Source organism: Arthrobacter roseus, assembly GCF_016907875.1.
Lineage (GTDB): Bacteria > Actinomycetota > Actinomycetes > Actinomycetales > Micrococcaceae > Arthrobacter_J > Arthrobacter_J roseus.
In genome coordinates, this window is record NZ_JAFBCU010000001.1 from 2,341,933 (window position 1) to 3,076,990 (window position 735,058).

Sequence of the window (735,058 nt, forward strand, 5' to 3'; positions counted from 1 at the left end):
CAACCTCATTGATGCCAAGCGCTCCGTACGAAAGCTGTACACAGAGGGGCTCATTGGTCGCGGCGACATTAGCGAGGATGAAGCCGCACAGGCACTGCGAGATTACCAAGAGCGGCTGGAACGGGTTTTCGCAGAGACGCACGCAGCGCAAACGTCGCCGGTACCCGTAGTGACCAAGGACAACGCCGCTGTCTCAGATATCGAGAGGCCATTTGCCCAGCAGGACGACAACGGAGCGGGCGCACCCGCGTCAACCGCGATCACCGTTGAGACCCTCGCCCACATCGGCAAGGCCCATATGGACGTTCCTGAAGGCTTCACCGTTCACACCAAGCTCAAGGCATTGCTAGAGAAACGCGAGCAGATGTCCCGTGAGGGCAACATTGACTGGGGCTTTGGCGAACTGGCTGCCTTCGGTTCCCTACTCATGGAAGGTGTACCGGTTCGGTTAGCGGGCCAGGACACACGCCGCGGAACATTCACTCAGCGCCACGCTGTTTTCCACGACCGGGCGACAGGGACTGAGTGGACGCCGTTGGCTGAACTCAGCGATAACCAGGCCAAGTTCTTCATCTATGACTCGCTGCTTTCCGAGTTCGCAGCCATGGGCTTCGAATACGGTTACTCCGTCGAGCGTCCGGACGTCCTGGTGCTGTGGGAGGCCCAGTTCGGTGATTTCGTCAATGGCGCACAAACCATCATCGATGAATTCATCTCCTCTGCCGAGCAGAAGTGGGGCCAGCGTTCCTCACTCGTGTTGCTGTTGCCTCACGGTTACGAAGGGCAAGGGCCTGATCACTCCTCGGCACGAATTGAGCGCTTCCTTCTGATGTGTGCGGAAGACAACATGGTGGTTGCCAATCCAACCTCTGCTGCTTCCCACTTCCATCTGCTTCGCCGCCACGCTTACAGCAGGCCGCGTAAACCGCTCATTGTTTTCACACCGAAGCAACTGTTGAGGCTCAAGGCTGCAGCCTGCTCCGTGGAAGACTTCACCGAAGGTTCGTTCCAACCCGTTATCCCAGATGTACAGGAACTGGACGCCGACGCAGTAGACCGGATTGTACTGGTATCCGGTCGCCTGTATTACGATCTTCTCGCCGCCCGGCAAAAAACGGAAGACACACGTACAGCGCTCATCCGGGTTGAACAGCTCTACCCGCTGCCACTGGACGACATCAAGGCGATCGTCGCCAAGTACCCGAACGCAGAAGTGGTTTGGGCCCAGGATGAGCCAGCGAATCAGGGGCCGTGGCCGTTCATGGGACTACATCTCCCGCAGCAGCTTGAGAAGCACGTACGCTTGTTGTCCCGGCCCGCTTCAGCGGCCACCGCAACCGGCTCCGCCAAGCGCCACGCTGTCGAACAGGACATTCTGGTCAAATCCGTCTTTGAGCGAAACTGATGGAAGAGCGCAGAATCCGCGTGGCTGCGGTCGGAGACGAATTGCTCGCCGGTCATGGTGATCCGCGAGCACTCGGCTGGCTCGGCCGTGTCCTTGCCCGGACCAGTCCCGAAGATGCGTCCCTGGAAGCGTATAGCCTTCCCGCGCCGCGGGAAGGCACAGAAGCTCTGGCCAACCGCTGGCTGCAGGAAGCCGGCAGACGCTTCGATGATGACTGTGAAAACCGGCTCGTCATCGGGCTGTCGGACCGCGATCTGGATCTCGAGTTGTCAACCGCCAGGAGCCGCCTGAATCTAGCGAACGTCCTCGACGGAGCTGCACAAATGAATGTCAAGGTGTTCGTTGTGGGCCCCCCTCCCGGTCTCGATGCTGAACGAAATCGACGTCTGGCAGATTTGTCCGCAGCGTTTGGCGATGTGACCACCCGGCGAAAACACGTTTATGTGGACACATTTACACCGCTCCTTAACCATGAGCAGTGGCGCTCGGATCTGGCGTCCAACGGCGGCAGGCCTGGCCAGGCAGCCTACGGGCTGCTAGCCTGGCTGGTCCTTCACCGTGGATGGTACGCGTGGTTAGGTATGCCTCAGCCGGGATAGGAAGACAGCGCCGCGCTACGCCTGGTGAGTGAAAACTACTTTGCCAAAGACGCTGCCATCGAGCATTCGACGGAAGCCCTCGTGGGCGTCCTCGAGCGGCCATACTGAATCGATACGCGGGCGGACCCCTGTCCCGACCAGGAATTGTGCAAGTCTGCCAAGCTCTTGGCGCGTGCCCATGGTGGAACCAAGCACCTTCAGCTGCAGAAAGAACACACGGTTCAACTCTGCTGAAGGTGCTGGCCCACTGGTGGCTCCGCACGTAACCACCGCGCCACCAGGCCGCAACGATTTCAGAGAATGCGACCACGTCGCCTCGCCCACCGAATCGAAGACAACATCGACACGCTCTGGCAACCGTTCGCCGTCGTCGAAAACTTGTGACGCCCCGAGCTCTACAGCGAGCTTTTGCTTGTCGGCGCTGCGGCTGGTGACCCAGACCCTGTAGCCACTGGCGCTCGCAAGAGAAATCAGCGCCGTCGCCACGCCGCCTCCTGCGCCCTGCACCAGGACAGTGGAACCCGGCGCGGCCGGAGCTACCGAGAACAGCATCCGGTAGGCCGTCAACCATGATGTAGGCAGGCAAGCAGCTTCCTCGAAGCTCAGTTCCGGGGGCTTGGGCACCAGGTTGCGCTCAGGCACCCACACGACATCGGCCATTGTCCCAGGAAGAGACTCAGACAGGAGGGACCGCCGCGGGTCCAGAGTTTCGTCCCCCCGCCATTGGTCCGTTGATATGACGGAATGAACGATTACTTCGTTTCCGTCGTCGTCCACTCCCGCTGCATCGCAGCCCAGAATCATGGGTAAGGAGTCTTCTTTCAGCCCTATTCCGCGAAGGGAGAAGAGATCATGATGGTTAAGGGCTGAAGCCCGTACCCGCACCCTTCGAAGCCCGGACCGTGGAGCCGATTCAGGCTGAGTTCCCACTGTCAGGCCCGCAAGCGGATCCTCGGTGTTGAAGTGCTCGGCGTACACAGCGCGCATGTCGTTCCTTCCAGGGTGGTTTACTTTGATCCAGTGTAGGCACGCCACAACCTCTCAGGAGGGTCCGTTAGGAGCTTCGCATCAAATGTGGGAAACTTGGGACAGTTCTTTTAGGACCATTTCATTGAAGGAGGCCAGCCATGAGCAAACGAGCACGCAAGCGCCGTGACCGTAAGCGAGGCGGCGCTAATCACGGTAAGCGTCCCAACACCTGATAGACGGCTCTCAAGCCAAGAGAAAACCCCCGGTAGCACCGCTTCCGGGGGTTTTCTTTTCCCAAAACAATGGGCTCCACCGCTCTCAGGCTGTGTGCTCGGCAGACTTGATGGCTGTGATACGCGAGAGAATACTTGCTTTGAGGGCATCCGGCGCAACTTCAGTGCAGGATCGTTTGACCACGGTGCGGATGAGACACTCCAGGTCATATTCTTCAGCACATTCCCGGCATCCGTCGAGGTGATCCCTGATTTCTTCTAGATCTGCGCGAGACAACGCACCGTCGAGGTATTCGTAAAGACGTTCAATTCTGGAATCCTCGCAATCACCGAGGTCACGGCAATCGCTCATGATCCACTCACCTTTTTCTTTCCTGGTTGTCCTGCGGCGGAAAGGCCGCGGTCGTGCGCATAGTCCGCCAGCTCTTCCCGAAGCAGCTTTCGTCCACGGTGAAGCCTGGACATCACAGTGCCGATCGGCGTATTCATGATTTCGGAAATTTCCTTGTACGCAAATCCTTCAACATCCGAGAAATAAACCGCTAGGCGAAAATCCTCGGGAATAGACTGCAGGGCCTTCTTGACATCGGAATCTGGAAGGTGATCAAGGGCTTCCACCTCCGCCGAGCGGAGACCACTTGAGGTGTGCTCCGCGGCTTTCGCCAATTGCCAGTCCTCTATAGTGTCCGAATGTGACTGGAGCGGTTCACGCTGTCTTTTTCGGTAGAGGTTGATATAGGTGTTCGTGAGGATCCGGTACAGCCACGCCTTCAAGTTTGTTCCAGGCTTGTACTGATGGAACGCTGAGTAGGCTTTGGTGTAAGCCTCCTGGACAAGATCCTCGGCATCTGAGGGGTTTCGCGCCATTCGCATGGCAGCCGAGTACAGCTGATCCACGTATTGCATGGCGTCGCGTTCAAAGCGCGCCCGGCGCTCTATGTCGGTTTCGGTCGAAACGTCTAGGCCGTAGTCCGCTGCGTCGGGACGTGCCGTCTGCGGTGCGCCCGGACTCTTTTCACGTGTTCCGCTGTCTGAAGTGCTCATCGAGCTCAAGTCTACGCGGACGGGCCGGGTTATACGGGATGGACTAACATCGAGCTGGAGCTCGGTGTCGGGCTGCTGTGTCATGGCGACAGGCAAGGGTCTTGTTGTCCTTTCCACTGGCTTCTTTGACCTACACAACAGCCACCTTGACGAAGATATTCCAGTGGTTCCGGAACAACCGTCCCGATGACGTGTCTGCGGAGAATGAGTGGTGTGAGGTGTGGCGCGGGTCAAAAAGTGCCAAACTAGAGAGAACCTGCCCGCGGACCGTTGGTTCCGCGGATCGATTTGTTCCGGCCCCGAAAAGGGATCGGAGGAGGAGGCATCATGTCAGTAGTCCGTTTTGTAGCCCGCCCACTGCTTGCCACCGGCTTCATAGCATCGGGAGTGGATCGCCTGCGCAATGCCAATGACACGGCTGCCCAGTTGCGACCAACCCTTGAGCGCGCCCGTGGACTGGTTCCATCAGCAGCTCCGGTCTTCTCCAACGAGTTGCTCGTGGCCAGAGTCATGGGGGCCACCCAAGTGGGTGCCGGTGTTCTGCTCGGGTTAGGAAAGTTCTCACGGATCGCCGCCCTCGCCCTCGCTGTGACATCCGCGCTGAACGCGGTGGTTGAGTACAAGGAGGCCGATGCTTCCAGTCCCGAGGCAAAAAAAGCCCGACGCAACCAATTACTCAAGAACCTCTCACTCATGGGCGCCGTTCTCCTCGCTTCTGTGGACACGGCGGGTAAGCCAGGACTGGCTTGGCGCGCCGAGCACCTTGCAACGGACACCCGTAAGAGTGCCAAGGCCATGACCAAGGATGCACGCAAGAGGATGAAGAAGGCCGACAAGGCAGTCCGGAACGCAGCGTCCGACGTCGTCGGTTCATAGTTCCCCGTGCAGCATTGGCCGGCGCCGCACCCAGCGCACCCAGTTGAGGGTTCTCTCCGTCTTCCGGGATCCAAATCGCTGACCAACAGGTACCTGGTTCTTGCTGCACTGGCTAACGGTCCGTCCACCCTGCGAGAACCACTGAAGTCGCGGGACACGGACCTGATGATCGGCGCCCTGAGAAGTCTCGGTGCGGTTATAGAAGAAGTACCAGGTGAGGGCAGCTTCGGTCCGGATCTGCTCGTTAGACCTACACCCAGGGCAGCCAGTGGGGATACCGAGGTGGACTGTGGCCTTGCGGGAACCGTCATGCGGTTTGTTCCCGTCCTAGCAGCGTTGCGGTCCGGAAGAACTCGTTTCATTGGCGATGCCCAAGCGCGGGTGCGGCCGATGAACCCGGTTCTGGATTCGCTACGGGCCATGGGCGTGAGGCTGGAGTCCTCCGAGGACAGCACACTTCCGTTCAGCATACTTGGCACTGGAAACGTCACGGGCGGACCGGTGACGATCAATGCCGGAGCCTCCTCTCAATTCGTCTCGGCCATGTTGCTGGCAGGCGCCCGCTTCGACGACGGGCTGACCCTCGAGCATGACGGAGATACCGTCCCGAGCCCGGAACACATAGCCATGACGGTGGATGTCCTTCGCTCGGTTGGGGTTGACATTGATGACTCAGTGTCCGGACGCTGGAAGGTCTTCCCTGGCGCCATCCAGGCATTCGACATCCATATTGAACAGGACCTGTCGAATGCAGCACCGTTCCTCGCTGCGGCAGTGGCAACACGCGGACGGGTCCAGATCCCGGACTGGCCGGTAGTGACAACGCAGATCGGGGACCGGTTAAGGCATCTGTTGGTGCAGCTCGGATCCTCCGTTGAATTCGACGGGGGCACTGTGACCGTCACAGGTGGCGCGGAAATTCAGGGCGGCACCTTTGCCGCCACTGGTGAGCTCGCTCCGGTCATTGCGGCCCTGTGCGCTCTGGCGGACACACCGTCAACGCTTACCGGCATAGCCCACCTGCGCGGTCATGAGACGAACCGCCTTGCCGCTCTGACCACGGAGATTAATGGCCTTGGTGGCGACGTCGAAGAAACAGCGGATGGGCTGTTCATCCGGCCAAAACGCCTGCACGGCGGCGTTTTTCATACGTACAACGACCACAGGATGGCTATGGCCGGAGCGGTCCTGGGGCTAGCCATTGCGGACATCGACATCGAGAACATCGCCACCACCTCCAAGACCATCCCCGGATTCGCCGACCTGTGGAGCGAACTCGCAGCACAGGCCTCAACCACCGCTGGCGAGCGTTAGAGCATGGGCAGGGATTTTCGAAACTGGGATGAATCAGATGTCAGGATACGTCCCAACAAGAAGGGCTCCAGGCCCAGGACCAAGGAACGGCCGTCGCATGATGATGCGATCATGGGCAGAATTGTGACGGTGGACCGTGGCCGCTACCGCGCAGTTGTCGACGAAGATACTGAACAGGAACGGGTGGTCATCGCTGCCAGAGCCCGTGAACTACGGCGTCATCCCGTGGTCGCAGGAGACATGGTGTTTCTGGTTGGCGACGTCAGTGGAAAGCCAGACACCCTCGCTCGCCTTGTCCGCGTGGACGAGCGACGGACCGTTCTTCGACGGAGCGCCGATGATACAGACCCGGTGGAAAGAGTGGTTGTAGCCAACGCCGACCAGCTCGTTGTCGTGGTTGCTGCCACTAATCCCGAACCACGAACGGGATTCATCGACCGCGCAGTTGTCGCCGCCTACGATGCCGGTATCAGCCCGCTTCTCTGCGTTACCAAGGCCGATCTGAAGGATCCTTCGGATCTTTTGGATAACTACCGGCATCTTGATCTGACGGTCATCACCAGTCGCACAGCCGACGCCGACGCCGACGCGGTGGATGCTCTCTCCGAAGACGGGCTCTCAGCCCGGTTGGAGGGCGGCGCCGTCGAGGAGCTGAGAGGGCATCTGGAGGGAAAGGTCAGCGTCATGCTCGGCCACTCCGGGGTCGGCAAATCCACCATGGTCAACGCGCTGACGGGAGCAAACCGCGCGACAGGTGGCGTGAACGCAGTAACGGGCAGGGGCCGGCACACGTCGTCGTCGGCCCTGGCGCTCAAACTCGCAAACGCGCCCACCGGTAGCTGGATCATTGACACTCCTGGCATCCGGTCCTTCGGACTCGCTCATGTGAATCCTGACCGCATACTGAACTCATTTCCAGATCTCCAGCCCGGCACGGATATGTGCGAGCGCGGCTGCCTCCACGATTTCAGGGCCGTTAACTGCGGGCTCGATTCGTGGGTTGCAGCCGGTGATGCCGGAGCAGCAGGGCCTGCACGACTTGTCTCACTACGCAGGCTCCTCGGTTCGGATGTCCGGACAGAGGCCAAGGAACTGGGCCAATACTAACGGGACCCAAACGGTGTCGCTAGTGGGTGTACACGCTCCAGCACTGATCAACGATAGGTTATTGGGTATGCCTTTAGTTCAGAGCTACAACGATGACCTGCGTTTGGCGCACGTCATGGCCGATTCAGTCGACTCCCAAACCATGGCACGGTACAAGGCCCTGGATTTGAAGATCGAAACCAAACCAGATCTAACTCCCGTCACCGATGCCGACAAGGCGGCTGAAGAAGCGATTCGCGGACAACTTTCGCGGGCACGGCCACGGGACGCGGTACTTGGAGAGGAGTTTGGCAGCGCAGGCTCCGGCTCACGTCGCTGGGTCATTGATCCTATCGACGGAACAAAGAACTTCATTCGTGGTGTCCCCGTCTGGGCCACACTCATTGCGCTGGTGGACAACGGAGTGCCGGTTGTTGGGCTCGTCAGCGCCCCGGCGCTGGGAAAACGGTGGTGGGCGGCAACGGGAACTGGAGCATACATGGGCCGTTCGCTCGCTTCAGCCACCCGGCTGCACGTCTCGGATGTCTCGCGGTTAGCGGATGCCTCCCTGTCCTATTCGAGCCTCACCGGCTGGAAGGAACGGGGATCCCTCCCAGAGTTCATGTCGTTGGCCGATTCTGTCTGGAGAACTCGTGCCTACGGAGACTTCTGGTCCTACTGCCTCGTCGCCGAGGGAGCCGTCGACATTGCCTGCGAACCCGAGCTGAACGTCTATGACATGGCCGCACTGGTGCCAATTGTCACCGAGGCCGGTGGGCGCTTTACATCCCTCGAGGGCGTAGACGGCCCTTTGGGGGGTAATGCTCTGGCCACAAACAGCATTCTGCACAGCGACGTACTGAGGCGGCTCAATCCGGCCGTAAACCCGTTCCACTAACGCCCGGCATGGCAGGTACCGGACCAAAGATTGAAGCAAACCGTCGCCGCGAGCTTTCGGAGGCCTTTCAGACGGGCGCAGACCACTACGATCGAGTGCGACCGGGGTATCCACCAGATGCGGTGGTCGGACTGATACCAGCAGGTGCCCAAGACGCAGTCGACGTCGGTGCAGGTACCGGCAAGCTGACAACCATGTTGGTGGACCTCGGACTCAACGTCAAGGCGGTTGATCCGTCCTCGAAGATGTTGGAGCAACTCTCGAGGCGGCTTCCGGACGTCGCTGTCATCGCGGGTACTGCCGAGGAGACCTCGCTGCCGGACTCCTGTTCGGATGTGGTGACCGTTGCACAGGCTTGGCACTGGTGCGACCCCTTGATGGCGAGCGCCGAAGCGGCTCGTATTCTGCGTCGCGGTGGAACGCTGGCCCTGATCTGGAACCAGTTGGATACCAGCGTCCCCTGGGTCCACCGGTTCTCCCGCATCATCCACGCTGGAGACGTACTGAAGCCCAACTTCTCCCCGACTGTGGGACCTGACTTTTCGCAGCCTGAGCGGCAACTGACACCGTGGGCTCTTCCCATGACCATAGATGAGCTCATCGGGCTCGCACAGTCCCGCAGCTTCTATCTGGCTGCCGGTCAAGAAGCCCGTACCCGGTTGTTGGCCAACCTCAACTGGTATCTCCTCGATCACCTGGGCCATGAGCGTCATGATGTGCTCGAACTGCCGTATTTAGCGTTCGGATTCCGCTCACTTCGGCTCAGATGACCGAATTTCTCATCGGAGGCGCTAATGTTTAGGAATGCCTAAAGATTCATCTTCGCCCCACCTTCAGTGGGCGGGTATCGTTCCCCTGATCCTAGGCCTTATCCTCAGCGGGTGCGGCGCCCCTACGACCGCGCACGAACCCGACGACCGCCCCATGGTCATGACCACTTTCACGGTCTTGGCGGACCTTGTGCAAACAGTGGGCGGTGAACACGTCCGGGTGGAATCGATCACGAAGATCGGTGCGGAGATCCACGGATATGAGCCCACCCCCTCAGATCTGGTCAACGCTCAAGACGCGGATCTAATCCTTGACAACGGCTTGGGACTGGAACGGTGGTTTCAGCGCTTCGTGCAACACGTCGATGCACCGCGTGTTGTCTTGTCCGACGGCGTGTCCCCCCTTCCCATCACGAACGGCCGTTACGATGGCGAACCCAACCCGCATGCCTGGATGTCACCCATTGCGGCAAAAGTTTACGTGGACAACGCCGTCGTCGCCCTGTCCAACCTCGATCAAGAGCACAGCGCCGACTTCCGGCGCAATGGCGATCGGCTCAACGCCGAACTCGATGCGCTGATGCAGGATTTCCGCACAGCTTTCACCGGTAAGGACGCCACCATCTTGGCAACCTGCGAAGGGGCATTCTCCTACCTCGCCCGGGATGCGGGCCTGACAGAGGTGTATCTCTGGCCAGTGAACGCAGAGGCGCAGGGGACCCCGCGCCAGACGCAAAAAGTCATCCAGACCGTCCGAGAGCACAACGTACCTGCAGTGTTCTGCGAATCGACTGTCAACCAAGAAGCGCAGAAGAGGGTTGCCGCAGAATCCGGTGCGCAGCTCACCGGCCCCCTCTACGTCGATTCCCTCTCAGGGCCGCAAGGACCTGTTCCCAGCTTCCTAGCATTGCTGAGGCACGATCTCACCGTCATCAAAGAAGGACTCACGGAATGAGAAGATACCCGGTCTCAACAAGCATCGAGCCATCGATCCACGTTGAGAATCTCAGCGTCCGCTACCAGGAAACCCTTGCGCTGTCCGACGTGGAACTCCGTATTGAGCCCGGACGTATTTGCGGACTCATCGGCATGAACGGGTCCGGAAAATCGACCCTGTTCAAGGCCCTCATGGGCTTGGTCCAGCCAGACACGGGCAGAATCATTTTGAACGGCATGAGCATTCGGGCTGCGCGCCGGCATAACGCCGTCACCTACGTGCCCCAGTCCGAGGACGTCGACTGGTCCTTCCCACTCTCAGTTCGCGACGTCGTCATGATGGGACGTTATGGGCGGATGGGACCAACCCGCAGGCCGAGAATAGCAGATCGCGCTGCCGTCGAGCATGCCCTGGAGAGAGTTCAGCTCACCACACTGGCTCACCGTCAGATCGGCCAATTATCCGGCGGCCAGAAAAAACGGGTTTTTGTGGCACGCGGAATTGCCCAAGAGGCGTCCCTTCTGCTCCTTGATGAGCCGTTCGCCGGCGTCGACCGCACGTCCGAAGCTAACATCACCGGCCTGCTCAAGGAGCTCAAGGCGGAGAACCGCACCATCCTCGTCTCCACCCACGATCTGGCGGGCGTCCCCGAACTCTGCGACGAAGCCGTCCTACTTCACCAGAGGGTGCTGGCGCACGGAACCCCCACGGACGTGCTCACAAATGAAAACCTCGCTCGAGCCTTCGGCGCCGCGGCGACACCGGCCGAAGGACAGAGCTGACCATGGACGTTCTCGCCTGGCTCACTGAGCCCTTCCACTACGGGTTTCTCACTCGCGCGCTCATTGTCACCCTGGCGGCTGCGCTTGTCTCCGCCGTGCTCTCCTGCTGGCTCATTCTCATGGGCTGGTCACTGATGGGGGACGCCGTGTCGCACGCAGTTCTGCCAGGGGTTGCCCTGGCCTATATTGTCGGCGCACCATTCTCCCTCGGCGCTTTCGTCTTCGGGGCCGGCGCCGTCTCCCTGATAGGCCTGGTCCGTTCCACCACCAGACTCAAGTCCGACACCGTGATCGGCGTCGTCTTCACATCCCTCTTTGCCGTCGGATTAATCATTGTCTCCGCAACGCCAAGCCAAGTGGATCTCGGGCATATCCTCTTCGGGAACGTCCTCGGAGTCAACGACGCCGAACTATGGCAGGTAATCATCCTAGGAGCGCTGACGCTGGCTGCGCTCCTCTTCAAACGTCGGGACCTGACGCTCTATGCGTTCGACCAGGTACACGCGCACGCTATTGGGCTCAGCACACGCCTGCTCTCCGCCCTGCTGCTGGGCCTGCTTGCCCTCACCGTCGTCGTCGGGCTTCAGGCTGTGGGAATCATTCTGGTGGTGGCCATGCTCATCACACCCGGGGCAACAGCCTTCCTGCTCACACGAAAGTTCACCACCATGCTAATCATTGCGGCTGGCCTCGCCGTCGGGTCCTCCGTAGCGGGGATCTACGCAAGCTACTATTTCGATGTATCCACCGGCGCATCCGTTGTCGTGGCCCAGTCAGTATTGTTCTTTTGTGCTTATCTTTTTGCACCACGAACCGGAGTGCTGACGAACATCAGACGCGCAACGGCAACACAGTGAAGGAGGCGGGAAAGGACATGGCAGGAACAGACGACGGCCAGTCCGCCGATGCGCACAGTGCCAGTGTGCAGGACTATGTGAAGGTGATTTACGGGCTGACTGAGTGGAGGTGCGCGCCAGTGACTCCCGTCCGGATCGCGAAACGACTCTCGGTCGCGAACTCCTCCGTGACAGGGATGCTGACAAAACTTGTCCGGCTGGGGCTCGTGGACTACGTTGCCTACAAGCCCGTCCTGTTGACCCCGGAAGGACGCACCCTCGCCCTGACCATGGTGCGCAGGCACCGTCTTCTCGAAACCTTCCTCGTCCAAGATCTTGGTTACACCTGGGATGAAGTCCATGCCGAGGCGGAAATGCTAGAACACACCGTCTCGGACCGATTCATTGAGGAGCTGGACAAGAGGCTCCACCGTCCGCGTCGAGACCCACACGGTGATCCGATTCCCTCCCACGACGGCACCATCGTACTCCCCCAGGCCCATCCTCTTTCCGAGCTCGACGACGGCCATCCGGGGCACTTAGTGCGTGTCAGCGATGAAAATCCGGCTCTGCTAAGATTCCTGACCACCGAGGGAGTTTCCCTCGATACCCCCGTAAAGGTCCTCGAGCGCAACCAGTTCGGTGGATCGATGCGTGTTGGTTTCGGAGAGAGCCCCAACGTCACAGTCCTCAACGCCGGAGACGAGATGGCGGACGCACTCTGGATCCATTCCACCGACACTCACATTGGGTGCAACCTTGTCTAATACCCACACCTGGAAAGTTTGGACCGGCGTCGGATGCGGTGCATTCCTGGGAACCGAGGCACGGTACCTCATAGGCCTGGCGGTCCCCGAAACATCGGGAAGCGTCCCATGGACAACGCTGGCCGTCAATATTACCGGCAGTTTCATCCTCGGTTACCTGACCTCGAGGTGGATGGCGCGCCCCGCACCGTTCTGGTTGCGGGCCGCCGTTGGGCCGGGAATCCTCGGTTCGTTCACCACGTTCTCTTCGGTCATGCTCACCCTGACCATACTGAGCACCGACGGTTCAACCGGCTGGGCCGCGACCTACCTTGCGCTCTCTGTGGTTTTAGGGCTAGGGGCAGCGGTCGCCGGATTATCGCTCGGTAGGCGGACCCGGCGGGAAGCGAGCAACGAATGACCGGCTTCTGGCTCGCCCTGACCATCGGATCGGCAGGCGCCGTCGGAGGACTCTTACGCTTCGGCCTAGACAGCTTCTTCGCTGCCCGGCAGGCTCACGACGGTGGCCTCCCGCACTGGCCCTGGGCCACATTCGTCGTCAACGCCGTGGGTAGCACGCTCATCGGGCTCGTCTTCGGATGGTACTCACAGCGTGAGGCAGCCAATGCTGGCTACGAAGTCGTGGGGATCGGCTTAGCGGGAGGACTGACAACCTTCAGCTCATGGACTGTTGCGACAGTGAAATTGTGGATGGAAGGACGCCAACGAGCCGCGCTAGGAAATGTGCTGGCTAACATCATTGTTGGTTGGGGTTGCGCAGTCTTCGGCATCTGGGTCACGAGCAGCCTCGTCTAACCGCGAGAAACCCGAAACTCTTGATTTTGGTTGCGGTCAACGTCCCTCTTCACGCCGCAAAAATCCCCACACCAGAAAAAGAATCCCCAACGCAAAAGGCCACAATGTGTAGAGATTGTGGCTCCCCCCAATGTACGCCATGGTCACGATGAAGATCACGGTACCCAGAACGAGTATGAGCCCAAACACAATGAGAGCACGGCCACGATTCGGAGGTGGTATCGGTGGCAACCAAGACGGCCGCTCGTCCAACGGAGTCATTTCATCAGCATACTGCTGTTCTTGACCGCTTTGCGACTAGGCACAGAAGAGCCCCACAATCACAAGGATTGCGGGGCTCGCTTCAGTGGAGATGGGGGGAATCGAACCCCCGTCCGATGTTGCTTTGCCAGTACTTCTCCGGGCGCAGTTTGCCTCGAGATTTCTCGGCCTCAACCATCACGCAAACAAGTGGTTGACTCAGGCCCAGCCGTCTAAGTATGCCCGAAGCGCCGACGGCGAACGCTTCAAGCAGTGGCTATCTAAGCGACGCCAGTATCAGGGGTGATAGCAACCTCTGGCTGACGGACTGTCTGGCTGCTTACGCAGCGAGAGCGAAGTCAGTGCGTTTTGAATCGGCACTTATTGTTTTGCAGAGAGCGTTTACGAGATAGCCCTGCATCCTCGGCCCGCTTCTCCTGGCGCGACGAACATCGTCGAAACCTGTCATCCCCATGTTGAGTTATCAAATGCCGGTCACCCGACACAATCCCGTAGGACTTAACAGTCTAGCGCATCCGGAACTGAGATGTCTCGCCTACCCGAAGTTGACGCCGAGAATAACAATGGGAGCTTGCCAGAGCAGCACGACAATAACCGAGACCCCGGTGAAGGCGATGGCGAGTGCCGTCAGCGCCGTCACAGCAGCACGCTTACGCCGGAAGCCCCATAGGAAAGCCAGAAGGTTCGGAACGATGAGGACCGGCGACAACCAGACCAAGATCTGCGCCAGGTAGATATAAATCAAGAACGCAAAGGGAAAGAGCGACAACATCCCTGCCGGGATAATCAGCAGAAGCAGTAAAAGGTCCACCGCCACCATGATCGTCACACCCAACGGGCGAACCGGCGGCACGTCCTCGATTTCCTCGTCGGGGCTAACTTCCCAAAAAACGCTACTCACGCTTGCCTGTTTTTCTCCCGCATTGCCCGCAGAGCTTCGCGATTATCCTGCTTCTCGCGAAGCGTTTGACGCTTGTCGTAATCCTTTTTTCCTCGCGCTACGGCGATTTCCACTTTCGCTTTGCCGTCCACAAAGTACAACTGCAAAGGCACAAGGGTAAAGCCCGACTCACGAATCTTGTGGGAGATCTTGTCGAGTTCTTCACGATGTAGCAGCAGCTTCCGCCGCCGACGCGCCGAATGGTTGGTCCAGCTGCCTTGCGTGTACTCAGGAATATGAATACCTTCGAGCCACAGCTCGTCTCGATAGAAAACAGCGAACCCGTCTGTCAACGACGCTCTGCCTTCCCTGAGCGACTTCACTTCAGTACCCATCAGGGCAAGGCCTGCCTCATAGGTATCAAGCACAGCGTAGTCGTGCCGGGCCTTTCTGTTCGTGGCCACAACTTTACGACCACTCTCTTTAGGCACAGCACAACTCCTTCGGCGATAATGGACGCACACCGCGTCAATTCAGCAGTGAACAATGCGGTCTACTCTACACGTCTACATGAGGCTCATCGGGTTCACGAGCTCCCCGTTCAACATCGTCTCGAAATGAAGATGGCACCCAGAGGAGTTGCCCGTATTGCCCACCCGACCAATGAGTTGGCCAGCGCTCACACGTTGCCCTGAATAAACGTTCATGCTCTGAAGATGGTAAAAATTGGTTGCTAAGACGTTGCCCCGAACAATTCCATGATTGAGCACAATACGGTTTCCTGTGCCAATCATCTGACCGCCACCCTGATCCGCGAACCAGACTTCCCCGCTCGCCGGGGCGTAAACCGGTGTGCCACAAGGCGGTGCGAAATCAATTCCGCTATGCAGATAACCACCGATGCCGCCAAAGTCGATAGTGCCCGACGGCGTCGGCCGCCATCCGAAACCGGATGAGATAGGAGCGTTGACGGGATACTTCAAACCGAACGCGGACGGATTACCAGGGGCGACAGGCGCCGGTGCTGGTGCCGGCGCCGGCTTTATCGGAGGCGGCGGAGGCGGTTCCGGGCGGTTATTCTTGGCCGCTTCACGGCGATCACGTTCGATCTGCTCCTGACGTGCCTTCTCTGCAGCCGCAGCCGCCGCCTCTGCAGCTGCGGCCTCCGCAGCCGCAGCCTGACGCCGTTGCTCCTCGGCCTTGCGCCGAGCTTCTTCCAACAATTTGCGCTGACGTTCGGCTATCTGCTCCTGAACAGCCTCCTGAGCAGCTCTAGTCTGCTCCAGCTTCTTCTGAACGACTGGTCGCTGTGCCTCGAGTTTCGCGGACAGAGAGGACGTGTCTGCAATGAGTTTATCGACGTGCTCCTTCTTTGCCGCAGCATCATCGCGGGCGTCCTGCTCACGCGCGAGTGCCTCATCTGCCTGCACTTTGAGATCGCGGATTTCCTCCTCAACAGAAGTAAGACGCGCCTCGGAATTGGCGTTCGTAGCATTCTGCTGAGCCAAGCGGTCCATGGCCGCACCTTGGCTTCGCATAGCTTGATCGGCAAGGTTTATGGAACTGGTCAGGTTATCTGCGCCGTCTGCTCCGAGAATCAGCGAAATACTTGAAGGCACGCCACCATTCTTGTACGCCTGCGTGGCAATTTGGCCGATGACCTTTTTGGTCTCGGTCATCCTTGCCTTGTCCTGATCAATCTGTTGGGAGATCTTGTCTTTGGTCTCTTGGGCGAGGTCCACCCGCTGTGACAGTCCATTGACTTCGTTGGTCGCTTCAACCACCCGGCCCTGAGCATCAGCAAGTTCCTGCTGAGCCGCTGGTAGCTGACCCTGATAGGTCTCGAGGGTCGCGACAGTCTCGGCTATGTCCGTGTCAAGAAACTCCAGAGACTCTTTGACATTCTCGATTTTCTCCTTCAAAGCGGAGTTCTGGTCATCCAGATCATTCGCCTGCGCTACCCCGGCAACCCCAACAGACACCGTCAGAACGGTGACCAGCGCTGTACCCACCAGCGCACTGTAGAGGCAGGGACCGCCGTTCCGGCTTCCCTTACCAAATTTCATCGACTGCATAGTCTCTACTTTCCTCACAAGGCACTACTCTAAACCTTTAAGTACCGCCGGAGGGTTAACAATGAGGACAGTCCGGCCAGAAGCACCGCCAAGAGAATCAATCCAGGCGCAATCCACAGCACCTGCATGGAGGAAATGAAGGCAGTTTCAGGGTACTGCTTGGCCAGCCACCCGCCAATGGCAAAGTGCGAAATGGACCACAGCGTTCCCGATGCCAGCGCCGCACCGATGACCGCCGCGATCACTCCTTCCAGTACAAACGGTAATTGGATGACAGCTTTGGATGCGCCGACAAGGCGCATGATGCCGGTTTCCCGACGTCGGCTGAAGGCAGAGAGCCTGATCGTCGTGGCGATCAGAAGAGTCGCGCAGACAAGCATGACCCCAGCAATCACCAGTGCCACGCCCGAAGCGAAGTTAATGACAGAGAAGACCTTCTCGAGCAGTTCACGCTGGTCAATCACCACCTCAACACCGGGCAATGACGAGAAGGCCTCATTGATGACTTCGTACTTTTCAGGATCTTGCAGGCTCACTCTGAAGGATTCGGGCAACTGATCCGCGGTGACCGAATCGACGATGGGCGAGTTCGCGAACTGGTCTCGGAAGTGAGCCAGTGCCTGCTCCTGCGATTCGTACTCAACGGTGTCCACGTACTGCTGAACGGTGGGAGAACTCAGAACATCGCGGATACCGTCACGCTGTTCGTCCGTCACGGGCCCCTGGGCACAGGTCGCAGCAGAAGACGAGTCGCCGCACAGGAAGACGGCAACTTGCACTTTGTCGTACCAGTAGCCTTTCATCTGGTTTATCTGAAGTTGGAGCAGTCCAGCTGCGCCGACGAACGTCAGCGACACAAAGGTCACCAGAATCACGGAAACAACCATGGACAGGTTTCGGCGCAGTCCTGAGCCAATCTCGCCCAGGATAAAAGCTAGCCTCATTCGGCGACCTTCGTCTCTCCGATGTAGATGCCGTGCGCTTCGTCGCGCACCACGAGGCCGTCACGCAGCTCCACAACGCGCTTACGCATCGAATTGACGATGTCGTCGTCGTGGGTCGCCATCACTACCGTGGTGCCATTTTGGTTGATGCGGTCAAGAACGCTCATGATGCCCGCAGATGTAGTCGGGTCCAGGTTACCGGTAGGTTCATCTGCCAGCAGGATGCCAGGCTTGTTGACAATCGCGCGGGCAATCGCCACACGCTGCTGCTCACCACCGGAAAGTTCGTGTGGCAAACGTAAATTCTTGCCTTCCAGCCCGACGGTCTTGAGGACTTCAGGGACCGTTTCCCTGATGACCGCACGGCTTCTGCCGATAACCTGCATGGCGAACGCGACGTTGGAGAAGACATTCTTGTTCGGCAGCAGACGAAAGTCCTGAAAAACGACGCCTATCCCGCGCCGAAGCCTTGGCACTCGCCAACTGGGAATATTCGCCACGTTCTGCCCGGCAACGTAGACAGATCCCCGGGACGCTCGGTCTTCCTTGAGCACCAGCCGAAGGAAAGTAGACTTTCCGGAGCCAGAGGCACCGACCAGAAAAACAAACTCGCCGCGGTCGACGTCTATGCTTACCGCATCCAACGCCGGTCGGGAATTTTGGTCATAGATCTTGGTGACCTGATCAAATCGAATCATGACTACTCTGCGCCCAAAACTCTCACGCCGGACATTGGGCTTTTGTTTGGGGAAGAATGTTCCGGCTCCTTGACTATAGCGAGCCGTCTCGATGATCACTGCGACGCCGTTATAGCGTGTCGTCAGGCAGCGAACGGTTTTCGGATAAAACGACAGAAGGTTTATCCGTGCGCGTTGCGGCTATTGGTCCGCCAGCGAATGCCAGCATCGATGAAGTCGTCGATTTCGCCGTCGAACACTGCCGACGGATTGCCCACTTCATGTTCCGTGCGGAGGTCCTTCACCATTTGGTATGGGTTCAGCACGTAGGATCGCATCTGGTCACCCCACGATGCCTTGACATCCCCCGCCAATGCTTTTTTCTCTGCGTTCTCCTCTTGTTTCTTGAGCACAAGCAGCCTTGATTGGAGCACTCGAAGAGCAGCTGCACGGTTTTGAAGCTGTGACTTTTCATTCTGCATCGATACCACCACCCCGGTGGGGATGTGCGTGAGTCTCACCGCGGAGTCCGTTGTGTTGACTGACTGTCCACCAGGGCCCGACGACCGGAAGACATCCACCTTGATCTCGTTATCTGGGATGTCGATACTGTCCGTTTGCTCGATCAGAGGAATAACTTCGACCGCGGCAAAGGAAGTCTGACGACGCCCCTGGTTGTCAAACGGGCTTATACGCACGAGACGGTGCGTCCCCGCTTCAACCGACAGCGTCCCGTAGGCATAAGGTGCTTTGACCTCGAACGTCGCTGATTTGAGTCCGGCTTCTTCCGCATAAGAAGTATCCAGAATGTGGGTTGGAAAGCCCTTGCGCTCCGCCCAACGCAGATACATTCGCAGGAGCATTTCAGCGAAGTCCGCTGCGTCTACGCCGCCCGCGCCGGACCTGATGGTCACGACCGCCTCGCGTTCGTCGTACTCGCCCGCCAAAAGCGTAACGATCTCCAGATTCTGCAGTGATTTTCGGAGGGATTGCAGTTCCCTCTCAGCTTCTTCCAGCGCAGCGGCGTCGTGTTCTTCCTCGCTGAGTTCCACGAGGACCTCAAGATCATCGATCCTAGAGTCGAGTCGTCTCAGGCGTTCCAGGGAGGTCTGTCGGTGCGACAACCTAGAGGTGACCTTCTGCGCTGCAGCTGGGTTATCCCACAGATTCGGTGCTGCCGCCTGCGCGCTCAGATCCTCAATATCCTCTTTCAATTCATCCACATTAGATACGTTCACAATGGATGAATAGGTTGCCCGAAGTGTGCGGATTTCCGCTGAAAAATCAGTAGCTGCCATGGTTCTTACAGACTACGTCATAGCCACTCATCTGGTCATCCAGCCTCTAACGCCCAAGCTGAGGTCTGGCCTCGCTAACGACGACGATGTCTATCCCAGCGGGCACCAAGTAGTTCACGATGGGCGGGTGCACGACTGCCGTAAGTACCACGTGGGCAGTCCTTCCTTCCGGAGCACCGGTCTGTCCCGAGATGGACAGTTCGTTGAATCTGGCTGCCGCGCCGGTGTCGGAAATGTATTTGGCCGCTGCAGCTTGAACAGAAGTCTTCGTTAGCGCAGGAGCCGGGCCGCGCGTTCCATCCTGGACCTCTCCAACGCCGAAATTGTCGGATGCGGCAAGCGACGCACTGTCAGCAACCGAAAGAAGTTTCTTGTGTTCCAGGTAGACGGCCGAGATAGCCATCACCACGGTAAGCACCATGAGAGTGAGGATGACGTAACCAATCACCAGGATCATGACCTGTCCAGATTCATCACCTACGTGCTCCCGTTGCCCGTTAGTGTCTGTATCTTTCTCGACTATCATCCAAAACGCTCCACTATCTGGGTAGATGTGGAATGCACAACGCCCATCGTCGAATTGCCGCCGAACCGTGGCACAAAGGGCAAAGGTACCGGAACCGTCACGTCCACCGTGACGAATGAACCCGGCGTCAGGCAGGCTTCAGAGCACGAAATACTCATGTCTAACGTCGCTGGATCGAATCCGAAATCTGCAACAGCGACAGCCGCAGCCCGTCGGGCCAAGGCCTCAGCCTCTCCTGGCGCTTCAGCCGCCACATAAACTTTCGCGGCCTGATCCGCTGCTCCAACCACGGCAAAGGATCCACCCTGTAACTGGGACGCGGTGATGATGATGTAGACCATGGGTACAAGCAACAACAACCCAAGAACAACGAACTCCAACACCGCGCTCCCCCGCTCCTGAGCATTTGGTCCCGGACACGCTGCACGCCTGATCCTGGCGGTAAGTGTCTTCAGATGACGATTACCTCTGGAGAGCGGCATGCCCGGTCACCACCATGACGTTTGACGGCCCAAAGAGCCCGAGGACTGGAAGCGGTGCACGAACAGTTACTCTCAATGTCGGCACACCGTAAGCGTTGTCCTGTGCGACGCTGATGTCTTCGGCGAAAGACCCGCTGATGGACCCTCGGATCAGTGTTTCTGTGCGGCCCTCCGCATCAGCTGGCGTCCGGTCAGCCAACGTCCCATACCGGGCTCCTGAGGCAGCAGCGTCGATCAAGGTGTTGCGAACATGCAGAACCAGCGTGAGCTGGATGATCGAAATGAAAATGAGCGTCAGCAAGCCTCCGACCATAACGAAATCCACGACGGCCGCTCCATTGTCGGAGGAGCAAGAGGCCTTCAGCCGGGTGCGAAGCCTCTGGACGATGACTTTCACCTATCCCGTGATCCGGCCCATGGCGTCCTGGAACATAGCCGCTAGCTGTTCCTGAGCCAGCGCCAGCAATCCAGCAACGAGCACGGCCGACATCAGGGTGATCATGACCCAGCCCGGGACGTCTCCGCGCTCTCCGTCGCGTGGATCCCGTGCAATGGCAATTCGCAGCATTAGCGCCGCCATGAGACCCGGAAGGAGTGCGAGCATGCGGAGAGGATTGACGGTGAGACGCATAGTGATTTCCTTTTCATGATGAGACTGATATATCGGTTTATACGGCTTGATCGAAGGCGTTTTTAGAGACCCAGATTCAGTAGAGCTATTCCGGGGAAGATGGCGAAAACAACGGAAAGCGGGAGGACTCCGAACACCAGCGGGACCATCATGCCTATCTCCTTGCGCCCGGCTGATTCCATGAGTTCGCGCTTTGCCATGTCGCGAACATCCTGAGCCTGAGCGCGAAGGACATCGGCCAACGGGGTGCCTCGCTCGACGGCCACCGTGATCCCGTCCACAAAACGCGCCAGTGGTGCCAACTCTGTTCGGTTGGAAAAGCTCTTCAGTGCGGACAATAGAGGTATGCCTGATCTAGTTTCGGCCAGTACTGTGGCGAATTCCTTGCTGAGCTCGCCGTGCGCGGTCCGACAGATGCGCTCAAGGGCTCCCACGGCGCTTTCCCCGGCGCTCACAGCCAAAGCCATGAGCTCGGCCAGGCTTGGAAATTCTGCCAACATTTTGGCTTCTCTGCTCTTGATTTTCATACCAAGTACATGGTCGCGAAAGACGAAACCGCCGACGGCGAACCCAAGCAGCACTACTAGGCCAAGGAAGCCGTTGAAGGTGCCGTTACTGGCGAGCACGCCCAAGAACCCGGCACCGGCCAGAATTCCCAGTCCGCCCCAAATAATCTGTTCAGCACGAAAATCTACAACACTCTTGCTCGTTCCGGATTGGACCAAGCGTTTAGCGAGGGATCCCGAAACTGGATTGAATCTGTTGAGCCGCCTGACTGCATCGTGAAGGACCGGCCGAAAAATCCGCTCTAACGGCCCAAAGGGAGTGATGTTCTCCCCCACCGCACGAAACAACCGAGAGCCTGCATCCAAGGACTTCAGTTGCGGTGCAACGCGCTCCACGAATCGCCGCTTCCGCATGACCGGTAAGCGGACAAAGCTGAGCCACAATCCAGAGCCGAGGGCGGAACCCAGCAGCACACTCCAAGCGATATAGGCGGTCACTGAAGTACCCTCTCGTCCTCGGGCAGCGCACCGATTTTGATCATCAACCAATAGCAAAAAACGGAGACGAGTAGCCCGGCGACCAGCACGCCGACGCCGGCCGTAGTGTTATACGCCTCCACGGCCTCGGGCCTTGTAGCGAGCAGCATCAGAATGATCCATGGCGCAGCGACGGCAAGCCTGGCTGCACTGACTGTCCACGACTGCCTAGCTTCAAGTTCGCTACGGGTTCTGGCGCTGTCGCGGAGAAATTCAGCGAGTGTTCCCAGAAGTCGTCCGAGATCCGAACCACCAACTTCCCGAGTCATTCTCAGCGCTTCGATAATCCTGTCTCCGACGGGGTCAGCGAGCCGGGCCTTCAATAAAAGCAGAGCGTCGTCGAACCGCCCTCCGGACCGGTAGTCAGCTCCGAACTCACGAAAGGCACTGCGCAACTCCTCTGGCCCCTTCTCGCTGAGCTGAATGAGCGCTTCTGGCAACGATAAACCTGCCCGAATGCCTGAGCGTAGGTGATCCACAACATCGGGCCATAGTTCTCGAAGCGAAGCCCTGCGCTGTTTGGCACGCCACTGAACAATGACGAATGGAACGGCGGTCCCAAATAATCCAAAACACGCCGCAACGGGCGGAGCTCCAGTCAACACATTGACGAGCAAGAAGACGAATATGCCCACCACGACGCATGACAGTACTAGGCCATTGGCCGAGACGCGCTCAACTCCGGCCTGGATAAGGAGCTCGTTAATTCTGCTCCTGCGTGCCGCTGTCTTGGTCTTCTCAACTACGGGCCAGCAAGACCACCACATCAGAAACAGCCCGATACCCATGAGTAACCCGACAAGCGCAGTCATGCGTAGGTTCCCAACAGTTCGGAAACGCTGTACCCACGGCGTACTAGCTTTTCGTCATCAGTCAGCCCGGAAGCGGTTACAACCAGCTCGCCATTGACCCGGCGAAAGAGTGATGTGGATTCGATGATGCCGTTTTCAACGCGGCGACCCAGTGCAAGGATCTCGGCTACTTCACGCTTGCCCGTTGCGGATCGAGAACAGTGGACAACAAGATCGATGCACGCCGCGACAGTGGGCACGACGAACGCGCTGGAAATGTTTTCACCAGCCAGCAGCGGCAGGGTACAAATTTTGGTCACTGCATCGTGCGCACTATTTGCGTGTACCGTGCACATGCCCGGGAGACCCGAGTTGAGGGCGATGAGCATATCCAGGCTTTCGGCTTCCCTCACTTCTCCGACGATCAGCCGGTCAGGACGCATACGTAGTGCTTCTTTAACGAGCCGGCGCATGGGGATCTCGCCTCCACCTTCCAGATTCGCCTGGCGGCACTGCAGACCGACAACGTCGCGAAGTGGCAGTTGAAGTTCGAAAATTTCCTCTACTGTGACCACACGTTCGCGGGAACCAATTCCCGCGGCCAGACAATTGAGCATGGTTGTCTTGCCTGCTTGAGTTGCCCCCGATACCAGAACATTCATCCCGCTCGCCACGGATGCGCCAAGGAACCGAGCCGCTTGGGGTGTCATCGACCCCAACTCAACCAAATGCTCTAACCGGGTGGCACGGGCAATGAACTTCCTGATATTGACCGCCCAATGCCGCCTGGTGACGTCTGGAATGACCACGTGCAGCCGCGAACCATCAGGTAAGGCCGCGTCCACGAAGGGAGATGAAAGATCAAGCCTGCGCCCTGATGATTTCAGCATCCGCTCCACCAGGTCTTTTACCTGCTGCTCCGTAAGCGTCAAAGACGTGAGCTCGGATTCCCCTGCCCGGGCAACATATATCTCCGAGGGCGAGTTGATCCAAACTTCTTCTACCGTTGGATCATCGAGAAGCGGCTGGAGGACACCAAAACCGGCTACAGCATCGTAAACGTGCTGCCGAACGCGATCCGGCGCGCCAAGTGGAGGGACAACACCAAGGAGTGACCGCTCGTCGTAATCGCTGATGGCTGCGTCTACAAGACGACGTACCTCGGAATTCTGGTTGGCAGGATCCAAGCCTCTGTGGCGGATGAGGCTGCGAACCTCGTCCTCCACAATGCGCAGTGCCTCCATGCTGTTCCCCCAAAATCGATCCATAAAGTAACTTATTCCACATTGACCAGTCGTTATCTATGACGACTGTGATTCCACACTACCGGATGCAATAAGACGAGACTTTGCGCCTGTGGATAACTACCCCTGGTCCCTTCACATTCACCACTCTGGTAACAGGTGTAACATTCCGCTATCATTTGAGGGCATTGGCCAGTCACTTGTGCTATGGCCTTCCGAAAAAAGCTGGAGACGTTCTTTGACACCCCCTCACCTCCCCCGTTCCTTGGCCATAGCTCTAATGACGGGATCTCTGGTTTTTTCCGGGATGGCGACCGCGGCGGCGACAGCCCCTGCAGTAGCTCCGTCGGCTCCTGCAGAAACGACCGGCCCAGCGCAAGAAGGCCCACCCCTACCTAAACCATCGGCGACCCCGGCGCCGGCGCCCGCAATAGATACCGTCGAAGAGGCTCCCGCAGAAGGCATTAAAAGTGGCGCGCCACAGAAAGCCGCCCAAGGCATTCCGGACTTTGGCAAGTACGGTGCGTACATGGGGCAGGGAATGCAAAAAATCGAGGCTGGGCTGGACCCACAGACAAGCATTGCCCCGAAGGCACTCAGCCAAAAACTTTCATCGATTTCGGCCACACCGCAGGGCAGCTGGCGGCCACCCGGCGTTCAGGGAATGGACGTCAGCGCCTATCAGCCCTACATCAACTGGAAGACTCAATGGAACATGGGCGCTCGCTTCGCCTATGTAAAGGCGACTGAGGGTACCTACTACAAGAATGATGAGTTCGAAGAGCAATATTCAGGTAGTGCGGCTGTGGGCATGCTCCGCGGCGCTTACCATTTTGCGAATCCGGGGTATTCCTCTGGACGTGACCAGGCCAACTACTTCGTCAATAACGGTGGTGGATGGTCCGCGGATGGTAAGACGCTCCCACCGCTGCTTGACATGGAGTGGAGCCCCTATGGAAACGCCTGTTATGACATGACGCCGTCCCAGCTCATCTCGTGGGTTCGCGAATTTTCCAATACGGTCAAGGCCCGAACCGGTAGAACACCCATGATTTACACCGCAACATCTTGGTGGAAAGAATGCATGGGCAACACAACCGCATTCTCTGACCATCCCCTTCACCTCGCTGCTTACAACGAAGTCGGCGTTGGCGCGATGCCTGCTGGTTGGAAACGTCAAAACGTGTGGCAATACAGTAGCACTGGCCCGTTCGACGGCGATTCCAACGTGTGGAACGGCACAATGGACGGACTGAAGAACTTCGCGCGGGGGCGCTCTCAAACCACTCCAACGCCATCTACCGATAACAGCGCTCGGGCCTTCAGCACGGGCGATTTTAATGGTGATAACCGCCCAGATTACTTAACTCGTCGAGCTGATGGAACATTGACCATGCAGCGTAGCTTGGCAGGCAACAAGTTGTCGTCACCGACGACGATCGGACGGGGGTGGGATATTTTTAATGCCGTCGTAGGGACCTCCGACTTCAACGGCGACAATCGAAGCGACATCGTAGCGCGCATGACTGATGGACGTCTCTGGCTATACCCGGGCAATGGCGTCGGCGGGTTCCTTCCGAGGATACAGATCGGAGCGGGGTGGCACGTTTTTAATGACATCGAAGCGGTGGGAGACTTTGACGGAGACCACCATAGCGACTTGGTGGCTCGTAGCGGCAACGGCACTTTGTACATTTATCCAGGCAATGGCGCCGCAGGCTTTCTACCTCGGCGCGTCATCGGTGCTGGTTGGCAAATTTTCAATCGCATAGAATCTGCGGGGGATCATAACGGCGACAGTAAGAATGGCTTGATTGCTCGCACCTCGACGGGACAGCTCTACCTCTATCCAGGTAATGGCACCGGGGGTTTCCAACAGCGTCGAACGATCGGTTCCGGTTGGAATACCTTCAGTCAAATTGTCGGGGGATACGATTTCACGGGCGATGGAGCTACCGATGTCCTCGCGCAGTCTGGCGGAAATGTCCTCCTGTATCCCGGCGATGGCCGCGGGAATTTCGCTCCACGACTTGCCATCGGTCAGGGATGGCAAGGATTTCACCAGGTGTGGGAAGCCGGTGATTTCCAGGGCGATGGAAAAGCCGACGTTCTGGCAACAACACCACGCGGAGATTTGTGGCTGTACGGCGGCAACGGGAGCGGCTCTTTTCTACCGAGGAGGCAGGTTGGTGCTGGGTGGAATCAGTTCAACTGGGTGGTGAGTGCCGGTGACTTCGACGGTGACCGGAAGCTTGACCTTGTGGCGAGAGCCAAGGACGGCACATTGTGGCTATATCCGACGGATGGGCGAGGCAACTTCACTTCGCGCCACCTCATTGGACATGGGTGGGATATCTTCACCCAACTGCTAGGCACGGGCGACTTTAATGGCGATGGCTATGGAGACCTCGTGGCACAGGAACGGAACGGAAAGCTGTGGCTATACCCCGGTGACGGGGATGGCGGCTTCAAGAAGCGCGTCCTTATCGGTCACGGATGGGATGTCTTCAATCTAGTAGCAAGCGCTGACGACTTTGACCAGGACGGCAACGTTGACATCATGGCAAGGGATCACGCCGGATACCTGTGGCTTTACCCAGGCAATGGACATGGAAGCTTCTTGACGCGCAGCCGAATCGGGGCTGGGTGGGGCGCTTTCCGGTCGTTTGCCAACGTCGGAAAGTTTGACGGGACCAGTGGTTCCAATGTGATCGCACGGGACTCCGGCGGCACACTGTGGATGTACTCAGGCGACAGCAACGGTAACTTCAGGACGAGCGTCATTGACGCCTACTAGTCGGATCGTCTTCTGGCATGGCCTATTGTGGTCTACGGTCAGAGATCTCGTCCTAACCGATGTCTCTGGCGACCGCCACCAGTCAGCCAGATTGTCGAGCTCACGAAAGACGACCGCCCATGGATATCCAGAATCACTTCTACGGACACTCTGCCGTTTACGCTGCACACGCTGAGCTCGAACGACCGCGGCACGTTGCTGGACTGATCCAACACGGCTGGACCCCCGTTTCTCCCATCGCCACCCATTTTGCAGACTTGGCGGAATCGGCTCCGGCAGGAAACTTATTCGTGTGGACACACAGTTCCAGAGGGTGGACCGAAGCAGAGTCAAGGAGGAGCGCGGGCTACTCCACTACAGCTATAGGAGCACCTTTTCTTTATCTGCTCGACACTGTACGACGTAATGTATCCGCGCCGCCAAGGTCCATTGACACAGTGGTGTTCCCCTTTCATGGGACCCGATTGGTTACCGTTGAAGGAGATCAGGCTGCTTATGCCCGCGAAGTCTACGAGGCGGAAGGAGCGTCAATTGTTTGCATGCACGTTGACGACCTTCAACGCCCCGACATCGTAAACGCGTGGACTTCCGCCGGACATCAGCTCACCACAGCAGGTGAGCGCAGGGACCCACTGTTCCTTGCACGCGTGCTCTGGCTATTAATGTCGGCACGAAAGGTCGTCTCAAACCGTATGGCCACTGCACTTGTCTACAGCGCAGCCGCGGGGACGCCAGTATCAATTTATGGACCGCATTTCCAGATCGCTGGCATCTCGGAAACCTCCTCGGAGAGTTATTTGCAGAAATTGTGGCCTGAGTTCTACTCTCCGGCAGCCCACATAGACGATATCCGTGCTGTCGCTGACCTGGAATTGGGCCGACGTCATATGAAAGCTCCGGCCGAGCTGCGCCAAATACTGGGCTGGCAGACCGCAGCACCCGCGCCCTTTCTCAACTACTGGGTGGGCGCGCCGGTTGAGAAAGCACGAGCTGTGCTGGGATTGAAGAAGCGAGCCGTAGGTCCCGTCATTAATGGAGTCAAACTTTCACCGCTCGATTTCCTCAGACATCCTCTTGAGCACTTGCCCGATCCTCTTCCACGCCATACAGCTTTCGCGCTAGTGCAGCCGAAGATCCTGGAACGTCCTTGAAGTCGGGCCTAAGGCCATTATCTACCTCCCGGCAATCTCTGCTTTATCTCCTCGGTGCCGGTATTCAGGGTGTGGCGCCGCTTCTCATTCAACCCATAGCTATACGCGTCCTCGACGCAACGCAGTGGGGTCGAGTCGGGGTGTCTACCGTATTGCTTCAGGTTGGTCTGGTTATCCTTTTGGCCGGGCTGCCGCTCGCGATCACCCGTGCATACTTCGACCACGACGACGGTGCTGGCAGATCACGCGCCATTGCCGGAGCCAGCTCGATCCTCAGTGTCTTGATTGCAGCCGTTGCCGTGTTAATCTCCGTAGTTCTACTATCGGCATCCGGTGATTTGGCTGCAAATCTTCCGTTCGTCCTGACGCTTCCGGCCATGGGCCTACTCAGTGTCGTAGTTTCCTGTCAGGCCTTCTTGCGCGCGGAGCAGAAGGCCCTGCACTTCATCATTCTGAGTGCAGGGTCATCGCTGTTTCCACATGCATTGGGGCTCACTGCCATCCTTGTTCTAAGGGCGGACGCGACTGTTTACATGGCGGCGTTCTGTCTTGGTATGGCGACGACAGCTCTAGCGGCCCTGTTGATGGCCCGACCAACCGCGCCAGGACGACAACCACAAGCCGTGAAGGAGGCTATTTTCATCGGACTTCCGGTCCTACCCCACAGCCTCGCCATGATTCTGCTAATGCAGGGCGACAGCCTTCTGTTGAAGGTCCTCGAAGGTGACGTGGCATCGGGACGATATATTGCGGCAGCCGCTTTCGCCTTGGGCCCATTCGCTGTGCTGGCCGGACTGAATAACGTATGGACGCCAAGAATCATGTCAGCTGTGAGCGCTGGCACGGCATCGGACGATGTGCGGGCAGTAACCCGCAATGCGGTCATAGTCGCTGCTGTGCTCGGCTTTGGCGGGATTGCAGGTGCGAATCTGGGTATGCATGTTCTGGCTGGCGATTTGCCCGAACTAGTGCAGCTCGCGAAGGTCCTACCGCTCGTCTCTGTCGGCTACGCGCTCTACCTCGTTAGTATGGCAGTCCTGTTTGCGCTCAAACGTACTCGTTCTTTCGCTTACATGACCCTGCTGATCACTCTGATTACAGGGCTGCTCGCAATCCTGCCCGCGGAGTCACAGAACCTTACGGTGTTGGCGGCCGTCAAAGTATTCGGATTCACCGCTCTCGGATTTGTCTACTTGCTCTTTGCACGCCGGGCCGGAGCAACGGCGCTCTCCGGCTCACCCTTTGTTCTGCTCTTGGTATCCTTGAGCGCTACAACACTCCTCGCACTGCTTATTCCGACAACTGTGGCAGCGGGCCTATGGACCCTGCTGGGATCGAGCGGAATAGCTCTGGCAGCCACTTTCGTAGTCCGTAGGCGGTTGAATAAATTCAAAGCAATATAGTTCAAGAAGTAGATTTGAAAGGATTACATCCCTTGGGAAAGCAAGATTTCGAAGTCGGCGCACATACTGTCGGAGCCGATCACAGGCCCTTTATCATTGCCGAGATGTCCGGCAACCACAATGGCGATCTGCAACGTGCCCTTGACATTATCGATATGGTTGCCGATTCGGGCGCACAGGCGGTCAAGTTCCAGACCTATACAGCCGACACCATCACTATCAACTCAGGCCGCCCGGAGTTCCTTATCTCAAAGGAACACCCGCTATGGGGCGGAGCCAAGCTGTACTCTCTATACGAGCAAGCGCATACTCCCTGGGAGTGGCATGAAGAGATGTTCAACCGCGCCCGGGCCAAAGGTCTAATACCGTTCTCCAGCCCTTTCGATGCAACGGCCGTCGACCTGCTGGAGTCGCTTGAAGCTCCGCTATACAAGATCGCTTCCCTTGAGATCGGCGATCTAGAGCTACTCCGACGAGTCGCACGCACAGGAAAACCCATGATCCTGTCCAACGGCGCCGCTACCATATCGGATATTGATAGGGCCGTGCGAACCATCCGCGCTGAAGGCAATGATCAGATTACTGTACTGGCCTGCACTTCCTCATATCCAGCTTCTCCCAGCGAATCAAATTTGCGGACGATTCCGGTAATGCGGGACGCGTTCGACGTTCAGGTCGGACTCTCCGATCACACGAAAGGCATCGGGGCCGCAGTGGCTGCCGTAGCGCTGGGCGCGACTGTGATTGAAAAGCACGTCACACTTAGTCGTGCCGACGGAGGAGTGGATTCAGACTTCTCCCTGGAACCGAACGAATTAATGGATCTTGTCACCGAAACCTCAACCGCTCAATTGTCGTTGGGTTCAGCCGTGCTCAGGGTTACCGGAGGCGAGGAAGAGAGCCAGCGACTACGCCGTTCGTTGTACGTAGTCGATAATGTGAAAGCCGGGGACACTGTGACGACTGCTAACGTTCGCTCCATCCGCCCCGCTGGTGGACTTGAGCCGAGCTACTATAGCGTCGTTCAAGGACGAACCTTCAGGTCAGACGCTGGTGCCGGAACGCCCCTGAGCTGGGATCTAATCTAGCGTGGATCGACGGCCGTGGTGACAGCCTTGACCAAGCGACGCCACGGCCTGCGGATGGCGGCCAGCTCCGCATCTTCGTCTGGTCGATACCCTCCTGCGCTGAACAGGTTGTAAGAGGCAATATTGTCCTCAAGCATCTCCGCGATAAGAAGTGCAACCGCTTGGTGATTCAGGAAGTAGTCTTCAGCCATGGCAAGGACGCTTCCCGCCATGCCACGGCCACGATGGGCGGGACTTAGAGTGATGGATACCTCCCATGTCTCTCCTTCGGTCGCTTGGTTCTCGTCCAGCCGATCGAACCGGACAGTGGCGGCGGGCTCCCGGTCTATTTCAACGATGAGCAACCGTCTATGATCAGCGACAACAGATGCTTCCACCCATGCAACGTGCGAATTCCAGTCAAGTTCGCCCGTAGCGCGGGAAACGAGCCGCACTGATGGATCGTTGCGCCAATCGAAAAGGCGGGACGCGTCTTCCAGCGTGGCGAAACGCACCTGTAGGCCTCGGTCAAGCCTCAAACGCTCTGCCCACACTCGCACTATGCGCGCTGCACCGCTACCGTCCACTTGATGACGTCCGGCCGCACCCATCTCAGCGCGCCGAAGGGGGTCTACTAGCAATTCTCGCAGCTGCGTGGCAGCCTCCGGCGCCTTCAAAGAACCGTCCCGCACGGAACCCAGTCCGAGGGCAAAGCCCGCACCAACAGCATAGCGATAGTTATCCGCCTGGTTTTCTACGACCTGTAGCAACGCCATGGGCACACCAAGCGTCGCTAGTTCCCATACTGTTGTTCCAGCGCCACTGATTACCAGATCCATTGAAGGAAAAAGCGATGGAATATTTGGTCCAGGTTCATGAATTACGATTTGCCGAGCGACCTCAGGTTGCGGTTCCAACACCGCGCTTTCTGCAACCACGTGACAGGTGCAGGATATCCCCGTTGCCAACAACAAGCGGACTGCTTCACCAGTCATGTTAAGTGCATCGGTACCGCCCATGATCACTAGGACCTTGATCCCAACAGTAGCCTTGGCTGTGTCCTTGGCAGCTGACAAAATCGACCGGCGAAGGGGAATGGCCTTAGTGCCACGCAGAAGGTGGCGGCTACCATCGTCGGGCCGGTATACGTGCTCACTCATTGGTGACGGGTCGATAGCGATAGCCGCCGAGCGTCGACCATAGTGACCGTCCTCGACCGAACTCAGCAAGATCCCTCGTTGAGCCAGCTCCGTGTCGAGCGGGCCAGCATCGTCGTAGGAGTCAACGTGGACCACGGTGGCGCGATGGTCAACCGCCAGGCTGGCGAATTCGGCAGCCGTCCCCCTCCACGAATGAAGAAGATACCCTTGCTCCTGCAGCATCGTCTTGCCCAAGGTATTCTCTACCAACCCGTAAAAAACCACCTCCCAGCCGACATCGGAAGCCGCATCCGCTACAGCGATGGATCGGATCAGATGTCCTAGCCCTTGGCGCTTCGTTGCATCGCAACGGAAAAGCACAATCACAATCAGCCCTCTCTCAGTGCCTTTTGCTCGATATGAGCATTCAGCTCGACAATTTCGGGATGCGCATCCAGCGTCCGCACCACCTCACGCCACGAGGGAGGCGCATCACCTAGAAGCTTCGTCAGGGCGCATAAGAGTTTCAGGTCCTCATGAGTGTCAAGCGTGACACGGTAGCGATCATTGCGCGGAAGGAACGAAAGCGACGCACAGGTAAATTCAGCACCGTCCTCATAAACTGCGCTAGTTACATGTGCTCGATGGTATTTCTCTGTTCGCCGGTCGGCACGATGCAGCGCTTTGGTAGTAACCAGTTCTACGTCCAGTCCACGAGGCAGCGAACGCGGGTGCGTGGTTGACACGTAATCGACGTCGGGTGTGCGCCGCCAAATTGCGACGACCGCCGAGATAAGGACCGGGTCCAACAACGGACAATCGGCGGTCAGACGAACCACTGCATCGGCCCTAGTACGATTGGCCACAAGAAGAAAGCGCGAGAGCACATCGTCCTCACTTCCTCGCACGACTTGAACGCCCAAACTCGCACCAAAATCATCGATTCTGTCGTCATTCGATGTCTCCGACGTCGCTATAACTACATTATCTACACCATCGGCTTTTTTCGCGGCCCGGACAACCCAGTCCAGCACGGGACGACCCAAAAGCGGTTCCAACACCTTGCCGTGAAGGCGGGTCGAACCCATACGAGCTTGAATAACAACCACGACGCGTGGTGCGGTATCTGTCATGACGCGACGACGTCGAGAACGTTCTCGATTACCTGGTGAACTTGACCATCGGTGAGACCTGGGAAGAGTGGCAGGGAAATTTCCTGTCGATAGTACGCCTCCGCGTTGGGGCACATGCCACGACGATAACCCAAGTCCTCGAAGACCGGATGCCAGTAGACAGGGATGTAGTTAACTTGCACTCCGAAACCACGGGAACGAAGTTCGTCAAATATGACACGGCGTCGTTCCGCCGGAACGCGCAGCGGGTACAGATGCCAAGCCGGAGAGGCCTCATCCATCACGCCAGGAATGACTAGTTCGTCATTGGTGGCAAAGGCTTCGTTGTAGAGATTATGAATCTGCTGTCGTCGCCGCTTGAACTGCTCCAACTTGCCTATCTGACTTAATCCTAGGGCGCATAAGATATCTGGCAATCGGTAGTTGATACCAAATTCGTGCACTTCCTGGTGCCAAGGGCCTTCTTCCGGGTAGCGCAGGGCATTGCTATCACGAACCAATCCCTGCCCCTTGAAATTACGAGCCCGAGTGGCTAACCGCCCATCGGGGGACACTACCGCCCCGCCCTCACCTGTCGTCAGGTTCTTCGTAGGGAAGAAGGAAAATGTCGTTAGGTCAGCGATTTCACCAACTGGGCTTCCGTTCAGTATCGAACCAACGGAATGAGCAGCATCCTCGATAAAAAGGGCACCATGCTCGTGCGCCAATCTCGTGAACGCCTCCGCGTCCACCGGCAATCCCGCATAATCAACTGCAGTGATCGCTCGGGTCCTGTCAGTTATTAAGCACCTAGCTGCCTCAATCGAGAGATTTCCAGTTGAGGCCTCCACGTCGGCAAACACAATTTTTGCCCCAGCAATTGCCGCAGTGGCTGCCGTAGCAACAAAGGTCAGTGGTGTAGTCACGACCTCATCGCCCGCCTGTACTCCGGCAGCGACGTAAGCTGTGTGCAATGCTGCAGTACCCGAGGTCACGGCAACAGCTTGAGATCCTCCGGCGACCAAAGAAATTGCTTCCTCGAACTTATCGACCATCGGTCCGGTTGTTAGCCAGTCGCTACGAAGCGCTTCAGTGACGGCCAATATGTCACTTTCATCTATGGATTGCCGACCGTAGGGAAGCATTCGTTTACAACCCTTCCGAGATCATATTCCGCAATTCGTCTACAGAGAGAAAATGTTCGTTGCCATCGGACTGATAGCTCCAGCCGTCTGACACAGCGATCCCGTCTTTCGGCGGTTTATACCCCCACCCAGCGAGGTGTGGCATGACGACGTATCGTGAACCAAGGGAAACTGTGCGGCGGGAATCGTCTGCTGCGATCATTTCCTCATGGAGCTTCTCGCCAGGGCGAATGCCAATCTCATGCGTCCTGGCGTCAGGCGCGATGGCCGTAGCCAGTTCAGCGATCCTCACGGAGGGGATTTTAGGAACATAGAGTTCCCCACCCTGCATCATCTCAAATGAGTCCAAAACGAATTTTACTGCTTGGTTTAGAGTGATCCAGAACCGCGTCATCCTGTTGTCAGTCAATGGCAACGACTCACCGCGGGCGGCCATTGTCTTCCAGATTGGTACGATCGATCCGCGGGAACCCATGACGTTTCCATACCGGACTACGCAGAAACGGGTGTCGTAAGCCGCGGCGTAGTGGTTGCCTGAGATAAAAAGCCGATCCGCACATAGCTTGGTGGCACCATAGAGGTTAACGGGGCTCGATGCCTTGTCTGTCGAAAGGGCAACGACCTTCTTGACGCCCGCATCGATTGCGGCGTCAATAACGTTTTGCGATCCACGGACGTTTGTTTCAACGTACTCAAATGGATTGTACTCGGCGGTGTCCACCTGCTTGAGTGCAGCCGCATGGATGACGTAGTCAACTTGGTGGAAAGCTCGTTCAAGCCTGTGTCGATCTCGGACATCACCAATGAACCAACGGAGACGAGAATCATCTTCGAACAGACGACGGGCTTCTAACTGCTTCAGCTCGTCCCGACTAAAGATCACAAGCCGCCGGACGTTGTGGTTATCCAGAATCTCCCGGATGAGGGCCTTCCCCAATGATCCGGTTCCGCCAGTAATCAATACTGACGATCCACTCAGCATGGACATTCTTACCACCTTTATCACTCGTGATTAAATCGAACAACACCCCTGATGATTTAGGGCGCTCGCTGCATACAGCACATCGAAAGACTACCAGCTAGGACGAAGTGAACTGCGGCCGATGACCAGTCAATAGACGCCTTTAGAACCTGACGGCATGCCCCAACAACTTCCCGAGTCCTACCCAGGCTCGCTTCGCCACGACTTTGGGGAGAAGACTCACGGCGTTGAGCCTCGAGGAGAGGTGTAAGCGCGCCGCTAACGCCGCTTTACCCCAGCCCAACCGCTGGAAATCTGCAGCGCACTCATCGAAAAACCGCCGCTCTTCATCGAATCGGCGCCCATCAAGGGCCCGCACCGAGGAATCACTCTCCCGGTGCCGACGGTACTGAAAACAGACCGTGTCCGTAGCGAGCAGCCGGCTGCCCGTCATGACGACATCCAATGCAAGCGCAAGGTCCTGAACGACGTCGTACTCCGGCCGGAAGGAATGGGCTTTGATGGCGTCCGCGCGCCATGCAATGGATGGAAAGTACAACCAATTGCCAGAGATCAGGCTCTTGGCAATGGGCTCTCCCTGCAGAACAGCGGTACTGCTGCTGCCCGTGGCGCGGCGACGCATTGCTGCCTTAATTCGATCGGCCAATGGTAGGTAAACCTCACCGAGCTCGTCAATAACCTCCACTTGAGGCTGAACGATCGACACGGACGGCTCTCTAAACGCCTGACGGACCGTGGAAAGGTAATTCGGCAGCATGACGTCATCAGCACCCATGATCACGACGATGTCGTGCTGAATGAGGCCCACGCACTTGCGGTAATTACCGTTGGCGCCAAGGTTCTTTTCATTCCGGGAATACGCGATCCTGCTGTCTGAGGCAGTCAGCTCCGCAAAGTAGGCGGGGAGAGTGTCGTCCGGGTAACCGTCATCGACAATTGTCAACTTGAAATCCCGATCCTCCTGCTTCAGGACACTATCAACAGCTGCTTTCATCATGGCTACGTCCCCGTAGTAGGGGAACATCACGTCTATGGTCATCAATAACCTGCTTTCTGGGTAAAACAGCCGGCGTGTCCGGCCGCTATCGGGAGGGCGATTCCCAGGGCCGTTCAGTTTCATCGATGGCTATACGCCGGGCCAATTTGGTGAGGGAAATCTCTGTTTGACGGTGTCGCTGGTAGGACGTGGCCATGAACACAAGGAAGGACACTATGAGTGCATACAGCACCAGGTCGGTACCACGCCCGATACCGAGCCAGGAAGCGACGGTGGAAAGCACCTCAGGGAAGAAAATCGACAACACTGCCGCGGTCGCAAACAACAGCAGCATGATGCGCCGGATCGCCAGGTGCCGCGCGTTACTCCCCCCACGCATCAGTACCAACGATACGAGTACGACCGCGCAGACGAGCAGGATCTGGACAACAATCAGCATGGAAGTTACCTCAGGAACAGTTCGGCTAAGATATTGACAGAATTTAGCAGCGATTGACCCTTCGCCTTGGAATAGTCTGTGTAGATAATCTCGACCGGATGTTCCACCCAACGATGTTCAAGGACTGCCAGCTGATTCACCAGCTCGGACGCATGGGCCATGCGGTTCTGCGTGAGGTGGATGTCCTCCGCAACTGACCTGCTGATGGCCCGCAAGCCATTGTGAGCGTCCGTCAGGTCCATCCCAGTGGCCAGTTTCGATTGGAGCGCAGCTGTCTTCAAAACCAACCGCTTGACCGGCCCCATCTTCGTGCGGTCGTCAAGGAATCGCGACCCCAATACTATGTCCGCCTCGCCGGATGAAAGGCGTTCCACCATTTCCCTGGCGTCCTCAACGCGGTGCTGTCCATCGGCGTCGAACGTAACTATGCTGTCCATCCCCGGATCCTGCAGTGCATACTCGATCCCCGTCTGCAGGGCAGCTCCCTGTCCCAAGTTGATCGGATGCTGTACGACGACGGCACCCGCATCACGGGCAGCCTGCGCGCACTCATCGGTGCTGCCATCATCTATGCAGACAACGTTCGGAAAAGTGGGAAGGAGGCCTCTGATGACGTCGACGACGACGGTTGACTCGTTATACATCGGAATAACAACCCAGGTTCGGCTCACGGCCCCAGTATTTCACATCTATCCAACGCCCTGGCACCCGCGGAACCAGCGGCCCCAATTTTGCCCGCGCCGTCCAGTAGGGTTGGAAGCTGGTATGTCTGTCAGCTGCGACGAAGGCATCCTCGTGGGGTAGTCCCCGCCGCCCCATCCAGCAAAAGTCCGAGGAGTCTCTGCATGTCCTGGCCGCAATTCGTTCCCATTCTGGTCGGCACACTGCTGCTTTTCCTCCTTCCTGGCGGACTCACTCTTCGCGCTTTAGGATTACGCGGTATCGCCATGTGGGCGCTGGCAGGGCCGGCCACCGTCAGTATCATCGCCACGGCTGCCATCGTTTGGCCGTATCTGTCTCTCCGGTTCTCACCTGCGTCAGTCGCGATCTTCACTGGGGTACTTACCCTGGCCATACTCCTGGTCCGCTATGGCATTGCCGTCTTTCGTACCCGGCCCTACACGTCCGGCCCTTCAGGCGCCCCCGGTGGGCATAGATTCGCAGGACGTGTCCTGCCATTGAGCTACGAAAATATCCGGGCATCATGCTACGTGCTCGCGGTGTTGGTTCCGGCCGTCATTATAACCGCTCGGTTCGTCACGATTATCGGCAGCCCGGAGAATATCTCTCAGACTTACGACAACATCTACCACTTGAACGCTATCCGTCATATCCAAATGACCGGTAACGGCTCTTCCATGACGCTGGGCAATCTGACTGAAGCGTCACAGGGCTTCTACCCGGCAGCTTGGCATGACGTCCTTGCCCTCGTAGTGCAGTTGCTGGGAACGTCCGTACCCGCCGCCGTAACCGCCGGGAACATAGTCATCAGTGCCGTGCTATGGCCGTTAGGTTGCATTTATCTCGTAACCCGGATCACCGGTACCCGAATCCTGCCGGTATTGCTCACGGGGGCCATCGCCGCCGCGTTCAGTGCCTTTCCCTACCTGATGATCGACTTCGGCGTCCTTTATCCCAACCTGCTCTCGGTTGCCATTCTGCCTGTTGCGCTCGGAATCATGGTCTCTGGCCTGAGGCTGGGAGCGATCGGGCTCGCGACACTTCCCGCAGCCTTGCAGTTCCTTGCCGTGCTCCCCGGTCTTGCGCTGGCGCATCCCAGCACCGTCGTAGCCGTCATTGCCTTTGGCGCCCCGATGATGGTCGCGTGGCTTGTCAACGTCACCGTCGCATGGCGGCGGAAAAAGTCCTCAGGCGTAGCCGTGATTGCAGCTCTCGTTGCCGTCGCGGCATATATCGTCGTCGGGATGATTGGGTGGCAATTGGCAGTTCAACCCCAAGCCGCCTCAGGCTGGGACCCGCGTCAAACGGTCTCACAGGCACTAGGGGAGATTCTCGGCAGCGGCCCCCAGGGCACTCATATTTCGTTTCTCCTGCTACTTCTGACACTGGCCGGCGTCGCAACGCTTGCGCAGGAGCCGCGCCGGTGGTGGCTGCTCGGCGTTTTTGCCGTAGGTTCTGCCCTCTTCATTGTCGCCTCGGCAATGCCGGAGGGGGACCTCAGGCATTTTTGGACTGGGGTCTGGTACAACGACGCTTACCGGCTCGCGGCCATACTGCCTACGGTCACCCTTCCAGTAGCCGTGCTGGGCGGTACCAGGGTGCTGCGCACCCTGGGACTATGGATTGAAAGCCTGCATCTGACGACAACCCAATTCTACCAACGCGCGCTTCCCCTCGTCCGGGGACTGTCGAATAAGGGGATGGCCGCCGCCGTCATTGTCATCGCCCTCGGTGCCACGACGCTCTTGGCACAAATCGGTTCCTTGGACACTGAGCAGCGCCTGGCCTCGGAACGATACCGAATCTCGGATACATCCGTGCTCCTGAGCAGCGACGAATTGGCGTTGCTCGAACGAGTGCCGGAGTTGGTCCCGCCAGGAGATGTTGTTTACGGAGATCCTTGGAACGGCAGCACCTTGGTCTACGCGGTCTCGGGGCGTGAAACTGTATCCCCTCACGTAGTCGGGGCCCGTTCGGAGGCTGAGCTGGTGTTGATGTCGCATATGGATGAAGCTGGAGTGAATCCCGCTGTTTGTCCAGCGGTGAAGGAATTGAACGCCTACTACGCTCTCGATTTCGATGACCGTGAGGTCCAGGGCGGCCAGCACGTCAACACTGCAATGGACAATGCCGAAAGTGCACCTGGACTGGAACTCATCGCCAGCGAGGGTGAAGCGAAGCTCTACAAGGTGACGGCCTGCGGGTAGCCCGAGGCATTTAGCTACGTGCCGGACCGCAACGCCTTCACAACATTCGTGACCGAAGAGTCGAGGACCAGGCGGCCCTTCTCCATGAGGATGCCACGCTCACAGACTTTCACCACCAGATCCAGGTCGTGACTGACGACAACGAGCGTTTTACCGGCCGCACTCAACTCCTTGATCTTCTTGATGCACTTCTTCTGGAAGGGCTCATCCCCCACGGCGAGGATCTCATCCACGAGGAAGACTTCAGGATCGGTGTGCACCGCGACAGAGAAGGCCAACCGCAGATACATGCCGGAGGAGTAGAATTTCACCTCTGTGTCGATGAACTGGGCGATTTCAGAGAATTCAACAATGGAATCGAACTTCTCGTCGATCTCCTTCTCCGTCATGCCGAGAATGGCACCATTGAGGTACACATTGTCCCGGCCACTGAGATCAGGGTGAAACCCCGCGCCAACCTCGATGAGTCCTGCAACCCGGCCCCGGGTACGCACCGTACCCGAATCCGGAAGCATGACGCCGGACATGTGCTTGAGGAGCGTGGACTTTCCCGAACCGTTCAGCCCCAGTAAGGCCACTGACTCGCCCTCGTTTATGGAGACCGAGACTTCGTTGAGGGCATGGAACTTCTCGGACAGATCACCCTTGCGTCCCTTGACCAACCACACAAAGGCTTCCTTGACGGAGCGGGTGTGCCGCAGGACAAATTCCTTGCTGACGTTCGTTACCTCTATGGCCAACATAGTGCTTACAACTCCTGAGCGAAACGGCCCTCAAGGCGACGGAAAGTGAACTGCCCCAGAAAAATGATCACGAGTGAGGTGAGGAGTCCGATGGGCAGCCAGAAATCCAACAGGTTGGGCGGAACGGCCATAGCAGGGTCCATGACGTCCGGAGTCGTGGTGGGCAGCCAGAAGGCAAAATGGAATAGTTCCACAGCGATGGTCATGGGATTGGACTGGTAGAAAGTGAAGAAGGCGTGTCCCATCTTCTCCTCCACCATGGTCCACGCGTAAAGGACCGGTGAAGCCCAAGTGGCGATCATCAGCAACATGTCAACGAAGTTTTCAGAGTCACGGAAATACACGTTGGCGGCACCGAAGAACAGCCCCAGGCCAGTGGCCAGGAGTGCCACAATGAGGAATCCCCCGCCTGCGGCTGCGATCTGCGTAATGGACGGATGCCAACCGACAAACAGGCATGCGGCTAGGAGAACCACCAGCTGCGGGAAGAAATGTACTGCCGATACCCATACCGAAGCGACCGGAAAGAGTCCGCGAGGCAGATAAATTTTCTTTATCAGGTTGGCGTTGCCCACAATGGAGCGGGCTGCGTTCCCCAGTGCCTCCGAAAAGAAGTTGATGAGCACAATCCCGGCGAACAAGTAGATCGAGTAGTTGGGAAGTCCGCCGGGGTTCCGGTCGCTACGCTCGAGCCCCAGGAACACTCCCAGCGCAATGTAGAAGACAATGAACTGCACTGCTGGCTTCACATAGGACCAAAGGAGCCCAAGGACCGATCCACGGTAGCGGACCTTGAGTTCCTTTGATACCAGCAGGCGCAGGAGGAACCGCGAACGCAGAACATCGCGGAGTCCGCCAGCTTTGCCGGGCGTAACCAGACCAGTGGTACTCAACGTCAGTTACTTTCCTCGGAATGCTTCTCGAAAGTTTTCTTCCAGACGTCGATGGACGTCATCTCCGGAACCGCTGCCTTATACCGTGCGCTCAGTTGCGGCCAAGTGCGCAGAATCTCACTGTTGAGACGCAGACTCTCCGACAGAAGTTCTCTGAGTTTCTTCGGATCACGTTTGTACCAGGACGCACCCGTACCTTCGGCGTTCGTCACAACGGCGCTGTCGTATTGCGACATACGCCACCACTTATTGTCCTGGTGCGCCACGTAGGTCTGAGGACGGGTTCTGCTGGTTTCCGACACAGGTTTGGTCAATTGGCGGATCACCGTTTTTGCGGCCCAAGGAACGAGAGTCGTATAGGATGGCGCCCTAAATCCTTGTCCGTGCCGAGGCGGCTTGTCCATTTTTGGCGTGGGAAACGCTTCTGGATCCGGCTTGATCTGAGAATCAGAGTACTCGGCAATCATTGCCCGGATTTCCGGCAACTTTGTTGGAAGCAGGTCGTGCAGACCCTCCGGCCCCTTAAGCACATCACGCAAAGCCATAATGCGACCCATCGAGGTAAAGTACTGCATCGAGATCAAGTGCTTGATGTCCAAGTAGCCGGTTTCCCGAACTACACGACCGCCGCGTTCGTAAGGACTGTGAAGGAGCGCGGTTATCAGCCTGTTCCGTGTATGGAAATATGATTGCCAACCAACGAGGTCATCTTTGTCCGCCCAGGATACATGCCAAACGGCCGCACCGGGCATCGACACCGTGGGAAATCCCGCACTCTTCGCGCGCAATCCATATTCCGAGTCGTCCCACTTGATGAAGATGGGCAGCGACAGTCCAATCTCACGAATCACCTTCGTCGGGATCAGGCACATCCACCACCCGTTATAGTCGACGTCCACACGCCGGTGGAGCCACGGCGTTGTCCGCAGGTTGGACCTGGCAAAATCGTGACCGAGCTCTTGGGCCGCGATGGGCTGATCAGGTTGAATCCTGTAGGGATTAACAGTTTCACCGAACGTGTGCAGAACGGACCTGTTATAGAGGTCAAACATGTGACCGCCGACAATCGTCGGCGTTTTGCAGCGGTCCGCGAAGGTGAGCAAGCGGCTGATACTTTCCGGCTCAACCACGACGTCGTCGTCTAGAAGCAGCACATAGTCGCTGCCATTCTCGACCGCCTCGAACATACCGCGGGAGAACCCTCCCGACCCACCAAGGTTTGCCTGGTCAATGATACGGAGTTTGCTGTGAAGTGCTGCTTCGACTTCCGCGAACCCCTCTGCGTCACGGACCTTCTGAGTACCCTGATCAACGACGAGCACTTCTCGCACATTCTCGAGCGCTTCCGGGTGGCTAGCAAGAATGTTGAGATTGTCGAGGCAGAAATCGGTTTTGTTGAGCGTCGTTATTTCAAGTGTCACAGACCCTGTGTGCCCGGCCGCCGTGCGCTCGTCTTCAGCGCTCAGCCAGTCGGCTGATTCCAGAATGACCGATTCGGCACCTGCAACGATGTCAAACCAGTACCACCCGCCGTCGCCGAAAGGCTTGAGGGACAAATCGAAGGCACTCTCGGCGCTTCCACTGACACGTTGAGTTTCGACGTGCTGCAGCGAACCCCTTGCGTTCGACTTGTACACGCTGATGCTACCGGCTCCGGAAGTCACGACCCGAAGCTTAACCTCTTCGATGGCGGTCCACCGACGCCAGTAACTGGCAGGAAAGGCGTTGAAATAGGTGCCGAAGGAAATTCTCTCACCTGCGCGAACAGTCGTGGAGGTCCGCGATACAAAATCTTCAACGTGAACCTCGCTCGTCGCCGCCGGTGAATACGCGGACGTCGGCTGCCGGCCGGTTGAAGAGCCATCCATAGTGTTGAACTGAGCGCCACGCGCCGTCCCACTATCGACGTAAAGCAGAGCTGTATCCATCTGGCTCTGGTTCGGAAGTATGACGCGCTGAAGAGTGGTGAACTTTGTTGTTTCCGATTTTGAGCTGTCCACCGCTTCGGTTGAACTTGTCATGCGTCGACTCCTCCACTCTCGAGTGTTGCGCCACCACTGAAATGAGGCTTGATCTTGTTGTCAAACATGGCCAACGCGGATCCTATGGCCATGTGCATGTCCAGATATTTGTAGGTACCAAGTCGCCCACCGAACAAAACGGACTTCTCACTCTTTGCGAGGTCCCGGTACGCCAGAAGTTTCGCCCGATCCGCTTCCGTATTGATGGGGTAATACGGCTCGTCGCCCTCCGTCGCAGAACGCGAGAATTCGCGCATGATCAACGTCTTGTCCGATGGGTAATCTCGCTCTGGATGGAAGTGGCGAGGTTCGATGATCCGAGTGTAGGGAACGTCGCCGTCGTTGTAATTGACCACAGACGTGCCCTGAAAATCGCCTACATCCAGCACTTCCTGTTCAAAATCGATGGTTCGCCAAGAAAGGTTGCCCTCCGCGAAGTCAAAGTATCGGTCCACTGCACCTGTATAGACGACTGGGACATTCCCCACGACGTTGGACTTTCCGTACTCTTGAGAGTCATCAAAGAAGTCAGTGTTCAAGTGCACGGAAATGTTGGGATGATCCGCCATACGTTCTATCCACGCCGTGTAGCCGTTGGTGGGAAGTCCCTCGAAGGTGTCGTTGAAATATCGGTTGTCATAGGTGTAGCGAACCGGAAGCCGGGAGATGATGCCGGCCGGAAGATCCTTGGGATCCGTCTGCCACTGTTTTCCGGTGTAGTGCTTGATGAACGCTTCGTAGAGCGGCCGACCAATGAGCTGAATGCCCTTGTCATTGAGGTTCTCCGGGTCCAATCCGGCGAACTCCCCCGCCTGCTCCTGGATGAGCGCACGTGCCTCATCCGGAGTATGGTTTGCCCGGAAGAACTGGTTGATGGTGCCGAGGTTGATTGGAAGCGGAAAGACTTCGCCCCGATGCACGCCGTAAACCTTGTGCACGTAACTCGTGAACGTCGTGAACTTGTTGACGTAGTCCCAAACGCGCTCGTTAGAGGTATGGAACAAGTGCGCACCGTACTTATGCACTTCAATTCCAGTCTGCGGGTCTTTTTCACTGTAGGCGTTACCGCCGATGTGGTAGCGACGGTCGATCACCGCGACCTTGAGACCCAACTCAGTTGCAGCCCTCTCGGCCACTGTCAGTCCGAAAAACCCGGAGCCGACTACTACAAGATCAACGTTCACAAATTCTCCCGTGTTGATTTGGGCAGGATCGATATTGAGGAACCTGCGCAGTTAAGGTTACCCGACCGTGATCTCATCACAGTCATTCCGGCCTCTCGACAGCGCCCTACATGCGCGACGCACTGTCCAACTACCATCGAACAGCTGCGCGGAACCGCTGGTCGAACTCAGGACGCATGGATTCAACGTACGTCTCAGTCAGATGGTTGTCGTCGATGTAGACGTAAATGTTGCCTACGACAGCTGGACAGACATCTTCTCGGCAGATCAGGTCAGTAACATCCATTAGCTTGATGTCTGGCGCTACGGCCCGCAGTTCCTCGAAGGGTGGAGCGGAACTGAGAACCGTGCTCCGTGGCGGATTGCACTTGTCAGAGTCCTCACCATGCAGTTCGACACACTCCATCATGTTGAACGTGAATCGAGGATTATCGCGGATTCCGATCAGTTGGATCCCCTCGCTGCGCAACAGATTGGCCGCGTTCGCCAAGCCGCTCACAATGGTGTCCTGCGGATCCTCCCGATGGGCACTAGTGGCAACAGTAAAAACCGCATCCGGGTGCAACTCCTTGATGTAATCTGTTGCCGCAGCGTTAAACTCGTTGCATTCCTTATAACCTCCTTCGAATCCCACACTGTAGGTGCACCCCCCCAGTAGCAGCGACACTACTTTCCAGTTCTGCGCTCTAGCCATTGGTTCGATGGCGCCAAGCCACTGCTCCGTGTGCGAATCGCCCACCACGACGAGAGTTCTGGCTGGCTCACCGGAGACTTGCGTATCAGCACACCGACCCTCAAGCACGTCGGCCTGCGGCACAAACGGGGCGTTCTCGCACTTACCGTCCAGGCCCGCATACTCTTTTTGAATGTCCGCGGCGGCGGGCAGGATCTCGACTCCGGCAGGCGATTTGCCCTCGAAACCATCCATCAACACCCGGGCGCCCGGGTTATTGACTGAAGCCATCTTCGCGAGCTCAGCTGCATGGGCTCGCAACTGGAGTTGCCAGCCAACGACGGGCACGACCACGAGGGCAACGCAGACAGCAATAATGACAGCAGCCCTGCGCCGCTTCTTCTCCGCCCATTGAGACTCTCGAATCGGCCTTTCAATGAAACGGGTTGTGAGGTAGGCAAGCACCAGAGCCAGCCCGATAATCCCTGTCCCACCCACTATCCCCACGGCGGTGCGATCCCGGAAGATGAGGTACGTGATGAGAATGGGCCAGTGCCAGAGGTAAAGGGCGTAGGAAATATCTCCCATACGGACCAGCGGTCGCCAGGAGAGCAACCTGTCCGCGCCGAAACGGCTTCCGGTTTGGCCTGCAACAATAATGAACCCCGCCGCCAGGGTTGGCCACAACGCCACATATCCGGGGAACTCCCCCTGCACATCCAGAACAAAACCGCCGCTGAGCATGGCAGCGAGGCCTACCCATCCCATCACGACTCGCAGTGCTGCCGGAATCCGCAGAAATGGTAGAGCTAGCGCGAGCAGCGTACCCAGGGCGAACTCCCATAACCGAGCACGTGTATCGAAGTAGGCGAATGTCTGGTTGGTATACGTCTCAACGATGGAGAATGTCAGCGATCCGAGGAACACTGCGCCGAAAACTGCCAGAACCACAAACCGAAATCGTGCCTTCAGCAGTTTGGTGAGGAACGCGGCGAAGGCGAACAAAAGTGGCCAGAGGATGAAAACCTGTCCCTGAACGGATAACGACCAGAAGTGCTGGAGAGGACTCGCTTGACTGTGATCTGCGGCGTAATAGTCCACCGAGTTGAATGCCAGCACCCAGTTTTGGAAGTACAGCAACGAGGCCCAGGACTGTCCGAGAATTTCCGGCCAACGCGACTGGGGAATGAACAGATAGGTCGCGGCAAGAACACCAAGCAGCGTTACAACGACAGCTGGGAGTAGCCGTTTGAAAAGATGAAGCCAATACTTACCGAGCCTCAGCGGTATGCCATTTTCAATCTTTCTGGTGAACGAGAACGTCAGCAGAAACGACGAAATCAGCAGGAAGACATCCACCCCACCCGAGACCCGTCCAAACCATATATGGTAAGTAACGACCATGAGGACGGCCAAGGCGCGCAATCCCTGAACTTCGGGACGATATCTTGGCCCGGCCGGATGCGCGGCAGCAGGTGTCACCGGACGCTCAGGTGCCAAGGCCGGGTTGGTAGTCAAGATCTTGATCCTTTGGATGTGGATGAGAACGACGTAAGTCTAGCGTGACGAGAGTTATCCACAGGTGACGTACACAGCCCCACCGTGATGAATGAAGTCAACGTAGCCTTTTCGGTAGTCATTCGAAAAGGGGGGGCAGGGCATGACATTACACTTCACTCTGGTCATGTTGGGATCCGATGCAAACGAGCTGGTAGCGAACACGACGTCGGTAAACTCCGGAGATGCTCTCGCCGCTTCTCTTGCTGAGTTGTACGGGCCAGGCAGTTACACCGTGGGAGGAAAACTGTTAGCCGGGCTGGTTCCTGGGCAATGGCCCCTGGTCAATGGTTGCATTGTGGTGCGTGGAGACTCGCGGCCACGGAACCGCCAACCACCGTCATTAGTGTTGGCGGTCAATACCGGACCGGATGCCGGTCAAGTGTTTCCTCTGTTGAGGGGCGACTACGAAATCGGGCGCACTGGCTGTCCCATTTCCATCAACGATCCTGAACTTTCCCGCAAACATGCCGTCCTGACTGTATCCGACCACCACATTTCCCTCCGAGACCACGGTTCGGTCAACGGCACCTGGGTGGATGGCAGCAGAATCGACCACGTGAAAGTGGATGCCGACTCGTTGATCCGCCTGGGATCCAGCCGATGCAGCATCGTTCCCGCGTCCTCATGGCAGCGCGCTCCTGTAGGCGAGGACGTCAACGAACCGCTGATTGTAGACTCCCCTCCCCCACCGGAGAAAAATCGCATGGTATGGGTCACCGCTCTGCTACCTCTGGTCCTGGGAGTGGTCCTGGCAGTGACAACACAGATGTGGTTCTTTCTCGCGTTTAGCGGTCTGTCCGCTGTTACTGGCCTCGTGCCGCTGTTATCCGGGCGCCGCAAACGTCGAGCTTTTACGGCGGCTGTTGATAGTGCCCGTCTCCAGGATGAGAAAAGACGACGCCGGGCAGCACCCGACCCTGCGATTCTCCATCTTGCGGTGCAACATGGCCGGCTTGAGCTCTCCAACTCTGCTGCCCAGCTGCGCCTGGGATTGGCCGATCAACCGGCAAATCTGCAGGTCAAGCCAGCCCAACAAGGGTGGGCGCCGCCAGTGCTGGCAGACGTACCTGCTCTGGTCGATATCAGCCGCCCGAACCGCATCGTCATCAAAGGGTCCCAGGACGCAGCTTCTGCGTTAGTCCGCTCCCTCGTGCTCCAGCTGTCCGTCTATGACGTGGAAATGATTTCGTATGGACACGCAGAAGACATTCCAGCCGGTCTGCGTTTCCTACCTGCGTCCACGATTGTTTCCGATCCAGCGGATCTCCTGAACGCGCTCTCACGAAGTCTCGCACCCGTCGTCATTCTTTGGCGCCACGCCGCTGAGCTAAGCAGTGCCCTGGAAGCATCCGGAAAGAGCATCTTCTGGATCCATGGCGAGGACATCGACGCCTCGCATGTGATTACCACGACTTTCCATGGTGGCAGTATCTGCAACCGTCAGGGACACACCACACCGTTCACGCCTGATCTCATCGGTACGCGTACCTTCGAAGCCATGGCAAGGGCCATCGCGTCCGTTTATCTGCACGATGACAACTCGGGATCCGGCCCTGTGCCCGACACCGTTAGATTCGACTCCATCACTCCGGTAACCGCAGCCGGCATCAAAGTGGCATGGGACAGTGGAAAGCGTGGTTTGCGCGCCCCGCTGGGCAGCGCTGAGTCTGTCCTTGAGTTTGATCTTGCTTCCCAGGGACCCCATCTGCTGGTGGCGGGAACCACTGGTGCGGGAAAGTCCGAGCTACTACGCGCACTGGTCCTTGGCATAGCTACCCAGCATTCGCCGTCGACCGTAAACTTCCTGTACATAGATTTCAAGGGCGGTTCTGGCCTTGGCCCTCTCGATTCTCTGCCCCATTCCGTGGGAATGTTGACCGACCTATCCGCTGAAAACGTAGCCCGGGCACTCGTCTCCCTCAAAGCCGAGGTCAAACGTCGGGAACACCTCTTTGCCCACTTCAAAGTCTCCGATATAGGCGACTACGCGCTTCATCGACGCGTGACAGACCCACTTTTACCGCGGCTAGTCATCGTAGTGGATGAGTTCAGAATGCTGACGGAAGAGGTGCCAACAGCTGTCAAGGATCTGATGCGAATAGCGACGCTCGGCCGGTCCCTGGGCGTACACCTCATCATGGCCACGCAACGCCCCCAAGGGGCAATCACACCAGACATCAGAGCGAACATCACCGCGAGCATCGCACTGCGCGTGCAGTCGGCGGCAGACTCTCAAGACGTACTGAACAGCGCCGTCGCAGCCTCGATTCCCGTGGCACTGCCTGGACGGGCGTTTATCAAAGTCGGGAACGAGGCCCCCATAGAATTTCAGGCCGCGTCGACACTCGGGAGCGCAGACCCCACCACCGTCCTTAAACCTGTCACGGACTTCGCCGGTTTTCTCCACGCTCGCTCCACAGCAGTCGGAACCGACAACACGTTGACTCAGCTGGATGCCGCCCTGGCAGCCATATCTGTCGCTGCTGATGGCTGGCAGGCTCCTTGGAGGCCAATACAGCCTGCTCTTCCTTCGGCGGTGCCAGTGCCGAGCACCACAGTCGCTATAGACCCTGAAAAACAAACGGAAAATATGCCCATTTTCGCGGGGATACTGGATATTCCGGATGAACAACGTCAATGCACCCTTGAATGGGATCCCGAAACTGACTCCCACCTTGCATTGGTCGGGATTTCCGGGAGCGGGAATGACGATGCGATGCGCGGCCTCGTCATCGGTATTGTTCGTTGTCGACCCAAAACACACGTCTATATCCTTGACGGAGACAGCTTGATGGCAGGTGCGGCGGAGCTGCGGCAAGTCGGAGCCTACATACGGGGCCACGAGGTCAAAAGAGCCGCGAGAACCCTGAAGAAGTTGTCCGCAATTATCTCGGATCGGCTCGCAGACCATTCCGTAAACGACGCGCTGCCTGCTCCTGTGGCGGTCGTGGTCACCGGCTGGGGCCGATGGGTATCAGTCCTGAGAAGCAGCAGGTGGGCGTGGGCCGAAGATTGCCTGGGAGATATTGTCCGTGACGGTGAAAAAGCCGGAGTTACAGTCCTCATCAACGGCGACAGGGATCTACTGGCCTCACGTTTCTTTACGCTCGTGACCAACCGTGTCTTCCTGCCTAGTGGATCCAGCACCGAGGCGCAGATGATGTGGCCCAAGCGTCCGGAGATGGATCTTGTGCCCGGTCGAGCCTTCGTCCAGGGCCGAATCTCGACGCCAGCTGGGGCAGTCGCGCAAACGTGCGCCGTCGATTCCTCCGATTTCACGTACCGTGTCAGCCGGCTCCCAACCGATTCTTCTATTCGCCCGCCCCGGGTTGAGCCACTGCCGAGGGCAGTGGCAACAGACTCCTTGGACCCGACAGTGCAGAATGGACAATCGGCTCGTATTCCCATTGGTCTTGGCGGCGACGAATTAGAGACCGTGAGAATGACCGTCAGCCCACGCGGAGTGACTGCGATACTCGGTGGGCCGGGTACTGGAAAAACAAACTTTCTGAACCTGCTCAGGACAAACATGCCCGATCAGTGGACTCTGCTTTCGCCGCATGACGAACAAGACCCCGTCCGGTACTGGTCAACGATTGACGCGCAGGCGATCAAAGACTTGTCATCGACACACGGAACTTTAGCCCTGGTCGACGATGCTGACCGAATGCCCCCAGAAGTGCACCAAAAGCTCGGCCAGCTTCACCAGGGCGGGGTGAGCGTTGTCTTCACAGCAATGCCCTCGCCAACGTTGATCTCCAAAATACCGTTGGCTATGGAAGCCCGCTCATCAGGAACGGGCATCGTTTTGTGCGCCAGGCAGTCCTCAGATGCTGACTTCTTCGGTATTAGGCTAGAGCTCGAAGGCCGTCTACCCTCGGGCAGAGCCCATGTGATCGTCTCGGGAGAGGTCGAAGAAGCTCAACTCGCTTTGGCTCCTTAGAAGGTTCGACCGTTTTCGGAACGCCTACCCATAAAATCAACAACGGGTTGTGAGAACAACAGCAGCAAAATCGTTGCGGCTGGCGCCACCACGCACAACGCCAAAAACCACTGCTCGCCGTTGAACAAAGGAAAGGCCAGAACAATGAGGAAAAGTTGCCACACCAGGGCAGCTGATCTGGTCCAGCGGTAGCCGCGGTAGAGAAATATAGAAACGGCTAATAGCCACCCAATCGCCAAGACAATCAAAGCAAGGCTAAAAAAGGCCACCCCAGCATGGTAGGACTCAGATCTGAACATGGAAACCGCATACCAGATTCCAACGACGATCAGCATGGCAGTCTCGACGAGGATAAGGCCGGAGACAACCCTTACACCGGCCGGAGCAGCTACGGACGAATCTGGAGTGTTGAGACTTGACACACCGCAACCCTATCCGAGATCGCCGCGATGTGAGACGCTCAATGTGGAGTGGCAAGAAGTAACCAAGTTTGTGACGAATCACTCGTCACTGCGACGAAGTCCCTGCTCTTAACCCCTTGTTAGCCGCGTTTTAACGTGGAATTGTTTAACTAGTTGGTTTAGGGGCCGTGCGTGGCCCCTTTTGTATGCGGTGGACCTTTTCCAGCAAGGACCGCTACCATCTATTCCCCAAAGGAGAACGTGATCATCATGGATTGGCGTAGCAAAGCAGCCTGCTTGGACAAGGATCCCGAGTTATTCTTTCCGGTCGGAAACACCGGCCCCGCACTGCTCCAGATCGAGGAGGCCAAGAGCGTCTGTCGGCGTTGCCCCGTCATCGACACATGCCTGCAGTGGGCCATCGAATCAGGCCAGGATGCCGGCGTTTGGGGTGGCATGAGCGAAGATGAGCGCCGTGCGCTGAAGCGCCGAGCTGCCCGTGCCCGCCGGGCCTCATAAGGGCCTCGGGCTCTAGCTTGTTCCGGACCAGCTCTAGTCTTTCGGAATCCCCATCTTGAGCCGAACGTCAGTTCCTCCACCCTCGCGTGCGTCCCAACTGATGGTGCCGCGAAGCTCACTGGCCACTAATGTCTGGACAATTTGCTGACCCAATCCTTCGCTCGCGATTTTCGAATCAACGCCCACCCCGTCGTCGGTCACCATAACGTCAAGGACCTCGGCGCCCAGTTCCACGCGACGTTCGGCGGTCAGTCGAACCGTTCCCGCACGGCCCGAGAGTCCATGTTCGACAGCGTTTGTGACCAGTTCGTTGATGACCAGGGCCAATGGCGTCGCGAAGTCACTGGGCAATTCACCGAACTTGCCGCGTCGTTCAGTCCGCACATCCTGCCCAGGTGATGCCACTTCCGCAGACAACCTGAATTGGCGGTCGATCAACTGGTCGAAGTCGACGGTTTGGGCCAAGCCCTGAGACAGCGTTTCATGGACAAGCGCGATCGTTGCAACCCGCCTCATTGCTTCTTCAAGGCCCGATCGACCCTCATCGCTTTTCATTCGTCGGGATTGCAAGCGCAGTAAAGCAGCCACCGTCTGCAAGTTGTTCTTAACCCGGTGGTGGATCTCCCGGATTGTGGCATCTTTGGACACCAATTCGAGCTCACGACGACGAAGTTCAGAGACATCCCTACACAAGACCACAGCCCCGTAGCGGGCCTCACTGTTGCGCAACGGGATCGACCGCAAGGACAAGCTCACTCCCTTGGCCTCAATCTCGGTACGCCATGGCATCCTGCCTGTCACGACCATGCTCATGGACTCATCTACAGGATGCCGGCCCCGCATCAGATTCGTAGTGATATCCATCAATACTCGGCCGTCCAGAGTTCCTGCTTCGCCCAACCGCCGAAACGCCGAAACGCCGTTGGGGCTTGCATATTCAACGACGCCTTCCTCATTGAGACGGATGAGCCCATCACCAACTCGGGGCGCCCCTCGCCTCGCCCCCGTAGGCTCCGCGGAATCCGGCCAAAGCCCTAGCGTCACCATGGTCAGCAAATCATCGGCGCACCGTCGATAAGTACACTCCAATTTTGACGGCGCACGAGACGAAGCCGCTTCAGAATGGGAGGTCACGGCTGCAAGAGTCCGCCCATTTCGCACCACGGGCACGGCCTCCACCCTCATCGCCGAATCACCCTCCTGCGCAGTTTCGATGCGGCGGCTTCTCCATGACCTATCCACGAGCGGTGTCAGGTCTGCACGCATTCTTTCACCCACGAAATCGGCGTGGAAAACCGTGTGAGACGTGGAAGGACGAACATGCGCCAACGCGACATATCCGCCGCCCTCATCTGGGAACCACAAAGCCAAGTCGGCAAACGCCAGATCAGCAATCATTTGCCAATCTCCCACCAGGAGATGCAGCCATTCTGCATCTCCTGGTCCGAAGTCAGCGTCCCCTATTGGGTCTGTGAAGATTGCCACAGGCTAAGGGGTCAGCGACGAACGACGGAACGCAAATGACGCAATGCGACAGACAGAGACGCCATATCGTCACGTTCGAGCCTGTTTACCTCATCAAACATCTTTGTAGCCCGTTCCAGATGCACAGCGTTCTGCCCTTCCCATTCCGCCAAGCGCTCCACGGCATCAGTTCCGCTGGCCGTTGCCCGCATCACCGAATACGTCATATCGGCGACCGTCGAGTAAAGATCGTCCCGGAGCGCGGCCCTCGCAAGCGCCTGCCACCTGTCCTCCCGTGGAAGCTTGGAAATCCTGGTCAACAAGGAATCGACGTCGAACCTGTCGTAAATCGCATAGTAAACTTTCGCGATCTCCTCCACAGGTTCATCGATGCGCTGCGTAGCGTACGCAATATCAAGTAACCCGTAGCTTTCGAACTGCTCGGCCCAATGACGACCCACAGCCTCCGGCAGACCCCACTGCGAAGCCTTCTCCCGCCAATCCTCAATGCGCTCCAAATCAGAACCAATAGCGTAATCAACCAAGTGCGCACGGAGAGGATCGATCAGCGGCTTGAAGTGCGCCACGTCCTGTTCAACATCGGTTTCAGCGCTTACATGGTTAGCAAACCATCGGACCGCCCGGTCCAGTAGCCGACGCATATCCAGATAGACGGTGCACCACCGATCAATCGGGAAGCCAGCAGGCATGGAAGCCAAAGCATCGGCCATCTCATCGAACTCGAAGATCTCGCGTAGAGCGGCAAATGCTCGGGCAACAGCCGCTGCGGAAACCGATGTTTCCTCCATCGCCCGGAAGGCAAACGTGATACCGCCCATGTTGATCATGTCATTTGCAATCACAGTGGCAACGATTTCGCGCCGCAACGGATGAGTGTCCAACTCGTCGTCGAACCGTTCCACGAGCTGTCGTGGGAAATAACTGCGGAGCGTTCTGGCGAACCAAGGATCATCGGCGAGATCACTGTCCGTCAGTGCTTTGGCCAACTCAATTTTTGCATAGGCAGCCAAGATAGCCAGCTCAGGAGAAGTGAGTCCTTCTCCTGCACTAAGGCGAGCATGCAGATCCTTTGTTGTCGGGAGGAACTCCAATTCACGGTTCAGTCCAGCATGCTCTTCAAGGTGGTCCATGAGCCGTTCAAAACTCGGGCTCCACTCCACAACTCGCTGCCTGTCATTGAGCAAAAGGATGTTCTGATCGATGTTGTCCTGAAGAACCAGCCGGGCAACTTCATCCGTCATGGAATGAAGGAACTCTGACCTTTCATCCACCCCGAGCTTTCCTGCCTCGACCATCCTGTCCACAAAGATCTTGATGTTGACCTCATGGTCAGAACAATCAACGCCAGCCGAGTTGTCGATCGCATCCGTGTTCAGGACGACTCCATTGCGAGCTGCTTCAATTCGGCCGCGCTGAGTCATACCAAGGTTTCCACCCTCACCGATGACCCGAGCCTGAATATCTACACCGTCCACGCGGATGGCATCATTTGCCTTATCCCCGACGTCACCATGTGATTCGGTCGATGCCTTGATATATGTTCCGATGCCGCCGTTGTACAGCAGGTCAACAGGAGCACTCAGAATGGTCCTCAGGAGCTCCGGAGGGCTCAAGGAGCTAACCTGCTCGCCGAGTCCAAGTACCTGGCGAATCTCGTTTGAGATCGGCACCGATTTACGGGAGCGGGCAAAGACGCCACCACCAGGACTAATCAGCGATGGATCGTAGTCGGCCCACGACGAGCGGGGCAGATTGAACAATCGGGTGCGTTCGGCGTATGACGTCTCTGCAACAGGGCTGGGATCCAAGAAGATATGACGATGATCAAAGGCCGCAACGAGCCGGATGTGTTCCGACGCCATCATTCCGTTGCCAAAGACGTCACCGCTCATGTCCCCGATTCCGACCACCGTGAAGTCTTCGGCCTGCGTATCGATTCCAAACTCACGGAAATGCCACTTGACCGAAACCCAAGCGCCCCGCGCCGTGATGCCCATCGCTTTGTGGTCATACCCCACGGATCCGCCCGATGCGAAAGCATCCCCGAGCCAGAAATCGTATTCCGCTGACAATGCGTTCGCTGTGTCTGAGAACGATGCAGTGCCCTTGTCTGCGGCGACAACGAGGTACGAGTCCTCGCCGTCGTGCCGGACCACGCGCTCTGGAGAAACGACGGACTGCCCGTTCTCGTGAGAGACCAGATTGTCCGTGATGTCCAGCAGCCCACGAATGAAGATCTTGTAACTCTCCTTGCCTTCGTCCATCCAAGCGCCACGATCCAACGCCGGGTCAGGAAGTTGCTTGGCGAAGAACCCGCCCTTGGCTCCCGATGGAACAATCACGGCATTTTTAACAGTTTGAGCCTTGACCAAACCCAGAACCTCGGTCCGGAAGTCTTCTCGCCGATCGGACCAGCGAAGACCTCCACGGGCAACCTCACCAAAGCGCAGGTGTACTCCCTCAACTCTTGGAGAATAGACCCAGATCTCGAATTTCGGTCGAGGGAATGGCGCCGCATCGATACTGGAGGTATTGAGTTTGAAGCTGACGTACGACTTCTCCTGGAAGAAGTTGGTTCGCAGCGTCGATTCGATGAGGTTCGCGACTGTCCTCAGTACACGATCAGCGTCCAGGGTCGACACCTCCTCGAGCCCTGCCCTTAGTTGCTCCTGTACGGAGTCAACTGCCGCTTCACGCATCTCCGCATCGAGATCGGGATTGAACCTCGCCTCGAACAAGTCCACTAGTGCACGAGCAACCGCTGGATTAGCGAGAAGCGTGTCAGCAATAAACCCGTATGAGTTAACGTTTCCGAGCTGACTCATGTACTTTGCGTAACTGCGCAGGATTAGCACCTGTCGCCACTGCATATTCTCCGAAAGGACCATTCGATCGAATTCATCGGATTCGCTCTGCCCGGTCATAGCTGCTCCGAACGCATCCTCCAGAAGCGAAGCCGTCTTCATCGGATCTATACCATCTGGATAGCGCAGCCCGAGGTCGTAGAGGTAGAAATTCGCTCCATCCGCTCTGTTGATCTCAAACGGCCGCTCGTCCAGCACTTCCAGGCCAAGATTATGTAGATGCGGGAGAATCTGGCTCAGGCTCTTCGGCTCTCGAAGATAGAGGTTCAGTCGCGCATCTTCGTCCTTGGATGCGTCTTGGGAGCTTGGCACGTAAACCTGCAGGACCGGGGCCGAGCTTCCTCCTGATTCGTAGCTCTCGAAGCGTTCGATGTCATCCAGAGCATCCTCGACCTCAAAAAGTACACGGTAACTCGGTGGAAACGCCTCGGCCCACTGGGACGATACGTAATCGGCCTTTTCACGGCCAAACTTCGAATGGGTTACCTCTTCGACCCCCTCGCTCCAGGAACGGGTCGACTGGACGAGTCTCTGTTCCAACGCTGCTGAGTCTACGTCGGGAGTCTCGCCGCCGCGTGGAAGTCTGATGCGGAAAAAGAGCCGTGTCAGTGCTGACTCACTCATCCGTGCCTCGAAGTCGATTGCATCGGCGTCGAAGGTTTGCCGCAGTTCATCTTCGATACGCAAACGCGTGCTTGTGGTGTAACGGTCGCGTGGAAGGTAAATGACGGCAGACATAAACCGTCCGTAGACATCCGGCCGCAGAAAGAGGCGTGTACGGCGTCGTTCCTGCAAACGCAAAATTCCCATGGCGGTACTAGCCATATCGTCAGCGTCAATCTGAAACAGTTCGTCTCGGGGATAGGTTTCAAGGATCGTCATGAGGTCCTTGCCGGAATGGGAGTTCGGATGAAAACCACACTTCCGCAGGACTGCATCGACCTTGTCCCGGACAACTGGTACACGTCGCACAGCGTCCGTGTAGGCCGTAATGGAGAACAAGCCGATGAAGCGTCTCTCACCATCCACGTTCCCCTGAGCATCAAACCGCTTGATACCGATGTAATCCAAGTACGCGGCTCGGTGAACAGTGGAGCGTGAGTTCGCTTTTGTCACAACGAGAGCACGTGACTCCCGGGCCTTCGCTTTGCCAGCAGTAGTCAAGTGCTGGATCTTCCGTCCATCGCGAACATCGCGCATGAGGCCTAGCCCTGAGCCATCCTTGACGAAAAGGACATCCTCGGAGTCCACGGTTTTCAAGTCATACTCACGGAAGCCTAGGAACGTGAAGTTTCCCTTGTCTAGCCAGGTCAGCAGTTCACGGGCCTGCTCGAGGTCCGGTACAGCCTCCGCTTGGGGAAGTGACTTGAGGTTCTCGGCAATTTCGCGCGCCTTGGACCTCATGGCAGACCAGTCTTCCACCGCAGACTTAACGTCTCCGAGAACTCGCGTCACGCCGTCGATCAGTTGTTGACGGTTCTCAGGACTCTTAAGCCGCCGCACTTCGACGGCAATCCAGGACTCAACAAGGGTGGTGTTGTTATTTCCATCCAAAAGATGCGCAAGGCTTGGAAGTGCCGCTGTATCCCCATTCGAGATGCCGGCATGCGAGGGTACTTTGTCCAGCCGGACGAGTTGTCCGCTGTCTTGGTCGCGTGTGGCAACGAAAGTTGGATGGATGACCAGCTGAATTGCCGCATTTTGCCGCACAATTTCCGCAGTTACCGAATCAACGAGGAAGGGAATATCGTCAGTGACGACCATGATGGTACTGGCATCGTCCTCTTCCAGAACATCAACCGCGACCCCTCCGGCGCGTCGGGACGCCGCTAGTGCGCGATGCTTCGTAGCTCTGGCTCTCAACGTCTCCGGGCTATATTGCCTCGCATCTTCAGCGGCCAGCTGCTCGTAGTAGTTTTCGACGAACTCTTCTACCGAAGTGCCTGAACTGGACAGATCCGCCGTGCTGGATCCAGACGACATTGAAACGCCTCCACTAAGAAATGAAAAACTGCACCGTTGCAGTCCCTTACCTCATGAGCCTAGCCTCGTTTTGGTTAAAGTTCACTTTGGGCTGCGGCCGCTTCTGGCGGCTCTTCGAATGCGGCTGACACCGATCCCGGCGACAGCGGCAATGGCTTCCCTCAGCCGTGAGTCCGGTGCTGCTTCCAAGAGCACCGAGCCTGCAAGAAGCGCTTCATCTGCTGCCGTTTCATCCGCCGGGAGGAATGATTCGATGGCATGTTGCGGACCAAAGCGTTCCCACGCCTCGCGCAGCTGCCGCTCAGGTGACCGGCCCACGGCGGATGCCCTGACACGGTTGAAGAGGACGCGCGGGGACGCGGTCGGCACGGCTTGCGAAAGTTGGCTCAGCGCACGCACCAATCTGGGCATTCCTATTGAATCCGCCGAACCGATCGCCAGGACTGTGTCTGCGGACTCGAGAGCCACGAGAGTGGCACCGTTTCTGCGGGGAGCCATTGTGTCAAAACTGAGCTCCTCGTCCGCCTCAAGGCAAAAACTACAGTCGATGACCACGTCGTCAACGAGTGCGCGGGCCTCTTCGAGAACCCTGCGAAAAGCCGACGCCCGTAGCTCGGCCCAGCGATCGGGTCTCGTTATGCCCGTCAGAACCCGAAGGCGCCCGCCACTAATAGCCACCTCAGTTGACACCCGAGCCAACGAAGACGTATCCAAGGACCCCTGATCTGCGAGTCTGCAGGCATGTGCTAGGCCCGCGGTTTCGTCGAGAAGTCCCAAGGACGCTGCGACCGAGGCACCGTACGTGTCGGCATCGATCAGAAGGACGTTCCTTCCGGATGCGGCCAGCTCTGCCGCTAGGTTTACAGCGATGGTTGTTCTGCCCGGCGCGCCATATGGACCCCAAACGGTAGTAACGGCGCCCCGTTGCGATGGACCCTCTGCCTGCTGCGCCTCCTGGGTCAATGGTAGGTCAGTGAGTGCATCAGCTGTAGCCCCGTAGTCCTTCACATCCCGGGTCCGCGGGCGTATTTTCAGCGCGTGAACAGACTCCTCAACTGCCGAAGCCAATTCTGAAGCGTTTACTGAGCTCGATACGTGGCGGACGCCGAGTCCATCCAACCGTAGCCGCGTCTCATAGTCATCAGTCAGTACAACTACAGCGACTTCCGACTCTGCCAGCCGGGCAACCAGTGATCCGGTTACTTCACCGGATTCACTCGCTAGGATGGCGGCTCGTGCCAATCCCGTTTGGCAAGCAGCAATCAGCTCCGTTAGCTCAGAGCACCTTCGGACGACCGTTACGGGGCCCCGGAGCCTCTCCAATCCAGTGACCAGGTCTCCCGTAGATTCACCGACAGTCACCACGGGGATATTCATTTCGCACCCCCGGGGTTGGGGATGACCGCAATTTTTGCCTCGTTGGAGATAGCGTCCAACAACGCACCCATTTTGTCTTCCTTGACTAGCACCTGCACGGTTGTGGCGTTAGTTCCGCCCAGCGCCGACTCGGAGTCTTCCCGGGACGCCATCTCGACGCCTTCCAGAAGCAATTGTGGTTTTTCGAAATGTCTACTCTCTCCCTGGGTGGAGACCCACACGTCAACAAATGATCCGACTGTTGCTTCCGCAGAGAGGGGTTGGCGGACAAGTAGCCCCACTGGTTGCCTGTCCAATTGATCTGCTGTTCCCACGGCTGATTCCGTTAACAGTTCGTCACCGCGGAGCATGGAGATCGCCATAGCCCGATCTGGCAGTCCTTCAGCAACAGTTATGTACGATGCTTCAGCGGCACCCAGCCGCACTCCGATGACGTCAAGGTCATCGTGGCTGATGTTACTGCCGACCGGAAGGTCATTTTTAACGGCGTAGACATCCACGGTTTGGTCAGCAGTCTTGACCAGGGCGACTACGCCCGCGACGGACGCGCAAACGATAAGGATCCCCACGAGGAGCCGTGGATCATGCCATGAAGGCTTTTTGAGACGGGGCGCGCTGGGCGGGGAAGCTGGAGGAGGATTGGTGCTCATGTACTTATTCTGAACGAAACTTTCATCAAACAAAAACGCTTGTGATCAAAGTGGCGCAAATTGTGGATAACTATCGCAATCCGCACCAACCGCTCTCAGAAGTGGCAGACTTGTTTAGTAATGAGCCGTTCATTCGATTTTCTGAGGAGTACAGATGGCACGCTTCCTCACCCTCACTGACGTCGCCGAAGAACTTCAAATATCTTCTTCACAAATGTATGCTCTTGTCCGCAGCGGTGAGCTGCCGGCAATTCAGATTGGCGGACGTGGCCAGTGGCGCGTTGAACAAACCGTTCTCGACCAGTACATCGAAGACAAGTATGCCGAGGCCCGGCGGCAGATTCAGGACGCCAAGGCCAAAGAGAGGGCCTGATACCGCAGGTATTACGTCACTGGTACTGGGAGCCAATCGCTAGCAGCGCTGAAAACGGTATGGCGTAAATGCCGGAGATATTTTCGGCAGAACGAAGCTCACCCACTGGGGCTAGCGCAACTTCAATGAAATCGCGGCCGACTCTGTCAATCGTGCCCACCAACGAAGATGATCCTTCCGAACCCCTTAGGTAGATAGCAACCCCAGCGCGATCCCGGGCAAGAGCCCGGAACGCAGACGCCATCCCTAAGCGCCGGCGGCCGACAGAATCCTCAATGCTGGAGAAGCGGCCCAGCCCCTCTACTGACTGCAGGCCCTGAAACGGCAACAGAATGGACCGCATTCCGTCTCTGATAACGAGCCATTCGCTTCCAACGTGCGTCACCTCACCTCCGAAGACAGTGCCGCCCTCAACTCGGACCCTCAGATGACGCTGCACCTGTCCTCGCATTCGGTCAGCAAACTCAATGCCTGACTGCTCGAGGCGAACCCGTTCGGAGACTTCTGATTCAACCGTCGCGAACTCCGCTGCTGCCAACTGACCGTCAAGGTCATCAAAAAGTGCATCCCATCGCATCGCATCAGGCTATGCGCGAAAGCACATTGTGGTCAATCACTGGACATCTAACGCGATCAAAGGTAGACATGTAAATACAAACCGCATCAAACAGCGTCAAACAGCACCAAACAAGTTCGGCGCTCGTCTACGCATTCAGGAGGATAAACGTGGGAAGACTGCAGGCAGACGTGGCTATGGCTATCAGCACCGCAGCACTTGGCGGTTTGCTTGTAGCGACTGGGCTGATTCTCAATGGACGGCGGGCAGCATCTGGGTCCCTGCAGGACCTCGTGGGTCTGGCAGCCAGCGCGGTTGGTATCTTACTGCTGGCGTGGTGGTTGACCAGCCTGATTCTCGCTTTTGTCGCCGGCTTGCTGGCGCGCGGCGCCGAGAACCGAATGCATCGGATCGCTGCAGCTGCAGCTCCCGACTACATGAAACGAATCGCTGTTGCCGTTCTCGGATTCAATCTGATCGCCATACCCGCGGCGACCGCTTCCGGAACGTCAGCACCCGCGTCTGTGACGGCAACAAGCTACTCAGCCGATGCCCCTGCACTTTCCCCAGAGTGGACGGACACTCAGCGAGAGGTCTCCACCGTGCAAGATGTGACTCCCCAATGGAAGCCGACGAAGCAGTCCGCACAGGGCGGACTTCTGGTCAAACAACAGCGAGCAGAGGACTCTCGACAGCAACACGAGGTTACCGTGAAGCCGGGAGATTGCCTCTGGACTTTGGCGGCGACCCAGCTGGGTCCAGCAGCGACCGACAAACAGATCGCCGATCAGTGGCAACTTTGGTACACGGCGAATCGCGATCTCGTGGGACCGAATCCCGATGTTCTTCTACCCGGCATCGTATTAACTTCGCCACCCCTGCCCTAACCCCGACCTGACATTCCAAACCCGAAATCACAGCCACTCTAAGTGGTAGAAAGAGGAGTACCCATGTCTAATCTGCTCGCTTTTCCACAGCAATCGATCGAAACCTATCCCCTGGCCGCAGCCAGTGGCGAACCACGACCAACGATCCCACGAAGGACAAACGGATCACAGAGCTCCCCGCAGCCAGTAGGTGTAACACCGTTGGCAAACTCGAGACAGACCAGGGGACCTGCAATTGAACGGCGAACTATCGCAGCGGTTCCGCCACCTGCTCCGTGCATTGATGAAAAGCGCTTATCAGCGATAGCTGCCTCGGTGGGCCAAGCTGCCGTCGAAGTACTGGGCGGGTCTCGTCCGCTGAAGCAGATGTCACAATGGCTCGACCCCAAAAGCTTCGAGCGCCTTCAGATCCGGACCTCGCTGGTAGACAATTTCAGACGCAGGTCCACGGGCAAGACGGACGTTCGCCTCCACCGCGGTATCAGTGTCAGGTCCACTCGCCTCTGCCAAGTACGGGAAGGTGCTTATGAAGCTTCTTTGGTGGTAGCGGAACAGAGTCGCGTCCGCGCCGTGGCGCTCAGGCTGGAGCTTCGACGCGGCAACTGGAAAGTCACTGCACTGGAAATCGGCTAGACCAATCTGTCTACCTACTTGCGCCGCTTCTTGGATGGGCTCTTTGCCTTCGCCTTGTCAGACTTTTCGGCCTCTCGAGCGGCACTTCGAGAACGTTCCACTCGTGTATCAACTCCACCTTGGGAATTTGGGGCACTGAATTGCAGACTCGCCGGTTTTTCGGGAGCATCCAGACCCGCAACCTTGAGATTAGCGCCCTGTAGAGCGCTCCGACCGTCTGTCACGCCCGGCAACCCCGTTGATGCAGGTGCAGCCGTTTCAACCTGAAGGTTGAAGAGATACCCAATGCTTTCCTCGCGAATGGCCTCCATCATGGCCTGGAACATAATGAATCCCTCACGCTGGTACTCGACCAGTGGATCACGCTGGGCCATGGCCCTTAGCCCAATACCTTCTTTGAGGTAGTCCATCTCATACAAATGTTCCTGCCACTTGCGTCCGATCACAGAAAGCACCACGCGGCGTTCAAGTTCGCGCATGCTGTCAAAACCTACGACAGCTTCACGTTCCTGGTAGGCGACTTCAGCATCAGAAAGTATTTCGCGATGCAAGAACTCAGGTGTGACTTCAGAGCGACCGCCAGCTTCCTCGAAAATCTCGGTTGGCGTCAACGCAATGGGGTATAGCGTTTTCAAGTTCGTCCAGAGCGCGTCATAGTCCCAGTCCTCGCTGCTCCCCTCAGTGGTAGCTTCTTTGACCATCGCGGTAACGACATCCTCAAGAAAGAAGCGCACCTTTTCGTGCAGGTCATCACCTTCAAGGATCCGCCGCCGGTCCCCGTAGATCGCCTCACGCTGACGATTTAGCACGTCGTCGTATTTAAGGACGTTCTTGCGCTGCTCCGCGTTGCGGCCTTCGACCTGACCCTGGGCATTCTCGATGGCTTTCGACACGATTTTAGACTCCAGCGCCACGTCGTCCGGCATATTGGAGCTATTCATAATGCGTTCGGCAGCACCGGAGTTGAAAAGGCGCATGAGGTCATCCGTCAGCGACAGATAGAAACGCGACTCCCCTGGATCACCCTGACGTCCGGAACGGCCACGAAGCTGATTGTCGATTCGACGCGATTCGTGCCGTTCGGTGCCTAGAACGTAAAGCCCGCCGAGCTCGCGGATTGCCTGCTGCTCGGACTCCACCGCCCGCTGGGCTTCCTCAAGAGCCGCTGGCCAAGCCGACTCGTAGTCCTCCGGGCTTTCGGCTGGGTCAAGGCCCCGTTTCTCCAGTTCCGCAACGGCGTTGAATTCCGCGTTGCCACCCAGCATGATATCCGTACCACGACCAGCCATGTTTGTTGCCACGGTTACAGCGTTCCTGCGGCCAGCTTGGGCAACAATGGCCGCCTCACGTGCGTGGTTCTTGGCGTTGAGGACTTCATGCCGGACGCCAGCCTTCGCCAACTGCTTGGACAGGTACTCGCTCTTCTCCACACTCGTGGTGCCAACGAGTACAGGCTGGCCCTTCTCGTGCTGCTGAACAATATCCTTGACGACGGCATCAAACTTCGCAACCTCGTTTTTGTAGATAAGGTCGGAGCGGTCAGCCCTTGCCATGGGCCTGTTGGTTGGGATAGCGACTACGCCCAGCGAATAGGTACCCATGAACTCTGCGGCTTCAGTTTCTGCCGTACCAGTCATGCCGGAAAGCTTTTCATACAACCGAAAGTAGTTTTGCAAGGTGACGGTGGCGAGCGTCTGATTCTCCGCCTTGATCTCGACGCCTTCTTTGGCCTCGATCGCTTGGTGCATACCTTCGCTGTAGCGGCGCCCCGCAAGGATACGGCCAGTGTGCTCGTCGACGATCATGACCTCGCCCTTGAGCACCACATAGTCCTTGTCCGGCTGGAACAGTTCTTTGGCCTTAATCGCGTTGTTAAGAAACCCGATCAAGGGAGTGTTCGCAGATTCATAGAGGTTGTGAATACCGAGGTAGTCCTCGACCTTTTCTATCCCAGATTCAAGAACACCAACGGTGCGCTTTTTCTCGTCCACTTCATAATCGACCTCCGGCTTAAGCCGCTGGACAACTTTGGAGAACTCCGTGTACCAGCGGTTCACGTCGCCCGTAGCCTGGCCCGAGATGATCAGCGGGGTCCGGGCTTCATCGATAAGAATCGAATCGACTTCATCGACAACAGCGAAGTTGTGTCCGCGTTGTACTAGTTCGTCCTTACTCCACGCCATATTGTCGCGGAGGTAATCGAACCCGAATTCGTTGTTCGTCCCGTAGGTGACATCCGCACTGTACTGCTCCCGGCGAACTGACGGATCCTGGTTGGACAAAATGCAGCCAGTCTCCATACCGAGGAAGCGAAATACTCGGCCCATCAAATCCGACTGATATTCCGCCAGGTAATCGTTGACGGTAATGATGTGGACGCCCTTACCCGTCAGCGCGTTGAGATAGGCCGGGGCAGTGGCCACGAGGGTTTTACCCTCACCGGTTTTCATTTCCGCGATGTTGCCCAGGTGCAGGGCGGCGCCGCCCATCAGCTGTACGTCGAAGTGACGCAAACCCAGTGTGCGCCCAGCGGCTTCCCGGACAGCTGCGAAGGCCTCTGGGAGGAGCGAGTCCAGGCTTTCACCGCCCTCGTAACGCGCTTTGAGCCTGTCAGTCTCAGCTCGGACCTCCGCATCTGAAAATTCGCGGAACTCGTCCTCAAGTACGTTGATGGCGTCCGCATAGTTCCGTAACCGTTTCAGCGTCTTTTTGTCGCCGGTACGAAGAACTCGTTCGAGAAGTGATGGCACGGGTCATTGCTCCAAATCTGATGCCGCCGGTTTCTGGCGTGTTTAGTCTACGTGAGAGACGCCTCAAGTCGCGTTTTAGTTCCGGTCAAGGCTTCGGCCCACCTGCCGCGCTGTCACCGGGCGGGTGGGCCGACCATCATTTGCCGACTCTAAAGTGACACCGCAGGTTCTTCGGACCGGTAAGCACGAAGTTCCTCGTGCGGATCCTCACCACCTTCTGCACACTTGGCATCCAGGGTGATGACACCGTAGGTCCACCCGCTACGGCGGTAAACGGCGGAGGGAGCACCCGTTCCGGAATCCACGAATAGATAAAAAGCGTGACCTACCAGTTCCATGTTGTCCACGGCGTCGTCGAGACTCATGGGTGTCCCCGGAAATACTTTGCGTCGAATCAGTACCGGAGAGTCTCCTGCAGGTACATCATTGTCAATGACGTAGCCATCCGCAGACGCCGTTGCCCCATCAATGTCGGACGCATGTGGCAGTGCCCCTTCCTGCTCGGCTCCTCCCTGGCGTACTGACATCGGAGTGTGCCGGCCATGGTGCACTTTTCTGCGGTCTCGAGCGCGCCGGAGCCGTTCAAGCAATTTCGTGTAGGCAAGATCAAATGCTGCGAATTTGTCCGCTGCAGACGCTTCAGCGCGGATCACCGGGCCACGCCCCAGGACTGTCAGCTCCACCGTCAACGCCGAATCGCTTTGCCTCGCGTTGGGCTGCTTGGTGACCTTTGCATCAACTCGCTGCACCTTGTCTCCGAGTTGCTCAATCTTGTCCACTTTCTCGGCGGTGTATTCCCGGAAGCGCTCAGAAACGGCAAGGTTGCGTCCATTGATCATAAATTCCATGGTGCCCTCCAAAATCACTTAGGTGACACAACAGCGACTGAAGAATATCTCCTTTCAGTCGCTGTCGACGGGTAGCTGTCTTCGTTGATGTACCCATACTCCAAGGTAGTCCACGGGTGCTGTTTATTCACCCCTTGGAAGCTGTGGATTTGCCTGATGTTGGTTTGACCTGCCAGTTCCGGCCGCGGCAGCAATGACGACGGCGCCGGCTACCAGGCCGCCAGCGTCTCGCAATGCACGGGTTACTTCGGCGATCGTTGAGCCCGTGGTGAGGACATCGTCCACAACCACGCAAACTCGCCCGGAGATAGCTGCTTGCCGGGACGCCTTGACACGCATAGTTCCTCGGACATTGGTGGCGCGTTTACGCTTGCCAAGACCCAACTGATTTCCACCTATTGATCCCCGAGGAAGTACTTGCTGCATCGCTGACCGCATCGTGTACCTCAACGGTGAGGCAATCGCGGTGCCAGCGGGAAGAAGACGCCATCGATGCGTGCGTCGTAGTAGCAGGCCGATGGGATCGTAGCCACGACGCCGAAACGATTTGCCTCGGGAAGGCACTGGTATCAGCAGGATTGACGTCTCTTTCGTCCGATAATCCTGGATCCCACGATGGAGGGCGCCGGCCAAAGCGGAGAGTAGCGGCGAGGCGAGATCAGTATGGCCTCCATTCTTATAAGCGAGTAGGACTTGCGAAACCACGTCGCCGTAGACGCCAGCCGATGTGACTGCCAACGGTTCAAATCCATCGGCTGGGACCAGCCGGGGCGACCATTCACTCTCGGGGAGCGACGCGGCCTCGGATTCCGCACGGAAGGGACGAACCGTAGCCCGGCGGAAAATGATGCTGCAGCGATAACACAACGATGCATCGAGCGCGCCGCAGACCACACATTCTGTGGGAAAGAGCAGCAGTCCAAAACCACGTATGGCGCCGGTCACGTGGCGGACCGAGGAAGCCGCCGCCCAGAAATCCAGACGCCTCAACCAAGAATTCTCCACTCTATCTACAATGCCGTGCAGGGAGCGCCGTGCGCATCCCGAAGTCTGTAGTTGTGGAAAACTTCAGGTGATCAGGCTAACCGGGAAAAGCCGGATCGCGGATTCCCGGTGTTCCCTCGACCCAGCTATTCCCGACGCGACTATAGATAGCCTTGTCCGTCTCGGCAAATATGTCCTGATCTCCTGTGCCTGCGCTTATTCCGCGCATTCCCTGCAGAGGTGCTGTCTCCTGGGGCGAAGATCCCAAAGTGATGATCTCAGCACTGACTGGAGCGTCGTCGTCGGCCGCCATGACAACGAACGTGGTTTCATCGACCCACTTTGCCGCGTCGACCGGGCCGCTCGTCCTGACCTCGTAAGGGGCCACAAGCTCACGTGGTACACCGTCCGAGGATCGTGTAATACCGCTCAACAGGACCTGACTCTGACCCGCCTGCTCAGCCACTATCAAGGCCCGCGCGCCATCGCGCGATATCCGTAACTCCTTGACGTCCCGGTCTCCCAACCACTCCGCCGAAAGGGTCACGGAGTTAGCGGATCCTCCACCCGGGGGTAGCGCATGGACGCTGTACTGACCATCATCGCTGGAGTCCGCGTGCCACAACCAATTCATCGGGTCGAAGCTCGGCGCTGTCATCGATTGGCCCTGGCTGACCACGCGAACGTCCTGATCCGGCGCCGTCACCAGAAGTTTGTCCTTGTCTCCGGAGAGAAAGGCCATAGTCTTCATGTCGTAGGAAATGGCCGGGTCTTTCGGCTTCCACGAGCGGATTGATGGAATGTCCGGAATAGCCACCGGCTGCGCGCCCCGGTAATAGGTTAACTCGTTATTCAGCAAAGCTATTTGGGTAATGCCCACCGAAGGACTCTTCACGACGGGGTCGGGGGTGTCAGCAACTTCGATAGACACAGGAGACTGTCCCGTTGTCATCTCCACCGAATAAACCGTGTTCAACGACGAGAGGTTCTGCTCCAACTGCCGTTTCATCTGCAGCAGCCGTTCGTCTGTGGCGTCCTGCAGAATATCAGCAGAGAGGTCCACTGTTGCCTCACCGGAGGAAATGGGAACCGAGTTACTCGGCAGTGTGGTGCCCTCGGGGAATGCACTGACCACAGCGCCTTCTAGATACGGTGCTGGCCCGGCAAGCATGGTTTTAATGATGTTTGCGGTGACACCCTGTCGCTTGACGAACCAGCGGACATCAGGGACCCAATAGCGGTAAGTGCTGTTGTAGAAGTACAGGTTGTGTGACCGGAACAGGGTGGAGACACTACCTTCAGGAACCAGAATGCCGTCTGGGATTTCGCTGATCCTCCACTGGCCGCTGTTGTTCCTCGTGAGGTGCGCATCAATGGTTTCCGTGGTGCCAGCCGCAGTGTCACTGCGGATACCAACTTCATTGATCGAACCAACCACTTCGACCTGAATCTGTACATTCTCATCCTTTGGGGTTTGGACCGTTTTGGGTTCAGCACGGTAAATGAGAACTCGTCCCTCCGGGCTCCACGCTGCACTGAGTTTCGGGCCCAGATACTCTCTGGCCACCTGGTAATCCTCCTGGACACCGCGCCCAGCAGCGATAAAGCCGTCAACGATTTCCTCGGGCGTAGCGTTCTCCGACGGTCCTCGGGGACTGTACGGCAAGGTAATGTCCAGTGATCCATCTTGAGGTGCGGCTGTGATCGTCCCCACCGGCCCCACCGTTGGAATAGCCGAGCATCCAGTCAGGCAGAGGACGAGTGCCAAAAACACGATCGCCAGCCGCTGCGTAACGGGCTGTGAGTCAACGGACATTCGTATCCTCCGCGGAGGTCAGCGCTGAATCTCTGGATGTCCCTGGGAGTAGCGGAATCGGTGACTGTGTCAGGACTGTGCCCTGTTTTCTGGGAAGGGTCAGCCTGAAGCAGGATCCCCCTCCTGGGCTGCCCCATGCCTGGAGCCACCCTCCATGCAGTCGGGCGTCCTCTGTTGCGATAGACAGGCCCAGACCGCTGCCGCCCGTGGTTCGCGCGCGGGCCGGATCTGCCCGCCAAAATCGATCGAATACGCGGGACGCTTCGAGTGCGGTCATACCAATGCCGTAGTCGCGAACCGTGACGGCGACAGCTTCGTCGTCGGAAGCGATGGTCACGTCAACGGGGTTCCCCTCTGAATGTTCGAGGGCATTGAGGATGAGGTTCCGCACGATGCGATCAATTCGGCGCGGATCCATCTCCGCCAAGCAGGTGGACGCTGAAGAGACAATGTGCAGTTCCGCGCCGATATTATCTGCCAACGGCTGCGCTCCCTCAATAGCGTTGCGAACGACTCCGCACAGGTCCGCAGTCTCCGCTTCGAGGACCGCCGCGCCCGCGTCAAAACGTGAAATCTCCAGCAGGTCAGCAAGCAGAGCCTGGAATCGCTCAACCTGGTTATAGAGCAGCTCGGCGGAGCGTCGATTGACGGGGTCAAAGTCGCGGCGGGCATCGTGCAGGACCTCAGCTGCCATCCGCACGGTAGTGAGAGGAGTTCGCAGCTCGTGTGAAACGTCCGAGACGAACCGCTGCTGCATCTTGGACAGTTGAGCCAGCTGCGTGATCTGTTCCTGCAAGCTGGCAGCCATGTGGTTGAACGATGCACCCAACCGAGCCACCTCATCCTCACCTTTGACGTCCATGCGTTCCTCGAGGTGGCCGGCAGCCAGCTTCTCTGAAACGTTGGCAGCATGGCTGACTGGACCGACGACGGCCCGCGTGACGAACCACGCAATAGTTCCGATGACCACCAGCAGAACCGCACCTCCGATCCACAACACGCCGTGAATCTCATTGAGGGTGTCCTGCAGGGAGCCAAGATCGTAGATCAGATACAGCGCATACTCAGTACGCTCCGGTGGCAACGTGACCTTTGTACCGAAGGCCAGCGCCGGTACCTCCCGGTTGCCATTGGACAGGAACATCGGCGACCAGTAATGGTTATCGCCCGTCTGCACCGCTTCCGTCAAGCGCCCGGGGATCTGGCTGCTCTTCAGTTGAATCCCGTCGGGTGCCAACCCTGTGTCACTCGAGTATGGCGACATGTAGTAATTCTTGTTTTCATCTCCTGGCAGCGGTGTCAACAGATACTGCCGAGGGGCCTCAGCCCCGGTCTTTTCAAGGATCCGTAGGGTGTCTTTGACTAGCCTGACCGTGGACTCACTATCATTGGCAGCCGTGCTGTTGAAAATCTCTCGGACGTCTGAGAGACCCTCACTGGACTCCGCGCTCAGGGTCCGCAACCGTTCCTGGTAAAGCGCGCCCGCAATCTGGCTGGAGAGAAAAGCCCCGACACCTACGAGAGCCATGGCGGCGAGAGTAATGGTGGCGACGACGGTCCGGAACTGCAATGAACGCCGCCACCGGTGAACCGTTTGCCCTCGCAGTTTCCCTATGCGTTCACGCAATCCCGACGGTTTGCGTCCCGCTTCTTCCGCTGGTGCGGACACCGCGGTGGACATGTCTATCCCTGGCCAGCTTTATAGCCGACTCCACGCACTGTCAGCACGATCTCCGGGGCTTCCGGATCCTGCTCAATTTTGGAGCGCAGCCGCTGCACGTGAACGTTCACCAACCGGGTATCCGCTGCATGACGGTACCCCCACACCTGCTCGAGCAGGAGCTCACGGGTGAATACCTGCCATGGCTTGCGGGCCAGCGCCACCAGCAGATCAAATTCCAGCGGTGTCAGCGACACTTTTTTGCCCCCTCGAGTCACCGAATGCCCAGCGACGTCAATGTTAACGTCGGCGATACTCAGCGTTTCAGGAGCCTTCTGATCTCCCGGGCGAAGCCGGGCACGGACTCGGGCCACCAGTTCCGCAGGCTTGAAAGGCTTGGGTACGTAGTCGTCAGCACCGGATTCGAGGCCCCGCACAACGTCGGAGGTGTCCGACTTAGCCGTCAACATAACAATCGGCACATCTGATTCCGCCCTGATCTGGCGGCAGACCTCGATGCCGTCCATGCCCGGGAGCATGAGGTCCAGCAACACAAGCTCTGGCTTCGAGTTGCGGAACACCTCGAGCGCGCTGGAGCCGTCGGCACAAAACACGGGATCGAACCCGTCATTGCGCAAAACGATACCGATCATTTCGGACAGTGCTTCGTCGTCGTCGACGACCAGAATACGTGCCTTCATATCTCCATAGTCTCTTATAGCGTCCCCGACGACCTACATCCGCCATTACGGTGAACGGGTGCGCCGCTCCGTCAAGTCTGTTAGAAGTCTGTCATACAGGCTCGAACCTGTGCAGGGAACTCAACGTCTTGGCACACCCTCACGTTCCCGACATCGTGGGCGATTCCGGAAACTGCGTGAGGGAAACTATAGTCGAGACACTACGTCCACCAGTTCAGTCGGCGCTTCCAGGGGGATCATGAGTCAGCCACCGGACCATCAGCAACCTCAGCAACCATGGGGGCAGCAAAACCCATGGTCGAGGCCCGGTCCCGGCCCTAGTGGCCCGTGGACCCAGCCAGCGCAGCCCAACGGGCCTCCTCCTGCCCATGGCGTGCCTCCGGGCGGCTATCCGGGTTTCAACGGTCCACGCCTACCACCGGGTCAGGGCGGGTATGTGGCCCCGCCTAAGCCGGGCATCATCCCCCTTCGACCACTTGGTCTTGGCGAAATTCTTGACGGCGCATTTCTGGCGTGTCGCAAGAACGCAGCGGCCACGTTCGGTAGCGCAGTCCTCGTGCAGGTGGTCTTGTCAATTCTGACAGTGGCACTGCTGGGGGGACTGCTGCTTAATCCTGAACAGCTGGAGAATCTCAACACCGCAAATGACAGTGAGGCACTTGGATGGGTGGCCTCCATCATGGGCGGCGCTTCCGTTCTGTCACTTGTCAACGCCATAGCCGTCCTGGTGCTTCAGGGCGTACTGGTCATTCCCGTGGCTCGCGCCATCCTCAATCTCAAGACCGGGTTCAGCGCCATGTGGCGTATTGCCGGAAAGAAGATCGTTGCTCTGATCGGGCTCGGCCTGGTGATGGTCGTTGCAGCCACGATCATTCTCGCCGTGTTCGTCCTACTCATGGTCGTGACCGTTATCGCCCTTGAAGAACAATCGATCGCCATCGTCATCATCAGCGTTCTGGCACTGTTCGCGCTCGCAGTGTGGGTCACGGTGAAACTGGCGTTGGCCCCTGCGGCCCTGATCCTGGACGGAACTGGCATATTCGCCTCGCTCGGCCGTTCCTGGACACTGGTCAAAGGTAACTGGTGGAGAACCTTCGGCATTCTGTTGTTGACCACCGTCATTGTCCAGGTCATCGCCTCCGTCATCAGCACACCGATCTCGATGGTAGCCAGCCTGGCCTTTTCTATGAACGGCGGCTCCGAGTCAGGCCGAGAGGCCGCCTTCGCCCAGTCGGTGCCAGTTTTGCTCGTGACTTCGTTGATTACAGCGGTCTTTGCGGCGATCGGTCTGGCCTTCCAGGCTGCTGTCACGTCGCTGCTCTACGTGGACCTGAGGATTCGCCGCGAAGGCTTCGACATCACCTTGATGAAGGAACACGAATCCGCGGCGGAGGGGGGGCCTGGTCTCCTCCCCGGTCACTCAGTCCGACGGGACGGGAGACCACACACGCCACCGGCTGGCCAAAGCTCCGGCCCATGGCCGCAATGACCCCTGGACACATGGTGGATGTGGCGGTAACACCGGACGACGACGAAGCGCGTCGGTGGCTGACTGACGAGCTCGCCAAGGCACCTTATGTGGAGTCGCAGCCCGGACCACTGGAACGTTTCTGGCGGGTCGTCTTGGAATGGCTCACGGATGCGCTCGACGGCGTCCGCTCGCTGGACTCCGACGTCGGCGTTCTGCTTCTTGGGTTCGCGGCCCTGACGGTCATCGCGCTGGCAATCTGGTTCATCAAACCACGGTTAAATGCTGCGGCCCGTCTGCCCGTTGACGTCTTTGACGGCAATAAAGTTCTGGAAGCATCTCGACACCGCGCGTTGGCTGCTGCTGCCGCAGTCGACGCACACTACAACGAGGCACTGACAGAGACCCTTCGGGCTGTGATCAGGAGCGCCGAGGAACGTACCCTGATCGAGCGCGCACCCGGGCGCACAGCAGATGAAGTCTCCCGGCTGCTCGGCGATTGCTTCCAAGACCGTACCGACGACATTCAGTGGCTCGTTTCGCGGTTCAATGAGGTGCGCTATGGCGCAGGACGGGCGAGCGCGAAAGATTACGAATGGGCGCGGATCGTGGACCAACAGCTCGAAAAGACTCAGCCACACACCCAGCAGTCCGTTTCTTCTGTCTTCGCGGTCCCTTCGTGACAGCTGCGGGTCTCGGCGGGGCACCCACCGCCGAGGAAACCGATACAACTGGAAGCAGCGGAAGCTCGCGTTGGCGGAGCATCAGGTTCTGGGGCATCCTGGCCGTGCTCGTAGTGGCGGTCACGGTAGTCGCGATTCTGACACGCACGTCGGAGGACCGCACCGCACTATCTCCGCATAATCCAGCGCCCAACGGTGCGCAAGCCGTCGCTCAAGTACTGACACAGCGCGGCATCACCATCAAGTACGCGACAACGCTCGAGGAAGCACTGGAGCACCTTGAGGAGGCAGGCGAGCCAAGCACCCTTTTCCTCAGCGACCCGTCTATGTGGTTGGATCCCGACCAGCTTCAACGATTAGCCAGTGGAGGCGCCGGAAAGACGGTACTGGCAGCACCGGCGTTCGACCAGCTGGAATCTTTAGCCCCGACCGTTAGACAGGCTGGGCAAATGTCGGTTGATGAGGGACAAACCGTTGAAGCCCGCTGTTCCTTGCCCGCGGCCACAGCGGCTAGCACTATCACGGCAGGAGGTCAGGCTTACCGTGGAGGTACTGTCTGTTTCTTGCCCGCCGAAGGAGAACGGGGCGCTGGTTCATTGGTCGTCACGGATTCCGGGACCACTACGGTGCTCGGCAATCCGAGTCTGATGAACAACGCCACCATCACCGATCAGGGAAATGCGGCTCTTGCCCTGCACGTCCTCGGATCGGAACCCGTCCTCGTCTGGTACCAGCCGACCATCAATGACCTGCAAGCTACGGCACAACCTCAGAACCCAACGGAGCTTCTTCCGCCCTGGGTAGGGCTCCTGGCTGTTTGGCTCCTCATCGTCGCTGCATTCGCCGCGTTCTGGCGTGGACGCCGCATGGGTCCGCTTGTGGCCGAGCGACTCCCCGTCGTCGTACGATCTTCAGAAACAGCCGATGGACGGGCGCGCCTCTACCAGGATTCCAAAGCAGTCGTTCGGGCAGCCGAGAACCTGCGTTCAGCAAGCCTTTTACGCATTACGCGGCATCTTGGCCTCGGCCGTACTCCGGAGATCGCGGCGATTGTAGCCGCGACGGCGCGGGCCCTGTCCCGCGATCCCCACATCATTGCGGTCATACTTGACCGCCCAGCTCCCATCAGCGAAACCGATTTGGTTCGATGGGCGCAGGAACTCACAGCCCTAGAGAAAGAGGTCGCCACAGCATGAGTCAGGAAACGCCGCAGTCAACCGCTACCCCGGTCAACGACGGCCTGAAAGGGCAGGATCCTGTGCGTCAGGCATTGCTCGATGTCCGTACCGAAGTGGCCAAGGCCGTCGTCGGGCAGGATGCCGCCGTCACTGGGATGCTCATCGCTTTGCTGGCCAACGGCCATGTGCTGCTAGAAGGGGTCCCCGGCGTCGCCAAAACGCTATTGGTGCGCGCTCTGTCGACGGCGCTCAGCCTCGACACACGACGCATCCAGTTCACCCCGGACCTGATGCCCGGTGACGTCACCGGATCGCTGATCTACGACTCTCGAAAAGAGGAGTTCACGTTCCGAGAGGGACCCGTATTCACCAATATCCTCCTCGCGGACGAGATCAATCGGACCCCACCAAAAACCCAGGCGTCCCTGCTCGAGGCCATGGAAGAAAAGCAGGTCTCCGTGGATGGGATCTCAAGGCCGCTACCCGAGCCGTTCATTGTCGCCGCCACACAGAATCCCGTTGAATATGAAGGCACCTATCCGTTGCCTGAGGCACAACTGGACCGCTTCCTGCTCAAACTCACGCTCCCCCTGCCCGAACGTGACGACGAAATCGAAGTCATCCGCCGCCACAGCGAAGGCTTCGATCCCCGAGATCTCGCAGCGGCTGGCGTTCAGCCTGCAGCATCCGCCGAAGATCTGGGGCGGGCACGCCTAGCTGTTTCCCAGGTGACGATTTCCCCGGAGGTACTCGGCTACATTGTGGACGTTGTCCGTGCAACGCGCGCTGCGCCTTCCTTCCAGCTTGGCGTCTCACCCCGCGGGGCTACTGCCCTGCTGAACACCTCCCGGGCCTGGGCCTGGCTTTCCGGCCGTCAGTACGTCACGCCGGATGATGTGAAAGTTCTCGCGATCCCCGCGCTGCGCCACCGGATCAGCCTCCACCCTGAGGCGCAGATGGACGGTGTAACGGTCGACGACGTCCTCTCCAGCATTCTTGCCACCGTTCCCGTTCCTCGGTAAGCAACATGGCTATTTCAGGGCGCTTGGTGATTTTCGTTGCGGTGGGCTCGCTGGCGGTCATTCTCTATCCACACGCATCGACCATTCTGTGGTGGCTTCTCCTCAGCGTGATGGTCATGACCATCGATTTGCTGGCTGCGGCGCCGCTTCGCCGTGTAGAGGTTGAACGGGGGCTTCCTGCGAACGTGCGGCTCGGTGAATGGTGCGAGAGCACGTTGACCATCACCAACCGCGGCCGGCGGACCATTCGGGCCGCTGTCCGCGAGGGCTGGCAGCCTTCAGCTGGCGCCAATGGTTTGCCTTCCCGGCTTACCATTCCCCCAGCAGAGACGCGTCGTGTGCGCTCCGTCCTGCGTCCGGTCCGACGTGGTGATCTCCACGTCCACCACGTGACTTTGAGGAGCTTCGGGCCGCTCGGCCTGGCCTCCAGACAACTGACCATGAGAATGCCAGCAACACTGCGGGTCCTGCCCGCTTTCCATTCGAAAAGACACTTGCCCTCCAAACTGCGAAAACTACGCGAGCTCAACGGCAGCGCTGCCGTGCAACTGCGCGGTGCCGGGACCGAATTCGACTCGCTGCGCGACTATGTTCGCGGAGACGACGTCCGTTCCATTGACTGGCGCGCAACGGCCCGACGACGCGAGACTGTGGTGCGCACCTGGCGGCCCGAACGCGACCGAAGAGTGATCATAGTTCTCGATACGTCCCGCACCTCTGCTGTGCGGATTCAGGACGAGCCGCGTCTGGATACAGGGATCGAAGCATCACTCCTGCTGGCCGTATTGGCACGGCACGGCGGAGACAGAGTCGATTTTCTGGCCTTCGACCGGCGTCTCCGAGCCAGGGTGGAGTCCGAGGCCAAGGGGAACCAGCTCAGCGAGCTCGTCAACGCCATGGCACCCCTTGAGCCAGAATTGATTGAGGCTGATTGGACAGGCGTCCCGCGCCAAATTCATCAGGTGTCATCCCACCGATCTCTCGTGGTCTTACTGACATCTTTGGATGCGGGGGCAGTAGAAGAGGGTCTGTTGCCGGTCCTGCCCAGTTTGACGACGAAACATATGGTCGTTGTAGCAGCTGTCCGCGACCCGGAACTGGACTTGCGCAGGACTCAGCGGAATACGGCCGCGGAAACCTACCGCGCAGCCGCTGCCGAACGCGCCCTACTGGATCGGGCCGCTGTCGCCGCCAGGATCAGGCAAACGGGGGCGGAAATAGTGGATGAAACACCCCATGATCTCGCACCGCGGCTGGCTGATATGTACATCCGGTTGAAGGCAGCGGGCAGGCTGTGAACGGCACTGAAGAAGGGTAGTCTCGATGTCCATGACCAATGTGTTCGTGGACTACACCGCAACTTCCAGACGTATGACGTGGCAAAGCCTGCCCGCTGTAGTGCGGACGCGCTTTGCGGACCTTCTCGGTTCCCCCGTACAGCGCGTTCAGCTTGCCGGAGGAGGGTTTACCCCCGGCTTTGCTGCGATATTGACGGGCGTGAATCGCAGTATTTTCGTCAAGGCAGCGTGCGCGGCTGACACGTTTATTCACCCCGCCTATGTTCGGGAAGCAGAAGTTCTGGCCCTGATGCCCCACGACATGCCCGTGCCGCAGTTACTCGATGGGCCGGTCATCGAGGATCAGGACGTTCCGTGGCAGTTGCTGTGCTTTGAAGCCGTGCACGGCCGGATGCCGGGAGCACCGTGGAGCGTCCCGGATCTATTGTCGATCCACGAGTCACTGATATCGATCCAGGCCGGTTTGAAATCCGTTCCCGCGCACCTAACGGGTGGATCGATGTCTGAGGAGTTCGATAATCCAGATTTCAGGAACGTGTTTGAACAGCTGGGTGATTCATCGGAGATGCCCGACTATTTGAGCGGACTCCTCACCCGGAAGGCTTTGCAGGATTTACAGGGACTCTGTCACCGGGCTCCCGAAGCCCTTCGCGGAGATGCAGTTCTGCACAATGATCTTCGGGCTGACAACGTGATTATGCGCCAGAAAGACAACCGGGCGTTCATCTGCGACTGGAACTTTTTGTCCACCGGACCGGAATGGGCGGATTGGGTGGGGCTCCTGCCGTATGCCCGTCATGGAGGGCTTGACGTCGAACAGTGGTTGACGAACTCACCGTTGACAGCCACTGCCGACCCAGAGGACATTGATGCGTGGCTCGGTATCCTGGCCGCGTATATGGTGGTCAACGGCGCCCGACCCTATCTGGAATCTAGCCCTTACCTTCGTGCCCACGGACGCTTCACGGCGAAGATCGTTCTGGACTGGCTCAGCGTCAGAAGGTGCTGGCGCTGACGGTCTGGCTTCAGCCTTCGGCCATCACCTGATTCAAGGCATCCGCAGCCGAGGACAGGCGGCCGAGCATCATCCTCGCCTCCGTCGGCGTGCGCTCTGCCAGTCCGACGTCGGGCGTGAGCCTCAGTTGTTTGAACCGATCAAGGTCTAAGCCCGTCCGGTTCCACGGATCGATGACGCTCCGCACCATCGTTGAAACCTGAGGTAGTGGCCCGACGCCGCCGACCCCCAGCCAGAGGAACCGCCCGGCCTCCAGCATCTCAGCCAGTGATTCCCACTCATGATCCGTCACAGATGAGGCAGGAACGGCGAGACCGTCGAAGGTCTCGGCAAGTTCTTTGAACGGCAAATTCACCCCAGCTGCGGACACGAGGACCTGATGCGCTCCGGCTGACTTTAGCGAACTCACCACAACAGCCCACGCTTCCAACGCCTCTAATCTCGGCACAGCACGCAACATTCGGTATCCACTCGCTGTGGGAATACGCCCGTGCAGAACATCCGACAGCCGCGGTTCATCCAACTGCACGGTCAGCTGTGCACCAGGTGCCGCCGCCATGACACGCCCAACATGCTCGGCAGCGCCGGCCGCCAGCGATTGCGCAAGGTCCCTTCTGGCACCAGCGTCACGAAGAGCGCGCTCACCCGACGGCAAATAGAGTCCTGAAGTAAGGCTGAGAGGGCCAAGTAGTTGTGTCTTCAGCTCCCCCACCGCTGCGCCATTGACCCCAATGTCATCGGCCAGAGTATCTACATCTGTCTTCAGTAACGAAACCGCCCGGCGATGCTCACGGCCTGCTCGCGGGATGATCCGCCAACCGTGCGGTTGTAGATCCACGGCCAGGTCCACGAGCATCGCGGCGCTGCGGCCGGTAGGATCCGCCCCGGGACCGCGATGCGGAAGTTCCACGACGTGCGGAAGATTAGGGGTGCCGAGCTCTCCCCTGACCACACGATTCGCTTCCCTCGGGTCGTTGCCGGGCCAAGAACCAAGGCCTGTGGCAGTTGCACCCGACGCCGCAGCGGCCATTGCCTGGTTCATGATCACTGATCCGCTTCCCGACTTTCCGAAATATCGTGATGATGCCTGATGACTTCAGAAATGATGAAGTTCAGAAACTTCTCTGCAAACGCTGGGTCCAGGTGGGCTTCCTCGGCGAGTGCGCGAAGCCGCCCGATCTGCGCAGACTCACGGGCGGGGTCGCCGGGCGGAAGTTTGTGCTCCGCCTTCAGGTGGCCCACACGCTGCGTCGCTTTGAACCGTTCGGCCAGAAGGTAGACCAGCGTCGCGTCTATGTTGTCGATGCTACCTCGGACCGAAAGTAATTCGGCCATGACGCTCGCGTCCACCTCACCGGCCAGTGAACTTGCTTCGGGATTGTAGTTACCTCCTGCGTCTGTCATGTAACCAGTCAAACAGACACAGCGGCGCGGGCGTGAACATGTGAAATCACATGACCATCCCGCGCCACATAGCTTGGTTCAGTATCCAGTGTTTCCCAGTGCCTCTTCGCGTAGAATTTCACGATGGCGCTCGCGTCTTTCCGCCTGCAGAATCGGATCCGGGACCGGCAGCGAACCAATCAGCCGGCGCGTATAAGGGTGTTTGGGCTCGTTCATGATCTGTGTGCCCAACCCCTCTTCCACCAGTTGCCCCTGCAGCAGCACGCCCACACGGTGAGCCAACATGTCAACGACGGCCAAATCGTGGCTGATGAACAGTGCCGCGAAGCCGTATTCCGCCTGAATTTCCTTGAACAGCTCGAGAACTTTGGCCTGCACCGACACATCGAGCGCGCTGGTTGGCTCATCTGCGATCAGCAGTTTCGGATTCAGTGCCAGTGCACGGGCGAGGCTCGCGCGCTGACGTTGGCCGCCAGAGAGCTCGTGGGGATAGCGGTCAGCGAAGTGCCGAGGGAGCTGAACGGCGTCCATCAGTTCCCGCACCCGATTGAGGCTGTCCTGAACTGAGCGCCTTTCATGGATGGTAATTGGTTCGGCTATGCATTCCGCGATCGTCAAGTGCGGATTGAATGAGGCCGCAGGATCCTGAAAGACGAACCCGATGTCTTTGCGCAGTGGCTTGAAGGTCCGCTCCTTGAGCTGGAGCATCTCGTAGCCGAGTACTTTCAGACTTCCACCGGTGGCTCTGTTGAGTCCAGCGATGGTTCGACCGATAGTTGTCTTTCCGGACCCAGACTCTCCCACGAGTCCGTACACTTCTCCAGCCGAGATGGTGAAGTTCACTTTGTCTACAGCCTTGAACGAGCTCTTCCCGAGTCTGCCGGGATACTCGATTTCAAGATCGATTGCCTCAACGAGTACTTCACCGAAGGGCTTCGATTCAGTAGACATGGATGCCGACGCCGAGTTGGCCCCTATCCGGGGCACCGAACCCAGAAGTTTACGCGTGTACTCGTTCTGCGGATGAGTGAAAAGCGTTTTGACGTCCGCTACCTCGACAACGTCTCCCTCGAACATCACGACGACCCGATCCGCGAGATCGGCGACAACACCCATGTTGTGCGTGATCAGGACGATCGACGTACCGAACTTGTCCCGCAGGTCCCTCAGAAGCTCGAGTATTTCCGCCTGCACGGTGACATCGAGGGCAGTCGAGGGTTCATCGGCCACGATAAGGCCAGGGTTGAGCGCTAACGCCGCCGCGATGACAACGCGCTGTTTCTGGCCTCCGGAGAACTGATGCGGGTAGTAATCAACCCGGTGTTCGGGGTCAGGAATCCCCACCTTTGTCAGCGCTTCAATGGCACGCCGACGTGCTTCCTTCCGGGAGACCTTGCCGTGAGCCCGCAGTCCTTCGGTGATCTGCCATCCCACTGTGAAGACGGGGTTCAGCGCCGTAGAAGGTTCCTGGAATACCATGGACACATCGCGGCCGCGAATTCGCCGCATCTGATGCGGCGAAACGGAGATGACGTCATTCCCGTTCAGGATGACGGCACCTTCGCTGACGGCGGTTTCCGGAAGAAGACCCAGAATGGTTTTGGCCGTTACGGTTTTACCCGATCCCGATTCACCCACGATGGCCACTACTTCGCCCGGCGCCACGCTCAGGCTGACGTTCTTGACTGCTTGGACGTCGCCGGAATCGGTGGCGAAGGTGACCTTCAACCCCTCAATTTTTAGGACGGCGTCGCTGGCTGTCGACGGAATCCCTGCATCCGGTTCGGTGTGGCTACTGTGAGCTCTACTCATGGGTTATCTCCATTCCCGTGCCATGAATGGCCGGCGCGGATGCCGCTTCCTGCGGTTCGCGTGACGTGCTGTTCTTTCCGACACGTTTTCGGCCACGGATACGTGGGTCGTTGAGGTCGTTCATGCTCTCTCCGACGAGCGTCAGTCCGAGCACGGTGAGGACGATGGCCAGACCCGGGTAAACGCCAGTCCACCAGATCCCGCTGGTTGCGTCGGCCATTGCACGGTTGAGATCATAACCCCACTCTGCGGCTGCTGTCGGTTCGATGCCGAAGCCGAGAAAGCCAAGACCAGCGAGCGTCAGGATTGCCTCAGATGCGTTGAGCGTGAAAATCAACGGCAGCGTACGCGTGGCGTTACGGAAAATGTGCTTGGCCATGATGCGGACGTCAGAGGCGCCGACGACCTTGGCCGATTCAACGAAAGGCTCAGCCTTGAGGCGAATCGTTTCGGCCCGGATTACCCGAAAATATTGCGGGATGAAGACCACGGTGATGGAAATGGCCGCGGCCATGATTCCACCGAACATGCTTGACTGGCCTCGGCTGATGACAATGGCCATGACAATGGCGAGCAGCAGCGCTGGAAACGCGTAAATGGCGTCGGCGACGACAACGATGACCTTGTCGAGCCAGCCGCCAATGTAACCGGAAACGAGGCCCAGGATGACGCCGGCGAATATTGAGAGAACGACGGCAGCGACGATAACCATGAGCGCGGTCTGAGTTCCCCAGACAACGCGGGAGAAGACGTCGTAGCCACCCACGGTTGTACCCCAGATGTGGGCACCGCCGGGAGCCTGCTGTGCGCCAAATCGTCCACTCTCGTCAGCGGCTTGTGCGAAACCGAAAGGAGCGATGAGCGGTGCGAAAGCCGCAGTGAGCACAAAGATTCCGCTAAGAACCAGCCCGATGATGAGCATAGTCCGCTGGAGCCCCACGGCCTTGCCGAGATGGGAAATGATGGGGAGCCGTTTCCATACGGGATCCTGCTTTTTGTCGTTGGTCATGGTCAGTACCTCACCCTCGGGTCGATCAATGCTGCGATGATGTCGACGATGAAGTTGGTCAGAGCAACGATCACTGCCAGCAGCATCACGATTCCCTGGACTGCCACGAAGTCCCTCGCCGTCAGGTACTCGGCGAGCTTGAAACCAAGCCCTTTCCACTCAAATGTTGTCTCCGTCAGTACGGCGCCGCCCATCAACAGCGCCATTTGGAGTCCCATCACGGTGATGATGGGAATGAGCGCCGGCTTGTAAGCGTGCTTGGTCACCAACCGGTATTCGCTCACACCGCGGGATCGGCCGGCTTCAACGTATTGAGCTCCGAGCGTACCGATGACGTTGGTCCGAACCAGCCGGAGAAAAACGCCGGCGGTGAGTAGACCCAGGGCGATGGCGGGCAGCGCGGCGTGTTCGAGCACGTCCACGATAATGGTCCAGTTCCCTGACCTGAGGGCGTCGAGCAAGTAGAGGCCCGTCGGATTTCGCAGTCCTTCGAGTTCAGCGGTGTAGCTTGTCCTGCCGGCAACTGGCAGCCAGCCCAGCCAGACGGAAAAGACGAGCTTGAGTAGGAGACCAGCAAAGAAGATCGGGGTCGCGTAGCTGAGAATCGCAAAGACGCGCAGGAACGCGTCCGGAAGGCGGTCGCGCTTGTAGGCGGCAATCATGCCGAAGGGAATACCAATAATGAACGCGACGGTGAGAGCGTAAATGCCCAGTTCCAGAGTGGCCGCGCCGTAGTTCACCAAAACCTGTGTCACGGGCGTGTTGTCGGAGAGGGTTGTTCCGAAATCCCCTTGGATCAAATTGCCAAGGTACTCGAAGTACTGGACGATAACCGGTCGGTCGTATCCGGCGGCCGCTATCCTCTCGGCAAGTGCATCCGGTGGGAGCCGTCCCGCGAGCGCGGCCGTGATGGGGTCACCGGTGATCCGCATCAGGAAGAACACCATCGTCACCAGAATGAAGATGGTGGGAAATATCAGCAGGAACCGGATGAGGATGTAGCGCCCCAGTCCCAGCCCCTGTTTCTTTGGCTTTCCCGGTGTGGCGGCAGACGACACTGTCTGTCCCTCGGGAGTATCGATCATTGACGTCATGTCTACCTAAACTGTTGCGGAGCGCGTCTGCTGCCCTTAGAGATCAGAGGACGAAACCGGCGGGACCACATGGGTGGGCGGGGCAGCCACGCATGGCTGTCCCGCCCCCTTTGTCGGCCGAGGCCGTTCTGTTTTTACTTGGAGATCACTGCGAGGCGGAACTTGTAGGACGCATCCAGGGTGTCCTGAACTCCCTTGACGTCCTTGCCGGCGACGGCAAGGCTGTTGCCCTGAAGCAGCGGCAATGTGGAGAGGTCCTTGGCCACTTCGGTCTGGATCTGCCCGATCAGGTCCGCGCGCTTGTCCTCGTCGATGGTCACCCGCTGCTCAGTGATCAGCTCGGTGACACCCTTATCTTCGTAGTGGTTCGCGAGGAAGTTACCCGGTGCGAAGAACGGGCTCAGATAGTTATCGGCATCGGAGTAGTCGGGGAACCAGCCGAGCTGGTACATCGGGTAGGCGTCCTGCGTGCGCTGTTCGGAGTACTGCACCCATTCCGTTGACTGCAGGTTGACCTTGAAGAGGCCTTCCTTTTCGAGCTGCGATTTGACCATGGCGTATTCGTCGCCGGACGACGGACCGTAGTGGTCTCCGTTGTACTGCAGGTTGATGGATACCGGCGTTTTGATTCCCGCATCCTCCAGTGTGGATTTGGCCTTGGCCATGTCCGGTCCGCCGCTGCCGTCTCCGTACATTTCCTTGAGCGGTTCGATGGCTCCAGGAAGGCCCGTCGGTACGTAGGAGTATGCGGGGGTGTAGGTTCCCTTGTAGACCTGTTCCGCGATGGCTTCGCGATCAAGTGCGTGGGCCATAGCCTGACGCACGGACAGCGCCTTGTCTGCATCTGGGTTCTCCGATTTCGCGCCGAATGGCATGGTGTCGAAGTTGAAAACAATGTAGCGAAGCTCGCCACCGGGGCCCTTGATGACCTTGACGTTGTCGTCCTTTTCCAGGTCTTCGACGTCCGTGGCGGACAGGGATCGGTACGCGACGTCTATGTTGCCCTGCTGGACCTCGAGCTTGAGGTTGTTGGCGTCCGCGTAGTACTTCATGTCCACGTTTTCCATTTTCGGCGCACCCAGAATGCCGTCGTAGTCCTCGTAGGCCTTGTAGCTGATGAGCTCGTTCTTGGTGTAGCTGTCGATCGTGTAGGGGCCTGCGAATGCGTCGGCGTCCACAATTTCTTTGTCAGGCGTTACTTCGGTAGCGGAGAGGACTTCCTCGTCCACGATCGGCGCAGCGGACGTGGTCAGGACGCCGGGCCAGGTCTGGTCGTTGCCCGCCTTGAGATTGAACACAACCGTGGTCTCATCAGGAGTGTCGACGCTGTCAAGGTTCGCCAGGAGAGCCGAGGGGCCTTCCGGATCTGCGATCTTGACCATACGATCGAAGCTGAACTTGACGTCCGAGGACGTGAGGTCGTGCCCGTTAGCCCATTTGAGGCCTTCCTTGAGCTTGACCGTGTATTCAGTAGGCGAAGTGAATTCCGCTGACTCGGCCATATCGGGTTCTGGTTCTGCGCTACCAGGTTTGGAGCTGAGTAAGAACGGATAAACCTGAGTCATGACAACCATGGAGGCATTGTCGTAGGCAGCCGCCGGGTCCAGCGACACGACCTTGTCAGTGGTCCCAACAACCAGCTTTTCGCTGTCAGAGCCTTCGCCGCTGCCTTCGTTAACAGGTCCGGTGCACCCTGTCAGTGCTAGGGCGCTCAGTGCGGTCACTGCTGCTGCACACCGCAGGCCTTTACTCATTCTTGCCATCTGTGGTTTTCCTCTTCAACGAGTTCGACTTAGGCGCTAAATGTGATGCAGCGCACTGTGGATGATGACTCGATGGTACCGAACAATTGGCTCTCGCGGCGCGGCAGAGGGTCCGTGAGTCAATTTGCAACAGGAAGTTAATATTTGGGGCCGCTCAATTCAGCCTGCGACATCCACCAATTCAGGACGTTCGGTTGATCGAGCAGAGTCAAGAGTTGCCTGTCCAAGGACCCGTGTGCCCTGGTACAGGACTACGGTTTGGCCGGGAGCAACCCCTCTCATCGGTTCGAGTAAATCGACGACAAGCAGCGGAGAACCGTCCTCACCAGCGATCACCCTGGCGCGTGCGTCCACAGGATCACCGTGCGCCCGAACCTGCGCCATGCAGTCAAACTCGGTGCCGCTGTCCACCTCAGCGATCGGCTTGCCGCACCAGGAAACCTTGATTCCCTTCATGCGGTCCACCGCCAGCATGCGTTCTGGACCAACGACCACCTTGTTTTCTTTGGGCCGGATTTCCAAGACGAACCGAGGCTTACCGTCAGCCGCGGGCCGCCCCAGCTGAAGTCCTTTGCGCTGGCCCACGGTAAAAGCATTCGCTCCGCCGTGCCGTCCAATCGTGGCGCCCTCGGCGTCGACAATGTCACCTTCGCTCATTTCTATACGCTCCTCGAGCCAGCCTCGGGTGTCGCCGTCGGGAATGAAGCAGATGTCGTGGCTGTCCGGCTTCTTCGCCACCGAAAGGCCGCGCCGTTCAGCCTCGGCACGCACTTCGGCTTTGGACGGAGTCTCGGCCAACGGGAACATGGAGTGCTTTAACTGCTCATGGGTGAGGACTCCCAGTACGTAAGACTGGTCCTTTGCCCAGTCCGCAGCGCGGTGCAACTCCGGGTCCCCGTCAGCGTTCTCGAGGACCTTCGCGTAGTGGCCAGTGCACACTGCATCAAAACCAAGGGCAAGAGCCTTCTCCAGTAGCGCCGCGAATTTGATGCGTTCGTTGCAGCGCATGCAGGGGTTGGGTGTACGGCCCGCAGCATACTCTGCGATGAAGTCATCGACGACGTCTTCCTTGAAGCGCTCGGAAAAGTCCCAGACGTAATACGGGATACCCAGTTTTTCGCAGGCACGCCAGGCATCGGAGGAATCCTCGATGGTGCAACAACCACGGCTACCGGTTCGCAGGGTTCCGGGCATGCGGCTCAGGGCCAGGTGAACACCGACGACCTCATGCCCCGCATCTACGGCCCGGGCTGCGGCCACCGCAGAGTCCACTCCACCGCTCATTGCTGCCAAAACTTTCATTTTTCTCCCTGCCGCATGGTTCCGGAGACGTTGCCGGCGCGGCTGATTGTTCCTGCTGTCTGGATAGTGCTCACGTGTCCTGCCATTCCTGCTTTCCGGGCGCTGGCGTATGCCCCTGGAAGTACAGCCACCAGTGCGTCAACGTCCGAAGATGTCGAAGTATGCCCGAGACTGAACCGCTGCGCACCGCGGGCCTCTGATTCAGTAAGTCCCATCGCCAGCAGAACATGCGACGGCCGGGGAACACCGGCCGTGCAAGCCGATCCCGTTGATGATTCCACGCCCGCCATGTCCAGAACGAATAACAACGAGTCCCCCTCGCACCCGGGAAAAGTGAAGTGAGCGTTCCCCGGCAGCCGCTTGGCATAATCACCCTGCTCCAGAGGTCCCCGCAGGATGGCCTCCGGTATTGCTCGCTGAACGGCTTCAATCAGGCTATCGCGCAGTTCCACGAGCCTGTTGGCCTCCTGGGTGAGGTTCAACGCCGCGAATTCCGCGGCTGCGGCGAAAGCGGCAATCCCTGCCGTGTCCAGCGTTCCGGAGCGCACGTCACGCTCCTGTCCCCCACCGTGCTGGGTAGGGGTCAGCGACACCGAGCGACCAACAAACAGGGCACCAACGCCAACAGGCCCGCCAATCTTGTGAGCGCTGACGGCCATCGTATCCAGCCCGGAATCTGCGAAGTTCACGGGGATCGTGCCGAATGCCTGAACGGCGTCGGAGTGGACGGGTATTCCATGCCGGTGCGCCAACTCCACGACGTCGTGGATAGGCTGCACTGCTCCGACCTCATTATTGGCCCACATGACGCTGACGAGGGCGACGTTCCCAGGATCAGCTTCTATCTCGTGTTCAAGAGCCTCTATGCTAACCACGCCATGAGCGTCCACCGGCAACCAGACGATGTCAGCTCCCTCATGCGAGGCGAGCCACTCAACGGTGTCCTGAACGGCATGATGTTCCACCGATGAGCACAGTATCCGTCGTCGGGCGGGGTCCGCTGCCCGACGCGCCCAGTAGAGCCCCTTGACTGCAAGGTTATTAGCTTCAGTACCGCCGGAGGTGAAAATGATCTCGGAACGGTGGGCCCCGCCTGCGACGGCGATCTTCTCCCGTGACTCCTCAACAACAATTCTGGCGCGCCGACCTGAACCGTGCAGCGATGATGGGTTGCCGCTACGGCTGAGGTGTTGGGTGAATGCGGCGAGCGCGGTGCCCGTTATGGGCGTGGTCGCCGCGTGATCCAAGTACACGGGCACGTGTGACATTCTATCGCGGTGCACCCGTCCAGTCATAAAAGACCTTGGACGATGTTCACTACTGGTATGAATGATCCTGTGACCGATATGCCTCTTGTCAACCCTGGCCAGCCTGGTGCCTTTATGCCTGAGCTACTGCACCCGGTGCACCACTTCAGCGCCCGCACCATTGATTTCTCCTCGCAAGTAGCGCTGATGGCTATCATCAACCGCACGCCGAATTCTTTTTACGACGCCGGGAAAACCTTTGGTCTGCCCGCGGCGGTGGATGCGGCGCTCAAGGCGGTGGACGACGGCGCTGATTGGGTTGATATTGGCGGGGTGCCTTTTGCTCCTGGCCCCACGCTGTCGGCGGCAGACGAAGCGGATCGGATCGTGCCGGTCATAGCAGCGGTTCGGAAGGCCTCCAACGTCGTGATCTCCGCAGATACTTTTGACCCCTATGTTGCTCAGCGGGCCATTGAGGCCGGTGCGGATGTCATCAACGACACAACCGGGCTACAGAACCCGGATCTTGCCCGGGTTGTGGCAGACACCGGGGTGCATCTGGTGATCACTCACAGTCTTGCCGCTCCGCGCACTGTTTACCCCCGGCCAACGTACGGCGATGTGGTCACAGAGGTTGCCGCATTCCTGCAGGACCGCGTCAACGCAGCGATTGATTTGGGAGTTGCGCCGGAGAACATCATCGTCGATCCTGGACACGATCTGAATAAGAACACCTTGCATTCGCTCGAACTGACGCGTCGCTTCTGTGAGATCGCCTCGCTGGGTTACCCGGCGCTCGCTGCAGTTTCGAACAAGGACTTCATCGGCGAAACCCTTCGCCAGCCAAAGTCGGACCGGTTGGAGGGATCGCTCGCCGCAGCGGTGATGTGCATCCTTGGTGGTGCCCGGATTGTGAGGATGCACGACGTCGGTGCGTCGCGTTCGACTGTCACCTTCACGGAAGCGGCCCTTGGCTGGCGCCAACCAGCGTATTTGGAGCACAACATGGGCGACACGAACAGGCCGACACCTTGATTTCCGCCGTGTATCCGCAGCCAGGTGGAGCTCTGGATGATGCCCAGCTGCTAGCCATCTACGCATATTCAGACCCGTCAAAGTCCTGTGCGCGGTTCAATTTCGTGGCCACTGCCGACGGCGCGGCCAACCATCAGGGAGTTTCGGGCGGTTTGGGTGGACCTGCGGATAAGAAGGTCTTTGGCCTCCTGCGCCGGCTCGCGGATGCCGTCGTTGTCGGTGCAGGGACCGTCCGTGCCGAGGGCTATGCCGGTGAGCTCCTGGATGCGCAGGGGCAGCAATGGCGTCTGGGCCATGGCTTAGCCACGCATCCGGCGCTCGTCATCATTTCAGGTTCCCTCGATATGGCATCCGACGCTGATATATTCTCTCGCAGCCCTGTCCAACCCATTGTCCTGACCACTGAAAGGGCGCCGCTGGAGTCGCGGTACCGGATAGCGGAAGTGGCCGACGTCGTCGTTGCTGGAGTAGATGAACTTGACGTCGAGGCGGCGTTGGGAGAGTTGTCCGACCGGGGTCTCACGCGGCTTCTGTGTGAGGGCGGCCCTGGAGTGTTCGGCGCGTTTCAGGCCGCCGGCCGGGTCGATGAACTGTGCCTAACTTTCAGCCCGTCACTTGCTGGCGGTGGTGGCCCCCGGATTGTATCCGGCTCGGGGCACGAGCTGCAGGCCTTGGCGCTGAACCATGTGCTCGTCTCAGGTAGCGAAGTTCTGCTGCGCTACAGGCGCGCCGTCTGACGATCCGGCCACTCGCCCGGCTGAGCGCTAATCAAGCGGGTTAGCCTCCCGGCTTTCGGTGCTGAGCAGCACGACGACGGAATCTCCGGAAACGCCCATGGACTCTCGCAGTTCCGGATTGTCGAAGGCAACATGCAGTCCCGCCAGCGAGGCGGCTCCGCACGGGCCGGAGTCGAAACCAAGCTCTTCGAGCCGGTGTACCGCGGAGATGTCCGCGTTCTCGGGCACCAGGACTGCGGCGTCGACGCCCCCGCGCAGGACCGGCCACGCGATGGTGGAAACGGTGCCGCAGTTCAGCCCGGCCATGTGGGTGCTTCCCGTCTCCACTGAAACCCGTCCGCCAGCGTTCAGCGACTCGACAAGGCAACCGGCCTCGAGCGGTTCCACGCTCAGCAGGGACGGCTGCGGTGTATCCGTCGGCCGGTCGTTACCGCGGTAGTGCGCCACTGTTGCCTGGAGCAGCGAACCCACTCCACAGGGAGTGACAACGACGTCGGGGCCGGCCACGCCGGCGTCCTCAAGCTGGCTGTCCAGCTCGCGGAAAATGGTGGAGTAGCCCTCAACAATCCACGTGGGAATCTGGTCATACCCCTCCCACGCGGTGTCCTGAACCAGCTGCCCGGCGGGGTCCGCCTCGGCCGCAGCGTCCGCATGGGGGACGACGTCGTCATACGGGGCCTGAACCTCGGTGAGTTCCGCGCCCTCGCCGCGGATGCCGTCCTTGGCCGCCTGACTGATGGAGGAGGGCACAAAGACCCGTGCCGACAGGCCGAACAACGACGCCGTGTGCGCCACCGCACGTCCGTGGTTGCCGTCGGTGGCGCAGTAGAGCGTCAGTTTGCCACCGAACCTGTCAGCCAGTTCGTCGAAGGACCAGTTTTCTCCGGCTTCGCCCGTCCGTGCCGATAAGATCCGGTAAACCGACCACAGCACTCCCACCATTTTGAAGGCGGGCAGGCCAAAGCGAACAGACTCTTCCTTGACGAAGACCTGCCGGACACCGAGGTCGGTTGCAAGCTCCCGGCTCTCCTTCAACCGGGTGGGGCTGTATCCGAGGGCAGCCTGATGAAAGGCCAGTACCTCTTGGGGCGCGGGCGGAGTGCGGAAGGATCGGGCCGCCGGGTTGGCATACCACTGCTTAGATGAGGTCATGAACCCATTGTTGGCAGAAACCACCGCGCGGGACCACCACCCGAAGCGATTCCGTGCCACGCGGACCGCACTCGAGTCCACCACCAAGCAGGTAACGGCTTAGTTATCCGGCGGAACCACAGATACCCGGTTGCGGATATCCGCTACTGCCGATGAGAGCTGGTCATCCGTCTCACAGGACGCCGTGAAAACAATTCCGGTCCGGGTGGCAGCGAAGAGACGCATTGATACTGCGCTGGCACGGGAGGTTTCCGTCGCGGGTTGAACGTACGTCAAGAACTCGATCGCTGCTTTGGCCTCGTCTGGGGACTCTCCCCACAACCACTGTGTGGGCTCCAAATGTTCGCCGAGGATACTGGGGTCCTGAAATCGGAAGAGGGCCCGGGTTGACGCCCTGTCATCCACTTCTACGACCAGCGGATCCTGAACATTTGTAGAGCGCAGCGACGCTTCGCATCCGGATGTGCTTCGGTAGACAGATTCTCCATTGACCATCATCTGGGTGGGCTCCCACTCTGGCGAATCCATGAGGCCGTCAGAGAACGTGAGCATGGCCGATGGTTTCAGGTAGGCGCCACGCTTAAAGGACATATCCTTCTGGCGGATCTGCGCGACTGTCTGTGGCGGCAGCTCAGCGGACGACGACGGCGGCGGCGGCGGCGCCGTTGCGTCCCCGCTCTTTTCGTTGAGCCCGGACGAGGACTCCTGCGAGCGGGTTGTACCAGGTACGGATTCGGTGGGGACTTGGATGGTACAGCCGGTCAGAGATGCGACGAGGAGCGTCACCCCCAGAGCTCGCCCCAACCACCGGTAAGCGCGCATTGTGTCCCCTGTTGTTGCCTTGATTCTTCCCTACCACCCTATGATGCAACGTCGCTCAAGAACTAGCGGGCGCTGCCCATCACGGTCTGATCTTGTAAGATGGTCTCCGCACTATTGAACGTCTCCCTTTTTCCAACACATGTCAGGATATTGCCGGTGAGCCAAGCCGAGTCGAATCCCTACTCGGTCCTTGGCGTGCCCGCCGACGCGACGATCGAACAGATCCGAAAAGCGTACCGCAGAAAGGCGCGTGCCACGCACCCGGATCAGGGCGGCAGTGCACCAGAATTTCACGAAGTTTCTGAGGCATACCGACTACTCACGGACGGTTCACTCAGGCAATCGTTCGACGACAATTCCAGCAACCAGTCCGCCTCACAGGCGACTCCGCCGCGCCCTGGCAAGACGCGGGCGACAGGGCACCCATCCCGGCCTGAACCCCGTCGTTTAAATACAACCCCCACCTTTCTTCCGCCCTTTGATCCGAACACGCCACCGGTCGTATCTCTGGCTGTCGCGGGGCAGCAATCCCATTCCGCTCCCCGACGCCCGAACATGCTGACACGGCTCAGCTCCACGAAACTCGCTAAGTATGACGCCGAGGAACGAACCACGCAACTGCTGGAATCGACAATCCTGAAGGACTATCCCGCCGGCCGTCTGATCAATGGTGCTCGGTTCGAAAACGGCACAGAAGCAGGATCCGTTCTGTTGGGCGGCTATCGAGTTGCCGTCGTCGCTTCCCTGATTGCATCAGCGCCGGCCTATCGGTGGGACGGTGGCAGGCTACTCCACAAGGGCCGGGCTGCTGGTGGACCTGCGCTGCGGGAGACCGTCAGGACCGTGCAGGAGCAACTTCCCGGCTGCCACGTCTCTGGCTGGCTCGTGTTGCACAACCTGAAGGGCAACCCGTTCGAGCCTGTGATCGACTACCCACCGGGCGCAGACCGTTCAAGTCTCGCACCCGTGCATGCCGTCAACGTAGGTACCCTGGCCAGGCAGCTGCGCCAGTTCATGTCCGCCGGGCCACAACCGAATGTTGTCCAGCTGTCCGTGCTCGCGCGTCTACTCGAAGCCACCACCTGAACTCTCTCAAACCGCAACCAGTAGTGGGCCTAGAATGGGCAAGTGTTCCGCATCCTATTCCTCACCCCCGAAATTCCCGGCAATACCGGAAACGCCATACGTCTGGCTGCCATCACGGGGTCAGAGCTGCACCTAGTGGAACCGCTGGGGTTCAGCCTCGAAGATTCCAAACTTCGCCGGGCTGGGCTCGATTACCATGACCTCGCCGTTCTGCGGGTCCATTCATCACTCGAGGACGCATGGCGGGCCCTCACCCCCCGAAACGTTTACGCTTTCACCTCCGAGGGCGACAAAACCCACGTGGACATCCGGTACGAGCCTGGCGATGTCCTGTTGTTTGGACGCGAGTCCACAGGCTTGCCCGAGGACGTCAAGAACGCACCGGAGATCACGGCCCGCGTCAGGCTCCCTATGCTTCCCACGCTGAGGTCCCTGAATCTTGCCAACTCTGCCTCCATCGCTGTCTACGAAGGATGGCGGCAGCACGGCTTCGAAGGCGCGAAACTCTAAACCCAAGACGTAGTTCAACCAACAAGGAGAACCCGTGGTGTCAGAACTCGGCAGGACCCCCAGCGAAGACGCGGAGCAATTTGATGCCCTCTCTCCCGCGTTATGGAATCCCGTGGGAAACGCTGTCGTGGCCGCTGCCAGATTGCAGATCGACGACCACGTACTTGACGCCTTTTGCCGAGCAGGCGCGAGCGCGGTTCCAGCAGCCCAGACCGTGGGCAAAATCGGAGTGGTGGACGCCGTCGACCCTTCTGCTGCCATGCTCGAAGTCGCTGGCCGAAAAGCAAAGGCGTTCGACCTGGGGCAGCTGAACCTGGCCCATAGCGATCCGCTCAGCTGGACCATTGAAGGCTCATATGACGCGATAGTAGCCTCCTATGAGCTCTTTACTGCCCAAGATATAGACGCCGTCGGCAACCGGCTCGCCACTCTCCTCAAGCCTGGTGGCCGGTTCGCGGTATCAGTCTGGGCCAACGGCGCCCATGCAGAATTCGCAGAAGCGCTCACCGATATTTGTGCCCGTCACCAACCAGATACAGCCGAGCAGGCTTCCCTAGTGGCCGAGAATGCGCGGCGCACTGACACGCCCGAGGAACTTGAGAAATGGCTGACCAGTCTAGGGCTTGGGAATGTTGAAATTGCACCAACCGAGGTGTCGGTTCCGCTGAACGCCGACTTGGCCTGGTCTCTCGTGGAAGGCACCTGGTACTCACGTCTACTTCCTGAGGACCCCGGGACCAGAGGTGAGATCAGAGCGAGACTTTGTCAGGAATTAGGCGAAAACTACGTGCTCAACGCCAATACGTTGATAGCAGTAGCTGAACCAACACTCTGACACATTTCAGCTCTGACCCATCCGGAACAGCCACGACACCGAATAAGGGATACAACACGCGGACACTTCAGGAGCCCTATGCTGGAGATCTATGGAAAAGCCGATAAGTAGTCAAGCGTCCGCGGCAGGTAGCGGTTCAGCGCGGAAGGGAGGTGAGCCAGTTGACCAGAGTCTTCTCGTTGGTCTGCTCGATCGCATTTCTCACGGTGATCAAGATGCCTTCGCGCAGTTCTACGAACAAACCGCGAAACGTGTCTACGGTATGGCGCGCCGCGTGCTGGTAGATGCCGAGCTGAGCAGGGACGCAACGCAGGAAGTTTATCTGCAGGTTTGGAACTCGGCAGGTAAATACAGCCATACCAGCGGAACACCGTTGGCCTGGCTCATGACGCTGGCACATCGGCGTGCTGTGGATAAAGTGCGCTCTCAGCAGAGCGCTACTGAACGCGAAGCCCGGTATGGTGCTGCGATGCAAGTTCCTGATCGGGACGACGTAGCGGAGACGGTGGAACAACTACTGGAGGCAGAAGCAGTGGTGACGTGCCTTGAAACCCTGACCGAAACGCAGGAGGAATCGGTCCGGATGGCTTACTACGGCGGTCTGACGTATCGGGAAGTGGCAGAAAAGCTTGGTGCCGCGGTACCAACCATCAAATCCCGAATTCGGGATGGATTAATTCGGCTGAGAAACTGTCTGGAGCTGAATTGAGATGCGGAACGGAATGAATAATCAGTTTGGCGAGAGCCTCACACAGGATCTGAACAACGATCTCCTGTTGGAATGGGCGGAATTGTATGCACTCGATGCACTGCCGACAGAAGAACTCACCGAAATCGAGGCCTTCGTCTCGGAAGCGACCCCTACCACCAAGGACGGGTTTAAAGCCAGGGTGGCAAAGGCACGGCAGACGCTCTCGGACGTCTACGGCAACTTTGAAGCAGAGCCGCCAACTGACCTACTCGGCGCCATCATGAAAGAGTTGCCGACTACCGCGAAGGTCCAGGAGAAGACTGAAAACTCCACGGCTCAGAGCGCCGGGATCTCAGATTTGGCCCAGCACAGGGAGAAGCGGAAAAAGAGGTTCACACCCACGCAGTGGATACTTTCAGCCGCGGCCGCCGTAGCCGTTGTAATCGCCGGAGTTACCGTTGCCCAGAATATGCAGCCCAACTCGCTCACAGACCAGATCATGACGGCCACCGATGTGCAGCAGCGAACCCTCGATGTGGCCGGTGGATCCGCCGAGATCAGCGTGTCAGAGTCATCAGATGCGGCCGTGGTATCCATGCGCGACGTCCCGCCTCCACCCGAGGGCAAGGTCTACCAGTTGTGGCGCATTCCAACCGATGGAACGGTTCCTGTTCCTGCGGGCACCATGACAGGTGAGGACGTCGCTACCGGTAAGCTTACGGCCGTCACAGACATTGACCCTTACTCCGCTCTGGCCATCACCATCGAGCCCGAAGGCGGCTCGGAGACACCAACGATGCCCGTTATCGCATCCATACCCTTGGAGAGCTGAGCAGGGTTGACCTCGACGCTGCGTCAACTTCTAGCCTGAAGAAACGGGTGGAAAACCACCCTGTGATCGAACAGGGGCGGCAGAAACACAATGGTTCATCAGGCAGCCGACCGACAGGAATGGCCAATTTCAGAAGTGGCGAAGCGGATCCTCGTGCTACGCCAGCTGGGGCTCGGGCTGGAAGCCATTCGCGAGGTACTTCACGGGCAACGAGACGAAGTCTCGGTGCTGAGAGTCCACCACTGATGGTTGACAGCTGAACGCCAGCGGTTAGATGACATGGCGGGCAGTGTCCTGGCGACGATCACTTCGCTCACACAAGGAGACGCTATGAGTGCCGAAGAAATGTTGAGAGGCTTCGGGGAAAACCCTTACGAGGACGGAGCTGGCCCTACTCCGATCTGCCGGACTGGCTTCCGACGACAAACCAGTGCAGGAGCTCGTTGCAAGACACTACCGCTGGGTAAGTGTCAGTTGGACGCCGCACCGTGAAAGCTACACAGGACTCGCGCAGACCTACACGCAGGATGAGAGGTTCCGGGAGTTCTACGACAATTACCAGCCCGGCCTCGCCAGCTTCCTGGCGGAGGCAATCACCGTCTATGCTGCAGTTAATCTGACTGAGGAATCCTAGAAGCCCGCAAAGGTTGCCGGGGTGTTCACGCCAACAACGTGAAACGCCTCGGCGCTGCGGCCTTCCCCGAGACCAGCGCGCTCCGCATTTTCACGCAGGATGGAACGCACAGTGGACTCCATTGCCTTGAGGTCCGGATGTTGACTCGAGTGGATATGAATGGCTGCGAGCTTTGCATCAAGGTGAGGGGACATGTCCACGAAGTGATTCTCACGCTCCAGGGGCGCACCGTAGAACCACAGCCATGAAACCTTGAACGCTTCCAACCCCGCCTCTGCGAGCTCCGGATACGCAAAGGGGTTCTCCACGGCCGGATAAACGGCACGGGTTACTGCCTCCCCGCACGCCAGGTGATCCGGATGGCTCTTCTGCAGCCGATCCCAGCTGCGTTCCGGGTGCATAGCGACGACGACGTCCGGACGGACTTCCCGCATTACCCGAACAACGTCGCGGATAAGAGCATGATCGGCCTGAAGATAACCATCCTGATAGCCCAGCCAGCGGATATCGAGAACACCCACTAGTGACGCTGCGGCCTTCTGCTCTGCGTTACGCATCGACACGATGTCTGGCCGGTGGGCGGCGTCGAACCCCCCGGCGTCTCCACCGGTCATGATGCAATAAGTCACAACCGCACCGGCCTCGGTCCACCCAGCGACGGTTCCGGCTGCACCAAAATCAATGTCGTCCGGATGAGCGCTGAAACAGAGCACGCGCCGTGGATGGACGCCGTCCACCTTCGAGGTCGGTTTGACCGACACCCTAACTCCGCCGCTTCTGGATCTCTTCCGTTGCCTGCGGCAGAACCTTGAAAAGGTCACCGACAATGCCAAAGTCAGCGATCTCGAAGATCGGCGAGTCAGCATCCTTGTTGACGGCCACGATGACCTTCGACGTCTGCATCCCGGCCTTCTGCTGGATGGCACCCGAGATCCCGGCGGAAATATACAACTGCGGGGAGACAGTCTGGCCCGTCTGTCCTACCTGCGCGGAGTGCTCAATCCACCCAGCGTCTGTCGCAGCACGAGAGGCGCCCACAGCCCCGCCCAATGCATCAGCGAAGGCCTCAACGGCGCTGAAGTCTCCGTTGGTGCCGCGCCCGCCGGAAACAATAACTCGTGCCTCTGACAACGAGGGGCGCGTACTGGCTTTCTTGTCTTCACGCCCCGTGACCCGTGCCGCGTTGACTGCGCTGACGTCCACGGCCGCGACCTTCACCTGTTCCGGCCGCGTTGGCTCTGACGCTACTCGCGGTTCGGCGCTATTTGGCTTGACTGTCAATACGGGAATTCCGTGAGTCACCTTCGCTGAGACGGTGTACGAGCCCGCCAGATCCAGCTTCATCACAGTGAGGTCTTCCCCCACACTGACTATGTCGGTGATGACTCCCGATGAAAGTTTCACTCCGAGCCGTCCTGCGATTTCTTTGCTTTCGAACCCGTTGTCCAGCAGAACGGCCGACGGCGATGCCTGCTCCACCACTACAGCTAGAAAGGCCGCCTTGGGCGCGACCAGATACTTGTCCAGATCAGGGTTCTCTGGAACATAAATCTGCCGCACCCCGTACTCCCCGAGTGCCTCGGCGACGCCGTCCTCCAGCGAATCAACACCGAGGGCGACGGCCGGCTCGCCTATGGTCGCGGCGATGGTCAACAATTCCCTGCTGGCCTTGGCAAGAGGGACAATGGGGTGATCAAGATATACCAGGACGGACGCCATGCTCCGTACTCCTTTACGTCGATTTTACGTCGATACTCCGGGCCGAACGGCCGGTGATGGGAGGGGTTTCTAGAGCAATTTCTGCGTGGTCAGGAAGTCAACCAACTGGACTCCGGCATCGCCTTCGTCTGTGATGACAACGCCCTTGCCGCGGGGTGGGCGCGGATCAGCGGACTCAACGGTTGTCCAAGCACCACTGGTACCCACCGCAGATTCGTCGACACCGATATCTGCCAGCGACAGCGTGTGCAACGGCTTCTTCTTCGCCGCCATGATGCCCTTGAAATTGGGATAGCGAGGCTCGTTAATTTGATCTGTCACGGACACCAGAGCGGGCAGAGCGGACTCGATCGTGTCCGCGTGGGTGGCTCCGTCACGCCGGGCGTGCAGAACCGGAGCATCGCCGTCGTAGGTGAGTTCAACAGCGGAAACGAAAGTTACCTGAGGCAGATCAAGCCGCTCGGCCAACTGCGCTGGGACCAGGGATGTTTCCCCCTCGGTCGAGGCCATTCCAGTGATGACGATATCCACTCCGTCGTCGCCGCCGATATGGCGCACTGCCGCAGCGAGGGCCAGAGAGGTACCAGCCGCATCGGAGCCAGCCAAAGCGGGATCATTCAGGTGGACCCCTTGATGCGCTCCAATCTGCAACGACTTCTTAACCGCATTGACAGCAGCGTCCGGGCCCATTGTCAGGGCCGTGATCTTATGTGCCGATGCATCTCCGGTGGCAGCCTCCACCAGCTGGAGCGCAGTCTCCAACGCGTACTCATCGAGCTCGGAAAGAATACTCTGGGACCGTTCCACCGTATGGTTCTCGCCGGTCAGATGGCGATCAAACTGTGCATCAGGCACATGTTTGACCAGGACCACGATGTTCAACGGTGCATCTGCTGCCGTATGCATTATTGCCTTTCGCGCTGTCGTCGCTGGTTCGACCCGTAGGTCATACCCTAGCTAACCACAATGACCTCGCCGGAGGTGCCCGCAACCATACATCCGAGGCACATGGCCCACGTCAGCCCTTACCCAGCGAACCGACAGTGATGTCAACGGTCTCTGCCTTATCATCGCGGGTGAAAGTCAACGACACCGTTGAATCTGCAGCCTGTTCTCGAACAACCGCGGTTAGCTCCCTGGCATCTTCAATGCTTTCGCCGTCGAACGTGGTGACAACATCGCCTGACTTAAGACCGGCTTTTGCGGCCGGTGAATCCGGCGTCACTTCCCCGACCTGCGCCCCGACAGAGAACGTCGTCTGCGCACCCGCTCCCTGCGCGGGATGCGGACGAACTGTCACTCCGAGACGGCCATGCGTTGCCTCGCCAGTGCTGATCAGTTCCTCAGCCACGCGGTGCGCGTAGTTGATGGGAATGGAGAACCCGACGCCGATATTGCCGCTGTTCTCATCGGCGCCAGCAATCGCGACGTTGACGCCAATAACTTCGCCCTCCGAGTTCACCAGTGCGCCACCGGAGTTGCCGTGGTTGATCGCAGCATCAGTCTGGATGACATTGAGCAAGATGGTGCCCTGTTCCGCTGGTTGCTGCTCTTTGCTTCCCTCTGGTGGGGCGAAGCGCCAGTCACCGCCGTCGCCCTCCCCCTCGGTGGTATCCGACTGTTCCTTGGGAACGGCGGACGAGGCTACGGAGATGGTGCGATCCACAGTGGAGACAATGCCGTCCGTGACAGTACCGCTGAGTCCTAGTGGCGCCCCGATAGCGACGGCAGTGTCCCCGACATTGAGCTCATCAGAGTTGCCAATGGCGGCAGGGACCAGATCAGGAGCATCGATCTTCAGCACAGCAAGGTCAGAAAGAGGGTCAAGGCCGATAAGTTTGGCGGAGTACACCGAACCGTCGCTGAGCCGTACCTCTATTTTGGCGTCATTGACCTGTCCGCCGACGGTAGCGACGTGATTATTGGTCAGAATGTGACCTTCTTGATCGAGAATGATCCCGGATCCTGAGCCTCCGGAACTCTGTCCCATAGCTGAGATGGTGACGACGCTCGGCGCGGCTTTCTTCGCGGCTGCTGTCACGGGTGTCACGTTGTTGGGGTCGTTGATGACCACGGACTCCTGCCCGCCCCTCGTGACAGGCACATCCTGCTGACCGTCGGTTGAAAGATCATAACCAATGGCCACCCCACCGCCCGCCAACCCGGCAACGATCATCCCGACAACGAGAGTTCCGGCTCCAAACCGCGCACGCCCCGGCACCGCATTCCGCTGCAAACCTTCAACTGGCTGCGCTGTCGAAGCTTGCGGTCCGAACGGATCGGACTCAGCATTATTGGCCCCGGTCGTCAGATAGTCATAGCCCGGCCCGCCCACAGAGGACGGCGGAAGCTGCGGCCGAGGCGGGACCTGGCTTCTGGCGGACTCGCTCTGGCGGGCTGCACCCTCATCGGTGGATCCGGAGTTCCAACCGGTATCGCCGTCGTTCTCTGTCATGCCTATAGTCCTTTCACTGTTCTGCGGACGAGTCTGCCACCGTTAGCTGGTGGACGTTCGAACGAAAGCTGGGACTTTGCTGGAAGCTCACCCGATAACTCGGGGTTTCCGTCCGGTGGCCCCGAAGACAGCCCCGCATCAGGAACGCTAAGCCTGCGCACGGCGTTGTGAGGGTAAATAAGCGGTGGACTGGTTCTGGGCCTAGCCATAGACTCTAAACTGTTCCCTGACCCACAACGCTGAAGGACTTTACATGCGATTAATGACGACACGGTGGGCAACTGCGGTGGGTCTGGGACTGCTCCTGAGCTTACCTGCCGCTGCCGCGCAGGCGGAGCCGCCGGTTGAGTTCCCTCCAGGACAGTTCGTCGTCGATAACGTCGACGCGTTGAACGGCAGCCTGGGCACCGTCGAATCCGCCGTAGCGCAGCTGCAACAGGAGTCGGGTTACACACTATATGTGTCCTATATAGACACCTTTACTGATTCGGGCGGCGCGGAGGCTTGGGTAGATCAGACTGCGGAGCTCAATGATCTGGGGTCCGACGAGGCGCTTCTCGCTGTTGCAGTGGAAGACCGTCAACTGGAGATCGGGACCAGTAGCGCAGGAAACATCACCCCGGAACAGCGCGAAAACATCAAGCAGTCCGCTCTCGATCCCCTGCTCGGGCAGGACTCGATCTCCTCAGAGGAGTGGGCCACCTCTGCAACCAGTGCTACCGCATCCCTCGAAGACATCGCTAGCGGCGGAGACGGTTCTGCGTCCTCAGGGGGCTCATTCCTTGGGCCAGTGCTGCTCGTGGGAGCGCTGGTGATCATCGGCATCGCCGGATTCTACTTCTACAACCGCTCGCGCAAGCGCAAAAAGTCCGGCCCCGAGTACGAAATCCAGCACGGCCAGGACGGTGAGCCAATAGATCCCCTGGACGCCATGACCGTCAAGGACCTTCGGCTCCGGTCCGGCGGCCTCCTCATCGGGGCGGACAACGCCATCAAGTCCAGCGAACAGGAACTGGGATTCGCAGAGGCACAGTACGGCCAGGAGACGGTCAAGCCCTTCGCCGATGATATTGCCGCAGCAAAGAACCACATGATGGAATCCTTCAAATTGCAGCAGCAACTCGATGACCACATTCCGGATACGGAGGAGCAGCAGCGTACCTGGCTCGGCGACATCATCCGGCGTTGCGAATCCGTCAGCAGTTCGCTGCAGGAACATAAGGAAGACTTCGACAAGCTACGCGAACTCGAACGTAATGCGCCTCAGGCGCTCAACTCGGCCCGTGCAGCGGCCAACGAGACACGCGGCCGTCTGGCTGAGGCTGGTTCAACTCTCGACGCGCTGCGCCGTGAGTACGAGGACTCGGCGCTGTCTCAGATCGGCGACAACGTCGAAGAGGCCTCCGAGCGCCTCGAATTTGTTGAGACAGCTGCTCAGAACGCCCAGGAGAAGCTCGACGCCGATGACACGGCATCCGCGGTCCTCGCCGTACGCGCCGCTGAAGAAAGCACGCACCAGGCCGAGGTCCTCATCGAAGCAGTGCACAAAACTGCGGACGGCCTGGCAACCGCACGGCGGCAAATGCAGGACGCCGTCACAGCAGCGTCGCAGGATCTGGCACAGGCCCGAGCCATGATCCGGAGCGGCCAGCATCCCGAGCTGACCGGCCAGGTCGCGGTTGTTCAGTCTGCCCTGGATGCCGTATCCGATGAAGTCCAGTCGGGAAAGATCGACCCGAACGCACTTCTCCAGCGGGTTGAACAAGCACACACGCAACTGGATGAGTCGCTGACTGGGATCAGCGATCAGCAGGACAGAACACGTCGCGCACGTGAATCACTCCAGCACTCGCTCATGTCCGCCCAGGCTCAGATATCGGGGACATCCGACTACATCCGCGCTCGTCGTGGTGGAGTAGGTAGCGAGGCCCGTACGCGGCTGGCCGAGGCTGAACGGAACCTCGACTACGCAATGCAGGTCCAATCCACCGACCCGGTTGCTGCACTCTCGCACGCCCAGCAATCAAACGCGCTGGCACAGCAGGCCGCACAACGTGCACAGGAAGACGTCGAAGGTTTCGGCATGAGCTCGGGCGGATACGGTGGTGGCATGTACGGCGGACAACGCCGCGGCGGCGGAGGTGGGCTCGGCGGCGCACTGCTGGGCGGGATCCTTCTCGGCGGGATTCTCGACGGCGACGGCGGCGGTATGTTTGGCGGCGGAGGCGGCGGCGATATGTTCGGCGGCGGAGGCGGCGGATTCGGCGGAGGCGGCTTCGGCGGATTCGATTCCTCTGGCGGCAGTTTCTAGACGCTTGGTCCAGCGACGAAATTTTTCATCAGGTCAACAAAGTCAGAACCATAGAAAGGTTATCCAATGGTAAAGCAGTCAATTTTCGGCCGTATCGCCCAACTTGCCAAAGCAAACGTCAACGCAATGCTGGATCAGGCCGAGGATCCGCAGAAGATGCTCGACCAGATGGTCCGCGACTACTCCAACAACATCGCAGAGGCCGAGAGCGCTGTCGCTCAGACGATCGGTAACCTGCGGATGCTCCAGAGCGATTATAACGAGGACCAGGACAATGCCCGGGAGTGGGGCAACAAAGCGCTCGCTTCCTCCCGCAAGGCTGACGAATACCGGTCTACCGGCGACACCACGGATGCGGCAAAATTCGATAATCTGGCGAAGGTTGCTATCCAGCGGCAGATTTCGTCCGAGAATGAAGCCAAGGGAGCAGAGCCAACGATCGCGTCGCAGACGGAGATCGTCGAAAAGCTCAAGGACGGCCTCAACAAGATGAACGAGAAGCTCAATGAGCTGAGCCGGAAGCGCGACGAACTTGTTGCCCGCGCACGCACCGCGGACGCGCAGACTCAGGTTCAGGACGCCGTCAAGAGCCTCGATTTCATGGACCCCACGTCCGAGGTTGGCCGTTTCGAGGAAAAAATCCGTCGTGAGGAAGCCCGCGTGCTAGGCCAGGCCGAGCTGAACGATTCCAGTCTGGATGCGCAGTTCGAGAGCCTGGAGGATCTCGGGGAGCAGACCGAGGTTGAAGCCCGTCTGGCTGCCCTGAAGTCCGGAGGTTCAGACGCACAACAGACTTCAATCGGCCAGGGAACAGGTTCAGCGTCCGATAGCTGATTGACCAGCCAGATCCTGCCGCAACGGGCGGATACCGTCGACCTCTGGGTCGGGGTGTTCGCCCGTTGTGCTTCTCAGCCCCGTTTTTTGTAGCTCAAAGGGCGGCCCGTGGTTCGAAGCGGTCGCCCCTAGCCGTCTACATGACGGAGGTGCCGGCGGCGAATGAGCCGAGGCAGGACAACCCAGAGACCGATAACAACTGCCGCCAGCCCCAGGGCCGTGACTGTGCCTGCGGCCCGGCCTAGGACGATGTCGAAAATCAGGCCGACTGTACCCATGAGGATTAACGCCACCAAAAGCATCGCTACCCGTAGGATTCGGTCGCTGTTGACGACGAGCGCCTCCTTGATGTGTAGCTGGAAGAATGTGCGATGCATAACGACGGTAGCGAGCAGGAGAACGGTGATGAGCGCCGCAAGAATGACGAGGATCAGATACACGGTCACCTGAAAGGGATCAAGGTCTGGAAACCGCGCCTGAAAGGGCAGCGTGAGCAAGAATCCGACAAGAATCTGGATACCTGTTTGAAGGACCCTCAGCTCCTGCAGAAGCTCATGCCAGTTACGATCCAACCGTTGAAGACTGGATTCATTGCGTCCATCACTCTGGGCAGTCACCACGTTGTGTCTTTTGGTCATCGCAACAGTGTACGGCGGCCGCTCTAACCGGGGTCGGGGTCTCTCTGCCCATGTCACCCGGCGCAGGCACTGAAACTGGCATCAGGGGGGTGACCTGGCGGTGTCGCTAGCCCGGCTTTGGTACACAACGCAAGAATGGCCCGGTCCAAGGGACCGGGCCATTCTCTCTTACGTTGCGGGGACAGGATTTGAACCTGTGACCTCTGGGTTATGAGCCCAGCGAGCTACCGAACTGCTCCACCCCGCGGCGTTGATATAACTATAACAACCCGCGGGGCAGAACAACAAATCGGGCTCTAAGAGCCGGATTCCGTATCAGTTTCAGGCGACTCCGAAGGTTTCGGAGCACTGCCATCCTCTGCAGGAGGAGCTTCACCGCTGATTTTTGCCTCGGCCTCCATAGCCTTGGCAATCGCGGCGTCGAGCTTCTTTTGAGCTTCGCCGTATGCTGCGAAGTCCCCCTTGGCCAAAGCCTCCTGGCCTTCCTGCAAAGCGGTTCCAGCAGCAGCCAGTGCGTCCTTGAGGTTTTCCTCGGACGTTGCATCGCCCTTTGGCGCCTCAGACTCGGGCGTTTCACCGCCTGTTTCGCCGACATTGTCGACATCACCGGCAGCTGCGCCCGAGTCTCCCTCGAAGACCTGATCCAGAGCTTCGTCCAGAGTCGGTGCAAAGCCAACATTCTCACCGAAGCTCACCAGAACACGCTGAAGCGTGGGGTAGGAAGAGCTGCCAGAGGATTGGACATAGACCGGCTGGACATACAGGATTCCGCCGCCGATGGGCAACGTCAGCAGGTTCCCACGCTTAACTTCCGAAGCTCCCCGGCTCAACAGGTTCAACTCTGTTGATACTGATGGGTCCGAGTTGAACTTATTCTGAGCCTGACCGGGACCGGGCACGGCGTCAGAGCGCGAAGTGTCGAGCAGCCGTAGCGTGCCATAGCCTTCGGCCTTTACACCATCCTTATCGCCGGCATCCGCGTCCGCAGCCAAGAACCCGTACAAGACGTTACGAGCTTCCTCGGTGGGGTTGGAGGCGGACGGAACGAACGGCGTCGTGAGGGAGAAAGACGCTTCCTCTTGCTTCGGCATCTGCAGAGACAGATAGAAAGGAGGCTGCTTCACATTCGAATCCTCCGGCAATGTCGGATCATCCGGAACACTCCAAGCATCGATATTGGAGTAGAACGTGTCGGCATTCGTCACATGGTAACGCGCCATCAATTCCCGCTGAACCTTAAACTGGTCCTCCGGATAGCGCACATGAGACATCAGTTCGCCGGGCATCTCAGAGTACGGCTTCAAGGCTGTGGGAAAAATACTCTGCCACGCCTTGAGAATCGGGTCCTCGTCATCCCACGCGTACATCGTCACGGAACCGTCATAGGCATCCACTGTGGCCTTCACCGCATTACGAATATAATTGACGTTCTCCGCAGGCAGTACTCCTCCGCCCGGGCTCAGGGAATCCCTCGTCGCAGCCTGGAGTTCCTGAGGCGTGGAGTATGGGAAATTGTTGCTGGTGGTGTAACCATCAACAATCCACTTCACCCTGCCATCGATGATCGCGGGATACACGTTACTGTCAATCGTCAGGTACGGAGCCAGCTTTTTGATCCGCTCACGGGGGTCCCGTTCGTAAAGAATCTGGGATTCCTCATTGACCACGTCCGAGAGCAAAAGATCCGTGGACTGGAACTTGATGGAGTACGCGAGCTTGTTGAACAAGTTCCCGACGCTTGGACCGCCGTCGCCCCTGAAGGTGTTCTTGGCCTCTTCTCCACCTTCTTCACCCTGAGGCCGGTCGACTTCCTGCGGTTCCGCACCCTCAGGTGCACCAACAACCGAATACTCAGGTGAGAACTCGCCGAAGTAGATGCGGGGCTCATAGGTGGAATCATTACCCAGCACACCACTAGAGGGAATACCGGAAAGCATGAAGGCGGGCTTGCCATCAGGCTGAACCTTGGATCCATATGCTGCGACGACCCCATAGCCGTGCGTGTAGAGCGCATGCTGATTGAGCCAGTTGTCAGGAACGCCGTCCGTATTCAGCTCGCGGACCGCGATGACGGTGTCCTTGGTCTCGCCGTCGACTTCGTAGCGGTCCACATTAAGCGTTTCGTCGAACTTGTAATACTGGCGGAACTGCTGTAACTGACTGAACGTATCAGAGACCAGGTTGGGGTCCAGCAGCCGGATATTCGCCGTTGTCTCCGCGTCTTCGCGCAGCGCACCGGCTTGCGCTTCCGAGGTGGCGTCATAGGTGGTGACCTGCGTATCCTCCAGACCGTAGGCCAACCGCGTCAAGTCGATGTTTCGCTGAATGTACTCACGTTCCTTGCTCTGCTCGGAGGGCGTCACCTCGAAGCGCTGGATGACCCACGGATACACGCCACCGGCCAGGATGCCGGTGATCAGCAGCATCGCGGTCCCGATAACAGGCAGACGCCATTTACCCACGACTGCGGCCACAATGAACAGAGCCGCCACAATAATCGCCGCGATGGCGAGGATCGCCTTGGTCGGGATAACGGCAGCCACATCTGTATAGAGGGCCCCGGCCCACTTACCGTCAGTGCTCTGCAGCGTCGCGTACCGATCCAACCAGAGATTCACGCCCTGAAGAATCAGGAACAGCGCAGCGGTGATGGAAATCTGCACTCGAGCAGCTTTGCTGGTGAAGATGCCCTTCTCCTCCAGCCGGATGCCACCGTAGAGATAGTGGGTCAGGATTGCCACGATTCCGCTGATGACCACCGCGGTCATCAGGAAGCCGAGCACAAAATTGAAGAAGGGGAGAGTGTAGAGGTAGAAACTGAAGTCGAGGCCGAACTCGGGATCTGTCTGGCCGAAGGGCACCTGATGGAAGAACAGAAGAACATTCTGCCACTGCGACGCCGCCGCCGTACCGGCAAACACTGCCACAGCAACGGGTATCCCCAGCATCACGGCACGGCGGACCGGCTCCAGCTGCTCCTGATATCTGTTCAGGTTGTCCTGCATGGCATTATCCGGGGCATACACGGGACGCGATTTGTACGCCACCCGCAGGCTGAGATAAATCGACGCCCCCACTACGAAGAACGCGCTGAGGAACAAGGCGATCTGCGTAATATTTTCCGTCACAAAGACGTCAAGGTATCCAAGCTGCTGATACCAGAGAACGTCCGCATATACCTGCGTCATGAAAACAAACGCGACGACGATGATTCCGACAATAATCAGTGTCGGAATTAGCGGGCTACGACGGCCGTTTTTTCCTTGATTGCTCGGTCTGGGCGGAAAGGGCCGGTCTGGTCCGGAAGTCACTCGTTACCTCATCGTTGAAAGCAGTGGATTGCAGCGTCCCTTGCGGCACAATCGACGCGGACCTGTCACCAGATCCCACGAACGAACAGCCAGCCGAGTTCCGCTGTCCCCCCATTCTGCCCTGCCATGTGGGTATGAGCCACCCAACACCACGTTTCTATCGCCGCCTACCACTCAGCCAGTACAGGAAGAAACACTCGCATCCGGGTCACTGGCCAGTTTCTTCACCGCGTCGTGCGCTTGATCCAGAGTGGAAACCTTCACCACAGTGAGACCCTCAGGGACATGACCGGTGACCTCTTCGCAGTTCTCTGAAGGCGCAAGGAAGAACTCAGCCCCTGCGTCGCGAGCACCGACCATCTTTTGCTGGATTCCGCCGATGGGGCCAACCAGACCGTCCACACTGATAGTGCCCGTTCCGGCGAACTCCCGACCGCCTGTGAGATCACCAGCTTCCAGCTTGTCGATGATTCCCAAAGCGAACATCATCCCCGCAGACGGACCGCCAACATTGTTTAAAGCAATATTGACCGAGAAGGGGAAGGAGAAGTCGGTCCGCAGGTAAACGCCCAACTGAAATTGGCCATCTTCCGACTCAGAAGGGGCAATCTCCACCTGCTGCTTCCCGCCATCGCGCTCCACGGTCATGGTGACCGGCTCGCCGTCGGACTCGTTCAGAGCAGTCCGCAAAAAGTCCAGGTCCTCGATCGGTTGTCCGTTGATCTCGAGCAGCACGTCCTCCGGCTCCAGGATGGAGGCCGAGACGGACTCCTCAGCAAAGTCGATAACCACTAGCTCTTGACCGAAATCAATATCTTCATGCTCCAGCGCGGCCGCGACGGCAGCATCCTGAGATGACGTCATGGCCGCTGCGTTCTGCTCCTGGATCTCCTGACCCGTAGTACCCGGAGGATAGACAAGTTCCACAGGCAAAACGGCCTTCGCTGGATCCAGCCAGGCACGTGCTACGTCGAAGAAGCTGACGGCGTCTCCCGGTCCCCCATAGACATATACCGTGGTCAGACTCAGGCTGCCGTCCGCAGGGAAGCTCTCGCGGCCCTTGATCTGGATCAGCGGGGCGCCCTGCGACTCTCCGATGGTGTTGATTGCAGGACCCGGCGCCTCAACCACGTACGGAACAGGCAGCAGCACAGCGACGGCGCCAAGAACGATAGCCAGCAGGCCTGACACGAGCATCGCAACCGTCCGTGGATCGCGGCGTTCCTTGCGATCAGCAGTTGCTGGTACCGGCTTGTCATGTGCGTCGGTCACGTGGGCTACTCTCTGTCAAATTCTCGAACTGTGGCGGAACCACTCCTGCACAACAGGCAGCAGCGCCAGCGATAAGCCTACGCCCCCGGGCCCTTTGCCCACAGCGAACGGGTATGGGTCCACGGCGACAACGCGCGCCACTGCCGGTAACGTGGTCACCGTGAGCGCGCGGATGACTGCCGCCAGTCTGACGCCAGAATTCCGCACGCAAGATCAAGCACAACAGTGCCTACTCAGGAGCGGTGTTAGCCATGACTTCCCATCAGCCAAACGACGACGACACCCCCAAAGATCCCCTGTCTGAAATGCTTGCAAAGCTCTTCAGCGGTGATTCCTCGATCGATCCACAGGAGATCGCCAAGGCCGCAGGCATGCCTTCTGACCCCAACTCGATGGCCATGATGATGCAGCAGGTGCAGGCCATGTTCTCCGCACCCTCAGATGGTCCGGTCAATTGGCAGATGGCACACGAACAAGCACGCCGCGTCGCGGCGAGCGGCACAGACCCATCCGTGACAGCACAGCAGACCCGTGAAGTCGACGAAGCCCTGCGGATAGCAGAAATGTGGTTGGACCCCGTTACAGAGTTTCCGTCCACGTCGACTCTTGGGCGCGCATGGTCACGCGCTGAATGGGTGGAAGCGACTATGGACACCTGGAAGCAGCTGACCGAGCCCGTGGCCAACAGCATCGCAGAAGCACTTTCTGACGCGATTTCTGGTCAGCTCCCCGAAGAGATGAAATCCATGATGGGCGGAGCCTCCTCGATGTTCCGCAATATGGGCGGCGCCATGTTCGGACTGCAGCTCGGTCAGGCAGTTGGCGCGTTGTCCCGGGACGTGGTGAGTTCGACCGACATAGGAGTGCCGCTGGCAGAAGGAAAAATGGCGTTGTTGCCCGCGAATGTGCAGGCATTCGGCGAAGGCCTGGACATCCCGGAACAAGAAGTAAGAATTTTCCTTGCCGTTCGTGAGGCTGCCCATGCCCGTCTGTTCACGCATGTCCCGTGGCTATCAGCTCACCTCTTTGGGACCATTGCCAGTTATGCCCGCGGCATTCGCATTGACCTCTCGAAGGTCGAAGACATTGCCCGCGACATCGACCCTTCTAACCCAGAATCCATGCAAGCCGCACTCTCACAGGGCGTGTTCACGCCTGAGCGCACACCAGAGCAGGAAGCTGCGCTGGCAAGATTGGAAACCTCGCTCGCTCTCGTAGAAGGGTGGGTGGATGAACTGACCGCCGCGGCTACGGTCAACCTGCCATCGTCGTCCGCCCTGCGGGAAATGGTTCGACGCCGGCGGGCAACAGGAGGCCCCGCCGAACACGCCTTTGCCTCACTGGTGGGGCTCGAACTCCGGCCGCGGAGGCTCCGCGACGCGGCCACCCTCTGGGCCCATCTCACCGAAGAACGCTCCATCTCAGGCCGCGACGCCGTGTGGGATCACCCTGACCTGCTACCCACGACCGAGGACCTCGACGACCCCGAAGGGTTCGCGGCACGACGCCAACTCCTGGATGCCTCCGAGTCCGACGTCGACGCAGCACTGGCACGCCTCCTGGACGGCGAATTCGAAGACCCCGAAACCGATCAGGACGAATCCGGTGACAGCCCCTCCGAACCAGATGATTCCGGCAAGTCCTGACCACTCAACCCGCGGCCAGCCGCGAAGGATACACCATCAAGAAACGCTCTAGCCTGCTCCAACTGCGGATAAACACTGAGTAGATCCCAGAAGTGTTTGCCGTGGGAAGGCACCAATAGATGGGCGAGTTCGTGGAGGAGAACGTAGTCAATCACCCAGCTGGGCATTCCTTTGAGCTGGTCTGAAAGACGGATTGTTTTTCGGGACGGTGTTGCGGATCCCCAGCGCGTCGACTGATTCGAAACCCATCTGACCGAAACCGGCTCAGGGGCCCCCGGCAAGTAACTGCCTGAAAGTTTCAGAGCGCGACGGCGAAGCTCACTGTCCCGCTCTCTGCGGTCCGGTTTGCCGGGCTTGACCGGCTTTGACTCCAGCCTGCCGATCATTCGCTGGACCCATTCGCACTCCTGCTTTTTGGTGAAATACCCTGGAATTAACACCACTGCCGCACCGTTCCGGAAAGAGGCTGATACCGTACGTTTTCGTCGCGCCGAACGTCTGACCTCTACAGGCACGCCACTGGGCGTATGCGTCGGAACTGCCCAAGCGGCGATGGTCTTTCCCACTAGCTAAGCTTCCGCCAGAACGCGCAGTACCGCTTCACCGTACTTCTCAAGCTTTGAAGGGCCCACCCCCGACAACGCCGCGAGCTGTTCAAGGCTTTGCGGCCGCGCTTCAGCTATTGCTGCAAGAGTGGCGTCGGTAAAGACTACAAAAGCCGGTACCTCAGTGCTCTTGGCTTCACCAAGCCGCCAAGATCTCAGCGACTCAAAAACTGCCTCGTCATAGCCTGGTGGGCAGTCCGAGCACCGGCCGGTTTTCCGCTGCGCGCCGGTTGTCAGAAGATCTCCGCACTCACGGCACTTGGCCGGACCTGCAATCTTTCGTTGTGGGATGGTCGCGGACGCTTTGCGATTGTCGCGCTCAGTCCTTGGCCGGAGACCGTCGAGAAACCGTGACGGTTTCCGATGTGCCCGCCCACCGGGCGTTCGTGATGTAGACCAGGAAAGTGCCAAGTGAATACGCGCCCGGGTGATACCCACATAGAGGAGGCGGCGTTCCTCATCAACCGCATCCGGGGTATCCGCGAAGGAAATCGGCATGAGTCCCTCGCTGAGCCCCACCAGAAATACCGCGTCCCATTCGAGCCCCTTTGCCGAATGCAACGAAGCAAGAGTCACTCCCTGCATGGCGGGTGCATGCTGAGCCGCTGCACGCTCCTCCAGTTCCATGACAAAATCCGCCAACGTGAATCGGCCGCCCGGCACTGAGATTCGATGTAGTTCAATGTCCTTGGCCAAAGAGACCAGGGCCGCCAGAGACTCCCATTTTTCGCGCACGGCACCGCTGCCGCGCGGCGCTTCCTCCGTGTATCCGAGAGAGGCCAGAATGTCGGGGACGAGCTGTGAAACCTGCTCATCGCCGACAGAGCGTGACGCAGCTTTCAACTGCAGCATGGCATCGCGTACCTCGCGGCGGGCAAAAAACCTCTCTCCCCCACGAAGTTGATAACCAATGCCGACCGCAGTCAGCGCCTGCTCGTATGCCTCCGACTGTCCGTTCGTCCTGTAGAGAATGGCGATGCTACCGGCCGCGACGTTCTCACCATCGATCAAACGACGGATTCTCGCCGCGACCTGGCTGGCCTCTGCTTCGTCATCCGAACACTCCGTGAACGTCGGGGCAGGCCCGGGCTGGCGTTGGGCCACGAGTTCAAGCGGAGTTGCCCACGAGGTCTTTTTTTCTCGCTCGGCCTCAGCCGTGCGGGCAGCAAGCAGCCCGTTGGCCAGTTGGACCACCTGCGGAGTGGACCTGTAGTCGCGCACTAGGCGAACGACGTCGGCCTCCGGATACCGTTCCGTAAAACGCAGCAAGTGACGCGGGGTAGCGCCGGTGAAGGAATAGATTGTCTGACTGGCATCGCCCACAACGCACAGCTCCTGCCGGTCCCCCAACCAGAGGTCCAGCAGACGCTGCTGCAATGGTGAAACGTCTTGGTACTCATCCACAACAAAATGTCTGTACTGCTCCCGCACGGTGGCCGCCACCCTGGCATCCTCCTGCAGGATCCCGACGGTGATCAGCAGAACATCCTCGAAATCAATGACGTTTCGATCCGTTTTGACGTCTTCATAGGACTGGAAGATACGAGCAACGGTTGTTGTGTCGAATCCTGCCGGGGGTTCTCGCGTGGCTGCGGCGCGTGGATATGTTTCAGGGGTCAGCATGGACACTTTTGCCCATTCGATCTCCGCGGCCACATCTCTAATAGCCGCACGGTCGGTGCTCAGACGAAGGCGGCGCGCGGATTCGGCAATCATTCCCGCCTTGTGGTCCAACAGGTTCGGCATCGTTCCACCAACGGCCTGGGGCCAAAAAAACTGCAGCTGTCGAAGGGCTGCTGCATGGAACGTCCTTGCCTGCACCCCGCCCGCGCCGAGATCCCGGAGTCGGGTTCGCATTTCTGCTGCAGCTCGGGCCGTGAAAGTCACGGCGAGAACGCGTTGCGGCTGATATACCCCGGTGTGGACGCCGTAGGCTACCCGGTGCGTGATGGCACGGGTCTTGCCGGTTCCAGCGCCTGCCAGCACGCAGACCGGGCCACGAAGGGCTGTAGCCACCTGCCTCTGCTCGTCGTCGAGACCGGAAAGAACTGCCTCGTCGATGGAGCGGTCCTGAAGTGAATGTGGCTCAGACACCGGCCGGTGCCTCCGGCAAGGGCCCGCCGAACCAGTGTTCGATCAGCGCCCGTGCAATCGAGACACCGCCAGCCACCGCAATGACTCCCGTCCTGAGATCCGCGGCCAATTCTTCACGAGTGAACCATCTAACGTCCCGGATCTCAACGCCGTCGGCCTTGGTGGACGTCGATGTCGCCGTAGCCGTGAATCCGAGCATCAGTGAGTTTGGAAACGGCCATGGCTGCGAACCAAGATACTGGGGACTGTGAACGAGAACACCAGACTCTTCCTCAATTTCACGGATAACTGCCGCCTCAAGCGACTCTCCCGGTTCGACGAATCCTGCCAGCGTCGAGTACCGCCCCTCGGGCCAGTTTGTACCAGAGCCCAGAAGTAGTCTGTCTTTTTCATCCACGACAGTCACGATGATGGCTGGATCGGTTCGTGGAAAGTGCTGGCTGTTGTCCTGGGGGCAGCGGCGCACCCAACCGCTTCCCTCGACGGCTGTTGCTGTGCCACACCGCGGACAATGCGTGTGGGTGGCATGCCAGTTGGCCACTGCCACAGCTTCCACAAGCAGTGCCGCATCCGAGGCATCGAGAACATGCGCACCTTGGCGCAGCCCTGACCAGACGACGTCGGCTTCCTCCGCCTCACTGCCCAATGCGGGCCGCAGCCCGACCGGCAGAACCGCCAGAACGACCTCCAGCCCTGCTTCACGGCACCCATGACCGAGTGTGCGACCCAGATAAATTTCCGCCCTCGACTGAAAGGAGTGGCCGTCGAAGAGCGCGGCTACTTCTGGTGGGGTCAGCAGGACCAGGGAATCATCCCGAACCGGAGCAGCATCTCCGTCGATGAGGAGGACCCGCGTGTTCTCCAAGAGCCGAATGCTGTCAAGCCAACCACTACGGCCACGGCGTTCGCAACCACGGTCCAGGGCCACATGGGAAAGGCTCAGGGTACCCAGCGGCGAGGGGTGCGACGACAGCGACAAAGTGCTCATGGTTCTACCGTACTGACTGACTCCCCCTTTTTATATTCCTCCTGTGGATACTGGTTGACAATGAGGTCTCTGTCACGGTTTATGCGACTCGCCGGTCGCTGTCAGCCCTTCGGCGCCGGGTTCGCCCTACGGTAGAACCTGTGAAGCGGAACCCCATGGAACTGGCGGCAATCGCCAGCGCAGCAGTACCAGGTCTGGCACCAAGAGGCGTGGCAGGATCACCGGATGACACAGCGGACTTCGACTCCGCTGTGCTCATCGACGACGCCGGAAAGCAATGGCGTGTGCGCTCCCCCAAGCACGTGGAAGCCAGTATGCGGCTCGAAACCGAACTTGTTGTTCTGCGGGCATTCAGTCCTGCCATACGCGCGGATCTGCCGTTCTCGGTGCCCGCGGTTGCCGGCACCGTAAGACAGGGTGAACTCACCACTTTTGTGTACTCGCACTTGCCCGGCAGTCTCCGCAGCATCGATGCACTAGTTGCGGACCGAACTGCGCTGGCGGACGAGATCGGCAGAGCAATGGCTGGAATCCACGAGCTTCCGGACTCTCTAGTGAACAACGCTGACCTACCCTCTTACACGGCGAACGAGTTCCGCCAGCGACGCCTCAATGAACTGGACCAGGCCGCGACGACGGGCAAAATCCCTTCCACTCTGCTGCGCCGCTGGGAGAATGCCCTCGAGGATATTTCGCTCTGGCGCTTTGCTCCGACAGTGGTCCACGGCGATCTTCACGAAGACAACATACTGATCGAAGCTGGCCGAGTGCGCGCGGTCACCGGCTGGACTGATCTGCACATCGGTGATCCGGCGGACGATTTTGCCTGGTTGATAGCTGCCAACGATGCAGCGTTTTCCGACGCAGTCCACACCGCCTACGCGGCGTCCCGACCGACCCGTCCCGATGACCATTTGCTTCGGCGTGCCGCACTTTCGGCTGAATTCGCCCTGGCACAGTGGTTGGTGCGCGGCATAGCCTCAGAGAATTCGGAGATGATCTCAGAAGCGGAAGAGATGCTCAGTATTCTCACCGCGGACATTCTGGAGCAGGAAGCTGCAGCGGAGGAAGAAGCGCTAAGAGCCTCTGCCGCCCCGCACGACGATACCGACACTTCCGCCATCGACATTGTGCCCGCGACGCATTCAGCCGAGGGCGGCGCCGATGTCAACCGCCTAGTTCAGGAATAGGCAGAGAAGAGTATAGCTTCGAGCGCTGTTTGATCTGCGAGGTCATGCGGACGCACCGTTTTGTCCTCTCCCACGTAATAGAACGCCGCGCGAACCATGTCCAGCGAAACACCCTTGAGCTGCGCCCACGCATGCCGGTACACAGCCAATTGCACCGAGCGAACCGTCAACTCGTGCCCCGTTGGAACACGACCCGTTTTCCAGTCGACCAGGTCCCAACCGCCATCGGCATCCTGGAAGACTGCGTCGATACGTCCACGCACGACGACGTTGTCGACCGTCGTTTCGATCGGCACTTCGATGGCCGCTGGGGCTCGGTGTGCCCAGACCGATGCGGAAAAGGTCTTTGCCATCACGTCCAGGTCGTAGGTTTCATCGATGTAGGAGTCACTGGGCTCAGCGTCCACCTCAAGCTCAAGCTGTCCCGCTCTGCCGTAAAAGTTCTCTATCCACTCGTGAAAAGCCGTTCCCTTTCGTGCGGCGAGACCGGGTTTGCGCGGAACGGGTCTGCGTAGTTGCCTGATCACCCGATCCGGATCTTCTGTGAGGCCCACTAGTACCGAGGCGGAGATATGAGGCGGCAGTTCCACTTCCACTGTGCTGTCCGAGTCTTTGTGCTGGGCGAGGACCAGGTCTGTTTCGCGGTCGAGCTTGGCTTCAATGGTCCCCTCTGCTGCCGGAAAAGGCTCGCTCGCTGCGGCCAGGTTCACTTCTGCGGCCAGGTGTTCCAGCATCGATCGCCTGCCCCCCAGTGGATCGAAGGGCCAGGACGCGACTTTCGGGTGGGACGACGCCGGGTTAGCTAGTCCCTGATCTTCTTCAGCGACCCAGTTGATGAGGGAGAAGCCCCCCTCTCCGGCCCGCGCACGCTCCGCGAGTTCTTCGAGGTACCGTGATGCTGCAGTGGGTTTAGCACGTCCGTTGCCCCAGACGCTCCCACTGCAGATGAGTACATGACGCGCCCGGGTGAAAGCCACGTAGGCGAGTCGACGCTCTTCACGTTCGGCGTGGCCCCTGGCATCTTCGCAGAACAGTTTCTCGCTCTCGAGCCACGAGTACTGATCCTCCTGCTGCCAATCCCACTGGGGCAGGTCCGGTGCGTCCCCCCGGAGGTTCCAGGGAATGGCAGATTCTCCGCTGCTCCAGCGTGAATCCTTGCCGCTGGGAAAGCTGCCTTCATTCAGCCCGGGTACGACGACGACGTCCCATTCAAGTCCCTTCGAGGCATGGACGGTCAGCAGCTGCACAGCATCCCTACTCGCTTCCAGCTGCGTGACCGGCAGGCCGTTCTCTTCTGTTTCCGCGGCGTCCAGCCAGGCGAGGAATGCTTGAAGGTCCACTCTGTCCGCGGTGGCGGTGAAGGAGGCCGCTGCCTGGGTAAAAGCATCCAGATTCCGGCGGGCTACGTGGAAGTCCATTCCTGGTTTGGCGGCAACTTCGATGTCGAGTCGTGTGGTGTGTTCGATTTCGCTAATCAACGTCACGATGTCCTGACCGACGTATTCGCGCAGGGTCCGCAGTTCCCAACCAAGTTCAACGAGGCGGGCTCGTCCGGGTGTACTGAGGGACCGTCCGTTCGAGGAGATCCAGCCCGCTTTGGGCAGGTAGTCAACAGCTTCCACAAGGCTTCCCGCTTCGGCCATGTCGTGTTCAACGACGACGTCGTCGTCGTTGAACACGACATCTCTCCTGGGACGTTCTCGCATCCTGGCCAGGTGCCGGGACCAATCTGACAGAGTCATGAGGTCGATGGGTCCGATCCGCCATCGCGCGCTGGTAAGGATGCGAAGCATTGCATCGGACCGCCCTGGATCACCAAGAACCCGCAGCACGGCCAGCAGATCGACAACCTCGGGCGTGCTCAACAGCCCGCCGAGCCCAACAACCTGCACGGGGATGCCCCTTTCCTCAAGCTCTCGGCGTATTGGTTCGAACTGGCGTTTACCTCGGCACAAGACCGCGACAGTGGGCGTCAACGGACGTCCATCCGGGTGGTGTTCGAAGGCACGCTGCCGCTGCTGTTCCACCAGACGTGCCACCCCTACCGCCTCCCCGGTTTCCACCTCCAAGGATGGAGATTTATCGTCGCTGAGGTACCGGGCAATCAGGACTTCACCGACGGGAGCCCCTGGTCTCTGACGCAACAGAGGCACAGGCGGCATGCGCTGGACGTTTAACCATGGGGCCTTCTTCCCCAACGGCGCAGAGACAGCATTTGCGGCGCCAAGAATAGCGCGCGAATTCCGCCAGGCAATCGACAGGTGCGCAACATGGGCAGGTCGGTAGCCTGAATCTTCTGCGATCGGGAACCGCGTCCGAAAATCTGCTAGCTGGCCCGCCGATGCCCCCCGGAAGCCATAGATCGATTGATGTGGATCCCCCACTGCAGTCACGGAACGCCCATCACCGAACAGGTTCGCGAAGAGCGTCAGCTGGGCTGATGACGTGTCTTGGAATTCGTCCAACAAGACGACTTTGAACTTGAGGCGTTCCGTCTCGACAGCCGCGGGAACACTGCGAGCGATCTCTGCAGCTACTGCTACGAGATCGCCATAATCAAGCTGACTTCTCTGCCTTTTCGCCACCATGTACTGATCCACAAGTTCTGTGACGGTGATCCGGGTACGGAGCTTGCGTAGAAGCTGGTCCACTTTTTGGGAGGCTCCCCTTGTGCTGCCTGTCTTGTACTCCAGCGACTCCACCGTGCTCAGGTGCTCGAGCAGGCAATCACGAACATCGGATGTCGGGCGCAGATGTTCGGCGCATTCGGATGCCATCTTCAGAACAGCTTGAACGAGAGTGGATTTGGCCGCCGTGAGGTGGTCAAATGCTCCGGTGTAGGCTTCAACAATCTGATTTGCCAGCTGCCAAGCCTGGGCTCCGCCCAACATCGTTGAGTCTCTCTCCACGCCTACGCGCAGCCCGTAATCCGACACGATGGAATTCGCATACGAATGATACGTGGAGACAGTTGGTTCAAGACGCTCCTCCGCGTGAACGAGGTTCTCCGAAACCGGGCCTGCCAACCGATAGAACTGGGCGAGCCGCTGACGGATACGCGTTGCTAGTTCGCCCGCTGCCTTTCTGGTGAACGTGACACCCAGTATCTGCTCAGGCCTGACCAGTCCATTGGCCACCAGCCAGACAACGCGATCCGCCATGGTTTTGGTTTTACCTGATCCGGCGCCGGCTATGACGAGCATGGGTTCAAGGCCGGATTCGATGACGATAATCTGTTCCGGGGTGGGATAGAGCACGTCACCGGGTGCATCTCCATGGAGCAGTTCCGCGAGTTTTCGAGCGCTGTATGAGCGGGTCAGGGTATGTGTCCTGTCTTCAGTTGGGCGCTGAGGGCTCATTGAGTCACCTGCTTGCCTTCGGGGCAGAGCGGACATACCTCAGGTAGCCGGCAGCCACGCCCCCCGAAGGCTTGACGGCCTGGTTCGTGGATGGCGTCGAAAGATTCGCCCGACATCAACTTTGCGGCCTCGAGGACCATGTCCCTCGCCCAGCTTTCCTCCGGGTTGAGTGCTTGCTGTTCTTGGACGCCTGCATCCTTGAGGGTGGTTCCCAGCTGAACTAGGGATGCACCCCCTGAGGGCGCACCGGCCGCACCGTCCACGGCATCGAATGCCCCAGCGTTCGCTGCAACCTGATAAGAAGCCAGCTGTGGGTGCCCCGCCAGATCATCCTTCGATGGAGCGTTCTTGCCGGTTTTCAGATCCACAATGTGCACATGGCCGAGGCTATCCAATTCGATGCGGTCCACTTGCCCACGGAGGACGGTCTCGGCCAGACGCTCACGGACGGGCGGCAGGCTGGTTACGAAGTCGCTTTCCACTGCCAGGAGCGACCTGCCCTCTTGTCTCATGCGAATAACGTAGCTGGCCAGCTTGCGGACCATTTTTTCTGCCCTGAGAAAGTCCATTTGCCCTTCCCAGTTCTCTTTCATGCCGAGCTTTGGCCATCGACGCCGAAGTTCGAGGACGTATTCCGTGCCGGTGGCTTCTGGCAGGTCCTGCGCGATCTCGTGCACGAGGCTTCCAAGCGATCGTGCGAAATCCTGGGCAGCTTCTCCGCCGGCAGCAGAGACGAACCAGTCCAGAGGAGATCTCAGCACCGCTTCAACTTTCGATGGCGACACGTAGACCGGTTGCCCTTCTGCAACGATGCTTGTGGACGTGGACAAGGGCAAGAGCCCCCACCATTGATCCGGGTGACCGCCGGGGACCACCGGACGGTGCCGCACCATTCGCGCTAATTGGCGAATGGCCTGCGCGGCTTCGGGACGCTGTTCCTGCGCGATGCGCCGGTAATCGGCAACAAGGCCCCGAACCGACAATGGACGGAGCACCTGAGTGGGTTTTCGCGCCTCAACATCTTCGGGGAGTGGCTCGATAAGATCAAGGAACTGGGATGGTTGGTCTTCTTCTGCCGAAACAGCCGTGCAAATCAGCAGCTTGGATGCCCGTGAAATTGCCATCGAGAATGAGCGGAGTTCGTCGAATCTCGTCTCGTGCATGAGGGCGAGCGGATGACGGAACGCTTGGTAATCTTTTCCATGTTCGATAACTGCAGCGAGTTCCCCGCTGCCGAGCAGCTCCCCTCTCAGCCTCAGGTCTGGCCACGTGCCCTCCTGGATTCCAGCGACGATAACCATGGGCCACTGCCGTCCGGCTGCGCTTGCAGGGGTGAGGATCTCCACTGTCTCCCTGCCCAGTGCCCGAGCGGCCAAGGTATCCATGGGTAATTCTTGACTGGTCAGGTACTCCAAGAACTGCGCGGGCGTTGCTCCGGGCAGTTGTTCTACGTACCGTTCCGCGGCGTGGAAGAGAGCCATCATGGCGTCCAGATCCCTGTCTGCCCGCATGGCAACACTTCCAGCGCCCAGAGAAGCCTCAGCCCAGTGCATTGAGAGTTTGGATGCGTCCCATAGCGACCACAATAGGGTTTCGGCATTTGCTCCCGGAGCTGATGCCGCTGTTGCCCCAGCATCCAGCATCCGTGCGATTCGTAGTCCCGCGCGTCCCTCCCATCCAAGCAGTTCCAGCTGGGCTGGGCGTTGTAGCGCCTCGATCAGGAGTTCGTCGCTGCCGCGCCCTCCACCGACGCTCAGCTCTTCGCGCCGCAGTATTTGTCGCAGCCGCCTGAGTTCCAGGGCCGTTGCACCGCCTATCCGCGAGGTCACCAGCGATACTGCTGTCTCGGGAGTCAGCAATTGGCCATCCAGAACGACGCCGAATAGCTCCAGCAGCGGACGAACGGCCGCTTCATCCCGGACAGCTTTTTCCGATGAGGGGACGTGGACACCAATGCCTTGACCGATGAGGTACCGCTGCAAGGCTGATACTTGACGCCCCGAGCGCACGATGACCGCGATATCCGATGGTCTGAGTCCGTCCAGCACCTGCGCCTGCAGGATACGTTGGCTCACGTAACGCAATTCATGCAGGTCTGAATCGACAACGTGGACTTCCGCGCTGGCCTCATGATCAGGGTGGGCAGCGAGCGCCCGATAGGCGGGTGTGACACCGGCGGCTGAAATGCGCCCGGCAACACGTTGCCAAGCATCGCTCAGTCCAGGCCCTAGCCGATGCGACGTCGTCAGCATGGCCGTTTTCACACCACCTCGGAAGGTGGCATGCAGCTCGCCCAACAGATCTGGCCTGGCTCCCCGGAAGCCCTGCACCGCAGTGTCGGGGCACGCAGCCATGACGACGTCGGCACCGTCTCCAATGAGCGCCAGCAATCTGTGGATCGCGGGATTGGCCTCCTGGAGGTCATCCACTCCAATGAATTCAGTTGAAGCTCTCTCAGAGTCCAGAAACCCGGGTTCATTGAGCAGCAGATCCACGGCAGTGGTGATAACTCCGGCTGGATCGAATGCTTCAGGCATCCGGATATCCAGCACGTCCCGGTATTCGCCGTAGAGCGCCGCGGCGGCTTTCCAGTCCAGGCGCCCTATCTGCTGCCCGAAGGCCTCCAAACCCGACGGGCCCAAACCATATTCGCTCATTCTGTCGAACAGTTGCCGTATTTCCTGCCGGAAGCCCCGGGTACCCAATGCCGCTTGGAGGTCATCCGGCCAGGGCAGTTCCGGCACACCATTTGATCCATGCCCGTCCAGCAATTCCTTGATGATCAAGTCCTGTTCAGCGCCTGAAAGGAGTTTTGGCGGACGGACCACGTGCGGCAACAGACCTGCAGCCCTGGCCCGACGGATCAGATCAAACGCGTACGAGGCCCAGGACCGTGCAGGAGTGGCGCTCAGGCTCCGATCCAACCGTGCAGTGATCTGGTCCCGCAAACGTGCAGCCGACAGACGGGTAGGGGCCAGAACCAGCGCCCGGGCGGGGTCCATACCGTCGCGCAACACCCGCCGGATAACGCTCTCGACGACGACCGTTGTCTTCCCCGTCCCCGGGCCACCCAGGACCAGAAGTGCGGCGGACTCCGGCGGCCGATCCACCACTGTCACTTGGTCAACGCTCAATGCGAGCGTTTCAACTGCCCGCCTGCTTGAGCGCACGAGACTGATGTGTTGCTTCATGGGAACAGCGAATCATCCTGGTCCGACATTTTGGAATTCCCAGCCGTAGAGCTCTCCCCCGCCAAACCTTTTTTGAGGACGTCGAGCTGTTCCCATTCAGACTCCGTCGGCTGCCATCGGGCGTCTTTCATGAGAATCCGCTCGGCTCCGGAGGCTGCTGCAGCCGAGCGTATGGGAGTGTTCTCGGTCCGATAATGATGGAACGCTGTATTGCCATGACATGCAGGGGGTTGCCCATCGGCCCGGACCACGCGCCACCAGGGAAGATCGCCCTCGGTCCCAGACATGACCTTTCCGACCTGCCGTGGGCCTCCACAGTCCAGCAGTTCTGCGATGTCCCCATAGGAAAGGACGCTGCCTGCCGGAATCATGGCAACTAGCTGTGTAACCGATGTTTCAAAGTCTTCGTTCACGTCACCAGCTTAGTTTCTCTTTGATGCGGCAACAGAACCCGAAGGCAGCAGGATGGGCAGAGGGGTACGGTAGCGTTTCCTCCATGACAATCCCGACAAATTGGCATGAATTGCCGCGCGCCGCATTCGACCTCGAAACGACGGGGCAGGACCCACTGGAAGCCCGAATAGTCACGGCCTCAGTCGTCCTCGTCAACGGTCGCGGAGATGTCCTCCAACATCATGAATGGCTTGCCAATCCCGGAATACCCATCCCGGACGAAGCCGCTAACATCCACGGCGTCAACACGGCAACGGCTTCCGCATCCGGAGCACCGGCAGATGAGGTTGCCGGAGAGATCTGTGCCATCCTCGGTGGAATGTTCACAGCCGACATTCCGGTGATGGCGTTCAACGCGTGCTATGACTTCACCGTCCTATCTCGCGAATGCGGCCGTCATAGCCAGGCCACCATCACCTCGATGCCCGTCATCGACCCCTACATCCTCGACAAGCAGATGGACCGCTACCGTCGTGGCAAACGAACCCTGACCGCGCTGAGCGAACTTTATGGTGTGCCCCACGACAACGCCCACACCTCTGCAGCCGATGTCATGGCCACTCTGGGGGTCGCCTCAGCGCTCGCCGAGAAGTATCCCGAATTGCACGGTGACGCGACCGAACTCCACCACAAGCAAACCGGGTGGGCATCGCAGCAGGCCGCAAGCTTTCAAGAGTATTTACGGAGGAAGAACCCGTCAGCCGTGATTGACGGAAGCTGGCCGCATATTCCCCACGAAACCTCCGTCACCGTTCCTTGAGCTGTGTAGCCGTCAGGCTGGTTGCGCCGCCGCAGCGGCGCGGGCAGCAGCGGGTAGAGCGTTGATGACCCTCTCCATGGCGGCGTCGTCATGCGCTGCGGAGAGGAACCAGGCCTCGAAGACGGAAGGAGGCAGGTAGACCCCGGACTCCAGCATGGAGTGGAAGAACGGTGCGTAACGATAAACGTCCTGGGCCTGTGCATCCGCATAGTTATGGACGCCGTGCGCAGCTGTCCCAAACGCGACGCTGAACAGGTTGCCTGCGCGCTGGATGCTGTGGTTCACCCCGGCCGCTGTCAGGGCGTCCTCGAGTGCGCCTGAGAGTTCCAGGGACTTGGCGTCGACGTGCTGGTAGACATCGGCGGTCGCAGCAGTCAGCGTGGCTACGCCGGCAGCCATGGCGACGGGGTTTCCAGAAAGAGTCCCTGCCTGATAAACCGGGCCGGTCGGAGCCAGGAATTCCATGACATCTTTCCGACCGCCAAGGGCAGCGACGGGAAGCCCACCACCGATGACCTTGCCGAAAGTCAGAAGATCCGGTGCCCATTGCTCCTCCGATCCTGACGCGCCGCCGGTGAGTCCCCAGTACCCGGCGGGGCCGGTGCGGAATCCGGTCAGGACTTCATCCATGACGAAGAGTGCACCGTTGGCCCTCGTGATCTCTGATAGTGCCTTGTTGAAACCGTCTCCAGGAGTCACCACGCCCATGTTCGCAGGTGCCGCTTCGGTGATGACCGCCGCGATCCTGTCCCCATGCTCAGCGAAGGCAGCCTCCACAGCCGCAATATCGTTGTACGGCAGCACTAACGTTTCGGCCGCCGTCGCCTCGGTGACGCCCGCTGACCCCGGCAGCGCGAGCGTGGCAAGGCCGGACCCGGCCGATGCTAGCAGGCTGTCCAGATGACCGTGATAGCAACCAGCGAACTTGATGACGAGGTTGCGGCCAGTAAAGCCGCGCGCAAGACGGACAGCCGTCATCGTCGCTTCGGTTCCAGTGGAAACCATCCGAAGCCGCTCCACGGCAGATACCCGATTCCTTACCAGCTCTGCGAGATCGGCTTCAGCCGGGGTGGAGGCGCCGAAAGACAGTCCCTTATCGACGGCGCTGTGAACAGCTTCCAGCACGGCTGGATGCGCATGTCCCAGGAGTGCCGGACCCCATGAGCAGACGAGATCCACGTAATCGCGGCCGTCGGCATCGCTCACGTACGCACCCTTGGCGGAGACGATGAAGCGCGGAGTTCCGCCCACGGAGCCGAAGGCGCGTACGGGTGAGTTCACCCCGCCCGGCATAACGTTTTGAGCGCGTGCGAACAGTTCTTCAGACGTTGCCATTGTATTCTTCCGTCGTGGTGGGTAGGTGCTTTTGCGTTACGAGCGGTCGCGAAGCCACTGAGCCATTTCGGCCGCCCAATACGTGAGTATGATGTTTGCGCCAGCCCGTTTGATGCCGAGAACTGACTCCTCGATGGCGGCTTTGCGATCTATCCAACCGTTAGCGGCTGCCGCCTCGATCATCGCGTACTCACCCGAGATCTGGTAAGCGGCCACGGGAACCGGCGATATTCTTGCGACGTCCGCCAATATGTCAAGGTAGCTCATGGCTGGTTTGACCATGATGATATCCGCGCCTTCCTCGAGATCCAGTTCCACCTCGCGCAGGGCTTCGCGTCGGTTGGCGGAGTGCATCTGGTACGTGCGTCTGTCTCCTTTCAGCTGCGAATCAACAGCTTCGCGGAAGGGACCATAGAACGCGGATGAATATTTGGCAGCATAAGCGATCTGGCTAACGTCCTGGTGCCCCGCAGCGTCCAGCGCCTGGCGAATGACGGCTACCTGACCGTCCATCATTCCGGAGGGGCCAAGCATGTGGGCTCCCGCGTCGGCCTGGGTGACCGCCATCTGCGCATAGATTTCCAGGCTCGCGTCATTGTCGACGGACCCATCCTCGGCCAACACCCCGCAATGACCATGGTCGGTGAATTCATCCAGACAGACATCGCTCATGATCACCAGGGCGTCACCGACTTCGGCGCGAACCGCAGCGATGGCCTTGTTCAGGACGCCGTCGGGGTTAGTGCCCGCCGTACCGCACGCATCCCGCTCCGCCGGGATTCCGAACAGCATGATGCCGCCCAATCCAAGTTTGACGGCCTCGGCAGAGGCACGAACGAGGCTGTCCATGGTGTGCTGGACAACCCCTGGCATGGACCCGATGGGGTTCGGTTCGCTGAGCCCCTCCCGGACAAAGGCTGGAAGAACCAGCTCTGCAGGATCCACACGGTATTCAGCAGTCATTCGGCGCATGGCCGCCGTCGAGCGGAGACGGCGTGGACGGTGGTACGGGACAGACATGGTCATCTCGAATCTGTTGATAGACGGCCGGCTGAAATCAACGCTGCGGCAATACCGGCTGGACTTGGTTCGCTGGCGACGGCACTGACCGGAACACCGACGAGCGCCGCCTCAGCAGCCGTGATCTCTCCAATGGCGATCATCAGCAGGCGTTCCGGCAACTTTCCCGCGATTAGTGCTACCCGCCGGGTAACGCTGGGGGACGTGAGGATCACGGCGTCAATATTTCCAGCGTGAAGCGCTGTACGGAACGCATCCACGGTGAGAGCTGGCGGCAGCGAGGATGACCGACCAGGGCCCCCAGTTTCCGCCAACTGTTCACTAATTTTCAGCTCGTCAACGGCGGGATAGTCGACCGTCCGGTAAGCGATAACGGGCAGGACCTGCCAGCCCCGCTCTGTGATCCCGGCTGCCACCGTAGCGGAAGCGATGTCGGCTTGTGGGACAAGCACACGATTACTAATGCCCGACCCCGCCGGAACCGCCTCCGGCAACGGCCAGTTCTTGACGAGCGATCGACCGGATTGTTCACCGGCGGGCACAAAATGAACGGCTATGCCCTCGGCCACCAGTGCATCTCGGGTCGTGTTGCCCACGGCTGCGACACGGGTGACGGCTGGAATCATGAGCGCAAGCTGACGTCCCATAGACCGAGCCCGCTGCTTCAGTGCACGAATCGTTGTGGTGCTCGTGATAACGAGCCAGGCAAAACGGCCCTCACTGAGCAGAGCAAGGCACTGGTCCAGATCGGAGGTATCCGATGGGAACTCAAAATCGATGAGTGGGACCAGCTGAGGAATAGCTCCCTCTGCCTCCAGACCCCGAACCATGGCCGCCGCCCGATCCGGTGCCCGTGGAATCATGACCCGCATTCCCTGAAGTGGGCCGGCGGACGGTTGATTCTTGCTGCGGATCACTGTTCATGCCTCCGGCAGGCTGGTCAGTTCTCCCGCGCCCTCGGCGAGTAACTGTTCCGCAACTGCGATACCAAGGGACAGAGCCTGACCGACCTGATGACTTTCAGCGTCTACGGTGCGGCTCACGCGAACGGAACGTTTGCCATCATCACTGCAAACCACTGCTTCCAGCGTCAAGTGCCCATCTTTCGCCTGTGCCAGGGCTCCGATAGGGGCGCTGCAGCCGGCCTCGAGCCTCGCCAGAAGCGATCTCTCCGCAGTGACGCACAGCCTGGTGGCGGCGTCGTCGTACTCTTTCATGGCCGAAGCCACAGTTCCGCTGGACGCATCAGCTTCCCGACATTCAACCGCCAGCGCACCCTGCCCGGGTGCTGGAAGCATGATGGATGGATTCAGCAATTCCGTCACCACCTCAAGCCTTCCCAGCCGTTGCAGACCAGCGGCGGCCAGTACGACGGCGTCCAGGTCGCCGAACTTTCCATCAACGATTTTGCCCTCGGACATACCCCGAACCCGGTTGAGCCGTGTTCCCACGTTGCCCCGGATGTCGACGACGTCCAGATCTGCCCGGGCCAAACGCAGTTGGGCAGCGCGGCGCGGCGACCCGGTGCCAACTCGTGCACCGATGGGCAGTGCTTCCAAGGTCAGCGAGTCCCGTGCACAGAGTGCGTCACGATAGTCTGCCCGTGACGGAATCGAAGCCAGCGATAATCCTGGCTCCGCCCACGTGGGTAGATCCTTGAGTGAATGCACCGCGACGTCGCATGTCTCAGCCAGAAGTGCCTCACGCAGGGCGGCAACAAAGACCCCGGTGCCACCGATCTGCGCCAGCGATCCCTTGAGGATGTCTCCCTCGGTTTTGATGCGCACCAGTTCCACGGCGAAGCTGCCCAGCTCGGCCAGCGCCTCGGCCACCGTGGTGGTCTGGGTAACAGCGAGCGCGCTCCCGCGCGTTCCGATGCGGACGGGTGTCACTACTGCGGCACTCCAACTGTTGAGTCTGCTCCGGCCACGGTGGGCTTGCGCGTTCCGTCGCGCATGATCTTGACGCAGCACTCGGGCCGGCAGACATCGAACCATGGTGGGATGCCGGTTGTGGCAGCGCGCCCCTCGATATGGTGATCCACTGTGCGTTCACAGATCATATCCACGAGTCCTGCGACAAATTTTGTATGAGTGCCCGGGGTGGGCGCCCGAAACGCAGCAAGACCCAGCTTTTGGCACGTTTCCATGGCCTCAGTGTCCAGGTCCCAGAGAACTTCCATGTGATCGCTGACGAAGCCCAGAGGCACGATGACGACTCCACTGGTTTTGCCCTCGGCCGCGAGGTGTTCCAGCGCCTCATTGATGTCCGGTTCCAGCCACGGTACCTGGGGTGCGCCAGAGCGTGACTGGTAAACAAGGGACCAGTTCAGGCCAGCGGCTTCCGGGATGCTGTCCATGATGGTTTGAGCTGCAGCCAGATGCTGGGCGCTGTAAGCATCGCCCTCGAAGGAGCTTGAGCCGTCCTCCTGCCGCGGTCCAGCGGCTTCGGCATCCGAGGTGGGAATGGAGTGAGTGGCGAACATAATGTGGATTCCGGCAGCGCCTTCTTCACTCTTCTCCGCGAGCTGGCGGCGGACGTCAGCCAGGCCCTCGGCCGTTCCCTCGATGAACGGCTCAACAAAGCCGGGGTGGTTGAAATATTGCCGGACTTTGTCCACTTCGAGCTTGCCTTCAAGGCCGGTCTCCACCAGTGCTACACCGAGATCTTCCCGATACTGGCGGCAGCTCGAATAACAGGAATAGGCGCTGGTGGTGACGGTCAGAACCCGGCGGTGGCCGGCGTCGTACGCTTCCTGGAGCGTTTCACCGATGAAGGGCGCCCAGTTCCGGTTGCCCCAAAATACTGGCAAGTCGATTCCTCGGTTGCCCAGCTCAGTCTCCATAGCAGCCTTCAATGCTCGGTTCTGTGCATTGATAGGGCTGATTCCACCGTTGGCGCGGTAGTGCTGAGAAACCTCTTCCAAACGCTCATCCGGTATCCCCCGACCACGGGTGACATTGCGGAGGAATGGGATGACATCTTCCTGCCCTTCAGGGCCACCAAAGGATGCGAGCACGATGGCGTCGTAGTCCTTAGGAGCCATCCGGCCGTTTTCGTCATAGCCTTCGCGGGGGTCAAAACTGTTCATCGGAGGACCTCCAGGGTTTCTTGTGGGGTAATTCGGCGGCCAGTGTAGAAGGGAACTTCTTCACGGACGTGATTGCGGGCGTCTGCTCCGCGGAGGTGACGCATGAGATCAACCAGATCAACCAGTTGAGGAGCTTCAAGTGCAAGCAACCATTCCCAGTCGCCCAGCGCAAAGGAAGGAACGGTGTTGGTCAGGACTTGGCGATAGTCGATGCCCATCATGCCGTGGCCGCGCAGCATCCGGGAGCGGTCTTCCGCCGGAAGCAGGTACCACTCGTAGGAGCGGACAAATGGGTAGACGCAAACCCAAGCCTCTGGATCCACCCCACGGGTAAAGGCTGGTGAATGGTCCTTGGCGAACTCGGCGGCGCGGTGGACGCCCATGGCCGACCAGGCGACGTCGGTTCCGGAGAACATCTGTGTCCGGCGGATCTGGCGAACCGCGGCTTGCAGGGCCTCCGCGCGGGGCCCGTGGAGCCAGAACATGACGTCCGCGTCTGCGCGCAGAGCGGAAACGTCGTAGATGCCGCGGACCGTGATGTCCGGCATGTCTGACAGGAGCTGTTCGAGTTCAGGAACTGACTGCGTGTCTGGAACCGGGTTGCCCGGCGACCTCTTGAACACGGTCCACAAGGTGAAGAAGAGCTCTTCTTCGGCTGCGGGAACTGCGGGATTCGTTTCAGCGCTTGTCGTCATGTATAACAGTCTGCCCCTTGGTCGCATCCGAGGGAAATTGGCGACTTCTACATCAGGTAGAAGTCGCCAATCTCACATTTTTCTGGTCTTCAAGCCGTTGGAGGATGCGCGTGCGCTAGCTTTCGCATCCGGGCCCGCGTATCCCCGATGACCGCTGCGAGCCCTGTCCCGGAAAGCCATGCTCCAACAACTTCGAGCCCATTTTCGCTGGCGACCGATGCCCGGATTCTGGCAACTCGGTCCCGATGGCCGACTGCCGCTGCGGGAAGGGCTCCGATCCAGCGAACCACATCCCAACCGACCACGTCCTCAGCTCCGATGCGAATGCCGAGCAGGACGCCGGCGTCGGCGAGCGCTTGCTCATAAAGCTTTTCATCAGACCACATTTCCGGACGGTCCTCCCCCTGTGGCTCGGCGCGGCCGTACGACAGCCGCAGTACGTGACCGCCAGGGCCCGTTGTCTCGGAGAGCCACTGCCACTTCGCCGTTGCATGGGTCAGGGCTTTCGCCACCACGGGCGAACCGTTCTGAGCTTTCACCCCGGGAGCCACCAGCACACCTGTCCCGCGTGGATTGACGTCCAGCTCCGGGAGGTCCACGACGAGAGTGACCAGCGCAACGCCGGCACCCGGGGTGGGCGTCTCCTCCTTCAACTGGAGGACACTCTCACCTAGCAGGCCCACAGCGGTGGGGCCATCGGTGGCCATGACCAGCACATCAGCAGTGAACTCAGCACCGTCTGACAGCACAGCCCAGCGGGCACCGGAGGATTCGCCTGATTCGCGGATGCCCGTCACTCGAGTATCGGCGAGGAGGCGCACCCCACCGCCGCGCAGGGTGTCGATCAGCGCCGTCGTCAACCGATTCATGCCCCCGGCGAGCCCGCCGACAGCGGAACCCGCGGGCGCATCGGCACGGATCGAGGCGACGGCGGCGCCCAGAGACCCGTGTTTGGCCATGGCGGCACGGAGCCCCGGGGCGACGACGTCGACATCCAGAACTGAGGGATCGGAGGAAAACACTCCGGCAGCTATGGGGGTGACCAGCCGCTTCAGAACCTGGTCTCCCATCCGTTCCTGGACTACTTCTGCCAGGCTGACGCGATCACGTTTCACCAGGGAACCGAGCGGCATCACCTTATCCAGCGCCGCCCGCACGGCCGCAGCGTTGCCGATGGCGCGAACGACGTCGGGCTCCCTGGGGTTTGCTGGAATCCCAAGAATGCCCGTGGAGGGAAGCGGTTGGGCTGACGCGCCAGGATCTGAACCGGGTAATTGGAGCCACGCCCCACGTTGGGCCGGATAGACAATGTCCTGCCAGAGCCCCAGCTCCGCGGCGAGGTCAGCCACGGCCTTACTGCGCGTGGAAAAAGAATCGGCACCGGCATCGAGTGTCAAGCCCGCCACCTCGTGGCTCGTGACGCAGCCCCCGAAATGCGGGGACGCCTCCAGAATCGTCACCGTGAACCCGTGCTGCCGCAGGTCATGGGCAGCCGTCAACCCCGCGATTCCTCCGCCGACGACGACCGCGGAAGGGGTGATATCTGCTTCCGGTTGGTGGCGGGCGTTCATGCCGGCAACTCAACGGAGTGGATCAGTTCCACCACCCTGGTCAGGACCTCCGGATCAGTGTCCGGCGGCACACCGTGTCCCAGGTTCACCACGTGAGCGGGAGCGGCGCTTCCCGCGGCAAGTACCTCCCGGACGTGAGCTTCCAGAACCGGCCACGGAGTGGACAACATGGCCGGATCAATATTTCCTTGAAGCACCGTTGAACCGCCGAGCCTGCGGTTGGCTTCATCCAGTGGCAACCGGTAGTCAACTCCGACGACGTCCACCCCGACGTCACGCATGGCCAGAAGCAGCTCCGAAGTTCCCGTCCCGAAGTGAATCAACGGCGCGCCGGTGTCACGGACGTGGTCCAGGGCCCGGACTGACGCGGGAGCTACGAACGTCGAGTAATCGAACAGGCTCAGCGACCCGGCCCACGAATCGAAGAGCTGCGCGGCGCTCGCTCCTGCTTCAACCTGCGCCCGGAGGAACCTGCCGGAGGCATCCGCCGCCCAGTCCGTGAGGGCCCGCCACGTCTCTGGGTCAGCGTGCATCATGGTGCGTGGCCCCAGATGGTCTCGAGACGGCTTCCCCTCCACCATGTAGGCCGCCAGAGTGAACGGTGCGCCGGCGAACCCGACGAGCGGAGTGCTTCCGAGTTCTGCGACGACAAGACGAACGGCTTCACGGATGGGGTCCAGCGACGCGTCATCGAGGCGGGGAAGTGCCGCCACGTCTTCGGCGGTGCGCACAGGGCGCCCCAGGACCGGCCCAACGCCAGGGACGATATCAACGTCGATGCCGGCGAGCTTCAGTGGAATGACGATGTCAGAGAAGAAGATACCGGCGTCGACGTCATGTCTCCTGACGGGCTGAAGCGTAATCTCCGCCGCGAGCGCAGGATCAAGGCAGGCTTCGAGCATCTCGGTTCCCTTCCGGACAACCTTGTACTCGGGCAGTGAACGGCCAGCCTGACGCATGAACCATACGGGCCTACGTTCCGGCTTTCCTCCGCGGTAAGCGGTGATCAGGGGTGATCCGGAGGTGCGTCCATCCATCAATGGGTGCGAAGCGCTAAGAGTCATGGTCCGATTCTCCCCAATATCGACGTCAATAGATAACGCCCCGTCCGCGCGCCGTTCTGTGGTGTCATGAATCACCCCCAAAACAGCCAAAAATAAGGGTGACCTATTCGTCGTCGTCGGCCTGCTTTCGTTACCATGGACGTACTGTGGTTCTCTTTTCGCTCGTCGCGACGCACTCTGATGTGGACCTGGAAACAGTTGCCAGAATGAGCAACGGATCCTCCCAGGTCGCTATTTCTGTGCTCAATGGCGCTCACCCCGGCTCAGCGGCCACGGTTTCCGGAACAGTGGTTCTGGCCACCTGCAACCGGTACGAACTCTACTGCGAGGCTCCTTCTGCCGCCGATGTGGAAGCCGCCCGTGCGTCAGTCATCGCAGAGATCAGCGCCCAGTCCAGTCTTCCGGAAAGCTACGTCTCCCGGTCGTTTTCAACACGGACCGGCGAGGACGTAGCCCAGCACCTGTTTGCCGTGAGTTCCGGGCTCGATTCAGCTGTTGTTGGCGAACGTGAAATCGCGGGCCAGGTTCGCCGGGCACTCATCAACGCTCAGGAGAGCCAGACCGCCAGCGGACCCCTTGTACGTCTTTTTGAGGCTGCATCTCGCACGGCCAAGGAAGTGGGTTCCCGGACGGCTCTGGGCAGTAGAGGGCTGTCTATTGTTTCCGTTGCGCTGGATCTGGCCACGGACATTTCGGTTTCGCGGGACTGGTCCGCCACGAAGGTCGTCGTCTTCGGGACTGGCGCCTATGCCGGAGCAACCCTGTCCTTGCTGCAAGAACGCGACTGCGCCGATGTTTCCGTCTACTCTTCATCAGGCCGTGCCGAATCTTTCACTGCCACACGCGGCGGAGTGCCCCTGGATGCCGGCACACTTCTCGGCAGCCTGGCTGAGGCCGACGTCGTGATTGGCTGTAGCGGAAGTGACAACCAGGTGAGCGCAGAAGACGTCCAGCGGGTACGGCCCACGGGGTCCAAACCGCTCATCATCGTCGATCTTGCATTGACTCATGACTTTGATCCAGGCGTGGCTGCACTGAAGAACGTAGAACTCATCACGTTGGAATCGGTGCGAATGGCAGCTCCCGAGGAACAGGCTGAATCGTTGAAGGAGGCCCGCCGCATAGTGGTGGAATCTGCAGCCGAGTTCAATACGCAGCTCCATGCGCGCACCATGGACGCTTCCATCGTCGCCTTGCGCAAACACACGACGTCCGTCCTTGATTCAGAGATAGCTAGGGTACGCGCACAGCACGGTTGTACAGCCGCCGCCGAACAGGTGGAGTTCGCGCTGCGTCGCATGGTACGTCAGTTGCTACACGTCCCCACGGTACGCGCTCGGGAACTTGCTGCCGAGGGTCGCCAGGATGATTACATCTCTGCGTTGGAGGCCCTTTACGGCATAGCTGTGGACCAGCCAGTCGCTCGGGGTGGCAGAGCCGTCTCAGGTGGCTATGAAGCAACGGACGCAGATGGCCGCACGGCCAGCGCCTAACTAATTCAGGGCACTAATACAGAGGCTTCTCCGGCTCCACCTTCAGCACCCAGTCTTCAATTCCACCGGTAACGTTGTGAACCTTCGTGTGGCCGGATTCCCGTAGAAACCGGACCACCGACTCCGAGCGCGTACCTGATTTGCAGTGGATATACATTTCCCGATCCGGCAGTTGCACCGCACCGGAAAGAATGCGGTCTTTGGGAATGTGTACCGAGCCCTCAATGTGAACAATTCGGTACTCACCGTCCTCCCGAACGTCGATGAGCTCGAACCGGCGCGACCCTTCCGCACGCTCGACAAGCAGCTCCTCCAGGTCCACAACGTCGATGCTCGGCACGTCGTCCTCCGCGCTCGAGGTAGCGGCTGGCATTCCGCAGAAGGCCTCATAATCGGCAAGTTCGGTGACCGGTGTTGCCTCCGGATCCGGGCGGAGCCCGATTTCGCGCCAGCTCATCGCGAGCGCATCGAGGATCAGTACCCGCCCCAGTAGGCTCCTTCCGATGCCGGTGATCAACTTGATGGCCTCGTTGACCATCACGGATCCTATCTGTGCGCACAGCACGCCCAGCACACCTCCTTCGGCACACGAGGGTACCGATCCAGCCGGCGGGGCCTCCGGGTAGAGGTCCCGGTAGGTGGGGCCGTAGCCGGTCCAGAAGACGCTCACCTGCCCGTCAAAGCGCAGGATGGAACCCCACACATAGGGCTTACCGAGGATCTGCGCCGCATCGTTGACCAGGTATCGCGTTGCAAAGTTGTCCGTCCCGTCAAGGATGAGGTCATAATCGGCAAATAGTTCCAGAACATTAGAGGTGTCCAGACGTACCTGGTGCAGCACCACCTCCACGAGAGGGTTGAGTTCACGGACGCTGTTCGCCGCCGACTCGCCCTTGGTCCGGCCGACGTCGGACACGCCGTGAATCACCTGTCGCTGCAGGTTGGATACATCTACTGTGTCGTCATCGACAATCCCCAGAGTGCCCACTCCTGCTGCGGCGAGATAGAGCAGCGCAGGAGATCCAAGACCGCCTGCCCCGATGACCAGCACCCGGGCATTCTTGAGCCGCTTCTGCGCAGTGACGCCAAACTCCGGGATCAGCAGGTGTCGGGAGTAGCGCTGATACTCCTCGTTGGTGAGGTCCGCGGCGGGCTCAACCAGCGGCGGCAGTGTGGGTTCGGTTCCGTTGGCCATACTTCAATTTAGGCTAGTAGCCCGCCCGGGTAAACTGGAGCGGTGCCCGTCGATTCGACGTCCCGCGAGAAACAGGGGGTCCGGCAACACCACCAGATCTTCGAGAGGCCCGCCCCATGCCATCCGATAAGCCGTCCAGGGCCAAACCTGCCCGTCTTCCGCGGGAGGAACGACGGCGGCAACTTCTGCGGGCTGCCCACCAAGTATTTGTTGCCAACGGTTATCACGGGGCAGCCATGGATGACATTGCCGAGGCCGCGAATGTCAGCAAACCAGTGCTTTATCAGCATTTCCCGGGCAAGCAGGAGCTCTACCTGGCTCTGCTGGACAGCCACCTCGCCGCCCTGACAACGCTGCTGATGGACGCACTCGGCTCCACAACGGACAACAATCTTCGGGTGCAGGCCACAATGAGGGCGTACTTCCAGTTTATCGCCCAGGATTCGCAAGCTCATCGTCTCGTTTTCGAGTCCGACGTCGGCAATGTTCCCGAAGTGAGCAAACGTTTGGAAGCCTTTGACGCACAGTTTGCTGACGCCATTGCCGGCGTCATTGCCGAGGACACCAAACTGTCTCACCTGGAGGCAACGCTGCTGGGCCGGGGCCTTGCTGGAATGGCGCAGGTCAGTGCCCGCTACTGGCTCGAAACGGAGGGGACTCTGGATATCGATGCGGCAAGCGAACTGATCTACCGTTTAGCCTGGCGCGGAATCAGCCGCTTCCCCAAGGAGATCTAGGATAGGTTCTGGGCACGGAAGCAATCATCACCTACAGGAGGTATCTGGCATGGAAGTAAAGATCGGAATTCAGCATGTGGGTCGTGAAATTGTCATCCAGTCCGCTGAAACGGCGGAAGCAGTGGCTGACGTAGTGACCAAGGCTATGAATGGCGGGGCGGAGTTGAGGTTGTCAGATGAGAAGGGGAATCTTCTTATCGTCCCGGTGAACACGCTCGGATATGTCGAGATTGGCGCTGCAGAGACGCGGCGGGTGGGTTTCGGCGCAGTCTAAAAACTGACAACGTGAGCCGGCGGGATGCGCATCCCGCCGGCTTTTTCGTGTCCAGACCCGGTTAGAGGTCCGCCCGACCCTCGAGCTGTGATGATGCGAGCGCGTGGCGGCGCCGTGGAATGCGGCCGGCCTTTGAGGCCAGCCGGCCTGCTGCCACAGCGTAGCGGAAGGCTTCGGCCATCATCACCGGGTCCTGGGCTCGGGTCACCGCGGTAGCCAAGAGCACTGCATCACAACCGAGCTCCATGGCCAGTGCGGCATCCGAGGCAGTGCCGATGCCGGCGTCGAGAACTACGGGAACCGAGGCACGGGAGACGATGAGTTCGATGTTGTGCGGATTCAGGATTCCCAGGCCGGTACCGATGGGCGCACCCAGGGGCATGACGACTGCCGCCCCGAGCTGCTCCAACCGCAGGGCGAGCACGGGGTCATCATTGGTATAGGCAAAGACGGTGAACCCCCGCGACACGAGCGTCTCTGTGGCGTCAACGAGTTCGACGGCGTCCGGCAGCAGCGTCTCTTCATCGGCGATGACTTCAAGTTTGACCCAGTTCGTTTCAAGCGCTTCCCGGGCAAGTTCGGCCGTCATGACGGCTTCACGGGCGGTAAAGCACCCGGCGGTGTTAGGAAGCACCCGGATGCTCTGACGTTCCAGCAGTTCAAAGAGTGAGCTGCCAGCCCCCGGGCTGTACCGCCGCATGGCGACCGTGGTCAGTTCGGTCCCCGATGCTTTCAAGGCACCGCCCAGCCCGTCGAGGCTAGGCGCTCCACCAGTTCCCATGATCAACCGTGATCCGAGCTCCACACCGTCAATGAACAGCGGATCGTGGACAGTCTTCTCAACCGTTTCCATCTCAACCTCCCTGTACAGCGGTGACAACTTCGACGTCGTCGCCATCATCGAGTAGCTGGGCGTGCCATCCCGCGCGCCGGGCAATGTCCCAGTTGTGCGCTACCGCAACGCCGAGCCGCGTCCCGTCAGCTGGCTGACCGGTGTCAGTCAGGTCCCTCCCGGTAACATCGGCAACCACGGCCAGAAGGGTTGTCCCCTCGGTCAGGGACTTTGCCTTGCCATTGACGGTAACTTTCATGCGGTTTCTCCTTGGAATCGGTCGGGCAGGAAAGCCCGATACGCGGGGTCGGCGGGTCCGCCATCGATCAGGTCATTGCAGATGGAGGCCGTCACCGGCATCAGTAGTACTCCGTGGCGGAAGAAACCGGTAGCGCAGATGAGGCCCTCAACACCTCGGGGACGGCCAAGCAGCGGCGCGTTGTCCGGCGTCCCGGGCCGGGCTCGGCAGGTTGCTTCCTCGAATTCGAGCTCAGCAACGGCCGGGACAATCGTCTGTGCATCCCGAAGCAGCTCATACACTCCCCCAGCGGACACCCCCGTGGTGCCTCCTTCACGCTGGGTTGCACCCACGACGACGCTCCCGTCCTGGCGCGGAACAAGGTACACCGACCGGCCGCGGATGACCCCGCGCACGGTGGCAGTCAGGAGAGGCTGCAGATGACGGGGTACTCGAAGACGCAGAACGTCCCCGTAGACCGGACGGACTGGCAGGGAAAGAGTCGCGGGCAAATCCTTGATCTCGGGGCTCTGCAGTCCGTTCGCAATGACGGTTTCATCAGCCTCCACGTGGGTCCCATCCACCAGCACGACACCGGCAACCCGCGTCCGGTTGCCGTCGTCGTAGGCCAGAGACTCAACCGATTGTGCCTCCAACATGCCGCCGGCCCGGACGTCGTCAATGAGTACGCGAGAGAGCAGACGCGGATCCACCTGCCGGTCCCCCGGAATCCGGAACGCGGCGCTCAAGCCGGGCCCGAGCATGGGCTCCTCGGCCCGTGCCTGACGCGTTGTCATATCCTCAACCGTCAGCCCCTGGCGCACTTGCGCCTGCTTCAGGTCGGCGAGCACTTGGCGGTCAGCGGCATCGGCTCCCACGGCAATGGTCTGCGTGCGCTGGTAGCCCGTGGTGCGCCCACCCGCTTCGAGGCGGGACATCAGCGCCGGGTAGCGCCGTGCGGATTCAACGGTCAGGGCGAGCAGATGCTCCTCCTGATAGTGAAGCTCACTCACGGGCGCCAACATGCCGGCAGCGGCGTACGTTGCCCCGGAAGCGGGTGCGGGATCAAAAACCGTTACCTGGTGACCTCGCTGGATAGCCTCCCAGGCGATTCCCAGCCCGATGATTCCTCCGCCGACCACGGCAACGCGCTTACCAGCGGCCCTGGAGGTGCTGGATAAAACTGGAGTCATCGATGGTCCTTCCCTACGCCGGCATAACCCGGATCAGGTTCGTTGTTCAGTCAACAACACGGTCGGCCTGATGCCCTCTCAGCCTCTGTCGCAAGGCTCCCGCAGTACGGCTCTATTGTAGGTCCTATGGCCATTTCTGAAGCACGTCTGTACCTCTGCACCGATTCCCGATCCCGGCAGGGTGATTTTGAGCAGTTTCTCGACGCGGCCTTTGCTGGCGGGGTAGACATCATCCAGCTGCGTGATAAGACCATTCAGGCGGGCGAGGAACTCGACCTGCTGCAGATTCTCCGCTCGGTTGCGCAGCGGCACTCCAAGCTGTGGTCAGTCAACGATCGCGCCGACCTCGCAGCGGCCTCGGGCGCACCGGTGTTCCACGTTGGGCAGCAGGACATCCCTCCCTCGGTAGCCCGCCGATTCCTCGGACCAGACGTCGCTATCGGGCTCTCCTCCAACACCCAAACGCTCGCCGCGGAGGCCATGGATAGCCCCCATCTGGACTACTTCTGCACGGGGCCCATCTGGGCAACCCCCACCAAACCGGGCAGAGCCGCCGTCGGGCTGGATCTGATCCGCAGTACCGCCCGGCGTGAGCAGGAGCAGCAGGCCGCGGGACATGAGACCAATCCTTGGTTTGCCATCGGCGGAATTGACCTGACAAACGTTGATGAGGTAATCGACGCCGGCGCTCGGCGAGTCGTCGTCGTGCGGGCCATCACCGACGCCAGTGACCCCGCTCAAGCCGCTGCCCGCGTTCTTTCCCGCCTACCGGATCTGTGATGCTCAGGCGGTCAGTTTCAGCGCATTCATCCGATACGAATGGTTGCGGGTCAGCCGGGTAAAAATTCTGCTGATCTCAGCTTCCAGCTGGGCGCCGTCGTCGTCCTTAAGCATCCTGCCCACCACGCCCCGTTCCAGGCTGACCTGGCGCGTGCGAGTCAGGGCCTCCCCCACCAGACGCCGTCCCCACAGGGCGAGCCTGGACGCGAGTCTCGGATCATTGGCGAGCGCGGATTCTAGCCGTGCCAGTAAATAGGCGCTCTGCGTCTCGGCGGAATGGATCTGCTGAACCAGGTCCCGGGTGTCGCTGTCCAATAATGTGGCGATCTCGCAATAGAAGTCCCGGGACACAGCATCCATGACGTAGTGCTTCATCAGCGATTCGTACCAGTCAGCCGGTTTGGTGCGCTCATGGAAGGCATTGATAGAGGCGACAAACGGTCCCATTGCCTGCTCGACATCGCCGCCGGAATTCTGCACGTGCGTAGCAACGAGCTCAAAATGCTGAAACTCCGCCACTGCCAACCGTCCCAGAGCAAGACGGTCCGTCAGTGTCGGAGAGAATCGTGCATCAGAAGATAACCTCTCAAAAGCCGAGAGCTCCCCATACGCCATGGCGCCGAACAGATCTATGAGCAGCCTCGAATAATCATGCGCCACCGCTGCCAGTGCGCCTTCCGCAGACGTGTCTTCAGTGCGTTTGTCCATGCGGGCCAGCCTACGATGATGCACCCTTGAGCACCGCATTAAGTCGGTGCCAGCGTTAGCCAGCCCGCTCGCGGGGCGCGCCAATAAATGGTCTGGGCGGCTCAGCAGCGCTCCGCAAGGTAGACTAATCCTGTAGTAATGGATGCCCGGTCGTTGAAAACACGTCATTAAACACATGTTTAGACATTCTGACCGCAATACCTACGCGATCTTCTCCGCCGACATGCTTTCGCGCATGAACCGGCCCGCAGTTGCAAGCCCGCGATCGGCTTCCACTGAACGCGCTGCGCTTTCGCCTGGCTCCGATCCTCGCCCTTTCTCAAGGGGTGGGGAACCCGTTGAGCATGGACGGCCGCAGTGCCTGAATGAACGGTAATTCAACATTGAGCACAGAAAACAACCACGTCAGCAATGACCACGTTCTCCACGCATCGGACACAGGGGAGGACATCGCCGTCGAAGACAGCTTGGTCACTTCCGGTGAGGCCCGCGAGCCCGCTGTGGAGACGTTCGCTGATTTCAATGTCCGTCCGGACATCGTCGAGTCTCTGGCAGACGCCGGGATCCTGCATCCCTTTCCCATCCAGAGCATGACCCTCTCCGTAGCTCTGGGCGGTCACGACATTATCGGGCAGGCAAAAACCGGTACGGGCAAGACTCTCGGGTTCGGTATCCCCACCATCCAGCGGGTAGTCGGTCGCGACGACGCGGACTACAGCAAACTTCCCGTACCCGGTGCACCTCAAGCACTGGTCATCGTGCCCACCCGTGAACTCGCTGTTCAGGTGGCAGCGGATCTCACCACCGCGTCGAAGAAGCGCAACGCCAGGATCGTCACCATTTACGGCGGTCGGGCCTACGAACCGCAGATTGATGCTCTCACCAAGGGTGTAGAGATCGTCGTTGGAACTCCTGGACGCCTGATCGACCTCTTCAAACAAAAGCACCTCAGTCTGAAGAATGTTCGCATTGTTGTCCTCGATGAAGCGGACGAGATGCTGGACCTCGGGTTCCTCCCCGACGTCGAAATGCTGATGTCAGCCACGCCGGCCATCCGCCAGACGCTGCTCTTCTCGGCCACCATGCCCGGCCCTGTTGTCGCCATGGCTCGCCGATACATGACCAAGCCAACGCACATCCGCGCGGCTGACCCCGACGACGACGGCATCACCAAGAAGGACATCCGGCAGATCTCCTACCGCGCACACAATCTGGACAAGGCCGAGGTAGTGGCCCGGATCCTGCAGGCCCGTGGCCGTGGCCGGACCATCATCTTCACCAAGACCAAGCGCACTGCCGCGAAACTCTCCGAAGAGCTGATGGACCGCGGGTTCGCCGCCGGCGCCATTCACGGAGACCTGGGTCAGGGTGCACGCGAACAGGCCCTGCGCGCCTTCCGCGGAGACAAAATTGATGTTCTGGTAGCCACCGAAGTTGCTGCACGTGGCATCGACGTCGAGGACATAACCCATGTCATCAACTACCAGTGCCCCGAAGACGAGAAGGCTTATCTGCACAGGGTGGGCCGTACGGGACGCGCTGGCAAGAAGGGCACCGCGGTAACGTTCGTTGACTGGGATGAGATTCCCCGTTGGGGCTTGATCAACAAGGCCCTCGGACTTGAGCACCCCGAGCCCATTGAAACGTATTCCTCATCTCCGCACCTCTACACTGATCTGGACATCCCCGAGGGGACCAAAGGCCGTTTGCCGCGTAGCTCGCGTAAACTCGCCGGAATCAACGCGGAGAAGCTTGAAGATCTAGGGGAGACAGGCAAGCGGCACCCTCAGTCCAGTGGTCGTAGTGGCTCATCGGATAAGGGCGGGCGGTCCCAGGATGGTGGCCGCGGTCGGACCAGTAGCTCACGTTCGGGCGAATCCCGGTCCAACGAGTCCCGCACAGCGGAACAGCCTGCCCGGGGCAACGACGGGCGCAAGAGCGACGCCGAATCAAAGCCGGTCAACCGACGAAACCGCACACGCACCCGCCGTCGTAATGGTGAAGTTGTCGCACCGGAAAATTCGGGCACCCCGAAAGCTTCCGAGTAAGCGCAGCACCTTCTTCCATGACGTCGACGCCTTTCTCACCCGACGGCAGCTCGCTGCTGGTGCACGCTGACAATGCGGAGTACTTGCCCACGCTGCCCGACGGTGCGTTCACCATGATTTACGTTGATCCGCCGTTCAATACGGGCCGGTCCCAGCGCCGTCAGCAGACCACTATGGTCAGGGCAGCCGACGGCGCCGGAGACCGCATCGGATTCCAGGGGCGTAGCTACACAACGGTGCGCGGCTTGCTGGCCAGTTATGACGACGCGTTCGATGACTACTGGTCATTTCTTGAGCCGCGACTCCGCGAGGCGTGGCGACTGCTCGCCGATGACGGAACTCTGTACCTGCACCTCGATTACCGTGAGGTGCACTACGCCAAGGTCATGTTGGACGTCATCTTTGGTCGTGAGTGCTTCCTGAACGAAATCATCTGGGCTTACGACTACGGCGCACGGGCTACACGGCGATGGCCTGCCAAGCATGACAACATCCTCGTCTACGTGAAAAATCCTACGAGCTATCACTTCGACAATGCGGAAGTGGATCGGGAACCGTATATGGCTCCTGGTCTCGTCACGAAGGAAAAAGCGGAGCGCGGGAAGCTACCAACGGACGTTTGGTGGCACACCATTGTTTCGCCCACCGGCAAGGAAAAAACGGGGTACCCCACGCAGAAGCCGGAAGGACTGCTACGTCGTGCAGTGCACGCCAGCAGCCGCGAGGGCGATTGGGTGCTGGACTTCTTCGCTGGCTCCGGAACCCTTGGGGCGGTTGCCGCCCGAACGAACCGAAAATTCGTGTGCGTCGATGCCAACCCGCAGGCCATTGAGGTCATGGAGCGCCGGCTCTCTCACGCGGCCCGCACGATCACGCCGGAGTCACCCCTTGCCGCCGAGATCACCCACCACACCCCGTGATCTCGCGGACAAACCCCGACTTCGACCGGAAGTGGGAAAGCGGACGGCCAGTTAGCGGATAGGCGTTGTGCCGGTTCCCAGTTCTTCTATATGGGCCAGCACATCCGCTGAGGTCAGATTCTCGCCGAGCAGGTTTGGTTTGCCCGCTCCGTGGTAATCGGATGACCCCGTCACCAGCAAACCATGTTCGTCCGCAATACCGCGCAGCTTTTCCTTACCCTCATCCGAGTTATCCCGATGGTCGATCTCCAACCCCGCCAGGCCGGCGTCGATCATTTCGTTCATGGTGTGCTCGGTGACAACCCGTCCTCGAAGCGACGCCGCCGGGTGCGCAAACACCGGCACTCCCCCGGCTTTCCGGATGAGTTCGACGGCGAGCGCCGGGTTGGGCGCATAATGACTGACAAAGTAGCTCGAACGGCCATTGAGAATATGGGCAAAGGCTTCGCTGCGCGTTTCGACGACATTGAGCCTCACAAGAGCGTCCGCAATGTGGGGCCGGCCCACCGTAGCCCCTGGAGCCAGATGCTCAAGAACGTGTTCCCAGGTGATGGGGTAGTCGGCGGCGAGCCGGTCCACCATCTTCTCCGCACGGACGAGCCTGGCTTCCCGGGACTTGCTGATTTCGTTCAGCAGCTCTGAGTTTGCCGGATCATGGAGGTAGGACAGCACATGAACGCTGATTCCTTCGCTGGTTCTGCAGGTAACCTCCATGCCGGGGATCAACACCACCCCTTCCCCCCGGGCAGCATTCGAGGCTTCCACCCAGCCAGCCGTGGAGTCGTGATCAGTCAGTGCCATCACGTCGATCTTTGCCGCTCGGGCGGCTGTCATGAGCTCTGCTGGTGGTTGCGTGCCGTCGGATACCGTCGAGTGGGTGTGCAGGTCAATTCTCACACCACAAATCTACGCTGGTCCTCTCGTTCTTGCGCCCAGCGCACCGCCGGGCAGCCCAAACTGGGCGGTTGTCACTCACCCGTGTCCGGTGAGACGATGGATTGGTGACTAATGAAGCCAGTAATAACCCGTCCCAGTCCACGCCCGATGCAGCTGTGCCCGTGACGTCCGAGGGCCAGCCTCTCGATGACCGCAACGAGAACCGGTCCCAGCGCCCCAAGTCGGATGCTTTCAAGGCATTCATGAGGGGCCAATGGGCCGCGCCGTCGACGACGACGCCCGAGGAATCTCCGGTGGCCCCGCACGCGGCACGTCGTCGTCGTGCCCTGTCGGATAAGTTCCAGGGAGAGCGCATCGTTGTGCCAGCCGGCCCCCTTAAGGTCCGCTCCAACGACGTCGACTATCGTTTTCGTCCGCATTCGGGTTTCGCGCACCTGACTGGTTTTGGTCTCGACCATGAGCCGGACGCCGTGCTCGTCATGGAGCCCACGGCGGAGGGCACCGGCGACGACGGCGGGCACCACCACGCCACCCTGTACTTCCGGCCCCTGGCTGGCAAGGACAGTGAAGAGTTCTATTCAGATGCTCGTTATGGGGAGTTCTGGATCGGTCCCCGCCTGAATCTTTCACAGGTGAAGGCGCTGCTGGCCCTTGAAACAGCTGACCTGAGTGGTCTTGAGGTGGCCATTACCAAGGACGCCGGCGTTGTCAACGTAGGCGGCATGCGGATTCGGCTCCTGCGCGATGTGGATCTGAACATGGATGCCCTCGTGGATACATCACGCATCAACACCAGTGTGGACCTAGAAGAGTCAGACACCCTGGATGCTGCGCTGACAGAAGCTCTCTCAGAGCTGCGTCTGGTCAAGGATGCATGGGAGATCGAGCAGATGCAGCACTCGGTGGATACCACCATTGAGGGTTTCCATGATGTGGTCAAGGCTCTGCCGCGGGCTATGTCGCACCACCGCGGTGAGCGCGTTGTTGAAGGCGCGTTCTTCGCTAAGGCGCGCGAGGAAGGCAATGAGCTCGGATATGACACCATTGCCGCAGCTGGCAATAACGCAACAGTGCTTCACTGGATCCGCAACAACGGACAGGTGAAGTCCGGCGATCTACTGCTCCTTGACGCTGGGGTCGAAGCCGATTCGCTGTACACCGCGGATGTCACGCGCACGCTGCCCGTCAACGGAAAGTACTCCGACGTGCAGCGGAAAATCTACGAGGCGGTACTGGATGCCGCCGACGCCGGGTTCGCGGTCGCACAGCCCGGAAAGAAGTTCCGCGATATTCACGAGGCGTCCGTCCGGGTTTTGGCCGAGCGTCTTGCTGACTGGGGTCTGCTGCCAGTGTCGGTCGAGGAAGCCATATCCGCCGATGGTCAGCAGCATCGCCGCTGGATGCCGCACGGTACAAGCCACCACCTTGGCCTGGACGTTCACGACTGCTCACGTGCCAAGCGGGAACTCTACCTCGACGGCACCCTCACACCGGGGATGGTTTTCACCATTGAGCCCGGCCTCTACTTCAAGGACGAAGATCTTGCAGTTCCCGAGGAATACCGCGGAATCGGTGTCCGTATTGAGGACGACATTCTCATGACCGAAGACGGGCCGATCAACCTCAGTGCAGCGCTGCCCCGCAAGGCTGACGATGTTGAGAACTGGATGGCTGGAATTTACAGCCCCTCGGGCGAGTAACTACTCCGGCACGGGCCACCATCTCGGACCGCCAGGTCACCTTTTGTCCGCGAGATCACCCCTTGTAATGGGTGATCTCGCGGACAAACCCCGTTCTCGGCTGGGTAGTGGATGAGGAACGGGTGAGGTTGAGGGTAGAACGGTTGGCGCTAAGCGCGCTGATCCGGTTCCACGTTGCTCGTGGCCTCTGACTGCGCGTCCCGTCCGGCAGTAGGGGCCTCGGCGTCCGGGGTACGGATACCGTACTGCGGACGACCATCTGCCAGATCTGCGAACTGTCCGCGCGGTGTCTGGCCCTGCTCGGGTTGTGTACCTTCGGCGTGGTCGCTGTCTGTAGCCGTACTCGCAGCTGGGGTCTGGCCTTCCGACACGTCAGCAGAGGGCGCCGTCGTCTGCTGAGCCTGTCCAGCGACAGGCTCGCCGTTCATGCCCTGAAGCACTTTTTTGGCCTCAATGATGACCGATGGATCAACGATCACCTCGTAGCTGGTTGCCACAACCTGACTTGTTGACGTGAAGTCCCGCTTCCCGCGCTGGAACGCGTACGTGATGATTCCAAAGAACAACCAGAACCCGGCGCCCAGTGCCATCGTCGAGAGGACCGTCAGGTACTCGGTCTCACCAGCAAAAAGCATCAGCACAAGGCCAACGAAGAACCCGAACCAGGCGCCCGTTGCGGCACTGGAGAGCGCAACCCTGGGATAGCTGAGACGGCCGGTCACCCGTTCAACAGTCTTGAGATCGCTGCCGATAATAGAAACGTGCTGCACTGCGAACTGTTGGTCAGCCAAGTAGTCCACAGCCTTCTGCGCATCAAGGTAGGAGGAGTAACGGCCTATCGATTCCCCACGGGGGAGGTTGAGGCTACCGTCACGGGACTGAGTGCGACCAAATACATTCGACATGCTCCTATTGTTGCCCAAAGTCGGCTCACGTGGGTGGAGTATCGCTCACGGTGAATCGGTCAACTCCAGCTCTAGGCCTAATACGTCCCAAACGGGAGCCAGCAAGTAGCCTAGAGACGTGAGTACCAACCCAACGCGAGTCTTCATCGCACGTCTGCTTGGCCTCGACGTCTTCGACCCACTGGGTGACCGTCTAGGGCGGCTTCGCGACGCCGTCGTACTCGACCGAGGACCAGCCGCACCCCCACAGGCCGTAGGCATTGTGGTGGAGGTGCCAGGCAAAAAACGCGTATTCGTTCCGATGACACGGATCACCTCCATGGACGCGAGCCAGATCATCTGCACCGGGTTGGTCAACCTCCGGCGTTTCGAGCAGCGCGGTGCGGAGATGCTGGTGGTCGCAGAGCTTTTTGATCGGCGGGTTACGCTCCGTGACGGCAGCGGAGAGGCATCGATCGAGGACCTGGCCATGGAGAAGAATCGGGCCGGGGACTGGTTCGTCTCGCAGCTCTTTGTGCACAGGGCAAGCAATCATTCTGGTCTTCGTCGACTGCGGAAGTCCGGTGAGAAGATCATCGTTGACTGGTCCGATGCCTATCGGGGCAGCGCCCATGAACCGCAGGGGGCAACTCACTTCGTCGCGACCCACGAAGATCTAAAGCCCGCCGACTTCGCCGAAGCGATGCACGAGATGAGCGATAAGCGCCGGATCGAAGTAGCCGGTGAGCTGCAGGACGAGCGGTTGGCAGACATTCTGCAGGAGCTGCCCGAGGACGACCAGGTACAGATCCTTCAATCGCTTGACCTGGAGCGCGCAGCGGACGTCCTTGAGGAAATGGACCCCGACGACGCCGCCGACCTCCTCAACGAGCTTCCAGAGGATCAGAAGGAAGAGCTGCTGCAGCTCATGGAACCCGAAGACGCCGAGGACGTCCGCCGACTCTTGGAATATGAGGAGAATACGGCGGGTTCAATCATGACGCCGGTTCCAGTCATCCTCCCCCCGGAAGCAACGGTCGCCGAAGCTCTGGCGCACGTCCGACGTGAAGAACTTACCCCAGCCCTGGCATCGGCAATCTATGTCTGCCGACCACCGCTGGAAACGCCCACCGGTCGGTACCTCGGCGTAGTGCACATCCAGAAACTGCTCCGGTATCCACCACCGGAACCGCTCGGGAATATTGTGGACAAGGACCTCGAAGCCGTCTCCGACCAAGCGGACATCAGCGAAGTCTCACGTAATCTGGCCGCCTACAATCTTAGTTCGCTGCCGGTGGTCAATACCGAGGGGCGGCTCGTCGGCGCGGTGACGGTGGATGACGTGCTTGATCACCTCCTACCGGATGATTGGCGGGCACAAGATGATGCCCCGGTTCGCCCGGCTCCCCCGACCGCACGAGCAGGAATTACGCGAGGAGGGCGCAATGGCTGAACGCAAAAAACCGACAACCGGTGGGCTTGACACCCCACGGGCAGCACGGTCACGGCTATTACCCAAAGCGAATCCAAATCCGGATGCCTTTGGCCACAGCACGGAAAATTTTGCCCGCTTCATGGGCACTCCGCAGTTCCTTGTCTACATGACGGTCTTTGTCGCGGTGTGGCTCATCTGGAACTCGTGGGCGCCAGCAGACTGGCGCTTTGACAGTGCCGCTCTTGGCTTCACGCTGCTGACCCTCATGCTGTCCCTCCAAGCTTCCTACGCTGCGCCGTTGCTTCTGCTCGCCCAGAACCGGCAGGATGACAGGGACCGAGTGTCTTTGTCCGAGGACCGTCAGCGGGCGGAACGGAATCTTCTGGACACCGAATACCTGACCCGTGAGATCGCTGACCTGCGCATCGCTCTGCGTGAGGTCGCTACCCGCGACTACATCCGCTCTGAGCTCCGATCGCTGCTGGAGGAACTACTGGACGCCTCTGATAGCCCGGAGGCACCCCCTTCCGGCAAGCGTTCCCGCAAGCGATCAGGTGACTCCCCTGCCACAGGGATCATGCCGCGTGTGAGCCCACGTACCGACGGTGGCACTCAGTGACGCTGTTGGACTCTGTTCAATCCGCCCTGTCCACGGTCATCGATCCCGAGCTGCGCAAGCCCATCACCGAGCTCGGCATGGTTGGTGAGGTGGAGATTGACGACGACGGCGCAGTGCGTGTTCGCGTCCTACTGACCATTGCTGGTTGCCCACTGAAGGGCACTATCACCGGCGACGTCGAATCTGCGCTGGCCCGCATTTCCGGCGTTACATCGGTTCAGGTGGAGCTGGACGTCATGTCGCAGGAACAGCGGGACTCTCTGAAGGACTTACTGCGCCCTAAACGAGGCAATCCGTTCAACGAACCGGGGTCACTGACCAAGGTCTTTGCGGTTGCCAGCGGTAAAGGAGGCGTCGGGAAGTCCAGTGTGACAGTCAACCTGGCTTCGTCGATGGCGGCCAGCGGTCTGCGGGTCGGCATCATTGACGCCGACGTCCACGGATTCTCCGTTCCGGGCCTACTGCGTATCACCCAGTCCCCCACGCGTGTCGACGAGATGATACTTCCCCCAGTGGCCCATGGGATCAAGGTCATTTCCATCGGCATGTTTCTCGATTCGAACCGGCCGGTGGTCTGGCGCGGACCCATGCTGCACCGTGCATTGGAGCAATTTCTCACGGACGTCTATTTCGGTGATCTTGACGTTCTCCTGCTTGATCTTCCGCCCGGGACTGGTGATATTGCCATATCGGTGGCGCAGCTATTGCCAGCATCGCAGATTTTGGTCGTCACGACTCCCCAGAGCGCCGCGGCCGACGTGGCCGAACGTGCGGGATCCCTTGCCGTGCAGACCGGGCAGCGGGTGGCTGGCGTTATCGAGAACATGTCCTGGCTGGAGCTGCCCGACGGTTCGCGCATGGAGCCCTTCGGCAGCGGTGGCGGCTCGCTCGTGGCGGAACGGCTCTCCGCGACTCTCGAAACCGAGATTCCGCTGTTGGGCCAAATTCCCCTGGATGTTCGGTTGAGGGAGGGGGGCGACGCCGGGCAACCGATTGTCATGACCAACCCTGAGTCCCCGGCTGCCATGGAGCTGGCCTCAGTAGCGAGCAAGCTCGCAGCCATTCCGCGTGGACTTTCAGGGCTCCAGCTGGGAGTAGCGCCGCTATCCAGCGGTGGATCCGACCGCTAGTGTAGCGTGTCGCTAATTCCATCTGGTTTGGTTGACTGGAAGAATTGGGTGCATGGCCAACCATGCAAAACCCCTGCCGTTGCGTGAGGGTGACCGGGAAATCCTTGAATCAATGACCCGCAGAAAGTCCATTGGTGCCTCGGTAGCCTTGCGGGCACGCACGGTGTTGCTGGCTGCCGGCGGGCTTTCCAATGTCCAGATCGGCGATGTCACTGGATTCAGCGATCCCACGGTCCGGCGATGGCGCAGACGCTATGAAGAAATCGGGATCGAGGGCCTGAATGATGTCCAGCGTCCGGGAAAGCCGCGGGAAATCGACGAACTCGCGCTCATTGCCGACACGCTGGCCAACGACGGCAAACCACCGGCGGAGCTGGGGATCTCGCATTGGTCCGCCCGGATCATGGCCGAGCGCCAGGGAATTTCTTTTTCCTCCGTCGCCCGGATCTGGCGCCGGTGGAGAATCCAACCGCACCGGATCGAGACATTTAAGTTCCCCACCGACCCCGCGTTGGAGGCCAAACTGCGGGACGTGGTCGGCCTGTACCTGTCCCCACCGGAAAACGCGGTGGTGGTGAGCGTCGATGAGAAGACCCAGATTCAGGCCCTGTCCCGCACGCAGGCAGAGCAGCCGTTGTCCCCGACACACCCGCTGCAGCAAAGTCACGATTACAAGCGCAATGGCACCACCACCTTGTTCGCCGCCCTGGATGTCCTGACCGGCAAGCTCAGCGCCAATGCGTTCTACCAAAAGCATACGAACGTCGAGTTCGTTGACTTCCTGAACCAGGTCGCTGACGCCCATCCGGACGTCGAACTGCATGTCATTTGCGATAATTACGGCACCCACAAACACCAGAATGTGAAGGACTGGTTGGCGGCGAACCCGCGGGTGTCGATGCACTTCACCCCGACCAGCTGTTCCTGGTTGAACATGGTGGAGATCTTCTTCGGGATCATCACCCGCCAATGCCTCAAGCGAGGAACCTTCTCCTCGGTGGCCGACCTCCAAGACGCGATGGAACGCTACATCGAGAACTACAACAAGGACGCAAAGCCGTTCACCTGGACCAAATCAGCGGAGTATCTACTGGGCAAGATGAAACGGAAACAAATAATTAACACGGAACACTAGGTGGCTTCGACGTCAAAAGGCGCGGACTCACCTTGATCGAGCCTGACGACCCGTGGCCCTGGCGACCGTTCCGGCACGGTTTGGGGGGCATCACGACTCATCGGTTTCTGAGGTTCCTCGTCCTCATCTAGCAAGGCTTCCTTGATGATCCGACGAGGGTCATACTGCCGTGGATCCAGTTTGCGCCAATCGACGTCGTCGATCTCCGGGCCCATTTCATCGCGGAGTTGCGCCCGGGCACCCGTGGCCATCCGCCGCAACTCACGTACCAGCCGTCCAAGTTGTTGGGCATATTCCGGGATCCGGTCCGGGCCGAGGATCAAAGCCGCGAGCACGGCGAGCACCAACAGCTCCGGAGCATTGATTCCAAACACGAATGAAGACTACCGTCCCCGGAGCACCGGCGACGAATGAGCCGCTGCCCCTGGGCTACTGATCATCCAACTGCGCCATCTTCTGCAAGCCCCTCACGACGCGGTGAAAAGGATCGTTGGCTGGCATGTCCGGATCCGGAGTCAGTTGGGCTTGTTCGGTATGAACGACCTGTTGGATTGCCGCAGGCATCTCGGCCGGGGACGTACTGGACATCACCGTATACGTCACAGCGTCCGCGTCCAGGACCACCTGCCAGCTGTGGTCGGGGTTGACCCACAACTCCCGCTGGGTTCCACCCATACGTTCGAATCCGTCGGAGGTGACCTCGTTGCCCGTGACGGCGTTCACAGGGGGTGCATCGGCGGCCCGCACGCTCGAGATTTTGCGTTGCTCATACACCGTCAGCGAGTCCTCGCCGTTGGATAGCGTCAATCGGACCGTGGGAGTACCCCGCACTGTGATCGCCTCTGCGTCGGTGAGGCTGAAACCGATTGCCTCAAGGTCCGGGCAGTTCCACCCTTCGGAGCGGAGTTCGTTGACCTGGTCGACGAGGAGCTTTGTCGGCGTGTCATGTGCCACGGCCTCCCACCCGGAAGCGATGGCCTGTTGATGATCCAGCGACGCGACAGGAGCCGGTTCGGCACCCATGACATATGCACCGGTGAGAGTTCCTGTGGCAATGACGGCGATCGCAACGGTTGTCGCCACTGTGAGGCGGCGCCGCGACGGACGCCCATGAGCCGCCGCGGCATGTCCCCACGCCGATTCGCTTGGTCCCTGATGCGCACTACTGTTGGTTCTTGCTAGGATACTGGCCGTCAGGTCCTGGGCCGGGCGGGGCACAGGGCTCCTCAGACGCGACCGAATTCCCCGCTGAAACTCGACGATGGCACGGCACTGCTTGCAGTGACTGATGTGTCGCTGGATCGACTGCTCCACTTTTGGGGGCAGTTCGCCGTCAATGAATGCAGCAAGATGCCGCTGCGGATGTCCCATGCCGCCTAGTGTGACCCGGCGTGAACAAAGCCGAGGGCAGGCACGGCATCCCGACGGGGATCCCTGTGCGCCAGTTTCTCCCGGAGCATGGTCCGTCCGCGGTGGATGCGTGAACGCACTGTTCCGAGCTTCACTCCCAGAATCCGTGCTACCTCGTCATAGGCCAAGCCTTCAAGGTCACAGAGCACCACGGCAGCCCGAAAGTTCGGTGATAGGTCATCGAGCGCAGCCTGAATGTCGATATCCAGATTGTTGAACTCGAAGCTTCGCTCTGGCCCTGGCTGGAGACTTGGCACCCTATTGTCGGCGTCGTCGGCGAGGCTATCGAAACGGATCCGGCTCTTTCGTCTGGCCTGATCAAGGAACAGGTTGGTGGTGATCCGGTGTATCCAGCCGTCCAAGGTTCCTGGCTTGAAATTTGCCAATGACCTGAACACACGAACAAATGCTTCCTGCGTCAGATCTTCAGCATCGAAGCGGTTGCCCGTCAGCCGGTACGCGAGCCGATACACCTTGGGGGAATGCTGCTGGACGACTTCCTCCCAGGTGGGCGGAACCCAGGCCTCATCTTCCGCTGTCGAGGGACTCTCGACGACAAGCCCGGCAGTTTCGCTGGACATCTGGTTCCTCCTTGTTGCCGCCCCTGCGCTTACATGGCCCTCATTGGAAGATTGAGGTGGACCACGACAAAGACGTGAAGTAATTTCTGCGGCCAAAAGACCACGTACATTCAGGGTTCCGCATGAAGCTGGAAATATGCTGTGCGGAAGCCTGAAATTCGCGGAATCACCGAAGGGTGGCAGTAGGCTGAAGGCTGTCAACGAGACTGATTGGGAGTGGAAACATGAGCGGCGACAAGCAGGCAAGCTGGTCCTACGCGGAGGGCCTCCCCTCTGAGGACGACGTCCTGCTACGTGCGCGGGAACGTTCCCACGAGTTGGGTGTGGTACCCGTATCACCCGGCGTAGCCGCCGCACTCACGGTTCTTGCCGCCACGTCGAAAGCAACCACCGTAGTTGAGGTAGGGGCCGGTGCCGGCGTTTCTGGCGTGTCATTGCTCCGCGGCCTCGGCCGTCAGTCCGTCCTGACGACCATTGATTCTGACGTCGACCATCTCCGCGCAGCCCGTGAGGCGTATGCGGAGGCAGGGATCGCAGGCAACCGGACCCGCACCATATCGGGGAGGGCCGCTGACGTACTGCCACGGCTGACAGATTTCGCTTACGACATGGTTTTTATTGACGCGGACAAGTCGGGATTGATGATCTATGTGGATCAGGCGGTGCGTCTGCTTAAACCCAATGGGCTGCTGATCGTCAACGACGCCCTGGATCAAGGACGCGTTCCCAACCCAGCTGTGCGCGATGAAACAACCCGCACTCTCCGGAGCATCGGCCGAACTATCAGAGACAATGAGTTGCTGGTCTCATCGATGATGCCGGTTGGTGACGGCCTGCTCCTGGCCGTGAAGACACGCTAGCTGACAGTGACGCCCAGCAGGCATTCCTTGAGGTTGCCTGCTTCTTCAGCATTGAGCTCTACGACGAGACGTCCACCGCCGTCAATCGGAACGCGCATAATCAGGCTGCGCCCTTCTTTGGTAACCTCCATAGGTCCATCGCCTGTACGCGGTTTCATGGCAGCCATCTAAGAAAGTTCCTTCCACAGTTCGCGCCCCGGCAACGTCGGGGCGCGGTCAACATCAGCCGCACGGCCCTGGCCTGTCACACTCTCAGCCCCGTGCTACCTCTCACGCTTTATTATCCCGCAGATGTCGCGGTGGGGCCAATCGAGTTTGTGGTGTAGGCCACAGAGCTACGGTGGGTAGTCTCCGCCACCAGGCAGCTGAGTCCATTCCCACAACCACGCGACCCAAACTATTTGCAGAAGCAGGAACATGACGACGACGGCGCCCCGATAGGCGCGCGACGGTGACAGGAACACTGCGGCAAGAGCGAGCGGAAAGAGCGGGAGCAACAACCGGAACGTACTGGTCTGTGGGTGCAGGAACGCCAACAGGTACAGCAGATAGGCAGCGGACCACAGCTGGATCTCGATGCCGAGCCGCCTCACCGTGGGCGAGCACAGGTAGAGAGCCGCGAAGATAGCCAACAGCACCGGAGCGATCGCGCCGGCAATCGGACCAAATACCCCCTGCCCTGCCTCCACCCAGGGTAGGAAGAGCGTCAGTCCTTGGCCCCGCCAAGCAGTCTCAGTGTCCGTGTAAGCGGCGAGCTCGCCTGTGTAGAGCCAGGCAATGATGGGCCATGCCAACGCAGAGAAACCGCTGACTACGACGAGCGCCGCAAGCCGCACGGACAACCGAGCCGGAAATGGATTATCCCTGCGCTTCCACCACCGATAGATCCAGAGCACAGCCATCGCCGCGGCAAACGGCACGCCCGCCGGACGAGCAAGGCACATCAGTATGACTACGGGGATGGCAGCCAGATACTGCTGGCGCACCACCAACAGCAGCGCCGCTGCCAGCAGTGCCAGGTGAAGGGACTCAGCGTAAGGAACCTGCAGGACGGCAGATACGGGGAATGTCCCCACCAATACCACGCCCCACAACGAATCACGGTGCGAGGCCTTTTCCCGGAAGAGCAGGTAGATCAACACGGCCGCAACCAAAGCACAGGCTGTGGCCGTCAGCGGTGCAAGATACTTCCACTCCGCACCGCTAACAGTGTGAAGCCCCCTCACCAAGAACGGAAAGAGCGCGTAGAAAGCCCATTGATTTTCCTTTGTGTGGCCAAGCTCGTCACGTGGAATCTCGCGCGGATACCCGTCTACATAGATCCGCTCGTACCAGTCGCTGTCCCAGATTCCGACGAAGTCAAAGTACGACGGCTGCGCATCACCCCATGGGCTCACACCCTGCTTGGCCGCGACACCGAGAAATACACACAGAGAGAAGACGCGAGTGAGGGCAAAGAGCGTGAGGACTTGAACAAACCATGGCCACCGTACGAAGAGGATCGTCAGTTGTTTCCAGAAGGTCTGCAACTGACGGTGAACGGACGCTGGTCGGCGATCAACCTCCGCTGCCATGATCTGATCCGTCCTTTTCGGGCCCGTCGATCCTGGCGCACTGTTCGAGTTCCATGATCCGCTGATCGCGCCGTTCCAGCTCTGAGGCCAGTAACACGAGAACTTCGTCCACCTGGTCCATGCGGTAGCCCCGCAGCGCGGTTGAGAATCTTATGTGGCTGAGATCTTTCGCTTCGACGGGGACCGGCAGGAGAACAGGCGGCAGCGAAGCTACTGGCTCCACCAATGCGTGATCCTGATTTTCACCGTCCACGACGGCGCGACCGCCACTGAATCTGCCCAGAGACAGGACGACGGCGGCGCCCGCAACGGCGATGGCAAGGAAGACCAGAAACAAGCTCACGAACCAATGGTGCCAGAAACTTCAGCTGGTGCTGCTGAGGTGCCCTGAACTGCCTTCGACGACGGCGGCGACGGCGGAAGCGGCGTCGTCGACAATCTGAAGCAGATCCAGGTCCGCCTCGGCGATCATTCCGCCGGGAACCTGTGTACAGCGCATCCAGTCGATCAGCGGCTGCCAGAAGTCCTTGCCGATGAGGACGATGGGAAAGGATGTCACCTTTCCCGTCTGCACCAGCGTCATGGCCTCGAACAGCTCATCGAGGGTGCCCAGCCCGCCGGGAAGAACGATGAACCCCTGCGCGTACTTCACAAACATGGTTTTGCGCGCAAAGAAATACCTGAAGTTGATGCCCAGGTCCACCCACTCGTTGAGGCCGGATTCAAAAGGCAGCTCAATGCCCAGCCCCACTGAAGTACCGCCCGCCTCCACCGCGCCCTTGTTGGCCGCCTCCATGGTGCCCGGTCCACCGCCGGTGATGACGGCGTACCCGGCCTTTGCCAAGAGGGCACCGACCTCTTCTCCCAACCGGTAGTACGCGCTTTCCTTGAGGGTTCGCGCTGAGCCAAAGACACTGATGGCCGGCCCAAGTTCAGAGAGCGTCCCAAACCCTTCGACAAACTCACTCTGGATCCGCAGCACACGCCACGGATCGGTGTGCGTAAAATGCGCTGAATCGTGGTTGTCCAACAACGAACGGTCCGAAAGGTCCTGGGACGTCTGTTCCCTACGTAGTTGAACCGGTCCCTTTCGACGGGACTCGGAGGCCTTTGTGCTGTGGTTCGACATGCGTCAAGGCTAACGGAAGGCGCCTCCTGCTTGGTTGCTCTTCCATTAAGATTCCGACATAGCACCTTATATGTATTGCCAGAGTGGAATCTTTGACTAGATTTCTTCTATGACGCGCATCACTGAGTCCTCCACGGCTGCATCATCCACCGATCTACTCGTCCAGCTGGAAGACGTCAACAAGCACTTCGGCGACCTACATGTCCTCAAAGACATCAATCTCGAGGTCAAACGCGGCGAGGTCGTCGTCGTCATCGGACCGTCAGGATCAGGCAAGTCGACCCTCTGCCGGGCCATCAACCGCCTCGAAACCATCGACAGCGGAGTCATCCGCATCGACGGCGAGCCGCTTCCCGCTGAAGGCAAAGCACTCGCCCGGCTCCGCGCCGACGTCGGCATGGTGTTTCAGTCTTTCAACCTGTTCGCGCATAAATCCATCCTCGACAATGTGTCCCTCGGGCCCGTCAAGGTCAGGAAAGTCAAAGCCGCCACAGCAAAGGAAACGGCCATGAACCTGCTGCGGCGCGTCGGCGTCGATAATCAGGCGCAGAAATTGCCCGCCCAGTTATCCGGCGGACAGCAGCAGCGTGTAGCGATTGCGCGTGCGCTCGCTATGCAGCCGAAGGTCATGCTGTTTGACGAGCCCACTTCTGCCCTGGACCCGGAAATGATCAACGAGGTCCTCGACACCATGGTCCAGCTCGCCAAGGACGGCATGACCATGATCGTTGTCACCCACGAAATGGGGTTTGCGCGCAAAGCTGCTGACCGCGTGCTGTTTATGGCCGACGGCCAGATCGTGGAGCAGGCCACACCGGAAGAATTCTTTACCAACCCCAAGAGCGATCGGGCCAAGGACTTCCTCGGCAAGATCCTCGCGCACTAACAAAACCGGGGGAACCCGGCCGTCCAATGCCTTCATCTGAAGGCCAACAACGCAAGGAGACATCATGCGCAAGACGCGTTTCGCAGTGGCCGCCATGGCTGCCGCAGCTGCATTGACTCTATCGGCCTGTGGAGGCGGGTCCGACGGCGGCTCGACCAGCGAGGGCGAGGCGGAGAAGGTCCGCATCGGCATCAAGTTCGACCAGCCGGGACTCGGGTTCAAGGACGGCGACACCTACACCGGGTTCGACGTCGAGGTGGCCAAATATGTGGCCAACGAACTCGGCTACAAAGAAGACCAGCTCGAGTTTGTCGAGTCACCCTCGGCTAACCGCGAGAACATGCTCTCCACCGGTCAGGTGGACATGATCTTCGCAACGTACTCGATCACTGATGAGCGCAAGGAGCAGGTCTCCTTCGCAGGACCGTACTTCATTGCCGGCCAGGACCTTCTGGTTCCGACAGACAGCGACATCGGCGGCCCAGAGGATCTAGAGGGAAAGAAGCTCTGCTCGGTCACCGGCTCAACCTCTGCGCAGAAGATCAAGGACAAGTACCCCGGTGTGGAACTGGTTGAACAGCCCGGCTACGCCGAATGCGTCACAGTTATGGCCGGCGGCCAGATCGACGCCGTGACCACTGACGACATCATTCTGGCTGGTCTAGCGGCTCAGCCATCCAACGCCGGCAAGTTCAAGGTAGTCGGTAACACGTTCTCCGAGGAACGCTACGGCGTTGGTCTGCCCAAGGACAACGACACCTGCGAGGACGTCAACGCAGCCATCACCAAGATGATCGAGGAAGGCGCTTGGGAAGAAGCACTCGATACCAGCCTCGAAGGAGCCGACTTCAGCTACAACGAAGAGGTCAATCCGCCTGAGCCGGACGCTTGCAGCTAAATTCAGCAAAGGTGCTCCCGGAACGGAAACCCGTTACCGGGAGCACCTTCTCTGTCCTACGGAAGTGGTGAACAATGGACGGTGTCGTCTCGCTCTTTGAGGAATTCGACATACTCGGCGCCTTCTGGATGAATATAAGCGCAACATCCTCGTGGGGAACGTCATCGGCGTGCTCGTCATTGCTGCTGTGCTCCTCTACATCCTCAACGGGTTGGCAGAGAAAGATCAGCTCTCCGCGGCCAAGTGGAGCCCGTTCCTGGAAGGCGACACCTGGCAGTATTACATCCTGCCCGGCCTGCTCAATACGCTGAAAGCTGCCGCCGTCGCCATTCTCACGTCGGTGGTCTTTGGCCTAGCCCTCGGCCTTGGACGCCTCTCAGCGTTCGCTCCCTTGCGCTGGATCACCGGAACGATCGTCGAATTCCTCCGCGCCGTGCCGGTGCTGCTCATGATGATCTTCCTATGGTTTGGCATCTCCATGCTGGATATCATGCCGGCCGGAAACGTTCCCTTTGTCGCCGTCGTCACTGCGCTGACCCTCTACAACGGCTCGGTCATCGCCGAACTGGTGCGATCAGGTGTATATGGGTTGCCAAGCGGCCAGCGGGAAGCTGCGTTGGCCATCGGCATGACCCGGCCGCAGTCGCTGCGTTCCATTGAAGTTCCTCAGGCGCTGGTGGCCATGCTGCCGGCCCTGATCAGTCAGTTCGTGGTCATTCTCAAGGACTCGGCGCTCGGCTACATCATCACCTACTCTGAGCTCCTGTCCACCTCTCGACGGCTGGGATCTGGCGAAGGCAACATGCTGCCGGCCCTGATTGTCGCCGCCGTTATCTTCATTGTGATCAACTACAGCTTGTCCTCAATGGCGCAGTGGCTTTCGCGGTTCCTCAGCTTCCGCGCACATAAGCCGGTACGCAAGGAAGAGCCGCTGATGGACGCGAGCAACAACGCCGGAGTGCTCTAACTTCACCACCCGAGAACTCCATCTCCCGGAAGCTCGCGGAGGCTCCCGCGCGAAGTCACCCCCTGTCGTCGAAGTCACCCATTACAAGGGGTGACTTCGACGATAAGCCCAGACGTCGGCTCGAGGGCTCGGGGTTCGGGGTGGGCGCAACCGTTCATGGTTCCTGAGAGACGTCAGGAGAGCCAGGTTCGCAGGGCAGCCAAGCATGTCCGGATGTCCTCAGCGGCTACATGCTCATTATCCGAATGGGCCAGCAACGCATCCCCCGGCCCAAAATTCACTGCAGGGATCCCCAGCGCACTGAAGCGGGCGACGTCGGTCCAACCGTACTTGGGCTTCGGCTCCGCCCCGACAGCCTCGATAAACGCTGCCGCCGCCGGGTTCGTGAGCCCGGGCCGGGCCCCCGCAGCTGCGTCAGTGCGAATAAGGTCGACACCATCGAGAACTGTGCGCACGTAGCCCTCGGCCTCGGCCAGAGATCTGGAGGGTGCAAAGCGATAGTTGATCTCGACGACAGCGCTGTCCGGGATGACGTTCCCGGCGGCCCCTCCCGCAATCCTGACCGCGTTCAAGCACTCACGGAAGTCCAGCCCATCGACGGTAATGATCACTGGCTCGTGATCACGCAGCCGTGACAGGACACTGGCGGCAGCGTGAATGGCGTTCTCCCCCATCCACGCGCGTGCCGAATGAGCAGCGCGTCCGCTGAGCGCCGCTTCGAAGCGCATAGTGCCGTTGCAGCCACCCTCCACCGTCCCGTTTGTGGGTTCCAGCAGGATTGCGAAATCTCCGTCGAGGAGGTCCGGGTGGTTGCGTGCTAACCGGCCCAGACCGCTGGCAGATGCCTCAACTTCTTCGTGGTCGTAGAACACGTAAGTGATGTCCCGGTCCGTCGTCTGCAGGGAGGCGGCCAACGCGAGTTGCACGGCAACGCCGCCCTTCATATCGGTGGCGCCGCGACCAAAGAGCACCTCTCCGTCCCACGTTGCAGGCACCGTGCCGCGGGCACCCTCGGCGCTGGGCAGCGGAACGGTGTCCAGGTGCCCGGCCAATATGATCCGCTCGCTGCGGCCCTGCTCGGTACGTGCGATCAAGGAGTCGCCGTCGCGCACCACGCTCAAGTGTGGAAGCCGCCTGAGGGCCTCCTCCACAGAGTCCGCCAGCGGACCCTCCTGTCCGGAAACACTATAGATATTCAGCAGGGCGTGGGTCAGTTCCGCCACGTCCACTGTCAGGTCCAACGCTGTAAAGGTCACGCCCTCAGCCTAGGCTACGGTCAGAGTCAGTCATAGAGTCTCGAGGCCGGGCCGCTCTCGTTAGACTTGACGCATGACCATTAGCACTGCCGTCGAGGGCGGCGTCCTCTCCACTGACCCCCGTACCGCCTCCGGCCACGGTATAGCCACCGTTACTGACGATGGAACGATTCTGGACGTCTGGTATCCACGACCAACTCTGAGTTCCGCCGCTATCGATCCTGAGCTCGATGCCGCTTTGGAACAGTTGGAAGGCAACCACGACGAAGCTCGGAGTAGCACTCTCCAACGAATCACCCGCGAGATCTCCCTCGATGCGGCGCCAGCAGACACAGCTGATGCGTATCTGCGGCTTCACCTCCTGTCGCACTGTCTGACCCCACCCAACAGCATCAACCTCGATGGCATTTTCGCGTTGCTTCCCAACGTGGTGTGGACGAACTTCGGTCCCTGTGCGTTGGAGGGCTTCGAGCTGGCCAGGCTCCGGCTGCGTTCCCGTGGTGCCGTCACCGTGTATAGCGTGGACAAGTTCCCACGCCTGGTTGACTATGTGATCCCCCGTGGCGTTCGGATTGCCGATGCCGACCGTGTCAGATTGGGCGCGCACCTGGCACCAGGGACCACGGTCATGCACGAGGGCTTCGTGAACTTCAACGCCGGCACGCTCGGCACATCTATGGTCGAAGGTCGGATCTCCGCGGGTGTCGTTGTCGGCGACGGAAGCGATGTTGGCGGCGGCGCTTCCATCATGGGCACGCTCTCCGGCGGGGGCAAGGAAAAGATCACCCTGGGCGAGCGAGTGTTGCTCGGCGCGAACGCTGGAGTGGGAATCAGCATCGGCGATGACAGCGTGGTGGAGGCCGGCCTGTACATCACCGCTGGGACACTGGTCCGGCTAGTCACATCGCAGGGTGCCAGCACAGTGAAGGCCATCGAGCTCTCCGGCGTGCCAAACCTGTTGTTCCGCCGTAACTCGGTTTCCGGCGCGGTGGAAGCGCTGCCGCGTGCCGGTCAGAGCGTTGAACTCAATTCCGTACTGCACTCAAACTAGATGGCGTCCCACTCCCTCAGTGCTGTGAGAAAACGACGGCGCCGTCGTGCCAAGACATTACTCGTCATGGTGGGTCTGCTCCTGCTCACTGGTGCCGGTGGATACTTGGCGCTGCTCAACCTTGAACCTTCAGAGGCCGTCATGCGGGAACGTTGTACCGCCGTCGTTGGCACCGAAACTTACGACCTCAACCCGGACCAGGCCTCTAACGCTGCCCTCATAGCCGGCGTTGCTCTTCGCCGCGGACTACCGCCGCGGGCGGCGTCCATTGCCATCGCGACGGCGATCCAGGAATCCGGGCTGCGTAACCTGGATTATGGAGACGACGCCGGTCCCGACTCACGCGGGCTGTTCCAGCAGCGTCCATCGCAGGGGTGGGGAACTCAGGCGCAGGTCATGGATCCGATCTACGCTGCGAACGCCTTCTACGACGGGCTTCTCAAGGTGCCCGGTTACACGAACATGCCGATAACTGAAGCTGCCCAGGCGGTCCAGATCAGCGCTTTCCCCGAGGCGTATGCGGACCATGAGCCGGAAGCCCGCGCCTTTGCGTCAGCCCTGACCGGGTATTCAGCTGCGAGCCTGGACTGTATGCTCCGCAGCGCCGAATCTCCCGGCGACCCTTCGCAGGTGGCTGCCGCAGCGGCAGCCGTGTTCGGCAACCAGTCCGTCGTCGTCAATGAGTCAACCGTGACTCTGCAAGCAGTGGACCGGGCTGGATGGGCGACCGCCCAATGGGCGGTCGCCAACGCGAAGCAGCTGAACCTCACCAGCGTTTCCTTCGGTGGCCTTCAGTGGGACCGTGTCGGTGGTTGGACCAGTGCGGAGACCGAGCCCGGCACAGTGACCCTCAACGTAGCGGGCGCCGTCGTAGAGTAAATCTGCGTCGAACACCACGCGACGAACTAGGCTGGTGCAATGAGAATTTTGGTTACCGGCGGAAGCGGTTACATTGGCTCCCACACCGTGCTTGCCCTCCTCGAGGCCGGGCACGATGTTGTGGTGTTAGATAATCTAGCGAACTCGAGCAAAGAGTCGCTGAAAAGGGTCGGTGAACTTGCGGGCAGACCAGCGGAGTTCCTTGCCGTTGACCTGCTCGACGAAGCCGCCTTGGATAACGCCTTCAGCACCAACGAGGTTGATGCCGTCATCCATTTCGCGGGTCTGAAGGCTGTCGGGGAGTCGGTTGAAAAGCCGTTGTACTACTACCACAACAACGTGGGCGGAACCCTGAATTTGCTGCGTTGCATGGAACGGCACAACGTTCGGACCCTCGTTTTCAGCTCCTCGGCCACCGTTTACGGCGCTTCCGAAGAGGTGCCACTCGTGGAAAAGTTGCCTCTCGATGCCGTGAACCCCTACGGCCGAACGAAAGAACAGATCGAAGACATCCTTTCCGACATCGGCGCTGCGGACTCACGCTGGAACATTGCGCTACTTCGCTACTTCAATCCGGTGGGCGCTCACGAATCCGGGCGGATCGGTGAGGATCCCACGGGGGTTCCCAATAACCTGCTGCCCTTCGTTGCCCAGGTGGCAGTGGGTCGCCGCGACAAGGTGATGGTCTTTGGTAATGATTACCCCACGCCCGATGGCACCGGAATCCGTGATTACATTCACGTTCTCGATCTGGCGGCGGGCCACCTGGCAGCTTTGGATTATGTTTACTCCAATAAGGGCGTACACCGTTGGAATCTGGGCACCGGCAAGGGCTCTTCAGTGCTGGAAGTTCTCGCGGCGTTCTCCAAGGCAGCTGGCCATGAGGTGCCCTACGAATTTGCTCCGCGCCGTCCGGGTGACGCCGCGATCAGCTACGCAGACCCGTCCGCGGCGCTGGCCGACCTAGGCTGGTCTGCCCACAAAACCCTGCAGCAGATGTGCGATGACCACTGGCGCTGGCAGAAAGAAAACCCGCAGGGCTACTCTGCCTGAGTGCTGCACGTTAAACGATTCTGCAGTAGATGCTGGACTCAGTGCTGAGTCCAACATCTACTGCAGAATGGAAAGCGTGTTGACCTAGACGGCGGGGTACTGCCGCTCAGGCTCACCCGTGTAGAGCTGGCGGGGGCGGCCGATCTTGGTCTGCGGATCCTGCATCATTTCACGCCACTGGGCAATCCAACCCGGAAGACGACCCATAGCGAACAGGACCGTGAACATCTTCTCCGGGAAACCCATGGCCTTGTAGATGAGGCCCGTGTAGAAGTCTACGTTGGGGTATAACTTGCGCTCGATGAAGTAGTCATCGGCGAGCGCTTTCTCTTCCAAACGCATGGCGATGTCCAACAGCTCATCGTTACCACCGAGTTTCTCAAGAATTTCATGCGCGGTAGCTTTGACGATTTTGGCTCGTGGGTCATAGTTCTTGTAGACGCGGTGTCCGAAGCCCATGAGCTTCACGCCATCTTCCTTGTTCTTGACCTTCTCCATGAAGTCTTCGGGCTTCATGCCCTTAGCCTTGATGTCACGCAGCATGTTAAGGACTGCTTCGTTGGCGCCGCCGTGGAGCGGGCCGAACAATGCATTGATCCCGGCTGAAACGGAGGCAAACATGTTGGCGTTGGAGCTACCTACCATGCGGACGGTTGATGTTGAGCAGTTCTGCTCGTGATCCGCGTGAAGAATGAGGAGCAGATCGAGCGCTTTCACCATGGTGGGATCGAGGTCGTATGGTTCGGCAGGCAGACCGAAACTAAGCCGCATGAAGTTTTCCACGAGATTCATGGAGTTATCCGGGTACAGCATGGGCTGCCCAATGGACTTCTTATGCGCGTAGGCGGCGATGACCGGCAGCTTGGCCATCAGACGGAACGTGGAGAGTTCCACCTGTTCGTCGTCGAACGGGTCCAGGCTGTCCTGGTAGAAAGTGGACAGAGCGGACACTGCGGAGGAAAGCACCGGCATGGGGTGTGCATCGCGGGGAAAACCGCCGAAGAATCCCTTCAGCTCCTCATGCAGCAGTGTGTGTCTGCGAATGCGCTGATCGAACGCGTCGAGTTCTGTGGCGCTGGGCAAATTGCCATAAATGAGGAGGTAGGAGACCTCAAGGAAGCTGGAATGCTGTGCGAGCTGGTCAATGGCGTATCCGCGGTAGCGCAGAATGCCCTTCTCACCATCAATGAACGTGATGGCCGAAGTTGTTGCAGCTGTGTTCATGAAGCCGGGGTCGAAGGTGACATTCCCCGTGTCTTTCAGTAGGCGGGAGACATCATAGCCATGGTTGCCTTCCGCTGCCTCTACCCGGGGCAGGTCCAGTCTCTGTTGCTGGTCCTGCCCGAAAATGAGTCTGGCTCCAGCTTGCTCAGTCATGAAATCTCCTTCAGGAGGTGCTCAGTAAACTTGCGCAGCCCTTCAGAGGTTCAGGGCCAAGATGCATATTCCTCTAAAACGCTACCCGCTCAAGACGGTTCCGCACCAATTGAAGAATCTAAATTTGGTGGATCGGGATAAAGACGTTACCCGACGGTAATAGCTCCGGCTACGTCCGTAGCCTGTCCAGGGCTGCGTCAATGCGCTCGTCCGGAGCAGTCAGCGCGACCCGGATATTTCCGTGCCCTGCTTCGCCGTAGAAGGTGCCGGGTCCCACGACAATGCCCTGGTCCGCCAAACGCCCAACAGTTTTCCACGTGTCCTCGCCAGCACTTCCCCACAGGTAGAGCCCGGCTTCCGAGTCGCTGATGACAAGACCGAAGTCCTGCAGAGCAGGAAGCAGCCGCTGCCTGCGCGCGCGGTAGAGATCTTTTTGCGCAGCCACGTGCGCCTCGTCCCGGAGCGCCACTCGCATGGCCTCCTGAACGGGATACGGAACAATCATGCCTGCGTGTTTGCGACTGTTGACAAGGTTCGCCATGACCTCGCCATCTCCGGCGATGAACGCTGCCCTGTAGCCAGCCATATTGGACTGCTTACTCATCGAGTAGACGCAGAGCAAGCTCTCATGGCTGTCGTCGGACACCTCAGGATCCAGGACGCTTGGCACTATTTGTCCATCCCACTGGCCCCAGCCAAACTCTGCATAGCATTCATCCGAAGCCACCAGTGCGCCGATATTTCTGGCCTGAGTCACGATGGTTGCCAGTGAATCTCGGGAACGGACCGCACCCGTGGGATTACCGGGGCTGTTGATCCATACGAGCCGCACCCGACCGCGCGTGTCCGCTTCGAGCTCGTCCAGATCATCCGCCGCAACGGAGGTGGCCCCCGCTAGACGTGCACCGACGTCGTACGTGGGATATGCCACCACGGGGCGGACGACGACGTCGCCATCTCCCAGCCCCAGAAGAGTGGGAAGCCAGGCCACCATTTCCTTGGACCCGACCGTAGGCATGATGTTCTGCGGGTCAAGGCCAGGCACCGACCGGCGTCGGCTGAACCAGTCCGAAATGGCTTCCCGGAGGCCCTGCGTACCGTGAGTTGTGGGGTATCCGGGAGCATCAGCGGCGGCTGATAGAGCGTGGCGCACTACCTCAGGCGTGGAATCTACGGGTGTCCCGATTGAAAGATTGACGATGCCACCAGGGTGCTGTGCTGCCCGCGCGATATACGGTGCCAACGCCTCCCAGGGGTACTCGGGCAGATCGAGGCCGAACCCGGCCACGCTCAGTCCTGGTTCTGTGGCGGAAGTGACGCGATACCGGAGTGATCTTTATGCGTATTGCCGAGTTTCGCCGCTCCGCCGGGAGATCCCAGATCGTCAAAGAACTCGACGTTGAACTTGTAGTACTCCGCCCATTCCTCCGGCGTATCATCCTCGTAGTAGATGGCCTCAACCGGGCACACCGGCTCGCAGGCACCGCAGTCTACACACTCGTCTGGATGTATATAGAGGGACCGTTCACCTTCATAAATGCAGTCAACGGGGCATTCTTCGATACACGCCTTATCCTTGACATCCACGCACGGCTGCGCGATTACGTACGTCACGACCCAACGCCTTTCCTTCGGGCACTTTGGCTCACCCCTGCAACAGGTCCGAGCCACTCTACTATCAGCTTAGTGACCGCATCCGCAATACCCTAGCCGGGACGTAAACTGTCCGTATGGATCCACTCCACCTCCTGCGATCATTGGTACCGGGCTCGCGAGTGGTTGTCCGTTACCGGATCGATGATGGACTGACCGATGCTCTGGGAGACCTCCTTGAGATCGGCGAAAGTACCTGCACGGTTCGGACCCGCCGAGACGACGTTTTCGTGCCCTTGGCCGCGGTCACTGCCGCACGGGCGGTGCCCCCTCCTCCCCCGCGTCGCAGCCGTGCTCTATGAGCTGAGAAATTAGGTGGGCAGTAGTGTCTATGCCCACCAGCTAGCCAGGCTGAGTGGGAAGTATCGCAAAGACCAGCCATTGATATACGTCAATCACAGAGTCGATCTGGCGTATGATTTTCCTATGGCAACAGACGAGGACGTACAGGCGCGTGGACGAGCATTGAGCTCACCTGTGAGGCTCCGGATACTGCGGCTCTGCTTACACATGGCCCGTACCAATAAGGAAATTGCCGAAAGGCTCGACCTGAACCCGGCAACATCTCTTCACCACGTCAGGACACTACTGACCACTGGCTTTCTTGCCGCCGAGGAGAGCCGAACCGGCAACCGCGGAGCAAAAGAAATTCCCTACAGGGCCACGGGCCTTTCCTGGGGCTCAAAGATTCCCGATGCTGCGCCGATCTTCGTGGAAACATTCCTCCAGGAGATCGACGGTCTGGCGCCGACCGATATTGATGTCTGGCGCCTGGGCGTCAAGCTCAACCGGAAGAACCGGGACGAAATGATGGGCAAGCTACGCGAAGTCTTTGAAGAGTACGCGAAGAGGGAAGCGGACGACGACGGCACCGCCACGTCGATTCTCATGGCCCACCATTTAGACCGTACGGCGGACTAACCGGTCTCGCTCGGTTAGCTTGCCGGCTTCCGGCGATTCTTCAACGATAGAGTCACCAGCACCACGGTGAGAATGCCGACGACGGCCTGCCCAAAGATCCACACATTCCCAGCCACAGCAATCGGTGCCACACTCATGCCGGTAGATCCTGACACGATCAATGACGACGCCCCACCCAAAGTGGCTGCCATCCCCGTCAGAGCATAGGTGAGCACTCCCACTGCCGCCGTTGGCCAGACACTCCGAAAACAGGTTCCCACGAACACTGCGATAGACCCACTCAGCACTAGCGCTGCCACAGCGCCGATGGGAAAGCCGGCAACCGTCTGTCCGTGAAGAGCGGTGCCACACACTGAGGCTGCCAAAGCTCCAACGAGAACAACGACAACTCTCAACCCCCAAGACCTCGCCCGGCGCGTACCGGTGCTATCTAAGTCGTCGGGCTTAACAGCAGACGGCAGCCCACCACTGGTGGACTGCCGCTGCGTGGTCATGCCTCGGCTCTAAGCGCGGGTACGTGAACGGGCAGCCTTAGCACGCTCACCCGCGTTGAGAATGAGTTTGCGGATACGAATGGACTCCGGTGTCACCTCAACACATTCGTCCTCGCGGGCGAACTCAAGCGATTCCTCCAAAGTCAGTTTCCGTGGCGGAGTCAGGTTCTCGAAAGTATCCGATGAAGCAGCACGCATGTTGGTGAGCTTCTTTTCCTTAGTGATGTTGATGTCCATATCATCCGCACGAGAGTTCTCGCCGACGATCTGGCCCTCATACACCTCAGAGGTTGGCTCCACGAAGAAGGATCCGCGTTCCTGCAGGTTGATCATCGCAAACGGAGTGACGGATCCTGACCGATCAGCCATCAGAGAACCGTTGGTACGGTACTCGATGTCTCCCGCCCAGGGCTCAAAGCCATCAGAGTAGGAGGCGGCGATACCTGCACCACGGGTGTCTGTCAGGAAGCGCGTCCGGAACCCAATCAAACCGCGGGCAGGAACCCTGAACTCCATGCGCACCCAACCGGTGCCATGGTTAGCCATGTTTGTCATCCGGCCCTTCCGGGCGGCCAACAACTGCGTGACGTTTCCAAGGAATTCCTCAGGGACGTCAATGGTCATGTGCTCGATCGGCTCGTGAATCTTTCCGTCCACAGTCTTGGTCACGACCTGCGGCTTTCCTACCGTGAGCTCAAATCCTTCACGACGCATCTGCTCAACGAGAATGGCCAACGCCAGCTCTCCACGACCCTGAACCTCCCAGGAGTCAGGACGCTCGGTCGGCAGAACCCGAAGCGACACGTTACCGATCAGCTCCTTATCCAACCGATCCTTGACCTGCCTAGCCGTGACTTTAGCGCCCTTGACCCGGCCGGCCAGCGGCGAGGTGTTGATACCGATGGTCATTGAAATTGCGGGATCGTCAACCGTGATCAGCGGCAACGGACGGGGATCGTTGACGTCGGTCAGCGTCTCACCGATGGTGATGTCTTCGATTCCGGCAACGGCAACAATCTCGCCCGGTCCGGCAGAGTCCGTCGGTACGCGTTCCAGCGCTTTGGTGGCAAGAAGTTCGGTAATCTTGACAGTCTTCAGTTGGCCATCCTGACGAGCCCAGGCAACCTGCTGACCCTTGCGGAGCGTGCCATTGAAAATACGCAGCAGAGCAAGACGACCCAGGAAGGGAGATGCGTCAAGGTTGGTGACATGTGCCTGTAGAACGCCATTTGGATCATAGGTAGGCGCAGGAATGTGATCAATAATGGTCTTGAACAGCGGCTCGAGGTTATCGTTCTCCGGAGCACTGCCATCCGCCGGCTGCTCCAGCGACGCAGCGCCAACGCGCGCAGCTGCAAACACCACGGGAACATTCAGAATGGAATCCAGATCCAGGTCCGGAACCTCGTCCGCCAGGTCCGATGCCAGACCCAAGAGCAGGTCCATGGACTCACTGACGACAGCATCGATACGGGAGTCAGGCCGGTCCGTTTTGTTGACGAGCAGAATGACAGGAAGTTTAGCGGCCAAGGCCTTGCGCAGAACGAAACGCGTCTGCGGCAGAGGACCCTCCGATGCATCAACCAGGAGAACGACGCCGTCGACCATGGACAATCCACGCTCAACTTCGCCACCGAAATCCGCGTGGCCCGGTGTGTCAACCACGTTGATCGTGATGGTTTCTCCGTTGGCCGCAGGACCGTCGTAGAACACAGTGGTGTTCTTGGCGAGAATGGTGATGCCCTTTTCCCGCTCAAGGTCACCGGAGTCCATGACTCTCTCCGCGACTTCGCCGTGGCTGGCGAAAGAGTTCGTCTGGCGAAGCATTGCATCGACCAGGGTGGTCTTTCCATGGTCAACGTGGGCTACGATTGCCACATTGCGGAGGTCGCTCCGCGTAGCGGTTTCGACGGCCGAGTTGGTTTCAGACATGCGTGAAAACTCAATTCCGGTTGTTAGAAACAGAAGATGCCCGGTTGGGGCAGTTACGGCCGCCGAGTCCTTACGCCTACAAATTCCGGCAAAGACTTCCGATTCGACAAGGCAGCAGCCCTATTCTACGTGATAAGGCAATTGATGGCCTAACGCGGGTCCACTTAAAAGGCCAATGGCGCACTGCGGGCAGTGCGCCATTGGTGCTTAAAGGACCATCATGCTACTTCGGGCGGCAGCATCAAGCCTGCACCCGGGATGGCGTCCAGTAGTGCCTGCGTGTAAGCGGTCTGCGGCTTCTCAAACACATCATCCGTAGTGCCGCTCTCCACCAGCTTCCCCTTCTCCATGACGCAGACGTGATCTGCGATCTGCCGTACGACAGCGAGATCGTGGGTGATGAAGAGGTAACTCAACCCCAACTCCGACTGCAGCTCCGCGAGCAGGTTCAGGATCTGCGCCTGAACCAACACATCCAATGCGGAAACGGCTTCGTCACAGATGACCACTTCGGGATCCAACGCCAGCGCACGGGCAATTGCCACACGCTGACGCTGCCCACCTGAGAGCTCATTGGGGAAACGCTGCATCATGGAGGAGGGCAGGGCAACCTGATCCAGCAGGCTCCGCACCTTCTTCTCACGGCTCGTTGCGTTACCCACACCATGAACCCGCAACGGTTCCTCGATGGTGCGGAAAATGTTGTACATCGGATCCAGCGACCCGTAGGGGTCCTGAAAGATCGGCTGTACCCGCCGGCGGAAGTTGAACATTTCCTTCCGGCTCAGCGAGGTGATGTCAACATCGTCGAAGTTGATGATGCCCTCGGTGGCATCCTCCAGACCAAGAACAATCTTGGCCACCGTGGACTTGCCCGAACCCGACTCCCCCACGACCGCCGTCGTCGTTCCCCGCTTGATCGAGAAGGAAACGTCATCGACCGCTTTGAACTCGGTGGATTTGCCCCAGCCCCCGCGAATTTTGTAGACCTTGACCAGGTTCTTGACCTCGATGACGTTATCCGTGCGAAGGTCCTCCGACTTGGGGGCCAGCACTTCATCCGATTCACGGCCGGACACCTTGGCCGACTTAATCCGCCGAGACGCCAACGACGGGGCCGAAGCAACCAACTTCTGTGTGTACGGGTGCTGAGGGTTGGTCAGTAGCTCAAGCGCAGGCCCTGATTCAACGACCTGACCCTTGTACATGACCGCGACCTTGTGCGCCCGCTCAGCCGCTAACCCGAGGTCGTGGGTGATCAACAGGACGGCAGTACCCAGTTCATCAGTCATCGTTTCCAGGTGATCCAGGATCTGACGTTGAACTGTCACGTCCAGAGCCGACGTCGGCTCATCTGCGATGAGCAGCCGCGGACGGCAGGCAAGCCCGATGGCGATCAGTGCACGCTGGCGCATACCGCCGGAGAACTCGTGCGGATACTGGTTTGCTCGCGCGGCCGCGTCCGGAAGCCCTGCCTCGGTAAGTACCTTGGCAACGTCCTTTGGACCACTCGGCAGACCGTTGGCCTTGAGCGTCTCCTTGACTTGGAAACCGATTTTCCATACCGGGTTCAAGTTGGACATGGGGTCCTGCGGAACCATACCGATCGACGAGCCCCGAAGCTGGATCATCCGCTTCTCGCTGACGTTGGTGAGGTCTTCGCCATCAAAAACAATGCTGCCGCCGGACACTCGCCCATTCGCGGGAAGAAGACCGATGGCGGCCAGCGCCGTCGTCGACTTGCCCGATCCTGACTCGCCAACAATAGCGACAGTCTCTCCTGGCATAATCGTCAGGTTTGCTCGTTTAACTGCCGGAACTTCACCACTATTCGTTTTGAAGGTTATTGCGAGATCGTTGAGCTCCAATAGCGGAGCTGCTGGATCGCGCGGTGACGGATTTTTAGGATTCACGTGCACTCCGCTCATCGTTTACGCGCCTTGGGGTCCAGAGCATCCTGCAGCGCATCGCCCAGCATGATGAAGCTCAATACAGTCAGGGACAGTGCCAGGCCAGGCCAGAACAACGCCATCGGGTTAGTCCGCAGCGAACTTTTCGCAGCGAAGATGTCATTCCCCCAGGACATGACATCCGGGGGAAGCCCGATACCCAAGTAGGACAGAGTCGATTCAGCCACGATGAAAATACCGAGAGAAATGGTCGCGATGACTATCACCGGTGCCAGCGAGTTGGGAATCACGTGTTTTACCAGGACTCCAATTGGACTGACGCCGAGAGACTTAGCTGCTGTCACAAAGTCGGCGTTGCGTACCTCGATCACGGCTGCCCGTGTTATGCGGGCAATCTGAGGCCAACCGAACGTCATGAGAATGATCACCAACGTCCACACGTTCCGATTTTCGCGGAAGAACGGCACCTGAACGATCACGATCGCGCCGAGGATCAGCGGCAAAGCGAAGAAAATATCTCCTAGCCGCGCCAAGACGGCGTCGACCCAACCACCGAAGAATCCGGAAATGGCACCAATGAAGCCGCCGAAAAGCACGACGCCGATGGTCGCGAATAGTCCGATGGTCAGCGAAGACTGTGTGCCGTAGACAACCCGTGCCAAGATGTCGCACCCCTGCTGGGTGAAACCGAGTAGATGACCTGGGGATGAACCGCCGTCCGAGTTGCTGAGCATGCAGTTGTCGTTGGGAGCTTCGTTGGTGAATAACCCTGGGAAGATCGCCACAAAAACGACGACGAAGATCAACAACGCACTGATGATGAACAACGGCTGCCGCCGGAGGCTACGCCACGCTTCGAGCCAGAGGCTCGTCGGCGACTCCTCAGATATTTTGCTGTCTGTAGCGGCTACCGGAGTTTCTGAGATGTCAGCAACGTAATGTTCAACCGGATACGACGAGACTTTCGCCCGTCGGGGCTTTGGGGAATTGTTGTCTATATCAGGCATATCGAATCCTCGGGTCCAGCCACGCGTACAGCAGATCCACCAGCAGGTTAGCCAGCACGAAAATCAGGATCAACACTGTGACAATGGAGACGACCACGGGGGCCTCGCCATTGAGTACCGCGCGGTACAGGGTGTTGCCAACACCGTTGACATTGAAAATACCTTCGGTGACGATTGCCCCGCCCATAAGGGCGCCTAGATCGGCACCGAGAAAAGTAGCCACCGGAATCATGGAGTTCCGCATGACATGCACGCCGATGACGCGCCGTCGACTCAGTCCCTTGGCCGTTGCCGTGCGGACGTAGTCAGCACTCGCGTTCTCGATCACTGCGGTACGGGTCAGCCGGAGCACATAGGCGAACGACACAAGGCCTAGAACCAGAGCCGGCAAGATGAGCTCCGTAAAGGAGGCATCGCCGCTAACCGTGGGGTTAGTCCATTCGAGTTTGACTCCGAAGAGGAACTGCATCAGGAAGCCAAGAACAAAGATGGGGACAGCGATGACGACCAGTGAGACCACCAACATGGTGGAATCGAAGAGCTTCCCCTTCTTCAAGCCAGCGAAGAGCCCCACAATGATTCCAAAGACTGCTTCGAAGACCAGTGCCATGACAGCCAACCGGGCCGTTGTTGGGAAAACGTTCGCAATGATCTCGGAGATGGGACGTCCAGCGAAGTTCGTGCCGAGATCAAAGGTCATCAGACCCTTGAGATAGAGGAAATACTGGACCCAGAAGGGCTGGTCCAGGTTGTACTGCTCGCGCAGTGCCGCCTCAGTGGCGGGAGTGCAGCCCTTTTCACCGCAGATGGCGGCAGTGGCATCGCCGGGGAGACTGAAGACCAGGAAATAGATGAGCAGCGTGGCACCCAGGAATACGGGGATCATCTGCAGGATACGGCGGACAAGATACCAGCCCATCAGGCCCCACCTGCCGTCATGTTGCGCGTTCGGACGAAACGCATAGTAAATATCATCAGAGTTTAACCTCTTTGTCGTGGGCATGCATACGGGGGTCCGCCCCTGTAGGGACGGACCCCCGTATGCCTATGGACTTACTTGCCGGTGATGGCGTAGTAAAGCGGAACGCCGTTCCAACCGAACTCAACGTTGGTCACGTTGTTGCTCCAACCACCCTGGGCTACCTGGTACCAGAGCGGAATGGCAGGCAGATCTTCCAGCAACATTTCCTGGGCCTTGTTCATGGCCTCGTTGCCCTCTTCGACTGAAGCTGCCGCCAAACCGTCACTGATGGCCTGATCAAACTTCTCGTTGGTGTAGCGAGCATCGTTGGAACCAGCACCCGTGGTGTAGATCGGGCCAAGGAAGTTGGCCAGCGACGGGTAGTCTGCCTGCCAACCTGCCCGGATGGCACCTGTCAGTTCACCATCGGTGGCGATGGTACGCACTTCCTTGAAGGTTGCGTACGGCTTACCACTGATCTCGATACCGAGCTCGTTCTTGATGCTGTTGACCACTGCTTGAACCCAGGTCTTGTGATCTCCCTTGTCCGCGTTGTAAGCAATGGTCAGCGGCTCACTCTTATCGAACGGCTCGAGCTTTTCTGCCTTCTCCCACAGCTCTTTGGCCTTCTCGGGGTTGAACTCAAGGTTCTCGCTGCCCGGGAGGTTATCGGAGTATCCGTCAAGGACCGGAGCGGTGAATTCCTTGGCTGGCGTGCGACCGCTGTTGAAGATCACTTTGGTGATCTCATCGCGGTTGATCGCCATAGAAATCGCTTGGCGACGAAGCTGGCCTGCCTCGCCGTCCCAGTTCTTCAAGTAGTACGGGATGGCGATGGTCTGGTTGCCCGCGTACGGTGACTCGATCCAGCGATCGTCGAGGTCATTCTTGAAGTTCTGGATGTCTGAGGTAGGGATGGTCTGAAGGACGTCCAGGTTGTCAGAAATCAGGTCCTGATAGGCCGTGGTGTCATTTTGGTACATCTTGAACGTCACACCAGCGTTCTGAGCCTTCTGAGGACCTTCGTAATCCTCGTTGGGCACCAGCTTGATCTCCTGGTTGTGCTGCCACGCACCTTCGCCGTCGAACTTGTACGGTCCGTTACCAACCGGGTTCTCACCGAATTTTTCGGGATTTTCCAAAGCCTCAGCAGGCATGGGGAAGAACGCGCTATAGCCAAGGCGAAGCGGGAAGTCAGACTCCGGCTGGCGGAGCTTGACGGTGAACGTCTGGTCGTCAACGACCTTCAGGCCCGACATCTCTTCTACCTTGGAGCCTTCTGCGGCCGCTTCATCGTAGCCCTCGATGCTCTCGAAGAAGTAGCTGCTCAGCTGTGCATTCTTGGCGGCGGCGCCATAGTTCCACGCATCAACGAAAGAGCTCGCCGTTACAGGATCACCGTTGGTGAAGGTCTTGCCTTCCTTCAGCTTGATCGTGTAGTTCTGGGAATCTTCGGTTTCGATGGATTCCGCCATCTCGTTCTGGGACTTGCCCTCAGCGTCGTAGCTGATCAGACCAGCAAAAACGAGATCTAGAACTTTACCGCCGCCCACCTCATTGGTGTTGGTAGGGATCAACGGCTGCTGGGGTTCCGAACCATCCACGACGATGACGCGGCTGGTGTCGCCCTGCGACTCGGTGGAGTTATCTCCCCCACCACATGCGCTCAGCGCCAGTGCAGCGATCGCTGCGACTCCGAGCATTTTGGAAGTGCGCGAGTAACGCATTCCGCCTCCTTGGTTTACGTATGGCGCCAAGGAACTGTCCGAGGCGGACCAATCGATTTTGATGATGTATGAGTTGATTCACACGACGTACAGCTTAGGGCAAAAAACCGGTGTTGCTGACATCACGTTGTTGAATCGATCACGCTGCCACCGCGGTGCCGGAGGTTCACTCCGGCTCGGCGGCAAAGTTTAGTTATTCCCCTACGGAAGCGAGAAGCCTGGCGCGGAGCTCACGGCGTTCTTTCTGCTTCTGTGGATCCGGCAGAGGCACGGCTGCGAGCAGCCGTTGTGTGTACGGGTCCTGAGGTCTACGAAGAATGTTGTCCCGCGAGCCCTGCTCAACGATCCGGCCCCGACGCATCACGCAAATATGGTCAGAGACGACATCGACAACTGCGAGGTCGTGGGTGACAAAAAGAGCGGCGAAACCCAATTCTTTCTGTAGTTCCTGAAACAGTTCAAGCACCGTTGCCTGAACGGAAACATCCAACGCCGATGTCGGCTCATCGGCCACCATCAACTTGGGTTTCAGGGACAGCGCGCGCGCAATTCCGACTCTCTGCTTCTGGCCACCGGAGAGCTCATGCGGATAACGGTTGCGGTAAGCCCGAGGCAACTGCACCTGGTCCAACAACTCTTCGATACGTTTTTGAAGTTGGGCGCCCCGGGCTTCCTTAGCCAAGAACATAGGCTCGCCGATGCTTTCACCGATGGGTAGGCGAGGGTTCAGAGATGACGACGGGTCTTGAAAAACCATGCCTACGTCTCTGCGGAGCGCGTGCATCTCCTTGGAGTTCCCCTTCATCCCGGCGATGTTCTTGCCGACCACTTTGAGCGTCCCCTCTGCAACAGGCAGAAGTCCGACAGCAGCGCGCCCAATGGTAGTCTTCCCTGAGCCGGATTCACCGACCAGACCAACAACCTGTCCTGGGTACACCACGAGGTTTGCGCCTTCGACGGCGCGGAACGCTGGTACGCGGCCCTGCTTCGGATACTCGATGGAGACATTGCTCAGTTCGAGAACTGGCTCACCGGAATACTTCTCCTCCTGGTTGGCCTTGACGCCCGCCAATACTGCCTGCTCGCGTCGTTCGAGTTCAGCCTTACTGACTCCCTCGATTTCGGTGTGAGCCGCTGCGGCTAGAGCGGCGCTGATATCCACGCCTCCGTCTTCGCCACGACCACCGAGGTGCGGGACTGCCGCAAGCAGGGCCCGCGTATATTCGTGCCGAGGGTTGTGGAAGACCTCCTCTGCAGTTCCACTCTCCACGATCCGGCCCTGACGCATGACGGCTATCCGGTCTGCGAGGTCTGCGACGACGCCCATGTCGTGGGTGATGAGGACGATGGCACTGTTCAGCTTGTTCTTCAGGTTACGGATCAGATCCAGGATTTCGGCCTGAACCGTGACATCGAGTGCAGTAGTAGGCTCATCAGCCAGCAGCAACTTCGGGTCACACGAGAGCGATTGCGCAATCATGGCGCGCTGGCGCTGCCCCCCGGACAGCTGGTGAGGGTAGGACTTGAACGCCTTATCTGGGTCTGGAAGTTCAACCAGTTCCAGCATTTTTAGGGCGCGCTGTTTGGCTTCATCCGGAGAAATCTCATTGTGAAGGCGAAGGGTCTCGATGATCTGAAAGCCGACGGTATACACCGGGTTAAGTGCCGTCATCGGTTCTTGGAAGATCACAGCTACGTCATTACCTCGGATCTGACGCAATTTTGCCGGAGACAGCTCAAGAACGGATTTTCCATTGAGCATGACCGTGCCGGTGACGCGTGCGTTGGACGGCAACAACCCGAGGAGCGCCATAGAGCTGGCGCTTTTACCCGAACCGGACTCGCCGACGATCGCCAGCACCTCACCCGCGTTGACGTAATAGTTGAGATCGATCGCTGCGGGCACCCATTCTTTCTCGACGCCGAAGTCCACGCACAGGTTTTCCACCTGAAGCACGGGGCCGCCCTTGGACCCACGCCTGGTGGGCGGGTTGTCTGAATTTTCGATGACTCCATCAGTCATGACTACTACTTTCCTTCCGACCGGACCAGATGCTGCCGGGGTTTTCCGGGATTGATTTCAGCGCTGGCACGGAATCCTGAAACTATGGGGTTATGACAAACCCACAAAATATGGTCAGCGCCGATGTGTTTCGACCCCGTACGTCCATCTGGTTCACCGGGCTGGCACTTGTGCTGGTTGTCATTGGCTTGATTTCTTCGATCGTTAGATACGGCGCCGTGACCGGCGTTGCCGGCTCCTGGCCGCTGATTGTCTGTGCATTCCTTGCGTGGTGGCTCTTCTGGTACCCGCGCATTGAAGTGTCCTCGACTGCTGTGACCATTCACAATCCGCTGCAGGTGATTGACGTCCCGTGGGAAGCGCTCATCGACGTGGATACCCGCTACGCCTTGAAGCTCGTGACACCTACTGGTCGCTACACTGCGTGGGCCGCGCCTGCTCCGGGGATCTTTGGCACCCACCGTGGCCGAACAGAGCATGTGCAGGGCTTGCCCGCCTCCACGTACGGACCGGCACAGTCCATCAGGCCCGGAGACCTGAAGAACACAGATTCCGGCGCTGCCGCATACCTTGTCCGTTCGCGCTGGGAAGCTATGGCAAACGCCGGCACCATTGACATTGACGCCACGGAACAAGCCAAGGTGAGCAAAAAGTCCAATCTTCTGCTGACCGTGGTTTTTGTGGTCCTGATAGTTGCCGGGCTCACCGTAGCGCCGCTGTTCTACTAGGAGCTCTCCTCCCAGAAAACTGCATTGGCCCCCCGCAATCCACCCCGCCGCAGCCAAGAACAACACGCGGTAGCCTCCCGCACTGAGTTCTTCAGTGCGGGAGATACCCAGCGTTGCTTCCAGAAGACGATTCACTACGCCTCCGAAGCCATTTTCTTTGCCTTCTTTGCATTGAACTTCTTCTGCCGGGGGTCAAAAGCATCGCGCAGACCATCACCAATGAAGTTGATGGACAAACAGATCACCACGATGAAGAGACCCGGGAACCAGAACAGCCACGGACGCGTCTGGAACGCCTCCTGATTATCACTGATCAGCTTGCCGAGCGAGGTATCCGGGGCCTGCACACCGAAGCCAATGTAGCTCAGCGCAGTCTCGATGAGGATGGCCGCCGCCATAAGCAGCGTGGTGTTCACGATGATGACGCCCACAGCATTTGGCAGGATGTGCTTGAAGATAATGCGGTTATTGGATGCACCGGCAATCTTCGCCGCATCGACGAATTCACGCTCGCGCAGCGAAAGGAACTCACCACGGACCAGACGCGCCATACCCGTCCACGCAATCAGCCCGATGAGCACTCCGAGGAATAGCACTCCCAACCCGCGGTCGAAGTACCTGTTGGCAATGCTTCCGAGGACCGCTGCGAGAACGATAACCGGGATGATGATGATGACGTCAGTCAACCGCATCAGAACAGCCTCAACCATGCCGCGGAAGTATCCCGATACAGCGCCGACAACAACGCCGATAACGGTGGCGATGATGCCGATGATGAACATGATCACGAGCGAGTTCTGAGCTCCGCGCATGGTCATCGCGAAAACATCGCGGCCAATGGTGTCCTGGCCGAAGGGATGATCTCCCCAATTGAAAATGTGCTGAAATGTTGGCTGGCCGTTGTTGATAAGTGTCATTGGCTCCGTGTGGCTGTATTTCCACCAACCAGGAACTCCCAGGAAGCCCATCGATGAGAACGCCAGCAAGACGATCAGCACGAACACAACCAGCGAAATGATGGCGGCGACGTTGTCAAGGAAACGCTTACGAACAAGCTGAGCCTGCGACAGGCCTTTTGTTGTGTCAGGGACTTCCAGTGACTTACTTTCCCTGGGATCAGGGCCCGGATCGGTGCGTGGCGTGTCCGGCGGATTCTGAATTGTCATGCTTTCACCCTTACGCGCGGATCGAGAGCGGAATAGGCGAGGTCAGCGATCAGGTTGAACACTAGCGCCAAAATGCCTGTAATCAGGAAGAATCCCATGATGGGATTCGGATCCACTCGGTTCAGGGCATTAATAAACAGAGCGCCCATGCCGCTAAAGGCAAAGACCTGCTCGGTGATAACCGCGCCGCCGATCAGCGCGCCGATATCAAAAGCTACGAGCGTTGCCAGGGGGATCAGTGCGTTGCGGAACGCGTGGCGCATAACAACAGTCCGCTCGGATAGACCCTTGGCCCGCGCTGTTCTGATGTAGTCCATGTTCATGATTTCGAGCATGGAGGAACGCGAGTAACGGCTGTAACCGGCCAATGATGCCAGCATGAGCGCGATGGTGGGCAGCAGCAGGTGCGTGAAGTTGTCCAGACCGGCAATCCAAAAATCACCGTCGAGACCTGGAGTCGATGCACCCGTTGTTGCAATGGGCCTTCCACGTACTCGTGAATTACTTGAGTACGCGGACCAGGTCACCAGGAAACGGTCCAGAACAATGAGACTACCAATCAAGAACGCCGCAATAGCACCAGCCCGCATGCTCTGTCCGCGGTCGTAGCCGCCCATGAAGTAACCGACAATGCAACCTACGAGGATAGCTCCGGCTGCAAGGAGCACGATCATCAACGGTGTAGCCGCGGAAAGAAGCGGGTTGAGAGCGTAGTAGCAAATCAGCCCAATGGGGACCATCAGCAGCGCTGAGTAGAGTGCTCGGCGATTCTTGAGGCCTGAGGTCAGGCCGGTTACGGCGTAGGCAACACCGACGCCGAAGATGGCGATAAGGACGGGGCCAAGGCCTGGATCAACAAACCAGCCAGTCACATCCATGACGAACAGGATGCCGAAGGCAACAACGAATCCGATGACCGCCGCCAAACCTTTTCGCTTCCACGATCCGCCTGCCAGAATGCCCCAGATGACCGCGCTGACCAGTCCTATGACCAAGAGTGCGGATATCGGTATATGAGGTTCTGCCAAGAAGTCATTGAAGCCGATGGCGGCGTACTCCTTGAGCAACACCGCGAGCCAGAAGATTGGAAGGGAGAAGAACAGGAACGCCATGAACGTGACGCCGTAGTCCAGTCCGCTGTACTGACGGAGAGCCGTGATGATGCCGAGGGAAATACCCACGACGATGGCGAGAATTGTGGCGGCGGTGACCAGGGAGATCGTCTGCCCCATGGCGCGTGCCAGGGCTTCCGTCACTGGCTCACCCTGAATACTCTGGCCAAGGTCACAGGTACCCAGGAAAGGCACGACACACTTTGCTGCGCCTGAAAGCCAAATGAAGTATCGGATGGGCGGCGGTGTGTTCAGGTCGAGCAGCTCAACGCGGCTCTGGATGAGGGCTTCCTTGTTTGGTGTCCGTAGCTGGCGCAGGTCTGCCAGGGGGTCTCCCGACAGTGCTGTCAGGATGTAGACAATGAAGGAGGCACCAAACAGGATGAGGACGGCGGTAATAAGGCGCCGAACAATGTAGGTAACCATAGTTGCTTTCAAGCCTCGAATGTTGGGGTCCGGGGGTCGCCCGTTGATATGCCAAGAGTGTAATCCAGCTCACCACTCGTGGGAATTTGGCAAGTGCCAATCACTTACGTTCGTTATTTTTTCACGCCAAAGGCGCCAAGACCACAGCTTCGGTCTTGGCGCCTTCAGGCTGTGAAGGAACTGCGTTCCGTTACTTCTTGACGGACCATTCCCAGAAGTTCCACCAGACACCGGTCTGGTTAGGCATGTACTTCACGCCTTCGATGCGATCGCTGTAAGCGTCCACGCCAACCGGCTGGAAGAGCGGCAGTCCGTACATGGAGTCCCAGAGAATCTTGTCGATCTGAATCTGTATCTCACTCTGCTTTTCAGGGTCAGTCTCGAGGATCAACTGATCTGAAAGCTTATCCACCTCCGCGTTGGAGAACCCGCTGTAGTTGCCACCACCGTCGGTGCTGAACAACTGTGGAACGCCGGTCACGCCGACGCCGGAGTTGATCCAACCGAAGAGAGCAGCATCATAGGTTCCCGTACCCAGCGCTGGGCCCCAGTCGGAACCGCCGAGACCGCCGTCAACAACCTTGAAGCCAGCCTTGGCCGCCGAAGCTGCCATCAGCGTGTAGGAATCTACGCGGTTGGGGTTGGCATTGCTGTACAAGATCTTGATTTCGGGGGTCTTACCATTGAGGAGCTTCTTGGCAGCCTCGATGTCGACCTCTTGGAAGTTCTCCGACCCGTTGACCTTGACGGCTTCCGCATACGCATCCTGTTCCGGCAGGAACAGCTGCGAGTCCAGCGGCGCACCCTCAGGGTTGAGCGGCTTGATAATGGCGTCGAAGATAGCCTGACGAGGAATCGTCAGCATGAATGCCTCACGCACGTCCTTGTCTTCGAACGGGCCTGTGAAGTTCAGGTCCACGTGATCATAGGAGAGCTGATTGCCCTTCTCGACCGTGATGCCATCCAGCGCTTCCAGCTGCTCAATCGTGTCTGCGGACGCCTGCGGTGCGATGATGTCGACCTCGCCGTTGTCCAGAGCCTGAACCTGTGCCGGAGCTTCACCGATGTATTTGACCGTGATCTCATCGATCTTGGGCATGGGACCCCAGTCGTAGTCCTCATTACGAACCATGGTCATCGACTGTTCAGGGACAATGTCCTTGACAACAAACGGACCACTGGAAAGGTAGAGGGAGGGATCACTCGGAAGCGCCTTCGTGTCAAAGCCGGTATTCCAGAATTCCGCGACCTTCTTCAGGTCGGGACGCTCCTGGGGCTTCTCTGGGTCGCCCTCAGGTGCCGACTGGAGGAGTTCAATGAGCGCATCCTCGTCAGCGAGACCACCCTGAGTGGCTACAACATGCGCGGGCATTCCAATGCCGAAGGAGATTTCCCAATCAGCGAAGGGCTTTTCGTAGACGAGCGTGATGGAACGGCCGTCCTCCCCGATTTCCGGGACGTCTGTCAGTCCGAGGCCTGAGGTATCACCTGCATAGTCGAAGTAGTTGGCGCCGGAGACGACTTCGCCTTCTTTGTCCGTTTTGGCATCGTTGAAGTGGCCGGACATGACAGCCCAGTTCAACATCAGGTCGCCAGCGTCGATGGCCTCACCATCGGACCACTTCACGCCCTCGTTGACGGTGTACTTGACCGTCAGCGGATCCTCGGAGAGGACTTCATACTTACCGAACTTCTCGTTCTTGACGATTTCGAGATCGTTGCTGATGTAGTTGAAGTCCGAATGCGTTGCGTATTCGATCTTGCTGTTGATGTCGACATTGCCCTTGGCCGTGTCCGGGTTGAACGAGCTGAACGCGTTCACCTCAACTACGCGAACTTCACCGCCGCTCTCTTCACCGCCGCCATTGCCGCCGTCTTCTGTGCCTGTGTTTGCAGCACAAGCGCTCAGTGCGAGTGCAGCAACTGCTGCAACTCCCACTGCTTTGGAAGTACGTCCGAAACGCATTCCGCCTCCTATTTATTCGTGTAGTGATAATTCCGGACGATCTGGCCAGGAACCGACCGCCATGGATAGTGGCGTGTCTCACATGCCTAGAAGCCTAAGTGGTGTTCGTCACTTTGGGGTACTTAAAGCGGGTCTAAAACACGGTTGTTATCGAGATGAAACCTACCGACTCCGGTCCTGCTGCAGAATCTAGGCTTCCCTAGCGTTAAGCCTGCTGACGTTTACGTGCGACGATATGCGGGACACAGAGCCTGCATGCGACTCAAGATTGGTGGCTGAGAAACTTAAAGTGAACTCCTGTGTATCGCCCATACACTCTCCACCGCTAGGAAGTACCGCTATTTTGCGGCAGCGATGGAGTGAAGTGACGTTTCTGCACTGGAACGTCGATCCGAGTATCGTCGAGCCGCACATGCCACCGGGTTGCTCTCCCGACGTGATCAACGGGAGCACATGGGTGGGGCTCATAGCATTTCAGATGTCTAAGAGTTCCTTCTTTGGCAGCCCAAGCATCCCGTGGCTCGGCAACTTCCCTGAGGTCAACGTTCGCCTCTATTCGATTGACGAACACGGTCATCGAGGGGTTGTTTTCCTCAGTTTAGAGGCGTCACATCTTATCCCTGTGCTTGTTGCGCGAGCGGCATTCGGCCTGAAATATCAGTGGGCTTCGATGAAGCTGGCACAACGGGATGGCAAAGTCGCCTACCGAACCAGGCGCCATGGTCAGCCCGACGCAGCTTCCCACTTCATCGTGCGCCCAAGCCAAGATTCAGCAGCAAATGCTGCGGTCAGGGTCGATCCGATTTCAACGTTCTTGACCGCGCGCTGGGGTTTTCACGAGAATCACCTCGGTCACACAATCTACTGCCGCAACTATCACGATCCCTGGCCGCTCCAGCATGCTGAGCTGGTGTATCTGGATGATGGGCTGCTAGCTGCAGCGGGGTTTGAAGGACTGACCGACCGGGCCCCCGACTCAGTGCTGTACGCTCCAGAAGTCACGACCGTTTTCGCAGCCCCGCAGCGGCATAATCGCCTCCACTGATCCCAGCTGAGGCTCTACACGTTAAAGCGGAACTCCACCACGTCGCCGTCGACCATGACATACTCTTTGCCTTCAATACGGACCTTGCCTCGGGACTTGGCTGTAGCCATTGAGCCGGCCTCCATGAGGTCATCGAAGGACACTACCTCTGCCTTGATGAAGCCGCGCTGGAAATCCGAGTGGATGACCCCAGCGGCCTGCGGGGCTGTGTCTCCGCGGTGGATCGTCCAGGCGCGAGTTTCTTTGGGCCCGGCCGTCAAGTAGGTCTGCAAGCCGAGAGTGTGGAAGCCAACCCGCGCCAACTGGTCCAGGCCAGACTCGTCCTGCCCGTTCATTTCGAGCATTTCGCGGGCTTCTTCCTCGTCCAGCTCAACGAGGTCCGATTCCAGCTTCGCGTCTAGGAAGATGCAGTCGGCGGGCGCAACGAGCTCGCGCAGTTCCTCCTGTTTTTCGGTACTGCCCAGAATTCCTTCGTCGGCGTTGAAAACAAAGATGAACGGCTTGGCCGTCAGCAGGCCGAGCTCCTTCAGGTGCTCCATCTCGAGTTTGTCGCTCTTGATGGACGAATAGACCGTGTCTCCGCGTTCAAGCACGGCGAGAGCGGCCTGAAGTGCCGTGAGTTCCGAGGCGTCACGCTTCTTGATCTTCACTTCTTTTTCGATGCGCGGAATCGCCTTTTCCAGAGTCTGGAGATCGGCGAGGATCAGCTCGGTATTAATGGTCTCCATGTCTGATCCCGGATCCACTTTGCCGTCGACGTGGATGACGTCGGGATCGTCAAAGACACGGACCACCTGGACAATCGCCTCTGCTTCACGGATGTTCGCTAGGAACTGGTTCCCGAGCCCCTCACCCTCTGAGGCGCCACGGACGATCCCGGCAATGTCGACAAACGAGACCGTCGCCGGCAGGATGCGCTGGGAACTGAATACCTCGGCCAGCCGTGCCAGACGAGGATCGGGCAGACTGACGACCCCGATATTGGGCTCAATGGTGGCAAACGGGTAGTTTGCTGCCAGAACCTGGTTGCGCGTCAGCGCGTTGAACAGAGTTGATTTGCCGACGTTGGGCAGTCCGACGATGCCTATAGTAAGAGCCACGGTCCACCATCCTACCGAACGCCACGTCCTAAATGTCACCGCCGCATGTCAGGCTTGCCAGCATGAACGCATTTACTGTTGTCTTGGCAATCCTGACCTGTCTTGCCGGTGCTGCCATTGGCCTTGCCGTGGCCGCCTGGTTTGCTGGACGGCGCATCCGACCGCTGGAATCGGAAGCCGACGACGCCGTCTCCCGGCTTTCCGAGGTCCGCCAGCAACTTGCGGCGTCGGAGGCGGAGAATCGTTTGCTCAAAGAGCACAATCACCGCCTGACGAGACAGGGCGACGAATCTGGCTCGGTGCTGAAAGCGCTGGCACCCGTGGCAGAAAAGCTTGGACACGTGCAACAGCAGGTCTCTGTGTTGGAACGGGACCGAGTGGAACAGTTTGGGCACCTTACGGAGGCCCTCCGACTGTCACGTCGCACGGACGAGCAGCTGCTGACCACTACGCAGTCGTTGTCAGCAGCCCTAAGGAACAACGCGGTTCGGGGCACGTGGGGGGAAGCACAGCTGCGGCGCGTGGTTGAGACCTGCGGCATGCTCAACCGAGTCGACTTTGCGGAGCAGGTAACCCTGACAGAACATGACGGCGGACGTCCGGACATGGTTATCAATCTGCCCGGATCCAAGTGCATGGTCCTAGACGCTAAGGTACCGCTTTCAGCCTACCTCCGCGCTGGTGAAGCATCCGTGAATGGCACCGAGAAGGAAGCACGGGAGCAAGCTGCCCTACTGAAAGAACACGCCAAAGCCGTCCGGGCACACGTTGACGCGCTGGCAGCACGCAAATACTGGGAAGGTGCGCCAAACTCTCCTGAACTCGTTGTCTGTTTCATCCCAGCGGAATCATTCCTATCGGCTGCGCTCCAGGCAGACCCGGGTCTGCTGGACTATGCGTTCACCAAAAATGTTGCTCTGGCTTCACCGGTGACGCTACTGGCAGTGTTGAAGGCAGTCGCGTTCAGTTGGCGTCAGGATGTCCTCACAGAAAACGCGAAGGAGCTCTTTGACCTCTCAACGCAGCTCTACAACCGTCTAGGGACCATGGGCGACCATGTGTCGAAACTCGGCAATTCACTCAAGTCCTCGGTGGAGAAATACAACGCGTTCGTGGGAACGCTGGAGTCCCGAGTGATGCCCACGGCCAGGAAGATCAACGAGCTCGATCCCACCGGTTTGCGAGAAACTGTGGCACCCGCGGCCTTGGAGACCACTCCCCGACTGCTCAGCTCACCCGAACTGATCGATGGAGCATCCTAGGCCGTCCCGTCGCGACGGGTAGCAGCCCGAACGAGAATCCCGATCACGAAGACCGCAGTGCCGCCGGCCGCGAGAAACACAGACCAGGCCGAGAAGTCGTCCGCCGCCCGCGCCAGCAAGGAATCACGAAACAGGCGGGCAATCTCCGCGCCATCACTCTGGTCCGGTACAAAGGCTCGATAGTTCTCCATCAGCAGCCATAGCGCTGCTCCCCCGACCGCCACTCCGAGGCCCATAAGCGACAGTGTTGTTGAACGAACCCGTGCCACCAGGAGAGCTGCGATGGCGAAAACTCCCGCCACGACAGCGATGGGCAGCCCTACAGACGCCACGCGTTCAAGGCGTTGGACGAGTTCTTGTTCAGCGCCCGTACCGACTTCCACAGGCACCGCTCCCGGCGCATCAACATCGGCCCCGATGGTCTCTGAGAAGCTGCTCACGGCGAGAGACACAATGGGCCCAATATCCAGGGTCAACCCGTCATCGGTCGCTGTGCCTTCAGCGCCGCCATCTTGCCCGGACTCCGCAACCGAGGACTGATCGCCAAATATCATCTGATGGGAGCGTCGCAGCGACTCATCCCATGCCTCTGGGTAATCAGGAAGTGTTGATACCGACTGAACAGTTTCTGCGATAACCGGTTTCACCAGAGCATTGAGTTCGGGTGGCAGCCCCGTTTGGGTGCTCAGATGCTCACTGAGTGCCTCTGCCAGGGAGGACTGAAAATCCTGGTCCTCCCCCAATGGCCCTGCAAGTTCGACGAAGCCCTGTTCTGAAACGACCTGTTGATCCATCCAGGCAGCGGTCACCGCAATGGGCGTGAGCACTATGGCAATAATGGCGAAAAGCGCAGATAACAGGGTTCGCATGGGGATCCTTTGCGTTGACTTCTCCTGCACAGTACACGGTCCCGGTGGGCATTTTGGGGGTGGAAGCTGATAGACATAAACCTGACATTGAACTCCCACGGACACCAGGTGAAGAATCAGTATGGATCCATCACAGACGCCCGAACCAACGGACACGGCGGGGAACGCCCAACCGCAGACCCTTGCGGCTACTGCTGCGGAAACAACGCCGGAGAATCCATGGCCTCTGCACCTACTCTCCGACAAGCTGAAGGCACACATTGAACGTGCACCGGCGGCCTGGGTCGAGGGCCAGATCATTGAATTCAACCGTCGTGCCAATGTCAGTTTTATTACCCTCCGGGATACGGATGCGGAGGTGTCCCTGCCGCTGACCGTCTGGCGGGCCGCGCTGGACCGTCTGGATGCACCGCTCGAGCAGGGCAGCCGGGTCGTCGCTCACCTCAAGGCCGACTTCTGGGTGAAAACCGGCCGTCTTTCGATGCAGACACGGGACATCCGCCCAGTAGGGTTGGGAGACCTCCTGGCGCGGCTAGAACGGCTCAGGCAGGCACTGGCCGCTGAAGGACTCTTCGCTAAGCACCGGAAACTTGTACTGCCACTACTTCCCCAACGCATCGGCCTTATCACTGGCCGCGGGTCAGACGCCATGAAGGACGTGCTGCGCAACGCGACCCTGCGTTGGCCCTCAGTTGAGTTCGAGGTCCGAGAAGTAGCTGTACAGGGTGTTCATGCCGTGCGTCAGGTCATGGATGCGCTTCAAGAACTGGACGGCCATCCGGACGTCGATGTCATCATTATCGCCCGCGGCGGAGGCTCCATGGAGGATCTTCTACCGTTCAGCAACGAAGATCTGATCCGGGCTGTTTCCGCGGCCACCACACCCGTGGTCAGCGCCATCGGTCACGAAGCTGACCGCCCGCTGCTCGACGACGTCGCGGACCTACGAGCTTCCACACCTACTGATGCTGCTAAACGGACCGTTCCGGATGTTGCGGAGGAACTCCAACGGGTCCATCAGGCGCAGGAACAGCTTGACCGCTGCATCGACCGCTTGCTAGCCAGAGAGAGTGAACGCCTTGCCGCGGTGCATAGCCGGCCAGCGCTGGCAAACCCCGAGGGCATGATCCAGGTGCGTCACGAGGACGTTTCCCGATGGTCCGACCGGGCGCACCACTCCGTTGCCACAGCTGTGACCCGCGATCTGGACCGGATCAACCACTTCAGGACGCAGGTAAGATCGCTTTCGCCCCAGAACACCTTGGACCGGGGATATGCCGTGGTGCAGTTGAAGGACGGCAGCGTAGTCCGCTCCCCCGAGGAAGTGGGCGCATCAGCTGCACTAAGGATCAGGCTGGCCCGCGGAGAATTGCAGGCAACATCATCATGACGAGAAACCACTTAACGGGGTCGGGAGAAACTATGAACGAGACAGCATCAACCGAGGACGCATCCAACCCGGATATTGCCGGTATGTCCTATGAGCAAGCGCGAGAAGAGCTGGTAGCCGTCGTTGGGAAGCTCGAGACAGGCGGCGCAAGCCTTGAAGATTCGCTGTCGCTCTGGGAACGTGGTGAAGCCCTCGCCGCGCGTTGTGAGTCCTGGCTCGAGGGAGCCCGCACGCGCCTAGATGCCGCCCGCGCACGGAAGGACAGCAACGAGTAGGCTACTGCGGTTTGTAGGCTGCCAAGAACACGGCCAACCGGGACACGGCTGACTCGATCACCTCTACCGATGGCAGCGTCACCATCCGGAAGTGATCAGGACGGATCCAGTTGAACGCCGTTCCGTGCGAGATCAGTATTTTCTGTTGCTTGAGCAGATCCAGCGCAAAAAGTTCGTCGTTCTTGATCGGATACACCTCAGGGTCAAGACGCGGAAAGAGATAGAGGGCGCCCTGCGCTTGCTCACAGCTCACGCCGGGAATGGCATTCAGCATCTCGTGGGCCCTGTCCCGTTGCGCCTTGAGCCGGCCGCCAGGCAGGATCAGATCCTCGATGCTCTGATGACCGCCGAGCGCTGTTTGGATAGCGTGCTGGGCTGGGACGTTGGCGCACATGCGCATATTGGCCAACAGGTTGATGCCCTTGATGTAATCCTCGGCGTCACTTTTAGGGCCCGAGATAGCCATCCAACCGCTGCGGTAGCCCGCAATTCGATAGGCCTTGGACAGACCGCTGAACGTCAGGCACAGCACGTCATTTCCTGTCAGAGCGGCCGCATGAATGTGAACGGCGTCCTCGTAAAGAATCTTCTCGTAGATCTCATCGGCGAAAACTATGAGTCCATGTTTCCGTGCGAGGTCAACGATCCTGCGAATCACTGATTCTGGATAGACAGCGCCCGTGGGATTGTTGGGATTGATCAAGACAATGCCCTTGGTGTTGGGCGTGATCTTCGATTCGATGTCCTCGACGTCAGGCCACCAATGCTGTTCTTCATCGCACAGATAATGGACGGCTGTTCCTCCGGCCAGGCTCACCGATGCTGTCCACAAGGGGTAATCAGGGGTGGGTACCAAAATCTCGTCGCCGTCGTTCAGCAAGGCCTGCAGGGACAGCGTGATGAGTTCACTGACGCCATTGCCGAGGTAAACGTCGTCGACGTCGTAGTTCAGCAAGCCGCGGCTCTGGTAGTACTGAACCACGGCGGTACGCGCGGAATAGATTCCCCGCGAATCGCTGTAGCCCTGAGCATTGGGAAGATTCCGGATCATGTCCACCAGGATCGAATCCGGTGCATCGAATCCAAACGGCGCGGGGTTGCCAATGTTGAGCTTGAGGATGCGGTGGCCCTCTGCTTCCATCCGCTGCGCCTGCTCCAGGACAGGGCCCCTGATGTCGTAGAGGACGTTACGAAGCTTGTTTGACTGTGTGAACTCTGGCATTTATCCAGCATGCCACAGCCAGAAACAGGCACCCGCGAAATGACGGATGCCTGTTCCCAATATATCGCCGATGATTTATTCGGTGAAGCCGTTCTCCTTCAGCCAATCAGCTGCAGCAGCTTCAGGGCTTTGCTTCGCATCGCCGCTGACTGCGCTGTTGAGCTTCATCAAATCCTCGGTGGTGAGCTTGGAAGAAACCTCATTCAGGACCTCAACACCCTTGTCACCGAGTGCTTCCTTGTTCACCAGCGGTACTACCTGCTGCGCCAGGAAGTTGTTCTTGGGGTCCTCAAGGACTACCAACGAGTTTTCTTCAATGGCAGGAGTGGTTGTGTAGATATCAGCTACCTGCACCTTGTCGGCTAACAAGGCATCCAGCGTTACTGCGCCGCCTCCATCGTTGATTCCCTCGAAGCTCTTGGGGACGCAGTCGTAGGTTTCTTTCAGCCCTGGCAGACCGTACGCGCGCTCCGCAAAGGTGCTCGGAGCCGCGAAAACCAACTCGTCGCACACTTCACTCAGGTCCTCAATGGACTTCAAGTCATACTTTTCCGCCGTGGCCTGGGTGACAACGAGCGAGTCCTTATTCTGCGCCTCCGCTGGCTCAAGAACGCCAAGGTTCACATCAGGAGACTTCTCCTTAAGGGCCTTCGGAAGTGCTTCCAGGATCTCGGATGCGCTGGAGGCCTCAGTATTAGCGTTGGCGAAGAGCAACAGGTTTCCGGTGTATTCGGGAATGATGTCAATGGAGCCGTCCTGCAGCGCCTCATAGTAAATCTCTCGGGAACCGATATTCAGCTTCGTGCTCGATTCCACCCCGGCGGATTCAAGTGCACCAGCGTAGATCTCGGCAATGGTCTGGCTTTCAGGGAAGTCAGCGGATCCGACGACGACGGGACCTGAGGTTTCACCGTCGCTGCCTGATCCTTCGTCCAGCGGATCCCCGCTTGCGCCGCATGCGGTCAAAGCGAACGTTAACGCCAAACCCGACATTGCCGCGATGGTTCGCTTCCGGCCCGAAAACAATGATGTGTTCTCTCTCATGCGCTTCCTCCCTGTACGCTGTCCGCCAGTTGGCGTGCAGCCCCTTTTTGTTCCGCCGGACGGCGAATTGTTCTAAGACCCCGTGGGGTTGCACTACGTTGGATCACCATCATCAGAAGGTCCACGAGGGCCGCGAGCACGGCGATGACTACTGCGCCACCAAAAAGCTGGCCGCCGTCGCTGAGTTGCGATCCGTCAATCAAGTACTTGCCGAGGCCACCGAGGTTGATATAAGCAACAATAGCGGCGGTGGCGATGACCTGCAGGACGGCGGCGCGAAAACCACCAAGAATCACCTGAAGTCCGTTAGGAAGTTCCACCCGGAAAAGTACCTGTAATTCGGTCATGCCCATACTTCTGGCTGCATCAACGACGTTCTCGTTCACTGACGAGATGCCAGCATAGACTCCCGCAAGGATAGGCGGGACTGCCAGGAGAACCAGTGACCAGATGGGCGGCATGAGACCAATCCCGGCCAGCAGGACGAACAGGATCAGTACACCGAGGGTAGGAAGAGCACGCAGGATGCCCGCGAGCGCAACGATGACCACTCGTCCCTTCCCCGTGTGGCCCACGAAAAGCCCGACGGGCACTGCGATCGCTGCGGCAATGAGGATAGTCAGCCCGGTATAACCAAGGTGTTCGACGGTGCGGGTGGGGATCCCGGCGGGGCCGGACCAGTTGACCGGGTTGGTGAGCCATTCGAAGATCTGGACCACAACGCTGTTCGATGAATAGTCCATCAGGCGGGCCCTCCGACAGTGACCGTGGAATCCCGGCGCGGGATTCTGGGTCGGGTCCATGGCGTGAGCATTCGTTCAAGGAGGACCAATAGCAGATCCATGATGAGGGCGAGCAGCAGCGTCATGACGATGCCGACGACAATTTCTGTGACGAAGGAGCGGTTCAGCCCATCGGTGAACAGGGTGCCGAGGCTCGAGATGCCGATGAGCGCTCCCACACTGACGAGGGAGATGTTACTGACTGAGATGACGCGCAACCCGGCAATCAACACGGGAATCGATAGCGGCAGATCCACCGTGAGGAAGCGCCGCAATGGTTTGTAGCCCATGGCCGTCGCAGCCTGCCGGACGTTTTCATCCACTGACCCGAGGGCGTCTGCGGTTGAGCGGACCAGCAGAGCCACGGCATAAATGGTGAGTGCAACAATAACGTTGACCATATCCAGGACCCTGGTACCCAGCAGAATGGGTAGCAGAACAAAGAGTGCCAGCGACGGGATGGTATAGAGCAGCGAGGACGCTCCAAGTATCAGCGCTCCTACGGCCCGGTTAGTCCGTGCAAGCTGGGCCAGGGGAACCGCAACGATCACGCTGAGCACCAATGGGAGCACAGACTGGTACAGGTGTAGTCCTGTCAGTTCCAGGACGTAGTCGATGTTGGTGAGAAACCAGTCCATGTCAGACCGCCGTGTGGTGAATGGCCCGGGCACGCTCGAGGCGCGCCGCGTCGATCAATTCCAGAATTTCAGCTGGATGCACGACGCCGGCAACCCGGCCGTCGTCGTCGACCGCCACTCCCCTACCCGACGGCGATGACAAGCCGGCGTCCAACGCTTGTCTCAACGTGTCACCCCTGCGGTACAGCGAACCACCCGGAACGAGCCCCTCCATAGAGTGAATGGAGTCCCGCTCGGCTTGTGGCACCCAGCCCTGGGGCCGGCTCTCGGCGTCGACCGCCAGGGTCCATCCCTCCCCGACGGTGATCGTGCTATCCGCCAGTTCGTCCACGGCGATGGTGGGTACCTCGTGGAGCGGAACATTGTCTCCGTCCTGAAATCCCAAATGTCGGAACCCACGATCCCGACCCACAAAACCGGCCACAAAACTGTCCACCGGTGCTCTCAGGATCTCTTCCGGAGAGGCGTACTGAGCGAGGCGTCCACCGACGTCGAACACTGCTACCTTGTCCCCCAGCGTGACCGCTTCGTCGATGTCGTGAGTGACGAAGACAATGGTCTTTGAGAGATCTTGCTGCAAGCGCAACAGTTCATGCTGCAGCTCTGCCCGGACCACTGGGTCCACGGCGCTGAAGGGTTCGTCCATCAGCAGGATCGGTGGATCGGCAGCAAGTGCGCGTGCAACGCCTACGCGCTGTTGCTGTCCACCCGATAATTGCCCTGGATAGCGCTTCCCGAGTTCCGGGGACAGCCCCACGATCTCCAGCAGTTCCTGCGCGCGTTGCCGGGCACTGTTACGCGAGACTCCGTTGAGGCGGGGCACTGTGGCGATATTGTCCACGACACTCCGGTGAGGCAGAAGCCCAGAAGACTGCATGACGTATCCCATGGATCGTCGCAGCTGGGAAGGCTCTTGGGCGGAAATGTCCTGCCCGTCCACGAGGATAGTTCCTGAGGTGGGATCCACCATACGGTTAATCATCCGAAGTGACGTTGTTTTGCCACAACCGGAGGGGCCAACAAAGACGGTGATCTCTCCCCTGCCCACATCCATGCTCAAATTTCCGACGGCCGGAATTCCTGAGCCGTAGGCCTTGGTGACGTTGCGAAATTCAATCATGGCTCCGGGACCTGGCATGGCGTTGACCTTCCGTCGACGGCGGTGGTACTTCCTGCAAGGGAGTCTATCGGGCGTTTTGCCCTGCGCACGTCTGCAACGTCATGGGACTCGGCGAAGTGCTACCCCGGCCAGCAGGAGGCAGGCGAGGGCAATGGCGCCAGAGAAGAAAGCCACCGACGCTGGCAAACCCCAGATGCCCGCAGCCATACCGAGGCCCAGGACCGGCAGCGCGCTGCCCAGGTACGTGATGACGTAGAGCATGCTGATGATCTGGGCGTGACGGGAGCTTTCTACCTTGAGCGCCACGTCGTTGAAGGCAACCCTGAATGCGAAGCCCTGACCGGACCCCGCAGCGATGCACGCGCCGATGAGCAGGGGCAGGCTTCCAAGCATCCCGGCTACCGGTATGAGCGCCACACCCGCGGCCATGAAGCAGAGGCCAACTGGGACTACGAAGCGGCCGCGCATGGCGATGAGCTGACTCACTGCCGAAGCCATGAGCACGATTGCAGCGAGAATCCCTACAGATGCGGGTGAGCTGGCATGGGCAATCTCCGCAAAATACGTCGGTGCCAGACTCAACGTGAAGCCGAATACCGAGAAGCTCAGGAAGCCGATGATTGACGCCATCCAAAAGGTGGAACCTGCCTCTTTGGAGACAGTCGGTACACGGGGCTTCAGCGCCTTCATAGGACCGTCCATGGCGGGGCTGATGGCAGGACGAGCCTTTAGCGCGAGCAACGGAATCAACATGAGGACCAGGACCGCCACATGCAGTTGAAAGGGGACGCGCGTGGGGTCCGGAAGAATACTCAGCAGGCCGCCGATCACCGGCCCAGCAGCGACGCCACCCGCCGAAGCCAGCAGCGTGAAGCGGGAAGCCCACTCCGGCCGGTGCGGGAGCATCTCACGTAGGGCAGCAGAGCTGGCACCCGTTGCCAATGCAACCGACGCACCCTGAAGCGCCCGGCCCAACGAGAGCGTCAGGAGACCATCTGCCATCGAAAAGACCAATCCGCCGATGATCCCGACGAATACGGCAACGACCAGGGCCGCCCGACGGCCCATGTGATCGGACCAGTGACCCATCAGCAGCAATCCGGCAATGAGGGCAAGGACGTAGGTTGAGAACGCAACCGTGACGTCGAATGCGCTCAGTCCAAGCTTTGCCTGCAGAAGCGGATAAATCGGCGTCGCGAGATTTGCTCCAATGAGCAGCACGGAAAAGACCAGCCCGGCAAGGACGAGCCTGACCGTTACGGATGCATCCCAGCCCCACCGGTTGGCGATCACGGGACGCATGCGCAGTTCACTGATGACCGTCACTGCAGCTCACTTTCCAGATGTCGCGGGTATTCTTTTCTATGGTGACTGGTTTCTATCAATGGATCGGTTCTGTGTGAGTAAATTGAGCACAGTGATCAATCTGAGTACTCACAACTAATCTGGAGTGATCGTCATGAGCAAACTCGACTCCCTCGACCTAAAGCTGTTGCTGGAACTCGTGCGTGACCCGCGGTCACAGATCGGGGAGCTGAGCGAACTGCTTGGTGTGGCCAGGAACACTGCCCAAGCACGTATCCGTCGGTTGCTGAGAGCGGGAGCCCTCCGCAATGGCGGACGAGAGCTGGATCTGGCGACCCTCGAATATGACGTCACTGCCTTCGTCACCCTCGAAGTTGTCCACCGGGAACTCGACGGCGTCATCTCCTCACTGCGGACACTCGCCCAAGTTCTGGAGGTCCATGAAATTTCTGGCCGCGGCGATGTCTGGTGCCGGGTGGTAGCCTCCGACACACCCAACCTGCAGACGGTGCTACGAGCCATCCTCCGGATCAAGGGCGTTATCCGCTCTGAGACGGTCCTGGTCCTCCATGAACACATCCCCTACAGGACCGAACCCCTGCTCCGGAAACTCGCCGGCGGCCCATGACCAGTCGCAACTGGTTTGCTCCAGCGGGCATGGCCGGATAAGACTATGAACATGGCCGATTCCGGATACCGCACCGACCGGCTCGAAGCATTGCTAGCTGGGGATGGCAATCAGCACGAGCCGGCCACCCCACTGGACTACCTTCACCGAGGGTACGAACTTGCGTTCGCCGACCGCCCAACGGAGGCAATCGCATCGGCACGTGAAGCGCTGCACGTACAGGAACCATCCAGTGACCTGCGCCTGCGGGTACTGGCTTTCTTGATCTCCCTCCACACCGGTGAGGAGGAGAGCGAAAAAGCGAAGGAATACCTCGATCAGCGGCTGCAACTCCTGACCACCATGGGCAGAGATGTCCAGCACGACGTCGAAGGCAGGCTCGGCCTGATGCTCTTCCGCGAAGCAACAGTGGAAGAGCTACCCACTCTGGTCAAAGAACTTGATGCGCAGACAGCCGCTGATGCTCCGCCAGCAATCCTGGGGGACCTCTCCTTCGCCGTCGGCGCCGCGCACGCCTCCGGGGCATCACACCTCGAGGCAACCATCCTCATGCGTTCCGCCGCGAACTACTACCAACAGGATGGCAACGACGACGGCGAGGCCGCCGCCCTCATGTACCTTTCCGGCAGCCTGATGGCTCTGGGGGACGAGGACCGGGCTGTGGAGGTCATAGGCCGGGCACTGGAATTGCCTGCCACACCAACCATCCATGCCTCCATGCTCATGCTCCGTGCGCGGACGGGTTTCGGAACGCCGTCGCGCGCTTTGGGCGCCGTCGACGACGCGATCTCGGCTCTGGAGATCTACCAGGGTGCAGGCATACGGCAGGGGGCGATCGCAGCAGCGGCCACCGCCGGGCAGGAACTCCTGGAACTCAATGAGGCCTCCGACGCGGCTCTTGCCCTGCGCATAGCAGCAGATGAGGCCGAACGAGACGAGCACCCCACGCTGCCAATCCTGCGACTCAACCTGGGCAATGCGCTGCTTCAGTCAGAGGAATTCGCGGGCGCAATTTCCAACCTCACGGACGCTCAGCGGCTCATGAGTGTACGCGGAAGCGCACCGGAGCAGCTGGCCAACGCCCTCTCCGGTCTGGGCCACGCCCAACGCCACACCGGACTCGAGGACGAGGCGCTGGCAACGTGGGAGGAATCCGCCGGACTCTTCGAAGCTGCGGGGCAGTTCGCCGAACAAGCTCAGATTCTGCTGTCCATGGGGACGCTCTTGGCCAAGGGCGGCCGCCTGGACTCAGCCCTCACGTCCTTCGAGGCCGCCGTAGTTGCTGCACGGCGCGAAGAGATCAATCCGCTAGCCCTCCCCCAGGCCCTTCACACCTATGGTTACGCACGGTGTGAATCCGGTGACGCGCTGGGGCTCGTGGAGCTCGATGAGGCTATCGAACTGTCAAGAAAACTCAATACGCCCTGGCTTGTTGCTGACTTCACAGACTCGAGAGCTCGTGCGCTTTTTGCGTTGAAGCGCCATGTCGAAGCGATCGCTTGCGCGCTGGAGGCTGCGGATATGTTCTCCGAGGCCGGAGATTATTCAGCTGCCGGGAACGCCGAGCTGCTGGCCGGCCAAGTGCTCCTATCCCAGCATCAGGCCACCGAGGCCGAGGCGATCCTGCGGAACGCTATTAGCCATATGAAAGAAGACTTGGGTCTACGCGTGGCCGCTTGGACAGCCATATCGGAGGCACTCGATCAGCTGGGCCGGCCACAAGAGGCTGAAGCAGCTCGGGCCGAGGCAGCAAAAATCGCCGACAACCCAGAAAACAAGTAAGCCTTCGCAGCACACCTGACCACGGAAAGAGGCATCATGACCCTGCCCACCCAGGACACGCGAGTTACCTACGCCGCCGGCGCAACACGAGGCGATGGAGTTGTCCTCCATGCTGAATCTCGGCATGACGGAACCGCCGTCGTCGTCCTTGATTCCACTCCAGCGCATCCGGTTGATGCCGGCTGGCCGGATCAGGGACCGGATCACGGTCATCTGGTGGTTGATGGACGCGAGCTGCCTCTCGTGGACTGCGTCGTGGCCGCTACCGACGGGAAACAGCTCTTCCTGGGTCATGACATTCCGGTGGCCAAAGGCACTGAAGGCTGGAGCTTTGTGGTGGCGCACGTGGTGGACGGCGCACCGCCGGCCGAGGGCAGCACCGTAAGCGTGGTTATCGACGAAGCTCGCCGGCGATCCCTATCGGCCGGTCACACCGCTTGTCACGCCGCCTCGCTAGCCCTCAACCAGGCAATGAGCGCTCTATGGAAGAAAGAGCCCCGCCTGGACGCGCTGGGCGAGCCCGACTTCGATGCCCTTGCTATCAGTAGTTCAACCATCACGGAGTACGGGTCCCTGGATATCTACCGGATGGGCAAGTCACTTCGACGCAAGGGGTTTTTGACGCAGGAGCTCGACGTCGGGGCGGTGCAGTCCTCGACCAACGAGACCCTGGCGTCCTGGGTTGATTCGGGGGCGAGAGTGGCCATCGAACGCGACGGGGACCTGTTGACGGACCGCCGTTACTGGGTCTGCACTTTACCCACAGGATCGGCCCGCATTCCCTGTGGTGGGACACACGCTGGCTCGCTGTCGGAATGCACAGCCATCACCGTGGCGCTCGAGCTAAACGACGACGACGGAACACCAGTATTACGCATGGTCACGACCGCGGCAGTGTGATCAGGCCCGGCGGCGCTGCAGAACGTCGTCGAGGTTGATGCGGCCGGTTGTCGGCTGGGGATCATCGGCAACGCTCTGGGCGGAAGCACGATGCTCTGAGGCGGCTTGCTTCATGGTGGCCTTGCCCTCAGCCTTTGGCGTTTCCGGAAGTCTCAGCGGCTCCGGGGCCGGACGTGCGGCCTTTGGAGCCTGCACATAGACCGGAGTGGGGACCGCAACCGGTTCCCACGTGGTTCCACTCGCCGGCACAATATCTCCTGCAGCTGCGGCCACTTCCAGAGCGGCGAGGCGAAGTTCAGCTGACGATAATGGCTGGACGTCTGGCGACTTCAGGCAATCCTCAGCGTCGAAAAGCTGCGTAGGTTCCTCAGGCTGCGCGGGGACCGGCGCTTCCTGCTGCGACGGTGACGAATACATGGCATCTCGGAAGGCGGCATTTATCCGGGCACGACGATCGCGAACAGCCAACGACCGGAGAATCACGACCGAACCAGCGGCGACGGCGAGGGCGATAAGAGGCGCGAAGCCGGAAACAGCACCGAACACACTGGCGATCGCCAGGCCAAAGGCAGCACATACCGCCCCGGCACCAACAAGAGCCAGAGCTGTACGTCCGTATCGGATTTTCAGTGCTGGCTGCATTGGCTGCGCTGTTCCCTTCTGCACCGGTGGATTGGTTCGTTGTGGACGAGTGATTGGTCCACATTCAAACCGTAGGACTCTTTGAGTTCGCGCATCGGTATTGGGTGCGGTGTGTCGGGTGTGAAGCCTGATTATTTCTTTTCCGAGCGTTGCTCGAGCCAGAGCTTCAGCAGCCCGTCCGGTACTTCATCTCGCGTCAGCGCGTAACTTCGGTGATCCGCCCATTGCCCGTTGATGTGCAGCAGCTTTGGCCGTAGTCCCTCGAACCGGAATCCGAGCTTTTCCACGACCCGCAGACTCGCCACATTTTCCGGTCGGATGTTAATCTCCACCCGGTGTAGACCCAGCACGTTGAAGCAGTGATCGGTAGCCATGGCAACCGCGGTAGGAGCCACGCCACGCCCGGCAACATCCTTATCCACCCAGTAACCAAGCGTGGCGTTCATCGCCGAGCCCCAAACGATCGTCGATACGGTCAGCTGACCGATGATCACTGGCCGCTTGAGCAGGGGACGCCTCTCCTCAATGACAAACGGCAATCCGGCTAAGGACCGCGCCTGGGCATTCAACGCTCGGACCATTTCTCGGAACGTTGGCAGCCTCCCGCCGGGAGACGGGTTCGTTGCCTCCCAAGGGGAGAGCCAGGACACATTTCTACTGCGCACCGAGGCCCACTCTGTGTGGTCCCGATACCGGATGGGCCGAAGAATCAGATCACCGCACACCAGGCTGACCGGCCACGCATCATAGCCGGGCTCACCCATGGGGTTAGTCGTCCAGACCGGCTGTAAATTCTTTGAGCCAGGTCCTGAGCTCGGGGCCGATGTCCTTGCGTTCTGAAGCAATGGTCATGACGGCTTGCAGGTAGCTGAGCTTGTCTCCAGTGTCGTAGCGTCGCCCCCTAAACACCACGCCGTAGACCCCGGCGCCTTCGCCGTCTGCCGCAGCGAGAGTCTGAAGGGCGTCGGTGAGCTGGATTTCTCCGCCGCGGCCCGGGCCCGTTTTCTCAAGGACGTCAAAAACACGGGGGTGCAACACGTAGCGGCCGATCATGGCCAGATTCGAGGGGGCTTCCTCAACGGACGGCTTTTCCACCATCTGCTTGACCTTGACGTACGACTCGCCGTCAACTGTTTCGATGTCCGCGCAACCGTACGAACTGATCTGCGACGGGTCCACCTCGATCAGACCGACGACAGAACCTCCGGTGCGTTGTTGGACATCGATCATCTGGGTGAGCAGGTCCTCGTTCTCGTCGATTAGGTCATCACCCAGGAGAACGGCAAAGGGTTCATTATCCACATGCTGCTTGGCGCGAAGCACAGCGTGTCCCAAGCCCTTGGGGTCTCCCTGACGCAGATAGTGGATGTCGCCGAGTTCCGTTGGCTGGCGCACAGCGGCGAGCTTCTCGGTGTCACCCTTTTTCTCGAGGGTCTGTTCAATGAACGGAACGCGATCAAAATGATCTTCGAGGGAACGCTTGTTCCGGCCAGTGATCATCAGCATATTGTGCAGGCCGGATTTGACTGCCTCTTCCACAACGTACTGGATGGCGGGTTTGTCCACCACAGGAAGCATTTCCTTGGGCATGGCCTTGGTGGCCGGAAGGAACCTGGTGCCCAGACCGGCAACGGGGATCACGGCTTTGGTTACGCGCTTTTCGTTGGTCATGGCAACACCCTACAGAACGCTCACTTGGATGTGTAAGCGACCGTGCTGATTTCGTTATCACCACAAGCCCGCCCTCTACTTGGCACAATGTCATCATGGACAAAGCCACAGCACCATCTGAGCATGCCGCCGGACCTGACAAGGACCAGACCCGCAAACAGTTCCGTTCCCTCCGGTCGGAGTTGAGCAGGGCTGAGCAGCAGGACGCTGCATATGCTCTGGCACATCAGGCAGAGCCACTGCTCGAGGAGCTGTACGACGGCGCTCCGGGCACTATTGCAGGGTATCTTTCCGTCGGCGCGGAGCCCGGCACAGCCCACCTGATGGAACTACTTGCAGCAAGGGGGTACGACGTCGTCGTTCCTGTCTGTGAACCCGGGTACAAGCTGAGCTGGACCCGTTGGGGGTTAGATGTGGAGATGGCCCCAAGCCCGCGTTCGTGGGTCAGCGAACCCGTGGGTCCTCGTCTGGAATTCGACGATCTGCCTCCCCTGAAACTGGTGCTGGTACCAGCTCTGGTCCTGGATCGGAGAGGTAACCGGATGGGCCACGGAGGTGGCTATTACGACCGTTTCCTGGCCAGCCTGTATCTGGAACCGAACAGACCGGCAACCGTGGGGGTGGTTCATACCCACGAGGTCGTGGAACCGGGAACGTTTGAGTGCGATCCCCACGACATGACCATCGACGGAGTTCTCACCCCCACCGAATTTTCATGGTTCTCACGCTGACGTAGTAGAATCCACTGGTGCCCACATACGCTTATGCCTGCAAAGAATGCACGCATGCCTTTGATATTCTTCAGTCCTTTTCCGAGGACTCCCTGACCGTATGCCCCGAATGCGGTGGCGTCCTGCGCAAGAAGTTCAACAGCGTCGGCGTGGTTTTCAAGGGATCGGGCTTCTACCGCAATGACTCCCGCGATACCTCGAGCACCTCTTCCCCCGCCTCTGGTTCTTCAGATTCCTCGTCCTCGTCGACGAGCACAGACAAGTCCAAGAAGACTCCGTCGGGAGCATCGTCCACCAGCGACTCCTCGAGCAGCTCCTCGTCAAAACCCGCGCAGTCTGCAGCCTCCAACTGACCCCTCGGCACCACCACTTATCCTCCACAACTCTGCTGTGCCGCGCCATTGCGCACATAGCCGCTTCAGTCGCTAAGGCGTCCGACCACTGGCATCTAGCGTCGAGGGCATGGCCCTTTCCAAGCGAACCCCGTCCCGCTACTCATTAGCCAACCGGCTCCGACGCTTCCTCTTTCGTCGCCGCCGTCTGCTCGCGATGCTGCTGATGTGTGCTGCGGCCGGTCTGACCGTTCAACAGCTCATTCCGGCCGATGGACAGAGAACACTGGCAGTGGTTGCAGGTACAGACCTGCCAGCCGGCGTCGTGCTCAATGCCTCCCACCTCACCGTTGATGAAGTGCCCACTGGTTCCGCCGTTGCTACCGCTTTCGCCGACCCGGAGGAACTGATAGGTGAACAGCTGGCCACTCCCCTGGTCAAGGGAAGCACGGTGGAATCCACCTCACTGGTGGGGCCGGGACTGCTGACAGGAACTGCCCCTGGAACAGTAGCCGTACCTGTTCGGCCCGCCGACCCATCAGTGCTGGAATTACTCGCCCCGGGTCAACTCGTTGACGTCGTGCATAGCACCGGCAACGGCTACGAGGTGGACTCAACGAACACTGTTATTGCCAACCACGTGGCTGTGCTGTGGGTTGCTGGGGATCAAAGTTCTGCTGGCGCTTGGCCGCAGTCAAGCGGAAGCGCGGGTGGGCTCGTGGTCATCGCTGCGACCCCGGAACAATCTACCGCCCTCGCGGGGGCCTCAAGCTCCGGGAAGGTGCACCTGGTGCTCACATCCGCCACCGACTGATCGGGACCACAACAGAACGAACAAGTGATTCGCCGGAACGGTCAGCAGGCCGGGTTCAGCCCCAGTGTGGAGGACGCTGTTCGCGCAGCCACGAATCGCGGTCCTCTTCCCTGTCTCCCCAAGCCTGCGGGCTGTCAGTGGCTCCAAGGGTCGGCAGAACACTCTCTGCTGACTCAGCTGTGGACTGTTCCTCGTTCGGCTCCACCGGGTCCTCCGGGCTCTCTGTCACGGCGTCCTTGTCTGGGACCCGGTGATCCGATTCCTTCACGGAATCATCCTCCACCGGCACCTGCTCTTCGGATGGCCTCTGTTCTGATTCGTCCAATGACTCGACTGGCACCCCGTCGGAGGGACGTGGTTCAAGTCCCAGGTAGGTACCCACCAGATCAGCACACGCCTCCGGATCCGTGAAGACCTCGATGGTCCACAGTGGCATGGCTCTCCACCCCAGCCGCTCGAGCAGCTGCGGGCGTAGGCGTGAGCGTTCACGCACGGACATCTGCCGGTACCGTTCGGTTCCGTCAGACTCGATGGCAATGGGAGGTCGGTCGCCGTTGGGCTCAGCGGTGAGTGCACCGGATGTCGCAGCGATATCCAGTTCCCCCTCAAAGGTGTCCCAGATGCGTGCTCCGCGGGCTGCAAGCCTGTCCACCAGGTCTGCCACCAAAGGATCATCATCCAGCACGCTGGCGGGCGTGTCCGCTGCGTCCTGCGCGCCACTGCCCGACGAAGACTCCGGCCTGTCCTCGACGGCGTCGCCGAGCCGCGAGGCCAGCAGCTCGTAGAAGTCGTGGGCGCCAAATTCCAGCCTCGACGGATCGAGGTCCTCCGGGCGGAAGCAGCTGAGTATGTGCAACCCGTGACGGGCGCGCGTCATGGCCGTCAAGAAACGGCCGCGTCCATCCGGCTCGGACAACGGACCAAAGTTATGTAGTGCGCGGCCATGCGGCGTGCGACCATACCCGAGGGAGAAAATGATGTTGTCACGAACAAGTCCCGCTGCCCGTTCAACGGGCACCACCCTGAAGGAATCTTTGCTCGGCTGAAAGAAATCGGCGGCCCAGGGGTAGTCGGCAAGATAGAGCCTGATGGCCTCTGCAACTCGTGCTGCATGCCGTGCACTTGCCGTGATGACCGCTAGCGACTGGCCGGGGCGGCGCCTCACGTGTTCGAAAACAAGATCCACAACGCGGTTCACTTCCGCCGCAACGCTTTCAACACCACCGTGCTCAGAGCTGGGCATACCGGTTCCACCAGGGATGTACTCTGCAACAACAGCGGACGCACTCTGGTCCAGTGAACGCGCTTCAGGTAGTCGCGAGAGTCTGCCACCGTAGAACGCGGAGCTTAGTGATTCCACGAGTTTTTTGTCTACGCCCCGGTAGATCTCCGAGAGACCCTCGATGGGCAGAACCCGGGTCAACGCCGTGAAGACGCTGACCAGCTCGCTGCCCTGCGTCTTCGCGTCGCCGGTGTCCGCCCCCACGTTGAACGGCTGCGGTGCGCCCAGCTGACCATCGCCGAAAGCGATGACCTGCGTTGCACGACCGATCGCCGGAACCGCCGACTGCAACGACATGGACTCGGCGTCGAGCAAAAGAACCGCATCAAAGCGCTTGTCGGCAGGAAGGATAGTGGAGAGCATCAGCGGGCTGGCTGCCCAGACGGGCATCAGTGCGGAAACCAGTTCTTCGGGCAGCGAGCTCAGGGAACCGAGGCTCACTGAGCCGGCTTTCAATAGCTCACGAAGGCTGGCCGCCTCCGACTGCCGTTGGCCAATGGCCGTTCGCCAGCGCTCTGCCAGGCCCCACCGCAGACGGGAACTGCCCGAGGCAATGTGTGCGTTGTCAGCCAAACGGTATTCCGCCTCAAGCCGGCGGAGGCTCTCGCCGTCGGACATGGCCAAGTAGTCATCGCCGCTGATCATTGCTTCCAGCGCGGACTGCCACCACGCCAGCTCGAGTTCCCCGCCTACCTGCCGATAGCCAACTTCTCGCTCGGCCAAATCATCGAGCAGCTCACCGAGCCCATGCTCACGCATTTCATCCAGCAGCAGAGTGCGCTCAGGCAACGTGGCCAGGGTGTCTTTGTCCCCAGACAGATTGCTCAGATGCCTCACCAAGTCCTGGACGGGCATCAATTCCAGAGGGCCAACACTGTCCTGGGGCTTGGCAAGGGTGTCCGCAAGCTCCTCTAGTTTGCGCTGGACGGTCTGGTGGAAGTTGTTGAGCTCAGCAAGACCAGTTGGCACCGAGGGATGACGCTGCGTGGTGGCATACCGAGTCCACGAGGTGCGCTGCTGTTGCACCAGCAGCAGCGAATGGTGGAGGTCCGTTATGTGGACCCCTGGCCGAACGTATTCCTTGGCCACTCTCCGCAGCCGGGACCGTGTCATGGAGCTCATCTCGATGCCGCGTTCCTTGCGCCACCCTGAGCTCGCCGTCGCGGAAATCAGATCTGTGACCGGCCGATCAAAAATATCCGGGGTGAACTTGTCAAGGCTTCCCCGCACAGCGACCAGGAGATCCAGCTGCTCTCCCCATTCAGCGAACGTGTTACCAAGTTCAATCTGGGAATGCTCAGCGACCGTACGGAGCTCTGTCTGAAGGCGCGGAATATCATCGGTAAGGCCCATTGCGAGGCCGTGAGCGGTCTGGGTATCCGCCCTGTTGTGCAGTTGTGCGCCATACCAGGGGCTCTGCGTGGCGGCCTTGGAAAAACTTCCCAATTCAGCGGCTCGGCGCAAGCGACCCGTTACCTCGCTGCGATCCGTGATGCTGTCCAACACACTGCGTTTGAGCCGCACTGCTGTGGACGGCGCCGGGTTCAGCGAGGTCAGCTCGGCCAGCGACTGCATGGCCTGATACGGAGAGCAGCCCCAGCGGCTCCGCACATTATGGAGCGACTTCACATGATCTTGCAGCTTATGGCGGTTCTCCACCAGATTGCTGTGCAGGCTGTCCAGGTGTGGTTCTGTTGCCTTCTCATTGCGGACTATGGCCCGGATCAATTGGTCCCTGAGCTGCTGATCGCTGATGTTCGCATGCAGCTGGAGGACCAAGGACCCCAGGTTCAGTTCGTCCAGTTCCTGAACGAACTGGTTCACGGTGCCGCGGCGCTCCGCTGCGACCAACACACTCTTGCCCTGATGCGCCAGAGCAGCAATCGCGTTGATAGCCGTTTGTGTCTGCCCGCTTCCAGGCGGCGCTGACACCACGAGGGACTCTCCGGCGGAAATCCGGTTCAGTACCTGCTGCTGCGCGGCATCGGCGTCCTTGACGAGCATCTCCTCGGAAGGGTGCAGGTGGTCCAGCACCGTACTGTTCACAGGCGCAGGGTTGACTGGCGCACCTTCGCCCACGTCGCCGTCGACGGCTGACTTCATCAGAGCTTCGAGCACAGGATGCTTGGGCGTCACAGCGGGATCGTGGCCCACATCCCCGAGATCTGCGAACGTGGAGATCAGCAGGTGGTGCTCAATGTTCATCCCGCGCACATTGGCCGTCAGCGCACGCAACCGCTCCAGGACCGGATGGGGATCAAAGCGCGCGGTGCCATAGGCCAAAGAGGACAACACGGCAGCATCGACCGGCAAATGCTCCTGATCATGCAGGTACCTGCCCAGCGCCGGATTGAGCCGGGCCTGCTCCGTGAGCTGAAGCTCATAATCATCCCGTGATGAGTGAACAGTCAGCGCCACGGCGGTGAGCAGCACTGGAGCAGTCAGCGTCTCGGAACGACCGTCGTCGCCCTGCGCCCTCCAACTTGCGGTCCCCGCTGCAAGGTAACCAACGTCAATCCCTCGTTCGCTTCCAAGTTCGTAGATACGGGCACGCAGGGCCTTGGCCGCCTTCATGGCCTGGGCATACTGGGCCGGATCACGCAGCAGCGTGGACAGCCTGGTCCGCCGACCAGCCAGAAGCTGCGCCAGCCCAGAAGGGTGTGCGTGGGTGAGGTCAATGCTGTTGCCAGCGGACGGCGTGAAGTGGAGCAGCGTGTCCGGGCCAGCGTAGCTTCCCAACCTCTGCAGCCACGGCAGAAGGAACGCCGAGGCGCTGTCCCCGGAATGTTCTTCCGTCATGTTAGGCATCTCTCCTGCACTTACGCGTGCTGATCGTGACCAGAGTGGCATATCCTCCAAGCTATCGGACGTAACCCGGTATGCCCCGAAGGCAACACCGGCGGAGCACCAAAAGTTAGCATTTCAGGCTCCTGCACAGGCAGGCGCTACTCCCATTCGATGGTTCCCGGCGGCTTGGACGTGACATCCAGAACCACCCGGTTCACGCCGTCGACCTCATTGGTGATCCGATTTGAGATCCGCGCCAGCAGGTCATAGGGCAGCCGGGACCAGTCCGCCGTCATAGCGTCCTCGCTGGAGACAGGACGCAACACGATCGGGTGCCCGTAGGTTCGGCCGTCCCCCTGCACGCCCACGCTGCGGACATCAGCCAGAAGAACGACGGGCATCTGCCAGACTTCCTGATCCAGTCCGGCCGCCGTCAGTTCTGCACGCGCAATGGCATCGGCGCGGCGCAGCAGGTCCAAACGCTCGGCCGTCACGTCCCCGACGATCCGTATTCCAAGTCCCGGACCGGGGAACGGCTGCCGACCGACAATCTCGGCGGGCAAGCCCAGTTCGGCACCGACAGCGCGCACCTCATCTTTGAAAAGATTCCGTAGTGGCTCGACCAGTTCAAAACGCAGGTCCTCAGGAAGTCCTCCCACGTTGTGGTGACTCTTGATGTTCGCCGCGCCCTCACCGCCCCCGGATTCGACGACGTCTGGGTACAGAGTGCCCTGAACCAAGAACTTGATCTGCTCGCCGACGGCATCAGCGTCACGAATGATCGCGCGTTCAGCTTCCTCGAACGCCCGGATGAACTCCCTGCCGATGATCTTTCGCTTAGTTTCTGGATCCGACACTCCGGCCAGAGCATTGAGGAAACGCTCCTGCTCATGAGCGACGTAAAGCTTGACACCCGTTGCAGAAACAAAATCGCGTTCAACCTGCTCCGCTTCGCCTTCGCGCAGGAGCCCATGATCAACGAATACACAGGTCAGCTGATCCCCCACAGCACGCTGGACCAGGGCAGCGGCGACGGCAGAATCAACGCCGCCTGACAACCCGCAGATCACCCGGGCATCCCCGATCTGCTGCCGTACGCGCTCTACCTGCTCTTCCAGAATGTTGCCGGTGGTCCAGTTTCCCTGGAGGCCCGCACCGCGGTAGAGGAAGTTTTCCAGCACCCGCTGGCCGTGGGCCGAATGATTGACCTCTGGATGCCATTGCACGCCATAGAGCCGCTTCTCCTCATGGGCGAATGCGGCGACAGGAGCGCCAGCGCTGCTCGCCAGCACCTCGAAGCCCTCAGGTGCGGCATGAACGCTATCCCCGTGGCTCATCCAGGCATTCTGATGTTCGGGGATGCCTTCAAGGATGGACCGGCACCCGTTCGTTGCTGTGACGTCGGTGGATCCGTATTCGCGCAGGCCTGTCTGGGCGACATGTCCGCCCAGTGCATTGGCCATGGCCTGAAAGCCATAGCAGATGCCCAGAACCGGAACGCCCGCCTCAAAGAGATCCGGGCCCACGCTGGGCGCACCCTCGGCGTAGACGCTCGACGGGCCTCCCGACAAAATGATCGCTACGGGGTTTTTAGCCAAGATCTGATCTGTGGTCCAGGTATGCGGAACAACTTCCGAAAAGACGTTGGCCTCGCGCACGCGGCGAGCAATCAGCTGTGCATACTGGGCGCCGTAGTCAACAATAAGGACAGGCCGGTGTTCGGTCAGGGCGGCTTCGGGATTCATCACCATCCCAGTTTATCCGCCGATGACAGCAGCCCAAACCGGCAATGAATCAGTACCTCTTGGCGGCTTCGGGATGCTCGGCGAGTTCGCTCTCCACCCGGCGATGGGTCCGGGTTTCGACGATGAAGGACATCAGCGGCACCACACCGCCGAGGGCCAGGACAATGAACTTGCTGAAAGGCCAGCGCATCATCTGCCATAGCCGGAAATCGGCAAAGAGGTAGACGACGTACATCCAGCCGTGGACGATGAGCACCATGGTGGAGAGATTGATTCCGCCGGTGTTCGAGTCTTTGGTGAACATGCCAAGCGGCACCGTGTCACCGGATGCGTTGACTCCGCCAGCGATGATGTCGGATCCGAAACCGTACGCTGCGATCATTTCAACGACAACCAGCAGTAGCATCACACCGGTGGCGTATGCGAGCACTTTATAAAACGTCAGCGCCGAGCGAATCTGGCTGTGGGTCCCCCCAAAACGTCGTTTTTTGGGAGTAGTGCTGGGCTGTGTTTCGGTCACTTGGTTACCTCGTTCTGTGACTGACTGGTGGAGCTCTGGCGTGCTACCTCTTCGTCCTCGGCATCTTCGTGCTGTCTGCGGTAGTCGTCCGCTACCAGCCGCCACCAGAGGAAGAAGGCAAAGCCTGCAAAGACAAACCATTCTATGGCGTAGAAGATGTTCAGCCAGTTCAGCGGAGTCTCCTGTGGCTGTGGGCCCACGAGAACGCGTTCAACACCGGCCGGCACGGCTGCCGATTGACCCTGATGCGAGATATCACTCGCCGTGACGAATCCGGAGTAGGCGGGCCGGTCCCAGAGGTTGACCAGATGAGCCGCTGACAGGCTGGCCACCTGCCCCTGGGGCATTGGTCCGGCGATCGGGGCCTCGGTAGGAAGCAGCCTGCCCACCACGGCGGCGGGTCCCGCTTTGGGCTCCGGCGGCGCGGCGGCGTCGTCCGCAATCCAACCGCGAACCACCGCGATGACCGGCGTCGTGCCCGCAGTTTCCGGAGCGCCGGCGACTTCAAAAGCGTTAACCACCCAAGCGCCCTCGCGGTCATCCTGCAGCCGACCGGGAATCACCAACTGTGTTCCGGCGACGAACGACCCTTCGATGCTCACGCGCTGATCGGCGTCGGGCTTGTACAGCGGATCCCCGGGCTTGAACGTTTCGGTCAGCGGCCTGACGGTCTCCGTTTGGGTGGGCGGCGGAGGTGCTTCACCCTCAGATTGTGAAAATTGCCATTGGCTGAGCAACACGAAGACCGAGGCCAGCACCAGGGCAAAGATCAGCGACAGGATCCAGCGTGGTTTCAGAGCGGTCTTGAGCACGCATCCATGGTACTTCGACCACGTGTAGAAAACCCAATGCGCTAAGTGATTGGGATTCGTCTACCGCAGGTCGGGAAATGTGGCTAAGATGGTTCCTCGTGCGCTCCTATCCCTACCCCGATCCCGGCAAGCCTGTCCTGACATCCCCCGCCCGTTATCTGCTGTGGTTGGCCTCCCACCAGAAGTCAACGCTGCTCATCGGAACCGGGTTCGGAATCGTTTGGATGCTCACCCAGGCCTTCGTCCCGTTCGTCATAGGCCGCGCTATCGACGACGGCATTGTGGGCAGCGATATAGGACAACTCGCCCAATGGGTCCTGCTGCTCATCGGTCTGGTTGTTGTTCAGGTTCTCGCCGGCATGATGCGCCACCGGGCCGCCATCAGCAATTGGATGCAAGCGGTCTTCAAGTCCATGCGGCTGATCGGCCACCGCATCACCCGAACTGGGGACGCACTTCCCCGCAAGCTCTCCACCGGAGAAGTTGTTTCCACCGCTGCCTCGGACGCCACGCGGATTGGGGACACCTTCTACATGGTGGACTCCGCGGCAGGCGCCGTCGTGGGGTGGCTGGCAGTGAGCTTCTTGATCACCCAGACCTCGCCCCTGCTAGGACTCATCGTGTTCGTCGGAGTTCCGCTGAGCTGCGCGTTCCTGGCATTGGTGGTCCGCCCGCTCCAAGAGAAGCAGCGTGAACAGCGCGAGGCGTCCGGTCTGATGACCGCGGTTGGCGCGGATACCGTGGCGGGTCTGCGCGTTCTGCGCGGCATTGGCGGTGAAGATATTTTTGTGGGCCGCTACCGCGAGCGCTCGGCTACCACGCGCGACGCCGGTATCAAGGTGGCAGGGTCCCTTGCCACACTTGAGGCCTCGCAGGTCCTTCTAGCCGGCATTTTTGGTGTGGTCTTCACCTGGGTGGGTGCAACGCAGGCCATCAACGGTGACATCCAGCCCGGGCAACTGGTGGCTCTCTACGGTTACTCCGTTTTCCTCACTACCCCCATTCGAGTGGCATCACAGGCGGCCTCCAGTTACATCCGTGCTCACGTTGGCGCCCGAAAGATCGTCAATGTGCTCTCCATCGATTCCAACGTTTCAGACGAGGGCCCCCGCGTCGCGGCACCGGCAGCGGCGAGCCCTTTGACGGACGTCCGCTCCGGCGTCGTCGTTGAACCTGGCAGGATCACCGCCGTCGTCTCCGGCGACCCCGCGCATTCAGCCGAGCTCGCAACACGGCTGGGACGCTTCGATGACCTGGTTCTTTCCGAGGCCGAGGTCCGGTGGGGGAAGGAACTGCTGCACCACGTGCCGCTGGAGGAGATCCGCCAGCGGATTGTGGTCAGCGAAGCCAGCCCCCAACTCTTCACGGGAACGCTGCGTTCTCAACTGGATCCGTACGGCAAGCACGACGACGACGCCATCCTGGCCGCGCTCGATGCGGCCAGCGCGATCGACATCATCGATGGGCTTGAGAACGGTCTGGATGAGGAAGTCACCGAACGTGGTCGGAGCTTCTCCGGCGGGCAGCGGCAGCGACTCGTTCTGGCCCGCGCTCTCCTGACGGAGGCTGAGGCACTGGTGTTGATAGAACCGACGTCGGCCGTTGATGCGCACACTGAGTCGCGGATCGCGGCCCGGCTCCAGGGTGCCCGTGGCGGTGGTCATCGCATAACCGTGGTTGTCACCGCGAGTCCGCTGATGCTGGGCGCGGTTGATCATGTGGTGTTCCTTCAGGACGGCCGTGTGGCAGCTGAAGGCAGGCATGAGGACCTGATCAAAGTTTCCGATTACCGAAACGTGGTGATTCGCAGTGAGTGAAACCCAGACCCTGCCCGAAGAGCAGGCCAACCAGCCGGCGGTCGAGTCTGGGAAACTGCCCGTCGCTTCCGGTGCGGAGGTCCGCCGTGAGACCGGACGACTGATCCGCAAGCACCGCTCAGGCCTGGCCGTGGTGCTGGTGCTGTATGTGCTCTCTGCGGTCGCAGGGCTGGTGGGCCCCTACCTAATTGGGCGTTTGATTGATGCGGTGATCGCCGGTACTACTGCGCAGACCGTAACCCTCATTTCGAGCGTGATGTTGGTAGCCGTTGTCCTGCAGTCAGCGCTTCGGCGCTATGCCGTCTCGACGGGCATGATTTTCGGCGAGCGGGTGTTCACGGAGCTGCGTGATGATTTCATGGCAGATGTGACCTCACTGCCGCTGTCCACGGTTGAGAAGGCCGGCACCGGCGACCTCGTGTCGCGGACCACGAACGATATTGACTCCGTGTCACATTCCGTGAGGTTCGGCATCCCTCAGGTGCTGGTTTCCGTGGTCACCATTGTGCTCACGGTGGGGGCGGCAGTGCTGGTTTCGCCCGTCCTGTCCATTGCTCTGTTGATTGGGCTGCCGATCCTCATTCCCATCACGCGCTGGTACCTCAAGCGAAGCACCGTGGGCTATCAGCGCGAACGTGAGTCCTATGCCGTGATCAATGGTGCTGTCACCGAGACCATTGAGGGTGCCCGCACGGTGGACGCCCTCAGCATGGGCTCTCTGCGCCGGGATCGGATGGATTCCGCGATCGGTGGCAGTTTCAAGGCCGAGCGCTTCACCCTGTTTCTGCGGTCTATTCTGTTCCCCGCCGCTGATTTTGCCTTCTGGATCCCCGTGGCTGGGATTCTACTGTGGGGCAGTTGGTTGGCCTCTAACGACGCTGTCTCACCGGGTATGGTCTCCGCTGTTGCGCTGTTCGCGGTGCGGCTGATCGATCCCGTCGACACGCTAATCATGTGGACTGACGAAATTCAGGTGGGCGCCGCGTCGCTGGCCCGCATCATCGGCATCAAGGATGTACCCCCGGACCGCACTGCGACCGCGGAGCAGCCCGTGACTGAGGACATTCTGCTCTCCGATGTGCGCTACGCGTACCGGCCGGGACACGATGTGCTCCACGGTGTGAACCTGACCCTGCGGCGGGGTGAACGCCTGGCCATGGTTGGACCGTCCGGAGCCGGAAAATCCACATTGGGCCGACTGATCGCCGGTATCCATCCGCCGTCGTCGGGCTCCGTCACCGTCGGCGGTGTGCCGCTTGTGAACCGGCCGTTGGACGAACTGCGGCGTGAAGTCGCTCTGGTCACTCAGGAACATCACGTATTCGTGGGTTCGCTGGCCGACAACGTGCGGTTGGGGAAAGCCGACGCCTCGCCGCAGGAACTCGAGGACGCCTTGAACGACGTCGGCGCACTCACCTGGGCGAAGGCACTTCCTGACGGCGTTGATACCGAGGTTGGCTCGGGTGCCTTCGAACTGACGCCCGCACAGGCTCAGGAAATTGCGTTGGCACGGTTGGTCCTCGCGGACCCGCACACGCTGGTGTTGGATGAGGCTACCTCCCTCATTGACCCGCAGGCAGCGCGCGACCTGGAACGTTCGCTCAACGCGGTCCTCACCGGCCGCACCGTCGTGGCTATTGCCCACCGTCTACACACCGCGCACGACGCCGATCGCATTGCGGTAGTTGAAGGCGGACGGATCACGGAACTCGGATCGCACGACGAATTGCTGGCACAAGAGGGCGCCTACGCGTCCCTGTGGCACTCCTGGCGTACGGAGTAGTGCCGGTCAGCACTCTGCAAAGTCCACTGTGGAATTGATCAGTTCGGCGATGATTTCCTCATCGTGGGCACGACGCAGGGATTCACGGAAGTTCTCTCGAGAGAGGGAACGCGCCAACCTTGCGAGAATGTCCAGATGCCCGGAGTACGACGACGCCGGCGTCGCCATCAACAGAATGAGCGTCGCGGGCCCATCCACTGCCCCGAAGTCCAGGCTGTGACCGAATCTGGTCACTCCCACGGCGATAGATGTGTCAACGACGTACTCGCTACGAGCATGCGGTATGCCGATACCGCCCGGCAGACCCGTGGCCATCTGGTGTTCAGGGGCACCGAGCTGAGCCAGGAACGCCTCCAGATCCGAGAGGCGCCCTTCTGCGAACATACGCGCAGCCAGTTGCCTCGCGGCGTCCTGTCGGTCAACCGCTTCCAGCCGGAGGACGACGAGCCCAGAGGTGGTCAGCGGCCTGTCTACGAAATCCGCATCAGCTGCCACGGCTGGCTCCCTGACTCTCCGGCCCGGCCCCTACTCGGACTGGACCGGTTCAACTGGCAGAATGTCTGCTGCCCCCAGCCGGGCGCTATCGGCCGAGACGTCGTCGGGCTGTTCCTGGCTGAGCCTCTCGGCTTCAACCCTGGCCAGATAATGCTTGACCTCACGATCCACCTGGTCCGCACTCCAGTTGAGGTAAGGCGCCAACAGGTCCGCCACCACTGGCGCAGCAGAGACACCGCGATCAAAGCATTCTATGGACATGCGGGTTCTGCGGGTCAGGATGTCATCAATGTGCCGTGCGCCCTCGTGCGTCACGCCATAAACCACTTCCGCGAGCAGGTAATCATCGGTGCCTGGCAGGGTCTCTCCAAGCTGCGGATCCGCCTTGATCAGCTCCAGCAATTCGCTAGTCAACGAACCATAGCGCTGGAGCAGATGCTCCACCCGTGCAACGTGAATGCCTGCATCCTCCGCCATCCGCGCACGGTTGTTCCACGCTGCCTTATAGCCTTCGGCGCCGAGCATGGGAATGGTGGATGTGCAGCTGTCCGGGACCCGCTCGTCAAGGGCCCGGGTGGCTTCATCCACCGCGTCTTTAGCCATGACACGGTACGTGGTCCATTTGCCGCCTGCTACCACTACCAGACCCGGCACCGGGTGGGCCACCACGTGTTCGCGGGAGAGCTTCGCGGTTGAATCGCTCTCGCCCGCCAGCAAAGGTCGAAGCCCGGCGTAGACACCCTCGACGTCTTCCCTGGTCAGCGGCCGCTTCAACACCTTGTTGACGTGCTCCAACAGGTAATCGATATCCTTCGACGACGCGGCTGGGTGTGCCTTATCCAGGTCCCAGTCCGTATCCGTGGTGCCAATAATCCAGTGACGGCCCCACGGGATCACGAACAAGACGGACTTCTCGGTCCGAAGAATCATGCCGACCGTAGACTGAATGCGGTCCCGCGGAACCACCAGGTGAATACCCTTGGACGCCCTGACCTTGAGCTGCCCACGGTCCGTCACCATGGCCTGGGTCTCATCGGTCCAGACACCGGTTGCGTTCACGACCTGCTTGGCCCGGATCTCGAATTCTTCGCCGGTCTCCTGATCTTTGACCTTGGCTCCGACCACGCGTTCGCCGGCCCGCAGGAAGTCAACGACGGCAACGCGGTTCGCGGCCTTCGCACCGTAATTCATGGCCGTCCGCGCCATGTTCGCCACGTACCGGGCGTCATCGACCTGTGCGTCGTAGTAGCGGATGGACCCGACGAAGGCGTCCTTCTTCAGGCTCGGGGCTGCGCGCAGGGTCCCGCGCTTACTGAGGTGCTTGTGCATGGGTACACCGCGGGAGTTCCCACCGGTGAGGCTCATGGTGTCATAGAGCATGATCCCTGCGCCCACGTAAGGGCGCTCGATGAAGCGCTTGGTCAAGGGATACAGGAAAGGCACCGGACGCACCAGGTGTGGAGCGATCCGTTGGATCAACAGACCCCGTTCCTTCAGAGCCTCCTGCACCAGCGCGAAGTCCAGCATTTCGAGGTAACGCAGGCCACCGTGGATCAACTTCGACGAGCGTGAGGACGTGCCGGATGCCCAGTCTCGGGCCTCGACCATTCCAACGTCCAGGCCGCGAGTCACAGCATCCAGAGCTGCCCCTGCGCCCACTACACCCCCACCGACGATCAGGACATCGAGTTCCCGGCCGGCTTCAGAGGTCGCCTTCAGATAATCGATCGCGGACTCACGGTTCTTCGGGCTGAGCGCTTCAACCGACGATGATGGTGCTGACACGGTAAGTCCTCCTGAGAATGTGGACGATATGCAAGAAACCTTACGTCGCGGACGAGCTTAAGTCAGGTCCGCGCTATCCGAAACATAGGGAGAGACAACCACTTCAACCCGTTGGAACTCTTTCAGGTCCGAGTAACCCGTCGTTGCCATGGAACGCCTCAATGCGCCAATAAGATTAGAGGTGCCGTTGGTGTGATGGGATGGGCCCCAAAGTACTTCCTTCAACGGTCCTACCGTGCCAACCCGGACCCGGTCCCCGCGAGGAAGTTCCTCGTGATGAGCCTCGGGGCCCCAATGCCATCCACGTCCCGGAGCTTCCTCGGCTCGTGCCAGTGCCGAGCCGAGCATCACAGCGTCAGCGCCCATGGCCATGGCCTTCACGATGTCCCCGCTTGCTCCCATACCGCCGTCGGCGATGACGTGCACATACCGGCCACCTGATTCGTCCATGTAATCCCGGCGTGCGGCAGCGACGTCGGAAATCGCCGAAGCAAGCGGCGAGTGGATTCCGGAGGCACGGCGCGTGGTTGTGGTCGCTCCCCCACCGAATCCAACGAGAACTCCAGCCGCACCCGTTCGCATCAGGTGCAGCGCCGGCGTGTAGCCAGCTGCTCCTCCGACGATCACCGGAACATCAAGTTCATAGATAAACTGCTTGAGGTTCAGCGGTTCCTGTGTTTTAGACACGTGCTCAGCGGACACCGTGGTCCCGCGGATCACAAAAATATCGACGCCAGCCTCGATCACCGTCCGGTAGAACTCTTGGGTACGCTGCGGCGTCAAGGAACCAGCTACCGTGACTCCGGACTCACGGATCTCAGCGAGGCGGGAAGTGATCAGCTCCGGCTGGACAGGCGCCCGGTACAGCTCCTGCATGCGCAGCGTGGCCGACGGGCTGAAATTCTCTTCGCTCAGCTCGGAGATTTCTTGAAGAACAGGACGTGGATCCTCGTAGCGCGTCCACAGGCCCTCAAGGTTCAGGACGCCGAGTCCGCCGAGCCTGCCCATGGCAATCGCCGTTTCCGGGCACATCACGGAGTCCATGGGGGCCGCCAGAACCGGAATCTCGAACTGGTACGCGTCGATCTGCCACTGGACAGAAACGTCCCGCGGATCCCGCGTCCGGCGCGATGGAACCACGGCGACGTCATCCAGCGAATATGCCCTCTGGCCCCGCTTGCCGCGGCCAATTTCAATCTCGTTAGTCACGCTCTTAGGCTATCAGCGGCGGGCACCAAATCGACCCACGATTACTTGGAACCATAGTTTGGCGCCTGCACCGTCATCTGGATGTCGTGCGGATGAGATTCCTTGAGCCCCGCGGCCGTGATCCGGACAAACTTGCCCTTGGACTTCAGCTCCGCGATGCTCCGTGCGCCAACGTAGAACATGGTCTGGCGTAGGCCGCCGACCAGCTGATAAGCCACGGACTCCAACGGTCCACGGTAGGCAACACGACCCTCGATTCCCTCGGGAATGAGCTTGTCATCGCCCGCAACATCCGCCTGGAAATAACGGTCCTTCGAGTATGAAGTATTGCGACCACGGGTCTGCATGGCCCCGAGGGACCCCATGCCGCGGTAGGTCTTGTACTGCTTGCCGTTCACGAACACCAGCTCGCCCGGAGCTTCCTCCGACCCAGCCAGTAATGAACCAAGCATCACCGTATCGGCACCGGCAACCAACGCCTTGCCAATATCGCCCGAGTACTGGAGGCCGCCGTCGGCAATCAGTGGAACGCCCGCCGGAATCGCAGCCTTCGCCGACTCATAGATAGCGGTGATCTGGGGAACACCCACACCGGCAACCACGCGCGTGGTGCAGATGGATCCGGGACCAACACCAACCTTGATGCCGTCAGCTCCGGCATCGCACAGGGCCTGCGCGCCCTCACGCGTAGCCGCCTGACCGGCAATGATGTCAACGTGTGCAGCGGACTTCTCTGCCTTCAGAGCCGCAACCATGGACAGCACACCTTGGCTATGCCCGTTGGCCGTATCCACGAACAACGCGTCAACCCCGGCCTCGACCAGGGTCATGGCGCGTTCAAGTCCGTCGCCGAAGAAGCCGATGGCTGCTCCAACACGCAGCCGGCCCTCCTCGTCCTTGGTAGCAAGGGGATACTGCTCAGCCTTGGTGAAATCCTTGACGGTAATCAGTCCACGCAGCATGCCAGAACCATTCACCAGCGGCAGTTTCTCGATCTTGTGCCGGTGCAGCAGGTCCAAAGCGTCCTCGCGGCTGATCCCCTCGCGGCCCGTGACCAACGGCATCTTCGTCATGACCTCATGCACCAGCCGGGTGGGGTACTCCTCATCCGGCACGAACCGCGTATCACGGTTGGTGACAATGCCCAGTAGCCTGCCCTCTGCGTCAACCACCGGCAGACCCGAAACACGGTAGTGCCGGCACAGATCATCGAGCTCGCGAAGCGTAGCATCGGGCCCTACAGTCACCGGGTTGGTGATCATCCCCGATTCACTGCGTTTGACCCGGTCCACCTGCTCCGCCTGGTCCTCAATACTCAGATTCCGGTGGATCACACCAAGGCCGCCCTGACGCGCCATGGCCACCGCCATCCGCGCCTCGGTGACCGTGTCCATTGCGGCCGACAACAACGGCGTGCGCACCGTGATCCGCTTGGAAATCCTTGAACTGGTGTCCGCCTCAGACGGGATGACATCCGTGTGTCCGGGAAGGAGCAGGACGTCGTCGTAAGTCAGTCCTATGAGCGCAAAAGGATTGAATTCTTCGGGTGCGGAGTTGGGCTCTGGGCTCACAGGTACGCCTCTTTCGCGAAATTGCCGGGCAGGTTGGGGTTGATATGTATTCTACGTGCTTCACCGCACCGGAGTCTCGGCCACGCTCGGCAGTAGGGTTGCAGCTATGGGACTCCGGCGTGTGAGTTTGATACAACGCTTTCGAACTGAGATGAGGTCAGTACGAACGCGGGTGCTTGCCACCATGCTGGCTTTCATGGCATCGGGCCTGATTGCAGCAGGCACAGTCACGGACTCTGGCGGCGGCGGGGCCTGACAAGGGGAACAGCACCTTCACGTCCGTCAATGAGCTCTTTCCCGCGTTGATCCGCAGCCGGGTCTCCAGTGCACATGAATCACTGGTCATGATCATCAACCGTCAGGCCGCCTATGTCCCTAAAGCCCAGCGCACTTCCAACGCGCAGATACAGCAGATCGAGAACGCCGCGAGAAGATACTCTGTCCCCGGGGAAACTGTGCTGCGTGATATTGAACTCAACGGACTAACCCACCGTCTGGCCATTGTTGACGTGCGTGTTGAGGGAGATCAAGCCGACGGGGTCATGGTGGTCGCCAGCGATATTACTACTCAACGCGCAGATATTTTTGATTCGCTGAGAACTTTCAGCCTGGTCTCTCTGGGGACAATTCTACTGGCTGGCATCGTGGGTTTTGTGGTGACCGGCCGCCTACTGACACCCGTCAAACGCCTGCGGGAAGCGACGGCCGCTGTTACCTCGGATGAGTTGACTCAACGGGTTCCTGTGCCAGACAGTGACGACGACATCAGCCAATTGGCAGCGAACTTCAACCATATGTTGGATCGGCTCGAAGAAGGATTCTCAGATCAGCGTCGTTTCCTGGACGTCACCCAGACACGCGCACTGGGCCTGGATGAGCTGGACCGGATGTAGCGTCTGGTTGACGATCTGCTGGTGCTCGCCAAAGCACAGCGTCCTGACTTTCTTCGCCTCGATTGGATGGAGCTAGAACATTTTGTGATTGACGTACTGGATCGGGTCTCCCTCCTCGGTGAGCGCAACTGGATTATCGATCATCCGGGTTCGGGGCGAGTCTGGGCGGACCGGCAGCGCATCACCCAGGCTCTCGTGCAACTGGCCGCCAACGCCCTTAAGTTCACGGCCGACGGCGACACGATTGCTATCGGAGCGAATTGGTCCGACCCACCGCCATCGATGATTCAAGACCCAGAAGTGCACCATGCGGCTGCCCTGGAGTTGTGGGTGAGGGATACCGGCGCTGGCATTGCAGCCGCGGATCAGGAACGGATTTTCGACCGATTCGGACGCGGTGCCACCGGACGGACAGTCGAAGGCTCCGGACTGGGCCTTTCGATCGTCACAGCCATCATGGACGCTCACGGTGGCGCCGTGACGCTATCTTCGCAGCAGGGGCGCGGCTCCACGTTCACGCTGTGGGTCCCGGGTGGGAATCGGAACGAAAGTAGAGAGGAACGCTAAGCGTGTCCAGCATATTAATCGCAGAAGATGAAGTCCGCATCTCCATGTTCCTTCAGAAAGGTCTGAAGGCTGCCGGGTTCACGACCACTGTGGTGGAGGATGGCATGAGCGCACTCGACTACGCCACCACAGGAGAGTTCGATCTCCTGATCCTCGACGTGGGCCTGCCGCGCATGGACGGTTTCACCGTCCTGCCCACGCTGAGATCGATGAATGTCACGCTGCCGGTCATCATGGTGACAGCCCGGGATTCGGTGCAAGACACGGTGGCGGGGCAGGAGGGCGGCGCCGATGACTACCTGGCCAAGCCCTTTCGCTTCGAGGAACTTCTGGCGCGCGTGCGCAAACGTCTCCGTGAACCGCCGGCGACGGCTGGAGCGCCGAATGTTCCTGGAAAATCCGGGACATGTCCTGACCCGCGACCAACTCCTCAGCCGAGTATGGGGCTACGACTATGAGGGTGCCTCAAACGTCGTCGACGTCTACCTGCGGTACCTGCGGAACAAGCTCGGTGCGGAGAGGTTCCTGACGGTCCGCGGCGTTGGCTACCGTTTGGATGAGAAGACCTAGCCTCCGAATCGCCTGGCTGTATGCACTCAAGATGAGAAAACTCTCACCTCCGGCTCATCCTCGCATCATGTTGATTCTCCATAGTTGACGGCGATGAACATTCCGCCGCTTCTGAGGTGGGTCTCGACGTTGCAGGAAGGCCAGCATGGATTACATCCCAGAACGCGCAGACTCCGGGGAGCTGCGCGTCATCCTTTATTCGCACGATTCTCAGGGTCTGGGACATACCCGCCGTAATCTGGCCATTGCCGATGCTCTGGCGACCCGGCTCCCGGCACTCCTTAACCGCAAGGTCACAGGGCTGCTGCTCAGCGGAGTGGGAACCCTCGGGTTTCCAGTGTCCTGCAACCTGGGATTGGGTGGCGTTGCCGGGAGTGGACAAACATGAAGGCAGTTACGTCCCTCGCCATCTCGACGTCCGCATGCCACAATTGACGACCCTTCGTGCGGGCATCGCGGAGGCCGCTATGGTGTCTTTTGAACCACACCTGATCATCGTGGACCGCCACCCATACGGCGTCAACGGAGAACTGGGCAAGGCACTGAGCCAGGTCCGCCGAACCAATCCCGGTTGCAAGGTTGTGTTCGGATTACGCGATGTGCTGGATTCCCCCGAGGCCGCTGCACGCGAATGGCAAGCCCTGGGAAGTCTCGGTCATCTGCGCGAGGATTTCGACGAAATCTGGATTTATGGAGATCCGAACATTCACGATCCGCTGGCCACCGGCGAAATTCCGCTAGCGCTGGCAGATCGTGTCCGCTACACCGGGTACCTTTCCGCGGGCCGGCCCTACGCTGCCAACTCCAGCACCATGGAGCCGTCTTTTCTGCTCACCATGGCAGGGGCGGATCGGACGGTCTGGCGGTGACCATGGCGGCGGCGCGCGCCGGCGTTCCCCATGGTTACAGCCATCTGATCATTACCGGACCGCAGATGCCTGCAGCGCACCGCAGAGATGTGGAACGGGCAACAGGTCCACGCACACGCGTTGTTTCCTTCGTCCCCAAGCACTGACCGAAATCAAAGCTGCCAGCGCGATTGTCTCCATGGGCGGGTACAACTCTATCTGCGAGATCCTCAGCACCTCAGTGCCTGCACTGGTTATCCCGCGTGTGCATCCCCGCCAGGAACAACTGATACGAGCCAGTGCGATGCAACGTCACGACCTCGTGGCTCTCTGTCCACCGGAACAGCTATCCAGTGAAGCGGTGAGTCAGTGGTTCACCGAGGCTACCGAGAAAGAACAGAACCGGAGCAACGTGAACCTCGCTGGACTGGCGGCAGTACCGCGTATGGCCGCGGAACTGCTGTCCGGCGGAGTGAAGACCATCACGCCCGAAAGGGAGTACACCCATGCCGTCATCTGAGCGGAGCAACCGCCCCCGTGTGGGCTACGTGCTGAAGGTCTACCCGCGCTTTTCAGAGACCTTCATCGTCACCGAAATCTTGGCCCGGGAAGCGGCCGGAGAAAACCTGACCATCTTCTCCCTGAGGCCGCCCTCGGGTCCTCGCTTTCACCCGGAACTGGCGCGGGTGAAAGCGCCGGTCCATTACGTGGAACGGTCATTCAAGCTCAGTGAAGGCTGGGAGATCATCAACCGTGCGCAGGAGGTGATCGAAGACTTCGCCCAGCGGTTCGGTCTGGTACTGCCCCAACTCGCGGGGCAGGACCCCCACGAGGTCTATCAGGGCATCCAGCTGGCCACGATGGCTACCCTGAACAACATCGACCATCTGCATGCGCATTTTGGTTCCGTGTCAGCGCGGACCGCGCGTATAGCCTCACTGCTGACGGGGATCCCCTATTCGTTCACATCTCATGCCAAGGACATCTTTCACGAGTCAGTGGACTATCACCAGCTCCGGGCTGTCCTGCGGGATGCTGATCATGCCATCACCATCAGCGCCTACAACCACCGTTTCCTCTCGTCACTGTTTCCAGCCGAGACTGCTCGCCTACACCTGATCTACAACGGGCTGGAACTCGACCGCTTCACCTTCAGGCCGCCGTCGCCCCTGGGATCGACACTGAAGTTAGCCGCCGTGGGACGGCTCGTGGAAAAAAAGGGCTTCGCGCTGCTGATTGCCGCCGCCCAGCAACTGGTGCACGAGGGAGTGCACCTTGACCTCCGGATAGCCGGTGGCGGGGAACTGGAGGAAGAACTGAAGACCCAGGTCCGCCAGGCAGGGCTGGAAGACGCCGTCACCCTCCTGGGACCACAAAATCAGTCAGAGGTCGCAGCGCTCCTGGGCTGGGCGGACGTTTTTGCGGCGCCCTGCGTTGTAGGAACGGACGGCAACACCGATGGGCTGCCCACCGTACTTCTGGAAGCGATGGCCATGGGAGTGCCCGTCGTCGCCAGCGATGTCACCGGCATACCCGAAGTCATCACCTCTCATCCAGATGGAACGCCGAAAACGGGAGTGCTGGTATGTGCTGGCTCTCTGGAGGATCTCATCCACGCACTGAAGTGCACGGCATCGCCAGACTTTGAGCGGCAAGAGATTTCCCGTAACGCCCGCCGTCTCATCGAATCGGCCTTCAACGCGCGTATCCAAGCACGGCTGCTGGCTGGACTGCTCGCTGGCAAGGACCATGACCAGTCCACGGACGAGGTGGCCCGATGCGCGTCGCCTACATCTGCGCCGACCCCGGAATCCCAGTCTTCGGAACCAAAGGGGCCTCAGTTCACATTCAGGAGATCGTGCGCGCCTGGCGCGCCCACGGAGACGATCTACGCCTGTACTGCACCCGACGGGGCGAGGACGTTCCCGCCGATCTCGCTGACGTTCCCCTCACCGAACACCAGGTGCCGATTGTCAGGGCCGAAGAACGCGAGCAAGCTCAGTACGAGGCCGCAGAATATCTGGCCGCGGCAGCCCTCGCCGACGGCATCGATCTCGTGTACGAACGTTACTCACTCTTCAGCACGGCGCTGAGCATCATCGTCTCGGAGGCGGGCGTTCCCGGCATCCTGGAAGTCAACGCTCCACTGATCGCTGAACAACGGCTCTACCACAGCCTGCACGATGAAGACCGCGCCGTGGACATCCTCCGGCAGCAGGCGGCCGCCGCCTCCCGCATCGCTTGTGTATCGGAACCCGTCGCCCAATGGGCACAAGAACTGGCCCCACTAGCCGAAGACCGTACTCTGGTGGCGCCCAACGGGGTGAACGTCTCACGGATCCGGTCCGCGGCAGAACGCGGCGAGCGCCCCGTCGTCGTCTTTGTCGGCACGTTGAAACCGTGGCACGGAGTAGACGTGCTCATCGAAGCGGCGGCGCAGGCGCGGCAAGACTGGCAGCTCCGAATCATCGGTGACGGCCCTGAAGCTGAGCCGCTACGCACGCTTGCCCGGGAGCTGGCTGTTGACGTCGAATTCACCGGCGCGCTCGCTCCAGAACGCATCCCCGCGGCGCTGGCCGAATGCTCCATCGCAGTGGCCCCTTATCCAGCAACGGACCGCGAGGAACAGCAATACTTCTCACCCTTTAAAATCTTTGAATACTGCGCCGCCGGTTTGGCCGTCGTCTCCTCCCGGGTGGGACAGATTCCCCACATCCTCAAGGACCAGAGCACAGGAATTCTGGTTGAGCCCTCAAATCCAACGGCGCTCCGAGATGCCGTTGACACCCTGGCCGCAGACCCGGACCTTCGGCACACTCTGGCCGCGGCAGCACGGCAGGACGCCGTCGACAGCCACAGTTGGGATTCAGTACTGACGAAAATACTGCAGGGAGTGCAGCTATGAAAAAACGGCAACGCGGCTTGGTGTCAAGCGGTGGTAGCAACATCGTCGTTGAGTAGTTTGGTGAATACTTCCCGTGGTGTTGCTGACCCAATGGGAGCACTACACCCAGCTGGACCCGTGGGCAGCCGGCCAGCTGGTCGACGGAAAGTATGTTCTTGATGGTCGCAATGCTTTGGACCTCGACACCTGGCGAGGTGCTGGCTGGAACATTAAAGCAATGGGGCGGCCCTGATAACTGCGGTTCCGGTGCTTCAGGGCACCGGGATCTTGGCCACGCTCGCCCAACCTGTTGCCTGGCCGAAACGGGCACCGAAGTCATCCAACATGGTTTCCAGATACGACTGGGTCAAGTGATCGAGATCCATATAGACGTACACGTTGCCAATAGCACCCGGGCAGATATCGTCAATGCAGAACTTGTCCGACATATCCATGGTTCCAACCTTGGGCATGGAAGCACCCAGGGCGACAAGCGGGGATTCCTCGGCTAGAACCTGCGAACGTGGGAGGTTGCATTCCGGTGAATCGACTCCGTTGGTCTCCAGGCATTCGGGCATCGGGAACTCGAACCGAGGGTTGTCTCGGATACCGACAACGCTGATCCCGGCGTCCAGGAAACCCTGAACGCCCTCCTCATAGCCCTCAACGAGTGTTTCCTCCGGTGAGCTGTGTTCGGTTCGGGTAGCGACGGTGAAGACGGCGTCCGGCGTGCGCTCCATGACATAGGCCTTGCTGGCTTCGTTGAACTCGTTGCACTCCGGTGTGCTCTCGGGAGTTGGCGCGGCATAGCGGCAGCCCGGCTTGTGGATGAGGATGACGAGCCAGTTGTTGGCACGGGCAACCGGTCCCATCGCCGACATCCATTGCTGCGTGTGGGAGTCTCCCAGCGCAACGATGGTGCGGGTGGCTGTATCTGGGTTCCCCATATAGTCGCAGGACTCAAGGACCGGGTTGGTGGGCTCCCAGATACCTTTGCACTCGCCGTCGTAGTCGGCCCACTCTCCGCCCATGTTGCTGATCAACGGCTTGAGCGCAGCATCCGGAGTTCCCAGGTATTCAAAGCCCGGTTCCAGCGCCGCCGCTCCCGGGTTGTCCTCGGAAGACTGTGACGCAACGGCCTGCTCCTCGGCGTTGACCTGATACTGCCAACCCGACAGGGGTGCGGCAACCAGGGCCACACTGACTGCCACGACGATGCCCATCCGGTGACGGCGGGTTGATGCCCATGTCCAGCTGCGCACAGGAGTTTCGACCAGGCGTGTGGTGAGGATGGCCAGAAGTATGGACACGCCAATGAGGACGGCGCCGTCCATGAACCCGGCCGCGCTCTGCTCGGAGTACACGAGCCAGAACACAAGCAAGGGCCAGTGCCACAGATACAGAGCGTAAGAGTTATCGCCCATCCGCACCAGAGGTTTGAAGGTGAGGACGCGATCCACGCCGAAGCGGCTTCCAGATTGGCCCGCTACCATGATGCAGGCGGCGGAGAGAAGCGGCCACAGCGCGATGTAACCAGGGAACTCCGCCTCCACCTGAAGGACAATCCCACAGCTGAGCATCCCTACAAAGCCCACCCAACCCAGGATCACCCTGAGCACCCTGTTGAAATTCAGGTATGGCAGTGTCAGCGCCAATAGCGAGCCGAGGGCAAATTCCCACAGGCGAGTGCGCGTGTCGAAGTAGGCGAAGGTCTGATTAGTTGCCGTCTCCCAGGCCGAGAACGCCAGCGACGCGGCGAAGAGAGTTGAGAACACGACGGTGAGCACGGTGCGGAAGCGGGTTTTCAGGAACCGCGACACCACAGCCGAACCAGCAAACAGCAACGGCCACAGAATGAACACCTGGCCCTGGATAGACAGCGACCAGAAGTGTTGTAGTGGGCTGGCGGCACTGTGATCTGTGGCGTAGTAATCCACCGAGCTGGCAGCGAGTTCCCAGTTCTGGAAGTAGAAAAGAGACGCCCATGTCTGGCTGAAAACCTCTTCCCACTGCGTCCGCGGCAGCAACAGCGCAGTGGCTACGAGGATGGCCAGCAGTACGACGACGACGCCCGGCAGGAGCCGCTTGAACAGGTGAAGCCAGTACTTCACGAGGTGCAGCGGCTTACCGCCCTCAACTTTGCGGACGAATGAGCCGGTCAACAGGAACGCCGACACCAGAAGGAAGATGTCCACTCCCCCGGAAACCCGGCCAAGCCATACGTGATAGACCACCACCATGAGGACGGCGAGCGCCCGGAGACCCTGGAGTTCTGGGCGGTAAGTTTTGACCGGTTGGCGTGATGGCGTACCCGTGGTGGGCTCTCTGACCGTGACGGACACTAACGCTTCCAGCCCGTGGAATCGAATAGGCGATCGGAGAATTCCTCCGTCATGCTGCGGATATATGTGGCTCCGAGGTGATTATCATCCATGTAAACCATCACGTTTCCGATCACCGGCGGGCAGAGCCCGTCAACACAAATGCGGTCTGTCATATCGATGACGTGCAGTTTTTCGTACCGCTCGCCCAGTGAAGCTGCAGGGTTGACGTCCGCGAGCTTGTCCTCGAGCCGGAAGGTGCACGCCGGATCCTCAACACCGTTGGTTTCAACACATTCGGGGATGTTGACCCCGAAACGGGGATTGTCCCTGATGGCGATAACGTCTGCTCCGTCATCCATGATCTGCACTGCGGCTTTCTCATATCCGGGTACCAGCAAATCCTCTGTCCGGGTGTGATGCGAGGACGACGACACCGTGAAAACCATGTCCGGGTTTATAACGTCCAGGTAGCGCAGGGCATCGCCATTCCAATCCTCGCAACCCTCAAACTGTTCGCCGATCGGGGCTCCAAACGGGCACTGGCCCTTCCGGAGGACCACCAGCTGCCAGTTTTGCTCAGCGGCAAGCACTTCGATAGCTGCGACCCACTGCTGAGGGTGCGATGCGCCGACGACCACGGCAAGCTTGTCGGGATTCTCCGCCAGAGGAGTCTGGGTGCACCCGTCCTGAAGCAGCCCATACTCGGAGGCGTCAAAAATTCCAGCGCATTTCTGGTCTAGCCAAACCCATTCCGCGTCGATGGCTGTGGGCAAAGGAAGCACCGGGGCCTCGGGATTGCCTTTAAATTCAAACCCCTTGCCCAAGACAGTTGCACCCGGGTTATCGATGTCGACGCGGGTGGCTGCTTCTGCGGCGGCCGCGCGCAGCTGGCTTTGCCAGGTTGCGACGGGCACTGCCACCAAGAGAACGCTCAACGCTATGACGATGCCGGCGCGGAGTCGCTTCTCCTCCGCCCACTTCAGATTCCGGATAGGGGTGTCGATCCATTTGGTGACGAGAACTGCCCAGATCACTGAGAAGACAATGATGAAAGCTCCCGAGATGGGACCGGCCATTTCGCGGTCCCTGAAGATAAGGTAAATCACCAGAATGGGCCAATGAATGAGATACAAGGCGTAGGAAGAATCACCGAGTTTCACTAGTGGCTTCCACGACAGTAGCCGGTCCGCTCCCCAGCGGCTATCCGTTTGACCAGCCACGATGATCGCTGCTGCTGCCAGCGTGGGCCAGAGCGCGATGTAGCCGGGGAACTGCTGTTCCACCTGCAGCACGATACCCACGCTGAGCATCGCCGCGATGCCGATCCAACCGAGAAATACGCGCGCGCTGCGCCCTGGCTTGAGGTACGGGAGAAACAATGCGATCAGAGATCCAAGAGCGAATTCCCATAGCCTCGTGCGGGTATCGAAGTAGGCAAAGCCCTGATTTGTATACGTTTGCACAACGGAGAAGGCCAGCGACACCGCGAACACGGATCCAAAAAGCACGATCAACGTAGGGCGGACCCTCAACAGCGTTCGGCTGCAGAGCAATCCAGCCAGGGCGAACAACAGCGGCCAGAGAATGAATACCTGCCCCTGGATGGACAGTGACCAAAAGTGTTGCAAGGGGCTGGCTCCACTGTGGTCCGTTGCGTAATAATCCACAGAACCAAACGCCAGGACCCAGTTCTGGAAGTAGAACAGAGACGCCCATGCTTGATCGAGAATTGTTGACCACCGGGTTGCGGGCACGAAAGTGAACACTGCCGCCAGAGTAACGAGGATGGTTAGCGCCGCCATGGGCAGCAGTCGTTTGAATACATGAACCCAATAGCCAGGGAGGTCCAGAGCCTTCCCGGTTTCGAGTTTTCGTGTGAAGGAAAGCGTCAACAGAAACGAGGAGATGAGGAGGAAAATGTCCACACCCCCGGACACCCGGCCAAGCCATACGTGATAGACCACCACCATGAGGACGGCGAGCGCCCGGAGGCCCTGAACTTCCGGCCGGTACACCTTCGGGTCTTGACGTCTGGGCACAGTTGGCGAGGAACTGTCCCTGCTTATAGCAGCAATCTGGGCGCTCGGCACCTATGTGAACCTTCCGGGGAGAAAACGTACCGGGCCATCTTACCGGACAGACCAGATCCATAGCTGAACGTGAAATTCAACCGTTACACGCGAAAAGCACCCCCGCTCAATGCGGAGGTGCTTTTCGCGTCGTGACGTTGGTCGTTAGTGCTGGTGACCGTGGTCGTCGTCCTCTTCCGGCTTCTCGACAACCAGTGTTTCGGTTGTCAGAACCAGCGCGGCGATGGAAGCCGCGTTGCGCAATGCCGACCGGGTGACCTTGACCGGGTCGATGATGCCGGCTGCGACAAGGTCTTCGTACTCGCCGGTGACGGCGTTGAAACCGTGTCCGGTTTCGAGTTCGCCGACCTTGCTCACCACAACGTAGCCTTCATGACCGGCGTTCTCCGCGATCCAGCGCAACGGCTGCACCAGTGCGCGGCGGACCAGGCCGACGGCGGTTGCTGCATCGCCCTCAAGCGCCAAGACGTTCGCATCCTCTTCCAGCGCCTTCGCAGCGTGAATGAGTGCTGAACCGCCGCCAGCGACGATGCCCTCTTCTAGCGCTGCGCGCGTGGAGGAGACAGCGTCTTCGATGCGGTGCTTCTTCTCCTTGAGCTCCACCTCGGTGGCTGCGCCAACCTTGATGACACCAACTCCGCCAGCCAGCTTGGCCAGGCGTTCCTGCAGTTTCTCACGGTCCCAGTCTGAGTCCGTGCGCTCAACCTCGGAACGCAACTGAGACACGCGGTCCGCGACGTCCTGTTCGGAGCCTGCACCGTCGACAATGGTGGTGCTGTCCTTGGTGATGGTGATCCGGCGGGCTGAGCCCAGGACCTCCATGCCCACCTGGTCCAGCTTGAGGCCAAGGTCCGGGGAAACAACCTGCGCGCCGGTCAGCACTGCGATGTCCTGCAGCATGGCCTTGCGCCGATCACCGAAGCCTGGCGCCTTCACGGCGACCGCGTTCAGCGTTCCACGAATCTTGTTTACGACGAGCGTGGATAGAGCTTCACCCTCGACGTCCTCAGAAATGATGAACAGGGGTTTGCCGGCCTGCAACACCTTCTCCAGCAGCGGCAGGAATTCCTGAACTGTGGAGATTTTGCCTGAGTTGACCAGGATCATCGCGTCTTCGAGGACGGCTTCCTGGCGCTCTGCGTCCGTGACGAAGTACGGCGAAAGGTAGCCCTTGTCGAACTGCATGCCCTCGGTGAGAACCAGTTCGGTCTGCGTCGTCGAGGACTCCTCGATGGTGATGACACCATCCTTGCCGACCTTTTCGAAAGCCTCGGCCAACAGCTCGCCGACCTCTGTGCTCTGAGCGGAGATCGCCGCAACGCTGGCGGTCTGTTCGCCCTGCACCTCGCGGGCATTTTCCAATAGACGTTGTGCTACGGCCTCGACCGATACTTCGATGCCACGCTTCAACGCGCTGGGCGCCGCGCCTGCGGCAACGTTGCGCAGGCCTTCCTTGACCAGAGCCTGTGCGAGCACGGTGGCGGTGGTGGTTCCGTCGCCAGCGACGTCGTTGGTCTTGGTAGCGACTTCCTTGGCCAGCTGCGCGCCGAGGTTTTCGTACGGGTCATCGAGCTCGATCTCACGGGCGATGGTGACGCCGTCGTTCGTGATGGTGGGTGCGCCCCACTTCTTGTCCAGTACAACGTTTCGTCCGCGCGGGCCGAGGGTCACCTTAACGGTGTCCGCCAGCTTGTCCACACCGGCTTCTAGAGCCTTGCGGGCGGCGTCGTTGAACTCCAATTGCTTTGCCATGATGAAAGTCCTTTCAGCGAAAGATGCCCTGCACCGCTACATTGCCGGCAGTATTGCCGGATGTGCTTGCGGTACAGGGCACCTGAAGAAGTTCTACTTTTCGACGATCGCCAGGACGTCGCGGGCGGACAATACGAGGAATTCCTCGCCGCCGGACTTGATCTCGGTTCCGCCGTACTTCGAGTAGATAACGACGTCGCCGACGGCAACATCGATGGGAACACGGTTGCCGTTGTCATCAACGCGGCCTGGGCCTACTGCAACAACTTCGCCCTCCTGGGGCTTTTCCTTGGCAGTGTCCGGAATGACGAGACCAGACGCTGTGGTCTGCTCGGCTTCGAGCGGACGGACAACAACGCGATCCTCAAGAGGCTTAATAGAGACCGACACTCGGCTCTCCTTTGCATGAGTTACCAATGGTTTCAGGGTCTGGGATGGAGCGCGCAAACCGTCGTCGCGGTGCCGGATCACGCTACCCAGACAATTAGCACCTCAGGTCGAGAGTGCTAATACAGACTTTATGCCCCGGTTAGCACTCGGTCAAGACGAGTGCCAAAAGCGTGGCTGTCTTTGCACCGACCTCTGGCCACCAGCGGCAGTAACGACCTAGCATGGGGGCATAGCGATAGCCCTCAACCGGAAGGTAGCCATGGGACCGTCAACGCCGCAGAATGTGACCCAGAAGATCATCAGCGAGCATCTGGTGGACGGGGAGATGACGCCCGGCACTGAGATCGGGCTGAGAATCGATCAAACATTGACGCAGGACGCCACGGGCACCATGGTCATGCTCGAACTCGAAGCCATGGGAATCGAGCGCGTCCAGACCGAACTCTCTGCCCAATATGTTGACCATAACCTGCTCCAGACGGATGAGAAAAACCCGGAAGACCACCTGTTTCTGCAGTCTGCAGCGCAACGGTACGGCCTGTGGTTCTCGAAGCCGGGTAATGGTGTCTCGCACCCTGTCCACCAAGCACGCTTCGGGCGCCCGGGCGCCATCATGGTGGGCTCTGACTCGCACACCTGCGCTGCGGGCGCCATCGGCATGCTCGCCATCGGCGTCGGAGGTCTGGAAGTTGCCATGGCCATGGCCGGTGAACCGCTGTACGTAGCCATGCCCGAGATCTGGGGTGTGGAACTGACCGGCGAATTACCAGATTGGGTCTCCGCCAAGGACATCATCCTGGAAATGCTACGGCGTCACAACGTCAAGGGCGGCGTGGGACGGATCATCGAGTATCACGGTCCCGGGCTGGCTGGACTTACCGCTATGGACCGGCACGTCATCGCGAACATGGGCGCCGAGCTGGGCGCAACCACCAGCGTGTTCCCCAGCGATGAGGAAGTGCTCAGATTCCTCACAGGGGCCGGACGCGCAGAAGATTTCGCAGAAATTCTGGCCGACGACGGCGCCACCTACGACGTCGAAGAGACGATTGACCTCTCCACTTTGGAGCCGCTCATTGCCAAACCGTCCTCTCCCGGCAACGTAGTTCCCGTCCGGGAAGTCGCCGGCGCAGAGGTCTATCAGGTCGTCGTCGGGTCCTCTGCCAATCCGGGTCTGCGGGACTTCGCCGTCGTCGCCGAAATCCTCAAGGGCAGGCAGGGACACCAAGCGGTGTCAGTGGACATCAACCCGACGTCGCGCGAAATCCTTGAGGACCTCTCGAAGGGCGGATGGCTGTTCGATCTCATCTCCGCAGGTGCCAGAATTCATCAGTCCGGCTGCATGGGGTGTATCGGGATGGGTCAGGCACCAGCCACCGGGCGCAACAGTCTGCGCACCGTGCCACGCAACTTTCCCGGCCGGTCCGGAACGGATGAGGACGCCGTCTGGCTGTGCTCTCCGGAAACAGCTGCTGCAGCTGCGCTGACCGGGGTGATCACGGATCCACGGGACCTGGACATGGACTACCCGCGGCCGGCGCTGCCCTCCGAACCCAGCATCAACACAGCGATGCTGCTCGAGCCACTTCCTCCTGAAGAGGCCTCCCATGTTGAGCTGGTCAAGGGCTCCAACATCGCCTCGCTGCCGGAGTTTGACCCACTTCCGGACAAGATCGAGCTCCCTGTCCTCCTGAAAATGGGCGACAACATCTCGACCGACGAAATCCTGCCTGCCGGAGCCCGCGTACTGCCCTACCGCAGCAACATCCCCAGTATCTCCGATTTCCTCTTCACCCAGGTGGACAAAACCTACGCCACGCGCGCCAAGGAGGCGGAGGGTGGACACATGCTCATTGCGGGTGAGAACTACGGTCAGGGTAGCTCCCGCGAACACGCCGTCATCGCTCCGCGTTACCTTGGCCTGCGCATCGTCGTCGCGAAGTCCTTTGCACGGATTCACTGGCAGAACCTCGCAAACTTCGGTGTGCTCGCCCTTGAGTTCACCGATCCGGCAGACTACGACGCCGTCTCAAAGGGAAGCGTCCTGAGTTTCGAGGGTATCCACGAACAACTGAAGAACAACCACGAGATGACCGCCACGCTGGACGACGACCGACGGCTCACCCTGCGCCACCGGCTCTCGCCACGGCAGGCGGACATGGTCCTCAAGGGCGGCCGCATTGCCACGGTGGCCAAGCAGAACGTAAAACCGGACGAGATCGTCGACGCCTGAACGGCCGGGCGTCGTCACTTCCAGGATGGCAACGGGTTAGGGCCGTAGGGACGGGTCCCCATAAGCTGGCTTCATGGCTGCCGAAAACATCGTCCCGCTCCTGACTCCCGAGGGCTGGGAGCTGCTCAATTCGATGGGGCCCTACGTCGAAGCTGAAAGCCTGGCGGTCAGCGACAAACTCCGCAAGGCCGGGCACTCTCCAGAGCTGGTGTCCGCAGCCCTCACCCAGGCACGGCTGAGGATGAAGGCTCGAACCAAGTTTGGACCGTTCTCAGACCAGATGATCTTCTCGCAGGCGGGCTTGGAACAGGCCACCCGTTTCACCGTTGCGGCCCGCCACGCGCAACGCTATGTGACCGCCGGAATTACCAAAATTGCGGACCTGGGCTGCGGCATCGGAGCCGATTCCATGGCATTCGCGAGCCTGGACCGGCACGTCACAGCCGTCGAGGCAGATGAGACCACAGCCGCAATAGCCACCATGAACCTCATGCCCTGGCCGGACGCGGTGGTGGTCAACGGCACCGCCGAAGAGTTTGACCTTGAAGGGCACGACGGCGTGTGGCTGGACCCGGCACGCCGGACCACGTCCACCTCAGGCACCACCAGAATCTTTGACCCGGAATCCTTTTCCCCTCCACTGTCATTCGTTGAGGGGCTCGCGAATCGCGGACTGGCCGTTGGTGTCAAGCTGGGCCCCGGCATTCCCCATGACTCCGTGCCAGCCGACTGCGAGGCACAATGGGTGTCCGTCAACGGCGACGTCACTGAAGCGGCGCTCTGGTTCAACGCTCTCGCCCGACCCGGTATTCGGCGCGCAGCCCTGGTCATTGGCCCTGCCGGTGCCGCCGAGATGACCGCTGAAACGGATTACGACCCCGAGAATCAGGATGTCGCCGTCGGCGCCGTGGAAGGGTATCTGTACGAACCCGACGGCGCCGTCATCCGGGCTGGCCTTGTCGCCGACACCGCCCGGAGCCTCGGCGGGCACCTGTTGGACCCACACATCGCCTACATTTGCGCACCGACCCTGATCGACACACCGTTTGCCAGGGCCTACAAGGTTCTGGACGTGCTGCCCTACAACGTCAAACGACTCCGCACCTGGGTTCGGGAGAACGGCATCGGCATCTTGGACATCAAAAAGCGCGGCACCGCCGTCACACCGGAGGAGCTCAGAAAGCAGTTGTTGCCCGGCGGGACCAAACGCGGCACTGCCTCTGCCACGCTGGTACTGACCCGGATTGGAGAGGAGAGGATCGCCGTCGTCGTCGAACCTGTCCCCATCCCTGCCAGAGCCGACTGAGCGGCGCACTCCTGCATTATCATTGAACTGAGTTCCTTCCCCGATAAAGCGGTTTGAGCCACCATTTGTTAGCCGGCATTGACCGCACGGATCAGGAGACCATATGAAGATTGAGTTCGCCCAGTCAGAACAGTCCACACTCGGAGTTGAGTGGGAGATTGCTCTAGCAGACGCCCACACGGGCGAGCTCAAATCAGTGGCCGACGAGGTCCTCCGCGGAGTAGCCGCAAACTATCCTGGCCTGCAGCAGGACGATGAGCATCCGCACATCAAGCAGGAACTGTTACTGAACACGGTGGAAGTTGTCACCGGCGTCTGCCATACGGTTTCTGAGGCCAAAGCTGATCTGGCTCGTTCCGTTTCTGCTCTGCGCGATGTCACAGACAAGATGGGGATCGAACTGTTCTCTGCCGGGTCGCACCCCTTCGCGACACCGCGCTCCCAACCCGTCACCGACAAAGAACGTTATTCAAAACTCATAGACCGTACCCAGTGGTGGGGCCAGCAGATGGTCATCTACGGGGTCCACGTTCACGTCGGTCTGGACAACCGAAACAAGGCCATGCCCGTACTCGACGGGCTGGTCAACTACTTCCCTCACCTGCAGGCGCTTTCTGCCTCCTCACCGTTCTGGGGTGGCGAAGACACCGGCTACGCATCCCAGCGGGCGCTCATGTTTCAGCAGCTGCCCACGGCCGGTCTGCCCTTCCAGTTCCCGGACTGGTCAGCCTACGAAGCGTACGTCGGTGACATGTTCACCACCGGCGTCATCGACTCCGCTAGTGAGATCCGGTGGGACGTCCGGCCCGTAGCCAACCTCGGCACCGTCGAAATGCGGATCTGCGACGGTCTGTCCACGCTTCAGGAAATCGGCGCCGTCGCTGCCTTCACCCAGTGTCTGGTCGAAGAATCTTCACAGACGCTCGACGCCGGCGGAACCATTCCCACCATGCCGCCCTGGCACGTCCAGGAGAATAAGTGGCGGGCAGCCCGGTACGGCATGGAGTCCATCATCATTCTCGATGCGGCCGGCAACGAACAACTCGTCACAGACCACATCATGGAGACGCTGAACCGGCTCGAGCCCATCGCCCAGAAGCTGAACTGCACACGTGAACTAGCCGACGTCGAAACAATAGTCCGCAACGGTGCCGGCTACCAGCGCCAGCGTCGCATCGCCAAGGAAAACAACGGCGACCTACGGGCCGTGGTCCGCGATCTCATTGCGCAGATGCGGGCAGGCTCCAGCGCCTGAGCCGTACGGGCCCCTCCCGGATAGAACACAGGGCGCTCAGTGGCTGAAGTCCGCGTGGCGTCCCAGTTTCGCAAGAATCAGCGTCTGCCGGTCTGTGGTGTCGGGCACGTCCAGTGCGGGCTCGCAGATCCCTTTGGAGTAGAGGCTCTCCCCGAACCCCGCAATGGCACCCTCGAGCATGTTCATCTCTTCGCGGGAGAAGTCGTCGTCGAACCCTGCAGCCCGGGCAATATCCCACCGGTGCACCACCATGTCGAACCCGTAGAACCGCAGCATCGATTCCCCGACTTTCGCCGTCCCGAAGTAGCCTTCGTACTCTTTGTCGCTGACCTTGGGATCCTGCAGCAGATCCTGGACCCAGGCACTGTGCTGGGACCACGCCGCAACCGGATCATTGTCCACGCGCAGCTCTTCGTTTAGAGGAATTCCCCGTTCATTCAGAAAAGTGCGCTGCGTGGAGATGAGATGCCTCAACACGTCCACGGCTTTCCACCCCGTGCACGGCGAATCATTGTTCCAGTCGTCCTCAGCCACACGGACCAGGACGGAGGAAAGGGTTGCGTTCAGGCCGCGGTATTCGTCGGCAGCGCCGGTGTCATTAGTCATGAGCATTACGCTACCGGGATAGTTGGCCGCTGTCCTTGGCCCCATTGTTTTTACTTACCGAGTAAAACAGTTACTGGTAGACGGTGGTCACCGGCATGGACGAATCAGTTCCGAAGTCCAGGCCGCTCGGTTGACCACCGGCGGCGACAATCTGCGCTCCGAGCGCGGCCACCATGGCCCCGTTGTCAGTACAGAGAACCGGTCGCGGAATATGCAGGGTGATGCCGGCCGCGGAACAACGCTCGTGTGCCAGCTCCCGCAGACGAGAGTTCGCCGCCACTCCCCCACCGAGCAGCAACGAAGTGATCCCATGTTCTCGGCACGCCAGAATGGCCTTGGTGGTGATGACATCCACCACCGCCTCCTGAAAGGACGCGGCGACGTCGGCCACCGGGACGGGCTCCCCGGCCGCCTCATAGTGTTCCACGCAGCGGGCAACAGCAGTCTTGAGGCCGGAGAATGACCAGTCGTAACGGTGCGGCCCGGGTTCCTCGGCCGTGCCCATGTACTTGGGCTGCGTCAGTCCACGAGGGAAGCGCACCGCACGCGGATTGCCTTCTTGTGCCAACCTGTCGATGGCAGGACCGCCGGGATATCCGAGCCCCAGAATGCGTGCCACCTTGTCATAGGCCTCGCCGGCGGCGTCGTCGATAGTGGACCCCAGCAACTCGACGTCGGAGGCAATACTGCGGACCCTCAACACTTCTGTGTGACCGCCAGAGACCAGCAGCGCACCCAGGTTCTCAGGCAGCGGACGGCCACCGAAGGATTCATCCAGCAGCCCCACCCCCACGTGGGCCACGAGGTGGTTGATGGCGTAGAGCGGTTTACCGGCGGCGAGGGCGAGAGCCTTGGCCGCCGAGACGCCGACCATGAGGGCACCGGATAGTCCGGGACCTGAGGTGACGGCAATGGCGTCAATGTCTTCGAGGGAAACCCTGGCATCGTTCAACGCCTGCTGCAGCGTGGGCAGGAAAGCGTCGAGATGCGCCCGCGACGCGATTTCAGGGATGACTCCACCGAAACGGACGTGCTCCTCCATGGACGAGGCAACGGCGTTGGCGAGCAGTTGACGACCACGAACAATGCCGACGCCTGTTTCATCGCACGAGGATTCGATGCCGAGGATCAGAGGGCCATCGGGGTCAGTCATGATCTGCCTCTAATAGGTCCAGCTTCATGATGATGGCGTCGATCCCGCCACGGTAGTAGCGCCGCCGGATGTCGATTTGTTCGAAGCCGAAGTACTGGTACAGCTGCTGTGCCCGCGGGTTATCGGCGCGCACTTCCAACAGCACGCTGTCGGCGCCCCTGCTTACGGCCTCCTCAATGAGGCGGCGCAGCAGAACGGACCCGATGCCCTGTCCCTCGTGTCCGGGTTCGACGGCGATGGTCTGGATATCTCCCAGCGGCGGGATGCACATCAGCCCCGCGTACCCGATGATGGCACCGGCTTCCTCTGCCACCACGTAGTGCCGGGTCTGCTGCTGTTTGAGCTCTGCATAAAACATGTCCAGCGGCCATGCGTCCGTGGGGAACAACTGGTTTTCCAGCACGTGGACGGGCACGACGTCGTCGGTGGTCATGGCGCGCATCGTCACCGTGGGCGGCAGCTCCCGGTACGGGAGTCTGGGGATTCGAGTGGTCATGACAGTGCCCGCTTTCGGGGTCCGGGGACCTGGGCGTCAGATTCGCGCAGGTACAAAGGAGTGGTGTCCGTGGACTGTGTTCCGTTGCGGATCCGCTCCAGCGTGACGACCCCCAGTGACGAGGCTGAGGGCTGCAGGTCGGTGAACTCTTGGACGGCACTCAGCGCGTCCGCGTAGAGCCCGGCCCCTTTTCCGTAGACGGGCAGGGCTGGAAGCTCCGGCGGCGACGCAACCGCTGGTCCCTCGAGGAGCTTAGGGATATTCCCCATGGCGCTGTACCGTGCCCAGTACACTTCCTTGCGTCGGGCGTCCGTTGCTACCACGTACTCGTCGAGCCCCCGTTCCCGGGCATCCGTCAGTGCGTCCGCGGCGATTGCTTCCAAGCTCATGAGCCCAAAGAGTGGCACGTTCCAGACAAATGCGAGCGTCCTTGCCGTCGCGATACCGGCGCGCAACCCGGTGAAGGGCCCTGGCCCGGTGCCCGTGACCACAGCATCCAGGTCCGTGCCGTCGATCCCGGCTGCCAACAGCAGGTCGCGGACGGCGGGTGTCAGTACCTCAGCATGGGTTCGGGTATCCCCGGACGCGAATGAGACGAGAACGCCGTCGTCGTTCACCAGTGCCGCGCTGGCAATAGCGGAGGTGTCCAGGGAGAGAATCAGCACCGCTCCATTCTAGCCGTGGGCTCAGCCGAGCTGGATCCGCTGGCCCTCCCAGCGGGGTCCAAAGGCTTCGATCTGCAGGGTGCGTGGTTCGTCGTCGTCGGCTTCAAAATCCGGTAACTCGCCGCCCGTGGGGCGCGCCAGGTGGATATGGAGTCTGTTGGGCGAGAGGTGCTCGGCGCGTCCTTCCCCCCATTCGATGACGGTAACGGAGGTATCGAGGGTGGATTCGAGGTCCAGGTCATCGATCTCGCCTGCACTTGTGAGCCGGTACGCGTCAACATGAACCAGTTGCGGCCCGTCGGTGATCGAGGGGTGGATGCGCACCAGCACGAAAGTTGGCGAAATGATGCCGCTGCGCACGCCCAGACCAACGCCGAGCCCCTGGGTGAAGGTGGTCTTCCCGGCCCCCAGTTCGCCGGTGAGCAGCAGTACATCTCCCGCAGCGAGAGTACGTCCGATCTCGGCCGCAGTAGCACGCGTCAGCTCGACGTCGGCAGTGACCAGTTCAGCCGTCCACACCGGGGAACTCATTCGGTTTCACCCACGTAGATCCGCGGCACACGGGACCCGATTCGGGTCACAATCTCGTAGTTGATGGTGTTGGCGGCCTCTGCCCAGTCATCGGCTCCAGGATCATCCGGGCCTCCGCCGAAGAGCACGGCGTCATGCCCAAGAACGGACTTTTCCGTATCGGCGATGCCGTTGGTCTTTAGGTCGACCACCAGTTGGTCCATCGCAATACGCCCGCTCACCTGGTAGCGCTTCCCGTCGATGGCCACCGGTCCGCCGTCGGACGCCCTGGGCACACCGTCCGCGTATCCGAGCGGCACCAGTGCCAGAGTGGTGGGTTCAGTTGTTGTGTAGCGCAACCCGTAGGAAACCCCCTGTCCAGCGGGAACTTCCTTGCAGCCTGCGACCGTGGCTTTCAGGGTCATGGCCGGGCGAAGTCCCAGTTCAGCCGATTTCTGTCCGGCGAATGGTGAGAGCCCAAAGATGCCGGCGCCCACTCTCACGAGGTCAAAGTGTGAGTCCGGCCGCGATAGGGTGGCCGGAGTGTTGGCCATATGACGCACCTCCACATCCACTCCAGCATCCTCAGCGACAGCAACCGCCTCCCGGAAGCGTTCAATCTGAGAATCCGTTTCCTCCCGTTCAGGCTCATCGGCCACCGCGAAGTGCGAGAAGATTCCAACCACCCGCAGAAGGCCTTCCTCCTGATGTTCCATGGCACTGCTGACCAGTGCTTCCCACTTCTCCGGCGGGCACCCATTGCGGCCCAGCCCGGTATCGATCTTCAGGTGAACCCGTGCGGGACGTTCCAGTTCACGGGCCGCAGCAACAACGTGATCCAATTCCCATCCCGAGACACCGATGTCCACGCCTGCCTCGACAGCCGCTGGGAACGGGCTCGACGGCGTGTGCAACCAGGCCAGCACGGGCGCGTCAATGCCGGCGGCCCTGAGCTCCAGCGCCTCGGAGAGGTGGGCGACCCCCAACCACGCAGCACCGGCCTCCACAGCGGCGCGAGCGCACTGGATCGCCCCGTGACCGTAGCCGTCAGCCTTGACGACGGCCATGACTCTGGCTGGGTGGGCGATGTCGACGAAATGCCGTACGTTGTGCCGCAGGGCGTCGAGATCGATGATGGCCTGACGTTCATAGCCGGCTGACGGGGAGATAGTCACCTCCCTATTGTTTCACCGCTTGAGGCCGCGGCCGGGACCGGCGTCGGAATAGCGGGCCACCGTGGCCGAGGCGCGCCGTGCTGCCTCGCGCGGCACGCCGGCAAGAATGTCCTCCAGAAAGCTGTAGCGACGCAGCCATTGACGCCGGATCTTATCGCCACCCCGGTTCGCTGCTGTCCACCAGTCGGCAATGTCGCCCCAACCCGGTGCGGCCAGGGAACCGCCCACTTCCTGGACGGACAATGCTGCACACAGATTGGCAAAGGCAAGCCTGTCCGCCAATTTCCACCCGGCGAGATCTCCCATGATGAACGCGGCCGTGAAGCAGTCTCCGGCACCCGTGGGGTCGTAGGCGTTGACCGGCAGCGTGGGAACCCATTCCTCCTCTCCAGTGACAGAGTCGACGGCCATAGCGCCCTGATGCCCAAGCGTCACGACGGCAACGGGAACCTTATCTGCGAGCGCGTAGAGCGCGCGCCACGGATCGTCGGTGCGGGTGTATGCCATGGCTTCGGCGCTGTTGGGCATGAAAGCGTGAAATCGGTCCAGCGAGTCCAGAGATGCCTGCGGCCACGTTTCGGTGGAGTCCCAGCCCACGCTGCCGAACAGTTTGGTTCCGGCCGTGTGCAAGTCCAGCGAGCACTGATCAGGTTCAGGTACGACGTCTGCTACAGCGGCCTGGCAGCGCGGCGGGCGTCCCAGGAGGCGGGCGACCGGCACGGGCGAGGGGTGCCCGTGGCTGACCATGGAGCGGTCCTGGTGCACTGACATGGACACCGTCACCGGCGAATGCCAACCCTCGAATTTCCGGGAGTGTGAGAGATCAACGTGCTCCTGGTTTTCCAGAATGTCCCAGTTGAAGTCTCCGTACGCGTCGTCGCCAAAGGCCGAGGCAAGCGAGGTCCGCAGTCCGAGCCTGCTCGCTGCTATGGCTTGGTTGGCGATGCCGCCGGGGCTGGACCCCATGCCCCCGGCCCACGTTTCCGTGCCGGGCGCGGGAAGTGAGTCGAGGCCGGTGAAGATGATGTCCAGCGATACGGATCCGGTCAGCAGCAGGTCGAAGTCGAATGTGGTGTCCTCGCGTGAGGCCGCGAGTGGGTCAAAACGGTGCGGGCTTGCCATATACGGCACAATACTCTGCATGAAGCTCTCCATTCTTGGCGGCGGCGGCTTTCGCGTTCCGCTGGTGTTCCGCGCGCTCTCTTCCGGACGTTTTGCCGGACTGATTACCGACGTCGCGCTGTTCGATTCGGATCCGCGGCGATTAGCTGCCATGGAACGGGTGTTGGCCAGTATGCCGGTGCCCGACTCCGGTTCCACACCTACCGTGAGCACGTGTGCGGATGCGCGGACAGCCCTGGACGGCACGGATATGGTGTTTGCTGCCATCCGAGCGGGTTCGACGGCGGGCCGGGTGTTGGATGAGCGTATTGCGATGAAGCACGGGTTGCTGGGCCAGGAGACCACTGGCGTTGGGGGCATTGCGTATGCGTTACGGTCGATTCCGCAGATGCTGGCGCTGGGCCGGGACATTGCGGACGTTGCTCCGGGCGCGTGGTTGATCAACTTCACGAACCCGGCGGGCATGGTGACGGAGGCGTTGCAACCACTGCTGGGTGAGCGGGTCATTGGTATCTGCGATTCGCCTATTTCGTTGGTGCGGCGGGCCGCGTTGGCCGCGGGTGTTCCTCTGGAGGAGGGCTCCCTTTCTGGTGTGGATTACGTGGGGCTGAACCACCTGGGCTGGCTACGCGGATTGACGCACGACGGCAAAGATCATCTGCCTGCCCTGCTAGCTGATCCCGCGCGGCTGGCAACTTTTGAAGAAGGACGCATTTTTGGGCCGGACCTGCCCCGGATGCTCGGCTGTCTTCCCAATGAGTACCTTTTCTATTACTACTTTCAGCGCGAGGCAACTCTGGCCATGGCCGGTGCCCGGCAAACGCGCGGGGAGTTCATCGACGTCCAGCAACGCTATTTGTATGAGGAGCTGTTGACACCGGGTGAGCGCACTCCGTGGCAACTCTGGGACGCAGCCCGGCGCTCGCGCGAGGAAGGCTATCTTGCCGAGGCCAGGACCGACGGGGAGGACCGGGACGAAACCGATCTGCTGGGCGGCGGCTACGAACGAGTGGCCCTGTCCGCCATGGAATCGCTGCTGACGGGTAAACCCGCGGAGCTGATCCTCAATGTGCGCAACGGCGGCTTGCTCGCTCAGTTGCCTGCTGACGCCGTCGTCGAACTGCCATCACGGATCGACGGCTCGGGGGCAACCCCGCTTCCGACGACGGCTCCCACACTGCACCAGCAGGGGCTCATGAGCGCCATGAAAGCGGTGGAGCAGCTCGTGGTCCGGGCTGCAGTGACAGGCGACTACGCGGCTGCCCGTGAAGCGATCGCCATCCACCCGCTCGTGGATTCGTTCCATTCAGCGGGCGCGGTTCTCGCTGAATACCAGACATCTCACCAGGAACTGGCCTATTTGCGCTGAAGTGTCCCGCGCCGTTACAGCACGACGGCGGCGCTGTGAGCTGGCAGGTTCAGTTTCCCTGCCCCATCCAGCACTGTGCCCTGGTTCGTGGCCAGACGAATCTGGCCGTTACCCACATCCAGTTCTCTCGTGGTGTCGCCGAGGTTCAGGACAATCGTTGCTTCTCCCCTGCGCATGATCAACCAGCGCTCGTTTTCACTGCAATCCACCGCGACGTCGGCGAAGCTCAGCTGCCCTTCGTGGGAGAGCTCCTTCCGCAGGGCGATCAGTTCCCGGTACAGCTTCAGCAGGTCCGTGTGGCCGGTTGCCTCTGCCTCCGACCAATCCAGCTTGGAGTTCAGGAACGTGGATTCCTCCTGCGGGTTGGGCACCTGCTCCGGGTCCCAGCCCATCCGCTCGAACTCAGCCAGACGCCCCTCCGCGGTGGCGGTTCCGAGCTCCGGCTCCGGGTGACTCGTGAAGAACTGCCACGGCGTGCTCGCCCCGAATTCCTCGCCCATGAACAGCATCGGCGTGCTGGGCGAGAGAATATTGACGACGGCGGCAATCGCCAGCTGCCCCTGGTTCAGGGAACCTGTGAGACGGTCGCCGGCTGCCCGATTTCCAATCTGGTCATGATTTTGAGTGCAGACCACGAGCTGGTGGGGTTGGACTCGTTCGGCGTCGATGGGACGACCATGATGGCGTTCACGGAACGATGAGTACGTGCCGTTGTGAAAGAACCCCTGCGTCAGGACTTTAGCCAGGGCCCCCACTGAGTCGAAATCCGCATAGTAACCTTCGGTTTCGCCGGTCAGGTTTACATGCACGGCGTGGTGGAAATCGTCGCTCCACTGCCCTGCCAACCCGTAGCCGTTGACGTCCCGTGACTCAATGAGCCGGGGGTTGTTGAGGTCGGACTCCGCTATGAGGATGAGGTTCTTGCCCAGTTCTTCTGCACACTCATCGGTCGCGCTGCCAAGTTCTTCGAGCACATGCACGGCGCGCTCATCGTGCAGGGCGTGGACCGCGTCCAGACGCAGCCCATCCACGTGAAAGTCGCGAAACCACATCAGGGCGTTGTCGATAATGTACCGACGGACCTCGTCGGAGCCTGGCCCGTCTAAGTTCAGGGAGTCACCCCACGTGTTCGCTTTCCCTTCGGTGAGGTAGGGACCAAAGCGGGGCAGGTAGTTGCCGCTTGGGCCCAGGTGGTTGTAGACAACGTCTTGGATGACACCGATTCCGTGGCGGTGGGCCGCGTCCACGAACCGGCGGTAAGCCTCGGGACCGCCATAGGTTTCCTGTACCGCGTACCAGAGGACGCCGTCGTATCCCCAGTTGTGAGTCCCGTTGAAGGCATTGACGGGCAGCAGTTCAACGAAGTCGACGCCGAGGTTGGCCAGGTAGTCCAGCTTTTCTGCGGCCGCATCGAGGGTGCCCTCGGGCGTGAAAGTGCCGATATGCAGCTCGTAGATGACGCCCTCCCCCAGTGCTGGCGGGCTCCATCCGTTGTCCTGCCACGAGTGGCTGGAGGGGTCATCGGTGCGGGACAGGCCGTGCACGCCGTCGGGCTGTCTGCGCGAACGCGGATCGGGCAACACCGGCTCGGCACGGTCGAGGAGATAGCCGTAGTCGACGTCCTCTCCCTCCACAGCGACGTCTTCCGGTGGTGTCCACCATCCGTCGTCGCCGGCCGTCATGGAGTGTGTCTCGCCGTTGATCCGCAGCTGCATGGTGTGTGCCATCGGGGCCCAGACCGCAAATTGTTCTCTCATGCCGTCTCCTCCCGTTCGCGTGTCAACAGAGCCACCGGGTAAGTGGCCAGCAGATCCGCCACCCGCACCACGCCGCTGGTAAAGACCGTATCGGTGAAAGCGTCGCGATAGTGACCCTCCGGCAGCATCACTTCGGTGTTCTTCCACCCGCCTCGCTTTTCCAGGCCGACCGGTAACCGGGTGGCCAGTGTGATGGCGCCGCCGCTGTCGTAGGCGATGAGGTGATCCGATGCCGGTCCGGATCCCGCCAACGACGTATAAGCATTGAACAACTCCGGGTTTCCACACCGCGCCCGAAGAGTTCGGCTGACTATCCGCAACTTTGCTGCACCCGTTTCATCGACCGGCGGGGGCCCCTGTTGATCCTGATCCTGATCCTGCAGGAGTTTTTTGCGGAGCTCAAAGTCGACCGGACGCCGGTTGTCGGGGTCCACCAGCGAGTAATCCCACAGCTCTGTGCCCTGGTAGACGTCGGGGATGCCGGGCATGGTGAGCTGCACCAGCTTCGAGGACAGGGAGTTACTCCAGCCCGCCGCCCTGATGTGCTCGACGCACCGCTCCACGATGTCCCCGACCTGCTCGTCGTCGAATGCGGCGTCCACCATCGCGTGGAGCTGTTCCTCAAACTCCACGTTTGGCTCCGTCCACGTGGTCGACGACGACGCCTCCCGGGACGCCTTTTCGGCGTAGGCGTGCAGCCTGTCGCGGGACGCCGGCCATACGCCAATAAACGACTGCCACAGCAGGTTCGCCAGCTCGCCGTCTGCCAGCGGTGCGGCATCCGCCAGTTCGTTCACGGTATGACCCCAGAACTCGGGCACCTCGGAGAGCACGCTGATGCGGGCACGTACGTCTTCGCTGCGCTTTGTATCGTGGGTAGACAGGGTGGTCATGGCGAGGGACCGGGTTGCGAGCCTATCCAGCATCTCGGTGTGGAATTGATCGAGCGAGATCGAGAAAAGCGACGGATCTGCGCCCACCTCGTTCAGAGACACCAGACGGTCATAGCGGTAGAACGCGGTGTCCTCGACGCCCTTGGCCATGACCATCCCACTGGTCTGCTGGAACCTCACTGCGAGCGCCTTGGTCTCGCCATCGATGTCTTCCAGGAGCGGCTGCAGAGTGTCGATGGTCCCGGATAAATCAGGACGACGCCGGTGTGCCTCCTTCACTGCGTGGAGTAGGTATTCCCGTCCGAATGGCAGATACGTTCGGTACACGGGAAGGCAGGCCGTGAGCTCTGCGAAAGCGTCCACTGCGTCATCGAACGTTATTCCTACTGACACCGGGACGAGCCGGGCCAACCGGCGCATTTCAGAGCCCAGGATGGTGTCCGCGATGTGCCGTTTGGTGCCGTGGATCAGGTCCGGGTAGTCCGGTTTCGCGATGGTAGTGCGCGAAGCTGAAATGCGTTCCAGCTCCGGCTGTCCCTGCGGGTCCACGAACAGGCGATTCACCATGGCCAAGGCGTCGTAGCCGCTGGTGCCGGCGCAGTGCCACGAGGGCGGCAATTCCTCGCCGGGTTCCAGGATCTTCTCCACCAAGACATAGGTGCCGTCTGTCTGCTCGGCCAGTCGTTCCAGATACGCGCCGGGCAGCGCGAGGCCGTCCGGGTGATCAATGCGCAGACCGTCCACAAGCCCCTCGCGTATCCACCGCACGGGTTCGGCATGGGCGGCATCGAAAACGTCCGGATCTTCAACGCGCAGTCCAGCGAGCGTATTGACGGCGAAGAATCTGCGGTAATTCAGGTCTGTGTCCGCGCGGCGCCAACTGACCAATTCATAGTTCTGCCGGGCATGGACCTCCGCCGGCTGGCCGCCGCCCGTTCCTTCGGCAACCGGGAAGCGGTGATCGTAGTAGCGCAGTTCCAGGCTGTGAGGCCCATCAACAAGTTCAAGCGGGGCCTCGTCCGCTCTATCCTCACCGAGCACAGGCAACAGGATGCGCCCGTCGCCCGCCGCCCAATCGACGTCGAAATAGGACGCATACTCTGATTCCTGCCCTTCGCTCAGCAGCGACCACCACCACGGGTTCTGTGCTGGCGTGGCAACGCCTAGGTGGTTGGGAACAATATCCACCAGAACACCCATACCCAGTGACCGGGCTTTTCCCGAGAGCGACGCGAGCGCGGACGCCCCACCCCGCTCCGGATCAACGAGCCGCGGATCGGTGACGTCGTAACCGTGATTGGACCCTTCCTCCGCTTTCAGGATCGGCGAGAGGTACAGCCAGTCCACGCCCAGCCGGTGCAGGTATGCGGTGACGGCTTCGGCGTCTCTAAGAGTGAAGCCCTCGTGGAGCTGGAGCCGGTAGGTGGAGGCAGGCGTCTTCACAGTTGCTCCTGCAGAACCACCATGGACTTTGCCTCAACCACCAAGACGGATTCAGGCTCAATCGTGGTGTCTTCGCCAGCATGGGCCGCGGCTGTGACTGAGCCGGCGTCGTCGTCCGCTGTATTGACGGCGACCGTCCAGTTGGGCGCGTAGTCAGCGGTTGGAATGGTGAACTCCACCGGCTGATCGTCCGCGTTGAACAGCAGGAGGAAGCTGTCGTCGACAATGCGCTGACCGCGAGCGTCCCGTCCGCTAATGCCCCGGCCGTTGAGGAATACGCCAATCGAACGGCTAAGCCCTGTGTCCCAGTCTTCATCAGCCATGATGCTGCCATCCACACTCAACCACTCAATGTCCGAGAGTGCTTCCACCCCGCCGCGCTTGGCGGGACGACCGTTGAAGAACCGGCGGCGGCGGAATGTAGGGTGCTCAGTTCTTAGTGAATTGATGGCTGCTGTGAACTCGAGTAGCGGCTCGTCCACGTTGTCCCAGTTGATCCAGCTCAGCTCAGAGTCCTGGCAATAGGAGTTGTTGTTTCCGTTCTGGGTACGTCCGAGTTCATCACCGTGACTGAGCATCGGCACACCCTGAGACAACAGCAGCGTGGCTATGAAGTTTCGTTGCTGGCGTGAACGCAGCTTCTGGATCTCTTCGTCGTCGGTGGGGCCCTCCACTCCGGAGTTCCACGACCGGTTGTGGGACTCGCCGTCATTATTGTCTTCCCCGTTGGCCTCGTTGTGTTTCTCGTTGTAAGAGACGAGGTCCTTGAGGGTGAATCCATCGTGGGCAGTGACAAAGTTGATGGATGCCACGGGCCGCCTGGCCGAGTCCTCGTAGAGATCAGCGGAACCAGTGAGGCGTGATGCGAATTCACCCAGCGTTGAGGGCTCTCCCCGCCAGAAGTCGCGCACCGTGTCCCGGTACATTCCGTTCCACTCCGTCCACAGCGGCGGGAAGTTACCCACTTGGTAGCCGCCAGGACCGACGTCCCAGGGCTCGGCGATGAGCTTGACCTGTGAGACCACCGGGTCCTGCTGGACCAGTTCAAAGAAGGTGGATAGACGATCGACGTCGTAGAACTCGCGGGCTAGCGTGGACGCGAGGTCGAAGCGGAACCCGTCCACGTGCATTTCCGTCACCCAGTAGCGCAGCGAGTCCATCAGTAGTTGCAGGGAGTGCGGGTGCCGGACGTTCAGCGAGTTTCCGGTGCCGGTGTAGTCCATGTAGTACTGCTTGTCATCCTCCACGAGCCGGTAGTAGGCGGCGTTGTCGATGCCTCGGAATGACAGGGTGGGGCCCATATGGTTGCCCTCCGCCGTGTGGTTGTACACGACGTCCAGAATGACCTCAATGCCTGCCAGGTGCATGGCCTTGACCATGGCTTTGAATTCTTGCACCTGCTGGCCTTCATCCCCGTTGGCCGCGTAGGTGTTCTGCGGTGAGAAGAACCCGATGGTGTTGTAGCCCCAGTAATTGGACAGCCCCTTGTCCTGCAGAGTGCTGTCGTTCACGAACTGGTGGACCGGCATAAGCTCGAGCGCGGTGACCCCGAGCTTCTTCAGATGCTCGACGACGGACGGATGCGCTACCGCCGCGTAGGTGCCGCGCTGTTCCGCCGGAATATCGGGATGCATGGCGGTCAGGCCCTTCACATGGGCCTCGTAGATGACGCTCTCGTGGTACGGAACCCGCGGCTTGCGGTCCCCGTCCCAGTCAAAGAACGGGTTAATCACCACACCGAGCATGGTGTGCCCGGCGGAGTCATCATTGTTGACCGAGTCTTCATCGCCGAAGTTGTAGCTGAACAGTGACTGGTCCCAGTCCATCTCGCCACTCACGGCCTTGGCGTACGGGTCTAACAACAGCTTATTGGGGTTACAGCGGTGGCCCTCTGCTGGATCCGAGGGACCGTGCACACGGTAGCCGTACTTCTGCCCGGGAAGCACCTGCGGAAGATAGGCGTGCCACACGTAACCGTCCACCTCACGCAGAACAATACGTTCCTCGGAGTTGTCTTCCCCGATGAGGCATAGCTCTACCTTGTCTGCCACTTCGCTGAACAGCGCAAAGTTGGTGCCACTGCCATCGTAGGTGGCCCCTAGCGGGTAGGCGTCGCCAGGCCATGTCTCCCTGCTGCTGCCCTGCTGCGATGGATCCGAAACTGCCATGTGTTGCTCCTGGTCTCGTGAGGTGATTCGCGTGATCGTGGTAGTAACAGGGTTCAGTCTAGAACCGTGCCCTGACATTTTGGGGTAGCCGGGAAAGTACCGTCCGAACATACTGCGGAAGGCCCGACGACGAGAGCGGGCCGTCGTCGTCGGCCAACTGTCCTGCCATGCCATGCAGCATCGCGGCAAGCGCTGATATGACGGCCCAGCGTGCTTCATCGGGCAGGCCCAATGCCGTCGCCGGATTGGGCCCCTCGGCCATGGTGGCGGTCAGTGCTCCCAGGATTCCGGCGAGAGTGTCCCCTGTTCCAGCAGTGGCCAGCCAGGGCGTGGAGTTTGACTGGCTGAACGTGGTTCCTGCGGGACAGGCGACGACGGTGGCGTGGCCTTTCAGCAGCACCGTGGCTCCCGTGATCTTGGCAGCCTCCCGTGCGTATTTCAGCGGCGACATCTTTATCTCATCTGCTGTGACGTCTTGGCCGAGCTGCTCAAAAATACCCGAGAGCTCGCCCGCGTGTGGGGTGAGGATGACGGCGTCGTGCAGCGGGTACTGAAGGGCCTTCAGGGCGCTCGCGTCAGCCACAACGGGCAACCCGGACCCGACGGCATCCCGGGCTCGCTGCACCTGCTGCGAGTCCTCGCCAATCCCTGGGCCCACCAGCCACGCCTGAACGTGTTCATCGGCTATGTCACCGGAGCTGCAGACCACTTCCGGGTGGAGCAGGTTGATCTTGTCACTGACCGCGTCTGGCCCCAGATAACGGACCATTCCGACGCCGGTGGCAAGGGCGCCCCCGCAGGACAGCAGGGCTGCACCCGGGTATTGCGGAGAACCTGCGCTGATACCCAGGACGCCGCGGCTGTATTTGTGGTCCGTTGGTCCCGGAACCGGGTAGAGAGCCGCGAGGTCACCGAGTTCCAGCCTGTAGACGTCGGCTTCGTTCACGTCGAAGGGGACGCCGATGTCGACGACGTCGAGTGTGCCTGCGGCGAGCGCGCCGGGACCGGCCATGAGACCAGATTTTGCTGCGCCAAAGGTGGTCGTCGCTTTCGCCTGAAGGACTGGCCCCTCTACCTCGCCCGTTGAGGGATCGACACCGCTGGGTAGGTCGCAGGCGAGCACTTCAATCGCGTGGCAGTTCAATGCTTCGACGAAGCCGCGTGCTGGTTCGCGGAGTCCGCCGTGGGCACCGATTCCGAGGATCCCATCGATGACCAGCGCCGCTTCCAGACAGGCTCTGACTGCTCTGGTGTGGGTGGAGTCGTCGCCCTGGAGCCGGATGACAGTGCCGCCCGAGCGTTGAAACTCGGCCAGCCCTGATTCGTGGACACGCTCCGAGGTGAGGATGGCGGTGGTCTGAATTCCGCGCCGGCTGAGGAGGGCTCCCGCGTACAGTGCATCTCCCCCGTTGTTGCCACTGCCCACGATGATCGCGGCTCTGGCACCGTAGATTCCGCCATGTCCGGCAATCAGCTCGACAGCCTTCGCGTACAGTCCATGGGCGGCCCGGCGCATGAGTTGCCCGTCTGGGCCTGCTGCCAGCAGTGGCGCCTCTGCGGCACGTACCTGTTCGGCGGTATACGCGGCGATCATAAATAAGCATCCTTCCCATCGGGGGGGCTGGATACCTATCGTAAGGGCATCATCTATGTGAGAGAGAAACCTGATTAGCCTTCAGCGATAACCATGGCCGTTGCTACGTCGCCGTCGTGGCTCAGGGACAGATGCCAGCGACGGACGCCCTTGGCCTCAGCGACGGCTTGAACCGTGCCCTGCACCTCGATGGTGGGGACACCGTGTTCGTCGGCGCCAACCTGGCAGTCCTGCCAGTTCATGCCCGCTGGCGCGCCGAGAGCCTTGGCTACGGCTTCCTTCGCGGCGAAACGTGCCGCGAGCGAGCGAAGATTCAGGTTCCGCTCGGCGGGAACAAACAACCTGTCCCGGAGCGAGGGTGTGCGCTCCAACTGCCTTCCGAAGCGGGGCATGTCAACTACGTCAACACCGATTCCAACGATCATCAGCTGTCCTGTCTGCTCGAGTTGGCTATTCCACCGTCACGGATTTTGCGAGGTTACGCGGCTGGTCGACGTCGAGCCCCTTGGCTGTCGCCAGAGCGCACGCGAAGATCTGCAGAGGAACAGTGGTCAGCAACGGCGCCAACAGCGGAGGTGTCTCCGGAATGTAGAAAATGTGCTCGGCGTAGTCGCGGACAGATTCGTCGCCTTCCTCGGCGATCACGATGGTCTTGGCACCACGGGCACGGATTTCCTGGATATTGGAAACCACCTTCGCATGGAGCGAATCGCGGCCTCGTCGGGAAGGCACGACGACGAAGACCGGCTGCCCCTCCTCAATCAGAGCGATCGGCCCGTGCTTGAGCTCGCCTGCGGCAAACCCTTCAGCGTGAATGTAAGCCAGCTCCTTGAGCTTCAGCGCACCTTCCATGGCCACGGGGAAGCCCACGTGACGACCAAGGAACAGGACAGACTTGGTCTGCGCCATCTCCTGAGCCAGTTGCTTCACATCCTCGGAATGATCCAGCACTTCCTGGATCTTCGCGGGAATCCGGCCAAGCTCCGTCATGATGTCCGCGATTTCACCCTGGAACTTGTTACCGCGCAACTGCGCCAGGTACAGGCCCAGCAAATAGGCGGCCGTGATCTGTGCCAGGAACGCCTTCGTTGAGGCAACAGCGATCTCCGGGCCAGCGTGCGTATACAGCACGGCATCAGATTCCCGCGGAATCGTGGACCCGTTGGTGTTACAGATGGATAGCGTCTTTGCGCCCTGTTCCTTGGCGTACCTGACAGCCATCAGAGTATCCATGGTCTCTCCGGACTGGGAGATGGACACCACCAGCGTGTTCGGGGTGACGATGGGATCGCGATAACGGAATTCGTGGCTGAGCTCCACTTCCGTCGGAATCCTGCACCAATGTTCAATGGCGTATTTGGCAACCTGCCCGGCATACGCCGAGGTACCACAGGCCAGAACGATGATCTTGTCTACGGACTTCAGCGCAGCAGGATCGATGCGGAGCTCGTCCAGCATCAACTTTCCGTCAACATCCGAGCGGCCGAGCAGTGTGTCTGCCACTGCCTCTGGCTGATCGTGGATTTCCTTCTCCATGAACGACGGGAACCCGCCCTTCTCAGCGGCGGCTGCATCCCAGTCAACGTGAAATTCCTTGCCCTCGGCCGGAACACCATCGAAATCAGTGATGGATACCGATTCCGGGGTGATCGTGACAATTTGGTCCTGGCCAAGCTCCACGGCACGACGTGTGAAGTCGATGAAACCTGAGACGTCCGAGCCCAGAAAGTTCTCGTTCTCCCCCAGCCCTATGACCAACGGCGAATTCCGGCGGGCGGCCACAACGATGTCGGGCAGATCCTGGTGAATGGCCAGCAGGGTGAATGCTCCCTCGAGCTGCCGACTCGTCAACTGCATGGCGTGCGTGAGGTGATCCACGCCGTCGTCCGCGCCGTCCCCTGATTCAACGACTCCGCGGTAAATACTGCCGAGCAGTTCCGCGGCGACCTCAGTGTCGGTTTCGGACTCGAACTCGTGACCCTCGGCCCGGAGGCGTACCTTGATTTCCGCGAAGTTCTCGATGATGCCGTTATGGATCAGCGCTAGCCTGCCCTGGTCACCAAGGTGCGGGTGCGCGTTCTGGTCTGTGGGCCCACCATGGGTTGCCCACCGTGTGTGACCTATTGCGGTCATAGAGGTAGGCAGCGGGTCAGCGTTCAACTCCGCTACGAGGTTGGCGAGTTTGCCGGACTTCTTACGTGACTCGATCGAATCCTCGCCCAGAACGGCGACGCCCGCGGAGTCATATCCGCGGTACTCCAGACGCCGCAGACCCTCCATCACAACATCGAGGGCAGTATGTCCTGCTGTCCCTGAACTTCCGGCGACAGTGCCCCCGCGACCAACGTAACCTACAATTCCACACATGGAATCCAGCCTACCGCCCCGGTCCACTCATCCTGAACAAACGCAGAGCCAGAGAATGCGATCGTTTGGGAATGTCCACCCCAGCAGGCAGACTTTGTAGAGTGAAAGAGCAGACACCGTCCTCAAACGCGTCCAACGGCGACGGCAATTTCACACCGTTCGTGGAGCTTGACCGCCACACGTGGGCGCGACTGTCCCACGAACTGGAAACCAGCCTCACCTATGAGGACATCATCCGGCTTCGTGGTCTCGGCGATCAACTGGACCTGAATGAAGTCCGTGAGGTCTATCTCCCCCTCTCCCGCCTGCTGGACTTATATATCGCGGCGGCAGGACGGCTGCATTCAGCCACTAACACGTTCCTCGGCGAGGACACCCGCCGCACTCCTTTTGTTATCGGCGTCGGCGGCTCCGTTGCTGTGGGAAAGTCGACGACGGCACGTGTGTTGCAGGAGATGCTGCGCCGTTCCCCGGAGACTCCGACCGTCGAGCTCATGACCACCGACGGCTTCCTGTACCCCAACGCGGAACTGGAACGGCGGGGCCTCATGCAGCGCAAAGGCTTCCCTGAGTCCTACGACCGACGTCGGCTGCTCCGTTTCGTCAGCGCCGTCAAGAGCGGGGCCGATGAGGTTCGCGCACCCAAGTATTCACACCTGACCTACGACATCGTGCCGGAGGGGGAGGTTGTGGTCCACCGACCCGACGTCCTCATTGTTGAGGGGCTCAACGTGCTCGCTCCCGCCCGGACGCGGGCCGATGGACGGTCGGGCCTGGCACTCAGCGACTTCTTCGACTTCTCCATCTACGTTGATGCCCGCACGTCCTATATAGAAGAGTGGTACGTCCAGCGGTTCCAGAAACTCCGTTCGGGTGCCTTCGCCAACCCTGCCTCCTATTTTCACCGATATGCGGGTCTGACAGATCAGGAAGCCACCGAAACGGCGCTGGATATCTGGCGGCGCATCAACGAACCGAACCTCCGTGAAAATGTTCTGCCAACACGCGGCCGGGCAACGCTTGTGCTGACCAAGGATGCCGATCATTCCATTCGGCGAATGCTCTTGCGCAAGACATGACGCTCCGCACCCCCCGCAGCAGAAAGCGCACACTGACGACGACGGCGCTGTCGGTGGCAATCGCCGTCGTACTGGCTGCTTGTGGAACCGGAGATAACGCTGCGGACCTCACGAGCAAAGCGGCTTTACCGGGGCCACAGCAAACCAACCCGGCGACGGCTACACCGTCGCATTCCCGTGCGACGGCGGCGCCACCGCCTTCCAGCACGGCCGTCGCTTCGGTTCTTCCCACACAAGCCGTGACTAAACCCACCCCAGCGCCGAATGCATACAGGGATCCCACCCGTCTGGATGTTGTAGTCAACAAGCAGCGGCCAGTTAAACCGCTGAACTTTGTTCCTTCGGCGTTAACGCTGCCGCAGGTGAATCTGGCCACAGCCCCGGGGGCCGCGAAAATGCAGGCCGATGCTGCAGCCGCACTGGAGGATATGTTTGCGGCGGCTGCTGCAAACGGTATTGGGCTAACTGTCGTGAGCGGATACCGGTCCTATCAAGACCAGGCTGCAACGTATAACCATTGGGTGGCTGTTCACGGAAGCGTTCAGCGCGCCGACGGTGTCTCCGCCCGGCCCGGGTATTCGGAACACCAAACAGGGCTTGCCTTTGATGTGGGCCAGTCGGACGGGGTGTGCACCCTGTTGCCGTGTTTCCGGGACACGGCCGCGGGGCAGTGGATGGACGAGCACGCCCACCGTTACGGGTTCATCCTGCGTTATCCTCCCGGCCAAGAACAGGTCACTGGTTTTCAACCCGAATATTGGCACTTCCGGTACGTAGGGTTGGATATCAGCACGGATATGCATTCCAACGCCACACCCACTCTAGAGACGTACTTCGGTTTACCGGCCGCACCCAGCTACTAGTGAAATTTCGGGTCCGCAACCATCTCAATCACGTGGCCGTTAGTTATAAGCTTCAGGCATGTTAAAGGGATTCAAAGAATTCATGATGAAGGGCAACGTCGTAGACCTTGCCGTCGCGGTGGTTATTGGTACGGCGTTCGCAGCGGTCGTCAAGGCGCTCGTAGACAGTGTGCTGATGCCCCTGATTTCCATGTTGTTCGGAACACCGAATTTCGATGACTTTCTGGTCTTCGGCCAGGTCAAGTTCGGAGTCTTTCTGACCGCGGTTGTCACTTTCGTGCTCGTCGCCGCCGCCGTGTACTTCGTCGTGGTTCTACCGATGAATAAGATGATCGAACGCCGCAACCGTCGTCTGGGAATTGTCGAGGAGGAAGAGGCAATCGATCCGCAGATCCTGCTGCTCACTGAAATACGCGACAGCCTGCAGACCCGCCTGTAATTCGCCGTTCCCAAAGACCCGTCCCCCGATCATAGGGGCGGGCCTGCCAATCGCAACCCCTGTCCTAGGGCTTCACGCGACTCGACCATAAGGAAGGAACACGACATTGAGCAGTAGAGCTGCATGGAGAACGCTGTTTTTGACTTCACTAGTCGTTCTTGCCGTTGCAGGCTGTACAGGGATGGACACTCCTTCTATGGAAAGTGACAGAGCGACGGCGCCTATGGTCACGGCCAGCCCTGATTCGCTCACTCCGGTGGCTGATGTGAAGATCCAGGTGCCCGAAGATGAAGACGTGCTCGGATCCCTTGAGAACCAGAAGGGCATCGGCAGTATCGGACCATTGGAGGTCACAAAGCCGTCGCTGGTTATATTTGCCGCCTGTGCAGGACAAGGCCACGTCTCCGTGGGCATTCCGGGCGTAGGATCATTTCCGCTGAAGTGCGATTCCAACGCCAGTGGGGTGCGCAATGAGTTTGACGTTGGCCATGTAAGTGGTCCGATCACCGTGAAAATCGCGGGGATGGGCGAACAACGATGGGCAGTGACGGTAGCCCAGGCGGAACCAACCGGATACTAACTATTCCGGCGCTCGAATGGGCAAAGAGGCTGATCTTTCGCCGCGTCCGTCGTTCCGGCGCACCGAAAGTGCAGGTCAGGGGCCCCGCGCTGAGATAGGAGCCCTTTACCTGCACGAAAGGCGACGCTTAGGCGGTGCTCGCTAGGGTCAGATGCGAGCGAACGGCGCCAGCCAACTGATCGGCGAGCCGCTCAGCGGTCACCATGTCCTCAGCCTCAACCATGACGCGTACAACAGCTTCCGTACCCGACGGGCGCAACAAAACGCGCCCGGTTTCTCCAAGTTCACCCTGAGCAGCCATGACGGCATTCTTTACGCCCTCATGGGTGCTCACTGCTGTCTTGTCCACGTCCTTGACGTTGATGAGTACCTGGGGCAGTCGGGTCATGATGCTCGCGAGCTGCTTGAGCGACCGCCCGGTCTTGGCTACCTGGGCGGCGAGCTGAAGTCCCGTAAGGACGCCGTCGCCCGTAGTGGCATGATCGGCAATGATGACGTGGCCCGATTGCTCACCGCCGAGGCTGTAGCTGCCCTTGCGCATGGCCTCGAGAACGTAGCGATCCCCCACCCCGGTTTCCCGGACGCTAATGCCGGCCTCACGGAGAGCAAGTTTGAGTCCCAGATTGCTCATGACAGTGGCGACGAGGGTGTTGTCCTTCAACCGGTCCGCCGCGTTCATGGCGACCGCGAGGATCGCCATGATCTCGTCGCCATCGACAACGGTGCCCTCATGGTCAACGGCGAGGCAGCGGTCGGCGTCGCCGTCGTGGGCGATGCCGAGATCCGCGTTGTTCGCCAAGACAGTCTCCTGGAGTTTTTCCAGGTAGGTGGATCCGCAGCCATCGTTGATGTTGAGGCCGTCCGGGTCCGCGCCGATGACTATGATGTCCGCGCCAGCAGCGGCGAATACTTCCGGGGAACAGCCGCTCGCGGCACCGTTAGCGCAGTCGAGGACAATTTTCAGGCCATCAAGGCGGTGCGGGAGAGTCTGCAACAGGTGAAGCACGTAGCGGTCTTCGGCGTCTGCGAACCGCTGGATACGCCCGACATCGGCCCCCGTGGGCATGTGGGCGGGGTTCTTCAGCTGCATCTCGATAGCGTCTTCTACGGTGTCGTCGAGTTTCTGTCCACCACGGGCGAGGAACTTGATGCCGTTGTCCGGCGCCGCATTGTGGGAGGCCGAGATCATGACGCCGAAGTCGGCTTTGAGGTCCGCTACCAGGAAAGCCGCCGCGGGGGTGGGGAGGACACCGGCGTCGTAAACGTCAATACCAGAACTGGCAAGTCCAGCTTCGACCGCAGCGCCTATGAATCCGCCGCTGATACGGGGGTCGCGTGCAATGACGGCGGTGGGGCGCTTACCGTCTTCCACAGTGTTGTGTCCAAGGACGACGGCAGCAGCTTGTGCGAGCTGTAGTGACAGCTCGGCCGTGATCAATCCGTTTGCCAATCCTCGGACCCCATCGGTCCCAAACAATCTACTCATCGTTTTACATCCTAAGCGACGTCCGCCGGTTTTCCTGTGAAGCTGGTGTTCCCACGGACTTTCTGGTCTCTAACCGCAAAAGCCCGCCCGGTAAGCCGGACGGGCTTTTGCGTTGGTGAAGCTTAGCGCGTGAAGATTAGCGCTTGGAGTACTGAGGCGCCTTGCGGGCCTTCTTGAGACCAGCCTTCTTGCGCTCGATGATGCGGGCGTCGCGGGTCAGGAACCCTGCCTTCTTCAGCGTGGGGCGGTTGTTGTCGCGGTCGATCTCGTTCAGTGAACGGGCGATACCGAGACGCAATGCACCAGCCTGGCCGGAGGGGCCGCCACCGCTGATCCGGGCGATGACGTCATAGGCGCCGTCGAGGTCCAGAATGCGGAACGGGTCATTTACTTCCTGCTGGTGCAGCTTGTTCGGGAAGTAGTTGGACAGGTCGCGACCGTTGATGGTCCATTTGCCGGTTCCCGGAAAAATCCGGACACGAGCGATGGCTTCCTTGCGGCGCCCAACAGCTGCACCGGGAACGGTCAGCGCGGGACGCTCTGTGGTTGCGGTTTCAGTTGCCGCATCCGGGGTTTCCGAGGTGTAGCTGGAAAGCTCCTCGGTGGTGTTGAGCTCTTCAGTATTCTGAGCCACGATTCTCCTTGAATAAGTTTCTAAAGCCGATGGCCGAAATTACTGAGCGACCTGGGTGATGTCGAATGACTTGGGCTGCTGCGCGGCATGCGGGTGCTCAGCACCGACATATACCTTCAGCTTGGACAGCTGCTGCGCGGCCAGGGAATTCTTGGGAAGCATGCCCTTGACTGCCTTTTCTACGGCGCGCACAGGATTCTGCTCCAGGAGCTCCGCGTAGGACATTGATGAAAGACCACCGGGGAAACCCGAGTGGCGGTAGGCACGCTTCTGTTCCAGCTTGGCGCCGGTCAGCGCAACCTTGTCAGCGTTGAGGATGATGACGAAATCGCCCATGTCCATATGAGGAGCAAAGGTCGGCTTGTGCTTTCCGCGCAGCAGTGTTGCGGTCTGGCTGGCAAGACGACCCAGGACAACGTCTGTGGCGTCAATGACGTGCCACTGGCGGTTGATGTCGCCGGGCTTCGGGGTGTACGTACGCACGGTTTTTGCCTTTTCTTGTTCTGGTGGCGCCAAACACAACGGACTTTCGCAGTGCGATGAGTTAACGCGTTTCTCTATGCGCTACCGGAGATCCAGGTGAGGACTGAACATAACCAGTGGTCCCGGTGTTTCCCGGCCGGCCTGTAGGGCTTGATGAGGCTCTGCAACGGAGCCACCCTAGGCGCGGACGTATCGGGATAGGACACGCACAACGACTATCAACAATAACTCGGCGGAGCACCCGTGGTCAAAACGACGCGCGAGCTGACCCCTACAGTTTCAGAAGGGCCCGCGCCGCAGCCCCGGTACTTGCCGCATAGCGGCCCCCGAACAGGATTGCGTGAACCATCAGCGGGTAGAGCTGGTGCAGCGGTATCCGATCCCGCCAACCGGCCTGTAGCCCATGTACCTGCTCATAACCCTCCACAATGCGGTCTAAGAATGGGCAGCCGAAGAGCGCCAGAAATGCCAAGTCCGTCTCTCGATGACCACCGTGCGCAGCGGAATCAATCAGCGTAGCGCCACCACTGGTCCACATGAGATTCCCGTTCCAGAGGTCGCCGTGTATCCGGGCCGGTGAGTCGCCGTCGTCGAAATCGCCATTGAGAAGACGATTGTTGACAGCCTCGATAAGACGGCGCGTTTGTTCACTGAACGCATGCGCCGCGCGCGGCAGTTCGAGCAACGGCTGCAGCCGGGCCTCCGCGTAGAACGCGCCCCACGCAGGTTCTTCTGCGTAAGCCATCGGCAGCGGATCACCCGTGGGCCCAAAGTAGCCCGGTCCCGTCCAGCCCTCGGGCGGCGATCCGAATGCTGGAGCGCCGGCGTCGTGCGTTCGTGCCAGACCCGCACCAAACTCAAGGGCGCTCTCACGCGACGGCGCTGTCTCAGTCAGCCGGTCGAGAAGCAGGTGATTTTCACCGGCGTCGAGCACCTCAACACAGGGTGCGCCGCCGGCCGAGCCGAGCCACTGCAACCCGGCAGCCTCGCAGTGGAAAAAGCCGGTGGGTGCATCGAAGCGTTCCTTCCGGAAAGTGCGCATAGCCCCAGTCTAGGTTCTGACTTTTTTTCGTGCGGCGCACGTCACACTTCCGGCTAGGATCGAACGTGGTGCCGCGATCCGGCGCCACTCACACAGGGGGAGTACCGGTTTTTGGATTGACGCGGTTCATGCGGGCTCGGGGACGTGCCAGCGGCCGGATTCTCATCGTGATTCTGCTGACCCTCACCTTCATCACCGCGATCATCTCGGCGACTGTTGGGTACACGCAACTCGCAGCGACGCAGGCCCTCCGAGCCACGGCTGCTCAGCCCTTCTCGGCAGAGACCTTCCTCCGGGTTCACACCTCAGTACCGGACAATCCGGACGACGCCGAAGCGCAACTACAGCGCGCCGACGTCGTGATGAACGAACTGGCCCTCAGCGACGGCCTGCAACGCATCCATTCCCGATTCGGTCCAGACCTGCCGCTGGTCCCATCTGCGGGCACTGCCGTCAATCTTCCGGCGGAACTCTCCTTCGTCCCCGTGGAAATGCCAGCGCCCGACGCCGTCACGCCGGTCAACGGCTCCTGGAACAGTTTCGAAAAGTTCGAGTCCAACTCCCCCGGCCCGGTTCCCGCCGTGTTGACGGCTGCTGCGGCCACGGGGTTGGAGCTGGAAGTGGGTCAGACGTTCAGCGTGAAGGGTCCAGACTCCGCTGTCCGGCTTGAACTGGTCGCCGTCGTCGGCAGTTCACCGAGCGAAGGCCAGGAAGTAGTCCCGCTTCTGGCTGCCGCCCAGGCTGTCGCAGGCGAGGGGACAACGCACGCCGTCGCCGTTCCCGAGGGGAGCCTTGAACGCTTCACCTCGTCCCCCAAAATCCAATGGACTCTGGTACTGGACCCGGGCACGGTCAGCGCGGCAGACCTCGAGCCTCTGGCCGCTGGCCTGCCCGTCCTCAAAGACCGGATGCTGGCCGATAACGCCATCAACGACGGCGGCGTGGTCGCCACCGGAGGGCTCGCGGGTACAATCGCCACCGCCGCGGAAGCTACCCGGGCGGTTCAGTCCATCGTCCCGATCTCGATCATCATTTTGATTGCCCTGGGCCTGATCGGCGTTGTCAGACTTGCCGGTCTCCTCGCCGATTCGCGCAGCACAGAGTCACAGCTGATCGGAGCACGGGGAGCCTCGTCCAGCCAGCGCACGCTGCTCGCCGCTGCGGAAATCCTGCCCGTCGCGCTACTGGCTTCGGTTATGGGGTGGGCAATCGCCGTCGGCGTCACTCCGCTCCTGACCAGTTGGACGCTTGCTGAGACATCCCAGGCGAACCTGACCTGGGGCGGCTTTGCTGAGGTAGCCGCCTCAACATGGTTCGTCCCGCTGACCGTCCTGCTGACCGCCGTCGTCGTCTTCGCCGGGCTCACTTTCCTTCAAGCCCGCCGCGACGGCGCTCCTGTCACGGCGACAGAGCGCATTGGCTCCTTCATCGTCGTGGCTGCGCTGGCCGGGGTCTGTCTGTTGAGCGTGTTCCAGTTCCTCCTGCACGGTTCACCGCTGATCGCAACGAACGACGGTCAAGAGCGAGTCAACGTGCTGGCAGCACCGGCTCCAGCCCTGCTGATCCTGCTGTTCGCGGCCGTTGCCCTGTTGATCATTGCCGCGCTGTCCCGGATGGTCGAGAAGCGGGCTGGACGCCGCCCGGGCATGCGCCTGTTTTTGGCTGCCCGGCAAGTGTCGCGGCGCATTTCGCTGTTCGTCCTACCCGTCATCGTCATCGCAGCAACGGTGGGGGGCGGCGTATTTACGGCCGCTTTCACCCACTCCGCGAAGACAGCCCAGCAGACGGCGGCGCAGCTGGTGAATGGTTCCGATATCCGCGTCCGGGACTCGGGTCCGCTGGTGCTGCACCGTGCCTCCGATCTGCTGGAAGTGCAAAAGTTCAACGAGCTGGACGGTGTCAGCACTGCCGAAGCAATCCACCAGGGGACGGCACGTGCTGGCACCGAAGATGTGACGGTGACGGCGGTCCGCGCTGAATCGCTGCCTGGACTTCTGGCCACGGATCCCAGCGTCTTCAACGCCGAGGACGCGGCCACACAGCTCTCGACGCCGGGCACGCTGGCTCCCCCGGCACTTGAGCTGAATGCCCAGACGTCGCAGGTCCGCTTCCAGCTCTCAACCACTGGCAGCCGCTCCGAAGCCGCTTACGGCCAGCGCCGGGGCAACACCAATGAATACCGGGCCACGATCACCGCCTGGCTGCAGAAGTCCGACGGCGGATTGGTTCCAGTCGACGCGGGCACCGTCAACCTCTCAGCGAGCGGCGATAAGCAGCTTCACTCGCTCGCGTTCTCTCTCCCCGACGGCGAAGGCGAGCGCGACTTCACGGCCATCGCCGCCGTCGACATCTCCGTAAAATCCACGGGAGTTCCCCTGGACTTCACGGTGCAGCTGACCAGCATTGCCACCGATGCAGGAGTGGGCACGGGCGAGAACAGGCTCGACGGCGAGCAGGACCTGACGCTGGTGGACGACGCGTTCACGGAAAGCCCTTCGGATCCTCTCGTCGATGGTGCTGGCGCAATACTGCACGCAACCAACGATCAGGGACTACCCATGTCTGCCCGGCTGATCTCCACTGCCATCAGCGATGATCCGATCCCGGTCGTGGCCACGGCCGACCTGCTGGCTGCTCTGGACCTTTCCGTCGGCGAGAACATGCCGCTGCGGGTGGGGAGCGCTAACATTCCGGCCGTCATCGCAGACAGCGTCCAGGCTCTCCCCGGGTCGGGTGCAGGCTTCGCCGTGCTCGTGGACAGAGAGGGCTACGCACACGCGTGGCTAACCCATTTGCCCGTCCCGCCGAGAGCGAACGAAGTCTGGATTGCCGCAGAACCAGAAGCCGACGTCAACAAAATCACCGATCTGGCAAGGGACCTGTCCGGTCCTGCTGCGGAGGTCACCGCCGCCACTGAATCAGCTGCCAGCCGTTTCCTGACACCCGCCACGGCGGCCCTGTGGTTGGGTGCTATCGGAGCCCTGATCATCGGTGCTGCGGCACTCGCGGCGAGCGCAGCGGCCATGGCCGCCGCCCGCCGCCCGGAGGTTTCTATCCTGCGCGCCGTGGGAGTTCAGGCCCGTGAACAAGCCAGCGGACGACGTCGGGAGCTGGCCTGGGTGGGAGCGGTTGCCCTTGTCTTTGGCGTGGTAGCCGGGTTGGGCGCTGCGTTGCTGACTGTCCCCGCGCTGGCGGGCATCACCCTGGTGGATACCGCCGTGACGTTCGCGGTTCCGTTTGGCGTCGCCGTCGTGCCCGCACTGCTGATCGTTGTGGCGCAGGCAGCTGTGTTGGCTGTTGCGGTGTGGCTGTATGGTCGCGCTGTCTACCGGCAGTCCACTGATCGTGCGTGGGTGGAGGACCTGCGGTGAAACTTTTCACTCTGCTCCACCGGCAGTTCCGTCATCACCGGGCAGCGTCCGTGCTGTTGGTGTGCATCATTGTGGTGGTCTCTGGTCTGCTGGCTGCCTGGCCGCGCGCTATCAACGCCATGTATACGAAGGATCTTCAGCAGAGCGTCGGTGAGTTGACCGCCTCGCAACGGAACGTGTCCGCGTTCGCGCCCTCGGCCATCACTGTGTCCGATGACGAGCACAGCAATCTGACGCCAGCGGATCTTGAGGAGCAACTCGCGTCCGTGCGGGCGGGATTCCCGGAACTCCTGAAGCCTTCGGTCGCGGATGCCCAATGGGTCAGTACGGCCACGGAGACCGGGATCATTGGGGACCTGCCAGACGGCGTTTACGGGATAAAGCCGTCATTCGCTATAGCCCCCGGGCTCATGGATCATGCAACACTCACCGAGGGCCGGCTTCCGGAGTCCCTGCCGTCGAAAGACCTCGGTGAGAAGCCGTTGGAGATCATCCTCTCGGCCCATGGCGCCGAGGGCGCGCGTTGGAAAGTCGGCGAAGTGCGGTCGGCGAACGTCGGTGCCCCCCAAGTCAGGACTGGTCAGGGCTTTTGGGACCCCGTCGCTGAGAGTGACGTGGTTCTCACCGGGATCTATGAAGCAAAAGATCCCTCGGCCGGGTACTGGAGCATGGCGCCAGCCCTGCTGTATCCCGGGATCATCAACGATCCCGAGCGCGGTGACCTGGTCTCTCCCACCGCCGTGATCAATGTTGGGTCCGGTGTTTCGACGTTTGCGCTCACGGGTAAAACGAGCCTGAGCGTCTGGTACAAGCTGCAGCCCAGCGCGCTGAACGCTCAAACCGCCACCGCGCTTGAGGCCCAATTACGTCAGGTCTCCGGTCAATCAACCAGCCTCGATGCGGATGCCGGGCTGTTGGGTACGCCCCTGACGTTTCGCTCGGAAACCGCTGACACCATTGCCGACGTCACCGAACGTGCCTCCACCACAAACCGCATCCTTGCTCTGCTGGCATCTGGCCCTCTCGGTGTGTGCCTGCTGACCGCGGTGATCGCTGTTCGGCTGGTGCTGGACCGACGCCGGAATGCTCTGGCCCTGGTCGCAGCCCGCGGTGCCTCCGGCTTTCAGCTGCGTGCCGCACTGATGGCCGAGGGACTGCTCCTGGGCCTTCCGGCGGCTGCCGTGGGTACAGCCGTTGCCCTGCTGCTAGTCCCAGTGCCCGTGGAGCCGTCGCAGTTCCTCTGGCCCGCGTTGACGGCGCTCACTCCGGCGGCGATCTTTGCTGGCACCAGGTTGAAGCACGACGACGGCCCGGCGTCACTTGGCAAGCGACGCTGGCGCCTCGTCGCAGAAGGAGCCGTTGTGCTGGCCGCTATCGGATCAGTAACGGCCCTGCTCAGCCGCGGTGGCTCCGGCGCCTCCACCGTGGATCCAGTGCTCAGCGCGGCGCCGCTGCTGATCGCCGTCGCAGTGTCACTGCTGGTCTTGCGCCTCTATCCATTGCCGTTGGCCTGGTGGTCGCGCCGTCAGCGCGCCTCCTCCGGGCTCCTCAGCTTCCTTGGCCCGGTACGCTCTGTGCGTTCAGCCGTTGCTGCGCTCGTTCCGCTTATGGCGCTCACCGTCGGCGTCGCCGTCGTCGTGTTCTCCGGGACCCTGCTCTCAACCTTCCACGATGGTGTGACGAAGGCCGCGCGCTACAGTGTTCCAGCGGACCTTCTGGTGGACACTGCGCCGCTGGACAACGCACAACTGGAGCAGGTGGAAGGGATCGACGGCGTCGCCGCTGTAGCCGCCCTCTCAGACTTCGTTGCGGCGTCTCCCCAGTTCGACGGCATAGAAGCGAACAGCCGCCATGTCTGGCTGGTCGACGCGGAGGCCCTGAAGGACGTCCAATCGGGCTACCCGGGAGCCATTCCCGCGTCGTTGCTGGACGAGCTCAGTAGCACCACGGAAGGGCCGCTGCCCATGATCGTCGCCAGCCAAACGGGCCTGACATCCGGTGACGAGGGCGAGATCAGGTTCTACGGTGAGGCCGATGTCGCGGTGACCGCGTCACTGGATCGCATCTCCCTCCTGGACACCAGTAACTGGGTGTTGCTAGACCGCGACGCGGTCCGCGACCGCCTCGACATCGAAGCCTTCGCAGGAAAACTGTTGATCAAGCTGGCGCCCGGAGCGGACGCGACGCAGGTCAAGGAGAGCCTCTCCGAGATCAGTGGTATCAGCGGCAGTCAGGTGACCCCCTCCGAGTATCAGGAACGCATCCTGGAATCCCCGTCGGCCAAGGGACTCCAGCTAGGGCTCTGGACGGTGGTTGCCTTCATGGGAGTGCTGTCCGCCCTGATCATTATCATGACCACGCTCGTCAACGCGCCGGGCAGAAACCGGTTGATCGCTCTCCTGCGGACACTGGGCTTCCCACCATCACGGGACCGTGGCCTCCTGCTGTGGGAACTCATTCCGCCGGCTGTCGTCGCGCTCGTGGTGGGAGCCGGCGTCGGGCTCCTACTGCCCACCATCGTGATGCAGGCCGTGGATCTGAGGATCTTCACCGGTGGTCCCCTGCCCGTCGGGTTGGCACCGGACCCGGTGCTGCTCGGACTGTTTCTGGGCGGATTTGTGCTCGTGGTACTGGGCTCGGTGGCAGCGGCCGTAGCGGTGGGACGACGACAACGCATAGCGGCAGTCCTTCGGATCGGTGAAGAGTGAGAACAGCCAATGAGAACGGAACCAGCATGAGCAGCAACCAGAGCGCACCGGACATTCTCTGCGAGGATGTGGTCCGCATCTTCCGCGGCGACGGCATTGAAGTTCAAGCCCTCCAGGGACTCAACCTACGGGTGGAGCGGGGAGAGATGATCGCCGTCGTCGGTGCCTCCGGATCCGGTAAATCCACGCTCCTGACCATCCTCTCCGGACTCGATGTGCCCTCCGCGGGCAAAGCTCACGTAGCCGGCATCGACCTGCTCAACATGACCCGAAAGCAACGGGTCCACTACCAGCGGCAAACCGTGGGTTTCATCTGGCAGCAGACCCCACGCAACCTGCTCCCCTACCTCACCGCAGCGGAAAATGTAGAACTGCCCATGGCGCTCGCTGGCCGGAAGAACACCTCCGGTCTCGTGAGCGACCTGTTGGAACTCACCGGCGTCGGCTACTGCCGGGACCGCACCCCCGCGCAGCTTTCCGGCGGTGAGCAACAGCGCGTCTCCATTGCTGTGGCGATGGCCAACGAGCCGCGCATCATCCTCGCTGACGAGCCCACCGGCGAGCTCGACGAAGCCACTTCCGCGGACGTGCTCGAAGCCATGCGCGCCGTCAACCAGGAGCTCGACGTGACCACGCTCATCGTCACGCACGATCCCACGGTGTCGGAGCACGTCCAGCGCACGGTGCAGATCCGTGACGGTCGCTGCTCCACGGAGACGTTTCGGCGTTCGGGAGTGAACGACGACGGCGATGAGCACCTGATAGCGGAGGAATTTGCAGTCATCGACAAGGTCGGAAGATTGCAGTTACCGCAGGACTTCATGTCCGCGCTCAACATGAAGGACCGCGTTCGGTTGGGTCTTGAAGATGATCATGTGCGCGTCTCGCCCCACAATTCCACGAGCAAAGCCACGAAGGACCAGCAGTGAGCCAGCCAGTTGTTACTCCCCCTCCCTCGGCGTCGAGCGCGCCTGCGCTCCGGGCAGAGTCGGTGACCCGCACCTATGGCACCGGCGAGTCTGCCGTGCATGCGTGCCGGGACGTCTCACTGACGGTGTCCGCCGGCGAACTCCTGGTGATCAAGGGCCCCTCGGGATCCGGTAAGACCACTCTGCTGAACTGCATTGGCGGGTTGGACCAGCCCGACGCCGGCCACGTCTGGTTGGGCGGGAACGAACTGACGGGCATGCGGGAACAAGACCGTGTGACACTGCGCCAGACGGAACTGGGTTTCATCTTTCAATCTTTTGGCCTGATCCCGATCCTCTCTGCGGAAGAGAATATTGAGGTGCCATTGCGGCTGGTGAACACCGATCCGCAGGACCGGGAGACGCGAGTCAATGAGTTACTGGAGCGTATGGGTCTGGCACAGCATCGGAACCAACGTCCGAGTCAGCTCTCCGGCGGGCAACAGCAGCGGGTGGGCATCGCGCGGGCCCTGGCAAACTGGCCCCGGGTACTCATTGCCGACGAGCCCACCGGGCAGTTGGACAGCAATACTGCTGCCACGATGATGGATCTCCTGGCGGAGCTGGCACACCTAGAACGGGTTGCCATGATCGTGACAACCCACGACCCTCTGCTGATGAAACGGGCTGACCGAGTGGTGGAACTACACGATGGAAATGTGATTTAAATCACACTCATTTCTTCTTACCGCAAATTTTATCGCGCGAACATTGGGGAAACCTGAGTATTCCCGGCGCGTTACATAACAGTTCAGCAGTGGGACGAGCTGAGAGTATTGCCACCGATGATAATTGCCCATACTCTTTTTTTGGCTGGGGAGCCGAACATCAACTCCGTTGAGGATTCTCAATAAAGTTGGGGGTATTTTTACGAACTCTCCTGCCGACTTTGAATCCAATCCCGTCGACCCTTCTACTCGGTCCACGCCTCATCAGGAGTTAGAAATGCTAAAAATTTACGCAACCCTGCACACCTTCATGACTACCCGCCTGACCCGCGATGAGAAGGGTGCCACGGCCGTTGAATACGGCATCATGGTTGCTCTCATCGCCGTGGCGATCATTACCGCGGTTTCCATTTTCGGCGGAGAACTCCGCGGCCTCTTCGAGGGACTATCAGGCAAGCTCACGCCAGCAGCATAGTAGCTGCGATACAGGCATTCATCTACGCCATACGTGTTGGAGGCATAGCCAGTGGGTGGAGGGGTCGGTCCCTCCACCCACTGGATTAACTGGGGAGAGAACCGTGGCCGCTAAAGGCGCACGTGCGCGGGGGTGCACACCATCCACACAATTTGAGCGGGGAGCAGCCGCCGTCGAAATGGCGTTCATCCTGCCTATCCTGCTGGCCCTGGTGATGGGGATCATCGAGTTCGGCCACGCCTACAACACACAGATTTCTCTCACGAACGCAGCCCGTGAGGGCGTCCGGGTCATGGCCATTACCCATGATCCTGACGACGCCAAGAACGCAGCAAAAGCAGCGGCTGTCTCTATACCAGGCCTCCAGACGACTGACATGGTCATCAGCCCAGCCAAATGCAGCGCCGCTGACGATGAAAAACCTCTCCAGGTCACCCTGACCATCAACTACTCTCTTGAAACGATCACCGGATTCGCCGGTCCGTTCAACCTGACCGGTAAAGGCGTCATGCTATGCGGTGGTTAAGAATCGCTCGAACCCGCAAAGTCGCCGAGCCTGAACGTGGTGGCATCAGCGTCATCACGGCACTGCTCATGGTCGTACTACTCGCCTTCGCTGCCCTGGCGATCGATGTTGGGGTGCTCTACAGCGAGCGCGCTCAGCTCCAGAGTGGTGCGGATGCCGCCGCCATCGGCATTGCGCAAAAATGCGCGGAAAATGAAGAAGACGATGACTGTTCGGAAATCACGAGCGGTTCCTCGCTCGCGAAAATTCTGGCTGACGCCAATGCCCTGGACAATGTCAGCAATGTCAGCAACGTGGAACTCAATGAAGACGCGGGCAAAGTCACCGTTACCACTGGCGCCGAGGACATCGACGGTGCACATAAGGTCTCGCTCTTCTTCGCGAACATCTTCGGTATGGCCGATGCGGAGGTCGGAGCCCAGGCCTCCGCCGCCTGGGGCAGTCCCATTGCGGGCGTGACGTCTTTCCCCCTCACATTCTCGGTCTGCCAATGGCAAGACCAACTCGACGAAGATCTGCAGATCCTGGTCACTCACGGCAAAAAAGCGGGCTCAACGTGCGATTACGGTTCCTCCGGCAGCGTGGTGCCAGGTAACTTCGGCTGGCTGGACCAAACGGACGGCTGCGGTGCGCAAGTGAACCTCAAGAATCCTCGAACCGGTGGCAACCCCGGAAATAATCCTCCAGCAGGCTGCGACGACATCCTCAACTCGTGGATCGCCGCCTACAACGCCGGAGAACCGGCCATCGGACTCTTCCCCATTTTCGACGAGGTGACAGGGAAAGGCGAAAACACCAAATTCAACGTCATCGGCTTTGCGGCCTTTGAGATTCACGGATGGAAATTCAAGGGCGGAACAGACGCACCACTGAACTTCAATACAACCTCTCTGCCCAAAGACTGTACCGATAGCTGCAGAGGTGTCATCGGGAAGTTCGTCAAGATGGTTTCCCTCGACAGTGACTTCGAAATCGGCCCGCCCGATGACTTCGGCATCTCAATCGTCCGTCTCACGGCATAAGAACAGGTAGTTACGTGAATTCTCGCATTCTGGCCGGCGTCGTGGCACTTGTTGCCGCCGTCATTGGGGCCATCCTCGTCTTCTCCTACGCCACGGGAGCAGACCAGCGGGCCATGAGCCGGCTAAGCCCGGTGACAGTCCTGGTAGTTCAACAAAAGATTCCCGCCGGAACCCCCGTGGCCGAACTTGGTGAACTAATCAAAGCCGAACGGCTACCGGCGGCGTCCGTACCCAGCACGGCCCTGAAGAATCTGAACAACTCGAAGGGAAAAATCACCGCGATTGACCTCGCACCCGGTGAGCAGCTGCTGGCCCAACGGCTGATCGATCCCAACGAACTCGGAACGCCCGGCGAAATTGACGTGCCAGAAGGCTTCCAGACCATCTCCTTCGCCCTAGAGCCGCAGCGCGTTGTCGGCGGCCAGTTTACCGCTGGCGACACCGTCGGTGTTTTCGTCTCCTTTGACGGTGCAGGAGAAGAGCCCGCTATGACCCAACGCCTCTTCCACAAGGTCCTCGTCACCCGAGTCCAGCGCGCCGACACCGCCAGCGACGCCGAAGAAGACTCTGAAGCGCCGACGCCCGCCCAAGACGCGCTCGACAACGCGCTACCCACCGGCACGATGATGGTCACGGTGGCGCTCAAGGACGTTCAGTCCGCCAAGATTGTCTTCGCCTCTGAGTTCGGCCGCGTCTGGCTGAGCAAGGAACCAGCGGATGCAGCAGAAGATCCACCCACTCCGATCACAAGATCCGAGGTATTTCCATGAGTCGCTTTGTGCTCATCAGCCCCAACACCGATTTCGATCAGAAACTGCGGCTGGCCGTAACCGGCGGGCTGCAGGGCGAAGTTCATACCTTCGCCACCACGGTGATCCCGTCGCAGCCCCAGGAACTGTTCAAACAGTTATCCCAGGAACGCCCCGAAGTCTTGATCCTGGGCCCAGAAGTTCCACTGGAAAACGTCCTGCGTCTAGCCACGATCCTCGATGTCCAACACCCGGAAATTAGTATCATCCTGGTCAACGAAGCCGATCCGGAGCTGGTGCTGCACTCCATGCGCGCCGGCATCCGCGACGTGCTGAGCCCGGAATCCGACGTCGCACAGATCCGTGTCATTCTCGAACGTGCCTGCCAGGCGTATGCCAGCCGTAGCCGCAGCAATCAGCCGGCTGCCACGCAGGCACTGAAGGACCGCGGCGTCGTCATCGGCGTCTTCTCCCCCAAGGGCGGCGTCGGCAAAACCACCATGGCCACCAACATCGCCGTCGGGCTCGGGAGAATTGCTCCGATGAGCGTCGTCGTCGTCGATCTGGATCTCCAGTTTGGTGATGTGGCCACTGGGCTTTACCTCAGCCCCGAGCACACGATCCTCGACGCCGTCTCCTCCTCGGCCACCTCTGACTCACTGGTACTCAAAGCCTTCCTCTCCGTACATCCCTCCGGTATTTACGCCCTGTGCGCACCGAAAAATCCGGTGGAAGCAGATCAGATCACCGGCAAACAAGTCACGCACCTGCTGTCCCAGCTCGCCTCAGAGTTCCAGTATGTGGTGGTCGATACCGCTCCGGGCCTCACCGAACACGCCCTCGCCGCTATGGAGCAATGCACCGACGCCGTCTGGATCACGGGAATGGACGTCCCCAGCGTCCGTGGCCTCCGATCCGGGCTCGACGTCCTGCGCCAACTCGAAATTCTTCCCGGAAACCGTCACGTCGTACTGAACATGGCAGACACCAAATCCGGGCTCAGCGTGCAGGACGTCGAAAGTACCATTGGTGTGCCGGTGGACGTCAGCATCTCCCGGTCAAAGGCCGTCGCCCTCTCCACCAACAGGGGTGTACCCGTACTGCAGGACAACCCCAGAGACAGCTCCGTGAAAAGCCTCAACCAGTTGGTTGAACGATTCACCCCCCAATGGCGTGCCAAAGCACAGCGACAAATACACCGCAGGGTCGTCGTCGAATGAGACTCTCCGACCGCCTACTCGCTGCACAGCAGCGCACCAACCCCACCGACGAGCCAGCAATTTCAGAGTTCTCCGAACCCATCGAACCAGCAGCTCAGGCTGGCCCTCTCCTGTCCAGGCATGCTGCCCGAGACATTCCCGAACCCGAGCGCGCTCAACCCATGGACGCCCTCGCCGGCCTCAAACAGCGTGCAGCCACAGCCCTGTTTGAACGCATGGGCCACCGGTTCAACGACTCAGCCCTGACCGAAACCGAACTCCGTACGCTGGCGCGCGATGAACTCAGCCAGGTGATCGACGCCGAACAGGTCCCTCTCAGCGCTGATGAGCGGGCGCGGCTGGTCCGCGATGTGGCCGACGACGTGCTCGGTTACGGCCCCTTACAACGACTGCTCGACGATGACCTCGTCACCGAGATCATGGTCAACCGTATGGACCAGATCTACGTGGAACGCTCAGGTCATCTGACGCTCACCGACTCACGGTTCAGCTCCGAAGCGCACCTGCGCAACGTCATCGAACGCATCGTCTCCAAAGTGGGCCGCCGCATCGACGAATCGTCACCGCTGGTGGACGCTCGTCTCGAGGACGGGTCCCGCGTCAACGCGATCATCCCGCCGTTGGCCGTCAACGGGTCCTCACTGACCATCCGTAAATTCAGCCGCGACCCCCTCACCGTCCAGAACCTGCTCGATTTCGGAACGCTCACCCCGCAGATGGCCGAACTGCTCGACGCCTGCGTCAAAGCGAAACTCAACATCATCGTTTCCGGCGGTACCGGTACCGGAAAGACCACCCTGCTGAACGTGCTGTCCTCCTTCATCCCGGACAACGAGCGGATTGTCACCATCGAAGACGCCGTCGAGCTTCAGATGCAGCAGGCCCACGTGGTCCGGCTCGAGAGCCGCCCCTCGAACACCGAGGGTAAGGGCGAAATCACCATCCGCGACCTCCTGCGAAACTCCCTGCGTATGCGGCCAGACCGGATCGTCGTCGGCGAGGTTCGTGGCGGTGAATCTCTGGACATGCTTCAGGCCATGAACACCGGCCACGATGGGTCCCTGTCAACTGTGCACTCCAACTCCCCGCGCGACGCCGTCGCCAGGCTGGAAACTCTGGTGCTGATGGCCGGTATGGACCTTCCACTGCGGGCAATCCGTGAACAGCTTGCCTCGGCCGTGAACCTGATCGTCCAGATCTCCAGACTGCGCGACGGCACCCGCCGCATCACCCACGTCACAGAGGTACAGGGCATGGAAGGCGAAGTGGTCACCCTCCAGGACGCGTTCGTCTTTGACTACTCTGCTGGCGTTGACGACACAGGCCGGTTCCTCGGCGGCCCCGTCTCCACCGGAATCCGCCCCCGATTCATCAGCCGCTTCGAAGACATGGGCATTCACGTATCGCCCGAAGTTTTCCAGACCCGGTCCGCCGGACCGCGTTTCTAGGAGCAGCACATGGACTTGTTCGTCGGATTTCTCCTCATAGTCGCCGCAGTCATCATCGTCCTCGGTGTCGCCTTCAAACCTCACTCCGCGAGCATCCCCCTGGACCGCCGTCGGCCGTTCGAACAAGAGTCGGGCTCACATCTGTCCCGGTTTGTGGGCTCCGCTGCGGACGTCCTGGACCGGTACTTTGCACGCCGGAACTTCAGCCTCTATAACAACGCCGCCATCGAAGCCGCCGGTATGCGCCTGAGCCAGGGAGATTACTTCCTGCTCGTCGGCGCAGGCGCAGCAATCGGAGGACTCATGGGACTGATTGCCGGAGGCATACCGCTCGCGTTGCTGCTCATCGTCGTCGCGCCAATCATCGGCCAACTCATCCTCACCCAACGCGCAGCCAGTCACCGCCGAAAATTCAGCGAACAGCTACCGGACACTCTTCAACTCCTCACTGGAAGCCTCCGCGCCGGCCACAGCATCCTGCGCGCCATCGACGCCGCCGCCACTGAATCTCCCAGCCCGACGTCATTGGAAATGCGGCGCGTTGTCTCGGCCACCAGCCTCGGCAGGGACCTCACAAGCTCACTGAACAACACAGCCACCCGCATGCAGAACGAAGACTTCGTCTGGATTGCCCAGGCCATTCAGATCAACCGAGAAGTAGGCGGAAATCTGGCCGAAGTCCTCGACCAAGTCAACGACACCATCCGCGAACGCAGCGAAATCAAAGGCCAGATCAAAGCCCTCGCCGCTGAAGGAAAATTCTCCGCCTACATCCTCGTCGCCCTGCCGTTCGGCATCATCGCCATGTTGATGGTCGTCAGCCCCGGATACATGGACCCGCTGTTCACCACTCTGCTCGGCTGGGTGCTCATCGCCGTCTCGGTGATCCTCATGACCATCGGCTGCCTGTGGTTGCGCAAAATCATCGACCTGAAATTCTAGGGAACCCTCCATGAACATCTTGACCCTGGGCGTGCTGCTCGTCAGCCTGTCGCTCGGCGCCCTCGCCTGGATCCTGATCTCCGTCCGGGGTGCCACCGGAACCGGAATCCAAGAGAACCTGACCCGCGGATTCGAGGCCGCTGCAACACAAGAGCGACGCACCAATTTTGCGTTGGAGAAACTCGGAATCACCATTGCACCGGACCAATACGTGCAGTGGATCGACCGGAAACTGGCCTTGGCTGGTAGGCCCGCAGCCTTCCCCCTCCGTCGGCTGCTCGGCGCCAAACTGGTCCTCGGTGGTCTCGGAGTCGGCGTCGGAGTCCTGCTGGTGAGCACCAGTTCCCAGCCGATGAAGCTCATCGGCATCGCCGTCGTCGCGCTCGGTTACTTCATCCCTGATCTGCTGCTCATCAGCAAAGGCCAGGAGCGGCAGAAAGCAATGCAGCTGGAACTGGCCAACACCCTGGACCAGATGCTGATCTCGGTGGAGGCCGGGCTCGGATTCGAAGGCGCCATGGCCAAAGCCGGCCAGAACGGACGCGGTCCCCTCGCCCAGGAAATTGTCCGCACGCTCCAGGACATGCAGGTAGGGCGCAGCCGCCGCGAGTCATACCTTGCCCTCGCTGCCCGCACCAACGTTCCCGAGCTACGCAGCTTCGTCCAGGCCGTGGTCCAGGCCGACGCCTATGGAATCGCCATCAGCCGAGTGCTCCGCACCCAGGCAAAAGTGATGCGAGTCAAGCGCCGTCAACGCGCGGAAGAGAAAGCCATGAAACTTCCCGTGGCCATCCTCTTCCCGCTGCTGTTCTTCATCTTCCCCGTGCTCTTCATCGCCATCCTGGCACCGGCAGCACTCAACGCCATGTCAACGTTCGGGTAGTTTTCTTCGCTAGTCGAATTCGCTAGTCGAAGGATTTCAGCCACAGCTCAAGTTCCGCTGCAGGAACAGGCTTTGACCAGAAGTAACCCTGCGCATGGTTTGCCCGCAACTCATGCAGGACCTCCAACTGCTTCTCCGTCTCCACGCCCTCGGCCACCACATTCAAGCTCAACGCATGCGCAAGCATGGTGATCGCCTCTACAATCGGCCGGGCATGAATATCGACCCCATCCAACTCGTCCACGAAGGACCTGTCAATCTTCAACGTGGTCACCGGGAAACGGCGCAGGTAACTCAGCGATGAATACCCCGTTCCAAAATCATCAATAGACAAGCCCACGCCAAGGCGCCGCAGCTTCGTCAGAGTCTCCAGTGACTGACCGACATTTTGCATCAGCACAGACTCTGTCATCTCCAGTTCCACCGCCGACGGATCGATACCCGCTGCCTCAATGGCTTCGGCAACAGTGTCGTAGATCTCCACATCGTGCAGCTGACGCGCCGAAAGGTTCACAGCAATGCCAAAGCCACCAGCGACGTCGAAACTCTCCCGCCATCGCTGAGCCTGAGTCAACGCCTCGTTCAGAACCCACCGGCCGATAGGAACAATGAGCGCAGTTTCCTCCGCAACAGGGATGAACACCTCCGGGTTGATCAGCCCATGTTCCGGATGACGCCACCGAAGCAACGCCTCCGCACCGACCGGACGCCCCGAGGCAACATCCATGATCGGCTGGTAATATACCTCGAGTTCGCCACGTTCGATCACCCGGGGAAGCTCTGAACCAATGTCCAGACGCAGCTTGGCGCTCCTGTGCATTTCCTCATCGAACACCACCGGCTCCCCGCGACCGTCCTGCTTGGCCCGATACATGGCAGCATCCGCATTGTGAAGCAATGATTCCGCGGAATAGTCCTCGCCCGAAAGAGCAATACCCACGCTGACCGTGATAAAGACTTCCCGGCCCTGCAGGTTGAAAGGGGCCTTGATCGTCGCAGCGATACGCTCCGCCAGAAGCAGGGTTTCCTCCTCGCAAATGCCCGTACACACAATGACGAACTCATCTCCGGCGAATCGCGCCAACAGATCCTGTGGCCGCACCGCACCACGCAACCTATTCGCGAGTTGGGCGAGCAGGCTGTCCCCCGCCGCGTGACCCATTCCGTCATTGACGATCTTGAAGCGATCTACGTCCATGAACAACACCCCAACTTGGGTGCCCTGCGCCGTGGCCACTGCCTGAGCCTGTTCAATGGAATCCAGCAACCGTACCCGGTTCGCCAGCCCCGTCAGCGGATCTTCGAAGGCCAGCAGCTCCAACGCTGACTCAGCAAGCTTCCGATCAGTGATGTCCACAGTGGTTTCCACCAGCTTCAGTAGCACGCCGTCGTCGTCGTGTTCTGCAGTTGCACGAGTCTGCACCCACCGGACCTCGCGGTCCGGTCGCACCACTCTGTGCACAACCTCCATCGGAGGGCCGCCGTCTTCAAGGGCCTGCCACAACGTCCGTACCCGTTCACGATCCTCCGGATGGAGCACGCTCAACCATAATTCTTCCGTGGGACTCACGTTCAACGGCAGCCCATGGATCCGAAAATACTCCTCCGACCACCACCTGCTCCCCGTGACCATGTCCACCTCCACGGATCCCACATGTGCCATCTCCTGCGCGGCACTCAGGCGGTCGCGTTCAAGCTCCACCGCTGCACGCAGCCTCCTGAGCTCGGTGACATCACGCGCGATCGCTGACGTGCCTATGAGCGAACCGTCCGCGTCATACACCGGCGAGAGCGTCAGCGACACATCCAGGACCGACCCGTCCTTACGAAGACCCGCCACTTCGCGCCCGACGACGAGACTGCCATTCCGCAGCCACGACCGCAGCGCACCATCGACGCCGTCTTGGCCGGGCGGAGTCAGAATCGCAACGCTCTGACCCACGACTTCCGCCGCTGTGTACCCGTACATGTGGGCGGCTCCCGCGTTCCAACTGGTGATAACCCCATCCAGATCCGCACCGTTGATCGCATCATTGGAAGACTCCACCAGCGCCGACAGCCGGCGCATCTCGGCCTCTGTGCGCTTGACGCTCGTGAGATCCGTTGTCACATCGATGACGGCAATCAGCTCACCATCACTGTCAAACAGAGGCGTAATCGTAGAGTAGACAGGGACGCGGCGGCCGTCTCGGTGGTTGACCCAGTGCTCGCCCACCCAGCTCTCCCCGCGGGCGACAAACCGCATGATCGCCCTGACATCCACGCCAGCATCAAAGACGTTCAGCTCTTCTAAAGGACAGCCCAGAGCTTCTTCCGCTGACCACCCAAGCATTTCCTGCGTAGCGTCGTTCCAGTACCTCACGTAACCACTGCCATCCGCCGCCATCACGGACTGGCCGACCGCGTCCAGCAGCGACGCCTGAAAAGTGATCTTCTCCTGGTCCCTCAGGCTGTCCAGAGAGTCCTTCACCACGGGAACTGTGTGCTGGCGTCCGCGGCGCTCTTCTTCAGCAGTCATAGTATCTATCCTAATGAAGCGGGCACATTTTGTGCGGTTATCGGACTGCGCGCCACGGCTATTGCCGACGTTCAGCCTAGCGTTTTGCGTCGCGTCCTCGTCAGTGCAGCACGTACCGCCAACTCCTCTCCAGGAGGGTAGCCGATCTCCTGTAGAACCAACGGATGCGGCGGTGCGAATACCGACTGGCTGGACCTCACGCCAGACACCAATCGTTCGTACATACGTTCTGGTCGATGCGAGCCTGCACCGACAGGAAGAGCCGCCCCCACCAAACATCGGACCATATTATGGCAGAACGCGTCCGCCCTGACGGTTGCCACCAGGACTCCATCACTATCGCGAGAGAAGTCGAAACGCTGTAGCTCCCTGATCGTGGTGGCGCCTTCACGAGGCTTGCAATAGGCTTTGAAATCCTGCAGTCCCAGCAGTCGCTCGGCTCCCGCGTTCATCTGCGCTTCATCCAGCGCTTCACCGTGCCACAGCGTCAAGCCGCGTAGTAGTGGATCGCGATTTTCGGCTCGATCGGCGATCCGGTACTCATACCGGCGCCACAATGCTGAGAACCGGGCGTCGAAACCCTCGGGAGCTGTCTCAACGTCCAGAATCTCCACCGCACCCGTTACCGGGCCCAAAATCATCGACAGAACTCCCTGCAGGCGCCGCCGCAGAGCGTCGGCAGGCGAGAGCTCTTTGCCTCGCGCCACCGATGCCCACTCGTTTGCTGTCAAATCACAGTGCGCAACCTGCCCTCTGGCATGCACGCCCGAATCCGTACGACCAGCAACCGTCAAGCGTACCGGTCGGCGAAACAGCGTTTCCAGACCCTCTTCAAGGCAACCTTGGACAGTGAGCAGTCCCGGCTGCTTTGCCCAGCCACAGAATGGTGACCCGTCATACGCCATCCGAACACGCACCCTCACCGATCCCGGTTCGGGAGAACGCAGGAGCCCGCTACCCCCAGAAGGGATAACGGGCTCCTTGACATCCACGCAATAATTCAGCGAAGAACTACTTCTTCTCTGAATCCTCGGCCGCAGAATCCTCAGCCTTTGAGTTTGACTCATCAGCTTCAGTGCTCTCTGTCTCAACATCGGCCTCAACGACCTCAGCATCATCAGTAGCGGTTACAGACTTGGACCCTGCAGCGTCGGACTTGGCCGCATCAGTCTTGGCCGCATTGTTGGCCTCAGAAACAACAGCCTGCTTCGGTGAAACCGGCTCCATCACCAGTTCAATGACAGCCATGGGAGCGTTGTCGCCCTTACGGTTACCGATCTTCGTGATGCGGGTGTAACCGCCGTCGCGGTTCTCCATTGCGGAAGCGATGTCCGTGAAAAGCTCATGGACAAGGCCCTTGTTGCTGATCAGTGCCAGAACACGACGACGCGAGGACAAGTCCCCGCGCTTCGCAAACGTCACCAGACGCTCGGCGTACGGGCGAAGGCGCTTGGCCTTGGTCACCGTGGTCGTGATCCGCTTGTGCTCAAACAGAGCAGCGGAAAGATTAGCGAGCATCAAGCGCTCGTGAGCCGCTCCTCCTCCGAGGCGCGGACCCTTGGTGGGCGTAGGCATTATATTTTCTCCTCAAATGGTGCCCCACCGGCGCAGTGCACCGGCGAAGCAAAATTTTGCGTGTTTAGAGCTCGTCGTCCGGGTAGGCGTCGGTCTCGTCGATGGCGGCGGCACGTGCCGCAAGATCGAACCCAGCCGGGGAGTCCTTAAGGGACAACCCAAGTTCAACCAGCTTCGCCTTGATCTCATCAATGGACTTGGCACCAAAGTTCCGGATATCCATCAGATCAGCCTCTGAACGCGCAACGAGCTCACCCACGGTGTGGATGCCCTCACGCTTGAGGCAATTGTAGGAACGCACAGTGAGTTCCAGATCCTCGATCGGCAACGCCATGTCCGCCGCAAGCGCAGCATCCGTTGGCGAAGGACCAATCTCAATGCCTTCCGCCGTGGTGTTCAGCTCACGAGCCAGGCCAAACAACTCAACCAGGGTGGTTCCTGCCGAAGCAACCGCATCGCGCGGAGCAATGGCGTCCTTGGTTTCAACATCAACAATGAGCTTGTCGAAGTCTGTGCGCTGCTCTACACGGGTGGCTTCCACACGGAAGGTCACCTTCAGAACAGGCGAGTAAATGGAGTCAACCGGAATGCGGCCGATCTCCGAATCGCCGGCCTTATTCTGCGAGGCTGATACATAGCCACGGCCTCGCTCGATGGTCAGCTCAAGCTCGAACTTACCCTTCGAGTTCAACGTCGCGATGTGCAGGTCCGGATTGTGGAACTCGACGCCGGCAGGGGGCGCGATATCGGCAGCCGTAACGACTCCCGGTCCCTGCTTGCGCAGGTACGCAACCACTGGTTCGTCGTGCTCGGACGAGACGGCCAGATTCTTGACGTTGAGGATGATCTCTGAGACATCTTCCTTCACGCCCTGAACCGTGCTGAACTCGTGCAGCACACCGTCGACCCGGATGCTGGTGACAGCAGCGCCGGGAATCGAAGACAGCAGCGTACGACGGAGTGAGTTTCCAAGGGTGTAACCGAAGCCTGGCTCCAGCGGTTCAATGACAAACCGTGACCTGTTGTCGGCCACTACTTCTTCGGTAAGGGTGGGGCGCTGTGCAATTAGCACTGACATTTCCTTTCAGCGAGCATCCGCTATATGACGCAACACAATGGGTGGAAACGACGATCTCGAGTGGATACCCGGACGTCTTGGACGGCTAGTGGCCTCGAAAGGCACCCGACGGCATTCTTACTCCCCGATCTATGGGAAGTAAGACGCTATCGGGTGCCAACGAAAGCACTTAGACGCGGCGGCGTTTCGAGGGACGGCAGCCGTTGTGAGCGCTGGGAGTCACATCCTGGATGGATCCCACCTCAATTCCGGTGGCCTGCAGCGACCGGATAGCAGTTTCGCGGCCGGAGCCAGGTCCCTTGACGAACACGTCTACCTTGCGCACGCCATGTTCCTGCGCCCGCTTCGCTGCGGCTTCAGCAGCCATCTGTGCAGCGAACGGCGTTGACTTACGTGAGCCCTTGAATCCAACCTCACCTGACGAAGCCCAAGCGATAACCGCTCCATTGGGATCCGTGATGGTCACGATGGTGTTGTTGAAGGTGCTCTTGATGTGCGCCTGACCCAGCGCAATATTCTTCTTGTCCTTGCGACGCGGTTTACGAACCGCTCCACGAGTCTTGGGGGGCATTGCTTCTCCTACAAAGAGTTTGATTGAGGTCCTTCAGCGGCTGTTGGCCACTGCAGGCCGGTCCCTGGGTAAAGGGGGCGCCATGGGCTGATGCCCTGGCGACGGTTTCCGTCGTTGTGAGCTCATGTGCTCACTTGGAAGCCATCAGGAATTTAGCGCGCAGCCTTCTTCTTGCCAGCAACCGTACGCTTCGGGCCCTTGCGGGTGCGGGCGTTGGTTTTGGTGCGCTGTCCGTGTACGGGCATTCCGCGACGATGACGGATACCTTGGTAGCTGCCGATTTCCACCTTGCGGCGAATATCTGCGGCTACCTCACGGCGGAGGTCACCCTCAACCTTGTAGTTGCCCTCAATGTAGTCACGAAGCTGAACCATGTCAGCGTCCGTAAGGTCCTTGACCCGGGTGTTCGGGCTAATGCCCGTTTCCAGGATGACCTGTTCTGCACGGGTCTTCCCCACGCCGTAGATATAAGTAAGCGCAATAACAACCCGCTTTTCGCGGGGAATGTCTACGCCAGCGAGACGTGCCATAAAGGCAGTCCTCCCTCGTGTTCGTTACGGAGGTCTGAAACAGTCCATCCCGATTATCCCGGGCCCCGGCCTCCGTGCCAGGGGCATGCATCGCGCGTACCGATGCTGAACTGCCTATTTAATTACTACGCGTGGGCTGTACTTTCCCGTGCAGGAAAGTTGATTAGCCCTGACGCTGTTTGTGGCGCACGTTTTCGCAGATCACCATGACCCGGCCGTTACGGCGGATCACTTTGCACTTTTCGCAGATCGGCTTGACGCTCGGCTGTACCTTCATGGTCTTCCTTTGCGTTTTGCTTTTTGAGCTGGCGTAACTACTCCCAACCCTGAAGCGGGCGGATAAGTCTTTACTTGTAGCGGTAGACGATACGGCCTCGTGTGAGGTCGTACGGGCTGAGTTCCACTACTACACGATCCTCAGGGAGGATCCTGATGTAGTGCTGACGCATCTTTCCCGAGATGTGCGCGAGTACCATGTGTCCGTTGGTGAGCTCAACGCGAAACATCGCATTGGGCAGCGCCTCAGTCACAGAGCCTTCGATCTCAATGACGCCGTCTTTCTTGGCCATATCCTCCGCTAACGTCTGAGCCCTACGCACAGTCGCGTGGGGCAATTTCAGGGTTTTGGTTGAGTTTCCTCTTGCGTCAATAAGCACTGACCCTCATGCCGAAGCTTGCTAGTCAGGCCGAAAATTGGGCGCAAAGGTACAGACAACCAACAAATAACTGTACGTCATGGCCCCATATATGTGAAATCCGTGTGATCAACGGGTATCCTTCTGTGGCTAGCCGAGCGGCACCGGGGTGACACCCAACTCACCCAGTCGCGACGCACCGCCGTCGTGCGCGGTCAAGACCCAAATACCAGCATCATGGACGGCCACCGAATGCTCCCATTGGGACGCACGCGAGCCATCGGTAGTGACAACGGTCCAATCATCACTCAGAACAGCCGTGTCGATCGCTCCGCGCACCAGCATGGGCTCAATAGCAAGACACAACCCGGGCCGGATTTTGGGACCCCGATGGTTTGTCCGGTAGTTCAGAACATCCGGGGCCTGGTGCATCTCCGTTCCGATGCCGTGCCCCACGTAGTCCTCCAGTATCCCGAGAGCTGGCCCGTCCACTGAATGCACATAATCATCAATGGCCGAACCAACGTCGCCGACGTGTGAGCCCGTGGCCAACGCAGCGATGCCACGCCACATGGCAGCCTCCGTCACCTCCGACAACCGAACATCGGCAGGATCCGCTTCACCGACGATCACGGTTCGCGCAGAGTCAGCATGCCACCCATCGAGAATGCATCCGCCATCAATGGACAGGATGTCGCCGTCCTGCAGAACTCGCTCCCCCGGAATTCCATGAACAACTTCTTCGTTCACCGAAACGCAGATAGTCGCCGGGAATCCGTAGTAGCCCAAGAAATTCGACGTCGCGTTCGCATCGGAGAGCACCTCCGCGAAGACGGAGTTCAGGTCTGCTGTGCGGGCACCGGGAACGGCGGCACCAACCGCTGTATCCAAGGCCGTTGCGAGCACGAGCCCTGCCTGGCGCATGGTCCTCATCTGGTCCATGGATTTGTACTGAACTTTAGGTTGGCCGAATGCCATGCTGTTTTCCTTTGTCTTGGCTTGAAAACGCAAAGTCCCACCCGAAAACAATCCGGGCGGGACTCCTGCGAACTTCCGACGCTGCCCTACTGGACCTTCGCGAGCGACTTCATGACACGGTCTGTGACTTCGTCAATATCACCGAGGCCGTCAACGCGAGTGACCATGCCACGGGAGTCATACTCTGCGACCACAGCGTGGGTCTGCCCGCGATACAGCTCAAGTCGATGACGAATAACTTCTTCGGTGTCGTCAGTCCGTCCGTCCAATTCCGCGCGTCTCTTGAGCCGGCTGACGAGTTCCTCATCATCAGCCGTCAGCTGCAACACGATGTCGAGACTATGCCCGCTGGCTGCGAGGATGTCATCGAGCTCACGCACTTGGTCCGCGGTGCGCGGATAGCCGTCCAACAAGAACCCATCGACGGCATCCTCCTGCTCAAGCCTGTCCCGAACCATGCGGTTGGTGACATCATCCGGAACGAAGTCACCCCCGTCAATAAACTTTTTGGCTTCCAGACCCAGAGGCGTCGCTTCCTTCACGTTGCGACGAAAGATGTCGCCCGTGGAGATAGCCACAACGCCAATCCGCTCAGAAATACGTTCCGCCTGCGTGCCTTTGCCCGATCCGGGCGGACCGATTATGAGCATTCTTGTCATCGCAATAACCCTTCGTAGTGACGCTGCTGGAGTTGGGCGTCAATCTGCTTCACCGTCTCAAGACCCACACCGACGATGATCAGAATCGATACGCCGCCGAAGGGGAAGTCCTGGTTCGCGCCGACAAGCACGAGTGCAATCAACGGGATGAGAGACACAATGCCGAGGTACAGGGCGCCGGGAAGCGTGATCCGCGAAATGACGTAGTGGAGGTAATTTTCAGTTGGCTTACCCGCACGGATTCCGGGAATGAACCCGCCGTACTTCTTCATGTTGTCCGAGACTTCCTCAGGGTTGAAGGTGATGGCCACGTAGAAATACGTGAAGAACACAATCATGAGGAAGTAGACGGCAGCGTAAAGCGGCTGATCCCCACCGGTGAGGTTGGAGTTGATCCAGTTCACCCACTCCGCTGGCGGGTTGCCATCCTGCGGGACGTTGAACTGTGCGATCAGAGCGGGTAGGTACAACATCGACGCCGCAAAGATAACTGGGATAACGCCAGCCATATTAACCTTGATGGGAATATAAGTACTTGTACCACCAACGGTGCGGCGGCCCACCATGCGCTTTGCATACTGCACCGGAACGCGTCGCTGCGACTGTTCCACGAAGATGACGAGCGCGACGACCACAAGCCCCACAGCGATCACTGTGAGGAATACAAGCCAACCCTTGCTATTGAGGATTGCTCCCAGCGAGGATGGGAAACCGGACGCGATTGAGATGAAAATCAGCAAAGACATTCCGTTGCCGACTCCCTTCTCGGTAACAAGCTCGCCGAGCCACATGATGAGGCCCGTACCGGCGGTAAGGGTCAGGATGAGTAGCGCAATGACGAACAGGCTGTCATCGGGAATGATCGGTACGGGGCAATTTCCAAGGAGCGTGCCGGAACGAGCCAGAGACACGAGAGTGGTCGCGTTGAGAAGACCCAGAGCGATGGTCAGGTAGCGGGTGTACTGCGTTAGCTTGGACTGACCCTGTGCCCCTTCCTGATGCAGTTCTTGGAAACGCGGGATGACCACACGCAGCAGCTGCACGATGATACTCGCCGTGATGTACGGCATGATCCCGAGGGCAAACACAGATACCTGCAGTAGCGCACCGCCACTGAAAAGGTTGACGAACTGGTACAGCCCGTCCTCGGTGTTTCCCAGCTGCAGACACTGCTGAACGTTGCTGTAATCAACGCCTGGGGCGGGGATAAACGTACCCAAGCGGTAGATCACGATGATTGCGAGCGTGAACAGCAACTTGCGTCGCAGGTCCGGCGTCCGGAAAGCCCGGCCAATTGCGCTTAGCAAGCGTCCTCCTGAAAGTTTTGGATGTTGGGTACCCAACAATTCGCACCAACCGAGCATACCGGCTGGAACCCCGTGGAAAAGAACGGGGCAACGGCTTTGAAGCCTTTAAGCCAAAGAAACTCTTGGTGGACCGGTCATTCCGGCCCACCAAGAGTTTACATTAGGTGAAGCAAGTCACAGTTCAGTGGCTAGACGTCAGCGGTCGAACCGCCCGCAGCTGCGATCTTGTCTGCAGCACTGGACGAGAACGCATGTGCTTTCACGTCGACCTTGACCGTGATGTCACCGGAACCGAGCACCTTGACGAGCTGGTTCTTGCGAACCGCGCCCATTTCAACGAGCTTATCCACGGTGACTTCTCCGCCGTCGGGGAACAGCGCGGAGATCTTGTCCAGGTTTACTACCTGGAACTCCACGCGGAACGGGTTTTTGAACCCTCGCAGCTTCGGCAGACGCATGTGCAGCGGAAGCTGTCCACCTGCGAAGCCCGCCTTGATCTGGTACCGGGCCTTCGTGCCCTTAGTACCGCGACCGGCGGTCTTACCCTTTGAACCCTCACCGCGACCAACACGGGTCTTGGCGGTGCGGGCTCCAGGAGCGGGACGCAGGTGGTGTACCTTCAGTGCGTGCTCGCGGCCGTTTTCTACACTTTCGTTTTCCATTACTTGGCCTCCTCAACCTTGATCAGGTGAGAAACAGTGTTGGCCATTCCAACTGTCACAGCGTCAGCGTCACGGACAACAGTCTGTCCAATACGCTTAAGACCCAGTGAACGCAGGGTGTCCCGCTGGTTCTGCTTACCACCAATACCGGACTTGGTCTGTGTAATCTCCAACTTTGCAGTGGAAACCATCAGGTTCTTCGCCATAACTCAGACACCCGCCTTCTGGTTCTGGATGTTGCGAAGCATCGAGCTCGATGCCACCTCGTCCAGTGGCAGACCGCGCCGGGCTGCAACAGCCTGAGGCTCCTCGAGCATCTTTAGCGCGGCAACGGTCGCGTGAACGATATTGATGGAGTTGGCAGACCCAAGGGACTTGGACAGGACATCGTGGATACCGGCACACTCAAGCACCGCGCGAACAGGACCACCGGCGATAACACCGGTACCCGGCGAAGCGGGACGCAGCAGGACAACGCCTGCTGCGGCCTCACCCTGGACCAGGTGCGGAACCGTGCCACCAATGCGGGGTACGCGGAAGAAGGACTTCTTTGCTTCTTCGACACCCTTGGCGATGGCCGACGGGACTTCTTTAGCCTTGCCGTAGCCGACTCCGACCATTCCGTTACCGTCACCGACGATTACCAGAGCAGTGAAGCTGAAGCGACGACCGCCCTTGACAACCTTGGACACTCGGTTGATCGTGACCACGCGCTCGATGAACTTGTCTTTGTCGTCGTTGCGACCGCCATCACGGCCTCCGCGACCACCACGGTCACCGCGGCCTCCGCCGCTGTTGCCACCGCGCTCGTTCCGGCGACCGCCGCGGCGGTCATCTCCGGTTCCGCTTCCGGTGGTCGTGGTGGTCTCAGTTGCGTCAGCAGCTTTAGCTTCAGTCACCTGATTTTCCTTTTCATTGTTTACCTCGGTCACAGTGCCAGCCCACCTTCGCGTGCGCCGTCGGCAATCGCTGCGATACGGCCGTGGTACTTGTTACCCCCACGGTCGAAAACAACAGCTTCAATACCGGCAGCCTTGGCACGTTCAGCAACGAGCTCTCCGACACGACGGGCTTTCGCCGTCTTGTCGCCCTCGAGTGACCTCAGATCTGCTTCAAGTGTTGATGCCGATGCCAGGGTTACGCCTCGGCTGTCATCCACCACCTGAACGAATATGTGGCGGGCCGAACGATTTACAACCAGTCGAGGCCGTAAAGCGGTGCCCGTGATGCGTTTGCGAACGCGCAGGTGACGACGGCTGCGCTGTGCAGACCTACTTTTGCCACGCAGTTTGGCGTTAATTCCAAGTGCCATGATTACTTACCAGCCTTTCCGACCTTGCGGCGGATAACTTCGCCGGCATAGCGCACACCCTTGCCCTTATAGGGGTCAGGACGACGTAGCTTGCGAATGTTGGCAGCAACTTCGCCTACCTGCTGCTTGTCGATGCCAGATACGGAAAGCTTTGTAGGGCTTTCCACTGTCAGGGTGATTCCCTGCGGTGCCTTGATGGGAACCGGGTGGCTGTAACCAAGAGCGAACTCGAGGTCCGAGCCCTTCGCGACCACACGGTAACCCGTGCCAACGATTTCAAGTTTCTTCTCATAGCCTTCAGTCACGCCCAAGATCATGTTATTGACCAGTGTGCGTGTGAGGCCATGAAGCGAACGGGACTCGCGGTCATCATTCGGTCGGGCGACGGTGATGGTGGTGTCAACAAGTTCGACAGTGATCGGGTTGGCCACAGTGTGGCTCAACTCGCCCTTAGCGCCCTTGACGGAAACAAGGTTTCCATCGACTTTGACCTCAACGCCGGCAGGTACCGAGATGGGGAGACGTCCAATACGTGACATTATTCTCTACTCCTTCTCTGTTTCCGGTTACCAGACGTACGCGAGGACTTCGCCGCCCACGCCCTTCTTCGCGGCCTGACGATCAGTCAAAAGGCCCGAAGAAGTGGACAGGATAGCGATGCCCAGGCCACCAAGGACGTTGGGCAGGTTGGTCGACTTTGCGTAGACACGGAGGCCCGGCTTGGAAATACGGCGGATACCGGCGATTGACCGCTCACGGTTTGAGCCGAACTTCAAGTCCATGGTCAGCGTCATACCGACCGGCGCCTCTTCTTCCTTCCAGCCCTTGATGTAGCCTTCGGCTTTCAGAATGTCGGCAACACGTGCCTTGAGCTTGCTGTAAGGCATTGACACTGAGTCGTGGTGTGCCGAGTTTGCATTGCGCAGACGCGTAAGCATGTCTGCGACAGGATCTGTCATAGTCATTTGGGCTCTTGCCCTTTCTCGAAACGGTTTCCACCGGACCGCCAATCATTGACGACGACCAGCGGTCAGCGGACCTGTCAGGTAGTTAGTTAGTCTTCGGTCCTGAACGGGAAGCCAAGCGCCTTCAACAGCGCACGGCCTTCATCGTCAGTCTTGGCAGTAGTTACTACCGTGATATCCATACCGCGCACGCGATCGATCCGGTCCTGGTCGATTTCGTGGAACATGGACTGTTCGGTCAGACCGAACGTGTAGTTTCCGTTTCCATCAAACTGCTTCCCGCTCAGTCCGCGGAAATCACGGATACGAGGCAAAGCAAGGCTGACCAGACGGTCTACAAATTCCCACATACGATCGCCGCGCAGCGTTGCGTGCGCCCCAATCGGCATTCCCTCACGCAGCTTGAACTGGGCGATTGATTTGCGGGCCTTCGTCACTACCGGCTTCTGTCCCGTGATCAGGGTCAGATCCTTCACGGCGCCGTCAATGAGCTTGGAGTCCTTTGCAGCATCTCCGACACCCATGTTGACGACAACCTTCGTCAATCGAGGAATCTGGTTTACATTCGCGTAGTCGAACTCTTCCTGGATCGTCTTCTTGATCTCCGCTGCATAGCGGGCCTTCAGACGGGGAACAATCGAGGACGCGGTCGGGGTCTCAGACAGGGTTTCAGTCATCAGAGGTCCTTCCCGGATGCCTTGGACACGCGGATACGGACGGGCTTTTCCCGACCGCCTACATCGCGAGTGTCGATGCGGTAGCCAACGCGTGTCGGCTTCTTCGTCTCGGGGTCAACAACAGCAACATTGGAGACGTGGATCGGAGCCTCAACGGTTTCGATGCCGCCGGACTTTGCACCGCTTTGCGTTTGACCTACACGAGTATGTTTTGTCACCCGGTTGATGCCCTCTACGAGAACGCGGTTAGTGGACGGAAACATTTTCAGGACTTTGCCCTGCTTGCCTCGGTCTCCACCGCGCTCCTGCCTGCCACCAGTGATGACCTGGACGAGATCGCCCTTTTTGATCTTTGCCATGATTTAGAGCACCTCCGGCGCAAGCGAGACGATCTTCATGAACTTCTTATCGCGAAGTTCGCGCCCTACCGGGCCGAAGATACGGGTACCGCGAGGGTCTCCGTCGTTCTTCAAGATCACTGCCGCATTTTCGTCAAACTTGATGTAGGAACCATCGCTACGGCGTCGTTCCTTCTTAGTGCGGACGATAACTGCCTTGACAATATCGCCCTTCTTTACGTTGCCGCCTGGAATTGCATCCTTAACGGTGGCCACGATAACGTCGCCGATGCCTGCGTAGCGACGGCCTGATCCACCGAGAACACGGATGGTCAAGACTTCCTTGGCCCCAGTGTTGTCGGCGATCTTAAGTCGCGACTCCTGCTGAATCACTTATTACTCCTGTCGTCGCGCCGGTTCTCTGAACAGAGCCTTGCGGAACGGATACGGTGGACCCATATTGAGGAGCAGTACAAGACTGCGCTCCACACAATATAGGGATTTGCCATAGCATCCAGTGCGCAGAGGTGGATAGTCTCCGAAAACTGGACAGGCAAGATTGCTAGTTTATTACCAAACGGCCCCAGTCACGAAATCCTGGCGCAGCACGCCAAACATTACAACTGTCGTCGTTGTCTTACGGAGCCGGTATGGCTCCTCGCCCTTAACCCGTTTCCCACAGAAGCAGGAACCACGTCAGAGAAATCTTGGAGCGGTCCGACCCCCCACCGAGTGGGGAGCCGGACCGATGGCGCCAAGGCGTTTTGCCGGCGCCAAGGTACTACTTAGCTTTTTCGATGACCTCAACCAGGCGCCACCGCTTAGTAGCGGACAACGGGCGAGTTTCGGAAATGAGGACTAGGTCGCCGATACCGGCTGTACCAAGTTCGTCATGAGCCTTGACCTTCGTGCTGCGACGAATGATTTTGCCGTAAAGCGCATGCTTTACGCGATCTTCGACCCGCACAACGATGGTCTTTTCCATCTTGTCCGAAACCACGTAGCCACGGCGGGTCTTACGATAGCCGCGGACCTGGGTTTCTTCAGTCACGTTCGTTTCCTTCTCACTCACTTGGCATCATCCTCCGATACCTCGGGCTCTTCAGCCTTGGTGGTCTTTTTCTTGGAGGACTTTTTGTCAGCCTTTGCTTCCTCTACAGGAGCAATGACCTCCGGGCGGATGCCCAGCTCACGTTCACGCAGCACGGTATAAATACGTGCGATGTCGCGCTTTACCACACGCAACCGACCGTGGCTTTCCAGCTGGCCAGTCGCCGACTGGAAGCGAAGGTTGAACAGCTCTTCCTTGGACTTGCGCAGTTCCTCAACCAGACGGTCTTTATCGAACCCGTCCAGCTGCTCGGTCTTGAGTTCCTTTGAACCGATAGCCATGTCTATTCACCACCCTCACGACGCACGATACGTGCCTTCAACGGCAGCTTGTGGATTGCAAGACGCATGGCCTCGCGAGCTACCTCTTCACTGACACCGGAGAGCTCGAAGAGCACACGACCCGGCTTGACGTTGGCGACCCACCATTCTGGCGAACCCTTACCGCTACCCATGCGGGTTTCAGCAGGCTTCTTGGTCAACGGACGATCCGGATAAATGTTGATCCAGACCTTTCCGCCACGCTTGATGTGGCGGGTCATCGCGATACGGGCTGCTTCGATCTGACGGTTGGTGACATACGCGGGGCTCAGAGCCTGGATTCCCCATTCACCAAAGTTGACCGAGGTGCCTCCCGTAGCAGCGCCGGAACGACCCGGGTGATGCTGCTTGCGGTACTTCACTCGACGTGGGATAAGCATTTAAGCCTTTCCTCCTTCTGCGGCCGGAGCTGCAGCCTCTGCTGCTGGGGCTTCGGTTGCCTGCGCGGCTTCGGCCGGAGCCGCTCCACGCTCAGTTGGACGACGGCGACGTTCTCCACCACCGGCACCGCGACCCGGACGGTCTCCGCCGCCGCGTCCACGGGACGGAGCTGCAGCCTGCTGTGCAGCCAGTTCCTTGGAAGTGATGTCACCCTTGTAGATCCAGACCTTCACGCCGATACGACCGAAAGTGGTCTTGGCCTCGAAGAATCCGTAATCGATGTTCGCGCGGAGGGTGTGCAGGGGCACACGGCCTTCGCGGTAGAACTCCGAGCGACTCATTTCAGCACCACCGAGGCGGCCGGAGCACTGGATACGGATACCCTTGGCTCCTGCACGCTGAGCGGACTGCATGGCCTTCTTCATCGCGCGACGGAAGGCGACACGTGAAGACAGCTGTTCAGCAACGCCCTGAGCTACCAGCTGCGCTTCGATCTCCGGGTTCTTGACCTCGAGGATGTTCAGCTGCACCTGCTTGCCAGTGAGCTTTTCCAGCTCTCCACGGATACGATCCGCTTCTGCGCCGCGGCGCCCGATCACGATTCCCGGGCGGGCAGTGTGGATATCTACACGTACACGGTCACGGGTCCGCTCAATTTCCACCTTGGCGATGCCTGCACGGTCCATGCCGGTCGACATGAGCTTGCGGATCAGGATGTCTTCGCGGACGAAGTCCTTGTAACGCTGGCCGGGCTTAGTGCTGTCCGCGTACCAGTGCGACACATGGTCGGTAGTGATACCGAGTCGGAACCCGTGCGGGTTAACTTTCTGTCCCACTTAGCGGTCCTCCTCTTTCTCGGGGGTAGCGACAACAACCGTGATGTGGCTGGTGCGCTTCCTAATGCGGAAGGCGCGGCCCTGGGCCCGCGGCTGGAACCGCTTCATCGTTGTGCCTTCGTCAACATATGCCTTGCTGATGAAGAGGTTTCCCTCGTCAAAAGCAACGCCTTCCCGGTCCGCACGGACACGGGCGTTGGCCATAGCTGACTGTAATACCTTGAATACCGGCTCCGAAGCGCCTTGTTCGGCGAACTTCAGAATTGCCAGAGCCTCATTCGCTTGCTTGCCACGAACAAGGTTGACGACGCGCCGGGCCTTCATAGGCGTTACGCGGATATGACGCGCAATTGCCTTGGCTTCCATTGCTTTCCTTCTCTCGTCTTCTGCCGTCAGGAAAGCGCCTAGCGGCGCTTGCCCCGACGGTCGTCCTTCACATGGCCGCGGAATGTCCGCGTGAGCGCGAATTCGCCGAGCTTGTGCCCGACCATCGACTCGGTGACAAACACCGGAATGTGCTTGCGTCCGTCGTGTACGGCGATCGTGTGACCCAACATGTCGGGAACGATCATCGAACGGCGGGACCACGTCTTGATGACGTTCTTGGTGCCCTTTTCGTTTTCCTTAGCTACCTTGAGGAACAGGTGCTGATCGACGAAGGGGCCTTTCTTCAGGCTGCGTGGCATGTCTCCAGGCTCCTATCGCTTGTTCTTGCCGGAACGACGGCGACGCACAATTTGCTTGTCGCTCTCTTTATTGGCGTGACGAGTACGGCCCTCACGCTTACCGTTGGGGTTGACCGGGTGACGTCCACCGGAGGTCTTGCCTTCACCACCACCATGTGGGTGATCAACAGGGTTCATGGCGACACCACGGACGGTTGGGCGAACGCCCTTCCAGCGGAGACGGCCAGCCTTGCCCCAGTTGATGTTGGACTGCTCTGCGTTACCGACTTCACCGATGGTTGCCCGACAACGAGCATCCACATTGCGGATCTCACCAGAAGGCAGACGCAACTGGGCGTTCTTGCCTTCACGCGCTACCAGCTGAACGGAGGCACCCGCAGAGCGCGCCATCTTGGCTCCACCACCGGGACGCAGCTCCACAGCGTGGATAACGGTACCCACCGGGATATTACGCAACGGCAAGTTGTTACCGGGCTTGATGTCAGCACCAGGTCCAGCCTCGACGAAGTCGCCCTGCTTGAGCTTGTTCGGCGCAACGATGTAGCGCTTGGTGCCGTCAACGTAGTGCAGCAGCGCAATGCGAGCCGTACGGTTCGGGTCATACTCAATTTCGGCAACGCGAGCGTTGACGCCGTCCTTGTCGTGGCGACGGAAGTCGATTAGACGGTACTGACGTTTGTGGCCACCACCCTTGTGACGGGTGGTGATCTTACCGGAGTTGTTGCGGCCGCCCGTCTTATGGAGCGGACGCAGCAGTGATTTCTCCGGCGTCGACCGTGTGATTTCTGTGAAGTCCGCTACGCTCGAGCCGCGACGGCCCGGTGTAGTCGGCTTATATTTACGGATTCCCATAGTTCATTTCCTCGTTAAAGTGGTCTCCGCCCTAGCTGAGCGGACCGCCGAAGATGTCGATTGTGCCGTTCTTCAGAGTGACGATTGCACGCTTTGTATCCTTGCGTGCACCCCATCCGAACTTGGTGCGCTTGCGCTTACCGACACGGTTAATGGTGTTGATCGAATCAACCTTGACCGAGAAGATCTTCTCGATAGCAAACTTGATTTCGGTCTTGTTTGAACGCGGATCCACGAGGAAGGTGTACTTACCTTCATCGATCAGACCGTAGCTCTTTTCCGAAACGACTGGTGCGAGCACCACGTCACGGGGGTCCTTGGCGATGGTCGCGCTCATTTGGCGGCCTCCTTAGCGATGTTCTTGCCAACGAAAGCGTCGTAGGCAGCCTTGGTGAAGACCACGTCATCAGCAACGAGCACGTCATAGGTGTTCAGCTGATCCTGGTAGATCACGTGAACGTGCTCGAGGTTGCGGACCGACAGAGCTGCGACGTCGTTCTCGCGTTCGATGACAACGAGCAACCGCTTGCGGGCCGAGATGGCTCGCAGCGCAGTCATGGAGCCCTTGGTCGACGGGGTATCCCCTTGTCCGAGAGCCTCGATCACGTGGATACGATCAGTGCGTGCCCGATCAGAAAGTGCACCGCGGAGAGCCGCAGCCTTCATCTTCTTGGGGGTGCGCTGGCTGTAGTCACGCGGCGTTGGGCCGTGCACAACTCCACCACCGGTCATGTGTGGTGCGCGGATTGAACCCTGACGGGCACGTCCGGTTCCCTTCTGCTTGAAGGGCTTGCGGCCGGCACCGGAAACTTCGGCACGGTTCTTGGTCTTGTGCGTTCCCTGGCGTGCAGCAGCAAGCTGAGCAACCACTACCTGATGAATCAGGGGCACATTGGTCTGGACGTCGAAGATCTCTGCGGGGAGATCAACATTGATGGTCTTGGTATCGATTGCCATCGAACTAGGCTCCCTTCACAGCGGAACGGACGAGAACGACCGAACCACGGGCACCGGGGACGGCACCCTTGATCAGCAGCAGTGACTTCTCGGCATCCACACCGTGAACCGTGAGGTTCATAGTGGTGAGGCGAACGGCGCCCATACGGCCCGCCATCCGCTTGCCCTTGAAGACACGGCCCGGGGTAGATGCGCCACCGATGGAACCGGGCTTGCGGTGGTTCTTGTGCGAACCGTGCGAAGCACCGACGCCCGAGAACCCGTGGCGCTTCATAACGCCGGCGAATCCCTTACCCTTGGTGGTGCCGACGACGTCGACCTTCTGGCCGGACTCGAAAACCTCGACAGAGAGTTCCTGTCCTAGCTCATAGGATGCGGCGTCAGCCGTGCGCAGTTCAACAACGTGACGGCGTGCAGTAACGCCCGCCTTCTCGAAGTGTCCTGCCAGAGGCTTTGTTACCTTGCGTGGGTCGATCTGGCCATAGCCAATCTGGACTGCCGTGTAGCCATCAGCCTCGGCGTTGCGCAGCTGGGTAACAACGTTGGAATCAGCCTGAACAACAGTCACCGGAATAAGGCGGTTGTTCTCATCCCACACCTGGGTCATGCCGAGCTTCGTGCCCAGCAGTCCTTTTACGTTACGGATTACGGTCATAGTTTCTCAGCACCTCCCTACAGTTTGATTTCGATATTCACGTCAGCCGGCAGGTCGAGACGCATCAGCGAATCAACTGCCTTCGGCGTGGGGTCGATAATGTCGATCAGACGCTTGTGCGTGCGCATTTCAAAGTGCTCGCGGCTGTCCTTGTACTTGTGCGGCGAACGAATAACGCAGTAAACGTTCTTCTCCGTTGGCAGCGGCACAGGGCCCACTACCGTTGCGCCTGCACGCGTGACCGTCTCAACGATCTTCCGGGCCGAAACATCTATGACCTCGTGGTCATATGACTTCAGCCGAATGCGGATTTTTTGTCCCGCCATGGCGTCGTGCCTCTTTCTCCAGTGAGTACCTATGTGGTGCCCTTGTGCAATTACCGTGCCGAGACCCTTGGATCCAGCACCTCCTCCAGCAGACTGAATCCGGATGACCGGGTTCCTCACTCTGCCGAGGGACCGACCCCCGCGGTCGGGCGTGTCGCATAAGATGTGCCAACACCGCCCGAAGAATTGGGGAGGGTTATATTTGGTCTCTGCTACTCGTTGGACGAACTCCCTGCACCTGGCATTATCCAGACCGGGATTCCGTCTCGTTTCGAGCACGCGAGAGCGCTTGAACAACTCAATCAGTGTGCCAGACTCGCGAAGAGATTGCGAATCCGATCTCCATGGCGCAACAAGTCATGACTCGATCGAGTCCTTACTACGATTCAACCGCCACACGGCGAAAGCGATCAATACTGCAGCCACGAGCGTCAACAGAATGAAGGTGTAACCACGCAGGAACCACAACACCGCGAGCGACAAGCCCGCTGCTCCCCACCACGTGAATGTTCGGGATTGCCGAATGACTCCGTGGAGAAGAAGTGCAACGTGACCGAGAAGTGCCCAGAGCTGGTAGCCCGAGTCCTGGGTCAGAAGTGCTAGTAGACCGCTCGTACTAAGTATCGCTGCAGCACCCAACATCCACGCTTGACCGGCAACGGGCCGGCCCCGACGGTGTTCGTAGAGCGCGATCAGCGCGATGGCGACCGCCCAGGTCTGGACGAACCAAAAGATCGATGCCGTCGGATCCAGATGATTCCATATACCTGCAGCGGCAAACACTGCCACCAGGAAGATTCCTTCACCGGCCAGCTCACGCCTTCTCTTGGGCACTTCACGTGCAGCGAAGAATGCGGCAACCACCAGTAGTACAGACGCGGCCACAACCAGCTGTCCTCCCGTCATGGCGGCGAGAGAGCCGAGTGCGAGCGCAGTGACTACCGGCAATATTGCGTAGAGGCGGCGGACCTTCCCGACTCGGTACCGTCGACCCACCATAATCCACGCATAGACGAAGACGAAAGCGCCGCTATGGGCCAGTAACTGCAGTTCCCGGAAACCCCATTCAAGGTTCAGCATCCGAATAATCTCAGCACCAGCGCACCAGCAAGCGGCAATGGACACGATAGAGCCCAGCCCATATAGCCACGACACATTCCAAGTGTGGGATTCCAGAAGAACAACAATGGCCACGATCAGAAGGACTCCGGCCGGAGCCCAGCCACTGGCCGCAACCGAGAAAACGAGCCCCTCGACGAGGAATACTACGGTAGCCACCGTCGCCGTCGTCATTCGTCGTCGCCCAGCTGCTGTTGTACTGCGAATAGTCATCACCAGCACTGCGAGAATCGTAGACAGTGTGGCGACCGCTGCATCAGGAAGTTCAGCTGCGCCAAGCCAACCCTCATCGCTGAACGGTGGCGCGGAACTGAACACGATGAGCATCAAGGGAACACAGGCTAACGCAAGGTAGCGGAGCTCCTTGCGACTCCAGGCGGAGATAACAAGGGCCACTACGCACAAGACAGCCAGTGCAGTCGCCGTCACCCCTCGTTGCGCGAGCGCACCTGCCAGTACCAGGTATCCGGCCTGTGTAGCCGCTAGAAACGCGATGGTGAGCCACCCGGAGGCGCGCTGGAAATCGAGGTTTCTTGTGTATCGCCGGAACAGCGTTCGCAAGAGCTCCTGAACAAGCAATGAGATGGTAAACACGGTGACAAATGTATGAATCGAGACCCTCTGATCCCAGAGGAACACACTGGTCAAAAGCGTCAGCTGAATCTGTCCGCTAAGAAAATACGAGCCCTTGGCAAAGCGACTGTCGTGCAGAGCAGCAATCGTGAAGCAGTAGACAAGCCCGATGCCGAGGAGAATCTCATAGTCAACGACCTCAAACACGGACATCGCCAAGAACGCGGTCAGGGGGAAGACGGCACCGCTGGGAATCTCAATCCATCGAAGCCGGCGGAAGAGAGCGAGACCGCTGATAACGGTACCGAGCGACAGCGTCCACAACGCCGTGATGTCAGTCCATAGTGGACCATCCACCTGTAGAAGCCCGCTGACGGTTCCGATAGACAGGACGGCATACACGGTAGTGGCAACCCCGACCCCCTTCGCAGAGGCCCCACGGCGCAACTGTCCCAGGCTCACCAACTGATTAATGAGGAATCCCAGTGACAACACCACGAGCGCCATGGACAACGCGCCGATTCCCCAGGCCTCTGACCAGTGCCCGTAAGTGAATACAGAGGCGGCCACGGCTACGAGCCCCTGCGCTGTATACCGGTAGACCGACCGCGCAACCCGATCTGGGTGGTGAGCTGCCAGAATGAACGCATAGCCCACGGACCCAGTCAATAGAAGCTCATAATCATGAACTCCGAAAACGGGAATCGCGAAGACAGCGGTCGTGACGATAGCTATCGGGCTAACAGCCTCTAGCCAAGCCAGGCGATGGAAAAGCAGAGTTGCCGGAACCGCGAGCCCAAACAATGGCAGCCACAGACCCGCTGTGACCAGCCACTCGGGCGCGAAGTTCGCTAAAAGCAACACGGCAGCGACGTAAGCCACCCCACCACTCACAACAATCACATACGCGGGGCTTCGGAGATCACGCTTCCGCAGGAGCTGGACGAGGCTGACGAATTGATTGATGACAAGAGCCACGATGATAGCGAGTATGCCCAGATGTGGAGCAGCCGCGGCCCTAACTGAAGGCCAGTAATCCGCCACGAGAAGACCTACGGCCACGACTGCCTGTGCCCTGGCCACGAGTACATACGTTGTCTGCGTCACTGAGTGGGGTAGTGAAGTGACCGCACGTAGTACCGCATATGTCAGGACTACAGCAACTATGATTTCGAAACGCCACAGCTCATAAGGCGGCATGAAGAGCACGAGAACGAGGGCGGCGGGGACTAGAAACTCGCCAGCCTTCCGGATGCGCCAGGCAAGTAGCATCGCCACTAGAGCCGCCGTAAGCACCACCGTCAGTATCTCCGTAGCGACGAGGTCATGTTCGGACCCGATCGCGAGACCGATAAACGCCATGAGTAGAGCAATGCCGAAGGTCCAGTAGACGTCCACGATCTGCCAAGCACGCAAGCCATCGACGCCGCGCGGAGAATCAACCGGTGCCATGTCCCTCGCACCCGAGCCCGGCAGGGGGGAGGTTCGCATCGCAGCAAGATGAGTATCGAAACACACTGCCCAACGAGACGGCAGGCAGACCACAGCAATCGACTGAAGTGCAACACACGCAGCACCAACGTTTACAACGATGGCGGCATCGGCTTCAAGCGTCGCGGCGACGGAAAGCACGGCGATGACTAGGGTTACCCTCAAGCCATAAACATTGAGGACCTGTGCCCTGGAACGCGCAACCACCCACAGGGACGCGACATAGTAGAAGAAAGCTGCAGCCGAGATGAAGAAGTAGTCCAATGCCTCAAGGAATGAAAAGTTCAGGAGTGACACCCCAATGACGCCCGGAACAATGTAACCATGAACTTCTTGAATGACCTGTAGGTACAGACGTCCGGCCCAACGCGGACGTAGCTTTCCGATTACGGTCAGTACCGCAGCGGCGGCAATCGTCGCGGCGAAATACCAGACCAATCCGGCTCCGAGGACGTTAGCCGGCGCCCAGGCAACCGAGAGCATAAAGGGCAGCGTGAGGTAGGCCACCACGCGGCTTTTCAAGCGAATAGCAGCATTCAGGAAGGCTGCTCCACCTAGGACGGCAGTCGCTATCCATGACCAGCCGAGATGGTGAAGGACGAAAATGTTCAACGCCAAACCAACGAATGGAATCATTGCAAGTGCCGCGCCAACAAACGCCACCCCAGCGGGGCGTAGCCGGATCACGCGTTTATGAATCCATAGTCCACCTCCGTAAAATAGCGAAGTTACAGACACGACGACCCCAAAGCGCAGGGCGGATGAAAAGTCAGATCCGATGAACAGCGTCGTAGCCGCGACCAGCAACAGGCTCGCGGTGAAGAGCGTGATGTTGATGTTTCGGAGGTCCCGGGAGGCTCTGGCATCGGCAGTGGCAACCTTCGACGCCCCAGGGCTCTTAGGCCTCACGGATGTGGCGGCTACAGCTTTTGGCGCCTTTACCCCCTGCTGCGAAGTATACGAGCTCTCCCTGGCCCCCTCGTTCTCAGGGACCCGCACGAATTCAGGTGTCCGCTCGGTGGATACCACTGGTCTTGGAGTAAGCGACTCCGTCGAAACTGCTGCAGATGCTGTGGTGGTGCCCGTCGTCATATTTTCGGGAACGGCTGATGCGCTCGAGATGGCGGCTGCATTCCACCCCGCAGCGTATCCCTCTTCGAAGATCACAGCCGCCGGCGGTAAAACGCGAGTGTCCGCTGGAGCGCCCGTGCTCTTTCCGGAAAGAGACTTGAACCGCCATCCGCACGCCACACCTACAGCGAGGCCAATCACCAATACAAATACGATCATGTTGTAGAAAGACTCCCCCACGTGGTGGTTGTCGCCGTTACCAAGACAACCGTCATCCTATCGACATAGTCCTCGAAGGAAGTTTCGTCTGTGGATAACTGCGAGTTAACGCACGAATCCCCCTGTTGCGAATGCAACAGGGGGATTCGTGTTTGATCCCGTTAGCCGGGACCTGCAAGGAGTCAGAGACTACTTGTTGATTTTCGTCACACGTCCTGAACCAACGGTGCGTCCACCTTCGCGAATTGCGAAGCTGAGTCCGTCTTCCATGGCGATCGGCTGGATCAGATCAACGGTCATTTCCGTGTTATCACCGGGCATAACCATCTCGGTGCCTTCAGGCAACGTGATGACGCCAGTGACGTCCGTTGTGCGGAAGTAGAACTGAGGACGGTAGTTCGAGTAGAACGGGTTGTGGCGTCCGCCCTCATCCTTCGAGAGAATGTACACATTCGCATCGAAGTTGGTGTGCGGGGTGATCGAGCCCGGCTTCACGATAACCTGACCACGCTCAACGTCTTCACGCTTGATACCGCGCAGCAACAGACCACAGTTCTCGCCTGCCCATGCTTCATCGAGCTGCTTGTGGAACATTTCAATGCCGGTTACCGTCGTCTTCTGGACCGGACGGATGCCAACGATTTCGACGTCGGAGTTGATCTTCAGGGTGCCACGCTCGGCACGGCCAGTGACGACAGTTCCACGACCGGTGATCGTGAAGACGTCCTCAACGGGCATCAGGAACGGCTTGTCCTTGTCGCGAATCGGGTCCGGAACGCTATCGTCAACTGCCTGCATCAATTCCTCGATGGACTTGACCCACGTCGCGTCCCCTTCGAGAGCCTTGAGAGCCGAGACTCGGATTACAGGAGCGTTGTCGCCATCGAAACCCTGGTCCCCAAGAAGTTCGCGGACTTCCATTTCCACGAGGTCCAGCAGTTCCTCGTCGTCAACCATGTCTGACTTGTTCAAAGCGACCATCAGGTAGGGAACACCAACCTGGCGGGCAAGAAGAACATGCTCACGCGTCTGTGCCATTGGGCCGTCTGTCGCTGCAACCACGAGGATTGCACCGTCCATCTGAGCAGCACCAGTGATCATGTTCTTGATGTAGTCAGCGTGGCCCGGAGCATCAACGTGAGCGTAGTGACGCTTCTCCGTCTGGTACTCAATATGCGAAATGTTGATCGTGATGCCGCGCTGGCGTTCTTCGGGCGCGTTGTCGATCTGATCGAAAGCCGATGCCTCGTTGATGTCAGGGTACTTGTCGTGCAACACCTTAGAGATAGCTGCAGTCAAAGTGGTCTTACCGTGGTCAACGTGACCGATGGTTCCGATGTTTACGTGCGGCTTTGTCCGCTCGAACTTGGCCTTGGCCACGAGTTCCTCCTAGAACGATTTAAGAAGTCTTACTCTCGGTGACGCTTTTCGTCACCGAAACTTCAGCAAGTCTACTTGGGGCATTGTCAATTGATGAAATTCCATCCCGTACCGTCGTCGTCGACCCCTGACAGGGATTCGACGACGACGTGAGTACGGAAGTTACTCTCCGCGGTTCTTCTGAACAATTTCCTCGGCGACTGCCTTGGGAACCTCGGAATAGCTGTCGAACTGCATGGAGTACACTGCGCGGCCCTGGGTCTTTGACCGAAGGTCCCCGATATATCCGAACATTTCGGACAGCGGCACGTTAGCGCGCACTACCTTGACGCCACTGGCATCCTCCATCGAGAGAATCTGTCCACGGCGCGAATTCAGATCGCCGATCACGTCTCCCATGTATTCCTCCGGTGTACGAACCTCTACCGCCATCAGCGGTTCGAGCAGCACCGGATTGGCACGCCTAGCGCCCTCCTTGAAGACCTGCGATCCCGCGATCTTAAAGGCCATTTCGGAAGAGTCGACGTCGTGGTAGGCACCGTCAAGCAATTTCGCCTTGACGCCAACCAACGGATATCCAGCCAGGATACCCAAACGCATTGCATCCTGGATTCCGGCGTCAATGGACGGAATGTACTCGCGAGGAATACGTCCACCGGTGACCTTGTTCTCGAACTCGTAGAACACGCCGTCTGACGTGTCCAGCGGCTCGAATGAAACCTGAACCTTCGCGAACTGACCCGATCCACCCGTCTGCTTCTTGTGAGTGAAATCGACCTTGTCTACCGCGTTCTTGATGGTTTCACGGTACGCCACCTGAGGCTTGCCAACGTTCGCCTCAACACGGAATTCCCGACGCATGCGGTCGACAAGAATGTCTAGGTGCAGCTCACCCATGCCACCGATTTCCGTCTGCCCGGTGTCCTCGTTCTGAGTCACCGTGAAGGTGGGGTCTTCGTCCGAGAGTTTCTGGATAGCTAGTGACAGCTTCTCCTGGTCACCCTTGGTCTTCGGTTCGATTGCAACGAAGATTACCGGCTCCGGGAAGCTCATAGATTCCAGAACGATCGGGTGGGCCGGATCGCATAGGGTGTCGCCGGTAGTGACGTCCTTCAACCCGATGGCCGCATAGATGTGACCCGTGGTGATCTCGTCCACAGGATTTTCCTTGTTGGCGTGCATCTGGAAGAGCTTTCCGATGCGCTCCTTCTTACCCTTTGTGGTGTTGATCACCTGGGTGCCTGACGAGGCACGTCCCGAGTAGACCCGAATGTACGTCAACCGACCGAAGAACGGATGGGTAACGACTTTGAAAGCGAGCGCGGCGAAAGGCGCGCTTGCATCGGCCGGACGCTCGAGGATGACTTCCTCGTCGCGGATGTCATGGCCCTGAATGTTCGGAACGTCCAGCGGGGTCGGCAAGTAAGAAACAACGGCGTCGAGCATAGGCTGAACACCCCGGTTCTTAAACGCTGAACCACAAAGGACGGGGTACGCCTCGGAGTTGATGGTCAGCTTGCGAATGCCTGCCTTGAGTTCCTCTAAGGTGAACTCTTCGCCTTCGAGGTACTTGTTCATCAGCTCGTCGCTGGCTTCCGCCACACCCTCGAGCAGCGCGGCACGGTATTCGTCGGCCTTCTCACGGAGATCTGCAGGGATCTCCTCGATTTCGTACTTGGCGCCCATGGTGACATCACCCTTGGAATCGCCGCGCCAGGTGAGCGCACGCATCTCAACGAGGTCAATGACTCCCTCGAATTCGCTCTCGGAGCCGATCGGCAACTGCAGAACCAGAGGCTTTGCCTTCAGTCGATCCACAATGGTCTGCACTGTGAAATAGAAGTCAGCGCCGAGTTTGTCCATCTTATTGACGAAGCAGATCCGTGGGACATCGTATTTGTCAGCCTGGCGCCATACAGTCTCTGACTGCGGCTCAACGCCTTCCTTGCCATCGAAGACAGCAACTGCACCATCGAGCACGCGCAGGGAGCGCTCGACCTCGACCGTGAAGTCAACGTGCCCTGGGGTGTCAATAATGTTGATCTGATGGTTATCCCAGTAGCAGGTCGTGGCTGCGGAAGTAATGGTGATCCCGCGTTCCTGCTCCTGCGCCATCCAGTCCATCGTCGATGCGCCGTCGTGCGTCTCGCCGATCTTATGGTTGATGCCCGTGTAGAACAGGACTCGTTCGGTTGTGGTGGTTTTACCGGCGTCGATGTGAGCCATGATGCCGATATTGCGGACCTTGTTGAGGTCGGTAAGCACGTCCAGTGCCACGGTGTCTCCCTTATTCCGTCAAATGGAGTTGGTTAGGCACGGCGGCGGGAAACAGATGTTTCCCGCCGCCGGAGGCGATTTACCAGCGGTAGTGGGCGAATGCCTTATTGGATTCGGCCATCTTGTGCGTATCTTCGCGACGCTTTACAGCAGCACCGAGACCGTTGGACGCATCCAGGATCTCGTTCATCAAGCGCTCGGTCATGGTTTTCTCACGGCGGGCCTTCGAGTATCCGACCAACCAACGCAGAGCCAGTGCCGTTGCGCGGCCAGGCTTTACCTCGACCGGAACCTGATAAGTTGCGCCGCCAACACGACGGGAGCGAACTTCGAGTGTGGGGCGCACGTTATCCATGGCCTTTTTGAGTGCAGCAACCGGGTCTCCGCTGATCTTTGTCTGGACACCTTCAAGTGCACCATAAACAATGCGCTCTGCAGTGGACTTCTTACCGTCCACCAGAACCTTGTTGATCAGCTGGGTAACGAGCGGGGATCCGTATACGGGATCCACGACGAGGGGGCGCTTTGGCGCAGGTCCCTTACGAGGCATTACTTCTTCTCCTTCTTGGCGCCATACAAGCTGCGCGCCTGGCCACGGTTTTTAACGCCCTGGGTATCAAGCGCACCACGGACGATCTTGTAGCGAACACCGGGGAGGTCCTTCACTCGTCCACCACGAACAAGCACAATGGAGTGCTCCTGGAGATTGTGGCCAACGCCGGGAATGTAGGCAGTTACTTCAATGCCGCCGTTGAGGCGGACACGAGCAACCTTACGAAGCGCCGAGTTCGGCTTCTTCGGGGTGGTGGTGTACACACGAGTGCAGACACCGCGACGCATAGGGCTACCCTGAAGTGCAGGAGCCTTGGTTTTAGTGATCTTGGGCGTCCGGCCCTTCCGGACCAGCTGGTTAATTGTAGGCACTTATCAGTTCTCCATAAGTTCTATTCGGGTAATTCTGATTCGCTGCTCCCAAGGCCCGACGGCTATGCCTATTTCGGGCGATTGGTCAGCTCTTGTAGTCGTTCAGCATTCCTACTCGCAGTACCCCGAGGGCTACTAGGTAAACGACTGTAGGCGTGCAAAAGCGTGGCATTCGTTGTACAAGTTCCCTACAACCCGGAGATACGCCTGCGAGGACGCCGATCCACTGCCACACATAAACAATTATTAATCAGTCTAACAGAATCCCACACAAGCCGGTACGCGGCGAGGTCATCCTTTAACGGCCGAGGTCACCGCCTGCATCCCAGTGTGGGACTACAAGGGGTGACCTCGGCACTTTGGAGCGCGGTTATCTACCGGAAATCGCTACCCATGTCGTAGTCGTCGAGGGGAATCGCGTGGAATTCAGGACTCATCCCGCCTTCAGCTCCGGCGTAGTCAAAGTCACTAAATGCACTCGGACCCGTGAAGAGGTTTGCTTTCGCTTCCTCCGTGGGCTCCACCGTGACCTTCGTGTAACGATCCAAGCCGGTGCCGGCCGGGATCAATTTACCGATGATGACGTTCTCCTTGAGGCCAAGCAGCGGATCGCTCTTACCTTCCATGGCGGCCTGCGTCAGAACACGCGTGGTCTCCTGGAAGGATGCAGCGGACAGCCACGACTCAGTCGCGAGTGACGCCTTGGTGATACCCATGAGCTCGGGCCGACCTGATGCCGGCTTCTTGCCCTCGGATACAACACGGCGGTTCTCTTCCTCGAAGCGACTGCGAGCAGCGAGCTCCCCCGGAAGAAGATCCGAGTCACCGGACTCAATAACCGTCACGCGACGCAGCATCTGGCGAACAATAACCTCGACGTGCTTGTCGTGGATACCTACACCTTGGCTGCGGTAAACGGTCTGAACCTCGTCGACGAGGAATTCCTGTGCCTTGCGGGGCCCAAGAATTCGCAGGATCTGCTTTGGATCAACAGCACCGAAGACAAGCTGCTCCCCCACTTCAACGTGCTGGCCATCTTCAACAAGAAGACGCGCACGGCGGAGGACAGGGTAGGCAATCTCTTCGGATCCATCATCCGGAGTGACAACCAGACGCATCTGCTTGTCGCCATCCTCGATAGTTACCCGACCCGCAGTCTCAGAGATCGGAGCAACTCCCTTAGGGGTACGTGCTTCGAAGAGCTCTTGGATACGGGGTAGCCCCTGAGTGATGTCTTCCGCAGAAGCCACACCACCGGTGTGGAAGGTACGCATGGTCAACTGTGTGCCCGGCTCACCGATCGACTGCGCGGCGATGATACCGACAGCCTCACCGATGTCCACGGTTTTACCCGTGGCCAAGGACCGGCCATAGCACAATGCACACGTGCCGACAGCAGACTCACACGTGAGAACCGAACGGATCTTGATCTCTGAAATACCAGCCTTGAACAGCTTGTCAATCAGCACATCACCGACATCTGAACCGCCAGTAGCCAGCACATCGCCGTCGTTGCCGACGACGTCGACAGCCAACGTGCGAGCGTAAGCCGAGTTCTCTACCTCGTCATGCAGATTCAATTCACCATTCTGATCGGCAACAGCGATCGGAACCGTGAGCCCACGCTCAGTGCCGCAGTCCTCCTCGCGGACAATGACGTCCTGCGAGACGTCCACCAGGCGACGGGTCAGGTAACCGGAGTTGGCCGTACGAAGCGCCGTATCCGCAAGGCCCTTGCGGGCGCCGTGGGTCGCGATGAAGTACTCGAGAACCGACAGTCCCTCACGGTATGAGGACTTGATGGGCCGCGGGATGATTTCACCCTTCGGGTTAGCCACCAGTCCACGAATACCGGCAATCTGACGGACCTGGAGCCAGTTACCACGGGCACCGGAGGACACCATGCGGTTGATGGTGTTCTCCTTGGTCAGGCCCTTCATCATGGCCGCCGCAACATCGTTGGTTGCCTTGTTCCAGATATCGATGAGTTCCTGACGACGCTCGTCGTCCGCAAGCAGACCCTTGCCGTACTGAACTTCAACCTTTGCAGCCTGAGCTTCGTAGCCCGCCATGATCTCGGGTTTCTCCGGCGGAGCCAGAATGTCCGAGATAGCGACAGTAACGCCTGAACGGGTTGCCCAGTAGAAACCGGAGTCCTTCAGGTTATCCAGCGTTGCCGCAGTGACCACCTTCGGATACCGCTCAGCGAGGGTGTTGACGATCGTGGACAGTTCTCCCTTGTCCGCCACCGCAGCCACCCAAGGGTAGTTATCGGGAAGCGTGTCGTTGAACAAGACCTGTCCGAGCGAGGTTTCGATCAGCGCCGGCGTACCCTCTTCCCAACCTTCGGGAGCAGGCTGTTCCTCAGAAGGAACAAAGTGCGGAATCCGAATTTTCACGACTGCATTCAGGTGCAACTGACCCAGGTCAAGAGCCATGACGGCTTCGGCTGGCGTTGAGAACAGTCGCCCCTCGCCCACGGCACCTTCACGCTTGGTGGTCAAGTGATGCAAGCCGATGATCATGTCCTGCGACGGCAGAGTCACTGGACGACCGTCAGAAGGCTTCAAAATATTGTTCGAGGACAACATCAGAATGCGCGCCTCAGCTTGGGCCTCCGGGCTCAGTGGCAAGTGCACAGCCATCTGATCGCCGTCAAAGTCAGCGTTGAACGCACCACAGACGAGCGGGTGAAGCTGAAGCGCCTTACCCTCAACGAGTTGCGGCTCGAACGCCTGGATCCCTAGACGGTGCAGAGTAGGCGCACGGTTGAGCAGCACGGGATGTTCCGTGATGATCTCTTCCAATACATCCCAGACCTGCGGCCGGTAGCGCTCAACCATGCGCTTTGCGCTCTTGATGTTCTGCGCGTGGTTGAGGTCGACAAGACGCTTCATGACGAACGGCTTGAAAAGCTCCAGAGCCATCTGCTTGGGCAATCCGCACTGGTGCAGCTTCAGCTGAGGGCCGACGACGATAACGGAACGCCCTGAATAATCAACGCGCTTACCCAAAAGGTTCTGACGGAAACGTCCCTGCTTGCCCTTGAGCATGTCAGAGAGCGATTTCAGCGGACGGTTGCCCGGACCCGTCACCGGACGGCCACGACGGCCGTTGTCAAACAGGGAGTCAACGGCTTCCTGAAGCATGCGCTTCTCATTGTTGACGATGATCTCGGGTGCCCCAAGATCCAGAAGACGCTTTAGACGGTTGTTCCGGTTGATCACACGTCGGTACAGGTCATTGAGATCCGACGTCGCAAAACGTCCACCATCGAGCTGAACCATGGGACGCAGCTCCGGTGGGATCACCGGCACGGCGTCGAGGACCATACCCAAGGGGCTGTTGGTCGTGGTCAGGAACGCATTGACAACCTTCAGACGCTTGAGTGCACGCGTCTTGCGCTGGCCCTTACCGTTCTGAATGATGTCCCGCAACAGCTCTGACTCAGCCTGCATGTCAAAGTTCTCAAGCCGCCGTTTGATGGCCTCAGCACCCATGGAGCCTTCGAAATACAGACCGTAGCGGTCACGCAGTTCACGGTATAGACCCTCGTCACCTTCGAGGTCTGCGACCTTCAGGTTCTTGAAGCGGTCCCAGACCTGCTCCAGCCGTTCAATCTCGGCGTCGGAGCGCTTACGGATCTGCGCCATGGATCGGTCCGCTGAATCGCGGGCTTTTTTCTTCTCGGCAGCCTTGGCGCCTTCGCCCTCAAGCCGGGCAAGTTCGCCTTCAAGACCCTGCGCGATGGCGGCGATATCCGCATCACGCTGGTCTACGAGATGCTTCTTCTCAACGTCGTGCTCTGCCTGAAGGTTCGGAAGTTCCTTGTGACGGTTGTCTTCGTCGACCCACGTGATCATGTAGGCGGCAAAGTAGATGATCTTTTCAAGATCCTTCGGCGCCAGGTCCAAAAGGTAACCGAGGCGAGAAGGAACACCCTTGAAGTACCAGATGTGAGTTACCGAAGCAGCCAGTTCAATGTGACCCATGCGCTCACGACGAACCTTGGCGCGCGTGACTTCAACGCCGCAACGCTCGCAGATGATGCCCTTGAATCGGACACGCTTGTACTTGCCGCAGTAGCACTCCCAGTCGCGTGAAGGACCAAAGATCTTTTCGCAGAAAAGACCGTCCTTCTCCGGCTTCAGGGTTCGATAGTTGATGGTCTCGGGCTTACGCACCTCGCCGTACGACCAGTCACGGATTTCATCCGCGGTGGCCAGGCCGATTCGCATAAGACCGAATGAGGATTCGCTGGACATATGGTCCCTGTTCTCTCTTGTTCTCGGAGTGTGAATGTCTATGGGTTACGGAAAGAGGTTCTAGACCTCTTCAACAGAGCTTGGCTCGGCCCGCGAGAGGTCGATTCCCAGCTCTTCCGCGGCCCGGAAGACTTCTTCGTCCGAGTCACGCATTTCAATGGTGTTGCCTTCCGTGGACAGGACTTCCACGTTGAGGCACAACGACTGCATTTCCTTGATCAGAACCTTGAACGATTCCGGAACGCCCGGCTCAGGGATGTTCTCACCCTTCACGATGGCTTCGTAAACCTTCACACGGCCATGGATATCATCTGACTTGATGGTCAGAAGTTCCTGCAGTGTGTACGCGGCACCGTAAGCCTCCAGGGCCCAAACTTCCATTTCACCGAAGCGCTGTCCACCGAACTGCGCCTTACCACCCAACGGCTGCTGCGTGATCATGGAGTACGGACCTGTGGAGCGCGCGTGGATCTTGTCATCAACAAGGTGGTGCAGCTTCAGAATGTACATGTAGCCGACGGAGATCGGGTCAGGGAACGGTTCGCCAGAGCGGCCGTCGTAGACCTGCGTCTTACCAGTGGATCCGATCAGACGGTTGCCATCACGGGTCACATTCGTTGAGTCGAGCAATCCGGTGATTTCCGACTCGGAAGCACCGTCGAAGACCGGTGTTGCAACCGTCGTCGGGCCGGACTCACGGGGGAAGTTCTGGAGGCTCTGGACCCAGTCTGGCTCGCCCTCGATCTTCCAACCCTGCTTAGCGGCCCAGCCAAGGTGAATTTCCATGACCTGGCCCACGTTCATTCGTCCCGGAACACCCAAGGGGTTCAGGACGACGTCGACCGGTGTGCCATCTGCAAGGAATGGCATATCCTCGATCGGCAGGATCTTGGAGATAACGCCCTTGTTTCCGTGACGGCCAGCGAGCTTGTCGCCATCCGTGATCTTGCGCTTCTGCGCCACGTGAACCCGGACCAACTGGTTTACGCCTGGGGGCAGCTCGTCGTCATTGTCCCGATCGAAGATACGGACACCAATAACAGTTCCAGACTCGCCATGGGGAACCTTCAACGATGTGTCTCGAACTTCACGGCTCTTCTCACCGAAGATGGCGCGAAGCAGACGCTCTTCCGGAGTCAGCTCCGTCTCACCCTTCGGTGTGACACGGCCTACAAGGATGTCGCCGGCCTCAACCTCAGCACCGATGTGAATGATGCCGCGCTCGTCCAGCGCGCCAAGAACGTCTTCGCTCACGTTCGGAATGTCGCGGGTGATTTCCTCAGCGCCCAGTTTTGTATCCCGGGCATCGACCTCATGCTCTTCGATATGGATAGAGGTCAGGACGTCCTCAGAAACAACACGCTGCGACAGAATGATTGCATCCTCGAAGTTATGACCCTCCCAAGACATGAATGCCACCAGCATGTTCTTGCCAAGCGATAGCTCACCCTGATCGGTGGACGGACCATCGGCGATGACGCCCTCAACCTCGAGTCGCTGGCCCTCTTCGACCACAACGCGCTGATTATAGGCGTTGCCCTGGTTGGAGCGGGCGAACTTCATGATGGGGTAGTGAGTTTCCGTGCCGTCGTCATTGAGCATCGTGACCATCTCGGCTGATACTTCCTGAACGACGCCGGGCTTGACAGCGACAACCGAGTCCCCGGCGTCGACCGCGGCGTCGGCTTCCATACCGGTACCAACCAGCGGGCGCTCCGCCCGAAGCAACGGCACAGCCTGACGCTGCATATTGGCACCCATGAGGGCACGGTTGGCGTCGTCGTGCTCCAGGAACGGAATCAGCGCCGTAGCAACAGAGACCATCTGACGCGGGGAAACGTCCATGTAGTCAACGGCTTTGGCCTCGACCAGAAGAGGTTCACCTGAACCACCGCGGGTACGCACAAGGACCATGTCCTCGGCGAAGTGCTGGTCCGTTGTCAGAGGCGCGTTCGCCTGAGCGATCTGGCACTCGATCTCATCATCAGCCGTCAGGTAGTCAACCTGCTCTGTAACCAGGCTCCCGACAACCTTTCGGTACGGAGTCTCGATAAACCCGAACGCGTTGATGCGACCGTAAGTAGCCAGCGACCCGATCAAGCCAATATTCGGTCCTTCAGGGGTTTCGATGGGGCACATGCGGCCATAGTGCGAAGGGTGGACGTCACGGACTTCCATGCCTGCACGGTCACGGGACAGACCACCTGGGCCAAGCGCAGAAAGCCGGCGCTTGTGCGTAAGGCCCGCGAGCGGGTTGTTCTGGTCCATGAACTGCGACAGCTGCGACGTTCCGAAGAACTCTTTCATGGCAGCAACCACAGGCCGGATGTTGATCAGTGTCTGCGGGGTAATGGCTTCAACGTCCTGCGTGGTCATACGCTCACGGACCACGCGCTCCATGCGGGACAGACCCGTGCGGACCTGGTTCTCGATGAGCTCACCCACTGCGCGGATGCGGCGATTGCCGAAGTGATCGATGTCATCGACCTCAACGCGGATGTCCGCTTCCTGACCGTCCCGGTGCGCCTTGATGCTCTTCTCGCCAGCATGCAAAGCCACCAAGTACTTAATCATGGCGACGATGTCTTCCGTATCCAGTACCGAAGCATTGGATTCGCTGAGTGACTTGTCCAGACCCAGCTTGCGGTTGATCTTATAGCGACCCACCTTTGCAAGGTCGTAGCGCTTTGCGTTGAAGTACAGATTGTCCAGCAGGTTCTGTGCGGCTTCGACTGTTGGGGGCTCGCCTGGACGCAACTTGCGGTAGATGTCCAGAAGGGCGTCTTCCCTGGTCTCGGTGGCGTCCTTCTCCAGTGTTGCCCGGATGGAGTCGTACTCGCCAAACGTCTCGAGGATTTCTCCCTCGGTCCAGCCAAGCGCCTTGAGCAGGACCGTGACGGACTGCTTGCGCTTGCGGTCTAGACGGACACCGACCTGGTCACGCTTGTCGATTTCCAACTCGAACCAAGCACCACGCGAGGGAATGATCTTCGCTGTGAAGATGTCCTTGTCACTGGTCTTGTCCACGGCCCGCTCAAAGTACGCACCCGGCGAGCGGACGAGCTGCGAAACTACCACGCGCTCCGTACCGTTGATGACAAAAGTTCCCTTATCTGTCATCAACGGGAAATCGCCCATGAACACGGTCTGCTGCTTGATTTCACCCGTGTTGTTGTTCATGAACTCGGCCTTGACGTACAGTGGCGCCGCGTATGTGGCGTCCCTGTCTTTGCATTCGGCCATCGTGTACTTGGGGTCCGCGAACTCCGGCTCCGAGAAGCTCAGGGACATCGTTCCCTGAAAGTCTTCAATCGGCGAAATCTCCTCGAAGATATCCGACAGGCCTGCCGTTGTTGCGACACCCTGGAGACCCTCTTCAAGGGCCTGCTCAACACGGGTCTTCCACTTCTCATTGCCAACGAGCCAATCAAAGCTGTCGGTCTGGAGGGCTAGGAGGTTAGGAACGTCCAGCGGTTCATGAATCTTCGCGAATGAAATCCGACGCGCTGCGTCCGGAATTTCAGAGTTGTTAGCGGTTGCATTATTAGCGGTGCTCGAGGCGACCAAGAGGGATCCTTCCACAGACCTTCAGGCTATCCGCGACTCCACGCTCATATGTCAAAAAACCCGTTGTTAAATGACAAAGTGCACGACAAAGCCCACCGCTATATGAAGGCTGAGATTATGAGGGGAATCGCAAATATCTACTGTACGCCTACTACACGAACATGTCTACTGGTAGTACTCTCATCCCAACGCCACTTCCAGCTTTGATTCGGCTCACAGCGGCGCCCTGAGCCCGCGCCGAGCGCTCGGGGTAGCCTAGAAATGGCCCCGCCCACGTTTGAAAGTGAGTTTCAACACCATGAGTATTCCAGAGAACCAGCCCACCGACGTCGTCATTGTCGGTGGAGCCCGCACACCACAAGGTCGGCTGAATGGTCAGCTAGCATCCTTAACCGCCGTCGAACTTGGTGCATTCGCCATCGCCGGCGCCCTCGAAAGATCCCGCGTTGACGCAGCAGATGTCAACGCCGTCATCATGGGCCACGTCGTTCAAGCCGGTTGCGGTCAGAACCCCGCCCGCCAGAGTTCCATCAAGGCAGGCATCGGCTGGGACGTCCCGGCAGTCACCCTCAATAAGGTTTGCCTCTCCGGCCTCACTGCCGTCATTGACGCGGCGCGGCTAATCCGCAGCGGCGAAGCAACCGTGGTCGTAGCCGGTGGCCAGGAATCGATGTCCAATGGACCACACATCCTTCCCGGCTCACGACAAGGCTGGACTTACGGCAACATTCAAGCTGTTGATTCCGTCGCCACCGACGGCCTGACCGACGCTTTTGATCAGGAATCCATGGGGGCATCCACTGAACGAGGCAACGACGCTCTGGGCATCGGTCGTTCAGCACAGGATGAAGTTGCCGCCTCGTCGCACCAGCGCGCAGCCGCGGCAGCGGAAGCGGGCATCTTTGACGATGAGATCGTGCCTGTCTCCGTCCGTCAGCGCAAGGGCGAACCGCTTGTGCTCAAAGCCGATGAGGGCATCCGGCCCACCACTACCGTGGAAAGCCTCAGCAAGTTACGGCCAGCCTTCAACAAAGAGGGCGCCATTACTGCAGGGAATTCCTCCCCACTGTCCGACGGGGCCGCTGCGCTGGTGCTGACAACCCGTTCAAACGCAGAAGCCAAAGGACTCGAGATTCTCGCCGTTCTCGGCGAGCCAGGACAGGTAGCAGGCCCAGACAACTCCCTGCACTCCCAGCCCGCCAACGCCATCCACAAAGCGCTGGAACGCGCTGGTTGGACGACGTCGGACCTTGACTTCATTGAGATCAACGAGGCGTTTGGCTCCGTAGCGTGTCAGTCGCTGAAAGACTTGGACCTCTCCCTCGAGAAGTGCAACATTCACGGTGGGGCCATCGCTCTAGGGCATCCCATCGGCGCTTCTGGTGCTCGCCTAGCACTTCATGCAGCACTTGAACTCAAGCGCCGAGGATCCGGCAAGGCTGCTGTATCGCTGTGCGGTGGCGGAGGCCAGGGCGAAGCACTCCTACTGATCCGGAGCTAACAAGCCGACGCGCATCATGCACGCATGCAAAAGGCCCCCACGCTCTGACGAGTGTGGGGGCCTTTTGAGTGGTTGAGCCATGGAGGTTCAACCGGAACAAGCTACTTGACGGTCACCGAAGCGCCGGCAGCCTCAAGGGCTTCCTTGGCCTTCTCAGCTGCTTCCTTGGTTGCGCCTTCCAGCACAGCCTTGGGAGCCGAATCAACAAGATCCTTGGCTTCCTTCAGACCCAGTGAAGTCAGGCTACGAACTTCCTTGATCACTGCGATCTTCTTCTCGCCGGGACCTTCGAGGATGACGTCGAATTCGGTCTGCTCTTCAGCAGCCTCTGCAGCTCCGCCGGCGGCAGGGCCTGCAACGGCAACGGCAGCAGCCGTAACGTCAAACGTCTCTTCGAACAACGTAACGAACTCTGAGAGCTCGATGATGGTCAGTTCCTTGAAAGCTTCAATGAGCTCTTCGTTGCTGAGCTTCGCCATGGTGTGGCGTCCTTCCTTTAGTCGGCACCGAACGGCACCTGAGTTTATTGGGTGCGAGAGCTGCTAGCTCTCGTCGGTTGCCGTATTCTCTGCGTCTGCCGATTCGGCAGCCGAAGCTTCTTCGGCAGGAGCCTCAGCGGCGGCTGGCGCACCTTCGGCCTCTTCACGCTTGACGCGTAGCGCCTCGACGGTCCGAGCCATAGCTGCGGCAGGCGCCTTGAGGATTCCTGCAACCATAGCGAGCTGGTGCTCGCGTGATTCGAGCGCTGCAAGCGCAGCGACGCCGGAAGCATCCATGGCCTTGCCCTCGAAGTAACCGGTCTTGATGATGAGCTGCGGGTTGTTCTTGGCGAAATCCGTGAGGCTCTTTGCTGCAGCAACTGCATCGCCCTTGATGAACGCGATTGCAGTAGGGCCGGCAAGCTGATCATCAAATGCGTTGATGCCAGCTTCCTTGGCTGCAATATTCGTCAGGGTGTTCTTGACGACCGAGTACTTGGTGTCCTGGCCGAGCGAACGGCGCAGCTGCTTGAGCTGTGCCACGGTGAGCCCACGGTATTCGGTGAGGACTGCAGCATCAGAATCCTTGAAATCAGTGACGATTTCTTCCACTGCTGACACCTTGATTGGCGTTGTCATAACCCTCCTTCCGGGGAATAGTGCCGGCTATTCGGTCCCGAAACAAAAAACGCCCCGCGCAGATGCACGGGGCTAGGCTCTACGTAGCTTTTTCTGCCACGGAGCGTTGCTTCGTTCACCTGCGTAGGCCGTCCTCTGAGAGGAACTTTCGGATGACCTCTGCTTCTCAGCGGCACCAGGAGGAGCCAAACAGGAGTCATCGACCGACGGTCTTTGGTAGATTTAGCCTACTCGACGGCACCCTGAGCGCCAAATCCCGCTTTCTGCCACATGCCGGTACACCCAGCCGGTACAAAACCGAGAGTTTCGTTGATCCGAAGCATGTGGACATTCTCGGCCGCGTTCCATGTGTAGATACGGCGCGCGAGTGGCCACTGGGCCTGGATGCGCAAGATATTAGCTGCCTTGAGTGCCATCCCCAACCTGTGTCCACGGAAGGCCGTGAGCACAAGCGTGTCCTCTTGATAGAGGACTTCTGGCTTCTGTCCGGCATATTCCAGGATGGTGTGTCCGACTAATTGTCCGGTAGACCTATGGCGCGCAGCGGCGACAAGGCTACGTATCTCTCTCTTGACAGCCTCCTCTTCAGCGTGGCGGACCCGTGCTGTGTCCCACACTTCTTCCTGGATCTCGAGGCTCCCAGCTGGCACATCCACGCTCATCCACTGACGTAGACATGCATAGTTGTTCACCAGTGACTCGGGACAGCGGTCCTCCCAGTAGACGAGATCATACTCATGACCGGCGACCGCACGCGCCCGCTCCAGCATGGCGTCAGCATCAGCCCTGTGGTCAAGATTCAGAATACTGAACCGCTCGACCTGTTCGAGCGAGTGGCCGAGAGACCGGGCAAACCCGACAGACGCGGACGAGGACGGGACCTCCCCCACGCCTGTCACTGCTGTGATGTTAGCGGCACCGGGGCCGATCTGATCAGCACGATGCTCGGTTGTGCCCATCACCGTGACGCGACCGAGCTCGCGAAGATGGGACTCCACGGACTCATAGAGTTGCCTGCCGATGCCTCGCCTGCGGTGCTCAGGTTGAATAAGAATGTGCACGTAAGCGACATGTTCGTTGTCTCCGAGTGGAAGGACCACTTTTGCCACCCCAACGACGTCGTCGTTTAATTTGGCAATCATGGGCGCCTTTGCCCGATACTGGCTTGGTCGGCTTGCGATCAGTTGCTCCGCATAACTCAAACTGTGATCCTCATGGCCCCAGAGGTCCATTTCTTCAGCGTCGGTCAGCGCGCAGACCTGAGTGAAGTCCTGTGCCTCAAGGGCATCCAGCTTCTCAGGTCTTTGGAGCGGAGAGAGAGTGTAACTGTACTAGTCATATCTCGAGTCTCATTAAGTGGTTGGGACTTATCAACCACAACGGTCAGGGACGACGGCGAGGGATCGTATTGACTTTGTCCCAGCCACGCCGACCTTCCCTGGATCCTTCGTGCGCGTCGCGGCTGCGGTAAAGGACGTAGGGACGGAAAAGGTAGCCCAATGGTGCTGTGAACACGTGTACCAGACGGGTGAAGGGCCACAGCGCGAAAAGGGCTATGGCGGCAAAGGCATGAAATTGGAAACTGAACGGCGCAACGGCCATCAGCTCAGGCTGCGGGTTGAAAAAGAAGATGCTACGGAACCAAACGGAGACTCCACCTCGATAGTTGTAATCTCCAGCCACCCCGGACACGGTGTTGACCAGTCCGCCCAAGATGACCAACGCCAGCATCAGGTACATCACCTTGTCCATCGGGGTAGTTGCTCCCAGCACGGCCTTGGTAAAACGGCGCCGGTAGAGAAGACCGATCAGTCCAACGATGGTGAAAACACCGGCAATCGCACCTACCGAAATCGCCATGAAATGGTACATCCCCTCCGAAATCCCAACGGCGTGCGTCCAGCTTTCGGGGATGCCCAGACCCATGACATGGCCCAGGAAGACCGCCAAAATCCCGAAATGAAACATTGGGCTCGCCCAGCGCAAGATACTGCTTTCATACATCTGACTCGACCGAGACGTCCATCCAAACTTGTCATAGCGGTACCGCCAGATATGTCCGAGGACGAAAATCGTGAGGCAAATGTAGGGGAAAATCAGCCATAGAAAAACGTCGAGCACACTGTCCATCACGCGCCTCCCGGCATCGGTGCCAAATCCGGCATTCCATAGGTATTCAGACCAACCTGCTCTTCTTCAGGACCTTCCGCTATCAGCCGTTGAACAGCTTCGTGGTCCTTCCCTTTCAGCGGCGGAAGGGTGGCACAGACAGATTGCAGTGCGCCATGCCACGGTGATCCGACTTCCCCTAGGTGAAGCCGAAGAAGTTCAAGACCCGCACGGTTGTCCAGAATAATTTTCAGACCCGAGGCCAAATCGGTTATCGCTCCGAATTCCAGGACAACACAGAGGTGGTCGGGCAGCTGGTCATCGGCCAGATTCAGACCGGCCTTAGCGTAAACCTGCTTAATACGCAGCAACGCCAGGCCCCTTTTCCTGGTCTCTCCATTAGAAAAGTAAGTCAAGAACAGGCATCCACGTCGACGGGTATCGAAGGTGTCGACGTATTCGCTCTGCACTTCGCGCAGATCTCCCTCACGCAAATGCCGAATGGTCTCCCGTAGACCTGCACCTACTTTGACCGGTAGGCTCGCGGCTACCTCGCCCAATAGATCCAGACGTTGGAGCAGGGATTCGTCCGGATAGTCCATCAAGATGGACGCGGCTTGCCACGCATTGGTGATTTCGGCAGGCGAATATTTCAATGTGGGCATTTTGGGAGTCACGACGGCGCTCCCGCCTGGGAGGTAGATCCTGGACCCGGTTGCGCATCAGGAAACAATCCATTGGGTGTGCCCTGGCCATTCCAGTTCAACAGATTTATGCGCACTCCCTCAGGCCGCCCGGGCCCGCTGGCGGACGCAACGCCAGGGTCCTTTCCACGATCCGGATCGTTCCCGAAGGACTCGTCCATTCCGCCCATGCCGCCCATGCCTGGCCCACCATCGACGTTGAGCGAGCACTCGGTTGCGATGTTTTCCAATTTATGGGCATCTTCGTAGTGGGCAGGTGGAATAACGTAGCGCTCTTCGTATTTAGCGATAGCCAATAACCGGTACATGTCTTTGATTTCCTGGCCTGTCATCCCGACCGACTCCGCAATGGACTCGTTCGGCTCCCATCCCATGTTGATGTCCCGCATATAGGACCGCATGGCCGCAAGCTTGTGCAACACGTTGTCCACGGGCTGAGTGTCCCCAGCGGTGAATAGCCCGGCTAGATACTCGATGGGGATCCGCAGCTTGTCGATGGCAGCAAAAAGGTTGTCCTGCCGTTCGGGATCTTCACCGGTTTCGCTGACCGCATCCACGACTGGAGAGAGCGGCGGTATGTACCACACCATAGGCATGGTGCGATATTCCGGATGCAGTGGGAGTGCCACTTTGTAGTCGTTGATAAGAGCCCAGATCGGCGATCGCTGGGCAGCCGACACCCAATCCTCTGGAATGCCTGCCAGGGCGGCTTCGCGGATAACTTCAGGATCATTCGGGTCCAAGAATACGTTTCGCTGGGCCTCGTAGAGGTCGTGCTCGTTCCTGACGGACGCCGCCTCCAGCACTCTGTCGGCATCGTAGAGCATCAGACCGAGATAGCGCAGGCGCCCAACGCACGTTTCCGAGCAGATAGTGGGCTGACCGATCTCTATGCGCGGATAACAGAACGTGCACTTTTCGACTTTGCCGGTTTTGTGGTTGAAATACATCTTTTTGTAGGGACACCCACCCACGCACTGTCGCCAACCGCGGCAGCGGTCCTGGTCCACCAGGACAATCCCGTCCTCTTCGCGTTTATAGATGGCACCCGTGGGGCAGGAGGATACGCACGATGGGTTCAGGCAGTGTTCACAGATGCGAGGCAGGTAGAACATGAACGTCTGCTCATATTCGAACTTAATCTTGTCGCCGACCTGTTTGAGGATCGGATCGTTGTTCGAGTTTTCTACCGAACCTGCAAGGTCATCATCCCAGTTGGAAGACCACGTGATTTTGGTGTCTTCGCCGGTGAGCAACGATTTAGGCCGCGCCACCGGTAGGTGCTCCTGAGCCGGGGCCGTGGTCAAATTGTCGTAATCATAGGTCCACGGCTCGTAATAGTCCTTGATACCCGGCAGGTTGGGGGCGGAGAAGATCGTTAGCAGGTTCTTCAGGCGCCCACCGGCCTTGAGCTGGAGCCGACCGCGCTTGGTCAGCGTCCAGCCGCCCTTCCACTTTTCCTGGTCTTCATAGGTGCGTGGATAACCCTGCCCTGGGCGGGTCTCCACGTTGTTGAACCAGACGTGCTCCGCGCCGGACCGGTTGGTCCAGACCTGTTTACACGTGACTGAGCACGTGTGACAGCCAATGCACTTATCCAGGTTCATCACCATGGCCATTTGTGCCATGACACGCATCAGTACTCAACCTCCTGGGTTCGGCGGCGAATGACTGTGACCTCGTCGCGTTGGTTTCCTGTGGGCCCCATATAGTTGAAGGCATACGTCTGCTGGGCGTAGCCACCGATCATGTGCGTGGGCTTGATCATCAACCGGGTTAGCGAGTTGTGGTTACCTCCGCGCTGACCACTGGTCTCCGAAAGCGGCATGTCGATCAACCTGTCCTGGGAGTGATACATGTAGACCGTTCCCTCCGGCATCCGGTGGGAGACGATGGCCCGAGCTGTGACGGTGCCGTTGCGGTTGACCGCTTCTATCCATTCGTTGTCTTTCACCCCAATCTTCTCTGCGTCCAACGGACTCATCCAGATCCCCGGCCCTCCCCTAAACAGAGAGAGCATGAGCAAGTTGTCCTGATACTCCGAGTGGATGGACCATTTGTTGTGCGGAGTCAGGTACCTTACGGTAACGCCCTTGGACGAGGTAGAGCCGATGGCCGGCTCGTCGAACAATGCGGTCATGTCAAGTGGTGGACGGAAGATGGGTAGACCTTCGCCGAGTTCGGTCATCCAGTCATGATCGAGGTAAAAGTGCATCCGGCCGGTCAATGTATGCCACGGCTTGAGCCGCTCCACGTTGATCGTGAACGGCGAGTACCGCCGTCCCCCGGATTCAGAGCCGGACCATTCTGGTGAGGTGATCACCGGCACCGGTCCGCGCTGCGTGTCGGCAAAGGTGATGCGCTTGCCCTCGTGTTCAGAGGCAAGATCGTGAAGCTTCGTCCCGGTACGTTTTTCCAGGGTCTTGAAGCCCTCGGTGGCCAGGCGACCGTTGGTGGTACCCGAGAACGTCAGGATCATCTCGCAGGCCTGAATGTCCTTGAGAATGTCCGGACGCCCGTCCGCAGGCCCTCCGCGGACAACACCGTTCTTCTTCTTGAGCTCCTCGATCTCCGGACCAAGGTCATACGTGATGCCCTTGGTGGTGGCACCGAGTGTGTCCAAGAGTGGGCCAACCGCACGCATCTTGTCGCCGATGGCGGTGTAGTCCCGCTCGATCTCGACGATCTTGGGCATGGTGACACCCGGCTCCGGCTCGCATTCCCCGTACTTCCAGTCCCGGACCTTTCCGTGCGGAACCGCCATCGCGTCAGGGGTATCGTGGGTCAGCGGTACGGCGACGACGTCGGTCTGCATACCTAAGTGACGCACCGCCAACTTACTGAAAACCCGGGAGATCTCCTGCCAGGCATCCCAATCCGTGCGTGACTGCCAAGGCGGGGTGATGGCCGGATTGAAGGAGTTCACGAAGGGGTGCATGTCCGTGGTGGAAAGATCGTACTTCTCATACCAAGTGGCCGCCGGCAGCACAATATCGGAGTAGAGAGTGGAACTGGTCATCCGAAAATCCAGCGTTGTCAGCAGATCAAGCTTCCCGATCGGGGCCTTCTCGTGCCACTTCACGTCCTTGGGCCGGAACCTTTCGGCTGTTTCCTCGGCAGTGATCGTGTGTGAGGCACCCAGCAGATGGTTCAGGAAGTACTCGTTACCCTTGGCCGAGGAGCCGATCAGGTTCGATCGCCACAGCGAGAGTACTCGTGGGAAGTTCTCTTCGGCATCTGGGTCCTCCGCGGCAAAACTCAAGCGGCCAGCCTTGAGCTCATCGACCACATAGTCCTTGGCAGACTGCCCATTTGCACGGGCCTGAGCACCGATGACCAGCGGATTCCGGTCGAAGGTCGGATAGGAGGGCATCCAGCCCAGTCGTGCGGACTGCGCAATGACATCGGCCATCGTCTTGCCAGCCAGTTGACCTTTACCGGTCTGCGCGGTCAACGCGTCCGCCCCGAACTGGTCGTAGCGGAACTGGTCTGTGTGCAGGTACCAATAGGCGGTCTGCACCATGTTGCGCGGAGGACGCATCCAGTCCAGACCGTTGGCCAGCTGCGTGTATCCGGTCAGCGGGCGCACTTTTTCCTGGCCCACATAATGTGCCCAGCCGCCACCGTTAACCCCTTGGCACCCTGTGACCGTGGTCAGCGTCAAGAACGTTCGGTAGATGGTATCCGAGTGGAACCAGTGGTTGGTTCCTGCACCCATCAGGATCATTGACCGCCCTTTGGAATCCACAGCGTTCTGCGCAAACTCCCGGCCAATCTTCTCGGCTGAAGCCGCAGAGACTCCGGTGATCGTTTCCTGCCAAGCCGGGGTATTCGGAGATTCAGCATCGTCGTAACCGGTGGGCCACTCCCCTGGCAGCCCCGGGCGTCCAACGCCGTACTGCGCCAGCAACAGGTCAAAGACGGTTGTCACCAGACGTCCAGCAACCCGACGCGCCGGAACTCCGCGCCGGATGATCCCGATGTTGCCTTGCCCGGAGTCAAAACGCGGCATGTCCACCGGCACGTTCTCATCCGCGCCATCAATCAGCGTGAGTTTAGGATCGACGTCTCCCAGGTCCAGGTTCCATTTTCCCTCACCTGTCTCGCCGTAGCGGTGGCCCAGAGTGCCCGGCGGAACCACCAGACGGTCAGTGGCCGAATCGACCAGCACTGTTTTAAATTCGGCGTTTTCCTCTTCCGGTTCGACCTCATCCGTAAGATCGGCGGCAGTCAGGAACTTTCCGGCGGTGAACGTGCGCTCCCCAGCGGCGTCCCGCGCCTCGTCGAGGGTGACCAGGAAGGGAAGATCCGTGTACTTCTTCACGTATTGGTTGAAATAGGGGGTCTCTCGCTCCACGTAGAATTCTTTCAGAATCACGTGTCCCATAGCCATCGCCAAAGCGCCGTCTGTGCCCGGCTCAGCCGGCAGCCATTCATCAGCGAATTTGGTGCTATCGGCGAAATCTGGTGAGACAACGATGACCTTCTGTCCCCGGTATCGTGCCTCGATCATCCAATGCGCGTCAGGGGTACGTGTTACCGGGACGTTGGTCCCCCAGATCACCAGGTAACCTGCATCCCACCAGTCCCCAGATTCGGGTACATCGGTCTGGTCACCGAAAACCTGAGGGGAAGCGACGGGCATATCGGCATACCAGTCGTAAAAACTCAGCATGGATCCACCGATGAGATTCACAAAACGCGCACCCGACGCGTGGGAAACCATGGACATCGCCGGGATAGGGGAGAATCCAGCCACCCGGTCCGGCCCCCATCTGCGAATGGTATGCACGTGTGCAGCAGCGATGATCTCGACGGCTTCATCCCACGTTGCGCGGACCAGCCCACCCTTGCCACGGGCCCGCTTGTAGCGGCTTGCGCGCTCGGGATCCTCGGTCACATCCGCCCACGCCAGTACCGGATCTTTCAAGCGTGCTTTGGCTTCGCGGTACATCTCCAGCAGCACCCCGCGAATGTAGGGATATCGCGTGCGGGTCGGGGAGTACGTGTACCAGGAAAAGGAGGCGCCGCGTGGGCAGCCCCGCGGCTCGTATTCGGGTTTGTCGGGGCCAGTGGTGGGATAATCGACCGCCTGAGTTTCCCAGGTGATGATGCCATCCTTGACGTACACATTCCATGAGCATGACCCCGTGCAGTTCACCCCGTGGGTTGAGCGAACTACCTTGTCGTGGCTCCAGCGGTCCCGATAAAAGGAGTCTCCGGAGCGTCCTCCGACTTTGAGCAGCGTGCGCCCATCCGGAGACACTACCTCTTTTGGAGTGAAGAATCTCCTGGTCTTGATCAGCGCGTCTGTCAATCCGCTATTCATCGTGGCGCCCATAACGGCCTCCCCTCCCATGGCCTGCTACGACCACCATGAATCGTGATGTTATGCCAAATCTGAAAGCAGAATTCCGTCGGAATCAAGCGCCAGATGTCAATATGACATCACAGTAGCAGAGAGAAGATGCGAGTTCTATTACATACTGATACACGGAAGACCGATTGTGAACGGTGTGCCGAAACGAAAGGGCGCCCACAGCCTAATCTGCGGACGCCCTAATATTCGTGTGGAAAGACCAGCGCAAGTGCTATGCGTCGGCCAGAACCTTGGTGACGTTGGGATCAATGCCGATACCGGGGCCGAATGTGGTGGTGATGGTGGCCTTGGAGATATAGCGGCCCTTGGAAGCCGACGGTTTGAGACGTAACACTTCTTCCAGCGCCGCTGCGTAGTTCTCTACGAGCTTCTGTGAGTCGAACGAAACCTTGCCGATAATGAAGTGAAGGTTGGAATGCTTGTCGACACGGAAGTCGATCTTTCCACCCTTGATGTCCGTCACGGCCTTAGCCACGTCCGGGGTCACTGTTCCGGTTTTTGGGTTCGGCATGAGGTTACGAGGGCCAAGAACCTTACCCAAACGACCTACCTTGCCCATCATGTCCGGGCTAGCGACGGCAGCGTCGAAGTCGGTCCAACCGGCGGCGACCTTTGCGATCATGTCGTCGGAGCCAACGAAATCCGCTCCGGCAGCAATAGCGGCCTCGGCGCGCTCGCCTGTTGCGAAAACAAGGACGCGGGCGGTCTTGCCAGTGCCGTGGGGCAGGATGACCGTGCCACGAACCATCTGGTCCGCCTTACGGGGATCTACGCCCAGCCGAAAGGCGATCTCTACGGTTGCGTCGAACTTTGAAGGATTAGTTTCCTTTGCCAACGTAATGGCCTCAATCGGGGCATACTGCTTGCCTACCTCGATCTTGGCTTCCGCTGCTTCATATGCTTTGCTGCGCTTTGCCATCTGCTTTTTCTCCTTGTGCAGTTGTGGTCTGCGGACCGCGCGCGGCCCTGCCACCTGCGGTTCCGAACTCCGGAACCGTCTTCTCTGATGTTGTGGATTGTCCGGGAAGTTCAACCCCGAACGGAGACGCTACTTGGCGTCTACGGTGATACCCATTGAACGGGCCGTACCGACAATAATCTTCACTGCTGCGTCGACGTCGTTGGCGTTGAGATCTTCCATTTTCATGGTGGCGATTTCAACGGCCTGGGCGCGGGTGAGCTTTGCCACCTTGACCGTGTGCGGCGTGGCGGAGCCCTTGGGAACGCCTGCAGCTTTCTTGATCAGTTCCGCCGCCGGAGGAGTCTTTGTGATGAAGGTGAAGGAGCGGTCTTCATAGACCGTGATTTCCACCGGGATGACGTTTCCGCGCTGTGATTCCGTTGCGGCGTTGTAGGCCTTGCAGAATTCCATGATGTTAACACCGTGCTGACCAAGCGCAGGACCGATCGGAGGTGCTGGGTTTGCAGCACCTGCCTGGATCTGCAGCTTGATGAGGCCGGTGACCTTCTTTTTCTTGGGAGCCAATTTAGGGTCCTTCTCTTATGTACTTCCCCCCGAAACAGGAGCGTCCCGAGGGTCTTTGGCCACCGTGGCGCGGTGACCGTGCCGTCTGAATGAGGTAAAGCGTGCCCCATCCAGACGAATTCTCTGATGCTATTGCTAGAGCTTCGTGACCTGATTGAAGGAAAGGGTCACAGGTGTTTCGCGCTCGAAGATTGACACGAGCACTACCAGCTGACGCGATTCCGGTTTGATCTCGGAAATCGTCGCCGGAAGGGTCTCGAAGGGGCCGTCGTTGACCGTGACGGACTCGCCGATATCGAAGTTGACGAACGCTTCCGCTGCCTGAGCCTTGGACTGCTGGCCCGAGCTTGACTGCGCTTGAACCACGGTGTGTTCCAGCATGGAGAAGACTTCACCCAGGCTCAGGGGCGTGGGGTTGTGGGCATTGCCCACGAATCCGGTAACGCCCGGGGTATGCCGTACGGCTCCCCACGATGCATCCGTCAGGTCCATACGGACAAGCACGTAACCGGGGATTCGTACCCGGTTGACGATCTTGCGGACCGTGTTCTTGATCTCGACAACTTCCTCCATGGGAACCTGAATTTCGAAGATGAGATCTTCCATGTCCAAGGTCTGGATACGGGTTTCGAGATTGGTTTTGACACGGTTTTCGTAACCTGCGTATGAATGAATCACAAACCAGTCGCCGGGCTGACGGCGCAATTGCGCACGGAAGACCTCTAGCGGGTCCTCGACGGGCTCGCTGGGATCCTCGGCGGGGGCGTCAGTATCAGAGGATGCCTCCGGGGAGTCCTCGGAACCGATAGCCTCCGAATCGACGTCCGCAGTGGCGTCGTCTTCCGACACAGCATCCTCGGGGGCGCTGTCCTGTGGCATTGCCACCTCAGGAGATGCGTCATCGACGCTGGTACCGGATACCTCTTCCTCGTGATCCAGATCCACGTTCTCGGTATTGACCTGTGATTCGAGTTCTTGCTCGGACACGTAGCTTCCTGCTTTCTTCTTCTTCAATCCTCGTGGATTGATTCCGGCCGGCTACCCCTGAGCTCCGGGTCCTGGGCAGATTGCCGTTCAGCTTCCGGCTGAGCCGCTACCGAACACCCATTGAGCTCCAAGACCAAAGGCAAAGTCCAGAATCGAGACGATGGCCATCATTATTAACACAAAAATCATGACGACAATCGTGTATCGCAACAGCTCTTGGCGGGTAGGGGTCACTACCTTTTTCAGCTCAGCGATAACCTGCCGAACGAACAAAACGATGCCACCAACGAAGCCGGGCTTGCCGTCTTTGCCAGAGGTGCTTCCCTTCGAGCTGCCTGCAGCTGTTTCGGTCACCATTACCTCGATCATCGTTTTGATTGGAACACGCCCGGAATCGATGTAATCCGACACCCGGCCCGCATGAAATGGAGTACTTCCTTGACTATGATTGCGCCCGAAGACGCTCATGCGCAGGGCAGACAGGACTCGAACCTGCAACCTGCGGTTTTGGAGACCGCTGCGCTACCAATTGCGCCACTACCCTATAGGCTCTCTCCGCTTTGAAGGCATAAGCAATCAGGCGGTTCAACACCGAGGATCTAGTCTACGCAATCATTTGCGTCACGTCGAACCGGCACGGGGCCGGCGTGCAACGCATAAGCTGGGCTTGGATCTGCACGTACAACAGGAACGGAAAGTCCATGTCATCCAACGCCGAGTCCGCGCCCGCGCGACAGTCCCGCAGGATTTCCCGACGGATCGGTTCCATTGCAGAGTCGGCGACGCTAGCAGTGGATGCAAAGGCCAAGGCGCTCAAAGCTGCCGGACGCCCCGTTATCGGTTTTGGCGCCGGTGAACCCGACTTCCCCACCCCGGGCTACATCGTGGAAGCCGCCATCGAGGCCGCCAAGGATCCACAATTCCACCGCTACTCTCCAGCCGCGGGTCTCCCCCAACTGCGCGAAGCAGTGGCGACGAAAACGCTGCGGGATTCCGGGTACAAGGTTGATCCCGCGCAAGTGCTTATTACCAACGGTGGCAAACAGGCCGTGTACGAATCTTTTGCCACCCTTTTAGACCCCGGCGATGAGGTCATAGTTCCCACTCCGTACTGGACCACTTACCCCGAAGCAATCCGTTTGGCCGGCGGAGTACCTGTGGAGGTCTTCGCGGGGCCAGAGCAGGGCTACCTGGTCAGTGTGGATCAACTAGAGGCGGCGATCACCGAGCGCACGAAGGTGCTCCTCTTTGTCTCGCCCTCAAACCCAACCGGCGCGGTCTACTCTCCAGAGCAGGTTGCCACCATTGGACGCTGGGCTGCGTCCCGTGATCTGTGGGTGATAACAGACGAAATCTACGAGCATCTGACGTACGACGGCGTCGAATTCACCTCGATCGCGACGGCTGCGGACCTCGGCGATAAGGTGATTGTCCTCAACGGCGTCGCTAAAACGTACGCAATGACAGGCTGGCGGGTCGGTTGGATGATTGGGCCCAAAGACGTCATCAAGGCGGCCTCGAACCTTCAATCCCACGCGACGTCGAACGTTGCCAATGTTTCCCAGATGGCTGCCCTGGCTGCCGTGTCCGGCCCCCTGACTGCCGTCAATGACATGAAGCAGGCCTTCGATCGCCGACGTCGGGCCATGGTAACCGGGCTGAATGCCATCGATGGAATTGAATGTCCCACGCCGCACGGGGCGTTCTACGCCTACGCGGACGTGCGCCAGCTTCTAGGCCGTGAAATTGCTGGTTCCACACCCCGCACCTCGGCCGAATTGGCTTCACTGATCCTTGAGAAGGCGGAAGTGGCTGTGGTCCCCGGCGAAGCGTTCGGTCCCAGCGGCTTCATCCGCCTCTCCTACGCTCTGGGGGATGAGGATCTGGCCACCGGCGTCGAGCGTCTGCAGCGGTTCTTGGCACCATAAAGTCAGAGGAGGCGTCGATCAGCGGCCCAGCGTGTCAACTCGTATCGAGATGACAACTGAAGTTTGCGCAGCACTGCCGAGACGTGAGTCTCCACCGTCTTGACCGAGATGAACAGTTCCCTGGCCACTTCCTTGTAACTGTAACCCCGGGCAATATGCCGCATGACCTCGAGTTCACGAGCTGACAGCCGGTCAAGCTCGTCGTCAACCTGCGCCACGGCGGCAGTGCCGAAGGCATCCAGAACAAAGCCAGCAAGCCGTGGTGAGAAGACTGCGTCACCGCCAGCGACTCGCAGGACCGCGTCCGTGACCTCCCGCCCCGAAATGGTTTTCGTGACGTAACCTCGGGCACCGGCGCGGATAACCGTGACCACATCTTCGGCAGAGTCTGAGACGCTGAGCGCCAGAAAGCTCGTCTCTCCCAGAAGCTCAACACATCCCGCGATCACCGCGGCTCCCCCTGCCGGACTGCCAGGCAGGTGAACATCGAGCAGGACCACCTTGGGTCTCGTGGCGTGGATGACGGCGACGGCTTCCTCCACGGTAGCCGCTTCCCCCACGACCTCAACTCGGTCATCCAGATCCGCCTTCAAACCAGAACGGAAAATCGCGTGGTCATCGACCACTACTATCGATACCGTCGTCATCGTCATTCCTTCTCTCCTGCGCTCATGACAAGATGCATTTCCGTCCCGTCCGGGCCGCTTCGAATATTCACGGTGCCACCGTGTCTGCGCATCCGTCCAATCACGGATTCCCGGATACCGAGACGATCCACGGGTACTGCCGCCGGGTCGAATCCAACGCCGCGATCACGCACAAAGACTTCGAGAGCCGTGCCAGCTTCAACATAGACCGAGATCTGCCCGCCAGCATGCTTTGCTGCGTTCTGCACCGCTTCACGCGTCGCCAGGACCAGCGCTTCGGTCCGTGGTGACAATGCTGCCGATACCGTAGATGATGCGTCGCCGACGATCACGACGTCAATGGGATGCCCATAGGCGTCCTCCATCTCCGCTGTAATGGAGCGAATCCGTTCGGAGAAGTTGCCCTGCCCGTCTTGGTTATCGCGGTATAACCAATCGCGTAGCTGCCGCTCCTGTGCGCGGGCCAACCTCATGACGTCCTGTTCATTTCCTGCGCGATTCTGGATGAGAGCCAGCGTCTGCAGTACGGAATCATGCAGATGCGCTGCAATGTCCGCACGTTCGGCTTCCCGCACACGTGCGGATCGCTCCGATTCAAGGTCCTTCCATACATTCAGCCCCCACGGGGCAAGCACCAGCGCAATGCCCGCAAGCACGGCCAGCGATGCGGCGAGCGAGGACCAGATCTCATCGAAAGCCACAGCGCCGGAGACCATGAACAACAGGCCACCGATGACAAGGACTAGCCCTCCACACACACGGAGCAGACCAGCTTTTCGTTCAGCGCCAGCCCTATTCATGAGTGAGGATCGGCGTGATTCGTCCAACTGCCGCCAGGCGATGACGGAGCCAAGGGCGACGGCGGCCAGCGGCAGGATCATGCCCCACCGAATGTCAGCGCCCAACTGATAGGCCAACAGCATCGCCGCAGCCAGTAACAGAACAACACCGATGAGGAGCTCTCTGGTGCCCCGTCGACGTGCCTCGATTCGGTCGATATCAATGCCCGGTGCATTCGCGCCCGGGAAGCGCAGGGGCCGGCGGGCACGCGCGGTAGCCGGGGATCCGACCTCGTGCGTTCCTCCATCCACCGCGGGCACCATGATCCACAACCAGGCATACAGCAGTGCTCCGGCGCCGCCGGCAAAAATGAGGGCAACCATGGCAACCCGGGTGGCTTTCACCGAGAAGCCAAGGTGCGCTGCCAGGCCCGAGCACACGCCAGCGATAACGCGGTTGCCGGGACGGACCAAGGGAGCTTGCATACAGTAATCCAAACACGGAACCCACGCTTTCAGCGCGAAAGTGGGCATGAACCAGGGTCGGCAGGAATAGCCCCCGGGGAAGGATCAGGGGTGTCCCCCATAGATTGCCGCCGCGCGCGTTGGCAAAATGAATGCATGAACGAACACTCCGATGAACCACAGGGGCAAAACGCCCCGGCCCACGGCTCCTCAGCACCTCCTCCCCCACCACCGCGGAACGGCTTCTTCAACTGGCTGCGCTCCCTGCGCATCGTCCGCGGCCGCGAGCGCTGGATCGGCGGGGTCGCCTCCGGTATAGCCCACCGCTTTGGCTGGGATCCTGTCCTGGTGCGCGGCGTCTTTGTGGTTCTGGCCATCATCGGAGGAATCGGTATCCTGGCCTACGGACTCGGCTGGGCGCTGCTCCCCGAACCTGATGGCCGCATCCACACTCAGGAGGTAGGCCGTGGACGTTGGAGCCCGGGCATGACCGGCGCCGTCGTCCTGACCATCATTGGGCTGTGGTCCCCGGATGTTTGGCTGTTCGACGACGGCGGGCTGGGATGGGGGATCTGGCCACTGCTGTGGCTTGCCGGAATCGGGGTGCTCATCTACGTCATCGTCACCCGCTCTCAACGCTCGAAAGCCCAACAACAACCGGGGCAAAGCCAGCCGTGGTCGGCACCATCGCCATCAGGTGACGGGCCACCACCAACGGGTGACGGTCCGCCAATACCACCGGCAACTTTTGACCCAGCACAGACTCAAGCGGCAACAGCCATGCCTTTGATGACGCCTGCACCGTACCCCACACAGCCCTATCTGCCGGTGCCGCAGCCACCGAAGGAGCGGACCGGGCCAACAGGTGCCCAGTGCGCGATTGTTCTTGGACTGACGCTGCTCACTGTTGGCACTATCACCACTCTGGGCTACCTCGGAATCCTCACGGCGGCCGCAGCACCGCTAGCAGCCGCAGCCGCCGTCGTCGTCCTGGGTCTGGGTTGTATCGGCCTGGGCCTGGCCGGTAGGCGTTCGGGGATCATCGGATTTCTCTCCGCCGTCGCCATCGTGGTGGCGCAGATCTTTGCGCTGGTCCCGCCATCGCCGTCGTTCGCTGTCGCAACCAGCACCCAGTGGAACCACACCTCAAGCCAGCTGGCCACGGAAGGATATTCGCTGGCAGCGGCGTCCGGGACCATCGACCTCACCGGCCTGTCACAGCCGGAACGGGCTGTAACAGTGCCAGTCAATGTGTCGGCCAGCGACGCCACCGTCATTGTTCCCGATGACACCCGCGTGGTGATCACCACCGAACTGGTCTTCAGCGACATGAACGTCAAAGGCCCAGTGAACGGCAACAACGAAGATATCTGGGACGAGCAAACCATAGTGCTCAATAAAGACGCAGAAGGACCACCGATCCTCGTGAACATTCACGGCTCATTTTCATCCATCAACATCCACACTGAAACGAACGGAGCCACCCCATGAGCACAGTAGTTGAACCACGCCGCCACGAAACCCGAACTGGGACCGTGGTCTGGGGCCTGATCGTCGTCGTCATTGGGCTTGCCTTCATCACAGCGCAGCTGACCGACATTGAACTCGATCCCGTAATCGTGTTGCTCGTCATACTGCTGGGCTCCGGTCTAGCACTGGTAGCCGCCGGGTTCATAGCCGCTGCACGCGGACGTAATCGGACACCCAGCCCCCATGACGTGACAAGCGGAGACAAAGGAGGAAACCTGTAGTCATGGAAACTTTGTTCAACACGTTGCGAAAATCACCCATCAAGCGCGGGCCAGAACGTTGGGTTGGGGGCGTCTGTGGCGGAATTGCGGCGAGGTTCGGATGGGACGCTGGCTGGGTCAGGGTCGGCACCCTGCTGAGCTTCCTGCTCCCGGTCATCGGGATTGGACTGTATCTGGTCCTCTGGCTCGTCCTGCCGAAATACGACGGCACCATAGCTCTTGAACGAATCATCGCCGGAAAATAGCGGAAGGGAAGCCAGATGAGAATCGGCATTCTGACCAGCGGCGGGGACTGCCCGGGCCTGAACGCTGTGATCCGGGGCGCTGTACTGAAGGGCATCAAAGTTGGCGGGCACGAGTTCGTGGGCTTCCGCGACGGCTGGCGGGGAGTGGTCGAGGGGGACATCGTCGAGCTCCCCCGTCACAGCGTCCGCGGTATCTCCAAGCAGGGCGGCACCATCCTGGGGACGTCGCGAACCAACCCGTTCGACGGCGACGGCGGGCCCAGCCGGATAGGCCAGACACTGGAGAACCTCGGCATCGACGCGGTCATCGCCATTGGCGGGGAAGGCACGTTGGCTGCCGCGAAACGTCTGACCGACGCCGGACTGAAAATTGTGGGTGTTCCCAAAACTGTAGACAACGATCTTGATGCCACGGATTACACGTTTGGTTTCGACACAGCCGTGCAGATCGCCACCGAAGCAATTGATCGGCTGAGGACCACCGGAGAGTCACATCACCGGTGCATGGTTGCCGAGGTCATGGGCCGAAATGTGGGCTGGATAGCGCTCCACTCCGGAATGGCCTCCGGTGCCCACGCCATCCTCATCCCCGAACAGCAGGTGTCGATGGAACAGGTATGCAACTGGGTGCTCACGGCCAGAGACCGTGGCCGCGCACCTCTGGTGGTGGTCGCCGAAGGTTTTGTACCCGCACATCTGAAGGCACCCCACTCCGAGCGTGGACTGGACACCTTTGGGCGAGCCCGGCTTGGAGGAATAGCGGATCAGATCGCTTTGAGTATTGAGGAACGCACCGGCATAGAAAGCCGGGCCACCGTCCTGGGCCACATCCAGCGTGGCGGCGTCCCCTCAGCTTTCGACCGCGTGCTGGCTACACGTCTCGGTATGGCCGCCGTGGATTCGGTGACCCAGGGACTGTGGGGCACCATGGTCTCCCTCAACGGAACAAACATTGAACGGGTTGGCTTCGACGCCGCCCTGGGTAACCTCAAGCGCGTGCCTCAAGACCGTTATGACGAAGCCGCGATCCTTTTCGGCTGAGCTCTTGAGCCGACCATGGATCGTGTTAGGTTGCCATCATGGATCTGGAACCCGGGACTCAGGAGATTGTACTGTTGGCGTGGTCGCGGCAGCTCGGTCTCCGAGATGATGCGCTGTCGGCGGCAAAGAATCGTGTATACGTGGTGAAGGATGGCGCCGCCGCAATCAGCTTCGTGAGACTGTTTGGCCGTGAAGTCTTCTCCGGACCCCGGTGGGCGGTCGATTCCGCTGCCGGGGTCTGTGCCGATGACCTCGCCCGGCATGCAACCCTCGTCCAACTCAGTCGTGAACACGGCGGACATGGCCTCGGCGAGGCCTCCCTGTACTTCTCTGACGAGTTGCCGAACGCCGAAGTACACGACGGTGCCTCCGTGAGTACCGACGTCGGGACCGCCCAGACGCTGGAAACGCTCTGCCCTCCGGACGACGCCGCAGACGCAGGGCTCTCCCTCTGCGACCGGCACTGGGTCCTCGTCGATGGGCACGAGAAGACCAGCACTCCTCTTGCCGGAGCAGGCTACTCCATCTGGGAGGGGTTTCTGGCTCACATGGCCGTGATTGCGTCGCCTCCCAATAGGGGCCGCGGCCATTCTCGGAACATCACATCCATTGCTGTTGAAGAGGCCCTCGCGTCCGGCCTTGTGCCCCAGTGGCGCGCTCGGAACGGTAACGCAGCAAGTCACGCACTTGCTCGCAGGCTCGGATTCACGCCCGCGGGATCACAGACCAGCGTCCTGCTTGGGAGTTAGCCCAGCAACTCCAACATGTCGAGCTTCCCGAAGTACTCAGCGGAAGCACGCGCTGTTGGTGTGCCTGCATCCGGATCCGCGCCAGCAGCGACGAGAGCGGCGACGACGTCCCGATAACCCTTGAAAACAGCACCGGCCAGAGGTGTCTGTCCCCGATCATTCAAGGAATCTGGTTCCGCACCGGCTTCTAGCAGCACCCCGACAGTGTCAGCATGGCCGTGGTAGGCCGCCAGCATGAGCAGCGAGTCACCAGAAGCGTTGGTCATGGTCGCGGGCACTCCCGCCGAAACGTAGCGCGTCAGGGTGTCGGTGTGTCCTTCCCGTGCGGCGTCGAAAAGACGCTGCGCGAGTTCCAGAGCAGCGTCTTCACGCGCGTCCTCAGCAGCCATTAGCGCGGGCTTCGGAGGAAACCGGTCTGACGTCCGACGACGGCCCCAGCATCTGTGGCGACGATGGTCTCCTGGGCTGCGGCGTAGCTTTCGTCGGAGTCCTGAACTGTCAGCACTTCCGATGGATCAACACTGCGCTTGATCACCGCGAGCGCAATCGGTCCCATCTCGTAATGTTGTTCCGCTGAAGTTACCCGGCCCACTTTCCGCTCGCCCAGCAGCACGTCGCTACCGGGCAGCGGAAGGGTGTGCTGCGAACCGTCCAGCTGCAGGAACACCAGCCGACGAGGCGGGTGCCCGAGATTATGAACACGAGCGATGGATTCCTGACCTTTGTAGCAACCCTTGGCCAAATGGACCGCGGTGCGGATTAGGTCCAGTTCGTGCGGAATGGTCTTCTCATCCGTCTCCTGCCCCGGGCGGGCGCGCCATGCTGCGATGCGCAACGCTTCGGAAGCCATGGTGCCGGCGAGGATCCACCCGTCCGATTCGAGCGAGGCCACCGCCGCTTCAAGGCCTTCAGTGGGCACGAGGTACTCAAACCACGGCCTCGTCTTCCCAGGGTGGGCATCTTCCTCAACGGAGGAATATGCATAGCCACCGTCGGTGATCGAGGGCCACGGATCCTGCCACACTACGTAGTGCTCCAACGCGGGCACCTGTTGCGTTGACGCCAAGACTCTCCACGACTCACTGACGTCCGCAATGTCAACGCGTAAAGCGAACTTCATTTTGTTGAGCCAATCCAGAAGACCCACGGTCTCCGAGGCCTCCAAGGTAAGCCACGCCGTTTCGCCATCGTCGATGACATGCGCCGCGAATTCTATCCGGCCCTGGATTGTCAGAAATAATGTCTCAGTGCCAATGCCGGGTGACAGCTCAGTGAGCGCTTGAGAGGACAGTGTGTTGAGCCAGCTCAACCGATCCAGGCCTGTGACTGTGATGACGCCGCGATAGGAATGGTCGACGACGGCGCATCCACCCCGGACACCGGCCAAGGCGCGTTGCTCGCGAATGGGATCACCGTAGTGAGCTGCCACGCCGGCGTCCTGTGCGCCAGCTTCAACGGCTCCGTGACGGGAAAGGAGGGGACTGCGATAGCTCATATTAGTGGAACGTCCTTCGAGTGGAGGCGTATTCCGTCTACGGGAGCCCAGATCCTCAGTTTATTTTTTGCAGGGCCGCAGACGCGTGTGCGTGAAGTGGTTTGCCCTCAGCCGATACGTCCCAGCGCCAGTACAGATCGCCGTTGACGAGACCAAAAATTCGGGTTCCGGCAGTATACTCGCGGGAATTCTGGCCGCGCATGACGAGATCAGTGCTGAGCTGGATCTGAGGGCCCTTGATAGTGCCGTAATAGAGTTCAGCGATGCCGCCCGGGTGAACGATGGTGGCAGTAATATTGAACCCGCCGTCTTCATTCCTCAGGGCTTCGACGTCGTCCGCGGTCTTCATGACCGGAACGATATCCGCGGGCTCAAGCCCGGGGCCGCCGTCGCCGGACAGCAGTTTGCGGTCCAACGCGCAGAAACCGCTTTCCAGGGACAGCGAACGCAGTTTATTGCCGTCCTCGTCCGTCAACCAGCTTTCGGCACTGTAGGACAGGTACGGCAGCCCGTTCTGGCTGAAGGTGACGCGCTGGGAGAAGTGCTCAGATTCGGGCGCACCCTCCCCCAGGCGGCCTGGGCCTTCCCACGAACCCAGCAGCCACGAGAGCGGCACTAGTTCCGGGGTGAGGTCCGTTGGAAGTTCGGTGACCATACGGGACCGCTACTTCTGGCCCTTGAACAGGCCGTAGACCACAAGACCGGCGAACCCGGCCATGGCCACGCCCGCGAGGACGAGCAGGACGACGAAGAAAATTTCGAGAGCAACTATCGACATGCTCCTATCCTAACCCCGGCGGCCGCGGCAGCGGGATTCGACGACGTCATGCGATGAGGAGTTTGTCCAGGAAATAGACCAGTGCCCCCAGTGCCACCACGGGACACATGCTCAGGGACAGCCATGCCGGTATGGATGGGTTGAATTCGCGGGACAGCACCAAGCGACGGAAGCTAACGACGACGGCGGCGCACGCAATGCCGATGATGGCCGCTGCCAACGGCGATACACGGGTGAATAGTATGGCCGTCAGTGGTCCAGCCAGCCCTCCAAGAAGGATCCCAAGAGGCGCTACGATGCGATCTGGCCAGCGGATAGTGCAGATGGCGCCGGCCACGAACACGCCGATTCCCGTTACAAGCATCACACCGGAGTTCGTGGCGTTTGTGGACAGTCTGTCAGCGGCTACCCACCCGCCGCCAAAGGCGCTGATCATGACCCCAGCAGCGGACCCTAGCGTGGATTCCAACCTGCCACTCTGACCCGTTCCGCGGAACAACTGGATGAGGAAGACGGCTATGACACCGATGGCCACGATGATGGGCATCCACGTCATGAGGGCGTTCAGTGGTGCGTAGAGGGACAGTGCGAGGGACCCCAGTCCGGCCAGGCCAATGACGCTTCCCACACTCTTGCGCGCGGGCATCCCTAGTGCGTGCGGCCAACCCCACGCGAACAGAACCACGGCAAGACCCACGACAACGGCCAGAGCCAGCCGCGAGGTGTAGGAAGTGGCGATGATCGCGGCCAGCACAACGCTGGCGGCCGGGGCCACACTCCAGTTCTTCACGGACACCATCCTGCCTTATAGGACTGACTGTTGGGCCATACACCCGAAAAACAAAGGAACCCTCGGGCTAGTGCCGGAGGGTTCCTGCTGGTGGAGGACATACGGGTCGAACGTATCAAAGGCACCCCACTGGTGCATCCCCCTTGTATGAGCTTCTACGCTACACAGTCCTCGGAGCGGTACCAAATCGGAGGTCAACGAGTTCGCGTAGGCTGACCCCATGACGGAGAACAGCGCGAATACTTGGCCCGTGGTCGTCTCGACCGGAACACCAGATGCAGACCTGATTGAGGACCTGCAGGAGTTGGCCGGGGCTGCCATTGAGTCGGACGGTAACCCCCCGTTCTCCGAGCAAACCCTCGTGGATGTGAAGTCAACAGATTCGGAGGTGACCGTCTATGCGGCCTACTGTTCAGCTGATTTCAGTTCCTCCATTGTGCGAGGACTGGCGGGGGCGGCCGTCGTCATTCATGCCCGTGGCGAGGACGACGGCGGACTGTTGGAACTGGTGACGCGCCCGTCCTTCCGAAACCAGGGAGTGGGTCAGAGCGTTGTGAACAGGGCTTCGTCCGATCCTGGGTTCTCGGCTCTCAGCGCCTGGTCCCATGGAAATCATGCGGCGGCAGCACGACTGGCCATGTCCTGCGGATTTGAGCCGGTGCGTGAATTGTGGCGTATGCGCCAGACACGGGCCAACGCAGCGGCCGCTGGTATCCCCGCGGAGGGCAGGGCACTGCCTGAGGGAGTCGCCATTCGAACTTTCAGGCCCGGCCTCGATGACGATGCGTGGCTACGCGCTAACGCTGCCGCCTTTGTCCACCATCCCGAACAAGGACGTACGAGCCTGCAGGATCTGTGTGCCCGCATGGCCGAAGACTGGTTTGATGCTGAGGGTTTTCTGCTGGCGATTCGTAACAGTCCGGGGGCAACGGACGACGGCGAACTCCTCGGCTTCCACTGGACCAAGGTGCACCCGGCTGCCAGCGGGCAACCGGCCATCGGTGAGGTTTACGTCGTCGGGGTGACACCCGCTGCGCAGGGCATGGGGCTGGGCAAGGCCCTCACTCTTGCCGGAATCGAACACCTTCATGGGAAGGGGTTACAAGCCGTCATGCTCTACGTTGACGCGGACAACGAGGCCGCAGTGGCGCTGTACCAAAAACTCGGATTCACCCGCTGGGACGTCGATGTCATGTATGCGGTCCGATAGGCAACGTCCGCTTGTAGAGTTGGGAACAGACGAGGCGGTTATTACCTAGGAGAAAACATGGATTCCGACACAGCAGCACTGCCACGGATCCGCTCCGGTTCATCGGAAGCGGCGCCATCGCGAGCCAGCCAGGACCGCATCGACATCCCCGAGTTCGAACCGAACGAGCCCCCGTCAGGTGATATTTCCCTAGAACGGTTCCTTGACCGCGAGATCAGCTGGCTGGACTTCAACGCCCGTGTCCTGGAACTCGCCGAGGACGCAGACCTCTTCCTGCTTGAGCGCGTTAGTTTCCTGTCCATCTTTGCGTCCAATCTCGACGAGTTCTTCATGGTGCGCATAGCCGGACTGAAGCGACGGATCGCCACGGGGCTCGCCGTCCCGTCGGCCGCCGGTCTGAGCCCCATTGAACAATTGGAACTGCTGATTCAGGAAGCCAGAAAACTTCAGGAACGCCACGCGGACGTTTTTGCCCAACAAATCCGACCCGCGCTAGCCGCGGAAAACATTCACCTCACGCGCTGGGAAGATCTGGACGAGAGTGAACAGGGCAGGCTCACGACCCTGTTCAAAGAAAAGGTCTTCCCGATCCTCACGCCTCTGGCCGTGGATCCGGCACACCCGTTTCCCTACATCTCAGGGCTATCGCTGAACCTGGCCGTCGTCGTGCGTAATCCGGTGAGCGAGAAAGAACTGTTCGCCCGCCTCAAAGTGCCTGACCAGCTTCCCCGGCTCATCGGTATCGACGGCCCTCGCGCCGGGAATGTCGCGGGCCGCGTGGCTCGCTTCATCCCGCTCGAAGATGTCATCTCAGTTCACCTGGACCTGCTGTTCCCCGGAATGGAAGTCCGCGAACATCACGCATTCCGCGTCACCCGGAACGAAGACCTGGAAGTGGAAGAAGACGACGCCGAAAACCTGCTGCAGGCGCTGGAAAAGGAACTGCTGCGCCGACGCTTTGGCCCTCCGGTACGCCTTGAGGTGACCACCGATATCAACCCGAGTATAAAATCTTTACTCTCCCGTGAGCTCGGCGTTGAAGACGACGAGGTGTACATGCTTCCCGCGCCGCTGGACCTTCGCGGGCTCAGCGTCATCAGCCGAATCGACCGCGGGGACCTTCACTACCCCAAGCGTGTTCCGCATACGAGCCGGCACCTGAATGAGAGCGAGACATCAAAAGCCGCCAACGTCTTCGCCGCGATGCGGCGTCGCGACATACTCCTACATCACCCCTACGACTCCTTTTCGACGTCGGTCCAAGCGTTCTTAGAACAGGCCGCCAACGATCCGAAGGTCCAGGCGATCAAACAGACTCTTTACCGAACCTCCGGTGACTCCCCGATTGTTGATGCGCTCATTGATGCCGCGGAGTCCGGTAAGCAGGTGCTTGCGCTGGTAGAAATCAAGGCCCGATTCGATGAGCAGGCGAACATTTCGTGGGCCCGCAAACTGGAGCAGGCTGGTGTCCACGTTGTGTACGGCATCGTGGGGTTGAAGACGCACTGTAAACTCTCTCTCGTGGTGCGCCAGGAGGGGGACGGTCTGCGCCGCTACTGCCATATTGGCACCGGGAACTACCATCCACGCACGGCCAGATACTACGAGGATCTTGGTCTGCTGACTGCGAACGACAACGTGGGCGAAGACCTTTCTAAACTGTTCAACCAGCTCTCCGGCTACGCCCCAAAATCTTTGTTCAAACGCCTGCTGGTGGCGCCCCGCTCGGTCAGGTCCGGTTTGATCGAGCGGGTGGAACAGGAGATCGCGAACAGCAAGGCAGGCAAACCAGCGCGTGTTGTCATCAAGGTAAATTCCATTGTCGATGAGTCAATCATTGATTCGCTCTATCGCGCTTCGCAGGCTGGGGTGAAGGTGGATGTCATTGTGCGCGGGATCTGCTCAGTCCGTCCGGGAGTACCTGGTTTGAGCGAGAACATAACGGTTCGGTCCATCTTGGGCAGATTTTTAGAGCACTCGCGGGTGTTCGCCTTCGCAAACGATGATGATCCAGTGGTTTACATCGGTTCTGCAGACATGATGCACCGCAATCTGGACCGGCGGGTTGAGGCCCTCGTTCAGATTTGCGAACGTGACGACATTTCCCATCTCATCAGCCTGCTTGACCGGTATCTGGACGCCGAGACCGCGAGTTGGCATCTCGACAGGGAAGGCAACTGGACGCGGCGCTACCGCGACGACGACGGTGAGCCGCTCAACGATATCCAATCCTGGCTGCTGGAGTCCAGGATTCGTCAGCGGATGCCAGCGCGGCATTCATGACAGATTCCACGGATACTCCGAAGGTGGTTGCGGCGGGGGCGTTGTGCTGGCGTCTGCAAAAGGGCCACCTGCAGGTGCTACTGATCCACCGCCCGCGGTACGACGACTGGTCTTGGCCCAAAGGGAAGGTAGACGCGGGCGAAACTCCGCCCCAAGCCGCGGTGCGCGAGGTGCAGGAGGAAGTGGGTCTAGATATTTCCCTGGGCGTTCCGCTTCCCTCTGTTCGCTATGAGGTGTCCGCCGGCCCCAAGATTGTGTACTACTGGGCGGCGAAGGCTGAGGGGATGACGCCTCAGCCCGACGACGACGAAGTGGACAGGGTGTTGTGGTGTTCGCCAGCCCGTGCATACGAGCTATTGTCGATGACTGCCGACAAACTGCCCCTGGATGCGCTGGTCAACGCTCATAGTGAAAAGCGTCTGGATACTTGGCCTCTCATCCTGTTACGCCATGCAAAGGCCAAACCCCGATCCTCGTGGACTCGTGCTGAAGGTGAGCGTCCTTTGGCTGGGTCCGGGCTTCGGCAAGCGAAAGCAGTGGGAAAACTACTCATGTGTTGGCGGCCCAAGCGCGTCCGATCAAGCCCGTGGGACCGCTGCATCCAGACCGTCATCCCATACATCAAACGCTCCGGAGCCAAGCTCAAGCACGTCGAGGCCGTCACCGAACACAACGCCAAGCGGAAACCTCAAAAGGCGGAAGCCGCCGTCCGTGCCCTGTTCGACAAAGCCAAACCCGTAGTGTTGTGCACGCACCGACCCGTGTTGCCATTGGCGTTCAACGTCATCGCCAAGCACCTGCCCGAAGCGCTCGCCGGGAGCCTCCCGACGTCGGACCCCTATCTGAAGGCCGGCCATCTCCTGGTCTTCCAGGTAAGCTCCCACGACCGCGGCCGCATTGTCTCCGTGGAGAAACACGCTCCCTACGATGACTAGGGGTTGACGCCGTCAGTCATTGTGTCAAATACTTAGTTCATTGACACAACAATCCGGGGGTTTCCATGCAGTTGTATGCGTCCATGTCCGTCGTCCTGCTCACCATTGGTGCGGTGCTGGTCTACTCCTTCCTGCGGTTCGCTGCCCATGCCCCGACAGGCCGCGATGAGGCTCGATGGGCCGCACGGCGCCATGGATTCTGGACCGCGCTGATCGGGTTCTTCGCCGTAGGGATCCTCAGCGGACGCAGTTATGGTGTGGTGGACTCCCCCATCGGCGAGCGCCAACCCGGCACCGTACCCATGGGTTGGAACGCGGACTGGCCCGGAGAATTGTGGTCACTATTGCTCCCCATGGCCGGTCTGGGAGCCATCTACGTTATTGCGCAGTACACCTGGCCCCGACCCAAGGGCTCAGTTCGTTCGGCTGAGCTGAGCGTGCGGCGGATCATTGACTTCATTCCTCGCAACCTCACGCTTTTAGCCATCTTGCTGACTCTGGTCACCGGAGCGCTCGTTGTTGCCGCGGCAGGCCTTGAAGAAGTTGCGCCACGCGAGAGCGAGTTCGGGTATGGGCTGTCTGGGCGTGCGTCGGGAGGATACTTTGCCACTGGCACCGGTCTCGCTCTTCTCATTCTGATCACCGGAACGGCCATGGCCATCGTCGTCATAGTGCGCCGTCGTCCGGTACCAGGACTCAGCATGGTCGACGATGCCACCGTCCGTCGTATCGGGCTGAACCGTTTGTTACGCACGGTGATTCTCACGTTGGTAACGCTCCTCTCTGCGGTGGTCAGCTACGGGACGACGGGGACCGCGGATGCGTTGAATCCTCCCGTCACCTTCTGGACAACCATCTCCGGACCGCTACCGCTAGTAATCCTTGCCGTTTTTATCGCCATGCTCTTCTGGGCCCCGCCACAATTGGGTGTGCCCAGGGAAGGCGAGGAGCTGGCTCCCCCACGGTCACGGACCTACCAACGCGCGCTGCGGGTAAGTAACAGGTCCCGACTGATTGGGTACATACTGCTCGCCCTCGTCTGGCCCTTCATGTTCTTTGCTCCAGTGTCCGGCATCACCATGGCGCCGGCTGGACTGCCTGCGATGGCGAGCATCATTGCAGTTGCCTACGCCGGGTTCCTTCTGGTGATCGCCGCGGGGGAGTTTGTATTGCGCGGCGAGTCGCCGTCGAGCCGGACGGCCCCCTTGCCGTTTGCTGCCATCGTGCCACGCGTATTTGCGGCCATCGTCATGACCGTGATTCTGCTGGTGATCGTAGCTGGCGCCGTCGTATTTAACCTCGCACCGAATAGGGACACGCTGCCGCATCTGATGGGAGCAGCGGCTGCCATTGTCCTCTCGGGCACCGTGGCCGTTGTGGTCACCTGGCGACGGAGCGCACCTTCCTCGGCCGACGGCACCCTTGATTCACTACTTCGGAAAGTGAGCGTGCACCGGGTGCTCCGCCTGACAGCGTCGGCCATGCTGTTACTGCTCGCCGTGCTGATTCATGCGCACTCGCTCCTGCTGTCCATGCAGCTGGGGATCTACCAGGCACCGTCCCAGGGCATGGCGCCGGAACTCCAAGTGCCCCAAACGATATTGCTTGCCGCTGCCATCGGAATGGCCATGATACCCGGGCCAGCACGACCGCGTGCGTCGCGCATACGGGAAACGGTCGAGGTCAGGTCGTGAGCACACGCGTCACCGTTGACCTCTCTTCACCCACTCCCCCGTACGAACAGATTAGGGTCCAGATTTCGACGCTCATCTCACTGGGCAAGATAGCCGTGGGCGAGAGGCTGCCGACGGTCCGCAGCCTGGCCCTTGACCTGGGTGTGGCGGTTGGGACGGTGGCCAGGGCTTACAAAGAGCTGGAGTCAGCCAGCCTCATTGAGAGCCGCCGTCGACACGGCACTGTTGTCATCGGCGACCCAGAGAATCAGGGCATGTTTGGAGCCGTGCAGAACGAAGTGGTCAATGAGGCTGTCAGGCACCTCATCCGCGAAGGGCGGATGGCAGGGCTGGAAGACCACACGCTGATGGAGCTCCTCCGCAGCCACCTCGTCGGCGATACACTGAGTCCGTGAGCCTTTCCAACGACATTCCCACGCCGTACGAAGACCTATTGCGCGATGTGCTGGAGACCGGCACACCCAAAACTGACAGGACAGGGACCGGAACTCGGAGCGTTTTCGGCCGCCAGCTTCGGTTTGATCTGAGTGAGTCGTTCCCCCTGATCACCACCAAACGCGTCCATTTCAAATCCCTCGCTGTGGAGCTCCTGTGGTTCCTTCGCGGAGAGTCCAATGTGGGCTGGATGCGGGATCAGGGCGTCACCATCTGGGATGAGTGGGCGGACGACGACGGCGACCTCGGCCCCGTGTATGGCGTCCAGTGGCGCAGTTGGCCCACTCCCGACGGCGGCCACATTGACCAGATCAGTCAGGTGATCGAGAACCTCAAGACAAACCCCGATTCCCGACGGCATGTTGTCTCCTCCTGGAACGTTGCGGACGTACCGAATATGGCGCTACCGCCGTGCCACATGTTCTTTCAGTTCTACGTCGCGGATGGCAGGCTGTCCTGCCAGCTATACCAACGCTCGGCGGACATGTTCCTCGGGGTCCCCTTCAACATTGCCTCCTACGCACTGCTGACCCTGATGGTCGCCGAACAGGTGGGACTGGAACCAGGCGAATTCATCTGGATCGGCGGAGACGTCCACATTTACGACAATCATCTGGAACAGGTACGCGAACAACTCTCCCGCGAACCTTTCCCCTCACCACGGCTGCACATCCGGAAGGACCGGACGAGCATCTTCGACTACACCTTCGAGGACTTCGAGGTCCTTGACTACCAACACCACCCGACGATTAAGGCACCAGTGGCTGTATGAGCACTTCATCGAGAATCGGAATGATCTGGGCGCAAACTGAGTCAGGCGTCATCGGCAAAAACGGATCCATGCCCTGGCATCTGCCGGCGGACATGGCGCACTTCAAGCGCACGACGACGGGCCACCCTGTCATTATGGGACGGCGCACTTGGGACTCCTTTCCCGCAAAGTTTCGACCGCTACCGGACCGGACCAACATTGTGGTGACCCGGAAGAAGGAGTTGGCGGCGGAAATCGCCGAAGCAGGCGCCGTCGTCGTCGGGTCCCTTGAAGAAGCGCTGGACGCTGCCAGTCAGGCGCCGGGCAGTGAAGAAATCTGGATCGCAGGTGGAGGGCAGCTCTATCTGGAGGCTGAGCCCATGGCTCAATTTGCGGTTGTGACTGTCATTGAAGCCGAAGTAGAAGGCGATACGTACGCTCCCAAACTCGGCCCGGACTGGCAGTTGCGGTCCGTTGCGCCTGGCTCTGGATGGGACACAGACTCCAACGGCACCCGGTACCGCATCAGCGCGTGGGAACATCCGGTCTGACCCAGTGGGGAGTGCTCCCCATCGCTAGGACCCGGGTTGCTCGATAAGCTCAAAGCCAATCAGAGCAACCGATAGACAAGGAACCTGCAATGTCCGAAACATGGGGCGCGAACCCCGACCAGCTGCGAACACTCGCGAAGCAGTGTGGCACTGGGTCGCAGACCCTGACGGATATTTCCAAGTCACTCTCCACTGTGGTCAACAACCCGAATATGTGGAAGGGTGGCGACGCCGACCGCCTACGCGGCAGCTGGAACTCCGGTATGAAAGCACGACTCCTCTCGGCGTCGAAGTTACTGGACAAAGCCTCTACTGACCTGGTGAAGCAAGCGAAAGAACAGGAACAGGCCTCGCAGGTGGGCGGAAGTAGCGGCCGCGGCCGCAACTCCGGCGGTTCTGGCGGTTCCGGCGGAGAAGGCGGCTCCGGGGACAACGACTTCTGGGGGCCAGACTGGTTGGCCGATGAGGATTCCCCGTTCCGCAACGGGTGGGACATCTACGGTTACGCGAAGTACCTGCCCACCATGCGTGCTGGGCTGTTCGATATGGCAGGCATGGCTCATGGCGCCGGGTCGTTGGCCGAGTTCATGGACCCAAAGGCCTGGGCAATGTTTCAGAAATCCAATATGTTCAGTCAGTTTGCCAACACCTCGTCGAACCTGTTCGACGGCAACTGGCACCGGGCACTCAACCTGACCGAGGGATCATCGGCTTTCAAAGCCTTCAACGGCTTGGGTAAAGGCCTAGGTGGTCTTGCGGTTGGTCTGGATACTCTTGACGCGTTCAACCATTTTCAAGATGGAGAGACCGGCGAGGGCATCTACTCGGGTTCGAAAGCCGTCTTGGGTGCCTTGTCATTCGCGCCGCCACCTGTAGGCACAGCTGCCATGATTGCCAGCGGGGGTCTCTTCCTGTATGACAATGTTCCCGTCATTCATGATGCCGTCAACGCAACTGGCGAGGCTATCGCCGACGGCGCTGAGGCCGTGGGCGGCGCAATTTCCGACGGCGCTGAAGCCGTTGGCGACTTCTTCGGCTTCTAGAAACTAGGGAAAGTGACATGACTGAAACTCAGGAAAACTCAGCATCCGCAGGAGCGCAGGGATTCCCAGACAGCATTGGCTTCGGATTCGCTGAGCTCATCGCATTACTGAACCTCCAAAAGGGAGAGGAAGCGAATAAGAGCGGTGCCGCATTGCGTCTTGAAGCGGAGATGAAAGAGACTACTCTCATCTCTGCCGGCGCTTCATCCCTGGTGGCGCGTGGACTCGCCACTGTCGTTGAAGGCGGTGAACTTGCCGTGAGCGGACCAGTAGCTGCGGTCACTTCCGCCCTCACCACATCAGCCAAGCGCGTGCAAATCGATTTGCTGACCGCGGATCACATCGACAACGTGCTCTCTGTTGAATCGAAAGATTTTTCGATCCTTCTGCAACCCCGTGCGTATCTTTCCTGGTTCGCCATGGCCCAGAAGCCGGAGCTGTCCACTGCGGAGGCGAACTTCTATATCGTTCGCAAGCATCTAGAGGACAACCCAAGCGGAGGAGCCGCGATTTCGCTGCTCGAAGGGAAAGAAAGAGTTCGCCTGCTCATTAAGGCTGAGGATGCCGCGTGGACCGTAGCCACGAACAATCCGGATGGTACCGTAGTTGATGAAAATTCCGGTCTCAACGACGCTGAGGTCGTTAAACGCATCCGCCTTATCCGACAGGACTGACAGGACTGACAGACGTGGTTTACGACGCTGAACGCGACAAGCGTGACATTGCAACCCGTGACTTTCATGACGCGCGCGTAGCCGCCGGGGACGGGCGCATTTTGGCGCGCGGCAACGATGCCGAACTCTACAGCTACGCCATGGAAGAGTACGGCGTACTTCGTGCTGGACCCGGGCCCGTTATGACTACGCTGTGGGGACATATGGTCTACACCGGCCTCATTTTCTTGGGCCTCATTGGGTACATCTGGATGTACGCGAGCTTGTACGTCCGCCCCATACCCACGCCTCCCTGGGGAGGTTGGTTACTGGCCGCAGCTATCCTCGCGGTTCTTCTATATGCCGCTAGGAATCTTAAAATTGAGTGGCACGCGGACAAAATTCGCAAGGAGCGGGGACTTCCGACACCCACAGACTCGCCCATCTGGGTGGGTACTAGCGACACTTCGAAAGAGAAATAGTTGTAACCAGCATCGACTCCTAGAATCCGCCCGACAGGACTAACACAAGTGGTTTATGACGCTGAACGTGACAAGCGGGACCTAGCAACGCGCGACTTTCATGAAGAGCGCAAAGCCGCCGGGGAAAAACGAGTCCTGTCACGCGGAAACGACGCCGAGCTCTACAGCTACACGCGCGAAGAGTACGGCGTTCTCCGCGCAGGACCCGGGCCCGTTATAACCACCCTGTGGGGGCATATGGTCTTCGTCGGCCTTATCTTTTTGGGCCTCATTGGGTTCATCTGGGGGTACGCGAGCCTGTACTTCCGCCCCATACCCACACCGCCTTGGGGAGGTTGGTTCTTCGGCGTGGCCATCCTCGCGCTTCTTGTATATTTCGCACGTAACCTCAGAACCGAGTGGCGCGCCCGCAAGCTCCGTAAGGAGCGCGGCCTGCCGACGCCTACGGACTCCACGGTGTGGATCGGCTCGAGCAATAATTAGGCCGATAGCATGAGCGCATGGCCTCTAAAGTATGGATCGTTCAGCACGATGACTCTCCTGACAACACAAGTGTTGGAGTATTTGCCACGCAAGGCGAGGCTGGCTCATTCGCCGAGGAAATGAGCGACCGTTTTGAGAACGGGCTGCTCTACTCTGCCTTCAACGTTGGCTACCGGTACGACCAGGGGACTGGTTACGTGGCCTTTGGCCCAGACTCCTCTGGCTGGCCCACCCGTGCCTTGCACCGCCTAGCACGTCTTTTGCACGTGAAGTAACCGATAGCCGCGGGCCCGGGAGCATCCCCTAAAGTGGAATCATGACTGATTTCCGCCAAGATCTGCCCAGTGTCCCCACCGTTGGCTTTGTCGGTTGGCGCGGCATGGTTGGGTCCGTCCTCATGCAGCGGATGCAGGATGAAGGGGACTTCGACCTCGTGAACCCCGTTTTTTTCTCCACGTCCAACGCGGGCGGGGACGCGCCGTCGTTCGCTGCCGGACCCGGCCCCCTCCAAGACGCATACGACGTCGGGACTCTCTCCAAACTACCGATCATCGTCAGTACCCAGGGCGGCGACTACACCGCGAACGTCTACCCACGGTTGCGGAGCGCAGGCTGGGATGGGCTCTGGATCGATGCGGCTTCGACCCTTCGAATGGAACCGGATTCCATCATCGCCCTTGATCCAGTGAACCGGGACGTCATAGACGCTGGACTGGCCCTGGGATTAAAGGATTTCATCGGCGGAAACTGCACAGTTTCGTGCATGCTCATGGGCCTCGGAGGGCTTTTCCGCAATGGTTTGGTGGAATGGGGAACCTCCATGACCTATCAGGCGGCCTCGGGCGGAGGCGCCCGTCACATGCGTGAGCTCCTCAACCAGTTCGGCTCCCTGCATGGGTCCGTGGCAGAGCTGCTGGAGGATCCGGCGTCGGCCATCCTCGACATCGACCGTGGAATCCTCACTGGCCAGCAAGGTCCGCTGTTGGACACCACCCACTTTGGCGTGCCGTTAGCCGGGTCTGTTATTCCGTGGATCGACGCCGACCTGGGCAACGGGCAGTCCCGCGAAGAATGGAAAGCCGGCGCGGAGACCAACAAGATTCTGGGCCTCGACACTGCCGATAGCTCGCGGATTCCGTTTGACGGCCTCTGTGTCCGCGTCGGAGCGATGCGCTCTCACTCGCAGGCCCTGACATTGAAACTGACCGAGGACCTTTCGCTGGAAGACATTGAGCGTTTGATTGATCAGGACAACGAATGGGCCGAAGTTGTCCCGAACACCAAGGAAGAGTCGGTTTCCCGTCTCACCCCTGTCTCTGTGACGGGCACCCTGTCGGTACCCGTCGGCCGGATCCGGAAACTCGAAATGGGCCCTGAGTACATCAGTGCCTTCACCGTCGGAGATCAGCTACTCTGGGGTGCCGCCGAACCGCTGCGCCGCATGCTGCGGATCGCGACAGGCAACCTTTAGCTAACCCAGGGTTACAGGCTGCAGCCAATCAGGAGCGGCTCCGCGTGAAGACGAATACCGTAGGCGGCCTCAACGCCGTCGGCGACGGCGGATGCCACGGCTAGAACGTCGGCAGCCGATGCGCCACCTCGATTGGTCACCGCGAGCGTATGTTTTGTGGATAGCGACGCCCGCCCACCAGCGTGCACAAAAGCACTGTCCTGCAGGCTCAGTCCGTAACCCTTGCCAAACCCTGCGTGGTCAATCAGCCATGCAGCGCTGAGCTTTACCAGGATCTCCCCGTTCGGCATAGCCGCTGCCGACTCGACCGGGAAACGAGGGGCATCATCCGGCAACTGGTCAGCCACGACTTGGGGGACGATCGGGTTGGTAAAAAATGAACCCGTACTGAATGTGTCCCGATCTTTAGGGTCCAGCACCATGCCCTTGCTGCCACGCAACCGAAGGACCTCACGCCTGACATCGACCGATGGGGCCCGCCGCCCAATATCGACGCCGACGGCCCTCGCGAGCTCCGCATACTTCACCGGCGCACTCAAATGTCCAGGCTGCAGCTGGAACTCGACGGTCAGGACCACGTACCGCGGAGAACCTTCAACCGTTGTGCGCTTGAGCACTGAGTCCCGGTATGCGAAACCAAGCTCGCTGTTGGCGAAGCTCTTCACCGCTGAAGTCTCCCGGTCCCACACTCGCACCATGGAGATGGTCTGCGATACGTCTGACCCGTAGGCGCCGACGTTCTGTACCGGCGTGGCGCCCGTGAATCCCGGGATTCCGGACAATGCTTCCAGTCCCGAAGCTTCCCGGCGAACGGTTTCCTGAACGAGGTCGTCCCACGGCTGGCCGGCTTGCGCCGTCACCGTAACGACGCCACACCCGATAACACCTTCGTCGATCGTGAACCCACTCGAGGCGATCCGAACTACGGTTCCGTCGAAACCGGCGTCGGAAATGACAAGGTTCGAACCGCCGCCCATAACCAGAAGCTTCTCCCCTGCCGCATCAACCGCGCGGACGGCGTCGATAAGCTCCTGCTCCGTGCTTGTGGTGATCACGCGCTTTGCCGGCCCGCCAACGCCCAGCGTCGTCAGTGGAGCCAAGATGTTTTTGGTCATGGAATAACTACCAGACCCGGACCAGTGCTTGAGATTTACCCAGCACTTTCTGGTCTGCGGCGGTCACCGTCAGATCAACGCGGACAGTGGAGTTATCCAAGTCAACGGCGCCGACGACGCCGGTCACTTCAATGCGCGCACCAGGCTCTGAAGTCCCGGTGGTGTCTTCAACGGGAACGGGCTTGGTGAAGCGCGTCTGATAGTCGATGATGGCCGCCGGGTCACCAGCCCAATCGGTCACCAGCTGTACCGCAGCACCCATAGTGAACATGCCATGCGCGATCACGCCAGGAAGCTCCACCGATGTCGCGAAATCCTCGTTCCAGTGAATCGGGTTGAAGTCGCCGGAAGCGCCAGCGTAGCGGACCAGATCCTCACGCGTCACCTCGATGGTTCTACTCCCAATGACCTGGCCAGTCTCTACTTCAGATAGTACAATTCCCACGTTTACTGCCCCTCTCCACGGACGAGAATCGACGACGTCGTTGTGGCGGTTTTTTCGCCTTCGACGGTGCTGATTTCGGCGCGTGTCGTGATCATGGCCCCGCCACCCATGGCCCTGACCTGATCCACATGGAGTTCCGCTACCAATTCATCTCCGGCGATAATCGGCCGATGGTGAGTAAAGCGCTGGCTGGTATGGACAACTCGCGAGAAGTCGATGCCCGCCTCCGAATCCCCAACAAGCTGAGCATCAGCCCGCTGGGCGACGATGATTGCGAAAGTCGGCGGAGCAAGCAGGTCCCGATAGCCGGCATCGGTGGCAGCATCGACGTCGTAATGCGCCTTGTGGGTGGCCTTGACGGCTCGGGCGAATTCGCGGATCTTTTCGCGGCCCACCATGTACGGTTCCGTGCTGGGATAGCTACGTCCCTGAAGGTCAGGATTGATGGTCAACTGGAACTCCTTTGAGTGGATCGGGAGAGGTCAAGACTACGGGTTTTTGTGCCCCTGATGGCGACGTTTAGCGTCCCGCCCCCGAACCACCAGCCCAGCAATATGGGTGGCCAGACCGATGATGATGACGGGCATGGCAATGTACAGCAGAGCATCCGAGTTCAACATGGCGCCGGCTATCGCGGTAATGATGCCGCCGGCAGTGATAACCAGAGCAGAAAGGAGGAGTCTGCGGTACAGCGCGGAGCCGGTTTCCCACGGAGTGTTCAACATGGTTCCAGCCTACTAAACGACTGCTACCTAAGCCTTGATCCACCGATAGGTTTCTGAGGTTGCTCGGCGGTTTAAACACGAAATGCCCGTCTTTTCAGGGAAAATTGGACTTACCACAGCTCAAGTTTCTCGAAAATGAAGGACATCTCGTAGATGCTAGTTTCCCATACCCCTGCCGCGGTGTCAGCTTCCTTTAACGAGGAGAACCTTGTGTCCGGGACCGGGCTGGTTCCGGTGATGCGTCTAGCCCAGAATGCGGGCTTGCACGAACTGGTCGATGAGTGGTTAAGCGTGCCCACGGACAAGGGCGCCAACGCCGGATTGAAGGTCGCAGCTTTGGTGGCGGGTATGGTCGCTGGCGCGGATTCCATTGATGACATGGCCGTGTTGCGCCATGGCGGAATGAAGAAGATTTTCACGGGCTGTTACGCTCCTTCAACGCTGGGTTCATTCCTGCGCGCGTTCACGTTTGGGCATGTGCGTCAGCTCGACGCGGTCGCTTCCCGTCTCCTGGTGAACCTGATTCGGACGGCACCCCTGTTGGGCACACCGTCCGGGGAGGACTTCGTTTTTATCGATGTTGACGACACCATCGTGGAGGTTCATGGGTATCAGAAGCAGGGCTCCGGCTACGGGTACTCCGGAGTTCGTGGGCTCAACGCCGTCCTGGCCACCGCTTCCACGAAGGACACGGCCCCGGTGATCATCGGCCAACGCTTGCGTAAGGGGGCCGCGAATTCGGCCCGCGGCGCTAAACGCTTCGTCACGGACGCACTGGCCACCCTCAAACGCACCAACGTGGCAGGGAAGATGTTGTGTCGTTTTGATTCCGCCTACTATGGCCACGCCACGGTCAGTGCCGCCGTGGCTGGTGGGGCCGACGTTTCCGTGACGGTGCGCATGGACCCGGCGGTCAAACGCGCCATCACTGCCATTGAGGAGACTGCGTGGGCGCCGATCCAGTACACGAACGCGGTCTTTGATGAGGCCACCAGTGCCTGGGTGTCCGCGGCGGAAGTCGCCGAAGTGGAGTTCACCGCGTTCTCCTCGCGGAAGAAGGCCGAGAGGATCACCGGGCGCCTGGTGGTACGCCGGATTCCTGAACTGAATCCCAAAGCCACCGATGGCCAGCCCACCTTGTTCGACACGCACCGATACCACGCGTTCTTCACCACCGTCCCGGCCGGAACGCTCGGCACGGTCGAGGCCGACAAAACTCACCGTAAACACGCACAAATCGAGCAAGTCAACGCCGATATGAAGGACAGCGCCCTGGCTCACCTGCCCTCGGGGAAGTTCGCAGCGAATTCGGCCTGGCTGGTCGCTGCGGTGATGGCTTACAACCTCACCCGGGCTGCCGGGGTCCTGGCCAAAGGGACCTTCGCCAAGGCCCGGACCGGAACGATCCGGCGAAAGCTCATCAATGTCCCGGCCCGCATCGCCTCCAGCGCACGAAGAATATGCCTCCACCTACCCGAGGCATGGCCCTGGCAAACAGCCTGGGAGCAGCTCTTTGCCGCGACCCACGCACCACCGCAAACGGCATAAAACCCATCCACCCAGCCGAAACCCGGCCCAACGAAGAACCCAAAACGTGGAACACCAACGGCAGCAAGGCCACCCGATCGTCCCTGCCCAAAAGCACAAAATCAAGCAAATCCTCGAATCAGCACGCACCCGAACCGGATCGGTGGATCAAGGCTAAGCCCCTTCCTGAGTTCATCCAATGCGCGCACATGCTCCTTGTATGCCTTGCGACCCAAACGCGTCAGCCGGAACGTGGTCTGGGGTTTCTTGGCAAGGAATGACTTGGTGATGTCCACATAGCCGGCTTCCTCGAGAATGGCTGCGTGTTTTGAAAGAAGGCCGTAAGCGATGTCCAGTTCGTTTTTCAGGCTCTGATAGCTGGCGTCATCCACGCTCGCCAGCGCAGACATCAAGGCGAACCGGACGGGTGAGTGAATGGTGTCATTGAGCTGTCTGAGCGCATCATCGAGGCTCATCGGCCACGCGCCCATAGCCAGACCGCACACATCAGCAGGGGTGCAGCGACGACAAGGGCGGTTAGGGCAACTCCGAGACCGTTCAGTCCAGGCTCACCTCCCAGATGTATGACGGCGAGGCTGCACCCTACGGCACCCCACAAGGCAGCTAGGCCCTCAAGAATCTTGTAATGACGCGGCCGGACAGTGCGAACTCGTTTGGCACCTATACCGAACGCGATGGCCAGCACAGCGAGGCCGGCGAGGAACCACACTCCCAGCCCGCTTGTCCATGGAGCCGGCTCCAGCTGAACCATAACGACGACATAAGTGGCGAAGACGAGAGCCCACAAGGCAACAAACACGGCTTCCGGGCCACTCGAGATGCTGCGTGAGCGCCGTACCTCTTGTGATTCCATGTCTCCAAAGTAGTGAGTTGTTCACGCTTCGTCAACAGCTAATCAGAACAGTAACTCCTGAACGTTCGGCACCGTCGAACGGAAGTCTCCCGGCTCAATAAGCAGGCCCTTCAGCGCTGAAAGATCCACTAGGAAGTCCGTCTCCGCACCATCCAACCGCACCATCGCAGTCGCCCCCACCATGGCTTGAATGAGGAACCCGTGATCGCCCGCGTCAACCGTCGGATACGCCTGCAATCCAGCCGATTCAACAACGTAGCCGACGGCGGGAGGTGCCTCCCATTGCTCATCGACGACCTCAAATCCATCGAGACCCATCGAGCTGGTCAGCATGGCGCGGACCGTCGCCGCGGCGTCACAGTTGACGGCGTCAAGGTCTACCAAAGACCGAGGCGAGGCCAGGCCAGCCACCTTGGCCGTTGAGCGTACCGCCTGCTGGAGGCCGGCGTCGGCCGTTACCGCATCTTCAAGGACACGGACAATCCGCCCATCGCGGGCATGCGCGACGTAACGGGCGACGACGGCCCCCTGCTCGGCCAGTCTGAACCACTTGCGAAGATCCGAAGCTGTGCCAACTTTTGTTGCACCGTTGCCGAAAGTGGCCACATACAGCCAGTGCCGTTGGTCCAGATATTTCTTCAGTCCGTCCGGAGCGATTCCCGAACGGTGGATGTCATGCATGAACCGGAAATCGTCCTGGGCAAAACAGGGTCCACACTGGTAGCCCCGCTCGGCGATGTTGTGGTCCGGGCAGGTGAAATGCTCGCGAGATGTGGGCCCAAAAACCTTGGAGTGACCGAGGCAATACCGCTTGCCCAAGCTGCTGATGATCCGAAAACCTAGCCGGGCCTCCGATTCCAAGGGCAGACTGCCCCCAGTTCCTGTCCTGCCCGTCAGCGACAGCTCGGGGCCGTCGTCGCCCCACGTCACGCCACTGCACAGGAAGATGCCGCTCGGGTTGTCCATTGCCCCTACGCTACCCGGTGGCGACGATTCTCGCCGTGACGTCATCCCCGGGCGCCGAGGTCACCTCCTATGAGGTGCACCCCGAGCCGTCGAGGGTGATCTGGCGGGGTCTAGGCAGTCTGGCCCTCGTGCGGGCCTTCTGCAATTTCTTCCAGCATCTTGTCGTTGAATGCCGGGAGGTCACCAGGGTTACGGCTGGACACAAGCCCCTGATCCACCACCACTTCCTCATCAGTCCAGTTTGCCCCGGCATTGCGGAGATCAGTCTGGAGCGTGGGGTAGCTGGTCATATCGCGACCATTGACGACGTCGGCGTCAACGAGGATCCACGAACCGTGGCAGATAACTGAGACCGGTTTGTGGGACTCAAAGAAAGCCTTCGCGAACGCCTGCGCATCCTTATCGATGCGCAGCTGATCGGCATTGACTACGCCCCCGGGCAGCACCAGTGCATCGTAATCGTCAGCTTTAGTGTCCTTTACGGCAACGTCAACGAGGAAGGTCTCACCCTTATCAACACCGTTGAAACCTTGGATGCTTCCACTCTTGGGTGAAACCAGCGACGGCGTCCCCCCGGCTTTTTTGACAGCTTCCCACGGGCTGGTGAGTTCCACCTGTTCAACGCCGTCGGTCAGTAGAAACGCAACTTTCTTCCCGGAAATATCATGTTCAGGCATGCTTCCTCCAAACTTCGAACTCGGATGCTCCCGCAACTGGCGGGAACAACTCCAGTCTAGAAAGTCACCAAAGTAATAAGCAAGCTGTGCACCGGTAGCTTCTAGAGATCCCCGGCCACAGCAGCGGCAGCGGCCAACCAAGCGCGCTGCGTTGCCGGCTTCAGCAGGCCGTAGCGCATGCGCCCCTTCAATAGTGCGGTGTCGTACGGGATGATGGCCGATGCCCGGGCCAGATGACCGAATCCGTCCGCAATGTCATTGGCCTGCGCTGCAGTGCCGTTCCGGTCCGACTGACTGACAATGACGACGGCGTTGCGGGAAAGCTCAGCGTAACGGCCACCCCTGCTCTGCAAGGCTTCCAGTAGCAGAGCTCCGGCTTCGGCATGCTCCTCCTGGGTTGTGGTAGCAATGACCAGCTGATGCGTGTGATGGATCATGCGCAGCCACCGCTCAGCAGATTCATCATTGCCGGAGTCGATGATGTTGAGTCTGAAATACTTGGAGGCAACCTCGTGCAGTCCGTCGAAATCGCTTTCGGTGATTTTCTGCTCTGAGGCCAAGACATCCGGTTTGGACCGCAGAACGTCGTAACGATCCTCAGTCTGGTGATGGACGTAACGGGCCAGCAACGCTGACTGTGCCGACGGCGACAGCAACTCATCGGCGTGGTCCAACAGATCCATCACCGTGGAGTCGTGGGGGCCCTGCTCTGTGCGCCAGCCGAGGGTTCCGCGCGTCTCATTGTTATCCCAAGCGAGAACCGGCCCTCCCCCATTACGGGCGAAGACGGCTGCCAGCATGACGGTGGTTGGCGTTTTGTTGGCTCCACCCTTGCCATTGACGACGGCGATGGTCCGCGGGCCAGGCCAGTGCTGGCTGACAGCGCGGATGTCCCGGCGTTCGAGTTGTTCCTTCTGGGAGGGTCCTACGCGCACACCCATCCGGCTCAGAAATCCGCGGAGACCTCTGCTGGCCGGTACGTCAGCGGTATCGCGGGTCAGAAATGAACGGCGTTCGGTCGGCTGCTTGTTATCCGACCGGGACCGGGCTGGCGCCTGCCGCGGCGGGGCCGGGAGCGAATCCGGTTCCCTCTCTGGCACAGTACCTTGCGAAGTCGGCGGCGCGTCAGAGGACACCCTGTCCGCAAACTTCGGGAGCTGTGAAATGGGTTCGCTGGCTGCGCCGTCCTGCGGAGCGGCGCTTCCGTGAATGGAATTGCCTGCTATCTGTGCATCTTCGGGACGGCCAGTACGACGACGGCTCGCCCGAGTAGGAAGGTCGTCCGGGCGGTACTCACTCATGTTTTGTTCATTCCTGTCGATGCCACAACTTGGCCAAGTCTATAAGGCTGCACAGCATTATTCGTAAGTCACAATTTGGCATCACTACTGTACAAAGCTTACTTAGCAATTGCTACACGGTGAATTCCTCCTATAACGTCCATTATGAGGGGGACGAAACCGGTGTAACGCCCTATATCCGCGCCATAAGGTCGCCGGACATCCCATATTCCCGGCAGACGTGAGGCCTCATGAGTCCCATCGATGACACACCTTCCGATGACGTTTCCTGCCCCAATGAGCCTCTGGCATCTTTGATCTCCCGGATAGCCCAGGGCGATCATGAGGCTTTCACCGCCTTCTATCAGCTGACATGCCGCCGCGTTTACGGATTAGCGCGGCGCACAATCATTGATGCCGAGATCAGCAGAGAAACGACACAGGACGTTTTCTTGATCGTGTGGGAGCATGCCCGAAAGTTCAATCCGGCTAAAGGTAGCCCCATGTCGTGGCTCATGGTCATCACGCACCGTAGGGCAGTGGATAGGGTTCGAGCGGAGCAGAGGGGCAGCCGCCGGGAAATTGTCTGGGGGACCAAAGCAATTCAGCACCCATTCGACGAGGTCACTGAGGGATTTTCTGATCCGATAGAGACCAAGTTGGTCATGGAAGGCCTTGCACAACTCACGTCACTTCAGCGTGAATCAATCAGTCTTGCCTTCTACGGCTGCCTCACCTACCCAGAGGTGGCCGAGCGGCTCGGAGTTCCGGTAGCAACGGTGAAGTCCCGGATTCGTGACGGGCTCCGACAACTCAAGAACTACCTTGGACCGGTCCTGCCCATCAGATGAGCGGCAGCGGCGCTGTGGCCCCTAATACGCCACATGCAAAACCCCCGGCCGCTTGGCGGTCCGGGGGTTGTTCTCTGTAGCGGTGGGGAGGCTCGATCTCCCGACCTCACGATTATGAGTCGTGCGCTCTAACCAACTGAGCTACACCGCCGTAAATGGCAAGACCCGCGCTGTGTTGTTTTACAGACACGGGGCTTCTCCATTCAGAGCCCCCCACCGGAATCGATCCGGTGACCTCGTTCTTACCAAGAACGCGCTCTACCACTGAGCTAGGGGGGCAACGACAAAGAACTTTACCAGCAAAATTTCTCCCGAGGAAATCCGATGTAGAGGACCATGAAGGCCCTCTACATCGGGCTAGATTTGCTCTTTAATCAGCTCTGGTGCCGCGGCTTACGGGCACCATACGAGTCCCCTTTTTTGAAGTCCTTCTTGAAACCTTCACGCTTCTTGAAGTCCTTCTTAAAGCCTCCTCCGCCGCCGCCGCCTTCACTGCGCGGCTTCCGCCCCTTGTCGAGCTCGAGCTGGATCAGCTCGCCCCCGATGCGGGTCTTGGACAGTGCTCGCCACTGATCCTTGCTGAGGTCCGCTGGGAGCTCCACGAGCGAGTGATCGGCTCGGATGTCGATTCCGCCGATCTGGGAAGAGGTGAGACCACCCTCATTGGCGATGGCACCCACGATAGAGCCCGGCATGACCCGATGGCGACGTCCAACGGCGATCCGGTACGTTGCGTTGCCTTCGGTCAGCGTGCGTGTGGGGCCGCGTGAGCTGAAGCCGTCGCGGTCACCCTTGGCAAGCCGTGCCTGCTTGGCTGGCGCCTGCGGCAGTTCCTCCATGAGGAGCTTCTGTCCGCCCTGCGCCATGACAGCGAGAGCTGCAGCTATTTCCACGGCCGTGACTGAGTGATCGGCCTCGTACTTCTCCACGAGGTCACGGAAGATGCTGAGGTCCTCTGACTCCATGGTCTGGGTGATGCGCTCCGAGAACTTCTGCAGCCGATTGTTGTTGACCACGTCCACGGAGGGCAGGTTCATCAACTCAACGTTCTGCCGAGTTGCCTTCTCGATGGCCCGCAGCAGGTACTTCTCCCGCGGAGTCATGAAAAGAATCGCGTCACCGGTGCGTCCGGCACGGCCGGTGCGACCAATACGGTGCACGTAGGATTCGGTGTCGTGAGGGATGTCGTAGTTGACCACGTGGGTGATGCGCTCAACGTCGAGGCCGCGGGCAGCGACGTCGGTGGCTACCAGGACGTCGATTTTGCCGTCCCGCAGAGCTTCGATGGTGCGCTCGCGTTGTGCCTGAGGGATGTCGCCATTGATCGCGGCTGCACGGTAGCCGCGCGCCTTGAGCTTGTCAGCGAGCTCTTCAGTGGCTATTTTGGTGCGTACAAAGGTGAGGACGCCTTCGTACTGTTCCACCTCAAGAATGCGGGTCAACGCATCCACCTTATGGGCGCCCATGACCTGGACGTACCGCTGGCGGATGTTGCTACCCGTGGACGTCTTAGATTTCACCGAGATCTCGGCAGGATTGTTGAGGTACTTCTTGGCGATCTTACGAATGGCCGGCGGCATGGTGGCGGAGAATAGTGCCACCTGCTTCTCAGCCGGGGTACGCGAGAGGATCTGGTCCACCTCGTCGGCGAAGCCCATGCGCAGCATCTCATCCGCTTCATCGAGCACCATGTACTGGAGCTGGGAAAGGTCCAGGGACCCCTTCTCGATGTGGTCGATGACACGGCCTGGAGTTCCAACGACAACCTGTGCACCGCGGCGAAGACCGTTCAGCTGGGGGCCGTAGGGCGATCCACCATAGACGGGCAGAACCGTGAAGTTGTCCATGTGCGCGGCGTAGGAAGAGAACGCTTCCGCTACCTGCAGTGCAAGCTCGCGGGTGGGTGCCAGAACAAGGATCTGAGTGGACTTGGTGGCCGGTAGTTCAGCCATACGGGATAGTGCGGGGATGGCGAACGCCGCCGTCTTACCTGTTCCCGTCTGTGCCAGACCGACAACGTCGCGGCCCTCAAGGAGCAGCGGGATCGTGGCCGCCTGGATGGGAGAGGGCTTTTCATAGCCGACGTCGGTCAGGGCCGCCAGGACTCGACCGTCAAGATTGAAGTCGGTGAACAGGACCTCGTTGGGGTCGGCGTCCTCGGGGGCAGCCGTGGGCTGGTCCGGGTTTTCCAGAGTGGAAGTGTTTTCAGACATGGGAAAGGGAACTCCATTATTCATTTAGGCCGGAGGGCGCACACCATCTCTCTTCACGGTTGTGAAGTGAGGACGATACGCCTCATTACATGTGAGTCCGGCACTGTTCCAATCCCGTGGCAGGACTTCCCGTCAATAGCGGTCCGTTTAAACAACGGTCCGCAAGACTTTTCTTCTTAACCGGCGCGCCCAAAATAAATAACGCCCGCGTCCATCGCGGGCCCCTCAAGAAAACTGCTCCTGCCTCAAACATTGGGCAGAAATACAGTGCATCAATCAACAACAGTCAGCGACCGCGTGCAGTGAATGCAGGCATACCGGAATGGGGATAGACCTATTCTACGCGATTCTGAGGCCTGCTTGGTTCGGTATTGCCGGTGACCTTGGGCACAGGCGGGAACGGCGCGCTGGAACCGCCCATCGCCGCCCGGCCCCTACCCAGTACCTGCTGGACTTTACCGAGCATGTTGGGGCCCAGAAACAAGCGCCCCTCATGGTGCTCATCCAGGAGGAGCTTTGCACTGCCCAGGCTTGCATTCGTGATCCACGAGGACACGGTGACTCCATGGTCTGGCCGGTGGGTCACGGTCACGGAATCTCCCGCTTTGATGGTGCCCATGGTCAGTACCCGCAAGTAGGCGCCGGGCAGGCCTCGGTCCGCGAACTGTCGGATCCAGCGGGTCCGCTCTACTCGATGCTGAAAAGACGAGCACGGTATGCGCGGCATCGTGACTTCCAGCTCCACCTCCGAGCCAACCAACCAGCGCTCACCGATGATGGCACCGCTGACATCGATACCGGACAGGTGCAGGTTCTCCCCGAAGAATCCCGGCGTAATGGGGTGACCGAGTTCAACTTCCCACACGGAAGATTCCTCGGAAGCATAAGCGTAGACCGCCTTATCCACTCCCCCGTGATGTTCACGATCTGCCTGGATGTCGCCGTGAAGGCCGAGCCTTCGGACGTGCACGGGCCCATCGACCGGACGTTTGTCGATGGCGCTCACGCCGACGTTTCCGGGCACTTCGATCAATTGATGAACGCGGCAGAGAGCGAGGATAACTCCGGTAGTCATGCCGTCCATATTAGTTCGCTGCCCTTCGGATTTTTCGCAGCACCAACAGCCAATAGACCAATAACGCGACTGCACAGAAGACTCCGGCGCTGGATGCCATCAGCCACAGTTCCGGAATCTGCGAATTCAGGTCCTCCGACCCAAATAGCTTGCCGATTTTTTTGGGGGAGGCAAAGAACACCGCAACGGACGCGGCAAGCAGGATCCATCCCGCAGCTGTCAGGCCCACCGCCCTCTGCGGCACCTGCCTGACCTGCAGGAAATGTACCGGCAGGAACAGCGCGGCCCACACCCAGTGGTGGGACCACGAGACGGGTGAAACCAGCAGCATCAAAAGAGCCGTCGCAGAAACGGCGGCGAGCCGCGCCCCGTCGTCGTCCGCCATCTTGATGACGACGCCGGCCAGCGCCAACGTGGCCAGGCTCAGCAAGAGCCACAGGGCAGTGCTGTCGTAGTCCGGACCGGCGAAATGCAGGATGGTGCCCTTGAGGGAAAGATTATCGACGTACCCACCGCCACCAATCCGGGAAGTGTCCGGCAGTAGCACCGTCCAGTACTCCACTGATGCGCGCGGCAGGACAAGAAATCCCAGCCCCACGGTCGTGAAGAACCCGAGCACCATATTGCGTAGCCCAGCCCAGTCACGGCGGACCAGGAAGTAGAAGCCAAACACCAGCGGGGTCAGCTTGATGCCCGCGGCGACGCCAGTCAGGAATCCAATGGGCCAGCATTGCCCCCGGTACAACAGATCCCACAACATGGCAGCCATGAGCAAAATGTTGATCTGGCCGAACGCACTGGTTTCCCGCCACGGCCCCAGCAGCAGGATCAGGCCCGCGCCAACGATCGCCAGCGGTCGCAGCCAGGGATGGGCGACGACGTCGCGCACGCTCCCCAACCGGAACAGGCGCCGGAGCAGAAAAGTGGAGAGGACAACGGCGATGACGACGGCGAATCCCAGGAACAGACGGGCACCGGCAAACTGCCCGAAAGGGGCGATCATCGTAAACAACAGCGCGGCGAACGGCGGGTACGTGAACAGTAGCGGGCCGCCGGAGTACATCACCGACGTCGTGTAGAGGTCATCGCCCCGAAGGACGCTCTGGCCACCCATCCGGTACACGCTGAAGTCCAGCCCGTGGATGGGCGACAGCGACAACGACCACATCACCAAAGCAATGGAGGAGACGAGCGCAATAACGACCGCGAGCACCTGAACCACCAAGGACGGATATTCTTTGAGCAAGGTCTTCCGCACTGATCATCCCCCAGCTGGAACGTGGGCCTCCCGAGTGTAGGCCATTGTCCACGGTACCGGCAGCTCTGTTGTCCCGGGAAACCGACCGGTAGATTGGTTTCCTCACGCAACGAAAGGAACCGCATGTCCACGATCGCCATCATCAACGCCCATGTTGTACCCGTTGAAGGTACGCCCTTCGACGGAACCGTCCTGCTGCAGGACGGCAAAATCGCCGAGCTTGGCCCCGACGTCGAGGCACCATCGGACGCTCACGTGGTGGACGGCGCCGGGAAGTGGCTCCTCCCTGGCTTCATCGACGCCCACGTGCACCTGGGGATGCACCCCGAAGGCGAAGACGGCTCCAACTCCGATGTTAACGAGATGACCGACCCCGTTATGGCGGGCGTACGCGCCATCGACGCCGTTGACCCCTACGACCCAGGGTTCGACGAGGCCCTGGCTGGCGGCATCACCACCGTCAACGTCAATCCCGGCTCTGGGAATCCTATCGGCGGGCTCGCCGTCGCCATCCACACCTTTGGTCACTACATCGATGACATGGTGCTCCGTTTCCCGAGCGGTCTAAAGTCCGCACTGGGAGAGAACCCCAAGCGCGTTTACGGGGAGAAGAAGCAGACGCCGTCCACTCGGCTCGGAACAGCCATGGTGATTCGCAAAGCGTTCATGGACGCGCAAAATTATATGGGCAAGGACGAGGAGCACGGGCGCGACCCGAAGCTCGAGGCACTCGCCATGGTGCTGCGGCGTGAAATCCCGTGGCGTCAGCACGCCCACCGTGCGGACGACATCGCCACGGCAATCCGCATTGCCGAAGAGTTCGGCTATGACTTGGTCCTGGACCACGGCACCGAGGCACACCTGCTGGCGGACGTCATTGCCGAGAAGAAGATCCCGGTCCTGATCGGCCCCCTGTTCACCACGAAGTCCAAGGTCGAACTGCGCGGTCGATCCATTGCGAACCCAGGGAAGCTCGCCGCCGCTGGCGTGGAGATTTCGATCATCACGGACCACCCGGTTATCCCGATCAACTTCCTGGTTCACCAGGCAACGTTGGCCATGAAGGAGGGCCTGGATCCGGTGACGGCGCTGCGTTCCATCACCATCAACCCCGCGCGCGTTCTGGGGCTCGCAGATCGCATGGGCTCGCTGGAGGTCGGCAAGGATGCCGACGTCGTCCTCTGGAGTGGCGACCCGCTGGATGTCATGCAACGGGCGCTGAACGTATGGATCGGCGGTCGTGAAGTTTTCCATTACGACGACGAAACGCGCACTGGCATCGTGGCTGACCGTAACTCTCACCTCGCGTGAGCACTGATCGCCGGCAGGAGAATCACCTTCCATGAGTAGGCCAGTCATGCCCGGATCACTGCGCTGGGGCTTCTGGCTCTGGATCGTGGTGTCCGGGCTGCTGGCCCTCTCCGCGGCGACCATCTATTTACAGGCGCTGACCCAACGCAGCAACCCTGCGAGCGCCATTGGCTTCGCAGGGTTGCTGGTGGTCGTTGCGGTGCTACAGGTTGTCTTTGCACTGCGGTTACCTCGCGGAAAGCGCGTAGCCCGGGAAATGCTGACCACGATCGGTCTCATTGGCGGCGTCCCGTTGTTTTTCCGGGGGCTCTCTTCAATCTGGGTTGTCGCGGTGCTGATGATTGTCGCCGTCGCCCTGTTGTGGCTTCCCGCCAGCAGCAGGTTCATTCTGACGCTGGACCCGAAGCCCGGTTCGAAGGTTCGCCGCTAGAGCGTCGCCAGTGCTTGCTTGAGATCGGCGAGAAGGTCTTCGATGTCCTCAATGCCCACCGACAGCCTGACCAGGTTGGTCGGTACCTCGAGCTCGGTGCCCTTCACCGACGCATGCGTCATTTCAGAGGGATAGTTCATCAGGGATTCGATGCCTCCAAGAGACTCGGCGAGGGTGAAAACACGGGTCGATTCCGCCACCGACCGCGCATCGGTTTCGCCGCCCTTGAAAGTCACGGACACCATGCCCCCGAAGGCCTTCATCTGCTGAGCTGCGAGCTCGTGGCCCGGGTGTTCGGGCAGGCCCGGATAGTAGACCCGTTCCACGGAAGGCTGCCCCTGAAGCCACTTGGCGATCGCCATCGCGTTGGAGCTGTGTCGGTCCATCCGCACCCCCAGCGTCTTGAGACCGCGCGTGGTCAGCCAGGCTTCCATCGGAGCCGAAACCGCGCCAACAGCGAACTGGACGAAACCGACCTTCTCGGCCAGGCCGGCATCGTTCACCACCACTGCGCCGCCGCTGGCATCCGAATGGCCACCAATGTATTTGGTGGTGGAATGGACGACGACGTCCGCTCCCAGACTGATGGGCTGCTGCAGGTACGGGGAGGCAAAAGTGTTGTCGACGACGAGCAGTACGTCATTTTCTTTGGCCAACCGCGAAGCCGCGGCTACGTCCGAAATTTTCATCATCGGATTCGACGGCGTCTCCAGCCACAGCATCTTCGTGTTGTTGTCCGTGATGGCGGCCGCAACTGCGTCGTTATCGGCGAAATCGACGACCGAGCTGGTGATGCCCCACGCTGAGAGCACGCGGGTGATCAGGCGGTAGGTGCCTCCGTAGACGTCGTTGCCCATCACAATGTGGTCGCCCGGTGCCAGCACTGCACGGATCAGCGCATCCTCCGCGGCCAGACCTGAGGCGAAGGAGAACGCGTGACTGCCGCCCTCCAGCGCCGCCAGCTGTTCCTGCAGCGCATCCCGCGTGGGGTTGGTGCCACGCCCATACTCATAGCCGTTGCGGAGTTTGCCGATGCCATCCTGAGCAAAAGTGGTGGTTTGATACAGCGGCGGGATGATGGAGCCGGTGGTTTTGTCCGGCGTCTGCCCGGCATGGATTGCGCGTGTATTGAAGCCTTCAGTCATCGGAACTCCTTCAGTCTTTTTCAGATACTCATGTACGAAAGTAGGTCGTGCCGGGTCACAATGCCAAGGGGAGCTCCCATAAACGTCACCATCAGGGTGTCGCTTTTCTGGAGCTTCTCCCGAGCCGTCGCCACGCCTTCAAGTGAGCCAATCAACGGGAGCCGCTCCTCCATGTGATCAGAGATCTTGTCCGTCAGGTGGGCTTCGCCCTGAAACAGTTTGCTCGTCAGCGTGCGTTCATCCACTGAACCCAGGACCTCCCCCATGACTACCGGCGGCTCCGCGGACAGGACGGGAATGTGACTGACCCCGTATTCGGTCATGATCGCAATGACGTCCCGGACGGTCTCATTGGGGTGAATGTGCACCAGATTCGGCAATGAACCCGTCTTGGACCGCAGCACCTCGCCTACGGTGGCGTCTTCGCCGCTTTCCATGAAGCCGTAAGACTTCATCCACTGGTCATTGAAAACCTTACCCAGATATCCGCGGCCGCTATCCGGCAGAAGGACGACGACGACGTCGTCTTCACTCAGGTCCTTTGCCGCACGCAAGGCTGCCACAACAGCCATGCCGCACGAGCCTCCCACCAGCAAACCCTCCTCACGGGCGAGCCTGCGGGTCATGGCGAAACTCTCCGCGTCATGGACCGCAATGATCTGGTCCGGGACCGAGGGATCATAGGCATCTGGCCACATGTCCTCACCCACACCCTCCACAAAATACGGACGGCCGGAGCCGCCTGAGTACACCGAGCCCTCGGGATCAGCGCCGATGATCCTGACCGGACCCGATGCACGGTTTGCCGAGATGTCTTTGAGATAGCGACCGGTTCCCGTGATGGTGCCCCCGGTGCCCACACCCGCCACAAAGTGGGTGATCCGCTGGTCGGTATCTGCCCAGATTTCCGGACCAGTGGTCTCATAGTGGCTTGCCGGGCCATTCGGGTTGGAGAACTGATCCGGCTTGTACGCACCCGGGATCTCTCGGGCTAGACGGTCCGAAACACCGTAATAGGACTCAGGGCTCTCTGGCGCAACCGATGTAGGCGTCACCACCACCTCAGCACCATACGCTGCAAGGACGTTGCGTTTGTCCTCCCCCACCTTGTCTGGGACCACAAAAATGCACCGGTAACCGCGCTGCTGCGCCACGATCGCCAGGCCCACGCCGGTATTGCCCGACGTCGGCTCCACGATAGTGCCGCCGGGCTTGAGTTTGCCCTCTTTTTCGGCGGCATCGATGATCTTCACGGCAATACGGTCCTTCACAGACCCGCCCGGGTTCAGGTACTCGACCTTCGCCAGGACAGTTGCCCTGATCCCTTCGGTCACCTTGTTCAGTTTGACCAGCGGAGTGTTGCCGATCAGATCCACTACGGAATTCGCGTACTTCATGGGTTCAACGTTACGCGGTCCGCGGCGCCGGGTCCTCCTGTGTCTCTGGCAGAATGAGCAAAGTGACTGCCAACACACTCGCCATAGACGTTTCCACGATCACTCGTACCTACCGGGTCGGCAAAGGACGCCGGGCCAACGAGGTAACAGCCCTGGCCGGAGTTGACCTGCAGGTTCCGCGCGGCGAGGTACACGGACTTCTGGGACCGAACGGCGCGGGGAAGACCACTCTCTGCAAAATTTTATCCACCATCCTGCTTCCCACCACCGGTGCGGCCGCCGTGATGGGACACGACGTCGTTGATGACACGGAATCTGTTCGCCGGCTCATCGGCCTGGTCCTCGGCGGGGATCGCGGGCTGTACGGGAAACTCTCCGCAGTGAAGAACCTCGAGTTCTGGGCGGCAATGTACGGCGTCCCAGCCCGAGAAACTGGCGCGCGAATCTCCAGCATCCTCGAACGCGTTGGCCTCGAAGCGACCAAGATACCCGTAGACCGCTTCAGCCGCGGCATGAAACAACGCCTCCACCTCGCACGCGGGCTCATGGCCGACCCTGCCGTTCTGATCCTCGACGAGCCAACCATCGGCATGGACCCCGTCTCCGCAACCGCTTTCCGGGACCTGGTCAAAGAGGTCCAGAATGACGGCGCCACAGTACTGATCACCACCCATGACATGGCCGAAGCCGAAGCAGTCTGCGACCGCGTGTCCCTCATCGACAACGGTGCCATCCTCGCCACGGAAAGCCCCGCCGCTCTCAGCAGGCTGATCAGCACCTTCGAACGCATTGACGTGGACGACGCCGGATCCGCCGCCGCCGAGCTCGCGGAGGCCTACGCACGGCACCCAACGGTGGCAACCGCCGTCGTACTTCCCACCGGGGTGCTGCGGATTGAAACCAAGTCCGATGGGGCCGTCCCAGCATTGATCCGTGACCTGTTGGACCGCGGTTGCAGCGGCATTCGTGTTGGCGCTCCGTCGCTGAACGAGGTGTACGTGAACTTGATCGGTAACCGTGGGATGAAGGTGTGATGCGGGTCTTCCTGGCGGGGGCAGTGCTGCAGGCCCGCCTGCTGTGGAAGTCACCGTTCGAAATGATCATCCTGTTCACTCTGCCGCTCCAGACGGCCGCGTTCCTCTCCATCTTCCGTTTCGCAGACCGCGGCGACCTGGACATCTACGCGATCATTGCGCCCGCCCTGATCGCGCTGTGGTCCATGGCGTTGATGATCTCCGGCGAAGTCATTGCCCGCGAGCGGGAAAACCAGTCATTGGAATCGTTGATCGCCTCCCCCGCACCACTGAATCTGGTGTTGTTGGGGCGCATCTCGGCGGTAACAGTGATCAGCATGCTCGGTTTCGTGGAATCCATCCTGACCGGCTGGCTACTCTTCGGCGTCACCCTTTCCGTCGGCTCGCCGTGGGTGCTGCTGCTGACCATTGGGACGACGGCGGCCGCTACCGCCGGAACGGCCATCATGATGTCGGTGGTGTTCATCATGTCGCGTTCGCCGCGGATCTTCCAGAACTCGTTGAGCTACCCGTTCTACCTTCTTGGCGGAATCCTGGTCCCCGTGACCGTGTTTCCTGTATGGCTGCAGTGGATTTCACACGGCGTTTACCTGTACTGGTCCGCTGACCTGCTGCGCGACTCCGTCCACGCCGACCACGTAGAAAATTGGGCCGGGCGAACCGGGATGATTCTGTTACTAGGCACGCTGACTTTCGCACTGGCCAGTCTCCTGCTGCACCGGACCCTGCTGAAGGCTCGGGGAGAGGGAAAAATTGGTGTCCTCTGAGACTCTGCCTCTCACCCCCACCGCCCGTGTTCCCTCGACGTGGCGAGTCTTCCGCGTCTCCGTCCGGGCCGGTATCGAAGACTACAAACTCAACTACACCGTCACGTCCTGGATCTTCGGCTGGCTAATGCGCCTGATGGTGGAAGTCCTCTTCTTCGCGCTGATCGGCGTCCTCCTGCAGAACCCGGAAGTCACCATGTTCCTGGTGGTGGGGCGCGGGCTATTTCTGGGTGTCATGGAAATGATGTGGGTCATCCAGTCGACGGCCTGGGAACGATACACCGGGACGCTGCCGTTACTGGTCAGCGCACCGGGGCGGGTATGGCCCGTGTTTGCCGGCCGAAGTACCCAGTGGTTCCCGTCATCGCTGATCACCTCACTCATCGCCCTGTTCGTTCTGGCTCCCGCGCTGGGAGTCCGCTACAACGCCGCTCAGGCCGTCGTCGTCGTACTGGGGCTTTTGGTGTCCGTGGTGGGGACGTATGCGCTGGCGCTGGCGTGTGCGTCTGTGGTGTTGCGCGGCGCGCAATACCGGAACCTGGCCAGCAATGTGGTGCACGGGATCATGGCGCTGATCTGCGGCATCAACGTGCCGGTGGACTTCTGGCCCGGCTGGGTGCAGGGGTTTGCGCAGATTTTTCCGGTAACTCACGGGCTCGGTGCCGTCCGGGCTGCCCTGGACGCACCGGATGCAGCTTTTGCCGTGGCCTGGCCCGGGCTGCTGCTGGCCCTCGGCGTCGGGTTTGTGTGGCTGGTGCTCGGCGCGCTGCTGCTGGAACAGTTCGCGGCATCGGGCCGGCGCGATGGATCGATTGATCTCGATGACTGAGCCTTCCTCGTCTCGCCAGGGTTTGCTCCGGCAAAACCCAGCTTTTGTCAGGTTCTGGGTGGCTTCCACCGTCTCCGACTTCGGCACTTACATCACTACGGTGGCGCTATCGGTACTGATCCTCGTGGTTCTGAACGGGACAGCTGTGGACCAGGGTTTGGTCAACGCCGCGCGATGGGCTCCCTATCTGATGTTCGGGCTCGTCGCCGGAATATGGGTGGACCGGACCAGAAAACGGACAGTGCTCGTTGCCGGAGATCTGGGGCGCGGCCTCGTCCTGGCGGTTCTCTGCATTACGGCGATTGTGGGCGTGCTCAGCATTCCGGCACTGCTGGTATTGATGTTCCTCTTCGGCATCCTCGCGTTGATGAGCGATGCCGCTTACCAGTCGTTCCTCCCCCAATTGGTACCCCGGCCGCTCCTGGTCAAGGCGAACGCACGACTCCAGCAAAGCGACACGGTGGCCCAAACCAGTGGTGGAGCCATCGCTGGCGGTCTGGTCGCGTTGGTCAGCGCTCCCTTCGCGCTTCTGATCGACGCCGTTTCCTACTTCTTCTCCGGGGCTGTGCTGCTGTCACTTCGCAGCCCGATTCCGGAGCAGCCCGCCCCTCGCGGCGGAACTGTCAGTAGCAGGATCGCCGAGGGGCTGCGCTGGGTCTACGGGCATGAGTATCTGGCACCCATGGCCTGGACCACGCACCTCTGGTTCATTGGCTCAGCCATGATGGGCACCGTTGTCCCCGTGCTGTTGCTGAAGGACCTGGGCATAGGTGCACTTGGGCTGGGGTTGGTGACTGGTTGCGCAGGCATTGGCGCTGTCATCGGAACCCTCATATCGACAGGGCTCGGCCAACGCCTTGGAACCGGCTGGACCATCATTGCTGCGGCTCTAATCCAACCGTTCGCCGTCGGCCTGATAGCGCTGGCGCCGCTCCTCGATACGGGCCCTGCCTCCCCCGGATCTCCCGCTGAGTGGCCACCGCAGTTGTGGGGCGCCTTCGCTCTGGCTGCCAGCGGTCAACTGCTCTTTGGCTTTGCACTGGGAACCCAAGGACCACTGGAAATGGGGTACCGGCAGGCGGTGACGCCAGACAGACTCCTTGCGCGCATGAGCGCCACCATGCGGTCCATCAACCGCGGCATGATCGTCGTGGGCGCGCCTCTGGGCGGAGCGATCGCCGCCTCCGCGGGGACCGGAACAGCACTGTGGATTGCCTCCGGCATCATGCTCGTATCCTCTGTGTCTTTACTCTGTTCGCGCGTTCGACACGCCAATATCGACGAGCAACTCCTCACGGACGACGCCGCGCGGGAGTAGGGATGTCGGTGGGTCGTGCGGCGACCAATGGTCACTCGTGGTTGGAATAGATGGCGCTATACCAACGCAGACTGACCAATCGTCAGCCGTGGCTTCCACGCTTCATGGATCTATTTCACTTGCGGGACATGCGACGATTAACCCATGTCTCCTTCGATCTCTTCCGCGTCCCTGACAGGGGTCCCGGAGCGGTCGCTTTCAGCGGAAATTACCCCGGACGGCCCCTACAGTCTTCGCTCTTCCATCGGGGTACTTCAGTGCGGTACCCACGACCCTTCGTTTCATTGGCACGACGACGCCGCGTGGATCGCCTTTCACACAGAAGAAGGAGCTGTGACACTGCGGCTGCAACACATCGGCGGCCTCAATAGCGCAATCGTCAGGGCACGTGCGTGGGGGCCAGGGGCCGCCGTCGCGCTTGAATCGGTACCCGCGTTGGTGGGTATGGACGACAATTGGGACACTTTCGACAACCCCGAATTCCATTCGACGCTCCCCGATCTTGCCGTCAAGGGCCGCTACCTGAATCCCGGGCTTCGGCTACCGTCCACTGGCCGAGTGCTGGACACGTTGGCCCGGGTCACGCTCGAGCAGAAAGTCACCGGCATCGAAGCCAAACGAGCTTGGCGCTACCTGCTCCACCGGCATGGCGATCCGGCCCCAGAAGCTGGCCACGCTGCGCCGTCGCACCTTCGACTCCCGCCAACCGCACAGCAATGGCGCGCCATTCCATCCTGGGAATGGCACAAGGCAGGCGTCGACAGCAAGCGTTCCGCCACAATCCTCGAAGCCGCACGACGAGCTCCCGCACTGGAGCGGCTGGCCGCCGTGCCATCGGACGCAGAGTTGCGTCGCAAACTGCTAACTGTCCCCGGCATCGGCCCCTGGACCGTCGCCGAAACCGTTCAACGCACACATGGCTGTCCCGATTCGATCTCCGTTGGCGACTACCACTTGGCGGCTTATGTAGGCGCGGCCCTCACCGGCCGCCGGACGGATGACGCCGGCATGCTGACTCTCCTTAAACCGTGGGCCGGGCAACGACAGCGCCTGGTGCGGATGCTTTATGCGAGCGGATTTCGGAAACCAACCTTCGGCCCGCGACTCGCGCCGTCGGACCATCGGCACCGCTAATCGACCGCACGGCTATGCTCGTGCTCATACGGGCGGCCCCCGGACCGTCGTAAACCCAAGGAGAGGACAGGCGATGACTGCTTGGCCAGGCGGTATCAGTGCCATCACGCTATTTGTCGAAGACCTGAACGTTGCCAAACGGTTTTACCAGAATGCGTTCAACCTTCCCATCCATTACGAAGATGATGACTCAGCAGTGTTCAGATTCGGGGAGACCCTGATCAATCTGCTCAAGAATTCTGCAGCACACGAACTGATTGAGCCCGCGATCGTGGAAACGAGCAACTCGATCCACCGATCGCAGTTCACTCTGCAGGTCAACGACGTCGACGCCCAATGCAGCGAGTTGACGTCCCGCGGTGTTGAACTCCTGAATGGCCCCATAGACCGGCCGTGGGGAATCAGGACCGCCAGCTTCACAGACCCTGACGGTCACATCTGGGAGATCGCCCACTAGACTCTGAACTGCCTGCTAGCCGCAAATAGTGATCATCCCCCATAGCCGGTTCACTGACTCATGAGGAGACGCAGCATGAAGGAAACCGCAGTCTTTGCTGGAAGTGCCGGACACGACTTCGCCGATGAAATTTGCGGTATTTTGGGACGGCCATTGAATCCATCGAGGACCCAGCGGTTTGCCAATGACTGTCTGGAGTCCCAGCTCTTGGAGAACTGCCGAGAGCGCGACGTATTCATCGTGCAGCCGTTGGTGTACCCAGTACAAGAAAATCTCATGGAATTGTTACTCATGGCCGACGCTGCCAAAGGGGCATCCGCCGGTCGCATCACTGCAGTTATTCCCCACTATTCCTATGCCAGGTCTGATAAGAAGGACGCACCTCGGATTTCTGTGGGAGGAAAGCTTGTCGCCAATTTGTTGAAAACGGCTGGCGTCAACAGAGTCCTCACTATGACGCTTCACGCGCCACAGGTCCAGGCATTCTTCGACGTTCCTGTCGATCATTTGCACGCGCTGAGGGAACTCGCGGCGCATTTCACTTCGTCGGACCTTTCAAACACAGTTGTGGTTTCCCCGGACCTCGGCAACGCGAAGGCCGCGACTGCGTTCTCCCGTCTACTCGGCACTTCCGTAGCGGCGGGAGCAAAAGAACGATTTGAAGATGACAGGGTAGTCATCACTTCAATCATTGGCGATGTGAAGGACAAGGACGTAATCATCCTTGATGACGAGATTGCGAACGGCAGCACGGTCCTGGAGCTTCTGGACCATCTAGAATCGGCTGGCGCTCGAGACGTACGTGTTGTCTGCACCCACGGCATCTTCTCCAATGGAGCTGTCTCACGCATTGCCGACCATAAAAACGTAACGGAAATCGTGGCTACAAACACGGCCCCGATTGGCACCGAAAAGTTGCATCCAAAGTTGACCGTAATATCTGTCGCTAGCGCATTTGCGGAAGCCATCCGCCGGATCCATACGGGCGAATCGGTGAGCGAATTGTTTTAGCTGCTGGGCGCCGACATGATCAGTCGAGGTCGATGCTGAGTAGACGGTCGTCTTCCGGGGCCGGGTCTCCGCGCCCGTCAGTGTTGTTGGTGAGCATCCACACCGCACCGTCCGGAGCAACGGTGACGTCTCTGAGTCGGCCATATTCGCCGACGAAGTGCTCGGTGGACGTTGACGGGTCGGACAGCGGGACTTCGCGGAGTCGTTCGCCGCGCAGATTCGCAATGAAGATGGCGCCGTCGGTGACGGCTATGCCGCTGGGGCTCGCCTCGGATGGCTCCCACTGCTGCACCGGGTCCACGTACCCGTCCTGCTCCGCGATGCCCTCCACCTCAGGCCAGCCGTAATTGCTGCCTGCCTCGATGATGTTTAGCTCATCCCAGGTGCTCTGCCCGAACTCCGAGGCGTACATCGTGTCGTCTGTTGCCCAGGCGATGCCCTGAGGGTTGCGGTGTCCGTAGCTATAAACGAGTGAATCGGGAAACGGGTTGCCCTCCGGCACGGCACCCTCGGCTGTCATTCGAAGAATCTTTCCGCCGAGGGAATCGAGGTCCTGGGCGTTGTCAGTGTTTCCGGCGTCGCCCGCCGTCGCGTAGAGCATCCCGTCAGGACCAAACGCGATCCGGCCGCCGTTGTGAATGCCCGCAGACGGAATACCGTCGAGGATCTTCTCGCGTGAGCTCAGCTCCAAGGACCCCGCACTCCCGGTCAGTTTATAACGTCCGATCCGGTTCTCCCCGGCACCAGTGCTGTAAGCGAAAAGGTATCCATCCTTGACTGTGATGCCAAGCAGACCGCCTTCACCATCCCCTTCGACCCCTCCGACCGTTCCAACCTCGCGGGTGTTTCCGTCCTGATCCAGTTCGACGATCCGCGCAGAATCGCGTTCGCTAATCAGCGTGGTGCCTTCGTGGAACGCGATCGACCACGGTACGTCCAGACCGCCCGCAATGGTTTCAGGCTCCGCCAGCCGGGAGTTTGCCGCGGCCTGGGATGAGGCCTGTGCATGGTCAGTGTCTAGCGGAGTTGTGCAGGACGTCAACGCGGTACAGGCCAGCATCGCAACGCAGGCCCGCCCTATCGGTCCTCTCACGGTCATGTTGGCAGACCCAGACGTTTCACAGCTTCCTGCCGCATCTCCACCTTGCGAATTTTTCCGGAGACCGTCATGGGAAAGCTCTCCCGGATGTCGATGTAGCGGGGGATCTTGAAACGGGCGAGTTTGCCACTACAGAAGGCAACGACGTCGTCCGCCACCAGCGGGCCGACGTCGGGCTTGAGAATGATGCAAGCCATCAGCTCCTCGCCGTATCTCTCGTCCGGCACCCCGATCACCTGGACATCCTGAATCGCAGGGTGCCGGTACAGGAACTCCTCGATCTCACGCGGATAAATGTTCTCACCGCCGCGGATCACCATGTCCTTGATCCTGCCCTCAATGCTGACGTAACCGTCGTCGTCCATCCGGCCAAGGTCACCGGTGTGCATCCAGCCATCCGCATCGATGGCTTCGGCCGTCTTCTCGGGTTGGTTCCAGTAGCCCAGCATGACGCTGTAACCGCGCGTGCACAGTTCGCCAATCTCGCCGCGCTCCACCGGCTCGCCCGTCCCAGGATCGACAATCTGCGACTCGAGGTGCGGCATGGTGCGGCCCACCGTCTCCGTGCGGCGCGCCACCGAATCATCAGATCTGGTCATCGTGGAAACCGGCGAGGTTTCCGTCATGCCGTAACAGATGGCCACCTCCAGCATGTTCATTTCATCGATGACTTGACGCATGACCGACGCCGGACACGGCGAACCGGCCATCACACCAGTACGCAGCGTTGACAGGTCATAATCCTTGAAGTTTGGCAGCGCCAGTTCGGCAATGAACATGGTGGGCACCCCGTAAAGTGACGTACCGCCGTGCTCCTGCACCGCCCGCAGCGCCTCGTCAGGTTTGAACGAGCGCCCCGGGATGATGGTCGCCGCACCGTGCGAGAGCGCATTCAGGTTCCCGATCACCATGCCGAAACAGTGGTAAAAGGGCACGGGCAGAACCACGCGGTCCCGTTCCGTGTAGTTCATGAGCTCGCCAATGAAGAACCCATTGTTGAGAATGTTTCTGTGCGTCAGGGTGGCGCCCTTGGGAAAACCCGTTGTCCCCGACGTGTACTGCAGGTTGATGGCGTCATCGGCGCTCAGCGTGTCCATCCGATGGGACAAAACGGAAGGTTCGACGTCGGACGCCCGGGCCAGCACCGAATCAAAACTGGACTCCCCCACCACCTCAGCATGGCCGCTGTCTCCATCGATGAACACCAGGTCAGTCAGTTCGGGGCAGTTCTGCCGCGCTTGCCTCGCCATGGCCGGGTAATCACTCGATTTGTCCCCTGGCGCCAACACCAGCATCCGCATACCGCACTGCTGCATGACGAACTCCAGCTCGTGGGTCCGATAGGCCGGATTAACGTTCACCAGAACCACACCGATTTTCGCGGTCGCGTACTGCAGAATGGTCCACGCCGCACAGTTCGGCGACCAAATACCCACCCTGTCCTCGGCTTCAAGACCCATGGCCAGAAGTCCGCGCGCCAGCTTGTCGACGTCGGCATTGAACTCCGTGTAGGTCCAGCGCCGGCCCGTGGCTACCTCTATCACGGCGTCTCGCTCCGCGTGCAGCGTGACCATACGCTCCAGGTTGTGACCGATTGTCTCTTCCAACAACGGTTGGCTGGATGGTTCAGAAGTATAGGACTGCATAAGTGAACTCCTTCGTTGCATGCGCTGACACTACTCTGCACGCTACCCAGCGCGGCTCAGAAAAAGAAGAATCATCGGCTCAACCGCCAAAAAGCATCCTTAAAACAAAATCCTCCGCACCGGCGAACCGGTACGGAGGATCCAGGAAACTACTTGCTGGCGAGCTACTGTGCCCGATTGCCCTCGGGCTGCTCGGCATCTACTGCCTCAGCGGGCTGCTGTGCGGAATTCTCGGCCTCGGCCTGCTGCTCCGCAACCTGCTCATGCACGGCCTTCATGTCCAGACCCTTGACCGCGTCCACGAGCTCCGTGAACTGGGTGGCGTTCAAAGCTCCGGGCTGCGAGAACACCAGAACCTTCTCGCGGAATGCCATCAGCGTGGGGATGGACGTGATCCCCGCTGCGGCAGCCAACGACTGCTCCGCTTCGGTGTCCACCTTCGCAAAGGCGATGTCATCGTGCTTCTGTGAAACTGCGTCGTATACCGGCGCGAACTGCTTGCATGGACCGCACCATTCGGCCCAGAAATCAACGAAAACAATGTCATTGTTTTCAACGGTGTCGGGGAAGGTTGCCTCGGTAATATCGATGGTTGCCATATTTATACGCTATCTCCCATGCCCGGCGGTGTCTTCCCCTGTTCGCTCCCGATGAATATTGGCTAAACCGTTGCTGGTTCATGTGTCAGCAGAAACTTCCGGCCACCGAGCACCACGAGAGCACCGATGACGACGGCGAGCGCCGCTGCCAGATACGCGTACTGAGGCCCGAATCCCTCCCCTAGCTTTGCTGCCAGGAACGGGGCCAGTGCGCCACCCATCCAGCGGACAAAGTTATAACCGGCAGAAGCCACCGGACGCGGAGCATCGGAAACTTCCATGGCCAGTTCCGTGTAGAGGGTGTTGTTGATACCCAACAGCGCGCCGGAAACCACCACCAGGACGACGACGCCTGTCACTGATCGTTCGGCGGCCATGGCGAGTCCGATCAGGACAAGAGCGAGAGTACCGAGAGTGGCCAACAGTGTACGGGTGGTGCCCATGAGACGCTGCAGGAGCGGGGCTATCAGAACAGAGAAGATCGCTACCATCAGGCCCCATCCGAAGAACACTGCGCCGATACCGTAGGCATCCATGCCGAGGACAAACGGGGTGAAAGCGAGGATGGTGAAGAATCCGTAGTTGTAGAACAAGGCGCTCGAAGCGGTGGTACGTAGGCCTTTGTGGCCCAGTGCCCGCAGTGGATCCTTGAGGGAGGTCTTCACCGCTGGCGGTGGCGTTTTGGGCAGCAACACGACGAGCGCGATGAACGCGGCGGCCATCAGCGCAGCAGATCCAAAAAATGGTGCGCGCCACTGCCACCCGCCCAGAAGCGCTCCGAGCAGCGGGCCCAACGAGATTCCGAGCCCCAGAGCGGCCTCGTAAAGGATGATGGCGGTGCTTGCGCCGCCACTGGCAACGCCGACGATGACGGCCAGCGCGGTTGCGACGAAGAGCGCGTTGCCCAGGCCCCAACCTGCGCGGAATCCAATCAGCGTGCCGACGTCGTTCGCCGTACCCGAGAGCGAAGCAAAAACAACAATGAGGGCGAGCCCTCCCAGGAGGGTCTTCTTACCGCCGATACGTGAGGAGACGACGCCGGTCACCAGCATCGCGACGGCAGTCACCAGGAAGTAGCTCGTAAAAAGCAGCGATACCTGGCTGGGTGTTGCGTCAAGATTCGTGGCGATGGCGGGAAGAATAGGATCCACGAGTCCGATGCCCATGAAGGCGAATACCGCAGCCAGCGCAGTAGCCCACACTGCCTTGGGCTGCTTCAACAAGGAAGCCTTCTCATGATTCAGGGATTCTTCGGCTGCATTGGCAGTGTGGGTTGTCACTCGTTTTCCTAACGCCTCTCGAGGGCTTTGCTGTTGAGCTTTTCGATGACGGGGATGGCGGCAGCCAGAGCGGCACGCTCTGTATCGGTGAGCGGCTCCAGTAGTTCTGCCATGCGGGCATTGCGCAGAACGTTGGCAGCGTTTAACTGCAACTGACCTTCGGAGGTCAGATTTACCTGAACCGCGCGGGCATCCTCTGGATCCTTGTCTCTGCGCACCAGGCCAGCTTTTTCCAGTTTGATGATTTGCTCCGTGGCGGAGGGGACGCGAATGCCGAGGTTCGTGGCGATGACGCTGACACGACTGCCGGAGACAGCCATATTCAGGATGCTGACCTGCATGATGCTCAGCTCACTGCCCGTGTCCAATGAGCGGCTGAGATACACGGCGTGCCGGAGCGAAGAGCGGAACGAATCCGCGAGGATCTTCAGCTCGCTGCTTGTCGTCATAGTTAGGTAGCCTAACAGTTAGGTTACCTTTGCATCAAGTTGACCCTGTGCCAGATAGAACGCGAAATCATCGTAGGGATCACCCCAGGCTGACTCGCAGCGCTTGATTCGCTTCACCCGGTGAGCCTCAACCCATACGTTGTGCGCCGCGAGCTCATCATCCACCCAGTGCACGAGAACGCTTTCCCTTGTCCACGCGACTGCTTTCGCGTCAAGGTTCATACCGTCACCGCTGACGTGCACATAGGGCTCCCGGCGGTAGGTCGCTCTGCTGATATGGGGTGAATCCACCAGTGAACTTGTCATGCGAGATACCCTGCCATCCGACTGTGACATTTTGATCCCACCCGTTCCTTGGGCCGCACCCGGGGCGAGATCGGGGTTTCTCCGCCGAAGTCACCCCGCACAACCCGTGCTCGCGTGGGCTAGGGGTGACTTCGGCCGGATTGGAGGAGTGACTCGACACGAAAAAACCGCCCCAGTCTTGGACCAGGACGGCTCATTCTATGTTCGGTGGCAGATACTGGATTCGAACCAGTGAAGGCGATGCCAGCTGATTTACAGTCAGCCCCCTTTGGCCACTCGGGTAATCTGCCGAACTTCTTCTGACGAAGAAACCCACGCCAAAGTGCGGGCAAGACAACTTTACAGAAAATGGGGCGCAGAATCGAATCCAGCTCTTCGACGCCCTGGATCCACTATAAACCGCGTGCTATACGCCCCTCAAGCTGCGCCACAAAGTGGTCTGCCTGACCGTCAGTCACCATGCCCATCGAAACGGCGTGGTCCAGTTCCGCACGTACCCCGTTGATGCGTTCGTGGGCTACTGCTGCGGTGCCCGGAGCAACGCAGTCCGGCTGGATTGTCGTCACCGGAGCCGCAGCACCTGCGGTCGTGAAGCCTGTCAGGGATACAACGGAGGCCGCCGTAAGTGCCGATCCCGCCGCGAGCCGCGCGAGGCGGACGCTATAACGGTTGCGGTGTCCATCGAGATGTGGGTCGTTATCCATGTCCCAGACTCTCGCATGCGGAGGTGACATTCAGCTTCACGGAAGCTGAACGTCAGCAGTGGAGATTCCAGCCGTACGCATACCCACAGGCTAGGCTTGGGAACAGCGAATCAACTTCAACCAAGGAGAAACCATGGCCAGCGAATCCACGTTCGACGTCGTCAGCAAAGTGGACAAACAGGAAGTGGCAAACGCCCTCAATCAGGCACAGAAAGAAATCGCCCAACGCTACGATTTCAAGGGCATTGGCGCCGAAGTGGACTTCAGCGGTGAAAACCTCCTGCTGAAAGCCAACTCGGAAGAGCGGGTCAAGGCAGTCCTGGACGTCCTGCAGTCCAAGCTCGTCAAGCGCGGCATCTCCCTGAAGTCCCTCGAGGTCGGAGAGCCGTACGCCTCCGGCAAAGAGTACCGGATGGAAGCCACGATCAAAGAGGGCATTGAACAGGACGTGGCCAAGAAGATCAACAAACTCATTAGGGACGAGGGGCCCAAGGGCGTCAAGTCTCAGATTCAGGGTGATGAACTGCGCGTTTCATCTAAATCCCGCGATGACCTACAGGAGACCATGGCGCTGCTACGCACGTTCGACGAGACGGATCTTCAGTTCGTCAATATGCGCTAGCTCCGCGGGATCGGATCACCGGCAGGACCATCGGTGTCCTCAGTTTCAAGGCGTGGATCGCTCATGATTTCACCCATCCACGATGCTACGACCCACTGGTCCATGACGTGTTCAAGGATGATGACACCGGTATTCCCGAGCCAGCTCTGCGCTGCGAAGTCTGCCTGTATGTTGAGTGCCCGAGCCGCAGCCCACGCCCGGATCATGGCACCGTGGCTTACCATGGCGACTGCATCGTGGCCGCCGTCGAGCGCTTCCTGCACCACGGCGTCGAACCTTCCGAGCGTTTCATGACCGTCCGGGCCGCCAGGGACCCGTCGGTCCAGCTTACCCGTAGCCCACCCGAACACAGGCTCAAGGTACCTGCGGTGGGAATCAGAGTCTCCGGCCATTTCGAGATCGCCGCCGCCGATTTCCCGGAGCCCGTCGCGAATCTGTAGTTTCAGACCACGAGCAGCCGCGAGCGGCCCGGCGGTCAGCTGAGCCCGCGTCTGATTAGAAGCAAAGAGTGCATCGATGCGTTCGTCAACCAACGCTTCGGGGATTGCAGCGGCCTGTTCGAGCCCAATGTCCGTCAAGCCGGGGCCTGGCACAGCGGTATCCAGGAGCTGGAGCACATTGTTGGGAGTCTGACCGTGTCGAATCAAGATAAGGCGCATGATTTCGATTCTACCTACCCGCAGTCAGCCCAGCTGCCTTCCGGCCATGCCCTCCAGCCGGGTGATGCGTTCGGCTATGGGTGGGTGGGAGGCGAACAATCGGCGTAGCCCAGGCCCGCGTCGAAACGGATTCGTAATCATGAGGTGAGAGCTGTTGACCAAGTCCTGTCGCGGCGGCAACGGCGCCTGCTGGGTTCCCTGTTCGAGCTTGCGAAGGGCCGAAGCAAGGGCCAGCGGGTCACCCGTGAGCTTGGCGCCATCCTCGTCGGCGTCGTATTCCCTGGTCCGTCCGATGGCCATCTGAACCAGAGCTGCCGCTATGGGAGCCAAGATAACCATGGCGATGGCCACGAGTGGATTACCACCTCCTCTGTCACGGTTGCCACCAGCGAAGATACTGAAAAAGTAGAAAAGCTGGCCCACCGAGGTGATAACTGAAGCGACGGCAGCAGCCATGGAGCCGGTGAGAATGTCCCTGTTATAGACGTGCATGAGTTCGTGGCCCAGAACTCCGCGCAGTTCGCGGTCGTCAAGGATCCGCAGGATTCCCTCGGTGCAGCAGACTGCGGCGTTCTCCGGGTTGCGGCCCGTTGCAAAAGCGTTGGGGGAGAGCGCCGGGGATATGAAGAGACGCGGCATGGGTTGCCCGGCCTTCTGGGACAGTTCACGCACAATGGCGAACATTACCGGCGACTGGGACTCAGTCACAGGCATTGCCTTCATGCTTCTGAGGGCAACTTTGTCAGAGTTCCAGTAACTGTACGCGATACTGCCGAGGGACAGGACGCCCGCGATGACGATGATCCAGTAGTTGCCAAAGTAGGCGGCAATAGCCCAACCAAACAGCAGGAATACCGCTCCAAGTGCTGCGAAGAGCGCAACAGTTTTGAGTCCGTTGAAGTGGTTACGCATGTACTTCCTTTCCGTGCCGTCGTAATCAGGGCTCCGGATGCTGGGCATCGTACTGTGCGAACCGGGGTTGCCTACGATGCAGAATATAAACTAGAAGGATGCACAGCAGCCCACCGACGACGGCGGCCCACCCTTCCCCGATGAAGGACGCTTCGGTACCGGCAACCATATCTCCAAGCCTCGGTCCGCCGGCTACCACAACAATGAACACACCCTGCAATCGGCCGCGCATGGCGTCAGGGGTGGCGGACTGTAGGATCGTGGTCCGGAAAACGGAGCTGACCGAATCAGAAATTCCAGACATCACCATGATCAAAGCAGCAGGAATGATCCAGATCGACATAGCCGAGTGGTCGGTGCGGCCAGCCAGCACGACGACGACGCCGAAGGACGAAACGCACAGACCCCAGGCGACGATGGACCACAGGACGGCCGCGCCCTGGCGACGCACGTGCCCGAGCGGCCCGGAAAACAAGCCCGCCAGGACCGCGCCGAGCGCAACAGAACCGAGCAGAATTCCGACCGTCAGCTCGCCGCCGCCGATCATGATTGCACCGATGGCCGGTAGTAGCGCCCGAGGCTGTGCCATGACCATGGCAGCCAGATCCACCAGGAATGTCATGCGAATATTGGGGCGGGTCGCGAGGAATCGAAAGCCTTCCACCACGGACTTGATGCCAGCCTTGTGAACTTCGCCCTCGGGTCGCATCGCCGGGAGCCGGAACAGTGCCCAGAGCGCCGCGGTGAACGTGAACACGTCGATCGTGTAAGTCCAGCCATAGCCCACCTGAGCCACTAGAACGCCCGCGAGCAGGGGACCCACGGTCATGCCGAGGCCAAAAGTGACCATGGTCAGTGCGTTCGCGGCGGGCAGCAGCTCGGGCCGGACTAGCCGCGGGATGATCGCAGTTCGGGCGGGTTGATTGATCCCTGCCGCACCGCTTTGGATGGCAATGAGACCGTAGAGCAGCCAGATATTCTGCACGCCCATCCAAGCCTGCACTGCGATAGCAATAGTGGTCCCCCACAGGACGAACGCCGAGATGAGAGCCACCCGCCGTCGGTCGTAGGCATCGATTACCGAACCGCCGTACAGGCCGGCGACAACGAGTGGCAGTAGCGCGAAGAGCCCGAGCAGCCCCACGTAGAGGCTGGACTCTGTCAGGGCGTAGATCTCGAGGCTGACCGCCACCAGTGTGAGCTGGGTTCCCACGGCAGAGAGCGACATGCCAAAGAACAGGCGGCGAAAGTCAGGACTTTCGCGCAGCGGCGTCATGTCGGCTAGGAGTCGGGGCACCGGTTGATAATACCCAATGATTCATCGATAGCTTCGATCAGCCGCGAACTCCCCAGAATCCGAAAGTGGCCATCCACTTCTACCTGAACGTTGTGTGCACCTGGCAATCTGCTTCCCCCGGGAATGTGCGGATCGAAGCGAGCATAGATCGAGGTGATGTGCTGGTTGATCTCCCGTTTCTCCTGAAGACTGAGTAGGGCAGCGTTTCTCGGCGACAGGTCCCGCACCCCGGGTAAAAAAACGTAGCCTGCGTAGATAGAACCGGCAAAGGGAGTGTTGACAGCGATCATGTGTTTGATGTGTTTGCCGGCACGGCCCGCCATCACGTATTTGCCGACCAGCCCGCCCTTGCTGTGAGCAATAATTACCACCGAGTCGAGCGAATGTTTCTCCACGTAATCCGTGACGGACACGGCCAACGACTCCGCCGATTTCAGGTTGTATCCCAGCGGCTCGACGACGTGCACTTCATATCCACGGTCGTGGACGTGATCAACCAGCCGCTTCATGAACTGCCACCGTTCATAGATGCCGGGCAGGATGAGGATGGGTGGATACTTCTTCGTGTTCCCGGCACTACGTTGAGTTGGCGTCGATCCGCCGTCGTACCGCTGCTTGTAGTCATCGAAGTCAGTCCGGAACAGGACTGCGTGCGCCTGCCAGAAGAGAACGTAGGCATAGTCCAGCAGCCAAGAGAACGCCCGGCTCACGACGCTCACCGGGGCGCGGCCGCTTGGAGGCATAGCCGGGCTACCGCCTCTGGTTCCTTGTACATCAACACGTGCGGCCGGTCTGCAAGTTGCGTGATGACCGCCTGTGGACAGGCATCCCGAATTCGCTCCAGCCAATCTGCGGGCGCAATCGGATCCTTGCCGCCGCTGACCAGTTGAATGGGGCACCTCACACCGGCCAGAGTTACTTCGATGCGATTTTCGAGCATCTTCCGAACCGTCCGGAGATACCAGGGCATGCCTGCCCGTAGATAGTCCGTGAAGACGATCCAATTCACCGCGGCGCTCTCCCTCAACGTGTCGAGTCCCAGCATCAGTGCCTGGCCGATGACAGTGCGTCGTTGATCATTAACGGTAGGCCCGAGCAGAACAATGGCACTGACGACTCCGTGACTTCGAGCTGCGAGGGCAGCCGCAACCTGAGCACCCATGGAATGCCCAACGACGACGGCGTGCGTGATCCTCAGCTGGTTCAAAGCCTTTTCAACAACGTCCGCGAAATCCTCGATGCTTAGGGCGTTGCTCGGTTTGGGAACAGCCCCGAAACCGGGAAGTTCCACGGCGTAGACCAAGCCATGCCGGGACAGCACTTTAGCGAGGGGCTCGAAGTATCTAACGGAGGTGCCGATGCCGTGAATCAGCACATACGTCACCCCTCCGGACCCCGCTTGATGGATGTTGATCCGTGTTTGTCCGACGGTCAGCGTATTCACGTCCGCCCATGTGTTGTTGCCCATTGATGCACACCTTCTTTCATAGGGCACTCGCAGCGCGTACTGCTTCCACTATCTTATTATGATTTACTCATAATAAGTGATTTACTGGGTGCATGGCCATAGCAAATGTAACCCAGGACACTGTGGCATCACAGTGGTCTGACGCCCTGCATGCCAAAGACCGCCGTGTCACCAAACAGCGTCTCGCCGTCCTCACCGCTGTCGATAACTCCCCTCACAGCACTGCCGAGACCGTGACGGAAAGTGTTCGGGGTCAGTTGCGAGACATTACCGTGCAGTCTGTTTATGTGATCCTCGCGGACCTCAGCGATGCCGGGCTCCTCCGCCGCATCGAATCCCCGCACTCTCCGGCCAGATATGAAACCAGGGTGGGAGATAACCACCACCACGCCGTCTGCACCTCCTGCGGCCGAATCGAAGACGTAGACTGCGCCGTCGGGCACGCGCCTTGTCTGACCCCCCAGACAACCCACGGTATGACCATCCAGGTTGCCGAGGTCCTCTACCAGGGACTCTGCGGCGACTGCCAACTAGACCAACGGTGACTCTCGCCGGAAAACCAAGAAGAACTAGAAGGAGAATAATGACTGCGAATTACACCACAACACAGTCAGGCGCACCGATCGCCAGTGACGGACACTCTCAAAGTGTGGGAGCCGACGGTGCCATCCCGCTGACCGATCACTACCTGATCGAAAAGCTGGCGCAGTTCAACCGCGAACGAATCCCCGAGCGCATTGTCCATGCCAAGGGCGGCGGCGCCTTCGGTACGTTCGAAGTCACCGAAGACGTATCCCGCTTCACGCGCGCTTCAGTCTTCCAGCCCGGCACGAGCACCGAAACCCTGATCCGCTTCTCCTCAGTTGCAGGCGAAGCTGGCTCACCCGATACCTGGCGCGACCCTCGCGGATTCGCCCTGCGCTTCTACACCGAAGAGGGCAACTACGACCTCGTCGGAAACAACACACCGGTCTTCTTCCTCCGTGACGGCATCAAGTTCCCGGACTTCATCCACTCCCAGAAGCGCCTGCCGGGATCAAACCTGCGCGACGCCGACATGCAGTGGGATTTCTGGACCAACTCTCCCGAATCAGCACACCAGGTGACCTGGCTGATGGGCGAGCGCGGCATGCCTCAGGACTGGCGCCATATGCAGGGCTACGGATCTCACACCTACATGTGGATCAACGCCGACGGCGAGAAGGTCTGGGTCAAGTACCACTTCAAGTCCAATCAGGGTGTTGAAGGCATGAGCGACGACGACGCCGTCACCATGGCAGGCGAGAATTCAGATCACTACCTCAGCGACCTCTACGAGGCCATTGAGCGCGGCGACTTCCCGTCCTGGGATCTTCACGTACAGGTCATGCCGTACGAGGATGCAAAGACGTACCGCTTCAACCCCTTCGATCTGACCAAGATCTGGCCACACTCCGATTACCCGCTGATCAAGGTCGGTAAGCTGACGCTGAACAAGAACCCGGAGAACTACTTCGCGCAGATTGAGCAGGCTGCCTTCAGCCCAGCCAACTTTGTTCCGGGCATCGCCGCTTCGCCGGACAAGATGTTGCAGGCGCGCATTTTCTCCTACGCTGACGCGCACCGTTACCGTGTGGGCACAAACCACGCCCAGCTCCCGGTCAATGCCCCGAAGAGCCCGGTGAACAGCTACACGAAGGACGGGCAGGGCCGCATGTCCTTCAACTCTGCGTCCACTCCGGTGTACGCGCCGAGTACCCAGGGCGGCCCCGTGGCCGATCCCGCGCGGCATGGAGGGCACGGCGGCTGGGAGAACGACGGCGAGCTGACGCTCTCCGCCCACTCACTGCACGCTGAGGATGACGATTTCGGCCAGCCCGGAACCCTCTACCGCGAGGTCTTCAATGATGCGCAGAAGGCGGGCCTCCTCGAGACCATCACCGGCGCTGTCGGCGGAGTGCAAAGTCCGGAGATCCGCGAAAACGCCATCCAGTACTGGGCAAATGTGGACGCGGACCTTGGTTCCAAGCTCCGCGCGAACCTCGGTAGCGTTGCGGTCTCGGAAGCGGAAGCAGCCAACAAGATCTAATAACGACCAGCACGCACGAAGAAGGGGCCGGGTTCCAGTGGAACCCGGCCCCTTCTTCATTATCCTGCTAAGCTGGCGAAAAGCTGGATAATTACCCTGAGTAACCGATAACGCCTCTGAGGACCAACGCGTCCCGAGGACCCATCGCGGTGAAGCTGGCATTATCCGAAGATTCCGCACACGGGTGAACCTCACCCCAACGCTCGGCGATGTACGGGCATGGCCCCCTTGACGGGCCTGAAAAGAACGAAGTAGCTGCGCGTCCGTGCGGCCGATGAGCGGGATCACGAGACTGAAGAGGAGATCGTGGATACCGGACTGTATCAATTGAGTGCTGGGGCAGTAATCCTGCTCTTCGTCGCCATCTATGGCGGCAGTTTCCTGATGTCTTGGTACATCAGCAAAAAGAAGGAGAACGCAGACGGCTACATGACAGCCGGTAACAAGATGGGTTTCGGAATATCCGCAGCCAGCATGACGGCTACTTGGATTTGGGCGTCTTCGATGTACGCCTCGGCCACGGCCGGCTACACCTACGGCATTTCCGGTCCCATTCACTACGGGCTCTGGGGCGCCCTGATGATCCTCTTCATCTACCCGTTCGGTAAACGAATCCGCGCAGTAGCGCCGAAGGCCCACACCCTCGCTGAAGTCATGAGGGTCCGGCATGGGCGATCGAGCCAACTGATGCTCGCGGGATCAAACGTTGTCGGCAGCGTCATCAGCCTCACCTCCAACTTCATTGCCGGTGGAGCGCTCGTGGCCCTTTTGTCGCCCTTCAGCTTCACGCAAGGCGTCATCGCTGTGGCAGCCGGAGTCCTGCTCTACACCTTGTGGTCAGGCTTCCGCGCGTCCGTACTCACCGACTTTGCGCAGGTTGTGGCCATGCTGGGCGCCGTCGTCATCATCATTCCGGTGGTGTTCTTCGCCGCTGGTGGACCAGCAATGTTTGAACAGGGTGCCGCGAATCTCACTCCGCAGCAAGGAAACTTCTTCTCCAGCGATGCCTTCCTCAACCAGGGCGCACCCTACATTGCAGCTGTCCTGGCCTATGCGATTGGTAACCAGACCATCGCGCAGCGGCTGTTCGCTGTCAGGGAGGACCTCATCAAGAGGACCTTCATCACGGCTACCGTCGGTTACGGCGCAACGGTCATTGGCGTCGGAATGCTCGGCGTCATGGCACTGTACCTAGGCATCACGCCCACCGGCGATGATGTGAACAACCTCATTCCCCAAATGGCCTCCACATATTTGGGCCCAATCATGCTCTGCCTGTTCTTCGTCATGATCCTCGGGGCCCTCTCCTCCACAGCCGATTCTGATTTGTCGGCGCTCTCGTCCATCATGATGGCCGACGTATACGGGCAGAACGTTGGGAAGAAGACCGCCAACCCCAAGACCATGCTCCTCATTGGACGCATCACGATGGTGGTGGCGACCGCCGCCGCCCTAGTCTTCGCCAGTCAACAAATGAACATCCTCGATCTGCTGGTTTTCGTAGGCGCGCTCTGGGGTGCACTGGTATTCCCCGTGCTCGCAAGCTTCTACTGGGACAAGGTCACCAACAAGGCATTCACGGTCTCTGTTATCGCCGCACTTGCGGTCTTCATCCCGGTCCGGTTCGAATGGTTCGAAGTGAGCGGTGTGACAGGGATCGCCCTGGACATCCTGTCAGTGATCGGGATCGGCGTGGTCCTAGGACTCATGGCGTTCGGGTTCTTTGGTTTGAAGCCGGCAAAAATCGTAGGCGTCGTTGCGGCACTGATCTCAGCGCCGTTTGTGATTGGATTCCTCCACGATTACACCGTACTGACCGGCTCTCTTGCGGCCTATGCCGTCAGCACCGTGGTCTGCTATTTCATGTCATTCCGCAGCACCGAATCATTTGACTTCGACGTCATCAAGGAACGAATCGGTGACTTCGATACACGGCCGGAGACCATGGTCGACGAGGACCCGGACGAAGACTTCGAACCAGCCGGCACCACAGGCACAAGATAGAGAGAACATCATGGAAACACTACTTTTGACCATTTACGTACTCATGTGGCCAATTATCGTTGCTGGCACACTTTATACGCTGTGCCGCGGATTCCTGAAGGACTGGCTGCAGGCGCGCCGAGATGGCGAGCGCATCATCTAGTCTGGTGAGCGCCAGCCTGCGGGAGTGGCTTCACGCCTACTCCCGCAGGCTGCGGTCCAACGACGCCAAAAAATTCTCCATAGCCTTTGCCCACGTTTCGCGGGACTGCTCCTGCACACCACTGATGACGTACGAGAACTCAATGCCGTACAAAGTGGACACCAGGAGCCGGGCTTCGATGCGAGCTGGTGCGGAATCGATGCCCTGGTTCTTCAGCCACCGAGTCACAAACGATACCCAATAGTTAAAAATCTTGACTGCAGTACCGCGGGGCCGTTCCAGTGTGGGGTCTTGCATGGCAGCCTCGAAAGCGAGTCGCTGCGACTGGCGATGACGCTCATCCAGAGAGCGCTCCAGAATGAAGTTTGCGTGCTCTCGAAACCCCTCGACAGTCAAATCTGCCGAGACCGGCCGCAGACCTTCGTTAAGTCGCACTTCGACAAAATTTACAATCTCATTCAGGAGCTGTTCTCGGTTACCAAAATGGTACACGAGCACATAGCTGCTGATACCGAGACCATCAGCGAGCGTCCTGAAGCTGAGGTCGGACAAAGGCTTGTCCTGAAAGTAGTCCAGAGTCTGCGAGAGGAGCTCAATCTTGCGTCCTGGCGAGGTGGGTCGTGCCATTCCTCCATGCTAGGCCAAATTGGATAAAATTCAGCACAATCGTCCAAATGTCGTACGAAATTCCTGCATTTGGTCCAAACGGCGTCGGGCCCCCGTTCACGATGAAAGGGGGCCCGACGCGTTGGTGCGCGATGTCGCTACTAGAGCTAGGGAAATACTAGCCTTTACGACGACGGTTTAGGAAGAGCACTGCAGCACCCACCGCCAGGAGGAGGAGTGAGCCGCTCACCAGACCGACGGTCTGCGCTCCGGTCCTTGCCAGCTCAGCTTCCCCACCGGTCACCGGAGGTGTTGCTGGAGCGGACGTGGTCGGTGCAGGAGTTTCCACAGGAGCGGGCGCGGCCGGAGCCGGGGTTTCCGTCGGTGTTGGAGTTGCGGACGTGGTCGGCGTTGGGACAGGGGCCGCCTCGATCGGCGTTTCCGTCGGCGTCGGAGCTGGCGTTTCCGTCGGTGCCGGGGTAGGTGTCGCTGTTTCCGTCGGCGTCGGGACCGGCGTTACTACCAATTCTTCTACCATTACGCTCTGCTCGACCGAATCGATATCGGCGTGCTCTGCCACCAGTTCGCCATCGGCCAGGTAAAGACGCTCGAAAACCACGAGGCTCTTACCGGCTGTTTCCTCGGTGAGTATGAACTCCAGCGAGATGGTGCCATCCGTTACTTCCGCTGTGAACGTTGCCTCGCTCTTAATTCCAGTGGGCAGGTTCGTTGCTTTGTCCATGAGCTCGCCCTTGACCGTGTAGACCTGACCAACAGTGAGTCCGCTATAGCGAACCTGGTCAACAACCACGCCGTCCGAGGACACTACCTTGTCACCATCGGCTTTATCTGTTGCCGTGGTGCCCAGCTCCGGGGTAACCACCGTAGGGGTGGTCCACGAGAGGCTGATCCTGTCCTGCATGGCAACGTAGCTATCAGTCTGTGCCATCACCATGGACTGGGTACGCTCGGCGGCACCAACGAACAAGCGACCGGCAACAGGTGCCGCGTTGATTTCGGCGATGATGTTGATTTCGCCTGCTTGAGTGTCGGCAGGAACCTGAGCGAAGATCGGCTCGCCAAGGGGAGGTGCCTCCAGGTTGATCGTCTCTCCCTGGGCATTAACCAGTTCGATGTCGTCTCGGTCCGCACTCAGGGCCGTAACATCTCGGGTTGCTTCGATCAGGAACGGGCCCACCAATTCGCCTACTATTCCCTCAGGATTCTCGACCGTCAGGTTAATGGCAGCAGCCTCGGGCTCATCCGCCAGACCCACATTCACAGCATCGTCCGTGAGGTAGGTGTACAACCGGCGTACATCCGAATCCGCGTGCTGCGACTGCACCCCGGCAACCTGACGGAAACCCATGCCGTCTGAATAATGCCAGATCGCGGCCTGCGTGGCCGTAACGGCTTCCTTTTCAGTAAGACCGTCGTGGAAGTGACCGGATTCGACAGCCGCATCGACAGCGCCTGCCACTGCGTCTACATCGATTGCCGGGTAGGAATTATTCAGGATCCAGTTGACATACTCAGCGTTTTCCGTGAAGTCGTTGCTACCGGGCATTTGCCCCCAGCCGACTTCACTCATCGGCGTCTCGTTGACGCCCGAGATCTGGTATTCGACGCAGTAAGCCTGGTACCGGTCACCCGTTTCAGTCCGGATGTTAAAGGTGTTGGTGGCTACTGGAGAGCCGAGGTTATGATCGATGGAGTAGCCGGTGACAGCTGCACCCTCTAGGTACGCTTCCCCCGCGGCAGAAGCCGCCGGTGCAGTCAGGGCAGCCCCTGAAACAGCTAGCCCAACCGCCGCCATGAGCGCCCCCGCACGGCGCCCTCCCCCACGGACGTCGCCCAGTCGTCCAAATGTCCGCATTTCTACATGACTCATCGATGTTTCCTCAGATTGTTGAATGGCACCCGTCGTGGGCCCCGCCAACATCGAGAATAACAGCAGTTATTATATTGTCCGTACTGTTTACCAAATCGTTACCTAACGTGGGTAACGCTGCCTTACTGGTCGTCCTTCTGCCGAGAAATTCTGACGAGCTCCTCCCTCGGCACCACCTTTACGCGCTCGCGTTTGATCTGAGCCAGCCGGTCATCAGCCACTCCGCTGGGATCCCCACGGCGATAGTTTTCCCCCAACGACTGCTCGTGGGCATCCAATCTCCGCCAGCCCTCCCACGTGGTGTACTCCACACCCCGCCTCTCGAGAAGAGTAGTAACTGCGTCCTCCGACGGATCCGTGGGTCCAGGCAAGTTGAGACGATCTTCTAATAGACAACCAACGGTCTCCAACGCATCACCTTTGGTATGCCCAATCAGGCCGACAGGCCCACGCTTGATCCACCCCGTCGTATAGACCCCTGGAATTGGCTGTGACTGAGCATCAATAACGCGGCCGGCCTCATTGGGGACCACACCGCGCGCCGCGTCGAACCCCAGACCGGGGACCTGCGAACCGAAGTAGCCGACCGCTCGGTAGATAGCCTGCACCGGATAATCGATGAACCCTCCCGTGCCCCGAACGCCCCCTCGCCCGTCAAGTTCGTTGCGCTCGAATCGGATACCAGCAACTTTGTTGGAATCCTCTCCATCACCAGCCAAGATCTCTACGGGCGAATGCAGGAAGTGTAGATGCAATCTACGGGGAGCGCCGGAATCCTGCTCCTCGACCAGCCAATTGGTCAAAGTGTTGACCATGGTCCGGGTTTGGTTGTTTGTCCGCATCTGCTCGTCAGATCCTTCATCGAACACAAAGCCCTCTGGGTAGAGCACTATGTCAACGCCGCGCGAATGGCTGAGTTCGCGCAACTCCAGTGGCGTGAACTTCACCTGGGCAGGACCACGACGGCCAAAAATGTGGACGTCGGTGACGGGCGACGACTTCAGTCCCTCATATACATTGTCCGGGATCTCCGTTGCCAGGAGGTCCTCGGCGTCCTTGGTCAGCACCCTGGCCACGTCCAGGGCCACATTGCCATTTCCAATGATCGCAACCTCGCGGGCGTTGAGGGGCCATTCCCTCGAGACGTCCGGGTGGCCGTCATACCACGAGACAAAATCGGCAGCCCCGAAGGAACCTTCGAGCTCGACCCCTGGAATGTCCAGATCAGCATCGCGCACAGCACCCGTGGCAAAAATGACAGCGTCATACAGGCCACGAAGCTCCTCGAAATGAATATCGGAGCCAAAATTCACGTTTCCCAAAAAACGAATATCGCCCCGATCCAGCACGCGGTGCAGGGCGTTGACGATCCCCTTGATACGCGGATGATCGGGAGCAACACCGTAGCGGATCAATCCATACGGTGACGGGTAGCGGTCAAAGATGTCAATGCTCACCCCGACGTCGCCGTCGCGCACTTCCCTGGACTTGGTGAGAAGATCCGCGGCGTATATTCCCGCAGGGCCAGCCCCCACCACGGCAACGCGTAGCGGACGAGGGGCGGACGGGTCAGACGGGTCAGACGGCGTCATGCAGGGCACGAACAGTTCCTTCCGAAATGGGGAACACGAATATGGGCACAGATCCCTAGTCTAATCACTGTCCACCGACCGCTTTTTTCCACCTGTTGACCCACGATCCTTCTCGGAATAGAGGGAGTACCGACGGGGTTGTCAATTGAGTGTCTACTGTTGACGGCGAGCCTCAGCCAGCCGAGCCCCCTGCATCTCGCATCGCGCCTACTCCGAGGCCACCCAACCAACCTGGTCAGAGGGGAAAACCCGGTAAACAACCGCGCAGCGAGACTTCCAAGGGACTACTCTATGGTCTGAGCGCCTACGGCATCTGGGGCATCCTGCCCCTCTACTTCATCATTCTCGTTCCGGCTGGGCCATTCGAGATAGTAGCGAACCGGATCGTGTGGTCGCTGCTCTTCTGCGTCATCCTGCTCTCGGTCATGCGCGCCTGGAAACCCGCAATTGTTGCCTTCCGTAACCCACGAATACTCGGTGCTTTGACCGCAGCGGCCGTCTTGATCGCAGGCAACTGGCTGATCTATGTTTACGGTGTGACCAGTGGCCAAGCCATCGAGGCAGCCCTTGGTTACTTCTTCAACCCGCTGGTATCAGTCCTGATGGGTGTCATCATTCTCAAAGAGCGGCTACGGCGGCTTCAGTGGGTAGCAGTGGCCGTCGGCTTTGTCGCCGTCGTCGTCCTTGTTGTGGTCTATGGAAGCGTCCCCTGGATTGCGCTGGGACTAGCCTTCAGCTTTGGCTCCTACGGTTATGTGAAGAAGCGTGTTGGGCGGCGCGTGGACGCAATTTCCAGCCTGAGCATCGAAACAGCCGTGCTGGCCCCACTGGCTGGTGGGTTCATGATCTGGCTCGCGGCCACAGGCGGGGCAACACTGTTGAGCGAGGGAGCAGACCACTTCTGGTGGATGGCCTCCTCGGGCATCATCACCGCTGTGCCGCTGATCTTCTTCGGCGCAGCTGCGGGACGGCTGCCGCTGAGTTCGATGGGCATGCTGCAATACATGACGCCAACACTGCAGTTCGTGATTGCCCTTGTGTTCCTCAACGAGGAGATGCCATTGGAGCGCTGGCTCGGTTTTGGCCTCGTCTGGGTGGCCCTGGTCATCCTGACAGTGGACATGCTCCGGGTTGCCCGCACCAATAGGCATCTAAGACGCGTGGCCTAACCACCCCGCGGAATAACCTTCTGTTGCCTGTGATTGTGGCTTGTTAGCGCTCGGTACGCTGCCAGTCCCTGGGGACCACCACCATGGGCACGGGCAATCCACGAAGCATCTTGTTCGCCGTCGACCCGATGAACAACTGCCTTCGCTGGGCGAGGCGGCTGGACCCGACGATCACCAGTTCGCCCGGATCCCAGTCGACGTCGTCCATGGCCTGTTCGATACTCCGACCGTGAGCGACGGTGACGGTGGATTCATGATCCTGGGGAAGCTGATCCTGCGCCTTACTCAACAAGGTTCTGGCGTGTTCGTGTGCTGTCTTCACCGTGTCGATGGGGTGGGTGGTCCCGTGGGCATCCAGAGCGACAAGAGAGATCAGGCGCAGCGGCAAGCCTCGACGAGCGGCCGCTTCCACAGCGACATCCAGGACCGCGTCGGCCCCGGTCCGTCCGCCAACTGCACAGGTGAGCCGGGTCAGCTTGTCGCGGTGGCGGTAACCGCGCGGAGCGAGAGCCACGGGCACAGACGAGGCATGGAGCAGTGCGGTGGCTACCGTGCCAACGGTGAAGCGGCGCAGCAACCCGGCATTGGTGGGCCCAATGACTATCAGCCCGGCGTTGAGATCCTGGGCCGTCTCCAGTAGTCCCTCGGCGAATGAGTCGGCGACACGAACGTGGGTTTCAGATTCGAGTCCAGCTGGCAATTCGTCCTGCGCCCGCTTGAGACTCTCTTCGGCGGCTTTTGCCCCTTTGGCAACGCTGCCATCCTGGGGCGGATTGAGGACGGTGACCAAATCGATTTTGGCGCCTTGCGTCATTGCAAGCGACGTGGCGAGGGCAACTGCGTCCCGCGCTCGCTCGGTTCCCGTGAAGCCAACTACATATCGCATCGAACAACCCTTCTGACGATTCCGCGAGCCATGACTCTCGTGCGTCATTGCACCTTTGTAGCAACTCTAGACGCCAGAGCCACTTCACAACACTTTCACAGGTTGAATCCGGAATAGGCGAGCCCGCGCGCTGTGGCGATGCAGAGCCAGTCGTTAAAAAGAGCAGCGGCTCACCGGAGATACGGTGGGCCGCTGCTCGTGCCATTAGCGTTGGGCTTTCAGCACTGCGACCGAATGGCCGCCTCGAGAACGTTCAACCCGTCTTCCAGGACGTCATCACCGATGACGAGCGGAGGCAGAAGCCGAACCACGTTCCCGTAGGTACCGCAGGTGAGGATGATGACGCCCTCCTTGAGGCAATACTCGGAGATGGCTTTGGTGGCACTCGCGTTGGGCGCTTTGCCGCCGGGCATCACCAATTCAATGGCCAACATGGCGCCTCGGCCGCGCACCTCGCCGATGATGCTCTTATCGCCGAGGTCAGCGGCGACTGCATGCAACCGCGTCATCGCCACGGAACCAATGTGCTGGGCCCTCGCGTTCAGATCCAGGTCTTTCATGATGCCGATAGCTGCCACCGCTGCTGCACAGGCAACAGGGTTACCGCCGTAGGTTCCCCCGAGTCCGCCGGGATGGACCGCATCCATCAATTCAGCGCGACCAGTAACCGCCGAGAGAGGCATACCGCCAGCGATTCCTTTTGCCATGGTGATGAGGTCTGGGACGACGCCCTCATGGTTGGCTGCGAACCAGTCACCGGTGCGGCAGAATCCCGACTGGACCTCGTCGGCGATAAAGACGATGCCCTTCTCCTGTGCCCATTCGGCGAGCCGAGGGAGGAAACCGTCAGCCGGAACAATGAATCCACCTTCACCCTGGATGGGTTCGATCAGCAGTGCCGCGACGGATTCCGAGCCGATCTGCTTCTCTATGGCGAGGATGGCGCGCTCGGCGGCTTCCTTGCCGTTGATATTTTCGTTCTCCTCGCGGAAGGGGTAGCTCATCGGCGCCCGGTAGACCTCCGGAGCGAAGGGACCGAACGTTCCAGCGGGGCTCGACTTGTAAGGCATAGCTTTCGCCGTGAGCGCCATGGTGAGGTTGGTACGGCCGTGATAGGCGTGGTCGAAGGCGACGACGGCGGGCCGACCAGTTGCCATGCGCGCGATCTTCACGGCGTTCTCGACCGCCTCAGCACCCGAGTTGAAGAGGACACTTCGCTTCTCGTGATCGCCTGGGGTCAACTCGGCAAGTAGCTCCGCAACCTCGATGTACCCCTCGTAAGGGGCAACCATGAAACACGTGTGAGTGAAGTGCCCAACCTGTTCACGCACGGCAGCGGCGACAGCGGCGTTGGAGGCCCCCACGCTGGTGACGGCAATGCCGGAACCCAAGTCGATGAAGGAGTTCCCGTCGACGTCGGTGACGATAGCGCCGTCGGCGTCTGCCACATAAACGGGTACGCCAGAGGCCACGCCTGCCGCAACTGACTTGGCCCGGCGGGCCGCGAGCTCCTGCGAGCATGGCCCAGGGAATGCTCCGTTGATGCGGCGTTTCTGTTCAATACGGTATTGCGGATCAATGGCTTGTGTAGTCATGATGAATCGGCCTTTCTAGACGTCGAGCGCGCTCATGACGTGCTTGACCCGGGTGTAGTCTTCGACGCTGTACATGGACAGGTCCTTGCCGTAGCCGGAGCTCTTGAAGCCACCATGCGGCATCTCGGCGACGAGGAGGATATGAGTGTTGATCCACACTGCGCCGAAATCCAGGTCGCGGCTCAAGCGCATGGCCGTGCCGTGATTGGTGGTCCAGATACTTGACGCCAGTGCGTATTCGACATCGTTGGCCATTTCCACGGCCTCCGCTTCCGAGGTGAATTTCTGAACGGTGATGACCGGTCCAAAGGTTTCCTTCTGGATGATGTCGTCATCCTGGCGGGCGCCGGAGATAATGGTGGGCTCGTAGAAGAAGCCTGTCTCCCCGGCGCGCTTTCCGCCCGTTTCCACGTGGCAGTGTGCCGGCAGTGCATCCATGACGGCGCTAACCGAGTTGAAGTGGTTGATATTGTTCAGCGGACCAAAGTAGTTCTTGCTGTCGTCAGCGTGCCCGGTTTCCAAGGTCTTGGTGTGTTCAACCATTGCTGCGGTGAATTTATCGTGGATGGACTCCTCAACGAGGACCCGGGTGATGGCGGTGCAGTCCTGGCCGGCATTGAAGAACGAGAATTCCGCAATTGCGGCCGCGCTCTTCTTGATGTCGGCGTCAGCGAAGACAACGGCTGGGGCCTTGCCCCCGAGCTCCAGGTGAGCGCGCTTGAGGGTCTTTGCGGCCCCGGTCGCGACAGCGATACCTGCCCGGACGGATCCGGTGATCGAGACGAGCCCGGGAACCTTGTGCTCCACGAGCATACTTCCGGTCTCCCCTGTACCGAGGACAACGTTCAGAACACCGGCTGGCAGGATGTCTTTGGCGATGTCCGCCAAGACAAGCGTTGATTCCGGGGTGGTGTCCGAGGGTTTGAGGACCACGGTATTACCGGCAGCCAACGCTGGGCCAATCTTCCAGATACCCATGAGAAGGGGGTAGTTCCACGGTGTCACCTGCGCCACGACGCCGATCGGCTCGCGGCGGACGTAGGAGGTGTGACCCTCAAAGTATTCACCGGCGGACTTACCCTCCATGAGACGTGCAGCTCCGGCGAAGAACCGCAACTGGTCCGCTCCGACGGCAACTTCTTCCTCCGCGATAAGCTGGCGTACCTGTCCGGTATTGCGGTGCTGTGCTTCGACGAGTTCGTCGCTGCGGGCCTCCATGGCGTCAGCGAGCTTGAGAAGCATCAGTTGCCGCTGACCCGGGGTGACACGCTTCCACGTTGTGAAAGCTGCCGCCGCTGCGCTCATCGCGGCGTCGACGTCGGAGTGGTTGGAGACGGGCGCTTTGGCGACTACTTCTCCGTTGACAGGGTTGACGATGTCTAGCATCTCGGTACCAGCGGGGGTGACGAATTCGCCATTGATGAAGTTCTGAAGATTGTGGACCACAGTGCTTTGTCCCTTTCGGTGAAGTTGAGTGAGCCGTTTCACACTTGACCTTACGTGCAATATGGGTTCTCCCTCCACGGCGGAACGCACAATTACTAACGCTATGGTTAGTGCACTTGACTAAGAATCCAGTCAACAAAGGCTAGGCTTTTTGCATGGCCATCACCCTGCGCACTCTGCTAGCGTCCCGTTCGCTGAACCTCAACCCGGCCGGTCCGGCGCTGGCGGTCGAGAACATGCCCATCGCGTGGGTAGCCATGACAGAACTCGAAGATCCACGCCCGTTCCTCACCGGTGGCGAAGTGGTCCTGACCACGGGCATCCGGCTGAAGACAACAACGACTCAACGCGCTTTTGCCCGCCATGTGCACGCCGCCGGTTCGCTCGCCCTGGGATTCGGCGTCGGGCTGGGGCACCGAAAAGCCCCCGCCGCGGTCCTCGAGGAAGCAGCAGAGTTGGGTCTGCCCGTTTTCGAAGTTCCCTACGAGACCCCGTTCATGGCCATCGGAAAACTCGTGGCAGACGCGCAGTCCGCGGAACATTACCAATACCTTGAAAACCTACTGACCCAACATCAGGTTCTGGCCGCCAGCCTGCTTGGCGGCAAAGGCCTGCCAGCACTACTGCGGGAGCTGGCGTCCATGCTGCGGACCGACGTCGCGCTCTGGCAGTACGGCACGGAGCTGCTGTCCACGGGACCATCCGGGCAAGATCACCAGTGGCATCGGGTGCCGATCGCCACTGGTTTGAAGGACCGCTGCACACTGGCCATGGCCGAACCGTACAGCCGCAACCCCATCGTGGATTATGCGCAGAGCCTCATCAGCCTGGAGCTGAGTAACCAAGCGACGCTGCGGTCTCGTTCCCGGGCCGCAAACGGACAACTGCTGTCCGACGTCGTCTCCGGCTTCCTGTCCGGTCCGGATGCGGAACTGCGACTGGCGGCGGCGGGAATCGACGTCGGCGCAAAATGGTCCGTCCTGCTGGTCGAGGCGGCATCCGGGCAGCGACGTGCCCTGCGGACCCTGCCGCTACCGTCCATTTTCGACCAATCGGCGACCGCACTCGTTGACGAGCGGCTGGTCATCATGACAACGGCGACCCCCTCCCAGGTGGACGGCCTCGCCGAGTATCTTTATAGCGCGGGGTTGACCGCTCGCATCGGCATGGGCGGAACCTACAGCAAGGCGAGCGGGTTGAGGTGGAGTTACTTCGAGGCCAGGGAATCGCTGACCCGCGGCCGGTCAGTGAACCTGCCGGACAAGCTCAGCCTGACGTCGTTGTTGCTCGCCAGTACCGATGTCCCGCTCGGCGATCTAGCGGCAGAGTCGCTGAACCCCGTGACGGCCTTCGACAAAAAACACGACGCCGATCTGCTCAGGACGTTGGAGAGTTACCTTGAGCTTGATGGTTCAGTGGCAGCCGTTGCGGACTCCATGGAGTTACACCGCAACACGGTTCGGTACCGGCTTCAGCAAGTCGCAAAATTATCCGGCCACGACCCGACGACGACGGCGGGACGTGTCCACCTTTATCTCGCCGTGCACTGGATGCGGCTCGGGTGAGGCGGGACGTCGGCTGCTGCCTTTCAAGAAGCTCTGCAGCTCATCCCAGCTTCACGAGAGTAAGCATCAACGCCTCTCCACGAAGGGCAAACCAGCACGACGCCAACCGACTGGCAGCGAGCGGACGATGTAATGATCATGGTCCGCGTCTCCCCGGCGCATGGCAAGGTCATGCACGGCATCGGAGCGTTGGGCGTGCACGCTGGCTGCTATGGGGTCTGCTGCTTCTTGTGACGTATCGCCTCCAGCTGCCAATGCGACGACATGAACGGTGTCGCCGATCTGCTCGAAGACTTCATGGGTTTCCCACACCACCCGCGTTTCCGGCTCGCGATTCACAATCTCAGCCTCAGTCGCCCGCGCTTCCTCCTCAGTCGCAACAACTGCGATCAGCGGTTCGGGCTCTTCAGGACCAGAACGTGCGTAGAGGATTCGGATCGTACTCGAGACAAGTTGTTCAACCATGGCGCTCGCCCTCACCAGCGAGAATCGCGTTGTAGCCCTCCCGGTACGTCGGGTAGATGAACTCAAATCCGGAGGCCCGTAGAAGGGCATTGCTGCACCGCTTGTTTCCACCGCGGGACCGTTCAGAAGGCGTTCCCTCGAACAGCTCCTGTCCGAGGCGGGAAGCAAGGAACTCCAGCACCTCGCGCAGATCTACCGGCTCGTTGTCTACGCCCACGTAGATCGGCTCCGGCGCCGTGGACGTCGTCGTCAAATGCACGATGGCGGCCGCAGCGTCGTCGCGGTGGATGCGGTTGGTCATGCGCGGGTTGGCAGGGAGCTCCGCCGACCCGCTACGCACCTGATCTATCAGCCGGGTCCTCCCGGGGCCGTAAATACCCGCAAGCCGAAGTACCACAGATCCCGGCAGCCGGGCATGCAGGAGCCGTTCAGCTTCACGCACCGCACGGCCAGTCTCCGACCCGGGGACAGCCGGTGTGCTTTCGTCCACCACGCTGCCGTCGTCGTCGGAATAAACCGTCGTCGACGAAACGAAAAGCACCCTCTCCGGGGTCACGCCATCACGGTTCAGAGCGTGCACCAACCGCTCGACAGCGCCGGAATAGGCGATCTCGTACGCTTCGCGGGTCCGTTCATCAGCGGCCGCCGTCAGAATGATGATTTCGGTCTCCGGTGGAATGACGGGAAGTTCCCGGGCCAGGTCCGCCTCAACGCCCTCGATGGGATCCGGCAGCAGTTCCGGTGATCGGCGCCACCCCACCACCCGGTACCCGGCCGCAGTGAATCGCAGCCCCGCTTCCGTGCCCAGATCGCCGCATCCGATGATGAGGACCGTAGCCGAGTGGGTCAACTGCGCAGATATGTGAGTGCCATCCATGTACCCACAATATAGGGCCACGTGAATACAGGGATGGGCGTCGCGGAGAGCAAAATCGCCAGCGGAACCGTCAGTGCTGCCGCTAGCAGCGCGACGACGACGCAGCGCCGGGTAGGCCGCTCAAAAATAACGGCCACGGCAACCGCCGTCAAAACCGCGGAATAACCGAGGAGACCGTCCTGAAGTGCCGTCCCGTCGTCGTGCCCGAAGAAACCCAGACCGACGGCCGCCCACCCCACAAGCCCGGCAACAACGCTGCCCGCGAGCGCCGTCAATCCGAGGCGCCAGTGAATCACCAGGAGCCCAGCCAACAGCAGCGCACCGGACAATGCGTTGTTGACAAGGAGGACCTGGGAAATATTGGTCAGCACCGATTGCCCGGCGGCCATCAGAGGTTCCAGTGACGGCCCAGACTCGGCTTGCACCGATGCTGTGGGCTGCTTGACACCGCGGCTCGCCAAGAGAGCCACCGCTCCGCTGATCAGACAGAATGGCGCTGTCAGAACCGGCAGTTCCACCTTTGACAGAGCGCCTGCTCGGACCGATGCAGCCACCGCTGCCGCAACCGGACCACAGACCAGTCCGCCAACCGCCGCCACTGCTGACGCCGTCGCTCCTGAATCGAACGTCAGATACGATGCAGCTCCCACGAGCGCACCGCAATAGCCGAACATCCCGGCTGCGCTCGCAGCCTTACGAACCCGCTTCATCCACACGCTTGACGCCGTTGCAGCAACCGTTCCCACCAATACCGGCAACAACATCACCGGATCATCAAGCGCAATGGCAACTGCCACCAGAAGTCCGGCGGCAACACGAGGAAAGAGCACGACGTCGCCCAGTTGTTCCACCAGCACGCGCGCCCAGTAAGCAGGCCGCAGGGCGGAACGGAGGGTTGGGGTCATCTACCCAGCGTAGTGCGTTCATGTGGCGTGATGTCGTGAGCCTCCATAGGGTAGAGGGATGCATAAAACCCGATCCCTCAGTTGGGCTGGACTCGACGGTTCTGCACGTCTGGACACCGCCGACTTCACGTTCCACCCGGATCGGCTGACAGCCGAGGGATCGCTCCGATCCGAGGAGTACACCTGCCAGTGGTCGTTGGAAACCACCCACGGTTGGGTAACCCGCCGCCTCACCGTTTCTGTACAGGGCAGCGGCTGGTCGAGGGGCCTAGAACTGTCCCGGAGCGACGACGGCATCTGGACCTGCAGCGGCCACACAGAAGGCAACCCTGGCCTCCCACCGCCCGGTATCGCGGACCCAACGCTGCTCGCCGAAGCGCTCGACTGTGACCTGGGGCTCAGCCCAGCCACGAACACGATGCCGATCCTCCGGCTGGACCTCCTCACCAGTGAGAAAGCCCCGGCCGACGAAACACAGCTGACCATGGCGTGGATCGATCTACCCAGCCTGCAGGTTCTGCCCAGTACCCAGGTCTATACACCGGTCCGAGCGCTCCAGCCGGGCCTCGACGCCGTTGTCCTCTACAGCTCTGGCAGCCGCGGTTTCGCCGCCGAACTGACCGTCGATGAAGACGGCGTGGTAGTCGACTATCCGGGGCTGGCCCGCCGCATCCGCTAGGGTCCCTACCGGAGAACACGTACGCTTGATCGTGTTGTTTTCCGCCCACGAACGGCAGCCATGAATCCCCTCCCCGACTCCATCGACATAGGTCTGATCCTGGACCTCACCGGCGTCTTCTTCTTTGCCATGTCCGGGTGTCTTCTGGCCGTGCGCAAAGGGTTCGATCTGGTGGGCTCGCTGGTCCTCGGATCACTCGTGGGCCTGGGTGGAGGCGTCCTCCGCGACATCATCCTCAACCAGGGGCCACCTGCCGCCTTCTCCAACCCCGTCTATCTGCTGCCGCCACTCATCGCCACACTGCTCGTCTACTTCATGTCCTCCCACGTGGAACGGCTAGGGAGTTGGCTGATGCTTTTCGACGCCGGTGGGCTGGCCCTGTTCTGCATCACCGGGACGGTCAAGGCCCTCGAATACGGCATGAACCCCGTCTCCGCAGCGTTACTGGGTGTTACCTCGGCCGTAGGCGGCGGACTGCTGCGCGACATCGCAGCCAACGAAATTCCGCAACTCTTCGATTCCCGAGACATCTACGCGTTCCCCGCCTTCGTCGGGGCAGCCCTGGCCGCCGTCATCTGGATCAACGGCATCTACAACCTGTGGACCGGGATGTCCATTGCCGTCGTCGTGCTCACCTTCCGCGTTCTGGCCTGGAAATTCAGTTGGCATGCTCCGCTGGCCGTGCGCGGATGGATCCGCCAACGGCGAACCTAAACAGAGACCGGCCGCCTGGAACGGCTAAGATTGGCATACATCCACCATCGACCCGGGAGAGCCCATGGCGAACATGTTTCTGGAGAAATTCCGAGCTCTGGTTCCAAAGTATCTGGATGACGAATGGCAGGCCGAAGACGGTCTGGCCGTCGAAGAACTGGACGAGCTACTTGGCGACCACAACTTCGACATCCCGCTGGTACTGCTGGAGTTCTACTCCGCGCTGGGTGGATGCGAAGACATCATGGAGGCGTACTACTACTTCTGGGACCCGGACGAACTGGAAATCGAAGACGGCTACCTGCTGTTCCTCGAGGACGAGGACGAGGATTACACATGGGGTTTCCGCAAGGATCAGCTCGACGTCCCTGACCCCATAGTCTGGCGCCGGAACAACGCGCGGGGAACCTGGCAGAGCGAGGAAGGCACCTTCAGCGAGTTTGTCTTTGACCACTTTGAGTGGGTCTTCGAAGACGAGGACGCCGAGGAGTCCTGACCATGTGGGCCAGCCACGCACCCACCGGATACGAATGCCCGTTCTGCGACCTGGCATCCGGCCGGTTCCAATCCCCGGGTAACCTCTGTGCGCCCGGGGACATCATTTATTCTGATTCCCTGGTCCTGGCCTTCATCGCATCTCACGGCTTTGAACCGCAGCCGGGCCACGTGCTAGTGGTCCCCCGAGATCACTATGAGCTGCTCTATGAACTGCCCGACGACGTCGCCTCCCGGATCATGACCGTTACCCGTGACATGGCCATTGCGATCAAGAAAGCCTGGACACCAGACGGCATTTCAACCCGCCAACACAATGAACCGGCTGGCAGCCAGCACGTGTGGCACTACCACCAGCACGTCTTGCCGCGATGGCACGACGACGGCTTCTACTTCACGCCGAAACGGCCCATTGTTCCGCCGTCCGTCCGTGCGCGAAAAGCAGCGGAACTGCGGGCGGCCTTGTGACTCTGCTGGCTGTGCTGCTCCGTAGCCGTGCTGCTGGTCCGTAATCCAGCAACATTGGCACCTGGAGTGGCGTGTCGCTGACTAAAACGCCGCTGACCTGGCCCACGAGCCCGGCAAAGTTGCTGGATTTGGGACGAGCTTCAAGCCGCTATCGAACTACCCTGCCCGCCAGGACCTGCTGGATCTCGGCAAGCACCCTTTCCCGATCAAACATGATGTCCTCATAGCAGTACCTCAGCACCAGATAGCCGCCCAGAATGCTCATATTATTCCGGCGTCGGTCTCTGCGCAGTGCGCGACGGTCGGAATGGAAGGCGGCACCGTCCATCTCGACAACCAGGAAGCCCTCAAGCAGGAAGTCCACCCGGCCCACTCCCGGGATATGTACCTGGGTTTGCGTGTGTATGCCCGCATCTCGAAAAAGTAGGCGAGCCACTACTTCGATGGCAGAATCCGCGCATCCGGTCACCCGGTCCAGCGCTGCCCGCGCCTTACCGTTGCGATTTCCGTTGAGTTTCTCAAGCAACAGTGGTTTTACCGGCTCGCCCCTGCGCATTACGCCTTCGACCATGACAGCTGCTTCGAGCTCCGGCAGACAACGTAATGCATGCAGGAGAACATCGATCATGCCAACCATCGGCAGTGTGTGATGGACCGGAACAGTACGCAGCTCATGATTAACGTGATCGCCCGAGCTGCCATCAGGGCAGCTCACGTGATGCTGTTTGGGCGGATAGAGCCGCCAGAGGCCGTAGTGCTCGGCTGCTGACGCGCAGGTCGTCAAACCGTTATGCAACACAGCGGCCGTGAATTCCGGAATGGCATCGGGTAAAGCAAAGACTCCGCGCTGCGGTCGCAGAACCAGGCCGGAGTCAAGGCTGCGAGCCAGAGCTCTCTTGGTAATGCCACGCTCGAGCAGCGTCTTGGTTCGGGCGACCGTGCCGAGAGAGCGCAGGGTTTTTACAACATCCATGCCTCAGAATGGACGGTTCGTGATGGTCGTTGCGCCCCACTAAGTGCCTTTGTGGATAGCGCAGGTGGAAATAAGCGCTGTGGAGGACAAGACGGCGTCCGCAATGCAGCCACTTTGGGTACCCGGCGCGCGCGTCCCGCACCAACACGCCGTCGAACACGTCCCTAGCAGCAGCAAAGTTGCTGGATTTGGGACAGAGTCACACTTCCCGTTCGACGACGGCCAGGGCGAACCCCTCAAGCGCGTTCTTCACCGAACTATCCGGCAGCGGCTCAAGTGCGGTAATCGCATCCGCTGACCACTGGCGAGCCACCGCCCACGCCTCTTGGGTAGCTGAGTGCCCACGCAGCGCTTTCACCGCGCGCTCAAGTGATGCGTCCATGGATAGATCACCATCGACCAGAGCGAGTACATCGACCGCCGAGGAGTCGCCCGCCGCCGCGGCCTTTCGGAGCAGCAACACCGGCAGTGTGGGAATTCCCTCACGGAGATCGGTTCCGGGCGACTTACCCGACTTCACCTTGATCCCAGCAACATCGATCACGTCGTCGGCCAGCTGGAAGGCAACGCCCACCTTCTCGCCGTACTTCACCATGATGTTGGTGACCTCATCGCCCGCGTTGGCGAAAATTGCGCCAAGCTGCCCGGACGCAGCAACCAGGGACCCGGTCTTGTCTTGGATGACCGAGAGGTAGTGCGCCACCGGATCTTCGCCGTCGCGCGGCCCAACGGTTTCATGGAGTTGCCCCAGACAGAGCCGCTCGAAAGTCCTGGCCTGAATGCCTAGAGCCCGGGAACCAAGTTCAGATACCAGAATGGAAGCGCGCGCGAAGATGAGGTCGCCGGTGAGGATCGCCACCGAATTACCCCAGATCTCATGGGCCGTTGGCGCCCCGCGCCGGTATGGCGCCGAATCCATGACGTCGTCGTGATAGAGCGTGGCCAGATGCGTGAGTTCGACGACGACGGCGGCGCTGATGACCTCTGGACGGGACGGATCCCCCAGATGCGCAGCAAGAATGGTCAGCAACGGCCTGATCCGCTTTCCTCCGGCTTCGACCAGGTGACGCGACGTTGCATCAGCCAGCGGATCGGAGTTGGAAATAGCTTCGCGGAGTTGCTTTTCTACCTTGGCCAGCGACATCGAGATCGCCGGACCCAGTTCGTCATCTTCCGCAATCGTGGCGAAACCCGGAGGCAGGCGCATACTGGTGGCGATGGCGCCAGTGGACGTTTCCACTTCAATGGACGCATTCAGCCCATGGCCGGCGTGCGTCCAGCTTGGCTTCGGGGATTCAGTCACTGTCTAAGACTAACTTTTAGTAGGAGTGGTTGGTTGGTTCGATGTTGCAGGGACCATCTTTTCCAGAATGCGGATGACTCGGTCTTCAAAACCTCGTCCGCCTTGGTCCGTGAGATTCGCTAGCATTCGGACCACAAATCTCATCAGGATGGGCACTGGCATTCCGGTACGCAGCGCCAGTTTCATGATGGACGGTTTCCCGATGAGCGCAGCGAATACGCGCCCGAGGGTGAAGTGGCTCCCCCACTGGTCCCGGATGATGGTCGAGTAACGAGCCAGCTGAGCGTCGAAGGTGTCAGCACTGTGGGCGGATTGGTCCGACGTTGCGTGCGCCGAGACGATGAGATCCGCTGCATACCGCGCGGACTCCATGGCGTAGGAGATTCCTTCCCCATTAAACGGCGAGACCATGCCCCCGGCGTCGCCGAGCAGCAGTAACCCCGGCGAATAATGCGGTGTCCGGTTGAAACCCATCGGCAGCGCTGCGCCGCGGATGTCGCCCACCTGATTCGCTGGCGTGAATCCCCATTCTGCGGGCATACCAGCAGTCCATTCGCGCAGCACCTGCTTGTAATCCAGTTTGCCGAACGCCGACGACGAGTTGAGGATGCCCAAGCCCACGTTCGATGTGCCGTCGCCGACGCCGAAAACCCAACCGTACCCGGGCAGCGGATGCCCCTGAGCGTCGGGCAGCTCCAGCCAGCCCTCCATCCAGTCATCGTCGTGACGGGGGCTGGTGAAGTAGGTACGGACGGCGACGCCGAGAGGGCGGTCATCGCGCTTGGCGATGCCCATGGACAGTGCGGTCCGGGTCGAATTACCGTCCGCGGCCAGCACGACGTCGGCTGTGAAATCTTGAGTCTCGCCGGTCTTCCGACCGTTGTTGTCCAACAGTGCCGCGCGCACGCCTGAGACGCGGTCGAACTTGTCCTTCAGTACGGTGGTGACCGAGTGGGCCTCGAGGATTCGGGCACCCGCGGATTCAGCGTGGCGCGCCAACGCTTCATCGAATCCAAGCCGGGTGCGGATGAGCCCGTACTCCGGAAAGTCGGACAGCTCCGGCCAGGGCAGTTCGACGGTGCGGCCGCCGGCTATGAGTCGCAGCCCCTTATTGCGGCGCCACCCATCCGCCTCCTGGTGCGGGAGATTCAGCAGTTGCACTTCGCGAACGGCCCGTGGCGTGAGGCCGTCGCCACAAACCTTCTCACGTGGAAAACGGGTCTTCTCAAGGACCGTTACCTCGATGCCGGCTTTCGCAAGATGATAGGCAGCCGTGGATCCAGCTGGGCCTGCCCCCACAATGAGTACGGACATTTAGGTAGCTGCTCTGGAGCTGCGCCGGCGCAGTTTGGCGGACGCAGGCGACTCCGCTGGGGAAGGTTTGGTGGCACGATGGACAGCGACGATTCCGCCCGTCAGGTTCCGGTACTCCACATTGACCCAGCCTGATTCGGCGATCCAGCCCGCGAGCTGGTCCTGATTGGGCCATGCCCGGATGGACTCTGCCAAGTACACGTACGCTTCCGGGTTCGAGGCGACCTTACGTGCCACTGTAGGCAGCGCGCGCATCAGGTATTCCGTATACACGGTACGGAACGGAGCGAAAACCGGTTGGGAGAATTCGGTGATGACGAGCTTGCCGCCCGGACGCGTCACGCGGAGCATCTCAGCGATGGCTTTCCGAGGCTCGTTCACGTTGCGCAGGCCAAAAGAAATGGTGCTCGCATCAAAGCTGTTGTCTGCGAAGGGAAGCTCTGTGGCATCTCCTGCAACAAAGTCAATGTCCGGGCGTCGACGCTTACCGACCCGCAGCATGCCGAGAGAGAAATCACAGGCGACGACGTCCACTCCAGCGTCCGCGTAGGGCTCGCTGGAGGTGCCGGTACCGGCCGCCAGATCTAAGACACGCTGTCCGGGTTTGGCCCCGACGGCGTCGACGGTGACGCGCCGCCATCCACGAGCCTGCCCTAGAGACAGGACATCGTTGACGAGATCATATCGGGGCGCGACGTCGTCGAACATCCGAGCCACTTCATCCGGGCGCTTTTCCAATGATGCACGGTTCACCAGAATATTGTCTCAAAGAAAGGCCACGTCAACTAACCGGACTCGCGTCCTCGGAGTTAGGCATATCACACGAGGACCCGAGTTCCCTGCGAGCCGGAGTACGCTTGGGAAACCATGAGCAACGTGTCCCAAGTCCTTCAGGCCAAGCCATCCGTGGAATCACACCCCCCAACGCTGCGCAGCATCACCCTTCCGCTGCCGGGGCTGGATGGGACCCGGGGCCTCCTCGAGTTTGTTGCCCGCAACGATCTCCACACCTGGTTCCAGCGCGGCGATGGATTCGTCGGCTTCGGGGAAGTGGCCCGGTTCACGGCGCAAGGCCCATCGCGGTTTGAAGACGCACAAGCTTGGTGGCAGGCCGTCATCGAGCGGTCCGAGAATCAGGTGATGACTGAGGACGACGTCGCTGGCACCGGCCTCATGTCCTTCGGCTCATTTTCCTTCTCAAAGATGTCGTCCTTCGAGTCACGGCTGATCGTGCCTGAGGTCGTGGTGGGTTCACGTCACGGCAAGTCGTGGGTCACGTATATAACGGCCGACGACGGCGACTTGACCCGCGCGTCGGCGGAAGACATGTTGGCCCGGTACCTCGACGATCCCTCCGAGACGCGCGAGCGCTCCATGGGGGACGAGCTCGTGGGCGGAAAGTTGACGGAGGAGCAGTGGAAAACGGCCGTCGCCCGCGGCGTCGCCCATATCCACGCCGGGGAGTTGACCAAATTGGTGCTGGCCCGCGATGTCCTTGCGCGCCTAACGGAACCGATCGACACCGCAGGCGTGTTGCGGGAGTTGGCCGTTCGCTACCAGGACTGCTGGACGTACTCCGTCGACGGACTCATTGGCTCTACGCCGGAGATGCTGATCAAGGTAGAGAACAACTCGGCGCAAGCACGGGTTCTGGCAGGCACTCTGGACCGCTCAGATGCTCCGGACAACGACCCCTCCTACCCAGAGCGCATTCTGGCCGGATCACAGAAGCAACAGCATGAGCATCAGATCGCCATCGACTCCCTCACCCGCCAGCTGGAGCCATTCACAGCGTCCATGACATCGCACAGCGAACCGTTTGTGTTGCAGCTACCTAACGTGTGGCACCTGGCATCGGATGTCACCGCGGAACTGGCCCCGGACGACGACGGATGTTTGCCGACGTCGCTGGCACTAGTGGGTGCCCTCCACCCCACGGCCGCTGTCTGCGGAACACCAACCAGGGTTGCGGGTGAGTTGATCCGCGAGCTGGAGCACATGGACCGCGGACCATACGCGGGCCCAGTGGGCTGGATGGATGCCCGCGGAAACGGCGAATGGGGCATAGCCCTGCGCGGTGCCGTGATCGAGGACCCGACGCACATCAGGCTTTATGCGGGGTGCGGCATTGTGGATGCGTCGGTCCCCGAAGCAGAACTGGCAGAGACGTGGAGCAAGTTCAGGCCGATGATCGAGGCCTTGGGCTTGCCGTACTAGCGCGCTAGGCCCTTCATCGCGTAGTCGCCCCTGCCTGGCCAGAAGTGGCGTAAGTCACTAAGGGCAGATCCCCAATGGTAAGGTCATTCCACACCGAGGCATCGGCGAATGGGCAGCCATTACCGCACCTACGTGCAGCACCCTTGATAGACACTATGAAAGGCATTCCCGTGAAGGCACGTGTCCCCTTGATCTTTTTGGCCGCGGCCACTCTCACACTCACCGCATGCGGTGGCGGTGGCGGTGACAGTGAAGCTGGCGACAACGAACTGGGTCTGGTCGAGGCAGGAAGCCTCACCGTCTGCTCGGATATCCCTTACGCTCCATTCGAGTTCGAAGAAGGCGGCGAGTACACAGGATTCGACATTGACCTGATCCGCGAAGTTGCCAAGGGCATGGATCTGGAACTCTCGATCAAGGACGTCGGCTTCGACGGCCTCCAGAGTGGAGCATCCCTGGCTGCCGGCCAGTGTGACCTCGGAGCCAGCGCCATGTCCATTACCGAGGACCGCAAGAAGAACCTGACATTCTCTGACCCCTACTACGATTCTCAGCAGTCGCTGATGGTCCCCAAGGACTCCGACATCAAGTCCATCGAGGAACTTGAGGGCAAAACCGTTGGCGTTCAACAGGGAACGACAGGCGAGGACTACACGCGAGAGAACGTCCCTGAAAGCACCGAGGTCAAGGCCTACCCGAGCGACGCAGAGCTATTCCCGGCGCTACAGTCCGGCGGCGTCGACGCAGTCCTGCAGGACCTTCCCGTCAACATTTTGCACACCGAGGACGGCGCCTTCACGATCGTTGAGGAGTACCCCACCGACGAGCAGTACGGGTTCGCGATGAAGAAGGAAGGCTCTGAGAAACTGGCTGAAGCCGTCAACGAGTCGCTAGCCGAAGTGAAGGACAAGGGTACCTATGACGAGATCTACAACAAGTACTTCAAGGAGTAATTGAAGTTGATGTGGTCCGGACAGCGAGACTGTCCGGACCGCCTTGTTTCTGACCTCATTAAGGAAGGCACCCCCTTGTGAAACCATCCACCCGTAAGCGCCTATTCCGCGGCGTCCTTTACCTCATCTTCGTCGCCGCGTTCGCGGCCGTGATTTTTGCTGCAGACTGGGAAGCGATCAAGAGAAGCTTCTTAGACGTGGAAGTTGCTAAAGAGGCCTTCCCGGAAATCATTACGACAGCGGCCAAGAACACCGTTATCTACACCGTAATCGCCTTTGCCGGCGGTCTCTTTTTGGGCCTGCTTCTGGCCCTCATGAAACTCTCCCCCGTAGCTCCCTACCGGTGGGTTGCAACGATTTACATTGAGACCTTCCGTGGACTGCCCGCTCTGCTGGTGATCTTTGGATTCGCCTTCGCTGTTCCCATTGCTTTTAACTGGAATCCTCCCGGCGGCAGTACCGGTGCTGGCCTGCTGGCCCTGATCATCGTTTCTTCGGCCTATATCGCAGAGACCATCCGCGCTGGAATCCAAGCCGTGCCCAAAGGCCAAGTCGAGGCAGCACGTTCCCTCGGCATGCGTCCCAGTTGGACACTCGTGTCTGTGGTGCTCCCTCAGGCGTTCCGCATCATCACACCTCCGCTGACCAACGAGCTGGTCATAATCATCAAGGACACCTCACTGCTCTTCATCGCGGGCATGGCCCTTGGTGATCGCGAACTGACTACCTTTGCCCGTGACTTGACGTCCCAGACGGCAAACTCGACACCGCTGGTGCTCGGTGCGCTCCTGTACCTGGTGATCACGTTGCCGCTGACGCAGCTTGTGGCCAAGCTTGAACGATACAACCAGAGAGGCCGGTGATCCCGATGGCTGAAACCAGGGCACACTCCGTTTTGAGCAGCATCCCGGCCATTCAGGTCAACCAGTTGCACAAGAGCTTCGGAGACAATGAAGTTCTCACGGGCATCGATTTCCATGTGGACCAGGGTGAGGTGGTGTGCGTGATCGGCCCTTCTGGCTCCGGTAAGTCCACGCTCCTGCGCTGCGTCAACCGGTTGGAAGAGCCCACCAAGGGCACCATCGTCGTCGAAGGTGTGGACATCACGGACAAGGAAACAGACCTGGACAAGGTGCGCACGCGCATCGGTATGGTGTTCCAGCAGTTCAACCTGTTTCCACACCTGACGGTGCTGAAGAACCTTACTCTGGCGCAGCGCCGGGCCAAGAAGCGGCCCATGAAGGAAGCGCGCGAGGTCGCGATGAAGAATTTGGAAAAGGTGGGCTTGGCAAACCGCGCGGATGACTTCCCGTCACAGCTCTCAGGTGGCCAGCAGCAGCGTGTGGCCATTGCCCGCGCACTGTCGATGGATCCGGACATGATGCTCTTCGACGAGCCCACCAGCGCACTGGATCCAGAGCTGGTCGGTGACGTCCTTGATGTCATGAAGAAACTCGCCCAAGAGGGAATGACCATGATGGTTGTGACTCACGAGATGGGCTTTGCGCGCGAGGTGGGCGACCGTGTGGTGTTCATGGACGGCGGCGTGGTGGTTGAGCAGGGCAAGCCCGAGGACGTTCTGGACAACCCGCAGCATGAGCGGACCATCGCGTTCCTCTCGAAGGTCCTCTAGCCCAAACTGCCATTCTCCGCGAGGTCACCCTTTGCCGGCGAGGTCACCCCTTACAGGGGTGGTCCGCGCGACTAAAGGGTGATCTCGGCCGCGTTAATGACGAGGAACCGCGACAACGACGGCAACGGCAGAACGGATGTGCGCGTGCAGGTCACGGAGAGCGTCGCGACGGGTTCGGATTTCGACCACGGATCTGCCACTAATTGGTTGGCCCAGAACGTCGTCGAGCGCGTCCACTGTATTCACGAGGGTGTGCTGCACCCCGTATCCGCGGCAGATCGAGCCGATATCAGCTGCGTGCGGTGTCCCAAATAGCCGCTCGACCGTGGCTGCGTACGAATCGTGAAGACCACCGTGTTCGAGCGTCGTGAAGATACCCCCGCCGCCGTCGTTGAGCACCACGATCTGCAGGTCCGGCACCAGCTCATCCGGCCCCAGCAGCAGACCGCCGACGTCGTGCAGGAACGTGAGGTCTCCTGCGAGTAGCCGCGTGGAGATGCCAGCTGCGAGCGCGATGCCAGACGCCGTCGAAACCGTCCCGTCGATACCTGCCAGACCACGGTTGGCGTAGACATCGAGGGGGTGCCAGCCGGTGGACGCCATGAGGTCGACGTCGCGGATGGGATTCGAGGATCCGAGCACCAGGTTCCCGTCGGTGTGCTCCCAGACGGCGTCTGCAACACTAAGCCCGTTCGGGGGCTCAGTTGCCAGCAGCGTCCGAATGGCTGCGGTCGCGGCTTGGTCTGCGGTTTGCCACTGCTCGAGCCATTGCGGCAGTCCAGGACCCGCAAAGTCCAGCAGGTCGCCGAGGTTGGTGATGACCAGCTCAGTGCGGCGTCCAGGTTCGAACCACGACGCCGGCCCGGGCAGGTAGATCGCTTTCTCCACGTCGGTTCGGGCAAGAAGCGCTGCTACAGGTCGGGACAGGGTTGGCCGACCAAAGAGGACCACGCGGTCGATGTCGGGACCGATATGTTCGAGCAGCAGCCGGTAGCTGGCGATCGCGTTGGGCCCGAACCGCGCATTGGAGCTCGGTTCGGCGAGCAGCGGGAGGCCGAGCCTGTGCGCAAAAACGGATGCGGTTTCCCCGGCACCGTGCCCGGCGACGACGACGGTGCGCGCAGCCTTGTCGGCGTTCAGGAGTGTTGGCCCGCTCTTCAGGAGTTCCACCGGATTGGCTGGCGTCCGTGGTTCCACAAGGTGCTGCACTGTAGAGCGTGGTTCCGCGGCGTCTGGGATCAGTGGATCACGGAACGCAAGATTGAGCTGCACGGGTCCGGCCGGGATGTTCTCCAGCACTCCGGTGGCAGCGCTGATAGCTGCGGAGATGGCGCGGGCGGGGTTCTCCCCAGCTGCCACGTCGACCGCGAAACGCACGTGATCGCCGAAGAGGTCTGGTTGGATAGTGGTCTGGTTGGCACCGGTTCCACGGAGTTCCTCCGGCCGGTCTGCGGAGACGACGATGAGCGGGACAGCCGCGTGGTTTGCCTCCATGACCGCTGGCAGCAATTCACCTACGGCGGTGCCCGACGTCGTCACCACAGCCGCCGGCCGACCCGAACCGAGGGCCAAGCCAAGGGCTGTGAATGCGGCGTCGCGCTCGTCGATCCGCACGTGCAGCCGCACCGCGCCGTCGGCTTCCGCCTCGGCGAGCGCGTACGCCAGCGGTGCACTCCGGGATCCGGGGGCGAGGACGACGTCGCTCACTCCCCCGGACAACAGACTCGAGACGGCGGAACGGGCGGCTTCCGTGGAGGTCAGGTTGGCAGTCACCTGTCTATCCTGACAGAAACTCCCTGACGGTTAGCCGCGGTAGACCTGGATGACGGATGGCCTGGGTGCGGCGGCGTCTCCGCTACAGGCTTTCCCTCGGACGTAGTCAGGGAACAGAGAGGTGTGGGCGCCCCAGCTTCCGTCCTCGCCCGGGTGTTGGACGGAGACGAAGACCGTCCGCTCGTCGTCGTGGATGATCGGTCCGCAGGTTTCGCCGTCGCGCGGTACGGAGAGGAACTGTTCCACACGGCCGCGGTCCCGTCCCTCGAGGGTGACGCGGAACAGTCCGTCGTTGTAACCGATGGTTCCGGGCTGCCCGTCAGTGGAGATCCACAGGTTGCCCACAGAATCGAACGCGAGGTTATCGGGACAGGAAATCGGGCTGACTTGGTTGGCGGGGTATCCGCCGAAATAGGTGCTGTCGTCGGTGGTTGGATCGCCGCAGACAATGAGTAGGTTCCAGGTGAACCGCGGTGATGTCTGGCTTCCACTTTCGGTGATTTCGACGATGTGCCCTGACCTGTTGGTGGTCCGCGGGTTGGCTTCATCTGCGGGGGCGTTGGAACCGGTGCCGCGTTTGGTGTTGTTGGTGCAGGCCACATAGACCTTGCCCGTTTTGGTGTTGGGCTCCACGTCCTCGCAGCGGTCCATTTTGGTTGGTCCCACGGTGTCCGCCGCCAACCGCGTGTAGACCGCAACGTCGGCGGCCGTCATTCCCGGTACCGCGGAGGCGCCATTGATCAGCAACGGCAACCACTCCCCGACGCCGTCGAACGCCCCGTCGGAGGGTAAGCCCCCGGTGCCGTCGATCTCCGCCGTCGAGTTGCCCTGGAACCGGGCCACGTAGAGCGATCCTTCGGTAAGCAGCGTCATGTTGTGGGCACGGTCGCCTTCGATGTACTTGTTCTTGGAGACGAACTTGTAGAGGTAGTCGAACCGCTCGTCGTCTCCTGAGTAGGCCACGGCACGGCCGTCCTCGGCGATGATCACATTCGCGCCCTCGTGCTTGAATCGGCCGAGCGAGGAGTGCTTGCGTGGGGTCGATGTCGGGTCGAACGGGTCTACTTCCACGACGTAGCCAAAGCGGTTGGCTTCGTTCTCGTAGCCGGCGTTCCGGGTGTCGAATCGGGGGTCGTCAAGTTCCCAGCCGCGTCCGGTGGCTCCGGGGCCGAGCCCGTACCTACGGTCGCCGTCGGACTTTCCGGGCGTGACGAAGTACCCGTTGAAGTTCTCCTCACCGGAAAGGATGGTTCCCCAGGGTGTGGTGCCGCCGGCGCAGTTGCCAAGGGTGCCACGAATGGTTCGACCGGCCGGGTCATCTTTGGTCTGGACGAGACTGGATCCGGCAGCAGGACCGGTGAACTGGTAAGGGCTGTCCATGAGCAGCCGGCGGTTCAACGGCGCCCCCTTGACGTAGTCCCACGGCTTGTTCTTGTTGCGGCGTTGAAGTTCGACGACGGTGAGACCGTGTGCGTTGCGTCCGACGGCGCGAACTGTGGCGGCAGGCATGTTCGGCGGGAACATGATGCCTTCGTTGGTGTACTCGTGGTTAGCGAAGAGTACTGCGCGTCGCCCGTGCGATCCTGGGATCTCGAGGATATCTGTGTAGTCGTTGTTGTACCCGAATTGGCCGGCCTGCGCGTCGGGTGTCTGGTTGTTCAGGTCAAAATCTGGGACGTTGTGGAAGATCGGATCTCCCCAACGAATCACGGGCCGCCACCGGTATCCGCGGGGCACCGTGAAACGGTCTACCTTCGCATCCACCGGTTCGATGGCGCTGAAACGCAGCTTGCTCTTCTGCGGCCCACCGTGCCAGTTACCGTGGCCGTGACCGTGCCCCTTGGCGGCGGCGGGAAGGCCGGGACCGCTGACGACGAGGGTCAACGCTCCGAGCCCGCCGACACCGAGCATCTTGCGCCGGGAGTACTCGCCGGAGGCGATGTCGCGGAAGTAGCCGTTGTCAGTGGTGTTGCAGATTGCTTTGGCGCACGCATTGTCACACTTCAGGGCGCAGGTGACCGCGCTGCGCTTGCCCTTGGTGTGGCCGAGCATGGGCAGTAGTCGGTTCTTCAGATCGCTCACGGCGGGGCGCCTTCCGGTTGGGTGCGGTTTCGACCACCGTGACAAGGCCAGACGACGAGGAGCTATCGTTCCGGTGAACAGCAGGCGAACGAGCCCCGAAAACCTGACATTATGGACACATGCACTCTCATCCTGCTGCTGCGGTAGATCTCCGAGCAGGCGAACAGATGTGGGAGACGTAAGCAGCTGCGCACCCGCAAGCGGTGTCAGCGTCACCCGAATACACCGTCGAGCGCTTCGGCGACTCTCAGCGCCTGGCGAACGAACTTCTCGAGAATGTTCTCAGCGGTAGGAAACGAGCTACGGCAGAACTTGTCGCTGACTTCATTGCCCGGGGAGATCAAGTGCCCCGAATCGGATCTCATTGGATCGCATGTGACGGGCAAGGGGTGCCTCGGATCGTTATTCGAAGTACGGAACTCCGGATTGGCTCGTTTGGGAGCGCCGATGCAGCTTTCGCCTCCGACGAAGGTGAAGATGATTTAAGCCTCACAAGCTGGCAGCGCGAGCACCGCAACTACTGGAAGCGTGTCTCAGCCGCACAGGGGCGCGAATGGTCAGAGAACGACGAGATCGTCTTTGAACGCTTCGCGGTAGTGTGGCCCCCTCAACACGCCGACTCACCCCCTGATTGCCCGCCACGGAGCGACGCCACGTAGCCGTTCCCGGTCGGACTAGAGGCTCTGGTACCCGGCCACGTATGCGAACCCAACGAGCAGGCCAGCGGCGAACCCGCAGAGCACTTGAGCGCGGGTGTGCGCGCCTAGCACTACACGGGACCAGCCAACGGCCAACGGAACGACGACGGCCACCAGACCCCACGGCCCGGACAGGACTACCGCCGCGATAGCGAAAACAACGCTGACCGCTGCGTGTACCGACAGCTTCCAGAAGAGGTTCACAATAAGCACCAGAACGAGGCCAAGAACGGTGCTGGCGATCATCAGCATCAGGTGAGGAGGCGCGTCCATCAGACGAAGAACAAGGATGCCGACGGCAATGGAGCCAAGCGTGCCCAGAAGGATGGGGGCGCGCTGACGGCGTTCCCCAACATGGTGATCCGTGACCGTTCCGCGCCTGGTCAACAGGAAGATGCCTGCGAACGGTAGAGCCGTGACAAACACAATGGCCACGAATGCGGGCAACAGCCCTGTGAGCCCGTCCGCATGGATCCCGGCCAACAGCAGCATCACGGTGACCAGTACCGCCGGCGCAAACAGTTCGGTGACAAATGCTGCCGTCCGGTACAACGTGCTCCGCCGCGTCGCAGAGGTCCGCTCCATCACGTCAGGCTTCATGGAAGTCCGAGAACTTACCAGTTGCCGCAGCAAAGCGGACGTCAACGCCATCGACGTGTCCCGGTGTGGAACCGGACTCCAACACATCCCGCAGGCTATCAAGGGACGACGTCGGCCCTTCGGCAATGACGGTTACTGAGCCGTCGTCGCAATTGGTGGCCGTTCCCATTAGGTCGAGCTGATCGGCCTGACGCCGAACCCAGTATCGGAATCCCACACCCTGAACAGAACCGGTGACGGTTGCGTGCAGTCGCTGGGATGCAGTGTCATTTGCCATGCGGTGAGTTTACTGCTGCGGTATTGGCTCAGGAAAACGCTCGCGGGTTGCCTTCGACCACTGGTCTACTGCCCGGCCAGCATCGCATGGACACGGGTGAGGCGTTCCATCCACCAGCGCGTCCGATCCACTGGCGCTGCGTAACGTGCCAATAAATCGTCTGAAACCTGAACGTCCCGCACCAGTAGATAGCCGCCGTCGGGCATCAGAGGGGTGTTCGTGACGTCGCCGTCCATCAGGGACACGGTTCCCAACCCGCACGCGTAAGGCAGTTCCGGCAACGCGGCCGCCAACGCAACGCCCGCACGGATCCCTACTGAGGTGTCCAGGGCTGAACTGACGACGGCGGGGAGCCCGGCCTGCGCGACAATGTCCACTGCGCGGCGCACTCCCCCCAGCGGGGCGGCCTTGACGATGATCAGGTCCGCGGCGTCTTCGCGGGCTACCAGCAACGGGTCTGTCTCTTTGCGGACACTTTCATCCGCCGCGATCAACACGGGCACCCCTCGACGGCGCAGTTCCTCACGAACCATGCGCAGGCCAGCAATGTCAGGGACGGGTTGTTCCGCATATTCGAGCGTGAACTCAGCCAGCCGGGTCAACGCATCCACCGCTAGGTCGCGGTCCCACCCGCCGTTGGCGTCCACCCGAACCGCTGCGTCCGGCAAGAGACGCCGAACCTCGGCGACGCGGGCGACGTCGTCTTCCACCGACTGCCCACGCTCGGCAACCTTCACTTTCACAGCAGTCGCACCGCCGAAGCGCTCAAGGATGGCGGCTACGCTAGCCGGTCCAACTGCCGGGACCGTCGCGTTGATCGGGATTCGGTGACGAACTGGTTCCGGAAATCCACGCCATGCCGCTTCAAGACCGCCGCGCAACCAAGCAGCCGATTCGGCGTCGTCATATTCCGGGAAAGGGCTGAACTCACCCCACCCCGTAGGCCCTCGAAAAATCAGCGCCTCACGCTCTAGAATGCCGCGGAACTTCACTCGCATGGGCAACGTGACAACGGCAGCGTCGAGGAGGATTTCGTCCAGAGACGGCAATGGTGTATTCACTCTACAACCCTACCCACCAACGGGTTTTCGATCATGTAATGCATCATCTTGGGAACAAATGTGGGATTCTTGATGACGATGATGTCCCGCATGGTTAAGAAGCACGCCAGGAGGGCCGCGCCACACGTCTGGCTCTTTGTCTTGGGAGCCCTTGCTTGCGCGGGCGCACTCGCAGCAACGTATTACGTTTTTGTCCGCACCACTACGGGGCAATTCGCTGATGAGTCCGCCTGGCGCGAGGCGGAAGTGGCTGACAATCTGAGAGGCCCGGTACTCCAGTTTCTGGATAACCTACCCCTATTCTCGGTGATCATTGCCGCCGTTGTGGTCCTGTTTGTCACTCTAGGACGACGCCGGTGGGCGGCCGCTGCTATCGCGCTGGGGACGGTAGCAGCAGCCAACCTCACTACTCAGGTCACGAAGACACTTCTTCTTGATCGGCCGGAGCGCGGCGTGCCCACACTCGATTTCAACTCGCTCCCGTCAGGCCACACAACGCTGGCGGCTTCGGCTGCGGCTGCCGTGTTCCTCGTAGTATCGCCGCGCTGGCGCCCTTTCGCCGCGGCGGCCGGTGGCGCATACTCAGTGGCGGCCGGCGTAGCCACGTTCGTTAACCTATGGCACCGTCCGGCGGACATTGTTGCCGCGTATCTTGTGGTGGCCGTATGGACGATGATCGGGGGCGTGCTCATCATGCGTACGGGAAACTCATGGAACGTGTGGTCCGGATACGGCGAGCACTGGGCTTCATCCCGCTGGTGGCCGGGCCTCTGCTGGATCGCCGGGCTGGGTGGGCTTTCGGCATGCGCGGGGCTGTACTACTACGCACAGCTCGTTGGACCCGCCCCCATCCCAGGGACCGGCACTCATCCGTTGTTCTTCTGGTCCGGGCTGTCACTGATCGTGGGCGTTGGCTTCGCGATCAGTGGACTGGCCACAGGATTGTTTGGTTTCGAAGCCAGACGACGTCGCTAACCAGACTCTTTCCGGGAAGCTTCCGAGCGACCGCTGGCGTGCCGGTGTATTAGCCTAGCGAGGCTGCGAGCTCAGCACAGGCACTCTCACAACGCCGACATGCTTCGGCGCATACCTTGCAGTGATCGTGTATGTTTGCGTGCTGTTCGCATTCGGTGGCGCAGGCGTTGCACGCCTGTTGGCACACCTTGAGCACCATTCGAGTGAGGTCGGGATCGTATCCGGTGAGCCGAGAGAGGACGTTGCCCGTGGTGGCGCAAAGGTCTGCACAGTCCATGTTCGTGCGGATGCACTTGGTGAGATCGGCAACGCTGTCCTCGCTGAGACAGGCGTCAGCGCAGGCGGTGCATGTTTGTGCACAATCAAAGCAGGAGGCAATGCACTCTGCGAGTTTGTCCCTGTCGATGTTCCCGAGGTCTTTGGGATACGTGTCAAGCATGGATGCTAGTGAGTTGGCACGTCCACTTGGCGTACGACGTCGGGCTGCGAGACTTCAACCGGGTCCTCTGGCTTCCGCAGGAAGAACGCGGCCACAATGCCCAGTAGTGAGACCACGGCTCCTGTCATGAATGCCATGCGGACACCGCCAGCTACGGCCACTGCTTCTACCGCACCTTCAGAGGCGAGCGCCGTGGACTGGATCGACATGATGGTGATGAACAGTGCTGTCCCCGCTGCTCCAGCTACCTGTTGAACGGTTCCGACGACGGCGCTGCCGTGCGAGTACAGGTGCGGTTTCAATGATCCCAGGCCAGCAGAGAACAACGGGGTGAAGAGTAGTGCGAGCCCTACGCTGAGTGACATGTGCGCGGCAAGGATCACCATTGGTTCTGTTGACTCGCTGATGGTGCTCAGGAACCACATGACCGAACTGAGCACTATGGTCCCCGGAACTACCAGTGGACGCGGGCCTATCTTGTCATAGAGCCGTCCGACGAACGGAGCCAATAGGCCCATGAGTAGGCCTCCCGGCAACAGCAGCAGCCCCACTTGTACCGGCTCAAGGCCAAGGACCTGCTGGAGGTAAATCGGTAGGAGGATGACTGTCCCGAAGAGTGAGGCCATAGAGATGACCATGAGCGAAGCGGAGACCGCAAAGATTGGTTCGCTGAAGGTACGGAGGTCCAGAAGCGCGCGATCCTTACGCTGTAGTTTCAGCTGGCGAAGGACAAAGACCAAGAGCGACACGGCACCAGTTATCAGCGCAATCCACATGGGGGCAGTTGATGAGGCTGAATCGGCGCCGACCCGGCTCAGGCCGAAGATCAGACCGCCGAAGCCAAGGGCCGAGAGAATCACGGAGGCGACGTCGATCGGAACTTTTTTGGGTTCGGTGACATTTTCCACACGGCGGGCGCCGATGATGAGCATGGTGACGGCGATGGGCAGCACCAGCCAGAACATCCAACGCCAGGACAGCGAGCTGAGGATGATGCCGGAAATGGTGGGACCAATGGCGGGAGCAACGGAGATGACAATCGAGACGTTGCCCATGGTCTTTCCGCGTTCGCGTGGTGGCACCAACGTCATGACCGTTGTCATGAGAAGCGGCATCATGATGGCTGTTCCGCTGGCCTGAACCACCCTGCCCAGAAGCAGAAAGGAAAAGCCTGGTGCCAAGGCCGCCAGGAGCGTTCCTGTTGAAAATAGACTCATGGCTGCGATGAAGATGGGGCGGGTATTGAAGCGTTGCAGCAGGAAACCCGTGATGGGAATCACCACTGCCATGGTGAGCATGAAGGCCGTTGTCAGCCACTGGGCAGCGCGGGCCGTGATGTTGAGGTCAATCATGAGTTCGCGGATAGCGACATTCATAATCGTTTCGTTGAGAATGACAACGAATGCTGACACTAGCAGGAGCCAAATGACCCGCTTGTTCCGGGCGGAGTGGTCCGGTTTGTTCAAGTCAATTTCCAATCAGGGAGTGCGTGCCGCCGAGACGCGACCGTGTACGCCCACACTGGGGTACGCCGGACAGCATAACAACGGGCAGTGACTTTTTAGTCCCGGTCTTGCTGTACGGCTAAGACCCCCTCCGGCCGCCGGTCAGTAGGCAGCCGGGTAATACGGAAATCCCGGGTAGGCATACCCTGCACCCCAGTACGGGGTATAACCGTAATACCCGTACACGTCCTCATGGTAGGGACGCTGGTCCACTAATTCGGGATCATAGGGTGGAGCACCGGATACGCGGTCGCGGGTTTGATCCAGGCGGACCTCATCTTCGGTGATTCCCGTGATGGCATCGACCGGGATGAACGATTTCTCTTTACCCAAACCAAGGAAACCACCGGATGCGACCAGCAGGAACCTCACCTTGTCCTCCCCAGAATCAATCAGAAGGTCCTCAACCTTGCCAAGATCCTCCCCGTCCTTGTCCCTGACATGGCGCCCACGAACATCGACGTCATCCAGGGCAATGGTTTCGTCGATATCGCTGAGCTTGACCAATGCGTCGGCCGTATTTTCCGCCATGATGCACTCTCCCTTGGGTTGACCTGCTACCGGTACTCACCGGCACTCTCAACAATAAGCACGCTGGGAACGTATCCTCAACCTTTACGCAGCAGCAGGTGAACCGTCAGTATCGCCTGCCCGTCTACGTCATCCGGTAGAAACCCGCTGCTTCAACGCGACGCGCGGCGCAACAACCATCGCGGCCATGGCGATTCCCACTGCTAAGGCAAACACCCCCACAAAGGACAGCCCCGCCGTCGTCAACGCGGTGAAGATGATGCCCGTCATGGCGAGGGCGAGCGCGGCACCGAGGGAATCAGCGATCGACATGGCCGAGCTGTTAAAACCCTGGTTCTGTGCAGAGGACAAACTCAGCGTCATGACGCTCAGTCGCGGATACATCAAACCCATTCCTGCGCCGCCGACGGTCCAGCCAATAACTGCAAGGGCAGCCGGCCAATGAAACAACGCTGTCAGCAGTGCAAGCACAGTTGCGACGAAGATGAATATGGAACCAAGGCGAATTGCCAACGCATGCTCAAGCCGATTACCCATCCTTCCCTGGACCGCAGAAGCGAACGCCCAGGCCACCGCTCCGAAGGTGAGCGTCAGCCCGGCAAGCGCTGGCGTGAAATTATAACGGGCAATGAAAAGGTAGGGCAGGTAGACCTCGGTGCCCAGGAAAGCCGCTGACGCGAGCCCTCGGGTCAGAATGACGCTGGGCAGTCCGCGCGTTGCCGTGAGCGTGCCGCTGGGCACCAACGACTTCAGCGCTACCAGTGCAATGACCAGGGCCACACCGGCCAGTACGACGGCGCCAGCTGGGAGCCGGGCGGAAAGGTTCAGTCCCAGCACTGCGGCGGCGGCGAGAGTTGCCCAGCCTAGCCTTCCCAGATTCCACGGAACCACGGACACGGGCGCCGTGTGCAGGGTGCGCATTGCTGGAATGATCATGGCCAAGGCCGGTACCACCAGCCCGATGACGCCGAGGAACACCCAATGCCAGCTGAGCTGTTCGGCGACCACACCGGCTGCGAACGGTCCTATCAGCGAGGGCAGCACCCAGGCTGCCGCGAAGCTGGCGAAGATCTTTGGATGTAGCAGGCCCGGATAAGCGCGTGCAACCACCACGTATAGGGCCACCGCCATAGCGCCCCCGCCGAGGCCCTGGACCAGCCGTCCCGCAACCAGGACGGGCATGCTCTCCGCGGTGCCAGCGATCAGCAGCCCCAGCACAAATGCGGCAACGGAGGCGTAGAGCGGAGCAACCGGTCCACGCCTGTCAGCCCAGTTACCCGCGGCCACCATTCCTATGACGCCGGTCGCGAGAGGGCCGGCGAAGGCCAACGCGTAGAGGGACGCACCGTCCAGGTCGGCACTGACCAGCGGCATGATGGTGGTGACGGCCAATGACTCGAAGGCGCTGAGGAATACGAGCGCGAACGTGCCGATGGTGACCCAGCGGTATGCAGGCGCCAGGATACCTTCCGCGGCAGCGGAGCGTGGTGTCATGTGGGTAACTTTAGGACGCCCAGCCTACGAATCTGACACGCGGATTTAGTCAGGGCTCTGAACACCGAGCATCCGGGCGTGCAGGCCGCGAATTTCTTCTGTGAACTCAGCCACCGGTCCGATGACTTGGAGCTGGGTGGCCACTACCTGAATAGGCAGAGGGGCCACTGGACCAGCGGTAACGCCCCACTGCTGGTACCAGCTGCTCACTTCTTCAGAGCTAGAGGCATAAACAATTCTGCCCAAACCCACCATGGCGTGGGCTGCACTACACATGGGGCAATGCTCTCCAGAGGTGAAGACCACGGACGCACCGCGTTCCTCTGGGCTCAGGTTTTCTGCAGCCCACCGGGCAATAGCAAATTCTGGGTGACGCGTTGCATCGCCGTCCTTCACTCTGTTGCGGTCCTCGAAGCGCACTGTTCCTGTTGGGTCTGTGAGCAGCGAACCATATGGCTCATCTCCGGCTTCAACAGCTTCTTGGGCAAGATCCACGCACCGGCGCAGGTACGCCCGCTCGGTTGCAGAGATGCTGACTGTACTGTCATGATTCATGGCCTCACCCTAGCACCGGAGTTTTCCGCTTTAACGGGCACTCGCAGCGCTCTGGCGTATGGCCTCAGACGATCGTTTCAGTGGAACGGCGGCCGCTGAACGTCAGCAGCGTAGGCACTTTGATCGCGAGGATACCCAGAGCCACGATCAGCAGCAGGCTTGCCCCGAACGCGGTGAAGGACACCCCCACATACTCGGCAATGATTCCGAGCGCGAGCGTGGAAATGGGCATGATTCCAATGGCAAGTTCCTGCAGTCCGAGTGCTCGACCGTGAACGGCCGGTTCAGTGGTCATGAGAAGAAGTGTGGTTTGCAAAACACCAAAGGCAGCGCTTGCCATACCGATCAAGCCCATCAGCAGGAACGAGAGCCACGGTACATGTGACAGAGCGAATGCCGCCCACAGCGCGCTCCAGGTTGCCGTGCCGAAAACAAACAGTCCGCCTTTGTACCGGAAGTCTCCCATTCCGGCAATGATGACTGACCCGATGAATCCTCCTACCCCGGCGCACGTCAGGAGGATCCCAAGCCCGGCTGCATTGAGCCCCAGAGATTCGGCAGCAAACACTGGCATGAACGACTGAAACACCGGCCACAGGAGCGTGTTGGCGGCAAGGGTGACCAACAGGACCGCCACGGCCAAACGATTTCGGCTGATAATGAGGAACCCGCTTTTGACCATGGACAACACGGACATCGCGTGGCTTTCCACAGCAGTTGTGTAGGAACGCAGCGGCATAATCAGCAGCAGCGACATACCGTACCAGCCGGTCGAAACCCACAACGCAGAGGGTGCACCGATAGTAGCGATCATCACCCCACCGAGCGCGGGGCCAATGACTTGCGTCATGCTCAGCGCCATTGAGTTGAGCGCGTTCGCGTTAGAGAGGTTCTCGCGCCCCACAAATTCAAGGACCAGAGAGGCGCGGGCGGGTTGGGATGGGGACTGGGCAAGACCGATAGCTAAACCACCGGCTACCAGCACCCAATAGGACAACAGCCCGGCCGTCGCGAGGCCTGCAACAATGGAGACGGCGACGGCGGCCCATCCGCATGCCACCATGAGCAGCCGGATTTTATTGTGCCTGTCCGCGAATGCGCCTGCAATAGGACCCAAAAACATGGGCGCCAGCCGGACGGCTGTGTAGACGGCCACCAAAAATTCGGACTGTGTGAGTTCAAACGCGAGCCAGCCCAGGACCAGTGTCTGGGTCCATACGCCGCCGAAAAAGAAGAGATTGGAAAACCACAACAACCGGAAGCGGCGATTGCCCTGAAGTGAGGAGAAAGCCGTGCGTAGGCCAACTTTACTGCGGACAGGCACCGTCTGATTACTCAACTGATCTCCGACGCCTCTCGGCCATTGCGGGCCCCTCACTTATGTCTTGAAACAATCTAGTGCCACGACGGACCGCCGAAGCCCTCGACAGGCTGGACGCTCCCCTGCGAGAGGCAATCGTCAATGACGCTTATTCGTGCGTTGGCTCACCGGTCAGCAGGTGGTCCGCGTGATTCATGGTCTCGCGCAGGAGCCGAATCAGGTGGCCATCAGGCAGCGAATAGATCACGTGCCGGCCATCCTTGCGCGCTGCCACTGTCCCACTGAGCCGGAGTTTCGCCAGGTGCTGGCTGGTCACGGTCCGAGAGCCACCGACGGCGTCGGTCAGTTCCGAAACCGATCTGGGGCCTTCGGCGAGCTGCCACAGCAGGTGCAGCCGTGTTGGTTCTGCGAGCATCCGCAAGATGCCCGCTGCAGTCTCGAGCAGTTCAGGGCTGGGCGTTACCGCATGGGCCAGAGACGGTTCCCGCGCGCCGTCGTCGTGCCCTTCAATTGGACTGTCCAATGCCCTGTTCCTCATGTGTGGAGTCTACGGCCTGCTCGCCGTCGGAGGGCCACGAGAGAATCGCCGCGACACCACCTGCCACGGCCAGGAGGGTCAAGGCGAGCGCTGCCGCACCAAGACCCGCGGTTGCTCCAAGCAGCCCGGCCAGTGGGTAGGTGATGATGAAGCACGCATGAGAGAGAGAGAATTGCGCCGTGAACACGTACGCGCTGGTCTCGTCTGTGGATGCCTCACGCAGCAGTCGCGAGGACGGTGTGAGGATCGTCGAGTTTCCGGCCCCGAGGAGGAACCACATGGCCAGCAGCCACAACCAGCCGCCGCCATCGCCGTCGAGCATGAAAAACGTCGCTACCGTTGCGCCAGCCAGCGCAAGCGGAATGACGACGGCGCCGCTGAGCATCACTGGCCGGTCGCCGAATCGGTCCAGGATGCCAGGCGCGGCGAGTGCCACGATCATGGATCCCACTCCGAAGCTTGCCAGCGCGATGGCTAGATCGGTATCAGATCGGTTGAGGACGTCGCGCACGTAGACGACAGTGTTGACGAGAACCAGGGCAGTGGGCGCCGCCACGACGAAGTTGAGCGCAAGCAGTGAGCGGAGGCGGGGGTTGCGCCAGAAAATCCGGGCCCCGAGCGTTGTTCGGTGCCACAACGACGACGGCGCTCCCGTTCCAGCGAACCCTTTTGGCAGGACCGTCGTGGCCACCAGCGTGGCGGAGAGCAGGAACCCGGCGACTGTGCCCAGAAAGAGGTTGTTATAGCTGACGATGGTGAGGAACACTGCGGCGAGCACTGGGCTGACGAGGGCTTCCATGTCGTAGGCCAGCCGCGACAGGGAGAGGGCGCGAGTGTAGTCGCGTTTCTCCGGCAACACTGCGGGGATGAGCGACTGGAATGCAGGGGTGAACGTGGCAGACGCCGCTTGCAACAGGAAGATCACCACATAGATTTGCCACGTCTCGGTGATGAACGGCAGGCACAATGCCATGGCTGCGCGGATGATGTCCGCACCGATCAGGACGGGCTTTTTGGGCAAGTGCGCGACGACGGCGTTGACCACGGGCGCAAAACCAACGTAGGCGAGCATCTTGATGGTCAGGGCGATGCCCATCACGGCGCCCGCATTTTCGCCGGCGAGGTCGAAGGCCAGCAGGCCGAGCGCCACCGTCAGGAGCCCGGTTCCGATCAATGCCACCATCTGCGCTGAGAACAGCTTCCGGTACGTGGGGTTCTTCAGTACTGCGAGCATGCCGATCCTTTTGATGAGTACATAGGTGCACTTGTATGCACCTATGCTACACCTCAGGGGACACTTGTGAGCTCCGCGCTACCCATCCGAAGGCCGTGCGTAGTGATCGTTGCCCTGCTCGTCGGCGCCTGATCGCAATGATCACCCGGACCAGGATGGCAACGCCGAGCGAGATCCAGAAAAGGACCGTAAGCACACCGGAAAGCTGGGAGACGAAGGCCGTCCACGCATCGACCATTGTGTGCTCCTTATCAGCTAGGTGCTACCGGGCTCCTTCTCACTTTACGCGCCGGTCATTGCGACTTCTGATCCAGCCGTTCACTAGTGCGCCTTGTCTTCTTTGACCATGAACTGTTTGGCCACCAAAACATCCGTTGAAGAGTGGGCAATGATGGATATGACAATGACCAGCGCCACCAGGTGGAACACTTGATTGCTTAGGGCTATGCCGGATTCCAGCACGATCAACCCGTACACGACCGATGCGAATCCCTTGGGTCCAAACCACATGGCAGAAACCTGCTGACGCATGGGTAGACCGCTGCCAACAAAGGAGACCAACAGGGCCAGAGGCCTCACGGCGACAAGGGCCAGAACAGCGAAGACCCAACCCTCAAACGGAATTTCCTGGAACAGGAATACCGGAGTGATCAGCGCACCGAAAACCATAATTGCGCCAAGTTTGAGTAACTCGGTGACAAGTTCACCGAACTGCTCAAACTCGTGCCGTAGGCCCTGCCCAGAGGATGCCACGGTGATGCCAGCTGCAAAAGCCCCAAGGAACAGGTTTGCATGGGTTGCCTGGCAAATCGCCAATACCAGCAAGCCGATAGAAACTGCCAGCAGCGGCTGCAACGACTTGGTTGCCTGCAGGAACGGAAGCCGCTCTAACCGCAGGACAACCCAGGGGACCGCGATGCCAACTACTATGCCCAGGGCTATTTCCTCGAACAACTGCCACCCGTGGGCATCGGTTCCCCCGGCCACGGCCAGGAGCAGCAGCACAATCGGAAGCGCCAACCCATCGTTGAGACCGGACTCGACGTTCAGCAGGTGACGCAGCCGGCCGGGCACTTCCTTGCGTCCCACAATGGCAGCGGCAAACACGGGATCGGTAGGGGCCAGCACGGCCCCGAGCAAGAAGGACTCCAGCCACGGCAGACCAACAAGGTAGTGCGCTAGCAAAGCGGTGATCAGCAAAGTCAGCGGAAGGCCCACCAGCAATGCACGTCCCGGCAATCGCCACGCGAGCCGCAGATCCTTGAAACCTATGCGCATCCCGTCAGTGAACAAGACGGAAAACAACGCCAACTCCGCCAGACCGCCCACGATTGGATCATCCGCCGTGACCGTCACGAAACCCAGACCACCCTGGCCCAGAGCAAACCCGCCCAGCAGAAACAGTACGGCAGTGGAAATGACTGTCCGGTTGGCCCGCTCGGATATCAGAACACCAATGAGCAACAACACCGCGAAGGACAGCAACAGCGCAGAACTCATGTTCATGATCATCCACCTTGGTGCATCGATGAAAAGAGGATCGTGCAATTCATCCAATAATCGCTAACAAAGTGCTTCTCACGCAACGTGCCCGGCTGGATTCCTCCAGCCGGGCACTTACGGTGTACCGACGTCGTACGTCAGCATCTAGGCGAACTTAGCCATTCGTGCTGTAGTATACGGGGCCGGAACCAATTTCGGCGCTGAAAACAGCGGTTGTGTTACCCATCCAACCACCGTGGACAGCGTTGCCGCCGCCGATGTAAACAGCGATGTGGGGAACTCCTGCACCAGCGTCGGAGTAGTACACCATGTCGCCGGGCTGAGGGTTGCTGGTGGGCGTTCCGAAGCGCAGCAGCGATGCTGGTGATTCGTCACCGACTCCCGCGACTCCGGCAGCCCGCAGCGCGCGCTCAACCAAGGCGGTGCAGTCCTGGAACTGTCCCACCTGTGACTGCGCCGATCCGGCGACTGCATTGCCGGATACACTGCTGGATGCAGCCGCGATCGGGGTGATAGTGGAGCTTGCAAGCATGACATTAGCAGTGGCGGCCGGGGCTGCTACTGGTGCTGAAGCGGCCATGGTCTGCTGCTGAGGTGCAGGAGCGGGTGCCGGAGCGACAGGAGCCTGTGCTGCCGGCGCCACGAAGCTGCTAGAGACGCGAATAACGTCACCGGGGTAGATGACCGTTGCCATGTTCAGGCCGTTGAGCTGCAGTACGCTGCTCAGGTTGACCCCATAGCTTGCGGAGATGGAGCCAAGGGTGTCACCCGAGCGCACCGTGTGGTTGATGACTCCTGCAGTCTCGGCCTGTGCTGCCGCGGGTGCGGCTACAGTAGCCACTGCCGCCGCAGGAGCGTAGACAGGTGCTGGCGTTGTGGAGGGGCCTGCGCCGGCCATGGCAGGTGCGCCAGCGCCGAGCATGAGCCCGGATGCTGCGGTGACTACCACAGCACCGCGTCCGACGGCCCCCCTGTTGGATACGACTGCCTTGGACAGGGAATTGAAGGGGTTCTTGCGCACAGGGGTTGCCCTGTGGCGCGCAATATTTGATGACATGGTTGTAGCCTCTCCTAATGCCTGCGGAGTTAGCTGTCGGGTTCGGATGGGAGCCACCCGGCCGCAACGCCTTGAGGAAACGATCCCTCAAAGACGGGGCGGCCTCACCCCAAGGACTCGGTGGGAGTCCACTGTGTGGTTCCCCCGCTTCTGCCGAATTCTGTAGCGAACGGACCCTGGGCAGCGGCAGAATTAGGCAATCTACCCGAGGGGTGCTAACCACATATCAGGGTCGGCACCTATAAAGGGTAACCGTTATTCCATCGATATGTCACGTTTTGGTTACACGCCGTGTCGGCATCATAGAGTCGGCGTTCAGGGCCGGCGCACCCTCGGGATCCAATAACCGAGTACGACGGCGGCTAAAACCCCAATCCCGGCCGCCGCCCAAATGCCTACCGCCAGTGAGGCAATAGCAGTAATCAAGGACAGCAGCCCGGGGCCGGCCATGGTCCCGAGATCCGATATGAAACGCCAGATACCGAGGAACTGCGGGCGCCCCGGCGAAGGCGAGTAATCGGCCCCAAGCGTCATCACAATCCCAGAACCAACTCCATTCCCGAAACCAATCAGGAGCGCAGCTGCCGTGAACCAGCCTGGACCAGCGGTGAAAGGGATAACCACCAGCGCCGCAGCCATGATCGCCATGCACGGCACTGCCGTCCAGACCCGCCCTTTGACGTCCATGACCTTGCCCGCCGGATAAAAAATCAACATGTCCACAGCGCCGGAGAGCCCATAGATGAGCGCCGTCGCAGAAGCATCAAGACCGATGCTCTCTGCCCACAACGGCAGCACCCCCTGCCGCGTGGCTCTCACTGCCGCAATCAGGAGAACGCCCACCCCAATGGTCAGAAACACTTTCATATGACCGCGTAACACGTAGCGCACGGTGGGAGGCGGGATGCGTTCGATGCCGGTCCGCCGGGAGGGAGCGCCAAGATCTGGTACTCGAACGCTGAGAACGGCGGCCACCAGAGTTGCGGCCGCACCCACCCAGTACGCACCGGAAATACCAACCAGCGCCATCACTCCGGCGGCAAGGAACGGGCCTATGAACACGCCGATACGCGTGACGCCGCCCAGCGTCGATAGTGCCCTCGCGCGAAAATACAGCGGCACGGCTTCAGTGAGGTAGCTCTGCCGAGCCAGCCCAAACACGGAACCCGCCATCCCGACCATAAAGATCGCCAGCGCAAATACCCACAGTTGCGTGGCGAACGCGGCAACGATCATCGCCGTCGAACACCACAGCGCCGCCCCTACCAGAGCCCAGCGCTCGCCAAACCGCGACGTGATCATGGTGGCAGGGATATTGGTGGCCAGCGAGCCGACGCCGGTCAACGTGATGATCAGCGCGGCGACAGCCACGGACGCGCCGAGGTCTCTGGCACTGAGTGCAATGACGGGCAAAATCGCACCGGTCGCGACGCCGTATAGAAGAGAGGGGCCATAGGCGGCCACCGCTATTCCTTTGAGGTTGAACGGTTCGTCGGGCACGTACTTCAGCTTATCTCGCGGCGCCCGACCCCCGACGCCTCTACCCCCTGACGCCCCCGCACTTATTGTTGGAATAGGGCCGATTGAGCCACTATTCCAACAATAAGTGCGGACGCGTCGGGTGAGGGTGGGCAGGCAGGACTGCTCGGGCCGCCCCGGCGAGGACGCCCGGTTTAGAGGTCCGCAAGCACGCTCCCTGGGCTCTCGATGGCATCCGCCACGTACCGCAGGAACCCGCCTGCGGTCCCGCCGTCGCACACGCGGTGATCAAACGCGAGGGTGAGTTCGGTGACCTTGCGGACGGCCAATTCACCGTTAACCACCCATGGTTTGTCGATGATGCGCCCGACGCCGAGGATAGCGACCTCTGGGTAGTTAATGATCGCGGCGCTGCCGTCGACGCCAAAAACACCGTAGTTGTTCAGCGTGAACGTTCCCGACGTCAGCTCGGCCGGACTTGCCTTACCCTCACGGGCGACGGCGGTCAGACGGCGAATTTCCGCGTCCAGTTCACGGGCGCTCATCTTCTCGGCGTTGCGGACGGAGGGCACCATGAGGCCCCGATCCGTCTGCGCCGCGAAACCAAGATTCACGCCGTCGAAGGAGACGATCTCCTGACCGTCCCCAGTCGAGGCAATCCGCGTGTTGAGCTCGGGATACTTCTGCAATCCCGCCGTGACAAAGCGAGCAATGAACGCCAGAAGTCCCGGCACGGAATCAGGGGTCCGCTTCTTCAGGTCCGCGCGCATGTCCAGCAACGCTGTGGCGTCCACGTCCACCCAGACCGTCGCTTCAGGAATTTCCGCGCGGCTACGGGTCAGGTTGGTAGCGACAGTTTTACGCAGTCCCTTGATCGGGGTCCGCTTGGAGACGCCGAGACCGGACTTCTCATCCACCTCACCTGAAACCGCGGCGGCTGTGGATGCAGCAAAGGACGCGGCGTGACCGGCGGACTCAGGAGAGCCTGACGTGGAGCCGGAGAGTGCAGCTTCAACGTCTCCCCGGAGAATCAGTCCGTCCTGCCCTGAACCCGTGAGCGTTGCAATCTTGACCCCACTATCGCGGGCCAGCTTGCGTACGAGCGGAGACACGACACGTGCGGCACGCTGGGATGGTTCGGGCGCTGACTCCTCTTGCTCAGGGACAACGGTGGTCGCGGCAGCAGCCCCGGACTTGCGCGCACGACGACGGCCTTTCCCGCCGCCCTCGGGCGTCCCGTAACCGATCAGGACGTTACCCGACCCCGTGGGCTCCTCCGCTTCGGCGGGCGGCTTGGTTCCGGCACGCTCCTCGTCACGGTATGTTTCAGCGCTGTCGTGTTCGGCCTTGGGACCGGCATCGGGCGCTGGCGTTTCCGCAGCGGGCACGTCCGCAGCAGCTCCGCTGACGGCAGCAACGCGATCCACGGAAATCAGCGGCTTACCGACGTCCATGGTCTGACCGGCCTCGCCGTGGAGCTCTGCGACGGTGCCCGCGAACGGCGACGGCACCTCCACCATGGACTTGGCGGTCTCCACTTCGGCGATCGGCTGATCAACGCGGATCTCATCGCCGACGGCAACCAGCCAGTTGAGCAGCTCGGCCTCAGTGAGTCCTTCGCCGAGGTCCGGGAGCAGGAATACCTGCCGGTTCTCCTGTGACATCTAGTCCTCCCACTGAAGATCGTCGACGGCGTCGAGGATGCGGTCAACGCTGGGCAGGTGCCAGTGTTCGAGCTTCGGCGCAGGGTAAGGGATGTCGAACCCGGTCACGCGTAAAACGGGGGCGGCCAGCGAATGGAAGCAGCGCTCTTGCACACGGGCCACGATCTCCGAGGCAACAGAGGCAAAGCCGGGCGCCTCAGCGATGACGACGGCGCGCCCAGTCTTGCGGACAGCGTTGGTGACCGTTTCGTCATCGAACGGGACGATGGAGCGGATATCGATGACCTGCAGGCTACGGCCTTCCTCGGCAGCAGCTTCTGCCGCGGCCAGCGCGGTGGGAACGGACGGCCCGTAGGCGATCAGGGTTGCGTCGGTGCCCTCCCGGGCAATAACAGCCCGGCCGATGGACGGTTCGCTTGCGTCGTCGTCGGACGACCCGCCGTCGAACTTGGCCCGCAGCGCGTCCAGGTCTACTTTTTCCTTGGACCAGTACAGCTTCTTTGGCTCCAGGAACACCACGGGATCGTCCAGCTCAATGGCCTCGCGCAGCATGGTGTACGCGTCGGAGACAGTGGCGGGCGCGACGACGGTGAGACCCGGCGTGTGCACGTAGTACGACTCCGAGGAATCGCAGTGGTGCTCCACTCCCCCGATGCCACCGGCGTAAGGAATACGGATAACGATGGGCAGGCGCACCTGACCCTTGGTGCGGTTGGACATCTTGGCCACGTGGCTGACAACCTGCTCAAAGGCGGGGTAGGCAAAAGCGTCGAACTGCATCTCGACGACGGGACGCATCCCGTTCATAGCCATTCCAACGGCCATACCCATGATGCCGGCCTCGGCCAGCGGAGTATCAAAACAACGCTCCTCGCCGAAACGCTTGGTGAGTCCGTCCGTGATGCGGAAGACGCCGCCCAGCGGGCCCACGTCCTCACCGAACATGATGACGGACTTGTCCGACTCCATGGCATCCCCGAGTGCGGCCGTGAGCGCCTTTGCGACGGTAAGAGTGGTGGTGGTCGGAGCGGCGTTCTCAGTCACTGCGGTCATAGTGGTCACGCTCCTGATGTTTCGCGGGCAATTTCCTCGCGCAGCATCGCGGCTTGTTCCTGCAGCTGCGGTGTGGGCTTGGAGTAGACGTACCGGAACAGATCTTCCGGGTCTACCTCGGGCTCGGAGTTCATGCCGTCACGCAAGGCGGAAGCGATGTCTTCGGCACTGGCAGCAATGGTGGCCACTGCGGCGTCGTCGAGCATATTCCGCTCTGAAAGGTAGGCCTGCATGCGCGCCACTGGGTCGCGGGCAACCCACTTCTGCACCTCTTCGTCGGTGCGGTAGCGGGTGGAGTCGTCGGCGTTGGTGTGCGCCTGCATCCGGTAGGTGTGTGCTTCAACGAGGAAGGGTCCGCCGCCGTTGCGGGCGCGGTCCACTGCGTGGCCGAGGACAGAGAGAAGGGCGGCGAGGTCATTGCCGTCCACGCGCTCCCCGGGCATTCCGTAGCCGATTGCCTTGTGCGCCAAAGACGGGGCAACGGTCTGGTTTTTCAGTGGCACAGAGATGGCGTACTCGTTGTTCTGCACAAAGAACACCACCGGCACGTGGAAGACGGCGGCGAAGTTCAGGGCCTCATGGAAGTCGCCCTCGCTGGTTGCGCCATCCCCGCACATGGCCATCACAACAGTGTCCTCGCCCTTGAGCTTCGCGGCATGTGCTACTCCGACGGCGTGCAGCAGCTGGGTGGCCAGCGGTGTGGCCTGCGTTGCAACGTTGAACTCGTAGGGGTTATACCCGGCGTGCCAGGTACCCCGCAGGAGGGTGAGAACTTCCACCGGGTTCACGCCACGGCTCATGACCGCGACGGTGTCTCGGTAGGTGGGGAACAGCCAGTCCTGCTTGGCCAGTACGACGGCGGATGCCACTTGGCAGGCTTCCTGGCCGTGGGAGGAGGGATAGACGGCGAGCTTGCCCTGACGGACAAGAGCTCCGGCCTGATCGTTGACGCGGCGGCCGGCTACAAGTTTCTCGTAGGCGGCCAGCAGAGCCTGATCATCCGGCATAGCGTATGGCTCGCCGGAAGAGTTGGCGGCTGTACGTGACTCGCCGTTCTCATCGATCAGCTGAATGGGGCGCTCGGCGGGCAGCATGAAAGCCTCCGCACGGGTTTTCTCCCCGATATCGTTACTCATAGGACCTCTAGTCCTTCCTCACTGGAAAGATATTGTGTTGATTCATTATGGAGACTGAGAGCGTTTCGTATCCACTTGACCCTCAAAACGTGGACTAAACGGCTAGAATTATCTCATCTGAGAGACAACTCTTACATGTGAGCTGGATTACGTACAGGAGCATGGACAATATTATGGCCGTACCTCAACCCCTGGATGGCGTGGACCGACGGATACTCGCGGAGCTGACACGGGACGGACGGCTCTCCGTCACGGCCATCGCTGAGAACGTCCATATCTCCCGGGCCCACGCGTACTCACGGATCAATCGGCTCACCGAGGACGGCGTCCTGACCAAGTTCACGGCCCTGATCGATCCCATCAAAGCTGGGCTTCGATCCTCCGCCTACGTGACGCTGAAAGTTGAGCAGCACGCCTGGCGTGAACTCCGCGAAAAACTCAGCGCTATTCCAGAGGTGCACCACATTGCACTGGTGGGCGGCGAGTTCGACGTGATTCTACTGGTCCGCGCCGAAGACAACGTAGACCTGCGCCGGGTCATCTTCGATGAACTGCAAGCTATGAAGGGCATCCTCGACACGCAGTCGCTGCTGATCTTCGAGGACCTTGATACGCGCTAAGCCTACAAACGTGAAAAGCCGCGGCGGGCGTCCCGTGAGGAACACCCGGCGCGGCTGTAGTCAGCAATTTACTATTTGGTTAATCAGGCCTTGCTTCGGACACGACCCAAGATCCACAGCACCACGGCAATGACCAAAACGACCAACCCGATGTACAGCAGGAATTTCACCGCTTCCACCAATCCTCCAAGCAACAGGAGAATGACGGCGACAACGGCGAGGGCAATAATCAGTGATTTACTCATCTGACCATTATGCAGCGCATCGCAGCAGATCTCACCCTCGCGTACCCACTGGTTGATCGAGGTTAATTCATTAGCCCTTGAACTGCGGCTTACGTTTTTCCTGGAATGCTTTGAAACCTTCAGCGTAATCATCGGACTTGCAGAGGTCGCCCTGAGCCACATTCTCTTCCTCCATCGCCGTCCAGAGGCCCAGACGCTGATCGCGGATGTTCGTCACAAGTTCCTTCGATGCCGTGAACGCACCGGTAGCCCCAGTAGCTACACGACCGACCTTTTCTCGGGTGAAGGGCAGCAGATCCTCGGCAGCCATGACTCGGCTGAACAATCCGCTCGCGACGGCCTCAGCGCCGCTCATCAGCTCGGCAGTATAAATCAGGTCCAGTGTGCGATGCGCACCAAGCCGCTCCGTGAACAACCAGTGTCCACCAGAATCCAGGGTGGCTCCCAGGTTCGCAAACGGGGAACCGACCTTCGCATTCTCCGCGACGTAAACAACATCGGTCGCCACCAACAGCCCAAGCCCGACGCCGAGGCACGCACCGTGAGCGGCCGCGAACGTAGGCGCGGGAAAAGCGCTCATCTTTTTCAGCAGTGGCGTCACAGTCTTGCCCAGGTAGCTGTAGGCATCATCAGTCTCCGGGACGACGTTGGAGATGTCCCGCCCAGCGCAGAACGCGCGGCCTTCGCCACGCAAGAGAAGCGCGCGGACACGGCCATCCGAGACGGCGGCAGCGGCGTCGTCGTAAGCTTTCTCCAACTCCGCCAGCGCCGACTCATCCAATGAATTCAGCTTCTGCGGAGCGTTGAGGACAACCTCGGCAACGCCGTTATCAATGGTCAGTTCAATCATGCGGTTGCTCCTGAGTTAGGCGTCGTAGTCAACGGTGACTTCGTCCGACGTCGGCCGGCTCTGGCACGTCAAGATGAAGCCCTTCTCGATTTCATCCGGCTCCAGCGCGTAATTCTCATCCATCTCGATGGTTCCAGAGACCACCTTGGCGCGGCAGGTGCCGCACACACCACCGGCGCAGGCGAACGGCACGTCCGGTCGGACACGAAGGGCAGCGTTGAGGATGGTTTCCCGCGCGTGAGTGGGGCTCTTCACCGTCCCCTTCAGGCCATCAAGGGTGAAGTTGATCGCGTACGTTTCGGCGTCGTCATCGACCTTCACTGGCCGGCCGATCTGGCCCTCTGGGCGGTTGGGCTCTCCGGTGGTGAACAGCTCAAACCGTACATCTTCGGCGGGCACTCCGCGCTCAGCCAACGAATCGCGGCAAAGTTGAACCAGCTCAAACGGCCCACAGAGGAACCATTCGTCCACAGACTCCACCGGGATGACGGTGCCGAGTAGGTGCTGCAGCTTCTCCGCATCGATCCGGCCGGAGAGTAGGGGCGAAATGCGCTGCTCACGGGACAGTACGTGGTGCAGTGCGAATCGGGCCGGGTAGCGGTCCTTGAGATCCGCGAGTTCCTCCAGGAACATCACATCCATGGAGGCCTTGTTCGCGTAGATCAGGTCGAAGCGCACGTTATCGCTCGCGGCCAAGACAGTACGCGCGATCGAAATGACCGGCGTAATCCCCGAGCCAGCCGCAACCGCCACAAACGTGTTCTCCACGTCCACGTCAATGTCTTCCGGGCTGTTCAGCTCTGTCATCTCGTGCTTGGAAATGAACTGGCCCATAGGACTCATGACGTCCATGGTGTCGCCGACCTTGAGGTGCTCATTCGCCCAGGTGGAGAACAAGCCGCCGATGTCCTTCTTGATGGCCACCCGAATCTCGCCGGGCTTGGGCTCCGCGCAGATTGAGTAGCTGCGGCGAACCTCTTTCGCCTCACCGTCTATGTCCATGCTGGTACGAAGTGCCACATACTGCCCGGGAACGTAGTTGTACTGGCCAACCAGGTTCTCCGGCACCGCGAAGGTCACTTCGATGGCGTCCGCCGTCAGCCGCCGGACCTCCGCAACCGCAAGTTCGTGGAAAGCCGTACGGCGTTTGTTGGACGGGGCGAGCGTTACGGCCATCTAGTGCACCTTGAAGTAGTCGAAGGGTTCCTTGCAGTCCTTGCAGACGTAGAGCGCCTTGCAGGACGTGGAACCAAAACGGGTAAGTTCATGAGTATTAAGAGACGAACATTGTGGACATTTAACACTGAGACCAACCCTGACGGGACCGGCTGCTGCCATGCCCGTGGGCGGGGCTATCCCGTACTCCTCCAGCTTTTCCTTGCCTGAATCGGTCATCCAGTCAGTGGTCCAAGCCGGATGCAGCACCATCTTCACCCGGACATCGGCGACACCACTAGTGACCATAGCGGTGGTGACGTCGTCCCGGATGGAATCCATGGCGGGACAGCCTGAATACGTGGGCGTAATGGTGACCACAACGCCGTCGGGCCCGGTTTCCACGTTCCGTAAAATCCCCAGATCCTCAATGGTGAGGACCGGAATTTCCGGATCGCAGACAGTGGCCGCAATATCCCATAGGCGGGCTGCTTCAGGATCCGCGGGACGGTGCGCAACGGTAGTCGCCATCGCAGTTACCAACTTGCTCCGGGGTATTCGCGAGCCAGGACCTGCATTTCTGCCAGCAGGAAGCCCAGATGCTCGCTGTGGTGTCCGCGACGTCCGCCGCCGCTCGCGCCGGGATCCGTGGGAACAGTGAGGTCAGCCTGCTCGAACGCGGCCGCAATGGCTGCATCGAACGACTCACGTAGCTCCGACGGAAGAACGGCAACCCCTTGCTCTGCCAGAGCCGTGGTCAGGTCATCGTCCTCAAAAAGCTCTTCAACATACGGCCAGGTGAGCTTGACGCCGTCGATCATGCGGCGGCGCGACTCCTCAGTTCCCTGCCCAAGGCGCAGGAGCCACTGCACGCTGTGATCCTTGTGGTAATCCACTTCTTTCACGGCCTTCGCCGCAATGGCGCCCAGCGTCTCATCAGCCGAATCAACCAGACGCGAGTACAGCTCATGCTGGAAATGCGAGGCAACAAGCTGACGCGCGATGGTGCAAGCGAAGTCGCCGTTCGGCTGCTCAAACAGGTGTGCCGAACGGAACTCAGGCTCGCGGCGGAAATACGCTAGATCATCTTCGGTTTTGTCCCACGCATGCCCTGCGTAGGTCAGGAACGACCGCGCATGGCCCAGCTGATCGAGGCCGATATTGCCAAGGGCAACATCCTCCTCAAGCTCAGGCGCGCGAGAGATCCACCAACTCAGGCGCTGTGCCAGAATCAACGCGTCGTCGCCGAGGCGCAGCGCATACTGGCCCACCTCGTCGCTTGGCTTCAAGCCGGAGACCGCAATGTCTTCCGGTCGCAACGCATTGCCCCGGGTGATACGGGTGGCGCTGGCGTTATCGCTCACAGGTGCTTCACTCCCTCACTCTTGGTGTAGTACGTCGCGTGGCGGTAATCCTTGCCCTGCGCAGACTCGAAGTACTGCCCCTTGGCATCAGGATCGCTGGAGATGATGGCGGAGGACGGCACGACCCACAGGCTCACACCCTCATTGCGACGCGTGTACAGGTCACGCGCGTTGCGAACGGCCATGTCGGCGTCGGGCGCGTGCAGCGAACCGGCGTGGACATGTGAAAGCCCGCGGGAGGAGCGCACAAACACTTCCCACAGCGGCCACGGTTGACGGCTTTCGTGAACACCCGTGCCCTTGGTCTTGGAGCCGTCGTCGCCCGTTGTTGATCCACCGGTCATAACTACGCAACCTCTGCTTTTTGTGCCTGCTTGTCGGCGTACGCCGCCGCGGCCTCGCGGACCCAGGCACCCTCTTCGTGGGCTGAACGACGGCGTTCCATCCGCTGCGCGTTGCAGGGACCACGGCCCTTGAGCACATCCTTGAACTCGTCCCAATCCAGCGGCGAGTGCTCCCACTGCTTGGTGTCTTCGTTGAAGCTGATCTGGTCATCCGGCAGCTCGAGACCAAGTACCTTGACCTGCTCCACGAGCATGCCCACGAAACGAGAGCGCAACTCATCGTTGGAGAAGCGCTTGATGTTCCACGCCATGGACTGCTTGGAGTTGGGCGAATCCTCATCCGGCGGGCCGAACATCATCAGGCTCGGGGCATACCAGCGGTTGACGGCGTCCTGCGCCATGGCACGCTGTTCCGGCGTGCCGTTGGCCAGCTCCAGCAGGATTTCAAAACCCTGGCGCTGGTGGAAGGACTCTTCCTTGCAGACGCGCACCATCGCGCGGCCGTACGGGCCATAGGATGCGCGGCATAGTGGCACCTGGTTGCAGATGGCTGCGCCGTCGACCATCCAGCCGATAGCGCCCATGTCCGCCCAGGTAACCGCCGGGTAGTTGAAGATACTGGAGTAGCGCGCCTTGCCGCTGATGAGATCTTCGGTCATCTTGTCCCGCGGCGTTCCAAGAGTTTCCGCGGCCGAGTACAGGTACAGCCCGTGGCCAGCCTCATCCTGAACCTTTGCCATCAGAATGGCCTTGCGCTTCAGGCTGGGGGCGCGGGTGATCCAGTTGGCCTCCGGCTGCATCCCGATGATCTCGGAGTGCGCATGCTGGCCGATCTGACGCACCAAGGTCTTCCGGTAGGACTCGGGCATCCAGTCACGCGGCTCGATGCGCGAATCTTCCGCGATGATCTTGTCAAAGTAGGTCTGCCCTGCCTGCTCCTCTTCGGAGAGTACGGCGTGCAGGCCCTCATTCTGGGAAGCCATGATGGTCACCTCACTGGTAATGGTCTCTTCCGCCGTGACGGCGCGGTCCAGTCCGAATTACTGACCGTTCGTTCAGGATATAGGCGACCTGTGATGTGCGTCAAGACGGTGACACCAATAACTAGACAGCCTGGCTAGTTAGTGAGACTATCTAGAGGTGAACTCTGACAATTGGCCCGGCGACTGGATGCGGGCAGCCCTTACTGTCTGCGTCCTGAAGACACTCGACGGCGGCCCCACCTACGGATACGCCATCGCCACCGACCTAGAGCGCGCCGGATTCGGCGACGTCAAAGGCGGCACTCTTTACCCCCTACTGACCCGGCTGGAGACCGCCGGACTGGTGACCACAGAATGGCGCAAAGGCGACGGCGGCCCAGGCCGCAAATACTTCACCCTCACCGAAGCCGGCCGCACCGAACTCACGGCGCAGTCCGCACGCTGGCAAGACTTCACCACCCACGTACAGCAGCATCTCTCACGCAAAGGAATCCAGCGATGAACACCACAAACAGCACCAAGTGGCTCGATAGTTTCACCCTGGAATTGCGTCTCCGCGACGTCCCCGGTGTAGCCATCGGCGACGCCGTCGCCACCGTGGAAGAGCACTGTTCCGATTCCGGGGAAGATGCTCAATCGGCCTTCGGGGATGCTCGGGAATACGCTCGGAGTCTGGACTTGCCCGCCCGTCATCTGCGTCCGCGTGAGGCGTTGCGCCTTGCGGGATTCGGGCTCATGAGCATTACCGGCATTTCCCTGGTCCTCAGCGCGGGGCCGCGTGCTCTCGACGGGGAAGCCATTCCGGTTCTGCTCTCCGCCGTGGTGCTCCTAGCGGGATTCCTTCTGCTGTTCATCTTGGTCATGGCACGCCTCGATTGGCTGATGCGAACGTCGTTCTGGAAGGCGAGCCTCACCGGCGGTGTGGCATTTTCCGCACTGGTCCTCCTCGCCGTTGTGCTTCATGACACTGTGCTTTGGACCGTACCGGCCCTTCCGTTGGCCATTGCGGGCCTGGCGTTGATGCTGGTCCCTCCCCTGTATGGACAGTTCTTTGACCGCAGCGCTGAGGACGGACTCATTGACCCCAGGCGAGAGGAGGGGCCGCAGCGCCGGCGCGACCGGGTGCAATATGGACTCATCAGCTGGGGTTTCCCAATCGGCGTTGTACTCTATCTGCTGCTGAAGTGGCTGATCACCCGCTAGGCTGTGCCGAATCCAGCAGGTTTGCCACTCTGAACCCGGTAATGTGCGGCGTGTCGATGCCTACACGCCGTAGCAGGCGGTGAAAGTTGCTGGATTGGGGACGGGCTCCTGCGCGACAATCCAGCTGACTACCGTCACAATGAGGTGAAGATGGCCATGTAGACCCCTTTAGAAAGGCGCGCGGGAAATGAATGACATCTGGCTGATCGTCCATGCCGAGCGGCGAGCGCTTGCGAACGATCTCGAGAATTTGACGGTAGAAGAGTGGGCAACGCAGTCGCTGTGCGCAGAGTGGGACATACACGACGTCCTTGCGCACCTCGTTGCGTCGGCGAAAACCACTCCCTGGCAGTTCATCAAGCACTTCGTCGCCGCTGGGTTCGACTTCGATAAAGCCAACGCCAAGGAAGTAGCCGACGAGCGCAGAGCCGATCCAGCCGACACTCTTGCAGAATTTCGAGCCGTCCAGGCTCGCCGATCATCGCCGCCCGCCCCCAAAGAAACGCGCCTCGTTGAGGAATTCGTCCATGGCGAAGACATCCGCCGCCCTCTCGGGATTGCTCGGGTCTATCCGCACGACGCCGTTGGTCGCGCCATTATTTCCCAAGCTCGAACCAGTGAGGCCATGGGCGGCGGCAAAGCTCGCGCATCGAACGTCAGGCTAAGTGCGACGGATACCGACTTCTCCCTGGGCAGCGGGCCCATTGTCGAAGGGTCCGCCATCTCGCTCCTACTCGCGCTCTCGGGACGTGACTCAGCACTGGCGGACCTTTCCGGGCCCGGTGTGCCATTGATTGCCGGACCCTGATCTGCCCCGTCGACGCTAAGCGTGCCCCGCGCGCTCCCCGCAGAAACGTGGCGGAGGTGCAGAAACGTTGTTGCGGAACCACGCATCTGCGCCTCCGCCACGTTTCTGAGGCAGGATGTGCGAGGTCTGCAACAGGATGTGCGACGTGGTCTCGGCGGGCAAGGAGCTACCGGATGGTCTCCGTGAGTTCCGCAGCAGTGAGCGGCCGGTCTGCGTAGACGAGCCGCACGGCGCTCGGGTCGGGGTTTCCGACGTCGGGACCACGGTGAATGAGCGTCAGGCCGATTTTCTCCGCGACCCGGGCGGACGCCACGTTGTGCTCCAGCAAGTATGCGACCACTGGCAGGTGCGGCCGGAGCCCTTTCACCTGCCGCATGGCTTCGAGTGAAACTTCCGTTGCGTACCCTCTACCGTGCAGATCAGGGGCGAATCGATAGCCGATGTTCCAGAACGTATCCCGTGTCACCGAGGCACCGCTGTAGCCGATGATCCGGACGTTTCCGGGTTTCCGCACGATCCACGTCCCCAGCCCGTCACGTTCCCACGCGGCCACCCAGCGCTCCAGCTGGGCATGAGACTGCTCGATGTTGGTATGACGAAGGCTCGGAAAATGGCCCCAGACCCGTGCATCGCAGCAGATAGCATAGACGCCGTCCGCATCGCTCGCGACAGGCCTGTCGCGAACAAGCCGGTTCGTAGACATTGCCATACGGAACTCCTTATAGGGCGCGACAGCAGGCCGTGCCGGATCCAGCAGCTTTGCCACTGCGAACCCGGTAATGGACGGCGTGTTGCGGTCGACACGCCGTAGCGGCCGATGAAACCTGCTGGATTGGGGACAGCGGCAACAAAAGCTACGGCTCCGAAATGAACCCCTGTTCCACCATGAAGTCAAAGGCGACGTCGGCCGGTTCCCTGCCCTCCACATCCACCTGCAGATTCAATTGCTGGAGGACGTCATTGGTCAGGGTCGGAGATATCATCGCGAACACGTCATCCAAACGCGGATGCTCTTCCAACGTCTCCGTGTAGAACACAGGAGCCGCGTTGTAGGCGGGGAAGAACTCTTTATCATCTTCGAGCACAGTCAGATCAAGCGCCTTGATCCGCCCATCAGTGGCGAAGACCTCGCCGAAGTTGCAGGCCCCACTTGCGGTGGCGGCATAAACCGCGCCAGTGTCATAGATGCCAATGTTCGAATCCGGCACACCCGTGGGGCTCCCCCGCTCCATGCCGTAGTGAGCAAGCATGGGGTTCAGACCGTCGGGGCGGGAGTTGAACTCAGGCTCCACGCAGAACGTCCGTTCCGCCACTGGCAGTTCCGCGATCTCGGAGATAGTGCTGATGCCACCGAGCTTGGCGACGGCCTCACTGCGGGCCGCCAGCGCATAGGTATTGTTCAACGGCGCGGGCTCACCCCAGGTGAGTCCTCTCTTCAAATCCGCTTCGTATACAGCCTCATACTGCTTCTGTGGATCGGGGATTCCTACTGTCTTCCCCAGGTAGGTCAGCCACGCCGTGCCGGTGTATTCCCAGGTGACGTCGGCCTGACCCGCAAGCATCAGTTCACGCACCGGTTGGCTTCCTGGCACGTTGGACAAATCGGTGACATCGAAACCGGCGGCCTGAGCAGCCAGCGCAGAAATCTTACCCAGGATCAGTTGTTCCGTGTAGTTCTTCGACGTCACGGTCAATGGGGCACCGTCGGCGATGACGGGGATCGACCCCGGTCCAGCCTGGGGTACAAAGGAAGTTGCCGGTTGCAGGCCACAACCAGTAGCGAGCAGGCTGGCCGATAGTACGACGGCGGCGACCGCGGTTCGGCGGACCCGGCTGGTTAACGTTTTCATCCTGTTGCTCCTCGCATTCAGAGTCCCTTCGGCCGCGCTAGGTGCTCCACCACACGCCCAATCCAGTCAACCAGCAGTGCCAGCAACGCCACCAGGATCGAACCGGCAACCAACACGTTAACCAAACTCAGGTTGACGCCGGTGATGATGAGAATGCCTAATCCACCCCCGTTGATGAACGTGGCGAGGGCCGCCGTTCCCACCAACAGCACCAGAGCCGTGCGGACTCCGGCCAGCATCACTGGAACGGCAAGTGGCAGTTCCACCCTGAACAGCACGGCAGCCGCGCTCATGCCCATCCCGCGTCCGGCCTCTACCAGCCGGGCATCCACCTGGCTGATGCCCACCATGGTGTTGCGCAGTACCGGCAGCACCGCATAGAGAACCAGTGACGTCACGGCCGCGGGAAATCCGAATCCCACCCAGAATGCCAGCAGCACTACCAGCCCGATCGCCGGAGCGGCCTGGCCTACATTGGCCAGAGCCAGTACAGGGCCGGTGAATTTTCGCAGCGGTCCGCGAGTCAACAAAATTCCTAGCGGAATAGCGACCAACAGAACGATGACGGCCGATAGCCCCGTCAGGGCAAGGTGCTCCACTGTGTAACCCCACAGCGCGCCGGGGCTCAGCGTTGTCAATTCAACGTCGGAGAGGTCAGCGTTGAGCAGCCAGATCACCAGGACCGCGAAGGCAGCAAGGATCCCCCCCAGCTGAAAAATCAGTGGACGCCACGATGGACCGGCGACGCCGGTCGCCCGAGAAGGCGTATCCGTCGAAGGAGTGTCTGTGGCCGTGGCGTTACTCATGCACACCCTCTTCCGCGGCTTCGACCGCCTGCAGCGTCGCCGTGTTCACACCCACCGGCTTCCCGTCGGAATGCGCCGTCGTCGCATGCTGCTGCGCCCGGGTGATCGCATCCATGACGGTCTCGACATCAATAACTCCGATAAACGCATCATGCCGGCCCGTCACCAGCGCAGCACCCGTGCTGGACACCAGCATGGTATCCAGCGCATCGTTCAGTGTGGCCCGGTCCCCCACCAACGGCAGCCGGACATCGACGTCGTCGCTCACTCGCTCCAGCCGGGACAGTTGCCGTCTGGTGAGCCACTGAATCGGCCTGTTCCGGGAATTCACGATCACCGCGTGGTCATGCCTTGCGCCATCGAGCCGCGACAAGACATCGCTGCCCAGGTCACCGGGATTGGCTATGACGGCATCACTCAGGTCCACCTCGTTGACCCGCGTCAGCGTGAGCTGTTTCAGCCCTGCGCCTGCGCCAATGAAGCTCTCCACAAAATCATTCGCGGGGTTCGCGAGGATACGTTCAGGGGTGTCATACTGCACCAGCTGCGCACCGTCAGAGAAAATAGCGATCCAGTCGCCCAGCTTCACGGCCTCATCGAAATCGTGGGTAACGCAGACTATGGTCTTCTGCAGCTCGTCCTGGATGTTGAGCAGCTCATCCTGGAGTCGCTGCCGGGTGATGGGATCGACGGCGCCAAACGGCTCGTCCATGAGCAGCACCGGAGGATCAGCAGCAAGCGCCCGAGCGACTCCCACACGCTGCTGCTGGCCGCCCGAAAGTTCCTTCGGGTACCTATCGCGGTAGGTACCCGGGTCAAGCGAAACCAGCTCCAGCAATTCATCTACGCGGGCCGCGACCTTCTCTTTGCTCCAGCCGAGCATCTTCGGAACGATGCCGATGTTCGTCGCGACGGTCATATGAGGAAAAAGCCCGCCAGCTTGAATGACGTAGCCGATACGACGCCGGAGGGCATCACCGTTCATATCGGTGACGTCGTCGTCGTCGAGCACAATGCGCCCCTCGGTGGGCTCGATGAGACGGTTGATCATCTTCAGCGTGGTGGTCTTTCCGCAGCCCGAGGGGCCAACCAACATAACGATTTTACCGGCGGGGATCTCCAGGGTGAGGCCGTCCACCGCCGCCTTCGCCTGTCCGGGGTAATGCTTGGTGACCTTGTCCAACAAGATGCTGGCACCCGTGATCGTCACGTTATTGGTTACAGGGGATTCAGACACGGATACCTCGCGAGGTTGTGATGCGGCCAAGGCCAATGAGCAGGAGATCAAGGAAGAGGGCCAGAACAATGACGGTGATGACGCCGGTCGCTACTGATTCAAGCGAGTTGGCGCCGCCGAGCCGCGAAAGGCCGGAGAATATCAAGCCGCCGAGTCCCGGACCGAGCGCGTACGCCGTAATGGCCGCGATACCCATGACCATCTGCGCAGAGACCCGAATTCCGGCGAGAATCACCGGCCACGCCATGGGCAGCTCCACTCGAAGGAGCGTTCGGAACCGGCTCATGCCGATACCGCGGGCGGATTCCACCACGGAAGCGTCAATGCCAGTAAGTCCCACCACGGCATTGCGCAGAATCGGCAGGGCCGCGAAGAACGTCACCACAATGACGGCTGGCGTCACGCCGAAGCCGAACGGCGCTATCAGCAGACCGATCAACGCGAAGGAAGGGATGGTCAGTCCAATGGCGGAGACGCTGTTGGCCAGCGACGTCAGCGCGCCGCTGCGGTAGACCAGGGCCGCGAGCCCGACGGCGATGACGGTAGCGAGAAGGAGACATTGGACAACCAGGCTGAAATGCTGCCAGCTGGAGAACAGGATCTGTTGAAACCTGTCACCAAAGAAATCCAACACCTATTGACCCTCTTCACCTCGGTTACGTTTCCGCGGGCACCAAAGCCCTCGCCAGCCTAACATTTACCCCGTTACTGCACCCTACACTGGGATACTGACCCGCTCCTCAATCTGGAAATCCGCATGGCGGCGCTGCAGCATCCCGCCGGGACCGCGGATGGCGGACGCGCCGTCGTCGTCGAACTCGTAGTGCATGGTCTCCCCGCGGCCGCCGAAACCTGTGGGCTCCAGCGAGCGCAGCGTGGACTCGTCCACGTATTCCAGCTCGGTCAGGCCGTCGACGTCGATCCCCATGGCTGCCGGCGAAACTTCCACCAGTTTCCCGCCCAGTTCGACGACGTCGCCCAGACCCCAGAGGGAGGCGAACCGGCCGGTGAAGCGGCTGAGGTCCGTGCCTTCGGGAACGGCCGACGTCGGCTCCTTGGCTATGATGCTGGCGAGCGCGAAAAGCTCGTTCACCCAGGTGTTGGCGGGGCCGTCCAGGGAATTGGTGAGCACGCTGACGCAGACTCGGGATTCCGGATCAACCCAGGTGCGCGTGATGTGTCCGGGGTATCCGCCGCCGTGGCCAAAGACCTGCTTGCCCTGCACTTCGGCGAGCATGAGGCCCAGGCCGTAACCGTGGTTTGCGCCGGACGCGGCCCAGACCGGGTGCTGCATGCGGCGTTTGGAGCGGTCTGTCAGCAGGGTGTCGTCGCCGGGGAGATGGGCGGAGAAGTAGGTGACCAGGTCCGCGGCAGTCGAGTAGAAGCCGGTAGCGGCCGCCATCGAGTGGGTGTCTATGTGATCGATGGTGCTGCGCTCAGGTGCGTACGTCAGCGCCGAGTATCCCCGTGCGAGTTCGGGTTCCCGAGCGGGGTCCAGCTCGGGTCCGGTGTTGCGCAGCCCGAGGCGGTTCACAATGTTTTCGGTGACATACGCTGCGTAGTCCTGGCCGGAAGCCTCTTCGATGACCAGACCCAGCAGTGAGTAGCCAACGTTGGAGTATTTCAGGTGCGCGCCGGGCTCATTACGCTTGCCGGTCTTGGCCATCTCGATCAATTCGTCCCTGGAGGGGAACTTTCGCGAGAGGATCCAGAAGTCTGAGTCGTCGCCGTCGCGCGTGATTCCTGATGAGTGGGAGAGAAGTTCAGCTACCGTGACGCCCGCCATTTCGGTCCCTTTGAGTTCGGGAACGTGCTGCTCGACCGGGTCATCCAGGCGCACCTTGCCCTGCTCCACCAGCTGCATGATGGCGGTCCCGGTGAACGTTTTCGAGTGTGAGGCCACCCGGAAGAGGGTGTCTTCCGTCATCAGCGTTCCAGCGGCGACGTCGGCAAAGCCTCCGCTGAAGGACCCGAGGAGCTTCCCGTCTACGGCCACCGCCACCTGAAAACCGGGCATCCGTTGGTGCTGCCGCTGGAACTCCAGCAGTTTCGGTGCATAGTCGAGAACTTCACTCCAGATCGCTGCGGTTTCCATGAATCCACTTTCACTCTTGGCGTTATTTCAGCTGCGGGATATCAAACTGTCATAGCCACTCTATATATTGGGGGCATGACTTCCACCACACTGCCCTCTGCTGCCCAGATTCCACCACCCGCCCGGAAAGAACCCCTGGAGCGGACCCGCCACGGAGACACTGTGGTTGATGATTATGAGTGGCTTCGTAACAAGGAAAGCGCAGAGGTTGTCCAGTACCTCAAGGCTGAGAACGACTACACGGATGCGGTGACGGCTGATCAGGAGGAGCTGCGGAAGCAGATCTTCACCGAGATCAAGGACCGCACCCAGGAGACCGATCTATCCGTACCGAGCCGCAAAAAGGGCTGGTGGTATTACGGGCGCACCGAAGAGGGCAAGCAGTACGGCATCAACTGCCGGGTCGCGGCGCTGGGCACAGGAGACGCTGCCACGGACTGGACCCCGCCGGTCATCGAACCCGGAAAGTCGGTGCCCGGCGAGCAGATCCTCCTCGACGGAAACCTGGAGGCCGAGGGTAAGCCGTTCTTCTCCCTGGGCGGGCTTGCTGTTACGGAAGACGGGAACCTCCTCGCGTATGCGCAGGACAATTCTGGTGATGAACGGTTCACGCTGCGCTTCAAGAATCTGCAGACCGGGGATCTCCTGGAGGACACCGTTGAAGGTGTCTTCTACGGCGTCGCCTTTTCACCGGATGGCCGGTGCATTTTCTATACGGTGGTAGATGATGCCTGGCGTCCCTATCAGGTCCGGTCCCATGTGCTGGGGACGGACGTCAGCGAGGACGTGGTGGTTTATCAGGAGGACGACGTCGCCATGTGGACGGGTTTCGAGCTCTCCGCCGACCGTCAGCAGCTGGTGATCGTCATCGGTTGCTCCGAATACAGCGAGTGTCGCGTTCTGGACCTGACGGATCCAAACGCGGTACTGCTGACCCTTCTCTCCCGCGACGAGCGCGTGCTCTATGAAGCGGACCCGCTGACCATCGACGGCAGGCGCCACTACGTTCTTACCCATAACCGGGATGCCATGAACTCCATGGTTTCCATCGTGGATGAGTCCGAGTTCGGTAAGCCTCTCGCTGAGCAGGTCTGGCGCACTGTGATGGCGCACGACGACGCCGTGAAGGTCAACGGCACGGCCGTCACCTCAACCCATGTTGCGGTTTCGGTCCGGCGGGACACCCTGGAGCGCGTGCAGGTGCTGCCCCTTGAGGGCCTCGGTACGGACACTCAGTCGCTGCCTGCGGAACCCGATTTCGAGGAAGACCTGTACACCGCGAACCTGGCGGATGCCGAGTTCGATTCCCCCGTGATCAGACTCAGCTACACGTCTTTCTTCACGCCGCCGCGGGTCTACGACTACGTTCTGGCCACGGGCGAACTCGCGTTGCGCAAGGAAACGGAGGTTCGTGGCGGCTATCGGCCCGAGGACTATGTAGCTGAACGGCAGTGGGCCACGGCGGCGGACGGCACCAAAATTCCGCTATCCGTTCTTCGCCGCGCGGACCTTGCCCAGGACGGCTCAAACCCCGGCCTGGTGTACGGGTACGGCAGCTATGAAATCTCCATGGACCCTGCGTTCGGCATTCCCCGGTTGTCGCTGTTGGACCGTGGCTTTGTCTTTGTCATTGCACATATTCGTGGCGGCGGCGAGATGGGCCGTAGCTGGTACGACGCAGGGAAGAAGCTCAACAAGAAGAACACCTTCACGGACTTCGTGGATGCAACCACGTGGCTGGCGGACTCCGGCTGGGTTTCCCCGGACCGTATCGCGGCGATGGGTGGCTCGGCTGGCGGTCTACTGATGGGCGCCGTCGTCAATCTGGCTCCGGAAAAGTACCAGGCCATTGTGGCGCAGGTGCCGTTTGTCGATGCGCTGACCACCATTCTTGATCCGGACCTGCCATTGTCAGCTCTGGAATGGGAGGAGTGGGGCAACCCGATCGCGGACTCTGAGGTCTACCAGTACATGAAGGAGTACACGCCCTACGAGAACATTCAGGCCGTGAACTACCCGCGCATCGCGGCGGTCACGAGTTTCAACGACACCCGCGTCTTCTACGTGGAACCGGCCAAGTGGGTAGCCCGGCTGCGCGAAATCACCACCGGCTCAGAGCCGATTGTCCTCAAGACTGAGATGGACGGCGGACACGGCGGTGCATCAGGCCGCTACGAGAAGTGGAAAGACGTGGCCTGGGACTACGCGTTCATTGCGGACGCCCTGAACGCACGCTAATCCCCGCATCCACTCTGCAGTAGATGCTCTTCTCAGCATGTGAGAACCGCACCTACTGCAGAGTGGATGCGGAGAGTGCGATGATCAGCCGCTCCATCCGGGCTATCCCCACAAAGCGCCCGGCATTATCGGTCACGAGCAGGGGCTCGAACCTGTGCGGTTCGTCCCGCGTCATGGAGCGGGCCAGGGCTTCGCTGATGGACGTATCCACGTTCACCCGCATGCCCTGACTCAAGACACCGAAGCGTGCAGCGTTTTCATCAAGGACAGCCACGGGCCGCTGGTGGTTCTGGAGCAGGACAACCAGCGACAGCTTGGGATCGTCAGTGAAGCACGACGCCGCATGCTCCACGCTTGTTGCCGTCGTCGCGTTTTCCAGTAGGGCACGAACGGTGACACCATCAATCACCGGTTGACGCGAGGCCAACCTATGCGCGAGACCAACATCGATGGACGCCCACGGCGGTCCGGGCCGCGCCAGATAGTATCCCTGAACCAGCGGAACGCCGAGGGCGACCAGAGCATCGAGCTCGCCTTCACGTTCTACTCCCTCGGCCAGAATCCAGGCATCAACACGGCTGGCAAAGGTGCCGAGCATCTCAATCAGCGCACGTTTGGTTTCGTCACGGTCCACATCCTGAATCAGATCCCTGTCCACCTTGATCATGGACGGGCGCAGCGAGAGCAGGTGCCGCAAGCCCGCGTAGCCCGCGCCGGCGTCGTCGATGGCTATGAGTGCACCGGCGGCGCGGAGTTGGTTGAGGTCCGGTTCCAGTTTCAGGTAGGAATCGATGGGCGACTGCTCGGTGAGTTCAATGACGAGGCCGCTCAGATCGCCTTCCTCGCTCCAGACGGAGCGAACGTCCTGAGAGAAAAGAAGTTCCGGAGAAACGTTGAGGGTGAGGAAGCAATTTGTCGGCAGCGAGTCCCTGCCCTTCAGCGCAGTCCGCAGAGCCATAGATTCCAGCTGGGCAGACTTTCCACGCGTCCGGGCAGCGGCAAACCACGCCTCGGGATTCTTCTCGGAGTAGCCAGGGAAACGGGCCAGCGCCTCGTAGCCCACGACGGTTCCTTGGGCGGTGCTCACAATCGGTTGGTACGCCGCTTCCAGTCCGTCACCGCGGCAGGCGCATGCAAGTTGCGCGTCCCACTCGTCCGCGGTGTGCTCCAACGCAGACTCGCCGCCGCCTACCGAAGGCATCAGTTCACAGAAACAATGGCACCACGGACAGACTGAAACAGATGATCTGGAACCTCCGTGTATCCGTGAACTGACGTCGCGTGAGCGGAGACCGCTGCTAGAACTTCATCTTCTGTGCTGCATACCCAACGGGCTTCGCAACCCGGCACCACATCGCCGCAGGCAAACGATTTCATCTGATTCTCCTTGTGCTGTTGGATGGCACCGGTTTTGGGGCACCAACTGACTACTTCGTGGTATCTATCGGCAGCGAGGTCGAAAGCGTCAGGTGAAGTACGGGTTCCGAGTTGACAGAGCACCCACTGGGGGTATTACCTAATGAACATTCGGTAACACGCGTGAGAGGCATCACATGACGAACATCAGCGTCGATAACGGCGTTCAACAGTCGAGGGTCACAGGACTCGATCACGCAATTCTCAAGGACGACCACGCCTCCGAGTGGATGGGTATCGACGTCGTCGCTCTGGGTGATGGCACCGCCACTATTTGCATGACGCTCCGTCAGGAAATGCTCAACGGATTCGGGATCGCCCATGGCGGCATGATCTTTGCCTTCGCGGACAGCGCCTTCGCCCTGGCATGCAACCCGGCCGAGGGCTCAGCCGACACCATCACGGTAGCTTCGGGCGTCGACATCAATTTCCTCTCCCCCGCTCGTCCCGGCCAACTGCTCACCGCCGCCGCCACCCGGCGACAGCAACAGGGCCGCAGCGGAATCTATGACATCCAGATCACGGCCGACGACACCGTCATTGCCGAATTCCGTGGCCGCAGCCGCACCATCCCCAAAAAGTAAAAGAGGCTTTTCCGTTGACACAGAACACACGCGTAGAACTCGACAATCCGCTCGATTTCGAAGAAACCATGAGCCGGGACGAGCTGGAAGCCCTTCAGTTACAGCGACTTCAGCACAGTGTGCAGTACGCCTACGATCGCGTGCCCATGTACACGAAAAAGTTCGACGACGCCGGCGTCAAGCCCAGTGATCTCAAGAGCCTCGAGGACCTCCAGAAGTTCCCGTACACCACCAAGGAAGACCTACGGCAGACCTACCCGTTTGGGATGTTTGCCGTGCCGCAGCACGAAGTGGCCCGAATCCACGCGTCATCTGGCACCACCGGCAGGCCCACCGTCGTCGGCTATACCAAGGGCGACCTTGAGAACTGGGCAACCATGGGGGCCCGCTCGCTACGTGCTTCCGGTGTGAAGCCGGGCTGGAAAGTGCACAACGCCTACGGTTACGGTCTGTTCACCGGTGGCCTCGGAGCTCATTCTGCCGCTGAGAAGCTCGGCTGCACCGTCATTCCCATGTCCGGCGGTCAGACCCAGAGGCAGCTCCAGCTGATCCAGGACTTCGAGCCGGACGCGATTCTCTGCACGCCCACCTATCTGCTGACCATCATGGATGCCATGGTGCAGGCAGGAATGGACCCGCGCGCCACCTCCATTAAAGTGGCCGTGCTCGGCGCCGAGCCATGGACCGAGGAGATGCGCCACGAGCTTGAGGTCGGTATGGATATCGACGCCTGCGACATCTACGGTCTCTCCGAAGTCATGGGCCCAGGCGTTGCCGGTGAATGCGTTGACTCCAAAGATGGCTGCACCATCTGGGAGGACCACTTCCGCCCGGAGATCATCGACCCCATCACCGACGCCGTTTTGCCCGATGGCCAACACGGCGAGTTGGTGTTCACATCCCTGACCAAAGAGGCGATGCCGATTATCCGGTACCGCACACGCGATCTGACGCGGCTACTGCCGGGCACAACCCGTCCGAGCATGCGCCGTATGGGCCGTATCAGTGGACGCAGCGATGACATGATCATCCTGCGCGGCGTCAATCTGTTCCCCACCCAAATCGAGGAAATCGCCCTCCGCGTTCCAGGACTAAGTCCGCATTTTCAGCTGGAGCTGACCCGCCCAAAGCGCATGGACGAGCTAGCCGTGCGCATTGAGCGTCGTGAAGAGGCCACATCCGACGACGTGGCTTCCGCAGGGGTTGAGTTGGCCAGGCTCATCAAGATCCACATCGGATCCACCTGCCGGATCGACGTCGTCGAACCCGGAACCCTGGAGCGCTCCAACGGAAAGCTGAAGCGGATCTACGACCTCCGGGACAAGCCGGCGGTATAGACGGAACGGCAAACCGAACGTTCGTGCGAAAATGGCTGACATGGTCCATGAAGTGAATACCTCCGTTGCGGCAGGACGCCGCGGTCGCCCTGGCTATGATCAGCAGAGCGTGCTGAATGTTGCTGTGGAAGTGTTCAACCGCCACGGTTATGAAGCGACATCGATGGGCATCCTCGCGGACACGCTCGGCATCAGCAAATCGGCCATTTACCACCATGTCCCCTCCAAGGGAGACCTGCTGCGGCTGGCCTTGGACCACGCGCTTGGTGGGCTCGAGGCTGTCATCATTGACGCAAAAGCAACGTCCGGACCGGCAGACGCCAGACTTGAGTTTGTTCTCAGGAACACGATTGCCGTCCTCGTAGAGCGTCTACCGTACGTCACCCTGTTGCTGCGCTTGCGTGGCAACACCGAAGTTGAGCGGGATGCGCTGAAGCGCCGTCGTGACTTCGACCATCAAGTGGCCGAACTGGTGCAACTGGCCAGGGACGAAGGCAGGCTACGGCGCGACGTGGACCCGAGGACCACCACGAGGCTGCTGTTCGGCACCATCAACTCCATCGTCGAGTGGTACAAACCCGGCGGCGCGCTCACGCCGGACATGCTGGCGGATAACGTCATCACCATCCTCTTCGACGGGTTGCACGGGGAAGTGTAGCTCACGGTGCACCCGCCAGAAGCGGACCCCTTAGCGTGGTAGCTGCGGGATCCGCTTCTGGGTCAGGCTGCCTCTACTTGCGCAGAACGCTCTTGGGCAAATGATGCGTGGTGACAGCCCCGATGGGCGTCATTGGATGTAGCGGATCAGGTGCTGAGGAGCCCGTGGGCCCGCCCAGCCGTGAGTGGGCAACCGCGCTCATCACCGCATACGCATCCCCTGCCTCCCATCCGTGCTCCCCTGTCAGGAAGTCGAACATGTCCTCATATCCTCGCTTGATGCTCTCCTGAACTGGATCTCCGAGTCCGACAAAGACCCATTCATCCTCGAGCTCAACCCGTGGTCCTCGCAGTGCCATCGATTTCACGACGTCGACCGAGACCACGGCGGTCCCTTCAGCCTCGATCGCCACGAACGAGGACTCCCCCTCTGCCATGATGGCGTGGATATCACCAATAGACAGATAGGCGCCTTCGACCTCGACGGGCAGATAAACGGTGGCGCCAGGGCGGCACTCCATGAGATCCATGTTCCCGCCTTGGCCGGTGGTAGGCATGATCGTCGAGTTGTTGCCCTCAGCGGGAGCGGTGCCGATGCAGCCGATCATCGGACGGGGTTCGAAAGCGTGATGGTCAGTCACATGCACCCCGGCCTCATCGATGGGTACGCGCCGCGCGAACACGGCGTCGGTCATTCGATCCTGCAACGCTCCGGATCCTGGAAGACTCACCGACCAGCCGCAGTCGATCAGGCGAATCTCGTGGATGGTGACTGCCAACGCGTCCCCAGGTTCTGCACCCTCGACATAGACGGGCCCAGTCACCGGGTTGATGCCCACGGTCAGCTGGTCCATGTCGCCATGTTCGTGGAGCTGACGGTAGACCTCGTCACTGGTTTCGAAACCAATGCGCTCTCCAGTACCAGGTTTGATGCGTAGCACCGGCTCCTCGTCGGCGACGAACCCAAACTTGCCATGACTCTTATTCAAAAAGTGTTCCATGTTCAGAGACCTCCTCTCTGACCTGTGGCAGGGACTTCCCCTGCCTCCAGGTCTCCTTCTCCTGACAGATCCGTTTTTCGCCCACTGATGCGGTAATAGGTGAACACCAGGGCCCCAACGGCGAGCCAGACGATGCCACCGACCTTAGCTTCGATATTCGCGTTCCACAGGACGTAGCCGAGAATCAGGAACCCGATGATCGGCACCACGAGGTGTAACAGGTAGTTCTTGGACTTCATTTTGCCCAGGAAGTACACGACCACGGAAACATGAAGCAGCATAAATCCGAACAGGGCACCAAAGTTGACCAGTGAGGAGATCAGGTCGATCTGCCCCACGAAGAACAGCACCAGAACCGCGGACAGTACCGAAACCAGAATGATGGCGTTCTGAGGGACGCGGCGGTGGTTCAGCGTGTGCAGGAATCTAGGCAACTGCCCGTCACGGCTCATGGAGTAGAGGAGGCGAGAAGTTGCGGCTTGGGCTGCCATGGCGTTCGCAATGCCAATCGCCAGTACGTTGACTACGAAGAAGGCATTCATCCATCCGGTACTGGATGCGGCCTCAACGATCGTGAAGAAGGCGTTGCCTTCGACGCCGGGACCGAACGACTCGCGCCCTCCGGCCAGCGAGCTCGCTAGCCACGTCTGGATGATGAACAGGACGGCCACAATGCACAGCGCAAGAACCATAGCGCGACCCGTGGCTTTTCGGCCTCCGGATGCTTCTTCCGAAAGGGTGGCGATGCCGTCAAATCCGAGGAAGCTGAGGACAGCGATGGATAGCGCCGCGGCGATGAGCGGTCCGGAGACTATGCTGGCGTCCCAGATCGGGTCAGTGGTGAACACCGCACTAGGGATGGTCTCGTTATTCAGTGCCCTGACGGCGATGACGATGAAGATCGCCACAAAGACCAACTCCATTGTCAGGAATAGCCGGTTGATCAGCTTCATGGAGCTGACGCCCATCAAGTTGATGACCATGTTGATGGCCACGAAGACCAACGCCCACAGCCAGCGTGGGGAGTCTGGGAAGAGCCCGACCATGGACTCCGCGGCGAAGACGTACAGCAGTGTCGGGACCAGGAGGTAGTCAAGAAGGATCGCCCAGCCCGCAAAGAAGCCCACATTGGGGTGGATCCCACGGCCGACGTAAGAGAAAACTGAGCCGGCGAGTGGAATCTTTTTGGCCATCTGCTGATAGGCCAACGCGGTGAAGATCATGGCGATCAACCCGATGAGGTAGACCAGTGGCACCATGCCGCCAGCTGCATTGTAAACGACCCCGAAGATTGCCCATGGTGCAATGGGAACCATGAAAATGAGCCCATAGATCAACAGGTCTGTGGTGGAAAGGGAACGTTTGAGTTCCTGTTTGTAGCCGTACGCCTCCAGCTGCTGCTGAGGAGTCAGCTCCGCGGATTCTCGTGATGACGACATTTAATGCACGCTCACTTTCTGTGGGATGTGGATGAAGGTCAAAAGAATTCGGTTGCTAGCTGTCGTGCGCGGTCAGGAAGTCGTCTATGACTGCACGGAAGCCCGTGGGGTGTTCGAGGTGGACGCAATGGCTCGCCTCCGGGAAGACATGTGTCTGCGCATCACGAATCTTGTCCACGAAGGGCTGCCATGTCAGAGGAGTGGCTTCGTCGTACTCTCCGGCGAACACCAGGGTAGGGACCTCAACGGCATCCAGGCGGTCGATGATGTCCCAGTGGCGCAGTGTACCGATGACGTGAAACTCATTCGGCCCATTCATCGTGTGGTAAACCGTTGGCTCCGCCACCATTTGTTCTTCACTCTCCCGGAAGTCCTGGGGTGTGGGGTCGAGGCGGCAGACATGGCGGCGGCAAAACTCCTCGGCGGCGGCAAGGTAGGCAGGATCATCAACGGTCCCAGCCTCCTCATGATCAGCCAGAGTTTGTTGCACATTCTCCGGTAGTTCCGAACGTAGCTCTTGGGCCGCCTGGCTCCACAGCTCCATAGAAGCTGGTGAGTTGCAGATGGCCAAACTCTTCAGGCCTTGCGGCCGGCGGACTGCTATTTCCGCTCCGAGCATCCCGCCCCAGGATTGGCCCAAGACGTGGTAATCGGTTAGCCCCAGATGCTCCACTAAATTTGTGAACTCGTCGACGAAGAGCTGTGGTGTCCAGAAATCGGCTGGCAGGTCCGGCAAATGCGTGCTGTTGCCGCAGCCCAGCTGGTCATAGTGGATGACTGTCCGCCCGGTCGCAGCAAGTTCGGCGATGTTGCGCACGTAGTTGTGAGCCATGCCTGGTCCGCCATGCAGGACGATCAGAGGGAGGGCGCCGTCCGTGGGAGCGTCGGGGGTCGTCGTGCGGATCCATGTTTCGTAGCCTCGGAAAGGGATCGTCCGCGCTGTAACCTGTGACATGACTAGTCCTTCGTTCCAGAGTGATGAAGGTCATAAAAACCTACAGAAGATAGAGTGGACCATAAATGGTTCTATTACAAGACCTTTACGTAACAAAGGGTGTCTAGAGACCCATGACCGCAGATCCGACGCCTGGATATCCGACGACGACTCCCGCCTCGTCGGGTCTTACAGCACCCTTGAAAAATCGCCACAGTATCGTCGACGACGTGACGGATCGACTGATCACCGCCATAGCCGTCGGCGAGTACCTTCCGGGACGTCGCTTGCCCGCGGAGCGCGACTTGGCTGCCTCCTTGCAGGTGGGGAGGGTCACGGTCCGGGCGGCTTTGGCGCGCTTAGTCGAAAACGGTCTACTCGAGACGGTTCGCGGTCGTGGCGGGGGATCCTTCGTCAAGGAACAGTGGTCGACCACCTCTGGGGAGTCCGTGCATCGGACGCTCACCGCACGCTGGGAGGAGCTGGTTGATACTCTCGAGGCGGTTCGGCTGTTTCATGGCACCATTGCGCGCGCCGCAGCAGAAAACCGTACCGCAGAGGACGTCGACGCGTTGCGCTACTGCTTGGAGGACTACCGCCACGCCGACAGCGGGCACGACTCCCAGAAGGCAGACGAAAGACTGCACCTAGCCATCGGACAAGCAGCACATAACAAGACTCTGCGAACAGTGCTCCTGCAACTGGAATCCACCATCAGTCTGGCCGCACCAGCACATCTATGGGGCATGCCCGAAGGAATGCGCGCCATGGAGTTGCGTGCACTAACCGACCACGAATTGCTTGTCGACGCCATCTGTAACCAAGACGCAAGCGCAGCCGCAGAGATCGGAGCTGAACACGCACGCATCGACCTGGAGCTATTCCAGGAAGCGATGCAGCGCACTCGGGTCTAGGTCAACCCTTGGTTCGGGTACTGGTCACGGACTACGTGGCTCCACCGATCGGAGCACCGCGGCTGAGTCGAATAGGACCTCGAACATTCTCAGCTTCTACCGGGATACCCTTCTGGGTTGCGATGATCTCGCCGCGGCAAGCCATCTCGGACGCGACGCGACGGACGTCACGCATGTGCTCACGCCAAGCATCGCCGTCACCACCCACGATTCGGGCAACTTCGCTCGGGCAGATCGATGAGTCGACACGCTTGCGTAGAAGCGTTCGAATGGTCGCAGAAATTCGCTCATCGAATGCCGTCGGCTCGCGCGCTTCCCACCACGGTTGGCCGCGTTCACCCAGCGCGATCTTTGCATCGTTCACTCGTGTTCGAGCATCGTTTTCACGGGTCTTGACGGCTCGTCGAGCAGCCATCAATTCGCCCGGGTTCCTCGAACTCTAGTCGTCTGTGTGGCCCGTCGTGGAGCTCTCTGTACGGCCCAGTCGAGGTGCCAGGGGGTGTACGACTCGCTACTAACAGGTGAACGGTTGTTGAACAGGTAGCGTATCGGCACTAGAATTCGGTAGGCCCGAGAACGGGTGGATGTCAAGGGTGTTCGGCGGACAGGCGAGCATTTGGAATGCGAGGTGTTGCTATGTCTGGCCGAGTTCTTCACATAACCCGACGAGTTGGCGTCGTCGTTGGGCATATCTTGGTCTACGCCCTGATCTGGGCGGGGCTCGCTCTGCTCATCGCCGCTGCTGGCATTCGTTTCTTCTGGGGCGAGATATCTGTAGGTCAGATGCTCCTGAACCTCGTCTCCGTGGAAACCGACGGCGGGGGCGGTGCCATTGTCTGGATAGGCATTCTGGGAATCGGCGTTGTGCCCCTGCTCATCACCGTCGGGATCGCACTGTGGCAGCACCTCCGGCGCCGCAAGCGCCGCCGCAATGGCGACAACATCCGTCCCCATCGCTCACCGTGGATCATGCGCACCGTCTCCACCGCCCTAGTGGGAGCGGTGTTCGTCGGCGGCACCACTGCCTTCGCCTCTACGGTTGGCCTCGGAGACTACATCGAGGCAGGGAACTCCACGTACGACCTCGGCGACTACTACGTGGAGCCGACCGTCACCAGCGATAAGGACAAGCGCAACCTAGTGCTGATCTACCTCGAGTCCGGGGAGGCGACTCTCGCGGACGACCAGCTCTTCGAGAAAGACGCCTTCGTTCCGCTCAAAGAGGCCACCAAAGCCTCAGACGGCTGGCAGAGTGTGGACGATCTCCAGCAGTACAGGGGTGGAGGCTGGACCATGGCCGGTCTCACCTCGACGCAGTGCGGCATCCCACTGAAAGGCATCGCCTCCGCCACGGGCAGCGGCGGCCTCAACGATCTCGGCGGCGACGTCGAAACCTATCTGGGAGGGGTCACCTGCCTGGGCGATGTTCTGGATGAACACGGCTACAACAACGTTTTCCTGGGTGGTGCCAACTCCTCCTTCGCGGCCAAGGGCACCTTCCTGAGCACTCATGGCTACTCCGACGTGAAGGACCTCTCCGACTGGCGCGCCGCCGGTGAACCGGAGAAGAACTTCCGCAGCGACTGGGGCTTGAGCGATGAACGCCTCATGGCCCACGCCAAGGATGAGGTAGACGAGCTGCATGCAGAGGCGGAGAAAACCGGTCAGCCGTTCAACCTCTCCGTGCTGACGCTGGACACCCACGAGCCAGTGCACGTCTACGACTACTGCAACGTAGATACGAAGAGTGAGGTCACTTCCGTATTCGCCTGCTCCATGACCGTGGTGGCCGGATTCGTGGATTATATGAAAGAGAAGGGCTACCTCGAGGACACCGCCGTGGTGATCATGGGCGACCACCTCAAGCACATGAGCGCCGGTGACGCTTTCCACGAGCAGCTGGATGACAACGACAACCGCACCATCTTCAATCGGATCTGGGTTCCGGGCCAGGACGAGAACAGCGAGTTGCGCCCCGGCGTGGACCAGCTGAACATGTACCCCACGATTCTGGAAGCCGCCGGTCTGACCCTGAAGGATCATGAGGCGGCGCTGGGCGTATCCGCGTTCACCTCGAAGATCCCGGATGGTTCAGCCCAGGCAATGGAGCCAGATGCCTACGCCGAGCTGCTGGACTCGCGTTCCGCGCAGTTCTACGTAAAGGCTTGGGACGGCGAGGACGCCGCCCAGTAGCGCTGTCCGTCCCCCACCCGACCAAGCCCGTCCTACAGTGTCACCATGAAGACTCTCGGCATTGACCTCGCTGCGGATCCCAAGAAAACAGCGGCCGCCGTTATCGAGTGGGCGTCCGGCGCTGCCAGACTGGTCCAGCTGGAACTGGGGGTCTCTGACGAGGCAATCCTCGCTCTGTTCAATGACACAGATTTCACGGGTATTGATTGCCCCCTCGGCTGGCCTCGGGCCCTGGTGCCCTTCCTCACGGGCCATGTGGGCGGGAATGTGCACGCCGTTCTTCGCCACGACGGCATAGCTGGCCGCAGGCTCCTCGCCTACCGCGATACGGACCGGTTCGTGACACAGAAAACAGGTCTCATCCCGTTGAGTGTCTCCGCCGATAGGCTGGCGCATCCTGCCATGCGCTGCGCTGTCATCCAGGCCAAAATCGCCCAGAATTCATCGGCGCAGCCGCTTGATGGATCCGGTCGACTGGCAGAGGTGTACCCGGCCGCTACTTTGAAGCTATGGGGAATCCCGGCCAAGAAATACAAGGGGTCGGGTCCAGACGAGACAGCTGCCAGACGCGGCCTTCTTTACCAGTTGGAGACTGCTGCCCCTTGGCTGGACCTTGGCGGCTACGCAGACAGCCTCATCGCGTCGGATGACCGCCTTGACGCCGTAGTGGCCTCGCTGGCCGCGCGTGCGACGGCAACACATCGCACGTTCCTCACAGATCCGGAGGAAAGAGCCGTTGCCCGTCTAGAAGGCTGGATCCATCTCCCGAGCGGAGAGCTGAACGAGCTTCCTTGACCCACGTCAAGGCGGCCCGCGCCCTTCCGCGATGGAATGGAATCACCCCACACAGGGATCCACCATTCAGGAGGTAGCAATCATGCAAACCGCAACGTTCCGCACCGAACCCTTCACCTGCCCGTCGTGCGTCAAGAAGATCGAGAACACCTTGCCAAAGAAGGACGGGGTTGCCTCTGCTGAGGTGAAGTTCAACGCGAGCAAGGTCAACGTCGAGTTCGACGAAAACAAGACGACGGCATCCACGATCGCCGATCTGATCACCGGGCTAGGCTACCCGGTCCTCTCCACCAAGATCAGCTAGCCCCGGGATCGAGAGAAGGAACATCATGTTTGGCACCTCCAACGCGAAGACAGCAGCCCTGGCTGGCGGGCTGCTCCTGACGGCCATCGCCACGCAGCTCGCCGGTCTAGACACGGTCCGCGACGTGTCGCTCTTCATCGCCGCCGTCGTCGCCGGCATCCCGACGGCAGTGAAAGCTTTTCAGGCGCTGCGTTACAAGGCGTTCAGCATCGACCTGCTGGTCACCATCGCCGTCATCGGCGCACTGTTCATCGGCGAGTACGTTGAGGCGGCAGTGGTCTCCTTCCTCTTCGTTTTTGGCGCTTACCTTGAGGCCCGCACACTGGCCAAGACCCGGCAGTCGGTGCGCGAGTTGGTGGATCTGGCCCCGCAGGAGGCGGTGGTCCGCCGTGTTGACGGTACCGCCACGATCTCCGTTGACGACATCGCCGTGGGCGATATTGTGGTTGTCGCCACCGGTGGTCAGATCGCCGTCGACGGGACGATCGCCGGCGGCAGCGCCCTGGTCAACGAGGCCACGATCACCGGCGAGTCCGTGCCAGCCCGCAAATCCATGGGCGATCAGGTCTACAGCGGCACACTGGTGGAAAACGGCTTCATCGACGTCGCCGCCGAGAAGACCGGCGATGACACCACGTTTGCGCAGATCATTGAACTCGTTGAAAACGCGCAGGACACCAAAACCCGCGCACAGCGATTCCTGGACCGCTTTGCCAGCATCTACACGCCGACAATTATTGTGCTTTCAGTTCTGGTTCTCATCTTCACCCGTAACATCGAGTTCGCACTGACGTTCCTGGTCATCGCGTGCCCCGGCGCACTGGTGATCTCCACCCCGGTATCCATGGTCGCTGGCCTGGGCAACGGCGCACGGTACGGCGTGCTGGTCAAGGGAGGGGACGCGCTAGAACGCTTGGCCAAGGTCGACGCTCTGGTCTTTGACAAGACCGGAACCCTGACCATGGGCCGCCCCGAAGTCACCGCAGTACATTCCCTGGGGTACGACGACGACGCCCTGTTGGCGCTGGCCGCCCGCCTCGAGCAGGCTTCGGAGCATCCCCTGGGACGCACCGTCGTCCAGGAGGCCACGCGGCGTGGGCTGGAGATCGGCCCGGTCCCGGAGCAGGTGGACGTGGTGGCGGGTGGCGGGATTACCGGCGACGTCGACGGCCGTACCATCGCCGTCGGCTCCCCTGCCATGGCCACGCGCATAACCAGCGAAGCAGGGACTCCGACGCCAAGCGGTGTCCAGGACTACATCACCGATCAACAGCGCGGGGGCAACACCACCGTCGTCGTCCTGGTGGACTCCGTACCCGCGGGTATTATCTCTATCGCGGACCGGATCCGTCCAGAGGCACGCGAGGCGATCGCCGCGCTGCGCCAGGCTGGGATCTCCGAGTTCCACATGTTCACCGGCGACAACCGGCACACCGCCGAACTTGTTGCCAGTCAACTGGGAATCGACCACGTGCAAGCGGAGCTACTCCCGCAAGACAAGGTTCGGGCAGTAACAGAGCTCAAGGCACGCGGACTGCGGGTGGGCATGATCGGTGACGGCATCAACGACGCGCCGGCCATCGCAACCGCGGACATCGGGGTGGCCATGGGAGCAGGCACGGACGTCTCCATCCAAACCGCCGACGTCATCCTCACCTCCAACCGCTTTGACCGCCTGGTCCACGCGTACCGGCTGTCCAAGGCGACCATGTGGAACATGCGACAGAATACGATCATCGCCATCTCCACGGTGGTGGTGTTGCTGGCCGGAGTACTGGCCCAGCGGGTGTTCATGGCCACGGGCATGCTCGTCCATGAGATCAGCGTTCTGGCAGTGATCCTCAACGCGGTCCGGCTCATCCGCTTCCGGACGCCTACACTGGCCTCAGCGGCTCCGGCAATCGACAGCGCAGCCACACAGGACACAATCGAAGGGGTGGGCGTGCGATGAGGACACAACAGCTGGGGCGGCGCCAGTGACGACGCTCCCTTCAGAACACGACCATCGGGACCAGTGCGTGGCGCTGGTCCCGATCTTTGCGCATCTGGACCCCGTAGAGCGACATGAGATCGCTTCACGCGTGCGGCAGAGAACGTACCGACGCAACGAGTTGCTCTACGCCCCGGAGGAAGCGAACCATTTCCTGATGATCGTGCACCGCGGAAGGGTCAAGACCTACCGTGGCACCGAGTCCGGCCATGAGCAGTTGCTACGAATCCTGGAGCCGGGCAACTTCATTGGCGAGACAGCCTTCCTGCACACCGGCACAGCAGATCATTACGCGCTGGCGTTGGAGGATGCCGAAATCTGCAGTCTGCATCACGAGGACATCCGCGAATTCCTGACCCGGTACCCGGCCGTCGCGTTGAAGATGCTGGAAACTATGACCGAGCGGCTCGAGCAGACCGAACGACAGCTCAGCTCCTACACCGGCGAGGATGTGGGCGCTCGGATTGCCGGTTACCTGCTGGAGAAAGCCGCCCCGGCTACTGGCGAGCTGATCCTGACCATGTCCAAACGGGACCTGGCCTCGTTGCTGGGCACTACGCCTGAAACGCTGAGCCGGCGGTTGGCTTCCTTCACCGACGCCGGCTGGATAGCTCAATCCTCCGGTGGGCGGATTTGCGTCCTGGACCGGGCGGCGCTGGCCAGGGCCTGACCCACTGGTCCCAGCCGCGCTGCCGGACGAACATCCTCACATCAGAGCAGTTACTTCTCGACGAGCGTCAGAACGTCATACGTGGCCACAATCTCATCGTTCTGGTTGGTCAGGAGCGCATCCCAGCGGACCTCACCGTACTCGTCGTCTTCACGCGGGCTGATCTGCTTGGCTGTCAGCGTCACGCGGAACGAGTCCCCCGCCGCCAGCGGCGTGATGAAGCGCAGAGACTCGAGGCCGTAATTCGCCAGGACGGGTCCCGGAGCAGGCTCCACAAACAGGCCCGCGGCCCAGGACAGCAGGAGGTAGCCGTGCGCCACGATGCCCGGGAAGAACGGGTTCGCTGCCGCAGCCTCCTGGTCAGTGTGGGCGTAGAACGTATCGCCCGTGGTGTTGGCAAACGCCGTGATGTCCTCAAGACTGACTTCACGTAGATCGGAGCGGATCGCATCCCCCACACGAAGTTCGGCGAGGTTCTTGCGGAACGGGTGGCCGCCGTCGTAATTGCGGTACGCCCCTGAATGCCAGACGCCGGTGACAGCAGTCAGCATGTTCGGCGAACCCTGCAGAGCCGTCCGCTGCATGTGATGCATGACCGAACGGATACCGCCCAGCTCTTCACCGCCACCAGCACGGCCGGGACCGCCGTGGACCAGATGGGGAACTGGCGAACCATGCCCGGTAGAGGTCTTGGCATCTTCACGGTTCAGCATGTGAACACGGCCATGATGGGCAGCGATACCCAGAACCAGTTGACGTGCAACATCAGCATCATTGGTACAAACAGTAGCCACCAAGGAGCCTGACCCCATGGCAGCCAAATGGATCGCGTCCTCCAGGCTGTCATAGCCGACGACGGACGCTACCGGCCCAAATGCCTCGAGCGAGTGCAGTTCCGGCGCCTCACTATCCGCCCACGTCAGGACAATCGGTGACATGAACGCACCGTCGTCGGACGTTCCCATGGAACCATCACGATGCGTGACCGACGGGGCATCAAGACTGCCGTAGGCAAGCTCCCCACCGGCGGCCAGCATGGCCTGCACGGCGGAACGGACATCCTCCAGCTGCTCCAGGGAAGCGAGCGCACCCATGGTCACGCCTTCCGCGAGTGGGTCTCCGAGGACAACGCGCTGCTCGATGCGCTTCTCGATAGCCTGAACCACGTCATTGACCATGTTCGTGGGCACCAGGGTGCGCCGGATACTCGTACATTTCTGACCGGCCTTGACCGTCATCTCCGTGACGACTGCCTTGACGAAAGCCTCGAACTCGGGCGTACCCGGAACGGCGTCGGGCCCCAGAATAGCCGCGTTGAGCGAGTCCGTTTCCGACGTGAAGCGCACGCCGCCGTGCACCACGTTCTCGTGTGACTTGAGCTTGTTGGCTGTGTTTGCTGAACCGGTGAAGGACACCATGTCCCGGTAGTCCAGGTGGTCCAGCAGGTCCCGCGCAGAGCCGGAAATGAGCTGGAGGGAACCGGCCGGGAGGATGTCTGACTCGATCATGAGCTTGACGACGGCGGTGGTCAGGTAACCGGTGGGTGTTGCGGGCTTCACGATCGTTGGCACGCCTGCGATGAACGCCGGGGCGAACTTTTCCAGCAGACCCCAGACGGCGAAGTTGAACGCGTTGATCTGGACGGCGACGCCGGGAATACGCGTGTAAATGTGTTCACCGACGAAGGAGCCATCCTTGGACAGGGCCTCCGCGGGGCCGTCGATGACAACCTGTGAATTGGGAAGTTCACGCCGGCCCTTGGAGCCAAAGGTGAAGAGCACGCCGATGCCGCCGTCAATGTCCACGAGCGAATCGACCTTCGTGGCACCGGTACGGGCCGACAGCGCGTAAAGGTCATCACGCTGGCTGTTCAGGAACTGTGCGAGCTGCTTCAGTTTCAGCGCACGCTGGTGGAAGGTCAGCACTCCCAGCGACTGCTGCCCTACCGTACGTCCGTGTTCGACGACGGCGGCCAGGTCAAGGCCCTGCGAGCTCACCTGCGCAAGCACCTCACCGGTGCTGGCATCGCGCACATCTGCGCTGTGGCCGACAATCTCCGTGGCGTCCGGAGTCCACCACGCATCCTGAACGAAACTGGGAACAATCTCCACACCGATGGCGGTCGAGGTCATGGGGTACTGGCCTTTCAGCTGCAACAGGGATCGGACGTGGTTCCTCGTCCTGGGCTGGGCCCAAAACCATAAACCGACCGTCCGTTCGGTAATACTTCCAGCCTACATGACTGTGCCCTGGCGCACAGCTACGCGGCGATCAGGGATTCGCAGTCATTGACACACGTCAATGACTCGTGGTCTGATGGAGTTCTTGACGGAGCTACTGAAGGAGGAATCATGCGTGTTCTTGCCGCTTACTGCGCCCACACAAGGTTTCTTCCCTATCAGGAGTTATCACGCTCATGTCCAACGTCTCGGATCTGACCGATCCAACTAACAGCTCCAGCTTCCCCTATGGCTGGAATATCCTTGACGATCAGCTTGCTGAGAATCAACGGTGGTCCACCTGGACTTCCATCGAAGCGGGGATGCGCGGCCCTCACCCGCGCCCGGACTACGTCATCGAGGATGCCGGTGCCATTGACACCGAGTTGGGCCTCCTCAAGACCGGCAAGGAAGCCGATGTCTTCCTCATAGAACGTGCCTCCACTGAGCGGAGCACGATTCTTGCCGCCAAGCGGTACCGGTCACCGGACCAGCGTCTGTTCCACCGATCCACGGATTACACCGAGGGCCGGCAGGTCCGTCGCAGCCGCGATCAGCGTGCTCTCGAGAAGAAGACCACCTACGGCAAGACCATTGCGGCAGCGCAGTGGGCGTGGGCCGAGTGGACGTCTCTGTGTCTGCTGTGGGAAAAGGGAGTCCCCGTCCCCTACCCCGTGCAGATCGATGGCACCGAGATCCTCATGGAGTTCATCGAGGACCCTGACACCGAAGGCGCCGCCGCCCCACGGCTACAGCAGGCGCGGCCGGACCGGGAAAGGCTTGAAGAGTACTGGCATCAGCTCGTCGAGGCGATGCTGGTGCTCGCGAGTCTCGGCTTTGCGCACGGCGACCTCTCCCCCTACAACGTGCTCGCGGCAGGCAGTCGGTTGGTCATCATCGACCTACCGCAGCTTGTTGACCTGGCCGCGAACCCGCACGGAATGGAAATGCTCGAACGTGATTGTCGCAACATGTGTACCTGGTTCAACGCGAGGGGTCTGAAGGTCGACGATGGCGAACTCTTCGCGGAGCTCGTCGCTGCGGCGTGGTGACGCCGTCTATCCGAGGTTGCACGGCTCGTGTTTATATGGATCTACCCGAGGAAAGGAACACCATGAGCGAGAACACCTCAACCGAACCACAGAAGATTGCCAACGACGACGACGGAACACCCGCCGTCGAGCCAGACGTTCAGTCGGATCCGGCGAAGGATGTCAGTGAAGACAGCGATTGGAGCACTGAAGGTGGCGCGACGCCGTCGGGGCCGGCTATGGAAACCGGCGCACGGGATCAGCAGGACGAACCCAAACACTAGTTTCGGTAACTGAATCCGCCGATCTGTCGTGCAGGTCAGGGGCCTTCGAGAGAGAAAACGGCCCGCGACCTGCACGACACATCTGTGTGGCGGGCCTGCACCATTGGCCTCGGCTGGCCGGCGGGCTGGCAGGCCCAGTGGTTTACGGTGCTGACGTCTGCGTGGAATCCATGGGTGTGGCCAGCCCGTCTGAGATGACGATCTCCACCGGAACCTTGCCCGTGGGATCGTCCCGCTGGAGGGCGGCCTGGACCGAAGGGATTTTGTCTTTCGCGACGGCGATGGTCACCGTGCCGGTGCGGCCGTCGAAGCTGATCCGGTGGATGCTGGTCGCTAGTTCCGGCTTGAGCTTGCCCTGCCATGCCGCAAGTGATGAGACCGAGTCCTCAAGTTGCTGGCTGTTGAGTTCAACAATGCGCGGTGCCGCCCCTGCATCGGATACCACTTGCGCAGCTTCTTCGGTGGTGACCGCTACATGCAGTTTCCCTGATTCGATCCACCCCTGTGAATAGGCGCCTCCGAGTTCTTCGCGAAGGCGGTCATTGAGCAGTAAAAGTTCGGTGGCGTCCTGGGAACTTTCAGACTGCATGGTTGCTGGACTTCCTGACGTGGTGATCATTGGAGGGCCGTCTACAGAGTTTTCCGACGCCGGAGCGCAGGCCGTCATGGCCAGTGTCCCTGCGACAGTCAGTAGCGCTGTGACGGCGGCAGCCTTGATTCGGCTCATCTGCACTCCTCATGGGTGAGTTGTTGAATAGACGAAGAGTGGGCTCCATTTGTTCCCGGTTGGAGCCCACTCGTTCGTTTGTCCTATAACTGCCAGGGTGGCTAGCCTTCCAACCCGCGTCGGCGGAACAGCATGAAGGCGCTTCCGGCCAGAAGCAGGACGCCACCAGCGGCACCAATGGACATCATGACGTTGGAGCTACCGGTTTTTGGCAGTTCGTTCGACACAGGTGCGTCGTCGCCGCCGTTGTCATTGGCGACCGGGGTTGAATCGTTCCCGCGGGCTGCTGCTGGCGTGGGCGTATTTGTGGGCTCCGGTGACGGCTTGGTGGGCGGCTCCGTGGGTTCCGGCGCCGGCACTGGTGCCGGCAGGACCGTGACGGACGTGGTCGCGGTGCCGGAAGTCATTTCCGAGACCGTTTGTGTGGCGTCGATGGTGTGCGTTCCGGTATCGAACGTGCCCGGAACGTCAACGCGCCATGCGCCGTCAACGACGTCACCTTCGATCTTGATCTCATCATTGATAGTCACGAGAACCCTTGCGCCATTGATGCCAGTACCGGCGATGGCTGCGGGGCCGCCCTCCTCGTAGGAGAAGTCCTGCCCGTTACCGGGTGAGGTGATGACCGGCTTGGCCGGAACAACCTTGAAACTACTGGAAGCAGACGTCGACGACGCGCCGTCGAGGCTCTGGATTGCCTTGACGGTGTACTGACCGTAGCGCAGCGCCTCATCGGGTTCGTACGTCCAGGTGCCATCCTTGGCGACCTTGGTCTCGCCCGTGACATCTCCAGTCAACGCCACTGTGGCTCCGGGATTACCAGAGCCGGAGATGCTGGCGATAAACGAGGTCATGCTCGAGCTGTCCTTCGGCGTGGAGATCACCGGAGCAGCCAGAATTGCCGTGAGGGTGTACGTCTCGGTTGCGGAGGTACTAAAGCCATTTTTACCCTGGACAGTGACTATGAATTCGCCGGGAGTGGATGGAGCGTTGAAGCTCCATTTGCCGTCCTCGACGGGCACGGTTGTTGATGTGCCGTCTACGGTGACAACCACCGACGACGCCGGGGCAAGTTCACCGGAAACCGTTCCGGTGACGGCCGCGCCGGTGATGATCTCTCCGTTGTCCTGAGGGGAACCCAGCGCCGGAGTATTGACGGCCAGTTCCACCGTGTAGTCGTCAGTGTGTGCCAGAGCGTCCTTGAGATCAGCACTGTAGGCCACCGTGCCGTCGAATGAGGCGGCACTGGTGATGCCCACCGCCGCTGTTCCCGAGATGACGGCTCCGCCCGAATCGCCCGGCTCGTTCAGCGCACCGTAGCTGGCAAAGCCCTTGACCCCGCGGACGTCGTTCGCGTTATTGCCATAGTCGATGCCGGCCACCAGAAACAGAGTGATTTCGTCGACCTCACCACACTTCCATCCAGTGCGTCCCGACTTGCAGATCTCAGCACCGAGGACAGCAGTGGAAACGCCAGTGACCTTGGGACCGCTGCTCGTGAGATCTGCCACGTCCCTCCAGTCGGTGACCTGCGGCAACAGATCCAGATCCGGGTTGATGTCATCGATGACGGAAACGTCGGTGCCGAAGTTCCCGATTTCGTTAGTGCTATCTCCATCGTCGTAGCCGGTTACCGGGGAATTATTTTCTCCACCGAACTGGGAGAACCCAAACGTTCCCAGATCAGAACCGAGGCCCACCGTTCCCCCAGCCTGATCGGCCTCAGGATCCGTCAGGACCACATCGTCATAGGCGCCGTCGTGCGTGCAGTGACCGGCCGAGATGACTGCCGGGTCTCCCGTCGCGTTGAAGCCGCTCCAACCGATGGAGCACAAGGCGGTCGAACCATCACCTATCTCATGGGCATAGCCCTGACCATTCACTACATCCTCGGCGGAAGCAACGGCCGGGCCGTCAGCCTTCTCGACTGAAACGTTGGCGTAGCGGCTGGCGAAGTCAGTGACGGAAATGGTGGAACTGATGTCCGCATTGCGACGCTGCGGGCTCGGCTTCTCCGTGGACAGCGCGCCCGTGTGGATGATAAATTCCTGACCATTCCAGCCGATGGACTGCAGTTCCGCGAGATCCTCGTTGCTTGCGGAAGCCAGGTAGTCAGCCGCGAGCATATCCAGACTAGAGGCGTACTTCCGCTGAATGTCATTGGACTTGACGCTCAGCTCGACGTTGACCCCGAGCTCTTTGGAAAGCTTCTTTCCTGTGACCTTGGCGTTAGCGTCTGGGGTAGCGGTGTGAACGTTGATGGTGCCGTCCTTGACGGAAACCTGCGCATCGACCCCTGCGGCTTCAACGGCGGCTTCGGTGTCGAGGGCCTTCTGTGCCAGTTCTCCCGCCTCATCAAACTCGGCCTTGGTCATGTCGAGGTCACGTTCAAGCGCCTCCTCAAGCCCGCCCGGAAGCGCGCCGTCAGATGGCGCGGGCACGTTGGTGGCGGGCGCGGTCGGCACGGCGGTCGCCGGAGACTCTGCTGGAACCGCGTTGGCCATCGGCGCAGCGGCGAAGGTGCTACCCAGGACCAGGGCAGCTGCGGCACACGCGGTACCGCCGCGCTTGAAAAAAGCGCGTGTGGATTCCTGCATTCAATTTCCCCTACGGTGAGATCCGCTGTGCTGAGCCAGGACGGGCTTCAATGCCCCCGAACGGTGAATCGATGTGATTTGTCACACCGAACGCTAGGGAATCCCGACGGATTTTTCAAGTTTTTGCTCGGTTAAAACTCAGGTAACAATCAGAAAACCGTGCTTGCTATTTGTCCCAGGTGAAGAATCCCTGTCCACTCTTGCGACCCAGTTCTCCGGCGGCCACCTTGTCGCGCAGGATCTGCGGCGGTGCAAAGCGTTCCCCCAGAGTCGAGTGTAAGTACTCGGCGATGCCTAGTCGAACATCAAGACCAACAATGTCCGTTGTCTTCAATGGTCCGGTGGGGTGCTTGTAGCCCAAGACCATAGCTGTATCTATGTCCTCGGCCGATGCCACCCCTTCTTCGACCATGCGCATGGCCTCCAGCGCTATCGCTACGCCAAGACGTGAACTGGCAAACCCCGGCGCGTCATTGACAACAACCGGAGTCTTGCCAAGGTCCTGAACCCACGCGCGTGCAGCGTCGACTAGTTCCGTGGACGTCGTTCTGGCCAGTACTACCTCAATGAGGGTGGATGCGGGGACCGGGTTGAAGAAGTGAAGTCCGCAGAAGCGCTCTGGTCGGGACAGGCTCGCTGCAAGCTCCGTGACCGACAGGGAAGAGGTGTTCGTGGCCAGCCAGGCGTCGTCGGAAAGCTGCTCCTCAACGGCCGTGAGAGCCGTGCTCTTCAAGTGGAAATCCTCGGGCACTGCTTCCACCACCAGACCGCAGTCTGCAAAGGACGCGTAGTCGGTGGACACCGAGAGCCGGGACTCCAGCGCATCGGCACTCTCCGTTGTGGTGCCGCGCTCAACGCTTTTGCGCAACGCAGCCGCAACACGGGCGTGCGCGGCTTCGGCGGCTTCAGCATTGCGCTCCACGACGACGACGGCAGCGCCAGCGACGCAGAACGCATGCGCAATCCCGGCTCCCATACGTCCGCCGCCAAGGACTCCGACTTTGCCGGGAATCGTCATTATTTCTTCTTCCTGTCCAGGAACGCCTGCATGCGGTCAAACTTTGCGTCGGACTCAAACAACATGCCCTGCGCCAATGTATCGATTACGGGATGGGCCTCGGCGGGCATATGGAATACGGATTTCGTGATGCGCACGGCCAGTGGATCCTGCCTGCCGATCCGGTCAGCAAGCGCGTCCGCAGCGTCGAGGAGGTTCTCGGCGTCGTGCACTTCCGTAACAAGACGGGCCGCGAGTGCCTCTTCAGCGGTGAGAATTCTCCCCGCGAGGAGGATTTCCTTGGCGAGGGGCTCCCCTACCAATTCCTTCAGACGCCAGGATGCGCCCGCCGCCGCGAGGATTCCAAGCCCGGTCTCAGGGTTTCCGATCTTCAGCGTGGGCGATGCGATGCGAAAGTCCGCAGCGTACGCCAGTTCGGCTCCCCCGCCCAGGGCGTAGCCGTCAAGGGCAGCAATGACCGGCATGGGAAGTTTGGCGATCCGCACGAAAATGGTGGAGTTGATCCCCTGCAGAGCGTCGTCGCGCCGGCGTTCCCGCAGCTGGGCGATATCCGCCCCGGACGCGAATACACCGTTTGCCCCCGAGATGATGAGCACGCGCGGCCTGGCTTCGAGCTCGGCGCAGACCTCGTGAAGCTCGTCCACCATGGTCTGGTCGATGGCATTCCGGACGTCCGGGCGGTTCAGCTGGACGTGAAGTCTATCTTCGGTTTCCGTGATGTTGAGGGTAGTGAAGTCCTCCCTCATCAGCACGCCTCTAGCAGCAGCGCTGTCCCCTGGCCAACGCCTACGCACAGCGTTGCCAGTCCGCGCGATGCTCCTTCGCGCTCCATGCGTCCCAGCAGGGTGATGGCCAGGCGCGAACCGGTGGATCCCAGCGGATGTCCCAGGGCGATGGCGCCGCCGTCGCGGTTGACGATCTCCGGGTTCAGACCGAGCCGCCGAATGGTAGCCAGGGACTGCGTGGCGAAGGCTTCATTGAGCTCAATAGCGCCGATGTCGGACAGGTCCCAGCCGCTGCGCTCGAGGACCTTGCGGGTGGCGGGGACGGGGCCGACGCCCATGACCTCCGGTGCCACCCCGGCAGATCCACCCTCGGCAATGCGTGCACGCGGCGTCAGTCCGTACTTCTCCAGGGCCCGCTCCGAGGCGACGATGATGGCGGACGCGCCGTCGTTGAGCGTGCTGGAATTCCCAGCGGTGACGATCCCGCCGGGCTTTACAACAGGGCGCAGTTTGGAGAGGACGTCCATGGTTGTTCCCGGACGAGGGCCCTCATCGGTGTCCACAACGGTGTCGCCCTTGCGACCACGAATAGTGACGGGCACAATCTCGTCCTTGAAACGTCCAGCGTCAATGGCGGCGAGCGCAAGCTCGTGCGACCGGACGGCAAACGCGTCCGCATCTTCGCGGCTGATGCCATCAACGGCAGCGACTTCTTCGGCGGTCTCAGGCATGGAGTAGGTCATTTTGCCGTCGCGGGACAGATCTCCCGTGGCGAAGCGTTCGTTGACAAAACGCCAGCCGATTGCGGTGTCAAAGGTGCTGCCGGGTTTGGCAAAAGCTTTCTGCGGCTTCTCCATGACCCAGGGTGCCCGGCTCATGGATTCGACGCCTCCGGCGACCACGATGTCCGCGGCTCCGGCCTTGATCATGTGCGAGGCCATGATGATGGCGCTCATTCCGGATGCGCACAACCGGTTGATGGTGATTCCGGGGACCGATTCTGGGACGCCAGCCAGCAGCGATGCCATGCGGGCCACGTTGCGGTTTTCCTCACCGGCCCCGTTGGCGTTGCCGTAGATTACTTCGTCGATCATGGCGGGGTCTATCCCTGCCCGGGCCACCGCCTCGCGGATGGTCAGCGCTGCCAGGTCATCGGGCCTCACGCTGGAGAGCGCTCCGCCGTAGCGACCAACCGGGGTCCGTGCCCCGCCAACCAGAAATGCTTCAACCATGAATGTGCCCACTACCTTGGTGACGTTGGTTTGGGACGGTGTCTTCCGGCAAAAAGTCACGGGAGATTACCGACCGTTCGTTCTATAAAGAATCGCACGACGTCGGCTGGCGGTCAACTGCTTTCGCCGTCGACATCGGCACCTCACCAAGGAACGTCACGATTCGCGGCCGGGGCGTCGTCGTCGATATTCTGCCGGAATGACCGAGAACCAGCAGCACGAACGCACATACACCTTTCCCGAACCGAAAATCGTTGCCGATGCGGCCATCACCATGTCGGGGCTGGAGTTCCTTCACGCCACAATCAGCGGCGAGGTCCCGGAGTCACCCATGATGTGCACGCTGGGCGTCAGAACGGTCGAAGCCGAGCCGGGCCGCGTTGTCATGCAGGCGCCCACCGAGCCGTTTCAGTTCAACACCATCGGCACCGGACATGGCGGTTTCCTGGCAACCTTGCTGGATACCGTGATGGGCTCCGCCGTCCATAGCCGCTTGCCTGCCAAGCAGGGCTTCACCACCCTTGATATTCAGGTCCGTTACCGCAAGGCATTGAAGTCCGACGCCGGTCTGGTCACCGTCGTGGGAATCGCTGATCACGTAGGGCGGACCACAGCGACAGCGAGTGCCACGATCAGCAATGAAGACGGCGCGGTTCTGGCGACGGCGACATCCTCATTGCTGCTGTTGGAGAAACACTGAAGCTCCTGCTCACTCAATGACGACTGCAAACTGGCGACTAACGATTCACATCCCCTGAGTGTCGGCTTTCCCGGCGGCCACGCCCGTAATCCGATGTGCCATGGTGCGGAAGATCAAACCGTGGAAAGGCAAGACGGCTAGCCAGTACAGCCGTCCACCCAGGCCTCGCGGGAAAAAGATGGCGCGCTGGCGGTACAGGGCACCGCCGCCTGCCTCCGGTTCAACGCTCATCTCGAGCCAGGCACGCCCGGGCACTTTCATTTCCGCTCGGAGCCGGAGCATTTTTCCGCGTTCCAGATGCTCTACGCGCCAGAAGTCCACGGCCTCACCTGTGTGGAGCACATCTGGGTGACGCCTTCCGCGCCGCAAACCCACTCCGCCGGTGAGTTTATCCATCCAGCCGCGCACGGCCCACGCCAACGGCAGCGAGTACCATCCGTTGTCACCGCCAACACCCTCGATGACCTTCCATAGCTGGTCCGGGGTTGCCGTCGTCGTCCGTTCCTTCTCGTCCGTAAAAACGGTGTGCCCGGTCCATTCTGGATCGCTCGGGAGGGGGTCGCTTGGTGCGCCCACGACGGAAGCGTTCTTCCAGGTTGTTGCAATGTCGCCAGCATCCATCTTCTTAAGTGCCAGCCGCACCGCTGCCGGATATGAGGTCGGGCCACCGTCCGGAACGGCTATGTACTGATCGATGTCGTGTTCCTGGACAACGCAGTCAAACTGTAGGGAACCGATCAGGGGCACCGCGAGCTTACGTGGAATGGGAGTCACCAGATTGACCCATTGGGAGGCCAGCCATGGAGTCAGAACCGGCAGCGGAACCACTGGTCGAAAGCGTAGCCCGGCCTCCTTGGCGTACCCGTTCATCACCTGGTCGTAGCGCAAAATGTCAGGTCCGCCAATGTCAAAGGTTCGGTTGAGGTCTTCCTTGATCTCAGCAGCGGCGGCCAGGTAGTAAAGGACGTCCCGCACCCCGATGGGCTGCACGCGGTTCCGGACCCATTTGGGTGCCACCATGGCGGGCAGGACGTCTGTCAACTGCCTGATCATTTCGAAGGAGGCAGACCCAGACCCGATGACGACGCCAGCCTGCAGGGTGATGGTAGGCACCCCGGAGTCCAGCAGGATGTCGCTGACGTTTGTCCGCGAGCGCAGATGCGGACCCAGTACTGCGTCTTTGGGGTGAAGGCCGCCCAGATAGATGATTCGGCCCACCCCGGCCTGCCGACAGGCGGTGGCAACATTTTTTGCTGAAGCGGTTTCTGCGTCTTCGAACGAGCCATGGCCGCTACTCATGGAGTGCACCAGGTAGTAGAGGATGTCCACTCCGGCACACGCTTTTTGAAGCGACTCGGGGTCCTCGAGGTCGCCGCGCATTACCTCAACGCTGTCCACCCAGGGAACATCCTTGAGTTTCTGCGGGGAGCGGGCAAGAACTTTGACGGTGTGCCCCGCTTCGAGGAGTGACGGCACCAATCTTCCGCCGATGTAGCCGGTCGCTCCGGTGACAAGAATGGTCTTTGCCATGGTGTGCACACTCCCTTAATTGAGGTTCTGTCGGGCTTCCACTGCAGCGCTCACGGCCTTTTCGAGAAACCGCGCTACTATCGCCAGTTCGTTGCGGCTGAAGCTGGAGATGGCCCGTCCCATGTGTTCTGCCATGGGCATGAACATGGCGCTGCCGGTGGCGATTGCCTTGTCGGTGAGCTCCAGGTCTATCTGCCGGCGGTCGGTGCTGCTGGGTCTGCGGTCCACATGACCGGAGTCGGCCAGTCTGTCAACGAGGGCTGTCGTGGCGGCGGAGCTGAGGTTGAGTTCCCGGCGCAGCATGCCCGGAGTCATGGTGGCACCGGTTCTGCGGGCCGAAACCAGCAGGGAGATGGCGTTGAGGTCTGTTCTGTGGAGTTTTTCCGAGGTGCTGACGGCGTGCACGTAGCGGTCGGTTTCGAGCGTTAGTTGCTGCATCAGCAGCATGAGCTTGAAGTCTGGTCTCTCCTGCATTGCGTCTCCTCCGATCCCACTATCCATTATGAGGTACATATTTATCTCGGCTACCGATATGGTAGACCGCAGAGATACATTCATGGGAGGAACACATCAGATGAAGCGCCTTTTGAGAACACTGATTCCGGCTCTGCTGGTGGTGGCATGGCTAGTGGCAGCGGCCGTTGGCGGACCCACCTTCGGTAAACTCGATCAGGTTTCGGACAACGACCCATCGGCGTTCCTCCCCAGCAGCGCCGAATCCACAGTGGTTCGCGAATGGCAGCAGAAATTTGTTGAATCGGACACGATCCCGGCAATCGTCGTCATCGAGTCCAACGACACCCTTTCGCAAGAAGCGGTTGCCGATTACGCAGGCCTTGCAGAGGACTTCAGCAAGGTAGACGGTGTCGCCGAGACCAGCACCGGCTCCCCCGCGGTGATCGGCCCCATCCCCTCTGAGGATGGAAAGGCAGTGCAGTTGATCGTCCGCATCGACGGAAACGCCGATGCCGGCCCCGTCGTCGAGGAAATGCGCACCATTTTGACCGAGCAGATCCCAGAAGGTTCAGAAGGGTACGTGACCGGACCTGCTGGGTTCACCACAGACCTGACCAAAGCGTTCGCCGGGATCGACGGCATCCTGCTGGGCGTGGCGCTCGGCGTCGTCTTTGTCATCCTCCTGGCGGTCTACCGCTCCGTGATTCTTCCGTTCCTCGTTCTGTTCACCAGCGTTGGCGCACTGACCGCGTCCATTCTGGTCATCTACTTTCTGGCGGACGCGGGGTGGATCCAGTTGAGCGGTCAGAGCCAGGGCATCTTATCCATTCTCGTCATCGGCGCGGCAACCGATTACGCCCTGCTTCTCACGGCCCGGTACCGCGAAGCACTCCTGACCAACACCGCGAAATGGGACGCCATGCGCATCGCCTACCGCGGTTCCTTCGCGCCGATCCTCGCCTCGGGTGCAACCGTCATCGCCGCCCTGCTGTGCCTGCTCTTCTCTGACCTCAACTCCAACCGCAGCCTCGGGCCCATTGCAGCCACCGGCATCGCGTTCTCCCTGCTGGCCGCGCTATCCCTGCTTCCTTCCCTACTCCTACTCTTTGGCAGGAGCGCGTTCTGGCCGCTTCGCCCCACAGTGCGCGATCACCAGGAGGCCGACGCCGGATCAACTTCCTGGAGCCACGGTCTGCGCGGTATCTGGCTCAAGGTTCCCCAGTTCGTGGCTGGCAAACCGCGGATCATCTGGGCCGGCGCGCTGATCATCCTGCTCGCCGGGTCAACTGGCCTGCTGCAACTCAAGGCCAGTGGAGTCCCTCAGTCCACGTTGATCCTCGGGCCCTCACAGGCCGTGGACGGCCAGGATGCTCTAGCCCGCCACTTTGATGCTGGCTCTGGCAGTCCAGTCCTCGTGGTTGCTGAACAAGACACACGCGCCGACGTCGCCGCCATCATTGAAGACCAGGAAGGCATCTCCACAGTGACTCTTGCTGGCAGCGAAGGAGCGCCCGGTGCGCCGAGTGAATCGGAGCCGAAGGTGGTGGACGGACGCATCCTCTTCAATGCAGTTCTTGACTACGAGCCGGACTCCGCCGAAGCCGAGGCCGTCGTTGAGCAACTCCGCGTGGCCCTGGATGACGCCGGACTCGAAGCGCAGGTCGGAGGGACCACCGCCGTCGCCTTCGACACAAGCACCACGGCCCAGGCGGACCTACAGAAAATCATCCCGCTGGTGCTCGCCGTCATCTTGCTCATCCTCATCATCCTGCTGCGTTCCCTCGTGGCCCCGCTACTGTTGATCGGCACAGTACTGCTGTCCTACGGCACTGCCATGGGTGTCTCCGCACTGGTTTTCAACCACATCTTCAATTTCCCCGGAGCAGACGCATCCGTCCCACTGTTCGGTTTCGTGTTCCTGGTGGCTCTGGGCGTGGACTACAACATCTTCCTCATGACTAGGGTCCGCGAGGAGTCCAAAAACCTCGGCACCAGGCCCGGAATACTGCGTGGCCTGGGCGTCACCGGCGGAGTCATCACCTCCGCCGGCATCGTTCTCGCCGCCACCTTCTCCGCTCTTGGCGTCATCCCGATCCTGTTCCTGGTGCAACTGGCTTTCATTGTGGCGTTCGGAGTGCTGCTGGACACCATCATCGTGCGCTCGCTCCTGGTCCCTGCCCTGGCCTATGACATCGGTAATGCCATCTGGTGGCCGTCAAAGCTGGGTCGGAAAACCCGCGACATGGAAGAGCTACGCAACGAGCCCCAAAAGGTTGCCTCCCAAAGATAGACTCGGACGGTGACTAACGAACTTCCCGCCAAGGTGTCCGATATCTTCGATCCAGTTCGCTGGAGAACCGTCAAAGGTTTCGAGGACCTGAACGACATCACCTACCACCGGCACGTAAACCGGAACGCGGGACAGGACCAAGACACCGGAACGCGGGATCTACCCACCGTACGGATCGCCTTCAACCGCCCCGAGGTGCGCAACGCGTTCCGCCCGGGAACTGTCGATGAGCTGTACCGGGCCATGGACCATGCACGGATGACCCCTGATGTGGCCACCGTATTGCTCACCGGAAACGGTCCCTCACCCAAAGACGGCGGTCACAGTTTCTGCTCCGGTGGCGATCAACGGATCCGGGGGCGGGACGGTTACCGTTACCCCGTGGACGGCGATACCGGGGATTCCGCTGAATTCATTGATCCAGCCCGCGCGGGGCGGCTGCACATTCTCGAGGTCCAACGCCTGATGCGCACCATGCCCAAAGTGGTCATCGCCGTCGTTAACGGTTGGGCAGCAGGAGGGGGCCACAGCCTTCATGTCGTGAGTGATCTGACCATCGCCTCGAAGCAGCACGGAAAGTTCAAGCAAACTGATGCCACCGTGGGAAGTTTCGACGCCGGCTACGGTTCGGCGCTTCTGGCCCGCCAGATTGGTCAGAAAGCAGCCCGAGAAATCTTCTTCCTGGCCCGCGAATACTCCGCCGAGGACATGGTTCGTCTGGGCGCCGTCAACGAAGCGGTGGACCATGAAGACCTAGAAAACACCGCGCTCGACTACGCCGCAGACATTGCCCGGCAGTCACCACAAGCCATCAGGATGCTGAAGTTCGCGTTCAACCTGGCCGACGACGGCCTCGCCGGCCAACAGGTCTTCGCCGGTGAGGCCACCCGGCTTGCCTACATGACGGACGAGGCGGTTGAGGGCAAAGAAGCATTTCTGGAAAAACGTGCCCCCAACTGGTCCGAGTTCCCCTATTACTTCTAAGCTGGCCAAACCATGGAACTCCTTCCCGTCTATACACCTCTGGGCTTCGACCCCCTCGGACTGCTTGCACCCATAGCTGACGCGCTCTCCGGCGAAGGCCCTGCGGTAGCACCGCACGCCCACCCGGACCAATCGTTCAACGGCAGCCTCGCCAACGACGACGTCGCCGCCGTCATCAGTACCTCCGGTTCCACCGGAACGCCCAAACAAACCATGCTCAGTGTGGATGCCCTAGCGGCGTCCTCCATGGGCACCGCCACGGAGCTGAAGGCCGAAGGACAGTGGCTTCTGGCACTGCCGGTGCATTACGTGGCCGGATTCCAAGTTCTCGTGCGGTCCCTCTACGCGGGGACGCGCCCCTGGGCCATGGACCTCACAAAACAGTTCACCGGCGAGGCATTCACCGACGCCGCTGAAGAGCTCACCGACCGCATCCGGCTCACCTCACTGGTGCCCACCCAGTTACACCGCCTGCTCACGGACCCCTCACCCAGAACTCTCAAAGTCCTCCAGCGCTTCGACTCCATCCTCATCGGCGGCGCCCCCATCAGCCCCAAGCTCCTGACCGAGGCCCACAAACACGGATTGAACGTGGTGCGCACCTACGGGATGAGCGAAACCTGCGGCGGATGCGTGTACAACGGTGTCCCGCTGCCAGGGGTGCACCTCTCCAACGACGAAGGAACCCTGTGGATCGGCGGCGATACGCTCGCCGAGGGCTACCTGGGACAACCGGAGTTGACCAGCGAACACTTCCCCTTCCACTCGGGTCGCCGTTGGTTCCGCTCCGGCGACGTCGGCGACATCAATGACGGCGCCCTCACCATTCAGGGCCGCACCGACGACGTACTGACCACCGGTGGTGTCAAAGTCTCCGCAGCCGCCGTCGTGCGCGTCCTGGAAGAGTGCGTCGGCGTCCGCGAAGCGTACGTCACCGGCCTCCCCCACGATGAGTGGGGTACAGAAGTTGCTGCCGCCGTCGTTGGTAACGCCCCACTTCAGGAGCTGTGCCAGCAGGTCCGCACCGAACTCGGGCCCGAAGCCGTACCCAAGAAAGTCCTCGTACTGGATCGCTTGCCGTTGCTGGCCAACGGTAAAACAGACCGACAGCAGCTGCGGCTACTCCTGGAGCGATGCCCCGACCCACATCTCTAGCCCCGACTGCCGCACGCCGCCGTGAGGCTCTACCCGACCAAGAAGAAAAGGACACCGATTCGTGGCTACAGCAGCCCAATGGCTGGAGGGCGCACGCCCCCGGACACTGCCCATGGCGATCGCGCCCGTCATCATCGGAAGCGCGGCCGCCTACTCCATGGACGCGTTCAAACCATTGAATGCTGTGCTGGCCGCCATGGTCGCCGTACTGCTGCAGATTGGGGTGAATTACGCCAATGACTATTCCGACGGCGTACGAGGCACCGATGAGAACCGCGTTGGTCCGCTACGGTTGACCGGCTCGGGAGCGGCGCAGGCACGCTCCGTCAAATATGCGGCCTTCGCCAGCTTCCTGCTGGCGATGGCTGCCGGCGTCTACCTCCTGTACCTGTCGCAGGCCTGGTTCTTGATCCTTGTGGGGATCGGCTGCATCGCTGCGGCGTGGGGATATACCGGAGGCAAGAACCCTTATGGCTACATGGGTCTGGGCGATATTTTTGTGTTCGTGTTCTTTGGCCTCGTGGCAACCCTGGGAACCACCTATACGCAGGCCGGGGCCGTCAACGCTCCCGCCATTGTGGGCGCCATCAGCACCGGCACCTTCGCCATGGCACTACTCATGGCCAACAACGTCCGCGATATTCCCACGGATCGGGAGCACGGGAAACTAACGCTCGCCGTGCGCCTGGGCGAAGACATGGCACGAGTCAGTTACGTCATGATGCTGGCGTTGGCGCTGCTGCTACCAGTGTTCTTGGTCTATGACTACCCGTGGGTGTTGCTGGTGTTAGTGCTGATACCGCTGACGCTCATGCCGAGCTGGCTGATGCTCAAGGGCAAGAAACGCAAGAGCCTGATTCCCGTGCTCAAGCAGACCGGCATTTTGAACCTGCTGTTCAGCGTGCTCTTTGCCGCTGGCTTGGTGCTGACAGGGATCCTGAGCTGACGTTGGAGCCGGTGCACGCCTCGGGCACTTCGCTGCGCAGGGTGCTAGCTGCTGCGGTCTGGACTCTGGCCCGGCCCGTAACTGTCTGGCCTGTAGTTGGCTGGATCGTCGGTTGGCCGCTCTGAGGCCCGCGATGGCTTTCGCGCCATGTCTATCCTGGCGTTGGGATCGATGGAATCCTCAGCATCGGCGTCGCTGAGTTCGGCCTTGTTTCGCACCGGCGGAGCACTGTCTCGGAAGCGCCGCTGTAACGTGGCCGCAGCCTCATTGCGCAGCGTGCGGAAGAAGAGGTACGTGATGCACAACGGGATGATAACCGCCGCGATCGCCGACACCCAGAGCCCGGCACCCAGCCAGATGAACAGAGCAAAGCACACGATGATCAGGCCGGAGCGGAGAAGAGTGAATTTCAGGAATGCCACGCATCCAGTCTACGCGTCGGGATCGGGCGCTCGGCTCGGCCTCCCCTGACTCTGCGCAGACCAGAGCCCGTATCGAGCCTACAATTGGTATATGCGTTTAGTGTTGATCGGGGTAATCCTCTACATTGCGGTCACGGTCTATGCCGTGATCGACTGCTCCACGTCCTCTTCCCGCGACCTCCGCGGCATCAGTAAAGGTGCATGGATTCCCGTGATCATCCTGCTGCCGGTGATCGGCGCCGTGCTGTGGTTCCTCTTCGGCAGGCCTGTTGTCCTCCCGCAGTCCAAACGCAGCAACGCCCCGGATGATGATCCACAGTTCCTCCGCAACCTGGAAACCTGGCGTTCCCAGCAGTCGCGGGAAGCAGCGCTGCGCAAGCGCGAGGAAGAGCTGAAAGCCCGCGAAGAACGGCACGGTAAGGACGACGACGGCGGCGATACCGGCGGATCGAACCGCCCAGCCACCGGCCACTGACGGTCTAGATCCCGGAGTAGCTATGCAGACCGGAGAAGAAGACGTTGACAATGGCGAAGTTGAAGATCACACACAGATAGCCAACAATGCTTAGCCAGGCAGCCCGGGTTCCGGTCCACCCACGCGTTGCCCGCGCGTGCAGGTAGCCCGCGTAAACCACCCAGATCACGAACGTCCATACTTCCTTGGTATCCCAGCCCCAGTAGCGGCCCCACGCTTCTTCGGCCCAGATGGCGCCGGCCATCAGTGTGAACGTCCAGCCCACAAACGCAATCGCGTTGATTCGGTACGCGAGATTCTCGAGGCTCAGAGCGTTGGGTACAACGCGCATGAACGCGAACCGGTCCGGCTTGCCCGCACGCACTTTGGCCTCACGGTCTGACTGCATCAGCTGCAATACGGACATCGCGAAGGTGATGGTGAACAACGCCGAGGAGATCACGGCGATCGATACGTGGACAACGAGCCAATAACTCTGAAGTGCGGGCACCAGGTGCGCCACCGGCGTCGGAAATCCCACGATCGCAGCGTTGAGCATCACCAGCACCAGTCCGGTCACGAAGGCCCCAACGAAGCGCACATCCTTGCGCAGCAGCACGATGAGGAACACGAGCGTGACCACAAGGGCGCCCGTAGTGCAGAACTCGTACATGTTGCCCCACGGCACACGGTGGGCCGCGAAACCACGGGCCAGCACGGCCGCCGCGTGAACCGCTGCCGCCACCACAGTGAGGGCCACGGCGACCCTCGCCAGCTGGCGGCGTTCACCCGTGTATTCCATGGAGTCATCCGCGGTCTGGGCAACCGCGCCTCCAGTCGGTGGTGCCCCATGATCCTCCACTGAGCCAGCTGCCCCCGCACCCGCGCCAGCGGGAACCGTCACGCTCTCACGCGTTCGGGCCGGCGTCGCGCTACGGACCGCTGCGTCCTGCGCAGCGCGATTCTCGACCCCGCGAATGGTCTTGCTGCTGCGAACCAGGTCCAAAACAAACACTGCGAAAGCCACCGTGTAGGCGACCGACGCGAGAAGCATGAACAGCTCGCTGTACTGGCCCAGTTCTTCGTTGATGCTTTGCATTAGCGGTCCTTACGCGTTGTGGTATCTCGATTATGCGCGTCCTCGGGGCTGACTGTCAGCCAGGCCTTCTCGAACAGACGCTTCAGTGCGGCAGCCTCGGTGGTCAGCCGGTTATCCTCACCACGGGCGAGCAACCCGTACTCCACCATGATGCGACCGTCGTCGTGCTCCCCGGCCCGCACCCATACGCGGCGGCGGCTGATGAACAGCGAGCCCATCAACCCGGCCAGCGCCAACACCGAAAAGATCAGGACAGAGAGTTTGGTGGGGTCATACGTGACATCCAGTGCAACATAGCGCTTGAGACCGTCAAAGGTGATGGAGCCCTTGTCCTCCGGTAACTCGTACGTCTCATAGGCGCCCAACACAATCCCGCCCGCGTCCATGCCACGGTTGTTCAGCGGCGTCAGCGGATCTGTGTCGAGAGTGAAGACGCTCTTCGGTTCGCCCTTGTCCAGGCCCAGATCCCCATAGTAGGAGTTTAGGTTCAGCTGCGGATTGAACGGATCCGGGTCTGAAGCGAAGGCCACACCCTGCTCGTCAATGCGCGCCGTCGGCAGGAAGAATCCCACAAAACCCAGCTGCTCGGGCCGGGCATCTGGCACCTTCAGAACCATGAGCGAGGTGTATGCGGCGTCGTTCGGGATCGACACCACAGGACCTTGATAGGCGACGTCCCCGTTGCCGTCTTTCACCGTGATGACCGGCGCATAACCGTTGCCCACCAGGTAGACGCGGGTTCCGCCGATGTTGATGGGGTGATTGACCTTCAGTGTCTCCTGTTGGGGCTCAGCGTCAGGACCTGTTTTTGTGGTCATCTTAGCGGTGAAGTCCAGTGGCTGCCCGTAGTGCGTGGTGGATTCGCGATCAAAAACCACGTCAAAGTCATCGAGTGTCAGCGAATAGGGATCCAGCTGGTTCTCTGAGAAGTTGGTGCCCGGGTTGAAATTGTCATAGCCGATGAGCGTATTCACGAAAGTGTCGCCCTCCACCAGGACCTTCTGCCCACGGTAGCCAAAGAGACCGCCGGCGGCAACGGAAATGAGAACACCTATCAACGCGGTGTGGAACACCAGATTACCGAGTTCCTTCAAGTACCCGCGTTCAGCCCCGACAGATGGCCGCGCACCCTCCAGATCACGGATCTCTACACGGTAGCCGCGCTTCTTCAGCAGTTTCGCGGCATCCTCGATGACGGCTCCCGCAGAATCAGGAGACGCGCCGGCGTCGTCGTCCGTTCTTTCCCGCCCTGAGGACACCGCGACGGTGCCATATTCAGGCATCCGAGACAAGCGCCGCGGCGTACGCGGCGGCTGCGAGCGCAGCGCCCGATAATAGACCTTTGTCCGCGGCACAACGCAGCCAATCAGGGAGATGAACAGCAGCAGGTAAATTGCTGAAAACCAGACAGAGCTGTAGACATCGAACAGCTGGAACCGGTCCAGCCAGGGGCCTGAGTCCGGATTGTTCTTGATGTACTGCGTGACGACGGCGGGGTTGGACGGACGCTGCGGAAAGAGCGAACCAGGAACGGCTGCGATGGCCAGAAGGAGCAGCAGAAACAGCGCGGTTCGCATGCTCGTCAGCTGAGTCCACGCCCAGCGAAGCGTGCCGAACAAACCCAACGCCGGCAGTGCGATGTCTGATTTACCGGTCTGGGCGTTATCGGATGAGGTGTTCTCCGGCTGCTTACTCACGTGATCCTTGTTGGTCTTCTTCATCAGATGGGCAGCTCCACACTATTGAGCCAGCCCTGGAGCTCGTTTATCCACATGATCCAGATTCCTGTGGCCATCAGTCCGCCAACAACAATGAGCATGAGCCCGCCAGACAGTTGCAGGGCGCGCCGGTGTTTCCGGAAGAAAGCCATGGCCCCCAGACCGCGGCGGACGCCAAGGGCGATCAGCAGGAACGGCAGACCAAGCCCCAGACAGTACACGAAGGTCAGGATGGCGCCTTTGGCTGCGCTGGCGTCACTGCCAGAGAACGACAGCAACTGCACGGCCGAGAGCGTTGGACCGATACACGGTGCCCAGCTCAGGCCGAAGGTCAGGCCCAGCAGCGGCGCCCCCCACAGTCCCGCACGCGGTGAAGCATGAATTCTGCGATCCTGCTGAAACCAGGCCAGCCCGCCCATGAACACCACGCCCATGAGAATCACGAGCAGACCGAGCAGCTGCGTCACCCACGCCTGGTCCGGACCTTTGAGCCAGGCACCAAGCTGACCGAACACCGCGCCGATAGCCACGTAAACCACGGTGAATCCAAGGACAAAGAGCCCGATGCCGATGAACATGCGTCCGCGCTTCTGCTGTTCCAGGTCGACGCCGGCCAAACCCGTGACGTACCCGAGGTAGCCCGGAACGAGTGGCAGGATGCACGGGGAGAGGAAAGAAACGATGCCGGCCAGCAGGGCAACAGGCAGCGCCAGCAACATAGATCCATTGAGGACGGTTTCGGCAAACGGGTTTCCTGCGCTCAGCACGGTGACACGCGCCAGTTCGACGGCGGGGAGCACGTGGGCCTACTCCGCCACGGCGTCGGAGATCAGGGCTTTCAGGGTGCTCTTCTCCGCCAGACCCAGAATGCGCGCGGATACACGGCCCTGTTTGTCCAGCACGATGGTTGTGGGCACGGCCTGCGGCGGAACGTAGCTTGTCATCGACAGCAGGACCTGGCCGTCCTTGTCGTTGAAGCTTGGGTACGGAATGTTGAACGTGCGCTCGAATGCGTCCGCGGTGGCTTTTTCGTCGCGAATATTTACCCCAAAGAATAGGGTGCCTTCGGGGCTGAATGTCTCATGGAGCGCCACGAGGTCAGGGGCCTCCTTGCGACACGGCGCACAGGCGGCGTACCAGAAGTTCAGGACCACAACGTTGCCACGCCACTGCTCCGATGAAGCCTGCATGCCGCTGAACAGCTTTCCAGAGATGTCGACGGGCTTGCCGCGTTTCTCCGGCGCATATTCAGTCACTGAGCCATCGCCAGCAATGTAGTTCTTGTTGTCCCCCGCTTTGGCCTGCTTGGCCAAGGGGTCTTCCACGGTGCACCCGGCCAGCGCGACCGCGGCGGGTATGCCGAAGGCCAGCGCAGCACCGTATTTCAGGAGCGAACGGCGTCCGGGAATTCCATCAGTAGTGTTCACAGCTTCTTTCACAATTTCTACAACGTGTAGTAGTACTTATATGCTCCCATACATTATGCGCCCGGAACATTGGCAGCTCCTGGGAGCAGATCGGGGCACGGCTCGGTGTACCTGACTCCAGCCAGCTGGCCGTCGTCGAGCTCCAGGGACGTAATGGAAGCCAGCGTGCACTCTCGTTGCCGCGGATCATGCCACAGGCGTTTCTTCTCCGCGGCAAGACGCGTTACCCAGATGGGAAGCTGGTGACTGACGAGAACGGCTTCGGCCCCGTCTCCACCGTTTTCCACCGCTTTGCGGGCCGCATCTCCGACGGCCTCCATGATGCGTGCCGCCTGCGCAAGGTACGGCTCACCCCACGAAGGCTTCATGGGATTCACCAGAAGCGGCCAGTACCGCGGATTACGCAGCTGTCGCTTGATGCCAGCCATCCCCTCAAACCGGTTCTGCGCCTCAAGAAGCCGCTCATCAGTGTCGATCGGTAGTTCCAGAGCGTCCGACGTCGGCTTGGCAGTTTCTTGAGCGCGCGTCAAAGGTGAGGCAGCCAGGTAGCTGATGCGGGCGCCGTCGTGCTCTCGCTCCTGAAACCAGGAGGCCGCACGCTCGGCCATTTCGTGACCGAGCGCGGAGAGATGGAAGCCGGGTAAGCGTCCGTAGAGGACGCCCTCGGGGTTGAAGACCTCGCCGTGACGCAGCAGGTGAACTGTGGATTTGGGCATGACATCAAGTTTGACACCCCGGCACTGGCCGCCCTAATTTCAGCCGCCGCGGCTCCTTCCCTCAAGATGTAGCAGCGGAAGTTTCCGACCCAGGGAATAAAACATGTATTTACATGTTTGCATCCTGAGGAAGCTATGTCCCCACAGAAGGAGAAATTCATTATGACTATCCCCAACGGCCTCACCGCCGGAACCTGGAACCTGGACACTTCGCACAGCGAAGTCGGTTTCACCGTCCGCCACGCAGGTATCAGCAAGGTCCGTGGCACGTTCGACGACGTCCACGCCGTCATGAACGTCACCGAGAACATCGAGAATTCCACCATCGAGGCCACGGTGAAAACCGATTCATTCAACTCGAAGGACAGCAACCGCGACGCACACGTCAAGGGACCAGACTTCTTTGACATCGCACAGTTCCCCGAAATGACCTTCAGCTCCACTGGGCTTTCAGGGGACGATGAAAACTACGTGCTCGCCGGTGACCTGACCATTCGCGGCGTGACCAAACCCGTAGAATTCAACACCGAGTTCAACGGAGTCGCAGTGGACCCGTTCGGCGCAACGCGCGCCGGGTTCAGCGGCCAGACCGTCATCTCCCGCAAGGACTTTGGTCTGACCTACAACGCTGCCCTCGAAGCTGGCGGCGTCCTGATTGGCGACAAAGTCACGATCAGCCTCGACGCAGCTTTCGTGGCACCCGCGGAGTAGGCTCTCTCCCCCCTGCGCTGACCTGCGCGAGATCACCCTTTAGCCTCGCTGACACTCTGTATAGAGGGTGACGTCGTCGACAAAAGGTGATCTCGCGCTGCGTTTCGTTGCGGAATGGTTAGCGAAATCAACGTTTTCAGCGACACGTGCCGACTACGCTTAAACGATGCCCATGCCGCGTTTCCCCACCCCTCCCGAGCGCGAGCCAACCCGGACCCACAACGACGGCGCCAGCCCCGTTGACCTCCGAGACCGACCTATCGCCCAAAGGCTGAAGGACCTCAGCGGGCTGCAGCAGGAAATCAGCGCCGCCTACGTACTCTGGTTGGCCTCCGCCGCCTTCTCGGTGGTGTTGCACGTCGCTAGCCTGGTTGGATCGGTTGGAACCTACGGCCGCGGCGCACTGGTCCTCGATGTACCGAGCCTCATCTTTGCCACCCTCATCAGCGTGGCCATCGTTTACCTTGCCGTCCGCATGAAAGAAAGCGCACCGTGGGCCCGTATCGCGCTCAGTATCGTTGGCGCCATCACCACTATTTCCTCGATCATCACCATCGGAACCATTGGTATGGGAATCATCACTGCCCTGATGCAGATCGTGGCAACAACACTGATGTGGACTGCCGCAGGGCACCGCTGGTTCAGGACATCAACACCTGACCTGCCAGCTGGGGTATCCCACGGGGGTTGAGTTCGAATGGACCTGACCGCGATGTGCACCCGCTGTACGCTTGGAATCAGCCACCAACGTAAACAAAGGACGCACGATGAGTACCCCTGAGAACAATTCAGACCCCCAGAAGCTCACACCCGAAAGTAACCCCTACTCGGGGCAAGCGGCTCCGGGCAGCCAACCACAGTACGGGCAGAACGGGCCAGACAGCGCACCGGGCAGCCAGCAGCCCTACGGTTACCAGGCGCCACAGGCCTCCGGCTACAACTACCCAGGCGGCGCCCCGGAGACACCCGCAGCGGACAAAGGCCCAGCCCCTAAGCAGGTCGATATGGCTTACTGGCTCATCCTGGCCGCCGGCGCCCTGACACTGATCTCCGCCATCATCGCTCAGATGACCATGCCCGATCTCCCCGGTATGTCATCCAATATGGTGGCCGCCGCAGGGATCGTAGGTCTGATATTCGCGATCATCTCCGTCGCCATCTACGTTGTGCTAGCCATCTTCATCCGTAAGGGCCACAATTGGGCCCGGATCACGGCCACGGTCTTAGCCAGCATCAACGTCGTCATACAGGTCTTCAACCTGATCAGCGTCGCCATTGCAAGCGGCGTGGACAATGAAATGTACGCGTCTGCCCCAGCGGCGAACCCCTTCAGCGTCATCCTGGGCTTGATCATCATGATTCTCGGCGTTGTCGCCGTCGTCCTGATCTGGATGAAGCCGGCGCGGCCGTACTTCCAGCAGGTTCGACCCGCCGGATACGCACCGCACCAAGCCTAAATATCTAGCCAGTACGCGGGGTGCGGGATTCGGAAGAAACTTCCGGATCCCGCACCCTTTGTGCATGGTAGGCCAGGATCTGCAGTTCAGTGGCCAAATCCACCTTCCGCACCTGCACCTGTTGAGGCACCTGCAGGATCGTCGGCGAAAAATTGAGAATGCTCGTAATGCCCGCAGCTACAAGCCGGTCGCAGAGTTCCTGCGCAGCGCTGGGAGGCACCGACAGAATAGCCATGTTCGCACGCTTGCTCTCGAGGACCTGCTCCAACTGATCAACCGGGCTGACCCGCAACCACCCCACTTCCCTGTCGATGACCAGTGGATCAACGTCAAAAAGCGCCACCATTTCGAACCCGCGAGATACAAAGCCGGAGTAGCCCGCGAGCGCACGCCCCAGGTTCCCGGCACCTACGATGACCACCCGCAAATCATGGTTGAGCCCCAGAGCGTCGGATATCCGCTTGGTAAGCTGCCCAACGTCGTACCCCACACCGCGGGTCCCATACGACCCGAGGTAGGAGAGGTCCTTGCGGAGCATGGCGGGGTTCTCCCCTGCGGCGGTGGCGAGCTCCTCAGACGAAACTCGCGACGCAGCATCCGGCCCCAACCCGTTGAGTGCGCGCAGATAGATGGTCAGGCGGCCCAGCGAGGCGGCTGGAATCTCACGACTACCTGAGGGCAGTTCTTTGTCCCACGAGGTCACTGCTCACGCTCCGTGCCCAATAGCCGGCGAAGGCGGACCTCATCGATGCGCCAAAAGTCCCTCGGCACGCCATCGATCAGGAGCACAGGAATTTCCTCCGCGTAGCGTGCACTCAGCTCCGGATCATCGACGATGGATTCCTCAGACCAAACGATTCCGAGTTCACCGGCCACGCGCCCGACAACCTCCCGCGCATCCTGACAAAGATGGCATTCCGGTTTCGTCAACAGCAGGAGGTTCGGTGAATACATACCTACAAAGCTAGCGTGCAGGCGACGACGGCGCATTCCGCACATGGCAAAGGCCCGCACCGAAACGGTGACGGGCCTTCCATAGTGTCAGGGAGCTCTACTCCCGGCGACTACTTTTTGTTGCGACGCTGGTGGCGCGTCTTACGAAGCAGCTTACGATGCTTCTTCTTGGCCATACGCTTGCGGCGCTTCTTGATTACTGAACCCACAGAGTCCTCACAAACTGTTCTTGATCGACTACCGGTGAACGAGCCAAGGCGCGCTACTACCAGCAGATTCTTACGATGACGTAAAACGTTCCTTAACAGGGTACCGCCAATCCGCCGTTTTCCTTTACCGGAAGAAGCGGCGGTCAGGCGGTGCCGGTTGGCTTCTCCTGCTGTGCTGACTGCAGTACGCTTTCGACGGCGGACTCGGGAACACGGTAGGAGCGGCCAAACTGGACGGCCGGCATTTCGCCGGAATGGATCATGCGGTACACGGTCATTTTTGACACGCGCATAACGTCAGCCACCTCGGAGACTGTGAGGAAGCTTACGTTTGAGAAGTTGGTTTCGTCTGCCATTTCTCCAGATTTCTCTCTCGCTTCGGACAATGCTCCCCAGCAACCTTGACGGCGTGTTGCCTTGTAGTCCGAGCCCAAACCGTCTAATGGGTAACTCTAGTGGCTCATGTGACGAAAGTGAAAGCGGATGCTCAATCCCTTTTTTTGCGGAACCGCGGCAGGTTGGCGAAAATGTCTGCAGCCCTGCCAGCCGCACGCTCCACCGTCCGCTGCAGTTGTTGCGGACGTCGCTGTTCGCCGTCATAAATGACCACTTGCTCCGTGACGCCAACTTCCATGGAACCGACGGCAGCGATGGGTTCAGGTTCTTGGATAACCTCGGCCTCAAAACCACTCAGCCAGGTGACAACCTCTTGGAGCGGTTCGGCGCGCAGCGAATAAAAACGCTTCTGGCCCTGGGCCTGCATAGTGACCAGCCCGGCCTCGCGGAGTACTTTCAGGTGCTTTGACACCGTTGGTTGACTGACGCCCAGTTCCCCGACCAACTCCCCGACAGCCTTGTCCTCGGAACGCAGAGACGCAAGAATTTCGCGTCGTGTAGTCTCCGCAATAACTGCAAAAACATCATCGATCGCCATTCCATAACTTTAGCCGCATATGTTCTGCACGGCATCCTGTTCACCAGAATTACAGCGGCTAGTCGAACCATGGATCCAGTGCGTGGATGGGAAAGACTGCCTTGCGAGTGGCCATGATCGTTCTGTCCACAGCGTCATTGGGATCGTACCCAACCTCCCAGGACCGCCACCACGTATCCGCTCCGTCTCCCATGAACTCGGGAGCCTTGCCGTAGCGCTCAAGCACATACTCCCGCCACTGGGGTGGAACAGCCGACGACGGCGACAGCGGCACCCCAGCGGCGACAGCCATCAGCAGGGACCAGCTTCGGGGCACAACCGAGGCAACGTTGTACCCCCCTCCGCCGGTCGCGATCCATCGTCCGTCGCAGAGTTTGGTGGTCAAATCAGCTATGGACAGGGCCGCTTGCCGCTGCGCATCGACACTGAGTTGCAAATTGGATAAGGGGTCGGTGGCGTGGCCGTCGCAACCGTGCTGACTGACGATAACCTCAGGGGCAAACGCCCCCGCGAGCTGCGGCACTACGGCATGGAATGCGCGCAACCACGCGGCGTCTCCGGTACCGGCAGGAAGAGCCACATTGACCGCAGTCCCCTGCGCGTCCGGGCCTCCGACCTCATTGGCAAAGCCCGTGCCCGGGAACAACGTTAGGCCGGACTCGTGCAGGGAGATAGTCATAACGCGCGGCTCATCCCAGAAAATGCTTTGTGTGCCGTCGCCGTGGTGGGCATCAACGTCAATGTACACAACTCGCTGGATACCGCCGTCGAGTAACCGCTGAACGGCCATGGCGGCGTCGTTGTAGATACAGAACCCACCAGCCATGCCTCGCGCGGCATGATGCATTCCTCCCCCGAAGTTGACCGCCCGCACAGATTCCCCCGACAGCACGGCGTCGGCTGCCGCCAGGGAAGCACCTGCTAGTCGGGCGCTTGCCTCATGCATGCCAGCAAAGACGGGAGTGTCTTGGGTACCCAGTCCAATGTCTTCACGCGTGCTCTCAGGATCTGCGCTCACAGCCTTGACTGCAGCGATATACGCCGCATCATGGACGAGTTCCAGTTCCGCATCCGAGGCCACGAACGGCACGCCGAGAGAGACCTCCGGAACATCGAAAATCCCCAGCTCCCTGGCAAGCCGTACCGTCAGTTCCAACCGCGCAGGATGCATGGGGTGCTGCTCGCCGAAGTTATAAGCCAGCATTGACTCATGCCAAATGACCCGGGTGGGCACCGGCGGCAGACCGAAAGCAGAAACGCTGAGCATCTATGTCACGCTACGCGATTCATGCGCTAACGCGCCACGAACCGCACCATCATGTACCGATAAGTGATTTACTACTCGGAGGGCAGAAGCCGTTCGACGGCGGAAATCACGCCTCGAATCGACCCAAAAGAGACCAGGCGCATCGGAGATCATGGCTAGGAACCAGCCGTCATGGCGGCAGGACGAACCACGCGGTTACCAAAGCATCCTCAGAACCGTCCGCGACTTCGTCGACCGCGTGGCCAATAGCTCCCCCGCGCGGCTGGCACTTTTTATCTTCGGCGCGGTCATCTGCGTGTTCACAGCGTTACTCAGCCTCCCCATTGCTTCCCGGGACGGGGAGGTAACACCGCTCCACGACGCGCTGTTCACCGCTGCTTCCGCGGTCTGCGTCACGGGACTGACTGTCGTTTCCACAGCCACCCATTGGTCCTTCTTCGGCCAGCTCATCATTCTCATCGGCATCTTCGTTGGCGGCCTCGGCACACTCACCCTCGCCTCGCTACTGGCCCTCATGGTCAGCAAGCGTCTCGGCGTCCGCGGGAAGCTCATTGCACAGTCCGCCATGAATAACGCAGGACGCCTCGGTGAGGTGGGCGCTCTACTGCGTATCGTCATCACGACGTCGGTCGTCATCGAATTAGTCCTTGCCCTCATGATGATCCCCCGCTTCTACATCCTCGGCGAATCATTCTGGATGTCCGTCTGGCACGGAATTTTCTACTCCATCTCCGCCTTCAACAACGCCGGATTCACGCCCCACTCAGATGGCCTGGTCCCCTACGAAACCGACCTGTGGATCCTCACGCCTCTGATGCTCGGCGTATTCCTGGGCAGCCTCGGATTCCCCGTCATGATGGTCCTCCTGCAACACGGCATGCGGGTGAAGAACTGGACCCTCCACACCAAACTCACCATCAACGTCTCTTTTATACTCCTCTTCGCTGGTACCTTCGCGTGGGCCGCCATGGAGTGGAACAATGAAAAGACAGTCGCCGGAATGAACATCGGCGACAAGATCGTGCACTCGCTCTTCGCGTCGGTGATGATGCGATCAGGTGGTTTCAACCTCGTGGACCAGAGCGATATGAGCTCTACGACCATGCTCCTCACCGATGCGCTCATGTTTGCTGGCGGCGGTTCCGCGTCGACGGCCGGCGGTATCAAGGTCACCACCATCGCCGTTATGTTCCTAGCCATCGTTGCCGAGGCACGCGGCAACACGGACATCCAAGCCTACGGGCGGACCATTCCGCAGGGAGCGATTCGTGTAGCGATCTCTGTCCTCGTGCTCGGAGCTACTCTCGTCATGGTCGCGTCCGGGCTACTTCTGTGGATCTCCGGGGCCAACCTGGACCGTGTAGTCTTCGAAGTCATCTCTGCCTTTGCCACCGTAGGCTTGAGTACAAATCTCAGCGCCGAAGTGCCGCCGTCGGGCAAATACGTCCTCGCTACGCTCATGTTCGCAGGACGCGTGGGAACCGTAACTCTTGCTGCGGCGTTGGCACTACGCCAACGCCGCCAGTTGTACCACTACCCGGAAGAGAGGCCGATCATTGGCTGACAAAACGACGGCGGGCAACCGTCCAAGACACAATGCACCGGTCCTCGTTATTGGCCTCGGCCGATTCGGCGCGGCCACAGCGGAGCAACTCGTCAAGCAGGGGCGGGAGGTTCTCGCGATTGAACGAGATCCGCACCTCGTGCAGAAATGGGCCGGCACACTGACCCATGTTGTCGAGGCAGACGCAACCGACATCGAAGCCCTCCGGCAGCTTGGCGCCCAGGAGTTCAGTGCCGCAGTCCTCGGCGTCGGCACATCCATCGAATCGTCTGTCCTCATCACGGTGAACCTTGTGGATCTGGGAATCGAACATCTCTGGGTCAAGGCCATTACGCCCGCCCACGGCAAGATTCTGAAACGGATCGGAGCCAACCACATCATCTATCCGGAGGCCGACGCCGGCCAGCGAGCGGCTCACCTGGTGGGTGGTCGCATGCTGGATTTCATTGAATTCGACGACGGTTTCGCGATCGTGAAGATGTATCCGCCGAAGGAGACTCAGGGGTTCACTCTCGGCGAGTCAGGGGTGCGGTCCAAATACGGCGTGACCGTGGTGGGCGTCAAGACCCCCGGTGAGGACTTCACGTACGCCAGACCTGAAACGAAGGTCACGAGCCGCGACATGCTCATCGTCTCGGGACATGTGGATCTGCTGGAGAGGTTCGCGGCCCGCCCGTAGCCCCGGCGCCTCCCCACTGTTCTTCCCGTCGTCATTGCCGCGGTCACTCAGGCCGTCACTCCCGCCGAGGTCACCCTTGGACGACAAAATCCCCCGTGTGCGGGGTGATCTGGCAGCTAAAGGGTGACGTCGCGGTTCGCGTTTAACCCTTGGCCTTCAGCTCTGCGGTGATCTCCGCCGCCCGCGCCGCTGCGTTGCGGGCTCCGGCTTCAATAATGCCTGGCATTCCCTTGGCATCGAACGTTTTGATGGCCTGCTCGGTGGTGCCGTTGGGGCTTGTAACCTTTCGACGCAGGGTGGCCGCGTCAACACCGTCCTCGGCGAGCATAAAGCCTGCACCAGCCACCGTCTCCCGAGCGATGGTCCGTGCTAGTTCGTCGTCGAGCCCCAAGGCGATGCCTGCGTTGGCCATGTGCTCAGCGAGGTAGAACGCGTACGCCGGACCTGAACCACTCACCGCGGAAAGGGCATCGACCTGTTCCTCTGGGATCTCCACGACCGTGCCCGTGGGCTTCAGCGCTTCAATGGCACGGTCCAGCTGCTCACGGCTGCAGGCCGAGCCAGCAGAAACGGAGACGACGCCGCGGCCCACGCGCGACGGCGTGTTAGGCATGGTACGGACTACCGGCTGTCCTTCGTTGAGGGAGCCTTCCAGCAGTTCCAGCGATACTGCGGCGGCCACGCTGAGAACCACCGTGTCTTGAGAGAGCGAGTCCGCAATGTCGCGGCACAGATCAACGATGCCGACCGGCTTCACACCGAGGATGACGACGCCGGCCCCAGCCACCGCTGTGCGGTTGGCGTTTGCGTCCTCATTGTTCGATAGAACGGTAATTCCGTGTTGGTTCCGCAGTTCCTCTGCGCGTTCAGGACGACGCACTGTGGCCGTCAACTGCGCGGCGGGCAGGCCGCCGGCGAGGATTCCGCCGAGAATGGCTTCGTTCATTGAGCCGCAGCCCAGGAAAGTGATTTTGGTGTTTACATCAGCGTTTTCGTGTCCAGTGCTCATGTAGCCGATTGTGTCATGCCGCAATACACACCCTTTTCTCAGGTTGTTTCATGCTTGTGCTCAACTTCGGGTCGTAGTCTTCTTAGTACCTCATAAAGGTGCGAGTGATGACGGGTCAGATCCCCAGTCTGACCCAGGCGCCGGTGAGCGCAGTGTGTTCCCCCCAACCGCCTGCCGCTCACCGGCGCCGTCCCTTTTTAACTGGCACTAGCCCGCAGGTCGTCCGCTACCGCTGTGTAGGGTGTACTGCATGACGAGTCCAGAGCTCTGCGAATGGGTTCCACGTGATAACAGATACCGCCATTCGGAGGTATCTGTGGTGCGCGGATACGGCGACGCTGTGTGGGCGCGCGCCGCGCGGGACGTGCTCCGCTGGAAGGTGAAGACCGACAGCGGATTTACCGTGAACTCGACAGGTCCTGTCAGGGGAGGCGAGCACTTGGTCGTCACAGCGCGTGTGTTCGGTATGACCATCATTGAGCCCGTGGAAGTCGTAACCGTCGTCGAGGAGCCTGACCGAGTCGGATTCTCCTACCGCACCCTGCCAGGGCATCCGGTGTGCGGCGAGGAGGCGTTTATTGTCCATCGCCACGGCGATGAGGTCTGGCTGAGCATTCGCTCACTCACACGGGCGGCATCAGGACAACCATGGCGAGCGCTCTACCCATTCCTTCGCGTTGCGCAGCGAATCGTTCGTAGGCGATACCTGCGCGCCCTGCTCTAACGATTCTGGCGGGCAAGCTAGGCCTGGCCCAGGTGCTTTCGCGCGAACTCAAGAGTCTTGCCCAGCCATTCCTCGCGTTCGCCGGGTCCTCTGGCACGCCGGGTGCTTACTTCGATAACAACGGACCCGTCCCAATTGGACTCGGCCAGGTACTCGAGAGCCTCGGCGCAACGCTGCGAGCCCTGTCCGGGGAGAAGATGCTCGTCCTTGCCGTTCGCGTTGCCGTCGGTGAGGTGGACGTGACTCAGACGGCCACCGAGGTTCTGAATTTCGGCGCAGGAGTCCATACCAGCGCTGGCTGCGTGGGAGAAGTCCCACGTGATGTTGTCGTACGGCAAGTGCATCGGGTTCCAGTGCGGCAGATAAGCCTTTGTTTCGCGTCCGCGGACCAACCACGGATACATGTTCTCAACCGCGATGGTGACACCGTAGTCGTTCTCAATGTGCCGTATACCGTCGGCAAAGTTCTCTGCGTAGCCACTCTGCCAACGGAACGGTGGATGTGCCACAACAACTTCCGCGCCTACCTCCGCGGCCATGGCTGCGGACATGGTGATCTTGTTCCACGCCCTACCCCAGACCTGTTGTGTCAGCAACAGAGTGGGCGCGTGGATGGCCATGATCGGCTGGTCGTACCGTTCACTCAAATGCCGTAGGGCTGTGGGATTCTGGCTGTCGCGGTTGTGCGTGACCATCACTTCGACGCCGTCGTACCCGAGGTCGCTGGCCACAGCGAAAGCATCATGGACCGCAAGCGGGTATACCGAGGCGCTTGAGAGTGCCACCGGAATAGAGTGCGATTTTGCCGCGGCCATTTAGCTAGACCTTCCCTCGTGTGCAGCAAGCGACTGGGTTCCGGCGGTCAGCTCCGGAAAACCTCCGCTGGCCATCAGTATCGGTTCGGATGATTCGTACATCAGCGTATCGAATCGTCGCAGGATCAGGCCCTCGCGAAGTGCCCACGGACAGATTTCAATCTTCTTGACCTTCATGACTTTCATGGCCCGCCGGGCAACAAGAGCTCCGGCGAGCAGCTGCGGCGCCCTCAGTTGAGAGACGCCGTCCAGATGTGACGTGTCATCGACCGTCAGGGCTGCCAGGCGCGTGGTCCACAGTTCAAGGTCATCACGTCGAAGGGTGCGTCGGACAAATGGTCCAGAGCCCGACGGCGCCGACCCAGCCAATCTGGCCAACGATCTGAACGTTTTGGACGAACCGGCCACGAGGTCTGGTTTGCCCAGCGACAAGAACTCTCCAGCGACATCGTTCATGGTCTTTTTGATGTACTTGCGCAGTGCCTTGATACTTTTGGCTGTGGGTGGATCCCCCTCCAGCCAGTCTCGGGTCAGCCGTCCAGCACCGAGCGGAATCGATGTAGCCACGGACGGTATCTCGTCCATTCCCATAGCGAGCTCAAAAGAGCCGCCCCCAATATCGAGGTCCAGTATGCTGCCTGCGCCCCAGCCGTACCACCGACGGACGGCGAGGTAAGTCATGGCCGCTTCCTGGGGGCCGGTGAGCTCGCGGAGGCTGATCCCGGTGTTCTCCCGCACCTGAGCCAGAACCTCAGCCCCGTTGGCTGCCTCCCGAATGGCGGACGTACAGAACGCGAGTAAGTCCTCGGCATGGTGGCGGAGGGCAAACTCCCGCGCCTCAGCCACGAACGATTCCAGCTCGGCCACTCCACGCGGCTCGATATTGCCTTCATCGTCGAGAAAAGCAACGAGACTCAGGGGACGCTTGTGCGTTGCGAACGGCACTGGACGTGCCCCCGGGTGCGCATCCACGAGAAGTAGGTGAACGGTATTCGAACCAATATCAAGAACGCCTAGACGCATGATCCCATTATGCTTGCCACTTGCTCACTGCCAGATCCGAGCCCCTACTTTTTCGCTGTCACTTTTTTGCGGGCCGGAGCTTTTCGTGCCGGTTTCTTCGCCGGGCCCTTAGCTCTTTTCTCAGCCAGAAGATCAATGGCCTGTTCCCGGGTCAGCTCCTCGATCGCCATCGAACCGGGCACCGTGATGTTGGTGATTCCATCGGTGATGTACGGACCAAACCGGCCGTCTTTGACCACGATGGTCTTTTCCGTTGTGGGGTCATCTCCCAGCTCAGCCAATGGCGGAGCTGCGGTGCGTCCACCGCGCTGTTTGGGCTGAGAGTAAATCTCCAGAGCCTGTGCCAGCGTGATCGTAAAGATTTCCTCTTCTGAACCGATTGAGCGAGAGTCGCTGCCCTTCTTCAGATAGGGGCCAAACCGGCCGTTCTGCACCGTGATCTCGATGCCTTCTGCATCGGATCCCAGTACCCGCGGCAAATTCAACAGCTTCAGGGCCTCTTCAAGAGTGACGGTTTCCACTGACATGGTCTTGAAAAGTGATCCCGAACGCGGACGGACCTTAGCCGGCTTCTTGGGTGGTTTTGGCTTCCCGTTCTTGTAATACTCCACCGGCTGCTTGGCCAGCTCTTCCTCGGTTGGCTGCGCGATGACTTCTGTGACGTAGTCTCCGTACCGCCCGGTCTTGGCCACAATGGTGTGGCCCGTGTCCGGATCCTGGCCCAGCTCGTGCTGCTCCGGACCCGAGGAGTTCATGAGCTCGATCGCCTTCTCCGCTGTCAGCTCATCCGGTGCGAGGTCTTCTGGCACGTTGGCCCGTTCAGGCTGAGTACCTTCCTCCGCATCTGCGGGGACCGGCTTCTCCAGATACGGACCAAATTTGCCTACTCGGAGAACAATGCCCTCCGCGATCTCGATCGAGTTGACCTGACGGGCGTCGATCTCGCCCAGATTATTGACTATGGTGTGCAGCCCGGGGGTGGTGCCATCGCCATAGTAGAAGTGATTCAGCCAATCCACGCGGCCTGCTTCGCCACGCGATATACGGTCTAGGTCTTCTTCCAACTCAGCGGTGAAATCATAGTCCACGTAGTTCGTGAAGTGTTCCTCAAGAAGGCGTACAACGGAAAACGCGATCCAGCTCGGCACCATCGCCTGACCACGGGCCCGGACGTAGCCGCGGTCCATGATCGTCGAAATAGTTGCGGCGTAGGTTGAGGGACGCCCGATGCCTAGTTCTTCCAGCATCTTCACCAATGACGCCTCGGTAAAGCGTGGCGGAGGCGATGTCTCGTGCCCGGCAGCATCAATGGATTCAGCGGTCAGCGCATCCTTGGCCTTGACGTTCGGCAGCCGGCCCGCGTTGTCCTCTTCGCTGCGTGCAGCGTCGGTGCCCTCTTCATACGCGGCCATGAAGCCGCGAAAGGTGATGACCGTCCCGGAAGCTGTGAACTCGGCGTCGCGCGTGGTGCCATCCGCATAGGCTGCCGTTGCACCCACCCGCAGCGACGCCGTCGAGCCCTTGGCATCAGCCATCTGCGAGGCCACCGTGCGCTTCCAGATCAGCTCGTAAAGCTTGAATTCCTGACCCGTGAGTGACTTCGCAACCTGTGCAGGGGTGCGGAAGGAGTCACCTGCGGGGCGGACGGCCTCGTGCGCTTCCTGGGCGTTCTTGGCTTTGCCCTTGTAAACGCGACGGGCATCGGGCACGTATTCGGGACCGTACAGTTCCGAGGCCTGACGCCGTGCGGCGTTGATCGCCTGGTCTGACAGCGCCGAGGAGTCCGTACGCATATAGGTGATGTAACCGTTTTCATACAGCCGCTGCGCAACCTGCATGGTGGTTCTCGAGCTGAAGCGCAGCTTCCTGGCCGCCTCCTGCTGAAGCGTCGACGTGGTGAACGGTGCCGCTGGCCGACGTGTATACGGTTTGGTGTCCAGCGAACGGACCGCAAAATCAGCCTTCTCCAGAGCGGTGGCCAGCGCTTTGGCTGCCTCCTCATCGAGATGGGCTACCTTCTGGTTCTTCAGTTCACCGCGGTCGGTGAAGTCTTTGCCCGTAGCGACCTTGGCGCCGTCGAGCGTGGCCAAGCGGGCTTTGAAGGCGTCCCCCGGGGAAGTGTCCACTGGTGCCAGCTCTGCAGTCAGGTCCCAGTACGACGCCGTCCGGAACGCCATGCGTTCGCGCTCACGTTCCACGACGAGGCGAGTCGCGACGGACTGCACGCGGCCAGCAGAGAGACCACTGGCCACTTTCCGCCACAGCACAGGGGAGATCTCGTAGCCGTAGAGGCGGTCCAGAATGCGACGCGTCTCTTGAGCGTCCACCATAGGCATATCGACGTCGCGCATTTCCAACAGCGCACGCTGAATGGCTTCGCGAGTGATTTCGGGGAAGGTCAGGCGGTGAACCGGCACCTTGGGCTTGAGCACCTGCAACAGGTGCCACGCAATCGCTTCTCCTTCACGGTCACCGTCAGTTGCCAGATAGAGTTCGTCGGCATCCTTGAGGAGCGCCTTGAGCTCGGCGACCTTCTTCTTCTTGTCCGGGGACACCACATAGTAGGGCTCAAAATCCTTGTCCAGATCCACGGCAAACTTACCGACCGAGCTCTTTTTCAACTCCGCAGGAAGGTCCGAAGGTTGCGGCAGGTCCCGGATGTGTCCCATCGAAGCGGTCACCTCGAAGCCCTCGCCAAGATACCCGGCGATGGTCTTCCCCTTAGCCGGCGACTCGACGATGACTAACTTTTTCCCCGTCTTTACGGAGGCCTTGGTGGGCACGATGCTCCTACTAACATGGTGGAAAGTTCTTGAACAGGTCTACCATAACGCCCAACTCGACGTCTCCTGTCATGGACGATGTGTGGAGAACATCACCGATGCCCCAGCAGGAGCGGACTAATCCTGGCTCACGGGACGGTCGGAAGGGGTGATGTCAACTTCCATGGCCTCCCCATCCCGGACCAGTGTCGCCATCGTGCTGTCGCCCGGATTGATGCCGCGGAGTTCACCAAGAAGATCCTCGGCAGTGCGTAGTTTGGTGTCGCCGATCTGGGTCAGGACGTCTCCGGGTTTTACTCCTGCAGTATCGGCCGGTCCGCCCTTAACGACGGACAACACCAGCACACCTTCCGTTTGTTTAATGCCCAGCTGTCCGGCTATCTGCGGGGTGATGGTGGCCGGCTGCAGGCCCAGGAACGCGTGCTCGGCCGTGCCGTCTTCGCGCAGTTGCTCCGCTACGTGGACTGCGGTTGCGGCTGGAATAGCGAATCCGAGAGAGACGGCCCCAGCTGCTGGCGGAATGTAGGCCTCGCTGATACCGATCACGTCTCCGGAAGCATTCACGACGGCGCCGCCCGAGTTGCCCGGGCTGATCGCAGCATCTGTCTGAATCAGGTCCACGAGCGACTGGCTCTTAGCTGCTGATCCAGGAATCTCGCGGGCGAGGGCGGAGACGATGCCGGCCGTTGCCGTATTTTCAAAGCCGAGTGGGCTACCGATGACGACGGCGAGTTCGCCCACGCGTGGGAGTTTCTCCTCAAAGGTCGCGGCTGGCAGGTTGTCCCGGTCAACTTCCACCAGTGCGAGGTCGGTGATGACGTCTGTGGCGCGCACCGTTCCTGGAATCCGCTGACCGTCGGCAAAGGCCACCTCGACGTTGCGTGCTTCTCCAACAACGTGCGCGTTCGTCAAAATGAGGCCATCTTCCGTATAGACAACGCCGCTACCCAGACCGTTGTCGGTAAAGATGGTTACCACAGAAGGTTGGACTTCAGCCACAATGTCGGGGATCGTGCTGAACACGCCTCCGGTGACGCTGGCCTTATCGCCGGAGGACCCGTTCTCGGCAGCCGCAGTAGACGGCGCCTTGAGCGATCCGGTCGGCTCTTCCTCGGCGCCCGCGGTGCACCCACCGAGCAGGAGCGCCCCTGCGGCGACGATGGCGGCGTATTGCAATCTGGTTGGCATAGGCGTCATCTCTCCATCACAACGCCAGCGATGGCTTATCGCAAGGGGACACGGCCATTTTTCAGTAAGTTCCCACCAAGTTTCCGCAGATAAACGTGCGTTTAGGGCACGGGTGTCAAAAAACCGTCGCGCACCAGGTTCCGGACCTCCTCCGACAGTCCGCTGCGGAAGGCGGCGTCGTCGCGGTCCAGCAGGGCCGCGAGCGCGCCGATAATCTGCCCTACCGCGAGTTCACCGTCGGACGCCGAGACGAACCCGGTGAGTTCGGTGCTCATGAGGTTGGTGCGGCGCAGCCCTGCGCCCTGACGCAGCAGGATCACGCCCGGGTGTTCGGCGCCGGGCCGCTGGTGGCGTTCTTCGGTGACGTCGTCGGCCACCTGGAGGTGCTGGCTTTCCAGATCGGAGGAGTTGAGGGTGAGCCAGTCGGAGCGTTCGACGGCGGCCTGCAGATGTGCGCCAAGCGGCTGTTCCACGTCGTGAGTGATGTCCTCGAACCTGTTCAGTGTGCGCTTTCCCACGGCCGGGTTGCGGAGCCAGACCATGCCGAATCCGATCGAGGACACGTTGCGGGAGGCAAAATCCTCGAGGTACGCCGCGAACGCGGCCTCGTAGGCTGCGGGCTCCCTGTTCTCCGCAGCGTCGCGCAGCCAGGTTTCGGCATAGTGCGACGGCGAGACGGCCTCGCGTTGGATGACCCAGGCGTCGACGGCGTCCGGCACCCAGGACGCTACCCTCTCTTCCCACGACGTGTTTTCGGAAATTTCCCAGTTGCCGAGCATCTGGGCGGACCCGCCTGGATTGAGCAGATCGGGCAGTTTCTGCAGAAGTGATGCCACGATCTGGTCACCGGGAAGGCCGCCGTCGCGATACGTGTACTGGCTGTCCGCACTCTCCCCCGAGCTGCGCGGCGTGATGACGAAGGGCGGGTTGGACACCACGAGGTCGAAAGTCTGCCCCGCCACGGCGTCGAGCAGGTTTCCCTGCAGCAGTGTGACCCTGTCCTCGGTGTTCGTCGGGTCTATATTCAGCGCGTGCGCGTTCAGCAACAGGTTGAAACGCGTGAAGGCGAGCGCGCGCGACGAGATATCCGTTGCTGTGACGTGCCGTACGTGGGACAGCAGATGGAAGGTCTGGATGCCGCAACCGGTACCGAGATCCAGCGCCGTCTGGACCGGGGTCCGCATCGTGACCTGCGCCAGTGTCAGCGACGCCTGCCCGATGCCGAGCACATGGTCATGGCGCAGGACGCCGGCGCGCTGGCGGAAACCGAGGTCGCTGGCAACCCACAGGTCGCCATCGGCGTCGGAGGAATACGGACGGAGGTCGACGGCAGCGCGAAGGCCGTCGTCGGACCGTTCCACAAGACGCAACTCCAGCAGGGTATCCACGGTGAGGTTTTTGAAAGCGTTCGCGAGGTCTTCTTCCGTGACCGTATCGCCCAGCAGCCACAGAAGTACGACGACGGCGAGCACGGCCTCAGCGCCGCTGCCACCGATGAGGACCCGGCAGCGCAGTTTCGCGGGGATGGGTTGTTCCCGGTCAAGCGCCTGAGATGCTTCCTCGCCCAGCATGGAGGCGACGCCGTCGACCGTGAAATCCACGAGCTGGAGGTCAGTCGCGAGCGCGGCAAGTAGTTGGGCACTGGCGCTGTTGGGTGCGTCCGGAACATCTTCGGTGAAGGAATTCATGAGAGATTTTCCCCTTCTGTTTCGCACCCCTGCGGGCAGCGGAGGGTGGCCGGATCGGCTGAGCATTCTGAACAGTAGAGAGTCAGATGGCGGCAGTTCAGATTGCTGCAGTTCTCGAACTTGTTGGTTGGGGCCTGGCACCGCACACAGGTGCCGATGGTCTTCGCGTTCTCGGAAAATTCCATGTGCATGCGCTTGTCGAACACGTAGAGGGAGCCCTCCCAGAGGCCGGCGTCGCCATAGGTCTCGCCGTAGCGGACAATCCCGCCCTTCATCTGGTAAACCTCGCTGAAGCCGCGGTCGACCATGAGGCTGGAGAGGACTTCGCAGCGGATACCGCCCGTGCAATAGGTCACCACCGGCTTGTCCCTGAGGTGGTCATACTTCCCAGAGTCCAGTTCACGCTTGAAATCCTGGGTGGTCGCGACGTCGGGCACCACCGCATCTCGGAACTTCCCGATCTGTGCTTCGAACGCGTTACGGCCGTCGAAGAACGTGATCTCCTCCCCGGAGGCCTTCCGTGACTCCACGAGCTCGTGCAACTCTTCCGGGCGCAAGTGCTTGCCTCCGCCTACAACGCCGTTCTCATCCACTTGGAGCTCACCGGGCGCGCCGAAACTGACAATTTCGTCCCGGACCTTGATGCTCAGACGCGGGAAGTCCTCGGCACCGCCCTCGGACCACTTGATGTCCATCTTCTTGAAAGCCGGGTATTCGCGTGTTGCCTTCACGTACCGTTTGACCGCGTTCAGCTCACCGCCGACCGTACCGTTGATGCCATCCTTTGAGATGATGACCCGTCCACGAAGGCTCAGCTTCTCGCAGAGAGCGCGCTGCCACAGCCGGATCGCGTCGGGATCCGTAAGCGGGGTGAAGGCGTAGTACAGGACAATGCGGTTGATAGTCACATTATTAAGGGTAAAGGTAGCTATCAAATGACGATTCAGTTGCCGATATAGGTTTTAAGGGGCCCTGACGCTAGGGTCAGTTTATGAACGCCTCACTCGATGATGACCTGGTGAAAGTGTGGGCGGCCGGCTGGGCTGCCTGCCGTGGGCACGAGACCCGCGAACACGGACGGTTCCCTTCTGCGCAAATTTCCGGGTCCTCCAGCGACTGGCAGTTTTTCGCGCTGGAACCCACTGACGATGAATTCTCAGATCTTGCCTCCCGGATCGCTGAGTCGCCGAGCCTGCTCTACGTTTTCACGGACCGCATGCCCGCCATGCATGCCAAAGCGTCCTCTGCTGGCTTGCACGTAACCGGAACGTTCCAGAGCTTGATGACCACGGACATGGCTGGCCAGGATATTGAAGACCCACTATCCCCGGATGGTTTTGAGACCACTGTTACCCGCGGCGATGGTGTTCATCGGGTTCTGGTCACCCACGACGGCGAAGAAGCGGCTCGCGGTAGCGTTGCCGTCGTCGGTGAATACGCGGTATTTGACCGCATCATCACCGCCCCCAATTACCGGCGGCAGGGTTTAGGCAGTTATGTCATGCGTGCTTTGACCGCTGTGGTCATGGAGCACGACGTCGAACACGGGCTGCTGCTTGCTTCACCGGATGGTCGGGCGCTGTACGGTTTCCTCGGCTGGCTGGAACTCACGGAAGTCCTGATGCTTCAAGGTCAGGAACCTGCGGAAGCGGACATCGTCAAAATCGACTGACATTACAGTGAAACAATGATGGTGTGGCCCTTCACGATTCCCTGATCCCGCTTCTTGGCGGCGGTACGGATCCGGAGCAATTACAGCACGTGCACCGGATTCCGTCACGTGTTGCGTCAGTTTCCCCGTGGCCGGAGTGGGCGCACCCAGACGTTGTTGATGCCTACCGAATGCTGGGAGTTCAGGAGCCATGGCGGCACCAGGCCGAGGCAGCCGAGGCCGCTCATTCGGGACAGCACACCATCCTCGCTACGGGAACGGCGTCCGGTAAGTCCCTGGCGTATCAACTTCCCGCTCTTGACAGCATTCACCGTTCGGCAGTCGAGGATCGCATCAGTCTGGAGCCCAGTGGTTCCGTCACCCTTTATCTGGCGCCCACCAAGGCTCTGGCCGCGGACCAGCTCTCCGCGATCAAGGCGCTGAAGTTGCCCTCAGTGCGGGCTGAAACATACGACGGCGATACTGATCAGGGTGCGCGCCGCTGGATCCGCGACCACGCGAACTTTGTCCTGGCCAATCCCGACATGCTGCACTTCGGTGTCCTGCCCAATCATGGGTGGTGGGCCAGGTTCTTCCGGCGGCTGAAGTACGTGATTATTGACGAGGCGCACACGTACCGCGGTGTCTTTGGTTCTCATGTGGCAAACCTGATGCGGCGGCTCCGCAGGATCTGCGCTCATTACGGTTCTGATCCTGTGTTTATCGGGGCGTCCGCAACCTCATCAGACCCTGGGCATTCCTTTGGCCGCCTCATCGGCGCGGACGTCACCGCGTTCACCCAGGACTATTCCCCTCATGGTTCGACGACGGTAGCGTTCTGGGAGCCAGTTCTCACCGAGCTCAAGGGCGAGAATGGCGCGAGGGAACGGCGCACTGTCATAGCTGAGACCTCGGACCTGTTGGCGAATCTTGTCGCAGCCCAGGTCCGAACTATTGCTTTCATCAAGTCCCGGCGCGGTGCGGAAACCATTGCCACTATTACGCGGCGCCTGCTGGAGGAGGTTCATCCCAGCCTTCCTGACCGTGTTGCTTCTTACCGGTCGGGCTATCTGCCGGAGGAGCGCCGTGAGCTGGAATCGAAGCTTCGCAGCGGTGAACTCCTGGGTGTTTCGAGCACGTCGGCACTGGAGCTTGGCATAGACATAGCCGGTCTCGACGCTGTGCTGGTGGCCGGATGGCCAGGCACGCGCGCCTCCCTGTTCCAGCAGATCGGCCGCGCGGGACGGACTGGCCAAGACGCGCTGGCCGCCTTTGTTGCCAGTGATGACCCGCTGGATACGTATCTGGTCCATCATCCGGAGGCGGTCTTCGACATTGGGGTTGAGGCCACAGTCTTTGATCCGTCGAACCCTTACGTTTTGGGCCCGCACCTGTGCGCTGCAGCGGCAGAGATTCCGATATCTCCTGCCGAGCTGTCCACCTTCGGTGATACCACGGCAGCGCTGCTGGATCAGTTGGTGACGCAAGGTTACCTCCGGCGCCGAGCTTCGGGTTGGTACTGGACCCATGCACAGAGCGCTGCGGCGATGGTGAATCTGAGGGCAGACGGCGGTGGTCCGATCAGCATCGTCGAGTCCGGTACGGGCACGTTGTTGGGCACGATGGGCTCTCCGCAAAGCCATTATCAGGCTCATACAGGTGCTATTTATGTTCATCAGGGTCAAACGTTCGTGGTGGAGGAGCTGAACGAACAGGATCATTGCGCGATTGTCTCCCGCGGAAACCCGGACTACTACACGCAGGCCCGGGACGTCACCCAGATTGAGGTCATCGGTACGTCCCGGAGCGCGGAGTGGGGCCGGGTTGGTGTCTCTTTTGGTGAGGTGAAAGTGACTACGCAGGTGGTCTCCTTTCAGCGCAAGGCCCTTGTATCGAACGAGATTCTGGGCGAGGAACCCTTGGAGTTGGAGGCGCGGGAGCTGTTCACCAAAGCGGTGTGGTTCACGGTGGACGCGAGCCTGCTGACAAACGCGGGAATCCTTGAGCCGGAAATTCCAGGATCACTTCATGCTGCCGAGCACGCGGCCATCGGGTTGCTGCCGCTGGTGGCCTCGAGTGACCGCTGGGACATCGGTGGTGTTTCCACTGCCTTACACGCCGACACTGAGCTGCCCACCGTATTTGTTTACGATGGGCACCCAGGCGGGGCCGGTTTCGCCGAACGCGGCTTTGATGCCGCTGTGATCTGGTTGTCCGCCACCCGCAAGGCCATTGCCTCGTGTGAGTGCGACCGCGGCTGCCCCTCCTGCGTTCAGTCCCCCAAATGTGGAAACAAGAACAACCCGCTGGACAAGGCTGGAGCCATCAAGCTGATCGACGTGCTGCTGCGCGACGCTCCGAAGCCCTGACCGTCAGGGCAGGTCAGGTGGAGGTCCTGCTCGTGCTCTGCCATTCGCGGAGCCGAGTAAGGATGAAATGTGCACGCTCGTGGTCACATCAACAATGTGTCCCTGTGCACCAACCTGCTGACAGCTTTTAAGCTCGACGCCGTGTCTGCTGGCTACTTCCCCGGCCACCGCGCACGGCTCGCCAGGGGTCAGCCCGCGGGCCACGTCGGCGGCCGCGAGGGCTGCGAGATCGGCTGCGGTTGAGGCCCGGCTAGCCCCCACAGTGGCCTGCACGAGGATCACGAGCATCGCCAGCAGGAGCAGGATCGCGAACGCGATGCCTGCCATCATGACAGTCCCCGCACCTTTCTCGTGTTGGTCGCTCCGCGCTGTTTCGGTAGGGGCAAGGCAGTTCATGGCACCCCTGGTCCGGTAACACCCGTGTTTTCTGGGCGTGCGAGCGCGTCCGCCTCCAGCTGCCAGCCGGACCACCCAAGTAGCGGTCCATCCACTGTGGTCGAGACGTGAACGGTGGCCCACGTTCCATCACCGGTCACTGACAGTTCTGCCTGCGGACCGGCCAGTCGCTGCACCGTCGTCGTCGCGACCGCTGTGTCCTCACCGCGCATGATTTCCCGTGCGCCTGCCCGTGCCGCTTCTTCCAGGCGAAGCTGGGTAGCTCCGACGGACACTGCGGTAAGGACTACCACCAGCAGCACAACGATTGAAGGCAGAGCCACCGCGAACTCCGCGGTGACGGCGCCGCGCTGCCCGGAAATAGAACGGGGTCCCCGGGTTGCACCGCCATCCCGCGGAGTTCGTGTGGAGTTCATAGGAGCTGCCTTATCCAAACGTGAGTGCGGTCTGGATCAGACCCATCAGCATTCCTCGGACTTCACCGCTGGCCAGGACCGCCACCAACAAGGCCGCGAACCCAACCGCCGCCAGCGTTGCGATGGCGTACTCCGCCGTCGCCATGCCGGCCTCCCGATGCTGGATGTCAACTTTTTCAGTGTTGGTTCGTTGGGGATGGATTGCCGTGACTGTGGCCATGCCCGGCTGATCTTTGGTGCAGCTGGGCAGGGGTACCTGCATGGTCTGGAACTGGTGCGAACTGTTCGTGGCTGTCATGGTGGAGCTCCTCGATTTCCTGGGCCAGTTGCTGGCGATAGTGACGCTGTTTTCTGCGTCTGAATCGACTCTGCCCCGGCCTTGAACCTCATGACACCCGTGTTCAGCCCGATCTGGATAACTTCGCCGTCAACTCGGGCTGTGGAGGACAGATGAAACGGCACCGCATCTCTGGTGGCAAGACGATGGCGATAACCACACGATGGCAGTCTGCGGCCGGGAGGATCGGGTGCTCGGGGGCGAGATTGTTTTGACCCTCACGAACTCGAATGCCCAACAAATAGAGATCGGGTGGGTATTCAATTCCAGCTACTGGAGACGCGGATACGCGACTGAAACCGCCGGCGCCGCTCTCTCATGCGCGTTCAATGAGTTGAACGCGCATCGGGTGTTCGCACGCTTGGATACCGAGAATATCGCGTCTGTGAAAGTGTGCGAACGACTGGGCATGCGGCTCGAAGCACACTTCATCGACAATGACGTTGCGGTCAGCGGCGAACGGACAGTGAGTTCGTCTATGCCGCTGTGTTGGACGACCTGCGACTGTAGCGGCCGAGGTTGCAGAGCCGGGATGTTGGGTCCAGAGCCCCCTCACCCCAGCGAAGGAACCAACGCAAAGAGCACTGGCATGACTCCCAAGCAGACGAAGGCTGGGAGTGCGCAGACGCCGAGGGGTATCACCAATTTCACGCCGAGGGAGGCCGCACGCTTCTCAGCAGCACGGTTGTTCCGACGCCGAAACTGGGCAGCGTGGGCGTAGAGGATCTTGGCCGAAGGTGCTCCGGTAGCTCCGGCGAAAGCCAGTGCTGATGCGAGCTCAGTCACCACGCGAGCACCCTGCTTGCCTGCCTTGTCGGAGGCCAACTGCCAGGCAGAGTTCCACGACGCACCGAGATCCAATGCTGCTGCCGCCCGCTGGATCGCTGTTCGAACGTCCGGGTCACATGGTTGGGACAACACGATCAACACTGTGCGCATGGGCTGGCCTGCCTCAAGCATCGCTGCCGCGAGATCCAACATGAGCGCGGGATCGTCAATGCCATGCGCAAACTCTTCAACAACACTCTCTTGCTTGGCGTTGCTCTCGATGCGACCGTATTGGCCCACCAGCAACCAGAGGGCAGTAGACAGCAACCCGAATACCACGAAGCCAATCATGCGAAGGTCTCTTTCCCGGCGCCGGCCACCAATTTTCCAGACCACCATCGGCCCACAATCATCAGGGTGATTCCGGCGAACAGAAATGCCCAGCCAGCAGGTGTCCCGAGTAGGATCGCGATTGGATTCATACCCATGAGGAATCCGAGGCCCAGCCCGAAGACGGGCAGCCACGTCAGGAGACGCACCGTTGCCTTTGGCCCGGCGAGCGCTGTTTCGCGGGCCGCGGCACTATCCAGCCGCGCCTCCAGCTGCACGGCGTATCGGGCAAGGATGTTTCCAAGCGGTGCCCCGCATCGTTCGGACACGTTGAGGCAGGCTGCCAGATCCATCCAGAGGCCAGCCAGGTGGTGTTGTTTTTGTTCACGGCATGCGGTTGCGGTAGCTATCAGCGTATTCGACGGACTCAGACCAAGGGCGGCGGCTTGCGCAGCGTGTTCCAGCACCGGGATTACGTTGGCACCGAGACCACGTCCGCTGGCAGGGACGTTGTTGTCGGCAGATGCGTAGACCGACAGCGCGTCCTGCCACAGTGAGTGCGGGTTCCGTCCAGACTGCAAGAGTGCGGCCAGCTGGTGGACGAACAATGGTAGATCGTGGGGGTCTGTAGCGGGCTGCTTGGTGGAAGGCCCGAAAACGGTGCGGGACGCAGAACGCCGGTCCACCGTCGTTGTACCCGGCGTCGCCCTGTAAACCAGCAGCAGGCATGCCAGTGACGTCAGCAGGGCTACGAGAATCCCGGTCATCCTGTGAGCCGTTTGTTCAGGTCAGGCCATGCCGATCCCTCTACCAGGGATCCGTCCACCAGTTCGAGCGCTGAAACGGCCGTCAGTTCCCCTGCGGAGAGGCTCAGCATCGAAATCCCGCCCACAGTCCTTCCTCCAGGTGTTCGGACCAGGTGGATAACGACGTCAATGGCGTTGGCGGCCTGCAGTGACAACGCTTCACGGTTCATGCCCGCAAGCGCACCCAGTGCCGAAAGCCGGGCGGGCACGCTCTGGGCGGAGTTCGCGTGGACTGTGCCACCGGCGCCGGCATGACCGGTGTTCATGGCGGAAAGCAGTTCTCGGACTTCGGTTCCGCGGCATTCGCCGACGATGAGGCGGTCCGGCCTCATCCGTAGTGCCTCTTTCACGAGGTCCGCGAGTTCAACGGCGCCAGAGCCTTCCAGATTGCTGTGGCGGCTTTGTAGTCCGACGACGTGCGGATGTTCCGGGTTCAGCTCCGCTGCGTCCTCGACCAGGACCAACCGTTCGGTCTCTGGGCAGAGTCCCAGCATGGTGGATAGGAGCGTGGTTTTGCCGGTTCCGGTGGCGCCGCTGATCAGGAAGTTGAGCCGGCGGTGGATGACCTGCGTCAGCACGCGAACCAGCAGTGCTGTGTTCGGTCCGTCTGGGAAGAGCTCTTCCAGAGTGAAGACCGTGGACCTGCGGATTCTGATCGAGAGTAGAGTGCCAGCGGTGGACACAGGGCTGAGAACGGCGTGGACGCGGTAGCCTTCCAACCGGACGTCGACGCAAGGGTTGGAATCGTCAAGACGTCGTCCTCCCGCTGCGATCAACCGGGCTGCCAGAGACCGCACTGAGCTGTCATCGGCAAAGCGGGTGTCGGTCAGTTCAAGTCCGAGGCCGCTATCAACCCAGACCTGGTCAGGGCCATTGACGAGGATGTCGGTGACGCCCGGGCTGGAGGCCAGTTCCTGTAGAGGGCCGAGGCCCCTGAGTTCAGCCCTGATGGTGTCTACCGCAAGTAGTGTTCCCTCCGATCCGAGCAGCCGCCCACTGGAGTGCACGGCTGCCGCGAGCCGGGCGTCGGTAACAGGGGAACTGTCCGCGAGAACTGCCGCCCGTATCTGAGACACCATGGCGGAGTCCACCCCCCGTTGTTGGAAGGGAGCAGGCCGGGATCGTTGCCGATGGCCGCCGTCGGCCCTGGTGCTCACGCGGTTTGTCCTGCCGGTACGTCAAGATGCGCGATGATCCCGCCAAGTGCCCGTTGGAGCCTGCGCCTGCGCGCATATTCGAGTACGGTGCCGGTCTCTTCCGCTGCCGCCATTCCACGCTGATGCGGCAGGTATCCGGCAAACCGGGCTCCGGTCATGTTGGCAATGGTCTGCGGATCCAGTCCGTCTGCCACCGGTCCGCGGATCACTACGGATACCGGGATGGGCGCGAGCTGCTTCGCCAGGTTCCGGCCCGCATCGATGGCCCGGCGACGGGCTGGTAGGACAATGAGGATTGTGTCGCAGCAGGCAGCCAGCGCGGTTTGATCTTGGCTGCCGCCCAGGTCAACGATGGCGAGATCAAATCCGGTGCGGACGGCGTCGAGCACCACCGGCGCCATGGGCTCTGCCTCAGGCACTATGTCCTCCAAGCTGCGGGTCCAGGACAGTACCGAGATTCCGTTCACCACGGGAAGTGCTTCAAGGAGTTGCCGAGGATTCAGCGTTCCTTTGACGTCCGCGAGGTCCGGCCAGCGGATCCCCTGAGCTTCTCTGGCTGCCAGGAGACCATCAATCCCGCCATCCAGAGGAACCCCATCGACCAGGCAGGTGGCCAGGCCATCCGCTGCCGCTGAATGTGCCAGTAGGCAGCTCAACGTTGTTGCCCCAGTGCCGCCCGTTGCCCCAGCCACTCCAACAACACGGCCCTGGGCAGGTTTACTTGCGCGGCCCAGATAGTCGGCCAGCCAGACGGCGGCGGACGGCAGGACAGCCGCACGGTGGGCCGACAACGCGGCGGCCCGCTCCCACACTTGGGTTTCCTGCCCATTCAGACCCACCACGATGACTTCAATATCTGCCGGAAGACGAGGAAGGGGCGCGTCCACATCCACCAGAAGCAACGGCGCCCCGACCGCGAGGGCTTCCGCTGCACCCGGCACCGTTATCAGCTTCGCTCCAGCAGCCGCCGCCACCCGGGACACCGCGTCTCGCACCGGCTCGGCAGCGCTGATCAAGACGATCGACGGTGTTTGGTTTTCAGGTAACCAGGCAGTATTCATACACCGATCCTGCGGCGCACAGCCCTCAGCCATGCCATCCGGAACCGGATATGTGGAAAACGGTGCGTCAGAACGCTCCTGTGGAGGAATAATCGTACCCCTGCGCGAGAATGGATTCATGTACATTCTGGTGTCGGCATCGGCGCACGGCACGGCTGAGCCTCAGGGCGTCCACCTGCAAGCGCTGGACGACGTCGGCCACCCCACTGCTGACGCCGTCGTCGTACCCTTAGCGGACCTTCCCCGGAAAATAGCCAAGCTAGAAACAAAACGTCCCCGCTGGGTGTTCGAAAACGTCCGCGATTGGTATCCGCAGCTCCTCGCAGACGCCACTGACATTGACATTGAGCGGTGCCACGACGTCACACTGATCCGCGGGATCCTCAGATTCGCCACGTCGGCAGCGCCATCTCCTTACATTGAAGTCCTTCACTCCGCACCACTCGACGATACCGAGGACGCACTCCCCCGACAGCTGCAGCCCCCGCCCCCAGCACCGGACCAGGGAACCCTGTTCGAGAGCGGGCCAACTACCTCCGGAATGCCGCTCGAGGACCTCCGCGATGAATTGCAGGCCCAGCTGGCCGCGATTGCACAATCCCCCCAAGCCCATCGGCTCACCCTCCTGACCGCAGCGGAATCCGCTGGCGCGCTCGTCGCCGCCGAAATGGAACACTTCGGTATGCCCTGGCGCGAAGACGTCCACAACGACATCCTCACCACTGCCCTAGGACCGCGGCCACGCGAAGGCCACCGCCCACCTGAACTGGAGCGGCTAGCCGGGGAACTACGCACCACACTAAAAAATCCCACCCTCAATCCAGACTCACCTCAGGAACTCCTTCGAGCCCTCCACCGAGCGGGCCTCGAGGTCAAAACAACCCGGCAGTGGGAACTCGAACAGCACAACCACCCAGTCATCGCACCCCTGCTGCAGTACAAGAAGCTCTCGCGGCTCGTCACAGCGAACGGCTGGACCTGGCTGGACGCGTGGGTTCACGACGGCCGTTTCCACCCCGAATATGTGGTGGGCGGCGTTGTCACCGGCCGGTGGGCCTCCCGTGGCGGAGGTGCGATGCAGATCCCGCGGGTCATCCGCGACGCGTCCCGTCCAGACCCCGGGCACCGATTCATTGTGGCCGACGCAGCGCAACTCGAACCTCGTGTACTGGCGGCTTTGGCCAAAGACTCTGCGCTCGCCGCCGCCGCTCGTGGACGCGATCTCTATCAAGGAATCGCAGACCAGGGTTTCGGCGGCGACAGGTCCACCGCGAAAATCGCCATGCTCGGCGCCATGTACGGCGCCACCAGCGGCGAAGCCGGCCGCCTGATGCCGCAGCTGACGCGCACCTATCCGCAGGCTATCGCCGTCGTTGAACATGCGGCCCGCGAAGGCGAAGCCGGTGGCGTCGTCTCGAGTCATCTCGGCCGCAGCTGCCCGCCGCCCTCACCGCGCTGGCTACAGGCGCAACAGAGTACGACGGCGGACGAGCAGCGACGAGCCGAGGGCGTCGCCAGGGCACGCGGACGGTTCACGCGAAACTTCGTGGTTCAGGGGACGGCCGCCGAATGGGCCCTGTGCTGGCTGGCGGAATTACGACGGCGACTGCGAACCGCCGCGGGACCCGGCCCGGCACTGGGCAAGCTGGTGTTCTTCCTCCACGATGAGGTGGTCCTGCATGTGCGGGATGAATGCGTCGAGGAGGTGGAGGCCATCGTGCAGGCTTCAGCGGCCGCTGCCACTCACTTGCTCTTCGGAAACATCCCCATCGATTTTCCCGTCAATGCGGTAGTTGTCGATTCCTACGCGGACGCGAAATAACCCGCACGGCAGGGTTATCCACAGTTGGGTTCCTACCCGTGGCGCCGCGGAACCCGGCCCCGTAGCGTCACGGGTAAAGCCGTGACATGGGACCGAAGGGGTACTGCCGCTGTGACCATCCTGACCATCAATACTGATCGATACCTGGACTCTGCGCTGCATGCGTCCGTTGCCGGCAACGCGGCGCACGATGCCGTTTCGGGTACGGTGTCAGCGCTACAGTCCAGCGGTGGAATGGCCGGATGGGATGGAGCCGGCATGGACTGGGCCACCCAATACGATCCTGCGGCGCAGTTGTTGACGTCATCCGTGCAGGAACTGGCCATCGCTTGTTCCGACACTTCCCGCGCCATGACACTGGCTGCGGGCGAGTACATTCAGGCCGAGCATATAGCCTCACTTGGAGTCTCGCTGCTGACCCACCCAGCTCTTTCTCCCGCCGTGCCAGATGTCTGCCTCAGCTCGCTTCCCACCGCCGGGCAGTCCGTCAATCCCGGGATTCCCCCAGTCGGATGGGATATCGTGGAGGGCATCACCGGCGCCATGTGGCCAACCGGAGACCCAGAGCCGTTGCGCGGTGCCGCCGGCAACGTGGTCAAACCTTGCAAACCAACTGGACGAGCTGAGACGAGCTTCCATCACGCACGTCCGTGCATCTGTTGATCACCTGAGCGCACGAGACCTCACGTTACTTCAAGAACGGTCCCTTTTGATGGACGGCGCAGCAGCTGATTTGGCGGAAGACGCCAGAGGCCTCGCCACAGCGTGCACCAGTTACGCTGCGAGCGTCGAGCAGGCCCACGAGGAGCTCCGGCAAGAAGCCATGGCCTTCGCAAGGGAAGTATCTGCCCTGATTATCGCCGGAAGTATTCTTTCGTTCGTCACACTCGGCGGAGCCGGTGCTGTAGCTGGTATCGTTGGAGCTGGCCGCACTGCCGCGATGGTCATACGAATCACAAGTGCCATTAGCGGACTTGTCGCCGCTGCACGGGCAACCAACATCACTATCCGAGCAACTGGATATGGGGCACAGTTCGCACGCCTCGCAACGGCTGGCTCGGGCAGAGTTCAATGGATCACCAAACCTCTTGCTCCCGCGATCACGAACGTGACGAAGTGGACCGATCGAGGCTCAGCCTTCATCGGCAATGGCCCCTTGAGTATGTCGAAAGAAACTGCACTGCTCGGTGTCGAAAAGACTTTCTGGGGAAAGTACGCATCCGGAGACACTCTGATTGATCGCTCCATTCACCTTGGAAGTTTCGCCGCCGCGGGCTTGCCGCTGACGTTCAAGTCCATTAAGTGGGGAAAGGCTGCCTACGACCGGCTGGAGTCGGCCAAGGAGGTTAAAGGTGTCATCGAATCTGGAAAACTGCCCTAGTTGGTCCGGAAACCGAAGAACTATCCCGGGCTACCAAAAACACTGCCCGTCATCGTTCCCTCCCGTCTCAGAGCGGCACATCCAGGTCCGGCCCCCAGCCGGCGTAGGGTCGTGGTGAAGCCGCTTCCGGCGATCCGTCCGTGCCTTCCACCGGTGCTCGATAATCCACTGTTGATTCAGCACCAGCCCGGTAAATCACCAAGCGTCCAAACAGGGCGCTTGGTGCCGTCAGCCGCGTGACTTCGGATGCGCGGCTCACGCGTCGCGTCGTGCGCCTTCCGAGGGAGCGACGGTGAACAGCGTGGGGGCACCGAAGCGGGATGCCACGAAGGCGGCGGTCACGGCATCCTTCACCCGTTCGAGCTTGGCCCGGTCGACCAGGGCGATGGCCGCGCCGCCGAAGCCACCGCCTGTCATCCGCGCGCCGATCGCACCGGCCGACACCGCGGCTTCGACCGCGGTGTCGAGTTCGGGAACGGAGATCTCGAAATCGTCGCGCATGGATGCGTGCGAGGCCAACAGCAGGTCGCCGATGGCATTCGGACCGTCGTCGTGCAGCACCCGGACGGCATCGAGCACTCGCTGGTTCTCGGTCACAACGTGGCGGGCACGACGAAACGTCACGTCATCCATCATCTGCTCTGCGCGTTCGAGGTCGTCCATGTGAAGCTCGCGCAGAGACGCGATGCCCATGATCGTGGCAGCCTTCTCGCACGACGCACGGCGCTCGCGGTAGCTGCCGGTGGCGTGGGAGTGCTTCACATTCGTGTCGATGACGAGCATCTCAAGCCCCGACGTGGCAAACCCGAGCGTGACGACCTCGGTCTCCAGACTGCGGCAGTCGAGAAAGATCGCGGCGTCCGGCCGTCCCAGCATCGATGCCATCTGATCCATGATGCCGGTGGGCGCGCCCACCGCGTCGTTCTCGGCAGCGCGGCCAAGTCGGGCGAGCTCGACGCGGTCGGATCCGAGCGCCCAGATGTCGTTGAGGGCGCTCGCCGTCGCCCCCTCGATGGCTGCGGACGAAGATAGCCCTGCCCCGACAGAAACTTCCGATGCGAACGCCAGATCCAGCCCGCGCAGCGTTGTGGTGTCGACGCCGGATGCGCGGACCATCGCCCAGGCGACGCCGAGCGGGTAGGCCGCCCATTCAGGGCTGCGGTCGTTCGGAAACCGGGTAGGCAGGTCGGCCAGTGTCGTTTCGACTACGTCCGAAGCGAAGGCGGATGCCACGCGGATGGTCGCGTCGTCGCGCGGTGCGACGGCGACGTAGGTGCGGCAGTCGATCGCGAACGGAAGGACGAATCCGTCGTTATAGTCGGTGTGCTCGCCGATCAGGTTCACCCGACCGGGGGCAGACCACTCACCGAGTGGTGTGGCGTCGGTGAGCGTGGACAGCAGGGTTCGGGCGTCGGCCGAGGCCTCCTGGGTCACCGGTCGATCGCCTCTCGGATGCGCGCAGCCGCCGTCTCGGGTGATACGTCGCCAATCCAGGCGCCCATCGCGGACTCGGATCCGGCGAGGTACTTCAGCTTGTCGACGGTCCGACGGGGGCTCGTGAGCTGAAGGTGCAGGCGCACCGTATCGCGGCCGATGTGCACCGGAGCCTGGTGCCACGCGGCGATGTACGGGGTGGGTGTGTCGTACAGCGCATCGATGCCGCGCAGCAGCCGCAGGTAGACGCCGGCGAGCTCGTCTCGCTCGGCTGGCGATGTGGCCGCGAAGTCGGGAACGTGGCGACGCGGGGTCAAGTGCACCTCGAGTGGCCACCGTGCCGCGAACGGCACGTAAGCGATCCAGTGCTCGGCTTCGAGCACCACGCGCTCCCCCGCTGCCTCGAACTCGATGATGCGGTCAAACAGGTCTCCCCCCTCGCGCTGGATCGAGGACAGCAGCGTTGTTGTGCGCGGTGTGAGATAAGGGTAAGAGTAGATCTGCCCGTGCGGGTGCTGCAGTGTGACGCCGATCTCTTCGCCACGGTTCTCGAATGGGAACACCTGCTGCACGCCGGGCAAAGCCGACAGAGCCGCCGTGCGGTCCGCCCAGGCCTCGATGACGGTACGTGCGCGGGTGGGGGTCTGCGTGCCGAAGGAGCCTACGCGCTCAGGGGAGAAACACACCACTTCGCAGCGGCCGACCGACGTGCGGGTACGTCCCAACCCGGGTGCGTCGAGGTCGGTGAGGCCGCGCGGGGGGTCGTCTGCTGCGGGCGCGTGGGCGGTGGTGTGCGCGAGAGCCGGTCCGAACGACGGCGACTTATTCTCGAAGACCGCCACATCGTAGTTGTTCGGTACTTCCGAGGGGTTGAAGGGAGTCTGCGGCGCAAGCGGGTCGAGGTGCGCTGGCGGGAGAAAGGCGCGGTTTTGCCGGGCTTCGGCGATCGAGATCCAATCGCCGGTGAGCACGTCACGCCGCATCGTCGCGGTCGCTGGGCGTGGATCGGAGGTCCGCGCGTCGATGGCGCGATCGGAGCCGAGTGTCGTGTCGGGGTCATCGAAGTAGATCAGCTCTCGCCCGTCCGCCATTCGTGTCGTGCGCTTGACGACGCCCGCGCCGAGGGCCTGCGCTTCTGGCCGGTCTATCGGCTCGGGCTGCGTGCCAGCGGAACCGTTCTCCACTGCGGGGGAACCAAACTCAGGCCTGTTCACACCAACACGGTACCAACGCAGTCATGTTATCGTCAACATGGATCGAAGTTGAGGAGTACGGCACGCGTTGTCGTAGGACAGAAACGACAGGAACGAGGCACAGGTTGGGATCGAGCTTCGAAGAACTGGGCGACGTGACCACGAGCCGACGTGTATCCATGATCGACGTCGCACGGGTGGCAGAGGTCTCGGGTCAGACGGTGTCGCGGGTCGTCAACGGCAGCCCGAGGGTCGACCCGGCCACCCGGGAGCGCGTCGCGACGGCGATGCAACAGCTCGGCTACCGACCGCATCGGGCAGCGCGAGCCCTCCGCACCGGCCGCACCCAGACCATCGGGCTGATCGTCTCGACGCTGGGCACCTTGGGCAACTCGCGGATGCTGCAGGCGGTTACGGATGCCGCGGCTCTGCGCGGCTACGCACTCACCGTTGTGACACTGGCCGGTCCAGACGCGGTCGACGACGCATTCGAGCGGCTGCGCGACCAAGGAGTGGACGGCGCGATCGTACTCAACGAGGCCACCCAGTTCGCACGCGAGGCGGACGTTGCGGCCGGCATCGAACTGGTTGTGGTGGACTCGCCCGCCGATAACCGATTCGGCACCGTACAGACCGACCACGCAGCGGGCGCGCGCGTCGCAACCGAGCACCTGCTCGCACTCGGCCATGAGACGGTGTGGCACGTGGCAGGCCCCGCAGGTTCTTTTGCCGCAGCAGAGCGCGAGCGCGGCTGGCGAAAGGTGCTGGAGGCGGCATCGCGGCAGATCCCAGACATCCTACGCGGCGACTGGAGCGCCGACTCCGGCTTCGACGCGGGACAAGTGCTTCCACCCGAGGCGACTGCCGTGTTCGTGGCCAACGATCAGATGGCGCTCGGCGTGCTGCGGACGATTGCGGTGGCTGGCCGAACGGTGCCCAGCGACGTCAGCGTCGTGGGATTCGATGACATCGACGATGCCCGTCAGTACCTCCCTCCGCTCACAACCGTCAGACAGGACTTCGACGCACTCGGCGCCCACGCCGTTCAGATGCTAGTCGACGAAATCGAGAACGCGCAGCCGGACCGCCGTGTCGTGTGCACGCCCGCGCTCGTCATCCGCGAGAGCACGCAGATGCTTCAAGAATGAGGGGATCAAGAACTATCCCGGGCTACCGAAAACGTTGCCCGTCATCGTTCTCTCCCGCCTCAGAGCGACACCTCAAGATCCGGCCCCCAGCCGGCGTCCGATCGTCGTGAAGCCGCTGCCGGTGTCTGACTCTCAACCGCTGACAGCCAGCCTGTCTCTCGCAGCACCCGATCCAGCAAAAGTCCGGTAAACCCCCAGACAAGCGTGCCATTGACAGTGAACCCTGGGCTCCGATGAACGTGCCCGTCCTTGCGGGCAACAGCGGTGACACGGTTCGCCGGATTGAGAAGGTCTGCAACCGGGATCCGGAACACATTCGCGGACTCACCATAATCCACGACAGCTACGGGGGACGGCGCTGCCCACCAAGCCAGCACTGGTATCACCACGTGGTTGCTCACGGGAAGTGGAAGGCCGGGAAAGGTCCCCAGCACCTCGACTCCGGCAGGGTCCAACCCGGTCTCTTCCCGTGCCTCACGCAGCGCAGCATCAACAGGCCCCGCATCCCCTTCGTCCATGCGCCCGCCGGGGAAAGCAACCTGACCCGCATGTGAAGACAGTGTGCCCGCACGCTCAACCAGAAGAACATCAAGGTCATCCGGGACGGCGTCCGCATGGAACTGTGACGGGCTGTCATCCAACGGCCCGAACAACATGAGGACAGCAGCATTTCGTGCCTGAGCGACGTCGAAACCCGGCACCTGCCAGCGCCGATCCATACTGTGGGCGTTCGCGCGAGCGTCAATGCCAGGGCCGGAGACACTGTTACCGTACCGTTCCACCAACGCGTGCAGACTTTCACGTGCTGACATGGTGTCCCTTCCCCTCATGCTCCCAGCGGATAGCCCTCAGCTTGAAGCTCTCTACGGGTAGCGCCCGCCCGCATCTTCTCCAATAACTCTTCTCTGCCTGGCGCAAGTTCATACTTCAACAGGGTGCGGGCCTTCTCCGGGTCAACTTCACCATCACCATAGGAGGGGCACCACTGAGCCACGGGGCACGCACCGCACGCCGGCTTCTTGGCATGACAAACCCGCCGTCCGTGAAACACCACCCGATGCGAGAGCATCGTCCAGTCTGTTGGAGCAAAGAGCTCCCCGACGTCCTTCTCGATCTGCACCGCATCTTTCGACGCCGTCCACCCAAACCGCTGGGACAGCCTCATGAAATGAGTATCGACGGTGATCCCTGGTGTGCCGAAAGCATTACCGAGCACGACATTGGCTGTTTTCCGCCCTACGCCCGCCAGCGTGACCAGGTCCTCCAGACGTGAGGGGACCGCGCCGTCGTACTCGTCCACGATCCGGCTGGATAAAGCCAACAGGCTCTTCGCCTTTGCGCGGAAGAAGCCCGTGGCCCTGATCATTTCCTGCAGTTCCGTCTCATCAGCCTCAGCCAGAGCCTCGGCGTCTGGATACCGCGCAAACAGTGCCGGCGTGGTCATGTTCACTCGGACATCGGTAGTCTGCGCAGACAGAACCGTTGCCACCAGGAGCTCAAACGCGTTGCGAAAATCCAGCTCAGCGACCGCGTACGGGTATGTTTCTGCCAGTTCACGGTTGATGCGCCGGGCTCGACGTTTGACGGCAATCGGGCTGTCAGAGAAGGCCTTCACTGCTTCAGTTCCTCGAGTCGTGATCTTCCGACGGCGGAATCTGAATGTCGGAGAGGTCCTTCATGATTCCGGTCTGGCCCGTGTGTTTGTTCTGCACCACAAATTCGTGTCCGCGGTCTTCAAGACACAACTCCCAATCTCCGGGTTCAAAGATGAAGATCTCCTTGCCAGTTGACTCATCGATGACCGGACGATTTGATCCGACGGCGAACCAGAAAGCATCAACGGCCCCTCCCTCATGCTCGTCATTCTCACGGGTGGCGCTGATCGGCTCGTCCTTGACCACCGGATGCACCGCCGTCGCGGCTACCGCTGGCTCTGGCGCCACCGCTGGCTCTGCTGGCTTCTGCCCGGCGGACGCCTTCTCAGCCGACGCCTTCTCAGCGGACGCGTTGCCAGCGGGAGCTTTATCGTTGGTCGAGGCAGCGTTGGTCGGGGCTTGGTTCGTCGAAGCCGCCATGTCGTGATTCTTGCCGCCCTCACCCGGGACAACACTGGCCTCGGTGTAACCCTTGCGGTTTTCCACAGCGCCAGCGCCGACCTCTTGAGCAGGGCCATCCCCTACACCGGCCGTTTCCGCCGGAGCCGTGGTGCCAGCAGCACCAGCGACAGCGGCACCGCCCGCAGCGGCACCGCCTGCCGGGCGAGCAAACCGGGAAGCATCTTCAGTTGAGCGGCCAGACGGGGCTGGAACAGACTGGCGGTCCTTCGACTGCTGCGCCGCAACAGGAGCTGCTGGTTTGGCCGGCTTCGGCGTCGGGGCAACACCGTCGCGCGCTGTGACATGGGCGGGAACGTCCTTGCGCCCGGCGAAGTCTACGGCGAACGGCGGAATGAAGCGGGCGAGAGTCGTAGCGGCCAACAGCCCAAGCGAACCGATCAGCCCCACCAGGTACGCGGCAGTGAATGCGCTTGCGGTCTGCAGGAAGAAGAACGCCAGCGCGATGACAGCGACGACCGAACCGAACTGGTCAAGCGACAGCGACCCCATTCGAATCCTGCTCGTGGGGCTGAGCCGGCGCCCGGTAAAAAGCCCTGCGACGGCCAACGGCAAGAGGATGCCGATGCCCAGGAAGAACAACGGCAAGGTGTTCCACATGTTCTGGGAGTTGAACGGGCCGACGAGGTAAGGGATCAGCGAGCCGATCAGCATCAAGAGGACGGATCCGCCCACCACGAGATCACGTAGGGTAAACGGACCTGCGACGGCTTGGGGCCGCTGCGGCTTCGCGCTGCCGGACTTCAGGGGATCTGCCCCCGAAGGGCCGGCTGACCCTGCAGCTCCGGTTACCGACGGCGAAGCCCCGGTCCCAGCCCTGGAATTCTGTACATCATGCGGTTCGCTCATCGTGTGGATCTCCATTCATTGGCTGCTCTCTGGATACCAGCCTAGCCATGGAGAGTGCTGGGTACTAGCTGATTCTCCATACCCTGTCGTGCCGTTAAGCGCAGAAATACTGCCACTGAACTCTTAGCGTGTGACTGACGACACGTAGAGTGGAAAGCGGGGTTAGAGTTTCAAAAAAGAGTGATCACGAACAGACAAGGGGTCGGAAGTGTCCAACGAAGAACATCAGGGCGACGCACTGGAGAACCTTCTGCAGGAGAACCGGAAGTTCCCCCCAAGCGAGGAATTTGCGGCCACCGCAGTTGCCAAACCTGCCATTTATGACGAGGCAAAGTCCGAAGGGACTGAATTCTGGGCAAGACAGGCGCGGGAGCTCCTCACCTGGGATACCGATTTCACGCAAACTCTCGACTGGTCGGACGCTCCTTTCGCCAAATGGTTTGTGGGCGGCACAGTCAATGCCGCATACAATGCTCTTGACCGCCACGTTGAGCAGGGCAACGGAGACCGGGTGGCTATCTACTTCGAGGGCGAGCCCGGTGACACCCGCACTTACACATACGCGCAGCTGACCGAGGAAGTGAAGAAGGCCGCTAATGCCTTCGAATCCCTGGGCGTTTCCAAAGGTGACCGTGTGGCCGTCTACCTGCCCATGATTCCCGAGGCCGTGATCACCATGCTCGCGTGTGCTCGGATCGGGGCGGTGCACTCCGTGGTCTTTGGTGGTTTCTCTGCCGATGCGCTGCGCAGCCGCATTGACGACGCCGAGGCGAAGCTCGTGGTCACCTCGGATGGAACTTATCGGCGCGGCAAACCCAGCTCGTTGAAGCCCGCTGTGGACCAGGCCCTCAAGAAGGAAGGCCACACCGTGACCAGCGTGGTGGTGGTCAAGCGCAACGGTGAGCCCGTCGAGTGGCAGGACGGCCTGGACCTCTGGTGGCACGACATCGTCGATTCCGCCAGCGCGGAGCACACGGCCGTAGCGCACGACGCCGAGCACCCGCTGTTCATCCTCTACACCTCCGGGACCACGGGCAAGCCGAAGGGCATCCTGCACACCACCGGCGGTTACCTGACTCAGAGCGCGTACACCCACAAGAACGTTTTCGACCTGAAGCCGGAGAAGGACGTTTTCTGGTGCACAGCGGACATCGGCTGGGTTACCGGCCACACATACGTCACGTATGGTCCGCTGCTCAATGGCACCACTCAGCTCATGTATGAGGGCACCCCTGACACACCTCATCAGGGCCGCTGGTGGGAGCTGGTGGAGAAGTACAAGGTGAGCATTCTTTACACGGCACCCACGGCAATCCGCACCATGATGAAGTGGGGGGACGAGATCCCAGCCAAGTATGATCTGAGCTCGATCAGGGTTCTAGGATCTGTTGGTGAGCCCATCAACCCGGAGGCCTGGATGTGGTATCGGAGGGTCATCGGCGCAGACAAGGCCCCAGTGGTCGACACCTGGTGGCAGACGGAAACGGGTGCCACTATGATCTCTCCTCTCCCCGGCATCACGGTCACCAAGCCCGGCTCGGCACAGGTACCGCTGCCCGGAATCTCCGTGGACGTGGTGGATGAGATGGGCCAGTCAGTTCCCAACGGTTCGGGGGGCTATTTGGTGATACGCGAGCCATGGCCGTCGATGCTACGCGGCATCTGGGGAGACCCGGAACGGTTCAAAGAAACATACTGGTCGCGTTTCGACAACATGTACTTTGCCGGCGACGGCGCCAAGAAGGACGCCGACGGCGACATCTGGCTCATGGGGCGGGTGGATGATGTGATGAACATATCCGGGCACCGCCTCTCCACCACCGAGATCGAATCAGCACTGGTGAGCCACCCGTCGGTGGCCGAGGCCGCCGTCGTGGGCGCACGGGATGAGACCACCGGGGAGGCCGTCGTCGCGTTCGTCATTCTGCGCGGTTCGGCGAAGAGCGACGACGACATCGTCACCACCCTGCGCAATCACGTGGGTCAGGAGATCGGGCCTATCGCGAAGCCTCGGCACATTCTGGTGGTTCCGGAGCTGCCGAAAACCCGCTCCGGTAAGATTATGCGCCGTCTGCTGAAGGACGTGGCCGAGGGACGAGAAGTGGGCGACGCCTCCACCTTGGCTGATGCCACGGTGATGCAGCAGATCGCTACGTCCATGCGGAAGTAGTCACCCCAGGCTGGAGCTGGTGCCGATCGGCGTCAGTTCCACCTCGGGGTAGTCACGCTCGATCCGGCGCAGCGCCCACACATCCGTGAACAGGGCGATCAGTTCGCCGTCGGAACGGGTCAGTACTTCGACGCCGCGCACAATTTTGAGAGCGGTCAGCGCCTCCGGCGTGGTGAGCCTTGCCAGCGAGAACGACAGTTGTTCAAGCCGCATGGGGGCGCTGAAGTCGTGGTCCATGCGGTCCTGGACCACTTCGAACTGCATCGGCCCGACGGCGGCCAGCACCGGAGCTTGATCACCTCGGAGGTCCGATCGCAGCACCTGGATGATTCCCTCGTGTTCGAGCTGAACGATGCCACGGCGGAACTGCTTGAATTTGCTCGGGTCCTTGGAGCGCGCCACCTGGAAGTGTTCCGGGCTAAACAGCGGGATGGGCGGGTACTGAACTGCCTGCTCCGTGTAGAGGCTGTCCCCCACGCGCAACGCGGAGGCATTGACCAGCCCGACGACGTCGCCCGGCCACGCTTCGTCGATCACTTCGCGTTCGCGGCCAAAGAGTTGCTGCGCATATTTGGTGGCAAAGGATTTCCCGGTACTCGCGTGGGTGACGACCATTCCGCGCTCGAAGATTCCGGAGCAGACGCGGATGAAGGCCACGTGGTCGCGGTGTGCTTTGTTCATTCCGGCCTGAACTTTGAAGACGAAGCCGGAGAACGGTGCGTCGACGGGGCGGGGTGTGCCGTCGACGTCTTCGCGTGGGCCAGCAGGCGGGGCGAGATCCACGAGGGTGTCAAGGATGTGCTTGACACCAGCGTTCTGGACGGCGGAGGAGAATAGCAGCGGGGTGGTTTTGCCTGCGAGGAATCCGTCCATGTCCTCGAAGGGCCCGGTTTCGGCGACCAGGGAGGCTTCGTCCACCGCGTCAGTCCAGGCTTGCCCTTCCTGTTCGAGCGCGTCTGCTGGGCTCAGGCGTTCCGCGGTTGCCAGCGAAGCACCGGCGTTGACTTTCGTGAAGCGGACAAATTCGTTTTTCTGCAGGTCCCACACTCCGCGAAAGTCGCCAGCTATGCCGACGGCCCACGTGAGCGGGACCGGGGTCAGACCAGTCCGTTCAGTGATTTCATCCATGAGGGCCAGGGTGTCCAGCCCGGGGCGGTCCCACTTGTTGATCACGGTGATGATGGGAAGATTACGTTGCCTGCAGACCTCGAAGAGCTTCATGGTCTGGGTTTCGAGTCCCTTTGCCGCGTCAACGAGCATGACGGCACAGTCCACCGCTGAGAGCACCCGGTACGTGTCTTCGGAGAAGTCGGCGTGGCCCGGAGTATCCAGCAGATTGATCACGGTGTCCCGGTAGGCGAACTGCAGGGCCGTTGAGCTGATGGAGATGCCGCGGTCTTTCTCCATTTGCATCCAGTCGGAGACCGTTTCTTTCCGGTTCTCTTTTCCGTTGGTCGCTCCTGCCGTACCGATCACCCGGGCGTGCAGGGCCAGAGCCTCTGTGAGCGTCGATTTTCCGGCGTCCGGATGCGAGATGACGGCAAAGGTGCGCCGCCGGGAGGCTTCCCGCGCAATGCTGCCGTCCTGGTTGCGTACCGGTTGCTGAACCTGCTGGGTCACGAAGCTGCTTTCACGTCTCATCGGGGATTGGCAGAACTGCCACTGACCAGTTTAGCCGGATTGCGCAACGCGGGTCGCAGCGCGTTGAGGCATAGTTAAGCCATGACAGCATCTGGTTGCAAGAATCTGCTCATCGTCAATGGCCCCAACCTGAATTTGTTGGGCACCCGCGAGCCCCATATTTACGGCGCCTCGACGCTGGCCGACATCGAACAGTTGTGTATTGTGACCGCAGAATCGCAGGGTTTCACTGTGGACTGTTTCCAGTCCAACCACGAGGGTGACCTGGTGGACGCCATTCATTCGGCGGCTGGTGATGCGGCAGGAATAGTCATCAACGCGGGCGCCTATTCGCACACGTCGATCGCGCTGCGCGATGCACTGGCGGGCGTGGGCCTGCCCGTTGTTGAGGTGCATGTGAGCAATGTCCACAAACGCGAAGAGTTCCGTCATTTCTCTTACTTGTCAGCAGTCTCGGATGCCGTCATTGTTGGCGCTGGCATTTCCGGGTACCGCATGGCCGTGGAGTACCTGACGGAGCGCATATGACGACGTCGGACCGCTACCGCCGGTTCGCCTCTGTGGAAGCGCGCGGCTATTCACCGGTTTATGACGAGTGGTGCACGGGAATCGCCAACGATCACGCCGTCCTGGCACTGATCGACGAACTTCCCGCGGTCAAGCGTCAACCGAACCTACTGCTCGCCGCCGCCCGGTTCTGCGGCGCGGAAACGGCTCATTATCCTGCGTTCCGTGCCTTTCTGCTGCGCAACTGGGACCATATTCGCCAGACCATGCGGGACCGCAGCACCCAGACAAACGAAGCCGGACGCTGCTCGGTCCTGCTGCCCCTGCTGGCCCGAATCGCGGCTGAGACATCCAGGCCGCTCGCCCTGATCGAGGTGGGCGCCTCTGCTGGGCTGTGTCTCTACCCTGATGCGTACGGCTACCAGTTCGATGACGCCCCGCTTCTTGGCCCCGGTCTGGTGGGGGCTCCGGTGCTGGAATGTGCAACCACCGGCAACCTTCCACTACCTACGGCCCTGCCTGACGTCGTCTCCAGGGCCGGAGTGGATTTGAATCCACTCAATGTCAACGATGACGACGACGTCGCGTGGTTGGAGGCTCTCGTGTGGCCCGAGCACGAAAAACGGTTGGTTCGGCTCCGTGCCGCAGTCAACAGTGTCCGCGGTGATCCGCCGCGCATTGTTCGCGGGAATCTGATTGAGGAAGTTGAGAGGCTGGTCAGGCAGGCACCCAAGGACGCCGTCGTTGTTGTTTTCCATAGCGCGGTGCTCGCCTACGTGGATGCGGAGGGGCGCAACGCCTTCCGATTAACCATGGAGCGACTGATCCAGGATCCAATAAGGCCGTGCCACTGGATCGCAAACGAAGGCTTCGGGACGCTACCGGAGCTTGAGAATCCGCTGGAGAAAGATCCCCAGGAGGTGCCGGGGCTCTTCGTCCTGAAACACAACGGAGAGACTGTCGCCAGAACGGGTCCGCACGGGCAGTCCCTGGACTGGCTAACGTAGCTCCTAGAAGGCTGACCACATAGGGTGCAGCGTGATGCCGAAGATCATTGCGGTCACCGCAATGATAAATGAGAGAACCCCCCACCACTTGTTCCCCTTGGCCCAACTGGCCTGAAAGAGCGAGCCGATCGCCAGCAAGACCGCAATAGCGCCGAGGATCACCGACAGGTTGTTCACGAACGGGATCCAGCACAGCAACAGCGCCACGAGGGCGACGACGAGCGCGGCAATGCCCAGCCCCCTACCCGCATGAGTTGTGAGCCCGTGCGTGTCGCACGGTCGCAGCGCACGTTGGTTGTACACGCTCTGTTCTGCATATGGGTTGTGGACTGGGCGCGGTGGACGGGACTCGTCCGTTGTCTGATTTTCCATGGTCCTCTGATGTTGATTCGGTAGCGTCACTTGGTAGCGCACTGACCCGATGAAACAGTCTCTGTGTACTGTTCCGCCTGCTCCGCGATGGGTCCCATGACGTCGAGCGAGAGCGCGTAGCCCACTGGGGCCTCGACGGTTGACTTGGCAAAAATGACTCCGCTGACTTTGCCTTGCATGGTCAGCAGCGGCCCCCCAGAGTTACCTTGTTCCACATTGGCGGCAAGGGTGTAGATGTTCAGTGGTTTGGGGTTTGCCCCATAAATATTCTGGACGTTGATGGGCGAGAGCGATTGGATGCGTGCCGGCTGGATCTGGAACGGCCCTCCCGAGGGGTAGCCGGCGAAGGCGGCGGTGGCCCCGTTTTCCAGCCGTTGTCCCAGCGAAAGCGGGTTAGCTGTCATCCCGCTGACCGCGATGACGGCAATATCCCGTGCTTCGTCAAAATGAACAACCCGCCCGGCCAGGGAGCGGCCGTTGGGCAACTGCACCACGGGTTCATTCACTCCAGCGACCACATGCGCGTTGGTGATCACCCGCTCCGGGGCGGCAACCCAGCCCGAACCAGTTTGGTTCTGTCCGCACTGGAATGCAGTTCCCATGATCTTGACCACCGACTTTGAGGCTTCCGCCAGGGCTGGGGTGTCAACTGCGGCGTTCGGAACGGGTGCCGGGTCTGCGGGCGCAACGTTGTCGATGATGCGCGGAATCCCGTCAGCCACCACGGCGCCGCGGAGTTTCGCGGACCACGCCATGACTGGGTCAGGCGTTACACGCGTGATGCCGGAGAGCACCTTGGAGGAGCTGATTTCCGTGGACAGAAAGGGGATGCCAAGAGCACCCACGCTGAAAGCAAGCATGGACATCACTAGGGCGGCAACGACAATGTTGGCGGCGCCGCCGAGCAACCTATCGATGAACCGGAGCGGACGGAAGTTCAACCATCGGCGGATCGCGGCGCCGAGCCCAGCGCCAACGGACTGTCCAATGACAATGAGCACAATGGTCGTCGCGATGATGGCGGCCACCCGCCAGCCCTCGCTGGGCACCCACTGGCTGACCAGTGGGATGGCAAAGAACGCCGCAACTGCGCCAGCAACAAACCCCACCAAACCACCGAGGGTCACCAGAAATCCGTTGCGCAGCCCCACCACAAGGTAGACCAGCAGTGCCAGAATCAAAACGATGTCCAGCATGGTTAACCCGAGCACTATTTACTCCAAACGGGCGGGTCGATGACAAGTACTTTTCTGCGGCACGTCAACGTGCTGTCAGTGGAAACAGTCTAGTCCCGGGTACTGACAATCAGCTGGAGAAGAGCCCGGCGCCGGGTTCGATAATCACGCCGTCGGGCGCCGGGCCAAGCTCCAGCGGATAAATTCCGGCTTCGCGCCATTCGCGGCGCAGTTCCTCTGCAAGCCTCGGCGCTATGAGCGCTACTCCGCAGTCCCCCGCCCCTGACCCAGAAGATTTCCCCGCACCTCCGGCGTCGTTGGCGAGCGAGGACAACCGGGCCAGCAATTCTGTTTCAATCGGGGCTCGGGCAGCACAGCCGAGCCACTGCAGCGCCTCGTGATTCGCGGTCAGCCCGCGCAGCACAGTTGACGCGTCATTAGCCGCAAACCCTTGCAGAGCCAGTCCCACCGCGGCGTTGCTGGCGCCGAGGAAACGCTGATATTCAGGACCTTCATCCGTCCGGAACCGATGGATTCTCTCCAGCATGGGCCCCGTAGAGGCAGGCGTCCCGGTCCACCCCACGCACAGTTCAAGCCCGTCCGGGAGCGTCAGAGGTTCGATCACCAGATGCGGCCACGGACCATCGATGATCATTTTCAGCGGTTTGCCCGAGGCCAGTTCCTCCGTCAGCCAGACCGGGGAGAAAGAGTTGTACCGCAGCCACCCTCCGAAAGTTGAGGCGGCGACGTCGGCCCCTGACCCGGACCCCTGACCGCGGAAGTGCGCCACGGCTGCCAGCCTGAAGACCAGCTCCGGCGCTACCGGCGTCTTGGAGGTCAGCTGTAGCAGCGCCGCGACCACGCCCACGACGACGGCAGCGCTGGAACCGAGACCGTACTTGCGGCCCGAGGAGTCGTCGAGTTCGCTCCGAACTTCCACATTTCCGCACGCGATACGATCGCTCTGATATTCGGCTATGGCCGCGATCGCCTCGCCGATGAAGACCAGTCTGGAATCCTCGACGTCGAACAGTGCCCGGCCGTCCTGGAGCTCCCAGGTAACTCCGGACAGTCCGAGGTCCGGAAGATCCAACCTGTTGGTGTCACTGGCCTCAATGGTGACAAAAACAGAGCGGCTGACCGCTGTGACAATACTGGGCTGTCCGGTTTCGAGGACGGCGTATTCGCCGGCGACCATCAGCTTGCCTGGAACGGCAACCCGGATCACCGGATCAGTCTTTTCGCTCATTCGCCGACGCGCGTGGCATGGGCTCGCGGACCGGGGTGGGAGACAAAGGTCTGAGTTACACCTGGAAGTTCTTTGAGCCGTGCATCGACAACGGCAGCGTCATCTGGCTGGCAGAGCACCACTACGTGGGGTCCTGCGTCCATGGTGAAGTAGGCGGGGACACCGGCTCCGCGCAGATCACGCACGGTCTGCATGATCTCCAGGGACGCCGGAAGCCAGTAGATGAAAGGCGGTTGGGCGGCGAGCGTGGTCGCGTGCATCTTCAGCGCATTGGATTCCGCCGCGGAGCCGAGTAATTCAAAATCCCGTTCCAGGATGCCGCGCCGCACGTTCTCCAGATCGCGGTCCACAGTGTCCAGCCAGCCACGGTAGAACGGTGACGTGTCCACGGTCCGGCGCATCCCATCTCGGCTGGAGACATCTTTGGCGCCGGCGTTGACACACGCAGCGATCATGACGACGTCCCAGTGCTTTTCATCCGCCACTTGCACCCCGTGTGAATCATGACCGTTCGGGGCCACTCCCATGTGCCACTGAACAAACCCGCCGTGGATGGAACGGCTGGCGGAGCCTGAGCCTCGTCGAGCAAGAATGGACAGCTGGGTATCGTCCAGCTCCAGGCCGAGGGCCGTGGCTGCCGCGGTTGCCAGCGCCGCAAACCCGGATGCTGAAGATGCCAGGCCAGCTGCGGTGGGACCGCTATTCACAGATTCGACGACGGCACGGACACGCGTGCCGGCCAACGCCCGGACGTGGTCAAGTGCTTCTGTTACCCGGCGTGTAGCGTCTTGGCCAGCGGGTTCGCCGTCAAGCCGGAATGCGTCTGAGGTCCGCGCTTCATCGAAGCGCACGCGGGTGGTGGTGTAAATTGCGTCAACCGTCATGGACAGGCTGGGGTTGGTGGGCAGAATGAGCTCTTCGTCCCGTTTGCCCCAGTACTTCACCAAGGCGATGTTGCTGTAGGCCGTTGCTTTCGCTTCCATCTGGCTATTGTCTCGTTTCGTTCACGCTGATTTCAGCGGCAGGTTCAGGGCAGCAGTCGGTGGCGGTTTGCCTTCAGCGATGCCAGGGAGTCCGCGCCCGTGAGGAACATGGCCGCCCGTAGCTCGTAGAGGATCTGTTCGAGATGTTCGACGACGGCTTCCGCCGAGATGCTGGCTGGCTTCAGCAACGGCATAGCGAATCCCGCTAGGTCCGCCCCGAGAGTCACTGCCTTGGCAACGTCCAGCCCGGTTTTGACCCCGCCGGAGGCGATCAACGGTAGTTCCGGCGCAGCCGCGCGAGCACCAGTCAAACATTCGACGGTGGGGATTCCCCAGTCGCTGAAAACCTCGCCCAGACGGCGCTGGCCTTCATCCGTTGCGCGGCGCGCTTCGATACTGGCCCAGGATGTTCCCCCGGCTCCGCTGACGTCCACAGCGGCGACGCCAACCTCTGCTAACCGTGCCGCCAGGGCTGGATCCACGCCGCAGCCCACTTCTTTGATGAGCACCGGACAATCCAACCGGTCCACCAGCAACTCGATCTTGTCCAGGAGACCACTGAAGTCTGTGTCTCCCCCGGCTTGCACAATCTCCTGCAGCGGGTTCAGGTGCAAGAAGATCCCGTCAGCACCCAGAAGGTCGATGGTTCGTTGAATGTCATCCGCGGTGACGCCCTTGTTCAGTTGTACTGCCCCAATATTTCCGAAGAGAGGCACCCCCGAAGCGGCTTCGCGTGCCGCCCGAAAACTCTCCAGGGCGTCCGGGCGCTCAATCAGAACTCGTTGACTTCCCACTGCCATCGGAATGCGCAGCTGGGCCGCGGCCTCGGCAAGATTACGGTTGATTTTTCCGGCTTCTTCGTTTCCGCCGGTCATGCTGGAAATCAGCAGCGGCGCCCCCAGGGCATGGCCCAGAAACTCGGTATCTGTGGTGACGTCGTCGAACGCTATTTCGGGCAGCGCCTGATGCACAAAGCGGTAACCGCCAAAACCGGTGGGCGTGGACATACTCACATCTTCATTGAGAACAATGTCGATGTGGTCGGACTTTCGCTGCACAATACCTGTCACTGAGCTTCCTCCACATTTCGTTCGTGCACGACGACGGGCCAGGTTTCCTGTGCTCCCGCTGACCGCAACGCGCTGGCCAGCGGCGCTACGGATTCGGCGTCGGGTGCCAGCGCCACGATGCAGCCGCCCAATCCACTTCCGGTGATTTTGGCGCCAAGTGCTCCTGCCTGCAGAGCCTCAACGATCAATGAATCCAAGGCGGAGTCACTCACGCATATCGCTGAGAGCTCCCGCTGCGCTACGTTCATGGACAAACCCAGCAGCTCAGCATCGCCCTCGCGCAGTGCGCGCTGAACATCATCGACCACCGCTGCCAGCTGATCCAGGTGCGTCTCGGTTGCGGCACGTTCTTTCTCGAAGCGGCAGCGAACACCCTCGACGGCGGCCCGAGTGTTGCCCCTCAGCCCAGAATCGGCGACGACCAGATGCATGGCGCGTCCCACCTGCAAGGGGGTAACAGGCCTGTCTTTGACAAATCGGAAGGGGCCCGTGGAGACCACGGCCTCGGCGTCGATCCCGCTCGGCGTCCCGTGCGCATGGACCTCTGCGATACGAACCAGATCCATCTCCTCTTCATGCGAGAGGACTGCACCGTAGTAGGCGGCGATGCCACGAACAGCCGACGCCGCTACCGCAGCACTTGAACCCAGTCCCCTGCCCGTGGGGATGGTCGAATCGACTTGGATCATCAGGTGCTCACCGGGATGCCCAACCGCCTTCACCGTCGCCCGGATGCAGTCGACCATTCCGCTGAGAATGTCCGGGGCGTCGTCGAGCGTTCCCTCGTAGTACCCGCTGGATACCCGGGAGGGGCCATCGATGGAAGAGATCCGCGCTCTGGCGTTCAACCGGGTGAACGGCAGTGCAATGGCGGGACGGTCATAGACAACCGAGTGCTCCCCTGCCAGGATCAGCTTTCCGCTGGCGAGTCCCAGCGCAGGTCGGGGAGAAGCTGTTGACGTGGAGAGTGGAGTGTTAATGGAGTCTCCCCAGAATTTCTTTGGCGGTGTCCACACGGTAGTCGTGGGCTTCGGCCAGCTGGCGGGCCACCTCGGCGACGTCGTTGCCGCTGGCTCCCGCCGTCATCGCCACAGAACGTGCGTGCAGTGCCATGTGCCCCTTCTGAATACCTTCCGTCGCGAGCGCGCGCAGAGCGCCAAGGTTTTGTGCCAGACCAACGGAAACTATGATCTGGGCCAGCTCTTCGGCGCTCTCAACACCGAGCATCCGCAGCGAGACCTGAGCCATTCGCTGAATCCCAATGGAACCGCCGACAATGCCCACCGGCATGGGTAGTTCAAGAACTCCGATCAGCTCGCCGTGCTGGCCTTTGGACCACTGCGTCATCGATGTGTAACGGCCCTTACGTGACGCGTAGGCGTGGGATCCGGCCTCGATGGCACGCCAGTCATTGCCGGTCGCGATGACCACGGCATCGACACCGTTCATCACACCCTTGTTGTGCGTCACGGCCCGGTAAACATCGCGCGCAGCAAACTGGTAGGCAGCAACGATGCCGTCTCGTACCTCTTCACCGCTCATGCCCGACGTCGCCAGCTGATCAGTGGGGATGGAACACCGCGCGCGCGCCAAACAGTGGTCCGTGAAGTTGGAAAGAATCCGAAGATGGACCCGTCCGCCGGAAATCCGCTCCACCGAACCGGCAATACCCTCCACCATGGTGTTGATGGTGTTCGCACCCATAGCGTCGCGGGTATCCACGATCAGGTGCACCACCAGCATTGCGGCGCCGTCGTCTTCTGCTGGCAGATCACGGACCTCAAGGCCCGTGGCTCCCCCGCCGCGGCGCTGCATTCCGGGCATAATTCCGTTTGCCTCGGCGATCAGCTCTTCAGCGTTATCCATCAGTCGCGTGCGCGCTTGGAGTGGATCCGCACACCCGAGTACCTGGATCTGACCGATCATGGTGCGGCCGGTGGACTCGGCTGTGAACCCGCCGGCCTCACGGATCAATTTCGCCATGTAACTCGCCGACGCAATGACGGACGGTTCTTCAATGGCCATGGGGACCACGTAATCGCGTCCATTGATTTGGAAGTTCAGTCCCACGCCCAACGGCAATTCATAGTGCCCGACGGCGTTCTCCACCATTTCGTTGGCGTGCACTTGTGCAGGGTCACGCAGCAGCAGCTCACGTTCTTCCGCGGTCAGACTAAATTCCTCTGCGAGTAACTCGACACGATCCTGCAGGCTAAGCCGATAGAACCCTGGGATACGTGATGAGCTCACTGGCTGGCCTCGGTTTTGACCTGCCAGTACGGTTTCCGTTTGTTCAGGAATGCGTCCATTCCCGCCCGCGCTTCTGGCGCACCGAAGAATCGTTGCGAGATGGGAAGCATTTTGTCCAGGTCCGTGCCGAAATCGGTGTCCCGATTCATGTGCAGCAGTTTCTTGGCCCCGGCGACTGCTTCTGGCGCACCCAGGGTCAGGTATTTCACGAGCTGGTCCACGGTGGCGTCCAGCTCATCAGGCTCCACGCAGTTGGTGAGTAGACCTGACTGCTCAGCCATGCGTGCGTCGAACAGTTCTCCGGTCAGCATGAGTCGCTGCGCTTCACGCGGATTCATCCGCCTCATGACCGGCGCGGAAATCAGCGCTGGAACACTTCCGATTCGCGTTTCCGTGAAAGCGAACGATGCAGTGGTCGAGGCGACAGCGATATCACACGTGGCAATGATTCCAATGCCGCCTGCCCTCGCGGCACCGTCGATCTTGGCGATGACAGGCTTTGGCAGGTTCCAGATCATTCGCAGCAACTCCAGGAGAAGGCTCAGCCCGTCGTCGTTGTTGTCCTGCCGAAGTTCACTGAGATCGCCTCCAGATGAGAACGCGGGACCGTCATGACCGATGACAATGGCGCGGACGCTGTCGTCTTCCTGGGCCGTGTGCAGCGCATCAAGCAGCTCCCGGAGCAGCCCCTTGGACAACGCGTTGCGGTTAGCGAGGGACGACAATGTGATGGTCGCCACCTGATCCTGTACCCGGTACCCGACTAGCTCCTGCCGCAAGGCTGCCATCTATCCTCCAAGGTCCTTGTGCCGCGCCCAACCCTCACGAAAGGTTGCTAAAAGGCCGAGTTTCACTCTAGCGTGTCCGCCGGTCACTCCCGTTCAGCCTCCGATGTATGACATCTCGATCTTCTTTCTTCCGGCTGGCCCCAGTCCGCCCGTGCGGGAGCTGCGCAACTCCGAGTATCGGTCGGTCCGACTGCGCCAGATACCAGCCATGACCTCAGAGAGTTCTTCATCTGTTGCCCCAGAGCGCAGCAGTGCTCGGAGGTCGTGGCCCTCCGTAGCGAATAGGCACGTGAACAACTTTCCCTCCGTCGAGATGCGAGTTCGGGTGCAGGTGCTGCAGAAAGATTGGGTCACGCTGGAAATCACGCCTACTTCACCACCGGTGTCCTTATAGCGCCACCGTGCAGCAGTTTCTCCACGGTAATTGGGCTCAATGGCCTCCAGCGGGAACGCCTCATTGATCCGGCTCACAACTTCCGACGACGGCACAACTTCCCCCAGTTCCCAGCCGTTGCTGCTACCCACATCCATGTACTCGATGAAACGCAGAATGTACGGAGTGTTTCTGAAATGCCGGGCCATCGGCACAATGTCGTGATCATTGTGGCCCCGTTTAACCACCATGTTGATCTTGATCGGGCCAAGCCCTGCTTCATGGGCGACGTCGATCCCCTTCAGGACTTTCGCGACCGGGAAATCCACATCGTTCATGGAGCGGAATGTCGCATCATCCAGCGAATCGAGGGAAACCGTAATGCGATCCAGTCCTGCGGCCTTCAGGGACTCTGCCTTCACGGCGAGCGCAGAAGCGTTGGTGGTCAAGGCAATGTCCACTCGTTTGCCCTGCGGAGTGCGGAGTTCGGCCAGCATGCCGATGAGCTCCTCCAGTCCTTTGCGGAGCAGCGGTTCTCCGCCGGTTAGTCGGAGCTTTTCGACGCCGTGCGCCACGGAAATCCGAGCTAACCGTGTGATCTCCTCGAAGGTCAGCAGTTCTTCGCGTGGCAGGAATGTGTAGTCTCGGCCGAACACTTCTCGCGGCATGCAGTACACGCAGCGGAAGTTGCAGCGGTCGGTTACCGAAATGCGCAAATCCCGGAGCGGGCGGTTGCGGGTGTCCAGGAGTTCGGAGGGAGTCATGAACACACGCTACGCGCCCTGTGGGTTGAACGCGAGGACCATCATTCCACCCTCAGAGGACAAATTGTGATATCGATCACTGTATGGTGAATATTGACGTACGCACTGCGGAGCCATGTGCATGTGATTAGGTATTACTTGCGGATGACGTCAGGCAAAATGAGAGCAAGCGTCACAAACTAAACAGGAGATTTCATGGATATCGAGGTTCTGCGCCGTGCGCCACTGTTCGCGTCTCTGGGCGATGACGTCTTCGCGGCTCTCACTGAAGAGCTGACCGAAGTAGATCTATCCCGTGGCGCGTCAGTATTCCGCGAGGGCGATCAAGGCGACCAGCTGTATTTCATCGTGTCCGGAAAGATCAAGCTCGGCCGCACAGCCCAGGACGGCCGCGAAAACCTCCTCGCTATCCTTGGTCCGGGCGAGCTGTTCGGCGAGATGGCGCTATTTGACCCGAGTCCCCGCACGGCTACGGCAACCGCAGTCTCCGAGACAAGGCTTGCAGGCCTTCGCCACGACAACCTACGCATGCTCCTGCAGAGCCGTCCGGAGGTCTCTGTACAGCTACTTCAGGCATTGGCACGCAGGCTCCGCCGCACCAATGAGTCCTTGGCTGATCTGGTGTTCTCCGATGTTCCCGGCCGCGTTGCAAAGGCTCTCCTTGACCTGGCAGACCGCTTTGGCCGTCCAGCCACGGATGGTGTCCTTGTTGCCCACGAGCTCACACAGGAAGAGCTCGCGCAGCTGGTGGGCGCCTCCCGCGAAACGGTCAACAAGGCCCTGGCCGAGTTCGTTCAGCGCGGGTGGCTGCGACTCGAAGCCCGCGCGGTCGTCATCCTCGACATCCAGCGGCTACGGCAGCGTAGCCGCTAGCACGTACGAGGCAGCACCTTCGCGGCTCTCAACGTCATCTCAGGTACAGGATCCCCGCAGCGCCTGGCTCAACGGCCACGCTGCGCGGACCCGCCCTCAGTTCCGGCGTTGGTCTGCACCTGCAGCATGTATTCGCCGTCCTGCTCAATCAGTTCCGGCTGAAACGTGCGCAGCGGACGTTTGTGTGAGAGGTAAGCAATGCAGCCCTTGGACGACGCTATCTTCTCCAGCGTCACCGGTACGGCGGGGACCGTAATTTCGCTCAGGATGAGGCCCCCGGCGAGTTCCTGGCCTGTTTCGTCGCCGAGGGCAGTGGTGTCCTGGTTCTGAACGATGTGGGTGGCGCACTTCCAAGCACCCCAGATGCCTTTGCTGGTGAGAAGTGAAGCTTCCTGGTTCACGGGTTGGGCTGCACCGAAGTACTGAGTGTTGAATCGCCGGTGAGCAAAGTCCGGGGAAAGCCAACGCGAGAGCGGTTTAAGCAGATCCGTTCGGACACCCAGGGCCCGCTTCTTCAGAAGTGAGGCAAAACTTTCATCTTCCGCAGCAACGGCCTCGCGCGCCGCCATCCACTCGGGGCCCCGGTTGTTTTCGAGTACCGATGAGTCATCGGAGCCTGCCAGGAGGATCCCCGTTTCCTCAAACAGTTCCCGGATGGCTGCGAAGACGTATTGGCGGGCAATCTGATGGTCGTCAATGCCGAGGTAGGCGGACCACTGGATGGGGGTGGGCCCGTACCAGTCCACGAGTTCCTCATCACTTGGCAACAGGCTTCCACCGGGGAACGCTACCGCACCCAATGGCGATTCACCTCCGCGGTAGGTGAGGTACGTCTCCGTACCTGCCGCAGTGTCGCGGACCAGCACCACCGATGCTGCGAGGCGTGGTTTGACGGGTGTTCGTTCACCGTGTTCCATCCAGCTCTGCGCCGCCCCGAGCTGATGCGGGGGGATGCGGAATAGCCGGGTTCTCTGCTCAGGCACTGGTACAGGCTAGGCGAACTCTACGATGACTTCCACCTCGACCGGCGCGTCGAGCGGCAGGACGGCCACCCCGACGGCGGACCTGGCGTGCACTCCGGCATCCCCAAATACTTGACCGAGGAGTTCAGAAGCTCCGTTGATGACTCCGGGCTGACCCGTGAACGTGGGGTCCGATGCGACGAATCCAACGACTTTGACAACTTTGGTGACTCGGTCAAGGTTGCCCAGGCGTTCCTTGATAGCGGCGAGTGCATTGACCGCGCAGGTGGCGGCCAGTTTCTTCGCGTCCTCGGGTGTTACGCAGGCGCCGACCTTGCCAGCGCCTGTGAGTTCACCCTTAATAAAGGGCAACTGCCCAGAGGTGTAAACGTAGGAGCCGCTGACGACGGCGGGAACGTACGCCGCTACTGGAGGCGCTACTTCGGGGAGCGTAATACCTAGTTCGTGGAGCCGTTTTTCGACGGCAGATTCAGCGGATTGGGCCGAGTTGTCAGCGTTCACGGCTATGCCTTCTCTCTTTTGAGGTAGGCAACGAGTCCGTTGTTGTCCGGGCCTGGAATGACCTGAACGAGCTCCCAGCCGTCCTCTCCCCATTGGTCGAGAATCTGCTTGGTGGCGTGGATGATGAGCGGAATTGTGGTGTACTCCCATTTGGTCATGCTTCACAGACTAGCCGGTGCTTGTAAAGTGGGTTTCATGGCAGCTCGTAATTCCCCTATTTTTGACACAGCTACCACTCTGGGAAAAATCATGGCCTTTTTGGGCGTGAGTGCTCTCAGCGGTGTGTTGGCAGCTGGACTTCTGGTCCCGGTGGCTGCGGCCGCGGGCACTGGCGCGTCCGCTTCCGTCGACTTCTTCGAACAGCTTCCGGCAGAACTTGAGCGTGCACCGCTGGCTCAACCAACGCAAATGCTCGCCTCGGACGGTTCGCTGATCGCCACCCTGTATGAGGAGAACCGGCAGCCAGTAACGCTGGATGCGGTCAGCGAGAACATGACCGATGCCATTATTGCCATAGAGGACAACCGCTTTTATGAACACGGCGGCGTGGATATGGAAGGCATCATCGCTGCGGCTGCCAGCAACCTTAAGAGCGATACAACCCGTGGTGCCTCCACGTTGACACAGCAGTATGTGACCAACGTTTTGCTCAATGCCGGTTCAGGTCAGATGAGCGGTAGTAAAACCATCGGCGACAAGCTGCGTGAGGCCAAGCTCGCCATTGCCGTCGAGAAGAGGATGTCCAAGGACGAAATCCTTGCCGGCTATTTGAACATCGTGCCATTCACGGGATCCGTCTTCGGCGTTGAGGCTGCCGCCCAGTACTTCTTCAACGTGGATGCCAAGGACTTGTCCGTCCCTCAGTCGGCGCTGCTGGCTGGCGTAGTCAATGGCCCTTCGTTCTACAGCCCAGAGGCCAATCCTGAGCGATCTCTGGAGAGACGTAATCTGGTGCTGCGCAGCATGCTCAAGTACGAGAAGATCACGCAGGAAGAGTACGACGCCGCCGTCAAGACTGATCTTGGCCTGAAAATCACTCCCCTTCCAGCGGGTTGCTACGGCGCTGTTCAAGCGGACTATTTCTGCCAGTACGTGGCTGACAAAATTCTGAACGACTCCACATTCGGCGAGACGCGCGAAATTCGTCAGGCAACGTTGTTCCGTGGTGGTCTGACCATCAAGACCACGTTGAATGCCAAAATTCAAGATGCCGCGAAGACCTCCGTCATGGAGACAGCCGCTGCTGCCAAGAGCTCAGAAGGTGTTGGCCACTCGATGGTGACGGTTGAGCCCGGGACGGGCAACATCCTGGCCATGGCGCAGAATACCAAGCTGAATCCCGCGCCGGACAAAGCAAACAGTGTTTACAACTTCAACGTCGACTACTTCGAGGGCGGAGATCCTACCAAGCCATTGGACGGCATTGGCGGCTTCCAGCCGGGGTCCACCTTCAAACCGTTCACCGTGGCAGCCTGGCTGGATGCCGGTAAAGCTTTGAACGACGTCGTTGATGGCAGCAAGACCACTTACCCTGTCGGTGATACGTGGGAAGCGAGTTGTCTTCAAGGTGGCCAATACGTTGTCGGACCTGAGGACTACACTCCTCAGAACTACAACGATGAGCACTACGGCAACTACACGGTCCTGAAGGGCCTTGCTCAGTCGTACAACACGGTGACCATGGCGTCTGCCAAACAACTGGACCTGTGCCGTATTTTCGATATCGCGTATGCAGCCGGTGCCCACCCGGCCAGGAGCGCAGACGGTAAGTACGAGAAATTTGATGTCCGTCCATCCGGCCTCATCGGGTCCGAAGCGGTGACTCCGCTGGCTATGGCTACATCCTTTGCAACGTTCGCCGCCGAGGGGCTACGGTGTGACCCTCGTGCTATCACCTCCGTCACAGCTGTTGACGGCCGCGAGTTCGAGGTCCCGGGCAAGTCCTGTGAGCAGGCCCTCCCCGAGGATGTGGCGCAAGGCGTCAACTATGCAACGCAAGAAGTCATGAAATCGGGCTCAGGTGCGCTGTTGGACATGGGTGGGGTCCCTACGGCGGGCAAGTCCGGAACGAATGACCCCAGGTCGCAGACCTGGTTCATGACGTACACATCGTCTATGTCCACGGCAAGCTGGCTGGGTAACTGGAAGTCCAACAGTACGAGCCTGTCGGAAATGAGTATTGGCGGGCAGGTGTACCCGGAAATTGATGGGTCATTCATTGCTGGTCCGTCGCTCGCGAGCATGATGCAGAAGGTCTCTGGCCTCCTGCCAGCAAAGGAGTTCCAGAATCCGCCGTCAGACATGCTGTACAGCCCTGCGCCGATCAAGCGTGATCGTCCGGACATCACTCCCCCGGGTAACCGTGACGGCGGCAATGATGACGGTGGTGGTGATGACCGTGGCAACGGTGACAGGACCATTGGTCCACCGGCCGATAAGCCAGGACCACCCAAGGACAACGACGACAAAGACAACTAATCGCGGATAACGAGGGGGCGACTGTGGACGACATAAAGAAGTTAACGGGTGCAGCGGCTGTCATCACGGTTGCCGGTGCCGCTGCTTTCGCCTACGGAAGCCTTATCGAGCCCCGTCGTTTCGAGGTACGTGAGGAGACCGTTGCGGCGTTGCCGCCCGGCTCGAAATCGCTGCGAGTACTTCACGTATCGGACATTCATCTCGTTCCGGGTCAGCAGGCCAAGATCGACTGGCTGAAAAGTTTGGTGGCTCTGGAACCAGATCTGGTGATCAATACCGGAGATAATCTGAGCCACCCCCAGGCCGTTGGTCCTTTGCTGGATGCCCTGGCACCCTTGATGCGATTCCCGGGTGTCTTTGTTCCGGGGTCCAACGATTACTACGCGCCTTCCATGCGAAACCCGCTCAGTTACTTCACATCGCCGTCGAAGGTGAAACATGAGCCGAAAGCGTTGCCGTGGCCTGAGATGTTCAACGCGTTCGGCAAGGCCGGTTGGGTTGATCTCACAAACCGCAACCAGTCACAGGTGTACGGTCGGCTGCGGTTGGACTTTAGCGGCGTCGACGATCCGCATCTTGGCAGGGACGTCTTTGCGGGCTTTCCCCTCGGCAGTTCAACCGGATCTGGCGCGCCGAACGTGCGTATCGGCGTCGCGCATGCACCGTATCAGCGCGTCTTGGACTCCTTCACGGATGCGGATGCTGACATTATTTTTGCTGGGCACACCCACGGTGGGCAGATCTGCATTCCCGGATATGGCGCGCTGGTGACCAACTGCGACCTGCCTACGTGGCGGGCCAGAGGACTCACCGTGTGGGAAAACAACGGGAAGACAGTGCCGCTGAACGTCTCGGCTGGAATCGGGGCTTCGCGTTTCGCGCCGATCCGTATTGCGTGCCGCCCGGAAGCTGTCCTGGTAACGCTGACGGCAAAATCCGCAGCCACTTAATCACTCGCTGATCGGGACTTACCAACCGCTGTGAACTAGGATAGTTGCTGAAGGACACAACTAACCCTTGACGCGAGAGCCGGCATGCCGCACCAGACTTCACTCAACCAGTCACTCAGCCGTCTGTACCCTCATGTGAAACCCATCATTCCTCGGCTGGTCCTCGGGCTCTTGTGTGCTCTCGGTGCCAGTCTCATGGCCCTTGCCATTCCGCAGGTTTTCCGGGTTCTCGTGGACTCAGCTCTTCGCGAGGGAGCATCCGGGCAGACCGTGTGGATCGCTTCCGGCGTCGTCCTGGTGCTGGGCACGCTAGAGGCAGCCTTCGTGGCCCTGCGCCGGTTCTTCGTCATCAATCCGGCGACGACGGTTGAGACGAACATGCGGACGTCCTTCTACCGACACCTGCAGGATCTCGCCGTCGCTTTCCACGACCGTTGGGGCAGCGGCCAACTGCTCTCCCGGGCAATGAGCGATCTCAACCTGATGCGGCGTTGGATGGCGTTCGGCGTCATCATGCTCGTGGTGACAACACTGACAGTGGTTATCGGTATCACCATCATGTTCTTCACGAGCTGGCCGCTCGCCCTGATTTTCCTGGTGGCGGCGGTGCCCATAGTCCTTTACGGATTCCGCTTCCGCACGGTCTATGGTCGCGTGTCCCGCAAGAGTCAGGACCAGACGGGTGACCTCGCCACAACGGTTGAGGAGTCTGTACATGGTATCCGTGTCCTCAAGGCGTTCGGCCGCGGGGGCGAAGCGCTGGACGCGTTCAGTGAGCAAGCCGAGGAACTGCGCCAAACCGAGATTCACAAGGCCCGTTCGCTGGCGAGTTTTTCACTGGTCATCACTCTGCTGCCCGAGCTCGCTCTGGGCGCCGCCCTGATCGTGGGCACGCTCTTCGCCGCGGCCGGAGATGTCAGCATCGCTGCGCTGGTCGCATTCTTCGCAACGGCCGCCGTCGTCGCCGGTCCCGTCGAGGCTATTGGCCCGCTGCTGGCCATGACATACACCGCGAAGACCGCGATTGACCGCCACTACGAAGTCATGGACGCGGAGCAGGAGATCGTAGAGCCGCAGCAGCCCCGCACGCTGAAAGAACCTCGCGGCAAACTGGTCTTCAACGACGTGCACTTCCGTTTTCCCGATGCCGTGGACGGCACCCCGGACATCCTCAACGGCATTGACCTGGAGCTGAAGCCCGGCGAAACAATGGCGCTCGTGGGCGTGACTGGTAGCGGAAAATCCACGCTCCTGCAGCTCGTCCCTCGCCTCTTCGACGTCACCGGCGGTTCAGTCACCCTCGACGACGTCGACCTTCGCGACCTGGCTGTCGCAGATCTCAGAAAGCATGTGGCCGTCGCGTTTGAGGACACCACGCTGTTCTCCAATTCCGTGCGTGACAACGTGCTGATGGGGGCGGACCTGGCGGAGGACGACGACGCCGAAGCCGCCCTGACCGAAGCCCTGGATGTCGCGCAGGCGCATTTCGCGTACTCACTGCCCAATGGCGTCGATACCCTCATCGGAGAGGAGGGCCTGAGTCTTTCTGGTGGTCAGCGGCAGCGGCTCGCGTTGGCACGCGCCATCGCCGCGAAACCGAGCATGCTCATCCTGGATGATCCGCTATCGGCCCTGGATGTGCGCACGGAGGAGTTGGTGGAGGATCGTCTCCGCGATGTCCTCCACGACACCACCACGCTGATCGTCGCGCACCGGCCCTCCACCGTGGTCCTGACGGACAGGGTGGCACTGCTGGAGAACGGGCGGATCAGCGCGGTCGGTACGCATACGGACCTACTCGCAACGAACTCCCACTACCGATATGTGATCGCCAGCCTCAATGAGGAACCGGTGGATCTGGACAGCGACCATGAGAACGACGACGAAGAGGCGATGGCATGAGGAAGCGACAAGACACTGCAGCATCCGCCGCTGGCACCCCGGATGTTTCCGCGTCGCCGTCGGGCACTGCTGATGAAGACAATTTCAACCTCAACAAGGCTGACAGCAAGGCCGTCAGCCAACGCTCGCTGCGGCTTCTGGGATCGCTGATCCGGCCCAATCGCAGGCAGTTCATTCTGACGGTGACGCTCGTTGTCCTGTCGCAGGCTGCGCGTGTGGCCGGGCCTGCCCTCATTGCCTTTGCCATTGACCACGCTCTGCCCGCACTGATGGACGGCGACAGCACCATGCTGGTCCTGGCCGGAGCCGCCTACATTGTTGCCGCGATCCTTACGGCCACCTTGACCGCCGGTTACGTGCGAGCGACGGCGGTGCTCAGCCAGGCCATGCTCATTGACCTACGGTTACGGGTGTTCCGTCATACGCAGAGGCTCAGCCTTGAGTTCCATGAGAAGTACACATCGGGGCGGATCATTTCCCGGCAGACCTCGGACCTTGAGGCGCTGCGCGAGTTGTTGGATTCCGGTGTGAGTTCGCTGGCTTCGGGCTTCATGTTCATGTTCTTCACTGCAATCACCGTCTTTCTGCTGGACTGGCGGACCGGACTACTGATCCTCATTGCCGGCGTACCCATGTACTTCCTCACCCGGTGGTATCAGACCCGCTCACAAGTGGCATTCCGTAACTCCCGGGTGGCGTCTGCGAAGTTGATTGTGCACTTCATCGAAACCATGACGGGGATCCGTGCAGTCAAGGCGTTCCGCCGTGAGAAGCCCAATGCAGAGCGCTATGACGAGCTCGCTGAGGACTACCGGCGCGTAACCGTGCGCTCCATCAACCTGAACGGTATCTTCCAGCCAGGCCTGGTACTCATCGGCAACGTGACGGTGGCTGTGGTGTTGCTCGCTGGCGGGTTCCGTGTCATCGACGGCAGCTTGGAGGTAGGCGCACTGCTGGCACTGCTGCTCTACAGCAAGCGCTTCTTCCAGCCAGTGGATCAGATGGCCATGTTCTATAACTCGTTCCAGTCGGCGTCGGCCGCCCTGGAGAAAGTGTCCGGGCTCCTCGAGGAAGTTCCCACCGTTCAACCGCCCAAGAACCCGGTGGAGCTAAAAAACGCAAAGGGTGATCTGCGGTTCGATGACGTCGACTTCCGTTACGGAACGGGGCCGGTGATTCTGCCGAAGTTTGATCTGCATATTCCTGCAGGACAGACCGTGGCTCTGGTGGGTCAGACCGGCGCGGGAAAGTCCACGCTGGCTAAAATCATTGCCCGCTTCTACGACGTCTCCTCGGGTTCGCTGACCATCGACGGCGTGGACATGCGCGACGTCGACCCCACGGATCTGCGGCGCGCCGTCGTCATGGTCACGCAGGAGGCGTTCCTGTTCAGCGGGAGCGTTGCCGACAACATTGGCCTGGGGAAGCCCGAGGCTGAACGCAGCGAAATCGAGGCCGCAGCCCGTGCCGTTGGTGCGCATGAGTTCATCGAGTCACTCCCGGACGGGTACGACACCGATGTGAACAAGCGCGGCGGACGCGTTTCGGCCGGACAACGGCAGTTGATCAGCTTTGCCCGTGCGTTCCTCGCCGATCCAGCAGTGCTGATCCTGGATGAGGCGACGTCGTCGCTGGACATTCCCAGTGAACGACTGGTTCAGGAAGGGCTGCAGAAACTGCTGGGTAGCCGGACCGCGCTGATTATTGCGCACCGACTGTCCACGGTCTCCATTGCGGACCGTGTTCTGGTGGTTCACGACGGCCAGATTGCGGAGGACGGCACACCGGAGGAGCTGATTTCCGGGGACGGTCGTTTCGCGAAGCTGCACGAGGCGTGGCAGGATTCCCTCGTATAACCTGCCCTCCTCGGAAGTAGTTGCGCCATGCTGTTCTCTGTCCTGTCGATGACCGTGGTCGGCGCACTGTTGTTCGTCATGGCCCGACAAGGGCGGCGCGGCACGATCGCACGCAACGGTTCCTTTGGTATCCGGCTGCCGGCAGTCATGGCCTCCGACGCGTCGTGGGAAGCAGGACACCGCGCCGCCGCCCCCAGGATTCTCACGGCGAGCCTGTTCAGTTTTGCCTTCGCTGTGCTCGTGTTTGTGCAGGTCCCGGACGACGACGGCGCTACCGTGTGGACAGTCGTGTGGGCCGTCGGCGTGCTCGCGCTGGTGATCGTTGCGGGCTTTCGTGCGCACCACGCGGCGAAGGCTGTGAACGAAAGCCGCTCCGGCTCTGCTGGGGACAGCCCCGGCCTGCAGCGCTAAACCCGCCATTTCGCGCTGAAGGACCATGTCAGCTAAGCTGAAACAGTTGCTTTATGAGCAGCGATCGGGGTGTGGCGCAGCTTGGTAGCGCGCGTCGTTCGGGACGACGAGGTCGCAGGTTCAAATCCTGTCACCCCGACCAGAGTCGCTTTATTCGAACCATGGTTCAAGTAGACCGACTTCAGTGAATATAACGGAGATGGCGTCGAGAAATCGGCGCCATTTTTGTTGCCCTGAGATTGGCCGTTCAATATGTCTGAAACGGTCAAAAACGGCCCATTCTGGGACGACGAGGTCGATACTTGGGACGAATCGTTCGATGCCGTTTTTAGGCCGGAGAACGCCGTCTGAGCGGCCATGACGTCATCAAATGGATGGTTGAGTTCTGCGGACACCTTCCCATCTTCGGCGACACAGAAGAAATGATAGAAGGATTCATTGAGGATCCTTCGGACCTTATCCGGTGCAGCTTGGTAATAGCGCTGCGTGTCCGTGATTTGATCCAGCGCCGCTGCGAGTAGTTTGCCGCCAGCCGCAATCTTGCCCTCGACGTTCGCCAGGCTGTCTTCGATGCGATTCTTCTGCTGCGCCAGCTCGAACAGCTTTTCGCGAATCTTGCTGGTTGGCAGTGTGCCGTCCGCGGCGAGGTCAACAATACGAGACTCTTTTCGCTCGATTTCGGAGAGCTGGTTACGCAGTGCGGCATAGGTGGCTTTGATATCTTCCTGTTCGCTGTCGAGCACCTTCGTCAAACGGTTTCGAATGTCAGCTTCGAATGTAGGCTCCAACTTGAGCCGTGCGTATTCGTCAACAACGCTCTCTTCGATTACGTAGGTTGGAATGTACTTGGTGTCGCAAAGGCCTTCCTGCTTGGCACGGCAAAAGAAGTACTCGTGGAGCGAACCGCTGCGGCCCTTTGCCTGAACGTAGATCATGCGGCTTTCCCTGCCGCGTGCGTGGCACTCGTGACAGAACAGCATTCCCTTCAAATAGTGGTTGTGGACGCGGTCGCGAGTTCCGGCACCGCTACGCGCGCTCATGACCTCCTGGACTTGGTCGAAGAGATCTTGGCCGATGAGTGGTTCGTGGCGACCTGGGTATACATCTCCCTTGTAGACCAGGAAGCCGACGTAGTACGGATCCTTGAGCATGGCGTGGAGCTTGCTGGCAGATACCGGCATTTCCGAATAGCGGGAAGTGCGTCGGGAGACCAACCCAATGTCGGCCATTGTTGCTTCAAGCCGTTCGATTGAATAGTTGCCGGTGGCGTAGAGCTCGAAGGCTTTCAGAACCAGAGGTGCGCGCTTTTCGTCGAGTCCGATACTGTTCACCATGCGGCCGTCAAAGTCTCTGCGGATATTCAAGTATCCGAGCTTTGCCCGAGTGAGCGTACCCCCATTGATCGCCTTGTTGCGCATCTTGATCCGGATGTCTTCGCCACTGAGCTGGTTCTGAACCTGATTCATGATGTCGGTGACGGCCTCTATGGCTTCGGCATACGTTCCTTCGCCGAAATCTTCGCGGGCGGATAGTAGCCGGACGTCGAGCTTGTCGAGGTGACGGCGGGTAATCGCGGCATCCACGAAGTTTCGGAATGCGCGTGAGCGGGCATAGACGATGACATAGTCGACATCCCGGTTGTTGGCCAGGAACGTCATCATGGCCTGGAACTGCGGGCGCTTTTCAATGGTCTGGGCCGAGACACCGGGCTCGACGAACTCATGGATGATCTCAGCGCCAAGAGAACCAGCTTTCTGCTCACAGATGTCGCGCTGGGTGGCAATGGAGTTGCCGTCTTTGTCGATGTCGACGGCGGTCTCCGTCTGTTTCTTACTGGAAACACGCAGGTAGAGCACGGCCTTGCGTGGGCGCAGAGCCTCGATGTCATTGGTGGTCATGGTCAGACTCCTTGTAGTTGGGTGCGGTTGTTCGTGGTGTACTGCCATGGTCGGGAAAACGGTGTGCTGGTTGGTATGCATCGTGATGTCGGCTCGGCGATGCCGGTCTGGCGCAGTCGCACGACGATGGCGATCTCTGATACCTGGAAGTGTTTGGCTAGTTCCGAGGGCCGCTGCATGCCGCCGTAGTAGGCACGTTTGAGAAGCATCTTGGGTACGAGTAGACACCCTGCAAAGTAGTCCGCGGCATACTCGGCTTGCTGCGCGGCGCTGACGTCCTTCGACCCCAGGTAGAGCTGGTCGGCGCGGTTGTGGTCGATGATGTGCTTGTATTCGTGTGCCAGGGTGAAGCGTTGGCGGCAGTAGCTTTCGTGCTTGTTCAGCTGGATGATCCAGGCGTTACCGTTCCAGAAGCTGGCTCCGGAAACGGGTGCTTCGACAAGTTCGATCTCGATCTTGGGAAGTTCGGCGATGAACTCGACAGGTACCGGTCCGTCGGAAAGATGGTGGAGCTGTAGCAATCGGATGGCTTGGTGTTCGGCGACTTGTTTGGCTTCAGCCAGTGAATGCACTGGGCGGTTAGGAATGAGCGATCGGAGAGTGGACAGGACGCTGCGCTCAAATGGTGTTGGTGTGCTGATGTTAGTCATGGCTTCTCCTTTCACTGAGAATGATTTTGGGTTATTCGTCCTCACCTGGCGCGGGGCCGTTAGTGGTGTTGATTCCGTGCCGGGTGGCTACGGCTTTGAAGTGCTCTTCGATCTCACGGACGGCGCTTTCGGGCATGTCCTTGAACTTAGTGCGCAGATATGGTTGCAGCGTGGGGAGGTCTGAGCCGCGCAGGACACGGGATTCGGCCAAGAGGTTGGTGAGCGGGATCTGCAGGACGTCGGCGATCGAGCGGAGGTTGTCCATGCGGGGGCTGCCAATTTGGCCGAGTTCGAGCCGGGTGATGGTCCCCTTGGCGATCTCGGCCCGGCGGGCCACCTCGCTGGCGGACAGTCCCAGTTCTTGGCGGCGTTCACGGATGGCGTCCGCCAGTTTTTGTATATCGTGGTCTTGCATTCGGTGGTCTCCAATTTCTGTCCGTAGTATGAACTGGTCGTTCATTTTGTTCAACGATTTAAGCGAATTCCACAACATCTATTTCGTCAAGGCAGGAAGTCCTGCCTTATTCTTCGACATTGTTCAGCTATGGCCGTTGAATACGTAGATTCCTGTGTCTGATTCGACGAAATAGATTTCGCCGCCCAGACGCATGTCTTCGGCCATCTGTTCGGTGTCAATCCGGACATACGACTTCATGCCCTCCGGTACGTGCTCATCAATCAGGCTGCGCCAGCCTAGATCTTCGACGATTTGCTCGGCGTAGGTCGTCAAGTCCGGGTATTCGCCGATGTAGGCGTCTTCGAAGTAGTGCCACTCTTCGGAATCCAATCCGCTGTAGTCGACCAAGGCGGCGAAGGCTTCTCCGTACTTTTCGATGCCTTCAGCCAGTGCGGCCACGTATTCGATGCTTTCGTATTCGCCCAGGCGTTTCACGCCAAATCCTTCATAGTCATGGATGGCCCATTCCTCGGGTGCAAATTCGGTGGACTTGGCCAGGATGGCGGTGATCTTTTCATGGATGGCGTCGGCTCCGATCGTGGCGTCGATCCAGTCACCGAGTAGCCGGCCGTTGTTGTAGTCGGCCAGAGACGCGATATAGATCGAGGGCGTGGTGTGGACGGGGTCCTGCTCCGGGTTGGTATCGGGGGTGCGTTCGTGGTTCATATGGTTCCTCCTTTCAAAATTGGTGGGGTGCCCGGCAGAGCCAGCGGAGGGAACCCACGAAGGATTCGGCTCACGCTGGCATCTGCCGGGATGGTGGCTCGATTACCGTCCACGCGCCGTGCGGGGCTTGGCTTCGGCTTGTTCGTTGCCGAACAGGCTGGCGATAGCTTCGCGGCGGGCGGCTGCCTCACGTTCGATCTCTGCCATGGCCGATTCAGCCTGGGAGACCAGATCGGTGTTGGCCTTGACCTGCGCGATGTGCGCGGCCAAAGCTTGGCGGATCTCTTCGGTGAGGGTGCTGCCACGCAGCTGGGCGATGAGCACCAGTTGGGTGTGGATGTCGGGTTCGAGCCGGACGGCCAGCGTTTTCACGCTGCCCTGGTTGTGACGGTCGATGCCGTCAATCGGTGGTGTCGTCATGACAACTCCTCGGTGCTTGCGGTCGGCGAGGTTCCGGGATGGAACCTGACTCACCAATCCGCATGACACCGGCGAGGGCACCGGCTCGGGCCTCAGGAGAGGCCTGAGCGTCATTGATTCGATCCAGTGCTTCACGAGCGAAGTCTGGATTAAGTTCGATGCCGACCCACTGCCGGTGTAAACGCTCGGCCGTCACGGCGGTGGTGCCCGACCCCATGAATGGATCAAGCACAATGCCGGGTTCGGTGCCGTCCTGGTGCGTGCAGGTGGCGGCGAGGGCCAGCCGGGTGGCTGTTTCCCCTAATCGGTGCAGGGCTCTCGTATGCGGTTTTTTACAGGTGACGCAACGCGCCTCCGGCACACCTGCCAGGATGCAACGGGCGGCCAGTGGTTCGGGAAACGTGGCGTGGTGGGTGCCCTTACCCGGGGCTGTGGCGATATTCCAGACATCACCCGGGTTCTTACCCAACGGGTGTCCGACCATGCCGCGGGCCTTCAACGCGGCCAGTCCCGTGGTGGAGTCCGCGTTGGGTCCACGCCACTGTTCCCTGGCTGGTCGGCGAGTGCGGCCCGGCGGTGGTGTGCCCGGCTTGGAGCAGTGCGGAACGCGGATACTGTCCAGATCGAAGAAGTATCGGGATTGCTTGGCGAAAACGTAGATCACCTCGTGGGTGGCCGTGAGTCGGTCGCGGACGCTGGTTGGCATCGGATTCGGCTTGGCCCAGATGATCTTGTTGCGCAGGATCCAGCCATCATCTTGGAGGAGGCGGGCAACGCGCTCCGGTGCCAGCGCCAGGCTTTTTGGCGGCGCACCTTGGCGTGGGTGGGTGACGTAGGTGTCGCCCAGGTTCAGCCAGAGCGTGCCGGTCGGAACCAGAACACGGTGGATCTCCTGGGTGATCTGCCGGATATTGTGTGCCCATGCGTCCACCGATTCCTCCAGTCCGAGTTGGCCGGACGCGTCGTAGTCGCGCAGCCGGAAGTACGGCGGGCTGGTCAGGCACATGTCGATGCTGCCGTCAGGTAAGGTGTGCAGGGTTTTCAGGGCATCACCGATTAGTAGATGGTTGGTCGGTCTAGTCATGGCACAACCCCTGTACGAGCGCGTCGGCGGTGTCCGGAAGTGCCAGGATCCGGTAGAGACTCGCGGCGGTGCGGCTGTTCCGCTCGATGGCATCTCCCAAGGCTTTACGGCGCCGAAGTGCTGTGGTCTCGCGGTGGGCGTCCATGGCCCAGATGACCTGGGGGAAGCCCCCGTATTGACGCTGTTCGCTGCCGGTGGCCCGGTACTCCTCGTAGGCCAGCGACTTCCCCAAAAGGGTCGGCAGGCTCTCGTGACCCAGGTCGACTTCAATGAAGAAGACACTCACCTCGTCATCCCCGACCGATGCAGCCAGTTCGATATAGAGGTCCGGGCGCAGGACTTGGGGAACGCCGTAGCCGTCTTGATAGGTGCGGGTGGCGTGGTGTTCGGGGTCGATCTTGACGACTTCGGCGCCGTGGGACTGAGCGGCCTCCCTGACGGCGATGGCCATATCCGCGATCGCCAGCGTGTGGTCGAGGAAGCGGGCGGATGGCTCATCAAAGCGCCGACGCCTCCGTGCCTGGGCGCCGTCGCGCTGGATGCGGTCTCCGGCGGTATCGACGTAATAAACAAGCCCTTCGGAGCCGGCCCGGATGCCACCGATACGACGATCCAGCACACCCAGGATGCGCAGTCTACGTAGCCGGGCCAGCACCCGGCGACAGGTGCGAGACGCTGATTCCGTGGATGCGTGGTCAGTGAAATGCAGCGCTTGCAGGTGCCTTGCGCTGAGGAAGCGGTAGCGTTCGACCGATGCCAGCATGGCCAGGTCGCGGTCGCTGAGCCCGGCGCGAATATCCTCAAGCCGCCGGTTGCTGATGCGTGGCCCCGTATGTGAGCCGGTGCTTGGAAGAGCAACGGTATTCGTCGCCCCTGTCGCCGCCCGTTTGGCGCTGGCCAGCGTGTTCGTCTGTTCCCGGTTCGACTCGGTCGGGTAGTCGGTCGGTAGTGGTGTTGTGTCGCTCATGGGGTGCTCCTTCGGCGGCGTCCGCCCGAGTCGTTGTCTTCCTGCGAGCCGTCTAGGACTTCGAGCAGCCCCTGTTCAATGGCATCGACGGGTTGCCCGTACTGGCGGCGGCTGCGGGCCTTGATATCTGCGACATTGGCAGCTTTTCGCGGGGTGGTGAGTGTCCTGCCCGAGGCCCAGTCGGTGACCGTGCCCTGGTGGACAAGCTGGGCATAGAGGTGTCGAGCCGGCAATGCCGTGAAGTCCTCGGCATCCAGTCCCGGGGCCATGGCAGCGGCAGCGCGGGCGTCCCTGGCTGCCATCTGGAAGAACACGCGGGAGCGGCAGTTGGCCTCGAATGCCGAGCGCATGGCGACCGGTAGCTGATCCAGATATTGGTGGGCGACGTGGAATGCGGCACCCAGGCTGCGGGAAGTCGCGAGCGCCGAACTAAGATCCGTTGGCAACCGCAAGTAGTCCTGCACCTCATCGAGGTAGACCATGACGGTGTCGCGGTCTTTCGGGTTGATCGAGGCGCGCTCTTGGATGGCTTGCCAGAGTTCCGCCACCACCAGCGCGCCAAGTAGTTCGGCGGCTTCCGGACCGATGATCCCCTTTTGGAGTGGCACCAACAGGATCTTCCGTTCGGTGAGGGCCTGGCGGATGTTGAAGCGTGGCTGACGCTGGGCCACCACTTGGCGCAGGTGCGGATCCAATAGCGGACGCAGCTTGTTCAACAGTGGAGCCGTCACCTGTGCGCTGGCTTCGGGGGAGAGCTGGTTGAACCAGTGCCAGAATGGTCCAGCCGAGAACGGGTCACTGCGGGCCATTTGCCCGGTGACCGAACGCCGGAAGCCGGGGTTCGTGAGTAGTACAGGCAACATGGCCAGACTGGCATCGCCCCGCGTGGCCAGGGCCAGCAGGCTTTGGCGCAGGATGTCCGAGGAACGTGGCCCCAGTCCGTCGGCCCCGTATAGGGCCTTGAACGTACCGAAGATTTGATCGGCCACCAACGCGGGTGAACGTCCGTGTAGGTCGAGTGGATTAATCCCTACCGGTTCACTGTCTAGTGCATCGAGCAGCACAATGTCATCTCGCCGCGAATCTGGGACAAGCTCCAGGACGTCGCGGATCAGGTCCTTGGGCTCGATGACGACCAGACCTCGCCCCGCGAGCATGTCATTGCAGATTAGGTTCAGCAGCAATGAACTCTTGCCGACGCCGGTTGGCCCCATGAGCCAGAGGTGGCGTCGGCTGTCATCTGCCGTGATGCCGAGTCTGGATTCGGTGGATCCTGGTGCGGTTGCCTGGGCAATGATGCGGTGGCCTTCCCTGGCGACAAAGGACGGTCGCACCTGGCGAGGATGGATCGGTGGTAGTCCCGGGTATGGGGTATCTGTATTCCCCACTGGCCAGCCGCTCAGGAGACTGGTTTCGGTCACCGAGAGGCGCTGGGCCGGGGTAAAGAAGGCCCACTCCGCAGCCGGTTCATTGATCCGTCCCGCCTTTTCGCGGCGCTCCTCCAGACGCAGGCCAGGAGCCAGGAGGGTGCGGAAAGCACCCACAACGCGCTGGAGTAGCGCCTTGCGGCGGACTTCGTCGGCAGATTGGACACCGATGCGCAGGACGGCGGCAAAGCCGTGTTCGGACTGCTTGAGTTCGACCTGTCGGGTGACCTGGGTACGGCGTTCGGGTTGGCTGCCGGATAGGACAAGCGAGCCCATGCCCTGGTCGACGCGTTGAATCCGTCCAGACAGCAGGTGTGGTGCGAGGCGTGGCCCCAGAACGATTTGCGTCACCACGATCTCTGAACCTCGCAGGTCTGACATGCTGGCCAGAATTGACCGGGTGCTACCTTCTGTGTCGAGGGATTCCAGCGAACGGATCGGCTGGTTGACTATCAGACGTCGCGCGGTCTGCGCCTTCCCTCGTCCGGTGGCGTCGTCGGCCACGATGGTGCCGGGCGCCAGCTGTTCGATGTCCCGGCGGATGGCTGAGCTGTGGCGGCGCTGGGTGGCCACCAGGTAGCGGGTGCCGGTTTTGGTGGCTCGGGTTTCGAGGATGATCTGTGGCGCGTGGGTTTGGGCGGCCCAGTGGCGCAACAGATTCACGGTGTGGGCGTTATCCAGTGGCTGTGGCCAGTAGATCTCCTGCCAGATGAGTTGGCGCAAGATGGATTCCCGGTCAGTCATGACGGTCTCCTCGTGGGCGCAGATTCGTTTCGTGCTGCGCCTGGGCTTCGCGCTCGGCTTCGGCCTGCGCCATGGCAATGACGGCGCGACTGAGCTTGCGCAAATCTGGCTTCTCGCGCTGGACGCCGTAGACCACGACGCGGCGATCCTGGCGTGGATTGGCGGCGCGGCTGCGGCGCGGTTTCTTCTGTGTAGGCATGATGATTTCCCTCCTTTCAGTCGGTGTTGTGGTTGTCGAGACAGACGATCGTTCAACGTATTGAACGGGTCTGTGGGGTAGTATGCGTTCAATTTGTTGAACGGACAACCACTTTGGCGAAAACCACAACACCGACTGGAACAAGCCGGACTACGTGCGTAGCGGCGATGGATTAGTAGCGGCGCGAGAGCCAGATCCGGATCACGATGACCGCAATCCAGACCAGGGCGACGACGCCGGTGACGATGACCAGGACCGGCCAGATGGACTGGATGATCTGGGCAGCGCAGTAGATGGCGATGGACGCCAGCAGCACCGACATGCAACCGCCGATCAGCCGATCGAACAGGGATTTCGGATCGGTCGGGTTAGTTCCCACGCTGGCGCTCGACTTCCAGGAAGATGCCGCACTCCAGGCCGTGCCGGATGCAGTCCAGCGCGAACTGGAGCTGGTCACCGACGTAGCGCTTGGTCAGGGCGTAGTGGATCACCTGCCCGATCGCATCGGCTTGGTACAGCTTCCATTCCAGGGCGTCCGGCCCGTAGCCCGACCGCTCCAGGCGGCACATCAGGCGGCGGGCCAGCTCGAACTCATCGACCGGGTTGAACGACAACCCCATCTCCACATGCCCCATGTCGTGCAGGTAGCGGTACGCGAAGTTGCCCTCGGGGGATGCGAAGATGACGCGGCTGGAATTCTCGTTGCTGACCGGCAACGGTGCCTTGGTGCGCATTGAGGTTTCGTAGGCCGATTTGAGCGACTTGTAGGTGCTCGGGGCATCCTCGATCGGTTCCCAAGCGAATCCGACGCGGGAGGCGATGTGGGATGCTTCCAGGGTCACGTAGGTGCTCAGGTTCTTTTGGCCGGTGGCCAGCTCAGTGTTGGAGATGTTTTGAGGCATGACAAATAAGCCCTTTCGGGAGGTGTGTTTTTGAGGGGGAGTAGGCCGCGGCCTACGGGAGAGGTGCGATCAGCGGCGCGTGGTGAGCAGGAACCAGCATGCGACGATGAACTTCATGTGCAGCCGTAGAGTCACGGCGATTGCTGTGACCGTGACTCTTGCGATCGCTGGAATGTCGAGCCAGAAGACGGCTGCGATGACGACCGCCATGATGGCCATCCACATGATGAACGTGATCATGACTGACCGTTGCCATCTAGCAGCCACTCCGATAGCTCGTCCGTGGCCGCGCTGACACCGGCCAGTGCCACGCGCAGCAGATGCTCGGCGGCAACTGGATCGAGAATTCCGAGTGTCTGCGCGTACTCCTGGATGCTGTCATGCAGCTCGGTGAACAGTCGCGCAGCGTAGGCCATGGATTCCACGATGATGAGATCCCCGGCGTTGCCGCCGGAATCGGGGTCCACGGCCTAACCGCGGAACTGGCGGACTTCCCACGCGGCGTTATCCGCGAAGGAATCGACAATGAAGTTCAACCGTGCGGCCGTCTGCGGATCGCCGTCGGCCAGAAACGCGGCTTCGCGGCTGAGCATGGATGTCATGTGCATTGCAGTAGCTGCAACGTGGCCGGCTGCCTGGATGCGGGTCGCAGTCACCAGTCCACGGGCTACCTCTGCGTTCTGACGTCGAGCCAGTGACCGACCCTCCGGACGCGAGAAGCTCTCGGGAGTGTTTGTGGTGGGACCCTTTGGCGAGGGCACAATGTTCGACATGGTTGCCGCTCCTTCTTCGTAGTAGTTCATCCCTGTGTATTTCGGGGTTAGTTAGAGACTAGAAGCGATCGGTGGGGCGATCTGAAAGTTGGAAAAAAGTTGGAATGAGCGAATCACAACTGTCTTTGGTAAGTGTTGCGGCATAGTTGGGTGTATGACATTGGACCGTGACGATGCTGAATCGCTGGCGCAAGAACTGTCTTTGTTGCGCAAAAATGAGGGCTTCATACAGCGTCGACTCTTCAAAGCAGCGATAGTTGACGAAGTGCTGCGCGGATCCTACGAGGACACCTTTGAACGGCTAAAAAGCCGGTTCTTGTCCGCGATCTACACGCTTGAGCAGAACGAGTCAGCGCTTTTGCTCGACATCTTCGCCCTAAGTCCAGAGGCAGAGGGCGTTGCTGGGCTAGAGAAGCGAAGGCAGATCCATGGCAGCAAGATCGGACGCGGCATCGAGACAGTCGCTTCAAGGGAGGAATCGGCGCTTCGGCACCTGCATTCCAGACTCGTTACCGGGACCTATGCGCAGTCTCCACTGGTGCTGCACGTGCCTGAGATGCACGGCGGCATCATCTACGAAGCAGCCAGCACCATGGTTATCGTGGAGAATCGCAAATGGCGAGAGACCCGCGAGTACTACCGATTCGCCAACATGGTCGACAAGTTGGACTACGTCACGGTCAGCCGCTCCCACGACGGCTGGGTCAATCCGCAGGCTGGAGGGGACTTCAAGGTCAACACCCGCTCAGTCGAAGGGGCTGGCTACGACGACCACTTCTGGCACCTCGACAAGGCACGCACCAAGACTGAACCCATGGAGCGTGGGCAAATTTACGATCTCAAGTTCACGGTGTTCCCCGAACAACAGCGCGAAGAGCATGCAGCGCTCAAGCTTGCCAGCCGCGCGTTTCACGACAGGACACTCCTCGCATCCATCCAAGTGGGCTTCATAGGCGACAAGCCGCGGAGCCTGTGGAAATTCGAGAGGGTCAGCCCCTTTGCTCGACCGTCGAACGCCAACGAACACAATTCAGTTGAGCTTGACGACCGCGGAATTGTTGGCATACGCCTCCGTGACGTTCATGGTGGTTTGTTTAGTGGCATTGCATGGGAATGGTGAAGTGTCGAAACGATGCATGGACCGGCCAGGGGGGTGCTCGCCAAGGCACAATTTAGGTGAAGCTTAAACTAACGGCCCACTTGTGGTATAACAAGGAGTAGAACATGGCGTCCGGTAGAGATGATCCCGGCCATGACGCTACCCTCCCTGCTTAAAAGCACATTGTGTCGGCGTGCCTTAGTAGTCTTGGAGGGGAAACCATTAACTGCCGCGCAGGAGCACACTGTATGAGTACTGAAAATGTCCCCGGATCAACCGCAGACCAACAAGAAGAGTTGTTGAGTCAGCTTCGTGATTTGATCCCTGAAGCATTTCAGGACGGCGAACTAGACGCCGATTCACTCCTTACAGCCCTCGGCGCTGGAGATGAGCGCAAGCCGTCATTCACGTTCAGCTGGCCGGGTATTGAGGAAGCACGTCAGGAAGCACGAGCCGCGACGACGGCCAGACTTATGCCGGATCCTGAAGCCTCTCTCAACTGGGAAAACGCGCGAGATGCTCTGGTTGAAGGAGACAACCTTCAGGTGCTTAAGTTGCTGAAAAGGGGCTACAGCGGCCAAGCCAAGTTAATCTATATCGACCCCCCATACAACACGGGAAATTCCTTCACGTACAATGACGATTTTGCCATCCCTGAAAGCGACTATCTCGCCGCGACTGGCCAAATTGACGAGCAAGGTAACGCAACGACCAGCAAAATCGAAAACACCGGTCGCAAGCATGCGCCATGGCTCTCTATGATGTTTCCTCGTCTAGCGGTCGCTCGACACCTCCTGCGCCGCGACGGAGTCATTCTCGCATCAATAGACAACAATGAAGTTCACCACTTCCGGCTCCTGCTGGATGCTGTCTTTGGAGCCGAAAACTTCGTTGACATGATGACATGGCGAGGTGCGAGGAAGGGTGACGGCAAGCTTACTGCTGGAGGGCAAGACTACATTCTCGTTTACGCGCGAGACCTCGAATATCTCAAAACGAAAGATACGCGATGGAAAGAACGAAAGAGTGGTCTTGAACCGGTCTATGCCAAGTTGGCGGAATTTCGTGCAGAACACGGCAACGACCACGATGCGGTGACCGCATGTCTCAAAAAATGGTACAAATCGCTGCCGGATGAAGATCCGTCCAAAGCACATGCGCACTACAAAGTTGTTGACGACCGTGGAATCTACTTTCCTGGCGACATATCAAGCCCGAATCCACGCCCGAACCTAATGTATGACTGGAAAGGCTACTCCGTGCCAGCAAATGGCTGGCGATATGAACGTGCTGCAATGGAGCGGCTCGATGCAGATAATCGATTACTCTATCCAGATACCACGGACAAACGAATTCAGGTCAAACGCTATCTCGAAGAACACGAAGACTGGTCTCCAGCATCAGTCTTCTATCGCGATCGACGTGCTGCATCCAAAGCGCTGAAGAAGCTCATGGATGTTGATGTCTTCGACAATCCAAAGAATGTCGACGTTCTGGCACGGCTTATCCACTCGATGACGGATGATGGAGATCTCGTTATTGATTTCTTTGCAGGATCAGGTTCAACTGGCCAAGCCGTGTGGGAGCAGAACCCTAAGGATTCAAAGACTCGGCACTGGGTGCTCGTCCAGATTCCGGCCAAACCCGACGCGACAGAAACCACTGGCAAGAATGCACTCAATGCGGGATACGAGACAATATTCGAAGTAACCGCGGAGCGGCTTCGCCGGGCGGCGGCGATGCTTCAGGGGGACACACTCGATGCTCCCGACCTTGGGTTCCGTGTATTTCGTACAAGGCCCACGAACCTCGTCATTCAGCCCCAGCTTATTGCTAGCCTCGGCATGACTGGCGACGAGTACCTGCAGATGTCTCTCTCAGGCACACACGGAAGCCCCGTCGTTACTGACGCAGACCCACTAGCGGTTGCGTGGGAAGTAGCGCTCAAATCAACAGCCACGAAGCTTGATGCCAAAGTCACAGAGCATGAGCTGAACGGCGTCACTGTCTATGAATTTACGCAAGCCGTTGCATCCTCTGACACTCCGGGGCGCTTGCTCATCAGCCTTGATGAATTCGATCTCGCTACGGCAGATGTCATTAAGCTGACCGACAACGACACGCTTATCCTTCGCGGAGATAAGGTCTCAGATGCAACCACGCTGACGCTAGCACCGCGGTTGCAGTCCAAATTGGTTTTGTTGGAGCGGGTGCCACGTGAAGTTTCGCTTTGAGGATCAGCCGCATCAAGCGGCGGCAATAGCAGCAGTAACAGACCTGTTTGAAGGCGCACTCCGTGCGCCATATGATGTTTTGGCTGGTCAAGCTGCTGGGAATGACGGCCACAGCGGCTTCACCCTAGATGCGAGCCTCCTTGCGGACAATCTGGCGACGATTACTGAACGCGAGTCGGTGGCCAGGCAAAATGACCTCGTGCTGCTGGAGAGCGAAGATCTGCAGGGTGAAGACCGTTCATTTCCAAACTTCTCCGTCGAGATGGAGACTGGCACGGGTAAGACCTATGTCTACATCGCAACAGCCCTCCGGCTGGCTGAAACATATGGTCTGCGTAAGTTTGTAATCCTCGTCCATTCTGTCGCTATCCGCGCAGGAGTCGTCAAGACTTTCGAACAAACTGAATCCCATTTCCGCACCAAATTTCCTGGCATTTCATACAATTGGGGCGTTCTTGGAGAGGGGTCCGGTCTGGATGACTTCACCGAGCCATCGGGAACTGTTCAGTTTCTAGTCGCGAGCGTTCAGGCAATCGACAAGCCAGACTCCAATTCCGTGTACCAGGAGGCTGAACAGCCACGGCTCTGGAACGAATCCGGCAGCGGAATATCAGGCATTGCATCGGCGCGTCCTGTGGTACTCCTCGACGAACCGCAGAACATGACTACCGACCTCCGTCGGAAGGCGATCGCGACACTAAATCCTCTCGTAGCGCTCAGATACAGTGCAACACACCGAGAACTCTTCAACCTTGTTCACCGACTAGGACCCAAAGCAGCCAGTGAAGCTGGATTGGTCAAGCGAGTGTCGGTCAAGGGCATCGTTGCTGGAGACTCTGGCAAGCCGTACCTACTTGTCAAAAAGATTCGGAGTGTCCGCAAACGACTTATGGCAGAGGTCGTCATAAATAGAGCCAGTAAGTCTGGCCCGGTTCGGACTGATGCGGTTCTGCAGAATAGTTCGGATCTTTTCTTGGAATCTGAAGGACTGGACGCTTATAGAGGTATGGTCGTCAACCGATTTGAACGTAAGCCAGATCGAATCATTTTCGACGACGGCACTGAAGTCCGTGTCGGTCACGAAATCGGCGTGGATCGTATTTCAGTGTGGAGCGATCAGATCCGCCATACAATTCGCCAACATCTCGCCCGTCAGGATCAGATCAACAGCACAGGGCGAACCGTCAAGGTTCTCTCACTATTCTTTGTCGAGCGGGTCGCAGATTACATTGGTGAAACTTCCGAGCTGCCGACATTGTTCGATAGGCTATTCCGCGAAGAATGGGTGCATGCGGGCCGGCCCGAAGCCGACTGCCCAGACCCAGAGTCGCTCCGCGTCCACTACTTCCCTTCCACCAAAACCGGAATCTACAAAGATACGAAGGGGAATGCATCCGACGCGGAGTTTGAAGCGAGGGCGTACGAAGAAATCATCACAAACAAGGAACTCATCCTGACACGTGATAACCCGCGCGCTTTCATCTTCTCTCACTCAGCACTGCGCGAGGGCTGGGACAATCCGAACGTATTCCAGGTTGGGTTCCTGCGACATACTCAGTCAGAGCTAGAGCGTCGTCAGCAAATTGGGCGAGGTCTTCGACTACCCGTTGACGAAGATGGACGCCGCGTCTTCGACCCGGCAACATGCCGCCTCACTCTAGTCGTCGATGAATCGTTCGCTGCCTTCCGCGAAGGACTCAATAATGAATACATCGCCGACGGCGGCTCCGGTAATGGCGATGACGGCCCGGAGCCAGACAACGCGGATAACGAGATCACGGTTCGACGACGTGCAGATAAGTTTGAAAGTCCCGAGTTTTCTGCATTGTGGAAACATATTCGCTATAAGGCTCGCTATCGAGTCAACCTCGACCCGGTTGTGCTGCCGGACGCCGTTGCAGCGTCCGAGATCTTGGATGATGTTGCATATCTCGCCCGGCGCGCGAACGTCTTACAGACGGCAGACTTAGAATATGACGATGAGGGTCAAGTCATCACTGGCGATAATGTCGTATCGGAAGATCAAGGCGAGTCCCTCGACATAGTCGGCCAACGCCTGCCTGATCCAGTCCGGCTGGTCGAAGACCAGCTACTGGCAACCAAATATCCGTTGCAGCTGACACGACCGACTATTATTGCGATTCTCAGTGCACTACCGCTTCGTGTTCGGCGTCGAGTAATCGACGACCCTGATCGCTGGGCGCGCATTGTTGCGAATGCCATTCGGACGACAACAATCGAAGAGATGGTGAAACATATTGGATACGAGCCGCTCCCCGATGGTGAGTCGTGGGATGCAGAGGTTGTGTTCATTGAAGCCGAAACTGTAAATCCCCCTCCAGTGATGCCTGAGATCGATCCGAGCTACGGCGTCGTACCAGCACCTGCTGATGGGGCAAACCTCTTCGACTCGACCATTTACGACAGCCACGTCGAACGATCATTCTCTGCACTCCTTGAAAATGACCAGGAGCATGTAAAGCTCTTCACCAAGCTACCAAGGCGCTTTCGTGTCCGCACACCAGTCGGTGAATACTCGCCCGACTGGGCAATCGTGTACGACGAGAGCGGCACTCAACGCCTGTACTTGGTTCGTGAAACCAAAGATACGACGAATCTCAAAGACCTGGAATGGGATGAAGCGATGCGTATTCGCTTTGCGAAGCGCCACTTTGAATCCGCACCTATTGGCCCAGTCGATTACATACACACCACTGACCGGGCCGGAATGAGAATTTCAATCGGGATGGATGGAACTCATCATGAGTAAAGCGTCATTTCCGTTGTGGTCGGACGAGCCTGCGATTCAGGACCTGCTCTCTTTCAACGCGGTTGCGCTCACGGCGGTTGATGCAGTTTTCGATGATGCACTGGATCCGATAGCACTCGGTCTTTCCGGTGCATGGGGCAGCGGAAAGACCAGCGTCCTGGAACTGATCAAAGCCGAGATTGAATCCCGTTCACAGGGACCAGAGACTAAAGTCTTGGTGATTTCAACCCAACCATGGCGCTACGACCCAGCTATCGGGCCAAAGGAAAGCCTCATTTCGGAAGTCCTCGCAGCTCTCGGAGGAGAACTCAAAGAGGATACAGCTGGCGAGAAGGCTAAGGGAATATTCAGAAGTCTTGTAAAGCGAATTAACTGGTCCAAGGCCGTCAAGATGGCAGCTATGACGTCCATGACTCTTCAACTACCTAAACCTGAAGATCTATTGAACCTCGTCAAGGACGGATCGCCAGAGGAACTTGGCGGCGAACGAGGCCTTGACGAGTTTCGAGAGGACTTCTCGCTCTTACTCAATTCCGAGGCTCTGGATCATATCTCGCGAGTGGTCGTGCTGGTCGATGACCTTGATCGATGCCTGCCTGAAACCGTCGTCGATACGCTTGAAGCGATCCGCTTATTCCTCTCGGCAAAAGGCATGTCGTTCATTATCGCGGCAGATGAAGACCGAGTTGCCGAAGCGATACAACAACGATTGGGGACTACCCCGGCATCGAACCAAGAAGAGGAAGCCCCGGCAAAACTGTATCTTCACAAGATCGTTCAAACCACGATTCCACTTCCAGGGCTGAGCCGATTCGACACTCAGGCGTACCTATTTCTGCTTCTCACGAAATCACAGCTGGACCCGGCTCAATTTGAACAGCTGGTCGAACAGTGCAACGAACTACGCCAAAGCGGGGGAAGTATCGACGATCTGACACTTCCAGATCATATTGATTTGACCACTAGTTTGGCCACCGCATCTCGACTCACACCGATTCTGTATGAAAAGTTTCATGGAAACCCACGAAATATCAAGCGATTCCTCAACGATCTAAACGTACGTCAAGCCGTTGCTAGCCGCCGAGGGATCATTTTGCCATCTGACGCTGTTGCGAAACTGATGGTACTTGAACGCCTTCTAAAGGATGATTTCCGGAGGGTTCTCGAATGGCTGGCATCTAACCAACTGAGGGATAAGCTTCAGGCACTAGACATGCTGGCCAATCGCGCAGAACCCCCTATTTTTACAGATAACGACCCTAGCGCGGAAAGTGATCCGCCCAAGAAGGGTGTTGCACGGAAAGTGGTACCTATCGTAGAGAAAACGTCAAAAGACGAGGTGTTCTCAGACACGATGGTTCGATGGGCCAAGTTGCCACCAACACTAGATGCGACTGCTGTATCTGGATATTTGTATCTGGCTGCGTCATTTGCACGCATTGAAGTAATCGACGAAGGCCTTCCTGAACGTCTCCGCGATATAGCAGCTGGCCTAACGTCAAGCCTGAAAGTGGATCGAGTTACGATTAGCGATGACAACTTGCGCGCACTTCCAATTGAGGACGTGTTGATGCTTATTGGACACCTCGGTCGTCGGACACGAGATCAACCGACTATCCAAAAGTACTCGGTCGAAGGAATGCTCCGGATAGCAGGAATTCATCCCTCTGCAACAGGGAGTGTAGTTTCTGCGCTTAAGGCATTGCCCGTCGCTGAAATAGAGCCTGCGACGGCGCTCAAGTTGAGGGCCTTGGATCAAGGTATATATCTCACTGTAATTGAGTCATGGCGAGCTGGTAATCCGACTCCGGAACTACAGAGAACACTCACGATTGTTGTTCAGGCTTGGGGCGTAGAACATGGGAACTAGCGGATCATTCGGCGGTAGCGGCGGTAAAGATGCGCACGACCTCCGCGACTCCGTGGCGGAGTGGCTGGACGGTTTCGATAACCCCGCTCCTGGTGATGCAGCCAATGACTCTGAACTCAACCCAGCCGAAATGCCAACTCGTCCAGGCCCGACGCCTATTGATATAGGTGCTACCTTGCGAGTTCTACTCCGTCCACGTGGCGGCGGTGATGGCCCTGGTGGTGGTGGAGGCGGTGGCGGGCGCAGTGGTGGCACTGGAGGGCGTTCCTCTGGAGGGGCCAGCCGTTCAGTGTCGACAATCTCCAGAGCGGCAGGACGCGCAGGACGACTTGCTCTGGCATATGGTTCAGCTGATCGAAATGCCCTTGACCGCGCCGGCCTAAACTACGATGAGTTGCGCTCACTTGGTGACCCTGTATCAATTGGAATCAGAATCGTCGAGGTGGCTTTTGACGCCCAACCCGATAGCACGATCGAAGACTCTGAAGCAAGAGATATCGTTGCGGCAGTAGTGGAATGGATACTCGATCAGCCCGCAAGCTCACATCCATCACCCGAGGACGTTGTTCGAAAGACGATCGAGTCGACAATCGCCGAAGTTACACTTACCGAAGTTTCTGCCAAAATACATAGTGAAGGTGCGTCGTTTGAGTCTCGAAGGGCCGCAGAAAACATGATTCGAGACCTTGCCGAAGAGTATGCGAAACAAACACCTCTGTCTGAGACAGGAGCCACGGAACGCGAGATGGCCTCTGCCATAGAAAATGGCATCCGAGACCTGGGCAGCATCCTTGGAGTTAAGTCATGAACAAGTTCCTTTTGACGCTATCCCAGCAAGACGCCGCTTCAGCGGTTGACTTTGACGAAATCTTCCTTTGGAATCGTTCAGCACCTGATAGCTTCACGGGAACCCTAGCCCCGCACCTTGATTCGTTTGGACCTGTTGATAGCAAGAACGTTGATTTCGTCCGCATCGCTCTCGGTGTTTTGGCAGCCGATAGATCGACACGTCGTCGTGCCCGAGGATCAAGCTGGAATGCCCGGGATATCTCGCTTACCGTACAAGTATCTAATCCGGTCATTTGGGCAAGCGTCGAACCAGAATTGGCGAAACTGGTCGCATTCCTGACTGGAGACCGGTGGTCGTTCGTCTTTGCTCAGGCCGCGGAAAATGACTCGTCACCCCTTCCGATCTCGGATGCGACATATACCAGAACGGTACTTACCAGTGGTGGTGCAGACTCCGCAGCTGGAGCGCTGATATCCGCTCGATCTTTTGCGGGTCGAGGTGAGCACGCGCTGGTTTCCCACTTTAGTTCCACTGCTATCTCTCCGGTGCAAAAAGCGTTAGTCGGCGCCATCCAGAAGTTCGCACCGACCACTCGGCAAGTGCATCATCAGGTTCATCTGAATCGACGATCGACGCGCGCCGACGGCTCACGATTCAAAGACGAACCATCGACACGATCACGATCCCTTCTCTTCTTGGCGATCGGCCTTGCTGTTGCAGAGCGGACCAAATCACCGCTATGGATCCCCGAAAACGGCTTCGCATCTCTAAACCCGCCACTCGGGCCAGACCGCCGTGGAAGTCTATCTACGCATACGACGCACCCAAAGTTCCTTTACGATCTACAACAAATCCTAGAAACAATTGGCGCACATGGGCTGATTGAAAACCCCTTTCAACATATGACAAAAGGCGAGATGTTCACTCGCGTTACCGAGGAACTTGGTACGACCGCGGCATCCGATTACTTGAGCGCGACCAATTCGTGCTCACACACAGACGCTCGATACAGCGGAGCCCCTCCTGGCAGTTCCTGTGGGGTCTGCTTTGGATGTCTTGTACGTCGGGCTTCTTTTGCATCTTCAGGAATCAAAGATCAGACAATCTACCTCAGCAATGATCCCAGCAAGCGTTTTCAGACGTTCGTAGACAAAAAGTCGATTGTCGAGCCAATGCGAGACTTCGCGATGCGTGGCATCAGGCCGAGGGACGTCATGGCCATGTCTTTGCCCGTAGGATACACGGCAGGCCAAGCACTCGATCTTTGTCAGAGAGGAACGAACGAGCTGAGAGAGTTCTTAAAGTGAAACCTCGTGTACTTCCGCCCATCGATATCCACGCGCACATTGATACCGCGACTTCACCGTCGCTGCTTGAAAAGCTTGGTGCCGTTGTCTTTGCCGCTACAAGATCGATTACCGAATTCGAACGTACACTCAAACGGACTGATCTCATCACTGTCTGGGGTCTTGGATGCCACCCAGGCGTGGCGACAGCTATGGAGAAATTCAATGAGTCTCGTTTTGAAGATCTAATGAAGCTCACCCCGTATGTGAGTGAAATTGGTCTTGATGGGCAATCACGAGTCTCAATGACAGTTCAGCAGTCAGTACTTCACACAATTCTTGAGCTCGCACAAAAGCAACCTCGAATCCTATCGATTCATAGTTATCGAGCAACAGGGAAAGTGATTGAGCTACTCGAAAGCGTGCCAGTTAGCGGTGTAGTCCTCCACTGGTGGCTCGGCTCTGTAGCCGAAACTAGTCGTGCGGTGGCCGTTGGCTGCATGTTCTCCGTCAACGCTGCGATGATGCAGAACTCTATAGCTCTTTCGGCAATTCCCATCGATCGGATCTTCGTGGAGACAGACCACCCTTCTGGTAACAAATCAGCACTGGGCCACCGTCAACCGGGGGCAGTAACCGATGTAGAAGCTCTGCTAGCAAAGCACTATGGAGTCTCTGCTGAAGCGATTCGAATGCAGCTATGGTCCAACTTCCAATGCTTGGTCGCCCAGCTCAAGATTGAAGCAATGTTCAGCTTACCGATCCAACGCATGGTCTCCGCATCGAGAACGGAATTGAGGTAATGGATGATGGCCGTGTCCATCGATATGTCGTTGGTGCCTAAGTCAGGGTGGTGGGTTGCACCGTAGGATGTTTGATCGATGGTTGCACCATTGGTCTTGGTGGGTGCTAGGTTCAACGATTTTTTATTCACTCATCGGTTTGCATCTGTACATACTCGGTGCGAATCCTCGCCATTCGTCATTCTCAGTGAAAACTAAAACCAGCCAGTAGACTGGTCAGTCAAGCAACGCGCGACCTTGACCGATTCGCATTTGCTGTCACAATAGGGGGAACTGTGATCGAAAAACTACTCATACGTAATTTCAAGAAATGGCACCGACTCGAACTGCCGTTGAATAGTGACGTCAACATCCTGGTTGGCGATAACGACACCGGAAAGTCTACGATCTTGCAGGCCGTCGAGATGGTACTTACCGGAAGAATCAGCGGTCGTGCAATTGAGCAAGAGATTGCACCGCATTGGTTCTCCCAAGAATGCGTTCAAGAGTATCTTGAATCAGTGAAGACGGATGCGACAGCGGCGCTTCCAGAAATCATAATCGAGGCGTACTTCAAGACAAGCCCTGAGCTAAATGACCTCGAAGGTCGAAACAATTTGCTTGGCGAGAAAGCGTCGGGATTCCAGCTTCTTATTACGTTCGACCCAGACTACACGGCTGAGTTGCAGTCAGTTCTGAATTCCAATGAAGAAATTACATCTTTACCCGTTGAATATTACAAGGTGGAACGACGCGACTTCTCAGGCGAACGTGCACCTGTTAGAAACCAGCCAGTCAAAGCTGCCATGATCGACACAAGTGGCGTTCGATTGTACTCCGGCGTCGACTACTACTTGCGGCATATCATTTCATCGAATTTGTCGGATAAGGAGCGTGCGGGGCTAGCCCTTTCCTACCGGACGTACCGAGAGAATATTTCAAAGTCCGAAGGCGTGACTACAGCTAACGAAGTCTTGTCTGAATCAGACAACACGCTCCGGAAGAAAACCGTCACGCTGGGACTCGACACATCAGCCAGGGCATCGTGGGAGACCGACGTCATCCCACATTTCGACGATATTCCATTTCACGCTGCAGGTCAGGGTGAACAATCTGCTTTCAAGATGCTCCTCGCCCTAGACAAGCATTCAAAAGACAAGCACGTCGTATTGGTTGAGGAACCGGAGAATCACCTCTCGTTCGGAAATTTGAACACCTTACTTGGACGAATCAAGGAGCGCGGGAAGAACCAACAGCTCATCCTGACGACGCATAGCTCCCTGGTTCTCAATAAACTAGGGCTAGACAAGCTGACGTTACTCGCGGAGGGAACGTATACGCGTTTCAACGACCTGTCTGACGATACGCGCGATCATTTCCTGAAACTCGCTGGCTACGACACTCTTCGACTTCTTCTTGCCAGAGCGACCATTCTAGTGGAAGGCCCTTCTGACGAGTTGATCGTCCAGAAGGCCTACGAGCAGCGTTTTGGTAATGCACCCATAGATGATGGCATCGACATCATTAGCGTGCAGCTCACATTCAAACGATTCCTCGAGCTCGGCGAAAAGCTTGGTCGAAAAGTCGCCGTTATTACTGACCTGGACTCCGAAACAGATCAGCTCAAAGCCCGGAAGCGTTTTCAAGGCTTCGAAAAGCCTGATGGAAATGTTCGCGGGTTTATAGGTGAAGTGGCAGACGGTCGCACACTCGAACCTCAAATCGTATCGGCGGCGGGTGTCAAAAGCTTGAATGCAGTTTTCGGAACCACGATCGCTGACAAGGCGGCCATGAGTGACTACATGACGAAGACAAAAACTGACGCTGCGCTAGCGATACTGCTCTCGGATGAAAAGATTGAATTCCCCAAGTTCATCAACGAAGCGATTGATCATGTCAGGTAGGATCATCGTTGCCGCGGCTGGCTCCGGAAAGACCGAGGCGATCGTGACTGCAGCCCTTGCCAAGCCTATTTCGGAACGCGTCATAATAACGACCTACACGACCGATAACCTCAGCGAAATACGACAGAGGATCATTAGCAAGGCTGGAGCCGTCCCACCAAATATCACGCTACTTGGATGGTTTAGTTTTCTGATCAAACACGGAATCAAACCATTTCAGTTCCCGACGTTTAAGACCAACTTTATCGACGGACTACATTTCGCAAGGCGGGAGGGTTTTCCTAGAAAGACCGACGTTCACAAGTACTACGTGAACCCACGTGGAGCGGTGTACAGGGACTTCGCGGCAGAGCTGGCATTACTTCTTGACACCCGATCTCAAGGTGACGTCTTTCGACGCATAGCGTCCATTTTCGAACACATACTGATCGACGAAGTTCAAGACATGTCAGCACGTGACTTTGAGTTTATTGAAGGTCTATTGACTAGTGGTGCTGCAATCACGATGGTTGGTGACCCACGGCAAGGAACGTTTTCTACAACCAATGCCAGGGCCAATAAGAAGCTAACCAAATCAAATGTTGGCGAGTGGTTCGAACTCTTGGAAAAGAAGCAGTTCGCAACTGTCAAGCCTTACGCGCATAGTTACCGTTGCAATCAAACAATTTGCGACTATGGAGACTTCATATATGAAGGCCGCGGGTTTGCACCAACGGAATCACGTCAAGCCGAAGTGACCGAACATGACGGTGTTTACATTGTCCACCCAAACGATGCTGTTGAATACGCCAAATCCTTTAGCACCATGGCTCTTCGCTATTGGGTGAAGACCCCAACGGGTAGCATCCCAGCGAAGAATTTCGGCGAAGTTAAGGGGCTAACATTCAAGCGAGTGCTCATCTTTCCTACAACGGGAATTGGCGACTTTGTTAGAAGCCAGAAGGAACTGAAAGCCGACACTCAGGCCAAGTTCTACGTAGCCGTCACCCGAGCACAACACAGTGTAGGCATAGTCCTTGATTCCCCTGGCGCAAGCGGGCTGCCGATGTGGAAACGGCCCGTTTGAAGTCCCTCTGACCAGTACGCGTTCTAGCAAATGTCACCGGACTATTCAAGATTCTCGCCACCGCGAACAAAATGACGACGCATTCAAGCTTTCAGATCAATAATGCACTTGAAGCGTGCGACAGCAAACGCTAAATCCCCGTCGTAGCCAACAGAAACTTGCGCGCCGTGTCATAGCTACACCCGACGCCCTTGGCAATGTCGCGGATGATGAATCCTTGTTTTCGCAGACGGATGATCTCTCGCTCCTTCTCTGGCGTGAGTCCCCGCTGCCTGGTTTGGACGCCCCGCTCGGACAGAAGCCTTAGCAGCGTGGATTTGGCGATGTTGTGCTCTTTGGCAAGATCAGTCGACTGCTCACCCGCCTGGTAACGCTGCAAGATAGCCGTCAGCTCATCCGGCGAAAATCGATCGGTGATGCGGTAGCGCTGGGAGTAGCGCTCGCCCGTGCTCGCTCTTGGGCGTGTTTCCCCTGATTTCAGCCGCTGGAGTGCTCGCGCTGCGGTAGAGAGTCGATCTATTTTGCGGTGTGCCTCCTTGGAATACTCTGCTAGCACCTCGACCAAAATGACACCTAAGAGCGCTTATTCGAAAGAATGAGCGCTTTTTTCGTTGCCAACGCTCACTTTAGCTTGCTAGTCTCAGGTCACTCGAACTATTCATCGGTTCGCCCAGTCATGAGGGGGATTCGTGGGGCTCTTTGATAAATCACCATACTCAACCAAGAACCTACTGCGCGGCGTTATGGCGGCACGTGCAAATGGTGAACCGTACAACGGCTATAAGTATGCGATAGCTTTCCAGCAAGAAGAGGACGATAGACAGGGTCGCAGATGGTCAAAGCAAAAAATGAGCTACGACCGCGACACAGACACCGTGCAGACGGACAACTTTATCGGCTACGCCGGTGAGAAGGGCCAGAAACGAAAAGTGCATATAGCCGTCACAGATGAGGGCGATGTCGTTTTCGTTCGAGATTTCGACGGCACTATTCTCTACGACAAGAAGCACGGCGTTGGTCGCCTCCCTGATAATCTCGACTGGAGCAAGTAGGAGAGGTGCTTCACCAGAGTAAATATCGAGGCGAAATGTTATCATATGTATGAATGACTAACATCCACCCAAGCTGGTCACAAATACATCCGAACCTGCCACAGCACAAGGTGGTGGAATTAACGTCCCAGTTAATCTCTTTGGGGACCCCACTTAACGAACATTCGAGCAAAGACCTGCATGACAAACAGCAGAGCGCTCGATCTCAGGTCGTAGAGATGCTCTCTTATTTGCTAGCTTCACAGGATTGGCTCAACGGCGAGACCGATCCAGTCTTGGACGAGATTCTGAGCATCTGTAGTCAACTTGAGATCAATCCTCTGGACGAGAGGCTATGGAGTGATCTTGATCTATGCGGTCGCGAGCTAGCCGGGCAACGATAGATGGGCGTTTCATCGCGGCCCTCGTCGGGGCTCATTCGAATGCAAGTCTTACAGTAGAAACTTTCTCGCCGTGTCATAACTACAGCCAACTCTCTTAGCGATGTCACGAATAATCATCCCCTGCCTTCGGAGCCGTATAATCTCTTCCTCTTTGGCCGTCGTCAGTCCACGGGTCCTGACTTCAACACCCCGCTCGACCAGCAGCCGCAGCAATGTCGACTTGGCGATGTCGTGCTCTTTTGCGAGGTTGGTGGAGTACTCTCCCCCTTCGTAGCGGGCAATAATGGCGGCAAGCTCATCAGCTGTGAAGCGATCGGTGATGCGATAGCGCTGAGAGTGGCGATCGAGTGACGCTGGTCTGGCCTGATTCTCCCCTGTCTTGAGGTGATCGAGGGCGATGCGAACGGCGGTCAGCTGATTCAATTTGTGGTCGAAGCGCCTTGAATACTGTGCCAGGACCCCGAACAAATAACAGAAGAAGTGCCTCCGGGAAACCGGGGCACTTCTTCTGTTAACAGAGGGTTGTCAGGTGGCTGGGATCAGCGTCTTTCTGGATCTCCGAAACCGACTGTTTCATCACTTTCCATGCGCTGGGTGCTTGGGTTGTACTGCGGCTTCTGATAGGCGAATTCGCCGCCATTTCTGCCACCGAAGGGGCGTCCATGGTCTGCGTACTCCTCTCGGAAGAATCCCAACCTCCACGGCCCCATCACCAATCTGGAACCCGTGCGCAGGGTGTAACCGCCCTCTTCACGTCCATCAGTGCTGCCGCCAGTGGTGCCATGACTCACGAGTTTGTACTCATCGTTGTCCGTGTGGACAATCTCCGCATGCAGTTCATCCAAACCGTCGAGTCGTAGATCCGAAGATTCCGCGCTTCCGATCGTAATTTGCGGGCCAGTGAGGTTGAACTCGGTTGGCATGGATCCGTCCCATGTCTCGCTGTCTCTTACAAGGATCAGACGTGGGCGCCCTGCACCGGAACCATAGTGCGTAGTGGTCACATTGCGTCGAATCTTCCGGTTAACGGTGGGAATCAACGGCCACGGAGTTCCGGGAGGAAATGGAACAGCGGCAGCTCCCGGCTTCTGGCGGCGCAGAAACGGCATCAACGCTCGCGCAGACCCCAACCGGATGTATCGTGACCTGCTGAACAAACGCTGTGCAGCAGAGGACTTGACGGCACCCACCGAAACGATCATGCCGTTGGGACCGATGACCGTAACCGTGAACCCCCGTTTTGCCAGTTCCTCCGCGAACGGTTTAGCCGCAGCGGCCAAGGGGCTCTTCCCAGCTTGAAAGACTTCCGGATTTTGGGTGCTGATTTCGACGTCTTTGCCGTCCGCCAGAATGGTGCCCGACGAGACGCGCTGCTCGCCGGATTCATCCGGCGGCTCCACCAGTTCGAAGGTCATATCGATGTGCAATTTCATGGCAGAGCTTCTTAGTTGCGCAGCTTATCGGAGCCAGCAGCCTCGTCATCGCTGGTGGTCACCCGAAGCGTACCGTTGAGCTTCCACACTGCTCGGGGAGCATCCGGTCCAATATCGCGGGGTACCTCCACGGTCATGTCCACGAAGCTGTAATTAACAGCCGCTCCGCGCCCTGTCAGGTAGGACCACATCTTCTCACCGAGATCAGCCCAATCGCTGATGTCGTGGAACTCTCCCGAGGTGTTGGGGGCCATGTTCTGCGTGCTCTCTGACATAACGTAATCTCCTCTTGGCAAGCTATGCGTTGTACCTCATGTAGTAGCTCAAGAGTAACCGCAGAACCCTTTACAGAATAGGGGCGCGCCCGGGCCTGGAGCTGCGGAGCTACTTATCCATTTCAAAAGCCGACGACGGCAGCTCTGATTCATCGGAAGCCATGGCCTGGACAATTCGGGCGGCGACGTCGTCGGGCGATTTCCCTTCAGCAAGCGTTGGCGCCTCCCCTGAAATTGCCCTGGTCACCAGTCCAGTTTCAGTATGTGGAGGACGCACATCAAGGACACGGATTTTGTAGCGCCGGAGCTCTGCTGAAAGAGCCGTACTGAAAGCGGTGAGAGCAGCCTTGCTGGCCGAGTAGACGGCCATGTTTTTCATAGGCTTCTCTGCAACGATGGCGCTGAGGTGCACGACCACGGCACCAGCGTTGAGGACAGGGGGCAGACTTCTCATGAGGCGCATGGGCGCGATGAGATTCAAAAGCATGATCTCATCGATGACATCATCGTCGGCGCTGGTGATAGGGCCAAAAGCAACTACACCGACAGCGTAGACAACCCCATCCAGACGGCGGTCGTCCGCGGAGGCAGCTTCGACAATTTTTGACGGTCCGTCCGGAAGGCTGAGGTCGGAGGTGACAGTTGTTGTCACCGCATCGCCCAGTTCGGCTGCAAGCTTATCCAGCTTGTCCTGATTCCGGCCGGACAGAGTGAGCTGCGCTCCCTCTTCCGCCAAGCGTCGGGCGATGGCACTACCCAAACCACCAGTAGCGCCAACAACGAGAATATGGCTGTCGTGAAGTTGTGTCATTTCTGTAGCCTACCAACCGAGCTTCTCCTCGGAGTGGCTTTAACGGGTGCGGCTTTAACGGACCCGTTCAAAAGCGATAGCGCTACTCGCAGGCAACGCCGTCGCCGTCGCGGTCCAGATGCGTACCGTAGCCCAATTGCCCCACATAGATCGGAGCCGCGCCCGCAGCACGGACGGCTGAACAGTTGGGGTAATAGGCTGCGGGAGCTGGCACGGGGGCAGGGGCAGGAGGAGCGGCTTCCTGAACCGGCGCCGGTGCAGGCTCTTGAACGGGTGCAGGGGCCGGCTCTTGAACGGGCGCTGGGGCGGGTGAGACCTGATTGGTGGGCGCCATGGTGTCCGGGCAGTTCGTCAGAATCCGCGCCATCGCATCGTGCTCGGCCTGCGTCACCCACAGCCGATACGTAGCCTTGACGGAGATCTGCCGTGCAACATACATGCAGCGGTACGAGCCGTTTGGTGGCTCTTCACGGTTGGTGGTGAATCCGGGGTTCGTGTCGTAGCAAAGTAAGGGCCCGTGGCCCTGTTGAGATGGATGTGTCTAGCATTCTTCTCAAGTCAGGAACCACGAGCCTTGAATCAGCCTACCCAGTCGTGCCCGGATGCGGCGACGACACTCTTCAATCTGCCCGGCTACCGAATCGTCACCGCCGTTATGAACGGTGACGGTATCCGTGTTGTCACGGTCGCCTCGGACTTCCCGCCGGGCTGCCCTGGCTGCGGTGTGATTTCCGATCGGGTGCATTCGCGCCGGATCCAGCGGGTTCGTGACATCCTCGTCGCCGGGCCGGTGAGCGTGTGGTGGGCCAAGCGCCGGTTCTTCTGTGACGAACCTGCCTGCACCCGGAAGACCTTTGCCGAGTCGACTCCGCAGATGCCCCGCTTCGCCCGGTCTACGGCCAGACTCAAGGACACGCTCAAAGACGCCGTCGTCTCCTCCGGTAGGGCGGCCAGCGAGGTCGCGGCCGCGTTCGGGGTGTCTTGGTGGCTGGTCAACGCGGTCGTACTCGCCGCAGCCGCGGCCCTGCCGCCAGCGGACTCACTGAGGGCTACAAGGCTAGGTATCGATGAACATCGCTACCGATCCGTGCGCTGGCTCCAAGACCAGCAGAGCAAGAAGTGGACCCGGTATGAGCCCTGGATGTCGATTCCGGCCAGGTACTGGGCATCGTGAACAGCCGCGACAGCCACGGCGTCGGGGCTTGGCTCAAGTCCCGACCCGCCGCCTGGCTGGCCGGCATCGAAACGGTCGGGATCGACCCTTCGGCGGCGTTCCGCAAAGCCTTGCGCGAGAACCTTCCCGATGCCGCCGTCTCAGTGGATCACTTCCACCTCGTCTTGCTGGCCAATGACATGCTCACCGGGGTCCGCCAGCGCGTCGCCCGGGAGCAACACGGGCGCCGCGGCCTGAAAACGGACAAGGCCTGGGCCCACAGGCGGTTGCTGCTGCGCGGCTACGACACGCTCTCCGACGCCGGCAAGAAACGACTCGATGATGTCTTCGCCACCGATGATCCGACCCAGGAACTCGCCGCCGCCTGGGGAGTGAAGGAAGCACTGCGACTGATGCTTTCCAGTAGCAATCCAGCCAGCGTCCAAGAGCGAAAAGAGTTCTTTGAGCGCCAGGTCAAGTCGGCGGCGATGATGGAAACTGATCGGCTGCTGACCACCGTGACCAAGTGGTGGCCAGAGATCCAAACACTGCTCGACACCCGGGTCACCACGGCGAAAGTCGAGGCAGCCAACACGATGATCAAAAACATCAAACGGATTGCTCGAGGGTTCCGCAATCCGACCAATTACCAATCACGTATCCTATTGAGAAGTGCCGCCCGGACGGTGGCATGAAATTCATCTCAACGGGCCGGAATTCACCACGAAACGCGAAGAGCCGGCTTAGGGGAAAGCGAAACCGCCCCCAGAAGCTGCGACTAACCGCCATTCGTGTGGCTAATAACTGCACCGCAATTTTGACTCAAGCGTCACCTCCACGGTCGGATACGAGTTGCTTTTCGCCAGTGTCAGATCATTGACCCTAAATCCGACCCGATTGAGGGGTAGGTGGCGGTGGTCGATTTCAGTTGACGGGTGGTAAGGCCGTGTTTTATGGCCAGGCTGATGGTGTTAGCGAGTTCAGCGTACCCGGCTCCGAACAGGTGCGCGCCGACGATGCGGTCGTTTGCTTTATTGATTAGGATTTTGGTCGCACCGGCGGTTTCACCGATCCGGTAGTTCGAGTACCACCGGCTGGTGTCGGTGTAGCGGACCTCCACGTCCAGGCCGCTGTCCCGGGCCTCGTGCTCGAGCATGCCGAGACGGACGAGTTCGGGGATCGTGAAGACTGCTGTCGGAATGGCGGCGTAGTCCGGAACCGTGGAACCGGATTTGAGCATGTTGGACGCGGCAACTTTCGCTTCGATCACGGCCACCGGCGTCAGCGGCATCCCTAAAGTGTCAGCGGAATCACCCGCTGCGTAGACACCAGGGTTCGTCGTGCTTTGCAGGTGGCCAGCGACATCAATACCATTTTCGCCATACGCCACGTGGCCTGCTTCGAGGTTCAACCGGGACAGGTCCGGGACCCGCCCGGCGCCGTGAACGACGAGATCCGCATCAATCGTCGCCGAACTGCCGTCCTTATCGATGTGTACCCGGTATCCGGAACCGGTCTTCACGACGCTGGTGATGCTTGTGCCGCGCTGGACTTCGATTCCGGCGTCCGAGCCGCGGTCAATCAGCAGGTCGACAAGATCCGCGTCGAATGCCTGCAGCGGCCGCGCCCCACGATCAACAATGACGGGGGAGCTTCCCGCACGGGCGGCGATGTGGGCGAACTCGAAGGAGACGAAACCGCCGCCCACGAAAACGATCCGGGAAGGAAGGCTCTCAAGGTTCAGGAAGTCGGTGCTATCAATCAAGTGCTCCTCGCCCGGGAAGTCGAGAGGCCGGGGCGTGGCACCGGTTGCGATCAGGACCTTCGGCGCCTCGTATGTTGCGCCGGAAATTTCCACTTGTGTGGGACCGGTGAAAGTCGCCGTACCGTGCAGAGTGTCCACGCCGTGTGCGCGCAAGTCATCTTCCATGCTCTGCGGCACGGGATCAGTGAAACCGTGTTTGTGCTCCATCAGTTCGCCCCAATTGACCGACAGACCGTCGTCGTTCACGCCCTTGCCGCGCATCAGCCGGGCGCCCTCCACCACCTCGGCGGCGCGCCGCAGGATCTTCTTCGGGTCACATCCGCGCAGAGCACATGTACCACCGTAGGGAAGTGCATCAATGATCGCGACACGCCACCCTGCCGAGGAGCATTTCGTCGCCGCAGCGATACCGGCCATCCCGGCACCAATCACCAGCAGATCGTAGTTGTCAGTCATCTCAAACTCTCTTTCTTATAGGCATCTTCTCGTGCCTGCACCTGTGGCGACTGCCGATAGAAGCAGCGGCGACGAGGAGCAGTCGGCATCATCGCCGACCATCCGCGGTTCGACATCGTTAGTCCTCGGGCACTCAACCGATGGGCAGGGTTGCCCTCAACTGCTCGATGGTGGGCGCGCCCGCAGGCCCCTCTTGAGTCATGTACCTGCGGCATGCCAGCCCCACCGGCGTGGACGCATCAGCGAACACATCAATCCCATTGATCAGGATGCTTGGGGAACCGTGGAAGCCCACGCGCTCGGCCTCGTCCGCCGTGTCGACCCTCTGACGTGTCACAACGATGTCGGAATGTTCCGCGGCGAGGACCATGAGCCGCTCGTCGGCGACTTTCCAGTTCGGGCAGCCGTCAAAGTACTGCAACGTGATATCCATACTTACGACCCTAAACCTTGCAGTTCGCTACAAGGTCAAGGGGTAGAGTGGAACGGTGCTCATCGGGGAAGTCGCCGCTATCACCGGCGTAGACAGTCAAACCATCCGGTTCTACGAACGCCACGGCCTGCTGCTGGAGCCTCGTCGTGAGCCCAACGGGTACCGAAGCTAAGCCTTGATCCACCGATAGGTTTCTGAGGTTGCTCGGCGGTTTAAACACGAAATGCCCGTCTTTTCAGGGAAAATTGGACTTACCACAGCTCAAGTTTCTCGAAAATGAAGGACATCTCGTAGATGCTAGTTTCCCATACCCCTGCCGCGGTGTCAGCTTCCTTTAACGAGGAGAACCTTGTGTCCGGGACCGGGCTGGTTCCGGTGATGCGTCTAGCCCAGAATGCGGGCTTGCACGAACTGGTCGATGAGTGGTTAAGCGTGCCCACGGACAAGGGCGCCAACGCCGGATTGAAGGTCGCAGCTTTGGTGGCGGGCATGGTCGCCGGGGCTGATTCCATTGATGACATGGCCGTGTTGCGCCATGGCGGAATGAAGAAGATTTTCACGGGCTGTTACGCTCCTTCAACGCTGGGTTCATTCCTGCGCGCGTTCACGTTTGGGCATGTGCGTCAGCTCGACGCGGTCGCTTCCCGTCTCCTGGTGAACCTGGCCAAGGCGGCACCCCTGTTGGGCACACCGTCCGGGGAGGACTTCATTTTTATCGATGTTGACGACACCATCGTGGAGGTTCATGGGTATCAGAAGCAGGGCTCCAGCTACGGGTACTCCGGAGTTCGTGGGCTCAACGCCGTCCTGGCCACCGCTTCCACGAAGGACACGGCCCCGGTGATCATCGGCCAACGCTTGCGTAAGGGGGCCGCGAATTCGGCCCGCGGCGCTAAACGCTTCGTCACGGACGCACTGGCCACCCTCAAACGCACCAACGTGGCAGGGAAGATGTTGTGTCGTTTTGATTCCGCCTACTATGGCCACGCCACAGTCAGTGCCGCCGTGGCTGGTGGGGCCGACGTTTCCGTGACGGTGCGCATGGACCCGGCCATCAAACGCGCCATCACCGCCATCGAGGAGACTGCGTGGGCGCCGATCCAGTACACGAACGCGGTCTTTGATGAGGCCACCAGTGCCTGGGTGTCCGCGGCGGAAGTCGCCGAAGTGGAGTTCACCGCGTTCTCCTCGCGGAAGAAGGCCGAGAGGATCACCGGGCGCCTGGTGGTACGCCGGATTCCTGAACTGAATCCCAAAGCCACCGATGGCCAGCCCACCTTGTTCGACACGCACCGATACCACGCGTTCTTCACCACCGTCCCGGCCGGAACGCTCGGCACGGTCGAGGCCGACAAAACTCACCGTAAACACGCACAAATCGAGCAAGTCAACGCCGATATGAAGGACAGCGCCCTGGCTCACCTGCCCTCGGGGAAGTTCGCAGCGAATTCGGCCTGGCTGGTCGCTGCGGTGATGGCTTACAACCTCACCCGGGCTGCCGGGGTCTTGGCCAAAGGGACCTTCGCCAAAGCCCGGACCGGAACGATCCGGCGAAAGCTCATCAATGTCCCGGCCCGCATCGCCTCCAGCGCACGAAGAATATGCCTCCACCTACCCGAGGCATGGCCCTGGCAAACAGCCTGGGAGCAGCTCTTTGCCGCGACCCACGCGCCACCGCAAACGGCATAAAACCCATCCACCCAGCCGAAACCCGGCCCAACGAAGAACCCAAAACGTGGAACACCAACGGCAGCAAGGCCACCCGATCGTCCCTGCCCAAAAGCACAAAATCAAGCAAATCCTCGAATCAGCACGCACCCGAACCGGATCGGTGGATCAAGGCTAAGACAACGCCATCATCGGCCGATTGCAGTTCATCCGCGCCGCCCAAGCCTACGCCCACGTCTCACTCCTGCTGGAACAAAAACTCGTCGACGTCCGGGCACGTCAACGCGAACTCGCCACCCTGGCAACGGAACTTCAGGGGCTCATCAAAACCAGTCACGCCCTCGACCCAGCCGACTGCACCGGCACAGACATCTGCCACATCATCGCAACGCCGAAAAGGGCCGGACACGGTATGTAATACGCCTAATCCTCGCCATAAAGCTCCCGGAGAAACCGGTCACTCAGCGATGCAGGTCACCGGGTACGCAGTTCTGTGGATAAGCCTGCAGCTACCTCCAGGGGCGTCCGGGCAACCCAAGGTGGGCTGTAACGGGTGGTGAGCGGTGATCCAAACTATTCAAATGAGACACTTATCCCTGGTGGACGTCGCTCCAAAGCATGCGGGCCCCTGCCGGGACGGGCGGCAGGGGCACACCTGTTGCGAGTGTTTAGAGACCTGGGGCTGCCGGGATGTCCAGGTCTGTTTCCACGAGGTGATTGAAGTAGTTGGTGAACAGGTTCAGGGTCACATGGGTGGAGAGCTCCGTGAGTTCAGTATCGGTCCATCCGGCGTCAAGGCCGGCTTGCCACGCGCTATCCTTCACTGCTCCCTTGTTGGCTGTTGCCTGCCGCGCCAGTTCCAGCAGTGCCGCGAGTTTGTCATCGAAATCGATCTGGCCTTTTCGGATGGCGATCGTCTGGTCCTCGGTGAGGCCGGCGGCTTTGGCTCCCATGGTGTGGGCGGACTGGCAGTAGGTGCATTCGTCCACATTGCCGACGGCCAGTGCGATGGCTTCCCGGGTGCGGGCATCGAAGGTCCCGTAATCACCGATGACCTGTTGGAGGGCCACATAGGACTGCAGGACAACGGGTGAGTGGGCCATGGCACCGTGGATGTTGAGGACTTTCCCAAACTGCTCCTTAAAAGCACCGAGCTCGTTACGGCTCTCTTCAGGGGCGGTATCAGGAGTGTGGACGGTAATACGTGACATGCGTGTTTCTTCTTTCATCGGGGTTTCTGGTGTGGAAATTTATAGGAGCACCTGACAGCGGTTCTGCATCACGGTCAGGGCGTGGACGTACCACGGGTCGAGCACGGAAATGCGTCAGAAGGTGGTGCGGGAGATCCGGCGGAGCCCTTCCGGACTTTCGATGAGAATGCGTCCCCTACCCTGCCGGATCAGGTTGCGGGTTGCGAAATCCGACATGGTTTTGCTGGTCGCTTCGCGTGTTACCCCCAATAGTCCTGCGAGTTGCTCATGGGTGAGTTTCACGGACTGGGATTGTGTGAATCTGCTGCGGGGAGCTGTTTCGGCGAGTTTCAGCAGGGTCGCGGCTGCGCGTGCTGAGAGGGGACGTAACGCCATGTCCGTCAGACGTTCCTCCAGCCTGGCGACTTGTTCGCCGAGGAGGCGGGAGATCTTCACCGCCATTCTGGGGTTGGAGAGGAAGTGTTCCTCGACGTCCGCGGCGCTGAGTTGGCACACGGTCGAGTCTTCGATCGCTTCGGCGTAGTTGTCATACATCTGCTGGCCCACCAGGAGCATCTCGCCGAACACGGCGCCTGGTTCCAGGATGGCGATGGTGAGGGTTTTTCCGTCTTCGGCTACCCGGAAGATGCGGATCCTGCCTGCTTTGAGGATGAACAGGGCGCTGATGGGCTGGGCTTGGCTGAAGACGAGCTCTCCGCTGTGGAAAAGCCGAGGCGGTGACATCCGGTCAAGCGCGGCCATGTCCTGGGTGGTGAGGTCTGCGAAGAGCTCCACAGCGCTCAAACAGCTGAAGGGCTCACCGGTTTCAGCCAAAATCTCGGCCTCCTGTTCGTGCGGTGCCCACACCTTCGAAGGTTTCGTAGCGGCGGACAGAATCGTGGTGGAGCATGCGGCGTTCAACCCGGGAGCTATCATCGACGGCGTCGGATGACCAGGGTTGCGACCACACCCAGAATAACCCCGTAGACAACATGCCCCATCAGCGAGGTGAGGGAGGCCCCGTCAAGGGTAAACAGCGGCATGCCCATCATTGCCGGCATGACCAGCAGCGGCCCCAGCACCCACCACAACATTCCATAGAGGGCGCCGATGAGCGCGCTCTTCATCAGGCTCCCCCGCAACAGGCCCGCACCGGCTATCGTCAGGGCAAGTCCGATCAGGACCGAGATCATGAGGTGGACGGCGAATCCGACGCCGGCGGAAGTGGAACCGACCAGTGAAGCGATCAGCGGCAGCGTGCCCATCATCGCCATCAACAGTCCAAAGACGAAACCGCCAGCGAGGCCGCCCACCACTCCGGCCACGACCCGGACGGACATGGGGGTGGACGTAGTGTGTCCGGTAGCTGAAGCCTCGGGCGTCGTCGCCCTATGATCTGCAGTCATTGGATTGCCTTCCTCATCGTTGTACCTCACCACTGATATCCACGACGCTAGACCGTGGTTAGATGAGAGTTCTGCAATCCAGGACACACTTCGGCTGGCGGTGCGCCATTGGGTGGGCTGATGTCCGCTCGCCTGGACGCTATCTTCAGTGCGCGCGTGATGATCGCCGCGACCGGACCTCACCCGGGAACCGCCCACCCGTGACCGTTGCCGAGCCGGAGTCCGACTTTATCCCCGGCTACTACCCGCGGATCACCGGCGACCTCCACGGTGAGCGTTTCGCGTCTCGTACCCCATCGAGGGCTACCCGGATGAGGGTGTGGGCTCCGAGAGATTTCGCCCGAATGACTGTGCCATCAGCGATGCCCTGCCCGATTGGAACGAGGCAGGCCGATTCCTGTCGGAGGAGCAGGAATGCGGAACCTTCATCAATGTCTTTCTGGACGGGTATCCGGCCGAACGACGAATGGTGGTGACCGGCGATTATGTGCCCGTGAATGGCGTTGAGTCCGCCCAAAATCCGGTTCACCGCCAGCGTAGCTGGTTGGTAATGCAGTTGGGCGACGGGCCCATGCTGGGAGATGCCGCTCGAGCGCACCAGTTCACTGGTGTCGCCGGTCCATGCCGCGATGCTGAAGTCCAGGAGATCCGATAAACGGCAGAAGACCCAGGCTCTGCAGCAAAGCCGCAGCCAAGGACACCCCGAGCACCACCACGATAGGCAGCACCGCCGGCAGCGCGAGAAAGACAGCCCGCCCAGTGGTGGTAGAAATCAGCCGCCTGCTCATCGGGTGGACGCGACGTCCTGACGCCATCCCTCATCCAGGGCCGGCACCCACTCCGCGGCAAGTTCACCGTGAGCGTTACGGGAGAGCTCCTCATAGTCCGGGACGATCGGTGAATCGGGCAATTGCTCGAACAGGTCCTGTTGCGCCGGTGACAGGAGACCGGTGTCGAGCATCGTGAACTGCCCCCACGTTTCAGGGTCAGCCTTTGCTGCCTGCTGCTCCAGCGATAAGGCAATATTGGCCACGACCATCGCCCCTGCAGCATCAGCGGCATTCGCCGGAATAGCGAGGAAACTCGCGTTGCCCACCGTGCCCTCATCCAGCGTAAGGACCTTCGTCGACGGCGGTAGCGCGCCGGAGGCTACGAGGTCGGTGAGCGTCGCCGGCCCGTAGGTCATGGCAAGGTCCACCTCGCCGTTGGCGAACAGGGTATTGAGTGCCTGCTCATCGCGCGAGTAGGTGCGGCCTTCCCGCCATAGCGACGGTGCCACCTCGCTCAGCGCCTCAAGCGCTGCGGGGGCGTGTTCGTCGAATGCCTCCTGACTGTACTCGAGTGGCACCTGGTCGGCACCGCCTGCGGTACTGAGCATAATCTCTCGGAGGAAGACACTGCCGGTGAAATCCGGTGGGGCCGGATACGTGAAACGGCCCGGATGCTCCTTCGCCCACTCGAGGATCCCCTCCAGGGAGGTCGGCGGGTCAGCAACGGCCTCCGACTCATAGAAAAAGGTGAACTGCGCCTTGTGCGAGGGCGCTTCGCAACCCTCCACAGGAGTCCCGAAATCGTTGAGGAGCAGTGGATCCTCCGGGTCGGTGTACTCCATGTCCGGTAGCAGCTCCGTCCACCCGCACCGCCACACCTCAGCCTGACGCCCGGTGCTGAAATTGGCGCCATTGACCCAAACCAGGTCCACCGAACCGTCGTCGCGCCCGGCCTGACGCTCACTGAGCACACGGTTCACTGCGTCCTGAGTGTCCGTGATCGGTACGCGGCGGAGGGTGACTCCCTGCTCCATGGCCGCCGGGACGAGCACCTCGTCCACGTAGGCATTGCCCTGCTCGTCTCCCCCATACATCCACAGATCGACGGTCTGGCCCTCCGCCTCCGCCTGAACCTCGTCAAAGCTCCCGAAGCTTTCCGCCGCTCCGGCGGTTGCTCCCGAGCAGGAGGTGAGCAGCAGTGCCAGGACTGCTGCGGCCGCGGGCAGGACAGAGCCGCGTCGTCGTCGTGCCAGGGCGAAAGGGCAGGTCATGGGCGTCCTTAGGCTAGTGGGGATGCTGTTTCCAGTATCCTCGAAGCGAGTCCGGCGCCCGAACGGCCCAGACCGGGCAGCCGATGGCGGGAGAGCATGCAGGAAGACCACGCGCGCCGCCGCGCACCGTTCCTCACCCCGCTCCGGCGGTTCCTGCTGCTGGCGGTGATCATCGTCGCTGCGACTGTGGTGGTCCTCACCGTGCCCATCCCGGACGTGGATGAGCTGCGCGCGCTGGTGGAGCAGGCCGGCTGGTGGGGTCCCGTAGGCTTCGTTGCCGGGTACGCCGCCCTCACCCTCGCGCCCGTTCCAAAGAATGTACTCTCCATCGCCGCCGGAGTGCTGTTCGGTTTCGGCCCCGGGCTGGCAATCGTCTACTGCGCGGCACTGCTGGGCGCGTCCGCGGCGTTCTGGCTGGGACGGGCACTGGGCCGCGACGCTGTCGAGAAGTTCACCGGCACACGGGTGGAAAAGGTCGACGCCGTCCTCAGCAAGCGCGGATTTCCCGCTATCGTCGGGGTCCGGCTCGTTCCGGTGCTGCATTTTACCGCCATCAACTACTCCGCCGGGCTCACCGCACTGGGCTGGTGGCCCTACTTCCTGGGAACAATGATCGGTATCCTCCCCGGAACCGTGAGTTTCCTCGCCCTTGGTGCTTTCGGCCTCGAGTTCGGCTGGCCAGCCCAGGTAGCCACGGCTGCCCTTGGCGTCCTCACCCTTGCGGGGCTGATCGTCGCTGTGCGGTCCCGGCGCCGGAACAAGGAAACCTGATGTTTGATACGCGCCTTCGGCCCATCCTCGCGCCCACACTGGACCGTTGGCACGCCGCAGGGCGCAACTCAGCACGGCGAGAGCCGATGCGGGGCAGGGCGGGTTCTGGGATATTTCCGCAGACTTCATGGTCTACGGTGCCACCGTGGTCGGGGTAGCCATCGGAGCCACCTCAGGTTTTGGCGCCCCGTGGCTTCCCTTCCTGCTGGTGTTGTTCGCCTACTACATCAACGGCAGCGTGTTCCTGGTCTTTTCCTCCCTCGCGGGAAAAGCAGCCGACAGATCGACGACGGCCGCTCGCTGTCCTTCCTCGGCGGCCTGGCGGAGGGTGCAGAAACGGTCCTGGTCCACAGTCTCTGGCTGTTGTTCCCGGCTGCGGCCTGGCACATCGCCTCGGTGTCGGCGTTCCTGGTCCTGGTCAGCGCCACCCAGCGGATCGTGGCCGGTTACCGGCTGCTGCGCTGAACCCCTACCCCGCCACTCCTGCCCTCGGCCCCTTGACCGCCCCCCGGTCGTCGAGTGCCGGTTGGGTTCAGGACCGCCGGTTGCGCCAACGGTTGAATTTCACCAGACCGGTCATCGCGGTGCGGACCAGAGGCGAGTCGAGCGCCGTACGGGCATCGGCGATTGCCGCATTCCACAGGGCGTCGTTATACGTGGGATAGGGATGGGTGACCCCGGCCAAGTCCCGTGTGGTGAGCTTTTGGTGTACGGCAAGTGTCAGTTCCGCCAGGGATTCCCCGGCCCGGGGTCCCACGATCGTGCCTCCGAGAATCCGCCCGCCCTTGCCGATCACCAGCCGGGTGAAGCCCGAGGTCTGCTCTTCGGTGATAGCCCGATCCGTATGCGCGTGCTGGATGGTCGAGGTGGTCTGATCCTTGCCGTCAGCCTTGGTAAGTCCGACGGCGGCAACCTCGGGGGAGGTGAAGGTCACCCGCGGAACGATCGTGCTGACCGACCGGTGTACGCCCAGGACGGCATTGGAGGCTGCGGTGCTCGCATAAACCCCTGCCAGGTGGGTGAAGTCGGGGTGCGGTGTCACATCTCCCGCCGCCCAGATCCTCGGATTCGACGTGCGCATTCCCGCATCCACCAGCACGTGGCCGGCGTCGTCGTACTCCACACGCACGTGCTCCAGCCCCAGACCTTCGGTGCGGGCCTTCCGGCCCACAGCGACCAGGATGACGTCGGCATCGAATGCGCGCCCATCACCGGTGTGAATGGTGCTTCGAGAATGGCCGTCATCATTGCTGCCACCGTCGTCATGGGAGGTGCTGACGCTTTCGGCCTCCACTCCTTCAACGATTTCCACGCCGTCTTCCTGCAGGCTGGCTCGCACGATCGCCGCAGCATCGCGGTCCTCTTTCGGCAGGATCTCCGAGCGCACCAGCATCACCACGGCCGAGCCGAGCCGCGCGAAAGCCTGCCCCAGCTCACATGCGATCGGGCCTCCCCCGATGACCACGAGGCGCTGCGGAAGTTCCACCAGGTCCCACACGGTTTCCGATGTCACCATCGGAGCCTCGTCCAATCCCGGAATCGGTGGCACCATGGGTGCGCTGCCGGTCGCGATCAGCGCCTGGCGGAACCGGATGGTCTCCCGTCGACGTCGGCTTCACCGGGAGCCGTGAACCGGACCGTACCGGTCACAACTGACGCACCGACGGCTTCCAGCGACGCCGGAGAATCATCGGGTTCGATGGCAGCGATGGCCTCCAAGATGCGTGCCCTCACCTCTGCAAAAGCCGTTCCGCGGCCGCCGAGGGAGCGCCGGGCCGCCGAGCTCCTGGCCGCGGAGAGCAGAGTCTTGGACGGGACACACCCGGTCCACAAGCAGTCCCCGCCCGTGCGGGCGGATTCGACCAGGACCGTTCGGGCGCCGAGCCGGGCTGCGGTCTTCGCTCCCACGATTCCGGCCGTACCACCGCCGACCACCAGCAAATCGATGATCCCATCTTTGCGTTCCATTGAATCTCCATCTCGTCGTCGGTTCATGCGGATTTTCCCTCACCATAAGCTGTAGGCACCGCGGCCGGCCTAACCGAGCCCCGCCCCCGATACGGAAGTGATCCTAATCGCCGGAAAATACCGCAGCTTCGCACCCCTGTATGATCTGCTCTCAGCCGAATGGCCTGTGTATCGGGCCGGCAGGAAGATCGGCATCGAATCCCTGGACCTTCATTCCGGTGACCAGGTCCTGGACATCGGCTGCGGCACCGGGGGCACTATCGTGGGCATCGACCGCAGCCCCAACATGCTGGCCCAGGCCCGACGGAAAGCCACGCGCAAAGGCTGACCAACGTCATCCTCATCGAGGCGGATGCCACCACGCTCACGCCTGCCGCCATCTGCGCCAGCATCGCAATTCAGGGAGGGCGTGAGTATTCGGAGGCTGCGCTGGCGACCTACGCCCTGTCTCTTATGGCGGACTGGGAAACCGCCTGGACCAACATGATCCTCATGAGCTCTCCAGGCGCTTCCATGACCGTGGTGGACATGCAGGAACCCACCGGCGTCTTCGCCCTCACAACCCCACTCGCCCGAGCCGCGTGCCACCTGGGCGGAGCCGATATCACCGCACACCCCTGGACCGGGCTCGAACGCGACTGCGCCGACGTACAAGCCGCCTCCGCACGCGGCGGGCACCTCCAAATTCGCACGGGCCGCCGCCGGTAGCACTCCCCGACCCCGTTTCCGCTCTATCCCCTGCAGAAGATCGTCCAGCACACCGCGTTCAATTGCTGATATTTGGCCAAAACTAGGGACGCCCACGAAACGGCAGATTTCCAGTGCTCGCTATGGCCCGGCATCTCATGTTTCATTGCGGCTGCACGCCATGAGACCGCAGGAAAATTCGGTTGGAGGTGAATAACCAATCATTCGGCGGGCTGAAGGGGATTTCCCTCGAAGTGGATCATGTCCAGGGACTCCACATGCGGTCCGAGTAGGGCCAGAACGTTGCGACCCTGCTCCGTTTCGGGAAAGACCTCCGTGTGGTCGGTCAGAGCGTTCCATCCCACACGGAGCAGGTAGACCTGTGGTTGGTCGACGCTGCGATGCAGGTCCACTGACCGGCATCCGGTCGCTGCCAGGAGGTTCTCGCGGATAGCGGGGTACGTCTTGTGGAATTCCTCATGCCCGTCATGACGGATGGTGAGCTGCGCGTGTTCGAAAATCATGTGATTCTGTCGACCTTTCATGTCGTGATGCCTGGGAGGCTAGCTTTCAGCTGTTGACGCCGGTGTTTTGCGCGGCAAGGCCAGCATGAATGTCTTGCATATTGAGGGCTTTGACTTCGATGATGACCTGTTCGAGTGCCGTGGCGTCCAGGGCCCCGGGCTGCGAGAACACAAGGACTTTCTCACGGAAGGCCATCAGTGTCGGGATGGAACTGATGCCCGCCTTCGCCGAGAACGCCTGTTCGTCCTCCGTGTCGACCTTCGTGAAGGCAATGTCAGAGTGCTTTTCGGAAGCTGCGCTGTACGTCGGGGCGAACCTGCAGCAGGGTGCGCACCAGCCCGCCCAGAAATCAATCAGAACAATATCATTGTCATTGAGTACGGTTTCGAAGGTTATTTCGGTGATGTCAACGGTTGCCATCGTGGCTCCTTGTCATGAGGTGCACCAGGTGTCAGCCTGGTGCACCTCCTTGTTGGGGTCAGAATCTGGGCGGGACCTAAAAAGACGCAACGGCCTCGTCGGTGGTGATTACGGCACCTGCGATGTAGTTGAAGTTCGTCAGGGCAGCGGCGTAGCCGTCTCCCAGCTCAGGGTGTTGCGCTGCTGCCGTAGCGTCCGCGACGACCGTCACATCGAAGCCCTGCTCCAAAAGCTCCCGCAGGTGGCTCTCGATGCAAAGATTGGCGGACATTCCTGCCAGGACGACCTTGCTGATGCCACGTTTGCGAAGTTGGAGGACGAGGTCGTTCTGCTCCGGGCCGTACACCTTGTGAGGGCTGCAGATAATGGTTTTCCCGTCCTGGATGTAGGGTTTGTACTGCTCCAGCCAGTCAGCACCGGAGCCTTCAAATCCCTCTAAGCTCAGGGGTCCAGGCCGGTCGAACATACCGATTTCGTGCATTTTCTTTTCCAGCGTCCCGCCGAATTCCCACTGATGATCTTGCGGGAAGTAGTAGTGCGGGGAGATGAAAACCTTGTAACCGGCGGTTTTGGCGGCGGCCAGTAACTGGTCGATGTGTTCAACCGTGTTGTTCTCCCGCACACTGTTGCCGACCAGTTCCCATGTCACCCCGTCGGGGCTGAGGAAATCATTCTGCGGGTCGGTCAGTACGAGTGCTGTTGTTGAGTTATCGAAAGTCATGGCTCTCCTGGGATGGTGATCACGGCGGGCCCTGATCTTCGGGCACCTTCGTACACTAGGCATTAGTGGACGATAGTTCTGTAACCCAGGACACCGTGTGGGAGACCCCGACCGTCATACAGTTGCGGAGAAACACCCCGGACCGCGAAACACTCCACGGCCCGATGGACACCAACGCCCGGTCAGGCATGCTGGCCGGGCCACGCGGAATAAGGAACCCATCATGGCAAGAGCAATGTGGAACGGAGCGGTCATCGCCGAGTCTGAGGATGTTGTGGTGGTCGAGGGCAACAGCTACTTCCCCATGGACGCGGTGGACCAACGGTATTTCAAGGACAGCGACATGTACTCAGTCTGCCCGTGGAAAGACAAGGCCAGTTACCGCACCCTTGAAGTGAATGGACAGCAGAATACGGACGCCGCCTGGTTTTACCCCGAACCAAAACAGCGGGCACTGCCGATCAAGAATCATGTCGCCTTCTGGCGTGGCGTCACCATCGAACCCAGCGGCGCTGCACCTCAGTGACGCCGACAGCGATTACTCCACCGAGCCATCCTGTCCCCCGCCTGACACAAGGACATGAAGTGGGCTCCTGCCAGACATCCAAGCCATAGCTATCGACCCGCGCCCATTTTGCCCCAGTGCGGCCTGCAGACCCGGAACGGCATATGATCCGGCCCGGGTCTGCAGCCTGATTCAGGATCCGGCAAGCTGCCCTGCGAGAGCCACCAGGTCTTCGGCTTCAATATCGGGCCCGCTGAAATAGGAGGGGTAGGAGGCCCCGGTACGGTTGATCCACGCTGTTTTCAGGCCGGCCGCGTTGGCACCGTGAATATCCCATGGGTGCACGGCGACGAGCAGCAGCCGGTCGACAGTTTGACCGGTTTCCCGGCCGGCGTAATCATAGGCTTCGCGGGCGGGTTTCCAGCGGGGAGCGTCCTGAACACTGAGGAACCGCGAAAATTCGTCCCGGACGCCGCCTCGTCCCAGGAGGGATTCCGCCACCGAGGTGGCACCGTTGCTGAGGGTGATCAGTTCCGTGATACAACTGAGCGCACTGATTCCTGGTGCGGCATCCGGGTGCAGTGAGAGGTTCGTGAAAACGGCCATGATGGAATCGACCTGTTCCTGATAGTCCCCCGGTCCTGAGGTCTGTGTCAGGAGGCGGTGAAGACTGTCGGTGGCAAGGTCGGCAAAGGCAGGGTTGTCCCCCGCTGAGGTAAGAGCGAACCCGTCGCGGAGTACTTCCGTAAACCACAGCCGGGCAAGGGAAGCAGGCACCCCGGCGCGGGTGAACGCGTCTGCGAGGGGGCTCATGTCGGACAGGGTTTCATTGACGTCGAAAACGATGACGGACGGTCTGGTCGTCATGTGGTTAGTCCTTTCCGGCTCCGGCGAGGAGCGAGTTGATGGCGTCGGCGATGTCCCGTGGATGGTCTTCGGGAGTAAAGTGCTTGCCCCCGGGTATCCGGATCAGGTCGGCTCCGAGATCGGCGGCGAGCCGCTCCCCATACCTGATCTTCTGGAACGCGTCGGCTTCACCCCACACCACCCGTACAGGCAGCTTCAGGCCCGCCAACCGGTCCGAAATGTCCAGGGTGTCCTGAATATCAAGTGCGGCGGCCTGGCGCATCATGCTCCGCGCCGCACCGTGGGACACATACGGTCCCCAGTGCTCCGCGAGGGATTCCAGAGCAATCTTCCGGTCATCGTGGCCGCGGTGTATCAGCTGGACGAAAGTCGGGTACATCAGCACCTGAGGCAGAAATGCCAACGCCGGTGCCACACGCTGCATCGCCTTCACACTGGGGATAGGCCACGAGTCGTAACATACCGAGTTGGTCAGGACCAGTCCCGAGAAACGCTCAGCTGCCCGCACCACCGCGATCTGCGCGACTCCCCCGCCAAGATCATGCCCAACCAGGACCGGCAATTCATTCAGGTCAAGGGATTCGATCCACTCCAGAAGGTATCCAGCCTGGGCCGAGAGGCCGAGGTCACGGTCTTTCCCGTCGGGAATGCTCGACCCATAGCCGGGCATTTCCCATGCCAGCGTCCTGCCGTGAACCCGTGGCATCACGTGGCGCCAAAGCCGCGGCGAAGTCGGGATCCCATGCACCAGAACAACGGGACTGCCCGTACCGTGCTCCACCCAGCGCGCGTTCATACCGCTTAATGTCGTCGATCGTGTTTCCACAGGTTTCTCCATTCACCTTGCAGGGCGTCGCTTTTCAACGACGGCGGCGGGACGTGCCCACACTGCCAGCCTACCCAGAACAACAGGCTCTGATAAGGGCACCCCCAGCGTGTGCGCGTCACCTCACGCCCTTCTCGGTCTCACCCGGACGTTCCCCCTAGATCAATACACCTAGGGCCTTGAATCAAGAGTGACCCGTCACCAGTTTCCTGCCCCCTCTTGTAGTGGGTGGGCCGGAACCAGCGCCTTGCCATCCGGGCGCCGAGCAGCACCTGGCCTACCGCTGCGGGTCTGAACCACCAGGAGCGCGGGACATCGATCATCCGGCCCTGTGCGAAACTAACAGAAGCAACCAGGACCACGGGCAAGGCCCAGGCCGCGAACGCCGCGGTACGCACGGTCCGGCTCGTTTCGTAACGCACGCTGAACCAGATCCAGAGGGCGGTGTCCGCGAAGAAATCAGCATATTGACCGAAGGAAGTTTCGGTGCCCGTCGCCCGGGCGAGTTTGCCGTCGACGAAGTCGCTGATGAGGGCAAAAACCGGCGCCCAGCGACCCAGCGACTTCTCGAGAGCCGGAAGATTGGCCCGCAACAGGTTAATGATGTTGGCCGGCCCCAACGAAGTTCTCTCCTTAAGCAATCCCAGGTGACTCGTCGCGAGAGACCAGGTAAGCACGACCCACTTCCAACCGGATGTACCCGCACAAACAACCAAGAGGAGGTGCAGTGCTGTTACCTCCAGAAAAGCCCGCGGGCGGGCACACTCCTGATCAACCGACCGCTGGGAGGCCACGATGAACAGCTTCGCCCACGCTTCAACGCCCCAGCCGCCGGCACGAAGTTGGGCGAGAAGGCTATTGGTGGCATCACGACTACCCAGCACAGCCTCGCACCTGCTCCTGTCACCGGGTGCAGGGTCAAACGCTTTGAAGGACCAGTCGTCATTGTCTTTTCCACTCGTCACCAGGATCGCTCCGTCGTCCCTTGTCAACCGGAACCTGAACCAACCAAGTGGGTAAAGATCAGTTGCCGCTGTTCCGCCGGCAGACAACGTAGGTTCCGCCGGCTGCAGCGAGGAGCAGCAAACCTCCACCGAAAGCGATAATGGTTGACTCCTCGCTCGTACTCTCGGTCGATACTCCGGTGTCGGCGCCGCCCTTGGGCACCGCACCCATCTGGTCCATCCCATCGCCTTCCGCACTACCGGACTCCGCGCCCAACATCATCTGGTCGTGCATCTGCGCCATGCCTTCGACTCCGACAGTGAGAGAGCTTTTCATGTTGCCGTGGAATTTGCAGAAGAACCCATAGGTGCCTGCTTCACTGGGAGCCGTGAAAGTGGCGCTACCCCCACCCGGGATGGTGACATCGAAGGAACCATCATCGGCGGTCACCGAATGGGCTTCGGTGTCATTGTTGGTCACCGTGACCTCACCGCCCGGGTTGACCGTGCCTGGCCCCGTAAACACGAAGTTATCGATGGTGATAGCCATCTGCTCGGTGGGCATCGCCGGTCCTGACTGGGACACCGGGCCGGGAGAGGCCAGAGCAGCCCCTGTAGACCCGAGGCCTGCCCCTCCAACCAAGGCTGCGGTGAAAGCGACGCTGAGAACTTTTCTACTGGTGATCATGATGAGTCCCTCCGGCGGGGTAATTAGGCAGACAATATCCTGGCCGTCAATCCATTCGACGAAATCTTCCTCAAGCCCCAGAATCGTCTCGGAAACGCTGTGCCGGTCTTGGCGCTGGTGACCTGCGGCGCGTTGGGCTGCCTCTTCACCAACCCTATCGCGCATAGTAGACCTACGCACGGGCCTACTTTTTCGCGAGCCGCCGCCGGAGTCTTTTCTCGGACAGTCGACCGAAACTGAGCAGCTTCCCATCGAGCAAAATACCGGACGCGAAACCAACGTCGTGGCGCACTGCGCGTTCGCGGCCCTGGGCGCTGGCAAGCTCGACTTCTTCGATTACTAAAAAATTTGTGCCACTGATGACAACCTGTCCACACACGACGCCATTGCTGCCCCACGAGAGAATTGCGGCTCACCCACAGGTGGACGGCTCTGAGCTGGTCCCCGGGGCTCCACCCGCCCACAGGTGGATGACCCGTAAAACACGACAGCAAAAGTAGGGGCACTGGTTGTCGGCGCCCACCCGGTACAGTCCCTTCGCATGAGCAGAACAAGAGGTACGCGGGGAACCCCACGGAGTTGCATCTGGTGCTAGCCCTTTGCCCTAACCTGTGCGTCGAGTATGGAAAATGCCGCCTTTTCGCCTGTCCTGGCTTAACCGCTACATGCTGATTGCCGTCTGATGCAGGATACGAGTACTAAACGGGAGGGGGTGGCGAGACTGAATCTATACCTGATCCGAGTGGTCAGAACTGCCAATCGAAGCTGTCAAAAAAGCCGCCAACCCAGGGGACGTAACCACCAATCCATCGTTGGTCGGCCTGCTGATCGGCCCTGCACTGCGCTTCACCTGGACCCGATTAGGAGCCTCTGCAAGACAGAAGGCACATTGCCGATAGCCGTGATTATGTAAGGTAAACGGTTGCCTAAGGCAACGTTAGTCTCCCGTGGAATCTCGCCGCCAGGCGCTGCCGGTCTACCGGGCCCAAGAGCGGATCAGTATGTCTGTCGCCTGCCGGTCTGCGGCGCGAGGAAAGAGCCCGGTTCTTGGTCGCGGGTCGTGACTACTACTTACAGCTCGAGCACCTGAAGGTTCCCCGAGGCGTCAGAGTCTGAAGCCCACGCCGCCCCTCGGCCCTCGGCCCTCGGCCCTCGACGACATACTTCGCAACGTGAAACATTGTAGGCTCTGCCCAGGTCGTAACGTTGAAAGCGATATGGACTTCGGTTTCCAAAATTCGCAGCGAAGGACTATAAGATCTTGTCACTCGAATCATTGCCCATCCTGGACTACTCCCTACTGAGCGCGGGCCCGGAGGAGGCTTCCCAATTTCGGGATGATCTTCGCAACGCGATGCACGACGTCGGATTCCTTTACTTGGCCGGGCACGGCATTCCCCAGAGCCTTACTGACACCATGCTGGATGCTTCCCGACGCTTCTTCGAATTGCCGGAGCAACAAAAGCTCGCGGTGGAAAACGTCCACAGCCCCCAGTTCCGCGGGTATACCCGGATGGGCGCTGAGCTCACAGACCGGGCGGTCGATTGGCGTGAGCAGATCGACATCGGCGTCGAACGTGAAGCCGTGGAGCCGGGTACTGGCGTCGCCGACTACTGGCGTCTGGAAGGGCCTAACCTCTGGCCGGCCGGACTGCCCGGGATGCGGGAGATCGTCTCCGAGTGGACAGAGCGGCTGAGTGCCATCTCTCTCGATCTGTTGCGGGCACTCGCCCTGTCCCTCGGCGCACCGGAGGACAGTTTCGACGCCGCGTTTAACGCGCGCGCTTTCCCCATGCTCAAAATCGTGCGCTACCCTGGGGAATCCGGCGAGGAGCCCAAGCAGGGTGTCGGTTCCCACCGCGACGGCGGTGTGCTGACGTTGCTTCTGGTCGAACCCGGAAAGGGTGGCCTTGAGGTCGAATACCAAGGGAAATGGATCAATGCACCCCAAGTTCCCGGAACATTCGTCGTCAACATAGGCGAGATGCTCGAACTTGCCACGAACGGCTACCTCAAGGCAACCCTGCACCGCGTCATCTCACCGGCCTGCGGCACCGACAGGATCTCTCTGCCGTTCTTCTACAACCCGGCGCTGGACGCGACCATACCCCAGCTCGCCATGAGCCCGGAGTTTCATGCCAAGGCCCGCGGCCTATCAGCCGACCCGACCAACAGCCCGATCCTTGAGACCTACGGGAACAACGCCCTCCGGTATCGGCTGCGCGCCCACCCCAACGTTGCCGCACTCCACCACACCGACCTCATAACGCACCCAGAGCAGAGGTAAGGGCCTCTACTTACTTTTGGGCTCCGCCCGCAGACCATGTCAGCGGTACGCTGGCGCCCGGGAAGCGGTAACAGGCGGCACTTGCTTCCCGGGTGGCACGCTTGACTGAGGACAGGTTTGACTCGTCGCACTCGGGCCTATTCCTGTAGGGCGTTGTTCTCACGTTGCCCGGGGCACCTTCGGCGGTGAAAGAAATGACGGTGAAAGAAATATAGGGCTGTCGCATGTCGTTTGCACAGCAGGGAGGCGTTGCAACGCTTCCTCCTTCGTCCCCAAAGTACCTCAAGGAGATTCTCGTGCCGGATTTCGAACCCCTCTGGTCCCCTGTTCAGATCGGCTCCACCGCGCTGTCCAACCGCGTTGCCCTAGCTCCGATGACACGCATCAGTGCCACCGCAGATGGACATGCCACCGACAGAATGGCATCCTACTACGAGTCTTATGCTCGCGGTGGCTTCGGGCTGCTGATCACCGAAGGCATCTACCCCGACACCGCGTACAGCCAGGGCTACCTATTCCAGCCTGGTCTCGCCACCGAGGGGCAAGCACAGTCCTGGGCCATAGTCGTGGAGGCTGTCCACTTAGCTGGCGCCCGTATATTCGCCCAGCTCATGCATGCAGGTTCCCAGACACAGGGGAACCGGTTTGTGGGCTCCGCCATTAGTCCGTCCGCCATAGCCCCCAAGGGCGAACAGCTGGCGTTCTACCGCGGAGAAGGCCCCTACCCCGTTCCTGGGGAGATCACAGCGGCCCAAATGGACGAGGTACGGGATGGCTTCGTCAGTGCCGCGCTGCACGCAAAACAAGCCGGATTTGACGGCGTCGAAATCCACGGCGCCAATGGGTATCTTCTTGATCAGTTCCTCACCGACTACCTGAACCACAGGACCGATAATTATGGCGGCTCACCTGAGAACAGAGTGCGGTTCGCCGCCGAGATCTGCGTCGCCGTACGCGAGGCCGTGGGCCCAGACATGACAGTTGGAATCCGCATTTCCCAGGCCAAGGTCAGTGACAATGACCACCGTTGGAGCGGTGGCGCCGAAGAAGCACAGGTCATCTTTGAAACCCTCGGGGCTACGGGGATCAACTTCATCCACACCACCGAATACCGGGCCGTGGCACCGGCATTCGAAACCGGCCCGGAGTCCCTAGCTGCCCTAGCCAAACAGCACTCGGGACTAACCGTTATCGCCAACGGCAACCTGGATGACCCCGAAACGGCCGCGTCCCTGCTCCGCGACGGCGACGCCGACATTATCGCCCTGGGAAAGGCGGCCCTCGCGAACCGGAACTGGCCGCACCGCGTACGGAACAACCTGGCCCTCGACGAGCTCAACACCAACCTCTTCGCCCCGGTAGCGGACATCAAGGACTGGGAACTGGAACTTCCCGCCTAAGGAAAGCGCACCCCACACGTGGGGGCAAGACGGACGTCGCCTGACCCCCACGGCTTTGGGCGGAAGACCTAGTGGTTCATCCAAGCCGGCAGGCTGAGGCGCCACTGTGGCGGGTGGGCCATATCCAGAAGGAACGCCAGACCATGGTGCCCGCAGGGCCGTACGGCGTGTCTTTGGTGCTTACTCGACGATGGTGACTCCGCGCCAGAAAGGTGCTCCACCCCGCCGGTGGTTTCACGCGGCGGCGGATATCTGTGGACCAGTCCGGCGGAGGACGACGCCCGGGCCGCCGCTGTGCGGTGCCGGTCCTGGGAAGTCCCGGTTCGCGGCAGGTTCTGCCGGCGCAGCCGCTTGGGGTCAGGTGTCGAGGTGGTTCAGGACGGCCTCGGCGACGGCCGCCGGTGAATCTTCGGTGGGGATGTGTTTGCCGTTAACTTCAACGAGATCCGATCCCGGGATTTCCCTGACGTAGCGGCGGGCGAAGCTGATTTTTTGGAAGTCGTCCTCCCGGCCCCAGACCAGACGGGTCGGTATCTGAGCCTCCTGGAGCAGGGGGACGAATTCCACGGTGTACCGGGCGGCGGCCGCGGCCATGGCCATCCACGACCTGTGCCGTGCCGGTTCGGTCCAGGGCGACAAGTAGCTGGCCAGTTCCTCGTCGTTGAGCGTGCGTTTGACGGCCCGCTGCGTGGATACCGCACGGGCAGCCAGCAGGTCCGGGGCAGTTGTGGTTGAACCGCCCCGGGTTTAATGGAGGGTGTTGAATCCTTGAAAGGATGAGCACCATGGCAGCACCGAAGAAGTATCCGGATGAGCTTCGTCAGAGGGCGGTCCGTCTTGTGATGGACGCCCAGAAGAATCCCAGTGGCCGTCGGGGTGCGTGCACCAGGATCGGTGCGCAGTTGGGCATCCCTGCCGACACGATCCGTGGCTGGGTCCGTACCGTCGAAATTGACCAGGGCGTGCGTCCTGGCACCACCACCGATGACGCAACCCGCCTGACCGAGCTGGAGCGTGAAGTGGTTGAGTTGCGCCGGGCCAATGCGATCTTGAAATCAGCATCAGCTTTTTTCGCGGCGGAGCTCGACCGCCCCTCACGACGATGATCGCCTACATCGACAACAACAAGGACGAATACGGGGTCGAGCCGATCTGCAAACAGCTGCCGATTGCCCCATCGACCTACTACGCTGCCAAGGCACGCACTGAATCCAAACGGTCAATAGCCGATGCCGTGACGACGGAGAAAATCACCCGGGTGCACCGGGGGAACTACAGCGTTTATGGGGCCAGGAAGGTCTATGCTGCCCTGAACCGTGCCGGATACCAGGTGGCTCGCTGCACCGTGGAGCGGCTGATGCGCCGGGCCGGGCTCCATGGCGTGCGCAGGGCCAAGAATCCCCGCACCACCGTGCCGGGGCCCTTGTCCGAGCGGCCAGCGGATCTGGTCCGGCGGCGATTCAGCGCACCGGCTCCGAACTGTCTCTGGGTCGCAGATATAACGTACATTCGAACGCTCTCCGGCTGGGTTTATGCCGCTTTCGTTCTGGATGTTTTCTCCCGCCGCGTCGTCGGCTGGCAGCTCTCCACGACCATGCACACAGCCTTGGCACTGGACGCCTTGGAGATGGGACTCTGGACCCGCCAGCGCGATGGGAGGGACGTTTCCCAGCTCGTACATCACAGCGACGGAGGAGTGCAGTATCGTGCCATCCGCTATACCGAACGGCTCGCTGAGGCCGAAGCCGTTGCCTCCGTAGGAGTCAAGGGTGATAGCTACGACAATGCCATGGCGGAGGCGCTAAATTCACTTTTCAAGGCCGAGCTGATCCGCAACAAGGGGCCGTGGACCGGCATCAATGATCTTGAAATCGCCGTCGCTGAATACATCGATTGGTACAACCATCGACGCCTGCACGGGGAGATCGGATATGTTCCGCCCGTGGAAGCAGAAACCAATTTCTACTCAAATCTGCCCGCCATCAAAACGATGGAACGGGTCTAACAAACCCTCCACCAAACCCGGGGCTTGACGGAATCCTGGAACGGGAAGGCCGACGGCGCCGCAGCCACGGCCGGGCTGGGACACGTGACCACACACCAGCTCCACCATACCTACGCCACGGCCCTCATCAATGCCGGAGTCACCCTCCAAGCATTGATGAGCCTGCTGGGGCACGTCTCGGCGGAGATGAGCCTGCGCTACGCATCCCTTTTCGATTCCACCGTGCGCACGGAATACGAACGTGCCCTTGACCTGGCCAAGACCCGCATCGGCACCACAACCGGATCAGGCCAGGTACTGCTGCCACTGAGGAACATCACCGACGGCAACTGGCGTGAGAGCCTGACCATCAAGTCCCGGTTGGCCGGCGGCTACTGCTTGCGTGCACCGGCCCAACAGGCCTGCCCGTATGCGAACATCTGCGAGCATTGCCCCAGCTTTCGTACCGAGAACAGCAACCTGCCGGCGCTTCAGGCCCAACGCAAGGACGCCGCCCTGCTGGCCCAAGATGCCCGCGGACGTGGCTGGGACAGCGAAGCGCGTCGCCATGATGCCCTGGTGGCCCAGCTGGATCTGCTCATCCGGGAAACGGATACGGCATGAACCCGGAACCGCTCAACGGGAGAATCGATGCCGCACTGCGCCAGCTCACCGGTCGAGGCGCCCGGATCAGCATCACGGCGGTTGCCGCCGAGCTAGGCATCCCGCGCTCGAGCCTTTACCGAAATGCCGAAGCACGTGAGCTGATCGCTCAACGAATCACCGAAGAACGCGTGAATGCCGGCAGCAACCAAGCCGAAGAGGTCCACCGGCTCGGCGTGCTCATCGATGCACTTGCCGGCCGGGTTCGCAATCAGGAAGAACGCCTGCGGCAACTCGAAGGCAGGCCCAACACCACGCCACGTTGACCCATGAATATTAGCCGGTTATGGCACAGTCTCATCTTCGATTAGCCGGTTAATGCTGGGACAACAGCATGGCCGAATCGTTCTTCGCAGCACTGAAGAACGAGCGGGTCTACCGGACCGTTTATGCCACCAAAGCCCAAGCCAGAAGGGATGTCATCCGCTACATAGAAGGGTTCTACAACAGCCGCCGCCGACACTCAGCCCTCGGTTACCGCCGACCCAACGAAGTCCACTACAGTTACCAACAGCCAGCCATGGCAGCGTAGAGAAAACCATCAAATCCGCTGTCCGAAATCCCCGCAGCAGCTCAGTGATGTGCAGAATGCGGGCAGCGATTCTGTGGCGGCTTGGGTGGGGCAGGGGTCGAAGGTGAAGATGACGAGTGATCCGAGCGCGATGATGGCTGCTGAGCAGGTGAGCAGCACGGCTTTGAGCATCAGGCGCGCCCGGGCGGTGTCGGCGTAGTCGTTGATGATGACGCGGAGTCCGTTGATGCCGTGGAGCATGGCGAGCCAGAGCATGATCAGGTCAAACCATTGCCAGAAGGGGTGCCTCCATTTTCCCGCGCCGAAGGCGAAATCAATTTCCTGGATGCCGTCGTCGAGCATGAGGTTGGTAAAGAGGTGCACGAAGATCAGGACTACCAGGAGCGCGCCGGACCAGCGCATGAACAGCCACGCCATGAGTTCAAACGTTGCTGCCCGTCATCGATCGGCTGCGCGGAGGACTGATCTGCGGGCCAGCATAGGTGTCTCGGCGTCCAGTCTTCATTGGGGTCCCAATCCGCACACCCCGAGGTTTTGCAGCATGTCCTCGACGAGCTGCTCGGAGGTGAGGCTCGCGTCGATAACGACGAAGGACGGAAAGTTCTTCAGTTCCCGGTATGCCGCATCGAACGCCTGCAAGTGCTCGAGAGTCTCGGTGTCCGCGGCTCGACTCGTAATTCTTGCGTACGCGATGTCAGCCGGGACGTCGAAGTAGAAAACGATATCCGGGGCAGGTAGGACTTTGAGCAGTAAAGGTAGAAGCCAGCCGGAACTCAGGCCCTGCACGCGCCTTAGTGCTAGCTGACAGTTGAGGTACCTGTCCATGATTACCACGCCAGAATCGGCACTGGCGCGCAGGTGAGACACCAGCACGTTGATGCAGCGAATGCTGGTCTCTATCGCATCGAGTAGAACCGCCGGAGGGTGGATGTTGCGTCGCTTACACCACGCAGTGATACTGCGCCGGCCGGAACGGTTCATGGTGAAGGTCGCAGGATACTCTGCCGCGGCGAGTCGCTGCGCGAGCAGCCGACCTGCCGTGGTTTTACCCGCCCCATCGATACCGGCGAGAACAATGATCATGACTCATCGCCGTCCTGTCGGGCGAAACGCCTGCGAAAACCAGCGCTGGCCGTGCCCGAATGCCCAATGTTCCTTTGTCATGGTCTCCTCCTAACCCTCGTCGGCCTCTCACTCTTCAGGCCTGCGTGATTGCCTCTAGTCCTCGTTCTGCTCTTCGTTTTGGCCGTTCTCCTGGTCATTGCCTTCGTCTTGGTCTTCGGCACCATCCTCTTCTTCCACTCCTGGTGTTTGCGGGAGTTGTGTGTCGTCGCAACTGGTCAGGAACAGGGCCCCGGTCAGGAGAAGGACGGAGCCCAGGATGGCTTTGGTTCGGGTTTTCATGGTGCTTCCTTATGTAAATGTCCGTTGGCGGGTGCGAAAATCGCCAGGAGCGAACCTATCTCTTGATGCGCTGTAGCGGGGTGGCGGAAGTGCTGGCGGGGTTGGATCACATACCGGGTGCGGCGTCCTTCACGGAGACGTTCCAGGCACCCTGCCTCCTCTAGGTCCGCAAGAATGTGCAGGGTTGCTCTGGGTGTGATGCCAACAGTCGCTGCTATGTCCTCCACGCGGGCGCGGGGGTTCTCGTTTACAGTCAGGAGGACGTGGCTGTGATTGGTCAGGAACGTCCAGGGTGGACGTTGGGTTGGGGCGGTGTCCGGGGTCGCTTTTTCGTTGGCCGGTATTTCTGGGGCCGGATTCGTTGAATTCGTGCGCGACATTGGAGCGGTCCTTTCCTTGGATGTAGCTAGATTTTCTTCCGACCAGTGTGCTGTGCGTCGCGCTTGGTCATCCGTTATACGCAGGATTTCCACACCCCGTACTAACGGCCCAGGCAGCTCAATGGGAGTGACGACGGCGGCCGCGCCTGCCTTGCGCACCGCACGGGCCAGGGCTGTGGCTCGGGCCGGACGGGAACGCCTGAATGAGAACGTGCCGTGCCATACGACGCGCGCGGGAACGGAGAATCCCGCCGCTTCCAGTACAGGCCGAACCTTGCCAGCGAGGGCTTCGGCTTCGCGCAGCGCTCGTCCATACATCCTCGCCACTATCGCCGGATCGGTGGTGAACGCCGGCCGTTGTATTGGCACCAGAAGTAGTATGGGCCTTTCCTGTTCTGAAGCGGCCCAAACCGCGCTGTGCGCCACAGTTGTGGCAACGGATTCGTCGGTGATAATGACGACGACGGGGCGCCGCGGGAAGGCATAAGCTGCGCTCATCGTGCACCACCGTCCCTACCTGCGGACTCTCGATCGTCCTCGTCCCCGTCAGCGTTTACGGTCTCGGTCCGCTGGCTGGTGCGGACTTGGCCACGGTGACGCCGCCACACCGGCTCCAGCTCGGCGTTCTCTTCGTCAGTGGCGACCAGGAAAGGAGGGTCGGTCGGCTGAGGGAGGGCTTTGCGGCCCTGGCCGCGGGTGGCGCGCAGACTGGCAACGATGGAGACCGTGATGATAGTGGCGACCACAGCGAGGGAGATGGTTGTGGGGATGTAGAACAGATCAATTTTGAGGAGCATCTTGATGCCGACCCAGATCAGTACCAGGGCCAACCCGATCTTCAAGTAGATGAAGCGGTGGATCAAATCTGCCAGTAGGAAGTACATGGCACGCAGGCCCAGGATCGCGAAGGCGTTGGCGGTGAAGACGAGGAAAACTTCGTCGGTGACCGCGAAAATTGCGGGGATGGAGTCGACAGCGAACACCACGTCGGTGACCTCGACCAGCACCAGCACCGCTAACAGCGGGGTAGCTAACAGGACGCCCTTGCGGCGGACCAGCAGTTTTTGTCCGTGGTACGCCTCGGTCATGGGAATCCATCGGCGAAATAAGCGCAGCACAGCGGATTTCTCCGGGTCAAGGTGCTCGTTGCGCTGCCGAATCATCCGGTACCCGGTGTAGAGCAGGAAGGCAGCGAAAACATAGAGAATCCAGGAGAAGTTCTGAATCAGTACGGCGCCCGCGGCGATGAAAATTGCGCGGAAGACCAGTGCGCCCAACACGCCCAGGAACAAGACCCGGTGCTGGAACTCGCGCGGGACCGCGAAGTAGCTGAAGATGATTGCCCAAACAAAGACGTTATCCACCGAGAGGGACTTCTCAATGAGGTAACCGGCGAAGTACTGCTGCCCGAACTCGGCCCCCCAGTTCATCCAGACCAGCACGCCAAAAGCGACACCGAAGGCCACCCACACACCGGACCAGATGGCGGCTTCGCGCACGCCGATAACGTGGGCGCGACGGTGAGCAAAAAGGTCGACAGCCAACATCACAACTATGAAGCCCAGTACCACAGCCCAAATCCAGAATGGGACATCCATGAAAAACCGTCCGATCGAATCGATCGGAGGTCTTTCCCGCCCCGAAAGGGCCTGTCCGCCGGGCTGCTGATGAGCCGTAGTGACGACGGGACAATTAGGGGATACTCCCCTCCATATAAGATTAGTGAAGCACACTTCACCTACCAAGGGAAGAGCGGCACGCCATACCAGCGTCGAGGGGAGCTGCGCCACCAATAAAACAGGATTAGCGCCGTCTCCGGCGCAGAAGTCAGGTCACCTGCACAACGATCAATCTAGGCGCAATAATTGGACGGAATTTCCGTGCCAGCCCCTAATGGGCTGTGTTCTCTTCTGGTGTCAGAGCTGATCGCGTTCGGGCGGTTCCTCCACCTCGCCGACTGCCCCCTATGGAAGGCGCAGGCGTGTAACGGTAATGCTCTCCACGCGGTGGTCCGATACCCGGGTCACCTCGAAGAGGTGGCCCTGTGTCTCAACGCTGTCTCCATAGTCGGGGATCCGCCCCAGCCGGTCGATGATGAAACCTGCGACTGTCTCGTAGGGGCCGTCATCGGGGAGTTCAATCCCGATGAGTTTCGGGACGTCCTCGATGATCAGTCGGGCGTCAATCTCCCGTGACTCCCCTTCAACCAGGGCCGCGGCTTTTACTTCGTCCAACTGTTGGTCCGTATCGTATTCGTCATAGATTTCGCCAACGAGTTCTTCCACGAGGTCCTCAAGGGTAACGATCCCATCAGTGCCCCCGTACTCGTCCACGACCAACGCCATGTGCTGTCCCTGCTGACGCATCAGGCTCAGCGATGGGAGGAGCTTATTCGTTCCCGGTAGAGGGAAGATTGGGCGGGTCAGGTCTGCGACGGTTCTCTCTTGGCCCTCGTTGGCCTCGAAGAAGTCCCGGAGGTGAATGAATCCGATAACGTCGTCCTGCGTTGCCCTATATACGGGGTATCGGGTGTAGGGGTGATTTGCGATGACGGCTTTGGCGTCCTCGACAGACAGGTCAGCGCGGAGAAAAACGACATCTAGCCTCGGCCGCATAACCTCACGGATCAACCGATCGCCGGCGCTGAAAACATCCGAAAGGATCCTTCGATGCTCCCGATTAAGGTTTGGGGTTTCCGTGAGCATCTGCTGCAATTCTTCAGCGCTCACTTCCTCCGTGCGGGCGTGAGGGTCACCACCGAGGATCCTTACCACCGCGTTGGTAGAAACGGACAGCAACCAGATGACTGGCCGCATGAGTCGCGCGAATATGTTCAGCGGTGGCGCCAGAGCACGGGTGAACCCCACGGCACGTTGCATAGCGAGTCGTTTCGGCACCAGCTCACCCAAGACAAGGGACAGATACGCGATGATCAGGGTCATCCCGATCAGAGCGACGGTGTCTGCTGCCTGAGGCGACAGGCCGCGACCTTCCAGGATCGGTGCGACATCGGGAGCGAGTGTAGAGGCACCGTATGCGGAGGAGAAGAACCCAGCCAGGGTCACCCCGATCTGCACCGCGGACAGGAACAGGTTTGGGTTACGGACTAACGCCGCAGTCTTCGATCCGTGCTTACCGCCGGTCTCGATCCTGCGGACCTGGCTTTCCCGCAGTGTCACGATAGCCATCTCAGTGCCTGCGAATACACCACCGATCAGGACGAACAACAGAACCAGCAAAGCATTGAGTACAGTATCGCCGTCCATACCCCGAGTCTAGAAGAACCGCGTTACATTTGTAGGACCCCGATAAACGGGGTTTGGTCGCCAGGTTCGGTATGACTGTCCTGCCCTGTCACTCATGATCCGGGGGTGTTGTCGCCGAACCTGGAGACACGCGTTGACCGCTGATAGGGACATGGCCCGGTGAGTTAGACACTGTGGTCTCTTCGTAACGTGGGTGTGGCATCGAGTGTCGTGACTGGCGGCCAACCGCACGGTGCAAAAGGAGCGCCACCATGAACAACGAAATCGCTGTCTTCTGCGGACTCGACGTCGGCAAGAGCGCTCATCACGCAACGGCTCTGGACCGGGAGGGTGGCCGGATCTTTGCCGCCCTGGCCGAATTCGAACGCGAACTGATCTCCGAACGCACCATCGCCGGCCTAGCTTCCGCACGCGCCCGTGGTAGAAAAGGCGGGCGGCCCTACAAGATGACCCCCGCCAAGGTCCGTCTCGCGAAAGCCTCCATGGGCCAGCCCGACACCAAGGTCGGTGACCTCTGCAAAGAGCTTGGCATCACCCGCCAGACTCTGTATCGGCATGTATCACCCACCGGAGAACTCCGTTCCGACGGCATCAAGCTGCTGGCGAGAACCTGATTTTCCAGCGCAAAACAAAAGACTGCAATGCCCGCATTATTTGCACGTCATGAAGCAATCGCTCCAGTTTTCCGGTGTCGATGAAGGGCTTGCTCGTTGAGGCACATGGGGAACAGTCCCCCTGCGGCGTTGAGGTGGCCTATGAATTGACGATGCCGGTGAGGGTGCTGATCGCGACGCCAGCTGCGACGGCGAAGACGAGACTTGCGAAGGCGATGCGGACGTGTTTGTTGTTGAGTTTGTGCGCCACGCGTGCGGCGGTGAGTGAGCCGGCGATCGCGGGTATGGCGAAGGCCAAGGTGGTGCTCCAGTCGATGGTGAATCCTGTGGCGTGGGCGCTGAAGCCGGCTGCGGAGTTGATAGCTATGATGACCAGCGAGGTTCCGACTGCCTGGGCCATGGATAAACCTAGAATGATCGTCAGCGCGGGGACGATGAGAAAGCCTCCGCCGACGCCGAGCAGTCCTGTCAGGAACCCGATCCCCAAGCCCACTGCCAAGGATTTAGGCAGGCAGCTGCGCATGAAAGAGTCCCCGCCAATGCCGCAGCCGCCGGCTGTTTCTTTGGTGCGGGAGAGCATGCGGATGCCGGCCGCGATCATGATGACGGCGAAGGCCAGCAGCAGCATGTCGTCGTTCAGGAGCCGGCCGGTGGCGGTGCCTGCCCAGGCGGCGGGGATTCCGGCCGCTCCGACCAGCAGTGCAATGCGCCAGTTTATTCCAGTGCGGATGCGGGGGATGAGGGCCGCGATGGATGAGAGCCCGACGACGAGGAGGGAGGTGGGGATAGCTTCGTGGGTGCTCATTCCCATCCCGTAGACAAGGGCGGGGACGGCGATGATGGAACCGCCGGCACCGACCAAGCCCAGGACCGCTCCGACGAGCAGTCCCAGGGCCAGGGCGGCGGCGATCACGATACCAGGGACTTCCCGCTGCCGGCGCCGGGAACCGGCAGCTGCAGGATGGCCGCTTCGCGGGTCGGTTCTGCGGCGGTCCGGTTCCAGGGCATGGCAGCGAGTGCTTTACCCATGGCGCAGGTGTTGGTCGCGGCGGAGAAGGTCAGTCCGGTGCCGATGGCTCCGGCCAGCAGGCGGAACTTCGGTGAGAGGAATTTCCCTCCGGTCAGGCCGGTCACGACCAGTGTTCCTGCCACCAGACGGACCTGACGTTCCAGGTCCCAGCGCTGGGCGCCGCGGACGACGTCGCCTCCGGCAGCGGCGAATGCCGGTACGCCACCGGTCAGTACGTGCGCTGTTTCGATGCCCGCCCTGCGAAGTAGCGTCCGCGCCTGTTCGGCGCGGACGCCGGACTGACAGACCAACACGACGCGTTGGCCGAGCCGTTCGGTGAGTTCATCGGCGTGCTCGGACAGCAGTGGCAGCGGCACGTTGTAGGCGCTGCGGATATGCATGGATTCGAATTCGGCTCCGCTGCGCACGTCCAGGATGATCAGGTCATTGTGCGCGTCGATCCACGAGGTCAGTGTTTCGGGGTCAACGGCGGTGACGTCCGGCCCGGTGGTGGTTGAAGGGTTCATGTGTTCGCTTTCGTGTTGACACGTAATCGGTGTTGCGGGGATGTCAGGGCTTGTGTACGGGCCGGCCTTCGGCCGTCCAGGCGGTCATGCCTCCGGCCATCGTGTCCGCCCGGAAACCGGCGACCAGCAGGTCTGCTGCCGCGCGGGCACTTCTGCCGCCGCTGGCACAGACGGTGATGACCGGCCGGCCGGCGTCGAGCTCGCCGGTGCGGTCCCCGAGCTGTCCCAGCGGAATGTGCACGGCGCCGGGGATCATTCCTGCGGCGGTTTCGACGTCTTCACGCACGTCCACGATGATCGCAGAGTTGCGGCGTTCGTCGGTCTCTTTGGTGGTGATTTCAGACATGGCGGATTTCCTTTCCCCGATGGTTTGTTTGAGTCCTTACGCGTTGGCCGGAACGTTTACTTCAGCCCAGGCGCTGTAGCCGCCGGACAGGTCACTGACGTTGGTGTGGCCGAGGGCGCGCAGAGTGCTGGCGCCGACGCTGGAGCGCCAGCCGCCAGCGCAGTGGACGAGAACCGGCCGATCCGCGGGTACTTCTTCATGGCGGCGGGCGAGTTCGGCCAGCGGGATGCGCAGCGACCCGGGCACGGCCCCGTCTTCAACTTCACCGGGATTGCGCACATCGAGAACAGTAGTGCTGTTGTCGGTGCGTGCCTGATCGAAAGTTCCGACGTCGACACGCGAGCCCTGCTGGACGATACCCCCGAGTTCGGCGAAAGCGCGGGCAGGAGTCTGCAGGTAGCCGGTGACCCGGTCGAACCCGATCCGGCCCAGGCGCATGGCAGCCTCTTCCTCGCGTCCCGAGTCCGCGATGATCACGATCTCATCCTCGGCGCCGATGACCATCCCGGCGGTTTCGGCGAAACGGCCGTCAAGACCGACGTTCAGGGACCCGGCGAGGTGGCCTTCGGCGAAGTCCTCCGGTGAGCGGGTATCGAGGATACGGGCGCCGCGGGCAGCGGCATCCTGCAGTTCCCGCACTGGCAGGGCATGAAGGTCCCCGGACGTGCCGGCCAAGGCGCGATCCTTGCGATTCAACACCGCATCGACCGCGAAGTACTCAGGGATGGCCGGCTGCCCGGTGCGGACCATGGTCACGAATTCGTCTTCGCTCATCGGCTGGACGGAGAGATTCATCATCCGCTGCACGCCGATCGTGGATTCGAGTTCATCCGAGAGGTTCTTGCCACAGGCTGATCCGGAGCCGTGGGCCGGCAGGACGCGGACGTCGTCGGGCAGGTTCATCAGCACGTCGTGGATAGAAGCATAGAGAGCACGCGCCAGCTCATCCGGATCGGCACCGACGGCGGCAGCCAGGTCGGGCCGCCCGACGTCGCCAATGAACAGCGCATCTCCGGTCAACACAGCCTCAGGTGTGGCGTCGCCGGCGTGTTCGCGTACGAGGATGCTAATGGACTCCCAGGTGTGTCCGGGAGTCTCCAGGATTTCCAGCTCTACCTCCCCAAGCGAGAGTTTTTCGCCGTCGCTGAAGGTGCGGATCTGGTATTCGGTTTCGGCCCGGCGGCCGTATCCGATCCACGCTCCGGTGGCGGCGGCGAGCTCGAGGTGACCGGCGACGAAATCGGCGTGGAAGTGGGTATTGATCACCCCGGTAACGCTCAGGTTATTCGCCGCCGCGTCGGCGAGGTATTCGGCGATGTCGCGGCGCGGGTCAACGACAACCGCCTGGCCGGTCGTTTCATCACCGATCAAGTAGGAGCCATGGGACAGGCAACCGAGGTAGTACTGCTTCAAGAACATTTCATCCTCCAAAGGATTGTCGTGGCGGGGATGAAACCAAGTCTCCCACATACCCCCTAGGGTATGCAATAAGCCCCTAGGGGTATACAATTAGTGGGTAAGTGCGAAAGACTAATGGAGGAAATAATGCAACTCGACACCACGGAGCTTGGCCCGGTCGTGAACCGGCTCAAGCGGGCGCAGGGCCAACTCGGCGCCGTGACACGGATGCTGGAAAACGGCAGTGACTGCAAGGACGTGGTGACCCAACTTGCAGCGGTCTCCCGGGCGCTGGACAAGGCCGGATTCGCCATCATCGCCAGCGGGCTTCAGCAATGCATGGATCAGGAGGACCCCAGTATCGACAAGAAGGACCTGGAGAAACTCTTCCTCTCACTCGCCTGAGCTCAAGTCCGGTCGCGCCGGTCAGTCATCGCCAACCGGCACTGCAGAACCAATGATCAAGGAGCAGCACATGAGCTACACCCACACCGTTACCGTCGACCTGCCCTACACCGCCGCAGTGGAGCGGACCAAAGCGGCCTTGTCCGAGCAGGGCTTTGGCATCCTCTCGGAAATAGATGTCCGCGCCACGTTTGAGAACAAGCTCGGCGCCGACGCCGGCGAGGAGCTCGGTGACTATGTCATCCTCGGCGCCTGCAACCCCGCCCTGGCGCAGCGCGGTCTCGCCGCCGAACCGGATCTCGGGGCGCTGCTACCGTGCAATGTCGTCGTACGCCGCGGCGCAACATCTAGCACCACGGTGGTCCAGGCCATCGACCCACAAACCATGGTCGAGCTCAGCGGAAGCGACGCCGTCCGGGACGTAGCCAACGACGCCGACACCCGGCTGCGCGCCGCACTGGCTCAACTGCCGGCCGCAAACTGAGCTTCGAAATCCGCGCGACCCACCACGGCTGAACAGGTACGCACGTACTGAAGGAGTAATCCCATGGACGTCATCACGATCGAGACCCCGCAGCTGGGAGACCGCAGTTACCTGGTGCACGACGGAACCAGTGCACTGGTGATCGACCCGCAGCGCGATACGGACCGGCTCGAAGCCGCCGTGCGCGATGCCGGAGTAGGCATCACCCACGTCGCCGAAACCCACATCCACAACGACTACCTCACCGGCGGTCTAATACTGGCCCAGACACACGGGGCGCAGTATCTGGTCAACGCCGCCGACCCGGTTGACTACGAATGAACGCCCATCGAAGATGGTGAGGTCGTTTACGTGGGGAATTTGACGGTGAAGGCGCTGGCCACCCCCGGGCATACCCACACGCACTTGTCCTACATCGTCAGCGACGGCGGCGAGCAGGCGGTGTTCTCCGGCGGAAGCCTGCTTTATGGTTCGGTTGGCCGCACAGACCTGGTCCGCCCGGAGGACACCGAGACGTTGACCCGCGACCAGTATGCCTCGGCCCGGCGGCTTGTGGAAGAAGCCGCACAGCAGGCACCGCTGTATCCGACTCACGGCTTCGGCTCTTTCTGCTCCAGCGGACCGGCCTCGGGGGTGGACTCGTCAACAATCGCTGAGCAGGCCCGGAACAACCACGCGCTGACAGACCCGGATGAGGACCACTTCGTATCCGAGCTGATCGCCAACCTCACCGCCTACCCGGCGTACTACGCACACATGAGTCCGTTGAACCTCGAAGGCCCAGGCCCGGCGGATCTGACGGTGGCCGAATCAGTAGAAGCGGGCGAACTCAGAAGGCGTCTGACCGATGGTGAATGGGTCATCGACCTGCGTAACCGGGTGGCCTTCTCCAGTAACCACCTGGACGGGTCGGTCAGTTTCGAATACGGCGACGGGTCTAGTTTCACCGGCTATCTGGGCTGGGTGCTGCCCTGGAACGACAAGCTGACGCTAGTTGGCTCCCACGAGGACGTCGAGAATGCGATCCGGGACCTGTCGCGCATCGGCATTGACGGCCCCGACGCCTCTACCGGCGACGGACCGGAGCAATGGGCGCAGAAGGCCCCCACCGCCAATTACCCGCGCGTCGGTTGGGACGAGGTTCCCCCTGGCAGCACCGGCGAGGACATCATTTTTGACGTGAGGCGCACCGACGAGTTCGACAAATCCCACATTAAGGGAGCGGTGAACATTCCCGTCCATGACCTGCTGTCCCGGATGAGCGACGTTCCGCCAGGGCTGCTCTGGGTCCACTGCGCCTCAGGATACCGCTCCGGGATCGCCGCGAGCCTGCTGCAGCGCGCCGGCAAAGACGTGGTCCACATCGACGCCATGTTCAACGACGCCGAAAACGCCGGCCTGCCCATGACCGGCTGACCAGCGCACCAGGATCCACTGGCACCACCGGTCGCCCGCACCTCCGCATCCCGCACTCCAGGAGAGGCCCCGTATAAAAACCCGTACCTTACAGTCCCGCCCGTCATCGCCTTCTTCGCCCTGGCCTGGCCTGGCTGATCATCGCCGTAGCACGCATGGCCAATCCCTCCGCTGCTCTCACCCCGGAATCGGGAGAAGAGCAGCGGTAAGGCCTGCCGGCAGCACGCTGTTGGGGGGCAAAGATCAACACTGACATGACACAGACGACAAGAGATGAGGAGCACGATCATGATGAACGGCGGCGGCATGGGCAGCATGGGCTTGATGTGGATCTTCGGGTTGCTGGTGCTCGTGGGGGTGATCGTGCTGATAGTCGTGCTGGTGAAGGCTCTCTCCGGCAGATCCCCGAACACGGCCGGCCACGACAACAACCGTGGTCCGGGCACGAGTCCTGGCCGCGCGCGGCAGATCCTCGAAGAACGCTACGCCCGCGGGGAGCTGAGTACCGAAGAGTACCGGGAGCGGTTGCGGATTCTGGAGGAGGACAGCCGGTGAGCCCACTGACACGCCGTCAGCTGCTGGCACTGGGTGCGGCAGGGGCCGGCGCCACAGCGGTCGGTGGGGCAGGTCTGTGGTGGACCGCCAGCAGCAGTCGCGAATACACCGCAGGCGGGGACCTGATCGAATCCAGGGTCCTGTCCAGCCGCGACGGTGTGCTGGAACTGGACTTGGAGGCCGCCCCGACCCGGGTCCAGGTCGGAGGGCGTGAAGCCTCCGTGCAGACTTTCAACGGGTCCCTGCCGGGCCCTACGCTGCGCGTGGCGCCTGGGGACACGATCCGGGTGGCGATGACCAACCGGCTGGAGGCCCCGACGAACCTACACGTGCACGGGCTGCACGTCTCTCCTGAGGGTAACGGCGACAACCCGTTCCTGAGCATCGCCCCGGGAGAGTCCTTCGACTACGAGTTCATCCTGCCCGAAGACCACCCGCCGGGCACGTACTGGTACCACCCCCACCGCCATGGGTACGTCGCCGACCAAGTCGCCGCCGGTCTTTACGGGGCGATCATCGTCGAGGATCTCGAGCCTGTACCGGCCGCCCGAGAGCGGGTCATGGTGGTCTCCGACCTGTCCCTGGATGCTTCCGGCAACCTGGCCGAGGTGAACCAGATGCAGCAGATGATGGGCAGGGAAGGTCAGGTCGTGCTCGTCAACGGCCAAGTCCGCCCGCGACTGACCGCCGCACCCGGGGAACGCGAACGCTGGCGGATCGTCAACGCCTGCCCCTCCCGCTATCTACGGTTGCAGCTGGAGGGCCAACGGGTCCAGTTGCTCAGCCGGGACCTCGGGCGACTGCCGGTTCCCGAGGAGATCACCGAAGTGCTCCTCGCTCCCGGCAATCGCGTCGAGTTGCTCGTCGAAACCACCGAAGGCTCCGCAATGCTTTTGACAGCACCGGTGAACCGCGGCGGCATGGACGGCATGATGGGTGGGGCCATGATGGGTGATAACAGCGCCGGCGGAGACGAGGCAATTGAACTGCTCACCTTCGAGGTGTCAGGTGACCGGGCGCAGACACCAAACCCCGTGCCCGCCGGCCCCACGCTGCGGGACCTGCGCCAGGAACCGGTCGCCGCCCGCCACACCCTGGACTTCGCCATGGGAATGGGCGGTGGCGGCGCCATGATGGACGGCGCAGGCAGCGCGGAGAACACCATGATGGCCTTCACCATCAACGGCCGGGAATTCGACGCTACGCGGACTGACACCGCAGTGGCGGCCGGGACCGTCCAGGAATGGACCCTGACCAACTCCAGTCCCATGGACCATCCCGTGCACCTGCACGTGTGGCCCATGCAGGTCATCGAAGACGGTGGCCGCGACGTCCCCGAACCGAGGTGGCAGGACGTCGTCAACGTCCCGGCCCGCAGGCAGGTGAAAGTCCTCATCGCGTTCGGAGACTTCCCGGGACGCACTGTCTACCACTGCCACATCCTCGACCACGAGGACCAAGGCATGATGGGCACCGTCGAAGCCCGCTGAGGCTAGGGCTACCGGAGGGCGATGCCACTGCCCGGCTCTCAGTTCCCGGCTGCTGTGCCCGGCGGAAATCGGACCTCAAACAACGATTCCGTCCCATGGGGGAACGCGTCAGGAGGATCGCACCAGCTGCGCTGCTTTGTCAGCCAGTACCAGCGCTGGGCGCGCTGCATTCAGCAGCCGGGTTGTCAAAGAATCTGGCCGTGCCTACAAAGACGCCAATAACGGCGAAAGCAGCTGCGGCTCAGTGGCAGATGCTGTGCGCAATGCTGGTGCAGACGACTTTTGACACTCTGTGCAGTCGCCTTCTGAAACTGACAGGTGCAGGTCACAGTGGGGTGTGTTCGGTGGGAGTTCCTCTTATGGGACGCGGGATTCTATCGATCGAAGCAACACCTATTTCAAGGTGATTCGATATGTATCTGAAGTCTTCCTCTCCAGCTGGTCTCCGGTTTTTGGCCTCGATCAAGCAAGGAAGCAGTCTTAGATCATCCGTCCGCGCAGCCGGCATCCACCAAGAAGTTGGATACCGCTGGTTGCGTGAAAGCTATCTTCAGTTGCGCCGTCAGGGTTTGAGTACAGCAGAAGCGAGGGCGGCACTTGGGTTCACCACGTCCAGGCTCCCATCGTGGGAGGCGACAGTCAGCGAGGCCACGGACCGCCACCATCTGCAGGTCAACGTCGCGGACGAGGCCACTTTCTGGGCCGCGTTTGAAAATGGCGGCAGCCTTGAACTCTCGGCCTCGGCCAGCGGGGTGAGCCGTTCGACCGCGTATCGGTGAGTTCACGTGCGCTTTGACCTGCTCCGCGGCCAGAAGGTCACCTTGAGGCGCTGCCAAGCACTGCTGCGTCTGACAGACCAGCGCTGCCGCAGTTGCGAACGCGAACGCCTTGCCCGGCTTGCCAAGGTACGCAACGCGGCAGCGGCAGCCCAGCACGCCGCCGTCATGTCATCGAGCCGCTACGCGGACCAGGTACTGGCCTCAACAATTTCTAAGGCGCAACAGCACCGCGCTGAACGGGCTGCGAAGTACTGGCAGCTGATGCGCGAGGGCAAAAGCAACGCCGAAGCATGCAGACTTCTCGGTATGCACAGACGAACCGGCACGCTGCTGCGGCGCGCCAATAACTACCAGATCCCTTCCCTCCAACCGCCGCCGGTAGCGGCTGGTCGCTACCTCGATGTCCGGGAACGGCTACGGATTGCGGACCTCTTGAACTTGGGACATTCTATGCGCCGGGTGGCCCGTGAACTGGGCCGTCAGCCCTCCACCATCAAACGAGAACTGGACCGCCACCGCGACGGCGAAGGGCGGTACCTGCCCCGCACGGCCGACCACGATGCCCGGCGGCAACGGGCCCGACCCAAAGCCCACAAACTCGCCGCCAACCCCGGGCTGCGCGGGCTCGTGCAACGCAAACTCAACCGCTGCTGGTCCCCGGATGAAATCTGCGGATGGATGAAGAGGACCTACCCCGATGACCCGTCATTGCGGCTCTGTCCCGAAACGATCTACCGGTCGCTGCTGCTGCGCGAGGGCCAAGGCCTGCACAAGCGCTACGCCACCAAGCTGCGCACCGGTCGACGAATCCGTAAGACCCGTTGGCGCATCCGCACGGGGCAAGGCTCACGGATCCGCAACATGACAATGATTGACCAGCGCCCGGCAGAGGTGGAAACACGGTTGGAAGCTGGCCATTGGGAAGGGGACTTGGTGCGCCACGAGGCGCTGTTTTACCGGGCGGAGGTGGAAGACCTTCGCCGTTGTGTTGTCGCAGTAGCATAACGAAGCTGGGGGCAGCCTGAACCGGGAAACGCCGGGGAGGGTGGCAAGCAGCCTGCGACAACGCCGGGACGGGCCAGTACTACCGAATGGTCCGGGTCCGGCAAGCAAGGCAGGAAGGTGTACGAGAGGAACCAGTGCTAAACGCTCCTCAAGTCTCCCGCCAGCTCAAATTCGGTGGATATGGGCTGGCCTGCGATGCGCACCGTCCCCTCATCACGGGGCGGGAACTTGGATGCCGGTTAAGATCGTTGGCATTCGAGGCCACGGTGAAGGCCTGCGGCGTAGCCGTGGCGATATCGCAGGGGCATAGCTGGGCGCCTAACCTGCCAATCGGTAAACAGTGAACGTGGGAACCGTCGTGCTGTTCCCGCACTTGTTCCTCATCCAGGGGTGCCAGTACGGGTGAGTGTGTTGTCCGCCGATCGCGGCATGACGGGGCGGAGGGGCCGTAGTAGTCCGAGCGGGGGAAAGCCTCGTACATGGCGAAGGGCCCCAGCGGATAGAAGCAGCAATTACTGCAGGAACGGAGGCGCTGGTGAATACCGGTGAACCGCTATGGGCTGACCTCGAAGAGGCAACCGCGCGGGTACGTGCGATGCAGACGAAGCTGCACCACTGGGCGGTCAATGAATCAGAGCGCCTGTTTGATGATGTGTTCAACCTCGTTTATGACCGGGACTTCCTCACCGTAGCGTGGGGTCGGGTCAAGGGAAATAAGGGTGCCCGAACTGCCGGAGTAGACCGGCGTATCCCGGCCCTGATCGGTGCCGGTGCCGAAGTTGTGGAGTTTCTGGGGCAGACACGGGAACAGTTGAAAACCCGTACGTTTGTCCCGCTGCCCGTGCGGGAACGGTTGATTCCGAAACCGGGCAGTAGCAAGCTGCGCAGGCTTGGCATTCCGACCGCGATGGATCGGGTCGTGCAGGCCTCCTTGGCGTTGGTGTTGGAACCGATCTTTGAGGCGGATTTCAAGCCGGTTAGTTACGGTTTCCGCCCCAAACGTCGGGCGCAGGATGCGATCGCCGAGATACACGCTTTGGGCACCAGCAGCTACCGCTGGGTGTTCGAGGCAGATATTCAGGCGTGTTTTGACGAGCTGAAGCACTCAGCAGTGCTGGAGCAAGTGCGTCAGCGCGTCACGGACAAACGCGTCCTGTTACTGATCAGCAGATTCCTCAAAGCGGGCGTGATGTCCGCCGACGGGAAGATCAAGCAATCCGATACCGGCACCCCGCAGGGCGGCATCATTTCGCCACTGCTGGCCAACATCGCGTTGTCGGTGCTGGACAGGCATTTCTGCGATAAATGGGATGCCCACCAGACATCACAGCGAAGAGACGCGCACCGCAAACGCGGCGGGGCCACCTACCGGATCATCCGCTATGCGGATGACTTCGTGATTATGGTGGCAGGAACCAAAGCCCATGCGGACGCGCTCTGGGACGAGGTCGCGGAGGTCGTAGCCCCGCTGGGGTTGCAGATCTCCGTTGATAAGTCCCGTGTTTGCCATCTCGACGAGGGGTTCGACTTCCTGGGTTTCCGCATCCAGCGGCGGCTCAAGAAAGGAACAACTAAGAGTTACGTCTACACCTACCCGTCCAAGAAATCGTTGCTGACGATTCTGGGGAAGGTGAGGGCGCTGACACGCAAATCAGAACACCATGGGCTGGCCGACCTGCTGGGCCGTCTCAATGCGGTCCTGCGGGGATGGTGCAACTATTTCCGCCATGGAGTGTCCAAAGCGACCTTCGGTTACCTCGATGCCTTTACCTGGCATCGGGTGACCCAATGGATCCGCAAACGACACAAACGTATTACCTGGCGGGAAATTTACCGGCGGTTCCTGACCGGAAGGCCTGGCAACCAGCCGGAAGCCGACGGGATCACCATGTTCGATACCGCCACCATACCGGTCACCCGGTATCGATGGCGCGGGCACAAAATCCCGTCACCATGGGCCCATACGGGCTAAGAGTGGCTATCCGTGGAGCGCCGGATGCGATGAGAGTCGCACGTCCGGTGCGGAGGGCGGGTCGGAGAAACGAACCGGGAGCAACCCCGCTATCGCGCTCCGGCCCGACCCTACGTCGTGGGGGTCGGTTCCGTCTCGGTAATGATGACCCTGAGGGAACAGAAAACCCAATATGGAATCATTGTCAACCTGCCCCAGGACCATACCGCAGCAAGCGTCAACGCCGCAGCCATCAGCGCGTTCGCCAAGCTGCCGCCATCCCTGAAACGCTCACTGACATGGGACCAAGGAGTGGAAATGGCCAGCCACGAGGAACTCACCAAAGCCAGCGGGGTTCCGGTGTATTTTTCCGAACGATCCAGCCCATGGCAACGCGGTGCAAACGAGAACTTCAACGGCCTCGCCGCCAGTATTTCCCGAAAGGCACCAACCTCGCCCTCCACAGCAACCAGCACGTCTCCCACGTGATGCGAGAACTCCTTGGCGTGCCGAATCTCCGTCAGGTCCCGGTTGAGCATGTCGTTACGGGTTATCTACAGACCGAACCGCTCTCGCTGTCACAGTTTCCACACGGGTGTGACACGCCCGGCCGAATTCCTCGCGATCGTAACCCGTTTTGGGTGCACGGCCCTTGACGGCCAACGTCTCCAGCAGCGCCAGAGCCCGCACACCGTATTCCGGCTGGTTCTGAGGGGCCACCGGATCCCCGGCTGCGGCAGCCACGTCGTCCCCATCTACCGGTGCCGTATCTGCCGGAGTCGGCGTCGGCGTGGGACTAGGTGTGGGAGTGGAGGTGACCGTCTGCATAGGTGTGGGAGACGGCGTCGCTGAGGAGGTCGGCTCGGCCACCGCCGTCGGAACGGTGTCCTCACCGGCAGGCAGAAGCGCTCCGCCGACCATTAGACCGACCAGGCTGAATCCGACAGTAACGAGAGCCACTTTCCTCCCTGTCAGCCCCGCCCACGAAGGACGACGGGTGATCAGCGAGTAGAGGCCGGTGAGCAGGGTGAGGATAGCGGCCATCATGATCGCGCCGCCAAGGCCCCCTAAGATGAGGCCGAGCACCGTGAGAAATAACCCAAAACCGACGGCGATGGGCAGGAGGACCCTGGCTTTCGGGCAGGCCGGAGTGGTGCGTTATTCATGAATTCATCCCCAGGTTAGTGTTGCTGCCGAAAGCATACACTGTGGCCCCTAGCATGCCGACCGACGCAAGACCACCCCGTTTTCATTCTCGTGGATAACCTGCCTCCAACCCACTACGCGTGGAATACTGAACAGCCAAAGGCACCAAACCGCCCGGAAGGGGTCGGAGTATGAGCGAGAACGTCGAAACCGAAGAGAAAAAGGAGCTCAAACGGGCTATGGGGCCCAAGCTCCTCCTCCTGTTCATCGTCGGCGATATCCTGGGCACAGGCGTTTACGCACTGACCGGCAAGGTCGCCGGAGAAGTGGGCGGTGCCGCGTGGGCACCCATCCTGCTGGCCTTCGCCGTGGCCACCGTGACCGCTTTCTCCTATCTGGAGCTCGTCACCAAATACCCACAGGCTGCAGGCGCTGCTCTCTATACGCACAAAGCGTTCGGCATTCACTTCGTCACGTTCCTCGTGACGTTCGCCGTCCTCAGCTCCGGCATCACCTCAGCCGCCACTGCTTCAAAGTTCCTCGCCGAGAACTTCATCATCGGCTTCGATCTGGACTGGGGACCCACCGGGGTCACCGCTATTGCTGTCACCTTCATCGTTGTCCTGGCGCTGATCAACCTCCGCGGCGTCGGCGAGAGCATCAAGTTCAACGTGGTGCTCACGCTCATAGAGCTCACCGGTCTGCTGATCGTTATCGTCATCGGGTTCTGGGCCATGAGCCAGGGCAACGTGGACTTCAGCAACGTGGTTGTCTTCGAAGCCGAAGCGAACAAGGGCGTCTTCCTGGCCATTACCGCCGCCACATCGTTGGCGTTCTTCTCCATGGTTGGCTTCGAGGACTCCGTCAACATGGCCGAAGAAACTCACAACCCCGTCAAGATCTTCCCCAAAGTCATGCTGACCGGCCTGTCCATCACGGCCGTCGTCTACGTGCTGGTGTCCATCACCGCCGTCGCAATCGTCCCTATCGGCCGGCTCTCCGAAAGCGCGACGCCGCTACTGGAGGTGGTGCAGGTAGGCGCCCCCGGAATCCCGGTGGACGTGATTTACCCGTTCCTGTCTATCTTCGCCGTCGCCAACACAGCTCTCATCAACATGCTGATGGCCAGCCGCCTCATCTACGGCATGGCCAAACAAGACGTCCTCCCCCGCTCACTCAGCAAGGTGCTCCCCGGCCGCCGGTCCCCCTGGGCCGCCATCATCTTCACAACGGCGATCGCCGCCGCCCTCATCATCACCGTCACCAACTTCATGGGCAGTGAGACCGTGAGCGCGCTCGGCGGGACAACCGCTTTACTGCTGCTCATTGTCTTCACGGTGGTCAATATTGCCTGCATCGTCCTGCGCCGGAAGCCTATTGACCGCGACCATTTCAAAGCACCGAAAATCCTGCCCTATATTGGCGCCATCACCTGTGCGTTCCTCGTGGGACCGTGGGCGCAGGACCCCATCGAATACCAGATCGCAGGCGTGATGCTGGCCCTGGGCGTCGTCCTCTGGGCTCTCAACTGGCTCTGGAACCGAAGCGTGCGGGCCAAGAGAACCCGCTTCAGCGATCCCGAAAACCTAGACGCCTGAGACTAAGAAGGAGATACCCATGGGCATAGTTGTAGGATACCGAGCCACCCCCGAGGGCAAAGCAGCCCTGAAATACGCCCTTGAACTCGCCGCGGAGAAGGCCACCCGGCTCATCGTGGTCAGTGCAAACCGCAAAGGCCCTTCCCCAGCGGACAACCAAGAGCTCCAGGACCTGCTCAACGGCTCCGGGGTGGACCACGAACTGATGGAGATCGTCGGCGATTATGACCCAGCTGAGGAAATACTCGAAGCCGCCAGTGAACAGAATGCTGAACTAGTGGTCATCGGCATGCGGAGAAGGACTCCTGTGGGCAAACTGTTCATGGGAAGTACGGCTCAACGCATCCTTCTCGAGGCTGAATGCCCGGTTCTGGCCATCAAGGCCAACCGCCACTGAGCGACCAATAGCAGAGCCTTTCTGCCACGAATGGCCTTTCCTGTAAAAGAGGGTATGGTCATGGGCAACGGGCAGATTACCCCCGCCCGCGGAGGGAAAGGAAAATCTCTGTGAAAACACCAAGCAACCCCGCAGCAAAGAAGGCTGCAACCAAGTCACTGAAGGAAAAACGCGCTGAGAAGCGGGCCAAGCACGACGACGAGCCAAAGGCCCACAAGCGCTAGGTTCCTGTTCTGCCCTCAGCGGTAGACACCACAATGTGGTGCAGCGACAGGAACGTGGTTCGTCAACCACTTACCTGCAGCTGCGCCACATTTTTGTCCAAAGGACCTAAGAGAACTTACGCCCGGTGAGCCGCTCATACGCCTCAACGTAGCGCTCGCGGGTGCGGCGCACGACGTCCTCGGGCAACTCAGGAGGCTGTTCCCCTGAATGCCGATCCCAACCGGACTCAGCAGAGGTGAGCCAATCGCGCAAGTACTGCTTGTCAAAGGAAGGCTGCGGCCGTCCAGGCTCGTAGTCCTCAACGTCCCAGAACCGCGACGAATCCGGTGTCAGAACCTCATCGCCAAGAATGACAGCACCCGTGGCAGGATCCAGCCCAAATTCCACTTTGGTGTCCCCGAGAATAATGCCCCGGTCCCGGGCGATTGCCTCGGCCTGCGTGTAGATTTCCAGGGTCAACCGTCGCAGCGTATCGGCGGTCTCCGCCCCGACCCGCTCAACAACACCGTCGTAGGCAATGTTCTCGTCATGCTCGCCCACCTCGGCCTTCGCTGACGGCGTGAAGATGGCCGGCTCCAACCGGGACCCGTCCACAAGCCCCTCGGGCAACAGCAGCCCGCACACCGTCCGGGATTCGCGGTATTCCAACAAGCCAGAGCCGGTGAGGTAGCCGCGGGCAATGCACTCCACGGGATACATGGCCAAGTGCCGACAGATCATGGCGCGGCCAGCAACAGCCGCCGGAACGCCGTCGGCCACTTCAGAGGCAATGACGTGGTTGGGCACGTCCAACTGTTCAAACCACCACAGGCTCAACTGGGTCAGGATGGTGCCCTTGTCTGGAATTTCACTGGCCAGTACGTGGTCGTAGGCACTGATCCGGTCGCTGGCCACCACGAGCACCCGGTCCGCGGCCTCGCCGGGCTCCAGAGGCACATACAGGTCACGGACTTTGCCGGAATAGACGTGCTTCCAGCCGGGCAACTCCGCCGCGACGGCGTCCAAGCCCTTCACAGCAGTCTGCCTTCGACAGTGGCACCCGTGGGGACTGACGCGTCCAAAGAGACAGGCGCATCCAAAGACACTGACCGTGTGGAGGCACTCGGCACGTGGACCATCCCTCTGGATGCCTTCAACGCAATATCGATCCGATGCTGTGACCCAGCAAGCTCAATCAGGTTCACGCCCTTGTATGCGAGCTCACGGGCTTCCTCGAGCCCGTCGCCCAGAGCCACCACAGCAAGCACACGCCCACCAGCGCTGACCACGTGACCCTCATCGTCGAGCGCTGTCCCCGCATGCAGCACCTGAACATCCTCAAGTGCTTCAGCGTCATCGAGCCCTGAAATGCGGTTCCCGACTCGCGGTTTGTCCGGATAGTTCTCAGAGGCGACGACGACGGCGACGGCGGTCCGATTGCTCCAGTGCAACTGCTCGGCCTCATCAAGTTCGCCCGTGGCCGCAGCCAGCAGCAGCCCGCCCAGCGGTGTGCGCAGCCGGGCCAAAACGGCCTGAGTCTCCGGATCCCCAAAGCGTGCGTTGAACTCGATGACCCGTAGGCCGCGCGAAGTCATCGCCAGGCCGCAGTACAGGACGCCGACGAAAGGCGTTCCGCGGCAGGCCATCTCATCAATCGTGGGTTGGGCAACGCGGCTGATGACTTCATCAACGAGGTTCGACGGCGCCCACGGAAGCGGTGAATAAGCGCCCATGCCGCCGGTGTTGGGGCCGGCGTCGTCGTCCCCTATCCGCTTGAAATCCTGGGCCGGGGCCAGCGGCAGCACGCTACGACCATCTGAGAGCACAAACAGGGACACCTCCGGGCCGTCGAGGAATTCCTCGATGACCACGGTGCCGCCAGCGGCGAAGCATTCCTGGGCGTGAGCCAGTGCTACAGCACGGTCCTCGGTGACCACAACGCCCTTACCTGCGGCGAGGCCGTCGTCCTTGACAACATATGGTGCACCAAAAGTGTCCAGCGCTTCTTCAGCTTCGGCGCTCGCGGTAGCCACCCGGGCCATCGCCGTCGGCACATTCGCTGCGGCCATGATCTGTTTCGCGAACGCCTTCGAAGCCTCAAGCTGGGCGGCCTCACGCGACGGGCCGAAAACGGGAATCCCTGCCTCGCGCAATGCATCGGCCACACCGGCAGCCAGCGGCGCCTCCGGTCCCACAACCACCAGCCCGACGGCGAGCTTCCGGGCCAGATTAGTCACGGCTTCCGGGTTGGACGCATCCACCGGGTGGACGCTCACATCCGATGCGATTCCTGCGTTACCCGGCGCGGAATGAACCTCGTCAACGGCGGGATCGCGGAGCAGTGCGCGGATAATTGCGTGTTCGCGGCCGCCTGGGCCGATCACTAGAACCTTCACAAGGCCCAAGCGTACCCTTGGGTGAACCGGCTCCTGAAGTTGTTAACGCAATGGAGACCAAGCCAAAGACGCCCGCGCTCCGAATAATACGTATGAAGAAACTCTTGAGGACCAATGCGCTGCCCGCACTCTCTGGTGTGGTGGCTGCCGGGGTGGTACTCGGGATCGCCGAGTTGGTGGCGGCTTTCTTCACGGCACGAGCGACGCCGCTGATTGCGCTGGGCTCCACGTTCATCGACTTCACGCCCGGATGGTTGAAAGATTTCGCCATCGAAACGTTCGGCACCAATGACAAGGCGGCCCTGTTCGTAGGGATGGCGGTGACGATCCTCGTCATGGCCATGATGTTGGGTGTCCTGGCGTTCCGACGCTGGCTGTGGGGAGCACTCGGAGTGGTGCTGCTGGGCGTTATCATCCTGGCCAGTGTCCTCACCCGCGCGGGTGCCGGACCAGCAGACGCTCTACCCACCGTCGTCGGAACGGTGGCGGGCTTCTTTGCGCTGCGCTGGATGATCAACAACCTCAAAGCCGACGACGGCGCTGACCCTGATGCTTCGGAGGCAGGCTCGACACGACGCAAGTTCTTTGTTGCCGCTGGCGTATCGACCGCCGTCGCACTGGTTGCTGCCGGTGGCGGACGAGTATTGGGCGCGGCCAGACGAAATGTTCTAGAGTTCCGCGACGCGTTGAAACTCCCCCGGCCCAGCAAACCCGCGCCACCGCTGCCGGATAACCTTCACCCCGACATCGAGGGCGTGGTCCCGTGGCAGACCCCCAATAAGGACTTCTACCGCATCGACACAGCCCTGAGCGTTCCGCAGGTGGACGCCCAGACGTGGGAGTTGCGGGTGCACGGCATGGTGGAGGAAGAGTTCACCATGAATTTTCAGGAACTACTCGACGCCGACCTACTGGAAACATTCGTGACTCTTACCTGTGTGTCCAACCCGCTGGGCGGCGATCTTGCAGGCAACGCGAAATGGCTCGGCTACCCGTTGCGCAAGGTTCTCGAGCGAGCGCGTCCGCTGAAGGACGCGGACATGGTGCTTTCGACCAGTATCGACGGGTTCAGCGCATCCACCCCTATCGAAGTGTTGCAGGATGACCGCAACGCGATCCTCGCCGTCGGGATGAATGACAAACCTCTCCCTCTGGAGCATGGCTATCCGGTACGGATGGTTGTTCCGGGACTCTACGGATTTGTCTCGGCTACCAAGTGGGTCGTTGAGCTGGAAGTTACCCGATTCGATAAGAAAACGGCCTACTGGACAGAGCGCGGGTGGTCAGAGCGCGGCCCCATCAAGACCATGTCTCGTCTTGAGGTGCCCTCCTCGTTCCAGAAAGTCCCCGCAGGCAAGGTTGCCATTGGAGGAACAGCCTGGGCTCAGACGCGCGGCATTTCCGCAGTGGAAGTACAACTCGACGACGGCGATTGGGAGAAGGTCACCCTCAACGCCGAAGCCTCCGTGGACACCTGGCGCCAGTGGCACCACTCCATCACCGTAGATTCCGGACTCCACACTCTGCGGACGCGGGCAACGGATGCCGTCAACGGCGTGCAGACCGACGAGCGCGCCGGCACGGTGCCCAACGGCGCCTCCGGCTGGCAGTCCGTCCAGTTCACCGCCGAGTAACCCTAGACTGGATTCATGCCTGAAACTTTCACTGCTGCCAACGCTGTTGAGCTCGCCGTTGTCGAGCGCAATGGATTCATCGAATCCCGTCATATCGGGTCCGCCGTCGTCATGTCCGCTGACGGAGACGTGGTCACGGAACTGGGGGATATCACAGCCCCCATTTTTCCGCGCTCTACGCTGAAACCGTTTCAGGCCATTGCCTCCATGCAGTCCGGTGTCCCCCTGCGCGGGGCGCAGGTGGCGTTGGCCGCCGCCAGCCACGTGGGCTCCCACGAGCACATGGACGTCGTCCGCAGCATGCTCGCCGGCGCAGGCCTCACCGAGGAAGATCTACAGTGCCCGGCAGACTGGCCGCAGGACGAGGAAGCACGCAACTGGCTGGTCCGCACCGAAAAGGGCAAACAGCGCGTGGCGTTCAACTGCTCCGGCAAACACGCCGCGTTCCTCTGGGCCTGCGTCGAAAACGGCTGGGACACCAAAACCTACCTTGAGCCCAACCACCCCCTTCAACAGCGGGTCATGGAAGTCATCGAGGAGTTCACCGGCGAGAAGGTGGAGCACATCGCTATCGACGGCTGCGGTGCACCGGTGGGAGCGGTCTCACTCACGGGTCTGGCACGCGGTGTCTCGCGGCTGGCGAAGGCACCCTCGAACAAGGCGAGCAACGCGCGTGCCGCCACGGTCGCCACCGCCATGCTGGATTACCCCTGGGCGGTTCAGGGCAAGGGCACCGAAAACACTGTGGTCATGGATGAGCTGGGGATCATCGCGAAGCTTGGCGCTGAAGGCGTCATGATCATGGGCACACCAACGGGCGTATCCGTCGCCGTCAAAATTCTTGATGGCAGCCCACGCGCGGCCACACTGGTGGCGCTGAGCCTGCTGGTCTCCGCTGGCGCCGTCGATGCCGACGCTGTGGGCCCGGTACTGGACAAAGTGGTCCGCCCCATACTCGGCAAGGGCCAGCCCGTGGGACGAATCCGCCTCGGCAGTGCGGTCATGGCACAGCTGGATCGCCAGCAGGCCTAGGAGAACAGGGCATGGCACGACGTCGGATCTCAGCGGCAGATGGTCGCTCCGCGCTGGCTGCAGTGGGCGGGGCTCGTGAACCTCTGCCGGACAGGAACACCACGGCAACGGCCGTCCGCTACACCCTGGAGGAGCTCGCGCACCGTGCGCCGGGCAACAGCGTGGAAGTCCGGGTGCCACCCCATGGCGTGACCCAGTGCATCGAGGGCCCGCGCCATACCCGCGGAACACCGCCCAACGTCGTCGAAACCGACGCCGGCACCTGGTTGGCGTTGGTGACCGGCAACACCACGTGGGCGGACGCAGTCCGTGCTGGCAAAGTTGCCGCCTCTGGTCAACGATCTGGGCTGGCGGATGTCCTGCCCCTGTTCCCTTCTACAGACGATAGAATTAGCGAATGAGTGAATCACAGACACCACAACGACGTCAGGTCACCATCCGGCGCGCACCCAAATTCGGTGTCTTCCTGGCGCTCGGTGTCATGCTCGCATTCATTGTCGCCATGATTTTTGCCCTGACTGGACCCGAGAGCGCAGAGCACAGCCGCTTTGCCATTCTGGGTTTCTTCACGACGATCCTCGCCGTACCGGGTGTGGCAGTGGGAGCCTTGGCAGCGCTGATCCTGGACCGTATCAGCGTGCGAAAGTCACGCGAAGCCACTGTTGAAGCCATCGACGAAGAAGAAGACCAAACCTACCCTCCTTCGTGAGAGAATAAGCACATGGCGCGCGGCGATGGAATGCTCACTCATGACCTCAACCCTGGCGAAAAGGGCCCACAGGATGCCTGTGGCGTATTCGGTGTATGGGCTCCCGGCGAAGAAGTTGCGAAACTCACCTACTACGGTCTGTACGCGTTGCAACACCGCGGTCAGGAATCAGCCGGAATAGCTACCGGCGACGGCGAACGCATCCGTGTCTACAAGGACATGGGCCTCGTATCTCAGGTCTTCGACGAAAGTACGCTCAATACCCTGACCGGGCACATCGCGGTAGGCCATTGCCGCTACTCAACCACCGGTTCATCACACTGGTCCAACGCCCAGCCCACCCTTGGCGCAACCTCTCAGGGCGCCGTCGCGCTGGCCCACAACGGCAACCTCACCAACTCCGCGGACCTCTACGACATGGTGATCGAGCGTCATGGCAAGCCGCGCAGCGGTGAATTGGCGCAGGGAAACACCACGGACACAGCCCTCGTGACGGCTCTGCTTGCAGGCGACGACGGCAAAACCCTTGAAGAGACCGCGCTGGAGCTTCTTCCCAAAATTGTTGGCGCGTTCTGCTTCGTTTTCATGGACGAAGGAACTCTGTACGCGGCACGGGACCAGCACGGCGTCCGTCCGCTCGTCCTCGGACGCTTGGAACGCGGTTGGGTAGTAGCCTCCGAAGGCTCCGCCCTGGCCACCGTTGGCGCCAGCTACATCCGCGACATCGAACCGGGTGAGTTCATCGCCATCGACGAGGATGGCATCCGCTCGGAGCGCTTCGCCAAGCCAACGCCGGCGTCCTGTGTCTTCGAATATGTGTACCTGGCCCGCCCAGACGCCGTCCTTAGCGGCCGTTCCGTCTACGAATCGCGGGTGGAGATGGGGCGCCAGCTCGCACGCGAGAACGCGGCGGAAGCCGACGTCGTCATCCCCGTTCCTGAATCTGGTACACCCGCGGCCGTTGGCTTTGCCGAAGCATCCGGCATCCCCTTTGCCCACGGTTTTGTGAAGAACGCCTACGTTGGCCGAACGTTCATCCAACCCAGCCAAACGCTGCGGCAGTTGGGCATCAAGCTGAAGCTCAACCCACTTGAATCCGTCATCCGTGGCAAGCGCGTCGTCGTCGTCGATGACTCAATTGTCCGCGGCAACACCCAGCGTGCCGTGGTCCGCATGCTGCGTGAAGTGGGTGCCGCCGAAGTGCATGTGAAGATCTCCTCGCCACCCATCCAGTGGCCATGCTTCTACGGAATTGACTTCGCTTCACGGGCCGAACTCATCGCCAACGGCGCGAACGCGGCTGAAATTGCCGCATCGATCGGCGCTGACAGTCTCGCCTATCTCTCCGCGGAGGGCATGATCGAAGCCACCCGCCAGCCCCGAAAGAATCTCTGCACGGCGTGCTTCACCGGTGAGTACCCCATCCCGCTTTCATCCGAGGAACGCCGCGGCAAGAACCTCCTGGAACGTGGCACCACGGATGCCGCCGCCGATCCTGTCATTGACCCAACGGTTGATCCAGCGGAGAAGCCAGGCGCCACCGGGTGCGATCCCGGACCGGACGCCGAATTCGACGACTTCCTGACCGACGCTGACAAGAGAGAATCCGTATGAGCCAGCCAGTCCCCAGCCAGATCACCTATGCCTCCGCAGGCGTCGATGTCGAAGCCGGAGACCGCGCGGTGGACCTGATGAAGGATGCGGTAAAGGCCACGCATAACTCAAGCGTGGTCGGAGGCTTCGGTGGATTTGCAGGGCTGTTCGACGTCTCTCGGCTTCTCACCTACCGTCAGCCGCTCCTGGCCACGTCCACCGACGGTGTGGGCACCAAAGTGGCCATTGCGCAGGCCATGGACATTCACGACACCATCGGGTTTGACCTGGTGGGCATGGTCGTGGACGACATTGTGGTGGTCGGCGCGGAGCCCCTGTTCATGACGGACTACATTGCCTGCGGCAAGGTGGACCCGCAGCGAATCGCGGATATTGTGCGCGGAATCGCAGCCGCCTGTTCCGTTGCTGGCACGGCCCTGGTTGGCGGGGAAACCGCTGAGCACCCCGGGCTCCTGGGCGAGCACGAGTACGACGTCGCCGGAGCGGCAACTGGTGTTGTTGAGGCAGACAGGCTCCTGGGGCCGGAACGGGTACGCGCAGGAGACGTAGTCATTGGTATGGCGTCCTCCGGCATCCACTCCAACGGATACTCTCTGGTCCGCCGCGTCATCAACCACGTCGGGTGGCAGCTGGACCGTCAGGTCTCCGAGCTGGGCCGAACGCTCGGCGAGGAGCTATTGGAACCCACACGGGTCTACGCCGCCGACTGCCTGGACCTGGCACGTCAGTTCCCCGTGTCCGAAGCAGCAGCAGTGCACGGTTTCAGCCACGTCACCGGCGGTGGCCTTGCTGCAAACCTCGCCCGTGTTCTGCCCCAGGGACTCGAAGCCACAGTAGACCGCACCACCTGGTCACTGCCGCCGGTCTTCAGCTTGGTCTCCCAACTCGGCAACGTGCCGCTGCCGGATCTGGAACGCACGTTGAACCTCGGCGTCGGCATGGTCGCGATCGTCTCGGTAGAAGCCGCAGATGCCGCCGTCGCTCGGCTGAGCTCTCGGGGCGTGCCCGCATGGGTTATGGGTAGGGTTGCGGCTGCAGACTCTGCGCTGTCCACGGACGGACCGGACTACGTGCAGGGCGCCAAGGGTGTCAACGGCGGATCCGTGCGGATGGTCGGCACCTTCGCCTGAACAGAGTGACCATTGGTCATTCATGGTGGTTTCAACCGCGACTAACCCACCAGGAGTGACTAATCGTCACTCAATTGATCGTGGGGCGTGAAAACGGGGCTGTTAACGAGCTGAAGCGGTGTGTCCGGATGTTAGTCCTGGATACACCGCTGCTCGCGTCGTGTCGGCGTTAGCTCTTGCGGAGAATGTACAGAAGGCGATCAGCCGATGCGGCGAGTACCGTCTTCTTCTTCCTCCACATACGTGTCCGCGTACTTGTCTGCATAATCTGAGTAGTCCGGTTCTGGTGGACCCTCTGCATAAGACGAGGAACTGTGACCCTTGGCGTCCAGCTCACGCTGAAGCGCCGAGTAGTCGGTCGCGGGACTAAAGTACTTGATGTCCCGTGCTTGCTTTGTAGCTTTTGCCTTTTGACGGCCGCGCCCCATGGCGTGACCCCCTTTTTACGTCGATCCGGAGGTGGGCAACCGGCACTAGGCCGTGGGCGTTGCGGCCCCGGAATATCTGATCAATTCTGTCGTATCTCTAGGGTACATGTTTTCCCCCTCTGATGCGCAACAAACCACGCCCCCTGAAGCGACCGGAGCGATCCGGTTTGGGATATCCGCACTTCCCGCCCGATCTTGGATAAAGTCGTTGTCAGAGCGATGTTCAACGCATCACTGACAGAGCACCTCGGGGAAGGCCGCAGTCCACAATGAACAGCAAGAAAAGCAAAGGCGACGACGCACAACCGACGACAGCATCCGGAGTGGATCCGGCAGTCGGTGAGGAAGGCCTGCCCAATTTGGCAGCGTCCTCAGATGCCCCCGAATGGCTCCAGGTGGGAGCTGATGCGAAACGGTGGGGCATCATTTTCTCCAACGAAACCAAAGCCGGTGACGTGCCTGTTGACGTTGAACCAGAACTCGGCGTAACCCCTGAAGATGTGGAGCTCCAGGAGCCTTCGCTTGCCGCTGTGGAAATAAGTGACGACACTGCTGAGGCTGCCGAGCTCCAGGCTGTCGCCGAAGAAGCGCGAAGAGTAGCCAAAGAAGCAGAAGAAGCGGGCCGCCTCGCTGGCGGCGTCCCGCTCGTTGGGTCGCCTGGCACGAAAACAAAAAACTCACCGGATAACGATCCGGACGCGGACACGCCACCGCACGACGACGTCGATAAGGTCAACGAAGGCAGCACCCCGTCCGAAGGTGCAGACACTCCTGAGGAGACCATGAACCCGCAACAGTCCCCGCCGCGCAGTAAGCCTGCCGCGCACATGGGAGCGGGAGGGAGCGCATCCGGCTGGACGCCGTCGTCGGACTCTCCGGCGCAGGACTCACCTGGCCAGAGCTCACCTGGCCAGGACTCACCGAAGCGGCGTCCCCGGGGAAACCACAGCGCCCCGGTGAAGACCAACTACCTGCCGCTGATACTTGTAGGGCTGGCCATTCTGGCTGCACTGGCGCTGATCATCTTCATCGTGGTCAACCTCTTCAGTGGGAGACTCGGCGGCTCTGCAGAGGGAGAGGCTGAAGGCGTGATCGCCCAGGACGTCAGCCCGCTTGACCTTCAGGAGGGCCAGTGTCTTCAAGGGTTTGAGGACATCAACAGTGAGGTCACCGTGGTCACCTGCGACACCCCGCACAACGCCGAGCTGGTCGCTACGTTCACGTATCCGGATGAGACGCAGTATCCGGGCAAGGAGTCCTTGCGGACCAAGGCTGCCGAGACCTGCGAGGGCGCCACATTGAATGCGGACGCCATCCGCAAGTTCGATGAGCTGCGTCAGACCGAGGCAAGCCCCGGAGAGAAGACGTGGTCCAACGGAGACCGACGCGTTGACTGCTATGTCTTCACCGACGAGGCAGGCACCCTGGTCGAATCCCTGCTGATTAGCTAACGCGCAGGCAACACTGTCAGTGCTTCGCCGCCCTCTTCGCGGTCCACCACCACGGTGTCGCCGTCGGCAATGCTTCCCGAGAGCAGACCACGCGCCATCCGGTCCCCGATTTCGCGCTGCACGAGCCGGCGCAGCGGCCTTGCCCCGTAGGCTGGATCGAACCCCGTCAAAGCCAGCCACTGCCGTGCCGCATCCGAGACTTCCAGCGTCAAACGGCGCTCATGCAGACGGGCAGCGAGTGACTGCACCTGCAGATCAACAATCCGCGACAACTCATCCAGGCTGAGAGCATCGAACATGACGACCTCGTCCAGCCGGTTGAGAAACTCCGGCTTGAAGCTCGCGTTGACCACGTTCATGACCGCTGCACGCTGAGCTTGCTCCTCCATCGACGGATCCACCAAGAATTGTGAGCCAAGGTTGGACGTCATCACCAGAATGACATTGCGAAAATCAACCGTGCGTCCCTGTCCATCCGTCAGCCGGCCGTCGTCGAGCACCTGGAGCAGGACGTCGAATATCTCCGGGTGCGCCTTCTCCACCTCATCCAACAGGACAACGGAGTACGGCCGACGCCGGACCGCTTCTGTAAGCTGACCACCCGCCTCGTAGCCCACGTAGCCGGGAGGCGCCCCCACCAGACGGGACACGGTGTGCTTCTCCGAGTACTCCGACATGTCGATACGGACCATGGCGCGCTCATCATCGAAGAGGAAGTCTGCGAGCGCCTTCGCGAGCTCGGTCTTGCCCACACCGGTTGGTCCCAGGAACAGGAACGAACCGGTGGGCCGGTCCGGGTCACTGACGCCTGCACGAGCACGGCGAACGGCGTCGGAAACCGTCTGCACTGCCTTCCCTTGCCCGATGAGACGCGATCCGAGGACCTGCTCCATCTGCAACAGTTTCTGGGATTCGCCCTGCAGCATGCGTCCGGCAGGAATGCCGGTCCAGGCGGAGATGACCTCGGCAATGTCATCGGCGGAGACTTGGTCGGCGACCATCAGGTCCGCACCCGAGGTGTCCTCCTCCGCAGCCTGCGCAGCGTCGAGTTCGCGCTGAACCCGTGGCATTTCACCGTAGAGGAAGCGCGATGCCGTTTCCAGGTCTCCTTCGCGCTGTGCTTTGTCCGCGGCGGAGCGCAGTTCATCCAGCCTAGCGCGCAAATCACCCACCCGGTTCAGGCCAGCCTTCTCCGACTCCCACCGGAGGTTAAGCGCACTGAGTTGTTCCTTCTTGTCCGCCATGTCCGCGCGCAGAGCGTCCAGTCGGTCACGGCTCGCGGCGTCTGTCTCGCTGGAGAGTGCGAGTTCCTCCATGGTGAGCCGGTCCACGGCCCTTCGGAGCTGATCGATCTCCTCCGGCGCGGAGTCGATCTCCATGCGAAGCCGGGATGCGGACTCATCTACGAGGTCGATAGCCTTGTCCGGCAATTGACGCCCAGGAATGTAGCGATCGGAGAGGTTGGCCGCAGCAACAAGAGCAGAGTCCGCGATCGACACCTTGTGGTGCGCCTCATAGCGTTCCTTGAGCCCACGCAGAATTCCGATGGTGTCCTCAACGCTGGGCTCACCCACATGCACCTGCTGGAATCGGCGCTCCAGGGCCGCGTCTTTCTCAATTCTTTCCCGGTATTCATCCGGGGTGGTAGCGCCAATCAGACGAAGTTCTCCGCGGGCGAGCATCGGTTTGAGCATGTTGCCAGCATCCATGGACCCCTCGGACGCACCAGCACCAACGACGGTGTGGATTTCATCGATGAACGTCACTATCTGGCCGTTGGAAGACCGAATTTCTTCCAGTACCGATTTCAGCCGCTCCTCGAACTCACCGCGGTATTTGGCACCAGCCACCATGGCACCGAGATCGAGCGAGATGAGGCTCTTTCCGCGCAGGCTCTCTGGCACATCTCCGGCCACCATGCGCTGTGCCAAACCCTCTACAACGGCGGTCTTGCCCACGCCGGGCTCACCGATCAGTACCGGGTTGTTCTTGGTACGCCGCGACAGAACCTGAACCACACGACGTATTTCAGAGTCACGGCCGATCACTGGATCGAGCTTCCCTGAACGCGCGATTTCGGTGAGGTCCACACCGTACTTTTCCAACGCTTGAAAAGTGTTTTCTGGGTCCGGGGAATTGACCTTGCCCTCACCCCTGACGCCGGGTAGGGCAGCATTCAGCGCTTCGTGGGACGCACCCGCGTTCCTCAAGATGTCGCCGACCTTCCCGGCGTCGGCCGCCAGACCCAACAGGAGATGTTCGGTGGAGATGAACGTGTCACCGATCTTCTCCACCTCATCCTGCGCCGCCTTGATGGCCATGAGCAGGGGCCGAGCGTACTGGGCCTGCGCCACGTTGGTACCTGAGGAAGCGGGCAACGCCTTGATGGCCGTGCTCGCTTGAACACTCACAGTCTCCGGATTCACGCCCGCGCCCTTCAACAGGGCGACGGCGATTCCCTCCCGCTGGTCCATGAGAGCTTTAAGGAGGTGGGCCGGTTCAACCTGGGGGTTCCCGGCGGTAGAGGCATTCATTGCTGCGGCCGAAAGAGCCTCCTGGCTCTTCGTCGTGAATTTGGTATCCAAAAGAGCTCCTTCTGAGGGATCGAAAAGAATAACTTGAGCATACTCCACTCAAGTCTAAAATTCCATGGTCTACTGACTCTGGCACACTGGGAAAATGCGACTCGTTCACACCCTCGAGACAAAACCACAGCCCTGGCGAAACGGCGCCGGTCAAACCCGTGACATCGCCGTAGAATCACACGACGATGGCGCGCCAGGCTGGCGAGTGAGCCTGGCCGACGTCGAACGCGGGGGTCCCTTCTCGGAATTTCCCGGCATGCAGCGCATCTTCACACTGGCGAGCGGCGAACTGGCCCTGCTGACCGTTGACGGGCAAGAACATGCCCTCGAGCGTTTTCGGCCCCTGAGGTTCGACGGCGGCGCCAAGACCACCTGCGCTCTACCCACTGGGGCAGTCAAGGCGCTCAATGTCTTCACAGACCCCGAAAGATACGCGGCTGGCCTCATCGTCTTTGAGCTCTCCCGCAAACAACGCCTTCGGCTCAGCGCCGGCCACATTCTCGTGCTCCTCAAGGGCCAGGCGAGCATTGAGGCTCAAGCGCCCACGGCTGAAGCGGCAACCATGTCACCATTCGACGCTGTTCTCGACGCCGAAGACTGCGCGGTGACAGGACGCGGGTTCGCCGCACTGATCTCGATCATGGCAGCCTGATACCAATTTCGGGTGAAAGCAATCCCTAACGCTTATGGTGACGAATCACTCACAGTTCGAGTTTCTTCGCAGATTGCGATGCGGCGTCCGTCATTCAAGGATCGCCACGGACTCCGAGCGGAAGGAATCATCATGAATTTCCGAAAAAGCGCCCTCCCATTTGCTCTTGCCGCTGGCCTCATCGGTCTTGCAGGCTGCGGTTCCTCAGCAGAGGAATCGCCGAACTCCGAACCATCGCAGCAATCCACACAGTCCTCATCACAGAGTCCGGCTGGATCGTCCTCGCCCTCAGCCTCGCAGTCGGCAGGTGAAAGCGAAAAAGCCGAAGAAGTGGTCATCACCATCAAGGACTTCAAGTTCGAAGGGCCAGACTCCATAGCGCCGGGCGCCACCGTTACCGTCGTCAACGAGGACGCTGCCGCCCATACCGTGACCTCAGAAGAGGAAGGTCTCTTCGACGCGGTCGTCGAAGGGAACTCAACCGTCACGTTCACCGCCCCCGACGAGGCTGGCGACTACGCCTACATCTGCACCTATCACCCCAACATGACCGGATCGCTGGTAGTTGAGTGATCCGCTCAGCAAAAGCCCGGCACAATGCGCCGGGCCTGATTGTCCTGCGGATTGTCATCGTCGCCTGCCTGATCGTGGACGCCGTCATCCATTTTCAATTGGCCGGCAACTACGACAAGTCAGCCCCGGGTGGAATCGGTGCAGGTAACCTGTTCCGGATCGAGGCGGTCGTAGCCATTATCTCGGCACTTTACCTCCTCCTTGTCGGCAGCCGCCGGTCCTATGCCGTCGCCGCCGTGGTCGCCCTGTCCGCGTTCGCCGCCGTCCTCCTGTCACGGTACGTCGAACTTCCCCCGCTTGGTCCCATCCCAGCCATGTACGAGCCCATCTGGTTTGCTCAGAAGACGGCGACAGCTGTGGCCGAGGGTCTTGGTGGAGTTCTCGCCATCTGCGGTTTCGTTGCACTGGGTCGCTCGGGGCCGAAGGCCAGTAAGGAGCCACGGCGCAGGGCATAATGGGCGCATGGGGAAAATCCGCAGTCTGACCGCCGCACTCACCACCGCCGCCGTCGCGCTTTCACTGACCGCATGCACGGACCAGGGCCCTACGGCTCAAGAGGCCGCCACTGGACTGGCGGGAGCACTGTCCTCATTGGATATCTCCGATGTGCCCTTCGCGGAAGGGGCCCCTGCCAGGCCACAGGAGACCCTTGAGGCGATTGTCGGTGCCCTCAAGCCGCTGAAGCCGACGGTGAAAGTGGACTCCGTTGAGGAAACAGAGGACGACACCGCTACAGCCAATCTCAGCGTGATCTGGGATATCGACGAGACCGACCAGGACTGGACCTACACCACCACCGCCAACCTCACCCGCGGCGAAGAGGAATGGCAGGTCGGCTGGGAACCCGGACTGATCGTTGAGGGCTTGGCAGAAGGAGAGGTCCTGATCCGGAAGAACACGCCAGCCGATCGCGCCGATATCTTCGGAGCCGGTGGCGCCGTGCTCGTGACGGATCGCCCCGTTGTTCACGTGGGGATCGACAAAACGCGCGTCGAAGACTCAGAGGCCAAGGGTTCGGCAACTGTCCTGGCGAAACTCCTTGACATGGATTCAGCCACCTACTCGGACCGGGTCGCTGCGGCCGGACCCGACGCCTTCGTTGAAGCTATTGTGCTGCGCGAGGACAACCGTGAAATCACCGACGAGCAAATCGCCGCCATTGCCGGCGCCCGCGCCATCGAGGACACAATGGAGCTGGCGCCCACGCGCGAATTCGCGCGGGCAACGCTGGGTAGCGTGGGCCAAGCCACCGCCGAAATGATTGAAGAATCCGACGGCGAACTGCAGGCCGGCGATGTCACCGGCCTGTCAGGCCTCCAATCCCAGTACGACGAACAACTGCGTGGCACCCCGGGCATCTCGATCACAGCACTACCAGCCACGCCAGAACAGGACGGTTCGGCCAACGACGAAGCCACCGCGGAAGAACAGGAACCCACCAGCGCGGAGCCCCGGGAACTGTTCACCAAAACACCCATTTCCGGCAAACCACTCAAGACCACCCTTGACGCAAAACTGCAGTCCCTCGCCGAAGGCATCCTCGAACAGGAACCCTCGGCAACCTCGATAGTGACAATCCGCCCGTCCACTGGAGACATCCTCACGGTAGCGAACGGTCCTGGCAGCAAGGGCTACAACACTGCGCTCCTGGGCCAATACCCACCCGGATCCACGTTCAAGATGGCTACCACGCTCGCCCTGCTGCGCCACGGTTTCACCCCCGATTCACCCACGCAGTGCACTGAATCAGTCACGGTCGATGGTGCCACCTTCAAAAACGCGCCCACCTACCCAGAGAATGCCGTGGGCACCGTGCCTCTGCGAAGTACGTTTGCACATTCCTGCAACACCGGATTCATTGCCGAACACGACACGGTCTCCCAGCAGGACCTGTCCCAGGCCGCCGCAGCCATGGGAATAGGCGTCGAAACGCCGGGGGTTGGTTTACCAGTGTTCTTCGGCGCCGTTCCAGCCGAGGCCACCGGCACCGCGCACGCAGCGTCCATGATCGGGCAGGGCCAAGTCCTCGTTTCACCGTTTGCGCTTGCGCGCGCAGCCGCCTCGATTGGCGCCGGCGAACGCATCTCCCCCACCCTGCTGGCAGCTGAGGACAAAGCCACGGAAAGCGCAGCGCCGTCGTCGTCCGCAACACCAAGCCTCGCCCCAACCGCAACAGCGACGCCCTCCTCGGAAGCGGCACCGTCCATCACAGCCGAGGAATCGAGAACTCTCCGCAGCCTCATGCGTTCGGTGGTGACCGACGGCGGCGCGGCACTCCTGGCTGAGGTCCCGGGTGAGCCTGTACTCGCCAAAACAGGCACAGCTGAATTTGGGTCGGAGGATCCGCCCCGCACGCACGCCTGGATCGTCGCCCTGCACGGTGATCTCGCCGTCGCCGTATTCGTGGAAGAAGGCGAATATGGCTCGACATCAGGCGGTCCGCTACTGAAGGAATTCCTCACTAACGCCCGGTAAGGTGGCTCCATGACCGGCACCGCCACACAGACCAGGCTCCGCACGCTTCGGGAATCATTCTGGTTCGTCCCAACGCTGCTCTGTATCGCCGCCCTGCTAATAGCCCAGCTCATGGTAGCCATCGACCAGGTAGCAGAGCTGCAGAACTGGGGTGCACTGAACGCCCTTATTTTTCATGTTGGGCCTGCGGGCGGCCGCGACATCCTAACCGCCATCGCAGGATCAGTCCTCACCGTGGCGGCGACCAGCTTCTCCATCACCATTTCGGTCCTCGCGACAGCGAGCGCAACGTACGGTCCGCGTCTGGTTCGGAACTTCATGAAGGATCGAGCCAACCAATACGTGCTCGGTGTATTCTGCGCAACATTTCTTTACTGCCTCATGGTGTTGCGGACCATCCGTGCCCGAGAGGAGTCCACCCCCGGGTTTGTCCCGGACATTGCTGTCAACGGTGCCGTGCTGCTGGCCGTCCTCAACGTAGCCGTTCTCGTCTTCTTCATTCACCACATTGCAGACTCGATTCAGGTCTCAACCCTCGCGGGAAAGGTCCGACGAGAGCTTCAAGAATCCGTCGAGGCCGCGTTCCCGGAGAGAGACACAGGCGCCGATAACAGCCCAACCATCGCGGCTAACCCACCAAATACTTCGGCCGGCTTAGTACATGCGGAAAAGAATTCTGCTTACATTCAGGCAATTGACACCGAGCGCATCATGAAAGCCGCTACGGACGCCGGGGCCGTGGTTCGTTTGCCCCGTCCACCTGGTGCGCACGTCATCAAGGACGACGTAGTCGCGGAGGTGTGGCCGGCATCGTGCGCTGATGACCTGGCTGACACCATTCGCAACAGCATCAGTGCAGGACAGGAACGAACGCCCTATAGTGACCCGCGATTTGCTGTGCAGCAGGTTGTAGAAATGGGGGTTCGGGCGCTCTCCCCGAGCACCAATGACCCCTATACCGCAAGAAATGCGTTGGACGAGGTGGCCTCTGGACTTGCCCTGGCCTGTTCGCGTCCCGAGCCACAGGACGTCTTCAACGACGACGACAGCGTTCCGCGGCTATTCATCTCCGCCCCTACAACACTGCAATTACTGGACGAAACGTTCGACCCCGTCCGAACTTACGCGCTGGAACACCCGATAGTGATCCTCAAAGCATGCGAATTGGCGCAGCGGCTGTTTGAGGTAGCCACGGCACCTGAAATATTGCGGGGCATCCACAACCACGTTCGGCTTCTTGTCCAAGCGTTCGAAGGAACAAGGCCAATGGACCGCGACGTCTTAGCCGTGCGCAGGGCGGCGGAACCGGTACTCTCCGCCACCCTGAACACATGACCACTTACTCTCCCGAGAGCGTTGCTCTAGTGGGCGTTCCCTCTATGGGGATCGCCGTCTAGCGTGCGTGGCGCTCGTTCGACGCCGGTGCGCTGGCCCGACGAGGGCCGCTACGGACTGGACGCTTGTTCCGGCCCGACGCCGCCTGATCTGTAGTGCGCTTACCATCCTGGGTCCGGCCTGCTTTATCCGGGCGCTTGCCGTCGTGGGCACGCGCCGCGTTGTCCGGGCGCTTCCCGTGGCTCGCGCGAACGACGTCGCCGGACTTGGGCTCGGCCGAAACCTTGCCGCGTCCACCGCGTCCTCCACGCCCACCGGCAGCCGGAGCGCTGCCGCTACGGCGAGCCCGCTTGCGCTGGGCGTTGGCACCCGTGGACTTTCCGCCACCCTCGCCTGCCTGACGGTTGGCGATGGCACGGGCACGCACCGTCGGGTCCACTACCGGCGCCTTCTCACCTACGATATTCATCACGGCTGGCGACGTCGGGCTAACGGTTTGGATGGCCACATTGACGCCAGCGGCCTTCATGAGCTTTCCAACCTCGTGCTTCTGTTCCGGCAGTGCGATCGTGACAACCGTTCCGTCCGAGCCAGCACGAGCCGTTCGGCCGGAACGGTGCAGGTACGACTTGTGCTCTGTTGGTGGGTCGATGTGGACCACGAGTTCAACGTCGTCCACGTGGACACCACGCGCTGCAACGTCAGTGGCCACGAGCACGCGGACACCGCCGGTCGAGAACTCCGCCAGGTTGCGGTCGCGGGCATTCTGCGACAGATTTCCGTGCAGGTCCACGGCCGGAATGCCGCTGTCCGTGAGGAACTTCGCCATCTTCCGGGCATGGTGCTTGGTGCGCATGAACATCAGGCGCCGACCCGTTCCCGACGCCAGCTGATACACCAACTGCTTCTTCGCCGTCTGGTCCTGGATCAAGAGCACGTGATGCTCCATGGTGGTTACAGACGCCGTCGGGTCATCTACCGAATGCGTGAGCGGAGAGGTCAGGTACCGCTTGACGATCTTGTCCACTCCGTTGTCCAGCGTGGCCGAGAACAACATGCGGTGCCCCTCAGTGGGCGTCGCGTTGAGTAGACGCTGAACAACCGGGAGGAAACCGAGGTCTGCCATATGGTCCGCTTCATCCAGGACCGTGATTTCTACGCTCTCGAGGCTGATGATCTTTTGCTTCATCAGGTCCTCGAGGCGTCCCGGGCATGCGATGACGATGTCAACGCCGGCACGCAATGCCCGCTCCTGCCGCTGCTGTGCAACGCCGCCGTAAATGACAGTGGTGTTCAACCCGGCAGCTGCCGCCAGCGGAGCCACGACATTGTTGATCTGTGTCGCGAGTTCGCGGGTCGGTGCCAGTACGAGTCCAAGGGGGCGGCCCGGACGACGGCGATAAGCCGCCTCGCGCTCGGCAAGCCTGGCCACCATGGGCAGTGAGAAAGCGAGGGTTTTTCCCGAACCGGTACGGCCACGGCCCAGGACATCCCGGCCCTTCAGCGTGTCCGGAAGAGTCTCCGACTGAATAGGGAATGCTTCAGTGATTCCCTGCGCGGCAAGAGTTTTGACGAGCGTGGAAGGCACGCCAAGGGCAGCAAAAGTAGTCATGTATTTACACGAACTTTCTTCTCAATCTCCCCATACACCGGTTGGCGCAGGGGTTCGCCGAAGGAAAGTCAGACAGTGTCAACCGCACTCCATGTGGAGTGGTAGCGGGACAAAAGAAAGCGTTCATCGACGCATGCTGTGCGGTCCGACATGCAGTATTCGGGGCCTAAAGTGCACAGGCAAGTCCTCTTAGTTTACCAGCTGCCTGGGGGAACTGGCGACCTGCCCCTTGTTGGCCTCGTCACTCTCGTTGGAACGAGGGAGTGCAGTGCGACGCGGCGGGATACCCTAGATCCGATGAGCATCGAACCAGACAACACGCACCGGACACCCGCAAAATACAACGCCGAGGGCCAGCCCTACGGCGTGCAGACGGTGTCGTTTGTACGCCGGGGTTCCCGGCTACAGGGCCGCCGCGAGCAGGCGTGGGACCAGTACCGGGAGCGCTTCGCTATTGAGGTTCCCCGCAACCTGTCGGACACGTCCGTCCACTCGGACTTCCGGCTCGACGTCGACGCCGCCTTCGGCCGAAAAGCTCCGCTGACAGTCGAGGTCGGTTCCGGTCTCGGCGAAGCTGTCACTGCTGCCGCCCACGACCACCCCGATCGAAACTTCCTTGCCGTCGAGGTGTACCTGCCCGGCCTTGCCCAGACGCTCTACCGCGTCGGTCAACTTGGGCTGGAAAACGTTCGGGTGGTGCAGGCCAACGCACCCGAGGTACTCGAAACCATGCTCCACCCCGGGTCCGTTTCTGAATTGTGGGTGTTCTTCCCCGACCCGTGGCACAAGAAGCGCCATGTCAAACGCCGACTCGTTCAACGCAGCTTCGCGGAGCTCGCCGCCCGAGTCCTTGAACCCGGCGGTATCTGGCGTCTGGCCACCGACTGGTCAGACTACGCAGTGCAGATGCGCTCCGTCCTGGGGGAATCCACTGAGTTCAAGAACCTGCACGACGGCGAACGCAGTGGACACGAGAGTCCGCTCACTCAAGTGTGGGCCAGCGGCGTCGAACGGGTAGTGGGTGGGGCACCTGTTCGGGAAGGCAAACTGCCTGTGAGTACGGGAAATGCGTCGGTGGGCGACGATGAGGACAGCACAGGCGGCTGGGCGCCTCGCTTTGAGGGACGTGAGCTCACAAGCTTCGAGAACAAGGCACACGACGCTGGCCGGTTAATATTTGATCTCGCGTATCGGCGCGCCTGACGGAAGAGATTTCGCATCACTGCTAACGGCGCGGAATTTAGTGCCGATTGATCCTGGTAGCACCTGTACCTTCCCACGTCCCCTGGGAAACCCCGGATCGAGAGAGCTTCCCGTGTCACTATTGCAGCGCACTGCCACCTTCACCGCACTCATCCTTTTGGCGGGCAGCCTCACCACGATTGGCGCCGCGCCCGCTCACAGCGCACCGACAATACCATCTGCGCCGCCGGTCATCGCACCGGACCCCGGGGCGCCGATCACCGCGCACCGGGTAGAGCCTGGCAGCCCCCTGGATAATGCGGCGAAACTTGCCGAACGCGGTATCGCCTCCCCGATGAGCGCACCGGGCCAACGCCGAGGGAATATCAACGTCACCCTCGTCACGGTCAACCTCGCCGACAAGGCCCAAGCCGGGTCCATCGACGTGAACGCCGCCAAAGCAGCCGTTAACCAGTCGAGTACCTACTGGAAGTCGATGTCGAACAATCGGATCTCCATGTCCGTGAGCTCCACCCGTCTCCGGCACAACTCAGCAGCGAAATCCACCTGGCAATACTGGGACATCATGAACAAGGTGACGGCGGAGCTGAACTGGCGGCAGACCGGCTACAACGCCCTGGTCATTTTTATCCCCACCGACACCCTCTCCGGCGGAGCCCTGGGTGCGGGCTGGAGCGGCAGCGGAACCGGTGGGCGGATCCTCATGCCCAGGCCGAGCAACTTCACGGGGAACGTCACCACCCACGAATTCGGTCACCTGCTGGGGCTCCTGCACGCGGACGCCCTACAGTGTGGATCGGGGCAATCCGACGTCGCAGTCTACGCCGGTTCCACCTGCGGCATCAAGGAATACGGCGACTCACTCGATGTCATGGGCATCGGCCGCCACTGGGATACCGCCGTCATCAGCGCCAGCTTCTGGGACAAGGGCGGGTTTGGACGGGGCGACGAAGTCCGCAACCTCGGTGTCGCCTCGGGTCGTAAGACTCTCACCCTTCGCCCGTGGGCCGGAACCGCATCGAACCGGGCCGTGAAGTTCGCCGACCCCCGTAGCGGAGAGGTCTACTACCTTGAACTCCGAACACCTTTGGGCTTCGACCGGAACCTTGCCGTCGGTGGGAACCGCGGCGTCAAAATCACCCAAAGTGGAGGCCTGACGGCGGCGTCGTCCATTGTGCTTCGACCCGACACACGCCCATACGCTGGCTACTACCACCCGAACCTCACCTGGCAGAGCGGCCAGACGTTCCGCACTCACGCTGGAACCACCGTCCGGATCAACAACGTGACCAACAGCTACGCGTCCGTGACAATCGACTCCGGACGCCCATTCTTGGACCTTTCCGGAACAGGCTTTCGCAGCGACATCGAATGGATGTACAACCGCAAGCTCACCACCGGCTGGTCGGATGGAACGTACCGGCCGTACGCTGCAATGAACCGCGATGCCATGGCGGCGTTCATGTACCGGCTCGCGGGACGTCCCGCGTTCACCCCACCAGCCCGCAGCCCGTTCAAGGACGTCTCCACCAGGCATCCTTACTACAAGGAAATAGCGTGGATGGACGCCAAGGGACTGGCCAACGGATGGTCCAATGGCTCTTACCGACCCAATAACACCATCAACCGTGACGCCATGGCGGCATTCCTCTACCGCTATGCGGGCGACTTCTGTAACGTGCATGCGGCAGCCTCCTACAGGGCCCCTGCGTCGTCGCCGTTTGTCGACGTCACCCGCGCTTCGCAGTTCTACACCGAAATTGCATGGATGGATGCAACTAACATCTCCAATGGCTGGAACGACGGAACGTACCGCCAGGTTGCACCCATCACCCGCGAAGCGATGGCGGCCTTCATTCACCGGCTGGATACCTTCCAGGTGCAGAACGGTGGCTGCAGGTCCTAGCAAGTGCAATTCTGAACTCAGCGCGTGAATAAAACGACTGTTAGTCTGAAGTTCGAATGCCAAGGTGGAGTCACACAGAGACGTCGGAAACGGCCGAATCCAAAGTCACTACGGAATCATCGGCCGACACCAGCACCGAGTCATCCTCTAGCCCCTTCCGCGACCCCTCGCTCCGATGAAGCTGCTTCGGGCAAGGACGACGGCGCGGCAGACCTTGCCGACGGCGGAGAGTGCCAGGGCGAGGACATCACCGTCGAATCGTCCATGGATAGCCCCGTGAACCTGACCGGCGACTGCGGCGTCATCACCCTCAGCGGCGAGGGCATAGTCCTTGAGGTCGAAAGCGCCAAAGGCATCGTGGACAAGAGCGGCAAGAGCGGCAAGAACACGGTGACGACTTCCACCGCTGAATCCGTGTGGGTTGCCGGTGACGGCAATACCGTGATGTGGGAGAAGCCGCTGAGCACCCTTCCGGAGACCGTTGGATCAGCGAACACGTTGACCGGGCCGCAGTAAGGTCGCCGAGAACCAAGCAGGGGCAGTCACTGGATAGAATGACTGACTCTGCTTGGTCTTCACTTCACAACTTCAGCGCTGCCCACCCCGCCAGATCACCAGCGACTGTCCGCGGGCACGTGGGCGTTGCCCTCGGGCCAGCGTCACGACGTCGCCAGCCAACCCGGCGGCAAACACGCGGGAACCATCGGTCGTCGAGCGCATCTGGGAAAGTTCCTCCGCCAATTCGGAGACGCGGCTACGCAGAGCGGCCACCTGATTTTCAAGTTCCAGGATTCGTCTGATCCCTTCAAGGGAAACACCTTCCTGGGATAGTCGCTGAACCTCGCGGAGAATATTCACATCGCGCTGAGAGTAGCGGCGCTGTCTACCTGCTTGTCTCAGTGGCCTGACAATGCCTAGCCTGTCGTACTGGCGCAGCGTTTGAGGATGCATATCCGCCAGCTCCGCAGCAACCGAGATCACAAAGATCGGCGCCGTTAGATCGATGCCCATGGTGCGTCTCCCTCCACGTCGCGGTTATGCCACACAATGATTAGAGCCTGGCTTTTGCCGCAAGCCCATCGCGCGGATTTGCGTCTTTGGTTGCCTCCGCAAAAGCTTTCACGGCGGCCTCGGCTTCCTTGTTCAGGTTCTGCGGTACGACGACGTCGATGGTCACCAGCAGATCGCCGGTTACCTTGGACGTCTTCACGCCCCGACCCTTCACGCGAAAAGTACGTCCCGCCGGTGTCCCCGCCGGAACTTTCACCTTGACCTTGTCCCCAGTCATGGTTGGAACTTCGATCTGCGCCCCTAGTGCAGCCTCCGCGAATGCCACGGGCACATGGACCCGAATATTATTGCCGTCGCGGGTGAAGAACTCATGCGGGCGGACACTGACCGCGACCATCAGGTCCCCGGTGCCGGCTGGCCCCTGCTGTCCCTTGCCACGGACCCGAACCTTCTGTCCATCCTTGATGCCCGCCGGAATTCTGACGTCTAAGACCTCACCGGATGGCTCACGTAAACCAATCGACGTGCCGTTGATCGACCCACCGAAGGAGATCGTGGTGCTGGCAGTACGGTCCGCACCCTTGCGCGGGGGCGCCTGGCCGAAGCCAGAACCTCCGCCGGAGAATCCTCCACCGAATAGGTCCGCGAACTCTGGCGGCACGTTGCCTTGGGAGAAACCACCACCACCACCACGGCCGGGACGACTCTGCGACTGCCCCTGGCCGAACAGGCCACCGAAAAGATCCTCGAATCCGGCGTTGCCGGCCGCACCTCCCGCACCGCCTCCGGGCCCGCCTGCTGAGAAGCGCGCACCGCCTCCCATAGCCCGAATGGCATCATACTGTTGCCGGTCCTCGGCGTCTGACAGCACAGCATAGGCTTCTGAAATGTCCTTGAACCGTTTCTCTGCCGCGGCATCACCCGGGTTCTGATCCGGATGAAATTTCCGTGCCATTTTGCGGTACTGCTTTTTGATGTCGGAGTCGGTTGCGTCCTTGGATACACCAAGGATCTTGTAAAAGTCCTTCTCGACCCAATCCTGACTTGCCAAGGACGTGTCCTTTCCGTTTAAAATCTGAAGAGCATCAGCGAGTGGTTGGCGTGGGCCCTCGTCCACCGGGAACGAAGGCCCACGCCACGGCCACCGTTAAGCTTCCGGTACAGCCACAATGACCTGGGCTGCACGGAGCACCCTGTCATTCTTCTTGTAACCAACGCGCAGAATCTGGCTCACACTGTCAGAAGTGACATCTGCGCTTTGCTGCTGGATCAGAGCCTCGTGGATATTCGGATCGAAATCCACACCGGTTTCATCGATCCTGGTCAGCCCATACGTCCCCAGCGCGGTCTCCAGTTTGATGGAGATCGCGGCGAAGGGGCCGTCGGCCAGATCACCATGCTGACGTGCGGCGTCGATATCATCCAAAACGGGCATCAAGGTGTTGATGACCTCGATGACCGCCATATCGCGGGCAACATCCCGGTCGCGTTCTACGCGCTTACGGTAGTTGACGTACTCAGCCTGCAACCGAAGGTAATCGTTGCGCAGTTCAGCCATTGCATCCGTGGCCTCCGTCACCGACGCGTCGTCGGCGTCGCCCACCCCATTGAGGATGGCTTCCGCCTGAGACAGTGCATCACCGCCATCGCCGCCATCGTCGCCATCGCGGCCATCAGCAGCTGACGCAGAGGCGTCTCCCGCTGTTGATTCCGCTACAGGGTTGGCTGCCTCCGAAGAGGCAGCCTCCCCGCTCGCGTCCTCGGCCTGACCACGGACTTTCCCTGTCTCCGGGTCGATCTTCCGGTTGTCCCGGAACGTCACCGGTTCCTGTTCGTCGGCACCTTCGTGCCCGTTCTCATTTCCGTGATTGGCCATGTTTACTTCTTTTCTTCGTCTTCGTCGACCACTTCAGCGTCAACGATGTCTTCGTCGTCGGCGTTGCCAGCGTCACCGGATTCTGGTGCACCTTCGCCGGGCGTTGCGTCCCCTGCTTCCGACTGGGCCTGAGCGTAGATGGCCTCACCGAGCTTGGTCTGGGAAGCCTGCAGCTTCTCAAACGCGGCCTTGACCTCATCGGCGTTGTCCTCGGACTCGAGGGCCTTCTTCAGCTCATCAACATCGGACTGGACCTCTGTCTTGACGTCCTCAGGCAGCTTGTCTGAGTTGTCCTGAATGAGCTTGTCGGTGGAGTACGCCAGCTGTTCGGCTGAGTTGCGGACATCTGCTGCCTCGCGGCGCATCTTGTCCTCTTCAGCGTGCTCCTCGGCTTCCTGAACCATGCGGTCAATGTCCTCCTTGGACAGTGAAGACCCGCCCGTGATGGTCATGGACTGCTCAGTTCCGGTGCCCTTGTCCTTTGCAGAAACATGGACAATACCGTTGGCGTCGATATCGAACGTGACCTCTACCTGAGGTACTCCGCGCGGTGCCGGTGCGATTCCGGTCAGCTCGAAGGTACCCAGAGGCTTGTTGTCCCTAGTGAACTCACGCTCACCCTGGAACACCTGGATGGCGACCGAGGGCTGATTGTCATCCGCCGTGGTGAAGGTTTCACTCCGCTTGGTGGGGATGGCCGTGTTGCGCTCAATGAGTTTGGTCATCATGCCACCCTTGGTCTCGATGCCGAGGGACAGCGGGGTGACGTCGATCAGGAGAACGTCCTTGCGCTCGCCCTTCAGCACACCGGCCTGAAGCGCGGCGCCAACGGCCACAACCTCATCCGGGTTGACACCCTTGTTGGGGTCCTTGCCTGCCAACTCCTTGACGAGCTCGACGACGGCCGGCATGCGGGTGGAACCACCAACAAGCACAATGTGATCAATCTCAGCGACCTTGATGCCAGCTTCCTTGATGACGTCCTGGAACGGCTTCCTGGTGCGCTCCAGCAGGTCCTTGGTCAAGTCCTGGAACTTGGCGCGAGACAGGTGCTCGTCCAGATGAACCGGGCCGTCAGCAGTAACTGAGAGGTACTGGAGGGAAATGTTGGTGGAGCTGGCCGAGGAAAGTTCCTTCTTGGCCTGCTCGGCAGCTTCTTTCAAACGCTGAAGCGCGATCTTGTCCTTGGAAAGATCCGCGCCCTTCGCCTTGGCCTGGCTCAGCAGGTAGTCCACTACACGCTGGTCCCAGTCGTCACCGCCAAGGCGGTTATCGCCTGAGGTGGAGCGGACCTGAATCGTGGAGAAATCGTCCTCATCCTTGCCAACTTCCAGCAAGGAAACATCGAACGTGCCGCCACCGAGGTCGAAGACAAGGATTAGTTCGTCTTCTTTGCCCTTGTCCAGACCGTACGCCAGCGCTGCTGCCGTGGGCTCGTTGACAATGCGAAGGACGTTCAGTCCCGAGATTTCTCCGGCTTCTTTGGTGGCCTGGCGCTCGGCATCATTGAAATAAGCGGGGACAGTGATAACGGCGTCCGTGACCTTCTCGCCCAGGTAGGACTCGGCATCGGTCTTGAGCTTCTGAAGGATGCGGGCAGAGATTTCCTGCGCCGTGTATTTCTTGTCGTCGATCGCTACGCCCCAGTCGGTGCCCATGTGGCGCTTGACGGAAGCAATGGTCCGATCGATGTTGTTGACTGCTTGGCGCTTCGCGATTTCGCCGACAAGAACTTCCCCAGCCTTGGAGAAGGCAACGATGGACGGCGTGGTGCGGGCACCTTCAGCGTTTGCAATAACGGTGGGCTCGCCACCTTCAAGTACGGAAACCACCGAGTTGGTAGTACCGAGGTCGATACCTACTGCACGTGACATAAGTGCTGGTCCTTTCAGAGATCCACTGAATAGCGTTGCCGGACACCGCGAGTGCCGGTGCGGCACGCCCAACCCGACATGATTGAGCGTTCTGCACTCAAGTTTACTCTCGCTCATGATGGTGTCAAGTCAGACCTGAGCGTGCCTGGCTCAAGTTCTTCTGAGCGTTCTGGAGGAATGAAGAGAGGTACCCGACCACGGAACCCCTCGTGCGTCAAGGCCTTTGCTCTCAAACAGCGGTCATACACGCCAATCTCCTGATATCGGGGGTGTGATGTTTACAACACTCGTTAGTGTTGTGATTATTTTGTTATCCAAGATGACGATTTGGTCATCAACCGATTAGTAAGGTTGAACATGAATAACAAGAAGATCGCCGGCGGGCTACTTGCCGCTTCGGCCACGGTACTTGCAGGAATGTTTACCGGAATGCCCGCTCAGGCGGTCGGAACAGTGGACGATGACGCCAAGGCTCCCGCTGTTGTGAGTCAAGCCGTTACCGCGGGCAGCAGCGCCGACTACTGGACCCCGGAACGAATGGAAAATGCAATCCCCGGATCCGTGCTCGCGGAGCAGTCCAAAGCCCAGTCCTCAGTAATGGCCAAGGCAAACCAAGCGACCGTGCAGCGCGGAGAGCACGTCACCATCACCGGCAATAACAGCGATAAGTCGAAGAAGGGCAATGGCGCAGCCACTCCCACCGCGGGCAGCGAGAACCCCGTTGACCATATTGGAAAGGTTTTCTTCAGCCTCGGCGGCTCCAACTACGTCTGCTCCGGCAACGCCGTAACGTCCAACAACCAGAGCACTGTATCCACCGCCGGGCACTGCCTGAATGAGGGCCCGGGTGCGTTCGCCACCAAGTGGATCTTCGTCCCCGCCTATGAGAACGGCAATGCACCCTACGGCGAGTGGTCCGCGGAAGAACTGTTCGCACCAACGCAGTGGGTGAACCAGGGCAACATGGCCTATGACACAGGCTTTGCCGTCGTGGCTCCCCTGAACGGACAGAGCCTCGGTGAAGTAGTTGGCGCTTCAGGGCTCGACTTCAACGCCGAACGCGAACAGAACTACACCGCATACGGTTATCCCGCCGGCGCTCCATTTGATGGCCAGACGCTGAAGTCCTGCTCCGGCCAGGCAACCCCGGACACCATCAGCCCGGAATTCGAGACGCAGGGCATCCCCTGCGACATGACCGGTGGATCCTCAGGCGGACCGTGGTTCATCAACAGCGATAGCTCCGGTAACCAGAACTCCGTCAACAGCTACGGCTACGGCAGCGTGGACGCAATGTTCGGCCCCTACTGGGGAAGCGTCATCCAGGACGTCTACAGCCAGGCATCCAGCTCGTAAACACTGAGACACAGCAACACAGCAACAGGGTCATACTGGGTAACCGGTGTGACCCTGTTGGTTGTCTACCCTAAGATGACACAGTGCTTCCCTCACTTTGGCTTGCCCTCGTGGGCGCGTGCCTCCTGATCAGCTTCACTCCGGGCGCCGGAGCCATCAACACCATGAGCAACTCACTGAACGCCGGATACACCCGCGCGATCTGGGGCATCACCGGTCAGCAACTAGCACTGATCGCTCACATCCTGATCGTCGCCGCTGGCGTTGGCGTTCTTGTAGCGGGATCCCCCTTGGCATTCAACATCATCCGCTACGGCGGGGCTGCCTACCTCGTCTACCTCGGGATCCAGAAGTTCCGCGAGCGTGCCGAACTGAACAACGACGCCGTTGTCCTCCACTACCACGAACCACGCTTTTCCATGTTTCGCCGGGGCCTCTGGGTCAACCTACTCAATCCCAAGGCAATCGTGTTCTTTCTGGCCTTCATGCCCCAATTCATCAAACCTGACCAGCCGTTGATTCCGCAGTACCTGGTACTCACGGGGACCGTCGTGGTCGTCGATGTGCTCGTCATGTGGCTGTTCTTTGCCGCTGCGGCCAAAACCTTTCAGCGCTTGACCCGCAACGCCCACGGCCAGAAGATCCTGAACCGTATCTTCGGCGGTTTGTTCGTCGCCGTCGGAGTGGGCCTTGCCGCCGTGTGAGGTACTCATAGAATGAACACATGTATCGGGTCATTACAGTCTGCACCGGAAATATTTGCCGCTCCCCCATGGCTGAAATCATGTTGGCCAGGGCCTTCATGGAGGCCGGGCTCCAGCATGTCGTGAGCGTGGATTCAGCCGGCACCACCGAGTGGGAGGTCGGAAAGCCGATTGACCCGCGTGCTGCGGCCAAACTCGCGTCGCAGGACCTTGCGAGCGCTGAGCACGTTGCTCGGCATTTTGAGGCGTCGTGGTACAGAGACCGGCACTTGATTCTGGCCCTGGACCTCGATCACTATGAGCACCTGCGCGCCAACGCACCGGATGCCGAGTCGAGCCAAAAGGTGCGACTCATGCGGGAGTTCGAGCCCTCGTCAGCAGGGGTTCCGCTGCGTGAGCTGGGCATCTACGATCCCTGGTTCGGCGACAAGGAAGACTTCGAAACCACGTGGGCTCTCATCAACGGCGCGGTCCCCGGCGTTGTGGACCATGTGAAAAACGTCGTTCGTGACCGTTAGCCCCCGTCCGCTGCTCATTGCCATCGACGGCCTGTCCGGCGCGGGTAAAACGACGCTCACCGTTGAGCTCGCGGTCCTGCTGCGTGCGCATTTCAGCGTCAACGTTTTTCATCTTGAGGACATCTACCCCGGCTGGGACGGACTTCGGCCGGGAATGGAGCGTTATGTCAGCGACGTTCTGGCTCCCCTGCATACTGGACAGGTTGCCGCATGGCGGACCTGGGATTGGGAAGCGGGCGACGACGGTCCATTGCGGTATACAGAGCCCTCCGACGTCGTCCTTCTGGAGGGTGTAGGCGCAGCGTGTTCTGCGGCTCGGTCGCTTCTGGACGCAGTGATCTGGATCGATGCGGCCGAGGATCTGCGCTGCCGTATGGCCTTGGCCCGTGATGGGGATGCGTATGCACCGTTTTGGGACCGGTGGGCGGAGCAGGAGGAGCAGTGGCTTTCTGCTGATGACGTCACCGCAGATGCCGACGTTGTTGTTAAAGGACACCAGGGTCCCGGAACTCCCGCACTCGTCGTCGAGGCGCTTCTCGAACTTCCCGCGCTGGCCGGAAGGCTATCCCACGTGCCCCGTCCGGCCCTGTCCGTGCGGGTTGAGAAATTGCCGGCACGCAATAATGCTTCAGCACTTTTTGCTGCGCTCTACGCCGAATCGGACCATACGGTCTGGTTGGATAGTTCCAATACACACGAGCTCAATGATCGTAACCGATTCAGCATTCTGGCCGACGATGGTGGACCACATGGACGGACCGCACGGCACGACGGCGGGACCACTGTGCTCGCCGGTGGGCCAGTCACCGTGCGTATTCGGGAGCCCTTCTTTCGGTGGTTGAATGCCGTCTGGGCTGGAGCACCGGTAGAGACTCCGCCGGATTACCCTTGCGGGTTCACCCTGGGGTGGCTTGGATATCTGGGCTACGAGCTCAAGCGCGAGTCCGGAGGCGCGGACCGGGCCGGTCCCGCACGGACTCCGGATGCATCGCTGATTTTCGCAGGGCGCGCCGTCGTTCTTGATCACCTTGCTGACGTCGCGTACCTGTTGACGCTCAGCGACGGCCGCCCGGATGACGACACTGAGGTCTGGCTGAATTGTGCCCGCAGCGCTGTGCTCAGGGCAGCAGAGACGTTCGACGATAACCTGCCCGTTCCCGAGTGCGGCGACTTCACGGTGCGAGATACGCGGGAAGACTACCTGGCCAAAATTCTCTCAGCTCAGAACGAGATCCGTGCCGGCAACTCTTACGAGGTGTGCCTGACCACGGAGTTGACGGCTCACGCGGACCGGCTCGAACCAGTGCAGGTCTACAGCTCCCTCCGCCGTGGTAGCCCTGCCCCTTTTGCCAACTACCTGCGTTTTGGAGATCTGCACCTTGCCGGTTCATCGCCGGAGCGCTTTCTCTCGATCACCGCTGAGGGGGCGTTGCGGGCGGAACCTATCAAGGGAACACGTCCCCGCCTGGCACATCCTGAAGCGGATGCGGCCCTCCGGCACGAACTTGAACGATCGCCGAAGGACCGGGCCGAGAACATCATGATCGTGGATCTACTGCGCAACGACCTCTCCCACTTCGCAGTCCCCGGAACAGTGGCCGTCAGCCGGTTATGCGCCGTCGAAAGTTACACCACCGTCCATCAGATGGTCAGCACCATCGATGCGCAACTGCGTCCTGACGCTTCCCGTGCGGAGGCGATCGCAGCCGCCTTTCCCGCCGGATCGATGACCGGGGCACCCAAAATCAGCACCATGGAGATTCTGGACCGGCTGGAGACGGGACCACGCGGGCCCTACTCCGGCGCGGTCGGCTACTTCTCGCTCACTGGTGCCGTTGAACTGTCGGTGGTTATCCGGACCCTTGTCATGCACCGTGTCGATGCCGGTTTCGACCTGAGTCTCGGCGTTGGAGGCGCCATCACCGCAGACTCGGTGCCGGGCGACGAGTGGGACGAGGTACGCACCAAAGCGCACGGTGTGCTGACAGCGCTGGGAAAGCAGTTTCCCGCCGACACGTAAATTATGCTGGCCGCATGACAGTTCTGGTGTTCCTCGACCCCATTCACCCCAACGGACGAATCGCCGACGCTTCAAAACCACAGTTGATGGCTACCGATCTGGGAGCCACCCGGGGGGACGGAGTGTTTGAGTCCCTGCTGGCCCGCGATGGTAAACCCCGTAAGCTTCAGGCGCATCTGGATCGGCTGGCAACCTCGGCTGCCAGCCTTGAACTCACGATTCCGGCTCCAGCTCAATGGGAACGGGCTATAGCGACGGCGATCGCCCGCCACCATGCTGAGGATCCGGCGTCGGAGCTCGTGGTTAAACTCCTTGTCACGCGTGGGGTGGAAGGTGCTTCCGCACCGACGGCCTGGGTCCAAGTATCCGCTGTCACTCGAAAGTCCCGACAGCAACGCGAAGCGGGCCTAGCTATCACCCTGCTGGATCGTGGCTACAATAGCACCGCCGCAGAGCGGGCCCCGTGGTTGTTGATGGGCGCAAAAACTCTCTCCTACGCAGTCAATATGGCGGCCCTGCGATACGCCCACGCCAAAGGTTTCGATGACGCGATTTTCACGTCCTCCGACGGCATGGTTCTTGAGGGACCCACGTCCACGGTCTTGTTGGCCACCGACCGGGATGGCGTGAAAACCCTGCAAACGCCGTTACTGAAGAGCGGGGTACTGCCCGGCACCACGCAGGGCGCCCTCTTCACCGCTGCGGACGCTGCCGGGTGGTGTCTCGGGTACGGTCCGCTGGTCCCGCAGGACCTGTTCGAGGCCGACGGCGTCTGGCTTGCCTCGAGCATTAGGCTGCTGGCACCGGTGAACTCCATCGATGGCCAGTCTCTAAGCACTACCTCGGACGCGGGAAACGCACTCACGGTGGAACTCACGGCACTACTTGAGTCTGCGCTGTAGCTCGAGTACGTGGACTTGTGAAGAACTCGTCAGACGACTAACAGCTGCGAGGGCCAGAAAAACTCGACCGGCAGCCATTCAGTTCGCACCGTTGGGTCGCTAGGCTTGGACGTGATGACCTGAAGATGACGAAAGGATCTGTCATGACTGAACAGAACAGCAAGGCCGAATCCAGCCAAAATCCTGATATCGGTGGCGGTTTAGAGGATATGGATGAAGGCGGTTACGGCGGCCCCGGCCCCCGCAACGAAGACGCAGAGGCCAAGGAACCGGAGTCTGACGATTCGGAAGACTCCTCCGAAAAGCAGGACGGAAACGCGGGCTAGCCCCAGACCAGGTTCCACGTGTTCAGGTGCATCGCAGCGGCCATCGCGGCGCCGGCCACAAGCACTCCGCCGAGAACCACCACCACGTCCATGCCCGCGTAGGTTGCTTTGCGCGCCCAGGTTCGATGCTCGCCTCCGAAGCCGCGCGCTTCCATCGTCACAGCCAGTCGGGAAGCACGCCGGATGGACTGCACCAGCAGCCCAAACGCCTGCGAGAGATTCGCCTTGAATCGCGCCCATGGGCTGCCCATCGATCCGACACCGCGTGCCCTCCGAGCCATGCCCAGCGTCCGCCACTCCTCAATCATGAGACCGATCAGACGCATCGCAGCCAGCGTCCCCAATACAAACCGGTGTGGCAGCTTGGCTTGTTGCGCTAACGAATCCGCAAGGTCGGTGGGATCAGTGCTGACCATCAGCAGGATCCCGGGGAGCGCGACGGCAAAACTGCGGGCTGTGATGGCAACGGCCGCCGTCAGAGATCCTTCCGTGATGTCCACGTAGCCGAGGTTCAGCAGGATGGCACCCGAGTCTTCCGCAACAATTGCCGTGCTCCACCCGCCCAGAATGATCGCGACAGCCAGCGGCCACCCGCGTCTGGCCAAGGCGACCAGGCTCATCCCAGCCAGCGGCAGCAGCAGCAGTTCCAGTGCGAGGGCAACAGAGGCCGAGACCCAGTCAATGGATGCCGCCAAGGTGAACGTCACCAGGACGACGGCGATGAGTTTCGCGAGCGGATTGGCGCGGGTGAGTAACGCGGTGTTGTCCGGGTTGAACAGTTCATCTCTCATGAAGCGTCCTTTCCAAGTTCCAACCGCGCTCCGCCAAGGACACGGGTAAAAGAGGCATCATGGGTCACGGACACCACCGCCGTTCCGCTGTCCAGAAGACCGAGCAGCAGGGACGCGAGTTCTGCCCAGGTATTGGCATCCTGCCCGAATGTTGGCTCATCGAGCACCAGCACTTCGGGGCGGGTTGCCAGCACGGTCGCAACGGACAGCCTCCGCTTTTCACCGCCGGAGAGCGTGTAGGGGTTGGCCTCCACCAGGGATTCCAGGCGCAGCCGCTGCAGGAGTTCATCCACCCGCGCGGCGACGTCGCCATCCGGAAGCCCGGCCTGCCGCGGCCCAAAAGCGAGCTCGTCGTAGACCCTTCCGGTCACGAACTGGTGCTCGGGCTCCTGGAAAACGGTGCCGATCCGTGTGATGAGGTCCCGGGCCTTCCACCGAGCCGGGTTGCTACCAAGGTTCCCGGCGAATTCAGCGGTGGCGCCCACGTCACCGGACAGTGCGGGCAGCAGCCCCGCAAGAGTGAGGGCGAACGTCGATTTGCCTACCCCGTTGGGACCGGTCACGCTCAACGCCCTGCCCCGCTTGACGACCACGTTGATGTCCGACGCCGCCGGCTCCGGCCGGAACCGCCGTCGCGCTTTTTCACGCGAGACAGCGAGGTTCGTAGCTTCCAGCAGTGGCGTGCCGCTGCCCATGGTCTCCCTGGGTTTTATCTCAGGAGAGTATCCGGGAACCCATACGCCAGCCGAGATGAGTCGATCCCTTGCCTGCAGGAAGACGACGTCCGGGCGGCCGTCCATAGAAACCCCACCCCCTGCCTCGAGCACAACGACCCGGTCCACGACGTCGATCCACGCGTCCACTCGGTGTTCCACCACCACGAGTGTGGCTCCGGTGTTTTCAAGGACACGAGCCACGGCATCACGGACTTCCGTGACGCCCTCCGGGTCAAGGTTGGCCGTGGGCTCATCCAGGAGGATCAGACCCGGCTGCATGGCGAGAATTCCGGCGAGCGCGAGCCGTTGCTTCTGGCCTCCGGAGAGGTGCGACGTCGGGTGGTTCAGCGGAACGTCCAGCCCGACGGCGGTGAGCGCGGAACGGACCCGGTGCCAGATCTCGGTGGGTTCCACCGAGAGGTTCTCTGCTCCGAACGCTACGTCGTCGCCCACGCGGGACAGGATGACCTGAGACTCCGGATCCTGTTGCATGAGCCCTGCACGACCGCGCAGACCGTTGGCGTTCTGTCCATCAATAGTGAGCGAACCGGCCTCATCGGCGTCCTCCTCGGCCCCGAGAACTCCGGCCAGGGCGTGCAGCAGTGTGGATTTTCCAGCACCGGAGGGCCCGAGGAGGAGGACTTTCTCACCGGGTTCAATGTGAAGGTCCAGTCCGCTGACCGCCGACTGTTCGCGGCCAGAGTGCCGCCAGCCCCAGTTCACCGCCTTTATTTCCGCTGGCTTCACCCCAAGCCGGGGTTGCGCGCTGAGGCTCACAGCACTGGTTCGGACGCCGCGTTGCGCGAAGGAAATGCGCTCAGGGCCCCGGTGCGTGAAAGCCCGCGCGCTGCCAGCCAGGACAGAACGCCGGCGAGGATGGCGCATCCAACGACGCAGCACAGGATGTAGACGATCTTGTGATCCAGTGCCCACGCGATATTCCAGCCCCACGGGGCAATGGTGTCATTGAGCCCCATGAATAGTCCTGCGGCGCCGCCTGCCAGAAGCGCAACCGTTAGCGTGAATTTCCGGTAGCCGAAGGCAGCGAATATCAGCTCGGCACCCAGACCCTGAATCATTCCGGACACCATCACGGCGACACCGTACTTTGAGCCCATCAGCAATTCACCCATAGCGCCGACCGTTTCACAGAAGAACGCTGCGCCCGGCTTCCGGATGATGAGTGCACCGAGGACAGCCGGGATGACCCAGCCACCGCTATAAAGCCCAGCCAGCGGCGGGTACGCTGCAGTCAGAACCCCAACGGGCCCGGCACCGAGGGACCACAGCCAGAAGATCACCCCGCCGGTGACGGCGATCAGCGCCGCGACAACGATGTCCACCACCCGCCAGCGGTAGCGCGGCTTGCGTGGTGCAGTGCTGGTAACTTGTTCATTCATGAAATCCTCCTGGAGTCAGGAGGGGAAAATGCCCTGGCACTTTGAGATGCTCGACTCCCTTCGCCGGTACTAACCGGAGCAGGTTCGAGGGTCTGCGGTGGTCCGCACTCTCAGCGTTCAACCTGTGGCCGGAGTCCCGGTACAGGCAACGCTCCCCTGTCGTAATGTCTTTACTGATTTCTCAGTGCCTACTACCTTACACACAGCTACGCCCGGAGGACGACTGGCGCTAGGCTAGGGGAGAAAGCCTGAGCAACCTGATAGCTTCCGTCTGATAGCAAGGAGCCACCGTGGAGAAAATGTTAAAGATATTCGGATCCCTGATCAGCCTCGCGGCCGGTATCGCCGGGGCCAAGATCGTTGATGCCATCTGGGAGAAGGCCACCGGCGATGGCCCGCCCAAAGGCACGGATGCGCTGGAGAACACGCTGCGCTCAACGTTGGTTTTCGGGTTGGTCTCAGGTGCCGTGCGAACCCTGATTCAGGTTCTGACCAACCGCGAAACTCAGAAGGCAATCAACCGGTTTGCGCGGACCCGTTCTCAGGTCTAAAACCGGCTACTCCGTACGGGTGTCTCCCTCTGGGGAGGCACCCGTTGTTTTTGCTTTGTCACCGAGCTCTTGTTCCCTGGCAGCGTGTTCCACCACGTCGTCCAACTCGTCGATGCTGAGCAGTTCTTTGCGAAGGTACTTGGTGCGGTAGCCCGCACGGCCCACCATGTGCGCGGCGACGGGAGCTGTGAGCAGTTGAAGGACCCAACACGCTAGTAGTACCGGCAGTAGCGTCCAACTCCGCATTTCGGCGGCGATTGCGGCAAGAAAAAACCACAGACCGAGCACCTGCGGCTTGGTAGCCGCATGCATGCGGGACATGAGGTCGGGGAACCTCAGGAGGCCGATGGCGGCGGCCAGGGACATCAGGGCTCCGCCGATCACGCAGAAGGCCGCGATGACATGGAAAATTGTTTCAGACACCGGAAAACCTCCTGTCCGTGACAAATCGCGACACGGTGACCGACCCAATGAACCCAATGACGGAGATAGCTACCAGGAGCACCAGGTTATCCAGATGACCGCCGATGACCATGTCCACCGCCAACACGCCGCCAAAGATGGCCAGCAGGACGTCGATGGCCAGCACACGGTCCAGCAACGACGGACCCCGAACAATCCGGAAGATAGCCCCTGCAGCGGCCAACGCCAGAATGACAGCGACCACGATAAAGACAATGGTCATGATCGTTCCTCCCGCAAGCGGTCAAGCTCGTCCCTGCTCCCGAGCACACGGATGATCTGCGCCTCGACAGAGCGAGCGTCTTGACGAATGGCATCAGCTTCTTCTGGAGTTTTTACGTTGAGGCAATGGAGATACAAAGTTGACGTGGAACGGTCAACGTCCACTACCAAGGAGCCCGGGATCAGTGTCAGCGTGTGTCCAGTTGCTGTCACGATGAAGTCAGAGCTGCTACGCAGCTGAACGGCGACGACGGCGTTCCGGATGTGCGGACCCCGGCGGACGGCCAACCAGAAAACCTCCAGGCTGGCCACAACAACCTTGCCAAAGAACCTCACGCCGAAGGTCACGGCGTGAAGAATGTTGAATCTCCCACTGAGTTCGACCGGGGGGAGGTAAAAGAACCGAGTTACCACCATGGCTATCAGGGCGCCGAAGAGCAGGTTCGAACCGCTGAAGTCGCGCCACAGGGAACCCCATATCAGCACGAGCCACACGATCAGTGGAAGTTCCTGAACGAAGGGGGCATGTTTTCTCATTGCCCAAATCCCTGTCCGAAAACAGCTTCAATGTAGGGGGTGCGCTCCAGCATGTCCTGTGCGGCCAGGTTGGAAAACTCAACCAGCGGACCGGCGAACAATGTCAGAGCGATTCCAAGCGCAATGAGGCTCATGGTCGATCCAACCATCGGCGCAGAAAGACTGGCGCTGTTGCTCTCCAACATAGCGTCGTCGTCGGCGTCCGTGCCTGTTGTTTCAGGGGCATATTCTTGCCACTTGCCCGCAGTGACCGGCAACAGCAGTACCGGATCCGGGTCCACTGCGTCGACTGGTCTGCGCCAGAAGGCCCGGTTCCAGACCCTTGCCATAGCCAACAGCGTCAACAGACTGGTGGCCACGCTGCCAACGACCAGCACATAGGCCGTCATCGTGCCGAGGTCCACTCCTGCCTGCAGGAGGCCCAGCTTCCCCAGAAACCCGGAAAACGGAGGAATTCCCGCGAGATTCATGGCGGGAACAAAATACAGCACCGCCAGCAGTGGCGACAGCCGTGCGAGACCTCCGAGCTTGTCCACGTTGGCGCTGCCACCGCGGCGTTCTATCAGGCCAGAAACGAGGAACAGGCTGGTCTGCACAATAATGTGGTGAACCACGTAGAAGACGGCAGCGCCGAGCCCTGCGACAGAAGACATGGCCAGTCCAAACACCATGAATCCGATATGGCTCACGAGCGTGAAGGACAGCAGACGACGGATGTCTGACTGCGCCAGGGCACCCAGAATACCCACGATCATGGTCAGCAGTGCAACGAGCATCAGAAGGTCGTTGATCCGGTCCCCCGGGAAAAGCAGCGTCTCCGTACGGAACATCGCGTAGACGCCCACTTTGGTGAGCAGTCCGGCAAAGACCGCCGTCACCGGTGCCGGCGCCGTTGGGTAGGAGTCCGGGAGCCAGAAGGACAACGGAAACACAGCAGCCTTCACCCCGAAGGCCACCAGCAACATCAGGTGCAGGGTCAACTGCATCCCGGAATCCAGATTCTCGAGTTTGATCGCCAGATCCGCCATGTTGATGGTTCCGGTGGCACCGTAGATCATGGCGATCGCCAGCAGAAACAACAACGAGGAAATGACACTGACGACGACGTACGTCACCCCGGCACGGATGCGCGGGCCGGACCCTCCAAGGGTCATCAGTACGTAGCTCGCGGTCAGCAGGATCTCGAAGCCCACATACAGGTTGAACAGGTCCCCTGCCAGGAACGCATTGGAGACTCCGGCCACCAGAATCAGGTACGTGGGGTGGAAGATCGAGACCGGTGCATCTTCATCGCCGTCTACCTGGCCCTGCCCCGTGGCATAGACCAGGACGGCGAGACTGACGGCTGTGGACACCACAAGCATGAGGGCCGAAAGTCGGTCCACCACCAGAGTGATTCCAAATGGCGCTGCCCAGTTACCGAGATTCACGGCTTGGGCACCGTACTCCCAGGCGTTCAGTAACAGCAGCACCTCAATGATGAGTGTCAATGTGAGCACGGCGGCACTGATCCGTCTCTGAAGCTTCGGTTTCCTGATGAGGAGGAAGGCCAGGGCAGCACCGAGGAACGGTAAGACGACGGGCAGCGGCGCTATCGATATGAGGGGGAAGTCCGGCGTCATCGGATGTCCTCACTATCGGTGTATTGCGTATCCCGTACCTTGGTGGATCCGGGTCTCTCTTCGCTTTCCTCTGGTGAGGTGAACTCGGTGGTTTCGGTGGGAACCTCGGCGTCGTCTTCTTCGTCAAAGCTGCTCTGGGCAGCGACACGGCGATCCTCTGCATCGTCCTGAACTTCATCTCGGCGCGCGAGCAGCCAGGACCGGTAGATCAGACCCAGCATAAATGCCGTGACAGCGAATGAGATGACGATCGACGTCAGGATCAGGGCCTGCGGGAGCGGATCAGAATATTCCGAGGCTGGAATATTATCATTGTAGAGCGGTGCTTTGCCCGCAAGACCCCCGGTGGAGAGCAGGAGCACATTTGCACCGTTGGCCAACAGGATGATTCCCAGCAGGACACGGGTCAGGCTACGCTCCAGCAAAAGATAGATCCCGATGGCAAAGAGTGCGCCCATGACCACGAGCAGAGTGATGTTAACGCTCATGGGCGTCACCGTCTTTCGCCGTCGCGACGGAGACGGATGGTCCGTCGGGGAAATCCTCGGCGTCGTCCTCGGTTCCCATCTGGGTCCGTTCGTCCACTTCCGAACCGAGGCTGCGTAGAACATCGAGTACCAGCCCCACGACCACCAGATAAACGCCGATGTCGAAAAGCGTCGACGTGACGAACTTGACGTCGCCGAAGAGCGGCAGCGAGAACTTCAGGATGGCGCTCTGAAACACCTGTCCACCCAGCACCAGCGGCGCCATAGCAGTCAACGATGCCAGCCCCAGACCTGATCCGAGCAGGGCGCCAGCACTGACCGGCGTTGCTTCGGCCAGTTCAAATCGACCACCTGCCAGATACCTGATGGTCAGGGCCAGCCCCGCCATCAGCCCGCCGGCAAAACCCCCGCCAGGCGCATTGTGCCCCGAGAGGAGCAAAAAGATGGAGAACACAATGACCGAGTGAAAAATCAGCCGCGCCACCACTTCAAAGATGATGGAACGGCGCTCCGGCGCAAGCGTACGGCCAGCCACAAGCCAGCTATTGCGGGTGACAGTGTTGAACTTCTCCGCAAGATCCAGGGCAGCTACGTGACTGGACCCCTCCAAATTCTTCTCGCGGTCACGGTCAACGGACCCGGACTCGACGCCGTCTGAGCGCAGCCGCTTGTCTCCGCGGTTGCGCACAAAGATCAGACTCGCCACACCGGTCGCTGCAATCGCGAGCACCGACATTTCACCAAACGTATCCCAGGCCCGGATATCCACCAGGGTGACATTGACAATGTTGTCGCCCCCGCCGCCGTCGTGGGCCAGCTCCGGGAACGCTAGAGAAACCGGAGCTGCCACCCGAGAGCCCATGGCACTGGCAGCAATGAACATCATGGTGAGGCCAAAGCTGACGCCCAGCACTGCACGCAGAACACGATGCCTCCCCGGCGGACTCTCCCACAGGCGTGCCGGCAACGAACGCAGTGCCAAGACGAATGCCACCAGCACCACCGTCTCCACCAGCATCTGGGTCAGAGCCAGATCTGGAGCACCCTGCAGCACGAACAACAACGCCATACCGTAGCCGGTGACGCTGACCATCAGGACAGCGAGAAATCGCTTGTTGGCGCGGATGGCACCTAGAGCGCCGAGAATGACTCCCGCACCAACAGCTGCCTGCGCAGGCCCATCGAACCAGTGCCATCTGGTAGGTAACTGCAAATCATGGCCGATGATCGACAGCAGCGGTGTGATGATTGCCATGCCGAGGATCACCGTCAAATAAAACGCCAGAGACCCTCGCTGGGTGCGGCCAGTGACCCAGATAGCGACGTCGTCGAGCACACCGATGGCACCTCGGTAAAGGCGTTCGGCCTCCGGAACGCGATGCATCCGCAGCTGAAGGCGTTCCATCCTTCCACGCTGCCAGAACAGCAGGACACCCAACCCAATGGTCACCACGGTCAGGCCAAGAGCAGGAGTGATCCCATGCCACAGTGCCAAGTGCGGCCGTTCCGTTCCAGCGTCGGGGAACAGCTCGAGATAAGGCTGCACCACCCAATCCACCGGAGCAGCCCACAACCCAAGAACCACTGTGAGGACGGCAAGAATGGCCGGTGCCGCGAGGAACTCGGGCTCGATCCGCTTGAACGGCGTGTCCTCGGCCGGGTCCTTGGTGCCGAAACCTCCCCACACAAAGCGCGCGCTATACGCAAAAGTCAGGACTGAGCCCAGAACGACTCCAATTAGAACAACCCAGGACGTCCAGCCGCCGTCGTGCTCCACCCCGTGGACGAAGGCCTCATACACGGATTCCTTAGCCACAAACCCGACGAGTGGCGGCAGGCCTGCCATCGATGCAGCACCGATGACGGCGATCATAGCCAGCCACGGTGCCTTGCGCCGAAGACCGGACAGTTCGCGCAGATCACGGGTACCGGCCTGGTGGTCGATGATGCCGACCACCAGGAAAAGTGTCGCCTTGAACAGACCATGGGCCAGGAGGAGCCCCAGACCTGCGAGCGCAGCCTCACGGCTGCCGACTCCTACCACAAGCATGAGGAAACCCAGTTGACTGACGGTGCCATAGGCCAGCAGGAGCTTGAGGTCGAACTGACGCAGCGCCCGCCAACCGCCGATGATCATGGTGGCCAATCCCAGCACAATGATGATGGGGTCCCAGAAGGCAGTCTCGGCGAAGCCCGGCGCAAACCTGGCCACGAGGTAAATGCCCGCCTTCACCATGGCCGCCGCATGCAGGTAAGCACTAACGGGTGTGGGGGCAGCCATGGCCGCTGGAAGCCAGAAGTGGAACGGAACCTGAGCAGATTTTGTCATTGCGCCCAGCAGAACGAGGGCGACGGCGATATCCACAAAGATACCCTGAGCCAGCAGCCCGCTGGTGTCGGCCAGAATCGCGGAGATTCGGTACGTGCCCGCGGACTCTCCGATGATGATGAACCCTACGAGCATGGCCAGACCACCGAACGTTGTGACGATCAAGGCCTGCAGTGCTGCGCGGCGGGCGGAGAGACGGTGCCTCGCGTAACCGATCAACAGGTAGGACAGCACCGTGGTGATTTCCCAGAAGATGTAGACGAGCAGAAGGTTGTCCGCCGTGACAAGACCGAACATTGCAGCCGCGAACGCCAGCAGTTGCGCCCCGAACGCGCCCAGGCCGGCGTCGTCCTTCTTGAAGTACCGCGCACAGTAGAACAGAACCAGCGCACCGACACCGAGAATCAGCAGTGAGAGGACCGCGGCCAGGTCATCCATTCGGAAATCAAGGTTGAGCTTGAGTTCCGGAACCCATTCCTGGAGGAGCGCCGGTGGGGCATGGGGACTTCCAGCAAGCGCTCCCTGATCAGCCTGTGTGTAGCGGGAGAAGGTGAAGATCAGCCAGACGAACGCTGCAGCAGGAGCCGCTGCCAGAACGTAGAACGCGCTGCGGCCCATCCGAGCGAAGAGCATAGGCGCGACAAGGGCCACCGTGAACAGTACGGTGAGCACCACCAGCACAATCTAACTCCGCAACTCTAATGATCTCGGGCAAGGACAGCGGGGTTAATCAATGACCATTCTATCCGATGCATATGCGTGGCCGTAGATTGATGACGTAGTGAAGTGTTGCAGATAACATCAGGGCATGACCGCACCAGCCACGCAGCCGGCCCTTGGCCCACGTCACGTCAGCCGTCGCCAGATCCTCGCGTGGGCCTCCTGGGACTGGGGGTCGGCCGCGTTCAACGCGATCATGACCACCTTTGTGTTCACGGTCTATCTGACGACCACGGCTGCGTTCGGCGGTGAAGAGTACGTTTCACAGGTACTCGGTTCGGCGCTCACCATTGCGGGACTCCTGATCGCGGTGCTGGCGCCGGTGGTGGGTCAGCGGTCCGACGCCGGCGGCAAACGGAAACTCTGGCTCGGCGTCAACAGTGCGCTGGTGGTCATTCTGACGGCCCTGTGTTTCTTCGTGTATCCGGAACCCCAGTTCCTGCTGCTGGCCGTCTCCCTGTTGGCCGCGGCCAACGTGTTCATGGAGTTTGCGGGCGTCAACTACAACGCCATGCTGCTGCAGATTTCAACGCCGTCCACGATCGGGAAGATCAGTGGCTTTGGTTGGGGTATGGGCTACGTGGGTGGCATTCTTGCTCTGGCCATCGTGCTATTCGGTTTCATCACCCCTGGGTTTCTCGGCATTCCCACCGAAGGAGCGCTCAACGTGCGGATGGTGGCCGTGTTCAGCGCCGTCTGGTTTGGTCTGTTCGCCATTCCCGTCCTGATGGCGGTGCCCGAGCTGCCAACGAAGGTGTCCGGTCCACGCATAGGATTCCTAGCCTCCTACAGGTTGCTGTTCCGGCGTATCCGTGCAATTTTCCGCACCAGTCCCCACACCATCTTTTTCCTTGGCGCCAGCGCGATCTTCCGTGACGGGTTGGCAGCCGTCTTCACCTTTGGCGGCATCATCGCTGCAGGGACGTTCGGGTTTGAGCTTCAGGATGTCATCATCTTTGCCATCGCCGGCAACCTGGTGGCGGCATTGGGAGCAATGGCGGGCGGGTATTTCGATGACCGGGTGGGTCCAAAACCCGTGATCGTTACCGCACTGGTGGGGATTCTGGCCGCGGGTAGCGCCATGTTCTTCATGACGACGCCGACCGGTTTCTGGGTCTTCGGCCTGTTCCTCACCCTCTTCGTGGGACCGGCACAGTCCAGTTCGCGGGCCTATCTGGCCAGGCTCTCCCCGGAGGGTGAGTCCGGTGAACTCTTTGGTCTCTACGCAACAACAGGCCGCGCTGTCAGCTTCATGGCGCCCGCGCTCTTCACCCTGTTCATCGCCATCGGCGGAGCCCAGCGGTACGGCATCCTTGGAATCATGGCCGTGGTGCTGATTGGTCTGCTGGTGCTGCTGCCGGTGAAGTCACCGGACAAGACGCCTATCGCGGTGGTCCCGGAGGCATCCACCGGTGTCCGGAAATAGCGTGCCGGAAAGCACGGCTTAAAAGTTAGAGAGAAAGGCCTGTCCAGACCCCCATACTGGACAGACCTTCCCCAATGCCGGCTCGCATGTGCCGAAGACGTGGCATGGCCGTTCATCCATCCACGCTATTTAGCTAACCCCAGGCCCCAACGCTTGTCATGACGTCTTTAAGGGGTACAAGAACCATGGGTGTCCTGTATCTGGGGGACACTCCTCCGTGGACCGGCCCACTACGCTTCTGAATCAACCGGGGGAACGATGCCCAGCCGGATAGCTGCAGTACGAATCTCATGCTTGGTGCTGGCGGAGTATCCAGCCAGTATGAGCTTGTCCTTCGACCGTTTCAAATACGTTTTGACGGTTCCCTCGGACAGATTCATGAAGCGCGCCACATGTTTACTGATGAGACCCGACGCGTAGAGGCGGATAACTTCCAGCTCCTGGGGCGTGAGGTTCGCTGCCGGGGAGCGCTCCGCGAGGACTTCCAGTGCCTGCGCGAGCCTGCGCGAAATGTACTGCCGCGGTTTGAGTTCGCCGCTGCCGTCATCGGCGACGCGGAACTCATCGGTAGCCACAATGCTGATCGCTTCCACGAGGTCATCGATGGGATCCTGTTTGTGGACCACTCCGAGTGCCCCGGCCTGCAGCGCCTCCAATACCTCTTCAACCTGGTCGCCCTGGGTATAGACAAGCACGCGCGCACCCCACATCATCAGCGCATGAACGTTCTCGCGAGCCCTACTTTCATCTGCCAGACGGATATCCAGCAGCACCGCCACCGGCGGCGGACACCCCTGTTCCATGAGCTCCGCAACACTGGCTGCCACAGCGCAAACCCGAATGTCAGAATCCATGGATCCGATCACCGCACGCAGTCCGTCCCCGACCAACGGATGATCATCGACAACGGCCACCGAAATTTCCCGGCTCACACCGAATCCGCCGTGGTTTCCGAAGCAGACTCAGCGGTTGTGGTGCCGATCCTCAGATAGACCACTCCGTCATCCTCCATCAATTCGCTGTCCACCGGGAGGTTGACCTCTGCCAACCACGTCTCGGCGTCGTCTCCCATGAATACCACGGCAACGCCGCCTTCGGGGAGTCTGCGCATCATCAGGCGGTCCCCCTTGCAGGCGGCCAGGACGGATTGTCGCAAGACCTGCACCTGCTCGGGAACAAGCGCGCGGCGGGTACGCATACCGTCCTGCAGTTCCACGGCGACGCCGCGCGCCCGGGCACACCGGACAGCCGCCCGCAGCTCCATACTGAGCAGTTGCCGGGCCGCCAGTTCATCCCTCAACCCCAGAGCACCATGTTCCCAGCGGTCCCTATCCGCACCGGTGATGCGCGAGCGTTCATGCAGGACCGAGATCTGCTGTAGCAACGGAAGAGACTGCATCCGCATCACCTCGACGTCGAAATCCTGCTGAACCTGAGAGCGCACGTATTGTTCGCGTGCAAGCCTGTTCCACGCATCGACATCGCGCAGTTCCCTGCGCTGGCCGGCCATCCGGCGAAGGAAGATTGCGACGGCGGACGCCCCCGCATACATGGGCACTGGAGACATGAGCGCCGCACCCCCATACTGGACGGCATCCATGGTCCAACCCAGGAAGACCACCGACACCAGTGCATCCGAGGCGACAGTGACAACCAATGCCGCAAGTGCGACCCGGGGTCGGTTTTCAAAAATGAGCATAGCCAGAAGGGTCGCAGCGACGCCAGGCCACCAGTTGGCGTAGGTATCCACAAATTCGGGCTTCAGGGTTCCAAGGACAACAGCGGCCATGACCGGGATCATCGCGATGTTCACAACGGAGGCCACTCGGCTTCGGCCCCGGGTGCCGTGCTGCCAGCCGAGGGCGGCAAGAGCCAGCGCGAACGTACCCAGCCACAGGACAGGACGGGTTGTGGCGTGCAGAAAGATCACGGCGAGAACGAGGTGCATGACCAGGTATCCACAGAGGAACCATTTCAACGGTTTCACGGGAGACGCTCCCACTCGAGCGTGATGGACGTGCCCTGACCTGGCAACGATCGGATGGTTGCTTCCGCACCGATCAGACTCATTCGTCCTTTCACGGAGCCCTCCAGTCCCATGCAGGTGACCGGGACCTTACGCTCATCGAAACCCACGCCGTCGTCCTCTATCCGTACACGGACCGCGTTCCCGGAAACATGCGCCTCCACCGAGCAGACCGATGCTCGGCTGTGCCGCTCAACATTACGTAGCGCCTCCAGAGTCGCGCCCAGAATGCCTTGGCAGACCTCGCGTGGCAGATTCGGCCGCCCCTGTTCTACGGTGCTGCCGAAGGTGCAACCCGGCGCCACCTCCTGGGTGAGAGTCCTCAGCCTGCGGTCAAAATCGTCCGGCGATTGGTCGTCGTCGTACGGCCGGCTGGTCAGGAGTTGGACGGCCTTGGTTGCCTCGGCAGCCAGCCATCGTGGCTCGCGACCCGAGTTCTCCGTCGACGCCGCGCGCAGAACGTTGATGACGTTGTCATGCACCACCGCATCCCAGTGGGCCTGCTCCAGCAGGCGCAGCGACTGGTCACCGGTGTCGAGAGCGCTAGATCGGGCATCACGTTCAGCGTTCTGCACACTCCGCTCAAACATCAGTAGCGCACGGATCGCAACCAGCAGCGACGTCCCGACAATGAGGGGAAACAACATGCTCGCGAACGCCATCACCACGCCATCGCCCAGTGAAGCCGCTGCCAACAGCGCACAATTACCCCAGCACACCCAGTACGGCCAGCGCCGCTCCCCTGCAACGGCCAGAAGCATCAGTCCGATGAAAACGGCGGGAACGTAAGGCGAGCCCGGCATGACGAGGTCGGCACCGACCAGCAGCGCCCACACCACAACCGTGGTCAGATAGATGGCAGCACACATCGGAATGCGGTGTACCCCGGATTGCCGGCGAACGGCCAGCAAACAAAACCCCCAGATCACCGCCAGCACGCCGACACTGAAAACATGCAGGCCGATGACGGCTGGAGCCTCGGCGGGATGCGTGAATACCTTCAGTGCCTGCCACAACAGGTAGACAGGGCACGTCAGCGCCGCGGCAAGCGCAAAAACACGTTCGATCACAGACGAGGACTGCGTGAACTTCTGCATGGCTGCGGCCGGAAGGACTTATGGGTGGATGTCGGTGCGGTGAAAATTGAGGTGACTGCGCGACGCCGTGGGGCCGCGCTGCCCCTGGTAACGGTTCCCGTATTCACCCGAACCGTAAGGGTTCTCCGTTGGTGAGGTGAGCCGGAAAAAGCACAGCTGCCCAATCTTTGACCCAGGCCAGAGCTTGATGGGAAGCGTGGCCATGTTGGACAGTTCCAGCGTCACATGACCAGAGAACCCTGGATCGATGAAGCCGGCCGTGGAATGAGTCAGCAGTCCCAGCCGGCCCAGCGAAGACTTGCCTTCCAGCCGTGCGGCGACGTCGTCCGGCAAGGTGACAACCTCATACGTGGACCCAAGCACAAACTCGCCCGGATGCAGGATGAACGGCTCACCCGGATCTACCTCAATGAGGCGAGTCAGCTCTGGTTGGTCCTGCGACGGGTCGATGTGGGCGTATTTGTGGTTATCGAAGAGTCGAAACAGGCGGTCGATGCGGATGTCCACGCTGGAGGGCTGAACCATCGCTGGATCGTAGGGATCCAGCTGTATCCGTCCAGCGTCGATCTCGGCTCGTATGTCTCGGTCTGAAATCAGCACAGTCTAAAACTAGCGTATTGATTCAAAGGCACAGCTACTGGCCGATCTCGGTGCGGACGGCGAACAGTTCCGGGAAGAACGTGAGTTCAAGCGCCTTCTGCAGGAACCCGACGCCGGACGAACCGCCGGTTCCGTGTTTCATGCCGATGGTTCGCTCAACGGTCTTCATGTGGCGGAAACGCCACAGTTGGAAATTGTCCTCCAGATCCACCATTTCCTCACACGCCTCGTAGAGATCCCAGTTCTGCGCTGCGTTCTCGTAAACGTGCTTGTAGACCTGCACCAGCCCTGGATGGAAAACGTGGGCTTTAGACACATCGCGGTTCAGGAGGTCATCCGGGATGTCGTAGCCACGGCGGGCCATGAAGCGGATGAATTCGTCGTAGATACTGGTTTCGTTGAGGATCCGGGCCAGCAGGGCATGCGCCTCAGGGTCCGCTTCGAAGACCTTGAGCATGCCGACATTTTTGTTACCGAGGAGAAATTCGACCGCACGGTACTGGTAGGACTGAAAACCACTGGCGGAACCAAGATCCCCGCGGAACTCCATATACTCCGAGGGCGTGAGAGTGGCCAGAACAGACCATTGTTCCGTGAGCGTCCGCTGGATGTGCTTGATGCGGGCAATGCCTTTCATGGCCGCCCGCAGATCATCCGACTGCAGTCTGGCCCGTACCGCTTCTAGTTCGTGGAGAACCAGTTTCAGCCACAGCTCAGAGGTCTGGTGCTGAATGATGAACAGCATCTCGTCGTGGTGCTCCGGGCGGCTCACCGGCTTCTGCGCGGTGAGAACCTGATTCAAATGCAGGTAGGAGCCGTAGCCCATCTTGTCCGAAAAGTTTGTCTCGATGCCCTGCTCAAGGTTTCGGGTGTTCTTGTCCACGTTCACTTCACTTCGTTGTGCTGCCAGCTTATTTCGAATCCCACCCTACCCCCGCAACATTAATCTCAGGCCGTGCGGAGCGTGCAGGATACCTTGTCAGGGATTGATCGAGGTGGCAGGGTGTGATGTGCTCAGAAGATGACTGAATCAACTCCTGAGACTCACGACAGCGACGACCTGCTCAACGATCTTGAACGAGAGCTCGCAAAAGGCAAGAACGAAGACGCCGGTCCAGTGGATGTGATCCTCGCGCTACTGAACAACGAGATCTTTGTACTCAGCCGACAAGAAGTGGCAGACGGATCAGATTCGGTGGAACCGCTGCTACTCACCAACAAGGAGGGCGGCCCGATGCTCGCGGTGTTCAGCCACCCCTCACGCGTTCCCGACACCTACGCCGAGGTGGCCCCTTATGCACTGGGTATTCCCGGCGCCACCGTTATCCAGAGCCTCGGCGCTGACACCGGCATGGTCATCAATGCAGGTCACGAACTTGGTTTTGAGATCGATCCAGAAGGTGTTGCCAACATCCAGCGCGACTTCCAGCCCACTGATAAAGCGCCCGACGCCGTAGCATCCGCGGATGGAACCGAGACCCCGAGAACCGACTCCGGTTCCGGCTCCTAAGGGACACGCATGACTTGCCCGAAACAAACAAGCATCACAAGGAGAACGGCCGCATGACCGAAGAAACCGGAAACACCCCTTCCCCCAACGAGTCGATGAAACCGGAGAACCCCATTGATCTGGCCATAGTCGCCGGTCACGAGGGACGCATGACCAACCAGGAAGTCCTGGAAGTCATCTGGAACTCCGAGCTGATCAGCGTTGGCCGGATGGAAGACGAAGCCGATGCGTCGACGTTCCAGGCACTGAGCCTGACGGCGCCGGACAGCGAAGAGAAAATCGTCGTGACGTTCAGTGACCCCAAGCACATTCCCACCCAGCTGCGCGAGGTTGCACCGTTCGCCATCTCCAACGCAGGACAAGCGACCATCCGCAGCATTCAGCCCGGCTATGGCATGGCCATCAACCCGGGCATCACGCCTGGAATTGAACTCGGCGCGGAATCGGTTGCCAAGATCAATGCGGCGTTCGCAGCACAGGCGGAGAACCCGGATAACGACGAAACCGCACCTGATCAGGATGAAACGCGCTAGAAACACAACAGCTTGGGAGGAATGATGGAACCGCTGACCCACCATCAATGTTCCATCGTTCCGCCTTACCTGCTGGCCCGGTTAGCGGGGCTCCCGACGTCGGACTTTACCCGCGCGTCGTCGGCTGCAGCCCGGACGCTTGAGCACATTGATGCCGTGCAGCAGATCAGGGTTCAGGGAATCCGAGCCGCTCCGTCGTCTGTCAGCTCGGGGCTGAACCGCACCATTTCTGACGCCGGAAACCGCGAAGTCCTCCCCGGTAAGGCGGTGCGTCACGAAGGGGAACCCTCTACCGGTGACGCTGCTGTCGACGAAGCGTACGACGGTCTTGGACATACATACTCCCTGTTCCACAACATTTTTGACCGCTCCTCAATCGACGGTTCCGGTGGATCACTGGCGGCAACGGTTCACTATGGCGATGGCTACGACAACGCTTTCTGGAACGGTGCCCGCATGGTGTTCGGCGACGGCGACGGCGAGGTCTTCACCCGTTTCACCCGATCCGTCACGGTCATCGGCCATGAGTTGGCGCACGGGTTCATCCTGGCCGAAACACCCTTGGAATATCAGGGACAACCGGGAGCCCTGCAGGAATCCGTGGCCGATGTGTTCGGCGTCCTCGTGGAACAGCACCTGCTGAACCAGGACGTGGAGTCCGCTTCGTGGCTGGTTGGGGACGGGCTCTTCACGGATGAGGTTCAGGGCCAGGCGCTGCGCTCCTTCAAGGCACCCGGGACCGCGTACGACGATGACATCCTGGGCAAGGACCCGCAACCGGCCTCCATGGACGCCTATGTGGAAACAGCACAGGACCGCGGCGGTGTCCACATCAACTCGGGGATACCCAACCGGGCGTTCTACCTCTGCGCAGCGCACCTGGGCGGCTTTGCGTGGGAGCGGGCGGGCAGGATCTGGTACCACGCCGTCATCAGCGGTCAGGTCACGGCCACCTACACCTTCGCCGAGTTCGCAGCATTGACTTTGGATACCGCGACAGCACAATTTGGGCCGGAGTCCCTAGAGGTGACGGCCACCGCCCAGGCCTGGCGGGAGACGGGAGTCCTGCCGTGAAACTCAGTGTGGTCCGAAGCGGTGGATTCGCCGGACTGACGCGCACCTGGGAGGCGGAGATTCCAGCCTGCGAGGCCGAGCGGTGGCTTATCCTGATGAAGAGCGACGCCGGTCCGGAAAGGCCCGTCGCCGCGGCGAGCGACTCATTTTCCTACACAGTTTCCCTCGGCGGCCTGACCACCGAACTCACCGAACACGCCATCACACCCGCGTGGCAGGAACTTTTCGACGTGGCGAAGAACCAGCCATAGCGCCGTCGTCGTACTGCGTGAACGTCTTTGTATTTCGTCGTGCCCGGGAGGTTGTTCTGTCACCGGCCGCACGTGGGGTAGGCTGAATCTCGTTGTTTTGCGGGCGTAGCTCAATGGTAGAGCGCTAGCTTCCCAAGCTCGATACGCGGGTTCGATTCCCGTCGCCCGCTCCAGTCCGGCCCTAGTTCAGGGCCAGCACGCACACGCTGTCGATCGAGACCAGTAGTCGGCCCGAATCACCGTCATTATTGACTGTCAGATACCTGGCCGGGAGCTTTCCGTTGCCGTTGAGCAGCACATCTCCACCCTCACTGGGTCCGCTGCGCACATAGCCCTGATCTATCCAGTTGTGCTCCAGCGCGCGACTAGCTTCTTCGGCTGCCTCACCGGCCGGCAGCCCAAACCGGAACGTGTAATTGCGCCCGGAGGCCAGATTGCTGAGCCTGCACTCCCCCACGCTGATCGTGTCCACCACTTTCTCAGGATTGGACAGCCGTGGATCATCGGCGCCGAGTGCGGGTTGCAGCGATGACAAGGATCCACGGACCAGCATCTCCATGTCCTGCCTCAGCTGGCCAGGGGTCCGTGACGTCTCCTCTGCCGTCGGCGTCTGTCTGGTCTTGGCGGCGTCGTCTGCTTGCCGCTGAAGCGGCTCAATACCCGTGGACGCAAGAACTGCTATGCAGGCCAGACCAAGCAACACCGCCGTACTGGCCAGACTCAGGGACAACCGCGACCAACCACGATTTCCCCGCGGAACCAACGCAACAACACCGACGATAACGGCCAGCAGCGGCAAAACGGCGATGACGATAATTTCCGTCAGGTGCTGTCGGAAAAGTTCCGGCGCACATTCCCGGCAGGCTGCCGTCGCGCTATTCCAGCTCTGCAACCGGACCAGGAACATGCCTGTCAGGGGCAGACTCAGCAGGGCCATGACGACGCCGGTGACGGCCACCCCCAGCGCTGGACGCGCACGGGTCTTGGGTTCAGAGGTCATAACGCTCAAGTGTAGTTTCTGGAGTACGTCACCGATATCAGACTCACATCGCAACCCGCTGGACCGGGCGGTAGACTTGCACGTGATGATTCGCAAAATGTTCAAGTCCAAGATCCATCGCGCAACTGTCACCGAAGCTGACCTTCACTATGTCGGCTCCGTGACGGTTGACCTCGACCTGCTCGAAGCCGCGGATATTCTCCCCGGCGAACTCGTGTCGATCGTGGATGTCACCAACGGTGCGCGGCTGGAAACCTACACCATCGCCGGTGAGCGCGGGTCCGGTGTCATTGGCATCAATGGTCCGGCGGCGCACCTGGTTCATGAGGGTGACACCGTCATCCTCATCACCTATGGGGACATGACCACCGAGGAAGCCCGCGCCTACGTGCCCACCGTGGTTCACGTCCGCCCGGACAACACCATCATTGCGCTGGGCACTGACCCGGCGGAATCGAAGATGGAAGACCTGCATCGGCCGCCACACGCGCTGAACAACGTCGCAGTCAAGTAGCGCGCCCGTCAAACACTGAGCTGCCCAGCTCATCTCGTCGTCCTCTCACTGTTAAAACAATTTCGGTATTCCTTACACGACTTCATAGCTCAGTGCTCGCATTGTTGCCCTTCTGGGCATAAGGTTCCATTCAAAGGTTACTGAGGGACCCCGCGGGGTCACTGAATCTGAACGTCTACAACGGTGTGGAGGCCCAGTGGAAATGCCGAACCAACCAGCGGGGAAACCGGCACGCAAGCGCGTTACCGCTGCCATGTTCACCCTGATCGCCAGCAGCCTCGTCCTCTCCGGCTGCGGGCCGGCACAGGCGGATAATACGCTCACCTGGTACATCAACCCGGACGACGGCGGCCAAGCCGCCATCGCGGAGAAGTGCACCGAGGAGTCCGGCGGGGAATACCGTATCGAGACTTCGTTGCTTCCCAGCGATGCTGCTGCGCAGCGTGAACAGCTCGCACGGCGCCTCGCGGCCGGGGACGCGTCACTGGACATCATGAGTATTGATCCCCCGTTCATTCCCGAACTTGCTGAGCCAGGCTTTCTGGCGCCCATACCCGAGGACGTGGCCGAACGCACCACCAAGAACGTCCTCGAGGGCGCAATGGCTGGAGCCACGTGGAAAGACGAACTCGTGGCGGTACCCTTCTGGGCCAACACGCAGATCCTCTGGTACCGCAAGTCCGTAGCCGAGGCCGCCGGCCTGGACATGAGCAAACCCGTGACCTGGAAACAGATCATGGACGCAGCTATGGAACAGGACAAATATCTGGGGGTCCAAGGAGCACAGGCCGAATCGATGACGGTTTGGGTCAACGCCCTGATCGAATCTTCGGGTGGGGAAATCCTCAAGAACCCAGAGGCCCCCGCAGATGAACTTGAGTTGGGCCTTACCTCCGACGCCGGACGGACGGCGGCGGAGATCATAGGAACCATCGGCGATGAAGGTTTGGGCGGACCGGGATTGGCAACGTCCACCGAAAACGACTCGATGATCCAGTTCCAGTCGGACAAGGGTTCCTTCATGGTCAATTACCCCTTCGTCTGGCCCGCCACCAAAGCCGCCGTCGAAGCTGGCACCCTGGAGCAATCCGTCCTAGACGACATCGGCTGGGCCCTCTACCCCCAAACCGTAGACGGCCAGGACACCGCTCCCCCGCTGGGTGGAATCAACCTGGCAGTTGGTGCGCAGAGCGACAATGTGGAGCTCGCCTACAAGGCGATCGAATGCATCGTGCAACCGGAAAACCAAGCCACCTACTTCGTCACCAACGGCAACCCGCCGTCGAACGTTGAGGCATACAAGGATCCACGCGTTGAAAAACAGTTCCCCATGGCGCCGACCATCCGCGACTCACTTGAACTGGCAGCCCCCCGCCCGCAGACCCCGTACTACAACGAGATCTCCACGGGAATCCAGCAGACCTGGTCCCCACCCGGAGGGGTTGAACCCGACATCACGCCCGCGGAGTCCGAGGACTTCATTACTGCGGTACTCAGAGGGGAGAAACTGCTGTGAGTCATGAAACGGCCACCGATCAGAAGCACGCCGGCCAGCACCGCAAGCAGAAAAAATACGTCAGCGAGCGCGCCAAGTCTGAGAAACGGCTGGGCTGGCTTCTGGCCGGACCGGCGTTCATCATGATGCTTCTGGTGACGCTGTACCCGATCCTCCAGGCGTTCTTCGACTCTCTTTTCGCCTTTCGCCTGACCGCACCGGATGAACGGGAATTCATCTGGTTCGCCAATTACATAACAGTGCTCGGAGACTCGGTCTGGTGGAGAGACTTCGGCGTCACCGTCATCATCACCGTCATCACGGTCGCCGTCGAGCTTGTTCTTGGGTTCGCCCTGGCGATCGTCATGAACAAGGCCATCAAGTCCCTGCGCGGCCTGCTGCGGACCGCCATCCTGGTTCCCTACGGCATCATCACCGTGGTCTCTGCCTACGCGTGGTTCTATGCGTTCGACATCAATTCCGGCTACGTCAACAGCTGGTTCGGGTGGCTGCCGGGCATCGATCAGGACCTCAACTGGTTCGCCGAGTTCTGGCCATCGCTGTCTGTGATCATGGCTTCGGAAATCTGGAAGACAACGCCGTTCATTTCGCTGCTGCTCCTCGCGGGCCTGTCGCAGGTACCCGGTGAGCTCACGGAAGCAGCTGAGGTCGACGGCGCCAGTTGGTGGGAGCGGATGCGCAAAGTCATCATTCCCAACATGAAAGCGGCCATCATGGTCGCCGTTCTATTCCGCGCCCTGGATGCCTTCAGGATTTTCGACAACGTTTTCATCATGACCAACGGGGCACACGGCACCGAAGTCCTCTCACTGCTGGCCTACCGAACATCCATCACACGGCTGGAGATCGGACTCGGCTCGGCGATATCGGTGTTGCTCTTCATCTGTGTCCTGATCATCAGTTTTATAGCGGTCAAAGGTTTCAAGGTCGATCTGGCCGGTTCACAGGAAGGTAAGTGATGAGGAAATCCTCGGGCCGCGAAAAAATGTGGTGGGCGCTCATCAGCGTCTTCGTGCTGGTGTACGCGCTGTTCCCGGTTGCGTCCATCTTCGCGACGTCGTTCAAGGCGCCAAGCGACCTGACCTCCGGTAAGTTCCTGCCCACCAACTGGACCGGTCAAAACTATGAACAGATCCTCGTCGGTTCCGCCCAGGACCTGTTCCTCAGCTCACTGCGAAACTCCATCGGGATCTCGCTCATTGCTACGGTCATCGCCGTCATACTGGCCACCTTTTGTGCGTATGCGATTGCCCGTCTCGACTTCCCCGGTAAGAAACTGGTGCTGACCACTGCACTGGCCGTCTCCATCTTCCCGGTCATATCGATAGTGACTCCGCTGTTCAATGTCTGGCGGACCATCGGCCTGTATGACACCTGGCTTGGCCTGATCATCCCCTACCTTTCGTTGACGCTTCCGATTTCCATCTGGACCCTCACAGCGTTCTTCAAACAGATTCCGTGGGAACTCGAGCAGGCGGCACAGGTAGACGGCGCGACGACGTGGCAGGCTTTCCGCAAGGCCATCATTCCGCTGGCCGCTCCCGGAGTATTTACGACGGCGATCATCGCGTTTTTCATTGCCTGGAACGACTTCGTCTACGGAATCTCGCTGACGTCAACAGAAGCAGCCCGTCCAGTTCCGGCGGCGCTGGCGTTCTTCACCGGAGCCTCCCAGTTCCAGGCCCCCACCGGCGCCATTTCGGCCGCCGCGATTATCGTCACCATTCCGATCATCCTGCTGGTACTGCTGTTCCAGCGCCAAATCGTTTCCGGCCTGACCCAGGGCGCCGTCAAGGGCTAGCGCCCTACTCACAGAAAAGGATTGAGCATGGCTGCAATCACCCTCAAGAACATTGTCAAGAAGTACGGGGACGGTTTCCCCGCCGTCAACGACATCAGCATCGACATTGCTGATGGCGAATTCGTGATCCTCGTGGGCCCTTCCGGCTGCGGTAAGTCCACACTGCTGCGCATGATTGTGGGCCTGGAGGACATCACCTCCGGCGACGTGATGATCGACGGCGAGCGTGTCAACGAGAAAGCGCCGAAGGACCGCAATCTGGCCATGGTGTTCCAGAACTACGCGCTATACCCGCATCTGACGGTTTTCGAGAACATCGCGTTCCCGCTGCGGCTGGGTAAGGGAAAGGGTAAGGAAGAGGAGATCAAACGTCTCGTTGAAGAGGCCGCGAAGACGCTCGAGTTGACGGATCACCTGGACCGGAAGCCAGCCAACCTCTCGGGTGGACAGCGGCAGCGTGTGGCCATGGGCCGGGCCATCGTCCGAAAGGCCGATGCGTTCCTCTTCGATGAGCCGCTCTCAAACCTCGACGCGAAGCTTCGGGGACAGATGCGGTCAGAAATTTCGCAGATGCAGCGCAGGCTGGGAACCACGTCCGTGTACGTGACACACGACCAAACAGAAGCCATGACGCTCGGCGACCGGGTCGCCGTCCTCAAGAAAGGTGAGCTGCAGCAGATCGCGTCGCCGCGTGAACTCTATGAACAGCCGGTCAACATGTTTGTTGCCGGGTTCATCGGCTCCCCGTCAATGAATTTGCTCCCGGCGACCATCGACGGCAACGTCATCCGGACAGCCATAGGCGACATCGAAATCCCTCAGGAGAAGGCAGCCAAGGCCGAGGGACGCGAAGTTGTCCTGGTAGGCATCCGTCCAGAGTTCTTTGAAGATGCCTCCCTCGTGGAGGACCACCAACTCGGCCACGGTTCCACGTTCACCGCAGAACTAACCCACACCGAGTGGCTCGGCAACGAACAGTATGGCTACATTCACTTTGACCCTGCCCCGGAAGTGCGTCAGTTGCTGGATAACCTTGCCCGCGATATGGACGCCGACGAGCTGCGCCCCCAAGTGGTTGTGACCCTCGATGCCTCCAGCCGAATCCGGGGAGGGCGTCCCGCCGAACTCTGGTTGGACACCCGCAAACTGCACCTGTTCGACGCCGAAACCGGTGAGAACCTGACCCGTGACGCCGAAGAAGGCTCCCGGCTGACCGAAGAAGCCAACGCTGAACGCGCGGACGAGATCGACGCCGCCAGAAACGAGGCAAGCACCGCATCCTGATCTCAGACGGGCCCTGGATTGGCTGAGTTGACGGAGAGTGCGGCGCGCTTCCACGCCGTCTGCGCGCAAAAGGATAGACTGCCGAAATAGTGTCCACATCAACAGGAATTGCAGGAGCGTGCAGGCAAATTCCCCGCTGATCAGAGTGCTCACAGCATGGTTGCTGGCACTCTTACTTGCTGTGGCCGTGGGCGCTCTCACCATCTTCTTGGTCAACAGCCGCGTTTTTGGGCCCGAACAGCAGATTCGACATTACTTCGAAGCGCTCAAGGACGGCAGCGGCGAAGAAGCCCTCGGGATACTCAATGCCCCGGCGCCCAAGGCCAACCCATCGATGCTGGACGGCCCGGCACTCAGATCAGCCGCTGCGTCCATCGACAACCTGGAGGTCGGGGACCCGGAGGCCTCCGGCGGAAATCGTGTCATAGTGCCCGTGACCTACACCGTTGACAACGTGGAAGCCAACAGCAGTTACATCCTTGAGAACACCGGCACGCGCTGGCTCTTCTTTGACACCTGGACATTTGTGGCCGCGCCGCTACCGACGATGCAGCTATCAGTGATCAACCAGAACACTGCCACCCTCAACGGGACTACCGTAGCCATGCCCGAGGGTCAAAACTCATTCGCCGTCTTCTATCCGGGCAAGTACGAGAGTCACTACACCAGCGAGTACTTTGCTGCACCAGCGCAAAGCACCGTAGTCGCCACACGGCAGGACAAGGACCGCATAGCGCTGGCCACCCGAGCCACAGACAAACTCCGTGACGACGTGGGCCAACAGGTCAAGAAGTTCCTCGACGAATGCGCACTCCAGAAGGTCCTCCAACCTGCCGGGTGCCCCTTCGCCTTCGATACGGAGAACCGGATCGTCGGCAACATCAAATGGAACATCACCGAGTACCCCGAGATTGTCATTGAACCCAACGATGGCAACTGGATCATGCGTCCGCTCTCCGGAACTGCGCTCCTGACCACTACTCAGCAGGACCTCTTCACCGGCCAGATCATCCCGCTGACCATAGAATCGCATTTCAGCTTCACCGCCCGTCTCGACGTGACCGACTCCAACATCACCGTTACCCCGGTCGTCGAGTACTGATCTGCTGACGAGCCGCGGGCGGCCGTCGTCGTCGCCTCCCGCCGCCGTCGTCGTCGTTGTCACGGACTCCATCCATCTTTGACCACGCCCGACGGCGTGTCCCTCAGCTGACTAGGGACGATGGTGGTGGAAGCCCGCAAAGTGGGATAGGTACCGCGGGCCAATTAACGATCAACGCGGGGCTAGAACGGAATAGCCCTGCCCGACAGCGCCGCCGCGATCAGCCTCAGCGCGTCCTCGGGTCTGTACACGACGTCGTCATAAACGAAGCGCAACACCTTGTAGCCGCCCACGGTTGCGTGGTTGTCGCGGCGCCTGTCTTTCTTGAACTGTTTTTTCTCCCAGTGTTGTTCCCCATCGATCTCGATGACCAGGAACCCCTCCACCAAAAAATCCACTTCACCGATTCCTGGGATCCACACGTGCGATTCAAACCCGTAGCCGGAATCCACGAGGAGTCGGCGGGCCAGTATCTCGGGTACCGAGTCCGCCCTGGGCGTTGTGTAGTCCAGCAACTTTCGGGCTTTACCGTTGCGGTTGCCGGTGAGCTTCGTTCTGAGGAAAGCGGCCGTCGTCGAACCTTGTCCAATGGCGGATTGAAGGAGCACCAGCGAATCGGGCTCGGGCAGGCAATGGACAGCGTCCACCAAGGTATCGATGAGTCCAGCCATCGGCAAGAAGGGGTACTCCTGCTCGGGTCCCCGGTGGATCACCACACCGGGCAGACCAAGACCGCGTGGACACCTGATGTGAACATGGGACGCCGGATGCAGCACCCACAGGCGGTGATGCCCAGCCGCTGACACGCAGGACAGCGCGCCCCCGTTGATGCGCGCCGCCACAACCGCGGGATTCGCCGCTGGCAGTGCAACCACTCCCCGCCGCGGTTGCACCAGGTCCTGGCTACGGACGGCAGCGCGGACCGCATGTTCAGTGGCGCCGGCTCGCAGCAGCGGACCCACGCGCACGGCGCCGCCAAACCTTTTGACCAACCCCACCACATCCATAACTGACATGTTGGTCCATGTCAGCGAGAGTTTCCGCTTGAGCCGATGCTTTGTGGATAACCGGGATCACGGTGCCTCTGGGGAGTGCCCGGCGCCCGGAGTGCTTCGGCTTCGGCCGGATGCCCGCGGAACCTGTCCATCTTTGACCATGCCCGACGGCGTGTCTCTCACCTGACTAGGGACACTGTCGCGGGAAGCCCGCAAAGTGGGACAGGCACCGTGGTGCAGCTCAAGAGTCGGAGCAGTGACCCCAGGAAACTAACTCATTCCGCGCAGGTCTAAGGCAAGCTCAGTCTCGCCACCTTCGGCCACGACGACAGGGATGCCCCAGTCCTGCTGGTACAGATGACAGGCCGCATGGTCCGGGATGTCGCCCCCGGGAGCGCCGTCGCATGCCGCCGCGCGTGCGGTGATGTGCAGAACGCCTTCGGAGACGTCAGGGGCAAGGACCACTTCGCGGAACAGCCCGGTCGCGGTGCCACCGCCAGAGACCAAGAGTTCCTCTGGGGAGGCCGATATCTTCAGCTGGGTGGGATCGCCCCAGCGGTCGTCGAGCTTCTGACCAGTTGGCGCCGAGAATCGCACGGTGAGCCCCACAGGCCCGCCGAAGAGGGTAGAGCGTGGCCGCTGAGTGGTCGAAGCACCCTCGTCCACGGCGAGCGCTTCTTTGGGCAGCGGCACCCGGACTAGTTCGTGTTTGTTGGTTTCCACCACAATCAGCAGCGGTGAACCGCCTGATTCTATGGGCGTCAGGTCAACAAGAACGTCTGAAGGCTCGGACAGGCCGCGAATCAGTGTGGAAACCTGCCCGCTGACAGGATCGTAGCGACGAATGGCCCCGTTGTAGGTGTCCGCAATCGCCACGGAGCCATCCGGCAGGCCGGCTACACCGAGCGGGTGCTGGAAGCGCGAGTTCTCTCCCGGACCGTCTCGGAAACCGAAATCGAACAGGCCCGTTCCCGCAACGGTTTCCACGCGGACTCCCGGTATGGACGGTTGGAAGGTGAGTTTACGGACGGCGGACGTTTCCGCGTCGGCTACCCAGATATTGCCCGCCGAGTCCTCAGACAGGCCGGATGGCTGAGCAAACCAGGCGCCGCTGGCGTCGCCGTCGAGCAGCCCTTCCAAGCCCGTTCCGGCCACAATTTCTACACCTTTGCTCACAGGGTCAAAGCTGAACAATTGGTGAGTTCCGGCCATGGCGATGACTACACGGTTGAGTGCGGTGGACCAGAGCACGTCCCACGGTGAGGACAGGGCCAGATTGAGTGGGTCAGTGCCCAGCCACATGTCCGTAAGTCGGGGCTCTCCGGAATCGAAGGTGAGGTTATCGTCGGATTCACCAGCAGATACGCTCGCGGAGCCAGCACCGGCGCCAGCTGGCTGTCCGGCCTCCGACAGCTCCGAGGCACCGGTGTGGTTGCCGGGGTCCAGGAGCCGCTGCACGCCGTTGCCAGCAATGGTAGTCACGCTGCCGGTGGACAGCGAGACCCCGCGCAGTCGATGGTTCACTGAATCGGCGACGACGAGATCATACCCCGCCTGCTGCGCTACCGTATCGGGGAGCAGCGCGAGGCCCTGCGGTTCGCTGAACTGTGCTGTTCCGGCCCCGCCGTCTTCCCACCCGCGCTCTCCTAAGCCGATGGTACGCAGCACAGTGGAGAGGTCCTTGTCCAGCTCGACCAGACGGTGGTGGCCGGTGTCGGCAACGAGAAACGAGCCACTCGGGAGTGCCACTGCTTTACCGGGAAAACGCAGGTCTCCGGCGGTGCTCTCGGTCGGAACGTATGGGCCATCGCCTCGATGGAGCGTCCCTTTTGCTTCGTGCTCAGCAACAAGCTCCGAGATGAGCGTGTCCAGTCCGTGCGCGTGGCCCTCACCGGCCAGGTGCGCCACAATGTAGCCCTCAGGATCGATGACGACGAGGGTGGGCCAGGCACGAGCAGTGTAGGCCTGCCAGGTGGTCAGCTCCGGATCGTCGAGGACGGGATGCCCGATCTCATACCGCTCAACGGCAGCGGCCAGCGCGTCCGGATCGGCCTCGTGCTCAAACTTCGGGGAGTGTACGCCGACCGTCACCAGCACATCCGGGAACTTCTCCTCCAGAGGCCGCAGCTCATCCAGGACGTGCAAACAATTGATACAACAGAACGTCCAGAAATCGAGTAAGACGATCTTGCCACGGAGGTCCGCAAGGGTGATTTCCTTGCCTCCGGTGTTCAACCAGCCACGGCCCACGAGCTCGGACGCCCGGACACGATAGTTATTGCGCATTGACTTCCTTTTCGCCAGCACAGGCTCTTGTAGAGCACAGGACACCACAAGCAACCATTATCGGGCCGGCGCTATTCCGGCCGATAATTTTGTTGCGTCCACCGCGTCACAGTGGGGATCTACGTCACAGGCCGTGCTGCCGGTCTCGTTCCTGCAGCTTCGCGAACATGTCGTTGTACGCGTTGAGTTCGGCCTCGTTGTTTCGCTCCGCAGCTCGGTCCACCCGTTTGCGTTCGCGGGCATCGTTGCGGGACCACATGAGAGCGACACCAAGGGCTACGGCGAGGGTGGGGATTTCGCCTATTCCCCACGTCACGGCTCCACCGAGCTGTTGATCGGCGAGCGCAGACGGCCCCCAATCGCGTCCCATGTTCCCAAACCAGGAAGCCTGCAACAGCGACGTTGCGCCCATCAGTGCAACGCCAAAGAAGGCGTGGAAGGCCATCGTGGCGAACAGGAGCAGCAGACGCAGCGGGTACGGTGCCCGCCGGGGAACCGGGTCCGAGCCGATCATGCTCAGAATAAACAGGTAGCCGGTCAACAAGAAATGCAGGTTCATCAGCTCATGGCCCGCATGGTATCTCAGAGCAAAGCCAAACAGCGGCGAATAGTAGAAAATAATGATGGACCCAGCGAAGTTCGCGGCGGCAAACAACGGGTGGGTCACCAAGCGCGAAAACCGTGAGTGCACGCCCACGAGAATCCACTCGCGGATCCCGCGCGTGCCGTCCCGCCGCGGTGTCAGCGCCTTCAGTGCAAGTGTCACAGGTGAGCCGAGAACCAGGAACAGAGGCACCATCATGGTCAACGCCATATGTCCCACCATGTGAGCACTGAACAGCACCATGCCGTACACGGCAGGAGCACCGGACGTCACGTAGGTCAGCCCAACAAGTCCCACCATCCACGCAATAGCGCGTAGGACCGACCAGCTGTCGCCGCGTCGTCGGACCTTCACCATTCCCACGATGTAGGCCACGGCGACGATCACCGCGAAAGCAACCCAGAGCCAGTCCCAACGCCAGACCGTGAGCCACCGTTCAGCGGTCAGCTCGGGCGGGAGCTCGTAGCCGGTGAGGATACGGGCCGGCGTGGCATCCGGCTGTAGTTCTTCAGGGACAGGCGGTGCCGTTCTGGCCAGCGCGACGGCGACTCCCGAGACGGCTGCCATGATGACCAGTTCCACAGTGATCAGCTGCCACAGAACAGCTTTGGCTGACTTCCGCACTTCCAGCTGCGGGATAATCCATTGACGGTGCAGGTAGCCGATGACGCCGAGAAGGATAGTTCCGGCCGTCTTGACCGCCACCAGGGAGCCCCACTCGGTCCCGAGTTGTGAGAGGTCAGTCATGCGGATGGAAGCGTTGACCACACCCGAAAAGAGGACCAGGGCGAACGCAAGCCCGGCAAGGGTTGAGAAGCGGCGGAGAACACTAGTGGTGATGTCCCGGTCCGTGGGACGGGGCGCAGCTGACCCAGAGAATGTTTGGGCGGCGCCGGCGGAGAGCTTGGGCGCGATGACGGCCAGAACAATGATGCCTCCCACCCAAGCGGTGACCCCGAGTAGATGCAGTGCGATGGAGTTGACGGCGCCGTAGTGGTCATCGCCCCCAGCGGAGTGGCCGATGAGCGAGAGCGGTACCAGAGCGCCGAAGGCCAGAATAGTGGTGAGGGCAAGACCAGTGAGGTTTCGGACGCCGAAGGTCAGCGTGGCGACAATAGCAGCGATGATGGACACCGACAGCCAAGCCCTCCCGGTGGCGAAATCCGTGAGGTAGGCGAGCAGGCCCTCCGTGAAACCGGGGTCACCGCTGAGGGGAATGCCGGCTACATCAGAATATGTGAGCACCATGATGGCCAATGCGGATAACGTCCACACAACCGCGGCACCCGAGGCCAACGTCATGGTGCGTGTAAACGCTGGATGTTCCCCGCCGCCGTCGTCGTCGGGACCCTTCCGCCGATTACCGGACCAGTTCAACTGCCGCGGGAGGATTCCGACTGCGAAAATCAGCGACCCGATCACCGCAGACAAGGCGATGTTGTGAACGGCTTTGGAGACCGGAAGCGCCCACCGGGTGAGAGCCCCGGGGTCTGAGAGGCCCCGAGGGGCAGCCGCGCCGGTGTAGAACAGCGACACAGCGAGCGCAATGAGCAGGACGGCCCCGCTGACACCCAACCATCGCCGCGTCCCGCCAGAGCGCACGCTGAGGGCTGTTGGAGCCTTGGGTCTGCTGGTTGTCTGCACCACGTACCTATTGTCTACCCGCTGTAGAAATAGCGCGAATCAGGGTGAGGCTTCTCCTCTCACCGCTTAAAGCCAGCAGGGCCACACCCCCGGAAGGGTGCGGCCCTGCTGAAAAACTTGAAAAAATTACTTCTTGGAGACAGCAGCCTTCAGCTTGGAGCCAGCGGTCAACTTGATGCTGTGGCCTGCTGCAATCTGAATGGTCTCGCCGGTCTGCGGGTTACGACCCTGGCGGGCAGCACGGTCTGTGCGCTCCACTGCCATCCATCCGGGGATGGTGATTTTCTCGCCATTTGATACGGAGTTGGCGAAGACCTCGAACACAGCGTCGAGAACACCGTTGACGGCGGTCTGGCTGTTTCCGGACTTCTCTGCAACTGCTGATACCAGTTCACTACGATTCATAGCCAATTTTGTCCTCCTGGACTCTTTGTTAGCCGGAGCGGTTCACGGGTGCGAACCGCCTCTGTGACGAAAACTTACCAGCTTGTCGCCGAAAGGCCCGTAGATTTTCGGGAATTCGCCGGATTTTCAGCGTTTTCTTAGGCTTTTTTCCAATTTTCTGTCCGATTTCGCCCCGCGGCCCCTTTGCACGGGCCTCTGACCTCGGGATGCAGAAAGGGCGGCGACCATTGGTCACCGCCCCTATCCACAGAACTAGCTGATGCTTACCAGCTGGACTTTTTGATGCCCGGCAGTTCGCCAGCGTGCGCCATTTCGCGGAAACGGACACGGGAGATGCCGAACTTCTGCAGAGTACCGCGCGGACGGCCGTCAATCTGGTCGCGGTTACGAACGCGGATAGGTGAAGCGTTGCGAGGGAGCTTCTGCAGCCCGAGGCGAGCCTCTTCGCGTGCTTCATCCGAAGCGGTTGCGTCAACCAACGTCTTTTTGAGTTCGAGGCGCTTCGCCGCGTAACGCTCGACGATCAGCTTGCGCTGCTCGTTGCGTGCAATCTTGGACTTCTTAGCCATGCTTAGCGCTCCTCTCGAAAATCAACGTGCTGACGGATTTTGGGGTCATACTTTTTCAGAACCATTCGGTCCGGATTGTTCCGGCGGTTCTTACGGGTCACGTAAGTGAACCCGGTGCCCGCAGTGGACTTCAGCTTGATGATGGGACGTACGTCCTTGTCCTTTGCCACTAGAGCTTCACACCCTTCGCGAGCAGGTCTGCGATGACTGACTCGATACCGCGGACGTCGATGGTCTTGATGCCGCGGACGGACAGCTGAAGCGTGACGTTACGACGCAGGGACGGAACCCAGTAACGCTTTTTCTGAATGTTCGGGTCGAACCGACGCTTGTTGCGACGGTGCGAGTGCGAAATGCTGTGACCAAAGCCCGGCTGAGCTCCTGTCACCTGGCAGTGTGCTGCCATGATCTCTCCTCCAGTTGTAGTAAATATGACGGCCGCATAAAGCAGTGCCAAAATCTGACATTTCTGCCAATGGAGCGTACCGCCACCAGTTGTGACACCGTTATTACTGCGACTTTCCGGAGGTTGACCAGGCGGGGTGAGAACCAGCCGAAGTGCCTCGCCGCGGGGAAGACGGTGCGTGACTTAACGCTGTACTATCCTAGTCGCCGCTAGGCTCTGAGACAAAACCGCGTCAGGTCAAGGGAATCACACCGTGCTTGCGGCGTTCCTGCCCGGCCGACGTCACCCCTGGTTGCCGAGGTCACCCACTGTGCGGGGTGACATCGTGGCTCAGGGGTGACCTCGGCGGAGGGGCTCAGCGGATACTACCTATCGCTGCGATCGCGCATGTTGTCTTTGCCCTCCTGGGCGCGCCCCTTGACGTCGTCGGCGGCATGCTGCCCCTCCGACTTGACGTTCTCGGCGCTCTGCTGGGCGCTGTCCTTCACGTCCTGAACAGCTTCCCTGGCCGGTTCCTTCATGTCCTCGGCCACCTGTTTCGCGCTGTCTTTCGCCTCATCGACGAGTGGCTGCGCTTTCTCCTTGACCTCATCGGCCAGCCGCGACTCGACTTGGCTCGGCGGGATCAGCGAAGACACCAGCAGCCCAGCGCCAAAGGCGATGAGCCCAGCGGCCAGCGGACTACCCTTGGTCTTCTGCGCCACTGTGTCCGGCGCGTCGTGAAGCCTGTCTCCCATTTGGTGAGAGTTCCCAGGCGCCGACCGGCCTCCGCCGTGCCCCGACCCCATGACCGCGTCCTTGGCGTCGTGCAGTTTGCTCTTCACCTTGTCCGTCTGGCGGTGAACAACGTTCGACGGCGAAACCTTGTCCGCTACGGCATCAACGTCGGTGCCAAGGCGGCCTCGAGTTTGTTCAATGTTGCTTCGGATCTCATCTGGTGACTGGCTCATGGTCTATCCCCGTTCGGTTTCAGTGTCTGCGGAATTTCCTTGACCGTCTCGGCGGTCTGCGGCGCACCCTTGACTGATGTCAAATTTTTCTTGCCCGCCACTGCCAGGACCGCGGCGATGATCGCCCAGATGACAGCTACGATGAGGGCCGCCCAACCCAGGCCGGTCAGCGATCCGATGGCCAACCAAACGGCCACGGACAGAAACAGCAGGACAAAATGACCGGCGACGCCGGCTCCCGCCAGCATCCCTGCTCCCTTGCCTGCGAGCGTGGCTGACTCACGGATTTCAGCCTTCGCGAGCGCCATTTCCTGCCGCATGAGGGTGGAAACGTCGCGACTGACGTCGCCGAGCAGGTCTCCGAGGGAGGTGTGCTCAGCCTTTTCCTCGGCCGGAGTTTCTGGAATGTCTGTCACAGGTAATCCTCCCTTCGGGGATCATCCACCGGCGGAACAGGTCCGTTCTCCGGGGGTACAGAACCGCCAGCGAGCGGCATGGGGCCACCGTTGGGTGGTATGGCGCCCCCTGCTGGTACGGGGCTCCCTGCTGGTGGTGGGACTGGACCACCTGCTGATGGCGGAATGGGTGCTCCCGGCATGGTGCCGTCGCGGGGTGCACCGGCGTCGTACCCACCTACGTTGCTCTGCGAGCCGTGCTGGTCACTGTGTGCGCCGTCGTCTTGGTGCTGCTTGCGCTCCATGGACTCGGTGTCTGCGGCAACTCCGCGGGACAGCCTGCCAGCCAGCATTCCGGCTCCTGCAGCGATGGCCAGGAATGCCATGGGGCGCTTGCGGGCGAAGGACTTCACGTCCTCCAGCAACGAGCCAGGTTCGCGATCGCCGAGCCAACCTGCTGCCGCTTCGGTGCGCGTTGCAGCTTGCTGCACGACATGCGTTGCCATGCCCTGCTCTTCGGAATTGTTGGCCATTGACCCGAGTTCCTGGCTGATGGACCGCAGTCCGTCGGCGACGCGCTGCTGTTGCGTCGCTGCCTGTCCCCGGATATCATCGCCGAGTTCCGACACGAGATTCTTGGCCTTGTCTTTGGCCTCTCCTGCGACATTGGCCGCTTCGTCTTTGGCTTTGCCGGCGACCTTCTTTCCGGCCTCCTTGCCCTGCGCGCCCACCTCCTGCGCTTCATGCTTGGCCGCCGATCCGGTGGATCCGTCATCGGAGCTAGACCGGTCTGATGTGCTCGCAGAGGATGCGCCCACCGGGTCGGCCTCATAAGCATCGCTGAGGGGACCGCCGGGTACTGCACTCTGCCCCTCGCCGACCAACGGGTTGTCGCGAGCGTAGGGATCGTTGACGCTACCGGCGGGCACGGCATCCTGCCCGTGCAAGCCGTCCGTTCTGTTGCTATCGGATGTCATGGTGTTCTCCTTGCAATATGGGAAATGCCCTCGGGGGCGGGACCTAACTGTTATTGCGCAGGCGTCTACCCTGCTCGATGACCTCCTCGTTCTTCTCGGCGTTCTTCTCTATGCCAGCTGTGTCGCGGGGAGGCAACTGAAGCGTGTCTTCAGCTTTGATGCCCGCCTGCAGCTCACGGCCGCGTTCAAGTTCAGCGTCGAATTCGGCACCGAAGAGAAGGGAAATATTGCTGATCCAGAACCACAGCAGCAGGACGATCACGCCACCGATCGCGCCATAGGTTGCGTTGTAACTGCCAAAACTCGTCACGTAGAACGCAAACCCCACAGTGGCCACACCGAGCACCAGTAGCGCAATGACGGCGCCAATGCTGATCCATCGAAACTTTGGCTGCTTGACGTTGGACGTGCTGTGGTAAAGCAGCGCGATGACGATGACCGCGAAGAGCGCCAGCACGGGCCATTTGGCAATGCTCCAGACGGTGACTGCGGTGCTCCCGAGTCCGACGACGTTCCCAATAGATTCAGCGATAGGACCGGAGACCACAAGCATCACCATTCCCGCGGCGGCCATGACGACGACGATGAGCGTCACCAAGAGCTGGCTGGGGATGAGTTTCCAGAAGGGGCGCCCTTCCTCAATCTCGTAGATTCGGTTCATAGCACGCCCAAAGGCCTTGACATACCCCGAGGCAGACCAGAGTGCACCAGCGAGACCGACGATGAACACGAGTCCGGCGCCCGAAGAGGAGCTCAACCCCTCAATGACGGAGGTGAGTGTCTCTGTGGAGCTTCCTGGGGCCGCTCCACCGATCAGATCCGTCATCGTTTTGGTGACGGCATCGCCCAGACCGAACAGGCCCACGATGGACACCAGCGCCAACAGCGCGGGAAACAGAGCTAGAACCATGTAGTAGGTGAGTGATGCGGCCAGATCGGTGCATTGATCACCCGTGAACTCACGGATAGTCCGCTTGAACACGTATTTCCACACCGGTTTATGGATTTTCGTGGGCGCGTCCGGCTTATCGGCCCTATCCGGCGCCGGAGCGTGGCGCCCCTTCGCTGCCGTGATGTTCGCTTCCTTGGTCACACGCACTCCTAGCGGGAATCAACGAATAATAATAAGTAAGCTTAGCGGATTAGTGGCTGTCACCACAGAGATAGCCAGTAAACTGATCGTTGACGTCGAATTGGTTGTACGGTGTTGTCAACGCACCCACGCGAAACAACAGGAGATCCCATGAGCAGCGCGAATCCGGACCCGGAAGAGGACAACATCACGGGCCTGACCCCCGGCGGTAGCGTTCAGCCCGGGGACACACCACCGGCCGAGGCTAGTACCGCCGGGCCACAGGGGCACGAGGAACACGGCCCAAAGAAGGGCTTCTCTGCGGTATGGCTGGTGCTCATCGGCATCGTTGTTGCGCTGGTGCTGGTCCTGATCGTGGGACAAATCTCCAGCCTGTTCTAAGCAAAAAAATCGACTCTGCAGTAGATGCTGTTCTCATCGCTGAGACGCTCATCTACTGCAAAGTCGATTTCAGGAAGGGTCAGCTTCCAGGAACGTTCGGGCCCGTTGACCAACGGAGCAGCGCCGACACCGATTCGTCCTTGTCCAAGACCCCATCGGGCAAGAACAACACCCTGCAGTCAGTCAGCGCCGCAGCCCGAACCAGCGCCGACTGCGCCGGAACCTCACCGAGCACACCCGCCCCAGCCCGCTCGCCGTCGGACGTAGCCACCCACGGTTCCGCATCGAGCGCCAGTAGCGTCGAGTCCTGCCATTCGCTGGCCTGAATCATCAACACGTCCACCTGCGCTTGCTGCAGTGCGGTAACCACTGCGCCAATACCCGTGGCTGCCCGGGGATTTGCCTGCCCCTCCTGCATCCGCAGCCGGTTCAGCAACTCCTCTTGAACCTCCGCCAGCTTCTGTGCCACAAGCGACTCCACCTGGAGATTGAACTCGTGATGATCAGCGCCACCGGTTCGGGTATGACTTTCAACGACGGAGGCGACGACGGCGCTTTCCTTGGCAAGCTGATCCCGGACCAGCTGCCGCGCCCGGACGTCACCGGCGATAATGACGAGTTTGGGGTGAACCTCATAGACCACACGGTCGATCTCCGCGGCGACCTCGGACGCGTTGACCTTCCAGATGTTCTCCGTGCGGTGCTGCAGTCCGCCCTGAGACCAGCCGCCGCCTGGAACCTTCTTCAGATTCTCTGTGGACCCCTCCACCTCCACTGACCGGCCAGCCGCCGTCGTTCCTGCGTAAGCGAGCCGCACTTCGCCGCCGTCGCGGCTTACCTCGGCCACAACGTAGGGAAACTGCTCTGGGCGGTGTCGCAGCAACGGCACCAGATGTGGAACTGTGTCCACCGTGACGAATGACTTCATCACCAGGTGTCCGTGGAACCGCTCGTTCAGCGCGACTTCGCCGTCGCGCACGAGAAGTACCTGCGAGACGGGATCCGGCAGGCCCTTTGATGATTCACGGAGAGCCTGATCAACAGCTTTCACGTCTGCCTTTGAAGCTCCTGCACGCTGAAGTTCATTATGCACATTTTCCGGAATGACGTCGTGGGCACGCAGGGAATCGACGGTGCCTGTACTGGCATCTATATACACAGAGCACCACGGTCCCGGCTGCCGGAACAACGCAGAGCATTCGGAGAGGGGAGTTTTACGTGCCGTTGCGGTCATCGGGGTGTTCTCCTTCCATCACGGGGAGCCAGGTGACTCCCTGGATCGCCTTCCGGTTTCTGAAGCGGCAGGCTACTTAGTGTCTATCACTCCCGAACATGGAAATGAAGACCTACAGACCGGATGCCCTGTGAAGATCAGGAAGTTATTGAGCTGGCGTCAAGGTTGCGCGTGATCGTTGGGAACTTTGGGTTGAGACTGTCTCCCGATGAGACTCCGCGCAGACGTCGCCCCATCCACGGGCCAACGTACTCACGCGCCCACTGGGCATCGGCGCGCAACTGCCGCAGGCGGCCCAGTGCCGGCCTCGTTTCGAGGCCCGGAACATCAATCCTGTGCGAAGTGCGCATCACGTCAAGTACTTTGCGGGCCATCAGGGTGTGGCCGGCAGTGGACATGTGCAGGCGATCAGTGTCCCAGTACCGCCAGTCGCGGAATTCCCGCATGCGCCAGTAGTCCACGATGTCGGCGCCGTGATTCTCTGCAATCTCGCGGACAAGTTCGTTGTAGATGGCCGTCCGTCCGCGCGTCTTCCCAAACACAGCGGACGCTGACGAATCAAAACCGGTGAAGAGGATGACCTTCGCACCGGAGTTGCGGAGGCGGGCCACACCGTCCTCGTACGTTGTCAGGAGCGCATCGATGTCTACCCGTGGCCGAAGAATATCGTTTCCGCCGCCGTAGATACTGACCAGGGTTGGCTCCAGCGCGAGCGCCGCGTCCACCTGCTCGTCCATGATCTGGCGAAGCTTGCGCCCTCGGATAGCCAGATTGGCGTAGCCGGCGGCCGGATCTGCAAGGATGAGCTGCTCCGCTACCCGGTCTGCCCAGCCGCGGACCCCGTTCGGCCGCGACTCATCCCGGTCTCCCACGCCTTCGGTGAATGAATCACCCAGTGCCACATATCGTTGCGTCATTTCCACGTGCCCACCTTACGCGCAAGCCCGCCAACGGCCTGCGCGTAACAGGCGAACGCCCCCGCTAAAGTAGGACTATGACCCAACGTGCCGCGCTCATCGTCAATCCGATCAAATCCACGAACGACGACGTCGCCAAGGCGGTCCGCGACCTCTCCACGTCCGAGGGCTGGGACTCTCCACTGGAGATCGAGACGACGGCTGAGGACCCGGGTTTCGGACAGGCCAAGGAAGCGCTCGCCGCGGGGGTCGACGTCGTACTGGCCGCCGGTGGCGACGGCACCGTACGTGCAGTTGCGCACGAGCTCGCGGGAACCGATGTGCCGCTAGGCCTGATTCCGCTGGGCACGGGCAATCTGCTCGCCCGGAACCTGGAACTGCCACTGAACAACATTGCCGACGCCACACGGCGAGCCATGCTCGGCGAAGACCACCAGATCGACGTCGTCTACGCCACGCTTGACCACGCGGACGAACGTCACCTGTTTCTGGTGATGGCCGGAATTGGTTTTGACGCCGCCGTCATGGCAGATACCAACGACGTCCTGAAGGACCGGGTTGGCTGGTTGGCGTACGTAGACGCTGGCATCCGAAACCTTCCCGGAAAACCGTCCAAGACCCGCATAGCGATCAATGGACAGGCGCCGATGCGCCGCCGTCTGCGCAGCGTCATGGGCGGCAATTGCGGCAAGATCCAGGGTGGGCTGGAAATTTTCCCCGGTGCCAAGCTTGACGACGGCGTGCTGGACATCATGACGGTGGCGCCCAGTGGAGCGTTTGGTTGGATTGGTGTGGCCGCCAAACTGCTGCGGCGGAACAAAGGCAAAGACCCGGCCGTGGAATACTTTCAGGGCCAGAGCGCCGAGATCGATTCCGAGGAACCGTTGGAGATTCAGCTCGACGGCGATCATCTGGGACAGGCACGTCACCTCGCAATGGAACTCGATGCAGGCGTGCTGACCATCAGGCACTAGGAACCGGTCCGATGGGCCCTACAGGAAGCCCAGCGGGTCCACGACGTTGTCGTTCACCATGACCTCAAAGTGCAGGTGACAACCGGTGGAGTTGCCGGTGCTGCCTATGGCACCCAGAGTTGCACCACGGGTTAGCTTTTCGCCCACGGCCACACCGATCGCGCTCAGATGGTTATAAGTGGTCTTCATACCGTCGCCGTGCTCGACAACGACCCGTTGCCCGCCCCCGAAGGGGTGCCAGCCAGCTTCGGCGACAACCCCGTCGTCAGATGCGAGCACCGCCGCCCCGCACGCACCCGAGTAATCGACGCCACGGTGGAAATCGGTAGCGGTATTTCCGAGCGGGTTGGCCCTCGTGCCGAAGAACGACGCAAGGTGCGCGCTCGCCAGCGGCTCTGAGAGCCCGGTTGGCTCGATGCTGGAGGACACTGTGGCGGGGCCTGCTGGCTTGTCCCCCGCTGTGCCTTGTGACTCGCTCGTGATCGAGGAGGTGCGTTGAAAGTCGACGGAAGCGTCGTCGTCAGCGTGGACCTGGTCAGTGTCTGGGGAGTTGGCGGAGGCCACGTGTCCCAGGGGTGCGGCTGGCTCCGCGATCGTGCTGCCTGCGACGAGACCGGCAAGTGCCAGAACGCTGCCAGCGACGGTGAAAAACTGGTGTCGCATCGGAGCTTTGGCGGACTGGACGCAACGGCGTCCATGGTGGGTTGAATGAGTCACGTAAAAGCCTCTCGTGACGCCTGCGGTAGCGGGACCGGGCGCCTGACAGGGTTGAGCGTGGAGCACGGGAACTGAAGCAATGACGCATATCAGTACATTGACCAGACTACGGCGATGTTAACAAAGAGTTATCATTTCGTAACATAGGCCACGTCAGGTCAACCACACCGGGAAACGCCTACGCCTCAGATTTTCCTTTGCGCCAGTAGCCCATGAACGCCACCTGTTTGCGATCGATCCCGACGTCGCGCACCAAGTATCTGCGCAGCTCACGAACAACTGCGGCTTCACCCGCAATCCACGCGTAGAACGGTAGGGCACCAGCTGGCATGTCGGGGTTGGGGGTGGCTTCGATGGCAGCCTGATCCAGACGCTGCGGCGTCTCCCACAGTATGGCCTGATCCACGTCCACGAACTCGGGTTCTCTTCCCAGCGGAAGCCCGGCTTTCACCGAAGCTGACGGCGTACGACCAACGGCAGCCCAACCTGGCAGGACGACGGCGCGTCGCACCGCTGCATCGAGCAATTCACCGTGCGGGCGTTCACCTCGTGCCAGCCAGGTCACCTCCACACCCGACGGCGTCCGCACGTCCTGGAAGTCAGCGGGCTCGGGCACCTCAAGAATGGCGTTGCCCGTCATGTCCGCAGGCAGGGACTCGAGAATCGCTGCAATTGCGGGAACAGCTGTCTCGTCTCCAGCCAGCAAAACCCGCTGCGCTAGACCCGGGCTCCACTCAATGCCACCGTATGCTCCGGCGGTGCTGCAGTTCGCGGCCCCGATGTTGGGACCTATGACGCTCAGTGTGTCTCCAGGCGCCGCTTTGATGGCCCACTGGGATGCAGGTCCACCCTTGCCCAACTCATCGAAGTGCATCACGAAATCAACGTCCAGCTCGTGCTCGCCGTCGACAATCCGGTGCTCCCTGACCGTGTAAGTGCGCATCGCACCGCGCACCTCAGGGTCAACCTGTAGCCACGTCTGGTACCAGCCAGCGCCTGCATCCTCGGATTCCGCAATGAGCGCTTTGAGATCGAACGGCGCCCGGTCCTGTACCGGAATGATCAGCTTGATCCGTAGATCCAGGGTGTCTCCCCGGACGCCGAACCCGGCCAGATCCATTCCCGTGAACGTGACGCGGCGGAAGTTGGGGCCGAGGCGTTCCACGCACTTCACGGTCACATCGAAACAGCCGACGGCGTTGACCGGGCGGGGCTTGGCCGGGCCGGATTTTGTGGGGCTCGGCTTAGTTTGCTCCGGCCTGCGGTGATGACGGCCTTCCGGAATCACCATGGGCGTACCGGATACCGGGTCCGTGATGACACTGGACTGCAGACCGAATATCCGGCTGACGTTTTCTTCTGTCACGACGTCCGCGGGCGCACCCTGGGCGATGATGCTGCCCTTGCACATGGCGATCAAGTGATCCGCGTATCGAGCGGCGAGGTTCAGATCGTGCAGCACAATGGCCACGGTGGTGCCGGTCCTGCGGTTGAGGTCGAAGACGAGGTCCAAAACCTCAACCTGATGCGCCACATCGAGGAAGGTGGTGGGCTCGTCCAGAAGCAGGATGTCCGTCTCCTGTGCAAGGGCCATGGCGATCCACACGCGCTGACGTTGACCGCCGGACAGCTCATCCACGCAGCGCTCAGCGAGCTCCAGCGTGTCCGTCGCTTCCAGCGCTGACGCGACGGCGGCGTCGTCCCCCGGCGTCCACTGACGGAACCATCCCTGGTGCGGGTAGCGTCCGCGGCCCACGAGGTCCGCCACGGTAATTCCATCCGGAGCCGACGGCGTCTGCGGTAGCAGTCCCAGGGTTCTGGCAACCTGCTTGGTGGGCAGGGAATGGATGTCCCGGCCATCCAGCATCACCGTTCCGGACGCAGGTTTGAGGAGGCGGGCAAGCCCGCGCAGGAGAGTCGACTTGCCGCAGGCATTGGCTCCGACAATGACCGTAACCTGACCGGGCGGCAGCTCCACCGTGAGGTCATGGACCACCGTATGGTCGTCATAGGCGAGGGTCAGTTTCTCGGCCTTCAGCGAGCGACCGGACACGGCACGGTCGGCAGACGCTGCCTCGACCGTTTCCTGGTTGGAGGGCAACAGACGGGCTTCCTCGCCTCTTCCTGCGTCCTGGCCCGTACTGACCTTCTTCTCTGACTCAACGGTCATATTCAGCCTCCCTGGCCGGTTCGATTGGACGTCGCCAGCAGCCACAGCAGGAACGGCGCGCCCAGGGCACCCGTAATGACTCCTACCGGCAGTGATACTCCGGAAATCATGTTCGCGGCAATAAAGTCCGCGCCAAGTACGATGACGGCTCCCACCAGCCCGGCCGCCGGCAGCGACCCACGCCCCCGCAGGAGACGGCGGGCGATCGGCCCCGACAAAAACGCGATGAACGCAACGGGCCCGGCAGCCGCCGTCGCCACTGCACACAGGGCGACGCCGGCGATGATCAATCCCAGCCTCGCTGGTTCCACCTGGACGCCGAGGCCGGCAGCGGCGTCGTCGCCCAGTTCCAGTCCACCTAGGCTCCGGGACAGGACAACCGTTGCGGGCAGGAGCACCACCAGCGTCAGCCCAAGAATGCCAGCGCGGTCCCAGGTGGCGGGATTGAGGGATCCGCTCATCCAGACGAGGGCGTCCTGCGCTGTCCGCGCATCCGTGCGGGTGATGAGGTAACTGACTACGGCCTGCAGCACTGCAGCGAAACCGATGCCCACCAGAATCAGCCGGTACCCGGCCACTCCGCCGCGCCGCGACAGGCTGTAGATGGCGCCAGCAACAACGAGGGCTCCGAGAAGAGCCGCCCACGAAATGGCGATGCCCGATGCCCCGAAAATCACGATAGCGCTAACCGCGGCGGCGCTTGCCCCGTAGCTGATGCCGATGATGTCTGGGCTGGCCAGCGGATTGCGGAGCATGGTCTGGAAGATGGCACCAGCAATTCCGAACGCGACGCCGACCATGACGCCCACGGTGGCTCTGGGCAGTTTGACATCCATGACGATGAACGTGGCCCCGGGAATCTGTTCGCCGCCCAGAATGCGAAAAAAATCGGGAATGGTCACGGTGTAGGTGCCCAGAAGGATGGAGACCGCGAACAACACAGCGGTCAGTCCAGCGAGCACACCGATGATCACGCGGCCGCGGCGGGATGATGTGCGGCGGCCGTGACGAATCTTTTCGCCTGGCCTCATCGGTAGCTTGATGACGGCGTTTTGGGGCGTTTCGGTCTCCGTACTCACAGTGCCACCATCTTCCGCCGTCGTACCAGCCAGATGAAGACCGGCGCACCAATAATCGCCGTCATGACGCCCACCTGCACTTCTCCGGGAGGAAGGATAAGGCGTCCGACGACGTCCGCTCCCAGGAGCAGCATAGGTGCGAGAACCATGGAGAAGGGCAGTATCCAGCGGTAGTCGGGACCGGCGATGAGACGTGCCATATGCGGAATCACCAGTCCCACAAAAGCGATGGGGCCAGCCAGCGCCACTGCCGCACCACAGAGAACGACGACGCCGAGCGCCGCGACTCCGCGGGCAAGCGGGACGTTCTGGCCGAGGCCGCGAGCGATGTCGTCTCCCATGGACAGTCCGTTGAGCATCCGTCCGGTGAACAGAGTGAGGATGCCTCCCACGAGCAGAAACGGGATCACTGCGCTAATGGCTTCCACATCGCGTCCGGCCACTGTACCGACCTGCCAGAACCGGAACCGGTCCAGCGTCTCTTGGCTGCTCACCAGCAGTGCACTCATCAAGGACACCAGCCCCGCGGACAGTGCCGCACCGGCGAGGGCAAGTTTCACCGGCGTCGCGCCTTCCCGTCCCAGACTGGCAATAGCGTAAACAACGACGGCGGCGACAGCGGCCCCAGCGAAAGCGAACCAGATGTAACCGGTGATGCCCGAGAGTCCGAAAACGTAGATGCCCAGGACCACGGCGAGCGCGGCCCCGGAGTTGATTCCGAGAATGCCCGGATCCGCCAGAGGGTTTCTGGCGACGCCCTGCATGGCGGCGCCGGCAAGGCCGAGGGCAGCTCCCACCAGCAGCGCGGTGATGGTCCGTGGGATGCGGGAGTGGACTACGGCGTGATCGCCGTTGGCCGGGTTAAAATCGGCGAGTGCCTGCACCAGTGTGTTGACATCAATGGGCCGGGCACCGAAGGCCATGGATGCTATGACGAACAGACCCAGAACGGCCACAGCCACGACGAACATTGTGATGTTCACGCGCTTTGACCTCTGCCGTGGGCGGGTCTTTGATGCTTGGACTGGCATTGCGGACGACGACGGCGCTACGGGCGTGGGCACTATGGCAGAAGACGTTGTGGCGGGGGACGATGCGGCGCGAGGCACTGTAGCGGAGGGCGATGTCCGGTCCCGCTGCGTCGGTATGGACACCCGCGCCCCTTCCCTACGGGCGCACGTCCCGAGCCATCATCGATTCCACCAATAAACTTACTAAGTAAGGCTACCCTGTCCGAAGGTGGATAAGGAAACGAAAACCTAACCTAATTTACCTCCGCGTCAGGTGGCGTCCCATCGCCGAACGGGCGGCCCCCGAGCTCTTCGCGGCCGGCCGGAGTTAGCCAACCCGAAAGGTCTGGGCCCAGCGGCACAATCCCGGTGGGATTGATGTCCTCGTGAACCACGTAGTAGTGCTGCTTGATCTGCTCGAAATTGATGGTGTCCCCGAATCCGGGAGTCTGAAACAGGTCCCGCGCATAGCCCCACAGGGCCGGCATCTCGGCCAGCTTGTTCCGGTTGCACTTGAAATGCCCGTGATACACCGGATCAAACCGCACCAGCGTCGTGAAAAGCCTGACGTCGGCCTCCGTGATCGTGTCCCCCACCAGAAAACGCTGCACGGACAGACGTTCCTCCAGCCAGTCCAGTGCGGTGAACAACCGGTGATACGCGTCGTCGTACGCTTTCTGGGAACCCGCGAAACCGCAACGGTAAACGCCGTTGTTGACCTCGGTGAAAACCCGCTGCGCAACCTCGTCGATCTCATCACGCAACGGCTCCGGGTAGAGCTCCGGCGCCCCATCGCGGTGGAACTCCGTCCATTGCGTGGAGAAATCAAGAGTGATCTGCGGATAGTTATTTGTCACCACCATCCCCGAGGGAATGTCCACGATCGCAGGTACGGTGATGCCGCGGGAGTACTCCGGGTCCCGTTCGAAGAAGGCCTGCTGGAGACGCTCAATGCCAAGGATCGGGTCCTTGCCGTCTGGATCAAGGTCAAAGGTCCAGGACCGTTTGTCATGGGTTGGCCCGGGAGTACCCATCGAAATGACATCCTCCAGGCCCAGTAGTCGACGGACGATGATGGACCGATTGGCCCACGGGCACGCACGCGCAGCCACCAGGCGGTACCGTCCCGCCTCAACCGGCCAGCGGCCCGCCTCCGGATTATCGCCCCCGCGCACAATGCGATCCTCAATGTAATTGGTGTCCCGCGTAAAGTCTTCGCCACCGGTCACATACGCGCCCTTGGTGCTGTAATCGTTCGCAGACATCTTCCATCTCCTTCGTGGCAGCAAAACCTTATGGTCAGAAACTATCGCAGGGACCAACCTCAGGCGTACCTCGTTGTACGAGGTCGTCGCGCAGCTGCCCGTACACGTTCCACTTATCATCTCCCTCTCGGAGACAACCTGACCGAACGTCGCCGACCACGTGTCCAAGTCGTTTATACCAGCCTGCTCGAAGGTGAGACCAGGGGCTACGGGGTGATGTGGTTCGGCACAACGATCGCCGGCTTACGGGAGCATCGAGGTCATGCAAGCCATGCCCGCCAGAGCACGGAATATCCAAAGTCGTCTGCACGGTAGCCCGTGCCCGTAGGAGGAACGCATTCCACAAACCAGTCGTCCCCCGTTCATAGCGCGGGTTAGTACCGGTCATTCATAAATTTCTGAGACGGCCCTTGGATGCACAAGGCACATCAACCGTCGGCAGTGGTTCCACGCTGCTTTGAAGTGGGGAACCACTGCAGGGCCGTGAGGTGTTACTTGGCGAGGAAGGCGATGAGGGCCTCATTCCATTCATCAGGGTGGCTGACGTTGCATCCATGGGGTGCCCCAGCAATGATGTGGAGTTCACTGCCGAGGACGGCGGCGTGGGTGCGTTGCCCGGATCCTTCGAAGGGAACGACTCCGTCGCCATCGCCGTGAAGGATCAGGGTTGGAACGTTGACTTCGGGCAGGTCGTCGCGGAAGTCGGTTCCCCCGAAGGCTTCCATGCAGGCGAGCGCCGCCTTCTTGTCGGCTTGCTTACACAGGGCGAGGGCGTCCTGACGCTGCTTTTCAGTGACTTTCAGCTCACCGTTGACGGAGAAGAACTCGTGGGTGAACCCGTCGTAGAACGAATCTTCGTCCTTGGTCAGACCAGCCGTCATGTCCGCGGCGGCTTCCTTTGTGAGCGGGCCGTCAGGGTTGTCGTCGCCCTGCATTAGATACGGGGGGACAGCGGAGGCAAAAACGACGCTGTGGAGCCGCTCGTTTCCGTACTTGCTGAAGTAGCGGGCCGCTTCACCGCCACCCATGGAAAATCCGACCAGGGTCACATCGTTTAGGTCTAGTTGTTCGAGCAGGGAGTGCAGGTCCTCGGTCAAGGTGTCGTACGTGTAGCCCTTGGAGGGCTTGTCGCTTCGACCAAATCCGCGGCGGTCATAAGTAATGACCCGGTAGCCGGCTTGCTGCAGAGCGGGTACCTGGTTTTCCCATGCCTCACCCGAGAGCGGCCAACCGTGGATCAAAACGACAGGACGGCCCGGGCCGCCGGTGTCGTCCACGTGCAGGTTGGTGTCTTTAAACAATCCGTGATGTGCGGTGATCTCTGTCATGCTGATGCCTCCGTCTAGTCGAGGGTGCTGCGGCATGCGGTAGTCACGTCCAGCACTTCCACCACCCTAACCAGATACTAAGCAGGTTGTCATTATATATTTGCACGTTCCAGCGTTCGCGGGGGTTGTCCTGATCGGGCAACGAACAGCTCACTGCGGTCCTGCCTTCGGCCATCATCGTCCCGCCGGTGGTCCTGCTGGGCGTGCTCGGACTACCGGCCGTGACTCGAAAGGCGCTTACATGAGCTCCTGGCTTGAGCTTCGCACCATCGCCCGTTCCGTTGGCACAACCGCGGAGTCGAATCGTTGCAGGTGACCTTTTGTTGTTGTCGTGTGTGGGTGGCGCATTTTCCGATAAAGGTTTGTCCGCGGCTGCTCTTGGAACCGTTTTTGGCGGGTGTTTTTACTCTGGCTGTGCGGTGGTGGTCTCCGTTGCGGTCTCGGTGCCCATCTTGTGTCCTAGGGCTAGGGCCGCGCCGCCGGCGAGGGCGGCTCCGCCGCCGAGGCCGATCAGGCCCAAGTCGGGTCCGCTGGTGTTGGTTCCTTCGATGCCGGTTCCGGGGGCACCGGAGGGCACGGATCCACCTGGCTGCGGAGCGAGTTCTCCGCTGCCGTTGAGTTCGCCGTTGACACCGTTGGGGAAGAAGCCGCCGGAGCGTACTGGTTTCGGGTTCAAGTAGACGATGTTCCGGAACTGGCCGGGGGTGCGGCCGAAGGCGAGTCCATTTTTGTCGGTGGGTACGTGGTTCGCCTCTTTCGTGGTGCCGATTCCCTGATCCAGGTCATCTGGACCATCGAGGCTATCCCTGGCGTCAGAGATTGCCAGGGCCGGTGCCTGCAGCTCCTTGGAGTAGAGCGAGGTCCTGATGATGCCAGCGTGGTACGCCTCGACGGCGAGGATACCGGCGGCGGCGTCCAGGTAGGTTTTGTTATCGATCAGGGGCGCTGCGCCCTTGTAGGCGGTGACTCCGACATCTTCAAAGATGAATGCGCCCAACAGGAAGTTATCTTCGTTCTCATAAACATCGAAAGGTTCGCCGTCCTTGATCAGCCCTGCGGCGACGGCAGCTGCGGTGAAACTCGCGCCGATGTCGATGCTGGGGCGAGAGACGGCGGCGCTGCCGAGTGCTGTGCGCAGAAAAGTCACGTGTGATTTCTCATCTGCTGCGATTTCCTTGGCATACTGCTCGATGGCTTTGGTCTTGAACGGCACAGCATGCCCTCCCGTGACACCGCCGGGGGTGCCGGTCCCATCGACCAGATTAGAGGGCAGCCCATGTCCATGGTGACGGCACGGGTCGGTGCTGCTGTGGCGAGCATCGCCGCTGAGCTGACGCCCAGACCAGTCAGTCCCGCGGTACGGAAGAACCGGCGTCGGTCTACCGGGCTTTCCGCGCTCCTGGAAATAGCTTTGGCAATAAAACTTTGATCGAACATAACCCAACACCAACCTTTTATTGACGAAAAAGATTCGAGAGATGTTGAGACAAGCCCCCGCTCGGTGCTCGACCCTGCCGCCAACGTCGAACTGCGCCGACTGCTGCCCTTGAGGGTGACAGGCAGCTGAAGCTTGTCAGCTGGAGGCTTCTGTCCAAGGTGGCGTGTAGTTGATCGGCTGTAGGCAGACCGGCGATACAGTCCTGTGTTTGGTAGATACGGCACGCGTAATTCCAGTTCCAGCAGGTCGGCGAGATCCGAATCTAAGTCGATGGAGCCACCCGTGCGGATGTTGATGGTTTGGTCTTTACCCAGTCCTGCGGCTTTCGCGCCCATGGTGAGGGCTGTCTGCCAGTAGCTGCACTCGTCGACGTTGCCGACGAGTGCGATTGCGTCCCGGGTGCGGCTGTCGAACGCCCCGTAGCCGCCGACGACCTTCTGGAAAGTGACGTACGTTTGGAGGACGACGGAGGGGTGGGCTATTGCCCCTGGACGTCGAGGACTTTCCCGAATTGCTGGGCGAGGGCGTCGATCTCGGGGCTTTCCGCCTTCCGCCATATCTTCCCCGCTTTGCCTTTCTGCCAAGGCCATTGGACCGTGATTTCCAGTTCAGGTACGAAAATCAGGAAAGGTCCGGATCAGTTCGATCAGTCCGATCAGTCCGATCAGTCCGATCAGGCGGAGCGTCACCACGTCCTTTAGATTAAATGTCCCGATAGGGAGCCGGGTAATGTCGGCTGCAACGAGGAATCGGAGTCCCAGCAGGATCGACCGCTCGAGAACCCACGGGTGCGGGACCTCACCGGACTTTTGAAAAGCCCCTGTTGAGGGTGGCATGGAGTGTTTCTGTCACCTATGTTCAGCGTGCCGCGGGCGGTGGAATAGGAATAGTGCCGCCACGGCACCGAACACGAGGTGTGCGAGAACTTCGAAGGGCTGATTCGGCATCTGAAACTGTGGAAAGATGAACCGCCCGATCAGCTGGAAGTTCACCAGATAGAGCAGCAGGCCATACACCAGACCCACCACTGCGATAGAGGCGTTACCCGGTAACCGCGCGGCGACCAGCCCGAGGATGATACCGAATATAAGTGAGTTAACCGTGTGAATCACCACGCCCAACGGCACTGATGCAGCACCGGCCATCAACGAATCCGCGCCTAGTACGATCGAGGAGATTAGTCCGAATGGTGCAGCGGGCGGATTGCCTTGCGTCGCTGAAAACCACATGGTTACACCAATGAATACGGCTCCTCCAACGATGCCGCCAATGGCCCCACGCAACACGTAGGTGGCCAGACCGGGCTTCGCTTGGACTTTGTTCGTGGACATAGGACCATCTCCTTACAGAGCGAATTTCGAGTGATCGTCGCGACATTATGGTTATTATTTTGCCACCAAACCAGCGAATATAGGGGCTGTAGCACCCGGTTTTTCGGGAGACCCGATTTTCTGGGAAGAACAACTTCATTTGGCCCTACCCAGAGCACCCTTCAGGCTTTACAACGCCAGTCCACACCCACCTTCATGAAAAACCAAGGCTAGCGCAGGCGATAGATCCCCGTTCTTCATGGTTGCCGGCGGCAGGTCCGGGATCTGGGTCAAATCCAGGTCTTCGAGCCGTCTGGGCCCGGGGAACTTCGCTTCCTTGACTCGCCGGGCCCCGCTCGGACAACTGCTCGGTGTTGGAGTCATTGAGTAGATCGGAAAGGCGACTCATCGCTCCATGTCCTCGCCCCGATTCTTTCGCTCCTGCGGGGCCGGTGGTTAGGAGACTGTGGTGAGCCCGACTGTGGTCCTCGTGGCGGTAGGACATTGGGCGGGTGATGAGGGAATTCAGCACGCACATCTGGCGTCGGTGAGCTTGTAGTTCCGGGTCGGCAGTGGGCTGTGGGTTTTCCTCACCGTTCATCGTCCTGGTGATCCGTTCCACCTCCCACTTCGCAACCTCTAATGCCTCGCTGTATTTGAACGGCTGACGCATAGCAGTTGCCGCGTCCCGGTACTCCTGACGAGCCTCGTTGATCTTCTGTTCGAGCTTTGCGACCTCCTCTGGGCCGTCCGGCGGCGTGCGGCCCGCTGTTTCACGCAACGTAGGCAGCATGCCACCAATGTTTCCCCTCGGGTCTGTGCACCGTTCTTACGGTGCGATAGTGCCGCCTGGTTGCGGTGCCATGCCGTGTCCAGGCGCATCAGGCTGGACAGTTCATGATCGGATTTGGACTTCTCCAGAATCAGCTGGTTCCCGCTGGAGATGGCTTGGCTTCCGCGAAGGACAGGGTGTTATCTCCCACGTCTTCTATCTCCCGGACGTCGAGGCGTCCGCGCATAATCTGGTCAATGAATTTGCTCTTGCGCTCCAACGTCTGCCACATGAACGTATCGAATGATCCTTTGGTGACGACCTGCGAGATCGCGACTTCGGGGTTCTGGTTGCCTTGCCGGACGATCCGGCCGTGACGCTGGGATACGTCGGCCGGTCTCCATGGTGCGTCAAGGTCGACCAGATGCACGGCGCGCGCCTGGATGTTCATGCCGACTCCCATCTTCTGCGTGGAGCCGATGAGCACGGCCACGTCACCGGTACGGCAGGCCGCGAACAGCCGGCCCTTCTCGGCGTCGTTTTTCGCCTCATGCATGAACCGCACTTTGTGTTCGGGTGTATCATCCGCCAGAGCTCGACGTCAGGCGCCACCCGCTCCGGCACGCCGGATGCCCCAAAACGCTAGGCACAGACGCGCTGGATGGATAGCGTGGATCTACCCAACGGAAGGAACCTCATGCGGGTTGCAATCATAGGTGCCACCGGAAACGCAGGAACAGAGTTGCTGCGCAGACTCCACATCGCTCGGCGCGACGGAGCAGACCTGCAGATCACCGGGATCGCCCGCCGCATGCCAGATCCTTCAATCGAACCGTACAACGACGTCGACTGGCACAGCGTTGACATCGGGGCCATCGACGGCCGCGAAAGACTAGCCCGAGCGCTCACCGGAGCAGACGCCGTCGTTCATCTTGCCTGGGTGCTCCAACCCAACCATGACCTCGCCCGTCTCTACCGCACCAACGTCAATGGCACGCGAAATGCCCTGCAGGCAACAGCCGATGCTGGCGTGCGCCACTTTGTGTGCGCCTCCTCCATGGCCGCCTACTCCCCCGCCCGCACGGGACAACACGTCTCCGAACGATGGCCCACGCAGGGGATCGCATCCTCCCACTACAGCCGGCATAAGGCCGAACAGGAACATCTCCTCGACGAATTCGAGCGGGAACACCCCGAGATCTCAGTGGCCCGCGTGCGGCCGGCGCTCATATTCCATGCGGACGCCAGCAGCGAAATCCACCACTACTTCCTCGGCCGGCTGATACCACGGCCACTGATCCGCTTTGCCCTCAAGAAACTTCCGCTGCCTATTCTTCCCATCCCGGATTCCTTCGCGTTCCAGGTGGTCCACGGCGCAGATGTGGCCGATGTCTACTGGAGGGTCCTCGACCAGCGAGCTGATGGAGCTTTCAACGTGGCCGCCGAACCCGTCATCACACCCGAAAGGCTGGGTGGCCTGTTGGGCGCCAAACGCGTCCTCAACGTTCCAGTAAGTCTGTACCGGGCGTTGGTAGCCATATCGTGGAGGCTGCGGCTTCAACAGACGGACGAAGGGTGGATCGACATGGCATCTTTGACACCGCTGCTCAACACCGATCGCGCTCATCACGTGCTTGGCTGGGCACCAAAGCACTCCGCACCTCAGGCCCTGCAGGAGCTGCTGGACGGTATGGGCAATTCACGCTCCCACGCCGGATCCCCAGCACTGGATCCGTACAACGAGCACGCCTAAGGCTTAGACGCCCGGCTCTCCCGGCGCCACTGCGTCGTCGGCCACAGTCTCCCAGCGCCTGCGAGGGAACGCCTGTGGGTGGTTTCTCTGCAGGTAGGAAATCATTTCCTCCCGCACCAGGCACCGCAGCGACCAGATGTCGTCGTCGTCCTGGGCGCTGACCATTGCCCGCACCCGCACCACACCGTCTACCGCACCGGTAACCACAAAGGAGCTGGCTCGCCGGTCCCACAGGTCCGTCTTCTCCAGAACGGCGTTGAAATGCTCACGCAGTTCCGCCACGGGTGTGTGCCAGTCCAGATCGAACTCGACCGTCCCCAGCAATTCAGAATTGGTCCGCGTCCAATTCTGGAACGGAGTGGTGGTGAAGTACGTGGACGGCAGAATCATGCGCCGCTCATCCCAGATCGCCACAACGATGTACGTCATGGTGATTTCCTCAATGGTGCCGAGCTCATCTTCCACCAAGACACTGTCACCGACGCGGATGGCGTCCGTGAATGCCAATTGAACCCCGGCGAAAACGTTGGCCAGAGAGCTCTGCACCGCAAGACCCGCGACCACCGAGATCAGACCAGCAGAGGCCAGAATTCCGGCTCCAAGCGCCCGCACCTCGGGGATAGTCAAGAGGATGGCCGCTACAGCAACCGTGATGATGACCGCCGCAATAATGCGCCGGCCCAGGGTGACCTGCGTCTTCAACCGCCGGTAGCGCCGCTTGTCCGCGCTCTGACGACGAAAAGCTGCGAGGGCACCGGCCTCCACAATCAGCGAGACAGCGATTGCTAGCCACGCCACCGCCCCAATCAGCGCGAAAACCAGCAGTCGATCAACAACGGGGAACCATCCCGTATCCCGAACCGTGAAACCGAGCGCAACGCGGACGCCGATGATCGCCAAGACCAACCACAACGGGTTCCGGGCCTTCTTGGTCACCTCCCGCACCGAAGGAACTTTGTCCAGAACGCGAATGATGACCTTCCGGAGGAGCCACGCCAAAACCACCGCCAGCAGTAGTGCGGCAGCGACAGCGCCAATCGGTAGGAGGGCATTCATCACGTAAGGCATGACTTGATCGTTGCAGATCTTCGGACGCGGTGTCGAAAGAGCTGCCGAACCGGCAGAAATTCAGCTCGCGGACCGGCTGAGTTTGCATAGCGTCTATAATCTGCGGAATGCTGTTTGAATGATTGACAATCAGGCCGACTATTGGGATCGGCAGGCGGCGACCTTTGATCAGGACCCTGATCATGGGCTCGAGGACCCTGACGTCCGTACGGCGTGGCGCAACCTCCTCAAGCAGATTTTGCCCAAACCGCCGTCGAAAATTGCCGACATGGGCTGCGGCACAGGTGCCCTGACCGAGCTCCTGGCGCAAGACGGCCATGAGCTCGTGGGCCTGGACATCTCCCCCCAGATGGTCAAAACCGCACGCCAGAAGCTCAACGCCAGCGGAGTCGAGGCACGGCTGGAAGTGCGCGACGTCGCCGACCCCCGCCTGCGTTCTGGAACCTACGACGTCGTTCTGTCACGCCACGTTGTCTGGGCACTACCGGACAAGGTTGACGCCATCGACACCTGGTTCCGGCTGCTGCGGCCAGGGGGGCGGATAGTGCTGATAGAAGGACGATGGTCCACCGGCGGTGGAATGAGCATGCAGGACCTCGCATCCCTGCTGGAGCCACATGCGCCCGTTGTCCACCGGATTCCGCTCTCCGACCCACAACTATGGGGGCGCACCATCACCGATGAACGATACGCCTTGGTTGGAGAAAAGCCGCTGGACTAGCCCTCTTCCGGCATCTTGCTGCCCGGAACCATCCCGTAGTACTCGCGCAACTTCTCCTCCTGCGCAAAGTTCAGGCCCGAACCGGAGTGGATGTCCGGTGAGTTGTTCACCTGTTCTTGGGTATAGGCCACGAAAATATCATCGCCGTTGATTCTTGCGCCGCTCAGTGGAACAAATCTGCTCTTTGTCTCAAACAAGTGCAGCGGAACGGTGATCCATTCGGGATCATTGGTTCCGCTGTCCAGATGCACCTCAGCGACGTTGCCCAATTTGGCGCCGTTACGGTCCCAGACAACCGCCTGCTGAAGTTCGTGGACGTCAATCATGTCCGCCACTGTTATTCCTTCCACCTCGGTGTCCGCCGGGAGATCCCGAACCTTGGACCATTCCACCCTGTACAGCGTCGGAGATCAAGGGCAGTACAAGACTGAGCAGATTGCAACAGCACGGAAACCTCGTGATGCCAGCAGGCAGAAAGTCTGGCAAGGTACAGGTATGCTCACCTCACCCGAATACCGCTCCGCCGTCATCGTCGACGACGATCAAGATATTCGAGAACTGCTCACGGCCACCCTGGAGTCCAACGGATTCACCATCCTCACGTCCGGGACCGGACGCCACGGCGTTGAACTCATCCGGGAACATAACCCCGACTTGATCACCCTTGACCTCAACCTGCCGGACATCGACGGGGTGGAGGTATGCCGGCAAGCACGTGCCATGACCGATGCCTACATTGTGATGGTGACAGCAAGGCAGGACGAGATCGACCGCCTCATTGGACTGGAGATCGGCGCAGACGACTTCCTTGTCAAACCCTTCAGTCCCAGGGAACTGCAAGCCAGGGTTGCGGCCATGTTCCGACGCCCCCGCACCAGTGTTCGCCGCGCCGACACGGCACCGATACCAGCCGTCGTCGAGCCTTCACCGGAACCCGAACACACCCTTCTGCGTCACGGCCCACTTGCCGTCGACATCGAAGGCCGGATTGCCAGCCTCGATGAAGAAGAGCTGAGCCTGACGAGGACTGAGTTTGATCTACTGGCCACGTTACTTTCCGCGCCGCGCCGCGTCTGGTCCAGGGAATCCCTACTGGCCAAGGTCTGGGGCGAAGCCTGGGTTTCGGATCAGCACCTCGTCGAAGTTCACATGCGTAACCTGCGTAAAAAACTTGGAGACAAGGCAGCGGACCCGCGGTTTATCCGTACGGTGCGCGGCGTTGGGTACCGGCTCATGCCCGGTGGTCGCGCCGCAACCGCCCTTGAAACACCCACGAGGTCACCTCGTGCCAACGAAATCACCCCTGCAAAGGGTGATCTCGCGGCGAAGAGGTGACCTCGTGCGCGTATGCGGCGGACTTAGGAGGAAGTTAAGCCGCCCGTGTGAACGCGTGGGCTGCGTCCGTGTAGAAACGCACGCCCTCGGTAGAAAGTTTGGTCAACAGCATGCGGGCCGATGCACCCCGGCCCTGTCCCAGGCTCGTCAGAACTGACTGCGTCAGGACCTCAAGCCGCCGTGCGCCAACCATCGATGCACCCACATTCAGTCCAAGCAAAATAGTGGACGCAGCCTCGGTATCTTCAGCGGCGATCTTGACGTGCAATTCGCGGATGCGCTGAGGAAGAAGGTTTCGGAACGTGGCGACAACGCGGATAGCGGCGGATCGGCTCTGCAGATCAGCGGCGAGCTTCGCGAAAACCACGGCATCAAGAACGGGCACTGCTTCCGTGGCCGGCACACAGTGCGCGATCGGCAGATGCGACGGCGATACAGAGTGTACGGTGCTGTGCTTGTGGTCAACGGCCAGTGTCAACATGGGGACGTGCTCCTCGTCGGTCAGAGTGGGACGCCCACCCTGTCGGAGGTGGGCGCACCCTTGGGGAAAGCGCACCGGTTTCTCACCGGTTTTGCTGACTCCCTAACTCTGTCCGATGAGTCTCAATTGGCCCCGGCACGTAAACCGAAGATTTCCTCAAGAAACACAGTCGTTTTGAACTAGACGGCAACAACCTCAACGGGAATGTTGCCGCGGGTGGCCTTGGAGTAAGGGCACAGCTCATGGGTGCGGTCTGCGAGCTTCTGCACCTGATCAGTATCCATTCCGGGAACGGACACCTTGATTTTTACGGATAGGCCAAAGCTCTCGCCCTCTTTACCGAGGCCAACTTCAAGTTCGACGACGGACTTCGAGACATCCGCGCCCGTCTCCTTCGCGGCCAGGCCGAGTGCGCCCTGGAAGCACGCGCCGTAGCCAACAGCGAAGAGCTGTTCAGGATTGGTGCCGCCGCCTGCTCCACCCATTTCTTTGGGCGCACGAAGGTCTACCTCGAGGGCGCCGTCGTCCGTTTTTCCGTGGCCATCGCGGCCGCCGGTGACGTGTGATTTGGCTGTATAGACAATAGATTCTGGAACTGCAGACAAAGTGTCCTCCTGAAATCGTTGGAATCTTCACTCTACCCATCAGAGCGGGGCTGCAGCATTGTTAGCGCCACTGTGACTATGGCCACACAGGCCTTTCCGGCGTAGCATCGGTGGACATCTACAGGGTCCTCCGGACCGCGGCGGCCCCGTGTTCAAGGGGGCCCAGCGTGAGTGCGGAAACCAGGCAGCAAGCGACGAACGTGAGCGAACGCGAGGCCAGGGAAGTTGCGGAGGCCGCCCGTGAGACCGAATGGGTCCGGCCGAGTTTCGCCAAGGGCCTGTATCTGGGCAACTTCAACCTGGAGCTGATCCACCCTCATCCAACGCCCGACGACGACGAGGCGGCTGACGGCGAGGCCTTCCTGAAGAAGCTGCGTGCCTATGCGGTGACCATGGACGGGCCGCTCATTGAGCGCGAGGCGAAAATACCGGACTCCTACCTACGGGATATGGCCGATCTCGGTGTTTTCGGGATGAAGATTCCGAAGGAGTATGGCGGGCTGGGCCTTTCGCTGACGTATTACGGCCGGGCGCTGATCCTGCTTGGGTCGGTTCACCCGAGTCTCGGAGCACTCGTTTCGGCGCACCAGTCCATCGGCGTTCCGGAGCCGGTCAAGGTCTTTGGCACGCCGGAGCAGAAGCAGGAGTACCTGCCGAGGTGCGCGGCCGGCGCCATTACGGCGTTCTTGTTGACGGAGCCCGACGTCGGCTCTGATCCGGCGCGGGTGAGCGTTACGGCCGAACCCGAGGCTGATGGTTCCGGCTACCGGCTGAACGGGGTGAAGCTGTGGACGACGAACGGTGTGATTGCCGAACTGGTGGTGGTGATGGCAAAGGTGCCGCCGCATGAGGGCGGTCGCGGAGGTATTACAGCGTTTGTGCTTGAGGCCGACGCTGACGGGATCACGGTGGAGAACCGCAATACCTTCATGGGCCTGAGGGGTATTGAGAACGGGGTGACCCATTTTCATGATGTGCACGTTCCGGCGGCGAACCGTCTGGGTAAGGAGGGGCAGGGCCTGAAAATTGCTCTGACAACTCTCAACACGGGGCGGCTGTCCATTCCGGCGATGTGCGCGGCGGCCGGTAAATGGTCGCTCAAGATTTCACGCGAATGGTCTGTGGCCCGTATCCAGTGGGGTCGGCCGGTCGGTGAGCATGAGGCGGTCGGGAAGAAACTGGCATTCATTGCGGCCACTACTTTCGCCCTGGAAGCGGTCTTTGAACTCTCTGCCGGTCTGGCCGACGCCGGGATGAAGGACGTCCGTATCGAGGCGGCCCTGGCGAAGCTTTGGTCCAGTGAAATGGCTTACCGGGTGGCGGACGAGATGGTGCAGATCCGCGGCGGGCGGGGTTATGAGACCGCAGAATCTCTGGCTGCGCGGGGCGAGCGGGCCGTGCCTGCCGAACAACTGCTGCGGGATCTGCGGATCAACCGGATCTTCGAGGGATCCACGGAGATCATGCATCTGATCATTGCCCGAGAAGCCGTCGATGCTCATCTTCAGGTGGCCGGAGACCTGGCATCGCCTGATGCAGACCTGTTGGCGAAAGCCAGGGCCGCGGTCGGCGCGAGCGGGTTTTATGCGAAGTGGCTACCGCATCTGGCCGCTGGTCAGGGCATGAACCCTGTTGCGTACCGGGAGTTCGGTCCTTTGGCCAAGCATCTGCGGTTCGTGGAACGGTCTTCCCGAAAGCTGGCCCAGAACACGTTCATGGGCATGGGCCGCTGGCAAGCCAACCTGGAGCACAAACAGGCTTTCCTGGGCCGAATTGTGGACATTGGTGCCGAACTCTTCGCAATGTCAGCCGTCTGTTCCAGGGCAGAGCTACTGGCTGGCAAGGATGCGGTGGAGGGCCGGGCTTCCCGCGAGCTTGCTGACGCTTTCTGCCAGCAAGCTCGCGGTCGCGTGCGCGAACTCTTCACCGAGCTCTGGCGCAATGCCGATACCGTGGACCACCGGGTAGCTGCTCACGCGATGGATGGATCTTACGAGTGGCTTGAACGCGGGATCATCGACGTATCCGAGGGCACCGGACCCTGGATTTCCGAACCGGTGTCCGGCCCGTCATCCAAGGAGAACCAGCACCGAAAGTACCGCTGATTTTGGTCCTATTTGGACGTGGACGCCTTAACGGCTTCGCTGAGGTCAGGCAGGTACTTGTCCAGGGCCCAGGGCAGGCTCAACGGGCTGGCGGCCGAAACGGACAGCACTACGGTGTTATCCGAGTGAGCCACGAGTCCGCCGGACTTCACCGCCGGGATCTGGCCGAGCAGTGGGTCCTTGATGATTGCTTTCTCAGTTGACGCGTCCGGAACCCAGGTGACAAAGATGTCCGACGTCAGCTCGTTGGCGCGCTCCGCGGACCACTCGATGAAGAAACCCTCTTCACCCTTGGCCTTCTCCGCTATAACCGGTGCAAGTTCCATGCCGAGCGAGGTGAGGAACTTGGGCCGGTTGTCATTGGGTGTGTAGATGTTGGCTCCGGCGCCGGAAGCAGGCTCAAGATTTCCGTAGATGAACGTCTTGCCCTCTATCTCCGGATATTCTGCGGCCTTATCCTCGATCAGCTCCTCGGTGTCCTCCACCAGCTGGTTGGCCTTGTCGCTGAGTCCGAGTGCTTTTCCGATCATTTCAGTGGACGTCTGCCAGTCCGTGCCGTACGCGGTTTCCGGGTAAGCGACCACAGGCGCAATCTTGGTCAGGCGGTCGTAGTCTTCCTGCGTCAAGCCCGAGTAGGCGGCGAGGATGACATCCGGCGTCGTCTTGGCAATGTCCTCGAACGCGATGCCGTCCGCTTCCGAGTACTGAGCGGGCGCATTCTCGCTACCGATGGCGGCGTCGAGCTCTTCGAGCTTGGCGTCCTTCCAAGGAGTGGAGCCATTCTCGTTTCCACCGTATTCGTTGACGGGCATTCCAACCGGGACTACGCCCAAGGCTAGAGCGACGTCGTCATTGACCCAGGAAACGGTCGCTACCCGCTCGGGCGCTTCGTCAATAACAGTCTCCCCAAAGGCGTGCTCGATCGTCACGGGAAACTGACTGCTATCCGCGGCGGACTCGGCAGGCGCGGATTCACCGTCAGCGGAGGGCCCGGTTGAGCAGGCGGAGAGGGTCAGTGCTGCGATTGCCGCTGCTGCCAGCAGTGAACGCGTACGCTTGTGGGCCACGAGGACTCCTTGATCTGAAGACATGACCGCGGCCGTAGGGCGCACGGATGGAACATCAGTAAGGCTAGCCTATGCTTGGTAGAATTAGGAAACTCTTCCGTTCCCTAATTGCAGTTACTCGATGACCCTCGTTCGGGATACGGGAATCGCCAGTCCGCACAGCACGACCATGAGACCCGCCATGATCCAGAGCGGCAGCGACCAGGTGCCGCTGATCCCATAGAGAGCCCCGAACGCCACCGGCCCCACAGCTGCAATTCCGTAGCCCACGGATTGCGCCATACCGGACAGGGACGCGGCCTGTCGGTGGTTGGCCGTCCGGAGGCTGAACAGCGAAAGCGCTGTCACAATCAAACTTCCGCAGCCGGCGGCGCCGATGATCATCCAGAGCAGCGATGCCGTGGGAATCAGCGCCAGCCCAGCGAAGGCGACGACGGTCAGCGCACTCGCAGCGACGGCGACGAGGAGGGGGCTTTTGAGCTGGTGCAGGATGAGCCCGGTACTCAGGCTGGACAGCGTTCCGACAACCAGGAAAAGAGCGACGTGGGTTCCAGAAACGGACGCTGGCACACCGTAGCTACGCTCAATACTGGGTAGCCAGCCCATGAGGACGAAGAACGCTGTTGACTGCAGGCCCATGAACAGTGTGATCTGCCATCCGAGCAAAGATCTCCACGGCGGGCGTCCACTGGATTCCGTGGGAGTGTCCGCTCGCCGGGATTCACGGGCTCGGATGCCGGGCACCAGAGCCGCCAGGGCGATGAGGACCAGACCGGCCCACAGCCCGAGGGCTGGCCGCCATCCGGACAGGTGCGCAATGGGAACAACCAGCCCTGCCCCGATGGCGGCGCAGCCACCCTGCAGAGCTGAGTAGATTCCGGTGACCTGGCTGACGCGCAGCGGGAAATCACGCTTGACCACGGAGGGTAGCAATACGTTCAGGGCGGCGATCGCTGCACCAAGGACCGCCGTACCCACCCACACTGCGCCGAGCACCGGCAGGGACCGTAGCGTGATGCCAACTGCAAGGAGTGTCAGAGACGCCCAGACGGCCCGGTTCAGACCCAACCGGGCGGCAAGACGCGGCGCGAGCGGCGAGAAAAGGGCAAAGGACATGAGCGGCAGGGCAGTCAATACGCCTGCCATAGTGGGCGATAGGCGGAGATCCTGGCTGATGTCCGCCAGGAGCGGTCCCACGCTGACGAACCCGACTCGGAGGTTGATCGCAATGAGCAGTATCCCGATGAAAGCAACGCCGTAGCGGACCGGCACGACTGTGCGGTCCACTGCGGCGTTGTTCGACATGTTCGGCTACTTCTCCTGCTGTTCAGACCCCGAGCCTACAGGGACCACCGGAACTTCGCGGCCGTCGCAGTCGATCAGCTTGCCGTCCTCCACATGGTCCCCTTCGTCCAGTGCAGCCAAGAAGTCCTCGCTGATATTCCGGGGTGCCGTGCCAGCCGCAAATACGGACTGTTGGTCGGAGTTGCCAGCCTTCAGGTGGTTGAACAGAAGGTTCAGCAAGATCGCCATGACGGCAGCGGAGCTGATTCCGGAGTGGAAGATGGTGGAGAACCAGTCGGGGAACTGATCATAGAACGTGGGTGCGGCAATGGGAATCATTCCGAATCCGATGGACGTCGCCACAATGATCAGGTTCATGTTGTTCTTGTACTCGACGCGGGCCAGGGTGCGGATTCCACCGGCGGCAACGGTGCCAAACAGGACGACGCCGGCGCCTCCGAGGACGGCGGTGGGGACGGCTGCGACAACCCGACCCATGATCGGCAGGAGCCCGAGAACAACGAGGATGACACCGCCAGCTGCTACAACAAAGCGACTCTTAATGCCTGTGACGGCAACGAGGCCAACGTTCTGGGCGAACGCGCTCTGCGTGAAAGAACCGAAGACGGGTGAAACAGCACTTGAGATCATGTCGGCGCGAAGGCCGTCAGCGATCCGCTTCGAATCGACTTTGGTTTCGACGATTTCACCGACGGCGAGAACGTCCGCCGTGGTTTCGGTGAGGATGACGAGAACAACGATCACCATGGAGATGATGCCGGCTATTTCGAAGACGGGCGCTCCAAAGTGGAACGGCGCCGGAAACGCAGCGACGGGGCCGCTTCCCACCTTCGAGAAGTCCGCCATGCCAACAGCCGCCGCAACGATGGTTCCGATGACGATGGCCAGAAGGATAGACAGTCTGGAGATAGTGGCACTGCCGACTTTGCTCAGCAGTAGTACGAGCGCGAGAGCCAAGGCCGCGAGACCAATGTTGGCTACGCTGCCGTAGTCCTCGGCCTTTCTGTTGCCGCCCATGGCCCAGTTGGCGGCAACCGGCATCAGCGTCAAACCGATGGTGGTGATGACGGTGCCAGTGTTGCCACGATGGTTGCCATCGTCACCAACGGTGGTGGTCTACCGTCGGTATTCGGCGCAGTCATCGCTTCAGCGAGCCCGCCCATGAAGAGGGCTGCAGCCCGTACATGAAGCTGGCCCCGATGCCGAGCTTTTTATCCTCGGGTCGGGTTACGCGCGACGCCGGTGCTGTGGAAGGTGCATTTTTCATTGGTGCTCCCTGGAGAAGGATGTCGATGAAATCATTCCGTATGGTGAAAACTTTTTTCCTTCAGCTGCCGGGCCGTATTTCAGTACCAAGATTGTGTCCGGGAATGAAAAAGAGCCGACACCAAAAGGTGCCAGCTCATTGAACCCTGTCTGCTGCTCTCAGGTACGTGACGTAGGCCACGTTATTTTGAGCCAGCGTACACCACAACGGAACGTGACGCACGCCACAAACAAACAAACCCTGTCGGTCACGCAGTGGTGACCGACAGGGTTCTCAGTATTTCGATGTCGGTTAGATCAGGATTTTGACGTCTGCGTCCTTTTTGAGCTCTGCCACCAGTGCCTGCGCCGCTTCGGCCTGTTTCTGGCTCTTGGCCTGCTGTGCGAGCTGATCCTTCACTTCTTCAAAGGATGGCACCTCGGCCTTCTTCCCCTCAGATTTCGCGCCTTCAGCCGGTGCCTCGGCAGCCTTTTTCTGCTGTTCGACAACCTGCTTGTAGGCATCTTTCAGCTCTTTATCCGTGGGCTCCATGCTCCCTGACTCATCGGCAAGCAATTTCTCAAGCGAGATCTGCGACTTCACTTCAGCACGGGCCTGCTCCTTGTCGAGACCCTGCTCCTTGAGCGCGGCGAATAGCTCGTCGGTGGACTTGAATTCGTTCTGCTTCATCAATTCGTCGAGCTTCTTGTCGACGTCGGAATCCTTGGCGGCAAGACCACGCTTCTCGGCTTCCTGCAACATGAGCTCATTACCCACGAGGCCATCCGCAGTCTGCTTCTTCAGCTGCTCCTGATCCAATTCCTGTCCGGACATCTGCGCCTGCTGGAACTGAGCCTTATAGGCCAGCACGAACTTATCCTTGGGTACATCTTTCCCGTTGACAGTGGCGACGACATTGGGGATGTCCTTCAGATCCGGCTCAGGCGCCTGCCCCTGGTCCCCTGCATCTTCTGCACCTGCCGACGGCGCCTGCTGCTGCGATGGGGGGCTTGACTCCTTGTTTTCACCCGAGGCTCCACCACAGGCTGTCAGAACGGCGATCGATGCGGCTACGGACAGACTCACGAACCATTTGTTGCTCACTGGGGCTCCTTCACGGATTGCAGTCACGGCGCTCGAGGACCTATTCCTAATTGGTCCACGCACGTCGTTGACGGGGCTTTAACGAGGTTAATGAAGGCAAGTTGGCGTTACCTTACCGTTGCCTGAACGCGAGCTGTATCCACGAGCATGCCTGCGGACGCGGCCGGTGCTGCGTTAGAGTCATGTCCGTGATCCCAGCTTGCAGGACAACGGCGTGAGCGCCGAACCGAAGGACGCCGCCGAGCGACCACCGACGGCGCAGGCCTTTGTGCTCGCCGAGCTGCGCAGCGCCATCATTGCCGGAGAGCTCCTGCCCGGCCAACCGCTTCGCCAGGACGCCCTGGCCGAGCGTTTTGGGGTGAGCCGGGTGCCGCTGAGAGAGGCATTCAAGGTCCTCGAGGGCGAGGGGCAGGTGGTGTACGAACCACACCGCGGCTACAAGGTAGCAAGGCTGTCCCTCGCAGACCTACTGGAGGTTTACCACATCCGGGAACTGCTGGAGGCAGAAGCCGTGCGGACAGCCGTCAAGCGCGGCGACAACCGGGTTCTGGGGAAAATGCGTGAGGCCGCGCACGAGGTTTCTGCGGCCGCAGAGGCCGAAGATCTGCTCGCTATGACCGCCGCCAACCAGCGCTTTCACTTCACGTTGATCAGTGCCTGCAACATGCCTCGTCTGGAACGCCTGATCCAATCCCTCTGGGACGCAACGGACACCTACAGGTTTGTTTATTACGGTACAGAGGTCAACCGACGGCGCGTGGATGAAGAACATGCCCTGATCATCGAAGCCTTCGCAGCACGCGACACTGACCGCTTGATCACCATGTTAGACCTGCACCGGCAGCACGCCGTGGATTCACTGCGCACGTTCCTCGCAGCCCACTAGCAAGACCAGGGATGATACCCCCATGTGACGGGGCTTACATTTCTCTCCAAAATTGGATACATTATCCAAATGGAGTTCGACGTGGGCGGTTCCGCCACTACTGACTGGCTCGGCTTGACGCAGCAGCGAGTGCTCATTGCCGGTGCTGGTGGCATTGGCAGCGCCTTCGTCAACGCCTTCCTTCAGGCCGGCGCCCAGGTCACCGCCGCTGACATCAGCGAGAAGAACCTGACAGCGCTCGACGACGCAGTCACCACTGTCCACGCCGATCTCACGGACGACGACGGCTGCCGAACCGCGGTGGAGACTGCGGCCACGCAGATGGGCGGCATCGACGTATTCATCCACACCGTCGGCATCAACCGTCGGATCCCAGTCCTCGAAACCACGGATGACACCTGGCAGCAGATCATCGACACGAACTTATCCAGCGCGTTCCGGCTGGGCCGCGCGGCAGGACGTCTCATGGTGGACGCTGGCTACGGCAGGCAGGTTTACTGCTCTTCAGTTTCCAGCCTGCTGGCGCACCCGGACCACTCCGCGTATGCCGCCAGCAAAGGCGGCCTGAACCAACTGGTCCGCGTCATGGCCCGAGAATGGGCACCGCACGGAGTGACCGTCAATGCGATCGCGCCAGGCTACACAGAAACTGAGCTCACTCGAGCGCACCTAGACACCCAGGGAACCCGCGCACACTACACCGATCTGGTTCCCGCCGGTCGCCTTGGCACCGTTGACGACCTGACCGGCCCCGCACTCTTTCTGGCTTCGAGGCAGGCCGCGTTTGTCACCGGCCACGTCCTGTACGCGGATGGAGGCCGGACCCTTGTCTAACCCGATCCTCCGCACCGGCAATCAGCCGCCCCAAACGTCCGACGGCGACCGCTTCCCCCCGCTGTCGCCGTCGGACCTCACTGAATCGCAGCAAAAAGTGTACGCCGCCGTGACTGCTCCCCCACGCGGAAACGGACCTTTCACGGTGGTGGACGACGACGGCGTTCTGGCCGGTCCGTTCAACGCCCTGCTGTACGCCCCGAACGTTGGCGATGCGGTGCAGCAGCTCGGCGCAGCCCTGCGTTTCGGCGGAACGCTAACCGCAAGGCTGCGCGAGCTGATCATCTGCACTGTGGCCGCTGAGATGGACTCCGCCTACGAGTGGTACGCGCACAGCCGCGTCGCCGCCACTGTAGGGGTGAGCGAGCACGAACTCTCCAGCATCCGAGAGGGTGGGAGCCCCGAGGGACTGAACGAGGAGGAGCGCGCTGCTTTAGCGCTGACCCATGAGCTGCTCGCCGACACCACGGTGAGCCCGGCCGTTCACGCAGCCGCCCTGGAACATCACGATCATGCCGGAATCACGGAGATCACCGTGCTCACTGGCTACTACCGACTCCTTGCGGGCATCCTCGCAGCGGGCGATATATCTGCACCATGAGAGCTTCATCGAGGCACATCATCACTGGCACACCATGAGGGAGAAAGAACATGAGTATCGACAGCAAGAAGCACCGTATCCGGCTGGCGGCCGCCGTACTGGCAGTCCCGGCACTGTTTCTGACCGCTTGCAGCCCTGCGGGCAGTGGAGGTGGGGGTGGAGGCGACGCCAGCGGTGATGCCGGTGGCGGCACACTCTCGATCGCCACGGGTGGCACCGGCGGCGTCTATTATCCACTCGGCGGCGGTTTCGCCACAGAGATCCGCGACAACGTGGAGGGTTACGACGCAACGGTCCAGGAGACCAACGCGTCCGTGGACAACATGCTTCTCATCGAAAGCGGAGCCGCCGACCTTGCACTTGGGGTGGGCGACGTCGTCGCGGCCGCCGTTGAGGGCACGGGCTCCTTCGAGGGCGAGCCGCTGGAGCTGTGCTCGCTCGGAAACGTCTACAACAACTACATGCAACCGGTCACCACCGATGCCACGGGTATTGAGTCCGTGGAGGACATGAAAGGTAAGACCGTTTCCGTCGGCGCTCCCGGCTCAGCCACCGAAGTTGGTGCCATCCGCGTCCTTGAAGCGGCCGGGATCGACGTAGAGAAAGACATCGACCGCCGTCAGCTTGGCGCCGCCGAGACAGTGGCGGCTCTGCGCGATCGAACCATCGACGCCGGGTTCTGGTCCGGTGGCCTCCCCACAGGAGCACTCGTGGATCTGGCCAGCAGCGGTGAAATGAAGATTGTCCCCATCGGTGAGTACGCGGACGCCCTGACCGAGAAGTATGGGAAGTTCTACAACGCGAAGGACGTTCCGGCCGACACCTACCAGAATCAGTCAGAGGCCGTCACGGTCTTGGCCTCGCCCAACATCCTGGTAGCAAGCAAGGACATGGACGAGACGCTGCAGGAGAACATCACGAAGGCGATCTTCGAGAACAAGGAGGATCTGATCCAGGTGCACCCGGCCGCTGAGGAACTCGACGCAGCCACCGCAGGTGACGTCCCTTTCATCGACACCTGCGCCGGATCCCAGAAGTACTTTGATCAGGCGGGAAGCTAACCGGACGTGAGAAAAACAGCCATCGCCATCGCCGTCGTCGTTTGCCTGCTGACGCTCGGAATTGTGGGACTCAACACCGCCACCGCGCAGGATGAAAACCCCGCAACCCGATCCGTCGTGGTGCGCGACGGCGACGGCGATGTGCTGGCCCGCACCCCCTTGGACGGGGACCGATTCGCCGTCGGCTACCGGAATTCCATCTACGAGACGCTGGCGGAGGAACGTTACACCGTGACGGCCGACGGCGACTTCCGCCTCCGCGAGATCGCCGCCGTCCAGCTGGCGGTCCTGGAGGAGTATTACGGGGTCCCCGGCGCCCCCACACCGGCTGAGGACCACGACAGGCTCGATTGGACCGTCCCGCCCGATCCAGCCAACACCCCAGTATTCACGGAGCTCTCACTGGCCGCAACAGACCTCGGCCAACGGACCCTCTACGTTCCCGGTAAACCGCCGCTGGAACTGTGGAGACTGGTCGATGATGATGCACCGTTCATTGTGCTTGAAATCGAGGAGAAGTCATGACCGAACAAACCCGCGGCTACGGTGCCGTCGAAGACCGGGAACCCGCCGGCTCCCACCGCCCGGGCCCCGACCTAGACCCGATGGACGGGCACGAGGGCATCGATGAAGAAGCATTGATTGCCGAATATGAGGCCGAGAAACCGGCGCGGCAGCTTACGGGTAAACCGCTGCTGATCATCAAAGCGATCGGTGTAGCGCTCTCCGTCTTTGGCCTCGTCTGGGTCTTCTACCCCATGGCCACTCAGTTCTACCTCCCAGCGTTCCTCATGATCGGGATCCCTCTGACGTTCCTCGTCTACCGCGGCTGGGCCCGCTCGGACAAAGCAAAGGCAAAGGGCCGGTCTGATAATCCCGGTATTGGCGACTGGGTTCTGGCCGCAATTGCCGTTGTCCCCTTCGCGTACATCATTTCCGATTGGGATTCGTTTTTCCGGCGGGCCGTACTGCCCTCGGAACTGGACCTCATCATGGGTACGATTGCGATCCTCGTGACACTCGAGGCTACGCGGCGAACCGTGGGCATTCTGGTTCCGATCGTGGTCATCTTCTTCTTTGCCTACGCCTACCTGGGCCCCTTCTTTCCGGCTCCCTTTGAGACGTCGTCGTACGTGTGGCCGCGATTGGTGGGTCACAACGTCATGGGAACTCAAGGCTTGTTCGGTGTCCCCACGGACGTCGCCGCGACGTACATCATCCTCTTCACGGTCTACGGTGCGGTCCTCGCCGCATCCGGGGCCACCCGGTTCTTCATTGACCTATCCTTTTCCGCCTTTGGCCAGTCACGCTCCGGCCCCGGGCGAACGGTCACCATGGCTGGCTTCCTCCTTGGAACCGTCTCAGGTTCCGGCGTCGCCACCACCGTTACCCTCGGTGGCATCTCCTGGCCGCTGCTGCGCAAGGCCGGCTATCCGCGCGAACACGGTGGTGCAGTCCTCGCCGCTGCGGGTATCGGTGCCATCATGTCCCCGCCTACCCTCGGCGCCGCAGCATTCATCATTGCGGCCCTTCTGGGTGTCTCCTACCTGCAGGTGCTCATCTGGGCCACCATCCCCACACTGCTCTATTACCTGGGCATCATTCTTGCCATCGAGATGGACGCGCGCCGCTTCAAAACCCAGACCGTGAAATTCGAGGTCAAGCCCGTCGGCAAACTGCTGCTGCGCTTCGGCTACCACTTCAGCTCACTGCTGGCGATCGTCCTCTTCATGGCGCTGGGCATGACACCGTTCCGGGCCGTCGTTTTCGCCACCGGCCTTGCCTTCGTCCTCAGCTTCCTGGAGAAGAAGTCGTGGATGACTCCGAAGCGAATCTGGGATGCTCTGGCCACCGGCGCAACGGGCGCACTATCCGTCATTCCTGTGATGGCGGCCGCCGGCCTGATCGTGGGTGTCATGACCCTCACCGGCCTTGGGCTCAAGCTCGCGAACATCATTGTCAACGTCGCCGGCGGCAACCTACTGATGACAGCAATTCTCTCCGCGGTTGCGGTCATCCTGCTGGGACTGGCGGTGCCGGTCACGGCGAGCTTCATCATTTCCTGGGTGATCATCGGCCCTGCCCTGCAAGACGTCGGGGTACCGGCATTCGCGGCGGCCATGTTCATCTTCTACTACTCGGTCCTCAGCGAGGTTTCACCTCCAACGGCGCTATCTCCGTTCGCGGCCTCAGCGATCACCGGCGGCAAACCCATTCAAACCATGTGGCTCACCTGGCGGTACACACTCTCGGCGTTCCTGGTGCCGTTCATCTTCGTACTCTCCGGACCGGGTATCGGACTGCTGCTGCAGGGCGGAGTATGGACAGTGTTGCTCGCGCTGGTGGTGTCCACCATTGCCGTCGCAGCCCTCGCCGTCGCCACCGGCGCGTGGCTGATGGGGCCGGCACGCTGGCCGGAGAGGGTGCTGATTGGGCTCGGCTCGTTGCCGCTGCTGGTTATGGAACCGCTCTACATGGCTATCGGGGCAGCCTTGATCGCCGCCGGAGTGATCATCCACATCATCGGCAACCGCTCGCGAACCGATGAGGACGACGTCGTCCATGCTGATGCGAGGACATCGCCGAGACCACAGACAGTCAACGATGCATCATGATGTCTCGGCGCCCGCGTGAAGCAGCACGAACCCTGCTTCAGGCGGTGTCCGTTACTACCATCGGGGTGCTGCCTGCCTTCCTCGTGGGAGCCCTGGCCGTCCAGATCCGCGGCGACCTGCAACTTGGCCCCATCCAGTTAGGACTGGCTGCGGCGACGTTGTTCGCGGTTTCTGGAATCCTGGCACGACCCCTGGGACGGCTGGTCCAACGGATCGGCCCCGTTCGCGGTATGACCGTGTCCGCGTCGATGGCCGCCATCGCGCTCACCGGCGTCGGTTTTGCCCCCACCTTGCCACTGCTGATCGTGGCCCTGGCTGTCGGCGGGCTCGCGAATGCCACGGCGCAGCCCTCCGCAAATCTGGGTATTTCGCGGGCGGTCGGCCCGCAGCGACTCGGGCTGGCGTTCGGCATCAAGCAATCGTCCATCCCCGCTGCCACGCTGCTCGCGGGGCTCGCAGTGCCCGGGATCGCGCTCGTGCTCGGCTGGCGCTACGCGTTCTGGTTCGGCGGCGTGATCGCCGTTGGGGTAGCCCTCTGGGCGCTGCTGACCATCCCGGCCGGTCCCGGCGAAGCACGCGTCCACGAAGAGACCGAGGACCGAGGAACACCCCGGGGCGGACTCGTTGTCCTCACCATTGGTGGCGCACTCGCCGCTGGCACGTCCACCTCGCTGGGTGTATTTCTCGTGGACTCCGCCGTCCTGTCCGGAATATCCCCCGGAAGCGCTGGTCTTCTCTTTGCCGCCTCCGCCCTGCTGGGCCTCCTTTTACGCATAGGATTCGGAGCTGCCATGGACCGGCATCCCACCCGCAGCCCCTATATCCTCATTGCTAACCTGCTCACCGTCGGTGTCCTCGGCTATGTCCTCATCGGCACGGGATTCACGCCGCTACTGGTGGCCGGTTCGCTCCTGACCTACGCCGCCGGTTGGACCTGGACCGGCCTGCTGCACTTTGGCGTCGTGCGCGATAATCGGCGAAACGCCGCCACTGCCACTGGGGTACTTCAGACCGGGTTGTCGCTGGGCTCCGCAGCTGGACCGCTGCTCTTCGGAGTTCTCGTCGAAGCCACCTCGTACCGAACAGCCTGGTTCACGGCAGGCGCCGTGTCCCTCATCGCCGCCTTCACCTTCCGAGCCGGACGGCTTATGATCCGGCGCTCACGAGAACTCTCAACACCACTCAACCCATCCACCTCAGCTAACCCAGCCAACAATGACGGGAAGCCATCATGACAGAGTACGCAGTCGCCGTCGTCGGGGGCGGCATTCTCGGTGTCGCCGTCGCCCGGCAGCTCCAGAAGGCGCGGCCGGGCGCAGCCGTCACCGTGTACGAGAAGGAATCTGGCCTCGCCAGGCACCAGACCGGGCACAACAGTGGCGTGGTCCATGCGGGCCTCTACTACACGCCCGGATCCCTGAAGGCACGGCTGTGCAGGCGGGGCGGGATGCTGCTGCGCGAATTCTGCGAGGAACATGAACTCCTCTATGACCAGTGTGGCAAGGTGCTCGTGGCCCTCGACGGCTCGGAGGAAGCCCGCCTCGATGACATCATCGAACGGGCCCAGGCCAACGGCGTACCGGGCGTTCGTCGACTGAACCCGGAACAGCTGCGCGAACTCGAACCGCATGTGAGGGGCGTCGCCGGAATCCACTCCCCCGAAACGGCCATCGTGGACTACGCGGCCATCACCCGAGCACTGGGCGAGGATGTCGTGATGGCCGGAGGCGCCATCCGCACCTCTACTGAAGTCACCGGGTTTACTACCGTACGCGGACGGACAATGGTGCGGACAGCTGCCGGAGATACGGACGCGTACGACGACGTCGTCGTCTGCGCCGGGCTACAAGCCGACCGTGTCGCCGTCATGGCCGGCGACACGAGAGAGCCGCGCATCTTGCCCTTCCGTGGAGAGTACTTCCTCCTGAAGCCAGAGCGGCGCCGCCTCGTCAACGGCCTCGTCTACCCCGTCCCGGACCCGAGGTACCCGTTCCTGGGCGTCCACCTCACCCCTCGAGTTGATGGCGAAGTCATGGTGGGCCCCAACGCGGTCCTTGCCCTGGCCCGTGAAGGCTACCGTTGGAACCACATCTCCGCCAGCGACCTGCGCGACGCCGTCGCCTGGCCCGGTTTTGCCCGCTTTGCCCTGCAGCACTGGCGCGCCGGTGCTACGGAGATGGCCGGCTCGCTGCTGCGGAGCCGATTTGTGGCCGCGGCTGCGAAATACGTTCCGGAAATCACCGCCGACGACGTTATCCCGGGTCCCAGCGGCGTTCGTGCCCAGGCGCTCGGCGGCGACGGTTCGCTGATTGACGATTTTCATATCAGCAGGCAGGGTCAGGTCCTCAGTGTGAGGAACGCCCCATCGCCGGCAGCCACATCGTCACTCGCCATCGCCGAGCACGTGGTGGACTTGTTAACAGCGACCCCAACAACCAGCAACTGAAGGAGACAGCCCATGAACACCGGACTGAACGGCAAAACCGCGATCGTCCCTGGCGCGAGCTCGGGCATGGGACTCGCGATCGCGCAGGCTCTCGCAGCTGAGGGTGCCAACGTGGTGCTCGGGGCACGGCGCGGCGAAGTGGTCCGCGAAGAAGCGGAGAAGCTGCCCTCCGCCGTTGGCGTTGAGGTGGATCTGTACGAAGTCGGCGGCCCGGAGCAGCTCATCGCTGCGGCCATCGAAACATACGGGCAGGTGGACGTGCTGATTCTCAACGGCGGCGGGCCAACACCTGGCGGCGCTGCCGACGGCACCGAAGAGGCTGTCCTTGACGCCATCCACAAACTGCTGCTGGTGCACCGCACCCTGGTCTCCCTCACCTTGCCGGGAATGCGGGAGCGCGGTTGGGGCCGCATAGTCGCCGTCGGCTCCGGTGGAGTGCAGGCGCCCATCGACAACCTGGCCCTGTCCAACATCGGCCGTGCAGGCCTTGCCGCATACCTGAAAACCCTCTCCCGCGAAGTTGCCGCCGATGGCGTCACCGTCAACATGGTGCTCCCCGGACGGATTGACACACCGCGCGTTGAATCGCTCGACGCCGGCAACGCGGAGAGATCCGGACGTTCGGTTCAGGACGTGCGTGCCGCATCCGAGGCTCTGATTCCTGCCGGTCGCTACGGAACGCCCGATGAGTTCGCCGCCGTCGTCGGGTTCCTCGCAAGCCAGGGCGCCTCCTACGTGACCGGCGAGCAGATCCGCTGCGATGGAGGTGCCAGCGATGGATACTAAACCCCCTCTCGACGGCGTCAAGGTAGCTGATTTCTCCCGCGTCCTGGCCGGCCCGTTCGCGTCCATGATGCTCGCGGATTTCGGCGCAGACGTCATCAAGATCGAACGCCCCAGCGGCGATGACACCCGGCACTGGGTGCCGCCCGTGGACAAACACGGTATGGGCACCTACTTCTCCAGCGTGAACCGCAACAAACGCTCCATTGTGTGCGATCTCGCCACGGACGACGGCGTCGCGACCGCGCGCGCCATCGCCACCGAAGCCGACGTCGTCATCGAGAACTTCCGCCCCGGCATCATGGAGAAGTTTGGGCTGGACTACGATTCTCTGCGGGCCTCCCGGCCAGAGCTCGTGTACTGCTCCATCACCGGATTCGGCAAAACCGGGGGCGCGCTGCTACCCGGCTACGACCTGCTTGTCCAGGCTGTCGGCGGACTCATGAGCGTCACCGGCTCCCTCGATTCCGAACCGAGCAAAGTCGGCGTCGCGCTGGTGGACGTGCTCACCGGGCAAAACGCCGTCGTCGGGATTCTTGCCGCACTGCGCTCGCGCGAAGCATCTGGAAAGGGACAGCGGGTAGAGGTGAACCTGATGTCCTCTCTGCTCTCCGGGCTGGTCAATCAGGCCTCCAGTACGCTGGCTACCGGCGAATCACCGCAGCGCATGGGCAACGCGCACCCCAGCATTGCGCCCTACGAAACGATGACGACGGCGGACTCCCCGCTGGCCGTTGCGGTGGGGACGGACAAGCAGTTCGCCGCGCTCGTGGAGGCGCTTGGGGTTCCGGAGCTGGCCACCGACAAGAAGTTCCTCAACAACACGACCCGCGTGGCCAATAGGGTGGAACTCAAGGAGGTGCTGGAGGCACGGCTGGTCGCTAAACCGGCGTCGGACTGGGCCGAACTCCTGACTGAAAATGGCGTACCGGCCGGGAAAGTGAACTCCGTGGTGGAAGCCCTGGAACTCGCCGACCGGTTGGGGTTGGAGCCCGTCGTCGAAATCGAGGGACCGGACGGCGAGCGCACCAGCCAGCAGGTGGCGAACCCCATCCGCCTCTCCGAAACTCCCGCACAATACCGGCTCCTGCCACCCCTGCTCGGCGAGCACGCCGGCGCAACGTTCACCACACCAACTGAAGGGCGATCCTCCCATGACTGAATCTTCCGACCTCATCGGCATCGACACACTGCTCTCGTCCGAGGAGCTCGCCCTGCGGGACCGCGTACGGACGTTTGTGGACGCAGAGATCAAACCAAACATCGCTAACTGGTACGAGGACGCCGTTTTCCCGCTGGAGATCGTGCCGGAGATGGGAAAGCTCGGCCTGCTCGGGATGCATATTTCCGGCTACGGCTGTGCGGGCCGCAGTTCGGTGGAATACGGCCTTGCAGCCCTAGAGCTGGAAGCGGGTGACTCCGGCTTGCGCACGTTCGTCAGCGTCCAGGGGTCGTTGGCCATGAGCGCCATCTCCAAGCACGGATCCGAAGAGCAGAAACAGGAGTGGCTGCCCCGCATGGCGACGGGCGAGGCGATTGGCTGCTTCGGTCTCACGGAGCCGACGGCGGGTTCAGACCCGGGCAGTATGCAGACCTTCGCACGTCAGGACGCGAGCGGTGACTGGGTCATCAATGGTGCCAAGCGGTGGATCGGCCTCGCTTCCGTAGCGAAAGTGGCCATCATCTGGGCCATGACCGACGACGGCGTCCGCGGCTTCGTGGTACCCACCGACACCGCTGGGTTTGTTGCTACGCCGATCAACCAGAAGCTCTCCATGCGGGCATCCATTCAGTGCGATATTTCGTTGGACGACGTCCGGCTTCCGGCCACCGCGGTGCTGCCCAACGTCAAAGGGCTGCGTGGTCCGTTCTCCTGCCTGAACGAAGCCAGGTACGGCATCATCTGGGGCGCGATGGGCGCCGCCCGCGACAGCTACCTCACCGCGCTCTCCTACTCCCAGGAACGATTGCAGTTCGGCAAACCGTTGGCCGGGTACCAGCTCACGCAGGAGAAGCTGGTCAACATGGCGTTGGAGATCAACAAGGGCACGCTGCTGGCGCTGCACCTGGGGCGACTCAAGGACGCAGGAACCCTGCAGCCACACCAGATCTCTGTGGGCAAGCTCAATAATTGCCGCGAGGCGATCGCCATTTGCCGGGACGCCCGCGCCATGCTCGGCGGCAACGGAGTCACCCTGGATTACTCACCGCTGCGCCATGCCAACAACCTTGAGAGCGTGCGCACCTATGAGGGCACCGACGAGGTCCACACCCTCATCCTTGGAAATCACATCACGGGGGTGCCTGCGTTCCGCTGAGGACGTTAGCCGTTACCCTCGGCGCGTTCGGCGAGGGTGCCGACGTCGTCCCTTTTGGCGTACTTCAGCTCACGGAAGAGCCGTAGGGTGGGCTTCAACGCGAAGCAGATGGAGCCCACCAGGAAACACCACGTGGCAGGTATCTGCGTGGACTCGCGAAAGAACAGGACGCTGCCCACGATGAACAGGCCAGCGGCGGCAAAGTCAACGATCGTATAGACAACTTCAAGAGTCGCGTAAAGCTTCGCGCTCTCTGGATTTTTAGTGCGGTTTCCGGGATCGAATAAGGCCATGATCGGGCTCCTTCAGTCATTACGCGGACTTCAATGCCACTGTAGCCAGATCTGACGATCATCGCTGTTCATTAGAGGCTTCTACGCCCCACCCACACCCCATGCAGCAGCGGGACTACCGACGCGATCATCAGCACGTTGCCGAGCACCGTGTCATCCGGTCGGACCAGAGAACCTGCAATGAGCAGGGCGCCGAATACGAGTGCCGATGCGAATCGCTGCACCGTGCGGTCCAGCCGTCCCACCTGCCTGTCCAGGCGCGGGATGGCGACTGACAGTGCACCGTCCTCGATGCGGGAGATGAGCCCATCCAGGCGTTTGGGCAGCCGCAGAGCAACCCCCGCGGCGTCGAGCCCCTGCTTGGCAAAGTCCTGCACAATGTTTCCCCGCTCATCGCGCAGTAGCTGCGCCGCATACGGTTCAACGGAGTCCCACAGATTGAATCGGGGGTCCAGCGAGCTGCACACACCCGAGGTCAGCGACATCGCCCGGATGATGAGCAGGAAGTTCTCCGGCAACTGGAACGGCAAGGAGCGAACCACATCTCCGAACTCCACCGCAAAATCCTGGAACTCCCGTGGGTCAACGTCGCGGAGCTCAGCGAAACCTAGCCCGCCGAACCGGGCAAAGAGCTGCGTCATGGCCCGCTCTAGCTCAACCGTGTCCGTGGAGGGCACCAGCACACCAACGTCATTGATTGCGGCGACCAGCCCCTTGCCATCACGCGAAGCGGCGGCTATCAGTAGCTTCCGTAGGCCGCTTCGCGTGCTCGCGGGGACCTCGCCCATCATGCCGAAGTCGATGAACGTCAGCTTCCATGGTCGCTCTGCGGATGAATCCCTGATGGGAGTGATGAAGATATTGCCGGGGTGCGGATCGGCGTGAAAGAAGCCGTTTGTGAACAGCTGGTCGAACATGACGGACGCGAAAACCGGGGCGACCTGCGCTGGGTCGATGTTCGCGGCACGAAGCGCTTCCGTGTCAGTGATCTTGATTGCTGAGACGTCTTCGAGGGTGAGGACTCGGCGGCTGCACCGTTCCCAGACGACGTCCGGAACTGTCACCCTCACATCATCGGCGAAATCTGCTGCAAAACGCTCTGAATTGGCAGCTTCCTGCAGGTAGTCGATCTCTTCAAGACTGGTCAGGGCAAACTCTTCGACCAGGGCGGGCATGTCAGCACGTCTGGATACAAAGCGCACATGGCTGAGCCAGCCGCCCACTTTGCGAAGGGCCGCCAGATCAACATCAACAATGGCGTCGATGCCCGGCCGCTGTACCTTCAGCACCACGCTATCGAGCCCCGTATCAGCGGCATTGGCGGGATGCAAACGTGCCCTGTGCGCTTGCCCGAGGGACGCGGCGGCTATGGGGGATTCGTCCACCCAGGCAAACACTTGATCCAGCGGGGCACCCAGCTCCGTCTCGGCCAGGGCACGGATTGCCGGGAACGGGACCGGGGGCACCTCGTCCTGAAGCCCCTCGAGTTCAGCGGTGATTTCCGGAGGCAGCACGTCCAGCCTGGACGAGAGGAATTGGCCAACTTTTATCATCAGCCCGCCGAGTTCCACCGCGAGCGCGTGGAAACGCTGAGCGAAGTGACGCATCCTCCGTGTTCGGGTACGTTCGGCAATTCTGACCAGCCCGATGCGCGGAAGGATCAGCTCGAACCACCAGATGGTTGCGAGGTGCCACGCGGCGAACCGCAGGATGCGTCGATAACGCGCGCGGGTGTTCCCGGCGCCGGGTACTGATTCCGTTCTACCCTGACGAGCCGACGCCACTCCCGTTAGTCCTGAGCGAGGATGGAATATAGTCGACGACGTGCCTCTTCGAGCACGGTCACTGCTTCCTGCACCTGCTTGGAGGTGCCAGAACGACCCACTTGCGACGCGGCCTGAGCGAGCTCGATGCCGGCCTTGGGCAGCGCTGCGAACCCGGGACCTGAGGCATTCCCGGTAGGCTCCCATGGCACCGATCCATCGGCGTCGGCTACGTCTTCCCGCCCTGCCTCGGTCAGCGTGTAGATTTTGCGACCGTTGGATTCCTCGGCACTGATAAAGCCTTCATCTGCCAGTAGCTGCAGTGTTGGGTAAACAGATCCTGCGCTGGGCTTCCAGCTACCGCTGCTGCGGTCCTCAATTTCACGGATGATCTGGTAGCCGTGCATGGGCTTCTCCGCCAGCAGAGCCAGCACTGCAGACCGAACCTCGCCGCGGCCCGCACGGGTGCCGGATCGCTTTTCGAATCGTGAGCGCAGGTCGTCGACGGCCTGCCACATGCCGTCCATGCCATTGCTGCCTGATCCATTTGCTTGGTGTGAGTGTGAACTACGCATTATGCTCTCCTCTGTGACTTCGCGAACGACTCATAACGATAGTCAACGATATATCTCGATATACACAAAGCCAAACTCGCGGGACCTTCGCCGCAACGGACGTACTTACTCCCCAGGGCAGCAGAGTGACCGTTGGTCCGTCGTGGCGGGAATGAGGTCGGTCAACCCACCACAACGGACCAATGGTCACGGGGGAACTGCATTTACCAGCGATGCGCGACATCAATCACCAGCCTCGAGTCAGTGCCCGGGCCGTTGAGCACGAAGGCGCGGAACGGCAGGCGCGCGCGGACCCCGACGCCGATGGTGGTCTGACCTTCAAAGCTGCCCGCGAGCGCGAGCTGCCGGAACGTGGAGTATCCAGCGACGTTGGTCAGTTCATTGCGGTTGGCTGGGCGGTAGACCGCGTATCCATAGCCGTTGTGGGTAGGGGCATTGACGGTAACGGCGAGGTCTGCTGCGCCGCGGAGTGGGACGATCCGGCCGGAGCCTTCCTCGTGGACGGCGGTCACGTAGCGGACGGTGTAGCCCGCCCCTGTTCCGCCAATGTCGACGACCATCCGATCAAAGCACGCATGCTTTCCGGTTCGGACGTCGGTCATGGGTGCGCTGGTGTGTGACGAGCTGGTCTTGGCCAGTGAACCCCAGGTGATACCGCAGTATGGCGCTGCAGTGGCCGACGCCGGGACAATGAGTCCAAACGTCGCAATCATCGCGAAAGCTGCAAGCCACGCGTAGATCCGTTTCATGATATTCCACCTAAAGTTGCACAATAGATAAATTCATGATAGAGCGAACTCTCCGAAATAGATCCGATCAATTAACGACGTCGGCCAAAACGTTACCGAACGGCCCACCCGTAGGATGTGGGTCATGACTGATTTGCCTGTTGCCCTCATTACCGGAGCGTCCCGTGGAATCGGGCTCGCCATTGCCCGCGAACTCGCATCCACTCATCACCTGTTACTGGGGGGCCGTAATGCCCGCGAATTGGAGAAACTGGCTGCGGGGTTTCCATCCGCTTCGCCATTCGCCGTAGACCTTGGCTCGCGGCATGAGGTCGACGAGGCTGCTGCCGGGATTTCAACGCTCGATGTGTTGGTTCACTCAGCCGGTGTACTTCGGATGGGGACCGTTGAGAACATGTCCGACGACGACTGGCGGCAGAGCTTCGAGATCAACGTCTTCGCGGTCGCGGCTCTGACCCGGACCCTGCTGCCAGCGCTGCGCACTGCGAAGGGCCAGGTGGTCGCTATCAACTCCGGCTCCGGCTTCTCGTCAGGACCGACGTCGGCTGTTTACAGCGGAACGAAGTTCGCTCTCCGCGCGCTGACCGACGCGCTCCGCGAGGAGGAGCGCCCCAACGGTGTGCGGGTCTGCTCCATCCACCCGGGCAGAGTGGCCACGGACATGCAGCAGGAACTGCACGAATTCGAAGGTAAGGATTATCGACCGGAAGCGTGGATCAGGCCAGAGCAAGTGGCGACAGCTGTTCGAATGGCCGTTGACGCGTCCCGGGATTCGATGGTGGAGTCGCTGAGCATCCGGCCATCCGGCATGGTGTGAGCGCTATTTGTTGCCCACCAGGGTCAACCTGTTGTAAAGGAACCAGGCGACCGCCCCGACAATGGGCACAAGAACCGCAAAAATGACCCAAAGAGTGCGAGCGTTGCCATCCAGGTCCTTGCTGCGGACAATGGCGACGACGGCGTTGACGGTCAGCAATAGTCCAAGGATAAGGATCGCTATAGGCAGTCCGTCCCAGACAGAGGGGACAATGGGGTTGCTGCCGTTTTCCATGGTTTCCTTGCCGGTTGCTGCACAGTCAGTTCACCCCCAGCGTAGCTGACGTACAAACCCGCACGGATGGGCTGGAGCTGTATCTGGCTGGGCGCGTAGGATCGAGGAGCACATTCGGCAGAGGTAAGGAACGCGTTGGCCAAGCTCTATTTCCGCTACGGCGCCATGAACTCCGGCAAATCCACGGGCTTGCTTCAGGCTGCGTTCAACTATGAGGAGCGCGGTCAGCGAGTGCTGATCGCCAAGCCGGCAAAGGACACCAAGAGCGACGGCGACATTGTGTCGCGGCTGGGCATGGGCCGCTCCGTTGATTTTCTGATTCCCCCCGACGCCCCCGTCCGCGCGCTCTATGCCGCCAAAGCCGCTGGCGATGATCAGGACGCCTTGTTGAAACACGTCGAGATCCCTCCCGTGGCGTGCCTGCTGGTTGATGAGGCGCAGTTCCTGGAACCGGAGCAGGTTGATGACCTTTTTCGGATCGCGGTTCTCGATAATGTTCCCGTGCTGGCCTACGGAATCCGTACCGACTTCCGCACGCGCATGTTCCCGGGCTCGCTCCGGTTGATGGAGTTGGCCCATTCACTGGAAGAACTGAAAACCATTTGCCGCTGCGGACGCAAAGCCATCTTCAATGCCCGACGCATCGGTGACCAGGTAGTGTTCGACGGCGAACAGGTTGCTATTGACGGGCAGGATGTCATGTACGAATCACTCTGCGGAAGCTGTTACTTGGAGGCGTCGGCAGGACGGCTCGGCTAGCGGCTGGGTTGTTACGTACTGAGGATGCGCAACATGCTGCTGCGAAGGTAAGTTTTTCATAGCGGCCTCATGTTGGATGGCCGCGGAGTCGGATGGAGCGCACCATGTCAGCATCTAGTTCCCAGGGGCAACAGCCCGAGAGCGTCATTCCCGCAGAACTGCTCTGCGACCGGCATGACCCAAACGCGACGGCATTCACTATTGCCGATGCCGAGCTGCAGTCCACCCGTCTGACCTACGGCGACATTCGGACGCGTTCAGAGCAGGCCGCGGCAGCGTTCCAGGGTCTTGGCGTGAAACCCGGTGACCGCGTTGCCACGCTGATGGGCAAGAGCGCTGATCTCGTTGTTGTCCTGCTGGGCTTGTGGCGGTTGGGCGCCGTCCACGTACCGTTATTTACTGCTTTTGCGACGCCCGCCATCCGGGTGCGGCTGGAACGCAGTGGCGCCGTCGTCGTTGTCACGGATGCTGGCCAACGCAACAAGTTGGTGGAGGGCGGGCTCGCCGAGGATCTGGGCTTGCAGCTCATTGTTGCCGGCGCTGGAACGGAACCGACTGAGGGCGACCTGGCGCTGACTCCCCTGCTCGACTCGCACGAGCCTGGGTTCAAAGCTGTTTCCAGAGCGCCGGATGATGCGCTAGTGGAGATTTTTACGTCCGGAACCACTGGTGCGCCGAAGGGCGTGCAGGTTCCGGTGCGCGCGCTGGCTGCGTTCGACGCATATTTCACCTACGGGCTGGACGTCCGCGAAGACGATGTGTTTTGGAACGCAGCGGATCCCGGGTGGGCGTACGGACTGTACTACGGCATTCTTGCGCCGCTCTACGCGGGTCGGGCTAACCTACTGCTGACCACCGGTTTCAGCGCCGACGTCGCCTGGGACGTGCTGACAAAGTTCCAGGTCACCAACTTTGCGGCAGCACCGACCATTTTCCGGTCCATGCGTGCGGCGCGGCCCGACGGCGTTGAAGGCTTGGCTCTCCGGGTTGCTTCCAGCGCCGGCGAACCGCTCGACGCGGCCACGATCGAGTGGGCTACATCCCATCTCGGCTCCGTGATTCGCGACCAATACGGGCAGACCGAGATGGGCATGTGCATCATCAATGGGTGGCAGGAGGACGTGGTCGGCGAGCTTCGGCCGGGGTCCATGGGTACGCCGATGCCCGGTTACGCGGCGGCTGTCCTGGAGATGGAATCCGACGTCCAGGCGTCTCCGGGCACGTCCGGCCGTGTGGCGATCGACGTCCCTGGTAGCCCGCTGATGTGGTTCTCCGGGTACACCAACGACCCCGAGAAAACGGCTGAACGGTATAGCTCTGACGGCCGCTGGTATTTCACTGGTGATAGCGGCCGGATGGATGAGGACGGCTACTACTTCTTTTCTTCGCGCGACGACGACGTGGTGATCATGGCTGGTTACCGGATTGGGCCGTTCGAGGTGGAGTCGGTGATGTCCACGCATCCTGCGGTTCGCGAGGTTGCCGTCATCGGTGTGCCGGACGAGCTGCGCGGCGAGCGGCTTGAGGCGTGTGTTGTGCTCAATGATCCGTCGTTGAGTTCATCGGAACTGGTGACGGAACTGCAGCAGCTGGTGAAGAAGCAGTACGCTGCCCACGCTTACCCGCGCAACGTGCACTTTGTGGACGAGCTCCCCAAGACCCCGAGCGGTAAGGTCCAGCGGTTCGTCCTGCGGCAGGAGTTCGGGGTTTGAGTCTGGGTTACTCTCCGTGCACCGTCCCGAATCCAGCAGGTTTCAGCAGCTGTTCCGGCGTGTCACGGCAACACGCCGTGTATTCAGCGGACTGAGATGCCAAAACTGCTGGATATGGCACGGGCCAGGGGTGGTTGCGAGTCAGAAGGGTTCGGCCAGGGTACACATCTACTCGCACGGGTGAAATTGAAAGACAGGTAGCCGCTACTCGTGCGCATAGTCCCCGCAGAGGTCAGAGTGATAGACGTAGCCAAAGTGACCAATGTGATTCAGGAAGCGGGTGTGGCCATGTCAGGCAATAATAAGGTGCTGACCGACCTTCTCACAGTCTCGGAGATAGCCAGCATGATGCGGGTATCA

At 60.4% G+C, this 735,058-nt stretch carries 716 protein-coding genes, 7 tRNA genes, 1 other RNA gene, 10 pseudogenes, 2 riboswitches and 1 other annotated feature (1 of these 737 cut by a window edge); of the genes and pseudogenes, 293 read left to right on the forward strand and 441 right to left on the reverse strand.

Going from position 1 to position 735,058, the window contains the following annotated elements; genetic code table 11:
• A protein-coding gene (locus JOE65_RS11335; protein WP_205163297.1) for a multifunctional oxoglutarate decarboxylase/oxoglutarate dehydrogenase thiamine pyrophosphate-binding subunit/dihydrolipoyllysine-residue succinyltransferase subunit crosses the window boundary here: on the forward strand, positions 1-1,405 show its end. 2,459 nt of this gene lie to the left of the window's left edge; the window shows 1,405 of its 3,864 coding nt (coding positions 2,460-3,864); its start codon lies beyond the left edge, outside the window; the stop codon is at positions 1,403-1,405.
• Complete coding sequence (locus tag JOE65_RS11340; RefSeq protein ID WP_205163298.1) at positions 1,405-2,004, forward strand: GDSL-type esterase/lipase family protein; 600 nt, start codon at positions 1,405-1,407, stop codon at positions 2,002-2,004. Before JOE65_RS11335 ends, JOE65_RS11340 begins: the two co-directional genes overlap by 1 nt.
• 15 nt (positions 2,005-2,019) lie before the next feature.
• On the opposite strand, the gene JOE65_RS11345 is transcribed toward JOE65_RS11340, so the two are convergent.
• Positions 2,020-2,991, reverse strand: a complete 972-nt coding sequence (locus tag JOE65_RS11345) for a zinc-binding dehydrogenase (RefSeq protein ID WP_205163299.1) — start codon at positions 2,989-2,991, stop codon at positions 2,020-2,022.
• A 140-nt stretch (positions 2,992-3,131) separates the two neighbouring features.
• Here JOE65_RS11345 and JOE65_RS15630 point away from each other — a divergent pair, with 140 nt between their 5' ends.
• Positions 3,132-3,206 carry a 50S ribosomal protein bL37 gene (locus JOE65_RS15630; protein ID WP_369299106.1) on the forward strand — a complete coding sequence of 25 codons (75 nt, stop codon included), beginning with the start codon at positions 3,132-3,134 and terminating at the stop codon, positions 3,204-3,206.
• Positions 3,207-3,291: 85 nt separating this feature from the next.
• On the opposite strand, the gene rsrA is transcribed toward JOE65_RS15630, so the two are convergent.
• On the reverse strand, positions 3,292-3,558 hold the full coding sequence (gene rsrA, locus JOE65_RS11350) for a mycothiol system anti-sigma-R factor (RefSeq protein WP_205163300.1): 267 nt from the start codon (positions 3,556-3,558) through the stop codon (positions 3,292-3,294).
• On the reverse strand, positions 3,555-4,334 hold the full coding sequence (locus JOE65_RS11355) for a sigma-70 family RNA polymerase sigma factor (protein ID WP_420827505.1): 780 nt from the start codon (positions 4,332-4,334) through the stop codon (positions 3,555-3,557). Before JOE65_RS11355 ends, rsrA begins: the two co-directional genes overlap by 4 nt.
• Positions 4,335-4,577: 243 nt before the next feature.
• Between JOE65_RS11355 and JOE65_RS11360 the strand changes: the two genes are divergently transcribed.
• The 11 genes from JOE65_RS11360 to JOE65_RS11410 all read left to right on the forward strand — a co-directional run bounded on the left by JOE65_RS11360 (position 4,578) and on the right by JOE65_RS11410 (position 13,311).
• On the forward strand, positions 4,578-5,126 hold the full coding sequence (locus JOE65_RS11360) for a DoxX family protein (RefSeq protein ID WP_205163301.1): 549 nt from the start codon (positions 4,578-4,580) through the stop codon (positions 5,124-5,126).
• 6 nt (positions 5,127-5,132) lie between these two features.
• Positions 5,133-6,440 carry a 3-phosphoshikimate 1-carboxyvinyltransferase gene (gene aroA, locus JOE65_RS11365; protein ID WP_205163302.1) on the forward strand — a complete coding sequence of 436 codons (1,308 nt, stop codon included), beginning with the start codon at positions 5,133-5,135 and terminating at the stop codon, positions 6,438-6,440.
• Positions 6,441-6,551: 111 nt separating this feature from the next.
• Complete coding sequence (rsgA, locus tag JOE65_RS11370) at positions 6,552-7,547, forward strand: ribosome small subunit-dependent GTPase A (RefSeq protein ID WP_239536698.1); 996 nt, start codon at positions 6,552-6,554, stop codon at positions 7,545-7,547.
• A gap of 67 nt (positions 7,548-7,614) precedes the next feature.
• On the forward strand, positions 7,615-8,424 hold the full coding sequence (hisN, locus tag JOE65_RS11375) for a histidinol-phosphatase (RefSeq protein ID WP_205163304.1): 810 nt from the start codon (positions 7,615-7,617) through the stop codon (positions 8,422-8,424).
• A gap of 8 nt (positions 8,425-8,432) precedes the next feature.
• The gene (locus JOE65_RS11380; protein WP_205163305.1) at positions 8,433-9,194 is read left to right on the forward strand and encodes a class I SAM-dependent methyltransferase; all 762 of its coding nucleotides are present in this window, start codon (positions 8,433-8,435) and stop codon (positions 9,192-9,194) included.
• A 34-nt stretch (positions 9,195-9,228) separates the two neighbouring features.
• Positions 9,229-10,149 (forward strand): metal ABC transporter substrate-binding protein, encoded by a 921-nt coding sequence (locus tag JOE65_RS11385; RefSeq protein ID WP_205163306.1) that lies wholly within the window; start codon positions 9,229-9,231, stop codon positions 10,147-10,149.
• Positions 10,146-10,913 (forward strand): metal ABC transporter ATP-binding protein, encoded by a 768-nt coding sequence (locus JOE65_RS11390; protein WP_205163307.1) that lies wholly within the window; start codon positions 10,146-10,148, stop codon positions 10,911-10,913. The genes JOE65_RS11385 and JOE65_RS11390 overlap by 4 nt, the downstream gene beginning before the upstream one ends.
• 2 nt (positions 10,914-10,915) lie before the next feature.
• A complete protein-coding gene (locus JOE65_RS11395) occupies positions 10,916-11,770 on the forward strand; it encodes a metal ABC transporter permease (RefSeq protein ID WP_205163308.1) in 855 nt (284 codons plus the stop codon).
• Positions 11,771-11,787: 17 nt separating this feature from the next.
• A complete protein-coding gene (locus JOE65_RS11400; protein ID WP_205163309.1) occupies positions 11,788-12,516 on the forward strand; it encodes a metal-dependent transcriptional regulator in 729 nt (242 codons plus the stop codon).
• Positions 12,509-12,916 carry a fluoride efflux transporter FluC gene (locus JOE65_RS11405; protein ID WP_205163310.1) on the forward strand — a complete coding sequence of 136 codons (408 nt, stop codon included), beginning with the start codon at positions 12,509-12,511 and terminating at the stop codon, positions 12,914-12,916. Before JOE65_RS11400 ends, JOE65_RS11405 begins: the two co-directional genes overlap by 8 nt.
• Positions 12,913-13,311: a fluoride efflux transporter FluC gene (locus tag JOE65_RS11410; protein ID WP_205163311.1), complete on the forward strand. Its 399-nt coding sequence runs from the start codon at positions 12,913-12,915 to the stop codon at positions 13,309-13,311. The genes JOE65_RS11405 and JOE65_RS11410 overlap by 4 nt, the downstream gene beginning before the upstream one ends.
• Before the next feature lie 344 nt (positions 13,312-13,655).
• Here the strand turns inward: JOE65_RS11410 and ssrA are convergent.
• From ssrA to JOE65_RS11480, 14 genes are all read right to left on the reverse strand, one after another.
• Positions 13,656-14,024: a transfer-messenger RNA gene (gene ssrA / locus JOE65_RS11415) on the reverse strand.
• Positions 14,025-14,107: 83 nt separating this feature from the next.
• A complete protein-coding gene (locus JOE65_RS11420) occupies positions 14,108-14,473 on the reverse strand; it encodes a hypothetical protein (RefSeq protein ID WP_205163312.1) in 366 nt (121 codons plus the stop codon).
• Positions 14,470-14,943 carry an SsrA-binding protein SmpB gene (smpB, locus tag JOE65_RS11425; protein WP_205163313.1) on the reverse strand — a complete coding sequence of 158 codons (474 nt, stop codon included), beginning with the start codon at positions 14,941-14,943 and terminating at the stop codon, positions 14,470-14,472. Before smpB ends, JOE65_RS11420 begins: the two co-directional genes overlap by 4 nt.
• A 75-nt stretch (positions 14,944-15,018) precedes the next feature.
• On the reverse strand, positions 15,019-16,527 hold the full coding sequence (locus tag JOE65_RS11430; RefSeq protein ID WP_205163314.1) for a M23 family metallopeptidase: 1,509 nt from the start codon (positions 16,525-16,527) through the stop codon (positions 15,019-15,021).
• A gap of 29 nt (positions 16,528-16,556) precedes the next feature.
• Entirely contained in the window at positions 16,557-17,471 is a 915-nt protein-coding gene (gene ftsX, locus JOE65_RS11435; RefSeq protein WP_205163315.1) for a permease-like cell division protein FtsX, read from the reverse strand.
• Positions 17,468-18,169 carry a cell division ATP-binding protein FtsE gene (ftsE, locus tag JOE65_RS11440; protein WP_205163316.1) on the reverse strand — a complete coding sequence of 234 codons (702 nt, stop codon included), beginning with the start codon at positions 18,167-18,169 and terminating at the stop codon, positions 17,468-17,470. Before ftsE ends, ftsX begins: the two co-directional genes overlap by 4 nt.
• A gap of 161 nt (positions 18,170-18,330) precedes the next feature.
• Positions 18,331-19,446: a peptide chain release factor 2 gene (gene prfB / locus JOE65_RS11445; protein ID WP_205163317.1), complete on the reverse strand. Its 1,116-nt coding sequence runs from the start codon at positions 19,444-19,446 to the stop codon at positions 18,331-18,333.
• A gap of 46 nt (positions 19,447-19,492) precedes the next feature.
• Positions 19,493-19,972 carry a pilus assembly protein TadG-related protein gene (locus JOE65_RS11450; RefSeq protein WP_205163318.1) on the reverse strand — a complete coding sequence of 160 codons (480 nt, stop codon included), beginning with the start codon at positions 19,970-19,972 and terminating at the stop codon, positions 19,493-19,495.
• A complete protein-coding gene (locus tag JOE65_RS11455; RefSeq protein WP_338021624.1) occupies positions 19,969-20,355 on the reverse strand; it encodes a hypothetical protein in 387 nt (128 codons plus the stop codon). The genes JOE65_RS11450 and JOE65_RS11455 overlap by 4 nt, the downstream gene beginning before the upstream one ends.
• A 79-nt stretch (positions 20,356-20,434) precedes the next feature.
• Positions 20,435-20,767, reverse strand: coding sequence for a TadE family protein (locus tag JOE65_RS11460; RefSeq protein ID WP_205164175.1), 333 nt, complete (start codon positions 20,765-20,767; stop codon positions 20,435-20,437).
• A gap of 84 nt (positions 20,768-20,851) precedes the next feature.
• Entirely contained in the window at positions 20,852-21,085 is a 234-nt protein-coding gene (locus tag JOE65_RS11465) for a hypothetical protein (RefSeq protein ID WP_420827506.1), read from the reverse strand.
• 62 nt (positions 21,086-21,147) lie between these two features.
• Entirely contained in the window at positions 21,148-22,089 is a 942-nt protein-coding gene (locus JOE65_RS11470; RefSeq protein ID WP_205163320.1) for a type II secretion system F family protein, read from the reverse strand.
• Positions 22,086-22,940: a type II secretion system F family protein gene (locus JOE65_RS11475; protein ID WP_205163321.1), complete on the reverse strand. Its 855-nt coding sequence runs from the start codon at positions 22,938-22,940 to the stop codon at positions 22,086-22,088. Before JOE65_RS11475 ends, JOE65_RS11470 begins: the two co-directional genes overlap by 4 nt.
• Positions 22,937-24,163 (reverse strand): TadA family conjugal transfer-associated ATPase, encoded by a 1,227-nt coding sequence (locus JOE65_RS11480; protein WP_205163322.1) that lies wholly within the window; start codon positions 24,161-24,163, stop codon positions 22,937-22,939. The genes JOE65_RS11475 and JOE65_RS11480 overlap by 4 nt, the downstream gene beginning before the upstream one ends.
• Before the next feature lie 529 nt (positions 24,164-24,692).
• Between JOE65_RS11480 and JOE65_RS11485 the strand changes: the two genes are divergently transcribed.
• The 4 genes from JOE65_RS11485 (at position 24,693) to pseI (ending at position 30,602) form a co-directional block, all read left to right on the forward strand.
• The gene (locus tag JOE65_RS11485; RefSeq protein ID WP_239536699.1) at positions 24,693-26,960 is read left to right on the forward strand and encodes a GH25 family lysozyme; all 2,268 of its coding nucleotides are present in this window, start codon (positions 24,693-24,695) and stop codon (positions 26,958-26,960) included.
• 539 nt (positions 26,961-27,499) lie between these two features.
• Positions 27,500-28,111: a hypothetical protein gene (locus tag JOE65_RS15195; protein ID WP_239536700.1), complete on the forward strand. Its 612-nt coding sequence runs from the start codon at positions 27,500-27,502 to the stop codon at positions 28,109-28,111.
• On the forward strand, positions 28,108-29,514 hold the full coding sequence (locus JOE65_RS11495; protein WP_205163325.1) for a lipopolysaccharide biosynthesis protein: 1,407 nt from the start codon (positions 28,108-28,110) through the stop codon (positions 29,512-29,514). Before JOE65_RS15195 ends, JOE65_RS11495 begins: the two co-directional genes overlap by 4 nt.
• 32 nt (positions 29,515-29,546) lie before the next feature.
• Positions 29,547-30,602 carry a pseudaminic acid synthase gene (gene pseI, locus JOE65_RS11500; protein WP_239536701.1) on the forward strand — a complete coding sequence of 352 codons (1,056 nt, stop codon included), beginning with the start codon at positions 29,547-29,549 and terminating at the stop codon, positions 30,600-30,602.
• Here the strand turns inward: pseI and JOE65_RS15525 are convergent.
• From JOE65_RS15525 to JOE65_RS11535, 7 genes are all read right to left on the reverse strand, one after another.
• Positions 30,599-32,107: a GNAT family N-acetyltransferase gene (locus JOE65_RS15525; protein WP_205163326.1), complete on the reverse strand. Its 1,509-nt coding sequence runs from the start codon at positions 32,105-32,107 to the stop codon at positions 30,599-30,601. The genes pseI and JOE65_RS15525 overlap by 4 nt on opposite strands.
• Positions 32,108-32,109: 2 nt before the next feature.
• Positions 32,110-32,853 carry a cytidylyltransferase domain-containing protein gene (locus JOE65_RS11510; RefSeq protein WP_205163327.1) on the reverse strand — a complete coding sequence of 248 codons (744 nt, stop codon included), beginning with the start codon at positions 32,851-32,853 and terminating at the stop codon, positions 32,110-32,112.
• A complete protein-coding gene (locus JOE65_RS11515) occupies positions 32,850-33,977 on the reverse strand; it encodes a DegT/DnrJ/EryC1/StrS family aminotransferase (RefSeq protein WP_205163328.1) in 1,128 nt (375 codons plus the stop codon). Before JOE65_RS11515 ends, JOE65_RS11510 begins: the two co-directional genes overlap by 4 nt.
• Before the next feature lie 4 nt (positions 33,978-33,981).
• Positions 33,982-34,965 carry a UDP-N-acetylglucosamine 4,6-dehydratase (inverting) gene (gene pseB, locus JOE65_RS11520; protein WP_205163329.1) on the reverse strand — a complete coding sequence of 328 codons (984 nt, stop codon included), beginning with the start codon at positions 34,963-34,965 and terminating at the stop codon, positions 33,982-33,984.
• A gap of 136 nt (positions 34,966-35,101) precedes the next feature.
• On the reverse strand, positions 35,102-35,998 hold the full coding sequence (locus JOE65_RS11525; RefSeq protein ID WP_205163330.1) for a glycosyltransferase family 2 protein: 897 nt from the start codon (positions 35,996-35,998) through the stop codon (positions 35,102-35,104).
• Between the two features lie 43 nt (positions 35,999-36,041).
• Complete coding sequence (locus JOE65_RS11530) at positions 36,042-36,395, reverse strand: DUF2304 domain-containing protein (protein WP_205163331.1); 354 nt, start codon at positions 36,393-36,395, stop codon at positions 36,042-36,044.
• 5 nt (positions 36,396-36,400) lie between these two features.
• Positions 36,401-37,066 (reverse strand): glycosyltransferase family 2 protein, encoded by a 666-nt coding sequence (locus tag JOE65_RS11535; RefSeq protein WP_338021626.1) that lies wholly within the window; start codon positions 37,064-37,066, stop codon positions 36,401-36,403.
• A gap of 174 nt (positions 37,067-37,240) precedes the next feature.
• On the opposite strand from JOE65_RS11535, the gene JOE65_RS11540 reads away from it, so the two are divergent.
• The gene (locus JOE65_RS11540; protein WP_205163332.1) at positions 37,241-39,283 is read left to right on the forward strand and encodes a DUF6541 family protein; all 2,043 of its coding nucleotides are present in this window, start codon (positions 37,241-37,243) and stop codon (positions 39,281-39,283) included.
• A 14-nt stretch (positions 39,284-39,297) separates the two neighbouring features.
• Here JOE65_RS11540 and JOE65_RS11545 read toward each other — a convergent pair whose 3' ends face one another.
• The 5 genes from JOE65_RS11545 to JOE65_RS11565 all read right to left on the reverse strand — a co-directional run bounded on the left by JOE65_RS11545 (position 39,298) and on the right by JOE65_RS11565 (position 46,315).
• Positions 39,298-40,026: an ABC transporter ATP-binding protein gene (locus tag JOE65_RS11545; protein ID WP_205163333.1), complete on the reverse strand. Its 729-nt coding sequence runs from the start codon at positions 40,024-40,026 to the stop codon at positions 39,298-39,300.
• Positions 40,027-40,031: 5 nt separating this feature from the next.
• Complete coding sequence (locus JOE65_RS11550; protein WP_420827507.1) at positions 40,032-40,919, reverse strand: ABC transporter permease; 888 nt, start codon at positions 40,917-40,919, stop codon at positions 40,032-40,034.
• A 2-nt stretch (positions 40,920-40,921) separates the two neighbouring features.
• Positions 40,922-42,940, reverse strand: a complete 2,019-nt coding sequence (locus JOE65_RS11555; protein WP_205163334.1) for a glycosyltransferase — start codon at positions 42,938-42,940, stop codon at positions 40,922-40,924.
• Entirely contained in the window at positions 42,937-44,124 is a 1,188-nt protein-coding gene (glf, locus tag JOE65_RS11560; RefSeq protein WP_205163335.1) for a UDP-galactopyranose mutase, read from the reverse strand. Before glf ends, JOE65_RS11555 begins: the two co-directional genes overlap by 4 nt.
• Before the next feature lie 130 nt (positions 44,125-44,254).
• Positions 44,255-46,315, reverse strand: a complete 2,061-nt coding sequence (locus JOE65_RS11565; protein ID WP_239536703.1) for an acyltransferase family protein — start codon at positions 46,313-46,315, stop codon at positions 44,255-44,257.
• A gap of 142 nt (positions 46,316-46,457) precedes the next feature.
• On the opposite strand from JOE65_RS11565, the gene JOE65_RS11570 reads away from it, so the two are divergent.
• Positions 46,458-50,300, forward strand: a complete 3,843-nt coding sequence (locus JOE65_RS11570) for an FtsK/SpoIIIE domain-containing protein (protein ID WP_205163336.1) — start codon at positions 46,458-46,460, stop codon at positions 50,298-50,300.
• On the opposite strand, the gene JOE65_RS11575 is transcribed toward JOE65_RS11570, so the two are convergent.
• Complete coding sequence (locus JOE65_RS11575; protein ID WP_205163337.1) at positions 50,297-50,722, reverse strand: hypothetical protein; 426 nt, start codon at positions 50,720-50,722, stop codon at positions 50,297-50,299. The two genes, JOE65_RS11570 and JOE65_RS11575, sit on opposite strands and share 4 nt — an antisense overlap.
• Positions 50,723-50,971: 249 nt before the next feature.
• On the opposite strand from JOE65_RS11575, the gene JOE65_RS11580 reads away from it, so the two are divergent.
• Complete coding sequence (locus tag JOE65_RS11580; protein WP_205164181.1) at positions 50,972-51,220, forward strand: WhiB family transcriptional regulator; 249 nt, start codon at positions 50,972-50,974, stop codon at positions 51,218-51,220.
• Between the two features lie 33 nt (positions 51,221-51,253).
• On the opposite strand, the gene JOE65_RS11585 is transcribed toward JOE65_RS11580, so the two are convergent.
• The 4 genes from JOE65_RS11585 to JOE65_RS11600 form a co-directional block, all read right to left on the reverse strand.
• On the reverse strand, positions 51,254-52,705 hold the full coding sequence (locus tag JOE65_RS11585) for a histidine kinase N-terminal domain-containing protein (RefSeq protein WP_205163338.1): 1,452 nt from the start codon (positions 52,703-52,705) through the stop codon (positions 51,254-51,256).
• Positions 52,706-52,716: 11 nt separating this feature from the next.
• Positions 52,717-57,552, reverse strand: coding sequence for an NAD-glutamate dehydrogenase (locus tag JOE65_RS11590; RefSeq protein ID WP_205163339.1), 4,836 nt, complete (start codon positions 57,550-57,552; stop codon positions 52,717-52,719).
• 81 nt (positions 57,553-57,633) lie between these two features.
• Positions 57,634-58,929 (reverse strand): CpaE/TadZ family protein, encoded by a 1,296-nt coding sequence (locus JOE65_RS11595; protein WP_205163340.1) that lies wholly within the window; start codon positions 58,927-58,929, stop codon positions 57,634-57,636.
• Entirely contained in the window at positions 58,926-59,579 is a 654-nt protein-coding gene (locus JOE65_RS11600; RefSeq protein WP_205163341.1) for a CpaB family protein, read from the reverse strand. The genes JOE65_RS11595 and JOE65_RS11600 overlap by 4 nt, the downstream gene beginning before the upstream one ends.
• 154 nt (positions 59,580-59,733) lie before the next feature.
• Between JOE65_RS11600 and JOE65_RS11605 the strand changes: the two genes are divergently transcribed.
• Entirely contained in the window at positions 59,734-59,952 is a 219-nt protein-coding gene (locus JOE65_RS11605; protein ID WP_205163342.1) for a helix-turn-helix transcriptional regulator, read from the forward strand.
• Positions 59,953-59,968: 16 nt separating this feature from the next.
• Here JOE65_RS11605 and JOE65_RS11610 read toward each other — a convergent pair whose 3' ends face one another.
• Positions 59,969-60,529, reverse strand: a complete 561-nt coding sequence (locus tag JOE65_RS11610) for a hypothetical protein (protein ID WP_205163343.1) — start codon at positions 60,527-60,529, stop codon at positions 59,969-59,971.
• 149 nt (positions 60,530-60,678) lie between these two features.
• Between JOE65_RS11610 and JOE65_RS11615 the strand changes: the two genes are divergently transcribed.
• Both JOE65_RS11615 and JOE65_RS11620 read left to right on the forward strand, forming a co-directional pair.
• Positions 60,679-61,395, forward strand: a complete 717-nt coding sequence (locus JOE65_RS11615) for a LysM peptidoglycan-binding domain-containing protein (RefSeq protein WP_205163344.1) — start codon at positions 60,679-60,681, stop codon at positions 61,393-61,395.
• A gap of 63 nt (positions 61,396-61,458) precedes the next feature.
• Positions 61,459-62,028 carry an Rv3235 family protein gene (locus JOE65_RS11620; RefSeq protein ID WP_205163345.1) on the forward strand — a complete coding sequence of 190 codons (570 nt, stop codon included), beginning with the start codon at positions 61,459-61,461 and terminating at the stop codon, positions 62,026-62,028.
• Between the two features lie 14 nt (positions 62,029-62,042).
• Here JOE65_RS11620 and secA read toward each other — a convergent pair whose 3' ends face one another.
• The 6 genes from secA to mtrA all read right to left on the reverse strand — a co-directional run bounded on the left by secA (position 62,043) and on the right by mtrA (position 70,787).
• Complete coding sequence (gene secA, locus JOE65_RS11625; protein ID WP_205163346.1) at positions 62,043-64,778, reverse strand: preprotein translocase subunit SecA; 2,736 nt, start codon at positions 64,776-64,778, stop codon at positions 62,043-62,045.
• A gap of 149 nt (positions 64,779-64,927) precedes the next feature.
• Positions 64,928-65,626 carry a ribosome hibernation-promoting factor, HPF/YfiA family gene (hpf, locus tag JOE65_RS11630; protein WP_205163347.1) on the reverse strand — a complete coding sequence of 233 codons (699 nt, stop codon included), beginning with the start codon at positions 65,624-65,626 and terminating at the stop codon, positions 64,928-64,930.
• Between the two features lie 123 nt (positions 65,627-65,749).
• A complete protein-coding gene (locus JOE65_RS15530) occupies positions 65,750-66,631 on the reverse strand; it encodes a phosphoribosyltransferase family protein (RefSeq protein ID WP_205163348.1) in 882 nt (293 codons plus the stop codon).
• 76 nt (positions 66,632-66,707) lie between these two features.
• On the reverse strand, positions 66,708-68,426 hold the full coding sequence (locus tag JOE65_RS11640) for an LpqB family beta-propeller domain-containing protein (RefSeq protein ID WP_205163349.1): 1,719 nt from the start codon (positions 68,424-68,426) through the stop codon (positions 66,708-66,710).
• Positions 68,416-70,107 (reverse strand): MtrAB system histidine kinase MtrB, encoded by a 1,692-nt coding sequence (mtrB, locus tag JOE65_RS11645; RefSeq protein ID WP_205163350.1) that lies wholly within the window; start codon positions 70,105-70,107, stop codon positions 68,416-68,418. Before mtrB ends, JOE65_RS11640 begins: the two co-directional genes overlap by 11 nt.
• A gap of 2 nt (positions 70,108-70,109) precedes the next feature.
• Entirely contained in the window at positions 70,110-70,787 is a 678-nt protein-coding gene (gene mtrA, locus JOE65_RS11650) for an MtrAB system response regulator MtrA (protein ID WP_205163351.1), read from the reverse strand.
• Positions 70,788-71,223: 436 nt separating this feature from the next.
• On the opposite strand from mtrA, the gene JOE65_RS11655 reads away from it, so the two are divergent.
• The 6 genes from JOE65_RS11655 to JOE65_RS11680 are packed head-to-tail and all read left to right on the forward strand — an operon-like array spanning position 71,224 to position 77,451.
• Entirely contained in the window at positions 71,224-72,276 is a 1,053-nt protein-coding gene (locus JOE65_RS11655; protein WP_205163352.1) for a DUF7847 domain-containing protein, read from the forward strand.
• Positions 72,264-72,938: a DUF4129 domain-containing protein gene (locus tag JOE65_RS11660; protein ID WP_205163353.1), complete on the forward strand. Its 675-nt coding sequence runs from the start codon at positions 72,264-72,266 to the stop codon at positions 72,936-72,938. The genes JOE65_RS11655 and JOE65_RS11660 overlap by 13 nt, the downstream gene beginning before the upstream one ends.
• Positions 72,935-74,134, forward strand: a complete 1,200-nt coding sequence (locus tag JOE65_RS11665; protein ID WP_205163354.1) for a DUF4350 domain-containing protein — start codon at positions 72,935-72,937, stop codon at positions 74,132-74,134. Before JOE65_RS11660 ends, JOE65_RS11665 begins: the two co-directional genes overlap by 4 nt.
• A complete protein-coding gene (locus JOE65_RS11670) occupies positions 74,131-75,138 on the forward strand; it encodes an AAA family ATPase (RefSeq protein WP_205163355.1) in 1,008 nt (335 codons plus the stop codon). The genes JOE65_RS11665 and JOE65_RS11670 overlap by 4 nt, the downstream gene beginning before the upstream one ends.
• A 5-nt stretch (positions 75,139-75,143) precedes the next feature.
• Positions 75,144-76,436 carry a DUF58 domain-containing protein gene (locus JOE65_RS11675; RefSeq protein WP_205163356.1) on the forward strand — a complete coding sequence of 431 codons (1,293 nt, stop codon included), beginning with the start codon at positions 75,144-75,146 and terminating at the stop codon, positions 76,434-76,436.
• Between the two features lie 25 nt (positions 76,437-76,461).
• Positions 76,462-77,451: a phosphotransferase family protein gene (locus JOE65_RS11680; RefSeq protein WP_205163357.1), complete on the forward strand. Its 990-nt coding sequence runs from the start codon at positions 76,462-76,464 to the stop codon at positions 77,449-77,451.
• A gap of 10 nt (positions 77,452-77,461) precedes the next feature.
• Here the strand turns inward: JOE65_RS11680 and JOE65_RS11685 are convergent, their stop codons facing one another.
• The 8 genes from JOE65_RS11685 to JOE65_RS11720 form a co-directional block, all read right to left on the reverse strand.
• Positions 77,462-78,493, reverse strand: coding sequence for a uroporphyrinogen decarboxylase/cobalamine-independent methonine synthase family protein (locus JOE65_RS11685; RefSeq protein ID WP_205163358.1), 1,032 nt, complete (start codon positions 78,491-78,493; stop codon positions 77,462-77,464).
• A 2-nt stretch (positions 78,494-78,495) separates the two neighbouring features.
• Entirely contained in the window at positions 78,496-78,855 is a 360-nt protein-coding gene (locus tag JOE65_RS11690; protein ID WP_205163359.1) for a chorismate mutase, read from the reverse strand.
• A gap of 78 nt (positions 78,856-78,933) precedes the next feature.
• Complete coding sequence (locus tag JOE65_RS11695; protein WP_205163360.1) at positions 78,934-80,667, reverse strand: ABC transporter ATP-binding protein; 1,734 nt, start codon at positions 80,665-80,667, stop codon at positions 78,934-78,936.
• On the reverse strand, positions 80,660-81,676 hold the full coding sequence (locus tag JOE65_RS11700) for an ABC transporter permease (protein WP_205163361.1): 1,017 nt from the start codon (positions 81,674-81,676) through the stop codon (positions 80,660-80,662). Before JOE65_RS11700 ends, JOE65_RS11695 begins: the two co-directional genes overlap by 8 nt.
• 2 nt (positions 81,677-81,678) lie before the next feature.
• Positions 81,679-82,770: an ABC transporter permease gene (locus JOE65_RS11705; RefSeq protein WP_205163362.1), complete on the reverse strand. Its 1,092-nt coding sequence runs from the start codon at positions 82,768-82,770 to the stop codon at positions 81,679-81,681.
• A 134-nt stretch (positions 82,771-82,904) separates the two neighbouring features.
• A complete protein-coding gene (locus JOE65_RS11710) occupies positions 82,905-84,533 on the reverse strand; it encodes an ABC transporter substrate-binding protein (protein WP_205163363.1) in 1,629 nt (542 codons plus the stop codon).
• A gap of 159 nt (positions 84,534-84,692) precedes the next feature.
• Complete coding sequence (mnmA, locus tag JOE65_RS11715) at positions 84,693-85,835, reverse strand: tRNA 2-thiouridine(34) synthase MnmA (RefSeq protein ID WP_205163364.1); 1,143 nt, start codon at positions 85,833-85,835, stop codon at positions 84,693-84,695.
• Positions 85,832-87,094 carry an aminotransferase class V-fold PLP-dependent enzyme gene (locus JOE65_RS11720; protein ID WP_205163365.1) on the reverse strand — a complete coding sequence of 421 codons (1,263 nt, stop codon included), beginning with the start codon at positions 87,092-87,094 and terminating at the stop codon, positions 85,832-85,834. Before JOE65_RS11720 ends, mnmA begins: the two co-directional genes overlap by 4 nt.
• A gap of 66 nt (positions 87,095-87,160) precedes the next feature.
• Between JOE65_RS11720 and folP the strand changes: the two genes are divergently transcribed.
• Entirely contained in the window at positions 87,161-88,117 is a 957-nt protein-coding gene (gene folP, locus JOE65_RS11725) for a dihydropteroate synthase (protein WP_420827508.1), read from the forward strand.
• A gap of 8 nt (positions 88,118-88,125) precedes the next feature.
• Entirely contained in the window at positions 88,126-88,854 is a 729-nt protein-coding gene (locus JOE65_RS11730) for a dihydrofolate reductase family protein (RefSeq protein ID WP_205163366.1), read from the forward strand.
• Positions 88,855-88,881: 27 nt separating this feature from the next.
• On the opposite strand, the gene JOE65_RS11735 is transcribed toward JOE65_RS11730, so the two are convergent.
• Both JOE65_RS11735 and JOE65_RS11740 read right to left on the reverse strand, forming a co-directional pair.
• Positions 88,882-90,006: a diaminopropionate ammonia-lyase gene (locus JOE65_RS11735; RefSeq protein WP_205163367.1), complete on the reverse strand. Its 1,125-nt coding sequence runs from the start codon at positions 90,004-90,006 to the stop codon at positions 88,882-88,884.
• 99 nt (positions 90,007-90,105) lie between these two features.
• Positions 90,106-90,828 (reverse strand): hypothetical protein, encoded by a 723-nt coding sequence (locus JOE65_RS11740; RefSeq protein ID WP_205163368.1) that lies wholly within the window; start codon positions 90,826-90,828, stop codon positions 90,106-90,108.
• A 156-nt stretch (positions 90,829-90,984) separates the two neighbouring features.
• Here JOE65_RS11740 and JOE65_RS11745 point away from each other — a divergent pair, with 156 nt between their 5' ends.
• From JOE65_RS11745 to JOE65_RS11770, 6 genes are all read left to right on the forward strand, one after another.
• A complete protein-coding gene (locus tag JOE65_RS11745; protein ID WP_205163369.1) occupies positions 90,985-91,914 on the forward strand; it encodes a DnaJ domain-containing protein in 930 nt (309 codons plus the stop codon).
• 42 nt (positions 91,915-91,956) lie between these two features.
• Positions 91,957-92,424 carry a TrmH family RNA methyltransferase gene (locus tag JOE65_RS11750; protein ID WP_205163370.1) on the forward strand — a complete coding sequence of 156 codons (468 nt, stop codon included), beginning with the start codon at positions 91,957-91,959 and terminating at the stop codon, positions 92,422-92,424.
• Between the two features lie 34 nt (positions 92,425-92,458).
• Complete coding sequence (locus tag JOE65_RS11755; protein ID WP_205163371.1) at positions 92,459-93,259, forward strand: methyltransferase domain-containing protein; 801 nt, start codon at positions 92,459-92,461, stop codon at positions 93,257-93,259.
• 91 nt (positions 93,260-93,350) lie between these two features.
• Positions 93,351-93,968 (forward strand): ECF RNA polymerase sigma factor SigK, encoded by a 618-nt coding sequence (gene sigK, locus JOE65_RS11760; protein WP_205163372.1) that lies wholly within the window; start codon positions 93,351-93,353, stop codon positions 93,966-93,968.
• Between the two features lie 13 nt (positions 93,969-93,981).
• Positions 93,982-94,782: an anti-sigma factor gene (locus JOE65_RS11765; protein WP_205163373.1), complete on the forward strand. Its 801-nt coding sequence runs from the start codon at positions 93,982-93,984 to the stop codon at positions 94,780-94,782.
• Positions 94,783-95,167: 385 nt separating this feature from the next.
• A complete protein-coding gene (locus tag JOE65_RS11770; protein ID WP_205164183.1) occupies positions 95,168-95,416 on the forward strand; it encodes a TipAS antibiotic-recognition domain-containing protein in 249 nt (82 codons plus the stop codon).
• Here JOE65_RS11770 and JOE65_RS11775 read toward each other — a convergent pair.
• The 4 genes from JOE65_RS11775 to JOE65_RS11790 form a co-directional block, all read right to left on the reverse strand.
• Complete coding sequence (locus JOE65_RS11775; protein ID WP_338021627.1) at positions 95,413-96,177, reverse strand: PIG-L deacetylase family protein; 765 nt, start codon at positions 96,175-96,177, stop codon at positions 95,413-95,415. The genes JOE65_RS11770 and JOE65_RS11775 overlap by 4 nt on opposite strands.
• A gap of 1 nt (position 96,178) precedes the next feature.
• Positions 96,179-97,135, reverse strand: a complete 957-nt coding sequence (locus JOE65_RS11780) for an electron transfer flavoprotein subunit alpha/FixB family protein (RefSeq protein WP_205163375.1) — start codon at positions 97,133-97,135, stop codon at positions 96,179-96,181.
• Between the two features lie 69 nt (positions 97,136-97,204).
• Complete coding sequence (locus tag JOE65_RS11785; protein WP_239536705.1) at positions 97,205-98,041, reverse strand: electron transfer flavoprotein subunit beta/FixA family protein; 837 nt, start codon at positions 98,039-98,041, stop codon at positions 97,205-97,207.
• Positions 98,042-98,153: 112 nt separating this feature from the next.
• The gene (locus JOE65_RS11790) at positions 98,154-99,590 is read right to left on the reverse strand and encodes a S1C family serine protease (protein ID WP_205163376.1); all 1,437 of its coding nucleotides are present in this window, start codon (positions 99,588-99,590) and stop codon (positions 98,154-98,156) included.
• Positions 99,591-99,843: 253 nt separating this feature from the next.
• Here JOE65_RS11790 and JOE65_RS11795 point away from each other — a divergent pair, with 253 nt between their 5' ends.
• Positions 99,844-101,901 (forward strand): TPM domain-containing protein, encoded by a 2,058-nt coding sequence (locus JOE65_RS11795; RefSeq protein WP_205163377.1) that lies wholly within the window; start codon positions 99,844-99,846, stop codon positions 101,899-101,901.
• A 66-nt stretch (positions 101,902-101,967) separates the two neighbouring features.
• Positions 101,968-102,735, forward strand: a complete 768-nt coding sequence (locus JOE65_RS11800) for a PspA/IM30 family protein (protein WP_205163378.1) — start codon at positions 101,968-101,970, stop codon at positions 102,733-102,735.
• Between the two features lie 128 nt (positions 102,736-102,863).
• On the opposite strand, the gene JOE65_RS11805 is transcribed toward JOE65_RS11800, so the two are convergent.
• The 4 genes from JOE65_RS11805 to JOE65_RS11820 form a co-directional block, all read right to left on the reverse strand.
• Positions 102,864-103,373 carry a DUF6328 family protein gene (locus tag JOE65_RS11805; protein WP_205163379.1) on the reverse strand — a complete coding sequence of 170 codons (510 nt, stop codon included), beginning with the start codon at positions 103,371-103,373 and terminating at the stop codon, positions 102,864-102,866.
• A 173-nt stretch (positions 103,374-103,546) separates the two neighbouring features.
• Positions 103,547-103,620: transfer RNA gene (locus JOE65_RS11810), tRNA-Met, on the reverse strand.
• A gap of 49 nt (positions 103,621-103,669) precedes the next feature.
• Positions 103,670-106,684: a UPF0182 family membrane protein gene (locus tag JOE65_RS11815; protein ID WP_338021628.1), complete on the reverse strand. Its 3,015-nt coding sequence runs from the start codon at positions 106,682-106,684 to the stop codon at positions 103,670-103,672.
• Between the two features lie 174 nt (positions 106,685-106,858).
• Positions 106,859-107,956 carry a YlbL family protein gene (locus JOE65_RS11820; protein WP_338021629.1) on the reverse strand — a complete coding sequence of 366 codons (1,098 nt, stop codon included), beginning with the start codon at positions 107,954-107,956 and terminating at the stop codon, positions 106,859-106,861.
• Positions 107,957-108,207: 251 nt separating this feature from the next.
• Between JOE65_RS11820 and JOE65_RS11825 the strand changes: the two genes are divergently transcribed.
• On the forward strand, positions 108,208-109,602 hold the full coding sequence (locus tag JOE65_RS11825; RefSeq protein ID WP_205163380.1) for a zinc-dependent metalloprotease: 1,395 nt from the start codon (positions 108,208-108,210) through the stop codon (positions 109,600-109,602).
• Here the strand turns inward: JOE65_RS11825 and JOE65_RS11830 are convergent.
• The 3 genes from JOE65_RS11830 to nudC all read right to left on the reverse strand — a co-directional run bounded on the left by JOE65_RS11830 (position 109,548) and on the right by nudC (position 113,289).
• Positions 109,548-109,988 carry a M48 metallopeptidase family protein gene (locus tag JOE65_RS11830; RefSeq protein ID WP_338021684.1) on the reverse strand — a complete coding sequence of 147 codons (441 nt, stop codon included), beginning with the start codon at positions 109,986-109,988 and terminating at the stop codon, positions 109,548-109,550. The two genes, JOE65_RS11825 and JOE65_RS11830, sit on opposite strands and share 55 nt — an antisense overlap.
• A 183-nt stretch (positions 109,989-110,171) precedes the next feature.
• The gene (locus tag JOE65_RS11835; RefSeq protein WP_205163382.1) at positions 110,172-112,301 is read right to left on the reverse strand and encodes a UvrD-helicase domain-containing protein; all 2,130 of its coding nucleotides are present in this window, start codon (positions 112,299-112,301) and stop codon (positions 110,172-110,174) included.
• Complete coding sequence (gene nudC / locus JOE65_RS11840; protein WP_205163383.1) at positions 112,294-113,289, reverse strand: NAD(+) diphosphatase; 996 nt, start codon at positions 113,287-113,289, stop codon at positions 112,294-112,296. Before nudC ends, JOE65_RS11835 begins: the two co-directional genes overlap by 8 nt.
• 140 nt (positions 113,290-113,429) lie before the next feature.
• Here nudC and JOE65_RS11845 point away from each other — a divergent pair, with 140 nt between their 5' ends.
• Positions 113,430-114,479, forward strand: coding sequence for a phosphotransferase (locus JOE65_RS11845; RefSeq protein ID WP_205163384.1), 1,050 nt, complete (start codon positions 113,430-113,432; stop codon positions 114,477-114,479).
• Here JOE65_RS11845 and JOE65_RS11850 read toward each other — a convergent pair.
• From JOE65_RS11850 to JOE65_RS11860, 3 genes are read right to left on the reverse strand one after another with little or no spacing between them, the layout of a single operon-like run.
• Entirely contained in the window at positions 114,470-117,838 is a 3,369-nt protein-coding gene (locus JOE65_RS11850) for an ATP-dependent helicase (RefSeq protein ID WP_205163385.1), read from the reverse strand. The genes JOE65_RS11845 and JOE65_RS11850 overlap by 10 nt on opposite strands.
• Complete coding sequence (locus tag JOE65_RS11855; protein ID WP_205163386.1) at positions 117,835-121,029, reverse strand: ATP-dependent helicase; 3,195 nt, start codon at positions 121,027-121,029, stop codon at positions 117,835-117,837. Before JOE65_RS11855 ends, JOE65_RS11850 begins: the two co-directional genes overlap by 4 nt.
• A complete protein-coding gene (locus JOE65_RS11860) occupies positions 121,026-121,442 on the reverse strand; it encodes an MGMT family protein (RefSeq protein ID WP_338021630.1) in 417 nt (138 codons plus the stop codon). The genes JOE65_RS11855 and JOE65_RS11860 overlap by 4 nt, the downstream gene beginning before the upstream one ends.
• 83 nt (positions 121,443-121,525) lie before the next feature.
• On the opposite strand from JOE65_RS11860, the gene JOE65_RS11865 reads away from it, so the two are divergent.
• Positions 121,526-122,242, forward strand: coding sequence for a 3'-5' exonuclease (locus JOE65_RS11865; RefSeq protein ID WP_205163387.1), 717 nt, complete (start codon positions 121,526-121,528; stop codon positions 122,240-122,242).
• A 12-nt stretch (positions 122,243-122,254) separates the two neighbouring features.
• Here JOE65_RS11865 and hemL read toward each other — a convergent pair whose 3' ends face one another.
• The 8 genes from hemL to hemE form a co-directional block, all read right to left on the reverse strand.
• Entirely contained in the window at positions 122,255-123,577 is a 1,323-nt protein-coding gene (gene hemL / locus JOE65_RS11870) for a glutamate-1-semialdehyde 2,1-aminomutase (protein ID WP_205163388.1), read from the reverse strand.
• A 36-nt stretch (positions 123,578-123,613) separates the two neighbouring features.
• Positions 123,614-124,597 (reverse strand): porphobilinogen synthase, encoded by a 984-nt coding sequence (hemB, locus tag JOE65_RS11875; protein WP_205164188.1) that lies wholly within the window; start codon positions 124,595-124,597, stop codon positions 123,614-123,616.
• Between the two features lie 2 nt (positions 124,598-124,599).
• Positions 124,600-125,460: a uroporphyrinogen-III synthase gene (locus JOE65_RS11880; protein ID WP_205163389.1), complete on the reverse strand. Its 861-nt coding sequence runs from the start codon at positions 125,458-125,460 to the stop codon at positions 124,600-124,602.
• A 57-nt stretch (positions 125,461-125,517) separates the two neighbouring features.
• A complete protein-coding gene (hemC, locus tag JOE65_RS11885) occupies positions 125,518-126,489 on the reverse strand; it encodes a hydroxymethylbilane synthase (protein ID WP_338021631.1) in 972 nt (323 codons plus the stop codon).
• Positions 126,489-127,688 (reverse strand): ferrochelatase, encoded by a 1,200-nt coding sequence (locus tag JOE65_RS11890; RefSeq protein WP_205163391.1) that lies wholly within the window; start codon positions 127,686-127,688, stop codon positions 126,489-126,491. Before JOE65_RS11890 ends, hemC begins: the two co-directional genes overlap by 1 nt.
• Positions 127,685-128,383, reverse strand: coding sequence for a hydrogen peroxide-dependent heme synthase (gene hemQ, locus JOE65_RS11895; protein WP_205163392.1), 699 nt, complete (start codon positions 128,381-128,383; stop codon positions 127,685-127,687). Before hemQ ends, JOE65_RS11890 begins: the two co-directional genes overlap by 4 nt.
• Before the next feature lie 89 nt (positions 128,384-128,472).
• Complete coding sequence (gene hemG / locus JOE65_RS11900) at positions 128,473-129,954, reverse strand: protoporphyrinogen oxidase (RefSeq protein ID WP_205163393.1); 1,482 nt, start codon at positions 129,952-129,954, stop codon at positions 128,473-128,475.
• On the reverse strand, positions 129,951-131,018 hold the full coding sequence (gene hemE, locus JOE65_RS11905) for a uroporphyrinogen decarboxylase (RefSeq protein WP_205163394.1): 1,068 nt from the start codon (positions 131,016-131,018) through the stop codon (positions 129,951-129,953). The genes hemG and hemE overlap by 4 nt, the downstream gene beginning before the upstream one ends.
• 146 nt (positions 131,019-131,164) lie before the next feature.
• Here hemE and JOE65_RS11910 point away from each other — a divergent pair, with 146 nt between their 5' ends.
• A complete protein-coding gene (locus JOE65_RS11910) occupies positions 131,165-132,511 on the forward strand; it encodes a glutamyl-tRNA reductase (RefSeq protein ID WP_205163395.1) in 1,347 nt (448 codons plus the stop codon).
• 13 nt (positions 132,512-132,524) lie between these two features.
• On the opposite strand, the gene moeB is transcribed toward JOE65_RS11910, so the two are convergent.
• Entirely contained in the window at positions 132,525-133,706 is a 1,182-nt protein-coding gene (moeB, locus tag JOE65_RS11915) for a molybdopterin-synthase adenylyltransferase MoeB (protein ID WP_205163396.1), read from the reverse strand.
• A 116-nt stretch (positions 133,707-133,822) separates the two neighbouring features.
• Here moeB and JOE65_RS11920 point away from each other — a divergent pair, with 116 nt between their 5' ends.
• Positions 133,823-134,443, forward strand: coding sequence for a TetR/AcrR family transcriptional regulator (locus JOE65_RS11920; RefSeq protein WP_205163397.1), 621 nt, complete (start codon positions 133,823-133,825; stop codon positions 134,441-134,443).
• 49 nt (positions 134,444-134,492) lie between these two features.
• Entirely contained in the window at positions 134,493-134,717 is a 225-nt protein-coding gene (locus tag JOE65_RS11925) for a DUF3107 domain-containing protein (RefSeq protein WP_205163398.1), read from the forward strand.
• A gap of 61 nt (positions 134,718-134,778) precedes the next feature.
• Here JOE65_RS11925 and JOE65_RS11930 read toward each other — a convergent pair whose 3' ends face one another.
• From JOE65_RS11930 to thiO, 3 genes are read right to left on the reverse strand one after another with little or no spacing between them, the layout of a single operon-like run.
• Positions 134,779-135,570, reverse strand: a complete 792-nt coding sequence (locus tag JOE65_RS11930) for a thiazole synthase (RefSeq protein WP_205163399.1) — start codon at positions 135,568-135,570, stop codon at positions 134,779-134,781.
• 1 nt (position 135,571) lies between these two features.
• The gene (gene thiS, locus JOE65_RS11935) at positions 135,572-135,808 is read right to left on the reverse strand and encodes a sulfur carrier protein ThiS (RefSeq protein WP_205163400.1); all 237 of its coding nucleotides are present in this window, start codon (positions 135,806-135,808) and stop codon (positions 135,572-135,574) included.
• Complete coding sequence (thiO, locus tag JOE65_RS11940) at positions 135,805-136,980, reverse strand: glycine oxidase ThiO (protein WP_205163401.1); 1,176 nt, start codon at positions 136,978-136,980, stop codon at positions 135,805-135,807. The genes thiS and thiO overlap by 4 nt, the downstream gene beginning before the upstream one ends.
• Positions 136,981-137,106: 126 nt before the next feature.
• Here thiO and thiE point away from each other — a divergent pair, with 126 nt between their 5' ends.
• Positions 137,107-137,760 (forward strand): thiamine phosphate synthase, encoded by a 654-nt coding sequence (gene thiE, locus JOE65_RS11945; protein ID WP_205163402.1) that lies wholly within the window; start codon positions 137,107-137,109, stop codon positions 137,758-137,760.
• Between the two features lie 3 nt (positions 137,761-137,763).
• Here the strand turns inward: thiE and JOE65_RS11950 are convergent, their stop codons facing one another.
• Positions 137,764-138,468, reverse strand: a complete 705-nt coding sequence (locus JOE65_RS11950) for a ferritin-like fold-containing protein (RefSeq protein WP_205163403.1) — start codon at positions 138,466-138,468, stop codon at positions 137,764-137,766.
• A gap of 365 nt (positions 138,469-138,833) precedes the next feature.
• Between JOE65_RS11950 and JOE65_RS11955 the strand changes: the two genes are divergently transcribed.
• Together JOE65_RS11955 and JOE65_RS11960 are read left to right on the forward strand one after the other, a co-directional pair.
• Positions 138,834-140,516 (forward strand): DEAD/DEAH box helicase, encoded by a 1,683-nt coding sequence (locus tag JOE65_RS11955; RefSeq protein ID WP_205163404.1) that lies wholly within the window; start codon positions 138,834-138,836, stop codon positions 140,514-140,516.
• Between the two features lie 17 nt (positions 140,517-140,533).
• Positions 140,534-141,436 (forward strand): DNA-methyltransferase, encoded by a 903-nt coding sequence (locus JOE65_RS11960; RefSeq protein WP_205163405.1) that lies wholly within the window; start codon positions 140,534-140,536, stop codon positions 141,434-141,436.
• 51 nt (positions 141,437-141,487) lie between these two features.
• Here JOE65_RS11960 and JOE65_RS11965 read toward each other — a convergent pair whose 3' ends face one another.
• Entirely contained in the window at positions 141,488-142,333 is an 846-nt protein-coding gene (locus tag JOE65_RS11965) for a PHP domain-containing protein (RefSeq protein ID WP_205163406.1), read from the reverse strand.
• A gap of 155 nt (positions 142,334-142,488) precedes the next feature.
• Between JOE65_RS11965 and JOE65_RS11970 the strand changes: the two genes are divergently transcribed.
• Positions 142,489-144,033, forward strand: a complete 1,545-nt coding sequence (locus tag JOE65_RS11970; protein ID WP_420827523.1) for an aminopeptidase P family protein — start codon at positions 142,489-142,491, stop codon at positions 144,031-144,033.
• A gap of 149 nt (positions 144,034-144,182) precedes the next feature.
• Here JOE65_RS11970 and JOE65_RS11975 read toward each other — a convergent pair whose 3' ends face one another.
• Positions 144,183-144,938, reverse strand: coding sequence for a general stress protein (locus tag JOE65_RS11975; RefSeq protein ID WP_205163408.1), 756 nt, complete (start codon positions 144,936-144,938; stop codon positions 144,183-144,185).
• A gap of 118 nt (positions 144,939-145,056) precedes the next feature.
• Between JOE65_RS11975 and JOE65_RS11980 the strand changes: the two genes are divergently transcribed.
• From JOE65_RS11980 to JOE65_RS11995, 4 genes are read left to right on the forward strand one after another with little or no spacing between them, the layout of a single operon-like run.
• Positions 145,057-146,370, forward strand: coding sequence for a magnesium transporter MgtE N-terminal domain-containing protein (locus JOE65_RS11980; RefSeq protein ID WP_205163409.1), 1,314 nt, complete (start codon positions 145,057-145,059; stop codon positions 146,368-146,370).
• Entirely contained in the window at positions 146,363-146,971 is a 609-nt protein-coding gene (locus tag JOE65_RS11985; RefSeq protein ID WP_205163410.1) for a DUF1003 domain-containing protein, read from the forward strand. The genes JOE65_RS11980 and JOE65_RS11985 overlap by 8 nt, the downstream gene beginning before the upstream one ends.
• Positions 146,968-148,101 (forward strand): Mrp/NBP35 family ATP-binding protein, encoded by a 1,134-nt coding sequence (locus JOE65_RS11990; RefSeq protein ID WP_338021632.1) that lies wholly within the window; start codon positions 146,968-146,970, stop codon positions 148,099-148,101. Before JOE65_RS11985 ends, JOE65_RS11990 begins: the two co-directional genes overlap by 4 nt.
• A 52-nt stretch (positions 148,102-148,153) precedes the next feature.
• Positions 148,154-149,236: an IS630 family transposase gene (locus JOE65_RS11995; protein ID WP_205163411.1), complete on the forward strand. Its 1,083-nt coding sequence runs from the start codon at positions 148,154-148,156 to the stop codon at positions 149,234-149,236.
• Here the strand turns inward: JOE65_RS11995 and JOE65_RS12000 are convergent.
• The 3 genes from JOE65_RS12000 to sigE are packed head-to-tail and all read right to left on the reverse strand — an operon-like array spanning position 149,233 to position 151,566.
• Entirely contained in the window at positions 149,233-149,610 is a 378-nt protein-coding gene (locus tag JOE65_RS12000) for a sec-independent translocase (RefSeq protein WP_205163412.1), read from the reverse strand. The two genes, JOE65_RS11995 and JOE65_RS12000, sit on opposite strands and share 4 nt — an antisense overlap.
• A 55-nt stretch (positions 149,611-149,665) precedes the next feature.
• Complete coding sequence (locus JOE65_RS12005; RefSeq protein ID WP_205163413.1) at positions 149,666-150,607, reverse strand: anti-sigma factor family protein; 942 nt, start codon at positions 150,605-150,607, stop codon at positions 149,666-149,668.
• A gap of 5 nt (positions 150,608-150,612) precedes the next feature.
• Positions 150,613-151,566, reverse strand: coding sequence for an RNA polymerase sigma factor SigE (gene sigE / locus JOE65_RS12010; protein WP_338021633.1), 954 nt, complete (start codon positions 151,564-151,566; stop codon positions 150,613-150,615).
• Between sigE and JOE65_RS12015 the strand changes: the two genes are divergently transcribed.
• A complete protein-coding gene (locus JOE65_RS12015) occupies positions 151,452-152,087 on the forward strand; it encodes an O-methyltransferase (protein ID WP_205163415.1) in 636 nt (211 codons plus the stop codon). The two genes, sigE and JOE65_RS12015, sit on opposite strands and share 115 nt — an antisense overlap.
• Here the strand turns inward: JOE65_RS12015 and JOE65_RS12020 are convergent.
• The 4 genes from JOE65_RS12020 to JOE65_RS12035 form a co-directional block, all read right to left on the reverse strand.
• Positions 152,084-152,254, reverse strand: a complete 171-nt coding sequence (locus tag JOE65_RS12020) for a DUF3117 domain-containing protein (RefSeq protein ID WP_205163416.1) — start codon at positions 152,252-152,254, stop codon at positions 152,084-152,086. The genes JOE65_RS12015 and JOE65_RS12020 overlap by 4 nt on opposite strands.
• A 168-nt stretch (positions 152,255-152,422) precedes the next feature.
• Positions 152,423-153,661 carry a hypothetical protein gene (locus tag JOE65_RS12025; RefSeq protein WP_239536708.1) on the reverse strand — a complete coding sequence of 413 codons (1,239 nt, stop codon included), beginning with the start codon at positions 153,659-153,661 and terminating at the stop codon, positions 152,423-152,425.
• Positions 153,645-154,004, reverse strand: coding sequence for a DivIVA domain-containing protein (locus tag JOE65_RS12030; protein WP_205163417.1), 360 nt, complete (start codon positions 154,002-154,004; stop codon positions 153,645-153,647). Before JOE65_RS12030 ends, JOE65_RS12025 begins: the two co-directional genes overlap by 17 nt.
• 21 nt (positions 154,005-154,025) lie before the next feature.
• Positions 154,026-154,790, reverse strand: coding sequence for an LOG family protein (locus tag JOE65_RS12035; RefSeq protein ID WP_205163418.1), 765 nt, complete (start codon positions 154,788-154,790; stop codon positions 154,026-154,028).
• A 109-nt stretch (positions 154,791-154,899) separates the two neighbouring features.
• Here JOE65_RS12035 and JOE65_RS12040 point away from each other — a divergent pair, with 109 nt between their 5' ends.
• From JOE65_RS12040 to JOE65_RS12050, 3 genes are all read left to right on the forward strand, one after another.
• Positions 154,900-155,676 carry an amino acid ABC transporter ATP-binding protein gene (locus JOE65_RS12040; protein ID WP_205163419.1) on the forward strand — a complete coding sequence of 259 codons (777 nt, stop codon included), beginning with the start codon at positions 154,900-154,902 and terminating at the stop codon, positions 155,674-155,676.
• Between the two features lie 64 nt (positions 155,677-155,740).
• Complete coding sequence (locus JOE65_RS12045) at positions 155,741-156,574, forward strand: glutamate ABC transporter substrate-binding protein (RefSeq protein ID WP_205163420.1); 834 nt, start codon at positions 155,741-155,743, stop codon at positions 156,572-156,574.
• A 151-nt stretch (positions 156,575-156,725) separates the two neighbouring features.
• Entirely contained in the window at positions 156,726-157,541 is an 816-nt protein-coding gene (locus JOE65_RS12050) for an amino acid ABC transporter permease (protein ID WP_338021634.1), read from the forward strand.
• Positions 157,542-157,714: 173 nt separating this feature from the next.
• Here the strand turns inward: JOE65_RS12050 and dapE are convergent, their stop codons facing one another.
• Positions 157,715-158,797 carry a succinyl-diaminopimelate desuccinylase gene (gene dapE, locus JOE65_RS12055; protein ID WP_205163421.1) on the reverse strand — a complete coding sequence of 361 codons (1,083 nt, stop codon included), beginning with the start codon at positions 158,795-158,797 and terminating at the stop codon, positions 157,715-157,717.
• 73 nt (positions 158,798-158,870) lie between these two features.
• Here dapE and dapD point away from each other — a divergent pair, with 73 nt between their 5' ends.
• Genes dapD through galE form a run of 3 tightly spaced genes read left to right on the forward strand, consistent with a single transcriptional unit; the run spans position 158,871 to position 161,780 of the window.
• Positions 158,871-159,848 (forward strand): 2,3,4,5-tetrahydropyridine-2,6-dicarboxylate N-succinyltransferase, encoded by a 978-nt coding sequence (gene dapD / locus JOE65_RS12060; protein WP_205163422.1) that lies wholly within the window; start codon positions 158,871-158,873, stop codon positions 159,846-159,848.
• Complete coding sequence (locus tag JOE65_RS12065; protein ID WP_205163423.1) at positions 159,849-160,727, forward strand: hypothetical protein; 879 nt, start codon at positions 159,849-159,851, stop codon at positions 160,725-160,727.
• Positions 160,728-160,766: 39 nt separating this feature from the next.
• On the forward strand, positions 160,767-161,780 hold the full coding sequence (gene galE, locus JOE65_RS12070; protein ID WP_205163424.1) for a UDP-glucose 4-epimerase GalE: 1,014 nt from the start codon (positions 160,767-160,769) through the stop codon (positions 161,778-161,780).
• A gap of 84 nt (positions 161,781-161,864) precedes the next feature.
• On the opposite strand, the gene JOE65_RS12075 is transcribed toward galE, so the two are convergent.
• The 3 genes from JOE65_RS12075 to fdxA all read right to left on the reverse strand — a co-directional run bounded on the left by JOE65_RS12075 (position 161,865) and on the right by fdxA (position 164,771).
• The gene (locus tag JOE65_RS12075) at positions 161,865-163,157 is read right to left on the reverse strand and encodes a citrate synthase (protein WP_205163425.1); all 1,293 of its coding nucleotides are present in this window, start codon (positions 163,155-163,157) and stop codon (positions 161,865-161,867) included.
• Positions 163,158-163,326: 169 nt separating this feature from the next.
• Complete coding sequence (gene dapC, locus JOE65_RS12080) at positions 163,327-164,451, reverse strand: succinyldiaminopimelate transaminase (RefSeq protein ID WP_205164191.1); 1,125 nt, start codon at positions 164,449-164,451, stop codon at positions 163,327-163,329.
• On the reverse strand, positions 164,448-164,771 hold the full coding sequence (gene fdxA / locus JOE65_RS12085) for a ferredoxin (protein ID WP_205163426.1): 324 nt from the start codon (positions 164,769-164,771) through the stop codon (positions 164,448-164,450). Before fdxA ends, dapC begins: the two co-directional genes overlap by 4 nt.
• Positions 164,772-164,887: 116 nt before the next feature.
• On the opposite strand from fdxA, the gene JOE65_RS12090 reads away from it, so the two are divergent.
• Both JOE65_RS12090 and JOE65_RS12095 read left to right on the forward strand, forming a co-directional pair.
• Positions 164,888-165,112 carry a putative acetyltransferase gene (locus tag JOE65_RS12090; RefSeq protein ID WP_205163427.1) on the forward strand — a complete coding sequence of 75 codons (225 nt, stop codon included), beginning with the start codon at positions 164,888-164,890 and terminating at the stop codon, positions 165,110-165,112.
• Between the two features lie 124 nt (positions 165,113-165,236).
• On the forward strand, positions 165,237-165,731 hold the full coding sequence (locus tag JOE65_RS12095; protein WP_205163428.1) for a winged helix-turn-helix domain-containing protein: 495 nt from the start codon (positions 165,237-165,239) through the stop codon (positions 165,729-165,731).
• Between the two features lie 14 nt (positions 165,732-165,745).
• Here JOE65_RS12095 and JOE65_RS12100 read toward each other — a convergent pair whose 3' ends face one another.
• From JOE65_RS12100 to JOE65_RS12130, 7 genes are all read right to left on the reverse strand, one after another.
• On the reverse strand, positions 165,746-166,225 hold the full coding sequence (locus JOE65_RS12100) for a hypothetical protein (protein ID WP_205163429.1): 480 nt from the start codon (positions 166,223-166,225) through the stop codon (positions 165,746-165,748).
• A 9-nt stretch (positions 166,226-166,234) separates the two neighbouring features.
• Positions 166,235-168,157, reverse strand: a complete 1,923-nt coding sequence (gene typA, locus JOE65_RS12105) for a translational GTPase TypA (protein WP_205163430.1) — start codon at positions 168,155-168,157, stop codon at positions 166,235-166,237.
• 218 nt (positions 168,158-168,375) lie between these two features.
• Positions 168,376-170,070: an ABC transporter ATP-binding protein gene (locus tag JOE65_RS12110; protein ID WP_338021635.1), complete on the reverse strand. Its 1,695-nt coding sequence runs from the start codon at positions 170,068-170,070 to the stop codon at positions 168,376-168,378.
• A gap of 11 nt (positions 170,071-170,081) precedes the next feature.
• The gene (locus JOE65_RS12115) at positions 170,082-171,074 is read right to left on the reverse strand and encodes an ABC transporter permease (protein WP_205163432.1); all 993 of its coding nucleotides are present in this window, start codon (positions 171,072-171,074) and stop codon (positions 170,082-170,084) included.
• A complete protein-coding gene (locus JOE65_RS12120; protein WP_205163433.1) occupies positions 171,067-171,993 on the reverse strand; it encodes an ABC transporter permease in 927 nt (308 codons plus the stop codon). Before JOE65_RS12120 ends, JOE65_RS12115 begins: the two co-directional genes overlap by 8 nt.
• 134 nt (positions 171,994-172,127) lie before the next feature.
• Positions 172,128-173,762: a peptide ABC transporter substrate-binding protein gene (locus JOE65_RS12125; protein WP_205163434.1), complete on the reverse strand. Its 1,635-nt coding sequence runs from the start codon at positions 173,760-173,762 to the stop codon at positions 172,128-172,130.
• A 193-nt stretch (positions 173,763-173,955) separates the two neighbouring features.
• The gene (locus tag JOE65_RS12130; protein WP_205163435.1) at positions 173,956-175,785 is read right to left on the reverse strand and encodes an ABC transporter ATP-binding protein; all 1,830 of its coding nucleotides are present in this window, start codon (positions 175,783-175,785) and stop codon (positions 173,956-173,958) included.
• Positions 175,786-175,877: 92 nt separating this feature from the next.
• Here JOE65_RS12130 and JOE65_RS12135 point away from each other — a divergent pair, with 92 nt between their 5' ends.
• Positions 175,878-176,513 (forward strand): PH domain-containing protein, encoded by a 636-nt coding sequence (locus tag JOE65_RS12135; protein WP_205163436.1) that lies wholly within the window; start codon positions 175,878-175,880, stop codon positions 176,511-176,513.
• 134 nt (positions 176,514-176,647) lie between these two features.
• Here JOE65_RS12135 and JOE65_RS12140 read toward each other — a convergent pair whose 3' ends face one another.
• The 3 genes from JOE65_RS12140 to JOE65_RS12150 form a co-directional block, all read right to left on the reverse strand.
• Positions 176,648-177,679: an ABC transporter permease gene (locus JOE65_RS12140; RefSeq protein WP_205163437.1), complete on the reverse strand. Its 1,032-nt coding sequence runs from the start codon at positions 177,677-177,679 to the stop codon at positions 176,648-176,650.
• Positions 177,676-179,217: an ABC transporter permease gene (locus JOE65_RS12145; protein WP_205164192.1), complete on the reverse strand. Its 1,542-nt coding sequence runs from the start codon at positions 179,215-179,217 to the stop codon at positions 177,676-177,678. The genes JOE65_RS12140 and JOE65_RS12145 overlap by 4 nt, the downstream gene beginning before the upstream one ends.
• Before the next feature lie 190 nt (positions 179,218-179,407).
• Positions 179,408-181,183: an ABC transporter family substrate-binding protein gene (locus JOE65_RS12150; RefSeq protein WP_205163438.1), complete on the reverse strand. Its 1,776-nt coding sequence runs from the start codon at positions 181,181-181,183 to the stop codon at positions 179,408-179,410.
• A 235-nt stretch (positions 181,184-181,418) separates the two neighbouring features.
• Between JOE65_RS12150 and JOE65_RS12155 the strand changes: the two genes are divergently transcribed.
• The gene (locus JOE65_RS12155; RefSeq protein WP_205163439.1) at positions 181,419-182,228 is read left to right on the forward strand and encodes a YqjF family protein; all 810 of its coding nucleotides are present in this window, start codon (positions 181,419-181,421) and stop codon (positions 182,226-182,228) included.
• 14 nt (positions 182,229-182,242) lie between these two features.
• Here the strand turns inward: JOE65_RS12155 and ychF are convergent, their stop codons facing one another.
• A complete protein-coding gene (gene ychF / locus JOE65_RS12160) occupies positions 182,243-183,328 on the reverse strand; it encodes a redox-regulated ATPase YchF (RefSeq protein ID WP_205163440.1) in 1,086 nt (361 codons plus the stop codon).
• Between the two features lie 62 nt (positions 183,329-183,390).
• On the opposite strand from ychF, the gene JOE65_RS12165 reads away from it, so the two are divergent.
• On the forward strand, positions 183,391-184,590 hold the full coding sequence (locus tag JOE65_RS12165) for a DNA recombination protein RmuC (protein WP_205163441.1): 1,200 nt from the start codon (positions 183,391-183,393) through the stop codon (positions 184,588-184,590).
• Here JOE65_RS12165 and JOE65_RS12170 read toward each other — a convergent pair.
• A complete protein-coding gene (locus tag JOE65_RS12170) occupies positions 184,587-185,459 on the reverse strand; it encodes a hypothetical protein (RefSeq protein WP_205163442.1) in 873 nt (290 codons plus the stop codon). The genes JOE65_RS12165 and JOE65_RS12170 overlap by 4 nt on opposite strands.
• A gap of 121 nt (positions 185,460-185,580) precedes the next feature.
• On the opposite strand from JOE65_RS12170, the gene xseA reads away from it, so the two are divergent.
• A complete protein-coding gene (gene xseA / locus JOE65_RS12175; protein ID WP_205163443.1) occupies positions 185,581-186,849 on the forward strand; it encodes an exodeoxyribonuclease VII large subunit in 1,269 nt (422 codons plus the stop codon).
• Between the two features lie 32 nt (positions 186,850-186,881).
• Positions 186,882-187,124: an exodeoxyribonuclease VII small subunit gene (locus JOE65_RS12180; RefSeq protein ID WP_205163444.1), complete on the forward strand. Its 243-nt coding sequence runs from the start codon at positions 186,882-186,884 to the stop codon at positions 187,122-187,124.
• A 1-nt stretch (position 187,125) separates the two neighbouring features.
• Here the strand turns inward: JOE65_RS12180 and JOE65_RS12185 are convergent, their stop codons facing one another.
• The 6 genes from JOE65_RS12185 to JOE65_RS12210 all read right to left on the reverse strand — a co-directional run bounded on the left by JOE65_RS12185 (position 187,126) and on the right by JOE65_RS12210 (position 193,256).
• The gene (locus JOE65_RS12185) at positions 187,126-188,346 is read right to left on the reverse strand and encodes a pyridoxal phosphate-dependent aminotransferase (RefSeq protein ID WP_205163445.1); all 1,221 of its coding nucleotides are present in this window, start codon (positions 188,344-188,346) and stop codon (positions 187,126-187,128) included.
• Between the two features lie 75 nt (positions 188,347-188,421).
• On the reverse strand, positions 188,422-189,390 hold the full coding sequence (locus tag JOE65_RS12190; protein ID WP_205163446.1) for an ABC transporter substrate-binding protein: 969 nt from the start codon (positions 189,388-189,390) through the stop codon (positions 188,422-188,424).
• A complete protein-coding gene (locus tag JOE65_RS12195) occupies positions 189,387-190,133 on the reverse strand; it encodes an ABC transporter permease (RefSeq protein ID WP_205163447.1) in 747 nt (248 codons plus the stop codon). Before JOE65_RS12195 ends, JOE65_RS12190 begins: the two co-directional genes overlap by 4 nt.
• A complete protein-coding gene (locus JOE65_RS12200; RefSeq protein WP_205163448.1) occupies positions 190,133-190,810 on the reverse strand; it encodes an ABC transporter permease in 678 nt (225 codons plus the stop codon). The genes JOE65_RS12195 and JOE65_RS12200 overlap by 1 nt, the downstream gene beginning before the upstream one ends.
• Before the next feature lies 1 nt (position 190,811).
• Positions 190,812-191,930 (reverse strand): ABC transporter ATP-binding protein, encoded by a 1,119-nt coding sequence (locus tag JOE65_RS12205; protein ID WP_205163449.1) that lies wholly within the window; start codon positions 191,928-191,930, stop codon positions 190,812-190,814.
• A gap of 99 nt (positions 191,931-192,029) precedes the next feature.
• A complete protein-coding gene (locus JOE65_RS12210; protein WP_205163450.1) occupies positions 192,030-193,256 on the reverse strand; it encodes an MFS transporter in 1,227 nt (408 codons plus the stop codon).
• 133 nt (positions 193,257-193,389) lie between these two features.
• Here JOE65_RS12210 and JOE65_RS12215 point away from each other — a divergent pair, with 133 nt between their 5' ends.
• From JOE65_RS12215 to JOE65_RS12225, 3 genes are read left to right on the forward strand one after another with little or no spacing between them, the layout of a single operon-like run.
• Positions 193,390-193,863 carry an Lrp/AsnC family transcriptional regulator gene (locus JOE65_RS12215; protein ID WP_205163451.1) on the forward strand — a complete coding sequence of 158 codons (474 nt, stop codon included), beginning with the start codon at positions 193,390-193,392 and terminating at the stop codon, positions 193,861-193,863.
• 51 nt (positions 193,864-193,914) lie between these two features.
• Positions 193,915-195,645 carry a tetratricopeptide repeat protein gene (locus JOE65_RS12220; RefSeq protein WP_205163452.1) on the forward strand — a complete coding sequence of 577 codons (1,731 nt, stop codon included), beginning with the start codon at positions 193,915-193,917 and terminating at the stop codon, positions 195,643-195,645.
• Between the two features lie 36 nt (positions 195,646-195,681).
• A complete protein-coding gene (locus JOE65_RS12225; RefSeq protein ID WP_205163453.1) occupies positions 195,682-196,545 on the forward strand; it encodes an alanyl-tRNA editing protein in 864 nt (287 codons plus the stop codon).
• Here the strand turns inward: JOE65_RS12225 and JOE65_RS12230 are convergent, their stop codons facing one another.
• From JOE65_RS12230 to galU, 3 genes are all read right to left on the reverse strand, one after another.
• Positions 196,546-197,211, reverse strand: coding sequence for a YidH family protein (locus JOE65_RS12230; protein ID WP_205163454.1), 666 nt, complete (start codon positions 197,209-197,211; stop codon positions 196,546-196,548). It lies immediately after the preceding gene.
• Between the two features lie 107 nt (positions 197,212-197,318).
• On the reverse strand, positions 197,319-197,951 hold the full coding sequence (locus JOE65_RS12235; RefSeq protein ID WP_205163455.1) for a GNAT family N-acetyltransferase: 633 nt from the start codon (positions 197,949-197,951) through the stop codon (positions 197,319-197,321).
• A gap of 4 nt (positions 197,952-197,955) precedes the next feature.
• Positions 197,956-198,858 carry a UTP--glucose-1-phosphate uridylyltransferase GalU gene (galU, locus tag JOE65_RS12240; protein WP_205163456.1) on the reverse strand — a complete coding sequence of 301 codons (903 nt, stop codon included), beginning with the start codon at positions 198,856-198,858 and terminating at the stop codon, positions 197,956-197,958.
• Positions 198,859-198,953: 95 nt separating this feature from the next.
• Here galU and JOE65_RS12245 point away from each other — a divergent pair, with 95 nt between their 5' ends.
• Together JOE65_RS12245 and JOE65_RS15535 are read left to right on the forward strand one after the other, a co-directional pair.
• Positions 198,954-199,589 (forward strand): 5-formyltetrahydrofolate cyclo-ligase, encoded by a 636-nt coding sequence (locus JOE65_RS12245; protein WP_205163457.1) that lies wholly within the window; start codon positions 198,954-198,956, stop codon positions 199,587-199,589.
• A gap of 17 nt (positions 199,590-199,606) precedes the next feature.
• A pseudogene (locus JOE65_RS15535) lies at positions 199,607-199,747 on the forward strand (FmdB family zinc ribbon protein); the annotation flags it as partial.
• Positions 199,748-199,761: 14 nt separating this feature from the next.
• Here JOE65_RS15535 and JOE65_RS15540 read toward each other — a convergent pair.
• Positions 199,762-199,959, reverse strand: coding sequence for a hypothetical protein (locus tag JOE65_RS15540; RefSeq protein WP_338021687.1), 198 nt, complete (start codon positions 199,957-199,959; stop codon positions 199,762-199,764).
• 92 nt (positions 199,960-200,051) lie between these two features.
• Between JOE65_RS15540 and cpaB (JOE65_RS12255) the strand changes: the two genes are divergently transcribed.
• A complete protein-coding gene (cpaB, locus tag JOE65_RS12255) occupies positions 200,052-200,735 on the forward strand; it encodes a Flp pilus assembly protein CpaB (protein ID WP_205163459.1) in 684 nt (227 codons plus the stop codon).
• Between the two features lie 55 nt (positions 200,736-200,790).
• Here cpaB (JOE65_RS12255) and JOE65_RS12260 read toward each other — a convergent pair whose 3' ends face one another.
• The 4 genes from JOE65_RS12260 to JOE65_RS12275 all read right to left on the reverse strand — a co-directional run bounded on the left by JOE65_RS12260 (position 200,791) and on the right by JOE65_RS12275 (position 207,881).
• Positions 200,791-204,816, reverse strand: a complete 4,026-nt coding sequence (locus JOE65_RS12260) for a DUF4011 domain-containing protein (protein WP_239536709.1) — start codon at positions 204,814-204,816, stop codon at positions 200,791-200,793.
• A 146-nt stretch (positions 204,817-204,962) separates the two neighbouring features.
• On the reverse strand, positions 204,963-206,549 hold the full coding sequence (guaA, locus tag JOE65_RS12265) for a glutamine-hydrolyzing GMP synthase (protein ID WP_205163461.1): 1,587 nt from the start codon (positions 206,547-206,549) through the stop codon (positions 204,963-204,965).
• 49 nt (positions 206,550-206,598) lie between these two features.
• Positions 206,599-207,069 carry a DUF3817 domain-containing protein gene (locus JOE65_RS12270; protein ID WP_338021636.1) on the reverse strand — a complete coding sequence of 157 codons (471 nt, stop codon included), beginning with the start codon at positions 207,067-207,069 and terminating at the stop codon, positions 206,599-206,601.
• A complete protein-coding gene (locus JOE65_RS12275; RefSeq protein WP_338021637.1) occupies positions 207,066-207,881 on the reverse strand; it encodes an SURF1 family protein in 816 nt (271 codons plus the stop codon). Before JOE65_RS12275 ends, JOE65_RS12270 begins: the two co-directional genes overlap by 4 nt.
• A 98-nt stretch (positions 207,882-207,979) precedes the next feature.
• On the opposite strand from JOE65_RS12275, the gene JOE65_RS12280 reads away from it, so the two are divergent.
• Together JOE65_RS12280 and JOE65_RS12285 are read left to right on the forward strand one after the other, a co-directional pair.
• Positions 207,980-209,698: an ABC transporter transmembrane domain-containing protein gene (locus tag JOE65_RS12280; protein ID WP_205163463.1), complete on the forward strand. Its 1,719-nt coding sequence runs from the start codon at positions 207,980-207,982 to the stop codon at positions 209,696-209,698.
• Positions 209,691-211,481, forward strand: a complete 1,791-nt coding sequence (locus JOE65_RS12285; protein WP_338021638.1) for an ABC transporter ATP-binding protein — start codon at positions 209,691-209,693, stop codon at positions 211,479-211,481. The genes JOE65_RS12280 and JOE65_RS12285 overlap by 8 nt, the downstream gene beginning before the upstream one ends.
• A 6-nt stretch (positions 211,482-211,487) precedes the next feature.
• Here JOE65_RS12285 and JOE65_RS12290 read toward each other — a convergent pair whose 3' ends face one another.
• Genes JOE65_RS12290 through guaB form a run of 4 tightly spaced genes read right to left on the reverse strand, consistent with a single transcriptional unit; the run spans position 211,488 to position 216,541 of the window.
• A complete protein-coding gene (locus JOE65_RS12290; RefSeq protein WP_205163464.1) occupies positions 211,488-211,976 on the reverse strand; it encodes a PTS sugar transporter subunit IIA in 489 nt (162 codons plus the stop codon).
• A 30-nt stretch (positions 211,977-212,006) separates the two neighbouring features.
• Positions 212,007-213,761 (reverse strand): FAD-dependent oxidoreductase, encoded by a 1,755-nt coding sequence (locus JOE65_RS12295; protein ID WP_205163465.1) that lies wholly within the window; start codon positions 213,759-213,761, stop codon positions 212,007-212,009.
• A 57-nt stretch (positions 213,762-213,818) separates the two neighbouring features.
• Positions 213,819-214,970 (reverse strand): GuaB3 family IMP dehydrogenase-related protein, encoded by a 1,152-nt coding sequence (locus tag JOE65_RS12300; RefSeq protein ID WP_205163466.1) that lies wholly within the window; start codon positions 214,968-214,970, stop codon positions 213,819-213,821.
• Positions 214,971-215,011: 41 nt separating this feature from the next.
• Entirely contained in the window at positions 215,012-216,541 is a 1,530-nt protein-coding gene (gene guaB, locus JOE65_RS12305) for an IMP dehydrogenase (RefSeq protein WP_205163467.1), read from the reverse strand.
• 212 nt (positions 216,542-216,753) lie between these two features.
• On the opposite strand from guaB, the gene JOE65_RS12310 reads away from it, so the two are divergent.
• The 9 genes and pseudogenes from JOE65_RS12310 (at position 216,754) to JOE65_RS12345 (ending at position 222,556) form a co-directional block, all read left to right on the forward strand.
• Complete coding sequence (locus JOE65_RS12310; RefSeq protein WP_205163468.1) at positions 216,754-217,434, forward strand: HAMP domain-containing protein; 681 nt, start codon at positions 216,754-216,756, stop codon at positions 217,432-217,434.
• Between the two features lie 21 nt (positions 217,435-217,455).
• Complete coding sequence (locus tag JOE65_RS12315) at positions 217,456-218,001, forward strand: ATP-binding protein (RefSeq protein WP_205163469.1); 546 nt, start codon at positions 217,456-217,458, stop codon at positions 217,999-218,001.
• Between the two features lie 2 nt (positions 218,002-218,003).
• Positions 218,004-218,571, forward strand: a pseudogene (locus JOE65_RS15210) (response regulator transcription factor).
• 145 nt (positions 218,572-218,716) lie between these two features.
• Positions 218,717-218,959: a hypothetical protein gene (locus JOE65_RS12325; protein ID WP_205163471.1), complete on the forward strand. Its 243-nt coding sequence runs from the start codon at positions 218,717-218,719 to the stop codon at positions 218,957-218,959.
• A complete protein-coding gene (locus JOE65_RS12330; RefSeq protein ID WP_205163472.1) occupies positions 218,946-219,440 on the forward strand; it encodes a hypothetical protein in 495 nt (164 codons plus the stop codon). Before JOE65_RS12325 ends, JOE65_RS12330 begins: the two co-directional genes overlap by 14 nt.
• Before the next feature lie 178 nt (positions 219,441-219,618).
• The gene (locus tag JOE65_RS15635; protein WP_205163473.1) at positions 219,619-219,939 is read left to right on the forward strand and encodes a hypothetical protein; all 321 of its coding nucleotides are present in this window, start codon (positions 219,619-219,621) and stop codon (positions 219,937-219,939) included.
• 340 nt (positions 219,940-220,279) lie between these two features.
• Positions 220,280-221,038 (forward strand): annotated as a pseudogene (locus JOE65_RS12340) (glycosyltransferase family 4 protein); the annotation flags it as partial.
• A 158-nt stretch (positions 221,039-221,196) separates the two neighbouring features.
• Positions 221,197-222,324, forward strand: coding sequence for a glycosyltransferase family 4 protein (locus tag JOE65_RS15215; protein ID WP_239536711.1), 1,128 nt, complete (start codon positions 221,197-221,199; stop codon positions 222,322-222,324).
• 73 nt (positions 222,325-222,397) lie between these two features.
• Entirely contained in the window at positions 222,398-222,556 is a 159-nt protein-coding gene (locus JOE65_RS12345; protein ID WP_205163475.1) for a hypothetical protein, read from the forward strand.
• Positions 222,557-222,575: 19 nt separating this feature from the next.
• Here JOE65_RS12345 and JOE65_RS12350 read toward each other — a convergent pair whose 3' ends face one another.
• The 4 genes from JOE65_RS12350 to groES form a co-directional block, all read right to left on the reverse strand.
• Complete coding sequence (locus JOE65_RS12350; RefSeq protein ID WP_338021640.1) at positions 222,576-224,645, reverse strand: acyltransferase family protein; 2,070 nt, start codon at positions 224,643-224,645, stop codon at positions 222,576-222,578.
• The gene (locus JOE65_RS15550) at positions 224,645-226,717 is read right to left on the reverse strand and encodes an acyltransferase family protein (protein ID WP_338021641.1); all 2,073 of its coding nucleotides are present in this window, start codon (positions 226,715-226,717) and stop codon (positions 224,645-224,647) included. Before JOE65_RS15550 ends, JOE65_RS12350 begins: the two co-directional genes overlap by 1 nt.
• Positions 226,718-226,861: 144 nt before the next feature.
• Positions 226,862-228,469: a chaperonin GroEL gene (groL, locus tag JOE65_RS12360; protein WP_205163476.1), complete on the reverse strand. Its 1,608-nt coding sequence runs from the start codon at positions 228,467-228,469 to the stop codon at positions 226,862-226,864.
• A gap of 93 nt (positions 228,470-228,562) precedes the next feature.
• A complete protein-coding gene (gene groES / locus JOE65_RS12365) occupies positions 228,563-228,886 on the reverse strand; it encodes a co-chaperone GroES (RefSeq protein WP_275587559.1) in 324 nt (107 codons plus the stop codon).
• A gap of 232 nt (positions 228,887-229,118) precedes the next feature.
• Between groES and JOE65_RS12370 the strand changes: the two genes are divergently transcribed.
• From JOE65_RS12370 to JOE65_RS12380, 3 genes are all read left to right on the forward strand, one after another.
• Complete coding sequence (locus tag JOE65_RS12370; RefSeq protein WP_205163478.1) at positions 229,119-231,092, forward strand: aconitate hydratase; 1,974 nt, start codon at positions 229,119-229,121, stop codon at positions 231,090-231,092.
• A 73-nt stretch (positions 231,093-231,165) separates the two neighbouring features.
• The gene (locus JOE65_RS12375) at positions 231,166-232,398 is read left to right on the forward strand and encodes a THUMP-like domain-containing protein (protein ID WP_205163479.1); all 1,233 of its coding nucleotides are present in this window, start codon (positions 231,166-231,168) and stop codon (positions 232,396-232,398) included.
• 103 nt (positions 232,399-232,501) lie between these two features.
• Positions 232,502-233,653, forward strand: coding sequence for a glutamate--cysteine ligase (locus tag JOE65_RS12380; protein WP_205163480.1), 1,152 nt, complete (start codon positions 232,502-232,504; stop codon positions 233,651-233,653).
• Between the two features lie 36 nt (positions 233,654-233,689).
• Here the strand turns inward: JOE65_RS12380 and JOE65_RS12385 are convergent, their stop codons facing one another.
• From JOE65_RS12385 to JOE65_RS12415, 7 genes are all read right to left on the reverse strand, one after another.
• Positions 233,690-234,259 carry a maleylpyruvate isomerase family mycothiol-dependent enzyme gene (locus tag JOE65_RS12385; protein WP_205163481.1) on the reverse strand — a complete coding sequence of 190 codons (570 nt, stop codon included), beginning with the start codon at positions 234,257-234,259 and terminating at the stop codon, positions 233,690-233,692.
• Between the two features lie 70 nt (positions 234,260-234,329).
• Positions 234,330-235,412 (reverse strand): tRNA (adenosine(37)-N6)-threonylcarbamoyltransferase complex transferase subunit TsaD, encoded by a 1,083-nt coding sequence (gene tsaD / locus JOE65_RS12390; RefSeq protein ID WP_205163482.1) that lies wholly within the window; start codon positions 235,410-235,412, stop codon positions 234,330-234,332.
• Positions 235,405-235,908: a ribosomal protein S18-alanine N-acetyltransferase gene (rimI, locus tag JOE65_RS12395; RefSeq protein ID WP_205163483.1), complete on the reverse strand. Its 504-nt coding sequence runs from the start codon at positions 235,906-235,908 to the stop codon at positions 235,405-235,407. Before rimI ends, tsaD begins: the two co-directional genes overlap by 8 nt.
• Positions 235,905-236,573, reverse strand: a complete 669-nt coding sequence (gene tsaB, locus JOE65_RS12400; protein WP_205163484.1) for a tRNA (adenosine(37)-N6)-threonylcarbamoyltransferase complex dimerization subunit type 1 TsaB — start codon at positions 236,571-236,573, stop codon at positions 235,905-235,907. Before tsaB ends, rimI begins: the two co-directional genes overlap by 4 nt.
• A gap of 21 nt (positions 236,574-236,594) precedes the next feature.
• Entirely contained in the window at positions 236,595-237,104 is a 510-nt protein-coding gene (gene tsaE, locus JOE65_RS12405) for a tRNA (adenosine(37)-N6)-threonylcarbamoyltransferase complex ATPase subunit type 1 TsaE (RefSeq protein WP_205163485.1), read from the reverse strand.
• On the reverse strand, positions 237,101-238,258 hold the full coding sequence (gene alr / locus JOE65_RS12410) for an alanine racemase (protein WP_205163486.1): 1,158 nt from the start codon (positions 238,256-238,258) through the stop codon (positions 237,101-237,103). Before alr ends, tsaE begins: the two co-directional genes overlap by 4 nt.
• Positions 238,259-238,270: 12 nt before the next feature.
• Positions 238,271-239,401: a carbohydrate kinase family protein gene (locus tag JOE65_RS12415; RefSeq protein WP_239536712.1), complete on the reverse strand. Its 1,131-nt coding sequence runs from the start codon at positions 239,399-239,401 to the stop codon at positions 238,271-238,273.
• On the opposite strand from JOE65_RS12415, the gene JOE65_RS12420 reads away from it, so the two are divergent.
• Positions 239,400-240,749: a 6-phospho-beta-glucosidase gene (locus JOE65_RS12420; protein ID WP_205163487.1), complete on the forward strand. Its 1,350-nt coding sequence runs from the start codon at positions 239,400-239,402 to the stop codon at positions 240,747-240,749. The genes JOE65_RS12415 and JOE65_RS12420 overlap by 2 nt on opposite strands.
• Before the next feature lie 14 nt (positions 240,750-240,763).
• Here JOE65_RS12420 and treZ read toward each other — a convergent pair whose 3' ends face one another.
• The 6 genes from treZ to glmS form a co-directional block, all read right to left on the reverse strand.
• On the reverse strand, positions 240,764-242,506 hold the full coding sequence (treZ, locus tag JOE65_RS12425; protein WP_205163488.1) for a malto-oligosyltrehalose trehalohydrolase: 1,743 nt from the start codon (positions 242,504-242,506) through the stop codon (positions 240,764-240,766).
• Positions 242,503-244,842, reverse strand: coding sequence for a malto-oligosyltrehalose synthase (gene treY / locus JOE65_RS12430; RefSeq protein WP_205163489.1), 2,340 nt, complete (start codon positions 244,840-244,842; stop codon positions 242,503-242,505). The genes treZ and treY overlap by 4 nt, the downstream gene beginning before the upstream one ends.
• Complete coding sequence (gene glgX, locus JOE65_RS12435) at positions 244,839-247,010, reverse strand: glycogen debranching protein GlgX (protein WP_205163490.1); 2,172 nt, start codon at positions 247,008-247,010, stop codon at positions 244,839-244,841. The genes treY and glgX overlap by 4 nt, the downstream gene beginning before the upstream one ends.
• Before the next feature lie 58 nt (positions 247,011-247,068).
• The gene (locus JOE65_RS12440; protein ID WP_205163491.1) at positions 247,069-248,604 is read right to left on the reverse strand and encodes an NAD(P)H-hydrate epimerase; all 1,536 of its coding nucleotides are present in this window, start codon (positions 248,602-248,604) and stop codon (positions 247,069-247,071) included.
• Between the two features lie 74 nt (positions 248,605-248,678).
• Entirely contained in the window at positions 248,679-249,029 is a 351-nt protein-coding gene (locus JOE65_RS12445; RefSeq protein ID WP_205163492.1) for a holo-ACP synthase, read from the reverse strand.
• Between the two features lie 25 nt (positions 249,030-249,054).
• Positions 249,055-250,971 carry a glutamine--fructose-6-phosphate transaminase (isomerizing) gene (gene glmS / locus JOE65_RS12450; RefSeq protein ID WP_205163493.1) on the reverse strand — a complete coding sequence of 639 codons (1,917 nt, stop codon included), beginning with the start codon at positions 250,969-250,971 and terminating at the stop codon, positions 249,055-249,057.
• A gap of 71 nt (positions 250,972-251,042) precedes the next feature.
• Between glmS and coaA the strand changes: the two genes are divergently transcribed.
• The 4 genes from coaA to JOE65_RS12470 all read left to right on the forward strand — a co-directional run bounded on the left by coaA (position 251,043) and on the right by JOE65_RS12470 (position 253,932).
• Entirely contained in the window at positions 251,043-252,050 is a 1,008-nt protein-coding gene (gene coaA / locus JOE65_RS12455; RefSeq protein WP_205163494.1) for a type I pantothenate kinase, read from the forward strand.
• On the forward strand, positions 252,047-252,913 hold the full coding sequence (locus JOE65_RS12460; protein ID WP_205163495.1) for a M15 family metallopeptidase: 867 nt from the start codon (positions 252,047-252,049) through the stop codon (positions 252,911-252,913). The genes coaA and JOE65_RS12460 overlap by 4 nt, the downstream gene beginning before the upstream one ends.
• A 58-nt stretch (positions 252,914-252,971) precedes the next feature.
• The gene (mscL, locus tag JOE65_RS12465) at positions 252,972-253,352 is read left to right on the forward strand and encodes a large conductance mechanosensitive channel protein MscL (protein WP_205163496.1); all 381 of its coding nucleotides are present in this window, start codon (positions 252,972-252,974) and stop codon (positions 253,350-253,352) included.
• Positions 253,353-253,548: 196 nt separating this feature from the next.
• Positions 253,549-253,932 carry a hypothetical protein gene (locus JOE65_RS12470; protein WP_205163497.1) on the forward strand — a complete coding sequence of 128 codons (384 nt, stop codon included), beginning with the start codon at positions 253,549-253,551 and terminating at the stop codon, positions 253,930-253,932.
• 127 nt (positions 253,933-254,059) lie between these two features.
• Here JOE65_RS12470 and glmM read toward each other — a convergent pair whose 3' ends face one another.
• The 4 genes from glmM to JOE65_RS12490 form a co-directional block, all read right to left on the reverse strand.
• Positions 254,060-255,418 (reverse strand): phosphoglucosamine mutase, encoded by a 1,359-nt coding sequence (glmM, locus tag JOE65_RS12475; RefSeq protein ID WP_205163498.1) that lies wholly within the window; start codon positions 255,416-255,418, stop codon positions 254,060-254,062.
• A 136-nt stretch (positions 255,419-255,554) separates the two neighbouring features.
• Complete coding sequence (gene rpsI, locus JOE65_RS12480) at positions 255,555-256,052, reverse strand: 30S ribosomal protein S9 (protein ID WP_205163499.1); 498 nt, start codon at positions 256,050-256,052, stop codon at positions 255,555-255,557.
• Positions 256,053-256,091: 39 nt separating this feature from the next.
• Complete coding sequence (gene rplM, locus JOE65_RS12485) at positions 256,092-256,535, reverse strand: 50S ribosomal protein L13 (protein ID WP_205163500.1); 444 nt, start codon at positions 256,533-256,535, stop codon at positions 256,092-256,094.
• A 271-nt stretch (positions 256,536-256,806) separates the two neighbouring features.
• The gene (locus tag JOE65_RS12490) at positions 256,807-257,577 is read right to left on the reverse strand and encodes a fructosamine kinase family protein (protein WP_205163501.1); all 771 of its coding nucleotides are present in this window, start codon (positions 257,575-257,577) and stop codon (positions 256,807-256,809) included.
• Positions 257,578-257,642: 65 nt separating this feature from the next.
• On the opposite strand from JOE65_RS12490, the gene JOE65_RS12495 reads away from it, so the two are divergent.
• The 12 genes from JOE65_RS12495 (at position 257,643) to JOE65_RS12550 (ending at position 272,557) form a co-directional block, all read left to right on the forward strand.
• Positions 257,643-260,948: an FtsX-like permease family protein gene (locus JOE65_RS12495; RefSeq protein WP_205163502.1), complete on the forward strand. Its 3,306-nt coding sequence runs from the start codon at positions 257,643-257,645 to the stop codon at positions 260,946-260,948.
• The gene (locus tag JOE65_RS15555; protein WP_205163503.1) at positions 260,945-263,656 is read left to right on the forward strand and encodes an FtsX-like permease family protein; all 2,712 of its coding nucleotides are present in this window, start codon (positions 260,945-260,947) and stop codon (positions 263,654-263,656) included. The genes JOE65_RS12495 and JOE65_RS15555 overlap by 4 nt, the downstream gene beginning before the upstream one ends.
• Positions 263,657-263,682: 26 nt before the next feature.
• Entirely contained in the window at positions 263,683-264,585 is a 903-nt protein-coding gene (locus JOE65_RS12505; RefSeq protein ID WP_205163504.1) for an ABC transporter ATP-binding protein, read from the forward strand.
• On the forward strand, positions 264,582-265,292 hold the full coding sequence (locus JOE65_RS12510) for an ATP-binding cassette domain-containing protein (protein WP_205163505.1): 711 nt from the start codon (positions 264,582-264,584) through the stop codon (positions 265,290-265,292). Before JOE65_RS12505 ends, JOE65_RS12510 begins: the two co-directional genes overlap by 4 nt.
• Before the next feature lie 277 nt (positions 265,293-265,569).
• Positions 265,570-265,767, forward strand: coding sequence for a Flp family type IVb pilin (locus tag JOE65_RS12515; RefSeq protein WP_205163506.1), 198 nt, complete (start codon positions 265,570-265,572; stop codon positions 265,765-265,767).
• 103 nt (positions 265,768-265,870) lie between these two features.
• The gene (locus JOE65_RS12520) at positions 265,871-266,293 is read left to right on the forward strand and encodes a TadE/TadG family type IV pilus assembly protein (protein ID WP_338021642.1); all 423 of its coding nucleotides are present in this window, start codon (positions 265,871-265,873) and stop codon (positions 266,291-266,293) included.
• Positions 266,281-267,315: a pilus assembly protein TadG-related protein gene (locus JOE65_RS12525; RefSeq protein ID WP_205163507.1), complete on the forward strand. Its 1,035-nt coding sequence runs from the start codon at positions 266,281-266,283 to the stop codon at positions 267,313-267,315. Before JOE65_RS12520 ends, JOE65_RS12525 begins: the two co-directional genes overlap by 13 nt.
• A gap of 14 nt (positions 267,316-267,329) precedes the next feature.
• A complete protein-coding gene (gene cpaB, locus JOE65_RS12530) occupies positions 267,330-268,085 on the forward strand; it encodes a Flp pilus assembly protein CpaB (RefSeq protein ID WP_205163508.1) in 756 nt (251 codons plus the stop codon).
• Positions 268,082-269,284: a CpaE/TadZ family protein gene (locus tag JOE65_RS12535; RefSeq protein ID WP_205163509.1), complete on the forward strand. Its 1,203-nt coding sequence runs from the start codon at positions 268,082-268,084 to the stop codon at positions 269,282-269,284. Before cpaB (JOE65_RS12530) ends, JOE65_RS12535 begins: the two co-directional genes overlap by 4 nt.
• Entirely contained in the window at positions 269,281-270,732 is a 1,452-nt protein-coding gene (locus JOE65_RS12540) for a TadA family conjugal transfer-associated ATPase (protein ID WP_205163510.1), read from the forward strand. The genes JOE65_RS12535 and JOE65_RS12540 overlap by 4 nt, the downstream gene beginning before the upstream one ends.
• A 9-nt stretch (positions 270,733-270,741) precedes the next feature.
• Complete coding sequence (locus tag JOE65_RS12545; RefSeq protein ID WP_205163511.1) at positions 270,742-271,674, forward strand: type II secretion system F family protein; 933 nt, start codon at positions 270,742-270,744, stop codon at positions 271,672-271,674.
• A gap of 10 nt (positions 271,675-271,684) precedes the next feature.
• The gene (locus JOE65_RS12550; protein WP_205163512.1) at positions 271,685-272,557 is read left to right on the forward strand and encodes a type II secretion system F family protein; all 873 of its coding nucleotides are present in this window, start codon (positions 271,685-271,687) and stop codon (positions 272,555-272,557) included.
• 22 nt (positions 272,558-272,579) lie between these two features.
• Here the strand turns inward: JOE65_RS12550 and JOE65_RS12555 are convergent, their stop codons facing one another.
• From JOE65_RS12555 to rpoB, 38 genes are all read right to left on the reverse strand, one after another.
• Positions 272,580-275,075, reverse strand: coding sequence for a sensor domain-containing protein (locus tag JOE65_RS12555; RefSeq protein WP_205163513.1), 2,496 nt, complete (start codon positions 275,073-275,075; stop codon positions 272,580-272,582).
• A 71-nt stretch (positions 275,076-275,146) separates the two neighbouring features.
• Positions 275,147-276,067 (reverse strand): tRNA pseudouridine synthase A, encoded by a 921-nt coding sequence (locus JOE65_RS12560; protein ID WP_420827509.1) that lies wholly within the window; start codon positions 276,065-276,067, stop codon positions 275,147-275,149.
• A gap of 19 nt (positions 276,068-276,086) precedes the next feature.
• On the reverse strand, positions 276,087-276,650 hold the full coding sequence (gene rplQ / locus JOE65_RS12565) for a 50S ribosomal protein L17 (RefSeq protein ID WP_205163515.1): 564 nt from the start codon (positions 276,648-276,650) through the stop codon (positions 276,087-276,089).
• A gap of 64 nt (positions 276,651-276,714) precedes the next feature.
• Positions 276,715-277,722, reverse strand: coding sequence for a DNA-directed RNA polymerase subunit alpha (locus JOE65_RS12570; protein ID WP_205163516.1), 1,008 nt, complete (start codon positions 277,720-277,722; stop codon positions 276,715-276,717).
• A 175-nt stretch (positions 277,723-277,897) separates the two neighbouring features.
• Positions 277,898-278,299, reverse strand: coding sequence for a 30S ribosomal protein S11 (rpsK, locus tag JOE65_RS12575; RefSeq protein WP_205163517.1), 402 nt, complete (start codon positions 278,297-278,299; stop codon positions 277,898-277,900).
• 152 nt (positions 278,300-278,451) lie between these two features.
• Entirely contained in the window at positions 278,452-278,829 is a 378-nt protein-coding gene (gene rpsM / locus JOE65_RS12580) for a 30S ribosomal protein S13 (RefSeq protein WP_205163518.1), read from the reverse strand.
• A gap of 163 nt (positions 278,830-278,992) precedes the next feature.
• Positions 278,993-279,106: a 50S ribosomal protein L36 gene (gene rpmJ / locus JOE65_RS12585; protein WP_205163519.1), complete on the reverse strand. Its 114-nt coding sequence runs from the start codon at positions 279,104-279,106 to the stop codon at positions 278,993-278,995.
• Between the two features lie 70 nt (positions 279,107-279,176).
• Entirely contained in the window at positions 279,177-279,398 is a 222-nt protein-coding gene (gene infA, locus JOE65_RS12590; RefSeq protein WP_205163520.1) for a translation initiation factor IF-1, read from the reverse strand.
• A 216-nt stretch (positions 279,399-279,614) separates the two neighbouring features.
• A complete protein-coding gene (gene map, locus JOE65_RS12595; protein ID WP_205163521.1) occupies positions 279,615-280,442 on the reverse strand; it encodes a type I methionyl aminopeptidase in 828 nt (275 codons plus the stop codon).
• An 86-nt stretch (positions 280,443-280,528) separates the two neighbouring features.
• On the reverse strand, positions 280,529-281,101 hold the full coding sequence (locus JOE65_RS12600; protein WP_239536714.1) for an adenylate kinase: 573 nt from the start codon (positions 281,099-281,101) through the stop codon (positions 280,529-280,531).
• Complete coding sequence (gene secY, locus JOE65_RS12605; protein ID WP_205163522.1) at positions 281,098-282,408, reverse strand: preprotein translocase subunit SecY; 1,311 nt, start codon at positions 282,406-282,408, stop codon at positions 281,098-281,100. The genes JOE65_RS12600 and secY overlap by 4 nt, the downstream gene beginning before the upstream one ends.
• Before the next feature lie 188 nt (positions 282,409-282,596).
• Positions 282,597-283,070, reverse strand: a complete 474-nt coding sequence (gene rplO / locus JOE65_RS12610) for a 50S ribosomal protein L15 (RefSeq protein ID WP_205163523.1) — start codon at positions 283,068-283,070, stop codon at positions 282,597-282,599.
• Positions 283,070-283,276 carry a 50S ribosomal protein L30 gene (gene rpmD, locus JOE65_RS12615; protein WP_205163524.1) on the reverse strand — a complete coding sequence of 69 codons (207 nt, stop codon included), beginning with the start codon at positions 283,274-283,276 and terminating at the stop codon, positions 283,070-283,072. The genes rplO and rpmD overlap by 1 nt, the downstream gene beginning before the upstream one ends.
• Before the next feature lie 3 nt (positions 283,277-283,279).
• On the reverse strand, positions 283,280-283,969 hold the full coding sequence (gene rpsE / locus JOE65_RS12620; RefSeq protein ID WP_205163525.1) for a 30S ribosomal protein S5: 690 nt from the start codon (positions 283,967-283,969) through the stop codon (positions 283,280-283,282).
• A 29-nt stretch (positions 283,970-283,998) separates the two neighbouring features.
• The gene (gene rplR, locus JOE65_RS12625) at positions 283,999-284,382 is read right to left on the reverse strand and encodes a 50S ribosomal protein L18 (RefSeq protein WP_205163526.1); all 384 of its coding nucleotides are present in this window, start codon (positions 284,380-284,382) and stop codon (positions 283,999-284,001) included.
• Between the two features lie 2 nt (positions 284,383-284,384).
• Positions 284,385-284,921, reverse strand: coding sequence for a 50S ribosomal protein L6 (gene rplF, locus JOE65_RS12630; protein ID WP_205163527.1), 537 nt, complete (start codon positions 284,919-284,921; stop codon positions 284,385-284,387).
• A gap of 27 nt (positions 284,922-284,948) precedes the next feature.
• On the reverse strand, positions 284,949-285,347 hold the full coding sequence (gene rpsH, locus JOE65_RS12635) for a 30S ribosomal protein S8 (protein WP_205163528.1): 399 nt from the start codon (positions 285,345-285,347) through the stop codon (positions 284,949-284,951).
• Positions 285,348-285,436: 89 nt separating this feature from the next.
• On the reverse strand, positions 285,437-286,024 hold the full coding sequence (rplE, locus tag JOE65_RS12640) for a 50S ribosomal protein L5 (protein WP_205163529.1): 588 nt from the start codon (positions 286,022-286,024) through the stop codon (positions 285,437-285,439).
• Positions 286,024-286,383, reverse strand: a complete 360-nt coding sequence (gene rplX / locus JOE65_RS12645; RefSeq protein WP_205163530.1) for a 50S ribosomal protein L24 — start codon at positions 286,381-286,383, stop codon at positions 286,024-286,026. The genes rplE and rplX overlap by 1 nt, the downstream gene beginning before the upstream one ends.
• Positions 286,384-286,386: 3 nt before the next feature.
• Positions 286,387-286,755 carry a 50S ribosomal protein L14 gene (gene rplN, locus JOE65_RS12650; protein WP_205163531.1) on the reverse strand — a complete coding sequence of 123 codons (369 nt, stop codon included), beginning with the start codon at positions 286,753-286,755 and terminating at the stop codon, positions 286,387-286,389.
• A gap of 388 nt (positions 286,756-287,143) precedes the next feature.
• On the reverse strand, positions 287,144-287,434 hold the full coding sequence (gene rpsQ, locus JOE65_RS12655; RefSeq protein WP_205163532.1) for a 30S ribosomal protein S17: 291 nt from the start codon (positions 287,432-287,434) through the stop codon (positions 287,144-287,146).
• Positions 287,431-287,754 (reverse strand): 50S ribosomal protein L29, encoded by a 324-nt coding sequence (rpmC, locus tag JOE65_RS12660; protein WP_205163533.1) that lies wholly within the window; start codon positions 287,752-287,754, stop codon positions 287,431-287,433. Before rpmC ends, rpsQ begins: the two co-directional genes overlap by 4 nt.
• A gap of 2 nt (positions 287,755-287,756) precedes the next feature.
• Positions 287,757-288,173: a 50S ribosomal protein L16 gene (rplP, locus tag JOE65_RS12665; protein WP_205163534.1), complete on the reverse strand. Its 417-nt coding sequence runs from the start codon at positions 288,171-288,173 to the stop codon at positions 287,757-287,759.
• Positions 288,174-289,010, reverse strand: coding sequence for a 30S ribosomal protein S3 (gene rpsC, locus JOE65_RS12670; protein WP_205163535.1), 837 nt, complete (start codon positions 289,008-289,010; stop codon positions 288,174-288,176).
• A complete protein-coding gene (gene rplV / locus JOE65_RS12675) occupies positions 289,011-289,376 on the reverse strand; it encodes a 50S ribosomal protein L22 (RefSeq protein ID WP_205163536.1) in 366 nt (121 codons plus the stop codon).
• 38 nt (positions 289,377-289,414) lie between these two features.
• Complete coding sequence (gene rpsS, locus JOE65_RS12680) at positions 289,415-289,696, reverse strand: 30S ribosomal protein S19 (protein ID WP_205163537.1); 282 nt, start codon at positions 289,694-289,696, stop codon at positions 289,415-289,417.
• A gap of 12 nt (positions 289,697-289,708) precedes the next feature.
• The gene (gene rplB / locus JOE65_RS12685) at positions 289,709-290,548 is read right to left on the reverse strand and encodes a 50S ribosomal protein L2 (RefSeq protein WP_205163538.1); all 840 of its coding nucleotides are present in this window, start codon (positions 290,546-290,548) and stop codon (positions 289,709-289,711) included.
• 31 nt (positions 290,549-290,579) lie between these two features.
• Positions 290,580-290,885 carry a 50S ribosomal protein L23 gene (gene rplW, locus JOE65_RS12690; protein WP_205163539.1) on the reverse strand — a complete coding sequence of 102 codons (306 nt, stop codon included), beginning with the start codon at positions 290,883-290,885 and terminating at the stop codon, positions 290,580-290,582.
• Positions 290,882-291,505: a 50S ribosomal protein L4 gene (gene rplD / locus JOE65_RS12695; RefSeq protein WP_205163540.1), complete on the reverse strand. Its 624-nt coding sequence runs from the start codon at positions 291,503-291,505 to the stop codon at positions 290,882-290,884. Before rplD ends, rplW begins: the two co-directional genes overlap by 4 nt.
• A gap of 4 nt (positions 291,506-291,509) precedes the next feature.
• Positions 291,510-292,160: a 50S ribosomal protein L3 gene (gene rplC / locus JOE65_RS12700; RefSeq protein ID WP_205163541.1), complete on the reverse strand. Its 651-nt coding sequence runs from the start codon at positions 292,158-292,160 to the stop codon at positions 291,510-291,512.
• A gap of 17 nt (positions 292,161-292,177) precedes the next feature.
• Positions 292,178-292,486: a 30S ribosomal protein S10 gene (gene rpsJ, locus JOE65_RS12705; RefSeq protein WP_003803825.1), complete on the reverse strand. Its 309-nt coding sequence runs from the start codon at positions 292,484-292,486 to the stop codon at positions 292,178-292,180.
• Between the two features lie 357 nt (positions 292,487-292,843).
• Positions 292,844-296,959, reverse strand: a complete 4,116-nt coding sequence (locus JOE65_RS12710) for a hypothetical protein (protein ID WP_205163542.1) — start codon at positions 296,957-296,959, stop codon at positions 292,844-292,846.
• 189 nt (positions 296,960-297,148) lie between these two features.
• Positions 297,149-298,339 carry an elongation factor Tu gene (gene tuf / locus JOE65_RS12715; protein WP_205163543.1) on the reverse strand — a complete coding sequence of 397 codons (1,191 nt, stop codon included), beginning with the start codon at positions 298,337-298,339 and terminating at the stop codon, positions 297,149-297,151.
• 162 nt (positions 298,340-298,501) lie between these two features.
• Positions 298,502-300,616 carry an elongation factor G gene (fusA, locus tag JOE65_RS12720; RefSeq protein ID WP_205163544.1) on the reverse strand — a complete coding sequence of 705 codons (2,115 nt, stop codon included), beginning with the start codon at positions 300,614-300,616 and terminating at the stop codon, positions 298,502-298,504.
• Between the two features lie 79 nt (positions 300,617-300,695).
• Positions 300,696-301,166 carry a 30S ribosomal protein S7 gene (gene rpsG, locus JOE65_RS12725; RefSeq protein ID WP_205163545.1) on the reverse strand — a complete coding sequence of 157 codons (471 nt, stop codon included), beginning with the start codon at positions 301,164-301,166 and terminating at the stop codon, positions 300,696-300,698.
• On the reverse strand, positions 301,166-301,540 hold the full coding sequence (gene rpsL, locus JOE65_RS12730; protein WP_205163546.1) for a 30S ribosomal protein S12: 375 nt from the start codon (positions 301,538-301,540) through the stop codon (positions 301,166-301,168). Before rpsL ends, rpsG begins: the two co-directional genes overlap by 1 nt.
• A 374-nt stretch (positions 301,541-301,914) precedes the next feature.
• Positions 301,915-305,805, reverse strand: a complete 3,891-nt coding sequence (locus JOE65_RS12735) for a DNA-directed RNA polymerase subunit beta' (protein WP_205163547.1) — start codon at positions 305,803-305,805, stop codon at positions 301,915-301,917.
• A gap of 60 nt (positions 305,806-305,865) precedes the next feature.
• The gene (gene rpoB / locus JOE65_RS12740; protein WP_205163548.1) at positions 305,866-309,372 is read right to left on the reverse strand and encodes a DNA-directed RNA polymerase subunit beta; all 3,507 of its coding nucleotides are present in this window, start codon (positions 309,370-309,372) and stop codon (positions 305,866-305,868) included.
• Positions 309,373-309,670: 298 nt separating this feature from the next.
• Here rpoB and JOE65_RS12745 point away from each other — a divergent pair, with 298 nt between their 5' ends.
• Positions 309,671-310,873: an acetyl-CoA C-acetyltransferase gene (locus JOE65_RS12745; protein WP_205163549.1), complete on the forward strand. Its 1,203-nt coding sequence runs from the start codon at positions 309,671-309,673 to the stop codon at positions 310,871-310,873.
• 101 nt (positions 310,874-310,974) lie between these two features.
• On the opposite strand, the gene rplL is transcribed toward JOE65_RS12745, so the two are convergent.
• The 12 genes from rplL to JOE65_RS12805 all read right to left on the reverse strand — a co-directional run bounded on the left by rplL (position 310,975) and on the right by JOE65_RS12805 (position 323,201).
• Complete coding sequence (gene rplL, locus JOE65_RS12750) at positions 310,975-311,352, reverse strand: 50S ribosomal protein L7/L12 (RefSeq protein WP_205163550.1); 378 nt, start codon at positions 311,350-311,352, stop codon at positions 310,975-310,977.
• A gap of 63 nt (positions 311,353-311,415) precedes the next feature.
• The gene (gene rplJ / locus JOE65_RS12755) at positions 311,416-311,991 is read right to left on the reverse strand and encodes a 50S ribosomal protein L10 (protein ID WP_205163551.1); all 576 of its coding nucleotides are present in this window, start codon (positions 311,989-311,991) and stop codon (positions 311,416-311,418) included.
• A 227-nt stretch (positions 311,992-312,218) separates the two neighbouring features.
• The gene (locus JOE65_RS12760; RefSeq protein ID WP_275587560.1) at positions 312,219-313,223 is read right to left on the reverse strand and encodes a GNAT family N-acetyltransferase; all 1,005 of its coding nucleotides are present in this window, start codon (positions 313,221-313,223) and stop codon (positions 312,219-312,221) included.
• 151 nt (positions 313,224-313,374) lie between these two features.
• A complete protein-coding gene (gene narI / locus JOE65_RS12765; protein ID WP_205163553.1) occupies positions 313,375-314,121 on the reverse strand; it encodes a respiratory nitrate reductase subunit gamma in 747 nt (248 codons plus the stop codon).
• Entirely contained in the window at positions 314,121-314,765 is a 645-nt protein-coding gene (narJ, locus tag JOE65_RS12770; RefSeq protein ID WP_239536715.1) for a nitrate reductase molybdenum cofactor assembly chaperone, read from the reverse strand. Before narJ ends, narI begins: the two co-directional genes overlap by 1 nt.
• An 8-nt stretch (positions 314,766-314,773) precedes the next feature.
• Positions 314,774-316,441, reverse strand: a complete 1,668-nt coding sequence (gene narH / locus JOE65_RS12775) for a nitrate reductase subunit beta (protein ID WP_205163555.1) — start codon at positions 316,439-316,441, stop codon at positions 314,774-314,776.
• Positions 316,441-320,145 (reverse strand): nitrate reductase subunit alpha, encoded by a 3,705-nt coding sequence (locus JOE65_RS12780; protein WP_205163556.1) that lies wholly within the window; start codon positions 320,143-320,145, stop codon positions 316,441-316,443. The genes narH and JOE65_RS12780 overlap by 1 nt, the downstream gene beginning before the upstream one ends.
• A gap of 250 nt (positions 320,146-320,395) precedes the next feature.
• Entirely contained in the window at positions 320,396-321,103 is a 708-nt protein-coding gene (gene rplA / locus JOE65_RS12785) for a 50S ribosomal protein L1 (protein WP_205163557.1), read from the reverse strand.
• A gap of 129 nt (positions 321,104-321,232) precedes the next feature.
• Positions 321,233-321,670, reverse strand: coding sequence for a 50S ribosomal protein L11 (gene rplK, locus JOE65_RS12790; protein ID WP_205163558.1), 438 nt, complete (start codon positions 321,668-321,670; stop codon positions 321,233-321,235).
• A 135-nt stretch (positions 321,671-321,805) separates the two neighbouring features.
• Complete coding sequence (gene nusG, locus JOE65_RS12795) at positions 321,806-322,657, reverse strand: transcription termination/antitermination protein NusG (protein ID WP_205163559.1); 852 nt, start codon at positions 322,655-322,657, stop codon at positions 321,806-321,808.
• A gap of 87 nt (positions 322,658-322,744) precedes the next feature.
• Positions 322,745-323,026 carry a preprotein translocase subunit SecE gene (gene secE / locus JOE65_RS12800; RefSeq protein WP_205163560.1) on the reverse strand — a complete coding sequence of 94 codons (282 nt, stop codon included), beginning with the start codon at positions 323,024-323,026 and terminating at the stop codon, positions 322,745-322,747.
• Positions 323,027-323,128: 102 nt separating this feature from the next.
• Positions 323,129-323,201 (reverse strand) — tRNA-Trp (locus JOE65_RS12805).
• A 157-nt stretch (positions 323,202-323,358) separates the two neighbouring features.
• Here JOE65_RS12805 and JOE65_RS12810 point away from each other — a divergent pair.
• On the forward strand, positions 323,359-324,585 hold the full coding sequence (locus tag JOE65_RS12810; protein ID WP_205163561.1) for a pyridoxal phosphate-dependent aminotransferase: 1,227 nt from the start codon (positions 323,359-323,361) through the stop codon (positions 324,583-324,585).
• 2 nt (positions 324,586-324,587) lie between these two features.
• Here JOE65_RS12810 and JOE65_RS12815 read toward each other — a convergent pair whose 3' ends face one another.
• Both JOE65_RS12815 and JOE65_RS12820 read right to left on the reverse strand, forming a co-directional pair.
• Entirely contained in the window at positions 324,588-325,232 is a 645-nt protein-coding gene (locus tag JOE65_RS12815) for a LuxR C-terminal-related transcriptional regulator (RefSeq protein ID WP_205163562.1), read from the reverse strand.
• 2 nt (positions 325,233-325,234) lie between these two features.
• The gene (locus tag JOE65_RS12820) at positions 325,235-326,497 is read right to left on the reverse strand and encodes an ATP-binding protein (protein WP_205163563.1); all 1,263 of its coding nucleotides are present in this window, start codon (positions 326,495-326,497) and stop codon (positions 325,235-325,237) included.
• Positions 326,498-326,632: 135 nt separating this feature from the next.
• On the opposite strand from JOE65_RS12820, the gene JOE65_RS12825 reads away from it, so the two are divergent.
• From JOE65_RS12825 to JOE65_RS12845, 5 genes are read left to right on the forward strand one after another with little or no spacing between them, the layout of a single operon-like run.
• Entirely contained in the window at positions 326,633-327,967 is a 1,335-nt protein-coding gene (locus JOE65_RS12825; RefSeq protein WP_205163564.1) for a PspC domain-containing protein, read from the forward strand.
• Positions 327,964-328,227: a hypothetical protein gene (locus tag JOE65_RS12830; RefSeq protein WP_205163565.1), complete on the forward strand. Its 264-nt coding sequence runs from the start codon at positions 327,964-327,966 to the stop codon at positions 328,225-328,227. Before JOE65_RS12825 ends, JOE65_RS12830 begins: the two co-directional genes overlap by 4 nt.
• A gap of 2 nt (positions 328,228-328,229) precedes the next feature.
• On the forward strand, positions 328,230-328,472 hold the full coding sequence (locus JOE65_RS12835) for a PspC domain-containing protein (protein ID WP_205163566.1): 243 nt from the start codon (positions 328,230-328,232) through the stop codon (positions 328,470-328,472).
• A 15-nt stretch (positions 328,473-328,487) separates the two neighbouring features.
• On the forward strand, positions 328,488-329,513 hold the full coding sequence (locus JOE65_RS12840; protein WP_205163567.1) for a 6-phosphofructokinase: 1,026 nt from the start codon (positions 328,488-328,490) through the stop codon (positions 329,511-329,513).
• A gap of 38 nt (positions 329,514-329,551) precedes the next feature.
• Positions 329,552-330,262 carry a GNAT family N-acetyltransferase gene (locus JOE65_RS12845; protein ID WP_205163568.1) on the forward strand — a complete coding sequence of 237 codons (711 nt, stop codon included), beginning with the start codon at positions 329,552-329,554 and terminating at the stop codon, positions 330,260-330,262.
• On the opposite strand, the gene JOE65_RS12850 is transcribed toward JOE65_RS12845, so the two are convergent.
• The 4 genes from JOE65_RS12850 to JOE65_RS12865 all read right to left on the reverse strand — a co-directional run bounded on the left by JOE65_RS12850 (position 330,259) and on the right by JOE65_RS12865 (position 333,325).
• On the reverse strand, positions 330,259-330,651 hold the full coding sequence (locus JOE65_RS12850) for an ankyrin repeat domain-containing protein (protein ID WP_205163569.1): 393 nt from the start codon (positions 330,649-330,651) through the stop codon (positions 330,259-330,261). The genes JOE65_RS12845 and JOE65_RS12850 overlap by 4 nt on opposite strands.
• Positions 330,651-331,757: a CAF17-like 4Fe-4S cluster assembly/insertion protein YgfZ gene (ygfZ, locus tag JOE65_RS12855; protein WP_205163570.1), complete on the reverse strand. Its 1,107-nt coding sequence runs from the start codon at positions 331,755-331,757 to the stop codon at positions 330,651-330,653. The genes JOE65_RS12850 and ygfZ overlap by 1 nt, the downstream gene beginning before the upstream one ends.
• A gap of 55 nt (positions 331,758-331,812) precedes the next feature.
• Entirely contained in the window at positions 331,813-332,412 is a 600-nt protein-coding gene (locus tag JOE65_RS12860) for a heme-binding beta-barrel domain-containing protein (RefSeq protein WP_205163571.1), read from the reverse strand.
• Between the two features lie 169 nt (positions 332,413-332,581).
• Positions 332,582-333,325 (reverse strand): hypothetical protein, encoded by a 744-nt coding sequence (locus JOE65_RS12865; RefSeq protein ID WP_338021643.1) that lies wholly within the window; start codon positions 333,323-333,325, stop codon positions 332,582-332,584.
• Positions 333,326-333,545: 220 nt separating this feature from the next.
• On the opposite strand from JOE65_RS12865, the gene mshD reads away from it, so the two are divergent.
• The 13 genes from mshD (at position 333,546) to asd (ending at position 345,316) form a co-directional block, all read left to right on the forward strand.
• A complete protein-coding gene (mshD, locus tag JOE65_RS12870; RefSeq protein ID WP_205163573.1) occupies positions 333,546-334,535 on the forward strand; it encodes a mycothiol synthase in 990 nt (329 codons plus the stop codon).
• 57 nt (positions 334,536-334,592) lie between these two features.
• A complete protein-coding gene (locus tag JOE65_RS12875; RefSeq protein ID WP_205163574.1) occupies positions 334,593-336,818 on the forward strand; it encodes an RNA degradosome polyphosphate kinase in 2,226 nt (741 codons plus the stop codon).
• Complete coding sequence (locus JOE65_RS12880; protein WP_205163575.1) at positions 336,815-337,753, forward strand: NUDIX hydrolase; 939 nt, start codon at positions 336,815-336,817, stop codon at positions 337,751-337,753. Before JOE65_RS12875 ends, JOE65_RS12880 begins: the two co-directional genes overlap by 4 nt.
• Positions 337,754-337,818: 65 nt before the next feature.
• The gene (locus JOE65_RS12885; protein ID WP_205163576.1) at positions 337,819-339,447 is read left to right on the forward strand and encodes a hypothetical protein; all 1,629 of its coding nucleotides are present in this window, start codon (positions 337,819-337,821) and stop codon (positions 339,445-339,447) included.
• A complete protein-coding gene (locus tag JOE65_RS12890) occupies positions 339,444-339,842 on the forward strand; it encodes a GntR family transcriptional regulator (RefSeq protein WP_205163577.1) in 399 nt (132 codons plus the stop codon). Before JOE65_RS12885 ends, JOE65_RS12890 begins: the two co-directional genes overlap by 4 nt.
• Complete coding sequence (locus JOE65_RS12895; RefSeq protein ID WP_205163578.1) at positions 339,839-340,654, forward strand: thymidylate synthase; 816 nt, start codon at positions 339,839-339,841, stop codon at positions 340,652-340,654. Before JOE65_RS12890 ends, JOE65_RS12895 begins: the two co-directional genes overlap by 4 nt.
• On the forward strand, positions 340,651-341,184 hold the full coding sequence (locus JOE65_RS12900) for a dihydrofolate reductase (protein ID WP_205163579.1): 534 nt from the start codon (positions 340,651-340,653) through the stop codon (positions 341,182-341,184). Before JOE65_RS12895 ends, JOE65_RS12900 begins: the two co-directional genes overlap by 4 nt.
• An 89-nt stretch (positions 341,185-341,273) precedes the next feature.
• On the forward strand, positions 341,274-342,227 hold the full coding sequence (locus tag JOE65_RS12905) for a hypothetical protein (RefSeq protein WP_205163580.1): 954 nt from the start codon (positions 341,274-341,276) through the stop codon (positions 342,225-342,227).
• A gap of 17 nt (positions 342,228-342,244) precedes the next feature.
• A complete protein-coding gene (locus tag JOE65_RS12910) occupies positions 342,245-342,901 on the forward strand; it encodes a hypothetical protein (protein WP_239536716.1) in 657 nt (218 codons plus the stop codon).
• 14 nt (positions 342,902-342,915) lie between these two features.
• A complete protein-coding gene (locus JOE65_RS12915) occupies positions 342,916-343,362 on the forward strand; it encodes a hypothetical protein (RefSeq protein WP_205163581.1) in 447 nt (148 codons plus the stop codon).
• Between the two features lie 48 nt (positions 343,363-343,410).
• Entirely contained in the window at positions 343,411-343,845 is a 435-nt protein-coding gene (locus tag JOE65_RS12920; protein ID WP_205163582.1) for a hypothetical protein, read from the forward strand.
• A 17-nt stretch (positions 343,846-343,862) separates the two neighbouring features.
• The gene (locus JOE65_RS12925) at positions 343,863-344,120 is read left to right on the forward strand and encodes a hypothetical protein (protein WP_205163583.1); all 258 of its coding nucleotides are present in this window, start codon (positions 343,863-343,865) and stop codon (positions 344,118-344,120) included.
• A 41-nt stretch (positions 344,121-344,161) separates the two neighbouring features.
• Positions 344,162-345,316: an aspartate-semialdehyde dehydrogenase gene (gene asd, locus JOE65_RS12930; RefSeq protein ID WP_205163584.1), complete on the forward strand. Its 1,155-nt coding sequence runs from the start codon at positions 344,162-344,164 to the stop codon at positions 345,314-345,316.
• 11 nt (positions 345,317-345,327) lie between these two features.
• On the opposite strand, the gene JOE65_RS12935 is transcribed toward asd, so the two are convergent.
• Genes JOE65_RS12935 through JOE65_RS12950 form a run of 4 tightly spaced genes read right to left on the reverse strand, consistent with a single transcriptional unit; the run spans position 345,328 to position 347,601 of the window.
• Complete coding sequence (locus JOE65_RS12935) at positions 345,328-346,431, reverse strand: UDP-N-acetylmuramate dehydrogenase (protein ID WP_205163585.1); 1,104 nt, start codon at positions 346,429-346,431, stop codon at positions 345,328-345,330.
• A gap of 7 nt (positions 346,432-346,438) precedes the next feature.
• Entirely contained in the window at positions 346,439-346,876 is a 438-nt protein-coding gene (locus tag JOE65_RS12940; protein ID WP_205163586.1) for a MaoC/PaaZ C-terminal domain-containing protein, read from the reverse strand.
• Between the two features lie 2 nt (positions 346,877-346,878).
• On the reverse strand, positions 346,879-347,328 hold the full coding sequence (locus JOE65_RS12945) for an FAS1-like dehydratase domain-containing protein (RefSeq protein ID WP_205163587.1): 450 nt from the start codon (positions 347,326-347,328) through the stop codon (positions 346,879-346,881).
• Between the two features lie 36 nt (positions 347,329-347,364).
• The gene (locus JOE65_RS12950; protein WP_205163588.1) at positions 347,365-347,601 is read right to left on the reverse strand and encodes a hypothetical protein; all 237 of its coding nucleotides are present in this window, start codon (positions 347,599-347,601) and stop codon (positions 347,365-347,367) included.
• A 153-nt stretch (positions 347,602-347,754) separates the two neighbouring features.
• Between JOE65_RS12950 and JOE65_RS12955 the strand changes: the two genes are divergently transcribed.
• On the forward strand, positions 347,755-349,149 hold the full coding sequence (locus tag JOE65_RS12955) for an IS1380 family transposase (RefSeq protein WP_205163589.1): 1,395 nt from the start codon (positions 347,755-347,757) through the stop codon (positions 349,147-349,149).
• Between the two features lie 101 nt (positions 349,150-349,250).
• On the opposite strand, the gene JOE65_RS12960 is transcribed toward JOE65_RS12955, so the two are convergent.
• The 5 genes from JOE65_RS12960 to JOE65_RS12980 all read right to left on the reverse strand — a co-directional run bounded on the left by JOE65_RS12960 (position 349,251) and on the right by JOE65_RS12980 (position 352,946).
• Positions 349,251-349,604, reverse strand: coding sequence for a winged helix-turn-helix domain-containing protein (locus JOE65_RS12960; RefSeq protein WP_205163590.1), 354 nt, complete (start codon positions 349,602-349,604; stop codon positions 349,251-349,253).
• Complete coding sequence (locus JOE65_RS12965) at positions 349,601-350,002, reverse strand: hypothetical protein (RefSeq protein ID WP_205163591.1); 402 nt, start codon at positions 350,000-350,002, stop codon at positions 349,601-349,603. Before JOE65_RS12965 ends, JOE65_RS12960 begins: the two co-directional genes overlap by 4 nt.
• Before the next feature lie 42 nt (positions 350,003-350,044).
• Positions 350,045-350,968 (reverse strand): DUF2797 domain-containing protein, encoded by a 924-nt coding sequence (locus JOE65_RS12970; protein ID WP_239536717.1) that lies wholly within the window; start codon positions 350,966-350,968, stop codon positions 350,045-350,047.
• A gap of 110 nt (positions 350,969-351,078) precedes the next feature.
• Positions 351,079-351,645, reverse strand: a complete 567-nt coding sequence (locus tag JOE65_RS12975) for a type 1 glutamine amidotransferase domain-containing protein (RefSeq protein ID WP_205163592.1) — start codon at positions 351,643-351,645, stop codon at positions 351,079-351,081.
• A gap of 101 nt (positions 351,646-351,746) precedes the next feature.
• Entirely contained in the window at positions 351,747-352,946 is a 1,200-nt protein-coding gene (locus JOE65_RS12980; RefSeq protein WP_205163593.1) for a MinD/ParA family ATP-binding protein, read from the reverse strand.
• Between the two features lie 230 nt (positions 352,947-353,176).
• On the opposite strand from JOE65_RS12980, the gene JOE65_RS12985 reads away from it, so the two are divergent.
• A complete protein-coding gene (locus JOE65_RS12985; RefSeq protein ID WP_205163594.1) occupies positions 353,177-353,776 on the forward strand; it encodes a sigma-70 family RNA polymerase sigma factor in 600 nt (199 codons plus the stop codon).
• Between the two features lie 77 nt (positions 353,777-353,853).
• On the opposite strand, the gene JOE65_RS12990 is transcribed toward JOE65_RS12985, so the two are convergent.
• The 5 genes from JOE65_RS12990 to JOE65_RS13010 all read right to left on the reverse strand — a co-directional run bounded on the left by JOE65_RS12990 (position 353,854) and on the right by JOE65_RS13010 (position 358,322).
• Positions 353,854-353,927, reverse strand: a tRNA-Met gene (locus tag JOE65_RS12990).
• A gap of 56 nt (positions 353,928-353,983) precedes the next feature.
• Positions 353,984-354,055, reverse strand: a tRNA-Thr gene (locus JOE65_RS12995).
• A gap of 95 nt (positions 354,056-354,150) precedes the next feature.
• On the reverse strand, positions 354,151-355,989 hold the full coding sequence (locus JOE65_RS13000) for a DEAD/DEAH box helicase (RefSeq protein ID WP_239536718.1): 1,839 nt from the start codon (positions 355,987-355,989) through the stop codon (positions 354,151-354,153).
• A 334-nt stretch (positions 355,990-356,323) separates the two neighbouring features.
• A complete protein-coding gene (locus JOE65_RS13005) occupies positions 356,324-357,064 on the reverse strand; it encodes an MOSC domain-containing protein (protein ID WP_205163596.1) in 741 nt (246 codons plus the stop codon).
• Between the two features lie 10 nt (positions 357,065-357,074).
• A complete protein-coding gene (locus JOE65_RS13010) occupies positions 357,075-358,322 on the reverse strand; it encodes a glycosyltransferase 87 family protein (RefSeq protein WP_205163597.1) in 1,248 nt (415 codons plus the stop codon).
• A 123-nt stretch (positions 358,323-358,445) separates the two neighbouring features.
• On the opposite strand from JOE65_RS13010, the gene JOE65_RS13015 reads away from it, so the two are divergent.
• Positions 358,446-359,633, forward strand: a complete 1,188-nt coding sequence (locus JOE65_RS13015; protein ID WP_205163598.1) for an amidohydrolase — start codon at positions 358,446-358,448, stop codon at positions 359,631-359,633.
• Between the two features lie 31 nt (positions 359,634-359,664).
• Positions 359,665-360,063 (forward strand): hypothetical protein, encoded by a 399-nt coding sequence (locus tag JOE65_RS13020; RefSeq protein ID WP_205163599.1) that lies wholly within the window; start codon positions 359,665-359,667, stop codon positions 360,061-360,063.
• Here JOE65_RS13020 and JOE65_RS13025 read toward each other — a convergent pair.
• The gene (locus JOE65_RS13025) at positions 360,060-361,208 is read right to left on the reverse strand and encodes a cystathionine gamma-synthase (protein WP_205163600.1); all 1,149 of its coding nucleotides are present in this window, start codon (positions 361,206-361,208) and stop codon (positions 360,060-360,062) included. The genes JOE65_RS13020 and JOE65_RS13025 overlap by 4 nt on opposite strands.
• A 20-nt stretch (positions 361,209-361,228) precedes the next feature.
• On the reverse strand, positions 361,229-362,605 hold the full coding sequence (locus tag JOE65_RS13030; RefSeq protein ID WP_205163601.1) for a cystathionine beta-synthase: 1,377 nt from the start codon (positions 362,603-362,605) through the stop codon (positions 361,229-361,231).
• A gap of 62 nt (positions 362,606-362,667) precedes the next feature.
• Between JOE65_RS13030 and JOE65_RS13035 the strand changes: the two genes are divergently transcribed.
• The 7 genes from JOE65_RS13035 to JOE65_RS13065 all read left to right on the forward strand — a co-directional run bounded on the left by JOE65_RS13035 (position 362,668) and on the right by JOE65_RS13065 (position 369,155).
• Positions 362,668-363,639 carry an ATP-binding cassette domain-containing protein gene (locus JOE65_RS13035; RefSeq protein WP_205163602.1) on the forward strand — a complete coding sequence of 324 codons (972 nt, stop codon included), beginning with the start codon at positions 362,668-362,670 and terminating at the stop codon, positions 363,637-363,639.
• Positions 363,639-364,406 (forward strand): ABC transporter permease, encoded by a 768-nt coding sequence (locus JOE65_RS13040; RefSeq protein ID WP_205163603.1) that lies wholly within the window; start codon positions 363,639-363,641, stop codon positions 364,404-364,406. The genes JOE65_RS13035 and JOE65_RS13040 overlap by 1 nt, the downstream gene beginning before the upstream one ends.
• Positions 364,396-365,235, forward strand: coding sequence for an ABC transporter permease (locus tag JOE65_RS13045; protein ID WP_205163604.1), 840 nt, complete (start codon positions 364,396-364,398; stop codon positions 365,233-365,235). The genes JOE65_RS13040 and JOE65_RS13045 overlap by 11 nt, the downstream gene beginning before the upstream one ends.
• The gene (locus JOE65_RS13050) at positions 365,228-366,553 is read left to right on the forward strand and encodes an MFS transporter (RefSeq protein WP_239536720.1); all 1,326 of its coding nucleotides are present in this window, start codon (positions 365,228-365,230) and stop codon (positions 366,551-366,553) included. The genes JOE65_RS13045 and JOE65_RS13050 overlap by 8 nt, the downstream gene beginning before the upstream one ends.
• A gap of 144 nt (positions 366,554-366,697) precedes the next feature.
• Positions 366,698-367,687 (forward strand): DNA-3-methyladenine glycosylase family protein, encoded by a 990-nt coding sequence (locus tag JOE65_RS13055; RefSeq protein WP_205163606.1) that lies wholly within the window; start codon positions 366,698-366,700, stop codon positions 367,685-367,687.
• A 73-nt stretch (positions 367,688-367,760) separates the two neighbouring features.
• On the forward strand, positions 367,761-368,144 hold the full coding sequence (locus tag JOE65_RS13060) for a VOC family protein (protein WP_205163607.1): 384 nt from the start codon (positions 367,761-367,763) through the stop codon (positions 368,142-368,144).
• 75 nt (positions 368,145-368,219) lie between these two features.
• Positions 368,220-369,155 (forward strand): ribose-phosphate diphosphokinase, encoded by a 936-nt coding sequence (locus JOE65_RS13065; protein WP_205163608.1) that lies wholly within the window; start codon positions 368,220-368,222, stop codon positions 369,153-369,155.
• Positions 369,156-369,174: 19 nt separating this feature from the next.
• Here the strand turns inward: JOE65_RS13065 and JOE65_RS13070 are convergent, their stop codons facing one another.
• From JOE65_RS13070 to JOE65_RS13105, 8 genes are all read right to left on the reverse strand, one after another.
• Positions 369,175-370,254 (reverse strand): PQQ-dependent sugar dehydrogenase, encoded by a 1,080-nt coding sequence (locus JOE65_RS13070; RefSeq protein ID WP_205163609.1) that lies wholly within the window; start codon positions 370,252-370,254, stop codon positions 369,175-369,177.
• Positions 370,251-371,900 (reverse strand): AMP-binding protein, encoded by a 1,650-nt coding sequence (locus JOE65_RS13075; protein ID WP_205163610.1) that lies wholly within the window; start codon positions 371,898-371,900, stop codon positions 370,251-370,253. Before JOE65_RS13075 ends, JOE65_RS13070 begins: the two co-directional genes overlap by 4 nt.
• Before the next feature lie 164 nt (positions 371,901-372,064).
• On the reverse strand, positions 372,065-372,499 hold the full coding sequence (gene trxA, locus JOE65_RS13080; RefSeq protein ID WP_205163611.1) for a thioredoxin: 435 nt from the start codon (positions 372,497-372,499) through the stop codon (positions 372,065-372,067).
• 62 nt (positions 372,500-372,561) lie between these two features.
• Complete coding sequence (locus JOE65_RS13085) at positions 372,562-373,779, reverse strand: MFS transporter (protein ID WP_205163612.1); 1,218 nt, start codon at positions 373,777-373,779, stop codon at positions 372,562-372,564.
• Between the two features lie 8 nt (positions 373,780-373,787).
• Positions 373,788-374,228 carry a MarR family winged helix-turn-helix transcriptional regulator gene (locus JOE65_RS13090; RefSeq protein WP_205163613.1) on the reverse strand — a complete coding sequence of 147 codons (441 nt, stop codon included), beginning with the start codon at positions 374,226-374,228 and terminating at the stop codon, positions 373,788-373,790.
• Positions 374,229-374,246: 18 nt separating this feature from the next.
• Positions 374,247-374,534 carry a hypothetical protein gene (locus tag JOE65_RS13095; RefSeq protein WP_205163614.1) on the reverse strand — a complete coding sequence of 96 codons (288 nt, stop codon included), beginning with the start codon at positions 374,532-374,534 and terminating at the stop codon, positions 374,247-374,249.
• A gap of 208 nt (positions 374,535-374,742) precedes the next feature.
• Positions 374,743-374,824 (reverse strand) — tRNA-Tyr (locus JOE65_RS13100).
• 102 nt (positions 374,825-374,926) lie between these two features.
• A complete protein-coding gene (locus JOE65_RS13105; RefSeq protein ID WP_205163615.1) occupies positions 374,927-375,238 on the reverse strand; it encodes a hypothetical protein in 312 nt (103 codons plus the stop codon).
• A gap of 133 nt (positions 375,239-375,371) precedes the next feature.
• Here JOE65_RS13105 and JOE65_RS13110 point away from each other — a divergent pair, with 133 nt between their 5' ends.
• Positions 375,372-375,860, forward strand: a complete 489-nt coding sequence (locus tag JOE65_RS13110; protein WP_205163616.1) for a YajQ family cyclic di-GMP-binding protein — start codon at positions 375,372-375,374, stop codon at positions 375,858-375,860.
• On the opposite strand, the gene JOE65_RS13115 is transcribed toward JOE65_RS13110, so the two are convergent.
• From JOE65_RS13115 to JOE65_RS13135, 5 genes are read right to left on the reverse strand one after another with little or no spacing between them, the layout of a single operon-like run.
• Entirely contained in the window at positions 375,857-376,519 is a 663-nt protein-coding gene (locus JOE65_RS13115; RefSeq protein WP_205163617.1) for a histidine phosphatase family protein, read from the reverse strand. The two genes, JOE65_RS13110 and JOE65_RS13115, sit on opposite strands and share 4 nt — an antisense overlap.
• A gap of 24 nt (positions 376,520-376,543) precedes the next feature.
• Entirely contained in the window at positions 376,544-377,431 is an 888-nt protein-coding gene (gene htpX, locus JOE65_RS13120; RefSeq protein ID WP_205163618.1) for a zinc metalloprotease HtpX, read from the reverse strand.
• Positions 377,432-377,456: 25 nt separating this feature from the next.
• Positions 377,457-378,728, reverse strand: a complete 1,272-nt coding sequence (locus JOE65_RS13125; RefSeq protein ID WP_205163619.1) for an MFS transporter — start codon at positions 378,726-378,728, stop codon at positions 377,457-377,459.
• Entirely contained in the window at positions 378,713-379,471 is a 759-nt protein-coding gene (locus JOE65_RS13130; protein ID WP_205163620.1) for an esterase/lipase family protein, read from the reverse strand. The genes JOE65_RS13125 and JOE65_RS13130 overlap by 16 nt, the downstream gene beginning before the upstream one ends.
• On the reverse strand, positions 379,444-380,196 hold the full coding sequence (locus JOE65_RS13135; protein ID WP_205163621.1) for an alpha/beta fold hydrolase: 753 nt from the start codon (positions 380,194-380,196) through the stop codon (positions 379,444-379,446). Before JOE65_RS13135 ends, JOE65_RS13130 begins: the two co-directional genes overlap by 28 nt.
• Positions 380,197-380,288: 92 nt before the next feature.
• Between JOE65_RS13135 and JOE65_RS13140 the strand changes: the two genes are divergently transcribed.
• The 4 genes from JOE65_RS13140 (at position 380,289) to JOE65_RS15225 (ending at position 384,410) form a co-directional block, all read left to right on the forward strand.
• Positions 380,289-380,741 carry a Fur family transcriptional regulator gene (locus JOE65_RS13140; RefSeq protein WP_205163622.1) on the forward strand — a complete coding sequence of 151 codons (453 nt, stop codon included), beginning with the start codon at positions 380,289-380,291 and terminating at the stop codon, positions 380,739-380,741.
• 38 nt (positions 380,742-380,779) lie between these two features.
• Entirely contained in the window at positions 380,780-382,264 is a 1,485-nt protein-coding gene (locus JOE65_RS13145) for a catalase (RefSeq protein WP_205163623.1), read from the forward strand.
• Between the two features lie 306 nt (positions 382,265-382,570).
• Positions 382,571-384,268 (forward strand): sodium:solute symporter family protein, encoded by a 1,698-nt coding sequence (locus JOE65_RS13150; protein ID WP_420827510.1) that lies wholly within the window; start codon positions 382,571-382,573, stop codon positions 384,266-384,268.
• A gap of 10 nt (positions 384,269-384,278) precedes the next feature.
• Positions 384,279-384,410: a putative transporter small subunit gene (locus JOE65_RS15225; protein ID WP_239536721.1), complete on the forward strand. Its 132-nt coding sequence runs from the start codon at positions 384,279-384,281 to the stop codon at positions 384,408-384,410.
• 36 nt (positions 384,411-384,446) lie between these two features.
• Here the strand turns inward: JOE65_RS15225 and JOE65_RS13155 are convergent, their stop codons facing one another.
• From JOE65_RS13155 to JOE65_RS13165, 3 genes are all read right to left on the reverse strand, one after another.
• The gene (locus tag JOE65_RS13155; protein WP_205163624.1) at positions 384,447-385,037 is read right to left on the reverse strand and encodes a TetR/AcrR family transcriptional regulator; all 591 of its coding nucleotides are present in this window, start codon (positions 385,035-385,037) and stop codon (positions 384,447-384,449) included.
• 157 nt (positions 385,038-385,194) lie between these two features.
• On the reverse strand, positions 385,195-386,907 hold the full coding sequence (locus JOE65_RS13160) for a VaFE repeat-containing surface-anchored protein (protein ID WP_205163625.1): 1,713 nt from the start codon (positions 386,905-386,907) through the stop codon (positions 385,195-385,197).
• A gap of 122 nt (positions 386,908-387,029) precedes the next feature.
• Complete coding sequence (locus JOE65_RS13165) at positions 387,030-388,499, reverse strand: FAD-dependent oxidoreductase (protein WP_205164202.1); 1,470 nt, start codon at positions 388,497-388,499, stop codon at positions 387,030-387,032.
• A 149-nt stretch (positions 388,500-388,648) separates the two neighbouring features.
• Here JOE65_RS13165 and rarD point away from each other — a divergent pair, with 149 nt between their 5' ends.
• A complete protein-coding gene (gene rarD, locus JOE65_RS13170) occupies positions 388,649-389,668 on the forward strand; it encodes an EamA family transporter RarD (protein WP_338021644.1) in 1,020 nt (339 codons plus the stop codon).
• A gap of 43 nt (positions 389,669-389,711) precedes the next feature.
• On the opposite strand, the gene JOE65_RS13175 is transcribed toward rarD, so the two are convergent.
• The 3 genes from JOE65_RS13175 to JOE65_RS13185 form a co-directional block, all read right to left on the reverse strand.
• On the reverse strand, positions 389,712-390,554 hold the full coding sequence (locus JOE65_RS13175; protein WP_205163626.1) for a universal stress protein: 843 nt from the start codon (positions 390,552-390,554) through the stop codon (positions 389,712-389,714).
• Positions 390,555-390,772: 218 nt separating this feature from the next.
• Entirely contained in the window at positions 390,773-392,149 is a 1,377-nt protein-coding gene (gabT, locus tag JOE65_RS13180) for a 4-aminobutyrate--2-oxoglutarate transaminase (RefSeq protein WP_205163627.1), read from the reverse strand.
• Between the two features lie 15 nt (positions 392,150-392,164).
• The gene (locus tag JOE65_RS13185) at positions 392,165-393,595 is read right to left on the reverse strand and encodes a gamma-aminobutyraldehyde dehydrogenase (protein ID WP_205164204.1); all 1,431 of its coding nucleotides are present in this window, start codon (positions 393,593-393,595) and stop codon (positions 392,165-392,167) included.
• A gap of 155 nt (positions 393,596-393,750) precedes the next feature.
• Here JOE65_RS13185 and JOE65_RS13190 point away from each other — a divergent pair, with 155 nt between their 5' ends.
• On the forward strand, positions 393,751-395,160 hold the full coding sequence (locus JOE65_RS13190; protein WP_205163628.1) for a PucR family transcriptional regulator: 1,410 nt from the start codon (positions 393,751-393,753) through the stop codon (positions 395,158-395,160).
• A gap of 66 nt (positions 395,161-395,226) precedes the next feature.
• Here the strand turns inward: JOE65_RS13190 and JOE65_RS13195 are convergent, their stop codons facing one another.
• Genes JOE65_RS13195 through JOE65_RS13205 form a run of 3 tightly spaced genes read right to left on the reverse strand, consistent with a single transcriptional unit; the run spans position 395,227 to position 397,407 of the window.
• A complete protein-coding gene (locus JOE65_RS13195) occupies positions 395,227-395,625 on the reverse strand; it encodes a hypothetical protein (protein ID WP_205163629.1) in 399 nt (132 codons plus the stop codon).
• Positions 395,618-396,502 carry an NAD-dependent epimerase/dehydratase family protein gene (locus tag JOE65_RS13200; RefSeq protein ID WP_205163630.1) on the reverse strand — a complete coding sequence of 295 codons (885 nt, stop codon included), beginning with the start codon at positions 396,500-396,502 and terminating at the stop codon, positions 395,618-395,620. Before JOE65_RS13200 ends, JOE65_RS13195 begins: the two co-directional genes overlap by 8 nt.
• The gene (locus JOE65_RS13205; protein ID WP_205163631.1) at positions 396,472-397,407 is read right to left on the reverse strand and encodes an urea transporter; all 936 of its coding nucleotides are present in this window, start codon (positions 397,405-397,407) and stop codon (positions 396,472-396,474) included. The genes JOE65_RS13200 and JOE65_RS13205 overlap by 31 nt, the downstream gene beginning before the upstream one ends.
• Before the next feature lie 58 nt (positions 397,408-397,465).
• Between JOE65_RS13205 and JOE65_RS13210 the strand changes: the two genes are divergently transcribed.
• The 4 genes from JOE65_RS13210 (at position 397,466) to JOE65_RS13225 (ending at position 399,763) form a co-directional block, all read left to right on the forward strand.
• Positions 397,466-398,086 (forward strand): putative glycolipid-binding domain-containing protein, encoded by a 621-nt coding sequence (locus JOE65_RS13210; RefSeq protein ID WP_205163632.1) that lies wholly within the window; start codon positions 397,466-397,468, stop codon positions 398,084-398,086.
• A 60-nt stretch (positions 398,087-398,146) separates the two neighbouring features.
• Entirely contained in the window at positions 398,147-398,800 is a 654-nt protein-coding gene (locus JOE65_RS13215; RefSeq protein ID WP_205163633.1) for a trimeric intracellular cation channel family protein, read from the forward strand.
• Positions 398,801-398,864: 64 nt separating this feature from the next.
• The gene (locus JOE65_RS13220) at positions 398,865-399,296 is read left to right on the forward strand and encodes a hypothetical protein (RefSeq protein WP_205163634.1); all 432 of its coding nucleotides are present in this window, start codon (positions 398,865-398,867) and stop codon (positions 399,294-399,296) included.
• Positions 399,297-399,298: 2 nt separating this feature from the next.
• A complete protein-coding gene (locus JOE65_RS13225; RefSeq protein WP_205163635.1) occupies positions 399,299-399,763 on the forward strand; it encodes an HIT family protein in 465 nt (154 codons plus the stop codon).
• Positions 399,764-399,911: 148 nt separating this feature from the next.
• Here the strand turns inward: JOE65_RS13225 and JOE65_RS13230 are convergent, their stop codons facing one another.
• The 4 genes from JOE65_RS13230 to JOE65_RS13245 all read right to left on the reverse strand — a co-directional run bounded on the left by JOE65_RS13230 (position 399,912) and on the right by JOE65_RS13245 (position 404,106).
• Positions 399,912-400,736 carry a DUF559 domain-containing protein gene (locus JOE65_RS13230; RefSeq protein ID WP_205163636.1) on the reverse strand — a complete coding sequence of 275 codons (825 nt, stop codon included), beginning with the start codon at positions 400,734-400,736 and terminating at the stop codon, positions 399,912-399,914.
• 199 nt (positions 400,737-400,935) lie between these two features.
• On the reverse strand, positions 400,936-402,039 hold the full coding sequence (locus JOE65_RS13235; RefSeq protein ID WP_205163637.1) for a polyprenyl synthetase family protein: 1,104 nt from the start codon (positions 402,037-402,039) through the stop codon (positions 400,936-400,938).
• Between the two features lie 9 nt (positions 402,040-402,048).
• On the reverse strand, positions 402,049-403,353 hold the full coding sequence (locus JOE65_RS13240) for a geranylgeranyl reductase family protein (RefSeq protein WP_205163638.1): 1,305 nt from the start codon (positions 403,351-403,353) through the stop codon (positions 402,049-402,051).
• Positions 403,354-404,106, reverse strand: coding sequence for a demethylmenaquinone methyltransferase (locus JOE65_RS13245; protein WP_205163639.1), 753 nt, complete (start codon positions 404,104-404,106; stop codon positions 403,354-403,356). It lies immediately after the preceding gene.
• A gap of 114 nt (positions 404,107-404,220) precedes the next feature.
• Between JOE65_RS13245 and JOE65_RS13250 the strand changes: the two genes are divergently transcribed.
• From JOE65_RS13250 to JOE65_RS13265, 4 genes are all read left to right on the forward strand, one after another.
• The gene (locus JOE65_RS13250; RefSeq protein WP_205163640.1) at positions 404,221-405,570 is read left to right on the forward strand and encodes an isochorismate synthase; all 1,350 of its coding nucleotides are present in this window, start codon (positions 404,221-404,223) and stop codon (positions 405,568-405,570) included.
• A gap of 170 nt (positions 405,571-405,740) precedes the next feature.
• Entirely contained in the window at positions 405,741-406,523 is a 783-nt protein-coding gene (locus JOE65_RS13255) for a basic amino acid ABC transporter substrate-binding protein (RefSeq protein ID WP_338021645.1), read from the forward strand.
• Between the two features lie 77 nt (positions 406,524-406,600).
• On the forward strand, positions 406,601-407,386 hold the full coding sequence (locus JOE65_RS13260; RefSeq protein ID WP_205163642.1) for an ABC transporter permease subunit: 786 nt from the start codon (positions 406,601-406,603) through the stop codon (positions 407,384-407,386).
• A 5-nt stretch (positions 407,387-407,391) separates the two neighbouring features.
• Positions 407,392-408,156 carry an amino acid ABC transporter ATP-binding protein gene (locus JOE65_RS13265; RefSeq protein WP_205163643.1) on the forward strand — a complete coding sequence of 255 codons (765 nt, stop codon included), beginning with the start codon at positions 407,392-407,394 and terminating at the stop codon, positions 408,154-408,156.
• A 93-nt stretch (positions 408,157-408,249) separates the two neighbouring features.
• Here the strand turns inward: JOE65_RS13265 and menD are convergent, their stop codons facing one another.
• Positions 408,250-409,929, reverse strand: a complete 1,680-nt coding sequence (menD, locus tag JOE65_RS13270; protein ID WP_205163644.1) for a 2-succinyl-5-enolpyruvyl-6-hydroxy-3-cyclohexene-1-carboxylic-acid synthase — start codon at positions 409,927-409,929, stop codon at positions 408,250-408,252.
• 30 nt (positions 409,930-409,959) lie between these two features.
• Positions 409,960-411,981, reverse strand: coding sequence for a PhoX family protein (locus JOE65_RS13275; protein ID WP_205164205.1), 2,022 nt, complete (start codon positions 411,979-411,981; stop codon positions 409,960-409,962).
• A 233-nt stretch (positions 411,982-412,214) separates the two neighbouring features.
• On the opposite strand from JOE65_RS13275, the gene JOE65_RS13280 reads away from it, so the two are divergent.
• Positions 412,215-412,670 carry an ASCH domain-containing protein gene (locus JOE65_RS13280; protein WP_338021646.1) on the forward strand — a complete coding sequence of 152 codons (456 nt, stop codon included), beginning with the start codon at positions 412,215-412,217 and terminating at the stop codon, positions 412,668-412,670.
• Between the two features lie 15 nt (positions 412,671-412,685).
• On the opposite strand, the gene JOE65_RS13285 is transcribed toward JOE65_RS13280, so the two are convergent.
• From JOE65_RS13285 to JOE65_RS13295, 3 genes are all read right to left on the reverse strand, one after another.
• Positions 412,686-413,294 (reverse strand): phosphatidic acid phosphatase, encoded by a 609-nt coding sequence (locus JOE65_RS13285; RefSeq protein WP_205163645.1) that lies wholly within the window; start codon positions 413,292-413,294, stop codon positions 412,686-412,688.
• 4 nt (positions 413,295-413,298) lie between these two features.
• Positions 413,299-413,586, reverse strand: coding sequence for an acylphosphatase (locus JOE65_RS13290; protein ID WP_205163646.1), 288 nt, complete (start codon positions 413,584-413,586; stop codon positions 413,299-413,301).
• A gap of 65 nt (positions 413,587-413,651) precedes the next feature.
• On the reverse strand, positions 413,652-414,647 hold the full coding sequence (locus tag JOE65_RS13295) for an o-succinylbenzoate synthase (protein WP_205163647.1): 996 nt from the start codon (positions 414,645-414,647) through the stop codon (positions 413,652-413,654).
• 90 nt (positions 414,648-414,737) lie between these two features.
• Between JOE65_RS13295 and JOE65_RS13300 the strand changes: the two genes are divergently transcribed.
• Positions 414,738-415,622 (forward strand): phosphatase PAP2 family protein, encoded by an 885-nt coding sequence (locus JOE65_RS13300; RefSeq protein ID WP_239536722.1) that lies wholly within the window; start codon positions 414,738-414,740, stop codon positions 415,620-415,622.
• Positions 415,623-415,671: 49 nt separating this feature from the next.
• On the opposite strand, the gene JOE65_RS13305 is transcribed toward JOE65_RS13300, so the two are convergent.
• The 15 genes from JOE65_RS13305 to pdhA form a co-directional block, all read right to left on the reverse strand.
• A complete protein-coding gene (locus JOE65_RS13305) occupies positions 415,672-416,061 on the reverse strand; it encodes a four-helix bundle copper-binding protein (RefSeq protein ID WP_205163649.1) in 390 nt (129 codons plus the stop codon).
• 5 nt (positions 416,062-416,066) lie between these two features.
• Positions 416,067-417,527, reverse strand: coding sequence for an MDR family MFS transporter (locus JOE65_RS13310; protein WP_239536723.1), 1,461 nt, complete (start codon positions 417,525-417,527; stop codon positions 416,067-416,069).
• Positions 417,528-417,668: 141 nt separating this feature from the next.
• Positions 417,669-418,097: a PRC-barrel domain-containing protein gene (locus tag JOE65_RS13315; RefSeq protein WP_205163650.1), complete on the reverse strand. Its 429-nt coding sequence runs from the start codon at positions 418,095-418,097 to the stop codon at positions 417,669-417,671.
• Between the two features lie 129 nt (positions 418,098-418,226).
• Positions 418,227-419,591, reverse strand: coding sequence for an MFS transporter (locus JOE65_RS13320; RefSeq protein ID WP_205163651.1), 1,365 nt, complete (start codon positions 419,589-419,591; stop codon positions 418,227-418,229).
• A gap of 45 nt (positions 419,592-419,636) precedes the next feature.
• A complete protein-coding gene (locus JOE65_RS13325; protein ID WP_205163652.1) occupies positions 419,637-420,146 on the reverse strand; it encodes a nucleoside deaminase in 510 nt (169 codons plus the stop codon).
• Between the two features lie 64 nt (positions 420,147-420,210).
• Complete coding sequence (locus JOE65_RS13330; RefSeq protein WP_205163653.1) at positions 420,211-421,485, reverse strand: MFS transporter; 1,275 nt, start codon at positions 421,483-421,485, stop codon at positions 420,211-420,213.
• A 130-nt stretch (positions 421,486-421,615) separates the two neighbouring features.
• On the reverse strand, positions 421,616-422,005 hold the full coding sequence (locus tag JOE65_RS13335; protein ID WP_205163654.1) for an ArsR/SmtB family transcription factor: 390 nt from the start codon (positions 422,003-422,005) through the stop codon (positions 421,616-421,618).
• Positions 421,974-423,239, reverse strand: coding sequence for an MFS transporter (locus JOE65_RS13340; RefSeq protein WP_205163655.1), 1,266 nt, complete (start codon positions 423,237-423,239; stop codon positions 421,974-421,976). Before JOE65_RS13340 ends, JOE65_RS13335 begins: the two co-directional genes overlap by 32 nt.
• A gap of 46 nt (positions 423,240-423,285) precedes the next feature.
• Positions 423,286-423,477, reverse strand: a complete 192-nt coding sequence (locus JOE65_RS13345) for a hypothetical protein (protein WP_205163656.1) — start codon at positions 423,475-423,477, stop codon at positions 423,286-423,288.
• Positions 423,478-423,560: 83 nt separating this feature from the next.
• Positions 423,561-424,745, reverse strand: coding sequence for a cation:proton antiporter domain-containing protein (locus tag JOE65_RS13350; protein ID WP_239536724.1), 1,185 nt, complete (start codon positions 424,743-424,745; stop codon positions 423,561-423,563).
• Between the two features lie 151 nt (positions 424,746-424,896).
• Positions 424,897-425,799, reverse strand: a complete 903-nt coding sequence (locus JOE65_RS13355) for a C40 family peptidase (RefSeq protein WP_205163657.1) — start codon at positions 425,797-425,799, stop codon at positions 424,897-424,899.
• A 4-nt stretch (positions 425,800-425,803) separates the two neighbouring features.
• Positions 425,804-425,974: riboswitch (cyclic di-AMP (ydaO/yuaA leader) on the reverse strand.
• Positions 425,975-426,114: 140 nt separating this feature from the next.
• Positions 426,115-427,299, reverse strand: a complete 1,185-nt coding sequence (locus JOE65_RS13360) for an MFS transporter (RefSeq protein WP_205163658.1) — start codon at positions 427,297-427,299, stop codon at positions 426,115-426,117.
• Positions 427,300-427,472: 173 nt separating this feature from the next.
• Positions 427,473-428,942 (reverse strand): dihydrolipoamide acetyltransferase family protein, encoded by a 1,470-nt coding sequence (locus JOE65_RS13365; protein WP_205163659.1) that lies wholly within the window; start codon positions 428,940-428,942, stop codon positions 427,473-427,475.
• On the reverse strand, positions 428,943-429,995 hold the full coding sequence (locus tag JOE65_RS13370; protein ID WP_205163660.1) for an alpha-ketoacid dehydrogenase subunit beta: 1,053 nt from the start codon (positions 429,993-429,995) through the stop codon (positions 428,943-428,945).
• 5 nt (positions 429,996-430,000) lie between these two features.
• A complete protein-coding gene (pdhA, locus tag JOE65_RS13375) occupies positions 430,001-431,131 on the reverse strand; it encodes a pyruvate dehydrogenase (acetyl-transferring) E1 component subunit alpha (protein WP_205163661.1) in 1,131 nt (376 codons plus the stop codon).
• 161 nt (positions 431,132-431,292) lie between these two features.
• On the opposite strand from pdhA, the gene JOE65_RS13380 reads away from it, so the two are divergent.
• Positions 431,293-431,751 (forward strand): Lrp/AsnC family transcriptional regulator, encoded by a 459-nt coding sequence (locus tag JOE65_RS13380; protein WP_205163662.1) that lies wholly within the window; start codon positions 431,293-431,295, stop codon positions 431,749-431,751.
• 83 nt (positions 431,752-431,834) lie between these two features.
• On the opposite strand, the gene JOE65_RS13385 is transcribed toward JOE65_RS13380, so the two are convergent.
• From JOE65_RS13385 to paaA, 7 genes are all read right to left on the reverse strand, one after another.
• On the reverse strand, positions 431,835-431,996 hold the full coding sequence (locus tag JOE65_RS13385) for a hypothetical protein (protein WP_205163663.1): 162 nt from the start codon (positions 431,994-431,996) through the stop codon (positions 431,835-431,837).
• 70 nt (positions 431,997-432,066) lie between these two features.
• Positions 432,067-432,846 (reverse strand): enoyl-CoA hydratase/isomerase family protein, encoded by a 780-nt coding sequence (locus JOE65_RS13390; RefSeq protein ID WP_205163664.1) that lies wholly within the window; start codon positions 432,844-432,846, stop codon positions 432,067-432,069.
• A 15-nt stretch (positions 432,847-432,861) separates the two neighbouring features.
• Complete coding sequence (paaE, locus tag JOE65_RS13395; RefSeq protein ID WP_205163665.1) at positions 432,862-434,022, reverse strand: 1,2-phenylacetyl-CoA epoxidase subunit PaaE; 1,161 nt, start codon at positions 434,020-434,022, stop codon at positions 432,862-432,864.
• The gene (gene paaD, locus JOE65_RS13400; RefSeq protein ID WP_205163666.1) at positions 434,023-434,532 is read right to left on the reverse strand and encodes a 1,2-phenylacetyl-CoA epoxidase subunit PaaD; all 510 of its coding nucleotides are present in this window, start codon (positions 434,530-434,532) and stop codon (positions 434,023-434,025) included.
• A gap of 5 nt (positions 434,533-434,537) precedes the next feature.
• On the reverse strand, positions 434,538-435,365 hold the full coding sequence (gene paaC, locus JOE65_RS13405; protein ID WP_205163667.1) for a 1,2-phenylacetyl-CoA epoxidase subunit PaaC: 828 nt from the start codon (positions 435,363-435,365) through the stop codon (positions 434,538-434,540).
• A complete protein-coding gene (paaB, locus tag JOE65_RS13410) occupies positions 435,362-435,709 on the reverse strand; it encodes a 1,2-phenylacetyl-CoA epoxidase subunit PaaB (RefSeq protein ID WP_205163668.1) in 348 nt (115 codons plus the stop codon). Before paaB ends, paaC begins: the two co-directional genes overlap by 4 nt.
• A gap of 2 nt (positions 435,710-435,711) precedes the next feature.
• The gene (gene paaA, locus JOE65_RS13415) at positions 435,712-436,692 is read right to left on the reverse strand and encodes a 1,2-phenylacetyl-CoA epoxidase subunit PaaA (RefSeq protein ID WP_205163669.1); all 981 of its coding nucleotides are present in this window, start codon (positions 436,690-436,692) and stop codon (positions 435,712-435,714) included.
• Between the two features lie 157 nt (positions 436,693-436,849).
• Between paaA and JOE65_RS13420 the strand changes: the two genes are divergently transcribed.
• The 3 genes from JOE65_RS13420 (at position 436,850) to JOE65_RS13430 (ending at position 438,703) form a co-directional block, all read left to right on the forward strand.
• Positions 436,850-437,194 (forward strand): PadR family transcriptional regulator, encoded by a 345-nt coding sequence (locus tag JOE65_RS13420; RefSeq protein WP_338021647.1) that lies wholly within the window; start codon positions 436,850-436,852, stop codon positions 437,192-437,194.
• A complete protein-coding gene (locus JOE65_RS13425) occupies positions 437,191-437,895 on the forward strand; it encodes a hypothetical protein (protein WP_205163670.1) in 705 nt (234 codons plus the stop codon). Before JOE65_RS13420 ends, JOE65_RS13425 begins: the two co-directional genes overlap by 4 nt.
• Before the next feature lie 187 nt (positions 437,896-438,082).
• Positions 438,083-438,703: a maleylpyruvate isomerase family mycothiol-dependent enzyme gene (locus JOE65_RS13430; RefSeq protein WP_205163671.1), complete on the forward strand. Its 621-nt coding sequence runs from the start codon at positions 438,083-438,085 to the stop codon at positions 438,701-438,703.
• Between the two features lie 166 nt (positions 438,704-438,869).
• Here the strand turns inward: JOE65_RS13430 and JOE65_RS13435 are convergent, their stop codons facing one another.
• From JOE65_RS13435 to JOE65_RS13460, 6 genes are all read right to left on the reverse strand, one after another.
• Entirely contained in the window at positions 438,870-439,412 is a 543-nt protein-coding gene (locus JOE65_RS13435) for a GNAT family N-acetyltransferase (protein ID WP_205163672.1), read from the reverse strand.
• 145 nt (positions 439,413-439,557) lie between these two features.
• On the reverse strand, positions 439,558-440,553 hold the full coding sequence (locus tag JOE65_RS13440; RefSeq protein ID WP_205163673.1) for a glycine betaine ABC transporter substrate-binding protein: 996 nt from the start codon (positions 440,551-440,553) through the stop codon (positions 439,558-439,560).
• 17 nt (positions 440,554-440,570) lie between these two features.
• Positions 440,571-441,359 (reverse strand): ABC transporter permease, encoded by a 789-nt coding sequence (locus JOE65_RS13445; RefSeq protein WP_205163674.1) that lies wholly within the window; start codon positions 441,357-441,359, stop codon positions 440,571-440,573.
• Positions 441,352-442,596 carry an ATP-binding cassette domain-containing protein gene (locus JOE65_RS13450; RefSeq protein ID WP_338021648.1) on the reverse strand — a complete coding sequence of 415 codons (1,245 nt, stop codon included), beginning with the start codon at positions 442,594-442,596 and terminating at the stop codon, positions 441,352-441,354. The genes JOE65_RS13445 and JOE65_RS13450 overlap by 8 nt, the downstream gene beginning before the upstream one ends.
• On the reverse strand, positions 442,589-443,230 hold the full coding sequence (locus JOE65_RS13455) for an ABC transporter permease subunit (RefSeq protein WP_205163675.1): 642 nt from the start codon (positions 443,228-443,230) through the stop codon (positions 442,589-442,591). The genes JOE65_RS13450 and JOE65_RS13455 overlap by 8 nt, the downstream gene beginning before the upstream one ends.
• A gap of 81 nt (positions 443,231-443,311) precedes the next feature.
• Positions 443,312-444,691 carry a serine hydrolase domain-containing protein gene (locus tag JOE65_RS13460; protein ID WP_205163676.1) on the reverse strand — a complete coding sequence of 460 codons (1,380 nt, stop codon included), beginning with the start codon at positions 444,689-444,691 and terminating at the stop codon, positions 443,312-443,314.
• A gap of 75 nt (positions 444,692-444,766) precedes the next feature.
• Between JOE65_RS13460 and JOE65_RS13465 the strand changes: the two genes are divergently transcribed.
• Positions 444,767-446,929 (forward strand): S9 family peptidase, encoded by a 2,163-nt coding sequence (locus tag JOE65_RS13465; protein WP_205163677.1) that lies wholly within the window; start codon positions 444,767-444,769, stop codon positions 446,927-446,929.
• A 52-nt stretch (positions 446,930-446,981) separates the two neighbouring features.
• On the opposite strand, the gene JOE65_RS13470 is transcribed toward JOE65_RS13465, so the two are convergent.
• Both JOE65_RS13470 and JOE65_RS13475 read right to left on the reverse strand, forming a co-directional pair.
• Positions 446,982-448,130, reverse strand: coding sequence for an EAL domain-containing protein (locus tag JOE65_RS13470; protein ID WP_205163678.1), 1,149 nt, complete (start codon positions 448,128-448,130; stop codon positions 446,982-446,984).
• On the reverse strand, positions 448,130-448,306 hold the full coding sequence (locus JOE65_RS13475) for a DUF1059 domain-containing protein (protein ID WP_205163679.1): 177 nt from the start codon (positions 448,304-448,306) through the stop codon (positions 448,130-448,132). The genes JOE65_RS13470 and JOE65_RS13475 overlap by 1 nt, the downstream gene beginning before the upstream one ends.
• Before the next feature lie 176 nt (positions 448,307-448,482).
• Here JOE65_RS13475 and paaI point away from each other — a divergent pair, with 176 nt between their 5' ends.
• From paaI to JOE65_RS13490, 3 genes are all read left to right on the forward strand, one after another.
• Positions 448,483-448,929 carry a hydroxyphenylacetyl-CoA thioesterase PaaI gene (gene paaI / locus JOE65_RS13480; RefSeq protein WP_205163680.1) on the forward strand — a complete coding sequence of 149 codons (447 nt, stop codon included), beginning with the start codon at positions 448,483-448,485 and terminating at the stop codon, positions 448,927-448,929.
• Between the two features lie 68 nt (positions 448,930-448,997).
• Positions 448,998-450,266: a phenylacetate--CoA ligase PaaK gene (gene paaK / locus JOE65_RS13485; protein WP_205164210.1), complete on the forward strand. Its 1,269-nt coding sequence runs from the start codon at positions 448,998-449,000 to the stop codon at positions 450,264-450,266.
• Between the two features lie 31 nt (positions 450,267-450,297).
• Positions 450,298-450,924 (forward strand): TetR/AcrR family transcriptional regulator, encoded by a 627-nt coding sequence (locus JOE65_RS13490; RefSeq protein ID WP_239536725.1) that lies wholly within the window; start codon positions 450,298-450,300, stop codon positions 450,922-450,924.
• 73 nt (positions 450,925-450,997) lie between these two features.
• Here the strand turns inward: JOE65_RS13490 and JOE65_RS13495 are convergent, their stop codons facing one another.
• From JOE65_RS13495 to JOE65_RS13505, 3 genes are read right to left on the reverse strand one after another with little or no spacing between them, the layout of a single operon-like run.
• Positions 450,998-451,924 carry an acetamidase/formamidase family protein gene (locus tag JOE65_RS13495; protein ID WP_205163681.1) on the reverse strand — a complete coding sequence of 309 codons (927 nt, stop codon included), beginning with the start codon at positions 451,922-451,924 and terminating at the stop codon, positions 450,998-451,000.
• A gap of 2 nt (positions 451,925-451,926) precedes the next feature.
• Positions 451,927-453,363, reverse strand: a complete 1,437-nt coding sequence (locus JOE65_RS13500) for an APC family permease (protein ID WP_205163682.1) — start codon at positions 453,361-453,363, stop codon at positions 451,927-451,929.
• A 55-nt stretch (positions 453,364-453,418) separates the two neighbouring features.
• A complete protein-coding gene (locus JOE65_RS13505; protein WP_205163683.1) occupies positions 453,419-454,318 on the reverse strand; it encodes a proline iminopeptidase-family hydrolase in 900 nt (299 codons plus the stop codon).
• 113 nt (positions 454,319-454,431) lie between these two features.
• Here JOE65_RS13505 and JOE65_RS13510 point away from each other — a divergent pair, with 113 nt between their 5' ends.
• Positions 454,432-455,211 carry a FadR/GntR family transcriptional regulator gene (locus tag JOE65_RS13510; protein WP_205163684.1) on the forward strand — a complete coding sequence of 260 codons (780 nt, stop codon included), beginning with the start codon at positions 454,432-454,434 and terminating at the stop codon, positions 455,209-455,211.
• A gap of 31 nt (positions 455,212-455,242) precedes the next feature.
• On the opposite strand, the gene JOE65_RS13515 is transcribed toward JOE65_RS13510, so the two are convergent.
• Positions 455,243-455,626 carry a DUF3253 domain-containing protein gene (locus tag JOE65_RS13515; protein WP_205163685.1) on the reverse strand — a complete coding sequence of 128 codons (384 nt, stop codon included), beginning with the start codon at positions 455,624-455,626 and terminating at the stop codon, positions 455,243-455,245.
• Between the two features lie 221 nt (positions 455,627-455,847).
• Here JOE65_RS13515 and JOE65_RS13520 point away from each other — a divergent pair, with 221 nt between their 5' ends.
• The 5 genes from JOE65_RS13520 to JOE65_RS13540 all read left to right on the forward strand — a co-directional run bounded on the left by JOE65_RS13520 (position 455,848) and on the right by JOE65_RS13540 (position 461,163).
• Entirely contained in the window at positions 455,848-457,404 is a 1,557-nt protein-coding gene (locus tag JOE65_RS13520; protein WP_205163686.1) for an LTA synthase family protein, read from the forward strand.
• A 45-nt stretch (positions 457,405-457,449) separates the two neighbouring features.
• The gene (locus JOE65_RS13525; RefSeq protein WP_205163687.1) at positions 457,450-458,199 is read left to right on the forward strand and encodes a DUF429 domain-containing protein; all 750 of its coding nucleotides are present in this window, start codon (positions 457,450-457,452) and stop codon (positions 458,197-458,199) included.
• An 82-nt stretch (positions 458,200-458,281) separates the two neighbouring features.
• Positions 458,282-458,503 (forward strand): heavy-metal-associated domain-containing protein, encoded by a 222-nt coding sequence (locus JOE65_RS13530; protein WP_205163688.1) that lies wholly within the window; start codon positions 458,282-458,284, stop codon positions 458,501-458,503.
• 25 nt (positions 458,504-458,528) lie between these two features.
• Positions 458,529-460,454, forward strand: coding sequence for a heavy metal translocating P-type ATPase (locus JOE65_RS13535; RefSeq protein ID WP_205163689.1), 1,926 nt, complete (start codon positions 458,529-458,531; stop codon positions 460,452-460,454).
• Between the two features lie 25 nt (positions 460,455-460,479).
• Entirely contained in the window at positions 460,480-461,163 is a 684-nt protein-coding gene (locus JOE65_RS13540) for a helix-turn-helix domain-containing protein (protein ID WP_205163690.1), read from the forward strand.
• A gap of 50 nt (positions 461,164-461,213) precedes the next feature.
• Here JOE65_RS13540 and paaZ read toward each other — a convergent pair whose 3' ends face one another.
• A complete protein-coding gene (paaZ, locus tag JOE65_RS13545) occupies positions 461,214-463,295 on the reverse strand; it encodes a phenylacetic acid degradation bifunctional protein PaaZ (protein WP_205163691.1) in 2,082 nt (693 codons plus the stop codon).
• 284 nt (positions 463,296-463,579) lie between these two features.
• Here paaZ and JOE65_RS13550 point away from each other — a divergent pair, with 284 nt between their 5' ends.
• Positions 463,580-464,434, forward strand: coding sequence for a serine protein kinase RIO (locus JOE65_RS13550; RefSeq protein ID WP_205163692.1), 855 nt, complete (start codon positions 463,580-463,582; stop codon positions 464,432-464,434).
• 62 nt (positions 464,435-464,496) lie between these two features.
• Positions 464,497-464,697: a hypothetical protein gene (locus tag JOE65_RS13555; protein ID WP_205163693.1), complete on the forward strand. Its 201-nt coding sequence runs from the start codon at positions 464,497-464,499 to the stop codon at positions 464,695-464,697.
• A gap of 142 nt (positions 464,698-464,839) precedes the next feature.
• On the opposite strand, the gene JOE65_RS13560 is transcribed toward JOE65_RS13555, so the two are convergent.
• The 5 genes from JOE65_RS13560 to JOE65_RS13580 form a co-directional block, all read right to left on the reverse strand.
• Complete coding sequence (locus tag JOE65_RS13560; protein WP_205163694.1) at positions 464,840-465,424, reverse strand: hypothetical protein; 585 nt, start codon at positions 465,422-465,424, stop codon at positions 464,840-464,842.
• Between the two features lie 101 nt (positions 465,425-465,525).
• The gene (locus JOE65_RS13565; protein ID WP_205163695.1) at positions 465,526-468,021 is read right to left on the reverse strand and encodes an LPXTG cell wall anchor domain-containing protein; all 2,496 of its coding nucleotides are present in this window, start codon (positions 468,019-468,021) and stop codon (positions 465,526-465,528) included.
• Between the two features lie 166 nt (positions 468,022-468,187).
• Positions 468,188-469,039, reverse strand: a complete 852-nt coding sequence (locus tag JOE65_RS13570; protein WP_205163696.1) for a 3-hydroxyacyl-CoA dehydrogenase family protein — start codon at positions 469,037-469,039, stop codon at positions 468,188-468,190.
• Positions 469,039-469,785, reverse strand: a complete 747-nt coding sequence (locus tag JOE65_RS13575; RefSeq protein ID WP_205163697.1) for an enoyl-CoA hydratase/isomerase family protein — start codon at positions 469,783-469,785, stop codon at positions 469,039-469,041. Before JOE65_RS13575 ends, JOE65_RS13570 begins: the two co-directional genes overlap by 1 nt.
• Positions 469,785-470,996 carry a thiolase family protein gene (locus tag JOE65_RS13580; RefSeq protein ID WP_205163698.1) on the reverse strand — a complete coding sequence of 404 codons (1,212 nt, stop codon included), beginning with the start codon at positions 470,994-470,996 and terminating at the stop codon, positions 469,785-469,787. The genes JOE65_RS13575 and JOE65_RS13580 overlap by 1 nt, the downstream gene beginning before the upstream one ends.
• A gap of 38 nt (positions 470,997-471,034) precedes the next feature.
• Here JOE65_RS13580 and JOE65_RS13585 point away from each other — a divergent pair, with 38 nt between their 5' ends.
• Both JOE65_RS13585 and JOE65_RS13590 read left to right on the forward strand, forming a co-directional pair.
• Positions 471,035-471,199, forward strand: a complete 165-nt coding sequence (locus JOE65_RS13585; RefSeq protein WP_205163699.1) for a hypothetical protein — start codon at positions 471,035-471,037, stop codon at positions 471,197-471,199.
• Positions 471,196-471,696, forward strand: a complete 501-nt coding sequence (locus JOE65_RS13590) for a PaaI family thioesterase (RefSeq protein ID WP_205163700.1) — start codon at positions 471,196-471,198, stop codon at positions 471,694-471,696. Before JOE65_RS13585 ends, JOE65_RS13590 begins: the two co-directional genes overlap by 4 nt.
• Positions 471,697-471,741: 45 nt before the next feature.
• On the opposite strand, the gene JOE65_RS13595 is transcribed toward JOE65_RS13590, so the two are convergent.
• Together JOE65_RS13595 and JOE65_RS13600 are read right to left on the reverse strand one after the other, a co-directional pair.
• Positions 471,742-473,226 carry an SDR family oxidoreductase gene (locus tag JOE65_RS13595; RefSeq protein WP_205163701.1) on the reverse strand — a complete coding sequence of 495 codons (1,485 nt, stop codon included), beginning with the start codon at positions 473,224-473,226 and terminating at the stop codon, positions 471,742-471,744.
• A gap of 15 nt (positions 473,227-473,241) precedes the next feature.
• On the reverse strand, positions 473,242-473,700 hold the full coding sequence (locus JOE65_RS13600; protein ID WP_205163702.1) for a MarR family winged helix-turn-helix transcriptional regulator: 459 nt from the start codon (positions 473,698-473,700) through the stop codon (positions 473,242-473,244).
• Between the two features lie 100 nt (positions 473,701-473,800).
• On the opposite strand from JOE65_RS13600, the gene JOE65_RS13605 reads away from it, so the two are divergent.
• The 4 genes from JOE65_RS13605 (at position 473,801) to JOE65_RS13620 (ending at position 479,057) form a co-directional block, all read left to right on the forward strand.
• On the forward strand, positions 473,801-475,972 hold the full coding sequence (locus tag JOE65_RS13605; protein ID WP_239536726.1) for an MMPL family transporter: 2,172 nt from the start codon (positions 473,801-473,803) through the stop codon (positions 475,970-475,972).
• 9 nt (positions 475,973-475,981) lie between these two features.
• Entirely contained in the window at positions 475,982-476,956 is a 975-nt protein-coding gene (locus tag JOE65_RS13610) for a 1,4-dihydroxy-2-naphthoyl-CoA synthase (protein WP_205163704.1), read from the forward strand.
• A gap of 12 nt (positions 476,957-476,968) precedes the next feature.
• Entirely contained in the window at positions 476,969-478,111 is a 1,143-nt protein-coding gene (locus tag JOE65_RS13615; RefSeq protein WP_205163705.1) for an AMP-binding protein, read from the forward strand.
• 61 nt (positions 478,112-478,172) lie between these two features.
• Positions 478,173-479,057, forward strand: a complete 885-nt coding sequence (locus JOE65_RS13620; RefSeq protein ID WP_205163706.1) for a 1,4-dihydroxy-2-naphthoate polyprenyltransferase — start codon at positions 478,173-478,175, stop codon at positions 479,055-479,057.
• Positions 479,058-479,101: 44 nt separating this feature from the next.
• Here JOE65_RS13620 and JOE65_RS13625 read toward each other — a convergent pair whose 3' ends face one another.
• A complete protein-coding gene (locus JOE65_RS13625; protein WP_205163707.1) occupies positions 479,102-479,479 on the reverse strand; it encodes a DUF4229 domain-containing protein in 378 nt (125 codons plus the stop codon).
• Positions 479,480-479,570: 91 nt separating this feature from the next.
• Between JOE65_RS13625 and JOE65_RS13630 the strand changes: the two genes are divergently transcribed.
• A complete protein-coding gene (locus tag JOE65_RS13630; RefSeq protein ID WP_205163708.1) occupies positions 479,571-479,954 on the forward strand; it encodes a PLD nuclease N-terminal domain-containing protein in 384 nt (127 codons plus the stop codon).
• Positions 479,955-479,958: 4 nt separating this feature from the next.
• On the opposite strand, the gene ccsB is transcribed toward JOE65_RS13630, so the two are convergent.
• The 5 genes from ccsB to JOE65_RS13655 all read right to left on the reverse strand — a co-directional run bounded on the left by ccsB (position 479,959) and on the right by JOE65_RS13655 (position 484,893).
• Complete coding sequence (gene ccsB / locus JOE65_RS13635) at positions 479,959-481,032, reverse strand: c-type cytochrome biogenesis protein CcsB (RefSeq protein ID WP_205163709.1); 1,074 nt, start codon at positions 481,030-481,032, stop codon at positions 479,959-479,961.
• A complete protein-coding gene (resB, locus tag JOE65_RS13640) occupies positions 481,032-482,753 on the reverse strand; it encodes a cytochrome c biogenesis protein ResB (protein ID WP_205163710.1) in 1,722 nt (573 codons plus the stop codon). The genes ccsB and resB overlap by 1 nt, the downstream gene beginning before the upstream one ends.
• Positions 482,753-483,469 (reverse strand): cytochrome c biogenesis CcdA family protein, encoded by a 717-nt coding sequence (locus JOE65_RS13645; protein ID WP_205164212.1) that lies wholly within the window; start codon positions 483,467-483,469, stop codon positions 482,753-482,755. Before JOE65_RS13645 ends, resB begins: the two co-directional genes overlap by 1 nt.
• An 87-nt stretch (positions 483,470-483,556) precedes the next feature.
• Positions 483,557-484,177, reverse strand: coding sequence for a TlpA family protein disulfide reductase (locus JOE65_RS13650; RefSeq protein ID WP_338021650.1), 621 nt, complete (start codon positions 484,175-484,177; stop codon positions 483,557-483,559).
• A 53-nt stretch (positions 484,178-484,230) separates the two neighbouring features.
• Positions 484,231-484,893 (reverse strand): histidine phosphatase family protein, encoded by a 663-nt coding sequence (locus JOE65_RS13655; RefSeq protein ID WP_205163711.1) that lies wholly within the window; start codon positions 484,891-484,893, stop codon positions 484,231-484,233.
• A gap of 162 nt (positions 484,894-485,055) precedes the next feature.
• Here JOE65_RS13655 and JOE65_RS13660 point away from each other — a divergent pair, with 162 nt between their 5' ends.
• From JOE65_RS13660 to JOE65_RS13670, 3 genes are all read left to right on the forward strand, one after another.
• Complete coding sequence (locus tag JOE65_RS13660) at positions 485,056-485,604, forward strand: YceI family protein (protein WP_205163712.1); 549 nt, start codon at positions 485,056-485,058, stop codon at positions 485,602-485,604.
• Positions 485,605-485,770: 166 nt separating this feature from the next.
• Positions 485,771-486,295 carry a hypothetical protein gene (locus tag JOE65_RS13665; protein ID WP_205163713.1) on the forward strand — a complete coding sequence of 175 codons (525 nt, stop codon included), beginning with the start codon at positions 485,771-485,773 and terminating at the stop codon, positions 486,293-486,295.
• 76 nt (positions 486,296-486,371) lie between these two features.
• Positions 486,372-487,061, forward strand: coding sequence for a hypothetical protein (locus JOE65_RS13670; RefSeq protein WP_205163714.1), 690 nt, complete (start codon positions 486,372-486,374; stop codon positions 487,059-487,061).
• Positions 487,062-487,065: 4 nt separating this feature from the next.
• On the opposite strand, the gene JOE65_RS13675 is transcribed toward JOE65_RS13670, so the two are convergent.
• From JOE65_RS13675 to JOE65_RS13700, 6 genes are all read right to left on the reverse strand, one after another.
• On the reverse strand, positions 487,066-487,764 hold the full coding sequence (locus tag JOE65_RS13675; RefSeq protein ID WP_205163715.1) for a redox-sensing transcriptional repressor Rex: 699 nt from the start codon (positions 487,762-487,764) through the stop codon (positions 487,066-487,068).
• Positions 487,761-488,015, reverse strand: a complete 255-nt coding sequence (locus JOE65_RS13680) for a glutaredoxin family protein (protein WP_205163716.1) — start codon at positions 488,013-488,015, stop codon at positions 487,761-487,763. The genes JOE65_RS13675 and JOE65_RS13680 overlap by 4 nt, the downstream gene beginning before the upstream one ends.
• 110 nt (positions 488,016-488,125) lie before the next feature.
• Positions 488,126-488,224 carry a 30S ribosomal protein bS22 gene (locus JOE65_RS13685; RefSeq protein ID WP_003792170.1) on the reverse strand — a complete coding sequence of 33 codons (99 nt, stop codon included), beginning with the start codon at positions 488,222-488,224 and terminating at the stop codon, positions 488,126-488,128.
• A 143-nt stretch (positions 488,225-488,367) separates the two neighbouring features.
• Complete coding sequence (locus JOE65_RS13690) at positions 488,368-488,580, reverse strand: helix-turn-helix domain-containing protein (RefSeq protein ID WP_205163717.1); 213 nt, start codon at positions 488,578-488,580, stop codon at positions 488,368-488,370.
• Positions 488,581-488,711: 131 nt separating this feature from the next.
• Positions 488,712-489,158 (reverse strand): ArsR/SmtB family transcription factor, encoded by a 447-nt coding sequence (locus JOE65_RS13695; protein ID WP_205163718.1) that lies wholly within the window; start codon positions 489,156-489,158, stop codon positions 488,712-488,714.
• A 58-nt stretch (positions 489,159-489,216) separates the two neighbouring features.
• Positions 489,217-490,362 (reverse strand): acetoin utilization protein AcuC, encoded by a 1,146-nt coding sequence (locus JOE65_RS13700; RefSeq protein ID WP_205164214.1) that lies wholly within the window; start codon positions 490,360-490,362, stop codon positions 489,217-489,219.
• 214 nt (positions 490,363-490,576) lie between these two features.
• Between JOE65_RS13700 and JOE65_RS13705 the strand changes: the two genes are divergently transcribed.
• A complete protein-coding gene (locus JOE65_RS13705; RefSeq protein ID WP_205163719.1) occupies positions 490,577-491,989 on the forward strand; it encodes a TrkH family potassium uptake protein in 1,413 nt (470 codons plus the stop codon).
• On the forward strand, positions 491,982-492,668 hold the full coding sequence (locus tag JOE65_RS13710) for a potassium channel family protein (protein ID WP_205163720.1): 687 nt from the start codon (positions 491,982-491,984) through the stop codon (positions 492,666-492,668). The genes JOE65_RS13705 and JOE65_RS13710 overlap by 8 nt, the downstream gene beginning before the upstream one ends.
• A gap of 142 nt (positions 492,669-492,810) precedes the next feature.
• Here JOE65_RS13710 and proC read toward each other — a convergent pair whose 3' ends face one another.
• Positions 492,811-493,677, reverse strand: coding sequence for a pyrroline-5-carboxylate reductase (gene proC / locus JOE65_RS13715; RefSeq protein ID WP_205163721.1), 867 nt, complete (start codon positions 493,675-493,677; stop codon positions 492,811-492,813).
• 250 nt (positions 493,678-493,927) lie between these two features.
• On the opposite strand from proC, the gene JOE65_RS13720 reads away from it, so the two are divergent.
• Positions 493,928-494,401: a DUF1990 family protein gene (locus tag JOE65_RS13720; RefSeq protein ID WP_205163722.1), complete on the forward strand. Its 474-nt coding sequence runs from the start codon at positions 493,928-493,930 to the stop codon at positions 494,399-494,401.
• Between the two features lie 17 nt (positions 494,402-494,418).
• On the opposite strand, the gene JOE65_RS13725 is transcribed toward JOE65_RS13720, so the two are convergent.
• From JOE65_RS13725 to trhO, 6 genes are all read right to left on the reverse strand, one after another.
• Positions 494,419-495,216: a sugar phosphate isomerase/epimerase family protein gene (locus JOE65_RS13725; RefSeq protein ID WP_205163723.1), complete on the reverse strand. Its 798-nt coding sequence runs from the start codon at positions 495,214-495,216 to the stop codon at positions 494,419-494,421.
• Positions 495,217-496,239, reverse strand: coding sequence for a Ppx/GppA family phosphatase (locus tag JOE65_RS13730; RefSeq protein WP_205163724.1), 1,023 nt, complete (start codon positions 496,237-496,239; stop codon positions 495,217-495,219).
• A 44-nt stretch (positions 496,240-496,283) separates the two neighbouring features.
• A complete protein-coding gene (topA, locus tag JOE65_RS13735) occupies positions 496,284-499,022 on the reverse strand; it encodes a type I DNA topoisomerase (protein ID WP_205163725.1) in 2,739 nt (912 codons plus the stop codon).
• Positions 499,023-499,139: 117 nt separating this feature from the next.
• Entirely contained in the window at positions 499,140-500,210 is a 1,071-nt protein-coding gene (locus tag JOE65_RS13740) for a S1C family serine protease (protein WP_239536727.1), read from the reverse strand.
• Between the two features lie 101 nt (positions 500,211-500,311).
• Positions 500,312-501,898: a DUF7059 domain-containing protein gene (locus tag JOE65_RS13745; protein WP_205163727.1), complete on the reverse strand. Its 1,587-nt coding sequence runs from the start codon at positions 501,896-501,898 to the stop codon at positions 500,312-500,314.
• Positions 501,895-502,806: an oxygen-dependent tRNA uridine(34) hydroxylase TrhO gene (gene trhO / locus JOE65_RS13750; protein ID WP_205163728.1), complete on the reverse strand. Its 912-nt coding sequence runs from the start codon at positions 502,804-502,806 to the stop codon at positions 501,895-501,897. Before trhO ends, JOE65_RS13745 begins: the two co-directional genes overlap by 4 nt.
• Before the next feature lie 83 nt (positions 502,807-502,889).
• Here trhO and JOE65_RS13755 point away from each other — a divergent pair, with 83 nt between their 5' ends.
• Both JOE65_RS13755 and JOE65_RS13760 read left to right on the forward strand, forming a co-directional pair.
• A complete protein-coding gene (locus JOE65_RS13755; protein ID WP_205163729.1) occupies positions 502,890-503,570 on the forward strand; it encodes a GNAT family N-acetyltransferase in 681 nt (226 codons plus the stop codon).
• A 23-nt stretch (positions 503,571-503,593) separates the two neighbouring features.
• Positions 503,594-505,918 carry a DEAD/DEAH box helicase gene (locus JOE65_RS13760; RefSeq protein ID WP_205163730.1) on the forward strand — a complete coding sequence of 775 codons (2,325 nt, stop codon included), beginning with the start codon at positions 503,594-503,596 and terminating at the stop codon, positions 505,916-505,918.
• 3 nt (positions 505,919-505,921) lie between these two features.
• Here the strand turns inward: JOE65_RS13760 and JOE65_RS13765 are convergent, their stop codons facing one another.
• The 3 genes from JOE65_RS13765 to JOE65_RS13775 are packed head-to-tail and all read right to left on the reverse strand — an operon-like array spanning position 505,922 to position 507,028.
• Positions 505,922-506,314, reverse strand: a complete 393-nt coding sequence (locus JOE65_RS13765) for an Rv3654c family TadE-like protein (protein WP_205163731.1) — start codon at positions 506,312-506,314, stop codon at positions 505,922-505,924.
• Positions 506,311-506,730, reverse strand: a complete 420-nt coding sequence (locus JOE65_RS13770) for a TadE family type IV pilus minor pilin (RefSeq protein WP_205163732.1) — start codon at positions 506,728-506,730, stop codon at positions 506,311-506,313. Before JOE65_RS13770 ends, JOE65_RS13765 begins: the two co-directional genes overlap by 4 nt.
• 10 nt (positions 506,731-506,740) lie before the next feature.
• The gene (locus JOE65_RS13775) at positions 506,741-507,028 is read right to left on the reverse strand and encodes a DUF4244 domain-containing protein (RefSeq protein WP_239536730.1); all 288 of its coding nucleotides are present in this window, start codon (positions 507,026-507,028) and stop codon (positions 506,741-506,743) included.
• Between the two features lie 139 nt (positions 507,029-507,167).
• Between JOE65_RS13775 and JOE65_RS15640 the strand changes: the two are divergent.
• A pseudogene (locus JOE65_RS15640) lies at positions 507,168-507,470 on the forward strand (GNAT family N-acetyltransferase); the annotation flags it as partial.
• A 149-nt stretch (positions 507,471-507,619) separates the two neighbouring features.
• On the opposite strand, the gene JOE65_RS13780 reads toward JOE65_RS15640, so the two are convergent.
• Genes JOE65_RS13780 through ssd form a run of 4 tightly spaced genes read right to left on the reverse strand, consistent with a single transcriptional unit; the run spans position 507,620 to position 511,189 of the window.
• Complete coding sequence (locus JOE65_RS13780) at positions 507,620-508,186, reverse strand: type II secretion system F family protein (protein WP_205163733.1); 567 nt, start codon at positions 508,184-508,186, stop codon at positions 507,620-507,622.
• Entirely contained in the window at positions 508,183-508,932 is a 750-nt protein-coding gene (locus JOE65_RS13785) for a type II secretion system F family protein (protein ID WP_205163734.1), read from the reverse strand. The genes JOE65_RS13780 and JOE65_RS13785 overlap by 4 nt, the downstream gene beginning before the upstream one ends.
• A complete protein-coding gene (locus JOE65_RS13790) occupies positions 508,929-510,128 on the reverse strand; it encodes a TadA family conjugal transfer-associated ATPase (RefSeq protein WP_420827511.1) in 1,200 nt (399 codons plus the stop codon). Before JOE65_RS13790 ends, JOE65_RS13785 begins: the two co-directional genes overlap by 4 nt.
• Complete coding sequence (gene ssd / locus JOE65_RS13795) at positions 510,125-511,189, reverse strand: septum site-determining protein Ssd (protein WP_205163735.1); 1,065 nt, start codon at positions 511,187-511,189, stop codon at positions 510,125-510,127. Before ssd ends, JOE65_RS13790 begins: the two co-directional genes overlap by 4 nt.
• 118 nt (positions 511,190-511,307) lie before the next feature.
• Between ssd and JOE65_RS13800 the strand changes: the two genes are divergently transcribed.
• The 3 genes from JOE65_RS13800 to JOE65_RS13810 all read left to right on the forward strand — a co-directional run bounded on the left by JOE65_RS13800 (position 511,308) and on the right by JOE65_RS13810 (position 514,392).
• Positions 511,308-513,011: a bifunctional 3'-5' exonuclease/DNA polymerase gene (locus JOE65_RS13800; RefSeq protein WP_205163736.1), complete on the forward strand. Its 1,704-nt coding sequence runs from the start codon at positions 511,308-511,310 to the stop codon at positions 513,009-513,011.
• Positions 513,012-513,122: 111 nt separating this feature from the next.
• Positions 513,123-513,674 (forward strand): hypothetical protein, encoded by a 552-nt coding sequence (locus JOE65_RS13805; RefSeq protein ID WP_205163737.1) that lies wholly within the window; start codon positions 513,123-513,125, stop codon positions 513,672-513,674.
• Positions 513,675-513,723: 49 nt separating this feature from the next.
• Complete coding sequence (locus JOE65_RS13810; protein ID WP_205163738.1) at positions 513,724-514,392, forward strand: hypothetical protein; 669 nt, start codon at positions 513,724-513,726, stop codon at positions 514,390-514,392.
• 67 nt (positions 514,393-514,459) lie between these two features.
• Here the strand turns inward: JOE65_RS13810 and JOE65_RS13815 are convergent, their stop codons facing one another.
• From JOE65_RS13815 to galT, 3 genes are read right to left on the reverse strand one after another with little or no spacing between them, the layout of a single operon-like run.
• Positions 514,460-514,651 carry a hypothetical protein gene (locus tag JOE65_RS13815; RefSeq protein WP_205163739.1) on the reverse strand — a complete coding sequence of 64 codons (192 nt, stop codon included), beginning with the start codon at positions 514,649-514,651 and terminating at the stop codon, positions 514,460-514,462.
• Entirely contained in the window at positions 514,648-515,826 is a 1,179-nt protein-coding gene (gene galK, locus JOE65_RS13820) for a galactokinase (protein WP_205163740.1), read from the reverse strand. Before galK ends, JOE65_RS13815 begins: the two co-directional genes overlap by 4 nt.
• Positions 515,823-516,917 (reverse strand): galactose-1-phosphate uridylyltransferase, encoded by a 1,095-nt coding sequence (galT, locus tag JOE65_RS13825; protein ID WP_205164217.1) that lies wholly within the window; start codon positions 516,915-516,917, stop codon positions 515,823-515,825. Before galT ends, galK begins: the two co-directional genes overlap by 4 nt.
• Positions 516,918-517,198: 281 nt before the next feature.
• Here galT and JOE65_RS13830 point away from each other — a divergent pair, with 281 nt between their 5' ends.
• Complete coding sequence (locus JOE65_RS13830; RefSeq protein ID WP_205164218.1) at positions 517,199-518,167, forward strand: LacI family DNA-binding transcriptional regulator; 969 nt, start codon at positions 517,199-517,201, stop codon at positions 518,165-518,167.
• 59 nt (positions 518,168-518,226) lie between these two features.
• On the opposite strand, the gene JOE65_RS13835 is transcribed toward JOE65_RS13830, so the two are convergent.
• The 3 genes from JOE65_RS13835 to JOE65_RS13845 are packed head-to-tail and all read right to left on the reverse strand — an operon-like array spanning position 518,227 to position 521,130.
• The gene (locus JOE65_RS13835) at positions 518,227-518,979 is read right to left on the reverse strand and encodes an NUDIX hydrolase (protein ID WP_205163741.1); all 753 of its coding nucleotides are present in this window, start codon (positions 518,977-518,979) and stop codon (positions 518,227-518,229) included.
• A gap of 14 nt (positions 518,980-518,993) precedes the next feature.
• Entirely contained in the window at positions 518,994-519,782 is a 789-nt protein-coding gene (gene nth, locus JOE65_RS13840; protein WP_338021652.1) for an endonuclease III, read from the reverse strand.
• Positions 519,783-519,786: 4 nt separating this feature from the next.
• Positions 519,787-521,130 (reverse strand): MFS transporter, encoded by a 1,344-nt coding sequence (locus tag JOE65_RS13845; protein ID WP_205163742.1) that lies wholly within the window; start codon positions 521,128-521,130, stop codon positions 519,787-519,789.
• A gap of 208 nt (positions 521,131-521,338) precedes the next feature.
• Between JOE65_RS13845 and acs the strand changes: the two genes are divergently transcribed.
• A complete protein-coding gene (gene acs / locus JOE65_RS13850) occupies positions 521,339-523,300 on the forward strand; it encodes an acetate--CoA ligase (protein ID WP_205163743.1) in 1,962 nt (653 codons plus the stop codon).
• Here acs and JOE65_RS13855 read toward each other — a convergent pair whose 3' ends face one another.
• Entirely contained in the window at positions 523,301-524,920 is a 1,620-nt protein-coding gene (locus JOE65_RS13855) for a peptide chain release factor 3 (RefSeq protein WP_205163744.1), read from the reverse strand.
• A 102-nt stretch (positions 524,921-525,022) separates the two neighbouring features.
• Between JOE65_RS13855 and aroQ the strand changes: the two genes are divergently transcribed.
• Together aroQ and JOE65_RS13865 are read left to right on the forward strand one after the other, a co-directional pair.
• A complete protein-coding gene (gene aroQ / locus JOE65_RS13860) occupies positions 525,023-525,469 on the forward strand; it encodes a type II 3-dehydroquinate dehydratase (RefSeq protein ID WP_205163745.1) in 447 nt (148 codons plus the stop codon).
• The gene (locus tag JOE65_RS13865; RefSeq protein WP_205163746.1) at positions 525,466-526,455 is read left to right on the forward strand and encodes a DUF2332 domain-containing protein; all 990 of its coding nucleotides are present in this window, start codon (positions 525,466-525,468) and stop codon (positions 526,453-526,455) included. Before aroQ ends, JOE65_RS13865 begins: the two co-directional genes overlap by 4 nt.
• A gap of 3 nt (positions 526,456-526,458) precedes the next feature.
• On the opposite strand, the gene JOE65_RS13870 is transcribed toward JOE65_RS13865, so the two are convergent.
• The 9 genes from JOE65_RS13870 to moaA all read right to left on the reverse strand — a co-directional run bounded on the left by JOE65_RS13870 (position 526,459) and on the right by moaA (position 535,479).
• Positions 526,459-526,758 (reverse strand): hypothetical protein, encoded by a 300-nt coding sequence (locus JOE65_RS13870; RefSeq protein WP_205163747.1) that lies wholly within the window; start codon positions 526,756-526,758, stop codon positions 526,459-526,461.
• Positions 526,759-526,853: 95 nt separating this feature from the next.
• A complete protein-coding gene (locus JOE65_RS13875; RefSeq protein ID WP_205163748.1) occupies positions 526,854-528,038 on the reverse strand; it encodes a MarP family serine protease in 1,185 nt (394 codons plus the stop codon).
• Between the two features lie 94 nt (positions 528,039-528,132).
• Complete coding sequence (locus JOE65_RS13880; RefSeq protein ID WP_205163749.1) at positions 528,133-529,251, reverse strand: phosphomevalonate kinase; 1,119 nt, start codon at positions 529,249-529,251, stop codon at positions 528,133-528,135.
• On the reverse strand, positions 529,248-530,234 hold the full coding sequence (gene mvaD / locus JOE65_RS13885) for a diphosphomevalonate decarboxylase (RefSeq protein ID WP_205163750.1): 987 nt from the start codon (positions 530,232-530,234) through the stop codon (positions 529,248-529,250). Before mvaD ends, JOE65_RS13880 begins: the two co-directional genes overlap by 4 nt.
• Positions 530,235-530,278: 44 nt before the next feature.
• Positions 530,279-531,304: a type 2 isopentenyl-diphosphate Delta-isomerase gene (gene fni / locus JOE65_RS13890; RefSeq protein ID WP_205163751.1), complete on the reverse strand. Its 1,026-nt coding sequence runs from the start codon at positions 531,302-531,304 to the stop codon at positions 530,279-530,281.
• Positions 531,301-532,320 (reverse strand): mevalonate kinase, encoded by a 1,020-nt coding sequence (mvk, locus tag JOE65_RS13895; RefSeq protein WP_205163752.1) that lies wholly within the window; start codon positions 532,318-532,320, stop codon positions 531,301-531,303. The genes fni and mvk overlap by 4 nt, the downstream gene beginning before the upstream one ends.
• Positions 532,280-533,554 carry a hydroxymethylglutaryl-CoA reductase, degradative gene (locus tag JOE65_RS13900; RefSeq protein ID WP_338021653.1) on the reverse strand — a complete coding sequence of 425 codons (1,275 nt, stop codon included), beginning with the start codon at positions 533,552-533,554 and terminating at the stop codon, positions 532,280-532,282. Before JOE65_RS13900 ends, mvk begins: the two co-directional genes overlap by 41 nt.
• Entirely contained in the window at positions 533,551-534,342 is a 792-nt protein-coding gene (locus JOE65_RS13905; protein WP_205163753.1) for an enoyl-CoA hydratase-related protein, read from the reverse strand. Before JOE65_RS13905 ends, JOE65_RS13900 begins: the two co-directional genes overlap by 4 nt.
• Before the next feature lie 93 nt (positions 534,343-534,435).
• A complete protein-coding gene (gene moaA, locus JOE65_RS13910) occupies positions 534,436-535,479 on the reverse strand; it encodes a GTP 3',8-cyclase MoaA (protein WP_205163754.1) in 1,044 nt (347 codons plus the stop codon).
• Between the two features lie 195 nt (positions 535,480-535,674).
• Between moaA and JOE65_RS13915 the strand changes: the two genes are divergently transcribed.
• Positions 535,675-536,352, forward strand: coding sequence for a Crp/Fnr family transcriptional regulator (locus JOE65_RS13915; protein WP_205163755.1), 678 nt, complete (start codon positions 535,675-535,677; stop codon positions 536,350-536,352).
• Positions 536,353-536,420: 68 nt separating this feature from the next.
• On the opposite strand, the gene JOE65_RS13920 is transcribed toward JOE65_RS13915, so the two are convergent.
• From JOE65_RS13920 to JOE65_RS13930, 3 genes are read right to left on the reverse strand one after another with little or no spacing between them, the layout of a single operon-like run.
• Positions 536,421-537,335: an NUDIX hydrolase gene (locus JOE65_RS13920; protein WP_205163756.1), complete on the reverse strand. Its 915-nt coding sequence runs from the start codon at positions 537,333-537,335 to the stop codon at positions 536,421-536,423.
• Between the two features lie 9 nt (positions 537,336-537,344).
• Positions 537,345-537,836: an Atu1372/SO_1960 family protein gene (locus JOE65_RS13925; RefSeq protein WP_205164246.1), complete on the reverse strand. Its 492-nt coding sequence runs from the start codon at positions 537,834-537,836 to the stop codon at positions 537,345-537,347.
• A 2-nt stretch (positions 537,837-537,838) separates the two neighbouring features.
• Entirely contained in the window at positions 537,839-537,994 is a 156-nt protein-coding gene (locus JOE65_RS13930; protein ID WP_205163757.1) for a Sp36 family protein, read from the reverse strand.
• Between the two features lie 37 nt (positions 537,995-538,031).
• Here JOE65_RS13930 and JOE65_RS13935 point away from each other — a divergent pair, with 37 nt between their 5' ends.
• From JOE65_RS13935 to JOE65_RS13960, 6 genes are all read left to right on the forward strand, one after another.
• The gene (locus JOE65_RS13935) at positions 538,032-540,314 is read left to right on the forward strand and encodes a transglycosylase domain-containing protein (protein ID WP_205163758.1); all 2,283 of its coding nucleotides are present in this window, start codon (positions 538,032-538,034) and stop codon (positions 540,312-540,314) included.
• Positions 540,315-540,337: 23 nt separating this feature from the next.
• Positions 540,338-541,264 (forward strand): metallophosphoesterase, encoded by a 927-nt coding sequence (locus JOE65_RS13940; protein WP_420827512.1) that lies wholly within the window; start codon positions 540,338-540,340, stop codon positions 541,262-541,264.
• A gap of 84 nt (positions 541,265-541,348) precedes the next feature.
• Positions 541,349-543,166, forward strand: a complete 1,818-nt coding sequence (locus JOE65_RS13945) for an ABC transporter ATP-binding protein (RefSeq protein ID WP_205163759.1) — start codon at positions 541,349-541,351, stop codon at positions 543,164-543,166.
• Complete coding sequence (locus JOE65_RS13950) at positions 543,163-545,022, forward strand: ABC transporter ATP-binding protein (protein ID WP_205163760.1); 1,860 nt, start codon at positions 543,163-543,165, stop codon at positions 545,020-545,022. Before JOE65_RS13945 ends, JOE65_RS13950 begins: the two co-directional genes overlap by 4 nt.
• A 27-nt stretch (positions 545,023-545,049) precedes the next feature.
• Positions 545,050-545,433 carry an SdpI family protein gene (locus tag JOE65_RS13955; protein ID WP_205163761.1) on the forward strand — a complete coding sequence of 128 codons (384 nt, stop codon included), beginning with the start codon at positions 545,050-545,052 and terminating at the stop codon, positions 545,431-545,433.
• A gap of 65 nt (positions 545,434-545,498) precedes the next feature.
• Positions 545,499-545,575, forward strand: a tRNA-Pro gene (locus JOE65_RS13960).
• Positions 545,576-546,293: 718 nt separating this feature from the next.
• Here the strand turns inward: JOE65_RS13960 and JOE65_RS15645 are convergent.
• From JOE65_RS15645 to JOE65_RS14035, 14 genes and pseudogenes are all read right to left on the reverse strand, one after another.
• Positions 546,294-547,412: pseudogene (locus tag JOE65_RS15645) on the reverse strand (recombinase family protein); the annotation flags it as partial.
• Entirely contained in the window at positions 547,334-547,981 is a 648-nt protein-coding gene (locus JOE65_RS13975; protein ID WP_205163762.1) for an ImmA/IrrE family metallo-endopeptidase, read from the reverse strand. The gene JOE65_RS13975 and the pseudogene JOE65_RS15645, both read right to left, overlap by 79 nt.
• A gap of 31 nt (positions 547,982-548,012) precedes the next feature.
• On the reverse strand, positions 548,013-548,396 hold the full coding sequence (locus JOE65_RS13980) for a helix-turn-helix domain-containing protein (RefSeq protein WP_205163763.1): 384 nt from the start codon (positions 548,394-548,396) through the stop codon (positions 548,013-548,015).
• 123 nt (positions 548,397-548,519) lie between these two features.
• The gene (locus JOE65_RS13985) at positions 548,520-549,104 is read right to left on the reverse strand and encodes an antirestriction protein ArdA (RefSeq protein ID WP_205163764.1); all 585 of its coding nucleotides are present in this window, start codon (positions 549,102-549,104) and stop codon (positions 548,520-548,522) included.
• A 102-nt stretch (positions 549,105-549,206) separates the two neighbouring features.
• Positions 549,207-549,524, reverse strand: coding sequence for a hypothetical protein (locus JOE65_RS13990; RefSeq protein ID WP_205163765.1), 318 nt, complete (start codon positions 549,522-549,524; stop codon positions 549,207-549,209).
• A complete protein-coding gene (locus tag JOE65_RS13995) occupies positions 549,505-550,608 on the reverse strand; it encodes a DNA-methyltransferase (protein ID WP_205163766.1) in 1,104 nt (367 codons plus the stop codon). The genes JOE65_RS13990 and JOE65_RS13995 overlap by 20 nt, the downstream gene beginning before the upstream one ends.
• On the reverse strand, positions 550,601-551,575 hold the full coding sequence (locus tag JOE65_RS14000) for a replication-relaxation family protein (protein ID WP_205163767.1): 975 nt from the start codon (positions 551,573-551,575) through the stop codon (positions 550,601-550,603). The genes JOE65_RS13995 and JOE65_RS14000 overlap by 8 nt, the downstream gene beginning before the upstream one ends.
• Positions 551,572-553,746 (reverse strand): type IV secretory system conjugative DNA transfer family protein, encoded by a 2,175-nt coding sequence (locus tag JOE65_RS14005; protein WP_205163768.1) that lies wholly within the window; start codon positions 553,744-553,746, stop codon positions 551,572-551,574. Before JOE65_RS14005 ends, JOE65_RS14000 begins: the two co-directional genes overlap by 4 nt.
• Complete coding sequence (locus JOE65_RS14010) at positions 553,739-553,945, reverse strand: hypothetical protein (RefSeq protein ID WP_205163769.1); 207 nt, start codon at positions 553,943-553,945, stop codon at positions 553,739-553,741. The genes JOE65_RS14005 and JOE65_RS14010 overlap by 8 nt, the downstream gene beginning before the upstream one ends.
• 172 nt (positions 553,946-554,117) lie before the next feature.
• Entirely contained in the window at positions 554,118-554,324 is a 207-nt protein-coding gene (locus JOE65_RS14015; RefSeq protein WP_205163770.1) for a hypothetical protein, read from the reverse strand.
• Positions 554,314-554,847, reverse strand: coding sequence for a hypothetical protein (locus JOE65_RS14020; RefSeq protein ID WP_205163771.1), 534 nt, complete (start codon positions 554,845-554,847; stop codon positions 554,314-554,316). Before JOE65_RS14020 ends, JOE65_RS14015 begins: the two co-directional genes overlap by 11 nt.
• A 69-nt stretch (positions 554,848-554,916) precedes the next feature.
• A complete protein-coding gene (locus tag JOE65_RS14025; protein WP_205163772.1) occupies positions 554,917-555,087 on the reverse strand; it encodes a hypothetical protein in 171 nt (56 codons plus the stop codon).
• Entirely contained in the window at positions 555,084-555,314 is a 231-nt protein-coding gene (locus JOE65_RS14030) for a hypothetical protein (protein ID WP_205163773.1), read from the reverse strand. Before JOE65_RS14030 ends, JOE65_RS14025 begins: the two co-directional genes overlap by 4 nt.
• Positions 555,315-555,317: 3 nt before the next feature.
• Positions 555,318-555,620 carry a hypothetical protein gene (locus JOE65_RS14035; RefSeq protein ID WP_205163774.1) on the reverse strand — a complete coding sequence of 101 codons (303 nt, stop codon included), beginning with the start codon at positions 555,618-555,620 and terminating at the stop codon, positions 555,318-555,320.
• 154 nt (positions 555,621-555,774) lie between these two features.
• On the opposite strand from JOE65_RS14035, the gene JOE65_RS14040 reads away from it, so the two are divergent.
• The 9 genes from JOE65_RS14040 to JOE65_RS14080 all read left to right on the forward strand — a co-directional run bounded on the left by JOE65_RS14040 (position 555,775) and on the right by JOE65_RS14080 (position 569,421).
• On the forward strand, positions 555,775-556,740 hold the full coding sequence (locus JOE65_RS14040; protein WP_205163775.1) for a hypothetical protein: 966 nt from the start codon (positions 555,775-555,777) through the stop codon (positions 556,738-556,740).
• A 227-nt stretch (positions 556,741-556,967) separates the two neighbouring features.
• Complete coding sequence (locus JOE65_RS14045) at positions 556,968-558,953, forward strand: site-specific DNA-methyltransferase (RefSeq protein WP_205163776.1); 1,986 nt, start codon at positions 556,968-556,970, stop codon at positions 558,951-558,953.
• Entirely contained in the window at positions 558,937-561,723 is a 2,787-nt protein-coding gene (locus JOE65_RS15560; RefSeq protein ID WP_205163777.1) for a restriction endonuclease, read from the forward strand. Before JOE65_RS14045 ends, JOE65_RS15560 begins: the two co-directional genes overlap by 17 nt.
• Complete coding sequence (locus JOE65_RS14055; protein WP_205163778.1) at positions 561,716-563,593, forward strand: KAP family P-loop NTPase fold protein; 1,878 nt, start codon at positions 561,716-561,718, stop codon at positions 563,591-563,593. Before JOE65_RS15560 ends, JOE65_RS14055 begins: the two co-directional genes overlap by 8 nt.
• Positions 563,583-564,401: a hypothetical protein gene (locus JOE65_RS14060; protein ID WP_205163779.1), complete on the forward strand. Its 819-nt coding sequence runs from the start codon at positions 563,583-563,585 to the stop codon at positions 564,399-564,401. Before JOE65_RS14055 ends, JOE65_RS14060 begins: the two co-directional genes overlap by 11 nt.
• Entirely contained in the window at positions 564,398-565,690 is a 1,293-nt protein-coding gene (locus JOE65_RS14065; protein WP_205163780.1) for an adenine nucleotide alpha hydrolase family protein, read from the forward strand. The genes JOE65_RS14060 and JOE65_RS14065 overlap by 4 nt, the downstream gene beginning before the upstream one ends.
• The gene (locus JOE65_RS14070; protein WP_205163781.1) at positions 565,687-566,472 is read left to right on the forward strand and encodes a TatD family hydrolase; all 786 of its coding nucleotides are present in this window, start codon (positions 565,687-565,689) and stop codon (positions 566,470-566,472) included. The genes JOE65_RS14065 and JOE65_RS14070 overlap by 4 nt, the downstream gene beginning before the upstream one ends.
• A gap of 275 nt (positions 566,473-566,747) precedes the next feature.
• Positions 566,748-568,355 carry an AAA family ATPase gene (locus tag JOE65_RS14075; protein ID WP_205163782.1) on the forward strand — a complete coding sequence of 536 codons (1,608 nt, stop codon included), beginning with the start codon at positions 566,748-566,750 and terminating at the stop codon, positions 568,353-568,355.
• A complete protein-coding gene (locus JOE65_RS14080; RefSeq protein ID WP_205163783.1) occupies positions 568,345-569,421 on the forward strand; it encodes a UvrD-helicase domain-containing protein in 1,077 nt (358 codons plus the stop codon). The genes JOE65_RS14075 and JOE65_RS14080 overlap by 11 nt, the downstream gene beginning before the upstream one ends.
• A gap of 130 nt (positions 569,422-569,551) precedes the next feature.
• On the opposite strand, the gene JOE65_RS14085 is transcribed toward JOE65_RS14080, so the two are convergent.
• Positions 569,552-569,977, reverse strand: coding sequence for a helix-turn-helix domain-containing protein (locus JOE65_RS14085; RefSeq protein ID WP_205163784.1), 426 nt, complete (start codon positions 569,975-569,977; stop codon positions 569,552-569,554).
• 133 nt (positions 569,978-570,110) lie between these two features.
• Between JOE65_RS14085 and JOE65_RS14090 the strand changes: the two genes are divergently transcribed.
• The gene (locus JOE65_RS14090; RefSeq protein WP_205163785.1) at positions 570,111-570,473 is read left to right on the forward strand and encodes a hypothetical protein; all 363 of its coding nucleotides are present in this window, start codon (positions 570,111-570,113) and stop codon (positions 570,471-570,473) included.
• Between the two features lie 431 nt (positions 570,474-570,904).
• On the opposite strand, the gene JOE65_RS14095 is transcribed toward JOE65_RS14090, so the two are convergent.
• From JOE65_RS14095 to JOE65_RS14115, 5 genes are all read right to left on the reverse strand, one after another.
• Positions 570,905-571,279: a hypothetical protein gene (locus JOE65_RS14095; protein WP_205163786.1), complete on the reverse strand. Its 375-nt coding sequence runs from the start codon at positions 571,277-571,279 to the stop codon at positions 570,905-570,907.
• Between the two features lie 116 nt (positions 571,280-571,395).
• Positions 571,396-572,289: an FHA domain-containing protein gene (locus JOE65_RS14100; protein ID WP_205163787.1), complete on the reverse strand. Its 894-nt coding sequence runs from the start codon at positions 572,287-572,289 to the stop codon at positions 571,396-571,398.
• 11 nt (positions 572,290-572,300) lie between these two features.
• Positions 572,301-572,564, reverse strand: coding sequence for a hypothetical protein (locus tag JOE65_RS14105; RefSeq protein ID WP_205163788.1), 264 nt, complete (start codon positions 572,562-572,564; stop codon positions 572,301-572,303).
• 109 nt (positions 572,565-572,673) lie between these two features.
• Complete coding sequence (locus JOE65_RS14110; RefSeq protein WP_205163789.1) at positions 572,674-573,375, reverse strand: SDR family NAD(P)-dependent oxidoreductase; 702 nt, start codon at positions 573,373-573,375, stop codon at positions 572,674-572,676.
• A gap of 82 nt (positions 573,376-573,457) precedes the next feature.
• Positions 573,458-573,814: an excalibur calcium-binding domain-containing protein gene (locus JOE65_RS14115; protein WP_205163790.1), complete on the reverse strand. Its 357-nt coding sequence runs from the start codon at positions 573,812-573,814 to the stop codon at positions 573,458-573,460.
• 96 nt (positions 573,815-573,910) lie between these two features.
• Here JOE65_RS14115 and JOE65_RS15650 point away from each other — a divergent pair.
• Positions 573,911-575,223, forward strand: a pseudogene (locus tag JOE65_RS15650) (ISL3 family transposase).
• A 173-nt stretch (positions 575,224-575,396) separates the two neighbouring features.
• Here JOE65_RS15650 and JOE65_RS14125 read toward each other — a convergent pair.
• A complete protein-coding gene (locus tag JOE65_RS14125) occupies positions 575,397-576,749 on the reverse strand; it encodes a dihydrolipoyl dehydrogenase family protein (protein WP_205163791.1) in 1,353 nt (450 codons plus the stop codon).
• A gap of 133 nt (positions 576,750-576,882) precedes the next feature.
• Positions 576,883-577,182, reverse strand: a complete 300-nt coding sequence (locus tag JOE65_RS14130; RefSeq protein WP_205163792.1) for a thioredoxin family protein — start codon at positions 577,180-577,182, stop codon at positions 576,883-576,885.
• A 55-nt stretch (positions 577,183-577,237) separates the two neighbouring features.
• Here JOE65_RS14130 and JOE65_RS14135 point away from each other — a divergent pair, with 55 nt between their 5' ends.
• The 3 genes from JOE65_RS14135 to JOE65_RS14145 all read left to right on the forward strand — a co-directional run bounded on the left by JOE65_RS14135 (position 577,238) and on the right by JOE65_RS14145 (position 579,268).
• Complete coding sequence (locus JOE65_RS14135; RefSeq protein ID WP_205163793.1) at positions 577,238-577,354, forward strand: MerR family DNA-binding transcriptional regulator; 117 nt, start codon at positions 577,238-577,240, stop codon at positions 577,352-577,354.
• A 122-nt stretch (positions 577,355-577,476) separates the two neighbouring features.
• Positions 577,477-578,871, forward strand: a complete 1,395-nt coding sequence (locus tag JOE65_RS14140; protein WP_205163794.1) for an IS1380 family transposase — start codon at positions 577,477-577,479, stop codon at positions 578,869-578,871.
• A gap of 178 nt (positions 578,872-579,049) precedes the next feature.
• Positions 579,050-579,268 (forward strand): hypothetical protein, encoded by a 219-nt coding sequence (locus JOE65_RS14145; protein ID WP_205163795.1) that lies wholly within the window; start codon positions 579,050-579,052, stop codon positions 579,266-579,268.
• A 250-nt stretch (positions 579,269-579,518) separates the two neighbouring features.
• Here JOE65_RS14145 and JOE65_RS14150 read toward each other — a convergent pair whose 3' ends face one another.
• The 3 genes from JOE65_RS14150 to JOE65_RS14160 all read right to left on the reverse strand — a co-directional run bounded on the left by JOE65_RS14150 (position 579,519) and on the right by JOE65_RS14160 (position 581,446).
• Positions 579,519-580,061, reverse strand: a complete 543-nt coding sequence (locus JOE65_RS14150; RefSeq protein WP_205163796.1) for a carboxymuconolactone decarboxylase family protein — start codon at positions 580,059-580,061, stop codon at positions 579,519-579,521.
• A gap of 114 nt (positions 580,062-580,175) precedes the next feature.
• Positions 580,176-580,907, reverse strand: a complete 732-nt coding sequence (locus JOE65_RS14155; RefSeq protein WP_338021656.1) for a Crp/Fnr family transcriptional regulator — start codon at positions 580,905-580,907, stop codon at positions 580,176-580,178.
• A gap of 65 nt (positions 580,908-580,972) precedes the next feature.
• Entirely contained in the window at positions 580,973-581,446 is a 474-nt protein-coding gene (locus tag JOE65_RS14160) for a hypothetical protein (RefSeq protein WP_239536734.1), read from the reverse strand.
• Positions 581,447-581,765: 319 nt separating this feature from the next.
• Here JOE65_RS14160 and JOE65_RS14165 point away from each other — a divergent pair, with 319 nt between their 5' ends.
• Positions 581,766-582,101, forward strand: a complete 336-nt coding sequence (locus JOE65_RS14165) for a hypothetical protein (protein WP_205163798.1) — start codon at positions 581,766-581,768, stop codon at positions 582,099-582,101.
• A 129-nt stretch (positions 582,102-582,230) separates the two neighbouring features.
• Here JOE65_RS14165 and JOE65_RS14170 read toward each other — a convergent pair whose 3' ends face one another.
• Positions 582,231-583,487 carry an ABC transporter substrate-binding protein gene (locus tag JOE65_RS14170; protein ID WP_205163799.1) on the reverse strand — a complete coding sequence of 419 codons (1,257 nt, stop codon included), beginning with the start codon at positions 583,485-583,487 and terminating at the stop codon, positions 582,231-582,233.
• 96 nt (positions 583,488-583,583) lie between these two features.
• Here JOE65_RS14170 and JOE65_RS14175 point away from each other — a divergent pair, with 96 nt between their 5' ends.
• Positions 583,584-584,258, forward strand: a complete 675-nt coding sequence (locus JOE65_RS14175) for a TVP38/TMEM64 family protein (protein ID WP_205163800.1) — start codon at positions 583,584-583,586, stop codon at positions 584,256-584,258.
• 189 nt (positions 584,259-584,447) lie between these two features.
• A complete protein-coding gene (locus JOE65_RS14180; protein ID WP_205163801.1) occupies positions 584,448-584,723 on the forward strand; it encodes a hypothetical protein in 276 nt (91 codons plus the stop codon).
• A gap of 67 nt (positions 584,724-584,790) precedes the next feature.
• On the opposite strand, the gene JOE65_RS15355 is transcribed toward JOE65_RS14180, so the two are convergent.
• Positions 584,791-585,810, reverse strand: a complete 1,020-nt coding sequence (locus JOE65_RS15355; protein ID WP_275587565.1) for a dihydrolipoyl dehydrogenase family protein — start codon at positions 585,808-585,810, stop codon at positions 584,791-584,793.
• 20 nt (positions 585,811-585,830) lie between these two features.
• Positions 585,831-586,226 carry an FAD-dependent oxidoreductase gene (locus JOE65_RS15360; protein ID WP_205163803.1) on the reverse strand — a complete coding sequence of 132 codons (396 nt, stop codon included), beginning with the start codon at positions 586,224-586,226 and terminating at the stop codon, positions 585,831-585,833.
• Positions 586,227-586,323: 97 nt separating this feature from the next.
• Between JOE65_RS15360 and JOE65_RS14195 the strand changes: the two genes are divergently transcribed.
• Both JOE65_RS14195 and JOE65_RS14200 read left to right on the forward strand, forming a co-directional pair.
• Positions 586,324-586,554 carry a class I SAM-dependent methyltransferase gene (locus JOE65_RS14195; protein ID WP_205163804.1) on the forward strand — a complete coding sequence of 77 codons (231 nt, stop codon included), beginning with the start codon at positions 586,324-586,326 and terminating at the stop codon, positions 586,552-586,554.
• Between the two features lie 164 nt (positions 586,555-586,718).
• On the forward strand, positions 586,719-586,934 hold the full coding sequence (locus JOE65_RS14200) for a hypothetical protein (protein WP_205163805.1): 216 nt from the start codon (positions 586,719-586,721) through the stop codon (positions 586,932-586,934).
• Positions 586,935-587,134: 200 nt separating this feature from the next.
• Here the strand turns inward: JOE65_RS14200 and JOE65_RS14205 are convergent, their stop codons facing one another.
• The 3 genes from JOE65_RS14205 to JOE65_RS14215 form a co-directional block, all read right to left on the reverse strand.
• Complete coding sequence (locus tag JOE65_RS14205; protein WP_205163806.1) at positions 587,135-587,437, reverse strand: antibiotic biosynthesis monooxygenase family protein; 303 nt, start codon at positions 587,435-587,437, stop codon at positions 587,135-587,137.
• A 46-nt stretch (positions 587,438-587,483) separates the two neighbouring features.
• Positions 587,484-587,858, reverse strand: a complete 375-nt coding sequence (locus JOE65_RS14210) for a thioredoxin family protein (RefSeq protein ID WP_205163807.1) — start codon at positions 587,856-587,858, stop codon at positions 587,484-587,486.
• A gap of 76 nt (positions 587,859-587,934) precedes the next feature.
• On the reverse strand, positions 587,935-588,579 hold the full coding sequence (locus tag JOE65_RS14215) for an isochorismatase family protein (protein WP_205163808.1): 645 nt from the start codon (positions 588,577-588,579) through the stop codon (positions 587,935-587,937).
• 223 nt (positions 588,580-588,802) lie between these two features.
• On the opposite strand from JOE65_RS14215, the gene JOE65_RS14220 reads away from it, so the two are divergent.
• Positions 588,803-589,105, forward strand: a complete 303-nt coding sequence (locus JOE65_RS14220; RefSeq protein WP_205163809.1) for a DUF427 domain-containing protein — start codon at positions 588,803-588,805, stop codon at positions 589,103-589,105.
• A gap of 171 nt (positions 589,106-589,276) precedes the next feature.
• Here JOE65_RS14220 and JOE65_RS14225 read toward each other — a convergent pair whose 3' ends face one another.
• The 4 genes from JOE65_RS14225 to JOE65_RS15565 form a co-directional block, all read right to left on the reverse strand.
• The gene (locus tag JOE65_RS14225) at positions 589,277-589,951 is read right to left on the reverse strand and encodes a haloacid dehalogenase type II (protein ID WP_205163810.1); all 675 of its coding nucleotides are present in this window, start codon (positions 589,949-589,951) and stop codon (positions 589,277-589,279) included.
• Positions 589,952-589,955: 4 nt separating this feature from the next.
• Complete coding sequence (locus JOE65_RS14230; protein ID WP_205163811.1) at positions 589,956-590,747, reverse strand: alpha/beta fold hydrolase; 792 nt, start codon at positions 590,745-590,747, stop codon at positions 589,956-589,958.
• A 170-nt stretch (positions 590,748-590,917) separates the two neighbouring features.
• Positions 590,918-591,742 (reverse strand): CDP-alcohol phosphatidyltransferase family protein, encoded by an 825-nt coding sequence (locus JOE65_RS14235; RefSeq protein WP_205163812.1) that lies wholly within the window; start codon positions 591,740-591,742, stop codon positions 590,918-590,920.
• Between the two features lie 58 nt (positions 591,743-591,800).
• Positions 591,801-592,589 carry a cupredoxin domain-containing protein gene (locus tag JOE65_RS15565; protein WP_205163813.1) on the reverse strand — a complete coding sequence of 263 codons (789 nt, stop codon included), beginning with the start codon at positions 592,587-592,589 and terminating at the stop codon, positions 591,801-591,803.
• Positions 592,590-593,670: 1,081 nt separating this feature from the next.
• On the opposite strand from JOE65_RS15565, the gene JOE65_RS14245 reads away from it, so the two are divergent.
• Complete coding sequence (locus tag JOE65_RS14245; RefSeq protein WP_205163814.1) at positions 593,671-594,696, forward strand: isopenicillin N synthase family dioxygenase; 1,026 nt, start codon at positions 593,671-593,673, stop codon at positions 594,694-594,696.
• Between the two features lie 224 nt (positions 594,697-594,920).
• Positions 594,921-596,096 carry an NADH:flavin oxidoreductase gene (locus tag JOE65_RS14250; RefSeq protein WP_239536736.1) on the forward strand — a complete coding sequence of 392 codons (1,176 nt, stop codon included), beginning with the start codon at positions 594,921-594,923 and terminating at the stop codon, positions 596,094-596,096.
• 357 nt (positions 596,097-596,453) lie between these two features.
• Here the strand turns inward: JOE65_RS14250 and JOE65_RS14255 are convergent, their stop codons facing one another.
• Positions 596,454-596,696 (reverse strand): alpha/beta fold hydrolase, encoded by a 243-nt coding sequence (locus tag JOE65_RS14255; protein ID WP_205163815.1) that lies wholly within the window; start codon positions 596,694-596,696, stop codon positions 596,454-596,456.
• A gap of 185 nt (positions 596,697-596,881) precedes the next feature.
• On the opposite strand from JOE65_RS14255, the gene JOE65_RS14260 reads away from it, so the two are divergent.
• The 4 genes and pseudogenes from JOE65_RS14260 to JOE65_RS14275 all read left to right on the forward strand — a co-directional run.
• Positions 596,882-598,101, forward strand: a protein-coding gene (locus tag JOE65_RS14260) for an IS3 family transposase (RefSeq protein ID WP_239536737.1) whose coding sequence is annotated in 2 segments (ribosomal slippage) — positions 596,882-597,167 and positions 597,167-598,101 — 1,221 coding nt in all. Because the reading frame shifts where the segments join, the coding sequence is not laid out codon by codon here.
• Positions 597,160-597,273: a sequence feature (AL1L pseudoknot), on the forward strand. It overlaps the preceding gene by 114 nt.
• Positions 598,102-598,125: 24 nt before the next feature.
• The gene (locus tag JOE65_RS14265) at positions 598,126-598,704 is read left to right on the forward strand and encodes a tyrosine-type recombinase/integrase (protein WP_239536738.1); all 579 of its coding nucleotides are present in this window, start codon (positions 598,126-598,128) and stop codon (positions 598,702-598,704) included.
• The gene (locus tag JOE65_RS14270) at positions 598,701-599,009 is read left to right on the forward strand and encodes a hypothetical protein (protein WP_205163816.1); all 309 of its coding nucleotides are present in this window, start codon (positions 598,701-598,703) and stop codon (positions 599,007-599,009) included. Before JOE65_RS14265 ends, JOE65_RS14270 begins: the two co-directional genes overlap by 4 nt.
• Before the next feature lie 53 nt (positions 599,010-599,062).
• Positions 599,063-599,275, forward strand: a pseudogene (locus tag JOE65_RS14275) (integrase core domain-containing protein); the annotation flags it as partial.
• A gap of 9 nt (positions 599,276-599,284) precedes the next feature.
• Here the strand turns inward: JOE65_RS14275 and JOE65_RS14280 are convergent.
• The 6 genes from JOE65_RS14280 to JOE65_RS14305 form a co-directional block, all read right to left on the reverse strand.
• On the reverse strand, positions 599,285-599,692 hold the full coding sequence (locus JOE65_RS14280; RefSeq protein WP_205163817.1) for a succinate dehydrogenase hydrophobic membrane anchor subunit: 408 nt from the start codon (positions 599,690-599,692) through the stop codon (positions 599,285-599,287).
• Between the two features lie 84 nt (positions 599,693-599,776).
• Complete coding sequence (locus JOE65_RS14285) at positions 599,777-600,358, reverse strand: dTMP kinase (protein WP_205163818.1); 582 nt, start codon at positions 600,356-600,358, stop codon at positions 599,777-599,779.
• 135 nt (positions 600,359-600,493) lie between these two features.
• Positions 600,494-600,679, reverse strand: a complete 186-nt coding sequence (locus JOE65_RS14290) for a hypothetical protein (RefSeq protein WP_205163819.1) — start codon at positions 600,677-600,679, stop codon at positions 600,494-600,496.
• A complete protein-coding gene (locus JOE65_RS15570; protein WP_338021657.1) occupies positions 600,676-601,557 on the reverse strand; it encodes a helix-turn-helix transcriptional regulator in 882 nt (293 codons plus the stop codon). Before JOE65_RS15570 ends, JOE65_RS14290 begins: the two co-directional genes overlap by 4 nt.
• A complete protein-coding gene (locus tag JOE65_RS14300; RefSeq protein WP_205163820.1) occupies positions 601,554-602,657 on the reverse strand; it encodes a TerC family protein in 1,104 nt (367 codons plus the stop codon). The genes JOE65_RS15570 and JOE65_RS14300 overlap by 4 nt, the downstream gene beginning before the upstream one ends.
• A 366-nt stretch (positions 602,658-603,023) precedes the next feature.
• A complete protein-coding gene (locus tag JOE65_RS14305; protein ID WP_205163821.1) occupies positions 603,024-604,325 on the reverse strand; it encodes a hemolysin family protein in 1,302 nt (433 codons plus the stop codon).
• A gap of 338 nt (positions 604,326-604,663) precedes the next feature.
• Here JOE65_RS14305 and JOE65_RS14310 point away from each other — a divergent pair.
• Positions 604,664-604,939, forward strand: a pseudogene (locus JOE65_RS14310) (recombinase family protein); the annotation flags it as partial.
• Positions 604,940-605,078: 139 nt separating this feature from the next.
• Here the strand turns inward: JOE65_RS14310 and JOE65_RS14315 are convergent.
• The 4 genes from JOE65_RS14315 to JOE65_RS14330 are packed head-to-tail and all read right to left on the reverse strand — an operon-like array spanning position 605,079 to position 608,291.
• Positions 605,079-605,852, reverse strand: coding sequence for a sulfite exporter TauE/SafE family protein (locus JOE65_RS14315; protein WP_338021658.1), 774 nt, complete (start codon positions 605,850-605,852; stop codon positions 605,079-605,081).
• Positions 605,849-606,475, reverse strand: coding sequence for a rhodanese-like domain-containing protein (locus JOE65_RS14320; RefSeq protein WP_205163822.1), 627 nt, complete (start codon positions 606,473-606,475; stop codon positions 605,849-605,851). Before JOE65_RS14320 ends, JOE65_RS14315 begins: the two co-directional genes overlap by 4 nt.
• Before the next feature lie 43 nt (positions 606,476-606,518).
• Complete coding sequence (locus JOE65_RS14325) at positions 606,519-606,821, reverse strand: rhodanese-like domain-containing protein (RefSeq protein ID WP_205163823.1); 303 nt, start codon at positions 606,819-606,821, stop codon at positions 606,519-606,521.
• Positions 606,822-606,857: 36 nt separating this feature from the next.
• Positions 606,858-608,291, reverse strand: a complete 1,434-nt coding sequence (locus JOE65_RS14330) for an MBL fold metallo-hydrolase (RefSeq protein ID WP_239536739.1) — start codon at positions 608,289-608,291, stop codon at positions 606,858-606,860.
• A 75-nt stretch (positions 608,292-608,366) separates the two neighbouring features.
• On the opposite strand from JOE65_RS14330, the gene JOE65_RS14335 reads away from it, so the two are divergent.
• From JOE65_RS14335 to JOE65_RS14375, 9 genes and pseudogenes are all read left to right on the forward strand, one after another.
• Entirely contained in the window at positions 608,367-608,624 is a 258-nt protein-coding gene (locus JOE65_RS14335; RefSeq protein ID WP_205163824.1) for a metal-sensitive transcriptional regulator, read from the forward strand.
• A 70-nt stretch (positions 608,625-608,694) separates the two neighbouring features.
• The gene (locus JOE65_RS14340) at positions 608,695-609,108 is read left to right on the forward strand and encodes a DUF302 domain-containing protein (protein ID WP_205163825.1); all 414 of its coding nucleotides are present in this window, start codon (positions 608,695-608,697) and stop codon (positions 609,106-609,108) included.
• A gap of 63 nt (positions 609,109-609,171) precedes the next feature.
• Positions 609,172-610,524: pseudogene (locus tag JOE65_RS14345) on the forward strand (MBL fold metallo-hydrolase).
• Between the two features lie 273 nt (positions 610,525-610,797).
• A complete protein-coding gene (locus JOE65_RS14350; RefSeq protein ID WP_239536740.1) occupies positions 610,798-611,079 on the forward strand; it encodes an SHOCT domain-containing protein in 282 nt (93 codons plus the stop codon).
• Positions 611,076-612,569, forward strand: coding sequence for a multicopper oxidase domain-containing protein (locus tag JOE65_RS14355; RefSeq protein ID WP_205163826.1), 1,494 nt, complete (start codon positions 611,076-611,078; stop codon positions 612,567-612,569). The genes JOE65_RS14350 and JOE65_RS14355 overlap by 4 nt, the downstream gene beginning before the upstream one ends.
• 413 nt (positions 612,570-612,982) lie before the next feature.
• Positions 612,983-613,348 carry a hypothetical protein gene (locus tag JOE65_RS14360; protein WP_205162978.1) on the forward strand — a complete coding sequence of 122 codons (366 nt, stop codon included), beginning with the start codon at positions 612,983-612,985 and terminating at the stop codon, positions 613,346-613,348.
• Positions 613,349-613,354: 6 nt separating this feature from the next.
• Positions 613,355-614,353: an IS30 family transposase gene (locus JOE65_RS14365; RefSeq protein WP_205163827.1), complete on the forward strand. Its 999-nt coding sequence runs from the start codon at positions 613,355-613,357 to the stop codon at positions 614,351-614,353.
• 535 nt (positions 614,354-614,888) lie between these two features.
• A complete protein-coding gene (gene ltrA / locus JOE65_RS14370; protein ID WP_338021659.1) occupies positions 614,889-616,325 on the forward strand; it encodes a group II intron reverse transcriptase/maturase in 1,437 nt (478 codons plus the stop codon).
• Between the two features lie 141 nt (positions 616,326-616,466).
• Positions 616,467-616,793, forward strand: a complete 327-nt coding sequence (locus tag JOE65_RS14375; protein ID WP_239536741.1) for an IS30 family transposase — start codon at positions 616,467-616,469, stop codon at positions 616,791-616,793.
• A gap of 54 nt (positions 616,794-616,847) precedes the next feature.
• On the opposite strand, the gene JOE65_RS14380 is transcribed toward JOE65_RS14375, so the two are convergent.
• A complete protein-coding gene (locus JOE65_RS14380) occupies positions 616,848-617,390 on the reverse strand; it encodes a hypothetical protein (RefSeq protein ID WP_205163828.1) in 543 nt (180 codons plus the stop codon).
• Positions 617,391-617,641: 251 nt separating this feature from the next.
• Here JOE65_RS14380 and JOE65_RS14385 point away from each other — a divergent pair, with 251 nt between their 5' ends.
• Positions 617,642-619,048 carry an APC family permease gene (locus tag JOE65_RS14385; RefSeq protein WP_239536742.1) on the forward strand — a complete coding sequence of 469 codons (1,407 nt, stop codon included), beginning with the start codon at positions 617,642-617,644 and terminating at the stop codon, positions 619,046-619,048.
• A 19-nt stretch (positions 619,049-619,067) separates the two neighbouring features.
• Positions 619,068-619,445 carry a universal stress protein gene (locus JOE65_RS14390; RefSeq protein WP_205163829.1) on the forward strand — a complete coding sequence of 126 codons (378 nt, stop codon included), beginning with the start codon at positions 619,068-619,070 and terminating at the stop codon, positions 619,443-619,445.
• Positions 619,446-619,775: 330 nt separating this feature from the next.
• Here the strand turns inward: JOE65_RS14390 and JOE65_RS14395 are convergent, their stop codons facing one another.
• A complete protein-coding gene (locus JOE65_RS14395; RefSeq protein WP_205163830.1) occupies positions 619,776-620,684 on the reverse strand; it encodes a phosphoribosylaminoimidazolesuccinocarboxamide synthase in 909 nt (302 codons plus the stop codon).
• The gene (purD, locus tag JOE65_RS14400; RefSeq protein ID WP_205163831.1) at positions 620,681-622,045 is read right to left on the reverse strand and encodes a phosphoribosylamine--glycine ligase; all 1,365 of its coding nucleotides are present in this window, start codon (positions 622,043-622,045) and stop codon (positions 620,681-620,683) included. Before purD ends, JOE65_RS14395 begins: the two co-directional genes overlap by 4 nt.
• A gap of 92 nt (positions 622,046-622,137) precedes the next feature.
• On the opposite strand from purD, the gene JOE65_RS14405 reads away from it, so the two are divergent.
• The 6 genes from JOE65_RS14405 to purM are packed head-to-tail and all read left to right on the forward strand — an operon-like array spanning position 622,138 to position 628,164.
• On the forward strand, positions 622,138-623,679 hold the full coding sequence (locus JOE65_RS14405) for a molybdopterin-dependent oxidoreductase (RefSeq protein WP_205163832.1): 1,542 nt from the start codon (positions 622,138-622,140) through the stop codon (positions 623,677-623,679).
• Positions 623,680-623,694: 15 nt separating this feature from the next.
• Complete coding sequence (locus tag JOE65_RS14410; RefSeq protein ID WP_205163833.1) at positions 623,695-624,711, forward strand: asparaginase; 1,017 nt, start codon at positions 623,695-623,697, stop codon at positions 624,709-624,711.
• Positions 624,712-624,722: 11 nt separating this feature from the next.
• Positions 624,723-625,112 (forward strand): sterol carrier family protein, encoded by a 390-nt coding sequence (locus JOE65_RS14415; RefSeq protein ID WP_205163834.1) that lies wholly within the window; start codon positions 624,723-624,725, stop codon positions 625,110-625,112.
• Complete coding sequence (locus tag JOE65_RS14420) at positions 625,109-625,420, forward strand: hypothetical protein (RefSeq protein ID WP_205163835.1); 312 nt, start codon at positions 625,109-625,111, stop codon at positions 625,418-625,420. Before JOE65_RS14415 ends, JOE65_RS14420 begins: the two co-directional genes overlap by 4 nt.
• 12 nt (positions 625,421-625,432) lie before the next feature.
• On the forward strand, positions 625,433-627,034 hold the full coding sequence (gene purF, locus JOE65_RS14425) for an amidophosphoribosyltransferase (RefSeq protein ID WP_205163836.1): 1,602 nt from the start codon (positions 625,433-625,435) through the stop codon (positions 627,032-627,034).
• Positions 627,031-628,164 carry a phosphoribosylformylglycinamidine cyclo-ligase gene (purM, locus tag JOE65_RS14430; protein WP_205163837.1) on the forward strand — a complete coding sequence of 378 codons (1,134 nt, stop codon included), beginning with the start codon at positions 627,031-627,033 and terminating at the stop codon, positions 628,162-628,164. Before purF ends, purM begins: the two co-directional genes overlap by 4 nt.
• Positions 628,165-628,364: 200 nt before the next feature.
• On the opposite strand, the gene JOE65_RS14435 is transcribed toward purM, so the two are convergent.
• On the reverse strand, positions 628,365-628,592 hold the full coding sequence (locus JOE65_RS14435; RefSeq protein ID WP_205163838.1) for a DUF3073 domain-containing protein: 228 nt from the start codon (positions 628,590-628,592) through the stop codon (positions 628,365-628,367).
• Between the two features lie 269 nt (positions 628,593-628,861).
• On the opposite strand from JOE65_RS14435, the gene JOE65_RS14440 reads away from it, so the two are divergent.
• Positions 628,862-630,043, forward strand: coding sequence for a septum formation family protein (locus tag JOE65_RS14440; RefSeq protein ID WP_205163839.1), 1,182 nt, complete (start codon positions 628,862-628,864; stop codon positions 630,041-630,043).
• On the opposite strand, the gene clpB is transcribed toward JOE65_RS14440, so the two are convergent.
• A complete protein-coding gene (gene clpB, locus JOE65_RS14445; RefSeq protein WP_205163840.1) occupies positions 630,040-632,628 on the reverse strand; it encodes an ATP-dependent chaperone ClpB in 2,589 nt (862 codons plus the stop codon). The genes JOE65_RS14440 and clpB overlap by 4 nt on opposite strands.
• Positions 632,629-632,722: 94 nt before the next feature.
• On the opposite strand from clpB, the gene JOE65_RS14450 reads away from it, so the two are divergent.
• The 5 genes from JOE65_RS14450 to JOE65_RS14470 all read left to right on the forward strand — a co-directional run bounded on the left by JOE65_RS14450 (position 632,723) and on the right by JOE65_RS14470 (position 637,663).
• Positions 632,723-633,280, forward strand: a complete 558-nt coding sequence (locus tag JOE65_RS14450; protein ID WP_205163841.1) for a HutD/Ves family protein — start codon at positions 632,723-632,725, stop codon at positions 633,278-633,280.
• Between the two features lie 132 nt (positions 633,281-633,412).
• A complete protein-coding gene (locus JOE65_RS14455) occupies positions 633,413-633,853 on the forward strand; it encodes a cupredoxin domain-containing protein (protein WP_205163842.1) in 441 nt (146 codons plus the stop codon).
• Positions 633,850-634,308: a hypothetical protein gene (locus tag JOE65_RS14460; RefSeq protein WP_338021660.1), complete on the forward strand. Its 459-nt coding sequence runs from the start codon at positions 633,850-633,852 to the stop codon at positions 634,306-634,308. Before JOE65_RS14455 ends, JOE65_RS14460 begins: the two co-directional genes overlap by 4 nt.
• A 7-nt stretch (positions 634,309-634,315) precedes the next feature.
• Positions 634,316-636,328, forward strand: coding sequence for a penicillin-binding transpeptidase domain-containing protein (locus tag JOE65_RS14465; protein ID WP_205163843.1), 2,013 nt, complete (start codon positions 634,316-634,318; stop codon positions 636,326-636,328).
• 9 nt (positions 636,329-636,337) lie between these two features.
• Positions 636,338-637,663, forward strand: coding sequence for a DUF2254 domain-containing protein (locus JOE65_RS14470; protein ID WP_205163844.1), 1,326 nt, complete (start codon positions 636,338-636,340; stop codon positions 637,661-637,663).
• A gap of 58 nt (positions 637,664-637,721) precedes the next feature.
• On the opposite strand, the gene JOE65_RS14475 is transcribed toward JOE65_RS14470, so the two are convergent.
• The gene (locus JOE65_RS14475) at positions 637,722-639,275 is read right to left on the reverse strand and encodes a DEAD/DEAH box helicase (RefSeq protein WP_205163845.1); all 1,554 of its coding nucleotides are present in this window, start codon (positions 639,273-639,275) and stop codon (positions 637,722-637,724) included.
• Positions 639,276-639,572: 297 nt separating this feature from the next.
• Between JOE65_RS14475 and trmB the strand changes: the two genes are divergently transcribed.
• The 3 genes from trmB (at position 639,573) to JOE65_RS14490 (ending at position 642,900) form a co-directional block, all read left to right on the forward strand.
• Positions 639,573-640,478, forward strand: coding sequence for a tRNA (guanosine(46)-N7)-methyltransferase TrmB (trmB, locus tag JOE65_RS14480; protein WP_205163846.1), 906 nt, complete (start codon positions 639,573-639,575; stop codon positions 640,476-640,478).
• A 112-nt stretch (positions 640,479-640,590) separates the two neighbouring features.
• Positions 640,591-642,384 carry an S-layer homology domain-containing protein gene (locus tag JOE65_RS14485; protein ID WP_205163847.1) on the forward strand — a complete coding sequence of 598 codons (1,794 nt, stop codon included), beginning with the start codon at positions 640,591-640,593 and terminating at the stop codon, positions 642,382-642,384.
• Between the two features lie 24 nt (positions 642,385-642,408).
• Positions 642,409-642,900, forward strand: coding sequence for a hypothetical protein (locus JOE65_RS14490; RefSeq protein ID WP_205163848.1), 492 nt, complete (start codon positions 642,409-642,411; stop codon positions 642,898-642,900).
• Positions 642,901-642,972: 72 nt separating this feature from the next.
• On the opposite strand, the gene JOE65_RS14495 is transcribed toward JOE65_RS14490, so the two are convergent.
• The 4 genes from JOE65_RS14495 to dnaK all read right to left on the reverse strand — a co-directional run bounded on the left by JOE65_RS14495 (position 642,973) and on the right by dnaK (position 647,145).
• Positions 642,973-643,395 (reverse strand): heat shock protein transcriptional repressor HspR, encoded by a 423-nt coding sequence (locus JOE65_RS14495; protein WP_205163849.1) that lies wholly within the window; start codon positions 643,393-643,395, stop codon positions 642,973-642,975.
• A gap of 40 nt (positions 643,396-643,435) precedes the next feature.
• On the reverse strand, positions 643,436-644,446 hold the full coding sequence (locus tag JOE65_RS14500) for a DnaJ C-terminal domain-containing protein (RefSeq protein ID WP_205163850.1): 1,011 nt from the start codon (positions 644,444-644,446) through the stop codon (positions 643,436-643,438).
• Positions 644,447-644,542: 96 nt separating this feature from the next.
• Entirely contained in the window at positions 644,543-645,271 is a 729-nt protein-coding gene (locus JOE65_RS14505; RefSeq protein ID WP_205163851.1) for a nucleotide exchange factor GrpE, read from the reverse strand.
• Positions 645,272-645,273: 2 nt separating this feature from the next.
• A complete protein-coding gene (gene dnaK / locus JOE65_RS14510) occupies positions 645,274-647,145 on the reverse strand; it encodes a molecular chaperone DnaK (protein ID WP_205163852.1) in 1,872 nt (623 codons plus the stop codon).
• A gap of 357 nt (positions 647,146-647,502) precedes the next feature.
• On the opposite strand from dnaK, the gene JOE65_RS14515 reads away from it, so the two are divergent.
• The 6 genes from JOE65_RS14515 to JOE65_RS14540 all read left to right on the forward strand — a co-directional run bounded on the left by JOE65_RS14515 (position 647,503) and on the right by JOE65_RS14540 (position 652,971).
• Positions 647,503-648,501 carry a trypsin-like serine peptidase gene (locus tag JOE65_RS14515; RefSeq protein ID WP_205163853.1) on the forward strand — a complete coding sequence of 333 codons (999 nt, stop codon included), beginning with the start codon at positions 647,503-647,505 and terminating at the stop codon, positions 648,499-648,501.
• A gap of 83 nt (positions 648,502-648,584) precedes the next feature.
• Positions 648,585-649,205 (forward strand): LysE family transporter, encoded by a 621-nt coding sequence (locus JOE65_RS14520; RefSeq protein ID WP_205163854.1) that lies wholly within the window; start codon positions 648,585-648,587, stop codon positions 649,203-649,205.
• 20 nt (positions 649,206-649,225) lie between these two features.
• On the forward strand, positions 649,226-649,723 hold the full coding sequence (locus JOE65_RS14525) for a low molecular weight protein-tyrosine-phosphatase (protein ID WP_205163855.1): 498 nt from the start codon (positions 649,226-649,228) through the stop codon (positions 649,721-649,723).
• Complete coding sequence (gene pabB, locus JOE65_RS14530) at positions 649,713-651,743, forward strand: aminodeoxychorismate synthase component I (RefSeq protein ID WP_205163856.1); 2,031 nt, start codon at positions 649,713-649,715, stop codon at positions 651,741-651,743. The genes JOE65_RS14525 and pabB overlap by 11 nt, the downstream gene beginning before the upstream one ends.
• A gap of 14 nt (positions 651,744-651,757) precedes the next feature.
• Complete coding sequence (locus JOE65_RS14535) at positions 651,758-652,645, forward strand: aminodeoxychorismate lyase (RefSeq protein WP_205163857.1); 888 nt, start codon at positions 651,758-651,760, stop codon at positions 652,643-652,645.
• A 143-nt stretch (positions 652,646-652,788) separates the two neighbouring features.
• Positions 652,789-652,971, forward strand: coding sequence for a hypothetical protein (locus tag JOE65_RS14540; protein WP_205163858.1), 183 nt, complete (start codon positions 652,789-652,791; stop codon positions 652,969-652,971).
• Here the strand turns inward: JOE65_RS14540 and JOE65_RS14545 are convergent.
• Genes JOE65_RS14545 through JOE65_RS14555 form a run of 3 tightly spaced genes read right to left on the reverse strand, consistent with a single transcriptional unit; the run spans position 652,968 to position 655,878 of the window.
• Positions 652,968-653,762 (reverse strand): energy-coupling factor transporter transmembrane component T family protein, encoded by a 795-nt coding sequence (locus JOE65_RS14545; RefSeq protein WP_205163859.1) that lies wholly within the window; start codon positions 653,760-653,762, stop codon positions 652,968-652,970. The genes JOE65_RS14540 and JOE65_RS14545 overlap by 4 nt on opposite strands.
• Positions 653,759-655,201 (reverse strand): ABC transporter ATP-binding protein, encoded by a 1,443-nt coding sequence (locus JOE65_RS14550; RefSeq protein ID WP_338021661.1) that lies wholly within the window; start codon positions 655,199-655,201, stop codon positions 653,759-653,761. The genes JOE65_RS14545 and JOE65_RS14550 overlap by 4 nt, the downstream gene beginning before the upstream one ends.
• A gap of 50 nt (positions 655,202-655,251) precedes the next feature.
• On the reverse strand, positions 655,252-655,878 hold the full coding sequence (locus JOE65_RS14555) for an ECF transporter S component (RefSeq protein ID WP_205163861.1): 627 nt from the start codon (positions 655,876-655,878) through the stop codon (positions 655,252-655,254).
• Positions 655,879-655,916: 38 nt separating this feature from the next.
• A riboswitch (TPP riboswitch) is annotated at positions 655,917-656,046 on the reverse strand.
• A gap of 131 nt (positions 656,047-656,177) precedes the next feature.
• Between JOE65_RS14555 and JOE65_RS14560 the strand changes: the two genes are divergently transcribed.
• Positions 656,178-656,429, forward strand: coding sequence for a DUF4235 domain-containing protein (locus tag JOE65_RS14560; RefSeq protein WP_239537360.1), 252 nt, complete (start codon positions 656,178-656,180; stop codon positions 656,427-656,429).
• 6 nt (positions 656,430-656,435) lie between these two features.
• Here JOE65_RS14560 and mnhG read toward each other — a convergent pair whose 3' ends face one another.
• The 6 genes from mnhG to JOE65_RS14590 are packed head-to-tail and all read right to left on the reverse strand — an operon-like array spanning position 656,436 to position 662,770.
• Positions 656,436-656,852 carry a monovalent cation/H(+) antiporter subunit G gene (mnhG, locus tag JOE65_RS14565; RefSeq protein ID WP_205163863.1) on the reverse strand — a complete coding sequence of 139 codons (417 nt, stop codon included), beginning with the start codon at positions 656,850-656,852 and terminating at the stop codon, positions 656,436-656,438.
• Complete coding sequence (locus JOE65_RS14570) at positions 656,845-657,114, reverse strand: MrpF/PhaF family protein (RefSeq protein WP_205163864.1); 270 nt, start codon at positions 657,112-657,114, stop codon at positions 656,845-656,847. Before JOE65_RS14570 ends, mnhG begins: the two co-directional genes overlap by 8 nt.
• Entirely contained in the window at positions 657,111-657,650 is a 540-nt protein-coding gene (locus JOE65_RS14575) for a Na+/H+ antiporter subunit E (protein WP_205163865.1), read from the reverse strand. Before JOE65_RS14575 ends, JOE65_RS14570 begins: the two co-directional genes overlap by 4 nt.
• Positions 657,647-659,272, reverse strand: coding sequence for a Na+/H+ antiporter subunit D (locus tag JOE65_RS14580; RefSeq protein ID WP_205163866.1), 1,626 nt, complete (start codon positions 659,270-659,272; stop codon positions 657,647-657,649). The genes JOE65_RS14575 and JOE65_RS14580 overlap by 4 nt, the downstream gene beginning before the upstream one ends.
• Entirely contained in the window at positions 659,269-659,760 is a 492-nt protein-coding gene (locus JOE65_RS14585) for a Na(+)/H(+) antiporter subunit C (protein WP_205163867.1), read from the reverse strand. Before JOE65_RS14585 ends, JOE65_RS14580 begins: the two co-directional genes overlap by 4 nt.
• On the reverse strand, positions 659,750-662,770 hold the full coding sequence (locus JOE65_RS14590) for a Na+/H+ antiporter subunit A (protein ID WP_205163868.1): 3,021 nt from the start codon (positions 662,768-662,770) through the stop codon (positions 659,750-659,752). Before JOE65_RS14590 ends, JOE65_RS14585 begins: the two co-directional genes overlap by 11 nt.
• Positions 662,771-662,897: 127 nt before the next feature.
• Here JOE65_RS14590 and JOE65_RS14595 point away from each other — a divergent pair, with 127 nt between their 5' ends.
• A complete protein-coding gene (locus JOE65_RS14595) occupies positions 662,898-664,235 on the forward strand; it encodes an MFS transporter (RefSeq protein ID WP_205163869.1) in 1,338 nt (445 codons plus the stop codon).
• A gap of 230 nt (positions 664,236-664,465) precedes the next feature.
• Here the strand turns inward: JOE65_RS14595 and JOE65_RS15575 are convergent, their stop codons facing one another.
• The 5 genes from JOE65_RS15575 to kynA are packed head-to-tail and all read right to left on the reverse strand — an operon-like array spanning position 664,466 to position 668,847.
• On the reverse strand, positions 664,466-665,167 hold the full coding sequence (locus tag JOE65_RS15575; protein ID WP_205163870.1) for a LuxR C-terminal-related transcriptional regulator: 702 nt from the start codon (positions 665,165-665,167) through the stop codon (positions 664,466-664,468).
• Positions 665,164-666,222, reverse strand: coding sequence for a hypothetical protein (locus JOE65_RS14605; protein WP_205163871.1), 1,059 nt, complete (start codon positions 666,220-666,222; stop codon positions 665,164-665,166). Before JOE65_RS14605 ends, JOE65_RS15575 begins: the two co-directional genes overlap by 4 nt.
• Positions 666,219-667,358, reverse strand: coding sequence for a sensor histidine kinase (locus tag JOE65_RS14610; protein ID WP_205163872.1), 1,140 nt, complete (start codon positions 667,356-667,358; stop codon positions 666,219-666,221). The genes JOE65_RS14605 and JOE65_RS14610 overlap by 4 nt, the downstream gene beginning before the upstream one ends.
• An 18-nt stretch (positions 667,359-667,376) precedes the next feature.
• Entirely contained in the window at positions 667,377-667,958 is a 582-nt protein-coding gene (gene dcd, locus JOE65_RS14615; protein ID WP_205163873.1) for a dCTP deaminase, read from the reverse strand.
• A 34-nt stretch (positions 667,959-667,992) separates the two neighbouring features.
• Complete coding sequence (kynA, locus tag JOE65_RS14620) at positions 667,993-668,847, reverse strand: tryptophan 2,3-dioxygenase (RefSeq protein ID WP_205163874.1); 855 nt, start codon at positions 668,845-668,847, stop codon at positions 667,993-667,995.
• A gap of 132 nt (positions 668,848-668,979) precedes the next feature.
• Between kynA and JOE65_RS14625 the strand changes: the two genes are divergently transcribed.
• From JOE65_RS14625 to JOE65_RS14645, 5 genes are all read left to right on the forward strand, one after another.
• Complete coding sequence (locus JOE65_RS14625) at positions 668,980-669,468, forward strand: SseB family protein (protein ID WP_205163875.1); 489 nt, start codon at positions 668,980-668,982, stop codon at positions 669,466-669,468.
• 53 nt (positions 669,469-669,521) lie between these two features.
• A complete protein-coding gene (locus tag JOE65_RS14630) occupies positions 669,522-670,001 on the forward strand; it encodes an SseB family protein (RefSeq protein WP_205163876.1) in 480 nt (159 codons plus the stop codon).
• A 21-nt stretch (positions 670,002-670,022) separates the two neighbouring features.
• Positions 670,023-671,075 (forward strand): M4 family metallopeptidase, encoded by a 1,053-nt coding sequence (locus JOE65_RS14635; RefSeq protein ID WP_239536744.1) that lies wholly within the window; start codon positions 670,023-670,025, stop codon positions 671,073-671,075.
• A complete protein-coding gene (locus JOE65_RS14640; protein WP_205163877.1) occupies positions 671,072-671,326 on the forward strand; it encodes a protealysin inhibitor emfourin in 255 nt (84 codons plus the stop codon). Before JOE65_RS14635 ends, JOE65_RS14640 begins: the two co-directional genes overlap by 4 nt.
• A gap of 99 nt (positions 671,327-671,425) precedes the next feature.
• A tRNA-Gly gene (locus JOE65_RS14645) sits at positions 671,426-671,499 on the forward strand.
• Positions 671,500-671,507: 8 nt separating this feature from the next.
• On the opposite strand, the gene JOE65_RS14650 is transcribed toward JOE65_RS14645, so the two are convergent.
• Positions 671,508-672,326, reverse strand: a complete 819-nt coding sequence (locus JOE65_RS14650) for a hypothetical protein (RefSeq protein ID WP_205163878.1) — start codon at positions 672,324-672,326, stop codon at positions 671,508-671,510.
• An 85-nt stretch (positions 672,327-672,411) separates the two neighbouring features.
• Here JOE65_RS14650 and panD point away from each other — a divergent pair, with 85 nt between their 5' ends.
• The 6 genes from panD (at position 672,412) to JOE65_RS14680 (ending at position 678,543) form a co-directional block, all read left to right on the forward strand.
• Complete coding sequence (gene panD / locus JOE65_RS14655) at positions 672,412-672,840, forward strand: aspartate 1-decarboxylase (RefSeq protein WP_205163879.1); 429 nt, start codon at positions 672,412-672,414, stop codon at positions 672,838-672,840.
• A 202-nt stretch (positions 672,841-673,042) separates the two neighbouring features.
• Positions 673,043-674,356: an extracellular solute-binding protein gene (locus JOE65_RS14660; RefSeq protein WP_205163880.1), complete on the forward strand. Its 1,314-nt coding sequence runs from the start codon at positions 673,043-673,045 to the stop codon at positions 674,354-674,356.
• Positions 674,353-675,315: an ABC transporter permease subunit gene (locus JOE65_RS14665; protein ID WP_205163881.1), complete on the forward strand. Its 963-nt coding sequence runs from the start codon at positions 674,353-674,355 to the stop codon at positions 675,313-675,315. Before JOE65_RS14660 ends, JOE65_RS14665 begins: the two co-directional genes overlap by 4 nt.
• A complete protein-coding gene (locus JOE65_RS14670; protein ID WP_205163882.1) occupies positions 675,315-676,157 on the forward strand; it encodes a carbohydrate ABC transporter permease in 843 nt (280 codons plus the stop codon). Before JOE65_RS14665 ends, JOE65_RS14670 begins: the two co-directional genes overlap by 1 nt.
• A 27-nt stretch (positions 676,158-676,184) precedes the next feature.
• Positions 676,185-677,441 (forward strand): ABC transporter ATP-binding protein, encoded by a 1,257-nt coding sequence (locus JOE65_RS14675; protein ID WP_205163883.1) that lies wholly within the window; start codon positions 676,185-676,187, stop codon positions 677,439-677,441.
• A gap of 118 nt (positions 677,442-677,559) precedes the next feature.
• On the forward strand, positions 677,560-678,543 hold the full coding sequence (locus JOE65_RS14680; RefSeq protein WP_338021662.1) for a hypothetical protein: 984 nt from the start codon (positions 677,560-677,562) through the stop codon (positions 678,541-678,543).
• A gap of 182 nt (positions 678,544-678,725) precedes the next feature.
• On the opposite strand, the gene JOE65_RS14685 is transcribed toward JOE65_RS14680, so the two are convergent.
• The 11 genes from JOE65_RS14685 to JOE65_RS14735 form a co-directional block, all read right to left on the reverse strand.
• Positions 678,726-679,559 (reverse strand): endonuclease domain-containing protein, encoded by an 834-nt coding sequence (locus tag JOE65_RS14685; RefSeq protein WP_205163884.1) that lies wholly within the window; start codon positions 679,557-679,559, stop codon positions 678,726-678,728.
• Positions 679,560-679,808: 249 nt separating this feature from the next.
• Positions 679,809-681,824, reverse strand: coding sequence for an NHL domain-containing thioredoxin family protein (locus JOE65_RS14690; protein ID WP_205163885.1), 2,016 nt, complete (start codon positions 681,822-681,824; stop codon positions 679,809-679,811).
• A 124-nt stretch (positions 681,825-681,948) separates the two neighbouring features.
• Positions 681,949-684,075, reverse strand: a complete 2,127-nt coding sequence (locus tag JOE65_RS14695) for a bifunctional copper resistance protein CopD/cytochrome c oxidase assembly protein (protein WP_205163886.1) — start codon at positions 684,073-684,075, stop codon at positions 681,949-681,951.
• A gap of 123 nt (positions 684,076-684,198) precedes the next feature.
• Positions 684,199-684,483 carry an HU family DNA-binding protein gene (locus JOE65_RS14700; RefSeq protein ID WP_205163887.1) on the reverse strand — a complete coding sequence of 95 codons (285 nt, stop codon included), beginning with the start codon at positions 684,481-684,483 and terminating at the stop codon, positions 684,199-684,201.
• 257 nt (positions 684,484-684,740) lie between these two features.
• Positions 684,741-685,046: a 30S ribosomal protein S14 gene (gene rpsN, locus JOE65_RS14705; protein WP_205163888.1), complete on the reverse strand. Its 306-nt coding sequence runs from the start codon at positions 685,044-685,046 to the stop codon at positions 684,741-684,743.
• A 2-nt stretch (positions 685,047-685,048) separates the two neighbouring features.
• The gene (gene rpmG / locus JOE65_RS14710; protein WP_205163889.1) at positions 685,049-685,216 is read right to left on the reverse strand and encodes a 50S ribosomal protein L33; all 168 of its coding nucleotides are present in this window, start codon (positions 685,214-685,216) and stop codon (positions 685,049-685,051) included.
• Positions 685,216-685,452: a 50S ribosomal protein L28 gene (rpmB, locus tag JOE65_RS14715; protein WP_205163890.1), complete on the reverse strand. Its 237-nt coding sequence runs from the start codon at positions 685,450-685,452 to the stop codon at positions 685,216-685,218. The genes rpmG and rpmB overlap by 1 nt, the downstream gene beginning before the upstream one ends.
• Before the next feature lie 365 nt (positions 685,453-685,817).
• Entirely contained in the window at positions 685,818-686,402 is a 585-nt protein-coding gene (locus JOE65_RS14720; protein ID WP_205163891.1) for a DUF3618 domain-containing protein, read from the reverse strand.
• Positions 686,399-686,809: a phage holin family protein gene (locus tag JOE65_RS14725; RefSeq protein WP_205164234.1), complete on the reverse strand. Its 411-nt coding sequence runs from the start codon at positions 686,807-686,809 to the stop codon at positions 686,399-686,401. The genes JOE65_RS14720 and JOE65_RS14725 overlap by 4 nt, the downstream gene beginning before the upstream one ends.
• 5 nt (positions 686,810-686,814) lie before the next feature.
• On the reverse strand, positions 686,815-687,774 hold the full coding sequence (locus JOE65_RS14730) for a hypothetical protein (protein ID WP_205163892.1): 960 nt from the start codon (positions 687,772-687,774) through the stop codon (positions 686,815-686,817).
• 43 nt (positions 687,775-687,817) lie between these two features.
• A complete protein-coding gene (locus tag JOE65_RS14735) occupies positions 687,818-688,867 on the reverse strand; it encodes a YihY/virulence factor BrkB family protein (protein WP_338021663.1) in 1,050 nt (349 codons plus the stop codon).
• Between the two features lie 150 nt (positions 688,868-689,017).
• Here JOE65_RS14735 and JOE65_RS14740 point away from each other — a divergent pair, with 150 nt between their 5' ends.
• Positions 689,018-689,248 carry a DUF6480 family protein gene (locus JOE65_RS14740; RefSeq protein ID WP_205163894.1) on the forward strand — a complete coding sequence of 77 codons (231 nt, stop codon included), beginning with the start codon at positions 689,018-689,020 and terminating at the stop codon, positions 689,246-689,248.
• A 79-nt stretch (positions 689,249-689,327) separates the two neighbouring features.
• Here the strand turns inward: JOE65_RS14740 and JOE65_RS14745 are convergent, their stop codons facing one another.
• Complete coding sequence (locus JOE65_RS14745) at positions 689,328-690,482, reverse strand: baeRF2 domain-containing protein (protein WP_205163895.1); 1,155 nt, start codon at positions 690,480-690,482, stop codon at positions 689,328-689,330.
• Between the two features lie 137 nt (positions 690,483-690,619).
• Complete coding sequence (locus JOE65_RS14750) at positions 690,620-691,405, reverse strand: GDSL-type esterase/lipase family protein (RefSeq protein WP_205163896.1); 786 nt, start codon at positions 691,403-691,405, stop codon at positions 690,620-690,622.
• 71 nt (positions 691,406-691,476) lie between these two features.
• Between JOE65_RS14750 and JOE65_RS14755 the strand changes: the two genes are divergently transcribed.
• Positions 691,477-692,373: a diacylglycerol/lipid kinase family protein gene (locus JOE65_RS14755; protein WP_205163897.1), complete on the forward strand. Its 897-nt coding sequence runs from the start codon at positions 691,477-691,479 to the stop codon at positions 692,371-692,373.
• Between the two features lie 18 nt (positions 692,374-692,391).
• On the opposite strand, the gene JOE65_RS14760 is transcribed toward JOE65_RS14755, so the two are convergent.
• The 4 genes from JOE65_RS14760 to JOE65_RS14775 form a co-directional block, all read right to left on the reverse strand.
• Positions 692,392-693,090 (reverse strand): peptidoglycan DD-metalloendopeptidase family protein, encoded by a 699-nt coding sequence (locus JOE65_RS14760; protein WP_205163898.1) that lies wholly within the window; start codon positions 693,088-693,090, stop codon positions 692,392-692,394.
• A gap of 178 nt (positions 693,091-693,268) precedes the next feature.
• Positions 693,269-695,260 carry an SIP domain-containing protein gene (locus JOE65_RS14765; RefSeq protein ID WP_205163899.1) on the reverse strand — a complete coding sequence of 664 codons (1,992 nt, stop codon included), beginning with the start codon at positions 695,258-695,260 and terminating at the stop codon, positions 693,269-693,271.
• Between the two features lie 2 nt (positions 695,261-695,262).
• Positions 695,263-696,291 carry a FecCD family ABC transporter permease gene (locus JOE65_RS14770; RefSeq protein ID WP_205164235.1) on the reverse strand — a complete coding sequence of 343 codons (1,029 nt, stop codon included), beginning with the start codon at positions 696,289-696,291 and terminating at the stop codon, positions 695,263-695,265.
• A gap of 44 nt (positions 696,292-696,335) precedes the next feature.
• On the reverse strand, positions 696,336-697,310 hold the full coding sequence (locus JOE65_RS14775) for a FecCD family ABC transporter permease (protein WP_239537377.1): 975 nt from the start codon (positions 697,308-697,310) through the stop codon (positions 696,336-696,338).
• A gap of 4 nt (positions 697,311-697,314) precedes the next feature.
• Between JOE65_RS14775 and JOE65_RS14780 the strand changes: the two genes are divergently transcribed.
• Positions 697,315-697,548, forward strand: coding sequence for a hypothetical protein (locus JOE65_RS14780; protein ID WP_205164247.1), 234 nt, complete (start codon positions 697,315-697,317; stop codon positions 697,546-697,548).
• Between the two features lie 55 nt (positions 697,549-697,603).
• Here the strand turns inward: JOE65_RS14780 and JOE65_RS14785 are convergent, their stop codons facing one another.
• The 3 genes from JOE65_RS14785 to JOE65_RS14795 form a co-directional block, all read right to left on the reverse strand.
• Positions 697,604-698,614 (reverse strand): glutathione S-transferase family protein, encoded by a 1,011-nt coding sequence (locus tag JOE65_RS14785; protein WP_205163900.1) that lies wholly within the window; start codon positions 698,612-698,614, stop codon positions 697,604-697,606.
• A gap of 491 nt (positions 698,615-699,105) precedes the next feature.
• The gene (locus JOE65_RS14790; RefSeq protein ID WP_205163901.1) at positions 699,106-699,942 is read right to left on the reverse strand and encodes an alpha/beta fold hydrolase; all 837 of its coding nucleotides are present in this window, start codon (positions 699,940-699,942) and stop codon (positions 699,106-699,108) included.
• A gap of 403 nt (positions 699,943-700,345) precedes the next feature.
• On the reverse strand, positions 700,346-701,155 hold the full coding sequence (locus tag JOE65_RS14795; RefSeq protein ID WP_338021665.1) for a ferritin-like domain-containing protein: 810 nt from the start codon (positions 701,153-701,155) through the stop codon (positions 700,346-700,348).
• Positions 701,156-701,158: 3 nt separating this feature from the next.
• On the opposite strand from JOE65_RS14795, the gene JOE65_RS15260 reads away from it, so the two are divergent.
• A complete protein-coding gene (locus JOE65_RS15260) occupies positions 701,159-701,371 on the forward strand; it encodes a hypothetical protein (RefSeq protein WP_239537383.1) in 213 nt (70 codons plus the stop codon).
• A 617-nt stretch (positions 701,372-701,988) separates the two neighbouring features.
• On the opposite strand, the gene JOE65_RS14800 is transcribed toward JOE65_RS15260, so the two are convergent.
• The 4 genes from JOE65_RS14800 to JOE65_RS14810 form a co-directional block, all read right to left on the reverse strand.
• On the reverse strand, positions 701,989-702,216 hold the full coding sequence (locus JOE65_RS14800; RefSeq protein ID WP_205163902.1) for a DUF1622 domain-containing protein: 228 nt from the start codon (positions 702,214-702,216) through the stop codon (positions 701,989-701,991).
• Between the two features lie 12 nt (positions 702,217-702,228).
• On the reverse strand, positions 702,229-702,711 hold the full coding sequence (locus tag JOE65_RS14805) for a hypothetical protein (RefSeq protein WP_205163903.1): 483 nt from the start codon (positions 702,709-702,711) through the stop codon (positions 702,229-702,231).
• Positions 702,712-702,904: 193 nt separating this feature from the next.
• Entirely contained in the window at positions 702,905-703,483 is a 579-nt protein-coding gene (locus JOE65_RS15265; protein ID WP_239537385.1) for a hypothetical protein, read from the reverse strand.
• Positions 703,484-703,613: 130 nt separating this feature from the next.
• A complete protein-coding gene (locus JOE65_RS14810) occupies positions 703,614-704,018 on the reverse strand; it encodes a helicase-related protein (RefSeq protein ID WP_338021666.1) in 405 nt (134 codons plus the stop codon).
• A gap of 141 nt (positions 704,019-704,159) precedes the next feature.
• On the opposite strand from JOE65_RS14810, the gene JOE65_RS14815 reads away from it, so the two are divergent.
• Complete coding sequence (locus JOE65_RS14815) at positions 704,160-705,215, forward strand: NAD-dependent epimerase/dehydratase family protein (RefSeq protein ID WP_205163904.1); 1,056 nt, start codon at positions 704,160-704,162, stop codon at positions 705,213-705,215.
• A gap of 3 nt (positions 705,216-705,218) precedes the next feature.
• Here JOE65_RS14815 and JOE65_RS14820 read toward each other — a convergent pair whose 3' ends face one another.
• Positions 705,219-706,283, reverse strand: coding sequence for a mechanosensitive ion channel family protein (locus JOE65_RS14820; protein ID WP_205163905.1), 1,065 nt, complete (start codon positions 706,281-706,283; stop codon positions 705,219-705,221).
• A 118-nt stretch (positions 706,284-706,401) separates the two neighbouring features.
• On the opposite strand from JOE65_RS14820, the gene JOE65_RS14825 reads away from it, so the two are divergent.
• Entirely contained in the window at positions 706,402-707,004 is a 603-nt protein-coding gene (locus JOE65_RS14825) for a class I SAM-dependent methyltransferase (protein WP_205163906.1), read from the forward strand.
• Here JOE65_RS14825 and JOE65_RS14830 read toward each other — a convergent pair.
• Positions 707,001-707,396 (reverse strand): PRC-barrel domain-containing protein, encoded by a 396-nt coding sequence (locus JOE65_RS14830; protein WP_338021667.1) that lies wholly within the window; start codon positions 707,394-707,396, stop codon positions 707,001-707,003. The genes JOE65_RS14825 and JOE65_RS14830 overlap by 4 nt on opposite strands.
• A 103-nt stretch (positions 707,397-707,499) precedes the next feature.
• Here JOE65_RS14830 and JOE65_RS14835 point away from each other — a divergent pair, with 103 nt between their 5' ends.
• Entirely contained in the window at positions 707,500-708,339 is an 840-nt protein-coding gene (locus tag JOE65_RS14835) for a response regulator transcription factor (protein WP_205163907.1), read from the forward strand.
• Between the two features lie 34 nt (positions 708,340-708,373).
• Here JOE65_RS14835 and JOE65_RS14840 read toward each other — a convergent pair whose 3' ends face one another.
• Together JOE65_RS14840 and JOE65_RS14845 are read right to left on the reverse strand one after the other, a co-directional pair.
• Positions 708,374-708,820, reverse strand: a complete 447-nt coding sequence (locus JOE65_RS14840) for a hypothetical protein (RefSeq protein ID WP_205163908.1) — start codon at positions 708,818-708,820, stop codon at positions 708,374-708,376.
• Between the two features lie 179 nt (positions 708,821-708,999).
• Positions 709,000-709,425 (reverse strand): organic hydroperoxide resistance protein, encoded by a 426-nt coding sequence (locus tag JOE65_RS14845; RefSeq protein ID WP_205163909.1) that lies wholly within the window; start codon positions 709,423-709,425, stop codon positions 709,000-709,002.
• Positions 709,426-709,592: 167 nt separating this feature from the next.
• Between JOE65_RS14845 and JOE65_RS14850 the strand changes: the two genes are divergently transcribed.
• On the forward strand, positions 709,593-711,530 hold the full coding sequence (locus JOE65_RS14850) for an acyl-CoA dehydrogenase family protein (protein WP_205163910.1): 1,938 nt from the start codon (positions 709,593-709,595) through the stop codon (positions 711,528-711,530).
• A gap of 8 nt (positions 711,531-711,538) precedes the next feature.
• Here the strand turns inward: JOE65_RS14850 and JOE65_RS14855 are convergent, their stop codons facing one another.
• From JOE65_RS14855 to JOE65_RS14870, 5 genes and pseudogenes are all read right to left on the reverse strand, one after another.
• Entirely contained in the window at positions 711,539-712,597 is a 1,059-nt protein-coding gene (locus JOE65_RS14855; protein WP_338021668.1) for an iron-siderophore ABC transporter substrate-binding protein, read from the reverse strand.
• A gap of 114 nt (positions 712,598-712,711) precedes the next feature.
• Complete coding sequence (locus tag JOE65_RS14860; protein WP_205163912.1) at positions 712,712-713,902, reverse strand: CynX/NimT family MFS transporter; 1,191 nt, start codon at positions 713,900-713,902, stop codon at positions 712,712-712,714.
• Between the two features lie 6 nt (positions 713,903-713,908).
• Positions 713,909-714,979 (reverse strand): annotated as a pseudogene (locus tag JOE65_RS14865) (solute carrier family 23 protein); the annotation flags it as partial.
• 61 nt (positions 714,980-715,040) lie between these two features.
• On the reverse strand, positions 715,041-715,169 hold the full coding sequence (locus JOE65_RS15375; RefSeq protein WP_275587567.1) for a hypothetical protein: 129 nt from the start codon (positions 715,167-715,169) through the stop codon (positions 715,041-715,043).
• Between the two features lie 291 nt (positions 715,170-715,460).
• Complete coding sequence (locus tag JOE65_RS14870) at positions 715,461-716,252, reverse strand: SurA N-terminal domain-containing protein (protein ID WP_205163913.1); 792 nt, start codon at positions 716,250-716,252, stop codon at positions 715,461-715,463.
• 214 nt (positions 716,253-716,466) lie between these two features.
• On the opposite strand from JOE65_RS14870, the gene JOE65_RS14875 reads away from it, so the two are divergent.
• From JOE65_RS14875 to JOE65_RS14925, 11 genes are all read left to right on the forward strand, one after another.
• Complete coding sequence (locus JOE65_RS14875; protein WP_205163914.1) at positions 716,467-717,138, forward strand: FCD domain-containing protein; 672 nt, start codon at positions 716,467-716,469, stop codon at positions 717,136-717,138.
• Between the two features lie 69 nt (positions 717,139-717,207).
• Positions 717,208-717,972 carry an SDR family NAD(P)-dependent oxidoreductase gene (locus JOE65_RS14880; protein WP_205163915.1) on the forward strand — a complete coding sequence of 255 codons (765 nt, stop codon included), beginning with the start codon at positions 717,208-717,210 and terminating at the stop codon, positions 717,970-717,972.
• A complete protein-coding gene (locus JOE65_RS14885; RefSeq protein WP_239536746.1) occupies positions 717,965-718,573 on the forward strand; it encodes a carboxymuconolactone decarboxylase family protein in 609 nt (202 codons plus the stop codon). The genes JOE65_RS14880 and JOE65_RS14885 overlap by 8 nt, the downstream gene beginning before the upstream one ends.
• A gap of 50 nt (positions 718,574-718,623) precedes the next feature.
• Positions 718,624-719,634 carry a TAXI family TRAP transporter solute-binding subunit gene (locus JOE65_RS14890; RefSeq protein WP_205163917.1) on the forward strand — a complete coding sequence of 337 codons (1,011 nt, stop codon included), beginning with the start codon at positions 718,624-718,626 and terminating at the stop codon, positions 719,632-719,634.
• A gap of 6 nt (positions 719,635-719,640) precedes the next feature.
• Positions 719,641-720,159 (forward strand): hypothetical protein, encoded by a 519-nt coding sequence (locus JOE65_RS14895; RefSeq protein WP_205163918.1) that lies wholly within the window; start codon positions 719,641-719,643, stop codon positions 720,157-720,159.
• Positions 720,156-722,249, forward strand: coding sequence for a TRAP transporter permease (locus tag JOE65_RS14900; RefSeq protein ID WP_205163919.1), 2,094 nt, complete (start codon positions 720,156-720,158; stop codon positions 722,247-722,249). The genes JOE65_RS14895 and JOE65_RS14900 overlap by 4 nt, the downstream gene beginning before the upstream one ends.
• Positions 722,246-723,484 carry an MFS transporter gene (locus JOE65_RS14905; RefSeq protein WP_239536747.1) on the forward strand — a complete coding sequence of 413 codons (1,239 nt, stop codon included), beginning with the start codon at positions 722,246-722,248 and terminating at the stop codon, positions 723,482-723,484. The genes JOE65_RS14900 and JOE65_RS14905 overlap by 4 nt, the downstream gene beginning before the upstream one ends.
• Positions 723,481-724,695: an L-2-hydroxyglutarate oxidase gene (gene lhgO, locus JOE65_RS14910; protein ID WP_205163920.1), complete on the forward strand. Its 1,215-nt coding sequence runs from the start codon at positions 723,481-723,483 to the stop codon at positions 724,693-724,695. The genes JOE65_RS14905 and lhgO overlap by 4 nt, the downstream gene beginning before the upstream one ends.
• A 12-nt stretch (positions 724,696-724,707) precedes the next feature.
• Complete coding sequence (locus tag JOE65_RS14915; protein ID WP_205163921.1) at positions 724,708-725,481, forward strand: SDR family oxidoreductase; 774 nt, start codon at positions 724,708-724,710, stop codon at positions 725,479-725,481.
• A complete protein-coding gene (locus tag JOE65_RS14920) occupies positions 725,471-726,640 on the forward strand; it encodes a CaiB/BaiF CoA transferase family protein (protein WP_239536748.1) in 1,170 nt (389 codons plus the stop codon). Before JOE65_RS14915 ends, JOE65_RS14920 begins: the two co-directional genes overlap by 11 nt.
• Positions 726,633-727,796: an acyl-CoA dehydrogenase family protein gene (locus JOE65_RS14925; RefSeq protein ID WP_205163923.1), complete on the forward strand. Its 1,164-nt coding sequence runs from the start codon at positions 726,633-726,635 to the stop codon at positions 727,794-727,796. The genes JOE65_RS14920 and JOE65_RS14925 overlap by 8 nt, the downstream gene beginning before the upstream one ends.
• 5 nt (positions 727,797-727,801) lie before the next feature.
• Here JOE65_RS14925 and JOE65_RS14930 read toward each other — a convergent pair whose 3' ends face one another.
• From JOE65_RS14930 to JOE65_RS14945, 4 genes are all read right to left on the reverse strand, one after another.
• Positions 727,802-728,089: a YrhK family protein gene (locus tag JOE65_RS14930; RefSeq protein WP_205163924.1), complete on the reverse strand. Its 288-nt coding sequence runs from the start codon at positions 728,087-728,089 to the stop codon at positions 727,802-727,804.
• A 71-nt stretch (positions 728,090-728,160) separates the two neighbouring features.
• On the reverse strand, positions 728,161-729,873 hold the full coding sequence (locus JOE65_RS14935) for an AarF/UbiB family protein (protein WP_205163925.1): 1,713 nt from the start codon (positions 729,871-729,873) through the stop codon (positions 728,161-728,163).
• A gap of 5 nt (positions 729,874-729,878) precedes the next feature.
• The gene (locus JOE65_RS14940) at positions 729,879-730,427 is read right to left on the reverse strand and encodes a PadR family transcriptional regulator (RefSeq protein ID WP_239536749.1); all 549 of its coding nucleotides are present in this window, start codon (positions 730,425-730,427) and stop codon (positions 729,879-729,881) included.
• 203 nt (positions 730,428-730,630) lie between these two features.
• Entirely contained in the window at positions 730,631-731,176 is a 546-nt protein-coding gene (locus JOE65_RS14945; protein WP_205163926.1) for an AMIN-like domain-containing (lipo)protein, read from the reverse strand.
• A 124-nt stretch (positions 731,177-731,300) separates the two neighbouring features.
• Here JOE65_RS14945 and JOE65_RS14950 point away from each other — a divergent pair, with 124 nt between their 5' ends.
• On the forward strand, positions 731,301-731,993 hold the full coding sequence (locus JOE65_RS14950) for an SDR family oxidoreductase (protein ID WP_205163927.1): 693 nt from the start codon (positions 731,301-731,303) through the stop codon (positions 731,991-731,993).
• 3 nt (positions 731,994-731,996) lie between these two features.
• Here the strand turns inward: JOE65_RS14950 and JOE65_RS14955 are convergent, their stop codons facing one another.
• Positions 731,997-732,227: a PLDc N-terminal domain-containing protein gene (locus JOE65_RS14955; protein ID WP_205163928.1), complete on the reverse strand. Its 231-nt coding sequence runs from the start codon at positions 732,225-732,227 to the stop codon at positions 731,997-731,999.
• A gap of 135 nt (positions 732,228-732,362) precedes the next feature.
• Here JOE65_RS14955 and JOE65_RS14960 point away from each other — a divergent pair, with 135 nt between their 5' ends.
• Together JOE65_RS14960 and JOE65_RS14965 are read left to right on the forward strand one after the other, a co-directional pair.
• A complete protein-coding gene (locus JOE65_RS14960; protein WP_205163929.1) occupies positions 732,363-732,986 on the forward strand; it encodes a thymidine kinase in 624 nt (207 codons plus the stop codon).
• A 104-nt stretch (positions 732,987-733,090) separates the two neighbouring features.
• Positions 733,091-734,698 carry an AMP-binding protein gene (locus JOE65_RS14965; RefSeq protein WP_205163930.1) on the forward strand — a complete coding sequence of 536 codons (1,608 nt, stop codon included), beginning with the start codon at positions 733,091-733,093 and terminating at the stop codon, positions 734,696-734,698.
• The last annotated feature ends 360 nt before the right edge of the window (positions 734,699-735,058 follow it).

Excerpts from the sequence above, each read along its gene's own strand:
- JOE65_RS11340 (WP_205163298.1), top strand. The coding sequence starts at position 1,405 with ATGGAAGAGCGCAGAATCCGCGTGGCTGCGGTCGGAGACGAATTGCTC.
- JOE65_RS11345 (WP_205163299.1), bottom strand. The coding sequence starts at position 2,991 with ATGCGCGCTGTGTACGCCGAGCACTTCAACACCGAGGATCCGCTTGCG.
- rsrA (WP_205163300.1), bottom strand. The coding sequence starts at position 3,558 with ATGAGCGATTGCCGTGACCTCGGTGATTGCGAGGATTCCAGAATTGAA.
- JOE65_RS11355 (WP_420827505.1), bottom strand. The coding sequence starts at position 4,334 with ATGACACAGCAGCCCGACACCGAGCTCCAGCTCGATGTTAGTCCATCC.
- JOE65_RS11360 (WP_205163301.1), top strand. The coding sequence starts at position 4,578 with ATGTCAGTAGTCCGTTTTGTAGCCCGCCCACTGCTTGCCACCGGCTTC.
- rsgA (WP_239536698.1), top strand. The coding sequence starts at position 6,552 with ATGGGCAGAATTGTGACGGTGGACCGTGGCCGCTACCGCGCAGTTGTC.
- hisN (WP_205163304.1), top strand. The coding sequence starts at position 7,615 with ATGCCTTTAGTTCAGAGCTACAACGATGACCTGCGTTTGGCGCACGTC.
- JOE65_RS11380 (WP_205163305.1), top strand. The coding sequence starts at position 8,433 with ATGGCAGGTACCGGACCAAAGATTGAAGCAAACCGTCGCCGCGAGCTT.
- JOE65_RS11385 (WP_205163306.1), top strand. The coding sequence starts at position 9,229 with ATGCCTAAAGATTCATCTTCGCCCCACCTTCAGTGGGCGGGTATCGTT.
- JOE65_RS11390 (WP_205163307.1), top strand. The coding sequence starts at position 10,146 with ATGAGAAGATACCCGGTCTCAACAAGCATCGAGCCATCGATCCACGTT.
- JOE65_RS11395 (WP_205163308.1), top strand. The coding sequence starts at position 10,916 with ATGGACGTTCTCGCCTGGCTCACTGAGCCCTTCCACTACGGGTTTCTC.
- JOE65_RS11400 (WP_205163309.1), top strand. The coding sequence starts at position 11,788 with ATGGCAGGAACAGACGACGGCCAGTCCGCCGATGCGCACAGTGCCAGT.
- JOE65_RS11410 (WP_205163311.1), top strand. The coding sequence starts at position 12,913 with ATGACCGGCTTCTGGCTCGCCCTGACCATCGGATCGGCAGGCGCCGTC.
- JOE65_RS11430 (WP_205163314.1), bottom strand. The coding sequence starts at position 16,527 with ATGCAGTCGATGAAATTTGGTAAGGGAAGCCGGAACGGCGGTCCCTGC.
- ftsX (WP_205163315.1), bottom strand. The coding sequence starts at position 17,471 with ATGAGGCTAGCTTTTATCCTGGGCGAGATTGGCTCAGGACTGCGCCGA.
- ftsE (WP_205163316.1), bottom strand. The coding sequence starts at position 18,169 with ATGATTCGATTTGATCAGGTCACCAAGATCTATGACCAAAATTCCCGA.
- prfB (WP_205163317.1), bottom strand. The coding sequence starts at position 19,446 with ATGGCAGCTACTGATTTTTCAGCGGAAATCCGCACACTTCGGGCAACC.
- JOE65_RS11450 (WP_205163318.1), bottom strand. The coding sequence starts at position 19,972 with ATGATAGTCGAGAAAGATACAGACACTAACGGGCAACGGGAGCACGTA.
- JOE65_RS11460 (WP_205164175.1), bottom strand. The coding sequence starts at position 20,767 with ATGGTCGGAGGCTTGCTGACGCTCATTTTCATTTCGATCATCCAGCTC.
- JOE65_RS11465 (WP_420827506.1), bottom strand. The coding sequence starts at position 21,085 with ATGCGTCTCACCGTCAATCCTCTCCGCATGCTCGCACTCCTTCCGGGT.
- JOE65_RS11475 (WP_205163321.1), bottom strand. The coding sequence starts at position 22,940 with ATGACTGCGCTTGTCGGGTTACTCATGGGTATCGGGCTGTTTCTGATG.
- JOE65_RS11480 (WP_205163322.1), bottom strand. The coding sequence starts at position 24,163 with ATGGAGGCACTGCGCATTGTGGAGGACGAGGTTCGCAGCCTCATCCGC.
- JOE65_RS11485 (WP_239536699.1), top strand. The coding sequence starts at position 24,693 with ATGGGGCAGGGAATGCAAAAAATCGAGGCTGGGCTGGACCCACAGACA.
- JOE65_RS15195 (WP_239536700.1), top strand. The coding sequence starts at position 27,500 with ATGCACGTTGACGACCTTCAACGCCCCGACATCGTAAACGCGTGGACT.
- JOE65_RS11510 (WP_205163327.1), bottom strand. The coding sequence starts at position 32,853 with ATGACAGATACCGCACCACGCGTCGTGGTTGTTATTCAAGCTCGTATG.
- JOE65_RS11515 (WP_205163328.1), bottom strand. The coding sequence starts at position 33,977 with ATGCTTCCCTACGGTCGGCAATCCATAGATGAAAGTGACATATTGGCC.
- pseB (WP_205163329.1), bottom strand. The coding sequence starts at position 34,965 with ATGTCCATGCTGAGTGGATCGTCAGTATTGATTACTGGCGGAACCGGA.
- JOE65_RS11525 (WP_205163330.1), bottom strand. The coding sequence starts at position 35,998 with ATGACCATAGACGTGATGTTCCCCTACTACGGGGACGTAGCCATGATG.
- JOE65_RS11530 (WP_205163331.1), bottom strand. The coding sequence starts at position 36,395 with ATGCTGATTGTTGTCCAGATCCTGCTCGTCTGCGCGGTCGTACTCGTA.
- JOE65_RS11540 (WP_205163332.1), top strand. The coding sequence starts at position 37,241 with ATGTCCTGGCCGCAATTCGTTCCCATTCTGGTCGGCACACTGCTGCTT.
- JOE65_RS11545 (WP_205163333.1), bottom strand. The coding sequence starts at position 40,026 with ATGTTGGCCATAGAGGTAACGAACGTCAGCAAGGAATTTGTCCTGCGG.
- JOE65_RS11555 (WP_205163334.1), bottom strand. The coding sequence starts at position 42,940 with ATGACAAGTTCAACCGAAGCGGTGGACAGCTCAAAATCGGAAACAACA.
- JOE65_RS11570 (WP_205163336.1), top strand. The coding sequence starts at position 46,458 with ATGACATTACACTTCACTCTGGTCATGTTGGGATCCGATGCAAACGAG.
- JOE65_RS11580 (WP_205164181.1), top strand. The coding sequence starts at position 50,972 with ATGGATTGGCGTAGCAAAGCAGCCTGCTTGGACAAGGATCCCGAGTTA.
- JOE65_RS11590 (WP_205163339.1), bottom strand. The coding sequence starts at position 57,552 with ATGTCGTCTGGATCCAGCACGGCGGATCTGTCCAGTTCAGGCACTTCG.
- JOE65_RS11595 (WP_205163340.1), bottom strand. The coding sequence starts at position 58,929 with ATGAATATCCCCGTGGTGACTGTCGGTGAATCTACGGGAGACCTGGTC.
- JOE65_RS11600 (WP_205163341.1), bottom strand. The coding sequence starts at position 59,579 with ATGAGCACCAATCCTCCTCCAGCTTCCCCGCCCAGCGCGCCCCGTCTC.
- JOE65_RS11605 (WP_205163342.1), top strand. The coding sequence starts at position 59,734 with ATGGCACGCTTCCTCACCCTCACTGACGTCGCCGAAGAACTTCAAATA.
- JOE65_RS11610 (WP_205163343.1), bottom strand. The coding sequence starts at position 60,529 with ATGCGATGGGATGCACTTTTTGATGACCTTGACGGTCAGTTGGCAGCA.
- JOE65_RS11620 (WP_205163345.1), top strand. The coding sequence starts at position 61,459 with ATGTCTAATCTGCTCGCTTTTCCACAGCAATCGATCGAAACCTATCCC.
- hpf (WP_205163347.1), bottom strand. The coding sequence starts at position 65,626 with ATGGAATTTATGATCAATGGACGCAACCTTGCCGTTTCTGAGCGCTTC.
- JOE65_RS11640 (WP_205163349.1), bottom strand. The coding sequence starts at position 68,426 with ATGTCCGTTGACTCACAGCCCGTTACGCAGCGGCTGGCGATCGTGTTT.
- mtrB (WP_205163350.1), bottom strand. The coding sequence starts at position 70,107 with ATGTCCACCGCGGTGTCCGCACCAGCGGAAGAAGCGGGACGCAAACCG.
- mtrA (WP_205163351.1), bottom strand. The coding sequence starts at position 70,787 with ATGAAGGCACGTATTCTGGTCGTCGACGACGACGAAGCACTGTCCGAA.
- JOE65_RS11660 (WP_205163353.1), top strand. The coding sequence starts at position 72,264 with ATGGCCGCAATGACCCCTGGACACATGGTGGATGTGGCGGTAACACCG.
- JOE65_RS11670 (WP_205163355.1), top strand. The coding sequence starts at position 74,131 with ATGAGTCAGGAAACGCCGCAGTCAACCGCTACCCCGGTCAACGACGGC.
- JOE65_RS11675 (WP_205163356.1), top strand. The coding sequence starts at position 75,144 with ATGGCTATTTCAGGGCGCTTGGTGATTTTCGTTGCGGTGGGCTCGCTG.
- JOE65_RS11680 (WP_205163357.1), top strand. The coding sequence starts at position 76,462 with ATGTCCATGACCAATGTGTTCGTGGACTACACCGCAACTTCCAGACGT.
- JOE65_RS11685 (WP_205163358.1), bottom strand. The coding sequence starts at position 78,493 with ATGAACCAGGCAATGGCCGCTGCGGCGTCGGGTGCAACTGCCACAGGC.
- JOE65_RS11690 (WP_205163359.1), bottom strand. The coding sequence starts at position 78,855 with ATGACAGACGCAGGAGGTAACTACAATCCCGAAGCAAGTTCACTGGCC.
- JOE65_RS11695 (WP_205163360.1), bottom strand. The coding sequence starts at position 80,667 with ATGAGTAGAGCTCACAGTAGCCACACCGAACCGGATGCAGGGATTCCG.
- JOE65_RS11700 (WP_205163361.1), bottom strand. The coding sequence starts at position 81,676 with ATGACCAACGACAAAAAGCAGGATCCCGTATGGAAACGGCTCCCCATC.
- JOE65_RS11705 (WP_205163362.1), bottom strand. The coding sequence starts at position 82,770 with ATGACGTCAATGATCGATACTCCCGAGGGACAGACAGTGTCGTCTGCC.
- JOE65_RS11710 (WP_205163363.1), bottom strand. The coding sequence starts at position 84,533 with ATGGCAAGAATGAGTAAAGGCCTGCGGTGTGCAGCAGCAGTGACCGCA.
- mnmA (WP_205163364.1), bottom strand. The coding sequence starts at position 85,835 with ATGAAAGTTTTGGCAGCAATGAGCGGTGGAGTGGACTCTGCGGTGGCC.
- folP (WP_420827508.1), top strand. The coding sequence starts at position 87,161 with ATGAATGATCCTGTGACCGATATGCCTCTTGTCAACCCTGGCCAGCCT.
- JOE65_RS11735 (WP_205163367.1), bottom strand. The coding sequence starts at position 90,006 with ATGACCTCATCTAAGCAGTGGTATGCCAACCCGGCGGCCCGATCCTTC.
- JOE65_RS11740 (WP_205163368.1), bottom strand. The coding sequence starts at position 90,828 with ATGCGCGCTTACCGGTGGTTGGGGCGAGCTCTGGGGGTGACGCTCCTC.
- sigK (WP_205163372.1), top strand. The coding sequence starts at position 93,351 with ATGGAAAAGCCGATAAGTAGTCAAGCGTCCGCGGCAGGTAGCGGTTCA.
- JOE65_RS11765 (WP_205163373.1), top strand. The coding sequence starts at position 93,982 with ATGAATAATCAGTTTGGCGAGAGCCTCACACAGGATCTGAACAACGAT.
- JOE65_RS11780 (WP_205163375.1), bottom strand. The coding sequence starts at position 97,135 with ATGGCGTCCGTCCTGGTATATCTTGATCACCCCATTGTCCCTCTTGCC.
- JOE65_RS11785 (WP_239536705.1), bottom strand. The coding sequence starts at position 98,041 with ATGCATACGGCAGCAGATGCACCGTTGAACATCGTGGTCCTGGTCAAA.
- JOE65_RS11790 (WP_205163376.1), bottom strand. The coding sequence starts at position 99,590 with ATGACAGAGAACGACGGCGATACCGGTTGGAACTCCGGATCCACCGAT.
- JOE65_RS11795 (WP_205163377.1), top strand. The coding sequence starts at position 99,844 with ATGCGATTAATGACGACACGGTGGGCAACTGCGGTGGGTCTGGGACTG.
- JOE65_RS11800 (WP_205163378.1), top strand. The coding sequence starts at position 101,968 with ATGGTAAAGCAGTCAATTTTCGGCCGTATCGCCCAACTTGCCAAAGCA.
- JOE65_RS11805 (WP_205163379.1), bottom strand. The coding sequence starts at position 103,373 with ATGACCAAAAGACACAACGTGGTGACTGCCCAGAGTGATGGACGCAAT.
- JOE65_RS11825 (WP_205163380.1), top strand. The coding sequence starts at position 108,208 with ATGACTTCCCATCAGCCAAACGACGACGACACCCCCAAAGATCCCCTG.
- JOE65_RS11830 (WP_338021684.1), bottom strand. The coding sequence starts at position 109,988 with ATGATCGGCAGGCTGGAGTCAAAGCCGGTCAAGCCCGGCAAACCGGAC.
- nudC (WP_205163383.1), bottom strand. The coding sequence starts at position 113,289 with ATGAGCACTTTGTCGCTGTCGTCGCACCCCTCGCCGCTGGGTACCCTG.
- JOE65_RS11850 (WP_205163385.1), bottom strand. The coding sequence starts at position 117,838 with ATGAGCCCTCAGCGCCCAACTGAAGACAGGACACATACCCTGACCCGC.
- JOE65_RS11855 (WP_205163386.1), bottom strand. The coding sequence starts at position 121,029 with ATGAAGCAACACATCAGTCTCGTGCGCTCAAGCAGGCGGGCAGTTGAA.
- JOE65_RS11865 (WP_205163387.1), top strand. The coding sequence starts at position 121,526 with ATGACAATCCCGACAAATTGGCATGAATTGCCGCGCGCCGCATTCGAC.
- hemL (WP_205163388.1), bottom strand. The coding sequence starts at position 123,577 with ATGGCAACGTCTGAAGAACTGTTCGCACGCGCTCAAAACGTTATGCCG.
- hemB (WP_205164188.1), bottom strand. The coding sequence starts at position 124,597 with ATGTCTGTCCCGTACCACCGTCCACGCCGTCTCCGCTCGACGGCGGCC.
- JOE65_RS11880 (WP_205163389.1), bottom strand. The coding sequence starts at position 125,460 with ATGATTCCACGGGCACCGGATCGGGCGGCGGCCATGGTTCGGGGTCTG.
- JOE65_RS11890 (WP_205163391.1), bottom strand. The coding sequence starts at position 127,688 with ATGAACAGTTTTGACCCCCGCGAAGGCTATGACGAAAACGGCCGGATG.
- hemQ (WP_205163392.1), bottom strand. The coding sequence starts at position 128,383 with ATGACGACAAGCGCTGAAACGAATCCCGCAGTTCCCGCAGCCGAAGAA.
- hemG (WP_205163393.1), bottom strand. The coding sequence starts at position 129,954 with ATGAACGCCCGCCACCAACCGGAAGCAGATATCACCCCTTCCGCGGTC.
- hemE (WP_205163394.1), bottom strand. The coding sequence starts at position 131,018 with ATGACTCTTAGCGCTTCGCACCCATTGATGGATGGACGCACCTCCGGA.
- moeB (WP_205163396.1), bottom strand. The coding sequence starts at position 133,706 with ATGGCCAACGGAACCGAACCCACACTGCCGCCGCTGGTTGAGCCCGCC.
- JOE65_RS11920 (WP_205163397.1), top strand. The coding sequence starts at position 133,823 with ATGCCATCCGATAAGCCGTCCAGGGCCAAACCTGCCCGTCTTCCGCGG.
- JOE65_RS11925 (WP_205163398.1), top strand. The coding sequence starts at position 134,493 with ATGGAAGTAAAGATCGGAATTCAGCATGTGGGTCGTGAAATTGTCATC.
- JOE65_RS11930 (WP_205163399.1), bottom strand. The coding sequence starts at position 135,570 with ATGGAAACGGTTGAGAAGACTGTCCACGATCCGCTGTTCATTGACGGT.
- thiS (WP_205163400.1), bottom strand. The coding sequence starts at position 135,808 with ATGAAAGTTACCGTCAATGGCAAGGCAAAGTCCCTGACCGAGGGGACA.
- thiO (WP_205163401.1), bottom strand. The coding sequence starts at position 136,980 with ATGACTCCAGTTTTATCCAGCACCTCCAGGGCCGCTGGTAAGCGCGTT.
- thiE (WP_205163402.1), top strand. The coding sequence starts at position 137,107 with ATGGCCATTTCTGAAGCACGTCTGTACCTCTGCACCGATTCCCGATCC.
- JOE65_RS11950 (WP_205163403.1), bottom strand. The coding sequence starts at position 138,468 with ATGGACAAACGCACTGAAGACACGTCTGCGGAAGGCGCACTGGCAGCG.
- JOE65_RS11955 (WP_205163404.1), top strand. The coding sequence starts at position 138,834 with ATGAACGGTAATTCAACATTGAGCACAGAAAACAACCACGTCAGCAAT.
- JOE65_RS11960 (WP_205163405.1), top strand. The coding sequence starts at position 140,534 with ATGACGTCGACGCCTTTCTCACCCGACGGCAGCTCGCTGCTGGTGCAC.
- JOE65_RS11975 (WP_205163408.1), bottom strand. The coding sequence starts at position 144,938 with ATGTCGAATGTATTTGGTCGCACTCAGTCCCGTGACGGTAGCCTCAAC.
- JOE65_RS11985 (WP_205163410.1), top strand. The coding sequence starts at position 146,363 with ATGGCTGAACGCAAAAAACCGACAACCGGTGGGCTTGACACCCCACGG.
- JOE65_RS11995 (WP_205163411.1), top strand. The coding sequence starts at position 148,154 with ATGGCCAACCATGCAAAACCCCTGCCGTTGCGTGAGGGTGACCGGGAA.
- JOE65_RS12005 (WP_205163413.1), bottom strand. The coding sequence starts at position 150,607 with ATGGGACATCCGCAGCGGCATCTTGCTGCATTCATTGACGGCGAACTG.
- JOE65_RS12015 (WP_205163415.1), top strand. The coding sequence starts at position 151,452 with ATGAGCGGCGACAAGCAGGCAAGCTGGTCCTACGCGGAGGGCCTCCCC.
- JOE65_RS12020 (WP_205163416.1), bottom strand. The coding sequence starts at position 152,254 with ATGGCTGCCATGAAACCGCGTACAGGCGATGGACCTATGGAGGTTACC.
- JOE65_RS12025 (WP_239536708.1), bottom strand. The coding sequence starts at position 153,661 with ATGGCAGCGGAGGTTGATCGCCGACCAGCGTCCGTTCACCGTCAGTTG.
- JOE65_RS12035 (WP_205163418.1), bottom strand. The coding sequence starts at position 154,790 with ATGTCGAACCACAGCACAAAGGCCTCCGAGTCCCGTCGAAAGGGACCG.
- JOE65_RS12040 (WP_205163419.1), top strand. The coding sequence starts at position 154,900 with ATGACGCGCATCACTGAGTCCTCCACGGCTGCATCATCCACCGATCTA.
- JOE65_RS12045 (WP_205163420.1), top strand. The coding sequence starts at position 155,741 with ATGCGCAAGACGCGTTTCGCAGTGGCCGCCATGGCTGCCGCAGCTGCA.
- dapD (WP_205163422.1), top strand. The coding sequence starts at position 158,871 with ATGACCATTAGCACTGCCGTCGAGGGCGGCGTCCTCTCCACTGACCCC.
- JOE65_RS12065 (WP_205163423.1), top strand. The coding sequence starts at position 159,849 with ATGGCGTCCCACTCCCTCAGTGCTGTGAGAAAACGACGGCGCCGTCGT.
- galE (WP_205163424.1), top strand. The coding sequence starts at position 160,767 with ATGAGAATTTTGGTTACCGGCGGAAGCGGTTACATTGGCTCCCACACC.
- JOE65_RS12075 (WP_205163425.1), bottom strand. The coding sequence starts at position 163,157 with ATGACTGAGCAAGCTGGAGCCAGACTCATTTTCGGGCAGGACCAGCAA.
- JOE65_RS12090 (WP_205163427.1), top strand. The coding sequence starts at position 164,888 with ATGGATCCACTCCACCTCCTGCGATCATTGGTACCGGGCTCGCGAGTG.
- JOE65_RS12095 (WP_205163428.1), top strand. The coding sequence starts at position 165,237 with ATGGCAACAGACGAGGACGTACAGGCGCGTGGACGAGCATTGAGCTCA.
- JOE65_RS12100 (WP_205163429.1), bottom strand. The coding sequence starts at position 166,225 with ATGACCACGCAGCGGCAGTCCACCAGTGGTGGGCTGCCGTCTGCTGTT.
- typA (WP_205163430.1), bottom strand. The coding sequence starts at position 168,157 with ATGTCTGAAACCAACTCGGCCGTCGAAACCGCTACGCGGAGCGACCTC.
- JOE65_RS12115 (WP_205163432.1), bottom strand. The coding sequence starts at position 171,074 with ATGCCTGATATAGACAACAATTCCCCAAAGCCCCGACGGGCGAAAGTC.
- JOE65_RS12120 (WP_205163433.1), bottom strand. The coding sequence starts at position 171,993 with ATGGGCTGGTATCTTGTCCGCCGTATCCTGCAGATGATCCCCGTATTC.
- JOE65_RS12125 (WP_205163434.1), bottom strand. The coding sequence starts at position 173,762 with ATGCGTTACTCGCGCACTTCCAAAATGCTCGGAGTCGCAGCGATCGCT.
- JOE65_RS12130 (WP_205163435.1), bottom strand. The coding sequence starts at position 175,785 with ATGACTGATGGAGTCATCGAAAATTCAGACAACCCGCCCACCAGGCGT.
- JOE65_RS12135 (WP_205163436.1), top strand. The coding sequence starts at position 175,878 with ATGACAAACCCACAAAATATGGTCAGCGCCGATGTGTTTCGACCCCGT.
- JOE65_RS12140 (WP_205163437.1), bottom strand. The coding sequence starts at position 177,679 with ATGACAATTCAGAATCCGCCGGACACGCCACGCACCGATCCGGGCCCT.
- JOE65_RS12145 (WP_205164192.1), bottom strand. The coding sequence starts at position 179,217 with ATGGTTACCTACATTGTTCGGCGCCTTATTACCGCCGTCCTCATCCTG.
- JOE65_RS12150 (WP_205163438.1), bottom strand. The coding sequence starts at position 181,183 with ATGCGTTTCGGACGTACTTCCAAAGCAGTGGGAGTTGCAGCAGTTGCT.
- JOE65_RS12155 (WP_205163439.1), top strand. The coding sequence starts at position 181,419 with ATGCGGGACACAGAGCCTGCATGCGACTCAAGATTGGTGGCTGAGAAA.
- JOE65_RS12165 (WP_205163441.1), top strand. The coding sequence starts at position 183,391 with ATGAACGCATTTACTGTTGTCTTGGCAATCCTGACCTGTCTTGCCGGT.
- JOE65_RS12170 (WP_205163442.1), bottom strand. The coding sequence starts at position 185,459 with ATGCGAACCCTGTTATCTGCGCTTTTCGCCATTATTGCCATAGTGCTC.
- xseA (WP_205163443.1), top strand. The coding sequence starts at position 185,581 with ATGGATCCATCACAGACGCCCGAACCAACGGACACGGCGGGGAACGCC.
- JOE65_RS12180 (WP_205163444.1), top strand. The coding sequence starts at position 186,882 with ATGAACGAGACAGCATCAACCGAGGACGCATCCAACCCGGATATTGCC.
- JOE65_RS12185 (WP_205163445.1), bottom strand. The coding sequence starts at position 188,346 with ATGCCAGAGTTCACACAGTCAAACAAGCTTCGTAACGTCCTCTACGAC.
- JOE65_RS12190 (WP_205163446.1), bottom strand. The coding sequence starts at position 189,390 with ATGAGAGAGAACACATCATTGTTTTCGGGCCGGAAGCGAACCATCGCG.
- JOE65_RS12195 (WP_205163447.1), bottom strand. The coding sequence starts at position 190,133 with ATGGACTATTCATCGAACAGCGTTGTGGTCCAGATCTTCGAATGGCTC.
- JOE65_RS12200 (WP_205163448.1), bottom strand. The coding sequence starts at position 190,810 with ATGGACTGGTTTCTCACCAACATCGACTACGTCCTGGAACTGACAGGA.
- JOE65_RS12205 (WP_205163449.1), bottom strand. The coding sequence starts at position 191,930 with ATGATTGAATTTCGCAACGTCACCAAGGCCTACGGCTCAGGAATTCCG.
- JOE65_RS12215 (WP_205163451.1), top strand. The coding sequence starts at position 193,390 with ATGAGCAAACTCGACTCCCTCGACCTAAAGCTGTTGCTGGAACTCGTG.
- JOE65_RS12220 (WP_205163452.1), top strand. The coding sequence starts at position 193,915 with ATGGCCGATTCCGGATACCGCACCGACCGGCTCGAAGCATTGCTAGCT.
- JOE65_RS12225 (WP_205163453.1), top strand. The coding sequence starts at position 195,682 with ATGACCCTGCCCACCCAGGACACGCGAGTTACCTACGCCGCCGGCGCA.
- JOE65_RS12235 (WP_205163455.1), bottom strand. The coding sequence starts at position 197,951 with ATGGGTGAGCCCGGCTATGATGCGTGGCCGGTCAGCCTGGTGTGCGGT.
- galU (WP_205163456.1), bottom strand. The coding sequence starts at position 198,858 with ATGACCAACGAAAAGCGCGTAACCAAAGCCGTGATCCCCGTTGCCGGT.
- JOE65_RS12245 (WP_205163457.1), top strand. The coding sequence starts at position 198,954 with ATGGACAAAGCCACAGCACCATCTGAGCATGCCGCCGGACCTGACAAG.
- cpaB (WP_205163459.1), top strand. The coding sequence starts at position 200,052 with ATGGCCCTTTCCAAGCGAACCCCGTCCCGCTACTCATTAGCCAACCGG.
- JOE65_RS12260 (WP_239536709.1), bottom strand. The coding sequence starts at position 204,816 with ATGACGGAAGAACATTCCGGGGACAGCGCCTCGGCGTTCCTTCTGCCG.
- guaA (WP_205163461.1), bottom strand. The coding sequence starts at position 206,549 with ATGAATCCCGAAGCCGCCCTGACCGAACACCGGCCTGTCCTTATTGTT.
- JOE65_RS12325 (WP_205163471.1), top strand. The coding sequence starts at position 218,717 with ATGGATTACATCCCAGAACGCGCAGACTCCGGGGAGCTGCGCGTCATC.
- JOE65_RS15635 (WP_205163473.1), top strand. The coding sequence starts at position 219,619 with ATGGGCGGGTACAACTCTATCTGCGAGATCCTCAGCACCTCAGTGCCT.
- JOE65_RS15215 (WP_239536711.1), top strand. The coding sequence starts at position 221,197 with ATGCGCGTCGCCTACATCTGCGCCGACCCCGGAATCCCAGTCTTCGGA.
- groL (WP_205163476.1), bottom strand. The coding sequence starts at position 228,469 with ATGGCAAAGCAATTGGAGTTCAACGACGCCGCCCGCAAGGCTCTAGAA.
- JOE65_RS12370 (WP_205163478.1), top strand. The coding sequence starts at position 229,119 with ATGGGACCGTCAACGCCGCAGAATGTGACCCAGAAGATCATCAGCGAG.
- JOE65_RS12375 (WP_205163479.1), top strand. The coding sequence starts at position 231,166 with ATGGCTGCCGAAAACATCGTCCCGCTCCTGACTCCCGAGGGCTGGGAG.
- JOE65_RS12380 (WP_205163480.1), top strand. The coding sequence starts at position 232,502 with ATGAAGATTGAGTTCGCCCAGTCAGAACAGTCCACACTCGGAGTTGAG.
- JOE65_RS12385 (WP_205163481.1), bottom strand. The coding sequence starts at position 234,259 with ATGACTAATGACACCGGCGCTGCCGACGAATACCGCGGCCTGAACGCA.
- tsaD (WP_205163482.1), bottom strand. The coding sequence starts at position 235,412 with ATGACTGACCCCGATGGCCCTCTGATCCTCGGCATCGAATCCTCGTGC.
- rimI (WP_205163483.1), bottom strand. The coding sequence starts at position 235,908 with ATGACCACTCGAATCCCCAGACTCCCGTACCGGGAGCTGCCGCCCACG.
- tsaE (WP_205163485.1), bottom strand. The coding sequence starts at position 237,104 with ATGAGTTCCCCGGTGTGGACGGCTGAACTGGTCACTGCCGACGTCGAG.
- JOE65_RS12420 (WP_205163487.1), top strand. The coding sequence starts at position 239,400 with ATGAAGCTCTCCATTCTTGGCGGCGGCGGCTTTCGCGTTCCGCTGGTG.
- JOE65_RS12415 (WP_239536712.1), bottom strand. The coding sequence starts at position 239,401 with ATGCAGAGTATTGTGCCGTATATGGCAAGCCCGCACCGTTTTGACCCA.
- treZ (WP_205163488.1), bottom strand. The coding sequence starts at position 242,506 with ATGAGAGAACAATTTGCGGTCTGGGCCCCGATGGCACACACCATGCAG.
- glgX (WP_205163490.1), bottom strand. The coding sequence starts at position 247,010 with ATGGCAGTTTCGGATCCATCGCAGCAGGGCAGCAGCAGGGAGACATGG.
- JOE65_RS12440 (WP_205163491.1), bottom strand. The coding sequence starts at position 248,604 with ATGATCGCCGCGTATACCGCCGAACAGGTACGTGCCGCAGAGGCGCCA.
- JOE65_RS12445 (WP_205163492.1), bottom strand. The coding sequence starts at position 249,029 with ATGATCGTTGGAATCGGTGTTGACGTAGTTGACATGCCCCGCTTCGGA.
- glmS (WP_205163493.1), bottom strand. The coding sequence starts at position 250,971 with ATGTGTGGAATTGTAGGTTACGTTGGTCGCGGGGGCACTGTCGCCGGA.
- coaA (WP_205163494.1), top strand. The coding sequence starts at position 251,043 with ATGTCCACCCCAGCAGGCAGACTTTGTAGAGTGAAAGAGCAGACACCG.
- JOE65_RS12460 (WP_205163495.1), top strand. The coding sequence starts at position 252,047 with ATGACGCTCCGCACCCCCCGCAGCAGAAAGCGCACACTGACGACGACG.
- mscL (WP_205163496.1), top strand. The coding sequence starts at position 252,972 with ATGTTAAAGGGATTCAAAGAATTCATGATGAAGGGCAACGTCGTAGAC.
- JOE65_RS12470 (WP_205163497.1), top strand. The coding sequence starts at position 253,549 with ATGGAAAGTGACAGAGCGACGGCGCCTATGGTCACGGCCAGCCCTGAT.
- glmM (WP_205163498.1), bottom strand. The coding sequence starts at position 255,418 with ATGAGTAGATTGTTTGGGACCGATGGGGTCCGAGGATTGGCAAACGGA.
- JOE65_RS12490 (WP_205163501.1), bottom strand. The coding sequence starts at position 257,577 with ATGCGCACTTTCCGGAAGGAACGCTTCGATGCACCCACCGGCTTTTTC.
- JOE65_RS12505 (WP_205163504.1), top strand. The coding sequence starts at position 263,683 with ATGAGCAGCAACCAGAGCGCACCGGACATTCTCTGCGAGGATGTGGTC.
- JOE65_RS12515 (WP_205163506.1), top strand. The coding sequence starts at position 265,570 with ATGCTAAAAATTTACGCAACCCTGCACACCTTCATGACTACCCGCCTG.
- JOE65_RS12525 (WP_205163507.1), top strand. The coding sequence starts at position 266,281 with ATGCGGTGGTTAAGAATCGCTCGAACCCGCAAAGTCGCCGAGCCTGAA.
- JOE65_RS12535 (WP_205163509.1), top strand. The coding sequence starts at position 268,082 with ATGAGTCGCTTTGTGCTCATCAGCCCCAACACCGATTTCGATCAGAAA.
- JOE65_RS12540 (WP_205163510.1), top strand. The coding sequence starts at position 269,281 with ATGAGACTCTCCGACCGCCTACTCGCTGCACAGCAGCGCACCAACCCC.
- JOE65_RS12545 (WP_205163511.1), top strand. The coding sequence starts at position 270,742 with ATGGACTTGTTCGTCGGATTTCTCCTCATAGTCGCCGCAGTCATCATC.
- JOE65_RS12550 (WP_205163512.1), top strand. The coding sequence starts at position 271,685 with ATGAACATCTTGACCCTGGGCGTGCTGCTCGTCAGCCTGTCGCTCGGC.
- JOE65_RS12555 (WP_205163513.1), bottom strand. The coding sequence starts at position 275,075 with ATGACTGCTGAAGAAGAGCGCCGCGGACGCCAGCACACAGTTCCCGTG.
- rplQ (WP_205163515.1), bottom strand. The coding sequence starts at position 276,650 with ATGCCTACGCCCACCAAGGGTCCGCGCCTCGGAGGAGGAGCGGCTCAC.
- rpsK (WP_205163517.1), bottom strand. The coding sequence starts at position 278,299 with ATGCCCCCCAAGACTCGTGGAGCGGTTCGTAAACCGCGTCGCAAGGAC.
- rpsM (WP_205163518.1), bottom strand. The coding sequence starts at position 278,829 with ATGGCACGTCTCGCTGGCGTAGACATTCCCCGCGAAAAGCGGGTTGTT.
- rpmJ (WP_205163519.1), bottom strand. The coding sequence starts at position 279,106 with ATGAAGGTACAGCCGAGCGTCAAGCCGATCTGCGAAAAGTGCAAAGTG.
- infA (WP_205163520.1), bottom strand. The coding sequence starts at position 279,398 with ATGGCCAAGAAAGACGGCGTCATTGAGATCGAAGGCTCTGTGACTGAG.
- map (WP_205163521.1), bottom strand. The coding sequence starts at position 280,442 with ATGGCATTCGGCCAACCTAAAGTTCAGTACAAATCCATGGACCAGATG.
- JOE65_RS12600 (WP_239536714.1), bottom strand. The coding sequence starts at position 281,101 with ATGACAAGAATGCTCATAATCGGTCCGCCCGGATCGGGCAAAGGCACG.
- rplO (WP_205163523.1), bottom strand. The coding sequence starts at position 283,070 with ATGGAAAACGAAAGTGTAGAAAACGGCCGCGAGCACGCACTGAAGGTA.
- rpmD (WP_205163524.1), bottom strand. The coding sequence starts at position 283,276 with ATGGCGAAGAACCTGATGGTTTCCACTGCAAAGTTGGAGATTACACAG.
- rplR (WP_205163526.1), bottom strand. The coding sequence starts at position 284,382 with ATGGCACTTGGAATTAACGCCAAACTGCGTGGCAAAAGTAGGTCTGCA.
- rplF (WP_205163527.1), bottom strand. The coding sequence starts at position 284,921 with ATGTCACGTATTGGACGTCTCCCCATCTCGGTACCTGCCGGCGTTGAG.
- rpsH (WP_205163528.1), bottom strand. The coding sequence starts at position 285,347 with ATGACTATGACAGATCCTGTCGCAGACATGCTTACGCGTCTGCGCAAT.
- rplE (WP_205163529.1), bottom strand. The coding sequence starts at position 286,024 with ATGACTGAAACCCTGTCTGAGACCCCGACCGCGTCCTCGATTGTTCCC.
- rplX (WP_205163530.1), bottom strand. The coding sequence starts at position 286,383 with ATGGCAAAGATCAAAAAGGGCGATCTCGTCCAGGTCATCACTGGTGGC.
- rpmC (WP_205163533.1), bottom strand. The coding sequence starts at position 287,754 with ATGGCTATCGGTTCAAAGGAACTCAAGACCGAGCAGCTGGACGGGTTC.
- rplP (WP_205163534.1), bottom strand. The coding sequence starts at position 288,173 with ATGCTTATCCCACGTCGAGTGAAGTACCGCAAGCAGCATCACCCGGGT.
- rplV (WP_205163536.1), bottom strand. The coding sequence starts at position 289,376 with ATGGAAGCCAAGGCAATTGCGCGTCATATCCGCGTAACGCCTATGAAG.
- rpsS (WP_205163537.1), bottom strand. The coding sequence starts at position 289,696 with ATGCCACGCAGCCTGAAGAAAGGCCCCTTCGTCGATCAGCACCTGTTC.
- rplB (WP_205163538.1), bottom strand. The coding sequence starts at position 290,548 with ATGGGAATCCGTAAATATAAGCCGACTACACCGGGCCGTCGCGGCTCG.
- rplW (WP_205163539.1), bottom strand. The coding sequence starts at position 290,885 with ATGAGCGCGACCATCGCCAAGGACCCCCGTGACGTGGTGCTCGCACCA.
- rplD (WP_205163540.1), bottom strand. The coding sequence starts at position 291,505 with ATGGCAATCGATACCAAGACCATCAATGTTGATCTCCCCGCAGAGATC.
- rplC (WP_205163541.1), bottom strand. The coding sequence starts at position 292,160 with ATGACCGTAATCCGTAACGTAAAAGGACTGCTGGGCACGAAGCTCGGC.
- rpsJ (WP_003803825.1), bottom strand. The coding sequence starts at position 292,486 with ATGGCGGGACAAAAAATCCGCATTCGGCTGAAGTCATATGACCACGAG.
- JOE65_RS12710 (WP_205163542.1), bottom strand. The coding sequence starts at position 296,959 with ATGATCGTATTTGTATTGGTGATTGGCCTCGCTGTAGGTGTGGCGTGC.
- rpsG (WP_205163545.1), bottom strand. The coding sequence starts at position 301,166 with ATGCCTCGTAAGGGACCTGCGCCAAAGCGCCCCCTCGTCGTGGATCCC.
- JOE65_RS12735 (WP_205163547.1), bottom strand. The coding sequence starts at position 305,805 with ATGTCCAGCGAATCCTCATTCGGTCTTATGCGAATCGGCCTGGCCACC.
- JOE65_RS12745 (WP_205163549.1), top strand. The coding sequence starts at position 309,671 with ATGAGTATTCCAGAGAACCAGCCCACCGACGTCGTCATTGTCGGTGGA.
- rplL (WP_205163550.1), bottom strand. The coding sequence starts at position 311,352 with ATGGCGAAGCTCAGCAACGAAGAGCTCATTGAAGCTTTCAAGGAACTG.
- rplJ (WP_205163551.1), bottom strand. The coding sequence starts at position 311,991 with ATGACAACGCCAATCAAGGTGTCAGCAGTGGAAGAAATCGTCACTGAT.
- JOE65_RS12760 (WP_275587560.1), bottom strand. The coding sequence starts at position 313,223 with ATGGACCTCTGGGGCCATGAGGATCACAGTTTGAGTTATGCGGAGCAA.
- narI (WP_205163553.1), bottom strand. The coding sequence starts at position 314,121 with ATGGACAGTGTGCTCGACGTTTTTCTATGGCTGATTTTCCCCTACATT.
- narJ (WP_239536715.1), bottom strand. The coding sequence starts at position 314,765 with ATGCCCACATTGAAATATTCGCCTGCCGAAATCACCAATGCGTGGCAA.
- narH (WP_205163555.1), bottom strand. The coding sequence starts at position 316,441 with ATGCGTGTCATGGCACAAATGGCCATGGTGATGAACCTGGATAAGTGC.
- JOE65_RS12780 (WP_205163556.1), bottom strand. The coding sequence starts at position 320,145 with ATGGGCGCCACGATGAATAGCGGATTGACAGACGCGCTGATCAAGACC.
- rplA (WP_205163557.1), bottom strand. The coding sequence starts at position 321,103 with ATGGCAAAGCGCAGCAAAGCATATGAAGCAGCGGAAGCCAAGATCGAG.
- secE (WP_205163560.1), bottom strand. The coding sequence starts at position 323,026 with ATGATCGAGGTAATGGTGACCGAAACAGCTGCAGGCAGCTCGAAGGGA.
- JOE65_RS12810 (WP_205163561.1), top strand. The coding sequence starts at position 323,359 with ATGTCATCCAACGCCGAGTCCGCGCCCGCGCGACAGTCCCGCAGGATT.
- JOE65_RS12815 (WP_205163562.1), bottom strand. The coding sequence starts at position 325,232 with ATGACGACGGTATCGATAGTAGTGGTCGATGACCACGCGATTTTCCGT.
- JOE65_RS12820 (WP_205163563.1), bottom strand. The coding sequence starts at position 326,497 with ATGCAAGCTCCCTTGGTCCGTCCCGGCAACCGCGTTATCGCTGGCGTG.
- JOE65_RS12825 (WP_205163564.1), top strand. The coding sequence starts at position 326,633 with ATGAACGAACACTCCGATGAACCACAGGGGCAAAACGCCCCGGCCCAC.
- JOE65_RS12830 (WP_205163565.1), top strand. The coding sequence starts at position 327,964 with ATGAGCACAGTAGTTGAACCACGCCGCCACGAAACCCGAACTGGGACC.
- JOE65_RS12835 (WP_205163566.1), top strand. The coding sequence starts at position 328,230 with ATGGAAACTTTGTTCAACACGTTGCGAAAATCACCCATCAAGCGCGGG.
- JOE65_RS12840 (WP_205163567.1), top strand. The coding sequence starts at position 328,488 with ATGAGAATCGGCATTCTGACCAGCGGCGGGGACTGCCCGGGCCTGAAC.
- JOE65_RS12845 (WP_205163568.1), top strand. The coding sequence starts at position 329,552 with ATGGATCTGGAACCCGGGACTCAGGAGATTGTACTGTTGGCGTGGTCG.
- JOE65_RS12850 (WP_205163569.1), bottom strand. The coding sequence starts at position 330,651 with ATGGCTGCTGAGGACGCGCGTGAAGACGCTGCTCTGGAACTCGCGCAG.
- ygfZ (WP_205163570.1), bottom strand. The coding sequence starts at position 331,757 with ATGAGCTATCGCAGTCCCCTCCTTTCCCGTCACGGAGCCGTTGAAGCT.
- JOE65_RS12860 (WP_205163571.1), bottom strand. The coding sequence starts at position 332,412 with ATGGTCACCGAACTTCCAACGGACCTCACCCCGGAACTAGTGCCGCTC.
- mshD (WP_205163573.1), top strand. The coding sequence starts at position 333,546 with ATGACGGAGAACAGCGCGAATACTTGGCCCGTGGTCGTCTCGACCGGA.
- JOE65_RS12875 (WP_205163574.1), top strand. The coding sequence starts at position 334,593 with ATGGATTCCGACACAGCAGCACTGCCACGGATCCGCTCCGGTTCATCG.
- JOE65_RS12880 (WP_205163575.1), top strand. The coding sequence starts at position 336,815 with ATGACAGATTCCACGGATACTCCGAAGGTGGTTGCGGCGGGGGCGTTG.
- JOE65_RS12885 (WP_205163576.1), top strand. The coding sequence starts at position 337,819 with ATGCAGTTGTATGCGTCCATGTCCGTCGTCCTGCTCACCATTGGTGCG.
- JOE65_RS12900 (WP_205163579.1), top strand. The coding sequence starts at position 340,651 with ATGAGCACTTCATCGAGAATCGGAATGATCTGGGCGCAAACTGAGTCA.
- JOE65_RS12905 (WP_205163580.1), top strand. The coding sequence starts at position 341,274 with ATGTCCGAAACATGGGGCGCGAACCCCGACCAGCTGCGAACACTCGCG.
- JOE65_RS12910 (WP_239536716.1), top strand. The coding sequence starts at position 342,245 with ATGACTGAAACTCAGGAAAACTCAGCATCCGCAGGAGCGCAGGGATTC.
- JOE65_RS12925 (WP_205163583.1), top strand. The coding sequence starts at position 343,863 with ATGGCCTCTAAAGTATGGATCGTTCAGCACGATGACTCTCCTGACAAC.
- asd (WP_205163584.1), top strand. The coding sequence starts at position 344,162 with ATGACTGATTTCCGCCAAGATCTGCCCAGTGTCCCCACCGTTGGCTTT.
- JOE65_RS12935 (WP_205163585.1), bottom strand. The coding sequence starts at position 346,431 with ATGACCAAAAACATCTTGGCTCCACTGACGACGCTGGGCGTTGGCGGG.
- JOE65_RS12950 (WP_205163588.1), bottom strand. The coding sequence starts at position 347,601 with ATGTTGAACACTCCGTGGGAAACCGGCTCCGCGCTGTACCGCAGACTC.
- JOE65_RS12955 (WP_205163589.1), top strand. The coding sequence starts at position 347,755 with ATGCTAGTTTCCCATACCCCTGCCGCGGTGTCAGCTTCCTTTAACGAG.
- JOE65_RS12960 (WP_205163590.1), bottom strand. The coding sequence starts at position 349,604 with ATGAGCCTCGATGATGCGCTCAGACAGCTCAATGACACCATTCACTCA.
- JOE65_RS12965 (WP_205163591.1), bottom strand. The coding sequence starts at position 350,002 with ATGGAATCACAAGAGGTACGGCGCTCACGCAGCATCTCGAGTGGCCCG.
- JOE65_RS12970 (WP_239536717.1), bottom strand. The coding sequence starts at position 350,968 with ATGGACAACCCGAGCGGCATCTTCCTGTGCAGTGGCGTGACGTGGGGC.
- JOE65_RS12975 (WP_205163592.1), bottom strand. The coding sequence starts at position 351,645 with ATGCCTGAACATGATATTTCCGGGAAGAAAGTTGCGTTTCTACTGACC.
- JOE65_RS12980 (WP_205163593.1), bottom strand. The coding sequence starts at position 352,946 with ATGAGTGAGTACCGCCCGGACGACCTTCCTACTCGGGCGAGCCGTCGT.
- JOE65_RS12985 (WP_205163594.1), top strand. The coding sequence starts at position 353,177 with ATGAGTCCCATCGATGACACACCTTCCGATGACGTTTCCTGCCCCAAT.
- JOE65_RS13000 (WP_239536718.1), bottom strand. The coding sequence starts at position 355,989 with ATGTCTGAAAACACTTCCACTCTGGAAAACCCGGACCAGCCCACGGCT.
- JOE65_RS13005 (WP_205163596.1), bottom strand. The coding sequence starts at position 357,064 with ATGACTACCGGAGTTATCCTCGCTCTCTGCCGCGTTCATCAATTGATC.
- JOE65_RS13015 (WP_205163598.1), top strand. The coding sequence starts at position 358,446 with ATGTCCACGATCGCCATCATCAACGCCCATGTTGTACCCGTTGAAGGT.
- JOE65_RS13020 (WP_205163599.1), top strand. The coding sequence starts at position 359,665 with ATGAGTAGGCCAGTCATGCCCGGATCACTGCGCTGGGGCTTCTGGCTC.
- JOE65_RS13025 (WP_205163600.1), bottom strand. The coding sequence starts at position 361,208 with ATGACTGAAGGCTTCAATACACGCGCAATCCATGCCGGGCAGACGCCG.
- JOE65_RS13030 (WP_205163601.1), bottom strand. The coding sequence starts at position 362,605 with ATGAAGTACGCGAATTCCGTAGTGGATCTGATCGGCAACACTCCGCTG.
- JOE65_RS13040 (WP_205163603.1), top strand. The coding sequence starts at position 363,639 with ATGCGGGTCTTCCTGGCGGGGGCAGTGCTGCAGGCCCGCCTGCTGTGG.
- JOE65_RS13050 (WP_239536720.1), top strand. The coding sequence starts at position 365,228 with ATGACTGAGCCTTCCTCGTCTCGCCAGGGTTTGCTCCGGCAAAACCCA.
- JOE65_RS13055 (WP_205163606.1), top strand. The coding sequence starts at position 366,698 with ATGTCTCCTTCGATCTCTTCCGCGTCCCTGACAGGGGTCCCGGAGCGG.
- JOE65_RS13060 (WP_205163607.1), top strand. The coding sequence starts at position 367,761 with ATGACTGCTTGGCCAGGCGGTATCAGTGCCATCACGCTATTTGTCGAA.
- JOE65_RS13065 (WP_205163608.1), top strand. The coding sequence starts at position 368,220 with ATGAAGGAAACCGCAGTCTTTGCTGGAAGTGCCGGACACGACTTCGCC.
- JOE65_RS13070 (WP_205163609.1), bottom strand. The coding sequence starts at position 370,254 with ATGACCGTGAGAGGACCGATAGGGCGGGCCTGCGTTGCGATGCTGGCC.
- JOE65_RS13075 (WP_205163610.1), bottom strand. The coding sequence starts at position 371,900 with ATGCAGTCCTATACTTCTGAACCATCCAGCCAACCGTTGTTGGAAGAG.
- trxA (WP_205163611.1), bottom strand. The coding sequence starts at position 372,499 with ATGGCAACCATCGATATTACCGAGGCAACCTTCCCCGACACCGTTGAA.
- JOE65_RS13090 (WP_205163613.1), bottom strand. The coding sequence starts at position 374,228 with ATGACGACAAGCAGCGAGCTGAAGATCCTCGCGGATTCGTTCCGCTCT.
- JOE65_RS13095 (WP_205163614.1), bottom strand. The coding sequence starts at position 374,534 with ATGACAAGTTCACTGGTGGATTCACCCCATATCAGCAGAGCGACCTAC.
- JOE65_RS13105 (WP_205163615.1), bottom strand. The coding sequence starts at position 375,238 with ATGGATAACGACCCACATCTCGATGGACACCGCAACCGTTATAGCGTC.
- JOE65_RS13110 (WP_205163616.1), top strand. The coding sequence starts at position 375,372 with ATGGCCAGCGAATCCACGTTCGACGTCGTCAGCAAAGTGGACAAACAG.
- JOE65_RS13115 (WP_205163617.1), bottom strand. The coding sequence starts at position 376,519 with ATGCGCCTTATCTTGATTCGACACGGTCAGACTCCCAACAATGTGCTC.
- htpX (WP_205163618.1), bottom strand. The coding sequence starts at position 377,431 with ATGCGTAACCACTTCAACGGACTCAAAACTGTTGCGCTCTTCGCAGCA.
- JOE65_RS13130 (WP_205163620.1), bottom strand. The coding sequence starts at position 379,471 with ATGCCTCCAAGCGGCCGCGCCCCGGTGAGCGTCGTGAGCCGGGCGTTC.
- JOE65_RS13135 (WP_205163621.1), bottom strand. The coding sequence starts at position 380,196 with ATGGGCAACAACACATGGGCGGACGTGAATACGCTGACCGTCGGACAA.
- JOE65_RS13140 (WP_205163622.1), top strand. The coding sequence starts at position 380,289 with ATGGCCATAGCAAATGTAACCCAGGACACTGTGGCATCACAGTGGTCT.
- JOE65_RS13145 (WP_205163623.1), top strand. The coding sequence starts at position 380,780 with ATGACTGCGAATTACACCACAACACAGTCAGGCGCACCGATCGCCAGT.
- JOE65_RS15225 (WP_239536721.1), top strand. The coding sequence starts at position 384,279 with ATGGAAACACTACTTTTGACCATTTACGTACTCATGTGGCCAATTATC.
- JOE65_RS13155 (WP_205163624.1), bottom strand. The coding sequence starts at position 385,037 with ATGGCACGACCCACCTCGCCAGGACGCAAGATTGAGCTCCTCTCGCAG.
- JOE65_RS13160 (WP_205163625.1), bottom strand. The coding sequence starts at position 386,907 with ATGAGTCATGTAGAAATGCGGACATTTGGACGACTGGGCGACGTCCGT.
- JOE65_RS13165 (WP_205164202.1), bottom strand. The coding sequence starts at position 388,499 with ATGACGCCGTCTGACCCGTCTGACCCGTCCGCCCCTCGTCCGCTACGC.
- JOE65_RS13175 (WP_205163626.1), bottom strand. The coding sequence starts at position 390,554 with ATGCGATATGTAGTTGGCTTCACGGGAACCGAGCGAGCGCGGGACGCA.
- gabT (WP_205163627.1), bottom strand. The coding sequence starts at position 392,149 with ATGACTACACAAGCCATTGATCCGCAATACCGTATTGAACAGAAACGC.
- JOE65_RS13190 (WP_205163628.1), top strand. The coding sequence starts at position 393,751 with ATGGCCATCACCCTGCGCACTCTGCTAGCGTCCCGTTCGCTGAACCTC.
- JOE65_RS13195 (WP_205163629.1), bottom strand. The coding sequence starts at position 395,625 with ATGGTTGAACAACTTGTCTCGAGTACGATCCGAATCCTCTACGCACGT.
- JOE65_RS13200 (WP_205163630.1), bottom strand. The coding sequence starts at position 396,502 with ATGGATGGCACTCACATATCTGCGCAGTTGACCCACTCGGCTACGGTC.
- JOE65_RS13205 (WP_205163631.1), bottom strand. The coding sequence starts at position 397,407 with ATGACCCCAACCCTCCGTTCCGCCCTGCGGCCTGCTTACTGGGCGCGC.
- JOE65_RS13210 (WP_205163632.1), top strand. The coding sequence starts at position 397,466 with ATGCATAAAACCCGATCCCTCAGTTGGGCTGGACTCGACGGTTCTGCA.
- JOE65_RS13215 (WP_205163633.1), top strand. The coding sequence starts at position 398,147 with ATGAATCCCCTCCCCGACTCCATCGACATAGGTCTGATCCTGGACCTC.
- JOE65_RS13220 (WP_205163634.1), top strand. The coding sequence starts at position 398,865 with ATGGCGAACATGTTTCTGGAGAAATTCCGAGCTCTGGTTCCAAAGTAT.
- JOE65_RS13225 (WP_205163635.1), top strand. The coding sequence starts at position 399,299 with ATGTGGGCCAGCCACGCACCCACCGGATACGAATGCCCGTTCTGCGAC.
- JOE65_RS13230 (WP_205163636.1), bottom strand. The coding sequence starts at position 400,736 with ATGGATGTTGTAAAAACCCTGCGCTCTCTCGGCACGGTCGCCCGAACC.
- JOE65_RS13240 (WP_205163638.1), bottom strand. The coding sequence starts at position 403,353 with ATGTCCGTACTCATTGTGGGGGCAGGCCCAGCTGGATCCACGGCTGCC.
- JOE65_RS13250 (WP_205163640.1), top strand. The coding sequence starts at position 404,221 with ATGAGCAACGTGTCCCAAGTCCTTCAGGCCAAGCCATCCGTGGAATCA.
- JOE65_RS13265 (WP_205163643.1), top strand. The coding sequence starts at position 407,392 with ATGGCTGAAACCAGGGCACACTCCGTTTTGAGCAGCATCCCGGCCATT.
- JOE65_RS13275 (WP_205164205.1), bottom strand. The coding sequence starts at position 411,981 with ATGCTCGGCCACACCAAGGGCAAGCGCAGCGCGGTCACCTGCGCCCTG.
- JOE65_RS13285 (WP_205163645.1), bottom strand. The coding sequence starts at position 413,294 with ATGGAGCGGACCTCTGCGACGCGGCGGAGCACGTTGTACCGGACGGCA.
- JOE65_RS13290 (WP_205163646.1), bottom strand. The coding sequence starts at position 413,586 with ATGGCAAATGACACTGCATCCCAGCGACTGCACGCAACCGTCACCGGT.
- JOE65_RS13300 (WP_239536722.1), top strand. The coding sequence starts at position 414,738 with ATGGTTAAGAAGCACGCCAGGAGGGCCGCGCCACACGTCTGGCTCTTT.
- JOE65_RS13305 (WP_205163649.1), bottom strand. The coding sequence starts at position 416,061 with ATGCTTGACACGTATCCCAAAGACCTCGGGAACATCGACAGGGACAAA.
- JOE65_RS13315 (WP_205163650.1), bottom strand. The coding sequence starts at position 418,097 with ATGGCGGAAAATACGGCCGACGCATTGGTCAAGCTCAGCGATATCGAC.
- JOE65_RS13320 (WP_205163651.1), bottom strand. The coding sequence starts at position 419,591 with ATGACACCACGCTCCGCTGCCGCGGAAGGTATCCTGGCGCCTGCATAC.
- JOE65_RS13325 (WP_205163652.1), bottom strand. The coding sequence starts at position 420,146 with ATGAATCATGACAGTACAGTCAGCATCTCTGCAACCGAGCGGGCGTAC.
- JOE65_RS13335 (WP_205163654.1), bottom strand. The coding sequence starts at position 422,005 with ATGAGGAACAGGGCATTGGACAGTCCAATTGAAGGGCACGACGACGGC.
- JOE65_RS13340 (WP_205163655.1), bottom strand. The coding sequence starts at position 423,239 with ATGCTCGCAGTACTGAAGAACCCCACGTACCGGAAGCTGTTCTCAGCG.
- JOE65_RS13345 (WP_205163656.1), bottom strand. The coding sequence starts at position 423,477 with ATGGTCGATGCGTGGACGGCCTTCGTCTCCCAGCTTTCCGGTGTGCTT.
- JOE65_RS13350 (WP_239536724.1), bottom strand. The coding sequence starts at position 424,745 with ATGAACATGAGTTCTGCGCTGTTGCTGTCCTTCGCGGTGTTGTTGCTC.
- JOE65_RS13355 (WP_205163657.1), bottom strand. The coding sequence starts at position 425,799 with ATGTCATCAAATATTGCGCGCCACAGGGCAACCCCTGTGCGCAAGAAC.
- JOE65_RS13365 (WP_205163659.1), bottom strand. The coding sequence starts at position 428,942 with ATGTCACAGGAGAACCGGCAGGTATTCCTGCTCCCGGACCTCGGCGAA.
- JOE65_RS13370 (WP_205163660.1), bottom strand. The coding sequence starts at position 429,995 with ATGACCGCAGTGACTGAGAACGCCGCTCCGACCACCACCACTCTTACC.
- pdhA (WP_205163661.1), bottom strand. The coding sequence starts at position 431,131 with ATGAGTAACGATATCGGGGAGAAAACCCGTGCGGAGGCTTTCATGCTG.
- JOE65_RS13380 (WP_205163662.1), top strand. The coding sequence starts at position 431,293 with ATGGACAATATTATGGCCGTACCTCAACCCCTGGATGGCGTGGACCGA.
- JOE65_RS13385 (WP_205163663.1), bottom strand. The coding sequence starts at position 431,996 with ATGAGTAAATCACTGATTATTGCCCTCGCCGTTGTCGCCGTCATTCTC.
- JOE65_RS13390 (WP_205163664.1), bottom strand. The coding sequence starts at position 432,846 with ATGATTGAACTGACCATTGATAACGGCGTTGCCGAGGTTGTCCTCAAC.
- paaE (WP_205163665.1), bottom strand. The coding sequence starts at position 434,022 with ATGGCCGTAACGCTCGCCCCGTCCAACAAACGCCGTACGGCTTTCCAC.
- paaD (WP_205163666.1), bottom strand. The coding sequence starts at position 434,532 with ATGGCGACTACCGTTGCGCACCGTCCCGCGGATCCTGAAGCAGCCCGC.
- paaB (WP_205163668.1), bottom strand. The coding sequence starts at position 435,709 with ATGACCGGTGGATCAACAACGGGCGACGACGGCTCCAAGACCAAGGGC.
- paaA (WP_205163669.1), bottom strand. The coding sequence starts at position 436,692 with ATGGCTTCCCAGAATGAGGGCCTGCACGCCGTACTCTCCGAAGAGGAG.
- JOE65_RS13425 (WP_205163670.1), top strand. The coding sequence starts at position 437,191 with ATGAACACCACAAACAGCACCAAGTGGCTCGATAGTTTCACCCTGGAA.
- JOE65_RS13430 (WP_205163671.1), top strand. The coding sequence starts at position 438,083 with ATGAATGACATCTGGCTGATCGTCCATGCCGAGCGGCGAGCGCTTGCG.
- JOE65_RS13435 (WP_205163672.1), bottom strand. The coding sequence starts at position 439,412 with ATGGCAATGTCTACGAACCGGCTTGTTCGCGACAGGCCTGTCGCGAGC.
- JOE65_RS13440 (WP_205163673.1), bottom strand. The coding sequence starts at position 440,553 with ATGAAAACGTTAACCAGCCGGGTCCGCCGAACCGCGGTCGCCGCCGTC.
- JOE65_RS13445 (WP_205163674.1), bottom strand. The coding sequence starts at position 441,359 with ATGAGTAACGCCACGGCCACAGACACTCCTTCGACGGATACGCCTTCT.
- JOE65_RS13460 (WP_205163676.1), bottom strand. The coding sequence starts at position 444,691 with ATGGAAACCGCAGCGATCTGGAGTGAAGTTCTCGACTATGCACCGAAA.
- JOE65_RS13465 (WP_205163677.1), top strand. The coding sequence starts at position 444,767 with ATGACTTCCACCACACTGCCCTCTGCTGCCCAGATTCCACCACCCGCC.
- JOE65_RS13470 (WP_205163678.1), bottom strand. The coding sequence starts at position 448,130 with ATGCCTTCGGTAGGCGGCGGCGAGTCTGCGTTGGAGCACACCGCGGAC.
- JOE65_RS13475 (WP_205163679.1), bottom strand. The coding sequence starts at position 448,306 with ATGAAATCGTTTGCCTGCGGCGATGTGGTGCCGGGTTGCGAAGCCCGT.
- paaI (WP_205163680.1), top strand. The coding sequence starts at position 448,483 with ATGACGAACATCAGCGTCGATAACGGCGTTCAACAGTCGAGGGTCACA.
- paaK (WP_205164210.1), top strand. The coding sequence starts at position 448,998 with ATGAGCCGGGACGAGCTGGAAGCCCTTCAGTTACAGCGACTTCAGCAC.
- JOE65_RS13490 (WP_239536725.1), top strand. The coding sequence starts at position 450,298 with ATGGCTGACATGGTCCATGAAGTGAATACCTCCGTTGCGGCAGGACGC.
- JOE65_RS13495 (WP_205163681.1), bottom strand. The coding sequence starts at position 451,924 with ATGGAACACTTTTTGAATAAGAGTCATGGCAAGTTTGGGTTCGTCGCC.
- JOE65_RS13500 (WP_205163682.1), bottom strand. The coding sequence starts at position 453,363 with ATGTCGTCATCACGAGAATCCGCGGAGCTGACTCCTCAGCAGCAGCTG.
- JOE65_RS13505 (WP_205163683.1), bottom strand. The coding sequence starts at position 454,318 with ATGTCACAGGTTACAGCGCGGACGATCCCTTTCCGAGGCTACGAAACA.
- JOE65_RS13510 (WP_205163684.1), top strand. The coding sequence starts at position 454,432 with ATGACCGCAGATCCGACGCCTGGATATCCGACGACGACTCCCGCCTCG.
- JOE65_RS13515 (WP_205163685.1), bottom strand. The coding sequence starts at position 455,626 with ATGGCTGCTCGACGAGCCGTCAAGACCCGTGAAAACGATGCTCGAACA.
- JOE65_RS13520 (WP_205163686.1), top strand. The coding sequence starts at position 455,848 with ATGTCTGGCCGAGTTCTTCACATAACCCGACGAGTTGGCGTCGTCGTT.
- JOE65_RS13525 (WP_205163687.1), top strand. The coding sequence starts at position 457,450 with ATGAAGACTCTCGGCATTGACCTCGCTGCGGATCCCAAGAAAACAGCG.
- JOE65_RS13530 (WP_205163688.1), top strand. The coding sequence starts at position 458,282 with ATGCAAACCGCAACGTTCCGCACCGAACCCTTCACCTGCCCGTCGTGC.
- JOE65_RS13535 (WP_205163689.1), top strand. The coding sequence starts at position 458,529 with ATGTTTGGCACCTCCAACGCGAAGACAGCAGCCCTGGCTGGCGGGCTG.
- paaZ (WP_205163691.1), bottom strand. The coding sequence starts at position 463,295 with ATGACCTCGACCGCCATCGGTGTGGAGATTGTTCCCAGTTTCGTTCAG.
- JOE65_RS13550 (WP_205163692.1), top strand. The coding sequence starts at position 463,580 with ATGTCCAACGTCTCGGATCTGACCGATCCAACTAACAGCTCCAGCTTC.
- JOE65_RS13555 (WP_205163693.1), top strand. The coding sequence starts at position 464,497 with ATGAGCGAGAACACCTCAACCGAACCACAGAAGATTGCCAACGACGAC.
- JOE65_RS13560 (WP_205163694.1), bottom strand. The coding sequence starts at position 465,424 with ATGAGCCGAATCAAGGCTGCCGCCGTCACAGCGCTACTGACTGTCGCA.
- JOE65_RS13565 (WP_205163695.1), bottom strand. The coding sequence starts at position 468,021 with ATGCAGGAATCCACACGCGCTTTTTTCAAGCGCGGCGGTACCGCGTGT.
- JOE65_RS13570 (WP_205163696.1), bottom strand. The coding sequence starts at position 469,039 with ATGACGATTCCCGGCAAAGTCGGAGTCCTTGGCGGCGGACGTATGGGA.
- JOE65_RS13575 (WP_205163697.1), bottom strand. The coding sequence starts at position 469,785 with ATGAGGGAGGACTTCACTACCCTCAACATCACGGAAACCGAAGATAGA.
- JOE65_RS13580 (WP_205163698.1), bottom strand. The coding sequence starts at position 470,996 with ATGGTTGAAGCATTTCTGGTTGGCGGGGCACGGACCCCGGTTGGTCGC.
- JOE65_RS13590 (WP_205163700.1), top strand. The coding sequence starts at position 471,196 with ATGACCGAGAACCAGCAGCACGAACGCACATACACCTTTCCCGAACCG.
- JOE65_RS13595 (WP_205163701.1), bottom strand. The coding sequence starts at position 473,226 with ATGGCAAAGACCATTCTTGTCACCGGAGCGACCGGCTACATCGGCGGA.
- JOE65_RS13600 (WP_205163702.1), bottom strand. The coding sequence starts at position 473,700 with ATGCAGGAGAGACCAGACTTCAAGCTCATGCTGCTGATGCAGCAACTA.
- JOE65_RS13605 (WP_239536726.1), top strand. The coding sequence starts at position 473,801 with ATGAAGCGCCTTTTGAGAACACTGATTCCGGCTCTGCTGGTGGTGGCA.
- JOE65_RS13615 (WP_205163705.1), top strand. The coding sequence starts at position 476,969 with ATGGAACTCCTTCCCGTCTATACACCTCTGGGCTTCGACCCCCTCGGA.
- JOE65_RS13630 (WP_205163708.1), top strand. The coding sequence starts at position 479,571 with ATGCGTTTAGTGTTGATCGGGGTAATCCTCTACATTGCGGTCACGGTC.
- ccsB (WP_205163709.1), bottom strand. The coding sequence starts at position 481,032 with ATGCAAAGCATCAACGAAGAACTGGGCCAGTACAGCGAGCTGTTCATG.
- resB (WP_205163710.1), bottom strand. The coding sequence starts at position 482,753 with ATGAAGAAGACCAACAAGGATCACGTGAGTAAGCAGCCGGAGAACACC.
- JOE65_RS13645 (WP_205164212.1), bottom strand. The coding sequence starts at position 483,469 with ATGTTGCTGGCGCTGCCTGTTGCCCTGCTGGCCGGCATCGTTTCTTTC.
- JOE65_RS13655 (WP_205163711.1), bottom strand. The coding sequence starts at position 484,893 with ATGCCCAAATCCACAGTTCACCTGCTGCGTCACGGCGAGGTCTTCAAC.
- JOE65_RS13660 (WP_205163712.1), top strand. The coding sequence starts at position 485,056 with ATGACTATCCCCAACGGCCTCACCGCCGGAACCTGGAACCTGGACACT.
- JOE65_RS13665 (WP_205163713.1), top strand. The coding sequence starts at position 485,771 with ATGCCCATGCCGCGTTTCCCCACCCCTCCCGAGCGCGAGCCAACCCGG.
- JOE65_RS13670 (WP_205163714.1), top strand. The coding sequence starts at position 486,372 with ATGAGTACCCCTGAGAACAATTCAGACCCCCAGAAGCTCACACCCGAA.
- JOE65_RS13680 (WP_205163716.1), bottom strand. The coding sequence starts at position 488,015 with ATGTATTCACCGAACCTCCTGCTGTTGACGAAACCGGAATGCCATCTT.
- JOE65_RS13690 (WP_205163717.1), bottom strand. The coding sequence starts at position 488,580 with ATGGCAGACGAAACCAACTTCTCAAACGTAAGCTTCCTCACAGTCTCC.
- JOE65_RS13695 (WP_205163718.1), bottom strand. The coding sequence starts at position 489,158 with ATGGCGATCGATGATGTTTTTGCAGTTATTGCGGAGACTACACGACGC.
- JOE65_RS13700 (WP_205164214.1), bottom strand. The coding sequence starts at position 490,362 with ATGCTGGCTTATAACTTCGGCGAGCAGCACCCCATGCATCCTGCGCGG.
- JOE65_RS13705 (WP_205163719.1), top strand. The coding sequence starts at position 490,577 with ATGGCTAGGAACCAGCCGTCATGGCGGCAGGACGAACCACGCGGTTAC.
- proC (WP_205163721.1), bottom strand. The coding sequence starts at position 493,677 with ATGAGCACTGGACACGAAAACGCTGATGTAAACACCAAAATCACTTTC.
- JOE65_RS13720 (WP_205163722.1), top strand. The coding sequence starts at position 493,928 with ATGACGAGTCCAGAGCTCTGCGAATGGGTTCCACGTGATAACAGATAC.
- JOE65_RS13725 (WP_205163723.1), bottom strand. The coding sequence starts at position 495,216 with ATGGCCGCGGCAAAATCGCACTCTATTCCGGTGGCACTCTCAAGCGCC.
- JOE65_RS13730 (WP_205163724.1), bottom strand. The coding sequence starts at position 496,239 with ATGCGTCTAGGCGTTCTTGATATTGGTTCGAATACCGTTCACCTACTT.
- JOE65_RS13740 (WP_239536727.1), bottom strand. The coding sequence starts at position 500,210 with ATGCCAACCAGATTGCAATACGCCGCCATCGTCGCCGCAGGGGCGCTC.
- JOE65_RS13745 (WP_205163727.1), bottom strand. The coding sequence starts at position 501,898 with ATGAATTCCTTCACCGAAGATGTTCCGGACGCACCCAACAGCGCCAGT.
- JOE65_RS13755 (WP_205163729.1), top strand. The coding sequence starts at position 502,890 with ATGAACGCCTCACTCGATGATGACCTGGTGAAAGTGTGGGCGGCCGGC.
- JOE65_RS13765 (WP_205163731.1), bottom strand. The coding sequence starts at position 506,314 with ATGAACTGCCTTGCCCCTACCGAAACAGCGCGGAGCGACCAACACGAG.
- JOE65_RS13770 (WP_205163732.1), bottom strand. The coding sequence starts at position 506,730 with ATGAACTCCACACGAACTCCGCGGGATGGCGGTGCAACCCGGGGACCC.
- JOE65_RS13775 (WP_239536730.1), bottom strand. The coding sequence starts at position 507,028 with ATGACAGCCACGAACAGTTCGCACCAGTTCCAGACCATGCAGGTACCC.
- JOE65_RS13780 (WP_205163733.1), bottom strand. The coding sequence starts at position 508,186 with ATGATTGGCTTCGTGGTATTCGGGTTGCTGTCTACTGCCCTCTGGTTG.
- JOE65_RS13785 (WP_205163734.1), bottom strand. The coding sequence starts at position 508,932 with ATGACCGGGATTCTCGTAGCCCTGCTGACGTCACTGGCATGCCTGCTG.
- ssd (WP_205163735.1), bottom strand. The coding sequence starts at position 511,189 with ATGAATACTGCCTGGTTACCTGAAAACCAAACACCGTCGATCGTCTTG.
- JOE65_RS13800 (WP_205163736.1), top strand. The coding sequence starts at position 511,308 with ATGTACATTCTGGTGTCGGCATCGGCGCACGGCACGGCTGAGCCTCAG.
- JOE65_RS13810 (WP_205163738.1), top strand. The coding sequence starts at position 513,724 with ATGGACGGCGCAGCAGCTGATTTGGCGGAAGACGCCAGAGGCCTCGCC.
- galT (WP_205164217.1), bottom strand. The coding sequence starts at position 516,917 with ATGGCGGACGGGCGAGAGCTGATCTACTTCGATGACCCCGACACGACA.
- JOE65_RS13830 (WP_205164218.1), top strand. The coding sequence starts at position 517,199 with ATGATCGACGTCGCACGGGTGGCAGAGGTCTCGGGTCAGACGGTGTCG.
- JOE65_RS13835 (WP_205163741.1), bottom strand. The coding sequence starts at position 518,979 with ATGTCAGCACGTGAAAGTCTGCACGCGTTGGTGGAACGGTACGGTAAC.
- JOE65_RS13845 (WP_205163742.1), bottom strand. The coding sequence starts at position 521,130 with ATGAGCGAACCGCATGATGTACAGAATTCCAGGGCTGGGACCGGGGCT.
- aroQ (WP_205163745.1), top strand. The coding sequence starts at position 525,023 with ATGACAGCATCTGGTTGCAAGAATCTGCTCATCGTCAATGGCCCCAAC.
- JOE65_RS13865 (WP_205163746.1), top strand. The coding sequence starts at position 525,466 with ATGACGACGTCGGACCGCTACCGCCGGTTCGCCTCTGTGGAAGCGCGC.
- JOE65_RS13880 (WP_205163749.1), bottom strand. The coding sequence starts at position 529,251 with ATGAGCGAAAAGACTGATCCGGTGATCCGGGTTGCCGTTCCAGGCAAG.
- mvaD (WP_205163750.1), bottom strand. The coding sequence starts at position 530,234 with ATGGAAGCGAAAGCAACGGCCTACAGCAACATCGCCTTGGTGAAGTAC.
- JOE65_RS13905 (WP_205163753.1), bottom strand. The coding sequence starts at position 534,342 with ATGGCAGCCTTGCGGCAGGAGCTAGTCGGGTACCGGGTACAGGATCAG.
- moaA (WP_205163754.1), bottom strand. The coding sequence starts at position 535,479 with ATGACTCCCTCCGAACTCCTGGACACCCGCAACCGCCCGCTCCGGGAT.
- JOE65_RS13915 (WP_205163755.1), top strand. The coding sequence starts at position 535,675 with ATGGATATCGAGGTTCTGCGCCGTGCGCCACTGTTCGCGTCTCTGGGC.
- JOE65_RS13930 (WP_205163757.1), bottom strand. The coding sequence starts at position 537,994 with ATGACCAAATGGGAGTACACCACAATTCCGCTCATCATCCACGCCACC.
- JOE65_RS13935 (WP_205163758.1), top strand. The coding sequence starts at position 538,032 with ATGGCAGCTCGTAATTCCCCTATTTTTGACACAGCTACCACTCTGGGA.
- JOE65_RS13945 (WP_205163759.1), top strand. The coding sequence starts at position 541,349 with ATGCCGCACCAGACTTCACTCAACCAGTCACTCAGCCGTCTGTACCCT.
- JOE65_RS13950 (WP_205163760.1), top strand. The coding sequence starts at position 543,163 with ATGAGGAAGCGACAAGACACTGCAGCATCCGCCGCTGGCACCCCGGAT.
- JOE65_RS13955 (WP_205163761.1), top strand. The coding sequence starts at position 545,050 with ATGCTGTTCTCTGTCCTGTCGATGACCGTGGTCGGCGCACTGTTGTTC.
- JOE65_RS13975 (WP_205163762.1), bottom strand. The coding sequence starts at position 547,981 with ATGACTAACATCAGCACACCAACACCATTTGAGCGCAGCGTCCTGTCC.
- JOE65_RS13980 (WP_205163763.1), bottom strand. The coding sequence starts at position 548,396 with ATGCAAGACCACGATATACAAAAACTGGCGGACGCCATCCGTGAACGC.
- JOE65_RS13985 (WP_205163764.1), bottom strand. The coding sequence starts at position 549,104 with ATGAACCACGAACGCACCCCCGATACCAACCCGGAGCAGGACCCCGTC.
- JOE65_RS13990 (WP_205163765.1), bottom strand. The coding sequence starts at position 549,524 with ATGACGACACCACCGATTGACGGCATCGACCGTCACAACCAGGGCAGC.
- JOE65_RS13995 (WP_205163766.1), bottom strand. The coding sequence starts at position 550,608 with ATGACTAGACCGACCAACCATCTACTAATCGGTGATGCCCTGAAAACC.
- JOE65_RS14000 (WP_205163767.1), bottom strand. The coding sequence starts at position 551,575 with ATGAGCGACACAACACCACTACCGACCGACTACCCGACCGAGTCGAAC.
- JOE65_RS14005 (WP_205163768.1), bottom strand. The coding sequence starts at position 553,746 with ATGACTGACCGGGAATCCATCTTGCGCCAACTCATCTGGCAGGAGATC.
- JOE65_RS14010 (WP_205163769.1), bottom strand. The coding sequence starts at position 553,945 with ATGCCTACACAGAAGAAACCGCGCCGCAGCCGCGCCGCCAATCCACGC.
- JOE65_RS14020 (WP_205163771.1), bottom strand. The coding sequence starts at position 554,847 with ATGCCTCAAAACATCTCCAACACTGAGCTGGCCACCGGCCAAAAGAAC.
- JOE65_RS14025 (WP_205163772.1), bottom strand. The coding sequence starts at position 555,087 with ATGATCACGTTCATCATGTGGATGGCCATCATGGCGGTCGTCATCGCA.
- JOE65_RS14035 (WP_205163774.1), bottom strand. The coding sequence starts at position 555,620 with ATGTCGAACATTGTGCCCTCGCCAAAGGGTCCCACCACAAACACTCCC.
- JOE65_RS14040 (WP_205163775.1), top strand. The coding sequence starts at position 555,775 with ATGACATTGGACCGTGACGATGCTGAATCGCTGGCGCAAGAACTGTCT.
- JOE65_RS14045 (WP_205163776.1), top strand. The coding sequence starts at position 556,968 with ATGAGTACTGAAAATGTCCCCGGATCAACCGCAGACCAACAAGAAGAG.
- JOE65_RS14055 (WP_205163778.1), top strand. The coding sequence starts at position 561,716 with ATGAGTAAAGCGTCATTTCCGTTGTGGTCGGACGAGCCTGCGATTCAG.
- JOE65_RS14060 (WP_205163779.1), top strand. The coding sequence starts at position 563,583 with ATGGGAACTAGCGGATCATTCGGCGGTAGCGGCGGTAAAGATGCGCAC.
- JOE65_RS14065 (WP_205163780.1), top strand. The coding sequence starts at position 564,398 with ATGAACAAGTTCCTTTTGACGCTATCCCAGCAAGACGCCGCTTCAGCG.
- JOE65_RS14080 (WP_205163783.1), top strand. The coding sequence starts at position 568,345 with ATGTCAGGTAGGATCATCGTTGCCGCGGCTGGCTCCGGAAAGACCGAG.
- JOE65_RS14100 (WP_205163787.1), bottom strand. The coding sequence starts at position 572,289 with ATGAAATTGCACATCGATATGACCTTCGAACTGGTGGAGCCGCCGGAT.
- JOE65_RS14105 (WP_205163788.1), bottom strand. The coding sequence starts at position 572,564 with ATGTCAGAGAGCACGCAGAACATGGCCCCCAACACCTCGGGAGAGTTC.
- JOE65_RS14110 (WP_205163789.1), bottom strand. The coding sequence starts at position 573,375 with ATGACACAACTTCACGACAGCCATATTCTCGTTGTTGGCGCTACTGGT.
- JOE65_RS14115 (WP_205163790.1), bottom strand. The coding sequence starts at position 573,814 with ATGTATGTTGCACGGCAGATCTCCGTCAAGGCTACGTATCGGCTGTGG.
- JOE65_RS14125 (WP_205163791.1), bottom strand. The coding sequence starts at position 576,749 with ATGACTGACAACTACGATCTGCTGGTGATTGGTGCCGGGATGGCCGGT.
- JOE65_RS14130 (WP_205163792.1), bottom strand. The coding sequence starts at position 577,182 with ATGGATATCACGTTGCAGTACTTTGACGGCTGCCCGAACTGGAAAGTC.
- JOE65_RS14140 (WP_205163794.1), top strand. The coding sequence starts at position 577,477 with ATGCTAGTTTCCCATACCCCTGCCGCGGTGTCAGCTTCCTTTAACGAG.
- JOE65_RS14150 (WP_205163796.1), bottom strand. The coding sequence starts at position 580,061 with ATGTCACGTATTACCGTCCACACTCCTGATACCGCCCCTGAAGAGAGC.
- JOE65_RS14160 (WP_239536734.1), bottom strand. The coding sequence starts at position 581,446 with ATGACTGCAGATCATAGGGCGACGACGCCCGAGGCTTCAGCTACCGGA.
- JOE65_RS14170 (WP_205163799.1), bottom strand. The coding sequence starts at position 583,487 with ATGACCTGCCCTTTCGCCCTGGCACGACGACGACGCGGCTCTGTCCTG.
- JOE65_RS14175 (WP_205163800.1), top strand. The coding sequence starts at position 583,584 with ATGCAGGAAGACCACGCGCGCCGCCGCGCACCGTTCCTCACCCCGCTC.
- JOE65_RS15355 (WP_275587565.1), bottom strand. The coding sequence starts at position 585,810 with ATGGTGCCACCGATTCCGGGATTGGACGAGGCTCCGATGGTGACATCG.
- JOE65_RS15360 (WP_205163803.1), bottom strand. The coding sequence starts at position 586,226 with ATGGAACGCAAAGATGGGATCATCGATTTGCTGGTGGTCGGCGGTGGT.
- JOE65_RS14200 (WP_205163805.1), top strand. The coding sequence starts at position 586,719 with ATGAGCTCTCCAGGCGCTTCCATGACCGTGGTGGACATGCAGGAACCC.
- JOE65_RS14205 (WP_205163806.1), bottom strand. The coding sequence starts at position 587,437 with ATGATTTTCGAACACGCGCAGCTCACCATCCGTCATGACGGGCATGAG.
- JOE65_RS14210 (WP_205163807.1), bottom strand. The coding sequence starts at position 587,858 with ATGGCAACCGTTGACATCACCGAAATAACCTTCGAAACCGTACTCAAT.
- JOE65_RS14215 (WP_205163808.1), bottom strand. The coding sequence starts at position 588,579 with ATGACTTTCGATAACTCAACAACAGCACTCGTACTGACCGACCCGCAG.
- JOE65_RS14220 (WP_205163809.1), top strand. The coding sequence starts at position 588,803 with ATGGCAAGAGCAATGTGGAACGGAGCGGTCATCGCCGAGTCTGAGGAT.
- JOE65_RS14225 (WP_205163810.1), bottom strand. The coding sequence starts at position 589,951 with ATGACGACCAGACCGTCCGTCATCGTTTTCGACGTCAATGAAACCCTG.
- JOE65_RS14230 (WP_205163811.1), bottom strand. The coding sequence starts at position 590,747 with ATGAACGCGCGCTGGGTGGAGCACGGTACGGGCAGTCCCGTTGTTCTG.
- JOE65_RS14250 (WP_239536736.1), top strand. The coding sequence starts at position 594,921 with ATGTCGTTTGCACAGCAGGGAGGCGTTGCAACGCTTCCTCCTTCGTCC.
- JOE65_RS14255 (WP_205163815.1), bottom strand. The coding sequence starts at position 596,696 with ATGGCCATGGCCGCGGCCGCCGCCCGGTACACCGTGGAATTCGTCCCC.
- JOE65_RS14270 (WP_205163816.1), top strand. The coding sequence starts at position 598,701 with ATGAACCCGGAACCGCTCAACGGGAGAATCGATGCCGCACTGCGCCAG.
- JOE65_RS14280 (WP_205163817.1), bottom strand. The coding sequence starts at position 599,692 with ATGGCGTGGCTGTTCATGCGCTGGTCCGGCGCGCTCCTGGTAGTCCTG.
- JOE65_RS14285 (WP_205163818.1), bottom strand. The coding sequence starts at position 600,358 with ATGATCATTGTTCTCGCCGGTATCGATGGGGCGGGTAAAACCACGGCA.
- JOE65_RS14290 (WP_205163819.1), bottom strand. The coding sequence starts at position 600,679 with ATGAAAACCCGAACCAAAGCCATCCTGGGCTCCGTCCTTCTCCTGACC.
- JOE65_RS15570 (WP_338021657.1), bottom strand. The coding sequence starts at position 601,557 with ATGAGCGCAGCTTATGCCTTCCCGCGGCGCCCCGTCGTCGTCATTATC.
- JOE65_RS14300 (WP_205163820.1), bottom strand. The coding sequence starts at position 602,657 with ATGGATGTCCCATTCTGGATTTGGGCTGTGGTACTGGGCTTCATAGTT.
- JOE65_RS14305 (WP_205163821.1), bottom strand. The coding sequence starts at position 604,325 with ATGGACGGCGATACTGTACTCAATGCTTTGCTGGTTCTGTTGTTCGTC.
- JOE65_RS14320 (WP_205163822.1), bottom strand. The coding sequence starts at position 606,475 with ATGAACCCTTCAACCACCACCGGGCCGGACGTCACCGCCGTTGACCCC.
- JOE65_RS14325 (WP_205163823.1), bottom strand. The coding sequence starts at position 606,821 with ATGTCTGAAATCACCACCAAAGAGACCGACGAACGCCGCAACTCTGCG.
- JOE65_RS14330 (WP_239536739.1), bottom strand. The coding sequence starts at position 608,291 with ATGTGGGAGACTTGGTTTCATCCCCGCCACGACAATCCTTTGGAGGAT.
- JOE65_RS14335 (WP_205163824.1), top strand. The coding sequence starts at position 608,367 with ATGCAACTCGACACCACGGAGCTTGGCCCGGTCGTGAACCGGCTCAAG.
- JOE65_RS14340 (WP_205163825.1), top strand. The coding sequence starts at position 608,695 with ATGAGCTACACCCACACCGTTACCGTCGACCTGCCCTACACCGCCGCA.
- JOE65_RS14350 (WP_239536740.1), top strand. The coding sequence starts at position 610,798 with ATGAGGAGCACGATCATGATGAACGGCGGCGGCATGGGCAGCATGGGC.
- JOE65_RS14360 (WP_205162978.1), top strand. The coding sequence starts at position 612,983 with ATGTATCTGAAGTCTTCCTCTCCAGCTGGTCTCCGGTTTTTGGCCTCG.
- JOE65_RS14375 (WP_239536741.1), top strand. The coding sequence starts at position 616,467 with ATGATGACCCTGAGGGAACAGAAAACCCAATATGGAATCATTGTCAAC.
- JOE65_RS14385 (WP_239536742.1), top strand. The coding sequence starts at position 617,642 with ATGAGCGAGAACGTCGAAACCGAAGAGAAAAAGGAGCTCAAACGGGCT.
- JOE65_RS14390 (WP_205163829.1), top strand. The coding sequence starts at position 619,068 with ATGGGCATAGTTGTAGGATACCGAGCCACCCCCGAGGGCAAAGCAGCC.
- JOE65_RS14405 (WP_205163832.1), top strand. The coding sequence starts at position 622,138 with ATGAAGAAACTCTTGAGGACCAATGCGCTGCCCGCACTCTCTGGTGTG.
- JOE65_RS14410 (WP_205163833.1), top strand. The coding sequence starts at position 623,695 with ATGCCTGAAACTTTCACTGCTGCCAACGCTGTTGAGCTCGCCGTTGTC.
- JOE65_RS14415 (WP_205163834.1), top strand. The coding sequence starts at position 624,723 with ATGGCACGACGTCGGATCTCAGCGGCAGATGGTCGCTCCGCGCTGGCT.
- JOE65_RS14420 (WP_205163835.1), top strand. The coding sequence starts at position 625,109 with ATGAGTGAATCACAGACACCACAACGACGTCAGGTCACCATCCGGCGC.
- purF (WP_205163836.1), top strand. The coding sequence starts at position 625,433 with ATGGCGCGCGGCGATGGAATGCTCACTCATGACCTCAACCCTGGCGAA.
- purM (WP_205163837.1), top strand. The coding sequence starts at position 627,031 with ATGAGCCAGCCAGTCCCCAGCCAGATCACCTATGCCTCCGCAGGCGTC.
- JOE65_RS14435 (WP_205163838.1), bottom strand. The coding sequence starts at position 628,592 with ATGGGGCGCGGCCGTCAAAAGGCAAAAGCTACAAAGCAAGCACGGGAC.
- JOE65_RS14440 (WP_205163839.1), top strand. The coding sequence starts at position 628,862 with ATGAACAGCAAGAAAAGCAAAGGCGACGACGCACAACCGACGACAGCA.
- JOE65_RS14450 (WP_205163841.1), top strand. The coding sequence starts at position 632,723 with ATGCGACTCGTTCACACCCTCGAGACAAAACCACAGCCCTGGCGAAAC.
- JOE65_RS14455 (WP_205163842.1), top strand. The coding sequence starts at position 633,413 with ATGAATTTCCGAAAAAGCGCCCTCCCATTTGCTCTTGCCGCTGGCCTC.
- JOE65_RS14465 (WP_205163843.1), top strand. The coding sequence starts at position 634,316 with ATGGGGAAAATCCGCAGTCTGACCGCCGCACTCACCACCGCCGCCGTC.
- JOE65_RS14470 (WP_205163844.1), top strand. The coding sequence starts at position 636,338 with ATGACCGGCACCGCCACACAGACCAGGCTCCGCACGCTTCGGGAATCA.
- JOE65_RS14475 (WP_205163845.1), bottom strand. The coding sequence starts at position 639,275 with ATGACTACTTTTGCTGCCCTTGGCGTGCCTTCCACGCTCGTCAAAACT.
- trmB (WP_205163846.1), top strand. The coding sequence starts at position 639,573 with ATGAGCATCGAACCAGACAACACGCACCGGACACCCGCAAAATACAAC.
- JOE65_RS14495 (WP_205163849.1), bottom strand. The coding sequence starts at position 643,395 with ATGGGCATCGATCTAACGGCGCCGATCTTTGTGATCTCGGTTGCTGCG.
- JOE65_RS14505 (WP_205163851.1), bottom strand. The coding sequence starts at position 645,271 with ATGGCCAATCACGGAAATGAGAACGGGCACGAAGGTGCCGACGAACAG.
- dnaK (WP_205163852.1), bottom strand. The coding sequence starts at position 647,145 with ATGTCACGTGCAGTAGGTATCGACCTCGGTACTACCAACTCGGTGGTT.
- JOE65_RS14515 (WP_205163853.1), top strand. The coding sequence starts at position 647,503 with ATGAATAACAAGAAGATCGCCGGCGGGCTACTTGCCGCTTCGGCCACG.
- JOE65_RS14525 (WP_205163855.1), top strand. The coding sequence starts at position 649,226 with ATGTATCGGGTCATTACAGTCTGCACCGGAAATATTTGCCGCTCCCCC.
- JOE65_RS14535 (WP_205163857.1), top strand. The coding sequence starts at position 651,758 with ATGACAGTTCTGGTGTTCCTCGACCCCATTCACCCCAACGGACGAATC.
- JOE65_RS14540 (WP_205163858.1), top strand. The coding sequence starts at position 652,789 with ATGACTGAACAGAACAGCAAGGCCGAATCCAGCCAAAATCCTGATATC.
- JOE65_RS14545 (WP_205163859.1), bottom strand. The coding sequence starts at position 653,762 with ATGAGAGATGAACTGTTCAACCCGGACAACACCGCGTTACTCACCCGC.
- JOE65_RS14555 (WP_205163861.1), bottom strand. The coding sequence starts at position 655,878 with ATGAATGAACAAGTTACCAGCACTGCACCACGCAAGCCGCGCTACCGC.
- JOE65_RS14560 (WP_239537360.1), top strand. The coding sequence starts at position 656,178 with ATGTTAAAGATATTCGGATCCCTGATCAGCCTCGCGGCCGGTATCGCC.
- JOE65_RS14570 (WP_205163864.1), bottom strand. The coding sequence starts at position 657,114 with ATGACCATTGTCTTTATCGTGGTCGCTGTCATTCTGGCGTTGGCCGCT.
- JOE65_RS14575 (WP_205163865.1), bottom strand. The coding sequence starts at position 657,650 with ATGAGAAAACATGCCCCCTTCGTTCAGGAACTTCCACTGATCGTGTGG.
- JOE65_RS14580 (WP_205163866.1), bottom strand. The coding sequence starts at position 659,272 with ATGACGCCGGACTTCCCCCTCATATCGATAGCGCCGCTGCCCGTCGTC.
- JOE65_RS14585 (WP_205163867.1), bottom strand. The coding sequence starts at position 659,760 with ATGAGCGTTAACATCACTCTGCTCGTGGTCATGGGCGCACTCTTTGCC.
- JOE65_RS14595 (WP_205163869.1), top strand. The coding sequence starts at position 662,898 with ATGACCGCACCAGCCACGCAGCCGGCCCTTGGCCCACGTCACGTCAGC.
- JOE65_RS14610 (WP_205163872.1), bottom strand. The coding sequence starts at position 667,358 with ATGCAGAAGTTCACGCAGTCCTCGTCTGTGATCGAACGTGTTTTTGCG.
- JOE65_RS14625 (WP_205163875.1), top strand. The coding sequence starts at position 668,980 with ATGACTGAATCAACTCCTGAGACTCACGACAGCGACGACCTGCTCAAC.
- JOE65_RS14630 (WP_205163876.1), top strand. The coding sequence starts at position 669,522 with ATGACCGAAGAAACCGGAAACACCCCTTCCCCCAACGAGTCGATGAAA.
- JOE65_RS14635 (WP_239536744.1), top strand. The coding sequence starts at position 670,023 with ATGATGGAACCGCTGACCCACCATCAATGTTCCATCGTTCCGCCTTAC.
- JOE65_RS14650 (WP_205163878.1), bottom strand. The coding sequence starts at position 672,326 with ATGACCTCTGAACCCAAGACCCGTGCGCGTCCAGCGCTGGGGGTGGCC.
- panD (WP_205163879.1), top strand. The coding sequence starts at position 672,412 with ATGATTCGCAAAATGTTCAAGTCCAAGATCCATCGCGCAACTGTCACC.
- JOE65_RS14660 (WP_205163880.1), top strand. The coding sequence starts at position 673,043 with ATGCCGAACCAACCAGCGGGGAAACCGGCACGCAAGCGCGTTACCGCT.
- JOE65_RS14670 (WP_205163882.1), top strand. The coding sequence starts at position 675,315 with ATGAGGAAATCCTCGGGCCGCGAAAAAATGTGGTGGGCGCTCATCAGC.
- JOE65_RS14675 (WP_205163883.1), top strand. The coding sequence starts at position 676,185 with ATGGCTGCAATCACCCTCAAGAACATTGTCAAGAAGTACGGGGACGGT.
- JOE65_RS14685 (WP_205163884.1), bottom strand. The coding sequence starts at position 679,559 with ATGTCAGTTATGGATGTGGTGGGGTTGGTCAAAAGGTTTGGCGGCGCC.
- JOE65_RS14690 (WP_205163885.1), bottom strand. The coding sequence starts at position 681,824 with ATGCGCAATAACTATCGTGTCCGGGCGTCCGAGCTCGTGGGCCGTGGC.
- rpsN (WP_205163888.1), bottom strand. The coding sequence starts at position 685,046 with ATGGCTAAGAAGTCCAAGATTGCACGCAACGAGCAGCGCAAGCTGATC.
- rpmB (WP_205163890.1), bottom strand. The coding sequence starts at position 685,452 with ATGGCAGCACACTGCCAGGTGACAGGAGCTCAGCCGGGCTTTGGTCAC.
- JOE65_RS14720 (WP_205163891.1), bottom strand. The coding sequence starts at position 686,402 with ATGAGCCAGTCACCAGATGAGATCCGAAGCAACATTGAACAAACTCGA.
- JOE65_RS14730 (WP_205163892.1), bottom strand. The coding sequence starts at position 687,774 with ATGACATCCGATAGCAACAGAACGGACGGCTTGCACGGGCAGGATGCC.
- JOE65_RS14740 (WP_205163894.1), top strand. The coding sequence starts at position 689,018 with ATGAGCAGCGCGAATCCGGACCCGGAAGAGGACAACATCACGGGCCTG.
- JOE65_RS14745 (WP_205163895.1), bottom strand. The coding sequence starts at position 690,482 with ATGACCGCAACGGCACGTAAAACTCCCCTCTCCGAATGCTCTGCGTTG.
- JOE65_RS14755 (WP_205163897.1), top strand. The coding sequence starts at position 691,477 with ATGACCCAACGTGCCGCGCTCATCGTCAATCCGATCAAATCCACGAAC.
- JOE65_RS14765 (WP_205163899.1), bottom strand. The coding sequence starts at position 695,260 with ATGACCGTTGAGTCAGAGAAGAAGGTCAGTACGGGCCAGGACGCAGGA.
- JOE65_RS14770 (WP_205164235.1), bottom strand. The coding sequence starts at position 696,291 with ATGAGGCCAGGCGAAAAGATTCGTCACGGCCGCCGCACATCATCCCGC.
- JOE65_RS14775 (WP_239537377.1), bottom strand. The coding sequence starts at position 697,310 with ATGTTCGTCGTGGCTGTGGCCGTTCTGGGTCTGTTCGTCATAGCATCC.
- JOE65_RS14780 (WP_205164247.1), top strand. The coding sequence starts at position 697,315 with ATGTTCACGCGCTTTGACCTCTGCCGTGGGCGGGTCTTTGATGCTTGG.
- JOE65_RS14785 (WP_205163900.1), bottom strand. The coding sequence starts at position 698,614 with ATGTCTGCGAACGATTACAGCACCAAGGGCGCGTATGTGACCGGTGGC.
- JOE65_RS14790 (WP_205163901.1), bottom strand. The coding sequence starts at position 699,942 with ATGACAGAGATCACCGCACATCACGGATTGTTTAAAGACACCAACCTG.
- JOE65_RS15260 (WP_239537383.1), top strand. The coding sequence starts at position 701,159 with ATGCCCTCCCGTGACACCGCCGGGGGTGCCGGTCCCATCGACCAGATT.
- JOE65_RS14800 (WP_205163902.1), bottom strand. The coding sequence starts at position 702,216 with ATGCCACCCTCAACAGGGGCTTTTCAAAAGTCCGGTGAGGTCCCGCAC.
- JOE65_RS14805 (WP_205163903.1), bottom strand. The coding sequence starts at position 702,711 with ATGTCCACGAACAAAGTCCAAGCGAAGCCCGGTCTGGCCACCTACGTG.
- JOE65_RS15265 (WP_239537385.1), bottom strand. The coding sequence starts at position 703,483 with ATGCTGCCTACGTTGCGTGAAACAGCGGGCCGCACGCCGCCGGACGGC.
- JOE65_RS14810 (WP_338021666.1), bottom strand. The coding sequence starts at position 704,018 with ATGCATGAGGCGAAAAACGACGCCGAGAAGGGCCGGCTGTTCGCGGCC.
- JOE65_RS14815 (WP_205163904.1), top strand. The coding sequence starts at position 704,160 with ATGCGGGTTGCAATCATAGGTGCCACCGGAAACGCAGGAACAGAGTTG.
- JOE65_RS14820 (WP_205163905.1), bottom strand. The coding sequence starts at position 706,283 with ATGCCTTACGTGATGAATGCCCTCCTACCGATTGGCGCTGTCGCTGCC.
- JOE65_RS14825 (WP_205163906.1), top strand. The coding sequence starts at position 706,402 with ATGATTGACAATCAGGCCGACTATTGGGATCGGCAGGCGGCGACCTTT.
- JOE65_RS14835 (WP_205163907.1), top strand. The coding sequence starts at position 707,500 with ATGCTCACCTCACCCGAATACCGCTCCGCCGTCATCGTCGACGACGAT.
- JOE65_RS14840 (WP_205163908.1), bottom strand. The coding sequence starts at position 708,820 with ATGTTGACACTGGCCGTTGACCACAAGCACAGCACCGTACACTCTGTA.
- JOE65_RS14860 (WP_205163912.1), bottom strand. The coding sequence starts at position 713,902 with ATGTCGAACAACGCCGCAGTGGACCGCACAGTCGTGCCGGTCCGCTAC.
- JOE65_RS15375 (WP_275587567.1), bottom strand. The coding sequence starts at position 715,169 with ATGAAAAATGCACCTTCCACAGCACCGGCGTCGCGCGTAACCCGACCC.
- JOE65_RS14880 (WP_205163915.1), top strand. The coding sequence starts at position 717,208 with ATGGAGTTCGACGTGGGCGGTTCCGCCACTACTGACTGGCTCGGCTTG.
- JOE65_RS14890 (WP_205163917.1), top strand. The coding sequence starts at position 718,624 with ATGAGTATCGACAGCAAGAAGCACCGTATCCGGCTGGCGGCCGCCGTA.
- JOE65_RS14900 (WP_205163919.1), top strand. The coding sequence starts at position 720,156 with ATGACCGAACAAACCCGCGGCTACGGTGCCGTCGAAGACCGGGAACCC.
- JOE65_RS14905 (WP_239536747.1), top strand. The coding sequence starts at position 722,246 with ATGATGTCTCGGCGCCCGCGTGAAGCAGCACGAACCCTGCTTCAGGCG.
- lhgO (WP_205163920.1), top strand. The coding sequence starts at position 723,481 with ATGACAGAGTACGCAGTCGCCGTCGTCGGGGGCGGCATTCTCGGTGTC.
- JOE65_RS14915 (WP_205163921.1), top strand. The coding sequence starts at position 724,708 with ATGAACACCGGACTGAACGGCAAAACCGCGATCGTCCCTGGCGCGAGC.
- JOE65_RS14920 (WP_239536748.1), top strand. The coding sequence starts at position 725,471 with ATGGATACTAAACCCCCTCTCGACGGCGTCAAGGTAGCTGATTTCTCC.
- JOE65_RS14925 (WP_205163923.1), top strand. The coding sequence starts at position 726,633 with ATGACTGAATCTTCCGACCTCATCGGCATCGACACACTGCTCTCGTCC.
- JOE65_RS14930 (WP_205163924.1), bottom strand. The coding sequence starts at position 728,089 with ATGGCCTTATTCGATCCCGGAAACCGCACTAAAAATCCAGAGAGCGCG.
- JOE65_RS14940 (WP_239536749.1), bottom strand. The coding sequence starts at position 730,427 with ATGCGTAGTTCACACTCACACCAAGCAAATGGATCAGGCAGCAATGGC.
- JOE65_RS14945 (WP_205163926.1), bottom strand. The coding sequence starts at position 731,176 with ATGAAACGGATCTACGCGTGGCTTGCAGCTTTCGCGATGATTGCGACG.
- JOE65_RS14950 (WP_205163927.1), top strand. The coding sequence starts at position 731,301 with ATGACTGATTTGCCTGTTGCCCTCATTACCGGAGCGTCCCGTGGAATC.
- JOE65_RS14955 (WP_205163928.1), bottom strand. The coding sequence starts at position 732,227 with ATGGAAAACGGCAGCAACCCCATTGTCCCCTCTGTCTGGGACGGACTG.
- JOE65_RS14965 (WP_205163930.1), top strand. The coding sequence starts at position 733,091 with ATGTCAGCATCTAGTTCCCAGGGGCAACAGCCCGAGAGCGTCATTCCC.